The sequence below is a fragment of the Pseudomonas sp. TMW 2.1634 genome (assembly GCF_001703595.1).
In the GTDB taxonomy this organism is placed as follows: domain Bacteria; phylum Pseudomonadota; class Gammaproteobacteria; order Pseudomonadales; family Pseudomonadaceae; genus Aquipseudomonas; species Aquipseudomonas fragi.
This window is the reverse complement of sequence record NZ_CP016849.1, coordinates 1995664-2918409: the sequence shown is the minus strand read 5'-3', so window position 1 is coordinate 2918409 and position 922746 is coordinate 1995664. Positions and strand designations below refer to the sequence as shown.

The following is a 922746-nucleotide window of genomic DNA, read 5'->3' as shown; positions in this document are numbered from 1 at the left end:
GTGTCGCTGGAGCAGGGGTTGTCGACCTCGGTACGCCAGCGCGAAGTTGAAACCGTAGAGTTCAACCGTGACCAGGGTTTTGGCATCACCCTCTATGTAGGCCAGCGCAAAGGCTCGGCCAGCACCTCGGCCACCGGCCCGGAGGCCATCCGCGAAACCGTCGCCGCCGCCCTGGCGATTGCCAAACACACCTCCGAAGACGAAAGTTCGGGTTTGGCCGATGCCAGCCTGATGGCCCGTGAACTGAAAGACTTTGATGTGTTCCACACCTGGGACATCACCCCCGAGCAGGCCATTGAAAAGGCCCTGGCCTGTGAAGCGGCAGCCTTTGATGCCGACAGCCGGATCAAGAACGCCGATGGCACCACCCTCAGCACCCATCAGGGCTGCCGTGTATACGGCAACAGTAACGGCTTTATCGGTGGCTCGGCCTCGACCCGGCACAGCCTCAGCTGCGTGATGATCGCCGAAGGTGACGGCCAGATGCAGCGTGACTACTGGTATGACGTCAATTGCCAGGGCGAGTTGTTGATGGACGCCGTGAGCATTGGCCAGCGCGCCGCCGAGCGCGCTGCCCGCCGCCTGGGCTCGTGCCCGGTACCGACGTGTGAAGTGCCGGTGCTGTTCTCGGCCGAACTGGCTGGGGGGCTGTTCGGCAGCTTCCTGGGTGCCATCTCGGGCGGCAACCTGTACCGCAAGTCGTCGTTCCTGCTTGATGCAATGGGCCAGCAAATTTTCCCTGAATGGCTGACCCTGGACGAGCGCCCGCACCTGATGCGCGCTATGGGCAGCTCATCGTTCGACAACGACGGCCTGGCCACCTATGCCAAGCCGTTTATCAAGGATGGCGAGCTGGTTTCGTACATCCTCAGCACCTACTCCGGACGCAAGCTGGGCATGCCGAGCACCGCCAACGCCGGCGGCGTGCATAACCTGTTCGTGACCCACGGCGACGAAGACCAGGCGGCATTGATCCGGCGCATGGGTCGTGGCCTGTTCGTCACGGAGCTGATGGGCAGCGGCCTGAACATGGTCACCGGCGACTACTCCCGTGGCGCGGCGGGTTTTTGGGTCGAGAATGGCGAAATCCAGTTCCCGGTTCAGGAAGTGACCATTGCCGGCAATATGCGCGACATGTTCAAACAGATCGTAGCCGTGGGCAACGACCTGGAACTGCGCAGCAATATCCGCACCGGCTCGGTGCTGATCGAGCGCATGATGGTGGCGGGTAGCTAAACGCTGCTCTGTTCCATGCCAAGGCGTATCACTGTATCGGTGATACGCCTTTTTTGTGTTTGTGCATCCCATCCTTTAGCAGGCTTGTTTTGATAATCAATATCGCTTAATAATGAATCTCATTATCGAGTGAGCCTGGGTCATGAGTTCTGCGTTGCGTGAAGGGCCGTATCTAGAAAGCTGGCGCTGGATGAGCCGCCAGATCCGTTGCGCGCTGGCACCGAACGAGCCGCGCCTGATCGAGCATTACCTGGCCGAAGGCCGCTATCTTGCCGGCTGTACGCCCACTTCCCCGTGGATGATTGCCTCCACCACCTTGCGCCTGCTGCTCGACACCGCCACCGACACCGCGCTGCCGTGGCACTGGCGCACCCTGTGTCTGGACAACGCGTGGCGCCCGCTGCGCGACCTCGAAACCCAAGCCCTGTGCAACTGCCGGCTCAAGCGCTGGCAAAGCTTTGCCTGGCAATTGGCAACCTGCGAGCTCGAACCTTCAATTTCTTTAACAGAACTGGTGCAAGGATTTCCCGATGAGTAACACTCGTATCGAACGCGACAGCATGGGCGAGTTGCGTGTACCTGAGGCCGCGCTATACGGCGCGCAAACCCAGCGTGCGGTCGACAACTTCCCGATCAGCCATCAACGCATGCCTGCGCAATTCATCCGCGCGCTGATCCTCGCCAAAGCCGCCGCGGCCCAGGCCAACGTCGAGCTCAAGCAAATCACGGCGGCCCAGGGCGAGGCCATTGTCGAGGCGGCACAAATCCTGCTGACCGGCGATTACATGGAGCACTTTCCGGTGGATATTTTCCAGACCGGCTCGGGCACCAGTTCCAACATGAATGCCAATGAAGTGATTGCCACCCTGGCCACGCGGTTGCTGGGCGAGCCGGTGAACCCCAACGATCACGTCAACTGCGGGCAAAGCAGCAACGACATTATCCCGACCACCATCCATGTCAGCGCCGCACTGGGCCTGCACGAGCAGTTGCTGCCGGCGCTGAGCCATCTGGTGCAGGTTATCGAGCGCAAGGCGATCGAGGTTCACGCCTACGTCAAAACCGGTCGTACCCATTTGATGGACGCCATGCCGGTACGCATGAGCCAGGTGCTCAATGGCTGGGCGCAGCAGCTCAAGGCCAATATCGACCATTTGCACAACCTGCAGCCTGCGCTGCAATCCCTGGCGCAGGGCGGTACCGCAGTGGGCACCGGGATTAACGCCCACCCGCAATTCGCGGGCCTGTTCAGCCAGCAGCTCAGCGAGCTGACCGGGGTGGCCTTCACGCCGGGCAAGGACCTGTTTGCCTTGATTGGTTCGCAGGACACCGCAGTGGCTGTTTCTGGTCAGTTGAAGGCCACGGCAGTGTCACTGATGAAAATCGCCAACGACCTGCGCTGGATGAACTCCGGCCCCCTGGCCGGCCTGGGCGAGATCGAACTTGAGGCGTTGCAGCCGGGCTCGTCGATCATGCCGGGCAAGGTCAACCCGGTGATACCGGAAGCCACGGCGATGGTCGCGGCGCAGGTGATCGGCAATGACGCGGTGATCACCGTGGCAGGCCAGTCCGGCAACTTTGAGTTGAACGTGATGCTGCCGGTCATTGCGCAAAACCTGCTCGCCAGCATCGAACTGATGGCCAATTCAAGCCGCCTGCTGGCCGACAAGGCCATTGCCAGTTTCAGGGTCAACGAAGCCAAGCTCAAGGAAGCGCTGTCGCGCAACCCGATCCTGGTCACGGCGCTAAACCCGATCATCGGCTATCAAAAAGCCGCCGAAATCGCCAAGACCGCCTATCAGCAGGGGCGCCCGGTGATAGACGTGGCCCTCGAATACACCGACCTGCCACGCAGCCAGCTTGAGGTCCTGCTGGACCCCGAAAAACTGACCGCCGGCGGCGTTTAACCCGATAAACACTGCTTTGGAGGTTCACATGGAGCACTGGAAACGCACGATCGAAAGAGCCAACCGCTGTTTCGCCGAAGGCGAGCTGGTCGATGCCCGCGAACACTACCTGCAGGCACTGGCGCTGGCCCAGGTGTTGTTCGAGCGCTGGAGTGATGCCGACGAAGCAGTGGCCGCCTGTGTCATTTCACACCATAACCTGGCGGATCTGCACTTGCGCCTCAACCAGCCGGAAGAGAGCGTCGAATACCTCTGCGCAATTCACCAGCGGTTGCTGCACACCATGCAGAGCCCGCGCCTGCCGACCGCATTGCGCGAAGCGGCGCTGCGTCAGAGCAGCAAGACCTATGTAGAACTTTTGAACTTTATCAGCGAGCACGGCGAATACCCGCGCTCCAATCTGTTGCTCAAAAGCAACGTGGCTCAAAGCAGCCATGAGTTCTCGACCGTTAGCGGCCATCACTTAGGAGCACATTGATATGACTTATACCTTGCCTGCCTTGCCTTACGCCTACGACGCGCTTGAGCCGCATATTGACGCGCAAACCATGGAAATCCACTACACCAAGCATCACCAGACCTATATCAATAACCTCAATGCGGCCGTCGAGGGCACCGAATGGGCCAAATGGCCGGTGGAAAAACTGGTGGCCAGCGTTAACCAGTTGCCCGAAAAACTGCGAGCGGCGGTTATCAACCAGGGCGGCGGGCATGCCAACCACTCGTTGTTCTGGGAAGTCATGAGCCCTAAAGGCGGGGGCAAGCCCGAAGATGCGCTGGCCAAGGCCATTGACGAGCAGTTGGGCGGGCTGGAGACGTTCAAGGAGAACTTCACCAAGGCGGCGCTGACGCGTTTTGGCAGTGGCTGGGCATGGTTGAGCGTGACCCCGCAGAAAAAACTGGTGATCGAAAGCAGCGGTAACCAGGACAGCCCGCTAATGAACGGCAACACGCCAATTCTGGGGCTGGACGTGTGGGAGCACGCTTATTACCTGCGTTATCAAAACCGTCGCCCGGAATACATCAATGCGTTCTACAACGTGATCAACTGGCCCGAAGTAGCTCGCCGCTATCAAGCGGCGATTGGCTGAGCCCACCGAAAAGGATTCAGGCGGATTATGGGCACGCAAATTTTAGCGGTCGGGGGCGTGCGGATGTTTCGCTATGCCTTCGGCACGCTCTTGTTGTTGGCGGGCACGGCCTTGCTGGTCGCCAAGGGGCTGGTCTGGCTGGATCTGGAGCCCCGGCTGTTGCGGGCGTTGCAGGGCGGCGCGTTGTGTGCGCTGGGTACGGCATTGGGCGCCGTGCCGGTATTGGTTATTCGCAAGATGCCGATGGCGGTCAGTGACACGCTGCTTGGCTTTGGAGCCGGGGTGATGCTGGCGGCCACGGCCTTTTCGCTGATTGTGCCGGGTATTGCGGCCGCGCAGAGCCTGGGCTTGGCGCCCTGGTCTGCCAGCGGGCTGATCAGCGTGGGGATCCTGCTGGGCGCATTTTGCCTGTTTCTGGTCGACCGCAAGGTGTCCGGCGCCGGGCCTGAGGTTTTTGTCAGTCGCCCCGGCGAGCCGGTCATTGCACCGCGTATCTGGTTGTTTGTGATTGCGATTGTGGCGCACAACATTCCTGAGGGCATGGCGGTCGGGGTGTCGGCAGGTGGCGGCATGCCAGATGCCGATAGCCTGGCGATGGGGATTGCCTTGCAGGATGTACCGGAGGGGCTGGTGATTGCCCTTGTACTGGCTGGGGCGGGCATGTCGCGGGTCAAGGCGTTCTTGATTGGCGCGGCTTCAGGGCTGGTTGAACCGGTGTTTGCGGTGCTGTGTGCCTGGCTGGTCAACCTGGCCGAAGTATTGTTGCCGTTGGGGCTGGCATTGGCGGCCGGGGCGATGCTGCTGGTGGTCACCCAGGAGGTCATCCCCGAGTCGCGGCGCAATGGCCACGAGAAACTGGCGAGCCTGGGCTTGTGCGTCGGCTTTTGCTTGATGATGGTGATGGATACGGCGTTGGGTTGAGCAGGGGGGGCGATTAACCTGTAGATACTCTATTGCCGGTCAAGGGGCCTTTGTAGCAGCTGACTCGCGGAGCGAGGCTGCGTCGCAGTGGCGCACCAAACCGGACGTAGCCTCGTTCTACTCGTCAACTGCTACAGGTGGGAGGGGGAGCTGGGTGTGAAGTCTGTAGCCGCTGCCGCAGGCTGCGATCGAGCGCGAAGCGGTCGCGCTTTTGTGGGCATGAAGGCCCTTCGGGCCTTATCCCAGCCTTCGGCAGCGGCTACAGGTTGAAGCACGGTTCGGTTACTCGCCTTCATCAAAATAGTTGTTGATCAGCGCGACCAGTGCGTCCAGTGCTTCCTGTTCCTTCTCACCCTCGGTTTTGAGGTGGATGGTGGTGCCTTTGCCGGCAGCCAGCATCATCATGGCCATGATGCTTTTGCCGTCGACCATCGACTCAGGGGTGCGACCCGCCTGGATCTGACATGGAAACTGCCCTGCGATGCCGACAAACTTTGCCGATGCACGGGCGTGCAAGCCCAGTTTGTTGATGATTTCAATTTCCACTGCAGGCATCGCGGGGTAGATCCTTCAAGTAAGGTCGCGGTGGCGAACCTGGACGTTCTTCAGAGTTTCTTGCAGGCATTTGCCCAGGCGTTCGGTCAGGTACACGGAACGGTGATGCCCGCCCGTGCAGCCGATCCCGATGGTCACATAGGCGCGGTTGCTGGCCGCAAAGCGTGGTAGCCATTTAAGCAGGTAGCTGGAGATGTCCTGGAACATTTCTTCGACATCAGGCTGTGCCGCCAGGTAGTCGGCAACCGGCTGGTCCAGCCCCGACTGCTCGCGCAGTTCAGGCTTCCAGTACGGGTTGGGCAGGCAGCGCACGTCAAATACAAGGTCGGCATCCACCGGCATCCCGCGCTTGAAGCCAAACGACTCCACCAAAAAGGCAGTACCGGGTTCCGGCTTGTTCAGCAGGCGCAGCTTGATCGTGTCACGCAGCTGGTACAGGTTCAGGTTGGTGGTGTTGATGGTCAGGTCGGCGAGGTCGGCAATCGGTCCCAGCAGCTGGGTTTCATCGCGAATGGCCTCGGCCAGCGAGCGGCTCGCACTGCTGAGCGGGTGGCGCCTGCGGGTTTCCGAAAAGCGCTTGAGCAGGGTTTCTTCGTCGGCATCCAGGTACAGTACGTCGCACTGAATATGTCGGCTGCGGACCTCTTCAAGCAACTGGGGGAAGCGGGACAGGTGGCTGGGCAGGTTGCGCGCATCGATCGATACGGCCACCAGCGGTTGCGCCAGCTCGGTGTGAATCAACGCTCGCTCGGCCAGTTCCGGCAGCAGGCCGGCTGGCAAGTTGTCGATGCAATAGAAACCGTTGTCTTCAAGGACGGCGAGGGCAGTGCTTTTACCGGAGCCGGAGCGTCCGCTGACTATGACTAAGCGCATGATTAATGACCGTTCTGTACGTCCAGAACAACCTGGTACAACGCTTCGTTGCTAGGTGCACTGCGCAGCCTTTCGCGCACGTCTTTACGATCGAGCATGCTGGCAATCTGCCGGAGCAGTTCCAGGTGTGCATCGGTTGCCGCTTCTGGCACCAGCAAAACGAAAAGCAGGTCGACCGGCGCGCCATCGATGGCGTCGAAATCTATGGGGGCGTCGAGGTGCAGCAAGGCGCTCACAGGCGACTCGCAACCCTTGAGGCGGCAATGGGGTATGGCAATGCCGTTACCGAAACCGGTGGAACCCAGTTTTTCACGGGCAATAAGGCTCTCAAAAACATCCTGCATTTCGAGACCAGGCACTTCGCGGCTGATCAGGTTGGCAATATGTTCGAGTGCGCGCTTTTTACTGCCGCCCGGCGCGTTCACCAGGGAACGGCCGGGGGTCAGGATACTTTCAAGTCGGATCATGGGTAGGGAGTATTAACGACCGGTCGCGCCCTGGAGCAGGCTTTGGGTCTTTTCCTTATGCTTTTTCAGTTGGCGATCAAGCTTGTCAGTGAGCAGATCAATGGCGGCATACATGTCGTCATGCTCGGCGTTGGCAACGACTTCTCCTCCATGGATGTGCAAGGTGGCCTCGATTTTCTGTTTCAGTTTTTCGACCGCCATCGTTACCTGTACGTTGGTAATCTTGTCGAAGTGACGCTCCAGTCGGTCGAGTTTTTCGCCGATGTATGCGCGTAGCGGTTCGGTGACTTCCAGTTGGTGTCCACTGATGTTGACTTGCATACAGTTTCTCCTTTGATGCCATTGCATAAAGCGGCAGGCCGAGCAGCCTGCCACTGAAACGCCGGGGTCCGTGGCTTACATCAAACGCTTGCGTTCGCTCGAAGGCGCTATCCCGAGGGATTCGCGGTACTTGGCGACGGTGCGACGGGCTACCTGAATACCTTGTGCCTCCAGTAAACCAGCGATCTTGCTGTCACTCAACGGCTTTTTCTGATTTTCCGCAGCAACCAGTTTTTTGATGATGGCACGGATCGCGGTGGAGGAGCATTCGCCGCCTTCAGAGGTGCTGACGTGGCTGGAGAAAAAGTACTTCAGTTCATAAATACCGCGTGGGGTATGCATGAACTTTTGCGTGGTCACCCGGGAAATGGTGGATTCGTGCATGCCCACCGCTTCGGCGATGTCGTGCAGAACCAGTGGCTTCATGGCCTCGTCGCCATGCTCCAGAAACCCGCGCTGATGCTCGACGATCTGGGTCGCCACTTTCATCAGGGTTTCGTTGCGGCTTTGCAGGCTTTTGATAAACCAGCGTGCTTCCTGCAACTGGTTACGCATAAAGGTGTTGTCGGCGCTGGTGTCGGCCCGGCGGACAAAACCTGCATATTGTGCGTTCACCCGCAGGCGCGGCACGGACTCCTGGTTTAGCTCCACCAGCCAGCGCTCGTTGTCCTTGCGCACGATCACGTCTGGTACAACATATTCAGCTTCGCTGGACTCGATTTGCGAGCCCGGGCGCGGGTTGAGGCTCTGTACCAGTTCGATCACCTGGCGCAGCTCGTCTTCCTTGAGCTTCATGCGGCGCATCAGCTGGCTGTAGTCGCGTGCGCCCAGCAGGTCGATGTAATCGGTAACCAGGCGCTTGGCTTCGTTCAGCCAGGGCGTCTTGGCGGGTAACTGACGCAATTGCAGCAGCAGGCATTCGCCCAGGTTGCGCGCGCCGATGCCGGCGGGTTCGAATTGCTGGATGCGGTGCAGGACGGCTTCGATTTCGTCGAGCTCGATGTCCAGTTCCGGATCAAAGGCTTCGAGGATTTCTTCGAGGCTTTCGTCCAGGTAGCCCTGGTTATTGATGCAGTCGATGAGGGTGACACCGATCAGACGATCGGTGTCGGACATCGGTGCCAGGTTCAGTTGCCACAACAGGTGGCTTTGCAGGCTTTCGCCGGCCGAGGTGCGGGTGGTGAAGTCCCACTCGTCATCGTCGTTGCTGGGCAGGCTGCTGGCGCTGGTCTGGTAGATGTCTTCCCAGGCCGTGTCCACGGGCAGTTCGTTGGGAATGCGTTCGCCCCAGTCACCGTCTTCCAGGTTGTCTACGGTCTGCGCAGTTTCCTGGTAGGTGGGTTCCTGGACGTCGGTATTGGGCTTTTGCTCAATGTTGTCGGCAAGGGGGTCTGCATTGTCGAAGTCGTCGCCTTCTTCCTGGCGTTCGAGCATCGGGTTGGACTCCAGAGCCTCCTGGATTTCCTGTTGCAGGTCGAGGGTCGACAATTGAAGCAGGCGGATGGCCTGTTGCAGCTGAGGTGTCATTGTCAGCTGCTGGCCCATTCTCAGGACTAGCGATGGTTTCATGGCAGGGGCTTAACACCTTATTCGCCGGCGCACATGGCGCCATCCACTACAGGGCGCGTGAGCGCCAAACATAAGCAAATTATATGCCTGAAACCGGTGCGTTTGCCTAGGGGTGTTCTTAATTAGTTTTTTGCGTGCCAGACCAATCAAGGACACCCCGTTGAGGGCATGTCACATGCCTGTGTTACAGGCGGAACTCGTTGCCGAGGTAAACTTCGCGTACCAACTGGTTGGCCAGAATCGTTTCAGCGTCGCCTTCAGCGATCAGTTGCCCGTCGTTGACGATATACGCGGTTTCGCAGATATCGAGGGTCTCGCGAACGTTGTGGTCGGTGATCAGCACACCGATGCCCTTGGCCTTGAGGTGGTAGATGATTTGCTTGATATCGCCCACCGAGATCGGGTCGACACCGGCAAAGGGTTCGTCGAGCAGGATGAACTTGGGGGCCGTGGCCAGTGCGCGGGCGATTTCTACCCGGCGACGCTCACCACCCGACAGGCTCATGCCCAGGTTGTCGCGAATGTGGTTGATGTGGAATTCCTGCAGCAGGCTTTCCAGCTCCTTGCGACGCCCGGCCTTGTCCAGCTCCTTGCGGGTCTCGAGGATCGCCATGATGTTGTCGGCCACCGACAGCTTGCGAAAGATCGAGGCTTCCTGCGGCAAGTAACCGATACCGGCGCGTGCACGGCCGTGCATGGGCTCATGGCTGACGTCCAGGTCGTCGATCAGGACGCGGCCCTGGTCGGCATGCACCAGGCCCACAATCATGTAGAAGCAGGTGGTTTTGCCTGCGCCGTTAGGGCCGAGCAGGCCGACGATCTGCCCGCTGTCGATGGACAGGCTGACATCACGCACGACCTGGCGGCTCTTGTAGCTTTTGGCCAGATGCTGGGCTTTCAGAGTTGCCATTACTGGGCCTTCTGCTGGTCGGTTTTCTTCTTGGGCTGGATCACCATGTCGATGCGCGGGCGTGGCGCAGTGACATTGGCACCATTGGCCCGGCCGGCATTGGCGACCTGCTTGACCGTGTCGTAGACGATTTTCTCGCCTTCGGTGGTGTTGCCGTCGTTGATGACCTTGGCCTTGTCGATCAGCACGATGCGGTTTTGTGGCGCATGGTATTGAATGGTGACGGCATACGCCTGAACCGGTTTGGGGTCGGTGGCTTTCTGCAGTTGCTCGAAGTAGGCCAGGTTGCCTACGGATGTAACCACGTCGATTTCGCCCGCAGCATTACGGGTAATGGTGACGGTGTTACCGGTGATTTTCATCGAGCCCTGGGTGATGATGACATCGCCCTTGTAGGTGGCAACACCTTGCTTGTCATCCAGTTGCGCCTCGTTGGCCTGGATGCGGATAGGTTGTTCGTTGTCGTTTGGCAGAGCCCAGGCGCTCACGCTTCCCAGTGCGGCGCTCAAACTGAGCAATAAAGGGAGGGTTTTAACGAGACTCATACTGTCCTCTTACGTTGGACAGCAGGTCCATCCTGCCGTCTTTCAAATATGCTTTCATTCCCTTGCCAGTCGTTACGCCGCCAGCGCCGTCGATTCTAACGTCTCGCTCGGTCTGCGCATATTCCTTCTGGGGGAATACAGTCATGCGGGTACTGGTAATAATGGTGGTGCGGTTTTTCTCGTCGGTACGCGCGATACGCACCGCGTCGATCAGCTCGACCTCGGTGCCGTCCGGGTTGACTTCACCACGCTCGCTCTGCACATGCCACGGGTAAGCCGTGCCGCGGTAGAGCTGCATTTTCGGTTGGGTCAATTGAGTGACCTCGGAAGCCTTCAAATGTTCAAGCTTCTCGGACGTCATGTCGTACTGCAGCTTGCCGTCGGGCAGAAACTGACGGCTGTGTGCGTTGGTGGCGTAGTAGTCGATAGCGCTTTCATCCACCGCCAGGGTAGGGGTGTTGAGAAAGCGTTCCGGCCTGATATTCCAGTAGCCAACCGCTGCAAACAGCGAGGCAATCACTGCAAACAGCACTATTTGGCGAATCTTTTTGCTCAGCATAGAAAGCTCTATAGGTAGGCAGCGTGGGCTGCGTCCAGGCTGCCCTGGGCACGCAGAATCAGCTCGCAGAATTCGCGGGCGGCACCTTCGCCGCCCCGTGCCTGGGTTACCCCGTGGGCGTGTTCACGGACAAAGCTCGCGGCGTTGGCCACGGCCATGCCCAAGCCTACCCGGCGGATAACCGGCAAGTCCGGCAAGTCATCACCCAGGTAGGCAACCTGTTCATAGCTTAGGTTGAGTTGGCCAAGAAGCTCGTCCAGGACCACCAATTTGTCTTCACGGCCCTGGTACAGGTACGGGATGCCCAGGTTTTGCGCGCGACGTTCGACCACCGGGGTCTTGCGGCCGCTGATGATTGCCGTTTGCACGCCGGCGGCCATCAGCATCTTGATGCCCTGGCCGTCGAGGGTGTTGAAGGTCTTGAATTCGCTGCCATCTTCGAGGAAGTACAGGCGACCGTCGGTCAACACGCCATCAACGTCGAAAATGGCCAGCTTGATGCCCTTGCCGCGCTTGAGAAGTTCCTGGGTCATTACATTACTCCTGCGCGTAGCAGATCGTGCATGTTCAGGGCGCCCACCGGGCGGTCCTGCTTGTCGACCACCACCAGCGCGCTGATTTTGTGGTCTTCCATGATTTTAAGGGCTTCTGCCGCCAGCATGTCGGCGCGGGCGGTTTTGCCGTGCGGGGTCATGACCGTGTCGATGGTGGCGTTGCGGATATCGATTTCGCGATCCAGGGTGCGGCGCAAATCGCCGTCAGTAAAAATCCCGGCCAGGCGTCCGTCTTCTTCTATCACCACGGTCATGCCCAGGCCCTTGTGGGTCATTTCCATCAGTGCTTCTTTAAGCAGAGTGCCGCGCACCACTTGTGGCAGCTCATCGCCGGAATGCATGACGTTTTCCACTTTCAGCAGCAGGCGACGGCCCAGTGCACCCCCCGGGTGGGAGAAGGCGAAGTCTTCAGCGGTAAAACCGCGGGCTTCGAGCAGGGCAATGGCCAGTGCGTCGCCCAGCACCAGGGTGGCGGTGGTGGAGGAGGTCGGAGCCAGGTTCAGCGGGCAGGCTTCCTGGGCCACGCGGGCATCCAGGCTGACATCGGCGGCCTTGGCCAGCGGCGATTCGGGGTTGCCGGTCATGCTGATCAACTTGATGCCCAGGCGCTTGATCAGTGGCAGCAGGGTGACGATTTCGGCGGTGGAGCCGGAATTGGATAGCGCGAGGATGATGTCATCGCGGGTAATCATGCCCATGTCGCCGTGGCTGGCTTCTGCCGGGTGAACAAAAAAAGCCGTGGTGCCGGTGCTGGCCAGGGTGGCGGCAATCTTGTTGCCGATGTGTCCTGACTTGCCCATGCCGACCACGACCACCCGGCCTTTACTGGCCAGAATCATCTCGCAAGCGCGTACGAAATCTGCGTCGATATGCGACAGCAAGCCCTCTACGGCTTCCAGTTCGAGGCGGATGGTGCGTTGGGCGGATTGGATCAGGTCGCTGGATTGGCTCATGGTTGAAGTCGGGTAGCCTGAGAAAAGGCAAGGATTATAGCGGTTATGTGGGATTCCCTCACGCTTGATCGCTGTGCTTTATGGTCTGTGTTTGCAAAGTGCTCGTGTGTTTGCAGAAAAAACCGCTTTATTTCACTGTACTGAGACTTAACCGGCACTCCTTCGGTCTTGGGCGGTCACTATGAGCAGTGGTATAGTTCGCCGCCAGTTCGGCCCGCCAGGGAACGCGTGCTTCTTAACAAGAAGTTTGGTGTCCGGGTGAGAGGCAGAGGCTGCATCGCAAGGAGTTTAGATGAGCGCCGATAACGCCTACGCGGTCGAGCTGAAGGGAGTGTCCTTCAAGCGCGGTACGCGCAGCATCTTCAATAATGTCGATATTCGTATCCCGCGTGGCAAGGTCACGGGGATCATGGGCCCGTCGGGCTGCGGCAAGACCACACTTTTGCGCCTGATGGGCATGCAACTGCGTCCCAGCAGCGGTGAAGTGTGGGTCAACAATCAAAACCTGCCGGCCCTGTCGCGCAGTGATTTGTTTGATGCGCGCAAGCACATGGGCGTGTTGTTTCAGAGCGGTGCGCTGTTTACCGATCTGGACGTGTTCGAGAACGTTGCTTTCCCGCTGCGGGTGCATACCGAGCTGCCGGAAGAAATGATCCGTGACATCGTGCTGCTTAAATTGCAGGCGGTGGGCTTGCGCGGGGCCATCGACCTGATGCCCGACGAGTTGTCCGGCGGCATGAAGCGCCGGGTGGCACTGGCGCGGGCGATTGCCCTGGATCCGCAGATCCTGATGTATGACGAGCCCTTCGTGGGCCAGGACCCGATTGCAATGGGGGTGCTGGTACGCCTGATTCGTCTGCTCAACGATGCGCTGGGCATTACCAGTATCGTGGTGTCTCACGATCTGGCTGAAACCGCGAGCATTGCCGACTATCTGTATGTGGTGGGTGATGGCCAGGTGCTGGGGCAGGGCACGCCTGAAGAATTGATGAACGCCGATAACCCGCGCATTCGCCAGTTCATGACCGGCGATCCGGATGGCCCGGTTCCGTTCCACTTTCCGGCGTCGGACTACCGAACCGATCTACTGGGGAAGCGCTGATGCGCAAGATTTCATTAATGGACCGAATCGGCCTGTTCGGCCGGGCCGGGATCGATACCGTCGCGGTACTGGGGCGCTCGGCAGTGTTCCTGTTTCATGCCCTGCTGGGGCGTGGCGGTATCGGTGGCGGGTTTGGCTTGCTGATCAAGCAACTGCACTCCGTGGGCGTCATGTCCCTGGTGATTATTGTCGTGTCCGGCATCTTTATCGGCATGGTGCTGGCCTTGCAGGGCTTCAGTATCCTGTCCAGCTATGGTTCCGAACAGGCGGTGGGGCAGATGGTGGCCCTGACCCTGTTGCGCGAGCTGGGGCCGGTGGTGACCGCCTTGCTGTTCGCCGGGCGTGCGGGGTCGGCGCTGACTGCCGAAATCGGCAACATGAAGTCGACCGAGCAGTTGTCCAGCCTGGAAATGATCGGTGTCGACCCGCTCAAGTACATCATCGGGCCACGGTTGTGGGCCGGGTTCATTTCCCTGCCGGTGCTGGCAATGATTTTCAGCGTGGTCGGGATCTGGGGTGGTTCGTGGGTGGCTGTGGACTGGCTGGGCGTCTATGACGGTTCCTACTGGGCCAATATGCAAAACAGCGTAACCTTCAGTGGTGACGTCGTTAACGGGATCATCAAAAGCATCGTCTTTGCCTTTGTGGTGACCTGGATTGCCGTGTTTCAAGGTTATGACTGTGAGCCCACTTCAGAGGGGATCAGCCGTGCCACTACCAAGACCGTGGTGTATGCCTCACTGGCAGTCCTCGGGCTGGACTTTATTTTGACCGCCTTGATGTTTGGAGATTTCTGATGCAAAACCGCACCATGGAAATCGGTGTCGGCCTGTTCCTGCTGGCTGGCATCCTGGCTTTGCTGTTGCTTGCCCTGCGGGTCAGCGGGCTGTCCCCGACGGCGAGTACCGACACCTACAAGCTCTATGCCAATTTTGACAATATTGCCGGCCTGACCGTGCGCGCCAAGGTCACTATGGCTGGCGTGACCATCGGCAAGGTGACGGCAATCGACCTGGACCGTGACAACTACATGGCCCGCGTCACATTGCAGCTCGAAAAAGCGGTGGATAACCTGCCTGTGGATTCGACAGCGTCTATTCTCACAGCTGGCCTGCTGGGCGAGAAGTACATCGGCATCAGCGTGGGTGGCGAAGACGCCATCCTCAAGGATGGTGGCACCATTCACGACACGCAGTCGTCGCTGGTCCTTGAAGACCTGATCGGCAAATTCCTGCTCAATACCGTTAGCAAAGACGCCAAATAAGGAGCTTTTAGATGATTTCTCTCTTGCGCCGTGGCCTGCTGGTAATACTGGCCGCAACCCTGCCTCTGGTGGCGAATGCCGCGCCGGGGCAGTCGGCCCATGACATCGTTTCAGATACCACGACCCGCTTGCTGGCCGACCTTGCGGCCAACAAGGAGCAATACAAGCAAAGCCCGAGCAAGTTCTACGATGCCCTGAACGAAATCGTCGGCCCTGCGGTAGATGTCGATGGCATCTCCAAAAGCATCATGACGGTCAAGTACTCGCGCAATGCAACGCCTGCCCAGATGCAGCGCTTTCAAGAGAACTTCAAGCGCAGCCTGATGCAGTTCTATGGCAATGCCTTGCTTGAGTTCAAGAACCAGGGCATCACCGTTGGCCCGGCCAAGGACGAAAGCGGCGATCGCACCAGTGTCGACATGACCGTCAAGGGTGACAACGGCGCCATTTACCCGCTGTCCTATACCCTTAACAAGGTCAACGGCGAATGGAAAGTGCGCAACGTGATCATCAATGGCATCAATATCGGCAAGCTGTTCCGTGATCAGTTCGCCGATGCCATGCAGCGCAACGGCAACAACCTGGATAAAACCATCGACAACTGGGCGGGTGAAGTGGCCAAGGCCAAGCAGACCACTGATGCAGCTTCGCCCAAGGCAGCTGCCCAATGAGTGAAGCGGCCATCACCCTGGCCGGCGAGAGCGAGTTGCGCCTCAGTGGCGTGCTCGATTATCAGACTGGCCCCCGCTTGCGCACTGAAGGCCAGGCCCTGATCAACAAAGCCCTGGCCAAAGAGCTGGTGGTTGATTGCTCGGGCGTCACCAAATCCAGCAGTGTCGGTTTGTCGTTGCTGCTGTGTTACATCCGTGATGCCCAGGCCCTGAACAAGCCATTGAGCATTCGAGCCATGCCCGAAGACATGCGCGAAATCGCCCAGGTCTCGGGTGTGACCGAGCTGCTGGCACATCATTAATCGCCACTTACACAAAGCCCCCCCGTCAGAGTCCTGTTATGCGGGGTTCGCAGGCGCGGGGCTTTTTTGTATGATGGCCGACCCGCGCGCGTTAGGCGCCGATTGAGGTTGAGCATGCAGGCCGTAGAAGTGAAGAGCTTTCTTGAGGGAAAGCTGCCTGGTACCCAGGTAGAAGTTGAGGGCGAAGGCTGCAACTTTCAGCTGAACGTGATTAGTGACGAACTGGTGGCCTTGAGCCCGGTTAAACGTCAACAAAGCATCTATGCCCATTTGAACCCGTGGATCGCTGATGGCAGCATCCATGCGGTCACTATGAAATTCTTCAGCAGCGCGGCCTGGGCCGAGCGCACCTGAGCCCCCTGAGCCCATTGGCGTCGAGATTGTTATGGATAAATTGATTATTACCGGCGGTGCCCGTCTTGATGGCGAAATCCGCATTTCCGGGGCGAAGAACTCCGCCCTGCCGATCCTGGCAGCGACCTTGCTGTGCAACGGCCCGGTGACTGTAGCCAACCTGCCGCACTTGCATGACATCACCACCATGATCGAACTGTTCGGTCGCATGGGCATTGAGCCGGTGATCGATGAAAAGCTCAGCGTCGAAATCAACCCGAATACCATCAAGACCCTGGTAGCGCCGTACGAGCTGGTGAAAACCATGCGTGCGTCGATCCTGGTCCTGGGCCCGATGGTTGCGCGCTTCGGTTATGCCGAAGTTGCCCTGCCAGGCGGTTGCGCCATCGGTTCGCGCCCGGTTGACCTGCACATCCGTGGCCTTGAAGCCATGGGCGCAGTGATCGACGTCGAAGGCGGCTATATCAAGGCCAAGGCGCCAGAAGGCGGCCTGCACGGTGCCAACTTCTTCTTCGATACCGTCAGTGTGACCGGTACCGAGAACATCATGATGGCCGCAGCGCTGGCCAATGGCCGCAGCGTCTTGCAGAACTCTGCACGCGAGCCTGAAGTCGTTGACCTGGCCAACTTCCTGAACGCCATGGGCGCCAAGGTCAGCGGTGCCGGCACCGACACCATCACCATCGATGGCGTCAAAGAGCTGCATCCAGCGACCTACCGCGTCATGCCGGACCGTATTGAAACCGGTACTTACCTGGTTGCTGCAGCCGTGACCGGCGGCCGTGTGAAGGTCAAGGACACGGATCCGACCATCCTTGAAGCCGTACTGGAAAAACTCAAGGAAGCGGGTGCAGAAATCACCACGGGTGAAGACTGGATCGAGCTGAACATGCACGGCAAGCGCCCGAAAGCGGTGAACGTGCGTACCGCTCCGTACCCGGCGTTCCCGACTGACATGCAGGCGCAGTTCATCTCGCTCAACGCCATTGCCGAAGGCACCGGTGCCGTGATCGAGACGATCTTCGAAAACCGTTTCATGCACGTGTACGAGCTGCACCGCATGGGCGCCAAGATCCAGGTCGAAGGCAACACTGCCATCGTTACCGGCACCGAGACCCTCAAGGGCGCGCCAGTCATGGCCACCGACCTGCGTGCTTCGGCCAGCCTGGTGATTTCGGCCCTGGTGGCTGAAGGCGATACCCTGATCGACCGCATCTACCACATCGACCGTGGTTACGAGTGCATCGAAGAAAAACTGCAAATGCTGGGTGCCAAAATCCGCCGCGTTCCGGGCTAGTTTTTGCTGTTTGGCCTCATGGGCACAGGGATAGTGTCCAGCCGCCAGGTGACGTAACGGCTTGCAAGCGTTACCTTACCTGGCCTCGAATCGTTCAAGTCGAGCCTGATATCAGGTTCGATGCTTGTCCGGCGCCGATTGCGCACGGGCAAAAGTACCCTGATAAGGACTTACGTTTCCCATGTTGACCATTGCACTGTCCAAGGGCCGTATCCTGGACGACACCCTGCCGCTTCTGGCTGAAGCGGGCATTGTGCCGACCGAGAATCCGGACAAAAGCCGCAAGCTGATCATCCCGACCTCTCAGCCAGACGTCCGCCTGCTGATCGTCCGTGCCACCGACGTGCCGACTTACGTTGAGCATGGTGCCGCCGACCTCGGTGTAGCAGGTAAAGACGTGCTGATGGAGTACGGTGGCCAGGGCCTGTACGAGCCGCTGGACCTTCAGATTGCCCAGTGCAAGCTGATGACTGCCGGTGCCATCGGTGTTGCCGAACCCAAGGGCCGCCTGCGCGTGGCCACCAAGTTCGTCAATGTCGCCAAGCGCTACTACGCCGAGCAGGGCCGTCAGGTCGACATCATCAAGCTGTACGGCTCGATGGAGCTGGCGCCACTGATTGGCCTGGCCGACAAGATCATTGACGTGGTCGATACCGGCAACACCTTGCGCGCCAATGGCCTGGAACCCCAGGAATTCATTGCCGCCATCAGCTCCCGCCTGGTGGTTAACAAGGCTTCGATGAAAATGCAGCACGCCCGTATTCAAGCCCTGATCGATACCCTGCGCAAAGCAGTGGAATCTCGACACCGCGGCTGACTCACCTGCGCGGCTTCTTGCCGCGCCCATCTATCCGCGTAATAGCCAGAAATCTCAGGTACCCACGCGGATGGCTTGGTAGTCTTGTGGTGCCTGAGCTGTGCAAAACCCCTATTCCAAGCATTCGCCCATTACCGAGGCCCTCGCTATGACCGCTCCCACTGCAATTCGCCGACTCAACGCTGCTGACCCGGACTTCGCGCAGCATCTGGATCATCTGCTGAGCTGGGAAAGTGTGTCTGACGACTCGGTCAACCAGCGTGTGCTCGACATCATCAAGGCCGTGCGCGAGCGCGGGGATGCCGCCCTGGTCGAATTCACCCAGCGCTTCGACGGCCTTGAAGTGGCCTCGATGGCTGACCTGATCCTGCCGCGCGAGCGCCTGGAACTGGCCCTGACCCGTATCACTGCGCCACAGCGTGAAGCACTGGAAACAGCGGCACAGCGTGTGCGCAGCTACCACGAAAAACAGAAACAGGACTCCTGGAGCTACACCGAAGCGGATGGCACGGTGCTAGGCCAGAAAGTCACGCCACTGGATCGCGCCGGTCTGTACGTCCCGGGTGGCAAGGCGTCATACCCGTCGTCGGTGCTGATGAACGCGATTCCGGCCAAGGTTGCCGGCGTGACCGAAGTGGTGATGGTCGTGCCGACCCCGCGCGGTGAAATCAATGAGCTGGTGCTGGCTGCCGCCTGCATCGCGGGTGTTGACCGGGTGTTCACCATCGGTGGCGCACAAGCGGTTGCAGCGCTGGCCTATGGCACCGAAAGCGTGCCTAAAGTCGACAAGGTGGTTGGCCCGGGCAATATCTATGTTGCCACCGCCAAGCGCCATGTGTTTGGCCAGGTGGGTATCGACATGATCGCCGGCCCTTCGGAGATTCTGGTGGTGTGCGACGGCCAGACCGACCCGGACTGGATTGCAATGGACCTGTTCTCCCAGGCCGAGCACGACGAAGACGCGCAGGCGATTCTGGTCAGCCCTGACGCCGAGTTCCTCGACAAAGTGGCGGCCAGCATCGCCAAACTGCTGCCGACCATGGAGCGGGCCGAAATCATCGAAACCTCGATCAATGGTCGCGGCGCGCTGATTCTGGTCAACGACATGCAGCAGGCAATCGACGTCGCCAACCGCATTGCCCCGGAACACCTGGAACTGTCAGTGGCTGACCCGCAAGCCTGGTTGCCACAGATCCGCCACGCCGGCGCGATCTTTATGGGCCGTCACACCTCCGAGGCGCTGGGCGACTACTGCGCCGGGCCTAACCATGTATTGCCGACGTCCGGTACGGCGCGTTTTTCGTCGCCGCTGGGGGTGTATGACTTCCAGAAGCGCTCCTCGATCATTTTCTGCTCCGAGCAGGGGGCTTCCGATCTGGGCAAAACCGCTTCGATTCTCGCCCGTGGCGAGTCGCTGACCGGTCACGCCCGCAGTGCCGAATACCGCATCCTCGCCGACAAACAGGGGCAATAAACATGAGCAAGTTCTGGAGTCCATTCGTAAAAGAGCTGGTGCCTTATGTGCCCGGTGAGCAGCCGAAGCTGACCAAGCTGGTCAAGCTCAACACCAACGAAAACCCCTACGGGCCTTCGCCTAAAGCGCTGGCAGCGATGCAGGCCGAGATCAATGACAACCTGCGTCTGTACCCGGACCCCAACAGCGACCTGCTCAAGCAGGCCGTGGCTGAGTACTACGGTGTGCAGACCGATCAGGTGTTCCTGGGCAACGGTTCGGATGAAGTGCTGGCCCATGTGTTCAACGGCCTGTTCCAGCACGACAAGCCGCTGCTGTTCCCGGACATCAGCTACAGCTTCTATCCGGTTTACTGCGGCTTGTACGGCATCAAATTTGAGGCTGTGCCGCTGGATGAGCAGTTCCGGATCCAGCCTGCGGACTATGCCCGGGCCAATGGCGGGATCATCTTCCCGAACCCCAACGCCCCGACGGGTTGCCTGCTGGCGCTGGACGCCATCGAGCAGATCCTCAAGGCCAGCCCTGACTCAGTGGTGGTCGTGGATGAAGCGTATATCGACTTTGGCGGCGAGACAGCCATCAGCCTGGTGGATCGCTACCCCAACCTGCTGGTGACCCAGACCCTGTCCAAGTCGCGCTCCCTGGCCGGTTTGCGGGTCGGCCTGGCGGTAGGCCACCCTGATCTGATCGAAGCGCTGGAGCGGATCAAGAACAGCTTCAACTCCTACCCGCTGGATCGCATCGCCATTGCTGGCGCGGCAGCGGCGTTTACCGATCGTGAGTACTTTGAGCACACCTGCCAGTTGGTGATCGACAGCCGTGAACAGGTGATCGGGCAATTGCAGGCGTTGGGTTTTGAAGTGCTGCCGTCGGCGGCGAACTTTATCTTCGCCCGTCACCCGGAGCACGATGCAGCGGCGCTGGCGGCCAAGTTGCGCGAGCAGGGCGTGATCGTGCGTCACTTCAAGCAACTGCGCATTGCCCAGTTCCTGCGCATCAGCATCGGCACGCCGGAGCAGAATGCAGCGTTGATTGAAGGGTTGTCGGATATCGAATAGAGGTTGACCACAGCTGTTGTGGGAGCGGGCTTGCTCGCGATGCAGGCGCCGCGGTAGCTCAGGCAAACCGCGGCGATACCCTCGCGAGCAAGCCCGCTCCCACATCAGGTGGGGAGGGCGCGCTGCTTACTCATCCTGCTGCGGCGGCTGCTCTTGCGGCGGTCGCAGGCCCACTGCGGCGGTGAGCTTGAGCTCTTTGCCGTTGCGCATGACCTGGATCGTGATCTTGTCCGAAGGCTTGATCCGTGCCACCTGGTTCATCGAGCGACGACCATCGCTGGCGGGCTCGCCATCAATGCTCAGAATCACGTCCCCCAGTTGCAGACCGGCTTTTTGCGCCGGGCCATCACGGAAAATCCCCGCCACCACAATCCCCGGGCGACCGCTCAGGCCAAACGATTCGGCCAGTTCCTGGGTCAGCGGCTGCACCTCGATCCCCAGCCAGCCGCGGATCACCTGGCCGTGCTCGATAATCGACTTCATGACTTCCATCGCCAGGTTGATCGGAATCGCAAAGCCGATGCCCTGCGAACCACCGGACTTGGAGAAGATTGCGGTGTTGATCCCGGTCAGGTTGCCGTTGGCATCCACCAGCGCGCCGCCCGAGTTGCCCGGGTTGATCGCGGCATCGGTCTGGATAAAGTCTTCGTAGTTGTTCAGGCCCAACTGGTTGCGCCCGGTGGCGCTGATGATGCCCATGGTGGTGGTCTGGCCCACGCCAAACGGGTTACCGATCGCCAGGGCGATATCACCGATGCGCAAGGTGTCCGAGCGACCAATGGTGATGGCCGGCAAGTTCTTCAGGTCGATCTTCAGTACCGCGAGGTCGGTTTCCGGGTCGCTGCCGATGACCCGGGCGTGGGTTTCACGACCGTCCTTGAGCGCCACCACAATCTGGTCGGCCCCTGCGACCACATGGTTGTTGGTCAGCAAATAGCCTTCGGGGCTCATCAGCACCGCCGAACCCAGGCTGGACTCCATGCGGCGCTGCTTGGGCTCGTTGTTGCCGAAAAAGTGACGGAACTGCGGGTCTTCAAACAGGGGGCGGGCGTTTTTGTTCACCACCTTGGTGGTGTACAGGTTGGCCACGGCAGGCGCGGCGCGCACTACCGCGTCGGCATAGGTCACCGGCCCCTGCTGCACGTAACTGGTTTGCGGGGCTTGTTGCAGATTGACGTCCAGGCTCGGCAGCCCGACCCATTGCGGGTAACGCTGAATAATCAGCAAAGCGATAAGCACGCCAGCCAGCAGTGGCCAGCCAAAGAAACGCAAAGCCTTAAACATTGAACTCAGTCCTGAAGGTTGCAGAGCCATTCTGACGGCCCATAATGGCGCCATTATACGAGGGCCGCCCGGCTCTGAACGCTATATTTAGGAGTCTTTTATGGCTGTCGCCTTGAGCACGCTGGTAGAAGAAGCAAATCGTTACCTCAACAGTGCCGCCATCAGTGATTATTGCCCCAATGGCCTGCAGGTCGAAGGCCGCCCGCAGGTGATGCGTATCGTCAGTGGCGTGACCGCCAGCCAGGCCTTGCTGGATGCTGCCGTCGAGGCCCAGGCGGATCTGATACTGGTGCACCACGGTTATTTCTGGAAGGGCGAAGACCCTTGCGTCACCGGCATGAAACAGCGCCGCCTGAAAACCCTGCTCAAGCACGATATCAGCCTGCTGGCGTATCACTTGCCGCTGGACCTGCACCCTGAAGTGGGTAACAACGTGCAATTGGCCCGGCAGCTGGACATCACTGTCGAAGGCCCGCTGGAACCGGGCAATCCGAAAGTGGTGGGGCTGGTGGGCTCTTTGGCCGAGCCGATGACGGCTCGCGATTTTGCCCGCCGTGTGCAAGAGGCGCTGGGGCGCGAGCCGTTGCTGATTGAAGGCAGCGAGATGATCCGCCGCGTGGGCTGGTGTACCGGAGGCGGGCAGGGCTATATCGACCAGGCGGTGTTGGCCGGGGTTGATCTGTATTTGAGCGGCGAGGCCAGCGAGCAAACGTTCCATAGTGCCCGCGAAAACGACATCAGCTTTATTGCTGCTGGCCATCACGCCACCGAGCGTTATGGCGTGCAGGCTTTGGGTGATTACCTGGCCCGGCGATTTGCCCTGGAACATCTGTTTATCGATTGCCCGAATCCGATCTGAGCCCACCTCACCCCTCTGTGTGGGAGCGGGCTTGCTCGCGATGCAGGCAACGCGGTTTGCCTGCATCTGTGCGGCGCATTCATCGCGAGCAAGCCCGCTCCCACAGGGTTTGCCCGCCAAACTCTGCGATCTATTCTTAGACCTTTTCGATCTAGTTGGCGCCGTCTATAGAAGAGGGCGCTGTGCTAGCATTCGAGCCTCGAACACGGCCCGCAGGCCGTTCATAAGATAGCTTTCGTGAGTAGCCATGGTCGACAAACTGACGCACCTGAAACAGCTGGAGGCGGAAAGCATCCACATCATCCGCGAGGTGGCCGCCGAGTTCGATAACCCGGTGATGCTGTACTCGATCGGTAAAGATTCCGCCGTGATGCTGCACCTTGCACGCAAGGCGTTTTTCCCGGGCAAGCTGCCGTTTCCGGTGATGCATGTCGACACCCAGTGGAAATTCCAGGAGATGTACCGCTTTCGCGACAAGATGGTTGCCGAGCTGGGCCTGGACCTGATCACTCACGTCAACCCGGACGGCGTGGCGCAAGGGATCAACCCCTTCACCCACGGCAGTGCCAAGCACACCGACATCATGAAAACCGAGGGCCTGAAGCAGGCTCTGGACAAATACGGCTTCGATGCCGCCTTTGGTGGCGCGCGTCGCGACGAAGAAAAATCCCGGGCCAAGGAGCGCGTGTACTCCTTCCGTGACAGCAAGCACCGCTGGGACCCGAAAAACCAGCGCCCCGAGTTGTGGAACGTCTACAACGGCAACGTCAACAAGGGCGAATCCATCCGTGTGTTCCCGTTGTCGAACTGGACCGAGCTGGATATCTGGCAGTACATCTACCTCGAAGGCATCCCGATCGTGCCGCTGTACTTTGCGGCCGAGCGCGACGTCATCGAGAAGAACGGCACGCTGATCATGATCGACGACGAGCGCATCCTTGAGCACCTGTCTGACGAAGACAAGGCGCGCATCGTCAAGAAAAAGGTCCGTTTCCGTACCCTGGGTTGCTACCCGCTGACCGGCGCGGTGGAGTCCGAGGCAGAAACCCTGACCGACATCATCCAGGAAATGCTCCTGACGCGAACTTCCGAGCGCCAGGGCCGAGTCATCGATCACGATGGCGCAGGCTCAATGGAAGATAAAAAACGTCAAGGTTATTTCTAAGGGGTTGTCATGTCGCACCAATCTGATTTGATCAGCGAGGACATCCTCGCCTACCTGGGCCAGCACGAGCGCAAAGAGATGTTGCGCTTCCTGACCTGCGGCAACGTCGACGACGGCAAGAGCACCCTGATCGGGCGCCTGCTGCACGACTCCAAGATGATCTACGAAGACCATCTGGAAGCCATTACCCGCGACTCGAAAAAAAGCGGTACCACGGGCGACGATATCGACCTGGCGCTGCTGGTGGACGGTCTGCAAGCCGAGCGCGAGCAGGGCATCACCATCGACGTGGCGTATCGCTATTTTTCTACCGCCAAGCGCAAATTCATCATCGCCGATACCCCTGGCCATGAGCAGTACACCCGCAACATGGCCACCGGTGCGTCCACCTGTGACCTGGCGATCATTTTGGTGGATGCCCGTTACGGCGTGCAGACCCAGACCCGTCGCCACAGCTTTATCGCTTCGTTGCTGGGCATCAAGCACATCGTGGTCGCCATCAACAAGATGGACCTCAAGGGCTTCGACGAAGGTGTTTTCGAGTCGATCAAGGCCGATTACCTGAAGTTCGCCGAAGGCTTGAAGATGAAGCCCACCAGCCTGCACTTTGTGCCGATGTCTGCCCTTAAAGGCGACAACGTGGTGAACAAGTCCGAGCGCTCGCCGTGGTACACCGGCCAGTCGCTGATGGAAATCCTCGAAACCGTGGAAGTGGCGGCCGACCGCAACCTCACCGACCTGCGCTTCCCGGTGCAGTACGTGAACCGTCCGAACCTGAACTTCCGTGGTTTTGCCGGCACCCTGGCCAGCGGTATCGTGCACAAGGGCGATGAAATCGTCGTATTGCCGTCGGGCAAGAGCAGCCGCGTCAAATCCATCGTCACCTTTGAAGGTGAACTGGAACACGCCGGCCCGGGCCAGGCGGTCACCCTGACCATGGAAGACGAGATCGACATCTCCCGTGGCGACCTGCTGGTGCATGCCGACAACGTGCCGCTGGTGACTGACAACTTCGAAGCCATGCTGGTGTGGATGGCGGAAGAGCCGATGCTGCCGGGCAAGAAGTACGACATCAAGCGCGCGACCAGCTATGTGCCGGGTTCGATTGCCAGCATCGTCAACAAGGTCGATGTGAACACCCTGGAAGAAGGCCCGGCCAGCGCCTTGCAACTGAACGAGATCGGCAAGGTCAAGATCAGCCTCGACGCGCCGATTGCGCTGGATGGTTATGACAGCAACCGCACTACCGGCTCGTTCATCATCATCGACCGCCTGACCAACGGCACCGTGGGTGCAGGCATGATCGTGGCCCAGCCGTTGAGTCATGGCAGTGCGACCCATCACGGCAAATTGGCCCATGTGACCGTCGAAGAGCGTGCCCAGCGCTTTGGCCAACAGCCGGCCACCGTGCTGTTCAGCGGCTTGTCTGGCGCTGGCAAGAGTACCCTGGCCTATGCGGTTGAGCGCAAGCTGTTCGATATGGGCCGTGCGGTATTCGTGCTGGATGGCCAGAACCTGCGCCATGACCTGAACAAGGGATTGCCGCAGGACCGTGCCGGGCGCACGGAAAACTGGCGCCGTGCTGCACATGTGGCACGTCAGTTCAACGAAGCGGGCTTGCTGACATTGGCCGCGTTCGTGGCCCCGGATGCTGAAGGCCGTGAACAGGCCAAGGCACTGATTGGCAGCGATCGGCTGATCACCGTGTATGTGCAGGCATCCCCTGCCGTGTGCGCCGAGCGTGACCCGCAAGGGCTTTACGCGGCGGGTGGCGACAACATCCCGGGTGAGTCTTTCCCGTATGACGTGCCGTTGAACGCTGATCTGGTGGTTAATACACAGTCGCTGTCGCTGGAAGAAGGCGTCAAGCTGGTGCTGGACCTGTTGCGTCAACGCGGCGCGATTTAAGCCGCACTAAAAAGCCCGCCACCGAGTGATCGGTGGCGGGCTTTTTTGTGCATGACAAACGCCAAACATGCTCTTGTGGGAGCGGGCTTGCTCGCGATGCAGGCGCCCCGGTATGACGGTTTAACGAGTTGATATCATCGCGAGCAAGCCCGCTCCCACAGGATCAAGGGGAGCATCAAGTCTTGGGGTAGTCTCGATGCAATTGCTCCAGCAAGCGGTCCTTGTCTTCCCAGAGCTGGTTGATCCAGCTCTGGAACGCCAGGCGGTACTCCGGGTCCTGGTCGTAGTTTTTACCCAAGAACTCTTCGGGTATCTGCAGTTCTTCAAACACCACGACCACGTCTTTCACATTGCCGCACAACAAGTCCCAGTACCCCGGACGCCCACCCGGGTAGTGAATGGTCACGTTGACGATTGACTTCAGCTGTTCACCCATCGCATCCAGCACAAAAGCAATGCCGCCGGCCTTGGGCTTGAGCAGGTAGCGAAACGGCGAGTTTTGCTGTTCATGCTTGGCCTCGGTAAAGCGCGTGCCTTCGACGAAGTTGAAGATGCCCACCGACTGGTTCTTGAACTTGGCGCAGGTCTTGCGCGTGGTCGCCAGGTCAGCGCCTTTCTTCTCCGGGTGTTTGGCCAGGTACGCCTTGGAGTAACGCTTCATGAACGGAAAGCCCAGCGCCCACCACGCCAGGCCAATCACCGGCACCCAGATCAGTTCCTGCTTGAGGAAGAACTTCAGCGGGCGGATGCGTTTGTTGAGCACATATTGCAGCACCATGATGTCAACCCAGCTCTGGTGGTTGCTGGTCACCAGGTACGAGTGCTCATAGTCCAGGCCTTCAAGTCCCTTGATATGCCAGCGGGTCTTGCGCAGCAGATCCATCCAGCGATTGTTGTTGCCAACCCAGGCTTCGTGGATCCGGCGCATCAATTCGTCGGTCACCCGCTGCGCCGCCGGGAAGGGCAGGCACAGCTTGAAGATCGCGACAATAAACAGCGGCGTGCAACACACGATGGTGTTGATTGCCAGTAGCAGTGAAGCGATGACGCCGCGTATCGGCGCAGGCAGGAAGTCCAGCATTTACACATCCATAGGTCGGTTGGCGGCTTGAATCGCTGTAAGGGCGATGGTGTAGACGATGTCGTCCACTTGCGCGCCGCGGGGCAGGTCGTTTACCGGCTTGCGCAGGCCTTGCAGCATCGGGCCCAGGCTGACGCAATCGGCGCTGCGTTGTACAGCTTTGTGGGTGGTGTTGCCGGTATTGAGGTCGGGGAACACAAATACCGTGGCCCGGCCTGCCACCTGGCTATTGGGGGCCAGTTGCCTGGCGACGGCTTCGTTGGCAGCCGCGTCATATTGCAACGGACCGTCGATCAGCAGCGCATGCTGCGCTTCATGGGCCAGCAGGGTGGCTTCGCGGACTTTTTCGACTTCTTCACCGCTGGCCGACTCGCCGCTGGAGTAGCTGATCATCGCCACCCGCGGGGTGATGCCGAACGCAGCGGCAGAGTCGGCACTTTGCAGGGCGATTTCAGCCAGCTCGGTGGCGCTCGGGTGCGGGTTCATCACGCAGTCGCCATACACCAGCACCTGCTCGGGGAACAGCATGAAGAACACCGACGACACCAGGGTGCAGCCCGGCGCGGTCTTGATCAGCTGCAAGGCAGGGCGGATGGTGTTGGCGGTGGAGTGGATCACTCCGGATACCAGACCGTCGACCTCATCCAGTGCCAGCATCATGGTGCCGATCACCACCGGGTCTTCCAGTTGCTGCTCGGCCATCGGTGCGTTGAGGCTCTTGGTCTTGCGCAAGGCCACCATCGGCTCGACATAACGACCGCGGATCAGGTCGGGGTCGAGGATTTCCAGGCCTTCAGGCAGTTCGAAGCCGTGGGCCTTGGCCACTGCCTGGACTTCTTCAGGCTTGGCCAGTAGCACACAGCGGGCGATACCGCGGGCCTGGCAAATGGCCGCAGCCTGTACGGTCAGGGGTTCGCTGCCTTCGGGCAGGACAATGCGCTTGTTGGCCTGCTGGGCGCGCTGGATTAGCTGATAGCGAAACACTGCAGGGGTGAGGCGCATTTCGCGGGGGGTACCGCAACGCTGGTGCAGCCAGTGGGCATCGAGGTGGCTGGCGACGAAATCAGTGATGATCTCTGCACGTTCGCGGTCATCGATGGGGATTTCCTTGTTCAGGCCATTGAGACGGTTGGCGGTGTCGTATGAACCGGTGCTCACCGACAGCACCGGCAACCCGGCTTGCAGGGCGCCCCGGCACAGTTCCATCAGGCGCGGGTCGGGCTGGGTGTCACTGGTCAGCAGCAGGCCCGCCAGCGGTACGCCGTTCATGGCCGCGAGGCTGACGGCGAGGATGATGTCGTCGCGATCACCGGGGGTCACCACCAGTACGCCGGGCTTGAGCAGTTGCAAGGTGTTGAGCACGGTGCGCGCACACAGGATGATTTTCGACATGCGCCGGGTTTCATAATCCCCGGCATTGAGCACTTGGGCCCCCAGCAACTCGGCCACGTCGCGGGTGCGTGGAGCGTTCAGTTCGGGCTGGAAGGGGATGCAGCCCAGCAACTTGAAATCGCCACTGCGCAGCAACGGCGAATGCTCCTTGAGGCGCGCCGAGAACGCTTCCATGCTTTCGTCGGTGCGCACCTTGTTGAGGATCACACCCAGCACTTTCGGGTCTTTTGGCCCGCCAAACAGCTGGGCCTGCAACTCGACCCGGCCCGACAGCTCGGTGAGCACTTCGTTTTCCGGGGCCGAGACCAGGATCACTTCGGCATCCAGGCTCTTGGCCAGGTGCAGGTTGACCCGTGCCGCGTAACTGGCGGTGCGGGTGGGCACCATGCCTTCGACAATCAGCACGTCCTTGCCGACGGCGGCCTGCTGGTAAAGGTTGATGATCTCTTCGAGCAGTTCATCGAGCTGGCCGTCACCCAGCATGCGTTCGACATGGGCCAGGCCCAGCGGGGTGGGCGGCTTGAGGCCGTGGGTGCGGGCCACCAGTTCGGTGGAGCGCTCAGGGCCGAGGTCGCCGGGGTGCGGCTGGGCAATGGGCTTGAAAAAACCGACTTTCAACCCGGCGCGCTCCAGGGTGCGGACCAGGCCCAGGCTAATGGAGGTCAGCCCCACACCAAAATCGGTGGGTGCGATAAAGAAAGTTTGCATGCGAGCTTCCTGACGTGGCAGTGCAAGGGCACCCCCCTTCAAACGGGGCTTGTGCCTGAATCAATTGCCAAGATTAGCGCTATCCGCCTCTTGAGCACACCAGCCACAGGCAAAGGGCTGACCTATTTTTGCCTGGCGCTGATCGGGGTCAAGCACCCACGGCCTGGATTGCCAGGGCGGTAGATGGCGCTGGTGCTGGGTGTGGCCGCAGGAGAGCACGGCAACCCAGTGCTGCTCCTCATCCTGACGCCAGGCAATGATCGTTGATGTTTTCAAAATTATCCGTTGGTCTTGGTTGTGTTCGCTTTCGGGCGATTGCTTGGTTAAACTTGCGCACTCATTATTTTTTGCAAAAGGTCTCGCCCCATGACGATCGCCGCCAACAAGGCTGTCTCCATCGACTATACCCTGACCAATGACGCTGGTGAGGTCATCGACAGCTCCGCCGGCGGCGCACCGCTGGTTTACCTGCAAGGCGCAGGTAACATCATCCCGGGTCTGGAAAAGGCTCTGGTTGGCAAGGCAGTCGGTGACGAGCTGGAAGTTTCCGTTGAGCCGGAAGACGCTTACGGCGAGTACTCCGCCGAGCTGGTCAGCACCCTGAGCAGCAGCATGTTCGAAGGCGTTGACCAACTGGAAGTTGGCATGCAGTTCCACGCTTCGGCGCCGGACGGCCAAATGCAAATCGTGACCATCCGTGATCTGGACGGCGACGACGTGACGGTAGACGGTAACCACCCACTGGCTGGCCAGCGTCTGAACTTCAAGGTCAAGGTTGTAGCCATCCGTGACGCGAGCGAAGAAGAAATCGCTCACGGCCACGTACACGGTGAAGGCGGTCATCAGCACTGACAAGTGCTGCTACGCTCACAGGTGAGCTAGCCAGGAAAGGCGCCTTCGGGCGCCTTTTTGCATCCTGGGTTATGAGGGCAATCGGTGAGCTGAACGATTGTTTGAATGTGGATACAGGAATTTTTGGAGTCCGTCATGAGTGCATTTCACGAACTTACCCTGGACGCGCTGGATGGCAAGCCGCTGCCGCTGGAGACCTTTAAAGGCAAAGTGGTACTGGTAGTGAACGTTGCCTCCAAGTGCGGTTTGACCCCTCAATACGCGGCACTGGAAAACCTGTACCAGCAGTTCAAGGGCAAGGGTTTCAGTGTTCTGGGCGTGCCATGCAATCAGTTTGCCGGGCAAGAGCCGGGCAGCGAGCAGGACATTCAGGAGTTTTGCAGCCTCAATTATGGCGTCACTTTTCCTCTGAGCAGCAAGCTTGAGGTCAACGGCCCTGATCGTCATCAACTCTACCGGTTGCTGGCAGGCGAGGGCGCCGAATTTGAAGGGGACATCACCTGGAACTTCGAGAAGTTTCTGGTGGGCAAGGATGGCCGGGTTTTGGCGCGCTTTTCACCGCGCACCGCGCCAGACGATGCCACGGTGATTCAGGCCATCGAGAAGTCCCTGGCTTAAGGCTTCTTTGCTGCGACCTGGACCGCAACCGGGGCTGCGCATGCGTGGCCCAGGCAAGCTCGCTGCAACAGGCTTTCGAACTGTTCGATAATGCCCGCCCAGCTTTGCCGGCTGGCATGGCGGCGGGCGTTGAGGCGCAAGGTGCGCAAGGTCTCGGGAGCCTCCAGCAGCCAGCAGGCGGCTTCAATCCAGGCGTATTCATCCCCCGGCATGGCCAGTACCCCGTTGTAACCATGCCGAATATGCAAACCGGCCGCGGCCTCGTCATAAGCCACCACCCCCAGGCCCGAAGCCTGGGCTTCGAGTACCACATTGCCGAAGGTTTCGCTCAGGCTGGGAAACAAAAACACGTCACCGGATGCGTAATGGCACGCCAGGGCTTCGCCCGATTGCTCCCCGCAAAAAATCGCTTCCGGCAACGCGGCTTCCAGCGAGGCCCGCTTTGAACCGTCGCCCACCACGATCAGCTTGAAGCGGCGCGCAGGATATCGCGCTTGCAGTTCATCGAAACAACGCTTGAGTGCATCCAGATTCTTTTCCGGTGCCAGCCGGCCGACATACAGCAGGGCAATATCCTGTTCCCTGAGGCCCCAACTCTGGCGCAATGCCTGCTGGCGCTTGGCGGGGCTGAACAATTGGCTGTCGACGCCGCGCGGGAGCAGCTCCAGGCGTTGGAAATGCCTGCGCTCAAGCTCTACACGCTGACTGGTGCTGGGCACCAGGGTCAGCGCCGAACGGTTGTGAAAGCCGCGCAGGTAGTGGGTCAGTGCACGGGTAAACAGGGTCAGGCCATGCTGGCGCAAGTACTGCTGGAAATTGGTATGAAAGCCGGTGACTGCGGTGATGCCCAGGCGCCGGGCTACCCGTAATGCACACAAGCCCAGCGGGCCCTCTGTGGCGATATACACCACATCCGGGGGTTGCTGGCGCCAGCGCCTGGTCAGCCGATGGGTGGAGGTCAGGCCCCATTGCAGGCCAGGGTAGCCGGGCAGCGGCCAGCCGCGGCAGAGCATCAGCTCGTCGCTGCTGCGCTGGTTGCCATCGGCGCTCTGGCGTGGGCGTATCAGTTGCACGCGGTGGTTGCGGGCGCGCAAGCCATCGCACAGTTGGCCAAGGGTATTGGCCACTCCGTTGATTTCAGGGGCGAAGGTTTCGGTAACAAGTGCGATATGAAGGGCTGTGGTCATGACCCCAGTGTGGGGTGGGGTCATGACGTCAATGTGTCACGGTGATGATGGATTTATGAAGTCAGCGGCTGCGATTGGCAGCGGCCAGCGCTTCATCGCCGCGTTCGCGCACCCAGAACAGGGTTGCACCGGCAACGGCGGCGGGCATCATCAGGATATTGACCACCGGGATCAGCAGTACCAGGTAAACGATGCCGCCAAAGCTCATGCTCTGCCAGCGCTTCTCGCGCAGCCAGGCGAGCATCTCGTTCCAGCCCAGCTTGTGGTTGTCGGCCGGGTAGTCGATGTACTGGATGGCCATCATCCAGATCCCGAACAGCAGCCACAGCGGTGCCGCGATCAGGTTGAGCACCGGGATAAACGAGAGAATCAGCAGCGCAATAGCCCTTGGCAGAAAGTAGCCAAGCTTGCGCATTTCCCGGGCCAGGGTGCGCGGCACCATCGCCGCCAGTTCCCCCCAGCTGAAGGGTGGGGAGGTATCGACCCCGCGTGCCACGGCCTCGACCTTTTCCGAGAGAAAACCGTTAAAGGGCGCGGCGATGATATTGGCCAGCATGGTGAAGGTGAAAAACACCATCAACGCCACCAGCACCACGAACAGCGGCCACAGCACGTAGTTGAGGAAGCTCAGCCAGTTGGGCAGGGTCGGCATAAGCGTATCGACCCACAGGCTGAACTGATGCCCGGCGAAATAAATCAATCCGACGAACAGCACCAGATTGATCAGCAACGGCAGCAGCACAAACAGGCGCAAGCCAGGGCTTAAGACCAGCTTCAGGCCTTCACGCAGGTACTGCGGGCCAGAGAGAACAGGGGCGGGCATAGAGCACTCCGAGCAAAGGAAAACCGGGCGACCTTAACGGCTTTGTCCGCAGGACGAAAGCCTTGTCGCAGTATCGACAATAACTGTAACAAAGCCGTCTAAAATCGACTTCGACTACATAGAGACCTGCTATGAGCTGGATTGTTAATGCGTATTTCCTTACTCTCTGCGGCCTCTATATGCTTCACCCATATTTTTCAGGATCTGCGCGTTGCAGGCATAGCCTGGGCAGGTTTACGGTTTCTTTTTTATTCCAGCCGGTAAAGCGGCGTTCCGACCCGGTTTCAATGCGGGCGGTCATAGGAGTGAGTCATGTCTGAAGTACGTCATTCGCGTGTGATTATTCTGGGTTCCGGCCCTGCCGGTTACAGCGCCGCTGTTTATGCGGCCCGCGCCAACCTCAAACCACTGCTGATCACGGGCATGCAGGCTGGCGGTCAACTGACCACCACCACCGAAGTCGACAACTGGCCCGGTGATGTTCACGGCCTGACCGGCCCGGCCTTGATGGAGCGCATGCGTGAGCATGCCGAGCGTTTCGAGACGGAAATCATTTTCGACCACATCAATGAAGTGGATCTGAAAAACCGTCCGTTCACCCTCAAGGGTGACAGCGGTACGTTCACCTGCGACGCCCTGATCATCGCGACCGGCGCCAGCGCCCGTTACCTGGGCCTGCCGTCGGAAGAAGCATTCATGGGCAAAGGCGTGTCTGCCTGCGCGACCTGTGACGGTTTCTTCTACCGCAACAAGCCTGTTGCCGTAGTGGGTGGTGGTAACACCGCGGTTGAAGAGGCGCTGTACCTGGCCAACATCGCCAGTAAAGTGACCCTGGTTCACCGTCGTGAAACCTTCCGCGCTGAGAAGATCCTGATCGACAAGCTGCACGCCCGTGTAGCCGAAGGCAAGATCGAACTCAAGCTGAACGCGACCCTGGACGAAGTGCTGGGTGACAACATGGGCGTGACCGGTGCGCGCCTGAAAAACAACGACGGCAGCTTCGACGAGCTGAAAGTCGACGGTGTATTCATCGCCATCGGCCACACGCCGAACACCTCGTTGTTCGAAGGCCAGCTGGAGCTTAAAGACGGCTACATGGTTGTACAGGGCGGCCGTGAAGGCAATGCCACTGCGACCAGCGTTGAAGGTGTGTTTGCTGCGGGCGACGTGGCGGACCACGTTTATCGTCAGGCCATCACCTCGGCTGGCGCCGGTTGCATGGCAGCGCTGGACACCGAGCGCTACCTGGACGGCCTGCAGAACGCCCAGTTCTGATAGCCCGCCCCAACAAAAAAACCGGCCTTGGCCGGTTTTTTTGTGTCTGCCCTGTGGGAGCGGGCTTGCCCGCGATGGGATCGCAGCGGTGTACCTGAATAAAAGCGGCGCCTGTATCGCGAGCAAGCCCGCTCCCACAATGAGTCGCAGTATTACGCCTTGCGGGTCAGCGGCTGGGCTTCGAACTTGACCCCGGCCAGGCCGTGGGCCATCAGTGCGCGAATGTTGCCGTGGTCGCTGCCTTCAGGCGTGGCCAGTACCGAGCGGTAGTGTTCGCCGAATGCCAGCAGGGCTTGCTGGTCGCTCAAGCCTTCGAGCAGGGCCAGGCCCAGGGTCTTGCACGAGCCTTCGTTCTGCCCGGCAGCGTTTTCCACAGGGCCGTTGCTGAACGCCTGGGGCTGGTAGTCATAATGCGCGGCAATAAACGCCAGGGTATCGGCAAAAACGTGCTCGCCGCTGTTGAGGCTGGCGCGCAGGGTGTTCAAGTCAGTCATGCTTTTTTCCTTGGGCGAACGCCGCAGTCTGCTCGGCGCTGGCTTCTTTCTGGTATTGGGCTTTCCACTCGGCATACGGCATGCCGTACACCACTTCGCGGGCGTCATCGAGGCTGATGTCGATCTGGCGCTCGTCCGCTGCGGCCTTGTACCACTTGGACAGGCAGTTGCGGCAAAAACCCGAGAGGTTCATCAGGTCAATATTTTGCACGTCTTTGCGGCTGTCCAGGTGCGCGACCAGGCGGCGAAAGGCGGCAGCTTCGAGTTCAAGTTGTTCTTGAGGTGTCATGGCGTTCACCGGAGGTTATGAGGTTGCAGTCTGGCGGCTTGCCGCCAGCGTGATCGATACCGATTCGGCAAAGCGCAGCGCGTGCGGCTTGTCGACTTCGACTTCGGCATACAGCACCGCGTCGTTGGCCATTACCAGGTCGAGCAGTTCCTGGGTCAGGCGCTCCAGCAGGGCGAAGCGGTTTTCTTCGACGTGCTGGATCACGGCCTTGGTGATGGTGCGGTAATTGAGCGCGTGGTCGATATCGTTATCGCGCACCGCTTCCTGCGCTGCATAGAGGATGGTGAGGTTGATCAGCACATCCTGCTTGTTGAGGATTTCGTCCTCATTGATGCCGATAAACGTGCGCAGGCACAGGTCCTTGACGCGAATACGGGCCATTCCTGGCTGAAGTTGTGGCATTACGGCTTGCTCCGTCCAATCAGTTGCAAGAACTCCATGCGGGTGCTCGGTTCGCGAAATGCGCCGAGCATGACCGAGGTGTTCATGGTCGAATTCTGTTTCTCCACGCCGCGCATCATCATGCACATATGCTGGGCTTCGATCACCACGGCCACGCCGGCGGCCTGGGTGACGCTCTCGATGGCGTCGGCGATTTCCCGGGTGAGGTTTTCCTGGATTTGCAGGCGCCGGGCGAACATGTCGACGATGCGGGCGATCTTCGACAGCCCCAGTACCTTGCCCGTCGGGATATAGGCCACATGGGCCTTGCCGATAAAGGGCAGCAGGTGATGTTCGCACAGTGAATACAGCTCGATATTGGCCACGATCACCATTTCGTCGCTGTCAGAGGCAAACAGGGCGCCGTTGACCAGGGTGTCCAGGCTCTGTTCATAGCCATGACACAGGTATTGCATGGCTTTGGCAGCACGCTTGGGGGTGTCTTGCAGGCCTTCGCGCTCAGGGTCTTCGCCTAAACCAATAAGAATCTCGCGGTAATGCTCAGGCAGTGATGCGCTCATCTAGGTACTTCCTCGCGGGGCGGCTTATTTTAAATGCCGGCCGCCGTTGACGGTCAGGGTAGTGCCGGTCACATGGGGGTTGTCCAGCAAGTAGCGCAGGCTCTGGTAGATCACCTCGGCGCCGGGCTCGATGCCCAGCACGGATTTGGCCAGCGCTTTGGTGCGGTACGCCGCATCGTCGTCGGGGTTGAACATCAGCATGGCCGGGGCGATGCCGTTGACTTTGATCTGTGGCGCCAGTTTAGCCGCGAATGACAGGGTCAGGCTGTCGAGCCCGGCTTTGGTGGCGCAATAGGCAATGTGCTTGCTGCTGCCCTTGCGTGTCACATCATCGCTGATATGCACGATGTCCGCCGGGCTCGAGTGTTCAAGCAGCTCGCTGCAGTGCAGGTTGATCAGATACGGCGCGAGCATGTGGACGCTGAACATCCGGGTAAAGGCGTCGGTTTCATGCTGTGCGGTTTCCGCCAGCCAGGCCGAGGCGTTGTGCACAATTGCCCGCAGGCTGTGGGTGTGGGCCTTGAGGCGCTGAATGAAATCGAGGATGCCGGCCTCGTTCGAGAAGTCGGCAAACAAGGCCGTCGCGCCCAGGTCAAGCAGGGCCTGCACACCGGGTTTTTCGCTGCGATAGGTGAAGATCACCGCATAGCCGTCTGCCAGCAAGCGCTGCGCACAATGCAGGCCAACGCGCTGGCCTGCGCCAGTGATCAGAATCGGTGCAGATGAAGTGGGCATGACGGGCTCGGTGCAAAAAAGCCGGAAACAGTCGCGGCGCAAGGGTAAAACTATACCAGCGTCCGCGACCTTGCGCCCAAGCCCGGCTTCAGTGCCGTTGTGGTGCGATGCTGCTGCGCAGGGGTTTGCCCGCCGAACTGTGCAGCCAGCCCGCCAGCAGGTGCGTTGACAGCGGGATAAACAGATAAACCATCAGCGGCGTCAGGGCCAGGGTGCTGACCAGCACCCGCGGCACCAGGCTCAACTCGCCGAGCAAGGGCGCGCAGGCAAAGTTGAACAGTAATGAGACGGGGAAAAAGGCCAGCCAGATGGCAACGGCTTGTTTCCAGCGCGGTGGCCGCTGGCCACTTGTGCCGAACCAGCCGTCGATGCCGCTGACCCTGTGCTCGGAAGGATGGGCGAACAAGTCACTGCCGCGCAGCAACCAGGCCTTGCGCGACACGGAATGCTCCCAGGCGTGCAGGGTGACTTCGTCGGCAAAGCGGAAGATGATTTGAAATTCGTCGTCGCCGGGTGGCGGGGCCAGAACGCCCGAGCCCAGGTAGCCGGCAAAGTCCGTGGCCAGTTGTTCGCCTTCGTGCAGCCAGGCGATCAGTTCCTGATAGCGGCCTTTGGCGACACGGCGTGCAACCATCAAGGTGACAGGGGAGGTAGACATTGTGTATCTCCATGAGGCTGATGCTGCCCGGGTAGGGCAGGCATAAAACACAGCGCCGGGGTGGTGGGCCGTGTTCGTAAAAACAAGCAAGGATTGTTCCTGAATGCCCGTAGCGCCGTTTCTGGGAGCGGGCTTGCCCGCGATGGCAGCACCGCGGTTCACCTGATACACAGCGCGGCCTGCATCGCGGGCAAGCCCGCTCCCACAGGGTCTCGAATGGCAGGTAGAATCCAGTTATCCCTTTCTGATTGTTGCCCTCCCGATGCCTGTAATGACTGAACTTGAGCCCATTGCCCAGGCTGATGATTGCCAGGGCCTGTATCCGATCCGGGAAGTGGCCAGGCTCACGGGGATCAATCCGGTCACCCTGCGCGCCTGGGAGCGGCGCTATGGTTTGATTGAACCAAAACGCACCGAAAGTGGGCATCGCCTGTATTCCGTGAGCGATATTGGAACAATTCGTCAGGTCATGGACTGGCTTGAGCGTGGGGTTTCAGTCAGCAAGGTCGCGCAATTGCTTGCCAGCACTCAGCCTGTCGAAGACCCGCAACCGCTTGCCAGTGAATACAGCGACTGGCAAACCCGTATCGGTACAGCCCTGACGGCGTTCAACGAGCCTGAGCTGGAGCGCCTGTACGGCCAGATCTTTTCCAGTTACCCGATTGACGTTGTGTTCCAGGGGATTTTCCTGCCGCTGTGGCAACACCTGTTCAGAACCCGGGACGTGTTTGGTCGCACCAGCGAATGGTTGCTATTGGACGGGTTCCTGCGCGGGCGGGTGCAACATCGTTTGCAGTTGCAGGCCCCGCAGGCCGGGCAGTGTGTGGTTGTGGTGGGCATGCCCGAGCTGTGCCTTGAGCTTGAGCTGCTGGTCGCAGGCTTGCTGCTGAGCCGCCATGATCGGCTGGTCCGGGTGCTGGCTGTCGGCCAGCCACTGGAGGAGCTGTCACTGATTTGCCAGAAACTTGAGCCGCAAGCCGTTGTGCTGTTTGCCAGCCACGCGCTGAGCCTGGCACAACAGCGCAGGCTGGTGCGGCTGGCGCAAACCTTGAACTGTTCGGTGTCGCTGGCCGGCGAGGCTGCGAATGTGGCGCAAGAGGCGCTGGCCGGTTCATCCATTGCTTGCCTGGGCAGCGAGGCGCGCTTGATCAATCAACGCCTGGATGCTGATCTCAAGGCCACCCTGGGCGGCTGAGCAATATCAGATGTGCAGCCCGGGGTGCGTCAGGCGGTGTTGTTGCAGGATGTACTGGCGTAGCCGCTCGGCTTCACTTGTGTCGCGCTCGCTTAGCCGGTAGGCATAAAGGCCCGGCTCGGTCTTGCGCTCCAGCGTGCCGCGCAGGGCAATGCGCTCATATCCGTCTGGGCGGAACCACTGGGCAAATTGGCGGGGCGGCTGGCTGTCATGGCGCATTTCGACCAGAACCCCCTTGCACGACAGTTCGGTGATCCACAAGTGGCCGGCTTTACCGCGGATGTTTTCCAGTGGCACCGGCTCGGCCAGCGTCAGGCGCCAGGGGCGCGCTTTGGGCCCGTCTTCGAAGATGCTCGGGGCACCCAGTTGCAGATGCTGGGCATGGAATTCGTCTTCAACCAGGCGCAGCGGAAAGCTCATTTGCTGATTGGCGAATTGCGCCTGGATGGTCACCTGTTCATGAGCGGCAAGGCGTGTCAGCAAATCGCGGATTTGCGACATCCCGTTGACCATCAGGCTGGACGACGCATCCCGCACATTCAGCAGCGGGTTTTGGTGCATCGTTTGGATGAAATCCAGCTCGTCCTGAGTCAAAAGGGCATCGTGAGACATGGATGAGGCTCAAAAAATTGTCCGAAAAATCGTCATAGCGACTATCAGACCTCGATTTCTACGTTTTGTTTAATCCGCTCGTCGCCTTGAGCGCCTGCAGCTCGGCCTGTACGGCGGCCAGTTGGGCTTCAAGCTGGGCGACCCGCTGCTGGGCCTTGACCTGCTGGGTGACGTCTTTTTGCACGCCAATAAAGTACGTCAGCTTGTCGTTCTCATTGAATACCGGCGTGATCGACAGCTCATTCCAGAAGTGCGTGCCGTCCTTGCGGTAGTTGCGCAGCACCTGGCGGGTAGGCTGGCCGCTGGCAATCGCCTCGCGGATCAACTGCAGGCCCTGCTGGTCGCGGTCGCCGGCCTGCAGGAAGCGGCAATCCTGGTACAGGATATCGTCGCGGCTGTAACCGGTGAGGGCTTCAAAGGCGGCGTTGGCATAGATCAGGATATTGTCTTCACCCTCTTGTTCGGCAACCACAATGCCGTCCTGGGACGCGTCTACCATGCGTTGTAGCAAGCGGGCGTTGATCATGGGGTTGCTCTCCTTGGGGTATGCGGATTGGCGCATGGTAAGGCATCGCTGCCAGACCTGTTAATATCCCGGGCTTTTAGTCAGTTACAGGATCAGATTGATGAAAGTCGCCATCCTTTCCGGCTCGGTGTACGGCACCGCTGAAGAAGTCGCCCGCAATGCGAAACAACTGCTGACCGATGCCGGTTTTGAGGTTTTGCTCAATACCCGCGCCACGTTGGCCGATGTCCAGGCGTTTGCTCCCCAGGCGCTGCTGGCCGTGACCTCGACCACGGGCATGGGCGAGCTGCCGGACAATCTGGTGCCGCTGTACAGCGCCATTCGTGACCAGTTGCCAGCCGCCTGGCGCGGGCTGCCCGGCGCGGTAATCGCCTTGGGTGACGAAAGCTACGGCGACACCTTCTGTGGCGGTGGCGAGCAAATGCGCGAGCTGTTTGCCGAGCTGGGCGTGCGCGAAGTGCTGCCGATGCTGCGCCTGGATTCCAGCGTCACGGTCACCCCGGAGGAAGACTCCGAGCCGTGGATCGCGGACTTGATCAAAGCACTGAAGCCGTAACCGGGCGTTCGCGCAGCAGCTCAAGCCAGGCTTGGGCTGCCCGTGACAGGTACGCGCCATCGCGCCAGATAAACGCGATATCCCAGCGCAAGTCATCCGGTGCAGCCAGTTTGAGGCGTACCACCCCGGGGCGCACCAGGCCGCGGGCCACCACGCTGGGCAGCAACACCACGCCCTGGCCTGCGGCCACCAGCGCCACCAGAAAATCCGCCTGACCGCTGCGTCCGCCTTCCCTGGGGGTAAAGCCAGCCTGCTGGCAGGCCTTGAGCACCCGGTCGTTGAGCACAAAGCTGCGCTGGTAAAGCAAAAATGGCGTATCAGCCAATTGTTCAAGGCGCACGCCCGGCCCCTCGGCCAGCGGATGATCGGCCGGGAGCAAAACGTCCAGCGGCTCGTCACAAAACGGCTGATAAGCAAACGCGGGATTTTTCGGCGTCAGGCTGCCACCCAATTCCAGCTCGCCGCTCAGCACGGCCTGCTCGATATTCAAGCTGCCTTCTTCGAGCAACTGCACCTGAATATTCGGATAGCGTCGTCGGTATTCGGCAAACAACCCGGCAAACAGCGTGTTGCTGCCCAGCAACGGCAGGCCTAGCCGCAGCTCCCCCCGGGTCATATGGCTCAGATCGTCCAGCTCGCTCAGTAATTCCCGGTGCAAGCGCAGCATGCCCTCGGCCCGTTGCAGCACTACATTGCCTGCCGCTGTTAGCCGCACCTGTGAACCGGTACGGTCGAACAGCGGCGTGCCGAGGCTGTGTTCGAGCTGCGCCACCTGCTTGCTCACGGCCGACTGGCTGATGTGCAAACTGTGGGCAGCGGGGGTAAAGCCGCCCAGGCGGGCCACTTCGACAAAGGTGCGCAGGTGTTTGAATTCCATTGGTGTGATTCCAGTTTGGAATAGCTGCAAGTCTGACAATTCGTTTTAGGGATGTTAGCAGGCTCTTTAAACTGAAGGCCTGTCTGGAATGGATAAATCATGAAACGCTTCGATGTAAAACGCCTGGGTCGGTTGGTCAGTGAGCTGGCCGTGTTGTTGGCTTTGTACTTTTTGGGCTGTCAGCTGGCAGCCTGGTGGCACCTGCCGATCCCCGGCGGTGTAGTGGGCATGGCGCTGCTGCTGCTGGCGTTTGCCCTGGGCTGGGTCAAGCCTGCAACCCTGCAATTGGGCGCCGGTGTGTTGATGGCTGAAATGCTGCTGTTTTTTATCCCGGCGCTGATGAGCCTGCTCGATTACGGCGTGCTCGTGCGCGACGAGGGCTGGCGCATTCTGCTGGTGATTGGCGTCAGCACCCTGCTGGTGATGGTGGTTACGGCATTTACCGTAGAAGCGGTGTGCCGCTGGAGGCTGCGTCATGAAGTTTGAACTGATGCCCATGTTCTGGCTGCTGTTCACCCTGTTGACCTACGGCTTCAGCCGCTGGCTGTACCGGCGCACCGGGCGTTACCTGCTGTCGCCGCTGATTCTGGTACCGGCCTTGCTGCTTGCCGTGGCCGTGCCGTTGCACACCGCCTATGCCGAGTATTCAAGCAATACCCATTGGCTGATGCTGGTACTGGGACCGGTGACCGTGGCCTTTGCCGTGCCGATCTGGCAGCAACGCAAGCTGCTGGCGCGACACTGGGTGGCGTTGCTGCTGGGGATGCTGGCAGGCAGCGCGGCGTCCATAGGCAGTTCGTTCTGGCTGGCCCGGGCGTTGGCGCTGGACACCTCATTGACCATGTCGCTGGTACCGCGCTCCATTACCACCCCGTTTGCCATGCCGCTGGCCCAGGACCTGGGCGGCGTGCCTGAACTGACAGCGGTGTTTGTGATGTTTACCGGCGTGTTTGGTGCGTTGCTCGGCGGGATTTTGCTCAAGTGGTTGCCGCTGCGCAGCAGCCTGGCGCGGGGCGCGCTGTTTGGTATTGGCGCTCACGGTGCCGGTGTAAGCCGCGCCCGCGAAGTGGGCAGTGAAGAAGGTTCGGTGGCGGGGCTGGTGATGGTACTCACTGGCATCCTCAATCTGTTCGCCGCGCCGTTGCTGGCGATGGTGTTCTAGTTCTTGAATACGCCACATACCCCGTGGGAGCGGGCTTGCTCGCGATTGACCCAACGCGGTCTTGCTGGAGAACCGTGTCGATGCCATCGCGGGCAAGCCCGCTCCCACAGTTTTTTACGCGCATAAAAAAGGCCGCTGTAAAACAGCGGCCAAGGAAGACGTTCATCAAGGAGCTACAAATCAACGTCAGGGTAAATCGGTGAGCAGAGTCGATGCGACTCGATGCGTTGGGCGTGTGCCCGTGCTGGAACGTTCGACAAGAATAAGGGCTGGTCGGCAGAGGAGTAAGCCCGCTTTGGGACAATCTCTTTTACATCTTCGGCAACAGTTGTGCGGCTAAAAAGGCTTGTGGCTCAAGGACCTGGATACACGATAACTATGTATCGCAGGCTCCTGGCACGGATCGTGTTGAATGGGTTTTCACATGATTGCTCCCGGCAGCCTTTGTTGCAGCAAGACGCTGAACAGGTCGGGAGCACGGACAGGAGTTCATCATGAACACTCAGGATAACAACGCATTCATGACCGATAAATTCACCCTCAAACCCAGCCCGCAAGTGGTTGAGCGGGTGCGCGAATTTCTCAATGAGCAACTGCAGCACCTGGCACTGGACTGCGAAAACATTTATCTCAACACGGTCAACAACATTGTCGACATGACGGTCATCTACAGCCAGGACCTGCTGGGCCTGGGGATGGACACGCTGGAGTGGGGCACTGTGCAAGCACACAACGACTGGGAAACCGGGGTGTTCAGCAAGGGTGGCTCGTTCCAGGATATCCATCGGCTCGACCACCTGCCCATCGAGCGCATCGAACAGATGATGAGCGAGCTGCTCGATCAGGCCAAATACAAGTGGATGGTGTGATGCCGTGAGCCATCAGCCCGGCTGATACCCCATCCGCCAACTGATGGCCTGGCTGGCGGCCAGCAAGCGTTTGGCCGCTGGCCCGTTTTCATCGGCGTGAAACAGTGACGTTGGGCCAACCACGGTCAGTACAGCCGCCACCTGGCCGGTTGCATTGAATACCGGGGCCGACAAGGCATCGACACCAGGCATCAGCAAGCCGTGTACGAAATGCAAACCGCGCTTGCGGATCTGGCTGCAAAGCGCCGTGTAGGCTTCAGGTGTTTGCAACGGATGTACCTGATCGGTCTTGAACTCCAGTTCGCGCAAGTCGACGGTTTCGCGATCCGGCAAAAATGCGTTGAACACCAGCCCGGTCGATGAACTGAGAAGTGGCAAGACCGAACCCAGCTGGGTCACTACGGTGACTGCCCGCACGGCTGGCTCAATGTGCACCACGGTTGCCCCCTGATTACCCCACACCGCCAAAAAGCAGGTTTCATTCAAGTCGTCGCGCAGCTCGGCCAAAGGCAGGCTGGCGACTTTCAGTACGTCCATGCTGTTGAGCGCGGCCAGCCCTACGCGCAATGCCTCGCGGCCCAAACCGTAATGGTTGGTGGCGACATTCTGCTCGGCGAAACCGCTGGCGATCAGTGCCTGCAGATAGCGATGCACCTTGCTCGCGGGCATTTGTACGTGTTCGGCCAGGCGTGACAGCGATGTCGAGGGGGACAGCTCGGCCAAGGCCTTGAGGATGTCCGTGCCGACCTCGGCCGAACGCACTTTCTGCTTGCCGGTGCTGTCGGTGCTGCTGCGGGGCTTTTCCATGGAAGTGCTTATATCTCGGGACGAATGGGCGTCTTTATAGCTTGACGCTGAATACCAATCAAATTACGTTATGCGTAATCGAATTACGATAAAAATAACGCAGCGACGCGCAAACGCTTCCAGCGCCGGGCGCAGTCCGCTGCCTTCTCCATGCTGGAGGCTCCATGAACGTCGATTCGCCCTCGTCAGGTCTTGGCTATCAGTCCGGGTTTGGCAACGAATTCAGCAGCGAAGCATTGCCCGGCGCCCTGCCGGTGGGTCAGAACTCCCCGCAAAAAGCCCCCTACGGTCTGTACGCCGAATTGTTCTCCGGTACGGCGTTCACGATGGTGCGCAGCGAGGCGCGGCGTACCTGGATGTACCGCATCCAGCCTTCAGCCAACCACCCGGCGTTCGTCAAGCTCGAGCGGCAATTGGCGGGTGGCCCGCTGGGGCCGGTGACCCCCAATCGCTTGCGCTGGAACCCGTTGCCGATTCCAGATCAAGCCACAGATTTTATCGACGGCCTGGTGGGCATGGCGGCCAATAGCGGGGCGGAAAAACCTTCGGGCATCAGCATCTACCATTACCGCGCCAATACCTCGATGCAGCGGGTGTTTTTCAATGCTGATGGCGAGTTGCTGCTGGTGCCCGAACTGGGCCGCTTGCGTATTTGTACCGAGCTGGGGCGCCTGGACCTGGAGCCACTGGAAATCGCGGTGATCCCCCGTGGCCTCAAGTTTCGCGTTGAGCTGCTCGATGCCCAGGCTCGCGGCTATGTTGCCGAGAACCACGGCGCGCCGCTGCGCCTGCCCGATCTGGGGCCGATTGGCAGCAATGGCCTGGCCAACCCCCGGGATTTCCTGACCCCGGTTGCCCATTACGAAGACACACGCCAGGGCACGCCCCTGGTGCAAAAATTCCTCGGTGAGCTGTGGGGCTGCGAGCTGGACCATTCGCCGCTCAACGTGGTGGCGTGGCATGGCAACAACGTGCCGTACAAATATGACCTGCGCCGCTTCAACACCATCGGCACGGTCAGCTTCGACCATCCCGACCCGTCGATCTTTACTGTCCTGACTTCGCCTACCAGCGTGCCGGGCCTGGCCAACCTCGACTTCGTGATCTTTCCGCCGCGCTGGATGGTGGCTGAAAACACCTTCCGGCCGCCGTGGTTCCACCGCAACCTGATGAACGAATTCATGGGCCTGATCCAGGGCAGCTACGACGCCAAGGCCGAAGGCTTCCTGCCCGGCGGTGCGTCGCTGCACAGCTGCATGAGCGCCCACGGCCCGGACGGCGAAACCTGCACCAAGGCGATTGCGGCCGAGCTGCAACCGAGCAAGATCGACAACACTATGGCCTTTATGTTCGAGACCAGCCAGGTGTTGCGCCCAAGCCGGTTTGCCCTTGAATGCCCGCAATTGCAATCGAACTACGACGCTTGCTGGGCCACGCTGCCCGTGACCTTCACCCCGAATCGGAGATAACCCATGACCCAGACCACTCTTGCCCGAAGCTGGATCAGCTCTGCCAACGGCCACCGCGACTTCCCGTTGCAGAACTTGCCGCTGGGCATTTTCAGCATTGGCGGGTCGGCACCGCGCAGCGGGGTTGCCATTGGCGATGCGATTTTCGATCTGGAGGCCGGGCTGGCGGCGGGCCTGTTTGAAGGCCCGGCCAAGGTGGCGGTTGAAGCCTCCCTGGGCGGCGCATTGAATGCCTTTTTCGCCCTGGGCCGCAGTGCCCGGGTCGCCCTGCGCGAGCGCTTGCTCGAACTGTTGAGCGAGGGCAGCACCCTGCGCGGCAAAATCGAAGCCCTGGGCACGCGGCTGCTGCCACTGGCGGCAGATTGCCAATTGCATCTGCCGGCCAAAATCGGCGACTACACCGATTTTTATGTCGGCATCGAGCACGCCAAAAACGTCGGCAAGCTGTTCCGCCCCGACAATCCGCTGCTGCCCAACTATAAATATGTGCCGATTGGCTACCACGGTCGCGCCTCGACCATTCGCCCCTCTGGTGTTGAAGTCCGCCGCCCCAAAGGGCAAACCCTGCCTGCCGGGCAGACCGAGCCGACTTTTGGCCCGTGTTCACGGCTGGACTACGAGCTGGAACTGGGGATCTGGATTGGCCAGGGCAATGACATGGGCGACGCGATCCCGGTCAGCGAAGCCGGCGAGCATATTGCCGGTTTCTGCCTGCTCAACGACTGGTCGGCGCGGGATATCCAGGCCTGGGAATACCAGCCGCTGGGCCCGTTCCTGTCCAAGAGCTTTATTACCAGCATCTCGCCGTGGGTGGTGACCGCCGAAGCGCTGGAGCCGTTCCGCCGTGCGCAACCGGCCCGCCCGGAAGGTGACCCGCAACCATTGGCTTACCTGCTCGATACCAAGGACCAGGCCAATGGTGCGCTGGATATCGAACTGGAAGTGCTGCTGCTGACCGAGGCGATGCGCGAACAGAACCTGCCAGCCCACCGCCTGGGCTTGAGCAACAGCCTGAACATGTACTGGACTGCGGCCCAACTGGTGGCTCATCACAGCGTCAACGGTTGCCAGTTGCAGTCCGGTGACCTGTTTGGCTCGGGCACCTTGTCGGGCCCCGACCGCTCGCAACTGGGCAGCCTGCTGGAAATCACCGAAGGCGGCAAACACCCGATCGAGTTGGCTTCGGGTGAAGTGCGCAAGTTCCTGGAAGATGGTGACGAAATCATCCTGCGTGCCCGCTGCACCCGTGAAGGTCATGCCTCCATCGGTTTTGGCGAGTGCCGGGGCAAGGTTGTTGCCGCGCGCTAAAGGAGCGGGCTATGGAACTCTTTACTTATTACCGCTCAACCTCGTCCTACCGGGTGCGTATTGCGCTGGCACTCAAGGGGCTGGATTATCGGGCGCTACCGGTCAATCTGATCGCGCCGGCTGGCGGTGAGCACCGTCAGCCGGCGTACCTGGCGATTAACCCGCAAGGCCGCGTGCCAGCCTTGCGCACGGACGAGGGGGAGGTGCTGACCCAGTCACCGGCGATCATCGAATACCTCGAAGAGCGTTACCCGCAAGTGGCGCTGCTGTCTGCCGACCTGACCGTCCGTGCCCGGGAGCGGGCGGTGGCGGCGCTGGTGGCGTGTGATATTCACCCGTTGCACAACGTCAGCGTGCTTAACCGGCTGCGTCAATTGGGGCACGATGAAGCGCAAGTGGGGGAGTGGATCGTTCACTGGATCAGCCAGGGGCTGGGCGCCATTGAACAGTTGATCGGTGACAGCGGTTATTGCTTCGGGCCACAGCCCGGGCTGGCGGATGTGTATTTGATCCCGCAGTTATATGCGGCGCAGCGGTTTAACGTGCCCCTGGCGGCGTACCCGCGCATTGCCCGGGTGGCGGCGCTGGCAGAACAACATCCGGCGTTTATCACGGCGCACCCGGCCAGTCAGCCCGACACCCCGGCCTGACCCCACTCTGTGTGTGGGAGCGGGCTTGCTCGCGATGGGAACGACGCGGTCTATCTGTCAGACCACGGCGATCCCATCGCGGGCAAGCCCGCTCCCACAACAAGCCCGCTCCCACAGGATGTGCTCCCTTGCGGATATGTCCGAAATCCTGAAAAGCGCACAGGCTTATGCCTGCGCACTTCAACGAATTTTCTGGCGCCGCCTATACTGGCGAATACCCATAATCGTTCGAGGGCCTGATGATGTTTGCTCTCATGCAAAGCGCTCAGCTTGAGTCGCTGCACCTCAGTGTAGACCCCGTGACAGGCCTGAAAGCCGTGATTGCCATCCATAACACTCGCCTGGGGCCGGCATTGGGGGGCTGTCGCTATCTGGCTTACCCCAATGACGAAAGTGCGGTGGGTGATGCCATCCGCCTGGCGCAGGACATGAGCTACAAGGCGGCGCTGGCCGGGCTGGCCGTGGGCGGGGGGCAGGCCGTGGTGGTGCGTGCGGCCCACGTCGATAGTCGCGCGGCGCTGTTCGAAGCCTTTGGTCGCTGTGTGGAGCAACTGGACGGGCGCTATATCACGGCAATCGACAGCGGCACATCAACGGCAGACATGGACTGCATAGCGCAGCACACCCGGCATGTGACCAGCACCACTGCTGCCGGCGACCCTTCGCCCCATACGGCGATGGGGGTGTTTGCCGGAATCCGCAGCACGGCGTCGTCGCGCCTGGGCAGTGACAACCTCGAAGGTTTGCGGGTGGCGGTGCAGGGCCTGGGCAAAGTGGGTTACGCGCTGGCCGAACAACTGCATGCTGCGGGCGCCGAACTGCTGGTGTGCGATACCGACCCCGGCAAAGTGCGCCTGGCTATGGAACAACTGGGCGCGCACCCGATTGCCTGCGAAGCCTTGCTCAGCACCCCCTGCGATATCCTTGCGCCGTGCGGTCTGGGCGGGGTGTTGAACTGGCACAGCGTGGCGCAACTGCGCTGCTCGGCGGTGGCCGGATGTGCGAATAACCAGCTGACCAATCTGCAAGTGGCCGATCAGCTCGAGCGGCGAGGCATTTTGTATGCGCCCGATTACGTCATCAATTCCGGCGGGCTGATCTATATGGCCCTGACCCATGAAAATGCAGCCCCCGAGGCCATCAACCAGCAGTTGTTGCAGATCAGCCAGCGTTTAACCGGCATTTATGCCCATGCCCAGGCTGAAAAACGCTCACCGGCACGGGTTTCTGACGAGCTGGCACATCAATTGTTGTATCCCAAGGACTGAACACAGGCCAAGTCCAGCTCCGGGCCTCCTATGGCAAAGCGAGCTTCAAACTCGACCAGCCCCGCATGCACCTTCTGCAACGCTTCTATCTGAGTCATTACGGCGTGTTTTTTCCGGGCGATGGCGTTGCTCACGACCTGCCACGGCAGCGTTTGGCCGCGATGCTGATCAAGAATGGCCTGCATTTCCTTGAGCTTGAAGCCCAACTGCTGCGCGCACTTGATAAACATCAGCAGTTCAACGCTTTGCTCGCTGTAGACGCGATAGGCGCCACGGCGTTGCGGCGCAGGTAGCAGACCGATGTGTTCGTAGTGGCGAATGCTTTTGACGGTGGTGCCCGACAACTGGGCGGCTTTGCCGATATACATGAAAAGTCCTTTTAATCGCCGCCCGCTGGCTCAGCGCGTGGCGAGCTGGTGTGCCGCCTGAAGCCAGGCGTCTCTTTGCCCGGGCGTGGCGTTCAGGATCGGGCCAAATGTCAGGGTAGCTGTGGGTTTTATGCCACAAAACGCCAGTGTGGTTTTGCGAACCTGATGCAGCCCCGGCATGCGGTATACCCATTGGTAGTACCACGGCGGGGTGTCCATCGTCACCAGCAGGTGTGCGCTGCGGCCTTTCAACAATTTTGCAGGGAAAGCGCTGCCCTCACGGTATTGAAAGGCAAAGCCGGGCAGCAGGATGCGGTCGAAAAAACCCTTGAGCAATGCAGGGATCCCGCCCCACCAGATCGGGTAGACCAGCACCAGGTGTTCGGCCCAAAGGATATTGGCCTGAGCCTGCAGCAGATCAGGCTCCAGCGCCTGGACCTGCTGGTAGCCTTCGCGCAGCACCGGGTCGAAGCGCAGATCGCCCAGGCGCATGACGCGTACATCATGGCTGGCATCTTTGGCTGCAGCTGTATAGCTGTCTGCCAGTGCGCTACAGAAACTGTGGGTGCCGGGGTGACCGAGAATGACCAGTACTCGCTTGCTCATCATGACGCCAACCTGAAAGGGGGCCTTTGAGGGTAGGGTCTGCCCCGTAGGGGAGAGTCAAGCGAGTACGCGGCCGTCTTACTCGCTGTCGACCAGCAACTCGGACAGGGCGTCCGGCTGGCTCTTGAAGGCCTTGGCAAACACATCGCGATTTTTCGCCATGTAGATACCGGCTTCTTCGACTTGTTGCTCGTTCAGGGACGGCACTGCTTTTTGCAGCACTTCGGCCAGCAACTCTGCCAGTTCCAGCATTTTGTCATGACGGTCAGCTTCGGCTTTATCCATGAACAAACGCTCCAGATCTCGGCTGCTGCGGTATACCACTTCGACGGCCATTTACCACCTCATATGCCTTCACGTAAATTATCTAGCGATTACTGTATTTATATACAGCGAAAAGAATAAGCCAATCGCCAGCATTTGAATAGCGGCTTTTTCAATGTAGCTGTAATTGGCATGCCCAATCGAGCCAGAGGTGCCTTATGGGCGGCGGTCACCATCTCAACAGCAGTGAGTGGCCTTTTTTCTGCATGTAAAAAGCGTCATGTGCATCGCGGATGATCCGTTCGAGTCGATTCAAGGAGCTGCATCGTGAGAGTTAACAAAGCTGAGAAGCTACGTCGCCAGGTTCATGAACTGGCCGAATCGATGGGCAATCTGTTCGTCGAAACCTTCCATTACCTGGCGCTGTTTGCCATTGGCGCGGTCACTGCCTGGGCGGCGGTGATGGAATTTTTGCAGATGGTGGAGAAGGGCAACATCACGATTGATGACATCCTGTTGCTGTTTATCTACCTCGAGCTGGGCGCGATGGTCGGGATTTATTTCAAGACGAAGGTCTACGTTACTAACAATACATTTCAGGGCGACGAAACCCTTGCACGTCCCGAGAATGCTGGGGCATGGTGCGCGTAATCTATTTTTGACGTAACGTGCGGTTGGCTTGAATCGCTCAATTTTTTGATGGTGGTAGGTAATGACTGAACAAGTGAAATGGGCTGAAACGCTGCGGAAAAAGCTTCATGGTGGTGCCGATTCAATCGGCAATCTGTTCGTAGAAACGTTTCATTACCTTGCGCTTTTTGGAATCGGAGTGGTAACGGTTTATGCGGGGATTTCGACCTTTATAGACATGCTGCAACAGCCTAAAATTTCCGTTGATGATATTTTACTGCTTTTCATATTTCTTGAATTGCTGGCTATGGCGGGCATTTATTTTCGTACAAATCACATGCCTTTACGCTTCCTTTTGTACATCGGCGTTACGGCTTTGATTAGGCTTTTGATTAGCGATGTTTCACATCACAATGCGCCAGATATGGGCATTTTGTACGTTTGTGGTGGTGTGCTTTTGCTTTCTGTTTCGATTCTCGTTGTTAGATTTTCATCTTCAAAATATCCATCTGTAAAAGAAAAGGCTGAATAAGAAAATTAATTGGTTTTTGATTTTGATTTTGAACCCCAATTTTTTTCCGTCTCTCACGCTCTCATTCTAGTTAACAGCACACACTTGTCTCATTAGAAGAAAGACAAAAAGCCTTGATAAATCTCTTAAAGAATCAGTTAAAGGATTGACAAAAATGAAACTGCCAGTTCCGTTCGATATGGGTGATATTTTTCAGTTGATGGAAGTCAGCAACAAAATCGAAGTAGTTTTAGAGAAGCCAAATGGCGAAATTTATGAAGATTTTGGTGATTGTTCTTTTTGCAAAGCTGAAAAAGAAAATGGATTTGCATTTGCTTTGATGAGCAAAATGAAATGCATAGAGTTTTATGTAACTGCAAAGCAAGAAGCGCTTGTGTTTATTTATGCTCTTGGTGATTTGCAACAAAGCTCACTTGGCGAAGGTAAGGTTGAGTCTTACTTAGATGAAAATGAAAATATTGAAAGTGTTTTTAGCTTTGAAGGCATTAATCTTAGAATAAAGTATCAAAGACATTATCTGAAAGCCCTGCCAAGTGATTATGAAGCGTACATGTCTAATCAGGGTGATGCGCTTGGTCTGAAATGGTTGAATGTCAGAAATGACATTGACCGTTTTAAATTTGACGTTGCGAATCGAGTGGTTAGTATTGGCAGAATTAAGAATAACGTCATTGTGGAAATGTGTAAAAAAGCTAATCTTTATTCAGTGAATATTGGTGATGCTGATAATTTTATGATTGATTTTGTGGGTCTTGATAAGGCTATTGATACGCGCATTCAAATTAACATTTGTGATGAAAATAAAAGCATTGTTGAAGACGCAACATTTAAAAGCCTTTTCTATGCGTTGTCTTTTGCTAGTGATAATGATTTTACATCGCTGCGAGGTTGTGAGTTAAAGCGAAATCAAGACGAAAAATTTATCACGTATTTCTTTGAAAAAGATGATGAAAGCATTGCTGTAATTATCCCAAGAAATAAAAATGATGATGAGCAAGCATATGAAATGTTCAGCGGTATAGAATTCAAGTCGTGAGATTGAGGTGTTGAGTCATTAGGCTTTTATTTGAAGATTTTGGCTCAACAACTTTAGTGCTGCACTAGTGGTGAATACTGCACGGTTTGTTAATTCTTGATGCAATGCTCTGAATTGAGTCATTAAGCCACTAATTTCACGCTCTGAGCCTTTTCTGGTGTATCTATCAAAGAAGTCACTAGAAACGCTTTAAATCGCAAAACTCAATCAATTATTTAAACTCTACCAATATTAAAAACTAAAACATCTTTAAAACCGCTTTTGATTTATAGATTGAATCCACAGCTAGGCTGAGTACAAGCAAGGATTCTGAAAATCACCTTCTGGAAAAAAGCTCAATTCCCGCGAAGCGAGTGTGTTTTTCTAAAAAAGAGGAATGCATTGATTTTCTAAAAATTACTAATCGCAAAGGTTTGTTTTCCAGTTCCCAATTTTTTGTTCCCATTATCAAGTTTCCATTTTATTTTTTCAGCGACATGGATTTTGTTAGGTTAGTTTGTTTTTTTGCTGTTGACGATTTTCTTTAGCGCGCAACGCGCACGCCCGCGTATATCGATCCCCCCCTTGAATTTAAAGGGCTGGACTAGTGGTGAATGTAACGAAAGTTATGTTCAAAGATTTTTTAACGAAATTACGAACATAATAAAAATGATGTTCAAAGGGCTTTTAAAACTCAAATTTGTGGATCTTCATATTTATGAACATAATAAAAATGATGTTCATAAATATTATTTTTTGATTAAAATTCAGTGGATGTGATGATTTTTTTATGATTGATACGAAAAATATTTCGGTGGTTTTTCTCGAAAACGAATCGCAGTGGGAAATGCGGTGAAAAATAAAAAGAGATAAGTAGGTGATTTTCTGCGTTTAAAATTACGGTAGGGAATTCGAGAGAAATGGTTTGATTCGATATTTGAGAAATGTTTAGAACGCAGTGTGAGTTGGGTCTAGGTGCAATGCTTAGGATTAAACTCATTAAGCCACTAATTTCACGTCCTAAGCATTTTCTGGTGTGTCTCATCGAAGAACACCATAGAATTGCTTTAAATCGCATAATCCAATCAATTACATAAACTCTACCAATATTAAAAACTAAAATATCTTTAAAACCGCTTTTGATTTATCGATTGAATTCACAACTAGACTAAGTAGAAGCAAGAATTCTGAAAATATCCTTCTAGGAAAAAACTCAATTCCCGCGAAGCGAGTGGATTTTTTAATACAAAGAGGATTCATTGTTTAGAATAAAAATTTCAAATCGCAAGGTTTGTTTTCCAGTTCCCCTTTTTTTGTTCCCAATATGATTTTTTGGTTTCGGGGAATTTTCTGGCGCTTAGTTTTTTTATTGGTTTCTAAAAACTTTAGCGCGCAACGCGCACGCTATACGTTTTGCCCCCTTGAATTTAAAGGGCTGTGGAGGAGATCTTAGGTACTGTACTACCTTTTATAACCTGATTTACCCCCCAATTAAAAGGTACTGCACTACCTTTTAAAGCCACTTATTTCCACGTAAATCTGTGTTAGGTACTTTATAAAAGGTACTGTACTACCTTTTAATCGTAATCAAGATTGTTCAAAATTTAACCAATTATTACGATTAGTCTATTGAGTTTAAGATTCGGCGTGAAAACACCTTTTGATAATAATCGTTTTTAATGAGCCGCAATAATAGGACATTATAATAATTTTCGAAAATATTTCGCTTAACCCCTAAAAATCTGTTAGGTAAATGTTATATTGATAAAACAAGAAAAAATAAGGGGATAAAAAATGTCATACGCATATATCAGCAGAAGAGAGAAAACAAAAGAACGCTTGGCTGAATTGGCAAAGGAAAGCACAACGGCATTCACGTTGCTAATGTATCTAATGATTGAGTCTGATGAGAATTTAGGTAAGCATCAAATTGCATACGAAAATTACGAAAGAATGGGGGCGTACCTTTCAAAATCAAAAGAAACTGTGCGTGTAGCACTAAACATATTGAGAAAAAGGAAGTTGATAAGTGAAGAGTACGACAAAAAATTCAATATGTTTTTGATAGAAGTTTTGATAAATAAATAATGTGCAGTGAAGAAACGAAGATTCGGAGAAGTAAATGAAAAACCCTTTTACAAGCGTGTTGGACAAGACAAAGGATAAAATTATCTATGTAAAAACCTACAAAAATGCATTGCCAGTGATTTTTGCTGCGGGTATGTGTGATAGCTACGCGAGAACGATACTGGATTTAGCTGCTGAAGCGATGGATAGAAATAATGAATGTACAGTTTGTTATGCTGATTTAGATAAAGTGCTGGGTATAAAGCAGCCTAAAACAAGAACAAAAGCAATAAACTTGTTGAGGGTGTTGGGGCTTGTTGAAACCGTGAATGGGAATCGTAAAGGAGTAATTCTTTTCAGGCTAAATTCGAGAGCATTCGGAAATTCTTCAGAAATTAACAGCAAAACAGATGGTCGTTTTTGCGAGCCTTTGAATAAATGTGCTTTAGATGCAGATGGAATGATTAACAAGAAATATGTTGAAACCTATCGTTTCTATGAAAAAAGCCAAGCAAAGGTGGAATTGTACGTTGGTATCGATTTCTAAAAGGTATCGTGAGAATACCTTTTGAACGTACTCTTAATTGAGTATGCCTAATCCTCAAATCTGAGGATTTTTCTTAATAAATAATTTGTCGTATAACTGGTTTTTACAAAATAAAATGGTACGATATTTGTAGAAACTAAATAAAATCAATATGAATCACAAAGCCGATACTCTATTCCACATGATTTCCGTTCACAATAATCTTTCTCCGAGTGGGGAGAAGGTTTTCAAAGAGCTGATGAAATTTCTTGATAAAGACGGAATCATAAACATAAATTTCTACCATAAAAAATGCATTGCTAATGATGCTGGTGTGGTTCCTCAGACTGTAAATAATATAATTTTGCAGCTAAAGAAAATCGGCTTGATAAGGTCGGTTGATATAGGTTCGTTCAGATTAAGTAAAAGCATTTTCGTGGATGGATACTTTAATGGTCTCTATGCTCGTACCGAGTGGAAAAATATCAATTACACAATGTCCTTGAATAGCGATGGGTTGTTGCAAGTGAGAGGCGCTGTATGAGCCTAACAGCAGACCGTATGAAGGAGCTTAAAAAACAGCTCAGTGCTCTCAAAGCAGATAGATACATCGTCTACCTAACGCCTTCAAAAGCTCTTCAAGCCAAAGGTAAGACTACCTACACGTTCGGGATACCCGGACGCCTAGGCGAGCGAGGAAAAGGGTACAAAGCTGCTGACCTATTGAAAGACTCTGTGCTGTCGATTCTCGGTGGTAGAAACGCCTCTGGCTACTCAGTAGGCATCAAGTGCAAGTCTCAGAGCTACCACTACGCAACGCTCTATAACGTCTCTCTCGAAGAGTTGCACAAGCTCAAAGCCAACGGTGTGCAGGCTTGCCTTGTCTCTGTTGTTCGCAGAAACGTACACAGAGAGGAGTTTTTCTCTGTCGTGATTCGCTTCAAGAAGACAGAAGCACTTGGTGACACGACATTTGCCCAAAAGACAGCGGGGTCGTACCAAGTCAAGTACGGTGAGAAGACACAGAAAGATCTCGAAGCCTGTATCCCTGCATGCGGCTTTAAAGACCAAATCAGCGGCATGTTCGTCAAGGCGGATAGATCCCTCGACCGCAATTGCCCCACCTCACAAGAGCGCTATGAGACGTTTGAAAAGCTCAAAGCTGCTTCGTTTGTGCCAGTCATTATCCCTTCAAAGCCTGTGAACGTTGGCGACAATGCATTCTATTTTGAATTGAGTCGTGAATTGATTCTCGCGAATGCTGAGAAAGCTGGCGACAAAATAGACAACAAAGACATTGATAAACGCTTGATGAACAAAATGCTAAATGAAAAATACGATGCTGATGAAATTCTTGAATTCTTGGTGAATCGCTTAAAACCCAAGGCTTCTGATGTGTGTGATTTTTGATCAAATCAGGGCTTGCACACTGATTTCAAACGATCAATAATTTGCTCAATCCAAAAGGAATTGAGCCAATGAATATCCCTGACAACGTTTTCGAAAACCCCTATGAAGAAGGTCAGTATCTTCATTTCACCATGAACGTGCCTACAACCGTCAATCACTTAATAGCTACTCTTCAAGTCTATCGAACGTTTGTAATTTCAGAAGATTTGGACATGGTTGTCAGCGAATTGGCTGAAAATGGTGAAAATTACGAAGCCACAGATTTGGCTGATATTTTCTCAATTCATGACGTGTTGGCTAATTTTTTTGGCCATTATGGTGATTTAGATATTGAATCAGTTTGGGATGGTTACGTGAATGATTTCACGACTAAAATCGCACAGGCTGGAATAAAAGACGCTGGTATGGTCATTTTCAAATCATATTGCTTTCATGCCTTCAAAGCTAAATCCATTCAAGAAGAATGGGGTGATGCTGTAAATATTTAGAATATTATAGTAATGCCCTTGTTTTGATTTTTAAAATGGTATACTGGTAATGTAAGCAGTAATTGATAATTTGGTTATTGTTGATTTTTTCTAAAACTGCTTACGATAAAGCGATGAAAAACACTCCGGTTTTTGAACCCACCCAAGATGGTGGGTTTTTTTATGGCTTGAGTTGCCTGCCTCCCTGAATCGATCAATCATGCCTCCTTAATCAAAGGAGACAAATCACATGGCATGGACCTTCAAAGACCGCTACAAGCCTAACCGCATGATTACTGTTGATGATGACGTGGCTGAGCGGCTGAAACGTCTGGAAGACACCTTTGAGGCGTTCCGTGCTCACAATGCACTGGATGTTGATGCACGAAAGCAGCAGCTTTTAGACGAAGGCTATGAGTTCGCGAGAGCCATGCTGATGCACACGCACATCAGCTATTGCCTTGGCACGTATGACTGCGAAGAAGACGTTTATTTTGACTACTATTGTGAAACCGTGAGGAAGCATTTGATTAATGTGCATCCGGTTTTTGCAATGAGGAAATTCGCTGAATTTATAGCGTTTATAAAGAATCAAAACGAGTCTATTGAAGCGTGTCAGTTTCTCAAAGAGAATGTCGATAAATTGCCTGATGATATGTAGCGTGTAATACGTAAATCCTGCTGTGTCGAAATGGTATAATTCGGGTATGAAATAAATAATAAAAGAAATGAAAAAAATTACCAAAACCTTTTTGTCGATGATAGCAATAACGTTCTCGATTAATTCCTTTGCAGTTGAATGGTCTAGCGGGCCAAGTTCAGGCGACTGGATGCAAGATTCGGATTTAAATTCTTGGGATTTGAGCAAGATGGATTATTGGGACGGCGGGACGCAAGCTGGTGCAGAATCCGTCATCAAAAAACTAAATGGAAAGAAGGCTGAAATTAATTCGTTATTAGCGAAAGAAGGGCGCCCCTATAAGATTGCTGAGTTCAGGTCTGAACCAATGCACAACGGCTTTAGACCGGGGGTAATGCACATTGTTGCGTACAGTGTTTCAACAAGAGCTTTACAGCAAGTTGCGCTAGATTGGGGAACTGAAACGTACACGAGTATTCAGGTAGGTGAACCCTATTTTGAACCTACATCATTAGTATTGCAGTCGCCTGACGGTGCAAAAGTAATAAATATAGGGAGTTCTAAAGCTCAAATGTGCGATAGCCCCGGCGTATTAAAGTGGATGAAAAAGAACTTTTGCTAATGAGTCTATTGCTTCGTAACTCGTAAGCCGCTTAATGCGGTTTTTTGCATTCCGCGAAATGGTATAATACGAGTACAACTACTACATCATATTATGTTTTACAAATCCTTATTAACTGGCGTTAGTTTAACCTTCGCGTCAACTGCTTTTTCTGCGCAAATGATTGACCCTGAGCTGTACCCTTTTCTAGAAAAAAATGGGGCATATGCAGTGGGAGTGGGAGTGTCACCAGCAGACATATCAACAAGAAATAAACTCGATTCACTTTGTGGTCCGGGTCGTTTTGTTGGTGGGGGGTTTAGCCATTCCTCAATGGCTGTTTACGTTCAAACCTATTATGTTCTTGGAAGTCATAAACTTATAGTTAAAGATAGAAATGGAGTTTTTTACGATACTGGGTATCTTGATTGGGCTCAAGAAACTAACGGGGTTGGCGGAAAACTTGCTTATGCAGATTCTTTAGATTTAATGACTGCACTAAGTTTAGATGGAACAACAACAATACTTAATGTTGAAAAGTTATTTGAGCGTGATGAGGATTTTTGTTTGGCCATGCCTGAATCAATAGAGTCAGCGTTAGCTAAAGTTAAAACTGAAGTTAAAAATGACGTGCTAAATCAGAATGTAAATAACGATTGGAGAGGTGGTTCATATGTTGAAACTGAGGGGGGGCAGGCTAAGTCAGTGTGTAATGTGAATCAGAATATTTATTCTGATGGAAAAATACATTTAAAGGAATACGAATCGAACAGATGGGAAACTTCTCAATACGCAAAGCTATATACGTCTCCTAGTTTTTCAGGAGCTACAAAGGTATATAGGTTTGGAGCGTCTGGTCCGCTAATATATCCAGAAACTCTTTATAATGCTAATCACTCGAATCAATTTAATAGCTTATCTGACATAAGCGCATTTAAAAGCAATGATGGTTCAGGCAATATTGTATTTTCTAATGCATCGCCGGTTTGTGTTACAGATACACTGCATACAATCGAACTGAAATGCGATTCTGGATATTCAACAAGCGGCTTGAATGACGGTAGCAATGTTTACCTCACTGGTGAAATGTCATTTTACAGAACTGATGAAGGTCAGAACTACGTCAGAAATCAAGCAGACGGAACGGCAAAAGGATTAAGTCCTACTGGTTTTGACTTGCTTAATTCAGCAGATAAAGAAATCACGCTCAAGCAATTTGGTCAAAATCTTAGTACACAGCAAGCTTGTAAAATGATTGAGACTCCCGTTGTTCCTGAGCCAGAACCTGAACCAGAGGTGCCTACTGGACCAGTTTACAACCCGAACGAAGATGTGGCATTGGAAGTGTTTTGCCCGTCTGGATACACAACAGATGGCAAGAATTCAGGCAATACAAAGATTGGGTTGGGAATTGTTCAGTTTTACAACAATAAGGATGGTTTGTCATACGTTAAGAATAATACGAATGACGAATTCATAAAGTATTCACAGAATGATTTTTTCAGCTCAACATCAAGACAAACTGATGTAGAAAAATACGGAAGATGGCAATCTGAGCCAAAAGCTTGTTTGCCAATTGAATCTGAGCCTGTGATTCCAGTTGAGCCGGTAGAGCCTGAGATTCCACCAATAGAACCTGAGCAGCCTCCTCAAATCCCTGCGTACATGTTTGATTTGCAGTTCTATCAGTACTGTGCATTTAACGAGACAGTTGGTGGTGTTGTGGGTGGCGGTAATTCACGAAATGGTAAGGTGCCAGTTTACTTCTTGTTCGATAATAAAACGTTCGAATCGAACTACTACTTTTTCGATGGTAGTAATTACACAAAAATCGAAATGATTGATAATAACGGTGTTTCATCCTTTCCAACATTGACAGAGGAGATGGTTAAAAAATATGGAGCAATGGATACAAATAGCATTGAGTCATGTAAAGCATTGCCTGAGCCAGAACCAAAAGACCCGGAATTCAGTTTTGATTTGGGTTATTACGAGTACTGCGGAATAAATCAAACGGTTGGTGGTGTTGTGGGTGGAAGCGCTGTGAGAACTGGTAAGGTTCCGGTGTTTAACAGGTACGATTCGAAATTAGAAAAATCACAAAATTACTTCTTCGATGGTAAGGATTACACAGAAATTGAAATGGAGAAAAGCGGTGAATATGATGTGTTCCCTCAAATCACGAAAGAGATGTTATTGAAATACGGTTCATTAAATTCAGACAGCATTGAAGAATGTAAGGATTTGCCTCCGCAAGAGCCAACACTACCTTCTGAGCCAATCGAAGGTTGGAATGAGACAGGTGTTGAGCAATGTGCTGTTGGTTCAACAGTTGGCGGTGTGGAAGGTGGTTCTACAATCAGAAAAGGTACTTTGACTGTCTGGTATTCGTGGTTCATAAATGCTGAACAAAACTATACTGAAAAATACTTTTTCAAGACACTTGCGGGAACATTGAATGAGTTTAACTACGACGACTATGCTGAGTATAAATCGCCAGACTGGCAGTTCGGTAAGGACGTAGTTGATAAAAATGGTGTGTGGAATGAAGACAGTATTGAGGCTTGTATGCCGGTGAAGTCATTCACAACTGAAACTGAAGTTCGTACAGTGAATTGTGTGAGTCCTTTGACGGGGACGTTGACAGAGCAAAGAACCTATAACCTTTGGAGCAATGGAGATAAAGACACGTTCAGCGAGTGGTCAACAACTGCTAACAATTGCGTAGCATCAGTAGAGCCTCCTGTTGTGATTCCGCCTGTAATCGTTGAGCCAGAAGAGCCAGAGGTTCCCGTAGACCCTACTGACCCTGTTGAGCCAGTAGAGCCAGAATTGCCCGATGATAGATTCACAACAATTTCTGATTTCCAAACCTCAACTGAATTGTGTCTTGAAGGTCAAACTGGTTCTATAAAATACAATGAATACAGAACCTATGATTATTATGTTGAACCAGCTCCTGTTGGAACAATCAAAAATGATACTGGTTGGGTCAAAAAAATTGTATCGAACACCTGTAAGGAATTGACTGATGATGTGATTGAAATTACTGATGGTGAACGAGAAGATTCTTGCCCTGCTGGAAGCGTTGGGAAAATCACTATCAAAGGCCAATGGATAACAAAAGGTATCAGCGGAAAAACATTCGTAGAGACGAGTAGAGTGGATAGTTGTATTGCTGACGTTGTGGATTATGAAAGTGAATTCGAAACAGAAGTTTGCGCTGCCGGTGAAACGGGTTTGATTACTAAAATACGATTCAAAGCAATCAAGTCAGATGGCAGCACTGCTTATCCATACGGGCAAGAATTCAAAGTGTATAAAAATACGTGTTCAGGTATCAATACTCCTTCTTATAGTGGTGATAACTCTGAATTCAAAACAGAAGGGCTTTTGAGAAATCAATCAGTACAAGCTGATAATTCTGCTGTCATAAGAACCTTGACTGAATATGTGAATAACGTTGATATTGTTTCAGATGGTGATTATAAGCTGAATATCGTTGCTAATAATATATCAGCAATAAATTCAGACGAAATCGGTTCGTTGCTTAATGCTTGGATTACTAAAACTAAGGGGAAAGTAAATATAGCTGGAGTTCCTCGTTCAGGTATTGCATATATTGGTAAAGGAAAAATCACGGCGGAAAATGCAAGGAACATTATAATCAATAGCACGATTTTAGATTTGAAATCGGGGAATATTGTAGTTTCATACAAAGAAGCCACAAAAGGATTAGCAAAAGTTGAGTTAGATACCTTTGATATACCGTTGATAAACGTAGCTAAGGCTGGCAAGAGATTGAGTTATGTGGAATTTGGTGGAGGAACAAAATGATTTGTGGAGTGACATAAAGAAAGCCTCATTGAGGCTTTTTTTAATAAATTATCAGGTCATCTGGATAACCTGTATGTTCAGTTTCGTCGGGGATGTCAATTTCCGCTACCAATTCTCCGTCCTCTGATAGCTGTCTGATTATTAATAATTGCATTTGTATTTCTAGTTCGATTTGTTCATGTGATTTATTCATTATTTTCTCTTGTAGTTTGATTTTTTATAGGTTTTTTTAGGTGCGTCTATTTCGGGTGCTGATTTAGCAATAATCCTTTCTTTGACCATTTCGCTGATTTTCAGGTCAGGGTTTGCTTTGAGCATGAGCACAAGCTTTTGGTCCAGCTCATGGACGATTGTGTTTGCGGTTCTGTCAGCGTCCTTAGCCGCTCTGAAGATTTCAGAAGGATTGTTCTTATAGGCTGATTTTGCCCAGCTCGCGTCATACGTTGTGTGGTTCTGCATGAAGCCCTCATCAAGCTCCTGCCGGGTTACAGGGTCTAGGTTCAAGTCGTAGTGCTTGATGACTGACTGTGCCGACAGATTGGCTACCAGCTCTTCATACGCACGGTGCTCTATGCCTTCTGAATAGTGGCGTAGGGAAGGGCGGTTCTTCCTGCTTTCGTGTCCATAGGAGTGCGAAACTTCGTGTAGGAGGGTGTTGGTTTCGTGAAGCCTACTCTTGAACAGATTCGACGGATTCATGTAGATGGCGTCTTCTGTAGGGCGGTAGTGATTAGTCCCGACCACACGTTTCAAAGGCGTTGGCATCGTGTCCAGCAAGGCTTGGTAGACGGTTTCTAGCTCTGAGGGGGTGGCTTTGGGCTGGTTTGCGTCCATTAGCTTCTGTACAGCGGCTGGGAGGTCGCCAGTGAACTGAGCAATGTTGAAAACTGGGGTGAGTTTTGAAGCAGGGATGTACACAGCCTTGGCTTTTGATTCATCGTCCCTAGCAATTTCAGGCTCTGGCTTGTCCTTCATGTAGCCAAGCTTTACGCCAAAGCGGTTTACGATGAAATCGCTTTTCTCGCCTTTGTTTGAGAGTCCATTTGCATAGCCTTGGCTTGCTGTGAGGTAGAAAGGGAAGCTGTAATCCTTGTCTTCTGCTAGCTGTGAAAGTAGAAGTGAGTTTTCAAGTCCGTATATGGTTTTGGAAATAGGGTTCATGTACTTCACTGAGAAGACTGGGCTATTCCATACGAATTTTTCGTCATCGTTAGTCATCGTTGAAACGATTTTATCGACTCTTGAAGATAGAAAATCAGAGACTTTATCGTTGGCGTCTTTTGCGTAGTCCTTTTTGTCTGTTGGTGATAAAGGTTTTGACATAATATTAAAATGTTTGTTTATGCTTTGATTATAACATTTAATATTCGATTAATGTGTAAATGGTGTAGAGGTCGCTAAATTCTGAGGATTTAAGGAAGTCGATGAAGCTGGTTTCGTAGGGTTCTTTGAATGAAATGTAAGTGGCGATTGAATCGTGAAAGTCATATTTTCCTTGTTCTGTGTAGAAAAAGAATGAATCTGAGTCTTGAAATAACCTGCCTTTGAAAGGATACAAAACAATAGGATTAAGGTCGTTTGGTTTGTAGTAGAGTTCGAAAATATGAATAAGTGATTGACCGAATTCATCGTAATCGTCTGATGAGAAAGTAACGATGTGTCTGTCAAAAAGCCCCAAGCCGATGAGTTTGCCTAGATTAAGTCTGGTGAATTGAGGGGTTTTCTTTCCAATATACCTTTCAGCAGAAGCAATGGCGCGTTCAGTAAGAATATCTTTTGGTAACGGCTCATCATTTAAGATGTAGTAGTTCTTACCAGCTTCAGCTCCTTGTTCTAAAAATGATTTTTCGCTTGTGTATAATTTCATATCTCCTCATTAGTTTTAAGCACAACTCACTCCTGCGTAGCAGGGGAAGTGGTTTTAGTAGTTTAAAAGGATGTGCATTTCTACGGCTTGGCCAAAGTCAGGATGTTGAGTGAAGTCATAAAAGCACAAACAAGACAAATCAGCTTGTCCAAAGCAATATGCACTCACTGCATCGTGATAATTTATTTCGTTAATGAGTTTAAGATTTGTTTTGGGCGTTATTTTCAATGTCTGATATTCAACGATTAGCTCTTGTTCTGTTTCGTCTTCGTAACGAGCGATTAAAATGATGCTGCCGTCAGGGTCGTTTCTGCCTTTAAAATTCACTAGAAAATAGAAAGACCTTTCATTATTTTCATCCTCAATGCTATTTAAAAATATCAGTTCAGTTTTTAAATGGTTTGTATATCCATGTTTTTGTACTGACTGTAAATAGCTTCTTGCTGTGTTTTCGACTTGATATTCACTGCTCGATACGCTGAAAGGGTCGAGATTACATGCCTCATTGCCAATCTTGCCTCTTGATTTAATCTGTAAGTCAATGCCTTCAATAATTGGCTTGTAAGTGAGGAAATTCATTTTCCTGCCTCCATGATTCTATTTTTGATGATGATAAATGCTTCCTTAGCTTTTTCACTTCCTTTATCAAAAATGGTTTCGTCAGTGTTTACATTTGTATTGTTCACTCTGTTCAAGATTCCTTGCTGGATTTTGCGAATTCTTCTCGAATGAAATTTATAGCATAGAAGAGTAAATACAATGAATGACGATGCAGTACAAATGTACATGAATTGCAAGCTAGAACTGCTTCCAACGCTAGTTTGCGCGATGATTATGCTTGCCCAAAGTAGAGCTGCTTGAACTGCTGTTTCCAAGCCAATGATTACGAGAGGGAGAGCCATATAGTTTTTTGCGTAAGGGTTTTTTCTAATGTAGAAAGCGGAAATATAAAATAATGCGAACCATGAAAATGGTGCAAATGCCCCACCTGCTAAACACAAAAAGTATATTTTCCATGTATTTTTAAGTTGTAACATCCAGTGCTTAAACTTGGCTATTAAAATTTCGTCGCTATCAGGTTCTTTTGTTTTGAAAAATGACATGTGTGTATGTGCTTGTTTCTACAATTATACCATTTCATATCAGCAAAAAAGGGCGTATAGCCCTTTTGTTAAATGCTTCTTGATGATTCAATTTGCTCATCATGAACATCGTTGTTTTGTGTTCCAAATGACCAGCGCTGAATTATCGCTCCTATGCCATATGCTGCCATTTTAAGTATCGCGGCAATGATGAACGATAAGAAAAATATGTAGAGACAGATTTTAAACATCTGGTCCATTACAGACAGAAGCGTCGAAGCGTTTGGTGATTCTTCTAAAATGTAACTGAATACGCTGAACGGAATAGCTTGATAGACAAATAATGCATCAATGAATGTGAGAGCTAGATAAATGCTTATTCCAAATGTTGCCCAGCTTGCAGCAGTAACGAGAAAGGTTTCGAGTGGTTGCCAAGTGTCATTTTCTTTATTAACACCTTGCTTGCCCAACAAAAGGATAAAGTGAGGGATTATCTTGATTTGAGTAGATGTGATTTTGATTAGAGAGTTCATGAAGAAAGAAATCACAATCAGCGCAAACGCGATTGGAATTCCAAATTTTATGTACATGCCTAACGCCCAAGCATAGTTTGCGGTGCTGTCAGCGATGGCTGCTATCTCAGGGTTTAGGTAAATTGCAGCGATTACATAAGCAGCCTCGGGGTCGAAATCCTGCCCGTATTCGCTGAAAACATCACTTACAGAAGCATTGACTGCTGATGCCAAAATGAATGCCACCAAAGCGTCCGTACCGCCGTACATCTTGGCGGTTTGCTTCATCGTTGCCGATGCTAATTCAACCCCTGCCTTGCTTTTGGCTTTCTCGACCGGAGAGACAGAAAGCATAGATGCAGCCTTTGCCATCACCCGGACTTCTGATGAGAACGCCAAGAGACGATTCGCCTGTATGTCCAACGTCTTGTACGGGCTTGAACACTGTCTGCCGCTCGGTGAAATGCCGTAGGGGTGGTTCAGGCAATCTAGGGTGTACTGATTCCCTAAAATGCCGCCATCTCCAATCGTGAAGTACTTTGTGATGATGCTCAGTACGTCCAAATCGAGCGACGATTCTGCTTGGTAGGAGTTCATCAATTCAGCCTTGGACCAGTTCCTTTCTATCTTGCTAACCGTTTTCGTGAAGGGGATAGCGAACGCTGGTTCTCCTTTCAAAACAGGCTCGACAAGCTCCTGAGTCTCTGTGCTCTCAATGCTCGTACTGTTGACGAGAATTTTCCCTGCGTCTTGAAATTTCGAGGATGGGTAGAATTTCGTCATGAACCAGTAAGGCAAGGTGGCGTAGTTCGTGTCAGACATGAATCTGCTGCCAAGCAAGCGGTTGTAGTTGTTGATTTGTGCTGAGCACATGAATGGGGATGACTCGCTGCTGCACATTTCCGCTGCACAAGCTCTCTGTGTAGCTTCTGTGTCATCAGAGTCAGTGACTGTCTTACAGACTTGAACGAGACGGCTTCCAGCGTCCACAAGGCTTTGCTCACTGACTCCCGGCGCTCTCGTTAGACGGTGAACGAATTCAGCCCCGATGCAGTTAGCGTATGCATACGCGTACTGCTTCACACCGCTGGTGTCCAAGGATGCTATGGCGTAGGTTTTCACGTTGTCGCAGCTCATATCCCTATCGAATTCCATAGCTGAAATCCCTGCTGGAATTGGCTCGTATAAGGAGAGCTTGGTAGCGGCATCATCAGATGAAGCCATAGCGACCGTGTAAGCGTCTGTGAGAGCTTCTATCTGCAGTTGGTAGAGGTCTGGTAAACCGTTTGACCTAGCAATCTCTATGGTTCCCTCATCAACCGCATGCTCAATTTCAAGAATACAGTTGCCTACCTGAGAGAATGCTTTTAGATGCCCTTCGTAGTAGTTGAATTGGACGGCTCCTTTGTTTGTGCCGGGTTGCTGCTTCGTACAGAGCTGGAAATCTATGAGATTCAGCATCTCTTTTGTGCGCTGATTTTTCGGGACTGGGATGGTCACGTAAGGCTGCTCAATGACGGATTTACCGTTGAGTTTGTGCAGGATGTATGTGCCATATTGGTAGGTTGCTGCGAATGATGTGTAAATACTCATCATCATAAAATTCGTGTCTTTCTTGCCGTTTTCTTCCGATTTGTAAATCGGCACTAAGAACAAGACAACGACTGTGATTAGTAAGACGTATCCAATTGTTGCTTTCTTCTCGACTGTTTGTGTTTTGGTAATCATGACTTCGATGATTGTCATAATCGCTTTTCGTACAACAACAGCAGATAATAAAGCCCCGAAAATTACAGCCAGCCAATGAATTGGGCCATTTAGCATTTTATAGACAGAGCTATTGAAACGATTTGAGTCTTTCAAGCATTCATAATCACCAGTAAAAAACCAATTTTTCCCGAAGGGATACGCTCTGACTTCCTGTGTTAAAGGACAGCCGATTATTGATTCAAGTAGTGGGAAAATGATTGCTTGAGTTCGTTCTTCTTTATTATAGCTGGCTTCGAGGTTCTTGCTTTGAGTGTTTAAGCCGCCTAAATTGGTCAAGCTCCAATCAGCCGCGTGGGCTGGAATGGTGAAAAAGGTTAGGCATAATAAGAATGAGTAGAGATAACGTTTCATTGTGTAAGTGAATTAGTCTACGATTATTATACCATTTCGGCCTTCTATTTTTAGCCTCTTCCTCCCTTGCCAAAGCGGCTCAGGAAATTAGGTTTTCTTTTAAATGCGCGTCTTGCTTGAGTAGTGATTAGCACGTCTAACCAATGAAACATTGAGAATGTGATTATGTTTGTCACAAATATCATTCTGCTGATGAATTCTTGAGCGTATTTAATATAAGGCATGTCAAGCCCTACAATTTCTAATACCGTATTCATTGCTATCAATGAATATCTTAGGCAGCCAATATTGATTGCCATGAAGCAAACGAATGAAACAAAAAGCGTAATTAAGTGCTGTATTATAGTGCTTGTATCTGAGCCAATCGCTGAACTGAATCCTGATGCAATAATGGTTGATAGATTTCTGTCGAGTATTGCAGCTATTTCCCAATTCGCTATGTAGAACACAAGGATTAAAGGACCGAAGAAAAGGTTGGATAAGAAGAAAGACCAAACCGTTTTTGCGAGCAGTTTTAGATTGTTCATGTCGTTGAAGCGTAAAAATGCTAGCAGTGCGAATGCCGAGGTTAAAAACACAAGCAAAGAATAGAACATGTTGAGCACGTAAAGCACATAGAATGGTCCAATCATTAGCGTTGTCATTAAGAATTTCAAAACCAGTGCAAAGATGTATCCAAACAACGAAGCTTTGAGGAAAAAGTTGGCAAAGGTAGACATGAATGAGCCGACTTTTTGAAGGAAGTTCGGTTGGTTCCTTTTGGCTTTGGCTTTCTTAGAAAGCTTTGATTTAGACACGCCAGCTTTTTCGTCTGCTTTTGCTTGCTCACTCATTAGTTTCTGTTTTTTCTTATCACCGAAATGCGTAGCTCCGTAACCAATGAGCTTCATCGCAATAGCTACTTCTGCAATATCAATCATAGTTTCACTGATTTGTTGCCCATATTTCTGTACACAAGTGATTGGATAAATCGTTGATGCACGACACTCATCAAATTTTATTTGCGGATTTGCAAGTGATAAGCCTGTTGCTTGCATGAACTCAGCATTTTGTCCAGACGCTGTTGCGTTTTCGCTATAAAGGCTTTGCATGATAGCTTTTGAGTCTTTTAGAGTAGGGGTGCCTTTGTCTTGTGTGTCGATTTTCAAGTCTCTGAAATCTTCTCCAATCATCAATGTAGCCTCTGGATACCCATGCGATTTTGCCCAATCATCGTCAACAAATGTACCCATCGCTTTCGTTTGAATTGTCTGGATTGGCGATGTGATGTTGAATTGACTTTGTGCTGACTGAGTGAAATTCAAGTCATTTGTAAGACTAGGATGAGTCCAGAAAAAGTTCAATGCCGCTTTTTGTCTTGTTTCTTTAACTCGATTCACAATGTCAGTTGAGTACATTGCTTGTTGCAACTGAGCATTTATAGCTAGTCGTATATTATAATATTCATCAATTAACGCGATTGTGAGTTCTTTGACTTTCGCTGCGTAAACCTCAGATGCTTCTGTACCCATGACTTTCCAATCTGCTGATACACATTCAGATGAGCCAGCTCCTGCTGAGCCTGCGCCTGTGTGGGCACCAATGAAATTCTTCGCTTCTATTCTGTGACTTTCTTCTAATGAGCAAGTGTAATTTATTCTCTGCAAAGCAATTTCATCAGACTTTGCCATCATGTTTAAAAATTCAGTTTTGAGGATGTTGGCCTGAGCGTCTTTGAAGAAATGAGAAACTGCAGTATTTGCTACTTCTTTGAATCCAGCTTCACTGTCTTTAAAATAAGCCTCCTTGATTGCTACTTTGAGTAATTCAGCTTTATTGTAAAGATTGTCTTTAACAGCGTAATCACGGTAGTTCTGGTTGTACCCAACGGCCTTTAAATAAGGAAGGTTTTCCCCCATAGATTCAGGGTTTTGCGCATAGGTAATAGGGTCTGCTGACCACATCGTTTGGTTTGGGTCTTCTACAAAACGGTGCTCGAAATCAATGCCGTCATTGTTGTTTGGTTTCCACACGTCCACTGTCTTGTCTCTTACTCTCCAATCAGTTGTGTGGTTGTGTAGGTTTTCGATTGAATTGTTGAACGCACTCGATGAAGAAATAACTAATGATGTTGATACAAACCCTGCGATTGTTGCTTTTGCTGAATAATAGACATTGCTGTTCTCTTTTCTTTTGTTCGCTTCTGCTACTGATTCACCAACTGTGGGCACTTCCAAGCCGCCTGAGAGCTGGTTGCTTAGATATGTAGATATGACCATGTTTTCGAGCTGCAATGCACCTTGCCCTGCTGCAAGGTTGAAATAATCGCTGACTGAAAGACTTCCGTTGTGTCCGAAAAAGCCCGGTATGAAACTGAATGCGCCCAAACCCATTACGCCAACAGCTACAAAGAAATTATAGCGAGGAGGGTTGTTGCTCTCGTCCGTTGAGAACTCTTTGCCAAAAATTGCTTTTGTCAATGTGATAACTGAGTTGAATATTATTACAATTAGAAAGATTAAGACTACACCAAAAATCAAGATTTTCATTGTGCTAAAAGATTCAATGGTACGAGTATTAAAGTCTTTCTGTGATTGAGTTGAATCAGCTTGAATCTCTTCATAGCTCGAATCGTTATTTTTGTTCTCCAAGATTGATGTGTAAATCGACTCTCCAAAAAATGCAGTTCTGATTTTTTGAGTAATATTTTGGGGGCAGATTTCAGAGTCGAATGATTTTAAGGTTTTGCCGTCAGCACTCATGCCGCAATTTTCAGCAGATGCGAAAGCTGTACCGGAAAAAATGACAAGAAGGAAAAGGAATAGAGGCGCTAAACGTTTCATTTAAGATGCAGTAGTTTCAATCTATTATACCATTTGACCTTACTGCTTTTTGACACAAGACGAAGGCTGCAATGCGCGAGAAAGACCACTCCCCATTTCTCTGAAATGGAGTGAAGGGGATTGGGTTGATGGTGCGTGCGTAGCGTCTGAACGGGCTTTTGCCTTGTGGTGCGTATTAGTAGGTGAGGCGGGTAGGAGCAACGTACAATCAGTCTCACAAAACCTCTAACCCGTATTGCTGAGTCAATCCCTTCTATGAATCACCTCGATCCGATTGCCCTTTTCACGTTGGGCGACTTCAAAAATGACATTGTGAAGCTCCTGACCGCATTTCCTTCTATCTATATGTGTGAACAGACAGCGGAAGGCGTGTACGTGGTCCAGCTCGACAAAGAGACGAATCTGGTCGTAGACGACAAGCAAGCTCTGACTATCAAGCTTGATGACTTCAAAGCTTCTGTGAAGCCTTCACGCGACGGAGGAATCCTTGAGATCCGCTTCCGCTCGGTCGCGTTGGATATATACGGAACCAACGACACAGCCACGGTTATGGTTCCAGAAGGAAAAGGGCTTGTGTACAGGGAAGGGCAGAAGGTTGTGATGGTGTTCGGTGCTCATGCGCCAATCGAAGCAGGGATGACCACTGTGCTCAAAAAGGCGATCTCCAAGGTCGTAAAATGGCGGAAAGGTGAGCTGACTTTCAAGCCAAGCTGAGAAATTCATGATGGTTCAAGTCATTCCCGATCACAAATTTTACTAAAAGTCAGGTTTATTACAATTATTTTCCTATATTGTAGGATTAAATAGTTATCAAAATACAAATCTTAAGATCGTTATGTTATAGGATATGAGCCTTTAATATTTCCAGTGTCCTTCTTCTTTCTCTTTTTCCTTTGATTAAAATATGACCAGCAAGTCTGCAAGCCTCTAATCTAAAGGCTTGTCAGCTTTTTGAAGAAAATTGAAAATTTAAATTGAAGATTTTAATAGATTTTAAAATACCTTTTTTTGGCATTTTCTTTTCAAAGGGTTGTATTTTCTGTTTTTCTGTGCCCTTGACAGATAAAACGGAAATAGATATCTTTTGCCTCGTCGAAACAACTGAGTTTCGGAAATAAAGTTTTACCGCAACAACTTAACAGGCGAAAGCCTCCTTATACGAGAATAGGAAAATATGAATGGTCTAGAAATTATTAAAGCAGTACGTAAAGAATATGACGTAATTGATAGCTTTACTTATTCCCCTGAAGTGAAATCATTTTTGCAGTCAACACTGCATCATGCGATTGTTGATTTGCTCAATGAAATAGATATTGTGGCTGATGAGGAATTTTCGAAATCAGAAGATCTAATTCATGCGGCAATTGCGAAGTCTTTTAATGTATATGCTTGTTTTCTGTATTTCTCTCTTACTGATCGTCATAAAATACTCAAATCTATACCTCATGTAGAAGGTGATGAGCTGGTATTTATATACAACGAGATGGTGAGGATGTTCAAGTTTATGTCGAAAAAAGAAATTCGGAAATATGCGATTAAAGCCCTTGATGAAACAATCGCTGAATGTCTAATCGTTAATTAGTCTGCAGTACTCGCTTAACCACGCACTGAGAAATGCGCTTGTCGTCTTTCGGGATATTTGAAAAGCCCAAATCTCAATGAGCAAGGGTTGCTCTTGGTGGTGGGCAATATATTAGAAGGCTTTTCAATCTAACTGGCATTAGTGATCTGAACCCTAGATTCAAAAAGGCTAAATAACACTAGCCTGTAATTGTTACACTTACATGCATTAACTGAAATGCTTTCACATTTCTAAAAGCAGTTTTAAACAATACTGCAATGCATACCAAAATAGTTAAAGTCTATTTCTCATCATTGGATTAGCCGGTGTTGTAGCACAGCTTCGTGTGTTTTTTGAGTATTAAATATATTGGTTCGAAAACAAAGCTTTTGGGATTTATAGATTCGGTTGTGAGTGAATGCCAGTCGAAAATCAATAAGCCGTCTGACCAGATCGTTTTTTGTGATTTATTTTCTGGATCTGGAAAGGTAGCAAATCACTTTAAGGATCGATTTAAGGTCGTAGCAAATGATCTTGAATATTATAGTTACGCTACTTTGTGTAATCTGCTTAATAACGATTCTTCAACAGCATATGAATGTAAGCCGATTTTAGAATACATGAATTATTGTATGGATGGTATGCAAGGATTTATTTATCAGAATTACAGTGAGGCTGGTGGTCGGATGTACTTCACAAATGAAAATGCCATGTTGATTGATGCTGGGATTTCTTTGGTATATGAGATGTATGAAAACAAGCAGTTGAATGACCAGCAGTTTTACTATTGTCTTTGCTCAGTGTTGGAGGCGGCGGATAAAGTGAGCAATACGACCGGAATGTACTTAGCTTACCTCAAAAAATTTACCACAAGTGCTTTAAAGCCAATCGTCTTCAAAGGCTTTGATTTGACTGAACCCGTGGCGAACAATGAAGTGTATTTAGGAGACGCTAACGCGCTTTTAAAGGAAGCGAGCGGAGACATTCTTTATCTCGATCCTCCGTACACTGCAACGCAGTACAGCAATGCTTATCACTTGTTGAACACGATGGCAAAGAATGAGCAACCTCAAGTTTACGGGATTACTGGGCGCCCGGAAGGACGCAATATTTCAGGTTGGTCAAGCAAGCGAAATGTTGAAGCTGAATTTAGAACACTGATTGAGTCTGCAAATTTTGAATTCCTCATTATGAGCTATTCGAACGAAAGTATTATGCCTGTTGAGTTGATCAGGGATGTGATGGGTTCGTTTGGAAAATACACTGTTCGAAAAATGGAACACCAGCGCTTCAAATCCAAGGCGGGGAATGAAAATTCTGTTGGTGGAAATACTGTGACGGAATATCTTCATGTACTTCACAAGGTTGGTTGAGTGAAAAGTAATATTGCAACATATTAACAGGCGAAAGCCTTAAATCGGAGAGTAATACCATGAATAAGAAAATTAAGAAAGTAAACGAATTTTGGGCGAAGGTGTGTCAGATGTACGACGAATCTACAAGGGAAAAAAGTTTATTCATTTTTCAAGACAATTATCACGCCGAAGAAATTGTGAGTATTGATAATTGGGATATTGACGAAGATGTAGGGCTGAGCTTTGTTACAAAATTGCAATGGTGTTCCTATGATCACGGTTGTACATGTTGGGAATATGGTTTATCTGAAATAGTTAGTGTCGATTCTGAAAAAATGATTCTTACGGTTGATGGCGGTACGAGATATAAATTCAGAGTGGAATATGAAGATTATAATTTTGGTCATGAACGTTCTAATCGGGAGTACTACCCCTTCTGATTCATGTGAGCAAGACCCTTCCGGTAATCGGTTTGAATCAGTTATATCCTCGGTTTAAGAAGAATTAAACTGATGCGCAATTAGTAACACCTACGTGCATTATCTGAAATGCTTTCACATTTCTAACCGCAGTTTTAAAGAATACTGCAATGCATACCAAAATAGTTAAAGTCTATTTCTCTTCATTGGATTAGCCGGTGTTGTAGCACAGCTTCGTGTTTCATGAATTATCTCGGGTCTAAAACAAAACTGCTTGGCTTTATCGATACTGTTGTTACTGAGTGTCAATTTAAAATCAACAAACCCGCTGATGAGATTGTTTTCTGTGATCTGTTTTCAGGATCGGGGAAAGTGGCGAATCACTTTAAAGATAGATTTAAGGTCGTAGCAAATGATCTTGAATATTATAGTTACGCTACTTTGTGTAATTTGCTTAATAACGATTCTTCAACAGCATATGAATGTAAGCCGATTTTGGATTACATGAATTATTGCATGGATGGTGAGCAAGGGTTTATTTATCAGAATTACAGCGAGGATGGTGGCCGAACGTACTTTACAAACGATAACGCAAAGAAAATCGATGCCGGTATATCACTTGTCTATCGTTTGTATAACGAAAAAGAACTGACTGAACAACAGTTTTATTACTGTCTTTGCTCTGTTCTTGAAGGGGCTGACAAGGTATCGAATACCACTGGTTTGTACACGGCTTATTTGAAGGAATTCAAGGGTTCATCAATTAAGCCTATTGTTTTTAAGGGCTTTCAGCTCAAAGATTCCGTGGCAGATAATGATGTGTATTTAGGCGATGCAAATGACCTTGTGAAGGCTGTGTCGGGTGATATTTTGTATCTCGACCCTCCGTACAACCAGCGCCAGTACAGCGGTGATTACCATCTGCTGAACACCATTGCGCAGAACGACAAACCTGAAATTGCCGGAATCACGGGCAAGCGAGTTGGAAGGGTTGGATCTCCGTGGTCTAGCAAAAAGAAAGTAGAAGACGAATTCAGGACGCTTGTTGAATCTGCAAATTTTGAATTTCTTGTTATGAGCTATTCGAACGAAAGCCTCATGCCGTCTGAGTTGGTAGGCGACATTATGTCAGCAAATGGCAAATATTCAGTTCATGAAATGGAACATAAAAGGTTCAGTTCTAAGAAAGGGCAAAAGAATGCTGAAGGCGGTGAAACCGTAACGGAATACCTGCATGTTTTACACAAAGCTGGTTGAATACCAAATGTAGTACCGCAACAACTTAACAGGCGAAAGCCAAAAATCGGAGTGTATTTATGAACGTATCAATCAATGAGTTTAATGAGTTTTGGGCAAAGGTTTGTCAGCTTTATAACGAGACAGGGGAAGGTGATAAAAGAGTATTTCTGTTTCAAGATAATTATGAGTGTGAAGAGTTGTGGGGTATTGAAGATCGAGAAAGTTTCGAAGATGGATCTATATATTTTACAACTAAACTTCAATTCTGCTCTGTAAAACATGGGTGTACAGGTTGGGAGCTTGAGCTTTCTGATGTGGCTGCAGTTGATGTTGAGAAAATGACAATTACTATGTTTGGAGACAGATTCAAAGTCAGAGTTGAAGATGAGGATTACGATTTTTCTTATGAATGGATGAATAAGCAATATTACCCATTCTGATGTTTTTAAGATGATTGCACAAGGCTGGATAAGTTTTTTGTTAATTTAAATTAACTAGTAATGGTGCATAGGTTGGTTTTGATTTGCTGTTTCAGTAATTCTGCTGAGACAGATAATTTTTAATGGTGATTGTATGGGAAAGGTAAGAATGGGCTTTGATGCCTCGGAAGCGAATATTGATGGCGTGAGAAGACGGGAGATAGCGCTTATAGAATCCCGCTCATTGTCTGATGAGCATGAAAAGTTCTTGAAGGATGTTTGCAACAAAGCATTGTCTCGATTTGCTAATGTGGAAGCAAAATATAATAAATCTTTAATCAATACTGACGCTAGTGTTATGCGTCATGCCATTCGAACTTATGGACTTCTTTCTCACATGGCAATTTATTTCATGCTCACTAATCGCAGAGTATTTTTAAGGCCGATTAAAAATAATCCTGATGCGATTGATAGTGATTTGATTATGTACAACGTTATCCTTAAGCAAACTCGAAACTTTTCTAAGTCGAAGTCAGTTGAGGCTGGACGTTTAATGCTTAATGTGTTCAGTATCGAAGTGCCTTAGTTGGCAGTATTTTAAAGTGCAAAATCCGATTTTTTAAAATGGTATAATAATCTCAATGAATGCAATTGTGTGTTCACCACAAAAGGTAAAAGAAAATGAGTACAAAATTTACGAAGGAAAATTTAAATGACATTATAGTAGAGTCAGTCGTTGATTCGTTGAATTTCAATAATGAGCAGGCCGTTTTGAAAGCCAGAGGCGGAGCTGCACAATTAGACGAAACATCTTTTCAAAGATTCTCTAATAACAAAGTTGAAATATTGAAAAACGCTGGTGTTGATGAGTCTGCTATACCTAACAATGTTAATGTCGAGAATATTTTAGTTGCAAAGCAGGTTTCTGACTTGATAAATCACAGTCCTGAGTTAAGAGAGATAAAGAATCATATCTCAAATGGTAATATTAAGATTGATGCGTCTGATGCATCTTCGGTTCTTAAGTTGAATTCTGAAAAATTGATAAAAAACGCTGCTAGCGATGTGCTGTTAAGGGTGAGCAGTATTCACCATGAGCCAATTGGAAAAGGTTTTGACGTTTCAATTCCAGCGTTTCACGGTGGCTCTATCCGTGCCCAAGATTTGGTTTCTGGTTTAAAAATTGCTGGTGAGTATGTCTCTGACTCTTTGCTCGAAATTAAGAGTAAGGTTGATTTGAAGGTCGAAGACAAGCAAACCTCAAAACCGAAACTGAAAATGTAAAACCATAATGAATGTCACAAGAGAGCCATAGGCTCTTTTTGTTTTTCAGTAGATAAAAAACCTTTGCTGATCTAGTGAATATTTAACCTAACCTTTGAAATGACCGCCTGATTAGCGGTTTTTTTTAGATTATTCTGATGATGACTATTAGTCGTAATTAACACCTCTATAGTTAGGTGATAGCAGTCGGCCACTCCATGCGGTAACATTCCATAACTAAATCGTACCGAGGCGCGGCAATGAAAACGGTTATTACTATCACTGCTTGCCTGCTGATACTCGCGGGATGTCAAGACTCAGAAGAGAATCGATTGTTCACGGTAGCGAATGCTGCAAAAAAGAGCATTGCCGCAAGGTACAAAGACCCTGATGCAGTATTGTTTAAAGACCTGAAGCTAGACTGGCATCAACAGCACATATGCGGAGAACTCAACGCCAAGAATGGGTTCGGTGCTTACACAGGATATGAAATGTTTCGAGCTGAACTCAAAGGCACTGGTGCCGATACGACTGTCACAGATTTTTGGACAGCGAGGAGCAAGCTAAATCAAGTTTTTGATGACAGTGCGGCGGGGCGACTAACCACTACTTTAGGCGAGGCGAGGCTAAAAATCATTTATGAAGTCGTTTGCGATGATTCCACTTCTCATCAAAGCTCATCGAAATCTCCTATTTACATTCCCGTTAAAAGCTGACAAAGACATTATTCATATTTTGGCAAACCGTCCCTGAACAGAGCAGCAGGGCGTGCCAGCATCTGCGAGTAAGTGAAAGGCAGCTTAGATTGTTTTTTATCGCCTGAATAAGAATGACGAAATGGTAAAATAGAAGAAATAAATACTAAAATTATGAAGAATTTGAATGCAAATAATTCCAATCCGTTGAGCAATTCAGTTAATTACACGATTTCAATGACACCAACATCTAGTCTAAAGCATGAAATAAGTGAAATGGTCCAAACCATTGCTGCTTACCATAAGCACACATTCAAAGATACTTCGTTAGGGTATGTGATTCGTGCAGGTAAGAGAAAGCTCAACATTTCACACGATGGATTAGTCGGTGGCTATTTTAGTGTCAAGCCATTTGACGGCTTTGACGATTATGAGTTTTGGATTAATAAAGTAAAGACTGATTCATTCGGAACTGTGATTGCAGGCAATATTGCATTTCACCTTTCAAAGACAAAAGATGAGGCGGGAAAATTTCGTTAATCAGTAAACAAAAAGGAGCCTTTTGGCTCCTTTGTTATACGTGCTGGGCAGTCAATTTCACACCCAAAGCATTCACCAACTTCAATACCGTGTCATAGCGGGGTTTTGCGCCCGGTGCCAGCGCCTTATAGAGACTTTCGCGGTTGATACCTGCATCCTTCGCAAGCTGACTCATTCCACGCGCCTTGGCGACTTCTTGCAGCGCACGAAGGAAAACGTCAGGGTTTGGGTCTTCCAACGAAATGGTCAAAAATTGAGCAATCTCGCCCTCGTTGTTCAGGTAGTCAGATGCTTCAAAGACTTTGAGTTCTCTCATTTTCTATCTCCTTGCTCGATCTCATCGAGGATAGACTTCGCAAGCTTAATGTCACGTTTCTGTGATGACTTGTTGCCTCCACACAGTAGCAGATAGACCACTTCACCGCGCCTTGTGTAGTAGACGCGGTAGCCGGGTCCGACGAAGATCCGCATCTCTGAAATGCCTTCTCCTACCGGCTCACAGTCTCCGAAATTCCCTTCCTGTGCTGACATGATACGGCTGATGATTCTCAGACGTGCCTGTACGTCTTTAAGACCTTTCAGCCATGCGTCAAATTCGTGAGTTCTGATGAGTGTGTTCATATGTCGAGTGTAGCCGAACGGCGACACTCCAGCAACGGGGAATTGGTCAATATTTGATCAGGTGGGGATTTCGTTGAGGTTGCTCCCGGTATGAAGAGGAAGCTCAATGCCTTTGTATTTCATAACCAGCTCACCCACACGCGATAAATCAGCGGTTCTGCTGGCCGGGCTTCTGCCTGTGGTTGAGAAATGCTCAGAAAGGAACCTGTGACTCAATCCTGTTGGGAAGAGTCCCTTTGCTAAACGCTTGGCTAGCTCAAACGTCATATCTAAGCTTTCAATATCAGCAATGTATTTCAATGAATCTATTTTCAATTGCGCTCGTTCTGCTCTTGCAATCGCAGATATTGCAGCGGCTTGCATGGCGCGAGCGTGTCTATCGTTGTAGCCGGGTTTGTTACTCATAATGTCTCTGGTGGTTTCATACTCCTAATTATACCATTTCGAATAAGCCTATTTTTTGCTTACGGTAATATTCCGGGAGCATACTCAGATATAAAACACTCAGGCACAAAAAAGCCCCAATGAAGGGGCTTTTAAGTTTTGGGGTTATTTCGGAGCGATGGTGAATCCTTCGAAAGCAGTTGTTTCTTTGATTGCTTTCACGATAGCAGCTCGTTTGGCTTCTACTTCTTTGCCATTGCTGAGCTTGAAATGTGTAGGATTCGTATGCTCTTTGCCAGCTTCGTCTGTTTCGATTTTGAAGCCTAGCAGCTCAAAAAACTCTTTGTCTTGGGTCAGGTCAGCACCTGCACGGCCGCTGCGCATAGTCACATCTGCTGTCTTACCATCCGGGTTCGTTACTGTGTAAGTAACGGCAGGGGATTTTTCACGCTTGGTTGCTGCGGTCGAAGACCTACGAGTTCTAGCCTCTTTCAGCGCGACGTTAGTGCCTTTGATTACTTCTGTTGCGATGCTGTAAGCCAGATCACGAAACTCTTCGCTGTACGCTTGAAGAATGGTCTGGAAGGAGTTGTTGCCACGAATACCCTTGTACTGGTCCGCGATATTTTTCTGGTCCAGCTTGGCTTGACTCAATTTAGCAAAAAGCTTTTCGAGCAAGGCGTCGTCACCTTGGTTTGCGGCTGCTGCAATTTTGGCGTGAATTTCAGCAAGAGCATTGTTGTCGCTCAACGAAGTGATTTTCTTAAAAATGGCTGTGCCAAGGTTCTTAGCTTGTTCTGCATGCGAATCAGCGGCCTGAGCTTCTTCAAAGCTGTGCTTGGCTGTGGTTTGGTCTTTATGAGTGTTAGCCATTTTCGAAAATCCTTCTTGAAATTAATAATGTTCAATTGCTTGAATGTGAAGCTAATGTGCCATCACGATGTTGTCAACAAAATTATGTGACATTACAGATTGTTTACAAAATCGAGGCAATAAAAAGCCCCAGTGAAGGGGCTTTATGATTCGCATCAAATCACTGTTGAGCAGCGATTGTGTAGCCTTCAAATGCGATTTGGCTTTCGATTGCTGTGACAATAGCTTTACGTGAAGCGGCGTGCTCTGCACCAGTCTTGTCTGTGAAGGTAGATGGGGATAACACTTCTTTACCATCCTCGTCTTTCTCGATAGCAAAGCCTAGCAAGGCAAAGGCTTCCGCATCCTGACTTAGGATGGTAGCGCCTCGACCCATCCGCATAGCCAGAATGGCTGACTCGCCGCTGTCCTTTGTGATGACGAAGATTTCAGCTTCTTTCTTTACACGCGGGGTTTTGGTTTTGCTCGCTGGTTCTTTCAGAGCTTTGTCTGTCTGATTCAGGACTTTCAACGCCAATCCGTACACGATTTCTTCAAAGGCTGGGTCAGTGCGGAAACTGGACAAAATCTGAGCGATGGAGAATTTAGAGCTGATTTCAGCCAAGGCAGAAGCATTGTCTTGTTCTGCATCTTTTATTTTCTTCAGCTCGCTCATCAGGTCGTGAGCTTTATCGTCATTTGCTTCGTCAATCGCTTTGCGAATAGATGCACGCAACTCACGAATTTGAGCGCTTTCGCCCGAGCTGTTCACTAACGCATCAAGAACAAACTCACTGACAATTTTAGATTGTGGAGCGTGCTCTGAACGACTGATAGAGGCTTCGTACAGTTCTTTCGCTGGAAGGCTTTCTATATTGTCAGAAATAGAGTTTGTCATTTAGATTCGCATTGGGTGTTTGAAAGAGTCGGTTAATATAGCAAAAAACGCTGGTAACTTCAATTGAGATATTTTTGGTGAAAATATGAATTACTAAAAATGGTAAAATATGGACATAACTACTGTACTTAAAAATGGCTATTAAAGAATCACTAATAAGTGTCATGAACAAATTGAAAGAAGTTTACACGCATCAGGTAGACTTCTTAACTGATGATGATTTTTATAACAACCCCTCTGATGACAAAGAGAAGCTTAATGGTATGCAAGCTGAAAATATTAATGAGGAATACGGTCAGCTTGATTCGAATAAATACAAGTCAGGTGTACATGCTGTGTCCAGCAAGTCTGAACCTCAACTGTCTGCGAGAGAAATTGAACATGCTGAGTTAGAGTTTCAAGAGAAAATTAAGAAATTCTGTGAGGAGCATGACTACTCTTATAAAAGGTCATTGATGTATGAAAATTTCAAAATAACAGATACGGCTGGTAATGAAATATTCACTGTGAAAAGCTCTGGTGATTTCAAGTATACCAATGCAGATGAAACCCAATTTCAAGCCATGATGAAAATTTCTGCTGGGCAATTTGCTAAGAATAACAAAACGGCATATCCGTTCGTTAAAGAGGATGACCCATCAATTCCAAATTCCAAACAAGAAGCAATATTGAGAATTGCGATTGAGACATTGCTTGAACATGAAGTGCCATTGAAGCGCATCAAAATCAGAAGCAAGAAATGGGCGCATTTAATGGATGAATATGCTTTAAAGCAGAAGGAAGAATTTAAGCAAGTAAAGCCAGTTGAAATTGGTGGTGTAGAGGTTGGTGAGTCAGGTAAGCCTGAGCCGAACAAAATCACTAAGATTGAGCCGTTTGGTACAATTGATAAATTCGAACCTGAAAAGCCTGTGGTTGCGGATAAGGTTGATGAGAAGCCTGCCATTGTTACTTCTGATGAAGTGAAAAAAACGGATGGACTTGTCTTAAAACCAGTTGTGACGAAAGACTATACAAAAACGCTTCAAGGAGAATTGTTCCTAGCGATGCAGAATAGCGGTGGTGCAATGTTCAAATTGCTGCAACAAGCTGATAACTTTGCAAAACGTAATTTTGAAATTAATTTCAGCAAAAATGGAGAGTTGGTTTCTGTTTCGCATATCAGACCAGTTGAAGATGGAAATATCCACGTTTTAACTTTTCCTCTGGATAAGTTGGAAAACGGTCTTGAAATGAAAGAAGGTGTGGGTCTTTATCATAATCGTCAAAATCAGTTGGAGGAGGCTGGAAACCTCAAAAGCGTGTTGAAAGAGCTGGTATCAAAAAGCGATAGTTACGTTGAGTTTAAAGAGCTGGTTGAAGCCAAAAAAGTCGAAGGGATTGAGATTGGATTCACTGCTGATAATAGAAATATCCATGCAAAACGCTTTGGTGAAAAAGAAGAGTACGCTCAAATCGCAGTTTCAACGGTTGGTACAGGTATGAAATTATTAAAGGACAAGAGTGCTTATGAAAAGGGTACATTTCCTTACGATATGGAAACAGCGAAAACCTTCGAGCCTGAATCGAAAGTGAAGAGTAATTTGGAGAAGCTTAAATGAATCTCCTGAGTTTGTTTCGCAAAAACGGTAAGGCTGAAAAGGTGGTTGATGAGAGTGTCTTGACAGATGCTTTCCTCAAAACTATCAACGTAAGGCTCTTGAAATGCTGTTCCAAAGCTACGCTCGACTTGCCTATCCTTGTTGAGAGGTCATCCCTTCACTCGCCCATCGGGCGGGAGTGGCTTGTGTCGTCTGGTGAAGGCTATGCCATAAGGGACGTTGCTCTGCTTCAAGCACAGCTACTGAAAAATCTACTGGTCAATTTAGCTGATGAATTTCGAATCAGCGCTACTGATGAAGGACAGTTCTGTTTGTCAGTTTTGTTGGATGAGGCGCAGGGTCAGGTTGATGAGTCTGGTGAGTACGTGGAAGGGGCGAGTCTTTTGGTTGTGATTTCCAAGGCGGTGCTTGAAGCCGTGGAGGGCATTGCAGACGAATCCAAGGCGGAAGGGCTAGTAGCGATGAAGTCAGCCTATACAGGGCTTCTGAGTCGTTTCTTGATGAAGGATTTGACTGATTTCTTTCGTGACTATCCAAGACTTACGAGCGCGCTCGCAAAACTGGAAGGTTTGAGAGGTTCGCACCTTGTACAGGGGAGTGAAGGCAGTCTTAAAAGCTTCTTAGACAAGACGCTGCAGAAGGACAAGCCGGTCCTTTTCGATGACCTGTACACACGCGACACGTCCAACACGTTCAAAAAAGAAGCCCAGTGAAGGGCTTTTATGATTTTGGGGTGTCAGGCTTTGCTGAAGGGTAGTGCTGGCTAATTCTGTCGCATCTGAGTTCATCGAACATTTCGCTTAAATGATGTTTTTTTAGATTTTTTCCATGCAATAGTTCTATTATTTGAAACGGCTGCATTACGCTAAATTTCTTTCTGGAAATGCCAAGGCCGAAATATTTCTGGTCTAGTTCGTATAAGTTTTTGTCAAAAAACAGGTTTTGCTCTTCCGGCTCTAAAAGCGTGCGACTAAACAAGCTGTATCTATCGTCTTTGTTTCTTAAAAACTCCATGAGTTTAATTTTTAAATCGAATATTTCTCTTGGCGTTCTGCTCTTACCATGTATAAGCGATTTCAAGCCCTCATCGAAAACTGACATTGACATGTTTTGCTCGAGCGGCATAAAGGCGTATTTGTTGTTGATTGTTATGCAAAGGTCTTCGTTGTAGAAGCGTAAATAATCCATCAAGACATTTTGTTTACCCTCATAGGTTTTTTGATTCATATTCTTGTATGGTGAGCTTTCGAAAGATGTATCTAGTTGATTTCCTATCGAGTCATTAAATCCTAAATCTAATGAATCTATGTCAAAATCATCAGTTATAAGGTTTTTTATGTCTTTGGTATTGCTCATGAATTACTCCTCTTTAGTTGTCTTGCTAAGTTTTTTTGTTATACCAATTCCGAGGCCAATTGGCAGTGCTATGTAAGCGAGAATTCCAAGTAAAGCCAAAGGCGCTTGTTTGCTGAATTCTGTCAAGGTTACTAACCAATCTATGAATGAAAAGCTGTAAGCGTGCTGTAAAAACTGGCTTGTACAAAGTAATGCGCAGAAAGAAATGAAGGATATTTTGACAAGGCTTTCTGTGTCATATCTATGCGAAAAGTAAAAGAGTGCATTTGCTATAACCATTGATATTGCCACGCTTACCAAACCGCTAACCGTAATAGCCACATTTTGAATCATTACAAAGAAGATAGTCATATTCGCAATTATTTGGAATGTGTGCTTTTCAGTAAAGTCCTTTGCGTTTGTTTTGTAAGAGTTAATATGTTCTTTTAGTGTTGTCATTTTAGTTCGTGATTATTATTATGCTAATTATACCATTTCATTTTGATAATCTTCGTTTTCGGCGTTGATTATCATGAAAAAGTTATTCCATTCTGGCGAGTGCTTGCTTTGTACAATGCCGCTGATGGCTAAATTCTGCGAATTAAGTATCGCTAAATAAATAACATCATCGCTTTTTTCTTCCCTGATTTTTACAAGGACGTGTGGCTTCTTGGTTGTAATTAGCCCCGTTTTTAATGTGTTGAACGGAAAACCAGCCTCGTCTGCAATCTCGATGACAGGGTTGATGAGCTGGTCTGTGAGGTGTTTCAGCTTTATGCATAAGTCAGTAGAGTAAATGATTGCAGGCGCTTGCAAAGGCTTTTTATAAAGCGTGTCGTATCTGTTATCGGGCTTAAACTCGGTGTTTTTTCGTGATAGATGTTCGTGCCCATTAGTTACGTCAACGGCCCTCTCGAATAATTGACAGAATGATTCTGAAAAATACTTCTCTCCATCTGAAAGGTTTTTGTCCTTCTCTATATTCCGCTTGAATCTCCATTGGCTGTGCCCCTTCGTGCTTACTCTGTAACCTATTTCTAACCTGTCCAAATGAGTGTCGATATTTTCATTGCAAAGGTAGTGACAACTGATGAATTCATACTCAGATATTGTTGTATCTGAATATCTTTCAAAAATCAGAATGTTTCTTGGGTCGCACTTTAATGTCTTTGCATAATTCTTGATGAATGTTTGAGTGATGCGATTGCATTTTCGAGGTATTGAAACGACGAAGTTGGGTAGCTTAATGTCTAAATTAGGCTCTTCTAAAGTGTTGTAAATGCTGGACATTATGATTTAATTTGGTTTAAGTCTATTATACCATTTACAAATGTTACAATTATTAGAAACAAACCTTGTAAAACATATGAATGAACAAAATATAAATGGTATGCCTGCGTTAAATTTCAATGAGAAAGAAGATGAGTCGAATAATCTGACATTCAATTTCGACAATTACACGCGAGAAACTAACAAATCGGTCGTCACTGACAGCACTAATAAAGTAATTGACTCACTATCAAATCTGATTAGCTCTGTTCCCTCTGAATCCAAGAATTTTTACCCTGCAAACTTTGCTTCCCAGTTTCAGCGTTTAGAAGCAAAAGGAGCACTGCCAGAGATTCATCATGACACGCCAGTAACTGATGCGATTGTGCTTCCTCACGAATCCCAGCAAGCCCAAGAAGCCCAAGATTTGGATGAAGTGGTTGAGGCACTAAATCAGCCTGCGTCAGATTTGGATGGGTTTTTTGCCGGGGTAGAAGCTGGTGAAGAAGAGGAAGACGAAGCTGAGCATGTCGTTCAGGAACAGCAGATTATTGAAGCATTAGCTGAAGGAGCTTTTGAAATAGATGACGCTGAGACGTTTGTAGAAGCATTGTCTGACTTATCCACACCTGTTGAGACGTTTGTGGAAGCTTTGTCTGACCTATCCACACCTACTAATGCGACTGATGAAGGTGTTGTGTCTTGCGAGTCAGACGACATCACAGTCCCGGCCTGCATCGAAGGAGAATCAGAGCATGAGTCCTTTATGCCTAGCGAAGACATTGTTCTTCCTGCTCACTTTGAGGACGTTCCTTTCAGCGAGCCAGACACCTTCGCCCATGACGACATTATCCCTGTCTACGCGCCTGTCAAAACGCCTGAACCAACGCAGCTATCAATAGCGCTCGATATGCTCAGGCAGCATCGCTTAGGCAGTCTCAATCGTGGCAACAAGCCCGACTTCGTGTCTACGAAAGACAGTGAGCGTCTACGTGCGTGCATGAAGGAGAGCTACAAAGCTGGCTTGGGATATATAGAATCGATGGAAGATGCGTGCAGCCTCAGTGATGCACTGGGCGTCATGCTTTCGGATAACAATCTGGATGGCGTGAATGCGACTATTGATGCACTGAATGTGGTTCGAGAACAAGCCAATGCTCGCAAGCAAGAGGTTTTCGACGCGAAGCAGCAAGCCAAGGATATTCTGTGGGAAGGTTTCGAACGAAAGTATTTCAAATAATCTGTGTAAAAAGAAAACCCCTTTATGGGGCTTTTTTTTGGTCTGTGTTTCAGAGATTCACTCCGGCCAATTTTGCCGTTTCCATAATCATCGAGGCGGTATGGGGCAGGTCGATTATTAGAGCCGATGCAATGAGAATAATGACTGGTTTTGCATATCCTTGCCTTGCTGAACCGTCGTTAACTGCTTTTAACGACATGATGCTGCTGATGAAGAAGAAAAATCCTATTGCCTGAAATAATCCCACTATCACTTTCATGTTGTTTTGAAATGCTTCTGTTGCCTCAGAATTTCCGAACTTGCTTGAAATAGTTTTGTCTAGTGAACCTGATATTTCACTCGTTGCATTTGTCCAGCAGCTACTTTGAGATTTAATCTTTACGTCTGTACTGCTTTCAACCACGTAACAAACACCGTCGCCTTTTTCGCCTGAAATTGTAGTAATTAAGGTTCCTAAAGTTGATGTGTACGAAACGAGCATTACTCCGCAAACGAATAACATCACAATGCTTGGTATGGTTATTTTTTTGTTTGAGCTGCTTTGTTCTGAATATGCTGCTGCACGAGTACAAGCCATAACAAGCAAAATCATGCCAAGAAAAATTGAAAGTGCTTGCCCAACAAGAATTGATACAGCAACGAGTTTTTCTCGATACGCTTGAGCGTCGCTTGAAACTTCAGTGTTTATTGAGCTTCCAGACCCACCGGAGGTTACTAATGGCGGCAGGTCAGCTACGGGGAATGTCGTGACCCCGTTGTCTGCGAAAGAAGAAAGCGAAAATAAAAGCAATACTGCGAATAAAGTCGTTGCCAGTATTTGTTTAAGTGTTATGTGATTCATGTGTAAGTTGTTTGTTTAACATCATTATACCATTCTCGAAATGCTATAATATGTTGAAATAAACAACTATGAATTTAATGAACGCTAAAGAAGAAATAAAGGCTTTGAATGAAAAAGGTATTTTTGATGTAGAAGAAGTAATGCAAGGGATGAGGCTTAAAGTGAAATTTAATGGTCAGGTTGGTCGTGAGTCGATTGTTTATGTGTCGAAAAAACTCAAACGAATAACGATAGAGTTTGCTCCGTATCCTCTGTGGAAAAAAGGATTTTGGGTTTCGCTGAATTCAACGAGTTTGAATTTACTCAACGAAGTGTCTGATGCATTAATTAACAAAAATGAGAGGATAGAAGAATGATGACAAAATTAGAGAGAATTGCTTATGAGTCGAGATTAAAACAGGAGCAGTATGAAAAGGATAAAGAAGATGCGAGGATAAAGGCCAAAAAGGAAGCTGATGAGCGGGTGCCAATCACGATTAATCAGAATTACGAAAAAGCTCAATTAGAAATGAAGAAGCTTCGACCATTCTTGAAGAGTTTAAGAAAGCTGCCAACGTGGGATGAGCTGCAAAAAGAGGAGGGAAATAATCCAGCATGAGCTGGTTTATTTTTGCCTAAATTCTTTAATGGTAAATTTGGCTATATTGAAATGATATAATTCGCTTAATAACCAAATTATTAGAGTTTAGCATGTATGAAGAAATAGATTTGAAGGGAGTGGTAAAAAATAGTGAAGCGTATGCTGCTTTGAATATTTTCAATAGAGAAGTCCAAAAGCACGTCAAAGATTTTGGAGGGATGAATTTAGAGAAAATTGATTCTGCGCTAAAATATGCTTACGCATATTATAGTAACTATCTGAACGAGCATGGCGAATACGATATGACGCTGGATGGCAAGCCAGTTTTCGTAGAGCCTACTAAGGCTGAATCTGCAAATTATGCGTTATTGCTCGTTCAGTTGAATGACAAAGAAAAGAAAGAGTTCAGAAAGGTTTTTTACGGTTCGCATGGCATCTGATTTTTAATTGCCTTATTGAGTTGTTTTTGTTTTTTAAATGTTATGCTTGTAATGTGGGTTTCATTAAAGGGTTTCTCACACATATGTCATGCAAGTGTATAGTTGCGAACTCAGAGCCTCGGCTCTGTTTTTGTTTAGCCTAATTCGTATTGTAATAGCGTGGTATTTTGTGCGCGAGTTCATTTTTCCTTTTAGGTTCTCAGTTAGTCTAAGCCTTTTTTGGGTGCAAGACTCTTTGTCTGCTGGATGGGCAGCTCTATTATAGTTGTCCATCCTTGCAGATAAATTATTAATAATTTTTAGTTGCTAAATTAAGTTTGAAGTATTTAGAAGCGCAAAATTAAAATCTGATTTAATTAGCATTTTTGCATTCAGTTCGTATCTCATTTGAAGAATTTATCTAGTCCGCGTAAAGGTTGTGCTCTTTCATCAAATGGCGACTTAGAGATTACATGTCCTACTATAGAACAGCGAGCCATTACAGCCAGTTCTTCGCTGACGCCAGAGCTTCTCATTGCGATGTGGAGCTTATTGAGTCCGTCAGTGATTTGGTCAGCAGCCGATCCGGATTTTAAACGATTTAATCCTCCCAAATAAAAGTTTTTATCAATGCCTGTACGTTCGATAAATGAGTGAACAAAATCGTAATCACTGCAAGCGGCTGCATCTAATTCATATGCAATCACATCAGCCGTTGCCCCATATTTTCTACAGAGCACTTCATAGAAACGAGCAGCGCAAATCATTATTGAGGGAATCAGAGTATTTCCAGAGTTTGATTCCTCTGCGAATTTCGCAAGATTATCTGCTCCAAACCCGCCTCGATCAGCTGCTTCTAACTGCCACAACATGTCCTTAGCCCGAGGATGACCTCCCTCTGCAGCTTTGTACCAACAATCTGCGGCGAGGTCGAAGTCGTACGGTGATACGCTTCCTCCCCCCCATAGAAGCGAAAGATTGAATAATGCTGATACATGTCCACCTCTGGCAGCGTTCTCCCAATTTCTGCTTGCGGCGTTAAAGTCACCTTCTTGCATAGCGATAACTCCAGCGACATATTGTTTTTCAATTTTTTCTGAGGGGCTAGAATAAAAAGGAGCTTGGAATTCAGTCATATTGGTCGCTTCAGTTTTTGGGGTTGTTGTATAGCTAATCAAGATAGCCTATGGCCATATTTTCTGCATCATATTTCTGGTTTCTGGTTTCTGGTTTCTGGTTTCTGGTATCAGTTTATGTGGATTTTTAGCGAGCGCATAAAGATGAATATTTATGCCATATAAATTTAACATATCTCAGCTTTTTATTAATGCTGAAAAGTTAGTTTGAAATATTTTTAATGATTTATTTGAAATGTCTCGTGCTAAATATTTTTATTATATTTGGTGTATGAAAATTGAAGAGAGATTTTTATTGATTAATTTTTCTTTATGAGCATTTTTTGCTGTGTGGTTTGGTATAATTGAACTCATAACCAAAATATATTTTATGAAAATAATCAAATTCAAGTCTGATGAAGACTATGCAGTATTTTTTGCTCCACTACTTTTCTCTCTCGCACAAATCGCTAACGACTATGGCTTTCAGTGCAAGGGCGATATTTTTATAAATTGCTTAGATGAGACGATTATGTGCGTTGAAGGCTATGACGTAAGAATTAGGTCTGACGTAAGTCTTACGTTCGTCAAAGAAGTAGGTATTGCTATACGCCGCTTCAAAAACAAAGAGGTTCAATTATTTCATGGGGGATTTGTTGTTACTAATAAGCAAATAAAAATGCTGGTTGAAATGGGGCAACAACCCTCCTGATGTTTTCACTAGTTAGACTGGCTTTTCGTTTTGATGACATATCTGATAAAGGCTGCGCCCAAATGTAATGCCAATTCTGCATCTAATTCATCTGAGTTAGGTTTTTTCGAACCTCCATGCCTCACGCCGGGTTCTGAATTTGCATAGTCATAGAACCGTTGAATAACATCAACTAGCATTTTTGGAATGCTTTCGTCTCTTTTCATGTGTTTGAGTACATCGCCAAGTGTTGCAGTTTTTGGGTATAGTACCTTTCCTACACTTTCGAGGGCGCTTATTGATTCTTTGATAGAGTTTTCGCTATCTTTATGCGTTCCTAATGCATAGCGTTTAGCTTTTCTATAGTGGTCCCGTGCGGCTTCGAATTTATCGAGGCTTTTTTCAGTGTTATTAATTCTTTCTGCCAGTGCTTTTGGTAAAGCTGTTTCTAATTCGCTATGATGGTTCAAATGCCATTCGACGTTGTGTTTTGTAAATAAGTTGTTTACTTCTTTTTGGTATGAATTGAAGAACGGTGTTTTGGCTGGAAATATTGGTTCTAGGTCAAATGTAAAGCCATCGTCTCTTAAGTCTATCTTTTTAATTTCCTCACCAATTATTTCGATGAAGTCATAAAATTGATACCACTCACAATTTTTAATTGTATACCTTAGTCCATCTATGCGTGATGCAGAGTCACAATCAAAATCATCAAGCTCGCGGTTTAACTCTAAGCAAAGTCGTGCATTTAGTTTTTTTATGCCTAGCGGGAAGTGATTTATGTTAACTCTGACTGTGTTTGATTCATTATAGATAAAATTCGACAATACGCTTGCAAAGAAATAATGTCTTAGCCATATAGGTGCTTCATTCACTATTGGACCTGATGGGCGATTCGGGTCGAATTCGTTACGATGGGAAAATTTCAAAATAAGCTCCATTTTTCTTTGTAGTTGTGCCGCCACATCTCGAATCTAAGTTTACCATCGGTGCTGTGAATCGAGCGAACGCCTTGCTACCTATCAGTTTGCTAACCCTGATAAATAGCATGACGGTCCTTCACGTTTTCTGCTTGAGTTCAGTGGTGATGGATTTGATGGTCCTTTTCTCCTCTGCCTTCTCATTGAGCTGCTTCGACGTGTCTTCTACTGGAACGTAGTCAGGGTTCACTACCACCGGCTGCGACCCTGAAAGTCTTGAGTCTACCTGCTGAGATTTCTGAGCGGCTTCTGGCGGTTCTTCTGCATCTAGCGATATGCCTGCACGTTTCAACACATCTGCCATTTGAGCAGGGTTCAACCTTTCCGCGCTAGCGAAGTGTTTTATGACCTTTTTCTTCTCATCATTGGTCAGTGTGAGCTTATCTATGTGCTTGAAGTGACCTTGTGAAAGCCCAAGATGGATGCCGTATAGATAGCTGTGAAGCTTCGGACGCTGGTCTACGTCAACGTCTAGCTTCCTATTCGAGCGTAGATTCATAGCGTCTGCTGGCCTTACCTGACCCAACCCCTTTTCCTTGATGAAGTCGTGGATCTTGGTCTTGTTCGAAGCGTTCACCTTGTCCCTTTCAGCGTCCAGCAAAGCCTGAGCTTCTGCTTTGAGTTCAGCCGAGGGTTTGAAATTGTCTATCTCAATTCCATGCAAAACCGCCTCGATGTACATGAGCTTCTGGATAGCCGGGTTCTGCGTACCTTTGAACTCGATGCTGATGAATCCCTGAGCGACGTACCACTGAATGGCTGCTTTTGCTGATGAACGATTTGCTTGGAAAACTTGAAGGCTATCCACGCCGTTCGATTCAATCATCTTGCGGTTGTTGTATGTGCTGATGAGCGAATTTCCCATAGCGATTTGGCTGGTTAGAGACTGCTTGTACGCCCTAGAAGCAAGCATCCTTGCGATAAAGTCCTGAGTGGATTCGTTCGGATGGAACCTGAATGGCGTAGGTTCAATCCAGTCCCTTTTCGTGTACCTGTCTTTCCCATTGACTTGTTGTGTCTGTGTCGCTGTGTGGGTCATGTCTTCGCATTGTTCGTGCAGAGCAACGGCTTCCTCTTGTGTTGATGTGAGGAGCTTTGGCTCAGTCACACCGGCTTTCAGAACAGGGAATTTGACGTTTTCTTTGACTATGTAGAAGGACCAGCTCCCCACATATTTACGGCCAGTGTCTTTATCTTTCTTGAAGGATGGGACGAGCATCACGCCCAGCTCTTTATAAAGGACTGTGTTGAGTTCAGTGACGTTTTTTGATGGGTACATGTTCACCAGCGCCGTGGCTTTCGACACGACTGCTGACACGTCTGTGCGGATCTTCAATCCCTTTGCGAAGTGCTGATAGGTCTCAAAATTCTCGATGACACGCTTCGCTTGGAAGGGGAGGTTTGCGTAGGAGCGGAACGCATCACCAGCGTCCTTATGGAAGATCTGAATGTCCTTGAATTTCGATTTAGACTTGGCTTTCGTGTAACGAAATTCGAACCCTGCGTCAGCAAGTTCTTGCTGGATTTTGGGGTGCGAGTAGTTCACTCCCGCGTGAGCGTTGAGGATTGCGTTGAGCTTGTTGAAGATCTCGGCGTGCTCGCCAGTCACTGCATTGGTGTCTTTGTCGATGACGATTTGCAGGCGATTCTTCTCCCTTTTTTCGTGCTCCATTTGCAGGAGAGTAGGGTGCTTCGCTTCAAGCTCGTACTTCACATCGTCAAACAATTTGATTAGACCGTGGTCCTGTTTGCCCCTGTAAAACTCGTAATACTGGCCGTCGATGGTGTAGCTGCTCATCATGATATGGACGTGTGGGTTGCCATCTTTCAGGTGCGGCACGAAGTCGTAGTAAAAGTTAATTTCTGAGCTGCCTGACATTTTTTGGAGGGTCGCTCTGGCCAACGAGCATAGGAATTTTCCTTTCTCTTCATCAGACTGGCAGTGACTCAATTCTTCGGGCTTGCATGAGATGATGAAGCGGAAAGCGTCCATCTGTTTACCCTTCGACCGGGTGCTATTGTTCCTCCCATCTGCCGCATGGTCGTAGTAAAAATCAGCCTTGGCAGTTGCGTACTCCTTGCGATATTTCGTGATTTCCCTTTTTCCGACCATCGTTTTTTCGACGGTTGAAGGGTGAATCATGTCCATCGGAATGTTGGACTCAGCGAACTCCCGACCAGCATGTAAATCCATTCCATCGTTCTTGTTTGTGTCGAATTTTGGAGACACAAGGTAGATGGAATTGCCTTTGAGATTTTTCTTTCCGCGAATTTCTGGCGCGCCTTTGCTGGTTTTGGCGGGCTTCGCATCTGACGCTGTTGTTTGTTGAGTAGACTCCTCATTTTGAATGTCGATAATCAATTTGTTTCTCGGTAGTTATAGATTTTTGTGTTGCTTTATCAGTGCAATCATTTCGTTTTTTCTCTCGTAAATATTTTTGTAGAGCATTGCTTGGTATGGTTTATTTTCTTTAATCGCTACGTGTGCCGCTTCAGTATTTCTGTTTAGCCTTTGATAAATTTCGAGGGCTTCTAAAATAAGCGGATGGTTCGTTGGCGCTCCTTCTTTGTGAATACTGTGTTCACGAATTAGGTTTTTTATGTTGGTTCTTATGCAGTCGCCTTCGCTTTTCAGAATGTTATAGGTGTCTTCGTCTGTAACAAATGTCATATGCTCTTTTAGTGTTCCCGCAAAATCTATGTCATTTAAGAATTCTGATTTTGCCTCTATCGCTGGTCCGTTATTGACCTCTTTTGTTGTCTTGTGAGTTAGAATTTCGCTAACGATTTTTCCAAGAATAATTTTGACTTCAATGAATTCTTTGAACAGCGTTTCGTGTTTCAGTATCTTGCCCTTGTGATTAATACTCTGACCTTCGCATAGCGATTGGAGCTGCGCGATGTTGGAATTATTCCTTGTGAATTTCCTTTCGATTTCTTTCATGTCTGATTTATCAGCTCCATTTATTATCAGTCCTTTATTTTTTGTAATGCTCATAAGCATATTGGATACGCCTTTCTTATTTCCTAGAAAAGCAAATCTCTCCTCTGCTGTCAGAGTTGATACATCTACCTTGTAATCATCCTCTGTGCGGTCAGAGACTCTTACCTTTTTCATGAACCCTGCATGGTATGCAAGGTCAGTCAGCTTGCGTCGAAACTCGTTAGAGCATCGACATTCGCATTGAAATTTACCATCTGTTTTTTTCATACATCACCTTACGAATTCGAAGGTAATGTTTTTTCCACGTACACAATAAAGTCGCGAAGGTTTGTTGTGTCAGTGATTTTCAAAAGGTACGAGAAGGCTTTGTTAGTCTCTGATATTTTCGACTTGAGAATTACTTCTTGCTCTGTTGCAGACTCGCCCTTACCATCATTTTCAATTTGGTTTTTGAGTGCGTTAATCTGTCTTAATAGAGCTGCATTGCTTGCTGTTTTGTCTTTGATTGACGTTTTGTGTGTTTCAATTGTGGTTTTCAGTCTTAGGAATTCTTCGTCTTGTTTTGGTGTGCTATGCCCATCTAACTTGAGAATCGCAAGCCTTCCGATTTTCGTTGTATCGTTGTTGATGCTTGTTGTGAGTTTCGAGATTTGCTCTCTTGTCTCGTCGTATTTCTTTTGTTTGTTGTTAAGTTCGATTTCTTTGGGTGTGCATTCAATTTGTGATTTTGTATCAGTCATTTTTATGATTGGTTGTTTGATATGTCTATTATAACATTTTGAGTTTTGTTGATTTTTGATTTTTGATTCTTGATTCTGCCTTTCATAGCCATTGATTTATATGTATGAAAGCCTGTAAAAATAACGAATTAAACAAGCGGAGCACGTAGCCTTAGTACTTAACTGGCTTGCCCTGTTAATACTCCGTCCTTGCTTGCTTTAAAATTTTAAGTATTTGATGGTCGAGATTACTAACAGGGCATCGTTTTTCGTGGCTCGAAACGCTTAACAGGGCGTGCGTTTTGGTAGGTCGAAACTATTAACAGGGCATTGATTTAGGGGTGTCGAAATGGTTAACAGGGCATTGATTTTAGGAGGTTGGTTTGATTGATTGGAGAAGGGTTTTTGAAATATTTACCGCTCATAATAAATTTCTGCTTAGTGATAAATTAGCATTAGGCGGAATGGTATAATTGAGAAACAAACAATCTAAATCTCACATGACACACAACAAAATAGAAATTGAAAACGCGGTTGAGGAATCTGAGCAAGACAAAAAAATCACGTCCGAACTCAACGAGATTTGGAATAAAATTGATGAGGATGATTCAAAATCTGAGCATTTGAAAAACGTGAGGAGCAAGAAATTAATCGGTTATGACTACCTCACAGGGCTTCCCATCAACATCATCAGACATTTGATAATCCCCTCGGCCCTTGGCTTCCTCCTGTTCAGAAATGTCGTTGCACTTCTCGCTGACGCTTCGATAGCTGTGACGCTTCTGTCTGTCGTGTCTTGTCTCTTCTTCACGGCTGTCGCTGTGTGCTTCTCTTTCAATTTACTCAAAGCCCAAATCGCTTTTGAATCTGACACTGTGACCAAGAGTGATAGAGCTACACAGATGAGGCTCAGGTCAGTTTTGACCAACGTGTCACCAGTGGGCACGCCCTATTTTCTCAAGCGCACAGCCCTGATTTTGGATCTCATCCTCGGCTTGATCGGTCCCACTATCGTCTTCATGATGATGTACTTGCTCATGTCCGTGGGTGGTGTGTTCGCTACTAAAATTGTGTACGTGCTCATCCCTCTCGTCGGCCTGCTGGCTCTCATCAACAAGCCGGTGAACAAGATGAAGGCAAGGGCAAGTGAAGAGGTGAAGCGCCTCGGATGACCGACCAAAATCCTTTGAACCAGATCATCGAGTCTGGTTTTTTTGGCTCTGGATTTTGTGAGGAGCTTGGCCAAATTTCTTGGTCAGTGACGCTCTGATGTGACGCATGAGACGTGTGAGTGAGAGAGGGTGCTGGTAGGATGCCATCACAATTTTATAGGTAGGGAAGCCACTGTGAAGGGTTCTGATAAAACGTTTGGCAAGTGGTTTGGTTCGAACTGGATCTGGCTCACTGTCGTGGGTGTCATGTTGTCTGGCGTGGCCGGGTTGGGCTACAAAATTTTCTCTACCTATGCCGCAACATTCCCCTACATCTCAAACGACCACACTGCATGGGCAAGCTTCGGTTCCCTGCTCGCGGGCTTCTTCACATTGACAGGTACGGTTGCCACGGTCGCTACCCTTTTGTTCCTCGCACGCCAGAACAAGGCCATGCAAAAAGTAAATCAGGCTCAGCTTGATTCGATGACGTTTGAGAGGTATATCAATCACAGAAAGCTCTTCATCGAGCAATTGCACGAAACGATTTCGGTCCACAAGGGAGCCTTCCGCTTCATAGACCCCAACCATCTGTACAACTGTATCTTTACAGAGAATAGTCCTCACCATTGCGTCTTTTCTGTGCCTCCTGAGTACGATGATAGCGGTAACGCAATTAATCATATTGCTAGAATATTAAGCAGTGCTGAGAGGATTAAATATTTTCTAGACAACACAGAATTGGAAGAGGATGAACCTTTTGAGTTTATTTTTCTTCTCCGAAGTATTAGTGAATATATTTTAATGATTGAGCCGTTGGGTGAGGCTCGTGATGGTGATGTGATATTCAATGGAAAGATTTGTGGTTTCAATATTTTTAGTATTGAGGATATGTTGAATCCTTGCTTTACGATAATTAACGTAATCATGAAATTTACAAATAATAAATTAATTAATGACTTGGAGTATCAACCTAGGTCTAAGCATGTTCGAAAAATGCTCCTATATAAATTTGGACTGAACGAAGGTCAAGGTATAGTTCAAGTCTACGGAGTTATTAAGGGTATTGAACTCCTAGCGTCAGCGTACTATAAATCAATGGAGCTATTCGAAGATTGCAATTTTGCTTTCCCTAAGACAGTTCGTATTTTAAATAATGTATTCGACTCCGCAGCATCTGTAAATGAAATGATAGATGATGAGAGATTTAATGATGTGTTGGATGTATGTCTAGACGAAGTTAGTAAAAAAGTTTATTTGATGGGTGAAGGTCATAAGCATGGTGAGGCTTTCATTGATTTGCATAACATATTTATTTCGCTCATTAGTAGAAAGGGGTTTGTATAAATTATCATGTGTGCGAATGGTATAATGTATTTAATTAATAAACTCCATTCGCATGAAAAAATCAAAAATCCTTTTTGGAATCCTTGCCTCACTATTGTCTTTCAGCTCGTTTGCGCAATCAGATTCTACGTCATCAATCGAAGTCGTTGACCATAGCACTAGCGTCTCTGAAATTTTGCATCCTGATTTTAGTTCAACTGTTATCAGTCATGTTGCTTTCGAAGATTTTGAATCTGGCGTGACGGTTTATGCAGTGCCTGAACCTAAACCAATCGAGATTATCAAGTAATAGTACAAGACAATCAAGCCGACCTAATGAGTCGGCTTTTTCTATCATAGATGACTATCTAAATTTATTTCAGGAAGTCAAGAAGTTGAGAGTCCGTCATGAGTTTAACTCCAGTTGACTGCGAGAGTTCTTCTGCGGATTTAGTGAATCCTGAATTTGAAACTACAATTGATAAGTCTGAATTGTAAAACCTTTGTGCTGCATAAGCTTCTTGTACTGCTGAATTCCCAATTGCAGCTTTGTGATATTTGGTTTGTATGACGATTTTGATTGGGCCTTTTGTTAATAACAAGTCGGCTCCTTGGTCCCCTGATACTTTGGTTAGTTCTGCCGTCCATGACGTATCTTTGTTTATCATGCTCGCGATTTTATTTTCATATTCTACGCCGGTAAGGTCTAGCGCTGCTCCTTGATATTCCTCTCTGTTTAATTCGATATATACATTCATGTTCTTGTATAGCGCTTGCATAATTTTGTCTTTGTTTACTGCTGACCAAAACGCAAATTTCATCCTTGTGGTTTCAAAAGCATTGAAGTCTTCATCAGACATGCTTTCAATAATTGTATTGATGATGGGTTCTATTTTTGTTTTGTAATAGTTGTCAATGTAGGAGTTCCAGCCTAGGCTTATGGTTTCCCCAAACTCATCTGTGCGAATGAGACGGTCTTTTTTAATTAGCAATACGCCCAAATGCTTATCAATTGTTTCAGACGCAATTTTGAATGCGGCAACATATACACCTAGATTAGAAAGAAAATCCTCATCCAGTTTGATTAATGAGATAAATATCTCTTCAGCTTGCACACGCAAGCAGTTGGTGAACCCAAACGTCCATGCGGAAGCGTTTGTTACTTGAATTCTATTGATTGCTTGATTTCGTGGGTTGATGCTCTCTATGGGTAGTTCACCAGATGCAACCAGCATTTCAAATTCTTCTTGAATATTCATATTAAATTCCTTTTTTATTGCCTTAGTTATGGCGATTATTTGTAGAGAATAGATGGATGGCTATTGCGACTGATTCACTCGTATCACGTAGTTCGTTGTCAATTATTCTCAGGCTTGGCTGGTTGACGCTCTGGAACAAGAAGGTTGCGAGCTGGTCGAGGCTTTGGACCGCTTGTGAGGTCTTTATGACGTGCTGGATTGAAAGAGTCAGGTCTTGTTGCGACTCGAAGTGAAACGTCTGTGTTCGTGCTGGACGAAGCCTCATGACTGAACGTGGTGTGTAGCGCTTCAACGTAAAAGGGTCGGACGACACTCGCCTGTGCAGGCGGTAGATGCTGCTCGACAGTAGAAGAGCTGTGGCTTCTGGATACTGACCTATGAGCGTGCGTAGCTCTGACTGAAGAGCGCTTAATCCAGACCTTACTGCTTTCCCGTGCGGGTAATGCTTCTTGTGGAGGACGTACACGCGGTCTTCCAGTGCTTCCAAATCCCTGTTCATTTCTTAACCACTCCTAGCGGTCTCTCCCTAAAAAACCGCCCCAATAGAGGCGGTTGATAGACTTATTTCTGATTTTGTCTCTGGTATTCCTGACCAATAGCTTGGGCATCAGCTTTCGCGCCAAGGTTTGGTTTTGTACCACCAAGCTTGATTACTTCGTTTACGTGCATGCCATCGAAATATTCGGTTAAGTCTTTTTCGTAATCTTCATCGAGTCCATGGTCTATAACCCACTGATTCATAAGATTAGGCACGGCAATTTGTAAGTCTTTCTTCTGTCCCGGTGTGAGTAGTTCGCTACGTTCGACAAATTCCCCAATCTCATGGAGGTTTTTGCCGTGGATTACAGGACTATCATCACTGCTTCCACAACCAGTGAGCAGGATGCTCAAACCTATTGCTATGCATGAATTTCGTATAATAGACATTTAATCGTTCCTTGATTAATTAAGCAGAGGTTTCTGGCTTGTCCATTTCTACTAGCTGCGTTTTCAAATCTTCAATGCGTTTTTTTACTTGTTCAAGGTTGTTTTTATCAGAAACATATGAATTTTCTGTCCAGCGTTTCCAGCCTGCATCATCCAGTGATTCAGCAACGATAACGTTTTTACCTTTGTCAGCCGCTTCAATGAATTTAACATCAACGGTTAAATCACTAGGAGCATATTTGTAAGCCCCTGATGCAGAAATGCTGTACGAAACATGTTGGGTCGAGCCGGGTGTAACACCTTGTCCCGGAAAATTGTCACTGCCACTTTTAGTAGTTATGTTTGTCGAGCCAGCATTCACATCAATTCCGAATAGGATTTGATTGAATGTAAATTTTGTATTGTTAATCACGTCAAATTCGACAAATCGCTTACGTTTACCGTCAGCCTTGATTCCGATATTTTTTATTTCTACATTTTTAAAATCAGCCACGGCTTCTGTGTAGGGTTTTTTCTTGATTTCTGCTTCGCTGATTCTTGCTTCTAGAACTGGAATATTGCCTTCAAGTTGCGCGATGTTTTGAGATATTTGAATTTTGCGTTGGCGAGCAAATTCTAATTTCTGATTTTTTGCGCGCTCTTCCATTTCGCGTTGGCGGTTTGCAGCGATTTCGTCTTGTGCTTTTTGCCATTGCTCTTTTAGCTTGGCGAGTTCTTTATTCCATTCTTCTTGTTGACCGATAATTTTGGAAGGTGTTTTACCATCCATCATTTTCAGAATTTCTTGTTCAGTCGCGTCATCAGCACTGGTGTCAACATTTCGGCCCTGTATCCCACCCATCATTTGACCAAGAATGCCCATGACATTCTCTTCGGGGGTTCTGCCATCGTGGTGCTTGGCGTAGGCGTAGTTCATGCCGGTCTGAAAAGCTTGCTGAAACTTGACCTTTTCGACAGGTTCCATGTCCTTGGTTACTTGCTGGACGCTGGCCTTCATGATTGGCATGGAGGTAGCTTCGATTTTGTCTTCACAGCCTGCAAGCATTGCCATAGAGGCGATGAGCACAGCAGTAGCTAATATTTTACGGGGAAAAACTTGCATTTGGGTTCCATCCACAGCGTTGTTTGGATGCTAATTTTTTCACAGTGGTATGGCCTTAAGCCAGCTTAATCTTTCCCAACCTGCATCTCGTAGTGGCTTTTGGCTTGCCTTCTGGATGACAATTAAGGCTCAACGACTCTCATGGAACATGGAAGAAGGCATGAAAATCATTCAATCTGCTGTCAAATTGACTCTCATCTCGCTTGCGCTGTCTGTGGCTACTGCGGCTTATGCCGTACCCCCACTCGAACCACTCGGGAAAAATCCTAATTTCGTCCGAAATTCAGACCAGCGAAGCAACGAAATCCAAGGGATAGGGAACAAGATTCTTGACGCCGCTTCATCTGCTCGTTACCAAGTGAGAGTGGATACGGATAACACTGAATACGCTTATGCATTTGAGCGTCTTGATGAGTCTGCACTTCAATACACAGGCGACCCTGAAGATATTGCTGGATATAAATTTTTTAATTTAACTATCTATATCGATGGTAAGAAAAGGCAGACTCAAACTACTGCATTTGTACCCAGCGAATATTCAAGCGCTATTCTTTTCAAAAAGATGGATAGAGACGAAAATAATACTTATGACTTCGATTTGGGTATGGATAGTGAAAATCGTATTTACATTATTACATCACCAACAGATGTTGTTTATTTAACTCCGCAAGAAACTATTAGAAAGCCGATGTCAATTCAGGAAAAGAATAAAAGATTCATTTACTGATTGAATGCGAAAAGCCAACTTTGTTGGCTTTTTTAACGACTGCTGGAAAACTCCATGTAAACATTTTAGTAATTTTGGCGAAATATTGACGGCGCTAAGGGGTGATTAATTAGGGGTAAATTTGCTTATTCTGATTTGGTATAATACGTCTATAAACCAAACAACAAAAAAATGAAAAAAATCTTCGAAAATGATTTTACAAAATGCTTAATGTATATACTAATTCCAGTTCTCATTGCTTATTTATCCGGTTTTATCAGTGATAAACTGATTTTGCCGGTATATTGTTGGGCGTTGATGTCAATGGACTTTTTTGAAAACGAAAAAGAAAATTATATAAAAAATCGTATTTATTGGTTTAGTAAGGCTTTTTCTTCTTTATTCTTTTTGGTTCTATTTTCTTACGTTTGGTTTATTCTTCATTACCTTGAAGGAAGCACTTTGTTCTTACAAGCCATAGCGTTCCCAGCGTCGGTGTTTGCATTAATGTATTTATTTGTTGCGGTGATGAAGTGGTTTGATGCGCGTCAAACGCTAATCAACCCAGAGTTGGAGCAGAAGGATATTGACTCAGGTCAAGCTTCCTAAATAAACGGGCAGTTAACAATCAACCAGTCAACAGACTGGTTTTTTAATATTGCCCTGTTAAGTTGAAATTGGCTGTAAGTGATTTGGTATAATTCGTATTAATAATCAAATAATCATTTATGAAATACTTTCCAAAGAACAAAACAGCCAGATGTGTAATCAGTATATATTCAATTGTTGCCGTAGTCCTTTGGGTTTTATACTTATCTTCGAATGAATCGGATATTTTTAATCGATTGTTTTTTGATTTCTTATTAAACTTTTTGATTGCTAGTTATTTTTTTCTAATGTTTGTTTGTCAAATCATGATATATGTTAATTTATTTGTTGCTGTGACTTTATATTTTTACAATGAACAAGCTGGTGGTGAATCTTTATGGGCGGATATTAAAGTTGTCTTTGCACCATGTCTATATTTGTTCTTCATTGCGCAGTTTTTTTTGGTTGTTTTCTTCTATCCAATGAATCACCTTTGCATACTGTGGAATTATTATTCTTGAACTGATTGATTAATTCAGTAAACCGGCCATTGAGTCGGTTTTTTGTTGCCTGATTAAACCGTCAATTGAAGAAAGACCAAATGGTATAATAAAGGCATATCTACATACCTTTACCTATGTTAAACCTCAAACAATTCCTGCTTTTCGTTGTACTTCTTTGCGCTGGTACACAAGCAAACGCTGCTCAAAGCACCACATGGTGGTGGTTTGGAATGGACGTTTCACCAATCTGCTCTATTCCCAGCAATCTCTCAAACGTTCTTGATTTCGATGTGAAGCCTTACCTAAACGCGGGTGGGTACATCTGCAACGAAGACGCTGCAATGAATATGGTTATGGACCAACAAACGGCTCATGCGGTGCCTCCTTCAAAGGCTGGCTTGGCTGAGGTCGAATATGAAAGACCAACCAAAGGTGATTTTAAAAGCTGAAATGGCATGATTCAGGCTGGTAAGGCGCTCGTAAACTTAGTCAGAGCGCCTCTGCACATCAGCTCTGAAGTTTCTCTTGGAATTCTTCCGCTTCTTTTGTGATGCCCTGACATTCTGAAGAGAGGGAGCCGTACATGGCTCCGAAATCACGAATGAGAAGCTGCTTATGAGCTACCCAAAAAATGTCGCTTAGGACAATTTGACGATTATCTCCAAGCTGGGTGCTCATGACGTTTACTTTAAATACCACATCTTCCAGAGCCTTCTTATCTGGACATGATTCGATTTTATAATTTACGAAATCATCAGTGTAACCTTGCGCCTCGGATTTGAGGTGTTCAAATCTGGCAGGGTCATTTTCATCGCGAACCATTTTAATCAAATAGAAGCAATAGTGCTCAAGAAGGTCACTATCTACCACGCCGTATTCAAATTGAATAAAGGGAATGTTGAACGCTTTACTCAAAATACCTTCAATCTGTCTTTGCATATTTTTATTTCCTGATTTTGGATAAGGTGTATTGGCAGCCAGAATTATACATTAAGCACGGAAAAGTTTGTAGGTTGAAAAAATTAGAATTTTCTCTGAGTTCCTGATATAGCCAACATTGTTGGCTTTTTTAACAACTGCTAGAAAACCTCATGTAAACATTTTAGTAATTTTGGCGGAAATATTGGCAGCGCTAATAAGTATTTGATTATAGGTAAATTCGCTTGTTCTGATTTGATATAATTCGTATTAATGACCAAATAATGATTTATGAAAAAATTAATTTACTTTTGCTATAGTTTTCTGTGCCTTACGCTTATCTTATTCCATGTGTATGTATTTGCCTTCTTCGAAAGCTTTCAACGTCAAGGTTTTTATGTTTCTGTTCCAGTCCATATATTCGGCTACATGATTACTAGAGATAACATGACTAATGTTGTGTTAAGTGTTATTGCGGTATTTTTCTTTATGGCGTCTATGATAGATTCTTGGCTTAAGTCAAAGTATAAGTATAAAATTTCTATTGCTCTATGTTTATATCTTTTAACCTCAATTTTAGCTTTGCTTTTGTTTGTTGTTGTTAAGTTTTCTTTGATACAAAGTCCTGTGACATTTCACATAGAGAAGTCGTATGAAAAGCCTTATTTAAGCGAGTTGAATTTAAATGATTATTTAGCTCAAGCCTCTATGCGACCTGACGTTAACCGCGTTGAAAATCTCGAAGAATCAATTAAAAAATTTCACATGAAGGCACTTCGTTCACAAATAAGTAATATTGAAAATTACTCTACCTTGTCAATAGAACAATATTTATTTGGCGAAAAAGAATTGTTTTTCGATTTGAGCAATTTGACAGGTGCAGAAGCTATTCGCTATAAGCTGATTTCGTATGTATTTGTCTTAATATATTTTTTAAATTGGTTTATATTTTTTTACCCAAATGGAAAATCTCAAGGCGCAGATTACGTTTGTTCTAGACGAAGGCACCTATAACATTCTTGAAGAAGAATGAAGTTAAGTGATTTCTATCCTTTTTAGCATTTTTCAAACTAACCGGCCATTGAGTCGGTTTTTTGTTGCCTGATTAAACCGTCAATTGAAGAAAACCCAAATGGTATAATAAAGGCATATCTACATACCTTTACCTATGTTAAACCTTAAAAAAATCCTGCTATTCGTTGTACTTCTTTGCGCTGGCACACAAGCAAATGCTGCACCTAGCACCACATGGTGGTGGTTTGGCATGGACGTGTCACCAATCTGTTCAATCCCTAGCAATTTATCAAACGTTCTTGATTTCGATGTGAAGCCGTACCTAAACGCGGGTGGGTACATCTGCAACGAAGACGCCGCAATGAATTTGGTCATGGACCAACAAACGGCTGATGCTGTGTCCCCTTTGAAGGCTGGCTTGGCTGAGGTTGGATATAACAGAGCGTCCAAGGATAATGCATTTTTCTCTTCATTCTGGAATGTAATAATCTACGGAATTAGCTATCTGCTTCTTTGTGCAGGTGGTTGTATGTTGGTTTTATTTTTGTTCACTGTTATGAAGTCTGGTGATTTTAGTGGCTCGTTAATTAATTATAAGAATAGATTGTTAGCTATGCTCCTGTCATTCATGTTTGTGAAGCTTGCTGGCTCATTTCTAATGATGGTTTTCTCATTAAATGTCTTCGTCGCCAATGCTAATCTCTCAAACAATCTTGCGACAATAATTGAAGTGCCTTGCACAGATGACACACAGACTGATTGCACAAATAAATCTAAGTTAGAGCAAAGTGAGAAATTCGTATTAAGCTCGAATTCTGCTGCACAATTCAACGTAGCTATGGAAGAAAACGTTACGACTAGCGCATTGTTCATGTTTAACAAATCCAAAATGGTAAGTGAGCCGGGTGCATTATTTGGCAGTTTATCCAAAGACGAAGCAATTGAAGAGGCTGTGAAACAAGGTCGATTAACTTATCAGTTGACAAAATCCCGTAATGTAAACGTAGACGTAACATCGAATCTTTCAAATATCTTCAATGCATACAAGATTGGGCAGCGTTACACAGCCTTGAAGCTTGCTGATTACAGTGCGAAAGATAGACCGATTTGGGGCTATAAAACGGCCTACGGAACGATTGAGATTGGTTCGAATGGCGGGAATATCGAGACTCAAGCTAGTGAATCTGCAAATGATGGCACCCTAATGAATCAGCTTAGAGCTGTTCAGAAACAAGCTGCTGAAACCATGGGGCAGCAAAGGCTTCCACAAGTTGAAGGGCTTACAAACAAAATCTTAGCCGAAATGAATAGCAGTACATTTCAATCAACTGATTTAGTCATTGATGATGCTATTCGTGCAAAAGCTAAAGCGAGCGTTAAAGCTAACATCGAAAGTAATTTGAAATTGGATAAGATTGGGCTGAAAAATCCGGCTAGTTACGACATTGTGAATGGATACGCTTATGCGAATTTCATGAGTGGCGCTCGCGGCCATGACATGACTGATGATGGTGATTTGCTACGTCAGCAACAAGATTATGCAGTTAAAAATATCATTTTGCTTATTAGAGACGCTTACTGCACCGATAATTGGGACGCTTATAAGCAAGAAAGACAGCAAATAGCGAATTTCAATGACTTGCCCGGCACAGTGAAAATCAAGGATTTGAGTCGTGAGGATTATCCATTAAGCCTTGCGTGCGGCAATCTTAACGCTACGACTCACAAAATCGACATCCTTGGGTCAGATGACCAAACAAAAATCACTGAGAATTTCAAACGTGCTTTGGCTACAAAATTGGCTTTTGACAGATGGGATGCGAGCGTTTACCTAGGCGTTAAAGATGCCTTGTCAGAAGACAAAGGTCATCAAGCAGCCTTGAATTACTCAATATTGTTGAAATACAAAGAGGGCATATTAGGAGCTGGATTAGCAGATATTGAAGTTTCAAATTATCAAAACGCTAAACTGGTCAAGTCTCGTGCATTGAACAATAATCTGTTTTTCACTTTCGCGAATTCTGGTATTGATAAATACAACTACGTTAATCAGAAAATGCTTTTCGGGGATAAAGAAATTGATACGTCATCAGAAGAATACAATACTGTCAGTAACGCATTTCCTCCACTGAGTGAATACTTTAATAATCTAAGCATTGCTTCTGTTGCAAATATTACTCCGTCTTCATTAGTAGACAGTGCTTCAACTGAAAAACTATTCGATATCAATAGAATTTTAACGTCATTGTTAGGTCAAGATTTAGACTCGTTAAAGCTATTGGCAAAATTACCTCTAAACAAAAGTGCTTATGCAGGTGCTGTTGAGTGTAAAGCTGAACCTTTAACGTGTGAAGGAAATCCAACAATCGGTTTTCAAGCTGGTATGAAATTGCTAGGAGATGAATATATAGACTTCGCCTATATGATTATTGGCGGTTCTGTTGCTGCTGACATTATTGTGGGGGGTAAGGATTTAATTGGTAGTGCCGTTGAAACCGCAACATCGGGAATCGGGATGGAGAAATTTGGTCCAGTTCTAAAATTTGCTTATAACACCTCTACGGCTTTACTAATGGCCGTGGCGTATGGTGCAAAAATCTATTTCGGTACATTAAAGCCGTTCGCTTACATTATGTTAGGGCTTGGTTATTTCTGTAAATTTTTCATTCCGATGATGAAGGTTTTCATAATAATTGGTGTGTTAATTCCGTTGAGTTGGTCTATTGCAGTTATCAAATTCGCGACTGGTCCATATCTTTTAGTGAGAGCAATGTGTGCATCTGATGACCGTGCCTCTGCTCAATTCATGAGCCAATTTGGAAATCAAGTCTCAAAAGTAGCATTGGCTCTTCCAGTTTTCAGTTTGATTTACATCATCGGAAACTACATGCTTTCAAATTTTGACCCTTCGAATCTGATTCGTTCTATATTGACGCTAGGTGACGGCGGTTTCGTAGACCAGCTCTTGCTAGGTTTCATGTGCGTCTCAATGCTCGTTTCGATTTGCTGGGCGCAATTGAAAGCAATAAAAGATAAATACAACGAAGTCATGGAAGTGTTCACTCATACGAAAAATAACTATGACGATACAGCAATGTCAGAATTGCAAAAGGTTGCTCAGAATGCCGTGCTAATGAATATCATCAGAGAAAGCGTTGATAAGACTACGCATAAAATAACTGCTACTGTAGGTGGATTAGCGCACAATAAAGCTGAATATCGCAAGCGCTTCAATGAAATTCCTAATCCACAAGATTCGGGTGGAGGAAGAAAAAGAGAAGAAGCGTAATCGTTCACAAAGCCCCATCATGGGGTTTTTTGTTGTCTGATTTTTGAGTCATTCCTAATGGTATAATAAGAGGTAACTATCAATCACTCACATTATGTCATTAACTAAACCAACCAAAGCTTCGCCTATGCAGACTTTCTTTGCGTGTTTCCCTATGATTGTTCTTTTCTTTTGGGGGATATTCATGCTCATGCGTAATGATTTTTTCATGCTGGCACTCGCTTACGCGGGAGTTGTTTTACTCGTAGTTTGTGGAATATTCATTGCTTGGAAATTAAAAGCGAAATTATTGCAGAGGAATTTATTGGTGGGGGAGGTCGCTGTGCATAGAACAGATTTGGCTAATACCCTCAAAGGCAATTCGCTTGATGACGTTCGTAAGAAATTTGATGCAGGTGCTGAATGAGTCTTCACCTTCCACGCATTGCAGGGCTTGCCTTGGCATGTGTAGTGCTCTGTTCTGCTTCGAGCCTTACCAACGCCCGGATTCTGAAAGAGGGCGTTCCTACGCGAAATCTGGACGTTTCGCAGTCCATTTCCCCTTCTGATTTTGACGTGTGTCAGAACCCATTTGTGTTTCGAGAGTCTGAGAAGACCAATGTGCTCAAAGCATTGCTAGGAGAGGGCGTTAACCCTCTCCATGTTGCTGGCTTGTGATTAGGTCAATACGCATGAGTCGATTTGGTATAATGACATTATAATAATTCAATTCTTTCATGTCCTTGATTCAAAATATCGTTTCCTTTGACAAATTCGGCCTTCGCTTTTCTCGATTTTCTGGACGCTATGAATTCCTTTGTGACTCATCATCGCTAGTTTTCGATAATCTACGTTTGACTATTCAGTTTGGTGGTGAGAACACACTTGCTATCAGAAGAGAAGGGCGCAGCTTTAGTTTTGATTTATCCTTAGCGGAAATCAATGTGAATGGCTTAGGAAGGTACGAATTTGGGGAAATACATGAGCGCTATTTCGCCTATAAATTTGGTGACACGCTTGTTGAATTTTTGAAGGTTGATGATGCTAAGGGTGTCCCGGCAATTCTCGTTCTGCCTAAGCCCTCACAAGCGTTTGGCCACCATAAAGCTACTCGATGTTCAGGTACTGGGTTCACTCACTCTGCCTACACGCATAGCGATTCTTAGGGTACAAAAAAAGCCCTCTTGGGCTTGGTCTGTTGCTTGGTCTGTTAGGCGATTTCGCCGTAGTAGTCTTCTTCGTATTTCGAGTATTTCTTAGTCCTTTCAGCTTCCAATCTGTCCTCTTTGCTGTAAAAGCCCTCTGCATGGTTTCTCAATTCGAATTTCTTGAATACTATAATATCAGTAGGTTTTGAGTTGTTTAGTGTCGATTTGAACGAATATTCAACTGAATATGAATTGTAACCTCTAAAAATTAACTCTCTCACATGGTCGATACTTGTTATGTATTCGTCTTCTGCTAAGAAGTGTTCTTTTAGAAATGCTGCGATTTGTGTGTCTAATAACATTTGCATAATTGTTTCTCCGATTTATTATTTAATATGGATTTACTCCATTAATCTAATTTTACCATTTTATTATTCAAATGCAGGGCTTAACGAAAAATAACCCTGTGATTTGTAATTTATTTACAGGCGAAAAAAAAGCCCATCAGGGCTATTTTGTTCTTTGGTGTGTTCAGTGTGAAGTGAGTGCTTCGAGCTGAGATTTCGTGCATGTGAAGCGCTTACTGAAATAGTCACTGATGCTTCTTGTCCCTTTGTAGCTGTGTTTCAATGTGTAGGTGGTTTCGCCTGATTCAGTCAGGATTTCGATTTTCCCAACTGACATGATTATCTGATAAATTTCGTGGTTATTGTTTTTCATGGTAATTTCTCTATTAGATTGTTTTTACGATGTTAAGTGTTTCGCGTGCAACTGCTTTTTCTACCTTGTTAAATTGGGTTTTGCTGATTTTGAATATTACGGCTTTGTCGTAAAGTTCGTATCTGAGGTATTCTTCATGACTTGACGTGGTTTCTTTCTTTAATAATCTGCTGTAGTAGTCTCTGCCAATTTTCTTTAATTCAGAATCTCTTGATAATTTGCTTTCTACGTATTCCACCAAAGCCCAAAAGTTTGCTGATGCTCTTAAAAGTGAATTTTCTTCGTCGTAACTTCTGCCATTATAAACGGATAGGTGTTGTGGGATTCCGTCTTCATATTCTACCGGGCGTATGCTGGCAGGGAATGTATTCCCCCAATTCATTGGGTCAATCATAAATGCTGGTAATACAGGGTGCATTCTTATCCAGCTAATATTTGTGCATAAAACGGATCTGAATTCATTTTTTAGAATTGTAGAAATTTCGTTAAATTCTTCTGCTAGGTTTTGAGCATTGATTGTTGTGATGTTTATGTTGGTCATAATTTTTCTCCGATTATTGTTTTTAGGTTTAGAAGTTTTTCTTCCTTATAAATATAGTACCATTTTATTTTTCAAATACAGGGCTTAACGCAAAATAATCCTGTGATTTGTTATTTATTTACGGGCACAAAAAAAGCCCATTAGGGCTATCTTGGTTTCGTGTCTTATTCGATGATTTTGAATGATACGCTTTTGTTTTTTTCTAATAGCTTTAGATGTTTCTTTTGAACTCTTTTTACTTCAAATACTGAATTTGCTTCAACGCGTGTATACCAGTTGCTTCTGCTTCCTCCCGATTCAATACGCCCTTCTGTTAAAGTTACGCCCCAACCTTCCTCTGCGCTTGAGTCTCTGCTTGTCGCTTTTGCAATTATCCTTCCAGCAATGATTACGCTCGATTTAGCAGCATGGACTGACTCTAAAAAAGTCAATTCGATGTTTACTTTTTCGCTTGCAGCATCGCTGGACATTCCAAAAATCATGTATACAGCCATCTCAACCTTTTCTTTAGCTTTGATTGGGAAATCCCAGCTTTTCTTGGTTGTGTTGAATTTTCCTTTCAATTTTCTAGCTTCTGCGATGAAGTCTTCGTCGTATGCGCTTATTACTCTTATGAATTCCATTTCGTGTTCGTCGCTGAAAAGTTCGATTTTTGTAGTCATGATGTATTCTCCGTTTTTTGTTGTTTGTTTTTAGAAGTTTTCCTTCCTTATAAATATAGTACCATTTATTTTTTGAAATACAGGGCTTAACGCAAAATAATCCTGTATTTTATTAAAATATTTTAAATTGCTCTTTTGCAAAGGATTCAATAAAGGTTTTGTTGTGCTCTATTGTTTCTTTAATCGCTTTGAGCAATTCTTTCGTAGCAATAGATAAGTGCGTGCTTTCAGATTTTACAAAGAACACATCAATATCTGTATTTGAATTGTTCGTAAATGAGACGAATACAGGCTTCTTGATGATTTCTATTTTGCTATTGCTGTGTATCACTTCAACGTATCTTGTTAACCGATTGCCTTGGCTGTCCAGTGCGTAGAGTTTCCCTTCGTTTCGTTTGCCGCTCTTGTATTCAAGGTTGTAGCCTAGATTTTTAATGGCAATATAATATTGATTGACGTTCATTGATTTCTCAGTTGTTTCAATCATCGTACCATTTTATTTTGAAATACAAGTTTTAAGCGGTAATTGTCCTGTGTTTTGATTATCTGGATGATCCGGCACCTACCAATTCACTTGCGGTGGCAGCACGGGCTTCAATCAGGGGTGATTCCTTCACGTTGACTGGTTCGTCAACGAGGTCGTAGTAGCCACACTCACGAAGCTTCTTCTGACGAATCCTTTCGCGTGCCTCAAATACCTTTGCCGGGGTTTTGAACCTGATTGGGTATAGTTTTCCCTCGGTCCACTCGGTAATCACGTCTGAACAATGCTGTGTGAATTCGCACAGATCTACGTCATGGACCACTGTGTTTGTGATGACTTGCAAGGCTGTCGTGCAACACATGATTGGGTCAATGTCGTTCGCTATGACCGTGGCGTTCTTAGCGTGGCGTGGGTTTCTGTTCATCATCAGCGCGAGTGGTGCCAACAACAACGTCCCTGCACCGCAACAAATTTCCCCAAGCTTGAAGGGCTTGTCAGTGTTCTGAATTGGCATGAGTTCAGCGAGACATTCAGCCAGCCAAGGCGGTGTCAGGAACTGTTCTAGTCTGTTTGCACGTTTCCCAGCGAGCATGATGCTCTCTAAGAGAAACGAAAGAACGTCTGTGTATGGGGGATTGGAGGCTACTATTTCGACGTATTGAAGCAATGCATTTGTAAGCGCGCTATTGTCGCAATTGTCCATCTGTTTTTGAGTAATATCAAATATCTGATGGCGTATCACGATGCATTGAACGGTTTCAGCTTCTGACAAACCATATCGTTTGTAACGAGCAATGAATAGCTGTAGCTGACAGTTGAGCGCTGCTTTAACGAAAAGCTTGAAGGAATCATCCTGATTTGTACTGTCGCTATCAGCACGATTTTCGTAAATTTTAATTATGGTTTTTCTTAGAGATTCGATTTGTTTATTCAGATCATTCATTTTTCACCTATTCAGTAATGAGGTGCCAAATGTAGATCGAATTAAATATCTTTGTCAAGGATATTATTATAGTACGCTGAAAACAAATAAAGCCTCAAAAGAGACTTTTATTTGCGGTCAAAATCTTTAAATTTGTTTTACGTTTTTTCATGTTGGTTTGACTCATCGAAAGTCATCATTTCGTCTTCTGCATGAAAGCTTTGCTTTTGTATATTTTGTAGGACGTTTAATTCTTCATCGCTTAGTATTCTAATTCTTGCAAAGCCATTCGCCATTTTTATCGTTTCAAGTTCTCTTTCTATTCTTGATTTGCTCATGTTTATATAAATTTATTGATTGCTCTTATTATACCATTTTGTTGGGTTTCTAAATTAGATTGAAATTTCTTTGAATGAAATAAGCAACAATCATAATTCCGGCAATCAAAAAATACATCTTCTCTCTGAAAGACGGCATTGTGCTAAAAAAGAATTTGAAACCAGCAAATGACAAAAGCAAGCCAAGGCCACCAAAGAAGAATCCGGCTAGTAATGATGAGTCTTTGAAAGCGCTATAAGCTATGACGAAAAGCAGGATTTGAGCCACAAACCAAATGAGCAAAAACACGCCATCGATTTTTGTCAGGGTGTTAGTGCCCTCATATTCACGTTCTTGTATTTCTTTGAGTAGCGCAAATTCAGCCTGTGCTCTCGAATTGTGTGAGCCACCGATTGTGTCCTTCCATTTTCCACCTTCTTGGAAAACTGATTGAGCACTTGATTTTACGTCTTTGACTTTGTTCAATTCTTAAACTCCGTGTAAAAGTATCCGTCGCGTTGTAAATGTTGATATTTTGAGAAGTGTAGCTTCGGCGTGTACATTTCATCAACACCTTTTCGGACGATGTAAACAGTGACGCTGCTGATGCTCGAACCTGATTTGTACTCTGTCTGAAATTGGAAATAATTCAGGCGGTTCTTTTGATGCATTTCGTTTATGTCTACTTGTCGCATAGTTCCATCCCCAAAAATACCGTTTGGGAATTTGATGGTTAAATTTTTATAAAGAGGATTTTTGATTTTTTGCCACGCATTAGCATCAACAATATAGTTTATGTAAACGACTGAGTTGTGACGATAGTTTTTTGTATTCGTGCAAATGTTGTTCAGCATTATAATGTCTTGAATTTCTTTCGAATTCTGCAAAGTCAAATCTTGATAGATGTTCCATTTCTTGATTTGTAGAACGGTTGGTTTTGCTTCGTAATAGTAGTAGCGGTCTGCGCATTTGGCATTCGCTTGAACTGAAATTAAAGCGAGGAGGGCGGTAGCAAGTATTCGTTTCATCGTCGTGAGAGTCCGTTTCGTAGACGCAAAAAAGCCCCATTGCTGAGGCTTGGAGTGACCTTTGGGGTGGTTTTGCCTTACCGACTGAACATGCCTCGGACTGCAGAGCGAACGCTGCTGGTTGCTTCTGATTTCACAGAGTCAGTCGCACTTTTCACCATGTCACCCAAGAAGCTCGATTCTTCTGTGTTTTGGTTCGTTCCAGAATTCGTAGTAGCAACGCTATTTTGACCAGTGCCCGGAATGTACTGAACCTTCTGACCGCCTTCCATTGCCACTGTGCTTGCTGCGGGCTGTGTGCTTGCTCCCGGCATGTAGGCAGAAGCTTGTTTCTGCATATCTGCGCAGCCTGAAAGGCTCAACGTTAGGGTGATTGCTGCAAAGCTGATTGCACGTTTCATGTCCATTTTCTCGCGTGTGTACAACGTTTCAGGTGCCAGACGGGCGGCTTAGATTTTAATTCTACGTGCAGCGTAGAATTACTCAAGCGGAGTCTACGTTAGGCGTTGTTACGAGCGAACGAAAAATGGAGTTAACTGCTTGTTTCTTATACTGAAATTTGCAGATGAAAAATTTACAACTGGGGCAGACAATCAAACGTCTGCGTGCTGCTGCTGGATTGAGCCAGAGTGAGTTGGGGCTACGTGCTGGTTTTGACCCGAATACAATCTCTCGATTCGAGCTTGGCACTGTCACGCCTTCTGTTGACGCTCTGTACAAGCTGGCTATTGAGCTGGAATGCACTGTCCGTGATTTCTTTGTCGATTTTGATGATGACGCTGACAAGCGTGCTTACCTGTTTAACGCAATCTGTAATGCTGACAGTGAAGAGCTGAATCGCCTCGTCGTGCTCGTCAGTACCCCTGCCAAAAAGGCTTAGTCGCCTAATCATCTGAGAAATATCCTACGCACGTCAGATCTACGTCTGACGTAGAGGGGATTAAAATCAGACGCTTCTTGTCGGCATTTTCTTGCTCGACCTTCATGCCTCACTGATACTGTGTGCATATACAGTATTATGAGCAATCACCATGTTTTCAATACTTGGCCCCATTTCAAGCCAGTCCAACCCAGCCAAGAAGCCAGTAGTAGGGCGTGTGAGCTGCGGTTTCCCTTCGCCTGCGCTCGAATATTATGAGCCTCCTCTATCAATAGATGAGCTGGTTTCCCTGCGTGAACCGTCTCGCTGGCTGCTCCGTGCAGACGGAGATTCACTGATGGGGATTGGGATTTACGATGGGGATGTGCTGGTTGTAGACAAAGCTCTTGAACCGCTCAACGGTGACATTGTGGTCGTTGTGATTGGTTCTGACTTTTGCTGCAAAGAGTTCAGGGAGCGTCATGGTCAGTCACCACTTCTGATTGCACACAACCCGGCGAATTCAGATGTTGAGGTTGGTGATTGGGAAGAGATTGATTTGTGGGGTGTCGTGCTTTGGAATCTGCACAAGGTTTCAAGGTGATGGCAGTCTTCTGTCTTGTCGATTGTGATTGCTTCTACGTGAGCGCTGAACGCCTGTTCGACCCCACCTTGATTGGTGTCCCGGTGGTCGCTTTAAGCAACTCAGATGGCTGCGTCGTTTCCCGGTGCCCGATTGCAAAAAGCAAAGATATTGCCGGTGGTGGACTGGCTATAAAAATGGGCGCGCCGTTCTTCGAAATTAAGCACCTGATGAAGAGTCATGGCTTGCGTGTGGTCAGTTCTAACTATGCCCTATACCAAGAAGTGTCTAACCGCGTGATGCGCGTTTTAGAGACGTTCGTGCCCAAAATCGAGGTGTATTCGATTGACGAAAGTTGGTTGGACTGCTCCGGCATGAAGGTGGATTTAGAGGCGTTTGGGCGTGAGATTCAACTGGCAGTTAAAAAGCAGACTGGCATTGGGGTTGGCGTTGGGTTTGGACCTACAAAAACCCTCGCAAAGGCAGCGAATTTCAGTGCAAAGAAATGGCGCAAGGAAACGGGCGGTGTTGTAGTTCTGATGGATGAAATCCGTAGAGACAAGCTCCTTCATTGGATGCCGGTCGATGAGATTTGGGGTATCGGTAGGAAGCTGTCAAAGCGACTAGAGCTAATGGGTATCAAGAAGGCTATCGACCTTGCCCGTTATGATAAGAAATCGCTTCGAAAACTATTCAATGTAAACGTCGAGAAGACCTCGATGGAGCTGCAAGGTGTGTCGTGTTACGCGCTTTCTGAGGGTGCTGAGCCAAAGCAAACCATCGCGAGCACACGTAGTTTTGGCGAGAGGATTACGTCTATTGATGGGCTTCGTGAAGCGGTAGCGACGTATGCCACTCGAGCGTGTGCAAAGCTGCGCAGTGAAGGACAATTGGCTTCGTGCCTACAAGTCTTTATCCAAACAAGTCGATTCGATGACAAGCCTTATAGTAGAGGCGTGATTTGTGGGCTTGTGGCTCCTAGTAATGACACAAGGGAATTCGTAGCGCTCGCTCTGGAAGGTCTGAGCAAGATCTACGTGCCAGGTTATCGCTATGCCAAGGCGGGGATTGTTTTGAGCCAGTTCGTGACGAGTGAAGGCTACCAACCCGACATGTTCGCCCCGGTGCCTAGGCGTAATTCTGAGGTGTTGATGAAGGTCGTGGACGGAATAAATGCTCGTTATGGTCGGGGAAGCATCAGGCTAGCGATAGAGCCACCTATTGCCCATTGGGCAATGAAAAGGGATTATCTGTCAGATAGTTTTTGCACAGATTGGAGTCAGCTCAAGCGTGTGAAAATGAGCTGAGAAATTTGAAGAAAATGCTTTGTAAGATTTAGGGGTTTTTGAACCAGTCGAACTGGTTATTATGAGAATATCTCGAACCTCAACAAGCATTAGGAAGGCGCTTAGAGTTTCGAAACAAAATAGTATACTGAAACAGTTTAATAAATTGATATTTTAGCGAAATTTTAAACTTAAAAGGATGTTTGATTTGAGCCTTTATTCAAACCTAAAAACTGCCAGAACCGAAGAAGATGTAAAGGATGCTTACATTAAGGCGCTGGGGTTGAAAAGTTACACGAAAGGGTTGATTGATATCCAAACCAAAGAAATGTGGTTTGAGGCTAAGGACACTGGGAAAAATTCGTGTTACGCAATGTTTACCCAACTATTGCACTATGTTCAAGTTGCTGTTGATAAAGGTGAGACAGTCCCTCCATTCCTTGCCGTAATAGATACAGAAAAGGCTGCGCTTATGAAGCTCAGCGACGTATTGCCTTTTTTGAAAAAGAAAACGGTTAAGTGGGGGAAATCTGCAAGCCAATATACACAAGAAGCCTTAGATGAAATTTCTGCGCATATCGGTACTCATTTCGTAGCATTCAAAATATCTACACACGAAGAAGAATTCATAAGTACGGCAAAGGAAGCAATTAAGTCTGGCGATATTATTCGAATACAGATAACCCCGGATAACCTAAAACAGGTATTTGATAAATGGGTTGTGATGATTGGAGAAGAATTGTCAGGCGTTAAAGCTGAGGATTATGCTCTGCTATTTTTTGCCGACATAATGCACGATGGAACAATTTCTACACATGCGAATCTCACAGCCGAGCTGCTTCACAAAAATGGTGCCCCAATATTTAGCCTTGCTGGTAAGTATTACGATTTAGGTAATCAGGATGGTTACAGAGAATTTTGGGCGATATATCACAAGCCTCCAAAATCTGAGTACAGGGATTATCTTCTAGAGCGTCGAGACAGTCTCATCCCAATTAATGAGCGTAGTTTCAAAGGTGCTTTTTACACGCCGCTTCATGTGGTAGATAAAGCATATGACAAATTGTCTGAATCTTTAGGAAAAAATTGGCAAAAAGATTATGTTGTTTGGGATATGTGCTGCGGCGTCGGGAATTTGGAAGTCAAGCACAGTAACCATCGCAATATTTTCATGTCTACTCTGGACCAAGCAGATATTGACGTGATGAAAGCCACCAAGACCTGTGCGGCTGCAATTAAATTTCAGTATGACTACCTAAACGACGATATAACTGATTCGGGTGGCATTGATTACAGCCTGACAAATAAAGTTCCTCCTCAGTTGCGAAAAGCAATTAGCGAAGGAAAAAAATTGCTGGTTCTTATCAATCCTCCGTATGGCGAAACTGGTGCTGGGGTTGGGCAGGGAAACAAAAACAAAATTGGTGTTGAAAAAACACGAATAAATGCTTCTATGACTACTGAAGGGTATGCTAGTAAAGAATTATTTGTTCAGTTTCTAACCCGTATATCAAAAGAGCTTCCAAATGCTACTTTGGCAATGTTCAGTACTTTGAAATATGTCAATGCACCAAATTTTGAGAAGTTCAGGAATAATTGGAATGCTGAATATTTAGGTGGCTTCGTTGTCCATAGTAAAGCCTTTGATGGAATCAAGGGGGATTTTCCAATTGGTTTTTTGGTTTGGAAGACAAATCAAAATGCAGCTCAGAAAACGCCAATTGTAGAGCTTGATGTTGATGTTCTTGATAAAAAAGGGAATCAGGTAGGAGCGAAGAAATATTACAATCTCTCGAATAACCTTCATCTGAACGTATGGATTAAAAAGCCAAAAACTAACAAAAACCCTGCGTTACCATTATCAAATGCAGTTACTGTTTCAAAAAATCCGCGTAAAAAAACTTCATGCGACGAAATGGTTGGATACCTATATGCTAGTAATAATGATTTGCAGCATGCAGCTATAGAAACCTGCATAACATCCTCCATATATACAGGAGGCAATGGTGGTGGTTTATATATTGTAGAAGATAATCTTTTGCAGGTTGCAGTTGTGTTTGCAATGCGACGAATAGTTAAGCCAACGTGGTTGAATGATAGAGACCAATTTTTGCAGCCGACTGAATTTTTGACGGACGAGTTTAAATACGATTGTCTAATTTGGATGCTCTTCAATGGTTATAATCTAACCGCCGGAGCTGATGATATTGATTGGGATGGTATGAAATGGTCATTAATAAACCATTTTATTCCATTTTCCGAACAGGAAGTCGGTTCACCAGGCCGTTTTGAATCAGACTTCATGGTGCAATTTCTTGATGGAAAAACCCTATCCAGTGAGGCAGTTGCAGTATTGGATTGTGGTCGAGAAATTTGGAAAAGTTATTTTTCTTATGTTGATATTCGAGCAGTTCGGGAAGCGTATAAGTTAAATAGACCTGACGTAGGTTGGTATCAAGTACGGAAAGCCTTACGTGAGCGAGCAAAAAGCAGTCATAACGTGCCAGTTAGCTTTGCGTCATTTGAAAGTTCTTATAAAGAGCTTAGCGAAAAATTGCGTATGAACGTTTATGAGCTAGGTTTTCTGCGGAAATAATTTTTCCCCGGACACATATCAAACGGCGTGACTTTAAGTATTGATGCAATCTTGCAAAGAGGTTGCATTGATATTTTTAGTTTTTGAAATGTTTTTTTATCAGGAATCAGCGTTTGTTCCAAATGGTATAATAGTAGCATTACTACCAACATGCCGAATGAAATTCATACAACCCTTAATCCTTATTCTTCTCCTTTCCCTTTGCGCAAATACTGCATTTGCTGCTGATAAAGCAGATTGTTATCGCATTGACTCACAAGAAAAGGTCAGTGTTTGCGCAAACGAAATCCTACAAGACGCTCCTTTCATTGGGCCTATGCTCGATGCTTTAAAGACAAAATACTCAACATATTTTGCCTCTGCGATTGCAAATACATTGCTTTCTAATGATGATAAAGACGTAATCAATTTAACTTACGACGAAGATAAAGAAAACACGCTTACAAAATACAGAGATGTTTTCGGCAAGGCGCTTCAATTTTTCTTCTTGTTTGTCGGTACAGCATATTGCTGCATGGCAATCTACAAAACACAATTTACCGGCGAATTTCTTGGTACGAAGCAGCATGACTTTGTTTATTTAGCCTTTAAGTTTGTTGTTGTGTACTACCTATTGGGGTTGGGTGGGCTATTCGATTTGGTGGCTGGGGCTGTGCTGGCTTCTGTTTTGCTTGCAACATCGTTCATAGTGTGGGCAACAATAAATATCGTTCCATATTTAGAAGTAGATAAAGGAAGCAATACAACACGCGCTGAGGCATTAGCTCGGGATAATGTTGACTCAATAATTCAAGTCATGATTCAGAATGAAGCTGCGAATATTTTGTTCCAGAGCAAAATGCTTAACAAAAATAATTTCAGTTCGGTAGTGAACGGGAAAAGGGTTTACACAGAGTCTGTTTATTCGAAATGCATGGAGCAAGACGCTGAGCCAAACCGTTTTCTCGCTACGCTGCTTTTGAGCGGCGAAACACGCAAATCTCAGAAATGTCTCAAAGAAGGGCTTGGGTTTAAGGAGTTTTCGTTAGGTAGTGTGAGTTATTCCGGTCAAGACGAGAGCACAAGACAAGCACTGTTAAAAATGACTGACATGGCACATTTTGTTGCGTATGACACGATTAAGTACATGTGTGACACAGCCTTAAACGTCGATGACAGAAGGGCTAAGTGGTCAGAGAATGCGACGGGGAATCCAAGGGCTTACAACGAGTGTCTGAACCGTTCGGTGAGTGGCGGTGTAGGTGTGGGTGAAGGTGGTGCGATTGAGTTCTACCCGACGAATAGTGGCGTCTCAAAAGCATCCATTCAGGCTCAGATTGAAGAAATGAGGAAGATTTTTATTGGTGCTGCTACGAGCTATGTAGACAACCATTCCAAGGAAGCAATCAATTTGGCGCAGAAGCCTTTGACGAATATGATGAGCTTCATACTCGACATGGCTACTGTCAGCAAAGTAGCTGGGAATTTAGAGGATGGGTATTCAAAAGAATTCACTACAAGCATCAGTGTAGAAAGCAGCCCCCTCATGAACGCTTCTGGCTCAATGGCTGGATTAACCCAAGAACTCGACAAAACAGAAATCAACAAGGTTTGGGACGAAACGAAGGTAATTCGTATATTTGACATTGACAGAACGATTAGAGTGTTAACTCAACAAAGTGACAGCTTGCTGAGTGAGAAAAAGCTACAAGATGGCGTTGAGTACGTAGCTAATAAAGTCATGGGCAATCTGTACAGCACATCGGGATATACATTTGAAGATTGTACAAAGGCAGTGAACACCTGTGTTGCACCTGTATTGAATCAATCTGCTGCGCTTTTCCAAAACGGAATGAAAACCCTTAAATTTTATTGGGGAACATTCTTTTTAGCAAAAATTGGCCAAAAATCATTTGAGAGTCAAGATTCTGCAAAAAGCAAGGCAATTGCTCGAGTATTGGGAGGTTTTTCATTCATAACAGGATTAGCCATTGCTGCGTGCGCTGCGCTTCTTGTGTTAGGCGGTGTAGTGACTCCAATGGTCTTTTTGATGAGGTATGCATCAATAATCTCATCTGTAACAGCGACACTGCTTATATTTACATATAAGCTTTTGACATTGCTGTCGCCATTTCCGTCTAATTTGGACCACGAAAAATCACATGTAACGCTGTTAGATTTGATTTTGGTGGTTGTTTGGAAGGTTCTTGAACAGTCCGTTATTCTTATTCTTTTTGTGATATCTATCGGAATACACAGTATCGTATTAGTAATAGTAGGGTTTTGTGTTCATGCGATATTATTGCCAATGTTCTCAAATAATTCACCATTAGAGACTTTGATTGCTCTTATATTGTCGGCGTTAGTGTTTCAATCGGTTTGTGTTTACGTTCAAATAAAAATAGCAACAACACTTATGGGTTTGATGGATTCGTTAGAGAAGATGTTCAAGGTTCAAACATTTATTAATGCAGCTCAAGAAGCCGCTGCAGGATATGAGAAAGTGGCAGGTAAATTCAGAGATATGAATAGAAAAGTTTTCAGTTAATTTGCTGGGCGATGAATGGGTCTTGTTTGTTTGTCGCTCTAGAGTTATAAATGAATTAATAAATGGTATAATTGCATTAAAAGGGATTGCAAGAGGATTAAATAATGAATAACCAATTGAAAGCGTCAACACGAAGGTTTGAAGATTTAACAATATATGGTGTGTATTACGGCATAGCGTGCCTTGCATTGTTCTTCTTGAAATTCCTGCTGTTTGAAGGGATTTTGACCGGACCAAATGGCATACACGCAGACATGACAAAAATCATGCTGTTCCCTCCCTTGTGTGCAATTCTTGTCTCAATGCTTGTCAGATTTTTTAAGTATGTCGATAAAGGCATGAGCGTTGGTGACATTGGGAGAACAAACAGAGAAGCGAAAATCCATTCTTACATGGATAAATTCAAATACCTGATGGCGTTCGTGTTTTTGATTGCGACATATCAAACAGCCAAAATGAACTTTTTCGGAGTGGATATTTACAGTTTTGCACCAGAGATTAAGTTTTGGTTTAACGACTCGTACAGCATAAATGCTTATAATTCAGCAAGAAGGGCATTCATGGGTAGAGATTTAGATGCTTATTTCACTGTTCTGTACTCATTTGCAGCAGCGTATTTTGTTGTTGGTGCAGTGGGCTATTACGCTATGAAGGTACATGCTGATTTAATCCACAAAGCCTTCTACTACAAATCCATTCGACAAGCACATTAATTCTAGCCACTTTAAGCAGTGGCTTTTTTTTGCCTACGATTTGAGAAAGCCAATCCCGCTGAAGCGGGGGAAGGGGTGTTAGTGAGGTTTGGATTCAGCGAGTTTCTTTATCGTGTCTCGACAGATAGAAGTGCAGAAAAAATCAAGGTAAAGATTAATCGGTGGTTTGTTTTGAATTGGTTTAACTACTGGTACAGGGTTCGGTTGTGCGTTTTTCATGATTAAGTAATTTGGTTATATCGAGAATTATACCATTCCGCATTCTCTGAATTTCCACTTAACGAAATATTGTCATATCTTTTTCTTACGTGCGTCTTATGTACGTCTGACGTTAATCACACCTATACAAACATTATAGTATTCAACAAAAAAGCCCCGTAGGGCTTGATTATGCTGCTTTCGATAATCCAAAATAATTGAACAGGTCGAACAAGTCATAGTCAATGTATTCAGCATTTTGGTCATCACCTTCATACAACAATTTACTGATAACGATTCTTTTGTTGTGAAGAATGCTAGTCAAGAAATCATCAATCGAATTCTCAATGACAAGGTTAACCACGTTCACAGAGTCCTTCTGACCAATCCTGTGGCATCTATCTTCGCACTGAGTCATCTTCGCTGGTGTCCAATCCATCTCAAATTAAAAATTAAATCAAGTTCTTAGTGGCAATTATTTTCAAATATATTACGTTATTCTGATTTGTTTCTTACTTGTTTCTGATTAAGTTAATACCTACGTCTTACGTAAATGAGGGTATTTATGGCGCGCTGTGGTGAATTCTGCTGAGTAATCCCCCGTTGAAATCTCTGAAATTCAACACAGAGCGTCTGATTTATAGGTGCGATGAGGTAAGAAATAGGTCTGACGGAGGTAGGACATTGGCGCTCATTGACATGAAATGCCTGTATTTACTGGGTTTGACGTTCGTCAGACGTAGGTGCGATTTAGGTGTGAAGGTTGTCAAACCTAAACATCAGGCACAAATAAAGCCCTTCAAGGGCTGCTTTGATTCTCGGGGGTTTAAACGAGAAGGGTGCATAACTCTGAGAATTTGCTTTGTGCGTTTTCTTTTGTTACTTCTTGCTCGTTGAAAATCCCTATATCCAATCTGAATGCGATGGATTCCGCAAGGTCGTACTTGCTGTAATTTGAAGACTTGCCTGTTACTTCGTTTTTCAAAATGACCACTGTGTCATTTACGTCTTGTACTGAAATATTGTTAAAAGGCTTTATGTCGTTTTTGAAATTGCCTAAGTCATTTAAGAATTGGTTCGCGATTTTAGAATTATTATTTATCATTTTATAGCTCCGGTTTTTGGTTATTTAGAAAGATTTTCTCTTCCTATACACAAATTATACCATTATGAAAACTGCCAATTTGCAGTTAAGCAATTTATTTCTGACTTATTTCTTATTTAAGTGAGAGTTAATTATGACGTAGGTGAGACGAACGTCAGACGTAACGTTTACAAGGGTTTCGTTAGTCTTATGTACGTCAGACGTGCATAGGACGTTCAAAATGGTGGCAATAAAAAGCCCCGTTTAAGGGGCTGGGGGTTTGTATCTGTTGCTTTAAGTTCTTGCCAATTCCTTGTCAGCAAGGTTCTTGAAAATCCTGTCCTCGTAATCCATGCGGTCTTCCAAATCGATGAATATCTTTTTGAGGTCAGGGTTATCCAAAGCCAACAAACGTAGACGGTTGAGGATTTCAATGTCTGCTCCAAGGGCTGCAAAGAGTGAGGTTTCGTAGCGGTCAGTGTCGAAAATATCGGCTATCAGCTCTACTGAGCGCGCTGCATGGCTTGTGTAGGAAAGAGTCTTCCTCACGTTCTTGTTGCCACGCTTAACAGCGTTGAGGTCGATGAGAGCCGCCTCTGCCTTGGTTCTGATAACAGCAGGGGCCAGATTCACAACCACGGCTTCTGGCTGGATTTCTTGTGGTTGTGGGTTCTCTGCTCTTTTTGCTTCTGCGCGTGCTTTAACTGCTTTTATATCGAATGTCATAATAATTCTCCTGTTTTAGTTTGTGATTGTGATTGTTTGGTTTTCAGAAGCCTCAACAGCTTCTGGTTCTTCGTCGAATGCAGAAAGGATTGCATCGACTACTAGGTTGAATTCAGTCTGAGCAAGCTTTGCTGAATCGGTTGTAGCGTTGTAGATTGATTGACCTTTGTTGAACTGATTCGGGTAAACCGAGCGGAAAACCAACGGGGCATTTAGCGGCATTTGATGCTCGCCAAAAACCTCTCCGAATTGCTTTATGTCTGCCATCATCTGACTGTTACGGTCGATTTCTTTCAGGGCTTTACGCTCTGCATTACGTGCGAGCCTTGCAGCCGTAGTGGATGTATCAGTGAGCGTGAGGTTTGCGCTGACTTCTTTCGCATTTGCTTTAATGCGGGCTGGTTCGAAAGCTAAAAGTGAACGTACTTTAGTGTTGAATTTACCGCCTAGGCTCACAGCGTCGTACTTCAAGTCTTCGATGATGCTAGATACAGTCACAGCAGTTACGGCGTTTTGGTTATCGCCCTTGTATGGGGTGATTACGAGGTTGCTGAAACTGATTAGTCGTTTGATTTCTTTGATTGGGTTGTTTTTTGAGTCAAGAACTTTAGCTGGAACGTCAACAATGATGTAGTCGAAATTAGCGTATTCACGCTTGATAACGTCGAACTGAGCATCTAATTCGTGAAGACTGCGTGCAATCACAACTGGACGGTTTTCGATAGCAAATTCGTCATATTCGATTTGGTCTAGCAATGCCTGAGAAACTGCGCGGCCTTTTGCTTGAAGAGCATTTACCTTCGCTTTGTTTTTAGCGATACGATTTTCTGTTTCTTCTTTGTGCTGCTCGAAAAACATCTGGATTGTCGGTACGCCATCTGTGTCTACGATTAAAACGCGCATTCCTTGAAAAACTAAAGCATGAGTGAGATTCGCTATGGCTGTGGATTTGCAAATGCTTTTGTGGCTAATCCAAGCAAGAATTTTTGCAGCTTGCAACGCTGGTATTAGTGGTTTTGTTTCGAAATTTACTGATTGATTCATTGTGATTTCTCTATTAATAATTTGGTTATGTTTAAAGTTATATCATTTATTTTTCTAAATTCTTACGTTAGTGAGAAAAAAGTTAAAAATAAATCAGAAATATTTATTACCTACGTCTTATTCACGTCCTAATTACGTCTGACGTGCGTAAGAACTGAAACGGATCATGGATTAATTCAGCCCTTTAGTAAAAGAATAGATCTGTGATTTTTAGACTGAAGGGATATCAAAACCTTTTGATTTTGATTTTTTGGATATCAGAAAAGGATTTTATCTTTAGTCAATAAAAAAGCACCATTAGGTGCCTGTTTAAGGTTTGAGAGTTTTTCGCTTAGGTTTTGCATCAGAATCAATCGATGGGTAGGCTTGAAGAAGCTTGTTTGAAAGCCCTCGCTCTGCTAATGCTAAATAGTTGTTGTCGTACCCATTCGAAACGCCATTCGCCTGCGCCTGCTTGTTAGCTTCGTGAACGATTCTGCTGAATTTCTTCATTTCATCGTAGAAAAGAGGCGCTTCATTTCTGATGGCGACAGCAATCTGCAAAGCGTTTAGGTGTGCTTGTGCATATTGGTCTTTACCTTTTTCTGTCTTTTCAAAGATTGAGTGTGAGTAGCCCTCTGAGAAATATTCTTTCTGCAAAGCCGGGGCTTTCATTGCGTCGATGACTGAATCAGCGTTGACTGACTTCATAACCTGAATCAAGGCGCGGGGAAAAATGCACGAATCACTATCGTTTGGATTGATTGAAGCGCGTAATGCATTATTGATGTGCTGAATTTCTTGCTGCTGATTTTTCATGTGGTTAAAGGTTGTTTTTATAATAATAGCATTTGCTGATTGCGTGGCTTCCTAGCTAGAGCTATTTTGATGGCTCATTGAAATCATTGAGTAAGCCACATGAAACGGATTTTGAGCGGTTTGGTGCTGATTGGCTGTGCTATGGGCGCTATGAGTGCGGGTGCTGATGAACGCTTCAAATTTGAGGCTTATCCGGCCTCTGCCGTGTCTACCAAGGCAGTGAGTAAGATTGACTGGAAGTCGAACCCTGACCTTGCAGGTTACTGGAAGTCCAAAGAGGCTGTTGAGCGTGTCGTGGGCCAGAAAGCTAACTTTGCTGGGCACTTCGTCGTCACTTCGTTTGGCTGTGGCACTGGCTGCCAATCTACGGCATTTATCGATGTGAATAACGGCAAGGTATACAAGGCTCCGATGCAGTTCCCTACCGACAAAACTGAACTGCCGAAAGTCAGCGGCGGGAAAGCTCATCAGGCTTCGAGCAACATGATTTTTATGTCCAGTCTCGACTATAAAGGCACTGACATGGTTCAGAGCGATGGGGTTGTTGTCTTCGATGAGAAGTCGAACAAATTTCAGACTGTGGCGAAATCCAAGCCATACAAGCTCGAAATGGAATGATTTGATGGTGGTGTGGCTTCTGTGAGGTGCAATGCCTTGTAGAAGCCACTCCGCTGCGCGGGAAGGGTAGTGCGTGTGAGGTGATGAGCCGTCGCTTGTTAAAAAGCGGATAAAATCGTTTTATTAAATAGTTGTTTTGAATTCTTCTGCCAGATTCCCAAATCCATACTGTTCTAAAACGTCAATCTCCGTTTTTATGTTGTAGGTAGCCATCACCTCTTTGTTAACCGCAACTTTCGCTTCAAGCATCTTCGTCTTCTTTTCGAAATTGAAATAAAAGGTTAGCCCATTCGTGGCGAGGAAGTTGATGATTTCTAAGCGTCCATGCTCAGTTTTGAATAGTGATACAAAATCTTCAACGCTCTTAACATTCAGTTTTGCTGACGTGTCAATTGAATTCACTGTCAGAATTTCAAGCTCTTCCTTTGCCTTCGCTACTTCTGTCTCTGCTTTCATAAGCATTTTCAGGATTGCGGCTGGTACTGCTCCATCGGTAATTGACTCTACGGTTTTTTCAAGGTTTTCCAATGTCATTTTCTTACGAGAGAAAATAATCTCTTTCTCAATCTTTTCTTTGTTTAAAGATTTACTTTCATTGTTGCCTTCAAGAAAACGCATGAATTGCTTACCGATTTTTGCATAATTATCCATTTCTTCTGGTGTTTCAATTTTGGTTCCATTCGCTGTTCCTACAGAGAATTCTGATTTTTTTACAGCCTCAAATAGAGCGGGTTTCTTGGAAAGATAATCCCAGAAAAACGTTGAGCCAATCATATGAAGCAATACCGCAACGGCATAATCATAGCGAAAACGATTTCCGCATTTTTCTTCTTGCTCGAAATTACTTCTGCAACTCATATAGAAATAACGCTTGGTTGTACTTCCAAAATGGTTTGCGAAAAACATTGATTCATTGCATATTCCGCACATAGCAGTGTGGCGAAAAATGTTGGTATTGTCTTGGCTGGCACGTCCCGCACGACGATGAACCCTGCGGCTTTGCATTGATTGGCGGGCTTGTTCAAACAATTCGTAACTAATGATTTGAGGGTAATAGTTTTCAATGTATTTATCGAAAACCATTTTTCCTTCTTTTTTTACTTGAGAATACATAAACCCAAGGGGGTATTTAGTTTCAAATATATTTTTGACTCGATTGTTCGTCCAACGAACCATTGAATCTTTATTGATTTCCTTAATCGTGGCTGTAACACCTTGCAGCTTTAGCGACTCGAAAATCTTGGTTAGCTCGGCCACCTGTTCAGGATGTGGCTCAAATCGATTCGTTGATTCGTTATAGCGCACGCCGAAAGGAGGGCGTTTCGCATTGAATGGAACCTGATTTTCGACTGCAGCGTTCTTTGCCTTTGTCCATGCCGACAAACGCCTAACGCTTTTCGTTCTGGATTCTTCGTGTGCGCGCTTCGCAATTACAGACAGAAGAATGTCTTGCGAAAGGTCATCAATGCCGTTCGTATCAGAGGCTTTTTCATAGCGCTGATTGTCGATAGTGGTGACAAGAATGATGCCTTTTTCAAGGATTCCATTCACCAGTTCCTTCGCCTGTAGGAGCCTCTGACGTGACAGGCGGTCGATGGACTCAACGAACACGTAATCTCCCGGACGAATGCGAAGGCTCGCTATCTGGTCAATCAGATCCTTGAGTTTGCCATGCGTGAGGTTCTTGCCGCTGTATGCAGACACGCCATTTTCATAGAAGAAATTTTCGTCAGGTATCTCTACCTTATGATGCTCTGCAAGGGCACGAATAGACTCCTTCTGACGTGTCACAGAGTCCTTGTCATCGCCACCTTGCCGCTTGGTCGAATGGCGGATATAAGCATAGCCTGCGGGGGTTCGGGTCGTCATGACACACCTCTAACGTGAATGTTAGAAATAGTATCATTGTTCAAGACCAATCATATGCCCGTGCGCTTCCTGATTTATGTGGCGATCACGGCACTGACCCGCTTGCTGATTTCCAACGTGTCCCATCACAACCCGCCGGACATGGGCGTGGTGTACCTGACCGGGGCGATCCTGTTGCTGGCGTTTGCCATCCTGGTGGTGCGTTATGCGTCGTCGCAGTTCCCGTCGGTGAAGATCGAGAACCCCCATCGCAAGACCGGTGCCGGCTCCGGTGAGCACCCGGAAGTGGAGAAGGGCGAACTTTAAGCGGTTTGCAGGCATGAAAAAGGCGGGCCCACCGAAGTGGGCCCGCCTTTTTTGTGCGTCCTGGACGCCGAATCAGCTGATTTTATCGAGTTCTTTTTCTTTCTCTAAAAACTCTTCTTCGAGCAAGTCGTCAGCGGTCTGTTTTGGCTCTTTTGCCTCAAACCCTTCCGGGGCGAGGGTGGTTGTGCGTTTGCCACGCAGCTTGCCGAACAGGTGTTCCAGAGCGTGCTCCAGCTTCTGGGCGGCACCCTCCACGGCCTGGGTCAGCGAATCAGCGTCGTGGGAAACAAGAATTGGCTGGTGTCCTTTAGGTCGAGCCTCCATTTTGCAGCGTTTGTCCTTGGGACCGGACTTGCCGCCATTTTCATCACTGAGATGGACCTCGACCCGGGTCAGATCTTCCAAATGGCGTTCGAGCGTGACTTCAACAGTTGCAGTGACCCAATCCTGGGTGCGTTTGTCACTGTCGATGTGTTTATCGGAAAAGACGTGAGTAAGCATAGTTCTTCCCTTATATAAGCGTGCTCGTGTGAGGTCAGACGGCCTTGAGTGTACAAAGGTTCATCGTCATCGCTCAGTTACAGTGTTTGGGCCGATGAGCAAATATTTCAAGCACTATTTTCAGGAAGCCTTGCAAGTCGTGACCGGTGTCAGTCTTTGCCTACAGGAAAAGCCCGCGTGTGCGGGCTTTGGCCGATTTAAATCAAAATGCGACAGAAGTCTGCACATAGAGCGTGCGTGGCTCGCCCACGTATTTGCCCTTGTTGTTGTCGTCAAACGAGCGGGTGTAGTACTCGTGGTTGAGGATGTTTTTCACCCCGACGGCCACGTTCAGGTCGGACAGTTGATGGCCGAAGTCATAGCCCACGCGGCTGTTGAACACCATGTAGCCCGGGATCAGACCCGTGCTGCCGTCGGCGCTTTCGGCGCGGGTGTTGGCGTTGTCAGCGAACTGGTTGCTCTGGAAGGTGCTGTCGAGGTTGGCCTTCCACGGGCCTTCGGTGTAGCCGACGCCGAGGCTGCCTTTGTTTTTTGAGGAGAACGGCACACGATTGCCCTTGTTCGGCCCATCTTCGCGGATGGTCGCGTCAACATAGGCGTAGGTCGCGTACACGTCGAACCCCGCCAATACCGGGCTCAGGCCGTCGAGTGCGTAGTTGACGCTGGCCTCGATGCCTTGATGGCGGGTCTTGCCCCGTGCGATCACTGTATCGGTGGTCTGGTTGCTGTCGTATTGATTGTTGAAATTGATCAAGAATGCGCCGATCTCCGCGCGCAGGTTGCCATTGTCGTAGCGTGTGCCGACTTCCCAGGTGCGCGCTTTCTCCGGTTTGACTTCGCCGCCGGTCACGCGGTTAGGCATCTGGCTGTATTGCACGCTACCGAAGGACCCTTCGGTGTTGGCGTACAGATTCCAGCTGTCGGTGACGTGGTACATCACGTTCAGCGCGGGCAGCGGGGTGTTGTAGTCGCCCTTGTATTTGACGTTGGTCAGCAGGTTGGTTTGCTGCTGTTCGATCATTTCGTAGCGAATGCCGGGGGTGAAGGTCCATTTGCCGATGTCGATCTTGTCATCGATAAAGAACGCATGGGCCTCGGTGGCGCCACGGGTGTCGCGGTCATTGCGGCTGTTGGTGGTGGGCAGTTCGTTGGCGGCAATCGGCGTGCGGTAGCGCAGTTCATGGCCGGCTTCGTTGATATAGCGATAGCCCGCGCCTACTTCGTGGCTGCTGTTGCCCAGGTCAAAACCCTGGGCGATGCGGGTTTCGATACCGCGCACCCAGTATTCGCGGGGAGACAGCGAAAGGAAGCTGCCCTGGTCCAGATAACCGCTGCGCAGGGTCTTGGTAAAGAAGCTGTTGACCGTGAATTCACGGCGGTCTTGCTGGTAGCGATAACCGAAGTTGACCAGGGTGCGACGGCCCCAGAACTTGTCGTTGGGGCGGGTCGACTGATACGGGTCGGCCTTGTAGGCCGCGGTGCTCAGGCCGCCGGGCATATCGGCCTCGCCATCGTAGTACTGGGCCATTGCGTGCAGGCTGTTGGCTTCGTCGATCTGGTAGTTGCCCTTGAGGATCAAGTCGTCGATGCGCGTGTCGCTGTGCTGGCGCCAGTCGCCGCCGCGTACACCGGAGTACAGCAGGGCGCCGCCCAGGCCGTTGTCGGCCGTGCCGCCGGCCAGCAGGTTGGCGGTTTTCTTGAAGCCGTCCTGGGTGGACGACGGGCTGGTTTCGGTTTGCAGGCCGACTTTTACCGTCGGCTCGTCGGGAATGGCACGGGTCACGAAGTTGACGATACCGCCGACGTTCTGCGGGCCATAACGCACGGCACCGCCGCCACGCACCACGTCCACCGCGTCCATATTGCCCATGCTGATGGGGGCAAACGACAGCTGTGGTTGGCCGTAGGGGGCGAAGGGCACCGGAATGCCGTCCATCAACACGGTCGAACGGGTCGCCAGGCGCGGGTTGAGGCCGCGGATGCCGAAGTTCAGGGCCATGTCGTGGCTGCCGGTGCCGTTGTTTTCCGGAGCGTTGACGCCGGGGATACGATTGAGCACTTCACGCGCGCTGGTGGCACCCTGGCGCTCGAATTCTTCGCGGCGGATCACGTCACGGGCGCCGGGGTGCTCGAACACATCGGTCTGTGCTGCGTCACCGAGCCAGTCACCGACCACGCTGGAGGTGCCCAACTCAATGCTGGCAGGGGCTGTGGCAGCCGTTGCCGGTTGCAGGCTGAAAGCGCCCTGGCCTTCGGCGCGGGCTTGCAGGCCGGTACCTTCGAGCAGGGCCTGCAGGCCTTGTTCAGGGTCGTAGGTGCCTTCCAGGCCCTTGCTTTGAATGCCGCTGGCGGCGGCGGAGCTGAACGAGATCAGCACCCCGGCTTCGCGTCCAAACTGGTTGAGGGCATTTTCCAGCGTAGAAGGTGCGATGTGATAAGCCTTGGTGTCGGCAAACGCCATCGGCAAGACGCTGAAACTCAAACTGGCACCCAGTAGCAAACGGGCCAGGGACGTAAGGCGGAAGGGCTGAGCGGGCATGAAGGGATCCTGTGAGGATGAGAATCGAAGTGGCTTGCCTTCTCTGTCACGCCAGATCCGAAATCAGCTCACATTTTTTGAAATTAAACTCAGACCCTTTGTGGGAGCGGGCTTGCTCGCGATGGCAACCACGCGGTCTGTCTGGCACACCGCAGCGATCCCATCGCGAGCAAGCCCGCTTCCACAACAAGCCCGCTGCTACAACACGTCCGTTCACACAGAGCCGTTACACCCGTGCTTCGACCGTTACCCAGTACCGGGTAAAGCGCTTGATCCGCACCGGCAAGCTGACCGCCAGCAGGTCCAGCACGCGCTCGCTGTCGTCCACCGGGTAGGTGCCGGAGATCAGCAGGTCGGCAACCTTCGGGTCGCAGTTGAGCTGGCCACGGCGATAACGCCCCAGTTCGGCAAGAAAGTCTGCCAGGCGCATATGCGCAGCAACCAGCATGCCGTCAGCCCACGCCCCGCTCCCGGCATCGAGTGGGCGTGGAGCATTCCAGGCCAGGCGGTTGAAGCTCAGTTGCTGGTGCGGTTCGACCCACAATGCACTGCCCGTATGCGCCGTTGGTATCAACGCAACCCGGCCCTCGAACACGGCGATTTCAGTACGGTCGCCAAATTGGCGCACATTCAGGCGCGCCGCCTGGGGTTGCAAGGTGCCGTGGGCGGTACGCACCAGCAGAGGGCGAGAGTCCCGGGCGGCAGTCAGCAGCATTTCGCCTTCGAGCAGGCGGATCACCCGCTGCTGTTCATCAAACTGCACATCGACCGCGCTGGCGGTGTTGAGCCGGACCTGGCTGCCGTCTTGCAGTTGCACGTTGCGCCGCTGCCCCACCGAGCTGCTGAAGTCTGCCAGCAGCGGGGTCACGGGCAATTGCTCACGCAGGCCCCAGGTCAGCGCCGAGCCAGCGCCTAACAGCAGCAACAGCTTCAATGCCTGACGGCGGCTGCTGCTTTTTGGCGCGTTCAGGGCGGCATGGGCCAGTGGCGACGACAAACCGCGCAAGCGCTGGTTGATCCGCTGGATATGTTCCCACGCCCGCTGGTGCTCGGCATGGGCGTGCAGCCATTGCTCCCAGGCCTGCTGGCGCCTGGGGCTGAGTGCGCCGCCCTGCATTTCGATCAGCCAGCTCACCGCTTGTTCGGCCACCGCCGTGCCGATGTCGGGCGGTGCATTGAATGCACCGTTCACAGGGCGAAGTAGCAGCGCAGGGCTGCCTTGCTCAAGTGACGCTTGACCGTGGCAACCGAAATGCCCAGTTGAGCGCCAATTTCGGCGTAGCCCAGACCATCGACCTGGGCCAGCAAAAAGGCCCGTTTGACCGGGGAGGGCAGGCCGTCGAGCAACTGGTCAAGCTCCATCAGGGTTTGCAGGATGATCGCGCGTTCTTCTTCACTGGGAGCGACCTGTTCGGGCATCCCTGCCAGGGCCTGCAGGTAGGCCCGCTCCAGGTCCTGGCGACGGTAGTGGTTGAACAGCACGCGCTTGGCCACCACGGTCAAAAACGCCCGGGGTTCGTTCAGGGGTGGGGTTTCGCGCGCGGTCAGCAGGCGCATGAACGTGTCCTGGGCCAGGTCGGCGGCACTCTGCGGGCAACCGAGCTTGCGCCGCAACCAGCCCGTGAGCCAGCTGTGGTGGTCCTGGTACAGAACCTCGACGGTGTTTGACTGCGACAACGACCACTCCGGCTGCGCTGAATAACGCTTTAGAGAACAAGAATTGTTCGCATTGTAGTAGTGGCTTATTGCATTGAGCAATCACCACTTATCAATGGTCGTCACGCAGCCCGTCATCTGCTTTTGCATATGAGAATATTTATCATTAGTATCGCTTTCCTTTTGACCTGCGCATCGATCTCCATGACCCCACCCGAACTCAAGGATGGCCCCAACAGTGAACCGCGCCAGGGACGAGCGCATTTTCTGCAGGTGTTTTTGACCCAGCGTGCGCAAATGGAAGCGTTGGTGAGCCGCCGCGTGGGTTGCCGGGCCACGGCTGCCGATCTGGTGCAGGACCTGTTCCTGCGTTTCTGGCGGCGGCCACTGGTGCAGGTTGAAGAGCTGAGCACCTATCTGCTGCGTTGTGCGGGCAACATTGCCATCGACCATTTGCGCAGCGAAGGCACGCGCGAGCGGGTCAGCCATCACTGGCAACCCGAACCGGACGCCAATAGCTGTGAGCCCCAGGCCGCCCTGGAAGCCGGTAATGACTTGCGCCAGGTCGAGGCGGCCCTGCGCAGCCTGCCCGAGCGCACGCGGCATATTTTTTTGCTCAACCGCATCCACGGTCGCACCTATGCCGAGATCGCCAAGGTCATGGGTGTGTCCCAAAGTGCCGTTGAAAAACATATGATGCGCGCCCTGGAGGCCTGCAAGGCCAGCCTGCGAGAGCCGTCATCAGGGACCGCGTTGTGATCAGTCGTTCAAGAGTTGCCGTTACTGCCGAGCAAGAGCGTGCCGCACTGGCATGGCTCAGTGTGCTGCACGATCAGCCGGACAGCGGCGATCAGGCCACTTTCAGCCGCTGGCTACTGGCTGATCCGGCCCATGCCGAGGCCTATGCCCAGGCCCAGGTGGTGTGGGAATTGAGCGAGGTGGCAGCTACCACCCTGGCCGACGAAGAGTCGCTGGCCATGCAGCGTTACCTGTCGGCAATGCACAAGTCCCGGCGCGGCCGCCTGCGGCACTGGGCTGGCGGTCTGGCGGTGGCCGCGTGTTTGCTGCTGATGGTCGGCGTATTTGCCGGCTGGCAGCCGGCGCGCTGGGTGGACGACCTGGGCGCCGACTATGTGAGTGCGCCGGGGCAAGTGCGCACCGTGGTGCTGGCTGATCAATCCCGGGTCACCCTCGATGCCGACAGCGCCATTGCGGTGAACTTCAGTGGCGGCGAGCGCCATGTGCAGTTGCGCCGTGGCGTGGCCTTTTTTCACGTGACCCACACCGGCGAGCCCTTTGTGGTGGATGCCGACGGGGGTGAAGCACGGGTACTGGGCACCGAGTTTGAAGTACGCCTGCAATCGAGTGGTGCCCAAGTCACGGTGTTGTCCGGGCGGGTAGGGGTCAAGGCCGGCAAGAATGCAGCGCAGCAGATCCTTACAGCCGATCAACAAATAGCCTACGACGCAGGTGTGACCGATACGGTGCATCACGTTGACAGCCAGGCCCGGTTGGGCTGGCGCTCGGGCTGGCTGAGCTACTCCAGAGCGCCGTTGGCTGATGTTGTGGCGGATCTCAAGCGCTATTACCCCGGCCAGATCGTACTGCTCAACAGCCAGTTGGGTGCCCGGAAGATCAGCGGCAGCTTCCCCAGCCAGGACCCGCAGGCAGTGCTCAATTCATTGCAGGGCGTGCTCGGGTTTGAACAGCACAACGTGCTCGGGCTGATTGTGTTGCGTTGACGCGCCCTCCACATATCCCTGTGGGAGCGGGCTTGCTCGCGATTGAATCAACTCGGTCTAACTGGAAAACCGTATCGATGCTATCGCGAGCAAGCCCGCTCCCACCGTTTTCCCGCAGGCGGCCTGTGGTGGCATCCCGGATTTTTTTTCATTGCGTGGTGAGGTAACCCCCGGGCCCATCCGTGTAGTGCTTGAAAATGCGAAAAATTCGCATTCCGTATCGCTTCTACATACAGGTCATGAGCATGAAGTCCAGGGCAAGTTCGGTGAAACAGTGGTTGGGGGCTTCTGCATTAGTAATGGCCGGGATGGCGCTAAACCCGCTTTATGCGGCAATGGCTGCCGAGGCACCGCAACAGCAGGCCGGTGCCCTGTTCGATTTCAACCAGCCGGCCAAACCGCTGCCCCAGGCGCTCAACGACTTTTCCCGGCTGACCGGCCTGAGTGTGGTCTACACCGACGAAGCCCCCTTTGGCCTGCAGGCCCCGGCGCTCAAGGGGCGCATGAGCGCTGACCAGGCCTTGCAGCAGTTGCTCGCGCAGTCGGGTTTCAACGGGCGGCGTACCGATGCCAACACCTTTGCCCTCGAACCCCAGCCCACGGAAGGCGCCCTGAACCTGGGGGCCACCAGCATTACCTCGCTGGCCTCAACCGACACCAGCTACCAGCCGCCCGCCACCACTTCGGTGATGCGCGGCACAGGCTCGTCCCTGGAAGTGCCGCAAACCATCAACGTGGTTGCCGCCCAGGTCATCCGCGACCAGGCTCCGCGCAATCTGGATGATGCCCTGAACAACGTCAGTGGCATCACCCAGGGCAATACCCTGGGCAGCACCCAGGACTCGGTGATGAAGCGCGGCTTTGGCGACAACCGCGACGGCTCGATCATGCGCGACGGCATGCCGCTGGTGCAGGGCCGGGCGATGAATGCTGCCACCGAGCGGGTCGAAGTGCTCAAGGGGCCGGCCTCGCTGCTCTACGGCATTCAGGACCCGGGCGGTGTGGTCAACGTGGTTAGCAAAAAGCCGCAGCTGGAGCAGTACAACGCGGTGACCGTGCGCGGTTCAACCTACGGCGCGGGCAAAAACGGCGGCGGTGGCAGCCTGGACAGCACCGGCGCGCTGGGGGATTCGGGGCTGGCCTACCGGATGATCCTCGACCACGAAGACGAAGATTACTGGCGCAACTTTGGCGTCCACCGCGAAACCCTGATCGCGCCATCGCTGGCCTGGTATGGCGACAATACCCAGGTGCTGCTGGCCTATGAGCATCGCGAATTTCTGACCCCGTTCGACCGTGGCACGGCCATTAACCCGGCCACCAACCACCCGCTGGACATTCCGGCCACCCGTCGCCTGGACGAACCCTTCAACAATATGGAAGGGCGTTCCGACCTGTACCGCCTTGAGGTCGACCACGACCTCAGCGACGACTGGAAGGCCCATTTCGGCTACAGCTGGAACCGCGAAACCTACGACGCCAGCCAGGTTCGCGTCACCAAGGTCAACGCCGACGGCACCCTGACGCGCTCTATGGACGGCACCAAAAACGCCATCACCACCGACCGTTTTGCCACGGCCAGCCTGCAGGGTAGTGTCGAGCTGGCGGGCATGCAGCATGACCTGGTGTTCGGTATGGATGATGAGTACCGCAAAATCTACCGTGCCGACCTGATTCGCCAGAACAGCCTGTCCACGTTCAGCTACCTCAACCCGGTGTACGGCAATGAAGTGGCGGGCACCACCGTCAGCGCCAGCGACAGCAACCAGACCGATCTGCTGCGCAGCGACTCACTGTTTGCCCAGGACTCCATCCACCTGACCGACAAATGGATTCTGGTGGGCGGCGCGCGCTTTCAGAAATACGACCAGTTGGCCGGCAAGGGCACACCGTTCAAGGCCAGCACCGATACCAATGGCGTGAAGTGGATTCCCCGTGCCGGGCTGGTGTACCGCTATACCGATGAGTTGTCGTTCTACGGCAGCTACACCGAGTCGTTCAAACCCAACTCTTCCATCGCCCCCCTGACCGGAGGCGTGGTACTGGATTCGGCCATCGCGCCGGAACAGTCAAAATCCTGGGAATTGGGCGCCAAACTGGATATCCCGGGGCGCATTACTGGCACCGTGGCCTTGTACGACATCAAAAAGCGCAACGTGCTGGTGTCCTCCACCGTGGACGGAGTCACGGCCTATTCGGCAGCAGGCGAGGTGCGCTCGCGGGGGCTGGAACTGGACGTGAGCGGTCAGTTGACGGACCAGTGGAGCCTGATCGGCAGCTACGCCTACACCGATGCCGAAGTCACCAAAGACACCACCTACCAGGGCATGCGCCTGCAGAACGTGGCCAAAAACAGCGGCTCGGTGTCGGCGGTGTATGACTTTGGCAACATCGTGGGCGGTGACAAACTGCGCGTTGGCGCGGGCGCGCGCTATGTAGGCGAACGGGCGGGGGATGCCCTGAACGACTTTGACCTGCCGGGCTACACCGTGGCCGATGCCTTTGCCACCTACGACACAAAAATCGAAGGGCAAAAGGTCAAGTTCCAGGTCAACGTCAAAAACCTCTTTGACCGCACTTACTACACCTCGGCGGCCAGCCGCACGTTCGTCTCCATCGGCGATGCGCGGCAATTCACGTTCTCCAGCACCCTGGAGTTCTAAGGCCAGGGTTGTGGGAGCGGGCTTGCTCGCGATGCAGGCTACTCGGTGAGTCATATCAACCGGGTGGCTGCTGCGGGCAAACCGGTTCACTTTTTGGGTATTCAACGTATTTTAGCGTCCATCTTCTTAAAGATGATTTTTCCTACGATTAAAAAAGAAGTTTCTAGTTGAGTGCTCTAAGTGGGTGGCTTTGAATCAACTTGAGCGGCCTTATGCGCAAGTTTTCTCCTGAGCGCGGTAGCAGGTTGGTTTTAGTGGTGTGCCAGTGTTTAAACTCGATTTACTGCATCAACAGTGCGCCAGTTTTCTGTATTACAACCCCCCCCCCCTATAGGTACATATCAATGAAACCACAGCATGTTGTTTTGGCGGTATTGATCACAGCAATTTGGGGTGCCAACTTTTCGGTAATCAAACTGGGACTGGCAACTGTAGATCCCTTTATTTTGGCGGGCATTCGTTTCAGTCTTTGTGCATTGCCAGCCATCTTTTTTATCCGCAAGCCCGATGTGCCCTGGCGCTATATCATCGGTTACGGGCTGATGTTCGGTATCGGTCTGTGGGGGGTGGTCAATCTTGGGATCAAGGCAGGGCTTTCGGCAGGAATCGCTTCTCTGGTTCTGCAGTTCAGTGCCTTTTTCACCATTTTGCTGGGCGGATGGGTGTTCAAGGAATCGCTGACTCGCTTTCAGGTACTGGGCATGTTGATAGCTCTGCTCGGGCTAGTGTGCATCATCATGATCAGCGATGGTTCGGTCACCTTGACTGGTGTGCTTCTGGTGCTTGTTGGTGCCGTCTCATGGAGCGTTGCCAATGTAATTAACAAGAAGGCCAGCACTCGTGATGTCTTTGCTTTCCTGGTCTGGTCCAGCGCCTTTTCCCCAATTCCGCTGTTTGCCCTTGATTACGCGGTCAATGGCAACACTGGCTATACCTCGTTTATCAATCAGGTTGACGCGACGGCCGTGTTGTCGATCCTGTTTCAGGTTTACCCAAATACTCTCTTTGCTTATTGGATTTGGAACTCGCTGCTCAAAACCTATCCGGTATCAACGGTTGCGCCACTGTCTTTGTTGGTGCCGATCTTCGGCATGCTCGGTTCAGTTCTCATCTTCAACGAGAGTGTGTCGTTTGAAAAAATACTGGCGGTGGTACTGATCGTGCTCGGTCTGGTTGTGGGCCTTTATGGGCAGCGTATTTTCAATGCTCTGAACAGAAGCCCTGGGCGGACTTGAATTGATTACCTGAACACCGCCCGATATGCCCCCGGCGTGCCGCCCAAGTTCTGTTTGAAGCGGTTAGCGAAGTGGCTGGCGCTGGCGAAGCCGCAGGCCAGTGCCACGTCACCCAGCGCCAGTGCGCTGTTGCGCAGCAGGTCGCGGGCGCGGGCCAGGCGGCGGGCCAGCAGGTATTGGTGGGGCGGTACGCCAAAGCTTTCGCGGAACATGCGCGCAAAGTGGTAAGGCGACAGCGCGCATTGCGCGGCCAGTTGGCCGATGTTCAGCGGTTCGGCCAGCCGGTGTTCGATGTATTCAATCAACTGGCGCCGCTGGTACGCCGCCAGCCCGCCCTTGAGTTGCAGGCCGTCGCGCAGGCCCACCTGGGTCAGCACGGCATGGTCGAGCAGGGCGCTGGCCAGGCTGCTGCTAAGCAGGCGCTCGCCGGGTTCGTCCCAGTTGGTCTGGATCAGTTGGTGAAAGCGGCGGGTTTGCTGTTCGTCATCCTGAAAAGTCAGCTCCCGCAGTTGCATCTCCCGGGGTTCGCGGTCGAGCAGGGCGATGCAGCCCAGGGCAAATTGCTCCTGGCTGACATACACATGGGCCAGGCGTATTTCGCCATTGATCACCCACGCCGATTGATGATCGGCGGGCAGCACGCAGAGCTTGCCCGGTGAGCCCTTGGCGCCCGGTTGTTCGCGCCTGAAAGTACCGGTGCCGCCGGAGATATAGCACGACAAGGTGTGGTGCGTCGGCGCTTCATATTCACGCGCATCGTGGTGGTTGGTCCACAAAGCGGCAGCCATGCCTTCACCCAGCTCGGCACTGTGCTCCAGACGGGCATTGGGCGAGCTGTTCATGGACTGGAAGACTTGCAAGGTATCGAATGCGGGCATGTTCGCATCCTACTCCGTCGCACTGCGGCTGCCAGCCCCGGGCCAACAAAAGCGCAAGAATCTGCAAGTGCGCGCACCGCCGCAGGCCCAGACTGAAAGCCATTGTCTGGAGTGCGCCATGAACCTGTTCTTGTATGTGATGACTGTCTTGATCTGGGGCACCACCTGGATTGCCCTGAAGCTGCAATTGGGAGTGGTGGCGATTCCTGTGTCCATCGTTTACCGCTTCGGCCTGGCGGCGCTGGTGCTGTTTGCCGTGCTGTTGCTCAGCCGCAAGTTGCAGGTGATGAACCGGCGCGGGCATCTGATTTGCCTGGCCCAGGGGTTGTGCCTATTCTGCGTCAACTTTATGTGCTTTTTGACCGCCAGCCAGTGGGTCACCACAGGGCTGATCGCAGTGGTGTTTTCGACTGCCACGTTGTGGAATGCGCTGAATGCGCGGATTTTCTTCAAGCAGAAAATCGCTCGCAACGTGATTGCGGGTGGTGCGTTGGGGATGTTCGGGTTGGGCCTGTTGTTCTGGCCGGAATTGAGCGGGCATGCCGCCACGCCGCATATTGCCCTTGGGCTGGGGCTGGCGTTGATCGGCACCCTGTGTTTTTCGGCGGGCAACATGCTGTCCAGCCTGCAACAGAAAGCCGGGCTCAAGCCGCTGACCACCAACGCCTGGGGCATGCTTTATGGCGCAGGCATGCTGGCGGTGTATTGCGCACTCAGTGGCATCCCGTTCGATATGGAATGGAACACGCGCTATATCGGCTCGCTGTTGTACCTGGTGTTACCGGGCTCGGTGATCGGCTTTACCGCGTACCTGACGCTGGTCGGGCGGATGGGGCCGGAGCGCGCCGCTTACTGCACGGTGTTGTTCCCGCTGGTGGCGCTGAATGTGTCGGCTTTTGCCGAAGGCTACCAGTGGACCCCCCCGGCGCTGGCCGGTTTGGTGCTGGTGATGCTGGGTAACGTGCTGGTGTTTCGCAAACCCAAGCCGGTGGCATTGAACGCCAAGCTGGCGTGAGTCTGTAACCCCCTGTGGGAGCGGGCTTGCTCGCGATGGCAGCGACGCGGTGTATCAGTCGCACCTCGGCGATCCAGTCGCGAGCAAGCCCGCTCCCACAACAGGCCTTGCGTCAGCCTTTAAAAACCTGCGGGTTGACCAGGTCTTGCGGGCGTTCGCCGAGCAGGGCGCTGCGCAGGTTGGCCAGGGCGCGGTTGGCCATCGCCTCGCGGGTTTCGTGGGTGGCCGAGCCGATATGGGGCAGGGTCACGGCGTTTTTCAGCGCGAACAGTGGTGACTCGCTCAGCGGTTCTTTCTCGTAAACATCCAGACCGGCGCCGCGAATGGTGCCGTTTTGCAGGGCTTCGATCAGTGCTGGTTCGTCGACCACCGGGCCACGGGAGATATTCACCAGAATAGCGCTCGGCTTCATCAGCTTGAGTTCGCGCTGGCTGATCAGGTGCCGGGTTTTCTCGCTCAATGGCACCACCAGACACACGAAGTCCGCTTCGGCCAGCAACTGGTCGAGGCTGCGAAATTGTGCGCCCAGTTCCTGTTCAAGTGCAGCCTTGCGGCTGTTGCCGCTGTACAGGATGGGCATGTTGAAACCCAGGCGACCACGACGGGCAACGGCTGCGCCGATATTACCCATGCCGACAATGCCCAGGGTCTTGCCGTACACATCGCTGCCGAACAGGGCTGGCGGCACGCTGGCTTGCCATTGGCCGGCCTTGGTCCAGGCGTCCAGCTCGGCGACGCGGCGGGCGCTGCTCATGATCAGGGTAAAACCCAGGTCGGCGGTGCTTTCGGTCAGCACGTCCGGGGTATTGGTAAGCATGATGCCGCGTTCGTTGAAGTAGTCGACATCGTAGTTGTCGTAACCCACCGAGACGCTGGAGACGACCTCCAGTTGCCGGGCATTTTCCAGTTGCTTGCGCCCCAGTTTGCGGCCGACACCGATCAGGCCGTGGGCGTGGGGCAGCGCCTCCTCGAACTGGGCATTGATATCACCCAGCTTGGGGTTGGGCGCGATGACGTTGAAATCCTGTTGCAGGCGCTCGATCATCTCGGGGGTGACGCGGCTGAAGGCAAGTACGGTTTTCTTGGCGCTGGAAGTGCTCATCGGAACAAGGCTCATCGGCTGGCGGGAATGTAAGCACGCTAACATTCTCACCCGCCCGCTGCCAATCCTTGACCTGTGGGAGCGGGCTTGCTCGCGACTGGATCGCCGGGGTGTGGCAGATACACCGCGTCGTAGCCATCGCGAGCAAGCCCGCTCCCACCAAATCGCATCAGCTATAGGTGGCCAGCTCAGTCTGGTGCGCCGCCAGAATTTCCGGCAACGAGCTTTTCAGGTATTCGACCCAGGTCTTGATCTTGGCATCCAGGTACTGGCGCGACGGGTAGATGGCGTACAGATTCAGTTCCTGCGAGCGGTACTTGGGCAGCATGCGCACCAGCGTGCCGTTGCGCAGGCCTTCGATGGCGGCGTACACCGGCAGCACGCCGACGCCCATGCCGCTGGTGATGGCGGTTTTCATCGCGTCGGCCGAGTTGACCAGAAACGGCGAAGAATTGATCAGCACCATTTCCTGACCTTCCGGGCCTTCGAACACCCATTTGTCCAGGGCAATCACCGGGCTAACCAGGCGCAGGCAGGAATGGTTGAGCAGATCACTGGGCTTGGTGGCGGTGCCGTTGGCTTTCACATAAGCAGGCGATGCACAGACGATGCTGTAGGTGATACCCAGGCGCTGGGACACAAAACCCGAGTCCGGCAGTTCGCTGGCCAGCACGATGGACACGTCGTAGCCTTCGTTGAGCAGGTCCGGCACGCGGTTGGCCAGGGTCAGGTCGAAGGTCACATCCGGGTGGGCCTTGCGGTAACGGGCAATGGCGTCGATTACAAAGTGCTGGCCGATGCCGGTCATGGTGTGCACTTTCAGTTGCCCGGCGGGGCGCGAGTGGGCGTCGCTGGCCTCGGCTTCGGCTTCTTCGACATAAGCCAGGATTTGCTCGCAGCGCAGCAAATAGCGTTTGCCGGCTTCGGTCAGGGCAATGCGGCGAGTGGTGCGGTTAAGCAGGCGTGTTTGCAGGTGGGCCTCAAGGTTGGAGACCGCGCGCGAGACGTTGGCCGTGGTGGTGTCCAGCATGGCGGCAGCGGCCGTGAAACTTCCGGCTTCGGCCACACAACTGAAGGCGCGCATGTTTTGCAAAGTGTCCATGAAGTGCTCTCAAGGGGCGATAGAGGGGACAGCAACCAATTACACAGCAACAAATTGTGACATGAAGTTTCAGGCTTTACAGGACGCTTTTCATTCGACCAACGGATTACCCCAAAAACGGTAATAAAGATTCACATTTATGCCCGCTTATCGTTGTGCCTGCCAAGTCATAGACTTCTCTATCTCAAGCCTCATCCTCCCTCCTTTCAGGAATTTGCAGCAGTGCAGCGTCGCATCAGCAGAGAGCTCAAAGCCCTCAGTGTTCTGGCTTTATCGTTAGCATTAAACGGCTGCATCGGTTTTGGTGGCATTGCGCCCAAGGGCAGCATGCTTCCCGCCAATGCCCTGGCCACCGACGAGGCGATTCAAAGCGCCGCGAAAGACGCAAACTGGCCCAAAGCCCAATGGTGGCACGCTTATGGCGACCCGCAACTGGATGAGTGGATCAGCCTTGCCGTACAGGGTAGCCCAACGATGGCAATGGCTGCAGCCCGTGTGCGTCAAGCCCGGGCGCTGGCCGGGGTTGCCGAGTCGGCCGAGTCGCTGCAAATCAATGGTGAGTCGACCCTCAAGCGGCACAACTGGCCATCGGACCAATTCTATGGCCCGGGTGCGCTGGACAACTCCACGACCTGGGACAACAACGCCGCATTGGGCTTCAGCTTTGCCCTGGACCTGTGGGGGCGCGAAAGCAATGCCAGCGAGCAGGCCGTGGACATGGCGCACATGAGTGTTGCCGAAGGTCGCCAGGCCCAGCTCGAACTGCAGAACAACGTGATCCGCGCCTATATCCAGCTGTCGCTGCATTACGCCCAGCTCGATATCGTCGAGTCGACCCTGCACCAGCAAGAGCAGATTCTCGACCTGGCGCAAAAGCGTCTGGACGGTGGCATCGGTACCCATTTTGAAGTCAGCCAGGCGCAAGCGCCGCTGCCCGAGATTCATCGCCAGATCGATGCCCAGGAAGAAGAGATCGCCCTGACCCGCAACCAGTTGGCCGCGCTGGCCGGCAAAGGCCCGGGCGAGGGCGCACGCCTCAAGCGTCCGACCCTGGCGCTGGCCACGGCGCTGAAACTGCCGTCGAGCCTTCCTGCTGAGTTGCTGGGGCAACGCCCGGACGTGGTCGCCAGCCGCTGGGAAGTGGCAGCGCAGGCCCGGGGCATTGATGTGGCGCACGCCGGGTTCTACCCCAATGTGGACCTGGTGGGCAGCATCGGCTTTATGGCCACCGGTGGCAGCGCGCTGGGTTTCCTGACCGGCAAAAAGCTCAACTACAACGTCGGCCCGGCGATTTCCCTGCCGATCTTCGATGGCGGTCGCCTGCGCTCGGAGCTGGGTGTGGCCTCCGGCGGCTATGACATGGCCGTGGCCAAGTACAACCAGACGTTGGTGACTGCGCTCAAGGGCATTTCCGATCAGTTGATCAAGCGCGAGTCGATGGAAAAACAGCAGGTCTTCGCCGCCGAGTCGGTGCAGGCCGCGCAAAAAACCTATGACATCGCCGTGGTCGCCTTCCAGCGCGGCCTGACCGACTACCTCAATGTGCTCAATGCACAAACCCTGCTGTTCAAGCAGCAGCAGATCCAGCAACAGGTCCAGGCCGCCCGCCTGAGTGCCCATGCCGAGCTGGTGACGGCGCTGGGTGGTGGTCTGGGCGCTGGCAACGATGTGCCGAAAGACAATCGCTATGTGCCCGACAAACCGCCGGCCGTCATGGCGCTGTTCAACCACTAAACCCCCGATGGCTAATTTTGAGAGCCTGTAGATGAACCACTTGCCCGCCCCGGTACGCTGGCTGTATTCCCTGGAATGGCGCCGTGGCTTTTTTGACTGGGCACGCAGTGATGGCGTGACCTGGGTGCATATTTTCAAAGTGCTGGTCGCCGCCTTCCTGACCCTGTGGCTGGCCATGCGCCTTGAGCTGCCGCAACCGCGCACCGCCATGATCACCGTGTTTATCGTGATGCAACCGCAAAGCGGCCAGGTGTTCGCCAAAAGCTTTTACCGGTTTTTGGGCACCCTGACCGGCTCGGCGGTGATGGTGGCGCTGATCGCCCTGTTTGCGCAGAACACCGTGCTGTTTCTCGGTGCGATGGCTATCTGGGTGGGCATCTGCTCCGCCGGTGCGGCCCGCTGCCGCAACTTTCGCGCCTATGGCTTTGTCCTGGCCGGTTACACCGCGGCTATGGTCGGCCTGCCTGCCCTGGCGCACCCCGATGGCGCCTTTATGGCTGCGGTGTGGCGGGTGCTGGAAATCTCGCTGGGCATTCTCTGCTCCACCGTGGTCAGCGCTGCCATCCTGCCGAAAACCGCTGGCGCGGCAATGCATGACGCGCTGTACAAACGCTTTGGCGTATTTGCCGGTTTTGTTGCCGAAGGCCTGCGCGGCCAGTCCTCCCAGGAGGCCTATGAGGCCAGCAACGTGCGCTTTATCGGTGAAAGCGTAGGCCTGGAAGGCATGCGCAGCGTGACCGTGTTCGAAGACCCGCACATGCGTCGTCGCAGCGGCCGCCTGAGCCGCCTGAACAGCGAGTTCATGGCCATCACCACGCGCTTCAACGCCTTGCACCAGTTGCTGGCACGTTTGCGCAGCCGTGGTGTGGTTGATGTGGTGTCGGCCATCGAGCCGGAGCTGGAAATACTCGCGCAGTTGCTCGACACCTACACCGGTCGCCCGCTGACGGACAAGGACGCCGTCGTGCTCGCCGAGCAACTGGATGCCTTCAAGGCCAGCCTGCCGGGCCATGTGCGTGCGTTGCGGGTCAAGTTCCTGGAAAGCGAGCCCAGCCCGTCGGACTTCCTCGACTTCAACACCGCCTACGAGCTGCTGTTCCGCTTTGTGGACGACCTGCACAACTACGCGCTGACCCACGCCTCGCTGGCCGACCACACTCACGAACGGGAGCGCTGGGACCAACCGTTTATTTCCCAGACCAACTGGTGGTCGGCGGCCGCTTCCGGGATTCGGGCAGCGTTTATCCTGGCTGTGCTCGGTACCTACTGGGTGATGACCGCCTGGCCCAGCGGCGCGATGATGACCCTGATCGCCGCCGCCACCGTGGGCTTGTCGGCAGCCACGCCCAACCCCAAGCGCATGGCTTTCCAGATGGCTTGCGGGACCTTTCTGGGTGCGTTGATCGGTTTTGTCGAAATGTTCTTCGTACTGCCCCATATCGACGGCTTCCCGCTGTTGTGCCTGGTGCTGGCGCCGGTGATCGTGCTCGGTTCGTTCCTTACCTCGCGGGCCAACTACGCCGGTGTCGGCCTGGGCTTGCTGATCTTTTTCAGCACCGGCTCGGTGCCCGACAACCTGACGATCTACAACCCGTATCAGTTCATCAACGACTACATCGCGATGGTCATGGGCATGCTGGTGTGTGCCGCTGCCGGTGCGATTATCCTGCCGCCCAACAGCCGCTGGTTGTGGAGCCGCCTGGAGCAGGACTTGCGTGAGCAGGTGGTATACGCCATCAGCGGCAAACTGCGCGGCCTGAGTTCCAGCCTGGAAAGCCGCACCCGCGACCTGATGCACCAGGCTTACGGCCTGGCGGCTGGCAAGCCGCAGGTACAACGCCAATTGCTGCGCTGGATGTTTGTGGTGCTGGAAGTCGGTCACGCCATTATCGAGCTGCGCAAGGAACAGGCGATTTTGCCGGTGCACCCCGCGTATGCCGAAGTCCAGCCGTGGCGCCAGGCCATCCGGGTCATGGGCCGGGCGCTGGTGCGCCTGTTTATCGCCCCCAGCGAAAGCAACCTGGAGCGCGCGTTGATTGCCGTCGATCACGCCATCAGCCGCGTGCAGTCCACCGACGAACCCTTTGCCCGCAACTTCGACACCTCGGCGCTGGTGCGGGTGCAAAGCTACCTGCATTTTATCCGTACATCACTGCTCGACCCGCAATCGCCGCTGGCCGCTTATGCCCAGCCGCAAGGACTAGAACATGCCTCGTGAAATCGCCTTCCACGGCGTCTACATGCCCACCATGACCCTGATGTTTTTTATCGCGGCGGGGTTGGCATGGGGCTTTGACCGACTGTTTTCCGGCTACGACCTGTACCGCTTCTTCTGGCACCCGGCGCTGCTGCGCCTGAGCCTGTTTGCTTGTCTTTTTGGCGCTATGGCGCTCACTGTTTACCGTTGAGACCGATCCGATGAAAAAGTTCTTCAGCCTGCTTGCCACCTTGCTGGTTTTGGCCCTTGCGATATGGATCGGCCGAACCCTGTGGGAACATTACATGAACACCCCGTGGACCCGTGATGGACGGGTGCGGGCCGATATCATCAACGTCGCGGCCGACGTCAACGGCTATGTGGTCGGGGTGCCGGTCAAGGACAACCAAAGGGTGAAAAAGGGCGATGTGCTGCTGGAAATCGACCCTGAACACTACGAAATCATGGTCAAGCAGGCCCAGTCGCTGGTGGCCTCCCGCAAGGCGACCTGGGAAATGCGCAAGGTCAACGCCCATCGTCGGGCCGACATGGACAGCCTGGTGATCTCCCGCGAGAACCGTGACGACGCCAGCAACATTGCCGACTCGGCCCTGGCCGACTATCAGCACGCCCTGGCGCAACTGGACGCGGCGCAGCTGAATCTCAAGCGCACCAAGGTACTGGCCACGGTCGATGGCTACGTGACCAACCTCAATGTGCATCGCGGTGACTATGCCCGGGTGGGCGATCCGAAAATGGCCGTGATCGACGAGGATTCGTTCTGGGTGTATGGCTTTTTTGAAGAGACCAAATTGCCGCATATCCGCGTGGGCGACAAAGCTGACCTGCAAATGATGAGCGGTGAAGTACTGAAGGGCCATGTGGAAAGTATCTCGCGGGGTATCTACGACCGCGATAACCCTGAGAGCCGTGAGCTGGTGGCTGACGTTAACCCGACGTTCAACTGGGTGCGTCTGGCCCAGCGGGTGCCGGTGCGCATCCACATCGACGAAATCCCCGATGGCTTCCTGCTGGCAGCCGGTACGACCTGTACGGTGATCGTGGATCAGGGCAAGGCCGAGTAAAGTTAATGTGGGGGCGGGTTTGCCCACGATGGCCACGACGCGGTTTAACTGAAACACCGCAGTGACGGCATCGCGAGCAAGCCCGCTCCCACAAGAGCTAGGCCGGGGTTCAAGCTGCGCAAAACGTCTCATGCAAATGACGCCACAGCACCTTGCCGCTGGCGTCTATTTCAAACACCACGGTAGCGCGCCGATCAGTGCGGTTACCGTTATGCTCTTCCTGCAGTTCGCGGTAGCTGACCACGGCACCGCCTGCGTGCAGGGCAATGCCCTTGAACTCGCTGAGGGTGATGTTCAAGCCCGGGCGCGCACCGCGCAGTTGTTCAAACAACACTTCCACGCCGTTGACGTCCAGCTCGTTGCCATTGGGGGCGATCATAGAAAATTGCGGCGAAAAACGCGCCAGCAATACCGGCAACACGCCGGGTTCCAGGCCGGAAAACCAGCCTTCAATCTCGACGTGGGTTTCGCTTACCAGGTCGAAGTAGCGCTTGTAGTCACTCATCACAATCTCCAGGTCAGGGTGCGAGCAAGGCCAGCACGCGGGATGTATCAAGGCGTAGAACAGGAACCAGCGGTACCAGCGTCAACGCACAACCGATGGCAAAGCATAGGGCAAAGGCGTGGGGCGTCGAGGTGATTGAGGTCAATGCGCCATATAGGGCCATCATCAGGGCCGGGCCGAGCAGGAAACTCAACTGCCGGTTGATGTTCCACAGCGCGCTGGCATGGCCCATATGCTCGGGCGTGATATCGATAAAAGCGGTGTTTTGCGCAGTGCTGCTGCACAGGCTGCCACCAAAGCCCATCAGCCCATACAGGGCAATTGGCAACCATGTGTCGGGAGTATCAATACGGGTCAGTAGACCGATGCCAAGGGCTTGAGCTGTCATGCCCAGTACCAGCAGCGGCTTTGGCCCCAGACGGTTGAATTGGTAACGGCTCAAACTGATGCCCAGTGCCGATGCCAGCGCCCAGGGCAACATCAGTGCGCCCGTTTGCGCAGGGCTCAAACCCAGTTGATGCAGATACAGAATGCTCACCAGTTGGGTGCCGATAAAAATTCCGGGAATAAACAGATAGGTCAGCATGGCGACGCGCAGCAGCGGGCTTTTGAGCAAGCTCGCCATTTTCCGGGCGCCCGCCGCCACGCGTTGATAACTCAGCGCAGGGCGCGAAGCAGGGCGGGGTTGCGAGGCAAGCCAGCAAGCGGCCAGCAGCAGGGCAAGCAGGGCCAGTGGCAGATTGGCGTAAAACACCCAGCGCCACGACCCTGCCTGGACCACCCAACCGCCTACGGCTGGCGACAATGCGGGCACCAGCAGCGCGACCAGCAAGATCACCGAAGTCAGGCGTGCCCGTTCCCGCACGGGAAAGTGTTGATACACCAGGGCTTGCCCCACCGGAATCAACAAGCCGCCCGCCAGCCCCTGCAGCAGACGCCAGCCAATCAGGGCTTCAATGGTCGCCGACTGCGCCACGCACCATGACGCCACGCTGAACATCAGCAGTGAGGCCAGGATCAGGCGCTTTTCGCCGAACACGGCTGCCAGCCACACGCTGGGTAAAATGATCAGGGTCAGGCCGAGCATATAGGCATTGCCGATCCACGCCAGCTGCGTAACCGAAGCCTGTAGCTCCTGGCTGATAGCGGGGTAGGCAATGGCGGCGGCGAACATGTTCACCAGATCCAGGGCAAAGCCCAGCAAATACACCAGTGCGATCTTGTTGCGGTAGGCCATGATTGGCTCCCAGTCAGGAGAGCGCACAGTAAGCAGATTTTGCCGGTGGAGGAACCGTCCACCGGCTGCTAGATTGTCAAAAATATTTTGACAATCTACGGGTTTATTCATGGTCAGCCTCGATCGATTCGACACCTTCAAGGCCGTGGTCGAAGCCGGTTCCCTTACCGCAGCGGCCGATTTGCTGGGGCAAACCCGGGCTGTGGTCAGCTTCAATATCAAGCGCCTCGAGGCTGAGCTGGGTGTGACCCTGCTCACGCGTAACACCCGGCGGCTGGCGCTGACTGAAGCGGGGGAGCGTTTTTATGTGCATTGCGTGGGCATGCTGGAAGCGGCCCGGCTGGCGATTGACCAGGCGCGCAGCGAGCACACTGAGCTCAAGGGCACATTGCGCATCACGACCACGGTGGAATATGCGCTGGCCAAAGTGGTGCCGGCGCTGGAACTGTTCCGCGCCTTGCACCCTGACCTGAATATCCAGCTGTCGACCTCTTCGACCCACGCTGATCTGATTTCCGAGCGTTTTGATGTGGCGTTGCGTCTGGGGCGGGTGCTCGACTCCAGCCATCGTGCCGTACAGTTGAGTACCTTCGAGATTCTGCCGGTGGCCTCACCGGCATTCGTTGCCCGTGTGGCGCCGATCAACAGCGTGCAAGCCCTTGAGCAAACGCCGTGGCTGGAGCATGGGCGGGTGGGAGAATTGAGCATCACCGAGGTGTGTAGCGGTGTAAACAGGCCCTACCAGCCCAACCCTGCGTTGGCGCGGATCAAGGCGGACAACTCATCGGTCTTGCAGGCGTTTGCGCTGACGGGGCAGGGTGTGGCGATCTTGCCGGACTGGTTGATCGAGGATGACTTGCAGGCCGGGCGACTGGTGCGGCTGCTGCCCGAGTGGCAACTGACCCGCCAGGGGGTGTACGCGCTATACCCCGATACACGGCATTTGCCACTGAAGGTGCGGGTGTTTATCGATTTTATGAAAAGTCATGCCTGAGCAGACCCTGTGGGAGGCCTCAGATTCGGGTATTGAGGCCAAACCGTTTCATCAGGATTTTTTCCAGCAGTGCGCCGGGCACCAGCGCAGCCAGCAGCGGCAGGGCGCGGCTGCCATTGCCGTAGCGCAGCAGCCTCGGGGGTTTGGGTTTGACCACGGCCTTAAACACCGCGTCGGCAAAGGCAGTGGCCGGTGTGGGATTGTCCTGCGAGGCCCTGGCCCTGGCGCGAATACCGTCGCGCATGGGCCACCAGGCGGAGTGCTCAGCGATCAACTGTTCGGCCTGGGCACTGGCGTTGTTGGCGAAGTGGGTGTCGATGGCGCCGGGCTGCACCTCCAGCACGCCAATGGCAAAAGGCGCCAGCTCCATGCGCAGGGCATCGCTCAAGGCATGTACTGCAGCTTTGGAGGCGCAGTAGGCACCGGCAAACGGGGTGACCAGCACGCCGGAAACACTGCCGATATTGACCACCAGCCCCTGGTTGCGGCGCAGCGCCGGGAACAGCGCGCGGGTAACGCCGACGATGGAAAATACATTGGTTTCAAACTGCTGGTGCATACCCTTGACGCCGCCATCGAGCAACGGCCCCATCGCGCCGTAGCCGGCGTTATTGATCAGCACATCCAGCCCGCCGCCTGCGTGCTCCAGTTGCCCGGCCAGATGCGTCAACGCCAGCGGGTCGTTCACGTCCAGTTGCACGGCGTTGAACCCTGCCGTCGCCAATCGCGCCACATCGTCAGGTTTGCGGGCGCAGGCCCACACGTCATGCCCGGCCGCCTTGAAGGCATCGGCCAGGGCGCGGCCAATACCGCTGGAACAACCGCTGATCAAAACACGCATGGGAACATCCTTAATTGGAAAAACTGCCTTGCAGGCGTTCGGCGCGAAACTCGAGGGTTTGCGGGCGATAACCGGCGCGCAGCGGCGGCATTGGCAGGCAGTCCTGCCAGATGGCTCCGGCTTGCAGTTCGCCGGGGCCGCGGTAGCGCGGGGCCGTGTAGAGGTTGTCGGCCAGGTTGACCGTGTCGCCGGGTGCATAGGCGGCGACGCGCCAGCCTAGCTCGACCAGCGGCACGTCATTGTGGTTTTGCAGGGTCAGTTGCAGCGGGCGGTCTGCCGGGCACTGCGCGGGGTCATAGACGATGCGCAGCTCCAGGCGTGCCAGCTGCGCCGCTTCGCGACTGTCCAGCCACGCCACCGACGCTGCCACGATTGCCAGCCCCAGCACGGCGGCCAGCGAAACCGGCAAGGCCTTGGCCGGGTAGCGCAGCAACAGGACAAGCCAGGTGATGATCAGTAATACGCCGATGAACATGGCCGCGCCTCTGGCAGGGAATACCTATAACTTACCAGCATGAGGCATGCAGCGCTGTCACTGCGCGGCGTGGTCGCGCAAAAACACCAGCAAATCCGGCTTCGACTGTTCGGCGCTGAAGCGATAACCCTGGGCATCGAACTGCTTGAGATGCTCGGGGTTGTTGATGCGCTCCTTGATCACAAACCGGCTCATCATGCCGCGGGCTTTTTTCGCATAGAAGCTGATGATTTTGTGCTGGCCGTTTTTCAGGTCCTTGAATTCGGTATTGATGATGCGCGCGTTCAGGGCCGTTTTTTTCACTGCGCTGAAGTATTCGTTGGACGCCAGGTTGAGCAAGACGTCATCGCCTTGCTCGGCCAGCGCCTGATTGAGCCATTCGCTGATTTGGGTGCCCCAGAACGCATACAGGTCCTTGCCCCGGGCATTGGCCAGCTTGGTGCCCATCTCCAGGCGATACGGCATCATCAGGTCCAGCGGGCGCAGCAGACCGTACAGGCCCGAAAGCATGCGCAGATGGTTTTGCGCGTAGTCGAAATCCGCTTCGTTGAAGTCCACGGCGTTGAGACCGGTGTACACATCGCCCTTGAAGGCCAGCAGTGCCTGCTTGGCATTTTCAGGGGTGAACGCGGGCGTCCAGCTGCCAAAACGCGCTGCGTTTAGGCCCGACAGCTTGTCGGACAAATGCATCAGCTCGCCAATCTGTTGCGGGCTCAGTTCGCGCAATTGCTCGATCAGTTCCTGGGAATGGTCCAGGTACTGCGGCTGGGTGAAACGCGCAGTGGCCGGCGGCGTTTCGTAATCGAGGGTTTTGGCGGGTGAAATCACCATCAGCATGGGTCGTCTCCTTTTAGCGTCGGGGGATTCTAGGGGGTTGGGCGGTTTGACTCCACCTATGACGCCAATAGATGCGCGCACCACGACGTGTGGGAGCGGGGTTATAGTGCAGCCAGTTTTCACAAGGAGATGAATTTGTGCGCATTGCTGTTTTTTTCTCGGCCTGGCTGATGTGCCTGGGGGCAACTGCGGCGCCCAATGAAGCGGCGACGCTGGATCGCGGCACCTGGCCCGAGCAACTCACCAGCCCGGCCCTGTTCGATGTGGCCTCACGCGCTGAAATCCTGGCCTTCGCCCATGCCTTGCTGGCCAGCGAAGCACTGGATGAAAGCGTACTCAAGCAGCGCCTGGGCCTGAAGACCATCAATCCGGATGCCATCGATACCGTGCGCAAGCGGATGTGGCAGCAGCTGTTGAGCAACTACAACATTGCCCAGCAGAGCTGTGACCAGGACGCTTCGTTTTGCTATTACGTCGACAGCATGGACAGTCTGCGTGAACAGGCGGGCAAGTTCGCCATCGCCGACGATTCGTTTTATGTTGCCTGGGCCGAACCCAGCGGCGAATTTCATCAGCGCTATCTGGATGAGCAGCTGCGCAAGGCCGCCCTGTTCCCGCAAATCAGCAGCGAAATCGAGCTGTTCGGCGAGCAGGAGCGTAACGGCGAGGGCATGCATGACCGGCTGTTTCTGCTGACCTTCGACAGCGGCCCCAGCCAGGTGCCGGGCACCACCGACTGGCTCACCGACTATTTGCGCAAACAGTCCATCAGCGGCCAGTTCTTTGTGCTGGGCAACAGTGTGCAGGTGCGCCTGGACAAGGGCGGCGAGCGGGAGCTGCAAGCGCTGTACAAGGGCCAGTGCGTGGGCGTGCAGGGCTGGGAATATCGCTCCCACAGTCACTGGCAAGCCTGGCAGGACTCGATCCTGCGCAGCGTGGCCTTGGTCAAACAGGTTTTGCCGCACAACTACCTCGCCCAGTTCCGTCCGCCCTATGGGCAACGTCGGGCAGATAGCGGCGTTTTTTTCCAGGGCCAGGGCATGCAGGTGTCGCTGTGGGATATCGATGCCCAGGACATGGCGGCCAACCTGAGTGCCGAGCAGTCAGCCCAGCGGGTGCTGACCCTGATGCTGTTGTGGCGCCACGGGGTAATCAAGTTTCATGATACCCAGGACAAGGTGCGCGGCGCATTGCCCTGGTTGCTCAAGGCGACGGCGCAAAGTGGTCTGGGTTGGGAAGACTGCGAAGTGCTGTAGAAACATGGGGTTAATACCTGACTCTAGCTGTGCTTTGGTCATCCGCCAAGGCTATTCGTCACTCAAAAAAATAAAGTCGCCAAACGACAAAAAAGCTTTTTTTTGTCACACGTTTAGGAGTATTACGAAGACAGACGGCCGAAACCTGCGACACAGGTGGCGTCTTCCAGGACCCCATCGGGCAGGGCATACGGCAGTCACTTCGAGGCGCAGCACTGTTGCGGTATTGCGTCGAATGGCTCCCACAAAGGTGACCGAGTATGGATGATCACGGACGCACTCCTTCTTCCAACCAGCCAATCCTTTATGTACTCGATACCAATGTTCTGATTCACGATCCAAACGCAATGCTTAACTTCGAGGAACACCACGTCGCGATCCCCATGACGGTGCTCGAAGAGCTCGACAAGCTCAAAACCGGCAAATTGCTGGTGGCGGCCGAATGTCGTCAGGCTATCCGCCTGATTGACCAGTTGCTGGGGGTTGCGACCCCCGAAGACGTCGAAAAGGGCGTACCGATCCAGCGCGGCAAAGGCGCGCCCAAGGGCTACCTGTCGATCATGATGAGCAAGCGTCGCGAACCCAACGCGCTGCTGCCCGAAAACCTCAACGACAACATCATCATCAACCAGTTGATTGACTTGCACGCGCGTGAGCCGAAGTTGCGCGTGGTGCTGGTGACCAAAGACATCAACATGCGCCTCAAAGCCCGGGCCTGCGGGATCGAGTCCGAGGACTACAGCACCGACCAGCTGGTGGATGACGTGTCGATGCTGTCGCGTGGCTATCACACCATGACCGGTTCGTTCTGGGATAGGGTCAACAAGGTCGAGACCCGCCAGGGGCACGGGCGTACCTGGCACCAGGTGCAAATGAACGAAAACCTGCCGGCGGTGCATATCAATGAATTCATCATTGATGAGCAGGGCTTTGTCGGCTGGATCAAGGAGGTGCGCAAGGACCAGTTGCTGATCCTCGACATGCACCAGGAACCGCTCCTGCACCAGGAGGCCTGGGGGCTCAAGCCCCGGGATATTTACCAGGGCCTGGCGCTGTTTGCCTTGCTCGACCCGGACATTCACCTGGTTAACCTGTCGGGTGCGGCGGGTTCGGGTAAAACCATTCTGGCACTGGCGGCGGCAATCGAACAAACCATGGTCAGCAAGCGCTACCGGCGCATTATCTGTACCCGCAGCGTGCAGGGCCTGGACCAGGAAATCGGCTTCTTGCCGGGCACCGAAGCCGAGAAAATGGAGCCTTGGCTGGGGGCCATCACCGATAACCTTGAAGCCCTGCATATGGATGACGAAAACACCCACGGCAGCGTCGACTACATCCTGAGCAAGGTGCCGTTGCAGTTCAAATCCCTGAACTACATCCGCGGTCGCAGCTTCCAGCAGAGCCTGATCCTGATCGATGAGTGTCAAAACCTCACACCGCACCAGATGAAAACCATCATCACCCGTGCCGGTGCCGGTTCCAAAGTGGTGTGCCTGGGCAACCTGGCACAGATCGATACCCCTTACCTGTCAGCCACCAGCTCGGGGTTGACCTACCTGACGGAGCGTTTCAAAGACTTCCCCAACGGCGTGCATATCGCGCTGCAAGGGGTGCCTCGCTCGATTCTGGCCGAATACGCCGAATCGCATTTGTAACCCATTGACTGTGGGAGCGGGCTTGCTCGCGATGAAAGCGGCGCGGTGTCTCCGGGATACCGCGTCGGCTTTATCGCGAGCAAGCCCGCTCCCACGGCTGTTTTGGCTTCAGGTAAGCTGTCGGCGGTGGCGCGCCGGGCAATGCAGCGCTGCCCTGGAGTGGGTCAAGACAGGAGCGTCAGGTGTTACTGCGTAATATCGATTTGAATCTGCTGGTGGTGCTCGATGCGCTGCTCACGGAAAAACACGTAACCCGCACCGGTGTTCGCTTGCATTTGAGCCAGCCGGCCATCAGCCACTCACTGAACAAGCTCAGGTTGCTGCTGGACGATCCGTTGCTGATTCGCCAGGGCAACGAGGTGGTGCTCAGCGCCCTGGCGCAAAATCTCCAGGCGCCACTCAAGGCCATTCTGGGGCAGGTCGAAACGCTGTTTGGCCAGTCCATCGACTTTGTGCCGGCAAACTCACAGCGCACCTTTCGCCTGGCCATGTCCGATTATGGCGCGGCCATTGTGTTACCCAAATTGTTGGTGCAACTGCGCAAACTGGCCCCGGACACCTCGCTGGTCGTCACCCAGGACAGCCGTTTGGGCATGCTGGAGCAGGTCGAGCAGGGCAAGATCGATCTGGCCGTGGGCGTTTTTCCCACGCTGCCGGCGGATATCTGCAGCGATGTGCTGTTTGAAGAAACCTTCACCTGCCTGCTCAATCGTCATTCGCTGCCGGACAATGGCGTGCTTGACCTGGACAGCTACCTGGCCCGTCCGCACCTGCTGGTGTCGACGGATGGCAACACCCAGGGCGAAGTGGATAACGTATTGCGCGCTCAAGGGTTGCAGCGCCGGGTGGCGGTCAATGTCCCGCACTGGGGCACGGCCCCGGGGATGATTGCCGGCACTGACCTGATCCTCACCGTGGCCACCCGTACCCTGGACAACCTGTCATTCGGTGATTCGCTGATCGCGCTGGCGCCGCCCATGAGCGTGGCGCCGTTCAACTATGTGCAGGTCTGGCATCCGCGGTTCAACGAAGACCCGGCCCATCGCTGGCTGCGTGATCGGGTGCGCCAGGTGAGTGCGCCATTAGCCCCGTGAGGCAATCACAAAACCCGCCAGCACCACGCTGACCCCCAGCAGTTTTTGCAAACTGGGCATGTTTTTCGGTAAACCCAGCAAGCCGAAGTAATCAATCAGCAGCGAGACAAGCAACTGGCCCACTACCACTGCCATGATGAAATTCAGCGCGCCCAGGCGTGGCACGCTGACCAGCGCCACGGTGATGTAAAACACCCCGGCCAGCCCACCGAGCCAGATCCACCACGGCCCGCTGGCCAGGGCCGCGAGGTTGGGGCGAGGCACTTTGACGACCAGCATCACCAGCGCAATTGCCAGGCTGCTGATCAGCAGTGAGACCACGGTGGCCCAAAAGGGATGGCCCAGCACGACACCGAGGCGGGCATTGCTGCCCGCCTGCAGGGGCACTGCGGCGCCCGCCAGCAGGCTGAGGGCAATGGCAATAAAAAATGGCATAAGCACGTCTCCAGAGTTTCGACCTTTGTACGGCGATAGCCTGCAGGCGGCCAATTCCATATCCTGATGCCCGGTATTCGCGGGGTCGATGGCCTTGTGCCGAGCCTCGGGTTTACAATCGGTGCTCCTGTCTGGAGTACCTTCCTGTGCTGACTCACTTAGATTCCCAAGGCCGCGCCAATATGGTCGATGTCACCGACAAAGCGGTGACCTCCCGTGAAGCTGTGGCACAAGCCGTGGTGCGCATGCGCCCTGAAACCCTGGACATGATCATCAGTGGTGGCCATCCCAAGGGCGATGTGTTCGCCGTGGCGCGGATCGCCGGGATCCAGGCGGCGAAAAAAACCTCGGACCTGATCCCGCTGTGTCATCCGCTGATGCTCACCAGCGTCAAGGTTGAACTCGCCGCCCAGGGCAACGATGCCGTGCTGATCGTGGCGCGCTGCAAATTGTCCGGGCAGACCGGCGTCGAGATGGAGGCCCTGACTGCCGCCAGCGTGGCGGCCCTGACGATTTATGACATGTGCAAGGCGGTCGACCGCGGCATGACCATCGACAGCGTGCGCGTGCTGGAAAAACTCGGTGGCAAGAGCGGGCACTTTCAGGCGGATCCGGCATGAAGCTCAACGTGATGTTCTTTGCCCGCTATCGTGAGGCCCTGGGGCTGGACGGCGAAGCGGTGGAAGGCGATTTTTCCTCCATTGAGCAGTTGCGCGCGCACCTGGCGCAACGCGGTGGTGCCTGGCAGGTGCTGGCCGAGCCCAACCTGATGTGCGCGCGCAATGAAGAGCTGTGCAAGCTCGACGAAGCGTTGGCAGACGGCGACGAAGTCGCGTTTTTCCCGCCCGTGACCGGAGGCTGATCATGGCCATACGGGTGCAAACGGCGGCCTTTGACCCGGGCGCTGAAGTCAACGCATTGCACGCCGCCAACCTGGGCGTGGGGGCGGTGGTGAGCTTTGTCGGTTATGTGCGCGATTTCAATGACGGTCGTGACGTGGCAGGGATGTTTCTGGAGCATTATCCGGGCATGACCGAAAAGGCCCTGGGCAAGATCGTGGACGAAGCGGGGCAGCGTTGGCCATTGCTCGGGCTTGAAGTGCTGCACCGTGTGGGGGCACTGGAGCCGGGTGAGCCGATTGTGTTTGTGGGGGTGGCCAGTGCCCATCGCCAGGCGGCATTCGATGCCTGTGCGTTTGTGATGGACTACCTGAAAACCCGCGCGCCGTTCTGGAAGAAAGAACAGACCGCTGACGGCCCGCGCTGGGTGGAGGGGCGGGTGAGCGATGAAGTGGCAGCGCAGCGCTGGAGGTAGGGCTGCGAACGGCTGTGGGAGCGGGCTTGCTCGCGATGAATGCAGCGCGGGCTACCAGGCAAACGGGGAGCTGGCATCGCGAGCAAGCCCGCTCCCACAGGGGATCAGGCCGTTGCAGTCGGCTCCTGCGGCTTGCGCACAACCCGCACCACAGGGCGCAGCAGCTCGGTCGGTGGCGTTTCGCAGCTGATCTTGCGGCCCAGCAGGGCTTCGATCGAGGGCAACTGATACGAGTCGTCCTCACCGGCAAAGCTGATCGACACACCGCTGGCACCCGCACGGCCGGTACGGCCAATGCGGTGTACATAGTCATCCGGCACTTCAGGCAGGGTGAAGTTGATCACATGGCTGATACCGTCGATGTGAATCCCTCGACCGGCCACGTCCGTGGCCACCAGTACGCGAATCTTGCCTTCACGAAAACCTTCGAGCGTCTTGATGCGCTTGTGCTGTGGCACGTCACCCGACAACTGGGCGGCGTTAATGCCATCACGCACCAGGCGCTCTTCGATACGGCGCACTTCGTCCTTGCGGTTGGCGAACACGATCACCCGTTCCCAACCGTTGTCGTTGACCAGGTTGAACAGCAACTTGTACTTGTCGGCACCGGCAACGGCATAGACGTGCTGCTCGACCATGTCGCTGGCGACGTTGACCGATTCGATCTCGACGATGGCCGGGTCGGTGGTCCATTGCTTGGCCAGGTTCATCACATCCTCGGTAAAGGTCGCGGAGAACAACAGCGTTTGGCGTTCGGCCTTTGGCGGTGTCTGACGAATGATCTGACGTACTTGCGGGATAAAGCCCATGTCCAGCATGCGGTCGGCTTCGTCGAGCACCATCACTTCGACCATGTCCAGATGCACTTCGCCGCGCTGGTTGAAGTCCAGCAGACGGCCCGGTGTGGCCACCAGGATGTCGCAATGCCGGGCTTCAAGCTGCTTGAGCTGCTTGTCGAAGTCCATGCCGCCCACGAACGTCATGACGTTGAGGTCGGTGTACTTGGTCAGGTCGGCTGCGTCCTTGGCAATCTGCACCACCAGTTCGCGGGTCGGGGCGATGATCAGCGCACGCGGTTCGCCCATGTAACGCTCTTTGGGCGGTGGGGTCTGCGTCAACTGGCTGATGATCGAGATCAGGAACGCAGCGGTTTTGCCCGTGCCGGTCTGGGCGCGGCCAATGGCGTCACGGCCGCCCAGGGTGTAGCCCAGCACACCCGCCTGGATCGGTGTGCAGTACGGGAACCCCAGGTCCTGGATGGCGTGCATCAGTTCGGGGGCGAGCTTGAAGTCATGAAAGCGGACCTTGCCTTCTTGCGGCTCGACGGCGAAGTCTTCGAGTTTCCAGGGAATGACCGGTGGCTTGGGGGCCGCCGCACGCCGAGGCTTGGCAATTTTTGGTTTTTCGACAGGCGGTTGTTCGGCAGCGGGCTGTGCGTCAGGGGTGTTCACCGGCGCAGGAGCGGGAGCTGGAACGTGAGCAGGACGGTCAGGCTGTTGCGCGTCGGTTCGCGCCCTGGCGTCGCTCGAAGGTGTAATGGATGCTGGCGCGAGCGGCTCAGCCTCGCTTTTACCGAATATTTTTTTGAGTGCTTTGAGCACGGTCATCTCATCAGTTGGTTAAGGAGTGTACGCCGGGCAGTGTAATGCAAGTCGCGTGCTCGGCGTGTAGTGAACGACAGGATGTTACGGTTTTAGCTCAGGCGTTTCGCCAGCCAGGTGCCGATATCGTGAATTTCTTCTGGTAACACTTCATGGCCCATTGGGTACTCCTGCCATGTAACCGAAACACCTGCAGCCTTTAAGCGCTCATAAGCCGTACGGCCCATAGCGTTTTGTACTACATCGTCATGCTGCCCGTGCAGGCACAAGGCCGGGATCCGTTGCTGGCTGGCCGACAAGGGCAGGGTGTCGCTGAACGTCGGGGCGTAGGTGGAAAGGGCAATAACGCCACCCAGCGGGCCTTGCCATTTCAGGTAAGCGGTATGGAACACCACGGCGCCGCCCTGGGAAAAACCGGCAAGGAAGATCCGGTTGGCGTCGATGCCGCTCTGGCGCTGGGCTTCGATCAAGCCAATGACCATGTCGGCCGACTCTTCGAGTTCTTCTTCGCTGATCGAGCGGGCCGGGCTCATGGCCTTGATGTCATACCAGCTGGGCATGGCATAACCGCCATTGATGGTCACGGCGCGGGTCGGCGCCTGGGGCAGGACAAAACGGGTGGTCAGCAACGATTGTTGCAGGATCTCGGCGACCGGCATGAAGTCATAGCGGTCGGCACCCAGGCCGTGGAGCCAGATAACACAGCTGTCGGCGGTCTTTTGGGGGTGGATGATCAGTGGTTGGGTCATGGCTGCTCCATCATTGTGCGTGTGCGCAAACCGGGTGCGCTACAAGTGTGCTTGATCGGCTAAAAGTTACAGATTATGTCGCGTGCTTGAACGTTTTTTCCTGCATTTCCTACTGAACTTACTTAAGCCGCAGGAGTGGTACGCGCTTTGCTATGTGGACAGGGACGTGAATGCAATCCCCTTGGGCGGTAACACTAACAGGCTACTGCCGAAGGGGGGACTGCAAAAATCCCGAGGTTGAAGTTAGACAAGGAATTCAACAGCTCAAGTGAGCGCTTCAGTTTGACGGTTCGTGCGATGCACCCATCGCTCAAGGCTTATGCCGCTTGACCCAAAAAAAAGCCGACACGGGTCAACAGTGCCTCACAAGGGGGCGGCGGGTCTTGTTCAAACACAAAAAAAGCAGCACTGGAGGTTTGAATGAAGCAGTTGAAATCCACCCTGGCTTTGGCCACAGCAGCCATCGTGTTATTAAGTGCCAGTGGTTTTGCCCACGCCGGCGCAACCCTGGACAGCGTTAAAAAGAAAGGTTTTGTGCAATGTGGCGTGAGCGACGGCTTGCCGGGTTTTTCGGTACCTGACAAGGACGGCAAGATCATGGGCATCGATGCCGATGTGTGCCGTGCAGTGGCCGCCGCCGTATTTGGCGATGCCACCAAGGTCAAGTTCAGCCAGCTGAACGCCAAGGAGCGCTTCACCGCACTGCAATCGGGCGAAGTGGACGTACTGTCGCGCAACACCACTTGGACCAGCTCCCGTGATGCGGGCATGGGCATGGTGTTTGCCGGTGTCACCTATTACGACGGTGTTGGCTTTCTGGTCAACAACAAGCTGGGTGTAAAAAGCGCCAAGGAACTGGACGGTGCAACCATCTGCATCCAGGCCGGTACGACTACCGAGTTGAACGTGTCGGATTACTTCCGCGCCAACAACCTCAAGTACACCCCGATCACTTTCGACACTTCCGATGAAAGCGCCAAGTCGCTGGAAAGCGGCCGTTGCGACGTATTGACCTCCGACAAGTCGCAGCTCTACGCCCAGCGCAGCAAACTGGCGAACCCGAACGACTATGTCGTGTTGCCTGAAACCATCTCCAAGGAGCCCCTGGGCCCTGTGGTGCGCAAGGGCGACGAAGACTGGTTCAGCATCGTGAAGTGGACCCTGTTCGCCATGCTCAATGCTGAAGAAGCCGGCATCACTTCGAAAAACGTCGTGGCTGAAGCCAAGTCTACCAAAAACCCGGACGTGGCCCGCTTGCTGGGTGCTGACGGCGAATACGGCAAAGACCTGAAACTGCCAAAAGACTGGGTGGTGCAGATCGTCAGCCAGGTGGGCAACTACGGCGAAGTCTTTGAGAAAAACCTCGGCAAAAGCACTCCTCTGGCCATCGACCGCGGGCTGAACGCTTTGTGGAATAACGGCGGCATTCAATACGCACCCCCAGTGCGCTGATAGCCCTTTCACCCGGCAGGCCAACTGCCGGGTGATGTTGTCTGATCCAATGTTAGGGGCACCTCATGCATATTAAAGTCGGCGCACCCAAGCCCAGGCTCAGCCTTGGCGATCCCCGCGTGCGTGCGTGGTTGTTTCAGATCGTCACCGTCGCGCTGGTGGTCTTCCTGGGCTGGTACTTGTTCAACAATACCCAGACCAATCTGCAACATCGCGGCATCACGTCGGGTTTTGACTTTCTTGAGCGCAGTGCCGGGTTTGGCATTGCGCAACATCTGATTGATTACACCGAGTCTGACAGTTACGCCCGGGTCTTTTTGATCGGTTTGCTCAACACCTTGCTGGTGTCTGTGATTGGTATTGTCCTGGCCACAATCCTGGGTTTTATCATCGGTGTGGCGCGTTTGTCGTCGAACTGGATGATCAGCAAGCTGGCCACGGTGTATGTCGAGGTCTTTCGCAATATCCCGCCCTTGCTGCAAATCCTGTTCTGGTACTTCGCGGTCTTTCTGACCATGCCGGGGCCACGCAACAGCCACAACTTCGCGGACACCTTCTATATGAGCAGCCGTGGCCTGAACATGCCGGCCGCTGTGGGCACAGAGGCCTTCTGGCCGTTTGTGGCCAGTGTGGTGCTGGCGATCGTGGCTGTGGTGCTGATGGTCCGCCGGGCCAACAAGCGTTTCGAAGACACCGGCGAACCGTTCCACAAGTTCTGGGTCGGGCTGTTCCTGCTGCTGGCGATCCCGGGCCTGTGCGTACTGCTGTTCGGCACCCCGGTGCATTGGGAAATGCCACAGCTCAAGGGCTTCAACTTTGTTGGTGGCTGGGTGCTGATCCCGGAACTGCTGGCGTTGACCATTGCGTTGACGGTTTACACCGCAGCCTTTATTGCCGAAATCGTGCGATCGGGGATCAAGTCGGTCAGCCACGGCCAGACCGAAGCCGCCCGTTCCCTGGGGCTGCGCCCGGGGCCGACGTTGCGCAAGGTGATCATCCCGCAAGCGTTGCGGGTAATCATTCCGCCATTGACCAGCCAATACCTGAACCTGGTGAAAAACTCGTCCCTGGCGGCGGGCATCGGCTACCCAGAAATGGTTTCACTGTTTGCCGGTACGGTACTCAACCAGACCGGGCAAGCGATTGAAGTCATTGCCATCACCATGAGCGTGTACCTGGCCATCAGCATCAGCATTTCGCTGCTGATGAATTGGTACAACACGCGTATTGCGCTGATCGAGCGATGAGGACGGGACTATGACCACTCATGTTTTCAAACCCGACATGCCGCCGCCGGGCAACCGCATCGGCATTGTCGCCTGGGCACGGGCCAATCTGTTTTCCAGTTGGCTCAACACCCTGCTGACCCTGTTTGCCTTTTACCTGGTCTGGCTGATCGTGCCGCCGCTGCTGAGCTGGACGATTGTCGATGCCAACTGGGTGGGCAGCACCCAGGCTGATTGCACCAAAGAGGGCGCCTGCTGGGTGTTTATCGAGCAGCGTTTTGGCCAGTTCATGTACGGCTATTACCCGCCCGAACTGCGCTGGCGCGTTGACCTGACCGTGTGGCTGGCGGTGGTGGGCGCCGCGCCGTTGTTTATCTCGCGCTTCAAGCACAAGGCGATCTATGGCCTGGGCTTTCTGGTGCTGTACCCGATCCTGGCGTACACCTTGCTGCACGGCGGCTATTTTGGCCTGGCCAACGTGGCTACCAGCCAGTGGGGCGGCCTGATGCTGACCCTGGTCATTGCCACGGTGGGTATTGCCGGTGCCTTGCCATTGGGGATCTTGCTGGCGTTGGGCCGACGTTCGGACATGCCGGCCATTCGTGTGGTGTGCGTGACCTTTATCGAGTTCTGGCGCGGTGTGCCGCTGATTACCGTGCTGTTCATGTCCTCGGTGATGTTGCCGCTGTTTCTGCCCGAGGGCATGAACTTCGACAAACTGCTGCGGGCCTTGATCGGCGTGATCCTGTTTCAGTCGGCGTATGTGGCTGAAGTGGTGCGCGGTGGTCTGCAAGCCATTCCCAAGGGGCAGTACGAGGCGGCTGCGGCGATGGGCCTGGGCTACTGGCGCAGCATGGGCCTGGTGATATTGCCGCAGGCCCTGAAGCTGGTGATCCCCGGCATCGTCAACACCTTTATTGCCCTGTTCAAGGACACCAGCCTGGTGATCATCATCGGCTTGTTCGACCTGCTCAACAGCGTCAAGCAGGCCGCCGCCGACCCCAAATGGCTGGGCATGGCCACTGAAGGCTATGTGTTTGCAGCATTGGTGTTCTGGATTTTCTGTTTCGGTATGTCCCGCTACTCCATGCATCTGGAGCACAAGCTGGACACTGGCCACAAGCGTTAGGAGTAGTGCGACATGAGTGAAGCAATCAAAAAACCTGCAAGCGCTGAAGGCATTATCCAGATGCAGGGCGTCAATAAGTGGTACGGCCAGTTCCATGTGCTCAAGGACATCAACCTTAACGTGCAGCCGGGCGAGCGCATTGTATTGTGCGGGCCTTCGGGCTCGGGCAAGTCGACCACCATCCGCTGCATCAACCGTCTGGAAGAACACCAGCAGGGCCGCATCGTGGTGGATGGCGTGGAGCTGACCAACGACATCAAGCAGATCGAAACCGTGCGCCGAGAAGTGGGCATGGTGTTCCAGCACTTCAACCTGTTCCCGCACCTGACCATCCTGCAGAACTGCACCCTGGCACCAATGTGGGTGCGCAAGATGCCCCGGCGCAAGGCTGAAGAAATTGCCATGCATTATCTGGAGCGTGTACGGATTCCGGAGCAGGCGCACAAGTTCCCGGGGCAGTTATCAGGTGGCCAGCAGCAGCGTGTAGCGATTGCCCGGGCGTTGTGCATGAAGCCGAAAATCATGCTGTTCGATGAACCGACATCGGCACTTGACCCGGAGATGGTCAAGGAGGTGCTGGACACCATGATCGGCCTGGCTGAAGACGGCATGACCATGCTCTGCGTGACCCACGAAATGGGCTTTGCCCGCACCGTGGCCAACCGGGTGATCTTTATGGATAAAGGTGAAATCGTCGAGGAGGCCGCTCCGAATGACTTCTTCGACAACCCGCAAAATGACCGGACCAAACTGTTCCTCAATCAAATTTTGCATTGATCGGGGCTTGTAGCCGCTCGTCAGCGGCTACAAAGCAAAGGTGTCAGATTTCGCGCTGCTGTTGTTTTTGCACCAGCAGCGCGTTGATGTCTGCGCACTCGTTGATGGCTTGCAGCTCCCGGACCAGTTCGGGATGACGGTCAAGCAGGCGCATCAGCACAAACAAGGGTTTAGGGGGTTCCACCTCGGCCCGTTCATAACGGCTGAAGGCATTGTGGCCGCCCCCCGAGAGCAACTGCACGGCACTTTTTTGGGTGAAGTGCAGCTTGCGTCTAATCCGTTTCATCTCTTCTGCCATCACCCGCTTGGCATCTTCGATCAGTTCGTCACCGGCCTGGGCATAGCGTTCTGCGCTGGGGGCATCGAATTCGATCTCTGCACACGCGGAGCATTCGCGCCCGGCCAAGCTATGGACCATGCGGTTCAATTGCTTGAAGTTCACATTGAAACTGCGGCCCTTGAAGGCTTGCATCGCATTGGCGGCCCCGCAGCTGTAGCAGTCATGTTTGCTCATAAGTCTTTCTCCTTGAAGGCGATGACTGGCGGCCCTCCACTGGGGCGATAGGTCACCTTGATATAAATGGCCAGACCGCATGCGTGTGCGTGGTAGACGTCCTGCCAGACCTTGTGGTCGGCGTGGGTCGACATCGATTTGTACAACGCCCTGCGCTCAAGGGAGGCAATGACCCGCTGCATCTGTGCGAGGGTCAGGCCCATTGTCCGTCCGCCATCCAGTGCGTTTTTGGTGAACGCTACCGCGCCCAGCCGCTGTACATCGGCTTGAATGCACTGGAGGTTGTAGTGAGGTGTTTTCTTTTCCATAAGAGGTCGCCTCGGCATGCCTTAAATTACCCTTAAAGGGTTTTTTGTTCAATGATTAATAAACGTTTTTTGGGGGTTCTAAATCTGTAGTTGATTGCCTGCATAGAGGTGTCTGGATAACATGTAGGAAAATTCATCCTATGATTGGATGAAAAGGCGAATTCAATGACAGATGCTTCCCCCATCATCAAACGCTCGTTGGTCGACCAGGCCCTTGAGCAGTTGCGCGCGCGAATAAACAACGGTACCTGGGAGGTCGGGCAGCGTTTGCCGACCGAGCCCGAGCTGGCCACGCAACTGAACATCAGTCGCAACACTGTGCGTGAGGCCATGCGCGTACTGGCATTTGCCGGGCTGATCGAGATTCGCCAGGGCGATGGCAGTTACCTGCGTGGCCGTGTCGACCCGATGGACACCCTGCGTGCGTTGTCATCCTGTTCTCTGGAGCAGGGGCGGGAGATGCGTCACATCATCGAGGTCGAAGCCGTTGGCCTGGCGGCCTTGCGCCGCACCGACGAAGACCTGCGCCTGTTGCATCAGGCGCTCGATGCCAGTGGCCAGCACTATCACGGTGAGCTCGATGCCTATATTGGCTGCGACCTGGTGTTTCACCAGCGGTTGATCGATGCCGCCCACAACCCGGCCTTGAGCGAGCTGTACCGCTACACCGCAAGCGTTGTGACCCATCATTTGCGCAAGACGATGGATGTTCACCCGCGTCGCCAAAAGGTGTTCGACCTGCACGTCGAACTGCTGCAAGCCGTAGAACAACAAAACCCGCAACGGGCCATGGCGCTGTGCCGGACGTTGATCAATGAACCTTGAGCCGGAGCACGCCATGAGCCACCCCTCGTCAATTGCCAACGCCAGCGTCGAACCCGTGCGTCACCTCGATGAGCTGGAAGACTTGCTGATCGACGCCGAAGCCGACGACGAGCAAGTGCCACACACACCACCCGTGGTGTTGCGCCCGTGGTTGCTGCTGTTGGGGCTGGTGCTGGTGGCGCTGAACTTGCGCCCGGCATTGTCGAGCATGGCGCCGTTGCTGGGTGAGGTCTCGGACAAACTGGGCCTGTCGGCGGCGCAGGCGGGGCTGCTGACCACTTTGCCGGTACTGTGCCTGGGCCTGTTCGCACCGCTGGCGCCAATCCTGGCGCGGCGTTTTGGTACAGAGCGGGTGGTGCTGGGTATTTTGCTGACGCTGGGCGGCGGCATTGTTCTGCGCAGTTGCCTGGGTGAGGTGGGGCTGTTCGCCGGTAGCATTCTGGCCGGAGCCAGTATTGGCGTTATCGGGGTGCTGCTGCCGGGTATCATCAAGCGTGACTTCGCCGGGCATGCCGGAACCATGACCGGGGTCTACACAATGGCCTTGTGCCTGGGAGCGGCGCTGGCAGCGGGGGCCACGGTGCCACTTAGCGAGTCACTGGGGCAGAGCTGGGCAATGGGACTGGGGTTCTGGGCCTTGCCCGCATTGCTGGCGATGATGTTCTGGCTGCCGCAAGTGGGCAAGCGCCAGGGCACCCACAATGTGGCGTATCGCGTGCGCGGCTTGTTGCGCGATCCGCTGGCCTGGCAAGTGACGCTGTATATGGGCCTGCAATCCTCGTTGTCCTACATTGTGTTTGGCTGGTTGCCTTCGATTCTTATTGGTCGCGGCCTGACACCTACCCAGGCAGGGCTGGTGATGTCGGGCTCGGTGATCGTGCAATTGATCACCGCGCTGACGGCGCCCTGGCTGGCCACGCGGGGCAAGGATCAACGGCTGGCCATCGTGCTGGTCATGGGCATGACCCTGGCCGGGCTGTTTGGCTGCCTTTATGCACCCATCGACGGCTTGTGGGGCTGGGCGATTGTGCTGGGCCTGGGGCAGGGCGGCACGTTCAGCCTGGCCTTGACCTTGATCGTGCTGCGTTCGCGTGATGCCCATGTTGCGGCCAACCTGTCGGGCATGGCCCAAGGCATTGGTTACACCGTGGCGTCGATGGGTCCGCTGGCCGTTGGGGTAGTGCATGAAGTGACCGGTGGCTGGAGTGCATTGGGCTGGATTTTTGCCGTTATCGGCCTGGGCGCGATCATCGCCGGGCTGGGTGCCGGGCGCTCGTTGTATGTGAATGTGCAAAGCGAGAAAATCTGAGGCCATAGTGTTTCTGCTCATGGCAGATTATCGTGCTCGCATTACTGACCCGCACGGAGCCTGCCATGAGCCAGGACCATCAAGCATTGATCACTCGTTTCTACCAGGCCTTCCAGCGGCTTGATGCCCAGGCAATGGCTGATTGCTACACCGCCGACGTGGTGTTCAGCGACCCGGTGTTTGGCGAACTGCGTGGCCAAAACGCTGCCGACATGTGGCGCATGCTGACTTCGCGGGCCAAGGACTTCAGCCTCACCTTCGATCAGGTTCAGGCCGACAGCCAGCGCGGCAGCGCGCACTGGGTGGCCACCTATGTGTTTGGCCAGACCGGGGCCACGGTGGTCAATGATATCCAGGCGCGCTTTGTGTTTCGTGACGGCAAGATTTGCGAGCATCACGATCACTTCGACCTGTGGCGCTGGTCGCGTCAGGCACTGGGCCTCAAGGGTTTGCTGTTGGGGTGGACACCGCTGGTGCAGAACGCCATCCGGGCACAGGCCAAAAAAGGGCTCAAGGCCTTTCAGGGCAGCCGCTGAAGGTGAGCGAAAAACCCTGGTTTGTGTACCTTGTGCGAGCCGCCAATGGCTCTTTGTATTGCGGTATCAGCGATGACCCGGTGCGCCGTTTTGCCAAGCATCAAACAGGCAAAGGCGCGCGTTTTTTTGCTTCAAGCCCGGCAGTGGCGCTGGTGTATGTGGAGTCCTGGCCGGACAAGGGGGAAGCCCTGCGTCAGGAGCGCCTGATCAAGAAGCTCAGGAAGAGTGCCAAGGAGTGCCTGGTGCAAAGCCAGAAGCTGGAGTGATTTTCGTGTGGGAGCGGGCTTGCTCGCGATGCCGGCGCTGCGGTCAGCCAGGCAAACCGCACAGATACAATCGCGGGCAAGCCCGCTCCCACTGAAATTAAACAGTTGCCCCGACTTATTTCAACGCCGCCAATATCGCATCGGGCTTGAAATCGCGAATCAGCGTGCCATTCACATCCAGTATCGGAATGCCACGCCCGCCCAACGCCTCGTAGGCCTGGCGGGCGCTGGCGTCCTTGTCGATATCGAATTCCTTGAACGGAATGCCTTTTTCATCCAGAAACCGCCGCGTCGCCTTGCAGTAGCCACACCACTCGGTGGCGTACAGCACCACCCGGGCACTGGCCCGGGTTTGCTCGGACACGACCCCTGAAGGGTTGAGCACGCGCTCGATCTTGCCCCAGTTCTGAAAGATGACCACCACCACCAGAACAAACAGGACTTTTTTCAGGATCCCGTTGAGCATTACTTGCTGCGCTTGAGCTGGTCGAGCAGTTGGGTCGGCAGGCCCTTGATCACCAGCGTGCCGGCTTCTTCGTCGAATTCCACCTTGGAGCCCAGCAGGTGGGCCTCAAAGCTGATAGACAGCCCCTCAGCGCGCCCGGTGAAGCGACGGAACTGATTGAGGGTGCGTTTGTCCGCCGGAATCTCCGGCGACAGGCCGTAGTCTTTGTTACGGATATGGTCGTAGAAGGCCTTGGGGCGTTCTTCGTCGATCAGCTCGGACAACTCTTCGAGGCCCATCGGTTCGCCGATTTTTGCCTGGCTGCTGGCATAGTCGACCAGGGTCTTGGTTTTTTCCCGGGCGGACTCTTCCGGCAGATCCTCGCTCTCTACGAAGTCGCTGAAGGCCTTGAGCAGGGTACGGGTTTCGCCCGGGCCGTCGACGCCTTCCTGGCAGCCGATAAAGTCGCGGAAGTATTCCGAAACTTTTTTGCCGTTTTTGCCTTTGATAAACGAAATGTACTGCTTGGACTGTTTGTTGTTCTGCCACTCGGAGATATTGATCCGCGCAGCCAGGTGCAACTGGCCAAGGTCCAGGTGGCGCGACGGGGTCACGTCCAGCTCCGAGGTCACCGCCACGCCTTCGCTGTGGTGCAGCAGGGCGATGGCCAGGTAGTCGGTCATGCCTTGCTGGTAATGGGCAAACAGCACATGACCGCCGGCCGAGAGGTTGGACTCTTCCATCAGCTTTTGCAGATGCTCGACGGCCACGCGGCTGAAGGCGGTGAAGTCTTTACCGCCATCGAGGTATTCCTTGAGCCAGCCGCTGAACGGGTGCGCACCGGACTCGGCATGGAAAAACCCCCAGGCTTTGCCTTGCTTGGCGTTATAGCTTTCGTTCAGGTCTGCGAGCATGTTCTCGATGGCTTGGGACTCGGCCAGTTCGGAGTCACGTGCATGGAGGACAGCGGGCGTACCGTCGGGTTTTTTGTCAATCAAATGGACGATGCAATGACGGATCGGCATGGGCTTCTCGGTGTGTAATGAGAGGGCAGGGTGCACACCCCGCAAAGGCGCCAAGTGTACCGCACCTGAGCCCCGGGTCGCAGTTTGGGGGGCTGGAGGGCGCCCTGGAGCGGTTTTTTACGGTTTTAAGGCGATAAAGCTGACCAAAAGCCCAGGTAGAGGCGGATATTTACCCGTCTCTGTGCTAGTTTTGCCCGGTCTTGCGCTCGGAAACGGCGCAAAGCGTGCATTCAGCATGTGTCAGGTCGAACCAAACCCCGTTTTAGCTATCTACATCCGCGATTCGTCGTGAAAGCTGGCGGGTGTGCCAGACCCTTGAGATCTGGCTCGATGGCTGACATTGCACTCTGCAAACCAAATGAATTTGATAGGGAAGGAACATCTCAATGGCTATTACTAAAGACCAACTGATCGCCGATATCGCTGAAGCTATCGACGCGCCGAAAACTACCGCGCGTAACGCTCTGGACCAACTGGCCCAGATCGTTGCTGATCAATTGGAAAATGGCGGCGAAATCACTCTGCCAGGTATTGGCAAACTGAAAGTGACTGAGCGTCCTGCCCGTACTGGCCGTAACCCTTCGACTGGCGCAGCCATCGAAATCGCAGCCAAAAAAGTTATCAAGCTCGTTGTGGCCAAAGGCCTGACTGACGCTGTTAACAAGTAAGACTGCTGTAAAAAAGCCGCGCTTCGGATCACTCCGAAGCGCGGCTTTTTTATGCCCGCTCTTCCTGTAGCAGCTGCCGTAGGAACGAGGCTGCGTTCGGCGGCGAAGCCGTCGTAGATTCAGCTGCCCCCGTTTTTCAGGAAAACCGGGGGGCAGGGTTCACGACGGCATCGCCACCGGACGCAGCCTCGCGCAGCTCGACAGCTGCTACGAGGTTTTGCGTATTTACAGGCTTACTTCCAGTTCTTCTCGCGCCACAGCTGTTGCTGCTCTTTGTCATGGAATGTCCAGGCGACAAAGCGGCTTTGCTTGTTGCCCTGTGACATGTCGACCACCTGGCTTTCGCGTACGCCGGCTTTTTTCAGTGCCGTCTGGATCGCCGGCAAGTTGGACGCCTTGGACACCAGCACGCTGAACCACAGCACCTGACGGCCCACTTGCACGCTTTCACGAATCAGTTGGGTCACAAAGCGCTGCTCGCCACCTTCGCACCACAATTCAGCAGCCTGACCGCCAAAGTTCAGTACCGGCAGTTTGCGCTTGGGATCAGCCTTGCCCAGTGCACGCCATTTACGTTCGCTGCCGCGCGTGGCTTCGTCGATAGACGCATGAAACGGCGGGTTGCACATGCTCAGGTCAAAACGCTCGGCGCTGTCCAGCACGTCCAGCAGGATCTTCTTCGGATCGGGTTGCAGGCGCAGGCTGATGGCTTTGTTCAAACCGTTGGACTGCACGATCGCCTTGGCCGCTTTAACGGCGGTAGGGTCAACTTCGGTGCCCAGGAACTGCCAGCGGTATTCGCTGTGACCAATCAGCGGGTACACGCAGTTTGCACCCATGCCGATGTCCAGCACGCGCACGCTCGGACCGCGCGGGATGACGCCATCGTTCATGGTGGCCAGCAGGTCGGCCAGAAAGTGCACGTAGTCAGCGCGACCCGGCACAGGCGGGCACAGGTAGTCAGCCGGAATGTCCCAGTGGGCGATACCATAGAACGCCTTGAGCAACGCGCGGTTGAATACACGCACGGCATCCGGGTTGGCGAAGTCGATGCTCTCTTTGCCATACGGGTTGATGATGACGAACTCGGCCAGCTCCGGGCACACCGAAATCAGCTGCGGGAAGTCATAGCGGCCCTGGTGGCGGTTGCGCGGGTGCAGGCTGGGCTTGACGCGCGGCTCGACCGGTTTGGCATCGCTGGCAGCCTTGGGCTTGTGGCGTGTGGCTTTGGAAGTGCGAGGGGTAGTCATGTTCAATTCATTCCACAAAAGCAATCGCGGGCAAGGCCGCTCCTGCAGAGTTAAAACCCTGCGGGAGCGGCCTTGCCCGCGATCAGGTGCGCAGCGTTTTTACAGGCTGGAAATCCGCGCGTGCTGGTCTGCCAGTTTGCTCAAGGCCTGTTCGGCTTCGGCCAACTTGGCACGTTCTTTCTCGATGACTTCGGCCGGAGCCTTGTCAACGAACGCGGCATTCGACAATTTGCCGCCTACTCGCGCCACTTCGCCGTTCAGGCGCTGGATTTCCTTGTCCAGACGCGCCAGCTCTGCATCTTTGTCGATCAGGCCGGCCATCGGCACCAGCACTTCCATCTCACCAACCAGAGCGGTGGCAGACAGAGGGGCTTCGGCACCGTCTTGCAGCACGGTGATCGATTCGAGTTTAGCCAGCTTTTTGAGCAAGGCATCGTTCTCGGTCAAACGGCGCTGGTCTTCGCTGCTGACGTTTTTCAGGTACAGCTGCAACGGCTTGCCCGGGCCAATGTTCATTTCGCCACGGATGTTGCGCGTGCCGAGCATCAGGCCCTTGAGCCATTCGATATCGTCTTCGGCGGCCTGGTCGATGCGCGCCTCGTTCGGTACCGGCCACGGCTGCAGCATGATGGTCTTGCCTTCAACGCCGGCCAGCGGCGCGATGCGCTGCCAGATTTCTTCGGTGATGAATGGCATGAACGGATGCGCCAGGCGCAGGGCCACTTCCAGTACACGCACCAGCGTACGGCGGGTGCCGCGCTGACGCTCTACCGGGGCGTTTTCGTCCCACAGCACAGGCTTGGACAGCTCCAGGTACCAGTCGCAGTACTGGTTCCAGATGAACTCGTACAGCGCTTGTGCCGCCAGGTCAAAACGGAACTGGTCGAGGTGACGGGTCACTTCGGCTTCGGTGCGTTGCAACTGCGAGATGATCCAGCGGTCAGCCAGGGACAGTTCGTAGGCTTCGCCGTTCTGGCCGCAGTCCTCACCCTTGTCCAGCACATAGCGTGCGGCGTTCCAGATCTTGTTGCAGAAGTTGCGATAGCCTTCGACGCGGCCCATGTCGAACTTGATGTCACGACCGGTGGACGCCAGCGAGCAGAACGTGAAGCGCAGGGCGTCGGTGCCGTAGCTGGCGATGCCGTCGGCGAATTCGTCGCGGGTCTGCTTCTCGATCTTCTTCAGCAGTTTTGGCTGCATCAGGCCGGTGGTGCGTTTGGCCACCAGGTCTTCGAGTTCGATGCCGTCGATGATGTCCAGCGGGTCCAGGACGTTGCCCTTGGACTTGGACATCTTCTGGCCCTGACCGTCACGTACCAGGCCGTGTACATACACGGTCTTGAACGGAACTTGCGGGGTGCCGTCTTCGTTTTTCACCAGGTGCATGGTGAGCATGATCATCCGGGCAACCCAGAAGAAAATGATGTCGAAACCGGTAACCAGCACGTCAGTGGAGTGGAAGGTTTTCAGTGCTTCGGTTTTTTCCGGCCAGCCCAGGGTGGAGAACGTCCACAGGCCCGAACTGAACCAGGTGTCGAGCACGTCGTTGTCCTGTTGCAGCGCAACGTCCGGGCCCAGGTTGTGCTTGGCGCGGACTTCGGCTTCGTCGCGGCCTACATAGACCTTGCCCGACTCGTCGTACCAGGCCGGAATGCGGTGGCCCCACCACAGTTGACGGCTGATGCACCAGTCCTGGATGTCGCGCATCCACGAGAAGTACATGTTTTCGTACTGTTTAGGCACGAACGCGATGCGGCCGTCTTCAACCGCAGCAATGGCAGGTTCTGCCAGGGGCTTGGTTGATACATACCACTGGTCGGTCAGCCACGGCTCGATCACGGTGCCGGAGCGGTCGCCTTTCGGCACTTTCAGGGCGTGATCGTCAACGCTGACCAGCAGGCCGGCGGCTTCGAAATCAGCAACGATTTGCTTGCGCGCCTCGAAGCGGTCCAGGCCTGCGTACTTGGCTGGCAGGGTACCGTCGATGGACTCGTTCAACGTGCCGTCGAGGTTGAACACCTGGGCTGCAGGCAGCACCGCGGCGTTTTTGTCGAAGATGTTGAGCAGCGGCAGGTTGTGGCGCTTGCCGACTTCGTAGTCGTTGAAATCGTGGGCCGGGGTGATTTTCACGCAGCCGGTGCCGAATTCAGGGTCGCAGTAGTCGTCCGCGATGATCGGGATGCGGCGGCCCACCAGTGGCAGCTCGACGAACTTGCCGATCAGGGCCTTGTAGCGCTCGTCTTGCGGGTTAACGGCTACGGCGGCATCGCCCAGCATGGTTTCCGGACGAGTGGTGGCAACCACCAGGTAGTCCAGGCCTTCGGCGGTTTTGGCGCCGTCTGCCAGCGGGTAGCGCAGGTTCCACAGGAAGCCTTTCTCGTCGTGGTTTTCCACTTCAAGGTCGGAAATTGCGGTGTGCAGCTTGGTGTCCCAGTTGACCAGACGCTTGCCGCGATAGATCAGGCCGTCTTCGTGCAGGCGCACGAATGCTTCTTTCACGGCTTCGGACAGGCCGTCGTCCATGGTGAAACGCTCGCGGCTCCAGTCTACGGACGAGCCAAGGCGACGGATCTGACGGCTGATATTGCCACCGGATTGGTCTTTCCATTCCCAGATTTTATCGAGGAATTTTTCGCGACCCAGGTCGTGGCGGTTCAGACCCTGTGCTTCGATCTGACGCTCGACCAGCATCTGGGTGGCGATACCGGCGTGGTCGGTGCCCGGCTGCCACAGGGTGTTGCGACCCTGCATGCGGCGGAAACGGATCAGGGCGTCCATGATCGCGTTGTTGAAACCGTGACCCATGTGCAGGCTGCCGGTGACGTTCGGCGGCGGAATCATGATGGTGTACGGGTCGCCCGCGCCTTGCGGGGCAAAATAATTCTCTTCTTCCCAGGTTTTGTACCAGGAAGTTTCAATGGCGTGCGGCTGGTAGGTCTTATCCATGCGCGGCGGGACCCTATTGGCATTAATTCAGGAAAGCCGACAAGTATAGCGGGGTGGGACTGCGCGGGGAACCTATTGCTGTTGTGGGAGCGGGCTTGCTCGCGATACGGGCAACGCGGTGCATCTGGTTCATCAAGGCGCTGCAATCGCGAGCAAGCCCGCTCCCGCAGGGTCAGCTTTGATGCTGTGCGAGCAGGCGCTCCATATGGGCATCGAGGCGGCGCTTGATCTCGGTTTCAATATGCGGGGCGAAGTCGTTGATCACGTCCTGCATGATGGCCTGGGCCGCGGTGCGCAGCTCTCTGTCCAGATGTACCAGCAGGGCGTCGGGGGTTTTTTCTGCCACGGGGGCGGGGGCGATGCCGACCAGCGGTATTTGCGCAGGCTCGGGTTCTTCGCTGATGACTTCGGACAATAGCGGTATCTGCGTGTCTTCGCCGCCCACCATCTCCGTCAGCAGCGGCGGTTGCAGGCCCTCATCGCCAAGCAGCTTGCGAATGGACTCAAGGTCATCAAGCAGGTGTGCAGCTTTTTGCGGCGAATTGGAAGTGTCCATCGTGGGCTCAGAGTCGTTGCAGCTTGTGGTCTTGCAGAGGATAGCCCTGTTCGCGGTAGAAGCGGAAACTCTCCCGTGCGGCCAGCCGCACGGCAGGGTCTTCGACCACGACTTCGGCCACACGGGCGAAGCGTTTGAAAAATTCGGGGACCTTGAGGTCCAGGTTGATCAGCAAGTCCTGATGGCTTGCGGGTGCATCGGTACAGCCCATGACGACGACGCCATCGGGTTGGTCTTCAGTGTTGCTGTGGGGCACGAAACTTTCGCCCTTGAAGCGCCACAGGCGTTCATCCAGGTCCTGGCGCTGGGCGTTGTCAGTGCAGTGCAAGTACACGCGATGGCCCAGGCGCCAGGCCTTTTCGGTGAGCTTGCAGGCAAAATCCAGCCGCGCAGACGGGTCGGCGCTGGGCAGGATATAAAAGTCGATCTTGGTGAGCTCTGTGTCGGGTGCTGGGGTCATTGCGGTTCCTGAATCGGGACTGCGCCGCCGTCAGGCGGCGCAGCCTTCGACTGTCAGTTTCAAGCGTTGGCGCGATCGAGCAGGTACTGGGTCAGCAGGGGCACTGGGCGGCCGCTGGCGCCCTTGTCCTTGCCGCCGCTGACCCATGCGGTGCCGGCGATGTCCAGGTGTGCCCAGTGGTAGGCCTTGGCGAAACGCGACAGGAAGCAGCCAGCAGTGATGGCGCCGCCTTTAGGCCCGCCAATGTTGGCCATGTCGGCGAACGGGCTGTCCAGTTGCTCCTGGTATTCGTCGAACAATGGCAACTGCCAGGCGCGGTCGTCGGCTTGCTTGCCGGCTTCCAGCAGTTGGCCGATCAGCTCGTCGTTGTTGCCCATCAGGCCCGAGGTGTGGGCGCCCAGGGCAACCATGCAGGCGCCGGTCAGGGTGGCGATGTCGATCACGGCCTGGGGCTTGAAGCGCTCGGCGTAGGTCAGGGCATCGCACAGCACCAGGCGGCCTTCGGCGTCGGTGTTGAGGATTTCGACCGTCTGGCCGCTCATGGTCGTCACGATGTCGCCCGGACGCGCCGCGCCGCCGCTTGGCATGTTTTCGGCGCAGGCCAGGATGCATACCAGGTTGATCGGCAGTTTCAGTTCGAGTACGGCGCGCAGGGTGCCGAACACACTGGCCGCACCGCCCATGTCGTACTTCATTTCATCCATGCCCGCGCCCGGCTTGAGGCTGATGCCGCCGGTGTCGAAGGTGATGCCCTTGCCGACCAGCACGAACGGTTTTTCGGATTTCTTGCCGCCGGCGTAGTTCATCACGATCAGGCGTGGCGGCTGGTCGCTGCCCTGGCCCACGGCGTAGAACGCGCCCATGCCCAGGTCCTTGATTTTCTTCTCGTCAAGAATCTCGACCTTCAGGCCCTTGAATTCCTTGCCCAGGTCCTTGGCCTGCTCAGCCAGGAAGACCGGGTGGCAGATGTTCGGCGGCAGGTTGCCCAGGTCACGGGTGAACGCCATGCCCGCGGCGATGGCCTGGGCGTGGGTCACGGCGCGCTGCACTTCAGCCTGGGCGGCCTTGATGGTCAGCAGGGTGATTTTTTTCAGGGCGCGGGGTTCGGCCTTCTGGCTTTTGAAGCGGTCGAAGGTGTATTCGCCGTCTACCAGGGTTTCGGCCAGCAGGCGGGTCTTGCTGTAGCTGTCGCGACCCTTGACCACCAGTTCGTCCAGTGCCAGCACGGCATCGCTGCCGCCCAGGCCCTTGAGCACGCTCAGGGCGGCGCTGATGATTTTACGGAACGGGCGGTCGCCCAGTTCTTCGTCCTTGCCGGTGCCCAGCAGCAGCACGCGTTCGGCCTTGAGGTTGGGCAGGCTGTGCAGCAGCAGGCTCTGGCCGGTCTTGCCGGCCAGGTCGCCGCGCTTGAGTACAGCGCTGATGGCGCCGCCGGTCAGCTCGTCGATGGCTTTGGCGCTGGCGCCCAACTTGCGGCCTTCGCCGATGGCGACCACCAGGGTGGCGGTTTTCAACGTTTCCGGGCTAACGCTTTTTACAACCAGTTCCATGTCGGGGTCCCTGAATCAAATGGTCAACATGCGCACAAACAGTACTGTTCGTTTGCCAGATAGAAGAAGCGCTTCACCTGTGTTCAAGGCGGGCGTCAAGGCGGGCAGTTTGAACCCCGTCGCAGGAGCCTGACAACCCCGCTATAACTACAACTTGGCACTTTCGAGACTGCGCAGTGACAGGGGCGGCCATTCACAGGATAATGCGCCATCTTTTTAGACGGCCCGTCTCATCTATGATGGGGTATTGGCCGACTCGTTATGCTGCTTGTTTGGCCGCCTTAGCCTGACGACCCTGGAGTGTCTGGTTTGATCGTCTTCCGTTATCTGTCCCGCGAAGTCCTGCTTACATTGAGCGCTGTCAGCGCTGTGCTGCTGGTCATCATCATGAGCGGTCGTTTCATCAAATACCTGGCCCAGGCCGCCTCTGGCGCCCTGGATCCAGGCTCCTTGTTCCTGATCATGGGCTTTCGCCTGCCGGGCTTCATGCAGCTGATCCTGCCGCTGGGGCTGTTTCTGGGCATTTTGCTGTCCTACGGGCGCCTGTACCTTGAAAGCGAGATGACCGTGCTGTCGGCCACCGGCATGAGTCGCCAGCGCCTGCTTGCCATTACTATGGCGCCGGCTGCGCTGGTGGCGCTGATCGTGGCGTGGCTCAGCCTGAGCCTGGCTCCGCAGGGCAACAATGAGTTTCAGCTGCTGCTCAACAAGCAGGATGCCCTGACCGAGTTCGATACCCTGGAGGCCGGGCGCTTCCAGTCGTTGAGCGACGGTACGCGGGTGACCTACACCGAGGAGCTGAGCAATGACCGCTCGCTCTTGTCCGGCGTGTTCATCACCCAGAAAAAGCTCGGTGAGGAAGCCAAGGACCGCAGCATTTCCGTGCTGCTGGCCGAGAAGGGCCGCCAGGAAGTGCGTCCTGACGGCAGCCGCTGGCTGGTGCTGGACAATGGCTATCGTTATGACGGCAACCCGGGGCAGGCCGACTATCGGGCCATCAAGTACGACACCTATGGCGTGTTGCTGCCCAAGCCCGAAGTCAGCAATGAAGTGACAGACCGCGATGCGATCCCGACCGTGGACCTGCTAGGCAGCTCGGACCCTCGTGTGGTCGCCGAGTTGCATTGGCGCATTGCCTTCCCTGTGCTGGTGTTTATCGTGACCTTGATCGCGGTGCCGTTGTCGCGAGTCAACCCGCGTCAGGGGCGCTTCCTCAAGTTGTTGCCGGCCATTCTGCTTTATATGAGCTACCTGAGCATGCTGACCTGGGGCAAGGGGCTTCTTCAGGATGGCAAGATCCCGCTGGGGCTGGGCCTGTGGTGGGTGCATGGGTTGTTCCTGGTCATTGGCCTGGGGCTGATGTACTGGGAGCCGCTGCGCTTGAAGCTGGCTAGTCGCCGTAGTGCCGAGGAGATGGCCCGTGGTTAAGCTCGACCGCTACATTGGTAGCAGTGTGTTGTTGGCGATTCTGGCTGTGCTGGGGATCATTCTCGGCCTGGCCCTGCTGTTTGCCGTGATCGAGGAGATGCGCAGCCTCAGCAGCAGCTACACAGTTCTGGATGTGTTCAGTTTTGTCATGCTGACCGCGCCGCGGCGCATGTATGAAATGTTGCCGATGGCGGCCTTGATTGGTTGTCTTATCGGTTTGGGCGGTCTGGCCAGCAACAGCGAGCTGACCATCATGCGTGCCGCCGGTGTGTCCCTGGGGCGTATCGTCTGGGCCGTGATGAAGCCGATGCTGGTGCTGATGGTGGTGGGGGTGCTGATTGGCGAGTATGTGGTGCCTGCCACTGAAAGCATGGCCCAGGCCAATCGTGCGCTGGCGCAGGGCAGTGGTGATTCGCAAAGCTCCAAGCATGGCTTGTGGCATCGCCAGGGCGACGAGTTCATTCATATCAACGCGGTTCAGCCCGACGGGCTGCTCTATGGCGTCACCCGTTATCGCTTCGACAAAGATCACCAGATGCAGTCGGCAAGCTTTGCCAAAAAGGCCCAGTACGACCAGGGCAACTGGCAGTTGAGCGATGTGAGCACCACCCTTTTTCACGGCGACAGCACCGAAGTGGTCAAGGCGCCTGAAGAAAAATGGGACGTGTCGTTGAGCCCGCAGTTGCTCAATACCGTGGTCATGGCCCCCGAGTCGCTGTCGATTGCCGGGTTGTGGAGCTATATCCACTACCTCAAGGACCAGGGCCTGAACAACGGCCGTTACTGGCTGGCTTTTTGGGTCAAGGTGTTGCAGCCACTGGTCACCGCTGCGCTGGTGTTGATGGCCATATCTTTCATCTTCGGCCCGTTGCGCTCTGTTACGCTGGGTCAGCGGGTGTTTACCGGGGTTCTGGTGGGGTTTACCTTCAAAATCGCCCAGGACCTGCTGGGGCCATTGAGCCTGGTGTTCGGCTTCTCGCCGTTGTTTGCGGTGCTGCTGCCGGCTTCAATCTGTGCCGTGGCCGGCATCTGGTTGTTGCGCCGGGCGGGTTGAGTAGCGGTCATTGAGTCAATCAAGAGCCTCTATCTCGCGATAGGGGCTTTTTTGTAGGTGCCCATTGGCCTGTGAACGTGACGCTTGGCGCGATGTTCAGGTACAATTCCCGGCTATTTTTCGGCGGGCAGTCTGCCTGCGACTTTTTTGAGTGTTGACCCGTGAGTGATCTGAGTCATATCCGCAATTTCTCCATCATCGCCCACATTGACCATGGCAAGTCGACGCTGGCCGATCGTTTTATCCAGATGTGCGGTGGCCTGACTGCCCGCGAAATGGAAGCCCAGGTACTGGACTCCATGGACCTCGAGCGTGAGCGCGGGATCACCATCAAGGCCCACAGCGTCACCTTGTATTACACGGCCAAAGACGGCAAAACCTACCAGTTGAACTTCATTGACACCCCGGGCCACGTTGACTTCACCTACGAAGTCAGTCGCTCCCTGGCGGCCTGTGAAGGTGCCTTGCTGGTGGTCGATGCGGGGCAGGGCGTAGAAGCCCAGTCCGTAGCCAACTGCTACACCGCGATCGAGCAGGGCCTGGAAGTGATGCCGGTTCTGAACAAGATCGACCTGCCACAGGCCGATCCTGATCGTGTTAAAGAAGAGATCGAAAAAATCATTGGCATCGACGCCACTGATGCCGTGACCTGCAGCGCCAAGACCGGCCTGGGCGTGGACGAGGTGCTTGAGCGCCTGGTACACACCATTCCTGCGCCGACCGGCAATATCGAAGACCCGCTGCAAGCGTTGATCATCGACTCCTGGTTCGACAACTACCTGGGCGTTGTGTCCCTGGTTCGCGTGCGCCACGGCCGCGTGAAAAAGGGCGACAAGATTCTGGTCAAGTCCACCGGCAAGATCCACCTGGTGGACAGCGTCGGTGTATTCAACCCGAAACACACCGCCACTGCCGACCTGAAAGCCGGTGAAGTAGGTTTCATCATCGCCGGTATCAAGGACATTCACGGTGCGCCAGTGGGCGATACCCTGACCTTGAGCTCGACGCCGGATGTTGATGTACTGCCCGGTTTCAAGCGTATTCAGCCTCAGGTGTATGCGGGCCTGTTCCCGGTCAGCTCCGATGACTTTGAAGACTTCCGTGACGCGCTGCAAAAGCTGACGCTGAACGATTCTTCGCTGCAATACACGCCAGAAAGCTCTGACGCACTGGGCTTCGGCTTCCGTTGCGGCTTCCTCGGCATGCTGCACATGGAGATCATTCAGGAGCGCCTGGAGCGCGAGTACAACCTGGACCTGATCACCACTGCGCCAACCGTAATTTTTGAGTTGCTGCTCAAGACCGGTGAAACGATTTACGTCGACAACCCGTCCAAGCTGCCTGATCTTTCCATGATTGAAGACATGCGCGAGCCAATCGTGCGTGCCAACATTCTTGTGCCTCAGGAGCACCTGGGTAACGTCATTACCCTGTGCATTGAAAAACGTGGCGTGCAGCACGACATGTTGTTCCTGGGTAGCCAGGTGCAAGTGACCTACGATTTGCCGATGAACGAAGTGGTCCTGGACTTCTTCGACCGTCTCAAATCCACCAGTCGCGGCTATGCTTCGCTTGATTACCACTTCGATCGCTACCAGTCGGCTAATCTGGTCAAGCTCGATGTGTTGATCAACGGTGACAAGGTAGATGCGCTGGCCCTGATCGTGCACAAGGAAAACGCGCACTACAAAGGTCGCCAGTTGACCGAGAAGATGAAAGAACTGATTCCGCGCCAGATGTTCGACGTCGCGATCCAGGCCGCCATTGGCGGGCAGATCATTGCACGGACCTCCGTCAAGGCTCTCAGAAAGAACGTACTGGCCAAATGCTACGGTGGTGACGTTAGCCGTAAGCGCAAGCTGTTGGAAAAGCAGAAAGCCGGTAAAAAACGCATGAAGCAAGTGGGCAACGTGGAAATTCCACAAGAAGCCTTCCTTGCAGTGCTCCGTTTGGATAGCTAGGTCCTATGTCACTAAATTTCCCGCTGTTGCTGGTCATTGCTGTTGCCGTGTGCGGTTTGCTGGCGCTGCTCGATGTGGTCTTCCTGGCTCCGCGCCGGCGCAAGGCCATTGCCAACTATCAAGCCAGCGTTACGCCGGTTGATATGCAGGTCGTCGAAAAGCTCAACAAGGAACCGCTGCTGGTTGAATACGGCAAGTCGTTCTTTCCGGTGTTGTTTATCGTGCTGGTGTTGCGTTCGTTTCTGGTTGAGCCTTTCCAGATTCCGTCCGGCTCGATGAAACCGACCCTGGATGTGGGCGACTTCATTTTGGTGAACAAATTTTCGTACGGGATCCGTTTGCCGGTTCTGGACACGAAAATCATCGAAGTGGGTGATCCGAAGCGGGGCGATGTGATGGTGTTTCGCTATCCAAGCGATCCGACAGTCAACTACATCAAGCGTGTAGTTGGCCTGCCGGGCGACAAGATCCGCTACACCAGTGACAAGCATCTGTATGTCAACGACCAGCTGGTTGCCGAGCAACTGGTCAAGGCCGAGCCTGGAACCCTGGGCAGTGCCGAGTTGTACAAAGAGAAGCTGGGCGAAGTCGAGCACATGATCCGCAAGGAAATGAGCCGCTATCGTGCGCCGCCTGACAAGGAGTGGACGGTTCCGGCCGGGCATTACTTCATGATGGGCGACAACCGCGACAATTCGAACGACAGCCGTTACTGGGATGATCCGAACATTCCCAAAGACGAGCTGGGCATGGTTCCCGACAAGAACATTGTCGGCAAGGCCTTCGCTGTTTGGATGAGCTGGCCGGAACCCAAGGCGAGCAACCTGCCGAACTTCTCGCGGGTTGGTCTGATCAAGTAGCCAAAACGGCGCTGTTTATAACAGCGCCGATTGCTTTTCAGGTGTGCGAAACAAGTCGCGCGCCTGAGTATTCAGGATGTGGATTTGAACAAAGCGTTAAGTGTGACGGCGGCGAACAGCCTGTTCCCTGTCCATTTGCTATGCGATAAACGAGCATCACTGATCCCTAATATCGGTCCGGTGGTGACATTCGGCCACGAACTCAGCGTGGGTAAATCGTGAGTTTTTCTTTAGAACGTTTAGAGCGTCAGCTCGGCTACACCTTCAAAGACCAGGAACTGATGGTTCTGGCCCTGACACACCGCAGTTTCGCGGGGCGCAATAACGAGCGCCTTGAGTTCCTGGGTGATGCCATTCTCAATTTTGTTGCCGGCGAAGCCTTGTTTGACCGCTTCCCGTTGGCCCGTGAAGGCCAGTTGTCACGCTTGCGTGCCCGCCTGGTCAAAGGCGAAACCCTGGCAGTACTGGCGCGAGGCTTTGAGCTGGGCGAGTACTTGCGTCTGGGGTCGGGCGAGCTGAAAAGCGGTGGTTTTCGCCGCGAATCGATCCTGGCAGACGCCCTTGAAGCGCTGATCGGCGCCATTTACCTGGACGCCGGCATGGAAGTCGCCCGCGACCGCGTACTGGCCTGGCTGGCCAGCGAGTTCGAGACGCTGACCCTGGTCGATACCAACAAAGATCCAAAGACCCGCCTGCAGGAGTTCCTGCAGTCGCGTGCCTGCGACCTGCCACGTTACGAAGTGGTGGATATCCAGGGCGAACCGCATTGCCGCACCTTCTTTGTCGAGTGCGAGATTGCCTTATTGAATGAAAAAAGCCGGGGACAGGGCGTGAGCCGTCGCATTGCCGAACAGGTAGCGGCCGCCGCAGCACTGATTGCCCTTGGCGTGGAGAATGGCCATGACTGATACAACCGCAACTCGCTGTGGCTACGTTGCCATTGTTGGTCGTCCAAACGTGGGTAAATCCACGCTGCTGAACCATATCCTGGGTCAAAAGCTGGCGATCACCTCGCGCAAGCCCCAGACCACCCGCCACAACATGCTGGGCATCAAGACCGAAGGCAATGTGCAAGCGGTCTACGTCGATACCCCGGGCATGCACAAGGGCGGCGAAAAGGCCCTGAACCGCTACATGAACAAAACCGCTTCGGCGGCGTTGAAAGACGTCGACGTGGTGATCTTCGTTGTTGACCGCACCAAGTGGACCGACGAAGACCAGATGGTGCTGGAGCGCGTGCAGTACGTAACCGGCCCGCTGATCGTGGCGTTGAACAAGACCGATCGCATCGAAGACAAGGCCGAGCTGATGCCGCACCTGAGCTGGCTTCAGGAGCAACTGCCGAACGCCCAGATCATCCCGATCTCGGCTCAGCATGGGCACAACCTTGAAGCGCTGGAGCGCGTGATCGCCGATCACCTGCCGGAAAACGAGCACTTCTTCCCGGAAGACCAGATCACCGACCGCAGCAGCCGCTTCCTGGCCGCCGAACTGGTTCGCGAAAAGATCATGCGCCAGATGGGTGCAGAGCTGCCGTACCAGATTACCGTCGAGATCGAAGAGTTCAAGCAGCAGGGCAAGACCCTGCATATCCACGCTTTGATCCTGGTTGAACGTGACGGTCAGAAAAAAATCATCATTGGCGACAAGGGCGAGCGTATCAAGCGCATCGGCACCGAAGCGCGCAAGGATATGGAGCTGCTGTTCGACTCCAAGATCATGCTTAACCTGTGGGTTAAAGTGAAAGGCGGCTGGTCCGACGACGAGCGCGCCCTGCGTTCGCTGGGTTACGGCGACCTGTAAACATCGTAGTACCCCTGTGGGAGCGGGCTTGCTCGCGATAGCATCAACTCGGTCTGTCTGAAGTTCCGGGTTGCCTGCATCGCGAGCAAGCCCGCTCCCACATTAGCCTTTGGTACACCAGACTCATGTCCAGCAAGCCTCCCGTCGCGCAACTCGCCTACGTCCTGCACAGTCGCCCCTACCGTGAAACCAGCGCGCTGGTGGACTTCATCACGCCTCAAGGGCGCCTGCGGGCGGTGTTGCGCAGTGCGCGGGGCAAGGCGGGTACCTTGGCACGGCCTTTCGTACCGCTGGAAATCGAATTTCGCGGGCGCGGCGAGCTGAAAAACGTCGGACGCATGGAGAGCGCCGGGATTGCCACCTGGCTCAATGGCGAAGCGCTATTTAGCGGTCTCTATCTCAATGAGTTGCTGATTCGGCTACTGCCTGCCGAAGACCCCCATCCTGCAGTGTTTGACCACTATGCCGCGACACTGGTGGCGCTGGCTGAAGGGCGTCCGCTGGAGCCGTTGCTGCGCGCATTCGAGTGGCGCTTGCTGGACGACCTGGGTTATGGCTTTTCACTAACGCAGGATATTCACGGCGAACCGGTAGCGGCTGATGGCATGTATCGCCTGCAAGTGGATGCCGGTCTTGAGCGTATTTACCTGGTGCAGCCGGGGCTGTTTCATGGCGCCGAGCTGCACGGCATGGCCGAGGCTGACTGGACCGTTGCGGGCGCCTTATCGGCAGCCAAGCGCCTGATGCGTCAGGCATTGGCCGTTCATTTGGCTGGCAAGCCGCTGGCCAGCCGTGAGTTGTTTCGCAAGCCCTGAATAGACCGGTATGCTGTGCGCCGAATCGTCAACTCTTCAGGAGAGCCCCCGTGACCCAAAGCAATCGCATTCTTCTCGGCGTGAACATCGACCACGTAGCCACACTGCGTCAGGCGCGCGGCACGCGCTACCCTGATCCGGTCAAGGCGGCGCTGGATGCAGAAGAGGCGGGCGCCGACGGCATTACCGTGCACCTGCGCGAAGACCGCCGGCATATCCAGGAGCGTGATGTGTTGCTGCTCAAGGACGTGCTGCAAACGCGCATGAACTTCGAAATGGGCGTTACCGAAGAGATGATGGTGTTTGCCGAGCGTATTCGCCCGGCGCATATCTGCCTGGTGCCTGAAACCCGTCAGGAACTGACTACCGAAGGCGGCCTGGACGTTGCCGGGCAAGAAGCGCGGATCAAGGCGGCGGTCGAGCGGCTGAGCAGGATTGGCTGTGAAGTGTCGCTGTTTATCGATGCTGATGAGCGTCAGATCGAAGCTTCAAAACGCGTTGGCGCCCCGGCGATCGAGCTGCACACGGGCCGTTATGCCGATGCGCAGACTCCGACCGAAGTCGCCGAAGAACTGCAGCGTGTCGCCGATGGCGTAGCGTTTGGCCTGGCGCAAGGGCTAATCGTCAATGCCGGCCACGGTTTGCATTACCACAACGTGGAAGCGGTTGCGGCCATCAAGGGGATTAACGAGTTGAACATTGGCCATGCGCTGGTGGCGCATGCGTTGTTCGTGGGCTTCAAGTCGGCTGTGGCCGAGATGAAAGCGCTGATCGTGGCGGCCGCGAAAGACTAAAACCTGAGGGCCGGATCCTGGAACCTTGTGGGAGCGGGCTTGCTCGCGATGCGGGCGGCAGGTTTTACCTGTAAGACCATGCTGGGGCAATCGCGAGCAAGCCCGCTCCCACAACAGGCTCGCTCCCTCAGCTAAAGCTGTGGCTCTTCCTTGGGCTTGGTCTTGTCGATGCCGGGGATGTGCAGTTTGCTGTCCGCCGCCTGGTCGCCTTCAAGCTGCGGCTGTGTAGCCCAGGTCAGGATGTCGTAGTAACGACGGATGTTGGCCACAAAGTGCACCGGCTCGCCGCCGCGGGCGTAGCCATAGCGGGTTTTGCTGTACCACTGCTTCTGCGCAAGGCGAGGCAGCATTTTCTTGACGTCCAGCCACTTGTTCGGGTTCAGGCCTTCCTTCTTGGCCAGCTTGCGCGCGTCTTCAAGGTGACCGCCACCCACGTTGTAGGCCGCCAGTGCAAACCAGGTGCGATCCGGCTCTTGAATATCATCGTCCAGTTCGCTCTTGATCAGCGCCAGGTACTTGGCACCGCCCATGATGCTTTGTCTGGCATCCAGGCGGTTGGACACGCCCATCGCCTGTGCTGTGTTTTGGGTCAGCATCATCAGGCCGCGAACGCCGGTTTTTGACGTTACGGCAGGTTGCCACAGGGATTCTTGATAACCCATTGCCGCCAGCAGGCGCCAGTCGATCTGCTCTTTCTTGGCTGCTTCCTTGAAGAACTTTTCGTACTTGGGCAAGCGTTGCTGCAGGTGCTGGGCGAAGGTGTAGGCGCCGACGTAGCCAAGCACGTCCACATGCCCGTAGTAACGGTCCTTGAGACGTTGCAGGGTGCCGTTTTTTTCCACCTTGTCCAGGTAGGCGTTGATCTCGTTGAGCAGGCTGTTGTCTTCACCTGCAGCCACCGCCCAGCGCTGGCTGCGCGCATCGCCCAGGTCAAAGGCCACGCGCACGTTGGGGAAGTACACCTGGTTCATCGCCACTTCGTTGGAGTCGACCAGAGTGAGGTCAATCTGGCCTTCATCGACCATGCGCAGCAAGTCGACCACTTCAACGGCGTCGGATTCGTCGTACTCGATCCCGGGATACTGCTTTTTCAGCTCGGCCAGTTGCTCGGCATGGGAGCTGCCCTTGAGCACGGTGATGCGCTTGCCCACCAGGTCAGCGGCAGAGGTCGGCCGCGACTGGCCGTTGCGGTAGATGATCTGCGGTGTGACTTCGAGGTAGGGGTGGGAAAACCGGGCTTGTTGCAGGCGCTTCTCGCTGCTGACCAGGCCGGCAGCAGCCAGAACCGGGCCGTCAGGCTGGCCCAGCTGGTTGAACATGTCGTCCAGGTTGTCGGCGGTTTCGATCTTGAGCTCGACCCCAAGGTCGTCGGCAAAGCGTTTGACCAGCTCGTATTCGAAGCCGGTTTCACCGTTGCGATCCTCAAAATAGGTCGCGGGGCTGTTACGGGTAATCACCCGCAGTACCCCGTCCTCCTTTACACGCTCCAGGGTGCTGGGTTTTTCAACGCAGGCACTGAGCATCAGGAAGAGTCCGGTTGCGAGCAGCCATTTGGCGCAGCGCGGGCGGATATCAGTTAGAGAAAACATCCGCGCAGTATACGCAAAGCAGCGCGGGTGCCATATCTCGACAATTTTCAGTCATTCTGATATTGACCGCGAAAATCGCTGAAACCCTTGTGGAATGGGGGGTGGATGACTCTTTAAAGATCATAAACAACCATGCGCCAAGCGGCTGATAGCCATAAAGAATAAGGCTTTGGTCGATTAGTCGCGTTTGGTATGCGTCTGGTGTGCCGTTTCGGGTGCCGTTGGCGATGGTTTACGCTAGAATGCCGGGCCTCAAAGCATACCCCTCCCGAGGCTGTCCCGAAGATGTTGATCCTGCGCGGCGCTCCTGCCCTTTCTGCCTTTCGCCACAGCAAACTCCTTGCACAACTGAGCCTCAAGGTTCCGTCTGTCACGGGTTTGTATGCTGAATTCGCCCACTTTGCCGATACGACCGGCGAGCTGACCAGCGATGAACAGCAGGTACTGGCTCGTCTCCTGAAGTACGGCCCAAGCGTGCCGGTCCAAGAGCCGAGTGGCCGACTGTTCCTGGTGTTGCCGCGGTTTGGCACCATTTCTCCCTGGTCGAGCAAGGCCAGCGATATTGCCCGTAACTGTGGCCTGGCGAAAATCCAGCGCCTGGAACGTGGCATTGCATTCTATGTAGCTGGCCAGTTCAGCGACGCAGATGCCGAGCTGATCGCTGCTGCATTGCATGACCGCATGACGCAAATCGTGCTGGGTACCCTGGAGCAGGCTGCCGGCTTGTTCAGCCACGCCGAACCAAAGCCGCTGACAGCCATTGACGTACTGGGTGGCGGTCGCGCCGCGCTGGAAAAAGCCAACGTCGAGCTGGGCCTGGCCCTGGCCGAAGACGAAATCGACTATCTGGTCAATGCTTTCAACGGTCTGGGTCGCAACCCGCACGACATCGAACTGATGATGTTTGCCCAGGCCAACTCCGAGCATTGCCGCCACAAGATCTTCAACGCCAGCTGGGACATTGACGGCCAAAGCCAGGACAAGAGCCTGTTTGGCATGATCAAGAACACCTACGTGATGCACAGCGAAGGCGTTCTGTCTGCTTATAAGGACAACGCCTCGGTCATCGTCGGCAGTGTTGCCGGGCGTTTCTTCCCGGACCCTGAAACCCGCCAGTACGGTGCGGTGCAGGAGCCGGTGCACATCCTGATGAAGGTTGAAACCCACAACCACCCGACCGCCATTGCCCCGTTCCCGGGTGCGGCGACCGGCTCCGGTGGCGAGATCCGTGACGAAGGTGCAACCGGGCGTGGTGCCAAGCCAAAGGCCGGCCTGACCGGTTTCACCGTGTCCAACCTGCAGATCCCGGGTTTTGAACAGCCGTGGGAAGTGCCATACGGCAAGCCTGAGCGCATTGTGACCGCGCTGGACATCATGATCGAAGGCCCGTTGGGTGGTGCTGCATTCAACAACGAATTCGGCCGTCCGGCCCTGACCGGTTACTTCCGTACATTCGAGCAGTCCATCACCACCCCCCGTGGCGAAGAAGTGCGTGGTTACCACAAGCCGATCATGTTGGCCGGCGGCATGGGCAACATCCGCGCCGAACACGTACAGAAAGCCGAAATCACCGTAGGCTCCAAGCTTATCGTGCTGGGCGGCCCGGCCATGCTGATCGGCCTGGGTGGCGGTGCTGCCTCCTCGATGGCCACCGGCGCAAGCTCGGCTGACCTGGACTTCGCTTCGGTACAGCGCGAAAACCCGGAAATGGAACGCCGTTGCCAGGAAGTGATCGACCGTTGCTGGCAGCTGGGTGACAAGAACCCGATCAGCTTTATCCACGACGTGGGTGCCGGTGGTCTGTCCAACGCCTTCCCTGAGTTGGTGAACGACGGTGACCGCGGTGGCCGTTTCGAACTGCGCAACATTCCAAACGACGAGCCGGGCATGGCCCCGCACGAAATCTGGAGCAACGAATCCCAGGAACGTTATGTGCTGGCCGTGGGCGTCGAAGATTTCGAGCGCTTCCAGGCGATCTGCGAGCGGGAGCGTTGCCCGTTTGCCGTTGTCGGTGAAGCCACTGCCGAACCGCAGTTGACCGTGACCGACAGCCACTTCGGCAACAGCCCGGTGGACATGCCACTGGAAGTGTTGCTGGGCAAGGCCCCGCGCATGCACCGTTCGGCTGTTCGCGAAGAAGAGCTGGGCGATGACTTCGACCCTGCTGCGCTGAGCATCGGCGAGTGCGTCGAGCGCGTCCTGCACCACCCGGCCGTGGCCAGCAAAAGCTTCCTGATCACCATCGGCGACCGCACCATCACCGGCCTGGTTGCCCGCGACCAGATGGTTGGCCCGTGGCAGGTGCCTGTGGCTGACGTGGCCGTCACCGCAACCAGCTTCGACGTCTACACCGGCGAAGCCATGGCCATGGGCGAGCGTACCCCGCTGGCACTGCTGGATGCTCCGGCATCGGGCCGCATGGCCATTGGTGAAACCCTGACCAACATCGCCGCTTCGCGCATTGGCAAGATCAGCGATATCAAGCTGTCCGCCAACTGGATGTCCGCTGCCGGCCACCCGGGTGAAGACGCCCGTCTGTACGACACGGTCAAAGCTGTCGGCATGGAACTGTGCCCAGAGCTGGGCATCACCATCCCGGTGGGCAAGGACTCGATGTCGATGCAAACCCGCTGGAGCGAAGAGGGCACGGACAAAACCGTGACCTCGCCGCTGTCGCTGGTAGTGACCGGTTTTGCCCCGGTGCTCGACATTCGCCAGACCCTGACCCCGGTACTGCGCATGGACAAGGGCCTGACCGATCTGATCCTGATCGACCTGGGCCGTGGCCAGAACCGCATGGGCGCCTCGATCCTGGCCCAGACCTACGGCAAGCTGGGCAAGCAGGCCCCTGACGTCGACGACGCAGAAGACCTCAAGGCCTTCTTCGCCGTGATCCAGGGCCTGAATGCTGATGGCCACCTGCTGGCTTACCACGACCGTTCCGACGGTGGTTTGCTGACCAGCGTGATGGAAATGGCGTTTGCCGGTCACTGCGGCCTGAACCTGACCCTCGACTGCCTCGCAGACAGCGCCAGCCAGCTGCCGGCCATCCTGTTCAACGAAGAACTGGGTGCCGTGATTCAGGTGCGTCAGGACGCGACCGCTGATGTGCTTGCACAGTTCAGCGCCGCAGGCCTGGGTGAGTGCGTAGACGTGATCGGCCAGCCGCTGAACAACAGCGAAGTCACCATCACCTTCAACGGTGAAAAAGTGTTTGCCGGTCAGCGTGGCGAGTTGCAGCGCCAGTGGGCTGAAACCAGCTTCCAGATCCAGCGCATGCGTGACAACGCGGACTGCGCGCAGCAAGAGTTCGATGTACTGCTCGAAGAAGACAACCCGGGCCTGACCGCCCAGTTGAGCTTTGACGTGAACGCCAATATCAGCGCGCCGTACATCAAGAAAGGCATTCGCCCGCAAGTGGCCGTTCTGCGTGAGCAGGGCGTCAACGGCCAGGTTGAAATGGCCGCAGCGTTTGACCGTGCCGGTTTCAATGCTATCGACGTACACATGAGCGACATTCTGGCCGGCCGTGTCGACCTGAATGAGTTCAAGGGTCTGGTTGCCTGCGGTGGTTTCTCCTACGGCGACGTGCTGGGTGCCGGTGAAGGCTGGGCCAAGTCGGCGCTGTTCAATGCCCGTGCCCGCGATGCGTTCCAGAGCTTCTTCGAACGCACTGACAGCTTCTCCCTGGGTGTGTGCAACGGTTGCCAGATGATGTCCAACCTGAGCGAACTGATCCCTGGCAGCGAGCTGTGGCCGCACTTTGTGCGCAACCGTTCCGAGCAGTTCGAAGCCCGCGTGGCGATGGTTCAGGTGCAGGAGTCGAACTCGATCTTCCTGCAGGGCATGGCCGGTTCGCGCATGCCGATCGCCATCGCTCACGGTGAAGGCCATGCCGAGTTCGCCAGCGAAGAAGCCATGTTGCAGGCGGACCTGTCCGGCGCGGTGGCTCTGCGCTTCGTCGACAACCACGGCAAGGTCACGGAAAACTACCCGGCCAACCCGAACGGCTCGCCGCGCGGGATCACCGGCCTGACCAGCCGTGACGGCCGTGTGACCATCATGATGCCGCACCCGGAGCGGGTATTCCGCGCCGTGCAGAACTCGTGGCGCCCGGAAGAGTGGAGCGAAGACGCGCCGTGGTTGCGCATGTTCCGTAACGCTCGTGTGTGGGTCGATTAAGCGCATGTACAAGCTCAGCTTTTTCGTTCCCCCAAGTCATGTGGATGGGGTCAAGGATGCCGTATTCGCCGCCGGTGGCGGACGGATCGGCAGCTATGACCACTGCGCCTGGCAAACCATGGGCCAGGGCCAGTTTCGTGCGCTGGACGGCAGTCAGCCGTTTATCGGGCAAACCGGTCAGGTCGAGTATGTGGGGGAATGGAAGGTTGAACTGGTCGTTGCCGATGATCTGATTCAGGCCGTGGTGGCTGCGCTCAAGCTCAGCCACCCGTATGAAACGCCCGCGTACGAAGTGTGGCAACTGGCTGATTTCTAGCCACGCGGCACATAAAAAACCCGCTGAACCGGTAACGGTCAGCGGGTTTTTTGTTGTTTGCGTGGTGCCGGGTTACGGGCGGATTTCAACCATGGTGCCGTCGGGAACCAGGTTCCAGACTTCGCGCATCTCGTGGTTTTTCATGGCGATGCAACCGTCGGTCCAGTCCAGGGTATGGAACAGCTCTTCGGGGTTGTCTTCGCTGTCGGGCGTGCCGTGGATCATGATCATCGAGCCCGGGTTCAAGCCTTCACGTCGCGCCGTGGCCGCGTCGCTGATATTGGGGTAGTTGATATGCATGGCCAGGTTGAACTTGTCGCTTTTTTTGCGCCAGTCGACCCAGTAGATGCCTTCGGGGGTGCGCTTGTCGCCCTCGCGCATTTTCGGGCCCTTGGGCTGTTTGCCCAGGGAGATGCGGTAGGTCTTGATGGGCTTGCCATTGCTGATCAGTTCCAGCTTGCGCGCCGACTTGGTGACCAGCACCTTGTCGATGTTCTGCCCGGCACGCACCGGTTGTGACGACGGGGCTGGCTTGAGGACCTGATTTTTATCAACGGGTTTGCCGTTTACGGTGATGACAACAGAAGCCTGGCAGGTAACGGCAAATGACAGACAGAGGGCAGCGAGCAACCAACGCATTAGAGGGGTATTCCTGAGGTACTAGGCAATCAGCATTATTGTTGGGGTGTGTTGAGGCTGGCCAGGGGTGGTACAGCCTCGCTGCGCACGGGGTAGATGGCACCCGGGCGGTCAGCGAAAAAGCATTCTAAGGTACGGCTGACCGTGCGGAAAGCCAGCTCTGACCAAGGGATGTCGGCTTCTTCAAACAGGCGCACCTCAAGGCTCTCTTCACCGGCCGCGAAGTCCGGGGCCAGCAGGTCGGCGCGGTAGAAAATATGCACCTGATTGATATGTGGCACATCGATCAAGGTGTAGATGGCCAGGTTTTCAACCACGGCACAGGCTTCTTCCAGGGTCTCGCGCCGGGCGGCGTTTTCGACCGTTTCGCCGTTCTCCATAAAGCCTGCGGGCAGCGTCCAGTAGCCTTTGCGCGGCTCGATGGCGCGGCGGCACAACAGCACCTGCGTACCCCACACGGGCACGCAGCCGGCGACGATATTGGGGTTTTGATAATGAACGGTCTGGCAATGGTCGCAGACATACCGCAGGCGTGAATCGCCCAAGGGGACAAGCTGGCTGACGGTATGGCCGCACTGGCTGCAAAATTTCATGCTGGGGTCTCTGGCTCTGGTGCCTATCTTGGGGGGTGAAGCGGCCTGGCGGCAAGTGCGGCATGGCGGCCTGCGACACTGTAGGGCTTGGGTGCCCGGGGCGATTTGGTGCATGATGCCCGATAAGTGACGGATCGAGATGACCTATGCTGGACGAGCTGCTTGGCCGTGTGAGCCGCTATACCCCACGGACGCTGGAAACAGAGCGGAATTTCCCGGAAGCTGCGGTGTTGTTGCCGGTAACGCGCAGTTCTGAGCCTGAACTGATTCTTACCCTGCGTGCCAGCGGGTTGTCGACCCACGGTGGTGAAGTGGCTTTTCCGGGCGGGCGCCGCGACCCGGAAGACCCGGACCTGGTGTTCACCGCCTTGCGTGAGGCCGAAGAAGAGATCGGTTTGCCGCCGGGGCTGGTCGAGGTGATCGGGCCGCTGAGCCCGCTGATTTCATTGCACGGTATTCGCGTCACTCCTTATGTCGGTGTGGTCCCGGACTACGTTGAGTATCTGGCCAATGACGCCGAAATCGCCGCCGTGTTCAGCGTGCCGCTGGAGTTCTTTCGCCAGGACCCGCGTGAGCACACTCATCGCATCGACTACCAGGGCCGCAGCTGGTATGTGCCGAGCTACCGTTTTGGCGTTTACAAAATCTGGGGGCTGACGGCAATCATGATTGTGGAGCTGATGAACCTGCTCTATGACGACGTCAATATCAACCTGCATACCCCGCCTGAACGTTCCATTCCAATCTAGAGCCGTCTGCAGACGGCCACGCCTGCCTTGAGGACATCCCATGAAATATCGCCTGGGCGACTCGCTCGTCGAAACCCACCCCGAAAGCTGGACCGCACCCACGGCCACCCTGATTGGCAAGGTACGGCTGGAGGAGGGCGCCAGTGTCTGGTTCAACGCCGTGTTGCGCGGTGACAACGAGCTGATCCTGATCGGCAAGCACAGCAATGTGCAGGATGGCGCGGTAATGCACACCGACATGGGCTACCCGCTGACCCTCGGTACGGGCGTGACCATCGGCCACAACGCCATGCTGCATGGGTGTACGGTGGGCGATTACAGCCTGATCGGGATCAATGCGGTGATCCTCAACGGCGCCAAAATCGGCAAGCACTGCATCATTGGCGCCAACTCGCTGATTGGCGAGGGCAAGGAAATCCCGGACGGTTCGCTGGTCATGGGCTCGCCGGGCAAGGTGGTGCGCGACCTCACCGATGAACAGAAAAAACTGCTGGAGGCCAGCGCGGCCCACTACGTCAAGAACGGCCAGCGCTATGCCCGTGAGCTTGAGGTGCAGGAGCAATGACAGAAGCAGAGCGCCCGGTCGCCTCGCCCTGCGTGAACATTTGCGCGCTGGACGACGATGACGTGTGCAGCGGTTGCCAGCGCACCGTGGCAGAAATTACCCGCTGGAGCCGCATGACCAACCCGGAACGTCGCGAGGTACTGGTGTTGTGCCATGAGCGCGCCAAGGCCAGTGGCGTGGTGTGGATGCTGGGTTCGGGTAGCTGACAGCTTATCTTTTCTGTGGCAGCGGGCTTGCTCGCGATGCAGACGGCGTGGCCTGTCAGGCCAACTGCGCTGATGCCATCGCGAGCAAGCCCGCTCCCACAGGGGAATGTCGCGGGTACAAAATCGACTGCGACTCAAGTACCCTGTGCGCCTTATTCAGAGGTGTCGCCCGCTGCCATGCTGTTTCTTCTCGCTTATATCGCCAGCGTCGTGCTGATCAACTTCGCGTTTTCCACGGCACCGCACCTGGACATTATCTGGTCGGCCTGGGGTGGCCTGGTCTTTGTATTGCGCGACATGGTGCAAACCCGCTTCGGCCACGGCGCCCTGCTGGCCATGCTGGCGGCGCTGGTGCTGTCATACATCACCTCCGATCCTTCCATAGCCCTGGCCAGCGCCACGGCGTTCGCCGTCTCCGAGTGCATCGACTGGCTGGTGTTCAGCATCACCAAGCGCCCTTTGCATGACCGCCTGTGGATCAGTTCCGCGCTGAGCATCCCGATCGACACCTTTATCTTCTTCGGCATGATCGATGCGTTCACCCCTGGCGTGATCATTACCGCGATGGCGTCGAAATTCGCCGGTGTTACCTGCGTATGGCTGGCGATGGCCTGGCGTTTACGCAAAGCCGCGGTCTAGTCATGTAAAATGCCGGCCTTTGTATCCCCCTGCAGGCGCTGGCGTGGTCAGTGCCTTCGATGATTTGTTTCCTTGAGGACCTGAAATGACCCGTATCGGAACTCCACTGTCGCCCACTGCCACCCGCGTCATGTTGTGTGGCTGCGGTGAGCTGGGCAAAGAAGTTGTCATCGAATTGCAGCGCCTGGGGGTCGAAGTGATCGCTGTCGATCGCTATGCCAATGCACCCGCCATGCAGGTTGCCCACCGCAGCCATGTGATCAACATGCTCGATGGTGCCGCCCTGCGTGCCGTGATCGAAGCTGAAAAACCGCACTTTATCGTTCCGGAAATCGAAGCCATCGCCACCGCGACCCTGGTCGAGCTGGAAGCTGAAGGTTTTACCGTCATCCCGACTGCCCGCGCCACCTCGTTGACCATGAACCGCGAAGGCATTCGCCGTCTGGCGGCTGAAGAGCTGGACCTGCCGACTTCGCCGTACCACTTTGCCGACACCTTTGAAGACTACAGCGCTGCCGTGCTGGACCTGGGCTTCCCGTGTGTGGTCAAGCCGGTGATGAGTTCGTCGGGCAAGGGCCAGAGCCTGCTGCGCAGCGCCGATGATGTAAAAGCTGCGTGGGATTACGCGCAGGAAGGCGGCCGGGCGGGTAAAGGGCGGGTCATCGTTGAAGGCTTTATCGACTTTGACTACGAAATTACGCTGCTGACCGTGCGCCATGTGGGCGGCACCACGTTCTGCGCGCCGGTCGGTCACCGTCAGGAGAAGGGCGACTATCAGGAGTCCTGGCAGCCACAGGCCATGAGCCCGATTGCGCTGGCCGAGTCCGAGCGTGTGGCCAGGGCCGTGACCGAGGCATTGGGTGGTCGTGGCCTGTTTGGCGTCGAGCTGTTTATCAAGGGCGATCAGGTGTGGTTCAGCGAAGTGTCGCCGCGCCCGCACGATACCGGCCTGGTGACCCTGATTTCCCAGGACTTGTCGCAGTTTGCGCTGCATGCGCGGGCGATTCTGGGTTTGCCGATTCCGTTGATCCGCCAGTTCGGGCCATCGGCCTCGGCGGTGATTCTGGTGGAAGGGCAGTCGACCCAGACCGCCTTCGCCAACCTGGGTGCAGCCCTGAGCGAGCCGGACACGGCCTTGCGCCTGTTCGGCAAGCCAGAGGTCAATGGCCAGCGCCGCATGGGCGTGGCCCTGGCGCGTGACGAGTCGATCGAAGCCGCCCGCGCCAAAGCCACCCGTGCGGCCAAGGCGGTAGTTGTAGAGCTGTAAAAACCCTTGTGGGAGCGGGCTTGCCCGCGATTCAAGCGACTGGGTACATCTGATGTACCGAGGCGTTGCAATCGCGGGCAAGCCCGCTCCCACAGGTTGAGTGTTTCTTTACGCGACCTTGTTCAGGTCAGCTTCTTTCGTTTCCTTCAGGCACAGCACGGCTATCAGGCTGAGAATCGCTGCGCCCGACACATACCCGCCGACCCAGCTCAAACCGCCCATGCTCACCAGTTTCTGGGCAAAGAACGGTGCCGCCGAGGCGCCGACAATCCCGCCCAGGTTGTAAGCCGCCGACGCACCGGTGTAGCGCACGCGGGTCGGGAACAGTTCCGGCAACAGGGCGCCCATCGGGGCGAATGTCACCCCCATCAGAAACAGCTCAATGCACAGAAACAGCGCCACACCCCAGGTGGTGCCGTGGGTGAGCAGGGGCTCCATCAAAAAGCCGGACAAAATCGCCAGCACGCCGCCAACCACCAGCACTGGTTTGCGCCCATAACGGTCACTGGCCCAGGCTGACAGCGGGGTGGCCGCCGCCATAAACAGCACGGCAAAACACAGCAGGCCGAGGAAGGTTTCGCGGGTATAGCCCAGCGTGGCAACGCCATAACTCAGGGAAAACACCGTCGAGATATAGAACAGCGCATAACACACCACCATCGATGCCGCGCCCAGCAGCATCGGCGCCCAGTACTGGCTGAACAGCTCGACAATCGGCATTTTCACCCGTTCGTGTTGCGCCAGGGCCTTGGCGAAGACCGGGGTCTCTTCCAGCTTCAGGCGTACATACAGGCCGACCATCACCAGTGCTGCACTGAGCAGGAACGGAATGCGCCAGCCCCAGGAGCGGAACTGCTCATCGCTCAGGCTCATGGCCAGAACCAGAAACAGCCCGTTGGCCGCCAGAAAGCCGATCGAAGGCCCCAGTTGCGGGAACATGCCGTACCAGGCACGTTTGCCCTTGGGGGCGTTCTCGGTGGCCAGCAATGCCGCGCCGCCCCATTCCCCGCCCAGCCCCAGGCCCTGGCCGAAGCGCAGCACGCACAGCAGGATCGGGGCCCAGGCGCCGATGGTGGCATAGCCCGGCAGCACGCCGATCAGGGTGGTACACACACCCATCAACAACAGCGAGGCCACCAGCGTGGATTTGCGTCCGATGCGGTCACCGAAGTGGCCAAACAGGAAGGAGCCCAGGGGGCGAGCAAGAAAGGCGATACCGAAGGTCAGAAACGCCGACAGCATTTGTGCGGTGCCGGAGGTCTGCGGGAAAAATACCGGGCCGATGACCAGTGCTGCGGCGGTGGCATACACATAGAAGTCATAGAACTCGATGGCCGTGCCGATAAAGCTGGCCGTGGCTACGCGGGTCGCGGAGTTGACCGGCTTGTCGGGCGTAGCTTCGCTATAGGTGGTGCTGGAGGTCATGCGTATATCCCTGACAGTTATGAGCTGTGGCCGATGCCTGCCGTTGCGGCGTGACATGGCGAGCAATTTTTATGGTCGTTGGCCCTGAGGGATAACAGGGTGCAAGCGCAGTTCAGGATGGGAACGTACGCAGGTACTGCGTAAAGCAACGCGCCGACAGCGCAGGGTGCGGGTAACACGCGGGTCGGCGAGGCTTGGGTAAGCGAGGAAGATTATAGGGAGGCCCGTTCAAATGTAACAAGACCTTGCGCGGCGATTAAACCGCGGGCTTGACGCTGTTGTGCCAGATCAATACGCGGCTGACACGGTTTTCTTCGGTCTGGAGGATTTCCAGGCGATAGCCGCCGATTTTCAGGCATACAGTGGTTTCGGGGATGGTTTCCAGCGCTTCGGTGACCAGGCCGTTGAGGGTTTTGGGGCCGTCGCAGGGCAGGTGCCAGCCCAAGGCCTTGTTCAACTCGCGAATGGAGGCGGCCCCGTCGACCACATAACGGCCGTCGGGCAGGGGGTCGATATGCGGGTTGTCGATGTTTTGCTCGTCTTCGAACTCGCCAACGATCTCTTCGAGGATGTCTTCAAGCGTCACGATGCCGAGCACTTCGCCGTATTCATCGACCACCACGCCCAGCCGGCGCTGCTGCTTGTGAAAGTTCAGCAGTTGCAATTGCAGCGGGGTGCTTTCAGGGATGAAGTAGGGTTCGTGACAAACGGCCAGCAATGCCTCTTTGGTCAGGCTGGCGTCGGGCAGCATGTGTTGGATGTGGCGGGTGTTGAGGATGGCTTCGACCTGGTTGATGTCGTTGTGAAACACCGGCAGGCGCGTACGCGTGGTCTGGCGCAGCTGTTCGATCAGTTCCTCGATCGGGTCGTCGAGGTTCAGGCCCTCGACTTCGCTGCGCGGGATCAGGATGTCGTTGACCGTGATGTTGTCCAGCGCATGGATGCCGGACAGCAATGGCGGGCGACTGCTGGATTGCTCGTCCTGCTGCTGGGGCAGTTCTTCGCGTGGTTGCAGGGCTTGCGCGCGCCTTGCGGCCGCGCCGCGCTTGCCCAGTACATAGCCGACAAGGATGCCGGCTCCAGCAATCAATAGTGCCGAGGCCGCCAGAATCGGCCCGGGGGGCAAGCTATCCATAATTATCGCCCGTCAGATATGCAGTATGTATTCACGAACCAGCTTGCTGCCAAAGTAGGCCAGCATCAGCAGGCAAAAACCGGCAAACGTCCAGCGGATGGCTTTGTGGCCGCGCCAGCCGAGGTGGTGACGGCCCCACAGCAACACGCTGAATACGATCCATGCCAGGCAGGCCAGCAGGGTTTTGTGCACCAGGTGCTGGGCGAACAGGTTGCCCAGGAACAGCCAGCCGGAAATCAGGGACAGCGAAAGCAGCGACCAGCCGGCCCAGAGGAAGCCGAACAGCAGGCTCTCCATCGTCTGCAGCGGCGGGAAGTTCTTGATCAGGCCCTTGGGGTGCTTGTGCTTGAGCTGATAGTTCTGCAGCGACAGCAGCAGCGCCTGGAACACCGCAATGGTGAACATGCCATAGGCCAGGATCGACAGCAGGATATGCGCGAGAATGCCCGGCTCTTCATTAATGACCTGAACCGTGCCGGGCGGTGCGAATTCGGACAGCAGTACCGTCAGCATGCCCAGCGGGTATAGAAGCAGCAGCAGGTTTTCGACCGGGATGCGTGCGCAGGCCACCAGGGTCACGCTGATTACGGCCACGGCAATCAGGCTGGCCGCACTGAAAAAGTCCAGTTCGAGGCCGGCAGGCGTCATCAGGTGGGTAAACAGGCTGGCGGCGTGGGCGAGCACGGCAAGAATGCCGAGCGTCACCAACAGGCGTTTGTTTGCCTTTGCGCCTTGGCGCAGACAAGAGCCCTGATAGAAGGTCGCAGCGGCATACAAGCAGGCGGCGGCGAGGCTGGGTAGCAAGCTGGGTGACAAGGGGAGCATAAATCCTGTTAGACAAGCCCGAAAGGACTGAGTTTGGCATACAACCGCCTGTACACGAAAGACCACATAAGCCGACGGCATGGTGTCGGAGGCGGCCAGTCTTCGCTATAATCCGCGACCTGCCCACGCCGCAGGCTCGCCGAGCATCAGTTTTACACGGGCTGGGCCGCAATAACCCCGGTCTACTTTGGGCCTGAAAGGATCGCGCATGTTTGAAAATTTAACCGATCGTCTCTCGCAGACGCTGCGCCATGTCACCGGCAAGGCCAAGCTGACCGAGGACAATATCAAAGACACCCTGCGTGAAGTACGCATGGCGTTGCTGGAAGCCGACGTGGCGTTGCCGGTCGTCAAAGACTTCGTCAACGCGGTCAAAGAGCGCGCTGTAGGCACTGAAGTGTCCCGCAGCCTGACGCCGGGCCAGGCGTTTGTGAAGATCGTCCAGGCCGAGCTGGAAAGCCTGATGGGCGCTGCCAACGAGGACCTGGTCCTTAATGTCACGCCGCCAGCCGTTGTATTGATGGCCGGTTTGCAGGGTGCGGGTAAAACCACCACCGCCGGCAAGCTGGCGCGCTTCCTTAAAGAGCGCAAAAAGAAAACCGTGATGGTGGTCTCGGCCGACGTTTATCGTCCGGCAGCGATCAAGCAGCTGGAAACCCTGGCCAATGAAGTCGGGGTTACCTTCTTCCCGTCCGATCTGAGCCAGAAGCCGGTGGATATCGCTCGCGCAGCCATTGCTGAAGCGAAGCTGAAGTTCATCGACGTGGTCATCCTCGATACCGCAGGTCGTCTGCATATCGATGCCGAGATGATGACCGAGATCCAGGAACTGCATGCGGCCGTCAAGCCTGCAGAAACCCTGTTTGTCGTCGATGCCATGACCGGCCAGGATGCGGCCAACACCGCCAAGGCGTTCGGTGATGCCCTGCCGCTGACCGGTGTGATCCTGACCAAGGTCGACGGTGATGCCCGTGGTGGTGCGGCGTTGTCCGTGCGTGCCATTACCGGCAAGCCGATCAAGTTCATTGGTATGGGCGAGAAGAGCGATGCGCTCGAGCCGTTCCACCCGGACCGTATCGCCTCGCGCATCCTCGGCATGGGCGACGTGCTCAGCCTGATCGAGCAGGCCGAACAGACCCTCGATAAAGACAAAGCCGACAAACTGGCGAAAAAGCTTAAAAAAGGCAAAGGCTTCGACCTCGAGGACTTCCGCGACCAACTGCAACAGATGAAGAACATGGGCGGCCTTGGCGGCCTCATGGACAAACTGCCGAACATGGGCGGGGTCAATCTGGCGCAAATGGGCAATGCCCAGGGCGCAGCTGAAAAGCAGTTCAAACAGATGGAAGCCATCATCAACTCCATGACCCCGGCCGAGCGCCGCGACCCTGAGCTGATCAGCGGTTCGCGCAAACGCCGGATTGCCATGGGTTCCGGCACTCAGGTGCAGGACATCGGCCGCTTGATCAAGCAGCACAAGCAGATGCAAAAGATGATGAAAAAGTTCTCCACCAAAGGTGGGATGGCCAAAATGATGCGCGGCATGGGCTCGATGATGCCCGGCGGCGGCATGCCAAAAATGTAATTTACCCGCCCGCACGCTTGCGTGCGGGCAACTCGCAGCAATGCGAGACACCCGGCAAACCCGCACTGTGCGGGAGCTGACCTGTCACCATTCGTGGTGACCTCGTTGCAAGTCTGTACGGCATGCCGGTAGGCGCCAGAAAAAGACATTTGCAAAAGTCCGGATATTCCTTAGAATATGCGGCCTTTCGGGCACCTATGCCCGCTGTGCCTTTAGATTTGCAGCACCGACTACAGGAACGATGTTCACATGCTAACAATCCGTCTTGCCCTTGGCGGCTCCAAAAAGCGCCCGTTTTACCACTTGACCGTTACCGACAGCCGTAACCCACGTGACGGTTCCCACAAGGAACAAATTGGTTTCTTCAACCCGGTTGCCCGTGGTCAGGAAATCCGTTTCTCCGTTAAAGAAGACCGCCTCGCCTACTGGCTGAGCGTTGGTGCTCAACTGTCTGAGCGTGTTGCTCAGCTGGTTAAAGAGAACGAAAAAGCTAAGGTTGCGGCCTGAGCAATATGAGCGTGACGCCTGAAACTGCTGATGATTTGATCGTTATCGGCAAAATTTACTCAATTCACGGCGTGCGCGGCGAAGTGAAGGTTTATTCCTTTACGGATCCAATTGATAACCTGTTGGACTACAAAAAACTGACGCTTCGGCGCGGTAATGATGTACGACAGGCAGAGCTGGTCAGTGGCCGTTCTCATAACGGCAAGTTTCTGGTTGTAAAGCTCAAGGGTCTCGATGACCGTGATGAAGCTGGTCTTCTTCGTGAATTCGAAATCTGCGTGCCGCGTAACCTGTTTCCTGAGCTGACCGACGGCGAGTACTACTGGTACCAGCTGCAGGGACTGAAAGTGACCAACCTTGAAGGGCAATTGCTCGGCAAGATTGTTGACCTGATGGAAACTGGCTCGAACGATGTCATGGAAGTCAAACCTTGCCCAGGTAGCCTGGATGATCGCGATCGCTTGTTGCCCTATACAGAGCAATGCGTGTTGAGCGTCGACCTTGCCGCTGGCGAGATGAAGGTGGATTGGGATGCGGACTTCTAAGCGTGGCTAAATTGCGCGTAGAAGTGATCAGTTTGTTTCCCGAAATGTTTTCCGCCATCAGCGACTACGGCATCACTAGTCGTGCGGTGAAACAAGGGCTCTTGCAGCTGACTTGTTGGAACCCGCGAGACTACACAACGGATCGACATCACACTGTGGATGATCGCCCATTTGGCGGTGGTCCGGGCATGGTGATGAAGATCAAGCCTCTGGAAGATGCACTGGTTCAGGCCAGGGAAGCAGCCGGAGAGGCGGCGAAGGTGATTTACCTGTCGCCCCAAGGCCGTCAACTGAATCAGTCGGCGGTACGCGAACTGGCGAATGAGGAAGCATTAATCCTTATTGCAGGTCGCTATGAAGGCATTGACGAGCGTTTTATAGACGCTTATGTCGATGAAGAGTGGTCGATTGGTGACTATGTACTCTCTGGTGGCGAGCTGCCGGCGATGGTTCTGATTGATGCGGTTACACGACTGCTGCCTGGAGCTTTAGGGCATGCGGACTCCGCGGAGGAAGATTCCTTCACGGATGGTTTGCTGGATTGCCCGCACTACACCCGACCGGAGGTGTATGCGGATCAGCGTGTTCCCGACGTATTGCTTAGTGGCAATCATGCACACATCCGGCGTTGGCGTTTACAGCAGTCCCTTGGGCGGACCTTTGAACGACGCGCCGATCTTCTGGAAAGCCGCTCGCTTTCTGGAGAAGAGAAGAAGCTGCTCGAGGAATACATCCGCGAGCGGGACGATAGTTAACAACGTATCGATGGTAGGTCAGTTGATCTACCTTAGGAGCACAGCATGACTAACAAAATCATCCTTGCACTCGAAGCAGAGCAGATGACTAAAGAGATCCCTCCTTTTGCCCCGGGCGACACCATTGTCGTTCAGGTGAAAGTGAAGGAAGGCGATCGTTCGCGTCTGCAAGCTTTCGAAGGTGTAGTGATTGCCAAGCGTAACCGTGGCGTGAACAGTGCTTTCACTGTTCGTAAAATCTCCAACGGTGTTGGCGTAGAGCGTACTTTCCAGACCTACAGCCCGCAAATCGACAGCATGGCTGTTAAGCGTCGCGGTGACGTGCGTAAAGCCAAGCTGTACTACCTGCGCGACCTGTCGGGTAAAGCAGCTCGCATCAAGGAAAAACTGGCTTAAGTCCAGCTTCCCGATGCAGAAAAAAGCAGCCTTCGGGCTGCTTTTTTGTTGCCTGAGATTTGTCAGACCTTTGTCCAGTTGTAGGTAGTTAGTAAGCATGAATTCGCGTGAGCAAGAGATTCAACGCCGTACAGAACTGTCCGTTACCCGCATCACAAAAGCCGTATTTCCTTCGACCACCAATCACCACAACACCCTGTTTGGCGGCACTGCGCTGGCGTGGATGGACGAAGTGTCGTTTATTGCCGCAACGCGTTTTTGCCGTCTGCCATTGGTGACGGTGTCCACGGACCGTATTGATTTCAACCACCCGATTGCTGCTGGCTGCATTGTTGAGCTGGTGGGGCGTGTGGTTAAAGTTGGCAACACCAGCCTCAAGGTTGAAGTTGAGGTGTATGTCGAAAGCATGAGTTGCGACAGCCGTGAGCTGGCGATCCAGGGCGTGTTCAGCTTTGTCGCCATCGACGAAGACAAGCGCCCGGTGCCGGTGCTGCCGGGGTTTGCCCCGTAAAGCGGCATTGCGCAGTTTTGTGAGCAGCCCGTTACTTGTGGGAGCCGGCTTGCCTGCGATGCAAGCGCTGCGGTCTGGCTGGCACACCGCAGGGATGCCATCGCGAGCAAGCCCGCTCCCACAGGGGAGTGAGGCTTCAGCTCTGCTGCCTGATCAGCACCAGCACAGCGCATTATTTGTAGGAGCTGGCTTGCCTGCGATGCAAGCGCTGCGGTCTGGCTGGTGCACCGCAGGGCTTGCCATCGCGAGCAAGCCCGCTCCCATAGCGGAGGTGAGGCTTCAGTTCTGCTGCCTGATCAGTGCCAGCACAGCGCATTATTTGTAGGAGCTGGCTTGCCTGCGATGCAAGCGCTGCGGTCTGGCTGGTGCACCGCAGGGATGCCATCGCGAGCAAGCCCGCTCCCATAGCGGAGGTGAGGCTTCAGTTCTGCTGCCTGATCAGCACCAGCACAGCGCATCATTTGTAGGAGCTGGCTTGCCTGCGATGCAAGCGCTGCGGTCTGGCTGGTGCACCGCAGGGCTTGCCATCGCGAGCAAGCCCGCTCCCACAGGGGAGTGAGGCTTCAGCTCTGCTGCCTGATCAGTGCCAGCACAGCGCATTATTTGTAGGAGCTGGCTTGCCTGCGATGCATGCGCCGCGGTCTGGCTGGCACACCGCAGGGATGCCATCGCGAGCAAGCCCGCTCCCACAGGGGAGTGAGGCTTCAGCTCTGCTGCCTGATCAGTGCCAGCACAGCGCATTATTTGTAGGAGCTGGCTTGCCTGCGATGCAAGCGCTGCGGTCTGGCTGGTGCACCGCAAGGATGCCATCGCGAGCAAGCCCGCTCCCATAGCGGAGGTGAGGCTTCAGCTCTGCTGCCTGATCAGCACCAGCACAGCGCATTATTTGTAGGCGCTGGCTTGCCTGCGATGCAAGCGCTGCGGTCTGGCTGGTGCACCGCAAGGATGCCATCGCGAGCAAGCCCGCTCCCACAGGGGAGTGAGGCTTCAGTTCTGCTGCCTGATCAGTGCCAGCACAGCGCATTATTTGTAGGAGCCGGCTTGCCTGCGATGCAAGCGCTGCGGTCTGGCTGGTGCACCGCAAGGATGCCATCGCGAGCAAGCCCGCTCCCACAGGGGAGTGAGGCTTCAGTTCTGCTGCCTGATCAGTGCCAGCACAGCGCATTATTTGTAGGAGCTGGCTTGCCTGCGATGCAAGCGCTGCGGTCTGGCTGGTGCACCGCAGGGATGCCATCGCCAGCAAGCCCGCTCCCACAGGGGAGTGAGGCTTCAGCTCTGCTGCCTGATCAGCACCAGCACAGCGCATTATTTGTAGGAGCTGGCTTGCCTGTGATGCAAGCGCTGCGGTCTGGCTGGTGCACCGCAAGGATGCCATCGCGAGCAAGCCCGCTCCCATAGCGGAGGTGAGGCTTCAGTTCTGCTGCCTGATCAGTGTCAGCACAGCGCATTATTTGTAGGAGCTGGCTTGCCTGCGATGCAAGCGCTGCGGTCTGCCTGGTACACCACAGGGATGCCATCGCGAGCAAGCCCGCTCCCACAGGGGAGTGAGGCTTCAGCTCTGCTGCCTGATCAATGCCAGCAACGTCCACCCGCTGCCAGGCTTCAAATCGCTGTCAGGTGTCACGACATGCACCCAGCCATTGTTGTCGCGGGCGAACAGCAGGGTGAGACGTTTGCCGTGCAGGGCCAGGTAGTCTTCCCAGGTGAAGTTGTCGGTCAGGTTGGTGCTGTACAGCTCGGCTCCCTGGCTCAATTCACTGGCCAGCTGGCCGTAAGTCAGCGCCGGGCTGCCCAGTGCCTGCCCGCGGTATTCATGGCTGGCACGGTGCTTGTCGGTGCGGCGGATTTCCTGGCCATTGGTCAAGGCAAACAGGCGCTGTGGCCCGAACTCATGATGAAAGCGTGCCGCCGCCAGGGTGTTCAGCTCGCCAGAAGGTGACAGCGCGAGCAAGTACCCCAGGCCCACCAGATCAAGATGGCTTTCGGCGTGCTCCGAGGCCGGATTGCCAAAGTAAGTGGGCAGGTTTTCCATACGCGCTGCGCGAATATTCTCCCAGTTGGAGTCGGTCAGCAGCACACGGCTGCCGAGTTGTTGCAGGGCTTTGCCAATGAGCCGGGCGGGGCCATTGGCGCCGACGATCAAAAAGCCGCTGGGCGCGGGCTCTGCCACCTTGAGCAAACGTGCCAGGGGCCGCGCCGTAGCGCTTTGCAACACCACGGTGCCAATGATCACCGCAAAGGTCAGGGGTACCAGCAGCAGGGCGCCCTGATGGCCTGCTTCATCCAGGCGGATCGCGAAAATCGCTGAAACAGCTGCCGCGACAATCCCGCGCGGGGCAATCCAGGCCAGCAAGGCCCGCTCGCGCCAGTTCAGTTTCGAGCCAAAGGTCGAGAGCACCACGTTCAGCGGCCGGGCAATGAACTGAATGACCAGCAGCAACACCAGTACCACGGGGCCCAGGCCGATCATCGCGTTCAAGTCCAGGCGCGCGGCGAGCAGGATAAACAGCCCCGAGATCAGGAAGATGCTCAGGTTTTCCTTGAAGTGCAGGATGTTGCGCACATCCACGCCTTTCATATTGGCCATCCACATGCCCATCAGCGTGACCGCCAGCAGGCCGGACTCATGCATCACCGTATTGGCGCCGATAAACACGGCCAGCACCGCCGCCAGCGTGGCCAGGCTGTGCAGGTACTCTGGCAGCCACTGGTGGCGTACGATTTGCCCCATGATCCAGCCGCCCACGATGCCAAACAGGCTGCCGCATACAATCACCCCGGCGAAGGTCAGCAGGCTGTGGCTCAGCCCCTCGCCGGTGGCACTGGCGATAATAAAGCTGTAGACCACCACCGCGAGCAGCGCGCCTATCGGGTCGATCACAATGCCTTCCCAGCGCAGGATATTGGCAATCGATGCCTTGGGCCGCACCACGCGCAGCATCGGCACAATCACCGTCGGCCCGGTGACCAGGGTCAGGGTGCCGAACAGCAACGCCAGCAGCCAGTCAAAACCCAGCAGCCAATGGGTGGCAAGGGTGATCACCGCCCAGGTCGAGAGCGCGCCGATGGTCACCAGGCGATGCACGACGGTGCCGATTTCGCGCCACTCCGACAGGTGCAGGGTCAGGCTGCCTTCAAACAAAATCAAGGCCACCGCCAGGGAAACCAGCGGCATCAGCAGGGGGCCGAACAGCTCCTGGGGGTCCAGCCAGCCCAGCACGGGGCCGACCAGGATCCCGCTCAACAGTAAAAACAGGATGGCCGGCAGCTTCAGGCGCCAGGCCAGCCATTGGGAACCCAGGGCTGCGATGCCGATGCCGCCGAAAGACAGCAGGATCTGTTGTTCGGTCATAAGGTCATCCTGTGAAAACTTGGGGTTTATGGCATCCGCCAGCCATGAAAGACTAGCGCTCACTTTTGCAGTTCACTTTTTATTTGTGCGCAGCCTTCGGCCTGTGCGTTTCGAGAGCCAATGCCCGCTATAGACGACCCACTTATCGACCGTTTCCTGGATGCCCTGTGGCTGGAAAAGGGCCTGTCGGACAACACCCGCAACGCGTATCGCAGTGACCTGGCCCTGTTCAATGGCTGGTTGCAGGAGCGCGATATCGCCCTGGCCAGTGCCGGGCGCGAGATGATCCTCGATCATCTGGCGTGGCGCCTGGAGCAGGGCTACAAGCCTCGTTCAACGGCGCGTTTTCTCTCCGGTGCGCGTGGCTTCTACCGCTATCTGCTGCGAGAAAAGCTGATTGCCATCGACCCTACCTTGCAGGTCGATATGCCGCAGTTGGGCAGGCCATTGCCTAAATCCCTGTCGGAAGCGGACGTTGAGGCATTGCTCGCCGCCCCCGACTTGAGTGAGGCCATCGGCCAGCGTGATCGGGCCATGCTCGAAGTGCTGTATGCCTGCGGCCTGCGGGTAACCGAGCTGATCAGCCTGACCCTGGAACAGGTCAATCTGCGCCAGGGCGTTTTGCGGGTGATGGGCAAGGGCAGCAAGGAGCGTCTGGTGCCGATGGGGGAGGAGGCCATCGTGCGGGTTGAACGCTACATGCGCGATGCCCGTCACGAGTTGCTCGGCGGTCGCCCCAGTGATGTGCTGTTCCCCAGCCAGCGCGGGGAGCAAATGACCCGCCAGACCTTCTGGCACCGCATCAAGCATCAGGCCAGGGTGGCCGGGATCGACAAGTCGCTGTCGCCACACACCCTGCGCCATGCCTTCGCCACCCATTTGCTCAACCACGGCGCCGATTTGCGTGTGGTGCAAATGCTGCTGGGCCACAGCGACCTGTCGACGACGCAGATTTACACCCACGTTGCCCGCGCTCGCCTGCAGGACCTGCATGCCCTCCATCACCCGCGTGGCTAGGTGTCTTGCGTCAGTCAGGGTCGGCCATGCAGGCCATCTGTGGTAGGCTTTGCCGGTTTAGAAAGCGCACCGCCCCAACCCGCTGTTTCAGGATGGGGATCGGGGTTGGCCGCTTTGCCCGTCTTCAGGAGTTCCCATGCGTGTGATCCAGATTTTTGCCGCCGCAGCCATTGCGTTGGTCAGCACCTTCTCGTTCGCCGATACCGGCGCCGAACAAGCCATCCGCAAGAGCCTCGAAACCCTGCAGCTGGATGTGCCGGTCGAGAGCATCAGCGCCAGCCCGCTGGCCGGCCTGTATGAAGTCAAGCTCAAGGGCAGCCGCGTGCTGTATGCCAGCGCCGATGGCCAGTTCATCGTCCAGGGCTATATGTTCCAGCTCAAGGACGGCAAGCCGGTCAACCTGACCGAGCAGGCCGAGCGCGTTGGCGTGGCCAAGTTGATCAATGGTATCCCGGTGGCAGAAACCGTCGTTTACCCTGCCATCGGCGAAACCAAGTCGCATATCACGGTCTTTACCGATACAACGTGCCCGTATTGCCACAAGCTGCACGCCGAAGTCCCGCAACTGAACAAAATGGGCATTGAAGTGCGCTATGTAGCGTTCCCGCGCCAGGGCCTCGGCTCGCCGGGTGACCAGCAGTTGCAGGCGGTGTGGTGCTCCAAGGACAAAAAAGCGGCGATGGACAAGATGACGGATGGCAAAACGGTCGAGGCGCCAAAATGCGCCAACCCGGTTGCCAAGCAGTTCGCCATGGGCCAGTCCATCGGCGTCAATGGCACGCCAGCCATCGTTTTGGCTGACGGTCAGGTGATTCCGGGTTATCAGCCTGCTGCGCAGGTTGGCAAGCTGGCACTGAGTGTTAAATAATCCAGCGTCGTCACGCTAAGCCTGTGACGATCATGGCGGGGCGCTTCAGCTGCCCGGCCATTCATTAGAGAACCGTGGCAATCCACGGTTGTTTTCCACGGCCGACCTTGAGTCGGCCGTTTTATGGGGAGTTCAGCGTGAATCCGGTCAAAGTAGGTATCTGTGGGCTCGGGACCGTCGGTGGCGGCACCTTTAACGTACTAAAGCGTAACGCCGAGGAAATTGCCCGCCGTGCCGGGCGTGGTATCCAGGTTGCGCAAATTGCAATGCGTACGCCAAACCCTCAGTGCGACATTACCGGTACCCCCATTACCAACGATGTATTCGCTGTTGCGACCAACCCTGAAATCGACATCGTTATCGAGCTGATCGGCGGTTACACCATCGCCCGCGAGCTGGTGCTCAAAGCCATCGAAAACGGCAAGCACGTCGTGACCGCGAACAAGGCACTGATTGCCGTTCACGGTAACGAAATCTTCGCCAAGGCCCAGGAAAAGGGCGTGATCGTTGCGTTCGAAGCGGCCGTTGCAGGCGGCATCCCGGTGATCAAGGCGATCCGTGAAGGCCTCTCGGCCAACCGCATCAACTGGGTGGCGGGCATCATCAACGGCACCGGTAACTTCATCCTCACCGAAATGCGCGAAAAAGGTCGTACGTTCGAAGACGTGCTGGCTGAAGCGCAAGCGCTGGGCTATGCCGAAGCCGACCCGACCTTCGACGTCGAAGGTATCGATGCCGCGCACAAACTGACCATTCTGGCGTCGATTGCCTTCGGTATCCCGCTGCAATTCGACAAGGCCTACACCGAAGGCATCACCAAGCTGACAACCGCTGATGTGAATTACGCAGAAGCGCTGGGCTATCGCATCAAGCACCTGGGTGTTGCACGCAGCACGGCCAACGGCATCGAGCTACGGGTCCACCCGACGCTGATCCCGGCTGATCGCCTGATTGCCAACGTCAATGGCGTGATGAACGCCGTGATGGTCAACGGTGATGCTGCCGGTTCGACCCTGTTCTACGGCGCCGGCGCTGGCATGGAGCCAACGGCTTCGTCCGTGGTTGCCGACCTGGTGGACGTGGTGCGTGCCATGACCAGCGACCCGGAAAACCGCGTACCGCACCTGGCTTTCCAGCCGGATCTGCTGTCCGATCACCCGATCCTGCCGATCGAAGCGTGCGAAAGTGCCTACTACCTGCGTATCCAGGCCAAGGACCACCCGGGTGTATTGGCGCAAGTGGCCAGTATCCTGTCCGAGCGCGGCATCAACATCGAATCGATCATGCAGAAAGAAGTCGAGGAGCATGACGGCCTGGTGCCGATGATCCTGCTGACCCACCGCGTGATCGAGCAGCACATCAACGATGCCATCGCTGCGCTTGAAGCGCTGCAAGGCGTTGTGGGCCCGGTTGTTCGCATCCGCGTTGAGCATCTCAATTAATCAAGAGCTGCAAGCGACACGCTACAAGTGGCAAGCAAGAGCCAGATTGCATTTTTCTTGCCGCTGTAGCTAAACCGCTTGCCGCTCGAACCGAAGGTTTGAACCCATGCGCTATATCAGTACCCGTGGCCAGGCACCGGCCCTGAATTTTGAAGATGTGTTGCTGGCCGGCCTGGCCAGTGATGGCGGTTTGTATGTGCCGGAAAACCTGCCGCGCTTTACCCAGGAAGAAATCGCTTCCTGGGCCGGTTTGCCTTACCACGAGCTGGCCTTCCGGGTGATGCGCCCGTTTGTGACCGGCAGCATTCCGGATGCCGACTTCAAAAAGATTCTCGAAGAAACCTACGGTGCGTTTTCCCACGCCGCTGTAGCGCCGCTGCGTCAGCTCAACGGCAACGAATGGGTGCTGGAGCTGTTCCACGGCCCGACCCTGGCGTTCAAGGACTTTGCCCTGCAGCTGCTCGGCCGCTTGCTCGACTATGTACTGGCCAAGCGCGGCGAGCGTGTAGTGATCGTCGGCGCCACTTCCGGTGATACCGGTTCGGCGGCGATCGAAGGCTGCAAGCACTGTGAAAACGTCGATATTTTCATCCTGCACCCCAACAACCGGGTGTCTGAAGTGCAGCGTCGGCAGATGACCACGCTGTTCGGTGACAACATCCATAACATCGCCATCGAAGGCAACTTCGATGACTGCCAGGAAATGGTCAAGGCCAGCTTCGCTGACCAGGGCTTCCTCAAGGGCACCCGCCTGGTGGCCGTGAACTCGATCAACTGGGCGCGGATCATGGCCCAGATCGTTTACTACTTCCACGCCTCCCTGCAGTTGGGCGGGCCGCACCGTTCCGTGTCGTTCTCGGTGCCTACCGGCAACTTCGGCGACATCTTCGCCGGTTACCTGGCACGCAACATGGGCCTGCCGATCAACCAGTTGATCGTGGCCACCAACCGCAATGACATCCTGCACCGCTTCATGAGCGGCAACCAGTATGCCAAGGACACCCTGCACGCGACCCTGTCGCCGTCGATGGACATCATGGTGTCGTCCAACTTTGAACGCCTGCTGTTCGACCTGCACGGTCGTAATGGCGCCGCGGTTGCGGGCCTGATGGATGCCTTCAAGCAAACCGGCAACTTCAGCGTTGAAGAAGACCGCTGGACCGAAGCACGCCGTCTGTTCGATTCGCTGGCAGTGGATGACGAACAAACCTGCGAAACCATCGCCCAGGTGTTTGCAGAAACCGGTGAAGTCCTCGACCCGCACACGGCCATCGGTGTGCATGCGGCGCGTGAATGCCGTCGCAGCCTGGATATTCCAATGGTGATCCTGGGCACGGCACATCCGGTCAAGTTCCCGGATGCGGTTGAAAAAGCTGGCGTAGGTAAAGCGCTGGAGTTGCCGTCACATCTTTCTGACTTGTTTGAGCGAGAAGAGCGCTACACCGTGTTGGCCAATGACCTCAAGGCTGTACAAGCCTTTGTCAGCCAGCATGGCAACCGTGGCAAGCCGCTCTGAAGGCATTTGTCTTACGCGTTTTGAAGCCCGTCATCTGACGGGCTTTTTTATTGGTGCATGGCAAACTTGCCTGGTTTTCGCCCCTCGTATGCTGGCGAATACCCGGTCAAGGGAGCTGTCATGTCATGTATTCACCAGGCATTTCAAACATGGATGCGCGTAGTGCTGGCTATGGGCATGTTCAGTCTTGCCCAGCCGGTCATCGGCGAACCGGGCATACCCTTCAGGCTGTCGAGCAGCGCTGTCGAGTCCGTGCCAATGCCGCTGGACGCCGCCGACCGGCAATGGCTGGCCAGCCAGGGCACCTTGCGGGTCGGTATCGCCACCGGTGATTACGAACCTGTCGACATCACCACCGACCGCAACCACTACCAAGGCCTCAGTGCCGATTACTTGAGCATCCTGCGCGACAAGCTGGGGGTGCCCGTTGAGGTTCTGGGCTACAGGACGCGGGAGCAGGCGGTTGCCCGGCTATTGGCCGGCGAAGTCGATATCCTGACCAGCGCCAGCGGATTTGAGCGTGGTATCGAAGGCGTTGTTCTGTCCCAGGAGTACATGGCCGACCGCCTGGTTGTGGTCTGCCGTACCGGTGACGAGGAGCCGTTCAGCAGCTGGGCCGGCAAAAGAATCGGCTTTATGGCCGGATACGTCGATTTCCATACAGCCCAGGCGTTTTACCCGAGCAGTGAGATCGTCATCATTGCCGATTTGCACAATGCAATGGACGCGCTGACCGAGGGCGATATTGATGCCTTTATCGGCAATGAACTGATCGTGCAGTCCTTCAAAAGCTTTCGTCCGCACTCGGGGCTGCGCATTGTCGGTGACAGTGCCTTGCCCGCATTCGGCTTTGCTTTTGCCACGCGTCATTCCAGCACCAGGCTGGCATCCCTGATCGATCGCGCACTGGAAAGCCTTGATGAGCATGCAACGCGCATGGTGCTTTCGCGCTGGACCAGCGGGCTGGAAGGCAGCATTGCGCAGCAGCGCATCGATCTGCTGCCCACCGAACGGGAGTGGATCCAGCGCAATCCGGTTGTGACCCTGGCCACCCAGCAGTTTCCCCTCTACAGCTTCAGGACCGGCGACGGCCGCTGGGCGGGCCTGAGCATTGACCTTCTGGCGCGCATTTCTCGCATGACCGGCCTGCAATTTGTTCATAAAGAGGCGTTTTCAACCGTGCAAATCCTCGACATGCTCAAAAGCGGCGAGGCGCAAATGAACTCAAGCCTCTCCAGAAGCCGTGAGCGCAAGGCCTTCCTGAATTTCACCTACTCATACGGCGGGGCACCCTGGGTGTTTGTAGTGCGGGTCAATGATTCCCGGCTGGGCTCGCTGAGCCAGCTTGCCGGCAAGGTCCTGGTGCTGCCGGCCAGGCATGCCCTTGAAGACTACATTCGGCGTGAATACCCCGCAGTTACGCTGCGTCTGGTTGATACCTATGCCCAGGCCCGTCACGCGGTGGCCAATGGCGACGCGGATGCGACGATCCAGACCGAGACGCAGGCCTACCTGTATCCGCCGGGGCGGTTGAAGGTCGGGCGCAGTGTTGAAGGGCAATGGGCTGCCGCCAGTTTTTCGGTGCCAGCCCGCTACCCGGAGCTGTTCAGCATCATGAACAAGGCCCTGGAGGCCATTCCCGTGGCCGATATCCGCACGCTGCGCACCACATGGCTGGGAGGTGCTGGCCAACCGCTGATCATCGAAAGTGGCCTGTACCACTCGCCGGGGCTGTGGTGGGCGATTGCGGGCTTGTGCTCGGTCGGGCTTATGTCACTTTTCTACAACGGTTTTTTGCGCAGGCAACTGGGGGCCGGGCGCGAGTACGAACTGAGCCTCAAGGAACAATTGAAGCTCAGCCACCGCTTTCTGGATGGCATCCCCAGCCCGATTTTTGTGGTTGGCCTTGAGGGCCAGTTGATTACCTGCAATCAAAGTTATGAGGAGCGCTTGTCGGTCCGCCTGGGGAAAATTTGCGGGTTGAAGGTAACTGAAGTGGATTTGTTTTCCCAGGAACTGGCCGAAAAGTTTCAGCGCGAAATCATGAACATGATTCAAAGCCGTAAACCGTGCTATCAAAAGCGTTGGGTGGAGTTTAAAACCGGCGGGATGGAAATCTATCAGTGGGCCGCGCCGTTCTACTCGGAAACCGGCCGTATGGAGGGGCTGGTAGGGGGTTGGTTTGACAAGTCAGACGCCAGGAAGTGGGAGGTCCGGGGCATTTTTGACGGTGAAAATCGCTTGTAGCGCATTCCCACGCCAATTGCGGAATTGTCCTATGTTATGCGGCTGTTGAGCCTACTAAGGTTTACCACTTCTGTAACATCAGGTTTATGCCCTGAAGGCCCATGATGCGACCGTTGAAAGTATTGATTCTTGAAGACAACCCATTTCAATTGATGGTGTTGCATCAAATGTTGAATGCATTCCGTATTTTTGACGTGTTGACCGCCGAGAGCGTGGATTCTGCCCGCCATTCGCTGCTCAATCGCGGGGCCATTGATGTGGCTATTTGCGATCTGTACATGGAGGGGCCTTCAGGGCTGCAGCTTATCCGCGAGCTGGCGCTCAAGCGTGATGCCACGGCGTTGATCATCTCGAGTGCGGCTGCGCCCCATGTGATCGAAATGGCGGCCCGCATGGCCCGTCGGCACGGGCTTGAGGTGCTGGGGTGCCTGCCCAAACCGGTGACCGTGGCCGGGTTGGGGCAGTTGCTGGATCTCTATCGGCAGTCACACCGCTATACGGGGGAGGGCGGCACAAATTAATTGTCCGTACGGTGGAACTTCCGCCAGCCGAGGCGTGTCAGATTTATCATCAACAGGAGCAAGTTTATTGCTCCGATGCTTGTAGCCTGTTGAGCAGGTCATCATGACCTTGTTAGACCCCGGGCAGCCTCCCCACTGTTCGGGGTTTTTTTATGGCTTTTTTTTGTCAATGCACATCCAGGCTGGACGGGGGCGCTGGCCCCAGTTTGAGCAGAATCGAATTGACGTGGCTGATCACCTCGCGACCTTCAGGCGTGTCCGTGCAGCCAACGTAGATGGGCTGAAACTCGGGCGCGCCCTGGATCGGGTAAAACATCAGCGCGTCGGGTGACAAGCCTTGCTGGCTGGCCTTGGCCTGAATTTCCGGCCAATAGCCCAGTAGTGCGGGCATGCGGCCGGCTTGCTGCATCTGCAACAGGCTGGCCAGCGGATCGCTGCCGTAATGCATGACAATCTGGCTCGCCGGGCCCCGCGCCAGCTGGTTATCAATCCATACCCCGTAACTGCGTTTGGCAATGACCCCAAGCTTGAGGGTTTGTGCCTTGAGCAGGCCAGGCAGGTCGACCTTGTCGTCATGAATAAAGGGCTGCAGCCGTTGCCGGTCCTCACGCAGAATCGCCATGCCATTGCTGTGCAACTCGGTAACGGGCTCGGAATAAACAATCGACAGGGCGCGAGCCGGGTTCCAGACCAATGCCGGGTCGCAGGCCAGTGATTGCTCTTCAAGCATCTGCAGGGCCCGTGCGCGGTTTACCTGCATCACAATGTGCTGGTACTGCGGCATGTTGGCGATCAGGTCGGGCATCATTTTGTCGATCACCCCCTGACCCTTTTGCGGGCCATGAAACACGGTCAAGGGCGGCAGGTCGCGCAGCAGCCAGATCAGCGTTGGCACCGCCTGGCTTGCCGGGGCCCAGCCCAGCATCAGCGAGGCAATCAGGCCAGCCCAAAGGCTTCGCCGCGTCGAGGGACGGGTCATCGTGCTGATCTCCTTCGCTTGCCAGCAAAAATGGCCAGCACGCCTAGATGGCGCCTGACTGCTTGAGGCTGGCAATTGCCGCGGCGTCGTAACCCAGGCCGCTCAATACCTCGTGATTGTGCTCGCCCAGCTGCGGGCCGACCCAATCCGCCGAGCCGGGGGTATCGGACAGCCTGGGCACGATCCCCGGCATCTTGAAGTCCTTGCCGTCCGGCAGTTTGGCCTGCAGAAACATCTCTCGGGCCAGAAATTGCGGGTCGCTGAACATATCTTCTGCCGAAAAAATACGGCTGGCCGGTACCTGTGCCGCAGCCAGTTGTTCAAGCACCGTTGCCAGCGGCAGTGAGCCGACCCAGCGGTCAATCACGCCATACAGCTCGTCGCGTCGCGCGTCGCGGCCATCGTTGCTCGCCAGCGCCGGGTCATTGGCCAGGTCGTCACGGCCGATAATCTGCATAAAGCGCTTGAAGATAGCGTCACCGTTGGCGCCGATCTGCACATGCTTGCCGTCCTGGCTGGTGTGGATCGAGGAGGGGGTAATACCCGGCATGATATTGCCCGTACGCTCACGGATAAAACCGAATACATCGAACTCCGGCACCATGCTTTCCATCATGGCAAAAATGGCCTCGTACAGCGCCACGTCCACCACCTGGCCCTGGCCCCCGTTGACCTCGCGATGACGCAAGGCCATCAGTGCGCCAATCACGCCCCACAGCGCGGCAATCGAGTCGCCAATCGAAATGCCCGTGCGCACCGGCGGGCGGTCCTCAAAACCGGTGATATAACGCAGCCCGCCCATGGATTCGCCGACCGCGCCAAACCCCGGCTGGTCTTTCATCGGCCCGGTCTGGCCAAAGCCGGACAGGCGCACCATCACCAGCTTGGGATTGAGCGCATGCAGCACATCCCAGCCCAGGCCGAGCTTTTCCAGTACGCCGGGGCGAAAGTTTTCGATGAGGATATCGGCGTCTGCCAGCAGCGCCTTGAGGATGCTCAGGCCATCGGGGTGCTTGAGGTTCAGGGTCAGGGATTTCTTGTTGCGTGCCTGGACAAACCACCACAGCGACGTGCCCTCATATAGCTTGCGCCATTTGCGCAGCGGGTCGCCGCCGTCCGGGGATTCGACCTTGATCACCTGGGCGCCGAACTCGGCGCAAATCCGCGATGCAAAAGGCCCGGCGATCAGGGTGCCCAATTCGACGACTTTAAGGCCCGAAAGGGGTTTGGTGGCGAGCGGCATGTGGAATCCTTGTCCAGGGGGCGAGCGAGTACAGCCTTTTAACATAGCTGGCGGCTGGCAAGAAGCTGGCCGATTCGTTCAATCACGGTGTATCGGTTAGACTTGCCGCCTTTCTCCGTATCAAGAAGCCCGTTCATGGCACAGCCGTCCACGACCTACAAGTTTGAACTCAACCTTACCGATCTCGATCGCGGGGTCTATGAAAGCGTCAAGCAGACCATCGCCCGTCACCCTTCGGAAACTGAAGAACGCATGACCGTGCGCCTCCTGGCCTACGCCTTCTGGTACAACGAGCAGCTGTCTTTTGGTCGTGGTCTGTCTGATGTAGACGAACCAGCCCTGTGGGAAAAAAGCCTGGACGATCGTGTCCTGCACTGGATCGAAGTTGGCCAGCCCGATGCCGACCGCCTGACCTGGTGCTCGCGCCGTACCGAACGCACCAGCCTGCTGGCCTATGGCAGCTTGCGCGTGTGGGAAGGCAAGGTCATTCCTGCGATCAAGAACCTGAAGAACGTCAACATTGCTGCCGTGCCACAAGAGATTCTTGAAGTCCTGGCCAAAGACATGCCCCGGGTCATCAAGTGGGACGTAATGATCAGCGAAGGCACGATTTTCGTGACTGACGACCGCGGCCAGCACGAAGTGCAACTGCAGTGGCTGCAAGGCGAACGCGGCTAAGTTACACCTTTTTTTCTACGCTCAGAGACTCTCCACCTGCTTATGCGCATCGAACCTCGTCCATTGCCTGAAACCCTGCCTTTTCTGGGCGAAATGCCAACCCTGCTGACCCGCCTGTACGCCGCACGCGGTGTGCAGTCGCAAGCTGAACTGGACAAGAGCCTGGCACGGCTGATTCCGTATCAGCAGCTCAAGGGCATCGATGCTGCGGTGGACTTGCTGGTGGTCGCGCTTGAGCAGCGCCAGCGCATCCTTATCGTTGGTGACTTTGACGCCGACGGGGCTACGGCCAGTACGGTCGGCATGCTCGGGTTGCGCCTGCTGGGGGCCGCCCATGTCGATTACCTGGTGCCCAACCGGTTTGAATACGGCTACGGCCTGACCCCGGAAATTGTCGAAGTCGCGCTCACCCGCAGCCCGCAGCTGCTGATCACCGTGGACAACGGAATTTCCAGCGTCGAAGGCGTGGCGGCGGCGAAAAAGGCCGGTTTGAGCGTACTGGTCACCGACCACCACTTGCCGGGCAGTGAGTTGCCGGCCGCGGATGCCATCGTCAACCCCAACCAGCCCGGCTGCGAGTTCCCGAGCAAGGCGCTGGCGGGGGTCGGGGTGATTTTCTATGTGTTGATCGCCTTGCGGGCGCGCTTGAACAGCCTGGGCTGGTACCAGAACAGCAAGGCGCCGAATATCGCCGAGCTGCTGGACCTGGTGGCCCTGGGCAGCGTGGCGGACGTGGTGCCGCTGGATGCCAACAACCGCATCCTCGTACATCAAGGGCTTGAGCGCATTCGTGCCGGGCGTGCGCGGCCGGGGCTCAAGGCCATTCTGGAGGTGGCCAAGCGTGACCACTCGAAAATCACCTCCACAGACCTGGGTTTTATCCTCGGGCCGCGCCTGAACGCTGCCGGGCGCCTGGACGACATGAGCCTGGGTATCGAATGCCTGCTTACCGATGACGCCAACGCGGCGCGGGAAATGGCTGCGCAACTGGACGAGATGAACCAGGACCGCAAATCTATCGAACAGGGTATGCAACGTGAAGCGCTGGCCCAGCTCAAGGACCTGACGATCGACAGCATGCCGTTTGGCCTGTGCCTGTTCGATCCCGAGTGGCACCAGGGGGTGATCGGGATTCTGGCTTCGCGGCTCAAGGAACGTTACTTCCGCCCGACCTTCGCTTTTGCCGATGCCGGTGATGGCATGCTCAAGGGCTCCGGCCGCTCGGTGCCGGGCTTTCATATTCGTGATGCGTTGAGTGTGGTGGCAGCACAGCACCCGGACTTGATCAGCAAATACGGCGGCCATGCGATGGCGGCTGGCCTGACGTTGCCTGAGGCCAACTTTGCGCTGTTTTGTCAGGCTTTTGATGCCGAAGTGCGACGTCAATTGCGTGAAGAGGACCTGACCGGGCGCATGCTGTCGGATGGCAGCCTGGCGGTTGAAGAGTTTCACCTGGAGCTGGCGCGGGCCCTGCGCAATGCCGGGCCTTGGGGCCAGCATTTTCCCGAGCCGTTGTTTCACGGGGTGTTCCAGCTGGTGGAGCAGCGCATCGTGGGCGAGCGGCATTTGAAAGTGGTGCTCAAGACCGAATGTGGCAGCGTCAAACTCGACGGCATTGCTTTCGGAATCGACCGCGAAGTGTGGCCGAACCCGACCATTCGCTGGGTTGAACTGGCCTACAAACTCGACCTTAACGAGTTTCGAGGCAACGAAACCGTACAGTTGATGATTGCCCATATCGAGCCGCGATGATCCGCCAAGCCCCTGTGGGAGCGGGCTCGCCCGCGACGGGATCACCGCGGTTGGCCTGACAGACCGCGCTGACCCCATCGCGAGCAAGCCCGCTCCCACCAAAACCACCACGACCCGGTGCGATTTGAACCCTCCCTCATCCAGTGTTGTCGACTAGGCTCTTCAGAAGTACTTGGAGCCTGCCCACTGGAATTAGAGGTGACCCATGAGTCTGCTGCTCGAACCCTATACCCTGCGCCAACTGACCCTTCTTAACCGCATTGCGGTCTCGCCAATGTGCCAGTACTCCAGCGTCGACGGGCTGGCCAATGACTGGCACCTGGTCCATCTAGGCAGCCGTGCCGTAGGCGGTGCCGGGCTGATTTTTACCGAAGCTACTGCCGTCACGCCCGAAGGCCGGATTACCGCCCAGGATCTGGGCCTGTGGAACGACGAACAGATTGAACCCCTGCAACGCATCACCCGCTTTATCCGCGCCCAGGGCGCTGTGGCCGGCATCCAGCTGGCCCATGCCGGGCGCAAGGCCAGCACCCACCGCCCCTGGCTGGGCAAGCATGGCAGCGTCAAGGTGGAGGAGGGCGGCTGGGTGCCGGTCGGGCCGTCACCGATAGCTTTCGACCCGCAACACACACCGCCCGCGCAACTGGACGAAAGCCAGATCAAGGACGTTGTCCAGGCTTTCGTGGCGGCTGCCAGGCGGGCACTGGAAGCCGGGTTCTCGGTGGTCGAGGTTCACGCCGCTCACGGTTACTTGCTGCATCAATTTCTTTCGCCGTTGAGCAACCAGCGACGTGACCAATACGGTGGTTCGTTCGAGAATCGAATTCGTCTGGTCCTGGAGGTGACCGAGGCCGTGCGCGGGGTATGGCCGCAGGAGCTGCCGCTGTTTGTGCGGGTGTCGGCCACCGACTGGGTGGAAGACGGCTGGAACCCTGACGAAACCGTCGAGCTGGCGCGCCGTCTCAAGGCATTGGGGGTGGACCTGATCGACGTGTCTTCGGGCGGTACTGCAGCCAATGCCGAGATTCCGGTCGGGCCGGGTTACCAGACCCGTTTTGCCGAGCGCGTGCGCAAGGAGGCCTGCATCGCCACCGGTACGGTGGGCATGATCACCGAACCCGCACAGGCCGAGCATATTCTGCGTACCGGGCAGGCCAACCTGATTCTGCTGGCCCGCGAACTGTTGCGTGACCCGTACTGGCCGCTGCACGCAGACGATGACCTGGGCGGCAAAAAGGCGACCTGGCCAGCCCAGTATCAGCGTGCAACCCATCGCGACCAACCGATTCATGAGTCCGACCTGCGCGACTGATCCCCTTGCTCTTTACGATTAGCCCGCCTGCTGGCGGGCTTTCTGGCTCCCCCTGACCCTGTTACGAGAGGATGCTTATGAGTTTGCTCGACCAACTGCTTAAATCCGGCCAACAGATGCTGGAGAAAAAAACCGGCACCCAAGGCAGCGCCTCCAATGCTGGCAAAGGTGGCCTGGGAGACCTGCTCGGCTCCGGGGGGCTGGGTGGCATGCTTTCCGGTGCGGGCGGCGGGGCCCTGGCAGCCAGTGCCCTGGGCCTGCTGCTGGGCAACAAGAGTGCGCGAAAATATGGTGGCCAGGCGCTGACCTATGGTGGCCTGGCGGCCTTGGGCGTGCTGGCCTATAAAGCCTACGGCAACTGGCAAGCCAATCAGGGCACGGCGCCGCAGACCGAACCGCAGACCATTGACCGCGTCCCGGCACCGCAAGTGGAGCAACACAGCCAGGCAATCCTCAAGGCGCTGGTGGCTGCCGCCAAGGCTGATGGCCATGTGGATGAGCGCGAGCGCCAATTGATCGATGGCGAACTGAACAAACTCAATGGTGACCCTGCGCTGCGCCAGTGGCTGCAAGCGGAGTTGAACAAACCGCTGGACCCCGCCGAAGTCGCCCGTGCTGCCACTACCCCGGAAATCGCGGCCGAAATGTATATCGCCAGCCTTGTTCTGGTTGACGAAGAGCATTTTATGGAGCGCGCCTATCTGGAAGAGCTGGCCAAACAGCTCAAGCTCGACCCGGGCCTGAAGACCGAGCTGGAAGCCCAGGTCAAACAGGCCCAGGGTTAAAGTGGGAGCGAGCCTGCTCGCGATAGAGTTGTTCCAACGCCCCGAACCGCTATGGTCGGGGCGTTTTTTATAGTCCCTCGCTGCCACTTCGCCGTCATAATCCCCTGTTAGCCTGCCCGCCAGAAATACTTTGTTACGCATGAACAGGGATTAGTAATGAGCGACGAGAAAGACCAGGACACCCGACTTCCGGCCGACAGCAGCCGTCGTCGTTTCCTCGCCGGTGCCGCGGCACTGGGCGTAGGAGCAGCCACCCTGAGCGCGTGTGGCGCCAGCGAGCCGGGCAGCCCTGCCAAGGCGCAACCGCTGACCGGGGCCGAGCTGGACAAAAAACTCCACGAGCAGGTCAAGACCATCGTGGTGATCTATGCCGAGAACCGCAGCTTCAATAATCTGTTTGCCAACTTTCCCGGCGTCGAAAAACCCTTGTCAGCCCTCAAACCTGCCGATTATCAGCAGCGCGACCGTGATGGCAGCTTATTACAAACCTTGCCACCCGCCTGGGGCGGGGTCGTGCAAGTCGGGCCTCAGACGGTCGATGGGGTGACCTATGCCCCGGGCGAGCAGTACCAGCAGGACCTGCCCAACGCCCCCTTTGCCCTCAAGGGGCCGAATCAGGAAGATTTGCCGCTGAACCTGGTAACCCGCGACCTGTGGCATGTGTTCTATCAGAACCAGATGCAGATCAACGAGGGCAAAAATGACCAGTTCGTCGCCTGGGGCGACTCGGGTGGCCTGCCGATGGGCTACTACGCCCAGTCGCAGTACTCACTGCGCTTGTGGGACGTGGCCCGGGAATTCGTGCTGTGCGACAACTTTTTCCAGGGCGCTTTCGGCGGCTCGTTCCTTAACCACCAGTACCTGATCAGCGCGGCCGTGCCGTTTTATCCGAATGCGGGCACCTCCGTGGCGGAGGGGCAGATTGCCGTGCTGCAAGGGGACGACCCCACCGGGACGCGCCTCAAGCCCCTGGCCAAGTCCCCGGCCAGCGCCATGACCGGCGCCCCGCAGTTCGGCCCCAGCGCGCTCACACCCGACGGTTTTGCCGTTAACACAATGGCCCCACCGTACTGGCCGACCTGGATCCGCGACCCCGAGCGCCCGGACTACGCCAAACCCGACCTGCCGAGCGTGCTGGTGCCACAAAGCCATGAGCATATTGGCGACAAACTGAGCAAAAAGAACATCGACTGGGCCTGGTATGCGGGCGCCTGGCAGGCCACGCTGGAGCAGTTCAAGGGCTCGGACGGCATCCCCAAGATCCCCAACTTCCAGTACCACCACCAGCCGTTCAATTACTTTGAGCAACAAGGCCCGGAGAACCCGCAGGAGCGCAGCAAGCGCCTGCGTGATGGGGGGCTGGGCGACGAAGCGGCTACCAACCGTTTTCTGGCCGACGCCGAGGCTGGCAAGCTACCGGCCGTGAGCTTCTACAAGCCCCAGGGCAACCTCAACCTGCACGCCGGGTATGCCGATGTGGCTGCCGGTGACCGTCACCTTGATCGCGTGCTCAAGGTGCTGCGCAACAGCCCGCAGTGGCAGAACATGGTGATCGTGCTCACCGTCGACGAAAACGGCGGCTGGTGGGACCACGTTGCACCGCCCAAGGGCGATCGCTGGGGACCAGGTACACGGATTCCGGCACTGGTGGTGTCACCTTTCGCCCGCAAGGGCACGGTGGACCACACGGTGTACGACACCGCTTCGATCCTGCGCCTGATCACCCGGGTGCATCAGCTGGAAGTGCTGGATGGCCTCAAGCAGCGCGACGACGCCATGAAGGCGCGCGGGCAGGCACCGATGGGCGACCTGAGCAATGCGCTGATGTTCTGATAACCGTCCCCTCCTTTTGTGGGAGCGGGCTTGCTCGCGATGGCTTTGGCACGGTCAGCCCGGCAGACCGCGCCGCCTGCATTGCGAGCAAGCCCGCTCCCACAGGATTGAAGTTTTATATGTAGGAATATTTGTCTATTGCTGTGAGATCTGTCTCAACGCCTGTACGAATCATTGCGCGCCCTCGGCTATACTCACCATCATTTTAATGGCACCCCCGAGGATCGACTGTGAAGAACTGGACGTTACGCCAACGCATCTTGGCGAGCTTTGCTGTAATCATCGCCATTATGCTGCTGATGGTTGTTGCGTCTTACTCGCGCCTGCTGTCGATTGAAAGCAGTGAAGAAACAGTTCGCACCGATGCCATTCCCGGGGTCTATTACAGTTCGATGATCCGCAGTGCCTGGGTGGACAGCTATGTCCTGACCCTGCAATTGATCGGCGCAGACAACCGCCGTGACCTGACCAACGAAGACCGCAAACTTTACGCCAGCTATGAGGACCGTCTCAATCAAGAGCTGGAGCACTACCGCGGGACAATTTTCGACGGTGAGGACCGCGCCAATTTCGATGCCTTCGAGGTGCTGCACAAGCAATATTCCGAAGATTTGGCCAAGGTGCTTGAGCTGTACGAAAGCAAGCAGTTCGACCAGGCCCAGCGCCTGGTCAGCGAGGAGTTGGCCCCGGCCTGGATGGCCGGGCGTAAACAACTCAACTTCTTGATCGATACCAACCGCCAGTCCGCTACCCAGGCCAGCGACACGATTGCCCAGGCCGTCGTCACGGCCAAGGTCAGCATGCTGATTTCCCTGGTGATCGCGGTTATTGCCGCTGCGCTCTGTGGCTTCCTGCTGCTGCGCGCAATCATGTCGCCGATGCAGCGCATCGTTTCGATTCTGGAAGTGATGCGTTCCGGTGACCTGAGCTCGCGCTTGAACCTGGAACGCAAGGACGAGTTTGGCGCCGTGGAAACCGGCTTCAACGACATGATGGCCGAGCTGACGACGCTGGTGTCCCAGGCGCAGCGCTCTTCGGTGCAGGTCACCACTTCGGTCACGGAAATTGCCGCCACCTCCAAGCAACAACAGGCTACCGCCACTGAAACCGCAGCCACCACCACGGAAATCGGCGCTACGTCCCGGGAAATTGCCGCCACGTCCCGTGATCTGGTGCGCACCATGACCGAAGTGACCTCGGCTGCCGACCAGGCCTCGATCCTGGCCGGTTCCGGTCAGCAAGGCCTGGCCCGCATGGAAGAAACCATGCACTCGGTGATGGGCGCGGCCGATCTGGTCAACGCCAAGCTGGCGATCCTCAATGAGAAAGCCGGCAACATCAATCAGGTGGTGGTGACCATCGTCAAAGTGGCCGACCAGACCAATTTGCTGTCGCTTAACGCTGCTATCGAAGCTGAAAAAGCCGGTGAATACGGTCGTGGTTTTGCCGTGGTGGCCACTGAAGTACGCCGTTTGGCCGACCAGACTGCCGTGGCCACCTACGATATCGAGCAGATGGTGCGCGAGATCCAGTCGGCGGTTTCCGCGGGCGTGATGGGCATGGACAAGTTTTCCGAAGAAGTGCGCCGCGGCATGTCCGAGGTGCAGCAAGTGGGCGAGCAACTGTCACAGATCATCCATCAGGTCCAGGCCCTGGCGCCGCGTGTGCTGATGGTCAATGAGGGCATGCAGGCTCAGGCCACGGGCGCCGAGCAGATCAACCTTGCGCTGGTGCAGCTGGGCGATGCCAGCAGCCAGACCGTCGAGTCCCTGCGTCAGGCCAGCTTTGCGATCGACGAATTGAGTCAGGTTGCCGTTGGGCTGCGCAGCGGCGTTTCGCGTTTCAAAGTCTGATGAGCGAGCTTGTAACCAAACAGACGGGCGCAAAGGTGTCGTCAAGGCGCCTGTTCCTGGTGTTTTTTATCGACAATGAGCGCTATGCCCTGGCCGCCACCGATGTGGTCGAGGTGTTGCCGCGCTTGCCGCTCAAACCGATCGCCCATGCTCCGGCGTGGGTCGCGGGGGTGTTTGCCCATCGTGAGCACATGGTGCCGGTGATCGATATCAGCGCCATGACCTTTGGCAACGCCGCTGTGGCCCGTACCAGCACCCGGCTGGTGCTGGTCAACTACCGCGCACGATTGCTCGGCCTGCTGCTTGAGCAGGCCAGTGACACGTTGCGCTGTGATCCGGCGGACTTTCAACCCTATGGTGTTGATAACCGTGATGCGCCGTACCTGGGGCCGGTGCGCAAGGACGAGGCCGGGCTGTTGCAGTGGTTGAGTGTCGATGACTTGCTCAGCCCGGCAGTGTCTGCACTGTTGTTTGCCGAGGGTGAAGCAGACACCTGTGCCCAGGTGGCACCATGAGCCTTGACCAACGTTTTTTCGATTATTTGAAGCAACGCATCGGCCTGGATGTGGCTTCGGTCGGCCCGGCGATTATCGAGCGTGCCGTTCGCCAGCGCTGCATGGCATTGGGCATGGCCGACAACGATCGCTACTGGCAGCGTTTGCTCAGCTCCCAGGATGAACAGCAGGCGCTGATCGAATCGGTGATCGTGCCCGAGACCTGGTTCTTCCGTTACCCCGAATCCTTTGCCACGCTGGGCCGCCTGGCCAGGCAGCGCCTGGCAGAAATCGGCAGCCGTCGCACATTGCGCATCCTCAGCCTGCCGTGCTCGACCGGTGAAGAGCCGTATTCGATTGCAATGGCGCTGTTTGATGCCGGTTTTGCTGCGCATCAATTCAAGGTCGAGGCGCTGGATGTCAGCCCGCTGTCGGTGCAACGCGCGCAAAACGCGATGTATGGCAAAAACTCTTTTCGTGGCCAGCCCACGGATTTCCGTGAGCGCTACTTCAGTATCGACAACGATGGTTATCAATTGTCAGAGCGGGTCTGCGGGCAGGTCAGCTTCACCGTCGGCAACCTGTTGGACCCGATCCTGCTCGCCAGCCACGAACCTTATGACTTTGTGTTTTGCCGCAACCTGTTGATTTACTTTGATCTTAAAACCCAGCAGCAGGCGCTGGACGTGCTCAAGCGCCTGACCCGTGATGACGGGGTTTTATTTATCGGCCCGGCCGAAGGCAGCTTGCTTAGCCGACTGGGCATGCGCTCGATCGGTGCTCCGCAGTCCTTCGCTTTTTGCCACAGCCATGAGCCAGTGCCTGCGGCGCGCCAGGTGCCTGCCGAACCCAAGCCACTGGCCCGGCCAAAAGCGCCAGCGCCCATGCCTGTAGCGCCACTGGCCAGCCGGCCTTTTGCCCCGCGCTCACACGCTCCCGCGGCAACCACAACCGCGTCGTCAGCCGACGCGCCGGGCATGCTGCTTGAGCAGATTGCTACCTTGGCCAATGAAGGCAAAAGCCGCGAGGCGCAGGCCGCGTGCGAGCAGTTCCTGCAGCGGCACGACCCGCAGGCCGAGGTGTTCTACTGGCTGGGCCTGCTCAGTGATGTGCAGGGCCAGACCGCGCAGGCCCAGGGTTTCTATCGCAAGGCGTTGTACCTGCAACCCCAGCATTCAGAGGCACTGGCCCATCTGGCGGCGCTGCTGGCTTCACAAGGCGATGAAGCAGGCGCACGGCGCTTGCACGAGCGCGCAGCCCGGAACGGGCGTTCCACCCAAAGTGAGCGTAAACAATGAGCGCTTTAGCAGCACAGAGCTTGATTCACTCCGAAGCGCAGGCCATTGATGACTGCTGGAACCGTATCGGCATTTACGGTGACAAAAGCTGCCCGTTGCTGCCCCAGCATATCCATTGCCGCAACTGCGGCACCTACGCCGCCGCCGCGACCCGTTTGCTGGACCGTTATTCGTTTGAGCAGCAAGGCCAGGAGCTGTATGCCCCGCAGGCCCATGAACAAAAGGTGGCTACCTGCTCACTGGTGGTTTTCCGCCTGGGTGAAGAGTGGCTGGGGCTGCCCACCCGCTGCCTGGATGAAGTGGCGCCGATGCAGACCATTCATTCTCTGCCGCACCAGCGTTCCCGGGCCTTGCGCGGTGTGGCCAATGTGCGCGGCACTTTGGTGCCGTGCCTGTCGCTGGTTGAACTGCTGGGCCTCGACCCTGCCGAGCCGGGTGCCTCATCGTTGCGGGTGATGCCGCGCATGCTGATTGTGGCGGCCCACGGCGGGGCAGTGGTACTGCCGGTGGATGAAGTGGATGGCATTCATAATATCGCCGAGGGCGACCTCAATGCCGCGTCGCTGTCTGGCGAGCATGCCAGCGCCAAATACACCCGGGGTGTGCTGCAGTGGAAAACCCGCAGCCTGCGTTTACTGGATGAAGAGCAACTGCTAAGCGCAATCACCCGGAGCCTGACATGACCCCCGAGCAAATGCGCGACGCCTCGCTGCTTGAGTTGTTCAGCCTGGAGGCCGAGGCCCAGACCCAGGTGCTCAACGAAGGCCTGCTGGCGCTGGAGCGCAACCCGACCCAGGCCGACCAGCTGGAAGCGTGCATGCGTGCGGCCCACTCCCTCAAGGGAGCGGCGCGGATTGTCGGCGTGGATGCCGGCGTGAGCGTGTCCCATGTCATGGAAGACTGCCTGGTCAGCGCCCAGGAAGGCCGCCTGTACCTGCAACGCGAGCATATTGACGCGCTGTTGCAGGGCACCGACCTGTTGATGCGCATCGCCACCCCCGGCAATACCGTCACGCCCCAGGACATTGACGGCTATGTGGCACACATGAATGAGCTGCTGGACCCGTCTGCGCCCAGTGCGCGGGTGGCGCCGCCCGAGTTTGACGTGTCGCAGCTGCTGCTGATGCCCGCGCCAGCTGTACCCGAGCCGGGCCCTGAGCCGGTGGTTGAGCCCCAGGTTGAGGCCCCTGTCGAGGCAGCCGCGGAGCCTGCACGGCGGCCCCAGCGCCTGACCGAAAGCGGCGAGCGGGTCTTGCGGGTCACGGCCCAGCGCCTGAACAGCCTGCTCGACCTGTCGAGTAAATCCCTGGTCGAAACCCAGCGCCTCAAGCCCTTTCTGGTGACCTTGCAACGCCTTAAACGTATGCAGAGCACCAACTTGCGGGCTATGGATACGCTCAATGAGCACCTCAAGGTCGCGGGTATCAGTCATGAAGCCGAGCAGGCCCTGGTCGATGCCCGGCAGATGCTGGCCGAGTCCCAGCACCTGCTCAGCGAACAGACCGCCGAGCTCGACGAGTTTTGCTGGCAGGCAGGCCAGCGGGCGCAATTGCTCTACGACACTGCCCTGGCTTGTCGCATGCGGCCTTTCGCCGATGTCCTGGTGGGGCAGGAGCGCATGGTGCGTGATCTGGGCCGTGCCCTGGGCAAGCAGATCCGCCTGGAAATCGAAGGCGAAAAAACCCAGGTTGACCGCGACGTGCTGGAAAAGCTCGAAGCGCCCTTGATCCATTTGCTGCGCAATGCCGTCGATCACGGTATAGAGCCCCCGGAGCAGCGCTTGTTGGCGGGCAAGCCGGCCGAAGGGCTGATCCGCCTGCGTATCTCCCACCAGGCCGGGCTGCTGGTGCTGGAATTAAGCGATGACGGTGCCGGAGTCGATCTGGAGCGTTTGCGCCGCACAATCGTCGAGCGTCAGCTGTCCACCGAAGAGACAGTGGCGCAACTGAGCGAAGAAGAACTGCTGACCTTCCTGTTTTTACCCGGCTTCAGCCTGCGCGACACCGTGACCGAAGTCTCGGGGCGCGGTGTGGGGCTGGATGCCGTACAGCATATGGTGCGCCTGTTGCGCGGTGCCATTGTGCTGGAGCACACCCCGCAGCATGGCAGCCGCTTCCACCTTGAGGTGCCGCTGACCCTGTCCGTGGTGCGCAGCCTGGTGGTTGAAGTGGCAGACGAGGCGTATGCCTTCCCGCTGGCCCATATCGAGCGCATGCGCGACCTGCAGCCCGAAGACATCGTGCAGCTTGAAGGCCGTCAGCACTTCTGGCACGAAGGCCGCCATGTGGGCTTGGTTGCCGCCAGCCAGCTGCTGCAGCGCCAACCCGGTCAGAGCGATGACGAAACCCTCAAGGTGGTGGTGATTCGCGAGCGCGATGCGGTGTATGGCGTGGCCGTGGAGCGTTTTATCGGCGAACGCACCCTGGTGGTACTGCCCCTGGATCCGCGTCTGGGCAAGGTCCAGGATATTTCCGCCGGGGCCTTGCTGGATGATGGCTCGCCGGTGCTGATCGTGGATGTTGAAGATATGCTGCGCTCGGTCGACAAGTTGCTCAATACCGGGCGGCTGGAGCGGATCGACCGGCGCAACCGGCACACCGCCGAACTGACCCGCAAACGTATTCTGGTGGTGGATGACTCACTGACGGTGCGTGAACTGCAGCGCAAACTGCTGCTCAACCGCGGTTATGAAGTGGCCGTGGCGGTTGACGGTATGGACGGCTGGAACGCCTTGCGTGCCGAACACTTCGATCTGTTGATTACTGACATCGATATGCCGCGCATGGATGGCATTGAACTGGTTACCCTGTTGCGTCGCGATAACCGCTTGCAATCGATGCCGGTGATGGTGGTGTCGTACAAGGATCGTGAAGAAGACCGTCGGCGCGGCCTGGATGCAGGAGCCGACTATTATCTAGCCAAAGCCAGTTTCCATGACGATGCCCTGCTCGATGCAGTGGTTGAGCTCATTGGAGGAGCCCAGACATGAGAATCGCCATCGTCAACGATATGCCCCTGGCGGTTGAGGCCTTGCGCCGGGCGCTGGCGTTCGAGCCCGCCCATCAGGTGATCTGGGTTGCCGGCGACGGCCTGGAAGCAGTGCGCCTGTGCGCCGAGGACACCCCGGACCTGATCCTGATGGACCTGATCATGCCGGTCATGGATGGCGTCGAAGCTACGCGCCGGATCATGGCCGAAAGCCCGTGCGCCATCGTGATTGTGACCATCGATCGGGAGCAGAACGTACACCGCGTATTCGAAGCGATGGGCTTTGGTGCCCTGGATGTGGTGGACACCCCAGTACTGGGCGGCAGCAATCCCAGGGAAGCAGCGGCGCCTTTGTTGCGCAAGATCCTCAATGTCGGCTGGCTGATGGGCCAGACTGAAAAGCGCGTCAGGCAGGTAGCGGCCCAGCCGCGGGTGCAGGGCGGTCGGGGTGCCCTGGTGGCCATCGGCTCATCGGCTGGCGGCCCGGCAGCGCTGGAAACCCTGCTCAAGGGCTTGCCGAGAAACTTCGGGGCCGCCATCGTGCTGGTCCAGCATGTTGATCAGGTGTTTGCCGCCGGCATGGCCGAATGGCTGAGCAGTTCGTGCGGGCTTGACGTGCGTCTGGCCCGGGACGGTGAAGCGCCGCAGGTGGGGACCGTGCTGCTGGCGGGCACTAACCACCATATCCGCTTGTTGAAAAACGGTACGCTGGCATACACCGCGGAACCGGTTAACGAAATTTATCGACCTTCGATAGATGTTTTTTTTGAAAGTGTTGCCCGCTACTGGAGTGGCGATGCGGTGGGAGTGCTGTTGACCGGCATGGGGCGTGACGGGGCCCAGGGTCTTAAACTCATGCGCGAACAAGGTTTCCTAACCATCGCCCAGGACCAGCAGAGCAGCTCGGTGTACGGTATGCCCAAAGCGGCGGCCGCCATTGATGCTGCGGTTGAGATCCGCCCGTTGGACAAGATTGCGCCACGCTTGCTGGAGAAATTTGCCAAATGACTGGTAAAACCCCGCAGGACTGGCTTGAAGGCAGTAATTCAGGTGAACGCGCATGAGCGACTTGCAGTTGGACGACGTTAAAACTGATGAAAACGCGGCCATGGTGTTGCTGGTAGACGATCAGGCAATGATCGGCGAAGCCGTGCGCCGAGGGTTGGCCCTTGAACAGAACATTGATTTTCACTTTTGTGCGGACCCGCACCAGGCCATTGCCCAGGCCATCCGCATCAAGCCGACGGTGATTTTGCAGGACCTGGTGATGCCGGGGCTGGATGGCTTGAGCCTGGTCCGTGAATACCGCAACCACCCGGCGACGCAAAATATCCCGATTATCGTGTTGTCCACCAAAGAAGACCCGCTGATCAAAAGCGCGGCGTTTTCGGCCGGGGCCAATGATTACCTGGTGAAACTGCCGGACAACATCGAACTGGTGGCGCGCATCCGCTATCACTCGCGCTCCTACATGACGCTGTTGCAGCGTGATGCGGCCTACCGTGCGCTGCGGGTCAGCCAGCAGCAGTTGCTGGATACCAATCTGGTGCTGCAACGGCTGATGAACTCCGATGGCCTGACCGGGCTGTCCAATCGCCGTCACTTCGATGAATACCTCGAACTGGAATGGCGTCGTGCCATGCGTGAGCAGACCCAGTTGTCGTTGTTGATGATCGATGTCGATTACTTCAAATCCTACAATGACTCCTTCGGTCATCTGGACGGTGATGAAGCGTTGCGCAAGGTGGCTGCAGCCATCCGGGATGCCAGCAGCCGGCCATCGGACTTGCCGGCCCGTTATGGTGGTGAGGAGTTTGCCATCGTGCTGCCCAACACCTCCCAGGGCGGAGCGCGGCTGGTAGCGGAAAAACTGCGCATGGCGGTTGAGGCGATGAAAATCCCGCATATTTCGCCGACAGCGGGATCCAGCCTGACCATCAGCATTGGCCTGTCGACCATGACCCCGCAGCAGGGCAGTAACTGCCGCGAGCTGATTTCGGCGGCAGACAAGGGGCTTTACCTGGCCAAGAAAAACGGCCGTAACCGGGTGGGGATCGAGTAGGGGGCGCACTACACAAAACCTGTAGCCGCTGAGGAGCGCAGCGAGGCTGCGATCGAGCGCGGAGCGGTGGCAAATCCGGCAATTGCGGTGTGTCAGGACGAGTGAGTCGCCTGTGTTTACGACTGCTACGCAGCCGGACGCAGCCTCGCTGCGCTCGTCAGCGACTACAGAATCACACCCGGATCACGCTGCACCTGTAGCAGTTGACGAGTAGAACGAGGCTACGTCCCGCAGCCTCGCTGCGCTCGTCAGCTGCCACGAAGAGCCCTTGGCCGGCCGCGCTGGCGAGCCAGCGTTCGTTGCAGGGTATCCACCAACGTTCGCGTAGTCTGGTCTATTTCAACATTAACCCGGTCACCCACCTGCAAGCCGCTCAAGTTGGTCAGGGCCAGGGTTTGCGGGATCAGGTTGACCGTGACCGTGTGCCGCTCTTCATCCAGGCGGTCAACAGTCAGGCTACAGCCATGCAGGCCGATAAACCCTTTCTCGAACACATAAGCCGAGGTCGCCGATTCCAGCCGCAAAACGGCGCTCACGGTTTCGCCCAGTGGCTGCCACGACACCACCTGCGCGGTGCTTTCAATGTGGCCGTAGAGCGCGTGCCCGCCGTTTTCTTCGCCAGCGCGGTGGGAGCGTTCGATATTGACCCGGTCATTCACCCGCAGGTGCTCAAGCGTGGTGATTTCCGCTGTCCGATTGGTGATATCGAAGGTGGCGCTGTCAGACGAGTAAGCGGTCACTGTCAGGCATGTGCCGTTGACCGACACGCTGGCGCCAATATCGATGTTATCGAACAGGGGCGACCCCTGGACCAGTACCACCCTCTGGTGCCCTGTCTCCTTGTGCAGGGAGAGAACGCGGGCAGTGCCTTGCACAATGCCGGTATACATCAGGCTTTCCTCCTTTCAAGCAGCATAAAGGTTCTGGCTACTGGCGCAGGCCAGTGATGCCAGGCAAAGAATCAGCAGGCCGCACTGGAAGCGTTGCGCAAGCCCGAGCGTTTTGAACAGATGCCCGCTCGCAGGGGTGAACACCACCAGGGCCAGCAGGTAAGCGGCCAATGCCAGGGTGACGCCACTGATTCTCGCGCCCAGATCATCGGCCAGGGGGATAATGGCTACGATCATGATCGTCGCATCCAGCACCTCCTGAAAAAAGCGCTGGCGACGGTCAGGAGGGCGGCATGGTGCGAGCCGCTGCCGTGAATGTTCATACCGCCAGAGCCACACCACTACCGCGGGGGGCGGCTGCAGCGAACACCTGGCCGCTGAGGGTGTTGATGCCGGCCAGTTGCACCACCCCCCAGTTTGTCGGACAGGTCGTTGGTCCAGGTAAAGACCGGATCTGCCTGTGGCGGCTTCACTTAATTAAGTGAAGCCGCCGGTCTTGGGGTGACGGCCCAGATTGGCACAGCGCGGGCTGGCGAGGGCGGTCTGGATCGGGCAGTTCGTTGAATGAAACAGTGCGTAAAGCGGGTGTGTATCTGGGGTTCTTTGGTGCTGCTGTAGAATGCCTGCAATAAACTTTCAGTTGTTATCAGTCCATGTTTTAAATCATGTTCGTGCAGATGTTTAAATACCCTGTTCAAATCAATGTCGTGCAACTGTGTATACCGCTCATAGGCACTGGGGCAGCCATACACCATGGTGCTGTAAATGCCTCGTCGCGGGATTGATTCAAGGCCTTTATATAAATAGTTGTCGTGGTGCTGGTGCGTGCCTGTTACGCCCGTGCCGTTGAATACCTCCAGGTTGCCGGGGCTTGCCTGCATGATGATGGCATCCCCTCCCAGGCCGCACAGGTGCGGGAGGTTATAGGTCAATGAGAGTGCCGCGCTTATGGCGGCGCCCGGCCCTGCGCCTGTTAACAGATAGTCTTGCATGCCCATCATGGATGACTTGAAGTGGGGCGTCGCAATACCGAATACATGACCGCTGGCTAAGTTGGACATGGTGGCTGCCATTGAATAATGGGTTATTGGAATATGGCGTACGGGTATCAAGCAGTAGGTGTTTGCTCAGGCGTATTGAGGTATAGCGTTGTCTGTTTTCAAGTGCAATTAATTGGCTCGTAGTCTGTTTCTTTTAAAGTTAGTAACTTTTCCTACGCAATATATTCGTTTGTCACACATCGTTTGCGGTCAGACTTTAAGTTCACCCTGTTCCTCTTGTCGGCAAGGGCCAATTGCCTGTCAGGCCGAGTGCACGCGGCCTGTCGTCACAGGCGACATAACCCCGCCAGGCGGGCTGCTGATACGCTTCGTTTACGGTATACTCCCCGGCTTTGTAAAAATCGCCTACGAGTGCCGCCAGCCATGGAAATCAACCCGATCCTTAACAGCATCAAGGACCTGTCAGAGCGCTCCGAAACCATTCGGAGGTATCTTTGACTACGATCAAAAGCATGAGCGTCTGACCGAAGTCAATCGCGAGCTTGAAGATCCGAGTGTCTGGAACAACCCTTCGTACGCCCAGGAGCTGGGGCGTGAGCGCTCCCTGCTGGCGCAGATCGTTGAAACCCTCGATGAGATGCACACAGGCCTGGCCGATGCCAAGGACCTGCTGCTGATGGCCGCCGAGGAAGAAGACCAGGGCGCCGTCGATGACGTGGCCGCTGAAGTCGAACGCCTGCGCGAAGCCCTTGAAAAACTCGAATTCCGCCGCATGTTCAGCGGTGAGATGGATGCCAACAACGCTTACCTGGACATCCAGGCCGGCTCCGGTGGCACCGAAGCGCAAGACTGGGCCAATATCCTGTTGCGGATGTATTTGCGTTGGGCCGACAAGCGCGGCTTCGATGCCACCATCATGGAACTGTCCGCCGGTGAAGTTGCCGGTATCAAGGGCGCAACCGTGCACATCAAGGGCGAATACGCATTTGGCTGGTTGCGCACCGAGATTGGCGTCCATCGTCTGGTTCGCAAAAGCCCGTACGACTCGGGCAACCGTCGTCATACCTCGTTCTCGGCTGTATTCGTTTCGCCGGAAATCGACGACAACATCGAAATCGACATCAACCCCTCGGACCTGCGGATCGATACCTATCGCTCTTCCGGTGCCGGTGGTCAGCACGTAAACACCACTGACTCGGCCGTTCGTATCACGCACGTTCCGACCAACACCGTGGTGAGCTGCCAGAACGAACGTTCCCAGCATGCGAACAAAGACACCGCGATGAAAATGCTGCGGGCACGTCTTTACGAGCAGGAAATCCAGAAGCGCAATGCCGCTTCCCAGGCCCTGGAAGACACCAAGTCGGACATCGGCTGGGGTCATCAGATCCGCTCGTACGTTCTCGACGCCTCGCGGATCAAGGATTTGCGTACCAACATCGAGCGCAGCGACTGCGACAAGGTGCTCGACGGCGATATCGACGAATACCTGGTAGCCAGCCTGAAACAAGGGCTGTAAGTCGGCAACAAAACGTGTGCGAAGCTGCAGCGATGCCCAAAGGGCGCGCCAAAGCCCGCTTCCCCCTGCCGCAAGGCGGGGGCAACGAACCTGTGATGGAATTTTTAAAGACATGAGCGACCAACAACTCGATTCGCAAGACCTGCAACAGGAAGAAAACGCCCTGATCGCCCTGCGCAAGGAAAAACTTGCAGCCGAGCGCGCCAAGGGCAATGCCTTCCCGAATGACTTCCGCCGTGACAGCCTCTGCGCCGACCTGCAGAAGAAGTACGCGCAAGCGACCAAGGAAGAGCTGGCTGAAGCCGCCATCCCGGTCAAGGTTGCTGGTCGCATCATGCTTAACCGTGGCTCGTTCATGGTGATCCAGGACATGACCGGTCGCATCCAGGTCTACGTCAACCGCAAGACCCTGCCGGAAGAAACCCTGGCCGCCGTAAAAACCTGGGACCTGGGCGACATCATTGCCGCCGAAGGCACCCTGGCCCGTTCCGGCAAGGGCGACCTGTACGTTGAAATGACCAACGTGCGCCTGCTGACCAAATCCCTGCGCCCACTGCCGGACAAGCACCACGGCCTGACCGACACCGAGCAGCGCTACCGCCAGCGTTACGTTGACCTGATCGTCAACGAAGACGTGCGCCACACCTTCCGTGTGCGTTCGCAAGTGATTGCCCACATCCGCAGCTTCCTGATGGCCCGCGACTTCCTGGAAGTCGAAACGCCGATGCTGCAAACCATCCCGGGTGGCGCTGCGGCCAAGCCGTTTGAAACACACCACAATGCCCTGGACATGGACATGTACCTGCGCATCGCGCCGGAGCTGTTCCTCAAGCGCCTGGTGGTGGGTGGTTTTGAAAAAGTGTTCGAGATCAACCGCAACTTCCGTAACGAAGGCGTTTCGACTCGTCACAACCCTGAATTCACCATGTTGGAGTTCTACCAGGCTTACGCCGACTACGAAGACAACATGGACCTGACCGAAGAACTGTTCCGTGAGCTGGCGCAGTTGGTTCTGGGCACGACCGACGTACCGTACGGCGACAAGGTGTTCCACTTTGGCGAACCGTTTGTGCGCCTGTCGGTATTCGACTCGATCCTCAAGTACAACCCCGAGCTGACTGCCGACGACCTGAACGACATCGACAAGGCTCGCGCCATCGCCAAGAAAGCCGGCGCCAAGGTGCTGGGCTTCGAAGGTCTGGGCAAGCTGCAGGTGATGATTTTCGAAGAGCTGGTCGAGCACAAGCTGGAACAGCCGCACTTCATTACCCAGTACCCGTTCGAGGTGTCGCCGCTGGCCCGTCGCAACGACGAGAACCCGAACGTTACTGACCGTTTCGAGCTGTTTATCGGTGGCCGTGAAATCGCCAACGCCTACTCCGAGCTCAACGATGCCGAAGACCAGGCCGAGCGCTTTATGGCGCAGGTTGCGGACAAGGACGCCGGCGACGACGAAGCGATGCACTATGACGCAGACTTCGTACGTGCCCTGGAATACGGCATGCCGCCGACTGCCGGTGAAGGTATCGGTATCGACCGCTTGGTGATGTTGTTGACCAACTCACCGTCGATTCGCGACGTGATCCTGTTCCCGCACATGCGCCCACAAGCGTAACGATGCAAAATAAGAAGCCGCCGTTAAAGGCGGCTTTTTATTGCCCTGATACATGCCCGTGCGTAGCAGCTGCCGAAGGCTGCGTTCGATGGCGAAGCCATCGCAAATACAGGTTGCGCGGTGCATCAGGTAAACCGTGCATTGCTGTTTTACGACTGCTGCGCAGCCGGACGCAGCCTGCGGCAGCTGCTACAAGATCACTATCAACATTAAAAGGATTTTTCCGTGAGCCTCGTCAGGTCTTCCCAGGGCGCAGCCAATGTCGCGGTCGCGCTCGCGCAAAGTGTTGAGTATCAGGGCCGCAAGGCCAGCCGGCATGGCAGCGAGCAGCGTCGCCAGCTGATCCTCGATGCTGCCATGCGCATTGTCGTGCGCGATGGCGTGCGCGGTGTGCGCCATCGGGCCGTGGCGGCTGAAGCCGGGGTGCCGCTGTCGGCGACCACTTACTACTTCAAGGACATCGACGATCTGATCAACGATACCTTCGCCCAGTATGTAGAACGCAGCGCCGCCTTTATGGCCAAACTGTGGCAGGGCACCGAAGGCAAGTTGCGGGAAATGATGGCCCAGGGCGATGGCAGCCCCCGGGCGCGGGCGTTGCTCGCCGATGACATCGCCCGTATGACCGCCGATTACCTTCAGCATCAAATGCTCACCCGTCGCGACCAGTTGATGGCCGAGCAAGCCTTTCATCAGGCAGCACTGATCAACCCCCGGCTGGCGGTGCTGGTGCGTGCCCATCAGCAGATCTTCCTGCAGGGCGCCGGGCAAATCTTCGAAGTGCTAGGCTCCACCCAACCGCACCAGGATGCCAAAGTCTTGACGGCGATTATCGGTCGGATGGAATATCAGGCCCTACTTGATGGCGCGCAGCCCGAGGCGGATGACGACCGGCTGGCTATTCTTACGCGTTACATGCACTTGGTGTTGGCCGCTCTATAGAAGGATGCAGGCATGAAAGCTTGGCGCGTGATGCTTTTGGCAGTGTCATTTTTGATGTTGAATGGCTGTCTGGTGACCTTTAGCCAGGCACCGATCGAGGCACAGCCCGCGCCCAAACAGCTGCTGGGCAAGTGGGTGAGCAAGGATGCCTGGGGTCAGGCGCGCACGCTTGAAATCAGTGCCATCGACAAAACCCGTTATCAGGCCGTGGTCTACCCCAAGGGCGAACCCAAGGCGCGTGAACGTTATATCTTTATCGTTGCCCGCCACGGCAGCCGCTGGTATGCCTCGGCTGCGATACCGGCCAAACTGGGCGGCAACCATACCCTCAGCGGTTTTGAGCTGACCGACAACGGTGAACTGGTGATCTATGATCTGGATCTTGACCAGGTCAAGCAGGCTGTCGGCCAGTCCGTGTTGAGGGGGGAGCCGGTGGAAACCCCCGAAGGCACCGGCACCCTGATCAAAAGCCCGTCGGCTGAAGTCTTTGCCTACCTGGACGACCCGGCCAATTCCGACGTCTTTGTCGAAGCGGCCCGCTATAAACGTGTGGCCAAGTAACGCTCTTAATTAAAGGAAGCTGCCGGTGGACGACTACCAGCGCACGATACGCACCTTGTCTGACCGCATCGTGCTGGCACAAACCCCGATCCGCGTGCTGGATGCGGTCAAGTGGGACGACAGCATCCGCCAGGGCTTTTTAAAGGCCAAGGGCAAGGCCATGCCGGCGGTCGACCGCGACTATTACCTGGGCCGGCCGCTGACCTTCGATTCAGCGGCGGTTAAGTCCGAATTCCAGAGCATCGAGCGCGATATCACCCGCCAGTTGGGGCAGTTCAACCCGGTCGGGCAGATCATGCGGCGCATGTGCAAGGAATACCGTATGGTCGTGCGCATGCTCGAAGCCCGTGGCACCGAAGATTTCGGGCTGATCTCCCAGGAGCTGTACGGCGCCGCTTCCGATGCGTTCCATGCCGGTGACCCGACTCTTGCCGATTTGGGCCTGATGATGTCCGACTACCTGGACAATATCGACGGGCGCGGCGCGCTCAAGGACGAAGCCAAGACCCTGACTGCCAAGGATGCGGTCAACTTGCTGCAAAGCCGTTTGAACAAGGTGTTTGGCGAGGCCGAAGAAACCATTCGGGTATTCGAGTCCGACGGTATTGTTGCGGACGCGGCGGCGGGCGCCGACTACATCAAGATCCGTACCGATGCGATGTTCAACGAACGTGATGTGCGGGCGCTGGAGGTCCACGAAGGGCTGGTGCATGTGGGCACCACGCTCAATGGCCTGAACCAGCCGATTTGCACCTTCCTGTCCAAGGGGCCGCCATCGTCCACCGTGACCCAGGAAGGCCTGGCGATCCTGATGGAAATCATCACCTTTGCCTCCTACCCCAGCCGGTTGCGCAAACTGACCAACCGTACCCGGGCCATCCACATGGTGGAGGAGGGCGCGGACTTTATGCAGGTGTACGAATTCTTCCGTGAGCAAGGCTTCGAGATGCCAGAAAGTTATGGCAACGCGAGTCGGGTTTTCCGTGGATCGGTGCCAACTGGCCTGCCATTCACCAAAGACTTGTCCTACCTCAAGGGCTTCATCATGGTTTACAACTACATTCAGCTGGCCGTGCGTAAAGGCAAGCTGGAACAAGTGCCATTGTTGTTCTGTGGCAAGACCACCCTGGAAGACATGCGGACCCTGCGCCAGTTGGTGGATGAAGGCCTGGTGGTAGCGCCCAAGTACCTGCCGGACCAGTTCCGCGACATGAACGCGCTCTCGGCCTGGATGTGCTTCAGCAACTTCCTCAACCATTTGAGCCTTGACCGTATCGAAGCGGATTACTCCAACATTTTGTGAACCCTGTGGGAGCGGGCTTGCTCGCGATGCAGGCGCTGCGGTGTTTCATTTGAACCGCGCCGATGTCATCGCGAGCAAGCCCGCTCCCACACTCACCTGTTCAGGCGAATCGTTCTGATGAAAACCCTGGCTGCACTCTGCCTGCTGCTGACCCTCAGCGGATGCAGCTCCCTGCTGTTCTACCCCGAGCCCGGCCAGCCGATCACCCCGACGGCCGCTGGCCTGGACTACCGCGATGTCACCCTGACAGCCGCCGATGGCACCCGCCTGCACGGTTGGTGGCTGCCAGCCAAGAAAGGCGTGCCACTCAAGGGCACGGTGCTGCATCTGCACGGCAATGGCGGCAACCTGGCTTATCACCTGGGCGCAACGGCCTGGTTGCCGGAGCAGGGCTATCAAGTGCTGATGCTCGATTATCGCGGTTATGGCCTGTCCCAGGGCTCGCCGGGGCTGCCGGCGGTGTACCAGGACATCGACGCCGCCTTCGACTGGTTGCAGCACCAGCCTCAAACCCGGGAGTCGCCGCTGATTGTGCTGGGGCAAAGCCTGGGCGGCGCGATGGGTATTCATTATTTGAGTGAGCACCCGCAGCAGCGGGAGCGCATCACGGCCCTGGTGCTCGATGGCGTGCCGGCCAGTTACCGCGAAGTGGGGCAATTTGCCCTGAGCACCTCCTGGCTGACCTGGCCGTTGCAAGTGCCGCTGTCCTGGCTGGTGCCGGATGCCGACAGTGCCATTTACGCGATGCCGAACATGGGCGACACGCCGATGCTGATCTTCCACAGCCTGGATGATCCCGTCGTGCCGCTTTCCAATGGCCTGCGCCTGTACCAGGCTGCGCCACCGCCCAAGGTGCTGCAACTGACCCGTGGCGGCCATGTACAGACCTTTGCCGACCCGACCTGGCGCCAGGTAATGCTGCGTTACCTGGAAGACCCGCAACACTTCAATGGCGTGCGGCGCCTGGGCGAAATCGCCAACTACCCCGCGTCACCGAACACCGAACTTGAACCGAGAGCCAACAATGAGTGAAGAACGCAACGCTATTCCCCTGATCATTACCGGTATCTGCAGCATCATCGGCACCGTGGGCGCCCTGTGGTACTACGGATACCTGCATTTTGCCAAACCCGAGGACGCCTTGCTGCTCAGCGACTTCACCATGCTCAAGACCATCCCGGGGGAGGACTATAAGGTTTCGCTCACGCCGGCCAACCAGGTGGCGCAGTGCATCGACGGCATCATCGTCTTGTTCGACACCGAACAAAAAGGTCTGACCGGGGTATTGGTCAACAACAAGAAGCAGGCGGTACGCTGCCTGGGCCAGGAAGCGCCGAAGCTGGAGCAGTAACGTTCTGTTGTGGGAGCGGGCTTGCTCGCGATGGAATCGCTTAGGTTTGCCTGACGAACCGTGCTGTCTGCATCGCGAGCAAGCCCGCTCCCACAGTTGTGGATATATTTGCGCCAAAAAAAAGCCCCGCCTGATCACTCAGGCGGGGCTTTTTCATGACCACTTAGCGCATTGAGGTGCGCGGTGCTACTGGTTGGTTGTCGTTGGAGATAGTCACTTCAACACGACGGTTCTGGGCGCGGCCAGAGTCGGTGCTGTTGCTGGCCACCGGGTATTCCTTGCCATAGCCCTGGGCCACGATGCGGGTCGGGTCTACGCCTTTGCGCACCAGTGCATTACGCACCGATTCGGCACGGCGCTCGGACAGGGTCTGGTTGAAAGCCGCCGAGCCGACGCTGTCGGTATAACCCTCGACAATCACCTTGCGATCCGGGTTCTGCAGCAGGTACTCGGCCAGGGTGTTGATATTGCGCATGCCGTTGGGTTGCAGGTCTGCCTTGCCGAACTGGAACAGCACATCACCGAAGGTCACCAGCGTGCCGCGCTCGGTCTGCTTGGCGTTCATGCCCTTGAGTTGCTGGATTTGCGCATCACGCGCATCGAGCAATGCCTGGTTACGGGCGGCACCGGCGTTTTTCAGGTTGTTTTCAGCGGTACGCAGCGCGATGGTCTGCTTGGCCACTTCAACGCGCTGGTTGGTCAGGTAGGCCAGTTGGTCAACCTTGGATTCGTCTTCCTTGTTCAGGTAAGCCTTTTCAGCCTTGTCCAGCCATTCGCTGGCGTCCTTGGTTTCCAGGGCTGCCACCTTGGTCGCTTCAGGGTTGGTCTGCAGGGCCGAGAAGTTGGTCTTGGCGTTTTCCAGGTTGACGTTCGGCTGGTGCGAGCACGCCGCCAGGCCAACGCTCAGGGCCAACAGGGCAGGGATCAGTACTGTATTGCGCATGATATTTAGTCCTTTCTATCGATTTGGAATGCTGTGTCGCCAGATGCAGTCAAAAAAGGGCCGCGTTTACTTAACGCTGCGCATGCCTTCCTGACGCAATTGCTGAACGGCATTCTGAGCATCCTGAACAGCCTTCTCGGCTTTCGCCGCCTGGGCCTTGCGCTCTGCTACGCGAGCATCCCACTCCGCTTGTTCGGACAGACGACGGGCTTCGTCGTATTTTTTGTCATGCATGGCCAGTTCGGCCTGCTTGAGTTTGTCCTGGGCCGATTTCATTTCCACCGGTGCATATTCAGTAGCGCCTGCGCTCACGGCGTTATTCACCGCCGATTGAGTCACGGCATACTGCTCTGAAGGTGGATTGCCAGCGCAACCGGCCAGAACGAAGCTGGTGCCGATTGCCAGCGCAGCCAGTTTTAGCCCGCGCAGGCGAGGTGAGGTGGTTTTGACAGTGCGGGTCATCATGGTCTTCAACTCCATTGGGAAGCTCCTTAAAAACAGCAAATTCCATCACGACTGGTAAGGTCACCCGGAGTGTTGGAACACGAGTTCCAGCGGTGATGGTTAATGGCTGTGACCGAAGCGTTTTTTGAATAGTTCAAAAAAAGATGGCATTTGGCCTAAAAGTTTTTTTGACCGATTGGTCAGCACATTTTTTTAAATCTGCGACCCCCGTGGCTTGCCACAGGCAGCGATTGCAACGCACTCTTGGGGCACGAGCTGTCCCCGGATCCTGCTGGAGAAACTGCTGATGACCGATATTGATGCACGCTTGCGCGATGATGTTCACCTGCTGGGTGAGCTGTTGGGTAATACGATTCGTGACCAATACGGCGACGCTTTTCTCGCCAAGATCGAGCTGATTCGCAAGGGGGCAAAGGCCGACCGGCGCGGCACTACGGGCGAGGAATTGAGTGCGATTCTGGATGCCCTGGGCGATGACGAAGTGCTGCCCGTGGCGCGGGCCTTTAACCAGTTTTTGAACCTGGCCAACATTGCCGAGCAGTACGAATTGATCCACCGGCGCGAAGAAGGCCAGCCCCAACCCTTCGAAGCGCTGGTGTTGCCGCAACTGCTGGAACGTCTGCTGGCCGAAGGGCATGACCCGCAGTCGCTGGCGCGCCAGGTCAGCCGCCTTGAGATCGAGCTGGTGCTTACCGCGCACCCTACTGAGGTGACCCGCCGTACGCTGATTCAAAAGTACGATGCCATCGCCGAACAGCTGGCAGCCCAGGACCACCGTGACCTGACCCTGGCAGAAAAATCCGAGATCCAGCAGCGCTTGCAGCGCCTGATTGCCGAGGCCTGGCATACCGAAGAAATCCGCCGCACCCGGCCCACGCCTGTCGATGAGGCCAAGTGGGGTTTTGCGGTTATCGAGCATTCGTTGTGGCACGCCGTGCCGCACATGTTGCGCAAGGCCGACAAAGCACTGCATGCGGCCACCGGCCTGCATTTACCTCTGGAAGCAGCGCCGATCCGCTTTGCATCCTGGATGGGCGGCGACCGCGACGGCAACCCCAATGTCACTGCCAGCGTGACCCGTGAAGTACTGCTGCTGGCGCGCTGGATGGCCGCGGATCTGTACCTGCGCGATCTCGACAAGCTGGCAGCCGATCTGTCGATGCAACACGCCAGCGCCGAGCTGCTGGCCGCCGCAGGCGACAGTGCCGAACCGTATCGGGCCGTGCTCAAGCAACTGCGCGAACGCCTGCGGGCGACGCGCAGCTGGGCCCATAGCGCCTTGCACAGCAGCCAGGCGGCACCGCCCGAAGTGCTGCAGGACAACCGCGAGCTGCTGGCGCCGTTGCAACTTTGTTATCAGTCCTTGCATGCCTGTGGCATGGGGGTGATTGCTGATGGCCCGTTGTTGGACTTTCTGCGCCGGGCGGTGACCTTCGGCCTGTTCCTGGTGCGCCTCGATGTGCGCCAGGACGCTGCCCGCCATGCCTCGGCCATGACTGAAATCACCGATTACCTGGGCCTGGGCCGCTATGAGGACTGGGACGAAGAAGCGCGCCTGACCTTCCTGATACGCGAATTGAAGAATCGCCGGCCGCTGTTGCCCGGCTACTTCAAGCCGGGTGCCGACACCGCCGAAGTGCTGGCCACCTGCCGCGAAGTGGCAGCCGCACCGGGGGCCTCGCTGGGTTCCTATGTGATTTCGATGGCAGGTGCTGCTTCCGATGTACTGGCGGTGCAACTGTTGCTCAAGGAGGCCGGGCTGGTACGGCCGATGCGGGTTGTACCGCTGTTCGAAACCCTGGCTGACCTGGACAATGCCGGGCCGGTGGTCGAGCGCCTGCTGTTGTTGCCGGGCTATCGTGCCCATCTGCAAGGCCCGCAGGAAGTGATGATCGGTTATTCCGATTCGGCCAAGGATGCCGGCACCACGGCGGCCGCCTGGGCGCAATACCGGGCGCAGGAAGCCCTGGTCAATATCTGCCGTGAGCAAGGTGTCGAGCTGCTGTTGTTTCATGGTCGCGGCGGTACCGTGGGGCGCGGCGGTGGCCCGGCTCACGCGGCTATCCTGTCGCAGCCGCCGGGCTCGGTGGCGGGGCGTTTCCGCACCACCGAGCAGGGCGAAATGATCCGCTTCAAATTCGGCCTGCCGGACATTGCCGAGCAAAATCTCAACCTGTATCTGGCCGCAGTCCTGGAAGCCACCTTGCTGCCGCCGCCCTTGCCGGAGCCGGGCTGGCGGGCGCTGATGGATGAGTTGGCCGCGGACGGCGTCGCCGCCTACCGTGGCGTGGTACGGGACAATCCGCAGTTCGTCGAGTACTTCCGCCAGTCCACCCCGGAGCAGGAGCTGGGCCGCTTGCCGTTGGGCAGCCGGCCGGCCAAGCGCCGGGCAGGGGGGATTGAAAGCCTGCGGGCCATCCCGTGGATTTTCGGCTGGACCCAGACCCGCCTGATGCTACCCGCCTGGCTGGGCTGGGAGACCGCCCTGAGTCAGGCACTGGCACGGGGCGAAGGGGAGCAGTTGGCACAAATGCGCGAGCAGTGGCCGTTTTTCCGCACCCGTATCGACATGCTGGAGATGGTGCTGGCCAAGGCCGATGCCGATATCGCCCGGCTCTACGACGAGCGTCTGGTGAGCCCGGAACTGCTGCCGTTGGGTGCGCACTTACGCGACTTATTGTCGCAGGCGTGCTCGGTGGTGCTGGGCTTGACCGGTCAGGCTCAATTGATGGCTCATAGCCCGGAGACGCTTGAGTTCATCCGTTTGCGCAACACTTACCTGGACCCTCTTCATCTATTGCAGGCCGAGTTGCTGGCGCGGTCGCGACGTCAGCAAGCGGCACAGGACAGCCCTCTGGAACAAGCGTTGCTGGTGACTGTGGCCGGAATCGCGGCCGGCTTGCGCAACACCGGCTAGGGTAAAACGGCGGCAAATGTCGCGCCAGAGCAGGCAGGCACAGGGCAGGCCTGGTGCCGACCCCTGTGCGGGCGCGACACTTTATTGTGGGGTTGCGACCTGTGACACCCGGCCGCACAGGCCCGTTTGGCTGTAATTTTTCCTACTTTGGGCGGCTTGTGTGGGCCGGGCCTGCTGTGTATCTTGATCAGCCCTTGGCCGTTTTGATGGCCAGAACCCGATTTTGAGATTGGCCCAAAGAGGCGAATCTGTTGTCATTTAAATAAAAAATTTGAGGAGCACATCGATGCGCGTCATTCTGCTGGGAGCTCCCGGGGCCGGTAAAGGTACTCAGGCAAAGTTCATCACTGAAAAATTTGGCATCCCGCAAATCTCCACCGGCGACATGTTGCGTGCAGCCGTTAAAGCCGGCACCGAACTGGGCCTGATCGCCAAAGGCGTGATGGACAGCGGCGGCCTGGTTTCCGATGACCTGATCATCAACCTGGTGAAAGAGCGCATTGCTCAGCCGGATTGCGTCAACGGTTTCCTGTTCGACGGTTTCCCGCGCACCATCCCGCAAGCTGAAGCGCTGGTCAAAGCCGGTGTCGAGCTGGACCACGTGCTGGAAATCGCCGTTGAAGACGAAGAGATCGTCCAGCGTATTGCTGGCCGTCGCGTACACGAAGCCTCGGGCCGCGTGTACCACACCGTCTACAACCCGCCAAAGGTTGCAGGCAAGGACGATGTGACCGGCGAAGACCTGGTACAGCGCAAGGACGATACCGAAGAAACCGTTCGTCACCGCCTGTCGGTTTACCATTCGCAAACCAAGCCGCTGGTGGACTTCTACCAGAAGCTGGCCGCTGCCCAGGGCAAGCCCAAGTACAGCCACGTTGAAGGCGTTGGCTCGGTAGAATCGATCACGGCCAAGGTGCTTGAAGCACTGAGCTGAGAAGTCGATTTTGCCTCATGACAACAGCCCGCTTGCGGGCTGTTGTTGTTTATACTGCTGCACTTTTTTCAATTCTGATTCTGACGGGAACACCGATGACCACCTTGCTGGCCCTGGATACCGCGACTGAAGCTTGCTCAGTTGCCTTGTTGCACGATGGCAAGGTTACGAGCCACTACGAGGTGATCCCGCGCCTGCATGCGCAAAAGCTGTTACCGATGATCAAGGACCTGCTGGCGGCGGCGGGTGTCGAGCTGGCGGCGGTCGAGGCCATTGCCTTCGGTCGCGGGCCGGGTGCCTTTACCGGCGTGCGTATCGCCATTGGCGTGGTGCAGGGCCTGGCCTTTGCGCTGGAGCGCCCGGTATTGCCGATTTCCAACCTGGCGGTCCTGGCTCAGCGTGCGCACCGCGAACACGGCGCCACCCAGGTGGTCGCAGCCATTGATGCGCGCATGGACGAGGTGTACTGGGGTTGCTATCGCGAAGAGGCGGGTGAGATGCGTCTGCAAGGTGCCGAAGCGGTACTGGCGCCTGAAGCTGCGGCCTTGCCCGATGGCGCCACAGGCGACTGGTATGGCGCGGGCACGGGCTGGGGTTATGCCGAGCGTTTGAACGTCAAGCCTTACGCGATGGATGCGGGCATGTTGCCCCACGCCGAAGACCTGCTGACCCTGGCCCGCTTTGCCTGGGACCGTGGCGAGGCCATCCGCGCCGATGACGCCCAGCCGGTGTACCTGCGTGACAAGGTTGCGGCTACAAAAGCCGAACGCGGTGTTTGATCCGCTTTTGTAGCCGCTGCCGAAGGAATGGTATCGCCGCGGTCTATCAGGCAAATCGCGGTGCGGCCATCGCGAGCAAGCCCGCTCCCACAGGGGGATGTCCCTACAGGGGATTTGCTTAGTCTGGCCTGCGCCGCTAAATTGTAATTATCCCCCCTGAGCATGCAGCCATGCGCATTGACGGCTTTTCTTCCCAGTCCTACCCCATCAAGCGCAAACCGCGTAAAGGTCAGGCGGTGGTTGATGAGTCGGTTGAAGACACGCAAGCCGCGCCCGAGCACACCCCCCGCACCTCCTCCGGCGAGCGCATCAGCCAGTTGCCGGTGCGTTCGCAAGACATGATCTTCCAGCGAGCCATGAGCAAAAGCGCGGCCAGTGCCCTTGCCAGCTACCTGAGCACCGCAGGCTTTGTTGACTGGGAGCAGGAAGTGCTGGGGCTGGATCTGTATATCTGAGCCCATGATTGAGCTTCCTTACTACCTGGGTTGCCCGTCCTGGAGTGAAAACGCCTGGCGCGAAGGCCTGTACCCGCAAAACGCCCGCCCGGCGGATTTTCTGAGCCTGTATGCGCAGGTCTTCAATGCCGTTGAAGGCAACACCACTTTCTATGCCCGCCCGGCGCCAACCACGGTGCAGCGCTGGGCGCACAGCCTGCCCGAACACTTTCGCCTGACAGCCAAGTTTCCGAGGGATATCAGCCACGGCGGTGATTTGCGTGGGCAATTGCACGCAGCCGAAGACTTCCTGCAACTGTTGCAGCCCCTTGGGGGGCGTGTGGCGCCGTTTTGGCTACAACTGCCGGCCAGCTTCGGGCCACAGCGCCTGGCCGAGCTGGTGAGCTTTATGGACGCCCTGCAGCGGCCGCTGGCGATTGAAGTGCGTCACCCGGAGTTCTTTGCCAAAGGCGATGCCGAGCGCTTGCTCAACCGCTTGCTGATGGATCGTGGGGTCGAGCGTATCTGTCTTGATCCTCGGGCACTGTTCAGCTGCGATTCGAGCGACCCTGCGGTGCGCCACGCCCAATCGAAAAAGCCGCGAGTGCCACCGCGACCGGCGGCCTTCACACAGTGGCCGCAGGTGCGTTTTATTGGCCGCCCGGAGCTTGAAGCCAACGACCCTTACTTGTTGCCCTGGGTTGAAAAAGTCGCGGGCTGGATCGAGGAAGGGCGCACCCCGTATGTGTTTTTACACACGCCGGACAATCACCGCGCACCGGAACTGGCGCGGCGCTTTCATCAGCAATTGAGTGAAAGGTTACCGGGGCTGCCGGCACTGCCCGAGCTGCATCCGCCGCAAAGCCGTGAACAACTGGGTTTGCTTTAAGCCGCCAGGCGCAGGTTATTGACCACCAGCGGTCGCGCCCAGCCCAGGTCGAAGTCCATCGCCCGTTGTTGCTCGATCAGGGTCATGGCATCGAAGGGTTCGGCGGGCGGTGGCAGCAGGTCCGTCTCGAACTCGGCAATTGGCAGATGTAGAGGGCGGGGTTCAGGTCCCGGTCCCGGATCAGGCAGCGGATGGCCCTGAGCCATGACCAACGGCCGCACCCAGGTCGCGGTGAAATCCTGCTGATGCTGTTGAGCGATGATTTCTTCCGGCGGGTAGGGCACTGCTGGCGGCGGCAGCAAGTCCAGTTCGAATTCGGCAATAGGCAGAAACAGGGCTTGCGGCGGGCGCAGCTCGGTGTCCTGAACTTCGCAATGGCGCTGGGTGACGATAGTGCCCAGCACCTCGCTACCACCGCGAGGCTCGGTCTTTTCATCCTTGGCGGCGGGTGCGATATCGAGCGCCGCAAAATCGTCAGCACCGGACTGTTCTGACAACGCCTGGGCATAGAAGTCCTTCCACAGGTGATTGACGCTGCCTGTTATCTGCGAATTGTGTCGGCCAAAGTCGCCAATGGGCGCAATAAAGCCGATAGATGCGGAATGAATGTCTGACATGGCTCTCGGTTGACGCCCAGCTCTGGCAAAATGTCGGATATTTCATTTATCGGCAGCCTTTGCCGATCATTAAATTTTTGAGCGTGTTTTTAGATGACTGAGCAAGCAGCGGGCTGTCGTATCAAAGTCGAGGCCCTGGACGAGGCCTATCAGGCCCTGGCCGAACAGTGGGCCGAGCGTCTGGGCTTGCCCCTGGACGAACCGGACGCCGAGTTCGCCTTGCAGTTGAGCGCCCAGGGTTTGCAGTTGCAGCAGTTGGGCCCGGATGCGCCCGGCCCGGTGCGGGTCGATTTTGTCGAGGGCGGTGCGGCCCATCGCCGTTTGTTTGGCGGCGGCACCGGGCAGATGATCGCCAAGGCCGTGGGCATCCAGCAGGGCGTGCGCCCACGGGTGCTGGATGCCACGGCAGGGTTGGGCAAGGACGCTTTCGTGCTGGCGAGCCTGGGCTGTGAAATGAGCCTGATCGAGCGTCAGCCGCTCATCGGCGCCTTGCTGGAAGACGGGCTGGCCCGTGGCCTGGATGATTTTGAAGTGGCGCCGATCGTGTCGCGCATGCACCTGCTCAAGGGCAACTCGATCGAAGTGATGCGCAATTGGGAAGGCGAACCGCCGCAGGTAATCTACCTGGACCCGATGTTCCCCCATCGCGAGAAAACCGCCCTGGTGAAGAAGGAAATGCGCCTGTTCCGGCCATTGGTGGGCGACGACAACGATGCCCCGGCGTTGCTTGAGGCGGCGTTGGCATTGGCCAGCCACCGGGTGGTGGTCAAGCGCCCGCGCAAGGCGCCGTGCATTGCCGGGCCCAAGCCGAGCCATGCGCTGGATGGTAAATCGAGCCGGTACGATATTTATCCGAAGAAGGCGTTGAAACCTTAAACACTACACCCTCACCTTCTGTGGGAGCGGGCTTGCTCGCGATGGTATCGATGCGGTCTCTCAGGTAAATCGCGGTGCTGCCATCGCGAGCAAGCCCGCTCCCACAAGTATTTGGAGGTTGCTTCAAACTGGCTGATACGCCCGCATAAATATCCCCACCACTTCCTGCACATGGGCCTCGCTTTCCTCAGCCCCCGGCGGCTCACCGCCGGCAAACAGCAGGCGAAAGTTCGGCGCGCCCTTAAGCATGCAGAAGAAGTGCTCCGCCGCATAATGGGGGTTGTCGATGCGCAGCGCGCCGCTTTGATCCATCTTGCGCAGCAAGCCCTCCATCTCGTGGACCACCCGCTCAGGCCCGGCCTCCAGGAAGATCTGCGACAGTTTCGGGTCCTGGCTGCCCAGGGCGACCATCAGGCGATGCAAGTTCAACGACTCCTCGCTGTTGATCAGCACCTGAAAGCCACGCGCAATGTTCAGCAACACATCCTTGATCGGCTTGCCTGCAGGCAATTCAAAAAACAGCAGCGGCAACTGCTCGGTGCATTTGGACATGATGGCCGAGGAAAACAGCGTCTCCTTGTCCGTAAAGTGGCTGTAGACCGTCAGTTTTGACACACCGGCCAGGCCCGCAACCGCATCCATGCTGGTGTTGGCATAGCCCTTGGTCAAAAACAGGGTTTTGGCCGCGTCGAGGATAGACTGGCGTTTTGCCAGGTCCTTGGGGCGCCCGAGGGCATTGGGGGGTAAAGGATTGTCAGACATATCCGTTTATTACTGGACTGGTGAGTTTAGTATTAATAACATGCGGCCAGTATAAATATTTCAAGCCCCATTAGCGAAAGGTCATCATCATGTTGCGCCATGCCTTGCCCCGCGCTGTGCCTGTGTGTCTGCTGTTTTTATTGTCTGGGTGTGGGCAACAGGAGCCCGCGAAAATCAGCATCAGCCCGGCGATGGTGGTGCAACCGCAACCTTCGGCACTGGCCAGCCAGAGCTACCCGGGCGAAGTGCGGGCACGCTTTGATCCGCAACTGGCGTTTCGCATTGGCGGCAAGGTGACCCGGCGTCTGGTCGATGAGGGCGAGCGGGTCAAGGCCAACCAGCCGCTGGCCGAACTGGACCCGCAAGATGTGCGCCTGCAACTGGACGCCACCCGTGCCCAGGTCGCCGCCGGGCAGGCCAACCTGAACCTGGTGCGTGCCGAGCGCGACCGCTACAAGACCCTGCTGGATCGGCAGATGGTCAGCCGCTCGCAGTTTGATAATGCCGAAAACCTTTATCGCTCAGGCGAGGCCAAGCTGCGCCAGCTCAAGGCCGAGCAGGACGTGGCCAGCAATCAGGCAAGCTATGCCGTATTGCGTGCCCCGCAGGATGGCGTGATCGCCCAGCGTCAGGTCGAGGTGGGGCAAGTGGTCAGTGCCGGGCAAACGGTGTTCACCCTGGCCGCCGATGGCGATCGGGAAGTGCTGATCAGCTTGCCGGAGCAGGATTTTGGCCGCTTCAAGATCGGCCTGCCGGTGGCGGTCGAGCTGTGGTCGCAACCCGGCCAGCGCTTCAGCGGACGCATCCGTGAGCTGTCGCCATCAGCCGATCCGAAATCGCGCACCTTTGCTGCGCGTATCGCCTTCACTGCAGGCAAGGTGCCTGCCGAGCTGGGGCAAAGTGCGCGGGTGTTCATTCAGGGTGAAGGTGCAGGCTCACTGTCGGTGCCGCTGTCTGCACTGACCGCCGAGAACGGTGCGGCCTATGTGTGGCGCGTGGGCCAGGACAACAAGCTGGAGCAGGTGGCGGTGCGGGCAGGGCCGTTTGGCGAAAACAGCGTGCCGGTGCTCGAAGGTCTCAAGGCTGATGACTGGATCGTCGCCGCCGGTGTGCATGTGTTGCATCCTGGCCAGGAGGTGCGGCCGATTGATCGCGCCAACCGGGCGATCAATGTTGCGGCCAAGGAGTAATCCCGATGGGTTTCAACCTTTCCGCATGGGCGTTGCGCAATCGCCAGATCGTCCTGTTCCTGATGCTGTTACTGGCAATTGTTGGCGGGCTTTCCTACACAAAGCTGGGGCAGAGTGAAGACCCGCCGTTTACCTTCAAGGCGATGGTGATCCGCACCCTGTGGCCGGGCGCCACGGCTGAAGAAGTCTCGCGTCAGGTCACCGAACGAATCGAGAAGAAACTGATGGAAACCGGCGAGTACGAGCGCATTGTCTCGTTCTCGCGCCCGGGCGAGTCGCAAGTGACCTTTATGGCCCGCGACTCGATGCATTCCGATCAGATACCCGAGCTGTGGTATCAGGTGCGCAAAAAGATCAGTGATATACGCCACACGTTGCCGCCGGATGCTCAGGGGCCGTTTTACAACGACGAATTCGGCACCACTTTCGGCAATATCTACAGCCTGAGCGGGGAAGGTTACGACTACGCAGTGCTCAAGGACTACGCCGACCGTATCCAGATCCAGCTGCAGCGGGTCAAGGACGTGGGCAAGGTCGAGTTGCTGGGCCTGCAGGACGAAAAAATCTGGATCGAGCTGTCCAACCTCAAGCTGGCGACCCTGGGTTTGCCGCTGGCGGCCGTGCAAAAAGCCCTTGAAGAGCAGAACGCGGTTTCCACGGCGGGTTTCTTTGAAACGCCCACCGAGCGCGTGCAACTGCGCGTAAGCGGTAATTTCAAGACAGTTGAAGAGATCGAACGCTTCCCCATTCGCGTCGGCGAGCGCACTTTACGCATCAGCGATGTAGCGGATGTGCGCCGCGGCTTTAATGATCCGCCGGCGCCGCGCATGCGCTTTATGGGTCAGGACGCAATTGGTCTGGCCGTGGCAATGAAGGACGGCGGCGATATTCTGGTGCTGGGCAAGGCACTGGATGCCGAGTTTGAGCGCATCCAGAAAAACCTTCCGGCCGGGATGCAACTGGGCAAGGTTTCAGATCAGCCTGCGGCGGTGAAAACCAGTGTCGGCGAGTTTGTCCAGGTGCTGGTCGAAGCGCTGGTCATCGTTCTGCTGGTGAGTTTTTTCTCATTGGGCGTGCGTACAGGCATGGTGGTGGCGCTGACCATTCCGCTGGTGCTGGCGATGACCTTTGCCGCCATGCATTACTTCGGCATCGGCCTGCACAAAATCTCGCTGGGGGCGCTGGTGCTGGCGCTGGGTCTGTTGGTGGACGACGCGATCATCGCCGTAGAAATGATGGCGATCAAAATGGAGCAGGGCTACGACCGGCTCAAAGCCGCAAGTTTTGCCTGGACCAGCACCGCGTTCCCGATGCTCACTGGCACGCTGATTACCGCCGCAGGCTTTTTGCCGATTGCGATGGCGCAGTCGAGTACCGGCGAATACACCCGCTCGATTTTCCAGGTGGTGACCATTGCCCTGCTGGCGTCGTGGGTGGCTGCGGTAGTGTTTGTACCCTATCTGGGCGCGCTGTTGTTGCCGGACCTGGCGAAGATTCACGCGGCCAAACACGGCACCGGGGCTGGCGTGCCTGACCCCTACGCGACGCCGTTTTACCAGCGCGTACGGCGGTTGGTGGAGTGGTGCGTCACCCGGCGCAAAACCGTGATTGCCCTGACCGCGTTGGTGTTTGTGGGCTCGGTGGTGCTGTTCAAGTTTGTGCCGCAGCAGTTCTTCCCGGCCTCCAGCCGGTTGGAGCTGATGGTCGATATGAAGCTGGCCGAAGGCGCTTCGTTGAGCAACACCACCGATCAGGTCAAGCAGCTCGAAGCACTGCTCAAGGATCACCCGGGCATCGAGAACTATGTGGCTTACGCGGGCACCGGTTCGCCACGCTATTACCTGCCTCTGGACCAGCAACTGCCAGCGGCGAGCTTTGCCCAGTTCGTGGTGCTGGCCAAGACCATCGAAGACCGCGAAAGACTGCGCACCTGGTTGATCGATACGCTCAATGAGCAGTTCCCGACCATCCGTTCGCGGGTGACGCGCCTGGAAAACGGCCCGCCTGTGGGCTATCCGGTGCAGTTCCGGGTGACCGGCGAGCATATCGAAGAGGTACGGGCGCTGGCGCGCAAGGTCGCGGCCCAGGTGCGGGGCAACCCCCATGTGGTTAACGTGCACCTGGACTGGGAAGAGCCGAGCAAGGTGGTCAACCTCAATATCGATCAGGACCGCGCGCGTGCCCTGGGAGTCAGCACGGCCAACCTGTCGCGCTTCTTGCAAAGCACCCTGCTGGGCTCGACGGTCAGCCAGTACCGCGAAGACAACGAGTTGATCGAGATCCTGTTGCGCGGCACACCGCAGGAACGTACTGAGCTGGCTCTGCTGCCAAGCCTGGCGGTGCCCACCGACAATGGTCAGAGCGTTGCCCTGTCGCAGATCGCGACCCTGGAATATGGCTTTGAAGAAGGCATTATCTGGCACCGCAATCGCCTGCCAACCGTGACCGTGCGGGCGGATATCTACGGCAAGGAGCAACCGGCAACTCTGGTGCAGCAGATTCTGCCGACCCTGGAGGGCGTGCGCGCCGAGCTGCCGGATGGTTATCTGCTGGAAGTGGGTGGCACCGTCGAAGACTCCACCCGTGGTCAGGACTCGGTGAAAGCCGGTGTGCCGTTGTTTATCGTAGTGGTGCTGACATTGCTGATGGTGCAACTGCGCAGTTTCTCGCGCATGGTCATGGTGTTCCTGACGGCGCCTTTGGGGCTGATCGGGGTGACATTGTTCCTGCTGTTGTTTGGCAAGCCGTTTGGTTTTGTGGCAATGCTGGGCACCATTGCATTGTCGGGGATGATCATGCGCAATTCGGTGATCCTGGTGGACCAGATCGAGCAGGACAAGGCGGCGGGGCTGGACCCGTGGCGGGCAGTGATTGAAGCAACGGTAAGGCGTTTTCGCCCGATCGTACTGACTGCGCTGGCGGCGGTACTGGCGATGATTCCGTTGTCACGCAGCGTGTTCTTCGGGCCGATGGCGGTGGCCATTATGGGCGGGCTGATCGTGGCGACTGTGCTGACGTTGCTGTTTTTGCCGGCGCTGTATGCGGCGTGGTTCAAGGTCAGGAAGGTCTAGTTCAAAAGCCCCTCACCCCAACCCTCTCCCGGAGGGAGAGGGTTGGGGTGAGGGTAGGCCTGCGAATTAGCGAATCTGATCCACGCGCACACGGATCGGCTGCTGGGTCTTGGCCGTCAGGTCGACGCTATTGCGCTCGGTGTTGATAAACAGCAACTGGCCGTTCTCTTCAATCCGCGCGCTGATTGCGTAGGTGTGGCCGGGCTTGATCTGCGCCGGGTCGTAGGTCAGGTGGAAAGGCAGCGGTACCTGGCCCTTGATCTGGCCGCTTTGCTTGGCCAGCGTTACCGCTGGTGCGTCGGCCAGCGAAACGTCCTGCAGGCTCACTTCCAGTGTCGCCGTCGGCGGCAAGGCAATGCGTTGCAGGTAAAACACTTCGCCATCGAGGCTGGCATGTTGGGTAGGGGTCATGGAACTACAGGCTCCCAGCAGGGCGGTCAGGCTCAGTAAAAGGAACTTTTTCATAGGGCAGTCTCCGTTTCTTTTCCTGTGTAAGACATTTCACACTGGAGAATGAAGGGGATTCTAGCAATGAACTTGCCCTTGAAGCGGCAAACATGTGCCCGACAACCGCTGCTGTTTCAGTGGGTTATTCAGTCAGAGGTTCATCCTGGGAGTCGTCAGCGGGGGTGTCGTGGCTGCCGGGCTGGATGCCATTACCGCCGTGGACGCTGCCATCGGGGTTCTTGACATGCCAGGGCGTGCCAGCAGTGCGCGTGGTTTCCGAAGGAGGCTGTTCGTGTAGCTTTTCGTTGTCCTGGGTCATTTTCAGACTTCCTTATCGTTGGTTTGCATTAGGTGTGTGCCGAAAAACTCGTCACACACCCAAGGCTAGTTGCAGATTGGAAGGCTGAAATCGGTCGAGACGTTTCAACTCGACTTTGCAGGATTATCCGACGCTCTCGGAAATATCCGCTGCATCTTCACTGCGATGCAGTGCCACCTGACGAATCGACAGGCGAATCTCGGCAGGCAAGACGCGCTTGGCAGCCCCTTCGGCCAGTTCACCGAGCAGTTCGTGGTAGCTCAATTTGCCGTTGGCATCGCGGCGCAATACGTCTTCTTCGAGCAAGGTCTGGATAAAGTGACGGAACAGGCTCTTGTCGAAGAACTCCGGGGCATTGAGCCCATGCAGGATCGACAGGCGCTGGGCCATCATGGTGCACAGGTCTTCCAGCTCTTCGGCGCTCAAGGTGTTCTGGCCGCTGTTGAGCAGCAAGGAGATGGCCATGTAAAAGCGCTGCAGGGTTTGCGCAATGCTTTTGGACAGCAGCGTCAGTAATACAAAGTGTCGCGAGCTGGGCGCAGGGCGCAGGTACACGTCTTTTTCGAAGCGCAGCAAGCCTTGCTCGACAAAGGCTTCAAGCCATTGGTCGACGACACCGTCGAGTTCTTCTGCGGACCAGCGGATAAACAGCTCCGATTGCAGATACGGGTATAGCGCATGGGTGTAGCGCAGGATCTGTTCGCGGCTCATGCGCGAGGTGCTCTGGAAGAAGCTGGCCAGCAACGATGGCAAGGCAAAGATATGCATCACGTTGTTGCGGTAATAGGTCATCAGAACCGCGTTCTGCTCATCCAGGTAGAGGATCTTGCCCAGCGCATCGCTTTGCTCGGCCAGCAGATTCATGTCTTTGACATGCTGGATCAGTGCCGGCCCGTCACCCTCGGGCAAGGTGGTGTACGGCGAGTAGGGAACCCGGCGCAGCAGGGCCAGATACAGGTCCAGCACCCGGGCCATAGCCTGTTCATCCAGGGCCAGGCGGGTAGTGGACAACAGGGCCAGGGCCACCAGGTTGACCGGGTTGATGGCCGCTGCCTCATTCAGATGCCGGGCAACTTTATCACCCAGACGGTTGGTGGTCTGGCTCAGCCATTCAGGGCGGTAGGCCGGCGCAAGTTCCTGCTGGCGCCAGCCCGGCTGCTCCTGCTCGAGAAACTCGGCAAGCTTGATCGGCTCGCCGAAGTTGACCGCGACCTGACCGAATTTCTGCTTTTTAAGGGCGCCGATCACTTTGAAAATATCGAAAATCGATTCTTTCTTCTTGCTTGCACCGCGCAGTTCGCCCAGGTAGGTACGGCCCTCAAGCACGCGCTCGTAACCGATATACACCGGTACAAAGACGATAGGCGTACGTGATGAGCGCAAGAAACTGCGCACGGTGATGGCCAGCATCCCGGTTTTTGGTTGCAGCATGCGCCCGGTACGCGAGCGGCCGCCTTCGACGAAGTACTCCACCGGGAAACCCTTGGTGAACAGGGTGTGCATGTATTCGTTGAACACCGAGGTGTACAACGGGTTGCCCTTGAAGGTGCGGCGCATGAAAAACGCCCCGCCACGCCGTAGCAGCGGGCCCAGCACCGGCATGTTGAGGTTGATCCCGGCGGCAATATGCGGCGGGGTCAGGCCGTTGCGAAACAGCAGATAGGACAGCAACAGGTAGTCGATATGGCTGCGGTGGCACGGCACATAAATGATCTCGTGGCCCTGGGCGACCTTTTGCACGCTCTCGATCTGGTTGACCTTGACCCCGTCGTAGATCTTGTTCCAGAACCAGCTCAGCAGCACTTCAAAAAAACGGATCGCGGTGTAGGTGTAGTCCGAGGCGATTTCATTGGCGTAGCGCAGCGCCAGAGCACGGGCTTTGTCCGGCGAAATATTTTCGCGCCCGGCCTCATCGAGGATCGCCTGGCGCACGGCAGGCTCGTTGACCAGCCCCTTGACCAGTGTGCGTCGGTGCGACAGATCGGGGCCAATGGTCGAAATTTTCAGGTTGCGAAAGTGTACCCGCAAAATGCGCTGGGCCATGCGCACGGTGCGTTCGTGGCCCTTGTTGAGATCGACCAGTTCGCGCATATGGATAGGCGCGGAGAACTGCACGCGGGTTTTGCGGCCCAGAATCAGGATCCGCAGCAGGCGCCGCAAGCGTCCGGTCACGGCCCAGCTGTCGGCAAACAGCAGTTTCCAGGGGCTGGACTCGCTGTCGGGGGACTGGCCCCAGAACACGCTGACCGGGATGATTTGCGCATCTTCGCCCGGGTGCTGGCTCAGGCCGTCGACCAGACGGGTCAATACCGGCGGCGCCCCACGCTTGTCCTGACGGCCCAGCCAGTCGGGCTCGGGGGTCAGGTAAAAGAAGGCAGCGGGCTCGATCATCTCGCCCACGGCAACCGGCAGTACCGGGCGCGGCAGGCCGGCCTTGGAGCATTCGGCGTCGACCACGGCCAGCTCGGTCAGCGAGGGCGATTGCAGTACATAGAACACCGGTCGGCTGCGATCCAGGTTCAGGGTCAACGAAGACTGGTTGATGGTCTCCGAGCGCACCCACAGGTACAGCAAGCGACGCAGGGCGCCAAATACAAGGCGGCGAAATGGGGAGGGGGTCATACGGCTTCTGCGTTAGTGAATTAAACGAGCGTTTACTCGGTCGGGTAGTTTGCAGTATCAGCGCAAAATCGGCAAAAAAGCGGCGAACTAATATTGATTGAGTGTTTTTTTGCCTGACTTATACTCGATGGTCTTTCGCTGCCTTGTGTAAGACGCAATCGGTGGAAGTCTAGTTCAAGCGAAAACTCTTAAAGGGCCAATAACGAGCCCGCTCAATAATAAAAAGGGGGGAAGGTTCCATGACGACACGTGTAACAGGCAATGTGAAGTGGTTCAACGATGCCAAGGGCTACGGCTTTATCCAGTGCGAGAACGGGGCCGATGTGTTTGTACACTACCGCGCCATTCGCGGTGAAGGGCATCGCAGCCTGGCCGAAGGCCAGCAGGTCGAATACACCCAGGTCACAGGCGCCAAAGGCCTGCAGGCCGAGGATGTAGTGGGGTTGTAAGGCGCTGCGGCCCCTCCCTGTGGGAGCGGGCTTGCTCGCGAGATGGGCGGCGCGGTGCATCTGGCTGACCGCAGCGATACCATCGCGAGCAAGCCCACCCCCACAAGGGATTTGTAGCGGGTTTTACTCAGGAACCGGTTTTCCAGGTGATTTCTTCCTGGCCGTCTTCGCTGATGCGGATCCAGCGGTCGGCGTCTGCCTCGCCCTGTTCTTCAACCCAGCTGCCCGGTGCGCAACGCACTTCGATGTGCAGGGCCTCAAAAGCGGCCTTGGCGCAGGCAATATCGTCTTCCCACGGGGTTTTATCGCTGTCCAGGTACAGGCTGTTCCATTTGCCCACGGCCTTTGGCATCCAGGTCACCGGCACTTCGCCTGCGGTGCACTTCCAGGTTTCGCCTTTCTTTTTCCATTCCGTGCACGGCCCCAGCACGTTTGCCAGCCAGGCTTCGACGTCTTTGTAAGTGACGGCTTCTTTCAGGTAAATCTCGATATCGGGTTGGCGCATGGATGTCCTCACTGCGGGTCTGAAAAATCCACTCGCGGATTAATCGGGCCAGAGGCATGTGCCCCTGGCCGTAAAGTTGGTTATTGAAGCACGAAGTAATCGTAGCGCATCGACACCGTCACCACTAAAGGCTCGGGGTGCTCGATGACCTCGGCGCGGCGTTCGGCGCTGGCACGCCAGCCGTGAGGGGTCATGGCCAGCAGGTTGGCGCGATCCTGGGGTTCGCTCAGGCTGAGGGTGAACTCCAATGTTTCGCTGTGTTGCAGCGCCATGCCTTCGGGCACCAGGGCCAAATGCTTGTCGTCAGCGTAATCCCGTACTTCGTCGTACAGCCGCTCGCGCAGTTCCATCAAGTGCCCGCGTGTTGGGCCTACACGCATCAGGCCACCACCCGGGGTCAGCAGGCGCTTGGCTTCAAGCCAGTCCAGCGGGCTGAATACACTGGCCAAAAACTGGCAGCTGGCATCGGCCAGTGGTACCCGGGCCATGCTGGCGATCAACCAGGTCAGTTGCGGGGTGCGCTTGCAGGCCCGCTTGACCGCCTCGCGGGAGATATCCAGCGCGTAGCCATCGGCGTTGGGCAGTGCCTGGGCGATTTGCGCGGTGTAATAACCCTCGCCACAGCCGATGTCGAGCCAGCGTTGTGGCGCGCGTTCGGCGGCCAGCTCGGCCAGGCGTTTGGCCACGGGGGCGTAGTGCCCGGCGTTGAGAAAGTCGCGGCGGGCTTCAACCATTGCCTGGTTGTCGCCAGGGTCGCGGCTGTTCTTGTGTTGCACCGGCAACAGGTTCAAATAGCCCTGGCGGGCACGGTCAAAACGGTGCCCGGCGGGGCACACGACACCATTGTCCACTGCATTGAGCGGTTCGGAGCAGATCGGGCAGGCGAGCATCAGGCGAGCAACTTGATCAGGGTCTGGTAGTAGATTTCGGTCAGCACATCCAGATCGCTGGCCAGAACCCGTTCGTTGACCTGGTGGATGGTCGCGTTGACCGGCCCCAGTTCCACCACTTGCGTGCCCAGGGTGGCGATAAAGCGCCCGTCGGACGTACCACCGCTGGTCGAGGCCTTGGTTTCACGCCCCGTCACCTGCTTGATGCTCGACGAAACCGCGTCAAGCAAAGCGCCCGGCTCGGTCAGGAAAGGCAGGCCGGACAATGCCCAGTCGATGTGCCAGTCCAGGCCATGCTTGTCCAGGATGTCGGCCACGCGCTTTTGCAGGCCTTCAACGGTGGACTCGGTGGAGAAGCGGAAGTTGAACACCGCCACCAGGTCACCGGGGATCACGTTGGTCGCGCCCGTGCCGGAGTTGAGGTTGGAAATCTGGAAGCTGGTCGGCGGGAAGAAGGCGTTGCCGTTGTCCCAGTGCTCGGCGGCCAGCTCGGCCAGCGCCGGAGCTGCCAGATGAATCGGATTCTTGGCCAGGTGCGGGTAGGCCACATGGCCTTGCTTGCCACGCACGGTGAGCTTGGCGCCCAGGGAGCCGCGACGACCGTTTTTGACCACGTCGCCGACCAGGGTAGTGCTCGACGGTTCGCCGACTATGCACCAGTCCAGACGCTCGTTACGGGCCTTGAAGCGCTCGATCACGGCCTTGGTGCCGTGATGGGCCGGGCCTTCTTCGTCACTGGTGATCAGAAACGCGACCTTGCCCTTGTGGTCCGGGTAGTCGGCGACAAAGCGCTCGGCGGCCACCAGCATGGCTGCCAGGCTGCCTTTCATGTCGGCCGCGCCACGGCCGCAGAGCATGCCGTGTTCATCGATCAGCGCGTCGAACGGGTCATTCTGCCAGGCCTGGACCGGGCCGGTCGGTACCACGTCGGTGTGGCCGGCGAAGCACAGTACCGGGCCTTCGTGTTTGCCGTGGGTGGCCCAGAAGTTGTCGACGTCCTCGATGCGCATCGGCTCAAGCATGAAGCCGGCATCGCCCAGGCGCTGCATCATCAGCTTCTGGCAATCGGCATCGATCGGCGTCACGGAAGGGCGACGGATCAGATCGCAGGCAAGTTGCAGGGTCGGCGAAAGGTCGGCGTGGGCCGTCATGGTAGGGACTCCGAAGCGGGACACAAGGCACAAAAGGGCGGTTATCTTAAAGCAAAACGGCGGCCAGAGGCCGCCGTTTAGTGGTTGCAGTCAATTTATGCAGCCGGTTGCTCTTGGGCTTCTTCTACCGGTTTGGGCAGCGAAGACATAAAGGCCATGATCAGCGCCGCCAGGTACGGCAGCGATTGCACCAGCAGCATCACCACCCAGAAACGCATGTCGTTGCTTGGCAGGCCCTGCACGAAGAAGATCCCCAGTGCCGCGCCCCAGAGCAACAGCATGATGAACACTTCTTCGCGGGCTTCCGAGATGGCGACCCAAAAGCCGTGGTTATCGGCGTTTTTCGGCGTGCGGAAGAACGGAATGCTGGTGGTGAAGAACCCGTACAGCACGGCTTTGGCGATGGTGTGGGACAACGCCAGCCCCGCCAGTGCAGCGGCGAAGGCGTCCTTGAGGTTGACCCCCATCGCACGGCGGTACAGGAAGATGATCTTGCCCACCTTGAACACGAATAACGCCAATGGCGGAATGGCGAAAATCAGCAGCGGCGGATCGACCCGCGTCGGCACGATAATCATCGCCGCCGACCACAACAGGGCACCTACGGTGAAGAAAATATTCATGCCATCGGCCACCCACGGCAGCCAGCCCGCGAGGAAGTGATAGCGCTGGCCGCGGGTCAGCTCAGTGTCCTTGCCACGCAGCAGGCTTGAAGAGTGACGCTTGATAATCTGAATCGCACCATAGGCCCAGCGAAAGCGCTGTTTCTTGAAGTCGATAAAGGTATCGGGCATCAGGCCCTTGCCGTAGCTATTGTGGGAATAGGCTGCGGAGTAGCCTTTCTCGAACACGCGCAGGCCCAGTTCGGCGTCTTCACAGATGCACCAGTCGGCCCAGCCGAGCTCTTCGAGCACAGAGCGGCGGGTCATGGTCATGGTGCCGTGCTGGATGATCGCGTCGCGGTCGTTGCGGGTGACCATGCCGATATGGAAGAAGCCTTTGTATTCCGAATAGCAGAGCTTCTTGAATTTGCTTTCGTTTTGGTCGCGGTAGTCCTGTGGCGATTGCACGATGGCGATTTTCGGGTCGGCAAAGTGCGGCACCATGTGCTTGAGCCAGTTGCGGTCCACGCAGTAATCGGAGTCGATCACGGCGATCACTTCGGCATCCGGCGCGGTGTGCGGGATCAAGTAGTTCAGCGCGCCGCCCTTGAAACCGGCCAGGGGCGCGACGTGGAAGAACTTGAAGCGCGGGCCGAGGGTGGCGCAATAGTCGCGCACCGGCTCCCATACCGCCGGGTCCTTGGTGTTGTTGTCGATGATCAACACTTCGAAATCGGGGTAGTCGAGGTTGGCCAGGGCGTCGAGGGTCTGTTTGACCATCTCTGGCGGCTCGTTGTAGCACGGCACATGGATCGAGACCTTCGGGCGGTAGGCATCGTCGGCTTCGACGGGTAAAAACTCCCGGCGGCGTTTGCGAATCCATACCGCCTCGGCCAGTTCATGGGCCTCGGTGAGCAACACAATAAACACCCCGAGCGCACCCAGCCCGAGCAGGAAGCCCACGGTCAGGCTGAACCAGGTGCTGTATTGCTGGCTGTAGTCGTAGGCGATCCACACCAGTACCGAGCCGCACAGGAACGCGGTAAAGGTCAGGAAAGTGCGGCCACGCTGGCGCAGGGCAGAGCCGTCGATCAGCAGCAACGCCAGCGACAGCAGGCCCATGACCACCGAGCCGATGGCCAGTACGCGCCACTGTGGAATGGCGACGACCGGGCCTTCAAAGTTGAATTTTTGCTGGCGGGCCGCGTTGTACACGCCCCAGTACGCCCCTACCGAACCTTCGTCGCTGGCTTTCCACGGTTGGTCGAAGGCTTCGATCACAAAGTAGTTGTAGCCGCGACGGTTGAGGGTGTTGACCAGCGTACGCAGATAAATCGCCTGGTCGGCCGGGGTGGCGTCAGCGCCACCGCGCATGCGGCCATTGCTCGGCCAGCCCACCTCGGACAGCAGCAGCGGTTTTTTCGGGAACATTTTTTTCAGGTCGCGGGCACGGTCCAGAACGAACTCACCGGCCTTGTCTACCGGGATAAATTCCCAGTAGGGCAGGATGTGCGCGGCGATCAGGTCAACGTGCTTGGCCAGTTGCGGGTATTTCTCCCAGATATGCCATTGCTCGGACGTGGTGACCGGCACCTTGACCGCAGCGCGAACCCGGTCCAGCAGCACGATCAGGTCTTCAGGGGTGATTTCTTCGCGGAACAGGGCTTCGTTGCCCACGACAACCCGCACCACGCTGCGTGAGTTGTTGGCCAGTTCGATGGCTTTCTGGATTTCCCGTTCGTTGCGCTCCAGGTCCGGGCTGATCCAGATGCCGATGGTCACGCGCAGGCCGAACTCTTCCGCCAGCTTGGGAATATCGCCCAGGGTGCCGTCAACCGAGTAAGTCCGGATGTTGTCGGTGAGCTTGCTGATGATCTCCAGGTCGCGACGCATTTCGTCGTCGGTCGGGTACTGGTCTTTCTGCGGGTACTGGCCTTGCTGGAACGGCGAGTACGAAAAGCCGGAGATTTGCTCAGGCCAGTTGGGCGCAGAGACCGGGCGATTGATCAGCGCCCAGAAGCCTGTGAAGAGCGCGGCGATGGCCAGGACCACCACCAGATTGAGTCCAAATTTACGCGATGACATAACTATTTCGGGTTCCAAAAGGAGTGGAACGAAGATCGGTCGGCGGGTGCCAAACGGCGCGCATCCTACACTGTGCTCCGACCCATCGTATAGCTGACGGAATTGGATCCGGCGTTGGGCAGTTGTTACCGTCTTAAGTTCTTTCTTTATTATTTGTAGCTCTGATCTTCTTACTCAGTAGGCTATTAAAGCAGGCTTGGTCGCATAGCCTGTAGGAAAGATACTCAATGCAATGTAAGCCCCCTATAATGCGCGCCGGTTTTTGGGGTGTTGGTGATGAGTACAGAAGATCCACGTTTTGCCGGTGTAGCCCGGTTATATGGGCTGGAAGGCCTTGAGCGGCTGAAGGCAGCCCATGTGGCGATCGTCGGTGTGGGCGGTGTCGGGTCGTGGGCGGCAGAAGCCATTGCGCGCTGCGGCGTCGGTGAGATTTCGTTGTTTGACCTGGATGACGTGTGCGTCAGCAACAGCAACCGCCAGTTGCACGCCTTGAGCACGACCATTGGTCGGGACAAAGTCGAAGTGATGGCTGAGCGCCTGCGCCAGATCAACCCGGACTGTGTGGTTCACGAAGTGGCGGATTTCGTCACCCGCGAAACCATGGCCGAGTACATCACCCCGAATATTGACTGCGTGATCGACTGCATCGACAGCGTGAATGCCAAGGCGGCACTGATTGCCTGGTGCAAGCGGCGCAAGATCCAGATCATTACCACCGGTGGTGCGGGTGGGCAAATTGAACCGACGCTGATCCAGGTCTGTGACTTGAACCGTACGTTCAATGATCCGCTGGCCTCCAAGGTGCGTTCGACCTTGCGCCGCGACTATGGTTTTTCGCGCACCATGACCCGCCATTACAGCGTGCCTTGTGTGTTCTCTACCGAACAGCTGCGTTACCCCAAGCCGGACGGCAGCATTTGCCTGCAGAAGAGTTTTGTGGGGGACGGGGTCAAATTGGACTGCGCCGGCGGGTTTGGCGCGGTAATGATGGTGACTGCCACCTTTGGTATGGTCGCGGCGACCAAGGCGGTGGACAAGATCGTGGCGGGCGTGCGGCGGCCTTCGGAGAAGGTCAAGCCTGCACCGCAGGAATAAGGCTCGCCCCGGACCTGATCTGTGGGAGCGGGCTTGCTCGCGATAGGATCACTGCGGCTTTTCAGATGAACCGAATCGCCAGCATCGCGGGCAAGCCCGCTCCCACAGTTATTTTGCGCAAGCCCGGGTTTTGAGGGCCGCACAACACCTGTGGAAGCGGCAAGGGTTAGCCTGCCAACTCCCGCATCCGCACCAGCACGGCATTCAGCCCGTTGCTGCGCGATGGCGACAGTTGCCGGCTCAGGCCCAATTGCTCGAACCAGCCCGGCAAATCGACCTGTTGCAGCTCCTCAGTGCTCAAGCCATTGACCCGCGCCAGCAGCAACGCCACCAGCCCGCGAATCAACCGCGCCTCACTGCTGGCCGCAAACTGCCAGCGACCATCGACCTGCTGGCCCACCAGCCACATAAGGCTTTCACAGCCATGCACGCGGTTGGCCTCGGTTTTGTCGGCCTCGCTCAGCTCCGGCAAACGCTGACCCCATTGCATCAACAGGCGCGCACGCTGCTCCCAGCCGCTGCAATGCTCAAAGCTGTCGAGCGCCGCCTGCGCCTGGGCGGGCAGAGTCATTGCAGCAACTCCAGCGCTTGATCGAGCGCGTCGAAAAAACGCTCCAGATCGTCTGAATCGTTGTACAGCGCCAGCGAAACGCGGATGGCTCCAGCCAGCCCCAGGCTTTTGAGCAGCGGCATGGCGCAATGATGCCCGGCGCGCACGGCTATTCCCTGTTCGGTCAGCAAGTGGGCCAGGTCGGCGTTGTGTACGCCATCCACGACAAAACTGACCAGAGCCAGCTGCGGAGCGCCCAGCAAGCGAATGCCCTGACGCTGCTGCAAACCCTCGACGAGTAACCCATGCAGCGCTGCTTCGTGGGCTTGCACGGCGGCTTGGTCGAGGTTGGCCAGATAGTTGAGCGTTGCCCCCAGCCCGATCACGCTGGCAATCGGCGGCGTACCTGCTTCAAAGCCAAGCGGCGCGGGGCGGAAGGTGGCGTGCTGGTAATCGGCGTCCTGGACCATTTCGCCGCCAAACTGCCAGTGCTGCAAACGGCTCAGCGCTTCATGGCGGCCAAACAGCACGCCCAGCCCGTCCGGACCATAGAGCTTGTGGCTGGAAAACACATAGAAGTCGCAGCCTAACGCCTGTACGTCATGGCGGCCGTGGACCACGCCCTGGGCGCCATCAACCACCGTCAGGGCCTGATGGGCCTTGGCCAGCGCCAACAGTTCAGGCAGCGGCTGCCATACGCCCAGTACGTTGGACAGCTGGCTTACGGCCAGCAGGCGGGTGCGTGGGGTAATCAGGCGTGCGGCTGCGTCGAGATCGATCACGCCGTCGGCATCCAGCGGCAACACCACCAGATTCAACCCTTTACGCTGCGCCAACTGCTGCCACGGCAGCAGATTGGCGTGGTGTTCCAGGGCGCTGATAACGATGTCATCGCCCGTCTTGAATTGGTGCTCCAGGCCATAGGCCAGAAGGTTCAGCGCCGAGGTGGCACCGTGGGTGAAAACGATTTGCCCGCACTCGCCAGCATTGAGCCATTGCGTCACTTTGTGACGGGTGTTTTCGAAGGCCTGGGTCGCGTGGGCGCCCGGCAGATGTTGGGCCCTGTGTACATTGGCTGCGCCATTGGCGTAGTAGTGCGTCAGTGCGTCGAGCAGGGCTTGGGGTTTTTGCGTGGTTGCAGCGCTGTCCAGATAGGTCTGGGCCTGACGTTGCAAGGCGGCGATGGCCGGGAAGTCAGCGCGCCAGGGAGAAGGCAAAAGCATGGTGTTCGGCTCTGTTGACGAGGCCGGAAACCGGCCCCGTCAGTTTCAGACAGACGCTTAGTTGTGCGCGTGCAGTGCTTCGTTCAGCTCGATGGCCGACTTGTGGGTCTTGCATTCCACCGCGCCGGTTTCGGAGTTGCGACGGAACAACAGGTCAGGCTGGCCAGCCAGGTCACGGGCCTTGACCACTTTGACCAGTTGGTTGTTTTCGTCCAGCAGGGCCACTTTGGTACCCGCGGTCACGTACAGGCCGGACTCGACGGTGTTGCGGTCGCCCAACGGGATGCCGATACCGGCGTTGGCGCCGATCAGGCAGCCTTCGCCAACCTTGATCACGATGTTGCCACCGCCCGACAGGGTGCCCATTGTCGAGCAACCGCCGCCCAGGTCAGAACCCTTGCCTACGAACACGCCAGCCGAAACACGGCCTTCGATCATGCCCGGGCCTTCGGTGCCGGCGTTGAAGTTGACGAAGCCTTCGTGCATCACGGTGGTGCCTTCGCCCACATAAGCACCCAGGCGAATACGCGCCGCGTCAGCGATGCGCACGCCGGCCGGAACAACGTAGTCGGTCATTTTCGGGAACTTGTCGACCGAGAACACTTCCAGTAAATCGCCACGCAGGCGTGCTTCAAGTTGGCGCTCGGCCAGTTCGCCCAGATCGATGGCGCCCTGGCTGGTCCAGGCCACGTTTGGCAGCAGCGGGAACACACCCGCCAGGCTCAGGCCGTGGGGTTTGACCAGGCGATGGGACAGCAGGTGCAGCTTGAGGTAGGCCTCTGGCGTGGAGGTCAGCGTGGCGTCTTCGGCCAGCAGGGTCGCGACCAGCGGCTTGTGGCTTTCGGCCAGGCGGGTCAGCAGGGCCGCTTGAGCAGCGTCCACAGGCTTGACGGCTTCTGCCATTTGAGCGGCTTGTGCGGTGGTAAAGGTGATTGCCTGATTGCCACCGGTGTAGCCCAGAATCGGTGCGATGGCTGCAATCAGCTCGGCCGATGGATTGATCAGGGGTTGTGCGTAGAACACTTCCAGCCATGCGCCTTGACGGTTTTGGGTGCCGACGCCGAAGGCTGCGCTGAACAGGGTAGTAGACATGCAATTACCTCTTACAAAAAATAAATGGGCGGGCGCTTACAGAAGGGCCGCCGCATAAAGATCTGGCTTGAAGCCAATCAGGGTTTTGTCACCGAGATCGAGCACCGGGCGCTTGATCATCGAGGGTTGGGCGAGCATCAGTTCAATGGCCTTCGCTTGGTCGAGATCGGCTTTGCGTTCGTCGTCGAGCTTGCGAAAGGTTGTACCGGCGCGGTTGAGCACCACTTGCCAGCCGTGCTCGTTGCACCATTGGGTCAGGTGTTCACGGTCAATGCCGCTGCTTTTGTAGTCATGAAAGTCGTAGCGCACTGCATGCTCATCGAGCCAGGTGCGAGCCTTTTTCATGGTGTCGCAGGCCTTGATGCCGAAAAGGTGCAACGTCTTGCTTGAGTCGGTCACGGAAATTGCCCCTCCTTTGGAGATGCGGTAAATGAGCGGTCGCGGATTATGCCATGTGCAGCGCCCTTGGGCGTGAATGGCTGCGAGCTTGGCACAGACTTGTGACATGTCGTCGCACTGCTACTTTTGTTCAGGCTCGGCTTTTACGGTTAGACGCTACTATGGAGCGCAATGGGAAATTGTTGCTATTTATTTAGTTTAAAACTGATCGTTCGGGAACTCTGCTGATATGCAAACCGCCTATACCGTCCTTATCCTGCTGATGCTGGTGGGGGTTTCGCGTCTGTTGGGGCGTGTCATACCGTTGCCTTTGCCGCTGGTGCAGATTGCTGCCGGCGCCGTACTGGCCTGGCCGACACTGGGCCTGCATGTGGCGCTGGAACCTGAGCTGTTCCTGTTTCTGTTCTTGCCGCCACTGCTGTTCTCGGATGGCTGGCGCATGCCCAAGCGTGAGTTCTGGCGCCTGCGTGGGCCGATTCTGACTCTGGCAGTGGGGCTGGTGCTGTTTACGGTGGTGGGGGCGGGTTATTTCATCCACTGGTTGCTGCCGAGCATTCCCTTGCCGGTGGCATTTGCCCTGGCCGCGGTGTTGTCACCCACCGATGCGGTGGCCGTCTCGGCCATTGCCCAAAACCGTCTGCCGGCGCCCTTGATGCATATGCTGCAAGGCGAGGCGTTGATGAATGACGCCACGGGCCTGGTGACATTCAAGTTCGCCCTGGCAGCGGCCATTACCGGGGTGTTCTCGCTGGCCAACGCGAGCCTGACTTTTGTCCTGGTGGCCTGCGGCGGGCTGGCTATCGGCGTGGCGTTGAGCTGGCTGGTCGGGCGTTTGCGGGCATGGATGATCGCCCGCGGCTGGGATGACCCGGCGACCCATGTGGTATTCATGTTGCTGCTGCCGTTTGCGGCCTATGTACTGGCCGAGCGACTGGGCGCCTCGGGCATCCTGTCGGCGGTTGCCGCGGGCATGATGCAGAGCTGGCTGGACCTGTTGCCGCGTCAGACCAGCACCCGCCTGCTTAACCGCAGTGTGTGGTCGCTGCTGGAATTTGCCTTCAACGGCCTGATCTTTTTGCTGTTGGGGCTGCAACTGCCGGACATCATCAAGGCGGTGGTCAGCCACGAGACCACCTTGTGGCCAACCCTGATGTACCGCTGCCTGGATGTGGTGGCGATTTTTCTGGTGCTGCTGGCGCTGCGCTTTATCTGGGTACAGAGCATCTGGCGACTGTCGGGCTTGTTGCGCCGCTGGCGTGGCAAGGGCGAGCTGACAATGGTGCCGACGGCGCGTTCCTGCTGGTTGTTGACCGTGGGCGGGGTGCGTGGTGCGGTCACGCTGGCGGGTGTGATGTCGGTGCCGCTACTGGTCAGTGAGGGTTTGAATTTCCCTGAGCGTGATTTGCTGATCTTTATTGCTGCCGGCGTCATTTTGCTGTCGCTGGTGGCGGCCTGCATTGCCTTGCCCGTGTTGTTGCGCGGTATCCCGAAAAGCCCGGACGATGCCATGCGCAAGGAAGTGCGCGAAGCCTGGCGGCGCACCGCAGAAGCGGCGATTCATGCGCTGGAAGCAGAAGAGGTGGTGGAGGCCGATGGTCAGCAGGATGCGGCCCAGGCAGCTCTGGCGGCTGAGCTGAAGGCGCGGATCATGTCTGAATACCGTCATCAGCTGGAGGTGTACAACGACTCGGCGGAGGCCCAGGCACTGGCTTCGCAAATGGACCAGCTGGAAAGCCGCCTGCGGCTCAAGGCGCTGCGGGCGCAGCGGCTTGAGCTATACAGCTTGCGTCGCCATCATGAAATCGGCGATGACGCCCTCAGCGAGATCCTCAAGGACCTGGACTTGAGCGAAGCGAATCTGGGCACGGTGAAATAATCCCGCTTTCCGTGGGAGCGGGCTTGCTCGCGATGCAAGCGATGCGGTGTGTCAGCCAAATCGCAGTGATGCCATCGCGAGCAAGCCCGCTCCCACGGGAGCGGATTAGCTGCGACGCTGGATAAAGTCGCGGATCCTCCCGGCGGCTTCCACGCATTCGGCCAGTGGCGCAACCAGGGCCATGCGCACGCGCCCAGCCCCCGGATTGAAGCCGTCTACCTCACGGGACAGGTACGAACCCGGCACTACGGTAACGTGCTCTTCGACAAACAAATCGCGACAGAACTCGGCATCGTCACCTTCAACCTTGGGCCACAGGTAAAAACCGCCATCCGGGCGTTGTACGTCCAGCACCGGGGTCAATATCTCCAGCACCGCATCGAACTTCTCGCGATACAAGTCACGGTTGGTGCGTACATGGGCTTCGTCGTTCCAGGCCGCAATGCTGGCCAGCTGGGTTTGCACCGGCATGGCGCAGCCGTGGTAGGTGCGGTACAGCAGGAACGCCTTGAGAATGTCGGCATCTCCCGCCACAAAACCCGAACGCAAACCCGGCAGGTTCGAGCGCTTGGACAGGCTGTGGAACACCACGCAACGCTTGAAGTCCTCGCGGCCCAGGGCCACGCAGGCGCTGAGCAGGCCAACCGGCGGGGTTTGCTCGTCGAAGTACAGCTCGCTGTAGCACTCGTCCGCAGCGATCACGAAGTCGTGTTCGTCGGCCAGGGCGATGAGTTTTTTCAGGGTGTCGAGCGGGATCAGCGCGCCGGTCGGGTTGCCTGGCGAGCACAGGAACAGGATCTGGCAGCGCTTCCAGGTGTCGACGGACACCGCATCGAAATCCGGGTTGAAACCATGCTCGGCCAGGCACGGCAGGTAGTGTGGCTGGGCGCCTGCCAGGAAGGCTGCCCCTTCGTAGATCTGGTAGAACGGGTTCGGGCTGACGACCAGGGCGTCGTCGCCACGGTTGACCACGGTCTGGGTGAAAGCAAACAGGGCTTCACGGGTGCCATTGACTGGCAGGATGTTACGCGCCGGGTCGAGCCAGCCCTTGGGTACATTGAAACGTCGCTCGGCCCAGCCGGCGATGGCTTCGCGCAGCGCCGGGATGCCCAGGGTGGTGGGGTAGACCGCCATCTGGTCGAGGTTGTCAGCCAGCGCCTTGGCCACGAAGTCCGGGGAGCGGTGTTTCGGTTCGCCAATCGACAGGGCAATCGCACGCTTGTCGGCGTTGGGCTGCACGCTGCCAAGCAGGGCGCGCAGTTTTTCGAACGGGTAAGGCTGCAGCTGGTTCAAAGCGTTGTTCATGGGGTGCGGGTCTCACTCGGCGGCGGTTAAATGCTCAGGCGCCACGGTTCTGGGGTTGAATCCTGATTGACCGTCAGTTGCTCGACGATCGCTTCCTGCAAACGCATGCACAGCTGCGGGTCGGACAGCGGCTGGTTGTTTGCATCGGTGATGAAAAATACGTCTTCTACGCGCTCGCCAAGGGTGGCGATCTTGGCGTTTTGCAGCGACAGGTCGAACTCCAGGAAGATCATCCCGATGCGGGCCAGCAGGCCCGGGCGGTCGGGGGCGCTGAGCTCCAGCACGGTCACCGGGCGCTGGGCATCGTTATGGATCGTCACCTGGGGGGCAAAGGCAAAGTGCTTGAGTTGGCGCGGTACCCGGCGCTGGATGATGGTCGGGTAGTCATCCGGATTACGCAGGGCTTCGGTCAGGCCCTTGCGGATTTTTTCAATCCGCGCCGGGTTGTTGCCAATCGAACCACCGTCGTTGTCGAGCACGATATAGGTGTCGAGGGTGAACTGGCTGCTGGAGGTGATGATGCGCGCGTCATGGATGTTGAGGTTGAGCTGATCCATCGCGGCCACAGTCACGGCGAAGAAATCGTGCTGGTCGGGGGCGTAGATAAAGATCTGCGTGCCGCCCTCGAACTCGCGCTGGGTGGTTTCCTTGATCAGCACCAACGGGCCGCCATCGGCCGGTTGCTGCAGGATCGCCTCGGTGTGCAGGGCCACGTCGGCCGAAGAGTGGCGCAAGAAATAGTCGTCGCCCAGTTGCGACCACAGTTGCTCGACGTCGTCCTGGTCGGTGCCGCCACGCACCAGAATGTCCAGCGCTGCACTTTGCGTCTGGCGGATCTGCTCTTCACGGTCCACCGGGTTTTCCAGGCCACGGCGCAGGGCGCGCTTGGTCTCGGTGTAGAGCTGGCGCAACAGGCTGGCGCGCCAGGAGTTCCACAGCGTCGGGTTGGTGGCGTTGATATCGGCGACAGTCAGCACATAGAGGTAGTCGAGGTGGGTTTCGTCGACGACGGTCTGGGCAAAGTCATGGATGACCTGCGGGTCCGACAGGTCCTTGCGCTGGGCGGTGGTGGACATCACCAGGTGGTTTTGTACCAGCCACACGATCAGGCGTGTGTCCCACTGCGGCAACTGGTGGCGGATGCAAAACGCTTCGGCATCCACGGCACCGATTTCGGAGTGGTCGCCGTGGCGGCCCTTGCCGATGTCGTGGTACAGGCCCGCCAGGTAAATCAGCTCGGGCTTGGGCAACTTGGCCATCAGCTTGCTGGCCAGCGGGAATTTCTCTGACACCTGGGTGTACTGCAACTTACGCAGGTGCTTGATCAGGTTCAGGGTGTGGGCATCGACCGTATAGATGTGGAACAGGTCGTGCTGCATTTGCCCGACGATAAAGCCGAATTCGGGCAAGTAACGGCCGAGAATGCCGTAGCGGTTCATTCGGCGCAGGTTGCGGTGGATGCCGATCTTGCACTTGAACAGTTCGATAAACAGGCTGGTATTGCGGATGTCCTTGCGAAAATCGTCGTCGATCAGGTAGCGATGTTCGCGCAACAAGCGGATGGTATCGGCCCGCACGCCCTTGATCTCGGGGTGCTGGGCCATCAGCAGGAAGATTTCCAGCATGGCGAAGGGCGTGCGCTTGAACACATGGTCGCTGGTGGCTTCGATATAGCCATCGTGCAACTGGAAGCGCGAGTTCAACGGGGTTGGCGGCGCTTCGTCCTCGGGGGCGAGGATCACTTCTTCGAAGTGCTGGATGATCAGGTCGCTGAGCTGGGCAATGCTCATGACCACCCGGTAGTACTGCTGCATGAAATTTTCGATGGTCTGCTTGGCGTCTTCGCCAGCAAAACCCAGCAGCTCGCCGATGCTGCGCTGGTGGTCGAACAGCAGGCGGTCTTCGGCGCGCCCGGCGAGCATGTGCAGGGCGTAGCGCACCTTCCACAAAAACTCCTGGGACGAAGCGAGCAGGGCATGCTCGCTCTCGACCAGAAAGCCTTCGCCGGCCAGGGCGCGCAGGTTCAGGGTGCCGTACTGGCGACGGGCTACCCACAAAATGGTCTGGATATCGCGCAGGCCGCCGGGCGAGCCTTTGACGTTGGGTTCCAGGTTGTATTCGGTGTCGTTGTACTTGTGGTGGCGGGCCTTTTGCTCGGCGCGCTTGGCCAGGAAAAATTCCTTGCTGGGCCACATATGGGCAGTGCTCGTGACATCCAGCATGCGCTGGCGCAGGCGCTCGGGGCCGGCCACGGTGCGGCTTTCCATCAGGTTGGTGATGATGGTCAGGTCGGCGCGGGCCTGCTCGGCGCATTCATCTACCGAGCGAACGCTCTGGCCTACTTCCAGGCCAATGTCCCACAGTAAAGTCAGAAAGCGCTCGATAGAGTCTCGGAACACTTCGTGGTCAGCGTTCTCCAGCAGGATCAGCAGATCGATGTCGGAGTAGGGGTGCAGTTCGCCGCGGCCATAGCCGCCGACGGCCACCAGAGCGATATCGGCCTCATCGCTCCAGCTGAACTGGTCCCAGGCCTGTTGCAGGATGTTATCGACGAACCATGCACGATCTTCGATCAGGCGGCGAATATCGCGCCCCTTTTTGAAGCGTTCGTCGAGTACCTCCCGTGCCTGGCGGATCGCCTTTTTGAAAGCGGCAATGGGGCTTGCCTTCAATGCCAGTTCGGCCTGGAACTGGCCGCGGTCAAAAAGTTCTGGATCCACCTGCGGCATCGATTGGCATTCCTGTCGTGGGTTTTACGGGTTAAACGGTGAAAACACGCAAGGATCAGGCCGAAACGCGGGGGATGGTGTCATCGCTGCGCAGGGTGAAGATCTCGTAGCCGGTGTCGGTGACCAGCAGGGTGTGTTCCCACTGAGCGGACAGCTTGCGGTCCTTGGTGATGGCGGTCCAGCCGTCGCCCAGCACCTTGGTGTCGGCCTTGCCCTGGTTGATCATCGGCTCGATGGTGAAGGTCATGCCGGCCTTGAGTTCCATACCGGTGCCAGCGCGGCCGTAGTGCAGGATCTGCGGCTCTTCGTGGAACACCTTGCCGATACCGTGGCCGCAGAACTCGCGTACTACAGAAAAACCGTTCTTTTCAGCGTGCTTCTGGATCACTTCACCGATATCGCCCAGGCGGCAGCCCGGCTTGACGATTTCGATGGCCTTGTACATGCATTCCTGGGTCACTTGCGACAGGCGCTCGGCCCATACCGGTACCTTGCCGACGTGGAACATGCGGCTGGTGTCGCCGTGATAGCCGTCCTTGATCACAGTGACGTCGATGTTAAGGGTATCGCCGTCCTTCAGGACCTTGTCGCCCGGGATGCCGTGGCATACCACATGGTTGATCGAGGTACAGATCGACTTGGGGAAGCCTTTATAGTTGAGCGGGGCAGGGATGGCCTTTTGCACATTGACGATATAGTCATGGCAAATGCGGTCCAGCTCTTCGGTGGTGACGCCGGGCTTGACGTATTCGGCGATCATTTCCAGGACTTCGGCGGCCAGTTTGCCGGCGATACGCATTTTCGCGATGTCCTCGGGGGTTTTGAGGGTGACGGTCATTCGGGCTCTCTTCGCGCGTTGGCGCTCATCATCAGGATTGCGGGCGTGCTGTGAATCGTGGCACGCCGTCATAAAAGAGCGATTCTAACAGACGGTCGGCGTTAGTCGTGGGCCTGTAGCCATCGCTTCTCTTAATAGATAGGAGCATTCTGGTTCTATTCCAAGGCCAGGGCAAAAAAGCCGGGCGGCCAAAGCACCTGTTTTTAATCTGCTTTGGATCTGCTTTGGATCTGCTTTGGATCTGTTTTTGATTTGGCTTTTGATTTTGATCTACCTGCCCCATCGGGAGGCCGAGAGGAGGTTCTGCGTAGTGGGTCGACCGGCATGGATGCCGGGAGAGCCGCGATGGGCCAAGGATGGCCCGTGGCGGCGTGCCCACGGAGCTAAACCTGCGCGAGGGAACCTGAGCGCAGCGAAGGCCGTACGCCAGGGGCAAGCCTTTTTGGTTACTTTTTCGGCGTTTGGAAAAAGTGACTCGCTGTAAGAGCGAAACCATAATGCCAGTTGGGCGCGAATGCTGGATATGTACGCGGTATTGCAGTTATTGTCGGGCAAGCGGCAAGTGCAAAACTGGCGCAAACCCTTGCCAGGCAAAGGCCTGGCAATAAAGTCTGAATTCACGCTTCGTTTTTTACGCATCTTGTGGTATAAAATGCGCCGCTTTGCGGGTATAGCCCGCAGAGCACAAACCCACACACGTGTCGACACGATGACCTGGGTGCCTTCAGCTTTGAAGCTGCTGGTTGGTCGTTGGGATACGTGGAGGCCTAACCCGACTTATTAAGGAACTATCATGTCCCAAGTCAACATGCGCGATATGCTGAAGGCCGGTGTGCACTTCGGTCACCAAACCCGTTACTGGAACCCGAAGATGGGTAAATACATCTTTGGCGCGCGTAACAAGATTCACATCATCAACCTTGAAAAAACCCTGCCAATGTTCAACGAAGCTCTGACTTTCGTAGAGCGTCTGGCCCAGGGCAAAAACAAGATTCTGTTCGTCGGCACCAAGCGTTCCGCTGGCAAGATCGTTGCTGAAGAAGCAGCACGTTGCGGTTCGCCGTACGTCGATCACCGCTGGTTGGGCGGCATGCTCACCAACTTCAAAACCATTCGTGCTTCGATCAAGCGTCTGCGTGACCTTGAAATCCAGGCAGAAGACGGTACTTTCGCCAAGCTGACCAAGAAAGAGGCGCTGATGCGCACTCGCGATCTGCAGAAGCTGGATCGTAGCCTGGGTGGTATCAAGGACATGGGCGGTCTGCCAGACGCTCTGTTCGTTATCGACGTTGACCACGAGCGTATCGCGATCACCGAAGCTAACAAGTTGGGTATCCCGGTAATCGGCGTTGTCGATACCAACAGCAGCCCAGAAGGTGTTGACTACATCATCCCGGGTAACGATGACGCAATCCGCGCTATCCAGCTGTACATGGGTGCGATGGCTGATGCTGTGATCAAAGGCCGTAACCACGTTGCTGGCGGCACCGACGTTTTCGTCGAAGAAGCTCCAGCTGCAGCGGTAGTTGAAGGCTGAGTAATTAACGCCTAGCGTTTACTCAGTACGCAAAAAGGGGGCTTGGCCCCCTTTTTGCCACCTCGAAATCCATTTGTTGTAACCCTGCTTGTTGTATCTGTATCAGATGGCGACCTGCACGGTTGATTCGGGGTGCGCTTCAAACGAATTGAACGCCCGTTCGGTCGGGTGGAATGGTTGAAAACCTATCCAAGAGGAATTTTGAAATGGCAGAGATTACTGCAGCGTTGGTTAAAGAACTGCGTGAGCGTACTGGCGAAGGCATGATGGACTGCAAGAAAGCCTTGACCAAGGCTGGCGGCGACATCGAAAAAGCCATTGATGACATGCGTGCTTCGGGCGCCATCAAGGCAGCCAAAAAAGCAGGTAACGTTGCTGCTGAAGGCGCTATCGCAGTTAAAGTTGCAGACGACAACAAGTCGGCTGTAATTCTGGAAGTCAACTCGCAAACCGACTTCCTGGCTCTGCAAGAAGACTTCAAAATCTTCGTTAACGACAGCGTTGAAAAAGCGTTCGCTGACAAGCTGACCGACGTTGCTCCGCTGATCGCCGCTCAAGAAGAAGCTCGTCTGATTCTGGTGGGTAAAGTAGGCGAGAACGTAAACATTCGTCGTCTGGCGCGCATCGAAGGCGACGTAGTTGACGCTTACCTGCACGGCAACAAGATCGGTGTTGTGGTAGCTCTGAAAGGCGGCAACGCCGAGCTGGCTCGTGACATCGCCATGCACGTCGCTGCAAGCAACCCTGAGTTCCTGCTGCCATCGCAAGTTTCCGCTGATGCCATCGAACGCGAAAAAACCGTGTTCATGAGCCTCAACGAAGACAAGATCAAAGGCAAGCCAGCCGAAATCGTTGAAAAAATGGTTGCCGGTCGTATCAGCAAGTTCCTGGCTGAAGCCAGCCTGGTTGAACAAGCTTTCGTCAAGAACCCGGAAATCAAAGTCGGTGACCTGGCCAAGAAAGCCGGCGCTGAAATCGTTTCCTTCACTTACTTCAAAGTAGGTGATGGCATCGAGAAGCCAGTTGACGACTTCGCTGCTGAAGTTGCTGCTCAAGTGGCTGCCAGCAAGCAATAAGACGGTTCCAAACTGTCGACCCGAAGAGGCTGCCCGCTCACGCGCGCAGCCTCTTTTCAAATGGGAGGGGATTTTTCCTTCTCGGCGGAACCGGTTTGCAAATTCGTGTTCCGATGGTGCTGCTGTGCAGTGCCACAGTTAGAACAAGCGCGGGTTGAAAAATGACCTCGCACAGATTATCTATAAAACGCGGCAGGAGAGATTCGCAATGGCTCAGCAGGGCAGTGGTTATCAAGCTCGCTATAAACGCATTCTACTCAAGCTAAGCGGCGAAGCCCTGATGGGCTCTGAAGAGTTCGGGATCGACCCCAAGGTACTCGACCGCATGGCGCTGGAAGTGGGCCAGTTGGTCGGCATCGGCGTTCAGGTAGGATTGGTAATTGGTGGTGGCAACCTGTTCCGTGGCGCCGCATTGAGCGCCGCCGGTATGGATCGTGTGACTGGCGACCATATGGGCATGCTGGCTACCGTGATGAACGCCCTGGCCATGCGCGATGCGCTGGAACGTGCGAATATCTCCGCCATCGTTATGTCGGCCATTTCCATGGTGGGTGTGACCGATCATTACGATCGTCGTAAGGCCATGCGCCATCTGAATGCCAAAGATGTGGTGATTTTCGCTGCAGGCACCGGTAATCCTTTCTTTACGACGGATTCGGCAGCTTGCTTGCGTGCTATCGAAATCGACGCTGATGTCGTGCTCAAGGCAACCAAGGTTGACGGCGTGTACACCGCAGATCCATTCAAAGACCCGCATGCCGAGAAGTTCGATCATCTGACTTACGATGAAGTGCTGGATCGCAAACTGGGTGTTATGGATCTGACGGCCATCTGTCTGTGCCGCGACCACAAAATGCCATTGCGTGTATTTAATATGAACAAGCCCGGCGCCCTGCTCAATATTGTCCACGGCGGCGCTGAAGGTACTCTGATCGAGGAAGGTCAACAATGATCAACGAAATCAAGAAAGACGCTCAAACGCGCATGCAGAAGTCGCTGGAATCCCTGGCTCATGCATTTGGCCAGATCCGTACCGGCAAGGCTCACCCAAGCATTCTGGGTAGCGTGATGGTGCCTTACTATGGCTCGGATACTCCGATCAGCCAGGTAGCCAACATCACCGTTAAAGACTCCCGCACCCTGCAAGTTGTAGCGTTCGAGCGCAACATGCTGGGCGCAGTCGACAAGGCCATCCAAAGCGCCGGTTTGAACCTCAACCCGACCAACCTGGGTGAGTTGCTGCTGATCTCCATGCCAGCCCTGACTGAAGAAACCCGTAAGTTTTTCGCCAAGCAGGCGCGTGATGCTGCTGAAGACGCCCGTATTGCCGTGCGCAATATCCGTCGTGACGCGTTGAGCCAGTTGAAAGATCTGGTCAAGGAGAAGGAAATCAGCGAAGACGAAGAGCGTCGTGCTGCTGATGACATCCAGAAACTGACCGACAAGGCCGTGGCAGATATCGAAGTTGCCACCAAGCAGAAAGAAGCGGACCTGATGGCCGTATAAGGGTCAGGGCGTTTTATGGAAAAGACGAAGCAGGCTGACCCGTCATCTGTTCCGCGACATGTCGCGATCATCATGGACGGTAATAATCGCTGGGCGAAAAAACGCTTTCTGCCGGGTGTTGCCGGGCATAAAGCGGGTGTGGATGCGGTTCGTGCGGTCATAGAAGTATGTGCCGAGGCTGGGGTCGAGGTACTGACCCTGTTCGCGTTTTCCAGTGAAAACTGGCAGCGGCCTGCCGCTGAAGTCAGTGCCTTGATGGACCTGTTTTTCAGGGCGCTGCGTCGTGAGGCCAAGCGCCTCAACGAAAACGAGATCAGCCTGCGGATCATTGGCGACCGCTCGCGCTTTCATCCCGATTTGCAAAAGGCGATGCGTGAAGCGGAAGCAATGACAGTGGGCGAAGGCCGCTTTGTCTTGCAGATTGCCGCCAACTACGGTGGCCAGTGGGATATCGCACAGGCCGCACAGCAGTTGGCACGTCAGGTCCAGGCAGGGCACTTGCAACCGGAGGATATCACTGCGGGCTTGCTGCAAACCTGTCTGGTGACGGGTGATCTGCCATTGCCCGATCTGTGCATCCGCACCGGTGGCGAGCACCGCATCAGCAATTTCCTGCTGTGGCAGCTGGCCTATTCCGAGTTGTACTTCTCCGACCTGTTCTGGCCGGACTTCAAACACGAGGCCATGCAGCACGCATTGGCTGATTTCGCTTCTCGCCAGCGCCGCTTCGGTAAAACGAGCGAGCAGGTTGAGGCTGGAGCCCGGGTTTAATGCTTAAACAACGAATCATCACTGCACTTATCTTGCTGCCCATTGCCTTGTGCGGCTTTTTCCTGCTCGAGGGCAGCGGCTTTGCGCTGTTTATTGGCCTGGTCGTGACCCTGGGTGCCTGGGAATGGGCGCGTCTTGCCGGTTTTGAGGCGCAAGGTGCGCGGGTGCTGTTTGCTGCGATAGTGGCCGTGCTGCTGTTTGGCCTGCACCTCTTTCCTGACCTGGCACCCTGGGTGCTGGGGGCGGCGGTATTGTGGTGGGCGGCAGCGACCTATTTTGTGCTGACCTTTCCGCAATCGGCCGTTCACTGGTCGAGCATTGCCAGCAAGCTGGTCATTGGCCTGTTGATCCTGTTGCCGGCCTGGCAAGGTCTGGTCCTGATCAAGGCGATGCCGCTTGGCAACTGGCTGATCATGGCAGTGATGGTTCTGGTGTGGGGCGCAGATATCGGCGCTTATTTTTCCGGACGCAAATTCGGCAAGCGCAAGCTCGCCCCTAAAGTCAGCCCGGGCAAAAGCTGGGAAGGCGTTTTTGGCGGTTTGTTGCTGAGCCTGCTGATCACCGCCGTTGTCGGGGTGGTGCGTGGCTGGAGCGCTTCGCAGATGTTTGCCGCGTTGGTGGGCGCTGCCGTAATCGTATTGATATCGGTAGTCGGCGACCTTACGGAAAGCATGTTCAAGCGCCAGGCCGGGATCAAGGACAGCAGCAACCTGCTGCCGGGTCACGGTGGTGTTCTGGATCGCATCGACAGCCTGACGGCGGCGATCCCTGTATTTGCTGTATTGCTGTGGATGGCGGCTTCATGAGTCGTCCACAACAGATTACTGTCCTGGGTGCTACGGGCTCTATCGGCCTGAGCACCCTGGATGTGATTGCGCGTCACCCCGAGCGCTATCAGGCGTTCGCGCTGAGCGGCTACAGCCGTCTCGATGAGCTGCTGGCCTTGTGTGTCAAACATCGCCCGCAGGTTGCCGTGGTCCCGCATGAGCAGGCTGCCAGCCAGTTGCAGGCTGGCCTGCGCGCGGCCGGGCTAAACACCGAAGTGCTGGTGGGTGAAGAGGGCTTGTGCCAGATTGCCTCGGCGCCTGAAGTCGATGCAGTCATGGCGGCCATTGTCGGTGCCGCAGGCCTGCGCCCGACGCTGGCGGCGGTGAATGCCGGCAAGAAGATCCTGCTGGCCAATAAAGAAGCGCTGGTGATGACCGGCGACCTGTTTATGCAGGCCGTGCGTCGCAGCGGTTCGGTCTTGCTGCCCATCGACAGCGAGCACAACGCGATCTTCCAGTGCTTGCCCCAGGATTTTGCCCGCGGCCTGGGCAATGTCGGTGTTCGTCGGATTTTGCTCACTGCCTCTGGCGGTCCGTTCCGTGAGACGCCGTTGGCCGAGCTGGAGCACGTTACGCCGGATCAAGCCTGCGCTCATCCCAACTGGTCGATGGGGCGCAAGATTTCGGTGGATTCGGCGAGCATGATGAACAAGGGCCTGGAGCTGATCGAGGCCTGCTGGTTGTTCGATGCGCGTCCAGATCAGGTCGAGGTGGTGATCCATCCGCAAAGCGTGATCCACTCGCTGGTCGATTATGTAGATGGCTCGGTACTGGCTCAGTTGGGTAACCCTGATATGCGCACGCCGATTGCCAATGCCCTGGCCTGGCCTGAGCGGATTGACTCGGGTGTAGCGCCGCTGGACCTGTTTGCGGTGGCGCGGCTGGACTTTCAGCGCCCTGACGAGCAACGTTTCCCGTGTTTGCGCCTGGCGCGCGAGGCCGCGATGGCGGGCAATAGTGCGCCGGCGATGCTCAATGCGGCGAACGAGGTTGCCGTGGCCGCCTTTTTGGACGGGCGAATCCGTTATCCGCAGATCGCGCGTATTATCGAAGACGTATTGAACAGCGAGCCAGTTGTGGCTGTCGACGAGTTGGACGCGGTATTTGCCGCCGATAGCAAAGCCCGGATGCTGGCTGAACAGTGGTTGGGTCGTAACGGCTGAAAGTGGTGTTTGCCGGAACCGGACAGAATCGCGGAGAAAGTAGATGAGTGCGCTCTATATGATTGTTGGCACCCTGGTGGCATTGGGGGTGCTGGTCACTTTTCATGAATTCGGTCACTTTTGGGTGGCACGCCGTTGCGGCGTCAAGGTTCTGCGCTTCTCCGTAGGCTTCGGTACGCCCTTGCTGCGCTGGCATGATCGCCAGGGCACCGAGTTTGTCGTGGCGGCCATCCCGCTGGGTGGTTACGTCAAGATGCTCGATGAGCGTGAAGGCGAAGTGCCTGCCGACCAGCTCGATCAGTCGTTCAACCGCAAGACCGTAGGCCAGCGCATTGCCATTGTTGCGGCCGGGCCGATTGCCAACTTCATGCTGGCGATGGCGTTCTTCTGGGTGCTGGCAATGATGGGCAGCCAGCAAGTGCGGCCGGTCATCGGTGCGGTCGAGGATGGCAGCCTGGCGGCGCAGGCCGGTCTGGTTGCAGGCCAGGAAATTGTATCCATTGATGGCGAGCCAACCACAGGCTGGTCCAACGTCAATCTGCAACTGGTTCGCCGTCTGGGTGAAAGCGGCTCCTTGCAGGTTGTGGTGCGTGAGCCGGGTACTACCGCCGAGGCGTCCCATCAGTTGGTGTTGAAAGACTGGCTCAAGGGTGCCGATGAGCCGGATCCGATCAAGTCGCTGGGGATTCGCCCTTGGCGTCCCGAGTTGCCGGCCGTTCTGGCAGAACTCGACCCTAAAGGTCCGGCTCAGGCTGCCGGGCTTAAAACCGGTGACAAACTGTTGGCCCTCAACGATCAGGCCGTCAAGGACTGGCAGCAGGTCGTGGACTGGGTTCGCGTACACCCTGAAGCCCGTATTGTCGTGCATGTTGAGCGCGACGGGGTGCAACTGGATATTCCGCTTACCCTGGCCGCGCGCGGTGAAGGCAAGGCGGCAACCGGTTATCTGGGGGCCGGGGTCAAAGGTGTCGACTGGCCACCAGCGATGATCCGTGAGGTCAGCTATGGCCCGCTCGCAGCAATCGGGGAGGGGGCCAAACGCACCTGGACCATGAGCATTTTGACGCTCGACTCGCTGAAGAAAATGTTGTTCGGCGAGCTCTCGGTAAAAAACTTGAGTGGACCGATAACCATTGCTAAAGTGGCGGGCGCTTCTGCCCAGTCGGGCGTTGCTGATTTCCTGAATTTCCTGGCTTATCTGAGTATCAGTCTAGGGGTTCTGAATTTGTTGCCCATACCTGTACTGGATGGGGGACATTTGTTGTTTTATCTGATCGAGTGGGCGCGTGGTCGTCCCTTGTCGGATCGGGTGCAGGGTTGGGGAATGCAGATCGGTATCAGTTTGGTGGTCGGGGTGATGTTGCTTGCCTTGATCAACGATCTGGGCCGTCTGTAAACGCTTCGCTGAATTGCGAATCTGCCGCATTTTGCGGCAGTTTGTTTATTGCCAGTTGGAATAAGAAAGGACTTCATGAAACGTCTGCTGCTAACTGCGGTTCTCACCGTACTGATGATCGCCGAAGTTCACGCCGAGTCCTTCACTATCTCTGATATCCGTGTCAACGGCCTCCAGCGGGTTTCCGCCGGTAGCGTGTTTGGCGCGTTGCCTCTGAACGTGGGTGAAGTAGCGGATGACCGCCGTCTGGTGGATTCCACTCGTGCGTTGTTCAAAACCGGTTTCTTTCAGGATATCCAGCTGGGTCGTGATGGCAATGTGCTTGTTATCACGGTTGTCGAACGCCCCTCCGTCTCCAGCATCACCATTGACGGCAACAAGGCGATCTCTACTGATGACCTGATGAAAGGTCTGAAGCAGTCGGGCCTGGCCGAAGGTGAAATCTTCCAGCGTGCCACCCTTGAAGGCGTGCGTAACGAACTGCAACGCCAGTATGTTGCCCAGGGCCGCTATTCGGCGACGGTAGACACCGAAGTGGTGCCCGAGCCGCGTAACCGCGTTGCCTTGAAGGTCAACATCAACGAAGGCACGGTTGCCGCGATCCAGCACATCAACGTGGTGGGCAATACGGTATTCCCTGAAGCCGATCTGGTTGACCTGTTCGAACTCAAAACCACGAACTGGCTGTCGTTCTTCAAGAACGACGACAAGTACGCGCGTGAAAAGCTGTCGGGTGACCTTGAGCGTCTGCGCTCCTACTACCTCGATCGCGGCTATATCAACATGGATATCGCCTCGACCCAGGTATCGATCACGCCTGACAAGAAAAGCGTCTACATCACCGTCAACGTGAATGAAGGCGAAAAATACAATGTCGGCGAAGTGAAGCTGAGCGGTGACCTCAAGGTCCCGGAAGATCAGATCAAGTCGCTGCTGCTGGTTCAGCCGGGCCAGGTGTTCTCGCGCAAGCTGATGACCACCACCTCCGAGCTGATCACCCGTCGTCTGGGTAACGAAGGCTACACCTTCGCCAACGTCAACGGCGTGCCGCAACCCAACCCTGAAGACCACACCGTGGCCATCACCTTTGTAGTCGACCCGGGCAAGCGTGCTTACGTGAACCGTATCAACTACCGCGGCAACACCAAGTCGGCTGACGAAGTGCTGCGTCGCGAAATGCGCCAGATGGAAGGTGGCTGGGCGTCGACTTACCTGATTGACCAGTCCAAGGTCCGCCTTGAGCGCCTGGGCTTCTTCAAGGAAGTCAACGTCGAAACGCCGGCAGTGCCAGGCACTGACGACCAGGTTGACGTGAACTACGCAGTGGAAGAGCAGGCGTCGGGTTCCATTACCGCCAGCGTCGGTTTTGCCCAGAGCGCCGGTTTGATCCTGGGCGGTTCGATTACCCAGAACAACTTCCTGGGTACGGGCAACAAGGTCAGCATTGGCCTGACCCGCAGCGAATACCAGAGCCGCTACAACTTCAGCTATGTCGATCCGTACTGGACAGCTGATGGCGTGAGCCTGGGTTACAACGCGTTCTACCGCACCACCGACTACAAAGATCTGGACGTTGACGTAGCAAACTACTCCGTGGACAGCCTGGGTGCTGGTATCACCATGGGCTACCCGATCAGCGACACATCGCGCCTGACCTACGGCCTGACCGTACAGCAGGATGAAATCAGCACCGGCCAGTACACCGTTGACGAGATTTTCGACTTCGTAAACCGTGAAGGCGACAAGTACCTCAACTTCAAGGCATCGGTTGGCTGGTCTGAATCGACCCTGAACAAGGGCGTATTGCCGACTCGCGGCAGCTCGCAGAGCCTGGTGTTTGAAACCACCATTCCGGGCAGTGACCTGCAGTTCTACAAGCTGGACTACCGTGCCCAGCTGTTCCAGCCGTTGACTGACACTTACACCATGCGCCTGCACACCGAGTTGGGCTATGGTGATGGTTATGGTTCGACCGAAGGCTTGCCATTTTATGAAAACTACTATGCCGGTGGCTTCAACTCGGTACGTGGCTTCAAGGACAGCGCTTTGGGCCCACGCAGTACCCCAAGCCGTGGTGCGGGTGTAACTGGTAACGTAGGCACCATCGCCGACCCGGACCAGGACCCGCTGCCATTCGGTGGTAACGTGCTGATCCAGGGTGGTGTAGAAGTTCTGTTCCCGATGCCGTTCGTGAAAGACCAGCGTTCCCTGCGCACCTCCGTATTCTGGGATGTGGGTAACGTGTTCGACACCAACTGCAAGGGCGACACCAAGGATTGCGATATTGGTTTCAGCAACCTGGCCAGCTCTGTGGGTGTTGGTGTGACCTGGGTGACTGCGCTTGGCCCGTTGAGCTTCAGCTTGGCCATGCCGATCAAGAAACCGGATGACGCAGACACTCAAGTGTTCCAATTCTCCCTCGGCCAGACTTTCTAAAGCCTGACCTTAGATACAGACAACGGATTTTTTAGGAGTGCATCGTGCGTAAGTTGACTCAATTGGTTCTCCTGGCTTCGGTACTGGTAGCTGGCCCGGCTTTCGCCGACATGAAAATTGCCGTACTGAACTATCAGATGGCATTGCTTGAGTCGGATGCTGCCAAGCGTTACGCCGTGGATGCCGAGAAGAAATTTGGCCCGCAACTGACCAAGCTCAAAAGCCTGGAAAGCAGCGCCAAGGGTATTCAGGACCGTCTGGTAAAAGGCGGCGACAAAATGCAGCAGGGCGAGCGTGAGCGTCTGGAGCTTGAATTCAAGCAAAAGGCCCGTGACTTCCAGTTCCAGTCCAAGGAACTGAACGAAGCCAAAGCCGTCGCTGACCGTGAAATGCTGAAACAGCTGAAGCCGAAACTGGACAGCGCTGTTGAAGAAGTCATCAAAAAAGGCGCCTATGACCTGGTGTTCGAGCGTGGTGCTGTGATTGATGTTAAACCTCAGTACGACATCACTCGCCAAGTTATCGAGCGCATGAATCAGCTGAAGTAATTATGACTGCGACTATAAAACTCGGCCAATTGGCCGAGTTCCTGGGGGCCACCTTGCGTGGCTCCGCGGAGAAAGAAATCACTGGGCTAGCCACTTTACAAGAGGCTGGCCCAGCTCAGTTGAGCTTTCTGGCCAACCCGCAATACCGCAAATTCCTCGTTGACTGCCACGCCGGAGCCGTATTGCTCAAGGCTGCAGACGCCGAAGAGTATGCCGGTGATGCCCTGGTTGTACCGGATCCTTACCTGGCTTATGCCCGAATTTCCCACCTGTTCGATCCCAAGCCCAAAGCGGCTGCCGGCGTTCACCCCTCGGCGGTGATTGCTGCCGACGCGGTGGTTGACCCTGCGGCAAGCATTGGTGCGTTTGCAGTGATCGAAAGCGGTGCACGCATTGCTGCCGGTGTCACGGTGGGCCCGCATTGCTTTATCGGGGCCCGCTGCGAAATTGGTGAAGGCGGCTGGCTGGCTCCACGGGTGACGCTGTATCACGATGTTCGCATCGGCAAGCGCGTGGTTATTCAGTCGGGTGCAGTGCTGGGCGGTGAAGGCTTCGGTTTTGCCAACGAGAAAGGCGTGTGGCAAAAAATCGCGCAAATCGGTGGCGTGACCATCGGTGACGATGTCGAAATCGGCGTCAATACCGCCATCGACCGTGGTGCCCTGGCCGATACGATTATCGGTAATGGCGTCAAGCTGGATAACCAGATCCAGATCGCGCACAACGTTCAGGTCGGTGACCATACGGCCATGGCCGCGTGTTGCGGGATCTCGGGCAGCACTAAAATTGGCAAGCACTGCATGTTGGCGGGTGGTGTCGGTTTGGTGGGGCATATCGAAATTTGTGACAATGTGTTCTTGACTGGCATGACGATGGTGACCCACTCGATTACCGAGCCTGGTGCCTACTCTTCCGGTACTGCAATGCAGCCCGCTGCTGAGTGGCGAAAAAGTGCCGCACGCATTCGTCAGCTGGACGATATCGCCCGACGGTTGAAACAACTGGAAAAGCGCGTCGACAAGTGACCCCCGGCGGTAAAGCGTCTTCAAAAGGCTAATACAATTTCCATATCAAGCGTGCAGAACCATTGGTTTGCTTCCTTGATTTGCTAGAGGAGCGCGCCTTAGTCGCGCGCGCCCAATCTTTATTACAGGCTTCCCCACGAAATGATGGACATCAACGAGATTCGCGAATATCTGCCCCACCGTTACCCGTTCCTGCTGGTGGACCGAGTGGTGGATCTGGATGTCGAGAACAAGCGCATTCGTGCCTACAAGAATGTCAGCATCAATGAGCCTTTTTTCAATGGCCACTTTCCGGCGCATCCGATCATGCCGGGTGTGTTGATCATTGAAGCCATGGCCCAGGCTGCGGGCATCCTTGGCTTCAAGATGATGGACCTCAAGCCGGCTGACGGCACGCTCTACTACTTTGTAGGCTCGGACAAGCTACGCTTTCGTCAGCCCGTGCTGCCGGGTGATCAACTGATCCTCGAGGCCAAGTTCCTGAGCTGCAAGCGTTCGATCTGGAAATTCGAGTGCCAGGCCACGGTAGACGGCAAGCCGGTATGCTCGGCTGAAATCATTTGTGCGGAACGCAAACTATGAGTTTGATTGACCCTCGCGCAATCATCGATCCGACGGCCATCTTGGCCGACGACGTCGAGGTCGGCCCTTGGTCGATCGTCGGCGCAGGTGTGGAAATCGGCGAGGGGACAGTGATTGGGCCGCATGTGATTCTCAAGGGCCCAACCAGGATCGGTAAGCACAATCGCATCTACCAGTTCTCATCGGTAGGCGAGGACACCCCTGATCTGAAGTACAAGGGCGAAGAAACTCGCCTGGTGATCGGTGACCACAACGTTATTCGTGAAGGCGTCACCATTCATCGCGGCACCATTCAGGACCGTTCCGAAACCACACTGGGTGATCACAACCTGGTGATGGCCTATGCCCATATCGGTCATGACAGCGTCATCGGCAACCATTGCATCCTGGTCAACAACTCCGCGTTGGCGGGCCATGTGCATATGGGCGATTGGGCGATCCTGTCGGGTTTTACCCTGGTTCATCAGTTCTGCCATATCGGTGCCCACAGCTTTTCGGGCATGGGCACGGCCATCGGCAAGGACGTTCCTGCATTTGTCACCGTATTCGGCAGCCCTGCCGAAGCCCGCAGCATGAACTTTGAAGGCATGCGTCGTCGTGGCTTCAGCGACGATGCCATCCATGCTTTGCGTCGTGCCTACAAGGTGGTTTACCGCCAGGGGCTGACGGTTGATCAGGCGTTGGCCGAGCTGGCTGAGCCTGCCGCACAGTTCCCGGAAGTCGCCCTGTTTGTAGAGTCCATCCGCTCATCCACTCGCGGCATTACGCGCTAGTCATGGCCAGATTGCGTATTGCGCTGGTGGCGGGTGAAGCCTCGGGCGACATTCTGGGCTCGGGGTTGATGCGGGCGCTCAAGGCGCAGCATGGCGACATCGAATTTATCGGCGTTGGCGGTCCGTTGATGGAAGCAGAGGGCATGAGCTCCTACTTCCCGATGGAACGCCTGTCGGTCATGGGCCTGGTTGAAGTGCTGGGGCGCCTGCGTGAACTGCTCAAGCGCCGCAAGCTGCTGGTGCAGACCCTGATTGCCGAAAAACCCGATGTGTTTATCGGTATCGATGCGCCGGATTTCACCCTCAATATCGAACTTCAATTGCGTCGTGCCGGGATCAAGACCGTGCATTACGTAAGCCCGTCCGTGTGGGCGTGGCGGCAGAAGCGTGTGCTGAAAATCCGCGAAGGCTGCGATTTGATGCTCACGCTGTTGCCCTTTGAAGCCAAATTCTATGAAGAGCACGGCGTTCCCGTGCGTTTCGTCGGGCATACCCTGGCCGATACCATCCCGCTTGAGGCCGACAAGGCCGGTGCTCGCGCCGAGCTTGGGCTGCCAGACGGGCCGTTGGTCGCCTTGATGCCCGGCAGTCGCGGCGGCGAAGTGGGCAAGCTGGGCGGGCTGTTTCTCGATGCCGCGCAAAAGATCCGTGAAGCGCGGCCCGAAGTGCGTTTTGTCCTGCCCTGTGCCAATGCTGCCCGTCGCGAGCAGATCGAGCAGTTGCTGGTGGGGCGCGACCTGCCATTGACCTTGCTGGACGGGCAATCCCATCTGGCCCTGGCGGCCTGTGATGCGGTGTTGATCGCATCCGGCACGGCAACCCTCGAAGCCTTGCTGTACAAGCGGCCGATGGTGGTGGCTTATCGCCTGGCGCGTCTGACGTTCTGGATTCTCAAGCGTCTGGTCAAAAGCCCGTATGTGTCGCTGCCCAACTTGCTGGCCCAGCGCATGCTGGTGCCCGAGCTGTTGCAGGATGCGGCGACCCCGGAAGCTCTGGCCCGCACCTTGCTGCCCTTGCTCGACGGTGGCGAAGAACAGACCCGCGGTTTTGACGAAATCCATCGCACCTTGCGCCTCGACGCTTCCAATCAGGCCGCCCAAGCGGTGCTGGACCTGATTGCACAATCCAAATGAGTAAAGTAACCATGCAAATCGGCTTGGACTTCAATCTGGTCGAAGACCTCGTGGCCGGTGTCGATGAAGTGGGTCGCGGCCCCTTGTGCGGTGCTGTGGTAACGGCGGCCGTGATTCTCGACCCCAATCGGCCTATCGCCGGGCTCAACGACTCGAAAAAACTCACCGAAGCCCGTCGCGAAAAGCTGTTCGACGAAATCCGTGAAAAAGCCCTGAGCTGGTGCATTGCCCGGGCCGAAGTTGAAGAAATCGACGAACTGAACATTTTGCACGCCACCATGCTGGCCATGCAGCGCGCTGTGGAGGGGCTGAGTATTACCCCTAAACTGGCGATGATCGACGGTAATCGCTGCCCCAAGCTGGCGATGCCGGCCGAGGCCGTGGTCAAGGGTGATAGCAAGGTACCGGCAATTGCTGCGGCGTCGATCCTGGCCAAGGTCAGCCGTGACCGCGAGATGGCGGCGTTCGAGCTGCAATACCCGGGTTATGGCATTGGCGGGCACAAGGGTTATCCAACCGCCGTTCACCTTGAAGCGCTTGAGCGCTTGGGGCCTACACCGATTCACCGGCGCTCGTTTGGCCCGGTGCGTCGTGCTTACGAGGCCCTTGAAGGCCTTTAGCCATAAGGCTGATGTTTTTGCCAAGGCCCGGTACAATCCGGGCCTTGTTGTTTCTCAAAGCTTATAGACAGGATCACCATGCCGGCTTCATTCGTTCACCTGCGCCTGCACACTGAATACTCCCTGGTCGATGGCCTGGTGCGGATCAAACCGCTGATCAAGACCCTGGCCGGCATGAATATGCCTGCCGTCGCGGTGACTGATCAAAACAACATGTGCTCCCTGGTCAAGTTCTACAAGGCGGCGATGGGCGGCGGGATCAAGCCGATCAGTGGCGCAGACCTGTGGCTGTCGAACAAGGACCCGGAAAACCCCCTCAGCCGTATCAGCCTGCTGGCGATGAACCCTTTGGGCTATCGCAACCTCACCGAGCTGATTTCCCGTGGTTACATCGATGGCCAGCGCAATGGCCAGGTGATCATTGAGCGCGAATGGGTCGCGGAGGCCGCAGATGGCCTGATCATGCTGTCGGCAGCCAAGGAGGGCGAGATCGGTGTCGCGCTGATCAGTGGCAACACTGAAGAAGCCGAGGCCCTGGCCCGCGAATGGATGGCGGTATTCCCTGATCGCTTCTATCTCGAAGTGCAGCGCACCAAGCGTCCCAATGACGAAGAGCACCTGCATGCAGCTGTGGCCCTGGCAGACAAGATTGGCGCGCCCCTGGTGGCCACCAACGATGTGCGCTTTATCAAGCAGCAGGATTTTGAAGCCCACGAAACCCGCGTTTGCATTGGTGAAGGCCGCGCGCTGGATGACCCGCGCCGCTCCAAGAATTACAGCGACCAGCAATATCTGAAAAGCGCCGAGGAAATGGCCGAGCTGTTCAGTGACTTGCCCGAGGCGCTGGCAAATACGGTCGAAATTGCCAAGCGCTGCAATATCGAAGTGAAGCTGGGTACGCACTTTTTGCCCAACTTCCCGATCCCCGATGGCATGACCATCGATGAGTATTTCCGCAAGGTGTCATTTGATGGCCTGGAAGAGCGGCTGGAAGTTTTGCTGCCCAAGGACACTACCGAGGATTACGACGCCAAGCGTCAGGTGTATGTCGACCGGCTGAATTTCGAGCTGGATATCATCATCCAGATGGGCTTCCCTGGTTACTTCCTGATCGTGATGGACTTTATCCAGTGGGCCAAGAGCAACGGCGTACCGGTAGGGCCGGGCCGGGGGTCGGGTGCCGGATCGCTGGTGGCCTATGTGCAGAAGATTACCGACCTTGACCCGCTGGAATACGACCTGCTGTTCGAACGTTTCCTTAACCCGGAACGGGTATCGATGCCCGACTTCGACGTCGACTTCTGCATGGATGGTCGCGACCGGGTAATTGAATATGTGGCCGAAAAATACGGCCGCAACGCGGTAAGCCAGATCATCACCTTCGGTTCGATGGCCGCCAAGGCGGTTATCCGTGACGTGGCGCGGGTGCAGGGCAAGTCCTACGGCCTGGCGGACCGTCTGTCGAAGATGATTCCGTTTGAAGTGGGCATGACCCTGGAAAAAGCCTTTGAGCAGGAAGAAATCCTGCGCGACTTTATCAAGGTCGATGAAGAAGCCGCCGAAATCTGGGAAATGGCCCGCAAGCTTGAGGGCGTTGTGCGTAACGTCGGCAAGCACGCCGGTGGTGTGGTTATCGCACCGACCAAACTGACCGACTTCTCGCCGATTTATTGCGACGAAGAGGGCGGTGGCCTGGTAACCCAGTTCGACAAGGATGACGTTGAGTCGGCGGGCCTGGTGAAGTTCGACTTCCTCGGCTTGCGAACCCTGACGGTGATCGACTGGGCGCTGAAAACCATCAACCGCGATCGTGCCAAGGTTGATGAGCCGCCGCTGGACATCGCCTTTATCCCGCTGGACGACAAGCCGACCTACCAGTTGCTGCAAAAGGCCGAGACCACCGCGGTGTTCCAGCTTGAGTCGCGCGGCATGAAAGAGCTGATCAAAAAGCTCAAGCCCGACTGCCTGGAAGACTTGATCGCACTGGTGGCCCTGTTCCGTCCGGGCCCGCTGCAGTCAGGCATGGTTGATGACTTTATCAACCGTAAGCACGGCCGCGCCGAACTGGCGTACCCGCACTCGGACTATCAGTACGAAGGCCTCAAGCCCGTATTGGCCCCGACCTACGGCATCATCCTGTATCAGGAACAGGTGATGCAGATTGCCCAGGTCATGGCCGGCTATACCCTTGGCGGCGCAGACATGCTGCGTCGGGCCATGGGCAAGAAAAAACCCGAAGAAATGGCCAAGCAACGTGGCGGTTTCATCGAAGGTTGCGCCAATAACAATATTGACGCGGACCTGGCAGGTAACATTTTCGACCTGGTGGAAAAATTCGCCGGTTACGGTTTCAACAAATCCCACTCCGCTGCCTACGGCCTGGTGTCGTACCAGACGGCCTGGCTGAAAACCCATTACCCGGCGCCATTTATGGCCGCGGTACTGTCGGCGGATATGCACAACACCGACAAGGTGGTGATCCTGATCGAAGAGATTCGCAGCATGAAGCTGCGTCTCGACGCGCCGGATGTGAATGCCTCCGAGTTTAAGTTCACGGTAAACGATGAAGGCCGGATCATTTATGGTCTTGGGGCGATCAAGGGGGTGGGCGAGGGGCCGGTCGAAGCCATTACCGAGGCGCGCCAGGACGGGCCGTTCACTGATCTGTTCGATTTTTGCGCCCGGGTTGACCTCAAGCGCATCAATAAGCGCACCCTCGATGGCCTGATCCGCAGCGGTGCCCTTGACCGCCTGGGGCCGTTTTTCCATGACGAGCCCAAGGCCTGGCAAGCCAACATCGACCAGAACCGTGCGGTGTTGCTGTCGGCGCTGGAAGAAGCGATCAAGGCCGCCGAACAAACTGCGCGCACCCATGACAGCGGCCACTCCGACCTGTTTGGCGGCTTGTTCGTCGAGGCCGATGCGGACGTCTATGCCAACCACCGCAAGGCCAGGGAACTGACGCTCAAGGAGCGACTCAAAGGCGAGAAGGACACGCTGGGCCTGTACCTGACCGGTCATCCGATTGACGAGTACGAAGGTGAGATCCGCCGCTTTGCCCGCCAGCGCATTATTGATCTCAAGCCTGCCCGTGATACCCAGACCGTTGCCGGGATGATTATCGCGTTGCGGGTGATGAAGAACAAAAAAGGCGACAAGATGGGCTTTATCACCCTCGACGATCGCTCGGCGCGCATTGAAGCGTCGTTGTTTGCCGAGGCGTTTCATTCGGCGCAGTCGCTGTTGCAGACCGACGCGATGGTGGTGGTTGAAGGCGAGGTCAGTAATGACGACTTCTCCGGAGGGCTGCGCCTGCGGGTCAAGCGCGTGATGAGCATGGAAGATGCGCGTACCAGCCTGGCCGAGAGCTTGCGCCTGAAAGTCAGCCGCGATGTACTCAAGGGCGAGCAACTGCGCAATCTGGGCGAGTTGCTGAAGAAACATCGCGGTGCCTGCCCCATCACGATGGAGTACACCGGCGAAGAGGCCAAGGCCATGCTGCAGTTTGGCGAGACCTGGCGGATCGATCCGGCGGACAGCTTGATTCAAGCCCTGCGTGACCAGTTCGGGCGAGACAACGTCTTCCTCCAATACCGTTGACGGTCAGGTGCCCTAGCTGCGCCCTGACCTCGACCTGAATTTTTAATCTCGACCTGAGAGCGCCTGTCCCTTAAGGTAGGCGCGATACAGATCAACCGGCTGCCCCAGTTCGGTACGAAACGCCAGCAAATGCTGGGCTTTTGACCTTCTGGCATGCTTTGCCGCCGACCCAAGACGGATGCTTATGAACCCGAATTTTCTTGATTTCGAACAGCCGATTGCTGACCTGCAAGCCAAAATCGAAGAGTTGCGCTTGGTTGGTAATGACAATTCGCTGAATATCAGCGATGAAATCTCTCGTCTGCAAGACAAAAGCAAAACGCTGACTGAAGATATTTTCGGCAAGCTGACCAGCTGGCAGATTGCCCGTTTGGCCCGTCACCCGCGTCGTCCCTACACGCTGGACTACATCGATCACATCTTCACCGAGTTCGATGAGCTGCATGGCGACCGCCACTTTGCCGATGACGCTGCCATCGTTGGCGGTATTGCCCGTCTGGACGATCAGCCCGTGATGGTGATTGGTCACCAGAAAGGCCGTGAAGTACGTGAGAAGGTGCGCCGCAACTTCGGTATGCCGCGCCCTGAAGGCTACCGCAAGGCTTGCCGTTTGATGGAAATGGCCGAGCGCTTCAAAATGCCGATCCTGACCTTTATCGACACGCCGGGTGCTTACCCGGGTATCGACGCTGAAGAGCGCAACCAGAGCGAAGCCATTGCCTGGAACCTGCGTGTCATGTCGCGCCTGAAAACCCCGATCATCGCCACCGTTATCGGCGAAGGCGGTTCGGGCGGTGCATTGGCCATTGGCGTATGCGACCAGTTGAACATGCTGCAGTACTCGACCTACGCGGTGATCTCGCCGGAAGGTTGCGCCTCGATCCTGTGGAAAACCGCCGAGAAAGCGCCGGATGCTGCTGAAGCGATGGGCATCACCGCCGAGCGTCTCAAAGGCCTGGGCATCGTCGACAAAGTGATTGGCGAGCCATTGGGCGGCGCGCACCGTGACCCGGCAGCGGCTTCTGCGAGCATTCGTGCCGATCTGATTTCCCAGCTCGACATGCTCAAGAAGCTGGATCACGAAGCCCTGCTCAAGCGTCGTTATGATCGTTTGATGAGCTACGGTCTCTGATTCAGATTTAGTGTGGGAGCGGGCTTGCCCGCGATGGCATCTGCGCGGTTTGGCTCAAAGATCGAGTAGTCAGCATCGCGAGCAAGCCCGCTCCTACAGGATTGCGTAATGCCCAGTCTATCGATTCCGCTGCTGCAAGCCCTCAGCCCCTGGCGCAATGCCAAGGCCTGGCATGTCGCGCTCTCCGGCGGTCTCGATTCGACTGTACTGCTTCACCTCCTCGTTCAATTGCGTCAAACCCATTCAATACCGCCAATCACCGCTGTCCATGTCCATCATGGTCTCCAGGTGGCGGCTGATGCGTGGCCGGCCCATTGCCAGGCACTGTGTGACGGGCTGGGGGTGCCCTTGCAGGTGATTCGCGTGCAGGTGCAGGCGGGTGCAAGCGTCGAGCGTGCCGCCCGGGATGCGCGGTATCAGGCCTTTGCTGCGCTCACTGGCGATCTGGATGTGCTGCTGGTGGGGCAGCACCGCGACGATCAGGCTGAAACGCTACTGTTTCGACTGTTGCGCGGGGCAGGGGTCAGTGGTCTTGCGGCCATGCCGCGCCAGCGTCGCCTGGGGGCAGGGCACCTGTGCCGGCCCTTGCTGGACGTGTCCCGCGCCCAGCTTGAGGCATACGCCCGAGATCAAGGGCTGAGCTGGATTGAAGACCCTTCCAACACTCAGACAGATTTTTCCCGCAACTTCCTGCGCCATGAAGTCTTTCCGGGCCTCATTCGGCGCTGGCCCCAGGCGGCCGCCAGCATGGCCCGCAGCGCGGCGCACTGTGCCGAGGCGCAGGGTCTGCTGGACGAACTGGCGCGCCAGGATCTGCACGCTGCGGGCTCTGCCGGCGAGTTTGCCTGGCTTGGCTTGCCCTCCCTGGAGCTGGCCACCCTCGCCAGCCTGTCACCTGCCCGGCAGCGCAATGCCTTGCGTCACTGGCTGGCGACGTTTACCTCGCTGCCGGACACCGACCATTGGGCGGGCTGGGAAGCGCTGCGCGATGCCCGCAACGATGCTCGGCCGGTCTGGAAACTTGCCGAGGGTGAGCTGCATCGCGCGGCAGGGCGCATCTGGTGGTTGTCCGGCGACTGGCTGCGCCAGCCGGTTGCGCCCGTGCCCTGGGATCAGCCCGAGCAGGCGCTGGTGCTGCCGGGTAATGGCCGGGTGCGCTTTGTCGGGGATATTCCCGATGGCGCCCTGCAGGTGAGCTATCGTCAAGGAGGCGAAGTGATGACGCTGCCCTCGCGTGGCCATCGCGACCTCAAGCGTCTGCTCAACGAGAGTGGCGTGCCGTTGTTCGCCCGTGGCAGATTGCCGCTTGTGTACCGAAACGGGCTGTTATTGGCCGTGGCAAACCTCCAGGGACTGGACTCCAGCCCCTGTGGACGCTGGCAATTGCAGTGGCTGCCAACTTCGAGCGATCAAGGTTTGAGCTGAAAGGGGGTTTCCGGTAGACTACGCTCCCTTCTTGATACAACTTCTGTGGATTCACCAGAATTACAGACGTTGCCGATTACCAAGCAGTCTTTGCTGGGCGATTTTAAAAAAATGTATGGCTTGTATCGAACCGGTGGTTGCCATCGGTCTGTTCCAACGCAGCAGTTTTTCAAAAGGTGCACTGTGACTAATGCTGGTGATTGGGGGCTTCGGCCTTCCTTCGCTTTCCCCGGCGGCTCTGACCGCTTTAACGCAGACTTCTAGGGTTTTTCATGACGCGCTACATCTTCGTCACGGGCGGTGTTGTTTCTTCATTGGGGAAAGGCATTGCCTCGGCTTCATTGGCAGCCATCCTGGAGGCGCGGGGACTTAAGGTCACCATGCTGAAGCTGGACCCCTACATCAACGTTGATCCGGGCACCATGAGCCCGTTCCAGCACGGTGAAGTGTTCGTCACACACGACGGCGCCGAAACCGACCTGGACTTGGGCCATTACGAGCGGTTTATCCGCACGACCATGACCCAGAACAACAACTTCACCACGGGCCGTGTTTACGAACACGTCCTGCGCAAGGAGCGCCGTGGTGATTACCTGGGTGCAACCATCCAGGTGATTCCGCACATCACCGACGAAATCAAACGTCGAATCATCAAGGGCGCCGGCGATGCCGACGTAGCGATGGTTGAGATTGGCGGCACTGTGGGTGACATTGAGTCGCAACCGTTCCTCGAAGCTATCCGTCAGCTGCGCATCGAAGTGGGCGCCAAGCGCGCCATGCTGATGCACCTGACTCTGGTTCCGTACATCGCCACCGCTGGCGAAACGAAAACCAAACCTACACAGCACTCGGTTAAAGAGCTGCGTTCCATCGGCCTGCAGCCAGACGTCCTGATCTGCCGTTCCGATCACCACGTTGATGTGTCCTCGCGTCGCAAGATCGCGCTGTTCACCAACGTTGAAGAGCGCGCCGTGATTTCGCTGGAAGACGCCGACACCATCTACAAGATCCCGGGCATGCTGCACGCTCAGGGTCTGGATGATTTCGTGGTTGAGCGCTTTGGCCTGGAATGCAACAGCGCCGACCTGTCCGAGTGGGACAAAGTGGTCGACGCCAAGCTCAATCCAGAGCACGAAGTCACCATCGCGATGGTCGGCAAGTACATGGAACTGCTGGACGCGTACAAGTCGCTGATCGAAGCGATGAGCCACGCCGGTATTTCCAACCGTACCAAGGTCAACCTGCGTTATATCGACTCCGAAGATATCGAAAACAAAGGCACCGAACTGCTTGAAGGCTGTGATGCCATTCTGGTTCCGGGCGGCTTCGGTCTGCGCGGCGTAGAGGGCAAGATCACGGCGGTTCAGTATGCACGTGAGAACAAGGTGCCATACCTGGGTATCTGCCTGGGCATGCAAGTAGCGGTGATCGAGTTCGCACGTAACGTGCTGGGCTGGAAAGACGCCAACTCCACCGAGTTCGATCGCAGCAGCGGCCACCCGGTCGTGGGCCTGATCACCGAGTGGGAAGACGCCACCGGTGCCGTCGAAACCCGTACCGAAACCTCCGATCTGGGCGGCACCATGCGTCTGGGTGCGCAGGATTGCCAGCTGCAAGCCGGTTCCCTGGTTCACGACTGCTATGCCAAGGACGTGATTGTTGAACGTCATCGTCATCGCTACGAAGTGAACAACAACCTGTTGCCGCAACTGACCGAAGCAGGCCTGAAAGTGACCGGTCGCTCCGGTGACGGCGCGTTGGTAGAAGTGGTTGAAGCACCGGATCATCCTTGGTTCGTCGCTTGCCAGTTCCACCCGGAGTTCACCTCCACGCCACGTGATGGCCATCCACTGTTCACCGGTTTCGTCAAAGCTGCACTGGCGCAACACGAGAAGAAGGCGTAACCAGAATGGCGCAAAAGATTATCCGTGTAGGCAATATCGAAATCGCCAACGACAAGCCAATGGTCTTGTTCGGTGGCATGAACGTGCTGGAAAGCCGTGATATGGCCATGCAGGTGTGCGAAGAGTACGTACGGGTTACTGAAAAGCTTGGTATCCCTTATGTGTTCAAGGCCAGTTTCGACAAGGCCAACCGCTCATCTGTCAGCTCTTACCGTGGCCCTGGCCTCGAAGAAGGCATGCGGATTTTTCAGGACATCAAGGCTGCTTTCGGTGTGCCGCTGATCACCGACGTCCACGAGCCTGCGCAAGCAGCCGTGGTCGCCGAAGTCTGCGACATCATCCAGTTGCCGGCCTTCCTGTCGCGTCAGACTGACCTGGTCGTGGCTATGGCCAAGACCGGCGCCGTGATCAACATCAAGAAGGCCCAGTTCCTCGCACCCCAGGAGATGAAACACATCCTGAGCAAGTGCGAAGAAGCGGGCAATGACCAGTTGATCCTCTGCGAACGTGGCTCCAGCTTTGGCTACAACAACCTTGTTGTCGACATGCTGGGCTTCGGCATCATGAAGCAGTTCGAATACCCGGTCTTTTTCGACGTGACCCACGCGCTGCAAATGCCGGGTGGTCGCTCGGACTCTGCCGGTGGTCGTCGTGCCCAGGTAACCGACCTGGCCAAGGCTGGCATCAGCCAGAGCCTGGCGGGCCTGTTCCTGGAAGCACACCCGGATCCTGACAACGCCAAATGCGACGGCCCTTGCGCCTTGCGTCTGGACAAGCTGGAGCCATTCCTGGCCCAGCTGAAGTCGCTGGATGAGTTGGTTAAAAGTTTTCCGACAATAGAAACCGCGTAACCCCCGTTTCTCCGGTAAAGTACCGCACGATTTCTCGGGCCTCAGGGCCCGAGCCTTATCGCCCGCAAGGCTGCCCGCTATTTGACCCTTGCCGCCGATAACAATATTTCCCTCAGCTGCGTCGTTTTCGTCAACTTTGGAGTATTTACAACAATGGCAAAGATCGTCGACATCAAAGGTCGTGAAGTTCTCGACTCCCGTGGCAATCCCACTGTGGAAGCGGACGTGCTTCTCGACAACGGCATCATCGGCAGCGCTTGCGCGCCGTCCGGTGCTTCCACCGGTTCCCGTGAAGCGCTGGAACTGCGTGATGGCGACAAAAGCCGTTACCTGGGCAAAGGCGTGTTGAAAGCCGTTGCCAATATCAACGGCCCGATTCGTGATTTGCTGCTGGGTAAAGACCCGGTTGACCAAAAGGCGCTGGACCACGCGATGATCGCGCTGGACGGCACTGAGAACAAAGGCTCCCTGGGCGCCAACGCCATCCTGGCCGTGTCTTTGGCTGCGGCCAAGGCTGCTGCCCAGGACCAGGACCTGCCGCTGTACGCCCACATCGCCAACCTGAACGGCACTCCTGGTGTTTACTCGATGCCGGTGCCGATGATGAACATCATCAACGGTGGCGAGCACGCTGATAACAACGTCGATATTCAAGAGTTCATGGTGCAGCCGGTTGGCGCCAAGACCTTCTCCGACGCGCTGCGCATGGGCACCGAAATCTTCCATCACCTCAAGGCTGTGCTCAAGGCTCGTGGCCTGAACACCGCAGTGGGCGATGAAGGTGGTTTCGCACCTAACCTGGCGTCCAACGAAGATGCACTTAAAGTGATCTCCGAAGCCATCGCCAACGCCGGTTACACCCTGGGCACCGACGTGACCCTGGCACTGGACTGCGCGGCCAGCGAATTCTACGAAGACGGCAAGTACAACCTGTCGGGTGAAGGCCAGGTCTTCAGTTCCGAAGGTTTCGCCGAGTACCTGAAAGGTTTGACCCAGCGCTACCCGATCATCTCGATCGAAGACGGCCTGGACGAGTCTGACTGGGATGGCTGGAAAATCCTGACCGACAAAATCGGTGAGAAAGTTCAGCTGGTGGGCGACGACCTGTTCGTGACCAACACCAAGATCCTGAAAGAAGGCATCGATAAAAAGATCGCCAACTCGATCCTGATCAAGTTCAACCAGATCGGCACCCTGACCGAAACCCTGGAAGCCATCCAGATGGCCAAGGCGGCTGGTTACACCGCTGTGATCTCGCACCGCTCCGGCGAAACCGAAGATTCCACCATTGCCGACCTGGCTGTGGGTACTGCGGCTGGCCAGATCAAGACCGGCTCGCTGTGCCGTTCGGATCGCGTTTCCAAGTACAACCAATTGCTGCGTATCGAAGAGCAACTGGGTGCAAAAGCCAAGTACAACGGTCGTGGCGAGTTTCGCGGCTGAGTAGTTAATGGTAAAAAGTCAGCAGGTAGTGTCGGAAAATTCGCCAAGCCGGGTCTTTTGACACTAATCTGATGCTTCTGTATACAAGCCTGGTTCGTCCAGGCTTTGTACTATTCGTTGTTTACGTTTGTCGGCATGGCTGTCTTTTCACTGGATACCTGATATTCGATGCGCAGTCCCAATTGGTTGTTTCTTATCTTGCTCTTGCTGCTGGCAGGCCTGCAGTATCGCCTGTGGGTGGGTAATGGCAGTTTGGCGCAGGTGACTGACCTGACCCAGCAAATAGCCGATCAGCGTGCTGAAAACGAAATCCTGCTTGAGCGTAACCGCGTGCTGGATGCGGAAGTACTCGAGTTGAAAAAAGGCATGGAGACCGTTGAAGAACGTGCTCGCCATGAGTTGGGCATGATCAAAGAGGGTGAAACCCTCTATCAGTTGGCCCAATGAGTTTTTCGTCACCGGCCTTTTGGGCCGTGATTCCTGCCGCGGGTGTGGGTGCCCGTATGGCCGCGGACCGTCCCAAGCAATATTTGCAGTTGGGCGGGCGCAGTATTCTGGAACACAGCATCAGCTGTTTCCTCGACCATCCAGGGCTCAAGGGGCTGGTGGTCAGTGTCGCGTTTGATGACCCTTTCTGGCCGTCCCTGCCGTGTGCTGGCGACCCTCGTGTGGTGCGGGTCGATGGCGGGCGCGAGCGTGCCGATTCAGTACTCAATGCGTTGTTGCACCTGCATGCGCAAGGCGCGGCAGATGACGACTGGGTGCTGGTCCATGATGCCGCGCGACCAAACCTGTCTCAGGAAGACCTCAACAAACTGCTGAGTGAATTGGCTGACGACCCCGTAGGTGGTTTGTTGGCCGTTCCGGCACGAGACACGCTCAAGCGCGTGGACAAAAACGGTCGTGCGGTTGAAACCATTGATCGCAGCTTGATCTGGCAGGCGTATACGCCGCAGATGTTCCGCCTGGGGGCGTTGCATCGTGCACTGGCAGACAGCCTGGTGGCGGATGCGACCATCACCGACGAGTCTTCGGCGATGGAATGGGCCGGTCTGGCGCCGCGTTTGATCGAAGGCCGCTCGGACAATATCAAGGTCACCCGCCCGGAAGACCTCGAATGGCTGCGTTTGCGTTGGGCCAAGCGCTGATCAGAACCTGCTGATGTTCTTGTGGGAGCGGGCTTGCTCGCGATGGTGTCACCTCGGTTTGCCTGACAGACCTAGTCGTCTGCATCGCGAGCAAGCCCGCTCCCACTGTTAAAAACTACTGCACCCTCTCCTGATATTCCTCCCGCTTGGCCAGGCCTTCCTTCAAGTAATCCACCAGTTTTCTGACCTTGGGCGACAAATGCCGCTGTTGCGGGTAAAGCGCCCACACGGCTGTGTTGGGCGGCTGGTGGGTGTCGAGCAAGGACACCAGTGCTCCGCTCTTCAAGTGTTCGAGCACGTAATAATCCGGTAACTGACACAGCCCCACGCCCTGTAGCGCTGCATCCAATACCGCCTGCCCACTGTTGCAGCGCCAATTACCCTGTACCCGCTGCGAAAACTCGCGACCATCCTGCTGCAATTGCCACAGGTCGGAACTGCCAATCAGACAGTTGTGCCGGCTCAGTTCCGACAGGCTATGGGGCCGACCATAGCGTTCCAGATACGAAGGCGAGGCGCACATATACATGCGTCTGGGGGCAAGCCGCGTAGCCACCAGCCTTGAGTCCTGCAAGCGGCCCAGGCGAATCGCCAGGTCAAGGCTTTCGTGCACTAGATCCAGCGGGCGGTTGCTCAGTTCTATATCGACCCGCAATTGCGGGTACAGGCCCATAAAGCGTGTGACCAGGGGCACGATAAAACGCTCACCATAGGCCACTGCGCAGGTCATGCGCAGCATGCCCTTGGGCTCGCTGGCCAGGTCACCAATGGCCCGCAGCGCTTCTTCGCGGCCATCTTGCAGGCGCTGGCAATGCTGCAAAAAAGTTTGCCCGGCTTCGGTCAGCGTGACCTTGCGGGTACTGCGGTAAAACAGGCGGGTCTGCAACCTTTCTTCCAGGCGCGCCACCTGGCGGCTGATATGGGATGAAGAGACGCCCAGGCGCTCCGCCGCCGCAGTGAATTGGCCGCACTCGGCCACGGCGACAAATTCGTCTATACCTTCCCAGCGGTTCTCATTCATGGTTGATTATCCCTGAATAGCAATAATGTTTTGCTTTTGCCCGGATTATTAATCACTCAGCGCTGATTTACACTCGGCGTCTTGTTTTTACTTTGCTGGAGACCATCGATGATCAAGTCACGTGCTGCCGTAGCGTTCGAGGCCAAAAAGCCCCTGGAAATCGTGGAAGTAGACGTTGCCATGCCCAAGGCTGGCGAGGTGCTGCTGCGGGTGGTGGCTTCGGGTGTTTGCCATACCGATGCCTACACGCTGTCGGGCGCGGACCCGGAAGGCATCTTCCCGTCGATCCTGGGCCACGAAGGCGGTGCCATCGTTGAAGCGATCGGCGAGGGCGTGACTTCGGTTGCGGTCGGCGATCATGTGATCCCGCTGTACACCCCTGAGTGCGGCCAGTGCAAATTCTGCCTGTCGGGTAAGACCAACCTGTGTCAGGCCATTCGCGCCACCCAGGGCAAGGGCTTGATGCCGGATGGCACTACGCGCTTCTCTTACAAAGGTCAGCCGATTTTCCACTACATGGGGACTTCGACCTTTTCGGAATACACCGTGCTGCCGGAAATCTCCGTCGCGAAAATCCAGAAAGATGCACCGCTGGAGAAGGTGTGCCTGCTGGGTTGCGGCGTGACGACCGGGATCGGTGCGGTGCTCAACACCGCCAAGGTCAAGCCGGGTGACACCGTGGCCATCTTCGGCCTGGGCGGCATTGGCCTGTCGGCGGTGATCGGCGCGGTGAAAGCCAAGGCGGCACGGATCATCGCCATCGATATCAACCCGGCCAAGTTCGAAATTGCCCGGCAGTTGGGTGCTACCGATTGCGTGAACCCGAAAGATTTCGATCGTCCAATCCAGGAAGTGATCGTCGACATGACCGATGGCGGTGTCGACTTTTCCTTCGAGTGCATCGGCAATGTGCAGTTGATGCGTGCGGCGCTTGAATGCTGTCACAAGGGTTGGGGCGAGTCGGTGATTATTGGCGTCGCCGGTGCCGGCCAGGAAATTTCCACCCGTCCGTTCCAGCTGGTGACCGGTCGCGTCTGGCGCGGTTCGGCCTTTGGTGGCGTGCGCGGTCGCAGCGAGTTGCCAAGCTATGTCGATATGGCGCAAAGCGGCGAGATCCCGCTGGATACCTTTATCACCCACACGATGGGCTTGGAAGATATCAATAAGGCTTTTGACCTGATGCATGAAGGCAAAAGCATTCGTACCGTCATCCATTTCTAATTAACAGCGGTAAGTCTAAACACCGCTAAACACCTGTGGGAGCGGGCTTGCTCGCGATTGCAGTTACCCGGTTTGACTGTAAGACCGAGTTGTCTGCATCGCGAGCAAGCCCGCTCCCACAGGGGTGGTGTTGTTCTTGCGGTCTGGAGCTGCCCATGACATTGGAAAATATCTCCTGCCAGAAAAGCTTTGGCGGTTGGCACAAGCGTTACAAGCATCGCTCGCAAGTGCTGGGTTGTGACATGGTATTTGCCGTGTACCTGCCGCCGCAGGCGGAGCAGGGCGCGAAGCTGCCGGTGCTGTACTGGTTGTCGGGCCTGACCTGCACCGACGAAAACTTCATGCACAAGGCCGGCGCGATGAAGATGGCCGCCGAGCTGGGGCTGATCATTGTGGCGCCGGACACCAGCCCCCGTGGCGACGGTGTGCCTGATGACCCGCAGGGTGCCTGGGACTTTGGCCTTGGCGCCGGTTTTTACCTGAACGCAACCCAGGAGCCTTGGGCTCAGCATTATCGGATGCATGATTATGTTGTTCAGGAATTGCCCGACCTGGTCGAGGCGCATTTCCCTGCTTCACAAAAACGCGGCATCAGCGGGCACTCGATGGGCGGGCACGGTGCGCTGGTGTGTGCGTTGCGCAATCCCGGACGCTATCAGTCCGTGTCGGCCTTTGCCCCGATCAGCAACCCGATGGATTGCCCCTGGGGGCAAAAGGCATTCAGCCATTACCTGGGTGAAGAGCGTGCGCGCTGGCGTGAGTGGGACGCCAGTGTGTTGATTGGCGAAGCCAGTGAAAAACTGCCTTTGCTGGTCGATCAGGGCGATCGCGATGACTTCCTGGCCGTTCAGCTCAAGCCTGAAGTGCTGCAACAGGCTGCCAAACTGGCCGATTACCCGCTGACCTTGCGTCTGCAACCGGGTTACGATCATAGCTATTTCTTCATCGCCAGTTTCATCGATGACCACTTGCGTCATCACGCAAAGGCGCTAAGTGCCTAATAGCGCCCAATGTTGGTCAAAGTAGGTAGAATCACGCCCTGACTTAATCGGGGCGTTTTTTTATGCGTATTGGCCACGGCTATGATGTGCACTGTTTCGCTGAAGGCGATTTCATTACGTTGGGCGGCGTGCGGATCTCCCACAAATTCGGGCTGTTGGCCCACTCTGATGGCGATGTGCTTTTGCACGCGCTCAGCGATGCCTTGCTGGGTGCGGCGGCGCTGGGCGACATCGGCAAGCATTTTCCGGACACCGATCCGACCTTCAAGGGCGCTGACAGCCGCGTCCTGTTGCGTCATGTCGTGGGTCTGATCCATGCCAAGGGCTGGAAAGTCGGCAACGTCGACAACACCATCATTGCCCAGGCGCCGAAAATGGCGCCGCATATTGAAACGATGCGCGCGCTGATTGCGGCGGATCTAGAGGTTGATTTGGACCAGGTAAACGTAAAGGCCACGACCACCGAAAAACTCGGTTTTGTCGGTCGTGAAGAAGGGATCGCAGTGCACTCCATTGCCTTGTTGGTTCGCCCATGAACGAGTCTGATCTGCTCGGCCCGCGGGCCTACGGTGAAGCACTGGGCACGGCTGTGCTCAAGGCCACGGCTGAAGACTTCCAGGTCGACGAAGTCCTGGACATCCCTTTGTCCGGAGACGGCGAGCACCTGTGGTTGTGGGTCGAGAAACGCGGCCTGAATACTGAAGAAGCTGCCCGGCGCATTGCCAAGGCGGCGGGTGTGCCCTTGCGCACTGTCAGCTATGCCGGTCTCAAGGACCGCCAGGCACTGACTCGTCAGTGGTTCAGCGTGCAGTTGCCGGGCAAGGCAGATCCTGATTTGTCGGGCGCTGAAAACGACACGCTGAAGATTCTCAAGACTTCGCGGCACAAGCGCAAATTGCAGCGCGGTGCCCATGCGGCCAATGGTTTCACTCTGCGCCTGACGCAACTGAACGCTGACAAGGATGCGCTGGAGCAACGCCTGCAACAGATCACCAGGCAAGGGGTGCCGAACTACTTTGGCACCCAGCGTTTTGGCTGGCAGGGCGGCAACCTTGGCGAAGCCCGTGATTATGCGGCGCGCAAAGCCCTGCCCGAGCAGCGCAACGTGCGCTCCCGGCTGCTGTCCACCGCCCGCAGCTACCTGTTCAATCAGGTGCTCGCGGCGCGGGTGGCCGACGGCAGCTGGCAACGGGCACAGGTCGGTGATTTGCTGGCGTTTACCGACAGCCGCAGTTTTTTCCCGGCAGGCGAGGCTGAATGCAGCGACCCGCGCCTGGCCATTCTCGACCTTCACCCCACCGGCCCGCAGTGGGGCGAGGGCGATTCACCGACCACTGGCGCCACCCATGCGCTGGAGCAGTCAATTGCCGAGCGTGAAGCCGAATTGCGTGACTGGCTGGTGCGCGCGGGCATGAGCCACGAGCGACGTATCCTGCGACTGCCCATTGGCCGGTTGACGTGGCATTATCCGCAGCCTGACATTCTGCAACTGGAATTTGTTCTGCCGGCCGGATGCTTCGCCACTGTTCTGGTGCGTGAGCTTGTTGATCTGGTGACGTTGGATCAAGCGGATAGCTTATGCGTATTCTGATTTCAAACGATGATGGGGTCACGGCTCCGGGCCTGGCTGCGCTTTACGCAGCGCTGGCCGACTACGCCGATTGCGTGGTGATCGCCCCCGAGCAGGATAAAAGCGGCGCCAGCAGTTCGCTGACGCTGGACCGACCCCTGCATCCCCACACCCTGGCCAATGGCTTTATCAGCATCAACGGTACGCCCACCGATTGTGTGCATCTGGGGATTCACGGCTTGCTGGAGCAGCAGCCGGACATGGTGGTGTCGGGCATCAACCTGGGGGCCAACCTGGGTGATGACGTGTTGTATTCGGGCACTGTAGCGGCGGCCCTTGAAGGGCGTTTTCTGGATCGGCCTTCTTTTGCCTTTTCGTTGGTGTCCCGCCAGGTGGACAACCTGCCGACGGCGGCTTTTTTTGCCCGCAAGTTGCTTGAAGCCCACGCAACGCTGGACTTGCCGCCGCGTACGGTCCTCAATGTCAATATTCCCAATCTGCCATTGGACAAGATCCGTGGCATCCAGCTGACCCGTCTCGGGCATCGGGCCCGTGCGGCTGCGCCGGTACGTGTAGTTGATCCACGAGGCAAGGCCGGTTACTGGATTGCTGCGGCAGGTGATGTCGAAGACGGCGGCCCGGGCACGGACTTTCATGCCGTGATGCAGGGCTATGTGTCGATAACGCCGTTGCAGCTGGATCGCACCTTTGGCGATGGATTCAAACACCTCAATAGCTGGCTGGAGGGCATGGGCTGATGGCGCGCGAGCAGGATGGCATGATGCACCGCGGTATTGGCATGACCTCGGAGCGTACCCGCGAGCGGCTGATCCAGCGCCTGCGTGAAGAAGGCATCGTTAACCAGAACGTGCTTGAGGTCATCCGCCGCACACCCCGACATCTGTTTGTGGATGAGGCGTTGGCCCATCGGGCCTATGAAGACACCGCGCTGCCGATCGGCAATAACCAGACCATCTCCCAGCCTTACATGGTGGCCCGCATGAGCGAGCTGCTGCTGGAAGACGGGCCGCTGGACAAGGTCATGGAGATCGGCACCGGTTCGGGCTATCAAACCGCCGTGCTGTCGCAACTGGTCGAGCGGATTTTTTCGGTCGAGCGCATCAAGGTGTTGCAGGACCGGGCCAAGGAACGACTGCTGGAACTTAACCTGCGCAACGTGGTGTTCCGCTGGGGCGATGGCTGGGAGGGCTGGCCTGCGCTGGCGCCTTACAACGGTATTATCGTTACGGCGGTGGCTACCGATGTACCCCAGGCATTGCTCGATCAACTGGCCCCTGGCGGGCGCCTGGTGATTCCGGTGGGGGCGGGGGAGGTGCAGCAACTGATGCTGATCGTGCGTGAAGAGCACGGGTTCGCCCGCCGGGTGATCGGCAATGTGCGCTTTGTGCCACTGCTTAACGGGCCGCTGGCCTGAGTCTTTGTCGGTGCCAGGTGAATTATGGGCGGGGCCACGGGTCATAAAGCCCGTCACCCGGTTCTGCCCAGTGCGCGTTTATGTTTTATACAGTGTGTTTATCAATCGGCTTTGCAGTCTGTAAAAGCCCTGTAGCCAGTTATACTTGCGCCTAATGAGGCCAGTACTGGCGTTCTAATTTTCAGCCATCTTCAAAGGGAGCGGCGGGTGAGTCTCACAGTCATTGCGCAGCGTATGAGCAGCAAAAGCTTTCAGAGACTGGCGGCCGGTCTGTTGCTGAGTGCCACACTGGCTTTGTTGGCGGCGTGCTCCAGCACCCCCAAGAATGGCGTCAATGTCGTTGACCGCAACGGTGTGGCCCAGCGTCCGGCCGTGACCACGGGGCAATATGCCGTGCGTCGCGGCGATACCCTGTTTTCGATTGCCTTTCGCTACGGTTGGGACTGGAAGGCGCTGGCTGCACGCAACAATATCGCAGCGCCGTTCACCATCGTTCCGGGGCAGGTGATCCGCTTCGACGGGCGCTCCGGCAGCCAGCCCGCGGGTGGCACCAGCACCACGGTGGTCTCGTCCTCTTCGGGTAGCAAGACCACGGTAATCAAGCGTCAAGGCACTGTGGCCAGCACTCCGGCGCCCGCGCCAGCCCTGCCGGCAGGCCCTGCACCCAAGGGTTGGGGGTGGCCTTCCAATGGTATTTTGATCGGTAAATTCTCTTCAAACGGTAGTTTGAATAAAGGTATTGATATCGCCGGCGATTTGGGACAGCCTGTTTTAGCTGCGTCTGATGGTTCGGTTGTATACGCTGGCAGTGGATTGAGGGGCTACGGCGAACTGATCATCATCAAACACAGTGATACCTACGTCAGTGCCTACGGTCACAACCGCAGGCTTTTGGTTCGGGAGGGGCAGCAGGTCAAGGTCGGACAGACAATTGCCGAAATGGGGTCAACTGGTACAGACCGGGTGAAACTTCACTTTGAGATTCGCCGCCAAGGTAAACCTGTAGATCCATTGCAATTCCTTCCTCGCCGTTGATCGGTTACCAGCCTGTTCCTGATGTGGATAAGGAACAGGCTCCAGCGTTGCCAAGGACTAAGGCGATGCTCGAGCTTGAGGTCGAACTCAACAAAGGACTACTACAATGGCTCTCAACAAAGAAGCGCCGGGGTTTGACATCGACGATGAGGTGCTCCTTATGGACTCCAGCATCGATAGCGACTTGATGTCAGAAGAAGACGATTCAGCCCCTACAGCTCGAACCAAGTCCAAAAAAGCACCCGCGACGAAACAGCACAAGTACATTGATTACACCCGGGCGCTCGACGCGACGCAGCTGTACCTCAATGAAATTGGCTTCTCCCCGTTACTCTCTCCTGCCGAAGAAGTTCATTTTGCGCGGCTGTCGCAAAGTGGCGACCCGGCAGGGCGCAAACGCATGATTGAAAGCAACTTGCGGCTGGTGGTGAAAATTGCCCGGCGCTATGTCAATCGTGGCTTGTCGCTGCTGGACCTGATTGAAGAGGGCAACCTGGGCCTGATCCGGGCTGTCGAGAAGTTCGACCCCGAACGCGGCTTCCGTTTCTCGACCTACGCCACCTGGTGGATCCGCCAAACGATTGAACGGGCGATCATGAACCAGACCCGCACCATTCGCTTGCCGATCCACGTCGTTAAAGAGCTCAATGTCTACCTGCGAGCCGCCCGCGAACTCACGCAAAAGCTGGACCACGAACCCTCCCCTGAAGAAATCGCCAACCTGCTGGAAAAACCTGTCGCAGAGGTCAAGCGCATGCTTGGGCTCAACGAGCGGGTGTCATCAGTAGACGTTTCCCTGGGGCCGGATTCGGACAAAACCCTGCTCGATACCCTGACCGACGACCGCCCCACCGATCCATGTGAGCTGCTGCAGGACGATGACCTGTCGCAAAGCATTGACCAGTGGCTGTCTGAACTCACAGACAAGCAGCGCGAGGTGGTGATTCGCCGTTTCGGCCTGCGCGGCCATGAGAGCAGCACCCTTGAAGATGTAGGGCTGGAAATCGGCCTGACCCGTGAACGTGTACGCCAGATCCAGGTAGAAGGGCTCAAGCGTCTGCGAGAAATCCTTGAACGCAATGGTTTGTCTAGCGAGTCGCTGTTTCAGTAACGCGCCACAGGCTGACTTGAAACCCCGAGCTATTCGGGGTTTTTTGTGGGTGAAAGATTAATCAGGGCTGCCTGGCAGGTATTTATCTGCCGTTATAGTTAAACGCAACGTGTTGTTTTTTTAATGTTTTGTTTATGGGGTGAGAGTTGAAACGCAATGTCACGGGCAGGATTGATTATTCTCTGTAGGGTGTTGTAAGCCTTTACTTACATTTTGCGTAAGCAAAGGGCTTGGCAGAGATGGGTAAGTGCCTTTTTCTTACCTTGTTTATTTGCTAACTGGCTGAAATCAAAAGCATTTAATTTAAAGTATGAACTTTTTATGTAATAAAAATCTATAACTGTCGTGGTTGCAGCAATTCCACAAGACTCTAGTATTTGAACTGTGTTGACGGATCGACACAGCGCTCAAGGAAGAACGCAAACGGACATCGCGGGATGCGATTCATCAGGATGATGAGAAGGAACAAAAGGGACTAGGGAAAAAATGTGGGCGGGTCAAACCGCCCCTTTTTTTGCCCAAAATAAAGTGTTTTTGAACACACTCTGCGCCGTACCTGTAACCCGGTTTTTTAATGTAAAACGCCCAAGGCCATTAGCCTCGGGCGTTTTGCGTTTTACGGGGTCAAAGCCTGGTCAAGGCTTACAGCGCCGGGTAGTCGATGTAACCCACCGGGCCTTTGGAGTAAAAGCTTTCCGGATGCGCTTCATTGAGCGGTGCATCGGCCTTCAGGCGTGCTGGCAGGTCGGGGTTGGCGATAAAAGGCACGCCAAAGGCGACGGCATCCGCTTTGCCCGCCGCCAGCCAGGCATTGGCGCTGTCCTTGGTGAAGCTCTCGTTGACGATGTACGCGCCGCCGAAGGCTTGCTTGAGCTGTGGGCCCAGGCTGTCTGCAGCTTCATGCTCGCGCGCGCAGATGTAGGCAATGCCGCGTTTGCCCAGCTCGCGGGCGACATAACCGAAGGTTTCAGCCAGATTCTCATCACCCATGTCATGCAGGTCGGCCCGTGGCGACAAATGCACGCCAACCCGGCCAGCGCCCCAGACTTCAATCGCGGCATCGGTCACTTCGAGCAACAGGCGCGCGCGGTTTTCGACGCTGCCACCGTACTGGTCGGTACGTTTGTTGGTGCTGCTTTGCAGGAACTGGTCGAGCAGGTAACCATTTGCGCCATGTATCTCGACGCCGTCAAAACCGGCGGCCTTGGCGTTCTCGGCGCCAGTGCGGTAGGCCTCGACAATATCGGCGATCTCGGCGGTTTCCAGGGCGCGTGGCGTCGGGAAATCAACCTTGGGGCGTACCAGGCTGACATGGCCCTTGGCGGCGATGGCGCTAGGGGCAACCGGCGTTTCGCCGTTGAGGTACATCGGGTGCGAGATACGGCCTACATGCCACAACTGCAATGCAATCCGGCCACCGGCCGCGTGTACGGCCTTGGTGATGTTGGTCCAGCCGCGTACCTGATCGTCAGCCCAGATGCCCGGGGTATCAGGGTAACCGACGCCCATTGGCGTGACTGAAGTGGCCTCGCTCAGGATCAGGCCAGCTGACGCGCGCTGAACATAGTATTCAGCCATCAGTGCATTGGGTACACGGCCTTCATCGGCACGGCAGCGGGTCAGCGGCGCCATGATGATGCGGTTGGGCAGCTCAAGGTCGCCCAGCTTGATCGGATCAAAAATCGTGGTCATTTATGCAGCCCTCTCAAGGATCAGTTAGTAGCAGTAGCCAGCTCGGAGTTACCGTTCTGGCGGAAAGTAATCAGGGTCACCAGCAGGGCCAGTATTGCCAGCGCGGCTGCAGCCAGCGGCACGCTGGTAAGGCCGAAGCCGTGGGCGATGACGCTGCCGCCAACCCAGGCGCCGAGGGCATTGCCGACGTTGAAGGCACCGATGTTCAGGGTCGACACCAGGTTGGGGGCAGCCTTGCCGAAGGTCACAACGTTGATTTGCAGCGCCGGTACGGCGGCAAACGAGGCGGCGGCCCAGAGGAACAGGGTGATTTCGGTCGGGATCACCGCGACGCTGGTCCAGGTCAGCACGGTGGACATCACCGCCATCGCGATAAACACCCCGATCAGGGTCGCGGCCAGGCGTTTGTCGGCCAGCTTGCCACCGATGATATTACCCACCGTCAGGCCCAGGCCGATCAGCAGCAGGGTCCAGGTCACGCCGGTAGGCGATACGCCGGTGACATCACCGAGCAGGGGCGCCACATAGGTGAACAGGGTGAACATCGACGCGGAAAACAGTGCCGTCATGCTCAGCGACAGCCAGATGCCAGCACCCTTGAGGGCTGCCAGCTCGGCGCGCATGTCGAGCTTTTCTTCGTCACGTTTGGCGGGCAGAAAACGGATCAGCCCGATCAGTGCCACCACACCTATCACGGTCACGGCAAAAAACGTCGAGCGCCAGCCTGCGGCCTGGCCCAGCGCGGTGCCCAGGGGAACGCCCAGCACGTTGGCCAGGGTCAGGCCGGTAAACATCAGGGCCACGGCAGATGCACGCTTGTTGGCAGGCACCAGGCCTGCAGCCACCACCGAGCCAATGCCGAAGAACGCACCGTGACACAGGGCGGTGACAACGCGGGCAAACATCAGCACGTTGTAATCACTGGCCAGGGCACAGAGCAGGTTGCCAATGATGAAAATCACCATCAACGCTACCAGGGCCGCCTTGCGCGGCAACTTGGCCGTGGCCAGTGCCATGAACGGCGCACCGATGGCCACGCCCAGCGCGTAACCGGTGACCAGCCAGCCGGCACCGGGGATGGACACGCCAAGGTCGGTCGCGACATCGGGCAGCAAGCCCATGATCACGAACTCGGTGGTCCCGATGGCGAAAGCGCTGAGCGCCAGAATGAGTAGCGAGAGGGGCATGGAAGTCCTTTTAAAGCTCTTGGCTGATTTTTTCGAGGAACGCCTTGATGGTGTCCTCATTGCGTTTGAAGAAGTGCCACTGGCCATGTTTCTGGCTGGTAATCAGGCCTGCCCGTTGCAGGGTGGCTAGGTGCGCAGAGACCGTGGACTGCGACAGGCCGCAGAGTTGGTCGAACTGCCCGGCGCATACACCATGCTCCGTGGAATGGACCTGGCCCGGGAACGAGGCATCAGGGTCTTTGAGAGCGTTGAGAATTTCTCGGCGTACTGGGTGTGCCAGGGCTTTTATTATTTCGTCGAGGTCGATCGTCATGGTTGCAGTGCTCATTGGGTACAACGTTATATCGCGATGAGGCGAACTTTAAATCGTAATATCGCGATATACAAATATGAATTTGATCTTAGATCAGCTCAAATCGGTATATCGGGTTATAACGATACAGGTGTGGCAGTGCTAAACTGCGCCGATGAATTATCTCGCACATCTGCACCTGGGCGGACAGCGCCCGGAAGAAATGCTTGGCAGCCTGTATGGCGATTTCGTCAAAGGGCGGCTGCACGGCCAATACAGCGCTGATATTGAACACGGTATTGCGCTGCACCGCAGCATTGATGTTTTTACAGACAACCACCCGCTGGTTGATCAGTCGTTGTCACGTTTTGCCCATACGCGCCGGCGCTATGCGGGGATTGTCCTCGATGTGTTTTTTGACCATTGCCTGGCGCGGGACTGGGGGCTGTATGCCGAAGGGGCGCTGGAGCGTTTTACTGCGGATTTTTACCGTGTGCTGGTGGCCGAGCAACAGTTGCCACGGCGTCTGGCGACTATCGCGCCGCATATGGCGGCCCATGACTGGCTGGGTTCATACCGGGATTTTGCGGTGCTGGAGCAGGTGTTCAACGGTATCGCCCGGCGCTTGTCGCGGCCCGAGGAACTGGCCGGGGCGATGCAGGACCTGAAGGTGTTGTACGAACCGCTTAGTGAGGATTTTCGGGCGTTTTATCCGCAGTTGCAGGTGTATGCGGCGGCGCAGCGGGTTAGCCTCGTAACGCCATGAGCGGTAATTTTTGTAGTCGCTGACTCGCGGAGCGAGGCTGCGATCGAGCGCGAAGCGGTCGTAAATTCAGAGAACGCGGATTTCAGGTAATTACGTGCTCACCGGTTTACGACCGCTTCGCGTTCGATCGCAGCCTTCGTTCCTCGGCAGCGACTACAGGGATTGCGTGCTCACGTTTTTTCGGGATTTTTCGCACGGGTTTGCCAATTGCTGGGGTGGCGGTTCGACGCCTATAGTCGGTGCTCGCCGACAAGACGACCGGGTTTGGCGACCTGGAACATTTTCAGAAATATGTGCAATTGCTATATATGACGGAGCGTGTATTTTGCGCCCTGTGCTTTATGGCAGCTGTACGTGGGAGATCTTCGGGTCTGCCGGGTTCTGGGAATGACCGGTTCGCCAACCCGCGTACAGCGGCCACCTGTTTTTGTTTGGCGACCCAAACGGCTGGCTAAAACATAGAGCATTAGAGGTATAGCCATGAGTCATTCCCAGTTTATCCCGCTCACCGCAATCGACTGCACCATCCCCGCCTTGTTGATCGACCGTAATGCCCCCCTCGACGTACTCCACGCCAATGCTATTGCACGCATTCTGGCTGTAACCCAACTCATGGAATCGTTCTCCAACTGCGAAGTGCAAAAGGCCGATTCTGTTGATTTCAAACATCTGGCCGTTGTTTGTGCGCAATTGCTGCGCGACGGGTGCGATCTGCTCGATGTGCTGGGCTGGCGTTTGCGGCCCGCTTGATCTTGTTTGTTTAACCGATACGTTGAGTACATATCCGGCACTTGCGTCCAACTGAAATCTTGGTTTCGCTCTTACAGCGAGTCCCTTTTGGAAGGACCCAAAAGGAACCAAAAAGTCCTCGCCCCATCGTACGGCCTTCGCTGCGCTCAGGTTCCCTCGCTCCAGTCCCGCTCCGTGGGCACGCCGCCACGGGCCATCCTTGGCCCATCGCGGCTCTCCCGGCATCCATGCCGGTCGACCCACTCCACAGAACTTCCTCTCGGGAGGGCAGGCAGATCAAAAGCACTGCGGCCGACATCTGTACCCTGTGGGAGCCGGGCTTGCCCGCGATGCAGACACCTCGTTCTATCTGCATGACCGATGTGCTGCCATCGCGAGCAAGCCCGCTCCCACAAAAGAGTGGTGTTGTTTCAAATTTTTGCTTTTGCTTTTGCTTTTGCTTTTGCTTTTGCTTTTGCTGTTGCCACTCTCTTGTCCTGACGGTACGAATGCCCCTCACAGCAGGGCGAAACCAGTATTTCAGTTAAATGCCAATGCCGGATATGTACTCGAAACGCCAGTTAAAACCATCCAGTCAACCCCTACAGCGGGTGGCTCAAATCATCGCCCCCACTCTCTCCGGCAGCGGATCTATTGGCGTGACCGGCGCCGTCACCACCCGCCGGATCGCTTCCTGTGCCCTGAACGCCAGCACAGCCCGCTCTTGTGCGTGGCTGGCCAGGGGCTCCAGCAGATGGATCTCGACGTCGCCCTGTTCATGGCTAAACAACCGCAGCAAATGCGACAACAAATCGTCATCACCTACAAAGGGTGCTATCGCATCGACCTCGCCATTACGCATATAGCGAATAGCCACCGGTTGCAGCGACACACGGCTGTCGATCGCCGCCGACAGCAACCGCCCATGAAAGGTACGCACCGAGCTCCCATCAGTGGTGGTGCCTTCAGGAAACATCAGCAGCGGCAGCGGTTGCTGCAAGTGGCGGGTCATTTGCTCGCGGAGCAACTGGCTGTCGCCCGCACCCCGGCGGATAAACAAACTGCCTGCCTTGGCTGCCAACCAGCCGGCCACTGGCCAGCCGCGCACTTCGGACTTGGACAAAAACGACAGCGGGGTCAATTGCCCCAGCAGTGCAATGTCGGTCCAGGACACATGATTGCTCACCCACAGCATCGGCGTTGCCGGGAGTTCCCCGACCACTCTGACGCGAAAGGGCAGGGCATTGCTCAGGCGTGTCATGAAAAACTGCGACCAGCGCTGGCGCCTGTCCATCGTGCTGTTCAGGCCCAGGCGCTCAAGCAGCCCGAACATTCCCGCCATGCCCAACCCCAGGCTGACCACCCCGAGCACCCGTGCCACCCGGGCATACCGGCGCGCGCGGCTCATTACATGGCCGCCTTGAAGTGGCGGGCATAACGCGGGCACAGTTCATCGCGCTTGAGCAGGATAAACACGTCGGCCACCTGGAAATCTTCATCCCAGCAGGGCTCGCCGCAAATTTTCGCGCCCAGGCGCATATAGGCCTTGAGCAGGGGCGGCATTTCAGTAATGACGTTGGCGGGCACGTCCTGTGCCGGCAACGGCTTTTTCGGCTCGGCGCGCAAATGCTGCGTACACAAATAACGCTCGCGCAGACGCTGCATGATCGCCCGGGCCTGAATGCCGCCGTCTTGCATCGGGATACTGGCACAGCCCATCAGGTAGCGGTAATTGCCCTGGTTGAGCACGTCTGCCAGCTCGCTCCACAGCACGGTAATGGTGCCACCGTTGCGGTAGGCCGGGTCGACGCAGGTGCGGCCGATTTCCAGCACCGGGCCTTGCAGGTTCGCCAGGCCGTGCAGGTTGAATTCTTCTTCGCTGTAAAAGTGGCCGATGTTTTTTGCCGCGCTGTGATCCAGCAGGCGGGTGGTGGCTACCAGTTGGCCGCTATTAAGGTCGCGCACGCCGATATGCTCGCACCAGGCGTCATAACCGTCCTCGTCGAGCCCGTGCTCGGTACCTTTGAGTTTGGCTTTCAACTCGCCGCTGAATACACGAAAACGCAGGGCCTGAGCTTCACGCAGGGCGACGGGGCCGAGCAGGCGCTCGGCTTGCAGGCGACGTTCTGGAACGGTGTCGCGGATACGGGCGATCTGGGACATTGCGAATCTCCGTGCAGGCACTGTGCCCGCTCTGGGTTTCTGCCAATCGACTGAGGTGTGCAACTTCAGGCTAGGCAAGTGCAATGTCACCCCTGTGACGTTTGGGTGATGCTTGTATGACAGCCCCGGGAGGAACTTTGTGTGGGAATTGACAGCCAGACACTGTGTAAAAAAGACCTGCCAAAACTGCTCGCCGGGTTTAATGTTCACCCACGTTGATTTGTTGATGAGTTTTTATGCTTAAAGCGCTGTTTTCTTCTGCCTGCGCCCTGGTGCTGACCCTTGGCGTAAGCCTGTCTGCCCAGGCCAACTGGTACCTGGATGGTGAGTCGTCTCGGCTTTCGTTTATCACCACGCAAAATGCCAATATCGCTGATGTGCATCGCTTTCTGGTCCTGCATGGCAAGGTCGACCGCAAGGGCCTGGCGCAATTGCGCATCGAGATGGACTCGGTCAACAGCGCGGTGCCCCTGCGCGATGAGCGCATGCGTGACGTGCTGTTTGATTTCAAGCACTTCCCCGAAGCGCAGATCAGCGCGCAGATCGACCTGCAACCGATCAATGACTTGGCGAGCGGGGCGCAACTGGAGTTGCACTTGCCGGTCACCGTCAGCTTGCGCGGCAAGCAGCACACCTATGAAGCTGAACTGTTGGCCACCCGTCTGGATGAGCGACGCTTCCAGGTTGTGACCCTGGAGCCGCTGATGCTGCAGGCCGAGGATTTTGGCCTGCAACCCGAGCTTGAAAGCTTGCGCAAAATGGCCGGGCTGTCGGCCATCAGTTTTTCAGTACCGGTGAATGCGGTGCTGATTTTTACGGCCCGTTAAGATGGCCGGCGCGGTGTTCGGCTGGCGCAGCGACAATCAGTTCGAGCTGCTGATCGACGGCCCGCAGTTTTTCCCCCGCATCCTGGCCGCCATTGAGCAGGCGCAGGAGCAGATTGATCTGGAGTTGTACCTGGTCGAGGCCGGTGACTGTGCCGAAACCATCGTCCAGGCGCTGGAGCAGGCCGCCTGGCGCGAGGTGCGGGTGCGTTGCCTGTTTGATGCCTACGGCAGCCTGGGATTGGGGCCGGGTTTGCGCCGCAGGCTGATCGAGGCCGGTGTGGAGCTGCGGCATTACAACCCGCTGAGCTGGCGCCGTGGCCTGAACAACCTTTATCGCGACCATCGCAAGCTGTTGCTGGTGGATCAGCAACTGGCCGTGGTAGGTGGCACCGGCGTCACCGATGAGTTCTGGCGCCCGGCCGAAAACACCTGCGACTGGCATGAGGTGATGGTGCAGATGCAAGGGCCGCTGGTGCAGGACTGGCAGATGCTGTTCGATCGTCAGTGGCGTGCCAATATCAGCCGCAAGGCGTGGAAGCCGGCGACCCACTTCGGCCTGGCGCGCCTGCCCGGGGTGCCCGATGAGGCCGAAGGCATGGGCCGCGTGGCTTACGCCGATGCCCACCAGCATCGTGACATCCTGCAGTCGCTGGTGCGGGCGATCAACAGTGGCAAGCAGCGGATCTGGCTGGCCACGCCGTACTTCCTGCCAACCTGGAGCGTGCGCCGTTCGCTGCGGCGGGCAGCAGCGCGGGGCGTCGATGTGCGGCTGCTGCTGACGGGGCCACGCACCGACCACCCTTCGGTGCGCTACGCCGGGCACCGTTACTACCCGAGGCTGCTCAAGTCCGGTGTTCAGATACTGGAATACCAGCCGCGTTTTCTGCATTTGAAAATGGTCCTGATCGACGATTGGGTGAGCATTGGCTCGTGCAATTTCGATCACTGGAACCTGCGCTTCAATCTTGAGGCCAACCTTGAAGCGCTGGACCCGGCGCTTACGCAAGCGGTGGCGGCCAGCTTTACTGCCGATTTCGCCCAGAGCCTGCCCGTCAGCCTGCAAGACTGGCAGTCACGCCCCCTCTGGCGCCGGGTCAAGCAGCGCATCTGGGGCTGGGTTGACCGGCTGGTGGTGAATATTTTGGGGCGGCGCCACTGAATTTCGCCCTGCATGCGGTTACACAAGCGTGGATAACGTGCAAAATCGAGCCACTTCACGCGCAGCGGACGAACGTGAAGCCTGATTTTCTGGAGCGTTGTGCATGACACCTTCGTTGTTACTGGCCGTCCTGGCTTCCGGCTTTATCTATGGCATCACCCCGGGCCCTGGCGTGCTGGCGGTTTTCGGTATTGGCGCTGCGCGTGGGCGACGTGCCGGGGCCGGTTTTTTATGCGGGCATTTGCTCGGCGATGTGATCTGGTGCAGTACGGCACTGATTGCCATTGTTGGCGCGCGTGAGTTTGGCAGCACGGCCTTTAACGTATTGGGCTTGATCAGCGGCCTGTACCTGTTCTGGCTGGGCTTGCGCGCGGTTCGCGCCCAGCGCAGCAGCGGTGCTCAGCAAGGCCCGGCGCGCCAGCCGTTTGCCCACGGGATTTTCTTCGGCCTGACCAACCCCAAGGCGTATCCGGTGGCGGTGGCAACCTTCACTGCGCTGTTGTCCAGCCGCGCAGAACTGCTGACCTGGGCCATGTTGCCCTGGTTGATCGCCTTGAGCTTTGTCGGTGGGGCGTTGGCCTACATGATTCTGGTGGGCATCGTGGGGGCAGGGCATGTGAGGGCGCTGTACCAGCGCCATGAGCTGCTGATCACCCGGTTGTGCGGGGTGATGTTCATTGGTTTTGCCATCAGTGCGCTGGCGCACGCGCTGCCCGGGCTGTTGGCAGCTATGGTTTAAGTAAGACGCAGGGAACGCAACGCGGCAGAGGTTTCAGGGATGAATAGAGACGTTTAACCCTGAGGCAGCGAGTTGGTCTATGGACATCAAGCATTACCTGCTACAGGCAGGCTTTGTTGACCTGTTGCTGGACGCTGTCTGCTTGATCTTGTTGGTTTAACTGGTGTGGTGAGTACATATCCGGCATTTGTGTCTAACCGGGATATGGGTTTCGCTCTTACAGCGAGTCACCTTGCAAAAGCGGCAAAGTAACCAAAGCGCTTTCGCCCCATCGTACGGCCTTCGCTTCGCTCCAGTCCTGCTCCGTGGGCACGCCGCCACGGGCCATCCTTGGCCCATCGCGGCTCTCCCGGCATCCATGCCGGTCGACGCACTCCACAGAACTTCCTCTCGGCCTCCCGGGAGGGCAGGCAGATCAAAAGCACTGCGCCACGAGGCGGCCGACCGGCCGGCCTTTTGGCGCAAGTGTGTGCTACACAATCTCTGTAGTCGCTGCCGAGGAACGCAGGCTACGTTCGGCGACGAAGTCGTCGCAAAAACCAGGCAAAGCGTTGTGTCTGATACATCAGGTTCCCAGGGTTTTTCGCACAGTTTTTGCCAATTGCTGCGTGATGGGGCGATCTGATAGATGTGCCCGGCTGGTGGTTGCTGTCTGCGTGGTGGATCGCAACGCACGCTTTGTTCACGTCAGTGCCGCCAGCAAACGTATCCTGGGTTATGAGCCCCATGAGCTGATCGGTACACCCATGATCGATCTGGTTTTCCCTGCTCGCATCAGGTCTTGTGCATGGCACAAAACCTGTGGGGGCTGGCTTGCCTGCGATGGCAGCACCTCGTTATCACTGGGCAACTGCATCGCCCGCTGAACAATCAGGCCTGAGCCAGCGCCGTGTCAGGCAGCGGGACGGTGTTTTTGCGCACGGCGCGATACAACAGGCTGGCAACCATGAAACCGATCAGCGCAAGCAGGCTCATCAGGCTGAATACATAGGTGTAGCCTTGCTGGCCGGGGAAATGGTCCAGCAGCGAGCCGTAAATGACGTAGGCAAACATGCCGGGGGCGTAGCCGATCAGGCAGGCGATGCCGAAGGCCGAGCCGGTGATGCGCTGGGGGATGCCGACTTCGCCCATCGGAGCCCAGAACACGCCGCGCATGGTGAACACAATCAGTGCGAAAGACAGGGTGGCGGCCATGCCGAGGTAAATGAAATGCCCGCCCTTGGGCACCAGCATGATCACCGCCATGACCGGCAGCAACGCCAGGAAGGCCCACTTCATATAGCGCGACGGGCTGCGCAGGTATTTGTCGGCCATTAAGCCACCGGCCGGGCCGCCCAGGATCTTGAGCACGTACTGGTTGATGATGCCGTAGGCACCGACCAGCGCCACCGGCAGTTCGTAGATATCCCTCAGATAGGGGATGAAGTAGGTCAGGCCGCAGTAAACGATATAGACCATGAACACGTTGAGGCTGACCAGCCAGATACCGGGGATGCGAATGGCCTCAAGCAGCCCGGAGATAGCGGATGCGCCGGTTTCTTTTTTGATCACCGGTGCGGCCTTGCTGTCTCGCAGCAGAAACCAGGTAACGATGCCCGCGATGATGTCGACCAGGGAATAAAACACGATGGCGGACTTGAGCCCCGCTTCGCCTGAGCCCATCGCAACGAATACCCCCAGTGCCGAAAAGGCCACCAGGGTGTCGACGATACCGCGGCCTCCCTCCAGAAAACCGAACATGCGTCCCTGTTCGTTATTCTCGCCAAGGTTGCGTACGGCCTTGAGCAGGGCAGGCCAATAAATGCAGTCTGCGCAAACGGCCAGCAGGCAGAACACGATCAGCAGTTTGTCGAAACCCGGAAAAGTGGCCAGGTAAAGCCCCAGGCTGCCCGTTCCGATCAGGCCCAGGGGGATGAGCTTGCGTGTGTCGAAACGGTCCGCCAGATACCCGCCGACCACGAACAGGGCGGTGGCGATAATGGCATTGGCACTGAGCAGGGTGCCCAGTTCGGTATGGCTAAGCCCCATGTATTGCTGAATGGGAACGTAGAAGGCGTCCTTGAGGTTGGCGAGTTTGTAGATGGTCCCACCGCCGAGAATAAGTACCAGAAAACGCAGCCATTTGGCTTTGGCCTGTGCAGTCATGCTTGCTCTCCCAGTGTCAGTTGCGCCAACACCTTGAACTCGCCGAGCAGGTCGCGCACATAACGGATCTGGTTGTTCGCCCACAGGTGCTCATCGTCCATCATGCGTTGTGCGCAGTAGCCCGGCGGCAGTGCCGTTTCGCTCATTTCCCGGTAGTCGATAAAAGGGTCGGCGGCTTCATCCTGCTGGCGGAACGCCGGGGCGATGTAGTGGTTTTCCTGCTCCAGGATAAAGGCAATTACCTGCGGCTCGTGCTCGCCGAGCATCAGCAGCTCAAACACCATTCGTGCACTGGGCAGGTGGTCTTCGGTGCTGCCCTGCAATACCCCGTAATGGCCAAAACCGTTGTGTTCGGGCACCACGCGCACGCCCTTCATATGCACCTGGCGAATATGCGGGGCCAGGTGTTGCAGGGCCGACAATGGCTGTTCACAGGCGTTGATCATGTTGCCGAAGTCGAACAGGGCATGCAGGCGCGGATGGTCGAGACGCTCAAGCAACTGCGCAATCTCATGGCTCTTGAGTTCTTCATGCTGCTCGAAGTCAAAGAACAGGTCGTGCAGGTCGGCCTGCCCGGCCACATAGCGAAGGTCATGTTCAATCTGCGCCAACACCCCTGACAGATGGCCTTCATAGCGCGAATACACGCGGATGTTGCGTGTGCCGATCGCCCTGGCGATGGCGATGACCTGATCGATGTCTGGCTTGCGGGTGCTGCTGATTTCCAGGTGTACGTCCAGGCCGAGCCTGGCGGCTTTGTCACTGAATGCCTGCAACTGGGTCGGGGACATGTTGCCCAGGCTGTTGGCCTCGCCATCGAGCACGTGCAGGCTCAGCCCCTGCAATTGGTGGCGATAGGCGAAGTCCAGCAGTTCACCTGGCACGACGCGGCCCTGGGTCAGGTTGGTCAGCAGGGGGTAGGCGTGGGCGAACAGGCGCATGCGTTGCAGCCGCTCGATAAGGGCGTTGGCCAGTTGCGGCGTGAGCAGCGGGGCAGGGCAAGCGCCGTTGGTGTTGTGGCTTAGCAGGGTGTTGAAGCGTGCTTGAATACAGTTCATTGGAATTATTCCTGGTACAGGCACCGAGTGGTTCGGAGAGCCTTTATCGCACCAGGGTGGCCCTATCAATAGAGCCATTATTTTTTAATTTATATGACCACTTTTAAGGGGCGGGCGGGTGTAAACACCAGTCCCTTACAGCGTGTGGCCCATCTTGCGCAGTGCTTGGGCCAGTGCCTCGACCTTCTCCAGGGCCTGTTCCACCGGGGTGCCGGCAAAGCCGACAAGCAGGCCCGCAGGCAAATAACGCTGCACGCAGTAGTCGCTCAGGGCGTAGGTGTGAATCTGATGGCGAGCCAGCTCCCTGGCGATGGCGGCGTCATCCAGTTCGGGGGCGAGCCAGCCGATGACATGCATGCCGGCACTCACCGGCTCGATGCGCATGAAGTTGCCCAGCCGCAGCCGCAGTGCGTCCACCAGGCATGCCTGGCGCGCCTGGTACAGCGCCCGCATGCGGCGGATATGGCCAAGGAAATGGCCTTCGCGGATAAAGTCCGCCGTGACCGCCTGTAGCTGTGTCGAAGGGCTGCGGTCCATGACGGCGCGCATGGCGCAGAAAGGCTCGACCAGGGCGTGCGGCAGTATCACGTAACCCAGTCGCAGCGACGGGTAGAGCACTTTGCTGAAGGTGCCGACGTAGATCACGCTGGCCCACTGGTCCATCGCATACAGGGCTGGCAGCGGGCGGGCGCCGTAGGTGAATTCGCTGTCGCAATCATCCTCGATGATCCAGCGGCCGCCCCGGCCTGCCCACTCGATCAGCTCCTGGCGCCGGGCATGGCTCATGGTCGTGCCCAGCGGGTGCTGGCGTGACGGTGTGGTGAACGCCAGCCTGGCCTCGGGGCATTCGCGCAACCCTTGCTGCACGTCGATGCCCTGGTCGTCGATGCGCAGTGGCACCACGCGGCACCCTTGCGCCTGAAGGGCAATGCGCGCGGCAATATGGCCGGGGTCTTCCATCCAGATGCTGTCCTGCGGGTCGAGCAGCAGCATGCCCAGCAGGTTGAAAGCCTGCTGGGCCCCCGAGACGATGACCACCTGGCCGGCTTCGCACTCGATACCGCGAGCGTCATGGACGTACTCGGCAATCGCCTCGCGCAGGCGCAGCAGCCCCTTGACCTCGCCATATCCGAGTATCGCCTTGGTGGGCTGGCACAGGTGGCGGTTCATCAGGCGCTTCCACACATGCAGCGGGAACGCATCGAATGCGCCATGGCTTGGGAGGAAGGAAACCGGGCAATCGGGTTCCCAGGCTTCGTAGGACATGCCGCTGAAATGATCACTGCGCAAGGACAGCATCGACTGGCTGAGGCTCGACAGGCGCGGGGGCTTTGGCGTTTCTTCGGCGCGGGTTTCGCGACGCTCCCATTCGGCGCAGACATAGGTACCGGCCCCCGGTCGTGACACCAGGAAACCCTCGGCAATCAACAGGTCGAAAGCATTGAGGATGGTAATGCGTGACAGCGCCTGCTCGGTGCACAAAGTGCGGGTCGAAGGCAGCCGGGTGCCGCCTGGCAGGTGGCCTGCCAGAATCTGCTGGCGAATCTGCAAGTACAGTTGGCGGTACAGGGGTGTGGGGCTGGCGCGGTCCAGCGCGATACCGGTCAGGAGCCGACCACCGGGGGATTTCATCGTGTCTTGCCTCAATGGTTGTTATCGCGCACTCGGGCGTTCAGCGGTGTGCATCGTGACGTGTAGCGGCCAGATCTTCCAGGAACACCCGCAGGATCGGTGGCGGTGCAACGCCCCGACGGGTGATCAAGTCGAAAGGGGAGGTCAGGCACAGGGTGTTCGCTGCCAGTTGTTGCATCTCCCCGGTCTTGACCCACTGGGCTGCAAAGTGATTGGGCAGAAAGCCCAGATAGGCCCCCGAGATGATCAGGATGGCCAGTGCCTCGATATTGTCGACCGTGGCCGCCGCCTTGCTTACGCCCAGGCTGTCCAGGTCATATTGCTGCATGAACCCCCGGGCCACGATGCGGCTGTCGGCGATGTCCTCCAGCAATTGCTCGCGCTCTGCCGGGCTGCCGAACAAGGGGTGGCGGCGCCCGCAATACAGCCCCAGGGCCTCCTGGTACAGCGGCGAGTATTCAAGGCCCGGGACGGGGCTGGGGAAATGCCCGATGGCCAGGTGCAAGCGGCTGTCCAGAACCCGCTCTTCCAGTTCGGCCGGGGTGCCGACATACACATTGAGGTGTACGTCGTGGCCCCGGGACACAAAGCGCTGCGTGGTTCGCGGCAGGGGCGAGCCGGGGTCGCTGATGGTGGAGTCGATAATGCCCAGGTTAAGCACGCCGGTGATGTGTTGTTTGAGCACCCCGGCATCCAGGCAAAAGGAGTCCACGGCCTGCAGCAGGCGCAAGGTAGATTCGTAAATGGCCACCCCTTGTTCGGTCAGGCGAAAGCCGCTGCGGCCGCGTTGGCACAGCTTTACCCCGAGCCGGGTTTCGAGGTGGGTCATGTGTTCGCTGATGGTCGACTGGCCGATGTTCAGGGCCGCTTGCGCCGCTGAAAACCCGCCGCACTTGACGATTTCGGCAAACACCCTGAGCAGCTTCAGATCAACAGTGTGCAGTTGATTCACCCCGGTACTCCCTTGGATTGATGCATCGGACAGACCGATATGAGTATCGGATGATTGGAATTTTTTCCATCAAAACCTGCGCTCATAGTCACTGCGACACGGGGACGCTGACCAGCACTGTCCCCCCGACAACAACATTGGAGATTGATCGCCATGTCTGGGAATGGGTATGAGTCCGGCCGTTTGAACCTTCCGTTCGTGGGGCACTGTACGTTTGGCAAGGCCCCGGTCTGCACCGACTGGGATGCACTGGATGCCGATGTGGCGATCCTCGGCGCGCCCAATGACATGGGCACGCAATGGCGCTCGGGTGCCCGTTTCGGGCCTCGGGGGATTCGTGAGGCATCCACACTGTTTTCCTTCGGCCATGCCGGTGCCTACGATCACGAAGATGACGTGATGTACCTGACCGCCCAGGACGTGCGCATGGTGGATGTGGGCGATGCCGATATCGTTCACACGGACATGAAGGCCAGTAACGACAATATCGAATTTGCCGTGCGCAAGATTCTCGAGTCCGGCGCCATGCCGGTGGTGCTGGGCGGCGATCACTCGGTGCATGCCCCGGTGATCAAGGCCTTCGAGGGCAAGGGGCCGATTCATATCGTGCATTTCGATGCGCATCTGGACTTTGTCGACGAGCGTCACGGCGTGCGCTATGGCCACGGCAACCCGTTGCGCCGGGCTTCGGAAATGAACCATATCGTCGGCATGACCCAGATGGGTATTCGCAACGTGTCATCGTCCAACCGCGATGACTATGAAGCGGCCCATGCCGCCGGGTCCAAGGTCCTGTCGGTGCGCGATGTGCGCCGCCTCGGCACCGAGGGCGTGCTGGCGCTGATCCCGCAGGGGGTCAAGTACTACATAACGATCGATATCGATGGCTTCGACCCCTCCATCGCACCCGGCACGGGCACCCCGAGCCACGGCGGCTTTCTGTATTACGAAGTGCTGGAAATCATCCAGGCCCTGGCCAGGCGCAGCCAGGGCAACATCATCGGCATGGACTTGGTGGAGGTCGCGCCGGTCTATGACCCGGCCGGTGTGACCTCGATTCTGGCGGCGCAATTGCTGCTCAACAGCATCGGCTTTATCTACCACGAGCGGGCGAAGGCGCGCGCACGCTGAACGGTGAACACAACGGGGATCGGTGTGCAGCCCCGGATCGAGTCTTGAACCCAAGAGGCCAGGCGTGACATTCACCCTGGCCCGAGAGAATAAAAATGGACATGACGGTTAAGCAATATTTGCAACAGATCGGCGTGAGCGAAGCAACGCAAACATTTCTCGGCAAACACCAGAAGATGTTTATCGGTGGCGAATGGGTCGAGGCCAGCGACGGGCAAACGTCTGATGTGATCGAGCCTTCGACCGAGGGCGTATTGACCCGCATTCCCATGGGCACCACAGCGGATCTGGACCGCGCCGTGCAAGCCGCCCGTGCGCAGTTTGACGGCGGCGCCTGGCGCCAGCTCAAGCCGCTGGAGCGCGAGCGGTTGATGCAGCGGCTGGCGGACCTGATTGAAGCCAATGCCGATGAACTGGCCGAAATCGAGTCGATCGATATGGGCAAGTCGGTGGCCGCCGCCCGTGCGGTCGATTTGCAGGGCACAGTGGACACGCTGCGTTATTTCGCCGGTTGGGCGACCAAGATTCATGGTCGCACCGTCGAACCTTCACTGCCGGGTAACTACCTGGCTTACACCCGCAAGGAACCCATCGGCGTGGTGGGTGCCATCGTGCCGTGGAACTTCCCGCTGCAAACCCTGGCCTGGAAGCTCGGCGCCGCATTGGCCACTGGCTGCACTGTGGTGATCAAACCGGCGGAGCTGACGTCATTGTCAGCCCTGCGCTTTGCCGAGCTGGTGCAACAGGCGGGCATCCCCGAGGGTGTAGTCAATATCGTCACCGGGCGCGGCAGTGTGGTGGGCGCGGCGATGGCCACCCATCCGGGTATCGACAAGCTGACCTTCACCGGTTCGACCCCGGTCGGTCGCACGGTTGGCCGGGCGGCCCTGGATGACATGAAGCGCCTGACCCTGGAACTGGGTGGCAAGTCGCCGGTTATCGTGCTGGCCGATGCTGACGTGCCCGCGGCGGCCCGGGCCATTGCCAACGGGGTGTTTTTCAACTCGGGCCAGGTGTGCGATGCGGGTACTCGCGCCTATGTGCACCGCAGTATTTACGCCAGTTTTTTACGTGAATTGATTGCCTGTACCCGCACCCTGAAAATGGCGCCGGGGCTGGACCCTGACTGCTTTATCAGCCCCCTGGTTTCTGCCTTGCAGAAGCAGCGGGTGATGGACTACATCGCGCTCGGCAAGCGTGAAGGTGCCGAGCTGGTGTATGGCGGCCAGCCCGTTGAAGGCCCCGGCTACTTCGTGGAGCCGACGATTTTTGCCCATTGTCGCAATGACATGCGGATCGTCCAGGAAGAGATCTTTGGCCCGGTACTGGTCACCGCGCCTTTCGACGATGACGAAGAGGCGCTGGCGCTGGCCAACGATTCGCCCTATGGCCTGGCCGCTGCGCTCTACTCCAACGACCTGGGGCGCGTGCACAGCCTGATCCCGCGGCTGCGGGCTGGTTCGGTCTACGTCAATGCCCACGGCACTCTCGACCCTTCGATGCCGTTCGGCGGTTACAAGCAGTCGGGCTTTGGCAAGGATCTGGGCGCCGAGCAGCTCGATCACCTGTTGGAAACCAAAGCGGTGTGGATAACGCTGCCCTGAGTGTCTGCTGGCATTCCTGCGCGGCGGGCGCCTGCAACCCCTCCTGAACTGTTGCAGCGCGCCTGTCTGGTCATGATCTTCACTACCTTTGCGAGTACATCATGGACACTCTTGCCAAATCGGCTGTTGAAGGGCGCTCGATCGACTTTATTCCGGAAAGCGAGCGCACCGACAAGCTCTCCAGCCAAGGACCATTCTGGTTCCTCGGGAACTTCACTTTTTTCACCATGACCATCGGTTTTGTTGGCCCCAGCGTGGGTCTGAGCGCTGTGTGGACCATCCTGGCGGGTACCCTGGGCATCATGTTCGGCACGCTGTTCATGGCCTTTCACGGCTCCCAGGGGCCGCATCTGGGCTTGCCGCAAATGATCCAGTCGCGGGCTCAATTCGGTTATCGGGGGGTGATTCTGGCGTTGCTGGCGACGTTGTTTGTGTTCGCCGGTTTCAACATCGTCAACATGGTGTTGATGATGCAGGGCCTCAAGGAACTGTTTGGTTTCGATCCGTTGGTGGTGGCGCTGGCGGTGACGGTGCCGGCGACGGTGCTGGCGATACTGGGCCATGACTGGATGCACCGCAGTTTCAAATGGGCGCTGTTTTTGTCGATTCCACTCTACGGCCTGGTGACCCTGGCCGTGCTGATGAACTGGGTGCCCGATGCACCGATGCCGCTGCTTGCAGCGGGTGAGGTGGCCCCGGCACCGTTGGGGTTTAACTGGACCGGCTTTATCACCCAGTTTGCCGCGGCCGCCAGCTACAACATCGCCTATGCGCCGTATGTGTCGGATTACTCACGCTACCTGCCCAAAAACACCCACAGCGGCAAATTGATCGCCGTGGTGTTTCTCGGCGCCTCGCTGTCCGGTGCCTGGATGATTGCCGTGGGTGCCTGGCTGGCCGACCACCTGCATGCCAGCAACGTACTGGTGGCCCTGTCGCAAGTGGGCAATACCGTGTCCCCGATGCTGGGCATCTTCGTGGTCGGGGTGACGATCCTGGTGTTTCTGCCGGTCGTCGCGATGAACATCTACAGCGCCAAGCTGACCACCCTGACCTGTGTGGACTCCATCAAGCATATCGAGCCGACGCGCAAGGCTCGCATCCTCGCCATCGTGTTCGTGATCGTGTTGCAACTGGGGGTTTCGCTGAGCCTTCAGGGGTCGGACAAGGGCCTGTCGGTACTGGGTATCTACCTGGTCGTGATGCTGTATTTCCTGGTGCCCTGGACGGCGGTGAACCTCACGGACTACTTCTTCGTGCGCAAGGGGCGTTACGCCATACCGCACTTTTTCACACCCCACGACAGCCTTTATGGCAGTTGGGGCCTGCGTGGCCTTGCCTCATACGCCATCGGCTTTATCGCGATGATTCCGTTCTTTTACATTTTTGATGGTGTGGCGCAGAAGGAGGTCTATGTCGGTCCGCTGGCCAGGGCGCTGGGCAATATCGATGTGGCCTGGCTGGTCGGGCTTGTTGTCGCGGGGCTGGTGTACTACTGGCTCAGCCGCTCCATCGATCTTGAAAACGAAGAGGCCGTGATTCAAGGGCTAGAGCTGACACATCCGCATTACACCACCCGGGGCAAGGCCGTGACGCCGCTTGCGCCGCTGGCCGGTGCCACGAATTTTTGGAGATAGACATGGCGAGCAATGACTTTGACTACATCATCATTGGCGCAGGTTCGGCGGGTTGTGTCCTGGCCAATCGGCTGAGCGAAGATGCACAAACCCGGGTACTGGTACTGGAATACGGCGGTAGCGACCGCAGTGTAGTGATCCAGATGCCGAGTGCGTTCTCGATCCCGATGAACACCACCCGGTACAACTGGCGTTATGAATCCGAGCCGGAGCCTTTTCTCAACGGCCGTCGGGTGCACTGCCCGCGGGGCAAGGTGTTGGGCGGGTCGTCGTCGATCAACGGGCTGGTCTACATCCGTGGCCATGCCCTGGATTTTGACGAGTGGGAGTCGCTGGGCGCACAGGGTTGGGGCTATCGCAATTGCCTGCCGTACTTCAAGCGTGCCGAAAGCTGGGACGCAGGCGGTGACGAGTACCGTGGCGGCAGCGGCCCGTTGCATACCAGCCGAGGCAATAACATGAAAAATCCGCTGTATGGGGCCTGGGTCGATGCCGGTGCCCAAGCGGGTTACATCAAGACCGATGACTGCAATGGCTATATGCAGGAAGGTTTTGGTGCCATGCATATGACGGTCAAGGACGGTGTTCGCTGTTCAACGGCCAACGCCTATCTGCGCCCGGCCATGCAGCGGCCCAATTTGACTGTCATCACCCGGGCGATGACCCGCCAGATCCTCCTCGATGGCAAGCGTGCAGTGGGCGTCAGCTACGACCGCGACGGTCAGACCCATGAGGTTTATTGCGCCCGTGAAGTTCTGGTTTGCGCGGGGCCGATCGGTTCGCCGCACCTGCTGCAGCGCTCCGGGATTGGTCCGGCGGCCGTGCTTGCCCAGGCTGGCGTAGCGGTCAGGCATGACCTGCCGGGGGTTGGCGAAAATCTTCAGGACCATTCAGAGATTTACATCCAGTACGGCTGCAAGGAGCCGGTCACGCTCAACAGCAAAATGGACCCGCTGAGCAAACTGATGATTGGCCTGCGCTGGCTGGTCTGCAAGGACGGGCTCGGTGCCACCAATCACTTTGAGGCGGGAGGTTTTATCCGCTCGGAGGTGGGGCTGCGCTGGCCGGACATTCAATTCCACTTCCTGCCCGCGGCCATGCGCTATGACGGCAAAAAACCGCTCAAGGGGCACGGCTTCATGGTGCTCACCGGGCCGAACAAACCCAAGAGCCGCGGGCATGTGCGGATTCGCTCGGGCGATCCTTACGAGCATCCGCAAATTCTCTTCAACTACCTGCAGCGTGAAGAAGACCGCGAGGGCTTCCGCCGTTGTGTGCGCCTGACCCGGGAAATCATCGGCCAGCCTGCGATGGACCGCTTCCGTGATGTCGAAATTGCACCGGGGCCGAACGTGAACAGCGATGCCGAGATTGATGCCTTCGTGCGTGAGAATCTTGAGAGCACGTATCACCCTTGCGGATCCTGCCGCATGGGGGAAGACGACATGGCGGTGGTGGATTCGCAACTGCGAGTGCGGGGGATGGACGGTTTGCGGGTGATTGACTCGTCAGTCTTCCCGACGGAACCCAACGGCAACCTTAACGCGCCGACCATCATGCTTGCCGAGCGGGCTGCAGACCTGGTTCGCGGAGGCGAAATGTTGCCTGAGGCGGATGTGGCTGTGGGGTTGGCCGAGCAGTGGGAGACACGTCAACGTACGTCAGCACCGTTGAGAAAAGTCAGCGTCTAGATTTTTTGCAGATGGGGGTTTTGTTTGTAGTACCGGGCAGCCAGAAAGGATGCTTGCGCTCAGGTATTCGAGGATTTGCATGGAAGCAAAAGTGGAGCGGGTGGCGGGAATCGAACCCGCGTGATCAGCTTGGGAAGCTGGAGTAATACCATTATACGACACCCGCTCAGAGCGGCTGACTTTGTACCAGAAGTCGGCCTTGATGAGAAGTTTTATTCTGCAAATGTATGATTTTTGCCCTGTTATTGGCTTTGCACCTCCTCACAAGGACAGAGAGGGGGGCTGAAGCGGTGTCGGTTGTAAAAAATCGAGCAGGGCGTTTTTACTGATATGGCTGGCGGTTTTGTGTTCCATGTCGAGAAAATGCCCGGTGTTCTCCAGGCTGACAAACTGGCTGTTGGCAATCGTTCGTGCAAAGTGCCGGGCGTCGCTGGCCACGGTGTATTCGTCCCATTGGCCATTGATAAACAGCACCGGTATCTCGATACCTTGGGTGGCCCTGAGAAAGCACGACGGGTCGCTGCTCAGCATGTGCTCGATATGAAAGTGCATTTGCGCGTATTCATGCTCGGCCAGGCTGCTGACGTGCCTGAAGTTGAAACGCTTGAACAGCGAAGGCAAATGCTTGCCCAGCGTGTCGTTGACCAGGTGGCCGACCTGAGTGCGGTTGCGGGCGGCCAGGCAATGCCGGCCACGCTCCAGATAATCGCGCATGGCAGCGTTGATCAAAGGGGAAAACGAACTGATCACGGCTTTTTCAATACGCCGTGGCGTTGCTGCCAGTGCGGTCAGCGCGGCCGTGCCGCCCCATGAAAATGACAGCAGATACTGGGCATCAAAGTGCTCAATCAGCTCCAGCAGCACATGGGCTTCCAGTTCCCTTGTCAGCATTTTCTGATGAGGGTTATGAGGTTTTGATTTGCCCGCGTAAGGTTGGTCGTAGAGCACCACGTTCAAATACGGGTGCAGGTTTTTCAGGGTGTGGGCGAAGGATGCCGTCGTGGCCATCGAGCCATTGACCAGGATGATGGTGTGCTCGGCGTTGTCACAACGGTACAGCTCGGTATGAATACGGTACTGGCCTTGAATGTCGAGCACGGCAATTTCGGGCTTGAGCATGGCGTCAGACTCCAGTGAATCGAGCGTCGGTCTGACTGATGCTGCAGGGCGATTGTTACAGGCAGAGCCTGGGGGGCTGGAACTGCTGTATTTCCTGCTCGCTCAGCGGCCGATATTCGCCGGGAGCCAGCTGGCTGTCGAGCAGCAGGGGGCCGATGCTCTCGCGGTGCAGGCGCACCACCTTGTTGTTGAAATGGCCAAACATGCGTTTGACCTGATGGTAGCGCCCCTCAACGATGCTCAGGCGGGCGCAGCAGGGGCCTAGCAGCTGCAGTTCGGCGGGTTGGGTGGTCAGGTCTTCGAAAGCGAAATAGATGCCCTCGGCGAATTTGCTGACGTAATCCGCGGTGATTGCCTGCTCGGTTTCGACGTAATACACCTTGGGCATCTTGGTCTGCGGTTGGGTGACGTGGCGCGACCAATGGCCATCATTGGTGATCAGCATCAGCCCGCTGGTATTGAAATCCAGCCTGCCGGCAATATGCAGCTCGTCCTTGTCGGGCTCATCGAGCAGGTCGAGGACGGTGGGGTGTTGCGGGTCCCGGGTGGCGCTTACACACCCCGGCGGCTTGTGCAGCATGAAGTAGCGGGCCGGCTTGCCTGCCTGCAGTACTTGCCCGTCGAGTTCGATACGGCTGAATGCGCGGATTTCGTGGTGCGGGTCGGCAATCACCTGCCCGTCAACCCGGACACGCTTCTCTATCAGGAGCAACCGCACTTGTTGGCGGTTGAACTGGGGCAAGTTACTGAGAAAGCGGTCTACACGCATGACGATCCATCACTAGAAATTCAGGGGTGCATCTTACGTGAGGGAGGCTGCCGGTGCTGGCGGCAATTGGCTCTGCACCCGGGCACAACGAGGGCAAAGGCAGGTCAGGTCGCGCTGTTCAAGGGGCAGGGCGCGCAGGACCTCGGGGTCAATGCTCACACCGTAGCACCAGCAGGGCTGCGCAACGGTCTCAGGGTTTGCCATCGAGCAGTCGTTGCGGGCGCCGCAGGCAGGGCAAATGTCAGAGGCGGTCATGTCGGGGTGTCCGGCAGGTATTCAGTGTCACTATAATAAACCCTCAAGGAGGAGTGTGTAATTTAATACTGCGAGATCAGTTTTTTATAGGTGGGCTGTACGAAAGTTGGCGGCTCATAGATATTAATAAATATCGCGCATAATTATCGGAAATTGGCTACGAATAACTGCATTGTTAAAAGAGGGTGATTGATTAGTATTGAACAGGCGGGCAGTTGATAGCTGCCTTATTCAATATTTTTTAAACATCTTGTGCAGGGGTGGCGGTGTATGAAAGTTGTTTATGTTTTTGTGTGTACGCTGTTTTATTCGGCCATCGCGTTGGCCGGTGGCACTGAAAGTTGCCCGGCGGCCGGGGATGTGACGCTGCGGGCCGGTGTTTACACGGCTCCAAGCAGCCGGGCCGGGGATGAATGGGTCGCGGTATCCAGCGCCGCAGTGCCTTCGCAGCTGGAAACGTTTGAGGGCGCGGTTTTTTACCCGCAAGACAATCAGCCAGGTGCTGTTGGGCGGATCGGGTATTGTGAATATAAAGCTCGCGACCGCTCCCGGGTCAACCTGCACTATCGTCAAAGTGCTGCAAGTGAGCGCTCAATGCGGCTTGCCAACACTGAAAACTGGCGTCCGGTTGAAAGTGGCCTCGGGCTGGTTGTTTACGAATGTAATGCCGCCATTGCAAGCGCCTGTGCTTTATCCATTGTGGATTAAACCTGTGTGGGTATGGCTATTTCAGAAAAACTTCAACAGTGGCAGCAAGCCTGCTCGCGAAGGTTCGCTACCAAAGATCGCTATCACAGCCTTTGCGTGAGGGGGCAGGCAAGGGGCGGTAGGCCCCTTTGTTGATCTGCGGCAGGCGCTCTTTACAAGCGGGCACTTAATGCCATTTTTATGGTCTTAAAAGGTGTCGGGCAGCGTTGCTGTTCGCCGCCTCCCAGCGTCGCTGGGTGTGCCCTTTCGCGGTCCAGGAGGCCGCCATGTACCGTCGCCTGCTTTACATTATTGGCATCTGCTTTTCACTGTTTGCTTGCGTACCTTATTACTCGGGCGGTTCTGGCTATTACCGCTCCGAGATCTACACAGCACCGGCGCCTTATTACTATGGTGGTTATCACCCGTATTATGTGTACCCGCGTGACTACTATGCCCCGCCCCCACGTTTTTATGAGGGGCCTCGAGGCTATCAGGGGCCGCATTACTATCAGCCACCGAGGGGCCATGACCGGGATCGTGACCATCACTCCGAGCATCGGCCCGGCACTGGCCCCGGCCACGGTAATGGCTGGTGGGGCCGATAGGGATGTTGACAACCGGGGCGGCCTTTTCTAGTGTCCGCCCCATTGTTTTTCAGGATGTAGCCATGACGTCGGATGACCGTATAAAACTTGAACCTGTCTGGAAGCAGGCATTGCGTGAGGAGTTCGATAAACCTTACATGGCCGAACTGCGCGAGTTCCTGCGCCAGGAGCATGCGGCGGGGAAAGAGATCTACCCCCCTGGCCCGCTTATTTTCAATGCCCTGAACCTGACACCGCTGGACAAGATCAAGGTGGTGATTCTGGGGCAGGACCCTTATCACGGCCCCGGCCAGGCTCATGGCCTGTGTTTTTCAGTGCAGCCCGGTATCCCGACACCGCCTTCGCTGGTCAATATCTATAAAGAACTCAAGCGTGACCTGAACATTGATATTGCTCCCCACGGCTGCCTGCAGCATTGGGCCGAGCAAGGCGTTTTGCTGCTCAACACGACGATGACGGTAGAGCGTGCCAATGCCGCTTCCCATGCCAAAAAAGGCTGGGAGCATTTTACCGACCGGATTATCCAGGTGGTCAGCGAGCAGCAGCCCAAGCTGGTGTTCCTGCTGTGGGGTGCCCATGCGCAGAGCAAGCAAAAGCTGATCGATGCGACCAAGCACCTGGTGCTGACCTCGGTTCACCCTTCGCCGCTATCGGCTTATCGAGGCTTTATTGGTAACGGCCATTTCAGTCGAACCAACAAGTTTCTTGAGCAAAACGGCCTGTCGGCGATCGACTGGAAATTACCGCCGGTTTAAGCCAATGCCCAGCGGTGCAAGGCACACCCGGCGAGAATGCCGGGGTGCCAGCGCCGGTCAGCCAGGGTCGGCTTGATCCTGGCGCGCCCAGTAGCGAAACAGCGGCTCAGCCAAAAACAGCACGAAGATCAGGCGCATCACCTGCAAGGCAGTGACCAAGGGCACTGACAGTTGCAATGTTTCTGCGGTGAGGCTCATTTCGGCAATGCCGCCCGGCATCATGCCCAGGGTCATGGAGCGCAGGTCGAGTTGGGTGAGGGCACTCAGGCCCAGTGCGCACAGGCTGGCGATCAACATGGTCAGGGCTGTGCCCAGCAGGGTTTTGCCGATAAATGATGGCGCCCGCCGAAAGAATGCCCGATTGAAGTGGCAGCCCAGGCCACTGCCAATCAGCCATTGCCCCGCCTGGCTGCTGCCGTCCGGCAGGCCGATATGCAAATCCCACACAATACTCACGCTGGCACTGACCAGCAGCGGCCCGAACAACCACGGGTTGGGCTGGCGCAAGCGTTGCCAGATCCAGGCCAGCAACGCGCCTGCCGGAAACAGCACCGCGAGCCAGTAAGGGTTGATAGCAGCGGGGTGCAAGGCGGGTGTGCCTTCGCCCAGCAGATACTTGAAGGCTGCCGGAACGCACAGCACAACGGCCAGTACCCGCAGGCTCTGGCCCGCCGCGACGCGGCTCAGCACGGCACCATTGCGTGCGCCGAGGTTGACCATCTCTCCCGAGCCGCCAGGCATGCTGGAGAAAAACGCAGTGGCGCGGTCTTCACCGCTGCGGCGCATCAGCCATACACCGATCACGCTCGACACACTGGTGAGCAAGGCACCTGCCAGGATCAGCCAGAAATGCGCCAGCACCTGTTCCAACACCACCGGAGTGAAATGCAGGCCGATACCGATGCCCACAATCCACTGCCCGCATTTACGTCCCCCCGGGATCTCGGCCAGTTGCCAGGGGGTCAGGCAACGCACCAGGATGATCGCCAGCAACGAGCCAACCATCCACGGCAACGGCCAGCCGATCAGGCTGGCGAGGTAGCCGCCGGCCAGACCGACCAGCGGCGTTCCCCACCAGTGCTTGAAATGGGAATCAAGCATTGGCCAGGGCGCGGCGTTGGGCGCTGCGTTTACGCCAGATACGCATGACAGGAAGCAGCAGCATGATTGCCGTCAGCACCCAGACGCCCATGGTGATCGGGCTGGCCCACAGGATTTCCAGCGCACCGTTGGAGATCGACAGGGCGCGCCGCAGGTTTTGCTCCATCAACCCGCCCAGAATGAACCCCAGCAGTACCGGAGACAGCGGGAAGTCGAGCTTGCGCAGGATGTAGCCGAAAATGCCGATACCGATCATCAGGAACAGGTCAAAGGTGGTGGCGTGTACGGCATAGACACCAATTGCCGTGATGATGGCGATGGCTGGCACCAGCGCCCAGTTAGGTACCGACAGAATCCGGGTAAAGATGCGGATCATCGGAATATTGAGAATCACCAGCATGACGTTGGCGATAAACAAGGATGCAATCAGGCCCCAGACGATATCCGGTTGCTGTTGAAACAGCAGCGGGCCAGGGGTGATGTTGTACAGCGACAGCGCGCCGATCATCACCGCCGTGGTGCCCGAACCCGGCACGCCCAGGGTCAGCATCGGCACCAGGGCACCGCAGGCCGAAGCACCGATGGCGGTTTCAGGAGCTGCCAGGCCGCGCATGTCACCTTCGCCGAATTTCCCTGAAGCCCCCGCCAGGCGTTTTTCCGTCATATAGGACACGGCGCTGGCCAGGGTGGCTCCTGCGCCCGGCAGTACGCCCATGATGAAACCGAGCAAGCCGCAGCGGATATTCACTACGAATACCGCAGACGCTTCCTTGAAATTGAACATCATGCGCCCGGTGGCTTTTACCGCTTCCTGGCCGCGATGGGTTTTTTCCAGCAGCAGCAGGATTTCGCTGATGGAGAACAGGCCCAGTACCAGCACGACAAACTGAATGCCGTCAGTCAGGTGGATATTGTCCCCGGTGAAACGGTAGACGCCGCTGTTGGCATCAATCCCCACGCAGGCCAGAAACAGGCCGATAAGCGCAGCGATAAAGGTCTTGAGCGGGCGGTCCCCGGCCATGCCACCGAGGCAGACAATGGCAAACACCATCAGTACGAAGTATTCCGCCGGGCCGAAGGCTATCGCCCATTTGGCCAGCAGCGGAGCAAACAGCACCATGCCGCAGGTGGCAATAAAGGCGCCGATAAACGAACTCCAGGCCGACAACGACAGCGCTACGCCCGCCAGGCCTTTACGCGCCATCGGGTAGCCGTCGAGGGTGGTCATCACGGTCGATGCTTCGCCCGGGATGTTCAGCAGGATCGAGCTGATGCGCCCGCCGTATTCACAGCCCAGGTACACCGCAGCCAGCAGGATCAGCGCCGATTCCGGCGGCAAGCCCAGGGCAAAGGCAATGGGGATCAGCAGGGCGACCCCGTTGATGGGTCCAAGCCCCGGCAGCAGGCCGACCACGGTGCCGATCAACGTGCCGCACAGGGCCGTGACCAGGTTGTACGGGCTGAGCGCGACGCCGAAGCCCTGGCCCAAATAGCCAAACGTATCCATATCAGTTCTCCAGAACTTCGAGCAGGCCAAGCGGCAGTGGAACGTCCATCGCTTTATCGAACAGCAGATAAAGGCCAACGCTCACCAGGCTGATGATCACGCTGCTGGGCAGCCAGCGCCCGCCATACAGACGCGCCAGCGGGATGCCGACCAGGATGCTGCTGAGGATAAAACCGAGAGGTTCGAAGGTGCCGGCAAAGATCAGCAACAGCACGATACACAGACCGATCTTGGTCAGGGTTTCACGGTCCAGTTTGGGGTCATCTTCGCTGTGTACGACGGGGGAAGGGCGAACGATCATATAGACCAGCCCCAATCCCATCAGCGCCAGCATCAGCAAAGGGAAGGCGCGAGGCCCCACGGGCTCGTAGGAAAAGGCTGCCTGATAAGGCCAGGCCATCGCCGCCAAACCGGCGCAGACAAGCAGCAGGGCCGAGGCAAAAATGCGTTGTGCAAGCATGGTTCACTCCTGGGCTGTGCCCCATGAGCAAGGGCACAGCCAGTGGTCGGCGGCGGTTACTGGATCAGGCCGAATTCCTGGGCCAGGACTTTGTAGTCAGCCACCTGCTTCTTCACATAGGTGTCCAGTTCCGGGCCGGTCATGGCGAAGGGGAACAATTCGCGCTGGTCGCGCAATGTGGCGAAGTCTTCGGAGGCCAGCAGCTTGTCAAAAGCGTCTTTCCACCAAGCGTATTCGGCATCGCTGACTTTTGGCCCCAGGTAGAAACCGCGTACCACTGGCCAGACAATGTCGTAGCCCTGCTCCTTGGCCGTCGGGATGTCCTTCATTTCCGGCTCATCGAGGCGCTCGTTGGCGAATACGGCGAGCAGGCGCATGTCGCCGCTCTGGATATGGGGCATGGAGTCGGAAATATCCGTGCTGCCTACCTGAATATGCCCACCCAGCAATGCAGTAGCGATTTCGCCGCCGCCTTCCAGTGCCACATAACGCAGGTCGCGGGGGTTGATCCCGGCCGCCTTGGCGATGAGGGCGGTTTGCATCCAGTCCTGGCTGCCCACGGTGCCGCCTGAACCGATTACAACTTTGCTCGGATCTTTCTTCAGGGCTTGAACCAGGTCGTCGAGGTTCTTGTAGGGCGAGTCGTTTTTAACTGCAATGGCCCCGTAGCTGGTGCCGACTGCAGCCAGCCAGCGCACGGCGCCTTCATCGAACCGACCAAATTTGCCCTGCGCAAGGTTGAGCAGTGAGCCGCTGGACCAGGCCACCAGAGTGCCGCCATCGGCTGGGCGCTGGGCCACCACTGCGTTGTAGGCAACCGCACCGACGCCGCCGGGCATGTAGGTCACGCGCATCGGCTTGCTCAGCAGTTTTTCATTGACCAGCGCGCTTTGCGCCAGTTTGCAGGTCAGGTCAAAGCCACCGCCGGGGGAGGCTGGGGCGATGCATTCAGGGCGCTTGGGTTCGGCCAGCAGTTGACCTGTGAACAGCATGCAGCTGGCCGCCAGGGCCAGGGTGCGCAGGGGAAGTTTCATGTCGTCTCCTCAGGAGCTTTTGTTTTTATAGGGCAGGTGGTGTGGCTTGAAATCGTGGGCGCAGAACGTCATGCGGCGGTGCCGCGCGTCATGTCACGAATAGGGGGAAAACACAGGGGCCAAGGGCCTTGGGCTGATGGTTCAGCATGGCGGTGCTCCGTTATTGTTCTTATTGACGAAAACGCATCGAGGCGTTTTTCGGGCCGTTATGCAGGGCATGACGGTGACAGGGTTTGCTGTCAGTCTCGCGATGCTAACCGGCCAACCTTTCGCTAACCTTTCAATAGACATTCACTGTTTTTGCCCTTCACAGCCTCGTTGTCGTCTGTACACTCCGCGCACAAAAAGGCTGCGGCCTGAACAAAAAAAGAGGTAAACCTGATGCGTGTGCTTTTGGTCGAAGACCAGTTGCAGCTGGCCGAGAGTGTTGCCCAAGCCCTGAAAGGCACAGGCCTGACCGTGGATGTATTGCACGATGGAGTGGCCGCCGACCTGGCCTTGAGCAGCGAAGAATATGCCGTGGCGATTCTGGATGTGGGGTTGCCGCGCATGGATGGTTTTGAAGTGCTGGCGCGTTTGCGAGCGCGTGGCAAAACCTTGCCGGTGTTGATGTTGACCGCGCGCAGCGACGTCAAGGACCGGGTACACGGGCTTAATCTGGGGGCCGATGATTATCTGGCCAAGCCCTTCGAACTGACGGAGCTGGAAGCGCGGGTCAAGGCGCTGCTGCGTCGCAGCGTGCTGGGGGGCGAACGGCTGCAGCAATGCGGCGCCCTGGTCTACGACCTCGGAACCCGGCGCTTCACCCTGGGTGATGAGCTGCTGGTCCTGACGTCCCGCGAGCAGGCGGTGCTTGAGGCCCTGATTGCACGCCCTGGCCGGGTCATGAGCAAGGAGCAGCTGGCGGCCCAGGTGTTTGGCCTGGACGAGGAGGCCAGCCCGGATGCCATCGAGATTTACATTCACCGCCTGCGCAAAAAACTCGACGGCCAGGCGGTGGCGATCGTGACGTTCAGGGGCCTGGGGTATTTGCTGGAAGGCCGCGATGTTTAAACTCGACAGCTTGCGCTGGAGCCTGTTGTGGCACCTGACGCTGTTGCTGGTGGTGTTGATGCTGGCGAGCAGTTTGAGTGCTTATTTCAACGGTCGCGAGGCCGCCGACACGGCGTATGACCGTACCCTGCTGGCATCGGCGCGCACCATTGCCGCCGGGTTGTCGCAGCGTGATGGCAGCCTGAGTGCGGATGTGCCCTACGTTGCCCTCGATACCTTTGCCTACGACAGCGCCGGGCGTATTTACTATCAGGTCAACGATATCCACCAGCGGCTGATTTCCGGTTATGAAAACCTGCCCGCGCCGCCTGCAGGTACGCCGCGCACCGATGATTATCCGGCGTTGGCGCGGTTCTATAACGGCACCTATCTGGGCCAGAACGTGCGTGTGGTGAGCTTGCTCAAGGCTGTGAGCGAACCCGGCATGAACGGCATGGCGGAAATCCGTGTAGCCGAGACCGACGAGGCGCGGGTGGCAATGGCCCGTAGCCTGATGGCGGACACCTTGCTGCGCCTGGGCATGCTGGGGCTGGGGGCGTTGCTGGTGGTGTGGTTTGCCGTCAGCGCCGCATTGCGCCCGCTGGAGCGGCTGCGCAGTGCCGTGGAGGAACGCGAGATGGACGACCTGCGGCCCTTGCCGCTGGAGTCGGTGCAGCGCGAGTTGCGGCCACTGGTACAGGCCCTCAATCATTTTACCGAGCGCTTGCGCGGGCAGTTCGCCCGTCAGGCGCAGTTTATTGCGGACGCCGCCCATGAGTTGCGCACGCCTCTGGCCGTACTCAAGGCCCAGCTTGAACTGGGGTTGCGGGCGAAAGACCCGCAGACCTTGCGCAATACCCTTGAGCAAGCGGCCCAGGGCACTGACCGGCTGACCCATCTGGCCAATCAGTTGCTGTCGCTGGCGCGCATTGAAAACGGTGCCCGGGCGATTGCCGAGGGTGGTGCGCAATTGCTCGACCTGAGTCAATTGGCCCGCGAGCTGGGCATGGCGATGGCGCCGCTGGCCCATGCCCGCGGGTTTGCCCTGGCGCTTGAGGCCGACCAGCCGGTGTGGCTATACGGTGAGCCGACGCTGCTGCATGAACTGCTGAGCAACCTGGTGGACAATGCGATGGCCCACACCCCAGTGGGTGGCAATGTGATTTTGCGCGTGGCAACGCCAGCCGTACTGGAAGTCGAGGATGATGGCCCGGGCATTCCCCATGAAGATCGCGAACGGGTATTTGAACGCTTCTATCGACGTAATCAGCAAGTGGCCGGCTCTGGGTTGGGGCTGGCGATAGTGGGCGATATCTGTCGAGCCCACCTGGCCCATATCAGTTTGCATGATGGCGCGCAGGGCGGGTTGAACGTGCGGGTGAGTTTTGTGCCGGCCAATGGGCGCTAGCCAGGCGCCATGAATGGGTAAGTGCCTGGGCCCAAGCCCTCCCCCCCCTTGTGGGAGCGGGCTCCCACAGACCCCCGCCAGGCGCTGACTTCAGGGGGTCAGATAAACATCCAGCGCGCTTCCTGCAGTTGTTCCTGCAACTTCAGGTCATCAGCTTCCACCTTCAGCTTCATGAAGGCGGGCAGGGTGCTCAGTGCCTCGATGTCCTGCCCCATAAACACGGTCGCGATTTGTACCAGGTCGATGTAGTCGATGGCTTTGGTTTGTCGGGAAAAGTCCTGATATTGCCCAGGAATCTTTAACAGCATTTCCGGAAACTCCCAGCCTGCCAGCAGTTTGTCGCCAATCAGCGGGTGAATGCTGTCGATGACATGGTTAAGCGAAATCGGGTCGGACAGCAGTTCGTTGTGCTCTTCGGCGTAAGTCAGGATAGGCAGGACGCCGATCTGATGCACCAGACCACCCAGCGCCGCCTGGTCGGGCTTGAGCAAGGTATGACGGCGGCACAGGGTGTAGCAGATGCCGGCCACTTCCAGGCTCTGGCGCCATACATCGCGCATTTTCTGCTCGACCACTTCGGAGCGGGCATGGAAGATTTGCTCCATCACCAGCCCGATCGCCAGGTTGCTGCTGTAGTTGACCCCCAGGCGGGTAATGGCCGTGTGCAGGTCAGTGACCTCACGGGTGGCGCGCAACATCGGGCTGTTGACCACTTTGATCAACCGCGCCGACAGCGCGGTGTCACGACCGATGACCTTGCTCAAGTTGCTGACGCTGATTTCAGGGTTTTCCGCGGCCTTGCGAATGTTTAACGCGACTTCAGGGAGTGTGGGTAGAACCAGGTCATCTCTATCAATGGCCTTAAGCAAGTCCATTTGGACTCTGTGCGCCAGCATGCTCATTTCTCTAGGTACTGCATTTCAATGTGTGGCAATCAACGCTGGATTTCGCGATCGCGGTCCAGTTGATACGGCAGCTCAAGCAGTGAAAGGCCAGGGCCTTGCAGGTCACCCAAGTGAATATCCCCGGCTTGTGCAGCATCGCTGGTCAGCACGGCGAGCAGCTCAACACCGTTTTCGGCGTTCGCGGCCAGTACCACTTCGCCCACGGAACTGGCATGGGATGGGGTAAACAGCGGCGTGCCGGGGGCGGGTGCGGCATGCCCCGCCTCAAGGGACAAACGGTAGAGGTGGCGTTTGAGCTTGCCCAGGTATTGCATGCGCGCAACGATTTCCTGACCGGTGTAGCAGCCTTTTTTGAAGCTGACACCGCCTACGGCCTGCAGGTTGATCATTTGCGGAATGAACAGCTCGCGGGTCTGCGCCATGACCTGGCCAATGCCGGCGCGAACCTGGCCCAGCAGCCATTGGTTAAGCTCAGCCTCGGGCAGCTGTGCCTTGAGGTGCTGAACCAGGCTTTCGGTCTGTTCGACAGGGGCCCACAGTTCTGCGCGGCCTTGTGAGGCGCGAATGGCGATCAGTTCGCCAGCGCGGGCAACGCTGTCGGTTTCGGCCGGCAGGTGCAGGCCAAGGCTTTGCAGCACCGTGTCAGCATTGACCAGGCCAAAGCGTACCCAGTTGGCACTGTCGTCGGTCAGCTTGGACTTGGAGAACACGGCGTACTTTTTCAGGTCCGCCAGCTGCGGTTCAACCAGCTCGCGGGCCATTGCCAGCAGGCAGCCGTTGTCTTGCAGAACGATGCGAAAGCTCGACTGCATACGGCCTTTTTGCGTGCAACGGGCACCAAGGCTTGAGCGGGTTTCGCTCAAGTAGTTGAGGTTGCAGGTCAACTGCCCCTGCAGAAACTTGCTGGCGTCGTTGCCGATCACAGCAAGGATACCTTCGTGGTTCAGGGTGCAGAAAAAAGCAGAGTCGGCCATGGGTCATCGCAGTTGAATAAGTCTGGAACACATCATAGAGGTGCGCCCTGCAAATGGGTAGTTCACAAAGGATAGACGGGCCCGACCAAAGCCGACTGTTCTATGGCGGATCGGCCTGTATACTTGCGTTCTATTTGAGGAGCGCTCCATGGTCGAAGATGTTGAACTCAATCGTCTGTACTGGCACAGCCGTCGCGGCATGCTTGAACTTGACGTGTTGCTGGTGCCTTTCGTCAAGGAGGTGTACGCCACCCTCAATGACGTGGACCGCGAATGCTATCGCAAGCTGCTGGAGTGCGAAGACCAGGACATGTTCGGCTGGTTTATGGAGCGCAGCGAGTCCCAGGACCCTGAGCTGCAGCGCATGGTTCGCATGATTCTGGATCGTGTCCAGCCCAAGTAATCATTTTGAATGCCGCTGGCATGCCTGCGGGCAATTGCTGGCGGCGTATCTTGCAGCCCAGTTGCTGGCGCTGATCGCTATTTGCCTTCTTTCAATTCCTGCCTGGGCACGCCTGCTCGGCGTATTGTTGTGCCTGGCGCACGGGGCCTGGGTGTTGCCACGGCATATTCGCCTGACCCATCCCGGTGCCATGACCCGGTTGCGCCGTGATGCCGATGGCTGGCAGTTGTGGAACCGTGACAAGGGCTGGCAGGCGGTGCAACTGCGCCGCGACAGCCTGGCGCTGCCCCTGCTGGTGCTGGTGCGCTATCGCCTGGCGGGTGAGCGACGGGTGCGGGCGGTGTGCATCCCGGGCGCCGCGCTGGCGCCGGATCAGCACCGGCGCTTGCGCGTGCGCCTGAAGTTCAGCCGGCGTAGGTGGCTGGCACCAGAATAGTGTCCAGGGCCTCGGGCAGCATGTGCGGGTAGTCGAGGGTGTAATGCAGGCCGCGTGACTCCTTGCGTGTCATGGCGCTGCGGATCATCAGCTCGGCCACTTGCGCCAGGTTGCGCAGCTCGATCAGGTCGCGGCTGACTTTGTAGTTGCTGTAGAACTCGACCCTTTGAGGCTAAACCCAATGGATACAGGGGTTTCAGCCGATGACCGTCAACCACCGCTCCCCAAGTGGGACAAACCTGTTACAAACTGCGCTCGCCAAGCCGTACCACTATCGCCGGTCTGGTCGCTATTACCTTCGCCTTCGCCCTCAAGGAACCGTTAAGGGCTTCTTCACGCTGTCACTTAGGACTACCGACAAGGCCACCGCAATGACCATCTCCGACGACATTCTTTCGACTCTGAAGGCCTATCATTTGGACAACCCTGAGGCGTCATGGGACTCACTCCGTGAGCGCTTGATCGACATCGCTGAGTACAACCTGACGATGGCACACGGTGACAGTTCACTGGTCGCTTACGAGATGATCAACGATGAACATCACTTGGCGCTCCGTAAGGCGTCCGCACAGTTGCCCCTGAGCATCAATCAGCAACGAGCAGTCAGTAAGGCGCTGGAGATCCTTGAGGCCTCTCAGGAGCGTATGCGGGGTCGGTCGGGGAAGCTGGTCGAGATCGTGAAGGACCTCAATGGCGAATCGTGTAGCACGTCTGTGGCCCTCTCCCTGCCCTTATCTGTAAGTGCTCTTTCGGGTCTGACATTCAAGTCCCTTTCTGCGCTCTACATGGAGGAGCGCAAAGACAGCATTCAGGCCAGCACCATGCGGGACGTGAAGTCATCGTGTGAGGCTATCGGCGTGATCCTTGGCGACTTGGACATGAAGACCCACACACGGGAGGACATGAAGAATCTGAGGGACAAGCTCCTTGAGGACCGTAAACCATCGACGGTAAAGAAGCTGCTGACCCGGCTATCAACGGTCATGGATTGGGCTGTGAACAACGGCTATCTGGACAAGAGTTTCGACAAGGGTCTGAAGCCAACTAAGGGCGCTGACAGCTCTCGTGAGGCGCTCTCTCAGGATCAGGTAAAGACCCTGATGACCCACGCTAATTCACTACCAGTGGACGCATGGCAGCGCTGGGCATTGTCCCTTGGGGTGATCACAGGTACCCGTATCGAGGAACTGAGGCAACTGACCAAGGCTGACGTTAAGCAGGTCGGGGACGTGTGGGTCATCGACATCAATAGGAACGATGGCAAGACAGCCAAGACCAAGAATGCTCTGCGTGTCGTACCGTTGACTGACGGTGCCTACGGGTTTGACCTTAAGGCGTTCCTTGAGTTTGTCAGGAAGGCCGACTCTCGGCTGTTCACCTTGGGAGCTGGTCAGTTCTCGAACGTGCTTAATGGGGCGCTACGGGATGTCTTGAGCTTGAAAGCTGATCGGACCCAGACCTTCCACTCGTTGCGTCACTCTCTGGCCGGTGCCTTGAAGGCCGCTGAGGTGCCTGTAGGGACCGCTGAGTCCATCTTGGGGCACGCCTCGGGGTCGATCAGTTATGACCTGTACGGGGCTGGGAGTGCGGTTGAGGTGGGGCGCATGGCTGAGGCCCTCATGGACGCTTTAGGCGTGGTGTGAAATCAATCGGTTCAATAGGGTGTGGATTTTGCTATTGTCGAGTTTTAATAACAGGGAGTTTATTATGCCAGCTGCAACTTCACCAAGCCGACGCCTTGTAAATGCTGTGATAGCAATCTTGGTTGTCTGCTCTATTGGTGCCCTGATCGAAGGCACCGGTTGCGTCAATATTCGTTACTCTTCATGTAATATGTTCGTCAAGTTTTTCTCACATATTCCATTTTATATTCTTGGCGCACTGGCTGTTTCGGAAGCAATATCTTGGGGGTTGTTCTCCCGGCTCGTTCGCCGGAAAACTTGAGGAGCGACTACATGGATAGTATAGAAGGTCTCACACTTGAACTCGACTTGGATTGCGGAAAATGTATCAGGGTGCAAGTCGCCGGATATCATCTTAAGCTTAGTAGTAAGTTGAACTTTGGTGCTGGTGGTTGGGTTTTTAATCTTGGTACGTTCAAGATTAATAGCAAAAATTATCCGGAGTGGAAAGATATAAAGAAAATCAAATATCAATTTGGGGAGTGCTCAGTATTAAAAGACCAGGCGCCCAAGGAAACGGCCCGTACTATAACCTTCAAGGTTCGTCATGACTTAAACTGACGCTCCTCACGAGCGACGGGTAGTTTACTCTGTCGGTGATTGTGGAAATCACCACCACCCATCCGCAAGACCGGATAAGTTTCGGCGCAGATTTAAAACCCCAACAATAACCAGAGCGACACCATCCCAAACGTGGCGACCTCTGTGAATGATACCGTAAGGTCGCCGCAACGGTGGCACAATGCGGGCAAGGCGTATCCGGACAGCAGGTCATACCCAGACCGATACGATCACCATGCAGAGCCCTAACAAGATCTTTTGGACCAGCACCGGACCGCTACCTTAAAGACAGATCTGGGCTTTGACGCTCTCTCGCCCGTGACTGAAGCGGGCGTTTCGGTTCTATTGATGACTAATTTAAAAACCCTCACCTATAGAGGGAGGACCGCATAGGCCCGACCTATCGCTACCTCGCAGTAGCTACGATGCCCAGCAAGTGACCCGGAAGGTCGCTCGTAGAGGGTAAGGCGTGAATCGGACAGAGGACCCTAAAGGGGATACCCAGACCATCACGACCACCAAGCAGTGCTTTCATCAAGAAAGATCACTGGGTCCAGCATCGGGGACCATCTCAACGATATTGTCTGTCCACTTCGGTGGAGGGACCCTTAACAGGTTTGGGCCTCCTGTTACTGCTCGTGTGATTACAGGGCCTTTTACTTAAAGATCCTCTATGAGTAACTCTTTAGTTGTTGTCTTTATATTAATCTTTTAAGTATTCAATGCTTAAAAGGATATAGGGATTCTTTAAGGGCGGAGTTTGGGTCTAACGACCACAATTGAACAGCATCTCAAAGAGTCTGAGGTGGTCGGGCAGTCTTTCGAAATTAAAAACCCTCACCTATACCGGGACGACACAATGTCACCCGCTGCCCGTCGCAGGGTATCTCAATATCCAGTCTTTCTGATAGCGCCTTTCATGCCACAGCCGGTTCCCTTCGTGGGGTCTGGATGGCTGGCTGTGGGTGCGACCTGAAGGGCGCTACCAAAAGGAAACCACGAAAATGAACAGCATCAAGCACAAGCACGCAGGTCACCTCATCATCATCAACGGCCACGCCTTCAAGGCTAACGATGCTGGCATGTGGGACCTGACCGATATCTGGCGCACCTTGAATCTTCCGAAGGGCAAGGCTCCCGCTCAATGGCGGACCAAGCAAGCTGCAAGAATGGAAGCTATGCAATTTCTGCACAGCTCCAATGGCTCTGTCACGCAGGCAACCAAGCGCGCCGCACTGGCATACGCTGGCTGGGTCTCCGAGGAATTCGAGTCCATGGTCTACGATGCTTTTGAAGCGATCCTTGAGTTGCCAGAAGTAGCCGCGCTGGTCGCCGACAAGATGACCGCGCTGGGCAATGACCATGGCGCCACCATCATCAAACGCATGGCCTTTAACGATAAGTGCGATTGGAATGCCCTGAAGGGTAAGCATCAAAACACGCAGCAGGGTCTACGGGCAGCAGTCGCACGGGGCAACCTTACGCATGAACGAGCCGTAGAGCTGGGTATGAAGGCCGGGGCAGTGACCCAATGATCGCCATCACTCCACATCCAGCCATGACCTTCACCGAGCAGCTAAACGCCTTCTTCACGACCCCGGCAAGTCGTACCAAGCTCATCACCCTACGCAACATCTGGCAGCGTCCATATGGCCGTGAGCCTTTGTCTGTCCCCGGTGAATACGGTGTGTCGCTTGACCTGCTCCGTGCTCACCTTGCCAAGGTCAATCCATCATTGATCAGATTCGTTGAGGCCATCCTTGAATCCGGCCTGAACCTCGATGCTGTCCTGATATTCCCGCTAAGCATTCCGATGACTCGCCTACCGATCACCACCAGATAAATCCTCCGCTTCAAACCTTGCTGTCCGCCATCAGCAGCCATAACGGTCCCCGCAAGATTCACCCCCCCAACGGACCACTTAAACCCAGAAAGCATTGACAAGCCTTGAAGGCCACCGGGCGACGTACTCCTTCGTCTCTGGTCCCTGTGCGCCTATGCGGCAAGGCTTGATCAATGTTTCCGAATAGGAGACTCACCCTCATGCAACTGAATATCCAAAACGTAACCCCTGAAACTGCTGAAGTCCAAGGTCAGACCGTAACCCGTGCTTTCGCTGAAGGCGTGATGCTGTCCGGGCTGATCGCCGGTGCAGGTAAGAACGATGCAAAGCAAGGCGCCATTATCGAGCAGTACCTAACGGCTGGTCTCGATACTTCGGCTTTTCCTGAAGCGACCTCCAAGGTCCTCAGGGCTCGTGCAGCCGCTGAACGTCATCGTCAACAGCAGATTGCAGAGTCGCAACGTCACGCTGAGCGCTTTGCCTCCTACAGCATGCCAAGTGAGCTTGAGGTCGCCCGCCGCCGTGCTAAGCGCGAAGCCCTTGAAGCCAAGATGCGTGCCCAAGGCGCTGCCATCCGTGCTGCCAACGGTCGGTCAACTTGGTCCTCGTGGGATTGAGTCCACACCAGCTCGCTGATCCATACCTTCTTGCCTGTCGGGCGCTGGCACTTGCTGGTGTCTCGCTGACCTCATTCCGATAAATTTCAGGAGATACTTACTCATGACTACTCGCATACAGAACGCTTTTAAATCCACTGACCACCGTGAAGGCACTGACCGTCACATCACCCCGACTGCCTACGAGGCTGCCGTATGGGGTAATGGTGGCAGCCTTCAGTTCAACACTCTGGCTTCTACCTCAGCCCCGTTGAGCGATTCCAGTGTGGCCGCTGAGGGCATTACGGACACCCTTCAGGAATACTTCAATGGTGGCGAATGGCACGCCGCTGCAATGGATGCTATCCCCTGTGAGTTCCGCCCGAAAGGCACCGAGCCGACCCCTGTGCAATTGGTCAACATGGTCAATCGCAACATCGAATTCGATCCTCGCCGCTCTATCTATGACACCTCGACAATCACCAAGGGCGAGGCAGTTGCCGGTGACGTGATTTTTACGGAGCCAACCGATACTGCTGCGTTCTTTTCGCACCGTATGACCTTGATGGACGCTCACCTGATTGCAGGCTTCACGAGCAACTCTATTGGTCAAATGATGGACAAGGCCATGCAGGACTTCGAAAAGGCTTGCGGCTCCACCATCGTGGACATCCTCATTAAATCCCCGAGCGTTGAAGCCAAGGAGGTCACAATCACCAGTACCGGCCCCCGTGATCGTTCTGAGGATTGGATTGACCAACTGACCTTGAGCATTAACCACTCGGTTGGCAACTCCCTGAGTGACTTTGTGCTGCTCATGCACATGACCGAACAGGCGATTCTTGAGCGCGCAGCTCAGCGGGCAGGCGTAGCCGAGATTGAGGACCTCTTGGGCTGCCGTACTCAGTTCTACTCAGGCAGTAACCGTGGCGTCTTCATGCTCCCTAAAGGATTCGCCTCCCTGTCGTTTCGTGAGGGCAATGACGGTGAAGTGTGGTCGATCCTCGCCAGCCGTAACGCTTCTGTACAGGGCTGGGACATTGAGATCACAGGTATTGCTGACGTGATGGCTCAAGCCAAGGTCAAGCTGAAGCTGGCAAACCCAGCGGATCCTACCGAGAAACTTCAGGTTGAGACCGTAGCGTTCCCGTTGATTACCCGTGTGGTCGTCAAGCCGTAACATCCGCTGTATCCATGAGGTCCGTAATGGGCCTCGTGGGTTGATCTGAGCGTCTATCTAAATGGTGGACCTTCAGATGAACCCATGTGGAATGCGTTGCTATGCAAAATGTGCAGGGCAATGCCCCACATTCTTTATCAGACTTCACGTAGGAGCCCGCTATGGCCGCCAAGAAACAATGGTTGGCCGTCCTCAAGGCTATCGCTATGTCGAAAGCCACATGGAAGCTGTTCGGCATCGTAGCGGTTCTTTATGGCTGCGCTCATGGCGAGCTAATCGCTGGACTGGTCGGAGAGGTCATAGCGGATGTGTCTGGAGCCCTTTAAGGATCTGACAGAAATTTCTTAGTGACCACCTGTAACTACTAACCTGCGCGCTTACCCCCTTAGGCCCCCGCACGCTCGCTCAGGCGCACGATAGGGACCCCTGCGGGCAGGCGATAAGGACCCCAGCGTTGGGACAAATGTGCGCCAAAGCTGTTACAAAACGGGGTCCTATGGTGCTACGCTATTGGCTCCTAACGTGCCTCATCAGGTCGGTGTAAGGATCGTATCCTTCGCCTCTGGCAGTAACCCTGGATAGTCCAGCGTGTAGTGCAGACCCCGAGATTCCTTACGTTCCATGGCAGACCTGATCATCAGTTCCGCTACTTGAGCAAGGTTCCTCAATTCAATCAGGTCTCTGCTTACGCGATAGTTGCTGTAGAACTCATCAATTTCGTCCAGCAGCAGGCGCACCCGGTGCTCGGCCCGTTGCAGGCGCTTGTTGGTGCGCACGATGCCGACGTAGTCCCACATGAAACGCCGCAGTTCATCCCAGTTGTGGGCGATGATCACGTCTTCATCCGAGTCGGTCACCTGGCTGGCATCCCAGCTGGGCAGTGCCACGGGGGCGGCGATTTCGGGCGACTGGGCGAGGATGTCGGCCGCTGCCGACTTGGCGTATACAAAACACTCGAGCAGCGAGTTGCTGGCCATGCGGTTGGCACCATGCAGGCCGGTAAAGCTGGTTTCGCCGATGGCGTACAGGCCTGGTACATCGGTGTGGCCATGTTCGTCGACCATGACTCCACCGCAGGTGTAATGCGCCGCAGGGACCACCGGGATGGCCTGTTGGGTGATGTCGATGCCGAACGCCAGGCAGCGCTCATACACCGTCGGGAAGTGGGCCTTGATGAACGTATCGGACTCATGGCTGATATCCAGGTACACACAATCGATGCCCAGACGCTTCATTTCATGGTCGATGGCCCGGGCCACGATGTCCCGCGGTGCCAGTTCGTTGCGCGGGTCGAAGCGGTGCATGAAGCGCTCGCCGTTGGGCAGCTTGAGGTGCGCCCCTTCGCCTCGCAGGGCTTCGGTGATCAGAAAACTCTTGGCCTGGGGGTGATACAGGCAAGTGGGGTGGAACTGGTTGAATTCCAGGTTGGCCACCCGGCAACCCGAGCGCCAGGCCATTGCAATGCCGTCACCGCAGGCACCATCCGGGTTGCTGGTGTAGAGGTACACCTTGGCCGCCCCCCCGGTGGCCAGAATGGTGAAGCGTGAGCCAAAGGTGTCGACCTCGCCCGTGGCGCGATCCAGCACATAGGCCCCCAGGCAGCGATCACCTTCCAGGCCCAGGCGGCGCTCGGTAATCAGGTCGACAGCGACGCGCTGTTCGAGCAGTTCGATATTGGGGCGCTGGCGGGCCTGTTCGAGCAATGTCTTGAAAATCGCCGCGCCTGTAGCGTCGGCCGCATGGATGATGCGCCGGTGGCTGTGCCCGCCTTCACGGGTGAGGTGAAACTCAAAGCCTTGCTGCTCGGGGTCGATGCTGTCATCGCGGGTGAAGGGGACGCCCTGGTCAATCAGCCACTGGATGGCTTCACGGCTGTGCTCGACGGTAAAGCGTACCGCGTCCTCGTGGCACAGCCCGCCACCTGCATTGAGGGTGTCATCGACATGGGACTGCACCGTGTCGGTGTCATCCAGAACAGCGGCGACGCCACCCTGGGCCCAGAACGTTGAACCATTGGCCAGATCGCCCTTGCTAAGCACTGCAATACGCATATGGCTGGGTAACGTGAGCGCAAGGCTCAAACCGGCAGCGCCGCTGCCAATCACCAGCACATCATGTTGAAAATGTTGGCTCATTCTTCTGACATCCGCAAAAAAGCGCCCTCTAGTATATAGAGGGGGGGATCGGCACAATGGCCGGGCCTTTATGGCATTGTTAAATTACAGCGGGCGCAAAGTGTGCCTCAGACTCGATGGGTCTGCATGTCGATTTGCACAATTAATCTGCGAGTGATGGCAGGACTCAGGAACGACTCGAGTTCTGGTACGATTTCGTGGTGCATCTTGGGCAGTTTCGTACGAAGGTTTTGAACTTTTCGTATAGCCAGGGGTTCCATAGTGGGCTGCCCCTGATGCAGGGGAACGGCGTCCAGATTGATGCGGGGTTTGTTTTTCGACTCGACAGCTGAATTTGACGACAAGATTATTGACGCAGCCGGCCAGGCCCGAGCTGCGTTTTCGTGCGTGCCAAATCCGAGCGCGCAGGAAACTTGCCAGGGGGGAGAGAACTTTTGCGAAAAGCCCGAGTCTATGTTTGCAAGCCTGATCAGTTAGCAAAGCAATCTTCCTCCCGGTCTTATGAGGAGTATTCATGCTAGCCCAGGAAGAGGATCAGCAGCTGGTCGAGCGCGTACAGCGTGGCGACAAGCGCGCATTCGATCTGCTGGTGTTGAAATATCAACACAAAATTCTCGGGTTGATCGTGCGTTTCGTGCACGACACCCATGAAGCCCAGGACGTTGCCCAAGAGGCCTTTATCAAGGCTTACCGGGCGCTCGGTAATTTTCGCGGAGACAGCGCCTTCTACACATGGCTGTATCGCATCGCCATCAATACGGCGAAAAATTACCTGGTGTCACGCGGTCGACGTCCGCCTGACAGTGATGTGAGCTCGGAAGATGCCGAGTTCTACGATGGTGATCATGGTCTCAAGGATCTTGAGTCGCCGGAGCGCGCTTTGCTCCGCGACGAGATCGAGGGCACCGTTCACCGCACTATTCAGCTACTGCCAGAAGATTTGCGTACGGCGTTAACTTTACGCGAATTCGATGGTCTGAGTTATGAGGACATTGCGAGCGTCATGCAATGTCCGGTGGGTACCGTGCGCTCCCGGATTTTCCGCGCCCGGGAAGCCATAGACAAAGCCCTGCAGCCGTTGTTGCAGGAAAACTGAGACAGCGGCGACAGCCAAGAGAGGAACCGCCATGAGTCGTGAAGCCCTGCAGGAATCGCTGTCCGCAGTGATGGATAACGAAGCGGACGAACTGGAACTGCGTCGGGTATTGAATGCCTTTGACGACACACAAACCCGTGACACCTGGTCCCGATATCAGGTGGCGCGTGCTGTGATGCACAAGGACCTGTTGATTCCGCGCCTGGACATCGCATCTGCCGTTTCGGCCGCGCTGGCCGAAGAACAAACCCCGGCCAAGGTGGTCCGTGGACCGTGGCGCAGCATCGGTCGTCTGGCCGTAGCCGCTTCGGTGACCGTCGCTGTTCTGGCAGGTGTACGCCTGTACAACCAGGATGACATCGTCGGCAACCAGCTGGCCCAGCAAAACCCGGCACAAAGCCTGAGTGCGCCGATGGCCAAGGGCCCGGCAGTACTGGCCAACTACAGCGAAAGCGCCGACCAGGCCACCGGCCCGATGGCCAACGGTGTCCTGCAAGGTCAGCCGGGCTGGCAGGACCAGCGCTTGCCAGGCTACCTGCGCCAGCATGCACAGCAAGCCGCATTGAAAGGGGCTGAAAGCCCGCTGCCTTATGCTCGTGCCGCGAGCCTGGATAACCGTTAAGGACCATCATGCGCGTCCTACCCTTGCTACCTCTTCTGCTCAGTGGCTGGTTTGTTGTACCTGCCCACGCCGATGAAGCCCAGGACTGGCTCAAACGTCTTGGGCAGGCCGAGCAACAGCACAGCTATCAAGGCACCTTCGTTTACGAGCGCAACGGTAGTTTTTCTACCCACAGCATCTGGCACCGGGTGCAGGACGGCAAGGTTCGTGAGCGGTTGATGCAACTCGATGGCCCGGCACAAGAGGTGATTCGAGCAGACGGACGCACGGAATGCGTCACTGGCAAGCTGGCCTCGGGCCTGGGCGATGTCTCCGCTGTCGCGGCGCGGCAGTTCGATGTGCAAAAGCTCAATGACCTGTATGCCGTGGCAATGGAAGGCAACTCCAGGGTTGCCGGTCGCCCGGTCGCGGTTATCTCGCTGGCCCCGCGTGACCAGCATCGCTACGGGTTTGAACTGTATCTGGACCGGGAAACCGGTTTGCCTCTCAAGTCCTTGTTGCTCAATGACAAGGGGCAGTTGCTTGAACGCTATCAGTTCACCAGCCTGGCCACCACGCCACCTGATGACAGCCAGCTCAGCCCTGCCGGGCAGTGCCGGCCTGTTGCCCGGGCTGACGCCGAGGCTGAGCAGGGCAGTGCAACCCAGGCCTGGCATTCCGACTGGTTGCCTTCCGGGTTCGAGCAAGTCAGCAGCACGGTACACCGTGACCCGCGCACCAAGGCCGAAGTCACCAGCCTGCTGTATGACGACGGGCTGACGCGCTTCTCCGTGTTTATCGAGCCGTTGCAGGGTGCTGCGGTGCCTGATGCGCGTGTCCAGTTGGGGCCAACCGCCGCCGTGACGCGACACTTGAGTACACCTCAGGGCGACATGATGGCCACTGTGGTGGGTGAAATACCGATGGGGACTGCAGAGCGCATTGCACTTTCGATGCGTGTGGGCAAAGACGACGCTCAGGCCAAACCATAGGGTTGCACCGACATGGCGGGTGACAATTTTCGATTTGCCATTTTTTTGTCTTTTTATAAAGGTCAGGGCCCTCAAGGGCTCTGGCCTTGTTTGTTTTCCGGGGCCTGAAAAACGGTCTATGCTTTGGACTTGTTTTTTGGTGCCTGTCGCTTAACTCAGCTGTTATTAACGGGAGCTGTATGTCGATGCCTCGATTGAAATCTTATCTACCCATTTTTGCAGCCGTGCTGATGCTCGGGCAGGCAGTGCCGGTCATGGCTGAAGCGCAGTTACCTGACTTCACCCAGTTGGTCGAACAAGCCTCACCGGCCGTGGTGAATATCAGTACCACGCAAAAATTGCCGGAACGTCGGGTCTCCAGCATGGGCCAGATGCCCGACCTCGAAGGCCTGCCGCCGGGGCTGCGCGAGTTCTTTGAACGCAGCATGCCACCCGCCGGCAAAGGCGGCCGTCAGCGCGAGGCGCAGTCCCTGGGCTCGGGCTTTATCATCTCTCCCGACGGTTACATCCTGACCAACAACCATGTAGTTGCAGATGCCGATGAAATCATCGTGCGCCTGTCCGACCGCAGCGAAATGAAAGCCAAACTGGTGGGCACCGACCCGCGCTCCGATGTGGCTTTGCTGAAAATCGAAGGCAAGAACCTGCCCGTGCTGAAGCTGGGCAAGTCCCAGGACCTCAAGGCCGGCCAGTGGGTAGTTGCCATTGGTTCGCCATTTGGCTTTGACCACACCGTGACCCAGGGCATCATCAGCGCGATGGGCCGTAGCCTGCCCAATGAAAGCTATGTGCCGTTTATCCAGACTGACGTGCCGATCAACCCGGGCAACTCGGGTGGACCGCTGTTCAACCTGGCGGGTGAAGTGGTGGGGATCAACTCGCAGATCTACACCCGTTCGGGCGGCTTTATGGGCGTTTCCTTCGCGATCCCTATCGATGTGGCGATGGACGTGGCCAACCAGCTCAAGGCCGGTGGCAAGGTTAGCCGTGGCTGGTTGGGTGTGGTGATCCAGGAGGTCAACAAGGACCTGGCCGAATCCTTCGGCCTGGAAAAACCTGCAGGTGCCCTGGTGGCCCAGGTACTGGATAACGGCCCGGCGGCCAAAGGCGGCCTGCAAGTGGGCGATGTGATCCTGAGCATGAATGGTCAGCCGATCGTGATGTCGGCGGATTTGCCCCATCTGGTGGGCGCACTCAAGGCCGGCAGCAAGGCGACCCTTGAAGTGATTCGTGACGGCAAGCGCAAAAACCTCGACCTGACCGTTGGCGCCATCCCTGATGACGCGAAAGACATTGCTTCGGGTAACGGCGCTGAGCAAAGCAGCAACCGCCTGGGCGTGTCCGTGGCAGACCTGAGCGAAGAGCAGAAGAAAGCCAACGACATCAAGGGTGGCGTGATCATCACTGATGTACAGGACGGCCCTGCGGCCCTGATCGGCCTGCAGCCTGGTGACGTGATTACTCATTTGAACAACCAGGCCATCAGCAATGGCAAGGAGTTCACTGAAATCGCCAAGGCATTGCCGAAGAACCGTTCGGTGTCGATGCGGGTTCTGCGCCAGGGGCGTGCCAGCTTCATTACCTTCAAGCTGGCGGAGTAAGCCGCACACCCGGGTGGGAGGGGGTTCGCTCGCGATGCAGGCAGCGCGGTTTTTCAGTTGAACCGCGCCGATGCCATCGCGGGCAAGCCCGCTCCCACAAGGGCAATAAAAAACCCGTATCGTGAGATACGGGTTTTTTTTATTTCTTCTGTTTGGGGATGCGCACCAACTGCGTGTTGGAATACATGTCATGCCAGGTGCGGTTTTGCTTGTCGAAGATCGACCAGATAAAGCCCAGCCCCAGGCACAACCACGAGCCGATGGACACGATAAACCGTAGCAGGGCCTGCCACAGGCTGATGGCCGTACCGTCGGCGTTCTGCACGCGAACCCCCCATACCTGCATGCCCAGGGTTTGCCCGGAATGGGTCCAGAATTTGGCAAAGAACCCGAACAGCACAAAAAACAGGATGGTCGACAACAGCGGGTCACCATCCAGGGCGCCTGCCTCAGACAGCTCGCGCATTTTGGCTTCGCCGATAAAGCTCATCATGATCAGCTTGTAGATAAAGGTAGTGACGATCAGCAGGGCGGTACACAGCAGAAAGTCATAAAACATGGCTGCCAGGCGGCGCCCCAGGCCAACGGCGGGAAAGTCGCCTTGCGGGCTAAGCGGTTGTTTCGACATGGCAGGGTCTCGTCAAGGAAAACCGCCATCTTACGGAATAAAGGACATAAAAAAGCCTCTGATGTCACCATCAGAGGCTTTTTGTGTACGAGATTTAAGCTTCTGCTTGAACTTCGTCAGCCTGCAGGCCTTTTTGGCCCTGTACCGAGATGAAGGTCACTTTCTGGCCTTCCTTCAGGCTTTTGAAGCCGTTGCCCTGGATGGCACGGAAGTGCACAAACAGGTCCGGACCGCTTTCAGGGGTGATGAAACCAAACCCCTTCTCGTCGTTGAACCACTTGACCGTACCGCTCTGACGTTGTGACATTTCTTAATTCCTTGACGCTAACAATTAATGACAGTCTCTCTCACAGGAAAGAGTACTGGTGCTGGGTTGCAGGAAAGTAAGAGACGCAGAACGGGTGTAGCAAACTTAGAGCTACTGCCCAGGTCACGATTCCAGCGACCCATGCAAACACAGTGGGCAAACTCTACGAAACTGCAATTAAAAAAACAAGCCCCTTAAATACGACGTGCGCAGGCGATTTTTTAATGCGCTTAAGGCAGTGGCAAAGAACCTGACGTTATAGAAGTGTTCAATTATTTTCGCGTATTAAAGACTGTTTTCACTATCGAAAGTTTGCCCTGTTATGTGGCAGTTGCATGGCCGCCTGCACCGTGAACATGCAACTGCACAGTTGAAGTTAGCCTCTGTAATAACGTTGTGCGACAAATGGCATCTTCGACACTTTCATTGGCACGCGCTTGCCCCGCACGATGGCCCACACTTCAGTGTCCACAGGGGTGAATGCCAGATCCAGATAACCCATCGCCAAAGGCGCGCCCAACGTCGGACCAAAGCCGCCGCTGCAGACGGTACCGATCACGCTGCCGTCGGCGTCGACGATTTCTGCGCCTTCACGCACCGGTGTGCGTTCCTGGGGCAACAGGCCGACGCGTTTGCGCGCCACGCCGTTTTGCTGTTGGGCAAAGATGTTTTCGGCACCCGGGAAACCACCCGCCCGCGGGCCGTCAGCACGACGGGCCTTGGAGATGGCCCAGAGCAGGCTGGCTTCGATTGGCGTGGTGGTGTCGTTCATGTCGTGGCCGTAGAGGCACAGACCGGCTTCCAGGCGCAGCGAGTCTCGTGCGCCGAGGCCGATGGCCTGCACTTCGGGCTCGGCCAGCAGGCGGCGGGCCAGTTCTTCGGCGCGTTCGGCGGGTACTGAAATCTCAAAGCCGTCCTCACCGGTGTAGCCCGAGCGGCTGACATAGCAGTGCGCGCCCAGCAGGGTCACCGGGGCAAACTGCATAAAGGTCATGTTGGCCACTTGCGGTGCCAGGCGTTGCAGCACGTTGACCGCAGCCGGGCCTTGCAGGGCGAGCAGGGCGCGTTCTTCAAACAGCGGCTGGATCTGGCAGTGGGCACCCAGGTGCTTGCGCAGGTGGGCCAGGTCCTGGTCCTTGCAGGCGGCGTTGACCACCAGGAACAGCTCGTCATTGCCCAGATTGGCGACCATCAGGTCATCGAGGATGCCGCCCTGCTCATTGGTGAACATGGCATAGCGTTGCATGCCCACCGGCAGGTCGATGATATCCACCGGCACCAGCGCTTCCAGGGCCTTGGCCGCGTCGGCGCCGGTCAGGCGGATCTGGCCCATGTGCGATACATCGAACAGGCCGGCTTGTTCACGGGTGTGCTGGTGCTCTTTCATCACCCCCAGCGGGTACTGCACCGGCATGTCATAGCCGGCAAACGGCACCATGCGCGCGCCCAGTTCAAGGTGCAGTGCGTGCAGCGGGGTTTTAAGCAGTTGTTCGGTGGACATTCGAGACTCCTTGAAAATCAGCACTCAATAATGTTGACAGCAAGACCGCCGCGGGCGGTCTCCTTGTATTTGCTTTTCATGTCGGCGCCGGTCTGGCGCATGGTGCGGATCACCTTGTCCAGTGAGACAAAGTGCTGGCCGTCGCCACGCAGGGCCATGCGCACGGCGTTGATGGCCTTGACCGAGCCCATTGCGTTGCGCTCGATGCACGGTACCTGGACGAGGCCGCCAATCGGGTCGCAGGTCAGGCCGAGGTTGTGTTCCATGCCGATCTCGGCGGCGTTTTCGACCTGCTGAACGCTGCCGCCCAGCACCTCGCACAACGCGCCGGCGGCCATCGAACAGGCCACGCCGACCTCACCCTGGCAGCCGACTTCGGCACCGGAGATCGAGGCGTTTTCCTTGTACAGAATGCCGATGGCGGCGGCGGTGAGCAGAAACCGCACCACGCCGTCCTCATTGGCGCCGCCGATAAAGCGCATGTAGTAATGCAACACGGCCGGGATAATTCCTGCCGCCCCATTGGTCGGTGCCGTGACCACACGCCCGCCGTTGGCGTTTTCTTCGTTGACCGCCAGTGCGTACAGGTTGACCCAGTCGAGGACCGACAGCGCATCGCGCAGCGAGGCCTCAGGGTTGCTGCACAGCTGGCGGTGCAGTGCCGGGGCGCGACGCTTGACCTTCAGGCCGCCGGGCAAAATGCCCTCGTTGCGACAGCCCGCACTCACGCAGTCCTGCATCACCTGCCAGATGTTCAGCAGGCCGCTGCGGGTTTCGGCCTCGGGGCGCCAGGCGCTTTCGTTGGCCATCATCACTTCGCTGATCGACAGGTGATGGGTGACGCATTGGCGCAACAGGTCCTTGGCGGTTTTGAACGGGTACTTCAGCACGGTGCTGTCTTCGACGATGCGGTCGGCGCCTGCCGCGCCTTCATCCACCACAAAGCCGCCGCCGATCGAGTAGTACTCGCGGCTGCGGATCTGAATGCCGGCGGCGTCCAGAGCCCGGAAAATCATGCCGTTGGGGTGGTAGGGCAGGGGTTTGCGAATCATCGCCAGGTGCGATTTTTCGATGAAATCGATGGGGTGTTCGCCCAGCAGGTTCAGGCGCCCGCTGCTGCGAATCGCGGCCAGTCGCTCGGCCACGGTTTCGGTGTTGACGGTGTCCGGGTGCTCGCCTTCAAGCCCCAGCAAAACGGCCTTGTCGCTGCCGTGGCCTTTGCCGGTGTCGCCGAGGGAGCCATAGAGTTCAACTTTTACGCAGGCTGTGGCTTGCAGCAGCTCATCACGGCGCAGACCTTCGGCAAAACGCGCAGCAGCACGCATGGGGCCGACTGTATGGGAACTGGAGGGGCCGATGCCAATCTTGAACAGGTCGAACACGCTTAAAGACATGGGGTTCTCCGGTTTCTTATTGTGTGACGAATACTGCTATCCCTGTGGGAGCGGGCTTGCTCGCGATAGCATCACCGCGGTCCGGCTGCAATACCGCGTTGCCTGCATCGCGAGCAAGCCCGCTCCCACATCAGATCTCCATGACCCGGGTGCTTACGCCTCCTGATAGCTTTCGATCGACGGGCACGCGCACACCAGGTTGCGGTCGCCAAATACGTTGTCGACGCGACCGACCGGTGGCCAGTACTTGCCTTCGATCAAGGACGCTACCGGGTATACCGCCTGTTCGCGGCTGTACGGGTGGGTCCATTCGCCCACCATCTCGGCAGCGGTGTGCGGGGCGTTTTTCAGCGGGTTGTCTTCCTTGTCCAGGCCGCCGCTCTCAACTTCGCGGATCTCTTCACGGATGCAGATCATGGCGTCACAGAAGCGGTCCAGTTCCTCCTTGGACTCGCTTTCGGTCGGCTCGATCATCAGTGTGCCGGCCACCGGGAACGACATGGTCGGGGCGTGGAAGCCAAAATCGATCAGGCGCTTGGCCACGTCATCGACGCTGATGCCGCTGGTTTCCTTGAGCGGGCGCAGGTCGAGGATGCATTCGTGGGCCACCAGGCCATTGCTGCCCGAGTACAGCACCGGGTAATGCTCTTCTAGACGGCGGGCGATGTAGTTGGCGTTGAGGATGGCCAGCTGCGAGGCGCGCTTGAGGCCTTCGCCGCCCATCATGCGGATGTACATCCAGGTGATCGGCAGGATGCTGGCGCTGCCGAACGGCGCTGCGCACACCGCGCCTTCCTTGCGTTCCATTGCCGCGTGACCCGGCAGGAACGGCGTGAGGTGCGACTTGACGCCAATCGGGCCGACGCCCGGGCCGCCACCGCCGTGGGGGATGCAGAAGGTCTTGTGCAGGTTGAGGTGGGACACGTCGCCGCCGAACTTGCCCGGTGCGCACAGGCCCACCATCGCGTTCATGTTGGCGCCGTCGATGTACACCTGGCCGCCGTTGTCATGAATGATGCCGCAGATTTCGCGGATGCCTTCTTCGAACACGCCGTGGGTCGACGGGTAAGTGATCATCAACGCGGCAAGGTGGTCGCGATGCTCGATGGCCTTGGCGCGCAGGTCTTCAATATCCACGTTGCCGCGAGCGTCACAGGCAGTGACCACCACGCGCATGCCGGCCATGTTGGCGGTAGCCGGGTTGGTGCCGTGGGCTGAAGACGGGATCAGGCAGATATCGCGGCGCTCGTCGCCACGGCTATGGTGATAGGCACGAATGGCCAGCAAGCCGGCGTACTCGCCCTGGGAACCGGCGTTCGGTTGCAGGGAAATGGCGTCGTAACCGGTGGCCGCACACAGCATGGCTTCCAGCTCGGTGGTCAGTTGCTGGTAGCCCTGGCTCTGCTCGGCAGGCGCGAACGGGTGCAAGCTGCCGAATTCGGCCCAGGTGACCGGGATCATTTCGCTGGCGGCGTTGAGCTTCATGGTGCACGAGCCCAGCGGGATCATGGTGCGGTCCAGCGCCAGGTCCTTGTCGGCCAGCTTGCGCAGGTAGCGCATCAGCTCGGTTTCGGAGTGATAGCGGTTGAACACCGGGTGGCTGAGGATCGGCGACTGGCGCAGCAGGGCGGCGGGCAGGGTGCCCGTTACGCTGGCGGCCAGTGCGTCGAAGTCAGGCAGGGTCTGACCATCGGCGGCGAGCAATGCCCACAGCGCAGTGACGTCGGACTGGCTGCTGGTTTCATCCAGCGACAGGCCCAGGCGCTGGTTGTCGACGACACGCAGGTTGATCCGCTGAGCGTGCGCCTTGGCGTGCAGGGCGGCGGTAGTGTCGCCGGTGTTGAGGGTCAGGGTGTCGAAGAACTGCTCTTGCTCGACCTTCAGCCCCAGATCGCTCAGGCCCTGGGCCAGGATCGCGGTCAGCTGGTGAATGCGTCGGGCGATTTGGCTCAGGCCTTTGGGGCCGTGGTACACGGCGTACATGCTGGCGATGTTGGCCAGCAGCACTTGTGCGGTACAGATGTTGCTCGTGGCCTTCTCGCGGCGGATGTGTTGCTCGCGGGTTTGCATGGCCAGGCGCAGTGCCGGCTTGCCGTGACGGTCAACCGAGACACCGACCAAGCGGCCCGGCATGTCGCGCTTGAACGCGTCGCGGGTGGCGAAGTAGGCCGCGTGCGGGCCACCGAAGCCCAGTGGCACGCCAAAACGCTGGGCGCTGCCGATGGCCACGTCTGCGCCGAACTCGCCCGGCGGGGTCAGCAGGGTCAGGGCCAGCAGGTCGGCGGCTACGGCCACCAGTGCGTTGGCGGCATGGAAGCGCTCAACCAGTTCGCGATAGTCGAACACGTCACCGTTGCTCGCCGGGTATTGCAGCAGGGCGCCGAAGAAGGCCGATACGTCGCTCACTTCGCGCTCGTCGGCAACCACGACTTCAATGCCCAGTGGCTCGGCACGGGTGCGCAGCACGTCCAGGGTTTGCGGGTGACAGTGGCTGGAGGCGAAAAAGCGGTGGCTGGTTTTGTTCTTGCTCAGGCGTTTGCAGAAGGTCATGGCTTCGGCAGCGGCGGTGGCTTCGTCGAGCAGCGAGGCATTGGCGATCGGCAGGCCGCTGAGGTCGCTGATCAGGGTCTGGAAGTTAAGCAGCGCTTCGAGACGGCCCTGGGAGATTTCCGGCTGGTAGGGCGTGTAGGCGGTGTACCAGGCCGGGTTTTCCAGGAGGTTGCGCAGGATCGGCGAAGGCGTGTGGCAGTTGTAGTAACCCTGGCCGATATAGGTTTTGCACAGCTGGTTTTTGGCTGCGATGGCTTTGATCGAAGCCAGGGCGTCGGCTTCGCATTGCCCGGCGGGCAGGTTGAGCACGCTGGTGCCCTTGATGCTGTCCGGGATCACGCTGGCGCTGAGGCCTTCAAGGGAATCAAAGCCCAGAGTGGCGAGCATCGCCTGCTCATCGGCCTGGCGCGGGCCGATGTGGCGCGCGATAAATTCATTGGCAGTGCTGAGATTGATGGTCATGGTGGGCTTCTCAGTTGTCGTCTTGGGCTTTGATCAGGCGGTCGTAGGCGTCCTGATCGAGCAATTGGCCTACAGCGTTGGCATCGGCGGGCTTGAAGCGGAAGAACCAGCCTTGACCCAACGGGTCTTCGTTGACCAGCTCCGGGCTGCTGTCGAGCGCCGGGTTCACTTCGAGCACTTCACCGTCCAGGGGCATGTAGACGCCGCTGGCAGCCTTGACCGATTCGACAGTGGCGGCTTCTGCGCCCTTGTCGTAGGCCTGCAGCTCGGGCAGTTGCACAAACACCACATCACCCAGAGCGTTTTGCGCAAACGCGGTAATCCCCACGGTTACGCTGCCGTCGGCTTCGGTGCGCAGCCATTCGTGGTCTTCAGTAAAACGCAATTCGCTCATGGAAACTCCTCAGGGCCAGACATGTCTGGTGGTCACAGGTAAATGCTCGTGCAGATCGAGCTTATGCCGGAGTTCATTGCAAGATGGTTGCCAGTTTAAAAATATCGTTATTAATCAATGACTTGATCGGATGTCAAAGCGCTCGGGTAGAGGGTTGTGTAGCGAAATCGCTACAGTCTTTGCGGCATGAAAAAATCCAAGAGGATCAAAGCCTTGCGCAGCATGGCTGGAGAGGGCGTGTATCGAATTCGTTCCGGTGGAGTGAAATCGATACAAGGTTGGGCTGCCAATGAACGGGAGCACAAATTCCGTAGCAGCTGCCGAAGGCTGCGTTCGGCTGCGCAGCAGTCGTAAAATCAGCAATCGCGGTGTTTCATATGCACCGCAGATCCCGGTTTTACGACCGCTTCGCGCTCGAACGCAGCCTTCGGCAGCTGCTACAAGGTTTTGTATCCGTCATGCTTTGCCCGGAATACCGTATTTGCGCAGCCGATGGGCGATTGCCGTGTGGGAAGTCTGCAGGCGGCTGGCCAGTTGGCGCGTAGAGGGGTAGCTGACGTAGAGCTTTTCCAGCAGTGCCTTTTCGAAGGTTTCGACGGCGTGTTCCAGGGTTTCAATCTCACCGTCGCTTTGCCGGGCCACGGAGGTGCCGGCAATGTCCAGGTCGCCAATGTCGACCAGGGTGCTTTCACAGATAGCGGCCGCGCGAAAAATCACGTTTTGCAACTGGCGTACGTTGCCCGGCCAGCGATTGCCCAGCAGCGCCGGGTAGGTGCCCGGTGCCAGGCGGCACACCGGGCGCTGGATCTGGGTGCAGGCCTGCTGCATAAAGGCGCGGGCCAGCAGCAAAATATCCTGGCCGCGCTCGCGCAAGGGCGGCACTTCGATGTTGAGCACGTTCAGGCGGTAGAACAGGTCTTCGCGGAACGAACCTTCGTTGACCATTTTTTCGAGGTTGCGGTGCGTGGCGCTAAGGATGCGCACATTGACCTTGACCTCCCGCTCCCCGCCCACCCGGCGAAAGCTGCCGTCATTGAGGAAACGCAGCAGCTTGGCCTGCAGATAGGGCGACATTTCGGCGATTTCGTCGAGAAATACCGTGCCGTTGTTGGCCAGTTCCATCAACCCCGGCTTGCCGCCGCGTTGCGCGCCGGTAAAGGCACCGGGGGCATAGCCGAACAGTTCGCTTTCGGCCAGGTTCTCCGGGAGTGCCGCGCAGTTGAGGGCCAGGAACGGTGCGCCAAAACGGTCGCTGATGGCATGGCAGGCACGGGCCACCAGCTCTTTGCCGGTGCCGGTCTCGCCCTGGATCAGCAAGGGCGCATCCAGCGCCGCCACGCGCTGCGCACGGGCTTTTAGGGTGCGAATGGCAGGGGAATCACCCAGCAGGGCGTCAAAGCCTTCTGCGTGATCGTGGTGCAGTGCTGCCAGGCGCTCGCCGATGCGGCTGGGCTGGTACAGGGTCAGCAGGGCGCCGGCATCGGTGATCGGCGTGGCATCGAGCATCAGCGGATGGCCGTTGAGGGTCACTTCGCGCAGAGGCAGGCGAAAGCCGTTTTCCAGCAGCACGTCGAGCAGGCCGGGGTCGCTGAACAACTGGCCGATACTTTCGCCGGTCGGCTCGTGGCCGTACAGCGCCACCAGCGCCGGGTTGGCCAGCAGCACATGGCCCTCGCTGTCGAGCGCCAGTACCGGGTCGGTCATGGCGGCGAGCAGGGCGTCCAGCTGCAGGTGGCGGCGCTGGCCGGGGAGGATATCGACCACCGTTACCGCTTGCACGCCGTGGACGCCGAAGAGCGCCTCGCGCAGCTCGTCGAGTACTTGCGGGCTGAGGGTGGGCGCGTCGATGTAGACGTTGGGCGGGACCATTTCCACCGCATCCAGATTGAGGTTACGTCCGCCCAGCAACGCCAGGACTTCCTGGGTGATGCCAACACGGTCGATAAAACTGACATGGATACGCATGGGAACGGCAAACATTTATGGCCAGCAGGGATGGCCAGTATGCCTTGGTGGGGGGGATAGGTGAAATTCCGTGGGAGCGGGCTTGCTCGCGATGGCATCACCCCGGTGCATCAAATCAATCGAGGTGTTTGCATCGCGGGCAAGCCCGCTCCCACAAAAGTGCAGCCATCAGCCAGTGGCTGAATCAGTCCAGATGGTCGAGCTTGATCGGGTCGCCCGGCTTGTGGTTGAGCTGGGCCATCACGTCGGCGAACATCTTGTCGTAGTAACCGTGCATCGAGCGGATGTCAGCGGTTTTTGGAATGCCATGTTTCACGGCAATCTGGAATGCATCATGGGCAAAGTTGTAGGCCATGTCCTTGGGCAGCGTGAAGGACTCCTTGAACGCCTTCTGGTTGATCTGACCGTGCATGTCGAACTGCATCGACTTGCCTTCCTTGGGATCCTGAACGACCTGGTAATCGATCTTGATGTCATACCCAAAGTCGCTCGGTTGCAGCGGTTCGCGGTGGATATGCAGGTGACCGGGTTCGAACGAGGCCATAGGGTACTCCTTGGTGCAATGGGAAAAGGGCAGGCCCCGAGGCCTGCCCCGGGGTTCAGAAGTAGGTGATACCCGGTTTTTCGGTGCTGACCCGAGTACCGGCCTTACCTTGAACGATTGCTTCGATATCCGCCAGTGCGCCGATCACTGCGGTCTTGCCGGTTTTACGCGCAAACTCGCAAGCAGCTTCAACTTTAGGGCCCATCGAGCCCGAGGCAAAGCCGAGTTTTTCCAGCTCGTCCGGGTGGGCATGGGAGATGCCTTTCTGGGTTGGTTTGCCCCAGTCGATAAACGCCGCATTCACGTCAGTGGCGATCACCAGCAGGTCGCTGTCCAGCTGCTGGGCCAGCAGCGAGGACGCCAGGTCCTTGTCGATCACCGCTTCAATGCCGCGCAGCTTGCCGTCTTCGCCATACATGGTGGGGATGCCGCCACCGCCGGCGCAGATCACGATGGTGCCTTTTTCCAGCAGCCATTTGATCGGGCGAATTTCGAAGATGCGCTTGGGTTTCGGGCTAGGCACCACGCGGCGGAACTTGTCGCCGTCCGGAGCAATGCTCCAGCCTTTTTCGGCGGCCAGGCTCTTGGCTTCGCTTTCGGTGTAGACCGGGCCGATCGGCTTGGTCGGCTTCTGGAAGGCCGGGTCCTTGGGATCGACTTCAACCTGGGTCAGCAGGGTGGCAAACGCGGCTTCCTGTGGCAGCAGGTTGCCCAGTTCCTGTTCGATCATGTAGCCGATCATGCCTTCGGTTTCAGCACCGAGCACATCCAGCGGGTAAGGGGCGACGGCCGTGTAGGCGGCGGCTTGCAGGGACAGCAGGCCGACTTGCGGGCCGTTACCGTGGGCCACGACCAGTTCGTTGCCGTGGGCAATGCGGGCGATTTGGGCGGTAGCGGTCTGGATGTTTTCGCGCTGGTTCTCGGCGGTCATGGGCTGGCCGCGACGCAAGAGGGCGTTACCGCCCAGTGCAACGACGATACGCATAGAAGATGTCCTTTTAAAAGTGTGGGAGCCGCATGGGTGGGAGCGGGCTTGCCCGCGATGCAAACACCTCGATTGATCTGATGCACCGAGGTGATGCCATCGCGGGCAAGCCCGCTCCCACAGTAGCCATGCGTGTGCATGACTACTGTGGGCCAGGCTTAGATATCAGCCAGTGCCGCGACCAGAATCGCCTTGATGGTGTGCATGCGGTTTTCAGCTTGCTCAAAGGCGATGTTGACTGGGGACTCGAACACTTCCTCGGTCACTTCGATGCCGTTTTTCAGGTTTGGATGGTGCTCGGCCACGTCCTTGCCGACTTTGGTTTCACAGTTGTGGAACGCCGGCAGGCAGTGCATGAACTTCACGCGTGGGTTTTCTGCTGCCTTGATCATGTCGCTGTTGACCTGGTACGGCAGCAGCAGTTTGATGCGCTCGTTCCAGGCTTCAACCGGCTCGCCCATCGATACCCAAACGTCGGTGTGGATAAAGTCCACGCCTTTGACCGCAGCTTTCGGGTCTTCGGTCAGGGTGATCTTGGCGCCGCTTTCCTTGGCGAATTCCTGGCACTGCTTAACGAACGACTCTTCTGGCCACAGGCTTTTCGGTGCGCCGATACGCACGTCCATGCCCAGTTTGGCGCCGATCAGCAGCAGCGAGTTACCCATGTTGTTGCGGGCATCGCCCAGGTACGCGTAGCTGATGTTGTGCAGCGGCTTGTCGCTGTGTTCGCGCATGGTCAGCACGTCGGCGATCATTTGCGTCGGGTGGAACTCAGCGGTCAGGCCGTTGAATACCGGAACACCGGCGTACTTGGCCAGCTCTTCGACAACGGCCTGCTCAAAGCCACGGTATTCGATGGCGTCAAACATGCGGCCCAGAACGCGGGCGGTGTCTTTCATGCTTTCTTTGTGACCGATCTGCGAAGAAACCGGGTCGATATAGGTGACGTGCGCGCCCTGGTCGTGGGCGGCCACTTCGAATGCACAACGGGTACGGGTCGAGGTTTTTTCGAAAATCAGCGCAATGTTTTTGCCTTTCAAGTGCGGCTCTTCAGTACCGGTGTACTTGGCGCGCTTGAGATCGCGGGACAGATCGAGCAGGAAGTGCAACTCACGAGGCGTGTGGTGCATCAGGCTCAAAAGGCTGCGGTTTTTCATGTTAAAAGCCATGGTGATCTCCTTGGTTTCGGGTTAACCGGCTTGCACCGGCCCCTTGTAGGGGCCAGGGCAAGCAATCAAATGGGTGGATTAATAGTCGACAGGGTCACGCACGATCGGGCAGGTCATGCAGTGACCGCCGCCACGGCCGCGGCCCAGTTCGGAGGCGCTGATGGTGATGACTTCAACGCCAGCCTTGCGCAGCAGGGTGTTGGTGTAGGTGTTGCGGTCGTAACCGATCACGACGCCAGGCTCCAGAGCCACCACGTTGTTACCGTCATCCCACTGCTCGCGTTCTGCCGCGAACGAGTTGCCGCCAGTTTCGACGACACGCAGTTTTTTCACGCCCAGGGCCTTGGCTACCACGTCGAGGAAGTGGCCTTCCTCGCGTCGTACGTCCACGCCGCCTTGTTTCTTGTCGTCCGGGTATACCGAGAACGCAACGATCTGGTTCACGACTTCCGGGAAGATGGTCACCAGGTCGCGGTCGCAGAAGCTGAACACGGTGTCCAGGTGCATCGCGGCGCGGGACTTGGGCATACCGGCCACGATCACGCGCTCGACGGCGCCGTTTTTGAACAGGTTTTGCGCCAGTTGGCCGATGGCCTGGCGCGAAGTGCGCTCGCCCATACCGATCAGGACCACGCCGTTGCCGATTGGCATTACGTCGCCGCCTTCAAGGCTGGCGTTGCCGTGGTCCACCGTCGGGTCGCCGTACCAGATCTGGAAGTCGGCGTTGGTGAACTCGGGGTGGAACTTGTAGATCGCAGTGGTCAGCAGGGTTTCCTGGCGACGCGCCGGCCAGTACATCGGGTTCAGTGTCACGCCACCGTAGATCCAGCAAGTGGTGTCACGGGTGAACTGGGTGTTGGGCAGCGGTGGCAGGATAAAGCTGGTGTGACCGAGGAAGTCACGGAACATCTGGATGGTCTTGCCACCAAAGCTGTCCGGCAGGTCGTCTGCCGACACGCCGCCGATCAGGTACTCGGCAATTTGGCGTGGTTCAAGGCTTTTGAGCCAGGATTTGACTTCGTTGACCAGGCCCACACCCACCTGATTGGGGGTCACTTTGTGGTCCAGGATCCAGTCCAGGGCTTCTGGAATGGCAACGATATCGGTCAGCAGGTTGTGCATTTCCAGCACATCGATGCCGCGGTCGCGCATTTTGGTCACGAAGTCGAAGTGATCACGCTTGGCCTGGTTGACCCACAGCACGTCATCGAACAGCAGCTCATCGCAGTTGCTTGGGGTCAGGCGCTGGTGAGCCAGGCCTGGGGAACACACCATAACCTTATGCAGCTTACCGGCTTCGGAATGCACGCCGTATTTCACTTTTTCCGTGGTCATTACAGTCATCCTCCAAAGTACACAAACAGGTTGTTACAGGGTCAGGAAACCGTCGTAGAGACCATAGGCAGCCACCAGGGCGCCGATCACGACTGCGGCAAAAATCACTTTCTCGATGTTGGTGAAAACAGGTTGGCCACTTTCACGCTTGGCCTTGGCGAACAGAATCGCGCCAGGTGCGTACAGCAGGGCCGAGAGCAGCAGGTACTTGAGGCCGCCGGCATAGATCAGCCAGATGGCGTAGATCAGCGCGATACCGCCGATGATCAGGTCTTTCTTGCGCTCTGCCAGGGCGTTCTCGTAAGTCTCGGCGCGTACCGCCAGCAGGAAGCCGTAGGCTGCAGACCAGAGGTAAGGCACCAGGATCATCGAGGTCGCCAGGTAGATCAGCGACAGATAAGTACTGGCCGAGAACAGGGTGATGATCAGGAACAGCTGCACCATCGCGTTGGTCAGCCACAGGGCGTTGACCGGCACATGGTTGGCGTTTTCCTTTTTCAGGAAGGCCGGCATGGTGTGGTCCTTGGCCGCCGAGAACATGATCTCTGCGCACAGCAGTACCCAGGACAGCAGGGCACCCAGCAGCGAGATGATCAAGCCGACGCTGATCAGTACCGCACCCCAGTGACCGACCACATGCTCAAGCACGGCCGCCATCGAAGGGTTTTGCAGTTTTGCCAGTTCAGGCTGAGTCATGATGCCCAGCGACAGCACGTTCACCAGTACCAGCAACAGCAGCACGGTGATAAAGCCGATCACGGTGGCCCTACCCACGTCCGAGCGTTTTTCGGCACGGGAAGAGAAGATGCTTGCGCCTTCGATACCGATGAACACCCATACGGTGACCAGCATCATGTTGCGCACCTGGTCCATCACGCTGCCCAGATCCGGGTTTTTCACGCCCCAGATGTCACTGGTGAAGATGTCCAGTTTGAACGCGAAGAGGGCAATCAGGATAAACAGCACCAGCGGCACGACCTTGGCAACGGTGGTTACCAGGTTGATGAACGCTGCTTCCTTGATCCCGCGCAATACCAGGAAATGCACGGCCCAGAGCAGGATCGAGGCGCCGATGATGGCCGCCGGGGTGTTGCCTTCGCCGAAGATCGGGAAGAAGTAACCCAGGGTGCTGAAGAGCAGTACGAAGTAGCCGACGTTACCCAGCCAGGCACTGATCCAGTACCCCCAGGCAGACGAGAAACCCATGTAATCGCCGAACCCGGCCTTGGCGTAGGCATACACGCCGCCGTCCAGGTCAGGTTTGCGATTGGCGAGGGTCTGGAACACAAAAGCGAGGGTCAACATACCGACGGCGGTAATTGCCCAACCGATCAGGATTGCACCGACATCAGCGCTGGCGGCCATGTTTTGTGGCAGCGAAAAAATACCGCCGCCAATCATTGAGCCGACTACCAGAGCAACCAACGCACCCAGTCGCAGTTTTCCAGGAGTATCAGACATTTGTAGTGACTCCAATCTAGGAGAAGTGAGGCTTCAAAGTTAAGTCCATTGATATTTAAGCCATTTGACATAGATCAGGGCATTACTACATTCCATTGTTGATAGAGCGGGGAAGGTCGCGATCACGCATTTTTATGACGCTTCCTGAAAGCCTTACTCCAGAGATGTTTTCAGGTATTAATACGTTCGTTACCCACGGTGTCGTGGGGATTGAAGCTAGCCAGTATTTCCAGATTTGCAAATGTCATCTTCAAGTTTCATGAACCCCTCCATGAAATTAAATCGTCACCTATATATGAACGGTTTTTTAGGTTTCAATAGGCGAAATGCTTATCAGGGAGCGCAGGCTTATTGCGTCGATCTATTAAACGTGTGGGGCGTGCATATATTTAGTCAGTGAACATCTGTAGCCTGATATTCATGAGTGTTAACTTGGCAGTTCGGCGAGGTGACGATGTCGCAACAGACGCAAAAGCTTAGGCTCAACGCCCTGATCGCGTTGGTTGTGGGTTCGATGATTGGCGGCGGTATTTTTTCGTTGCCACAAAATATCGCCGAGCATGCTGCCGGCGGTGCCGTGTTGATCGGTTGGGCGATCACGGCAGTGGGCATGCTGGCGCTGGCCTTTGTGTTCCAGACCCTGGCCAATCGCAAACCGGAACTCGACTCCGGGGTATATGCCTACGCCAAGGCAGGCTTTGGTGACTACATGGGCTTCTCGTCTGCCTGGGGTTACTGGATCAGCGCCTGGATGGGTAATGTCGGTTACTTCGTATTGCTGTTCAGCACCCTGGGCTATTTTTTTCCGGTGTTTGGCCAGGGCAACACGCCAATGGCCATTGGTTGCGCATCGTTGCTGCTGTGGGGCGTGCATTTCCTGGTGCTGCGCGGGATCAAGGAAGCGGCGTTTATCAACCAGTTGACCACCGTGGCCAAAATCGTCCCTATCGTGATGTTTATCGTGCTCACGGCGGTGGCCTTCAAGGCGGATATTTTCACCCGGGATTTCTGGGGCACACAAACGCCGAGCCTGGGCAGCGTGATGGACCAGGTGCGCAACATGATGCTGGTCACGGTCTTCGTGTTTATCGGCATTGAAGGGGCCAGCGTGTATTCCGGGCGCGCAGAAAAGCGCTCGGATGTGGGCAAGGCTACGGTTATCGGCTTTCTTGGCGTGCTGGCCTTGCTGGTGCTGGTGAACGTGCTGTCCCTGGGGATCATGAGCCAGCCTGAGCTGGCCAACCTGCAGAACCCGTCGATGGCCGGGGTGCTCAAGCATGTGGTGGGGGAGTGGGGCGCGATCCTGATCAGTATCGGCCTGGCGATTTCGCTGTTGGGGGCGCTGCTGTCGTGGGCGCTGCTGTGTGCCGAGATCCTCTATGCCACGGCCCGGGACAACACCATGCCGGCGTTCCTGAAAAAGGAAAACGCCAACCACGTACCGGTCAATGCCCTGTGGTTGACCAACTCGATGATCCAGATTTTTCTGGTGATTACCCTGGTGTCTGCGGGTACCTACACCAGCCTGATCTACCTGGCGTCGTCGATGATCCTGGTGCCGTACCTGTGGTCGGCGGCTTATGCGGTGTTGCTTTGCGTGCGGGGCGAGACCTACGAGCGGTCGGGCAGGCGGCGGGTCAAGGATCTGCTGGTGGGCGCTGTGGCACTGATCTATGCGATGTGGCTGCTGTATGCGGCGGGGCCTAAGTACTTGCTGCTCTCGGCGTTGCTGTATGCCCCGGGGGTTTTCTTCTTTGCCAAGGCCAAGCGCGAGCAGGGTCAAGTGCTGTTCAAGCCGTGGGAGAAGGTGATTTTCGCGATGGTGGTGATCACGGCAGTGGCGGCGGCATATGCGCTGTATAGCGGAGCGTTGGCGTTGTAAGCGGCGACTGTGTGGGAGGGGGCTTGCTCGCTAGGGTATTGCCGCAGTTTGCCTGACACACCGGGTTGTCAGCATCGCAGGCAAGCCAGCTCCCACAGGTTTGGCGGTGTTCACAACATCCGGGGCTTGCCGCTCACCTCTGTGGGAGCGGGCTTGCTCGCGATGGCATCGCCGCAGTTTGCCTGGCACACCGGGTTGTCAGCATCGCAGGCAAGCCAGCTGCCACAGGTTTGGCGGTGTTCACAACATCCGGGGCTTGCCGCACATCTCTGTGGGAGCGGGCTTGCTCGCGATGGCATCGCCGCAGTTTGCCTGACACACCGGGCTGTCAGCATCGCCGGCAAGCCAGCAGCTCCCACAGGTTTGGCGGTGTTCACAACATCCGGGGCTTGCCGCACATTTCTGTGGGAGCGGGCTTGCTCGCGATGGCATCGCCGCAGTTTGCCTGACACACCGGGCTGTCAGCATCGCAGGCAAGCCAGCTCCCACAGGTTTGGCGGTGTTCACAACATCTGGGGGCTGCCGCTCACCTCTGTGGGAGCGGGCTTGCTCGCGATGGCATCGCCGCAGTTTGCCTGGCACACCGGGTTGTCACCATCGCAGGCAAGCCAGCTCCCACCCAAAGCCTTATGAATGCTCCGTTGCACCAACTGGCAAGCGCTCTGGCCGCGACCAGATCCACAGGTTGCCCATGCTCATGCCGGCAATCGCCAGGAACACCGGCCAGTTGTGATCCAGCACATATAGCATCAACCCGGCACACAGCAGCATGCTCACGGTGGCGCTGATCTTGGCGTTGCGCTTGATGATCTTGCCGTTGCGCCAGTTGCTCAGGATCGGCCCGAACAGGCGGTGGTTCTCCAACCAGGCACTCAGGCGCGGGGAGCTTTTGGTCGCAGCCCAGGCGGCGAGCAGAATGAATTCGGTAGTGGGCAGGCCGGGAATCACGATGGCGATCAAGCCAATGCCCAGGCTCACATAAGCCAGCAAGCCGAACAGGATTCGGGCGATTTTCGACGAAGATCGGGTTTGGCGGGTCATAAGCTCAGGACGCATAAAAGGACACCCGACCAGCGTGCGCTGGCCGGGCCTGTCAGCTTAAGCCAGTTCTGGCTGAGCAGCGTAGGCGTGTTCCAGTAATACGGTAAAACGCTCAAAGGCCGCTACTGCACCTTTGTCGAGGTCGGCTTCTTCTTCGGCAGTCAGTTCCAGGCCGTCGAGGGTGCGGATAAAGCTTTTCCAGCCTTCGGCACGGCCACCAGCAGGCTCGCCCAGGTGACGGGCACCGAAGGTGTCGCTCAGGCCCAGGCCCACCGCACGCTTGATCAGGAACGCAGCACCCAGCTTGGAACCCTCGGATACGAAGATCCAGCCCAGGGCTTCGGCCTTGCTTGGCGCGTTGACTGCACCGGCAACCGGGGCAGGCACTTCGGTGTTGAGGTCAGCCAGGTCGGCCTTGGCTTGCTCGGCGCGGCAGCGCTCTGGCAGGTCAGGGACGATTTCTTTCAGGGCCGGGTCGGTGTACAGCGCCTTGAGTTCCGACTGGAACAGGTACTGGGCCACGACAAAACGGGCGAAGCTGGCCACGTCATCAAATGGCTTGTGTGCCTTGACCAAAGCGTCGAGCTTTTGATGCGGCTCGTTGGTGATCTGGTTCAGACGTTGGGAACGCAAGGCCGGACGTGATGCGGAATCAGCAGTGGTCATGAAAATATCCTTGAGAATGAGATGCGCTTTGTAACTAGACGATCAGGAAGACGCATCACAGTAAAAAATCCTCACTGCGCAGGGCAAAAGCCTGCGCAATGAGACGGGTCGATCAGATATCCCATACCAGGTTGATCGAGAAGTTGCGGCCCGGAGCCGTCAAGCGCTCCATATTGGCCGGGTTCAGCACGCCGGCTTCACCCACGCTGTCGTAGCCGCGCACGTCATCCCAGTTCCAGTATTTCTTGTCGGTCAGGTTGTACAGGCCGGCGTTGACGGTGACGTCCTTGGTGACTTTATAGAAGCCGGTCAGGTCGACGACGCCATAGCCCGGCGACTTGAACTGCTTGCTGGTGCCATCGGGGGCGAAGTAGCTGGTGTCGTCAACCTGATCCTTGCTCTTGACCAGGGTCCAGCTCACCAGTGCGCCGTAGTTCTGCTGCTCGTAGCCCAGGCCCATGACGGCGGTCAGCGGGTTGACGCTGTTGATCGGCTGGCCGGTGTCTTCGTTGCGGCCGTGGGCATAAGCCACCGAACCACGGGTGTAGAGGCCCTGCGGCGCGCCGAAAGCGTCCAGGTTCAGGCGGCCCTTGACCTCGGCACCCTTGATGGTGGCGTGCTTGATGTTGTTGGCCTGGAACTTGAGATCGTCGTAGCCGGGGGTGATGGCGTCTTCGTTGATGAAGTCGCGGTATTTGTTATAGAACACCGCCACGTCGAAGGAGCCAGCGTCAAAGTTGCCGCGCAGGCCGGTCTCGTAGCTTTTGCTTTTTTCCGGTTCCAGGTCCGGGTTCGGCTCTACCGAGTAGCCCGCCTGCAGGTTGTCAAAGCGGCCATACAGCGCCTTGGCGGTCGGGGTGCGGAAACCCTCGGCGTACTGGCCGTACCAGGTGTAGTTGTCGTTGAACGCGTAAGTGATGCCCAGTTTTGGCGACAGGCGATGCCAGGTTTTGTCGTCATCGCTGACGGTGCCTTTCTGGTCACTGTTGACGGTGTTGAGGAATTCCTGGGTGATATGCGGCGTCAGCTTGGTGTAGTCGTAGCGCAGGCCCGGCATAAAGGTCCAGTTGTTCCAGCTGATCTGGTCCTGGGCGAACAGGCTGTAGGTGTTGATGGTCGGGTCCGGGAAGTCGCTGGACTTGACCAGATAATCTTTCGGGCTGTCGGCGCCCACGGCGGTGCAACCACTGCCCACTGCCAGGCAGGTGCCCGAGCCGCTGCGCGAACCGGTGACTTTCTGGTGCTTGATAGTGGCACCGTAGGTCAGCAGGTGATCGGTGTCAGCAATATGGAAAGCCTTGTCTGCCTGGGCATCCAGGACCCACGTTTTTTCTTCGTAGGTGGTGTTGCGCGAACGCATCACATGACGGCTGAAGGGGAAGTAGTCTTCCAGGGTGTTCTGGTCAGTCTTGGCGATCTGGTAGTTCAGGCTCCACTTGAAGTGGTCAGCCACGGCGGTGTCCAGCGCCATGCTGTTTTCCAGGCCGAAACGCTCGCGGCTGATGGTGTCCTTGCCGTTGCGCGACAGGTACATGCCCAGCGGCTGGCCGTTGTTGAACGGGCCGCCGACCGCGCTTTTTTCATTGATGTCGAGGCGGTCCTTGTACTTCTCATAAGTGAAGCCAAGACGGTCGTCATCGTTGTAGTTCCAGCCCAGCTTGGCCAGTACGTTGGTGGTTTTCGTGTCTTCCGGGTTGGCCGCGGTACGGGACAGGCCGGTGCCGCCGTGATCGCCGTAGGACTCGGTTTCATGGCCATCGCGCTGGCTCAGGTGCAGCAGGCCGTCGAAGTCGCCGGAGCGGCCGGCCACGGTGCCGGATTTCAGCCAGCTGCGATCGGCCGAGCTGTAGCCGGCCTTGAGGCGGGCGCCGACGTCCTGGCCCGGCTTGATGATGTCATTGGGGTCGAGGGTGAAGTAGCTGACGGCGCCGCCGATGGCATTGCTGCCGTACAGCACGGACGCCGGGCCACGCAGGATTTCGACGCGCTTGATGATTTCCGGGTCGACGTAGTTGCGCTGGGTCTTGGCGTACGGGCCGTTGAAGAACGAGTTGGGGATCTCGACGCCGTCGACCTGGGTCAGGATCCGGTCGCCGTCGATGCCGCGGATGTTGTAGTTGCTGATGCCGCCACGCTGGCCGGCGCCGCCTACCGAGACACCCGGCTCATAGCGCACCAGGTCCTTGATGGTGTTGACGTTATCGCGGTCCATATCCTGGCGGTCATGGACGGTGATGGTGCTGGGCACCGAGTTCACGTCCTGCTCCTGGCGGGTGGCGCTGATGGTCACTTGTTGCAGGGCCAGGGTGCCGGTGAAGCTGCTGCGCTTTTCCAGCACGATATTGTTGCTGGCCAGTTTGCGGTAGCCCAGGTTGGTGCCGATCAACAGGCGGTCCAGGGCTTTTTCCGGGGTAAGCGAGCCGCGTACACCGGGCGAGGACACATTCTGCGCCAGCTCTGCCGGCAGGCCGACCTGCCAGCCGGTGACAGCGCTGAAGTCATTCAGGGCAGAGGCCAGTGGCTGCTGGGAGATCGCAAACTTGTAATTGCCCACGGAGCGCGTCGCTGGCTGCTCATCGGTCGCCGCCAGGACTGGAGCCGCCTGTACACCGGCCAGAAGCATGGCGGCGGTCAACAACGACAACGTGCACTGCTGCAAACCGCCCTTGCGGGCGTTGGATGAGGTCCGGCTGTTGAAACGAGTGGGCATTGATAGCGCTCCGTGGTGAACGAATCTTTTATAGTTGCGATGCTGACTCAAAATGCGAATCAGTTGCATTGACTACAACGAGACGTATGACCTTAGGCTATCGAGTAAAAAAACCTACTTTTAATTAAGAATTACCAAAGCCGGGAATTCTGAAAGGCTACTTGAGGTGATGTGGGCCAGTGAACGGACGATATCCAGCGGCTGATCCAGCCGGTAGTTGCCGGTGACTGCCACGTTGGCGAGCTTGTCGTTGTTGTTGACGATCCAGCCGGGGTAGTAGCGGCGCACTTCGTCCAGCACCTTGCCCATCGGGCAGTTTTCAAACACCAGCCGCCCCTGTACCCAGGCCAGGTCAGTCTGGGGGTTGAGCCGGGCGGTCTTGCTGAAGCCGTTGGGGCCGATGCGTACGCTGTTACCGGCCGAGAGGCGCATTTGCGCACCGGCGCTGTTGACCCGTAAATCGACATCGCCGCGTTGCACCCGCACCTGTGCCTCGCCGTTGAGGTAGCTCACGGCAAAGGCGGTGTCGCGCACGCTGACGCGCACGGGGCCGGCATCGAGCACCAGCGGGAACTCCAGATCGGCGGGGATCTCGAAGTACGCTTCGCCCTGATACAGGCGCGCGCTGCTCTGGGCATTGACCACCTTGCTGGAAAACGCCGAGTTGGTGTTAAGCAACACTTTGGAGCCGTCTTCAAGTTGCAGGCGCTGGCGCTCGCCCACCACGGTCAGGTGATCGGCTTGCAGGCGTAACGGGACATTGCTGTAGCTGCCGACGCTGATAATCACCACTGCGGCGGTGGCCAGGTGCTTCCAGTGCCGCCCGATGCGCCGTAGCAGGCTGGGCGTGCGGCGGGTTTGCAGGCTTTGCGCGGCGGCCAGCAGCGGTTCGCCATTCCAGATCGCGTTGGCCTTGGCAAAGGCCTGGGCATGGGCAGGGTCGGCATTGAGCCAGGTTTCGAAGGCGCACTTTTGTTCGTCGCTCGCACACTCAAGGGTAATCAGCCAGTCCAGAGCCTGATCCATGGCGCTGTCCTGCAGCACGTCGTGCGCCAGTTCTGGCACGGCAGATTTGTGAGTGTCCGTCACGGATGTTCCTTGGCAGTTTCAGAGCGTTCTAACAGGCATCGCCGGTCAAGGTTAAGGGCGATTGAGTCTGTCGGCTACCCCGATGCAGATTGCCATGATCAGTTTGAGTTCCTTTTGAACCGTGCTCAAGGAAACGTCAAGCTCTTCGGCAATCTCTTGATAACTGCAGCCGTGCAGGCGGCTGAGGATGAAAATCCGTTGTTGACGGGCGCTTAACTGGCTCAGGCTCACACTCAGGCGCTCCAGCAATTGCGCGGCTTGATGGGCTTCTTCGGGAGTGCTGAGGGGGGAAGCAACGCCTTCGATAACCTCGGTGGGCACATCTTCGACCACGGTGCGCGACTGGATGCGCCGGGCGCGCAGGTGATCCAGCGCCAGATTGCGTGCGGTCTGGAACACAAAGGGCTCAAGGTGCTCGACGGTGCGTTCGCTCAAGGCCCGGGTTACGCGCAGGTAAGTCTCCTGCAGCAGGTCTTCGGCGGTGCTGTGGTTGTTGACCATCCGCTCCAGCGTGCGCAGCAGGGATACCCGTTGGGTAAGGAAGACTTGATTGAAGTGGGACTGGCTCACAGTGCTACCCGACCGATTTTGAGCGAATGATAATGCTTATCATCTGTGCTATTGGTCAAGTACTGTTTTGCAAAGGTGTGATTATCTTGTAGCAGCTGCCGAAGGCTGCGTTCGGTTGCGAAGCGACCGTAAATCCTGAATGCACGGTATGTCTGAGCCACCGTACAACATGATTCTACGACTGCTTCGCAGCCGGACGCAGCCTTCGGCAGCTGCTACACAATAGATGCCTGACTTACGCACGGCCCTTGAGGTACGCGCTGTAGTCCGGGATGCGGTGTTCGTGGGGCTGGCTCATCAGCGGGCTGCTGAGCAGGTAGTCGGCGCTGCATTCATTGCACGCCACGGGGATGTTCCACACTGCCGCAACCCGCAGCAGTGCCTTGATGTCCGGGTCGTGGGGCTGTGGCTCAAACGGATCCCAGAAGAACACCAGCATGTCGACCCGCTGCTCGGCGATCCGCGCGCCCACTTGCTGATCACCGCCCAGGGGGCCGCTGATCATGCTTTCGATCGGCAACCCCAGGCGCTGGCTCAGCAGCAGCCCGGTGGTGCCGGTGGCGCACAGGTCATGCTGGCTGAGCTGCGCTTTGTGGCGCTCGGCCCAGTCCAGCAAAAAGCCCTTGCAGTGATCATGGGCCACCAGGGCGATGCGCTTGCGCGCCGCCAGGGTGGCCGTGGTGAAGCTGATACCGATCATCGCGTCACTCCGCGTTGTGCAGCGCCAGGCAGTTGTCGAGCATGCGGTTGGAGAAGCCCCACTCGTTGTCGTACCAGGCCAGCACTTTGAGCAGCTTGCCGCTGACTTTGGTGTGATTGGCGTCGAAGATCGACGACAGCGGGTTGTGGTTGAAGTCGCTCGACACCAGCGGCAGGGTGTTGTAACCCAGTACCTTGGAATGCTGGCTGGCTTCCTTGAACAGCGCGTTGACTTCAGCTGCGGTGGTTTCGCGCTTGAGTTCAATGGTCAGGTCGACCAGCGACACGTTGATCACCGGTACCCGCACGGCCATGCCGGTGAGCTTGCCGGCCAGTTCGGGCAATACCAGGCCCACGGCTTCGGCGGCGCCGGTTTTGCTCGGGATCATGTTCTGGGTGGCCGAACGTGCGCGGTACGGGTCCGAGTGGTAGACGTCGGTCAGGTTCTGGTCATTGGTGTAGGCGTGGATGGTGGTCATCAGGCCGTTTTCAATGCCGAACTCGCGGTGCAGGATCTGCGCCACCGGTGCCAGGCAGTTGGTGGTGCAGGAAGCATTGGAAATAATGTGATGGGATTGGCGCAGAATGTCGTGGTTGACACCGTAGACCACCGTCGCATCGGCATTTTTGCCGGGAGCGGAGATAATCACCTTGCGCGCGCCAGCAGTAATATGTGCTTGAGCCTTGCTGCGTTCAGTGAACAAACCTGTGCATTCAAACACCACATCGATGTTCAGTGCCGCCCACGGCAGTTCGGCCGGATTGCGAATGGCGGTCACGCTGATGCGGTCGCCATTGACGGTCAGGCTTTCCTGATCGTGTTCGACATTGGCGTCGAACGTGCCGTGAACCGTGTCGTACTTGAGCAGATGGGCATTGATCGTACTGTCACCCAGATCGTTGATGGCGACGATCTGCAGGTCCTGACGGTAGCCTTGGGTATACAGTGCGCGCAGGACGTTACGGCCGATACGGCCAAAACCATTGATTGCGATTCGTAGAGTCATGGAAAGCGCCTGCCATCGATTTGTTGTTGGAATTACAAGATTATTCGCATAAAAATAGAAAACAAGCCATTTAAGTGGCAATATTTTGTTTTATCTACAACGAGTGACCTGAATCAACGGGTCCGAATGATTGAAGTCGCTCCCCGGAGCCCTTCGGTCAGCATAGGACACGCACAGGTCGCCACATCCGTTAGCCTGGAGTTCAACACATGCATCCCCGCGTTCTTGAAGTCACCGAGCGTCTTATTGCCCGCAGTCGTGCCACCCGCGAGGCGTATCTGGCGCTTATTCGTGGCGCTGCCGGCGACGGCCCGCAACGCGGCAAGCTGCAATGCGCGAACTTCGCCCACGGCGTGGCAGGGTGTGGCACTGAAGATAAAAACAGCCTGCGGATGATGAACGCGGCCAACGTGGCAATTGTTTCGTCATATAACGACATGCTTTCGGCACATCAGCCGTACGAGCACTTCCCTGAGCAAATCAAAAAAGCCCTGCGTGAAATTGGCTCCGTGGGCCAGTTTGCAGGTGGCACGCCAGCCATGTGTGACGGCGTGACCCAGGGCGAGCCGGGCATGGAACTGAGCCTGCTGAGCCGCGAAGTGATTGCCTTGTCCACGGCCGTGGCGCTTTCCCACAACATGTTCGATGCAGCGCTGATGCTGGGTATTTGCGACAAGATCGTGCCGGGCCTGTTGATGGGCGCACTGCGTTTTGGTCACTTGCCGACCATCTTTGTGCCGGGCGGGCCGATGCCGTCGGGTATTTCCAACAAGGAAAAAGCCGACGTGCGTCAGCGCTACGCCGAAGGCAAGGCCAGCCGCGAAGAGCTGCTGGAGTCGGAGATGAAGTCCTACCACAGCCCCGGCACCTGTACGTTCTATGGCACCGCCAACACCAACCAGTTGCTGATGGAAGTCATGGGCCTGCACTTGCCGGGCGCCTCTTTCGTCAATCCGTACACGCCATTGCGTGATGCACTGACGCGTGAAGCCGCCCATCAGGTTACCCGTCTGACCAAGCAAAATGGCGATTTCATGCCGCTGGGCGAGATCGTGGACGAGCGTTCGCTGGTCAACTCCATCGTGGCCCTACACGCCACTGGCGGCTCGACCAACCACACCCTGCACATGCCGGCGATTGCCATGTCGGCGGGTATCCAGCTGACCTGGCAGGACATGGCTGACCTGTCCGAAGTGGTGCCGACCCTGTCCCACGTGTACCCGAACGGCAAGGCCGATATCAACCACTTCCAGGCCGCCGGCGGCATGGCGTTCCTGATTCGCGAACTGCTGGAAGCCGGGCTGCTTCACGAAAACGTCAACACGGTGGCGGGCTATGGCCTGAGCCGTTACACCCGCGAACCGTTCCTGGTGGATGGCGAACTGGTCTGGCGCGAAGGCCCGATTGAAAGCCTCGACGAGTCGATCCTGCGTCCGGTAGCGCGTGCATTTTCTGCCGAGGGTGGCCTGCGGGTGATGGAAGGCAACCTGGGCCGTGGCGTGATGAAGGTTTCGGCGGTCGCGCCGGAGCATCAGATCGTCGAAGCCCCGGCGCGGGTGTTCCAGGACCAGCAGCAACTGGCCGATGCGTTCAAGGCCGGCGAGCTGGAGCACGACTTTGTGGCCGTGATGCGTTTTCAGGGGCCACGTTCCAACGGCATGCCTGAGCTGCACAAGATGACGCCGTTTCTGGGTGTATTGCAGGACCGCGGCTTCAAAGTGGCACTGATTACCGACGGGCGGATGTCAGGCGCGTCGGGCAAGATCCCGGCAGCCATTCATGTCAGCCCCGAGGCTTCGATTGGCGGCGCGCTGGCGCGGGTTCAGGACGGCGACATGATTCGCGTGGACGGGGTAAAAGGTACGTTGCAACTGCTGGTGGATGAGGCAGAATTTGCCGCACGCACCCCGGCTGTCGGCACGCTGGATAATGCCGTCGGCACCGGGCGTGAGTTGTTTGCGTTTATGCGTCAGGCCTTCAGTTCGGCCGAGCAGGGCGCGAGCACCTTTACCTCGTCCCTGGAAAACCTTAAATGAAGCTCGCTCTGGTCGGTGATATTGGCGGTACCAACGCACGTTTTGCGCTGTGGGAAAACGACCAGTTGCATTCGGTCAGCGTGTTGCCCACGGCAGACTTCGCCTGCCCGGAAGATGCCATCAAGCTGTACCTGGACACGCTGCAACTGGCCCCGGGCTCTGTAGGCTCGGTGTGCCTGTCGGTGGCCGGCCCGGTGAGTGGCGATGAATTCCGCTTTACCAACAACCATTGGCGCTTGAGCCGCTCGGGCTTTTGTCAGGCGTTGCACATCGACAATCTGCTGCTGATCAACGACTTCAGCGCGATGGCCCTGGGCATGACCCGCCTGCAACCCGAAGACGTGCGCCAGGTTTGCCCGGGCATTGTCGACCCGACGCGTCCGGCGGTCGTGATCGGGCCGGGCACCGGGCTGGGGGTGGGCACCTTGCTCAACCTCGGCGAGGGCCAGTTCATGGCCTTGCCGGGGGAGGGCGGGCACGTTGACCTGCCCATGAGCAACCCGCGTGAAGTGCAGTTGTGGCAGCACATCTACAATGAAATCGGTCATGTCAGTGCCGAGAGCATTTTGAGCGGCAGTGGCTTGCCGCGGGTCTATCGGGCGATTTGTGCAGTGGATGGCCATACGCCGGTACTGGACAGTGACCGTGCCATTACCGCTGCTGCTTTGGCGGGTGATCCTGTAGCGCTGCAGGTTCTGGAGCATTTCAGTTGCTGGCTGGGGCGTGTGGCGGGCAACAATGTGCTGACCATTGGCGGGCGTGGCGGGGTGTATATCGTCGGTGGTGTGATTCCGCGCTTTGCCGATATCTTCCTGGCCAGTGGTTTTGCCCGCAGTTTTGCCGACAAGGGCTGCATGAGTGACTACCTCAAGGGTATTCCGGTGTGGCTGGTGACGGCACCGTACCCGGGCCTGATCGGCGCGGGAGTGGCGTTGCAGCAGGCGTTTGGCTGATAGCAGCGATTTGACTGTGGGAGCGGGCTTGCCCGCGATCAAGACGCTGCGGTCTGTCAGGTAAACCTCTGCGGTTCCATCGCGAGCAAGCCCGCTCCCACAGAGTTGGGATTGCCGTATAAAAACAATAAGGAACACCACTGTGAGCACACCCGGCAAATCCATTTTGCTGGTCGATGATGACCAGGAAATTCGAGAACTTCTTGATATCTATCTCACCCGCGCCGGTTTTCAGGTGCGCACTGTGGGCGATGGTGGCGGTTTTCGCGAAGCACTGGACAGCGCGGCGAGCGATCTGCTGATCCTCGATGTCATGTTGCCTGATGAAGACGGTTTCAGCCTGTGCCGCTGGGTGCGCCAGCATCCGCGCTTTGCCCAGGTCCCGATCATCATGCTGACCGCCAGTTCCGACGAAGCCGACCGCATCATCGGCCTGGAACTGGGCGCCGACGATTACCTGGGCAAGCCCTTCAGCCCCCGTGAATTGCTGGCGCGGATCAAGGCGTTATTGCGCAGGGCGCACTTTGCCGCTCCGGCCTCGGGCAACGAAGTGCTGGCATTTGAGGAGTGGCGGCTCAATACCGTCACCCACCGGCTGTTCCACACCGATGGCGAAGAGGTGATCCTGTCGGGGGCCGATTTCGCCCTGCTCAAGCTGTTCCTGGACAACCCCCAGCAGATTCTCGACCGCGATACCATCGGCAATGCCACCCGTGGGCGTGAGCTGATGCCCCTCGATCGCATCGTCGACATGGCGGTCAGCCGCTTGCGCCAGCGTCTGCGCGACACCGACAAGCCTCCTCGGCTGATCCGCACCATCCGCGGCAGCGGTTATCAGCTGGCGGCCCAGGTCTCGACCGCCAATGAGCTTTAAACCTCTGCGCCAATGGCATATGCCACGCTCACTGCTGGGGCGCATGTTGTTGCTCACCTTGCTGGCCATTTTGCTGGCGCAAACCCTGTCGAGTGCCATCTGGCTGTCGCAGTTGCGCACCACCCAGCTCGAAGGCCTGGTCAACAGTGCGCGCAGCATGGCGCACTCGATGAACGCCACCGTGACCTACCTGCGTTCCTTGCCGCTGGCCTATCGCCCGCTGGTGCTGGACCAGCTGCGCAGCATGGGCGGTACGCGGTTTGTTGTCAGCCTCAATGACAAGCCGCTGGATATGCAGGTGTTGCCGATCACCCAGCGCAAGCAGGCGGTGCTGGATGCGGTGGATCAGGTGTTGCGCGAGGCCGTGGGGCCCAATGTCGATATGTCGGTAAGATTTGTCAGCCCCCAGGACCTGCGGATTTTCAATGCTGGCCTCAAGCTCGACGAGCTGCCCCGTTCCTGGGCGCACTTTGCCTTGACCCTGGAGCCGGTCAACCCGCCGGTACTGGTGACGCAAATCCAGATGGTGCCCGGAGAGTGGTTGTATATCGCCTCCCTGCTGCCCCAGCCCTATACCAGCCTTGAAGAAGAAGGGCTGCCCGCGCTGCAGGTGTGGTTTATTGTGCTCAGCAGTGTTTTTTTACTGCTGTTCATCGGCCTGCTGGTGCACTGGCAAAGCCGCCCGCTCAAACGTCTGGCCCGGGCTGCCCGGGATATGTCGCTGGGTGAGGACGAGGTCAAGCCGGTCGAGGTGGGCGGGGGCAGCGAAGTGGTTGAAGTGGGGCGTGCCCTTAACACCATGCGTGCCCGCATCAGCCGTTACCTGACGGAGCGCAGCCAGTTGTTCAGCGCCATTTCCCATGACCTGCGCACGCCCATCACCCGCCTGCGGCTGCGCGTCGAGTTGCTGGAAGACGAGCAACTGCAACACAAGTTCGGCCGTGATCTGGACGAGCTGGAAATGCTGGTCAAGGGGGCGCTGCAATGCGTAAAAGACACCGATATTCACGAAAATATCGAGCCCGTGGACTTGAATCACCTGCTCGATTGTTTGATCGAACCCTATTTGCGACCCCAGGGTAATGGTCGCGTGACGCTACAGGGGCGAGCCTTGCGCCCTTATCCCGGCAAACCCCTGGCGCTGCGGCGCTGCATGGGCAACCTGATCGACAACGCGCTCAAGTACGGCAAAAACGCCCACTTGCGGATCGATGACAATGAACAGGCGTTTGTGCTCACCGTTGACGATGAGGGGCCGGGGGTGCCCGAGCAACGTCTGGAGCAGGTCTTTGAACCGCACTTTCGCCTGGCCGGACAACAACAGGGTTACGGCCTGGGGCTGGGGATTGCCCGCAGCATTGCCCATAGCCACGGCGGCGAAGTCAGTTTGCAAAACCTGCGCGCCGGCGGGTTGCGGGTTACTTTGCACTTGCCGCGAAATGGCGATTGATCGACAGGCTCGCCTGCTCGGGGCTGATGGGCAGCAGGGGCTCCCGATTGCTACTTGAGCACTTCTCAATCGCCGGTTTGGCCGGGCGGGGCGTATTCATGGCGGCATTGATACGGTTTTCGCGCACGCGCCTGCTGGTCTGGCTGAAGTGCTTTTGCAGCTTTTCCATCGCCACGTCATAGGGGTCGTTGCACAGGCTCAGTTGTCGCTCGCGCTCTTGCAGCGCCAACTGTTTGACCTGCTCCTCGCCATAGCGGTCCACACGAAAGCTTTTGCTCAGGTTATAGCCGTGAATCCGGGTGGTCGCGCGCCAGTAGTCAATATGGTTGGACTGCACCCGGTACACCCCCGGGTGGCCGCTGGTGTTGTGGGGCATCAGGCGCTGGCGGCTTTCGTAGGTGAACACCTGGGGCATTTTCAGCACCAGTTCGTTACGCAGGGTTTCGGCCGCTTCCAGGGCTGCGGCCTCGCCGCCGTAATCGGCGAAGTTGAACAGGTGAATATGCACTTTGCCTGAGCGCTGGATATCGAGTTTCCAGGCGTAGGGGCAACCGTCGTGGTGTTTGAGCAGGCAAATAAAGCAGTGGTTGCGGGGCGCAGCCTGATGTTTTGGCATGAGTCACATCTCCTGATGGGGACCTGCATCCGTTCTTGAATTGTGGCGACGTGTTGCAGACTCGCTGAAGTTATTTTCAGGTTCAACGTGGGGAAACGACTTCGGGATGCGTCCTACATGCAACGCAGAAATTGCTTTGCCAGGTTGTAGGCACCGCTTCAGGGGTTTTGAGAATGCACATCTGGACTCAGTCGAAGTATTTTTTGGAACCAGGGGCTCGCCGAGCTGCTATGTCACCAGCTTGTGACATTTGCCCGTCTGTTCGTTACGCGCGGGTCGCCCCTGATGGATAAACTCTTTGGCAGCGCAAGCAAAAGACTTGCACAGCTATAACAACAAGAAAGGTCTCGACATGAATTCATTCAATCGCCTCGCCGTTGTCATTTCGCTTGCCACACTGTTCCCCCTGGGTGCTTATGCTGCCGCCCCTGCCGACTCCAAAGGCACGGTTGAAGTGGTGCATTGGTGGACATCCGGTGGTGAAGCCAAAGCGGTTGATGTACTGAAAAAACTGATCGAAAAAGACGGTTACACCTGGCAGGACAGCGCTGTAGCCGGCGGTGGCGGTGCCGCGGCCATGACCGTGCTCAAGACCCGCGCCGTATCGGGCAACCCGCCGTCAGCGGCACAGATCAAGGGCCCTGACTTGCAAGAGTGGGGCGCACTGGGGTTGTTGACCAACCTCGATGAGGTGTCCAAGGCCAATAACTGGGACGCGATGCTGTCCAAGACCGTCTCCGACACCATGAAATACAACGGCCACTATGTGGCGGTGCCGGTGAACATCCACCGGGTGAACTGGTTGTGGATCAACCCCGAAGTCTTCAAGAAAGCCGGCATTGCCAAGGCCCCCACCACCCTCGAAGAACTCTATGCGGCGGGCGACAAGCTCAAGGCTGCCGGCTTTATCCCCCTGGCCCACGGTGGCCAGCCCTGGCAGGACAGCACGGTCTTTGAAGACCTGGTGCTGAGTGTCATGGGCCCTGAAGGCTACAAAAAAGCGTTCGTCGACCTTGATGAAAAAACCCTCACTGGCCCGCAAATGGCTGAAGTGTTCAGTCACCTGAAAAAACTCCAGGGCTACATGGACCCGGACGGCACTGGCCAGGACTGGAACCTGGAAGCCGCCAAGGTGATCAACGGCAAGGCCGGCATGCAGATCATGGGCGACTGGGCGAAAAGCGAATGGGCGGCGGCGGGTAAAAAGGCCGGTACTGATTTCGAGTGCGTGCCGTTCCCGGGCACCCAAGGCAGCTTCACCTACAACATCGACTCGCTGGCAATGTTCAAGCTCTCGGCGAAAAACAACACGCCGGGCAATATCGCCGCGCAAAACGACGTGGCCAAGGTCGCGCTGGAGCCTGAATTCCAGTACGTGTTCAACCAGAACAAGGGCTCGATCCCGGTACGCAGTGACCTGGACATGAGCAAGTTCGACAGCTGTGCCCAGGCCTCCGCCAAAGACTTCGCCGAAGCCGGCAAAACCCACGGCCAGCTGCCGAGCATGGCGCACAACATGGCCACCTCGCTGGCAGTGCAGGGCGCGATTTTCGACACGGTGAGCAACTTTATGAGCGACAAGAATGCCGACCCGGCCACGGCCGGGAAAAAGCTCTACTCGGCCATCAAGTCGGCACAGTAATTCGTTGAGTTGACCCGCCACGCCTTGCGCGTGGCTCCCCCCTTGTCCCTGGTTGTGCGGCATCTGCGTTGGCAGGTGCCGGCATACCCTGCCGGGAGTATTTCGATGAGTTCCGTGGCTGTGTTCAGCAAGGCCTCGCCCTTTGATGCGCTGCAGCGCTGGTTGCCCAAGCTGGTTTTGGCGCCGAGCATGCTGATCGTATTGGTCGGCTTTTATGGCTACATTTTTTGGACGTTCCTGCTCTCGTTCACCAACTCCAGCTTTATGCCCAGCTACCAGTGGGTGGGCCTGCAGCAATATGCACGATTGATGGCTAACGACCGCTGGTGGGTCGCTAGCAAGAACCTGGCGGTGTTTGGCGGCATGTTTATCGTCATCAGCCTGGTGATCGGCGTATTCCTGGCGATACTGCTCGACCAGCGGATCCGCAAGGAAGGCTTTATCCGCACCATTTACCTGTACCCGATGGCGCTGTCGATGATCGTCACCGGTACGGCCTGGAAATGGCTGCTCAACCCCGGCCTGGGCCTGGACAAGATGCTCCGTGACTGGGGCTGGGAAGGTTTTCGCTTTGACTGGCTGCTGGACCAGGACCGGGTGGTGTACTGCCTGGTGATCGCGGCGGTATGGCAGGCCTCGGGGTTTGTGATGGCGATGTTCCTGGCCGGGTTGCGCGGGGTCGATCAGTCGATCATTCGTGCCGCCCAGGTCGACGGTGCAAGCTTGCCGACCATCTACCTGCGCATTGTATTGCCGAGCCTGCGCCCGGTGTTTTTCAGCGCCTTCATGATCCTCGCGCACATTGCCATCAAGAGCTTCGACCTGGTGTCGGCGATGACCGCCGGTGGCCCGGGTTACTCCTCGGACTTGCCCGCGATGTTCATGTATTCGTTCACATTCAGCCGTGGGCAAATGGGTGTGGGTTCTGCCAGTGCGATCATGATGCTGGGGGCGATCCTGGCCATTCTCGTGCCGTATCTGTACTCCGAGCTGAGGAACAAGCGCCATGATTAATGCACAGCGTTTTACCTTCAGCCGTGTGGCGATCTACGCCACCCTGATCCTGGCGGCGGCGGTGTACCTGGTGCCGCTGGTGGTGATGCTGCTTACCAGTTTCAAAAGCCCCGAAGACATCCGTACCGGCAACCTGTTGAGCTGGCCGCAGGTGATCGACGGCATCGGCTGGATCAAGGCCTGGGACACGGTGGGCGGGTATTTCTGGAACTCGGTGAAAATCACCGTACCGGCCGTGCTGATCTCGACCTTTATCGGCGCCATGAACGGGTATGTCTTGTCGATGTGGCGTTTTCGCGGCTCGCAGCTGTTTTTCGGCCTGCTGCTATTCGGTTGCTTCCTGCCGTTCCAAACCGTGCTGCTGCCGGCCTCGTTCACCATCGGCAAACTGGGCCTGGCCAATACCACCACCGGCCTGGTGCTGGTGCATGTGGTGTACGGCCTGGCCTTTACCACGCTGTTTTTCCGCAACTACTACGTCAGCATCCCGGATGCCTTGGTCAAGGCTGCGCGGTTGGACGGTGCGGGCTTTTTCACGATCTTCGGGCGCATCCTGCTGCCCATGTCGGTGCCCATCGTCATGGTCTGCCTGATCTGGCAGTTCACTCAAATCTGGAACGACTTTCTGTTTGGTGTGGTGTTTGCCAGTGGTGATGCGCAGCCGATTACGGTGGCGCTCAATAACCTGGTCAATACCAGCACCGGCGCCAAGGAATACAACGTTGATATGGCCGCGGCCATGATCGCGGGGCTGCCGACGCTGCTGGTCTACATCTTTGCGGGCAAGTATTTTCTGCGCGGGCTGACGTCCGGCGCGGTCAAGGGGTAAAGCATGGCGACTCTCGAATTACGCAACGTAAATAAATCCTACGGCAAGGGTTTGCCGGACACGCTGAAAAACATCGAGCTTAAAATTGATGACGGCGAGTTCCTGATTCTGGTCGGGCCTTCGGGCTGCGGCAAATCGACCCTGATGAACTGCATCGCCGGGCTTGAGACCATCAGTGGCGGGGCGATCCTGGTGGACGATGCCGATATCAGCGGCATGAGCCCCAAGGACCGTGATATCGCCATGGTGTTTCAGTCCTATGCGCTGTACCCGACCATGAGCGTGCGCGACAACATCGCCTTTGGCCTGAAGATCCGCAAGATGAGCGCTGCAGCCATTGATGAAGAGGTGGCGCGGGTGTCCAAGCTGCTGCAAATCGAACACCTGCTGGGCCGTAAACCCGGCCAGTTGTCCGGCGGCCAGCAGCAGCGGGTGGCGATGGGCCGGGCGCTGGCGCGGCGGCCGAAGATTTACCTGTTTGACGAACCGCTGTCCAACCTCGACGCCAAGCTGCGGGTCGAGATGCGTACCGAAATGAAACTGATGCACCAGCGCCTCAAAACCACCACCGTCTATGTGACCCACGACCAGATCGAGGCCATGACCCTGGGTGACAAGGTGGCGGTGATGAAGGACGGCATCATCCAGCAGTTCGGTACCCCCAGGCAGATCTACAACGACCCGGCCAACCTGTTTGTGGCCAGTTTTATTGGCTCGCCGCCGATGAACTTTATCCCCCTGCGCTTGCAACGCCGCGAAGGCCGTCTGCTGGCCCTGCTCGACAGCGGCCAGGCGCGCTGCGAACTGCCCCTGGGCATGCAGGACGCCGGCCTCGAAGACCGCGACGTGATCGTGGGCATCCGCGCCGAGCAGATTGTGCTGGCCCCAGCCGAGGCCAATGGCCTGCCGGTGATTCGCGCCGAAGTGCAGGTTGTAGAGCCAACCGGCCCGGACACTCTGGTTTTTGTCACCCTCAATGGCATCAAGGTGTGCTGCCGCCTGGCCCCCGACGATGCACCTGCGGTCGGCCAGAGCCTCAATTTGCAGTTCGATCCTGCCAAAGTGCTACTGTTTGATGCGAATACGGGTGAGCGTCTGGGGGCGATGAGCTCGCCCCAGGCTCAAGGCCGGGCTGATAACGTGGCGCAATTCAAGGGTCGTTAAGTCAACAGGGAGCCTGTTACCGGGCCTCCTTGAGTGGTGCCGCGTTAAACAAAGCCAATAAGAAAACAACGAGGATTTAAGGGATGACTAACAGAATGACCCGTACCCGTCTGGCTTGCCAGCTGTCGGCCATTGTGGCGCTGAGCCTGGGTGCAAGCAGTGTCTACGCTGACGAAGCCTTCAGTGCCGATTCGAAATGGATGACCGGCGACTGGGGCGGTGAGCGCACCAAACTGATCGAGCAGGGTATCGACATCAAGGCCGATTACGTCGGTGAAGTGGGCGCCAACCTGCATGGCGGCTACAACGACGACAAGACCGCGCGCTACAGCGACCAGTTTGGCCTGGGCGTAGCCCTGGACCTGCAAAAGCTGTGGGGCTGGGACAACACCCAGGCCAAGATCCAGCTGACCAACCGTAATGGTCAGAACATCTCCAATGACCGTGTCGGTGATCCGCGTGCCGGCACCCTGAGCTCCTCGCAGGAAGTCTATGGTCGTGGCCATATGGTGCGCCTGACCCAATTGTGGATTCAGCACCAGTTCCTCGATGGCAAGCTGGACGTCAAGGCCGGTTATTTCGGCGAAGGCGAAGACTTCAACACCTTCCCGTGCGAATTCCAGAACCTGGCGTTCTGTGGCTCGCAAGTGGGTAACTGGGCCACCAACCTCTGGTACAACTGGCCGGTCAGCCAGGCGGCACTGCGGGTCAAGTACAACATCACGCCGCAGCTGTACGCACAAATCGGTGCCTACAACCAGAACCCGTCGCAACTGGAGCACGGCAACGGCTTCAAGCTCAGCGGCAGTGGCACCAAGGGTACCGTATTGCCGGTTGAGCTGGTGTGGTCGCCCAAGGTCAACGACCTGCCGGGCGAATACCGCGTTGGTTACTACAAGAGCACTGCACCTGCCGATGACGTGAAGGTCAATATCACCAATGATGGTGAGGACTACCGCGTACGCGACAGCAAGCACGGTTACTGGTTTGTCGTGCAACAGCAGCTCACCAGCCACAACGGTGATGCCGCGCGCGGTCTGCATATCGCGGCCAACGCCACCTTCCACGACAAGGCCACCAATATCGTCGACAACTACCAGTCGCTGATGTTCGTGTACAAGGGCCCGTTCGATGCCCGGCCCAAGGATGACATCGGCATTGGTGCCGCCCGTATCCACGTTAACGACGACGTGAAGAAAAGCGCCGAGCTGATTAACGCTTCCATTGGCGCCACCGACTACAGTGACCCGCTGTACACGCCGCTGCGCAACACCGAGTACAACTACGAACTCAACTACGGCTTCCATGTGACCAACTGGCTGACGGTGCGTCCAAACCTGCAGTACATCACTCACCCGGGTGGTGTGGACCAGGTAGACAACGCATTGGTGGCCGGACTGAAAATTCAGTCGACGTTCTAAATGCGCTAAGCTCCTTGTTTTCCCAGCGGATAGCCTTGGCTATCCGCTTTTTTTCGGGGCTGCACACCTCGGCGCATGAATTTCAGGACTGCGGCACATGCATGAGCATCCGCTTCACCGTTTTTTCAAATCCAGGCGTGAGCAGCCGATCTTCCAGTGGGAGCGCTTTCAGCAGCGCGACGTGCTGGTGATCGACCATCCACATTGCCAGGCGGTGTTCAGCCGTCAGGGCGCGCAGTTGCTGCACTTCAAGCCAACCGGGCAGAAACCCTGGCTGTGGTGCGCTGCCAAGTGGCCGCAGGTGGGTGCGATCCGCGGTGGAGTACCGATCTTCTGGCCCTGGTATGGTCGCCACCCCAGTGAGAACGCATGGCCATCCCACGGCTGGGCGCGCTTGATCGACTGGAAACTGCTCGACAGCAGCAGCGACGAAGAAGGTGTGAGCCTGCACTGGCGCTTGCAGTTGTGCGATTGGCAGGTGGATTTGCATGCACGCCTGGGCGAAGAAATGGAGTTGCGCCTGAGCACCGAACACCAGGACGACGAACCCTGCCAGGTGAGCCAGGCGCTGCGCGCGTATTGGCGTATTGGTGATGTTGCCGAGGTAGCGCTGTCTGGCCTGGACGGGGTACACGGCTACGACCAGTTGAACCGTGAGGTTTGCCAGCAAAAGGGTGAGTTGCGGGTGGCGGGGGGTGTCAGCGGGTATTCCAGCATGAGGGGGAAATGCAGCTCAATGATCATGCCTGGCAACGGGCCTTGAGCATCGACACGGGTGATCAGGGCAGTACAGTGGTCTGGCATCCTGGCAAGCGGCCGTTGCTGGGCGTGAGCTGGAACGAAGTGATGGGTTTTGTGTGCGTGGAGTCCACCAGCGGCGGTACCCATAACCAGGCCCTTGCCCCGGGCGAGCAGGCGCATTTGAGCTTGCAGGCGCGGGCGGGGTTGGTGGGGGCTTGAGGCGGGCAGGTCGATACCTGGGCAAGAAAATCCGGGGTTGAGTGTTGCTCAACTCAACCCCGAGTTAGATCAAATCATGACATGGCCGGGTGCGGACATTGCATTTAAAAGTGCAATCATCTGATCTTCATCAAACGCTCCTGCGCCCGTGGTGGTGGTGGGCTTGAAATATTTATCAAATATGATGTTGCCTTCATCATATTTGTTGCTGGTCAGCATCAGTTTTTCCAGTGCGGTATTAAAGCCTGTATCCAGCCGCTTGAGTTCGCGGGAAAAATGTAGTGAACCTGCGGTTTCTGAGATCATTTTGAAATGGTCATCAGGGTTGGCGGTCTGTTCATTTCTGCGGTAAATAATGTGTTGCATGGCTTTAAATTTTTTAAAACTTTCCTTGTTCATTTCTTTCAGTATCGGGTTTTTTTTATAAGTTGCGAAGGTGCTGGAATGAATGCCTTTCTCGCCTCCCCACCGATTGAATTGAGTGGGGCCGGCGGTCATTAAAGTATTTTCCTTGTGCTGGAGGGTTGAGGGCAGGGGCGCGATAGGCACGTTGTCAACGTCATTGAAAACACCCCCCAGTTTGTAAGTCAGCTCGGTTTTTATGATGTCTGATCCGGATGCAAGGTGGGAACGCTCTCCGTTTCTTGAGGCTTCAAATTGTTGGTAACGCTCCTTCTTTTGAAATTGTTTAAACCACTTCTCGTCTTTGATATTGCTGACTTTTACACCGCTGCCCAGACTGCTTTGCAGGGCTGCTAGATGAGCCTCTTGATCAGGGTTGGGCAGCACATGCAATTCAACTTTGTAGGTGCTGTTCGTCTGTGAAATTTTTCTCAAGTTGGAGTGGTGCTGTTCCAGGTTTTTGAGATCGCCTTGCCAGAAGTGGTGAATCACATTTGGGACGGCCTTGTCCTTGACCAAGCCTTTCAAGTCTCTGTAGGTGATCGGGTTGTTATTGAGCATCGCGTAGATATTCAGCCCATCGATCTCTCCCGCCGGGTCAGTGCTGATCCACCGTTGCAACCAAGGCGCGTAATACCGCATTCCGTAGTAATACAACCCGGTCGCATCCCGCTCCTTGCCTGAGTAACGCGCAGTCTTGTACTGGGCATGCACCATGCTGCGGGCCGCCCACCACGAAGTGCCGCCAAACGGGTAGAAGCTCTCCTGACTGATCAGTTCGCCTGTTTCATTCAGCTCAAGGGTACTGCTGCCCAGGTGATCGTTCAGGCTGTAACGCCACTGATCCTGATGGATGCCTGCCCAATGCAGCACCCGGATATGGTTTCGACCTGCTTGAGCGGTCACGACATGCAGTTCCTCATCACTGTATTGCGTACGAATTTCCAGCCCGGGCAAATACAGCACCTGGCTGATCTGCTCGCCACCGCCCGTCTTGGCCCGCCGTACTTTGCGCACGCGCTGGCCTTCACTGTCGTAGATGTAGGTTTCAACATCGTCATCCTGGCCGTCAGGTGCCTCGCGTACCACCTGCGTTACCTGATGCAGTTGATTGCGGGTATCCCATAGCATCCACTGCCCGGGAGCCAATTGCTGCTGGTTGCCATTGGCATCGAAGCCGCCCGCGAAGTCCACGGCACCATCGCCCATCAACAGGCTGCGGTTGCTGTAATGGGCTACTGCCATGTGGCGCAGAACCGTATTGCCAGTACCTGCGTCATGTTTGAGCGTTGTCAGGTTATTACCACTGTCATAGCTGTAGGTCTGGCTGTAGTTGCGCCAGCGGCTGTCGTCCCGGGAGGCAAAGAGCTCCAGCCCCGGTAATCCAGGCCCTATGCGTTGGCTGGCGTTTTCCCTCCCCGTGGCTTCGATCAACTGGTACAGGGTGTCGTAGCGGTATGTGTTGACGGCTTCAATCCGTTGCTGGGCAAACCATTGCACGGGTTGGGCCTGGTCCTGGATGCGCTCGATATTGCCTGCCGGGTCGTACTGGTAGTGCAGGTCTTGCAGGAGATGGCCGGTCCCGGTAGTGGCCTTGAGGCTTAGCAGTTGACCGTTTACAGGTGAATAGCGGGCGATGGTCAGCACGTTGTTGCCGGCCTGTTCGCGGTACACCTGATCGAAGGCGTTGTACTCGCAGCTTTTAAGTACCGCCACGCCATCAAGTTGCGAGGCGCTGCAGCGCCCTGCGATATCGACGTCAAACGTGCGTACATGGCCAGCAGCGTCCGTTTGCCCGATCACCACGCCCAGTGCGTTGTAGCGCCAGCGGGTGGTGTAACGCTCGGTTTGAAGCGGGGCATCCGGCCAGTCGGGAGCGGTCAGCGCTGTGCAAAAGCGCCGGGTTTCAATCAGCGGCTGGCCTGACACAGCAAAGGATTCATGCCACAGGCTGCCTGCGGGGTCGTCGTGACGCAGCACGCGGCCACATCGGTTACGCCGGGCATCTTCAGGGCCGGTTGCAGCGTAGACAAAATGCTCGTCACACCGTTCATCGGTTTGCCCTTTGGCTATTTCAAACAGGGCCACAGGGCGCAATTGCTCGTCGAAATCGCAGCGAGAACTTGTGCCGCGGCCATCCCATCGAAACGCGGTCTGTTTGGCCGCATTGTAGAGGGTGAGGCGCCAGCCTGCGTCCACCGACTCGTTACGCAGTGCCTGCCCCGACAGGCTGAAACAGGTTGTTTGATTGGCCATCACCTGTGTGTCGGTTTCGGCCAGCGCGGACAGTCGCGGATCCCATTGCTCGACCCTGTGCCCGCGTGCGTCGTAACGTTGCAGGGTGGCCCGGGTCGAGGTAGGGCCATCAGCCGCCACGCGATGGTAGGCAACGGTTCGCAGCATGGCCCCGCGCCCGTTCATCGAGGTGAGCACGGGTGTTTTTTGGTGCAATTGATAACTCATCTTCGCTGACCCTTTTTGCGGCATGCCTTAACGACATTCACCGTTAAAGCGGAGGGTTGGCACTGTTCAGGATCCCCAGGGTTTTGACCGGGAAGGCCAGCGCCTGCGTGGCATCGCTGCCCGTGAAGGCCACCTTGAACGTCACCTCGAGGGTGCAGCCGTCAGCCAGTTGCTGCAGATAGGCGGCGCCGGCGACTTTGCGCAAGTAACCTTGATTGACCTCGGTACCGTTCACTAAAGCGGCAGTCCATAACGTCAATATGTGCGGTGAACCATCGGCTTTCTGACCTTCCAGGCCCAGCCAGACTTTCTGGCCGATAGCGATAAAAGGCCAGGTGAGGATATCGACATTGACCCCGTTGGGGGCCCGCGCAATATCCAGTTTCCCGCCAGTTTCCTTTTCCACAGAGATTTTATTGCTGATCTGCGCCATGGGAAGCGTGGCGATGTTCAGGTTCAGTACCTCTGATTGGAGAAGCCCACCAGCACGGTTCACCCTGTAGCTCACTTCAACGGTGCTGCCAAGGTTGGCCCCCACTGCGTTCGCCGGTATGTCAAACAACACCTGCCCGCTCAGGTTGCCCGGTTTTTCCGCGAGGGCCGGGGTGCCAGCTCCTGCCGCGCCTGTCCAGTTCAGGGTGATTCGGTCGGTCGGTAGCATGCCCGGGTATTCAACCCGCACAGTGGCACCCGCCAGGGCTTGCATCGGCTCAAGCCGGTCGCCCTGTGCCTGCACGACCGTTGCCGCTCTTAGGCTGTCCAGCATTTCCTGATACAGATCGTTTTCATCCTCGGATATGGTGTACCAGGTCAGGTAAGTCTGGCGTCGCCAGTAGCCACTGGCGGTGATGGTCTTGGTGGGGCGACCCGCAGGGTCGTAGAACTGCTGGTCGCTGTAGCCGAACAGTCGGAAGGACTCATCGTTGATATAACGATGATGGTTGGCGAAGTAAGGCCGGTAGACGCGGATCGCCAACCCTTTATTGTTGTATTCCACCCGTTCGCTAACGCGCCAGCGCCGGTCGGCCTGCACCTGTTTCGGTTCGCCACCTTCGGTGATCAGGTTGCCGTTGGCATCGACTGCGTAGGCCAGGCCCGCTTCGACTCGCTGCTTGCTTTGCAGGCTGCGGCCAAAACCATCCGAAGCGCTGACCAACATACGGATCTGGCGTTGGTCGTCGTTCGGGTAGCGGTCAGCCTGCAACAACGCTGACCAGGCCGGTTCGCGAGGCAAGGCCAGCAAGGCCTGGACCGTTTGGGCCGGTATCTGGCTGTCGCTGTATTCACCCTTGGCCAGGCGTGCGCGGGCGCTGGCCCGCAAGTGTCCGGTGGGCAGCAGTACGCCCAGTTCCACACCATTGGGCAGCAAGCTGGCGGGTGCCAGGCCCATCCAGCTATTGCTGTCGTAGAACATGGCCGTGGCCATGTTGCCGATGACGCTGCTGTCGGCCAGGGCCTGCTCGGCGCTCACCTCGGTAGTGGGGTGGCTGGCCAGTTCGTCAAAACCGACGTCTTTTACGGTCTGGTTGGCATCGTCCCATTCGGTGCCCCAGAACGTCGTCCGGATCGCCCGGCCCATAGCGTCGTAGCGGGCTTCGCTGACATTCTGGTTGGGGTCGCGAATCCATTGCACCTGTAACGAGCTGTAGTCATAGGCCGCTCGGGTGACGCCTTCGTCAGGAGCCGTGAAAACCTCCGGCATCAGGCAAAAGCGGTCATAGCTGATACGGGAGGGTTTGGCCCATACCACGGGTTTCAGCTCGAGCAACCGGTAGAAGTGCTCAAGCCCGGCGAAGGTTGCATACCCGGTGCGGGCCGACCACAGGCTGGTGGACGTGTCGACCGTATTGCTGGTCGGCAGCCACAGGCCTGTATCCACATAACCGGCCGATTCGAGCTTGGCTTTTACCTCCTGCGGGGTGTTGCCCAGCAGGTTTTTTTCCACGCCCTGGTCATCCTTGACCACGTAGGCGTTCAGGGCGGTGGCATCGAGTTCGGCCTGCTCGGTATATTCGGGCAGCGCATCGAAGTTCACCGTGCCGTCTGCGCAACCCTGGTATTGCACGCGGTCCTGGCCTGCGAGCATGCGCTGGCCATTGGCCGGGTCTTTGCCCAGAGGCGATTGCGGGCCGAGAAAGGCTTCGTAACTGATGACCTGGACCGAAGGGTCGGCCGCGTCCAGCACATAGGCCGTGGCCTGGCTGCGATAGGGCAGGCCCAGGCGCAGGTAGTCGGGCTGTTTGATATGCAGGGCCTGCTGATAGGACTCGCTGAGGTAAACCTGATACTGGGCATCATCCACTGCATCGTGCCACCAGCGCCGCAGATGGGCGTGCTCCGGATCGTCGGGGTAGGGTGGCTGTGCATCGGCACGGCGCGCGCAGGCGACGGAGGCCGCGTGGGTTACTGTGCCGTACTCATCCAAGGCCAGATTGAGTTGATGGGAACAGAGCGGATCATCGGCCTGACGCTCGTAGGTCAGGCTGCGTTGTTCGATGACCAGGGGCAGCATGATGCTGTAGCTGTGCGTGTCAGAGCGCGCTTGCAGCAGACGCACGCCATAGCGACTGTCCGTGACGCTATACGGCACCGGATCGCCGTCGACACCCAGGACCTCGGTGCGCAACACCGAACCGCTCAAGGTACGGGCGGCATCGCGCAGGGTCGGGGTATCCCAGTGGGTACAGAGCTGTTCGTTGCCCGCAATCCGTTGTGTACACAGCGTGGCGCCCAGCGGCGCCAGGCCCTGATCCCCCGCCCAGGCGCCCTGCGCCGGCATGTCCAGGGTTTTGCCGGTGTGAAACCAGGTCTTGCTCAGTATGGGGGCGGTGAACCCTTGGGCATTCGGGTCATCGGCGCCAGCCGCAGACTCGGTGTCCCTTTGCAGCAACAGGCCGAAGCCGCGAAATTCCCGGTCAATCGGATCGTAATAGCCGTGCCGGTATTCAAAGAACTGCGCCAGGTGATTGCCGGTGATTTGATCGATCTGATGTTGTTCGCTGACCAGGTGCATGGGGAACGGCATTTGCGACACCGCCAGGGACGGGTCTGGCATCAGGGCTTTTTCGTCCAGCCATTCCTGGGCCGAGGAGCGATACACCACACCGCCCGACGCGCCCATGTTGTTGTCCGTGGCACGTAGCAGATACGGCTTGCTGTCGCTGACAAAATCGCAGCGCCAGTGATCGGGCACCAGGCCGGGCAGGCGGGTATTGCTGGTCAGCACCAGGCTTGAGCAGCCCAGCCCTTGCAGGTCGGCCAGGCTCAGGCTGGTCAGCGAGTCGTACCTCAGCCCCTGCGGCAGGGCGATGGTGACGGGGGCGGCGAACCCATGGCCACTGAGATTCATGAACACTTGTACCGAGTCGCTGTGCCAATAGAGGATATCGGCGGCGCCGGAGCCATCCAGGTCGGCGAGGCGAACCCGGGCAGGGTCGAATTCGCCGCTGAAGGCCAGCTTGCCAAAGTTGACGGGCTCGCCAAAGCGGCCGCGGCCCAGGTTTGGAAAGCAGGTCACTCCCTGTTCGGTGATGCGGATCAAATGCTGTTGGCCCGAGCCCAGCAGGTCACTGAACGCCACCAGTGCGTAACGGTCGTCACTTGTTACGGGCAAGGAGGTCTCATGAGCCTGGCGTTTGACTTCGACGGGCCGGTCGAAGCCCCGGTCTTTCAAGTTGGCGTACAAGCGCACACTGCGTGTGCCGATCATCGCCACATCAGACAAGCCGCTTCCCATCAGGTCGGCCAGTTGTGATTGCGGATGGAGAAACTCGGTAGGGAAGGCTGCGTAGGGGGCGAAATGACTCCACTGCTGGTTACTGTCCAGAGTGAAAAAACCCGCAATGCCGGGTTGGGCCACCAGCCAGTCGAGCTTGCCGTCGCCATTGATGTCCGTGAGCACTTGCAGCACGGGGCTGTTCTGGTTGGCGACCGGTATGTGCTTGAGCAGTTCCCGTGGCGCGTAGCCCACCGCGTTTTTGCCCGGCCCGGGCATCGGGTTGCGGATGGGGCGGCGGTAGTACCAGGCGCTCTCCTGGCGGTAGAGGATCCCGGCCAGGCCGTCACCGTACAAATCCACCAGTTGATAGCGGCCGTCATCCACCCCAGGGTCTTGCCTGGCGGGTTGTTCGGCAAAGAATGGCGAGAATCTGACGGATTGCGCGGTGAGCTGGAATGAGCTGTAGTCAAACTCCAGCGGCGGGTTGAATTGCACCTCTTGCCCGGCATAGCCGATCACATGGGCTGCGGTCAGCATGGAGGCGGCGGGTTGCTGGCTGTACTCCAGTTGCAGGCGCTGTACCAGGGTCGGTTCGCCTTCGATCAGTACCGGCCCGGTGTCGTCACGGCCACTGGCGCACCAGTGAAACATCAGCACTTGATGGCACAGGCGCAGGGTGCGCTCCTCGAAACCGTAGCGGTAGCTGCTGATCGGATCGGCTCGCAGCGGCCACTGCTCGCCTGTGGTCTGCGGGTAGTGGGGGCGGATGTCGAGACGTGAGTCGGCTTCGCCATAATCGAAGATCAGGTCGAACAGCCAGACGGGGGTGCCGGCTTTTTGCAGCACATAGGGCGCGCGGTCGCCGGTCAGGTTGCCGTAACGGATACGGCGCAGATAGCGGTGGGTGCCCGTGTCCCGGCCTTGCCAGGCAACAGCGGCGGGGCCGGTCAGGGTACTTAGCGAGACGTCGTTTTCAGCGACGTATTCGTACAGCACATGCTCGCCATTGACCGCGACCGATTCTTCGAGGTACCACTCGGCAATCCAGGTCGAGGTTTCACCCCTGTGCTGCAGGCGGGCCGCTTCGCTGTGGCCATATATATGGACGCTTCCATCGGCGAACTGGATCAGCCAGAACGAATCGGTGCTGCCGACATAGTGCTCGAAGGTGCTGAAGTCGCCTTCAACCCGAGGCCGGTAAGCACTCACCCGATAGCTTTCGGACAGTGGCCGGTCGCGGAAGCTGGAGACGATGCGCTGGCTGACCTGGCCATCAGCCGTACGCTCGGGCAGCAGCACATCGCCGGAGAGTGAGAGATAGACCGGTTCGCTTGTTTTACCGTTGGAGTCGGGCTCGAACTGCGGTGTTCCCTGACTGGTTTGCCGGCTGATCGAGGGGCGGTTGATTGACCACCCCTGGCCGAACTCGGAGCGCCCGCCGGCACTGCTGTAGTTGAGTGCCAGGGAGGGGGCGTAACCACGCCCGGAGGTTATGGGCAAAGGGATCGATGTGGAGGCCGCACCCGTGAAACCCACGGCAGCCCAGCCTTTGCCGATGCTTTGGATCGCCCCTCCGCCTTTTGGCAGTGTGGGGGCAGAGATGCTTAGCGGTTCTTGAGCCATGATCATGAACTCCTGCCGGGGATTAATCACCTGACGCGCGGGACTGAACGGGAAGGGACGCAGGAGTGGTCGGGGGAGGTGAGTGGTTGATGGAGCTTGATATCGCGCATGAAAATCCACTGCCCTGGCCACTGCTTTTGTTCGCTCGGGCAGGTACGGCAAAGAGGATTTTGCGCAAAGCTTGCGGGCATCAACATCTCGCTTAACCCCTTTTCAAAAAAGGTCCCGAGATGTTTAAGTTATGGCTGTTTCACGCACTTGTAACCTGTCACATCTGACAGTTAAGTGCTTTATGTCCTACGTGTTTAAATGACAATAAGCGTCGATCCCCTTGCAAGACAGGGGGCGGGGAGGGAGGTGCCCGAAAGCAGGAGATTGCCTTTTGTCGGAGGGCTCGACAAACAGAGGCAGGGGGCATGATGCCGCTGCACGGGCGTTGCCCGTGCAGGTCTTTCAGTTGAACTCGTCGCCTACCGGGTAGCGGCTGGCGTTGAGGCTTTCCTTGATTTTGCGCAGGTGCGGCTGGAAGTCAACGCCACGACGCAGGGTCATGCCGGTGGCCAGTACATCCAGTACGGTCAGCTGGATGATGCGCGAAGTCATGGGCATATAAATGTCGGTGTCTTCAGGCAACGGGATATTCAGGCTCAGGGTGCTGGCCTTGGCCAGTGGCGAATTTTCCGCAGTCAGGCCCAGCACCGAGGCACCGTTGGCGCGGGCAATGCGCGCCACTTCCACCAGTTCACGGGTGCGACCGGTGTAGGAAATAATCACGAACAACTCACCGGTATGCGCCACCGAGGCGATCATGCGCTGCATCAGCACGTCGGCATGGGCGGTGACGGCCAGGTTGAAGCGGAAGAACTTGTGTTGTGCATCCAGCGCCACCGGAGCGGATGCACCCAGGCCAAAAAAGTGGATCTGCCGGGCCTGGATCAGCAAGTCGACAGCGCGGCTGATAAGGTTGGGGTCCAGTGCCTGGCAGGCACTGTCCAGGGAGGCGATGGCGCTGCCGAAGATTTTTTGTGTGTAGGCGGCCGGATTATCGTCAGCCTCGACGGCACGGCTCACGTAAGCTGCGCCGCTGGCCAGGCTTTGTGCCAGTTGTAGCTTTAATTCGGGGTAGCCGCTGACACCGAATGAACGGCAGAAACGGTTGACCGTCGGCTCGCTGACCGATGCCGCTTGCGCCAGCGCAGCGATGCTGAACCGGGTGGCCTGTTGCGGGTTCTGCAAAATGATTTCGGCCACTTTGCGCTCGGCCTTGTTCAGGTCTTCGAGGCGGCCCTTGATCTGTTCGAGTAAATTTCGCACGCGGTCCATTTATGATCCTTGGGTCAGCGATGCAAGAACCGGGCTAAAGCGGTTCTGAGAGGTGGCCTATCCTACTGGTGGCCCGGGACGACCACTAGCAGGAATCTGTATTTTCAGAAAATGTTGTGTTTATTACTACATTTTTCCTTGAGTGATACCTTGAAAAAAGGTATTTGTAGCTTAACTTGATAAAAGAACCAACATCATGCCTTCGATTACGGTTGAACCGTGCACCTTTGCCTTGTTCGGCGCCCTTGGCGATCTGGCCTTGCGCAAGCTGTTTCCTGCCTTGTACCAACTGGACCGTGCCGGCCTGCTGCATGCCGATACGCGCATTCTCGCACTGGCTCGCGAGCCGGGCGACGCCTCCACGCACCTGGCACATATTGACAGCCAGCTGCGCCAGTATCTGGGCGAAAAGGACATCGAAGTCGAGGCGCTGAACCGCTTCCTGGCTCGCTTGAGCTATCTGCATGTGGATTTTTTCAAGACTGAAGATTACCTCGCGCTGGCCGAACTGGCCGGCACCGAGCAGCGCCTGATCGCTTATTTCGCCACACCGGCGGCAGTGTACGGCGCCATTTGCGAGAACCTGTCCGCCGTCGGTCTGGCTGAAAACACCCGCGTGGTGCTGGAAAAACCCATCGGCTCGGACCTGGAGTCCTCGCGCAAGGTCAACGATTCCGTGGCGCAGTTCTTCCCCGAGAACCGCACCTACCGGATCGACCACTACCTGGGCAAGGAAACCGTACAAAACCTGATTGCGCTGCGTTTTGCCAACAGCCTGTTCGAGACCCAGTGGAACCAGCGCTACATCTCCCACGTTGAAATCACCGTGGCCGAGAAAGTCGGCATCGAGGGCCGCTGGGGCTACTTCGACAAGGCCGGCCAACTGCGTGACATGATTCAGAACCACCTGTTGCAGCTGCTGTGCCTGATTGCGATGGACCCGCCGGCGGACCTGTCGGCTGACAGCATTCGCGACGAGAAGGTCAAAGTGCTCAAGGCCCTGGCCCCGATCAGTGCCGAAGGCCTGACCACCCAGGTGGTGCGCGGCCAGTACATTGCCGGTTACAGCGAAGGCCAGTCGGTGCCGGGCTACCTGGAGGAAGAAAACTCCAACACCCAGAGCGACACCGAGACCTTTGTTGCGCTGCGCGCCGATATCCGCAACTGGCGCTGGGCGGGTGTGCCGTTCTACCTGCGCACCGGCAAGCGCATGCCGCAAAAGCTGTCGCAAATTGTCATCCACTTCAAGGAACCGTCGCACTACATCTTTGCCCCGGAGCAGCGCCTGCAGATCGGCAACAAGCTGATCATTCGCCTGCAACCGGACGAAGGTATTTCGCTGCGGGTGATGACCAAGGACCAAGGCCTGGACAAAGGTATGCAACTGCGCAGTGGCCCGTTGCAATTGAATTTTTCCGACACTTATCGCAGCACACGGATTCCGGATGCCTACGAGCGTTTGTTGCTTGAAGTCATGCGCGGCAACCAGAACCTGTTTGTACGCAAAGATGAAATTGAAGCGGCATGGACATGGTGCGACCAGTTGATCGCCGGCTGGAAAAAGTCTGGCGATGCGCCCAAACCGTACGCGGCGGGCTCCTGGGGACCGATGAGTTCTATTGCTCTGATTACGCGGGATGGGAGGTCTTGGTATGGCGATATCTGATTTGAAACTGCCTGAAGGTGTGCATGCGCACACCTTCAAGAACCCGGCATCGATGGCCGAGGGGCTGGCAAGCAGCGTTGCCGGGCAATTGAACCAGGCCATCGCCGAGCAGGGCGTTGCCACGCTGGTGGTGTCCGGCGGTCGCAGCCCGGTGGCGTTTTTCGAAAGCCTGGTCAAGCAGCCGCTCGACTGGTCGAAAGTGGTTGTCAGCCTGGCGGATGAGCGCTGGGTGCCGGTTGAACATGCCGACAGCAATGCCGGCCTGCTGAAGAAGCATCTGCTGCAAGGTCCGGCTGCCAAAGCGCGCTTTGTCGGTTTGTATAACGCTGCCGCCACGGTTGAAAGGGCGGCGCTGGAGGCGGATCAGGGGCTGGCCGAGTTGCCGCCAATTGATGTGCTGATCCTGGGCATGGGCGATGACGGGCATACCGCGTCGCTGTTCCCCAACAGCCCGAACCTGAGCGAAGCCTTGCAACTGGACAACCCGCGCCGTTGCTGGGCGATGCTGGCGCCCACTGTGCCGCACCAGCGCCTGAGCATGAGCCGCAGCCTGCTGGCCAGTGCGAAACACAAGGTGCTGTCGATCCAGGGGCAATCCAAATTGAACACCCTCAACGAAGCGCTGGGGGGCACTGATGTTGCCGCCTTGCCGATTCGTGCCTTTCTGCAACCTACGTTAGAGATTTACTGGTGCCCATGAGCCAAGGATCAGCTGCCATGACAATAAAAACTGCGAACGTATCGATGGCGGATAAAGTCGCCCTGATCGACCAACTGTGTGCCCAGGCACGCATTCTGCCGGTGATTACCATTGCCCGTAAGCAGGACATCCTGCCGCTGGCCGATGCGCTGGCAGCCGGTGGTCTGACGGCGCTGGAAGTCACCTTGCGTTCCGAGTTCGGCCTTGAGGCGATCCGTGTGTTGCGTGATCAGCGACCTGAACTGGTCACTGGTGCCGGCACCGTGCTGGACCGCCACATGCTGGCGGCCGCCGAAGAAGCCGGTTCGCAATTTATTGTTACGCCGGGCATTACCCGTGACTTGCTTGAGGCCAGTGTTGCCAGCGATATCCCGCTGCTGCCGGGCATCAGCAATGCTTCCGGGATCATGGAAGGCTATGGGCTGGGTTATCGTCGTTTCAAACTGTTCCCGGCGGAGGTCAGTGGTGGCGTGGCGGCTATCAAGGCGCTGGGCGGACCTTTCGGCGAAGTGAAATTCTGCCCGACCGGCGGTGTTGGCCCGGCCAATATCCGCAACTACATGGCGTTGAAAAACGTGATGTGTGTAGGCGGCAGCTGGATGCTGGACAGCGAGTGGATCAAGAACGGCGACTGGGCCCGCATCCAGGAGTGCACCGCTGAGGCGCTGGCCTTGCTGGATTGATGTTTTAGCGACGAACTTGTTGTGTGTTCTACGGTTTTTGGTGCGCTTGGTCGGCGCACCTTTTTTTTGCCTGAACACTACACTCCAACTGTGGGAGCGGGCTTGCTCGCGATGGCATCATCGCATTTTGCCTGCCAGACCCTACCGTCTGTGTCGCAGGCAAGCTAGCTCCCACAGGTGTTGTGGTGCCATCAAAGCCTGATACTGGCCTGACCCACAAGGTTTATGCATGAGCGTGCGAAAGCTCGCGCAGTGCCCGTACCAGTTGGTTGATGTCTTCCACTGTAGTGGCAAACCCCACGGTAATGCGTATGCAACTGCCGCACGCCGAGCCATTGCGCGCCACGGTGAACAGGTTGTAATCCTTGAGCAGGCGCTCAGCCATCGGCTGCTGATCCTGCACATGGGTAAAGCGCAGTGAGGTGATCGCGCAGTACAGCCGCGGATCATCACTGACCAGCACTTCAATGCCCTCGATCTTGCGCGCCTCGCTGACCCACAGGTTACGCAGGTAGTTGAGCCGGGCACCCTTGCCTCTGGCGCCACCCATCTCATGGTGTTCCTGCAGCACCTTGGTCAGGGTCAGCCAGGCCGGGATGTTGACCGTGCCATACACGGCGCGGTTGCGCACATCCGGCTCGGGGTAGCGCTCGTTGCCCATATCGGGGTCGATGTCACCCAGGCGCTGCGGGTCGATATACATCAGGCCCAGGGTCAGTGGTGCGCCAATCCATTTGTGCAGGTTGAAACCGGCAAAGGCCACGCCCAGTGCCGGCAGGTCCAGTTCGATCTGCCCCAGGGCATGGGCACCGTCGAGAATCACGTCCACCCCATGCTCTTTTGCCGCCGCAACAATCGCCTCCACGGGCATGACCAGGCCGGTGCGATGGGTAACGTGAGTGAGCGCCATCAGCTTGATCCGCGGGTTGCGTTCAAACGCCTGGCGATAGCTGGCCACCAGGCTTTCAAACGTGGCGGGGTGGGTGTGGGAAATTTCGATTATTTCAAGGCCGCGTTGGCGTGCCACCCCGCGCATGGCGTACTCGACGCTGTGGTATTCCAGATCGCTGATCAGCAACTGATCGCCCGCTTGCAGGCCGTTGTAGTTGCGGATCAATGATTGCAGGCCATCTGAGGCGCAAAAGGTCAGGGCCAGGCCGGCAGGGTCCACTGCGAGCAGCCCGGCCAGCGAATCGCGAATTTCAAGACCCTGGGAGGTATCGAAGTGCTGGCGCACCGGTACCGAGTTGTGGCGGTTAATAAAGTCGATATTGCGCTGGTAGTCCTGTGCCACTTCGCGAGTCATACGCCCGAAGTAGCCGTTTTCCAGATTGATTGGCCCCGCCGCAACGTCGTAGCGCTGGGCGATGGCGTGCCAGAAGTGTTCGTCGCGGGCGTTGTCTTCAATCCTTGGCATGGGCAACTCTATTAATGGCGAGGTTTGGGTTTTGAGTGTTTGGCGCGCAACGGGTCGAGCAGGTCCGACAGGCCGTTGTGATCGATCTCTTGCATCAGGGCCAGCAAGCCACCCAGCTCTCCGTGGGGGAACCCCTCGCGGGCAAACCAGTTGAGGTACTGGCCAGGCAGGTCGGCAATGATTCGGCCTTTGTATTTGCCAAAGGGCATTTCACGGGTGACCAGCAGTTCGAGTTTTTCGGGGTTCATGCAGTGGCCTTCAAGTGCGTACAGGCATGGGATGAAAAATACAGGCAATTTGCATGAAGGCCAATTGACAGATCATGCATAAAAACCGGATACAGATTTTTCGTCATTTATTAACTTATTGATTTGTAAGGATTTTATTTGATTCTAAAACTGGCACGAGCCCTGCAATCTCTATTGCACGATCCTCAACCTTGTAAGGAATTGAACAATGACTGATCTCAATAAAGAAGCCATTAGCGTCCTGAACGATTTGATCGAAACCAGCAAAGACGGTCAGGAAGGATTTAAATCCTGTGCCGAAGATATCAAGCACCCGGAGCTCAAGGCGCTGTTTGCCAAGCGTTCAGCTGAATGTGCAACCGCTGCTGCCGAACTGCAGGCTCAGGTGCGTGCCCTGGGAGGCGACCCGGAAACCAGCACCAGCGTGGCAGGTGACTTGCACCGCCGTTGGGTGGACGTCAAATCGGTGTTTACCGGCAAGGACGAAGAAGCGGTGCTCAACGAAGCCGAGCGCGGCGAAGACCATGCGCTAAAAGCTTACAAAGAAGCGCTGGAAAAAATCAGCAAGCACAACCTTGTGGGTATTCGTGATCTGGTCGAGCGTCAGTATCACGGCGTGCAACGTAACCACGATCAGGTCAAGGCACTGCGTAACCAGGCTCGTGCCCGTGCATGATTAGCTTGACGCTGTAGATCCACAGATGTGGGGGCGGGCTTGCTCGCGATGCAAACAACTCGGTGAATCATATTGACCGAGTTGGAGCAATCGCGAGCAGGCCCGCTCCCACATTCATGTTTAGCCAATGCTGATCGCTGGCAATACCGGCAGGGTCACGGTCTGCTGCTTGCGCGGGGCGATGATTTCGGCTTCGCCATCGACGACGATTTCATCACGCTGGTTGAAGACGCGAGTAGCAATGCGCACGCGGAACTTGGGCATTTTTTCCAGGATTTCCAGGCGTACGGTAAGGGTGTCACCGATTTTTACCGGCTTTTGAAAGCTCATCTGCTGGCCGACATAGATGGTGCCCGGGCCAGGCAGCTCGCAGGCTACGGCGGCACTGATCAACGCACCGCTGAACATGCCGTGGGCAATGCGTTCTTTGAACATGGTCGCAGCAGCGAACTCAGGGTCAAGGTGCACCGGGTTGTGGTCGCCGGACATGGCCGCAAAAAGCTGAATGTCACGCTCTCCGACGGTTTTGCTGTAGCTGGCAGTCTGGCCGACTTCGAGGGCTTCGTACGGGGTGTTGGTAACCTGAGTCATCTAGCGCATGTCCTGTGACGAGTGTTTGGTTTTAAGTCTATGATTTTAAAAGTTTTTTAATTGAAAGTCTGTTTTGCTCATTCGCTGCGTGCAGGCCGTGTGCGGCTCAAGGCCTGATTGAGCCAGGCAATGACATCAGCCATGACTTCGTCGCGATTGGTTTCGTTGAAGAGTTCGTGCCGCGCCTGCGGGTACACATTAAGTTGCAACTGACGATTGCCGGCACTTCGCAAAGCGTTGGCCAGATCAGTGAGACGCTTGCCTTCACTCACCGGATCACATTCGCCACCCATTATCAGTAAAGGCAGGCCCGGATCGATCTGAGCGAGATTGGACGCTTTGCTGATTTGCTGCAACCCGCCAAGCAGATCGATCCACAGTTGGTTGGTGCAGCGAAAGCCGCACAGCGGGTCGCTGGCGTAGGCATCGACCTGGGCCGGGTCCCGGCTGAGCCAGTCATACGCTGTGCGATTGGGCTTGAAGGCCTTGTTGAACGAACCGAACGACAGCCACTCGATCAGCGCACTGCGCCCCTTTGGCCCCTGGCGCCAACGCTCGAAACGGGCAATCAGGCTGGCGGCACGATACAGCGCCACCGGCTGGAAGTTGGAGGCGCTGAGAATCGCCCCTTGCAGGCTGGCGCTGTGATGCATCAAGTACGCCTGCGCGATATAGCTGCCCATGCTGTGCCCGAGCAGGAAAATCGGTACGCCGGGATGGCTCTGGCTGATATGCCGGCTCAGGCTGGCCACGTCGCTGACCACCGTGCACCAGCCGTCGTTGTCGGCAAAGTAGCCGAGGGTGCCATGCTCGGCCGTCTTGCCGTGGCCGCGCTGGTCATGGGCATACAGGGCAAAACCGGCATCACCCAGTGTCTGGCCCAGGCAGGCATAGCGGCCACTGTGCTCGGCCATGCCATGAGCCAATAGAACAATGGCCTTGGGCGTGCCTGCGGGCAGCCACTGGTTAACGAACAGACCGCTGCGGTCATTCGTTTCCAGCCAAAAAGTCTCGGCGGTCATGGCAATTCCTTTATTTGTTGTCGTAGCAGTGTATAGCGCATTTGCGCAGCAGCCACTTAACAGGCCATCGCGTAGCAATAAGATTCAAGATGTAAATGGCGAAGATCGCTGTATTTGCCTACTACTTGATAACTGTTAACGTCCGCATATTCCGCTTTTCATTGCTGTTTTCAAGTGAGTGAAAGACGCGGCCAGGCACACTCAGGTACGAGGATAAAAACAATGCAACCTGATTTCTGGAATGACAAACGTCCTGCCGGTGTACCGCTGGATATCGACATGACGGCCTTCAGCTCGGTCGTTGACGTATTTGAACGCTCCTGCAAGAAGTTTGCGGATCGCCCGGCCTTCAGCAACCTGGGTGTGACCATCACCTATGCCGAGCTTGAGCGCCACAGTGCCGCGTTTGCCGGTTATCTGCAGGAATACACCGATCTTAAGCCGGGTGACCGGATCGCCGTACAAATGCCCAATACGCTGCAATACCCGATTGCCGTGTTTGGCGCCATGCGTGCCGGGCTGATTGTGGTCAACACCAACCCGCTCTACACCTCGCGCGAGATGCGTCATCAGTTCAAGAGCGCCGGCATTCGTGCCCTGGTGTACCTGAACATGTTCGGCAAGCGTGTGCAGGAAGTGCTGCAAGACACTGAAATCGACTACCTGATCGAAGCCAGAATGGGCGACATGATGCCGGCCGCCAAAGGCTGGATCACCAACCTGGTGGTCGACAAGGTGAAAAAGCTGGTGCCGGCCTACTCGCTGCCCCAGGCCGTTTCCTTCAAGAGCGTGTTGCGCCGCGGCGCCGGGCAGGTGATCCGCCCGCTGGTGGTCGGGCTGGATGACACTGCAGTGCTGCAATACACCGGCGGCACCACCGGCCTGCCCAAGGGCGCGATGCTGACCCACGGCAACCTGATCGCCAATATGCTGCAACTGCGCGCGTGCCTGTCCCAGCACGGCGCGGATGGCCAACCGATGCTCAAGGACGGGCGCGAGATCATGATCGGGCCGTTGCCGCTCTACCATATCTATGCCTTCACGGCCAATTGCATGGGCATGATGGTCACGGGCAACCATAACGTCCTGATCACCAACCCGCGTGACATCAAGGGCTTTATCAAGGAGCTGAAAAGCTGGAAGTTCACCTGCTTTTTGGGGCTCAACACCCTGTTTGTCGCGCTGATGGATCACCCGGACTTCAAGACTGTGGACTTCTCCGGGCTCAAGATCACCAACTCGGGCGGTACGGCGCTGGTCAAGGCCACTGCCGAGCGTTGGGAAAAACTTACCGGTTGCCGCATCGTCGAAGGTTACGGCCTGACGGAAACCTCGCCGGTGGCCAGCGCCAACCCTTGCGGCCAGCTGGCACGGCTGGGCACGGTGGGCATGCCGGTGCCGGGCACCGCCATGAAGGTCATCAGCGATGAAGGCGTTGACCTGGGCCTGGGCGAGCGGGGCGAGTTGTGTGTCAAAGGCCCGCAAGTGATGAAGGGCTACTGGCAAAACCCTGAGGCCACGGCCGAGGTGCTGGACGCCGAGGGCTGGTTCAAGACCGGTGATATCGCAGTGATCGACCCGGACGGCTTTGTCCGCATCGTCGACCGTAAAAAAGACCTGATCATCGTCTCCGGTTTCAATGTGTACCCCAATGAAATCGAAGACATCGTCATGGCCCATCCCCAGGTGGCCAATTGCGCGGTTATCGGTGTGCCCGACGAACGCACGGGGGAAGCGGTCAAGCTGTTTGTGGTGCCGCGCGCAGGCGGGGTGACGGTTGAAGAGCTCAAGGCCTACTGCAAGGACAATTTCACCGGCTACAAGGTGCCCAAGCAGATTGTATTGCGTGATTCCTTGCCCATGACGCCGGTGGGGAAAATCCTGCGTCGTGAGTTGCGTGATACCGCCTGATTCTTACAGCCTGGCGACAGACGCCCGTATGCCGAAAGGCTGCGGGCGTTTTTTTATGTCTATGATAATGCTCTGAAATGCCCGGTATAGAGGGCTCTTGAAGGTAATAGAGTATTTGCACTAATGATGACTTTGGATTGTCCTACAGTCAGGAATGTGACTCTAAACACGCTTGCAGGCTCTAGGCGGCCTTTGGCAAAGCTGCTACTCTCGGCGCGCTTTGTGACTTCAGGGTAAGAGCAAGTCAGAGCTTTCCATTATAAAAATCAAACAAATAAGAACCGCACCCGATGCGGTGAAGAATTCGCGACGCTGAGGAGTGGGCTTCCATGATTGAAGGCTTTTGGAAGGATAAGTACCCAGCTGGGATTGCTGCTGAGATCAATCCTGATGAATACCCAAATATTCAGACGGTACTGCGGGAATCTTGTCAGCGGTTCGCCGACAAACCGGCGTTCAGTAACCTCGGCAAAACCATCACCTACGGTGAGCTTTATGAGCAGTCCGGCGCGTTTGCTGCCTGGTTGCAACAGCACACCGACCTGCAGCCGGGCGATCGCATCGCCGTGCAGTTGCCCAACCTGCTGCAATACCCGATCGCTGTGTTCGGAGCCATCCGCGCCGGCTTGATCGTGGTCAACACCAACCCGCTGTACACCGCGCGGGAAATGGAACACCAGTTCAAGGATTCCGGCGCCAAGGCCCTGGTGTGCCTGGCGAACATGGCGCACCTGGCCGAAAAGGTCGTGCCGCAGACTTCGGTCAAGTATGTGATCGTCACTGAAGTGGCCGACATGCTGTCGCCGTTCAAGCGCGTGCTGATCAACAGCGTTATCAAGTATGTGAAGAAGATGGTCCCGGCTTATCACTTGCCGCAGGCCATCAAGTTCAACGATGTGCTGAGCAAGGGGCAGGGCCAGCCGGTCAAGGAAGCCAGCCCGGTAAGCAGTGATGTTGCCGTGCTGCAGTACACCGGCGGCACCACCGGTGTGGCCAAGGGCGCGATGCTGAGCCACCGCAACCTGATTGCCAACATGTTGCAGTGCAAGGCGCTGATGGCTTCCAACCTCGATGAAGGTTGTGAAATCCTGATCACGCCACTGCCGCTGTACCACATCTATGCGTTTACCTTTCACTGCATGGCGATGATGTTGCTGGGTAACCACAACATACTGATCAGCAACCCCCGGGATTTGCCGGCGATGGTTAAAGAACTGTCCAAGTGGAAGTTCACCGGCTTTGTGGGCCTTAACACCCTGTTCGTGGCGCTGTGCAATAACGAAGCGTTCCGCAAACTGGACTTTTCGGCCCTCAAGGTGACGTTATCGGGCGGCATGGCCTTGCAGCTGTCGGTGGCTGAGCGCTGGAAAACCGTGACCGGTTGCCCGATCTGCGAAGGTTATGGCATGACCGAAACCAGCCCGGTGGCCACGGTCAACCCGGCCCAGAGCATCCAGGTTGGCACCATCGGCATTCCAGTGCCTTCGACCCTGTGCAAAGTGATCAACGATGCCGGTGAAGAGCTGCCGCTGGGTGAAGTCGGCGAGCTGTGCATCAAGGGCCCGCAAGTCATGAAAGGCTACTGGGAGCGCCCTGACGCTACCGCCGAGATCATGGACAGCGAAGGCTGGTTGAAGTCCGGTGATATCGCCGTGATTCAGCCCGATGGCTATATCCGGATTGTCGACCGCAAAAAAGACATGATTCTGGTGTCGGGGTTCAATGTGTACCCCAATGAGCTGGAAGATGTCATGGCTTCCTTGCCTGGCGTGCTGCAGTCTGCGGCAATCGGTATTCCGGATGAGAAAACCGGTGAGCTGATCAAGGTGTTTATCGTGGTCAAGCCGGGCATGACCTTGACCAAGGATGAGGTCATGAAGCATATGCGCGCCAATCTGACGGCTTATAAAGCGCCGAAATTCGTCGAGTTCCGCGACAGCTTGCCGACTACCAACGTAGGCAAGATCCTGCGTCGTGAGTTGCGCGATGAAGAACTGAAAAAGCTGGGTCTCAAGAAGTAACCGGCCTGGAAATGAAAAAGCCCCGCATTGCGGGGCTTTTTCGTTTTGAAACCCAACGCTTGTAGTCGCTGCCGAAGGCTGCGATACAGGTGTGTGGCGTTCAAAAAAACGGGCTGCTACGCAACCCTTCGCAGCCTTCGGCAGCGACTACAACAAGAACTGTGCGAAATTAACACCAGTACCTGTAGGGCGCACGTCCTGCAGGTAGGAGTCTTTGTCTGCGCTCAGCTCAAGGCTCATGGTCGGCGTACGCTTGTGCGTCGCACGTACTACCATGCCTTCGCGCTTTTCACGCAAGAATGCAGTGGTCACCTTCAGGTGCAGCAGTTCGTCGGTGCTTGGGGTGTGCAGCAACAAATGCACCCATTCGTACTGGCCCACAGCCAGACGAGCCAGCGGAATATCGAACCACCAAATGTTCTTGTTGGTGTTCAGTGCGGCGAAATGGCAGTTGTTGACGCCGAGTACCGCGCCGCCGAGTTCCTGGTTCCTGCGGGCAATAGCCAGCTTTTTATCGAGTTTCATAACCTTCCTACAATTGCGGATCTTCAGCGCCATAGCCTGAATACGTCGCGTATTCTCGGGGGTTAGCGGGCAAACATAAAGCCCAACCTGCGCTGATCGACGAAATGATGGGCAGAAAATAAATGAAACTCGATGCCGGGCCACAGGGTCAATGTTGGGTTGGCCTTTTTACGGGTTTGGCGATCCGGTGTTTTCAAAGTCGCCAATTGGGCTACTTTTAGGTAAAACCCTTCGCTTGGAGGCGTGTTGACCTCATTAACGATGCGGCGAAAGGAGACGCTATGTTATTCCCAGGCTTGAACGGCCTGCCTTTGGGCAAAGTCTTGATCCGAACGGTCAAGGAATTTATCGACGATGAAATGTCGACCTACGCCTCGGCGCTGGCCTATCAAATGCTGTTTTCGTTATTCCCGTTCATTCTGTTCCTGATCGCATTGATCGGCTTTTTGCATCTGCCTGATTTCTTTACCTGGCTGCGCCTGCAATCCGAACTGGTCCTGCCGCCGCAGGCGCTGGAGCAGGTCAACCCGGTGATCGACCAGTTGCAGCAATCCAAGGGTGGCCTGCTCTCGGTGGGTATCGTGATTGCGCTGTGGACGGCTTCGGCGGGTGTGCGCTTGATGATGAGTGCGATGAACGCCGCTTACGATGTAGTTGAAGGACGGCCCATCTGGAAGCGTTTTCCGCTGTCGATTTTCTACACCATCGGCATTGCCGGCATGCTGCTGGTGGCCGCCGCGCTGATGGTGCTGGGGCCACAAGTCATGAGCTGGCTGGCGGGGCAGGTGGGTCTTGAAGACTTTGTCGTAACGCTGTGGACCATCCTGCGCTGGCCGGCGATTATTCTGCTGATGATGGTAGCGGTGGCATTGATGTATTACGTGATGCCCGATGTGGAGCAGAAGTTTCGCTTTATTACGCCGGGCTCGGTGTTGGCCGTGGTGGTCTGGATCGTGGCGTCTTTGGGTTTTGCTTTTTATGTCAAAACCTTCGCAGACTACAACGCCATGTATGGCAGTATCGGTGCAATCATCGTGCTGTTGCTGTACTTCTACATTTCATCGGCGGTGTTGTTGCTGGGTGCTGAAATGAATGCCGTGATCGAACATATGTCGGCTGAAGGCAAGAACCCGGGCGAGAAAACATTCGACGAGGCCGACGACCCTGATCCCAAGCAACATGTCTCCGGGCTTGGGCGCGACCATTCCATTAAAGCCACTTCAGATGAAGCCTGACCATGATTCGTGAAATCCTGAAAATGGGCGATGAGCGTCTATTGCGCGTAGCCCAGCCGGTACCGGCTGAAATGTTCGACACGCCAGAACTCTGGCAACTCCTCGACGACATGTTGCAGACCATGGAGCACGCGGGTGGCGTGGGCCTGGCAGCGCCGCAGATTGGCGTTGACCTGCAATTGGTGGTCTTTGGTTTTGAGCACAGCGAGCGCTACCCGGATGCCGAAGCTGTACCGCAGACCATTCTGATCAACCCCCTGATCACTCCGTTGAGCCCGGCGCTTGAGGAAGACTGGGAGGGCTGCCTGTCAGTACCGGGCCTGCGCGGGGTCGTAGAGCGCTTTCACAAGATCCGTTACGAAGGTTTCACCCCCAAAGGTGAGCCAGTCGTACGGGTTGCAGAGGGGTTTCATGCGCGGGTTGTGCAGCATGAGTGCGATCATTTGATCGGCCGTCTGTACCCTTCACGCATCAAGGACTTCAGCAAATTCGGTTTTATCGAGGTGCTGTTTCCTGATCTGGAGCCAGGCACGAAGGAGTGAGGCCCATCGCTATCATCGCCTTGTTACGTTGATAGCGAACCAGACGCTCGTGCAGGGCGTGGGGCAAGTCCACGTCCAGGCTGAACCCTAGCCTTTCATAGAAGGCTTGCAGCTGCGGGTCACAGAACAGCCAGACTGTGCCCTCACAGCTTGTTATCGCCTGTTTTACCAGTGCGCCCGCCACCCCCTGGCCGCGTAGCGCCGGCGCGACAAACAACCCGGTCAGCCAATAGCCCTGGGCCATCGGCCGCAAACACAGCCCCGCGACAATGTCCTGCTGGCGGGCGACCCACAATTGCGCATCCTTGACCGCTTTCATCGACGACTGGTGAGCGCGGTAAAACTTGTTCATCAATGGCCACAAAGGCGCTTCAAGCGGGGCGTAAACAATGGCGGTCATAACTTCACGCGGTATCAGGGCAGGGCGCGCATTATAAACAAACCGCGTAGATGAAACCGCGCTCGGCGATGTTTACGGTTGAGGTTTATTTGAAATTAAAACCTGAGTTGCTTCATTCATTTGCGAATAACCGCGGTTAAATAAAAGTTTGCCGCCGATCAGTGCTATACCTGAGTTAAGACCCTTGACTCGTGGAGTGCGTAACATGTCCAAAGGTATGGATTCAAAGAAAGCAGCGAAGAAAAAACCGGCCAAGACAGCAGTTGAAAAACGCGCCGATAAAAAGTCGAAAAAAACCGATGCCGGTTTGTTCGGGCATTAAGCAGGCTGGCAGGGGCTCTGTGCTTGGGCCCCTGTGGTTTTAAAGCGCGCATCCTCTATTCGCGAAATTTTTATAGCATGAGCGTTCCGTCGCAGGTTGATGGCCATTTGCTTGCGTGCGTCATTTGGCTAGCTATGCTCCATGTTTACGGGGCCTGAGCCATCAGTGTTCAAACCCTTGAAGTGTGTACAGCTCTAACGTTAAGAGTCACAAACACAGGCAACTTGCTGTGTCTTGAAACTTTTGAATTATCAATAGACAGCACCTCCAGGGATTGAGTCATGTTTAATTCGCATCGCAAAGCCGACCTGCTTGAGAATCACCGTCTTAACGACGCGTTAAATGACATGACGGCCAAGCTGGAGGCGGTCAGCCGCTCTATGGCGATTATTGAATTTGCCCCCGACGGCACTATCCTGGACGCCAACGAGAACTTTTGCAGGGTGGTGGGCTACACCGCTGACGAGATTCGCGGCAAGCACCACCGGATTTTTTGTGAAGAGGCTTACGTCAAATCCAGCGAGTACAGCCATTTCTGGCGGGATCTGAGCCAAGGCGCCGCCTTGAGTGGCACCTTTTCACGGATCGACAAGACAGGGCGCGAGGTGTGGCTGGAAGCCAGCTACATGCCTATTGTCGGTGCAGACCAGCAGGTTACCCGGGTAATCAAGGTCGCGTCGGATATCACCGACCGCATCAACAAAGAGCACGAAAACCAGAGCATCGTGAATGCCCTGGGGCGGTCGATGGCCGTGATCGAGTTTTCACCTGACGGACGGGTGATCAATGCCAATCAGAACTTTCTCGACACCATGCATTACTCATTGAGCGAAATTGTCGGCCAGCACCACGGCATGTTCTGTCGCCGCAGTGAGGCCGAGTCGGCTGGCTACAAAGCCTTCTGGGCTTCGCTTAATCGCGGGGAGTTCCATTCCAGGCGTTTTGAACGGGTCGATAAATACGGGCATACGGTGTTTCTCGAGGCGTCCTACAACCCGATCTTCGATGCCAAGGGTCGCTTGTACAAGGTGGTGAAGTTCGCCAGTGATATCACTGCTCAGGTGACTAATCTGCAAACAGCTGCTGAATCGGCCCACAGCACTTCAGTGCAAAACGATGCCTGTGCGCAGAAAGGTTCGCAGGTGGTGCAGCAAACCGTGCAGATTATCGAGGCCATTTCCAAGGACCTGAATGAAGCGGCGCAAAGCATTGACGCGGTGAGCAAACAATCGGACAGCATCGGCAAGATCGTGCAGACCATCCGCGGCATTGCCGACCAGACCAACTTGCTGGCACTCAATGCTGCGATAGAGGCCGCGAGGGCGGGCGAGCATGGTCGCGGTTTTGCCGTGGTGGCCGATGAGGTCCGCAGCCTGGCAGCGCGCACCAGTGCCGCCACCCTGGAAATTGTCGAGGTGGTGCGCCGCAACCATGACTTGTCGCTGAGCGCGGTCACCAGCATGCAATCGAGCCTGAGCCGCACCGGCCTTGGCGTGTCGCTGGCCAATGAAGCGGGGGAGGCCATCCTGGAAATCCAGCAAGGCTCCCGGCATGTGGTCGATGCCATCAGCCAGTTCAATTCGACGCTGCAGCTGCACTAAGGCTGCAGCAACCCCCTGTAGATACTCTGTTCCCTGTGGGAGCGAGCTTGCTCGCTCCCACAGTTGAAGTTTCTTTCAGCCCCTGTAGCAGTTGACGAGCCGTGCGAGGCTACGTTCGAGTGCGAAGCGCTCGCAGAACCATTCGGCCCCGGTGTTTCAGTGAGATCGTGCACACCGGGATTGCGACTGCTGCGCAGCCGGACGCAGCCTCGTTCCTTCGGCAGCTGCTACGGAGTTTGTTGTGGGAGCTTTAACTGCTCTCGCGCACCATCAGTTCAAAGCCCATGTCCTGCACCGGGTTGGCCACTTTGTTACCGGCCATCAATGTCAGCATTTGCTCGGCTGCGCGACGGCCAATGGCTTCGCGGGGGGTGCGAATGCTGCTCAGGCGCGGCACCATAAACTCCGACGACGGCAGGTCGTTGAAGCCCAATATGGCGATTTGCTCCGGAATCTTGATGCCGGTGCGTGCGGCTTCCAGCAGCGCGCCCTGGGCAAGGTCGTCGTTGCCGAAAAAGATCGCATCCACCTGCGGATGGCTGGCCAGCAATTGCAGGAACAGTTCCCCGCCCAGGCCGACGGAAGACGGGCGAGGCGTCAGCATTTCCAGGTCCGGGTTGTACAAACCGGCCTCCTGCAAGGCACGACGATACCCTTCGCCACGCAGCAACGTGCGCTGATCAAGCTGGGCGCCGATATAGGCCAGGCGCCGGCGACCGCGGGAGATCAGGTGGCGGGCGGCGGTTTCCCCTGCCTGCAACTGCGAAAAACCAACACAGTTCACACCCTCTGCGGCATCCAGCTCCATCATGTATACACAGGGCACATTGCTGGTCTCGATCATCCGGCGCGAGCTTTCGGAGCGGTCAAAGCCTGTCAGCAACAGCCCGCGTGGCTGGTAGGCCATATAGTTGCGCAGCAGGTTTTCTTCTTCATCACGCGAGTAGTGAAAGTTACCGATCAGGACTTCAAAGCCCCTTGGGCGCAATACGTCATGGATGGCTTCGAGGGTGTCAATAAACAACAGGTTGGACAGTGAAGGCACCAGCACCACCACCGAGTGGCTCTGCGCCGAGGCCAGTGCCCGGGCAGCGGGGTTGACCACATAATTGAGCTCGTCGGCCGCAATGCGCACCTTTGCAGCGAGCTCGGTGGCGACGCTGCTGATGCCGCGCAGAGCACGCGAAGCGGTGATGGGGCTGACCCCGGCAAGGCGGGCAACTTCGTTAAGGGTGGGACGGCCCGTGGTTCGGGTGTTTTTATCGTTTTTGGAGGTGGTCATCAGGGCGGCTTGCCAAACAAAAAACAAGTCACTAAGGTAGCGCTGTCCAATCGGACCCGCAATTGCCTGATTGCGTGTAAATCAGTTACCCCAGCTTTGTATGTCGAGAGCGTCTCCGCGTCTCCCCATAAAAATGAGAAATAGACGTCGGTAGCCTAAGCTTTGTGCTTTGCTTTCAAGTATTGAACGCATGGACAAAGACAGCGCTGTCTACGGACTGAGGTGTTTCATGAGTCAACCTATCACTGCTCTGGTCATCATGGGTGTTGCCGGCTGCGGCAAATCCAGCGTTAGCCAGGCACTGTGCCAGCTCAATGGCGCGACCCCGATTGAAGGCGATGCTTTTCACCCGGCGGCCAACATTGCCAAGATGAGTGCCGGCATCCCCCTGACCGATGAAGATCGCGCCGGCTGGCTTGACAGCCTGTGCGATGAATTGCGTCGTGCGGTTGCCAATGGTCAGCGCCCGGTGCTGACCTGTTCGGCACTGAAACTGCGTTACCGCGAGCGCCTGCGCAGTTCGGTAGACGGTCTGGGCTTTGTGTTCCTGGAGCTGACCCCCGAGGTTGCGGCGGCCCGAGTGGCCGATCGTCCGGGGCATTTCATGCCCAAGACCCTGATCGACAGCCAGTTCGCTGCACTTGAATCACCGACCAATGAGTCTTTGGTGCTGACCCTCAACGCAGCTCAGATGAACGTTAAACAATTAGCAAGCGCCGCCCGAGACTGGTGGAGCGAGCAGACGGTAATGGCAACTTCATGATGTTGTTTCAAACAGATAGCGCTATCTGCCTCGGCCGTAGCGGCACCCCCGTACTTGATAACAACAAAAAGGCAGGAGAAGCCCCATGCTAGGCATGTCCCACAATACGTTTCTGCTGCTTGATGCAGTAGTGACCATTATCGGGCTGATCGTTTTGATCACCCGATTCAAGTTGCACCCCTTTATCGCCCTGATTATTGCCTCGGCGTTCCTGGGCCTGACTGCCGGCATGCCTGCCAACCTGATCATCAAGTCGTTCCAGGACGGTTTTGGTGGCGTGCTGGGCTTTGTCGGGATCATCCTGGCATTGGGCACCATGCTTGGCAAAATGATGGCCGACTCCGGGGGGCAGACCAGATCGCCCGCACCCTGATCCGTGCCTTCGGCAAGGACAAGGTGCAGTGGGCAATGATGTTTGCCGCCTTCCTGGTCGGTATTCCGTTGTTTTTCGAAATCGGCTTTGTGCTGTTGATCCCGTTGGTGTTTATCGTTGCGCGTCGTACCGGCGTGTCGATCATCAAGATCGGCATCCCGCTGCTCGCCGGCTTGTCCGCCGTACACGGGCTGGTACCACCGCACCCGGGCCCGCTGCTGGCCATTGGCGTGTTTGGTGCCGATATCGGCAAGACCATCTTGTACGGCCTGATCGTAGCGCTGCCGACCGCGATCATTGCCGGGCCGATTTACGGCACGTTTATCGCCAAGTACATCCCGGGGCATGCTTCCCAGGACCTGATGGATCAACTGGCCAGCGAGCCGGAATCCAGCACCCTGCCAAGCTTCTCCATCACCCTGGTGACCGTGCTGTTGCCGGTGTTCCTGATGTTGCTCAAGACGTTTGCAGACGTTGCGCTGCCTGACGGCAACTTCTTCCGCGTGTGGATGGACATGATCGGTCACCCGATCAGTGCGCTGTTGCTGGCATTGTTGCTGGCGCTGTACACCTTTGGCGCCCGTCAGGGCATCGACTCCAAGCGCATCCTCAAATTGCTGGACGCAAGCCTGGCCCCTACCGCAGCGATCATTCTGATCATTGGTGCGGGCGGCGGTTTCAAGCAGATGCTGGTAGCCAGCGGTGTGGGTGACGTGATCGGCCATATGGCCGTGAACGCGCAAATCTCGCCGATCCTGCTGGCCTGGCTGGTGGCGGCGGTGATTCGTATCGCGACGGGTTCTGCGACCGTGGCGACCATTACCGGGGCTGGGATTGTGTTGCCGGTGGTGGACTTGATTCCGGGTGTGAACCGCGAGTTGCTGGTACTGGCGACCGGCGCGGGTTCGTTGATCCTGTCTCACGTCAACGATGCGGGTTTCTGGCTGGTGAAGCAGTACTTCAACATGACCGTGGCTGAAACCTTCAAGACCTGGACCGCGATGGAAACCATTCTGTCGATTGTCGGCTTGATCTTTATTCTGCTGCTGTCGTTGGTGGTTTAAGCGCCACCAAACCTGTGGGAGCGGGCTTGCTCGCGATGGGCGCAACGCGGTGTATCGATTGCACCGCAGCGATCCAATCGCGAGCAAGCCCGCTCCCACACGGGTTTATGGCTTAGCCCGGGTTAAAGCCGTCAGTCCGGAACATGGCGCGAATCCCTCGCAGCGCCTGACGAATGCGATCCTGGTTTTCAATCAGGGCAAAGCGCACATGGTCATCACCATATTCACCAAATCCTACCCCCGGCGACACACAGACCTTGGCATCCGCCAGCAGCTTCTTGGCGAACTCCAGTGAGCCCAGGTGGGCGTAGTGTTCGGGAATCTTGGCCCAGATATACATCGAAGCCTTCGGATTTTCGACCATCCAGCCCAGTTCGTGCAGCCCTTTGACGATCACGTTGCGGCGTTGGCGATACTGCTCGGCAATATCCTTGACGCACTGCTGGTCGCCCTCAAGCGCCGCAATCGCCGCCACTTGCAGCGGGGTGAAGGTGCCGTAGTCGTGGTAACTCTTGATCCGCGCCAGGGCATTGACCAGCTCCGGGTTGCCGACCATAAAACCGATACGCCAGCCGGCCATGTTGTAGCTTTTGGACAGGGTGAAGAACTCCACCGCAATGTCCTTGGCGCCGGGTACCTGCATGATCGAAGGTGCTTTCCAGCCGTCATAGACGATATCGGCGTAGGCCAGGTCGTGGACCACCAGCACATCGTACTGCTTGGCCAGGGCCACCACGCGCTCGAAGAAATCCAGCTCGACACATTGCGCCGTGGGGTTGGACGGGAAGCCCAGGATCATCATTTTCGGCTTGGGGATGGAGCCGCGAATGGCTTTTTCCAGCTCGGCAAAAAAGTCCACGCCGGGGATCAGCGGCACCGAGCGCACCTGGGCACCGGCAATCACGGCACCGTAGATATGAATCGGGTAGCTGGGGTTGGGCACCAGTACGGTGTCGCCCTGATCCAGGGTGGCGAGCATCAAGTGCGCCAGGCCTTCCTTGGAGCCGATGGTGACAATGGCTTCCTGCTCGGGATCGATCTCAACGTTGTAACGGTCGGCATACCAGCGAGAAATGGCCCGGCGCAGGCGCGGAATGCCACGCGAAGTCGAGTAGCCGTGCGTGTCTTCACGCTGTGCGACGGTGCAGAGCTTTTCAACGATATGCGGCGGTGTCGGGCCGTCAGGGTTGCCCATGCTGAAGTCGATGATGTCTTCGCCACGACGTCGGGCGGCCATCTTCAGTTCAGCGGTGATGTTGAAAACGTAGGGGGGGAGTCGATCGATGCGCGCAAAGCGTCGCGGCGAACCTTGGTCTGCCATGTGTGCCTCTGGTACGTAAGCGCCCGGAACCGTCCGAGCGACGTTGACCACTGCGGTGGTCTGGACCAGACAATAAGGGCGCTGAGGTACTTTTGTCTAGATGGCAACAGGTGCTATTTTTCACTGATCCGACTCGCTTGTGTTTTTGTTCCTATACTAAGTTGCTAGGTTTCCTACTTACTCCATCGAGTATGCCCCATGGATCAACTAAAAAAGTTCGAGCTGTCAGCGCCGCGATTCACCAAAGGTCCCTTTCAATTGATTGCGGGTTTTGGTGGCCGTTTCACTCAAGAGACCGCAGGTCGAATTCCTCAGCTATGGGACACATTCCTTCCTGAGTTGGGCAAGGTACCTAGCCAGTTAGGGGAAGAAACCTACGGTGTTTGTTGTAATCCCGATGGCGAGGGTGGTTTCGAATACATTGCCGGTGTGGCCATCAGCAAGCTGGACGACCTGCCCGAGCGCTATCGCTGGATTGAGCTGCAAGAACAGTCCTACGCGGTGTTCGAGCATCACGGGCCACTGGATACCCTGGCCCAGACCTTTCAGGCGATCTGGAAGCAGTGGTTGCCGCAGTCGGGGTACGCCGCCGTTGATGCACCCGAGTTCGAGCGTTACAGCGCCGACTTCAATCCGGACGCCGGCACGGGCCGGGTAGAGATCTGGTTGCCGATCAAAAAGGCGGCCTAGCCTGCTTGCAGTTGTGGCAGTGGCGAGGCCGGCAGTGAAAGCACCAGGCGCCTTTCGCCACGATAGGCCTCGCCGCGCTCGACCCAGCCCTGGCCCAGGTAAAAGGCCAGCGCGCTGGTGTTGAACGGGCTGACAGAAAGCATCAACTGACGGATCTCGGGCCAGAACTGATCAATGGCCCGGGGCAGTTCGCGCAAGCAGGCCTTGCCCAGCCCCTGAGCCTGGACCCGGCTGTCGACTTGCAAGGCATGCAGGGTGGCACTGCCGGCTTCGGCCCAATGCGCCAGTAACGGCTCGCGCTTGAGCAGCAAGAAGGCCACCGGCCGTTCATCGCGCAGTAACGCCAACCCTTTGATACCCGCGTGCGGCTTGGTGGGCAGGGCGTGCAGGGCCGATTCGACAGTGCCGCAGAATGGCACTTGCTCAGGTCTTACCTCAATCTCGCGCAGTAATTCGCGCTGGCGCAGCGTCAGGTCTTCGTAAGCGCAGAGGCGGGTGTTCATATCGGAATTCTGTTGAGGCGCAATGGGAGGTAGCTGATGGGTGACATCAGTTACCGCTGAACAGCGCGACAGTTTCTACCGATCATCGAGCCAAATACAGATTTATTCCCACGTCAGTCTTCAGAACCTGAGTTGCGGCGTACAAAGGGCAGCAACATGGCGACGTTTTTTTGATAACGGCGGTAGTTGTCACCAAACAGGGTAACCAGGTCTTTCTCTTCCAGATGTGTGCCGATCAGGATGTACAGCGTGCTGGTCAGCGCAAATACCAGGTGCCCGACAGTCATCTCGGGTGTGGCCCAGAATGCGATCAAAAACCCCAGGTACATCGGGTGGCGTACAACTTTGTACAGTGCAGGTGTACGAAATACGGGGTTTACCGAGGCGGGGCGCAGCAATGGCGCCAGGGCCTGCTTGATGCCGAATAGTTCAAAGTGGCTGAACAGAACAGTTGCCACCAGCACGATCGCCCATCCGAGCCAGTACAGGGCGACAAGCAAGCCTGTGGCCACTGGCGACTCAACTTTCCAGACAACGCTGGTGATCGGTTGCCACAACCCGCACAGCAGCGCCAGAACCGCGCTGGAGGCCAAGACATAGGTGGCACGTTCGATAGGTACCGGGATGATAGAGCGCCAGCGGTCCTTGAAGCCTTTGCGCGCCATGAGGCTGTGCTGCAGGGCAAACAGGCTGATCAGCAAAATATCGCTCGCCAGTGCCCAGGGCCATGCCAGGCCTGTTCCCGAATCAATGCTTTTCGGGACCCCGACATTGCCCACAAAGCCCATGAAGTAGAGGAATGTCAGCAGGAAAAACAGGTAGCTCAACAGGCTGTAGAGCAGCGCAGCGAATTGGCCGATACGACGCAATACGCGCGGTTTCAGATCAGTTGCAGCGTGCATGAACGACTCCTTTCGTACATGGCAGAACAGCGATACAAACGTTTGTAACGAGTACCTTAGCCCTGATACAGCAAATGGCCATCTTTATGGGTGAACTGCCAAAGATGTCATCCAACATACCAAGCGAGGCAAGAAAAGGCGGGCTCAGGCTTGCGGTAACGCCAGGCTGAAGGTGAAGACCGTGCCTTGTGCTTGATTGGAAGCGACTTCGAGATGGCCACCATGGGACAGGGCGATCTGGCTGGCAATGTACAAGCCAAGGCCGAGACCGGCCTGGGGCGTGTGGTTGGCCGGGCGTGAGTAGGGTTTGAACAAGTGCGGCAGCAATTCGGGGGCAATGGGCGTGCCCTGGTTGAATACCTTGAGGCTGAACACCCCATCGAGCGTCAGGGCGCTGACGCGCACGGCACCGCTTGGGCCACCGTGGGTAATGGCATTGATCAGCAGGTTGGAGAGCAGTTGCGCCAAACGGCCACTGTCACATTGGATGCCTGTGAGTGGCCCGATATCTGACTGGATCAAGCGGTCGGGGTGTACGCTTTGAATTTCTGATACAACGTGGCGCAACACCTGGTCGAGATTGCCGCACTCGCTCAGGGTCAGGGGGATACCGCTGCCCAGGCGGCCCCGGGCAAAGTCCAGGACGTCCTCCACCAACTGCGAAGCGCGATGGCCACAGCTGAGGATATGCTGCGCGAGCACATCGCTCGGCGGGTTGGGATACTTGCGCAGCAGGCGCTCGGCTGCCGTGGTAATGGCAAAGAGCGGGTTGCGCAAGTCATGGCCGATCACGGCGATAAACTGCTCGCGCAATTCTGCATTTTCACGCTCTTGCAGCAAGGCAGTCTCGGTGCGTTGCTGGTTCTCTTCAGCGTCAATCTGCAGCGAGAGCAGCCGGGCAAAAGACTCCATCGTGGATTGGATGGTGCTGTCTTTCAGGCTGGCAGGCTCCGGGTCCAGGGCGCACAAGGTGCCGAAGAAGCGGCCGTCAGTGCGCCATACCGGGATCGTGATATAGCTTTCAAAGCGGTACATCCTGGGAGTGTGATGATGCTGGTAGAGCGGGTCAGCGCTGGCATGGTCGATGATGATGGGCTGGTGCGAGTGCATGCTTTCAAAGCACAGGGTACTGACCAGCTCCAGCTCGCCCCCGGGCTGCAACCCGAAACCCAGGTTGTCGAGCACGGCGCAGGCAGTCCAGGTTGTCTGGGTCACACGGGCAACGGCGGCAAAGCGCATGCCGGTCATTTCCGCGATCACCTGAAGCATCGCCGGCACGGCGCTGATCCGGTTAATCGTTGCGATATCGTCGACCACGCCTGGCGCCATGGGAAATGCTCGTGCTTAAAAAGCTGATTCTAGCCAGAACACTTGTACACGGCACTCATTGATCAGCCGGCACTCAATAAAAAAACCGCGCGACTCATAAAGAGTGGCGCGGTTTTTATTCAAATCAACTCAGGTGTCTTGTTTGTCTTGCAGTACTTCGCCCGTTTTGGCGTCGAGGTCCACGTCCCACTTGATACCTTTGGCATCGCGCAATTCAACCTCATACACCAGCTTGCCGTAAGAGTGATCAAGCTCGGTATCAACAATGGTCGCCCCCGGGTGTTTATCCAGCGCGGCTTGATTCAACTTTTCAAACGAGGCGATTTCACCCGACTTGAGCAGCCCTGGAATATGGTCAGGGCGAACATCGGCCTGGGCAATACCGGCGGTCAGCGCCAGGGCAACAGTGGCAAATACCAGGTTAAGTGTTTTCATGTTGAGTCCCTTTGGGTTGATCTGTTTAAGTGGGATCAGATTAACCGGCACAACTTAACTCACCCTTAATTTTCGCCCAGTTACCGACGCGCAGGTTTAGAACCCCTTGTTCTCCAGCAACTGATTGACGCTGTGTGGCGCCGGGCGCTGGTAGTACTTGAGCAACTCGCTGGCGCGGTTGGTGAAAATGCCATCGACACCTGCGTCCATTGCCTTCTTGAAATCGACGGGGGCGTCGAGGGTGTACACATGCACCAGCAGGCCCCGGTCATGAGTGGCCTTGTTCATCCAGGGCTGGATCAGGTCGAAATAGCTCTGGTCGCCGCCGTGGGTCAAGGCTGCCGAAGGGCCTGTACCAATGGCGCCGTTAGCCTTGGCAAAGTCGAGCCACTGGATGAACTCGGCCTGGTCCTTGGGCTGCTGCTTGGCGTAGTACGCGGCTTTATCCTTTGCCCCCGAGTCGGCGAAACTGACGCTGGTGTCGGGTGTCATGCCGCCTTCACCCACCCATAGCAGCAGGATCTTCGGGGTGTCGGGCATTTCTTTTTGCAGCAGTTCGAGGCTGTTTTTATCGAACGTCTGCAAAATGATTCGGCCCTTGCCCAAACCCACCTGCGAACCAGCTGTTGCCCCTGTCGCAGGCGCAAGCCAGCCGCGCTTGCTCAGTGTGTGGTGCAGGTCGTGCTCAATGCCCGGGAACAGCTGGGGTTGCTTGGTTTCGATATACAGGCCCGGTGTGTGCTCGGGGTTGCCCTGGGCAATATCGATGATTTCATCCAGGGTCAAAATCGGCAGGCCAACGTAGGACGCGCGTGCCCGATCCGGGTAGGCCTGGTTGAACCAGCTGCCAGCATCCAGGGTTTTAAGCTCCGCCAGGGTGAAGGCACTGGCAGGGCTGTCCTTGCGCTCCGGGAATTTTTTCGCCACATCGGTGGTGCGTAGAAGGCTGTTGTCATGCAGCGCAAACAGCACGCCGTCCTTGCTGCGCTGCAGGTCCATTTCCAGGTAATCGGCGCCCAGGTCGCGGGCGAGGGTGTAGGCTGGCGCCGTTGACTCCGGGGCATCGAAGGATGCACCGCGATGGGCGATGACGGCGGGGAGGGGGATACCGTGGGCACTGGCCAGTGTCGCCTCGGTGGCGCTCGGTGCGCTGTTGGCCTGTGCCTGGCCCATACCCAGAATCAGGCTCAGCAGCAGGGCGCTTTTGCCAAAAGTGTCGGACATTGGTTGAAATCCTTTCCATCAGAAAAGCGGAATGTGTTTTTTAGCGATTTTTCAGGCTGATGTGCAGTATTCTTGGCCCCAACAACGTCCCCGGTAGAGGGGCAAACCTTGAATCTTGCGTGTAAACCACCGTTCCAGAGCCTTTGGGCTCATCAGTGAGGTTTACCATGCGTATCACTTCGCAACTCATCTGCCAGGCCGCCGACCTACTTAACGGCTTTGTTGGTTTCAATCGTAAGACAGGCCAGCACATTGTCCGTTTTAGCGAAGATTCTTTCGGCATGGATGTCGCCGACGACAACATCACCCCGACCAGTGAGTTTGTCTGGCAGGCCAATGGCGCCGAGACCATGACCCTCAAGCGCGAGCTGATTCAGCTGCTGCTGGATCAAAATATCGATGATCGCCTGAATATCACCGAACCCCTGCGGGTCTATATGCAGCGCCAGGATGTGCCCGAGATTTCGGCGGTGCGCCGTTGCATCAGTTGAGTCTGAGCAGTCCCTAGGGCTCTTTGCGGACAAAATGCCGGTGCATTTCTGACGTCAGGCTTTCTATTCGCTCAGTCAACTGCTTGGTCATTTCGGTCAGGCGGGTGTTTTGCTCCAGCAGCGCCATGATCTGCTCTGTGGTTTGAGCCGCGGCGGCTTGCCGTTCGGCATTGGCTACGGCCAGGGCTTCGCGGTGCTGGGCGTCTGCATCTGCCTGGGCCTTGTCGCGGGCCGCCTGGCGCGTTTGTGCCAGCAGAATCAAGGGTGCGGCGTAGGCCGCTTGCAGGCTGAAAGCGAGGTTAAGCAGGATGAACGGATAAATATCAAAGTGCGTTACGCCAAACAGATTGAGACAGATCCATATCGCCACGATCAGGGTTTGCGCGCCGAGAAAGGCAGGGGTGCCAAAAAAGCGGGCAAAGGCTTCAGCCTGCAAGGCGAACCGGTCACTGCCGAATGTTGGTGCCAAATGCTCATAGGCGCGGTGAAAGCGCAAATGGTCGACCTTTTTTGACTGGGCCTTGGCGTTGGCATGTTTGTTTTCAGCTGCCATGGGGCTTCCTTTTCTTGCTGGATGTTTACCGGGCTATTGCGGATTGCTGCCCCACGCTGACGCTGAAAGCGTGTCTGCTGAACCAACGCTGACCTTGTTGCGGCCCGTATTTTTTGCGATGTACAACGCTTTGTCGGCCTCGTTCAGCCACATGTTGGCGTGCTGGAATTCGGGGCGGCAAGTGGCCAGGCCTATGCTCAGGCTGACGTTAAGCCCAGGCTCGTCGGCGTGCTGGAAGTTGGCGAATACATGGCGCAGCCGCTCCATGATTTCCTGGGCCTGGGCCAGTGAACGGTTGGGCAGAATGACGCAAAACTCATCACCGCCGTAGCGCCCGGCCAGGTCTTCAGTGCGCAGGTTATGCTTGAGCTCCAGGCTGAGCTGACGCAACACGCTGTCGCCGACAATATGGCCGTAGGTGTCATTGATGCGCTTGAAGTGGTCGATGTCGATCAGGGCCAGCGTGGTGGGTGAATGGCTCTGCTGGCTGTGCTGGAAGCTCAGTTGCAGCAGGTCTTTCCATGAACCATGGTTGAGCAGACCGGTCAGGCTGTCGGTGCGGCTCAGGGTGCTCAGTGCGCGTTTATGCTCCGCCAGCTTGATAGCCAGGCGATAACTGACCATGCCCACGGCAAACGGGTAGAGCGTCAGCATGGGCAGGCACGCATAGATCTGGATGGCGGTGGTGTCCAGGTTGACAGCGACCCCCAGGGCCAGCCACGACAGCAGGACACCGGCCAGTTGTGCCAACGCTCCGCGGATCAGCATCTTCGGGCCGCCTGCGGCCACGTTGTTCATCATCATCATCGACAGGATCGTGACGGTAGGCAGGGGGTTGAACTGCATGCTCGCGGCCCAGAAACCGCCCCACAGCGAGTCCAGCAGCATGTTGCGGCGCTCGGCCTGATACGGGTAGGCAGAGCGGATCGACAGTTGATAGGCGAGGTGTGGCCAGACAAATCCGTTAAACAGCAGCAGGCCCCATATCCATGCCGGCACATTCAGTGGGTAAAGTGCTGCCATCACGCTAAAGCAGCCAATCCCCAGGCCGACGGCACGCGGCGCGTAAATGCGCTTGGCAAACGACAGCCCTTTGCCTCTTTTATTGTCCATAGCTGTCTGCGCAAGTCAGGTGGGCATGGTGCCCGATTGCCGGGTTGCGCAGCGCCGATTGCCGGGTTGCTGGCAGGCATTGACGAGAAAACATCGTACATATCCCGAAAAGTTTTGAAACAGTGATGGTTCCAGACTAGCTCTATTTAGCCGACGCTCAATCTGCTGCGTTGACAGTGCCTGTTGTGGGCACTGATATTTATAGAATGACAACCCACCTTTCAAGGGGCTAAAAGCAAGGCAATAACCATTTCTCACTGGAGCCTTCAATCCATGGCATTCGACTCACGCAATGCTGGGCGGCCTAAACCCGCTGAGCGATATCAGGGCGCATTTCGAAATGATGGCGCGCGGCCGTCTTCCAGCCTTGGCAAGACCCTGGGCATCTTCTGGAAACTGCTTTTTCACAAGCCAGTGGGCACGCGGCCTGAAGGTGTGATCCCGGTCAAGCCACTCACCCGTGAGCAATTGGATGAGGCGGCGGATTTCAGTGTGTATCGGCTGGGTCATTCAACCGTGCTGCTCAAGCTCAAAGGCAAATACTGGCTGACCGACCCGGTCTATGCGCAGCGCGCCTCGCCGTTTCAGTGGCTTGGACCCAAGCGCTTTCATGAGCCGCCCATCAGCCTGGATGAGCTACCACCGTTGGAGGCGGTGATTCTTTCCCATAATCACTATGACCATCTGGATCAAAAAACCGTGTTGCAGTTGGCGGCAAAAACACGTCAGTTTCTTGCACCGCTGGGTGTCGGTGACCTGCTGGTAAAGTGGGGCGTGCCAGCCAGCAAGGTTCAGCAACTGGACTGGTGGCAGGAAGCTCACCTGGCAGGTATCCGCTTTATCGCCACTCCGTCCCAGCACTTTTCAGGTCGGGGGCTGTTCGATCACAACCAGACGCTTTGGGCATCCTGGGTGATGATCATTGATGATGTGCGAATTTTCTTCAGTGGTGACTCGGGCTATTTTGACGGCTTCAAGCAGATCGGAGAGCAGTTCGGCCCCTTTGATCTGACCCTGATGGAGACAGGGGCCTACAACGTGGATTGGCCCCATGTGCATATGCAGCCGGAGCACAGCCTGCAGGCACATCTTGACCTCAATGGGCGGTGGTTGCTGCCCGTTCACAATGGCACCTTTGACCTGGCTTTCCATGCCTGGTCAGAGCCATTTGACCGCATTGTGGCGTTGGCAGAGCAGTGCAATGTGCTCATTACAACGCCACAAATGGGTGAGGCTTTCAATCTGCTTACGCCTGACCCGGGCCGTGCCTGGTGGCTAGAGGTAGAAACCCCGGGGCATTAGGGCTGTATTTCACTCGATCAGAGCAAAATCCTCGCGCCCCATCGGGTCTGGCGTTGTGCCGCGAACATTGCCCCCGCGCCCGGGGGTAAACCCGGGGAAGAACACCAGGCCCTGCGCCTCAAAGCTGTAGGCCAGGGCCAGCCGGGTAACGTCGCGCACGGGGGCTTGTGCCTCGAAGCGTTCAATTGCCGCGACTGAAACCCCTGATTGCTCGCTCAGCTGCTCGCGATCCCAGCCCAGCATTTCACGCGCCTGCGCGCAGTGCAGCGGGGTAAATTGATTGATGACGATGCGTTCAAACGTACTGCGCGTGGCTGAATGAGGCATGGGTTTCTCCAGGGCTGAGTCAGTGCTTGAAAATATACTGTGTTTTTATACAGTTATTTTATCTCTGGGACAAATTCATTTTTTGATCAGTGCCGAGCGGCGGAATCTGCTGTGCGGCTGCTTTTTTGCGGGCTTTTGCGTGGGGAGCAAAGGTCGAATATTTCGATAATGGGATGTGTGTAGTTTTGTCTGTGCGGAAAAATCGGCGGGTTGATCGCCTCATCTTGCTAGACCAATTCGCGGACATTTCTTCGTAGATATCGGAAGCGTCCTAACTCTTTAATTTCAATCAAGCCCGAGACTTACTTCCATTCAGGGAGACTCCGCCGTTTGTGCCTGCGAGTTAGTCCCTTTACCAGATTAACGGTGTATGGATGGACGTCAGCATGTCGGTATCTCACCTCGGGTTGAGGTTGTTATCTTTGGTTCTGCTCGGCACCTTGGCGGGGCAGGCTTCTGCCACGCAAGCGTCATTGCCTGAACCTGGTGATCTGGATCTGATTCGGGATCGTCAGGAGCGCCTGCTCGAAGAACAACGGCGCCGGCTGGAGGAGCTTCAGGAGCTTCCCGGCAAGCAGATTTCTCCTGGGATTCCAGTTCAGGCAGTCGATAGTCGTTGTTTTCCCATACAAGAGATCCAGCTCAAAGGCGCCGACAGCCTGTCCGCCAACGAGTGTGACACCATGTTCCAGCCCTATATCGGGCAGTGTCTGGGCGTGTCCCAGCTCAACGAATTACTCAAGGTCATCACCAACCATTACATCGACAGGGGGCTGGTGACCACTCGCGCTTACTTGCCACAACAGGACTTGTCCCAGGGTCATCTGCAAATGCTGGTGGTTGAGGGCAAGCTCGAAAGCTTGAAGGGCGCCGACAACAGCAAACTATCCCGTCGCGAATTAACCATGAGTTTTCCCGGTCAGGCCGGTAGCCGGCTCAGTCTGCGGGAAATCGAGCAGGCGATTGATCAGCTCAACCGCTTGCCATCCAATCAGGCGCAAATGGAGTTGGCCCCGGGCAATGAAGTGGGCAGCAGCGCGGTGGTGGTAAAAAACAATCCGCAAAAGCCGTGGCGCGTCAGCCTGGCGCGTAACAACGACGGCCAGAAAAGCACTGGGGAGCAACAGTGGGGTACCGGCTTTGAGTGGGACAGCCCGCTAGGCCTGGCGGATCAATTGGTTATGCGCGGTGGTCATGATGCGAGTAGTGATAACCAGAAATCTTCGAAGAGCGCGATGCTCTACTACAACCTGCCGTGGGGCTGGTGGAACTTCGCTTATACCTACAGCCAGAGCGATTACCGCTCGGTGGCCCAAGCCAACACCTTTGATTTCAAGCAATCCGGTGAAAGTACAAACCATCAACTGCGTGCCGAGCGGGTGATCCATCGCGACGCGATGAGTAAAACCTCGCTCAATACCGGTCTGGCGCATATGCGCTCCAATAACTATGTACGCGATACGCGACTGCGCAACAGCAGTCACCGGCTCAGCGAATTCCAGTTTGGCATCAACCATGGTCGGCGTATCGCCAGTTCCTTCGTCAATCTGGATGTCGGCCTGCAAAAGGGCATCGGTGCCTTTGATGCCCAAGGGAGTCACAGCTCTAAACCGGGCACGCTAAACGCCCGCTATCGCAAATACACCGCGACCATCAGCTATTTGCAGCCATTCAAGCTATGGGGCGAGTCCCTCAGTTTTACCAGTATGGTCACCGGCCAACGCAGTGAGGATGCGCTGTTCAGTCCGCAACGGATAAGCCTGGGCGGTTCTGCCTCGGTACGTGGCTACAAGGACCAACAACTTTCGGGTGACAGCGGTGGTTATTGGCGCAACGACCTGCGCTGGTCGCGTCCGGTAACCCTGGACTGGCTGCGCCCGGTATTGACCGATTACGGCACCAGCCTTGGCTACGACCAGGGCGTGATTCGTCACGGCCGCTACAACCGTGAGACCAGCGGCCGAGTCTCCAGCAACTCGCTGGAGCTGTTTGCCCGTGGCCGTAACTTCAGTACCAGCGTGACCTTTGCCCACTCCCTGGAACGACCGGATGTGCTCACCGAGCGCGAAGCTCCGATCTACTTTCGGATGGTTTTTTTCCTGTAATTCAACGTTTTGTTGTATCGAGAAAATGACATGGATGATCGACATTTAGCCTTTTTGGCTCGCCAGCCTTCAGCTGCCCTGCAACCCCGGGAATCCTTTTGGGGAATGCCCAAACGTGGGCTGGCCTTTATTTTGGCCAATGCGATTTTCTGGCAACCACTGTTGGTGCAGGCCGAAGGCATCGTCGTCAGCGGTCCAGGCACAAGCCTGGGAGCGGCGGGCAATGGTGTACCCATCGTCAATATTGCAGCACCCAACGGCAGTGGCTTGTCGCACAACCAGTTCAGTGACTACAACGTCGGGGCCAATGGCCTGATTCTCAACAACGGGATCGACCGTACACAGTCAACCCAGCTGGGCGGGATCATCCTTGGCAACCCGAACCTGCATGGCAATGCTGCCAATATCATCCTCAACGAAGTAAACGGCGGCAGCCCCAGCCAGTTACGCGGCTACACCGAGGTAGCGGGACAATCGGCCAAGGTCATCGTGGCCAACCCGTACGGCATTACCTGTAATGGCTGCGGTTTTATCAACACTCCTAGCGTCACGTTGAGCACGGGCAAGCCAGTCTTTGATGATGGTCGTCTGGATCGTTATCAGGTCGATGGCGGCACGGTGACCATCGATGGTCAGGGCTTGAACGCCAGCAATGTCGACCGCTTCGACATGATCACCCGCTCGGCGAAGATCAACGCCCAGATCAATGCGCGCAATTTGACGGTGATTGCCGGTCGTAACGACGTCAATGCCCGGACGCTGCATGCCACTGCGCGTACGGATGACGGCAGTGCCAAGCCGCAATTGGCCATTGACTCCAGCGCCTTGGGCGGCATGTACGCAGGTGCCATCAGGCTGGTGGGCACTGAAGCGGGAGTAGGGGTCAAGCTGGACGGTAGGTTGGCGGCCAGTGGCGGGGATATTCTGCTTGATGCCAATGGGCATTTGAGCATAGCTCAGGCCACGGCTGGCGCTGACTTCAACGTTAAATCTGTGAGCCTGGATGCCCTAGGGGCGATCTATGCTGGCACCACATTGGATATGCAGGCTCAAGGCAACCTCACCATTCGTAAAAATCTCGTGGCCCGCGACAGCATCAAGCTCTCCAGCGGCGCACAGTTGACCAATCACGGCGTTATCGAAGCCGGGGTCAATTCAGAAAATTCACGCAACACGGCTGGTGATGTGCAAATCAAAGCACAGGCACTGATCAACACAGACGCCAGCATTGTCGCCAGCCGCAAACTGATGGTTAACGCCCAAACCCTGAACAATCAAGGCGGCACACTGAGTGCCAAACAGATCGCCAGCATCCGCTCAGACACTCTGGATAACCAGAACAAGGGGCGAGTCCTGAGTAGCGGTGATCTCGACCTCAACACCGATCGGTTGCTTAACAGCAAGGGGCTGGTTTCAGCCAACAGCGTCGACGCCCGGGTTGGCAGCCTGGATAACCGCAATGGCATGCTCAGTAGCTTGGGTGAGCTGGGTTTGAGCGTTGACCGCAAAATGCAAAACCAGAGTGGTACGGTGGTGGCTGATGGGAGTGCACATGTCACCGCCGCCAGCCTCAATAACAGCAGCGGTCAGATTTCCAGCAAACAGAACCTTAAGGTCAAGGTGCAGGAGCTCAACAACCACAATGGTCAACTGATTGGCCAAGGTGTTGTGCATCTGATCAGTGACACCCTGGACAATCGCCAGGGCGGTCTGGTCGGCGGTACCCGAGGGGTGCTGCTTGATGTGGCAGATATCAACAACCGCGGCGGCGAGGTGACGAGCCTGGCCAGCGTGACGTTGACCGGTAAGCGTCTGGACAACAAGGAGGGCAGGCTCTCCAGTCAAAAGGACAGCAGGTTTGCATTCAGTGCAGGTATAGAAAATAGTCAGGGCCTGATCAGCTCTGAAGGTTTGTTGAGCATTTCGGCGGGGACTCTTGTTAACAGTCTGGGCAAGTTGTCCAGTAGTGACCAACTCAGTGTCACCACTGATGGCGCCCTGGATAACCGAGGGGGAAGTGTAGATACAAATGCCGGTCTCGACGTGCGCAGCGCCAGCCTCGACAACAGCGCAAAGGGCACCTTGAGTGCCCGGCAAGCGCTACAGATCAACACCGGCGCACTGGATAACCAGAGCGGCGGCATCAACACAGCAGGCGATCTCACTATCACGGCGGGCCAGTTGGACAACCGTGAGGGCAGCATCGTTAGCGCCAAAGCCCTGACAGCTAGCGTCACTGGTTTGGATCAGCAGGGCGGACAACTTACCAGCAAAACCGTACTCACCCTGGACCTCAAATACGGTCAGTTAAACAACCAGAGCGGCCTGATCAACGGACCGCTACTGGTAATGAAAAACCTCAAGGGCGTCAATAACCAGGGTGGCGAAATCTCCAGTCGCCAAGGTTTTACCTTGACGGCGGATAACCTCGATAACAGCAATGGCCAACTTCTGAGTGATGGCGGGCTGTCCCTGCGCATTGCTCAGGCCCTGACCAATATCAAAGGCCTGATCGCCGCAGCGACGATGGATGGGCGAGCGGCAAACCTCGACAACAACTCCGGTTCCCTGACCAGCCTTGGCGATCTGCAACTGGATGTTCAGGGCCTGTTGAGCAACCGGGACCAGGGGCTTATCGAAGCGGGCAATACACTGACCATCAACAGTGGAGAGCTGAACAACCATAATGGTTCGTTGCTGGGCAAGGCCATCGCACTGGACTTCGGTACGGCAACGGGCGATCTGAACAATTCCAGCGGCCTGATCACTACCAAGGGTCCCTTGCTCCTAAAGAATCTGCGAGACCTGAACAACCGTGGCGGCGAAATTTCCACCACGCAAACCCTAAACCTGAGTGGTCGCAACCTCGATAACAGTACCGGCAAGCTGATCAGCAATAACCTGTTGGACATCAATGGCCACGGCCTGCTTAACCAGGGTGGGCTGATCTCTGGCTGGCAGGGCTTGAGTCTCACCGGCGCAACGCTCGACAACCGCAACAGCGGCAAGCTGTCGAGCCTTTATGGCAACCTTGACGCACACCTCAGCTCCAGCCTTCTTAACAGCGGCGCAGGTGTTCTGGTAAGCCAAAAAAAACTGACCGTTACAGCGGCTGATCTGGATAACAGTGGCAAGGGCAATATAACCAGTGCTGACGCCCAAACCCTTAACGTCAGCGGTTTACTGAACAACGGCCAAGGCGGTGTAATCGACAGTGGCGCGACTCTGGACCTGAGCGCGCATGACCTCGACAACAGTGCTGGCAGTATCAATAGCGCCATTGCCACAACCCTCGACCTGCCGGGCACCTTGACCAATACCCGCGGCAAGCTGTCCAGCGGCGGCCCGATGCTGATCCAGGGATCGACGCAGATCGACAACCAAGGTGGTGAACTGGTCAGCCGGAGCTTGCTGACCCTGTTGACTGCTGGCCTGGACAACCGTAACCGCGGCACAGTTGCGGCAGATGGCAGGTTGGACATCAGCGCCAGTGGCCTGGTGCAAAACAGCAATGACGGCCTGATCTACAGCCAGGACGCCGACCTGAGACTTACCGCGAACAGTCTGGACAACGTCAAGGGCAAGGTGCAAAGCAAGACCAGCCTGCATCTGGACATTGCTGACGATTTCGATAATCAGGGCGGCAAATTGATTGCCCAAAACGGCGACCTGAAGCTTAAGGTCGCCAACCTGGACAATCGTGCAGGCGAACTCGCCAGCCTCAAGGGAACCCTCGATGCTCGCGTAGTCGGCGTACTGCGCAACGGTTTCGCAGGTGTTATCCAAGGCCAGCGTTTGAACCTGAACGCGGACAGTATTGATAACGTCGGCGGCCGCATCGACGCACAAACGGGGGATGCCTTCGTTACCACCGGCGTTTTAGATAATCGCGACGGTAGTCTTTTCGCCAAGAGCTTGTTGGAAGTTACCGCAAACTCCTTCGATAACAGCGGCGAGGCAGGCGGGCGTGTGGCTGCGCAACAAGTCAACTTCGATCTGAGCGGCACTCTGAACAACCAAAAAGGCATTATTGAAAGTGCCAGCCTCTTCAATGTCAGCGCTGCCAGTGTAGATAACCGGGCAGGGCAACTGCGTACCCTGGGTAATAGCGGAAATACCCTGTTTCAGATTGGCGGGCTGCTGGACAACCGCAATGGCACCCTTGAGAGCGCCAACACTGACTTGACGTTGCTCGCGGGCAGCTTCCAGAACGCTGGCGGCAATGTATTGCATTCAGGCAGTGGCACCTTCGCCATCGATCCGTCGCTCCTCGACAACGTGGGTGGCAGTCTGGTGAGCCGCGGCGGCTTGACCCTCAAACAGGATACCTGGACCAATAGCAGCGTGATTCAGGCCGCACGCCTGACAGTCAACGTCAATAGTCTGAATCAAACTGTCAGCGGCCAGTTGCTCGCATCCGACCGTTTTGCCGGCACTGGCGGGAACTGGTCCAACGACGGCTTGCTCGCCAGTGACGGTAATCTGAGCCTCGACCTCGTTGGCACTTACTCGGCCAGTGGCCGAGTAAGCAGCCTTGGAACCCTGGACCTTGGCGCCGCGCACATGAACCTCCACGAAGCCGCCACCCTGGCCGGTGGCGGTGATACCTGGGTCACTGTGGCGGGGCAGTTGAACAACGCTGGGCGCCTGACCTCTGCTACCGACCTGAGTCTGAGTGCCGATGATGTAGTCAACTCCGGCACTCTGGGAGCGGGGAGCAAGCTGACACTCGATGCCGACACACTGCTCAACCGCGATGGCCTGATTTTTAGCGGCGCCGACATGCAGTTGCTGGCTTCAAGTTTCACTAATGCCTATGCACAGGTCTATGCCTTGGGCGATGTACTGATCGCCAGGGACGTGGACCAGACTAAAGCAGATTTGCTGGATAACCGTTCGGGCAATATCGAGAGCGCGAAGAAGCTCACCATCAGCGCCATGACGGTCAATAATGTCAGGGATGTGCTGGAGTACTCGGCCCATGAAAAAAGCTTGGTGACCATTACCGAACTTGATTGCAATGCAATACCCATTGCGGGCTGCGACTTCCGCAGTGGTGGCCGTCGAAACGGGCTGTGGCGAATTGACGAAATCGACAGCCTGAAGATTATCCGCAGCACCCTTGCGTCCATGTTGAGCAGTGGCGCGGATCTTGAAATCAACGCCGGGATACTGAATAACCACAGCAGCACCATCGCCGCCACAGGCAACCTCACCGCCAACGCGGACACCATCAACAACCTGGGCGTGCAAGGGCAGGAGATCAAGACCTCCCGCACTTACTGGAACTATGTCACACAGATCTTCGCGGCCGTTCCAGCGGCGGCAAACTTTAATGCCAAGAACAGCCCCACACCTTCGGCCACAGTCGAAGCAGATCTGAGCTACTTTATTGGCCTGTTGGGCGGCGGCAAACTCTCGCACACCACCAGTACCCGGAACATCGAAGGACAGTCCTACGATGCCGTCATCCAGGCCGGCGGCAACGTCGACCTCAATGCCGAGCAGAACATCAACAACAGCGTTGTACGGCCTCACTACGCCTACGTTGCTGCCGGCCACACTCCAACCGAAACGGGCGCGGGGAGTGGCTACTCAACGCCGATTCAGATCAACTCCCAATTGCCGCCTGATATGGCACAACAGCAAGTCAACCCGGTGGGGCTACCCGGTTTCAGTTTGCCTGAAGGGCAGAACGGCCTGTTCCGTCTGAGTGCACAAGACAGCAGCACTCCGAGCACTGATGGTCCGCAGAGCTGGGCCCTGGGAGGCTCCAGCGTCGCCACGGCAGATCGCTCGCCAACCACACCGATAGATCTCGGGGCTATAGCCAACTCTGCAATCCCGGCCGACGCCCAGACCATCAATCGCGTACAAGGCCTGCCTGATGCAAGCAGTGCATCTCGCCCGCACAAGTACCTGATCGAAACCAACCCGGCACTGACCAACCTCAAGCAATTTATGGGCTCGGACTACCTGCTGTCGAAGTTGGGTTACGACCCTGACCAAAGCCAGAAACGCCTGGGGGACGGTTTCTATGAACAACGCCTGATCCAGCAGGCTGTCACCGCCCGCACTGGGCAGCGCTTTATCGACGGCCAAACCAGCGATGCGGCGACGTTCAAATACCTGATGGACAACGCGATCGCCAGCAAGCAGGCGCTCAACCTGTCCGTGGGCATCACCCTCACAAGCGAACAGGTCGCGGCCCTGACCCACGATATCGTTTGGCTCGAAAACACCACGATCAACGACGAACAAGTACTGGTACCGGTCTTGTACCTGGCTCAGGCCAACAAGCGGCTTGCTCCCAATGGCGCATTGATTGCCGGTAACGACGTCAAGCTGATCGCCGGTAAAAACCTCAACAACCTAGGCACCCTGCGAGCCACCGAAAATCTCTTGGCCAGTGCGGGCAACAACCTTGCAAACAGTGGCCTGATCGATGCCGGTAACCGCCTCGACCTGTTGGCGGGTAACAACCTTACCAACAAGACAGACGGCATTATTGCCGGGCGCGATATAAGCCTGACGGCGACCGGAGGTGATGTACTCAACGAGCGCACCGTCACCAGCCATAACAGCAGCAACGGCTACCGTACCGAACGCACTGATTTTGTGGAAAACGCCGCCCGCATCGAAGCGGCGAATAATCTGTCCCTGCAAGCCGGGCGCGACGTCAACAGCGTCGGCAGCCTGATTAAAAGTGGCGCAGATACCACCATCAAGGCGGGTCGTGACGTCAACCTTGTTGCCTCAGAACAGCGCAACAGCCAGGTTGCAGGCACGCTGTTCCGTGGCGATAGCACCACTCAATACGGCTCGGTCGTCGAGGCGGGCCGCGACTTCAAGATCGTTGCAGCGCGAGACATCAGCGCCATCGCCAGCCAGATCGATGCTGCCCGCGACATCGGCATGGCCGCAACCGGTGACTTGACCCTGGCTTCTGCGGCGAACGAACAACACAGTTCGCTCAATACCAAAAAAGTCAAAACTCGGGACGATCTTGTCAGCCAGGTATCGACCACGGTGAAGGCCGCCGGCAGCGTGACCTTGAGCGCGGGGCAGGATTTGGCATTGATCGCCAGCCGGGTCGAGGCGGGGAGTGAGGCTTATTTGGTGGCGGGTGGGAATCTGGGCCTGTTGGCTGCGCAGGACAGTGATTACTCACTGTACGACATGAAGAAAAATGGGGGGTGGGGAAGCAAAAAAACCAAGCGTGATGAAGTAACCGACATCAAAAACGTTGGCAGCGAAATCAAGAGCGGTGGCGATCTGACTTTGAGCAGTAACGGTGATCAGCAATACCAGGCGGCCAAGCTTGATAGTGGTAACGACATCATGATCAGCAGTGGTGGCGCGGTGACGTTTGAGGCGGTTAAGGACCTGCATCAGGAGAGTCACGAGAAGAGCAATGACAATGCGTTTTGGGTTTCATCCAAAGGTAAGGGCAACACCGATGAAGCCGTTCGACAAACCCAGATGATTGCTGACGGCAATATCGTGATCAAAGCCGTTGACGGCTTGAAGGTCGACATAAGACAGGTTGACCAGCAAACCGTCAGTCTGTCTATCGACGCGATGGTAAAAGCAGACCCGCAATTGGCATGGCTTAAAGATGCAGAACAACGGGGCGATGTGGATTGGCGTCAGGTCAAGGAAATACACGACAGCTTCAAGTATAACAACTCTGGCCTTGGGCCTGCTTCGCAGATCATTATTGCAATTGTGATGGCTGCATTTGTAGGGCCAGCAGCAATGGCGGCAATGACGGCAGCAGGAGCTAGTGTCGGAGTTGCAGCCGGGGCAGGTGCCGTTGCCGCAGGCGCAGCGACAAACGCTACGGTCAGTGCTGTGAGTAATCGCGGCAACCTTGGTGCCGTGATCAAGGACGTAACTTCGTCAAATGCGATGAAGGGTTATGCGATATCAGGTGTTACAGCAGGTGTTACAGCTGGTTACTTTGATGACTTAACAGGAACCAAAACTAATACGGGAACCAGCAAGGTGAACGTGCCGCTCAACACCTGGAAAGGTGCTGGGCAGTTTGCAGCAAATCAGACGCTGCAAAGTGGTACTTCTTTGGCCTTGAGTAAGGCATTGGGGCAGGGTGGCAATGTCAGCGATGCATTGAAAAATGCGTTGTTCAACACCTTGGCTGCAGCTAGTTTCAATGCCATAGGGGACTACACCAAAGACGTCTTCAGCGACGGATCAGCACAAAAAATCGCTATCCAGGCCATGGTGGGGGGCTTGCTGGCCGAAGCTACTGGCGGTGATTTTAAAACCGGAGCTTTAGCCGCTGGTGCTAACGAAGCGCTCGTGGCCCATTTGAATAATCTGGTTGAAGGCGATGAAAGCCTGCTAACCATGAGTTCACAGATTGTTGGCGTGTTGGCTGCGGCCGCTCAAAGTGATGTCGATGCCAGCAAGCTGGAGAAAGGGAAATGGATTGCGCAGAATTTGACGCAATATAACTTTCTGGAGCACCTGCCACCAGGTTTGGCTGAGTATGGGCAAGCGGCAACCACTTTAGCGCAAGATATGCAAAGTAAGGGTGCAACCAATGATGAAATAGCCCAAGCACAGCTGGCGCTGGTCCAGGGGCAAGGTTTTGATGGTGTTCAACCTGCTACTGAGTTCGTTACGGCCTGGGGCATGTTTATGGCCGGCGAGATCACAGGTGCGGGGCTTGCGGCAATGTTAGGGCGGCTTGTCTCGGGAGGAGTAAAAGCTACAATTGGTGGTAAGCCGATAAATTTTGATGGCACCTTTTATTCTGTAGATGGGTTAAGATTTAGTAAGTCCTATTATGAGCGCTTGTGGAGTCAGGGGCGTCCTGCACCATTTATTCAAGCTAAAGAGATACTCGGTAGCAACCCGAAAGTAATCCCAGATCCACGTGGTGCTCCAGGGTATTTTAAGTATGAAGGAGGCGGTTTGGAAATGATTTATAATCCTACAACAGGTCAGATTGGACATATTCAGCCAATAAGGGTCAAGTGATTCTTATGGATATATGGAATGACCTAGAAAATGAACTGGAGCGTTATCGCACTAGTGTCTCAATTATTTATCAATATCTTCATGTGTATGAAGAAGAGTGTACTACGTTAATTGGGAGAATAGCCGCCAGTTCCTCTTTTGATGAGGCGGTGGAGTATTTTGATTCTTTGTATGAGATCCAAGGCAGGCTTTCAACTGTCAAGTACAAATTTGAGTTTTCCTTGAGTGCTAGACTTCAAGATTTTATCTATTATTTGGATCGGGATGATATTTACTCAAGGAAATATTGGTATGAAGAGTTTAAAAAGGGCTTGAAATGGCCTGCTGAGTAATTTTTTTGCATGCTTGAGTTGATGTGAAGTTGTAGTTAATAAAGCTTTCGGCTTTGGGTGGATTGGCTAATCTTTAGGGATACTCTGAAAAATACTTCCCGATCTGGGGGAGTACCCACCTCGGCACACACTGAACGGTTGAGTCCGATGAAGCGAACTAATCCCTGACACGACGTTAAGTTTTTTCTCGGCCTGAACGGGCGTTAGCCCTCCATTGAATTGATGAGGCCGTATCCAGTTGTAGCAATACATCAAATAATGGCTGATGTCCCGTTGCGCCTGCTGAATCGACATATAACCCACCGAGGGTATCCATTCGGTTTTTAAACTTCAAAAAACACGTTCCATCGGTGAGTTGTCGTAGCAATTGCCCCGGCGACTCATGCATCTGTCTGATACGGTACCGCCACAGACGCTGGCGAAAGTGGCGACTTCCATATTACGATCCCTAGTCGGAGTGAAACAGCAGCCCTTGAGGCTTTCCACGTTGCTGATAGGCCATATCCAGAGCCGTCGTGACCAAGTCTGCATCCGGGTTTCCTGACAACGCCCAGCCCACCATACGGCGAGCAAGGAGCTCCATAACCACGGCCAGGTAATGCCCTTTTCCTTGCGCTCAGATGTAGGGGATATCACCACACCAAACCTTATTTGGTTCGGGAGCATCGAACTCACGATTCAGTGTGTTTGGAATGTCAGGCCGCTCGACCGTTGTTTTTTTATATGCATGCGAACCCTGTTGCTTGCTGGTTAAGCCCAATTCCCGCATCAAGCCGCGCACCTTGAAACGGCCGATCTGCTCGCCATCTTCCTGCATCATGGACGCGATGCTGCGGCTGCCAGCAGCGCTTCGACTCTGGGTGAACAGTTCGCTGACTCGACTGCGTAATCGAATTCTTTCAACGTCCGCAGATCGCCGCCTGAGGCGATGGGCGTAGTAAGTCCGAACTCCACGCACAAGCAGTAAACACGTTCGTGGGCGCTTAGCTGATGGATCAGCGCGAACGCTCGAGATCTTCCGACATCAAGAGCGCGGTGGGCTTTTTTAATACCGATTTCTCTCGCTCGAGACGGGCGATTCGAGCTTGCAGCTCTTGAATTTTTTGCTGGTCCGGGGTCAATGCCTTGCTCTGCGGGGTAACGCCTGTGCGTTCCTGCTGAAGCTGGCTAACCCAACGGCGCAGAGCTGACTCGCCAATGCTGAGTGAACGACTGGCTTCTATGAAACTGTAATTTTGCTTGAACACGAGGTCGGCAGCCTCGCGTTTGAATTCAGCGGAAAAGATACGGCGTTGTTTGGTCCCCTGACACCTCGATATGGCGAGTATTCTTGCCTAAATGGATGTTCAGAATAATTAGACCATTACATAAGCAGGCTAGCCAGAAGATTAGGCAAGTAGAGAAAATTCTTAGCTGAAATCAGAAATATCCTAAATATTTTTTCTTAAAAAAAACTGAAACTTGATCCCGTTCAGGGGCATTCAGACACTCTTGCCTGCGAGTTAATCCCACATCTAGATTAACGAGTCGTGGGAGGGCGTCAGCATGTCTGCCCGGTATGGACCTAATAGAAGACCTGGAAAGGGTTGTTTCAGTGGTTCGATGATGTTTGTTTGAACACTCCCCATTATCTGAAGTAATGGTATCGGAATAAATGACACAGCACATAAATAGGTCCGTCATCGGCCCTCATCAACTCCTTTATCTACTGTACGGCGACAAGGAGGTTTATCGGCTTGAAGCGAGATTCAGTATTTTATCGGCGTTGCGCCACAGAAAGAACCCGGCTGATTTTACGATCACACTGATGACAGACCAGCCAGAAGCATTTGACGGCTGGCCAATCACAGTGCTCTCTTTGAGTGAGGAGACGCTGGGTATTTGGCAGGGTGCAGGCGGGTATTCTCATCGACGTAAAGCTTGTGCCATCCAGGCAGGAGTCATGCTTGCCGGAAAAACCATTTTTATTGATACCGATACGGTTTTTTTCAAAGACCCTGCTTTGCTGTTCAAGCGCGTCACTGATGACCAGTTTTTAATGGATGAGTTTGAGCTGAGTTGGGCTCAAGCCTCTCGGCGCGCGTGGTATCGCCCGCTTGTTACACATCTTGATGCTGAATATATAGCCCCTGCACCTGCGTTGAGACTGTTCAATAGCGGAGTTTGCGGGATGACCAACGCCAACAGTCATATTGTCGAAGGCGCAATCAGTTTGATTGATCAATGGGCTCATCTGGGTGCAAGAATCCTTACAATTGAGCAAATTGCCCTGTCGTTTATGCTGTACGGTCGAAGAGTCATCGAGGCCAATGATTGCATCAATCATTACTACGCCGTAAAGCGCTATCACCATGCAATGTACCGTGCGTTTTTCCATGAGCAGGGCGAAGGCTATCGCGATGACTTGCCAGAGGCTTCTTTTGCTGTTCCTGACCGTCTTCCAAGAAACCCGCTGCGCGATCGCTTGCGGTTGAAATGGAAATTCATGCGGCAAGGTGCTGTACCGCGCAAGGCTGCAAAATTCTATATGTTGGGTAAGCGGGCCAATCGATGCCCCTACCTTGAGGCCTGCAAGTTGCTTTGGTGGGCGGTAGCAGTGGAGGAGCTCAAGCGTCTGGAGGCTGCTGACAAGCCCTGCAAAATACTGGCTGAGCTGTGGCGGGAAGATACCGAGTTCTTGAGTTTTATTAAGAACAACTGAACATGCAGAGGCACAAAAAAAGGGCCAACACAGTTGGCCCTTTTTTACGTTCTGCGTATGGCTTGACTCAAGCCGCGCGTATCAATCCCAGCTCAGCGCGCCGCCGGTCTGGTATTCAATAACCCGCGTTTCGAAGAAGTTTTTCTCTTTCTTCAAGTCCATGATTTCGCTCATCCACGGGAACGGGTTGGTGGTGCCCGGGTACTCTTCTTTCAGGCCAATTTGCGACAGGCGGCGGTTGGCGATGAACTTGAGGTAGTCTTCCATCATCGCTGCGTTCATGCCCAGTACGCCGCGCGGCATGGTGTCACGTGCGTATTCGATTTCCAGCTGAGTGCCTTGCAGGATCATCTGCGAAGCCTCTTCCTTCATTTCAGCGTCCCACAAGTGCGGGTTTTCGATCTTGATCTGGTTGATCACGTCGATGCCGAAGTTCAGGTGCATGGATTCGTCGCGCAGGATGTACTGGAACTGCTCGGCAACACCGGTCATTTTGTTGCGACGGCCCATCGACAGGATCTGGGTGAAGCCGCAGTAGAAGAAGATGCCTTCCAGAACGCAGTAGTAGGCGATCAGGTTGCGCAGCAGTTCCTTGTCGGTTTCGACAGTGCCGGTTTCGAACTTTGGATCAGAGATCGAACGGGTGTATTTCAGGCCCCAGGTGGCTTTTTTGGCAACCGACGGGATCTCGTGGTACATGTTGAAGATCTCGCCTTCATCCATGGCCAGCGATTCGATGCAGTACTGGTAGGCGTGGGTGTGGATCGCCTCTTCGAAGGCCTGGCGCAGGATGTACTGGCGGCACTCCGGGTTGGTGATCAGGCGGTAAACAGCCAGTACCAGGTTGTTGGCGACCAGGGAGTCGGCAGTCGAGAAGAAGCCCAGGTTGCGCATCACGATGCGGCGTTCGTCGTCGGTCAGGCCTTCCGGGTTTTTCCAGAGGGCGATGTCGGCGGTCATGTTGACTTCTTGCGGCATCCAGTGGTTTGCGCAACCGTCCAGGTATTTCTGCCACGCCCAGTCGTACTTGAACGGCACGAGCTGGTTGAGGTCGGCGCGGCAGTTGATCATCATCTTTTCGTCAACCGCAACACGGGCGGAAGCGCCTTCGAGTTCGGCCAGACCTTCAGCAATGTCGAGGTTGTCCAGCGCGGCCTTGGCGCGAATGATCGCAGCCGAATCGGTAGCCGTGACTGCACGGGCTTCCTGGGCAGCTACGCCGCCAGCAGCGTCGAGGCGGTCCATGTTGGCTTCGGTTGCGTGGCCTGCGTTGGCGCCTTTAACAGCGACTTCGCCTTCGTCTTCTTTGTCGAATTCGTCCCAGCTCAGCATGACGTGTCGTCTCCTGCGTGAGGGCCAGATGCCCGTGTGAAAACACTGATGGTTTGGTTTTTACACGGCCATAGGCCACTTGGATCTAAGAAATGTTGCTTGCAGTAGCGTTGTGCTCACGCAAAAACATGAATGTGTACGTTGGCTTGTACCGCTGTCGCTCAGGGGAGGAGGTCGTGCCTGCACTCACCCTGGGCCTTGAGGCCGTAGCAGCGTGGTTTTATAGCCCGCGAAGGGGATATGCCAAGCCTTTTTGATGGCCGCAGTATAAGGCTTTTGCACAAGGTATTTCAGCCAGTTTTTTTTCAGGGGATGCGACGAAACGCCCTAAATTGGTCTTGGGCTTAGGCATGGCTGCGGCTGAGCGAGGGTTTGCCGGGGCAGAAGTTTTTTTGTCATGGGTCGGGGCGACCAAATGACCTGTGGCATGAGCGGGGATGAGCGGGGATTTGATGCAAGGCAGACCACGCCCGGAAGATACCGGGCGTCAGGTCGAGGCGGTGTTAGCTGAGGCGATGGCCGTTGGTGCGGTCGTAACCGTCTTCGGCAAAACTGGCAGAGCGGGTGCTGTCATAACCGTCTTCGGCAAAACTGGCGGAGCGGGTGCTGTCGTAGCCGTCTTCGGCAAAATTGGCAGAGTGGGTGCTGTTGTAGCCATCTTCAGTAAATGTGGCGGTGTGGGTGCGGTCATAGCCGTCGGCGGCAAAGGCCGAACTGGCCAGAACGGAGAAACTCAAAGCCACAATCAATGAACGTTTCATTAAATAATTCCCGAGCGTTACAAGCGCAGGCGGGCAACTTTTCAACGTTATATAAGTCAGGTTGGAAGTTGCAATTAAGCGCCGCGTTGGTTCGCTTAAATAAGTGAGTTGATTAAAACTGGAATAAATCGCCGGTCGTTAATCAGCCGTTGGAGCAGCCATTGCCCATCACGCGGTATTCAAGGGTGTGTTGCTGGCCCTGCGAGTCTTCGTAGACCATTTGGGCCGGCACCACTTCGCAGACGCTGGGGATTTCGCTCATGGAAATGACTTTGGCGATATCCAGTTCGGACGAGTAGGAATACTGTTCTACGGCAGGTTGCGAGTGCGCAGCGGGTGTGTTCACTTCATCAGCCATGGCGGTCAGACACACACTGCTCAGGGCCAGAACTAACAACGCTTTCATTTCAGATTTACCTGTTTTCGGTCGAGTGGGGTCACACAGCCCTTGTGAGGCTGTGTGTGGAACTGAGTATTTAAGAGCGACTAAACTTGCCTTCGTGGGGGCTGTAACTTGGGTTAATCGCGGTGCCTTGGTTGGCGAGATGAATTTTAGGCCTGTGCCGTGCGGGCATATAGAGGGGGTTTTGATAAAGACTGTTGACAGTTTCTGCAACAATCGTCGAAAACAGGGCTCATTTCTGACGTTTGCAAGGTGCATGGCAAGCAGCAAATCGCTGTAAGTACTGTGCTTGAGCCTTGCGCAGAAAAACCACGAGTTTTCTGCGTGTTTCTTACTACCAACGTCGAATGGATCTCACGGCTTGGCCCGGCTAAAACAGGGTCATAAAACAACAACTACAAGCATTGAGGTATGAAACATGAGTGCCGCTTCCCTGTATCCCGTACGCCCTGAAGTCGCTGCCAATACGCTGACCGACGAGGCGACCTACAAGGCGATGTACCAGCAGTCCGTCGTCAACCCGGATGGCTTCTGGCGCGAACAAGCAAAGCGTCTCGACTGGATCAAGCCTTTCACTACCGTCAAGCAGACGTCTTTCGACGACCATCATGTTGATATCAAGTGGTTCGCGGACGGCACCCTCAACGTTTCCTACAACTGCCTGGACCGCCACCTTGCCGAACGCGGCGATCAGGTAGCGATCATTTGGGAAGGGGATGACCCTTCCGAGCAACGCAACATTACCTACCGTGAACTGCACGAAGAAGTGTGCAAGCTGGCCAACGCCTTGCGCGGTCAGGATGTGCACCGGGGTGACGTTGTCACTATTTATATGCCGATGGTGCCCGAGGCCGTGGTCGCCATGCTGGCGTGTACCCGGATCGGTGCCATTCACTCGGTGGTGTTCGGCGGGTTCTCGCCAGAGGCGCTGGCGGGCAGGATCATCGACTGCAAATCCAAGGTGGTGATCACCGCCGATGAAGGCTTGCGCGGCGGCAAGCGCACCGCGCTCAAGGCCAATGTCGATGTGGCCCTGACCAACCCGGATACCTCCAGCGTACAGAAGATCATCGTGTTCAAGCGTACCGGCGGCGACATCGCCTGGTACAAGCACCGTGATATCTGGTACCACGACCTGATGGCCGTAGCCTCGACTCACTGTGCGCCTAAAGAAATGGGCGCTGAAGAAGCCCTGTTCATCCTTTATACCTCCGGCTCTACCGGCAAGCCCAAGGGTGTGCAGCACACCACGGGCGGTTACCTGCTCTATGCGGCGTTGACCCACGAGCGTGTGTTCGACTACCGCCCGGGCGAGGTGTACTGGTGTACGGCGGACGTCGGCTGGGTGACCGGTCACACGTATATCGTCTACGGGCCGTTGGCCAACGGCGCGACCACCGTGCTGTTCGAAGGCGTGCCGAACTACCCGGACATTACCCGCGTGTCGAAAATCGTCGACAAGCACAAGGTCAATATTCTCTACACCGCGCCTACAGCCATTCGCGCCATGATGGCCGAAGGTCAGGCGGCGGTTAAGGATGCCGATGGTTCCAGCTTGCGCTTGCTGGGTTCGGTGGGTGAACCGATCAACCCCGAGGCCTGGAACTGGTACTACACAACCGTTGGTAAAGAGCGTTGCCCGATTGTGGATACCTGGTGGCAGACTGAAACCGGCGCTTGCATGATGAGCCCGCTGCCGGGTGCGCATGCACTCAAGCCAGGAAGTGCGGCGCGTCCGTTCTTTGGGGTGGTGCCGGGGCTGGTGGATAACCTGGGCAACCTAATAGAAGGGGCTGCTGAAGGTAACCTGGTGATTCTGGATTCCTGGCCAGGGCAGGCGCGGACCCTGTATGGCGATCATGACCGTTTCGTCGACACCTACTTCAAGACCTTCCGTGGCATGTACTTCACCGGTGACGGCGCGCGCCGTGACGAAGACGGTTACTACTGGATCACCGGCCGCGTGGATGATGTGCTTAACGTGTCCGGTCACCGGATGGGTACCGCGGAAATCGAAAGCGCGATGGTGGCTCACCCCAAAGTCGCTGAGGCTGCAGTGGTCGGTGTGCCCCATGACATCAAGGGGCAGGGCATCTATGTGTACGTCACCCTCAATGGTGGCGAAGAGCCAAGTGAGGCGTTGCGCCTTGAGCTGAAAAACTGGGTGCGCAAGGAAATCGGCCCAATCGCCTCGCCGGATGTTATCCAGTGGGCGCCGGGCCTGCCGAAAACCCGTTCGGGCAAGATCATGCGCCGTATCCTGCGCAAGATTGCCACCGGTGAGTACGACGGCCTGGGCGATATCTCTACCCTGGCTGACCCGGGTGTGGTGCAGCACTTGATCGATACCCATAAAGGCATGAAAGTCGCATAAGGCGTTCTGAGCGTCATCGAGCCCCGTCCGGTGTTACCTGGCGGGGCTTTTTTATGGTGGCCTGGAATCTACTGTGGGAGCGGGCTTGCTCGCGATGACGGCGCTTCGGTTTATCTGGCACACCGCATCGAATGCATCGCGAGCAAGCCCGCTCCCACAAGGTGCATTCAGGGCCGGCAAGACAATTGCAACTGTGCGCGCCGGCGGGCGGTGTTACCGAATATGTAACCGACGGCTCCAAGATGGGGCTTTGCGACACCTAAAGCACCGATTTAGAGCCCTTCTGGTGCCCTGAAAAAATAAGATTAAACGCTGCACTTGCCGGAATAGAAGGGTTTGCGAATAATAGGCCCGCTATTTGCAGCTTCTATAGGTTCTACGTCTTTTCCTCTTGCATTTTTTTGCAGAGATGTCAACACGCGAGGCCGCCTTTTTCGATGCATCTGTAATTAGTTGTCGCATTGAAGAAATAACGGCTTGAAGCCTGTCGTTAGAATGCCGATCACTCGCTCGTCGTTGTTGTGCTGGTCACAGCGCAACGCCAGTAGGACGTGGCGCCGCATTCCCGGTTTAACCTCCGCATATTGGGCTCAGGCTCACTCTGCTTTTATTGCCTTTACCGATGGAGTCCTAAGATGAAGAAACTCGTGCTTCTTGGCGCCCTGGCACTGTCCGTGCTGTCCCTGCAGGCTTTTGCTGCTGACAAACCTCTGAAAATTGGTATTGAAGCGGCTTACCCTCCGTTCGCTTCCAAAGCCCCGGATGGCAGTATCGTGGGTTTTGACTACGACATCGGTAATGCACTGTGCGAGCAGATGCAGGTCAAGTGTGTGTGGGTCGAGCAAGAATTCGATGGTCTGATCCCTGCGCTTAAAGTGCGCAAAATCGACGCGATCCTGTCCTCGATGTCCATCACCGAAGACCGCAAGAAGTCGGTTGATTTCACCAACAAGTACTACCTGACCCCGGCTCGCCTGGTGATGAAGGAAGGTACTGTGGTTAGCGACAGCCTTGATGAACTCAAAGGCAAGAAAATCGGCGTGCAGCGCGGTTCGATCCACGACCGTTTCGCCAAGGAAGTCCTGGCACCCAAAGGTGCAGTGGTCGTGCCTTATGGCTCGCAGAACGAAATCTACCTGGATGTTGAAGCGGGTCGTCTCGACGGCACCGTTGCCGACGCCACCCTGCTGGAAGACGGTTTCCTGAAAACCCCGGCTGGCAAAGGCTATGCGTTCGCAGGCCCGGCTTTCACCGACGTGAAATACTTTGGTGATGGCGTGGGTATCGCCGTGCGCAAGGGCGACGCCCTGAAAGACAAGATCAACGCTGCCATCACGGCTATCCGTGAAAACGGCAAGTACAAGCAAATCCAGGACAAGTACTTCAACTTCGATATTTACGGTCAGTAATACATCGCAGCAGTACGTCTGAATGGCGCAAGCGACAGGATCTCTGAAGTTTGCGCCATTTTTTCATCCTCATTTTCGAGCTATTTTTCTAGAGGGCCGGAATCATGTTGAAAGGCTACGGGGCTGTCATCCTCGATGGCGCTTGGCTGACGCTTCAGCTCGCCTTGTCGTCCATGGCCCTGGCCATTGTTCTAGGTCTGATCGGTGTTTCGTTGCGCTTGTCGCCGGTACGTTGGCTGGCTTGGATGGGCGATCTGTATTCAACGGTAATCCGCGGGATTCCCGACCTTGTGCTGATTTTGCTGATTTTCTACGGCGGTCAGGACTTGCTCAATCGCGTGGCGCCAATGCTGGGCTACGACGATTACATTGACTTGAACCCGTTGGCTGCCGGTATCGGCACCCTGGGCTTTATTTTTGGTGCCTACCTGTCCGAGACGTTTCGTGGTGCGTTCATGGCCATCCCCAAGGGGCAGGCTGAAGCCGGCATGGCGTATGGCATGAGTCCGTTCCAGGTGTTTTTCCGGGTATTGGTGCCGCAGATGATTCGCCTGGCGATCCCGGGCTTTACCAATAACTGGCTGGTGTTGACCAAGGCTACGGCGCTGATTTCGGTGGTGGGCCTGCAAGACATGATGTTCAAGGCCAAGCAGGCGGCGGATGCCACCCGCGAGCCGTTCACCTTCTTCCTGGCCGTTGCAGCGATGTACCTGGTATTGACCAGTGTTTCGCTGCTGGCACTGCGACAACTTGAGAAGCGCTACTCGGTAGGCGTTAGGGCGGCTGAGCTATGATCTTTGACTACAACGTCATCTGGGCCAGCATGCCGCTGTACCTGAGCGGGCTGCTGGAAACCGTGAAACTGCTGGGCATTTCGCTGTTTTTCGGCTTGCTGGCGGCCGTGCCGCTGGGGTTGATGCGGGTCTCCAAGCAGGCCTGGGTCAACTTTCCGGCCTGGCTGTTTACCTATGTGATTCGTGGCACGCCAATGCTGGTGCAGCTGTTCTTGATCTATTACGGTCTGGCCCAGTTCGAAGTCATCCGTGACAGCTTTATGTGGCCGCTGTTGTCCAGTGCCACCTTCTGCGCCTGCCTGGCATTTGCCATCAATACCAGCGCCTATACCGCCGAAATCATTGCCGGCAGCCTGCGGGCCACGCCCAATGGCGAGATTGAAGCAGCCAAGGCGATGGGCATGTCCCGTTCCAAGATGTATCGCCGCATTCTGTTGCCGTCGGCCATGCGCCGGGCGCTGCCGCAATACAGCAACGAAGTGATCATGATGTTGCAGACCACCAGCCTGGCCTCCATAGTGACCCTGATCGACATCACCGGCGCTGCGCGTACGGTCAATGCCCAGTACTACCTGCCGTTTGAGGCCTATATCACGGCTGGTGCTTTCTACCTGTGCCTGACGTTCATTCTGGTGCGCCTGTTCAAACTGGCCGAGCGCCGCTGGCTGGGCTATATGGCCCCGCGCAAGGCCTGACCGATGGAACGTATCGATCACCTGCTGCCCTGGAACAACCTGGGTTGCGAGCGTCATTTGACGGTGTTCCGGTTCGGCGCAGGTGAGCGCAAGGCCTATATCCAGGCCAGCCTGCATGCCGACGAGCTGCCGGGCATGCGTTGTGCCTGGGAGCTAAAGAAACGCCTGAGCGAACTTGAAGCCCGTGGCGCCTTGAACGGTGTGATTGAGCTGGTGCCCGTGGCCAACCCCCTGGGGCTTGGCCAGTTGCTGCAAGGCAGCCACCAGGGGCGTTTCGAGTTTGCCAGCGGCAAGAACTTCAATCGCGATTTTGTCGAGTTGAGTGAGCCGGTAGCGCAGCGGCTGGCAGGTCGCCTGGGGGATGATCCCCACGCCAATACCCGGCTGATCCGTCAGACCATGCTGGAGGTGTTGTCCGGGTTGCCAGCGGCGACCAGCCCGTTGCAAGGTATGCAGCGTGTCTTGTTGAGCCATGCCTGTAATGCAGACATTGTGCTGGACCTGCACTGTGAAACCGACGCTGCCCTGCACATGTACGCGTTGCCCCAGCATTGGCCGCAGTGGCGTTCGCTGGCTGCGCAGCTGGGTGTGCGGGTTGGCTTGCTGGCTGAAGACTCGGGTGGCAGCTCCTTCGATGAAGCCTGCTCCGTGCCCTGGCTGCGTTTGCAGCGCCGGTTTGCCGATGCGCAGATTCCATTGGCCTGCATGTCCACCACCCTGGAGCTGGGCGGCCAGGCTGATACCGGCCGGCCCCAGGCCGAAGCGTATGCCGAGGGCATTCTGGCGTTTCTGGCCGAGCAAGGGCTGATCAATGGCGACTGGCCTGCTGCACTGCATGACACCTGCGAAGGCATGCCGTTTGAAGGCACTGAGTTATTGTTTGCACCGCACCCCGGTGTGGTGAGTTTTTTACGTCCGGTGGGCGCCTGGGTTGAAAAGGGCGAGCCGCTGTTTGAAGTGATTGATCCTTTATCTGACCGGGTCAGTACGGTATGCGCAGGAACATCCGGCGTGTTATTTGCCGTTGAGCGCCTGCGTTATGCCCAACCCGGTTTCTGGCTGGCTAAAGTGGCGGGGCGCGAGCCTTTGCGCCACGGGCGCTTGCTCAACGACTGACTGTTTTTGTGAGAACCGACAGCATGTACAAACTTGAAGTCCAAGACCTGCATAAACGCTATGGCAGTCATGAAGTGCTCAAAGGCGTTTCACTGGCCGCCAAGGCAGGCGATGTGATCAGCATCATCGGTTCCAGTGGTTCCGGCAAAAGTACCTTTTTGCGTTGCATCAACCTGCTCGAGCAGCCCCATGCCGGCAAGATCCTGCTCAACGGCGAAGAGCTCAAGCTGATCGCCAGCAAGGACGGCGCGCTCAAGGCTGCCGATCCCAAGCAGTTGCAGCGCATGCGTTCGCGCCTGTCGATGGTGTTCCAGCATTTCAACCTGTGGTCGCACATGACCGCGCTGGAAAACATCATGGAAGCGCCGGTGCATGTGCTGGGCATGTCCAAGGCCGAGGCCCGTGACAAGGCAGAGCACTACCTGCAGAAAGTGGGCGTGTCCCATCGCAAGGACGCCTACCCGGGGCATATGTCCGGTGGTGAGCAGCAGCGTGTGGCGATTGCCCGCGCCCTGGCGATGGAACCGGAAGTCATGCTGTTTGACGAGCCAACGTCAGCACTTGACCCGGAACTGGTGGGTGATGTGCTCAAGGTGATGCAGGACCTGGCCCAGGAAGGCCGCACGATGGTGGTGGTGACCCACGAAATGGGTTTTGCGCGTGAAGTGTCGAACCAGCTGGTGTTCCTGCACAAGGGGATTGTTGAAGAGAGCGGCGACCCGCGTGAAGTGCTGGTCAACCCGCAATGCGAGCGTTTGCAGCAGTTTTTGTCGGGCAGCTTGAAGTAACTGCAGTTTTAACACTGCCGCCATGCACCAAAATAGGTCATGCTCCGCATCCCGCGCAGCTGGCCTAGGCTGGGTGTATTGGTTTTATTCCTGTTCTCGTTCCGGATAGCACGCTATGACCGCCCATCGAATTGGTTTCCTCATTTGGCCCAGCACCAAGGCCCTGACCCTGGCGCTGGCCGAGGAAGCGTTGCGTGTTGCCCAGCGCGTGCATCCTGAAGTCGTCTACGAATTGTTGTTCCTGCAGGCCGAAGCGCCGCTCGACGGTGCCTGGCAATTGCCCGGTGAGCCCTGGAACGGCAAGCTGGAAGGTTGCCAGAAACTGTTTTTGCTCGCCGATGAGCCGCCAGCGGCCCTGGCCCCGGCCTTGAGCAGTGCGCTCAAGCAGCTGGTGCGGGCAGGGTGCGTCATTGGCGGATTGTCAGCGGGCGTTTACCCGCTGGCACAACTGGGCTTGCTCGATGGTTACCGCGCGGCGGTTCACTGGCGCTGGCAGGATGATTTTGCCGAGCGCTTCCCCAAGGTGATTGCCACCAGTCATCTGTTTGACTGGGACCGGGACCGTCTCAGTGCCTGTGGCGGCTTGTCGGTGCTCGACCTGTTGCTGGCGGTGCTGGCTCGCGATCACGGTGCCGAGCTAGCTGGTGCGGTGTCCGAGGAACTGGTGGTCGAGCGCATCCGCGAAGGTGGCGAGCGTCAGCGCATTCCCCTGCAAAACCGCCTGGGTTCCAGCCATCCCAAGTTGACCCAGGCTGTGCTGCTGATGGAGGCCAATATCGAAGAGCCCCTGACCACCGACGAAATCGCCCAGCATGTGTGCGTTTCCCGTCGGCAACTGGAGCGCATCTTCAAGCAGTACCTTAACCGCGTACCCAGCCAGTACTACCTCGAACTGCGCCTGAACAAGGCGCGGCAGATGCTGATGCAAACCAGCAAGTCGATCATCCAGATCGGCTTGTCCTGTGGCTTCTCGTCGGGGCCGCACTTCTCCAGCGCCTACCGCAACTTTTTTGGCGCGACACCGCGTGAAGACCGCAACCAGCGCCGCAGCAGCAGCCCGTTCGAACTGTCGTCGGCACCCGCCGAGCGCGGCTGAAAATAGCCTGTCACTGCTTGCTGTCCAAACCTGCATGACTTGCCGTGATGGCAAGGCTCATGCATTTGCGGCAAATCAGCGCCCCGCAGTGCTGCCGTAAACACGCCCCAGCGTTTAAACTGCGCCTTTGTGACGGAATATGTCGCATTGTCGTAAGCCTTGGTAAATCGTGGTTTGGCGCTATAAGAAGTTGTCGCTTGGCGACAAGGCGAGCCCCCGATGTGTCCCTACAATCCCCCCATCGCTCGCCAGTTTAGGCAGGCGTTCCTCTTCAGGAGACTCCGATGTCCGTTGAGCAAGCCCCGGTGCAACGCGCCGATTTCGATCAGGTCATGGTTCCCAACTACGCACCTGCAGCCTTTATTCCTGTGCGTGGCGCCGGTTCCCGAGTGTGGGACCAGGCCGGTCGAGAGCTGATCGACTTCGCAGGCGGCATTGCCGTTAACGTACTGGGTCATGCGCATCCGGCGCTGGTTGGCGCGTTGACCGAGCAGGCGAATAGTCTCTGGCATGTGTCCAACGTGTTCACCAACGAGCCGGCCTTGCGCCTGGCCAAAAAGCTGGTGGATTCGACCTTCGCCGAGCGCGTGTTCTTCTGCAACTCGGGCGCTGAAGCCAACGAGGCCGCCTTCAAGCTGGCCCGTCGCGTGGCGCATGACCGTTTCGGCAGCGAGAAGTACGAAATCATCGCCGCGCTCAACAGCTTCCACGGCCGCACGCTGTTTACCGTGAACGTGGGCGGGCAGTCGAAGTACTCCGACGGTTTCGGTCCGAAAATCACCGGTATTACCCATGTCCCGTTCAACGATCTTGCCGCGCTGAAAGCGGCGATCTCGGACAAGACATGTGCCGTGGTGCTGGAACCGATCCAGGGCGAAGGCGGCGTGCTGCCGGCCGAGCAGGCTTACCTGCAGGGCGCCCGCGAACTGTGCGACCAGCACAATGCGCTGCTGGTGTTTGACGAAGTGCAAACCGGCATGGGCCGTACCGGCGAGCTGTTTGCCTATATGCATTACGGCGTGACCCCGGACATCCTCACCAGCGCCAAGAGCCTGGGCGGCGGTTTCCCGATCGCAGCCATGCTGACCACCGAAGCGTTGGCCAAGCATCTGGTCGTCGGTACCCACGGCACCACCTATGGCGGCAACCCGCTGGCGTGCGCCGTCGGCAATGCAGTGATCGATGTGATTAATACCCCGGAGGTGCTGCAGGGCGTCAAGGCCCGGCATGACCTGTTCAAGACCCGCCTTGAGCAAATCGGCCAGCAATACGGCCTGTTCACCGAAGTGCGCGGCATGGGCCTGTTGCTGGGGTGTGTATTGAGCGATGCCTGGAAGGGCCGCGCCAAGGACATTTTCAACGCCGCTGAAAAAGAAAACCTGATGATTCTGCAGGCCGGCCCTGACGTGGTGCGTTTTGCACCAAGCCTGGTGGTTGAAGAAGCCGATATCAAAGAAGGCCTGGATCGCTTCGAACGTGCCGTGAAGAATCTGACGCAAGCCTGAGTGTGACCCCGGCGCCTGGATTACCGGGTGCCTGACCTAATTTAATATGCCGAGTCAGGCTCAATGCACGGGGCTTTGAGTGTGGGAGCGGGCTTGCTCGCGATACAGGCGCCGCGGTGTGTCAGTCATGGCGCAGTGATGCCATCGCGGGCAAGCCCGCTCCCACAGTTGAGGTCCCGGGTGTACTCGACTGTTCGGCATGTTCCCCCTCTATGTGGTTCAAGGATTAAGGAGTGACACCATGCTGGTGATGCGCCCTGCGCAAATGGCTGATCTGGGCGAGGTACAGCGTCTGGCTGCGGACAGCCCGATTGGTGTCACTTCATTGCCCGACGATATCGAACGCCTGCGCGACAAGATCGCCGCGTCTGAAACCTCGTTTGCTGCCGAAGTCAGCTTCAATGGCGAGGAAAGCTACTTTTTCGTCCTTGAAGACACTGCCGCCGGCAAGCTGGTGGGCTGTTCGGCGATCGTGGCCTCGGCCGGTTACTCGGAGCCGTTCTACAGCTTCCGTAACGAGACGTTCGTGCACGCGTCCCGCGAGCTGAAGATCCACAACAAGATCCATGTCCTGTCGCAGTGCCATGACCTGACCGGTAACAGCCTGCTGACCAGTTTTTATGTGGTCCCGGAACTGGTGGGCTCGGCCTGGTCCGAACTCAACTCCCGTGGCCGCCTGCTGTTTGTGGCCAACCACCCGGAGCGTTTTGCCGATTCTGTGGTGACCGAGATCGTGGGCTATAGCGATGAAAATGGCGACTCGCCATTTTGGGACGCCATTGGCCGCAACTTCTTCGACCTGAACTATGCCGCCGCCGAGCGCCTGTGCGGGCTCAAAAGCCGCACCTTCCTCGCCGAGCTGATGCCCCATTACCCGATCTATGTGCCATTGCTGCCCGACTCTGCCCAGGAGGCAATGGGGCAGGTACATCCGCGTGCGCAGATCACCTTCGACATCCTGATGCGCGAAGGCTTCGAAACCGATCATTACATCGATATTTTCGACGGTGGCCCGACCCTGCATGCACGGGTGTCGGGCATCCGCTCCATCGCCCAGAGCCGCGTGGTGCCGGTCAAGATCGGCGAGTCGAGCAAAGGCGGCGGTCGTCAGTACCTGGTGGCCAACGCCCAGTTGCAGGATTACCGCGCGGTACTGCTGGAGCTGGATTGGGCGCCGGGCAAGCCGGTCACGCTGGATCTGGGAGCGGCCGAAGCACTGGGCGTTGGCGAAGGTGCCAGCGTGCGAGTGGTGGCGGTTTAACGCGTTTGAGCGAGTTTCGCGGGGGTCGTCAGCGAGCCCCGTCCAAGGAGATAGCATGATCGTTCGTCCTGTACGCAACAGCGATTTACCGGCCCTGATTGAGCTGGCACGCAGCACCGGCACCGGCCTGACCACCTTGCCGGCCAACGAAGAACGTTTGCTGCACCGGGTGACCTGGGCTGAGAAAACTTTCCGTGGCGAAGCCGAGCGCGGCGATGCGGACTACCTGTTCGTGCTGGAAAACGACGACGGCAAGGTGGTGGGAATTTCTGCCATTGCTGGCGCCGTGGGCTTGCGCGAGCCCTGGTACAACTTCCGTGTGGGCCTGACAGTCAGCGCCTCACAGGAACTGAATATTTACCGCGAAATCCCGACCCTGTTTCTGGCCAACGACCTGACCGGCAATTCCGAGCTGTGCTCGTTGTTCCTCAGTGCCGACTACCGCACCGGGCTCAATGGCCGCATGCTGGCCAAGGCGCGGATGCTGTTTATCGCCGAGTTCCCGGAGCTGTTTGGCAACAAGATCATTGCCGAAATGCGTGGCATGTCCGATGAAAACGGCCGCTCGCCGTTCTGGGAAAGCCTGGGTCGACACTTCTTCAAGATGGAGTTCAGCCAGGCTGACTACCTCACCGGTGTGGGCAACAAGGCCTTTATCGCCGAGCTGATGCCCAAGTTCCCGGTGTACACCTGCTTCTTGTCCGAGGATGCGCGTGCGGTGATCGGCAAGGTGCATACCCACACCGAGCCGGCCTTGAACATGCTCAAAAGCGAGGGTTTCAGCTATCAGGGTTACGTCGACATCTTCGACGCAGGCCCGGCGGTGGAGTGCGAAACCAGCAAGATCCGTGCGGTACGCGACAGCGAAGCGCTCGTGCTGGCCATCGGCACGCCGGGCGACGATGCCACGCCTTACCTGATGCACAACCGCAAACGCGAAGACTGCCGCATCACGGCCGCCCCGGCGCGTCTGGCTGCAGGCACCCTGGTGGTCGATCCGTTGACCGCCAAACGCTTGCAGCTGAGCGCGGGCGACCAGGTGCGCGCCGTTGCCTTGTCCGCCCAGCCAGTGGCCCCACGGGAGTCGAAATAATGAGTACGTTGTATATCGCAGGCACCTGGCAGAACGGCCAGGGCGAGGCTTTTGAATCATTGAACCCGGTGACCCAGCAAGTACTGTGGGCTGGCAAGGGGGCCGATGCCGGGCAAGTGGATGCGGCCGTCAAGGCTGCACGCCAGGCTTTCCCGGGCTGGGCAAAACGCACCTTCGAGCAGCGTCTGGCCGTGCTCGAAGCCTTTGCCGCGAGCCTTAAAAACCACGCCGACGAACTGTCGCGCTGCATCGGTGAAGAAACCGGCAAGCCCCTCTGGGAGTCGGCTACCGAAGTCACCAGCATGATCAATAAAGTGGCGATCTCGGTGCAAAGCTACCGCGAGCGCACGGGCGAGAAAAGCGGCCCGCTGGGCGATGCCACGGCTGTCTTGCGCCACAAGCCCCACGGTGTAGTGGCGGTTTTCGGCCCGTACAACTTCCCCGGCCATTTGCCCAACGGCCATATTGTCCCGGCGCTGCTGGCCGGTAACAGCGTGGTGTTCAAGCCAAGCGAACTGACCCCCAAAGTCGCCGAACTGACGGTCAAGTGCTGGATCGAAGCCGGGCTGCCCGCAGGTGTGCTGAATTTGCTGCAAGGTGCCCGTGAAACCGGTATCGCACTGGCAGCGCACACCGGCATCGACGGCTTGTTCTTCACCGGTTCCAGCCGCACCGGCAATGCCCTGCACCAGCAGTTTGCCGGGCGTCCGGACAAGATCCTGGCCCTGGAAATGGGTGGCAACAACCCGCTGGTGGTCGATCAGGTCGAGGATCTGGACGCGGCGGTCTACACCATCATCCAGTCGGCCTTTATTTCCGCCGGGCAGCGTTGCACCTGTGCCCGCCGCTTGCTGGTGCCGCAGGGCGCCTGGGGCGACAGTCTGCTGACGCGTCTGGTTGAAGTCAGCCAGAGTATCGAGGTGGGTGCATTTGATCAGCAGCCAGCGCCATTCATGGGGTCGGTGATTTCCCTGGGTGCCGCGCGTGCCTTGATGGATGCCCAGGAGGTGTTGCTGGGTTCGGGGGCCGTGGCCTTGCTGGAAATGCATCAGCCTGACAGCAATGCGGCCCTGCTGACACCGGGCATTATCGATGTCACAGAAGTCGGCGAGCGTTCGGATGAAGAGTTGTTCGGGCCACTGCTGCAAGTGATCCGCTACGCCGACTTTGACGCCGCGATAGCCGAGGCCAACAACACCGCGTTTGGTCTGGCGGCAGGCTTGCTGTCGGATTCCGAGGCGCGTTACCAGCAGTTCTGGCTTGAGAGCCGGGCTGGCATCGTCAACTGGAACAAGCAACTGACCGGCGCTGCCAGCAGTGCGCCGTTTGGTGGTATCGGGGCGTCGGGCAATCACCGCGCCAGTGCTTATTATGCGGCCGATTACTGCGCGTATCCGGTGGCTTCCCTTGAAACCCCGACACTGGCCTTGCCCGCAGCCCTGACCCCGGGCGTGCGCTTGTCGTAGCGCTTGTCCCGTCCCTGTGGGAGCGGGCTTGCCCGCGATAGCATCCGTGCGGCCTGACAGCAGCGCCGCGTCGCCAGCATCGCGAGCAAGCCCGCTCCCACGGGGGGTAAACAGTAAGACCTTTAGCCATACACCGTTTTCCGGAGCCTCGCTGATGAAGTCCTTTGAAGTCAATTTTGACGGTTTAGTGGGGCCGACCCATAACTACGGCGGTTTGTCGTTTGGCAACGTCGCCTCCCAGAGCAACAGCCAGCAGGCTTCCAACCCCAGGGAAGCCGCGCTGCAAGGCCTGGAAAAAATGAAAGCGCTAATGGACATGGGCTTTGTCCAGGGCGTGCTGGCACCGCAAGAACGCCCCGACGTGGCGGCGTTGCGCAGCCTGGGTTTTGCCGGTACCGACGCTCAGGTCATCGAGCGCGCCGCCAAGGAGGCCATGCCCTTGCTGGTCGCCAGTTGCTCGGCCTCCAGCATGTGGGTGGCCAATGCGGCCACGGTCAGCCCCAGTGCCGACACCGCTGACGGTCGCGTGCACTTCACCGCCGCCAACCTCAATTGCAAATACCACCGCAGCATCGAGCACCCGACCACCAGCCGCGTGCTGGGCGCGATGTTTGCCGATCAACAGCACTTTGCCCACCACGCGGCATTGCCGGCAGTGGCGCAGTTCGGCGACGAAGGCGCGGCCAACCACACACGCTTTTGTCGGGAGTATGGCGAGGCGGGCGTGGAGTTTTTCGTGTTTGGCCGCAGTGCCTTCGACAGCCGTTACCCGGCGCCGCAAAAATACCCGGCGCGCCAGACCCTGGAAGCTTCGCAAGCGGTGGCTCGTCTGCACGGCTTGAGCGAAGCGGGCGTGGTGTTTGCCCAGCAAAACCCGGCGGTCATCGACCAGGGTGTGTTTCACAACGACGTGATTGCCGTGGGCAATGGCGAGTTGTTGTTCCATCACCAGGATGCGTTCCTCAACACCGAGCAGATGCTCGCCGAGTTGCACGGCAAGCTGGCGGCGCGTGGCGGCAACTTCCAGTCGATCAGCGTGCCCCGCGATCAGGTCGCTGTGGAAGATGCTGTGCGCTCGTACCTGTTCAACAGCCAGCTGCTGAGCCGCGCCGATGGTTCGATGCTGTTGATCGTGCCTGAAGAGTGCCGCGCCAACCCGCGTGTGTGGCAGTACCTGCAAGGGTTGCTGGCGGCTGGCGGGCCAATCCGTGAGGTCAAGGTCTTCGACCTCAAGCAGAGCATGCAGAATGGCGGTGGCCCGGCGTGCCTGCGTCTGCGGGTCGCGCTCAATGAAACCGAGCTGGCGGCGGTCAACCCCGGTGTGATCATGACCCCGGCGCTGTACGACACCCTGACGGCCTGGGTGAACAAGCATTATCGCGATGCCCTGCGCGAAAGCGACCTGGCCGACCCTCAATTGTTACTTGAATGTCGCACGGCATTGGATGAATTGACGCAAATCCTTAAACTGGGCGCGGTTTACCCTTTCCAGATCAATTGAACGGCGGCGTGCCTGAGCGATCATGACGCCAGGCACGCCCCTTCCTCCCCCCCAAATGAGAGCGCCAAAATGACCGATACCCTGAAGCTGATCCTTGAAGACACCGATGGCACCCAGCTGGAAACTTCCTGCACCCGCGTTGCCGTGATGTGGCAGGGCAAGGAGCTGTGGATCCAGCAGGACGGCCATGGCCAGCTGCTGATCGGTGTTGACGTTGAAGAAGGCGATGCTGAATACGCCAACCTGCTGCTGCGCCCATTAGCGACTAACCTTGTGAGCCTGCAACTGGAAATGGAACCGGCTGATATGAGCGATGACGAAGACGGTCATGTACACGGTCCAGACTGCAACCACTGATAAGGAAGTTCTATGCTCGCTCTCGGCAAACTGCTTGAACTGACCCTGGCCGGACGTGAACCGGCCGAGAAGACTCAACTGACTGTCGACGGCGTGCGCATGCGCTGGCTGACCGAAGGCGCGCTGGAAGTACGCCCGCCGCAAGCGCTAGACAACGGCATGGATCTGTTGTTGTCGGCCGGCGTGCATGGCAATGAAACAGCGCCGATCGAATTGCTCGATCGCCTGTTGCAGGCCATCGCACGGGGCGTTATCAAGCCCCGTGCACGAATTCTGTTTTTGTTCGGCAACCCCGGTGCCATGCGTACCGGCGCGCGGTTTGTCGAAGAAGACCTCAACCGTCTGTTCAACGGTCGTCACGAAAGCAGCAGCGGCCCCGAGGCCCTGCGGGCCTGCGAGCTTGAGCACCTGGCCGAAACCTTTTTCAGCCTGCCTGATCGCACCCGTCTGCACTACGACTTGCACACTGCCATTCGCGGTTCGAAGATCGAGCAGTTTGCGTTGTATCCCTATAAAGAAGGTCGCGCCCACTCTCGCTCCGAGCTGGCGCGCTTGCGTGCGGCCGGGATGGAAGCGGTGTTGTTGCAAAACAAGCCTTCCATTGTCTTCAGTGCCTATACCTACGATCAGCTGGGCGCCGAGGCCTTTACCCTTGAGCTGGGCAAGGCCCGGCCTTTCGGGCAGAACGGCGAGGTCAATGTCGAGCGTCTTGAGCTGCGTTTGCAGCAGATGATCGAAGGCACCGAGCCGGCGCAGGCCGATACCTCGCTCGACGGCTTGCAGCTGTTCAGCGTGGCCCGCGAAGTCATCAAGCACAGCGATGCCTTTATCCTGCACTTGCCCGCCGGTGTCGAAAACTTCAGTGAGTTGCCCAAGGGCTATCTGCTGGCGCAGGACGCCGGCAAAACCCGCTGGATTATCGAGGAAGAGGGCGCGCGGATCATCTTCCCCAACCCCAAGGTCAAGAATGGCCTGCGCGCCGGTATCATCATCGCCCCCGCCAGCGCGGGCGAGCTGGGTTAATCCGGGTCAAGCTGGATGTAGCGCTTGCGCAATGGCAGGCCCAGCTCCTGGAGTATGCCGTTTTCGGTAAAGGGCGGCGGGTTGGTGTTTGTTGGCGGCGTCAACGGGTCTTTGTCGAAATCGAAGGGCGGGACGTCGGCGGGCAAGCCTACGGCCTGCAGCTCCTCGTTTGCGGTCTGGTTCGCTGGCATGCCAGGGTACAGCGGCTCGGGGCTGGAACCTGAAAAAACGGTGCCCGTGACATAGTTGTACGCGTGGCAAAGCTCGTGATACAGCGAGGCCAGGGGCACCGAGTCGGCTTTTTGGTGGGAGCGATTGTAGTAGACCGTCCCGCCAAAGGTGCCCCGGCTTGCGCGGTTGTCATGAATCCACGGCGCAGTCATGAGCTGAGAGGGAATATACATCCCGTTGTCCAGGTGCTTGAGTTCAACAATGGTGATGGGTTTTTTCCTGTCGTGAATGCTGTTGCTCAACACTTGCAGCAGTTTTTGCCCGTGAGTTGAGCCCAGCAGCAGTTTCAGGTCATCGGTTACCCGCTCAATAAACGCGTCACTGCCCTGGATGACCAGGCCTGAGCTGGCCCAGGGCTGTGCCTCGACAGTGCTGACCTGGCGGTGGCGGGTGCCGGATGTCAGGGTGCCATTGCTGATGATTGTGAGCGGGCTTTTCGCGTGTGCCCGGTCGTTGTCCTTGATCCCGACAATGGCATCTTCGCCCAGGCCGGTATACAGCGCATTGCTGCCCTGGCCCGGGTATAGCAGGTCTTCGCCGTCGCCCCCGCTGATGATGCTGTGTTGTTCACCGCCGATGGCAATATCATTGCCTTCCCCGGTTTCGATATAGCATCTGCCTGCTCCCCCCCGAACAAAGTCATTGCCCTTGCCGGCGTACACCGTCAGGTTGCCGCGGCCATTGGCATTGACCAGATCATCGCCGGCGCCGGTTTCGATATAGACGGGGCCGTCGCCGGTGATCACGCGATCATTGCCGGGGCCGGTGTGGACTTCGGCAGGACCGGTGCTGGTGAGCACCGTGTCATCGCCCGCGCCGGTCCGCACATGGCAGGGTTGCAGCACATTGGCGGCAATGTAGACCGTGTCGTTGCCGTCCAGGGTGATGATTTCGATGATCTGCCGGCTGCTGGCGGGGATGACGCGAAAACGCAGGTGGTTGATATCGATCAACAGCCCGTTGTCGGCGCGGGTGATCAGCACGGTCCGATGCAGGCCTTCGATCGAGAAAACCAGCCGGTCGGTGGTCTGGGCGTGCGTCGCAAACTCGCTGACAATGCGGTCAATGGTCACGCTCTGCTGGTTGTGGACAAAACTGTGGGTGCGCTTTTCAGTGGTCTCGGGGGCCACTTCGAAGGTGGCGACGGTTGCGTTCGGGTTTGTGTAGGCGCCATCAATGGTGAATTCATGGGCGATGGCAGGTCGCGAGGGGGAGGCTGAAGGGGTAAATGAGGTCATCACAAGTGCTCCGCTGAATAAAGGCTTATTCAAGCGGGTGTGCAGCAGGTGCAGGTGTTAGATAAATAGGTGAACCAGGCCCCTTGATCGGGGCCCGGAGCGGCGCAGCTAAATTACACTGCGCGCTTTTGCTGCGGATCCAGGCGCTTGATAGCGCGGATTTTCTGCAGTGTATCCACGCATGTTCTGGCCGCTTCCTGGCCCTTGTGAACGAAGTGCTCAAAGAAAAACTTCTGATGCTCTTCGCCGGCATGGAAGTGGTGCGGGGTCAGGCTCACGGAGAACACCGGCACTTCAGTTTCAAGTTGCACTTGCATCAGGCCGCTGACGACCGAGTGGGCAACAAAATCGTGACGGTAGATGCCGCCGTCCACGACCAGGGCGGCGCCGACGATCCCGGCGTAACGACCGGTCTTGGCCAGCAGCTTGGCGTGCAGCGGGATCTCGAACGCGCCGCCGACTTCAAAGAAATCGATGTCGCTTTCCTGATAGCCCAGCACCAGCATTTCGGCCAGGAAGCCCTTGCGGCTCTGGTCGACAATCTCTTTGTGCCAGGAAGCCTGGATAAACGCGACACGTTCGTTGTGGTGAATAGCTGTAGGTTGCATGTTCAGATTCCTGTTTGTGTGAAAAACAGGGCATATGAATCGAATGGGATTAAAGGGTGCGTTCAGGTGGGCAGCGCACGGCTGTTCGGCATCGCCACTTGCCCACCCGGTTGACGGCCCTTTGGCGCCAATCCCGTTCTCTCTTCATCCGGACTATGACCGTCGGCCCCGGGATCACACCGGGTCTGCTGACCTTGACCTATTCTCAACCGGAGCCGGAATCTGCCGAGCGCTCGCGGGCTATGCGCTTTGCGCGCAATTACCGCCGGTGGGGAGTCGCACCCCGCCCTGAGAACGTTGCCGCCAGCCATTCTGGCGGCGGGCATTTTGTATCACAATTTTTTCGGTGATGCATGGCTGCTTTTTGCTAATAGCTATCAATTTTTTTGCTGTGTTAGCCGTGGCTGGTCAGGCCCACCCTTGAAAAAACCCTGGCCGACGTGCCGTACTCTTGTTCGAAAGGGAATTCCCCGATTAGCATCCAATGCTGATTATCTATTGCCGAGGCCGCTTCCATGACTGTTATCGATCTTCGTAGTGACACCGTGACCCAACCCACCACCGGCATGCGCGAGGCAATGGCCAATGCGCCGCTGGGCGACGATGTGTATGGCGAAGATCCTTCGGTCAACAAGCTGGAGTCCGAACTGGCATTGCGCCTGGGCTTTGCCAAAGGGCTATTCGTGCCCACCGGCACCATGAGCAACCTGCTGGCGCTGATGGCCCATTGCGGGCGCGGTGATGAATATATCGTGGGGCAGCAGGCCCACACCTATAAGTATGAAGGCGGCGGGGCGGCGGTCCTGGGCTCCATCCAGCCGCAACCGCTGGAGGTGCAGGCCGATGGTTCGCTCGATCTGGGGCAGGTGGCCGCTGCGATCAAGCCCGACGACTTCCACTTTGCCCGCACCCGCTTGCTCGCGCTGGAAAACACCATGCAGGGCAAGGTGCTGCCCACCGAATACCTGGCGGCAGCCAGCCGGCTGACCCGTGAGCACGGCCTGGCGCTGCATCTTGATGGCGCACGGCTGTACAACGCAGCGGTCAAGCTGGGTGTGGACGCCGGTGATATCACCCGCCACTTCGATTCGGTCTCGGTGTGCCTGTCCAAGGGCCTGGGGGCGCCGGTGGGCTCGGTGTTGTGCGGCACCGCCGACTTGATCGCCCGGGCGCGGCGGCTGCGCAAGATGGTCGGCGGCGGCATGCGCCAGTCAGGTCAGTTGGCGGCTGCCGGGCTGTATGCGCTGGATCATCAGGTGGCGCGCCTGGCCGATGACCATGCCAACGCCCAATTGCTGGCAGACGGCCTGCGCGCAGCCGGCTATGACGTCGAGCCGGTGCAGACCAATATGGTCTACGTCCAGATTGATGAGCGCGCCGAGGCGCTCAAGGCCTTTGCGGCCCAGCAGGGCATCAGGCTCAGCGCGGCGCCACGCTTGCGAATGGTGACGCACATGGATGTCAGTCGCAGTCAGATCGAGCAGGTGATCGCTGTTTTTGCCGAGTTTTCCCGCCAATAAGCTTTCAATCCGTCCAATTGCTTGTCGCTATCGTATAAACACGCTGTACCCGGGGCGAAGGGCCGATATAATGCGGCCCTTTGCGAGTCGCACTGTCGATTGACGTGATTTACTTGCCTCTGGCCGCAGCCTCCGTGGAAGAACCTATGAAAAGCGCAGAAATCCGTGAAGCCTTCCTTCGCTTCTTCGAGGAGCAAGGTCACACCCGTGTCCCTTCCAGCTCCTTGGTCCCTAATAACGACCCGACCCTGCTGTTCACCAACGCGGGGATGAACCAGTTCAAGGACTGTTTCCTGGGTCAAGAAAAACGTGCCTACACCCGGGCGACCAGCAGCCAGAAGTGCGTGCGGGCCGGCGGCAAGAACAGCGACCTGGAAAACGTCGGTTACACCGCCCGTCACCACACCTTCTTTGAAATGCTCGGCAACTTCAGCTTTGGCGATTATTTCAAGAAGGATGCGATCAACTTCGCCTGGACCTTCCTCACCGGTGTGCTCAAGTTGCCTAAAGACAAGCTCTGGGTAACCGTCTACGCCAGCGATGACGAAGCCTACGACATCTGGACCAAAGACGTCGGCGTGCCTGCCGAGCGCATGATCCGCATCGGCGACAACAAGGGCGCACCGTACGCATCGGACAACTTCTGGACCATGGGCGATACCGGCCCGTGCGGTCCGTGCACCGAGATTTTCTATGATCACGGCCCTGAAATCTGGGGTGGCCCGCCGGGCTCGCCAGACGAAGACGGTGACCGTTACATCGAAATCTGGAACAACGTATTCATGCAGTTCAACCGCACCGCCGATGGCGTGTTGCATCCGTTGCCAGCACCGTCGGTAGACACCGGCATGGGCCTGGAGCGGATCAGTGCGGTGATGCAGCACGTCAACTCCAACTACGATATCGACCTGTTCCAGAGCTTGCTGACCGCAGCGGCTGACGCGATCGGCTGCGCCAACGAAGGCCAGGCCTCGCTCAAGGTTGTAGCGGACCATATCCGTTCGTGCAGCTTCCTGATCGCCGATGGCGTGCTGCCGTCGAACGAAGGTCGCGGCTATGTACTGCGCCGCATCATTCGTCGCGCCTGCCGTCACGGCAACAAGCTGGGCGCTACCGGCAATTTCTTCTACAAGATCGTCGCGGCCCTGGTGGCCGAGATGGGTGAAAGCTTCCCGGAGCTGGTGCGCGAGCAGGCCAACATCGAGCGTGTACTTAAAGCCGAAGAAGAGCAGTTCTCCAAGACCCTGGAGCAGGGCCTGAAAATCCTCGAGCTGGACCTGGCTGAGCTCAAGGGCACCGTGGTGCCTGGTGACGTAGTGTTCAAGCTCTACGACACCTACGGCTTCCCGATGGACCTGACCGCCGACATCGCCCGCGAGCGTAACCTGACCGTGGACGAAGAAGGCTTCGAGCGCGAGATGGAAGCCCAGCGTGTGCGTGCCCGTTCGGCCAGCTCCTTTGGCCTGGACTACAACACCCTGGTCAAGGTCGACGTGCCGACCGAATTTGTTGGTTACAACGCTACCCAGGCTTCGGCCAAAGTGGTTGCCCTGTACAAAGAAGGGCAGTCGGTTACCAGCCTGAACGAAGGCGACGAGGGCGTGGTGATTCTCGACCAGACCCCGTTCTATGCCGAATCGGGCGGTCAGGTCGGCGATTGCGGTTATCTGCAAGCTGGCGCTGCGCGCTTTGATGTGCGCGACACCACCAAGACCGGCGGTGCCTTCCTGCATCACGGTGTGGTTGCTGCGGGCGGCCTGAAAGTGGACGAAACCGTTGATGCCCAGGTGGATGCCGATGTGCGTCACGCCACGGCCCTGAACCACTCGGCCACGCACTTGCTGCACGCCGCCTTGCGTCAGGTGCTGGGCGAACACGTTCAGCAGAAGGGTTCCCTGGTAGACAGCCAGCGCATGCGTTTCGACTTCAGCCACTTTGAAGCGATCAAGCCTGAGCAGATCAAGGCGCTGGAAGATATCGTCAACGCCGAGATTCGCAAGAATACCCCGGTCGAAACCGAAGAAACCGACATCGAAACCGCCAAGCAAAAAGGCGCCATGGCGCTGTTTGGCGAGAAGTACGGTGACAACGTGCGCGTGCTGAGCATGGGCGGCGATTTCTCGGTTGAGCTGTGTGGCGGTATCCACGCCAAGCGCACCGGTGATATCGGCCTGATGAAAATCATCAGCGAAGGTGGCGTGGCCTCGGGTATTCGTCGTATTGAAGCCGTGACCGGCGCAGCCGCACTGGCTTACCTGAATGCTGGCGAAGAGCAGCTCAAGGAAGCTGCCAGCCTGGTCAAGGGTTCGCGCGAGAACCTGGTCGACAAACTGTCGGCTGTGCTGGAACGTAACCGCCAGCTGGAAAAACAGCTTGAGCAATTGCAGGCCAAGGCCGCAAGCGCTGCCGGTGATGACCTGTCATCGTCGGCAGTGGACGTAAAAGGCGTGAACGTATTGACCGCTCGCCTGGACGGTCAAGATGGCAAGGCGCTTCTGGCGCTGGTTGATCAGCTGAAGAACAAGCTCGGTCGTGCAGTGATCCTGCTCGGCAGTGTCCATGAAGACAAGGTTGTACTGGTTGCAGGCGTGACCAAGGACCTGACTGGCCAACTCAAAGCCGGTGATTTGATGAAGCAGGCTGCTGCGGCAGTGGGCGGGAAGGGCGGTGGTCGTCCGGACATGGCGCAAGGTGGTGGTGTTGATGCTGCAGCCCTGGATGCCGCGCTGGCCCTGACCGTGCCATTTGTCGAGCAGGGTATCTGAGGTCCAGAACGCGCCGTTGTCTAGTAACGGCGCGTCGTTTGAATGATAAATGGGCGCCCTTTAGGGGCTGAGGCTGCTTTGAAATGGCTTTGATCGTACAGAAATTCGGAGGCACCTCGGTCGGCACTGTCGAGAGAATCGAGCAGGTCGCCGATAAAGTTAAGAAGTTCCGCGAAGCCGGCAATGATCTGGTGATCGTGCTTTCGGCAATGAGCGGTGAAACCAATCGCCTCATCGACCTGGCCAAGCAGATCAGCGATCAGCCGTTGCCGCGTGAGCTGGATATGATTGTATCCACGGGTGAGCAGGTGACCATTGGTCTGCTGTCTATGGCGCTGAACAAGCGCGGCGTACCAGCGGTGTCCTACACCGGTAGCCAGGTGCGCATCCTTACGGACAGTTCGCACACCAAAGCCCGCATCCTGAAAATTGACGACCAGAAGATTCGCGCAGACCTGCAGGCCGGGCGTGTGGTTGTGGTTGCAGGTTTCCAGGGTGTTGACGAGCTCGGCAATATCACCACGCTGGGCCGTGGTGGCTCCGACACTACAGGTGTAGCGCTGGCAGCGGCCCTCAAGGCCGATGAATGCCAGATCTATACCGATGTCGATGGCGTTTACACCACCGATCCGCGGGTAGTGGCCAAAGCCCAGCGCCTGGAAAAGATCACCTTCGAAGAAATGCTGGAAATGGCCAGCCTGGGCTCCAAGGTGTTGCAGATCCGCGCAGTCGAGTTCGCAGGCAAGTACAACGTTCCGCTGCGCGTTTTGCACAGCTTCAAGGAGGGTCCAGGTACCCTCATTACTATTGATGAAGAGGAATCCATGGAACAGCCGATCATTTCTGGTATCGCGTTCAATCGCGACGAAGCCAAGCTGACCATCCGTGGCGTACCGGACACCCCGGGCGTGGCGTTCAAGATTCTGGGCCCGATCAGCGCGGCCAACATCGAAGTCGACATGATCGTGCAGAACGTTGCGCACGATAACACCACCGATTTCACCTTTACCGTACACCGCAATGACTACAACTCGGCGCAAAGCGTGCTGGAAAACACGGCCCGTGAAATCGGTGCTCGCGAAGTGGTGGGTGACACCAACATTGCCAAGGTTTCGATTGTCGGTGTGGGCATGCGCTCCCACGCAGGTGTTGCCAGCCGCATGTTTGAATCCCTGGCCAAAGAGAACATCAACATCCTGATGATCTCCACCTCCGAAATCAAAGTCTCGGTGGTGATTGAAGAGAAGTACCTGGAGCTGGCCGTGCGTTCCCTGCACACGGCTTTTGATCTGGATGCACCTGCCCGCCAGGGCGAGTAAACGTTGTGCCAGGGGCGCGGTTGATCCGCGCCCTTTGTTTTTTTGGCTTGTGTGGGCGTACGTCGTCATGCGGGTCAATACTAAGGAGCGGCGGGCTATAGCTGTTTAGCTAGTAGTCCGAAGCCCTTTTTTTTTGCAGACTGTTGTCCCTGAAATGAAAGCGTGAGGAGAAACGTATGCTGATTCTGACTCGCCGTTGTGCGGAAAGCCTGATCATAGGCGATGGCGAAATTACCGTGACCGTTCTCGGTGTCAAAGGCAACCAGGTGCGCATTGGTGTGAATGCTCCCAAGGAAGTGGCCGTGCACCGTGAAGAGATCTACCTGCGGATCAAGAATGAAAAGGGCGAAGAACCAAGTCTTTAATTTTATTTAAGTTTTTAGTTGCATGCGGGGAAAAGGCTGGTTATTATACGCCCCGTGTTGCGGAGAGGTGGCCGAGTGGCCGAAGGCGCTCCCCTGCTAAGGGAGTACATCTCAAAAGGGTGTCGGGGGTTCGAATCCCCCCTTCTCCGCCATTATTCATGTAGCACGTTGGGTCTGGCAGGTTTCGATAAGTTGTTGAAATTATTGAAAAAAATCTTGCCAGAGAGATTCAACGGTCTATAATGCGCCGCTTCAAATGCACTCGTAGCTCAGCTGGATAGAGTACTCGGCTACGAACCGAGCGGTCACAGGTTCGAATCCTGTCGAGTGCACCATTTAAGAGTCAATTGCTTCGGCGGTTAACTTGGCTTCAACCAGGGTGGTCTGGTCTATCAAACACAACTTGCACTCGTAGCTCAGCTGGATAGAGTACTCGGCTACGAACCGAGCGGTCACAGGTTCGAATCCTGTCGAGTGCACCATTTAAGAGTCAATTGCTTCGGCGGTTAACTCGGCTTCAACCAGGGTGGTCTGGTTTATCAAACACAACTTGCACTCGTAGCTCAGCTGGATAGAGTACTCGGCTACGAACCGAGCGGTCACAGGTTCGAATCCTGTCGAGTGCACCATTTAAGAGTCAATTGCTTCGGCGATTAACTTGGCTTCAACCAGGGTGGTCTGGTCTATCAAACACAACTTGCACTCGTAGCTCAGCTGGATAGAGTACTCGGCTACGAACCGAGCGGTCACAGGTTCGAATCCTGTCGAGTGCACCAAACACCAAAAAGCCCGCACCTTGTGCGGGCTTTTTGCTGTCTGCGATTTGACGATTGCTGTCATCCTGGCGACTTGTCTTCTGTTTATTCTGGTTCTTGTAGCAGTTGACGAGCAGCGCGAGGCTACGTTCGGCTGCGCAGCAGTCGTAGACCATGCGACCCGCCAATTCAGATGCACCGTGATTTACGGGTTTGCGACGATTACATCGTCGCACGCAGCCTCGCGCAGCTCGACAGCTGCTACAAGGCTGAGTTTCATCTTTGAGTTGTGTCCTGCGACTCTCATCCTGCGTCGCACAAGCAGTGCGCAGGCACCGTATGACGGTGCTTCGCAAGCTTTTGTTATTGCCAAGATTTTTGCGTCATTAATTTTCAAGCCGTGTATGATTGCGCCCGTCAGCCCCGCCGGGGCTTGTGGAATACCTCCATGGACTTACCCAGTAGTAACTCAGCATCCCGCTTTACCAATCATGAATTGACTGATTGATCCTTCCGGCGTGCCCTGCTGCTGGGAGTGGAGTTCGCCTATGACCGAAGTTGAAGTAAAGAAAACACAAGAAAGCCTGCAAAGCCGCCTTGCTCAAGTTATCGAGCTGCTTAATCGCCAGCGTGTGGTCGAAGACCTGACACATCGTCAGGAAGGCCATCACCATGACCGGGTCGAGAATCTGGTCCACCGGCAGAACCTTGTTGAACTCCAGCGCAAGCTGGAAGACCTGCACTCCGCAGACGTTGCCTATATCCTCGAAGCATTGCCCCTGGACGACCGCCTGACGGTCTGGCAGCTGGTCAAGGCTGATCGCGATGGCGACATCCTGCTTGAAGTATCCGATTCGGTGCGTGAAACCCTGATCGCCGACATGGACGATCACGAGCTCCTGGCAGCCGCCAAGGAGATGGACGCCGACGAACTTGCTGACCTGGCCCCCGAGCTGCCGCGAGACGTCGTCCATGAGCTGATGGAGACCCTGGATGGCCAGCAGCGTGAGCGTGTCCGCTCCGCACTGTCCTATAACGAGGATCAAGTCGGCGCCCTGATGGACTTCGAGATGGTGACCATCCGTGAGGACGTCAGCCTTGAAGTCGTACTGCGTTACCTGCGTCGTCTCAAGGAACTGCCGGGCCATACCGACAAACTGTTTGTGGTCGATTACGACGGTGCCCTCAAGGGCGTGTTGCCGATCAAGCGTTTGCTGGTCAACGACCCTGAAAAACAAGTGTCGGAAGTCATGGCCAACGACCCGGTGAGTTTTCACCCGGACGAGGATGCCTACGATGCGGCCCAGGCCTTTGAACGTTATGACTTGATTTCGGCTCCTGTAGTCGACAAAAACGGCAAGCTGATCGGCCGTCTGACCATCGATGAAATGGTCGACCTGATTCGTGAAGAGAGCGAAAACGAAGTTCTCAACATGGCCGGTCTGCGTGAAGAAGAGGACATTTTCGCCTCGGTGTGGAAATCCCTGCGTAACCGTTGGGCCTGGCTGGCAGTCAACCTGGTTACGGCATTTATTGCGTCGCGGGTGATTGGCCTGTTCGAAGGCTCGATTGAGAAGCTGGTGGCCCTGGCCGCGCTGATGCCCATCGTGGCCGGTATTGGCGGTAACTCCGGTAACCAGACCATTACCATGATCGTCCGCGCGATGGCCCTGGATCAGGTCAATACCGGCAGCACTTCGCGGCTGATGCGCAAGGAGCTGGCCGTAGGCTTGATCAATGGCCTGGTGTGGGGTGGGGTGATCGGTGTTGTAGCTTATCTGCTGTACGGCAGTTGGTCGCTGGGCGTGGTGATGACTGCGGCCATGACTCTTAACCTGCTGCTGGCCGCGTTGATGGGGGTATTGATACCCATGACACTGGCCCGCCTGGGGCGTGACCCGGCTATGGGTGCAAGCGTGATGATCACGGCGATGACCGACAGTGGCGGGTTCTTTATCTTCCTGGGGCTGGCGACCATCTTCCTGCTCTGATCAGGGTGTACCCGGCGTGAACAGCGCCCATAAAAAAAGCCAGCATCCGCTGGCTTTTTTTATGCCTCAATTAAATCAGGATTCTTCAGAGGCTGCTTCAGCATCGTGAGCAATCAGTGATACCAGGGCATTTTGCTGGCGGTGGGACAGCTGGCGGAAGCGTTGCAGCAGCTCACGTTCATGCAGGGAAAGCTCGGGGCTGTCCAGGCGCATGCTCAGCTCGTCACCCAGTACGCCTTCCTGGATAAGGCTTTGCTCGAGGCGAGCAATGATTTCAGAGTTCATGCTGCGATGATGGTTGCGAGCCACTTCGGCGATGCGCTCGCGCATTCCGTCTGGCAGGCGAACGACGAACTTGTCAGCCGTGCGGCTGGAGTAAATAGCCTGTTTCAATGGGCGCATTTTAGTTAACCGGTTAGTTCAGGGGAGCGGTTCTCGGGAATTGGCCGCAGGATGTGCTTAAGACCGTCCTTATAGCCAAATGTTCAACCTGAATTGCTAAGAGGCGCGCATCATGCCTCAAATCTGCCACTTCCCTGGCGTCAATTCTGTGACAAATATTGAACCGGATAAAGGCGTTATGCCAGTAGCGATTGTTAAAAATATACACTTGAATGGCTGAAGTCGCGATCCATCCATCGTATTGAAGAGGCTGAGCCCTTGTTTGTCGGCAATCTCAGCGCAATTGCGGGTCAAATTTGAACCGTCGGCCAAGCACCAGAGCGACCAGCCAGCAGCCGAAAAACACCGCAGCAGCGATCAAGGGCAGATTGCCCAACTCGTTACGGGTGAAGACATCCAGGGCAAGGCTCGACAGCGCCAGCATTAACAGACCCAAAGCGATTTTGGACATGGTTTCCTACCCCTCTCTGAATGTGTGTTCAAAAGACCCAGCGTTCACCCGCAGGGGCCTGGTCGGCAACGGGCTGATTGGTCGCCAGGCGAGGTGTCACACGACGGGACTCTTTCATTACCGCAACCTGTGGCAGCGGCGGGTTGAAGGTAGCTGTCATTTCAACAGGCTGCCCGGTCGAAGCGGGCTCGGGCTGGAAGTGAAAGACCAGCAATACGGCCAGCGCGAGGGTGTTTAACAGTATTAGCGTGCTGTTCATGGCGGTCATCTCTGAGAGCATGGACGGGATACTGTTGATAGAGCAGTCTTCGTGCCAACTGTAATAAGACGTAAAAGCCTTATAAAACAACGTGTTGAGCTGCATATTCAAGAGTGTTTGATTGCATTTTGCAATGATGGCTTTTTGATGTAGTGCAAATTGCACGATGGTGGTTGGGGCCGCCGCGGTGCTGCGCAATCGATCGCAGCCTCAGTGCTGCTGCTCAGTGCCTGCAGAAATCTATTACAGGCAATGTCTTACACTTAAAAAGACCACTCACGACATGACAAACAAAGGCATGCCCGTTACCATGCACGCCGTTATTTGTCTCAGTAGCTCAATTGGATAGAGCATCCCCCTCCTAAGGGGAAGGTTGCAGGTTCGAACCCCGCCTGGGACACCAGATACGCAAAGGCCCCGCACTGTTGATCAGGCGGGGCCTTTTTTGTGGCGTTCAATCAGCCATTCAGGCCTGCCCCAGCAACCCGCGTACCGCCAGGCTCTTCATCAGCGCGCTGACCCCGAACGCCCATTGTGGCGCCTGGTCGCTGCCAGTCACGCGGTTGTGCAACGCCCCCAGTGTCGGCGACGAAATACTGACCACGTCATCGGCCTTGTGGGTAAAACCCTGGCCCGGTTGGTCACGGTCTTCGGTGGGGGCGAACAGGGTGCCCAGGAACAGCACAAAACCGTCCGGGTACTGGTGGTTGGCATTGAGCGTCTGTGCGGCCAGGTCCGCCGGGTCGCGGCTGATCTGGTTCATCGAGCTTTTGCCGTCCAGCACATAGCCGTCGGTGCCTTCCACGCGCAGGGTCACTTCGCAGTGGCGCACGTCGTCGAGGCTGAAATGTTCGTCGAACAGGCGAATAAACGGCCCCAGTGCGCAGGAGGCGTTGTTGTCCTTGGCCTTGCTCAGCAGCAGCGCGCTGCGCCCCTCGAAGTCGCGCAGGTTGACGTCGTTGCCCAGGGTCGCGCCGTGGATCCGGCCCTGGCTGTCGACGGCCAGCACCACTTCCGGCTCCGGGTTGTTCCAGCTTGAGCCGGGGTGGATACCGATGGCGCAGCCACTGCCCACGGCGGCAAGGATGGGGGCCTTGGTAAAGATTTCCGCATCCGGGCCGATGCCGACTTCCAGGTACTGCGACCACATGTGTTGTTCGATCAGCACTTGCTTGAGGCGCATGGCTTCGGGCGAACCGGGGCGCAGGTCACGCAGGTTGTCGCCAATCACGTCCTGTACCAGGGCGCGGATTTCCTGGGCGCGCAAGGCATCGCCGCCGGCTTTTTCTTCGATGACCCGTTCGATCATGCTGGCGGCAAAGGTCACGCCCGCCGCCTTGATCACTTGCAGGTCGGCCGGGGCCAGCAGGTAAGGTTTGGTGCTGTCGCGCTGCTCGCCGCTGTTGGCGAGCAATGCGTCAATCGCGCCCAGCGAAGTGCCCCTGATTTCGCGCACGGCTTGCAACGGGTTGTCGCTGTCGAGCAGCAGGCTCAGGGTGGGGAAGTGGGCCGTGCAGTCGATCACTTCGCCCTCACGAATCACCACCACAGCCGGGCCGCCACGTTCGCCGGGCAACCACACGCGACCGACCAGGGTGGCGCGTTGCCAGTCGTCGGGCAGGCTGTTTTCTACGGTCAGATTGAGCGTTTGCATAAGCGGGATCCTTGAAAAAGCAGGTCGTGTGGGCGCGGGCTTGCTCGCGATGCTGGCGCTGCGGTTTGTCAGGTAAACCGAGGTGATGCCATCGCGAGCAAGCCCGCTCCCACAGGTCATGTGTGTGGAGGGTTTAGTGGGAGTGACGGGGCGGGCCGTTTTCCGGGATCACGCGCCAGTACAGGGTGGCCGGTTCCAGGCAGCCGCCGGTGGACAGCTGGCCGACCAGTTGGCGGTACAGTTCCTGCCACGGGGTTTGTGACGGGGCCAGCGGTGGCAACGGTTCCTGGCGGCGTTCGTTGAGCACGCTTTCGTCCACCAGCAGGTTGACGCTGCGGGCGTTGAGGTCGACGCGCAGGCGATCGCCGGTACGCAGCAACGACAGGCCGCCACCCACCGCAGATTCCGGGGACATGTTGAGGATCGACGGGCTGGCCGAGGTGCCGCTCTGGCGGCCGTCGCCCATGCACGGCAACGAGTCGATGCCGGCCTTGATCAGGTTGGAGGGCGGGGCCATGTTCACCACTTCGCCACTGCCGGGGAAGCCCACGGTGCCGCAGCCGCGAATTACCAGGATGCAGCGCTCGTCGATGTCCAGCGAGGGGTCGTTGATCCGCGCCGTGTAGTCTTCCGGCCCTTCGAACACAATGGCCCGCGCCTCGAAGCTGTTGGGTTGCAGCGGGTCGCTGAGGTAGGTCTTGCGGAAGGCTTCGCCCACCACCGACATTTTCATGATCGCGCTGTCGAAGAAGTTGCCGCTGAGTACGATAAAACCGGCGCGGTGCATCAGCGGGTCTTCGTAGGAGCGGATCACGTCACGGTCTCCGGTGACGCAGTCGGCGACCACTTCACCCATGTTGCGGCCACTGACCGTGAGGCAGTCGCGGTGCAGGCGGCCCACTTTGTCCAGCTCATGCATCACCGCCGGTACGCCACCGGCGCGGTGGAAGCTTTCGCCCAGGTATTCACCGGCAGGCATGCAGTTGACCAGCAAGGGCACGTCTTCGCCCACGCGCTGCCAGTCTTCCAGTGACAGCTCGATACCGCTGTGGCGGGCGATGGCAATCAGGTGGGGCGGGCAGTTGGTGGACGCGCCCAGCGCCGAGGCGACAGCGATGGCGTTTTCAAACGCCGCGTGGGTCATGATCTGCGACGGGCGCACGTCTTCGCGCACCAGATCGACGATGCGCATGCCGGTGGCATAGGCCATTTGCCCGCGTTCGCGGTACGGCGCCGGGATGCTCGCGCAGCCGGGCAGGGACATGCCCAGTGCCTCGGCCAGGGCGTTCATCGACAGAGCGGTGCCCATAGTGTTGCAGTGGCCCACCGATGGCGATGACGCGGTGGTGAGGGTCATGAAGCCTTCGTAGTCGATCTCACCGGCGCTGAGCAGATTGCGCGCATGCCACAGCACGGTGCCCGAGCCGATGCGCTGGCCCTTGTGCCAGCCGTCGAGCATCGGCCCGCCGGACAACACGATGGCAGGCAGGTCGGTGGTGGCCGCCGCCATCAGGCAGGCCGGCGTGGTTTTGTCGCAACCGGTGGTCAGTACCACGCCGTCCAGCGGGTAGCCGTGCAGCACCTCGACCAGGCCCAGATAGGCGAGGTTGCGGTCCAGCGCGGCGGTGGGGCGACGCGATTGTTCGGCGATCGGGTGGACCGGAAACTCCATCGGGATGCCGCCCGCGTCACGGATGCCGTCCTTGACCCGCTTGGCCAGTTCGATGTGATGGCGGTTACAGGGCGTCAGGTCACTGCCGGTCTGGGCAATGCCGATAATCGGCCGCCCCGATTGCAGCTCGGCCCGGGTCAGGCCCTGGTTCATGTAGCGTTCCACATACAGCGCGGTGAGGTCGGCGTGGCTTGGGTCGTCGAACCATAGCTGGCTGCGCAGGCGGCGTGGGGTTGTATCGGTCATGGCAGGCTCCAGCAGGTTATTCGGGCAATGGGTTGTTGCGGCGCAACTGGCGAATCAGCCCGGCGTGGTCGAGTTCGCCGTCACCGGCCTCGACCATCGCTGCAAACAGGCTGTCCACCAGGCGACCCACGGGCAGGTCGAGGCCCAGTTTTTGTGCCTGGGCGAGGGCGGTGCGGGTGTCCTTGAGTTGCCATTTGGCCGGGCCACCGGGGGTGAAGTCGTTGCTCAGCATGCGCTGGCCGTGCTGGCGCCAGATCGGTGAGTCGACAAAACCGCCCATCAGCGCCTCGTGGACTTTTGCCGGATCGGCGCCGCCGCGCTCGGCCAGCAGCAGGCCTTCGGCGACGGTGGCGATGGTGCTGGCAACGATCAACTGGTTGACCAGCTTGGACAGTTCGCCGGTGCCCGCCGGGCCGACGTGTACCGGGCGGCCCATGGCGGCCAGGACGTCGCGGCCCTGTTCGAAGGCCGCCGCTTCACCGCCCACCATGATTGCCAGGCTGGCTTCCCGTGCCCCGCGCTCGCCCCCCGACACCGGGGCGTCGAGGTAGCGCAGGCCGCGTTCGGCACATAACTGCGCCTGGGCGGCGGCGGTCTCCACCGGGATCGAACTCATCACGATCACCAGCGCACCGGGCGCCAGGGCCAGGGCGGCGCCGTTTTCGCCAAACAGCACCTCGTCACACGTGGGGCCGTCGCTAAGCATGCAGATCAACACCCGGGCGCCGTCTGCCGCGCCAGCCGGGGTCGACGCCACGGTCGCCCCCTGCGCCGCCAGGGCCTGCAATTTGCCCGGCGAGCGGTTCCAGGCCCGCACCGCAAAGCCCGCGTGCAGCAGGTTGCGGGCCATCGGCTGGCCCATGATCCCGGTGCCGATAAAGGCTACGGTTGGCAGGCTCATGCTTTACCTCCAGTGGCAGGGGCCAGTGCGGCGCCAATCTGCGATTCTTTATTGCGCGGCATCAGCACCATGCCCAGGCCACCCAGGCCGACCAACGCGGCAATCACCATAAAGCCCGGGGTATAGCTGCCGGTCACGGTGAACAGGTAGCCGGTCAGGTAAGGGCCGATAAAGCCGCTGAGGTTGCCGATGGAGTTGATCAGGCCAATGCCCACGGCCGCGCCGACACCGGTCAGCACTTGCCCGGGGACGGCCCAGAACACGTTGATCGCGCTGTACACGCCCATCGCCAGCAGAATGAAGCCGATCACGATGATCCACGGCTGGTTGAGCCACAGCGCCACGGCAATCGACACCGCCGCGAGCATGGCGGCACCGCCCGCGTGCCAGTGACGCTCTTGCAAACGGTCAGAACGACGGCTCCACCAGATCATCGCCACAGCGGCCACCGCGTAAGGGATGGCGGTGATCAGGCCGTTTTGCATCAGGCCGATTTCCAGGCCGAAAGTGCCGCGGAACGAGGCCAGTACCGTGGGCATAAAGAAGTTCATCGCGTTGGAGCCCGAGGTGATGCCGAAATACACCAGCGCCAGCAGCCATACCTGGCGGTTGCACAGGGCTTTGCGGATCATCTGGCCCTTGGTTGGCTGCACGCCCACCACCAGCGGTTTGTTGCGCTCTTCCTGGGCCAGGGTGTTAATCAGCCAGCTACGCTGTTTGTCGGTCAGCCAGTGGGCATCGGCCGGGTGGTCGGTGAGGTAGAAGTAGCAGACCACGCCGAGGATCACCGCCGGTACGGCTTCGACGATATACATCAGGCGCCAGCCGACAAAGCCCCAGGCATCGCCCATTTCCATCAGGCCCACCGACAGCGGCGCGCCGATGATTTGTGCGATGGGCACGCCCAGGTAAAACGAGGCGATCATGCGTGCGCGGTAGCGGCTCGGGAACCACAGCGACAGCAGATAAATCACCCCCGGGAAAAACCCGGCTTCGGCAATGCCCAGCAGCACGCGCAGGGACACGAAATGCACCGGCGTCTGCAAAAAGCCCATGGCGCCGGCGATGATGCCCCAGGTCACCATGATCCGTGCGATCCATACACGGGCGCCGTAGCGGTGCAGCAAGATGTTGCTCGGCACTTCGAACATGAAATAGCCGAGGAAGAAAATACCCGCGCCCAGGCCATAGATGGTCTGGCTGATGCCGATATCCTCGTTCATGCGCAGAGCCGCGAAACCGACGTTGTTGCGGTCCAGAAAGGCGACGACAAACAGCAGGACCAGAAAGGGGATCATGCGCCTGGTCACACGCTTGATCGTCTGTTGTTCGATGTCCGAGACATCGGGGAGTGGAGTAGTCATGTGGCACGACCTCAGTTTTTATTGTTGTGAGTAGCGTGAACGTTGCAGCATTTTTGTGAGACAGAGCTTTTTGTGGGAGCGGGCTTGCTCGCGAGGGAAGCGCTACGGGGCTTCAGTTGCACCGCGTCGCCTCGATCGCGAGCAAGCCCGCTCCCACAAGGGGAGGGTGGGTTATTTGCCGGCCGTATCCTCGATATGCGCGCGCACGATGGCATCGAAGTCCGCGTCGGCGGTAAAGCCCAATGCACGGGCGCGCGGCGCTTCTACCTTGCTCGGCCAGCTTTCGACGATGCGCTGGATAGTCGCGTCGGGTTCCCAGCGAATCAGTTTGGCCACGTCGTCACCGGCCACCCGTTGCAGCGCCGCGACCATGTCGGCCACGGTGGTGGTCACGCCCGGCAGCGGGATGATGCGTTCGCCGCCCAGGGTCTGCGGCGACAGGGTCATGCCCAGCAGCATCGACTCAACGATGCGGCGCGGCGAGGTGAGGTAAACCCGGGTGTCCGGGCGCACCGGGCACACGGCAGGCAGGCCTACCAGTGGCTCGCGGATGATCGAACTGAAGAAGGTCGAGGCCGCCTTGTTCGGCTTGCCGGGACGCACTGCCACCGTTGGCAGGCGCAGCACGCGGCCGTCGACAAAACCTTTGCGCGCATAGTCGGCGACCAGCAACTCGCCCACGGCTTTTTGCATGCCGTAGGACGATTGCGGTGTCAGCACGGTGTTGTCATCGACCACTGGCGGCAGGGCGCCGCCGAATACGGCAAAACCGCTGGCATAGACGAAGCGCGGTGCGTTGCCTTGCTTGCGCAGGGTTTCGAGCAACAGCATCAGGCCGTGCAGGTTGACCTGCATGCCCAGGTCGAAATCCGCCTCGGCCGCCGAGCTGACCACTGCTGCCAGATGCCAGACCAGATCCACGCCATCGGTGACGCGGGCGATGACATCGGGGTCGGCGACATCGCCGGTCACCAGCTCGATACGCGGGTCGCTCGGCACGTCTTCACCGGCAAAGGCGTCGAACAGCACGATACGCTCGATGGTGCGCGGAGCCTGGCCTTCGAAGGCCAGGGTGTTCATGTCGAGCAGGCGTTGGGCCAGTTGTTTGCCGATAAAGCCGGTGCCGCCGGTGATCAGGATTCGCATGTGTAGCTCCGTTTCTTATAGTTGTTTGAGCGTGTTATCAGTCGGCCTGCACGGTGAGCTGGCGCTGTTCGCCGAGGCCGCTGATGCCCAGGTGCATGACCTGGCCTGGGCGCAGATAGATCGGTGTCGGCTTGATGCCCAGGCCCACCCCCGGCGGTGTGCCGGTGGAAATCACATCGCCCGGTTGCAGCGACATGCAGCGGCTCAGATAGGCAATCAGGGCCGGGATCTGGAACACCATGGTGCGCGTGTTGCCGTTCTGGTAGCGCTGTCCGTCGACCTCAAGCCACAGGTCAAGCTGGTGCGGGTCGCTGATCTCATCGCAGGTCACCAGCCACGGGCCGAGGGGGCCGAAAGTGTCAAAGCCCTTGCCCTTGTCCCAGGTGCCGCCGCGTTCGATCTGCCATTCGCGTTCTGATACATCGTTGATCACGCAGTAACCGGCCACGTGCTCCAGTGCGTTGTGTTCATCGATATTACGTCCACCTTTGCCGATGACCACGCCCAGTTCGACTTCCCAGTCGGTCTTGATCGAGTCGCGGGGGATTTCGACGTTATCGTTGGGGCCGCAGATGGCGCTGGTCCATTTGCTGAACACCACCGGCTCCGACGGCACCGCCAGGCCGGACTCAGCGGCATGGTCGGCGTAGTTCAGACCGATGCAGATAAACTTGCCGACCTGGCCGACACACGCGCCGATGCGCGGCGAGCCGCTGACCAGCGGCAGGCTGGCGGGGTCGATCTTGCCCAGTTCGGCAAGGCTTGCGGCACTCAGTGCGGTACCGGCGACATCGGCGATATGCGCCGACAAGTCGCGGATATTGCCTTGGGCGTCCAGCAGACCGGGTTTTTCCTGACCTTTATCGCCGTAGCGCAGCAGTTTCATAAAAGCTCCTTTATCGGAAAGCAGAAATCAATGCTCTGGGGTGGGAGCGGGCTTGCTCGCGATGCAGACGCTGCGGCCTGTCATGTAAACCGAGGTGACGCCATCGCGAGCAAGCCCGCTCCCACAGGGAAAATCTGGTTTCAGTTGCTCATCCCGCCATCAATCACCTGGACCGTGCCGGTGGTGTAGCTGCTGGCATCGCTGGCCAGGTACAGCGCCAGCTGCGCGATCTCTTCAGCGCTGCCGATGCGGCCCATAGGCTGGCGGTCAACAAAGGCCTGGTACACATCGGCTTCGCTGCGCCCTTGCTCAAGGGCCTGTTCGGCGATGCGCTGGCGCAGCGAGGGGGAGTCCACCGTGCCTGGGCAAATGGCGTTGCAGCGGATGCCCTGGCGTACATAATCGGCGGCTACCGATTTGGTCAGGCCGATCACCGCGGCCTTGCTGGCGGTATAGGCAAAGCGGTTGGGCACGCCTTTGACGCTGGAGGCCACCGAGGCCATGTTGATGATCGAGCCGCCACCGTTGTCCAGCATGCCCGGCAAAAAAGCGCGGATCATGCGGTACATGGCGGTCACGTTAAGGTCGAAAGAGAATTGCCAGGCCTGCTCGTCGCATTCGAGCAACGCCCCGCTGTGGACGAAGCCTGCGCAGTTGAACAGCACGTCGACGTTGCCGACCTGTTGGCGGATGGCATCGATGGCGGATGCCTGCGTTACGTCCAGAGGCAGCACTTGAATACCGGGGATGTCGTGCAGGGTTTCGACATGCAGATCGGTGGCGATGACCTGCGCACCCGCATCGCGAAAGGCCAGTACCGAAGCGCGGCCGATGCCTTGAGCTGCAGCGGTGATCAGCACACGTTTGTTGGCTAGGTTCATGGCAGGTGTCCGTTGTTATTATGTGGTGCGACCCCCTGCACACTAATATTGCGCTGCGATAATCGCCAATGAGATATTCTCAGGACTTAATAACCGGGGGTTATCGGATGGCGGATGTCGGATTCAATCAGCTGTGCAACTGGCTGCGCTTTCGCCATTTGGTGCTTGTCGACACCTTGGCGCGCACCCAAAACATGCATGCCACCGCGCAGGAAATGAGCATCAGCCAGCCGGCCGTGAGCAAGATGCTGCGCGAGATCGAGCATCAGTTGGGCTTTGAAGTCTTTGCCCGTTTGCCGCGCAGCATGACCCTCACCGACCTGGGCAGCCATGTGGCCCGCTTTGCCCAGATCGCCTTGAACGACACCGGCCAGTTTGTCAGCCAGATCAACCATCTGCGCCAGGGCGGGCATGGCCTGATCAAGGTCGGCACTATTTATGCGGCCACGGCTCTGGCCGTGCCTGCTGCCATTGTGCAGGTCAAGCAGGACTGGCCGCTGCTCACCGTGCAGGTGCTCGAAGGCACCAGTGCCAATATGCTGACCTTGCTCGAACACAAGGAACTGGACCTGGTGGTGGCCCGTTTTACCCTCGACCGTCACCGTGAGTTGTTCGATTTCCAGGCGCTGGCGCCGGAGCCGTTGTGCCTGGTCACGGGCAGCCAGCACCCGCTGGCCGGGGCCAGTGAAGTGCCGCTGGCGGACCTGGGCAGCTGGCCGTGGGTGATTTACCCGACGGGCACGCCGATGCGCGCCCGGGTGGAAAAAGCCTTTGTCGAAGCAGGCATGCAAACCCCGGAAAACACCGTCGAAACCGTGTCGTTGCAGACCACCATGCAACTGCTGCAAACCACGCCGTCGGTGGCGATGCTGGCCGAGTCGATGGTCGAGCCGGAAATCCAGGCCGGTCGCCTGACCCGCCTGACGTTGCCGTTTCCGCTGGTGCTGGCTGACTACGGGGTGATTACCCGGCGCAACGAGGTCCCGCAGTGGTCGGCAAAAGCCTTTATCGACGCCTTGTTGAGTGGCCCCGATGCCCTGCGCGGTGCACGCCAGACGCCTTGATAACGCAGGGTTATTAACTGATGGAATGATGTAATTGGGCACAGGCCAAACCGCCCTCTACAGTGAGCGTCGCCCCACCTGTCGGGCAGGGGCGCAACCGCTCATGAGAGGCGCGTATGAGAACAATAAAAAGCTACAAGACGCTGACGATCTTCTTCCTGTTCCTGATTGGCGTGGTCAACTACCTTGACCGCAGTGCCTTATCCATCGCCAATACCACCATCCAGAAAGACCTGGCCATCAGCCCGATGCAAATGGGCGTGATGCTGTCAGCGTTTTCCATTGCCTATGCTTTTTCGCAACTGCCCCTGGGTGCCTTGATCGACAAGCTGGGCAGCAAACTGGCCCTGGGCGGATCGCTGGTGGTGTGGTCGGTGGCGCAAGCGGCCTTTGGCCTGTTCAGCAGTTACGGTCATCTGGTCGGGCTGAGGGTATTGCTGGGGGTTGGCGAAGCGCCGGTGTTTCCTTCGGCAGCCAAGGCGTTGTCGGAGTGGTTTGATACCCAGGAGCGCGGTACGGCGACCGGCTGGGTGTGGTCTTCGACCTGTATCGGGCCGTGCCTGGCGCCGCCGTTGCTGACCTTATTCATGGTGCATCTGGGCTGGCGCGGGATGTTTATCCTGACGGGCGTCATGGGTCTGGTGCTGGCGCTGTGCTGGTTCAAATTCTATAAAAGCAAGGCGCAATACATGGCCGAGACAGGTCGTTCGGAGCCGGTGCCGGTGCAACAGGTCAAGGCGCCGAAAGTGCGCTGGACCTCGTTGTTCAAGGACCGCAACACCTGGGGCGCATTTCTCGGGTTTATGGGCGTGATCTACATGATCTGGCTCAACCTCACCTGGTTGCCCGGTTATTTTGAGCGCGAGCACGGGCTGGATTTGTATCGCACGGCCTGGGTGGTATCGCTGGCTTATTTGTTTGGCGCGTTGGGCACCATCGTGGCCGGCAAATGCTGCGATCGCCTGGTGGCGCGGGGTATGAGGGTGCTGGCCAGTCGTAAACTGATGGTGATCCTGGGCTTGCTGGGCGGGGCACTGTTTACCCTGATCGTGGCCTTTACCACCAACGTGGTGGCCTGTGTGATCCTGCTGTGCCTGACCATGTTCTTTATCAATATTTCCAGTGCTACGGCGTGGATGATCGTCAACACCATCGTGCCGTCGGAGCGAGTAGCATCGTTTGGCTCGATCCAGAACTTTGGCGGCTATCTGGCGGGCTCGATTGCGCCGATCCTGACCGGCTTCAGCGTGCAGCAGAGTGGTTCGTTTTCCTCGGCCTTCGTGATCAGTGCGGTGGTAGCGGCGTGTTCGGCGTTTGCCTATTTTGCGTTGCTCAAGGAGCCGCAGGCACCGGAAGCGCCCTTGGCCACGCTTGCTCCCGCCTGACTGAGCCTTTGTGGGAGAGGGCTTGCTTCCTGCGGTGCGCCGGCGAGACCGGGTTGCTTGCATCGCAGGCAAGCCAGCTCCCACAGGTTTGGCGGTGCTCACAAAAACCGGAGGCTGCCGCGCACCTCTGTGGGAGCGGGCTTGCTCGCGATGGCATCCCTGCGGTGCGCCAGCCAGACCCCGTTGCTTGCATCGCAGGCAAGCCAACTCCCACAGGTTTGGCGGTGCTCACAAAAACCGGGGTCTGCCGCGTCCCTCTGTGGGAGCGGGCTTGCTCGCGATGGCATCCCTGCGGTGCGCCAGGCGGACCGGGTTGCTTGCATCGCAGGCAAGCCAGCTCCCACAGGTTTGGCGGTGCTCACAAAAACCGGAGGCTGCCGCGCACCTCTGTGGGAGCGGGCTTGCTCGCGATGGCATCCCTGCGGTGCGCCGGCGAGACCGGGTTGCTTGCATCGCAGGCAAGCCAGCTCCCACAGTTTTTGCGGTGCTCACAAAATCCGGGGTCTGCCGCGTCCCTCTGTGGGAGCGGGCTTGCTCGCGATGGCGTCCCTGCGGTGCGCCAGGCGGACCGCGTTGCTTGCATCGCAGGCAAGCCAGCTCCCACAGGTTTGGCGGTGCTCACAAAAACCGGAGGCTGCCGCGCACCTCTGTGGGAGCGGGCTTGCTCGCGATGGCATCCCTGCGGTGTGCCAGCCAGACCGGGTTGCTTGCATCGCAGGCAAGCCAGCTTCCACAGGTTTTGCGGTGCTCACCCAAAAGCCACGACATATCCCGTCAAACGATGCCCGCTGTGGTTGGCCCGGTACTGACTAGCCTTTGAAATTCATCAACTCATAGAGTCAGGCCATGTCTTCTTTTCCCGCCTCCCACCGTCTGCGCCGTGGTCGTTACAGTGAGCCAAATCGCATTTATCTTCTGACCGCCAATACGCTGCATCGGCAACCCATTTTCCTGAACTGGCGTGTAGGCCGACGGGTGGTCGAACAGTTCAAGCAGGTACAAGCGCAGGGGCTGGCCACTTCGCTGGCATGGGTGGTCATGCCCGATCATTTTCATTGGCTGATCAGCCTTGAACAGGGCTCGCTGGATAACTTGATGTGCCGCACAAAATCGTTGAGCACCCGCGCAATCAACCAGGCTACAGGACAAACAGGCCGCCGCTGGCAGCAGGGCTACCACGACCATGCCTTGCGGCGTGATGAAGATATCAAGCAGGTGGCCCGTTATGTGATTGCCAACCCGCTGCGTGCCGGGCTGGTCAAGCGGGTGGGAGACTACCCCTTGTGGGATGCGATCTGGGTTTGACCCCAATAACACGAGATGACCTGTGGGAGCGGGCTTGCTCGCGATGGCATCGCTGCGGTGTGCCAGGCGGACCGCGTTGTCTGCATCGCAGGCAAGCCAGCTCCCACAGTTTTTGCGGTGCTCACAAAGTCCGGGGGTCTACCGCGTCCCTCTGTGGGAGCGGGCTTGCTCGCGATGGCATCGCTGCGGTGTGCCAGGCGGACCGCGTTGTCTGCATCGCAGGCAAGCCAGCTCCCACAGGTTTTACAACCAGGATTCGATAATCCGTCGGTCCAGCTCTTCCCAGTCGGCCATGCCCAGCACCCGGGTGGTGTTGAGGCCGCGCAGGTAGCCGCGCAGTTGCTGGGCGCTGGCCTGGATGTCGGCAGCCGGGGCGTTTTCGCTGTGCAGTGCCTCTTCGTAGAGGCTCAGGTAGTCGTTCACGCGGTCGCGGTACTCGGGCAGTACCGCTTCACGGATCAGGTCGAAGGTGCGCAGTTTTTGATGGGTATTCACGGGTCACCCTTTGTGAGTTTACGGGCTGTTGTTTGTCACCCAATGTAGCTCACATGTGACCCGGGTTAATACCTCTGCAGCGTCAGTGTGGCGCAGGCGCAGGTGCCGGGAGTTTGCCCGGCTCGTGCCCGGTCCTGGCCGAGCGGATCAGCATCAGCGCCCCCAGTACCGCCATCCCGGCCAGGAAGTACATGCCCGCATGCGGGTTGTTGAAGTAGCCCTCGGCCCAAGTCTTGACTGTTGGCGCGAGAAACCCACCGAGGTTGCCCAGCGCACCGATCACCGCAATCCCGCTGGCCGCCGCCGCACCGCCCAGAAAACGGGTCGGCAGGGTCCAGAACAACGGTTGCACGGTGATAAAACCGGCAGCAGCCACGCAAAACGCCACAATCACCAGGGGCAGGCTGCCACTTAAGGTCGAGCCGATCATACCCACGGCCGCCAGTGCCAGCATCAATGCGGCGTAACGGGTTTGCTGGCCCTTGCGGTCGGCATGGCGGGTCACCAGGTACAGCATGATCACGGTGGCAATCCACGGAATGGAGGTCAGTGCACCGACCTTCAGGCCAATACCGGTACCCAGCAATTCGGCGATCCGTGTCGGCAGGTAGAACAGCACGCCATACACGCTGACCTGAATGGTGAAGTAGATCAGGGTGAAGTACAGCACCACCGGGTTGAACATTGCTGCGCGCCACGATGACGGCCCCTTGTTGGCCTTGAGCAGTTGCTCCTTTTCCAGCTCATGCTCGATCGCGGCCTTTTCTTCGCGGCTCAGCCATTTGGCATCCCGGGGTTTGTCGGTCAGGTAGAAGAACGCAAATACGCCGATGATCGACGCCGCGAGGCCTTCAGTGACAAACATCCACTGCCAGCCGGTCAGGCCGAACTGCGCGCTTTCCAGCAACCAGCCCGATACCGGGCCGCCCACCATCAGCGACACCGGCACACCAAAATAGTAAATGCCATAGGCCGAGCCACGCTGGTTCTGCGGGAACCAGTAGGTCAGGTACAGCACCACCCCCGGCGACAGCCCGGCTTCGGCCACGCCCAGCAGAAACCGCAGGATATAGAAGCTGGTTTCGTCGTGGGCAAACATCATTGCCGCCGACACCAGGCCCCAGGTCACCATGATCCGGCTCAGCCAGATACGCGCGCCGATCTTGTGCAGCATCAGGTTGCTCGGGACTTCGAACACCGCATAACCGATAAAGAAAATCCCCGCACCCAGGGCGAACGCCGCATTGCTCAGGCCGGTGTCCGCCTGCAGGGCGTGCTTGGCAAAACCGATATTGGAACGGTCGATGATCGCCATCGCGAACATCAGGGCGACAAAGGGCAGGATGCGCCAGCGGATTTTGCTCAGCGCCTGTTGCAAAGCGGGATTGGACATGGAGTGCTCCGTTTATTGTTTTTGTGGAGTACAGCAATCAGATTTTTTTCAGGGCCGCACGCGCATAGGCGGCAACGATCACGAAGCAGCCCATCGGTAACAGATAGGCCACGCCGGTGCTGGAATGGTCGGCCACCAGGCCCATCACATAGGGCAGCAACGCGCCGCCGACAATGGCCATGATCATGAACGAGCTGCCGCGCTTGGTATGCGGGCCGAGGTTTTTCACGCCCATGGCAAACAGCGTCGGGAACATGATCGACATAAAGAAGAACGTCGCCACCAGTGCGACCACCGACACGCCCTCAAACCCCAGCACCACCACCGCACACAACGCCACGTTGATCAGCGCGTAGATCAGCAGCAGGCGCTGGGCGTTGACGCGGCCCATCAGCCAGGTACTGAAGAAACGGCCAAACATAAAGCTGAGCATGGCCACCGAGAGCAGATATGCCGCTTGCTGGCTGCTCATTTGCGCCCAGTGCTCGGTGACGTAGTTGATAAAAAACGCCCCCACGCCGACCTGTGCACCCACGTAAAAGAACTGGGTGATGACCCCGGTGACGAACTCACGGTGTTGCCACAGGCTCTTGTGGTCGTGTTGCGCGGCTTGCACTTCCTGCTCGCGCAGGTCGGGCAGCGGGGTGCGGGCGATCAGGATGGCCACCAGTAACACCAGTGCGGCAATTACCAGGTAGGTCATTTGCAGCGATTGCGTGGTGTCGGTGCTGTTGGCGCCGCTGAAGAACAACGCGCCGCCAATCAAGGGCCCGAAGAACTGCCCCAGGCCGTTGAACGATTGCGCCAGGTTCAGCCGCCGTTCGGCTCCGGCGGGTTCACCCAGCACGGTGGCATAGGGGTTGGCGGCGGTTTCCAGGCAGCCCAGGCCGCAGGCGATCACAAACAGTGCGAACAGGAAAAACTGGAAGCTCTGCGCTGCAGCGGCGGGCATAAACAGCAGGGCGCCGGTGGCATAGAGGCACAGGCCCAGCAAGATGCCGGCCTTGTAGCCGTACCTGTCCATCAGCAGGCCGGCGGGCAGGGCGATCAGGAAATAAGCGCCGAAATAGGCGCTTTGCAGCAGGCCCGACTGCGCCTTGCTGACGTGCAGGGTTTCCTGGAAGTGCTTGTTGAGTACATCGAGCAAGCCATAAGACAGGCCCCAGAGGAAGAACAGGCAGGTGACCAGGATCAGTGCCCAGCGATAGGACGTAACCGCCCGGGTAAAGGACGGCGCTGCGACGTTCGGGTGCTTGAGTGACATGACGCATCTCCTTTTTATTGTTGTTGGCGACTTGCGTGAATCAGGATCTATAGGTGGGAGCGGGCTTGCTCGCGATTGGATCGCTGCGGTGTCTCAGGCAAATCGCGCTGATGCCATCGCGAGCAAGCCCGCTCCCACAGGGTTACGGGGGCAAGCTGAAGATCCGTTTCATCGGGGCCCATTTTTCAGTGGGCAAAGTCCAGGGCGTGGGCTGCTGGAAGCGCCACATCAGCGCTTCCCATTCCTGCACCTTGGGGTCGCTGGCGCCGGCCCGGGTAAAGGCCTCGGCACTAAACCCCGGAGCGGTGTCCATGACCATGAACAGTCGCGTGCCCAGCCGCCATATCTGCATGTCGAGCACGCCATGCCCGCGCAAATGGGCGCTGATCTTCGGCCAGATGTTCTGGTGCAAACGTTCGTACTCGGCAATCAGCGCCGGGTCGTCCTTCAAGTCCAAAGCCAGGCACTGGCGGTTCATGTCAGTGCCCGGTCCAGGTGGGTGTAGCCACCGTCCACCACCAGCCATTGCCCGGTGGTGTGGGAGGCGCGCGGCGAGAGCAAAAACAGCACGCTGTCGGCGATTTCTTCGGCCGTGGTCATGCGCTGGCCCAGGGGGACTTTTTCGACAATGCTCGCCAGCTTGGCCTGCGGGTCGGCGAAGGTGTCGATCCAGCGCTCGTACAGCGGTGTCATCACCTCTGCGGGGATCACCGCGTTGACCCGAATGCCGTCAGCCAATAACGATGTGGCCCACTCCCGTGTCAGCGCCAGTTGCGCGCCCTTGGCGGCGGTGTAGCCGCTGGTGCCGCCTTGCCCGGTGAGGGCGGTCTTGGAGCTGATATTGACGATGGCGCCGCGAGTGGCCTTGAGGGCCTCCACGCACAGATGGGTCATGAGGTAGTAATGGATCAGGTTTTTTTCCAGCGACTCGACAAAGGCCGCGCGCCCGGCATCAAGACCCACGCCATCGTTGACCCCGGCGTTGTTGACCAGCCCGTCGATGCGCCCGAAGCGTTGCAGCACGCTGGCGACGGCTGCGCGGCAGGCGTCTTCGTCGCGCAGTTCGACCTGCATGAACAGGCTGCGCGAACCGCGCTGGTCCAGTTGCTGCGCCAGATCATCGGGCAGCGGGCTGTGGCCGAAAATCACCGGGATCGCGCCTTCGTCGGCCAGCCCCAACGTGATGGCCGCGCCAATCCCCGAGCCGCCGCCGGTGACGATAAACACCTTGTCTTGCAGATGCAGATTCATTGCGTTGCTCCCTCAATGTTGTAGACGCGGCACGCCGTGCCCCCCCAAAGGGCTGCGTGTTGTGACACGCTGGCGACCAGGGCGCGGGTAGCCTCGTAGTCACTGGCCAGCAGGCACACCGGCCAGTCCGAACCGAACATCAGGCGTTCGGGGCCGAACAGCTCCAGTGCGGTGTGCAGGTAGGGCGTCAGCTGGGCGCTGTTCCAGTGTTGCCAGTGGGCTTCGGTGATCAGCCCCGACAGCTTGCAACTGACATGGGGCAGGGCGGCCAGCGCTGCGAGTTGCCGGGCCCAGGTGGTTAAATCGTTGGCCTGCACATCGGGCTTGCCCAGGTGGTCGAGCACCAGATGGTGCTGGTCGTGCTGCTCGCATAGCCCGGTGACTGCGCTCAAATCCCGGGCCTTGACCAGTACCTCGTAGACCAGCCCCCGGCGCTGCAAAGTGGCAAGGCCGCGGTGGAATTCGCTTGATTGCATAAAATCGGCCGGCGAGCTTTCGTCCTGCAACTGATGACGAAAGCCACGCAAAACCGGCGCCTGCGCCCAACGTTCCAGCGACGCTTCAAGGTCGCTGGCGCACAGATCAACCCAGCCCACCACCGCGCGAATCCACGGATAACGCTTGGCCAGATTGAGCAACTGATCGGTTTCGCTGGCACAGGCGCGGGCCTGCACGGCAATGCAGCCGTCAAGGCCTGCGGCATCCAGCAGGGGCCGCAGGTCGTCGGGTTGAAAGTCCTGGCGCAAACAGCCCATGTCGCGGCCTATCCAGGGGTAGGCCGCGGCGTCATAGCGCCAGAAGTGCTGGTGGGCGTCCAGCCGCAGCGGTTGGGTGACGGGCATGGTCTTCAGCCCCGGTACCGGTACTGTTCGCGGGAGGCGGCTTTCATCTGGATCGAAAACCCCGGCGCCTGCGGCGGCATATAGGCCGCGTTGCGAATCACGCAGGGGTCTTCGAAGTGTTCGTGCAGATGGTCGACAAATTCCACCACGCGGCCTTCGTGGGTGGCGGCGATGCACAGGTAGTCGATCATCGACAGGTGCTGCACGTATTCGCACAGGCCAACGCCGCCGGCGTGCGGGCATACCGGCAGGTTGTATTTGGCGGCCATCAGCATCACCGCCAGCACTTCGTTGACCCCACCGAGACGGCAGGCGTCGATCTGCACCACGTCGATGGCTTCTCGCATGATCAGTTGCTTGAACACGATGCGGTTTTGGCACATTTCGCCGGTGGCCACCTTGACCGGGCTGACGCCCAGGCGGATTTTGCGATGGCCTTCGACGTCGTCCGGGCTGGTGGGCTCTTCGATAAACCACGGGTTGGCGAACGACAGCTCGCGCACCCAGTCGATGGCCGCGTCCACTTCCCATACCTGGTTGGCGTCGATCATCAATTTGCGGTCTGGGCCCAGCACTTCACGGGCGATGCGCACGCGGCGGATGTCGTCCTGCAGGTCATGGCCGACTTTCAATTTGACGTGGGAGAAGCCCGCGTCGACCGCTTCCTGACACAGGCGGCGCAACTTCTCGTCGGCATAGCCCAGCCAGCCGGCGGAGGTGGTGTAGCAGGGGTAGCCGTCAGCTTCGAGCAGGGCCAGGCGTTCGGCCTTGCCGCGGGCGCGTTCGCGCAGCAGGGTCAGTGCTTCGGCCGGGGTGATGCAGTCGGTGATGTAGCGAAAATCAATGCAGCGCACCAGCTCTTCAGGGCTCATGTCCGCCACCAGGCGCCACACCGGCTTGCCTTCGGCCTTGGCCCACAAATCCCAGGCAGCGTTGACCACCGCACCGGTGGCCAGGTGAATGGCGCCCTTGTCCGGGCCGATCCAGCGCAACTGGCTGTCGCTGGTCACGTGGCGCCAGAAACGGCCCATGTCTTCGGCGATCCACTCCAGCTTCAGACCCACCAGCAGGCTGGCCAGGGCCTTGATCGAGGCGCAGCAGATTTCATTGCCACGGCCGATGGTGAAGGTCAGGCCGTGGCCTTCGAGGTTCGGGGTGTCGGTTTCGAGAATCACATAGGCCGCTGAGTAGTCAGGGTCCGGGTTCATCGCGTCCGAGCCATCGAGCGATTGCGAGGTGGGGAAGCGGATGTCTTCGACGCGTACGGCGGTAATTGTGGTCATGGTGCGGCTCCCTGTCAGTCGGCATTCACGGTGCGTTGCTGTTGTTCGCCCAGCCCTGTGATGCCCAGGCGCATGGTCTGGCCGGCACGCAGGTACACGGGCTCGGGCTTGATGCCCAGGCCGACGCCCGGCGGGGTGCCGGTAGAGATCACGTCGCCGGGTTGCAGGCTCATGAACTGGCTGAGGTAGCTGACGATTTTCGGGATCTGGAAAATCATCGTGCGGGTATTGCCGTTCTGGTAGCGATGACCATCCACTTCCAGCCACAGGTCGAGCTGGTGCGGGTCGGCGATTTCGTCGCGGGTTACCAGCCACGGCCCCAGCGGGCCGAAGGTGTCGCAGCCCTTGCCTTTGTCCCAGGTACCGCCCAGTTCCAGCTGGAACTCGCGCTCGGACACATCATTGATCACGCAGTAGCCGGCCACATGCTCAAGCGCCTCGCTTTCGCTGATATAGCGACCGCCTTTGCCGATGACCACGCCCAGTTCGACTTCCCAGTCGGTTTTGCGTGAATGGCGCGGGATTTCAACATCGTCGTTGGGGCCGACGATGGCGCTGGTCCATTTGCTGAACACCACCGGTTCGGCGGGGATGGCGGCGCCGGTTTCGGCAGCATGGTCGGCGTAGTTCAGGCCGATGCAGATAAATTTGCCGACCTGGCCGACGCAGGCGCCGATGCGGGGCGAGCCTTGCACCAGGGGCAGGGTGGACGGGTCGATATCTTGCAGGCGGGCAATGCTTTCAGGGCTCAGGGCCTGGCCTGCGATATCTGCGACCACTGCCGACAAGTCGCGCAATTGGCCGTTGTGGTCGAGCAGGGCAGGCCGTTCCTGACCTTTGTCACCGTAACGCAGCAGTTTCATAAACAATCCTTTTTTGGGGAGGGGGCAAGGCCCAGTGGGAGCAGGCTTGTTGTGGGAGCGGGCTTGCTCGCGATTGAGTCGCTGCGGTGCTTCAGACAAACCGCGCAAACCGCGTCGTCCGCATCGCGAGCAAGCCCGCTCCCACAAGGTCAAAAGCTGAGGCTAGTTGCTCCAGCCGCCATCAATGATTTGCGCCGTACCGGTGGTGAAACCGCTGGCGCTTGAACCCAGGTACAACGCCAACTGAGCGATTTCTTCGGCGGTGCCGATGCGGCCCATGGGCTGGCGTGCGGCAAAGGCGGCGTACACCTCATCCACGCTGCGGCCTTCGCGTTCGGCCTGTTCGCGGATGCGCTGGCGCAGGGAAGGGGAGTCGACGGTGCCGGGGCAGATGGCGTTGCAACGGATGTTCTGGCTGACGAAATCAGCCGCGACCGAACGGGTCAGGCCAATCACCGCGCCCTTGCTGGCGCAGTAGGCAAAGCGGTTGGGTACGCCTTTGACGCTGGAGGCCACCGAGGCCATGTTGATGATCGAGCCGCCACCGTTGCCCAGCATGCCCGGCAAAAAGGCGCGGATCATGCGGTACATGGCGGTCACGTTGAGGTCCAGGGCAAAGCTCCAGTCCTGTTCGTCGCATTCCAGAATGTTGCCGCTGTGCACCACGCCCGCGCAGTTGAACAGCACGTCCAGCGGACCCAGTTCCTGGGCCAGGCGCGCAATGGCAGCGGCATCGGTGACGTTGAGCAGATGTTTGTGCGCGCCTTCAAGGGCGTCGAGGGCGCCGGCATTGATGTCGGCGGCGAAGACTTCGGCACCGGCGGCCAGGTAGGCCTGGACGGTGGCCTGGCCAATCCCCTGCGCAGCGGCAGTGATCAGCACACGTTTGCCGGAAAGATCCATAGGTGCTCCGTTACGATGTCATTGTTTTTATTGTTGGCCTAATGGTCAGGCCATTAAAGACGTAGCAAATGGCAAAACGACTCAAGTGCAGGGATAAGGTTTGCTATGATCGCTTTACGGTATCCGTCCAATGGTCAGGCCATTGGTCCTTTTGTAGCATGCACCTCAAGCTTCAACAAGCGTCTTTTTTTGCCAAAACCAGAGCTTATTTCCTGATGCCATTTCAAGTAATTGATAACCAACGGCTTTATCGGCAGATCGCCGATCAGCTGCGCGCCTTGATCGACAGCGGTGAGTTTCCGCCGGGCAGTCGCTTGCCAGCCGAGCGGGAACTGGCCAAGTTGCTGGGTGTGAGCCGCGCCTCGGTGCGCGAGGCGATGATTGCGCTGGAAGTCATCGGGCTGGTGGATGTGCGCGTGGGTAATGGCGTCCTGGTGTGTGAGCCGCCGGTGCAAACGGTGTCGGATGAGCCCGTTATGGCCCAGGCCACCCGGGATCAGTGGAAGGAACTGGACCCGGAACTGAACCTTGAAATTGACTTCAGCGCCGAAATCCCGCCCTTCGCCCTGCTCCAGGCCCGCCGCCTGATCGAGCCAGAGGCGGCGGCACTGGCGGCGATCAATGCCAGTGACGAGGAACTGGCAGGTATTCGCGAGGCTTTTGAGCGCAACGTCCAGGACAACCGCGAGGGCTCCCACACCCACCCAGGTGACCGCCTGTTCCATATCCGCATTGCCCAGGCCTCGGACAACCCGGCCTATGCCCTGATGATCCAGCATCTGTTGGGCCATCGTTATGGCAGCATGTTCCAGCGCCTGCAAAACCACTACACCCCCCAGGACATGACCCACCGCTCGGAGGACGAACACCGCCGCGTGCTGCAAGCGCTGGAGCAGCACGACGCTGGCGCGGCACGCCAGGCCATGAGCGAACACCTGGATGAGGTAATCCGCATTTTCAGCCGCAGTGCGCGCTGACGGGGAGCCGGGCAGGTTTGGGATTTTCCCTACATTTTCGGAGATATTTCCTAGGTATCTAATCTGCCGATACCCGGACAATTGGCCCACACCGTTTTTCGATGGGTCGTTGCAATGCCTGGCAGTTCCTTGCGTATTTTGATTCTGGAAGATGACAGCTTCCAGCGTGCCGTCGCGGTGCGCATGTTTCGTTCCCTTGGCTGCCATGAAGTATTTGAGGCCGCTGATGGCAGCCAGGCGCTGGCGCTGCTGCAGCAGGTGGGGGCGGTGGATATCGCCGTCTGCGACTTGCAGATGGAGGGCATGGATGGCCTGGCGTTCCTGCGTCGGGCGGGCCAGTCGGGGTGTATCAGGTCGGTATTGCTCAGCAGTGCCCTGTCGGCGGACCTGCGGCGTGCGGCGCAACAGGTCATTGCCCTGTTGGGGCTGCAGTTGCTGGGGGACGTTGGCAAGCCGTTGCCGGCCAAAGAGTTGCAAGCCTTGCTGGATAAGTACCGGGGCAGTTGCATCCGGGCGACTTCGCCAGACGCAGAGGTGCCGCCCGCGTGCGAGGACGAAGTACGCCAGGCCCTGGCCCTGCAGCAATTGCAGGCCTGGTATCAGCCCAAATTCGACCTGCGCAGCGGTGAGGTGTGCGGTGTTGAAGTGCTTTGCCGCTGGATGCATCCCAGCAAGGGCGTGTTGCCACCCGCGCTGTTTATCCCGGTCCTCGAGCGTTGCGGGTTGATGGACGAGCTGTTATTCGCCCAACTGGATCAAGCGTTGAGCCTGCAGGAGCAGGCCCGGATTCAGGGTTACCCGTTGAACATGGCGTTCAATCTGCAAACGTCACAACTGGCCAACAGCCAGTTGACCTATACCCTCAAGGGCATCCTGGCGCGGCATGTGACGCCGGGCTCGCGGTTGACCTTCGAGCTGACGGAAAACGGCCTGCTGCAAGCGCCGGCCGCCAGTCTGGAGAACCTGGTACGCCTGCGCATGATGGGTTGCCGCTTGTCGCTGGACGATTTCGGCGCCGGTTTTTCCTCGCTGCAACGCCTGTGTCAGTTGCCCTTCAACGAAATCAAGCTCGACGGTGAGTTTGTGCGCAACCTGGAGCATGAACCTCGTTGTGCAGCCGTGATCGCCAGCACCCTGGCCCTGGGCAACAGCCTGGGCATGGCGGTGGTGGTCGAAGGGATTGAAACCGGGGATCAGTTGCAGCGGTTGCTGGCGATGGGCTGTATTGAAGGGCAGGGCTACTGGTTTGCCCGGCCCATGAGCGGGCAGGGCTTGCTGCACTGGTTGCAGCAACGTGAAACAAGCCCTGTCGCTGTGAGTGTGTGAGCGGCTGATCAGTTGAAGGAGTAGGGCGTCAGGGCCGTAGGGTCGATGTTCTGTTCAACCTTGACCAGCGCATCCTTGAACGGGCAGAGCAGGCCGACACTGGTTTTGCGGCAGTCACCGACGCTTTTGAAATCGGTGGTGAGCGGTTTTTGCGGGCCGCTCAAGCGCGTCAGGTTGCGAATCTGATCCATGGACTGGGCCTCAAAGGCGATACGTAAAAACAGCTCGCCGGTTTTGACTTCCTTGTAACGCTCGAACTGCAACGTGCCCACGGGCGGGATATTGTTTTCAATGTAGTCGCCCTGCTTCCAGCCGAAGCCGAGCATGGTGCGCAGGTAAGCGATATTGGTGTCGTGGGCCACCAGCAGCATCAGCGGTACATCGGGCGGGGTGCTGGGGGCGTCTGTTTGCGCCAGCGGGGTGCCCAGTTTGAGCTCCAGGGCAATCTGGTTCATCAGCTCGGAAGCGCCACGGCTGGCGATATAGGGGATGTCGTTGAGGTAGTCGTACTTGGCCTTGGTCAGCACCATCAGGCTGGACACCTCGGCGGCGGTGCGCGCGTTACCGAATGCAACCTTGTCCAGGGGCAGGCCCTGGCTGTATTCCAGGCGGAAGACTTCGCCCATATTGGCACCGGCGCTCAGGCCTTTGATCGCAAAGCGGCCCTTGGCGTTTTGCTCCAGTGTCCAGGCTTGCTTGCCGTAGGGGCAATCGGCGCCGGGCAGGCAGGCAACTTCCCGCAGCTTTTCTTCAAAGGGCTTGTAGCGGGCCTGGGCGGCCTCAGCGCTGCCGCCCAGGGCCTTGAGAATGTCGGCTTTGGCTGTTGCCGGGTCGAGGGCGGCGAAGGGCATTTCATTGGCCTGGAACAGGGCGTCCTGTTCGCCTGTGACATAAGTGGGTTGCAGGCCACAGCCGGGGAACATGCCATCGAGCAAGGCCTGGGCGGTGGCTTTGGTGCGTTGCAGGGGGCTGGCGTGAATCAGCAACTGGTTGGCACCCGGGCAACCCTGGGGGATCAACCCGGCGGCCCGCAGCACTTCGCCGCGGTAGCGGCCCATTTCCACCGCGCCGGTATAGCCGTGGCCGGTCAGGTTGCCGAAGGGCACCAGCCAGGTTGGCCATTGGCGCTGGGTGACCGAGGTCAGCAGTTTTTCATTGGAAGCGGTAGGCGGGCGCACGCCGTGGCGGCTGACCTGCACGACTTTATCCAGCACATAGCCATCGCTGGTGGGCGCCTGGGCGAAGGCGGCGGGGCTGAACAGGCTGGCCAGTAACAGGCCGGTATAGAGCGGGGGCAACGTCTTCATCGATCTTCCTTTGGGGCTTCCTGACTCGGTGGGCGAAGAGTCTAGTCGGCAAATAAGTCAAGCGCCGTTCAAGGGCTATGAACTCCGTAGCAGCTGCCGAAGGAACGAGGCTGCGTCCGGCGGCGAAGCCGTCGTGAAATCAGGCACTGCGGTGTACCAGTCGAACCCAGCTCTCAGTATTTACGACGACTACGTCGCCGGACGCAGCCTCGTTCCTTCGGCAGCTGCTACGGGAGGTTCACTGTTTTCGCGGGATTTGTGCGGTGCCCGCTTGAAATTCCGAACAGGCGGTGCGTATTTTGTAGTCATTGCCCTCAGCGGCCTGCTCGACAACAAGGAAAGTGGCATGACAAGCGATGGCCAGGGCTCTCTCGCGCAGCAATTGGCGGGTATCGATGAAATTGAATGCGTCACCCCCGATCTCAATGGCGTGCCTCGCGGCAAAGTGATGAGCGCTGCCGGGTTCCTTGAGGGCCGGCGCTTGCAGATGGCGCGTGGGGTGTTGCTGCAATGCATCATGGGCGGTTACCCCGAGTCGCGCTTTTATGGCAGCGAAGACGGCGACCTGGCCTTGGTACCTGCCGCGGGCCAGCTCCATCGCCTGCCCTGGAGCCAGCCACCCCGTGCCCTGGCCATTTGCAACGCCGATGAGTTGAGCGGTGAAAGCTCGCCGCTGTCGACCCGTGGCCAGTTGAAAGCGGTGATCGCCCGTTATGCGGCGCGGGGCCTGGCGCCGGTGGTGGCCACCGAACTCGAATTCTTTGTGTTTGCGCCCAACCCCGACCCGACCCAGCCATTTCGCCCGCCCGTGGGCCTGGACGGTCGCCGCGAAACCGGTTTTTCGGCGTTCAGTATCAGCTCCAACAATGGCCTGCGGCCTTTTTTCAATGAGGTGTACCAGAGCATGGCGGCCCTGGGGTTGCCCCGCGACACCGTGATGCACGAGATGGGCGTCAGCCAGTTCGAGATCAACCTGTTGCACGGCGATCCGCTGTTGCTGGCCGACCAGACATTTCTGTTTAAGCACCTGCTCAAGGAAGTCGCCCTCAAACATGGCCTGACCGTGGTGTGCATGGCCAAGCCGCTGGCGCACACGGCCGGCAGCTCGATGCATATTCACCAGAGCGTGGTGCAGGCAGGCAGCGGGCAAAACGTGTTCAGCGACGAAGCAGGGCAGCCGACGGCAACCTTTCGCCACTTTATTGGTGGGCAGCAGGCGTGCATGGCGGACTTTACCGCGCTGTTTGCGCCGAACGTCAATTCCTATCAGCGCCTGTTCCACCCTTATGCGTCACCCAACAATGCCTGCTGGTCGCACGACAACCGTTCCGCGGGCTTGCGTATTCCGGCCAGCTCGCCTGCGGCGCGGCGGGTTGAAAACCGCTTGCCGGGGGCGGATGCCAACCCGTACCTGGCGATTGCCGCCAGCCTTGCGGCAGGGTTGTATGGCATCGAGCGAGGCCTTGAACCGAGTGCTGCGATCCAGGGCGAGTTTGCTGTGCCCGAGGCGCTGACATTGCCCTGCACCTTGCATGCGGCCCTGGCACGCCTTGCCCGCAGCGAAATGGCGATTGAACTGTTCGGCACTGAGTTCATCGAAGGTTACGTTGCGTCCAAGACGCTGGAACTGACCAGCTTCCATGACGAAATCACGCCCTGGGAACGTCGCGTTCTGGCGGCTCAGGCTTGACCGTTTAAATCTGTGGCGCCGGGCCTGTTCCCGGTGGCAGACACAAGGAGCCATACGGAAAGCCAATGCACCAGATCTGGAAGTCCTTTAGAGCGTTGTATTTTGCCTCGCTGATGATGTTGATCGGCTCCGGCCTGTTGAGTACTTATCTGGCGCTGCGCCTGGCAGCGGACAATGTCGACGGCCTGTGGATTGGCGCACTGATGGCGGCCAACTACTTTGGCCTGGTGCTGGGTGGCAAGATTGGCCACCGGCTGATTGCCCGGGTAGGGCATATCAGGGCTTACGCCACCTGTGCCGGGATAGTCGGTGCGGCGGTGCTGTGCCACGGTTTGACGGACTGGCTGCCGATCTGGCTGCTGCTACGGGTGATCGTCGGCCTGGGGATGATGTGCCAGTACATGGTCATCGAAAGCTGGCTCAACGAACAGGCCGATGCCAAGCAGCGCGGCGTGGTGTTCAGCCTGTACATGATCGCGTCTTATTCGGGGCTGGTGCTGGGGCAGTTGATCCTCGCCGTTCACCCGGCCCTGGGCCTTGAGTTGCTGATGGTGGTAGCGCTGTGTTTTGCCCTGTGCCTGGTGCCGGTGGCCATGACCCGGCGCATTCACCCGGCACCTTTGCACCCGGCACCGATGGACCCGAAATTTTTTATCAAGCGTGTGCCGCAGTCGTTGATCGCGGTGATGGGCGCGGGTTTGCTGGTGGGCTCGTTTTACGGTCTGGCGCCGCTCTACGCATCGCAGCAAGGGCTGTCCACCGAACTGGTCGGCCTGTACATGGGTAGCTGCATTTTTGCCGGCTTGCTGGTGCAGTGGCCGTTGGGCTGGTTGTCCGATCGCTATGACCGGCCATTGCTGATCCGTATCTTCGCCGGCTTGCTGGCGGTGGCGGCGTTGCCGTTGGCGATCTTGCCAGCAGTGCCCCTGCAGGTGCTGTTTATTGCCGGGTGCCTGGCGGCTTTGCTGCAATTTTGCATTTACCCGCTGGCGGTGGCGTTTGCCAATGACCATATCGAGCCGGAGCGGCGAGTGTCGCTGACGGCCATGTTGCTGGTGACCTACGGCGTGGGTGCAAGCGTGGGGCCGTTGGTGGCGGGGGTGCTGATGAAACTGTTTGGCAGCCAGATGCTCTATGGGTTTTTCAGCGTGGCGGGGTTGATCCTGGTGTGGCGGATTCGCCCGAATGCGGTGACCAACCTGCACCAGGTCGACGATGCGCCGCTGCATCACGTGGCCATGCCCGACAGCATGTCCAGCTCGCCGCTGGTGGCTGCGCTCGACCCGCGGGTGGACGAGCAGGTGGTGCAGGATCAGATGGTGCAGGAACCGGTGGTGGAGGAGGTTGAGCCAGAACCGGAAGCAGAGCCCAGGACATAGACCATACCCCTGTGGGAGCGGGCTTGCTCGCGATGGTATCAGCGCGATTTGTCAGCCAGACCGTGTAGTCTGCATCGCTGGCAAGCCAGCTCCCACTGGTTCAATAATCGTCGTCTTTATCGAACTGGCGCGCCTCGCGCTGCAGTTGGTAGACAAAGCGCTCGACCTGACGCTGCACCGCGCCGCTGATATTGTGAAAGCGCATCCCGGCAAAGGTGATGTTCAGGCGCTCTTCAAAGTGCAAATAACGCAACTCCACTGGCGTGGACATCAACCCGAACGGCAGGTCGGCGCTGAAGCGCTCATACACCTGGCCCAGTTGCATGCCCTGGCTGATATCGCCCTCAAAACGCAATTTGCAGCCGGTTGCCGAAACATCCAGCAGCTTGCCCTTGATCGGCGCCTTGAGTTTGTCACCTGCCACTTGCACATTGACCAGGTTGGCCAGCCGCAGGGCCGCACGGAACGCATTGCGGCGCTGGTGGTACACCACTTCGCGGGGCAGTGCGCCGCGGTAGCAGCGGTGGTCGCGGCTGTCATCAATGGTCAGTGCCGTGGTGCATTCCCAGGCAATGCGCACACCATCATGGAAACCTTCAACCTTGAACGGCACACCCGCTTCAAGAAAACGCTCACCGTCACGGGGGATCATTTCGTCCAGAGCCATGCTGCTGCTCTCGCGATTGACATCCACCACATAGCTCTGGAAGCGCTGGGTGCGGTCCTGGAAAGTAATGATCAGCGGGTCATGGCTCTCTTGCAGCATCCGCAAGTTGGAGGCAATTTCCAACGGCGTGGTGAGCACCTTTGGCGGTTGCGGAGCATCTTGGGCGTCGAACACGTTTGATCAATCTCCAGACAAAATACAGCGACACGCAAAAGATGGGCATTCTGCCATCATGTTGTGTGTCTCGCTACATACGGTGGTGACGCGGGTTCAAGCCTGGCTGTAGGCGCGGTGCTTGTTAAGCATCGAGGTGGTGCCGCGTGCGTCATACAGCGACGGAGCTTCGCCGCCGTGGAGAATGCGCAACTGGTTGGCGGTGATCGCCTGCTGGGTCTGGATCGACTGACCATTGAGCAGGTTGGCAGCCTGGCATTGAGCCAGCAGCTGGTTCAGCACATCGCCCTGGCTGAGCAGTTGAGTGCCCACGCTGGAATGGCTGGCCAGGCTTTCGAGGCCGCTGCGGTTGGTGGCCAGGCCAAGGCTGGCGAGGATTTCACTGCGGCGGCGGCCATGTTGCTCTAGCAGGATAATCAACGACTGTTTGCGCGCCAGGATATTTTCCAGCACTTGCATGTCGCGGCCTTTAAGGGCGATGGATTCGTCCTGCAACAGGCCGAGCAGTTGCTCGGCGGGGGCGAGGTCATCGTTGATCAGTTGCAGTAAATTTTCGTCGTGCATGGCGAGCTCTGGGAGTTAAGCGTCCAAAAGCGCGGCACAGGCCGTGGGCCTAGCGCTGGGCTTCCATGTTAAGCAGTTTGCTGGCGACCTGGTTGCTGTCGACTTTGTAGCTGCCGTCGGCGATGGCTTGTTTAAGCTCTGCCACCCGATTTTTGTCGACTACAGGTTGGTCACGCAACGAGTCGCTGATCTTCTGCAACTGTTGAGCCTCTTGGCTGAGGTGAACAGATTCCCCGCTTGGGGCGCTGGCGCTGGTTTGCTCAGGGCTGTTTGCCGGGGCCGCAGGCGTGCTGCCGGTTTCCTGGCTGGCGTTGCTGCGCGTACTGCCGGTCAGGGGCGGGGCGCTGTTGAGACGACTGAAGTCGATGACCATAACGTTAAACCTCGGGGTATTTGGACGCTTGCCATGTTTTCGGCCATACCCGGAAAAACTTTAGGCTCGATTAATCATAGCTTCACACAGACCTGCACTGATCTGCGTCAATCCACAGTGTAGGAAAGTAGGGAGACTGATGCCAACTTTCCTACAATGCCACTTCTACTTGCCCGGGTGCCGTCACCCTGGCGCGGATAACACGCTTGGAATTCAGATTTTTTACCCGTATTTGCTCGCTAAGGCCACCGTCTGACAGGGCTTCGCCGGGCATCTTGACACTTAATGTGCCGCTGCGGGCGCTGATCACCACATGATCGCCCTTGCGCACGGCGGCAGCCTGCTCCAGATGGGTGAGGGTCAGCACCTGGTCGGTGACCATCGGGCGCAGCAGTTTTTGCCCCACGGCCAGCTCGGTGGCTGTCAGGTAGCCCTGGTTGATCAGGCTGACATCGCGCTCGCGCAGAGTGACGTCCGGGTAGTCGATAACCATGCCGCGCTTGAGCGGGTGGTTGACGGTGACCACATCGCGGAACAACTTGACCTGGGCCGGCACGAAGATGGTCCACGGCGACAGCCCTTCGCAGCGTACGCGCACGATCACGCGCCCCATAGGCTGTGCCGGGCTTTCGAGAGAGGCTGTCAATTCCTTGTCGCACCGGGCCAGGCGCAGGCGCGGGTCGAGGTTGTTGACCTGGATCTGATAACGCCCCTCGGTCTGGCTGGTGGCCAGGTAGTCTTCAACCGTGAATTCAAGAAAGCCCTGGGTCACGCCGATAAGCTGTTCAGGCGATGTAAACGCGTCAGCCCTGCTATAAGTGCTGAGTGCAAGCAAAGTGCCCGCCGCCAGCAGGCGCAGGGTTAGCGGGAACAGTCGGTGGCAGGAATTTGTCGTTTTGGCGTTCATGGTCGTTAAAAAGCAAGCCCCGTGCCGTTTATGCAACATACGGGCTGAAACTTTAAGTTTTTAAGAGGAGCTGAGTATGGCCGGAGTGATGGATGCGGTTAACCAGCGCACTCAACTGGTGGGGCAAAACCGCCTGGAGCTGTTGCTGTTTCGTCTGGATGGGCCACAGCTTTACGGGATCAATGTTTTCAAGGTCCGCGAGGTGCTGCAATGCCCCAAGCTGACCTTGATCCCCAAGTCCCACCCTGTGGTGTGCGGTGTGGCGAGCATTCGCGGCGCGACCATTCCGATTCTCGACCTGGCGATGGCCACCGGCGCGGGTGCCTTGAAAGATCAAAGCAACCCGTTTGTGATCATCACCGAGTACAACACCAAGACCCAGGGCTTCCTGGTGCGTTCGGTCGAACGTATCGTCAACATGAACTGGGAAGATATTCATCCGCCGCCCAAGGGCACCGGCCACGATCATTACTTGACGGCCGTGACCCGCATGGACGACCAATTGGTCGAAATCATCGATGTGGAAAAGGTGCTGGCGGAGGTTTCGCCCTCACCGGAAACCATCACCCAGGGCGTGGTGGATGTCGAAACCCAAAGCAAGGCGCTGTCATTGCGGGTGCTGACCGTCGACGATTCGTCGGTGGCGCGCAAGCAGGTTGCCCGCTGCCTGCAAACGGTGGGCGTGGAAGTGGTGTCGTTGAACGATGGTCGCCAGGCGCTGGACTACCTGCGCAAGCTGGTGGCAGAGGGCAAGGACCCGGCCGAAGAGTTTCTGATGATGATCTCGGATATCGAGATGCCGGAAATGGACGGCTACACCCTGACGGCAGAAATTCGCAACGACCCGCGGATGCAAAAGCTGCATATCATTCTGCATACTTCGTTGTCCGGGGTTTTTAACCAGGCGATGGTCAAAAAGGTCGGTGCCGATGACTTTTTGGCCAAATTCAGGCCTGACGACCTGGCATCCCGGGTGGTTGACCGGATCAAAGCAGCAGACTTCAGCTAAGGGCGCAGCCCTTGGCGGTCAACACGATTTAAGAGGCAGGACATTTGTCGACGGCTAATTTGGATTTTGAACAATTCCGGGTATTTCTGGAAAAAGCCTGTGGCATTTTGCTGGGTGAAAACAAGCAGTACCTGGTCTCCAGCCGGCTGAACAAGCTGATGGAGCAACAAGGCATCAAGTCGTTGGGCGAGCTGATCCAGCGGATCCAGAGCCAGCCGCGCAGCGGGCTGCGCGAGCAGGTGGTCGATGCCATGACCACCAACGAAACCTTGTGGTTTCGCGACACCTACCCCTTCGAAGTGTTGAAGAACAAGGTGCTGCCCGAGCAGATCAAGGCGAACCCGGGGCAGCGTTTGCGCATCTGGTCGGCGGCCTGTTCCTCGGGGCAGGAACCGTACTCGCTGTCGATGGCGATCGACGAGTTCGAGCGCAGCAACCTGGGGCAGTTGAAGGCCGGTGTGCAGATTTTTGCCACCGACCTGTCCGCGCAGATGCTCAACACCTGCCGTACCGGCGAGTACGACAACCTGGCGATTGGCCGGGGCCTGTCGCCGGAACGTCTGCAGCGTTATTTCGACCCCAAGGGGCCGGGGCGCTGGGTGATCAAGGCACCGATCAAGAACCGCGTGGAGTTTCGCCCGTTCAACTTGCTGGACAGCTACGCCAGCTTCGGCAAGTTCGACATCGTGTTCTGCCGCAACGTGTTGATCTACTTCTCGGCCGACGTGAAAAAAGACATCCTGCTGCGTATTCACAGCACCTTGAAGCCGGGCGGGTATTTGTTCCTGGGCGCCTCTGAAGCGCTGAACGGGTTGCCGGACCACTACCAGATGGTGCAATGCAGCCCTGGGATTATTTACCAGGCCAAATAGGCTCCCTCCCTGGAGGAGCTGGCTTGCCTGCGATGCAAACGCTGCGGTTTGTCAGAACACCGCATTGATGCCATCGCGAGCAAGCCCGCTCCCACATGTGCCATGTCGTATGTGTCGTCACTGCAAGGCGGCAGAAAAACGGCACCCGGCGGTCAAGCATTGCCGCTTTTCTGCCGTTGCCGCCTTTCACCTCCCGCAAAACCCTTGTGTTACGGGGCTGTAAAAACTGGCACGGGGTTTGCTCTATCCCTGTCATGTAAAACCTGAATCACATTCTCAGGTCAGCCCACAAAGGTTTTTCGACATGAGCATCAGCTTCGATAAAGCGCTTGGTATCCATGAGCAGGCCCTGGGCTTTCGTGCCCAGCGCGCCGAAGTCCTGGCCAACAACATCGCCAACGCCGACACCCCGAACTACAAGGCTCGGGATCTGGATTTTGCTTCTGTGCTCGCCGCCCAGAACGACAAAAACCAGAACGGCACGTTTGCCTTGAACAAGACCAACACCCGCCATATCGAAGCCCAGGGCCTGAGCAGTGGCGACGAGTCGCTGCTGTACCGCACGCCGATGCAGCCATCGATCGACCAGAACACCGTGGACGCTCAGCTTGAGCAGTCGAACTATGCAGAGAATGCGGTCAACTTCCAGGCCAGCTTCACCCTGCTTAACAGCAAATTCAAAGGGCTGATGTCGGCCTTGCGCGGGGAGTAACCCATGTCTCTATCCAGTGTGTTCAATATTGCCGGCAGCGGCATGAGTGCCCAGACCACGCGCCTTAACACCGTGGCCAGCAACATCGCCAACGCCGACACCGTATCGTCGAGCATCGACCAGACCTACCGCGCCCGCCACCCGGTGTTTGCCACCATGTTTCAAGGCGCGCAAGGCAGCAGCGGCGACTCGTTGTTCCAGAACCAGGACGCTGCCGGGCAAGGCGTGCAGGTGTTGGGCGTGGTTGAAGACCAGAGCGAGTTGCAGGCCCGCTATGAGCCTAATCATCCTTCTGCCGACGCCAAGGGCTACGTGTATTACCCCAACGTCAACGTGGTTGAAGAAATGGCTGACATGATTTCCGCCAGTCGTTCGTTCCAGACCAACGCCGAGCTGATGAATACCGCCAAAACCATGATGCAGAAGGTCCTGACCCTCGGTCAGTGATAAGGGGCGACGCAAATGAGTGTGACCGATTCCACCAGCGGCTTGACCCTTAACCAGGTGCTCGCCAACTCCGCCCAGGCCAAGACCACCGACACCAGTGTGGCTGCGGCCACCAAGGGCGTTACCGGCAACACGGCGCTGGGCAAGGATGCGTTCCTGCAACTGCTGGTTACCCAACTGAAAAACCAGAACCCGCTGGACCCCCAGGACAACACCGCGTTCGTCGCACAACTGGCGCAGTTCAGCAGCCTGGAAGGCATTACCACGCTCAACGACACGGTCAACTCCCTGTCGGGCGGTTTGCAATCTTCCCAGGCCTTGCAGGCCTCGTCGCTGGTGGGGCGTTCGGTCATCGTGCAAACCGGTGAAGCCTACGTCGACCCCGCCAGTGAAAAGCCCTTCAACGGCACCGTCGTGGTCAAGGACGCAGATTCCAAGCCCACCATCACCATTACCGATGCGGATGGCGAAGTGGTCCGCACCATTGAGATGGGCAGCCAGAAAGCCGGCAACGCGGACTTCACCTGGGACGGCAAGGACGACGACGGCGTACTGCTGGACAAGGGTTCCTACACCTTCACCGCATCGAGCAAAACCGACACCGGCACCACGGCGCTCACCACCTACCTGCCTGCCACGGTCAACAGCGTGACCCTGAGCAAGACCGGCGGTGAAATCATGCTCAACCTCGCAGGCCTGGGCAGCATTGGCATGTCCAAAGTCCAGACCATAGGCCTCTAAGCCGCCTCAAGGAGAAAAACATGTCTTTCAATATCGGCCTTAGCGGTCTCTATGCGGCGAACAAGCAGCTGGACGTGACCGGCAACAACATCGCCAACGCAGCAACCACCGGCTTCAAGGCCTCGCGTGCAGAGTTCGCCGACATCTACTCGGCGAGCAAGCTGGGTACCGGCAGCAAGACCATCGGCAGTGGCGTAAACCTGGCAGCGGTTTCGCAAAACTTTGGTCAAGGTGCGGTCAACAACACCGGCAACCTGCTGGACATGGGCATTCAGGGCAGCGGCTTTTTCGTGCTCAGCGACAACGGCGCCCTGAGCTACACCCGCGCCGGCACGTTCAAGGCCGACAAGGACGGCTTCGTGACCAGCTCCGACGGCACTGCGCGCTTGCAGGGCTATGGCGTGGATGCCAACGGCAACATCGTCAACGGTGTGCTGACCGACCTGCGCATCGACACCTCGAACCTGGCACCCAAGGCAACCGGCTCGGTAACCTCAGAGATCAACCTGAACTCCAGCTCCGATGCGATCGATCAGAGCAAGATCCCGTTCGATCCGAACGAATCCACCAGCTACACCAAAAAATTCAGCACGATGGTGTATGACACCCAGGGCAATGCCCACCCGATGGACCAGTACATGGTCAAGACCGGTGGCAACACCTGGAGCACCTACACCCTGATCGACGGCCGCAACCCCGATGGCACGCCAGTGTCGGGTGATGGCGCAGTAGCACCAGTGCCTTCAACCATGACGTTTGACTCGGCCGGCGGGCTGACCGGTGTCACGCAGCCTGATCCGGTTAAAGATCAACTGGAAAACACCCTGGTCGTCAGCGGCTGGAAGCCGGGGGCCATGATCAACGGCAAGTGGGACACCAACGGCGCCGAGGCCAAGCCAGGTGGCATCGTCATCAATATGGCCAAAACCACCCAGTACAACACCGACTCTTCGCGCAACCCGCCGACCCAGGACGGCTACGCTACCGGCCAGATCAACAACCTGACCATTGACGGCTCGGGCGTAATGTTCGCCAACTTCAGCAACAACCAGAGCCGTGCGATTGGCCAGATTTCCCTGGCCAGCTTTACCAACGAGCAAGGCCTGCAACCGGTGGGCGGTACTGCCTGGAAAGAGACCTACGCCTCGGGCGTGGCGGGTTACGACGCACCGAAGATCGGCAGCCTGGGGGCGATTCAGTCCAACTCGCTGGAAGACTCCAACGTCAACCTGACCAACGAGCTGGTGGACCTGATCAAGGCCCAGAGCAACTACCAGGCCAACGCCAAGACCATCTCCACCCAAAGCACGATCATGCAGACCATCATTCAGATGACGTGATAGCGCTGCGACCATGATCCGGCGGGCATCGGGTGGGTGAGCAATACATAACCTGTGAGAGCTGGCTTGCCTGCGATGCAGACGCTGCGGTGTTTCAGTTCAACCGCGTCGATGCCATCGCGAGCAAGCCCGCTCCCACAATGTTCGTCACGGGTCTCAGCTGAACTCCACCTGCTCCGGCACCCGCGTCAGCAAAACCTTGCCGGCGCGGATCGATACCCGCGCCTTGGCCTGGCGACGTACCGCTTCATAATCGCTCTCGGCATCCAGCACCAACAGGTTCGCCGGGCGACCCACTTCAATGCCATAACCCTCGCCCAGATTCAGCGTCCGCGCACTGTTGTCCGTCACCAGATCGAGGCTGCGCGCCAGGTCTTCAAAACCCATCATGTGGCAGATATGCAGGCCGGCATCCAGTACCCGCAGGATATTGCCGTTACCCAGTGGGTACCACGGATCCTTGATTGAATCCTGACCGAAGCACACGTTCATCCCGGCACGGTCGATTTCGGCCACCCGGGTCACGCCACGGCGCTTGGGGAAGGTATCAAAACGACCCTGCAAGTGGATGCTTTCAGTGGGGCACGAGACAAAGTTGATCTTTGATGCTTTGAGCAACCGGAACAGCTTCGAGCAATAGGCATTGTCATAGGAGCCCATCGCCGTGGTGTGGCTGGCGGTCACCCGGCTGCCCATGCCGCGTACCCGGGCTTCTTCGGCCAGCACTTCAAGAAAACGCGAATGCGGGTCGTCGGTTTCATCGCAATGCACGTCCACCAGGCACCCCGTACGCTCGGCCAGGTCCATCAAAAACTTGATCGAGCTGACCCCTTGTTCGCGGGTGTTTTCAAAGTGCGGAATACCGCCCACCACATCGGCGCCCAGCTCCACGGCGCGGGTCATCAATTCGCGACCACCGGCATAGGACTCGATGCCTTCCTGGGGGAACGCGACGATTTGCAGATCGATCAGATGGCGGGCTTCCTCACGCACTTCAAGCATGGCCTTGAGTGCGGCCAGAGTCGGGTCGGTCACATCGACATGGGTGCGCACATGCTGGATGCCGTGTTCGGCGAGCATGCGGATGGTGGCGTGGGCCCGCTGCTTGGTGTCCTCATGGGTGATGGTGGCCTTGCGCTGAGCCCAGCGCTCGATGCCCTCGAACAGGGTGCCGCTCAGGTTCCATTCGGGCTGACCTGCCGTCAGGGCTGCGTCCAGATGGATATGCGGTTCTACAAAAGGCGCAATCAGCAACTGGCCGCGGGCGTCGATATCGCCTGCCTGCGCCGGCACGCTGCCTGCTTGCAGGGTGATGGCAGCGATTTGCTCGCCCTCACAGGTGATCGTGTGCAGGCCGGGGGTTTTTCGCAGCGTGGCATTGATGATCTTCATGGTCGTTCCTGTCGTTGGGCTTCAGTCATGCGCCATACCAGCAGCGCCACCGAAGCATTCATTCTGAAGAGGGGGTCATCGAGCGACTGGCCGCTGTGTTGCTCGATGCGTTGCAAGCGTTGATTGACGGTATTGCGATGGATGTTAAGGCGTTGTGCGGCCTTGAGTGCGTTGCCGTTTTCCTGGAGCAGGGCATCCAGGGTATCAATCAGGTGATGCGGTTGTTTGCGGTTGGGTTCGATCAGGGGGCCGAGGGTCTGCTGCACAAAGCTGTCGATCACCGAGCGTTCACCCACGGCCTGGAGCAGGCGCAGCACACCCAGCTCGCTGAAGTCGCACAGACCGGTGGCCGGGCGCAGGTTTTCTGCCACCTCCAGCGCCTGCCGTGCCTCGTTCAGGGCGCGGTGATAGTGCCCACAATCCTCGACCTTGCTTGCCAACCCCATAAACAACGCGAGGTCACCGATGATGGCATGCAGATCCTGGTACAGGCACGCCAGTTCTGCACGCAGGCTGTCCTGTTCGGCCAGCAACAGGATAAACAGATCGCCCTGGACGACCACCGGCAGTGCGGCGGGCCGGGCATGGCTCCAGGCCGCGAGGTGTTCCTGTAGCGCCTGGCGGGTGTGCTGCAACAGGCACTCGGCTTCCTGCGGGGCATGGTTGTCGAACAACCCGCTGACTGCCGACAGGCGCAGCGCAACCAGGCGCCGTGGGCTGTCCAGCGGCAACTGCAGATGCGCCGCGCGCTGCCGGGCGGTGGTCAGGCTGGGGTAATCGCCGCTGAGCAATTGGGTCAGGATGTCCTGGCGCGAGCGTTTGGTTTGCGCCATTTGTACCAGCGCCGTGCCGATCAGGTGCGTGACCACGACCATCTTCAGCAGGTAAGGCTGTTCGATCAAGGGCAGGCCACGGGCTTCGGCCAGGGCCATTACCGATGCGGGAATGCGCTGGATAAACGCCTCGCCTGTGAGGATCACCAGCCCGGCAATCGCGCATTCGCTGCCTTCCTCGACCAGTTGCAGCAAGTTGGCTTCATCGCGGGGATGGTTGATGCCGGTGACAAACACCAGCTCACCGCCCATCACCCAGCCGGCGATGCCTGGGTTCTCGGCCACATATGACCAGCGCACAGTGCGATGGCGGTTGCGCGCACCAGCGCGCAGGGCCATGTCTGCAAGCCCTGGCAGGGCGAGGATTTCTTCCACCGTGAGGCTCAAAGGGGCTCCTGGACGGCAGGCAGCACCGCCGGTTGACGGCTGAATTTAAGCAATACGAGGTAGCACAGGGCCGATGCGCCAATCCCCACCAGCGGCGCGATCCACGGCGACAAATATGCCAGCAACGCGCCCACGGCATAGGCCGTCAGCCCCGCCAGGTTGTAGCGTGGCAGCCGGACACTGGCCAGCGCCGGGTACTTGCCGCGATGGCGGAACCAGAAGTCGGCCATGATCACACCGCCAATGGGCGGGATGATCGAGCCCAGCAGCACCAGAAACGGGATCAGCATCTCATACATGCCGCCGATGGCCAGCACCACACCCACGGCAGCGGCGAGCAGGGTCATGGTCCGTCGGCGTTCGCTGCGCACCAGGTGGCAGGTGGCAGCGGCCACGTTGTAGATGGTCGGGCCCTGGATCGTCCACAAGTTCAGGCACAGCATGATCACGGCGGCGAACGACAGGCCCTGGAGCATCATCACTTCAACGATATCGGCCTGCTGATAGACCATGGAGCACCAGGCCCCGGCGACGATCATCAGGCCATTGCCCAGCAGGAAACTGACCACGCTGGCGGTCACGGCGATGCGTCCGCTGCGCGACAGTCGCGTCCAGTTGGTGGCCTGGGTGGCACCGCTGGCAAAAGTGCCGAAGACCATGGTGATGGCTGCCGAGACGGTCATGGTCTGATGCGGGATCACCGCCGCCAGTCCGGAAAACCCGCCGACATGCTGCGTGGCGATGTACATGGACACAATCAGCAGGACAAACATCAGCGGCACCGACACCCGCGACAGCACATCCAGGCCCTTGTAACCGATGATCGCCGTAATGCTGAAGCCCATGCCGAAAAACACCATCAAGGGCAGGGTGAAGCCCTCGGCCAGGCCGAGCATTTTCACCAGCACGATGGCCACGGTTGCCGTACCCCAGGCGTACCAGCCCAGTTCGGCGAAACCGAGCAGGAAGTCCGAGAGGCGGCTGCCAGCCTCACCAAAGCAAAAGCGTCCCATCAGCACGGTATTGAGGCCGCTGCGTGAAGCGATCAGGGCCAGTGCGGCGGCATACAGTGCCAGCAGGGTATTGCCGATGGCTGCAATCCACAGCATGTCGACAAAGTTGAAGGCCATGCCCAACTTGCCGCCGGCAAACATGGTGCCGGTGAAAAAAGTGAAACTGAACAGCACCATTGAAATCGACAACAGCCCCTTGCGCGCTGAACGCGGGGCTTCGCTCAAAGGAAAATCGCCGGGTGAACTCATGGTCTATTTCTCCGCCTCGAATGGGGTGCGCCGATATCGGTGTCACCTCGGGGCTAGAGCAATAAGCGGGCCTGTTTTGTCAGGGCGGGTAAACCGGAGAAAAGCGGGCACACGGCATATTAGTGGGTGTGCAAAGTGCCTATTGGCGAGCGAATTTCAGGCTGAAGAATGTGCAGAGTGATTCATTTTGTGGCACAGGCGCACTGTTTCGGGGTGATGGTTACACGTCCTGTGGGAGCGGGCTTGCCCGCGATGGCTTTACCGCGTTTTCCTGTCACACCGCAGCGCTCCTGACAGGTTGGATGCAATTACAGGAGAAGAACACATCGGGTTGAGGAGAAAACTTTTCAGTATTCGTGGATCTATCTGCAAGCGTGTTAATAGTTGTTGGAGGCGGACGTGCTTCCAATTATCCAGCGCTATTTTTTCTTCTCCAAAAAACAAAACCCCCGTTAAACCCACCTGTTGCCAGGGTTTAACGGGGGTTTTGGGTCAGGCGGTTTGACCCGCCTGCCAGCTCAGCTTATTGGCAAGCTTCGCAATCCGGCTCGTCAATGGCGCAAGCCTTTGGCACCGGTGCCGGGCCGGCTGGGGCCGCGGCTACGTCTTCACTGTTTTTGCCGCTCGATACTGCGTTGAGCTTGCCCGTGTTGACGGTGGACTTCTCGGTGCTGGTCGCAGCCAGGGCACGGAGGTAGTAAGTGGTTTTCAGACCACGGTACCAGGCCATGCGGTAGGTCACGTCCAGTTTCTTGCCCGATGCACCGGCAATGTACAGGTTCAGCGACTGCGCCTGGTCGATCCACTTCTGACGACGGCTGGCGGCGTCAACGATCCACTTGGTGTCCACTTCGAACGCGGTGGCATACAGCTCTTTGAGCTCTTGCGGGATGCGTTCGATCTGCTGCACGGAACCGTCGTAGTACTTCAGGTCGTTGATCATGACCGAGTCCCACAGATCGCGCGCCTTGAGGTCGCGAACCAGGTACGGGTTGATCACGGTGAATTCGCCCGACAGGTTCGATTTCACATACAGGTTCTGGTAAGTCGGTTCGATCGACTGCGATACGCCAGTGATGTTGGCGATGGTCGCGGTCGGTGCGATGGCCATGATGTTGGAGTTGCGAATGCCTTTTTGTACACGGGCGCGAACCGGTGCCCAGTCCAGGGATTCGTTCAGGTCAACGTCGATGTACTTCTGGCCACGCTGTTCGATCAGGATCTGTTGCGAATCCAGCGGCAGGATGCCTTTGGACCACAGCGAACCCTGGAACGTCTCGTAGGCGCCACGCTCGTCAGCCAGGTCGCAGGACGCCTGGATGGCGTAGTAGCTGACCGCTTCCATCGACTTGTCGGCAAATTCCACGGCTGCTTGCGAAGCGTAAGGAATGTGCTGCAGGTACAGGGCGTCCTGGAAGCCCATGATCCCCAGGCCAACCGGACGGTGCTTGAAGTTCGAGTTGCGCGCTTGCGGCACCGAGTAGTAGTTGATGTCGATCACGTTGTCGAGCATGCGAACGGCGACGTCGATGGTGCGCTTGAGCTTGTCGGTGTCCAGCTTGCCGTTGACGATGTGGTTCGGCAGGTTGATCGAGCCCAGGTTGCAAACGGCGATTTCGTCCTTGTTGGTGTTCAAGGTGATTTCGGTGCACAGGTTCGAGCTGTGAACCACGCCAACGTGCTGCTGCGGGCTGCGCAGGTTGCACGGGTCTTTGAAAGTCAGCCAAGGGTGGCCGGTTTCAAACAGCATGGACAGCATTTTGCGCCACAGGTCTTTGGCCTGGATGGTCTTGAACAGCTTGATCTTGCCCGGGTACTGGGACAGTGCTTCATAGTACTCGTAGCGCTCTTCGAAGGCCTTGCCGGTCAGGTCGTGCAGGTCCGGTACTTCGGACGGCGAGAACAGGGTCCACGGGCCGTCATCGAAGACGCGCTTCATGAACAGGTCAGGGATCCAGTTGGCGGTGTTCATGTCGTGGGTACGACGACGGTCATCACCGGTGTTCTTGCGCAGCTCGATGAACTCTTCGATGTCCATGTGCCAGGTTTCCAGGTAAGCACATACAGCGCCCTTGCGCTTGCCACCCTGGTTAACGGCGACGGCGGTGTCGTTCACAACCTTGAGGAACGGAACCACGCCTTGCGACTTGCCGTTGGTGCCCTTGATCCACGAACCCAGTGCGCGCACCGGAGTCCAGTCGTTGCCCAGGCCGCCAGCGAATTTGGACAACATGGCGTTGTCGTGGATCGCGTGGTAGATGCCCGACAGGTCGTCCGGCACGGTGGTCAGGTAGCAGCTGGACAGCTGCGGACGCTGGGTACCGGCGTTGAACAGGGTCGGCGTCGAGGCCATGTAGTCGAAGGACGACAACAGGTTGTAGAACTCGATGGCACGGTCTTCTTTTTGCTTCTCTTCGATCGCCAGGCCCATCGCCACGCGCATAAAGAAGATCTGCGGCAGTTCGAAACGCACGCCATCCTTGTGGATGAAGTAACGGTCGTACAGGGTTTGCAGGCCCAGGTAGGTGAACTGCTGGTCGCGCTCGTGGTTGATCGCCTTGCCCAGTTTTTCCAGGTCGAAGGTGGCCAGCACGGGGTTCAGCAGGTCGAACTCGATACCCTTGGCGATGTACGCAGGCAAAGCCTTGGCGTACAGGTCGGCCATTTCGTGGTGAGTGGCGCTTTCTGCCACTTCCAGGAAGCTCAGGCCTTCGGCACGCAGGGTGTCCATCAGCAGGCGGGCGGTTACGAACGAGTAGTTCGGCTCACGCTCTACCAGGGTGCGCGCAGTCATCACCAGAGCGGTGTTAACGTCGTTCAGCGCTACGCCGTCGTAGAGGTTTTTCAGGGTTTCGCGCTGGATCAGGTCGCCGTCCACTTCTTCCAGGCCTTCGCAGGCCTCGGAAACGATGGTGTTCAGGCGGCCCATGTCCAGAGGGGCGAAGGTGCCGTCGGCGCGGGTGATGCGGATCGACGGGTGAGCCTGCACGGCGTCTTCGGCCGGCGCGCGGTTGGCGCGTTCCTTGGAGCGTGCATCACGGTAGATCACATAGTCGCGGGCCACTTTTTGCTCGCCGGCACGCATCAGGGCCAGTTCAACCTGGTCCTGGATTTCTTCGATGTGGATGGTGCCACCCGATGGCATGCGACGCTTGAAAGTTGCGGTGACCTGTTCGGTCAGGCGCGCAACGGTGTCGTGAATGCGCGACGAAGCAGCAGCATTGCCGCCTTCAACTGCGAGAAACGCCTTGGTGATGGCAACGGTGATCTTGTCATCGGTGTAAGGAACCACAGCCCCGTTACGTTTGATCACGCGCAATTGGCCTGGCGCAGTCGCAGACAGATCCAGATTTGAATCGGTACCCTGCGAGTTCTCGCGAGTTGTATCGGTTTGCATGGGGTGTCTCCACATTCTCTATGTTTGTTTGGGCGCCTTTTGGGTGCCCACCGTGACGTCCTGAAGCACTACAACCGGTATCGAGCCGGGCATAACAACTTCGGGACGTACAGAAAGGGGGGTATTAGCCGCTTCCGTGCCGAAGTTTTCGGTTTGCGCAGACCGCCTCAAACCGTATTCCATATGGGTGACAGTATTTTTACTGCAACACCCGGGCCGCTTTCCGACTTTTACGCTGGAAACCGGTTGCCATCCGCATGAACGGTTTGGACTTGAAAGCTGCGTTTGATTTAACCCGACAGGCGCGAGAAAAGGGCTTGAAATTCTCGTCTGAGTTGTGTTGGGTTTTTGGCCTGAAACCCTACATATGGGGTTTTTTGGCGGCGCTGATACAAGATATGCGTTTTACAGGGCTTGTGCAACGTACTGCCTGTGGATAAACCTGTGTGTAAATTGTGAGTGAAACGCTGAACATCCATGTAGGCCGCATGCCACCGGCTCTTAGCCGTTTGTCACCGGATTTTGCAGGAGAAAAACGTTTGCGCTGGATTTTAAGGGCGCGAACCCTACCACAAAAAACAGCGCTGTCCGAACGCATTTTGGGGCGGCTGCAAAGATAGGAAAGGTCAAGCACGGATTGCTGCGGGGAAGGGCCGGGAAGGCGGTGTGAAGCCTTCCCGGCAATTGCGCGAAATTACTGCAACTGGAAGCTGTTTTGCTGGACGTTTTGCGAATCCAGGCCGATTTGTACGTTGAACTCGCCAGGTTCGGCGACATGCTGCAATTGCGCGTTGTAGAACTTCAGGTCGTTCTCGCCGAGGGTGAATTGCACGACTTTCTGCTCGCCGGGTTTGAGCATGACCTTCTCGAAGTTCTTCAGCTCCTTGACCGCTCGGCTCATGGTCGCGGTAACGTCCTGGATATACAACTGAACCACGGTTTCGCCGGCGCGCTTGCCGGTGTTTTTCACCGTGACGCTGGCGGTCAGGGTCGCGCCCGGCGCCAGGGTTTTGCTCGACAGGCTGACAGCCGACAGGCTGAAGTCGGTGTAGCTCAAACCATAGCCAAACGGATACAGCGGGCTGTTGCCCTCATCGAAGTACTGCGAGGTGTAGTTGCCCGGTTTGCCCGGCGTGAAGGGGCGACCAATGCTCAGATGGCTGTAGTAGGTCGGAATCTGGCCTACGGAGCGCGGGAAGGTGATCGGCAACTTGCCGGACGGGTTGTAGTCGCCAAACAGTACGTCAGCAATGGCGTTGCCGCCTTCGGTGCCGCTGAACCAGGTTTCCAGCACCGCGTCGGCCTGCTGCTGTTGCACATCGATCGACAGCGGCCGGCCGTTCATCAACACCAGCACCAACGGCTTGCCGGTGGCCTTGAGCGCCGTGATCAGGGCGCGCTGGCTGGCGGGGATGTCCAGATTGGTGCGGCTCGACGATTCGTGGGACATGCCCCGCGACTCACCCACCACCGCAACCACCACATCGGCCTGCTGCGCTGCCTTGACCGCTTCGTCGATCATCACCTGCGCCGGGCGCGGGTCATTGACCACTTCGGGGGCATCGAAGTTGAGGAAGTTGAGGTAGTCGACGATTTTCTGGTCGTCGGTGATATTGGCACCGCGGGCATAGATCAGGTTGCCCTGTTGGCCGATGGCATTGCGCATGCCGTCAAACACGGTCACCGATTGAGCCGGCTGACCGGCTGCGGCCCAGCTGCCCATGATATCGATCGGGGCTTTGGCCAGCGGGCCGACCAGAGCAATTCGCGCCTGCTTTTTCAGGGGCAGGGTTTCGTTCTGGTTTTTCAGCAGGACCAGGCTCTTGCGCGCCACTTCACGCGCTTCGGCGCGATGCAGGCGGCTGTCGGCCTTGACGTCCGCCGGGTCATCTTCAGCCTTGCCGATACGCAGGTAAGGGTCGGCGAACAGGCCCATGTCGTACTTGGCGCCGAGCACTTCGCGTACGGCATTGTCCAGATCGCTCTGCGGTACTTCGCCGGACTTGAGCAGGCCCGGCAGTTCTTCACCGTAGGCCTTGTCATTCATGCTCATGTCGATACCGGCCTTGATCGCCAGCTTGGCGGCTTCGCGGCTGTCCTTGGCCACGCCGTGCTTGATCAGCTCGTTGATCGCGCCGTGGTCGCTGACCGCCACACCTTTGAAGCCCCACTCCTTGCGCAGCAAATCCTGCATCAGCCACATGTTGGAGGTGGCAGGCACGCCATTGATCGAGTTCAGGGCCACCATCACGCTGCCCGCACCCGCTTCAATCGCCGCGTGGTAGGGCGGCAGATAGTCCTGGAACATGCGTGTAGGGCTCATATCGACGGTGTTGTAGTCCCGCCCACCCTCAACGGCACCATACAAGGCGAAGTGCTTGACGCTGGCCATGATATTGCCGGGCAGGGCCGGGGAGGCGCCCTGATAGGCCTGCACCATTACCCTGGCGATGCGCGAGACCAGGTAGGTGTCTTCGCCAAAGCCCTCGGAGGTACGGCCCCAGCGCGGGTCACGGGCGATGTCCACCATCGGTGCGAAAGTCAGGTCGATACTGTCGGCGCTGGCCTCTTTGGCGGCGATACGGCCGCTCAGGCCAATGGCATCCATGTCCCAGCTGGAAGCCAGGGCCAGGCTGATCGGGAAAATAGTGCGATGGCCGTGGATAACGTCGTACGCGAAAAACATCGGGATCTGCAGGCGGCTGCGCATGGCAGCGTCTTGCATCGGGCGGTTTTCGTCGCGGCTGATGGAGTTAAACGTACCCCCGATACGGCCCGCAGCGATTTCCTTGCGGATCATCTCGCGGGGCATTTCCGGGCCGATGCTGATCAGGCGCAGTTGGCCGATCTTTTCATCGACGCTCATCTTTTTCAGCAGCTCGGCGACGAACACGTCTTTGGGAGGGAGCGGGGCCGCCGGGGCCTGAGCCCACGCGGTGTGACTGGCCAGGCTGATGACGATGCCCAGCAAACACATTTTTCTCATTGGATTCTTCTGCGCAGCCGCTCACTTGAAGCGAGGGAGGCCCACGCTCGTGCAGCGATATTGTTCTGGGGAGGTATCAGGAGTACTTGAACTAAAGAATTGACCTACCTTTAGAGCGGAGTATTCCTGTATGACTGGCAGTCTTTTAGCTGATTCGCGGCAAGCAATCCAGTGTTGCCGGGAGTTTTTAGGCGTGGTGTGTGGTCAATAAACTTAATGTCGATATTTCGGAGCAACACAAGCATGGGTATACAACGTATAAGCGCCCCGGGCTGGAAAGTTATTGCGCTCCTGGCCTTGAGCAGTGTGCTGGCCGGGTGCGGGATCAACACCATTCCCACCCTCGATGAGCAGGTCAAGGCGGCCTGGTCGCAGGTGCAAAACCAGTATCAGCGCCGCTCCGACCTGATCCCCAACCTGGTCGAGACGGTCAAGGGGGCGGCCAAACAGGAACAGGCCACCCTGACGGCGGTAATTGAGGCGCGGGCCAAGGCCACTTCGATCCAGGTTGATGCCAGCACGCTGAACAACCCGGAAAAACTCAAGCAGTTCCAGGAGGCGCAGAACCAGCTGACTGGCGCCTTGAGCCGGTTGATGGTGGTGTCCGAGCGTTACCCGGACCTCAAGTCCAACCAGAACTTCCTGTCGTTGCAATCGCAGCTTGAAGGCACGGAAAACCGTATCAGCGTGGCACGGCGCGACTTTATCCTCGCCGTTGAGCGCTATAACACCGAGATTCGCACTTTCCCGGGTCGTTTGTGGCATGCCGTGATGTACAGCGACCTGCCAGTGCGCTCCACATTCGAAGCCACCACCCCGGACGCCGACAAAGCGCCTGAAGTGAAATTTTAACGGCCTTATGCCTTCCCCCCTCCTGTGGGAGCGGGCTCGCTCGCGATGGCATCAACGCGATTTGCCTGACAGATCGCGCCGCCTGCCTCGCGAGCAAGCCCGCTCCCACAATGGATAACAAACGTTCGAGGTGGCGATGCGCCTATCAAGACTGGGGCTGGGCCTGTTGCTCTGGCTATTTATAGCCACGGCCCAGGCGCTGACCTTTCCCGCGCTCAGCGGGCGGGTGGTGGACGAAGGGCAAATGCTCGACCCCGCCACCCGTGAACAACTGACCCAAACCCTGCAAGCCCACGAAAAAACCACCGGCGAGCAAGTGGTGGTGGTCACCGTGCCTGACCTGCAAGGTACGCCCATCGAGGATTTCGGCTATCAACTGGGCCGTGCCTGGGGTATCGGGCAAAAGGACAAGAACAACGGCGCCTTGCTGATCGTGGCCCGCGACGACCGCAAATTGCGCATCGAAGTGGGCTACGGCCTGGAGGATCGCCTGACGGATGCCCAGGCCTCGGTCATCATCAACCAGGTCATCACCCCGGCGTTCAAGGCTGGCGACTACAACCAAGGTATCAGCGACGGGGTTGGCGCCATCCTGCAAGTATTGGGCGGTGCTCCCCTGGCCGAGCCGGCTTACGCCAGCGGCCAGGGGCGTGGCGATGACTTCATGGCCGAACACCCGGGCGTGGTGGTGCTGCTATTCATACTGTTTGTACTGGTGGTTGCCGCCTGTCAGTTCTATGGCATCTGCAATTCGGGTGGCAGTGGCGGTTCGCGCTCCGGTGGTTTTGGCGGTGGCGGGTTCGGCGGAGGCGGTGGTGGCGGTTTTCGCGGCGGTGGTGGCAGCTTCGGCGGCGGCGGAGCCTCTGGTGGCTGGTAATTCACTTTTTAACGAGTATCGAGACTTATGGCTTTATTAACCCCCGAGCAACAACGGCAGGTCGAAGACGCGGTCACCCGTGCCGAACAGCACACCGATGCCGAAATCGTCACCGTGCTCGCTCCCCGTGCCGATGACTACAGCTACATCCCCTTGCTGTGGGCCAGCCTGATCGCCCTGGTGGTGCCTGCCGTGGTGCACTTTTTAAATAGTGGCCTGGCGACTTACACCCTGCTGATGCTGCAATGGGCCAGCTTTGTCTTCCTCAGCCTGATCTTTCGCATACCGGCCATCACCACGCGTCTGATCCCGCCCCGTGTGCGGCATTGGCGTGCCAGCAACCTGGCCCGGCGCCAGTTTTTGGAGCAAAAGCTGCACCACACTGCAGGGCGCACCGGCGTGCTGATCTTTGTCAGCGAAGCCGAGCGTTATGTCGAAATCCTGGTGGATGAAGGCATCTCCCGGCATCTGGACGATAGCGATTGGGGCACTATCGTCAGCGATTTCGTGCGGCGCGTGGCGTTGGGGCATACGGCCGAAGGTTTTATTGCCTGCATCGATGCGTGTGCCGACGTGTTGAAGGAACATGTACCGAGGACTCAGGCGCGTAATCAATTGCCTAATCGGTTGGTGATGTTGTAATTGCGGTTGTCCGAAATAACTCCGTGCCCCCGGCGGCCAACACGCCTAAAATGGCCGCCATTCGTTTTCTGATTTTCCCTCCTGCACCCCCGAGGCACCTTTTTCAATGTCAGTGACTGCTACCACCGCCGCGTCTGTGCCGGATCATCGTGCGCAATTTTTGAACCTGCTGGAAACCGGTCTGGCCCAGAATTCCTTTATCAAGCTGGTACTGGCCAAATACGTCGGCTCCGAGGCTGAATTGCAGCGGGTGATCATCAAGCAGGTGACGGTCAAGGAGCAGCCTTGCCTGTCCTTTGTCTATCGCTATAAAACCCGCGATATCACCAAGAATTTCCCGCTGGACGAAGGCGTGGCGATCATTGCCGGCCTGCTGCCCGAAGCGTTCAAGAATGCCCACCTGCTGACCCTGACCGACGAAGTGCAGCTTGAATACAGCAAAAAGGGTAAAAGCTCGCTGTTCAAAGGCAAAAGCCAGCAAGAGCGCGAAGTGCCGTCGGCTGAGCACAATCGTGAGAAAAATCGCTTTCTGGATCTGACCCGGCCGTTTCTGGCGGACCTGGGGGTGACCAACAAGCAGCAAGAACTGATCCCGGCGATGTCGCGCAAGTGGAAGCAGATCAACAAGTTTATCGAGGTGTTTTCCCACGCCCTGAGCAACTCGCCGCTCAAGCTCGATCAGCCGGTCAAGGTGGTGGATTTCGGTTCGGGCAAGGGTTACCTGACGTTTGCCATTCACGATTACCTGCGCCACAGCCTGCAAGCCGAAGGCCTGGTCACCGGGGTTGAGCTTCGTGAAGACATGGTCACGCTGTGCAATAACGCCGCCCAGCGCCTGGAACACCCGGGCCTGACCTTCCAGCACGGCGATGTGCGCAGTTTTGCGCCCACCCCGATCGACGTGATGATCGCGCTGCATGCCTGTGACATTGCCACTGACTATGCGATCCATATGGGTATTCGCTCCGGGGCGGCGATCATCATGTGCTCGCCGTGCTGCCACAAACAGATCCGCCTGCAAATCCAGAGCCCGGCGTTGCTCAAGCCGATGCTGCAATACGGCTTGCACCTGGGCCAGCAGGCCGAAATGGTCACCGACAGCCTGCGTGCGCTGTACCTCGAAGCCTGCGGCTATGAAACCAAGGTGTTCGAGTTTATCTCGCTGGAACACACCAACAAAAACAAGATGATCCTCGCGGTCAAACGTGCCGAACCTGCTGATCCGGCGCAGTTGTTGGTGAAAATCCAGGAGCTCAAGGCGTTCTACAACATCCAGGAGCACTGCCTGGAGACCCTGCTGCAGGCCGATGGCTTGTTGAAGTAAACCTGTAAGTGGTGTCTGGCGGGTACGTAGTACGTGGCTATTACCCGCCCGGGCGCTCAGGGGTTACCTTGGCTACTCTTACTGGCCCAAGGTCTTACCCCACAGGAGCACGCACCATGGCGGCGAAAAAAATTCTGATGCTGGTTGGCGATTACGTCGAAGACTACGAAGTGATGGTGCCGTTTCAGGCACTGTTGATGGTCGGCCATCAGGTGCATGCGGTATGCCCGGGCAAGATCTCGGGCCAGACCGTACGCACGGCCATCCACGACTTTGAAGGCGACCAGACCTACAGCGAAAAGCCCGGTCATCTGTTTGCCCTGAATTTCGATTTCGACAAGGTTAAAGCCAGCGATTACGACGCCCTGCTGGTGCCGGGTGGCCGAGCGCCGGAATACCTGCGCCTGAATGAAAAGGTGCTGGAGCTTGTGCGTGACTTCGACAAGGCGGGCAAGCCGATTGCGGCTGTGTGCCACGGTGCGCAACTGCTGGCTGCTGCTGGCACGCTGGAAGGTCGTGAGTGCAGCGCTTACCCTGCGTGTGCGCCGGAAGTGCGACTGGCGGGCGGTACTTATATCGATATCGACGTGACCAAGGCCCATGTGCAGGGCAACCTGGCGACAGCCCCTGCATGGCCTGCACATCCTGCGTGGCTGGCGGCCTTCCTCGGTTTGCTGGGCACCAAAATCACGTTGTAAGCAGAGGCTGTGACCATGTGTGAACTGTATGTTAAAGCCGATCCGATTCTTTACGAGTCACGTTCGCGCTCATTGCGTATCTGTGGCGTGGTCACCACTTTGCGCCTGGAAAACCAGTTCTGGGACATTCTCAGCGAAATTGCCGAAACAGACGGGATGACCACCAACCAGTTGGTGGCCAAGCTGTATGAAGAGGTGATGGATTATCGCGGCGAAGTGGTCAATTTTGCCTCGTTTTTGCGTGTGAGCTGCACCCGCTACCTGAGCCAGCGCCGGGTGCAGGCGCCGGGGTTGAGTGTGGTTTCGCGCTTGCAAGGTTGACACGCTCGTAGCAGCTGCCGAAGGCTGCGTCCGATTGCGCAGCGATCGTAAAACCTGTGTCCGAGGCGTGTCAGGTAAGTTGTGCAGCTGATTATACGACGGCTGCGCCGCCGGACGCAGCCTTCGGCAGCTGCTACACAACCGTATCCCTCTTGCGTCTAGAAGAACCGCGTCACGCTGATCTTGGCATTGCGGCCCTGGCTGTAGGCGTTTTCGCCACTGAGCATCGGCTGATAGTTTTTATTGAACATATTGTCCAGGGTGAAGTTGACTTCGGTGCCCTTGAGGTACGGCTGCTGCGGCTTCCAGTTGGCAAACAGGCCCTGCACGTTGTAGCTGTCGTTGGGGAACTGGTCCCAGTAGCGGTCGCCCAACGCACTGATCGGGCTGCTGTAGTAGTTGTCGCTCGGCAAACGGTCGGTTTTGCGTACGAATTCTCCCTTCCAGCCAATCCGGGCATCCAGGCTCGGGATTTTGGTGCCCAGTACGGCAATCCATTTGGGTGCAGGGATGTCCCGCGCCCAGACGTTGGGGCCCCAAGGGTTGGTGTAGGCGCCTTCGTGCTTGCCAGTCATCCATGCGTAGGACAGTGAGCCGAACACGTAGGTGGATTCGTAGAAGCTCTCAATTTCGAAGCCCTTGATGGTCACGCTGCCAATATTGCGGTAGTTGGGCATGTTGGGCCCGCACGCATCGCTCATGCTGAGCGTAGGCGTTTGCGCGGCGCAACCTACGCCCGTGGCCTTGAAGATTTCGTCGTCGACGGTGTTGCGGAACAGGGTGGTACGCACCAGGGCGTGGTCGTTGTCGCCAAAAATCTTGTCGAAGGTGGTGATGTTGCCGCCACGCCAGCCGGTGATGCGTTCCGGATCAAGGCCCAGGCTGCTCGAGGTGCGGCTGCCGACGCCTTGAACTTCGTATTGCTCGTCAATCACTGGGGCGCGCCAGGTTTTGCTGTAGTTCAGGAACAGGGCGGTTTGCGGGGTGATTTTCCAGAAGGCCGACAGGCGAGGCGACCAGCCAGTGTAGGTTTTGTCGCTGTAGTCATGGCCCAGTTCCGGGTGGTTGTAGTACGGCGCGTCGTTTTCCTGGCCGCGATTGCGCACATGGTCGTAGCGCATGGACGGCGTGAGGGTGAAGTCACCCCAGGTGATGGCGTCCTGAATATAGAAACTGTTGGTGTCGACCTTGCCCCGGGGCATGAAGTTGGGCTGGTAGTGGCCGTAGTTGTACTTCTCGACGTCGTAGATGCCGCCCGGCATCCACATGTTCACATCACGCTGGTGCTTGCGAAACTGCACGCCGGTGGTCACTGCATGGTCCAGCGGGCCGCTGGCAAACAGGCTGATGTTCTCGATCTGGAGCATGTCGTCGGTGTAGCCGGTTTCCATCTTGCGCCCGCCGCTGGTGGGCTGGGTGAAGGCCTGGGCGTCACGCTTGTCGGTTTGTTCGGTGTTGGAGTGCGAGTACTTGACCTCCAGATCCACCAGCGGGTTGTCCAGGGGTTCGTATTTGTATTTGGCCGACCAGGTGGTGTCGATCGTCGAGCGGTTGGACAGGTAGCGGCGCGCGGCAATGTCGTAGCCATATTTGTCGATGTTGGCCTGGCTGGGTGGCGCCGGGTAACTGACGGCCGAGAAGGGCACCCACAAATAGTTGTTCGAGCGCGAGTAGGACATGCCCACGCTGTGTTCGTCATTGAGGTGCAAATTGAGCTTGAGCAGTTGTCCGTCCAGGTCCTGGGCGGTATTGGGCAGGCGCTGGGGGTTAACCGGGTAGACATTGCCGGGGTTGGGCATTTTGCCCGCCAGCTTCATATCGTCGCCGTCGCGCTTGGTGTAGTAAAACAGGGCGTCGGCGCGGCCATCTTCGGTGCGACCGTAAACAGCACCGCTGTAGACCTGTTGATGGTCATTGCTGCTGTAGCCGTACTTGAGCATGGCGCCGGTGTCCTTGCCCTCTTCGAGCAAGTCGGTCGCATCCTTGGTTTCCATGTGCACTACACCGGCGAAGCCGCCATTGCCGGTGTGGATATCGTGGGGGCCTTTTTCGACTTCCAGGCGTTTGATCAGCTCGGGCTCGATAAAAATCGTGCCCTGCTTGTAGCGTTCAAAGCCGCTTTTGGTCGCACCATCGACGGTCATCTGTACGTCTTCGGCTTCACCCATGCCCCAGATATTGATGGTCTGGCCACCGGGCTTGAGCGAGCCGCCGAGGTTGATGCCCGGCAAGGTGGCGAGCAGGCTGGGGATGTTGTTGGCCTGATAGCGGTTGATTTGCTCCTGGGTCATGGTCGACTTGCCGACGTTGCTGGAGTCGACTTCGCTACCGTTGCCCACCACGCTGACCGCGCCCAGTTCCAGGCTGTTGCTGGTGGTGGTGCCGGACTCCCGGGGCCGCACGACGTAGGTGCGGTCGATCTGCACAAGGCTGAAGTCGGTGTCTTTGAGCAGGCGCTGGATGGCTTCCTGTGGCTCGAAGGTGCCACTGAGTGCCGGGGCATTCACGTTGCGTAACAGGGCTTCGTCGAACAGCAGCTGGATATTTGCCTGCTGTGCCACCTCGCTCAGCGAACTGGCCAGCGATTGCGCCGGCAGTTGCAACTGGATCGACTCGGCGTGGGCTTGCAGGCTGATCGCCAGGCAAGCCGCCAGCAGTGTCGGGCGGGTGCACAAATGCGAGAAGTAATGTGGTACGCGAAACATGAAATCCCCCGGTGTGGCTAAAAAGGCCAAAAAGACATGCGTTAGCAACGCAGACCGGAGGAAGACGCAACACAATGAAAAAACCACATATGCGAATGCAAAATATTCGCATATATTTTTTAGCGCGGTTCGATACGGATTTTACCGCTGTCCAGCAGCACGTTTTTAACCGGGATCAGGGCGGGCAGGGCCTTGACCAGCGCCAGCGGATCGCTGACGTCCAGATTGCCCGAGACCTTGTAGTTTGCCAGCGGGCCTTCAGCCAGCTGGATCATGCCGGGGCGGTATAAATCCAGTTCGTCCACCAGGCTGGCCAACTCACGATTGCGAAAGGACAGGTGGCCAGAGCGCCAGCCCGCCACTTCACCGGTGCCCAGGGTTTGCGCTTGCAGCGAGCCGTTGGCGTAGTTCCAGGTGGCGCGTTGTTGGGCACCCAGCAGCATGGCGGACCTGGCGTCAGGGATGAATGCAACCTCGCCGTGGGCCACGCTGACCACTAGTTGGCGCGAGCTGCGGCGTACATCAAACCCCGTGCCCACCACCCGGATGCGCGCATCCCCGGCATGCACCACCAGCGGCTGCTCCTTGTTGGCGGCGACTTCGATATAGAGCTGGCCCTGGTCCAGATAAATGTCACGCTGGTGTGCGCTGAAGTCCAGGTGCAGGCGGGTGTTGGCATTCACGTTAAGGGTGCTGCCGTCGGGTAGCAATACAGTGCGCGCGCCCTGGGCCAGTGTGTTGATCTGCTGTTGATGCAGCGCCACCGGCGCGCCCAGGTTCAGTGCAAAGACGGCACAGAGCACGGCGGCGGCAGTGGCCAGCGCAAAGTGTGCGCGTCGGGGCTTGACCGGGAGCGGGGTGGGGGCGTTGATCTGTTCAAGTTCGCCCAGGTCGGCCCACAACGATTCAAATTCGGCATAGGCCCGGGCATGGCTCGGGTTGGCATGCCAGGCGTTGAATTGTTCGCGGTTGTCGTGATCGCGGGTATTGCGGTTGCGCGCAAACCAAGTGGCGGCCTGTTCATCGACGCTGTCGTCACCGGCTGTGTGAAAAGGGCTCATCGTGGCTGCTCCTTGCCGCTGTCCCGTTGTAGATGTTGCTTGCAGTGCAGCAAGGCCAGTGCAATGTGCTTTTCAACCATGCTCACGGAAATCCCCATGCGTTCGGCAATCTGTGCCTGACTCAAGCCCTCAAAGCGGTGCAGCATAAGGGCTTCGCGACGCCTGGGCGAGAGTTCTGCAAGGACCCGTTTAAGTTGTTCAAGGCGTTGCAGGCGCAGGGCTGCGACCATTGGATCATCCCTCTCATCGCTCAAGGGCTCGGCTTCACTTTCGTTGCGCTCACCGTGTACGGCGTGTCGCACTTGCTGTCGACGCCAGTGGTCGCGCAACAGATTGCGCGCCATCTGGAACAAAAACGCCCGTGGCTGTTCGATTTTGCCCCGGTCCTGATAGCCCAGCCATTGGGTGAAAACATCCTGGGTCATGTCGGCTGCATCGCTGGTGTTGTCGGTACGCTTGCGCAGAAAGTGCAAAATTTGCGTATAGAACTCACGAAAGTGATCGGCCACGGGCGGGTCGGGTTCAAGGCCAGACATGAAGATCCTTATAGACACAGCGATGCAAATAAGCTGCGAATGGTATCGATAACCATTGCTATTTGTCTCGTTGAAAATGCCGGTTTCGCTCATTCCTGTGGATAAATGGATAAATAGCCCGTGGCGTCTTTACTGAAGAAGTGCAGGAACCCTCAATTTCAGGAGAAAGGCTATGTCGGGTTGGTACGAGTTGAGCAAGACCAGCAGCGGGCAGTTCCGTTTTGTACTGAAGGCAGCGAATGCCGAAACCATTCTGGTCAGCGAGCAATACACCACACTGGCGGCGGCCAAGGGCGGGATCGCCTCGGTGCAGGTCAACAGCCCGCTGGATGAGCGTTACGAGAAAAAAGTCGCCAAGGACGGCAAGCCGTACTTCAACCTGAAGGCGGCCAATCACCAGATCATCGGTACCAGTGAGCTGTACTCCTCGGACGCCGCACGGGACAAGGGCATCGCCAGCGTCAAGCACAACGGCCCGACTACGGTGATCAAAGAGAAATTTTGATACCTGTAGTCGCTGCCGCAGGCTGCGAAGGGTTGCACCGCAACCCGTTCAAATGAGATCCCCAGGGTCCATCTCGCAGCCTGCGGCAGCGACTACAAAGCTATTACACCTCCACAGGCACCGAATGCTTAGTATTGCCCAGCGGGTGGGTTTTCGAATCAAAGAAGCGCAACTCGACCTTCTTGTCGGCAAACAGCGTCGTGTAGTGGTTTTTCTGAAAGCGGATAAACGCCTCACTGCGCGGGTAGATCGAGATGCACAGGGTTTTCAGCGGTGCCTGGCGCAATGCGTCAATCAGGTGCTGATCCTGCTCGCCCAGGCTATGGCCGAAGATGCACAGCGCGTCTTTATGGGTCATCAACTGCTCATGGCAAAAAGACAGGTAATCGGACTGGCGAATGGATTTGCGCTTGTCCTCGCTGCCGGTTTCGCTGACAAACAGCGGTACGTCATCCAGGGCGCTGATGGAGTGATTGATCGCAAAGTTGCTTAGCAATGTGGGTTCGTTGGCCGCCAGCTTGCGTGCCTTGCCCTCCTGATTTTTCACCAGATGCAGGGCGCCATGCAGGTACAGCACGCGTGTGGCCCTGCTTTTGGCCAGTGCCACAGCAGGCTCAAAGGTTGCCTGCGGGGTGCCAAACAGGTCGTTGAAGCCTTTGGGTGAGTGCATCACGGCCCAGGGCGCGAGCAGGTCGTAGTTGGCGCAATACACCGTGGCGTAGCGTGCCAGTTCTTGATTCCAGCAGGCCAGGGTTTCAGGCTGCATCAGGCGCCAGGGAATGTGCACATCCTGGGTGCAGTTGATCAGGGCTTCCTTGATCGCGTAATAGCGTTTGCGCGGCGAGGCCGAGTTGATGGCCAGGGCCTTGTTGACCTTGCTCGCGGTTTTCAGGGCGCTGAGCACATGCTCGAAGTTACGGGTGCCCAGGGCCTCGAACACACTGAGTTCGGTCTGGCTCAGGGGCTTTTCGGCGACGCTCCTGGCTTTGTCGAACAGTGAGTCGTAATAAAAGTCGTGCCACACGGCCATGCTGGCGCCATTGCCAATCAGCAGCCCGCTGCACGGTGTGCTGGTACGTAACAGGTTCCAGTCTTCTAGCTGGGCATCAAATGCCTGGAAGGGGGTCATCGCAAATATCGTCTCAGGGCGTAGGCGGTAGCGGACTTTATCACGCTCAAGTATTGAGCCAGATCAACATTGCGGCTTTGTCATTGGAGGAAGCTGTGGAGACCGAATTAGCCAATGACCCGCGAAGAGGACTCGACATGACCAGCACTTTCTTTATTCCTGCTGTAAACATTATGGGTAACGGTTGCCTGGATGAAGCCATGACTGCGATTCGCAACTATGGTTTTCGCAAGGCGTTGATTGTGACCGACGCGGGGCTGGCCAAGGCGGGGGTTGCGACGTTGATCGCCGAGAAACTCGCGTTGCAGGATATTGATTCGGTGGTTTTCGATGGTGCCAAGCCCAACCCGAGCATTGCCAACGTCGAGGCGGGCTTGAAGGTGCTCAAGCAGCATCAGTGCGACTTTATTGTGTCGCTGGGTGGTGGTTCGCCCCATGACTGTGCCAAGGGCATTGCGCTGTGTGCCACCAATGGCGGGCATATCCGTGATTACGAAGGTGTCGATCGTTCGGCCAAGCCGCAATTGTCGCTGGTGTCGATCAATACCACGGCGGGTACGGCCAGTGAAATGACGCGCTTTTGCATCATCACAGATGAAGAGCGCCACGTGAAAATGGCTATTGTCGACCGCAACGTAACGCCTTTGCTGTCGGTCAATGACCCTGAGTTGATGGTGGCGATGCCAAAAGGCCTGACGGCCGCCACGGGCATGGACGCCTTGACCCACGCCATCGAGGCGTATGTGTCGACGGCAGCCAACCCGATTACTGACGCCTGTGCGATCAAGGCGATGGAGCTGATCAGTCAAAACCTGCGTCAGGCGGTAAGTGATGGTAAAAATCTGACCGCACGGGAGAACATGGCTTACGCGCAGTTCCTCGCGGGCATGGCCTTCAACAATGCCTCGCTGGGTTTTGTGCATGCGATGGCGCACCAGTTGGGTGGTTTCTATGACTTGCCCCACGGTGTGTGCAACGCGGTGTTGCTGCCCCATGTGCAGACCTTCAACGCCAGTGTGTGCGCAACACGCCTGACCGATGTGGCCCATGCGCTGGGTGCCGATGTGCGCGGACTAAGCCCGGAAGAGGGCGCGCAGGCAGCCATTGCGGCGATTCGTACCCTGGCCAAGGACGTCGAGATTCCTGCCGGGCTACGGGATTTGGGCGCCAAGCTGGATGACATCCCGATCCTGGCCACCAACGCGCTCAAAGATGCCTGTGGTTTCACCAATCCGCGCAAGGCGGATCAGGGGCAGATTGAAGAGATCTTCCGCAACGCGTTTTAACGGCTGGCAGGCCTGGCTTTTGTGGGAGCGGGCTTGCCCGCGATAGCCTTGGCAGGGTATCGCCTGATACACCCCATTGCCCGCATCGCGAGCAAGCCCGCTCCCACAAGGTTGCGGGCATAAAAAAACGGCCAGGTGATCAACCTGGCCGTTTTTTTGTGTCTGGCTTTGAAGCGCTTATTGCACTTCTACGGCCAGGCTGTCGCTGATTTTCTTCTGCCAGATCGCCGGGCCGGTGATGTGTACCGACTCGCCGTTGCTGTCGACTGCCACGGTAACCGGCATGTCTTTAACGTCGAACTCGTAGATCGCTTCCATGCCCAGTTCGGCAAAGGCCACCACGCGCGACTTCTTGATCGCCTGGGCAACCAGGTAAGCAGCGCCGCCCACGGCCATCAGGTACACGGCTTTGTGTTCCTTGATCGCTTCGATGGCGGTAGGGCCGCGCTCGGATTTGCCGATCATGCCCAGCAGACCGGTCTGATCAAGGATCTGACGGGTGAACTTGTCCATCCGTGTCGCGGTGGTCGGGCCGGCAGGGCCAACCACTTCGTCACGCACCGGGTCAACCGGGCCAACGTAGTAGATAAAGCGACCCTTGAGGTCTACCGGCAAGGTTTCACCCTTGTTCAGCATTTCGACCATGCGCTTGTGCGCCGCGTCGCGACCGGTGAGCATTTTGCCGTTGAGCAGGACGGTTTCGCCCGGCTTCCAGCTCTGCACGTCTTCCGGGGTCAGGGTGTCGAGGTTGACACGGCGGGCCGAAGGGCCTGCTTCCCAGACGATTTCCGGGTAGGCGTCCAGCGGTGGCGCTTCGAGGGCTGCCGGGCCGGAGCCGTCCAGTACGAAGTGGGCGTGACGGGTGGCCGCGCAGTTGGGGATCATGCACACCGGCAGCGAAGCTGCGTGAGTCGGGTAGTCCATGATCTTGACGTCGAGCACGGTGGTCAGGCCGCCCAGGCCCTGGGCGCCGATGCCCAGCTGGTTGACCTTCTCGAACAGCTCGATACGCATCTCTTCGATACGGTTGGACGGGCCGCGCTTGATCAGGTCGTGAATGTCGATGGATTCCATCAACACTTCCTTGGCCATCACTGCGGCTTTTTCTGCGGTGCCGCCGATGCCGATGCCGAGCATGCCCGGTGGGCACCAGCCCGCACCCATGGTCGGAACGGTCTTGAGCACCCAGTCAACGATCGAGTCGGACGGGTTGAGCATGGCCATTTTCGACTTGTTCTCGGAGCCGCCGCCCTTGGCTGCCACGTCCACTTCCACGGTGTTGCCCGGAACGATGGAGTAGTGGATGACCGCAGGGGTGTTGTCCTTGGTATTGCGACGGGCACCGGCCGGGTCGGCCAGGATCGAAGCACGCAGGACGTTTTCCGGCAGGTTGTAAGCGCGACGCACGCCTTCGTTGATCATGTCGTCCAGGCCCATGGTGGCGCCATCCCAGCGCACGTCCATGCCGACGCGCACGAATACGGTGACGATGCCGGTGTCCTGGCAGATCGGGCGGTGGCCGGTGGCACACATGCGCGAGTTGATCAGGATTTGCGCCATCGAGTCACGGGCCGCTGGCGATTCTTCGCGCAGGTAGGCTTCGTGCATGGCCTGGATGAAGTCCACGGGGTGGTAGTAGGAAATGAATTGCAGGGCGTCGGCAACGCTCTGAATCAGGTCGTCTTGCTTGATCACGGTCATGGGTCGCGCTCCTCTATAAGACGGGAACATACAATCAATAAGGTGTTTGCGACCTTGGTGCATCGGTCTGTCGGAAACATCTTCGCTGGGCATACCGGGCACGCATGACCGGTACAAAAACGGCGCGGCAGTATAACCCGGTACACTGTTTGATACACCGCTAGAGATACAAACGAAAGTAGGGTGTGCTTTGCAGTCGCTGCCGAAGGCTGCGATAAGGATCTATCGGTCAACAATATCCACCTGTGGGGGCGGGCTTGCTCGCGATTGCATCACCGTGGTGTACGAGATTCATCGCGTCGTCAGCATCGCGAGCAAGCCCGCTCCCACAGGTTTACCCTGCGGAGGCCAAGTGCCCGAACTACACGTTGCCGACCGGCATTGGTCGGTTGCCGATGGCAGCAACCTGCTCGACGCCCTTAATCAGGCGGGTGTGGCGGTGCCCTACAGTTGCCGGGCGGGCAGTTGCCATGCCTGCCTGGTGCGCTGTGTGCGCGGTGAACCCGCTGATCTGAAACCCGAGGCTGTGGGGCGGGCGTTACGTGAGCAGGGCTGGCGCCTGGCCTGCCAGTGCCAGGTGGTCGAGGACTTGCAAGTGGAGGCCTTTGACCCGTTGCGCGACGGCTTGCCGGCCGAGGTCGCGGCGCTCGACTGGCCAAGCCCTGGGGTGTTGCGCTTGCGCCTGGTGCCGCAGCGCCCGTTGCGTTATCGCGCCGGCCAGCATCTGGTGCTATGGGCCGGCGGCGTTGCGCGCCCATATTCACTGGCGAGCCTGCCCGAAGAAGACCGCTTTCTGGAGTTTCACCTCGATTGTGCGCACCCCGGTGAGTTCGTCGACGCGGCACGACAGTTCAAGCCCGGTGACGAGGTGCGCTTGGGCGAGCTGCGTGGCGGCGCACTGCGTTATGACCCGGACTGGCAGGAGCACCCGCTCTGGCTGCTGGCGTCCGGCACCGGCCTGGGGCCGTTGTACGGCGTATTGCGCGAGGCGTTGCGCCAGGATCATCAAGGCCCGATACGGCTGGTACATGTGGCCCGCGACCAGGCTGAACATTACCTGCGGGACGAGCTGCTGGCCTTGGCGCAGGCTTTTCCGCAGCTTGTGGTCGAATACCTTGAGCGCCCTCAATTGCCCGACTACCTGTTACAGCTGCGAGTCGTCTCGCGCCAGACCCACGCCCTGGTCTGCGGCCACCCCGACACGGTCGATGCCTTTGCCAGGCGTTTGTTTATGGCCGGCTTGCCGCGCAATCAGCTATTGGCCGATGCCTTTCTGACGCGCAGTTGAGGGCACAAAAAAGCCCCGCCTGATCACTCAGGCGGGGCTTTGGATTCAAGCTTTACAGGGCTTAAACCATTTTGTCGCCGACATGCAGGATCTTCATGCCGTTGGTGCCACCGATGGTGTGGTAGCTGTCGCCCTTGGTCAGGATGACCCAGTCGCCTTTTTCCACAACGCCACGCTTGAGCAGCTCGTCAATCGCGGCCTGGCTGACCTGTTCTGGCGGCAGCGATGCCGGGTCGAACGGTACGGTGTACACGCCACGGAACATCGCCGCGCGCGCCTGGGTTTCGCGGTGCGGGGAGTACGCGTAGATCGGCACCGAAGAACGGATGCGCGACATGATTAACGGCGTGTAGCCGCTTTCAGTCAGGGCGATGATCGCTTTGACACCCGGGAAGTGGTTGGCGGTGTACATGGCCGCCAGCGCAATGCTCTGGTCGCAGCTTTCGAACGTTTTACCGATGCGGTGGCTGGAGGTTTTGCTGGTAGGGTGCTTCTCAGCGCCGACGCAAATACGCGCCATCGCCTGCACGGCTTCCAGCGGGTAGGCACCGGCAGCACTTTCAGCCGAGAGCATCACGGCGTCGGTGTAGTCGAGAACGGCGTTGGCAACGTCGGACACTTCGGCACGAGTTGGCATCGGGTTCTGGATCATCGACTCCATCATCTGGGTTGCCACGATCACCGCTTTATTGTGGCGACGTGCGTGCAGGATGATTTTCTTCTGGATGCCCACCAGCTCGGCATCGCCGATTTCAACGCCCAGATCGCCACGGGCAACCATGACTGCGTCGCTGGCCTTGATCAGGCCGTCGAGGGTTTCGTCATCGGCTACGGCTTCGGCGCGTTCAATCTTCGCTACCAGCCAGGCGGTACCGCCTGCTTCGTCGCGCAGTTGGCGGGCGTATTCCATGTCGGCAGCGTCACGCGGGAACGACACGGCCAGGTAGTCGACCTGCATTTCGGCAGCCAGCTTGATGTCGGCCTTGTCTTTTTCAGTCAGGGCTGGCGCGGTCAGGCCGCCACCGCGACGGTTGATGCCTTTGTGGTCGGACAGCGGGCCGCCGATCAGCACGGTGCAGTGCAGCGCGTCGTCGGTGGCGGTGTCTACACGCATGACCACACGACCGTCGTCGAGCAGCAGCTCGTCGCCGACGCCGCAGTCTTTAACCAGGTCCGGGTAGTCGATGCCGACCACTTGCTGGTTGCCTTCGGTCAACGGATGGCTGGTGGAGAAGGTGAATTGATCACCGATCTTCAGCTCGATCTTTTTGTTGGCGAATTTGGCGATACGGATTTTAGGGCCTTGCAGGTCACCCAGCAGGGCTACGAAACGACCATGCTTGGCAGCGATGTCACGTACCAGCTTGGCACGAGCCTTGTGCTCGTCGGGGGTGCCGTGGGAAAAGTTCAGACGGGCAACGTCCAGGCCAGCGAGGATCAGCTGTTCCAGCATTTCCGGTGAATTGCTGGCAGGGCCAAGTGTGGCAACAATTTTGGTTCGACGAACAGACATGCAAAGACTCCTGAGTTCAAGCGCTGCCAAAGGCTACTATGGTCTTTGGCTGTAGTCATTGTTCCTCTGCACTACTTTCTGCTTAAGTTGTGGTGCATCGGGTCTGTTGTCTGAAGAATCTGGCCGTGGGGTCGATACACTGTTGTGAACAGGAGATACCCATGCGAATCGTGCTCGTTTTATTGTTGGTCGCCAGTGCGGCCGGTTGCACCCGTTGGTCGATGAACCATCACTTGAACAATGCTTACCGGGCCTATGATCGCGGTAACTGCGAGGCGGTGATGCTTGAGTTGTCGGAGGTTGACCGCGATAGCAGAAGCCGTCCGTACATCTGGCCACAAACAGCTATGCTCCGTGGGCTGTGTCTGGAGCGTACGAAGTTTTACCTTGATGCGGCCCAAACGTATCAATACATCATCAACGAATTCCCCAAGAGCGAATATGCCTACCGGGCCAAGGCCCGGATCGAGACACTGCGCATTCTCAAGTTCATCCCGGGCCCCGGCGCAACCGCCCAGGGAGTGCCTGTGAGCATCCCATGATGAGCGAAATTTAAACTGGTCATTTGTACCCGGTTGACTACTATTAAATTCGTTTGAGTGCTTTTTGTTTTTGTTGGCACTCAAACGGTTTTATTCCTTCATGGCAGCTTGATATGTCGAGCTTCAGCTGAAGGTGGCGGGCAGATTTTCACGGGGTTGTTGACCCGGTTGTGGGGCAGGGCGTTTCGAGACGCCAGCGCGGCCATGCTCAATGGCCTCTCTATAGTGAATTCGAACATGGTTATCGAACGGCTTATCCTGCGGCACCAACTGACGTGTTTCCTGAAAGTGTTCAATCGGTTCACGGACAAGCCCATTGGTTATCTGGGCAATGTGTCTGATGGCGGGTTGATGCTGATCAGCCAGCTGCCGATGCTGGTGGGCGCCAATTTCGAGTTGCGGCTCAAGCTGCCCGATACCGACGGCTGCCCGCAATTTATTGATCTGACGGCGCGCTGCCTGTGGTGTCGCGAGGATGCTACGCCGCACTACTATGACTCCGGATTTATCCTGTATCAGCCGCCTGCCGAGTACGTCGGGTTGATCAGTGCCTTGCAACGCTACTTCAGCTTTCAGCCCTTGCAGGCTTCTGCCTAGGGCTGGTCTTGCCCGGGTTTGAGCGCCTAGACTGTCGAGGTCTACTGCTCAGGAACACCCCGTGACCTCTATTTTCTGGTACGACTACGAAACCACTGGCATCAACCCGCGCTGCGACCGGGCCGTGCAAGTGGCCGGCATCCGCACCGACCTGGAACTCAATGAGATTGATCAGCCGGTCAATCTCTACTGCCAGCCAAGCGACGACATCCTCCCGCATCCGATGGCCTGCCTGATCACCGGCATCACTCCTGGCCGCCTCGAAGACAAGGGGCTGGGCGAAGCCGAGTTCATGACCCGCACCCATGCCCAGTTGGCGTTGCCTGGCACCTGCGGGGCGGGCTACAACTCGTTGCGCTTCGATGATGAAGTCACCCGCTACAGCCTGTACCGAAATTTCTTCGACCCTTATGCGCGTGAGTGGCAGGGTGGCAACAGCCGTTGGGATTTGATTGATGTGGTGCGCACCGCCTACGCCCTGCGCCCGGAAGGGATCGTCTGGCCAGAAGATGACGGCCGGGTGACGCTCAAGCTTGAGCGCTTGACGGCGGCCAACGGCATCGATCATGGCCAGGCCCACGATGCGTTGTCCGATGTGCGCGCAACCATTGCCCTGGCCCGGTTGATTCGCGACAAACAACCCAAGTTATATGAATGGTTGTTCCAGTTGCGCAGCAAACAGCGGGTGCTTGACCAAGTTCGACTGTTGCAGCCCATGCTGCATATTTCGGGGCGTTTTTCTGCGGCCCGGCATTATGCCGGCGTGGTATTGCCATTGGCCTGGCACCCGAAGAACCGCAATGCCTTGATTGTGTGCGATCTGCACTTTGATCCGCAGCCATTGCTGGATATGGATGCCGAGTCTTTGCGCAAGATGCTTTATACCCGTCGCGATGAATTGCCTGACGGCCAATTACCGATTCCACTCAAGCTGATACAGATTAATCGTTGCCCGGTGGTGGCCCCCTTGAATGTTGTGCGCGCGCAGGATCAACAGCGTTTGCAACTGGACATGGACCTCTATCAGGCGCGTGCGCGCAGCCTTGTAGAGGCCCGGGAAGTTTGGCAAGACAAGTTGTCGGCCATTTATGCGCGTGAAGACTTCACGCCCAGCGAAGATCCCGAGCAGCAATTGTACGACGGCTTTATCGGCGATCGAGACCGTCGACTGTGTGAGCAAGTCAGGAACAGTGACCCCGAACAATTGGCCAAAGATACATGGCCTTTTGATGATGAGCGCTTGCCTGAATTGTTATTCCGTTATCGCGCGCGAAACTTTCCGTACACCCTGGATGCACAGGAACTGGAGCGCTGGCAGGTGTTCTGCCAACAGCGTTTGTCGGACCCTGCAATGGGGGCGCCCATCACCCTGGACAGCTTTATGCAGGCCGCCGACGAGTTGTCGCGCAGTGCCACGCCCGCCCAGTTAAAGCTGTTGGGGGAGTGGCAGCGCTATGCGCAGGCCTTGAGCCGGCGTGTGGGGTTGAGCCCGTCAGGCGAGGGCGAAGACTGACACACAGGCAATAAAAAACGCCAGCAAGCTGGCGTTTTTTAATGGCATCGCAAAAGGGTTGCGTACCGGGGGTGTTACTTAGTCCAGCAAAGTCGCCCAGCCTTCAACCACGTCGCTGCCCCACTTGGCTTTCCACTCTTTCAGAGTTTTGTGGTTGCCACCTTTGGTTTCAATCACTTCGCCATTGTGTGGGTTTTTGTATTGTTTAACCTTGCGGGCACGTTTGGTGCCGGTGGTTTTAACAACACCGCGTGGTGCTTTGCTTACTTTGGATTCCGGATCCAGAAGCGCGATGATATCGCGTAGCGATTTCTGGTACTCGCCCATCAGAGTGCGCAGTTTGCCTTCAAATTCCAGCTCGGTTTGAAGTTTGTCGTCTTCAGACAGGTTCTTCAGGCGAGCTTGCAGTTCTTTGATAGCTTCTTCAGTTGCGCGATATTCGTTGATCAAGGACATGAGGATAACCTTATGTTGAAAAGGGGTAACAGGGATACAGTGGCGCAATAGTAGTCAGACAGTTACTGCAAGTAAACCTGTAACAGGCGATTAATTTAAATTTTTATTCACTAACTTCGCACTCGTCAATATGAGTGCTATTAAATAGACGAAGCGCCAGCTGGTTATTAAGGGGGATGAATAACCCATGTCAATTGTCCTTAAATACCGATGCAGGCCACGCCGCTGCTGGCGTGGGCCACAGGCTGCGCGACCCAATGGCGCAGGCGCCAGGGCGTAACGAATACTGCAGTTTTGCTGCGCACTCGCTAGAATGGCGGCCTTAGTAAAGTTTTTGGAGTTTTCCCCTCATGCGCACTTTTCGGTTGGTGATTGCGTGCCCCGACGGCGTCGGCATTGTCGCCAAGGTCAGCAATTTCCTTGCCTCCCACAATGGCTGGATCACTGAAGCGAGCCATCACTCGGACGACCAGAGCGGTTGGTTCTTTATGCGTCACGAGATTCGTGCCGATTCCTTGCCGTTCGGGCTTGAGGCTTTTCGTGAGGCATTTGCCCCGATTGCCGAAGAGTTTTCGATGGAGTGGCGCATTACCGATACGGCGCAGAAAAAACGCGTGGTATTGATGGCCAGCCGTGAATCTCACTGCCTGGCAGACTTGCTGCATCGCTGGCACAGCGATGAACTGGACTGCGATATCTCTTGCGTGATCTCCAACCACGATGACCTGCGCAGCATGGTCGAATGGCATGGCATCCCGTTCTACCATGTGCCGGTCGACCCCAAGAACAAAGAGCCGGCGTTTGCCGAAGTGTCGCGCCTGGTCAAGCATCACGATGCCGAAGTGGTGGTACTGGCCCGTTACATGCAAATCCTGCCGCCTGATTTGTGCCGCGAATATGCTGGCCAGGTCATCAACATCCACCACAGCTTCCTGCCGTCGTTCGTGGGCGCCAAGCCTTACCACCAGGCTTCGATGCGTGGCGTGAAGCTGATTGGTGCAACATGCCATTATGTGACTGAAGAGCTGGATGCCGGTCCCATCATCGAGCAGGACGTGGTGCGCGTCAGCCACAGTGACAGCATTGAGGACATGGTGCGTTTCGGCCGTGATGTCGAGAAGATGGTACTGGCCCGTGGCCTGCGCTATCACCTTGAAGACCGCGTGCTGGTGCATGGCAACAAGACAGTCGTATTTTAAGCAGTAGTCGCTGCCGCAGGCTGCGAAGGGTTGCGTAGCAAGCCGTTTCCATGAAGGCTGCGGGATCAAAGAGAAGGGTTCGTCATGACTGATCCGCTCGACAAGGCCACTTCCAGTGCCCCGGCTACCTTGGGCGAAGGGTGCCTGAGTCGCTATGACCCGGATGCCCTCAGTCCCGAGGATGGCACCGACTTCCCCGATGCCGCCAGGCTTTGGGATGCGCTGCAGCAAGCTTCAGGCGACATGCCTGAAGCCAGCTGCGCTACATCAGATACGGAAACTACCCACCAGTTGCTTCAGGCGCACAGCCTGTTGCTCCAGGTCGGAGCAGGCGCGAAGGGTTGATTGCAGGTTTTCAACGCCTTCCTGGTTCAGCGTATTGATTTCGGTAATGTCCATGTTGATCGACTCGACCACCGAGGTTTGCTCTTCGGTTGCCGTGGCCACGGACTGGTTCATCCCGTCAATCTCGCCAATACGCTCGGTCACGCTGATCAAGCGCTCGCCTGCGCGGTTGGCGATTTCCACGCTGTCCTGGCTATGACGCTGGCTTTCTTCCATGGTGCTCACTGAGCCGCGGGCACTGACCTGCAACTCCTCGATCATTTTTTGCACCTGTTGCGCCGATTCCTGGGTGCGATGGGCCAGGTTGCGCACTTCATCGGCCACCACGGCAAAACCGCGTCCGGCCTCACCAGCACGCGCCGCTTCAATGGCAGCGTTAAGCGCCAGCAGGTTGGTTTGCTGGGAAATGCTGGTGATCACTTCCAGGATCTGACCGATATTCACTGTCTTGTCGTTCAGCGCTTCGATATGGCCGCTGGAGGTGCCCAGCAGTTGCGACAGTTGCTGCATCGAGCTGATGCTGCGTTCAACCACCTGCTGACCCTCTTCGGCCAGGCCGCGTGCGTCGCTGGCCTGGTGCGAGGCCTGGGCGGCATTGCGGGCGATCTCTTGCGCAGCAGCGCCCAGCTCGTTGATGGCGGCGGCGACACTGTTGGTGCGGCTCGCTTGCTCGTCAGAGTTAAGCATCGACGAGTTGGAGGCGCTGACCACCCGCAGGGCCACTTCGTTGAGCTGTTCTGTGGCCGAGGCCACTTCGCTGATCGAGGTGTGGATACGTTCCACAAAGCGGTTGAACGCGCTGCCCAGAATACCGAACTCATCCTGGGATTCGACCGCCAGGCGGCGCGTCAGGTCGCCTTCACCTTCGGCAATGTTTTGCATGGCGCGGGTCATGACATGCAGGGGCTGCATCAGCAGGCGGATCAACAGGCCGAGCAGGGCGATGATCGACACCACGGCAATCACCGTGGCGATGATCGCCGAGGTGCGGAATTCGCTGAGTGCGGCGAAAGCCTGTTCCTTGTCAACCGACAGGCCGATATACCAGTTGGCCGAACCCAGCCCTTTGACAGGGGCAAAGGTCACAATCCGGGCTTTGCCGTTGACCTGGATCTCGCTGAAGCCGGTAGTGATCGCAGGAGTGTCCTGGGGGTAGATATCTTTCAGGTTTTTGGTCACCAGGCTGTTGTCCGGGTGGACCAGGATTTCACCATCGGCATTGATCAGAAAGGCGTACCCCATGCCGTTGAAATTCAGCGCGTTGATACTGTCGGTGATGGCTTGCAGGGTCATGTCGGCACCGACGACGCCCAGGGTTTGCCCGGCTTTTTTCACTGGCGCGCCGATGGTGATAACCATTTGCCCGGTGGCGGCATCGATATAAGGCTTGGTCAGGCTCGATGAGCTGCTGTTGAGCGCATCCTTGTACCAGGGCCGGGTGCGCGGATCGTAGCCCTCAGGCATCTTGCTGTCGGGGCGAATGGTAAAACCGCCCTGGCTGTCACCAAAGTAAACCGACATAAAGGTAGTGCTGAGGGTTTTTTGCTCCAGCAAATTTGCCACCTGGCCAGGCTCCGGGGTCAGGGCGATGGATTCGGCAAGGTTTTGCGCCAGCAGAATCCGGCCTCCCAGCCATGTCTGAATGTTATTGGCGGTGACACTCCCCATTTCAGTGAGGTAGTTGTCCAGGTTGTGGCGAATGGCGTTGCGTTGCAGGTAGTCGTTGTACAGCGTAAATAGCGAAAAGGCGGCTATTACGATCAGGGACGCGGCAAGCAGGATTTTATGGCTGAAACGCAGGTTTTTATTCATGGCTTGAAGGGTCCGCTAAAGTCTAAAAGTGTGAGGCGTACACTCTGGTAAAACGCGCGCTCTGCACATCACTGCCAAAACAGGGCAAGTTGGCTGTTTATCAAGGCGCTTTACGACGCTAAATCCGGATTTTTCTGGTCTAGCATTCAGTGTGTATCGACCCGCGACCGGGAAAGATTAATCAAAGGTGGCAAAATGCCTGACTCATCTGCTCTAGTACTGGGTGCCGATCTTTCGGGCCAGCCCATCGCACAGTCTTTGCGCCTGGCCAATCGCCACGGCCTGGTGGCGGGGGCCACGGGCACGGGTAAAACCGTCACCCTGCAGCGTCTGGCCGAAGAGTTCAGCGATGCCGGGGTGGCCGTGTTTGCGGCTGATATCAAGGGCGACCTGTGCGGTCTGGGCGCCGCGGGCAACCCCCAGGGGAAAATCGCGGAGCGAATTGCGGGCATGCCGTGGCTTGACTACGCACCCAAGGCCTATCCGGTGACCCTTTGGGATATACAGGGCAAGACCGGTCATCCGTTGCGCACAACCTTGAGTGAAATGGGGCCTTTGCTGTTGGGCAGTTTGCTGGAGCTAACCGACAGCCAGCAGTCGGCGTTGTATGCCGCGTTCAAGGTGGCGGACCGTGAGGGCCTGTTGCTGCTTGATCTCAAAGACCTCAAGGCGCTGCTCAACCACCTGCGCGATAACCCCCAGGTACTGGGTGATGACGCGGCCCTGATGACCACCGGCTCTAGCCAGGCGTTGTTACGGCGCCTGGCAACCCTTGAGCAACAAGGTGCCGAAGCCCTGTTTGGTGAGCCTGCACTGCAACTGGAAGATATCTTGCAGCCGGCCAGCGATGGTCGCGGGCAGATTCACCTGCTCGATGCCAGTCGTTTGGTTCACGAAGCGCCCAAGGTGTATGCGACTTTCCTGCTATGGCTACTGGCAGAGCTTTTTGAGCAATTGCCCGAGCGCGGTGATGCCGACAAGCCTTTGCTGGCGCTGTTTTTCGATGAGGCACACCTGCTGTTTGCTGGCACTCCCAAGGCATTGCAGGACCGCTTGGAACAAGTGGTCAGGCTGATTCGCTCCAAAGGCGTTGGGGTGTATTTCGTCACGCAATCCCCGGCGGACTTGCCCGACACCGTGCTGGCGCAATTGGGGTTGCGTATCCAGCATGGCCTGCGGGCCTTTACGGCAAAAGAGCAGAAGTCCCTGAAAGCTGTGGCCGACGGCTTTCGCCCCAATCCGGCATTCAATGCGCTGGCCGTGCTGACCGAGCTGGGCACAGGGGAGGCGCTGGTGGGCATGCTTGAGGAAAAAGGCACGCCGGCGATGGTGCAGCGCGTCCTGATTGCGCCACCGCAATCGCGCATCGGCCCGCTTACTGAAGCCGAGCGGGCGGCGCTGATCAGCAGTTCGGCGTTGCTGGGCCGCTATGACAAGCCCATTGATCGTGAATCGGCTTACGAGGTGTTAATGGCTCGCAAGGGCGTGGCGCCAGAGCCGCAAGCGCAGGAAAAGGCTGCACCGCACGAGCCGGGTTTGCTTGATCAGGCGGGTGATTTTCTGGGCTCGACAGCGGGCAAGGCCGTGCAGTCCATGGCGCGCCAGGCGGCTAGCCAGATGGGGCGCCAGTTGGTGCGCGGGTTACTGGGCTCGTTACTGGGTGGCAGTAAACGCAAATAAACAGGTGTGAAAAATGCCCAGGTGGGAGCGGGCTTGCTCGCGATGCAGGCGACAAGGTCTGTCAGATAGACAGCAGTGATGCCATCGCGAGCAAGTCGAATCGTCGCCCCCGCCGTTTTTTGCGCCTAGGGCTTGGGTTTAGCGTGACTCGCCAGGCGCTCAAGGGCCGCACGCAAGGCCGGGTCGGTGATGCCCTCGGCCGTGGCCTGAATGGTCTGGGCGGCATCAACTGACAAGTCCAGTGTGTGCCCCGCGACCTTGGCCAGCACCGTGGGCGGCTGCACTTTGAACAAGATTCGGGTCAGGCTGGCAAACTCGTCAAAAGCCTGGAGCTGGCGCAGCAGGCGTTTTTGCTGATAACGCAGGCGAGTGGCCCAATGGCCGTCGGTTACGATCAGCAACAAACTGCCTTCACGCCATGAGGCGACGTGACAGTGTTCGCGAGCCGCCGGCTGCAGCTGGCTTTCAAGCAGGCGTTGCAGGTGCGCCAGACGCTTGGCATGGCCAAAAATGGCTTTTAGGGGCTTGGCCTCGCGCAGCAGGACGGAGGGTGCCCGCGCTGGATGTGGGCGAAATGCCATGTTCAAGCACCAGAGAAAACAGAGCAGCAATCTTAGCAGAAACCGGCAGTTGACTCGTCCGGATCCGGTTTCATTAAGATTTATTTATGAAATCAATGGGTAACTTCTCGTGTTAATGGGTTGAAGTTCAGCAAAAAGCCCTTATTTTAGGAAAGCCCCTTCACAACGCAGTACCAGTATCGTGGAATAACGCCACTTTCCTCACCGCCGTTTCCGGGTAGAATGCTCGCTCGCATGCGGCCATCAGGGCTGCTCGGGCGACTCTCGGGGCCGCCCTCCATCCCTATGTGTGGAAGATCCTGCCGATATGTTTGCGCCTTTGTTAAAGAAACTTTTTGGAAGCAAGAACGAGCGCGAAGTCAAACGCATGCTCAAGACAGTTCAGGTCGTCAATTCCTTGGAAGAGCAAATGGTTGCTCTGACTGATGAGCAATTGCGCGCCAAGACCCAAGAGTTCAAGGCCCGCATAGCCAAAGGTGAGACCCTCGACCAACTGTTGCCGGAAGCCTTTGCGGTTTGCCGCGAAGCGGGCAAGCGTGTCATGGGCATGCGTCACTTCGACGTACAGTTGATCGGTGGCATGACCTTGCACGAAGGCAAGATCGCTGAAATGCGTACCGGTGAAGGCAAGACCCTGGTAGCGACCCTTGGGGTTTACCTCAATGCGCTGTCGGGCAAAGGCGTACACGTTATTACCGTGAACGACTACCTGGCTCGCCGGGATGCCAACTGGATGCGTCCGCTCTACGAGTACCTGGGCCTGACGGTCGGTGTTGTCACACCGTTCCAGCCGCCTCAGGAGAAGCGTGAAGCCTACGCCGCCGACATCACCTACGGTACCAACAACGAGTTTGGCTTTGATTACCTGCGCGACAACATGGCTTTCAGCATGGAAGAAAAATTCCAGCGTGAGCTTAACTTCGCAGTGATCGACGAAGTCGACTCCATCCTGATCGACGAAGCCCGTACGCCGCTGATCATCTCCGGCCAGGCCGAAGACAGCTCCAAGCTCTACACCGAAATCAACAAGTTGATCCCGCGCCTTGAGCTGCATGTCGAGGAAGTCGAAGGCGAAGTGACCAAGCCTGGCCATTTCACCATTGATGAGAAGACTCGCCAGGTTGAGCTGAACGAAGCCGGTCACCAGTTTGTTGAAGAAATGCTCACCCAGATCGGCTTGCTGGCCGAAGGCGAAAGCCTGTACTCGGCGCACAACCTGGGCCTGTTGACCCATGTGTACGCTGCACTGCGCGCTCACAAGCTGTTCAACCGCAACGTTGAATACATCGTTGAAGACGGCCAGGTATTGCTGGTTGACGAACACACTGGCCGTACCATGCCAGGCCGTCGTTTGTCCGAAGGCCTGCACCAGGCGATCGAAGCGAAGGAAGGCCTGAATATTCAGGCAGAAAGCCAGACCCTGGCCACGACCACCTTCCAGAACTACTTCCGTCTGTACAACAAGCTGTCGGGCATGACCGGTACTGCGGACACCGAAGCGTTCGAGTTCCACCAGATCTACGGTCTGTCGGTGATGGTGATCCCGCCGAACAAGCCGCTGGCGCGTAAAGACTACAACGACCTGGTTTTCCTCACCGCGGACGAGAAGTACGCGGCGATCGTGGCGGACATCAAGGACTGCATGGCCAAGGGCCGTCCGGTGCTGGTGGGTACGGCCACCATCGAGACTTCCGAGCACATGTCCAACCTTCTCAAGAAGGAAGGCATCGAGCACAAGGTCCTGAACGCCAAGTTCCACGAAAAAGAAGCTGAAATCATCGCACAGGCCGGTCGTCCGGGCGCGCTGACCATTGCAACCAACATGGCCGGTCGTGGTACCGACATCCTGCTGGGCGGCAACTGGGAAGTTGAGGTTGCCTCCCTGGAAAACCCGACGCCGGAGCAGATCGCACAGATCAAGGCTGATTGGCAGAAGCGTCACCAGCAAGTGCTGGAGTCGGGCGGCCTGCATGTCATCGCTTCCGAGCGTCACGAATCGCGCCGTATCGACAACCAGTTGCGTGGTCGTGCCGGTCGTCAGGGTGACGCGGGTTCCAGCCGCTTCTATCTGTCGCTTGAAGACAGCCTGATGCGCATCTTCGCCTCTGACCGGGTGAAGAACTTCATGAAAGCCCTGGGCATGCAGTCTGGCGAAGCGATCGAGCACCGTATGGTGACCAACGCGATCGAAAAGGCCCAGCGCAAGGTTGAAGGTCGCAACTTCGATATCCGTAAGCAATTGCTGGAGTTCGACGACGTTAACAACGAACAGCGTAAAGTGATTTATCACATGCGTAACACGTTGCTGGCGGCCGACAATATCGGTGAAACCATCGCCGACTTCCGCAAGGACGTTCTGGACAGCACCATCAGCGCTCACATCCCGCCACAGTCGTTGCCGGAGCAGTGGGACGTTGCAGGCCTGGAAGCTGCCATCGAAAGCGGCTTCGGGGTGAAACTGCCGATCCAGCAATGGCTGGACGAAGATGATCACCTGTACGAAGAAACCCTGCGTGAGAAGCTGCTGGCCGAGCTGATTGCCGCTTACAACGAGAAAGAAGAGCAGGCCGGTGCCGAAGCACTGCGCACGTTCGAGAAGCAGATTGTGCTGCGCGTTCTGGATGACCTGTGGAAAGACCACCTGTCGACCATGGACCACCTGCGCCACGGTATCCACTTGCGCGGCTATGCGCAGAAGAACCCGAAGCAGGAGTACAAGCGCGAGTCGTTCAACCTGTTCTCCGAGTTGCTTGATTCGATCAAGCGCGACTCGATCCGTGTACTGTCCCATGTACAGGTTCGCCGCGAAGACCCGGTTGAAGAAGAGGCGCGTCTGCGTCAGGAAGCTGAAGATCTGGCTTCGCGCCTGCAGTTCCAGCATGCAGAAGCGCCAGGCCTCGATCAGCCGGACGCGATGGCCCAGGTACTGGAAGGTGCCGATGTGGCTGACGTGGTGGCTGCCGAGCCTGCGCGCAGCGAGCCGAAGCTGGGTCGCAACGAGCTGTGCTACTGCGGTTCGGGCAAGAAATACAAGCACTGTCACGGGCAAATCAACTAAAGCCCGCTTCAACTGCTGAAACACCTGCGCCGCGACCGGCATTAGCCGTCGCGGCGTTTTACCATTGAATTCCCGTCCTTTTGCGGCGGCGCACAGAACTTTTTAGGAGCGCGTGATGGCTGTTGGTCTTGGTCCTTTGCCTGTTTTGCACCCGGTGGCCGGTTTTGAGCTGGGTATTGCTTCTGCCGGTATCAAGCGTGCGGGACGCAAGGATGTGGTGGTTATGCGCTGTGCCGAAGGCTCCAGCGTAGCGGGTGTGTTCACCCTCAATGCATTTTGCGCAGCGCCGGTGATCCTGGCCAAACAACGTGTGCAAGGCCCGGTACGTTACCTGCTGACCAATACCGGTAATGCCAATGCGGGCACCGGCGAGCCGGGGCTGGTGGCTGCCACCCGTACCTGCGCCAGGCTGGCCGAGTTGGCGGGCGTTGACGCCAGTGCGGTACTGCCGTACTCCACCGGCGTTATCGGTGAACCGCTGCCGGTCGAGAAAATCGAAGGCGCACTGCAGGCCGCGCTGGATGACCTGTCCGAGAACCACTGGGCTGAAGCGGCAACCGGCATCATGACCACCGATACTCTGCCCAAGGGTGCCAGTCGCCAGTTCGAGCACGAGGGTGTGACCATCACCGTGACCGGTATCAGCAAGGGTGCGGGCATGATTCGTCCAAACATGGCCACCATGCTGGGCTACATTGCCACCGACGCCAAAGTTGCCCGCGACGTGTTGCAAAACCTGCTGCTCGACGGTGCGAACAAGTCGTTCAACCGCATCACTATCGATGGCGATACCTCGACCAACGACTGCTGCATGCTGATTGCCACCGGCAAGGCCGCCTTGCCTGAAATCAGCGAAGCCAGCGGCCCGCTGTTTGCTGCGTTGAAACAGGCGGTGCTGGAAGTCTGCATGGAAGTGGCGCAGGCCATCGTGCGTGACGGTGAGGGTGCGACCAAGTTTGTCACCGTTGAAGTGAATGGCGGCGCCAATCACCAGGAATGCCTGGACGTGGGCTACACCGTGGCCCACTCGCCACTGATCAAGACTGCACTGTTTGCCTCGGACCCGAACTGGGGTCGTATCCTCGCCGCCGTAGGCCGTGCTGGGGTGCCGGATCTGGACGTGAGCAAGATCGATGTATTCCTGGGTGAAGTGTGCATCGCCAGCGGCGGCGCCCGTTCGGCGACTTACACCGAAGAGCAGGGCTCGGCAGTGATGGCGCGCGAAGAAATCACCATCCGCATCGAGCTGGGCCGTGGTGCCTGCAGCGAGACCATCTGGACTACGGACCTGTCCCACGAGTACGTGAAAATCAACGCCGAGTACCGTACCTAAGTCGTCTCGACATCACGGGGCCGTCGGCCGATCCTGTGCGGGCGGTACCGTGATGCCTTGAGGGCACTCAGATCTTCCCCCCTATTCCCAAGGTGTCTGTGTATGAGCTTCCACCTGATCATTGGCGACAAGTTGCATTCATCGTGGTCCCTGCGTGGCGCGTTGGCGCTGGATCTGGCGGGTGCTCCGTATACCGAGACCCTGATAAAACTGGGTCAGCCCGACACCCGGGCCTTGATCCTGCAACACTCGGCAACGGGCAAGGTACCGTTGCTCAAGACCGAACACGGCACCATCGCCGATTCCCTGGCGATAGCCGAATACCTGAACGAACGCTTCCCGGCAGCGCAAATGTGGCCGGCAGACACCGCGGCGCGGGCCCAGGCCCGCTCGGCGTGTGCGCAAATGCACAGCGACTTTTTTGGCTTGCGCAGCAATTTGCCCTTTGACTTGAGTCGCGACCAGGCGCTGGTGCCCATGCCCGCCGAGGCCCAGGCCGATATCGACAGGATGACAGCCCTGTGGGCGCAGTGCCGCGCCGTGGCGACCGAGCCCGGGCCGTACCTGTTTGGGCGATTGAGCCTGGCGGATGCTTTTTTCGCACCTGTGGCCGTGCGTCTTCGTACCTACCGTGTTGCGTTGTCAGCCGAAGATGAAGCCTATATCGACGCCATTTACCAATGGCCTGCGTTTAAAGCCTGGCAACAGGCCGGATTAGAGGAAGTACAAGGGTGAAACGAGTACATGTGGCTGCGGCCGTTATCCGGGGCACAGACGGCAAGATTCTGATCGCCCGTCGCGCTGACACTCAGCATCAAGGCGGCCTCTGGGAGTTTCCCGGCGGCAAGGTCGAGGCGGGAGAGTCGGTGGAAGCGGCGCTGGGGCGCGAGTTGCAAGAGGAGCTGGGTATTGTGGTCAAGGCTGCCCGACCTTTGATCAAGGTTCAGCATGACTACCCCGACAAACATGTCCTGCTGGATGTGTGGGAAGTGTCGGATTTTACCGGCGAACCACATGGGGCAGAAGGTCAGCCCTTGGCTTGGGTCAGTCAGCGCGAGTTGGCGGGCTACGAGTTTCCGCAGGCCAACCAGCCCATTGTTGCCGCTGCCCGTTTGCCCGATCAGTACTTGATTACCCCGGATGGCCTGGAAACCCCGGAGCTGTTGCGCGGTATCCAGAAGGCCATTGCTGGTGGCACCCAGCTGATTTCGTTGCGAGCGCCCAATGGCTATGACCCCAAGTACCGTGACCTGGCGGTGGACGCCACCGGGCTGTGTGCTGCCAAGGCGCAATTGATGCTCAAGGGGCCGCTGGAGTGGTTGGGGGACTTCCCGTCGGCAGGCTGGCACCTGACCGCCGCGCAACTGCGCAAGTACGCCGCCAAGGGCCGCCCATTGCCAAAAGACCGCTGGTTGGCGGCTTCCTGCCATAACGCCGAAGAACTGGCGCTGGCCGAGCAGATGGATGTGGATTTCGTGACCTTGTCGCCAGTGCTGGCCACCCAGACTCATCCGGACACACCGCCACTGGGTTGGGAGCAGGCACAGCAACTGATTGCCAACTTCAGCAAACCGGTGTTTTTGCTGGGCGGGCTGGGCCCTGATGATCGTCAGCAGGCCTGGAGCATTGGTGCGCAGGGCGTTGCAGGCATTCGGGCGTTCTGGCCACAGGTGTAAAAAACTGCACAAGGCCCAGTGGGAGCGGGCTTGCTCGCGATGGTATTGCTGCGATGTACCTGTCAAGGCGCGGTGCCTTTATCGCAGGCAAGCCAGCTCCCACAAATCCTGTGCCTGACCGTCAGGCCTTCGGCTTGGCTGCCGCTTGCCACAGGATTTCAGCTATTCCCTGGCGCCTGGCAATCAGGCGCGCGGCGACAAACAGCAAGTCAGATAAGCGATTGATATACGCCAGCCCCACGCCTGCCAGTGGCTCAAGTGCATTGAGTTGCTGGCAGCGGCGTTCGGCACTGCGCGCCAGGCTGCGGCATACATGGGCCTGGGCGATCAGGCTCGAACCGCCGGGTAGAATGAAATTCTCTAGTGGCCCCAGCTCTTCGTTCCAGCGATCGATCGCGGTTTCAAGGCGCTCGATTTCAACATTGTTGAGCGCCTGATATTCGGGCATTGCCAGTTCCCCGCCCAGGTCAAACAAGCGGTGCTGACAAGGCTCAAGCACTTCAATCAGCTCGCCAAGGCCCGGATTCTGCGCGCTGTGTTCAATAAGCCCGGCCAGCAGCAGGCCGACCTGGCTGTTAAGCGTATCGACTTCGCCGATGGCCTCTATGCGCGGGTGATCCTTGGGGACACGACGGCCGTCGCCAAGCCCTGTTTCACCCTTGTCGCCGGTACGGGTGTAGATTTTCGATAAGCGAAAGCCCATGTTTACAGTTCCACCTTGGTAGGTTCGGGGGAGGCCAACTGGTTGCCGGCCAAAGGCAGGCGCAGGGTAAAGCAGGTGCCTTGGCCCTGGGTCGAGTGAACTTCCATTTGGCCCTTGTGGTTGTTGGTAATGATGAAGTACGACACGGACAGGCCAAGCCCCGTGCCTTGGCCAACTTCCTTGGTGGTGAAGAAGGGCTCGAAAATTCGTTTGCGTACAGCCTCGGGCATGCCGACGCCGTTGTCTTCGACTTGTATTTCCGCCCAAGGCGGGTTGAGCCTGGTACGCAGGGTGATGCGCCCTGGCTCGCTCTGGTCGGCACGTTGATGAATGGCCTGGGCGGCGTTCTTCAGCAGGTTGAGCAATACCTGCTCCAGTTCGTTGGGGATACCGGGAACAGGCCCCAGTTGCGGGTCGAACTGGCGGACAATGGCTTGCCCCATAAAGTCAAAGCCGATGGTCAAGTCGAAATCATTGCTGGCGATGTCCAGAGCCTGATCAATCAGGGCCGACAGGTCACAGGGGCTCATCTGCCGATTGCTGCGGCGGCTAAAGCTGAGCATATGGGTGACGATTTTCGCGGCGCGTGCACCGGCCTGTTGAATGCCATCAAGCAGCTGCGGGATTTCCCGGGCCTGCAGGTAGTGATTGACCACCTCCAGGTCGATGCCGGTCTGTTCGGCTTGTTCGATATTCTTGGGCAAGTCGCTCGACAGGCGCCGGCGAATGTTCTGCACGTTATGCAGGATGGCTCCCAACGGATTGTTGATTTCGTGAGCCATGCCGGCAGCCAGGCCACCAACGGACAGCATTTTTTCTGATTGCACCATCATGTCTTCCAGCGACAAGCGCTGGGTGATGTCATCGATGCGGATTACCACGCCGCGACCACCGCCGCCCATAAGCGGGTAAAAGGTCAAGGCATAGTGGCGGGCATCTTCGCCCTGAGTCCAGGTTACCCGTTCAATTTTTGCGACCTGATGGTGCTCAATTGTGTTCTTGAGTTGCGGCAGGAAGGGCTTCAGCGGAGCAAATGCCAGCTCTATGGGCTTGTTCAATGCTTCATCCAGTTGCGTGCCCGAGAGGGCGCTGGCTTCCTGGTTCCATTGGGTCACATAGAGCTGTTCGTCCAGTGCGATCAGCGCCGAAGGCATGGAGTCGATGATGCAGTTGAGATAGTTCTGAAAGCCGGTGAGTTTCTTCTCTATTTTGCTGCGCACCTGTACTTCCAGTTCCAGTTTGCGATTGGTGTTGCGGGTTTCTTCAGCCAGCGACTGCGCTTGATCGTACGCCTGGCGGGCCTCGTCACGTGCGCGCTTGAGCTCTTGATCGCGTACTTCGATGCGCGACAGCATGGTGTTGAACGCTTCGGCCAGGCTGCCGATTTCGTCGTTGTTGCCCGGCGCGGCACGCAATGCGTAATTCTCTTCGCGGGTCACCTGGCGGGACAATTCTTCAAGGCGGTGAATGGGTTGGGTAATCAGGCGCTTGATCTGCCGGGCTACCACAAACCAGAGTAAAACACTGAATAACAGAATGCCCAGGCTGGCAGTCAAGGTGCCGGTATAAAAGGCCGTGGGCAGTTCGCTGCTGGCGATCAACAGCAAATGCCCGGGGGGCTGGTCGCCGTGGTGCAGGCGTGTCACTTGATGGCTGCGCAGCTCGGTCAGGCTCCAGGCCTCAAGCTGGCGATAGTGCTCCGGCAGGGGCAAGTGTTCGCCATGCTGCAACTGCACCAGCAGGTTACCCGCGCTGTCATAAATGGCCGCCGCGCGCAGGGGGGCGTAGCTGCCGATTTCATTAAGCAGGGCTTTGGCGCTTTGCGGCGAGTCCAGGGCATGGACGATCAGTTCCGGCTCGGACGTCAGTTGCCCCAGTGTCTGCAAGGCCTGCGGGGCGGTGCTCTCATGGGAGATCCAGTACGCCACGCTGATAAATGTCAAATTGGCCACCAGCAATACGGCAGCCAGCAGGATGAGCAGGGCGGCCAGCAACTTCTGGCCTACCGGAAGGTTTTCAAGGCGCTGGCGCAAGGGCATGGGTGGGCCGTCTGGACAAGGATATGCAGGCAGGGTAGCGCGGGCTTCAGTGGCAGGGCAATCCGCTCTGTTGCAGGTGCCGGGTCAAGCGCTGGTGCAGCTGCTGCAAATGTGGCACCTCGAACTGTCGGCGCTGGGCTGCTTCGCAGGCATAGCCCAGCAGGTAGCTGATTTCGGTACGACGGCGTTGGGCTACATCCTGATGCATCGATGAGTAGTTGTTGGCAGTGGCCTGGATCACCCGCAGCACTTCCAGGCCCAGATCAACCGCCGCCTGGGGCTGGCCGCAATGCTCAAGCAGGCTGGCGAGTTCGGTGCAGAGGGTCTGTACCTCCGCTGTGTGGGCCTGCAAGCCGCCATTGCGGCAGTCATGCAGGACGGTCAGTGGGTTGATCGCACAGTTAAGAGCCAGCTTTCGCCAGAGCCGGCTCAGAATATTCGGGCTCCATTCGTGGGCAATGCCGCTGCGTTGCAGCTCTTCAAGCCATGCCGGGGCCGGGGCTTGCCCGGTATCACCCAGCCAGGTATGGCCGCGGCCGGCAAATACCACGCGCCAGTCGCCATCGCGAAAGGCGCCTTCGGTGCTGGAAGCGAACAGGCAGCGTGCCTGGGGCACCAGGGCGGCAACCGCTTGCTGGCTGCCGAGGCCGTTCTGCAACAGGATCAGCTCGGCATTTACCGTGAGCCGCCCGGCGATTTGCGCGACGGCCTGCTCTGCGTCATAGGCCTTGCAGGCGACCAGCAGGCGCTGGATCGGCTCGTCAGTTTCAGGGATTTGCGCACTGATGGCCCATTGTTGCGAATCTTCGTCTTCAATCAGGGTCAACCCTTGCGCCGCTTCATAGGCTTGCAGGCGCTCGGCGTTGCGCAGGATGAGTTTGACGGGCAGGCCTGCCCGGGTCAGGCGCGTGGCCCACAGCATGCCCATGCTGCCAGCACCCAGGATGTGCCAGGTGACAGGCGTAGTGGCGTGGGGCAGGGGCAGGGCAGAATCTGGCATGTGAGCTCGCAAGTGAATGAAGTCGAAGAACCGCTATAATGCCCGCGCATTTTAACTGTCAGGCCAGGCGTGCTCCATCTGTGTTGAGCGCGCCCTTTATTATTGGAGAAAATTACATGCCGTCGTTCGACGTGGTATCCGAACTGGACAAACACGAAGTCACCAACGCCGTCGAGAACGCCGTCAAGGAGCTGGACCGTCGTTATGACCTCAAGGGCAAAGGCACTTTTGAGTTCAAGGAAAAGGATCTGACGGTCAACCTGACCGCCGAAGCCGACTTCCAGCTTGAAGCAATGATCGAGATCCTCAAGCTGGCCCTGGTCAAGCGCAAGATCGACGTTCAGTGCCTTGAGGTCAAGGATGCTTATGCATCGGGCAAATTGATGAAGCAAGAAGCCGTGCTCAAGGAAGGCATTGATAAAGAGCTGGCGAAGAAAATCGTCGCCCATGTCAAGGATGCCAAGCTCAAGGTCCAGGCCGCCATCCAGGGCGAGCAAGTGCGCATCACCGGCAAGAAGCGTGATGACCTGCAAGAGGCCATTGCTGCACTGCGTGCCAAGACGTTCGACATGCCGCTGCAGTTCAATAACTTCCGCGACTGATCACAGGCCTGGGAACCTATGGGGCTCATTGACGTCCGATTTTCCTGGGCGCTGCGCAAACGATTTAGCGGCCAGGGCTGCTTTATCGTTTTGCTGAATTACTGACGCTGCCGGGTATTGGCGCGAGGAGACGTAAATGGATTTGAACACTGAAGTGGATCAATTGATCAAGGCCTCACAAGCCTGGATCCCGATGATCATGGAATACGGCAGCCGTGTGCTGCTGGCATTGGTGACACTGGCGGTGGGCTGGTGGTTGATCAATCGCCTGACCACCAAGATCGGGCAGTTGCTGGCCATGCGCAAGGCTGATCTTGCCCTGCAAGGTTTTATCAGCAGCCTGGCCAATATCATCCTCAAGGTGCTGCTGATTGTCAGCGTGGCCTCGATGATCGGCATCCAGACCACCTCGTTCGTTGCGGCCATCGGTGCGGCAGGCCTGGCCATTGGCCTGGCACTGCAGGGCAGCCTGGCGAACTTTGCCGGCGGGGTGCTGATTCTGTTGTTCCGCCCGTTCAAGATCGGTGACTGGATCGAAGCGCAAGGCGTAAGCGGGACGGTCGACAGTATTCAAATCTTCCATACCGTGCTGCGTACCGGTGACAACAAGACCGTCATCGTGCCAAACGGCAATCTGTCCAACGGCATTATCACCAACTACAACCGTCAGCCGACGCGCAAGGTGGTGTTTGATGTGGGTGTGGACTACGAGGCGGACCTGCAAAAGGTGCGTGAAGTGCTGTTGTCGCTGGCCGATGACCCTCGGGTGCTGAAGCAGCCGGCTCCGGTCGTTGTGGTGACAGCCCTGGGCGACAGTGCCATCACCATGTCGCTGCGCGTGTGGGTCAACACACCGGATTACTGGGACGTGCTGTTTATGTTTAACGAGCACTCGCGTGATCGCTTGAAAGCGCAAGGTGTAGATATTCCTTTCCCACAGCGTGTTGTTCGCGTGGTTCAGGAAGTGGCTGCACAATAATGCCGATAACGACACCTGACACTTGAGTCAGGTAAGGGCAAACAATTAAAGGGGCGAATGCCCCTTTAATTGTTTTTGCCCCTTGGGTTTGCAGTTGTGAATGCAAGCCCGATCAAACCGGAACAACTGATAACTAATTGCATTTGATCTTGTTAGTTAGCTTGCTATATAACTTGCTTTTATTTCGGGCAATAAAAAGCCACGCCCTGAGACAGGTGCGTGGCTTTCACTAAACAGAGTGTTGTAAACAGTGCCCGAAGGCCGTGATTACAAGATGTTCAGTGGGTATTCAGCAATCAGGCGTACGTCGTTAACGTCATTGCCGTTGTTGCTGGTAGTGCGGTAAACCGCGCTACGCAGACGCAGAGACAGGTCCTTGGCCGGGCCTTCTTGCAGTACGTATTTGGTCTCGAAGTCGAACTCGTGCTCTTTGCCTTCGCCGTCAGTGGTGGAGATGTTGTCACCCTTGACGTAGCGAGCCATGAAGCTCAGGCCTGGCACGCCATAGCTGGCCATGTTCAGGTCGTAGCGACCCTGCCAGGAGCGTTCGTCACGCTGGTTAAAGTCGGAGTATTGCACGGAGTTGGCGAGGAAAATGGTACCGCCGCCGTCTACGCCGTAGTAGTAAGCGCTGTCACCGGTGGAGCGCTGGTGAGCGATGGTGAACTTGTGGGCGCCCAGGCTATAGGCAGCTGCCAGGCTCCAGATTTTGTTGTCAACGTCGCCGGCTCGTTCCTGCCCCTGGCTCGAGGTTCTGTAGCCGTTGAAGTCGAAGTTCAGGGCTTGAGTCTCTGCGATTGGCAGGGTGTAGTTCAGGTTGATGTACTGCTTCTTGAAGTAGTCATCAACATCGGAAGCCGCCAGGCCACCGACGAAGTTGTCAGTGAACTGGTAGGTTGCGCCGGCAATGTTGGCAGCAGTCAGGCCTGGTTCGCCCTTGCCGTTGATGCTGTCGCGCGCCATGCCAGTCTGGGAGCTCAGGGCGGTGAAGCGACCTGCGGTCAGCTCCAGGCCTTTGATTTCCTTGCTGGTGATCAGGGTACCGGTCGCAACTTCTGGCAGCAGGCGGCTGTCGTCAGTGGAGAACACCGGGCTGGCGACGAACTGGTTGCCGTACTTCAGTTCAGTGTCGGAGAGGCGGAACTTGACCGCGCCGCCGATTTTGCCTTGGGTATCTTCCGGAGAACCGTCGCTCTTGCTGGCGAACAGGCCGTTGCCTTGGCGACCAGCGCCGCCGTCCAGGCGTGCAGTACCCATGGCGAAAGCATCAACACCGACACCAATGGTGCCTTGGGTGAAGCCGGACTGGTAGTTGAGCAATTCGCTCAGACCCCAATCTTCGCGGTAGCCGCTTTTGCCGCCGTTGGTTGGGTTGCTGGCGCCGTTACGGAAGTCACGGTTCATGTACAGCATGCGGGTTTTGGAAGTCAGCGTGCTGTCTTCAACGAAACCTTTTGCGTCGTCCTGGGACGAGGCCATTGCGAACTGAGTAGTGCCGGCTGATACAGCCAGGGCGATCATGCTCCACTTCATCACGCGCATCGTGATTTGCTCCTTTGGTTTTTAGGAAGAGTACTGCCGTCCCACCTGAATTATTATCTGGGCGGCTCTTTCTTTTTGTGTCGGCGCAAACTTATATCACGCCGACAATGTTGGCGATACTTGCTCTCATAACCTTTCAGCTTCTTTACAGCTATGTCGCAAATTGCCCTCCACATGTCGCAAGCGCGCAGCTTAGAGCCATTTCTCAGCATCTATTCAGTGCTGTTTTCAGTGTTTGGCATATGGTTGGTTTCGTATGGCCTACAATGAAAACTCCAAATTCCTACGGTTCAGCTATTGTTATTTATCGTCAGGCCGTTGTGCTCCTGCGCGGGTCTGACGACTGTGAGAAGGGTCTATGCAACAAGCATGCTCAAATGCTTGGGTAGATGAAAAATAAATCATCTTCTGCGTTTTTGAGCTATGAGGCCTGATCTTGCTTGGGTCGAACGGCGATAAGGCTGGGCTTGGGGTGTTGTGTTTTGTTGCAAGAGGCCGTTCTTGTGGTACGAGTGCGCTTAAAGCGTTACCGGTTAACACCTGCTGGGGTGGTAGGTGACGTTTTGGCGCACTAAAAGCATTCGTTTTGTGCAGTTTTGGTGCACAAGTGTCCGAATGCTGTTGATTGACCGTGCCGAGCGGCCTTTCGCGCGTGCATGTCGGGCTGGCGAGGTGAAGCCGGGCACAATCAAGGGTATCCTTGGTTTCTGTCATCTGGCCTGCGGTGAATGTCACCGGATGCCGGGTTGTGCTGAAATGAACGGTCAAACAGGAGAGCTCCCAGTGTTCGCTTTGGATACACGTCTGCAAGAGGATACCTGGCTGATAGGGGACTTCCCCTTGTGCCGCTTGCTGCTTTCCAACGATTCGAATTACCCCTGGTTTATCCTGGTGCCGCGGCGCGAGGGTATAACCGAACTGTTTCAATTGGATGACGCCGACCAGCAACGTATGTGGGCTGAGACCACCGCTTTGGCGCGGGTACTGAAAGCGTTGTTCGGCGCGGATAAAATGAACGTGGCCACCCTGGGTAATGTGGTCAGTCAGTTGCACATGCATGTGATTGTCCGTTACCAGGCTGACGTGGCATGGCCAGGGCCGGTATGGGGCAAGCACCCGGCCAGGCCCTATACGCCGGCGCAGGTGCGTGCTGTGCGCGACAGGCTGGCGTCGGTGCTTGACGCCAGTTTCATTTTTTCGGAGGGTTGATCGTGACGCTTGAAGCGCGAGTGATGGACCTTGAGAGCCGCCTGGCTTTTCAGGATGACACCATTCAGGCATTGAATGATGTGCTGGTTGCCCAGCAGAACGCAGTGGACCGCCTGCAGATGCAGATGGCGGCCTTGCTCAAGCGCCAGGAAGAAATGGGCGGCCAGTTCGAGTCTTTTGAAGAAGAGGCTCCGCCACCGCATTATTGATGGTTTTGCAGGCATAAAAAAACCGCGATTCAGCCAGGCTGATCGCGGTTTTTTTTCAGGCTTGAATCAGCGGCGCGGCAGTGCGGCGATCACGTCTTCGGCCTGCAGGCCCTTGTCGCGGTTCATGACCGAGAACTCGACACGTTGCCCTTCCACCAAAACACGGTGGCCTTCGCCACGGATGGCGCGAAAGTGGACAAAAATATCATCGCCGGAATCTCGCGAGATAAAGCCGAAACCCTTTGAAGTGTTGAACCATTTGACCGTCCCTGTATCGCGGTTGGTCATGTCATAGCTGTGCGAGGATGACGAAGGTGAAGACTTGTAGAAGCTGACAGCAAGATGCAGCAGCACGGCAATCACAGCAGGCGTAAGGCCGAGCAGTACAGCGGGCTGATCACCGATCGGCAGCAGAAGGCCGAACAGGGTCAGTGTTTGCAGGACCACGGAAAGCACCAGCAGGGCGCTGACCAGGTTCTGCAGTTGGTGACGCGGACCTTTATTCCAGAACGGAATAACCGGGGCCAGTGTCAGGTTCAGCAGGCCAAAAAAAGCCAGGTAAAGGGCATCAGGATGTTGGAGGTAAGGTAAGGCTTCGGGTTGCAGGCTGGGAATAAAGGACAGCAGCAAAGCCGCTGCACCCGTTATCAGGTGGACGATTTTCAACATTTCAATGACTCACATTAAGATAGATCGCAAGGAAGAGCTGACTGCGCACGGTTCGCTTCAGAAAAAATGGAGGCGCTGGACACGCGAGTTCATCAGCCTATGCGCCCTCGCCAGAGGCGAAAATTGGGCAACACGCTGCCAATTTAACAGCAAAGCTCGGGCCTACTCAAATTAAGCGTAAAGGGCTATCTGTGAGTGCGACTGCTTGCTGAGGTTTGGGCAATTTCTGCATTTTACGAAAGCCTTGTTTTAGACGTGTGTAGTCCTCCCGTCTTGAAGTTGTAGGAACGCTGCTCTCTGATAGCGTGAGTCGTGCGGGGCCAGAAGTGCGCGCAGGGGCAACCACTTGTCGTAAAGCCTTTGTCCCTTGTGTCGGGCGCCATCACGGGTGTGCCTGTGGTTGTTTTTCGTGCCCGGGTTTTACCTGGCTGCATAGGGGGGGCGGGTCGTCCGGCATTGGCATCGTTCGGTAAATGCATACGTTTGCCGTCGACAAGATCAATGGAGGCAACATTCAGGTCTTGATAGAAGGGCAAGTGCAGGGCGGTCGTCGTGCGCGCGTTTGCGCCTGCCCATATTCATCGCTCGTACCGAGAGCGCTCCTACAGATTTGCGGGTTTGATCCGCTGGATAAGAATTTTTACATGTCGTTTGATGAGGCAAATTCTTTGAAAAAGATTGATCAAAACCAATGATGCGCAATGGAGTGCTTTACGATGGGACGATTGATTCAGCAAGGAAATACCGGCTGCCGATTACTGCAAAGAGTCAGGGTCGATCCAGTGATACTGGACTTTGGCATGACGCTGGCCCGGCCCTTGTCGCGTTCAGTGCGATTGAATGGCTTTGCCACCTGTTTGCGTCTTGAGGAAGTGTACTGGGAGGTTTTGGCCGATATCTCGCATATCAACAACTGTTCAATCAACACGCTGCTGTCTTATATCGATCTGGAGGTTCACTTGCGGCATGGCGGGGTGAAAAACTTCAGCGGGTTTATTCGGGTCGTTTGTGTGATGCATTTATTGAAGAGGGCGCGCGGTCCCCAGGGGATGGCGCAGCAGGTATTCGTGGGTTGAACAAGGTGGCGGGTAGAAGCCGTCTGGTCGATGGCTTGTAATCGTCCAATATTTATGATGCATTTAGGGGCTTCTGGCTGTTCATGCGGCTGCAATGGCTCGATTTACCAGATATAATCTCGCTCTTTGCTGTGTGGCCCTGCTCAAGGGTTGCCGCTCACGGATTGTCGAGACACGCCAATGCCCATGTACGATTACCAGTGTGCTTCCTGTGGTCATCAGCTGGAAGCCATTCAAAAGATCAGCGCTGCACCGCTGGTTGATTGTCCCGCCTGTCAGGCCCCCGAGCTGAAGAAGATGCTGTCCATGCCGGGCTTCCGCCTTAGCGGTACAGGCTGGTATGAAACAGACTTCAAGACAGGTTCGAAAAAGAATCTGGCAGGCGGCGATAAATCCGACTGAGGTCGAGCGAAAGCAGTCAGAACACAAGCGGGCTCTTGCAAGGTTACCAGCACCGACGGTGCGCAAGACTTCCACCGAATTTCGAATTACGAGAAGTGAAACCACTACCATGATGCGCAGCCATTATTGCGGCCAACTGAACGAAAGCCTGGACGGCCAGGAAATTACCCTTTGCGGATGGGTTCACCGTCGCCGTGACCACGGTGGGGTGATTTTCCTCGATATCCGTGATCGTGATGGTCTGGCCCAGGTGGTTTTCGACCCGGATCGCGCTGAAACCTTCGCTGCCGCCGACCGTGTGCGCAGTGAGTATGTCGTCAAGATCACTGGCAAGGTGCGTCTGCGCCCGGCCGGTGCCGGCAACACCAACATGGCTTCGGGCATGATCGAAGTGCTGGGTTACGAGCTCGAAGTGCTGAACGAAGCGGAAACCCCGCCGTTCCCGCTCAACGAGTTCTCCGACGTTGGCGAAGAGACCCGCCTGCGCTATCGCTTTATCGACCTGCGCCGTCCGGAAATGCTCGAGAAGCTGCGCCTGCGTTCGCGCATGACCACCAGCATCCGTCGTTACCTCGACGAGAACGGTTTCCTGGACGTTGAAACACCGATCCTGACCCGTGCCACGCCTGAAGGCGCACGTGACTACCTGGTGCCTAGCCGTACCCACGCCGGTTCGTTCTTTGCACTGCCGCAATCGCCACAGCTGTTCAAGCAGTTGCTGATGGTTGCCGGTTTTGACCGTTACTACCAGATCGCCAAGTGCTTCCGCGACGAAGACCTGCGTGCCGACCGTCAGCCTGAGTTCACCCAGATCGACATCGAAACCAGCTTCCTCGATGAAAAAGACATCATGGGCCTGACCGAAGGCATGATCCGCAACCTGTTCAAGGAAGTGCTGGATCTGGAATTCGGTGAATTCCCGCACATGACCTTCGAAGAAGCCATGCGCCGTTACGGTTCCGACAAGCCTGACCTGCGTAACCCGCTGGAACTGGTAGACGTTGCCGATCAACTGAAAGACGTCGACTTCAAGGTGTTCAGCGGCCCGGCCAACGACCCTAAATGCCGTATCGCGGCCCTGCGTGTTCCGGGTGCTGCAAGCATGCCGCGCAAGCAGATCGACGACTACACCAAGTTTGTCGGCATCTACGGTGCCAAAGGCCTGGCGTACATCAAGGTCAACGAGCGCGCCAAAGGCGTGGAAGGTCTGCAGTCGCCGATCGTTAAAAACATCCCTGAGGCCAACCTGAACGTGATCCTCGATCGCGTTGGCGCAGTCGATGGCGACATCGTGTTCTTCGGTGCCGACAAGGCCAAGATCGTCAGCGAGGCCCTGGGCGCGCTGCGGATCAAGGTGGGCAACGACCTGAACCTGCTGACCTGCGAGTGGGCGCCGATGTGGGTTGTCGACTTCCCGATGTTCGAAGAGAACGACGACGGCAGCTTCAGCGCCTTGCACCACCCGTTCACCGCGCCGAAGTGCTCGCCTGAAGAGCTGGAAGCCAACCCGGCAACCGCGATTTCGCGTGCCTACGACATGGTTCTCAACGGTACCGAATTGGGTGGCGGTTCAATCCGTATCCATCGCAAGGAAATGCAGCAAGCGGTATTCCGCCTGCTGGGTATCGAAGAAGCCGAGCAGGAAGAGAAGTTCGGCTTCCTGCTGGACGCCCTGAAATACGGCGCGCCGCCCCACGGTGGCCTGGCCTTCGGCCTGGATCGTCTGGTGATGCTGATGACTGGCGCCCAGTCGATTCGTGAAGTGATTGCCTTCCCGAAAACCCAGAGCGCTGCCTGTGTGATGACACAAGCGCCTGGCGTTGTAGATGCCAAAGCATTGCGCGAGCTGCACATTCGTTTGCGCGAACAAGCCAAGGCAGAGTAAGTCTGACCTGCAAAGGCGCATCCTCGGGTGCGCCTTTGTTTTTTGGGTCGAGAATTTTTATTGTCAGGCCCAGGCCTGGCAAGGTTTTTAAAGGGATTCGGAGTGCGTTATGGCAGGTCATTCTAAGTGGGCGAACATCAAGCACCGCAAAGAGCGTCAGGATGCCAAAAAAGGCAAGATTTTCACCAAGTGGATCCGTGAGCTGACCGTTGCTGCCCGTCAGGGTGGTGGCGACCCGAGTTCCAACCCGCGCCTGCGTCTGGCGCTGGACAAGGCCCTTGGTGCAAATATGAGCCGCGACATCATTGATCGTGCGGTCGCCCGCGGCGCTGGCGCCGCAGACACCGACGACATGGTTGAGTTGAGCTACGAAGGCTATGGCCCGGGCGGTGTTGCCGTGATGGTCGAGTGCATGACCGACAACCGCAACCGCACTGCGGCAGCTGTGCGTCATGCGTTCAGCAAGTGCGGCGGCAACCTTGGCACTGATGGCTCCGTCGCTTATCTGTTTGAACGCAAGGGGCAGATCTCCTACGCCGCCGGCGTCGATGAAGATGCGCTGATGGAAGCGGCGATGGAGGCCGATGCTGACGACGTGGTGACCAACGAAGACGGTTCGATCGATGTGTTCACATCGTTCTCCAGTTTCTATGCCGTGCGTAACGCATTGGAAGCTGCAGGGTTCAAACCGACTGACGCTGAAATCGTCATGTTGCCGACCACCAGTGCCGAGCTGGATCTGGAGGGCGCTGAAAAGGTGCTCAAGCTGATCGATATGCTTGAAGACCTGGATGACGTACAAAACGTATATTCCAACGCTGAAATCCCTGACGCCGTCCTGGAACAGCTTGCCTGAGACCAGGTCGCGTCAATCAAGAGGCCGGAGGTGCTCCGTCGCAACAATCGCGGCGCTGGGCACCTCCGGCTTCTGCCTTTAAGCTGTCCGGGTATTTGCCGGTGGGCGTCACTTCATAAGCTGCAGGCGTTATGACTCTTATTCTTGGTATCGATCCGGGTTCGCGAATCACGGGTTATGGCGTAGTGCGAGACACTGGGCGTGGCTGTGTATATGTGGCTTCGGGGTGTATTCGTACAGGTAGCGGCGAACTGCATGAGCGGTTGCAGATCGTCTATCGTGGTGTGCGCGAGGTTATTCAGACGTACGGTCCTGTCACTATGGGCATCGAAAAGGTGTTTATGGCGCGCAATGCCGATTCGGCGCTAAAGCTGGGGCAGGCCCGGGGGGCGGCTATTGTTGCTGGCGCCGAAGAAAACCTGGAAATCGCCGAGTATTCAGCAACCCAGGTCAAGCAAGCCGTAGCAGGCACCGGGGGGGCCAATAAAGAACAGGTGATGATGATGGTCATGCACCTGCTCAAGTTGACCAGCAAGCCGCAAATCGATGCCTCGGATGCGCTGGCGATTGCTTTGTGCCATGCCCATACGCGTTCAAGCCTGCTGCCCCATGGTTTGGGGGCGGCGCGCAGCCGTGGCGGACGTTTGCGCCTGTGAGGCGCGGTTTTTAACCTAATTAAGCTTGCCGGCAGGGCTTCATCTGTAATGATGCTGCTCTGTCGCTCTACTTGTCAGCCATTGATCTGGCCAGAGAAAAGGATCTGAAACGTGATTGGACGCTTGCGCGGCACTCTGGCTGAAAAACAGCCGCCGCACCTGATTCTCGATGTAAACGGCCTGGGCTATGAGCTGGAAGTGCCGATGACCACCCTCTACCGGTTACCGTCTATCGGCGAGCCGCTGACCCTGCATACCCATCTGGTGGTTCGCGAAGATGCCCAGTTGCTCTATGGTTTCATAGGCAAGCGCGAGCGCGACTTTTTCCGCGAGCTGATCCGCCTCAACGGCGTCGGCCCCAAGCTGGCCCTGGCATTGATGTCCAGCCTTGAGGTCGATGAGCTGGTGCGTTGCGTGCAGGCCCAGGACACCTCGGCCTTGACCAAAGTGCCGGGGGTCGGCAAGAAAACCGCCGAGCGCCTGCTGGTCGAGTTGAAGGATCGCTTCAAGGCGTGGGAACAAGTACCGAGCATGTTCGCTCTGGTGCCTAATCAGCCGGATGCTCCGGCGCCGGTGGCCAGTGCTGAAAGTGATGCCGTCAGCGCCTTGATCTCCCTGGGCTATAAACCTCAGGAAGCGAGCAAGGCAGTTTCTGCGATCAAGGATAAAACGTTGAGCAGTGAAGACATGATTCGCCGCGCCCTCAAGGGGATGATTTAAGTGATTGAAGCTGACCGACTGATTACGGCCTCAAGCGGGCGGGACCGGGAAGAAGTTCAGGACCGGGCGATTCGTCCTCTGAGCCTGGCCGACTATATTGGTCAGCCAACCGTGCGCGAACAGATGGAGCTGTTTATCCAGGCTGCGCGCGGGCGCTCGGAATCGTTGGACCACACGCTGATTTTCGGTCCGCCGGGGTTGGGCAAGACCACGCTGGCCAACATCATCGCCCAGGAAATGGGTGTGTCGATCAAAAGCACTTCCGGCCCGGTCCTGGAGCGCCCGGGTGATTTGGCGGCGTTGCTGACCAATCTTGAACCTCACGATGTGCTGTTTATCGATGAAATCCATCGCCTGTCGCCCATTGTTGAAGAGGTGCTGTACCCGGCAATGGAGGACTTCCAGCTCGACATCATGATCGGTGAAGGGCCGGCTGCGCGCTCGATCAAGCTCGACCTGCCGCCTTTTACCCTGGTGGGGGCGACCACGCGGGCCGGGATGCTGACCAACCCGTTGCGTGATCGTTTCGGGATTGTTCAGCGACTGGAGTTCTATAGTACTGACGACCTGGCGACGATTGTCAGTCGCTCGGCAGGTATCTTTGGTTTGCCGCTCGACCCTGAGGGGGCGTACGAAATTGCCCGGCGTGCGCGCGGTACACCGCGTATTGCCAATCGATTGTTGCGTCGTGTGCGCGATTTCGCCGAAGTGCGCGCCAAGGGGCATATCACCAAGCCAGTGGCTGACCTGGCGTTGAACCTGCTTGATGTTGATGAACATGGTTTTGATCATCAGGACCGGCGTTTGCTGCTGACCATGATCGAGAAGTTCGATGGTGGGCCGGTCGGTGTCGACAGCCTTGCCGCAGCCATCAGCGAAGAACGTCATACCATTGAAGATGTGCTGGAGCCGTATCTGATTCAGCAGGGTTACATCATGCGCACGCCGCGTGGTCGCGTGGTGACTCGGCATGCGTATTTGCACTTCGGTTTAAACATTCCGTCACGTTTGGGCGATATGCCTGTGGTAGACGAATTTTTGAATGCTCTGGATGATTAATAAGCCGTTAGCGGTCGATTTTTTTAAGGTTTTTGCTGTCTCAAGGACTGGCGCTGAAAATCTTCGGTCATAAAGGCCAAGAAGCGTAAAAAACAGTGGTTTGGCGGATTGGCAACCTGAGGAGTAAGCACTAGAGTATGCGCGCGCAAAACAGGCTTGAGCCGTTCGCACATCGCTGTCGCGTTTATTACGAGGACACCGATGCGGGTGGCGTCGTGTATTACGTAAATTATCTAAAGTTTATGGAGCGGGCTCGGACCGAAAGGCTGCGGGAATTGGGGTTTTCCCAGTCCGCGCTGGCAGGCGAGAACCTGTTATTTGTCGTGCATTCCAGCGAGGCGCGCTACCACGCACCGGCGCGACTGGACGACGAACTGTTGGTAAGTGCGCAAGTGATGGAACTCAACCGTGCCAGCCTGCGTTTCAAGCAGCAGGTCTGGCGGGCTGCAGATGCAACGCTGCTCTGTGAAGGGCAGTTTTTGGTGGCCTGTGTGCGCGCCGATAGTTTTAAACCCCGAGCCATTCCCGAAGCTTTACGTACGGCCTTTGCCGACGTGAGCGGCGCGGGTAAACATTTAGAGCAGGAGATAAAGCGTGGAAGCTAACGTCGTCGACCATTCCTCCATGTGGAGCTTGGTCAGCAATGCCAGCATTGTTGTGCAGTTGGTAATGTTGACCCTGCTGGCCGCATCGGTTACCTCGTGGGTCATGATTTTTCAGCGCAGCACCATGCTGCGCGCCGGTCGACGTGCCCTGGAAAGCTTTGAAGAGCGTTTCTGGTCGGGTATCGACCTGTCGAAGCTGTATCGTCAGGCGGGCAGCAATCCTGATCCGGACTCTGGCGTTGAACAAATCTTCCGTGCCGGTTTCAAAGAGTTCTCGCGTCTGCGTCAGCAGCCGGGCGTTGACCCTGAAGCCGTTATGGAAGGTGTTGCGCGTGCCATGCGCGTAGCCATTTCGCGTGAAGAAGAGAAGCTTGAGCAAAGCTTGCCGTTCCTGGCCACCGTAGGTTCCGTGAGCCCGTATATCGGTCTGTTCGGTACCGTATGGGGCATCATGAACTCCTTCCGTGGCCTGGCAACTGCCCAGCAGGCAACCCTGGCGACCGTAGCGCCCGGCATTGCCGAAGCACTGATCGCAACGGCCATCGGCCTGTTCGCGGCCATCCCGGCAGTGATTGCCTACAACCGTTTTGCTGCGCGTAGCGAAACGCTGATCAGCCGCTATTACACCTTCGCCGATGAATTCCAGGCGATCCTGCACCGCAAAGTGCACACCAGCGAAGAATAAGCAGGTAATTCCCAATGGCTTTAATCGCTCGAGCGCGCAAAAAGCGCAAGCCGGTCGCCGAGATGAACGTAGTGCCTTACATCGACGTGATGCTGGTGCTGCTGGTCATCTTCATGGTGACCGCACCGATGCTCAACCAGGGTGTGAAGGTTGATTTGCCCAAGGTCTCCAGCGAGGCCTTGCCGCAAGACAACAACACCCAGGTCCTGACCATTTCGATCAAGGCTGACAAGACCTACTTCTGGAACCTTGGCAGTGAAGTCGACACCGACAAGCAGATGGACAAGGCAATGACCTTGCCCCAGATGACTGACGCCGTGACCAAGATCATCCGCGCAGGCAATGAAGGCGGCAAGCACACTCAAGTCTTTATTCGCGGCGACAAGACCGTGGATTACGGCGCGGTCATGGGTGCTATGGGTGGTCTGCAGAAGGCCGGGGTCGGTAACGTTGGCTTGATAACCGAGGCTCCCTGATGCGCGAACAGCGGGAGCCGTCCGCCTCTGAAAACTATTTTTGGCCTACAGTCTGGGCGGTAGGGCTGCACGTTCTGATTTTTGGCATGCTGTTTGTCAGCTTTGCCATGACTCCGGAACTGCCGCCTTCCAAGCCGATTGTTCAGGCCACCTTGTACCAGCTCAAGTCCAAGAGTCAGGCGACCACCCAGACCAATCAAAAGATTGCGGGTGAGGCGAAGAAATCCGCCGCGCGTCAGACCGAAGTCGAGCAGATGGAACAAAAGAAGGTTGAGCAGGAAGCCGTAAAAGCCGCGGAACAAAAGAAAGAAGAGGCTGCCGAAAAAGCTGCAGAAGCCAAAAAGGCTGATGAAGCCAAGGCGAGCGAGGCCAAAAAGGCAGACGAGGCGAAGAAGGCTGATGAAGCCAAGAAAGCCGACGATGCCAAAAAAGCTACCGAAGCCAAAAAAGCCGAAGAGAAAAAACTGGCTGACATAGCCAAGAAAAAATCCGAGGAAGAGGCCAAGAAGGCCGCTGAAGAAGAGGCCAAGAAAAAGGCCGCGGAAGACGCCAAGAAAAAAGCGGCTGAAGATGCGAAGAAAAAAGCAGCTGAAGACGCCAAGAAAAAGGCCGTAGCAGACGAGGCGAAAAAGAAGTCCGCCGAAGACGCCAAGAAAAAGGCCGCTGCCGATGCCGCCAAGAAAAAGGCCGTAGAAGCAGCACGTAAATCGACCGAAGAGAAAAAGGCGCAAGCCCTGGCTGATTTGCTTTCCGATACGCCGCAACGCCAGCAAGCACTGGCAGATGAGCAAGGTGATGAGGTCGCCGGCAGTTTCGATGACTTGATTCGTGCTCGTGCAGCAGAAGGGTGGGCTCGTCCGCCGTCGGCGCGCAAAAACATGACAGTGGTGCTGCAAATCGGCATGTTGCCAGATGGTACGGTAACCTCTGTAACGGTTGCCAAATCCAGCGGTGACGGGCCTTTCGACAGCTCGGCTGTGGCAGCGGTCAAGAACATTGGCCGTTTAACGGAAATGCAGGGTATGAAGCCCAGCGATTTTAATCCTTATCGATCGTTCAAGATGACATTCACACCTGAGGATCTAGCCTTGTGATTAAACTTTTTCGAGGACTGCTGGTCGTCGTCTGCTGCCTGGCAGGGATGGCTGTAGCAGATGAAAAGAACATCCTGGTCACCAGTGGCAGCGATCGGGCAACGCCAATTGCCGTAGTCCCTTTTGGTTGGCAGGGCGGTACTGTGCTGCCGGACGACATGGCTGAAATCATCGGCAATGACCTGCGTAACTCGGGTTACTACGCGCCGATTCCAAAGCAGAACATGATTGGCTTGCCGACCCAGGCCAGCGAAGTCATTTTCCGCGACTGGAAAGCCCTGGGTGCCCAGTACGTCATGGTCGGTAATATCGTGCCAGCAGGCGGTCGCCTGCAGGTGCAATATGCCTTGTTCAACGTAGCCACCGAGCAACCGGTTCTGACCGGCAGTGTGTCGGGCACGGCTGAACAGCTGCGGGACATGGCGCATTACATCTCCGATCAGTCGTTTGAAAAGCTGACCGGTATCAAAGGTGCATTCTCAACCCGTCTGCTGTATGTGACGGCTGAGCGCGCCAGCGCCACCAACACCCGTTACACCCTGCAGCGCTCGGACTACGACGGTGCTCGCGCCGTGACCCTGCTGCAATCCCGTGAGCCGATCCTGTCGCCGCGTTTTGCACCCGATGGCAAGCGTATCGCTTATGTATCGTTCGAACAGAAACGTCCGCGTATCTTTGTGCAGAACATCGATACTGGTCGTCGCGAGCAGATCACCAACTTTGAAGGCCTGAACGGTGCACCTGCGTGGTCGCCGGATGGTTCCAAGCTGGCGTTCGTATTGTCCAAGGACGGTAATGCCGAGATCTATGTCATGGATCTGGCTTCGCGTGGCTTGACTCGTGTTACCAACAACCCGGCAATTGATACAGAACCTTTCTGGGGTAAAGATGGTTCCACCATCTATTTCACCTCCGACCGTGGCGGCAAACCGCAGATTTACAAGACCAATGTGGGCAGTGGCAACGCAGAACGCGTGACCTTTATCGGCAACTACAACGCCAGCCCCAAGCTTTCGGCTGACGAAAAGACCCTGGTAATGATCCACCGTCAGGACGGCTTCACCAATTTCCGTGTTGCGGCGCAAGATTTGCAGCGTGGAAGCGTGAAAATCCTCACAGATACCAACCTTGATGAGTCTGCTACTGTTGCGCCCAACGGCACCATGGTAATCTACGCCACCCGCCAGCAGGGCCGGGGAGTCTTGATGCTCGTGTCCATTAACGGACGCGTAAGGCTCCCTCTTCCTACCGCTCAAGGCGAAGTCAGAGAACCTTCCTGGTCCCCTTACCTGAACTGACGTGGTGATAGCTGTACGTTGCACATAACACTTGGGGTTCATTAGGAGTTTTACGATGGAAATGCTGAAGTTTGGTAAATTTGCTGCGCTGGCACTGGCCATGGCTGTAGCTGTAGGTTGCTCGTCCAAAGGCGGCGACAATGCCGGTGAAGGCGCTGCTGTTGATCCAAACGCTGGTTACGGCGCAAACACTGGCGCTGTTGATGGTTCCCTGAGCGAAGAAGCTGCTCTGCGCGCTATCACTGTTTTCTACTTCGAATACGATTCTTCGGACCTGAAACCAGAAGCAATGCGCGCTCTGGACGTTCACGCCAAAGACCTGAAAGCTAACGGCGCTCGCGTTGTTCTGGAAGGTAACACTGACGCCCGTGGTACTCGTGAGTACAACATGGCACTGGGCGAGCGTCGTGCGAAAGCCGTTCAACGCTACCTGGTACTGCAAGGCGTTTCTCCAGCACAGCTGGAGCTGGTGTCCTACGGTAAAGAGCGTCCAATCGCTACTGGCAACGACGAACAGTCGTGGGCTCAAAACCGTCGCGTCGAACTGCGTAAGTAATTCGTCATGCGAACGTGCCGCCGTGCTGTAACTATTCTGACTCTCAGCCTCATGCCGCTAGCGGCATGGGCTGCGGTTCCTGTGGTCGATGACAACTCTGGCTATAACAATAGCGGGGGGAGTTATCCGTCACCGGGTTATGGTGCGAGCGGCGCCTATGCCGGGGGAGGGGTTTCGGCCCCTGTCTCGGCACAGGGCGAGCTGTTCAACCAGCTGCAACAAATGCAGGAGCAGATTGCCCGCCAACAGGGTGTAATCGAAGTTCTGCAAAATGATATTTCGCGCATGAAACAAGAAAGCCTGGAGCGATACCAGGAACTTGATCGGCGTATTGGTGCTGGCGTTGCTCCTGCCGCCGCTCCTGATAATTCTTCTGCTGGTGGTGCGAATGCCGCCGGCAATACAGCAGCGCCTGCGTCTCAGGCTGCTGCCAGTTCCGAGCCTGGTGATCCGGCGAAAGAGAAGCTCTATTACGATGCTGCTTTCGACCTGATCAAAGCCAAGGACTTCGACAAGGCCAGCCAGGCGTTCACCGCCTTTCTGCGCAAATACCCAAATAGCCAGTATGCGGGCAATGCCCAGTACTGGTTGGGTGAAGTGAACCTTGCCAAGGGTGATTTGCAAGCGGCAGGCCAGGCCTTTGCCAAGGTCAGCCAGTTGTACCCCAAGCATGCCAAAGTGCCGGACTCGCTCTACAAGCTGGCTGATGTAGAGCGCCGCCTGGGTCATACCGACAAGGTAAAAGGCATTCTGCAGCAGGTTGTTGCCCAGTATCCGGGCACTTCGGCTGCACAGTTGGCGCAACGCGATCTGCAGCGCATGTAATACATACGATGCTTTCATCGAGAAACCCGCGCCTGTCGCGGGTTTTTTCGTTAGAATCCACGCCCTTTTATGAAATACGCTCTTCTTGATCCTGCGCAAGCAGATTTTTTGGAGTGCCTGACGGAGGCGGACAGCCTGTTTAGCTGTTACGCCCGTGGCGAATATGCAAGACACATTGAGAATTACCGAAGTTTTTTACTCTTTGCAGGGTGAAACGCGAACGGCTGGCTTGCCCACCGTTTTTGTACGCTTGACCGGCTGCCCTCTGCGCTGCGGTTATTGTGACAGTGCCTACGCCTTCAGTGGCGGGACCGTACGCCCTCTGGACGACATCCTTGAACAGGTTGCCAGCTTTCGCCCGCGTTATGTGTGCGTAACCGGTGGCGAGCCGTTGGCCCAGCCCAATGCCATTCCTTTGCTCAAGCAGCTCTGCGATGCAGGCTACGAAGTCTCGATCGAGACCAGTGGGGCGCTGGATATCTCTGCAGTCGACCCGCGCGTCAGCCGCGTGCTCGATTTGAAAACGCCAGGTTCCAAGGAATCCCATCGTAACCTCTACGAAAACATTGCCTTGTTGACACCCAATGATCAGGTCAAGTTTGTGATCTGCTCGCGGGAAGACTATGACTGGGCAGTGTCCAAGCTGATTGAATACGGGCTGGAGCGACGGGCAGGCGAAGTTTTATTTTCGCCGAGCCACCATGATTTGCCTGCCCGTGACCTGGCGGACTGGATCGTGGCGGATAACCTGCCAGTACGTTTGCAAATGCAGTTGCACAAATATCTGTGGAATGACGAGCCGGGGCGCTGAGATGACCGAACAAACTGTTGTGACTGAAAAACGAGCCGTGATCCTGTTGTCCGGCGGCCTCGATTCAGCAACTGTCGTGGCTATGGCCCGTGCTGAAGGCTATAGCTGCTACACCATGAGCTTTGACTACGGCCAGCGCCACCGTGCCGAGCTGGACGCCGCTGCGCGGGTGGCTCGCGATCTGGGCGCTGTTGAGCACAAAGTAATTGGCCTGAACCTGGACGGTATTGGCGGCTCGGCACTGACCGACAGTTCGATTGACGTTCCAGAAGCCCCAAGTGAAGGTATCCCGGTCACTTATGTGCCGGCGCGCAACACTGTGTTCCTGTCCCTGGCATTGGGATGGGCAGAAGTGCTGCAGGCGCGAGACATTTTTATCGGTGTCAACGCAGTGGATTACTCTGGTTATCCGGACTGCCGCCCGGAGTTTGTCGAGGCGTTTGAAGTCATGGCCAACCTGGCGACCAAGGCCGGGGTAGAGGGGCAGGGCTTCCGAATCCAGGCCCCGCTGCAAAACATGAGCAAGGCACAAATCGTACAGGCAGGTGTAAAGCTGGGCGTGGACTACTCGCTGACGGTTTCCTGCTACCAGGCTGACACTCAAGGGCGTGCTTGCGGAAAATGCGACAGCTGCCGCTTGCGTGCAGAAGGCTTCGCCGCCGCCGGAATTAGCGACCCAACCCGTTATTTTTGAATTATTTCGGGTTTATTTCTGATCGGGTGTTGAATTCTCGTTAGAAATCAGTATTATACGTCCCACAACGAAGCGGGTCGTTAGCTCAGTTGGTAGAGCAGTTGGCTTTTAACCAATTGGTCGTAGGTTCGAATCCCACACGACCCACCATATTGCTACACCAAAACAGCCGGTTTAATCCTCAGGGATGACCGGCTTTTTTGTGTCCGGGATTTGGTGGGTGTGAGAGCTGACAGTCGTAATTACATAAAAAACCTTCGCAGACGCAGCCGTCTCCTGCCAAACATTAGTGTTGGCTTTTTTTGATGTCAATGTGGTGTAGCTGTTTTTCAGCTGTCTTCATCAAAAATACGAAGTGTCTGACAGATGTTATTTTGTGCGCTGTAGGAAGTTAGTGCGAGTGTAGGAGGAGGCTTCTTGTTCATGACGCTGCTTAAGTAGCGTCGTGCCACTGGCATGTTGTGAGCGGGTGTCAATTTGCCAAACTGGCTAACCTTAACCCCAGTCGTAGCATTTCATCCCCTCTCGAATGCTCATTAATGCAAACAGTGTCGAAGCGTCTGATTGCTCATCCGCCGGTGGCGGTGGTGGCAAACTCAAGTCCTTCCACCAGGTCCCGGGTCCATCCCAGGCCAGTTCGTGAATAAGTCCCGTGCCCACCGGGAGAATGGCCTGATCCAGCGAGTAGCGTTCCGACGGCAGACTCGCTACCTGTGTCAGAAGCTTCGAGTGCGGCGATGACACAGGTTTTGGCGGTGGCGGTGGCGGTGGCGTCTCTATGCTGATGCCCTCGATCGGCGCGAGGGAGGCGGGCGCAGGAGTGAATTCTATTAAGACTGGCGTTGAAGGTTGCTCAGGTGGTTCCGGGCACACGGGAGGCGGCATCTGTTCATCCACATACCGTTCAAATGTGATCGCCCCCTGAGCCAGGCTGCGCTGATGCAGCGCGGCGCGTATCACATCGTAATCGGCCTCGATATAGCCCATCGTTGTAGCGATGTTGGAATGGTTCAGCAGGCTTTTGGTCAGGTGGATATTGCGTTCGGGTTGACGCATTAAATCCGTAGCCAAAGTGTGCCTGAAACGATGTGGTGTCATGCGCGTTTTGAATTTCTCCATCAGCTTGCGATACATCCCCTCTACCTGATCAGTGTTCATGGTTTTGGAGCGGTAGTGGATGGAAAAACGATTCACGTTGAACAACTGATCATCAGGCAGAAAGCCAATGTTATCGGCTGCATTCATTAGTCTTTGCAGATGTGGTTCCAAGCCTGGGGCGATCGGTATGGCGTATTCGCGATGGGTTTTTTCAGTCTCGGCGCGCACATAAATCCTGCCATTTTCCCAGTTGATATCGCGATAGCGCAGGTTAAGTAGTCCGTTGAGGCGTATGCCTGAGTAATAAAACATCTCGTATACGGCCAGCCAAAACCAGGCTGGGGTTATCTGGCTGCGTTGGTGGGTACTTTCTTCTTCGATCACCAGCGACTTGAGCCATTCACGGCCAGTTCTTATCGCCTCACGGTCGATGGTTTTGCTGGAGCGTCTTGGCGGGATGACCGCTGTTTTCTTGAACGGATTGATTGTGGTGCAAGTCAGAGTGCCCTGTTCAATGGCATAGCCCCAGACGGTGCGCATGTGGTTTGAGTAAGTATTCCAACTTTGCTTCGATAGACCGTTTGCCAATACCTTTTTGCGCCATGCCAGCACGGCACGGTGGGTAATGGCCTCAACCGAGACCGTCTGCCCAAAATGCCGGAGCAACGCCCGCGTGGAACCGAAATAGATCGTTGCAGAAGCGTCTCTGAGGTCGTGCGTCGCAATATAGTCGTGGGTCAGCTCCATTGGCGTATTCATGCGCAATCCTCAGCAGTCTCGGTAACAAGATTCAGGCTTGGATTGTCGAAGGGCATTTCGCTAAGGGCTGTCAGGCCATCATTGAGCAGGTAGCCGCGAAGTTGTTTGGTGCTGCGTGGGCCGATCACCTGGCAGGTCCATATGTTGAGGCTTTTGCCCGTTTTTCGATGCAATTTCAGTTTCTCGAAACCGCGTTGCACCATCTGCCAGGCATTCAGATTTTGAGCCTTTGCTTGTGCTTCCAAGGTGGGGAACTCCTGCACATAGCGCTTGAAGATGCCCGGCGTAACCAGCATCACGGTGCCTGATACGGTATGTACCAGTGCCTTGGCGTCATTGATGATGATTCGCCGTGAAGCGAGGCCGTCCTTTAGCCAATCCATGAACTCTTGGCCTAGCCCGGTCTTTGCAATGTGCTGGGTACTGGCGTCTGTACAGGCTTCAGTGCCAGGCGGTAGTTTGCTTTCACTGTCGGTTAACAAAGCCAGCAGTGCGGCCGTTTCATCGGGTGTAGGGGGGTGGCTTGGCACTGGCACCACAGTAATAGCCGGAGCTGAGACTGGATCTGCACTCGTCTGATCTTCAGAGACCTGTTCTAGGGTGCTTGCGGTCTGGACTTGCACCGTGCCGCTAAAAACCGAAGGGCGCTCGTTCGGGTCGCTCCAGATCAGTGCCGGCGCCACCTTCAGCAAGGTAAAGGTGTTGCGCCATCCGCATGCATTGTCGATCGTCGCTTTCCAGATCGCCTTGTCCTGATCATTGGTCTGGACGACGCCCTGGTCCTGGAGCATGTTGAAGAACGGCGCATTTGAACTAGGGACGCCCTCAATTCCCTGGGTCAGCAGATAAGCTCGCAACTGGTCAGCAATAGGCTTGCTCACTAGCCACAGCGCGTCCTGTGTCAGCCAACCATCAGATGGGCCGTCGGGTTGATTCAGTTTGTAGGTCTCGCGCACCAAGTAACGTAAGCCGTCGGCCAATTGTCGTTGTAGCGATTGCTTGGGTGCTGCCAGTGCGCGTGCCGGATTACCTCCCAATTCCTGGGCGACCGATGCCTGGTCAGCCTTGACCACAATTTCGCCAAGAATCTCGGCGTGCTCATAGTGCCCGGACAGCACAAAGATCAGTTGCGACCACAATTCCGGAAAGCCGCTGAGCCAGTCCAGAATGTCCGGGGTAAGGATCTGCGTGTAGATCAATGCTGCGGCTGCACCATGCAGCTGATAGCTGCGCCCCTTCATATAGCGAAACCGATAGGGCGATCTGATAGGGCCGTGCCAGGGGTGCCAGGTCTTTCCGTCTTCAAGTTCGACATGTAGATCAACGGCAATTTTGCCGAGATCGTGAATCAGGGCGCCATAAGCTGCGGCAGCCGTCCAGGCTTCTGCCTGTGCCGATTGAGATTCCGGTGGCGCGCCAATGGGCAGCAGGTAGGTCTGCCGGATTTTCAGGGCGTAGGCAACGATCTCCAGCCCGTGATCAAGCATTCCGCCAGGGTGGGCATGGTGGTGGTTCTGCGAGGCAGGAAGCTGCTGAACCAGCTCAGCGTAGCGATTCAGCGGACCCTGGTAGAGATCAGCAAATTGCCGGTGAGATAGCGAGGCACGCTGCCAGATATTTCCCAGCAGCTTTTGCCGTCTTGGTAATGCGAGCAGTGCCTGGGCGCAGGCAGGTTGCGTAAAGCCACTTGGCGCAGATGCCATAAGGGTAAGGACTTTGTTGCGGCGGAATAAAGAAAGCATGGCTAGCTCCAGTAGTAATCATGGGGCGGCCTTTTCCTCTATGTGGCGCCTGATGCTCAATGGAAAAGCATCATTAGCAGCGCATCATTTTTTAGGGGCAATCTGCCATGAAGTCCCAATGGCAACAGATACTGAAGAGTCTGGAATTTTATAAAAATAGGAGCTTTCTCGACTCGCCGTCGGTGGGTTCCGGCTAGGGTGTGTGTAATTTGGTTGAAGTCAGTACTGAATTTGGTCACGAGTAATTTATACGGCTCATTTGAGCGAAGCAGGGTGCCCTTTGCCGTATCAAGCCCTTTCGGGTAGGGCTTTTACCCTTGGGATCCCTTCCATTCGCTTGAAGAGACCCTTTCCCTTTGGGCTGGCCATTTCAGGATTCGGTTATTTGCAGGCCCAGTTAAGAGATATAACGCTCAAGGTTTGCGTCTTGAACTTCGGTAAAACGACTGCGCTCAAGGCCCTTTAGTACAGTCGTAATAGCCAGGCGCAGGGCGGTCACTTGTGCGCTTTCTTCAGACTCACGCCGCGTTCTTTGCGGCGTAAGCACGGTGTTGCGATTGATCTGTAACCGTTTGGCCAAGTGACCTGCCTATGTTCTATCTCTCCGTTTAAAAGATCATTAAGCCAAGGCTGATTGCGCCTCCAGGATTCTAATCTCCTTGGCCATGGCGCACAGAGTGGGCTGAATTCGCTCTCGTGCGACCGCTAGAGTGATGAGTTCCTTTTCAACCTCAAAACTGAAGGTCTCGACCAATAGTTTTTCCAGGTCAGGTACCGGTTTTAGCGATTTTCGAGCGAGTTGAATCCTGAAACTTCCTGAGTCTGAATAGACCAAGGAGAAAACTTCGAACCCCTGAAATGTGAGGCCCAAATACAGGCTCGGCTCATACTCGGTGCCACTGACTGTCTCATACTCAACTAGTCGCAGCGGCAAGAGCTTTTTCTGCATCTGCTTCGTTCCAAGTTGGGCGTACAAGTGATAGCTAAACAGTTCAGCGTGCATCCCGCTCATGCGGCTTTTCTTGAGCATGTAAATATCGTGCTCATCCCAACGCAACGCATGATCACCGCAATAGTCGAACACTGCGGGCGTATCCACCATGATCTGGCGCCAAGGCTCAAGGCCGTCGGCATTGGCAATCATCTCGTCCAGTTGGCTTTCAACGGAGGCATCAAAATCGATCAGATCCAGCAGATTTTGCAGAAGTGAGCGCGCTTTCAGCACATTTTCTCCGGTACCTCCGCGTATTAGCCGTTTCCAGCTAGCCTGCTCTGACGCCGAGTTGACCAGGAACGAATAGTTGGATCCGCTGAGCAAAAAGTAGTCGCCCAAAGATAGCAATGCTCGTTCCCAGCGGAAGTCCGGGAGGCTGATAAGGCCGCGCGTGTTGAACATTTTTCCCGTCTTGTTCAAGTATTCGCAAAAGCGACGCTGTAGATGAAGATGCTCGCTAGGGACCCAATGCTCAAGCTCGGACTCACGTCGCTTTGCCAGAGCTCCACTGAACTCCAGCAGAAACTCGATCTGGCCCTTAAAGTATCCATGCTTCTCTGCGCGATCGATCAGTTCGCGCCAACCACTATGGGCAAGTAGTAGTTCGGCCTTGAGCTTTTCTTCACTGACCTGCTGCACGTAAAAGCCCGCAGTGGGTTTTTCGCTGTTGGCGAAGTGGCTGAGAATGTCGTTAGCATGCGGTAACAGGCCCGACACGGCCTGCAAGCTACGTTGCATGTCGGCGGGGCGTTCGTAACTGGAGTTGATCGACAGGTTGTAGATCAACCGCATCCATTCCAGTAGCGCCTGTGGGTCGACCTGCGCGCCTTGCTTGTCCGCAGCACGCAGGAACGAGACGTAGGCAAACAGCTGCACCAGGTCGGTGTAAGCAATGGTCGCAGGATCGCTGACCAATCGCTGGAACACGGCCGCTTCGTTGAAGAATGGATTATCCGACAGAATCGGGGTGAATCGATTGTTCTGAGCGCCCCAAGTTTCCATCAGGAGCATAAGGGTGGCGGAGAAGTCGCGCTCAAGCCATTTGCCCTTGTGGTACAGGGCATAGTTTGATTTCAGCAGCTTGCTTCTGAAAGTGCTGATGTCCTCCAGGTAGCCCGGATCTTCCGGATCGCGGCAAATAAAGGCTACGCCATGGAAGAAGTTCATGATTGCATCGTCGTAGAGGTTAGTTTCCTTGTCGCGGTATACCCAGAAGAAGTCGGCCCAGCGGTTATCCATACGGCGAGCAAAGAAGTCAGCGACGGTGAAGGTTTGTCCACTAATCTCCCGAGTCTCGTCGGCAAACTGATCCTTCAGCTCGTGCTCGAAGCGGGCCTTGAAAGTTTCGAAGGCTGTCAGCGGTTTGCCCCGGGCATTCATCTTGATGTACAGATCGTCTGACAGTCCGAAATGGTCGAGGTCAAGTAACTGGAAGGTGATCACCGGTTGCTGTTCGTCCATCAGGCGTGCGTAGGCGCCCGTGACGTTGGCGAAGTGCTCATGAATGGCTTGCAACATGATTAAGCACGACTGAATGGTTGGGTCCAAACGCCAGTAGCGGAAATACCATGCCTGGTTGGTGATCAGGTTGGCCAATGACGCGTCATCGGCTGCTTCGCGCGCCGGCCAGAAGTTGACTAGTGCATCGAAGAACTCTGTGCTGCTTGGGCGCACGAAGTAGGAAAACCGTGATTTATTGCCTTCGCAAAATACCTGACGGAACTCAGCCTCACTGTTGTCGCGCCAAGCCAAGTACCAGTGCAGCAAGAACAGGGTGGTTAGTCGCTGTTGGCCGTCGAGTGGCTGAAAGCGGGTAGAACCGTTGGTTTCGACGCTACCGTAAATGAAGTCCAGGTTCAGGGGCAGGGCACTGTCATTCTGCGCCAATGCAAATGCCTGCTGCAGACTGCCGAGAAACTCTTCGCGAACATCTTCAGCGGCAGGGCGACCTTGGGCGTAGTCACGCTGGATCATCGGGATCTGGATGCGTTGGTGGCGGTTCATCAACTGCTTCAGGGTGATCTGGGTGCCAGACTCGCTCATTGGGAAATCTCTCGTGTTGCGCTGAAGAAGCCCACCAGGGCGCGGGTGATTTCGGCCAGGTAGGCCTCGCGATCGTTCTTGCTCCAGAACATCACGTTGTCGACCTGTGGGCTGTAGCATTTGAGGAACACATTGCGAGTGCACAGTGGTACGAAGATCCCCGACTGGTCGAGGGCGAGCACGGCTTTGCGCTTGACTGCGAACACGGCATTCTTGTAACTGCGATTAGTAGCTTTATCCAGCAGTGTCAGGTTGGAGATGCCATTGTCTGTCGGGGCTTCATCATTCTCCTGGAAGAAGGCCAGCAGCTTTTTGTACAGCGCCTCAAAAGCTTCATTTGAATCGGCTTTCTTTGATTGTTTGATAAAGGCATTGATGCCTTTCAAGAGCTGATTGATCTGCGTTGCCTGTTCTTCGCTATTTTGGGCTTCCAGGTAACCTGCGCAGAGGTTTAACCAGCTCAACTGGTCATGTAAGCGCATGGGGCGGCTTGAGGCGATTGAGCGTACATGTTCGATGTCCCACTCACCGTTCTTGAAACTGTCGAATTGGAAGCGCAGATTTGAGCGCGGGCTGTCCAGCAGGGTGGCCAGATTGAATAGCAGCAGGAGCGAGCGAATTTTCGATGTATGGCGACCGTATTCCAGCTCTTCCAGACCGTCACTGATACATTGGTGCAGCGCTTCGGGTGTGAAAGTATCGAGGTCTTCGTGGCTGAAGGTGCGGGCAAATACCTCTTTTCGCAGCTTGCGTTCAAAAGCGCTCTTCGTGGTCTCCAGGGAAAGTTTGCATATAGTGGCCACATCCATGTCCTGGTGGATCAGAAACCCGACAATATGGTAGAGCTTGCGCTCTTCAAACCACTCTTCCAGCATCATGAATGTCTGCTTGATACGCAGCCATTCCTTGGCGGTCGCGCCGCAATCCTTTAGCTTCTTGCTGTATGCATGGAAGATGCTGTGCTCGTCCTGGTCGGCATCGTTGTCCATGCCGTCAGTTTTGGCGACCAGTTCGAACAGCAGGCCAATACGGTTCTGCGCTCGGCCCTGCTGATTGCTCAGGAAGTACCAGAAGTCGTCCGCCTGCAGGGCTTTCTCCAACTGGTCCCATTCGTAGGCGATTCTTAACTGTTGGGCGTCAATTTCTTTTTCGGTTGTATCATTGCGCTTGAGAAATAGAGCGCGGATCAGTTCGTCATCGGTCAGGGCAATTTTGCCCACATTCAGGCGGGTGAAAGCATCCACAGCATTGTCCTGGGCTGCCAGCTCGAACCAAATGACCCGGGTTTTGTTCAGCAGTGCCAACTTGATCTCATCCACTTCGTGAAAGTGTTTGCGGAACCACTCCTCAATCGTATTGATGGCATCAAACAGGTAGAAGTAATCGACATTGCTGTCGGCGCCGGCTTTGCTTGGCGCGTCAAGAAATGACAGTAGTTGCGGGCGGGTTTCGTAGTCCAGGTTGAAAACTGGAAAGCGAAATTTTTCAGTCTGTCGCTCATTGAAGTGCCGAAGTATCAACAACACAGTGGTCAGTCGCTGTTGGCCGTCGACTACCTCAAACCGGCCCTGCTCGGTGGCCTTGATCACTAGCGGTTGCAGGCAGTAGAACTCTTCCGGCTGCGGATTGGGGCGCTTGCTGAATTCACGGATGTCCTCTAGCAATTGAGTCACCTGCAGAGGCTTCCAGCGGTAGCCGCGCTGGTAGGCAGGGATCCAGAACTGCGTCGGATTGCCATGCTCATCGATGAGCAGTTCGTGAATCGGTTTGAGGCATAAATCGGAATGGTTCATTCGAATCCTTTCGGGGCGGCACTGTGCAGTGCGGCAGAGCGATAAAGGCTATTTGCCATTATTATGCCCTTGCGTGGACGGCAAAGCAGCAGGCGGTATCGTGCTTCAGTTCAATATTTTCGATCACAGCGCCCGGTTCAAAAGCTTTTTTGATTGCCGTATTTTTTGAGTCGCTTGAAGGGCTGCCAGGCAGAGGCTAGTCAAGTCCGTATTTGTGCATGATTTCGTTGAGCTCTTGCTCGCTTGGAGTGGCACAGACCTAAAAGTACCAAGGTAGGATATTTCCTATGTATCTGTGGGATTGGTCTTTTGTCGTCTTAGCGTCTGCATCCCTGGTTTACGGATAGGGGATTCAGTGCCAGTTTTATAGCATTGTGGATGCTGCCCTCCAGAACCTGACCTGTAGCTTGGCAGTTTGTCCTTGGGCCTGAAGAGGGAGTTGATATGAAGTCAGTCAACGCAAATGAGGTAGGGCGTGACGCTTTAAAACACCTGAAAAGGCTTTATGCCTGGGTGCCGCCAAGGCGGAATACTCCGATCGCCAGAAAACTAAAGTTTTGTGGGTTTCTTTCGATCATCGGTTTGTTTTTCTATTTTTTCGGTGTCTGGCTTATAAATTTGATTGTTGCAGCTGTTCTGATTGTAAGTGGTCTGGTACTGGTGGTTTTGGGTGTTATTACTCAGGCCAATAGTTCTCCAGCGTTTTCTGGTAGCTCCAAACTATTTGGAGATGAAGAAACGGACAGCCCATATGGTTTTGACGCATATGGAAACCCATTAGAGGCTGGCCAAAGCTCACAGAAATCTTACGACTGAAGGCAAGTCCCAAGAAAAGTTATAGATGTCATTTAGGCGACCCTTTAGCCGCAATTTTGGCACCCGATACTATGTGGTCGGCCCCTTTGCTTCCCGCCTCCTGCGCTTTTTTCGTTCCGCCTGCCAATCCACTAAGAACATCGCCAGCTTTGACACCGGCCCATCCCAGCGCCGTAACCCAGAATAACGGCATGATGATAAACATAGCCCCCATGACATAGTTCAGAACCACATCTTGCGCTGTATTAAGGGTGCCTAGCAGCGGGTCCAGGTTTTTGTATGGGGAACCTGATCCATACAGCGTATTAAGAATGGTGCTGTCCAGCCAGCGCGCCAACTGGAACCAGAAATCTACGAACATCAAGGCGAAAAACACCACTGTAACGGTCATGGCTGTTTGTAGCTGAAATGCTCCAACGATGAGAATCAGTGGTATACAGATCACCAAGGCCATTTTTAAAAAGGCCATGACCATTGGCAGTGCTTGGCGGACGATATCCATAGCCGGGAAGTAGGCAGCGGAACCAACCCCAACGCCGATGTAACCTGCGGAGCGTGTGAGCGCTCTTGATGTTGGAGCCCAAACAAAGGCATCGTTTTGGAGATAAGCAGCGCCTATATCCCCTCCGTAATCTGTGTAAACATTTCCGCCCACTTGTTGCCGTGGGGACACTACTTCGCGAATGACCGCCTCTTTGACCTCATCTGTCGATAACCACTTCGCCCAGCCCAAAAATTGAGTCATCAAATCCGGGTCCACTTGGGCTTGTACTCGATCTTTGAGTCCGATGTCCCCGTCCGACCACCATTGCTTGCAAGTGGGGTAGCCTCCGCCTCCAGTAACCTGAGGTAGTCCTGCATCACGCGTTGAGTCATATGGCCATGGGGTTCGCGGGGATCTTGAGTAATCCGTATCGTAGTAACCGGCCGTACTCAGGAAATACTTTGAGCCAATCCAGCCCAAATCACGCAAGGTTTCAGTTTGGCTTGCCACTGATCCAAGATTTGGCTGACGCATAAACAATCGCGCCCGCGACGAGCCGTAACAGTCGCGAGTAAAGTCTGCGACCTCTTGAGCCAGCAATGGGTTGTTGATGCGGGCGTTGTTGACGTCCATGCGCATCTGTCGAAGGTCAGTACCGCAGGGGATGGCCGCCACGGCGCCGCTGGTCGTCGCCTTGGAGAAAGCGTGCATAAACCCCCACCACACTGGCATCTGTGCGCTCTTTCCAGCCAGAGTGCTAAATGACGCTGCCCATCCAGTGTTTTGGGGTTCGGGCAATTGGTATTGGCATTGGCTGGCACGGGACTGATCAAAGGCCAAGGTATCGAAGCCGACATGTATCACCGGTACACCGCACAGCATAACCACGATATAGCCGACATAAACGTTGGTTTCGATACGCGCGAGAGACAAGACACCCTTGTTGCCTTCATCCGCACCTTCACCTCGGACCTTCAGCCACTCGCGCAACACAATCACGGCAAAAGGCACTGCAAACAGGCCAGTGTCTTCAATCATTCCCCAGAGGCCGTTATTGATCAGCCAGCCGACGAGGGTCAGGTAATACTCCAGGTAGTCGTTGGTGTAGAGCGTCATTTGTTTTCTCCTCGTTACCTGGTGGCCTTGACCAACTCGATCATCAGCAGCAAGAGAATCATCAGGGTTTCGATCCGCCGTACTTGTTTGTGCTCGGGCGATGAGCTGTTGAGTCTGTGGCGGGCCTTGAGCTTTAACCAGGCAACAACCAGTACGCTGTAAAGAACCAGGCGCCAGATCAGCAGATAGCCGTAGTTCTCAACTCGCCAGGCTTGCCAGCGCAGAAAGTCCTCGGGGTCGCGAAAGAGCAGGGGGCCCAGCACAATCACCAAAGCGCTTAGGGCGCACAGAACCAGAAACCCAATGCCTGCGATCCGAAAGATCAGGCTTAGAAGGGCGGTTTTGGATAAGGGTTGATCTGCCATCGCCATATCCTCAGCGCTGGCCTTGAGTCGGTGTTTGCAATTGATTCAGCCGATCTGTTTCAGGGTCGCCCTGGAACACCCCGCGTGAATTTTCGGTTCTGGCCTTGCCCCGGGCAATAATCGTCATTGGCGAGTTATTAGCGAGTTGCTGGCGCAGATCGAGCTCAATCCTGAGGTTGTCAATTTCCTCCTGCAGAGATGACTTCTGTTGGCTTACGGCCTGCAGAGCCAGATCGTTGGCTGCGACATTGGGCTCGCGGCTGCCGGCGAGCAGAGTGCGTTGCAGCAGCAGGGCTTTTTCCAGTACATCCGAGAGGGCCACTTCCGAGGCCAGCCGGCGAGCCAGCACGTCTTGATCGCGCTCATCGCGCAGCGCCACAATCACTCCGCGTGTAATGGGCAAAGAATTGCTGCTGGCCGCGCTGAGGTTTTCTGCCGACATGGCCTTGCTGCCAGTGATCAGGTCCTGAAGGGCTTTGAGCTTGGTGTCGTAGGTTTCCTGAATCAGCGGCGTAAGGCCCACACCCGCTGAGGTGACTGTTTTCGGGCAGTGGGTGCAAGTCTGCTGCTGTTGCTCGCCCAGCACGCGATTGGCGAAGCTGGTGGCGGCTTGCGGTGACGACCACACATTGCACACAAAGCCATTGCGGCAATTGCCCGAGCTAATGGGCGAGCTGTCTTCGGAGGAGCGACTGTTAAGCAGGTTGTAACCTGCCTTGGTCACATCGGCGACGATATTTATAGGCTTTTGACCAGAGCCACCTGCACGGTCGCCACCAATCCAGGTCACGCCGTCATCTCCACTTTTCTTCTCGACCTGTTCTACGGCCGAAACGGCATCGGTATTAGTGGCCAGCGTTTTACTCATGCTTTGGCCTTCAGCCAGCGTGCCCCAGCCGGTTTGATTACCTGCGATATCCGCCATTTTGTTGGCCAAGGCCTTACAGGATGATTTGGAGCGATCAAAGTCGAGCCGGGCTTGCAGGATGCCATTGGTGATCAGGTTATAAAGTGCCGGATTGGCACGTTGTAAAATCAATGCGGGTAACGAAGCGACTGCGCCCGTGGCGTTTTGCACCACCGTGCTCATGATGTTTTGAAACCCGGAGGTCACGCCGTTTAACTGGTTCTCAAGCGTATTGTTCAGGCTCATATTTCCGCAGATCAGATTGCTGTTCCAACCGCCGCCCACTGCGATGCTGTCCATATTCCCGGCGCTGCCCATCGTCACCGCGCTGCCGCCGCCGATGCTGTAAAGCACATCGTCACCGATGACACTGCCGGAGGAAGAGGCGCCAATGGGGTCGGCTGCAAAAACCGCCGAACTTGCGAGTGCCCACGCCAACCCAAGCCCTCTGATAACCAGCTTTAATCTGCTCATTGTTGGAAGTCCGTACTGCCGAGAAAAGTTTGACCGCGCCGCTGGCAGCACGAATAAGGCCGCCACAGTGCCCAGGCATAGCCACCGTCTTCTGCCTGGATCTGAACGTCACTATTGGGATAAACAGCGCAGGACTGGCTCGTGCGTGGTGTCAGCTCTTGCCATTTACCGGTCTTGGCGTCGCCCTCGACCAGCTCACCAGCTGGCCAATACCCATCCTTGGCCTTGGCCAGCATGGGTAAGTAAACGTGGAGCTGGCCGGAGCGCGTGGTGATATCACCCGCCCGCTGGGCAATCACAGCCCCCGTTTTGTAGTCATCCGACTGATGCAGAAAGCCACTGCGTGGGTAAAGGTTGCCCCATAGATCCACGGTGACCATGCTGCCGACCTCTCTCCGTCCGGGGATCAATGCTTCGGGGTAGACAGCTTCGGGGATGCCATATCGCCAGGCAATCGGGTCAAGCGTGCTGACGAAGTAGGGCACCAGAGGCAGTGTCGCGCCCTGACAGGCATACCCCGAAGCACTGGCAAATTGACTGAACGTCGCGCCACCTGGGTGGCCAATCACATCTGCTTCCTTGAACTTCAAGGCGGCGTTTTCGCCGACGTGATTAGTGGTCGCGTCATTGCCAGCCTGAGACAGAGGAGTAGGTGTGCCGAGCACCGACAACTCGGTCCACGGATTCGCCCCTGTATTGGAATACGCCGACACCACCGCATCCGGCACGTAATGGCGCACCTTGGTGGAAGTTTTCACCTTGCAGCCGAACGTCGTACACAGCAGCCAGTAGCAGATTCCGACCACTTTGTACTCAAGGCACTGTGGCGAGAGCGAGGAGGCAACAATGGCAGCCGAGTTGATTGATGCGAATGCGCTGAAGGGCAGGTTGCAGATAAGGGCCAGCGAGACCGGGCGCAGCAGGTGGCGGCTCATTGCGGCTGGCTCCTGGCGCGGTTGATCAGCTCCAGGGCCTTGGCCACATCCGGTTCGCCATAGACCACATAACGTCTATCAACGACCACGGCCGGGATTTTTTCAATGCCCATGTTCCAGGCATCGGTTAGAGCTTGTTGGGCTTTGGCGAGGTCGGATTGCAAGCGTTTGCCGGAGGGGCTGTTAAGGCGGGCGTGGATGATTGCAGCAGCCTGTTGCGGATCTGGGGGGAGGGCGCGGGATAGTTCGGTTTCGAGGTGGTGTTGTTGGTCCAGTAACACGATGCGTGCATCGATAGCTGCAGATACTGTGTGAGCCTTATCTGTATAGACCAAGGCCTCGGCCAATGCAGCGGCGGGTAGCATCAGCAGTACGAGCAGTAAATGCTGGCATCGTAAATGGATGTTATTGAGGAGAGCATCGCCCATGGTACCGGCCCTGAAGTGTTTTCAGGCACAGCAAACCGTAAGGTGGGTAATGTATGCAGCAGGAAATAGATTTTTGAACGCAGTAGCAATTTTGCTGTTACGAAATAGCAGGTTTGTCTATGTTGAAGTAGGTGGTATGGATAGAGGACACTCCCAAGATTGCCAGATAATTTTTGGCACGGCTGCCGCCTCATGTCTAACGCCCGCTAATCAAATTTTGTTGTGCCGTACGCGCTATTGCGCAATAATTCGCTCAACAACTAACCCTCACGACCGGTATGGCTTGACCATTTGGTTGGAGGGGGAAAAAGCCGGCGCTAGCCGGTTTTTTCGTATCTGGAGTCTGGGAAATGCAGGGATTGCCTGAGCTAGAGCCTCTGCGCACTCGCATCTATATCGATGGATATAATTTTTACTACGGCTGCCTAAGGGGAACCCCTCACAAGTGGCTTGATCTGCTGCCCCTCTTTGAAAACCACATCCTGCCGTCTGCTCTGCTCAAGGATGGTGATGGCCATATACGGCAATCAGCTTTGCTGCCTTCACCTTCGATCAAGTTTTTCACCGCCAAAATTATCGAGTCCGTTGCCAGGTCTACTGACTCTGTATCCTCCCAAGCCCGTTATCACACGGCTCTGCGCAAGTTGCATGACGGTCGGATCGAACTGATTGAAGGCTACTACGCTGTCAATAAGATGAAGGTTAAGGTCGTCGATGCCGACGAGCCTAACCGGCCACCTCGTGAGTGCAAAGAGGTCCAGGCATGGAAGGTTGAGGAGAAGCAGAGTGACGTGAATCTGGCTCTGCAGGTGTATCACGATGCGATTACGGGGCAGATTGATCATGCTGTCATTGTCACCAATGACACTGACATTGCACCGGCGTTAGCCATGATCAGGGCACATACTCAGGTGTTGATGGGGGTGGTTGTTCCTACGACTGACCACACGCGGCCCCCCAATACAGATTTGGTAAAGCTGGCGCACTGGACTCGTCGACACATCAACTCCAGCGAATTGGCTGCTTGCCAGCTGCCCAGAGTCATCCCAGGTAAACGCCCAACCATCAAGCCGGATTCCTGGTATGGGCAACCGGAATTACTTAAAGAAATAATGGAACTCGCGATCCCTGTTCGTGGAAGTCGTGCATCTGCCTACAAATGGATGGAGCAGCCGAATCCCTACCTGGACGGTGAAATCCCGATTGAGCTTGCTGAGACAGTCGAAGGAGCGGCCCGTGTTCTGGAGTACATTCGGAGCTGGATCTTGCAGCAAGACCAATCTGCAGCCCCAGATGAGTAAAGTTAAGTCGGGGGGGTGTATCGTTCCGATTGTCCCCCCCAAACATGTGCCTTCAAACAGATATCCAGTTCCTGGATACGATAGCCATGTTGCAAAGTAGTGATTTTATTTCAGGTTACAGTCGGCCGTCAGCGCATTGAGTGCTGACACTCAAATGCGAGTGTCCTGCACCTGCTGTAGCCCCAGCGTCACATCATCGATCAACGCTTTTGCCATCTCGCTGAGATAGTGCGAGGCCCATCGCAGCGTTTCGTTGCCATCGTCCATGGCGCCCAGGAACGAAAGCGTATTCACGCAGTTCAAGATCAGCGACGCGTGCTGCAGCGCTTCTTCGCCAGAAACACCGGCGTTGACGCTGAACAGGCGCTGACTCTCAACATTGCACTTGCCGAACGAGGCTCCACCAACCGTATGGATCAAAGGTGAGGCGTTCATAGGCCACCCCCATTCCTATTGAGCATGCGGGTGTTGGCCATCGGGATGTAGCCGGGTGCGATGGATGCCGTGAGGCTGCTATCGGTGGGCAGAATGGCGCGTGCCATTTCTGGATCAACAGAGACGTAATTTTTGAACGGAGTGAGAGTGTGCATCTGGCAAATCTCCTATTGGTGAGGAGCTGCCACGAACCGCCGTCAAACGATTTAGGGTGGCAGCTGTGCGCAGGTTGACGGACCGGGACAATAGGAACCCGGCAGACCCGAAGGTCTCCCACGCACAGCCGCCATAAAACGGATATGCGGACGCAAAAAAAGCGCCTGCAATCTTTATGGGGGCGCCTGTGCGCCTATTGTTTACTGGGCCGTCAAACCCGTTCGCTGATTTTGCAGCGACTGCAAAAGGTTACCCCTCAGGTTTCGAAAGTGCAACTGCGCTCCCACCGTAGCTACCCTCAAAGCGGCTTGATCAGCTCAGCCCCGTGATTTCTTACATTGCCTACGGCTGTGCTCACCGGATACCACTCAAAATCCTTAGTCGGCTGGCAGCATGCCAAAGCCAATTCTTCAGCTCTTCGTGCATCCAGATCGCTCTCCACCCACTCCCGGGCATGCTCAGGCGCAAGCACCACCGGGCGGCGATCATGAATATCGACCATCCCCTGATCGCTGGCGGCCGTGATAATCACGAAGCCGTCGTCTTCATTTGGCTCCAACCCAGGATGAACCTGGGCCAGCGCGGCAAAGAACATGGGGGCCTGGCTTTTAAGTCGAATGAAATAGGGCTGTTTCTTCTTGGGATCGTCCGGATCCTTGACCCACTCATACCATCCATCGGCCATCACCAGAGCCCGCCCGTTGGGCCAAAGTTGCTTGAAGAACTTGCCCGTGGTGACGGTTTCCACCCGGGCGTTGATAGGATCAGGACGCTTGCCCTTGGCCCAAAAGGGCGCCCAGCCCCAGCGCACCGGATCTATACGCAATCCGTCTGGCACCCCGTGAAGGATGTTCACGCGAGTGCTGGGCGCGATGTTGTAGCGGCCAATGGGCTGGTTGTCATAACCGCTGACGAGCTTGCGGTCTGGTGCCAACACTTCCAAGTAATCAGCGATGCCCTGGGACTGCACAAACCTTCCACACATGGTGATCACCTCTGACAAAGACAGTGCTGCTCAGAGCGTAGCTTCATCGTGCCGGGCGCTCCTCCTGTCAGAAACATCTGTCGGAAATATTGACCGGATGCGTCCTACAACGTTAACTGTATATACATACAGTTTATTAAAGGCATGCGTCATGAGCTTCACACTCTTGGGTCCTCTTGCTGAAGGCGGGGTTCGTTTACCGCTGTGCTCGTTCAAGATTCCAGCCGGGTTTCCGTCACCGGCAGCGGACCATATCGAGAAAGTCATTTCGCTGGACCAAGTGCTCAACGTGCGTGCGCCCCATGTTTACCTCGCGACTATCGATGGCGACAGCATGCAGGGCATCGGTATTTTTTCAGGGGATCTGGCGGTCATCGATCGCTCGATCGAGCCCGTTCACGGGCATGTCGTGGTGGCACTGCTGAACAATGACCCGATCTGCAAACGTCTGTGTATCCGTGGGAAGGATGTCATCCTCAAGTCTGAAAACAGCAAATACCCGGACCGGCATGTCATGGAGGGAGACGATCTGTCGATCTGGGGGGTGATTACTCACAGCGTGCGCAGCCATGGTCACTAAACCCAAACCGGTTTTCGCCCTGATTGACTGCAACAGCTTCTATGCCAGCTGCGAGCGAATATTCCGACCTGACCTGGCCAAAGTCCCTATCGTGGTGCTGAGCAACAATGACGGCTGCGTCATCGCTCGCAGTTACGATGCCAAGCCCTTTGTGAAAATGGGCGAGCCCTATTTCCAGATCAAACAGCGCCTCCAGCAGCAGGGCATCGTCGCGTTCTCATCGAACTATGCGCTGTATGGCGACATGAGCGAGCGCGTCATGAGCTTGATCGAGTCCATGGTGCCGGCAGTGGAGGTGTACAGCATCGATGAGTCCTTTGCCGACCTGACCGGCATTGCGGATGCCAGCGCCATGGGCAGGGAGTTGCGCGCCAGAATCCTCAAATGTACCGGCATCCCCGTGGGCGTCGGCATTGGCCATACCAAAACCCTGGCCAAACTCGCCAACCACACCGCCAAGCGCCTTCAAGCGCACACCGGTGGCGTGGTGAACCTGTGTGGTGACCATGAGCGCGACTGGGTGCTGCGCAATACGGCCGTGTCTGAAGTCTGGGGAGTAGGGCGCCGTATGACCGCTCACCTGGAAGGCATGGGCATCAAGACCGCGATGGACCTGGCCAAAGCTGATCCGTGGTCATTGCGTAAAAAATTCAGCGTGGTGATCGAGAAAACCGCTCGTGAGTTGTCTGGCACTGCCTGTCTGGAACTGGACGAACCTGACCCGCCAAAGCAGGAAATCTGTTGCAGCCGGATGTTTGGCAAGCGTCTGACCGAACTGGCACCGATCAAAGAGGCCGTAGCCACTTACATGATGCGTGCCTCGGAAAAACTGCGCGCGCAAAAATCCTACTGCAAGAAAGTCAGGGTCAGCATACGTACCGGCATGTTCAACCCGGACGAAGCGAAATACGCCAAAGGGGTGATCGTGACACTGCCATACCCGACTGATGATGTGCGCCTGCTGACCAAGGCGGCAGTCGATGCACTGGAGCATGTTTTTCAGCCCGGGTTCAAGTACAGCAAGGCTGAGGTGTTGCTGCTGGATCTTCGTCAGCCGGGGGAGTTTTCTGATGATTTGTTTGCGGTGAATCAGCCCGCCGAAGCGTCCAGGGTGATGGCGGTTCTGGATCAGATCAACGGGCGCTGGGGCAGGGGGACGTTACGTGCCGCCAGCGTGCCGAGCAAGCCGGACTGGGGTATGCGGCGGGAGATGATGAGTCAGAGCTATACGACTAGGTTGGATCAGTTGTGGCGGGTTTCGTGCCGGTAAGCTGGTCTACCGAAATGGGCTGAAACGAATACATGTTGTCCGATTTATAAGGCAGCAATGGGCCTTAGGTGGGCGCCCAAGGGGCAGCTTATTGCCCCCCAGAATTCAGTCGCGAAGATGATTGGGTTGTGCATGGTGAGCGCACCGAACCACAGCACTGACTTCTGCCAAATGCGTGCGCAGTCGAATATCGTCGTCTTGCCGACTCCATTTTCACCTATTAGCAAGTTAAAGCCGGGTTGAAATTCGAAAGTTCGTTGTTCGAACTGCCGAACCTTGGTCATGGTCAGACTGTGTAAATGCATAGCCGTGATAAGTCCCTGTTTCTCGGTATATCGGAAATTCAGTAACGACGTTCGTCCCGCTTCACGTATGACCGAACGTGCGTCAATCTAACTGAACGCCCCCTGAGTTGCCTATGGCTAGTCTCGAGACCTTTCATAAGCTAGAAACTCGGCGGATTCTCCGCGGCGCTCGCAGGTTGGGAATACGCCGCCCTATCAGATGTCATGCTTGACCTGCCCCGCGCCCCAGGGGTTTGAGCCTTGGGCATTGCCACGGCTAAGGTCTCTTTAGGATCGACAACAACCTGTAGCGTCAGATTGACTAAATCGCTCAGCGTGTTTAGCCGTTGAAGTTATTGTAAACCCCTGCTTAAGACCCGATTTGGAGGCCCAGCATACTGCGCATATCGGCCTGATATTTTTCGACGCTCCGCCAACCTATGAGGGATGTAACATTGCTCGCGTAGCTTGTGAGCCTTGAGTTTTCTAAATCGAACGCTGGATCATGTGCGGATGAACTATAGCCATGTGCTTCGGCCAAATTCCGAAAAACGCTTGCGCTGGCATTTCGAAGTTTGGGGTCATTGAAGTGAGTGTGCTGATTTCGAGCCGCATATACGATCAGGCCTAGAGGTGTACTTCGCACTTCCCGTCCCACGCAGAACTTCGCTAAATACAAGGGGATATGGGGGGTCCAAGCGTCGGGAACTTGAGTGTTTTCTGAATAAATTTCTAAACCCTTTTCTGCGATTTGTAGTATCGCGCCGCATATAGTGTCGAGGGCAAATGTCTGGGCGCGAAAAGCTTGGCGCGCAGCTTTTGCCTCATCTAACGCATCTGCATTTTCAATGCACCACGCAGAATACTGCGCGTCTTGCTCCGGCCCGTAGGGCAGCCCGGATACGAAAACGGGCTTTATTCCAACCCGCAAAGTTTCGAGATAGCTGTCCACTGCATTAAACAAATGCCGTACGGCGCTTTCTGTCCTTTCAAGGTAATCTTCTGCATTTTTCATTGATCAACCCAATGCTTTGATGGGATTTAATTGAGATGCTTCTGCGGGAAAAGTGTACTGGAGGCCGTTCGCTTCCGGTATGAGAATTATGAGCCTGGGTACGAGGCAATGAGTTTCCGGCTTGGATCAGCGCGCTGGCTCCGCGTGGTGTCAAACTGACGCCTTGTAATGCAACACTAAACGTTGGGTGTCCGTTCTTAGCCGATTCTATTGAAAAAGTCGGCCATGGTTTCCACGGCAGAAAAGTACGCATTTGTGATTGAGGTTTTCACTTTGAGCAGAGGCTTCTGGCCTCAGATTTTGCTTAGCCGCGCGCAAAAATTGCGTTTTCAGCAGTCAGTACATGGGCAGCCTGGAAGGACCGACTATTTTCAATAGAATCGGCCAGAAGGGGTCGTTTTTGCGCATACGCTTGTCACGGTGCTTGGATGTTAAACCTGTTGAGTTTTAATTGAGCGGGCTCCGACGGTAGCAATACGACGTAGGCCAATTGCAGTGTCCTGCCTCCTGCCTCCTGCCTCCTGCTTTGATTTATCATGCAAAATGCAGATGGCAAACGCAATGCATAACTTCAATCGAAAAGCCTTTCTTCACTGTTTACTTCAGGCGTCAACACTTCCTAACACTAAATGGAGTGCCTGCTTAGTGGCTGCACTGGACAAGGTGTCCACGACCCTATAGCGTGAGCTTAATGGCCTAACGCCATAATGTTCTTCGCTGTCTCATAAGGATTTGAAATCGTGCACATAGAATCGCTACGCCTGATCAACTTCAAAAAGTTTAAGGATCAGACTTTTGACTTCAACGAAGACGTGAATATTTTCGTAGGTGATAACAACGCAGGCAAAAGCACGATACTGGAGGCTTTGGAGATCGTACTCAATTTTCAGTATCGCGGTCGGCCATTCAATAGCGAGTTTTCCCCTGATCTATTCAACGCCGAGACAGTCGCTGCGTTCCGAGGTTCGCCAAAAACGCCAGCAGACTTACCGATCCTCGTGATCGAGGCGTACATGAAGAACGTGCCTGATTACCGCGGTGCGAACAACAGTTTGAAAAAAGATGCTCAGGGGGTTCAGATCAAAGCCAGCTTTGATCCAGATTTTACTGATGCCTATGACGCTTACCTAGCCTCAGGTGCTGCGATAACCAGCATCCCAGTGGAATTCTACCAAGTTGAATGGATGGATTTTGCCTGGAATGTTATCAAACCGATGACCAAGCAATTTAGAGCGCTTTACATCGACCCCACTCGCATTCATCCCACCTTCGGCAAAAATCAGTACATTTCGAATGTGCTTAGCACCGCACTCAGAAAGGACGAAGAGTACCGTTTGAGCCTGAACTACCGTGAGACCCTCCAATCCTTTAACAACACAGATGAGGTCACCACGGTCAACAAGGATTTGGATTCCGATAACAGGATCACGGAAAAGAAGCTGACCATCGCTGCCAATACCATGCCCGCAGGCGCTCTCCAGAACGCTCTGCAACTTGAAGTAAATGCCGTACCGTTCCACATGATAGGCAAGGGTGAGCAGAGCAAGGTGCAAATCAAGCTGGCCCTGCACAACAAGTCAAAAGACATCGACCTGGTAATGATGGAGGAGCCGGAAAATCACCTTTCGCATGTCGAGTTGAGCAAGTTGGTGCAAGACATCGAGGATCAGCGAGACGGCAAGCAGCTATTTCTGACGACCCACAGTTCCTATGTTCTGAACAAACTGAGCATCAATAAAATCTGCTTGCTGCATGACGGATACAAGAGACTTCACCTCTTGGATAATGTGGTGGTCAAGACGCTTAAGCGGCTACCAGGCTATGACACGCTCCGTGTCGCGCTCTCGAAGAAGGTGGTATTGGTCGAAGGCCCCTCTGATGAGTTGATCCTCAAAAAGATATACAGAGACACTCACATGGGGCGACTGCCAGAGCAGGATGGGATCGATATCATTGTGGTACGTGGCGTCGGGTTCAAGACGTTCATTGCGATCGGCAAAGAAATTGGTACCGCGATCAATGTCCTGCGTGATAACGATGGCAATTACGAAAAGAACGTCGTTGAAGCACGTAAGGAATACATGGCTTTTCCAAACATAAAGCTGGTCTCTTCAATAAATGACAATGAGTTTTCGCTGGAGCCAGCCATGATTTTAGCAAATTCCATATCTGAAAAAGAGTTGCAGGCATTTGCGGAAATTGTCCTCTCCACCCAAACCTTCAATCTGCTCGCTGCCAAACCTACCTTTGCTGATAAGCTCGAGTTTATCGTGGAGTGGTTTAGAAGCAGTGACGGCGACGGCAAAGGCAAAAAGAAAGTTGATTCAGCCATCAGGGTTTTCGAGACTGATAAGCCATTTAAATATCCAGTCTTCCTGGCTGAGGTACTGCACTTTGCTTAATAAACTCTGCATGGCGGGTGCCGGTTCAGGCAAGACTCACAAGGTCATTATCGAATCAATCGCCGAAATCGAGCGCGGGGGCAAGGTTCTGGTGGTGACCTATACGACAAGTAATCAGCAGGAACTGAGACGTCGATTTCTGGAGGTCTTTGGTACACACAGTGATCGGTTCGTGGTCAAAGGTCTGTTCTCCTTTTACCTGGAAGACATGGTGAGGCCGTATCAGCAGGTATTGTTCTCGCGGCGGATCGATGGCATCTGCTTCAACCAGCGTAATCCCCATATGAAGCCAGATTCAACGTTTATGATCCCGGGGCGCGCGGAGCAACTGGACGATAAGAGTTACAACCCAAAACACTTTCTGTCGTTATGCGAGACCAAGGCACACACGGGATTTCTCGCAAAACTGGCGAGCAGGATCATGAAGGCCACGAAAAACTCTGCTGCAGTACGACTAGGGGAGATTTACACCCAAGTGTTCTTTGATGAGGTCCAAGATCTCATTGGGTGGGACTACGAGGTGCTGAAGGGGCTGAGCAAAGCGATGCCGACACCCATCACATGCGTGGGAGATTTCCGGCAGACGGTGTACGAGACGACGTTTGGCCAAAAAGCACCTAAAACGGCAGCTGACAAGATAGCTGCCTTCAAGTCCATGGGCTTTGTGGAGGAGGCATTGGTGCTCAACCGGAGATGCATTCAGCCGATTTGTGACGTTGCTGACGCAGTCCACAAGGGCGCATATGAGGCGACGGAATCCGCGGTTAAAGAGACACCACCTGAATTTGCCCATCACCTCGGCACCTTCATAGTCAAGGAGTCGGACGTCATTGAATACATCAAAGTGTTTGACCCTATGGTGCTGCGCTGGAGCGTAACGTCCGGGACGAAGCTTCTTCCTGCCCAAGCGCGATGCTACAACTTTGGAGCGAGTAAAGGTCTAGGTTTTGAACGGGTGTTGGTGCTGCCCGCGGAAAGCCAACTGCACTTCGTCCTTGATGGCCAAAAGCCGTTTCCGGCGAAGGACGAAACAGCTCAGAACAAGATGTACGTCGCCATCACGCGCGCGCGATTCAGTCTTGGATTCATTGTGCAAGACAAGAAGGCCGAAGGCTTGCGTTTTCCGGTTTGGACAGCTGAACCGCAAAAACGAGATCATCTATGAGGTCTATGCAGACGGTTTACACTCCGCCGATGAGAACCTTGAAAAAGGTCTGTTATCAATTGGAAGTCATTCCCCTTGAGTCCAGCAATTGAGAAGTCACAGGGCCTGCAAGGCCGCACTGATGATATCGGGATGCGCATAAAAGGAATGCCTCATAAGGCGCGACAATTATGACCTTGTGACAGGCTCGGCTTGCAGCTCTAGATCGAAGTCTAGCGACGGTCGAATTCATGCCGTCGCTAGCCGCCCCAAAGGGGGCATTCGTCTCGTGAGTCAGTGGCCAAAATGCTGAAATCAGCCCAAGCAGACGTTGCCCATAATTCCATTTATGGGCGTGGCGATCCGATCTCTAGAACTGTTTAATTTTGAACTAGCAGCTATTTAACACAGGTATTTTGAAATGTTTAATTTTTTCAAAAAAAAGAAGGTCAAGGATGCATCGTCACCGGACGATACAAGACCAGCGCCAGTTTCTGCGATGGTTTCGAAACCAATGCACGCTTTAAATAATATGACAGGAGCTGAGCTTGCAGAGGAAGGTTTGCGGCAGATTGCCGTAGCTATCAAGAACAACGCTATCAAGATTGAGCCGGGGCGAGTCTATCCAGACGTCTATGCCCATGGTGACAAGCCTGAAGGCGTTGCGCGGCTCACATACGTTATGTTCAGCCCTACTGTTCAGAACGAGGTGATGGCTCGTTGCACCATTATTTTTGACTCTGTGCGAAAAGGTATTGCTACATGGCAGGTTGACTGGGCTGTTGCTCAAAATTATCGCAACAACAATTGGGGCAAGACTATTGCACTTAAAGCTCTGACCGAGTTCTGTAATGGGATGCAAGACAAGCTTTCCGATGGGTTTGCCATCGAGGCAGTGGTAGATGAAGGCAATGAAGCGTCTATAAAAATCGCAGAAAGCTTGATTGGCAATGAAAAAGTTATTTTTAACAAAGACACTGGAAAGAATGTTCATACATTCTTACGCCATTTCGAGCTGTAAATCGCGCCGCCAAATACAAAAATAGGGGGCACCCAGCCCTTTTTCATTCTAGGAAACATTAAAATAAGCGTAACCGTCCGGGCATCCCATCTTGCGCAACTAAGCCGGTTTCCAACGATGCGGCAACAGCTCCGATATCACTTGCCCGCTGCGTGGGCAGGCGAGTGAAAACGTCCTTCAAGTAGGCGTAAAGATCATGCCCATTGAGCTTGGCAGACTGGATCAAGTCTCATCAGCGCAGCAGCGCGTTTGCCACTGCGTAACGACACTGCGAAGAGCCAGTTCATTCGTCCAAGAGCCCAATGCCAGATTTGGTTGTCGCACCAATTGTCAATGGGTAGAGTCCCGTAGCTAGGGCTTTAGTAAGGACTTTCCTCTCAAACACAAGTCCGCGCTGATCGATCATCCAGGCATGTAAGGTTTCCATCAGCGGAGCTGCTTTTTCCTGACGTATTCGTCGTCGCTCATCAGGCTCAAGGTCTCGAACTTCGCGCTCAACCTCGTATATCGCAGCGATGTACTGCAACGCCTGCTCCACGAGGATGCTTTTTTTGGTGGTGTGTAACTCGTAAAACTTGCGCCGGACATGGGCCATGCAGCCGATTTCAGTCACGCCAGAGCAAAGCTGGCTTTGTAGCCGTCCTAGTCGTCGCAGACCAACTTGCCTTTCCAGTCGCCAAAAAGTTGCGGGCATACTCGCCCGATCGACCAGGGCTGCAGTTGCACACCGTAGGTACCAACCCACTGGGCCAAGGTTGTAGTGATGCCTTTATCAATGACCGGCGCGGGAACCGGTGCTTGGATCATGGTTTCGCAGTCGTTGCAGACCCACTCTCCACACACATGCCGTTCAACGCTGAACCATTCGCTTACGATGCAACAGATGGGCTAAATCGTTCAGCGGATGTTTCGTAGTTTAGTGTCTTGCGAGGACGGCTATTTAGCTGCCTTACGACAAGGTCGGTTCCTTTAGGGAAGCACTGCGTTAACAACCGGTTGGTGTCATTGCACGAACCCAGCCGAGCAGCTCGTGACTCTGCTGACATGACATGGGAAAAATTACCAATCGATCATGGATTATTGTTCAAAACGGAAGCGTAGGCCTGCATCAGCGCTAGCTAAAAGGAATCAATTATTTTATTGGAATAGTATTCCACTATTGATATGGTAGGTTTTTACCGCCGACCCAGGCACTGCGTAAAGCGCTGGCTCTGTGCGCAACACGTGATGCTCATTCGTCAATTAGCCGGGCCCACATCGCCTTCATCCCAGGCGGATAGTAGCCGGACAAAGCCATGGAATACCCTAGGAGAACGTGATGTCTGAGTTTTTGATACCCAGTCCTACAGGCAATACCCGATTTTTTGCGGTTGTAGGTGATCCGGTAATACAGGTGAAGGCTCCACAGTTACTGAACAAGGTGTTCGCCGAGGAAGGCGTGGATGCGGTGATGATTGCGGTGCATGCGCGGCCTGAACAGCTCGCGACCGTGATTCGCGGCCTACAAGCGATGGAAAATTTTTCTGGAATGCTGATTACCATTCCTCATAAGTTTGCCGCTCGTGAATTCGCGGATAAGGTAAGCCTCGCCGTTCAGGTATCCGGCAGCACCAACGCATTGCGGCGCAACGAACAAGGAGTGTGGGAGGCTGATAACTTCGATGGTGCAGGCTTTGCCCTGGGCATGCAGCGCAAGGGATACGAACTGGCGGGGAAGCGTGTCGTAATGGCCGGAGGAGGTGGTGCGGGAAGTTCGATAGCTGCAGCATTACTGCAAGCAGGAATAGACCGGTTGTATCTGCAAGAACCGGATACGGTTAAAGCCCAAGATCTGCTCGCCAGGTTGGATCAACATTGGCCAGGGCGTTGCGAGGTTGCTCAGCCGCAACACCTTAAGTTAGTCGACATTGCCATCAACGCAACGCCGTTAGGGCTTTCGGATGAAGACCCACTGCCTATTGATCTCGCCAACTTGTCTGCCGGAGCACTGGTGGCAGATATCATCATGCAACCCGTCGAGACTCGCTTGCTTCGCGAGGCGCATGCGGCGGGCCACCCTGTGCAGCCAGGGAGCTACATGCTCAATGAGCAATTAGGCTGCTACAAGACGTTTTTCGGGATCTGAGTCCCTCGCGACCATGATCCTCGGCACTGCCGTGATTACCCTCATTTGTGCGGCCCGGTAAACTGACAGCAGCGTTGAGTGATTTTCTGCGTGGCAATGAATCATGAGCTACCGCAGCGAATGGCTGAAAATTGAGGCGACGCCCTTGGTTTGCAGCCTCGTAACGATTGGAATAGTATTCCAATATATTTTCGTCGGGAGCTTATCTCTCACACGCTAAGGAACAACAATGAGTAATGCGCTGGAACGCGGCCTGCACGCTATTGAGCTGTTGGCCGGAAAAAGCACCGGGCTAGCCCTTCAGCAAGTGGCTGAAGCCTTGGACATTCCGCCGAGCGCTACTCACCGCATGCTTAATTGCTTGGTCGAACAGGGTTTTGTGCGCCAAGACCATCAGCATGGCAATTATGTTCTTGCCCTCAAAGTAGTCTCGCTTGCATTTAAGCACCTGTCCCAGAGCAACATAGTCGACCTCGCCAAACCGATACTTGATCGCCTCGCCCGCCTGTCCGGTGAACTCGTGCGGTTGAGCATTGTAGATGGCGATAATTTGGTATGGATCTCCAAGGCACAAGGCACGCGCTCCGGGCTGCGCTACGACCCTGATTCGGGGGCCGAAGCCAAACTCTGTTGCACAGCCTCAGGACTTGCCTGGCTGAGCAGCTTGAGCAACGAACGCGCACTGGAACTGGTTTACCGTCAAGGCCTGGCTAAACCCGGTGAATATGGACCTAACGCAGCGACCACAATCGACCATCTGCTCAAAAATCTGCAGCTCGCACGTGATCAAAGCTATGCCTCAGTCGACGAAAGTTTTGAAATTGGCGCGGCGGCGATGGCAGCGGCGATCCGAGACTCGCAGCATCAGGTTATTGGCGTCATCAGCATTGCCGGCCCAAGCGTTCGCCTAACCCCTGAGCGTATGCAGACCCTCAAAGCGGCGTTGCTCGAAGCGGCTGATGAAATCACCGCAATCAACCTGGACAGTCTTCCCAAACTGTCGACTCTGACCTCCAGAGGCAGCGAATAGGACGACTGATCGGTCACTGCGATCGAACGCGGCCTGTCGTCCCGACCTGGCCGCATCCTCAAACGAAACCTTGATATCTAGCGCTTTTGCACTGCGCAGGATTCCTGCCGAGCAAAAACACAAATGGAATGTATTTTGTTTGTGGAATGACATTCCAATAATGATAGTATCATCGCCACAATTCTCGAATTGCTTTCGGCACCCTCAGAAAAATGCCATGGCAAAGAAAGGCATTTTGATAAAAATAAAAAATACAGGAGTCACCTATGTCGAACTCTTCAACCCTCGATGTCAGCACCTTTATGGACTCAAGAAAGATGAGCGCCAGGCAATGGGTGGTGCTGTTCCTGGGCTTCATGGTGCTGGTCTTTGATGGCTTCGATACGACGTCGATCGGTTTCATCGCACCCGCACTGATCGATGACTGGGGTTTGCTGCGACAAGACCTTGGGCCCGTGATGATGAGCGGCCTGCTCGGACTGGCTTTCGGTTCATTGACCGTCGGCCCGTTGGCTGATCGTTTTGGCCGCAGGCCAGTGATCATCGGATCAGTACTGCTCTTCGGTTTCTGGAGTCTGGTTTCGGCTTGGTCCACCGGGATTGTCAGCCTGACAGTGCTGCGGTTTCTAACCGGGGTCGGTCTGGGTGCATCAATGCCTAATACCGCGACTCTGATCTCCGAATTTGCGCCCAAGCGTTATCGCTCTCATATGGTCTCGTTCATCTACTGTGGTTTCGCTTTTGGTGCGGCCTTGGGTGGTTTGGGGAGTGAGTGGCTGATCCAACACTTTGGCTGGCGATCAGTGTTGGTGGTCGGCGGTGTACTGCCTATCGCCTTTGCCCTCTTGCTGGTATTCAGCCTTCCGGAGTCCATTCGCTTTCTGGCCCAAAAAAGCGCTTCAAAGGAGCGCCTGATCAAGGAGATCAACAAGGTTGTCCCGGGCTTGGCCAACATCAGAACCCAATTCCATAGCAGCGAAGTGTCGATCAAGGAGACAGGTAAGGTCAGCGCGCTGTTCGCGTCCGGCTTCAGCCTTGGTACCTGCATGATCTGGGTCACGCTGTTCATGGGCCTGCTGACGATGTACCTGTTATCAAGCTGGCTACCGCTGCTCAGCCGCGATGCCGGGCTGAGCATGGGTGAGGCGGCACTATTGGGCTCGTTGCTGCAGATCGGCGGGATGCTGGGCAACTTCACCGTAGGCATGAAGATGGACCGCTGGGATCACCATAAGGTGGTCGGTCTGACGGTGTTTGGTGGTGGCGCCTGCGCGGTACTCATCGCACTGCAGCAGCCGACGATGCAGGTCCTCTGCCCGTTGATTCTGCTACTGGGCTACTTCCTCAATGGCGTCAACGTTGGTGGCTACGCGCTGGCCGCCGGATTCTACCCCACCCAAATTCGTGCCACCGGGGTGTGTTGGGCGACCGGTATCGGTCGGCTGGGTGCAATCAGTGGCGCTGGCATCGGCGCGCTCATGCTCGCCGCCCAGTGGAATTTCAGCCAAGTCTTCATGTTCCTCGCCATCCCTTCCCTGATGGGCGCCACGGCGCTGTGGATCAAAGGCCGCAAGCGTAAAACGCCGGCGATTCTCACTGCAACCCACTAAACCCAGTGCGCTTTCAATCCCTCTATGGAGACATGCCATGCATGCCAGCTATTCAATTGCCCAACTCACCGCTCTCAATTTCAGTCCTCCCGAAATGATCGATCTGGCTGCCCGCACCGGCTATGACCAGGCTGGTGTGCGCCTGCTGCCGGTGGTTCCAGGTGCTGTGGCCTATTCATTGATGGATGACAAACCCATGCTGCGTGAAACGCTCGCGCGGATGAACGACACCGGGGTGAAGGTATTTGATCTGGAGATACTTCGCCTCGATGTGCAATTCGATGTGCAACGTTACCTGCCTTTTTTCGAGGTCGGTGCGCAGCTCGGGGCCAAGGCCGTACTGGTGGCCGGCTACGATCCGGAACAAGGCCGACTGATCGAGCACTACGCTCGGCTATGCGAGGCTATGCAGCCCTTCGGCCTCTCAGCAAACCTTGAATTCATGCCCTGGACGGCCGTCAACGACCTGGCCTGTGCACTCCATATTGTTGAACAGGCCAACCGACCCAACGCTGGCATTCTGGTCGATGCCTTGCACTTTGATCGTTCCGACAGCCGCTTCGAGGATCTGCAACGAATCCCTGCTATGTGGCTGCACTACGCACAAATATGCGATGGCCCTGCACTACGACCGGACACCCATGAGGGGCTAATTCACGCGGCTCGCTGCGAGCGCTTGTTACCTGGCGAAGGTGCCATCGATCTGGCAAGGATCTGGCGCAACCTCCCGGCTGAGGTTCCGCTCAGTATCGAAATCCCGCATGACCGCAGGGTTGCACAAGTGGGGGTGGAGACGTGGGCCCGACAGGCATTGGCCGCCACCAAGGCAATCATTGAGCCGCTGTAAATCATCGACGTATGTCTAAACACACCACACGAGGAGACTGCTGAATGCATGCCGACACTTCCCTGCACGCAACGGTGGACTGCGATGTCCTGGTCATTGGCTCCGGCGCAGCCGGACTCAGCGCAGCCGTGACCGCCGCTTGGCATGGCCAGCGGGTGATCGTGGTCGAGAAGGACGAGGTGTTCGGCGGTGCCACTGCCTGGTCCGGTGGCTGGATGTGGGTGCCCTGCAATCCGCTGGCGCAGCGTGCCGGGATTATTGAAGACCGCTGTCTGCCGCGCACCTACCTCGAACATGAATTGGGCGAACACTTCGATCCGGCGATGATCGATGCCTTTCTCGAAGCAGCACCCAACATGGTCTCATTTTTCGAGCGCCATACTGCATTGCAATTCGCCGACGGCAACGCCATTGCCGACATTCACGGTGACACACCTGGCGCCGGTACCGGCGGAAGGTCGGTGATCGCCGCGCCCTACAATGCCTACGAGGCAGGCAAACTGCTCAATCGGCTGCGCAAGACCATGCGCGAAACCTCATTCATGGGCATGCCAATCATGGCTGGCCGTGACCTGACGGCTTTCCTTACCCTGACGCGCTCCTGGCCGTCGCTGCTGCATGTGATCAAACGCTTCGGCAAACACTTGATCGATCTGACGCTCAAGGGGCGGGCCATGTACCTGGTCAACGGCGTCGCACTGATTGCCCGCCTGGCCAAGTCGGCCGAAGACCTTGGCGTCCAGCTATGGGAATCGGCACCGGCCACCGGGCTGATCCATGAGCACGACCGCGTCACAGGGGCCGTGGTCGAAACCGCAAAGGGCCGCATCGCCATTCGTGCACGCAAGGGCGTGGTGCTGGCTGCGGGTGGCTTTGCCAATGACATCGAACGACGAAAGGCACTCTTCCCGCGCACGCCAACCGGCCATGAGCATCTGGCGTTGCCGCCGCTGGGCGTCAATGGTGACGGTTTGCGCCTGGGCGAAAGCGTCGGCGGACAGGTCGCCGATAACCTGGCCAGTCCCGCCGCGTGGGCTCCCGTGTCGCGAGTGCCCTACAAGGACGGTAGCGTCGGCCACTTCCCGCACATTATCGAACGTGGCAAGCCGGGCATCATCGGCGTCCTCGCCAACGGCAAGCGTTTCGTCAATGAGGCCAATGGTTACTACGACTATGTTGCTGCGATGGTCGCCGCCGCGCCCGGCACCGAGGTCGCCTCCTGGTTGATCTGCACGCACGCATTTCAGCGGCGTTACGGGCTGGGTGTTTCCCGGCCATTCCCACTGCCAGTTGAGCCGTTCATTCGCACCGGCTATCTGAAGACCGGCCACTCCATCGAGGCGTTGGCGACGGCGTGCGGCATTGACCCCATAGGCCTCAGCCAGACCTTGGCCGAGTACAACCGCCACGCCCGCAACGGTGCAGACCTGCAGTTCGGTCGCGGTACTACACCTTACAACCGCAAACAGGGTGATGCGCAGCACAAGCCCAACCCTTGCGTAGCGCCGATCGAGCAGGGTCCATTCTATGCAGTGAAGGTCGAAGCGGGCTGCTTCGGCACCTTCGCGGGCCTCAAGACCAATGCCCATGCGCAAGTCCTTAATCGTGAAGGGCAGCCGATCGCGGGTCTTTATTCAGCTGGATCCGACATGGCCAGCATCATGGGCGGCCACTACCCAGCTGGCGGTATCAACCTGGGGCCAGCCGCCACGTTCGGCTATATCGCCGGCCGCCACCTGGCTGGGGCCACAGCCTACGAATAACTACACGCCCAGACTACTGGCCTTAACCTTCGAAGTATCCACCATGCCGTTTGCAGCCAAGACCTTCGCCCTGACCATTGAGGAGAAATCATGAAGAACACCATCAACCACACCCCCCCGCACTGGGACCAGGAAGTCGACCTGTTGGTGTTCGGCGCAGGCACAGCAGGCATGACTACCGCATTGATGGCTAACCACCACGGGCTGGACGTGTTGCTGTGTGAAAAGACCGCGGTCGTGGGCGGTATTAGTGCGACCTCGGACGGTACCACATGGGTGCCCGGCACCACCCAGAGCCGGCGCGCCGGTGTGCCGGACACCGTGGTGGATGCCGCCACCTTCCTCAAGGCAGTGGTCGCTGAGCGCGGTGGTGAAGCCTTGCGCGAAGCCTTTCTGGCCAGCGGACCGCAGGCAATTGATGAGTTGGAGCGTATCAGCGAAGTGAAATTCGTGGCCGCCGCCGCCCATCCCGACTACGTCAGCGGCCCAGGCGCAGCGTTCGGGGGGCGGGCCCTGGCGCCACTCGCGTTCGACGGCAGGCTACTGGGCAAAGACTTCGCCCGCGTGCGGCCACCACGCCGGGAGTTCATGGGGCTGGGCGGTATGATGGTGCCGCGCGCCGACCTGGATGCGCTGCTGTCGCCATATGCCTCGTTGAAAAACCTGACCCGCACCCTGAGTGTGGTCGGCCGCTATTGCATCGACCGCCTGAGCTACCCTCGCGGCACAAACCTGGTCATGGGCAACGCCCTGGTCGCCCGGTTGTTCTATAGCCTGCGCCAGCGCAACGTGGATATTCGTTATGAAACCCCCTTGCACGAACTGATTCTGGAAAACGGCCAAGTGGTGGGCGCCGTGGTGCTGCACAACGGCCAGTGCCAGCGCATCCGCGCCCGCCGTGGTGTGGTGTTGGCTACTGGCGGAGTGACCCGCCACCCGACCTTGCGTAAGCAATTGTTCCCGGCTGCGGCCCAACCCCTTTCACTGGCGCCCACGACCCATACCGGCGACGGCATCGATCGCGCGCTGAAGGCCAACGCCCAGCTCGACAACGGCCACGACAGCCCCGGTCTGTGGATGCCTTGCTCGATCCGCACAGGCAAGGATGGCTACCAGGCCGTCTGGCCACACATCCTGCTAGACCGCGCCAAACCAGGGCTGATCGCTGTGAATGGCCGGGGCTTGCGCTTCGTCAATGAGTCCGACTCCTACCACGACTTCGTCATGGGCATGCTCGCCGATGGCAGCGCCACTTCCCACCTTATCTGCGACGAAATATTCTTGCGCCGCTACGGCCTGGGCCTGGTGATGCCGCTACGCAGCGCCGTCAATATCGCCAGCTTCGTAAAGGCTGGCTACCTGGTTAAAGGCCGCACCCTTGCCGAGCTTGCCAGCAAGCTCAAGGTCGATGCCGAGGGACTTGCGAGCACGGTCAACACCTACAACGTCTCCGCCGCACGCGGCGACGACCCGGTGTTCAAGCGTGGCAGCAGTCCCATGAACCGCCACAACGGCGACCCGCAGCAAACGCCCAACCCCTGCGTGCGCCCGCTGGGCGAGGGCCCCTATTACGCAGTCACTGTGCAACCGGCCGACCTTGCCTGCAGCGCCGGCCTAAACGGCAACGCCGACGGTCAGGTGCTGGACATCCGGGGTAAGGTGATAGAAGGACTTTATGCCTGCGGGAATGACTTGGCCTCGATTTTCCGCGGCACTTACCCAGGCCCGGGCACGACCCTGGGGCCGGCGATTGTGTTTGGCTGGCGAGTGGCCCGCCATGCGGCAGGGCTGGACGATGCCAAGGTGGACGTGACAGAAGCTGTCAAGGTGGCGGCACGTTGAGGTTCAGATTGCGGTCCACATCTCCTTGTTGGTTTTTAGGCACAACTGAAATGCCTGTTCCGCGAGGATGCTTTTTTGGTGGCGTGTAACTCGTAAAACTTGCCGGGCATGGGCCATGCAGCCGATTTTAGTCACGCCCAGAGCAAAGCAAGTTTGGTAGCCGCCGTAGTCGTCGCAGACTAACTTGCCTTTCCTGTGTCCCAGAAAGTTGCGGGCATACTCGCCCGAACGACCAGGGTTGAAGTCATAAACCACTGCCTTAATATCGGCAGCCGAGTCGTCGCATAGGCCCAAACGTAGGCGCGATGAGTTTTCTTCGAGCCTGGTGCAAGTATCTGTACCGGTGTTTCATAGACATGCACCACATTGAGTTGATCGAGAGAAGTGGTAGGCGTCATCGCGCTGACTTTGACTGACCCTTATCTCGATGTCTGTCAGCCATGTCCTCTAAAGCATGCGGACTGTTCCGGTAGATCCAAGTCGCTGCCAGGGAAGCCCGATGACCAGCGCTTGAAGCTGTTCGGGGCTGAACTCCATTTGGGCGCCATGTCGACTGCTGGGCCAGTGAAGTTTTCCTTGAGTCAGTCGGCGAGCCGCCAGCCAAACGCCAAACCCGTCATGTACCAGGACTTTAATGCGAGTGGCGCGACGGTTTGCAAATAGATAAGCGCAGTGCGGCTGCGCCGCACCAAAGACTGCAATGACGCGAGCCAGCGCGGTCTCAGTGCCAGCGCGCATATCCATCGGTTCGGTGGCCAGCCAGATCGCATCGATGCGGATCATGGAGCAAGCCCACGAACAAAACGGGCACATCCCTCAGGATCGGAGGACGGCCATTTCACCGTGGTGGTTTGCTCACCAAAAGGCAGTTCTATGATCACTGACGGTGCAGTCGCTCGCGTTGGGGGCGACCTTTATCGGTACGAACGCCGGCAGCGTTGCGGGCGGTTGATCTCGATAAAGCGGGAGCCACTTACGGATCACATTGGCATTGATGCCGTGACTGATGGCAACGCTGGAAATGGATACGCCGGGTTGCAGGCATTCCTGAACAACCTGGGCTTTGATCGACTTGGGGTAAGTGCTTCGTTGGCGCATTTAAGGGCTATCGCGTCCGCTTAAATATAGGCGGACAACATCCTCCTTAATTTGGGAGTTCGGAAGGTGTGTTCACCGTTCCCTTACATCTTCTCCGCATTTTTTCTACTTTTTAAACCCCCGCGAACGCCACAAATGAAGGCCACCGTCGAAAATAAGCAAGCCCACTGCCATCCAGATTGGGAGGTACGTCATCCACTGCTCAGCTCTGATCTGCTCACCCAAGGCTAGGGCCACAGCGACCATCAATATCGGTTCAACATAACCTAGTAGACCAAACAGGCTGAACGGAAGGATCTTGCTCGCAACGGTGTAGGCCATAAACGCGGCTGAACTGATAACCGCTAACAGAACAAGCAGAAAATACAAGCACGGCGCCCGGGAGAAGGCATCCGCGGCTGGTTCCTGCCCCATAGCAAAATAGGCCGCAACCGGAAACGTAAGCAGTATGTCAAACCAAAGGCCGCCGAGATGTGCCGTGTCGAGTTTTCGTCGCAATACGAAATACAAAGGAAAACCTAAGGCTACCAAGAGCGTCGACCATGAAAGAAGCCCGACCTGGTAAAGCTCGTTAAGCGCACCCGTTGCAGCGCAAAGGGCTGCAATTTTTTGTGTAGATGTCAGGCGGTCACCATACAAAATCCTGCCGACGAGGAGCATCACGAGCGGTAGAAGAAAATAGCCTAGAGAAACATCGAGCCCATGACCGTTTAGTGGTGCCCACATAAACAGCCACTGCTGCATGCCTAGCAAGGCACTGCTCAGGCAAAGCGGTATGATCATCTGAGGTTTTCGCCTGAGGTATTTCCAGACTGCATTTACATGCCGCCATTCGCCGCTGAGCACCAGAAAAGTGGTGATGCAAGGCAACATCAGCAGCATCCGCCATCCGAAAATTTGCTCTCCGCTCAGTGGGGCAAGCAAAGTCGCGTAGTAATACAGGATGGCAAAAAGGCAGGATGAAGCAATAGAAAGAGCGACACCTTTGAACAAGGGGCCTCCATTAATTTGGGGAGAATTGAAGATCAGCCGGTTAAATGGCCCAGGGAGGTGTAGGGCTGAACTTTGACTCGATCCATTGTTTGAAGGCGACGACCACGGCACTAGGAAATTTGGCCGAGGGCCTGACCAAATAGACTCCACCAGCAGTGTCCAATTGCCAGTCAGGAAGGACATGCAGCAGGTTTCCGGTTGCAATGTCGCGACTCATCAACCACTCACCTGCGCCCAGTATTCCCGCATCAGCGCAGGCCGCCGCAAGTAACGACTCGCTATCATTGGCCGTCAGGTTTCCTTTAGGTAAGACAGTCTGTAGTTCGTTACCGCGATGAAGTCTCCACTGAGGAAAAGTCGCAAGACCGCTGAAGCGAAGGCAGTTGTGCTTGATCAGATCCTGAGGAGTTTCAGGCATGCCGTGCTCCCTGATGTAGGCAGGCGAGGCGGACAATATCCGGCGATGGTCACTCAGTTTACTGGCGATCAATCTGTTGTCCTCCAGCTCTCCAATCCGAATTGCAGCGTCAAAGCCTTCATCAATGAAATCGACAAGTCGCTCGCTATAGTCTGCAAGGATTGAGACATGAGGATAGGCCTTTAGAAATTCCGGCAGTAGCGGGGCAAGCCAACGTCGCCCCATGGCTGCGGGCAGTGCGAGTCGCAAAGTACCTCGAATTTCACTGGCACCCTGAGTCGCTTGCTGCTGCGCTTCATTCATCAATTCGATGGCTGAGCGCAGACGCTGCTCCAACTTGGCACCTACTTCAGTAATTCGAACTTGTCGGGTTGAACGCTCCACGAGCCGCACACCGAGGCGCTTTTCCATCGACGCAAGTCGTTTCGAGACGATCGTAGGGTGTCGCTGTAATAGCCGGCCAGCCCCGACAAATGAGCCTTGCGAGGCGACTGCCAGAAACGCAGCGATTTCGTCACTGTGCTGATTATTCAGAACATCAAGATTCATGGTTTTAGAATTATCGCCCCCGATGAACGCCCGAACTCCAGATCGGCATGCGCCGACGCTGCGTCAGCCAGCGGGTAGCTTGCCCAGATCCGGGGTTTGATAATACCCGCAGCCAGTGCTGCCAAAACATCCTGAGCACGTTCCTGATACTCAGTGACACTGGTCGTATGGGCTGCCAACGAAGGGCGTGTCAGGAACAGCGACCCTTTGGAATTGAGTGTCGACAGCTCCACGGCTGACGGTGCGCCCGATGAAGCGCCGAACGAGACCATCAGGCCACGGGGGCGCAAGCTATCCAGGGATGCCTGGAAAGAAACGCGCCCGATTGGATCATAGACGACGTCGACCTTTTTCCCGTCGGTGATACGAGCAACGTCCGATGCCAGGCTGTCGGCATCAAACACCAGGACTTCATCGCAACCCAACGCTCGAGCCTTTTCGACACTGGCCGGTTTCGAAACCACACCGATTACGGTTGCACCCAAATGCCTTGCCCAAGGCACCATGATCTCCCCCAGACCTCCGGCCACACCGTAGAGGAGGATGGTTGTGCCCTGTCCGACGGGATAGGTGGCCTTCAAAAGGTACTGTGCCGTGATGCCCTTAAACATGACGGCGGCGGCATCGTCGAACGACAGTGCATCCGGAATTTTAACCAGCCGCTCCGCCGGGTAAAGCCGAGCTGAAGCATACGAGCCAATAGGGCCGGTAGCATAAGCGACACGATCCCCAACTTGTACATTGCTGACACCGGCACCCACTACGGCAACACGCCCAGCGCCTTCCAACCCAAGCCCAGATGGCAACGCGATGGGAACCGCTCCCTTGCGCTGGGTGACGTCGAGAAAGTTTACGCCAATAGCCTCTTGCTCAAGCCAGACCTCACCTTGCCGTGGTGATTGCTCGCTCAGTATCTCCAGGCTCATTACTTCAGGATTGCCGAACTGGTTAACTCGGATCACGGATGCCATGGTTATTTCCCCTTCACCCAGAAGTTTCCTTCACATAGATGCCTCTAGTGTGAGAACTAACCCTGTAATGAACAAGACTGCCTGATTGCAGATCATTAATGCACATAGTGCAGCAGTATGATCGATAACAACACCGCGCTTGTTCGCATAGAGCGCTGCAGGTTGTAACGGCTAGAGAAACGCAAAAAAGTGGTGCTGAGCGTCTGCTATAGGGTCGATTGCTGCCCATAATTTACAGCTGCTACAGGTCCTGTGAGCGCCTCCAGCTGACGTTAAATGCACTGGTATTCAGGTACCTGGCGAAGACTTGCTGACTTAGCTGTTTTCGCTGGTCTGCTTAATCTGGTCAGGTTTTATTCCGGCAGGTACGTCCGCGATACAGGATGCGTCGAATTCACACATAGCTGTTTTGTATATGGCACCGATTTACAGCAGTGCTGCAGCGGTGCTGTGAATCGACGCAAAAGCATCACTTTTGGATGTATAAGTCATTACAGATATCCACCAATTCTTGGTTACTCAAAGCACTGTTACCTGAGCGTGGCTCACCAATCCACCGCTACGCAACCCTCCAAACAACGCCGTCTCGGCTGCTGAAGATTGCGGGTACTTCGTCAACCAAACCTCCAGCACAGCCCTCAACTGAATCTCAAAATCCCGCCGATCCACCGCCCGCACCAGCACCTCCTGCAACTGCTCGATCAGCACCGGCGCGCACACCTCCAGCGTCTGTAGCGCATCTTCCCCTGGCTGTTGCAGCAATAGGGTCAGGCTTTCTATCAAGTTCTGGGTCAGGCTATTTAGCGTTCTCATACCGGGGGCTCCAAGGCCGTGGTGGGTTCGGGGAAGGTGACGACGTGGGGTTCGATTCCGCGCAAGCGGTCTATGCGGGCGGCGACCTGGATGGCGGCATCGAGTTCGCTGACCCGCTGGCTTTGCATGAGGTCGTAGCGTTCTTTCTTTTCTTCCGATTCGGTCATGGCCAGCGCCAGGTACAGGCTGGGCGGTACCGCGCGGAACAGTACTTCCATGCTCTTGGACAGCAGGACGCCTTCGGTGTATTTGCCGCTTTCTTTGCGCGCCGAGAGCATCAGGGCTTTTTGCGCGGGTGTCAGTTCGCGGAATCGGGAGATTTTTTCAACTTCGTCCGGTGGCATGTTCAGGCAAATCCACCACTCGATCATGTTCAGCATCGGCGCCGCCGCCGGGGGCAGGTCGTCGATGTTTTGCGTGGCCAGCCAGAACCAGGCACCGAGCTTTCGCCACATTTTGGTGATCTTCACCACATAGGGGGAGAGCAGCGGGTTTTTGGTGATGATGTGGCCTTCGTCCGTCAGTTTGACGATGGGCCGGCCTTTGTATTGGTCGCGTTCGGCCAGGTTGTTGATGGTGTTCAGTAGTGAGATATAGGCGATCGACAATTGGGCGTTGTAGCCCTCCAGAGCATAGGTGGCCAGGTCGACGATGGTGATGTCGGCTTCAGGCCAGGGCGTGCCTTCGCGGTTGAAGATGTCGCCATCGCTGCCCATGCAGAATATGTCCATGGCTTCGGCCATTTCTTGCATGCGGTTGCGCCGGGTCTCAGGTGCGTCTGCGTCCTGGGCGGCGACTTTGAGGACATCACGGATGTCCTGGGTCAGCACCGGTCGGCCTGTGCTGGCGCAGGTTCTGGCTGCGGCGAGGATGCCGTGGCGAATGGCGCTGCGATCGGCGCGGGTCAGGCGTTCTTCCTCCTTGGCTTCACCGCCGGTGATCATCAGGCGTGCGGCGATTTCCAGTTCGCCGAGGATGTCGCGCTGCTCGTCCTGGCTGTTGGTATGGGCGTCGGAGGTCTCCACGTCGTCGGGGCCGACGACTTTGAGATTGTCTGTGCTTTGTACCAAGCGGATGGCATCGGCAAAGGGCGCCAGGCTGACGCCTGAGCCGGGGCTCAATTTGATCCGGTTGACGGTCAAGCCCAGGCGTTTTGCCAAATCGCCGGTCAAGCCGAAACTGTTGCCGGCTTCCACGATAAACAGGCGTGGTCGGTACACCGCGATCAGTTGGCTGATCAGGTTGCACAGGGTCGCCGATTTACCGGCGCCGGTCGGGCCGAACACGAACAGGTGGGCATTCATTTGCCGATCGAGCCGGTTTAGCGGGTCGAAGGTCAGGGGCGCGCCGCCGCGGTTGAACAGGGTGATGCCGGGGTGGCCGGTACCGGTGGAGCGGCCCCAGACCGGCGCCAGGTTGGCGATATGCTGGGCGAACATCAGTTGGGTGTACCAGTCCAGCGTACGGCGTTGGTTGGGGTCGAAGTTGCCCGGTAACCAGCGCAGGTAGGTGTTCAGGGGTGCCACTTCATCACGGGGCTCAACCGGCTCCATACCCGCGCCAAGCAGGGCGGTGCTCAGTTGCAGGCTGCGTTCCTGCAGTTGTGCGTGATCGCGGCCGCGCAGGTAAAACGCCACGCTGCCCCGGTACAGTTTGTGTTTGCGGCCGAGCAACTGGCGGGCGGTGTTGACGTCTTCGCGGGTCAGCATCGAGGCCTGGGTGTCGCCGACGGCTTTGCGGGACAGTTTCTCCAGATGACTTTCCAGGGTGTCCTGCGGGGTGATAACCAAGGTTATGCAGAGGAGGGTGTCCTCTGGCATTTTGTCGAACAGGGCATTGAGGGCATCGCCGCCTTTGCGGGTTTCGCCGGTGAGGTGGCCGGTCTTGGGCGCTTCGCGCAGTCGATCGAGCATCACCACGCGATGGGGCAGGCCGTCGAAGTACCACAGGCCTTTGTCGGTATTCGACAGTGGCTCGCGGTAGCACAGGTTCTGCGAGAAGTCGGTGCCGCTGGCCAGCGGTAACTCGTCTTCGGCCATCGCGGGCACTTGCTGGCAGACCAGTTCATAGAAGCGGCGGATATCGGCATCTGCTGGCCCAAGGTGGTCGGGCCGAGGGTTGAACCAGTGGATCAGCCAGTGGCGGATGGCGTGGCCATCCATGCGATGGCTTTTGATACCTGCATTGGCCAGTCCTCCGGTCAGTCGATCGCAGATGATTTTCAGATACGGGCCGGGGGACTGGCCGCGCACGTCGAGGTCTGCGCTCTGGATTCGGCGATAGACGACCAGTCGCACTCGGCGTTGCTGGCCTCGCCAGGGCAACTGGCTGACCGTAGTGTCCTCGAACAGGCCGCCGGGTTTGGAGATGGCGGCCAGATGCTGTTTCATCAGTTGCAGATACAGCTCGCTGAAGGCGGAGCCTTTGGCCCGGGGCTGGATGTAGTCGTGCAGGTGTTGGAGATAATCGTCCCAATTGGTTTCGTCCTGGGCGTAGAGCTGGACTACCCAGGGCGATGTTTCCAGCTCGTCGAAGGAGTCCTGCAGCGCGTTTTCCAGCGCATCACGGACTTTGCGCAACCAGTCAGGGTCGCGGCCCTCGGTGCCAATGGGTGTTAGCTCGAAGAAGGCTGCGCGGGAAACGCCGTCCTCCAGCAGCATGGCTTGCTCTGCCGGCAAGTAGTCGACCCAGGGCAGCAGGTCGACGAAGGAAGCGTTGACGTCGTACAGGCGGGCGACGTCGGCGGTGGTGGCCGGTTTCTGTTTGGGATTGCGCCAATCCTCCGGGGAGGGAATGCCCTGCGCGGCCAAGCGTTCGAAGTAGCGATCGGTAGCGGCCTCGAAGGTTTCTGATGTTTGAGTGTGATCAAGGTCAGGCTCTGATCGTTGGCGTGCTTTTAAACGTTGCCAAAGTCCCATCAATAGTCCTCCGTGCGCTCACCGGGCATGGCGTATTGCACGCGCTGATACAGCGGGAACACCGTTGAGTAGCCCGGAATCGGCGCCGGATCAGAGCCGGCCAAATGGGGGAAGACGTACATCACCAGATCGGGATTGGGCAGGCGCTTGAACTGGCTGTAGATCTCGTTTTTCGCCGTGCGGGTAAAGGTGTTTGGGTCGACCTGCCCGGGCTCAAGCGGTCGGCGCAGGGCCTGGCGTGCGTCTATCAATTGACGGTTGCTGGCGCTGGTGCCTTGCTGCCAAACATCCATCATCGTCTGTCTGCCGTGGGGCAGCAGCTCGTCCTTGCTGGTGGAGCAGGCTGAAGTCAGCAGCGCCAGGGTCAAAGCGACACAGTAGTTAGTCCAGCGACGTCGAGACATGGCGCCCCCCTGAGCGGTAGTCGACCTTGCGGCCTTTCAGTTCGTAATCGATGGTCAGCGGCTGGTCCAGATGCACCGCGACTTTGGCCCCGGGCTGCACATATACGGCGGCGAAGGCCTGACCGTAGAGCTTGTTCACCCAGCTGGAGATATCGTTGACGCCTGAGCCGATGATCTTGCTCATGGCTTCGCTGCCGGACATGCCGACGGTGCCGACTGTCCCGGTCTGGGTGTTGATAAATGAACTGCTGTTGCCATCGGACTTGATCAGCGAGGCCGCGCCCGCGCCGGCCGCAGTGATCAGCACCTGCGAGCCGATGTACTGCGAGGCGTTGCTTTTGCGCTCGCCGTTGATGCAGGGAATGCCGTGGTCATCGCTGATCCAGCCCAGGCCGCCTTGGATGGTGGACTGGTTGCCGTTATTGCTGTTCGGGTTGTGGGTGGCTTCTTCGGGTGGCGCGGGCAAGGTGCGGACGGTGCCGTCGTTGAACACGAAGGTCAGGCTTTTGATCTGCCCGCGCACGCAAGATAGGGTCCAGTCCCCGGACGCGGTTCCGCTGGCCACCGCCCCGGCGACATCGGGCAGGTCGATACCGTTGGCGGTGAGATTGTCCGGGCCGATCAACACCTTGAACGGGTAGGGGTCATTGACGGTGCCGTCGATCGGCACCCGGCCAATCAATGCGGACATGGCTACCGAGCCCATCAATGTCGAGTTTTGCGGCAGGGTGTAGACCTTGCGCACTTGCTTGCGGGCGTCCTGCGGGGCGACTTCATTCGCCACGGCCTGGACCCCGATGCTCAGGGCATGCTGGCCGCGATCCAGGGTTTCGCCAAATGAGGTCGGGAAGTTGAAACCGTTAGCGGTTTGATTGGAGCCTGCGGCAATGGGTTTGCCGTTGATATCGACGGGCGTGGCGTCTTGCGGATTTATCCACACCAGGTCCAGCTCCGGCGCTCCCTTGAAGTGCTGGCCATCCCCGGGCTGAATGCCAAAGCCGATCGGCAAGTCAGACCCGGTGGTGCTGCCTGCGCCCGGTTTGTTGCTCAGGGTGTTGTACTGCTGTTGCATCGTATCCAAGAACGTCTGGCTCTGTTGCTCCGACTCTTGTTTGAGGGTGTCCTTGGCGTTTTGCAGGGTGGTCGCGATGTTTTGATCGATGCTCTGCAGGCGCTTTTGCAGCTCGGCATTCTGTTGTTTCAGTGCGTCATTGTTCTGCAGGGCATTGCTGACCTGATCTTTGAGCTGGCGACTTTCCGCGACAATGGTGCGTAGAGTGTCGCCGGGGGTATCGCCATCGACTCCCAGTTTTTTCGCTTCGTTCGAATTGAGGGAGAGGGTGCCTGCATCTTGAGCGTCCTGCTGTGAACTGCCGCCGCTAAACAGCTTGGCCATGACGATAACCGCGACGATCACGAACGGGATAACCAGAAACTTGATCAGCGGATTATTCTTCACGGCGCGCTCCTTTCGGGTCGATCTGCCCGACAGTCAGGGGCAGTACCGACTCGGCAAGTCCACGACCCCGGGTTACCAGATAGACAGTCGTGGTGTCGCTGGCATCGCCTTTGGCGCCGAGATAGGGATGCTGGAAAGTAGCGGTGATGAAGTCGCCCATTAATTCACGCGGGTCCAAAGTCACAGGCTTGCTGCCGGTGTTGCGCAGCTTGACGGCCGTGACCCATAAATCCTCCAGTCGCCATGCCCCCAAGGCCCTGGCCTCGACAGGCCGGGTGGGTAGCAGGGTGGTGAGATCCATATTGCGTTTGAGATTGACCTGCGCAATGCCTGGCACCGGCTCAACTGTGCGCAAGGGGGCATACAGCATCTGCGCGGCATAGCGTGTCATCACCACAGGCAGCGGTGTTTCACGCTGGGCTGGCGCTGCGGCGTCGCTATTTTGCTCGGTCGATCGGTTGGCAGCTTTAGAGTCTTCAGCCTTGGGGGAGAGCTGGCCATAACGCGCCGCAGAGTTGTCACCGGCCACGATTTTAATTGGCTCGAGGGCTGGCTGGTTGGCCTTGCCGGGCGTCGCGATGATATCCACCAGCATGATCTCGCTGGTACTCATGTTTTGCAGTTGCAGACGGGTCGGCTCGATGGGCTCCTTGGCCAGCAAATATAGGGTGCCGCCGGTACTTTGCACGCGCAGCTTGTCGACCAGATGGCGGGGTAGTCCTACCCGCACATTTTGATCAACGAAGACGATGCGCTCCTGCCCGACGACCAATGGCAAGGCCAGCGGAATACGCTCCCAGCGCTGAATCTCCACGGCATGAGCGAAATTGCACGCAACCAGCGCAGCGAGCAGCAGAAGGCGCTTCATCCTTTATCTCCTGCCCTGATGGGTTCTGCTGCGACCTCTATACGTTGCGGATTACCGCTATAGCAGTCCCAGGCCAGTCCGAAGGGGTTCTTTTCGGGATCAACATCGGAGCGAATGATATGCAGGGGGTAACGCGCAAACGCTCGCTTCACCCGCTCGCCGCCGTAATGCTCGTCGGCGGTGATATCCAGGTTTACGGTCCAGTCATTGATGCTGTGTTGCTGAACATGCGGCTCTTGCTGGTTGTCGATACCACGCCCGGGAATCTCGAACACCCCGCGTTCGCGTTTGCGCAGTTCACCGCTGTTGCGGCGCAGTTCGAAGTCCCGCTGCAAATAGGCTTTGCAGCTCGGCGTCAGGTAGCCGCTCAAGCGGATGATGTTGTCCTCGTAATCGGTCTCACCGTTCGAGGGCCAGCGGTTCATCTGCTGGAAGATATAGAGGCCAAAGGCATACACCGACTCTGGCGGAACGTCCCACCACGGTCGGGTGTTGCCCGAGCGCAGGTCAGGCGGGACATGAATGGTCAGATCACGGGGGGCGCTTTGCCAGCCATACGCCATATACAGCCCGAGTGCGATCAGCAGGCCGATCACCAGGCGCAGGCTTTTGATATGCGACTGCTGGGCATCTACGCGCTTGCGGTAGGTCATGGCGCCTCCGAGCGACGGCAAGTCCATGCACCGGAGCGTGTGATCAGACGAGCGCTGTTCCAGGTAGGGATATGCCGGGCAATCGCCAACTGCATTTGACGGTACAGCCAGGTACCCGGGCGCCCGCGTTTCATGCGGCGCAAGACCCGGCTGGCGATAGCCAGTCCCAGCACGCCACCGACCATGGCTCCAGCAATAATCAGTGCCCAGATTTGGGTCAGAATTGCGGCGGGAATACCAGCCAACAGTCCCGTTACGCTACAGAGCAGCAATGTGGTCCACATCTCGTCGGCAGTCAGACCACCCATGATCACGGGCTGGCTGTTCAGCCTGTCCGGAAGAAACATCAGCGTGCCGTCATCAAATAGCTCGGTCATGGCCCGTACTCGTTAAAGGATGGCGGTGGCCTTGGTTACCAGGAAGATGGCAACCCCGAGAATCGCAACGCCTACCGCAGCAGTTGCGCCCAGATCCATCCACTTCTTCTTGCCGAGTTGAATCTCGTGGTAAGTGCCAAAGGCATGCCAGGCGACCCCGCAAAACACCACGGCGCAAATGATCAGACCAAGAAGAAGAAAGCCGTCATAGGCGTAGTTCTGCATGGTCTGAATCAGGTTCGAGCCCTCGCCACGAGAAGGCGCCTGAGCAGTTGGAAGCCCTGCCATGGCCAAACCGGGCAACGCGAATGCACCCATCGCGATACAGCGTGTTTTTGAAAATCGAAACATGGCGAAACTCCAAAGCGGTCAGCTAAGAACGAAAGCAGTGAGAATCATGCTGAGCAGCAGAATGCGGATCACAGAGGGTGCCGCGACGGACCGATCCAGATTGCCGGTGGCCCAGCCCCGGTAGCAGCTCCATAGCGCCCAGGCGCCCCACAAAAAACTGATCGCCACGGTGAAGCCAACGAACAGCAGATAACTGGCCGAAGGCGGGAACCCTCCCGCCGCCTGAAAGGCAGAGGCTTGAACGCCACTCATGCTCATGGCTTGCGTCCTTCGGTTGAGTAACTGCCCGAAAGCTCTACCGGGTCGCGAGGCTGGGCTCGACTGGGCGTAAGGTAGTTTTCCAGGCCAAGGCGGATGCGCTCGATATCTTGGGCAAGACGCGGGTAGTCGAAGTAGTAGCGTTTGGCGGGTTCATCGGTGAGCTGGGCGCTGCGCTGGGCAGTGTCTTCCAGAGCGTAGAGCTGGCGGATCATGATGGTCAGGTTGGATTGCTCGGAAGCGGAGGCGGCTGATGCGTGGGCGATCGGCAGGGTGAATCCAGCCAGTGCGATAAGACACGCAAGGGGCATGCGGTAAGTGAGTACTGTGAGACGCAGGTAATGGATCACGGCTGGGCTCTGGTGATTCGTGTTGCAATCAGCTTGCCGAGCTCAGTGGGGGGCTTGCAGCAAGAAAAGCATATTTAGGGGGGGAAGGATTTCTTTAGCGGGGGCTTGATGATGTCTAGTCTGGATGATTTGCACGCCAAATTCTTGTTGTGTGCAGATGGTCTGATGTACTGAATATTTTCAGGCGATTGGACCTGATATTGAGGTGGGTAGCGCAGAACCTGCTTCGTTGGTCTGTTGTTTATGTGTGGGGTATTAATTCTGGCCATGTTGATGATGAATTGTTAACGGCTATAGATGGGTTTCTTCGGTTTCTAATGATTCGAAATGCTAGTTGTCATTCCTCAGGGTCGGAGGTTTGTAGTACCTCATGTGTTGGTGTTTTTGGGTGTTGGGTGTTGGGTGTAATAATTTGATGCTAGTATGTTTGCGTTAAGGTGGACTAGCTAGGTGGCGTTGTTTATGGCTGCAAGAATGTTATTAATGTTTTCGTATTGCTGAGTAGGATGAGGATTGACATGCGGATTGCTATTCAGATACTTGGCGCCAGCATATTGCAGTGCGTAGATGGTTGGTTAGGATTTTAGAGTGATAGATATTGGTAAAAATAACTGCGAAAAACGCAGTTATTTTGCTCGCTGTCGGGTGGGTTGTAATTTATCGTGTAAAGTATTTATGTACTTCTTGAGCTAGCTTTTCTAGGCTTGGAGGTACGGTTTTACATTCATTCATTTGCTTTAATACATACTTGGAGAAGTCATTCTTTTTCATCCATTTGATGCGGTTGGCAATCAGTCTGCGGCATTTTATATCGTCTACAGTGTCATTTAGAAAGCTATTAAATGATTGGTCTGTATTTAACAATGCTGAATTCAATTTAACAATGTCCGGACGTGGCTCCAGCCAGCTTTTTGACTCCGCATGATCCCAAGCTTCGGCCCCGCACAGTTCTTCAATTGCAATGGATAGTTCGAAGCCAGCCTTGATCGCCATCCGCAACTCATCATCCCCGCTGATTTTGTTAAGCTTAAAGTATTTTATTTTTCCCTTTGCATCTAAAGAATCCATCCGTTGACTCAAGATATTCTCTGCTGTCGATCCAGCTTCATCACCATCCAGCAGAACTGCAGTACGACCCTTGATGTCAGTCATGACGGCGCGCGCGGTAGCATACCCCACAGCCCAGTTAGTACCAGCCCCAGATCCTGATTTTGTGACTATTTTGAATGGTAAGGTTGAGCCAAAAAGTAAAGAGTATGCTTTTTCCAAGATGACTTTGTCCGTGTCTCCCTCAACACAGAGTACACAGTGGTCAATATGTAAGGACTGACCTTCGACTTCTTTTATTTGATCAATAAGTTGACGGCGCTGGTCCAGTGCTAATTTCAGGTAAGGTTCGATAAATGGCATCAAACCCAGGCCGTCATCAAGTGTGGCAGTAGTTGTTGAGTCGGAAAATTCCGTGGCGCCATTTTGTCGAGACGCATGCAGTGCACGTGCTTTATTTTGTGATTTAGTGATACTGTAGAAAGCAGGGGAATGGGTAGTGAGAAGTACTTGAATTATATCCGAGCAGCGGTAAAATTCATTTGCCTCATCAACCTGTCTAGCCAACTCCAAATTATTCTCAGGTTCTTCATACCCGAAAATAGTTTCTGGTGAGGGCCTGCCTCTGGCGAAATTTGCTTTTCGCTGATCAGCCAGAAACCGCAAAATCACAGGAATATGCCTTCCTTGCACGCCATCACCTCGATGTTGCAAAGGTGTCGCAGCATGTTTGTCCGCTGTTTTGAAGTCAAGAATTTCGAAAAGGCTGCTTAAGTCTGTAGGCAAGGAAAATTCTGTTTTTAAGCTCAAGATTCTCAAAGCTTCAACTTCAATGCCTCGGACTTCTGTGCGTAAGCTCTTAAGGAACTGTCCTGAAGCCTTAGCTAATTTTGGCGCTATAGTTTCCGCTAAAGTATTATGTAATCGCCTTTTTAGTGTGTTGAAAAATTCCTCGCCTCGAATAGCAGGCACATACTCGTAACCTATCTGTCGTAACCAGTATTCAGTTTTGGAGCGTGCACTAAATGCTTTGTCTCCCACCATTTTCATGTGCTCATCATAAGGTGTTGAAGTTTCTTCTCTCCATACCTTGCGCCACACTACTGGATCATTATCGGTGTAGTTAGCTGGTGGTTGTATTTCGAGTTCAACCATTATCTCTTTAGCGCGGTTTGCTCTGCCAACAGCGTTCTGGCTGTAGTCATCCGCAAATACTAATTGCTTGCCTACGTCAGTTTGGTTGTTGAAAAACAGATTAAGCGCCCGTAAAACATTGCTCTTCCCGGAGTCATTCGCCCCGGAAAGGACTGTGTAATTAACAGGGAGTATCTCTACGTCAACTAAAGAGCGAAAGTTTTTTATCTTTATACGGGTAATGTACACAAATGCCTTCCAGTAGCGTGAGCTTGACCGGCAAAAATATAACAAGGCGAGAGGAATATCAATGTGATATCACGATTGCCTTGATTGGAGGGATAGTGGTTTAAAGTTCATCTTTTCAGTACGCTTGAATTTGAGGTCGTCACAGTTGACCTTGGGCATGTACAACCCTTACAAATATTTCTTGAAGCTTGAGACAGTGATATGGACTGAAACCGCTAAAAAAACTGAGCACGGCACCAAAATCAACAGCGGACTAACGCTGACCGGCAAGGCCAGATACACCGTCCAAGGTACGATCATCAGCGGAATAATCGTCCCCCGTGCCTTGTGATACAGATAGCTGGACTCCCGCCCCGAACCAAACTTGCGCAGGTCACGCCGCACCAACCCATCGACCAGCCCTGTAAACCCTGCCAGTAAAAACAGCGGGATGGTCATCGTCAAAATGACCATCCGCACGCAGAAGGTGAGCACGGTATACAGCGCGGCCAAGCCATAGTCCTGAAGCTTGATCATTACCCGGCCTGTTTCGTAGCGCAGATCCAAGTTGACGATCTGTTGTGGGGAGGTGGTGCCTGCGTAATGGGTCAGGGCATTGATGCTGTCCTGCATGCCGGTTTTCACCATCAGCCAGTCATAGACCATTTGGGCCAACCAGGTTGCCGTGCGCCCCGGCTCATTGATGACAACGCTATGGATCAAGTCCTGGGACAACCAGCTCAACTCGTATTCAAACATCTGTTGCGCATGTCGCCAGCCTGCCTCTGGCCAGAACAGATACAGGCATATCCATTCGACGACGATGGCAGCCAGCAAGGAGCCAAACATCACTCCCAGAAAGTGGAAGGGTGTTGCGAGCAGGATGCCGAGAAAGGTTTTTTGACCTTCCTGCTGTTGTTGGGCTTTTTCTGCGATGTCGGCCATCAGGTTTAAACCTTATGACCTTCATTGGCCATCTGGCGAAAGTCATCCACCAGATCTTCAGGTAATGATTCGCTCAACACTTGATAGCCAGGAGCCTGCCACCAGTCGCTACTGTCCACTGAGCCTTTGCGCATCCCTTCGGCCAGGGCCTGCAGATCCTTGGGCATGACTTCGTCCGGGTCGCTCGCCGGTAATGGCATACGAATCTTCCACAGGTTGCCGCCCTCGATCAGGGCAAAACATTGCCCCTTTGGCAGGCTCACCACATGAGCGGGCTCGATCATCGGCACGCTGACGCTCTGGATCTGGTCGTGGGTGTTGGAGGTGAAGGCGGCGTTGCCATTGATCGCATCATTGGCGCTGCTGGCGGTTGTGCTGGTGAACACCTGGACCTTGGGTAGCTGGTTGGTCAGCAGTTCGGCAGTGGCGGTTTCGCGAACACGTAACATAAAGAGGTTGTTGAAGTTGCCGATCACCTGGCCAGCCTTGGCCCGACTGCCGATTTTTGCCTCGATATCGCTCATGGTCTGGGTGTAGGCGGTAACCTGCATGCCGGCACCACCGCCCTTGTTGATCATCGGGATAAATTCGTCGCCCATCAGTTCGTTGAATTCATCTGCATGCACATTGATTGCGACCTTGCCGCTGCTGGCGCCGGGCAGGCCGTCATCGATGCCGAATTTGTAGATATGCCCGGCCACCGACACCAGGTCGCTGAACATTGAGTTGCCCACGGCGGCGGCCACTTCGGCATCCGACAGGGCATCCAGTCCCACATACACAACCGCTCGTTTACGGATGACCTGCATCCAGTCGAAGATCGGCCGTGGGTCTTCAAGGTCCATATAGTCGGGTGACAGCAGCTCTGCGATGCGGCCGGTGGTGAGTTTTTCCAGCAGTGGCAGCAAACTGGCGACGATCTTGTCGAAGTAGGTTTTGTCGTAGCGCACTGCCGAGCGCAGGCCATCCATGACCGGGTCAGAGATGCGTTTCTGGGTGAGGTACATATCCAGGGCGACCACGCGCAGCGGGCGATCTTTCATGGCGAAGCTGAGGTTTTTCCGATCTATCTTGCCCTCGACCTCGACGATGGTTTGCCAGGCCTTGGGGTCGTGCTGCGCGAAGTAGTTTTGTGCGTACTCTATAAACAAGGCATCGATATTGATCACATGCTTGAGGATCTGTTCGTAGTCCGGGCGTCGGCCTCGGGCTACCAGAGCGCGGGCAATGATGTTGACGAAGCGCCAGGCGAACTCGCGAAATGCTGCGGAGTTGCCTTCCCCAGAGAGTTGACCGGCAATCCGTGTGGCCACCTCCGAGATCCGGCCAAAACGACCCACCGCGTTATACCGTGCCGAATAGTCAGGCCAGCCCAGATGGAAAACGTAGAACTCATCGAGTCGGCCAGCGCGTTTGCATTCGATGTACATGCGCTTTAACAGGTCGGCATCGCCTTTGGGGTCGAAGACGATCACGACCTCGCGATCAAGATGCTTAGCTCGGCGTATGTCCTGAGTGATAAACAGCTCGGCAAGACGAGTCTTGCCCACCCGCGTTGTGCCCAGCACCAGAGAGTGGCCAACCCGTTCTCCCAGCGGCAAGCTGACGTCGCCTTCGTGCGGTTCTATGCCATGCAAGCGCGGCAATCCACCTACGGGAGGGAGTGGCCGGGCCGGGTTCAGCGCGATATTCCATGCTGTGACTTTGCTGAGCAACTTGAGCGGAAAAGGCGCGAACTCCAGCCGCTCTTCCAGGCGGCGTGCCGACCTGTAAATCGAAGTTGGCTCAACATACTCGGCGTATTTGGGCAGATAGGTGTCCATCAGGCGCTGGGTATGTTTTTGCGTCCAGCGAAAGCCTTTGCCGATAAACAGGCGCTCGTTGCTGACCGGAATATCCTTGCTGGTCATGGTGTAGTGGGGCAGGCGGCGGATATTGCGGCGGTAACGTAACACCACCCATGCCTGCCGCAGGCGCACAAAGCCGAGCCCTAAAAAGCCGACAGCAGAGACCACGCCGAACAATGGTGTCAGGGCGAATGCCCAAGGCGCGAACACGCACAGCAACGCCGCAGCGACACAGACAAGCACCGTGTACAGCTCGACGGCGGGTCGCAGTAGCGATTCGATGGTGTAGGTGCTGGCCATGATTTCGGTCAGCGCCTTACTGCTGGAGCGTGGTGGCGGTGATCAATAGAGGGTAGTGGCTAATGCCGAGACGTTGCGCCAGATCATCAGCCGGTGCGGGCACTATCTGCAGTGTTCCGGCCCAGCGTTTAACCTCGGCAAAGCGCTCGGCGCTGGTCACATTGATCACGATCCCTACGGCCTGCAGTTGCTGCAGTTGCTCGCGACGCTGTGAGAGCCAGGTTCTGGACAGTTCATCGTCTCCCACCAGAAATAGCGGCTGCAGGCCGGGCGCGTTGATCACTCGGCTCTTTTCTTGGCCTGGTGTCAGTTGCGTCGAGCGCACAGGAAATGCCCCGGAGCCACGAACACCAATGTTCAAAGCAGATATCGATTGGGCGGTTGGTTCAGGGTTGAGGTCCTGATAATAGGGCAGAGCAGATACGCCTCCCCTGTCCTCGACCACAATCAGCGAGCTGGCGTGTATTGCCTGCGCCAGGCTCAGGCTCGGCAGGAGTAGAAATGGATAATAGAGTCGATTCATGGAGTGATCGCCATTAGGTTGATGCCGGTGACGCGGCTGAGGTGTTTGGCAAAGGCCAGTCGATAACGAGCAGCGGGCTTGCCCCCGGCCGGGCGGTGATAGCGCCCGGCGGCGGTGATCCAATCGCCGCCTTTGGCCTTGTGCTCTGCCAGAATTTGAGCGGTGACCGACAGGTTTTTATACGGATCCAGCCCCTCGCATGGAGAGCTGTAACGGTGGCCATTGGCGCCGATATTGGTCTGGCCGAGGCCCACGTCGACCCGGTGAGGGCCTGCGGTTTGAATGGCGTGCAGTAATGCGTTGCAGGCATCACTACGGGTCGCAAAGCGATATCCGGCGCCTGCAACATTCAATGTCCAGGGCCAGGGCACGAGTTGGCCACGCAGTCGGGTACCACTTTCCTGCAGGGCAACCGAGTACAGCACCTCTGACGGCACCCCTGCCGGTAGTGCGATCAGTTGGTACGCCGGAGGTGGAATCTCTGCGCCGTAGGTGATGGGAGTGCCTAGCAGAAGGATACCGAACAGCACTACCCGAATTACTGACGTTGCCATTGGCCATTGACCTCGCGCACCACGGCTGGAAGCTCGCCGCCTAGACCCAGACCCTGCCAGCGCCCGGCATCGTGATTCAGTGTGATCGCGCGGTTCAGGACACGGGTCGGTTCGATCCTGGCCAGGATTGCCCAGCGGCGGATCTTCTCGTCATCGCCCTGGCTGCCGACGAAGTACAAGTCGAAAGGCTGATTTTGCGCCTGGAGGTTTTGAATCCGCGTGACACAGGCCATGCAGTTGTCCTGCACAAAGATGGCCAAGCGACCGTCGCTTTTAAGCGCTCGTGGGGAACTGGTCATGGGGGAGGCCGGGCTGGCTGACAGCTGGATAATCTTCTCGTCCGGGTACAACCGCTTAAAGGCCTGGTCATAGGCTTGTTGGTAGGCCAGTTCCTTCTCGACCCGCTGGCGCTCGGCTTTGACCTGCAGCTCGGCGTAACGACGACGATCCTCTGCCGACGTTGCTTCAATACCCAGGGCAGTCAGCGGATCCAGCCCGGGGGAGTAGATGCCGCGTGGGCCTTTCATTAGGGCTTGGTAACGACTCCAGTCCTCAAGGGTTAGCCCCCATTGGCTAGCCAGTTCAATCTGGCTGCTGTCACGGTTTGAACTGATTGCTTCAAGGCTTTCCTGAGAATTTGTCGTGCTTGTTGCTGCATTAACACAAGGCGGTGCGGCAGCCACCAGGCCAGCTATAGCTAACCCGAGCGCGGTTAAACGTGACGGTTTGCAGAGGATATTTGAGTCAGCCACGGCGACCTCCTATGGCTCAACAGTTAAGGTTCTCGACAGACCAGCCACTTCGAAGTGGGCCAATCGGCCATCCATTGATTTGAGCTTCCAGGCTGTGCCCGTGACCCCGTCGCCCGGCCTGATCAGGTTGATCTGGCTTAGCTGTGTCGTGCCGGATGGCGCCACGGACAGAAAGCGCTCGCCACCTCGATATTCGATACCGATTACGGTGAACGGAGGAGGTTGGGGCGCAGGAGTGGGTTTCTTGCGAATAACCGTTTTGGTTGGAGAAACAGCCGCCGGTGGCTCTGTTGTTCGTGGCTTGCTCAGTTCCTGCAGCCGGATATCGATCATCTCGATATTGGCCTTGAGCACCATCACCTGTTCCTCGGCTGCTGTTACGCGCAGGGAAAGGTCTTGGGTGGTTTCAGACGCTTGCTTGGCATACGTCTGAACGTCATCGATGCGATTGGAAAGCGCCTGTTGGCCCGAGCGGAAGTCGTCGTTGGTAACCAGGTGCTTGCCGTCAACGGCGTCCAGCCGCTCATCAACCTTGGCCAGTCGTGTTAGCAGCGCGTTCAGCGAATCCTTGTCAGCGGTGGATGCCAAGTTATTGCTCACAAGGGAGAGCTGGTGATTCTCGTAGGCCAATACACTGGCCAGGGCGATCAGGCAGAGGCTGAAGATCAATGTGGTGCGGGTGGGACGTGGAAGTTTCATGGGCGGCCTCGCGTGAGAACGAGGACATCCTGTCAATCTGGGTTGTGGGGTGCAGCAGGAAATAGGTTTTTAAAGCCTTGTGAATTAATTGGGTGAGGAGACCCTCAGCACGAACCAATCTAGAGATATCTCCCCGGCATATTGATCAAAGGCTGATGCTGTTCAGGTAGTTGATCTTTTATAACGAATCATAAATATTGACCACGAGCGCGAAACCAGTTGCCGCCAGCGGCTCTAACTGGTGTAGGAACCCCGTCGATGGCTGGCACATCAGCGCAGGGTGAGACCTCCACACCCCCGTTCGGGGGTGTGCTTATGAATTTATTCCAATTACAGATTAATGGCTCATTGACATCATTTCGGGGCGTTAGGGACAATCCAGGTCTATTTAGGTCTGACAGGGATTGCTGAACATGTTCCGAAGGATTCTCGACACGGTTTCCCAAGCGGCCGATAAGGTTGTTGGAAACGTGTCTGATGCTTATGACGCCACAAAAGGGACGGTTTCAAGTGCCGGTGGCTTGGTCGCTGATGCATTCGACGCCACCCGTAATACAGTCTCCGATGCCGCCGGCAAGGTGTCAGATGTAGTCTCGGATGCGTATGAAGCCACTCGGAACACGGTGGTTGATGCCGCCGACAAAGTCGCCGATGTTGCTGTTGATGCCTATGGGGTGACTCGTAATACGGTATCTGATGCAGCTGATAAGGTCGGTGATGTGGCTTGCGACGCTTATGGGGCCACTCGCAGTACCGTTTCGAGTGCTGCCGATGTAGTCGCTGATGTGGTTTCGGATGCCTATAGCTCGACCCGCGACATTGTCAGCAGCGGCTTTGATGGATCGCGCGATTACGTCAGTAACCTCGGTTCGTCAATGAGCACCTTTTGGGCTGCTCGAAAAAACCGTGAAAGCTCAAATGCAGGTAAGTCGGCGTCGAGTGGTGATGAGCGCGAGAAAATTCTCAGCCTTGAGCGTGAGAAACGTTTTGAGTCTGCGTTAGAGAAAGCTGCTGCACGTATCAAGGACAACGACGGCTATTTTCGCATGCTGATTGCCATGCAGGCCGTGGCTCAAGCCTGTGCTGCCTGTGATGGCGAGGTCAGCCCTGACGAGCAGGAGCAAATCGATGAATTGATTCTGGGCATGGGCGCAAAATGGCTGCCTCCTCAAGTACGTACCGCGCTGGATGCATTGATCTCCCAACCGCCAAGCCTTCAGGAAGCATTTGCCATCGCAAGTCAGGTGGGTGCTGATGCCCAGGACCTGTTCCAGGAAATCGTACGTTTTGTCATTTACCTTGATGATCAAGCAAACGATGCGGAGCAGCAGTTTTTGGCCCACTGGGTTCAGTTGCGCGCAAGCGCCTGACGGAGAGATTTATGACGGATCGAATCGGGCGTTTTAAGGCTCGTCGCCAGCTGCAGGAGCAATTGCGCGAGCAGCCGATACTCGTGGCATTGCCGAACGCAGAGCAAGTGACCCAGTTTCATCAGCCGGTCAATCAACTACGGATTGATGGGGCTTTCAGTGCATTGGTTTTTGAAGCCGATGTTCAGGTCAATGAAACCGACATCGATGCTGCGTTGCGCACGTTCAGTGAAACTTTTAGCCAGGAGCGTTTTGACCAGTTGCTCAGAGACAGCCGCCGCGATGTATTGCAGGCAGTTGCTGTGCCTTTCGGCCTTGGGAAGCTGGTTGCGATACACGACAAGATTGGCGGTAACGTCGACACCATTCATAACGCACGCCAGGACGTGTATGCCACGGCAGCAGCTCGGCAGGAGTATGTCGACAGGCCGGAGTACGAATCAAAGAAATATCATGGGGATAAGCGATATATCGCCAAGAATGCCCTGGATACCAAGGCGCAGGCTGAAGGAAATCTTAAAGATACCTACACTGGCAAGACCATGGGAAACAAACATGTTGACCCGCGAAATCTCGATCACACGATTGCAGCCAAAGAGATTCATGATGATGCCGGGCGTATCTTGGCCGGTCGCGACGGTGTGGAGATGGCAAACGATTCCTCGAATCTCAATCCGACCCAGGAGCGCTTTAACAAGTTTAAGGGGCAGCGTCGTGCCGACGACATAGTCGTCCAGCTTGAGAAAGAAAGCCCTGCGCGAAGAGTTCGAATTACGGAACTCGAGTCTAAAGCCGACTTGACGGTGAAGGAACGCAACGAGCTGGATTTGCATCGACAGAAACAGACCATTGCCGACGACCCTAAGCACTTTCTTGCGGCAGACAAGACTGCCCGAGATAAATACGAGGCCAAGCTGCGCGACGATTACTACAACGGTGGGAAATTTCGCGAAGCCGTTGTCGATACCAGTATCAAGGAAGGCGGCAAGATGGCTTTTCAACAAGCATTTGGTTTGATGCTGGTTGAATTCTTTAGCGCTACCTTCGACGAGCTACAGGATTTTTATCGAAAAGGGGCCATGCATGACAGTTGGTGGCCTGAGTTGCGCAGTCGCATGGAACGGGTCGCCACACGGGTCGGCAAGCAGTGGAAGGTAGCTCTGGCTGCTGGAGGTGCGGGCTTTGTCGCCGGGGTACTGTCAAACCTTGTCACTGTCTTTCTCAATACCCTTAAGACCACCGGAAAACGGGCTATTCGCATGTTCCGCGAAGGCTTCATGTCCTTGCTCCAAGCACTCAAGATGTTGGCCTTTCCGAGCAAGGGTATGAGCATGCGCGAAGGGGCACATGAAGCGCTGAAAGTGGTCCTTGCCGGTGCTGTAGTCATTGGTGGCGTCGCGCTTGAGGAAATCATCGAGAAGTACATCCTGGCCATTCCAGGCTTGGGTGCATTCGGCTCTATTGTCTCTGCAGTGATCATCGGCGCACTGACAGGATTGGCAAGTACCTTCGTGGTTTATTTGATTGATCGCCTGGATCCGCTGGGGGTTAATCGCAATCGCGAACTGGCGGCCTTGCATCAGCAACTGGATGGCGAGTTGGAAGAAGTTAGAGGCCGTAACGACCAGTGGCTGCTTAATCTTGAGGCGACGCTGGATTGTTGAAGTAAGTCTCCAGTAAGGCCCCTGGAGGGGGCGAGCTGTTTTTTTGCGGGGACAAAACTTAAAGGGCATGCCAACACCTAAGTGTCGTACATGCCCTGTAAGTCGGATCAATAATCCGAAGGCAGCAACATTGTTGTTGAGCTTCGATCCGCTTCCGTGATTATCCAAAGCCGGCTTTCACCTTCGGCGTTGATGTCGTAGCAGGACAACAGTCGCTCTCCTTTCTCAAGCGCCCATTGATTGCTTTCCCAGTCCTCTGAACAGATCTCGCCCCAATCTCCGACAGCATGCCGCTTGAGATATGGGATAGGGTTTAGTTCGTCGTTTTCTATCAGGCTCTGTACGGCTCGGGTGATCAGCACGTTGCCCACAGGGAATGCCATTTCAGCTGCGGTATCTGCCTCCCATGGGGTTATTTCGTGCCCTGACTCCTGTTTTGATGCCCCCTCGGCATCGTCTCCAGCAGAAGCTCCAGTGTTTTTCAGAATCATGCTGTCGAGCTTGGCGCGGACTTCGATAACCAGCCGTCCGGCCGAGGTGTAGTGGGTTTGGTGAATATCGGTGATGAGAAAGTCGCCCGAGTAATTGCCAGGCGAGTGTTGATTCAACAGGGCGTCCTTGACTACGAATTCCCCGATGGATGTGGACAGGTGACCGACATTGAAGTGACCTCGACGGCCGAGGACGCTATGGATGGCCAACAGGCCTGCAATAGTAATCATGGTGTGCTCCAGGCAGCGGCCTGCCTGATTGGCAAGGCCGTGACAGATAAGAGAAAGAGCCCGAGTGGCTCAAGTCAGAAGGGGGAGGTTTCATTCCTGAGGGAAAGGCATAAGTACGAACTTCCGTCTGAGGCCTGCTTTTGCGTCAGTCTGAGTCCGAGCCACCTGTGTTTGGGGTCAGTGCTGTGTCTGCCGCGGGGGTAGCAACCGAATAGGATTTCTTGCTGTTCGGGATGCTCATTCAGGTGTCGATATACCGTTAGCAGCAGCCTGCACAAGCGCAGAACGGTTATGTCAGCGCCGTCGTGTTCATCCCATTGAACGGCGGACTCCCATGCTTGCGGGGTTAATACCACTGGCAGTTTGAGTAGATGTGGGGCGAGAGCAGGAAGGTGAGTCATGGTGCATCTCCAGATATGGGAAAGCACCTGACCCGACCGGGAGGTGATTTCCCGGTGACGGATGTCGTGAGTGATAGTTCAGCGGTGGAGCGGTTTCAGGATTGAAGTGGCACCCCGGAGGGTGCCTTGATTTCAATCATGCAGACTGACGCAGTGGCGCATCAGAGTTCTGTGGGTCGCAAACCGAGTCGTTCTCGGCGTTGTTTGGTTCAGTAGAGTCTTTCGGTTTGGCTTCATAGACGGTTTCGCCATCCACTTTGATCCAGCCGATAAAAAGCAGGCGCCCCTTGAGACTGGCTCCAGGTTGGCCTTTTTTATCGCCTTTTTCGTAGGTGAAGGCATCTGCCCAGATGTCGCCGACACGAAAGCTCGCAAGCACTTTCTTCCCGGCATCGACCGCGACCTGGCAGCGTCGAATCAGCTTTTCAGCTTCAGTGCCGACCACGTTGCAATCGATGTAGGAATACTCAACTTCATCAGTTGAACCGTGCAGAGCAGCTATGGCCACAGCCATAAAAGGTTTGCCCTTGCCGCGGGGCTTAACTTCGCGGATACGGTTGAGGTAACCGATGCCGGTGGTGTGCAGGTCGAAGAATTTGGCTTCGCTAGTGTGAGAGGTGTTCATGGTGATTCTCCAGTTTCGAAACATCAGAAAGCGGAGAGACGCTTCGCCCTTGAGGGAAAGTATTCCCCGCGAAGGTGGGTAGAGCAGGTGGGTGCCGTTAGAGCATTAGTTTCATCGCCGCGAGCATGACGCTAGTCGTTGCGGACAGCATCAGGCCCATACGGATGGTGAGTTTGACCTCTAGCTGAGAGATGTCGGTTTTCAATTCAGCGAGAAGATCGGTTCGAAGAACAGCGATATCTGCTTTGGTGGCCAAGCGTGAAAACATGTCGGTCTCCAGGGCTTCAATCACAGCATGAGCTTTCTGTTCAGGCACGTTAATCGAGATCAACGCTTGATAGAGAGCCAGTTCGGTTTTCATCAGACCTCCAAAAATATGCAAGAGGCCTGCCCAGACGGGGAGGCCCGTCATGGGTGGGAGAGAAGGTGCTTCCATCGACAGTTGTCGACTGATCGCGCTACCGGAAGCTATGGCGATCTTGGGTGTGGATCCATGCGGTACACCGCATCGTAGCCTTAAGGATCCTGACTACTGGGCATGTTGCTGACGACGTCAGCGAGACATGGGGTAAGCATGGAAACGACGCCGTGCTCTGTCAATATTCATTGCGTTTAAATCTTGAGTGAATATTTCCTGTTTTTTAGAGGGCTGGACTTTCCATTTAAATTGAATTTGTCCATTTTGGACAGGTGGTGCCGGTATGGTTTCGTACGGTTCTCAGGTCGATGTTTATAGCATGCAAAAGAAATCGTTAAAAACAATCTTGATTTTGACGCTGTTTTGAGCTTGGAAAGAAATACATGTGTGTAGTTAAAAGCTGCTTAGGTTAAAAAGTAAAACTGCTGCCTCTCACATTGGCAAGAGGGTTGTGGTTTTAAAAACAGTGCTTATTGTGCTCAGGGCTTACCGCGACAGCAAGTACAACCCATTTTAAGGTCTTTGTTTTTTCGGTAATGTCAATAGGCCTTATGGCTAAAATCCAATCTGATGAAACCTTCGGTTCTTCTAAGGACTGGGTATCGTCGCGGGAATCGAATTTTTATTGGATGGATGAATAGTTTAAGAGCCCAAATGAATGTAGACACCCGAGTCAGAATTGAGTAATTTTAGCGCGCCTGCTATTGATGTCAAAATGCCATTTCTTGTTATGGTGTGGTAAATCTAAATTGTAGGTCGTGTTAATTATAATATTGAATGATGATGAGGGTGTTATGGAAAGGACTTTGGTATATAAAGCATCATACAGTTTTAATGGCGATGATAAAGGGACGGTGATACCTGTTGCGATAGAGAAAGATGATGGGGTTGTGGTTCCGGTTGATATTAGTAATTATCCAAACAATAGTAGGATTTTCATATCTAAAGAATACGAAAAGATCCATTCAAGTTTTGCTGATGGTGAGCTATTTGTTTTGACCGATGTTAAAGAAGCTGATGTGGAAGAGTATAGTGATGCACCAAATAGGTCTAGGTACTATTCGATGGGGTACTTTAGTGCTCATGTCGAGACCAATACATATCTGCCTATAGTACAAATGGATCTGCCTGATATTGCTTCAGGCAGGGTTGAACATGGGCCAAGTATTGATGTTGGCAGCAAGCCATTTTTTATTTTGAATAACGATATTGTCTCTGGGCCATTTGTTTCACAAAGTGATGAGGATACATATTTAATAACGCCTCTGCAAAGTGTAACGCCTTTGTCGTTGAGTACATATTATGTAGCGCAGTTCTTGTTGAGGGATCTTGTTAATGCTGGGCTTATTTTAAGAACGTCTGGCGGAGGTGTTGATAGAATATACTTTACCTCGTTGAAACGAGCAAAAGAGCAAGTAACTTATGATCTGCAAGACTATATTTCTGATGCAGCGTTAATTAGGTTGTTTGCAAAGAATGATTTCGGAAGAGGTGTTGGTAGCCTTACGAAAACCGAAGCTACCAAGCTTGCCAATCTAATCAATGCTTATAGAAAGAAAAATAAAATAACAACAGATAGTGATAGAACAACTCGGTTGGAGAGCGTGTTAAGTGAGTATGTGGAGTTTGAGGGTGTTGGGAATGATATTGTTACTAATTACTTGAATACTAAAGTTGGTAAGGCGTTTTTAGCAGGATTTGTAGAGGATCATAAAGAGCAGCTGTTAAAGGAGACTATTAAAACTATAGAAGATCGTGAAGAGATCCGTCGTGAAAAAGCGGAGCGCGAGACTGCTGATGTTATAAGTAAACTTGAGGTAAAGAAGTCCGAGCTTAGGCAGCTTGAGGAAGGTTATGAGAGACGCAAGATTGAGGCGCAAGAGAGAATCGAAAAACTAAATTCGAAATCTCGAGAAGAGGAGGAAGTAAAGCTTAAGGATAGGAATAAGCAGATAGTTACTGAGATAGAAACTAATGAGAAGTTGCTGGGCGACTTAAGGTCTGCACTCGGCGAGTATAAAGATATAAAATCTAGGAAGGATGAAATCACGAAGCTAGACAATATATCCGATTATAAAAGGGATGAGCTTAATAGGCTTCGTCAATTGGTTGAGGAGCAGCAGAACTTTATTACAAATCCTAAGATGGCAAGCCAGAAAATGGTTGAAATCGATATGGTTAAAAAATTATTAAGTGGGAGTTCTCACGGCGAAGAACAGGAAGAAGTATTCCCTCTGCTGCTTGTTGAATACCCGCAGAGTGTAGAAGGCGATAAAAGAAAGGATTACATAAATAACCTGAAAGATGATTTTTCTAAAGGTGATGGTCGCTCATACAGTTATGACGAGATGGCGAATTTAGTTGTTACCGTGATGCAAAGCTATTTTACTATCATTGCCGGGCCGCCGGGAACAGGTAAGACCTCAACGATTAATCGATTTGCCGAAGCTATGGGGCTTGTTCACTCTAAAAAAAGCAGTATAGAGATGGATAACTTCTTGAGCGTTTCCGTAGCACGTGGATGGACATCAAGTCGTGAGCTTTTGGGTTTCTTTAACTCGTTGAAAAATGCTTATCAACCGTCTCGAAGCGGTCTATTTCAATTTTTGAGTGCTTTTTCTAAGCAAGCTAAAAGTGGGATTGATTATGTTGATGGTCTTAAATTGGTGCTTCTGGATGAAGCGAACTTATCAAGTATTGAACACTACTGGTCAGATTTTTTGTTGATATGTGACTATTTTGAAAAGTCTCAAAAAATTGATTTGGGAATGTCAAGTGCGAAAGGGCGGTATTTGGATCTTCCTAACAGCTTGAGGTTTATAGGAACTATTAATAATGATTCTACTGTTGAGGGTTTGTCAAGTCGGTTGATAGATCGTGCTGCTATTATCAACTTGGGTTATGAATCTTTTGCCAGCACATCAAGAATTGCAGATTCGGTTTTGCGTGGGGCAGTGCCATATGAGCAGCTTAGATCAGCTTTTACTCCTGGAGAGGATGAGGATTACTATCTGGATTTTGCAGATGAAGTACGGTTAAAGCAGGTCCTGGATATTCTATCAACCTCTACGATTAAGGGCGGTCAAATACATTTTAGTAAGCGAAAGACGAATGCCATCAGTCGTTATTGCTTCATTGCAAATCAATTATCATACGAAAAAAGCCAGCCATTGGATTATGCTATCAGTCAACATATTTTGCCAGCTGTAAGTGGTCATGGACCAGGCTTGCGGGAGCGTCTTAAACAGTTAGAAGTTAAACTAGATGAGTTTGATTACTCTATCTCGAGAAAATTGGTAAGTGGTATTATTGAATCGGGTGATGATTACTCTGACTCATACTCCTTTTTCTGAGTATATTTTATGCTAGAGATAGAGATAGTTCATGGGAAGCGGAAAGGTTTAATATTCAATTTGCTAGATTCCTCTGTTGCTTTGGAAACTCCATTAGCTGTGCAGGAAGATGAAGTTTTAGTTTTTAGGGCGACGATAGATGAGGATATACCCACGTTATCGTTGGTGCTTCATGAAAATGAGGTGTTATTTACCTCGCGTTTTTTTGTGGACGGGTGTTGGGTTTATGAGTGGCACCCAAAAGAAACTTATGGAAGAAAGAAAGAGGCTTTTTTTCATAATTATTATGGGCTTGCTGAGTTATCAATTGCGGCGAAGGATCCTGATGACCCTTCACGGTTTTTGTTTGTCTTAAATATGCAGCCTTTAGAGGTGTTGGCGAAGAAAATAAATGCTGATCGTGTAACGTCTATGCTTGAATTCTTGTCCCGGCATGATGGAAGAGATCTTGCCAGCGCAATAAGGATTACGAGGTTGCGCGCTGGATTTACGGAGGGTGGAAAAACCGATCAGTTTCTAATTGATAAAATTCAAAATAACATAGTTTTTTTAAAGAAAATTTTGCCGGATTTGTCTAAGCGGCCGATAACAAATTTAAAGCGTAGTGAGCGTTTGGTTGTTCCGAATCAACAAACTCTAGTTGATGAGGCATCCATGTGGTGGGTTACAGAAAATCCACACTATTTATTTGGGGTTGACTCCCATGAAGACTCGTTATTGATTTATGATGAGGAAAACTATGGTGCAAGTAAGATTGTCGAAACAACTTTTTATGAAAGTACGGATTTGTACGAAAATGGAGTTGTGCATGGCTTCTTATTGTCTCTCATACTGGCTGTAAAAAAAATCAGAGATAAGCTTTCTAACGCGCATGCAAGACCAATAGAGAACGCTTTTCACTTAGATGGTTATGTTTCATTTTTTTCACAAGTGCGCAAATTTTCAGTCGCTATAAATGCTAACAAAATCATCGCTTGTGATCACATGCTAAAGGACTTGCATGGACTGCGTGCGTGGTTTGAAAGCAAGGTTATTGTTAGTAAATTACATATGGGTGTTCCCTATTTTACGCAAAAAGCGAAGAGGAATTTTTTGTACCATCAAGTCTTCAGTAGATTCATATCTTGGCATAGGTATGGTAATCCAGATTGGGGGGTGCAAGACGAGCTAAATTCTATTAAAGATATACCGCGACTATTTGAGTATTATGTTCTTTGTGTCATTAAAAGTCAGCTGGGGGAAATGACTCTGAAGGGGGTTCCGCTGACGCCAGTTGCTATTTCTGAGGAGGGAGATTTGTTTGAATATAAGTCAGGAAATAGTACGGTTAAACTTATGTATGAGCCCGAGATATGGGTGTCAGAACATGATAAAGCTTCCAGTGAAGGGTTGGTGAACACCGAGGGGTGGACTAAGAATTATAAATTTAATGTTCAGGGTGGCAGTGGGGTTTTCTATAAGGAAAGGTCCAAGAATGGTCGTTACTCACAGCGTCGCCCAGATTTTATGATAGAAGTGTGTAGTGCTAATGCTGAGCCAACTTATATAATTATTGATGCGAAGTACACTGATTCGGAAAGAGCCTTTCAGACCTATCTGCCTGATCTTACAATGAAATATATACATGGTATACATCATAAGAAAACTGGTGTTAATCGTTCAAGGGCTTTGATGATAATCAATCCGGCTCATGAAGGTGTAACTAGGCATTTTCATAATAAAAATTATGATATATACAGTGACTCCCCAGTGTCTCTGAATCGCCCCTAGTTTCGTAGACACCTCCAAGCCTTAAAATGAGGCCCATTAGGAGGTGCCATGAGCAACCAGCGATATCCCGAAGAATTCAAAATCCAGGCGGTCAAACAAGTGACCGAAAAGAAGCTTCCTGTCTCGGAGGTGGCTGCACGATTGGGTGTGTCCGTGCACAGCCTCTATGCTTGGGTTAAGCGCTACACCAAGCCCCAGGAACAGCGCGTTGAGGAGGATGATCAGAGCGCTGAGGTTCGTCGTCTACGGGCCGAGCTGAAACGGGTGACGGAGGAGCGAGACATCTTAAAAAAGGCCGCCGCGTACTTTGCCAAGGAGTGCGGCTGAAGTACGCCTTTATTAAGCAGCAAGCGGGTCATTACGCGATTCGACGGCTTTGCCTGACGCTCAAGGTTCATCCCAGCGGCTACTACGCGTGGCTATCAGAACCAAAATCTGCGCGAGCCAAGGACGATCAGCGACTGCTTGGACTGATCAAACACTCCTGGTTGGAAAGCGGTGGTGTTTATGGCTATCGCAAGATCCATGATGACCTGCGAGAGGTTGGTGAGAGCTGTGGCCGTCACCGGGTAGCTAGGTTGATGCGCCTTGAAGGTTTACGTTCTCAGACTGGGTATCGACGGAGGCCGGGAAAATATGGCGGTAAACCAGCCGTTGCCTCACCGAACTTACTGAAGCGCCAATTCGATGTCAGAGAACCCAACAAAGTCTGGGTCACAGACATTACCTACATCCGAACATATGAAGGCTGGCTGTATTTGGCCGTGGTGCTCGATCTGTTTTCACGCCAGATCATTGGTTGGTCAATGAAGTCGCAGATGACCAGCGACGTAGCCATTGATGCACTGCTGATGGCGGTTTGGAGACGTAAGCCGAAGCAAGAGGTGATGATCCACTCGGATCAAGGCAGTCAGTACAGCAGCTCAGACTGGCGAAGCTTCTTGAAAGCTAACAACCTGGTAGCCAGCATGAGTCGTCGAGGTAACTGCCACGACAACGCTGTAGCGGAGAGCTTTTTCCAGCTGCTAAAGCGGGAGCGGATCAAGCGTAAAATCTACACTACACGCCAGGATGCTCGGGATGATGTGTTCGATTACATCGAGATGTTTTACAACCCAAAACGACGCCACAGTTTCAACAATCAGCTGTCACCGGTAGAGTTTGAAAAGCGTTACGCAGCGAGCCTGGAGAGTGTCTAGGAAACCCGGGGCGATTCACTCCTGCGCTACTAGTTACCTCTATTGATGTTTCAAAGGCTCATGCTCTCGTTTCTAACTTGAGTTCTGATCTGTCACAATTGTTACTTATGTCTGCTTGATTTTGTGAGGGGGGTTCCCCCCCCCCCTCTTTTTTAGGGGTTATGTTAAAACATTAGTCTTGGAATTCTCCCAAATACCTTCTATTTCGCTCAAGTATGTTGCACTCAACCTTCAACCAGAATGCGCCGAGAGCAACGAACCAACCTTGTTCTCGGTTATGTGTGTTCAAAAAAATTCTAAGACCAGCATGCCACCTGCAAAACGTGAAGCGCCGTAGATCTCTGGGCTGTGATCGTGACGGTTCAGATTTACCTGGCCAATCATCGTGGCTGAGGCCAGCAAACATAAGGCACGCATCCGCGTACAAAGGGAGCCCTGCGTTTCGCCGGCGGGCCACCGGCAGGGACAAGCCGCTACCGACAGGTAGCCTGACGATCCTTCTCAAGATCTTCAGGTTACCTGTCGGCGTGCTTTAAAAAGTATGAGCCGCAACACCAGTGCGGCCCTAAGTCGACGGTGCTTCGAACCTCTAGAAAACCCTATGTGCCTTTGAACTCGCTGTTCACGAGTGGACGGCTGCGTGTCTGGCTTGGAACAGGGAGACACAGGGAGAATTTTCATCCAGATCCGCACGCCCTTCCCGGAGCTCAGCGTGCTTTGGGGACGATGTTTAAAAGCCATCGTCGGGTGCTACTGATGACCGCCAGTAGCCAGCGAGGTGAAATCTGTTTGTGAATCAAGTGTGCCACAAGATAAATTGGCCTGCCAAATTGTAGTTATTGATACAGCACGACAGCACCTTCGGGTACAGCCGCAGGCAGCAGAATCAGCGTTACCCCTGTGTCCGGGTTGACCAGGCGCCCCTGGATGTTAAGGCCCGCAGCAATTGATCCCTGTGTCAGGTCAGCCAGTTTGCGCGCCAACCCCGCTGGCGGTTGCGGGTAGTAGGAGTAACTCAATCCCGCCGCCACTAAGCCCTCAACCCCCTGTAAATGCACAAACCAGCTCGGCAGGGGCAAGGTCGAGTCCGCCACGTTGCCGGTCATTGTGGGATTGCTTTGAGCATAGGTGGCCAGTGCCTGGCGATAGACCAACAGGTTGTACGAGATCGCCGACACGTCACCATGCCACGCCAAGGTTTCGGCCCGTTGCGACTGTTCGCTTACGATGCCCAAGGCCATCGCGGTGACCGCTAAAACCAGCCAGTGAAGTGCCATTTCCTAGCCCTCGGCATTTATGACTCACGGTGTGAACTCAGTGAGGTAAATAACCCCCATCCCGCACTGGTAGGGGTAGGACGACACGGTATACGCGCTGCCCGCCGGTACCATAAAACCAGTGGAGGTCATCTTGTTGCCTACGTCGTAGGTGTGTACGGAGCCTGATACGGTGATCCAGCTGCCATAGAACACCGCTGCGCTCATTTGGTAGCGGTTGCCACAGGTTCCTCCCACGCCATTGCCGCCATACGCGGTGACAAAAATAGGTGTTGAGGCCGTGTTGGTACGGGTGACGGAGCCGCGATAGGCCCCGGCCCCGGCCAGTTTGCCGGGGCCCGCGCGGGCGCCTTTCCACACGCCGGACTGGCACGACAGGATCACGCCAGTGGTGTCACGCCCGAGCAGCCCATTGGGTGAGCAGGCAGTGTTCTCTGTGGCCAGCCCCACCAGTTGGATATATTCGCCCACTTCGGTGCGACCTTCGGCGGTCAATGTGCCTGCGCGAACCTGGCCAGCCGTATAGACGTTTTTATTGCCATAGGCCCGCACCCAACTGGCGTCGGACATGTACCAGCCGCCCCCCCATTTTTCGCTGTACCAACCACTGTCGCCCTCGGTGCGAAACCAGTTGCCGGTGTAGGTTTCCCCCTCGATGCGGGCCGTACCTGCGTGGACCTCACTGGCGCGGATCTGAGCCGCGTTATTCACATCGCTGTTGCCCATGTCCAGGGTGGTGTTCATGCGGTTGAGCTCGGGTTTGCCGGGGATGGCATTGCGGTACAGGTAGTCATTGGCGAGTGCGCCATCTTGCAGAAACAGCGCGCTGGCGGTGTGGCCTACACCGGGGTCTACCCCGAAGTTGCTCAGCGCAATCTGCCAGCCGCCACGGATGCCTTGGATGATGTCGGTCTGGTTGACGGGGATGAAACCGCCGGTGCCGCCCAGGTACTCGGCGATTTCGCGAGTGCCGATTTCGTCGATGCTTTCCCCACCTGTGGTGATGAGAATTGATTCCAGTTGGTTGGGGAACGGGCTGCGGGCCAAAACCAGAAATGTCTGTCCATAGGCGTTTTTATCGCTGAAGCCATCGGGCAAATACCGCGTGTTACTCAGCATCTCGACGGTGATCTGCGCCGGTACCGTGGGTGTGGCGATGGCCAGTACCGCACTGAAGTGGTCCTTAAGGTAGCGGGCAGCGGCATCGGCGACGACTTGCTGTTGTTGGGCGGCAATCTGGTAGTTCTGCGAGTCCATACGGCTGGCCAGAAGGCTGACCCCGATGGCACTCATCAGGCTGAAGGCGATGATCACAAACATCATCTCCACGGCCATAAAGCCGCTTTGCGGGCGAGAGCGGGTGCGGTGGTTCATCCCCATAAGCTCCGTTGTGACTGATTTCCCACATCCTGATCAATCTGCTGCACTTGGCCGGTGCGGATTTTTTCGCGGATGCCCGGGCCGTCTTCACCACTGAACCGCCGGCTCTTCACCGTGAGGGTGCGCTGCGTGCCGTGGGGCTCCAGGGTTTGGCAAATAACAGCGAGCAATTGGGCACCGCACAGGCGTTTGACGTCGCTGAAACCGTCGCCCGGGTAGAGGCCGACGAAATCGGCCTGCGTAATCCAGCTCATGCCAGATCCTCAATACACCGTCCACGCCACGGAATTGGTGTCCGCGTCGGTGCAGCTGGCCGCAGCTGCGGCCGCTGAGACCTCGCCGGACACCGTGGCTGCACCATTGATCGAAGTGCTGACTTTGGGGCCGCGACTGACCTTCGTGGCCAGCGTCATACAGGCATCGATCGGCAGGCCGTTCTCGGTCACGGTGAAGGTCATGCCGCCGGAGGTGACGCTCACCGTGCCATTCCAGGCGTTGAACAGCATGCCGCCCGACACGCTCATGTTGGGCAGGCCTTTACTGGCAACCAGTTGGTCCACCAAATTGGTTCCAGAGGTGCCGTAGCCGTTGCTGCCCTTGAGCTTTCGAGTGTTGGCCATGAGTTGGGCAATGTTGGATTGCTCATTGCTGATATCGGAACTGCTGAGCAGGGCGCCGCCATTGTAGAGCGCATAACCGATACCGATCGCCAGACAAATCAGGACAAACAGCATGGTCAAATCAATAAATCCGCGCTGGGCGGGTAGGGTACGAGCAGGTGCGTGCATGGTGGTTTTCCTTGTGGTGGGTTAGCGCTGCAAGGCGCTGGTAATGTCGCTTTGCAGGCTGTAGGTCCCCACGAGCACGAGAACCATCAATGAACCGATAGCGACTGAAGAGATAATCAGCAGGCTTTTTGAGTAACGCTCCATGTGCTTGAGTGAGTTTTCCAGCCAGCGCTGGCTGAAGCGCTGGATGGCTTCAGAAAACCCTTTACGCGTGGCCAATACGCACAAGAACTGCACGGCCTGCGGGTCAGGAAAGCCATGCCCGGCCAGTTGCAGCGCTTCGCCAAAGTTCTTGCCCATGCGCACGCCATAACGGGCGGCCACCAAACGTTCGCGCAGCCAGGGTTTCGCGTTGAGCTTGAGAATGTCGAGGGCTTCGACCTGATTGATATTGGCGCGCAGCATCACTGAGATGTTGAGCAGAAAGGTCGAGCCGTGCAGGGTTTTGTAGATCGACCACGGAGGCAAGCGCTCCAGCACTACCCGCAACGGCCCGCAGAAGTAGGGCAGGGTCAGGATCGCCAGAATGAGCAAAAGCACTCCGCTGATCAGCGTGACCAGGCCCCATTGATCCACATAGTTGGCGATGCAGTAGAGCAGGGCGGGGGCGCCGGTCCATGACTCGGGATCCGAACGTCGGGCCAGAGCGGGGACCATTTTCGTCGCGATGACTTGCAGCAAGTAGGCCATCAGGCTCCACAGCAGGGCCGGATACAACGAGGACGACAGCACCAGGGAGAGGATTTTCTGCTGGGCCTCAAGGATGCGCACGCAATCAGAAAACGCCTGCAGCAAATTGCCCGAGCGCTCACCGGCGGCGATGATTGCCACCTCTTGATAGGACATCCAGGCCTGGCAGGCATCAGCCAGTTTTTTGCCGTTTTGCACACTTAAGGCCATGGCCGAACAGGCCAGGGCTATCGGATGGCGCGGGTGCTTCCCTTGGCTGCTGTAGACGTCGCCGACTTCTTTCAGGGCTTCATTGAGCGTCACGCCGTTTTCCAGCAACGCCACCATGCTCTCGTAGAACTGGATTTTCTCTTTTGTTCGAAATTTGCCACGGCACCAAGCGTCAGCCAGTGCGCCAGAGCGGTCCAGCAGACTAGCCAGCATGATCGGCCTCCAGAATGTACTGATCAAAATCCAGCGGGCCGACGATGGTTTCGGCCATGCGCGGATCAATCAGACCGGCGCGTACCTTGCTCAGGGTGTGCTGGGTCTTGGTGATGCCCGCCATCTCCCGTACCCAGTAATTGCGCGCCTCCCCGGCACCTTGTTCGCGGAACATGCGCATAAAGCCGTGGGTGCAGACCAGTACTTCGGCGACTACGGTGCGGGTGGTCACGCCCAGTTCCTGGCAGTGCCGGCAGCCATCACCCTGCAGCCACACGTCTTCGATGGTGGTGAGCCGTTGCAGGCGTTGCACCAGTTCAGTGTCCAGTTCCGGCAGGTGATCTATGGCGGGTTTGCGACAGTGCATGCAGAGCACGGGCAGCAGCGACTGGTTGATGATCCCGGTCAGCAGTGCGGGATCAGTCACCAGGCTGATGTCCATGCCCATATCGATCAGCCGCTGAATGGAAGCGACAGCGTTGTTGGTGTGCAAGGTCGACAGTACCAGGTGGCCGGTCAGGCCGCCGGTGAAGGCGGCGATGCACGACGGCAAGTCGCGGACCTCGCCGTACATCAAAATATCCGGATCCAGGCGCATGGAGTTGGCGATGGCTTGTACCCAGGTTTCGTCAGCTCCCAAGGGTGACTGATTAGCCAACAGTGGATATTCAGGTGGGTCCTCGACCGTGAGAATATGCCGGGTGCCAGCCATCTCCCGGGCTAGCAGGTTGAGGCTGACCTGCAGGGTTTTGGACTTGCCGGAGCCAGTGGGGCCGGTGATGAAATTCACTCCATAGGGCAGGCGGCACAGGCGTTTGAGCTGGCCGATCTGCACGGGTAGAAACCCCAGGTCTTCCAGCGCCTGCCTGGACTTGTCATCCGACAGCAAGCGCAACACCATCAGGGGCCCGTCCACCAGAGGGCGGGTGGATACCCGCGCGCCGAAGAGGCCGAGCTGGTCGACAAACTGGCGACTGACCCGGGCATCCTGACTGATCTCGGGTTGGTAGTGCTCCTTGGCCACGTCGCACATGCTGTTGTACAACGCCGAGCACAACTCGCGGCCCCTGGAACTGGGGATTTCCCCGGCGGCGGTGAGCAAGCCGTGGATGCGGAAAAAGATCCGGGTGATGTCATGGCCGACCACAAAATGAATATCACTGGCCCTGGCCTGGTGCGCGCGCCCCATCAGGGCGATGACCTCCTGCTGGCGCTGGGTACTGGTGGCAGCTGACAGGGTTTGCGCGTGAACCGTTTGAACCATATACAGGTTGTGAATTTCGCTCATGCTCGAGGCCTTGACCTCAAAGGCGACATTGGCGCGTTCGAGGCGGTCCATCAGCGCCATCACATAGGGATCGGTCAGGTGCTGCTCCGACACAAACAGCACCCCTGTATCTGTCAGAGCGCAGAGCTGGCGCAATTCGTCATTGAGAGCCCAAGGTTCTCCCGCCGCAGTCAGCAGGTGCGAAGGTTCGCACGCCACCGTGCTTTCCTGGGCGTTCATGGTTGAAACACCGGTGCTGGCTGGCCAGGCAGCATCCCGGGCAAGCCCATTGGCTGTGACGGTGTTCCAATGCCCGTATCTTTCTGCGTGGGTGCTGTGCTGGCAAAGCCCAGTGGGTAGCGCTTACCGGCCCTGCTCAGCGCCACGCTGTCGAGGCTGATACTGGACACGGAATAACCCCCCGGCAGTTCCGGGCCGCCCACCCGGGCGTCCACCTCATAACCTGCGCTGTAGAGCAGGGTGGCGCGTAATGCCTGAGGTGGCCCGTATACCAGTTTGATCACGGGTGGCGGCAGTTCGCTGTTGCCGGACGTGACCGTACCTGACGATGTCCCGCCTTCACTTTCCAGCGCCCGGAGTGCCTTGGCCCGTTCGCCCTGCGCTTTGTACAGGTAGGTTTGGCTTTGTACCGCTGACAGTTCTCCCACCGAGATTGCAGATTCTGCGTGGCTCAGACTGGTCGCTAACAGCAGTAGCGACAGCAAGTTAGCGTGCATACAAGTCTCCTGTTACAGACCAGCTCAATTGGTAGTTCTGCAATTGAGTGGTGATGCTGTTCAGGCGAAAGCCGGTGCCTGGCACATCATGCAGTAACGCCGCAGGCGGCAAGTCGCTGCTGAATGTCAGCTCAAAGTGTTTCCAGTCCGGCAGTGCTGTAACCGCAGATTCAGGTTGTCCGGGCAGCGCCGGGGGCTTGCTCACCTGAACCGGAATTTCCTTGAGGGTGGGTTTCAGGCTTCGCTCGTGGAGCCATGACGTCAGACCAGCCAGGGCATCGCTGGCATTGAGTAATGTCTCGTCCCCAACCAGGGGTAACGAGAGGCTGGATCTCAATGTGGCGCTGTTGCCTTGATCGAAAAACGCCGGGCTGTCGGCGAAATACCCATGCGCGGCCTGAATAAAGCCTGCTGCCGTGCTGTTGCCTGTGCGCTTGTAGGTGGCCAAGAGCAGTTCGCCATTACACATGGCAGTGACAAAAACCCAACCGGCGATGCTCAGCGGCAGGCCGTCGATCGCAGCCTGACAGCCTTCGACCAAGGCATCGACCGACGGGCGTGTGGCCCAGGGATGCTCCAGGGCCTGAAGGGATTGCTCGGTAGGTGCTCGGGCATTGAGTTCGGCCAGCTTGGCCAGCCGTACCTGTTCGGCGGCGATGGCGGCCTCCCTTATCTGTCGGCTGCTGTAGGCATCCCATTGTTGCCAGCCGATCAGACTTGCGATCAGCAGGATTCCCACCCCGGCGACCCGAATACGTTCGCCAGGCGATAGACCAAATACAAGCGGACGCAGACGATGTTCGCGGCGCAGATGGCGGGGCTCCAGCAGGGCTTCGATCTCCAGGGGGCGACCACCGCGCTGGAATTCCTCTGGTAAAAAGGTCTCGGCGAAATGAATGGAACGGCCCAGCAGTTGCTCCACCTTGCGTTGAATGTCTTCGGCGCTGCCAACACGGTCGCTGCCGGGAATCACTGCGCCTTCAAATACTGCGACCAGTCCGTAGCGATCTTCATTGGGCGCGATGCGCCAGGCGGCAATCCAGGAGTCCCCCAGTTGTCCGGCCAGGACTGCGGCCAGCGAATACATCCCCTTGACTGCCCCAGCACTGCGGGCCGCAAATCCGGCCTGAATGATGGAGTCCGTGCGGCGAACCGCAACGATGTCCATGGCCTGCTCCCGTCCGAATTGGCGGGCTTCGCGCATGTATCCGGTGAGGCTGCTTAGCGGATGCCAGAGCAGACCGACGACAAAGGATTGGCCGTGGTAGTGCAGGACCTGCACTTGGGCAGGGGAGGACGGGCTGGCCATGTCAGCTTCTCCACGGGTCGGGTTCGCCGAGCAGAATCGGCGTGATTAGCACCACCAGCACGGTATGGGTTGACGTGCGACTTTGCGCGCCGCCCAACCCCCAGAACCGGGGGTTGCCGACACCGCTGTGCATGGTGTCTTCAGACTTCTCATCAAACCCGGACAGAATCAGGGTCTGTCCGCTGCGCAGCTTGACCTTGGGGCTTAGTACCTTGGTGTCGTAGTCCGCGGTCTGCACGCTGGACTCGTTGCTGGTGAAGGTCTGAAACACCGGTTTGGAGCTCATGTTGATGGAAATCATCACCAGCACTTCGTCGTCCTGGGTGATGCGTGGCAACAGGGTCATGTTGAAGCCCGAGGTGATGGTTCCTGCATTCAACGTGGTACTGCTGCCCACCGAAGCGGTGTTACTGGTGGTGCTGGACGGGATATAGCCCTTCACATTGCCAATCTGGATGGGAGCCGGTTGCAGGTTGAGGGTAGTGACTGAAGGCGAGCGCACGTTCGACACCCGCCCTTGTTCGGCCAGTGCCTTGATGATCGCGGTTGAGCCCGCCCAGGGTGATTTGGCGCCGTCGACAATGCCGATCGAGCCGGAGATGGCGTTGTCACTGATGCCCGACAGCGTATTGCCCAGGGAAAAGCCCCAGTTGTTGGCCAGCGACTTGTACACAGCCGACCAGTCCAGGGCCAGTTGGTCCTTGTCTGTCAGCGCCACTTCAAACACCTTCACGTTGAACAGCACCTGGCGAGTAATGGCGCGATTGGTTTTTGCCAGATACGCCGCAACCCGGTCCAGTACCTCGGGCCGGTCGGTTACGGTAAGCGTGCCGGTCGACGCGGCCATAAATAGCCGCCCCGGTGGCGATGGACTCAGCATCGCCTGCACGTTTTGCTCGATATCGCTCAGGATCGACGTATTGAGCGATACCTGAGTACTTTGATGGCTGCCGGATTCTCCGCTGGCTCCGGAGCCGCTGCCACTGCCACCTGACGTGCCCGACGTGGTGGTCATGCCTGATTTGACGGTGTTCTCGATCACCTGCTTGTCGCCGAAGGCATACACCTCGAATACCTGTGTATCGAAGTAATACACCCGCACGGCGTGCTCAACGGGTGAGTACTGCCATGCCAGCCCCAGGCGTGAGGTCACCAGATCCAGTAACCCGGAAATACGCCCGCTGAACTTGATTCCGCTCACCGTTCTCGGCGCACCCACATCGGCAAAATCCATTCCGCGCAGTGGCAGTCCGCCTTCAGAGCTGAAGCCCGGGGGAAACAGCCCTGCGAGACTTTCCGGGTTGGGCGCCATGACTGGAGGTGGTCCTGAAGCGGACTGATTGACCTTGGGCGTACGGGCATTCACCTGCGGATTGATCGCGTCAGGCGCCACCCGTACCGACAACCCGCACTCATGGGTGATGAACTGCGCCACGTCACTGATGCTAACCGCCCCGGCCGGCCGATAGGTGCGCTCGCAGTCCAGCGCGGCAGGCAAGCCGCGTTTGGCCATGACCGGCCGGGTCGACACCCAGGGCTTGTCACTGAAAATGACCGTCTCCCGTGGGGGCTCGGGCTGTTGATGACGGGCAAGCGCGGCGTAGCGGGAAGCCTCGACTGCATCCTGCTCGGCTCGGCTGGAGGACTCGCTGGCCGGCTGCAGCGAGCAACTGCTACACAGCAAAACCGCCACGCCAAGGCAGCAGTTGCAAATGAGTGAGCGCATCATGGCTTCCTCTCCGAGACGTACACCACCCGTTGCACGGCATTACCGTCGACGCTGAAGCGCCGGGGTGCGTTGTCGTACAGTGGGAAGATCTGGGCAATCGCTTCCTGAAAGGTGCCGTTGAAGTTCAGGGGGGCTTCGATCGGGTAGTCCAGGTCCTGCGTCTGCCAGATCAATTGCCAGCCCGCCTGTTTGCACCAGTCCGCGATGGTTTGATGCAGCGTGCTGCCCACTGGCGCAGTCCAGCTTGCCGGGCGTGGTGCTGGCGCAGGTGCGCGCGGTGGACTGGCTGGGGCAGCGCGCGCCACAGCAGGTTTTTGCTCTGGAGAAGGGCCGTCCTTGGCGAGCGTTGCTGGAATTGGGACTGGTGGAGACGTCGAGCTACCGGGATTCACTGGAGTTGCTGGGTTGCTGGTAGGCAACGCCGCCGTTGAGCTTTTGATCACAGCAGAGGCTGGCGCTGGGAGATTGGCCACCGTTGGCCGGGACGGATCTTGTTGCACGACAGCGAGGGTGACGGGTTTTGGTGCGTCGGGCAGTTGATAGCCAGTTCGCAGCGCGTAGCAAACCTGACGGTTCACCTCATCGACCTTCACCTGCCAGGCAGGCCCGGCGAGTACTTGCAGGGTATTGCGCAGGGTCATCGGGCCCAGCTTGTACTGCGCCGCCGGTAGTGGCCGGGTGTAGAGAATGTTGATGTGACCTGTACTCGGCGCACACAGCGAGTACCCCGAGCGATTCATCACGTATTGCATGGCATCGCGAACGTTGGGGCTCATGTTGGCGGGGATGCTGATGTCGATGATCTGCGCCATCAGATCGCGCTGACCCGAGGTTGGCAGGGTGCTGACCAGGGTGTAGCGGCCATAGCGTACGACGGGCTCTTTTTCTGGCACGGCACCGCTTGGGTAGAGGTCTGGCGCAAGCAAGTCCGGGTTACGACTGCTGTCGAACGCGGGTTTGGTTGGTGGCTCTGACCGAGTCGTACAACTGATGACGAGTGCGAGCAGAGAGAGTGTGGTGAAGTGCCTGATCATGTGCAGAGCGGCCCCCGTGGGTGATGGGGGTACGTTGGCAGGCTGTGTTAGTGGGCGCAGCAGGAAATGGATATTTTGAAGGCGTACATTTTTAAAATAAGGGCCAATATCAGTCATTGCGATGTTAGCCCACCCTCCGATTCTTTCAAATTTGCTGCTAGGCCAGTACAACCGTTGAAGGAACACGTTCTGCTGTTGAATAATGTCATTTCAATATTAGTGGTGGGCTAAAATGGATTACAAACTTGGACGAGAGAAATACACGTACCCTTGCGTAGGCTTGGCTATAGATGCCGGAGTTCGTAATCCCATCCGATTTTCCACAACGCTGAAACTTGATGAGTATCACCGAAAGCTTCTCCGTTCGGAGGCAGACAACGCCTTGCTTCTCGGGTTTCTCAGTGTGCTTTATTGGGGGCACTACAGTGGTGCTGCGGGGATTGTCAAATCCAACCGTGCGATGTCGAAAACTACTTTGGCATTGAATGGCAAGGGCTACTTGCGAAAAGGTCGGCCGCAGAGAATCCGAGGGCTGATAGATTTCAAGCCAGGAGGCGCAGTTGCGGTTTTACGCCAAGCAGCTAGCGAAATTGAAAAGGGAAATTTCGGAGATGCTATCAAAACCTTATGCGCCTTGCCCCAGATACAATTTGCATTCGCATCCAAGCTAGCGGCTTTTATGGCACCTGAAAAATGCGGTGTCATTGATTCCGTGATCGTCAAAAATAATCCAGACTTGGGCTTTTATCTGCGAGGAGGTTATATCAGTAATGTCAAAGGGAATTTTCCCCTCTACCAGCATTATTGTGAGCGACTTCAAAGTATCGCCGAATCGCTCAATGCGCAAGGTGATGCAGAGCGTTGGCTGGATCTGGACGGTACATCTAATGCCTGGCGAGCAATTGATGTGGAAAGGGCAATGTATAGTCAGAAGGCAGTTAATGCTGCTTTGTGATGTTATCGCTCTATAGGTAGGTGGCAAATTAGGTGAGCATTTACAGCTCACTTAATGGGTTAAAGAAATGCTTGGTGTGGCTTGGGGTTTAGTCAGTGCCTTGGGTTGTTCGGTTTAAGTGGTTTTTAAATTGTTTGGTAGTTGCGGCTTCTGTGGTTTTAGAGTGGCTTTGCTATTGAGTGTGCGAATGCAGTAGTGTGTATGCTGCTTCATTTGGTGAAGCTCAAGTTTTAGCAAGGAGCTAGGGCATAAAAGCAGAACGTCGCCAAAAGAAAATAGCTGGAATGCCTGAATTTCAATTTTCCCTGGGGCTGCCGCTCGGGCTTTCCAAAGTGTCGTGTTTATGTCTTGTAAGCCAAGGTCTCCAGTGAGAATGAAGCGTTCAGCTCCTTTCTGTCTCACATCAATCCCTAGTGCCGCTCTATAGGCTATGTATCCCATAGTGTTAGGCAGAATCACGATAAATGAACAAAAGAGTATTAAGGCAGAAAAGACGCCAAAAAAAGTCCGATTATAAACGTCGCCGCTTGAGCGATAAAATATTATGACGGGTAGTAGTGTCATTGCCAAAGTGAGCAGGCAGATTAAAGCGGCGAAATAGGTGTTTGTGTTAGGTTCAAATGCTAGGTATGTGGCAGCTATCAAAAGAGTTGGGGATATTCCAGCTACAACTGTAGCTATTAAAAATAGAATTAAAAAAAACACGAATAAAGTTTTGTTAGAGTGAAAGCCTACAGGCTTCTTTTTTGCGTGCCTTTTTAGGTTTGTTCTAATGGCCATCCTTATGATTGGACGTGACAGTGTAAACCATGTTGTGAGCAAAACCATGACTAGAATTACAGTGGTGGGAAAACCAGTTCCAAGAGACTTGTATAGGGTGAAGCTCACCAATATGAATGATATAAACCCAGTTAGAACGGGGAGTGTAAGCCAGGCTGCAATGTGCTTTTGAAGTTTTGGGGTTCGGTCGAACATGGCCACAGTTATTCCAAACAGCCATGAGGTGGAAAATAGTAGAAAAATATAGATAGATATGAAGATGGCAACGATAATGACCCATACTGCAAGGTCCGACTTTGCCTCTGTCGACGGCATGAATAGGTCGGTTCTACCAATTGCGTATGTGTACGCATAAAGACTAGTGAGGCCCAGTCCTGCTGAACACAAACTCACGACAACACCAATTTGTGCCCAATAGGTAAGCATGCTTTTTAACAGCTTGCTAAAAACTTCTTGAAAGGTCCGCTGAGGTTCGGCTGTCAAAGTGGAAATTCCTTGTAGTGGTTGGTTGTATGTCAGTAAACCAATATTCAAGCTTGCTTGTCGAGTTAAATCTCTTGTTCTAAGTTTTTCTTGGGTAAGGCAGGGGTGATGCAAGATGTTCTGAGCGCTATGTTGACTAATGAGCTTTATCTTGGATGGCTATTTCTAAGCGCTTCTTGCAAGTGGAGTTTTTTTTGGGGTGGGTCATGTTTAAGTAGGCAGTAATGCTTGGCAGATTGTTTCGTAGTTATATCTAGTGTCGTCAGATTTATGATGGCTCATTCCATGCGTTTGTTTATCCATTTGCGCAAAAATGTGCAAGTTTAGCGTTTTGATCTCGGCTGGCGTGGCGACTCATAAGGCGCGTCATATCAGTCTAATCAAGGTTCAGGGAGAACGCTCAGGATATGACATTTTCTCAGAACCATTGATAGGCCATGATTGACGGTGAACCGCGTTTAGGTACGTCATTACGGCGTCCCCGCATTTATGTAGCCACCAGGTCTTGCAGGAGTCACGTGAATTTCGGCCGGTGATACTGGCGCATCTGCCACAAAACCTCCCGAGATCATCCATTAAAATCCTCTCTGCTCACAATCCCTTGGGTTTATCGAAATTCGGTTTTCCGTTAAGCATTGGGTAACTGACCTGGCAATTGTTGGATTTGAATCCGGTACAGCCCCAGAAATCATAGCCGTCATCGCCTTTTTTCTGCAGCCTGGCGAGGGGCTTATTGCACTTGGGGCAGGTGTAGGTGTTATTCGCGACTGCTGAGTGAGTTGTGGGAGGCTTGGCCGCATTTGGTGACCCGCGTTGCTGCGACAGCTCCTCCTCCAGGCGCTTATGCATCCGGGCGACCACGGCACCATAGGTATCTTGGCCCTGGGCAATTTTGTCCAGGTCACGCTCCAATTCCCGGGTGAAGTCCAACTCCACAAAGCTGAAGTACCCCTCCAGTTTGGCGATCGTTTCTTCACCCAAGGGTGCAGGCATCAGCTTGCGGTTTTTTTCCTCGATCAGGCCTTTGCTGGTGATGTTCTTCAGAATTGAGGCGAAGGTGCTGGGCCTGCCAATGCCGCGACGCTCCATTTCCTTGATCAGGCTGGCCTTGGTGTACCTGGAAGGAGGCTGGGTTCTCTTTGTCAGCAACTCGCCGCTTTGTACTGAAAGGACTTGTTTCGATGAGAGTGCCGGGACCGGGTTGCTGGCTTCAGCGTCCTGCTCATCGTCGGTGTCATCGCCCTGGAGCAGTTTCAACCAGCCAGGGTAACTAAGTGTCTTGCCGGTTGCAGTGAAACGCAGCGTTTTACCGTCAGGGCCAAGGGCGAGCAGTTTTGCCGTACGCACGTCATAACGGGCAGCTTCGAGTTGACTGGCCAGTGCGCGCGTCCAGATCAGTCTGTACAGCGCTTGCTCCTCTGTGTTCTCGCCGGCTGACTCATTAGCCCAATATGTTGGAGTGATTGCCGGATGACCTTCCTGCGCGCCTTCGGCGGCCTTGAATACTCGTCGTTTATCGAGGGCCTTCACGCCATGAATGCTGGCCACTGAGCGAATATCCGTCATGGCTTCGTCAGGGATATTGGGGTTGTCCGTGCGGTGGTAGCTGATGACGCCTTGCTCGTAGAGACGCTGGGCAACCTGCATGGTCTTGTCCGGATCCCACTTCAAGGCGTTGCTAGCGGCTTGCTGCAGTGAGGATGAGATAAACGGGGCAGGGGGATGACGCTCAGTTTTGCGATCTTCGCAGGCTTCGACTACTACGTTGCGGGTGCTGGCGACGAGTTGGGCCAGGTTACTGTCCTGAACGTAGGGGAAGTCTTTGTTCGCAAAATCCGGTACGGGTTGCCATTCGGCGTGCCAGGAGAGCCCTTGGGCCAAACCCGTGAAATTCAGACGTACTCCGTAATGGGTAATTACCTTGAAGGTGTGAATTTCGCGCTCGCGCAAGACCACCAAATAAACGGCAGGTGATTGCACGCGACCTGCAGAAGTCGGTTTACCCATCAGGCGGCGTAGTTCCTGAGTTACCAGGTATCCAACCAACCGATCCAGAACGCGCCGACACTCTTGTGAGGCCACTCTGTTCAGGTCGATTTGTCGTGGGTTGGTCAGTGCCTCCTCGACCCGTTTCAGGGTGATTTCATTGAAGGTGATGCGTTTGTAATCTTTAAGGCCCAACACCTGCTGGATATGCCAACTGATGCTTTCGCCTTCACGGTCCGGGTCGGTTGCCAGATAGATGTCACTGGCTTTTTTGGCCGCCGTTTTCATTGCCTGCACGGCGCGAGTGCTCTTCTCCAGAACCTCGTATACCGGCGCGAAGTTTTTGCGCACACCGGTGGTAATCATGTCGACATCCTGGCCTTTGGCCGGGAGGTCGCGGATATGGCCGCCACTGGCAATCACTTGCCAGTCTTCGCCGGGGCGTAGTTTCTTCAGCATGGGCTGGAGTTTTTTCAGCTTGCCGGGGGCTTCGATGATTAGTAATTTCATTGGGCCAACTCTCAGTGGAATGCATCAAGAGCCAGCTTCGTGAGTGAGCGTCACGTACGCAACAAAAAATGAATTCGTGAGTGTTGCGAGCTTTTTGAGAACGGTGCATTGTAATTAGAGTTATAGGGGGGAGGGTTGGACTTGCATTGTAGGGTGTTATATATAGCTTTTATGTGATTAAGCCAAAAAATTATTTTGTCACTGAGTGTGGGCGAGGATGTGGTTGAATGAGATTTTATTTAGGTTGTATGAGTTAAATGCTTTTTCTTTTCTGGAACTGTTGATTAACTATTTTTAAGATTTTTAACTAGTGAGCGAAGCTGATGTCTCTGCCTCGCTCACTACATTTTGAACGCGTTAGAAAAAACGATTTCGTTGTAAGATTTGTTGTATTAACTTATTTTGAGTGCTTGATGAAAAGCGATCCTGAGGGAATGACAACACGACCCCCTTAGGTTGAATAGATACGGAAACAGGGGAAGGCAACGTGATTTCGGTATCACATCCTGCACCAGAGCTAGAACTTTCGAGATGGACTGAGGCCTCAAAACACAAGGAGAGCTGTGCCATCGCCTCAGCTGCGGGGGTCTTTTCTAGCAGGTCCATAACAAGCTCCTTCGCTTCAGGCCATTAAAGGCGGCAAGATTCTAGCCCTTTCACTACCAATCCTTCAAGGGTCGAAACGGCCTCCATTGAGATTCTAGCCACTGGCTCCGCGTCTCTTATGATCATCCGCCCATCGCTTTTCCGACCAGCGGGGTGTGCGGAGAAGAATTTAAGAAAGCGAGCTGGTGCAACGCCATCGAACGGAAGAACACGAACCTTTGTGGCGTCACTCTCATTTTCAGTTATAGCATCTTGATGAAGCCTTGTGGCAAGACTCTTGCGGTAGGGTTCAAGAAAAATAACTTCTTTTATGCCCGCTGCAACTAAGTGCCTAGCACAAGAATGGCAGGGGTATGTTGTAACAAATAACTTGCCATGCCGTATTTTGCTGCCGTCCGTTGCGCCAGCATTAAGTAGTGCATGCATTTCAGCATGTACGGCACGTGAAAATTCTATAAGAGACTTAAGCTGTGTTTTGGTTCTAATTACAGTGAGCGCATCTTGCTTTTTTTCAGCTGGAATAATTGACGCGCTTACTAACTGGTCTACGATGAAGTGTGATATTAATTTTTTCTCTTGGTCGTTTGAGCATGTACCACCACTCATATTCCAACAGCGACGATCCTCGTCAGAGTTTAATCCGTCGCCTTCTGTTTGATAAAGACCTCCAAATGCTTTCGGTACATCATTCCATCCTGTTGAAATGAGCTCGCCGCTTTCGCTTGTAATTGCTGCCCCTACTTGTCGGGATAAACAAGCTGAATTGCGTGCGGCTGAAAACGCAGCGTACATAGCACGCTCGTTATTAGTAGGAGTAGCGATGACAGTTCCAAGCATTAAGTTTAAAAAGCGTTTAACTCTATTTAATCGGTGCGAATCTGTGGTTTTTTCTACGCGAAGAAAAAAGTCTGATTGAGGGAAGGTATCCTCAACTCGTTGTCCATGATCTATTTCTTCACCAGAGTCTCTGTCAATCAAGTCATGAGCAGATCCTCCTTTAAGTGCACCTTCCAGCCTGGAAATACGCATTTCAATAGGTGAGTAAACGCCTATTACATAAAGCATCTCCCCATAGATAGACCTCAGGAGACGAAGTTCATCTACATGCTTAATGGAATCGATTATATGGCACCATTTTAGTGTTACATTTGGTACTAGCTCGTTGTCGCTTTCGTTGTTGAATAGGTCTGGATGCTCAGCTTTTTTAGCGGCTGCTGCTTTAGCTTGCTCTGATGCTCTTGAAATACTTATTTTTTTGACTGCTAGTTTTGCCAGTACTTCGTTGCCGTGCTTTCTTCTTAGTTCGTTTCCAGCCTCAATTAATTCTTTGATAGAGCAATTCGGCTCCATGCTTGAGGTAGATCTTATTTCTTCGCTGAGTCTTATTATTTCTACTTGTTCATAGCCGTAGTCCGTGCTGAGCAATAAATCTTTAAAGCTCTGGGCTACTTCATGTAATGGCGTGCCTAATGGTCCACATAAAGCGATTACTACTTGAGGTGTTAGGGTTTTTTCTATTGCTAGAATATCATCAAAACCAGTACCGGTTTCTGTTCCTCCAACCACTCGAAACCCTTTTTCTGCAGCAGCCATTACAAGCTCCTCTTTTATAGTCGTTATTTCTTAATGCTGGCACGCTTCCACAAAATACGATAGCTCAGTATTTGCAAACCGGCAAAATTAAGCAGCGGGTACCTTTGAGGGGGGCTAGGTGTGTTGTCGCATAAGCGGGATCGTTTGCAATAATTCATCGTTGCTGGGGAGTTCTGCATCGTGTCGTCGTTAGGCCTGCGTGGTCTGCACTGCTTTATGGGTTTGAGCACTTCAGACGGAACCTGAGGTCAAATCAGGCTGCTTTCGCTTCGATCTCGGGCACGCAAAATGAGGAAAAGCGGAGGCATCATCGTTTTTTTCGGAGTGATAGTGCAGGAAATCTAAACGTTCTGCTTAGCGTCTGGGAGCTGCAGGTTTTTGTCGTAACTATTTAGTAAGATGTGATGTACCTAAAATCAGGAAGTTTCACGCGATCGTAGATAGAGTCATGGTCTTTTGACAGTAGTTAAATAGGCATCCTCACAACTGAGGGTTATGCCATGGCTAAGGATCTGATGGTTTCATTTCGTGACGAGGTCCTGCACAACGGACCTGAGTCCACACTGCCCTGTAATTTGAATGATAAATGGCTGGAGCTGCTGGCTGGGCAGTTGGAAGCGTACTTTGATCGCGAGGTCGAGGATGCATTGTCTCTTCCATTGGCTGCCGTGCTGCATATTTTGTGCACCAAGAGTGGAGGTGAGGCCGTCAGGATCTCTCAAGACAAGCTTTTCGATCATCTGTGTGATTACCGTATTGAGCTAGGCCTTGAAGAGATAAGACGAAAAACAGACTTGGGTAATGATCCAGTCAGTCTGCAGGAAATTTTTACGAACCGAGCTGTCACTTTTCGAGGCGCTGAAGATTAGTCCTCCGGCATCAATGAAGATCCAGGGTCAGTTGCTGCTCTTTGGCAAATCCGTTGAGCCAAGATGCCCGCATGGCTGGGTGACGATATGGGCAGCTATGCACGCGCTGGCCGCTACGGGCGGCTTCTCTCCCGGCGCTCTCTACGACAGCATGGGGATTGTTGAGTCGGCGTCTGTCCATAGGTTTCGAAGGTGTTGTGATTTGCATTATGGGTTGAGTCCCGCGAAGAACAGATCCATCAAACGGTAGCATCACGATTGGGCGATTTTCTGATTATTTTTTTCGACGGGGACTCAGTGCTGTAATGACTCTGTGACATAAGTGATAAACGTTAAAGGTGTGTGCGATCAGCTAATGAGAAGGGCGACGATGGACCGTTTCCCTTCTCACCAGCAGATGCCCGTGTGGCTGATTTTAGTGTCCGGTCACAAAGACTCATCTGTTTCCGGGTAGTCATCGATGCTCAGTTGCGGTTGAGGCTGGGGCTGCTGAGGCCTGGGCTGCGATGAGCTCTGATTCTGTGAAGGCACCAGGCTTACCATGATTATCCGATGGGGAAGAATGGCCACACGATTAGCCTGCAGCTTGAGCGCTTGATGGGGCTGGCCATCTTGCTCCCAGTGGTCCATGACCGCTCGGCCGGCAACGGTGACGCGCATGCCTTTCTGGAACAGGGAGGCGTAGTGCTCTGCATCTTTGTGCCACCACTCGACCCCGGCCCAGAATCCGCCGCGATCTTCGTAACCACCGGCACCGTCGGGGATTGAGTTATCGAAGTAGACATTCAAACGCAGCAGGCGCCGCGGTTCTTTGTTGCCGTTTGGGAATTCCTTGAACTCCGGTGTTGAGCCGATATTGCCTTCCCAGCCTTGTAAGGTAGTGCCCATGGTTATGTCCTCAATGTGTTTTTCTGGATTCATAGGGGTTGCGAGTGGCGAAGCTGGAGACATAGCCGAGCAGTTCGCGGGCTTGCTGTGAGGTCTCGGCCAGTTTGCCCGCCATATGGCTTTTGAACGCTTCGCTGGCCAGCCTTTCAATTCCACGGTCATATAGGGAGTTGAACAGCAGCTCAGCGTCATGGGCAGAGCGAAGCAGCCCATAGAGGAGATCTTTTGCAATGGAGGTGCCGGCAACGCCCGGCAGGGTGGTCGCGGCGGCGCCTTCGCCGATGATCTGACCTTGCAGGAAGTTGATTGCCTGTTTGAGTTGATCGGGTGTGGCCTGGGCCAGTGATTCCACGGCCAGGTAGTTCTGTAGCACTTGTTCGGAGCTTGGCCGGGGCGGGCGCCCATGTGTGCGGTCGCGCATCAGTTCAAGGGTCAGTAGGGCGAATTTGAGCAGGTGCTTTTGGGCCAGTATTTCCGGTTGCTCAATCAGTACCTGTTCCATTTTGTTGAAGGCGTTGATGTACGCAATCTTCCAGTGCAGAGCTTCCCTGCCGGTGAATCCCATGCAGAGCAGAGTGAAGCCGTCGCGTGTTATTCGATAGAAGCGCTCCTCTCGTACTGCCCCGTTGCCAACGGTGACCTTTCGAGACATCTCCTCAAAATTGAGGAGTGCAAATTCACTGGGACATTCAAGGTTCTTGATATCTCGCATGACATTGTCATGCCGCTTTCCAAAGTGAATGGCCACATCAAGGCTTGTCGTGGTGGCTTTGCCGTCGACAAACTCGACTGAAACTTCATTCGAATGGGCACAGGCACTGGGTGCTTTGCTGGTCATGCTGGACTCTCCGTTTGTGGTTGTTGCGAGGGATGGGTGAGCTGATGCAGGCGCTGGAGCAATACCGCTTCGGCGAGCGCCATCTTTTCGGCGCACTCGACGGCCTGTTTGTAAATCGAATGGATCAAGCTCATTTGCATGTTCAAGGTGATGCGCTGCAGTTCCATGGCATACAGGTCGTACAGCATCGTTTGCGGTGTCCTTGGGCTAGCCATCATCTCGGCCCAGACCCCTACGCCCATTCGAAAGTCAGGCACCCTCTGCCATCTCAGGAACTGGGTGCCGCACTTGGTTTTCTGCTCATTCAACCGAACGGGCACCAGGGTGAATGGATACTGGCGTGCCTGTTTCAGCACATCCTGGACAAGGGCTCTCAACCCGGACTCCTGGGCCCGGCATACCTCGGCTAATTGGCTCAGCTCCCCCTTACCTTTAAAGGGCTTTAAAAGGCCTTTTAGTGAGGCAGCTTGTTGTAGTCGCTGAAAGGCTTCTTGTTGCAGTGGTTGGAAGCGGCTCTGGTGCAGCGACCCATGAGGGTTAATGGTCTGGCCCATATCGATTAATCCTCGGCTGCGTCTTCGGAGTGTTCATCCGTCTCGGTTTGCTGCTGGCCACGAATAATCGGTGGTGCAAAGGTCGACCGGCGCAAGCCTTGCAGAATGTCCTGGGGCAGTTCTCCGTAGCGTTCGTACAGCTTGCGGGCTGCTTCAGCCTTGGCATTGTTGGCCGCGAAGTCGTCCCGCTCGGCCCCGGAGTACTTGTAGAGCTGGGCCAGGCCAAACAAGCTGCGCAGCACGGCTGCGCCTTCGTCAATCCAGGCTTCCATATCGCGGCGTCCGACCAGCCCGACGTGCTGGGCCAGGAGGATGCGTCTCACGATTTCGTCATAACCTGTGAGCAGGTAGACGGCCTGAAATCCGATTGGGTTGGAGATGTAGAGGGGCATACTGATGGGCTGGATGGACAGGTTTTCGCTGATGGAGATAGCGGGCGGCAATGTGGTCATTGCGGTGTCCAGCCGTGCTTCGATGTCTTTCAGACCTTGTTTCGACTCACGGATCTTGTCTTCCAGAAGGATCATCCACCAGTCAGAGTAGGGATCGTCCTGTTGGGCGCCACGAGACATGCGATTGACGACAGAGCAGAACCCCGAGAGGCCAATGATGCCGGGTTTGAGATCGCTCTTTGGGCGTCCCATCCAGATACGGGCGGCGTGGTGGGTGTGCAGGGTGAGCTTCACATCGCTGCGCAAGGAGCCAATATTGAGCCGGTAATTGTCAGCCATAGTTCAGGTTTTCCTTGGAAGAGGATTGATGAACTCATGCTGCAATTGGCGTGAAGCGGATGCAGCAAGAAATAGATTTTCGGATTGAAGAGTATTTATTGGTGCGTCTATTTCGGGGATTTCAGGGTTTTATGGGTATGTCGGGCTAGAGGTGTTTGCCACACCACCCGGCTGACCACCGCTATCGATTCTGGATCCTGCCCAAGTGATGTGGGCCACATCACCCAAAGCACTGGCAACGCCGATACCGGAATTCGCAGAAGTGATGTGGGCCACATCACCCAAAGCACTGGCAACGCCGATACCGGAATTCGCAGAAGTGATGTGGGCCACATCACCCAGAGCACTGGCAACGCCGATGCTGGAATTCGAACAAGTGATGTGGCCCACATCACCCAGAACACTGGCAACGCCGATGCCGGAATTCGCAGAAGTGATGTGGGCCACATCACCCAGAGCACTGGCAACGCCGATGCCGGAATTCGCAGAAGTGATGTGGGCCACATCACCCAGAGCACTGGCAACGCCGATGCTGGAATTCGAACAAGTGATGTGGCCCACATCACCCAGAACACTGGCAACGCCGATGCCGGAATTCGCAGAAGTGATGTGGGCCACATCACCCAGAGCACTGGCAACGCCGATGCCGGAATTCGCAGAAGTGATGTGGGCCACATCACCCAGAGCACTGGCAACGCCGATGTCGGAATTCGCAGAAGTGATGTGGGCCACATCACTCAGAGCACTGGCAACGCCGATGCTGGAATTCGAACAAGTGATGTGGCCCACATCACTAAAACTATCGATGACTAGCTTGAGGACAGTTGAGGTGGTCTGAGTTGCCGGTGCCTAAGCAGATTCATCATTTCGCTCAACTGTTGGTTTGCCGTCTGCATTGCCTCGGCGCTTCGCGGTAGGTTCGGGGCTTTGGCTGAAACGTCATGACGTGCCATTACCGCATCATGTGAGGAGGGCTCAGCAGGGGCGCGAGAGATTGTTTGATGTTCGGTAGCGGGTTCGCCGGGGTTCCAGCGACTGTTGAAATCACCACGAATCGCACTGCCGACGAGCTTCAACAGGTACCCCAAGGGTTTTCGAACACCACCAGCGTTGCAGCGGTGAGCCCATTGCCTGATGAGACCAGGTTTAATTTCCGCAGGGACCTTCTGGATTGCCTCCACAGCGATGTTTTTTTGATCTTCCGGGAGACGCTTCAGGGTTTCGAGCCAATCGATAGCCGTTTCGTCGCAGGCTGTGGGTACATGTACAGAGCTTTTACATAAAACGTTGTTTGTATTTGTATACGTACTATATGAGTTCGGAATCCGAACTAAGTCCGAACTCTGCGTTTTTCGACTGAGTTCGGACTCCGAACTGGGGGCTGAAAACTCTTTCACAGTCATATTTTCACTGAGTTCGGCATCCGAACTCAGTGAATGCAGGGGTTGACTGTGCTGAGTTGGGATACCGAACTCTGGTTCTTTTGTGGTCGAGAGAGCTTGCTCTTTGAGCAAGGATTGTTCGTTCAGGCGAGTTTCGATGATCTCCACCCGGCTTGGCAGACGCTGTCCCACATCCGGGTCCGCCGAGAACTCATTCCAGGCGATTTCAGCAACTTCCCGAATCACCTTGGTCTGGTGATTGATGGACTGCCCGAGCAGGTGCAGATAGTCCTTGTCGAACTCAAGAGCTTCGGCCGGCGTTACAGGCTCATCGTGGAGCAAATAGACGTTACCTTGAATCTGGCCGGTCAGGTCGTTGCGAACACGTCGACCCAAGCTGAGCCATCGGGTCAGGCGAAGCGTCACTAACGCCTTGGAGATGGTTTCTCGTGATGCGGGTTTACCGGGCTGCATGCCTAGATAGGGCCGTAATTGGTCGTAGGTTGGAAACGCCGTTAAGCCATCGTCGTTGATCAGAAGGCGAAATACTTGCCACGTATTTCTTTCCAGTGGCGTCAAACGGTCATCCAGAAGCAGGCGACGAGGGACTGTCTCGTGGGGGTTGCCGCTGAAAATAATGCCTGCATAGGGAGGGGTATCGCTGCTGTCGACGGAAAGGTTGCGCTTTTTATCGCGTAGATGAGCTTCAAGCTTGCCTGTGACAGAATCCAAAATGGTTGAAATGGAGAGCCGGGAAGACTTCATGGTTCGGGCTCACTTGCCTCTTAGGCAGCTAAACGGGCTTGTTGTCGTTTGAGATTGAATGGTGCAGTTGTGGCTTATGAGGCCTCCCATGCACAGGGGGATAGAGTCCTTGTTTGATCCAGTCCTTGATACGGCTCCAGATTACGGCCAGGCTGAGGCTGTCGGCGGGATCATGAGTGTCGTGAGGTACGTTTAGTTCTTCGGCTACCAGCATGGCGATATCGAGCACTGCGATACTGTCCTTCAGTCCGACTTGATGTTCTTCCATCAGGTGCGTCCATCGATACCAGAGATGAGTGTCCATCTCTTCGCTGAATTCACGCCACCGACCTCGACGCGGCGTCACACCAATGATCAAGCGTTGCAGTGCAACGTCTTGCGGCGATAGACCGAAAAATTGCTGCAGCATCTGTGTGGTTGCCCCAAGACGCAGTGCCCGCTCAATCATGCGGGCTTCATCCTCAGAACGCTCTGCGCCGGTCAGGAGCCGTTTCACCATGTCTGCATCAATGGTTACCGTGCACCAAGACACGGGGGTGTTAAGCAGCAAGCTCAATACTGATGGCTGTTGAAGCTGGGCCAGTATCTCTGGCTCAAGGCCCATTTCAATGCAGCGCTTCAATTGGCCATTACGCATGTTATGCAGGACTTGCGACAGAATGGCCTCATTGATAGGTGTCTTGGACATTGCAACGTCCTCCGTGGATTACTCGACGTCACCGCTCAGTTTGCGGTTCTAAAGCTGTTGATGAGCCGATTTCCAGATCTATCAGGCGCCTTGCCAGGCGAATGATGCGAAACAGTTTTACCAGTGCCCCATCGCTGAGTCGGCCAGCGTCGTTTGGTGGCTGATCCTGGGTGATGGGTTGTCCCAGTAAGAGAGGGCCAAGGCCTGCCGCGAATTCGAAGTCTTTTAATGCATCTATCTGTATGTCGGGTTCTTGCCTGATCATATTTAGGGCAATGGCAACGGAGCCGCTCAAGGACTGGAGCAGCATCAAGGTGTGTTGAGCAGTACCCGTGATCTCTACTTCATCTTCAGGGTGCCGGTAGCTAAAGCCGATCCCGCCTTCAACCGCTGATATTTTCCCTGGTGCATTCACTGATTCGACGATCTCTCGGGCCAATTGCGCAATATGCCTGCGTAGCTCATCCGGTAGGTCGATCTCACGTTCTATGTACCAGAGGTCTGAAATGGGATGCAGGCCGCCGGCCTGCACCGGAATGGCAACCAGTGCATTGGCGTTGAAGTCCGGCAACGCTTCACCATCAAGTGCGGCGAGCCGTTGTTTGATTTGCTGAACCCTTGCAGACGTTGTTACCGGGCTTGCGACATGAGCATCAAGGCGAGCCTGGATATCCTCGGCACTCATCTGTGGCGACGATTGAGCTGCTTCGACTGACTTTTGATTTGCCTGCGCGATACTGCTGATTGTTTGAGTTGCTTCTGTGGTGTCTGTATCGGGGTGAGTTTGGGGTGGCAGATTTTGTTCGTGTGTAGCGCCGATCAACGTGGGCTGTGGTAGGTCCAGTACAGGTGTGGAACGGCGCAATTGATCCTGATTTCGGGTGATTTCCAGCAGTATTTCGTCGTAGGTAAGGCCCAGGGTTTCCCTTAGCTGGTCAATAAGCTCATCTTGAAAACTTGAAAATAGAAATTCGTCGGCATCGCCTTCAAACAGAGCCAGCACATCCTGGTAGATCGTGTCGAAGTCCAGGACGGTGCCTTGCGCTTTATATTTCTGTTCCCAGCATGCCAACGCACTTTTTCTGAGCCCCAGAAGTTTGGTCACTCGTTCAAAGCCCAAACCTGAGTACAACAGACCCGGTACTGCAGGAAGCAGGTAGCGTAGAGCATCTTGCATTCGACTGATGTGAGGTTGCGAGACCGGGTACCCGTCAGTTGCAAGTCGCCGTGCAAGTTCTCGTTGAGAGATGGGTTCTCCAAGTTCGGCTTCGTACAGTGTTTTGGCCTTATCGACCCCGATAGCGCGCTCGATAAATTTGAGTTGGCCCTGAAGGTCGTTTTCAGCGAGATGCCCGGTCAGGGATATGATTTCGCCGCGCATTTCGTCCCAGGGGCGGAAGAGGCAATGAAACCGAAAGTATTTTTCATCGCCTGTTTCGCGATACAACTCGTTGAGAATCGCCAGCCGAGTATTACCACCGTTCCTGATCCGGAATTTATCTTCGCCCGGCTTTCGCGTCACAGGTGGCGGCGTATCAAGCCCGCGCTGCCTGATGGATTCCTTGATTTCAGCGTATTTGGGGTTACGCGTGGTTCGCGGGTTGCTGTCATAAGGCAGCACTTCATCCAGCGATAACAACATGGGTGTGTCGACCACAGGATCACTCAGACGCTCTGCTGTCGGCGCCTTGTGCTCAAAGGCAGGCTGCATCAGCTTCTCTTTCATGGTCTGCACCAACGTAGATTTCATGTTCGGGCCCCAGGCTCTTCGGTGCCAGGGGCTGCTGCCAATAGCTGGTCGATCACTTTGTGCGCACGCTCCAGTGCATCCTCCAGTTCGGCCATGCTTCGCAAGCGGTGAACGATTTCCGAGTTCATGGAACGAGCGTTAAAACGCGCTATCTCGGCGATACGCTGGCGCATCCCACTCGGGAGGCGGATAACGAATTTTTCCATGCGTGGACGTGGTGGCGCTGGGGTCATGACTAGCTCCCTTCTTTGGGGATGTTGGATGTGTGTTTTGTAGATGTTCAGCGGATCACTCAGCGCAGGACTCATGACCGAGGCTCCGGATTTCCAAAAATATTGCCGACTTGAATTGCGATAATTTCCGCTTGGTTGAAGGAGAGTGTGCTTGCGAGCTCAAGCAGGAAATGTCGGTTGGAGGCAAGGCAGCGTTTCGGCGCAGCCTCTCTTGCGAAATGCTCATATGCGTTCTCCTTGCCAGTTGCTGGCACCAAGATTTGCAAAGCGGGTTTGATGAGGAATAAATGCGGTGTTGACGGTTCCGGTCGGCCCGTTGCGGTGTTTGCCGATGATCAGCTCGGCTATGCCTTTGAACTCTGTTTGCGGGTGATAGACCTCGTCGCGATAGATAAACAGAATCAGGTCGGCGTCCTGTTCAATGGCGCCGCTGTCACGCAGGTCAGCATTGATCGGGCGTTTGTTCGAACGTTGTTCTGGAACGCGGTTGAGCTGGGAGAGCGCAATAACAGGGCAATTCATTTCCTTGGCCAGAGCTTTCAGGGCACGTGTGATTGCGCTGATTTCATTGGCCCGGTTTTCCTGGTTGGGGCAGATCATCAGTTGCAAATAATCGACCATGATCAGGGCTGGGTGGCCGTAACGCCGAGCCGCCCGCCGTGCTTTTGCACGCAGCGCAGCGGGGGTCAGACCTGCCGAATCATCGATGACCAGTCGTTCACCGTATTGGTTGATTCGGTTCACAGCAGCGGTCAGTTTGGGCCAGTCATCCTCTTCTAATCTGCCTTTCAACACCCGTCCGAGATCGAGGTGGCCGAGTATGGCTATCAACCGATAGAGCAAGGCTTTTGCAGGCATTTCGAGGCTGAACACCTGGACGGTTCGCTCATGTCTGGCCTGCAAGGCTGCATCGACGAAGTTGAGTGCCAGGGATGTTTTGCCCATCGAAGGGCGAGCGCCGAGGATGATCAGATCAGCTTCCTGAAACCCGGACGTCAGTTCGTCCAGATCACTCAACCCCGAGGGCACCCCGGTAACGGAAATGTTGCCATTGAAGTGTTCGTCGATTTGATCAACAACGCTCATCAGGCATTGGTTGATGTTGATGAACTCTGATGAACTGACGTTCTCGCCCAGGGCGAACAACTGCTGCTCAATCGACTCTTGAACCTCTACGGCATTGGCTTGCGGATCTGTTGCTTCACGCGAGCACTGGAAACCCAGTGACATCAATCGTCTGAGTTGGGAGCGATTGCGCACGATGTGCGCGTAATGCTCGATATTGGCTACTGAGGGTATATTTTTGGCCAGCTCGCCCAAGTAGGCCAACCCCCCAGTTTCGGCAGGTACTTCCAGCGCATCATTAACGGTCACGATGTCGAAGGGGATGGACTTGCCCGCGAGCTTGGCCATTGCCTGGAATAGCACGCGATGCTCTTGCCGGAAAAAGTCAGAGGCCTCCAATTTGTCTGCGACCAGGTCCCAAGTGTTGTTGTCGAGCAAAAGCCCACCTAAAACACCCTGTTCAGCTTCAACGGAGTAGGGCGCAGAAAGATCGAGATGGTTCATTGGCCCGACTCCCGCCCAGAAAGGCCGGATTGACGGGCTTCGCCAACGCCGCGACGAAGCTCAACGGCTTGCCCATCAATCCAGCCAGCTCTCAGGGATCCAAGATCATGCCCTTTAACCTCCAGAGGTATGATCGAAGAGGTTTTCATCGTTGGGTGACGTTGCTGCAGATATGCACTGATGGCCTGACGTGTTGAATCGTCCATGCCCTCTGCAAACCCAACCACCTTGTTGCCGACTGCATTCAGCCAGCCCTCGGCGAACAGCAAGCCACGACGACGTTTGGTCTTGAGTTGGCAGTACTTTTGTTGACCCACATGCTCACGGCGTGCAACGACCAGTTGGTGATGCAGTGCCGAATAGGCATGTGCTGCGAGCTCGGGAGAGATTCCCATACCCAGAAATTTGAATGACCAGCCCTGCACCTGGCTTCGATAAGCCAAAGGCTGGCAGTCGAACGCCCGCCCGCAAATACTCGCCAGAAGATGCAGCCAGTCTTGGGGCGCTCGCCGGGTGCCGGTGGGCACGCTGGTTTCGATAATTCGGTGAGCCGCCACGTCCACAGCTTCGAGGTTGTACTGCTTCATCAGGTTTCTGGCCTGGCGCAGTGCTGTTTCGATTTCAGTTGCAGATGCACCATTTGCGTTCGCCAGAGAGAAGCATTTGGAAACTTTATCCAGAACTTTTAGACGATCCATCACTGACCCCCTTGCCGAGGCTTCACGAGGGCTTTGACGAAACCTTCAGTCATTGCCTCGAATTGCTCATGCCATTCGGGAAACAGTTCGAGAGCTAACTGGCGAATGATGGCCAGTGCACACGGCGCTTTACGATTGGAGGGTTGTCGATACTCCAGACGGTGCGCCGGCATGCCCAGGGACGCGGCATCACGGAACACCACCGCAGCTGGAACAGTGCATTGCAGAACGTCGATTTCAGGATTGCCGTGAAAAATCTCACGCACGGACTGATTGATCATTTGCGCATCGGCGGTCAAATCGAAGTTGTTGATCACGATATGCACGGGCGGGATCTTCAAACCCAGCCGTCCGTAGGCGCGTAGTCCATCCAGCATCTGCAGGGTGCCGCGGCTGAATTCTCGGGCGGCGAGCATATTAGGCGGTAGAGGGGATATGACCATGTCAGAGGCCAGGACCACCATTTCCAGCATGGCGGAACGAGCGCCCTGGGTATCGATCAAGACCAGGTCGAAATGATCCTTGAAAGCGGGCATCAGGTTAGCCAGACGCAAGCGGCCATCAGGTGCCTGAAGCAGTAAATTGATCAGTTGGTTGTTGATGTCGTTCGAAATAATCAGCGACAGGTTTGGGATTGAGGTAGTGGAAACAATGCGCGCAAAGTTTGTGTCGTTGAACGCCAGTAGGTCGTAGATGCCGCCTTGTGCTTCCTCGACCAATTGGTAATAGGAGGAAAGGGACGGTTGGACTGGGTCCAGGTCAATGAGGAGTGTCCTAAGACCTGCGTCAGCGCAGAATGCACCGATATTCGCTGAGCTGGTGGTCTTTCCTGTGCCACCTTTGGTCGATACGACCGAAGCGATTTTCATGGGTTGGAGCCTCTAATGTGGGGTCATTAGAGGCTGCGAAGCTGCTTGGGTTTGTACGGGAACTAACGGTCAGAAATGCCGATACCAGGTTCCAATTGTCTTTTAACCAATTGGTCGTAGGTTCGAATCCCACACGACCCACCATATCGCTACACCAAAACAGCCGGTCTAGTCCTCAGGATTAACCGGCTTTTTTGTGCCCGGGATTTGGCGGGTGTGAGAGCTGACAGTCGTAATTACATAAAAAACCTTCGCAGACGCAGCCGTCTCCTGCCAAACATTAGTGTTGGCCGTAGGAAGTTGGAGTGAGCGTAAGAGGGGGGTTCTTGCTCATGAGGACGGGAAGCCTCTGCTAAAAGTAAAGATTTCAATCTCAAGCGCGTACTTTTATGCCGTGGAAACCATGGCCGACTTTTCAACGCAATCGGCCAGGAGCAGCCCTTGACTCATATTAAATGCACAAATCTTTAACCGTTACTCCAACCAATAGGCCGCAATCAGCAAGCTTATGCGAGCACTTGATAACGACTCTGTACAAATCCGTTATCAGACGCTGATGAGTCAATCAGACATAATTTACGCTCATCACCCAACTGGCTGAACAATGGAATTCCTTTGCCCAATAACACTGGAATACGCGTAATGGTGATCTCGTTGATCAATCCCGCTGCGAGGAAAGCCTGGATGGTCTGACCACCGTCTATATAGAGATGCTTCAGACCTTGAGCCGCAAGCTGCGCCACGATAAGTACCGGATCGCCGGCCAACACATCGACATGGCCTCGCAGTTTTGGCGGTAGCGGTACCGCCCCATGTGAGAGCACCACGACTCGCGTGTTCTCATAGGGCCACTCAGGGAAGGACAACACTTTGTCCAGTGTCTTGCGCCCCATAACCAGTGCATCGACCGTCGTCATGAACTCATCATAAGTGAGTCCCTTCAGTGCTGGGCACTCGTACTCAGGCCGATTGAGCCACTCAATATCTCCATCCATCCTGGCAATGAAGCCGTCAACACTTGCTGCGATAAAGACCGAACATTTTGTATCCATGCTCATAGAGACTCCTTTTTTGACGGTGTTTATAGCATGTCCTCTAAGCCGAAGATCGCAAAGCGTCTCATTATGGGGCTGGAAATAGTCTGTGGCGGTGGGGGGTAGTCCTACATGTGCAGGCTTGCAGGCGCTTGCGCATTTGTGCAAGGATTCCCTATGACTCAATTTACTCCAAGCAATCGCCATCACCATCACGGACCTCGCCCAGGGTGCTGCGGTTGCGTACGCTCATCGATTGCTCAGAGTTCGAAATATCGACTCTGACCCTTCAGTGAACCAAACCAAGGCGCCAATGGCGCCTTTTTTATTGCCTGAAATTGGAGATTGTGAAAATGACTATGCTGCGCGGAACTCGAATAGTGACCGGGAAAGAGGCTGCAATGATGCGGGAGATGGAAGGTCGTTTCCGGAGCTATCTTCATCGATGCGGGGGCTGAAGAGGTCATAGTCCCCGCACTTTGGGGCCAAAATACGTTTATTGAAAAAGCTGGCGGGAGTGAAATTATCGGACAAATGTGGGCCTTCAATGACAAGGCCGGGCGTCCTTGTTGTCTCATCCCGGAAGCGACTGCGCTTTTTCAGGAACGCTGCGATGCGCTTCTTGGGGCGCGCGCAGAGGCGATGTTTTTTTATGTGGCACGATGTTATCGGTATGAGCGACCCCAAGCCGGTCGTTATCGAGAATTCACTCAACTGGGACTTGAGATTCTCAGTCCTGAACCCGCCAAGGCGTTGATGCGTAGCCAGGACATTTGCTCGGGCTTTCTCGATTCGCTGGGCCTGGAATATGAACTCAATCTGGCTGTGAAGCGTGGCTTAAGTTATTACCTTGAAGGGAATGGCTTCGAGGTGCGTTGCCCTGTATTGGGTGCACAACAACAAGTTGTCGGCGGCGGTGCCTACCGACAAGGCGCTGGGTTCGGTATCGGGCTTGAACGGTTGCTACTCGCCGCAGGAATGGTCCAGGGCCGGTGATCGTCGAGGGCGCCTTCATCAGGAGGCGCTTTTAAAAGCCACCACAGGCCTGCTGACTGCAGTGGCTTGCCCCATCCAGCCTGGCCCCTCTTCAAACCCCTTTGGTACTCGGCAGCAGGATGGTCAATACCCCCAACAACGGCAGGTAAGAGCAGAGTCCATACACATACTCGATGCCCTTGATGTCCGCCAGATGCCCCAGTAACGCGGCACCGATGCCGCCAAAACCGAACATCAAACCAAAGAACACACCGGCAATCATGCCGACATTGCCTGGCACCAGTTCCTGGGCAAAGACCACGATGGCGGAGAACGCCGACGCCAGGATAAAACCGATCACCATGCTCAGTATGCCTGTCCAGAACAGGTCCACATAAGGCAGCGCCAGCGTGAACGGGGCCGCACCCAGGATCGAGAACCAGATGACTTTTTTGCGTCCGATCCTGTCGCCAATCGGGCCACCAAAAAAGGTGCCTGCCGCCACTGAACCAAGGAACAAAAACAGGTACAGCTGGGAGCTGGCCACTGACAGGTGGAATTTCTCGATCAGGTAAAACGTGAAGTAGCTGGTGAAGCTGGTCATGTAGAAGTACTTGGAGAACACCAGCATGGCCAGGACCACCAGCGCAGCTGTCACTCGCCCTTTGGACAGGCCGTGGTGCGCCTGGCTGCCCTGTTTGAGTTTGAACAGGGCCAGGTGGTTGCGATACCAGCGGCTCAAGCCGTACAGCACAACGATGGCAAACGCGGCAAACAGCCCAAACCAGGCAACATGCCCCTGGCCATAAGGGATCACGATGGCTGCAGCCAGTAACGGGCCGAAAGCGCTGCCGGCATTGCCGCCCACCTGGAAGGTTGACTGGGCCAGGCCATAGCGACCGCCTGAGGCCAGCCTCGCCACGCGCGAGGTCTCCGGGTGGAAGGTCGATGAGCCGATGCCGACCAGGGCGCTGGCCACTAGGATCGAGGCAAAGCTACCGGCGAAGGCCAGCATCAAGATCCCGATCAGGGTGCAGACCATGCCCGCCGGCAGCAACCAGGGTTTGGGATGGCGATCGGTGTGGTAACCCACCCAGGGTTGCAGCAGCGAAGCTGTCAGCTGGAAGGTCAGTGTAATCAGGCCCACTTGGGTAAAGCTCAGGCCGTAGTTGGCCTTGAGCAGGGGATAGATCGAAGGGAGTACGGCCTGGATCAGGTCGTTGATCAAATGTGCCAGCGCGCAGGCGCCGATTACTTTCATGACAAGCGGGCTTGCTTGCCGGGCTACTGAGGCAGACGCAGAGGCCGGGGATGCAGTTGTTGTAGGCATGGCAAATCTTCCGGGCGATAGGAGTGTGAGCTCGACGCTCGGCGCCATCCTAGAATTCGCCTGCATGCCTGTCTCGCTGTATAAGGGAGTAAACCATCGCAAAAGGGGCGTCGCGATCAAACCGCTTACTGATTTTTTGCTTGAGATCGATCAAAGCAACCGGACGGTGATCGGCAGTGCTACCGATTATCCGCAGGACTGGGTCATTGCGCCTCACACGCATGACAAGCATCAACTGCTTTATGCCATCTCGGGTGTCATGGTGGTGTACAGCGAGTCGAGCCAGTGGACTGTTCCCTCCAATCGGGGGGTGTGGATGCCCAGTGGCCGGGTTCACTCGATCCGCTGTGTGGGGCCGCTGAAAATGCGCAGTGTGTTTGTGCGGCCCGATGCGCTGGTGGACCTGCCCGCCGAGGTAAGGGCCGTGAGCATCTCGCCGCTGTTGAGCGAGTTGATCAAGGTTGCCGTGGGCCTGCAGCAGCCCTATGCCGCGCACTCCCGCGAGGACCGGGTGATGCAGTTGATTCTGGACGAGTTGGCCCTGCTGCCCGCCCTGCCTTTGCATTTGCCGCAGCCAGCCGATCCGCGTATCAATGAGATTTGCCTCAGGTTGCAAAAAAATCCAGCCGACAGTTCGACACTTTCGGATTGGAGCACCCACCTGGGCCTCGATGAAAAAACCATCCAGCGCCTGTTTCGCAAGGACACCGGCATGACCTTCGGCCAGTGGCGCCAGCAGGCGCGTTTGCTGCTGGCGGTTGAGCGCATGGCCGTGGGGGAGAAGATTATCGATGTGGCGTTTGCACTGGGCTATGAAAGCCCCAGCGCGTTCACCAACATGTTCAAGAAACAGTTCGGTAAAACCCCCAGCCATTTTTTCAAATAGCCACCCGCTTGTTACTACGACCCGTTACACACCTTGGCGGCAGCCGGGTCGTCGGGGATGAACGAGTCCCTTGTGCCAGGCTTGAGTACCACATAGCCGCGACGCCAGGGCTGGTCATCGATCATGTTCCAGCGGTGGCCCGTGCCGGTGTTGTCTTCGGCAACCAGCACTTCGCCGGGGTGCAGGGTGAACTTCTCACCATTGCGGGTTGCAAACGCCAGGGTGCCGGACAGCGTGATGACGTATTGCGGCTCCGGGTCGTTATGCCAGTCATAGCTGGCGTGCGCCGGGCTTTGCTTGAAGTGGATCGAGGTCACGTCGTTGCGCATGTTCTGGTCGATGGTGCCTTGCAGTACATGGGAGGCGTTGTCTGCCCCCGTGCACAGTTTGTAGGCCTTGATGGTGTCGGCAGTGGAGGTGGCAGCCTGGGCACCGCCCAGGGTTGCCAGGGTGATGGCCACAGCCCCCGCTGTACGCAGGCTCAGGCGGTGGAGTGCAGTGCGCAGCGGTGCGCGTGTGTGTTGATGCATGGAGCCGGTTTCCCTAGTGCTGAAGTACGTGACAGGCAGCCATGTTCTGCGGGGCAAGGGCTCTGGACAATTAACATTTTTTTCATTGAACCAGGGCAGCTTCAGCCCGACCTGCCGGGCTGAAGCCGTCGCGCAATGTTCAGCTCTTGGCCACCCCCACCCGCCATTGCGAAGGGGGTACCAGACCGTTGACCAAATAGTTGCCGACAATGCGCGACTTGTACACGCGCGGGTTGTGGTTGGCCAGGGTACGGGCGTTGCGCCACAGGCGATCGAGTGCCTTGTTGCTGGCCGTGGCGCTGGCGCCCAGGGCATCGAACAGGGCTGTGGTGGCGGCCAGGGTGGCGTCCACCACGGGGTTGACCGCCAGGCACACCTCCAGCTCGGCCAGTGCCACCTGCGGGTCTTCATGGGTCAACGGCTGCTCGCTGGCAATGGTGTATTGCGCGGTGCTTTCCAGGCGCTGCGCCGCGTACCGGGTAATGGCCTGTGCCGCGTAGGCCTGGCTGGCCACCTCGCCGATCACCTGGAGCAATTGCACGTCTTGCGCGGCGCTGTCGGCATTGCCCGTGGAGAAGGTTCGGGAGCGGCTGTGCAGTTCATCGGCGCCGCTCAAGGCGGCGCGGCGGGCGATGCCAGCCAGGGTGCTGAGGTGGTAGATCTGGAAGAACGACTGGCCATAGGCAAAACGCTGGTCGGTGGCGCGGGGTTCATCGTCCACCCGCACGCTGTCGAAGATGCAGGTACCGCTGGCCGTCAGGCGCTGACCAAAGCCGTTCCAGTCATCAATGATCTGCACGCCGGGAGCCTTGAGGTCGACCACGACGCTGTACAGCGTGCCGTCGTCGCCAGTGCCGATGGTGTTGATCAGGTCGCTGTAAAGCGCGCCGGTGGTGTAGAACTTTTTGCCGCTGATGCGCAATGAGCCATCTGCAGCACGCTGGATGCGGGTTTCGAACTCACCACGGGTCTGGGTGCCCACCTCGGTACTGCCCGGTGACAGCAGTACGCCCTGGCTGAGCTTGTCCAGCCACTTTGCCTGCCAGTTGCGATCCTTGGAAACCAGCACTTCTTCGCAAAAACCAAAATGCCCACGCAAGGCCTGGGTGATATTGGAGTCGGCTGCGGATAATTCGGTTAACAGGGCGAGCAACTCGACCAGCGTAGCGTCCTGGCCGCCATAGCTGGCCGGCAGGCGCCAGCGTGGCAAGCCCAGTGCGTTCAGTTGCTGGATCACAGTGCCCAGGTGGCTGCGCGAACCGTCAGCTTCGGCAGCGTGTGCGCCGATGTGCGCAAACAGCGGGCGAAAAGGAGCGGCCAGTTGTTCATAACGGGCGCTAGGGGCGGTGCCCCAGATATCAAGTTGTGGGTTAGGCATGCGGTCTGACCTTGCCGGGCCTGCGCTCAAAGGCGCGCTGGCGCTGTAATGAGTGAAGTAAATGCGGTTAGGCCCAGTGGTCTGGTGATGCCACCCTAATACTAGATTGGTTAAATGCTTAATATCAAAAACAGCTAACCAAATACCCGGACAGGGTTCTATGGATATGCCTTAAAAGTATTAGTTGCCTATATCGTTATTGCGCTAGCTTCTAAAAACGCCACGCTTGGTGATCCATAAAGCCTCTTTTCTCAATGCCAGACTGCATGCCTACAGATGGTTGAGTTAGCTGTTAACTCTGTAGGAACTTTCAATGACAACACGTCTAAAACGGCTATCCCTGTGGGGCCTGGCTTCTGTGCTGCTGCATGGCACTCCCGTCTACGCCGCTGCACCACAGACCCTGGTGGTGGGCGATCAGTTCTTCTCCAACCGCATCGTTCTGGAACTTTCGGGTGAGCTTAAAGACTTGCCCTATACCATCGACTTCAAGCGCTTCAACACAGGCTCGCCGGTGGCCTCGGCCGTGGCCAGCGGCGCCTTGGATATTGGCGTGGTGGGGGATACCCCGGTGATCAGCCTGGCGGCCAACGGTGCCCCGGTCAAAGTCGTGGCCAGTACCCAGACCAGCCTCAATGGCGTAGGGATCGTGGCCCGCCCGGGCATTCACTCGGTGGCTGACCTCAAGGGCAAAACCGTGGCGATCTGGAATGGCTCCTGGAGCCAGCAGATGATGTTCAAGGCCCTGGATGAAGCCGGCGTGCCGCGTGACAGCGTCAACTATAAATTCCTGTTGCCGGCGGAGGCGAGCATGGCCCTGAGCCAGGGCGATATCGACGCTTTTGGTACCTGGGAACCCTATGTGTCCTTGCAGGAAAAAGAAGGCAGCACCCTGATCCGCAATGCCAAGGGGCTGATGAGCGCACCGACTTATGTGGTTGCCTATGAGCCGGTGCTGGGGCAAAAGGGCGAGATCATCAAGGACTTTGTCCAGCGTCTGACCCGTGCCCGGGAATGGAGCCAAAGCCATGTCGACGAATACGCCGCAGCCTGGTCCAAGGCCAACCAGTCGTCCCCGGAGATCGCCAAGGCCTGGTTCAAGCGCGACGCCATCACCGTACTGCCGATCTCGCCGACCATTGTCAGCGAAGCTCAGGCCACCTCGGATTTCCTCTACGACGCCAAGCTGCTGAAAAAGCCGTACGACGTCACTCCCATGTTTGACCGCGCACTCTGATAACCAAGGAAAACCATATGGCCAAGCAAATGGCATTGGCGGGGTTCATGCTCTCGGGCCCCGTGGTACATAGCCACGCGGTGTGGCGTCACCCGCAAACCCATAGCCACTTTCTCGACCCCGATTACTACATTGAAATCGCCAAAACCCTGGAAGACGGCTGCTTTGACCTGCTGTTTTTTGCCGATCGCCTGGCAGTCGGCGATCAGGCCGGGCAATCCCGTGCGCGTTCCTTCGAGCTGGGTGCGCAGGATGCGGCGCGGCTCGATCCGCTGCCAATCCTCAGCCTGTTGGCCGGCCACACCAAGCATATTGGCCTGGGGCTGACACGCTCCACCACCTACTACCAACCGCCCCATGTGGCGCGGGCCATCGCCTCTCTGGACCATATCTCCAAAGGGCGCAGCGCCTGGAATATCGTCACCTCGATGAACGACAGCGAAGCGCGCCTGTTTGGCCATGCGCAGCACCTGGCCCATGACCAGCGCTATGCCCGCGCCGACGAATTTGTCGAGCTGGTGCTCAAACTGTGGAACAGCTGGCAGCCGGACGCGCTGGTGCTGGACAAGGTGCGCGGCATCCTCGCCGACCCGGGCAAGATCGACGCGTTCAGGCACAGCGGTACTTATTTTGATTGCGAAGGGCCGCTTAATATCCCCCGTGTACCCCAGGGCCAGCCGGTGTTGATCCAGGCCGGAGCTTCGGGGCGCGGGCGCCAGTTTGGTTCACGTTGGGCCGAGGTGATTTTCAGCATCAACAGCCGGGTAGAGCGCATGCTCGAATTCCGCCAGGACATTCACCAGCAAATGCGTGCCATTGGCCGCAACCCTGATGACTGCAAAATCCTCACGGCGGTCATGCCCTTTATTGGCGGTACTGAAACCGAAGCGCTCAAAAAGCGCGATGAGCACAATGCCCTGGCCAACCCTGAACTGGGGGTTATCACCCTGTCGACCCAGTCCAATTTCGACTTTACCCAATTCCCGCTGGATACCCGCCTGCTCGATATCGCCAGGCACTCGGCGACCCCCGATGTGATCGCGCAAAAGCTGCGTCTGGAGCGCGACATCACCCTTGGCGAGTACGGTGCGATCATGGCCGCCAGCATCCGCGTGCCGCAATTGGCGGGCACCGCAGAGAGCGTGGCGCAGCAATTGATCGAGTGGCTGGAGCTGGGCGCCTGCGACGGTTATGTGGTGTCGCCTGCCTATCTGCCCGGCACTTTTACCGAGTTCACCGAATCGGTGGTACCGATCCTGCAACGTCGCGGCTACCTGCGCAGCGCCTACGAACACCCGACCTTGCGCGGGCACCTGGGTTTGAAAAGCTTCAATTGATCGCTACAGCGCGAGGGGTTTACCCCCTAAACCCCTCGCCACTAACGTGCTGCTCGACAGCCCCTCAATACGGCCGCTTTTGTGGGCGGCTTCCCGACTTAGAAGCGGCGAGCGGTGGTGTAGTTTTTCTTCCAGTACGCATTGTCCAGTGAGTCGATACGAATCGTCTTGCCTGCGCGCGGTGCGTGAATAAAACGGTTATCACCTATATACAGGCCGACGTGATTGCTTCGCGAGCCGCTGTTGGTGATGAAAAATACGGCGTCACCCGGTTGCAGTGCATGGCGTGCGACTTTTTTCAGATCGGCACCGAGCATGGCAGCGGTGGTTCTTGGGATGTGGATATTGGCTTCGTGCTTGAACAGATATACCAGCATGCCGCTGCAATCGAAGCCCTTTTCCAGTGACATGCCGCCCCACAGGTAGGGAATGCCCAACAAGGTGTGAGCGCGCTTGATGACCCGTTTGACATGCAAGGGGGAAGCGTCTTTTTTAGCCGATTGAATGGCCCAGTTGTAAGGCTTGCGAAGGTCGGTTGCGGACGCAAAATTGGCACCGGTGAGCGTAAGCAGCAATGCCAGTGGGATGACTCTAGACACAGGTGACCTTCCGTTTTATGGGGGTACTTGCAGTCTAAAAGTGAGGTCCTGCCGGGTATGTGGGGTGTTTCCTACATGAATTAAGGTATTAATCTGAACCCGACGAGCTGTAGTTGCTGTAACGGAAAAGCCCTTCGACGGCGGTGCGAGGCAACAGCGGGGGGGAGCCTGCTGGTGAGCAGGCTCCCCCCCTGAGAGGACGCCCGGGGTTTGTGGGCTTACAGAATATTCAACGGATAGCTGACAATCACCCGGTGCTCGTCGCTGTCACGCTGGGTGCTGACTTCGGTACGCAGCGAGGCATGGCGCAGGGCAATGCTCAGATCCTTGAGCGGCCCTTGCTGCACGACATAGCTGACGGTCAGGTTGCGTTCCCATTCATGCTTGTCACCCGTGGGCGTGCGGATATTCGAACCGCTTTCGTACATGCCCATAAAGGTCAGGCCCGGTACCCCGAGGCCGGCAAAGTCATAGCCGTACTTGACCTGCCAGGTGGTTTCGCCGGCGCGCTGGAATTTGCCGATCATCGACTCGGTCATGAAGTAGGCCGTGGAGCCGTCGCCCTGGTTGAGCCACACCGCATCACTTTTGCCGCTCACTTGCTGCAGGCCCGCCGCCAGGGTGTGGCCGTGGACCAGGTAGGTGAACTGCGCACTGCTCAGGCGACTGTCGACCTTGCCCTTGGTCACGCCGTCGCCGTAGTAGCCGAAGGTGTAGTAGGCCGGGTCATGGCCGTTGGCGCCGTCGGCGCGGTTGTCGAAAAAGCGCAGGTCGGTGCGCAAGGTGCCGGGGCCCACGGGCAGGTCGTACTTGAGGCCCAGGAAGTTCTGTTTGTAAAAGTCTTCCAGGCCGCCGTAGTAGTACTGCAGGGTCAGGTCTTTGCTGGCCTTGTAGTCGACGCCGCCGTAGTAGAATTTATTGACGAATTCGCCGGTCTGCGGGTTGTTGGCACCCGGAATGGACATGCCCATTTCGTTGCTCGAACCGCGGCCCTTGACGTGCTCCAGGCGGCCCAGGGTAAAAGTCAGGCCGTCCAGCTCGCGGGACTGGATCTGCCCGCCGTTGAAGGTCTGTTGCAGCAGGCGGTCGGTGGACATGACCACCGGCAGCATGGGCACCAGGGTGCCGTACTTGAACTCGGTTTTCGATACCCGCGCCTTGGCGGTCAGGCCCAGGCTGCCGAATTCGTCCACCGCCCGGCCATCATGGTCGGTGGGGAAAATATTACCGTTGAACGCAGTACTCTCAGGGTTGTAGTGGCGACCCTTGCCCGAATCCAGGCGCACGCCGAACATGCCGATGGCGTCCATGCCAACGCCCACGGTGCCCTGGGTAAAACCCGATTCAAAGGTGGCGATAAACCCCTGGCCCCATTCCTGGGTGTAGTTGGGGTCGGCGGCACCGCTGCGGTTGTCGGCGTTGCTGAAAAAATTGCGCGCCAGAATATTCAGCTTGCTGTCTTCCACCAGCCCGGCGGCTAAGCCTTGCTGGGCGATAAACAGGCCGCAAAGGCCGACCATGACTTTCGGTGCGCGATTGAAAAGCTCCATTGGAGTCATCCCGTTGAGTAGTTGAAGGGGCGGGGCAGTCAAAAGCGGCAGCAGGTTTTTTATTGTTTTGCAGGTGTATGCAGCTGCACCGGCGGTAACCGGTACAGCACCAGCAGCGCCAGCACGCCGATACCGGCACACAGCAGCAGGCCGACACCCACCGACTGCGCCAGCGCATCGCGGGCCAGATCCAGCCATTGGCCGTGTTCGAGCATGGCGCTGTCGGGCCGCAGCAGGACTTCGGGGGTGGCAAACAGGGGCAGTGCCTCGGCATGCCCCTGGCCGATAAACAGGCGTTGCAGGTTGCTGCTGTACAACAGATTGACCAGTACCCCCATGCCGGCCGTGCCCAGCAACCCGCCCACCAGCCGCAGTGATTGGGTGAGCGCGGTGGCAATGCCGAGGAACTGGCGCTCGGCCAGGGTTTGAGTGAATACCGTCAGGTTCAGCAGGATAAAACCCAGGCCCAGCCCGGCCAGCAGGATCAGCCCCAGCAACTGGTTGAACGAGGCGCCGCGCCCGACAATGGCCAGCCCCAGGCAGGCCAGCAGCAGCGCGGCAAAGCCCGACAGCGGCAACAGGTTGGGGTTGCGCAGGCGGGTGACGATCCGGCCGTTGACGATCGCCCCCAGGGTGATGCTCAGGGCCAGTGGTGTAATCAGCAGTCCGGCGTCCTGGGGCGAATAGCCGTAGCTGCCTTGCAGCAGCAGCGGCAGATAAAACAGCAGGGAAAACATGATCGCCCCGGCCGCCACCGACAACACAAACAACAACCGCAGGCTCGGCACGCCGAGCAGGGCGGCGGGCAGCAGGGCGTGGGCGCAGTGTTTTTCCCAGCGCCACAGCATCAGGGTGGCGACCACACACAACACCCCCAGCGCCGCACTCAGTCCCAGGCTGGCATGCCCCAGCCACTCGACAAACAGCTGCAAACTGCCGAGCGCCAGGGCGACAAGCAAGGCGCCTGGCCAGTCCAGGCTGATCTTCAAACGATGCTGTGGGCGGTAATGAGGCAGGTAGCGCCAGGCAAAAAACAGCGCGATGCAGCCCAGCGGCAAGTTGATGTAAAACACCGAGCGCCAGCCATAGGCACCGGTCAAATAGCCACCGAGCCCCGGACCAATGGCATTGACCACGCTGAACAGGGCACTGAGCAGCATCTGCCAGCGCAGGCGTTGGCGGGTGTCGGGGAACAGCTCGGGGATGCACGCAAAGGCGGTGCCGATCAACATGCCGCCGCCCACCCCCTGCAACGCCCGGCCGATCACCAGCAACAGCATGTCGTCGGCCACGGCGCAGGCCAGCGACGCGAGGGTGAAGATCAGGGTGGCGGCGAGCACAAACGGCTTGCGCCCGTAATAGTCACCCAGGCGGCCGAAAATCGGGATGGTGACGATGGACGCCAGCAGGTAGCCGGTGGCGACCCAGGCATAGAGTTCAAAACCGTCCAGCTCGGCGACGATGCTCGGCAGGGCGTTGCCGATCACCGTCTGGTCGAGTGCCGAGAGCATCAGCACCAGCGAGATGCCGAGCATGGCCAGCAAGGCCTGTTTGAAACTCAATGGCGGGTGTACCGGCGCGGTCATGTTCGGGCCTCAGTTCAAGGCTGCGACAGCAGTGGCAATGCGTGAACAGCCCTGTTCGAGGGTGTCCAGCGCGGTCGCAATCGACATGCGGAAAAACGGAGCCAGCCCGTACGCGGTGCCCGCCACCACGGCCACGCCCTGGCTTTCCAGCAGGTACATGACCACATCGTAATCGCTGTCCAGGCGCTTGCCCTGCGGGGTGGTCTTGCCCAGCAAACCCGAACAATTCACATACAGGTAGAACGCTCCGTCGGGCTTGCGACAGCTCAGGCCATCAATCCCGTTGAGCAAGTCGAGGCAGCGGTCACGGCGTTGCTGATACACCTGCACGCTGTCCTTGACGAACTGCTGGTCGCCATTGAGCGCTTCGACAGCGGCCGCCTGACTCACCGAACAGGCGTTGCTGGTGGATTGCGATTGCAGGGTGGCCATCGCGCCGATCACATCCGCGGGCCCGGCGGCATAGCCGATGCGCCAGCCGGTCATGGCGTAGGTTTTCGACACGCCGTTGACCACCAGGGTGCGGTCGCTGAGTGTCGGTTCGATGGCGAGGATATGCGGGTTGTCCAGGCCGTCGTAGCGGATGTGCTCATAGATGTCGTCGGTCATCAGCAGCACATGGGGGGCGTCGAGCAGCACATCGGCCAGCGCCCGCAACTCGGCGGCGCTGTAGCTGGCGCCGGTGGGGTTGCTTGGCGAGTTGAGCAGCAGCCAGCGGGTACGCGGGGTAATAGCGTCACGCAGTTGTGCGGGGGTCAGCTTGAAGGCGTTCTCCTCGGGGCAGGCCAGGGTCACGGGTTCGCCTTCGCAGGCCAGCACCATGTCCGGGTACGACACCCAGTAGGGCGCCGGGATCAACACCTCGTCGCCCGCGCCTAGGGTCGCGGCAAAGGCATTAAAAATCGCGCTTTTCGCACCGCTGGTGACCAGCACCTGGCTGGTTGCGTAGCTCAGGCCGTTTTCCCGCTGCAACTTGTCGACAATGGCCTGGCGCAGCTGCGGGGTGCCGGCGTTCGCTGTGTAGCGGGTTTCGCCGCGCTCTATGGCAGTGCAGGCCGCTGCGCGAATGTGCGCCGGTGTGTCGAAGTCCGGTTCGCCGACCACCAGGTTGATGATCGATTTGCCCTGCCGGCGCAGTTCATTGGCGCGATCGGACGCAGCACTGCTGGGTGAGGGTTTGATGCGTTGCACACGGGCGGAAATTCGGGAGGTGCTCACGGGTGTTTCCTCGTGGATGACAGGGACGTGGCCCTACAGTACGAGGCGGGTTGGCTGTGGCCATAAGACGAGATCGTTCTGGTCTGATAGGTAGCGCTTATGGCTAAAACGGTGCGCGCCGGGCACCGCATTGGTGCGCAAGGCACTGCTGGCGTGCCATAACCAGGGCTTATACCTGGGCGGCGGCCTGGCCTGGGTCTTGCAAATGCTCGATCAACACAACCTGTAGTCGCTGCCGAAGGCTGCGAAGCTCTGCGGAGCAGAGCGTTTTCTTGAATACGCGGTGATCCGCTCGCAGCCTTCGGCAGCGACTACAGGTTGTGTTGTGTCATGCCCCTTTTTTTCAAACAAGAGCATCGCCATCGTGAATCTGCGTCGTTTGAAATACTTCGTGAAGCTGGTGGATATCGGCAGCATGACCCAGGCCGCCGATGTGCTGCATATCGCTCAACCCGCCTTGAGCCAGCAACTGGCGACCCTTGAAGCCGAGGTGCAGCAGCAGTTGCTGATCCGCACCAAGCGCGGGGTCACGCCTACCGCTGCGGGCAAGGTGTTGTACGGCCACGCGCAGTTGATCCTGCGCCAGTGCGAGCAGGCGCAAAACGATATCAACACCTGCGGGCAGGCCCTGTCCGGGCAGGTGTCGGTGGGCCTGGCGCCCGGTACGGCGGCCTCGGCGCTGTCCTTGCCCTTGCTGCGTGCAGTGCGTGAGCGCCACCCCGGGATCGTGCTGTACCTCAACGAAAACTACGGCATCACCCTCAGCGAGCTGATCATGAACGGGCGCATGGACATGGCCGTGCTCTATGGCGGCCGCGAAGTGCATGGCCTGAGCTTTGTCTCGCTGCTGCGCGAGCCGCTGTTCCTGGTCACGGCCGACCCCGCGCTCAAGGGCCGCGAGCAGATTGCCCTGGCTGAACTGGCCGCGATGGACATGCTGATGCCGCGCCCCTACAACGTCATTCGCCGCCTGGTCGACGAGGCTTTTGTGCGCATCGGCGCCAGTGCCCGGGTAGTGGCCGAGATCGAATCGCCCTCAACCTTGAGCGCCGCCGTCGCCGGGCATTTCGGCGGCACCATCCTCCCCGAATCGTCGGCGCGAGTAATGCTGGGCAGTGGCGATTTGCAGATGTGCCGCATCGTCGAACCTGAAGTCGAAGCGCCGCTGGCCCTGTGTCTGTCGGGGCATTTGCCGTTGTCAGTGCCCGCGCAGGCAGTCAAGGCAATCATCCTGGAACTGGTGGCGCAGATGCGCGGCAGCCTGATCTGAAGGGGTCATAAGGGCGGCTTATTACCCCACAGTCAAAGCGTCTTGGCCGGGTTTTGCCCGCCTCGCTACATTGGCCCCATCTACTTAGACACGCTCGAAGCAAGGGGCCATGTATGGATTCAGAACGCATCAAGGGGCTGATGGAGTTGCTCGCCGAATCCGATCTGCTCGAACTGAGCCTGACCGAAGGCGACACCACGGTGCGCCTGTACAAGCAGGCGGGCACCGTGCAGCTCGTGCCCCCGGTGGTCAGCGAGCGCCCGCCCGCAGCGCCACGACCCAAGGCGACGGCCGCTGTGGCGGAGGGTGAAATCAAGTCCAGCCTCTACGGCGTTCTGCACCTCACCCCGGCGGTCGGTGAACCGCCTTTTGTCACGGTCGGCGCGCAAGTCGAGGCGGGGCAAACCGTGGCCATTATCGAGGCGATGAAGATGTTTCATCCGGTCAAGGCCAAGAACGCCGGGCAGATCAGCGAGATCCTCGTCCAGGGTGGTAACGAAGTTGACGCTGGCCAGACGCTGTTTCGTCTCGGCTGATCCAGGCCCTTTAGCTTTCAGGTGAATGCCATGTTCGACAAAGTACTGATCGCCAACCGTGGCGAAATCGCCCTGCGTATACAGCGTGCCTGCCAGGGGTTGGGGATTAAAACCGTGGTGGTGCATTCTGAAGCCGACCGCGACGCGCAGTATGTGAAAAATGCCGATCAGGCCCTGTGCATTGGCCCTGCGGCGCCAGGCCAGAGCTATCTGAACCAGGCCGCCTTGCTGTTTGCGGCCAAGGTCAGCGGTGCTCAGGCGATCCATCCGGGTTACGGTTTCCTATCGGAAAACGCCGGTTTTGCCGAGCGCGTCGAAGCCGCCGGGCTGACGTTTATCGGCCCCAGCGCCGCTTGCATCCGCACGATGGGCGACAAGGTCGCGGCCAAGCGAGCCATGCGCGAATCCGGCGTGCCCTGCGTGCCCGGGCCCGATTCGGTAATGCCCACCGATGAGGCGAGCATCCAGGCCATTGCCCGCGACATCGGTTACCCGGTAATCGTCAAGGCCGCCGGCGGTGGTGGCGGGCGCGGCATGCGCGTGGTGAGGCAGGCACACGACCTGATCGAAGCCATCAACCTGACCCGTGAAGAAGCGCGGTTGGCGTTTGGCAATCCCGAACTGTATATCGAAAAATTCCTCGACCACCCGCGCCATGTCGAAATTCAGGTGCTCTGTGATGCCTACGGCCATGCGGTCTGGCTGGGGGGCCGCGATTGTTCCTTGCAACGCCGTCACCAGAAAGTGCTGGAGGAAGCCCCGGCGCCGGGTATCGACCCGCAACTGATCGCCAATGTGGGCGAGCGTTGCGCCGCCGCCTGCCGGCAGATCGGCTACCGCGGGGTGGGCACCTTCGAGTTTTTGTATGAAGACGGCGAGTTCTTTTTTATCGAGATGAACACCCGTTTGCAGGTCGAGCACCCGGTCACGGAAATGACCACCGGCATCGACATCGTGCAGCAGCAACTGCGCATGGCCCGGGGTGAGGTGCTGAGCCTGCGCCAGGAAGATGTGCAGCTCAACGGCCATTCGCTGGAGTGCCGGATCAACGCCGAAGACCCGCAGACTTTTATGCCCACGCCGGGGCTGGTGCAGCGCTGGGAAGTGCCGGGCGGCTTTGGTGTGCGGGTCGATTCCCATGTCACAACCGGCTACCGCGTGCCGCCTTATTACGACTCGATGGTGGCCAAGGTCATCACCCACGGCGCCACCCGCGACGAAGCCCTGGCCCGTATGCGTCTGGCCCTGGGGGAAATGTGCGTGGAAGGCATTACCACCAATATCCCGCTGCATCTGGCAATACTCGACGATCCGGCGTTCTGCGCCGGCGGCGTGGATATTCATCACCTGGAACACTGGCTGCAACACAGGAGTCCGGCATGAGCGAGCAACCCGTGATCAGTTTGCTGGGCTCTACGGCCCTGCTGTTCGAAGCACCGGGGGCGCTGGCGCTGGCCCCGCAGCAACACCTCTGGAGCCTGGCTTTACAGGCCGCGCAATGGCCCGAGATCGACGAGGCCGTGCCCGGCATGAACAACCTGATGCTCACCTTCCGCACGCCACCCCGCGACCTTGCCGGGTTGCGTGAGCGCTTGCTGCAGGCGTGGGAGCAAAGCACGCCGCTGGCGCTGGAAGGTCGCATTATCGAACTGCCGGTGGTGTACGGCGGTGAGCATGGCCCGCATATGCAGGATGTGGTTGAGCACACCGGGCTGGATATCGACACCATCGCCCATCTGCATAGCGAGCCGTTGTACCCGGTGTATGCCTTGGGCAGCCACCCCGGCTACTGCTACCTCGGTGGCATGGACGGGCGCCTGGCAACCCCGCGCCGGCAAGTGCCGGTGCTCAATATCGGCGCCGGGGCGGTGTCGATCGGCGGTGTGCAGACCGGTGTTTCGGCCTCGGCAGGTCCCAGCGGCTGGAACACCATCGGCCGTACCGAGATGGCGTTCTTCGACCCGACCCAGAACCCTCCGGCCATCCTGCGGCCGGGCGACCAATTGCGCTTTCGCATCGAGAGGATCATCCGATGATCGAGATCATTTCAGCGACCGCCCTCGCCACCGTGCAAGACACCGGTCGCTCCGGCAGCCTGGGTTACGGCGTCGGCACCAGCGGCGCGATGGACCACTTGGCGCTGGCGGTTGGCAACCTGCTGCTGGGCAACCCCGAAGGCGCAGCCGCCATCGAAATTCCGCTGTTTCCGTTCGAGGTGCGCTTTATTCAGGACTGTGCCTTCGCCGTGACCGGCGCGGCGGGTGAGGCCACCCTGGATGGCCAGCCACTGCTGCCGTACTGGGTGATGCAGGGCCGCGAAGGCCAAGTGCTCAGCCTCGGTTACCCCACGTCCGGCAGCCGCGCCTATCTGTGCCTGGCGGGCGGGGTGGATGTGCCGCAAGTGCTGGGCTCACGCAGCACCCAATTGCGCGGCGAGTTTGGTGGCTTCGAAGGCCGCGCCTTGCAACAGGGCGACCGGCTGGCGGCGGCACGTCCGGGGCTGAGCGAGGGGCCGGTGGACTTCGGCGTGATCGCGCCCAGTCAGGCACTGGCGCTGCACTGCGACGGTATGCCGGCCATGCGCGTATTGCCTGCGGCCGAATATGAATGCTTTGTTGAAGACTCGCGCAACGCCTTCTGGGCTGACGACTGGAAAATCACCGGGCAGAGCAATCGCTACGGCTATCGCCTGGAAGGCACGCCGCTGGTGCCGGTCGCGCCGATGGAAATCCGCTCCCACGGCATCGTCCCCGGCGTGATTCAGGTGCCCCACGGCGGTCAGCCGATTATCCAGATGCGCGATGCCCAGCCCAGCGGTGGCTACCCGAAATTTGGCACGGTAATCGAAGCTGACCTGTGGCGATTGGGCCAGGCCCCGGTCGGCAGCAAGGTGCGCTTTATCCACTGCAGCTACCCCGAAGCACTCGACGCCCTGGACGACAATCGGCGCTACCTCGAAGAAGTCGCCCGCTTGATTGACCTTCACCGCATGGCCCCGCGCCAAGGACACTGACCCATGAGCAATGAAGAAATTCGCCAATTGGCGCGGTGGTTGAGCGAGGCCGGTCTGGGTGGTGTGGAACTGCAACGGCCGGGCGTGCAGCTGGTGCTCAAGCGCCACCTTGAAAGCGTCGCGGCGCACGAATCGATTGAGTTGGCGACGCCTGCCAATCAGGTGCCGATCCGCACCCGTGGCCTTGGCCAGTTGCTGCTCAGCCACCCTGATCAGCCACAAGTGCTGATCGCAGAAGACAACCATGTGGACAAGGGCCAGATCGTGGCGCTGCTGCAAGTGGGCGACCTGCTGTTGCCCGTGCGCAGCCCTCAAGCCGGGCACATCTGCCAGGTGCTGTTGCAGCACGGCGCAACGGTGGGTTACGGCGAAGCCATCATGCAACTGGAGGTGGCGTCATGAGGATTGATTTGAACGCCGATCTGGGCGAGGGCTTCGGCCCGTGGCGCATGGGCGAAGACGAAGCGCTACTGACGCTGGTGTCGTCGGCCAACGTCGCCTGCGGTATGCATGCCGGTGACCCGTTGATCATGGACAACACGGTGCGCATGGCCAGGGCCGGCGGCATTGATGTGGGTGCCCATGTCGGTTTCCCCGACCTGGTGGGCTTTGGCCGGCGGCAGATGAACATCGACCTCAAGGAACTCACGGCGCTGGTGGTTTACCAGCTTGGCGCGCTGGCGGGCATCGCGGCGGTCAACGGCCACCTCATGACCCATATGAGCTTTCACGGTGCGCTGGGCAATCGGGTTGCGGCGGATGCCGAGCTGGCCGGGCCGCTGGTGGCGGCCGTGGCGGCCTTCGACTCGCGGCTGATCATCAGCTCGTCGAGCAGCCGGGCGATTGAAGCGGCTGCCGACAAAAACGGCTTGCGGGTGGCCACCACCTTTCTCGCCGACCGCGCCTATGACGATGATTGCCTGCTGGTGCCACGCTCGGTCACAGGCTCGGTGATCAAGGAGCCTGTGCAGGTGTTGCAGCGGGTCCGCCAGTTGCTGGAGGAGGGCACCGTCACCAGCCTCAACGGCAAGCGCCTGGCCGTACCTGCGCACTCGATCCTGCTGCACGGTGACACCGCCGGCGCGGTGGAACTGGCGCGCACCATTCGCCGCGAAATCGAGCAGGGTGGGGGGCGGATTACGCCCATTTCCCGGCTATTGAACTAGGTCATAAGCAAGGCTTATTGCCTCACAACCATTGCGTCTTGGTGACCGGGCTCAGGGCTGGATAGAGTCGAAGTCACCAGCAGCCTTAACTGAACTGCCCCGCCACACAGGGAACGATTTATGCCATTTGCAGACTACAAAACCGCGCTGGTCACCGGCGCTTCTTCGGGTATCGGTGCAGCGGTTGTCGAACGTTTGTGCCAGGAAGGCGTAGAAGTCCACGCCCTGGCCCGCAGCGCCGACAAGCTGGCCGAGCTGGCCGCCAAAACCGGCTGTATCGCCCATGCCATCGACGTAACGGACCTGGCCGGGCTGACCGCGCTGTTTGCCCGCCAGCGCTTCGACATTGTGGTCAACAACGCCGGTGTCGACCGTCCGGGCTCGATCCTCAAGGCCGACGCCGAAGGCATCGACCTGTTGATCGACGTCAACCTGCGCGCCGTGCTGCACCTGTCGCGCCTGGCGTTGCCGGGCATGGTCGAGCGCGACTGCGGGCATATCATCAATATCAGCTCGATTGCCGCGGCCTATAACTTCGGCGGCAACTCCACCTATCACGCGACCAAGGCCGCGGTAAGCATGCTCTCCAAACAACTGCGCATCGATGCCTTCGGCAAGCGCGTGCGGGTCACCGAAATCTGCCCGGGACGAGTGTCGACCGACATTTTTGCCCATGTGCATGGCGACTCCGAAGCCACCTACAAGCGCTTTGTCGAAGGCTTCGAATTGCCCCAGGCCAAGGACATCGCCGATGCCATTGCCTTCGCCATTGCCGCGCCGATTGCGGTGAATATCGGCCATATGGAAATCACCCCCACCCTGCAAGTACCCGGCGGCCTGTCCACCGCGCGCCCCGAGGGCTACCAGGGTTAAGGCTGCACCCCAAAACAGAACGGAATCATCCGTCGTTGCCGTACCTGCGTCAGGGTTGAAACTGACGTTTTTTTTCTGCCCTCATCCCACTGTCGATGGGGAATGACCATGACGCATGACTTCGATTTGGCCGCGGTGCTGCGAGGCGAATACGCCGAGCTGATCGTCAAGGGCATCGAAACAACCCTGCAGCTGGCGCTGTATGCCTGGCTGCTGGCAATGGCGCTGGCACTGGTGCTGGTCACCGTGCGCCTGACCGGCAATAAAATCGCCGACCGCCTGGTGGCGGCGTACGTGTCTTACCACCGTAATGTGCCGACCCTGGTGCAGTTGATGATGTGGTATTTCGGTGTGCCCAACCTGCTCAGCGAATCCACCCAGATGGCGCTGGCCAACTACAACACCGAGTTTCTGTTTTCGGTGATTGCCCTGGGGCTGTGCCAGGCCGCGTACTTTTGCGAGGACATCCGCAGCGGTCTGCGCGCCATTCCCGGCGGCCAGACCGAAGCCTCGCGGGCCTTGGGCTTGGGCTATATCCGCTCGATGCGCTACGTGATCCTGCCCCAGGGTGTGCGCAACTGCCTGCCTTCACTGATCAACCACACCGTGTTGCTGTTCAAGAACACCAGCCTGGCTATGGCCATTGGCGTGGTGGAGCTGACCTACGCCACCCGCGAAGTCGAGAACTACACCTTCCGCGCGTTCGAGTCTTATCTGGTTGCCACCGTGGTGTATCTGGTTTTTTCACTGCTGTTGATGGGCGGCGGCGCACTGCTGGCGCGCCACTTCAACAAAGCGTTGGCGAGGTAAGCGGCCATGTTCGATATTGTTTCGATCCTGCAGAACAACTGGACGCTGTTTCTGATCGGCCAATACCCCCACGGCCCGTTGGGCGGGCTGGCCAATACGCTGATTCTGGCGGTGCTGGCCCTGGTGCTGGCGTTCCCCTGCGGCCTGTTGCTGGCGCTGGCGCGGGTGTCACCGTGGAAGGGCCTGCGCTGGGCGGCGACTGTCTGGGTTTATGTGCTGCGCGGCATCCCGCTGCTGATGGTGATTTTCTGGACCTACTTTCTGGTGCCCTTGCTGCTGGGCCACAACATCACCGGTTTCATGACCATGCTCTGCACCCTGGTGATCTACCAGAGTGCCTACCTGTGCGAAATCATTCGCGGTGGCATCCAGGCCCTGCCAGCGGGGCAGTACGAAGCCTCGCGGGCCCTGGGCTTTGGCTATCTGCGCACCACGATCTGGGTGATCTTGCCGCAGGCCTTGTACAACACGCTGCCCAGCCTGATCAGCCAGTTTATTTCGATCATCAAGGAAACCTCCCTGGGCTATGTGATCAACGTCCAGGAACTGACCTTCGCTGCCAACCAGGTCAATAACCAACTGCTGACCAAACCGTTCCAGGTGTTCCTGATCCTGGCGGTGATCTATTACCTGCTGTGCTTCGGCCTGACCCAACTGGCCGGCTGGGTGGAGCGCCGCATTGCCCGCAAGCGCCTGGGTTCGGGGGTGCAAACCGCAACGCCCGGCGCCGTACTGGCTACTGATAATTGAAGAGGGCTGCGTCCATGCATCCGATGATCATGTTTTCCAATATCAACAAATGGTACGGCGACTATCACGCCCTCACGGACATCACCGCCGAGGTCAAGCCGGGTGAAGTGGTGGTGCTGTGCGGGCCTTCGGGCTCCGGCAAGTCGACCCTGATCCGCACCGTCAACCGCCTGGAAGACATCCAGAAAGGCCAGATTCTGTTCGACGGCCAGGATGTCAGTGGCACCGATGCCAACCTCAACCGCCTGCGCAGCCGGGTGGGGTTTGTGTTTCAGAGCTTCAACCTGTTCCCGCACTTGTCGGTGCTGGAAAACATCATTCTGGCGCCGACCAAACTGCGCAACCTCAAGGGCGCGGCAGCCCGCGAGCAGGCCATGCAATTGCTCGACCGCGTGGGCCTGGCACACAAGGCCGGGGCCTATCCGGCGCAATTGTCTGGCGGCCAGCAACAGCGGGTGGCGATTGCCCGGGCGTTGGCGATGGAGCCGCCGGTGATGTTGTTTGATGAGCCCACCAGCGCCCTGGACCCGGAAATGGTCGGTGAAGTGCTGAGCGTGATGAAAGGCCTGGCCAAGGACGGCATGACCATGATGTGCGTGACCCACGAGATGAATTTTGCCCGTGAAGTGGCCGATACCATCTGGTTTATGGATGCAGGTCAGATCCTGCAAAAGAGCGCGCCCGAAGCGTTTTTCAATCAGCCGTCGCACCCCCGGGCCCAGCGCTTTATCGCTGACCTGCGGGCGCATTGAACGTTGTTCCTTTGAGGAGTGTTGTTATGGCGATAAAGCAACTGTTGGTCACGCTGGCGCTGAGTACCCTGACCTGCGCAATGGCCCAGGCCGATCAATTGAGCGACGTGATGAGCAAAAAATCCCTGGACTGCGGCGTGTATGCCGACGTGCCGCCGTTCTCCGCGCCGGACCCGGTCAGCCGCGAGCTGGTGGGCATGGACGTGGACCTGTGCAAGGCCCTGGCCAGGACCCTGGGCGTGGAGCTGCAGCTCAAGCCGATGTCGGTGGAAGCGCGGATTGCCGAAGTGAAAATGGGCCGCGTCGACCTGATCTTCGCCAACCTGGCCTACACCAAAACCCGCGCCGACCAGATCCAGTTCAGCGACCCGTACTACATCGCCAAGGAAACCCTGGTGGTGCGTGCGGTCAATGCCGACCAACCGAAAAGTTTTTTCAAGGACAAGCGCATCAGCTCCACCAAGGGTTCGACCTCCGAGCAGTCGATCCGCATCGCCGGCGCCAACCCGGTGACCTTCCAGGACACGGGCTCGGCCTATATGGCCTTGCAGCAGAACAAGGTAGTGGGGCTGGTGACCAACACCATGACCGCGATCAAACTGGTCAACCAGGCCGGGGAGAGTGGTGTGCAACTGGCGCTGGCCAAGGAACCGATGGCCCTGGAGCCGATTGGCGCGGGCATGCGCCTGGGTGAGCCGGCGTTTTTGCACAAGGTCAATGAAGCGCTGGCGAGCATGGAAGCGTCGGGTGAAATCGATGCGATCTGGGATCGCTGGATTGGCCCGAATACCCCTTACAAGATGGTGCGTGAAGACAAGGTGCAGTCGCTGGCGGATTTGAAATTTGATCCGCTGCCTTAGAGGTTTATCCGTAGCCGCATTTTTGTGGGAGCTGGCTTGCCTGCGATACAGACGCTGCGGTCTATCAGGTGAATCACTGCGATGCCATCGCGAGCAAGCCCGCTCCCACAGGGTGGGCACTGTAAAGTTGGGTAAACCTTTGCTTCAGGCCTGGCCGGCACTGGTATAAGGGCGGCGTTATTTCCCTGTTGAAAATGAGCGGTCGGTCATGAAATTGAAGTCTGTTGTTAAAGCACTGGTTGTAGCGGTTGCGGTGTCGGCCTTGTCAGGCTGCTGGATGTTTATGCCGCCAGGCGGCGGTGGCGGTGGCGGCGGTCATGGCGGCGGTCAGCACGGCGGTCAGCGCTGATCGGGTGAATCGCATTATTGTGGTGTTCACCAAAACTGCGGTTTACCCCTTTTATTGTGGGAGCGGGCTTGCTCGCGATGGCATCGACGCGGTTTAACTCAAACACCGCGTCGCTTGCATCGCAGGCAAGCCAGCTCCCACAGGTACTGCAGTGTTCGCCAAAACTGAGGTTTGCCCCCTTTATTTGTGGGAGCTTGCTTGCCATTACAACTCCAGCTTGTAGCCCACCCCATACAAAGACTGGATCGGGTCATGCCCCGGGCTGGCCTGGGCCAGTTTGCGCCGCAGGTTGCGGATGTGGCTGTCCACCGTGCGGTCGGTGACCACGCGGTGGTCGGAGTAAAGTTTGTCCAGTAACTGGTCACGGGAAAATACCCGCCCCGGGGCGCGGGCGAAGGTGTTGAGCAGGCGCAGTTCTACAGGCGTCAGGTCCAGCGCCACGCCATCGAACGAGGCACGGTACTGCGCTTCGTCGATCTGCAGGCGGGCCTGGGCTACCTGCTCTAACTGCGGGCTGCGACGCAGGATGGCCTTGACCCGGGCCACCACTTCACGCGGGCTGAACGGCTTGCAGATATAGTCGTCGGCACCCAGGTCCAGCCCCAGCAGGCGGTCCACTTCTTCTACGCGAGCGGTGATCATGATCACCGGTATTGCGCTGAAACCGCGCAGCTCCCTGCAGATGTCCAGGCCGTCGCGGCCGGGTAGCATCAGGTCGAGCAGGATCAACCTCGGCGCATGGCTGCGCACCCACGGCACCACCTCCAGGCCGTTGTCCAGGCACTGCACGGTGTACCCGGCAAGGCTCAGGTAGTCGTGCATCAATGCGGCCAGTTTGGGCTCATCTTCAACGATCAGAATAGTGTCCATGCTTACACCTTGCGCGGCAGGCGCAGGCTGAGCCACAGGCCGCCCAGGGGGGAGTGGTCGGCTGTCAGGCTGCCGCCGTGGGCCAGCACGATGCTGTGACAGATCGCCAGCCCCAGCCCGGCGCCGCCACTGGCACGGTTGCGCGAGGCTTCGCCGCGATAGAAACGCTCGAACAGACGCGGCAATTGCTGCGGGTCGACGCCGGGGCCGGAGTCCATCAGGCTGACCAGAATGTTTTCATCCTCCAGGGAAGCGCTGATCAACAGCAAGCCGCCAGCATCGGTATAGCGCACGGCGTTTTCCAGCAAGTTGCCAAACAGCTGTTGCAGGCGCTTGGCATCAGCCTCCAGCAGCAGCGGGCCGGCTGGGAGTCGCAACTCGACCCTCAACCCGGCTGCGTTGCAGCGTTCCTGATACATGGCCACCGAGGTCTGCAACAGGTCGTTGAGGTCACACTGGCTTTTACGGTAGGTGAGGGCGCCGACATCGGCCAATGACAGCTCATACAGGTCGTCCACCAACTTGCTGAGCATGCCGACTTCGCCCTGCAGGGATTTCATCGAGCTGTGGTCGAGGGTGCGCACACCGTCCTCGATGGCCTCCAGTTCACCGCGCAGAATCGACAACGGTGTACGCAGTTCGTGGGACACATCGGCCATAAATTCGCGGCGCATTTTTTCGTTGCGCTCAAGGGTGTAGGCCAACTGGTTGAAGTCGCGGGCCAGTTGGCCGACTTCGTCATTGGACGAGACCGCCACCCGGTTGCTGTATTCCCCGGTGGCCAGTTTGTGGGTGGCAGCGGCCACGCGCTTGACCGGATCGAGCAGGGTGCGGGCAATCCACCAGGCAATCAGCATGGCCAGCAGCAGCGAGAGAACCCCCACGCCCAAACTGGTTTGCAATTGATATTGCTGGAACCGCTCGCCACCGGCCTCGGTCACGCTCTGGAACGGGGTCACGGCCAGCCAGCCGACGGTTTTGCCATCGACGTCAATCGGGCGCAGCAAGGCGTCATCGCCAATCGAGGGGTAGCCGGTGACACGTTTTTTGTCCTGGTCGAGCAGGGCGATGCGAAATAGCGCGCCGGTCAGGTCGGAGGGCAGCGGGTTTTTCAGGTCGCCGCGTTTGGGTTCATCCCCGGCGTCAGGCCGCATCAGCTGGAACCAGCGCTCCGGGTTGTGGCGCAAGAACGCCCAACTGCCTTCGCGCTGCCAGGCGCTGACCATGCGCGGCTGCACGGACTCCATGCGCTCCAGCGCCTGCTCATTGAGGTAGCCGAGAAAGCCGCGGGTGAAACTCCAGCTGGTGGCCAGGCCCATGCTCAGGATCACAAACAGCACGCTGGCCAGAACGGCGATAAACAGTTTGGTGGAGATACTCAGTTTCATCGGCTCGGCTTACTGGCGAAATGGCCTGCTCATTTAGGCCCTGCGCCGGGGAAGATTCAAGGCTTGCGGGCAATCTTCAATTTTCCTGCACATTTGCCTCGCACCATGACATCAGCCAACTGTCTTGTAGAGGCCGCCATGTCGATCAAACTGTTTACCAAATCCCTGGTAACCGCCGCTGTTGTTGTGTCCTTGCTGGTTCTTTTTGCGCTGAGCGGCTGCTCGGCAGGGGACTCCGCTCCTGTAGCCGAAAAACCCAAGGTGTCAGTGCTGACTGTGCAACCCCAGCGTCAGGCATTGACCGCCGAGCTGGCCGGTCGCACCCAGGCCTTTATGGTTGCCCAGATCCGCCCTCAGGTGGGGGGTATCGTGCAGCAGCGTCTGTTTGTCGAAGGTGCCGAGGTCAAGGCCGGGCAGGCGCTGTATCAAATTGACGCGGCGCCGTACAAGGCCGCCCTGGCGCAGATGCAGGCCACCGCTGCCAAGGCTCGCGCCACCCTCAAGTCGGCGCAGTCCACCGCCCGGCGCGATGCGCAGCTGGCGAAGATCGACGCCATCAGCCAACAAGACAACGAAGACGCCCAGGTCGCGCTGCAAACGGCCCAAGCCGATGTGCAAGTGGCGCTGGCCGATGTCGAAACCGCACGTATCAATCTGGCTTATACGCGGATCAGTTCGCCGCTCAGTGGCCGCATTGAAACCTCGACAGTGACCCCCGGCGCACTGGTGGTCGCCAGCCAGGACACCGCGCTGACCACCGTGCAGCAGCTGGACCCGATCTATGTGGACGTGACGCAATCGACCACCGAGCTGCTGCGTCTCCAGCGCGACCTGGCCAGCGGAGCCCTGCAGGGCAGCAGCGCGATTGAGGCGCCGGTACTGCTCAAGCTGGATGATGGCAGCACCTATAACCACGCCGGCAGCCTCAAGGTCAGTGGCGTGACGGTGACTGAAGGCACCGGCACCGTCACCTTGCGTGCCGTGTTCCCCAACCCGGATCACCTGTTGTTGCCCGGCATGTATGTACGCGCCGTGCTGGACCAGGCTACCGATGACAAGGCCATCCTGATCCCGCAAAAAGCCGTGACCCGCAGCGCCAGTGGCGTGACCTCGGTGCTGGTGGTGGTCGACGGCAAGGTCGAGCAGCGCGTGGTGAGCATTGACCGTGCCGTGGGCAATCAGTGGTGGGTGACCGCCGGCCTGAATGCCGGTGACCAGGTGATTGTCGAAGGCGGGCAGAAGGTCCGCGTGGGCAACGAGGTCCTGGCGCAGAACAGCGAAACCCGGCCGTTGCCGACCCGTGCCGCACCCACTGCCATTGCGCAGGAGGGTTGAGCATGGCGCGTTTCTTTATCGATCGACCGATTTTCGCCTGGGTGATCGCCATTGTGATCATGCTGGCCGGGGCCATGTCGATCACCCAGTTGCCCCTTGAACAGTACCCGGATATCGCTCCGCCCACGGTGAAAATCGCCGCCACCTACACCGGCGCATCGGCCAAGACGGTGGAGGACTCGGTGACCCAGGTCATCGAGCAGCAAATGACCGGCATCGACAAGCTGACCTATATGTCGGCATCGAGCAGCTCGGCAGGCAGCGCCAGTATCAACCTCACCTTTGAGGCCGGCACTGATCCCGATGTGGCGCAGATGCAGGTGCAAAATAAACTCCAGCAGGTGGAATCACGCCTGCCGGCATCGGTGCAAAGTGAAGGCCTGACGGTGACCAAGGGTGGCTCGGACTTCTTGATGATTGCGGCCCTGGCGTCGGATAACCCGAGCGTTACCGGCACCCAGATCGGCGATTATATTTCCAGCACCTTGCTCGACTCCATCAGCCGTATCGACGGTGTGGGCGAGGTTAAGACGCTCGGCTCGGGTTATGCCATGCGCATCTGGCTGGACCCGGCGCTGCTGCAAAAATACGCCCTTATGCCTTCTGACGTGACCACCGCCCTGGAGGCGCAAAACACCGAGGTGTCGGCCGGGCAGTTGGGTGCCTTGCCTGCTGTGGCCAGCCAGCAACTCAACGCCACCATCAGTGCGCGCAGCAAACTGCAAACCGCCGAAGAGTTTCGCAATGTGGTGGTCAAGTCCACCAGCACCGGTGCCGTGGTGTTGCTCGGTGATGTGGCCACGGTGGAGCTGGGCAGTGACAGTTATGACGTCAATTCGGCCCTTAACGGCAAGCCCGCTGCGGCCATGGGCGTGCAACTGGCCACGGGCGCCAATGCGTTGCAGGTCGGTGAAGCGGTCAAGGCCAAGCTTGCCGAACTGGAGCCTTACTACCCGAGTGAAATGCAGCTCAAGAACGTGATTGCCTACGACACCACGCCCTTTGTCAGCCTGTCCATCGAAGAGGTGGTCAAGTCCCTGGGCGAGGCCATCGTGCTGGTGGTGCTGATCATGTTTTTGTTCCTGCAGAATTTTCGCGCCACGCTGATCCCCGCGATCACTGTGCCGGTGGTGTTGCTGGGCACCTTCGGGGTGCTGGCGGTGTTCGGCTATTCGATCAACACCCTGACCATGTTTGCGATGGTCCTGGCCATCGGCCTGTTGGTGGATGACGCCATTGTGGTGGTGGAAAACGTCGAACGGGTGATGAGCGAAAAGGGCCTGTCGCCCCTTGAAGCCACGCGCCAGTCGATGGACGAGATCACCAGTGCGCTGGTCGGCATCGCCCTGGTGCTGAGCGCGGTGTTTATTCCCATGGCGTTTTTCAGCGGTTCCACGGGGATTATCTACCGGCAGTTTTCCGTGACCATTGTTTCGGCGATGGTGCTGTCGGTGTTGGTGGCCATGACCCTGACCCCGGCCTTGTGCGCAACGTTGCTCAAGCCGGTTGACGGCAAGGGGCACGGCCCGCAGCGCGGATTTTTCGGCTGGTTCAACCGCACCTTCGAACGCAGTGCTGCAGCTTATGAAAAACAGGTGGGCGGCATTTTGCGCCGGGGCGGGCGCAGCCTGGTGATCTATGCGCTGGTGGTTGCGGCGATGGCGGTGGGCTACGCCAAGTTGCCCACCTCGTTTTTGCCCGATGAAGACCAGGGCATCCTTATGGCGCAGGTGCAATTGCCGGTAGGCGCCACCGACGATCGCACCCAGGCGGTGCTCAAGCAGTTCGAGAGCTACATGCTTGAGCAACCAGAGGTTGAGGCGATGATCAGTATTTCCGGGCTGGGCATGGGCGGTAACAGCCAGAACTCGGCGCGGGCCTTTATCCGCCTCAAGGACTGGAGCGAACGCAGCGGTGCCGGCCAGGATTCGGCCTCTATCGCACAGCGTGCCACCCTTGCATTGTCGAGCATCGGCGATGCCAATGTGTTTGTCATGCAACCGCCTGCCGTGCGCGGGCTGGGGCAGAGTTCGGGGTTTGACCTGCAACTCAAGGACCTCGCCGGGCTGGGGCACGAAGCCCTGGTGGCTGCCCGCGAGCAGTTTATCCAGTTGGCCAGCCAGGACCCGCGCCTGCAGGGCGTGCGCAGCAATGGCCTGGACGATACGCCGCAACTCAAGGTCAGCATCGATGACCGCAAGGCCGGGGCGCTGAGCCTGACCACCAGCGATATCAACGCCACCTTGTCCACTGCCCTGGGCGGTACTTACGTCAATGACTTCCTCAATCAGGGCCGGGTGAAAAAGGTCTATGTGCAGGGCGAGGCCTCGGCGCGCATGCAGGCGGCCGATCTGGACCACTGGTTTGTGCGCAACAGCAACGATGAAATGGTGCCGTTCTCGTCGTTCGCCAGCAGTTCGTGGAGCTATGGCTCGCCGCTGCTGGAACGCTACAACGGCAGCTCCTCCCTGGAAGTGGTGGGCGATCCGGCACCGGGTGTGAGTTCCGGGGTGGCGATGGACGCCGTGGAGTCGATCATCAAGCAATTGCCCGAAGGCATCAGCTACGAATGGACGGGGCAGTCCTATCAGCTTCGCCTGTCCGGCTCGCAAGCGCCGCTGCTGTATGCGATTTCGGTGCTGTTTGTGTTCCTGTGCCTGGCGGCGCTCTACGAGAGTTGGTCGGTACCATTCTCCGTGATGCTGGTGGTGCCGTTGGGCGTGGTGGGCGCGGTGTTGGCTACCCGTTTCAGCGGTTTGAGCAATGACGTGTACTTCCAGGTGGGGTTGTTGACCACCGTGGGGCTGGCGGCGAAAAACGCCATTTTGATCGTCGAGTTCGCCAAGCACCTGCAAGAGCAGGGCAACAGCTTGATCGACGCCACGCTGATCGCGGTGCGCCAGCGCCTGCGGCCGATCTTGATGACTTCGCTGGCCTTTATGTTTGGTGTGCTGCCCCTGGCCTTGAGCACGGGTGCGGGGTCTGCAGGGCGTCAGGCCATCGGCACCGGCGTGCTGGGCGGCATGTTCAGCGCCACGGTGCTGGGGGTCTTCTTTGTGCCGCTGTTCTTCGTGTTGATTCGCCGCCGTTTCAGCCGCGTTTCGACGACCACCTCTGACCGTACAGGTGAAGCATGAGTCGCTTTCATTGGCCACTGGTGGCCGTTCTTGCGCTGCTGGGCGGCTGCATCAATCTGGCGCCCGAATACGAACGCCCGCAAGCACCGGTGGCTGAGCAGTGGTTGCCGGGCACCGCTACGCCCAAAGGGCAGGTGGCGGCCGATATTCAATGGCAGCAATTTTTCACCGATCCGCGCCTGGCGCAGTTGCAGACCCTGGCCCTGGCCAATAACCGCGACCTGCGCCTGGCCAGCCTGAATATCGAAAAGGCCCAGGCGCAATACCGGATCCAGCGGGCGGCGTCATTTCCGGGGATCGATGCCAGTGTCAGCGGCAGTTCCAGCCGGGCCAACAGCAGCACCAGTCACAGCTACAGCGCCGAACTGGGACTGAGCAGCTACGAAGTGGACGTGTTCGGCCGGGTTAAAAACCTTCAGGACGAAGCACTGCAAGCCTATCTGGCGCTGACCGAAACCCGGCGCAGCACCCAGATCAGTCTGGTCGCTGAAGTGGGCACCGCGTGGCTGACGTTGGCGGCGGACAATGAGCGTCTGAAGTTGGCACAAGAGACGCTGGCCAGCCAGCAGTCCACCTACGAACTGACCCGGCGCAGCCATGGTTTGGGCGGTTCATCGGGGCTGGCGGTGTCTGAGGCGCAAACCACCGTGGAATCGGCGCGGGTCGATGTAGCCGAGTACGCCAGCCAGGTGCTGCAAGATCAGAATGCGTTGCGCCTGCTGGTGGGCAGCGACATCCCGGACACGCTGCTGCCGGGTGATAGCCTGGAATCAGCGGCGATGCTGGTGCAGGTACCCGCCGAGTTGCCGTCGACGTTGTTGCAGCGTCGCCCGGACGTACTCGCCGCCGAGCACACCCTGCAGTCGGCCAATATCGATATCGGCGCAGCGCGCGCGGCGTTTTTCCCCAGCATTACCCTGACCGCCGGTGCAGGTTCGGCCAGCACCAGCCTGTCGAGCCTGTTCAAGGCCGGCAGCGGTGCCTGGAGCTTTGCCCCGAGTATCAGCCTGCCGATCTTCGACGCTGGCAGTAATCGGGCTACGCTGGACTCAGCCAAGGTGGAACGCGAGATCCAGGTGCAGACCTATCAGCAGACCCTGCAGACCGCGTTCAAGGAAGTGGCCGATGCACTGGCGGTACGCAGCACCCTGGACCAGCGCCTGGCGGCGCAGCAGGCATTGACCGATGCCAGTCGTAAAAGCTACGAGCTGTCGGATGCGTTGTACCGGGGCGGCTCGCAGAGCTTCCTCGAAGCGCTGGTGTCGCAGCGTTCGCTGTACAGCGCCGAGCAGGACCTGATTACCCTGCGTTTGGCCGAGCAGAGCAACCGGGTGACCTTGTACAAGGTGTTGGGAGGTGGGTGGCAGTGACCGGGTTTTGTGGGAGCGGGCTTGCTCGCGATGGCAGCACTTCGGTCATCCAGATGGAACGAGGTGCCTGAATCGCGGGCAAGCCCGGCTCCCACAAAGAACAAATGGCGTACGCAAATCCTGCATTCAAACAGGCCGGCCGTCAGGGGATCGCAGCTTCGCTGCGCGAGAAGCGCCCTTGACCGGCAACAGAGTATCTACAGGCGTTTAAAACCGGATCTTTCATTAACAAGGAGCTATCATGATTCCCCTTCAAACCCTGTGCCGACTATTACTCGGCACCACAGTGGTCCTCCTGCAATTGCCCGCACTGGCCAACGCCGAACCACCCATCGCAGCGTTGCCAGTGGTCAAGCCCGCCATCAGTTGCGCGGCGCTGACCCGGGTTGATCTGCAGGCTATCGGCGGCAAGGGCAGCCAGGTGCTGTCGGCCAGCGAAACCACCAGCAATGGCGTTACCGCCTGTGAGGTGCAGGGTACGTTGGCGCCGAGCATCGGTTTTAAAGTCCAGCTGCCCACTCACACCTGGACCCAGCGATACCTGCAAGTGGGTTGCGGCGGCCTGTGCGGGCGGATTTCACTGCAAGTGGGCGCGGCCGAAGGCTGTGCGCCACTGAACAGCGGCGGCTTTGTACTGGCCGCGACCGATATGGGCCATGAGGGCATGGACAACAGCTGGGGCAACGATGCACAAAAACGCGCGGACTTTGCCCATCGCGGCGTCCACCTGACAGCACTGGCCGCCAAACAGCTGATTGGCGCCTATTACGGCCAGCAACCGGCCTACGCCTATTTCACCGGTTGCTCCGATGGCGGGCGCGAAGCCCTGATCGAAGCCCAGCGCTATCCCGATGACTTCAACGGCATCATCGCCGGGGCGCCGGCATTGAATTTTCTGGTGCAGAATGCGATTTATCACGCCTGGCAGGCCCACGCCAATCAGGACGAGCAGGGCAAGGCGATTCTGATTGCCTCGCGCCTGCCGATCCTGCATAAGGCCGTGTTGCAACAGTGCGATGCGCTGGACGGGCAGGTCGATGGCCTGATCAGCGACCCGCGGGCCTGCCGCTTTAATCCTGCCACCGTGCAGTGCCAGGCCTCGGCGACCGACACCTCGGACTGCCTGAGCGCCAGGGAAGTCGAGGCGGCGCGACGCCTGTATGACGGCCCGCATGACCCGGCCAGCGGCGAGCGCCTGACCATTGGCGGGCCGCAACCGGGTTCCGAACTGGCCTGGGCCGGGGTGTTTGTACCGGACAGTGTCGACCAGCCGATCAACAGTGAAAAGATGGCGTTGGATGTATTGCGCAACCTGGCCTTCGAACACAATCCGGGCGACGGTTACAGCCTGGCAGACGTGAAGTTTGATCGCAGCACCCTGGATCAATTGCGCGCCCTGCACCCGTTGTATGACGCCACCAACCCGGATCTGTCGGCATTCGCAGACCGCGGCGGCAAGCTGATCTTGTGGCACGGCTGGGCCGACCAGCATATCTCGCCCCTGAACACCATTGCCTACCACCAGGCGGTGCAGATGCAGATGGGCCAATCGAAGGCCGAGTCCTTCGAGCGGCTCTACCTGTTGCCGGGGGTTTACCACTGTGGCGGCGGTGAAGGCCCGAGCCTGCTGGACCTGCTGACGCCGATGATGTCATGGGTCGAGAAGGGCCAGGCTCCGGCCGCCATCGTGACCTTGCAGGCCAGCAGCAAGCAGGCGGGTGCCAGCGAGTTTGGCGCACCGACCAATATGCCGGGCCAGGCAACGGCAGACAAAAAGCCGTCAATGGCGGCCCCCCAGTCGGTCACGCAGGACCCTGCCAACGAGGGGCGCACACGCCTGGTGTTCCCGTATCCTGATGTGGCGGTGTATGACGGCAAGGGCGAGGTGAACTCGGCCAGCAGTTATGTGCGCAGCAAACACCCGAAGGTTGAAAAAACGCCACAATGGCTGGGTTCGGACTTCTTTACGCCCTATGCCCCGCGGCAACGCTGAGTTTTTCAGCCCTTGGCCCGGCGTGCCAGGCTTGCGATGACGTTGCTGAGCATGTCATCCGAGAGGGGAGCGTCAGTGTGTCGCGCCTGGCGGTATTCGCTGGGGGTACAGCCCGCGTATTGCTTGAATGCGCGGGCAAAGTAGGAAGGGTCCTTGAAGCCGACTTCATAGCCGATACTGGTGATGGGCATCTGGCTGTTGTCGAGCAGGTCCTTGGCGTTGTCCATGCGCTTGCTCAGCACATAGTCCATAAAGCCCAGCCCGTAGACTTCCTTGAACAGCCGGCTGAAGCGGAAGGTGGTCATGCCGCAGCGTTTGGCCAGGGCCTTCTGGTCGATGCTGTCACAGTAGTTCTGATCGATGTACTGCAACGCACTGTGCAGTGCCTTGTGCTTTTGGTGGTCGGTGGTCAGCCGGATGCTGTCCGGCAGCGCAGGGCCATGCTCGATGGCCAGCGTCTTGCTGGTGGTGCCACGGCGCAGGTCGCAAAGCTGTTGCAGGGCGTGCAGGTAACGGTTGATCTCGTTGCCGCACAGGGGCAGCACCACATACTCCCAGACCCGCGAGCGCATTGCCCACACGGCCAGCTCCTCGGAATGCTGCACGGTAAACATGGTGACCGGTATGGACGGGGACTTGAGCTTGATCTCCTGCAGCAGGTTGAGCCCGGACAGGTCAGGGCAGTCATAGTGCATGCAGATCATGTCGGGTAGCGTTTCGCGGAATTTGTCCAGCCATGCCCGGGGCTTTTCCAGCTGGCAGTTGCAGGTCGAACGAAAGGGCTGCATCAGTGCTTCTGTCGACTGATTGCGCGTGAGGTCAAACCATAAAAGCTGGGGTTTTTTGACAGCTTCGGGGGTCATTCACTTAATCCTTTCATGTGCCTTGTACTGTCTGTTTTTCGAAGGGTTATCAGTATCGCCAGCATATCAATGAGACTTTAAAGTGCGCCAGGGAGTGTGGTTTTTTTGTGAAAAAAACTGCAAAAAAATCCTGCTGTTCGACAATAAACTCCTAACCGTCCGTTTGCCTTGTGGCTAGCCTTCAATTAGGCGGTGTATTAAGTCATCGCTTTGGGTAAACACTCAAACGAGGTGAATAACATGAACTTGCAATCAATTGGGAGTTACGCACAAGCCTTTATCAAGGATGAAGGCGGCCTGACCATTGTCGAGTATGCCGTGGCCGGTGGCTTGATTACGTTGGCGGTTGTTGCAGCATTTATAACCTTGGGTGGTAACGTCGGCACCGCCATTAACAGTCTGGGGTGTGCGATACAGGGTAAAACCTGCTGATAAATGGATGCGCACTGGAGGGGCGGCTTCTTGAGCAGCAATTCGCTGCCGGTCTGCAGCGCCAATGAAAACAACCTGTACACAAGTATTGTCGGTGGCTTGACGGTGTGAAGATTAAATCCTGATATGAACCCCCCGGCTTAGTCTGTTGCGCTATACGTCCCCTCTAGCCAACAGTTCTGAGCCGGTTTTGTTGGTCGGTTAGTTGTCGGCAGGAAGGCGAGTGGGCGCAGTGAGTGTGACAGTATGGAAGTACGCTTGGCATTTGATAAGTGTCCTGACCATGAAGCTGTTTTTATGCCGTGTTCGGGATGTAAAGTTTTACGGCATGGGCAATAAAGTCCTAGCGGTCAGCAAAAATCTCCTAACCCTTCACTAGTGTGCTGGCTAAAATTTGATTAAGCAGTGCAATTAGCCCTGCTTCTGGGTATTTAACTTTGAGTGAGGTGGACAAAATGAAACTGCAATCATTCAAGACTTCAGTGTTGAAGTTTATCAACGATGAAGACGGCCTGACCATTGTGGAGTATGCAGTGGCCGGTGGTCTGATAACTCTGGCTTGTGTCGCGGCCTTTATCATCTTGGGTACCAATGTGAAAACAGCCATTACCAGCCTGGGTTGCGCCGTTCAGGGCAAAACCTGCTAGTACGACGAGTTCTGTTGAGGATGCAGCCATGAGCGAGGTACAGATTGTTGCTGTCGCGTTGTTGTCAGGGCTGCTGGGAGTCGCGGTGGTGAGCGATCTTCGCAACCACCGCATTCCCAACCTTCTGGTTTTAGTGGGTCTGGTGCTGGGCATGGTTGGCCAGACCTGGGCCTTCGGTTTTGTTGGTTTGGGCCATTCGTTGCTGGGTATCCTGATCGGTTTCGCGTTGTTCCTGCCCATGTACATGGTCGGGGGCATGGCGGCCGGGGATGTGAAGCTGATGGCCATGGCCGGTGCCTTTCTCACCCCGCATGACGCCCTCTGGGCAGCGTTTTTCAGCCTGATTGCCGGCGGGGCATGCGGCCTGTTGATCGTGCTCGTGCGTGGCCAGGCGCTGCAAACCATCGGTCGATACTGGTTGATGCTCCGGGCCCGGGCCTACTTTTCCCCCGCTGAAGATGAAGTGGCCGGCAAGCCTTTCCCTTATTCGATCGCCGTTTTGCTCGGCACGCTGATCAGCGTCTTCTGGCTGCCTTTAGGCCATTAGTTCAGGAGAACACCATGTACGCCATCAGTAACACCCGTGTTTCTCTTGATGATCGCCAGGCGTTACAGCAACTGGCGCCACAGCCGCGCACGATCCTTGAGACCGGGTTGGCGGACAATTTTCTCGGCGACCTGGTGTGCAAGCATCTGCACGACGCCGGTGTGCTGGACATGGTGCAGTTGTCGGCCCGGCTGGCCCTGACCGGTGCGGTGCTGGAAGAAGTGCTGACGTTTCTGCGCAAGGACCGCCGCGTCGAAGTGCTCGGCCAGGCCGGTGGCCAGACCCTGCGCTATGGCCTGACCGAACGCGGTCGCAACAGCGCCCGCGATGCCTTGGCCCGCAGTGGCTACATAGGCGCAGCGCCTTATCCGGTGAGCGCCTACCGCTCATTGCTCAAGTTGCAGACCATCCATCATGGCCGCATCAGTGCCCATGACATGCACCACTGTTTCAGTTCGATGGTGCTGGCGCAAAACATGCTCGACCAGTTGGGCGTCGCCCTCAATTCCGGGCGCGCAATCATGATTTACGGACCGGCCGGGACGGGCAAGACCTACGTCAGCAGCCGCCTGATCCGCCTGTTTGCCGAAGCGATCTGGGTGCCCCATGCCATCGCGATCAACGAGGCGGTGATCGAGATTTACGACCCGCAGGTGCACAAGCGCCTGGACGATGACGAACCGCAGAATGCGCTGCTGCTCAACGAGGGCATCGACCGCCGCCTGCTGCGTTGTGAGCGTCCGCTGGTGATCACCGGCGGAGAGCTGACCATGGAGCAACTGGACGTTCGCTACGACCCTTTTTCGCGCCAGTACCAGGCACCCCTGCAGCTGAAGGCCAGCAATGGCCTGTTCATCATTGACGACCTGGGGCGCCAGCGCATGACCCCCGACGAGTTATTGAACCGCTGGATCGTGCCGATGGAGGAACGCCGCGATTTCCTCAACCTGGGCGGCGGCCGCCACTGCGAGCTGCCGTTTGACCTGATTCTGGTGTTCTCCACCAACCTCAACCCGCTGGAGCTGGCCGACGAAGCGTTTTTGCGCCGCATCGGCTACAAGCTGCAATTCGGCTACCTCAAGCACGGCGAGTACGAACGTATCTGGATTCAAGAGACGCAGCGGCTGGGTATCCCCTATGACCCGAACCTGCTCGCTTATGTGCTGCGTGAATTGTATGGCGCCGAAAACATGCCCCTGGTGCCTTGCCATCCGCGAGACCTCTTGAACATGGCGTGTGATCGCCAGCGGTATCTGGAAGGGGCGGGGCCACTGACTGCCCAGGAGCTTGAGTGGGCATGGCACAACTATTTCGTCCAACTCGATTTTCTTGGGTAAGGAGCACTGACATGAAATCGCGCACGCTCACTCTGATCGTCCTGTCCGTGATTCTCGGGCTGGGCGCGACCTGGATGGCCAACAACTGGCTGACCGCACGGCTCAATACCAGCCCTGACGACAACCAGCGAAACGTGGTGATCGCCACGGTGGAAATCGCCTTCGGGCAGATGATCGAACCCCAGCAGGTGACCTTGGTGCGCATGCCCAAGGATGCCGCGCCGGACGATGCGTTTGACGCCACCGAAAAAGTGGTCGGCAAGATCGCCACCTTTTCCCTGCTGCGTGGCGACATTTTGCGCGGGGCGCGGCTGGCCGAGCATATGGGCGGCAGTACCCTGGCCTCGCTGATCGAGCCAAGCAAACGGGCCATTTCGGTAAGGGTGGATGACGTGGTCGGCGTGGGCGGCTTCTTGTTGCCCGGCAATCGGGTGGATGTACTGGCCACCCGGCAGATGGGCAACGACGGCAATGCCGAGTCCAAAACCATTCTCGAAGACCTGCGCGTGCTGGCAGTCGACCAGACCGCCAGTACCGACAAGACCCAGCCGGTGGTAGTGCGTGCGGTCACTGTGGAGGTGTCGCCGGCCCAGGCCGAAGTGCTGGTCAAGGGCATGGCCGCTGGCAAGGTGCAACTGGCCTTGCGCAACCCGCTGGATAACCACAAGGAACCGGTCATGGCCGAACCTGTGGCAATGGCCGAGCCTGTGTTGCCGCATGTGCTGGCCAAGCCGGTGGTGCATCACCGCGCACCTGCCAACAGTGGCAGCGTGATCATGATTCGTGGTGTCGAAGCAACGGTCGAAAAAGCGATGTAGGGGGCCGGTCTGCGGCTCGGCAAGAATCTGAGGGTGGAACATCATGAACGCGCGCATCCAGCAGCCCCGCATCGCGTTTGCCAGGCAACAGCGTGGCGCGATGCTTGTCTTGGTGGTGATTGCCCTGGCCTCGCTGCTGTTGATGGGCGCCCTGGCCCTGGATGGCAGCCATATGCTGCTGAACAAGACTCGCCTGCAAAACGCCGTGGATGCCGCGGCACTGAGCGGAGCCAAGACCCTGAGCATGGTGACGGGCGCCACCGGCTCGGCCAGCACTACGCAAACCGCGGCGCTCAACACCCTGACCCTGAACGCCAATGCCTCGGGTAATGGCGAGCTGGCTACCGCGCTCGCGGCCAATGGCGCAGGCTTCGCCAAGGTGGAGCTGGCCAGCAGTGTGTACGGGCCGTTCTCGTTCCCGGGCCCGGCCAATGCGACTTTTGTGCGGGTCACGGTGAGCAATTATCCCCTGAGCAGTTTTTTCTGGGGGGTGTTCCAGTCGCTGGACAACGGCAACGCCACGAGCAAAAGCGTGGCGGCCGTGGCCACCGCTGGCCCCAGCCCGACCAGCGGCTCCTGTGACCTGACCCCGCTGCTGGTGTGCGGCGACCCCACGCAAAACAATCCGTCGGCCGGACTGTTTTGGGGCTTCAAGTTCGGTGACTTGCAAGTACTCAAGAGCGCTGCGGGGAATAACTCGGCGATTGGCCCGGGGAATTTTCAGCTGCTGGACTTTGGCTCCGGTGGCAGTACGGTCAGGCAGGGGCTGGCGGGCGGGATCAACCAGTGCAATATCGTCGGCGCCACGGCCCCGACCAAGCCGGGTAATACCGTGGGGCCTTCGGCGCAGGGGCTCAACACGCGCTTCGGGCAATATTCGGGCGGCCTCAAGGCAGCGGACTATCCGCCGGACCTGGTGACTACGGTCAATTCCAAGTCGTTCACCTATACCGGCTCACCGGCCACGATCCAGTACAACGGCCAGCCGGTCACTTCCCTGAATGGCAATCTGTCCACGCCCAGCGGTGCGTTGTATGGCTACAACAACTGGGCTCAGGACTCTGCCGCCTGTGTGGCCGGCGGGGCCAACTGCCAGGGCAATGGCGTGTTCGAGCGGCGCATCATCAAGATTGTGATCGGCGACTGTACAGGCAAGAACGACGGTGCGTCCTCGATCCCGGTACTGGGCTTTGCTTGCTATTACGTGGTGCAGCCCGAAGCTCAGCAAGGCAACTCGGCGCAGATTTTTGGCCAGTTCGTGAAAGTGTGCGAAGGCGACAACGTCCCCGGCCCGAACCCGGCAGGTAACGTCGGGCCGCAGATCATCCAGCTGTACAAGACCTATATCGACAACAACCAGACGCCGAGCACCGACTCCTAGGAGGTCTCATGAAACGCTGTGGATTGAGGTCGGCCCGGGCCCAGCGCGGCCTGGCGATGATCGAGCTGGCGTTGACCCTGCCGCTGCTGGTGTTGTTGATGCTGGCCTTCGCCGAGTTCGGCCGCATGCTGTTCCAGTACAACAGCCTGCAACAGGCCAGCCGTGATGCCGGGCGTTACGTGGCCAGCCAGGCGATGAACACCACCCTGGGCACGGTGGTGCTCAGCAGCACGTTGATCAGCCAGACCCAGAACGTGGCGGTGTACGGCATACCGAGCAACCCCAATGGCTACCCGGCGGTGGTGCCCGGGCTGACCACCGGCAATGTCACGGTCAGCGCGGTGGGCACCGACCATGTGCAGGTCAGTATCGCCTACACCTTTGTGCCGGTGATCGCCAGTGCGTTGCCTGCGCTCTATGGCAGCAGCGTGCCGCTGGGGCTGTCGCTGACTTCAACTGTCGTGATGAGGGCCTTGTGATGAACCGCAAACACATGGGTGGCCTGTATATCGTCGAGTTCGCCATCACGGCGCTGGTGCTGTTTACCTTGCTGTTCGGTGCGCTGGAAATGGGCCGGCTGTATTTCACCGTCAACGTGTTGAGCGAGTCGGTACGCCGTGGCGCGCGCCTGGCCGCGGTGTGCAATATCCAGGACCCGGTGATCCTGCGCCGGGCCATGTTCAATACCTCCACCAACACCGGGGTGAGCAGCCTGATCGCCAGCCTGAGCACAGCCAACCTCAACCTGATTTACATGGACGCCAACGGCGCGGTGATCGCCAGCCCCAACGATCTGGTGAGCGCCACCGGCTTTGCCGCGATCCGCTATGTGCAACTGCAAGTGACCAACTTCAGTTTCAATTTGTTGATCCCCGGCTTCAGCGGGGTGTTCATCCTGCCCACCTTCAGGTCGACAGCGCCGCGCGAGAGCCTTGGCCGCCAGCCTGATGCGAGCGTTACTCCGGGGATTACGCCATGTTGAGTGTTCGAGAAGTGACTGCAACGGCGTCGCCAGAGCGTCAGGCCATGCGCCTGTTGATCAGTGGCCGCGACGCGTCGGCCCTTAACCACCTCAAGGTCTTGAGCCAGGGCATCAGTAACCTGCAAGTCAGTACCCGGCTGGTGAGCAATGGCCATACAGACCCGTTATACGCGCTGGAGCAGATGCCTGATTTCCTGCTGTTGCGGGTCAGCCATTTGTGGCGCGAGGAGTTGGCGGCGCTGCTGCAGCATCCGCTCAAGGAACGTCCGCCACTGTTGGTGTGCGGGCCGCTGGATGAGCGCGAGGGCATGCGTATGGCCATGCAGGCCGGTGCCCGTGATTTTTTGCCGGAGCCGGTGGCGGCCGAAGAGTTGCAGGCGGCGCTGGAACGCATGCAACTGGAGCAGCATGCCGATCAGGGGGGCAGGGGCAAGCTGGTCGCGGTGATGAATGCCAAGGGCGGCTCGGGCGCCTCGATGCTGGCCTGCAATCTGGCGCACCAGTTAAGTGTGCAGGGCGGCCGCACCCTGTTGCTGGACCTGGACCTGCAATTCGGCAGCCTGGCCCACAGTCTGGATGTGTTGCCCACCCACAGCCATACCGATGTGCTGCAACAGATCGATACCCTGGACAGCGTGGCGTTGCGTGGTTTTTGCAGTCATTTCAGCCCCAGTCTGCATGTGCTGGGCGGACGTACCGATGAACTGTGCCTGTCTCAGGAAATCCGCCTGGAGCAACTGGACAGTTTGCTCAAGCTGGCGCGCAGCACCTACGACTGGGTGGTGGTGGATTTGCCGCGGCACATCGATCACCTCACGGGTATCACCCTGGAGCAGTCGGACCGGGTCTATGTCGTGCTGCAGCAGAGCCTGAGCCATCTGCAGGACGCCAATCGGCTGGTGCGCATATTGCGCGACGACCTGGGCGTGCAGAGCAACCGCCTGCAGGTGGTGCTCAACCGTTATGACAAGAATTCGCCGTTCAAGCCCAAGGACATCAGCGACGCGCTGCGTTGCCCCACCCTGCAAAAACTGCCCAATGACTATGCGGTGGTCAGTGAGAGCCAGAACACTGGTGTGCCACTGGAGCTGCATGCGCCGCGTGCCGGCATCACCCTGAGCCTGCGCGAGCTGGGCCGGGAGCTGATCGGGGTCGAGGTCAATGAAGCGGGCTTGCTCAAACGCACATTCAACCGTCTGTTCGGAGGATAAGCCATGCTCAGCGACTTTCGTAATCGCCTGCGTCAGCAAGCCGCCAGGCCCGTTCCGGTCGACGGGGTGGCCATGCCCGTCGAGGATGCCGACTGCGCCACTGTGTTGATGGCCTGGGAGGCCAGCGTGCCGGATGTGGTCTATGAGACCCGCACCAAACTCAGTTCGATGGAGGCCGAGTGGCGGGAGAAGATCTACCAGCAGTTGCTCAAGGTCATGGACCTGTCCCTGCTCGACACCCTGGACATGGCCGACGCCGGCCGGCAGATCCGCGAGATCAGTTTGCGCCTGCTGGACGAGTACTCGGCGCCGGTCAGTGCCAGCAGCCGCCAGCTGATCATCAAGCAAATCACCGACGAGGTGCTGGGGCTCGGGCCGCTGGAGCCGTTGCTGGGTGACAGCAGCGTGTCCGATATCCTGGTCAATGGTTTCAACTCGGTGTATGTCGAACGCTTCGGCAAGTTGCAGCGCACCGATGTACGTTTTCGCGATGATCAGCACCTGCTCAATATCATCGACCGCATTGTCTCAAGCCTTGGGCGGCGCATCGATGAGTCCTCGCCGCTGGTGGATGCGCGGCTCAAGGACGGCTCGCGGGTCAACGCGATCATCCCGCCGCTGGCCATCGACGGGCCGAGCATGTCGATCCGCCGGTTTGCCGTGGACTTGCTCAATACCCAGAGCCTGGTGCAGATGGGCACCCTGACCCCGGCCATCGCCCTGATGCTCAAGGCCATCGTGCGCGGGCGCCTCAATGTGCTGATCTCGGGCGGTACCGGCAGCGGCAAGACCACCATGCTCAATGTGCTGTCCAGTTTTATCCCGCACAACGAACGCATCGTCACCATCGAAGACTCTGCCGAGCTGCAACTGCAGCAGCCCCATGTGGTGCGCCTGGAAACCCGTCCCTCGAATATCGAAGGGCGGGGTGAAGTGGGCCAGCGTGAGCTGGTGCGCAACAGCTTGCGGATGCGCCCCGATCGCATCGTCATTGGCGAAGTGCGCGGCGCCGAGGCGCTGGATATGTTGACGGCGATGAACACCGGTCACGACGGTTCGTTGACCACCATCCACGCCAATACCGCCCGTGACGCCTTGGGGCGGATCGAGAACATGGTGTCGATGAGCGGCACCACCTTTCCGATCAAGGCCATGCGTCAGCAAATTGCTTCGGCCATCGATGTGGTGATCCAGCTGGAGCGCCAGGAGGACGGCACGCGCCGCCTGGTCAGTGTGCAGGAAATCAATGGCATGGAAGGCGACATCATCACCATGACCGAGATCTTTACGTTCGCCCGCAGCGGCATGGGCGAAAAGGGTGAAGTACTGGGCGATTTTCGCTCCACCGGTATGGTACCGGCCTTTCGTGATGTGCTGGCCAAACGGGGGATTGAGCTGCCGCTCAGCCTGTTCAGGCCGGACTGGATGGAGAGCTAGTCATGAACCAGATTCCCGGCGAGTTTATCCTGGCGTTCCTTGGCATGGTGTTCAGCGCCATGTTCCTGCTCAGCCAGGGCCTGACCATCCCTGTGTTCGGTGAGGCCAACCAGGTGCGCAAGCGCATTCGCGGTCGCCTCGACCTGCTGGAGCGGGCCAATAACATCCCCAACATGCAGTCGATTTTGCGCCAGAAATACCTGCGCCGCCTGCCGCCGCTGGAGGCGCGCCTGGAGCAGTTGCCGATGATGGAAAGCCTGGCCCAGATGATCGAACAGGCTGGGCATGAGTACCGGGCCTATCGTGTTTTGCTGCTGGGGCTGGTGCTGGCCACGGCGGTGGGGCTGGTGCTGTGGTCGTTTCTGCAGCTGTGGTGGGTGGCGGTGCCAGCTGCGCTGGTGAGTTTCTGGCTGCCGGTGTGGAAAATATCCCATGACCGCACCAAACGCTTTGCCCAGTTCGAGGAAGGCTTGCCGGATGCCCTGGATGCCATGTGCCGGGCATTGCGCGCCGGCCACCCGTTCAACGAAACCCTGCAACTGGTTGCCGAAGAACATCAGGGGCCGGTGGCTTACGAGTTTGGCCTGGTGTTTGCCGATATCAACTACGGCAATGATGTGCGCCGGGCCATGCTGGGCCTGCTGGAGCGCGTGCCGAGCATGACGGTGATGATGCTGGTGACCACGGTGCTGATCCACCGCGAAACCGGGGGCAACCTCACGGAAGTGCTGACCCGCCTGAGCAGCCTGATCCGCGGGCGGTTCCGCTTCCACCGCAAGGTCAAGACGCTGTCGGCTGAAGGGCGGATGTCGGGCTGGATCCTGGTGTCGATGCCCTTTGTGCTGGCGGTGGGGATCCTGATTTCTAGCCCGACCTACATGCCCTTGCTGTTCAAGGAACCCATCGGGCAAAAGCTGATCATGGGCGCTTTTGTGGCCATGATCATCGGGATTTTCTGGATTCGAAAAATCATCCGCATTCAGGTTTGAGCACGGGGCATCCCGGAGGGGTTGGGTATGAACTATCTACTGGAACTGATCAACCGTATGGTGGGTGACGAGCAATTGACTCGCTTGTTGTTTGCCGGGCTGATCGGCCTGAGCGTGGTGCTGGTGGTGGCGACGCTGGCAATGCTGGTCAAGGGGCTGCAAAGCCCGGTGCAGCGCCGCCTGATGTTGATCAAGCGCGGCCATGGCGTAGACCACCGGGCGCCACCGAGCAACCTGCAAATGATGCTTGAACAGGTGGGCCAGCGCTTCAGCTCCGGCGAAACCCGCCGCTCATCGGCTACCCGCACCCTGTTGACCCATGCCGGTTATCGCTCACCGTCCGCGGTGCAGGTGTACTGGGCGGTGCGCCTGCTGCTGCCCTTGCTGCTGATGGGTATTACGCTGGTGGCGCTGCCGTTTATTGCCAGTATCTCGTGGCTGCTGGCAGTTGGCTTGCTGATAGTGGCGCTGGGTGTGGGCTGGCTGACGCCGGCGATCTATGTGGGGGCGCGCAAGGAGGCGCGTATGTCGCGGCTGCTGATCGCCTTCCCGGATGCCCTGGACCTGATGGTGGTGTGCGTGGAATCGGGGCTGGCCTTGCCCCAGGCCATTGAGCGGGTGGCGGAAGAAATGGCCGTCAGCCAGCCCGACCTGGCTCTAGAGCTGGCCCTGGTCAACGCCGAAGTGCGTGCCGGGGTGCCCAGCACCGAAGCGCTCAAGCATCTGGCAGAGCGCACGGGGCTGGAGGATATTCGCGGGCTGGTGAGCCTGCTGGCGCAAAGCATCCGCTTTGGTACCAGCGTGGGCACCACCTTGCGCATTTATGCCGAGGAGTTTCGCGACCGACGTACACAAATGGCGGAGGAAAAGGCCGCGAAAGTGGGCACCAAACTGGTGTTTCCGTTGATCTTCTGTTTGTGGCCGAGTTTTTTCCTGGTGGCCATCGGGCCGGCGATCATTAGCGTGTTCAAGGTGTTCGGCAAGATTTGAGCCGCAGGGCAGGGCGGTACGAGTGAGTGTGTTAAACATCCGATAAGAAAAACCGATACCCGCTTAAGGATTTCCCAGAGGCGGGGCAGGCACCTGCGGCCTTAGAGTCACGCCCACAGTTCGACTGTCGGGCGTGTTTTTTTGGGCCTGCGCTTATGCCAGCGCCAGTCGGGATTTCTACAAAAATAATAAGGTGAAAAACATGACTCACGAAACGGTCGATATCAAGGCCTGGATCGATGACCGGCCCGTCGCCAAATATCAGTGGTTGATTCTTGTACTGTGCTTTTTCGTTGTGTTGTTCGATGGTTTCGATGTGGCGGTGATGGGCTTTGTCGCACCTTCGCTGATCCAGGAATGGGGCCTGTCACGCGCCGCTTTCGGCCCCGTGATGAGCGCGGGCATGGTGGGGCTGGCCATTGGAGCCCTGACCGCCGGGCCTTACGCCGACCGCCTGGGCCGCAAGAAAATCATGCTCTTTGCCGTCACCGGTTTCAGCGTCCTGAGCCTGGCCTGCGCCTTTGCCCGCAACCCCTATGAGCTGGCCGCCCTGCGTCTGCTGACCGGCGTGGCGCTGGGGGCCGCGTTGCCCAATACCACCACGTTGCTGGCCGAATACCTGCCAGAGCGCAACCGTTCACTGTTTATCACCCTCATGTTCACCGGCTTCAACATGGGCTCGGGGCTGGGCGGTTTCGTCGCCGCCTGGTTGATCCCCAGTCACGGCTGGCAGTCGGTGCTGCTGTTTGGCGGGATCATGCCGTTGTTGTTGCTGCCGTTCCTGTGGCTGCTGCTGCCCGAATCCGCACGCTTTCTGGCCGCACACAATGCGTCGGCCAGCCAGATCGCCAAGGTGCTGAACAAGTTGGGCGGCACCTTCACTGCGGCCACCCGGTTTGTCATGTCCGAACCCCAGGTGCAGCACAAGGCGCCAGTGCGCATGCTGTTTACCGAGCAGTACCGCTTCGGCACGCTGGCCCTGTGGCTGACCTACTTCATGGGCCTGCTGGTGATTTACCTGACGATGGGCTGGATGCCGACCCTGTTGCGTGACGGCGGTTTGTCCATCGAGCGTGCCGCAACCATCACCGGCCTGTTCCAGATCGGCGGCACGGTGGGGGCCATCGTGGTGGGCTGGGCGATGGACCGACGCAATCCCAATGCGGTGATCGCCACCTCCTATGCCCTGGGCGGTGCCTTTATCCTGCTGCTGGGCGCCTTCAGCCTGGAATCCAGCCTGCTGGCCGTGGGCGTGATTGCCGCAGGCTTTTGCATGAGCGGGGCGCAAACGGGTCTCAATGCCTTCGCGCCGGGTTATTACCCGACTGATTGTCGGGCGACCGGGGTGAGCTGGATGCTGGGCATCGGCCGTTTTGGTGCGATTTTTGGTTCGCTGGTCGGCGGCGCGGTGCTCAGCCTGGGGCTGGACCTGCCGCTGTTGTTCGCCCTGCTGGCGGTGCCGGCCTTTATCGCCGCGCTGGCGATCATGGGCAATGGCCGGGCACGCCGGCGGGCGATCGGCCGTACAGTGCTGGCGCAATAAATTCTTTCATTCAAGGAACTCTTCATGGCTCGTATCATCGGTGGCCTCGCTGCCTCCCACACCCCGACCATCGGCTTCGCGGTCGATCACGACAAACAGAGCGAGGCTGCCTGGGCGCCGATCTTTGAAGGTTTCGAGCCGATCAAGGTGTGGCTGGAAGAGCAGCAGCCGGACGTGCTGTTCTACATTTTCAACGATCATGTGACCTCGTTTTTCTTTGACCACTATGGCGCGTTTTCCCTGGGCGTGGATGAGCGCTACGAAGTGGCCGACGAAGGCGGCAACCCGCGTGCATTGCCCGGCATCGGCGGCCACGCGGCGCTGTCGCGGCACATTGGCGAAAGCCTGATGGCCGATGAGTTCGACATGAGCTTTTTCCGCGACAAGCCGCTGGATCACGGGTTTTTCTCGCCTATGTCGGCACTGCTGCCGTGCGAGCCGGACTGGCCGGTGCAGATCGTGCCGTTGCAGGTCGGGGTCTTGCAGTTCCCGATTCCCAGTGCGCTGCGTTGCTACAAACTGGGGCTGGCGCTGCGCCGCGCCATCGAAAGCTACCCCGAGGACTTGAAGGTGGCCATCGTCGCCACCGGCGGGGTCTCCCATCAGGTGCATGGCGAGCGCTGTGGCTTCAACAACCCGCAGTGGGACGCGCAGTTTGTCGACTTGCTGGTCAACGACCCGGTACGGCTGACCGAAATGACCCTGGCCGAATTCGCCACCCTCGGCGGGCTCGAGGGGGCGGAGGTGATCACCTGGCTGATCATGCGCGGTGCGTTGTCGGCTGTGGTGAAAAACCTGCATCAGGACTACTACCTGCCGTCCATGACCGGGATTGCCACCCTGTTGCTGGAGAACCAGGACCGCGCGGTGCCGGCCGAGGTCAATGCCCGTCATCGGGCCCATATGCAGCACCAGCTGGCGGGGATCGACAAGCTGCCAGGCACTTACCCCTTCACCCTGGCCCGCAGTGCCAAGGGTTATCGCCTGAACAAGTTTTTGCATCGCATGATCGAGCCCCAATGGCGCCAGCGCTTTCTGGCCGAGCCTGAGGCATTGTTTGCCGAGTCCGGGCTCAGTGAAGAAGAACGCGACCTGTTGCGCCGCCGGGACTGGCGAGGGTTGATCCACTACGGGGTGATTTTCTTTGTACTGGAAAAACTCGCGGCGGTATTGGGCATCCCCAACCTGCAGGTCTATGCCGCCATGCGCGGCGAAAGCCTGGAAGATTTTATCCAGACCCGCAACCAGCAAGTGCTCTATTCAGTGGCGGGCAAAGCTGCGCGCTGATCGTGTTGCCCCCTGCAAAGGGGGCGTTTAACCAAAACAAACGGAAAACAATAACAATGACTGTCACCCTCAACTCACGCAATTTCTGCGCGTTGGCGCTTGCCTGTGCGTTGCCTTTACCAGGCCAGGCGGCCGGCTTTGTCGACGATGCCAGCGTCAACCTGAACCTGCGCAACTTCTTTATCAACCGAAACTTCACCAACCCGGGTAATGCCCAGGGGCTGGCCCAGGAGTGGACGCAGAACTTTATCCTCGACGCCAGATCGGGCTTTACCCAGGGCACTGTCGGCTTCGGGGTGGATGCCCTGGGCCTGTATTCGATCAAGCTCGATGGCGGCAAGGGCAGTGGTGGTACCCAATTATTACCGGTGGGCAGTGACGGGCGCCCGGCCGATGATTTCGGGCGGTTGGGGGTGGCCGCAAAAATGAAGATCGGCAAGACCGTGCTCAAGGTCGGTGAATGGATGCCGGTGCTGCCGATCCTGCGCTCCGACGATGGCCGCTCGTTGCCGCAAACCTTTGAAGGCGCTCAGGTGACCTCGCAGGACATTGATGGCCTGACGCTGTATGGCGGCCAGTTCCGCAAAAACAGCCCGCGCAACGATTCGAGCATGGACGACATGTTTATGCAGGGCAAAGCGACGGTCATCTCCGATCGCTTCAACTTTGTCGGCGGTGAATACACCTTCAATGAAAAACGCACGATGGTCGGCTTGTGGAATGCCGAGCTCAAGGACATTTACCAGCAACAATACCTGCAAGTGACCCACAGCCAGCCGCTGGGAGACTGGACGCTGGGGGCCAATCTGGGTTACTTCCGCGGCACCGAAGACGGTAGTGCCAAAGCTGGAGACCTGGATAACCGCACGGTCTCGGCGCTGCTTTCGGCCCGCTATGGCGGCAACACGTTCTATGTGGGCCTGCAAAAGGTCAGCGGCGATGATGGCTGGATGCGGGTCAATGGCACCAGTGGCGGCACCCTGGCCAATGACACCTACAACTCCAGCTACGACAGCGCCCGGGAGAAGTCCTGGCAGGTGCGCCACGACTACAACTTTGCGGCGCTTGGCGTGCCGGGCCTGACGTTGATGAACCGCTATCTCAGCGGCAGTAACGTGCACACCGGCACTGTCACCGACGGCAAGGAATGGGGCCGGGAAACCGAGCTGGCTTACACCCTGCAGAGCGGCACGTTCAAGGACCTCAACCTGCGGCTTCGCAACTCCACGATGCGCCGCGACTACAGCACCAACGAGTTTGACGAAAACCGCCTGATCGTCAGCTATCCGCTGAATATTCTCTGAGGGCTTGATCCCGTAGCAGCTGCCGAAGGAACGAGGCTGCGTTCGATTGCGAAGCAATCGCAAAATATGAACCCGCGATTTAATTGAAAGACCGCGATTTCAGGTTTTACGACGGCTGCGCCGCCGGACGCAGCCTGCGGCAGCTGCTACGGGTTCAAGGTTCAGGGGGCTGCTCCTGGATCACCTGACGGATCACGTCCATCAACGCCTTTGCCACCGGTGAGTGCAGGCTGGCGGTGCGTGAGGTCAGGCCGATGGCGCGGGTGGTGTGGCGCAGTACCAGCGGCAGGATGCACAGTTCGCCACTGGCAATTTCGGGCTCCAGCTGGTGGGCGGACACGGCCGCCAGCATGTCCGAGCGCAGCAGCAGGCCGCGGATGATCGCCATGTCGCCGCTCTCGACCGCCGGGCGCGGCGGCGCAATGCCGAATGCAGTAAAACAGTCGTCGAGCATGTGCCGCGCCGGCGAACCGGCCCGTGGCAGCACCCATTGCGCATCAGCCAGTTCGGCCTGCACGCTGCTTTTCGAATACAGCGGATGACCGCGCCGCGCCAGTACCACCATCTCCTCGGTCAGCAAGGCTTCGCCCGACAGGTCGCTGGCGTATGCCGTCGAGCGCAAGGCGCCGAATATAAAATCCACATCCCCCGCGCGCAATTCGGTAGCCAGCAGGTCGAACGGGCTTTCGTTGGTAATCACCTGGATGCCCGGGTGTTCGGCCATCAGGCGCACGATGGCTTCGGGCAGGATGCGGGTGCGGCCCAGGGGCAGGGCACCGACCTGGACCACGCCCTGCAGCGTTCCCTGCAGGGCGCTGATATCGGTGTCGATATGGCGCAGTTCATTGAGGGCGCGGCGCACCGGGAACAGGATGTCGAGGCTGGCGCGTGTCGGCAACAGGCCCCGTGGCGTACGCTCGAACAGGGTGTGGCCGCAACCGCTTTCGAGCACCTTGAGGGTCGAACTGATGGCGGGCTGGCTCAGCCTGAGCAAGCTGGCCACGGTTTGCATATGGTGGGTTTCGCACAATTTGACGAACACTTGCAGGCGCCGGGCCTGGAACAGGTACAGCGGCTCGGTCCGGGCTTTGTCAGTACCGTTAAGCAGATGCGGGACGCTGTCCAGTTCGGCCAGCACGCGGCGGGCGCGGGGCAGCAGGCGGGTGCCGTAATCGGTCAGGCGCATGCCGTTGGCGTGGCGCTCAAACAACAGCACGCCGAGGCGAGCCTCCAGTTCGGAAATCGAGCGGGTCACTACCGACTGCGCCCGAAACAGGGCTTCAGAGGCTTTGGACACACTGCCGTAGTCGGCCACCCGAACAAAGGCGCGCACGTGCATCAGGCTGGGAAGCTCATTCGATTGCATGGCAGCAGGCTCGACCGTTGGGCATTGCGGTCGGACTATGCCAGCGCCAGAGTCGGCCTGGCAATAAATAAAACGCATACCCGCAGCAGGCTTACGCATTACTCCGGTGCGGGGCGCGGGTGCGATCCTTTGGCCAACTGTTGAAGGAGCCCGCACATGAATGCATCACCCAAAACCGCACTGGTCGTCAGTGCCCATTCGGCCGATTTTGTCTGGCGTGCCGGCGGTGCCATCGCCCTGCATGCGCAACAGGGCTACGCGGTACATATCGTCTGCCTGTCATTCGGCGAACGCGGCGAATCCGCCAAGCTGTGGCGCAAGGGCGAGATGAGCGAACAGCGGGTCAAGCAGGCGCGGCGCGAGGAAGCGCAGCAGGCGGCGGATATCCTGGGGGCCAGTGTCGAGTTCTTCGATATCGGCGACTACCCGATGCGCGCCGACAAGGACACGCTGTTTCGCCTGGCGGATGTGTTTCGCCGCGTACAGCCGGAGTTTGTACTCAGCCATTCGCTCAAGGACCCGTACAACTACGATCACCCGCTGGCCATGAACCTGACCCAGGAGGCGCGCATCATCGCCCAGGCCGAAGGTTACCGGCCGGGCGAGAAGATTGTCGGCGCGCCGCCGGTGTACAGCTTCGAGCCCCATCAGCCGGAGCAGTGTGAATGGCGGCCGGATGTGCTGCTGGACATCACCGAAGTGTGGGACAAAAAGTACGCGGCCATTCAATGCATGGCCGGCCAGGAACATCTGTGGGAGTACTACACCCGTGTCGCTTTGCAGCGCGGCGTGCAGGCCAAGCGCAACGTGGGCATCGCCTCGGGTCGCACTATCGAATATGCCGAGGGTTACCAGAGCATTTTCCCCCGTGTGACGGAGAATCTGGCATGAGCGCGCTAATCGGTAAAACCGGCCTGGTGGTACGCAGCATTCCCCGGGCCGACGCGGCGCTGGTCAATGAACTGGGCCGCTACGGGGTGGCCACGATCCACGAAGCCCAGGGCCGTAAGGGCCTGCTGGCACCCCGTATTACGCCGATCCAGCGCGGTACGGTGATCAGCGGCACGGCAGTGACAGTGCTGGTAGCGCCGGGGGATAACTGGATGTTCCATGTTGCCGTGGAGCAGTGCCAACCCGGGGACATTCTGGTGGTGGCGCCGACTTCGCCTTGCACCGACGGTTATTTTGGCGACTTGCTGGCCACCTCGCTCAAGGCCCGTGGTGTACGCGCACTGGTTATCGATGCGGGGGTGCGTGACACCCATACTTTGCGCGGCATGGGCTTCCCGGTGTGGTCACGGGCCATCAGCGCCCAGGGCACGATCAAGGAAACATTGGGCTCGGTGAACCTGCCGATCATCTGCGCCGGTCAGCTGGTCAACCCCGGTGATGTGGTGGTAGCCGACGACGACGGGGTAGTGATTGTGCGCCGCATCGAGGTGGCGAAGGTGGTCGAGGCCAGCCGTGAACGGGCTGATCTGGAGGACCACAAGGCGTTGCGCCTGGCCAAGGGCGAGCTGGGGCTGGATATCTACAACATGCGCGGGCGGCTGGCCGAGAAAGGTTTGCGTTATGTCGACAGCATCGAAGAGCTTGAGGGCTGAGCATGACCCAGACCCGTATTCCTTGCCTGTTGATGCGCGGCGGCACGTCAAAGGGCGGGTACTTTCTGGCCCGCGACTTGCCCGCAGAGCCGCTGCTGCGTGATCGCGTGCTGCTGGCGGTGATGGGCTCGCCGGACAGCCGTCAGATTGACGGCATCGGTGGTGCCGACTCGCTGACCAGTAAAGTAGCGATCATCCAGCCGTCTGCCCGCGCGGACGCCGATGTGGACTACCTGTTTGCGCAAGTGCTGGTGGACGAGCCGCGGGTCGATTACGGCCAGAACTGCGGCAATATCCTCGCCGGGGTCGGGCCGTTCGCCATTGAACGGGGGCTGGTGCCGGTGGCGGGGGATGTGACCCCGGTGCGGATTTTTATGCAGAACACCGGGCAGGTCGCGATCGCTCATGTGCCGACACCTGCCGGCCATGTGCGCTACAGCGGTGAAGCGCGAATTGATGGCGTGCCGGGCTTGGCTGCGCCCCTGATCGTTGAGTTCGAGGACATCGCCGGAGCCAGTTGCGGCGCACTGTTGCCGACCGGTAACGCTGTGGATGTGCTGGACGCAATTGAAGTGACCTGCATCGACAATGGCATGCCGGTTGTGCTGCTGCGGGCCCGGGACCTGGGTTGCAGTGGCTATGAAAGCCCGGCGCAGCTGGAGGCGGACAGTGCGCTCAAGGCACGGCTGGAGTCGATCCGTTTGCAGGCCGGGCTGCGCATGAATCTGGGCGACGTACGCCAGCGCAATGTACCGAAGATGTGCCTGGTAGCCCCGGCGCAGGCGGGCGGGGCGTTGTGTACCCGTACGTTTATTCCGCATCGTTGCCATACCAGTATTGGCGTGTTCGGGGCGGTCAGTGTGGCTGCCGCGTGTTTGATCGAGGGGAGTGTGGCGGCAGGGCTGGCCCGGGTTGGCATGGGGGATGTGCAGCAACTTTCGGTAGAACACCCCACAGGAGAGTTCACGGTGGAGCTGCGCTTGCACCACGGCCAGTTGGCAGGGTGCGGGCTGATGCGCACGGCGCGGTTGTTGTTTGACGGGGTGGTGTATGTGCCGGCGGCGGTCTGGGCAGGCTAAGAGACCTGGTCATGTGGGGGCTGGCTTGCCTGCGATGCAGGCGCTGCGGTCAATCAGGCAGTGCACATTAATTAATAGCATCGCGAGCAAGCCTGTTCCCACAGGACGAATGCGCGCTGGCGTGGTCTATGCTCTTGTTCCCACCGGTTTACCGGTGTTCGCACAAACAGGAGGTTGATCATGAGCAAGAAGATTTTGGTGGTGCTGACCAGCGTCGAGAAATACCCCGATCTGGATCGCCCCACCGGGCTATGGCTGGGCGAAGCCGTGCATTTTGTACACAAGGTGCAGGCGGCAGGTTTCAAGGTCGACTATGTCAGCCCCCAGGGTGGCTACACGCCGATCGACCCCCACAGCCTGGCCGCCGACATGGCGTCGCCGATTGACTGGCAGTGGTATCACGACAAGGCCTTCATGAACCGGCTGGGTGCGACGCTCAAGCCCGACCAGGTCAACCCCGATGACTACATCGCCATTTATTACGCGGGCGGCCACGGGGTGATCTGGGATTTCCCGGACAACACCCAGTTGCAGGCCCTGAGCCGGCGTATTTATGAACAGGGCGGGGTGGTGTCATCGGTGTGTCATGGCGCAGTGGGGTTGCTCAATATCAAACTGAGCGATGGCGAACTGCTGATCAAGGGCAAGAAAGTCACCGGCTTCTCCAATGAAGAGGAAGAACTGGCCGGCCTGACCAAGCATGTGCCGTATTTGACCGAAACCGAGCTGGTCAAGCGCGGTGCGATCTATCAAAAGGCCGATGCACCCTGGGCACCCTTTGCCATTGCCGACGGGCGCCTGATTACCGGGCAAAACCCGGCATCCGGTGGCCCGGTGGCGGAGCTGGTGTTGAAGGCTATCGGGTAAATTCAGTTAATCCCCTCGATGCTGGCCACCCCGGCCAGCATCGGTTCTGCTCTAGCCGTCGCCATCGCAACATTAAACTTTTGAATCCCAAGGATATTCTGTAGCCTTGTCGCGCTTCAGTGCTTGTCCGTGCCTGATACATACATTCTCCCAGCGGGGCTTGACGGCCCGGAGCTGGTGGTACACTCGACTTTCGCGCAACAGCGCTTGCAGGTCTTGCGAACATGACGCAAATTTCTGAACGACTTCTGGTTCAAGCCCACCTTGATGCCAAGCAGCCCAAGCCGTTGACTGAGGCTCAAGCCCTCAGCCTGCGGGCGCAGATCGCCGCCGAGCTCAAAGCCCGCGACGCAGTGCTGGTGGCGCACTTTTATTGTGATCCGGTGATTCAGGCCCTGGCCGAAGAAACCGGCGGCTGTGTGTCCGATTCCCTGGAGATGGCCCGCTTTGGTGCGGCCCACCCGGCCAAGACCATCCTGGTGGCCGGTGTGCGCTTTATGGGCGAAACCGCAAAAATCCTCACCCCGGAAAAACGCGTGCTGATGCCGACGCTGGAGGCCACCTGTTCCCTTGATCTGGGGTGCCCGGTGGAGGAGTTCTCGGCGTTTTGCGACAAGCATCCCGAGCGCACGGTGGTGGTGTATGCCAACACCTCGGCGGCGGTCAAGGCCCGGGCAGACTGGGTGGTGACGTCAAGCTGCGCACTGGAGATCGTCGAAAGCCTGATGGATAACGGCGAAACCATTATCTGGGGGCCAGACAAGCATCTGGGTCGTTATATCCAGCGCCAGACCGGTGCCGACATGCTGCTGTGGGACGGTGCCTGCATCGTTCACGAAGAGTTCAAGTCCAAGCAGCTGGAAGACATGAAGGCGCTGTATCCGGAGGCTGCGATCCTGGTGCACCCGGAGTCGCCGGAGTCGGTGATTGATCTGGCCGATGCAGTGGGCTCTACCAGCCAGTTGATTGCTGCGGCGCAGAACCTGCCTAACAAGACCTTTATTGTGGCGACCGATCGCGGCATTTTCTACAAGATGCAGCAGCTGTGCCCGGACAAGGTATTTATCGAGGCCCCGACTGCGGGTAACGGTGCGGCGTGCCGCAGTTGCGCGCACTGCCCGTGGATGGCGATGAATACCCTGGAGCGCACGCTGGAATGCTTGCAGCAGGGTACGAACGAGATTTTCGTTGACCCGGCGCTGGTGCCCCATGCCATTCGCCCGCTCAAGCGCATGCTCGATTTTACCCAGGCGGCGCGGTTGAAACTGGCGGGCAATGCCTGATTAACCCGCACTGTTCTCTGTGGGAGCGGGCTTGCTCGCGATGGGGTCAACCAGGTCAAACTGACATACCGAGTTGCCTGAATCGCGAGCAAGCCCGCTCCCACAGGAACTGAGTCAGTCAGGCTCAGTTCATCATTTCCTTGAGCGCCCGCTCCTGATCCATCAGCTCCCGCTTGCGCGCATCCAGGCGTGCCGACAGCTGGAAGTTGTTGGTCAGCTTCTGGGCAAAGTCCAGTTGCTGGATGGCCTGGCGATAATCCCCCACCAACGCGAAGTATTCCGCACGGGCCTGGTGCAGGCCGATGATATTGCCTGACAAACCGCGGGTCTCGGCCACCGAGTACCAGACATCCGGGTCGTCCGGGCGGCTCTTGAGCAGCGCTTCAAGGGCCTGGTCGGCTTCCTTGGGTTTGTTCTGCTTGAGCAGCAAGTCCACCCGGGCCTGGTTGAGCGGGTAGTTGCCCGGGTACAAGGTACGCATCCGGTCGATGCGCTGCTGGGCTTCGGCCAGGCGGTTGCTGTCCATGTCCAACTCGATTTGCGCCAGGTTGTAGGTGATGTCGTTGGGCGATTTTTCCAGCAGCGGCTTGAGGGTCTCGCGGGCTTCGTTGAACTGGCTGCCTTTGATGTAGGCAATCGCCAGGCCATAACGGGCGACGTCGTTCTTCGGGTTTTCATCCAGTTGCTGGCGAAAACGCTTGGCGGCCAGCCCGGGGGTTTCTTCATAGTTGAGCTGCACCCGGGCGCGGATCAACTGATAGCGCAGGCTGTCTTCGGTGCCGCCTGGCCGGGCCTGCTCGGCGCGGTTGCGGGTGTCGGCGATACGGGATTCGGTGACCGGGTGAGTCAGCAGGAATTCCGGCGGCCGGCCATCAAAGCGGTATTGGCGCATCAGACGCTCAAACATGGTGGGCATGGAGCGTGGGTCGTAGCCGGCCTTTTCCAGATTGAGAATGCCGATGCGGTCAGCTTCCTGCTCGTTCTGGCGCGAGAAGCGCCGTTGTTCCTGTAGCGCCGCAGCCTGGGTGCCGGCGATGGCGGCAATGCCGGCGTCGCCTGCGCCAGAGGCCGCCACGATGATCCCGGCGAGCAGCGCAGCCATCATTGGCAACTGCATGCGCTGCTGGGCCTCCACGCCGCGGGCAAAGTGGCGCTGGGACAAGTGGGCCAGTTCGTGGGCCATGACCGAGGCATATTCGCCTTCGGTCTGGGCGTTGAGGAACAGGCCACCGTTAACCCCGATGATCCCGCCGGGGGCGGCGAAGGCGTTGAGCTGCGGGCTGTTGATCAGGATGAATTCGAGGCGCCGGTCCTGCACCTGGCTGGTTTCGACCAGTTTGTAGACGCTGGTCTCGACATAGTCCTTGAGCTGCGGATCGTTGAGCTGTGACACCTGGCTACGCAACATGGCCAGCCAGGCGCGGCCCAGTTGGTACTCTTGTTGCGGCGAGACAATGGACGAACTGGCGTCACCCAGAGACGGTAAATCGTCGGCGAAACTCGGTGATGCGAGCAGGCAAGCGAGCGTCAACAGGGTAGGGCGCAGAAAAGTCATGCACAAAGCTCTGGTCGGTAAAGCGCTTACTGTAGCTGGACACTCGGCTGGCGACCAGTGGCGGGGTTGCTTGGGGTATTCTAACCGGCATAAAAAATGCCCTCTGTGGAGACGTACGCAATGACTGATGTGTTGGCCCATGATGCCGAACTGGATGCTGCGGGTCTGAATTGCCCGTTGCCACTGCTCAAGGCCAAGATGGCGCTGAACAAGATGGGCAGTGGCCAGACCCTCAAGGTGATCGCCACGGACGCGGGCTCACAACGTGATTTTCGTACCTTCGCCCGCCTGGCAGGCCATGAGCTGCTGCGTGAAGAAGAAGACGCTGGCACCTATCGCTACTGGTTACGCAAGGCCTGAGCCCAGGCCTTTCTTCTAAGGAATATCGATGTTCAAGGTTTTACGAGGTTGGGTGCAGCGCTATTTCTCTGATGAAGAAGCGGTGGTGCTCGCGGTATTGCTGGTGCTGGCGTTTACTGCCGTTCTGACATTGGGTGGCATGCTCGCACCCGTGCTCGCGGGCATGGTGCTGGCGTATCTGATGCAAGGCCTGGTGGTTGCGCTGGAGCGCATGCGGGTGCCCGGCGCAGCGGCGGTCGGGCTGGTATTTGCGCTGTTTATGGGCTTGTTGCTGGTGTTCCTGGTGGTGGTGGTGCCTTTGCTCTGGCATCAGCTGATCACGCTGTTCAACGAGTTGCCGGGCATGCTGGCCAAGTGGCAATCGTTATTGCTGTTGTTGCCTGAGCGCTACCCGCATCTGGTGTCGGATGAGCAGGTACTGCAGGCCATTGAAGTTGCACGGGGTGAAATCGGCAAGTTCGGGCAACTGGCCCTGACCTTTTCGCTGTCCAGTTTGCCGCTGCTGGTCAACATCATGATTTATCTGGTGCTGGTACCGATCCTGGTGTTTTTCTTTCTCAAGGACCGCGCACTGATCGGCCGTTGGGTGCGCGGTTATCTGCCACGCGAACGGGCTTTGATTACCCGCGTGGCCGAAGAAATGAACCGCCAGATTGCCAATTATATTCGCGGCAAGGTCATCGAGATCATCATTTGCGGCGGCGTGACCTATATCGCCTTTGTCACGATGGGCCTCAATTACGCGGCTTTGCTGGCACTGTTGGTGGGGGTTTCGGTGGTGGTGCCCTATGTCGGGGCCGTGGTGGTGACCGTGCCGGTGCTGCTGATTGCGCTGTTCCAGTGGGGCTGGAGTGATCAGTTTATCTACCTGATGGCGGTCTACGGGATCATCCAGACCCTGGATGGCAATGTGCTGGTGCCGTTGCTGTTCTCCGAGGCGGTGAGCCTGCACCCGGTGGCCATTATTTGCGCGGTACTGTTGTTCGGCGGGTTGTGGGGTTTCTGGGGGGTGTTTTTTGCGATCCCGCTGGCGACCTTGTTCAAAGCCGTGCTCGATGCCTGGCCGCGAGAGCAGCAAGTCGTGTCACCGCTGCTGTAGATCACCAAGCGCCAGACATGAAAAAGCCCCGGCTCATGACGAGCCGGGGCTTTTTCGTTACTGCATCAACTTACGCTTGAATAACCGGGATATTGGCATTTGCAGCCGCTTCACGGAATTCGGCGATCTGATCAAAGCTCAGGTAGCGGTACACGTCCGCAGCCATAGTGTTGATCTCTGCCGCGTAGGCCATGTATTCCTCAACGGAAGGCAGGCGACCCAGGATCGAGGCAACCGACGCCAACTCGGCCGAAGCCAGGTAAACGTTCGCGCCGTCACCCAGACGGTTCGGGAAGTTACGGGTCGAAGTCGACACAACAGTCGAGTTCGGCTCTACCCGTGCCTGGTTACCCATGCACAGCGAGCAGCCCGGCATTTCCATGCGCGCGCCAGCCTTGCCGTAGATGCCGTAGTAGCCTTCTTCGGTCAGTTGGTGAGCGTCCATCTTGGTCGGCGGCGACAGCCACAGACGGGTTGGCAGCTGGCCTTTGACCTTGTCCAGCAACTTGCCCGCAGCGCGGAAGTGGCCGATGTTGGTCATGCACGAACCGATAAACACTTCGTCGATTTTCTCGCCAGCAACGCTGGACAGCAGACGGGCGTCATCCGGGTCGTTTGGCGCGCAGAGCACAGGCTCCTTGATGTCAGCCAGATCGATTTCGATGATGTGCGCGTATTCGGCGTCAGCATCGGCTTCCATCAGCTCAGGGTTGGCTACCCAGGCTTCCATCGCTTGAGCGCGACGCTCAAGGGTACGTGCGTCGCCGTAACCTTCACCGATCATCCAGCGCAGCAGGGTGATGTTGGAGTTCAGGTATTCGGTGATCGATTCTTTGGACAGCTTGATGGTGCAACCGGCTGCCGAACGTTCTGCCGAAGCGTCGGACAGTTCGAAGGCTTGCTCGATGCTCAGGTTGTCCAGACCTTCGATTTCCAGGATGCGACCCGAGAATTCGTTGATCTTGCCTTTTTTCTCTACCGTCAGCAGACCCTGCTGGATTGCGACGTAAGGAATGGCGTGAACCAGGTCACGCAGGGTGATGCCCGGTTGCATTTCGCCCTTGAAGCGAACCAGAACCGATTCCGGCATGTCCAGTGGCATTACGCCGGTGGCTGCGGCGAACGCCACCAGGCCCGAACCGGCCGGGAACGAAATGCCCATCGGGAAACGGGTGTGGGAGTCACCACCGGTACCAACGGTGTCCGGCAGCAGCATGCGGTTCAGCCAGCTGTGGATGATGCCGTCGCCCGGACGCAGGGAAACACCGCCACGGGTCATGATGAAGTCAGGCAGGGTGTGGTGGGTGGTCACGTCGATCGGCTTTGGATAGGCCGCGGTGTGGCAGAACGACTGCATTACCAGATCAGCGGAGAAGCCCAGGCACGCCAGGTCTTTCAGTTCGTCACGGGTCATTGGACCGGTGGTGTCCTGGGAACCTACGGTGGTCATCTTCGGTTCGCAGTAAGTGCCCGGGCGAACGCCGGTCACGCCGCACGCCTTGCCGACCATTTTCTGCGCCAGGGTGAAACCCTTGGTGCTTTCAACCGGTGCTTCAGGCTTCTTGAACAGATCGGTAGGGCCCAGGCCCAGCTCAGCGCGAGCCTTCTCGGTCAGGCCACGGCCGATGATCAGCGGGATACGGCCGCCAGCGCGAACTTCGTCCAACAGAACTGGAGTTTTCAGTTCGAAGGTGGTGATGACTTCGTCGGTACCGTGCTTGCAGACTTTGCCGGCGTGCGGGTACAGGTCGATCACGTCGCCCATGTTGATGTTGGAAACATCAAATTCGATTGGCAGTGCGCCAGCATCTTCCATCGTGTTGTAGAAGATCGGAGCGATCTTGCTGCCGAAGCAGAAGCCGCCAGCACGCTTGTTCGGTACATAAGGCACGTCGTCGCCGAAGAACCACAGTACGGAGTTGGTAGCCGATTTACGCGACGAACCGGTACCGACAACGTCACCGACGTAGGCGATAGGGAAGCCCTGGCCGCGCATTTCTTCGATTTGCTTCATCGGGCCGATGGAGCCTTGAACGTCCGGCACGATACCGTCACGAGCCATTTTCAGCATGGCCAGGGCGTGCAGCGGGATGTCAGGGCGCGACCAGGCGTCCGGTGCCGGCGACAGGTCGTCGGTGTTGGTTTCGCCGGTTACCTTGAACACGCGCAGGCTGATTTTGTCAGCCAGGGTAGGGCGGTTCTTGAACCACTCGCCGTCAGCCCAGGACTGCACCACGGCTTTGGCGTGGGCATTGCCGTTTTTGGCTTTTTCAGCGACGTCGTGGAAGGCGTCAAACATCAGCAGGGTGTGCTTGAGTTGCTCGGCGGCAACCGGTGCCAGCTCTGCGTCGTCCAGCAGGTCAACCAGGGTTACGATGTTGTAGCCGCCCTGCATGGTGCCAAGCAGTTCAACAGCGCGTTTTTTGCTGATCAGCGGGGAGGAGGCTTCGCCTTTGGCGATCGCGGCCAGGAAGCCAGCTTTCACGTAGGCAGCTTCGTCAACACCCGGCGGAATGCGGTTGGTGATCAGGTCAACGAGGAATTCTTCTTCGCCGGCAGGCGGGTTTTTCAGCAGCTCAACCAGGCCTGCAGTTTGTTCGGCGTTAAGCGGCTGGGGAACGATACCCAGTGCTGCGCGCTCTTCGATATGTTTGCGGTAGGCTTCAAGCACAGTTATTACCCTCATCATTGGTCCCAAATGGGTGTCCGGGACGCTCATCCAGGAATGCCGAGCACTCATGCGCTGCGGGGCTTTTTGAGCCGCTTAGCCAGAATTGCAAGGATTCCCAACAGAAGCTGTTTTCAAAGTTTTACGCCTTCCGAACGGGGGAGATGATGAATGCTGGTGCGGGTATCTGCAGTGCAAACACCCCTCACCAACACCGTTCTTCGGGATCAACTGTGCTCGTGACGCTTTGAAAACAGCTTCTAACGGACATTGGCGCCTTAAAAGGCAGGCCGATTCTACGGTAAAAACTTGTTAAAGGTAAGTTAGGCCCTGAAGGTTGAGGGGTGATCTGCGTTAGACAAAGGGCTAACATGGCCACCTGTTTCGTTCTGCAGTGCTCTATTTCGCCATGTCCAATCAAACCATCAAGACCCCCTGCATAGGCCTTTGTTCAACGGTGTACGGTGACCTTGTGTGCCGTGGTTGCAAGCGTTTCCATCATGAAGTGATCAACTGGAACGGTTACAACGAGGAAGAAAAGCGAGCCGTGTGGCGCAGGCTTGAGCAGCTGTTGGTGCAGGTGATGGCCGGCAAGGTCGAGGTGTTCGACCGGGCCACGCTGCGTGACCAGCTGGTGGCGCGCAAGATCCGCTTTGTGCCTGCCCAGTCCGAGTATTGCTGGGCCTACCAGCTGATTGCCCGCGGGGCGCGGGTGATCAATCAGCTGGAGCTGTACGGCATGGTGCTGTTGCCGGAGTTTCGCGGCTGGCCGTTGACCGATTTGCGCGATGCCATTGATCGGGAATTTTTCCTCCTGTCCGAAGCGCATTATCAGCGCTATATCGCCCCGGGCTTTCTGAAGGACGCGTTTGGCGAGTAAGCGCTCAGAGCTTGCTTGCCAGTTGCTCCAGGTGCTCGACGATTTCATCGGGCTTGAGCACCAGAATGTCGCTTTCCAGCTTGTCGATCACCACTTCAGCGGTATTGCCGATCAACGCCCCGGAAAAACCGGTGCGGGCGACGGTGCCCATCACGGTGACCACGGCGTCCAGGCTTTTGGCCACCCGCGGGATGATCACGTCGGCCGGGCCTTCTTCGATATGCAGGCGATCGTCGTCTATTTCGCATTGTTGCTGGAAGACTTTGCATTCAGCGCGGTAGATCTGCTCCAGCTCGGTATCCAGCGGGTAGACCGCATCAACCGTCGCCAGCATCGGTGCCGGGTGGGCGCTGACCACATGCAGCTGGGCGTGCGCCAGGCTGGCGACGCGAAAACCGTGGTCGACAATGCTTGAATGCAGGGCCATATGCTCGGGGTCGTTATTGCCCACGTCGACGGCTGCCAGCACTACACCGTGCTCCCATGAGCGGCTGGTCTTGGCCAGCAACACCGGGCTTGGGCAGTAGCGCAGCAGCTTCCAGTCTTCAGGGGTCAGCAGGACCTTTTTCAGCGGGTTGTCGGGCACATGCTGCTTGATCACCAGGCCGCAATTATGGGCTTGTTGCACCTTGATAATGGTGGCGTGCTGGCTTTCATGCCAGGCCTGCTCGCTGGTCACGTTGTAGGCTTCACTTTTGAGGCTGCTTTCAAGCACGCTCAGCAGGGCTGAGTGGTCATTTTTTTTATCGCAGATCAAAAGGTGCAGGTGCGCCTTGGTGTGGCTGGCAATGTGCTTGGCCCGCTTGAGTGCGAGGCTTTCCATCAGATGAGGCTCGATGACGACCAACAGGCTGTTAATGCTGTGCATGACCGGTGACTCCACAAGAAATAGAAGCGGCGTGCACTCACTATAGTTGCTCGGCAGTTGAGCCTGCGTTGATGCATATCAAGTTGTGCCGTTGGTGCTGCGCGCCGGGGCCCGTATAATCCCCGGCTCGCCTCAATTCAGTCTTTGTGAGCCTCATGTCAGCAATCGTTCAAAACTCTTCCGGTCTGCCGGGCAACTCCCCTATGTCGGGAGTGTGCGTGTGATTCTTCCTGAAATTCATGAGTTCCTGGGCTGTCGCACGCCTGACGGCTGGATCGCGGCAGCGCTGGCCGATCAGGAAACCTTGCTGATCGATCACAAAAACTGTGAGTTCAAGGCTGCCAGCACGGCGCTGAGCCTGATCGCCAAGTACCATTCCCATGTTGACCTGATCAATATGATGTCGCGCCTGGCCCGTGAAGAACTGGTGCACCACGAGCAAGTCATGCGCCTGATGAAAAAGCGCAAGATCGAACTGCGCCAGCTGTCAGCCGGGCGCTATGCCTCGGCGCTGCGCAAGGTGGTGCGTAACCATGAGCCGGTCAAGCTGGTGGACACGCTGGTGGTAGGGGCGTTTATCGAAGCCCGCAGTTGCGAGCGTTTCGAAGCGCTGGTGCCCCATCTGGACGAAGAACTCGGCAAGTTCTACTTCGGCTTGCTCAAGAGCGAGGCGCGGCATTTCCAGGGTTATCTGAAACTGGCCTATCAATATGGCGATGCCAAGGATATTGCCCAGGTGATCGAGCGGGTGAGGGCGGCGGAGCAGGAGTTGATTGAGTCGCCGGATGTCGAGTTCCGCTTTCATAGTGGTGTGCCAGCCGTTTCTTGAGTCTTCTATAGATCTACTGTGGGAGCGGGCTTGCTCGCGATGCAGGCGCTGCGGTCTGTCAGGCAAGCCGGGGCGATGCCATCGCGAGCAAGCCCGCTCCCACAACAATCCCGCCATCATCAAGATAGTTGCTCTCGTGGGCGCCGGTTTGAGTGCCCGTTTAACAACCAGATAGATAGCCACCTAATAATCGGCTTGACATTAGCTGCCTAGACAGTAATATTTCGTAACATTACTGCCTAGGCAGCTTCCTGGTGCCCTGATGAAACACTTTCACCCCGATAACTTTCAAAATTGCACCCTGGGTTTGCTCCTTGGGCGCACGGCCATGCTCAAGGACAAGATCATCGACCGCCATATGGAGCCATACGGCATCACGGCGGCGCAGTTCAAGGTGCTGATCATCATGGCCCAGTTCGACGTCGACACCCCGGCCGAGCTGTGCCGCCACCTGTGCCTGGACAGCGGCTCGATGACCCGCATGCTCGATCGTCTTGAGCAGAAAAACCTGTTGATGCGCCAGCGCTCCGAAGCCGATCGGCGTCAGGTGCGGTTGGTGCTCACCGACGACGGCCAGGCGCTGGCCGATTTGTTGCCCAAGGTGGGTGCCGACGCCATGAACCAGCTGGCAGGTGCCATCAGCCCGCAAGAACTGCAAAGCCTGGAACAGATCCTCAAGAAAATACTGCTGGCCGCCGGTGATCCAATCACGGTCATGCGCTTAGGTGAAAAATGAGCAACAAAACGCTGCGTACAGGCTTGAGCCTGGTATTTACGTCGATGGTGCTGGCCGGTTGTGCAAACTACAGCGGGTTGTCTACCGTGGGCGTGAGCCAGGACGCGAAGAACCTCAAGGCTGCCAGGACCCTGGAGGGCGTTACGATCAGCCCTGCGGCCTGGCCGCAAAAAAACTGGTGGAAACGCCTGGGCGACGGGCAACTGGATGGCCTGATCGAAGAAGCGCTGCGTGACAGCCCGGACATGCAAATTGCCAGTGCTCGTGCTCATCAGGCCACTGCCGCCGCGGGTGCGGCCGATGCCGCACGCATGCCGACCCTCAATGCTGAAGCCGATGTCACGCGTTCGCGCCTGTCGCGCTCCCAGGATCCGACGGGGCAGGGTGGTCGCTATGACACGTTGCGCAATGCCAGCCTGACCTTTAATTACACCTTCGACCTGTGGGGCGGCCAGCGTGCGGCCTGGGAAGCAGCATTGGGCCAGGCCCGTGCGGCCGAAGTCGACAGCCAGGCTGCGAGCCTGACCCTGGCCGCCGATGTGGCCCGCGGCTACAGCAGCCTGGGGCATGCCTTTATTGTGCTCGACCTGGCCAAGGACGACCTTGAACGCACCGGCAAAATGCTGGACTTGAGCAAGCGTCGCCTGCAAGCCGGTATCGACAGCCACTATCAGTACCAGCAGACCGAAAGCCTTGAGGCCAGCTCCCGCGAGCAGTTGATCAATGCGCAAAAGCAACTCAACAGCGCGCGCATCGCGTTGGCGGTGTTGCTGGGCAAGGGGCCGGATCGCGGGGTTGATATCGCGCGTCCGAAAATTCTCGCCCCAGGCGCCGTGGCATTGCCGAGCACCTTGCCAGCCGAACTGCTGGGCCGGCGTCCCGATCTGGTGGCCGCGCGCTGGCGGGTGGAGGCGGCGAGCAAGAACATTGCCGCTGCCAAGACCCGCTTCTACCCCAACCTCAATCTGAGCGCGGCGGCGGGTACCCAGTCGCTGCTGGGGGATGCGCTATTCGGCTCCGCCAGCCGTTTCCTCAATATTGCCCCGGCGGTGTCGTTGCCGATTTTCGATGGCGGACGCCTGCGTGCAGGGCTGGATGCCGAAGACGCCAATTACGACCTGGCGGTGGCGCAGTACAACAAGACGCTGGTGGGCGCCCTGGGCGACGTCAGCGACACCCTCGCGCAATTAGGCGCTGTAGGGCAGCAGATCAGCGCTCAGCAGCAGGCCACCCGTATCGCCCAGGATTCGTTCGATACCGTGTTGCAACGCTACGGCTCGGGCGTGGGCAACTATCTGGACGTGCTCAGCATTGAGCAACAACTGCTTCAGGCCCAGCGCCAGCTGGCCGACCTGAATGCCGAGCAGATCGACCTTTCGATTCAACTGATGCAAGCCCTGGGTGGTGGATTTGAGCCCGGCACTACAGCCGAGACCGCTCCCACTGAAGTCCTCGCTGGCAGAATAATTTAGGTATCCGTCATGGCCACTGTGCAAACACCGAATGAAACGCAACAACCCCAGGACGCTGCCAACCAGCGCAAACGCAAACTCTGGCTCAGCGGGCTGGCGATTCTGGTCATCCTGCTGGGGCTGGCCGTGTGGGCCTGGCATGAGCTGTATGGTCGCTGGAGCGAAAGCACCGACGATGCCTATGTAAATGGCAACGTGGTTGAAATCACGCCGCTGGTCACCGGTACGGTAGTCAGCATCGGGGCCGATGATGGCGATCTGGTGCATGAAGGCCAGGTGCTGATCAATTTCGACCCGAGCGATGCGCAGGTCGGCCTGCAAAGTGCCGAGGCCAATTTGGCCCGTACTGTACGCCAGGTGCGCGGCCTATTCAGTGATGTGAAGGGCATGAAGGCCCAGGTGGCTGCGCAGAAGGTCGAAGTGCAGAAAAACCAGGACAACTACAACCGTCGTAAAAGCCTGGCGGCTGGTGGGGCCATTTCCCAGGAAGAGCTGTCCCACGCCCGCGATGATTTGTCTTCGGCGCAAAGTGCCCTGCGCAATGCCGAGCAAAAGCTCGACACGACCAGCGCGCTGGTCGACAACACGGCGGTGGCCGATCACCCGGACGTGAAGGCTGCCGCGGCGCAGTTGCGTCAGGCGTACCTGGCCAATGCCCGTTCCACCCTGATCGCTCCAGTCACCGGTTATGTGGCCAAGCGTACCGTGCAACTGGGCCAGCGGGTTCAGCCGGGCACGGCGTTGATGGCGGTGATCCCTCTCAACCAGCTGTGGATCGATGCCAACTTCAAGGAAACCCAGTTGCACAAGATGCGCATTGGCCAGCCGGTGGACATCGAGTCGGATATCTACGGCAGTAATGTGAAGTACAGCGGCACCATCGACAGCATCGGTGCCGGCACCGGCAGCGCATTTGCCTTGCTGCCTGCGCAAAACGCCACAGGTAACTGGATCAAGATTGTCCAGCGTGTGCCGGTGCGTATCCATATCAATGCCGATGAGCTGGCCGAGCATCCACTGCGTGTGGGCTTGTCGACCACAGTTGACGTGAACCTGCGCGACCAGACCGGCCCGGTACTGGCCCAGCAACCGCCGCAAAAAGCCTCGTTCTCCACCAACGTGTATGCGCAACAATTGGCCGATGCCGAAGCCCTGATCACGCGCTTGATTGACAGCAACAGCGCCGGGGCAGGCGACATGGCTGCCCAGCGCTGATTCGCCAATCCATAAGCCTCGCCGCACAGGCGGGGCTGCGTCCCCGGTTTTAAAGGATTTGCGATGAGTACAAACGCGTCTTTTTCCCCTCCCAGCCTGGTAATGGCCACGATCGGCCTGTCGCTGGCGACCTTTATGCAGGTGCTCGACACCACCATCGCCAACGTTGCCTTGCCGACCATCTCCGGCAATCTGGGGGTGAGTTCGGAGCAGGGAACGTGGGTAATTACCTCCTTTGCCGTCAGTAACGCCATTGCCTTGCCCCTGACCGGCTGGCTAAGCCGGCGTTTTGGCGAGGTGAAGTTGTTTCTGTGGGCCACCATGCTGTTCGTGCTGGCGTCGTTCCTGTGCGGTATTTCGACGTCGATGCCCGAGCTGGTCGGATTTCGGGTATTGCAGGGGTTAGTGGCCGGGCCGCTGTACCCCATGACCCAGACCCTGCTGATTGCGGTCTACCCCCCGGCAAAAAGGGGGATGGCATTGGCATTGCTGGCGATGGTCACGGTGGTTGCACCGATTGCCGGGCCCATTCTGGGCGGCTGGATCACCGACAGTTACAGCTGGCCGTGGATCTTCTTTATCAATATACCGATCGGCATCTTTGCCGTGATGGTGGTTCGCCAGCAATTGAAGGCGCGGCCGGTGGTGATTACCCGGCAACCGATGGATTATGTGGGGCTTATCACCCTGATCATTGGTGTGGGTGCGCTGCAGATCGTGCTCGACAAAGGCAATGACCTGGACTGGTTCGAGTCCAGTTTCATCCTGTTGGGTACTGCATTGTCCGTGGTGGCGCTGGCGGCCTTTGTTATTTGGGAAATGACCGACAAGCATCCGATCGTCAATCTGCGCCTGTTTGCCCACCGCAACTTCCGGATTGGCACCATTGTGCTGGTTCTGGGTTATGCCGGGTTCTTTGGTATCAACCTGATTCTGCCGCAATGGCTACAGACGCAGATGGGCTACACCGCCACCTGGGCCGGGCTGGCCGTGGCGCCGATCGGGATTCTGCCGGTACTGATGTCGCCGTTTGTGGGTAAATACGCCAATAAATTCGACTTGCGCCTGTTGGCCGGGCTGGCGTTTTTGGCCATTGGCCTGAGCTGCTTTATGCGTGCCGAATTCACCAATCAGGTGGATTTCCAGCATATCGCGATGGTGCAACTGTTTATGGGGATTGGCGTGGCGCTGTTCTTTATGCCGACGCTGACTATTTTGATGTCGGATTTACCGCCGCACCAGATCGCTGATGGCGCCGGGCTGGCGACGTTCCTGCGCACGCTTGGCGGCAGCTTTGCGGCGTCCCTGACGACCTGGATCTGGATTCGCCGGGCTGACCAGCATCATGCCTACATGAGTGAAAGCATCAGCGCTTATGACCCGATCACCCGTCATGCGCTGGAGGGGTTGGGTGGTGCCAGCACCCCTGCCTACGCGCAAATGGACCAGATTCTGACCAGTCAGGCGTATATGTTCTCCACCGTGGACTACTTCACCCTGATGGGTTGGCTGTTTATGGGGTTGATTCTGCTGGTATGGCTGGCCAAGCCGCCGTTTGCGGCCAAGGCGGGGCCGGCGACCAGCGGGCACTAAGCAGACAGTTCGGGGGGGGGCGGTGGTGCCATCGCGAGCAAGCCCGCTCCCACACAGAGCGTGTGGATATGACAAGCCCTGTGTGGGAGCGGGCTTGCTCGCGATTGGCTCACCGGGTCTTGTCAGGTAGACCGTGCTGTAGCTGTGGTGGTGGCGCAAAATCAAACGGCGCCAGCTGCATGCCTTGCTCATCCACTTGCAGCACCCAGCCCTGGCGATCCCAGTCGCCGAGCACGATGCGCCGGGCGGCCTGTTCGCCGATCTGCAATTTGTGAATCGCCGGGCGGTGGGTGTGGCCGTGGATCAGGGTGTGTACGCCAAACTGCGCCATGATCCGTGGCACTTCTTCGGGCGTCACATCCACGATGTCATTGGCTTTCATGCGGGTTTGCGCGCGGCTTTCGCTGCGCAGCTTGCGCGCCAGTTTGTGCCGCGCGCTCAAGGGCAGGTGGCGCAGGACCCACAAAGTGACGGGGTTGCGCAGGATGCGTCGCAGGCGCATATAGGCTTCGTCGCGGGTACACAGGCTGTCGCCGTGCATCAGCAAAACCGGCTCGCCATAGAAGTCGACCACGCTGGGGTCTTTGATCAGGGTGCAGCCAGCCGCTTTGCAAAAGGCCTGGCCAAGTAAAAAGTCGCGGTTGCCGTGCATCAGAAAAATCTGCGTGCCGGTGTCGCTGAGTGTTCGCAGCGCTTCACAGATCGAGCGCTGATAGGGTGTCATGGCATCGTCGCCAATCCAGGCTTCAAAAAAATCGCCCAGGATGTAGAGCGCCTGAGCCGAGCGCGCACGCCCGGCCAGGAAATCCAGAAACGCCCGGGTAATATCCGGGCGCTCCTCTTCCAGATGCAAATCTGAAATCAGCAGTATCACTCAATGATCTCTGCTTTCTCGACGATCACGTCTTCTTTTGGCACGTCCTGGTGGCCGGCTTTGGAAGTGGTGGCAACGCCTTTGATCTTGTCTACTACGTCCTGGCCGGCAACGACTTTACCGAATACAGCGTAGCCCCAACCCTGGGCGGTTTTGCCGCTGTGGTTCAGGAAGCTGTTGTCAGCCACGTTGATAAAGAACTGGGCGGAAGCCGAATGCGGCTCCATGGTGCGAGCCATTGCCACGGTGTACTTCTCGTTTGGCAGGCCGTTGTCGGCTTCGTTCTGGATGCTTGGGCGCTTGTCTTTCTTTTCTTTCATGCCTGGCTCAAAACCGCCGCCCTGGATCATGAAATTGCCGATGACACGGTGGAAAACGGTGTTTTCGTAGTGGCCGGCTTTTACGTATTCGATGAAGTTGGCTACGGTGATCGGTGCTTTTTCAGCGTTCAGTTCGATCACGATGTCGCCGTGGTTGGTGCTCAGTTTTACTTGGGTCATGGTCGTATCGCTCTATCAGGGAATTCGTCGGGCCAGGGAGCGGGGTGAACACACCTCATTCCCCCAGGCTGGCTGGGTAGATACAGCCGCGGGCGGAGTTTAGCGTGCTCGCACGGCATTTCGATGGTGTTTTTCCCATATGGGGGCTAAAAGCCGGCATTTCAATCGCTTTGATTGAGCACCTGCTCTGTCGGTGACTTGACGGCATCGGCTATGATAGGCGCTTTGATTTAGTCGGCCGACCCAGGCCGCGCACCCTGTTACGTTCAAGGATCCTATGAGCAAGCCCACTGTCGACCCCACTCTGAATCCAAAGGCTGGCCCTGCTGTCCCGGCTAACTTCCTGCGTCCAATCGTTCAGGCGGACCTAGACTCGGGTAAATACACGCAGATCGTGACCCGCTTTCCGCCGGAGCCCAACGGCTACCTGCACATCGGTCACGCCAAATCCATTTGTGTGAACTTCGGGCTGGCTCAAGAATTCGGCGGCGTAACGCATTTGCGTTTTGACGACACCAACCCGGCCAAGGAAGACCAGGAATACATCGACGCCATCGAAAGCGACGTCAAGTGGCTGGGCTTTGAGTGGTCTGGCGAAGTGCGCTATGCCTCGCAATATTTCGACCAGTTGCACGCGTGGGCGATTTACCTGATTAAAGAAGGTAAGGCCTACGTTTGCGACCTGACCCCTGAGCAAGCCAAGGAATACCGCGGCAGCCTGACCGAGCCTGGCAAGAACAGCCCGTTTCGCGAGCGCAGCGTCGAAGAGAACCTGGACCTGTTCGCCCGCATGACCGCCGGTGAGTTCGAAGACGGCAAGTGCGTGCTGCGCGCCAAGATCGACATGGCGTCGCCGAACATGAACCTGCGTGACCCGATCATGTATCGCATTCGCCATGCCCATCACCACCAGACCGGTGACAAGTGGTGCATCTACCCGAACTATGACTTCACCCACGGTCAGTCGGATGCCATTGAAGGTATCACCCATTCGATCTGCACCCTGGAGTTCGAAAGCCACCGTCCGCTGTACGAATGGTTCCTGGACAACCTGCCAGTGCCGGCGCACCCGCGTCAGTACGAATTCAGCCGTCTGAACCTGAACTACACCATCACCAGCAAGCGCAAGCTCAAGCAGCTGGTCGATGAAAAGCACGTCAATGGCTGGGATGACCCGCGCATGTCGACGCTGTCGGGTTTCCGTCGCCGTGGCTACACGCCCAAGTCGATCCGCAATTTCTGCGACATGGTCGGCACCAACCGTTCCGACGGTGTAGTGGACTTCGGCATGCTGGAATTCAGCATTCGTGACGATCTGGACCACAGCGCGCCGCGTGCCATGTGCGTGCTGCGTCCGTTGAAAGTGATCATCACCAACTACCCTGAAGACAAGGTTGAAAACCTTGAGCTGCCTTGCCACCCGAAAGAAGACATGGGTGTGCGGGTATTGCCGTTCGCGCGTGAAATCTACATCGACCGTGACGACTTCATGGAAGAGCCACCAAAAGGCTACAAGCGTCTTGAGCCTGCGGGCGAAGTGCGTTTGCGCGGCAGCTATGTGATCCGTGCCGACGAAGCAATCAAGGATGCCGATGGCAACATCGTTGAGCTGCATTGCTCGTATGACCCTGAAACCCTGGGCAAAAACCCGGAAGGTCGCAAGGTCAAGGGTGTTGTGCACTGGGTGCCGGCAGCAGCCAGCGTCGAGTGCGAAGTGCGTTTGTATGATCGTCTGTTCCGTTCGCCAAACCCTGAAAAGGCTGAAGACGGTGCGGGCTTCCTGGAAAACATCAACCCTGACTCGCTGCAGGTACTGACCGGTTGTCGTGCTGAACCCTCGCTGGGCAATGCACAGCCGGAAGACCGTTTCCAGTTCGAGCGCGAAGGTTACTTCTGCGCAGATATCAAGGACTCGAAACCCGGTCACCCGGTATTCAACCGTACCGTGACCCTGCGTGATTCGTGGGGCCAGTGATCAAGTTTTGAAGGAACAAGCCGTGCTTACGATCTACAACACGCTCACCAAGAGCAAAGAAGTTTTCAAGCCGCTGGACGGCAACAATGTGCGCATGTACGTGTGCGGCATGACCGTGTACGACTACTGCCACATTGGCCATGGTCGCAGCATGATCGCCTTCGATCTGGTGACCCGCTGGTTGCGTTTCAGCGGTTATAACCTGACCTATGTGCGCAATATTACGGACATTGAAGACAAGATCATCAATCGTGCGCGTAAAAACGGCGAGCCTTTCGAGGCGCTGACCGAGCGCATGATTGCGGCAATGCATGAAGACGAAGCGCGCCTCAATATCCTCAAGCCGGATATGGAGCCGCGTGCCACGGACCATATCCCTGGCATGCACGCAATGATCCAGACCCTGATCGACAAGGGTTACGCCTATGCTCCGGGCAATGGTGACGTGTACTACCGCGTTGCCAAGTTCATGGGCTACGGCAAGCTGTCGCGCAAAAAGATCGAGGATCTGCGTATCGGTGCGCGCATCGAGGTTGACGAGGCCAAGGACGATCCGCTGGACTTCGTGCTGTGGAAAGGCGTCAAGCCGGGCGAGCCGAGCTGGGAGTCGCCGTGGGGCCCGGGTCGTCCGGGCTGGCATATCGAATGCTCGGTGATGTCCACCTGCTGCCTGGGTGAGACGTTCGATATTCATGGCGGCGGCAGCGACCTGGAGTTTCCGCACCATGAGAACGAAATCGCGCAAAGCGAGGCGGCCACGGGTAAAACCTACGCCAATGCCTGGATGCATTGCGGGATGATTCGCATCAATGGCGAGAAGATGTCCAAGTCCTTGAACAACTTCTTCACCATTCGCGACGTTCTGGCGAAATATCACCCGGAGGTTGTGCGTTATCTGTTGGTGTCGAGCCACTACCGTAGCTCGATCAACTATTCGGAAGACAATCTCAAGGATGCCAAGGCAGCCCTGGATCGTTTCTATAACGCGCTTAAAGGCTTGCCGACAGTTGCGCCGGCCGGTGGTGAGGCGTTTGTTGAGCGTTTTACCCAGGTCATGAACGACGACTTCGGTACGCCGGAAGCCTGTGCGGTGCTGTTCGAGATGGTTCGCGAGATCAACCGCTTGCGTGAAACCGATTTGCAGGCAGCTGCCGGTCTGGCAGCGCGCCTCAAGCAGCTGGCCGATGTGCTGGGTGTGTTGCAGCTTGAGGCTGACGACTTCCTGCAGGCGGGTGCTGAGGGCAAGGTCGATGCCGCTCAGGTGCAGGCCTTGATCGATGCGCGTCTGGCTGCCCGTGCCGGCAAGGACTGGGCGGAGTCTGACCGTATCCGTGATCAGCTCGCGGCAATGGGTGTGGTGCTGGAAGACAGTAAAGGCGGGACAACCTGGCGGCTGGCTGACTAGGTTGCTCGTTGTTTGAACAACGGCCCGCCAAGTGCGTAATGTTGTTCACTTAAACGATTTGTGCCTGTGTGGGAGCGGGCTTGCTTGCGATGGTCGTAAATGATGACGCGTATTTACCAAGTAAATGCGGTGTTCTGAAGGCCATCGCGAGCAAGCCCGCTCCCACACTTGAACTGCGTTGCTCTTAAGTGAACAGCATTGCGCCAAGTGCGGGCTTTTGTTTGCCCGGATTTTAGCGGCGCCAATAAAAACGGCACCCGAAGGTGCCGTTTTTTTGCAGCGCTTTGCACTAGTTGCCGTGCAATTCTTCGGCTGCGTACAAGGTGTTTTCCAGCAGGCAGGCACGGGTCATCGGGCCAACGCCGCCCGGCACCGGGGTGATCCAGCCGGCGCGGGGCAGGGCGGTCTCGTAAACCACGTCGCCCACCAGCTTGCCATCCGCCTGGCGGTTGATGCCCACGTCGATCACGATGGCGCCTTCCTTGATCCACTCGCCCTTGACCAGGCCGGGCTTGCCGGCAGCGACCACCACCAGGTCGGCGCGGCCAACGTGGCCGGCCAGGTCCTTGGTGAAGCGGTGGGTCACGGTCACGGTGCAGCCAGCCAGCAACAATTCCATCGCCATCGGGCGGCCAACGATGTTGGAGGCGCCGACAATCACTGCGTCCATGCCGTACAGGTCCTGACCGGTGCTTTCCAGCAGGGCCATGATGCCTTTGGGGGTGCATGGGCGCAGCAGCGGGATGCGCTGGGCCAGGCGGCCGACGTTATAAGGGTGGAAACCGTCGACATCTTTGTCCGGGCGAATGCGCTCCAGCAGTTTGGAGGCATCCAGATGGGCGGGCAATGGCAGTTGCAGCAGGATGCCGTCGATGTTCGCGTCGTCATTGAGACGGTCGATCAGGTCGGTCAGGTCCTGTTGGGTGGTGTCAGAAGGCAGGTCATAGGCTTGGGAAATAAAGCCTACCTCTTCGCAGTCTTTACGCTTGTGCGAAACATAAACCTGGGAAGCAGGATCGCTGCCGACCAGAATCACTGCCAGACCAGGGGTGCGCAGGCCTTGCTCGTGACGCTCGGCGACACGTTTGGCAATCTGCTGGCGCAGGCTGGCGGCGATCGCTTTACCGTCGATTAGTTGTGCAGTCATTACGCGTGATTAACCATCGTAAAGGGTGGAAAAAGGACGTGCATTCTCGCATGCCGTGGCGCGAGGGCAAAGGCGCCTGGTCTGTTTATTGCCCTAACTCCTTTATATTTCTAAACTTTTTTTAAAAAACAGTTGACGGGTTACAGGCTCACCTATAACATTCGTCGCACTTGTCGGGCACAGCCTAGCACTGGTTAAGAAGGTAGAGCGAAGTTGTTGTCCAGCTTGGTGATACTGAAGGCAATTGGTTTGTAGTCGTCAAAGAATACAGGCTAACAATGCGCCCGTAGCTCAGCTGGATAGAGCATCCGCCTTCTAAGCGGATGGTCGCAGGTTCGAGTCCTGCCGGGTGCGCCATTAGGCAGCTTTGGCACAAGTAAAGCAGTACAGGCAATATGGTGGGCGTAGCTCAGTTGGTAGAGCACGGGATTGTGACTCCCGTTGTCGAGGGTTCGATCCCCTTCGTCCACCCCATATTTAGAAAGCCGCCAGATTAAAAATCTGGCGTCTTTGCTTCAGAAGTTTGAAATGCGGATGTGGTGGAATTGGTAGACACACTGGATTTAGGTTCCAGCGCCGCAAGGTGTGAGAGTTCGAGTCTCTCCGTCCGCACCAAATTTGGATAGGCCGCTTGTAGCGGCTTTTTCTTTGGTTGTAACTGTTTGCTTCCAGGAGCGGGCAGGGTTGTAAGCGCACTATGGTGGGCGTAGCTCAGTTGGTAGAGCACGGGATTGTGACTCCCGTTGTCGAGGGTTCGATCCCCTTCGTCCACCCCATATTAAAAGAAAACGCCAGACTAATCCTCTGGCGTTTTTTTGTATCTGCGGTTTGACAATCGCACACAGGGGTGTCGCTCGGCGCCTTGTTTCCCGCATGCTTAGCGTCCTCTGCGATTTGTGTGACAATGCGCGCAGATCGGGGTAGCTCCAAAGGCTGCCCGTTATCGCCAATTGATCGGTGCAGTCTTCTATCTATATAGAAGGCGAGGCGGATGGCTGCTTTTACTTAATTTCTGTCGGCCGTTTCCCAGGGTGTTTGCGGTAGGGTGACTTCTTGAGTTTGACCCACTAGAATGCTTGCCCTTGATTATGGGGTCGGAAACGGCCGGCTAATGTCTGTGCAACGAGGAATATCCATGCAAGTTTCTGTTGAAAATACTTCCGCTCTTGAGCGTCGCATGACCATTGGCGTGCCAGCTGAGCGTATTGAGGCTGAAGTCAACAAGCGTCTGCAACAGACTGCCCAAAAGGCCAAGATCCCGGGCTTCCGTCCAGGCAAGGTGCCAATGAGCGTAATCCGTCAGCGTTACGAAGCTGATGCGCGCCAGGAAGCGCTGGGCAATGTAGTCCAGTCTTCGTTCTACGAAGCCGTGGTTGAGCAGAAGCTGAACCCGGCCGGTGCTCCTTCGATCGAGCCTAAAGTTTTCGAAAAAGGCAAAGATCTGGAATACGTTGCTACGTTCGAAGTATTCCCTGAATTCGAAGTAACCGGTCTGGATACCATCGCTATCGAGCGCCTGAGCGCCGAAGTGGCTGATGCCGACCTGGACAAGATGCTGGACGTGCTGCGCAAGCAGAACACCCGCTTTGAAGTGACTGACCGTGCTGCCCAGAACGATGATCAACTGAACATCGATTTCGTTGGCAAGGTAGACGGCGAAGTATTCGCTGGCGGCTCCGCCACCGGTACTCAGCTGGTCCTGGGTTCGGGCCGCATGATTCCTGGCTTCGAAGAAGGCCTGGTAGGCGCTAAAGCCGGTGAAGAACGCGTTCTGAAACTGACTTTCCCAGCTGACTACCAGAACCTGGACCTGGCTGGTAAAGAAGCCGAGTTCACCGTAACCGTGAACACTGTTTCCGAGCCTAAGCTGCCAGAACTGAACGAAGAGTTCTTCGCCCAGTTCGGTATCAAGGAAACCGGTCTGGAAGGTTTCCGCGCCGAAGTTCGCAAGAACATGGAGCGTGAACTGCGTCAGGCGATCAAGTCCAAGGTCAAGAACCAGGTAATGGACGGCCTGCTGGCTGCCAACCCGATCGAAGTGCCTAAATCCCTGCTGGCCAACGAAGTTGACCGTCTGCGCGTGCAGGCTGTTCAACAGTTCGGTGGCAACATCAAGCCAGACCAACTGCCGGCCGAGCTGTTCGAAGAACAAGCCAACCGCCGCGTAGTGCTGGGCCTGATCGTGGCTGAAGTGGTCAAGCAGTTCGACCTCAAGCCTGACGAAGATCGCGTTCGCGAAATGATTCAGGAAATGGCTTCCGCTTACCAGGAGCCAGAGCAGGTTGTAGCTTGGTACTACAAAAACGACGCTCAATTGAACGAGGTTCGTTCGGTTGTGCTGGAAGAGCAAGTTGTGGATACTGTTCTGCAGAAGGCCAAGGTGACCGATAAAGCGGTCTCTTACGAAGAAGCTGTCAAGCCGGTGGAAGCTCCACAAGCCGACTGATTTCTGACTCGTTAGAAAACACAACCATAAGCCAGCCTCGAGCTGGCTTATGCGTATCCAGACAAGACTATTTGGGAGTGACTGCCGGACATGTCCCGCAATTCTTATATTCAGCAGAACTCTGATATCCACGCCGCTGGCGGCCTGGTCCCGATGGTTGTCGAGCAGTCCGCCCGTGGCGAACGCGCTTACGACATCTACTCGCGCCTCCTGAAGGAGCGAATCATCTTCCTGGTCGGCCCTGTAGAAGACTACATGGCCAACCTGGTGGCGGCGCAGCTGCTGTTCCTTGAAGCCGAGAACCCGGACAAGGACATCCACCTGTACATCAACTCGCCGGGCGGTTCGGTGACTGCAGGCATGTCGATCTACGACACCATGCAATTCATCAAGCCTGACGTGTCGACCATCTGCATCGGCCAGGCCTGCAGCATGGGTGCCTTCCTGTTGGCCGGTGGCGCACCGGGCAAGCGTCACTGCCTGCCGAACTCGCGCATGATGATTCACCAGCCACTGGGCGGTTTCCAGGGCCAGGCGTCGGATATCGACATTCATGCCAAGGAAATCCTCAACATCCGTCATCGCTTGAACTCGCTGCTGGCTCACCACACGGGCCAGACCCTCGAAACCATCGAGCGCGACACCGAGCGTGACAACTTCATGAGCGCCGAGCGTGCAACCGAATACGGTTTGATCGACTCTGTGTTCAGCAAGCGTCAAATGCCCGCTTAAGCAGCTCAAATTGGGGGTGGTTGGGCTAACCGACCACCTGCGGGCTTGAAAAAGCCCGCAGTTGCCTTCATCTTGTGTTGCAAGCCTATCGGATTTGGATCGATCGAATGACTGACACCCGCAACGGCGAGGACAACGGCAAATTGCTCTATTGCTCCTTCTGTGGCAAAAGCCAGCATGAAGTGCGCAAATTGATTGCCGGCCCCTCGGTCTTTATCTGCGACGAATGCGTTGACCTGTGCAATGACATCATCCGTGAGGAGGTGCAGGAAGCCCAGGCCGAGAGCAGCGCGCATAAATTACCATCGCCAAAAGAAATCAGCGGCATCCTTGATCAATACGTCATTGGTCAGGAACGTGCCAAAAAGGTTTTGGCTGTAGCGGTGTACAACCACTACAAACGCCTTAACCAGCGTGACAAGAAGAACGACGACGTCGAACTCGGCAAGAGCAACATCCTGCTGATCGGCCCGACCGGCTCGGGTAAGACCCTGCTGGCAGAAACCCTGGCGCGCCTGCTGAATGTGCCTTTCACCATCGCTGACGCGACCACGCTGACCGAAGCCGGTTATGTGGGCGAGGATGTTGAAAACATCATTCAGAAGCTGCTGCAGAAATGCGATTACGACGTAGAAAAAGCCCAGATGGGCATTGTCTACATCGATGAAATCGACAAGATTTCGCGCAAGTCTGACAACCCTTCGATTACCCGTGATGTTTCCGGTGAAGGTGTGCAGCAGGCATTGCTCAAGCTGATCGAAGGCACCGTGGCTTCCGTACCGCCGCAAGGTGGTCGCAAGCACCCGCAGCAGGAGTTCTTGCAGGTTGATACCCGCAACATCCTGTTTATCTGTGGTGGTGCGTTCTCGGGCCTGGAGAAGGTTGTACAGGCTCGCTCGACTCGCGGCGGCATCGGCTTCAGTGCTGAAGTACGCAGCAAGGAAGAGGGCAAGAAGGTTGGCGAATCCCTGCGTGAAGTCGAACCTGACGATCTGGTCAAGTTTGGCCTGATCCCGGAATTCGTGGGTCGTCTGCCTGTTCTGGCAACGCTCGACGAGCTGGACGAAGCTGCCTTGATGCAGATTCTGACCGAGCCGAAGAACGCGCTGACCAAGCAGTATGGCAAGTTGTTCGAGATGGAAGGTGTAGACCTCGAGTTCCGTGCTGACGCCCTGAAAGCCGTGGCCAAGCGAGCGCTCGAGCGCAAGACTGGCGCCCGTGGCCTGCGTTCGATTCTTGAAGGCGTGCTGCTCGATACCATGTACGAAATCCCCTCGCAGTCCGAGGTGAGTAAAGTGGTGATCGACGAAAGCGTTATAGAAGGTAAGTCCAAACCGTTGTTGATCTATGAAAACAACGAGGCGACTGCCAAGGTTGCACCTGACGCGTAAATGCAGTGTCGGGCATTGCACATTGCGTGTTAAAGAAGGGGCCTTCGGGCCCCTTTGTTTTTCCTGTGGTTCAACGCTTGTTTTTTTTCAAGACTGCCCCCATCTTGGCTTCAAGCTTACATCCATCTGATTACGGCCTTATGGCCGCCGTAGAGGCGAAATCATGAAGACAACCATCGAATTGCCTCTCCTGCCATTGCGCGATGTTGTGGTTTATCCGCACATGGTGATCCCACTGTTCGTGGGACGCGAGAAGTCGATCGAGGCCCTTGAGGCTGCGATGACGGGCGACAAGCAGATTTTGCTGCTGGCTCAAAAGAATCCTGCTGACGATGATCCGGGCGAAGACGCTCTGTATCGGGTCGGCACCATTGCAACTGTCCTGCAATTGCTCAAACTCCCGGACGGCACGGTTAAAGTGCTGGTTGAGGGTGAGCAGCGCGGTGCGGTCGAGCATTTTGGCCAGGCAGATGGTTATCTGAGTGCCGAAGTCTCCCTGATTGACGAAGTGGCTGCCCCGGATCGTGAATCCGAAGTGTTTGTGCGCAGCCTGCTGTCCCAGTTCGAGCAATATGTGCAACTGGGCAAAAAAGTCCCGGCCGAGGTGCTGTCATCGCTTAACAGCATTGATGAGCCAAGCCGTCTGGTCGATACGATGGCTGCCCATATGGCACTCAAGATCGAGCAGAAGCAGGAAATCCTCGAAATCATCGACCTGCAGGCCCGTGTTGAACACGTTCTGGCCCTGCTGGATGCCGAGATCGACCTGCTGCAGGTTGAAAAACGCATCCGTGGCCGCGTTAAAAAGCAAATGGAGCGCAGCCAGCGCGAGTACTACCTGAATGAGCAGATGAAGGCCATTCAGAAAGAGCTGGGTGATGGTGACGAAGGTCACAATGAAATCGAAGAGCTGAAAAAGCGTATCGATGCTGCTGGCCTGCCCAAAGATGCAATGGCCAAGGCCCAGGCCGAGCTGAACAAGCTCAAGCAAATGTCGCCAATGTCTGCAGAAGCCACGGTGGTGCGCTCCTACATCGACTGGCTGGTGCAGGTGCCGTGGAAGGCCCAGAGCAAGGTGCGTCTGGATCTCAAGCGCGCCGAAGACATCCTGGACGCAGACCACTACGGTCTGGACGAAGTCAAAGAACGGATCCTCGAATATCTCGCCGTGCAAAAACGCGTGAAGAAAATTCGTGGCCCGGTTTTGTGCCTGGTCGGTCCTCCGGGCGTCGGTAAAACCTCGCTCGCCGAGTCTATTGCCCACGCAACAAACCGTAAATTTGTACGCATGGCCTTGGGTGGCGTGCGTGATGAAGCGGAAATCCGTGGCCATCGCCGTACTTACATCGGTTCGATGCCAGGAAGATTGATTCAAAAGATGACCAAGGTGGGTGTGCGCAACCCGTTGTTCCTGCTCGATGAAATCGACAAGATGGGCAGCGACATGCGTGGCGATCCGGCTTCGGCATTGCTTGAGGTGTTGGATCCCGAGCAGAACCACAATTTCAACGATCATTACCTGGAGGTCGATTACGACCTGTCCGATGTGATGTTCCTGTGTACCTCCAACTCGATGAACATCCCGCCAGCCTTGCTGGACCGGATGGAAGTCATTCGTCTGCCTGGCTACACCGAAGACGAAAAAATCAATATTGCCGTCAAATACCTGGCCCCGAAACAAATTGAAGCCAATGGCTTGAAGAAGGGCGAGCTGGCGTTTGATAACGAAGCCATCCGCGACATTATCCGCTACTACACCCGCGAAGCCGGTGTGCGGGGCCTTGAGCGCCAGATTGCGAAGATCTGCCGCAAGGCGGTCAAGGAGCATGCGCTGGAAAAACGCTTTGCCGTCACCGTCACCCCAGAGCTGCTCGAGCACTTTTTGGGTGTAAGAAAATTCAGCTACGGTTTGGCTGAAGTTCAGGATCAGATCGGTCAGGTGACCGGCCTTGCCTGGACCCAGGTGGGTGGCGAACTGTTGACCATCGAAGCGGCCGTTGTGCCTGGCAAAGGCCAGCTGATCAAGACCGGTTCGCTGGGCGATGTGATGGTCGAGTCGATCACCGCTGCTTTGACGGTGGTCCGCAGCCGTGCCAAAAGCCTCGGTATCCCGTTGGATTTCCACGAAAAACGCGATATTCACATCCATATGCCGGAAGGCGCCACACCTAAAGATGGCCCTAGTGCCGGTGTGGGCATGTGCACGGCCCTGGTCTCTGCATTGACGCTGATTCCGGTGCGCGCAGATGTTGCCATGACAGGTGAAATTACCTTGCGTGGTCAGGTACTGGCTATTGGTGGCCTGAAGGAAAAATTACTGGCAGCTCACCGTGGTGGGATCAAGACTGTAATTATTCCAGAAGAAAACGTTCGTGATCTGAAGGAAATTCCTGACAACATCAAACAGGATCTTCAGATCAAACCGGTTAAATGGATTGACGAAGTCCTGCAAATTGCGCTGCAATACGCCCCGGAGCCCTTGCCGGATGTGGCTCCCGAGATTGTTGCCAAGGACGACAAGCGAGAGTCTGACTCTAAGGAAAGAATTAGCACGCATTAATATGGCTTTGCCTGATGGGCTTGTTGACGCGTTTTGGAGCCCTTGTTATAAAGCGGCTCATAAGTGTCAACAAGTGCTTCAGCGGTCGTCTGCTTTTACCAAAAACTTTAGAAACATACTCAGATAGATATAAGGGGACTTAGAGTGAACAAGTCGGAACTGATTGATGCTATCGCTGCATCTGCTGATATCCCGAAAGCTGCAGCTGGCCGTGCGCTGGACGCAGTAATCGAATCCGTCACTGGCGCTCTTAAGGCTGGCGACTCTGTGGTACTGGTTGGTTTTGGTACTTTCTCTGTAACCGATCGCCCTGCTCGTATTGGTCGTAACCCACAGACCGGTAAAACGCTGGAAATTCCTGCTGCTAAAAAACCAGGCTTCAAAGCCGGTAAAGCACTGAAAGAAGCGGTTAACTAAGTTTCTGTAACACTTTTTACCCAACCGGGTCAGGCGCACGCCAGGCTTGGCAGCGGAGCGGTAGTGCAGTCGATGGCAACATCGATGTGTGACGCCGGGGGTCGCGGGTTCGAGCCCGGTCCGCTCCGCCAGTTACGAGAAGGCGCATCCTCGGATGCGCCTTTCTTCTATCCGGACTCTACCCACGCTCCACGGTTGCTCATTATGCAAGACCGTTTCTGGGGGAAGCATGCTGCAAAATATCAGGGACAATTCACAAGGCTGGATTGCCAAGACCATCATCGGTGTCATCGTCGCATTAATGGCGTTGACCGGTTTCGATGCCATTTTTCAAGCCACCTCTACCAGCCAGGATGCTGCCAAGGTCAACGGTGAAGAAATTACCCAGGTTGAACTGAGCCAGGCCGTCGACATGCAACGTCGTCAGCTGCTGCAGCAGTTGGGCAAGGACTTCGATTCGTCGTTGCTGGATGAAAAAATGCTGCGTGAAGCGGCCCTCAAAGGGCTGATCGATCGCAAGCTGTTGCTGCAAGGCGCCAAAGACGCGAAATTTTCGTTCTCTGAAGCCGCGTTGGACCAGGTCATTCTGTTGACCCCTGAATTTCAGGAAGACGGCAAGTTCAGCCCTGAGCGTTTCGACCAGGTGATCCGTCAACTGGGTTACGGTCGCCTGCAGTTCCGTAACATGCTGGGTGAGGAAATGCTGATTGGTCAGCTGCGTGCCGGTCTGGCGGGCAGTGGTTTCGTGACCGATGAGCAGGTGAATGCGTTTGCCCGTCTGGAAAAACAAACCCGTGATTTCGCTTCGCTGAACATCAAGGCCGACCCGGCTGCGGTGAAACTGAGCGACGCCGAGATCAAGGCTTACTACGACGAGCACGCCAAAGAATTCATGACCCCTGATCAGGTGGTGATCGACTATATCGAGTTGAAGAAGTCCGCTTTCTTTGACCAGGTAGCCGTGAAGGATGACGAGCTGCAAGCCTTGTATCAGAAGGAAATCGCCAACCTGGCCGAACAACGCCGGGCTGCGCATATCCTGATCGAAGTGAATGACAAGGTCAGCGACGAGCAGGCCAAGGCCAAGATCGCCGAGATTCAGCAGCGCCTGGCCAAAGGCGAAAGCTTCGAAGCTCTGGCCAAGGAGTTCTCCCAGGATCCTGGCTCGGCTGCCAATGGCGGTGACCTGGGCTTCGCAGGCCCGGGTGTTTATGACCCTGTGTTCGAAACGGCGGTTTATGGGTTGAAGCAGGACCAGGTGTCGGAGCCGGTGCGTACCAGCTTCGGTTATCACCTGATCAAGCTGCTGGGCGTTGAAGCACCGCAAGTGCCGAGCTTTGCCAGCCTGAAAGACAAGCTGACCCATGACCTGAAAACCCAGCAGGTTGAACGCCTGTTTGTCGATGCGACCAAGCAATTGGAAGACTCGGCGTTTGAAGCGTCCGATCTGGCTCAGCCGGCTCAAGAGCTCAAGCTGACCGTGCATACCTCTGCGCCATTTGGTCGTGAAGGCGGCGACGGTGTTACCGCCAATCGCGCGGTGATTCAAGCTGCATTCAGCACCGAAGTGATGGATGAAGGGGCGAACAGTACGGCGCTGGAGCTGGACCCTGAGACCGTAGTGGTATTGCGCGTCAAGGAGCACCGCAAGCCTGAGCAGTTGCCGCTGGAGGCTGTGGCCTCGAGCATTCGTGCGCAACTGGTCAAGGAGCACGCCAGTGCTGCGGCCAAAGCCCGTGCTGAAGAGATCATCAAGGAACTGCGCGATGGCAAACTGCCGTTGAACCAGCCGATTGATGGTCAGTCGTGGAAGGTTCAGGAAGCGGTTGCTCGTGGCCAGGAAGGTATTGATCCTGCCGTGCTGCAAGCCGTGTTCCGTATGCCTAAACCGGCAGCCAAGGACAAGCCGACTTTCGGTAGCGTCACCCTGGCTGATGGCACTGTGGTTGTGCTGCGTTTGAATGGCGTCAACGATGCAGTAGCGCCGACTGAAGAAGAGAAAGCGTCGTATCGCCGCTTCCTCGCTTCGCGTGTGGGTCAGCAAGATTTTGCTGCCTACCGCAAGCAGCTGGAAAACGAAGCCAAGGTTGAGCGCTACTAAGCGTTGAATCTGCTTCATCGAAAATGGCCGCTCATTGAGCGGCCATTTTTTTGCGCCTGCTTTTTTTTGTGGGAGCGGGCTTGCTCGCGATGCAGGCAGCGCGGTATGACAGGCACACTGCGTTGATGCCATCGCGGGCAAGCCCGCTCCCACAGGTCATCTCCCACAGGTCATCTCCCACAGGTCATCTCCCACAGGTCATTTTTCACAGGTCATCTTCCACAGGTTTTCCTGAGACAAAAAAACGCCCGGTGCAATCACTGCACCGGGCGTTTTGTGTAGCGGCTACTGCGAAGAAGTTACTCTTCGAGGCTGCCCATAGCGGTGGTGTTGAAGCCGCCGTCTACGTACATGATTTCGCCGCTGATGCCCGACGCCAGGTCCGAGCACAGGAAGGCGCCGGCATTGCCGACTTCATCGATGGTCACGTTGCGACGCAGTGGGGTCTGCGCTTCGTTGGCCGCCAGCATTTTGCGGAAGTTCTTGATGCCCGACGCTGCCAGGGTACGGATCGGGCCTGCCGATACGCAGTTAACGCGAGTGCCCTCAGGGCCCAGGCTGCCTGCCAGGTAACGTACACCGGCTTCCAGGCTGGCCTTGGCCATGCCCATCACGTTGTAGTTAGGCATGGTGCGCTCGGCGCCCAGGTAGGACAGGGTCAGCAGGCTGCCATTGCGGCCTTTCATCATTGGGCGGCCAGCTTTGGCCAGGGCCACGAAGCTGTAGGCGCTGATGTCGTGAGCGATGCGGAAGCCTTCACGGGTGGTAGCGTCGGTGAAGTCGCCATCCAGTTGGTCGCCCGGGGCGAAACCTACGGAGTGAACGATGCAGTCCAGACCGTCCCACTTCTTGCTCAGGTCTTCGAAAACCTTGGCGATTTCTTCATCGCTGGCCACGTCGCAAGGGAAGCACAGCTCAGGGTTCGAGCCCCAGCCTGCGGCGAATTCTTCAACACGACCTTTCAGCTTTTCGTTCTGATAAGTGAAAGCCAGCTCGGCGCCTTCACGGTGCATGGCGGCAGCAATGCCAGAAGCGATGGACAATTTGCTCGCGACGCCAACGATCAGTACGCGCTTACCGGTGAGAAAACCCATGTGTTGTTCCTCTATCAGGTTAATCGACAGCCACTGGTGCCAAAAAGGCGGCTTCCAGCAGCTGTTGTGTATATGGATGTTGCGGTGAGGCAAAGATACTTTGCGCATCACCCTGTTCGACCACTTGGCCATGCTTGACCACCATTAACTGGTGGCTCAGCGCTTTGACCACAGCCAGGTCATGGCTGATAAACAAATACGTCAGGTTGTGCCTGGTTTGCAGTGAGCGCAGCAGCTCAACCACCTGGCGCTGTACTGTGCGGTCCAACGCCGAGGTTGGCTCGTCCAGCAAGATCAGCTCCGGCTTCAACACCAGGGCGCGGGCAATGGCGATTCGTTGCCGTTGTCCGCCTGAAAACTCGTGAGGGTAACGGTGCCGGGTTTCCGGATCCAGACCTACTTCTCGCAAGGCTTCAATAATTGCAATTTCCTGCTCCGCATCGGTACCCATGCGGTGGATGCGCAAACCTTCACCGACAATCTCGCTGACGCTCATGCGCGGGCTGAGACTGCCAAAGGGGTCCTGGAACACCACCTGCATTTCCCGGCGCAGCGGCCGTACTTCTTTCTGCGACAAACAGTCTAGCCGTTTGCCTTCAAAACTGATCGAACCCTGGCTGGCAATCAAACGTAAAATCGCCAGCCCCAGGGTCGACTTGCCCGATCCGCTTTCGCCCACAATCCCCAGGGTCTGCCCCTGGGGCAGGCTGAAATTGATGCCGTCGACCGCTTTCACGTAATCGACGGTCTTGCGTAGCAGGCCTTTCTTGATCGGGAACCAGACTTTCAGGTCCTCGACTTGCAGCAATGGCGGGCCGGCAACCGTGTTGGCCGGACCTCCGCTGGGCTCTGCACTGAGCAGTTCCCGGGTGTAGGGATGCTGCGGCGAACGGAACAGCTGCTCGCACGATGCTTGTTCGACGATTAAACCGCGCTGCATGACACATACTCGATGTGCAATTCTTCGCACCAGGTTCAAATCGTGACTGATCAGTAACAACGACATGCCCAGCCGCGCCTGCAGGTCCTTGAGCAAATCGAGAATCTTGAGCTGTACCGTGACGTCCAGAGCCGTGGTGGGTTCATCGGCAATCAGCAGCTCGGGCTCATTGGCCAGGGCCATCGCGATCATCACCCGCTGCCTCTGGCCGCCTGAGAGCTCGTGTGGCAGGGCCTTGAGGCGTTTGTGAGGCTCAGGGATGCCTACCAGCTCAAGCAGCTCCAGGGTGCGCTGTGTGGCGGCCTTGCCGGTAAGCCCCTTGTGAATGCCCAGCACCTCATTGATTTGTTTTTCAATGCTGTGCAGCGGGTTGAGCGAAGTCATCGGCTCCTGAAAAATCATTGCTATGCGATTGCCGCGGATGTGCCGCAGTTTTTTTTCGTCCGCGCTCAGCAAATCATGCCCGCCATAGGTGATCGTGCCGGTAGGGTGGCGCGCAAGCGGGTAGGGCAACAGCCTGAGGATCGAGTGCGCAGTCACCGATTTGCCCGAGCCGCTTTCGCCGACCAGGGCCAGGGTTTCGCCACGCCTGATATCAAAACTGATGCCTTGCACCACCCGCTGCGGGGTTTGCGCCGCGACAAACTCGACGCTGAGGTCGCGCACTTCGATCAGATTGTCCTGCGTCATGTTATTTCCTCGGGTCGAAGGCATCGCGGGCGGACTCACCGATAAACACCAGCAGGCTGAGCATGATGGCCAGTACCGCGAACGCACTGATGCCCAGCCACGGCGCTTGCAGGTTGGACTTGCCCTGGGCCACCAGTTCACCCAGCGACGGTGCCCCCGGCGGCAGGCCGAAGCCCAGGAAGTCCAGCGCAGTGAGGGTGCCGATGGCGCCAGTGAGGATAAACGGCATAAAGGTCATGGTGGAGACCATCGCGTTGGGCAGGATGTGGCGGTACATGATGGCCATGTCCTGCATGCCGAGGGCACGGGCGGCGCGCACATATTCCAGATTACGCCCGCGGAGGAATTCGGCGCGTACTACGTCCACCAGGCTCATCCAGGAGAACAGCAACATGATGCCCAGTAGCCACCAGAAGTTGGGCTGCACGAAACTGGCGAGGATGATCAACAGGTACAGCACCGGCAAGCCTGACCAGATTTCCAGAAAGCGCTGACCGGCAAGGTCGACCCAGCCGCCATAAAAACCCTGCAAGGCCCCGGCGATTACACCGATGATCGAGCTCAGGACGGTCAGGGTCAGGGCGAACAGCACCGATATACGAAAACCATAAATCACCCGTGCCAGCACATCGCGGCCTTGGTCATCGGTGCCCAGCCAGTTCTCGGCGGAGGGCGGGGCGGGGGCCGGGACTTTCAGGTCGTAGTTGATGCTCTGATAGCTGTAGGGGATAGGCGGCCACAGCACCCAGGCATCTTTCTTGGCCAGCAGTTCACGGATATACGGGCTTTTGTAGTTGGCTTCGAGGGGGAATTCGCCGCCAAAGTCGGTCTCGGGATAGCGCTTGAGTGCCGGGAAATACCACTCCCCGTCGTAATTGATGACCAGCGGCTTGTCGTTGGCGATGAACTCGGCGTTGAGGCTGAGCCCGAACAGCACCAGAAAGATCCACAGCGACCACCAGCCACGCTTGTTGGCTTTGAATCGGGCAAAACGGCGTCGATTGAGGGGGGATAATTTCATCTCAATGCTCCCTGCTTTCAAAGTCGATGCGCGGATCAACCAGGGTGTATGAGAGGTCACCGATCAGCTTCACCACCAGCCCGACCAGCGTGAAAATAAACAGGGTGCCAAATACCACGGGGTAGTCGCGGTTGATTGCCGCCTCGAAACTCATCAGGCCCAGGCCGTCGAGGGAGAAAATCACTTCGACCAGCAACGAGCCGGTAAAGAAAATTCCGATAAAGGCCGAAGGGAAACCGGCAATCACCAGCAGCATGGCATTGCGGAACACGTGGCCATAGAGCACGCGGTGGTTGGTCAGGCCCTTGGCTTTGGCAGTGACGACGTACTGTTTGTTGATTTCATCCAGAAAGCTGTTTTTGGTCAGCAGGGTCATGGTGGCGAAGTTGCCGATCACCAGTGCCGTAACGGGCAAGGCCAGGTGCCAGAAGTAATCGAGAATCTTGCCGCCCAGGCTCAGCTCGTCGAAGTTATTGGAGGTCAGGCCGCGCAAGGGGAACCAGTCGAGGTAACTGCCCCCGGCAAACAGCACGATCAGCAGGATGGCAAACAGAAAGGCCGGGATGGCATAGCCGACGATGATCAGTGAACTGGTCCAGACATCGAAGTGGCTACCGTGGCGCGTGGCCTTGGCGATCCCCAGGGGGATCGAGACCAGGTACATGATCAGGGTGCTCCATAATCCCAGCGAGATGGAGACGGGCATTTTTTCCTTGATCAGGTCGATGACCTTGGCATCGCGGAAGAAACTCTCGCCGAAGTCCAGCTGGGCGTAGTTCTTGATCATGATCCACAAGCGTTCCGGCGCCGACTTGTCGAAGCCGTACATCTTTTCGATTTCCTTGATCAGTTCCGGATCCAGCCCCTGAGCGCCGCGGTAGTTGGAGCCCGCCACCGAGACTTCCGAGCCACCACCGGCAATGCGACTGGTGGCGCCGTCAAAGCCTTCGAGCTTGGCGATCATTTGTTCAACCGGGCCACCGGGCGCCGCCTGGATAATGATGAAGTTGATCAGCAGTATCCCGAAAAGCGTCGGAATGATCAGCAGCAGTCGCCTGATAATATAAGCCAGCATTTAAGGCTCCTGGCTCGCGCTTGAAGGTGGGTTCGAGGGTGCAGGTTGGACGTCAGGTTTGGCCCACCAGGTGGTGGTGCCAATGTCGTATTTGGGCGTGATTTCAGGGTGGCCAATATGGTTCGAGTAGGCCACGCGCCAGGTTTTGATATGCCAGTTGGGGATCACATAAAAGCCCCACTGCAGCACGCGGTCCAGCGCCCGGGCATGGTTGATCAGGCTTTGTCGGGACTCGGCGTTGATCAGGCCTTCGGTCAACTGGTCAATGGCCGGGTCCTTGAGGCCGATAAAGTTGCGGCTACCGGGCTTGTCGATGCTCTGCGACTCCCAGTATTCACGCTGCTCGCTGCCCGGTGAGTTGGATTGCGGGAAACTGCCGACAATCATGTCGTAATCCCGTGAGCGCAGGCGGTTGAGGTACTGGGAGGTGTCGACCCGGCGAATCTGCAAGTCGATGCCCAGGTCACTGAGGTTGCGCTTGAACGGCAGCAGGATGCGTTCGAACTCGGTTTGCGCGAGCAAAAATTCGATTTTTACCGGTTTGCCCTGGGCGTCGACCATCTTGTCATCGACGATGCGCCAGCCGGCGTCTTGCAGCAGTTGGTAGGCGCGGCGCTGTTGCTCGCGAATCATGCCGCTGGCATCGGTAACACTGGGCTTGAACACGTCCGTGAACACCTGCTCGGGAATCTGCCCGCGCAAGGGCTCCAAAATGGCCAGCTCAGCTTCGCTCGGCGGTGCCTTGGCGGCCATTTCCGAGTTCTCGAAGTAGCTGCCAGTGCGCGCATAGGCGCCGTTGAACAGTTGCTTGTTGGCCCACTCAAAATCAAACAGCAGGCTCAGCGCCTCGCGAACGCGCACATCCTGGAACATGGGCCTGCGCAGGTTGAAGATAAACCCCTGCATGCCCGTCGGATTGTGATTACGAATTTCTTCTTTTTTCAGGCGGCCCTGGGTAAAGGCCGGGGCGTTGTAGGCCCCCGCCCAGTTTTTCGCGCTGATCTCCAGCCAGTAATCAAACTGGCCGGCCTTGAGCGCTTCGAAGGCGACGCTGTTGTCGCGAAAGTAATCGACGGTGATGGCGTCGAAGTTGTACAGGCCCTTGTTGATGGGCAGGTCCTTGCCCCAGTAGTCCTTGTTGCGCTCGTAACGGATCGAGCGCCCGGGCTTGATCTCGGCGATGGTGTAGGGGCCGCTGCCGGGCGGGATTTCCAGGTTGCCCTTGTTGAAGTCGCGGGTTTCCCACCAGTGCTTGGGCAGTACCGGGAGCTGGCCAAGGATCAGCGGCAGTTCGCGGTTTTTGTTGTGCTTGAAGGTGAATTTGACCTGCAGCGGGTTTTCCGCGATGGCCTGGTCGACATCGCTGTAATAGCCCTTGTACAGCGGTGAGCCGCTTTTCATCAGGGTATCGAAGCTGAAAACCACATCTTCGGCGCGAATTGGGTGGCCGTCGCTGAACTTGGCTTCGGGCCGCAGGTAATAGCGAACCCAGCTGTTGTCCGGGGCTTTTTCGATTTTTTCGGCGATCAGGCCGTAGGCCGTGAAGGGTTCATCCAGGGTTGAGCGGGCCAGGGTGTCGTAGGTCAGTTCGATATCGTCGGCCGGCACGCCTTTGTTGATAAAGGGGTTGAGGCTGTCGAAGCTGCCCAGTGCGGACTTGCGAAACGTGCCGCCCTTGGGCGCATCCGGATTGACGTATTCCACATGCTTGAAATTGGCTGGGTATTTCGGCGGCTCGTCGTAGAGGGTCAGGGCATGCTGGGGAGCGGCCAGCGCTGCACAGGCAAAACCGGCCAATAGCATGCTGCAAAGTGGCTTTAGCAAGGTATGCAAGGGCATCATTGTTTTTTCTCCGTAGGCTTAAGCCACCACGCGCTAAGGCCCAGTGTGTAGGGCGGCGTAGTCACAAAGGCGAACCGGTTGCGGTACGCCAGGCGGTGATAGTTCAGATACCAGTTGGGAATAATGTAGTGCTGCCACAGCAGGACGCGGTCCAGGGCCCGGCCGGCAGACAATTGCTCGTCGCGGGTCTGGACGGCCAGCAAGCGCTCCAGCAACTGATCCACGACCGGGTTGGCCACACCCGCATAATTCTTGCTGCCCTTGACGTTGGCCTGGCTCGAATGGAAGTACTGCCACTGCTCAAGACCGGGGCTCAGGGTCTGGTCGAGGGTCATCAGGATCATGTCAAAGTCGAATTGATCCAGGCGCTGTTTGTATTGCGCGCGATCCACGGTGCGCAGCCGGGCGTCGATACCGATACTGGCCAGGTTTTCCACATAGGGCTGCAGGATGCGCTCAAGGTTGGGGTTTACCAGCAATATTTCGAACCGCAGCGGTTTGCCTTCACTATTGAGCAGCCGTTGGCCGGAGAGTTTCCAGCCACTTTCACCCAGTAGCGCCAAAGCCTGGCGCAAGGTTTCACGGGGGATACCGCGACCATCGGTGTGCGGCAGGGCAAAGGGCTGGTTGAACAGCTCGGCAGGCAGCTGGCTGCGCCAGGGAGACAGCATGAGCCACTCATGCCCCTGGGGGATGCCGCTGGCCGAAAACTCGCTGTTGGGGTAATAGCTCATGGCCCGCTGATAGGCGCCGTTGAACAGCGTGCGGTTAGTCCATTCAAAGTCGAACATCAGGCCCAGGGCTTCACGGACGTTGTCCTGGGCGAAGGTGGGGCGACGGCTGTTCATAAACAGCCCCTGGGTTTGTGTCGGGATCTGGTGGGTGATTTCGGCCTTGATCACCTCGCCGCGCCGCACCGCCGGAAAGTTGTAGCCGTTGGCCCAGTTCTTGGCCTGGTGCTCGATGTAAATGTCGAACTCGCGGGCCTTGAACGCCTCGAAGGCGACATCACTGTCGCGGTAGAACTCCACTTCGACCCGCTCGAAATTGTATTTGCCGCGGTTAACCGGCAGGTTGGCGCCCCACCAGTTTTTTACGTGTTCGAAGACCAGCTGGCGCCCGGGGGTGACCTTGGTGATGCGATAAGGCCCGCTGCCTAGCGGTGGCTCGAAGGTGGTGGCTTTGAAGTCGCGCGTTGCCCAGTAATGCTGGGGCAGCACGGGCAGTTCGCCCAGGCGCAGGATCAGCAAGGGGTTGCCGGCGCGCTTGAATACGAAGCGAATCCGCTTGGGCCCCAGAATATCGACCCGCTGGACTTCCTGAAGGTTGGTGCGGTATTGCGGATGGCCTTCTTTAAGCAGCAGGTTGTATGAGAAGGCTACGTCGTAGGCCGTTATCGGCGCACCGTCGTGAAAACGGGCTTCGGGGCGCAGGTTAAAAACCACCCAGCTGCGGTCTTCGTTGTACTCCACCGATTGGGCGATCAAGCCATAACTGGAGGTGGGTTCATCGCCGGAAGGGGCGTACTGGCCCGTGCCTGCCATCAGCGTTTCGTTGAGTTCATTGACCCCGTATTGCAGGAAGTTGGGGGTCGAGACCGGGCTGGTGCCTTTGAAAGTGTAGGGGTTGAGCGTGTCGAAGGTGCCGAACGCCATGACCTTCAAGGTGCCACCTTTGGGCGCGTCAGGGTTTACCCAGTCGAAATGGGTAAAGGTGGCCGGGTACTTGAGTGTGCCGAACTGCGCATACCCGTGGCTTTCGCTCAGGGTTGCGCTGGCGGGGAAGCTCAAGGCCAGGCTGATAAGTAGCGTAAGGAGGGGACGCGTCAAGTCAGAGATCCGATCCAGGCATTGGGCTTAAGGTTTCCTTACAGTAACAGCTTGTATCTGTAGGAAAAAGGCCACTCAGGAAAGCACTACGGGCAAGCTTCGCCCTACTTTTTTGTAGGGATCAGCTTGCCCGCACGGGTATCTGTGGTGTGCTTATCGCGGTTTGGAAACGGTCAGCATTTGCCCCGGCTTGAGGGCTTTGGCGCTGTTGGGATTCCAGCGCTTGAGATGTTGCATCTCAACGTTGAAACGCTTGGCAACGATATACAGCGAATCGCCTTTCTGTACCTTGTATTGCGTAGGCTTGCGGCCTGACGGTTTGCGCGTGTCCTGCATGACCAGGATCTGCCCGGCCTTGAGATTGTTGCCGCTGAGCTTGTTCCAGTGCTGCAGGTCTTTGACATCGACCTTGTTGGCCTTGGCAATCAGGGTCAGGTTGTCGCCGCTCTTGACCCGGTACTTGCGGTTCAGGCGGGCAGGCGATGCGCTTGCTACCTTGTCAAACACCGGCTTGTTGGGGCGCAGGCTGACCAGTTGGTCGGAGCTGAGATTGGACAGGCTGGCGGTCAACAGCTGGGCTTTGGCCGTGGGGACCAGCAGGTGCTGCGGACCATCGGTGGTGGCGCGCTGCTTGTAGGCCGGATTGAGCTGGAACATCTCGTCTTCGTCGATCTCGGCCAGGGCTGCCACGCGGGACAGGTCCATGGACTGCTTGATCTCGACCATTTCGAAGTAAGGTTCGTTGGCGATCGGGTTCAGGTTGATGCCGTAGGCTTCAGGGGCCAGAACCACTTGCGACAGGGCCAGAAGTTTTGGCACGTAGTCTTTGGTTTCCTGGGGCAGTGGCAGGTTCCAGTAGTCGGTAGGCAAACCGAGCTTTTCATTGCGCTCGATGGCCCGGCTGACGGTGCCTTCGCCGGCGTTGTAGGCCGCCAGGGCCAGCAGCCAGTCGCCGTTGAACATGTCATGCAGACGGTTCAGGTAGTTCAGGGCAGCGAGGGTCGAGGCCGTGATATCACGACGACCGTCATAGGCCCGGGTTTGGCGCAGGTTGAAGTAACGACCGGTAGACGGAATGAACTGCCAGAGCCCGACCGCATTGGCGTGGGAATACGCCATAGGGTTGTAGGCGCTTTCGATGGCTGGCAGCAAGGCCAGTTCCAGCGGCATGTTGCGCTCTTCCAGACGCTCTACGATGTAATGAATATAAAGGCTGCCGCGCTCGCCGGCGTTTTCCAGGAAGGACGGGTTGCTGGCAAACCACAGGCGTTGTTGTTCAATGCGGGGGTTGACGTTCTGCCCGTCCTGCAACTTGAAACCCTGGCGCATGCGCTCCCAAACGTCTTGTGGGGGCAGGGGGCTGGGCTTCTGGCTGAGCCAGAGGGGATCCTGGGGTATGCGTTTGGCGATTTTAAGGCTGGCCCGCTCGGTGGTCTGCGCCGAATGATCCATGGATTGGCAGCCCGCGAGGGTGGCGGACACAGCCACCGCGATGGCTTTGACCAAGCGCGTCAATGCGTCTGAATTGATGGCGTTACCTTTAAATGACGACATTGTTTTGAAAAAAGTTCAGGAAAAAATGTCGGGGGATTCTAGAAAGCAGGGGGGGCGCGGTCAACTGTTGAGAATTTTTGTGCTGACCGCACTCTATTTCAAAACTTGTCTTTCCAGCTGCGCAAGCTGGCAAAGACCGCACTGGGCGAGTCATTGTCGCGGGAATTCCACTCGTCAGCTTTTTCTTTAACAGATGTTTCATTGACCCGCAGGAAGGGATTGGTGCGCAATTCGAGTGCTATAGAGGATGGCAAACTGATACGGCCTTCAGCTCGCCACTGCGAGACTTGCGCAACACGCGCGGCAATATCCGGGTTGTTCGGTTCCACTGCCTGGGCGAAGCGCAGGTTGCTCAAGGTGTATTCGTGGGTGCAGTACACGCCGGTGTGGGCGGGCAGTGCCGCCAGGCGGCTCAGGGAGTGATGCATCTGTTCGGGGGTGCCTTCGAACAGCCGTCCGCAACCGGCAGCAAACAGGGTGTCGCCACAGAACAGCAGGGGGGCTGCCGGGTTTTCGTGATAGTAGGCGATATGCCCCAGGGTATGGCCGGGCACCAGCAGTACCTGGAACTCAAGGCCCAGCACGCTGATGCGGTCGCCATCGTTGAGTGCCACTTGTCGGGCCGGGATGCTCTCAAGTGCCGGGCCCCAAACCTTCGCGTTAGTGTGGGCGTGAAGCTGTGCAACGCCGCCCACATGATCGAAGTGGTGATGGGTGATCAGGATGTCGCTGAGCACCCAGCCCGGGTGTTGCTCCAGCCAGGCCAGCACCGGCGCGGCATCACCCGGATCGACCACGGCACAGCGCTGGTTGGCGGTGTCCTGTAACAACCAGATGTAGTTGTCATTGAAGGCGGGCAGGGCGTCGATCTGTAACATGGTGCAATTCCCAAGTGCGAAACAATGGCGCATCTTAGGGGCTGTTGACGTTTAATTGCGAGCCGTGTCGTCAGGGCTTGTAACAGGTAGATGGCAAGTGGGAGGAGCAATGACCGATAAAGCATTGGCTCAGGCGGACCCTGAGTGGCTGGCGCTGATCAGCTCGGCGCGGGAATGGCTGTCCGGCCCCCTGGGGCAATTGTTGCTCGAAGATGAGCAGCGGGTGCTTGAGGATGAACTGGGGCGTTTTTTCGGCGGTTATCTGGTGCATTACGGCCCTGGCGCAGAACCTGCACCGCAGGCCGCGCAGGTGCGCCGCAGCGTACGCCTGGGCGCGCCTCTGCCGGGAGTGGAAATTTTCTGCGAAGAACAGGCCTGGCCGTTGTGCGAGCACGCGGCCGATGTGGTGGTGCTGCAGCATGGTCTGGATTTCTGCCTTTCGCCCCACGGCCTTTTGCGCGAAGCGGCCAGCAGCGTTCGCCCCGGCGGGCACTTGCTGATTGTCGGGATCAACCCCTGGAGCAGTTGGGGCTTGCGTCATGTATTTACCAAGGACACCCTGGGCCGGGCCCGCTGCATTTCACCATCACGGGTCGCCGACTGGCTGAACCTGCTGGGCTTTGCGCTGGAGAAACGCCGCTTCGGGTGCTATCGTCCGCCGCTTGCGTCCAAGGCCTGGCAAAGCCGTTTGTCAGGGTGGGAGCGCAAGGCCGGTAGCTGGCAATTGGCCGGTGGCGGCTTCTATGTACTGGTTGCGCGCAAAATGGTGGTGGGCTTGCGCCCGGTTAACCCGATGCGCCGCGAACCGATGGGCAAGCTGGTGCCCTTGCAAATGGCCAAGGTCAATCGGCGCCACACTGAACCCTGAATATTGAGTGGGCCGGGTTTACCCGGCTCAGGTACTGCCCATTGCCAATGGCCAGGCCATAAGCAGCCTTTTCTGGAAAGTTTGTAATGATCGATAGTGTTGAAATGTTCACCGATGGTGCCTGCAAGGGCAATCCTGGCCCCGGCGGCTGGGGTGCCTTGCTGGTTTGCCAGGGGGTTGAAAAGGAACTGTGGGGCGGCGAGCCCAACACCACCAACAATCGCATGGAGCTGATGGCCGCGATTCGTGGCCTGGAAGAGCTCAAGCGGCCCTGCGAAGTGTTGCTGGTGACCGACTCGCAGTATGTGATGAAAGGCATCACCGAGTGGATGGTCAACTGGAAAAAACGCGGCTGGAAAACCGCTTCCAAGGAACCGGTGAAAAATGCCGACCTGTGGAAGCTGCTCGATGAGCAGGTCAACCGGCACACCGTGAAGTGGCAGTGGGTACGCGGCCACATTGGCCACCCTGGCAACGAACGTGCCGACCAGTTGGCCAATCGCGGGGTCGATCAGGTGCGGGGAATCAAGCATGCGTAGTGTTGTACTCGATACTGAAACCACCGGTATGCCGGTCACCGACGGCCACCGGGTGATCGAGATCGGTTGCGTCGAGTTGATGGGCCGTCGTTTGACCGGTCGCCATTTTCATGTGTACCTGCAACCGGACCGTGAAAGTGACGAGGGCGCCATTGGTGTCCACGGCATTACCAACGAATTCCTGGTGGGCAAGCCGCGCTTTGCTGAAGTGGCGGATGAATTTTTCGAGTTCATCAAGGGCGCGCAGCTGATCATCCATAACGCCGCGTTCGACGTGGGCTTCCTGAATAACGAATTTGCCCTGATCGGGCAGATGGACCGTGCCGACCTCACTCAGCACTGCACCATCCTCGATACCCTGGCGATGGCGCGGGCCCGTCACCCCGGTCAGCGCAACAGCCTCGACGCCCTGTGCAAGCGTTATGGCGTCGACAACTCGGGCCGTGAGCTGCACGGCGCCTTGCTCGACTCCGAGATCCTCGCAGACGTTTACCTGACCATGACTGGCGGGCAGACCAGCCTGTCGTTGGCCGGTAATGCCTCTGACGGTAACGGTTCAGGTGAAGGTTCGGGTAACCAGGCCAGTGAAATTCGCCGCCTGTCGGCCGACCGTCAGCCGGGCCGGATTATTCGTGCAAGTGAAAGCGACTTGGCCGAGCATGCCGCCCGACTTGAAGCCATTGCCAAATCGGCAGGCGGGCCGTCGCTGTGGGCGCAGCTTCTCGACGCGAAGGGGCAAACATTGCAATAACCTGGCGCCGTCTTGTTGTGGCTGGCGCAGGCCAAGAAGGGTTGCACTGCAATCCGGTGTCAGCATCGACGACAGGAAAGAAGGATTTTTCATGCATCTGGTTGTGAACCCCAAGGACCCTCACGTCTCGGTACGCCTGGCCGACGAGGGTTTCGCGCCGTATGTATGGTGCAACGATTTCAGCTTTGAAGTGCGCGCCTATGCCCGTGCCGACCGCCATAAAAAGGTCGAGCACTGGCCGCTGGACCTGATTACCCCCTACCGCAAATGCTACGGCATCGACCCTGATGAGTTCGCCAGCTACCGCGGTGGCAAGGACAGCGACATTTTCATGGCCTACCTGGATAACCAGCCCGTCGGGCATGTGGTCGTCAGCACCAACTGGAACGGTTTCGCCCATGTCGATGAACTGGCCGTGATTGCCGGTGCCCGTCGCCACGGCGTGGCCAGGTCATTGCTGGAAGTGGTCAAGTTCTGGAGCCGCAAGAAGAACCTGCCCGGGATCATGCTGGAGACCCAGAACAACAACCTTGGTGCCTGCCGTCTGTATGAAAGGTGCGGATATCAGGTAGGAGGTATCGATGATTTACGCTATCGCGGTATTGATCCGCAGACCCGTGAAGTGGCGATTTTCTGGTACCTGATATTTGAGAATCGGACCCTGTAGTCGCTGCCGAAGGCTGCGAAGGAGGGCGTAGCCCTCCGTTTTCCCAAAGCGTCCCCAATCTCCTTCGCAGCCCACATAGGGCTTGATCTACAACAGAGTATCTACAGGGTTGTGTTCTAAAGCACCACCAGGCCCTGATCCGCGAGTAACGCCTCGGCCTTTGCCCGCACAATTTCAATCAGCGCAGCCAGCGCCAGGCCCGGCTGGGTGCCCTTGCGTGTGAGCGCATAGAGCGTTACCGCAATGGCCGGAGAGACCGGGCACACGTCCAGCCCGCTGGCTTTGGCCCCCACTGCCGTGAACGGGTCGACCAGCGCCAGCCCCTCGCCAGCTTCGACCATGCTGCGCATCATCCGGTAACTTTGCACCTGAATGTGCACCACCGGCGCCGGGCGCAAGGCTTGCAGCTTGCTGTCGAGGCCGCGGCTCAAGCCGTCGTGCTGTCGCAGACCAATCATCGCCTGACCGGCCAGCTCTGGCAGGGCGATGTATTTGTGCTTGGGCGATAGCCAGCCGTGAGGCGCCAAAAATTGCACTTTGCCCTGCACCAGAGGCAGGCAGTCGAGCCCGGTCTGTTCTGATGGCTGCAAGCTGAAGCCGATATCACACTCGTCCATCAACAGGCGTCGCACGATTTCTGCGCAGGGGTGGCTGCCTAGTACGGCAGGGGTGTCGGGGAACCGGCGTCTCAGGGCACCGATGCAAGAGGGCAACAGCGGCTCGGCCAGGGTTTCACTGCACGCCACGCGCAAGGCCGGCTCCTGATGCTGGCGCAACTCGTTGCCCAGTTGGCGTAACGGCTCAAGTGCCTGGTACAGCTGATTGATCAGGGGTTGCAGCACAAGTGTATCGCGGGTGGCTTGCAGCCGCCCGCGAACACTGGAAAACAGCATAAAGCCCAATTGTTGCTCGGCTTCCTGCAGCGTTGCGCTGAGGGTGGCCGTGGGCAATTGCAGCAACTCGGCAGCATGGCCGAGGTTGCCGGTTTGCAATAGGGCTTGAATCACTTCGATGTGGCGTAGACGCATGCTAATGTCCGGCAGATGAGGTTTCAGCGTTGCGAAGCCTGATCCATGTCTCATCCGTTGACTTCAGCGTTAGGCCATAAAACAGGTCAGGCTGCGACAACCGGGGAAGGATCGCGGACCAGGATGACGCTCGACTGCACCAGCTCGTAGTTGTTGTCATCATTTTTTTTGACACGATCGCCAATGGCCAGTTTGTAGCTCATTACGGGCTGATCGCCGGTTGCTTGTGTATCTTCAAACTCATGCACGGAATAGACCCGACCTTCCGCATCTCTTGCATGAAATTGCCCAACGAGAACTGCCGCCATTTGTAGAGAACCTCTGGAGATAAACACCCAATTTGCGGTTCTGTAGACCGTTGTTCAGCAGGGGAAGTTTAACCATGTGAAAAAAATAGTCCCGCTACTTTACAGGCTTGCAGGCCGATAGGGTGAACTGGGGTGCAAGAAAGCCGTCCGATCATCTATAACTACTCTTCCTACAGCTACTGACTCGGGGTTTTCCATGAGCAAGGTCTACAGTGTTGCAGTGTTGGTTGGCAGTTTGAGGAAGGACTCGCTCAATCGAAAAGTCGCCCAGGCCCTGGCAGAACTGGCGCCGCCAAGCCTGAAACTGTTTATTGTCGAAATCGGTGAGCTGGCGCTGTACAACGAAGACATTGACGGTGCGTCGCCGCCTGCGGCCTACACGGTGTTTCGCGATCAGATCCGCCCGGCCGATGCCGTCCTGTTTGTGACCCCCGAGTACAACCGCTCGGTGCCAGGCGTTTTGAAAAACGCCATTGATGTCGGTTCGCGGCCATATGGGCAGAGTGTGTTCAGTGGCAAGCCGGGCGCGGTGATCAGTGTTTCGCCGGGGGCCATTGGGGGCTTTGGGGCGAATCATCATTTGCGCCAGTCGCTGGTGTTCCTCGATGTGCCTTGCATGCAGCAGCCTGAGGCCTATCTGGGCGGGGCGGGGGATGCATTTGATGCATCTGGCAAGCTGTCAGACAAAGTCCGACCGTTTTTGCAGAAATTTATCGACCAATTTGCCGGGTGGGTAGAGCAGTAGGATTACCGCAGCTGCAAGCCGCAAGTGAGGAGCTTGCAGCTTGCGGCTTGTAGTGATCAGCTGCTCTGCGGCATCTCGCCGTTGGCCAGGCGACGGTTGATATCGGCAATCACCTCAGGCAGGTCGCTGATGGTGTCGATCAGGTAGTGCGGACGAGAACCGGCGAACAGGGTGTGAATGCGGCTGCGCTCACTGGCCAGGGTTGCCGGGTCCAGTGCCTGGTATTGCGCCCAGGTCAGGCCCAGCGCATTGCCCGAGCACACCAGCGCCACAGTCCACATGCCGGCGCGACGACCTTCAAGAATGCCCGGCACGGTGTCGTCGATCTTCACGCAGGCGCCCACATCATCAATACCCAGCGCAATCACGTTGGCCAGTGCCTGGGCCGGCCAGGGGCGACCGTTGGGCACTTCATCAGTAGCCACCACATGGTCGGCGACATAGCCATTGGTGGCGGCCAGCTCAACCACTTTGGCCATCACTTGCGCCGGGTAACCCGAGCATGAACCGATCTTGATGCCTTGCGCGCGCAGTTGGGCGATGGTCTCCAGGGCGCCCGGGATCAGCGCCGAGTGCTCGGCGATCTTTTCGATCTGCAGCGGCATGAAACGCTCATAAATTGCGGTCACGTCATCGTCAGTCGGGGCGCGACCGAACACCTTTTTATAGCGCTCGGTGATCTGCGGCTGGTCACACAGGGTGCGGATGTGGTCCCACTTGCCCATGCCCATCGGCCCGCGAGCTTCTTCGATGGAGACCTGTACATCGAATTCGGCAAAGGCTTCGACAAAAATCTGGGTCGGGGCGAATGAGCCAAAATCGACCACGGTACCGGCCCAATCGAGAATGGCGGCTTGCAGCTTGCTTGGGTTGGTGTAGTTCATGTCAGAGAATCCTGTAAGAGCGGGCGTTGCCGCGCGAAATAATAGGGGGTGTTTTAACCAGCACTTACATCATCAGATTTCGAAGACTTCCATCTCCTGCAGCACCTGGCCTATGGCATTCACGGCAGCCTGCATCTCGGCCTGGTTGACATGGCCAATACAGCCCACGCGGAAGGTTTCGACCTGGGTCAATTTGCCCGGGTACAGGATGAAACCCTTGGCCTTGACCCGTTCGTAGAACGCCTTGAACTGGTAGCGCGGGTCTTTAGGCGCATGGAAGGTAACGATGATCGGCGCCTGGATGGCTTCAGGTAAAAAGCTGCGGATGCCAATTTTGGCCATGCCATCAAGCAGCGCCTGGCAGTTGTTGGCGTAGCGTTGGTGACGGGCAGGCAAGCCGCCTTCTTCGTTGTATTGCAGCAGGGCTTCGTGCAGGGCCGCGACCACGTGGGTGGGCGGGGTAAAGCGCCATTGTCCGGTTTTGGCCATGTAAACGTGCTGATCATGCAAGTCCATCGCCAGTGAATGGCTATTGCCGGCGGCGTTGGCCAGCGCTTCTTTGCGGGCAAACACAAAGCCCATGCCCGGTACACCCTCAAGGCATTTGCCGGAGGCGGCGATCAATGCATCAAAAGGCACATGCTGTGCATCGATGGGCAGGGCACCGAACGAACTCATGGCGTCGATAATCAGACGTTTACCGTGGCTGGCAATAACAGCGGCAATTTCAGGTAGAGGGTTCAGGATGCCGGTGCTGGTTTCGCAGTGGATCAATGCCACATGGCTGATGCTCGGGTCGGCCTGCAGCAGGCGGTCGACGTCGGCTGCGGTGGTGGGTTCGTCTTCGGCGGTTTCAAAAGTGCTGAAACGACGGCCGAGCACGTCGCAAATTTTCGCCAGGCGTTTGCCGTAGGCGCCGTTGATCAGTACCAGGACATGGCCATCGCGAGGCACCAGGGTGCCGATGGCGGCTTCGACGGCAAAAGTGCCGCTGCCTTGCAGGGGCACGCAATGATGGCTGTCGGCGCCGTTGATAATAGCCAGCAGTTGCTCGCACAGGCTGGCAGTCAGTTGGTTGAAACTGTCATCCCATGAGCCCCAGTCGACCATCATCGCCTGGCGGGTACGCGCCGAGGTTGTCAGTGGGCCAGGGGTCAGCAGGATCGGCGCGGCAGTACTCATTCTGGTTTCCTCACAAGCATTGGATGGCTACTGGATACAGGGCATAAATTGCAGTTTGTGTTGATATCAATCAAATTGTTTGTTGTTATGCCTGCCATCAGTGAGGCTTATAGATATGAATTTATTCCAGCTCCGCGCGTTTGACGCGGTTGCCCGAGAGGGCAGTTTTACCCGGGCGGCGGCCCGGCTGTTTATCAGCCAGCCGGCGGTGACCGGGCATGTCAAGGCGCTTGAAGAGCACTACCAGATCACCTTGTTGCGGCGCACTGCGCGGCGGGTGGAGCTGACCGAAGAAGGCACACGGCTGGCGGCCATCACCCGGGCCATGTTCGGTTTGGTGGATGAGGCGCAGGTGATGCTTGAGGCCAATCGCCAGTTGCTGACCGGGCGTCTGGAGGTGGCGGCGGATGGCCCGCACCTCGTGATGCCGATGCTGGCGAGCCTGCGTGCGCGCTACCCGGGCATTACCGTGAACCTGCGTCTGGGCAATGCTCAGGAAACCCTGGCGGCCTTGCTGTCGGAGCACGTTGATGTGGCGGTGTTGACCGAAGTGGAGCCGCGCAAGGGCCTGACCTTGCGCGCCCTCAACGAATCGCGGATTTGCGCCCTGGTGCCGGCCAACCACCCGTGGCTGGCCTTGCCGGATGGCATTGCAATTGCGCAACTGGATCAGGTGATCATGGTGTTGCGTGAACCGTCTTCGATTACCCGTCGAACTTTCGACAGCGCCTGTGAGCAGGCGAGCATCAACCCGCGGGTATTGCTGGAGCTCGACAGCCGGGAGGCGGTGACCGAAGCGGTCGCGGCGCAGTTGGGGGTGGGCATAGTGTCGTCGGTGGAAGTCAGCCCTGACCCCCGGGTGCGAGCGGTACCCATCAATGGCGCGGGGCTGGTCAACCTGCATATGCTCGGCTGCATGGAGCGGCGCGCCGAGTTGCGGTTGATCAAGGCGTTTATGGAGTTGGCGGTGTAGCCACTGAGAAAGTCCGTAGCAGCTGCCGAAGGAACGAGGCTGCGTCCGGCGGCGCAGCCGTCGCGAAATCAGACACTGCGGTGTGCCAGTTAAAACCGGCTCTCAGGGTTTACGACGGCTGCGTCGGGGTGCCGCATCACGCCGGACGCAGCCTCGTTCCTACGGCAGCTGCTACGGATGGTGTGTTACAAATCCGCGCGCACAATCTCCAGAAATGTCGCCACCACCCGCCGTGAACCCTGCTCTTGCAGGCACACCAGGGTTTCGGTCAGGCGCCTTGTGCAGTCGGTGATGGGCAGGGCGCAGACCCGCGAGTCCGAGCCGAATTCCGCCGCCGACACCACACCCACACCAATCCCCACCACCACCGCCTCACGCGCCGCTTCGCGGCCTTCCACCTGGATTGCGGCGCGGATGCGCAGGCCCGCCTGGCTCATTTCTTCTTCCAGGGTTTGCCGGGTCACGGAGCCCACTTCGCGCAGTACCAAGGGCGTGTCATCCAGATCGGCCAGGCAAATGGCATTGCGGCTGGCCCACGGATGCGTTCGGGCCACAAAGGCCACCATCGGGTCGCTGCGCAAGGGCACGCTGAGCAGGCGTTCATCATTCACGTCACGCCCCAGCAGGGCCAGGTCAGCCTGGTAGTTGAACAGCCGCGCCAGGCATTCGTCGGTGTTGCCGGTTTCGATTTTTACCGTGATCCCGGGGTAGCGCTGGCAAAAACGGGCAATTTGCGGCAACACATGCACCGGGGCATCCACCGCCAGGATCAGGCTGCCGGTTTGCAGGGCCTGGGAGTCCTGCAGTAATTCCTGAGCCTCGGCCTGCACCCCGAACAGGCGCTGGGTGATGCTCAGCAGGCGCTCGCCCAGGTCGGTCAGGCGTACCGAGCGTTTGTTGCGATGGAACAGCAGCACCCCGAAGCGTTCCTCAAGTTTTCTGACCTGATCGGAGATGGCCGGCTGGCTTAAAAACAAACGTTCGGCCGCGCGGGTGAAACTGCCATGAACGGCAACGGCGTGAAAAGCCTTCAACTGCGCATGAGAAACCGACATCGGATTGCCTCTTACAAGCTGAGCTTATGATTGAAATACGATAAATCGATTTTACCTATTAGTCAGTAATTGCTTTGATCGACCTCAGCCCGCCGTTATGTCCTCGATAGCGGCGGGTCGCGACACAGCTGTGTGCAACTGCGAACTCGAATAAAAACGGGCAGCTCACAGTGTGTCTGGCAAATACGGTCCTTGTCTGAAGGGCGGTATTGAAGTGCTCAACACAATAAAAAAACAGGCGTTCTTTTCTGATTCTGCCGGCACATTCCACCTCTGAGGTCAGACCCCATATGAACAACTCCTATGCCACCATCAAGCGTTGGCGCGTGCAGATTTTTGCCATCACCTGGTTGGCCTACGCGGCCTTTTACTTCACTCGCAAGGCATTCTCCGTTGCCAAGCTAGGCATCGGTGAAGACCCCAACTTTCATCTCGACAAGATGGCGATGGCTAACCTCGACGCTATCTACCTTGCCGCTTATGCCGTAGGGCAATTTACCTGGGGCATCCTCGCCGATCGCTTTGGCCCGCGGGTTGTGGTGCTGGGTGGCCTGATCATTTCGGCGCTGGCTGCTCTGGTCATGGGTACCTACGCCACGTTGCCGATCTTTGCCACCTGCATGCTGATCCAGGGCCTGGCGCAATCCACCGGCTGGTCGGGGCTGTGCAAAAACATCGGCAGCTTTTTCCCCGCGCAGCAACGTGGTCGGGTGCTGGGGCTGTGGAGTTCGTGCTATGCCTTTGGCGGGCTGGTTGCTTCGCCCTTTGCCGGGTGGTGGGCGTATACGCTGATCGGCAGTTGGCATGCGGCGTTTATTTCCAGTGCGGCGGTGGTGGCGCTGGTGGCGGTGCTGTTCTTTATCTTCCAGCGCAATACGCCGCAAGATGTCGGCCTGCCCGCCGTCGAGCCAGAGCCCGACATGAGCGCTGACGAGATCGCCGCCGAAAAACGCATCAGCATCTGGGCGCCGCTGCGCGAGATCATGCGCAATCGCACGGTGCTGACCCTGGGGCTGGCGTATTTCATGCTCAAGCCGGCGCGCTACGCGATTCTGTTGTGGGGGCCGGTGATCGTGTTCGAGCAAATGCCGCAAGTGGGCAAGGTCGGCGCTGCGATTATTCCTACGGCGTTTGAGCTGGCGGGCTTGCTGGGGCCGATCATGATCGGTCTGGCGTCCGACAAACTTTTCGGTGCCCGGCGTATGCCAGCCTGCATTTTGAGTCTGCTGGCGCTGACCGTTTCCCTTGCATTCTTTATGGGCGCCTTGCACACCGGCAGCGTGGCACTGGTGGTGGCCTTGTTGTTTGTCATGGGCTTGACCCTGTACGGGCCGGATTCGATGATCAGCGGCGCTGCCGCCATTGATTTCGGCACCGCCAAAGCCGGTGCCACCGCAGCAGGGTTTGTGAATGGCTGCGGTTCGGTCGGGGCGATTCTGGGTGGCCTGCTGCCCGGTTATTTCGACACGGTCACGGTGTTTATCGTGTTTGCCTGCTGCGCGCTGTTTTCCTCGCTGGTGCTCATACCGCACTGGAACAGCCGGCCTGAGGGGCTTAAAGCTGCGTGCCCGTTTGTGCCCAACCATCCATTGCTGATCAAGCCTTTACGCACCTGAGCAGGAGAATGACCCATGCGACCTTTTTGGCTGGAACAGGCACTGGCCCTGGAAAATGAAGCGCCCTGCGAGGCGCTGGCGGGTGAGACGCGTGCCCAGGTGTGCATTGTGGGGGGCGGTTATACCGGGTTATGGACCGCAATCATGCTCAAGGAGCAAAGCCCTGAACGGGATGTGGTGCTGATTGAAGCCGACATTTGTGGCGCAGGTGCCAGCGGGCGCAACGGCGGCTGTGCGCTGTCATGGTCGGCCAAGTATTTCACCCTTGAACGCCTGTTCGGGGTGGAGGAGGCCGTGCGGCTGGTCAAGGCCTCGGAGCAGAGCATTTATGCGATTGGTGCGTTCTGTAAACAGTATGGGGTGGAGGCCGACTACCGCCTCGATGGCACGTTGTACACCGCGACCAATCAAGCCCAGGTCGGTTCGACCGACAGCGTGATTGCTGCGTTGGAGCACCAGTCCATTAACTCCTTCAGCAAGCTGGCGGTCGATGACGTGCAGCGCCGGGCCGGTTCGGCCCGGCATCTGGAGGGCTGGTTTTCGCCGGCGGCTGCCAGTGTGCAGCCGGGCAAGCTGGTGCGTGGCCTGCGGCGGGTGGCCTTGCAGTTAGGGGTTAAAATCCACGAAAACACGCCAATGACCGGGCTGGAAGAGGGGGCGCCAGCGCTGATCCGCACCCCGGCCGGGAGCATTCGTGCTGATCGTGTGGTGCTGGCCATGAATGCCTGGATGGCCCGGGCCTTCCCGCAGTTTGAGCGCAGTGTGGCGATTGTTTCCAGCGACATGCTGATCACCGAACCGCGCCCCGACCTGTTGCAGGAAATCGGCCTGACCAGCGGCGTCACGGTGCTCGATTCGAGAATTTTCGTGCATTACTACCACAACACCCCGGACGGGCGAATCATGCTGGGCAAGGGCGGCAATACCTTTGCCTACGGAGGCCGCATGTTGCCGGCGTTCGATCAGCCGTCGCCCTACGCCGGGTTGCTGGGCAAAAGCCTGGAGGAGTTTTTTCCGGCGTTTGCCGGGGTAGGGGTGGAGGCGACCTGGAACGGGCCTTCAGATCGGTCTGTCACGGGTTTGCCTTTTTTCGGTCAGATGAGCAGCCACGGTAATGTGTTTTATGGCTTTGGCTACTCGGGCAGTGGCGTAGGGCCTTGCCATATGGGCGGTCAGATCCTTGCTTCGCTGGTGCAGGGGCAGGCCAATGACTGGACACGTTCGCCGCTGGTCAACGGACCGCTGGGGTATTTTCCGCCAGAGCCGATTCGCTACCTGGGTTCGCTGATGGTGCGCAATGCCATCAGGCGCAAGGAGCGGGCCGAGGATCATGGCCGTCGGCCCCGGCATCTGGACGTGCGCCTGGCCAGGTTTGCCGCAGCGGCGGGCAAGGCTGACAAGGGCTAAGCAGGGATTGATTGGATTTTTTGGTCGATTGCCGACTTCTGGCCGGTTAAACTTGCGCCCATTCGACGGCCGACAGGCTGCGACACACCAGATTGAGAGAGTAAGTAATGGGCGCACAGTGGAAGGTTAAACATAAAGCGGACGCCGCCAACAGCCGCGGCAAGATTTTTGGCAAGTTGGCCAAGGAATTGACGGTTGCTGCGCGCAACGGCGCCGATCCTGACATGAACTCGCACTTGCGCCTGGTTTATGAGCAGGCGAAAAAAGCCTCGATGCCGGCTGACACCATCAAGCGTGCAATCAACAAGGGTGCCGGTATCGGTACCGAGGCCGTGCAATACCACCGCGTGACCTACGAGGGCTTCGCCCCGCATCAGGTGCCGCTGATCATCGAGTGCCTGACCGACAACATCAACCGTACCGTGGCTGAAATCCGCGTGGCCTTCCGCAAGGGCCAGCTGGGTGCTTCGGGTTCGGTGGCCTGGGACTTCAACCACGTCGGCATGATCGAGGCCAAGCCGGACACCCCGGACGCCGATCCTGAGATGGCTGCGATTGAAGCCGGTGCCCAGGATTTCGAAGAGGGTGAAGAAGAAGGCACGACCTTGTTTATCACCGAGCCGACTGACCTCGACGCTGTACAGAAAGCATTGCCCGAGCAAGGCTTTACCGTGGTTTCAGCCAAGCTGGGCTACCAGCCGAAGAACCCGGTAAGCGGTTTGACTGACGAGCAAATGGCCGAAGTACAAGAGTTTTTGGCCAAGCTGGAAGAGCAGGACGACGTGCAGGACATGTTTGTGGCGTTGGCATAAGCCACCGACCCGGTTCCCGTAGCAGCTGCCGAGGAACGAGGCTGCGTCCGGCGACGCAGTCGTCGTAAACGCTGAGAGCCGGGGTCAATTGGCACACCGCAGTGTCAGATTTTACGACGACTGCGTCGCCGGACGCAGCCTTCGTTCCTCGGCAGCTGCTACAGACCTAGCTCAGCAAGCGTATTACCTCCGCAAACCCCGGCCGTGCCAGCACCTCTGGCTGGATACAGCGCTGTTGCAACCCCAGCAGCTCACTGCGCTGTCGATCACTCAAGCCCGAGTCGATCCGCGCCAGCAATTCCCCCAGCAAAATCCCGAATGCCCGCACTTCGATGCGCTGCAGCGCCCGGCTCTGTGGGCTGTCGTCGATGACATGGAAACACGCCGCGCCAAAATCCCCCAGCAGGCAGTCGCCCCGGGCGTTGAACAAAATATTGTGCGCGTACAAGTCACCGTGGCAAATGCCCTGTGCATGCAGGTGGCCGGCCGCCGAGGCGATGCCACGCGCAATGCGCAAGGCGCTGTCGCCGGTGAAACGGGTGCTGTCGGCATACACGTCACGGCTGCAGGTCTCAAAGCTGGGCAGGGCCGCCAGGTTGAGAAAGGACGGGTCGATCAATTGCATCACCAGCGCCGCTTGATCGTCAGGGGCGCCAACCACGCGGCCCAGTACCTTGATCAGGTTAGGGTGCTGGCCCGCCGCGATGCAGGCGTTCATTTCATTGAGCGGCGAGCCGTCGCTGGTGATGCTGCCCTTGTACAGCTTGACCGCCACCGACTGCACCGGCTGGCCAGGGGCGCTCCACTGCGCCTGATAAATGACCCCCGAGGCGCCTTCGCCCAGTTTTTGCTCAAGCTCAAGCTGCGACCAGTCAATATTCGGCGTGTTGTCAGCCTCGCGATGAGCGCTGGCATCTTCACGCAGCGGGTTGCCGGCATAGGCCAGCCAGCTCAGGCCCGGCAATGACAGCAGGGTGTCGGGCAACTCGGTGAAGTGGTTGGCGGCCAGGCGGATCAGTTCCAGACGCTCACAGTTGGCCAGGCTGGCGGGCAGTTGCTGCAAGCGGTTGCCCGCCAGCATCAGCTTTTGCAGTAGCGGGCGCTGGCCCAGTTCTTCAGGCAAGTGTTCGATGCAGTTGTCGGTCAGGATCAGCCAGCGCAGCAAGGGCGGCAGTGCTTCGCCTGGCACATGGTCAATGCGGTTGGCCTTGAAACCGATCATGCTCAGTTGCGCACACTGGCCTAGGCAAGCCGGCAGTTCGGTGAATTGGTTGTCCGAGCAAAACAGGATCCGCAGGCGGGTCAGGCGATGCAGGTCGTCGGGCAGGGCGCTCAAGGCGTTGCCACTCAGGTTGAGGATTTCCAGGGTATCGGCCAGCTGGAATATCTCGGCCGGGAACTCGGTCAGCCCGCACGACAGATCAAGGCGTTTGATGCCCGTTAGTTGGCCGGCGCGAAGTTTGGCAAGGGTATCCATAAGCAGGGTCGGGTACTCGTGGGGGTGAGCGAAAAGTGTCGCGCATGATAGCGATTAATCTGCTTGGGGCCGAGTACTTGAGCGCGAAGGGTTGAGCGCTAAAAGTGATGAACGGTACATCTTTGTTTAATTTCGCTTGAAAATGGACGAATTTTCTTTCGATGCTAGCCTTCATCCTATAAAAACATGCAAGGAATGCTTGTGGATTACCGTCTGGGAACAGCCATCATCGGCTCCCTGTTCAGTACCTGTGCATGGTCGGCGCAGTACGAAGTTCAGGTTCGGGTCATCGTCGAACGGGGTTGCCAGTTGGTGGGCACTACCCGTGACGCGGGCGTTGATTACCTGGGCCTGCTGGATTTCGGCAGTACTGCGCGGCTCGACGGTCCTTCGGCCCCCTTGGGTGCAACGCTGATCAATGCGCGTTTGCCGCGCCTGGAATGCAACCCCGACACCACTTATCAAATTCAGGTCGACGGCGGCCAGCACGGTGGCACCGCTGATGTCCGCTATCTGGCCCTGGGGCCGGGCAGCCCGCCGATACCCTACCGCCTGTTCCGCGACCCGGCCCGTCAAATACCCTTGCCGGTCAATGTCCCCGTCAGTGGCACCGTGCCTGACACCGGTTCGGTGGCGCTGCCGCTTTATGGCCGCATCGAGGCATTGGCGCAAATCCCTCCGGTCGGGCTGTATGCCGATCTGTTGAAAGTCACACTCACGTGGTAGTGCCAGGAGTATGCAGATGACCGGCCTTGCCCAACGTTCAGTTTTATTCGCAGCCTGCGCGTTGCTGCTCACGGATGCCCAGGCGGCGATGGTCAGCGGGCAGATTCAGGTGCGGCTGGTGCTCATGCCCGCGTGCCAGGTGAGCAGTGGGACGGCGGATGCAAGCCGGCTCGATAACCTTGGCACACTCAACTTTGGCTCCCGGGGCCCGACCTGGGATACCCCGGTCGAGGCGATGCTGGAGGGCAGGGATAGCAATCTGAAGGTGACCTGCAACCCGGCGGTTCGGGGGTTCTCGGTGTCCATCGATGGTGGCAATCACGGTAATGGCCTGACTCGCCAGTTGAGCAATGGTCAGCAGTTGATCCCTTATCGTCTGTATCTGGATGCCGCTGGCAGCAACAGCTACAGCATCGGGCAGCAACACAATTTTGTGGTGGCAGGTGGTGGCCAAGTACCGATCCCGGTGTATGGCATGGTGATGTCGAACTCCAACGCACTTCGGGCAGGTGTCTATCGCGACACCTTGCGGGTGACGCTGGATTGGTGAACATGAGTGGGGTGCAAGATGCGCGTACTTAAATCAACGCTGGGTTTCTCAATGTTGGGCTTGATGTTGACCGGCTCGTTGCAGGCGGCAACTACGGTAACGGGGGTTGTCAACGCCACGTTGACCCTGACCTCCAGTTGCCTGGTTAACGGGGCTACAGGGGCTACCGGGCTGGACTTCGGTGACTTGAGTTTTGGTTCCACGACAACGTTTTTTACTGAAGCGGATTCACAAGTGATGGCTGACGCCGGCGGGGCCTTGTCGATCCAGTGCTCGGCGGGGACGTCGCCGGTGATCACGGTCGGTGCAGGCTCACATGACGGGCTTTCCACCGGGGGCACCCGTGCCCTGTCGGACGGTAACAGCAACTATGTGCCCTACGACCTTTACTCGGACTCCGGGCATAACACTATTGTGGCCATCAATGGCACGGTCTCTCCCGGTGCCAGTTCGGGCGCGGCACAAACCATCAACCTTTATGGCAAGGCTGTGGGTAAAGCCGGGCTTCCGGCGGGTACTTACAGTGACACCATCAACGTTTCGCTGACCTTTTAACCTTGTGACCTGGCTGCACGCGACGTCGCTGGTGCTGTTGTGTTCGTGCACTGGCGTTTTGTCCGCAGCTACCAGCGCGACGTTCCAGGTCGGTGCGAGCATTGTGGCGGGTTGCCTGGTTACCACGACGGGCGGCATTTACGGCAGCCTGGCGTTCGGTACCTACCCGGCGTTGTCGACTGCGCCGGTCAGTACGGCACTTGCCGGTGGCGTGTCGCTGCAGTGCACGCCCGGGGTGAGTGTGAGCATGCAGGTCGATGGCGGGCTGTATAACGCCAGCGGTCGACATCTGCAGGTCAGCGGTGGCAGTGCGCGGGTCGCCTACCAGTTGTTTCAGGATGCTGCCCACAGCCAGAGCCTTGGCATCGCGCAGTCGGTCAACGTGCCTTATACCAATGCCAACGCGATCAGCCTGCCGATTTTTGGCTATGTGCTGCTGCCGGGCAACCAGCCGGCGGGTACCTACAGCGATACGTTGCAAGTGCAATTGTCTTATTGATGTCCAGGGATCAGGAGTATGTGTATGCACTTATTTTCACGGCCGTTTCAGGGCCTGGCCTGCAGCCTGCTGATGTTGGGGGTGACTCAGCAGGCGCTGGCGGCCAGTTCGATTTTGATATGGCCTATCGACCCGGTACTGGAAGCTGACCAGCAAGCCAGTGCGCTGTGGCTGGAAAACCGCGGGGATGCGCCTGCCAGCATGCAGATTCGGGTATTTGCCTGGAATCAGGACGGTTTTGACGATCAGTATCAAAATCAGCGTGATGTGGTTGGCAGCCCTCCGGTGGCCACACTCGCGCCGGGGCAAAAGCAGCTGATTCGCTTGACCCGCACCAAATCCTTCCCGGCAGGTGAGGAGCACGCCTACCGCATCATCATCGACGAAATCCCTGCGCCGCTGCCCCCGGCGGCCGGTGATAACGCTAAAACGGCGGCGATGATTCGCCTGCAAATGCGTTACTCGGTGCCGCTGTTTGCCTATGGCGCCGGGTTGTGGAGCAAGGTGGACGCAAGCCGCCCACGGGATGCTGCCGGTATCGGCCTGCCGCAATTGAGCGGTCGCACCCTGAGTGTCGATGGCAAGCCCTATATCGAGATTCATAACCGAGGTGCGGTGCATGCGCGCTTGACCGAGGCGGTACTCAAGTCGGGCGGCCAGTCGAAAACAGTAGTCGACGGCTTGCTGGGCTATGTGCTGCCGGGCGCAACGATGCGCTGGCCAGCGCCTGTGGCCCAGGGTGATGCCTTGCAGGTTCGGGTCAATGGTCAACCCAAGGCACAGGACTTGCCTTTGGGGCGCTAACACCGGCAGGTAGCAAGTCCCCCTGACTGTAAGCGCGGCGGTGTTGATGCGCACCGTCGTGCCGGCGTTTGCAAGGAGCAGTAGCTATTGAGGGACGGGGTGTGGACGTGAGCAGGGCACTGGTGTCGGCCATCATCGGGCTGTGCGGTGTACTGGGTGGGGAAGCTGCACAAGCGGCAGAGCTTCCGCCGCCGCCTGCCACCCTGCAGGCTGTCGCCGATGCACCGTTGTATCTGGAATTGGTGATCAACCAAATGAATACCGGGCGCCTGGTTCAAGTGCAACAACGTGCCGGCCAGCTTTATCTGCCGGCAACCGATCTGCAGGACGCGGGCATTCATCTGCCGGTTGCCGCCCCGGATGAGGTCGGGCTCGACAGCGTGCCGGGGTTGCACAGCGAGTACGACATCCAGAGCCAGCGCCTGCTGCTGGACGTGCCCCCCGAATGGCTGCCGGAGCAGCATTTCGGCAGGCGCTCCAGCTACCCGCGCACCGAGGCGCTGAGCAGTTTTGGCGGTTTGCTCAACTACGATGCCTACCTGAACGAAACCGACGACGCGGGCACTTACCTGGCCGTCTGGAATGAAGTGCGGCTGTTTGACAGCTGGGGCACGCTGTCCAATACCGGGCAATACCGGCGCAGTATCGCTGGCGCCGCCGCGGGCCAGCTGGATAATGGTTACCGCCGGTATGACACCCTGTGGCGTTTCTCCGACGATGAGCGAATGCTCACCTATGAGGCAGGTGATCTGGTGAGTGGCGCGTTGCCCTGGACCACTTCCGTGCGCATGGGCGGCGTGCAGCTGTCGCGGGACTTCGGCGTGCGCCCGGATCTTGTGACTTACCCGCTGCCGCAGTTCTCCGGGGAGGCGGCGGTGCCGTCGTCAGTGGATCTGTTTATCAATGGCTTCAAGTCCTCCAGCGAAAACCTGCAACCCGGGCCCTATACCCTGACCAACGTGCCTTTTATCAACGGCGCGGGCGAGGCGGTGGTGGTGACCACCGACGCGCTGGGGCGGCAGGTGTCCACCAGCGTGCCGTTTTATGTGACCAGTACCTTGCTGCAAAAGGGGTTGAGTGATTTTTCAGTGTCGGCGGGCAGCGTGCGGCGCGAATACGGGGTACGTAACTTCGCCTACGGCGCGGGGGTAACATCCGGCAGCCTGCGCTATGGCCTGGCTGACAGCCTGACCCTTGAGAGCCACCTTGAAGCGTCTGATTCGCTGACGTTGGGCGGCATGGGGGCCAACCTCAAGCTGGGCAACTTCGGTGTGCTCAACAGTGCCGTGAGCCAGAGTCAGTTCGATGGCCGCAACGGGCGCCAACTGAGCACGGGCTACCAATACAGTGCGCAGCGTTTCAGCCTGGCCTATCAGCGTTTGCAACGGTTTGCCGACTACGCCGATCTTTCGGTCATCGGCAGCGACGCCATCAGCCTCAGCCAGCGCAGCGAGCAATTGACCCTGAGCCTGAACCTGGATCGTTTTGGCAGCCTGGGTGCCGGCTACTTTGATGTGGTCGCCGCCGATGCATCGCGTACTCGCTTGCTTAACCTGAGCTGGAGCAAGCCGCTGTGGTTCAACAGCAGTTTTTACGTCTCGGCCAACCGTCAGTTTGGCGACAGCAACTGGGCGATGCAGGCGCAGATTGTGATGCCGTTCGATCTCAAGGGCAGTTTGAGTTTCAGCACCGAGCGCACCAATACCGGTGCCAGCCAGCAACGGGTCAATTACAGCCGCGGCGTGCCGAGCCAGGGCGGCGTGGGTTTCAACCTGGGCTATGCCACTGGCGACTCGCCGGACTACCGCCAGGCCGACCTGACCTGGCGCCTGCAATCGGTGCAGTTGCAAGCCGGCGTGTACGGCACCTCGGCGCAGCAGACGCGCTGGGCAGATGCCAGTGGCTCGCTGGTATGGATGGACGGGCAGACTTTCGCTGCCAACCGTATCGACGATGCTTTTGTGGTGGTCAGCACCGGCGGTTTCCCCGATGTCGGCGTGCGCTACGAGAATCAGTGGATCGGCAATACCGACAAGAACGGTCACCTGCTGGTGCCCTGGACCAGCGCTTATTACCGCGGTAAATACGAGATCGATCCGCTGAACCTGTCAGCCAATATCATCAGCCCCAATGTCGAACAGCGCGTGGCTGTGCGTCGGGGCAGCGGTTACTTGCTGGAGTTCGAGTTGCGCCGGGTCGCGGCGGCCAGCGTGCACCTGTTGGACAGCCGCCAACAAGACCTGGCCCTGGGCAGTGCGGTATTGAATGAGCAGAACGGCTCGCGCGCCGTGGTGGGCTGGGATGGGCTGGTGTACCTGGAAAACCTGGTGGCGCAGAACTCGCTGCAGGTGATCCTGCCCGATGGCAAGCAGTGCAGGGCGCAGTTTGCATTGCCCGCCGAGACAGATCAGGTGCCCTTGATCGAGGGGGTAGTGTGCCAATGAAATATGCAATCGGAGCAGGACTTCTGTGTTGCCTGGCGGCGGCTGACGTGGAGGCCGGGTGCACTGCAGCGGCGGCGGCCAGCCCGGCCAGCTATGGCCCGATCAGTTCAACCCTGGTGCGCACGGCGCCCCAGAGCACCTCTTCCACCAGTGCCGGGCTGACCTGCACCGCCGGCGGCATTGCCCTGCTGGGTACGGCGTACTTCAAGGCCACCATTACCTCCAGCCAGACCGGCATGCTCGGCCCCTCCGGAGATGTGATTGCCTACAGCATTTATGCCAGTAACAACACCACCCATCCCATCACCCGTGGTGTAGCGTTCGATTTCGCCAGCAACGGGTTGCTGGGCACTGCCGCGCCCAGCAGTATCCCGTTGTACTTCACCACGGTGGTCAACAATGTTGCGGCGGGGGTGTATACCGAAACCCTGAACGTGCGCTGGGACTGGTACTACTGCACCGGTTTGGGGGCGTTGGGCCTTTGCCTGGGGTCAGACTCGGGTGTCGACAAGGTGAGCACCATGACGGTGAGCATGACGGTGGTCAACGACTGCACCATCAGTGCGCCCTCGATCAGCTTTGGCAGTGCACCGATGGTCAGTAGTTTCGCCCCCGTAAGCCAGAGCATCAGCGTGGCCTGTACCAAAGGCAGTGCCTACACGGTCGCGTTAGGCGATGGCTTGCAAGCGGTGAGGCCGGGCGGGCAGCGGCGGATGATTTCCGGCACCAACTACCTGGCCTACGAGATCTACAAAAGTGCCACCACTACCCGTTGGGGCAGTGTGGGCCAGGGGCCGCGCGCGAGCACGGATGCAGACGTCAACCCGGGCAACGGGCTGGGGGCGGGCAGTCAGATTTTCAACTACAACGCCCGGGTTGATACAACTCAGACCACGCCACCAGCGGGTAGTTATACCGACAGCGTGGTCTTGAACGTGAGCTTTTAACGCAGCTCCCTGACCATCGCCGACAGGGTGGTCAGCACGTCCTTGGCCAGTTGCTTGGAGCGTTTGCCATCCCAGCCGGTCTGCGGGTTCGGCGCATCGTCGTTGTCCTTGAACGGCATTTCCAGGGTCAGCGCCAGGCAGTCGAAGCGCTGGCCCACGCTGTTGCAGGCCAGGGTCATGTTGGCTTGCCCGGGCTCGTCGCGGGTATAGCCGTGGGTGGTCTGGAAATCCTTGGTCAGGCCGCTGAGGTGGCTGCGAAAGCGCTCCTCAAGCGCCGCCAGGCGCGGGGTGTAGCCCGGGTTGCCCTCGCAGCCTGCGGTAAACACGTAGGGGATTTCTTCGTCACCATGAATGTCGAGGAACAGATCGACGCCGTACTGGCTCATTTGCTCCAGGGCAAAGAACACTTCGGGGCTGACCTGCGGGCTGGTGTTCTGCCAGGCGCGGTTCAGGTCCTGGCCGTTGGTATTGGTGCGCAAGTGCCCGTGGAACGCGCCGTCGGGGTTCATGTTGGGGATCAGGTACAGGTCGGCGTAGTCCAGCAGCTTGCGCAATTGTGGGTCGCTGCCTTGCTCCAGGCGCTCCAGCAGACCTTCCATAAACCATTCGGCCATATGCTCGCCGGGGTGCTGCTGGGCGATGATCCAGATCTTGCGCTTGTGGCTGGCGCCGTTGCCTTTGCGCAACAACTGAATGTCGCGGCCTTCGGCACTTTTGCCGGTTGCCAGTAGCTGGCAACCCGACCACTGCAGGGCGTTCTTGATCAACTGCTCGTGACGTTCGCGGCTGTAGGGTTCGAAGTAGGCAAACCAGACCTGCGGCTGTTGCGCTTCGAGATGGACGTTGAGCGAGGTACCGTCGAATTCAGTAGGGACCCGGAACCAGTTTTCGTGATCATAAGACGCCACGGCCTGATAGCCATCCCACGCTTTGTTGTAGGAAGACTGGCTGGCGTTGCTCAATTGAAAATGGTGAGTGTGCCCCGGTGTCAGGCCATCGACCTTGAAATGAAACCACTGAAAGTGCGGGCTCTTGGTGTCCGGCTTGATGGCCAGTTTCACCTGCAGCGGGTTGCTGGCGTCCAGCACCTGAATATTGCCGCTGTCGAAGTCGCTGCTGATATGAAGTGAGGAGGGCGCCACGGTCATCGTCCAAATCCCGAAATCTGATAATTGTGGACGTTACTGTACCTTGCTATGGCGATAGGCCAATACGGAATTTTGGGCAATAAGAAGAAGGAAGTCGCGAAGGGGGGCGTCATCCTTGACGCGGCGCAATTGTAGGGTTTTTGCGAGTGATTCTCAAGTGCTAGATTGCCATTACGGCCATAGTCCAGGACTTCAGGCTTCCGTTGGCCGATGTTCATTTGCTATGATGGCCAAATCGTGACGGCCATCGCAGAAACAGCCGCACACCAGACTTCATTAGCCTGAAGCACGCAGAGCCAGAAAACTGGCCGCAAAAAAAAAGACCCGGCCAGAAGCCGGGTCAAATAACCGTGATTAGCCTGATGAGGAGCTAATTCAAAAGACCGACCTAAGGTCCTCTGAATTATCGACTGATCTCGCGACCAGCTGCATGCAATAATAATCATTATCATTTGCAAATCAAGCTATTTCCCGCGCATTTGCCAAAATAATTTTTCCTTCCCCGGCCCAATGCTCTATCCCGCGGCCTGCAGACCTAATCAAGCAACAACTCAGTGGTGCGTTTGACCTCACTCATGGCGATATTGGAGTGGGCTTCCTGAACGTGTGGTTTCTGCAGCAAGTGATCACGCAAAAAACGTTCATAGCTGTCGATATCATGGGTGACTACCTTGAGCAGGTAGTCCATGTCCCCTGCCATCGTGTAACACTCGATCACTTCGGGGTAATCGGTGATCGCTTCTTCAAACTCGGTCAGATGGCGTCGGCCGTGGCCCGACAAGCGCACATTGACGAACACCACCACATTGAGCCCGAGCTTTTTCGGATTGAGCAGGGCTACCTTGCGCTCGATCAGCCCTTCCTCTTGCAACCGATGGATCCGCCGCCAGCAGGGCGATTGCGACAACTCCACATGCTCCGCCACCTCGGCGGCAGACAGGTCGGCATTGTGCTGCAACAAGCGCAGGATCTTGCGGTCGATGGCGCTTAATTTTATCTGCATGAATTGATCTGATTTCTTATTGTTTTTGAATGATGCATGCAGATTAGCAGAACATTTCCTGCAATTTAGAAAGAAAAATCCTGGGTAAAACCCTCACTCTTTGGCTTCGGGTCACCGACTGACTTGACGGTCCGACTCGCCTCCAGGGCTAAAAACAAGAGAGAGAATGCAATGCCGATTTTTGCTCACCCCGAATTCGATCACCATGAACAGGTGCAGTTCTGCCATGACCAGGCCACGGGCCTGAAGGCGATTATTGCGGTACACAACACCCGCCTGGGTCCTGCGTTGGGCGGCTGCCGCATGTTCCCCTACGCCGACGAGCAACAGGCCCTGAATGATGTGCTGCGCCTGTCCCGTGGCATGACCTACAAGTCGGCGCTGGCCGGGCTGCCCTTGGGCGGTGGCAAGGCAGTGATCATTGGTGACCCGCACAAAGACAAGAGCGAGGCGCTGTTTCGGGCCATGGGCGAGTTTGTCGAAAGCATGGGCGGGCGTTACATCACTGCAGCGGACTCCGGCACCGGCGTGGCCGAGATGGCCCTGATGGGTCAGCGCACCCGCCATGTGGTGGGGGCGGGCAGCCGTGAGCAGTTGGGCGGAGGCACACGCAGTGGCGATCCGTCCCCGGCCACGGCCCTTGGCGTGTTTATAGGCCTGCGTGAAGCGGTCTTGCAGCGCTTGGGGCGCAGTGACCTGACAGGCCTGCGGGTGGCGGTACAGGGCCTTGGGCAAGTGGGGTTCAACCTGGCCCGGCAGCTGCACGAGGCGGGTGCCGAGCTGTGGGTTCATGATATCCAGGAGGCCAATGTGCGACGTGCCGTCGATGAGCTGGGGGCTCACGCGGTGAGCGCGCTGGATATTTACGGGCTGGATGTGGATGTGTTCTCGCCCTGCGCGATGGGTGCCATCATCAACGATGAAACCTTGCAGGTGTTGCGTGCGCCGGTGATTGCCGGGGCGGCCAACAACCAGTTGGCCAAGGCGGCCCATGCCGATGAGCTGTGGCGTCGCGGTTGCCTGCATGCGCCTGATTACGCAATCAATGCGGGTGGCATTATTGACGTGTCCTACGAGTACAACGGCGGCACGCCCGAGCAAGTACGTCAGCACGTTGAAGGCATTGGCCAGACCTTGCGCCAGATCTTTCTACGGGCCAAAGCCGAGGATCAAAACACCACGCGTATTGCTGACAGCCTGGCACAGGAGCGTCTGAACCGCTGATGGCCAAGGCGCGGGTGGCCGTTGCGGCACCGGCGCCTTCCTGGGGTCAATGGGCCGACAATGGCTGCATATCAATCGCCCTGTCGATCAGTTGCTTGGACGACTCGATGAGAAACAGCAGATTGAGCAGTAGATCACGCGGGGGGCCGAACTGATGTTCGGCTCCCCCTTGCGCATTGGCAATCGCGCAGCGCAGATAATCCGAAGCGTGCAGCAGGGCTTCTTCCTGGGTCAGGTCGCTGTTCACCAGGAACACTTTCTTCTCGGGAGGGGGTTGGGAAACAGCTGGTTTCAAATAATAATCGAGCGCTCGCTGGGTGGCAGCGCTGTCCTTGAGGGATTCGAGCTCAGGATCGGGCTCGGTGTCGGGTGCAATTTTTGTTAGAGGCGTCATGATTTACCTGCGTTTCAGGAAATGGTCGAATCAGCAGATCTATATTAGTACATAAAGTATTCATGACAATTATATAAATAGTACGATATGTGTATTGTTGCGCCGATTCCAATCCGTATTGTTTGGCGCATGGATAAATGGATCGCTTTAGTCAGAACAAAATTGCGCGAGCTCAAGCTCACGCAAGAAAAACTAGCCGAACGCGTCGGGGCTTCCCAGGGCGGGGTCGGTCATTGGCTCAACAAACGCCGCCAACCCGACTTGCCGACGATGAACAATGTGCTGCATGCCCTTGGGCTTGAGCACCTTGAAGTCGCCCTGGTGATTCGTGAGCGCAATGAGGCAGGCGACACGCCAGGTGCCGACGAATACACCTACGAGATCACCTCGGCATTTCGTTACCCGGTCAGGGACTGGGTAGCGGCCGGTCAGGTCAACGAAAAAGTACAGCCCGGCTATGCACCGCCGGGTACGGTATTCGAGGTCAGCGATCACTACGCCAAAGGCGCTGCGTTCTGGTTGCAGGTAACGGGTGATGCCATGACCGCACCGGTGGGGGTCAGCATCGCGCAAGGCATGATGATCCTGGTAGATCCGGATATCGAGGCAACCCCTGGCAAAATGGTCATCGCCCTGACGCCAGAGTCCGAGGCCACCACCTTTCGGCAGTTGATCGAAGAAAGCGGCCAGCGTTACCTCAAACCCCTCAACCCGACTTATCCCAAAACCCTGTTTGATGATAAATGCCGGATTGTCGGCGTCGTGGTACAGGCCACGGTCAAGTTCTAGATACCGCCCACCGTGGCTGTGAAAAAGGCGGATACCGGTTACGGTATCCGCCTTTTGTCATTCCAGCTCGACCAGCGCCGAGCCCTCACTGACCATCTCGCCTTCCTGGAAGAACAACGCCTTGATCACGCCTGCATGGGGCGCACGCAGGCTGTGTTCCATTTTCATGGCTTCCAGCACCACCAGTTGCGCACCGGCCTCGACGGTTTGCCCGATCTCAACCAGTACCCGCACGATGCTGCCGTTCATCGGTGCGGTCAGGCCGCCCTGGGCCGTGTGGCTGGCGTCCACGGCGCTGATCGGGTCGTGCAGGCGCACGCAGTGCAGCTCACCGTCCCAGCGCAGGTACAGTGCATCGCCGCGGCGTATGGCCAGGTGCTGGCGGCGCACACCGTCCTGTTCGATAACCAGTTGCTCATCGCGCAAGGTGGCCGTGCTGGCGCTGAGGTGGATGACCTCTTGCTCGCCATTGCAGGTCAGGGCCAGCAAGGTCTGTGCTGGCAGACCGCTGCGAAAGCCGTTGTGGGCCGACCAGGGGGAGGCCGGATCATCAGTGCGTACCCTGGGCGGCTGGCTCTGATCGAAGGCTTGTGCGCCAGCAGACCAGAAGGCTGCAGGCAAAGGCTCTGCTGCAGGCAGCAATTGCTCTTCGAAGCGTGGGATAAAGCCGGTGTCGAGTTCGGCTGCAGCGAAGGCCGGGTGGCCGATGATACGGCGCAAAAAGCTCAGGTTGGTTTTCAGCCCGCCAATGGCGAACTCATCGAGCATGGCCAGCAGGCGCAGACGGGCCTGTTCACGGTCTTCACCCCAGGCAATCAGCTTGCCCAGCATCGGGTCGTAGAACGGCGACACCTCGTCGCCTTCGCAGACCCCGCTGTCCACACGACGGCCCGGGCCTGCGGCCGACTCGCGATACACCTCAAGACGGCCGGTTTGCGGCAGAAAATCATGGCTCGGGTCTTCGGCATACAGGCGCACTTCGATGGCATGGCCGTTCAACGGGACTTGCGCCTGGGTGATCGGCAGGGCTTCACCGCGGGCCACGCGGATTTGCCAGGCCACCAGGTCCAGCCCGGTAATGGCTTCTGTAACCGGGTGCTCAACCTGCAGGCGAGTGTTCATCTCCATAAAGAAGAATTCACCTCGCGCATCCAGTAAAAATTCCACGGTGCCCGCACCCACATAGCCGATGGCCTGCGCTGCCCGCACGGCCGATTCGCCCATCGCCTGACGCTGCTCGACACTCAAACCCGGTGCTGGCGCTTCTTCCACGACTTTTTGATGGCGACGCTGAATCGAGCAGTCGCGCTCATTGAGGTAGAGGCAGTTGCCGTGCTGGTCGGCAAAAATCTGGATCTCGACATGACGCGGCTTGAGCACATACTTTTCCACCAGCATTCGCGCGTCGCCAAAGGACGACAAGGCTTCGCGCTGTGCCGAAGCCAGTGCTTCTGCCAGCTGGCTGACGTCTTCGACCACCTTCATGCCCTTGCCGCCGCCACCTGCCGTGGCCTTGAGCAGCACCGGGTAGCCGATGCGCTCGGCGGCCAGGCGGAAGGTTTCCAGGTCCTGGTCTTCGCCGTGATAGCCCGGCACCAGCGGCACACCGGCCACTTCCATCAAGGCCTTGGCGGCGGACTTGCTGCCCATTGCATCAATGGCACTGGCGGGCGGGCCAAGAAAAATCAGCCCGGCCGCTTCAATGGCACGGGCAAAGCCTGCGTTCTCCGACAAAAAACCGTAGCCGGGGTGTATCGCCTGGGCACCGCTGGCCTTGGCCGCGGCAATGATTTTGTCGATTTTCAGGTAGCTGTCGGCCGCTTTGCTGCCGCCCAGATCCACACAGAGATCGGCTTCGCGGCAATGCCGCGCGTCGCGGTCGGTCGCGCTGTGGACGGCGACCGTGGTGAGGCCCAGGGCCTTGGCCGTGCGCATTACCCGGCAGGCGATTTCGCCACGGTTGGCCACCAGTACGGATGTCAGAAGAGGGGCGGTCATGGGCGCGGCTCCAGGCTCGAGGGATCGGCTTGCCAACTGGGGGCACGTTTTTGCAGAAAAGCACGCAAGCCTTCCTGGCCCTCGGGGCTGACCCGGATGCGGGCGATGGCGTTCTCGCAGTAACGGCGAATGGCCAGGGTCGGTGCGCCGTGGCTGACTTCGCGCAGCAGGTCCTTGCAGGCGCGCATGGCTTGCGGGCTGTTGAGCAGCAGGTTGTCGGTCCAGCGGGCGATGTGCTGTTCCAGTTCCGCCAGGGGGTAGCATTCCGAGAGCAAGCCCAGCTCGCGGGCACGTTCGCCACTGAAACGCTCTGCGGTAAGTGCATAGCGCCGGGCTGCGCGTTCACCGATGGCTTGCACTACAAACGGGCTGATGACCGCAGGGGCCAGGCCGATGCGCACTTCCGACAGGCAGAACTGTGCGTCATCGGCACCGATGGCCATGTCACAGGCACTGATCAGGCCCAGTGCGCCACCGTAGGCCGCGCCCTGGACCACGGCCAGGGTCGGCATTTTCAGCTTGGCCAGGTTGTACATCAGCTCGGCCAGGTGGCGAGCGTCGTCGAGGTTGGTGTGGTAGTCCAGCTCGGCCGACTGCTGCATCCAGGCCAGATCGGCACCGGCGCTGAAATGCTTGCCACGCCCGCGCAAGAGCAAAAAGCGGACGGCAGGATCAGCCTGTACCGCGTCCAGGGCCAGAATCAGCTCGCGGATCATCTCGGCATTGAAGGCGTTGTTCTTCTGCTCACGGCTCAACCACAGGGTGGCAAAGCCCCGGGGATCGGTGTGCAGTTCGAGGGTGTTGAAATCCATCATGTTGGTCAGTCCTGAAAGGCTGTGGGGTTACATCCGGAACACACCGAAACGGGTGGCTTCGACAGGGGCGTTCAAGGCTGCCGACAGGCCCAGGGCCAATACGTCACGGGTTTGCGCCGGATCGATCACGCCGTCATCCCACAAGCGTGCGCTGGAGTAGTAGGGGTGGCCCTGGTGTTCGTACTGGTCAAGGATCGGCTGCTTGATCTCGGCCTCTTCGCGGGCCGAGAACGCAACGCCATTGCGCTCGGCCTGTTCACGCTTGACCTGGACCAATACACCGGCGGCTTGCTCCGCGCCCATCACGCCGATCCGGGCGTTTGGCCACATCCACAAAAAGCGCGGGTCGTAGGCGCGACCGCACATGCCGTAGTTGCCGGCGCCAAAACTGCCGCCGATGATCACGGTGAACTTCGGCACCCTGGCGCACGCCACGGCGGTGACCAGTTTGGCGCCGTGCTTGGCAATGCCGCCCGCTTCGTATTTTTGCCCGACCATAAAGCCGGTGATGTTTTGCAAAAACACCAGGGGGATGCCGCGCTGGCAGGCCAGCTCGATAAAGTGCGCGCCTTTTTGCGCGGCTTCGGCAAACAGGATGCCGTTGTTGGCCAGAATCGCCACCGGGTAGCCGTGCAAGTGGGCAAAGCCGCACACCAGCGTGGTGCCAAACAGGGCCTTGAACTCATCGAACACCGAACCGTCCACCAGCCGCGCAATCACTTCGCGCACATCAAATGGCTGCTTGGCATCGGCTGGCACAATGCCATACAGCTCATCACGCCCATACAGCGGGGCCAGCGGCGTGCGTTGCTGCACCTGGCCCAGCTTGCGCCAGTTGAGGTTGGCCACGCTGCGACGGGCCAGTGCCAGGGCATGCTCGTCGCTGTCGGCATAATGGTCGGCCACCCCGGAAATCTTGCAATGCACATCGGCACCGCCCAGGTCTTCGGCGCTAACCACTTCACCCGTGGCGGCTTTTACCAGGGGGGGGCCGGCGAGGAAGATGGTGGCTTGCTGGCGCACCATGATGGCTTCGTCGGCCATTGCTGGCACATAGGCGCCGCCTGCGGTGCAGGAACCCATGACTACGGCAATCTGCGGGATGCCCGCTGCGCTCATGTTGGCCTGGTTGAAGAAGATCCGCCCAAAGTGCTCGCGGTCGGGGAACACTTCGTCCTGACGCGGCAGGTTGGCACCGCCCGAATCCACCAGGTAAATGCACGGCAAGCGGTTTTGCTCGGCGATGGTTTGCGCCCGCAGGTGTTTTTTGACCGTCAGCGGGTAGTACGAACCGCCTTTGACCGTGGCGTCGTTGGCGACAATCATGCATTCCACGCCTTCGACCCGACCTATGCCGGCAATGATTCCGGCGGCCGGAACATCTTCGCCGTACACGTTGTAAGCCGCTAACTGACTCAATTCAAGGAATGGCGAACCGCTGTCGAGCAGGCGGTCAATCCGTTCCCGTGGCAGCAATTTGCCCCGCGAGGTATGCCGCTCCTGCGCCTTGGCGCCGCCGCCCTGTTGCACCTGTGCAAGCAGGGCGTGCAAGGCCTCGACCTGTTTGAGCATGGCGTCGCGGTTAAGCCCGAACTCGGCCGAGCGCGGGTTGATCGTCGTCTGCAAGATGGACATGCCGGCGCTCCTTAGCGGGTTTCGTTGAAGAGTTCGCGACCAATCAACATGCGTCGGATTTCGCTGGTGCCCGCGCCGATTTCATACAGCTTGGCATCACGCAGCAGGCGCCCGGCCGGGAATTCATTGATGTAGCCGTTGCCACCCAGAATCTGGATGGCGTCCAGGGCCATTTGGGTGGCGCGTTCGGCGCTGTACAAAATCACTCCGGCGGCATCCTTGCGCGTGGTTTCGCCACGCTCGCAAGCGGCGGCCACGGCATACAGATAGGCGCGGCTGGCATTGAGCTGGGTGTACATGTCGGCCACCTTGCCCTGGATCAGCTGGAACTCGCCGATGCTCTGGCCGAACTGCTTGCGGTCGTGGATGTAGGGCACGATCAGGTCCATGCACGCTTGCATGATCCCGGTAGGGCCGCCCGAGAGCACCACGCGCTCGTAGTCCAGGCCACTCATCAGCACCTTGACCCCGGCGTTGAGGGTGCCCAGCATGTTCTCCTCTGGCACTTCAACATCGTCGAAAAACAGCTCGCTGGTGTTGGACCCGCGCATGCCCAGCTTGTCGAAATGCTTGCTGCGGCTGAAGCCTTTCCAGTCGCGCTCGACGATAAAGGCGCTGATACCGTGCGGGCCTTTCTCCAGGTCGGTCTTGGCGTAGATCACATAGGTGCTGGCGTCTGGGCCATTGGTGATCCAGGTCTTGCTGCCGTTGAGCACGAAGTGGTCGCCACGCTTGTCGGCGCGCAGCTTCATCGATACCACATCGGAACCGGCATTCGGTTCGCTCATGGCCAGGGCACCGACGTGTTCGCCACTGATCAGCTTGGGCAGGTATTTGAGTTTCTGTTCATGGCTGCCGTTACGGTTAATCTGGTTGACGCACAGATTGGAGTGGGCGCCGTAGGACAGGGCGACCGAGGCCGAGCCGCGGCTGATTTCTTCCATGGCCACCACATGGGCCAGGTAGCTGAGGCCGGTGCCGCCGTATTCTTCCGGGACAGTGATGCCGAGCAGACCCATGTTGCCAAACTTGCGCCACATATCGGCGGGGAACAGGTTGTCCTTGTCGATTTGCGCCGCGCGAGGTGCCAGCTCGGCGGCAACGAAGGCCTGGACCTGATCGCGCAGCATGTCGATGGTTTCGCCCAGGGCGAAGTTCAGGGTGGGGTAGCTCATGGGGCACCTATAGTCATTGTTCTTGTGGAGGCGGTTAATGCGTCGCCATCGATAACCTTTACGTTAACGTAAACTTGACGCCTTTAACTGTCAATGACCTTTACGTTAACGTCAACTTAGGCCAGAGTCATTGCTATTCTTCTATTGAGAGGGCGCCGAGCATGCGCCTTGCTCATGCTCCCAAAACAATCACAAGAGGAGTTGTCATGAAGTTGCAATCCGTCCCCAGTTACAGCCAGGGCGCGCAGGACAAGGCGCTGCTGGCGATGACCATCGGTCAGGCATTTGACCGCACGGCTGCGCGTTACCCCGAGGGCGAAGCGTTGGTGGTGCGCCATCAACACCAACGATACACCTGGGCGCAGCTGGCCCGGGCCGTCGACCTGCATGCCCGGGCGCTGTTGGCCTTGGGGTTGCAGGCAGGGGACCGGCTGGGGGTGTGGGCGCCCAACGGTGCCGAATGGTTTATCTGCCAGTTTGCCAGCGCCAAGATCGGTGTGATCCTGGTCAATATCAACCCGGCTTACCGGCTCTCGGAACTGGAATACGTGCTTAAGCAATCGGCCTGCCAGTGGCTGGTGTGTGCCGGCGCGTTCAAGACCTCCAACTACCACGCCATGCTCCAGAAGCTGATTCCTGAGCTGGCGCAGCAGTCGATCGGGGCTCTGGACTGTGAACGCTTTGCCGATTTGCGCGGGGTCATCAGCCTCGCCGCCGAGCCGCCGCAAGGTTTTTTACCCTGGTCGCAACTTGCCACATTAGCGGGCGAGGTCGAGCCGCAGCAATTGCGTGACCGCGAAGCCAGCCTGCATGTCGACCAGCCGGTCAATATCCAGTACACCTCGGGCACTACGGGTTTCCCCAAGGGCGCGACCCTCAGCCATCGCAATATCCTTAACAATGGCTATATGGTCGGCGAAAGCCTGGGGCTGACGGCCAATGACCGGTTGGTGATCCCGGTGCCGCTTTATCACTGCTTTGGCATGGTGATGGGTAACCTGGGCTGTGTCACCCATGGCACCACCATGATTTACCCTGCAGAGGCCTTTGACCCGGGCCTGACGCTGCAAGCGGTGGCCGAGGAACGGGCTACTGGCCTTTACGGTGTACCGACCATGTTTATCGCCATGCTCGACCACCCGCAGCGTGCCGCGTTTGATCTGTCGAGCCTGCGCACGGGGATCATGGCCGGGGCCACCTGCCCGATCGAGGTTATGCGCCGGGTGATCAGCGAAATGCACATGGGGGAAGTACAAATTGCCTATGGCATGACCGAAACCAGCCCGGTATCAATCCAGACAGGTCCTGCGGATGAACTGGAATTGCGTGTTACCACGGTAGGGCGTACCCAGCCACAGTTGGAGAGCAAGCTGATCGATGCTGCAGGCAATACCGTCGCACGGGGTGAGATTGGCGAGTTGTGTACCCGTGGCTACAGCGTGATGCTCGGTTACTGGAACAACCCGCAGGCAACTGCAGATGCCATCGACGGCGAAGGCTGGATGCACACCGGGGACCTGGCGCAGATGGATGAGCAGGGCTATGTGCGGATTGTGGGGCGCAACAAGGACATGATCATTCGCGGTGGTGAGAATATTTACCCACGCGAGCTGGAAGAGTTCTTTTTCACCCATCCAGCCGTGGCAGACGTGCAGATTGTGGGCATCCCCGACGCCAAATACGGTGAAGAGATCGTGGCCTGGATCAAGTTTCATCCCGGCCATACGGCCAATGAACTGGAGCTGCAAACCTGGTGCAAGTCGCGGATTGCGCACTTTAAGACGCCGCGTTTTTTCAAATTTGTCGATGCATTCCCGATGACCGTGACCGGCAAGATCCAGAAATTCAAGATGCGCGAGATCAGTATTCAGGACTGCCAACAGAAATGACCAAACCCTGTGGGAGCGGGCTTGCTCGCGATGGTAGCGACGCGGTTTGACTGGCTCACCGCAGCGCCTGTATCGCGAGCAAGCCCGCTCCCACAACAAACCCCAGACAACACAAAGGGGAGCCGAGGCTCCCCTTTAATATGTGTTATTCCCGATGACCGTGACCGGAAAGATCCAGAAATTCAAGATGCGCGAGATCAGTATTCAGGACTGCCAACAGAAATGATCAAACCCTGTGGGAGCGGGCTTGCTCGCGATGGTAGCGACGCGGTTTGACTGGCTCACCGCAGCGCCTGTATCGCGAGCAAGCCCGCTCCCACAACAAACCCCAGACAACACAAAGGGGAGCCGAGGCTCCCCTTTAATATGTGTTATTCCCGATGACCGTGACCGGCAAGATCCAGAAATTCAAGATGCGTGAGATCAGTATTCAGGACTGCCAACAGAAATGACCAAACCCTGTGGGAGCGAGCTTGCTCGCGATGGTAGCGACGCGGTTTGACTGGCTCACCGCAGCGCCTGTATCGCGAGCAAGCCCGCTCCCACAACAAACGCCAGACAACACAAAGGGGAGCCGAGGCTCCCCTTTAATATGTGTTATTCCCGATGACCGTGACCGGCAAGATCCAGAAATTCAAGATGCGTGAGATCAGTATTCAGGACTGCCAACAGAAATGACCAAACCCTGTGGGAGCGAGCTTGCTCGCGATGGTAGCGACGCGGTTTGACTGGCTCACCGCAGCGCCTGTATCGCGAGCAAGCCCGCTCCCACAACAAACGCCAGACAACACAAAGGGGAGCCGAGGCTCCCCTTTAATATGTGTTATTCCCGATGACCGTGACCGGCAAGATCCAGAAATTCAAGATGCGTGAGATCAGTATTCAGGACTGCCAACAGAAATGACCAAACCCTGTGGGAGCGGGCTTGCTCGCGATGGTAGCGACGCGGTTTGACTGGCTCACCGCAGCGCCTGTATCGCGAGCAAGCCCGCTCCCACAACAAACCCCAGACAACACAAAGGGGAGCCGAGGCTCCCCTTTAATATGCGTTGCGTGCTCTTTTTTTATTATTGAAGGGCGGTCTATTGTTGTTTTTGGAACTCGCCCTTTTGCTGCGTTTTTTTGCGATCCCCATCCGGGATCAAGAGCAAACGTATTTTTTTGAGCGCTGATCCACTTTTATCACTGGCTATCAAACCCGTGATCCAACCTGTGCATGTGCTACCTGAAGGTAGTTTTATTGTTCTCTGCCCGGTTGCGAGTGGCTTTTAGGCCCTCGGAAAAGCAAACCTTCTCCAAAAAAATCTGTTAGCTGCGTCTCTGCCGTGTTGTTTTTGTTATGTCAGAGTCGTTTCGTATTGTTCTTATTATGTTGCTGCGGTTTTTATTCTTGTTATGCCATAGAGATAGCAGGAGCCGTGCCAACTTTTAAAAATCCTTATAAATCAGTGATTTATAAATTAAGGCAATAAAAAACCGGCCCTGGGCAGGGCCGGTTTGTTTCCGTGTTACTCGTTTGTGTGGCGGCGAGGTAACACCTCGGAACACTTTTTAGCCCTGGCGGGCCTTGGCCACCCGCGATCCGGTAACACGGCCCAGGACCTTGCAGATGTGCGCACCGGCCAGTAACAGCTTGTCCATATCGACGCCGGTCTGGATGCCCATGCCGTTGAGCATGTACAACACGTCTTCCGTGGCCACATTACCGCTGGCGCCCTTGGCATAAGGGCAGCCGCCGAGCCCGGCAATTGAACTGTCGAATACCGCGATACCTTCCTGCAGGCTGGCGTAGATATTCACCAGCGCCTGGCCGTAGGTATCGTGGAAGTGACCGGCGAGTTTCTCTCGTGGCACGCATGCCGTGACGGCGTCAAACAAGCTGCGCGTGTCTGTGGGGGTGCCGGTACCGATAGTGTCGCCCAGTGACACTTCGTAACAGCCCATGGCGTACAGCTCCTGCGCGACCTGTGCCACTTGCTGCGGGCTGACCTGGCCTTCATAAGGGCAGCCCAGCACACAGGACACATAACCGCGCACGCTGATACCGTGCTGTTGGGCCGCTTCGATGATGGGCACAAAGCGCGCCAGGCTTTCGCTGATCGAGCAATTGATATTGCGTTGCGAGAACGCCTCGGAGGCGGCGGCAAATACCGCGACTTCTTTTACCCCGGCGGCCACGGCATCTTCAAAGCCGCGCAGGTTCGGTGCCAGCGCGCCGTACACCACCCCCGGCTTGCGCCGGATTTGTGCAAAAACTTCAGCAGAGCCGGCCATTTGCGGCACCCACTTGGGCGAGACAAAACTGCCGACTTCGATATAGCCCAACCCGGCATCGGTCAGGGCGTCGACCAGTTGCACCTTGTCGGCGACGCTGATCGGTTGTGCCTCATTTTGCAAACCGTCGCGCGGGCCGACTTCGATCAGGCGCACATGGGTTGGAAGTGTCATGGGGGGTCACCCTGTCTGTTGAAATATGTGTCTTGCCAAGCCCTCACCCCAACCCTCTCCCAAAGGGAGAGGGGGCAAATTGGTGGTGTTCTTGAGTTCGTATGCGGTCCGTTCCCTCTCCCTTTGGGAGAGGGCTAGGGTGAGGGACTTTTAGTCGTTTGTTTTTTTATGGTCTGTTCCAGCGCCTGGAGACACCGCTCTTCGGCAGTGTCCAGCTCCAGCTGCATCTGCTGGATATCGAGCAATTGCTGCTCCAGCTGTTCGCGGCGCTCGGCGATCTTGGCCAGCATGCTGTTGAGTTGTTTCTGGTTGCCGCTGGTGGGGTCGTAAAGCTCGATCAGTTCGCGGCATTCGGCCAGCGAAAAACCGATGCGCTTGCCGCGCAGGATCAGTTTCAGGCTGACCTTGTCCCGCGCCGAATACACCCGCTCCTGGCCACGTCGCTCGGGGGCGAGCAGGCCCTGCTCTTCATAAAAGCGAATGGCGCGGGTGGTGATGTCCAGCTCGCGGGCAAGGTCGGAAATACTGTACGTCTGGCTGCTCATGGGCGGGCTCTGGAGGAATCGTATGACTAAACTAATCCGTGGTTGACGTTTACGTCAAGCAAGCTGGCCGCTTCGGATTTCTGCTGTTGCTGGCACAGCTCGATCAGTTGCTCGCGCATCCAACGATTGGCCGGGTCTTGCTCGGTACTTTCGTGCCAGTACAGATGGGTTTCCACATTGGGCAGTTCAGTGAGGGGCAGGGGCACAAAGTGCAGGCCGTGGCGGCGGGCAAAACGCTCGGGCACGGTCATTGCCATGTCGGTCTGTTGCAGCACATTGGAGGCCATCAGGTAATGCTGTGAGCGCAGGGTGATCTTGCGTTGCAGGCCCATTTTGCCCAGCGCCAGGTCCACTTCGCCCAGGCCATTGCGCCGGGTCGAGATATGGATATGGGTCAGTGCCAGGTAATCCTCAAGGCTCAGGGCGGCCCTGGCGGCCAACGGGTGGCCCTGGCGCATGGCGCACACATAACGGTCTTCCATCAATTTGACATGCCGCACCTGGGGGTCGGTGTTGAGCGGGGCATCCACGGCAAAATCCAGGCGTCCTGCGGCCAGATCACTGGTGGTCTCACGCCGATGGGAGAGAAAACTCTCGACCACTACCGATGGTGCCTGACGGCGCAGGCGCTGGAACAGCGGCGGCAAAATCACTGCTTCTGACAGGTCGGTCATGCTGATGCGGTAGGTCTTGTTGGCTTGCAGGGGGTTGAAGGTACGGCTTTCCTGCACCGAAACACGCAACAGCGCCAGAGCGCTGCGCACCGGGCTGATGATGTTCTGCGCCATCGGGGTGGGCACCATGCCCTGGGCGGTTCGCACGAACAGCGGGTCGTTGAAGCTCTCGCGCAACCGCGCCAGGGCATTGGACACCGCCGGCTGGGTGATGCCGATAATCTGCCCGGCGCGGGTCAGGTTGGCTTCGGTGTAGATGGCGTCGAAGACGATAAACAGATTCAGATCGACCTTGTTCAGGTTCATGGCGCGGTGGCTCTTGTTGTTGGAAAGGGGGAGGTGGTCCGATCATATATTGCTTATGAATGGTAATACACGCCGTTAATAGGTAGCGCAAATAAAGGGTGTCTGATCTAGCATCGGGTATCACTTTTCAGCATTCCCGTTAGAAGGTAGCCACTTATGGATTTCGCTTATTCCCCGAAGGTTCAGGCACTGCGCGAGCGTGTGACAGCGTTTATGGACGCCCATGTGTACCCGGCGGAGGCGATTTTTGATCAGCAAGTGGCTGAAGGCGACCGCTGGCAGCCCACAGCGATCATGGAGGAGCTGAAGCTCAAGGCCAGGGCTGAGGGCCTGTGGAATCTGTTTTTGCCCGAGTCCGAACGGGGGGCCGGGCTGAGCAACCTTGAATACGCGCCGCTGGCTGAAATCATGGGGCGTTCGATGCTGGGCTCCGAGCCCTTCAACTGTTCCGCACCGGACACCGGCAACATGGAAGTCCTGGTGCGCTACGCCAGCACGGCGCAAAAACAGCAGTGGCTGGAGCCGCTGCTGCGCGGTGAGATTCGCTCGGCGTTTGCCATGACCGAACCGGACGTTGCCTCGGCGGACGCCACCAATATGGCTGCACGCGCCGTGCGTGACGGTGACGAGTGGCTGATCAACGGTCGCAAGTGGTGGACGTCCGGGGCCTGTGACCCGCGCTGCAAGATCATGATTTTTATGGGCTTGAGCAACCCTGAAAACCCGCGCCATCAGCAACACTCGATGATCCTGGTGCCGGTGGACACACCGGGGGTAACAATCGTGCGGCCACTGCCGGTGTTCGGCTACGACGATGCACCTCATGGTCACGCCGAAGTGCTGTTCGACAACGTGCGTGTGCCGTATGAAAACGTCTTGTTGGGTGAAGGTCGGGGCTTCGAGATTGCCCAGGGGCGTCTTGGGCCGGGGCGGATTCACCACTGCATGCGCTCGATCGGCATGGCCGAGCGGGCCCTGGAATTAATGTGCAAACGTTCGCTGGCGCGTTCTGCGTTCGGCAAGCCGCTGGCACATCTGGGGGGCAATATCGACAAGATTGCCGACTCGCGCATGGAGATCGACATGGCGCGGCTGTTGACCCTCAAGGCCGCCTATATGATGGATACGGTGGGTAACAAAGTGGCGAAAAGCGAAATCGCCCAGATCAAGGTTGTCGCCCCCAACGTTGCCTTGAAAGTGATTGACCGGGCCATTCAGATGCATGGCGGGGCAGGGGTTTCGGGGGATTTTCCGCTGGCTTATATGTATGCGATGCAGCGCACGCTGCGCCTGGCGGATGGCCCGGACGAAGTGCACCGGGCCGCGGTGGGCAAGTTTGAGCTGGACAAGTGGTAGCGGGTTTGTGTGGGAGCGGGCTTGCTCGCGATGCGGTCAATGCGGTGTATCAGCAGTGCCGGGTCGATACTATCGCGAGCAAGCCCGCTCCCACAGGTTGTTCCGCTGCTGCTTCAATACACCCACACCTCAACCCGGCGATTCTTCAGGCGGCCTTCATCTTCGGTGTTGGCTGCCACCGGCATTTGAGCACCGTAACCTTGAATTTCCCGGGGTATCACGCCACTTTTCACCAGCTCGCGGCGCACCGCCATTGCCCGTAACCGGGACAGCAGTTGTGCTCGCTGCGGGTCATCCTTGGCATCGCCGAAACCCACCAGCGTGACCTGCTTGTCGAGCTTGCCGTGGGCGCTCAGGTAGTCGACCACGCGCAGCAAGTCCTGGCGCGCCTTGTTGTCCAGTGAAGCGCTGCCTTCCTCAAAGCGAAAATTTACCGACAGGCGCTGCGCCTCCCGGGTCAGCGCCTGATACTGCTCCGGCATATGTGCGCCCGGCATCACGTTGTCCGCCTGAACGCTTTGCGCGACAAAGCCGTTTTGCCCGACGATGGCCTGGCCCTGCGGGCTTTGGGTAAAGGCCACCAGCGCCTTGGCCCAGGGGTTGTTCGTGGCCGGGGGCAAGTACAGGAACAGGCGGCGCGACAAGGGGTAGTCTTCGCTGGCAATCAGGCTGGTCAGCGGCAACATCGGTTGCGATGCCCCGTCGACAATAGCCACGGCCTTGGCCTCACGGATATAGGGCAGGCCGATAAAGCCGATGGCTTGCGGGTCATGGCTGACCGCGTCGGACAACTGTTCGCTGGATTCGAAGCGTTGCGCCGTACTGCTCAAGGGCTGCCCGTTGCGGTTCAATACCAGCTCCTTGAAGGTTTCCCAGGTGCCGGACTGGTCGTCGCGGGCATACAGGTGAATCGCCCCGCCGGTGCCGCCCACCTGTTCCCAGCGGCTGATCTGGCCGCTGAAAATCAGTGCCAGTTGCTCGGTGTTGAGCTGGTTGAGGGGGTTGTGCGGGTGCAGAATGATTGCCAGGCCATCGATGGCGATCACTTGCTCGGCGCCGGGGCTTTTCAGGTCGCCCAGGGGCTCAAGGTCTACCAGTTCGCGGTCCTTGATGGGCCGTGACGAAGCCACCAGATCCGCAAGCCCTGCAGCCAGCGCAGTAAAACCGGTGCCCGAACCGTGGGCGGCGACATCCACGCGGATCTGCTGGCCCTGGGCTGTGGTGCCGACAATACTGTGCTCGTTGGGCGGGATCACCGGGACGCTGTGGATGTCATGCAGGCCCTGTTCGGCGAGCATGGCGCTGACCAGAGCTGGCCCCAGGTTGGCGCCGATGGTGTTGGAACCCTGGATACGCAGGTCGGCCGCTGTCGCCAGGCTGGTGATGGCGCATAACAGGGTCAACGACAAAAAGCGCAGCATGGGAAGGCACCTTCCTGGGGCCGTAGAAAGGTCTGCAATTTAAGTCAGAAAGGTTTCAAACCGATGACAGACCCCTCCGGTGTGGGAGCGGGCTTGCTCGCGATGCGGGCCACGCGGTCTGTCAGAAAACCGAGGTGAGGCCATCGCGAGCAAGCCCGCTCCCACAGCAAGCAAGCTCTCCTGCTCAGCTCAATTCCAGCCAGATCGGCGCATGATCGGACGGTTTTTCCATGCCGCGCAGGTCGTAGTCCACGCCCGCTGCCTTGATGCGTGGCACCAGCCCCTGGGAGGCAAGGATCACGTCAATGCGCAGGCCACGCTTGGGCTCGTCTTCAAAGCCACGGCTGCGGTAGTCAAACCAGCTGAAACGGTCGGCCACGTCCGGGTGCAGGTAGCGGAAGCTGTCCACCAGCCCCCAGTTCTTGAGGCGCTCCAGCCATTCGCGCTCTTCGGGCAAAAAGCTGCACTTGCCGGTTTTCAGCCAGCGCTTGGCGTTGTCCGGGCCGATACCGATGTCGCAGTCTTGCGGCGAGATATTGATGTCGCCCATCACCACCAGCGGTTGTTCATTGCTGAACCGGCTTTCCAGCAGCTGTTGCAGGTCGCTGTAGAAGCGTTGCTTGGCCGGGAACTTGGTAGGGTGGTCGCGGTTTTCGCCCTGTGGGAAGTAACCATTCATGATGGTCACCGGCTGGCCGTTTTCGTCAGCGAAAGTGCCCCAGATAAACCGGCGCTGGGCGTCTTCTTCGTCGCTGGCAAAGCCCTTGTGCAGTTCCAGGGGAGGCTGGCGCGAAAGCAGGGCGACGCCGTAATGGCCTTTTTGACCATGAAAGTGCACGTGATAGCCCAGGGCTTCGATGTCGGCGAGCGGGAACTGGTCATCATGGACCTTGGTTTCCTGCAGGCCGATCACGTCAGGCTGATGTTTCTCGATCAGCGCTGCCAGCTGATGCGGCCGAGCGCGCAGGCCATTGATGTTGAATGAAACGATTTTCATGGGCGGGCAGTCCTGAACAAAACTGCGATGCTAGCGGACTGACGCCCCGGCTGCCAGCGTGCAGTGGGCCGAATGCACTGCTAACGTAGGATGCATTCGGCCATGATTGAACTGTCATGGCCCTCGGGGGTTCGTACCCATTAGAAGCGCTGCTATCCAGGCCGCGCCCGGGAGGTTGATCGCATGACGCAAACGCCGAACGCTACCAGTGAGATTCGATTGCTCGACAGTGGCTATTCAAGAGAGGCGCGTTCGTTGCTGTACCAGGCTTATCGCCATGAGCCGACGTTTCGTTTTCTGTTCAACGCCGAGCGCAGCGGCTACGAGCAACGGGTCCGGGCCACGGTACGCGAACTGGTCAAGCAGCATTTTTTGCAGGATTTGCCAGCGCTGGGCCTGCTGGTCAATGACCGGTTGTTGGGCATTGCCCTGATCGCGCCGCCGCAACGGCGCCTGGGCATTACCGAGAGCTGGGCCTGGCAGTTGCGCATGGTGCTCAGCACCGGTTTGAGCTGCACGCGGCGCTATCTGGCCTATCACCAGGCGGTGCAGGCCTGCGTGCCGGGAGATGCGGTGCATATGCTGCCGCTGCTGGGTATTCACCCCGAATTCCAGGGCCAGCATTACGGCGAGCAGTTGCTTGAGGCGGTGCACAATTGGTGCGCCGAAGATGAGCATTCCGAAGGCGTGGTGCTCGACACCGGCAACCCGCATTACCTGGACTTCTACAAGCGCCAGGGCTATGTGGAAATCGGTGAAGTGGCCATCGGGCCGGTTGTGGAACATGTGTTTTTCCATGCCAATCCGCAGGTGTTACATACTGCAACGGCTTGAAGACGAACTTTTTGCCCTTTGGCGCGCTCTATGAGCCCCCCAGCCCGTGATAGCATCCGCGCCTATGACGTTCCCAGGAAGATTTACCAGTGGTGTTGTCCTGCTGCTCAGCAGTTTTGCGGCGTTTGCCCAAAGCGAGTTGGTGGTCAAGGTCAAACCGGCAAACGACGCCCTCAAGGCCAACGTGGAAGGCTATATAGGCAGCCTCGGCGACCGTGACGAGAAAGCGCTTTTGCGTTTTCAACGTGGCGCGCAGGAGCAGGCCTTAAAGGCTTCCCAGGCCTTGGGTTACTACCAGCCCTCCATAGAAACCGAGGTCAAGCCCGGCGATCCGCCGCGTCTGGTGTTGAGTATCGATCCCGGCGAGCCGGTGCATCTGCGCAACGTCAACGTGCGTATCGAAGGCCCGGCCGCTTCGCTCAAGGCCTTTCAGATACCGGCCAGCGATGACCTCAAACCCGGCGCGGTGCTCAACCAGGGCAATTACGAAGATGCCAAGCGCCTGATCCAGAACCGTGCCCTGCGTTACGGTTTTTTTAACGGCAAATTCACTCAGCACGAACTGCTGGTCGACCCGAAAGGCGGGTATGCCGATATCAATCTGGTCTACGAAAGCGGACCGCGTTTTTTACTGGGCAAAGTCAGCTTTGCCGGCGATGCTCCCTTCGACCAGACCTTGCTGCAACGCATGGTGCCGTTTACCCCCGATACCCCTTATGACTCGGAACTGGTCGCCGAGCTCAATCAGAATCTGCAAAGCAGCGGCTACTTTGAAATCGTGCGCGTCGATGCCGCGCCGAGTACCGCGGTGGGGCAGGTGATCCCGGTCGACGTCGACCTGGAAACCCGCAAGCCGCGCACCATGACCCTGGGCCTGGGTTACTCCACCGACACCGGTGCCCGCGGCAAGGCCAGCTGGATGCGCCACTGGGGCAACCCGCGCGGCGACAGCTACGGTTTTGAATCGGAAATTTCCCAGCCCAAGCAAAACATCGGTGCCTGGTATGACATCCCGCTGGATCCGCCGCTGACCGACAAACTGCGTCTGGCTGCCGGTTATCAAAACGAAGAAATTGCCAACACCGACACCTTGAGCAAGTTGCTCACGGTCGGCCCCGAGTGGCACAGCAAACTGGACAACGGCTGGACGCGCATTATCTCGCTCAGGTGGCAGCACGAAGAATATCGTCTGGGCGATGACTCGGGCCTGAGCACCCTGCTGATGCCCGGCGTCAGCTACTCGGTATTGCGCAGTGACAACCGCATCGACCCCAGCCACGGCTACAGCGTAAGTACGGACATGCAGGTGGCCAAGCAAGGGCTGATGTCCGATACCAACCTGTTCCATGGCGACGTGAAATTCAAGGCGCTGACCACCCTGTGGGAAAAACACCGCTTTTTGGGCCGTATCCAGTTTGGCGGCAGCGCCACCAATGGCTACAAGTCGATTCCGCCATCCTTGCGCTTTTTCGCCGGTGGTGACCAGAGCGTGCGCGGCTATGACTACCAGAGCCTGTCGCCGAAAAACTCCGACGGTGATCGCATCGGCGGGCGCTATATGCTCGCCGGCAGCCTGGAGTATCAATATCAGTTCGCCGAAAAATGGCGCTGGGCGACCTTTGTCGATCAGGGCAACGCCTTCAACACACTGGACTTCCCGAGTTTGAAAACCGGGGTCGGCGTGGGTATCCGCTGGATCTCGCCGGTTGGCCCGATACGTCTGGATCTGGCCCATGCGCTGGACGATGACGGCGGGGTCCGTTTGCACTTTTCGATGGGGCCAGAACTGTGATTCGTGGTTTGAAAATAGCCGGGCTGGTGCTGCTGGCATTGGTGCTGCTGGTGGTTGTCAGCGTCGGCGTGATTCTGGGTACGCAAGCGGGCAGCCGCTGGGTGCTGGGGCAAGTGCCGGGCTTGCAGGTTGATAATTTTGCCGGGCGCCTGGGCGGCCAGTGGGGCGCCGATCACGTGTTGTGGGAACAGGGCACCAGCCGGGTGGAGGTAAGCCGGCCGATCTTCGCCTGGTCTCCGGGCTGTCTGACCCGCATGACGTTGTGTATCGATCAATTGCAGGCCGAGCAGATCAGCCTGCAGTTCCCGCCGAGCGAAGACAGCAGCAGCGGGCCGATCAGCCTGCCGGAGCTGAAATTGCCGCTGGCGATTGAAGTGGGCGTGATCAAGGTCGGCAATGTGCTGTTCAACGGCATCGAGCAGCTCAAGGGCATGCAGTTGTCGGCACAGTGGACGGCCAAGGGCTTGCAGCTCGACTCGGTGCAGGTCGAGCGTGAAGACCTCAACGTGGAATTGTCCGGCCTGCTGCAGCCCAATGGCGACTGGCCGCTGACGGTGCAAGGCAATCTCAGCCTGCCAGCGCCGGATGGCAAACCCCTGGCCGTTGCGCTCAAGGTGGATGGCAACCTGCGTACGACCTTGAACCTCAAGGCTGACACCAACGGTTATATCAATGCACACTTGACGGGCGAGCTACAGCCCCTGGCCGACAACTTGCCGGCCCAGTTGAGCATCACCGCCGAGCCGTTCAAGGCCAGCCCCGATCTGCCAGATACCCTACAGCTTAATCAGCTGCTGCTGACAGCCAAGGGCGATCTTAAGGACGGTTATGAATTGAATGGCAGCGCCACCTTGCCCGCCGAGAAAGAGCCGGTGAACCTGTTGCTCAAGGGCCGCGTGGATGCCAAGGGCGCGCAGATCGCCGCGCTGGATCTGAGCGCCAACCCCCAGCAGCGCCTGAAGCTGTCGGGGCAGGTGGACTGGCACGAAGGCTTGAGCGCCGAGGCCAAAATCGACTGGCTGGAATTTCCCTGGCACAACCTGTATCCGGTGATCGACAAGCCGGATGTGGATTTGCGAACGTTTGTGGGGGAAGTGTCCTACCGTGACGGTAACTACCTGGGCAACTTCACGGCGGACCTCGATGGCCCGGCGGGCAAGTTCAGCCTCAGCAGCCCGTTCAGTGGTGACCTGGGCAAGATATTTCTGCCGCAGTTGAAGCTGGTGGCCGGGCAGGGCAAGGCCGAAGGTCACGTCAATGTGCAGTTCGCCGATGGCGTGGTGTGGGACACGGCGCTGGACTTGAGTGCGCTCAACCCGGCGTACTGGGTGGCCGAATTGCCGGGCACGCTGGCAGGCCCGTTGCGCAGCAAGGGTTCGTTCAAAAACGAGCGCCTGGAACTGGATGCCAACCTTGACCTCAAGGGCCGTTTGCGCGGCCTGCCTGCCGTGCTGCAAGCCAAGGCCAACGGTGCGGGTGAAGCCTGGACGGTCAGTGCGCTGGATATACGCCTGGGCGATAACCGCATCAATGGCACCGCCAGTTTGCAGGAGCAAATCAAGGCCCAGCTTGATCTCAATATGCCGCGTCTGGGCCAGCTGTGGCCCGAACTGCGCGGTCAGCTCAAGGGCCGAGTCGATGTAGGCGGAACCCTCAAGGCACCGCAAGGCAAAGTGGCACTTAATGGTCAGCAATTGGCATTTGCCGACAATCATCTGCAAAACCTGAGCCTGGATGCCAGCCTCGACCGCAACCAGCGCGGCCGCATCGACCTCAAGGGCAGTGGCATCCGCGCCGGTGACACAGAGCTGGGTGTACTCACGGCCAACGGCAGTGGCGATATCAAGCGCCAGCAGCTCAAACTGGATTTGCAAGGGCCCATGTTGCAACTGGCTTTGGCTCTGGATGGCGGGCTGGACAAGGACAACTGGCGCGGGCGCCTGGTCAGTGGTGACGTCAAGGCCGGCGGCCAGGCTTGGGTGCTGCAAAACCCGGCACGTCTGGAGCGGTTGGCCGATGGCCGGCTCAACCTCGGGGCGCAGTGCTGGCTCTCCGGCCCGGCGAGTTTGTGCAGTGAAGAGCAGCGCCTGGTGCCGGACCCGAAACTGCGTTTGCACCTCAAGCAGTTCCCCCTCGATAGCCTGGCCGAGTGGTTTCCCAAGGACTTCCAGTGGCAGGGGCAGCTCAATGCCGACCTGATCCTGGACTTGCCTGCCAGCGGGCCCAAGGGCCAGGTCGTGGTGGATGCCAGTGGCGGTACGTTGCGCTTCAGAGACAAAGGTCAGTGGCTGGATTTCCCGTATCAGGCCTTCAAGCTGACCAGCAACCTGACCCCTAACCGGGTTGAATCGCGCCTTGATTTCGACGGTGGCAAGCTGGGGCAGTTGATGCTGGCAGCGCGGATCAATCCGCTGCCCAAGAGCAAGCCCATTACCGGCGAGTTCCGCCTCACCGGGCTGGATGTGTCGATGATTCGTCCGTTCGCGCCGATGGTGGAAAAACTCACCGGTCAGCTCAACGGCTCCGGCACGATTTCGGGTGCTTTGCTGTCGCCCCATGTCAACGGCACTGTGGCGCTGACCGGCGGTGAGATTTCGGGGCCGGAGTTGCCGACCAACTTTGAAAATGTGCAGCTTTCACTGGCCATCAACGGTGAAACGGCGCTGATCAATGGCGGCTGGACCAGCGGTGACAAAGGCCAGGGCAGCGTCAGCGGTAATGTGGCCTGGGGCCAGGCGGTGGCGGTCAATGTGCTGGTCAAGGGCAATAACCTGCCGGTGACAGTCGAGCCCTATGCCAAGCTGGAAGTGGCCCCGGACCTGAAAATCTCCCTCAATCCAGATAACACCCTGTTGATCGCCGGTACGGTGAACGTGCCCAAGGGCGAAATCGTGGTGCGTGAATTGCCGCCATCGACAGTCAAGGTCTCGGATGACACGGTTATCGTGGGCCAGCAGGCAACGGATGAAGCCGCGCCGATGCAGGTCGACATGGATATCAACGTGGTGGTGGGGCAGGAGCTGCTGACCTTCTCCGGCTTTGGCCTGAACGCCGATCTGGCGGGGCAGGTGCATATCGGCAACAACATGGACACCCGTGGCGAACTGCGCTTGAACAACGGCCGCTACCGGGCTTATGGCCAGAAGCTGACCATTCGCCGGGCGCGCCTGCTGTTTGCCGGGCCGATCGACCAGCCGTACCTGGACATCGAAGCCGTGCGCCAGACCGATGATGTGATTGCCGGGATTCGCCTCACCGGCAGTGCGGAGCAACCCACCACGCAAATCTTCTCCGAGCCGGCCATGAGCCAGGAACAGGCGTTGTCCTACCTGATTCTGGGGCGTCCGCTGACGGGTACCGGAGAGGATGAGAATCTGTTGGCACAAGCGGCCCTGGGCCTGGGGTTGATGGGCAGTTCGGGGATTACCACCAGCCTGGCCAATCACCTGGGCCTCAAGGAGTTCGAGCTGGATACCGAAGGTACCGGCAACAGCACGGCGGTGGTGGCCAGTGGCAAGATCAACGAGCGTTTGAGCGTGCGTTACGGTGTCGGTGTGTTTGAACCGGCCAGCACCATTGCCCTGCGCTACAAGTTGAGCAAACGCGTGTATGTGGAAGTGGCCAGCGGCTTTGCCAGCTCGCTGGATATTTTCTACAAACGGGACTTCTGACCCACTGCCCCCCTGACTCTGTGGGAGCGGGCTTGCTCGCGATAGCCTCGGTGCGGTTGCCCTGAGGCACCGCGTCGATCGAGTCGCGAGCAAGCCCGCTGCCACAGGTTGCTACAGCCCCGGCACTTGCTTTTCCAGCCACTTGTGTCGCCTGGTGCGCTGGCCTGCGGGCCATTGATACCGAGCTGGCGCAGTGCTGCTGAGTGGGTGCAGGTCTATGCTTAATCTGGACAGTGGCAAGATGAACCGGGTAAAAGCACCATCACTGTTCAGATTTTCTTAACAATGGAGGGGCTATGGACCGTTTCAACGCGATGCTGGTGTTTACCCGTATCGTTGAGCTGGGCGGTTTTGCCAGGGCCGCGGACAGCCTGCAATTGCCTCGCGCGTCGGTCACGGTAATGATCAAGCAACTGGAAGCACACCTGGGCGTGCAACTGCTGCATCGCACCACGCGCCAGGTCAGCCCGACCCTGGACGGTGCCGCGTATTACCAGCGTTGCGTCAGCCTGCTGGCAGATCTGGAAGAAGCCGAGGGGGTATTCAGGAGCCGCCAGCCCAAGGGCACCCTGCGGGTCGAGATGCCGGCTGCGGTGGGCCGCCTGGTGGTGTTGCCAGCACTGCCCGAATTCACCGACCGTTACCCTCAGATAGAGCTGGAAATCGGCCTCAATGACCGCCCGGTCGACCTGATTCGTGACGGGGTGGATTGCGTGGTTCGTGCCGGCCTGACCGTGGACGATTCGCTGGTGGCGCGGCCTCTGGTGCAGATGGATCAGGTGACATGCGCCAGCCCCGCGTATTTGCAGGCCCACGGCGTGCCACACTCGCTCGACGACTTGAGCGGGCATCAGGTGGTGGAGTACTTTTCCAGCGTGTCGGGCAAGCGCTACGGGCTGGAATTTCAGGCCGACGACGGCGTGCGCCTGCTCGACTTGCCCAAGCGGCTAGCGGTCAACAGTGCCGAGGGTTACCTGGCGGCCTGTGTGGCGGGGTACGGGCTGGTGCAAACGCCCCATTACCATGCGGCGCAACTGCTGCGTGAAGGTCGCTTGCAGGAAGTGCTCAGTGACTGCCTGGCGCCGCGCCTGGCATTGACTGCGTTGTATCCGCAGCATCGACAACTGTCACCGCGGTTGCGGGTTTTTGTCGACTGGCTGGTAGACTTGTGTGCCCGGCCGGGCAGCGGCTTCAGACGTTGATCCGAGCCCGGGGGCAGGCTCGGAGTGTTTCATCAGCGGTGGTAGTAACCTGGGCCGCCATCATGATAGCGGTGACCGTCATGCCATCCGTGGCCCGGGAAAAACACGCATCCGCTCATGGCCAGGATGAGCACTAACGGAACCAGCCTGGTGACTCGACGTAACATGTGAGGATCCTCAAGGTTTAAGCCGGTGGCAGCTAAAAAACTGCCCCGGCTGTAAGATGAGACCCCGAATGTTTCAATTTATCTCCGAGAGCCGGACATATTTGTTGGCTTTCGTTTTCAGACTTACTTTCAGGAACAGGTTATGACCCCTTCGCAGCGCTTGAAATACTCGATTTTGATTTCACTGGTGGTTCTGGGAATCATGTTTGGTCTTTCGTACATGCAAAACGCCGGCATGATCACCGAGAAAATGTTCCAGTACGTCGCCATCGGCGTGGCCGTGATCGTGGTCGTGATCAATGGCGTGATGCGCCGCAAAACCAAGATCTAAGCCTCGATCTTGCCGGTCAACACCGCTTCAGCCTGTGGATGCAGGCTGTAGCTCTTGTCACTGTTGAGCACCACCACCCCTTCGCTGCACAAGCGCTTGAGCACCTCGCGCACACTCAGGAACGACAGCGGGATATCCAGTGCCTGCAGGTGGCTGTGCATGCCGCGCACCCCCAGCCGGCGATCATTGCCGGCAGCCGTCAGCAGCGCATCGATGACCTTGAGCCGCACCAGGCTGGTACGCAGCCCGAAACACTTGAGCAAGTGGCGGATCCGCTCGTTGCCTTGCAAGGGCGCGAGCGCTTCCAGCAGCCCGGGATCGGGCTGAAAAGCGGCTTCGCGAAGCGGGTTTCTACCATCCGTTGGTATGTGCTGGTTATGCATGCAAAAAACTCCTTTTCAGAGCCTGATCAGGAAAAGAAAAAAATGCTCTTACTTAACTAGACGAATGAGCGACAGAAATCATGAACATTCAAATGTAGAAATTTTGTCGTGAATTAGTCTCAATCGCGTTCGCGATCAGTGTGGCCGGGGGTTTTAAGCGTTTATTAAATTTTTTTAATGGGCAGGGCCGTACCCTGATGTTCTAGAGGGGCGCGCGGCTGCCCAGCACCGTTCGACCTTCGGCATTGCGGCTCAGGTTAACCGGCAGCACTTTGGGCAGGGAACTCACCAGACGGTCGATTTGCCGGGTATTGAACACGCCGCCAATACGCAGTTTGCCGGTGGCGCTGTCTGCCAGGGAGAGAGGGGAATCAAGGTAGCGGTTGATCAGGGGCAGGGCGTCAGCCAGCGCCAGGTTATCCAGCACCAGCTTGCCGCTGCGCCAGGCCAGTTCGGAGCTGACCGCCGCGGTCGGGCTGATTTGCGCGGCGTAATCCCCCGCCTTGTAACGCGCCTGCATGCCAGGCTCCAGCCGCAGGCCATCGCCACTCAGGCGCTTGTTGCTGGTGACCAGTACCGAGCCTTCGAGCAGCGTGACCCGCACCTGGTCTTCATACATCCATACATTGAACTGGGTGCCTGTGACGCGAACCTGACCTTCTGCCGCCTGCACCAGAAACGGGTGCGCCGCATCGTGGCTGACCTTGAAAAAGGCCTCGCCCTTGCCCAGGGTTACACGGCGCTGATCCTTGTAATTACTGAAGGTCAGCTGGCTGCCCAGGTTGAGTTCGACCTGGCTGCCATCGGGCAGGGTTACGGTCCTGGTGCTGGCGTCAGCGCTGTAGCGTTCATGGGCATTGGGCAGCCAGCCCAGTTGCCAGCCGCTGTAGGCTGCCACAGGGATGGCCAGCAGGGTCACGGCGGCGGCCACGGCATAGCGTTGCCAGCGGCTGCGCCGGGCCGGGCGCGGCCAGCCAGTCACCTGGGCCGGGGCGGGGGCCGGGCGTGACAGATGTTCACTGACCCCCCAGATCTCCAGCATGGCTTCATATTCAATCGCGTGCAGAGGGGCGGCGTTGAGCCACGCAGCAAAAGCGTCACGTTCCCGGGCTGTGCAGTCGGGTTCGTGTAAACGCATGCACCACTGGGCCGCAGCTTCGGTGATGGCATCGTATTGCGCTTGTGTGCAGCGTGTTTCACTCATTGGCATTTCCCGGTTTTGCGCATTCTAACCCCCTGCTGGAGTCAACGAGAACATGAGCCATGTCAAAACCCTGTCATTTAGCCCTATGAGGGGGATTTTCTCTGCTACGGTTGTTCCAGCCACATCCAGTACCAGACGCAACATCAATTAATGGAGTTAAGACAATGTTGAAGAAAACCTTTGCTGCTGTGATCACTACTGCTGCTGTGTTGAGTGCCGGTGCAGCGATGGCTCAGCCTGTTGATCCGAACTGGGCATTCTCCAAAGAGCTGGTCGAAGTCCTCAAGGACAAGAACGGCTACACCGTGATCAAGAAAATCGAAGCCCAGGATCCGGCTGCCGGCATCTGGAAAGCCGAAGGCATCAAGAAGGTCGACGGCCTGGAATACGAAATTATTTTCGATTCGACCGGTAAGGTAATATCCGAGAAGAAAGACTGATTCTCGCTACCTGAAACGAATCGCCCACTGAGCGTTTCAACCCGGCCCTGATCGCATGTTTGCCAGGGTCGGGTGTTTTACCGCCTCAGGTTGGCCGCCGCGCCAGCCATTGCTCCCGGGTGATTTCCCACAGTTGGCAGGTCAACTTGCCGCTGACAAAATCGCTCTCCTCGCTGCTCACCAAACGCATCCCGCCGCGCTCGGAAATACGCCGCGAGCCTGTATTGGGCGCAGCCTTGGGCACTCGCATGACGGCGCGGCCCAAGGTCTGGAACCAGTAGGCATCGATCACTTCGCAGGCTTCGCTCATCAGCCCCTGGCCTTGCCATTGCGGTGCCAGCCAGAACCCCCGGTTATTGTCGACGGCATCCATCAGGCTGATGCTGCCAATCAGCTCATCTGGCTGCGCTAACAGGCGAATCGTCCAATGCCACTCTTCGCCGCGGGTCATGGCCGGCAATGCTACATCGCGTACATAGCTCAATGCGCCATCGTCCGGGTAAGGCCAGGGCACAGCGGCATTCAGATAGCGCACCACCTGCCAGTGGGCAAAGCGTTGCTGGATGGCCGGGGCGTCGCTGAGCTGCAGGGGTTGCAGCATGAGGCGCGGGGTCTGGAGGGTGGGTGGTGGCTGCATCAGGGGTGGCTCCTTGCCATTGGGTTGCGTCGAGAGTACCCCGCAATACCCTCCACAAAAAAGCCCCCGTTAGACGGGGGCTTTTTCAGGATAGTTGCGCCTGGCGATAATATCAGCCGTTGCTGCAACCGTTGCCCATCACGCGGTACTCAAGAATATGACGCTGGCCCTGGTGGTCTTCGTAGGTCATTTGTGCCGGTACTACTTCACACACGTCGGCGGCCGGTGACACGCTGATAACTTTGGCAATGTCCAGGTCGGTGGCATAAGTGTAATGCTCGACGGCGGGTTGCTGTTGGGGCGTAACCTGAAGTTCGTCAGCAGCCGCCAAGGTAGAAAAGCCAATCAGTGCAAGAGCGATCAAACGTTTCATTTATGAGACCTTAAAACAATCACGAATAACTGACTTCAATTGCCGTGGTGGCGGTCGAAGTTGCTACGCCTTCGAGTAAGTGGCGTAACACGAAGTACCGTGCCCTGTTTCAATGTTGCGTTGAGGGATGTACATAGAATACGCGCAGTGGGTATTGATTAAAGTCAAAAGATTGCCAAGCAGTCTTTCCGGATCAGTAACAATCGCCGACTTTTTACGTTGCGCCACGAAAAAGCCCCCTCAAAGAGGGGGCTGGGGTCGCATCCGTGCGTGCAACCATTAAACTTTAGTGGGTGCTGCAACCGTCGCCCATTACCTGGTACTCAAGGGTGTGGCGCTGGCCCTGGGAGTCTTCATAGACCATGGTCGCAGGCACGACTTCACACACTTTGGGAATGGCAGACAAACTGACCACTCGGGCAATATCCAACTTAGTGCCGTAACTGTAGTGCTCTACAGGAGAAGGCTGGGCCGTGGACGTTTCACCGGCAACCGCCAGTGTGGCAAAACCGGCGAGAAAGAGTGCAATAAGGTTTTTCATATAAATGGCCTTTAAAGTAATCAAGAGTTAACACTGACTGACTTCATTTGCCGTTCAGGCGGGAAGAAGTTACGGCGCACGACATTAAGGCCGTGTGCGTACGAAGTACCGGACTATCAAGTGCAACAGATGTTTAAGTCATGTGAGCAAGGTTACGCTGTTTTATAAAAGTAAAAATAGCTGATGGCAAAATGCTCTGTTACCACATGGGTAACAATGTGTGGGCGGCCGGTTTTTTTTCAAGTGCCTGGCGGGTGTGCGAACTGGCATACTGATAGCTCTGCTTCAGGAGCCGCTTATCGGTATGAATGTCGAGTCCCCCCTTAATGCCTACCAGCAAGCCATCGAAAACAAGGGCTTTGTACATGACCCTGCCCAATGGGTAGCCGTCCAGGCCCTGCAACGTTGCCACGAGGCCCTGCACGGCGGTGTGGAGGCGGTCGATGGCGTGTATTTGTGGGGGCCGGTGGGGCGCGGCAAGACCTGGTTGATGGATCAGTTCTATCAAAGCCTGCAGGTGCCGGCCCGGCGTCAGCATTTTCATCACTTTATGCAATGGGTGCATCAGCGCCTGTTTCAACTGACCGGCACAGCGGACCCACTCAAGACACTGGCTAAAGGCCTGGCCGCAGAAGTGCGGGTGCTGTGTTTTGATGAGTTGTTCGTCAATGACATTGCCGACGCGATCATTCTGGGGCGTCTGTTTCAAGTCATGTTCGATGAGGGCGTGGTGCTGGTTTGCACCTCCAACCAGCCACCGGACGACCTCTACGGCCACGGCTTTAACCGTGACCGTTTTGCTCCCGGTATCAGCGCGATTCTCAAGCATATGGAGGTGGTGGCGGTGAACGGTATTGAAGACCACCGCCTGCATCCCGGCATTGCCCATCAGCGCTATTGGGTGACCGGGCTGGGCCAGCCGAGTGCGATAGAACCGGTGTTCAGGGCCTTGACCGAGGGCCAGGCGGTGTCTGGCCAGCCCATTGCTGTGGGCCATCGCTCGCTGAACGTGGTGCAGGCCAGTGATGCAGTGCTGTGGTGCAACTTTCATGAATTGTGCGAGCAGCCGCTGGCGGCCACTGAGTTTATGGAGATTTGTGATCGCTACACAGTCATGTTGCTCAGTGACGTGCCGTGCCTGAGTGCCGAGCAGCGCGAAGGCAAAATCGCCCGGGGTACGGAAGACGGAGCGGTGAAAGTCGAGGCGGGGGATCGCGAGCTGCCGCAGTTATCCAAATACGACGACAGCGTGCGACGTTTCATCGCCTTGATCGACGAATGCTATGACCGCAAGGTGCCGGTATGTATTGAGGCGCAGGTGCCAATGGATCAGCTCTATACCCAGGGTTACCTTGAGTTTGCCTTTCGCCGCACCTTGAGCCGGCTGCAGGAAATGCAGTTGCAGCGGTTTGGCCTGTAAACATAACCAAACCCGTAGCAGCTGCCGTAGGAACGAGGCTGCGTTCGAGCGCGAAGCGGTCGTAAAGCTGAGTTCTAAGGAGTATCAGACACACTGCACCCATTGATTTCACGACTGCTTCACAGCCGAACGCAGCCTCGTTCCTACGGCAGCTGCTACGGGGGCTTCACTCAGGCAGAATCAATCCCACACAGGTGCAACGCTTTGCGGGTTGGTCAGGCGCTGGCCGCGATCCAGTGCGGCGATTTGGGCCATGTCGCCATCAGTCAGTTTCAGTGCGCAGGCCTTGAGGTTGCTTTCAAGGTTGCTGCGCTTGGTCGATGACGGAATCACCGAGTACCCCAGCTGCATGGCCCAGGCCAGGGTCACTTGCGCCGGTGTAGCGTCATGGTGCTCGGCAATGGCCATGATTACCGGGTCTTTCAGCACTTCGCCGTAGGCCAGCGTCATGTACGAGGTGATATGGATGCCCTGGCTCTGGGCGAATTCCACCACCTTGCGGTTTTGCAGGTAGGGGTGCAATTCGATCTGGTTGGTAGCGATGTGTTCGGCACCCACGGCGGCAATGGCTTTTTGCATCAGCGCGATGGTGAAGTTCGACACGCCAATCTGCCGGGTCAGGCCGCGTTGTTTGGCTTCGAGCAATGCCCCCATGAATTCGGCCACCGGCACCGCATTGTCCGGTGACGGCCAGTGGATCAGGGTCAGGTCCAGGTGATCGGTGCGCAGTTTTTTCAGGCTTTCTTCAAGGCTTGGGATCAGTTTCTCGCTGGCAAAGTTGCTGACCCAAATCTTGCTGGTGATAAACAGTTCGTCACGCGCCACACCGCTGTCGGCAATGGCCCGGCCGACGTCTGCTTCGTTTTCATAGATCTGCGCGGTGTCGATGGCGCGGTAGCCCAGGTCCAGGGCGTTGTTGACCGAGTCGATGACCACTTGGCCCTTGAGGCGGAAAGTGCCGAGGCCGAATGCTGGAATTGTCATGGGTGACATCCTTGATGTGCGTAAGAGTGAGGTTGAGTATCCCCGTCCTTATCCGTGGGAAAAACCGCTACTCAAGCAAAGCACTCTTGACGGCAAATCATGAATCGCCGTCGCAAGCGGAGGCTATCGAGGGTGCCGTAGCGAAGGGTGAGGAGTGATCGAGCCTTGGGGGCTTAAATCTATATGAGAATTACTATAAATTACATCTGCAAAAGTGCCATCATCACGCCGCTATCCCATTAGATCGGTTGTCGCACTCATGGAGTGTTGCCGCAGCGGTTGCGGCCAGGAGTTCTGTTGGAAAACTACTATCGCGAACTGGTGGGCTTTTTGAGTGCCAGGCTGGGCAATGCCCAGGCGGCCGAAGATGTGGTGCATGACGCTTATGTGCGGGTGCTGGAGCGTGTCGGCGACGAGCCGATCGAACAACCGCGGGCGTTTTTGTATCGCACAGCGCTCAACCTGGTGATCGATGGCCACCGGCGCAGCAACCTGCGCAAGGCCGAGCCCCTGGAGGTGCTGGATGGCGAGGAACGGTTTTTCAGCCCCTCGCCCCAGGTGCTGATGGACCACGATCAGCGCCTGGACATGATCCAGAAGGCCCTGGCCGAGCTGCCGGCGGCCTGTCGCGAGTGTTTTCTGCTGCGCAAGATCGAAGGCCTGTCACACCCTGAAATCGCCGAGCGCCTCGGGGTGTCGCGCAGTGTCGTGGAGAAGCATATCGTCAATGCCATGAAGCATTGCCGGATCCGTATCCGGCAGTGGGACAACGCATGAATCGCGCTAGAAAATCAGGCTGCATGACATTTCAGTGATAAACCTGAACTCTGCCTGAAGAACTTCCTGATTTGCAAAACGCAAACATTTCCAGGGTTTAATCTTCAACACGTCGCGCATAAGCAGCTGGCATCTTGATCGGGCTGTGGCGGCCTGATTGCGCAAGTCCACTTATAGGCACACAAGTGTATGTGACCCCAGTGGCAGGTCGCAGCACGTTGCATGCGCGTGCCTTTTGGCTCGCTCTTGAGATTCAACCCATGAACGACGGTCCCAGATCAATGCCGGCTGCGCAGGTACTCTGCATGGGGTGAGCGCGGGCGGCGCAGGAGCAGCACCATGAAACTCTCCCTGAAAGAATTCTTCGCCGGCTTTTTGCGCACCCGCCATATCGGCCGGCACTTCCGGCGGCTGGCCTTGCTCGACAGCCTGACCAACACCACGGTCAGCCGTGAAGTGCCGCCGACGCTGGCCCAAACCCTGGTGGTGGCGGCCAACTGTGACAGTGCGGTACTGATCGACAACCTCGGCACCCATACCGACGGCCTGAGCGAAGCCGAAGTCGACGCGCTGCGCCAGCAACACGGGCTCAATGAGGTTGAACATGAGCAACCGCTCAGCCCTTGGGTGCATCTGTGGCATTGCTACAAGAACCCCTTCAACCTGCTGCTGACCTTGCTCGCAGCAGTCTCCCTGGCCACCGATGACATTCAGGCCGCCGTAGTGATCAGCACGATGGTGGTGCTGTCGACCTTGCTGCGCTTCTGGCAGGAGGCCAAGTCCAACAAGGCCGCTGATGCGCTCAAGGAAATGGTCAGCAACACCGCCACGGTAATGCGCCGTGACTTCAGTGCCGATACTTCGCCCATGTTCGGCAAGTTTTCCGGTGCCGCGCGGCAAATCAGGGGCGCGCAGCGTATCGAACTGCCGATCAAGCAGTTGGTGCCTGGCGACCTGATCGTGCTGTCAGCCGGTGACATGATCCCGGCCGATTGCCGGGTGCTCAGCGCCAAGGACCTGTTTGTCAGCCAGGCGGCGATGACCGGCGAGTCGATGCCGGTGGAGAAATTCGCGCGTCAGTTTGACAGCCAGACCAGCAACCCGCTGGAGCTGGACAATATCCTGTTCATGGGCACCAACGTGGTCTCAGGGGCGGCCACGGCGGTGGTGTTGACCACCGGCAACAACACCTACTTCGGTGCGCTGGCGCAACGGGTCGGGGCGACGGATCGTGGTGAAACCTCATTCCAGTCCGGGGTCAACAAGGTCAGCTGGTTGCTGATCCGCTTTATGTTCGTGATGGCGCCGCTGGTGCTGTTTATCAACGGCTTTACCAAGGGCGACTGGACTGAAGCCTTGCTGTTCGCGCTGTCGGTTGCCGTGGGCTTGACCCCGGAAATGCTGCCGATGATCGTGACGTCGACCCTGGCCAAGGGCGCAGTGTTTCTGTCGCGTAAAAAAGTCATCGTCAAACGTCTTGATGCCATCCAGAACTTTGGGGCGATGGATGTGCTGTGTACCGACAAGACCGGCACCCTGACGCAGGACAAGATATTTCTGGCCCGGCATGTGGATGTATGGGGGCAAGAGTCTGACGATGTTCTGGAAATGGCCTACCTCAACAGCTACTACCAGACCGGTCTGAAAAACCTGCTGGACGTGGCGGTGCTGGAACACGTCGAGGTCCACCGCGAATTGAACGTGGGTACGGCCTTCAGCAAGGTTGATGAAATCCCGTTCGACTTCACCCGTCGGCGCATGTCCGTGGTGGTGGTCGAGCAGGGCAAGCCGCATGTGTTGATCTGCAAGGGCGCTGTCGAAGAAGTGCTGTCTGTGTGCAAGACCGTGCGTCATGGCGAGCAGGAAGAAGCCCTTAGTGACGAACTGCTGACGCGTATTCGCCAGGTTACCGCCGCCTTCAACGAAGAGGGCTTGCGCGTGGTGGCCGTGGCTGCGCGGTCCATGACCGAGGGGCGCGAGACCTACAGCCTGAGCGATGAACAGGCACTGACGTTGATCGGTTATGTGGCGTTCCTCGACCCGCCCAAAGAGAGCACTGCGCCGGCGCTTAAAGCTCTGGCCGAACACGGGGTTGCGGTCAAGGTCTTGACCGGTGACAACGAGCTGGTCACGGCCAAGATTTGCCGTGAAGTGGGCCTTGAACAGCAAGGCTTGCTGATGGGCAACGACATTGAGCGCATGAGCGACAGCCAGTTGGCGGTGGCCGTGGAGACCACCAACGTGTTTGCCAGACTGACGCCGACGCACAAGGAACGTATTGTGCGCTTGCTCAAGGCCAACGGCCATGTCGTGGGTTTTATGGGTGACGGTATCAACGATGCTCCGGCGCTGCGTACGGCGGATATCGGCATCTCGGTAGACAGTGCCGTGGATATCGCCAAGGAAGCGGCTGACATCATCCTGCTGGAGAAAAGCCTGATGGTGCTGGAGGAGGGCGTGCTGGAAGGGCGCAGGACCTTCGCCAATATGCTCAAGTACATCAAAATGACGGCCAGTTCGAACTTCGGCAATGTGTTTTCGGTGCTGGTGGCCAGTGCCTTTATTCCGTTTTTGCCCATGTTGCCGATGCACCTGCTGGTTCAGAACTTGCTGTATGACGTGTCTCAAATCGCCATTCCATTCGATAACGTCGATGATGAAATGCTGAAAAAACCACAACGCTGGCAGCCTGCGGACGTAGGGCGATTTATGCTGTTTTTTGGCCCGATCAGCTCGATCTTCGACATCCTGACCTTTGCCTTGATGTGGTACGTGTTCAAGGCCAACAGCCCTGAACACCAGACCCTGTTCCAGTCAGGCTGGTTTGTGGTCGGGCTGCTGACCCAGACCCTGATCGTGCACATGATCCGCACGCCGAAAATCCCGTTCCTGCAAAGCCGCGCGGCAATGCCGCTGATGGTCATGACGGGGGTGATCATGGCGGTGGGCATCTTCCTGCCGATGGGGCCGTTGGCGGGCTACTTCAAGCTGCAGGCGCTGCCGCCGCTGTACTTTGTGTTCCTGCCGATGATTTTGCTGGCGTACATGCTGCTGACCCAGGCAGTCAAAGGCTTCTACATTCGCAGGTTCGGCTGGCAATAACGGTTGTGCACGGACAGTTGATGGCCAAGGCTGCAGTTTTTTTGATGTCGGTGTGAACCCTGTGTTGGGGTCACAGGCTGGCAGAACAAAAGACTGCAGTGGTTTGGCGTTTTCCATAAAAAATTTTAAGGATATTCCTACAAGAAAGATCGCTTAATCCCTTCTCGTGAGTCGAACCCGATTGGCGATCATTCGCGGCTCGACTTTCAACGGGTATCAATATGTTGCACTCTAATAGTATGGGACCTTCGGGTGCTGATTGCGGGATTTATCCTATACTTTCGGTACTGTTCATTAGGTTGTTGCTAATGGTCCTGCAGCCGCCAGACCTATTCAAAACGATGTATTTGCGCCTGATATACGCCGACGCTCGGCTTGCTGTCAGAGGACTAAGGGTATGAAAGTGTTGATTGCCGACGATCATTCACTTATTCGCTCAGCGATGAAAGTACTGATGGAAAGTAATGGGTACGAAGTCGTGGCCGAGGCTGCCAACGGTACTGATACGGTTCAGTTGGCGCGCAAGCATGAAGTTGACCTGATCATCCTGGATATCACCATGCCCGGCTTGGATGGCCTTGAGGTGATCAATAGAATCAGGGCGTCGGGGATTGAAACCCGCATCCTGGTGCTGACGTCCCAGTCGCCGCTGTTTTACTCACAGCGCTGCATGAAAGCCGGGGCGGCCGGGTTTATTACCAAAAGCCAGGACCTCACCGAATTGTTGCGGGCGGTAAAAATAATCATGGACGGTTACACATTCTTTCCTTACTTGGCCGCCAGTTCGGTGCGTAGCAGCGATGCAAGTATGAGTGACATAGAATTGATTCAGCATTTGTCTGCGCGCGAGTTGTACATCTTGCAACAGCTTGCCCGTGGTTTGAGTAATAAGAAAATTGCCGAAGACATGATTTTGAGCAGTAAGACCATCAGTACTTATAAAGCGCGACTGATCGAAAAGTTGAATATCAAGTCGGTGGTTTACCTGGCAGATTTTGCCAAACGCAATGATTTGATTTAATTGAAAACCCTTCCATGTATGGGGCTCATCGGGCTGTTGCTGGCCCAGGGCCTGGCCATTGCGGCAACTGAGCCACAGGTGCAAACGTTGCACCTGATGGGGCGCTCCAGTGTCGACGCCTTCAACGTGGTACTTGAGCCATCTGACAGGCAATGGCTCAAGCAACATGGGCCCTTGCGCCTGGGCATCTCTGCACCTGACTACGGCCCGTTTGATCTGACGGTAAACGGGCAGGACTTCGAAGGTCTGACCGCCGACTATGCGCAATTGCTGTCGCAATTGCTGCATGTCGATATTGAGGTCAAGCGCTACCCTTCGAGGCCGCAGGCGATAGAGGCACTCCAGCTCGGCGAGCTGGACTTGCTGAGCAGCTCCAATGGTTTTGAGGCGCAGTATCCCGATCTGGTGTTGAGCCTTGCCTATGCCGACGACTCGCCCGCCCTGGTGACGCGCAGCAGCAACCGGCAGCATCCGCCAGTCGATCTGGCGGGGTTGCGGGTTGCCATGCTTGATCACTATCTGCCGCCACAAAAGGTCGAGGACTTCTACCCGAAGGCTACCTTGCAGCTGTACCCCTCAACCCTGGCCGCTATCGGTGCCGTGGCATTTGGCCAGGCCGACATTTATCTTGGGGATTTCATCAGCGCCAGTTACCTGATTCATAAGAACTACCTGAACAATGTGCAACTGGCCGACTTTTCGCGCCTGGAAGACAACCCGTTTTCATTTGCCCTGCGCCGCGACAACCCCGGCTTGTTGCGTATGGTCAATGCGGCCCTGGCAGCCATACCCGCCAGTATACGTATGACCATTTTGCAGCGCTGGAGCGCCGATGGGGCGCAAATCCACAATCCCTGGCACTTTAAGCCAACGGCCAGTGAGCTGCGCTGGATGATTGAACATCCGCGGATAAAAGTGGCGATCAATGATCAGTTTATGCCGCTGTCGTTTGTTGATGAGCAAGGTGAACTCAAGGGCCTGGTTGCCGAACTATTGGCCACCCTCAGTGTACGCACAGGCATTGAGTTCGAGGCGGTGCGTGCGCATACGGTGCCGGGGGTGGTGGCGCTGGTCAAATCAGGCAAGGCCGATATGCTGGGTGGCATTACGGGCAGTACCGCGCTGGAGAACAAGCTGACGTTCAGTCGGCCTTTTCTGATTACACCTTTTGTACTGACCACCTCCAATGCCCCTGACGCCCCGCAAACTCTGGATGACATGGCGGGCCTGCGGGTGGCATTGGTGCGTGGCAATGTGTTGCGCGAGTTTATTGTGCAGAACCACCCGAATGTTACGGTGGTGGACGCTGACAATGCGCCGGCAGCCCTTGAGATGGTGGCCAAAGGCAAGGCCGATGCCGCGATTTGCTCGCTGGCCAGTGCGCGCTTTCTGGTTTCGCGGCGCTTTGCCAAGCAGTTGAAAATTACCAGCACGGTGGGCACACAACCTGAACAGGTCGGCTTTGCCACGACCGATGACAACCCGCACTTGAGCGCCATATTGAGCAAGGCATTGCTCAGCCTGACACCAGGGGACATGAACGAGCTGACCAGCCGTTGGCGGACTGATACCTCACCTGTCGTAAGTTTCTGGCTGCGCAATCGGGATGAAATCATTCAGGGCTTTTCCATTGGCGCTGCCTTGTTGCTGGTGGCGATTGCCTGGATTACCTACCTGCAGCGGGTCATCTCGCGGCGCCAGCAATTGGTCAACGAGTTGAATGCCGCCAAGCAGGGGGCCGATGAGGCAAACCGGGCAAAGACCACCTTTCTGGCGACCATGAGCCATGAAATCCGCACGCCCATGAATGCGGTGATCGGCATGCTTGAGCTGGCCATGAAAAAGGCCGATCAAGGCATCATTGATCGCTTCGCCATTGAGGTGGCGTCGGTCTCGGCGCGCGAGTTGCTCGATTTGATTGGCGATATCCTGGACATAGCACGCATTGAGTCCGGTCATCTGTCATTGACCCCCAAGCGTTCGAATATCAAGTCACTGGTTGAAGCCGTGGCACGCATGTTTGATGGCCTGGCGCGGCAGAAACAACTGAGACTGGTGTGTGAGTCGAGCCCGGCGACGGATGTGGACGTGCTGATTGACCCGATACGCTTCAAGCAAATTGTCTCCAACCTGCTGAGCAATGCCATCAAGTTCACCAACAAGGGCGAGGTCAGGCTGATTTTGACGGCGCAGCCCGCCCACGATGCGCAGCATGTTTCGGTGTGCTTGCGCGTGGCGGACACTGGCGTGGGCATCTCTGTGCAGGATCAGAGCCGCTTGTTCAGCCCTTTTGTACAGGCCAGCAACAACACCCAGTCGGCCCGCCAGGGTTCAGGCCTGGGGTTGGTGATCTGCCGCGAACTCTGCGAAATGATGGGCGGGCAGTTGCACCTCAACAGTGTGGAGGGGCTTGGTACGCAGATAGACATCATGATGGTAGTGCCTGTGCTTGAGCATGAAGAGCACGCAGTTGACGACCATGAGCCAGAGCCGGGCATTGGTCGGTCGTTGAATATTCTGGTGGTGGATGATTACCCGGCCAACAGAATGTTGCTGGCCCAGCAATTGAGTTACCTGGGGCACCGCGTCACGGACGCCGAAAATGGTGTGCTGGGCCTCAAGGCGTGGCGGCTGGGGTATTTCGATGTGGTGATTACCGACTGCTCAATGCCGCTCATGAACGGCTATCAACTGGCCCAGGCAATACGCGCCGAAGAGGCGCAACTGGCGCGGCCGGCTTGCCAGATTTTTGGGTTTACTGCCAACGCACAGCCAGGGGAAGTTGAGCGTTGCCTGGAGGCGGGCATGGACCGGTGCCTGTTCAAGCCCATCAGCCTCAAGGACTTGAGTGCTTGCCTGGCCACAGGCCAGGTGCAAAGCCTGAAAGGCATCAATGGCGACGAATCTGGCAGAGACGATGAGATTGACCTGACTTACCTCAAGCAGTTGAGTCAGGGGGATGAGTCGATGATTCAGGGGCTGCTTGCGGAACTGGCGACCCGAAACCGCCAGGACCTTGCCGCTCTGATCGAGCTGTTTGTCAAGGATGATTATGCCGGCATGGCGGCGTTGGCCCACGGCATCAAGGGGGGCGGCAGGCTCGTTCGAGCCAGGAAGCTGATTGAGTGTTGCGAACAACTGGAAGCGGTTTGCCAGGCCGGCGAACCACAGGGACTCACTGTCGCAGTCGATGCACTTCACAGCAGTATGGAGCAGTTGGCGGACGAACTTGAACGTTATGCGCAAGCGAATCAATCACAGGGATGATGAGGTCAGGATGCCAACAAAATCGCTACGAATACTGATTGCCGATGCAGACCCCAACCAGGCCCTGAAAATCGAAAGGGCGCTGAATATTCTGGGTTATTACCGGATCGCGCCTTTGTATCATGGCGAGGCGCTGGTCAGCCTCAAGGCTGCCCCCAGCAATGAGTATGACGTACTGCTGGTCAGCCAGGGCATGGTGGGTGCAGGGACTACGGATGAAGCCGAATACCGCAAGGACAATGCCCAATTTCGCCATGTGCTGATTTACACCGATGCCGACAGTTTTGTGAACCAGCTCGCCAGCCTGATGCCGCTGCTGGACGCTTCTGCTTGCCCGTGAAGCCGGTACTTGTGGGCCTGACCGGGCTCGCGCTAAGGTCTGAGGCTGTGATCAACAGATACTAATGACCAGATTCGTCGAGGAATGCGCGTAATGTCGGATGTCGTGGTAGTGCAAGCAGACTATACAAACCCGGTTCATGCTCAAGCGCTCAGAGCCGTCTTGAACCACTACGCCCAAGACCCTATGGGGGGTGGCGAAGCGCTGGCGCCGGACGTGCTGGAGCAGTTGCCCGCAGAACTTGCCAAACGGTCCCATGCCTTCAGTGTGCTGGCGTTCGTCAACGGTGAGGCGGCGGGGCTGGTCAATTGCTTTGAAGGGTTTTCGACCTTTGCCGGTAAGCCGCTGGTCAATGTGCATGATGTGTCAGTGGTCGATACCTTTCGCGGTCTGGGCCTTAGCCAGAAGATGCTGCTCAAGGTGGAGGACATTGCCCGGGAACGAGGCTGCTGCAAGATCACCCTGGAGGTGCTGGAAGGCAACCCGGTGGCACAAGGCTCTTACCGCAAGTTCGGCTTCAGCGATGGCCAGCTCGACCCGGCGCACGGGCGGATGTTGTTCTGGAACAAATATTTGTAACTTTAGAAAAACCTGTAGTCGTTGACGAGCAGAGCGAGGCTACGTCCGGCTGCGAAGCAGTCGTAAAACCATTCAACCGTGGTGTTTCAAGAACATCGTGCATTCCGGATTTACGACTGCTGTGCAGCCGGACGTAGCCTCGCTCTGCTCGTCAACGACTACAAGGTTTGCGCTTCTCCTGCTTAGAGCGTCCACTCCAGGCCAACACTCACCGTCCGCGGATCACCCCAGAACACGCCGTTATAAAACCCTACGTTTTCATAGTACTTCTCATCGAACAGGTTTTTGACGTTCAGGGACGCCGAAACGTGCTCGTCAAACTTGTAGCGGGCCATCAGGTCGACCAGGGTGTAGGACTTCTGGGTGATGTCTTCCTTGAAGGTAATCGGGTTGCCCTTGTCATTTTTCTCGCCGGTAGGGCGATTGGCGGCACGATAGATATCGCTTTGCCAATTGACTGCCGCACCCACGGTCAGGGCATTCCAGTCTCCTGGCAGGCGGTAGGTGCTTGAAACCTTGAGCAAGTTCAATGGCGCAGCAGTATTCATGCGCTGGCCCGCGGCGTTGCGTGAATGGGTATAGGTGTAGCCTGCGACCATGTTCCAGTCACGCATCACTTCACCGCCCAGCTCGACTTCGAAACCGTTGATTTTGTTGCCCTTGCCACCGGATTTGTAATATTCCTCGCCCTTGGGTCCGCGAGGCACGGAATCGTCGATTTCCGGCACGTTGTCCTGCTTGCTCCAGAACACGGCTGTGGACAGGTTGAGGCGTTCCTGCAGGAAGCTGCCCTTCAGGCCCAGTTCATAGTTACTGCCCACCACCGGCTCAAGGTAGGAGTTGCTGGCATCCTTGCTGGTGGTTGGCTTGAAAATATCGGTGTAACTGGCGTAAACCGTCAACTCGTCGGTGAAGTCATAGAGCACGCCGGCATAGGGCGTAATGATGTCGTTTTGGGTCTGGGAAACTTTGCTCCTGCTGAGCGCGCCCGGGTTGCTATCAACGAACGCCGTGGCGGTATTGGTGCTTTGCCAGCTGCCATAGCGGGTGCCCAGTACGGCATGCCATTGATCGGTCAGGTTAAAGCGCGTGGCCAGGTAACCGGACTTCTGCTTGATAACGTCATGACTTCCCTCGATGCCGGTATTGAAGTCCTGGTACTTGGGGATCGAACTCATGTCTCGCCAGTCGGGGATTTTGTAGTAATCATCGGCGTTGAGATCAACCATCAGCGGCGAGGTGTTGTCGTTCTTGGCCTGGCCGTAACCCACCATCAATTCGTGATCACGCCCGAACAGGGGATAAGTGCCCGAGATATTGACGTCGACGGCGGTCATTTGCTCTTCGCCGATAAAATGGCTGGCATAGGCCGACATCCCCGTGCCATCGGGGTTGGGGAAACCGCCGCCGGCGTAATACACCTTGCCCTCGGCATCGCCGGTGCGATGGGTATAGGCCGCCTTTAGATGCCAGTCATGGGCCAGTTGCTGGTCGAGGGTGGCGAAGGCGGTCTTGTCTTTCATCGGCCATGAACTCCAGGACGTGGCCAGGTTGGTTGAGCGCCCAAAGTCGGCTTTATCGCCCGAGCCGGTCCAGTAGGGCGTAGTGCCCCAGGACGATCCCTTGACCTGTTTGTCCTGATAGTCATAACCCACTGCCAGGACGGTGCTGTCGGTCAGGTCGGCTTCCAGAATGCCGTAAGCCACTTCGCGCTTGAGGGCGTAGATATCGCGGAACGACTGGCTGTCGCGATAGGCCAGCACGGTACGCCCGCGCAGGCGGCCGTCGAAGGCCAGCGGGCCGCCCACATCGACATAGCTGTAATAGTTGTCGTAACTGCCGCCCGAGGCGCCGGCCTTGGCCTGCAACTGGTGGGTGGGGCGCTTGCGGATCATGTTGATGGTGCCCGACGGGTCGCCCGCGCCCGTGGTCAAGCCGGTGGCGCCGCGCACCACTTCAATGCGGTCGTAGATAATGGTGTCGGCATCGGTCTTCATAAAACTGAAGGTGTTGAGCATGCCGTCAATCTGGAAGTTGTTGATGGTGTAGCCGCGGGACGAATAGCTGACCCGGTCCGAGTCGTTGTGCTGCACCACAATGCCGGTGGTATGGCGCATGGCTTCGGTCAGGGTGTTGAGGTCGAAGTCGTCCATCTCCTGGCGGGTGACCACCGAGATTGACTGCGGGGTTTCGCGAATACTCAAGTTGAGTTTGGTGGCGGTGCTGGTCGAACCGGTGGTGTAGGAACCGGTGTTTTCGGTCGTAGCACCCAGGCCCTGGGCGGTGACGCTGGTGCTGCCCAGCTCCAGTGCGCGGGTCGTGTTTTCCGAGGGCTCGGTATCGGCCAGTAATTGCGGGCTTGCGGCGCTGCTGATCAGGCCGAGGGTGAGGGTCATGGAACGGGTGATGGGCGCGAACATCGCTGCCGACTCCTTGTCGTTGTTATGAAGTTGTCCAGTGCTTCAAACGAATGACAAGGCGCGGAGTTAGGCTAAACGAGAATTATTTGTAATTGTGTGTCGGGCATGTGTGGGGCGCCCGGGCGCCCCACAGCCAGATTATTGCTGGACCACGTTGGCAGGGGCGGGGTGTTTGGGCTTGATCAGGCTGAAGTCGATCAAGGCTTTTTGCGGGCGTGAGTACGGGTCGCCAATCAGTTGCGGGCGCGCGACAAACTGGTCGCTGACCAGGCTTTTCTTGTCGTCCAGCTCGTCGGCACTCAGGCCTGCCAGGTCAGTCCAGGTGTGGATAAACTGCGAACTGCTATAAGGGCGGTCGAGGTCGCCAGCGAAATTCCAGGCGTGGCTTTCACGCCATTTGGGTGAGGCCCAGGCCATGAATGGAATGGTGTACATCGGTGCGGTCGGCTTGGCCTCGTTGCGGCCCAGCGTTGCGTGGCCGACCGAGTCAAACACGTCTTCACCGTGGTCGGACAGGTACAACAAAAAGCCATTGGGGTCGGTTTTGGCGAAGTCCTTGATCAGGTTCGATACCACAAAGTCGTTGTACAACACGGCATTGTCGTAACTGTTGTAGGTCGGTACTTGAGCATCGTTCAGGCCGGCAGGCACACCGTTGCGGTCGACGAATTTGTCGAAAGTCGGCGGGTAGCGATACTGGTAGCTCATGTGGGTGCCGAGCAGGTGAATGACGATCAGCTTGCGCGGGGCACTGTCGGCCAGGATCTTGTTGAACGGCTCGATCACGTCGCCGTCGTACTGGCGGGCGTTCTGGTTGCGGTTGTTGTTGAGGTAGACCTGTTCATCCGCCTGCTCGGAGAAGGTGGTGAGCATGGTGTTGCGCTTGGTCATGGTCTGTTGGTTGGTGACCCAGAAGGTCTTGTAGCCGGCTTGCTTCATGACGCTGACCAGGGACGGGGTGCTGAGGTACAGGTCGGGGTTTTCTTCGTCGGCAAAGGTCAGCACTTGCTGCAGCGCTTCGATGGTGTAGGGGCGCGGTGTCACCACGTTGTCGAAAATCGCCAGTTGGTCGCGCAATTTGTCGAGGTTTGGCGTGGTCTCGCGCTCATAGCCATAGAGGCTCATGCGCTGGCGGTTGGTGGACTCGCCGATGACCAGCACCAGGGTGGTCGGCTTGCCGGCTTCGTTGTCCTTGAGGTTGGTCAGAGGCGGGATCTTGCTGACGCTGGTGAGCATGCCCTGCATGTTGTCCAGTTGCTCCAGGTAGCGGCGATAGGCAACCACCATCTGCCACGGCACTGCAGGCTCGACCCGGCTTTCAAAGCTTTCCAGGGCGGTGGCCAGGTTGTCGTGCTTGATCGATTGCTTGATCAGCGGGTAGCCGATAACCGCGACAAGGATGGCCACGGCTGCGGCCCAGGCTTGCACGCGGGGCAAATACACCGGGCGCAGGCGGGTCCACAGGAACACGGCAAAAGCGGTATGCGCCAGGAAGGCCAGCACCATCCACCAGGCAAAGTACTGGGTCATGTATTCGCCAGCTTCAGAGATGTTCGATTCGAACATGATGAAGATGACGCTTTGCGAGAATTCCTGCTGATAGATAAAGAAGTAGCCCAGGCTGGCCATCGAGCACGCCCACAACACGACGCCAATGACCGCGGCCATTGCGCGGGTCTGCTTGGGGAACATCAGCATCGGGGCCAGCCAGATGGCGCTCATCACAAAGGCTTGGCGAAAGCCTGAAAACCCCGAGGTGCCTGTCAGCTGGATCAGCAGTTGGGTGATGCCGGAAAAATACCAAAAGAACAGGAACAGCCAGCCAAGGCCTGCCCAATCGAATCCCTTCGCAGATGTGTTACTGCGTTTAAACATCCCCATACAGCGCTCCAGCCGATAACTACTTGAATGGTCCGTGCCGTGTAGCCAGGCACACCACATGAGGACTGCCTCAAGAATGAGCAGTCACAAAGTGTTTAAGTATCGCCAAGGGGATGTGAAAACTTTGTCACCCATCAACGGCCTGACGGGGGTGAGATAGCCTTGCCAGGCACAGAATGTTGATGTTTTTTGCAGTCTTTACTGCTTCGTCCGTCTGTTGAGTGTATTGAATCGGGAATCTGGCCTCCAGCTTGTGCGAAACTATGCAACATGTGTCAGGGCTGATCCTGATCGGGCACCTTGGGCAATGCTGCACCAAGGTGCTGTACACCTATTTATTTGTCGTTGGGAGCAACAGTACATGCAGTTGGGAATTATTGGATTGGGCCGTATGGGCGGGAATATCGCGCGGCGTCTGATGCTCAATGGGCATACAACCGTGGTTTTTGACCGCAATACCGACTTTGTCAGCGCTCTGGAACAGGAAGGCGCCACCGCCGTTGCCGATTTGCCAGCGCTGGTCGCCGGCCTGGCCAAACCCCGCGCTGTGTGGGTGATGCTGCCTTCCGGTGCGCCGACCGAAGACACCATCGAGACCTTGAGCGAACTGCTGGACGCCGATGACATCATCATTGATGGCGGCAACACCTTCTACAAGGATGACATTCGTCGTTCGCAGTCGTTGGCCGAAAAAGGCATCCAGTACGTTGACGTCGGCACTTCGGGCGGCGTATGGGGCCTGGAGCGTGGTTATTGCATGATGATCGGCGGAGACAGCGCTGTCGTGAAACACCTGGACCCGCTGTTTGCAGCGCTGGCGCCGGGCATGGGTGATATCCCGCGCACCAAGGACCGTGTATCTGACGATGACCGTGCCGAACGTGGTTACATCCACGCAGGCCCGGCAGGTGCAGGCCATTTCGTCAAAATGGTGCACAACGGTATTGAATACGGTTTGATGCAGGCTTACGCCGAAGGCTTCAACCTGATGAAGATGAAAGGCGGTGAAAATCTGCCTGAAGAGCAGCGCTTTGACCTGAACCTGGGTGATATCGCTGAAGTCTGGCGTCGCGGCAGCGTGGTGTCGTCCTGGTTGCTGGATTTGACTGCCGATGCCCTGGCCACCGATGAACCGCTCAATGGTTACTCGGGCGCCGTGGCAGACAGCGGTGAAGGCCGCTGGACCATCGAAGCCGCTATGGAGCAGTCGACCCCGGTACCGGTGCTGTCGCAAGCCCTGTTTGCCCGCTACAGTTCACGCCAGCAAAGCCTCTATGGCGACAAATTGTTGTCGGCCATGCGCTTTGGTTTCGGCGGCCATGTGGAGACGCCTAAAAAATGACCGATCTGTCCAGTAAACCTGATGCCAAGCCTGCGCCGCCCACCACTCTGTTTCTGTTTGGTGCCCACGGTGATCTGGTCAAGCGCCTGCTGATGCCGGCGCTGTACAACTTGAGTCGTGATGGTTTGCTGGACGGTGGCCTGCGCATTGTGGGCGTCGACCACAATGCGATCAGTGATGAGGGTTTTGCCAAAAAACTGGAGGACTTCATTCGCACTGAAGCCTCCAGCAAGGTGGATCATCCTGAGGGCCAGGGCTTGAATGCCCAACTATGGGCCTCGCTGGCGAAGAACATCAGCTATGTGCAGGGCGATTTTCTGGATGACAGCACCTATGCGGCGCTGGAACAGAAAATCTTTGCCAGCGGTACCGCCAATGCGGTGTTCTACCTGGCCACTGCACCCCGCTTTTTCAGCGAAGTGGTACAGCGTCTGGGCGCCAGCGGGTTGCTCAAGGAAACCCCGGAAGGCTTTCGCCGGGTCGTTATTGAAAAACCTTTTGGCTCTGACGTACAGACGGCACAAGCATTGAATGAATGCCTGCTGAGCGTCATGAGCGAGAAGCAGATTTACCGGATTGACCATTATCTGGGCAAGGAAACAGTCCAGAACATCCTGGTCAGCCGTTTCTCCAACGGGCTTTTTGAAGCTTTCTGGAACAATCACTACATTGACCATGTGCAGATCACCGCGGCTGAAACCGTCGGGGTCGAGACCCGTGGCAGTTTTTACGAACATACCGGGGCCTTGCGCGACATGTTGCCCAACCATCTGTTCCAGTTGCTGGCGATGGTGGCGATGGAGCCGCCCGCAGCCTTTGGCGCCGATGCGGTGCGCGGTGAAAAGGCCAAGGTGATTGGTGCAATCCGCCCCTGGTCCAGGGACGATGCGCTGAAAAACTCGGTGCGCGGGCAGTACACCCAGGGTGAGTCCGGTGGCAAGCCGGTCGTGGGTTATCGCGAAGAGAACAATGTGGCGCCCGACAGCAATACCGAAACCTTTGTCGCGCTCAAGGTGATGATCGACAACTGGCGCTGGGTAGGCGTGCCGTTTTACCTGCGCACCGGCAAACGCATGAGTGCGCGGGATACGGAAATCGCCATCTGCTTCAAGCCCGCGCCTTATGCGCAGTTTCGCGATACCGAGGTTGAGCGCTTGCAGCCCAACTACCTGCGTATCCAGATCCAGCCCAACGAAGGCATGTGGTTCGACCTGCAGGCCAAGCGCCCGGGCCCGGGGCTGAAGATGGCCAATATCGAGCTGGGGTTTGCGTACAAGGACTTCTTCGAAATGCAGCCTTCTACAGGCTACGAAACGTTGATTTACGATTGCCTGACCGGTGACCAGACCCTGTTCCAGCGTGCAGACAACATCGAAAATGGCTGGCGCGGTGTGCAGCCTTTTCTGGATGCATGGCGCGAACACACTGACGTGCATCTGTACAAGGCAGGGGAAGATGGCCCACAGGCAGCCAAGGATTTGCTGGCGCGCGATGGTCGCGTCTGGCTCGACATAGGATGAGTGACGTGAAGCAAGACCCCATTCAATTGGTGCTGTGTGACATGGATGGCACCTTGCTTTTGCCCGACCATACGATAAGCCCGCGCAACCTGGCGGCAGTCAAGGCGCTGCAGGCCGCCGGCATTCACTTCACCCTGGCCACCGGCCGTCCGCCCCGGGCCATGCGCGACTATATCCAGCAGTTGGGTGTTGAACTGCCGACTGCAGGGTTCAATGGCGGGGTGCTGGTCAACGCTGATGGCAGTGTGCTGCAGTCCCATCATGTGCCGTACCAGGCTGTCCTCAAAACACTCGCGTTCCTGGCCGAACACGACGTTGAAGTCTGGGTGTTCGCTGACGATGAGTGGCTGTTGCGCGACCCGCTGGGGCCGATGGTTGCCCATGAACAGCAGGGCCTGGGTTATGCGCCGCTCGTGGTCGATAGCTTTGAGCCTTATTTGCATCGGATCGATAAGATCGTGGCCACCACGAGCAATGCGCCCTTGCTGGTAGCGCTTGAGCAGCAGTTGCAACTGTTGTTGAGCGGCGAGGCATCGGCCAGCCGTTCGCAGGCCCGTTACCTGGACATCACCGCCCTCAAGGCCAACAAGGGTGATGCCCTTGCCGCGCTGGCAGCGCATCTGGGTGTGCCCCTTGAACGTACGGTCGCGATCGGTGATGGCGGCAATGACCCGGCCATGTTCCATCGGGCCGGATTGTCGATTGCTATGGGCCAGGCCGATGCGCACATTCGCGAGCAGGCCATGCATGTGACTGGCAGCAATGTTGAAGATGGCGTTGCCCAGGCGATTGAGCAATTGATCCTGCCACGCTGATGGCGGGGCAGGCAGGTCATTTTGTCCGTATTTTGGCGTTATCGCGGCCTGCCTGGGCCCTGCAAGGCTTGTTATAGTCCGCCGCCTATCGACCGGCGACGGTGCCCTATAAAGGATTCAGGTTATGTCCGACTACCAGGCTTTTCAGGTTGAATTAAACGGCAATATTGCCCACGTTCAAATCAATCGACCTGAGAAGGTCAACGCGATGAATGCTGCGTTCTGGACAGAAATCATCGAGATATTCCAGTGGATCGATGAAAACGACGCGGTGCGGGTGGTGGTCCTCAGTGGGGCGGGCAAGCACTTCTCGGCCGGCATCGACCTGATGCTGCTGGCGTCGGTGGCCAACGAGCTGGGCAAGGATGTGGGGCGCAATGCCCGCATGCTGCGGCGCAAAATCCTGCAGATGCAGGCTTCGTTCAATGCCGTTGACCAGTGCCGTAAACCGGTCCTGGCCGCGATCCAGGGTTATTGCATTGGCGGGGCGATTGACCTGATTGCGGCCTGCGACATGCGCTATGCCGCCGAGGATGCGCAATTCTCGATCAAGGAAATCGACATGGGCATGGCGGCCGACGTGGGTACGCTGCAACGCCTGCCGCGTATCATCGGTGATGGCATGCTCCGTGAGCTGGCCTATACCGGGCGCATGGTCGCGGCGGATGAGGCCCGGGCCATCGGCCTGGTAAACCGGGTCTACAGTGATAATCAGGCGCTGCTTGATGGCGTCATGGCGATTGCCCATGAAATCGCCAGCAAATCGCCCATTGCCATTGCAGGTACCAAGCAGATGATCGGTTATATGCGTGATCACCGCGTGGATGATGGCCTGGAATATGTTGCGACCTGGAATGCGGCGATGCTTCAATCCAGTGACTTGCGGTTGGCAATGACGGCGCACATGACCAAACAGAAACCCGAATTTCTGGATTGATGGCTTTGTAACCTGAACAAGGAACACTTGATGACACCGCGTTGGATCACGGCAGTACTGGATACAGACCTGACTGGCGGCTGGGCCGTGGCGCGCGGCCCCGACGGATTTTTGATCGATGCCAATGGCCCGCTGTTCCCCCGCGAATGGCTCAAGCGCCAGGGCTTGCCGGTGCTGGCCGAGCATGGCATCGGCCACCTCGACGGCGAGCCGGTTTACCTGCTGGAACTCAAGGGGGCGGCGCAGGTAGAAGGCTGCCATTGGCAGGGCTTGCGGGCCTTTATGCTGGGCGACGATCACACCCTGTATAAAGTGCTGGGCTATGCCGCGCAAATCGGCACCTGGGCCCGTGAACACCGGTTTTGCGGCAGTTGCGGGCAGGCCATGACACAGGTGCGCGGGGAGCGGGCGATGTACTGTGCCACCTGCGACTTGCGCAGCTACCCGCGCATTTCACCGAGCATGATCGTGTTGATTACCCGCGGTGACGAAGTGCTACTGGCCCGTTCGCCGCGTTTTGTGCCAGGGGTATACAGCACCCTGGCGGGCTTCGCCGAGCCGGGTGAGTCGGCTGAGGATTGCCTGATCCGCGAAGTGCGTGAAGAAGTGCAGGTAGAGGTCAAGAACATCCAGTATGTGGGCAGCCAGTGCTGGCCGTTCCCGCATTCGATGATGCTGGGGTTTCACGCCGAATATGCGGGGGGCGAGATCGTGCCCCAGGCCGATGAGATAGAAGATGCGCAGTGGTTCAATGTGCATCAATTACCGCCGTTGCCGGCGTCGCGCTCGATTGCACGCTACCTGATCGACCTGTATGTGGCCCGACGTTTAGGCCATGCCGAACCAGTGCTGCCAGGCTAGGCGCACGGTCAGGCCCAGGACCACGGTAATAAACACCGGGCGAATAAACTTGGCCCCGCCGCTGATCGCGCTGCGGGCGCCAAAGAAAGCCCCGACCATGACCGCCAGGCCCATAGTCAAGCCGATCACCCAGTCCACATGCCCGGAAAAGATAAACACCGACAGCGCTGCAATGTTGCTGACGAAGTTCATGCTGCGGGCCACGCCGCTGGCCTTCACCAGGTCGATCGGGTACATCAGCATGCTGCTGACGGTCCAGAACGCACCGGTGCCCGGCCCGGCTACGCCATCATAAAAGCCCAGGCCCAGACCTTGGGGCAGCTGCCATTTCTTCTTGATCGGCGCATCGTTGTCGATGGGGGTTTTGGGCGTGCCGCCAAACAGCAGGTAGAGCCCGCACCCGAAAACAATCACCGGCAGCATCTTGTTAAGCCATTCGGCAGGCATGTAATGAGCGACGGTTGCACCGATCAGCGCACCTGCCAGCGTGCCGAAAATGGCCAGCTTCCACTCGCGGGGGTGGAACAGTTTGCGGCGGTAGAACGTGAGGCTCGCCGTGGCGGCGCCGAAGGTCGAGCTGAGTTTGTTGGTGCCCAGCACCAGATGGGGCGGCAGGCCCGCAGTGAGCAGGGCAGGGGTGGTGAGCAGGCCACCGCCGCCGGCAATGGCGTCGATAAATCCGGCAACAAAAGCAACGGCCGCCAGAATGGCGAGGGTGGTCAAATCTACGCTGAGTTCAAAAGGCATGGGATCGGCTTAGTTCGGCAGGACGTACAGCGCAGGCGCGCGGGAAGGACGTCATCTTACCCATAAGCACGAACAGCGGCGACAGGCCTTTTGCGCGACGATGGCCCGACGTTGTGTTTAACCCCGGGTCAACCAGTTGCCGCTGTGGCCAGGCACTGTTGCGCTGATCAATAGGCGAGGGCGTCTGCCTCCGTGCGCCGGGTGTTGACCGAGAGTGCGCCCAGCTTGATCAGGCGGGTGCGGGTGACATTGCGGCTCAAGCCCAGCAGCTTGGCGGTGTGGACCTGATTGTGATGGCAGAACTCATAGGCCGCACGCAACAGGGCGTCTTCAACCGTTTCATGCAGGGCGCCCGGCTCCTCTTCAAACAACTTGCGAAAGGCCCGTTGCAACAACTCCCGGGTGCTGTGTGTGGCCGGCTGCGACGCCGCGAAGTCCTGGCGCCTGTTACGCGGTTGCGGCAAGCGCAGGTCCTGCACGGTGATGGATTGATTGCGGCACAGCAGCAGGCTGTGGTGTACGACGTTTTCCAGTTCGCGAATATTGCCCTGCCAGGGGTGGTGGACGAGCACTTGCTCGGCGCATTCGCTCAGGGCGGTTGGCCCGTGGGGCAAGCGTTGGCGGTAGACTTTAAGAAAGTGCCGGGCCAGTGGCAGGATATCACCGGGGCGCTCACGCAACGGCAACAAGCCCAGGCTGACGACATTCAGGCGGTAGTACAGGTCTTCGCGAAAGTGCCCGGCATCGATGGCCTGCTCCAGGTTGACATTGGTGGCAGCCAGGACGCGCACGTTGATCGGCGTGCTCTTGCGCGAACCCAGGCGCACCACTTCCTGCTCTTGCAGCACACGCAGCAGCTTGACCTGGATGGTCAACGGCAAGTCGCCGATTTCATCCAGAAACAGCGTGCCGCCATCTGCCTCTTCAAACCAGCCGGCCTTGGCGGCCAGTGCGCCGGTAAACGCGCCTTTTTCATGGCCAAACAGTTCGGCTTCAACCAGTGATTCCGCAAACGCGCCGCAGTTGACGGCCACAAATGGCTTCTGATGCCGGTGGCTGAGCTGGTGGATATGGCGGGCGACCAGTTCCTTGCCGGTGCCGGTCTCGCCAATGATCAGCACGCTGGCATCACTGGGGGCGATTTGTTGCAGGTGCGCCAACAAGGCCCTGGACGCCGGATCTTCAAAGACCTGGGCGGTGGCGCGTATGGACGTGGCCAGTGCCGGGGTGGCAGGTAGTGTTAAAAGCTGCATTGACAGCTCCTTTTAACAGGGGCTCTGCCCACAAAAGGAAAGCCGGAGGCAGCTTTATAAAGTCATTTTGTTATTCCGTAAACTAACCTAATTCCATATTTATATATCGATATTGCATATCCGACTTGCGTCGACACCGGTTTTTAGCGCTTTATAAGACCCTGCATGGCAGCAGGGCCGAATTTGGGATTTGTCCTACGGCCTTTCTTTTAAATGCATCTTTTTTCACCTGGCTCAATCGGGTATTTCTAACGGCCGCATTTCAAGTGGCTTACTATCCTCGAAGCAGGCACTGCCTGATTCCGGAATGCGCTCAGTGGGTTTTGACAATGAACAAGCGACCTCTTTATTTCGATTACGCGGCCACCACACCTGTGGACGCTCGTGTCATTCAGGTGATGGTCGAGTGCCTGGGTTTTGACGGCAACTTTGGCAACCCGGCCTCGGGCTCCCATGTTTTTGGCCAGCAGGCCCGGCTTGCGGTAGAGCTGGCCCGCCAGCAGGTCGCGCAACTGATCAATGCGCAACCCGAGCAGATTATCTGGACCTCGGGCGCAACCGAGTCCAACAACCTGGCCCTCAAAGGTGTTGCCCAGGCCGGTGGCCAGTCCCGTGGGCATATCATTACCAGCCAGATCGAGCACAAGGCCGTACTGGATACGGCGCACTTTTTGCAGGATTCGGGCTTTGAGGTGACGTACCTGGCCCCCGATGCCAACGGCCTTGTCAGCGCTGATCAGGTCAGCGCCGCACTGCGTGCCGATACGCTGCTGGTGTCGCTGATGCTGGTCAACAACGAGCTGGGTACGGTCAATGATATTCCGGGCATCGGCCGTCGGGTGCGCGAGCATGGTGCATTGTTCCATGTTGATGCCGCGCAGGGTGCAGGCAAGGTGGCCATTGACCTGGCTGAGTGGGCGGTGGACCTGATGTCGTTCTCGGGGCACAAGATCTATGGGCCCAAGGGGATCGGTGCCTTGTATGTGGGGCCGCGGGCGCAGGATCGCCTGCAGGCGCAGATTCACGGGGGCGGGCATGAGTCCGGCTTGCGGTCGGGCACGCTGGCGACGCATCAAATTGCCGGTATGGGCGCAGCTTTTGCATTGGCCAGTGAGTCGTTTGCCCAGGAGCTGGCGCATATTGGCGGCTTGCGCCAGCGCTTGCTGGAGCAATTGGCCGATGTACCGGGGCTGCTCTGCAATGGTTGTCCGACGCAGCGAATTCCCCACACCTTGAGCCTGACCTTCAGCGAAGGGGCGTTTAACAGTGCAGCCCTGAGTGCCGAGCTGGCGTATTCGGCAACCTCGGCGTGCAACTCGGCCAGCAATGCACCGTCCCATGTGCTGCTGGCGCTGGGGCATGATGCGCACAAGGCCGGGCGTACCATTCGCCTGAGCCTTGGCCGTTTCACCCGTGAGCAGGATATAGATGTGGCGGTAAAGGCCATCAAGGCTTCCCTGGCGGCACCCGCGCCTTTCTGGGCGGTTGCCCAGCCCCTGTAGCTGGGCCATCATCCTTGGCAACACATAATAATTATCAGTGATCAGCAGGAGACAAGATGAGTACTCAGTCGTTGCATTCGGGATCGGTTGTGGAGCGTTTGGCCCGCACCCGGGCGTTGATGAGCCAGCGCGGCATTCATGCCCTGCTGGTGCCCTCGGCCGACCCCCATCTTTCCGAGTACTTGCCTGCCTACTGGCAGGGCCGTCAATGGCTGTCGGGGTTTTACGGCTCGGTGGGCACCTTGATCGTGACGCCAACCTTTGCCGGCGTGTGGGCTGACAGCCGTTACTGGGAGCAGGCCGCCAAGGAGCTCAGTGGTAGCACCATTGAGCTGGTCAAGCTGTTGCCCGGCCAGCCCGGCCCTCTGGAGTGGCTGGCCGAGCAGGCGCCCGAAGGTGCAACCGTTTGCGTGGATGGCGCGGTACTCGCACTGGCCTCGGCCCGCACCCTTGAAAGCAAGCTCAAGGACCGCGGAGCGGTGTTGCGTACGGATATCGATCTGCTGGGCGAGGTATGGCTTGATCGGCCAGCATTGCCGGTGCAGCCGGTCTATGAGCACTTGCCACCGCAAGCGACCGTCAGCCGGGTGAGCAAACTGGCGCAGTTGCGCGAAACACTCAAGCAGCGCAACGCTGACGCTCACTTTATTGCGACCCTGGATGACATCGCCTGGTTGTTTAACCTGCGTGGCTCGGATGTTTCCTTCAACCCGGTATTCGTTTCGTTTGCCCTGATCGAAGATGCGCGGGCCACCCTGTTCCTTGACCTGGGTAAAGTCAGCCCGGCATTGCGCGAGACCCTGGCCGGTGACGGTGTTGAGCTGCGTGACTACGCCCAGATCAGCGACGCGCTGGCATCCTTGCCGGCTACCACCCGTTTGCTGGTGGACCCCGCCCGTGTGACCTGCGGGTTGCTCGGCCATCTGCAGGCCGAGGTGAAACTGGTTGAAGGCCTGAACCCGACCACGCTGGCCAAGTCGCAAAAGAGCCTGGAAGACGCGGTGCATATCCGTCAGGCGATGGAGCAGGATGGCGCGGCACTGTGTGAGTTCTTCGCATGGCTGGAAACAGCCTTGGGGCGCGAACGAATTACGGAGTTGACCATCGATGAACAACTGACCGCGGCGCGTGCCCGCCGTCCGGGGTTTGTGTCCCTGAGCTTTAATACCATTGCCGCTTTCAATGCCAATGGCGCAATGCCTCACTACCATGCAACCGAGCAGGAACATGCGCTGATAGAGGGCGACGGCCTGCTGCTGATCGACTCCGGCGGGCAGTACCTGGGCGGCACGACCGATATCACGCGAATGGTGCCGGTCGGGACGCCCACCCAGGAACAGAAGCGCGACTGCACCCGTGTCTTGAAGGGGGTCATTGCACTGTCCAGGGCTCAATTCCCCCAAGGGATCCTGTCACCGCTGCTGGACTCGATTGCCCGGGCACCGATCTGGGCCGAGAACGTCGATTACGGGCACGGCACCGGGCATGGCGTCGGCTACTTTCTGAATGTGCACGAAGGCCCTCAGGTAATTGCCTATCAGGCTGCAGCGGCACCGCATACGGCAATGCAGCCGGGGATGATTACGTCGATTGAGCCGGGGACCTATCGTCCGGGTCGCTGGGGAGTGCGAATCGAGAACCTGGTGTTGAACCGCGAAGCGGGGTCTTCGGAGTTCGGGACGTTCCTCAAGTTTGAAACCTTGACCCTGTGCCCGATTGACAGTCGCTGTCTGGAGCCTTCATTGCTGAGTCGCGAAGAGCTGGCGTGGTTTGATGCGTATCACCAGCAGGTTCGTGAGCGCTTGAGCCCGCTGATTGCCGGGGCGGCTCTGGAGTGGTTGCTGGCGCGCACGGCGCCGCTTTCGAACGGTTGAGCCACTAGCCATGCAGTTGCAGGCGCAAACTGCATGGCCGCCGGTCCGGCGACTACTTGCAGATGACGATCATGCTGCGACTGGTGTAGCCGGCCGGGTTCAAGCCGAACGGGTAATCCCCGGGCTCTTCGGCAGCATCGCCGGACTTGGCGATGACCCGGTAGCCTTTGGTGCCACAGGCCTTGTCAGCTTCGGCGAAGCACTTGTTCCACGATGAGGACAATCCAGAGCAATTGATATGTAAACCTCTTTTGCCATGTTTGACGGCGGTTTCCGAGGTTGCAGCGCAGCCGGTTACTGCCAGAACGGCTAAAGCTACCAAAATTCGTTTCATTCCTGTCCTTAAGCGTTTGCGTCGGATGTACGGGATGCGGAAATCGATGGCCATCTATCCTTGGCACCTGCGGACATCCTTATCCGGAATCAACCCAAGTGATTCACAAGCGACAAACATCCCCTAAATGAGAGTCAATTACCAGAACTGTGTCCATTAACGGGCTTTTTGTCTGCTACAACAGGTGTTGAGTGGTTGCGCATGGTCAGGGTCGCGCCGATCGAAGCCATGATGATGCAAGAGATTGCCATCCATTGTGTGAATGACAGGATCTCATTCAAGAACAACAACCCCGACAGTGCCCCGAACGCTGGCTCTATGCTCATAAGGGTGCCGAATGTGCGGGTAGGCATCCGTGTCAGCGCAATCATTTCCAGCGTGTAGGGCAATGCCGTAGACAATAAGGCTACGCCAATAGCTATCGGGATCAGGCCCGGGGTCAGCAATGCGGCCCCTGCGTGATAGATGCCGATAGGTGCGAAGAATAAAGCTGCAATTATCACGCCCAAAGCTGCTGTCTGGACGCCGTTATCGGCTCCGGCCCTTTGCCCGTAGAGAATGTACAGCGCCCAGCAGACCCCGGCACTGAGTGCGTAGCCCGCGCCGACCGGGTCGATACCGTCAGTACTCTCGCCGGTGGGGATGAGCAGCATCAGGCCGGTAATGGCCAGGCCTATCCAGATAAAGTCGATGGGGCGGCGCGAGGTGTAAATCGCGACGGCCAGAGGCCCGGTGAATTCCAGGGCTACAGCGATACCCAAGGGAACACTGCGCAGTGACATATAGAAGAGGAAATTCATTCCCCCCAGGGCAATCCCGTAAACGATGACGGTCTTCAAGGACTTGGCGGTGAGCCTGGCACGCCAGGGGCGCAGAATCAGCAGCATGATGATACTGGCGAAGGTCAGGCGCAGGCTGGTAGTGCCCTGGGCGCCAATGATCGGGAACATGCTTTTCGCCAGCGATGCGCCCGATTGGATCGAGGCCATTGCAATCAGCAGCAAACCAACAGGGAATAGCGACGCTACGAGGCTATGGGGGTGCTTTGTCATTAAGAAGTGTGCCTGGGAGTAGGGGGGGCTAAAGGCCGGTATCATGCTTAAGTAATGGCGCATGTGCAATATAGTGCGCACTGCATGTGGCTTTTCTCTCTATAGGCGCTTCTCGAACGATAGTTTTGATTAATGCTTGACTCCCATGTGCAACTGTCTATAATTCGCCCCACTTCCGGCGCAGTCGAAACGGAAAACTCCTTGAGTTTCAATGAGTTGGATGAGTTTTCGGCAGTGCCAGCTTCAAGTCACCGAAGCAGGAAATGAGGTGTTGACAGCAGCGTGTAACGCTGTAGAATTCGCCTCCCGCTAACGAGAGATCGAAAGCGCAAGTGGTTGATGTTGCAGAGGAAACTTTGAAAACATCTTAAAATAACCGCTTGACAGCAACAGAGGCTGCTGTAGAATTCGCGCCTCGGTTCAGCGAAAGCTAAACCAACCGCTCTTTAACAACTGAATCAAGCAATTCGTGTGGGTGCTTGTGGAGTCAGACTGATAGTCAGCAAGATTATCAGCATCACAAGTTACTCCGCGAGAAATCAAAGATGTAACCAACGATTGCTGAGCCAAGTTTAGGGTTTCTTAAAAACCCAAAGATGTTTGAACTGAAGAGTTTGATCATGGCTCAGATTGAACGCTGGCGGCAGGCCTAACACATGCAAGTCGAGCGGTAGAGAGAAGCTTGCTTCTCTTGAGAGCGGCGGACGGGTGAGTAATACCTAGGAATCTGCCTGATAGTGGGGGATAACGTTCGGAAACGGACGCTAATACCGCATACGTCCTACGGGAGAAAGCAGGGGACCTTCGGGCCTTGCGCTATCAGATGAGCCTAGGTCGGATTAGCTAGTTGGTGAGGTAATGGCTCACCAAGGCTACGATCCGTAACTGGTCTGAGAGGATGATCAGTCACACTGGAACTGAGACACGGTCCAGACTCCTACGGGAGGCAGCAGTGGGGAATATTGGACAATGGGCGAAAGCCTGATCCAGCCATGCCGCGTGTGTGAAGAAGGTCTTCGGATTGTAAAGCACTTTAAGTTGGGAGGAAGGGCATTAACCTAATACGTTGGTGTCTTGACGTTACCGACAGAATAAGCACCGGCTAACTCTGTGCCAGCAGCCGCGGTAATACAGAGGGTGCAAGCGTTAATCGGAATTACTGGGCGTAAAGCGCGCGTAGGTGGTTTGTTAAGTTGAATGTGAAATCCCCGGGCTCAACCTGGGAACTGCATCCAAAACTGGCAAGCTAGAGTATGGTAGAGGGTAGTGGAATTTCCTGTGTAGCGGTGAAATGCGTAGATATAGGAAGGAACACCAGTGGCGAAGGCGACTACCTGGACTGATACTGACACTGAGGTGCGAAAGCGTGGGGAGCAAACAGGATTAGATACCCTGGTAGTCCACGCCGTAAACGATGTCAACTAGCCGTTGGGAGTCTTGAACTCTTAGTGGCGCAGCTAACGCATTAAGTTGACCGCCTGGGGAGTACGGCCGCAAGGTTAAAACTCAAATGAATTGACGGGGGCCCGCACAAGCGGTGGAGCATGTGGTTTAATTCGAAGCAACGCGAAGAACCTTACCAGGCCTTGACATCCAATGAACTTTCTAGAGATAGATTGGTGCCTTCGGGAACATTGAGACAGGTGCTGCATGGCTGTCGTCAGCTCGTGTCGTGAGATGTTGGGTTAAGTCCCGTAACGAGCGCAACCCTTGTCCTTAGTTACCAGCACGTAATGGTGGGCACTCTAAGGAGACTGCCGGTGACAAACCGGAGGAAGGTGGGGATGACGTCAAGTCATCATGGCCCTTACGGCCTGGGCTACACACGTGCTACAATGGTCGGTACAAAGGGTTGCCAAGCCGCGAGGTGGAGCTAATCCCATAAAACCGATCGTAGTCCGGATCGCAGTCTGCAACTCGACTGCGTGAAGTCGGAATCGCTAGTAATCGTGAATCAGAATGTCACGGTGAATACGTTCCCGGGCCTTGTACACACCGCCCGTCACACCATGGGAGTGGGTTGCACCAGAAGTAGCTAGTCTAACCTTCGGGAGGACGGTTACCACGGTGTGATTCATGACTGGGGTGAAGTCGTAACAAGGTAGCCGTAGGGGAACCTGCGGCTGGATCACCTCCTTAATCGACGACATCAGCTGCTCCATAAGTTCCCACACGAATTGCTTGATTCATTGTAGAAGACGATAACTGCAGAGTTGATCTGCGGTTTGTCTGTCGTAAAGCTTAGAAATGAGCATTCCATCAGATGGTGGTGAATGTTGATTTCTGATCTTTTGATTAGATCGTTCTTTAAAAATTTGGGTATGTAATAGAAAGTTAGACTGGATAACACTTTCACTGGTGTTTATTCAGGCTAAGGTAAAATTTGTGATTGAAAGCAAATTTTCGGCGAATGTCGTCTTCATAGTATAACCAGATTGCTTGGGGTTATATGGTCAAGTGAAGAAGCGCATACGGTGGATGCCTTGGCAGTCAGAGGCGATGAAAGACGTGGTAGCCTGCGAAAAGCTTCGGGGAGTCGGCAAACAGACTTTGATCCGGAGATGTCTGAATGGGGGAACCCACCTAACATAAGTTAGGTATCTTAAGCTGAATACATAGGCTTAAGAAGCGAACCAGGGGAACTGAAACATCTAAGTACCCTGAGGAAAAGAAATCAACCGAGATTCCCTTAGTAGTGGCGAGCGAACGGGGACCAGCCCTTAAGCTGTATTGATGTTAGCGGAACGCTCTGGAAAGTGCGGCCATAGTGGGTGATAGCCCTGTACGCGAAAACATCTTTGCAGTGAAATCGAGTAGGACGGAGCACGAGAAACTTTGTCTGAATATGGGGGGACCATCCTCCAAGGCTAAATACTACTGACTGACCGATAGTGAACTAGTACCGTGAGGGAAAGGCGAAAAGAACCCCGGAGAGGGGAGTGAAATAGATCCTGAAACCGTATGCGTACAAGCAGTGGGAGCCCACTTTGTTGGGTGACTGCGTACCTTTTGTATAATGGGTCAGCGACTTATTTTCAGTGGCAAGCTTAACCGAATAGGGGAGGCGTAGCGAAAGCGAGTCTTAATAGGGCGTCTAGTCGCTGGGAATAGACCCGAAACCGGGCGATCTATCCATGGGCAGGTTGAAGGTTGGGTAACACTAACTGGAGGACCGAACCGACTACCGTTGAAAAGTTAGCGGATGACCTGTGGATCGGAGTGAAAGGCTAATCAAGCTCGGAGATAGCTGGTTCTCCTCGAAAGCTATTTAGGTAGCGCCTCATGTATCACTGTAGGGGGTAGAGCACTGTTTCGGCTAGGGGGCCATCCCGGCTTACCAAACCGATGCAAACTCCGAATACCTACAAGTGCCGAGCATGGGAGACACACGGCGGGTGCTAACGTCCGTCGTGAAAAGGGAAACAACCCAGACCGTCAGCTAAGGTCCCAAAGTTATGGTTAAGTGGGAAACGATGTGGGAAGGCTTAGACAGCTAGGAGGTTGGCTTAGAAGCAGCCACCCTTTAAAGAAAGCGTAATAGCTCACTAGTCGAGTCGGCCTGCGCGGAAGATTTAACGGGGCTCAAACCATACACCGAAGCTACGGGTATCACTTAGGTGATGCGGTAGAGGAGCGTTCTGTAAGCCTGTGAAGGTGAGTTGAGAAGCTTGCTGGAGGTATCAGAAGTGCGAATGCTGACATGAGTAACGATAATGGGTGTGAAAAACACCCACGCCGAAAGACCAAGGTTTCCTGCGCAACGTTAATCGACGCAGGGTTAGTCGGTCCCTAAGGCGAGGCTGAAAAGCGTAGTCGATGGAAAACAGGTTAATATTCCTGTACTTCTGGTTATTGCGATGGAGGGACGGAGAAGGCTAGGCCAGCTTGGCGTTGGTTGTCCAAGTTTAAGGTGGTAGGCTGGAATCTTAGGTAAATCCGGGATTCTAAGGCCGAGAGCTGATGACGAGTGTTCTTTTAGAACACGAAGTGGTTGATGCCATGCTTCCAAGAAAAGCTTCTAAGCTTCAGGTAACCAGGAACCGTACCCCAAACCGACACAGGTGGTTGGGTAGAGAATACCAAGGCGCTTGAGAGAACTCGGGTGAAGGAACTAGGCAAAATGGCACCGTAACTTCGGGAGAAGGTGCGCCGATGGAGGTGAAGCATTTACTGCGTAAGCCCCTGTCGGTCGAAGATACCAGGCCGCTGCGACTGTTTATTAAAAACACAGCACTCTGCAAACACGAAAGTGGACGTATAGGGTGTGACGCCTGCCCGGTGCCGGAAGGTTAATTGATGGGGTTAGCTAACGCGAAGCTCTTGATCGAAGCCCCGGTAAACGGCGGCCGTAACTATAACGGTCCTAAGGTAGCGAAATTCCTTGTCGGGTAAGTTCCGACCTGCACGAATGGCGTAACGATGGCGGCGCTGTCTCCACCCGAGACTCAGTGAAATTGAAATCGCTGTGAAGATGCAGTGTATCCGCGGCTAGACGGAAAGACCCCGTGAACCTTTACTATAGCTTTGCACTGGACTTTGAATTTGCTTGTGTAGGATAGGTGGGAGGCTTTGAAGCGTGAACGCCAGTTTGCGTGGAGCCAACCTTGAAATACCACCCTGGCAACTTTGAGGTTCTAACTCAGGTCCGTTATCCGGATCGAGGACAGTGTATGGTGGGTAGTTTGACTGGGGCGGTCTCCTCCTAAAGAGTAACGGAGGAGTACGAAGGTGCGCTCAGACCGGTCGGAAATCGGTCGTAGAGTATAAAGGCAAAAGCGCGCTTGACTGCGAGACAGACACGTCGAGCAGGTACGAAAGTAGGTCTTAGTGATCCGGTGGTTCTGTATGGAAGGGCCATCGCTCAACGGATAAAAGGTACTCCGGGGATAACAGGCTGATACCGCCCAAGAGTTCATATCGACGGCGGTGTTTGGCACCTCGATGTCGGCTCATCACATCCTGGGGCTGAAGCCGGTCCCAAGGGTATGGCTGTTCGCCATTTAAAGTGGTACGCGAGCTGGGTTTAGAACGTCGTGAGACAGTTCGGTCCCTATCTGCCGTGGACGTTTGAGATTTGAGAGGGGCTGCTCCTAGTACGAGAGGACCGGAGTGGACGAACCTCTGGTGTTCCGGTTGTCACGCCAGTGGCATTGCCGGGTAGCTATGTTCGGGAAAGATAACCGCTGAAAGCATCTAAGCGGGAAACTTGCCTCAAGATGAGATCTCACTGGAACCTTGAGTTCCCTAAAGGGCCGTCGAAGACTACGACGTTGATAGGTTGGGTGTGTAAGCGCTGTGAGGCGTTGAGCTAACCAATACTAATTGCCCGTGAGGCTTGACCATATAACACCCAAGCAATTTGCTTAGAAGCGAATTGCGGTGTGTGAAGACGATACAAACCGAAAGTTTGCGGTTCACAAAACACCAACTATTACATACCCATTCGCTGGAGCGTGCGCCGTAAGGCAAACGACCTGGCTACCGAATTTCTTGACGACCATAGAGCATTGGAACCACCTGATCCCATCCCGAACTCAGTAGTGAAACGATGCATCGCCGATGGTAGTGTGGGGTTTCCCCATGTGAGAGTAGGTCATCGTCAAGATTAAATTCCAAACCCCCTGTCTGCTCACGCAGACAGGGGGTTTGTTTTTGTGCCGAGAAAAGTGTCGGCATGTTCTGTGCTCACTTTGCCGCTCTCCATGCTTTTTTCAGAGCAAAAAAAACCACCTCGCGAGGTGGTTTTTTTTTAGCCTGCGAATCAGTCACCGTAGTAGATACAGCCACTGGTGCAGGTTTCATGAATGCGTATCGCCGACAGTTCTGGAAGCAGAGGTTTAAGCTGCTGCCAAATCCACTTGGCCAGCACTTCGCTGGTTGGGTTTTCCAGGCCAGGGATATCGTTCAGGTAGTTATGATCAAGCTGCTCATAGAGCGGTTTGAAAATCGCCTTGATTTCCGAAAAGTCCCGGATCCAGCCAGTGGCAGGGTCGATATCGCCGCTTAAATGGATGGCCACTTTGAATGAGTGACCATGCAGGCGGCCGCATTTGTGACCTTCAGGCACGAAAGGCAGGCGGTGTGCAGATTCGAAGGTAAACTCTTTGAAAATTTCCACAATATTTATAGCTCTTGAAGAAGTGACTATCGCCAGAGCGATAAATACAGGGCTGCAGTTTAACAGCTAACGCCGGGTGCAGGTGCATACCTCCCGGCTGCGCGGCGCTATTCAGTTTCACTTAAGCCAGTAGCGTTATGCTGCGGGCTTTTGCTATCGCACAGATGACGTTGAGTGGAGGCCATAGAGACAAGTGATGACAGTGAGCCTAAGAATGGGCGGATGTGTCGTGGTATTGCTCTGTGCTGTTTGTTCTTTGGCCTTGGCCCGGGACCTGGGGCAAGACGAGGCCCTGCGTTTGCGTGAGCAAGGGCTTATCCAGCCGATGGAGCAATTGCTGCAAAAAGCCCTCGAGCGCCATCCGGGTGCAAAGCTGCTGGAGGTGGAGCTGGAGGAGGATGACGACGTTTATGTCTATGAGTTCGAGCTGCTGACGACAAGTGGCGTTGTGCGCGAGATCAAGCTGAACGCCAGTAATGGGCAGTTGCTCAAAGATGAGGTAGATGATTAATGCGGTTGTTGCTGGTTGAAGATCATGTTCCGTTGGCCGACGAGCTAATGGCCAGCTTGACCCGTTCGGGCTATGCGCTCGATTGGTTGGCCGATGGCCGTGACGCGTTGTATCAGGGGCAAAGTGAGCCCTATGACCTGATTATTCTTGATCTGGGTTTGCCCGGCATATCGGGGCTTGAGGTCCTCAAGCAATGGCGGGCCCAGGGGCTGGCCACACCGGTATTGATTCTGACTGCACGCAGCTCCTGGTCGGAACGCATTGAGGGTCTTAAAGCCGGTGCCGATGATTATTTAACCAAGCCCTTTCATCCTGAAGAGTTGCTGTTGCGGGTTCAGGCGTTGTTACGCCGCTCTCACGGGCAGGCGAATCAACCTTTATTGAAGTGCGCAGGGCTGCATCTGGATGAGGCGCGTCAGTGCGTGATCAACGATGGCGCGCAGGTGCAATTGACCGCGGCCGAGTTTCGTCTCCTGCGCTATTTTATGCTGCACCCGCAGCAGATCCTCTCCAAAAGCCACTTGGCTGAGCATCTCTATGACGGCGAGACTGAGCGCGACTCCAATGTGCTTGAGGTTCATGTGAATCATCTGCGTCGCAAGCTTGGCCGCAGCGTGATCGAAACCCGGCGTGGCCAGGGGTATATTTTCGGCGCTGCCAGCCAGTGAGATCGATTCAGAGGCGTTTGAGCCTGGGGTTGGTCAGTGTGCTGCTGGTGGCCGGGCTGGTGGTGGGGCAGGTCAGCCTGTGGCTGTTTGAAACGGGTCTTCAGCGCTATCTGGAGTCGGGCCTGCAAAATGACAGCGAGAACCTGCTGATTGCCCTGAGCCGCGGCCCGCAAGGTTTGCAGCTGGATGAGCGGCGGCTAGCGCCAGCCTATCAACGGCCCTTTTCCGGCCATTATTTCAGTATCGAGTTTGGCGACACCCACTGGCGCTCGCGTTCACTGTGGGACGGGCAATTGCCGCGCCCCAGCCAACCCGGCCTGGAACGCGTATTACAGCCCGGCCCTGAAGGGCAGATGCTGCTGGTCTTGCGCAGTGACTACCAGCGCCTGGGGCAGGCGGTGTCCATCAGTGTGGCTCAGGATTACACGCCGATCCGTGAAAGTTTCAAGCAGGTGCAGCGTATTGGCTTGGCCATCGGGGTGCTGGCCCTGATGGTTGTGTTGTTGTTGCAGCGGGTTACAGTTCGTCGCGCACTGCGCCCGCTCGAAACGGCGCGCAAACAGATTGCCCAATTGCAGGCCGGGCAGCGTTCGCAGCTTGATGCCCAGGTTCCTCTTGAGCTTGAGCCGCTGGTGACGCAGATAAACCATTTGCTGGCTCACACCGAAGACAACCTCAAACGCTCGCGCAATGCGCTGGGCAACCTGGGGCATGCACTAAAAACGCCGTTAGCGGTGTTGATCAGCCTGGCCAACGATCCACGGCTTGCTGCTTATCCTCAGATACAAATTACATTACGTGAGCAGCTGGAGCAGATCCAGCAGCGTATGGGGCGCGAGCTTAATCGTGCGCGCCTGGCGGGTGATGCCTTGCCGGGGGCGCAATTCGATGCGGATGCAGAGTTGCCGGGGCTGCTGTCGACCCTGGGGATGATCCACGGCGAGCATCTGCAACTGACGCACAGCGTTGCGCCGGGCCTGCTGCTGCCCTGGGATCGCGAGGATATGCTCGAGTTGCTCGGCAACCTGCTGGACAACGCCTGCAAATGGGCCGATGCCCAGGTAGAGCTGAGCCTGTGCCAAACCCCGCAAGGGTATGTGATTGAGGTGCAGGACGATGGCCCGGGCATTCCTGAAGGCGAGCGTGATCAGGTGTTCAGCCGTGGCACCCGTCTGGATGAGCAAACCAGTGGCCACGGCCTGGGTTTGGGGATTGTGCGAGATATCGTCGAGGCCTGGGGAGGGCAGATGCAGCTTGAAACAGGGGCGTTGGGCGGGCTGCTTGTAAGAATCAAGCTTCCAGACCGTGCGCAAAAGGCGACGACGGCATAATGCCGTTATCGCCGCTCAGGTCAGACGCGGAACTGATCCATCAGTTTTTGCTGCTGGTTGGCCAGCGCGTTCAGTGACTGGCTGACCCGCGCCGATTCATTGGCTTGCTCGGACAATGACTCGGTGACGTCGCGAATAGTGGCAACGTTGCTGTTGATCTCTTCGGCCACGGCGCTCTGTTCTTCTGCGGCACTGGCAATTTGCAGGTTCATGTCGGTGATTACGGTCACCGCATCACCGATTTGCTGCAAGGCCGTGACCGCTTGTTCGACTTGCTCGACGCTGCCCTGTGCCTGGCGATGGCTGTTGCTCATGGAGTTCACCACTTCCTGGGTGCCCACTTGCAGCTGCTCAATGACCTGGCGGGTTTCTTCGACCGACTCCTGGGTGCGGCGGGCCAGGTTGCGCACCTCATCAGCGACCACGGCAAAACCGCGCCCGGCTTCACCTGCGCGCGCCGCTTCGATCGCCGCATTCAGGGCGAGGAGGTTGGTCTGTTCGGCGATTGCACGAATAACCTCCAGCACCGAGCCGATTTTCTCGCTGTTGGCCGCCAGCCCTTCAACCTGGGTCATGGCCACGCTCATGTCGGCGGCCAGATGGTCGATGCTGGTGGTGGTGCGGTCGATGATGGTCAAGCCCTGGCGTGTGGCCTGGTCGGCATCCCGGGCGGCCTGGGCGGCTTGTGCTGCGCTGCGTGCCACATCCTGTGCCGTGGCGCTCATCTCATGGGAGGCGGTGGCGGCCTGATCGACCTGGCGGTATTGCTGCTCCATCCCGGCGCTGGTCTGGGTGGCAATGGCCGCTGATTGGTCGGCGGTGCTGCGGGCATCCTGCACCGAGCGCTTGACCTCGGCGATGGTGGGTTGCAGCTTGTCGAGAAAGCGGTTGAACCAACTGGCCAATTGCCCCAGCTCGTCTTTTTTGTCGTAGGCCAGGCGACGGGTCAGGTCACCTTCACCGCTGGCAATATCTTCCAGCATATGGGCCACGCCGAGGATCGGCCGCGTCACGCTGCGCGCCAGCAGCCACACCAGCAACAGGCCGATAATGGCGGCGAGCGAACCCCAGGCCAGCTCAATCAGGGCCCCGGCCTTGTTGCGCTCGTCCAGTTCGGCTTGCAGTGCCTGGGCCGGCCCTACCAATACTTTTTCGGGTACATCGAGCAATACCCCCCAAGGCTTGCTGCCCGGGATCGGCAGGAAAGGCGTGAGCACTTTCAAGCGCTGCTCGCTACGGATGCTTTGGGCCTGGTCGCCACTGGTCATGAGGCGGGTCAGCTCGGCACCGTCTTTGGCATCGACCTGATCAAGGCGCTGGGCAAGTTTGCCGGCATCAGCGCTGAAGCCGGCCAGGATTCCGGCCGAGCTGATAATGCCCACCCGGGTTTCGCCGTTGTACAGTTTCTGGCTGGCTTGCAGGCTAAGGGCTTGCAAGCTGTTGAGGTTGATATCCACCGACAGCGAGGCAATGACTTTGCCATTGACCGTCAGCGGGAAAACGATGCTGGTCAGCAACACGTTTTGCCCGTCGATCTCGTAGAAATACGGTTCGATAATGCACGGCTTGAGCGTGGTGCGCGGGCAGGTGAACCAGGCGTTATTGGCCTGGCCGCTGGGGCCGGTGCTGGTGTCGGACATATCCGATTCGGGCAGGGCCATCGAGGTCAGCTTGCCGGGCGTCGGTTGTGACCAGTACAGGGCAAAGCGGCCCTTGTCGTTACTGCCCAGTTCTTTTTGATGGTCGAACAACTGATCCTTGCCATCCAGCGCGTTGGCTTCGAATACCAGCGATAACCCCAGCAGGTCAGGGTTGGCCTGCAGCGCGGCCTTGACCTGGCGGGTCAGGTCTTCACGCAGGTCGAAGGCGTCCAGGAAGCGTTTTTCCGATTGCTCGCGCAAAAACAGGACTTGTCGGGCGAAGCCATTGCCGTACTGGTAGGCGTCCATAAACTGGCGGCTGATTGCCAATGCCTGGGCTTCACCCTGCGCTTCAATGCGGGCCTGTGCCGCCTCATTGAGCATTTGCGAGCTGGATGCCTCCACCAGGTCGGCGGTGTGGTCCATGCGATAAAGCGAAAGCCCCACCAGCAGGGTGACAACACCCAGCAGGCTGAGTCCGGCGAGGAGGGTGATTTTCCATTGGATGGAAAGCTGTCTGAGCGACATGGAGACATCCTAAAAAGAGGCTTTGTCTGTTAGCGGCCGGCGAGCGCTTTTCTTTATGGCAAAAGCCGAGATTTTCGTGTGGGGTCACCCCTTTAAAACCCTGATTTAGCCCTGTAAATACTAGGGTTAAGGCCGGTGAAGGACGATTGTCGGGCCGCTTGGGGCATGCGCTTTGACATGACGCCGATGGTGCTGCAAAGTGTGCGCCCCCAAATTACCCACACTTCCAGATCCGGCGATTGGAACAGTCTTCTTTTGCCCGAAATTTTCCGCTTTACGGTGTTTTATCGTGGTGCGCGCTATGAGGTTGTAATGATGAATGCAGTAATTGCCGCGGTCGGCATCATGCTGGTGCTCAGTCTGTCCCGTGTGCATGTGGTTATCGCACTGATTGTGGGTGCCCTGGTTGGCGGCCTGGTCGGTGGCCTGGGCATTGAAGCTACGCTCAATGCGTTCAATGGTGGCCTGGGTGGTGGTGCTCAGGTTGCGTTGTCCTACGCGATGCTGGGCGCTTTCGCGGTAGCCATTGCCAAGTCCGGCCTGGCCCATGCGATGGCTGACAAGGCCCTGCGCATGGTCAACCGCCAACAGGCGGTGGGTGGCAATCGGGTCAAATGGCTGCTGATTGCCTTGCTGTTGGTGGTGGCGATTTCTTCGCAGAATATTCTGCCGATTCATATCGCCTTTATCCCGCTGTTGGTACCGCCGCTGTTGTATGTGCTGACCAAGCTGCAAATCGACCGGCGCCTGATCGCCTGTGTCATGACCTTCGGTTTGATCACGCCGTACATGTTCTTGCCGGTGGGTTTTGGCAATATCTTCCTTAACCAGATCCTGCTCGCCAACGTCAGCAAAAGTGGCGTGGATATCAGCGCTGTCAATGTGACCCATGCGATGGCCATCCCGGCACTGGGCATGCTGTTTGGTTTGTTGGTGGCGGTGTTTATCAGCTACCGCAAAAAGCGCGAGTATGACCTGGGCAAAATCGAGCAGGTTGAGCAGGTTGCCATCAGCTATAACCCGCGCACCTTGCTGGTGGCCGGTGTGGCGATTGCCGCGGCGTTTATCATTCAGCTGTGGTTGGGCTCGATGATTATCGGTGCGCTCGCCGGCTTCCTGATTTTTTCGGCGTCGGGGATCGTGCGCTGGCGCGAGACCGACGATCTGTTTACCGAAGGCATGAAAATGATGGCCATGATTGGCTTTATTATGATTGCCGCTTCGGGCTTTGCCGAGGTGCTTAAAGCCACGGGAGAGGTCAAGTCGCTGGTGGAGGCCTCTGCCGGCTGGATCAACCACAGCAAGGGCGTGGGCGCGCTGCTGATGCTGCTGGTGGGCTTGCTGGTAACGATGGGCATCGGTTCTTCGTTTTCCACCGTGCCGATCCTGGCGGCGATTTTTGTGCCGCTGTGCGTGCAGTTGGGCTTCAGCCCAATGGCGATTGTGTGCATCGTTGGTACGGCGGGCGCCCTGGGTGATGCCGGTTCGCCAGCGTCGGACTCCACCCTGGGCCCGACTTCCGGTTTGAATATTGACGGTCAGCATCACCATATCTGGGACACCGTGGTGCCCACCTTCCTGCATTACAACTTGCCGCTGCTGGCCTTTGGCTGGATAGCGGCGATGGTGTTGTAAGGCCCGGGCTTCAAGGCAGTTCGATCCGGCCGATTTCTCCGGGAACGGTCGGCCAGTCGCCTGCCGCCCAGCGCGCTCTGGCCTGTTCGATCAGGGCCGGGTTGCTGGCGACGAAGTTCCAGTTCATGCGCCGCGGGCCATCCAGCGGCGCACCGCCAATCAGGACCAGGTGGCAGTCGCTGTCGGCGCTCAGGGTCATCTCTTCGCCTGCTTCCAGCAGCACAAGGCTGTGGGGCTCCAGTGCCTGGCCATCCAGTTGCACGTCACCTTCCAGTACATACAGCGCGCGCTCCGGGTGTTCGGCCGGGATCAGCAGCGTGGTGGCTGTTTGCATATGCACGTCGGCATACAGGGTGGGCGTGAGCACCGGCACCGGTGACGTCAGGCAAAAACCGCTTCCGGCGATCAGGCGAATCCGCACCCCCAGGTTGTCACTGACGGGCAGGCTGCTGGCTGGGTGATGGCTGTAGTGGCTTGCGCCTTGCTCGTGGGTTTTGGGTGATGCCAGCCACACTTGCAGGCCGTGCAGGTTAGAACCGTGCGCCAGCAGGGCAGAGGGCGTGCGTTCGATATGGGCAATGGCCGCCCCGGCGGTCATCCAGCTGACATCGCCGGGGCCTACCAATTGATCCGAGCCCAGGCTGTCCTTGTGCTGGATCTGGCCTTCAAATAAATAGGTCAGGGTCGACAGGCCAATATGCGGGTGCTGTCGGATATTCATCCCCTTGCCGGGTGGGTAGTGCGTCAGCAGCATGTGGTCGAAAAACACAAATGGCCCGACACTGCGGCATTTTGCCGACGGCAGGGGGCGCAGGATCGGTTGGCCTTCGACATCCTCGGCGCGCGGGCGAATCACGGTCAGGGTAGGCATGGGGCGTTTCCGGCAATGGAGAAGCGTTGAGCATAACCCAACGCTGCTCCTGCACGGTTGCGGCTTACTGGCTGAAAGCGCCTTCAGACAGGTGGGTTTCGATGGTGACCTCAGCGGTGGTCATCAGTTTATGCACCGGGCACTTGTCGGCCACATTGTGCAGTTCCTCGCGCTGGGCGTCGGTCAACACGCCCTTGAGGGTCAGTTTGACGTGCAGGGCATATTTGCCTTTCAGCTCTTCGCTGGCGTCGTGTTTGACTTCGACCGTGACCCCGGTCAGCGGGATCTCCTTTCGTTGCGCATAGAGCTTGAGCGTCAGAGCCTTGCAGGCACCCAGGGCGGCATCGAAATAGTCATGGGGGGAGGGGGCAGAGCTTTCGCCGCCCATTGATTTGGGCAAATCGGTGAACACTTCGTGATCGTCGATCTTGATGCTGTGACGAAAACCTTCGTGTGACACGGTATTAACGGTAACAGTCATGGCAAACCTCAGCGTGGAGTGATTAAACGTCCTGATCTTTATAGAGCATGCCGGGGCGTGTACGTTCCATCAGGCAAAAAAATGCCCCGAACCAGTCGGGGCATTTTTCATTTCGCGGCGGGTGGCTTATTTGCCGGCCCAGCGCTTCAGGACCAGGGTGGCATTGGTGCCACCGAAGCCGAAGCTGTTGCTCATCACGTTGTTGAGCGTGACGTTCTCGCGGGTCTTGGTCAGGATCGGCATGTCAGCGACAGTCGGGTCCAGTTCCTCGATGTTGGCCGAACCGGCGATGAAGTTGCCTTCCATCATCAGCAGGCAGTAGATCGCTTCGTGAACGCCTGCGGCGCCCAGGGAGTGACCCGACAGGCTTTTGGTCGAGCTGATGGCCGGGGCCTTGTCGCCGAATACCGCGCGCACGCCTTCCATTTCCTTGACGTCGCCGACCGGAGTGGAGGTGCCGTGGGTGTTCAGGTAGTCGATCGGGCCGTCAACGGTGGACATTGCCATCTGCATGCAGCGGATGGCGCCTTCGCCGCTTGGGGCAACCATGTCGTAGCCGTCGGACGTCGCGCCGTAGCCGACGATTTCGGCGTAGATCTTGGCGCCACGGGCCAGGGCGTGTTCCAGCTCTTCAACCACCACCATGCCGCCGCCGCCAGCGATGACGAAGCCATCACGGTTTTTGTCGTAGGCACGGGACGCTTTTTCAGGCGTGTCGTTGTACTGGGTGGACAGGGCGCCCATGGCGTCGAACAGGAACGACTGGCTCCAGTGTTCTTCTTCACCGCCGCCGGCAAATACGATGTCCTGCTTGCCCAGCTGGATCTGCTCGACCGCAGTACCGATGCAGTGAGCACTGGTGGCGCAGGCAGAGGAGATCGAGTAGTTCACGCCCTTGATCTTGAAGGGTGTGGCCAGGCAGGCGGAAACGGTGCTGCCCATGGTCCGCGTTACACGGTACGGGCCAACGCGCTTGACGCCTTTTTCGCGCAGGATGTCCAGCGCTTCCATCTGGTTCAGGGTCGACGCGCCGCCCGAGCCGGCAATCAGGCCGGTACGCGGGTTGGAGACTTGCTCCTCGGTCAGGCCCGAATCAGTGATGGCGTCTTTCATGGCCAGGTAGGCGTAAGCCGCTGCGTGGCCGACGAAGCGATAGATCTTGCGATCGATCAGCTCTTCGAGAGGCAGGTCAATGGAGCCGGAAACCTGGCTACGCAGACCCATTTCGGCATATTCCGGGTTGAATCGGATGCCAGGGCGACTTGCACGCAGGTTAGCGGAGACGGTCTCTTTGTCATTGCCCAGGCACGAAACGATGCCCAGACCAGTGATAACGACGCGGCGCATGCGGATAACCCTTAAAAGTTGTCAGTGGAAGTAAATACGCCGACCCGAAGGCCTTCGGCAGTATAAATCTCGCGACCGTCGACAGTGACCGAACCATCGGCAATGGCCAGGTTCAGCTTGCCCTTGAGGACGCGCTTGATTTGAATGTTGTAGGTGACTTTCTTGGCGGTCGGCAAGACCTGGCCAAAGAACTTCACTTCGCCCGAACCCAGGGCGCGACCGCGGCCCGGCAGGCCCTGCCAGCCCAGGTAGAAGCCGACCAGCTGCCACATGGCGTCGAGGCCCAGGCAGCCCGGCATTACCGGGTCGCCTTCGAAATGGCAGGCGAAGAACCACAGGTCCGGGGTGATATCCAGCTCGGCGACCAATTCACCTTTGCCGTACTTGCCACCCTCTTCGCTGATATGGGTGATGCGATCCACCATCAGCATGTTAGGGGCGGGCAGTTGCGCGTTACCCGGGCCGAACAGTTCGCCGCGGCTACAGCGCAGCAGATCTTCCCGAGTAAAGGCGTTTTGTTTGGTCATGCGAGCTCCTCAATAATCCCATGCGGCGGGTGGGGCAAATCTTCCCGACCAACTGAAACACAGGTGTTTCAGTTCGCCAGCCTACACATAGACTATTGCGTTGTAGTGAAAGTCACAGCGCAAAGGACAAGAATGTACACTTGTGCACTGAAAATTTAAATCGGGCCGGTTCAGTGGCCCATTCGGGTGCCTAAGACTGCCGCACTTTTGTCTTTAACGCCAGTCGCAGGTGGCCTTTTAGCCATAAGTTACTGGACCCAGCGCTGCAGAATTTGTTCCAGGTCAGCGCGTTTGAACGGCTTGGCCAGGTAATCGTTCATTCCGGCCTGCAGGCAGGTCTCCCGGTCGCCCTGCAGCGCATTGGCGGTCAGGGCAATGATGGGCAGGGCCCTGCAACCGGGGAGTTGGCGGATTTGCCGGGTGGCTTCATAGCCGTTGATGATCGGCAGCCGGCAGTCCATCAGGATCGCGGCAAAGCGCTCGGTGTTGGCGAAATGAATGGCCTGGGCGCCATCACTGACCAGGCTCACCTCGTAGCCCAGGCTGGTCAGCATGGCTTCGATGACCGTCTGATTGACCTGATTGTCTTCCACCAGCAGCACTTTGCGCCCGGGGGCACAGCTGGTTTCTGCGGTTTGCTGCGGTTTCAGGCCGAGCATGACGGGCTGATGCAGTTCAAGGGGTATTTCCAGGGTGAATACCGAGCCCTGAGCTTCTTCGCTCAGGGCGTGCAGCGTGCCGCCCATGCGCTCGGCCAGTGTACGCGCGATGGGCAGCCCCAGGCCGGTACCGCCATAGCGCCGAGAAATCGAGCTGTCGGCTTGCTGGAACGCGGTGAACATGGAGTCGAGCTTTTCGCTGCTGATGCCGATACCGCTGTCGCGTACAGCACAGCTGAACCAGATCAATTGATGATCCAGGCGCTGCCACTGCGGCTCGATACTGACCTGGCCATGCTCGGTGAACTTCAAGGCATTGCCGATCAGGTTAACCAGGATTTGCCGGATTCGCGTCGGGTCGCCCAGTGCCGGCAAGTCCTGCAGGCCGTCCGGGATAGTCAGTTGCAAATGCAGGCCGCGCTGCGCGGCATTGTGCTGGAACGCCTGGGCGCAGTTGCTGACCAGTTCGGCGAGGTTGAAAGGGATGTGCTCCAGTTCCAGCGCGGATCGTTCAATGCGCGAGAAGTCGAGGATATCGTTGATCACCTTGAGCAAGTGCTCGGTGGACTCCGACGCAAGCGCGGCATACTCGGCCTGTTCTTCGGTCATCCGGGTGGTTTCCAGTAGCTGCAGCATGCCTAATACGCCGTTCATGGGCGTGCGCAGTTCGTGGCTCATCATGGCCAGAAAATCGGTCTTGGCGCGGTTGGCCCGCTCCGCTTCCTCGCGGGCCTGGATCAATTGGGCAATTGCGGATTGCTGCTCGCGGCTGGCCTGCTCCAGGCCTGCGGCCAGATTGTTGATGTGCAGGGCCAGGCTGCCCAGTTCGCCATCGTCAACCACCGGCAAGGGTCTTGTGTAGTCGCCCTGCTGGATGGCCTTGACCGCCTTGCTCATGTCGCTGATGGGGCGGGACAGGTTGGATGCCAGGCGCCGGGCCAGCAGGTAGGTGAAGCCCAGGGCAAACAGCGCGAGGATGACTGCCTTGAGCAGGATTTCCTGCTGGCGCGTGCTGAACGCTTCGCCGGACATGCCTACCAGGACCCGGCCCAGGTAGTCTTCAGCGGGCGCCGCTGCTTGGCTATTGCTGAGCAGGAAATAATCCCCCGAAGGGCTTTTCTGCAGCCTCACCGGGGCCTGGAACACTTCGACCTGAGTGCCTTGATCAGGTCCAGGAGCCGGGTGCTCGGCGTGTGCCAGTACCTCGTTGCTGCGGTTCTGTACCTGCACAAACTGGACGTGGGGAATATTCAGCGAGGCGTTGATCAGGGTTTCCAGCACAGGGGTGTTGCCCGTCATGACCCCATATTCGGTGGCGGGTGCCAACTGGTTGGCGATCAACTGGCCGGTGTGCTTGAGTTCCTGACGCAAGTCCTGGATGCGGACAAAGGTAAAAAAGCTGATCAACAGCAAGGTCAACAACAAGGCCGGGCCCAGGCTCATCATCTGGGTGCGGGTGTGAATATCCCACCGACTGCGGGCCATCATGGGCATCCGGCTCCTGCAGTGGGTTGCCGGCCAGCGCAGGCGTGGCCCCTGTCAGTTGTCATCCTTGACCTGTTGTCGTTCATTTTGAAGTGCAGCAAAGCTGCCTCTTGAATGTGAGAACCAGAGCGGCATGTTAACCGAGGTCTTGCACTTTTTCAGGCAAAGCTCTCTATACGCCAGGGGGGATGTGCTCCGTATAATGCCGGTATTGCCACTGCTAGATGGAAAACGGGATTGCATATGACTGAACAGCACGCTATTGCGGTCTTGGGAGGCGGAAGCTTTGGCACCGCCGTGGCCAACTTGCTGGCAGAAAACGGTCATCGTGTGCATCAGTGGATGCGCGACCCCGAGCAAGCCGAGGCCATTCGCCTTAATCGTGAAAACCCTCGTTACCTTAAAGGCATCAAGATCCACCCGGGGGTGGAGCCGGTGACCGACCTGCAGGCTACGCTTGAGGCCTGTGAGCTGTGTTTTGTGGCCTTGCCGTCCAGTGCCCTGCGCAGCGTGCTGGCGCCGCACGCCGAGCGTTTGCGCGGCAAGATGCTGGTCAGCCTGACCAAGGGGATTGAGGCCCACAGTTTCAAACTGATGAGCGAAATCCTTGAAGAAATCGCCCCGCAGGCACGTATCGGTGTGCTGTCCGGGCCCAACCTGGCGCGTGAAGTGGCCGAGCATGCCTTGACCGCCACCGTGGTCGCCAGCGCCGATGAAGAGCTTTGTACCCGTGTACAGGCCGCGCTGCATGGTCGCACCTTTCGGGTTTACGCCAGTGCCGACCGCTTTGGTGTTGAACTGGGCGGGGCGTTGAAAAACGTTTACGCCATCATTGCCGGCATGGCCGTGGCACTGGGCATGGGGGAAAACACCAAGAGCATGCTGATTACCCGTGCCCTGGCAGAAATGACCCGCTTTGCCGTCAGCCAGGGCGCCAACCCCATGACCTTTCTCGGCTTGGCCGGTGTTGGCGATTTGATCGTCACCTGCTCATCCCCCAAAAGCCGCAACTATCAGGTCGGCTTTGCGCTGGGCCAGGGGTTGAGCCTGGAAGACGCCGTTACCCGCCTGGGCGAAGTGGCCGAAGGCGTCAACACGCTCAAGGTGCTCAAGGCCAAGGCACAGGAACTGAATGTTTACATGCCGTTGGTGGCCGGCCTGCATGCGATTCTGTTCGAGGGCTACACCCTGGACCAGGTGATCGGGCAGTTGATGCGTGGCGAACCTAAAACGGATGTCGATTTTATCTCCACCAGCGGTTTTAACTGAGCACGACAGGAGCAGTAGATGAACGACACGAATAACGCCCCCAAGTACGAGTCGCTGGTTTTGCGCGTGCTGTGGATGCTGGTTTTCCTGCTGGTGTGGCAGGTCGCGCAACTGGTACTCGGCGGGCTGGTGCTGGTGCAGCTGGTTTACCGTGTGGTGTACGGCGCGCCCAACGGTGGCTTGATGAACTTTGGTGACAGCTTGAGCCTGTATCTGGCGCAGATCGGTCGTTTCGGCAGCTTTCATACGGAGCAAAAACCCTGGCCGTTTGCCGACTGGCCAGCCCCGCGTGCGCCTGAAGGTGAAGCGCCTTACGGGCAGGGCGCCAAGGGTGACGGGACCACGCCATGAAGATCTGGATCCTGCGACATGGCGAAGCCGAGCCCCATGCCCGCCGTGATGCCGAGCGCGAGCTGACGGCCTACGGTCGCGAGCAGGTGCTTCACAGTGCTGCCCGGTTGATCGGCCAGCCGCTGGACAGCATTCTGGTCAGCCCTTATGTGCGCGCCCGGCAAACCGCCGAGCTGGTGCGCAAGGCTCTGGGTTTTACCCCTGACCTGGTCACCGTGCCCTGGCTGACCCCCGAAAGCGACCCCAGGGACGCCGTGGGGAAACTCCCGGACACGGGCAATGTGTTGCTGGTCAGTCATCAGCCGTTTGTGGGTGAACTGATCAGCCTGTTGCAGCATGGTCATACGCGTCAGCCGCAGCCCATGCAGACGGCCAGCCTGGCGGAGCTGGAAGGTGAGTGGCCACTGGCCGGCAGCATGACCTTGCTTGGCGTGCATCACGCCTGATCACGGCAACGGTTGCACAGTGCAGCCGTAGTGAAAGATAGTTGGAGGTGGATCAATTGCATTTTGACGCCAGCGCTGCTGCTCGAACTGCCCGCCACCCACCCTCACTGACCAAGGAATGAGCCCATGAGCCTGTGGACGACCCTGCCTGATCTGGCACGCCTGAATGAAATGCGCAAAAACACCATTTGCGATGTGCTGGATATCACGTTCGATGCGTTTGACGACAACTCGATTACCGCGAGCATGGTGGTCGACCATCGCACCCATCAGCCTTTCGGTTTGCTGCATGGCGGCGCATCGGTGGTACTGGCCGAAACCCTGGGGTCGATGGCCAGCTTTATGTGTATCGACACGGCAAAATTCTATTGCGTGGGCCTTGAGGTCAATGCCAATCACCTGCGTGGCGTGCGCAGTGGCCGGGTCAGTGCCGTGGCGCGCCCGGTCCATATTGGCCGCACCACCCATGTCTGGGATATCCGCCTGAGTGATGACAACGGCAAAATCAACTGCATTTCTCGGCTGACCATCGCCATTGTGCCCCTGGGTGAAACACCGCCACTGCGGTGATCAAACGGCCAGCTAATGGCCGTATCGTCGTCACTCATGGCGCATACGGTCATTGATATGGTGATTCTTCCTACAGACAATACGGCGTATCACCTCTTTCTGGACGCCTTGTATGACTCGGCAGATTTTTTTCGCCCATGCCAATGGCTTCCCCTCGGCCACCTACACGAAGTTGTTCAGTGCCCTGGCCCCGGATTACCGCGTGGCTCACTTGGCACAGCATGGGCATGACCCCCGTTATCCGGTGGACAACAATTGGCACAACCTGGTCGATGAGCTGATTTTTCATCTGCAACAACAAGACGAACCGGTGTTGGGTGTGGGGCACTCCCTGGGCGGGATGTTGCACCTGCATGCGGCCATTCGTTGCCCGCACCTTTACCGGGGCGTGGTCATGCTGGACTCACCGGTGCTGACCCGTACCGACCAGTGGGTGATTCGTGCGGCCAAGCGATTTGGCCTGATTGACCGCCTGACCCCGGCCGGTCGAACCTTGGGGCGGCGTGCTGAATTTGCCGACCTTGAGGCCGCCCGCGCCTATTTTTCAGGCAAGACGCTGTTTCGCAGCTTTGACCCCGACTGCTTCGAAGCCTATCTGCAGCACGGTTTGCAGCCGGTCAATGAGCGCTTGCGCCTGAGCTTTGATCCGGCCACCGAGATCGATATCTACCGCAGCGTGCCGCACACCAGCCCGGGGCAGGCCTTCAAGCTGCAGGTGCCCCTGACCGTGGTGCGTGGGCGCGACAGTCGCGTGGTCATGAGCCATCATGCCAAGGCCGTTGCGCGCATGCCCAACGGTGAGGCGCTGAGTGTGCCGGGCGGGCACATGTTCCCGCTGGAGCAACCGCAGGACACCGCCAGCCTGCTCAAACAGATCTTTGCCCGCTGGGAGCTGCGTCATCCTGGCCATTAACGAGCACTTTGCATGAGCCCTGTGGTTGAAGAAATTCGTCTGAGCCTGCCCCATATCGAGCTGGCGGCCCATATTTTTGGCCCCGAAGACGGCCTGCCCGTGATTGCCCTGCATGGTTGGCTGGACAACGCCAACAGCTTTGCCCGGCTGGCACCCCGGCTCAAGGGCTTGCGCATCGTGGCGCTGGACCTGGCCGGGCATGGCCACTCCGATCACCGCCCGCGCGGTGCAGGCTATGCCTTGGCGGACTACGCCTTTGATGTGCTGCGGGTGGCCGAGCAACTGGGCTGGAAACAGTTTGCATTGTTGGGGCATTCGCTGGGGGCCATTGTCTCGGTGGTGATTGCCGGGTCGTTCCCGCAGCGCATAACCCGCATGGCGTTGATTGACGGTATCGTGGCGCGCAGCGGCCCCGAAGGCGATGCTGCCGAGCGCATGGGCCAGGCCCTGCAGGCGCAACTCGACCTGGAGCACAAGCGCAAGTCGGTGCATCCCACCCTCGAACGGGCGGTTGAAGCGCGAATGAAAGGCCTGGTGGCCGTCAGCCGCGAGGCCGCCGAGCTGCTGGCCCAGCGCGGGCTGATGCCGGTACCCGGCGGCTACAGTTGGCGCAGTGACAGCCGGTTGACGTTGCCCACCGCCTTGCGCCTGAGTGACGAACAGGCCATGTCCTTCATTCGCCGGGTAAGCTGCCCGACAACCCTGGTGGTGGCAGAGCAGGGCATGCTGGCCAGTCACCCCGAACTGCTGGATCGACTACCCTTCAAGCTGGAACGGCTGCCGGGTGGCCATCATTTGCACCTGAATGACGAAGCAGGGGCGATCCTTGTTGCAGACTGTTTCAATCGGTTCTTCGCTGTTCCTTGACTTGCGGCTGGCAACTGTCGAGGCTTGGCGGGTTGAAATGGGAGACAACCATGATAGATCTCTACACCGCTGCGACCCCGAAAGGCCATCCGGTCTCTATCGTGAGGATGCTGAGCCACACGCCAACAATCGGTGAAAGACGCCGATGAAAATACCTAATCGTTACATGCTGGCGTTGGGGCTGAGTTGTTTGAGCCCCTTGCTGTGGGCGAGCGACGTGCCTGGCAGCCATGACTTGCCAGATGTGCCGCGCCTGGCCGACGCGCAAATTGTCGATTACAGCGTCAAGCCGGATGTCGAACGCATCTACCCGATGGGCTCGATCCGCAAGATCAGTGGCCGCCTGCGATTTGAGGGGCAGGTCACCAGCCGTGGCCAGACCACGGCCGTCACCTATGAATTGCCTGCCGAGCATACCGCCACCGAAGCCTTTACGGCTGCGCGTGAAGCCCTGCAAAAACAGGGCGCCGAGCTGCTGTTCTGGTGCCAGGCCCGTGATTGTGGCGAAAGCAGCCTGTGGGCCAATGAAGTGTTTGGCAACTCCAGGCTGGTGGGTGCCGATGAGCAGCAGACCTACCTCTTGCTGCGTCGGGCTGCTCCCGACGACAACCAGCTGGTAGCCCTCTACGGCATCAATCGTGGCAACCGCAAAGCCTATCTGCACGTCGAGCAGATGCAGGCCAGTGCCGACCTGGGCGAGCTGTTGCCGACCTCGGCCACCTTGCAGCGTCAGCTCAAGAGCACGGGTGAGCTGGACTTGCCCAAACTCATGGGCGAACCGGACGCGCAGTGGCTGACGTTGATCTCCAGGGCCCTGAATCTTGACGCGACTTCCAGGGTCAGCTTGACCGGTGCCAAGGCTGCTGCCTGGCGCGATGCACTGATCGGCAGCGGTGTGCGCGCCGCGCGCATGGAGCTTGGCGACAGCCAGGCCAAGGGCCTGCGCATCGAGTTGTTGCGCTAGACCTTTACAAACGACGGCTACACTCACCGTAGTCGTCGTCCTTCTTTGATGTCTGAACTTTCTGTGGAACACACATGCTCAATAACGATCGCCTGTTGGTGCAGATCCTGCTCCTGGTGTTGTTCGGTGCCAGTCTGTGGGTGATGGCCCCGTTCTGGTCGGCCCTGTTCTGGGGCGCGGTGCTGGCATTTGCCAGCTGGCCGCTGATGCGCCTGCTGACCCGTGTGCTGGGCGGGCGCGAATCGCTGGCGGCGAGCATCCTGACCCTGGGCTGGATGCTGCTGGTGGCCGGGCCGCTGGTGTGGCTGGGGTTGAACCTGGCCGACCATGTGCGCGATGCCACTACCTTCGTCAAGGATGTGCAGCTTGAAGGGTTGCCTGAAGCGCCGGCCTGGCTGGCCGGCCTGCCGCTGGTGGGGGAACGTCTGGTGGGCATCTGGAACACCATCGACGAACAGGGTGCGGCCATGCTGGTGGCCATCAAGCCTTACCTGGGGCAGGTCGGCAACTGGCTGCTGGCACGCAGTGCGCAGATCGGCAGCGGAATTCTGGAGCTGACGCTGAGCATTGTCTTTGTGTTCTTTTTCTATCGCGACGGGCCGCGCCTGGCGACGTTTGTCCACGGGTTGCTGGAGCGCCTGATTGGCGAGCGGGCGGATTATTATCAGGAACTGGTGGCGGGCACTGTCCAGCGCGTGGTCAACGGTGTGATTGGTACCGCAGCGGCGCAGGCACTGCTGGCGCTGATCGGCTTCCTGATTGCCGGTGTGCCCGGGGCGCTGGTGCTGGGGCTGGCGACGTTCCTGCTCAGCCTGATCCCGATGGGGCCACCGCTGATCTGGGTGCCGGCCACGGCTTGGCTGGCTTGGAAGGGCGACTACGGGATGGCGATCTTTCTCGGCATCTGGGGCACGCTGATCATCAGCGGTGTCGATAACGTGCTCAAGCCCTACCTGATCAGCCGGGGCGGCAACCTGCCGCTGGTGATCGTGCTGCTGGGTGTATTTGGCGGGCTGATCGCCTTCGGCTTTATCGGCCTGTTTATCGGCCCCACCTTGCTCGCCATCGCCTACAGCCTGCTGGTGGACTGGAGCGCCAGCCAGCAGAACCGGGGCAAGGCCTGACTTAGCCGAACTTGGGCCCGGAGCGGGTGTTGTTGCCCTTGGCCAGACGGTCGTAGAGCACCACGTTGACGGTTGCGGCGAGGTTCATGCAGCCGGTGGTGGGAATGTAGATCACGTCCTCGCACCACTCAAGCACGTCCTTGCCCAGCGAGCCGTCTTCCGGGCCGAAGATGTAAATCGCCCGGTCCGGGTGGGTGTACTCGGGCAGGGGGCGTGCGCCCTCGACCATTTCTACGGCGACGGGGATACAGCCCAGGGGGATGATTTTTTTCAGGTCGTCGATACCGATCAGTGGGATGTCCTGATGGACCTTCTTGGTATCGGTGATGAAGTCGCGGGCGCGTTCATAGCGCTTGCCGGTGTAGAACACCGATGCCACGTTGTAGCAACCAGCCGCACGCATCACCGAGCCGACGTTTTCCGGTGATTTGGGGTTATACAAACCAATGCAGCTGTACCGTTTGTTTGCCACGTGCCCGAGCCCTTGCGAAAAAAGACGCGAGTATACCTGTGTTGTCCCAAACTCCGTAGCAGCTGCCGCAGGCTGCGTCCGGCGACGTAGTCGTCGTAAAATCCGAGCCTTGCGGTCTACCTGTGAAGTCGCGGGCTCAGATTTTACGATCGCTGCGCAATAGGACGCAGCCTGCGGCAGCTGCTACGAAAGCGAGGCGCTACTCGTCTTTCTTCATCAACCCGGCCAGCGCGGCGAACGGGTTATGGGTGGCCTTGGCGATTTTCGGGCTGCTGGTGGAACTGTCCGAAAAGTACTGCTGGTCGGTGTAGCGCGAGTGTTCGTTATCGTGGCAGTACAGGCACAACAGCTCCCAGTTGGAGCCGTCCTGGGGGTTGTTGTCGTGGTTGTGGTCGCGGTGGTGAACGGTCAGCTCGCTCAGGCGCTTGCCGGCAAATTCACGGGCGCAACGGCCGCACACGTGGGGGTACATTTTCAGGGCCTTGTCGCGGTAGCCCATTTCGCGGTCACGCTGGGCATCGGCCAGGATGCGGTCCAGCTTGGCGGTGTGGGAGGGTGGGTTCGCCGAACTCATGGGTTCACCTTGTAGGACTGATGACGGTTATGTCGTTAAGTTTAGCTGTTGATCAGCCTTTGATTTTTTCTGCAATCCAGATGGTATGCCGTGTGCCCTTGTTGCCGTGGGCAAACACCTGGACTTCCTCAGCCTTGAAACCGGCTTTGCGCAGTTTGTCCGAAAACTGTTTGTCGGCACTGGCAGACCATACTGCCAGTACGCCTTTAGGGCGCAGGGCCTTGGCGCAGGCACTCAGGCCGCCCGCCGAGTACAGCCAGCTGTTGGCTTTTTGGGTCAGGCCTTCGGGGCCGTTGTCGACGTCGAGCATGATCGCATCAAAGCCGTTGGGTTCGGCTTGCAGCACCTTGGCCACGTCTTCCATGCGAATCACGGTGCGCGGGTCTTGCAGCGGGTTGCCCGATTTTTCGCCCAGCGGGCCGCGGTTCCATTCCACGACGCCGGGCACCAGTTCGGCCACCACCACTTCGGCGGCGTTGCCCAGGTGCTTGAGGGCCGAGGCCAGGGTGAAACCCATGCCCAGGCCGCCGATCAGTACCCGCGATTGTGGGCGGCCGGCAACTTTGCGGCAGGGGATTTCAGCCAGTGCGTCTTCGGAACCGTGCATGCGCGTGTTCATCAGCTGGCCGCCGTCACCGCCCTGAATCTTGATCACGAAGTCTTCGCCATACTCGAACAGGCACAAGGCACCGCCGTTTTCGGGGATCGGAGTGGTGTCGAGCAAAACAAAACGTTTCATGGAAATCTCATTGAAGGGGGCAAAAACTGCAGGTTACGAGTAGCCTGAGGGCAGACAAGCCGGTCTGGCAACGGAGTGATTGATGAAACGCACTATTCTAACGGCCATTGTAGGCAGCGCGCTCTTGATAAGTGTGGCCCAGGCGACGGAATTGACCCCGGTACCGAGTACCCCCGTAACGGCGGCCCCGGGTTCGCCGGGCACCGCCACGCCAACCCCGTACCCGCAAATCACCCCGCGGGCCGTGCCCAAACCGGTGGCAGGGAGCACCAGCCTGATCCCGCTGCCGCCGATCGACCTGCCGCAGCCGCCCAAGGACCAGCCGCTGCCGGGGCTGGAAACCAAGGATCCGAAGGGCAAAAGCCCGCAGGATTGATCGGACTTGCCACGGTTCATGTAGCAGCTGCCGCAGGCTGCGTTCGGCGGCGAAGCCGTCGCAAATTCATTCTGCAAGGTTTGCCAGGCAAATCGCGGGTTCAGGTTCTGCGCCGGCTGCGCCGCCGGACGCAGCCTCGCTCCGCGAGTCAGCTGCTACGGGATTCGGCTTCAGATAAAATCCCCAGCACCTTGAATACAAATGCGTATTCCAGTGCCACGTCGCGCAAGCCCTGATAGCGCCCGCTCATGCCGCCATGACCGGCCTCCAGCTCGGTCTTGAGCAACAGCAGGTTGTCATCGGTCTTGGTGGCGCGCAGCTTGGCCACCCATTTGGCCGCTTCCCAATATTGCACGCGGCTGTCGTTGTAGCCGGCTATCACTAGCATCGCCGGGTAGGCCTGTGCTGTGACGTTCTCGTACGGCGCGTAGGCCTTGATGCGCTCATACACCTGCGGCTCTTGGGGGTTGCCCCACTCGTCGTATTCGGTAACGGTCAGCGGCAAGTCCGGGTCAAGCATGGTGTTGAGCACATCCACAAACGGCACTTCGGCAATGGCGGCCTTGAACAGCTCCGGGCGCTGGTTGAGCACGGCACCGATCAGCAGGCCGCCCGCGCTGCCGCCACTGATCACCAGCTGTTCGCTGCGGGTCAGCCCTTGGTCGATCAGGTGTTCGGCACAGGCGATAAAGTCACTGAAGGTGTTGGGCTTGTGTTCCTGCTTGCCAGCGCGATACCAGGCTTCACCCAGCTCGCCACCGCCACGCACATGGGCAATGGCAAACGCCACGCCGCGGTCAAGCAGGCTCAGGCGGGCATGGGAAAACCACGGGTCGAGGCATTCGCCGTAGGCGCCGTAGCCATACAGGTAAAGCGGGGTAGGCTGGCCTTGCACATCGCGTTTGACCACCAGGCTGATCGGCACCTGAGTGCCGTCGGGTGCAGTGGCCCACAGCCGTTGGCTGACGTAGTCATCGGCATTGAACGGCCCCAGTACCGGGGTTTCCTTGAGCACGCTTTGTTCGCCGGTGGCGAGGGTTAATTGGCGCACTTGCGCCGGGCGATTCAGTGCTTCGTAACGCAGGCGAATGGACTGGCTGTCAAATTCCAGGCTGTCTTGCACATACAGGCTGTAGGCCGCGTCCGGCAGTTGCACGCGATAAGGCGCAAGGCCCTCGGGACGGATTTCGATAATGGGCAGGCCACCCTCGCGCAGGCTCAGGCACAAGGCCTGGGCGTTGAGGGTCATGCCTTCGAGCATCACGCTGTCGCTATGGGCGATCAGCGGCTGCCAGTCATTGCGCGACGGCACCTCGCCAAAGGCGTAATACAGGGCAAAGTTGATGCCGTCCTGATTGGTGCGGATAAACCACGCCCACTGGCCTTCAAACAGACCGTGGTCGACACTGTAGTCGTGGTTTTCAACCCGGGGTGCCAGACAGCTGAAGGGCTGGCGCGGCAGGTTGGCGTCCAGCACCCAGCTTTCGCTGGTGGTTTTACTGTTAAGCAACACTATCAGTTGCTGTTCAGAACTTGACCGGTAGCAGTGCAGGAAAAATCGCCCGTCCGCTTCATGGAAGACTTCATGGGCAGTTGTTTCGCCGAGGGTGTGGCGAAACAACTTGTGCGGACGATGGGTGTCGTCCAGCACGGCGAAAAACAGGGTTTGACTGTCATTGGCCCAGGTCATGCTGCCATCGCAGTCTTCAAACGGCAGCTCGGTGACGGTGCCGCTGCTCAGCTCTTTGACAAACAGGCGGTAGGTTTCTTCGCCGCTGGTATCCAGGCTGTAGGCCAGGCGCTGGTGATCGGGGCTGATGCTGAACGCGCCCAAGGAAATAAAGCCGCCATTGGCCAGCGCATTGGGGTCCAGTAACAGGTGTTCGGCGTTCTCGTCCACCTGCTGGCTGTCATCGGCCGGCCGCGGGCAACGGTAATGGCGCGGGTACTCATCACCGGCGTTGGTGCGCGTGTAATACAGATACGGGCCCCAAGGGGAGGGCAGTGACAGGTCAGTCTCGCGAATCCGCCCCTTGATCTCCTGGAACAGCGTCTCACGCAATGCGGCCTGATCGGCCAACTGCGCCTCCTGATAGCGGTTTTCGGCTTTCAGGTAGTCCAGAACCTCATCACTGTCGCGGTTTTGCAGCCATGAGTAAGGGTCTGAACCCTCGATCTTATGTGCGATAGGTGCGCTGTTTGGGTAGGCTGATTCGGTCATTGAGTGTGCTCTGAAATCTGCATGAAAAAGAAGTGACGCTGACGGCATTGCAGCCGCACTGCCTAAAAGCCGTTATCATAGCCTCTCATTGCCTGCCGACCATGGATACCATGACCGAGAACGACTATCTGATCGCCTGGGGCCTTTACGCCTTTGCTGCTTTGGGCTGCCTGCTCGTGTGGTGCCGTATGACCCGCTTTATGTGGCGCTGGTTGCGCGAACCGTTGCGCGTATTAATGGCCGTGTTGCTGTTCAGCCCGACCATTATTGACCCGGTCAAAGAGAAATTTGCCCCGGCTGTGGCCATCGCCGCCCTGGATCTAGCCTTCAAGGTGGGCGACAACGCCTGGCGCGCGGTCTCTGACCTGTTGATGTACGCCATTATTGCGTTGTGCGTCTACGCCGTGTTTGTGCTGATCCGCTGGCCGATCGAGCGTGCCGGCAAGGCCCGCAAGGCACAAGCCGACGCGGCCGCCAAAGCGCGTAGTCTTGATCCTGAAGATGACCAGCCGTTTGGCTCGGCCGGCAATGATCGTTATGCGCCATCAGGTGCGCCGCGTGCCTCGGCCTCGAGCCGGGTTGAGCCGCGGTTGTAATTTTTCGTCGAGCCTGAATGCGAGAGTGCGAGCATGTGTGAACTATTGGGCATGAGCGCCAACGTCCCGACCGATATTGTGTTCAGTTTTACCGGCCTGATGCAGCGTGGCGGGCGTACTGGCCCGCACCGCGATGGCTGGGGCATTGCCTTTTATGAAGGCCGTGGCCTGCGCCTGTTCCAGGACCCGGGCGCCAGTTGCGACTCCGAGGTCGCCTTGCTGGTGCAGCGCTATCCGATCAAAAGCGAAGTGGTGATTGGCCATATCCGTCAGGCCAACGTGGGTAAGGTGTGCCTGTCCAATACCCACCCGTTTGTGCGCGAGCTGTGGGGGCGCAACTGGTGTTTTGCGCACAACGGCCAGTTGGCCGACTTCTCTGCGAGTACGAGTTTTTACCGCCCTGTGGGTGATACCGACAGCGAAGCAGCATTCTGTGACCTGCTCAACCGGGTGCGCGAGGCCTTCCCGGAGCCGGTCGACGTCGAATGCATCCTGCCGGTGCTGGTAGCGGCCTGCGCCGAGTATCGCAGCAAGGGCGTGTTCAATTGCCTGCTCAGTGATGGCGACTGGTTATTTTGCTATTGCTCGACCAAGCTGGCGCAAATCACCCGGCGAGCCCCGTTTGGCCCGGCGCGCCTGAAAGATGTCGACGTTATCGTCGATTTTCAGGCAGAAACCACGCCCAACGATGTAGTGACCGTGATTGCCACCGAACCACTGACTGAAAACGAAACCTGGACGCGCTACGAGCCGGGCCAGTGGAGCCTGTGGCGACGCGGCGAATGCGTCAGCCGCGGCACAACCGAATAAGGAAGGGCGTGTATGTTCTTGAGCTACCTGCGGTTGGTGTTGTTTACCCTGGGCCTGTTGATCGGTGTGCAAGTACCGGGGTTTATCAATGATTACGCCAACCGCGTCGAAGCTCATCTGATCGAAGCCCAGACCGGGCTGGCGGGGTTCCAGAACACCGCCAACCAGTTTTTCAAGGGGGACCTGCAAGCCCTGGTAGCCCATTACCAGGCCAGCGATGACCCGGTGTTCCGCAGCGATGCTGGCAGCCTGGGCACCTTGCTCAGCCGTCAGCGCCTGCTCGACGAGCAGTTCCAGGCCATGCAGGGCCCGTGGTACATGCGTGCCCTGCAAGTGGCCTACGCGGCCGACCCGGCCATTCGCGAAGAAACCTACAACGCCTATACCTACCAGGTATTGCTGTCGCCGAATGCCATTGGCTGGGCAATGGCGGGTGCCTTGCTGTTCTCCTTTATCATTGAAGGGTTTGTGCGGCTGGTTGACTGGGTGGTGCTCGGTGGCAAGCGCCAGCGCGAACGCATTGCCCGCCGCGAACGCAGCTACTGACCCGGGGGTGTATCCCTCTCCCACACAGTCTGCCCATTGCCTCACGAAAATCCCTGTGGGAGCGGGCTTGCTCGCGATGCAGGCAATGCGCCCTTGCAGGCAGACCGCAGTGACGCCATCGCGGGCAAGCCACGCTCCCACACAACCAGTCCCATTACCTTACACACTGTTAAGCAATCAAATTTTTCTTATGCCCGAGTCCGGCTTTTATTAGTTGGACGAATGGCCCACGCTTGTCGAAAAATGCTTGCTACCTAATCTATAAAAAGACCACAGGAGCATCATCGTGAGCCGCCTGTTATTGAATTGCGATATTGGTGAGAGTTTCGGCAGCTGGACCATGGGCCTGGATGCCGAAGTCATGCCGTTTATCGATTGCGCCAACATTGCCTGCGGCTTCCACGCGGGCGACCCGAGCATCATGCGCAAAACCGTGGCACTGGCCGTGGCGCATAACGTAAAAATCGGCGCACACCCGGCGTATCAGGACCTGGCCGGCTTTGGCCGCCGCTCTATGAGCTATTCGGCGCAAGAAGTGCAAGACCTGTTGCACTATCAAATCGGCGCGCTGGACGGTATATGCCGCGCTCAGGGCACGCAGGTCAGTTACGTCAAACCCCACGGCGCGATGTACAACGACATGATGGCCAACCCGGCACAGTTGCGGGCCGTGATCCAGGCCGTGGCGGCTTACGATGCAAGCTTGCCGCTGATGCTGATGGCCACTCGCGACAACCGTGCGGCCCAGGCGATCGGCGATGAGTTCGGGGTAACCCTGTGGTTTGAAGCCTTTGCCGACCGCGCCTACGACAGCGCCGGGCGGCTGGTTTCGCGGCAATTGCCGGGTGCCGTGCATCATGAGGCAGAAGTCATCGTGCAGCAGGCCCTGACTATTGCAGCGGGCAAGGCCCTGGTAGCCAGTGATGGCAGCGCCTTGCATCTGCACGCCAATACCCTGTGCGTGCATGGCGACAACGCCAGTTCGGTCGCTGCCGTGCAGCGTATTCGCGAGGCCCTGGACCAGCAGGCCCAGGCATGAAGCCGCGTATCGAAGTGGTCGCTATCGACTGCCTGATGCTGCGGCTGTTCGATGACATTGCCGAAAGCAATATGCCGTGGATGCTGGCTGCCAGTGAGCGGCTAAGGGCCAGCTTTGCCGGGCAGTTAATTGATCTGGTGCCGTCCTACACGACCCTGATGGTGCATTACGACGGGCTGGCGCTAAGCCCGGCCCAGGCCCGTGAGCTGATCGCCGAGGCCCTGACCGACCTGCGCCCGGAAACGCGAAACAGTGGCCAATGCCATGTGCTGCCGGTGTGGTACGACTTGAGCGTTGGCCCGGAGCTCAGCTTGCTGGCCACGCGTGCGGATTGCTCGGTGAGCGACGTCATACGCCGTCACAGCGAGCATGAATATCAGGTATTTGCCTTGGGTTTTGCCCCGGGTTTTGCCTTTATGGGCCTGGTCGAAGAGGCCCTGGCCGCACCGCGGCTGAACACGCCGCGCAAGCGCGTTGCCAGCGGCAGCGTTGGTATCGCCGAGCGCCAGACTGCGGCCTACCCGGCGCAATCCCCCGGTGGCTGGAACCTGATCGGCCGTACTCCAAGCGCGCTGTTTGATCGTGAGCGTGAGGGTTACAGCCTGATGCAGCCCGGCGATACCGTGCGGTTTGCGCCCATTACCCACGCTGAATTCATCCGCCTGGGCGGTGATGACACGCCTCAGGAGGCCCTGGCATGAGCCATTTAGTGATTCAGGCCAGCACCCCGTTGTCCCTGCTGCAAGACGCTGGACGCTTCGGTGTGCGCCATCTGGGTGTGACCCAGGGCGGTGCCGCGGACTGGCTGTCGATGGCCTGGGCAAACTGGCTGCTGGGTAATTCGCCGGATGCGGCGGTTATCGAAATCACTCTGGGTGGTCTGACTGTGGTTGCCAAGGCTGATTGCACTCTGGCACTGGCGGGCGCAGACCTGGCGGCCACCCTCGACGGGCAGCCGCTCAAGCCCTGGCGCAGTTTTGTCCTCAAGCAAGGCCAGACCCTGGCGTTTACCCGGCCACTGAGCGGTGCCCGGGCTTATCTGGCCGCGCCGGCAGGCTTTGTTGCGCCGCAAGTGCTGGGCAGTTGCGCGACTGTCGCCCGTGAGCAGCTCGGTGGGCCGGATGGTTTTGGTCGTGGGCTGGTGGCAGGTGATGAATTGACCTGCGCCGGGCATGCCGGGCAACTGCGTGAGTTGTCGTGTGAGCTGCAACCGGTGTTCAGCGCCAATCCGGCGCTGGACGTGGTTATGGGCGCGCAAATGGGGGCCTTCAGCGGGCAAAGTACCTTCGATGCCTTCAACAGCGCCTGGACGCTGGATACCCGCGCCGATCGCATGGGCATCCGTTTGCTGGGGCCTGCGTTGGTGTATCAGGGGGCACCGATGATCTCGGAAGGGATACCGCTGGGCGCCATTCAGGTACCGCCTGATGGCCAGCCGATCGTGTTGCTCAATGACCGCCAGACCATTGGCGGCTACCCGCGTCTTGGCGCCTTGACGCCATTGGCGCTGGCGCGGCTGGCCCAGTGTTTGCCGGGGGAGGGGGTGCATATGCGCCCGACCACCCAGGAGGCTGCGCAACGCCAGCATGTGGTGTTTATGCAGCGATTTGTGGCCTAGCGCCATTAATGTGGGAGCGGGCTTGCTCGCGATTCAGGCGGCGCAGTAAAGCAGGAACACCGCGTCGAAACCATCGCGGGCAAGCCCGCTCCCACACTTATCGCGCTGAATTATTTGGCCAAAAACCGCATTCCTTCTTCCAGCCCGTCCAGGGTCAGGGGGTACATGCGGTCTTCGATCAGGTCACGCACGATCCCGATCGAAGCCGTGTAATGCCACGTATCCTTGGGGTACGGATTAATCCAGACCAACTTTTTGTATTTCTCCATAAAGCGCTGCATCCATTTGTAGCCCGGCTCTTCATTCCAGTGCTCGACACTGCCCCCGGCATGAGTAATCTCATAGGGCCCCATCGTCGCGTCACCGATAAAGATCACCTTGTAATCGGCACCGTACTTGTTCAGCAGGTCCTGGGTCGAGATGCGCTCCACCTGGCGCCGCTGGTTGTTCTTCCATACTGATTCGTAAATAAAATTGTGAAAGTAGTAGTACTCCAGATGCTTGAACTCGGTTCTGCACGCGGAAAACAGCTCTTCACAAATCTTGATATGGGCGTCCATCGAGCCGCCGATATCGAACAGCAACAGCAGCTTGATATTGTTGCGCCGTTCCGGGCGCATCTGGATATTCAGCAGCCCGCCATCGCGGGCGGTGTGGTCGATGGTGCCGTCGATATCCAGCTCATCCGCCGCGCCCTGGCGAGCGAATTTACGCAGGCGACGCAGCGCGACCTTGATATTGCGCGTACCCAGTTCAACCTGATCATCCAGGTTTTTGTATTCGCGTTGCTCCCACACCTTCGCCGCCTTGCCCTGGCGCGCCCCGGCATCGCCCACGCGGATGCCTTCGGGGTGATAGCCGCCCGAACCGAACGGGCTGGTGCCGCCGGTGCCGATCCATTTGTTGCCACCGGCATGGCGCTCTTTTTGCTCTTCCAGACGTTGTTTGAACGCTTCGATCAGCTTGTCCAGCCCGCCCAGGGACTGCAACTGGGCGCGGTCTTCGTCGCTCAGCGAACGTTCGAATTCCTTGCGCAGCCAGTCTTCGGGGATCAGCGCTTCAAGGTGCTCGTTGAGGTTCTGCAAGCCATTGAAATAGGCGCCAAACGCCCGGTCGAACTTGTCGAAGTGACGCTCGTCCTTCACCAGAATCGTTCGCGCCAGGAAATAAAACTCATCCATGTCGGCGAAGGTCACCCGGTTTTTCAGGGCGTTGATCAGGTCCAGCAGTTCACGCACCGAGACCGGCACCTTGGCCGCGCGCATTTCATTGAACAGATTAAGCAGCATGCTTATCGCCTTCCGGAATAATCAGCGATTGGGACGACGGCTCATAAACGCCAGGCGCTCTAGCAACTGCACATCCTGCTCGTTTTTCACCAGGGCACCCGCTAGCGGCGGGATGGCCTTGGTCGGGTCGCGTTCACGCAAAACCGCTTCGCCGATATTGTCGGCCATCAGCAGCTTGAGCCAGTCCACCAGCTCGGACGTCGAGGGTTTTTTCTTCAGCCCGGGAACCTTGCGCACGTCGAAAAACACGTCCAGGGCTTCGCTTACCAGCTCTTTCTTGATGTCGGGGAAGTGTACGTCGACGATTTTCTGCAGCGTGGTGCGGTCCGGGAAGCTGATGTAGTGGAAGAAGCAACGGCGCAGGAAGGCGTCCGGCAGCTCTTTTTCGTTATTGGAGGTAATGATGATGATTGGCCGGACCTTGGCCTTGATCGTCTCATCGGTCTCGTAAACGTAGAACTCCATCTTGTCGAGTTCTTGCAGCAGGTCGTTGGGGAATTCGATGTCGGCCTTGTCGATCTCGTCGATCAGCAAAATCACCCGCTCTTCAGCCTCGAAGGCTTCCCACAACTTGCCCTTCTTCAGGTAGTTGCGCACATCGTGAACCTTGTCGACACCCAGTTGCGAGTCACGCAGGCGGCTCACCGCGTCGTACTCGTAGAGGCCCTGGTGGGCCTTGGTGGTGGACTTGATGTGCCAGGTGATAAGCTTGCAGCCAAAGGATTCGGCCAGTTGCTCGGCAAGCATGGTTTTGCCGGTGCCGGGCTCGCCCTTGACCAGCAGCGGACGCTCCAGGGTAATGGCCGCGTTGACCGCCAGTTTCAGGTCATCGGTGGCTACATAGGCGCGTGTGCCTTCAAACTTCATCTGCAATTCCTCGAACCATGACCCGGGCCCTGCAAGGGGCAGGGCGGGAGTACTGAAAAGTATGTCCGACTATAACGCGCTGCCCGCATAACGTGAACGCAGACGCGCCATTCAGTCTCTGAATAAGGCGTCACGCCATGACTGGACGCCTGTGAGCCTGAGGCCTACCCTTGGGATCTTCCCAAAAGGTGTACAAGGACCTCGCCATGAGCCGCATTTTTGCAGACAACGCCCAATCCATCGGTAACACGCCTTTAGTACAGATCAACAGCATCGCGCCGCGTGGCGTGACGATCCTGGCCAAGATCGAAGGCCGTAACCCTGGCTACTCTGTGAAATGCCGGATTGGCGCCAACATGATCTGGGACGCCGAGAGCCGCGGCGCGCTCAAGCCGGGCATGACCATTATCGAGCCGACTTCGGGCAATACCGGCATTGGTCTGGCTTTTGTTGCGGCGGCACGCGGTTACAAGCTGATCCTGACCATGCCGTCATCGATGAGCCTTGAACGGCGCAAGGTTCTCAAGGCGCTGGGGGCCGAGCTGGTGCTGACCGAGCCGGCCAAGGGCATGAAAGGCGCGATCGACAAGGCGGCCGAGATCCTGGCCAGCGACCCGGTCAATTACTTTATGCCGCAACAGTTTGAAAACCCGGCCAACCCGGCGATCCACGAGAAAACCACCGGGCCGGAAATCTGGAACGACACCGATGGCGGCGTTGACGTGCTGGTGTGCGGTGTCGGTACTGGCGGGACCATTACCGGGGTGTCGCGATATATCAAGCAGGCCCAGGGCAAGCCGATCCTGTCGGTTGCGGTTGAGCCGATCACTTCGCCTGTGATCACCCAGGCGCTGGCCGGGGAGGAAATCAAGCCCTCACCGCACAAGATCCAGGGTATTGGCGCGGGTTTCGTGCCGAAAAACCTCGACCTGTCGATTGTCGACAAGGTGGAACTGGTCAGCGATGACGAATCCAAGGCAATGGCCCTGCGCCTGATGCATGAAGAAGGCATCCTGTGCGGGATCTCCAGTGGTGCCGCGATGGCCGCAGCGGTACGCCTGGCTGAGACCCCGGAAATGCAAGGCAAGACCATCGTCGTGATCTTCCCTGATTCGGGCGAGCGTTATCTGTCGAGTTTCCTGTTCAGCGATCTGTTCAGCGAGGTGGAACTGCACCAGTAACTCGCTGCGGGAGCCGGGCTGCCGGCTCCCGTCGGGCTTGTGCAACTGACTCAAATCAAGCGGCTACTGCCCTTGTTTCTGCATAATCAGCCCGTTGTTACATCAGGCTTAATACTGATTGTTGGAATACGCGGGTTTTGTCCTGCGCCGGTAGTGTTTATCATGGCCGGCTGCCACGTCGGGCTATTGGTGCCGCACGGTATTTTCGAGGAGTTGTTGCATGACCTTATCCTTCGCCATCAAGGCAGGGCTCATACTGCTGTTTGTCGGCAGCATCCTTTACGTGCACTTGCGTGGCAAGGCGCGGTTGCCGGTGTTGCGCCAGTTCGTCAACCACTCCGCGTTCTTTGCGCCCTACAACGCCTTGATGTACCTGTTTTCCGGTGTACCGTCCAAGCCGTATCTGGACCGCAGCAAATTCCCCGAGCTGGATGTGCTCAAGGACAACTGGCAAGCGATCCGCGAAGAAGCCATGCATTTGTTCGACGAGGGCTATATTCGCGCCGCAGAAAAGAACAACGACGCCGGTTTCGGTTCGTTCTTCAAAAAGGGCTGGAAGCGTTTTTACCTCAAGTGGTACGACAAGGCGCTGCCCTCGGCCGAATTGCTGTGCCCCAAGACCGTTGAGCTGGTCAACAGCATCCCCAACGTCAAGGGTGCGATGTTTGCCCTGTTGCCGGGCGGTAGCCACCTCAACCCGCACCGCGACCCGTTTGCCGGTTCGCTGCGTTATCACCTCGGCCTGTCTACCCCCAACTCCGATGCTTGCCGGATCTTCGTCGATGGTGAGGAATACGCCTGGCGTGATGGTGAAGACGTGATGTTCGACGAGACCTACGTTCACTGGGTCAAGAACGAAACCGACATCACCCGCGTGATCCTGTTCTGCGATATCGAGCGGCCGCTGACCAGCCCGCTGATGACCCGCATCAACCGTTGGGTCAGCGCGCAACTGGGCAAGGCCACTGCGCCGCAGAACCTGGACGACGAACGCGTAGGCGGGATCAACAAGGCCTATGCCTGGAGCAAAAGCTTCAGCGACCGTTTCAGTGGTGTGGTCAAGCAATGGAAGCGGCGCAATCCCAAGCTGTACCGCATCGCCCGGCCGATATTGGCGGTGCTGGTGCTGATACTGTTGTGGCGCTGGTTGTTCGGCTGATTGCAACAGATACAAAAAACCGCTCTGTCTTGAGCGGTTTTTTTTTGAGTTTTTTAATCAGTTACCCGCTAAAACCCCAGCGGGCTCAACAGCTTTGCTGCCACTGAGTGCAACGTTCAAAAAGCGTTGCTGAGAGGCCGAAACAGGCGAGCACAGAGGCTTGCTTTCGCTGTTGGGCTTGGCGCTGGAGGGGGCAGGTGTGGTGATCATATTCGGCATTTTGCCACCATTTTGGGTGTTTATTGTACAGTTGAGCTGATGCTAGCTTTTCTTCAAAGCGATAACAAGGCGGCCAAACGCATCAAAATGAAACCCGAGCTCCTGGTAGATCTTCATGGCTCCCGGAGCCGGCTCCTGAATTTCCAGCCACTGGCTCCCCACCTGGCGCGCGTATTGTTCGACAGCAAACACGGCTAGGGCGGCTATGCGGTTTTTCAAAGGGTGCCGGCTGTCAGGTTTGCCTTCGAGCCTGACAATCCTGGTGCGCAAGCGGCTCTGGTTGGGATTGGCGAAACACAGCCCACAGAGCTGCGGGCCGCACCAGATGGACACGTCAAATGACCAAGGCTCTTTGGCCTTCCATTTGGGGACTTCTTCCCATGAAAAATGAACGTCATCTCCCCAATCATTCAGTGCTTCAAGGGCTTGGCTATCAATGGGCTTGAATGCTACCGGGATTAGCAGTGCATTGGCCAATACTGAGCTGGCAGATGCTCTGGCACGAGATTTCAGCAGTTGGTGTTTGAGCCCGATTCTGGGTTTTGGCATAGCGTTGACTAAGTGGATATGAAGCCACTGTTGTACTCGACTGCAGCGTGTTTTTAATCCGTTGAGTCGTTGCATTTAATGTCGGGCGCTGGTTATAGTCGGTGCTCGACATATCCTCTTAAAAAGATCCGCCCATGCCGCTTTCCTTCCCTCATAGCGTCGTCGTTTCAGCAGTCACTGCTGACGTGGTGCCGTGCGGGGGCAAACAGCCTGCGCAGATCAGTCACTATCCTCCTCCTGTCAGCTGCACCGTGGTGTACGTCGTCGTATCGCCACCGGGTGTTGTGGCGGGCTGAGCCGATCGTTCGGCTGCCCGTACCCGTCTAAAAAACCATTGAACTTCAGCTTCGGCTGAGTCGGCTTTTTTGCCTGATGACAGGTGCTCTTCATGTTTTCGATCTCTAAAGAATCCGCGCTGGCGGCTGCTTCCACCTGCCTGTTCGTGCTGCTGTGGAGCAGCGGCGCGATTTTCTCCAAGTGGGGGTTGGCGCACGCGTCGCCGTTTGCTTTTTTGTTGATGCGCTTTGCCATCGCCTTTATGGCATTGCTGTTGATCATCCCATTGATGAAATTTCAGATGCCGCGTGGCTCCACGGCCGTCGGTTATGCGCTGGCCACCGGGGTAGTGCTGCTGGGGGCGTATCAGATTTTTTATCTGCTGGCGCTGGACCTGAAAGTGACGCCCGGGGTCATGGCCACAGTGATGGGTGTGCAACCGATCCTCACGGCCGTGATCATGGAGCGCCGGCACTCCTTCAGCCGTTCCCTGGGGTTGTTGCTGGGGCTCGCCGGGCTGGTTCTGGTGGTGTACCAGGGCATCGGCCTGGCGGGCCTGTCATGGGCCGGCATGTTGTATGCCTTACTGGCTCTGGCCAGCATGACGGCAGGCACCCTGATGCAAAAACGCATTACCCATAACCCGCTGGGCACGCTGCCCTTGCAGTACCTCGCCGGTTTGCTGGTGTGTGCGGTGTTTGTACCGTTTCAGCCGTTTCATTTTGAACACAGTGCAGGTTTTGTCGTGCCGGTGTTGTGGATGGGTTTGGTGGTGTCGGTGCTGGCAACCCTGTTGCTGTACCGGATGATCGCCAGGGGTAATCTGGTCAACGTCACCAGCCTGTTTTACCTGGTGCCTGCGGTGACTGCGGTCATGGATTACCTGATTTTCGGCAACAAACTGGCAGCCTTGAGTGTGCTCGGGATGGCCATGATCATCATTGGTCTGATGTTTGTATTCCGTAAGACCCGTTGAGCCAAAACCCCGCTCCCACAACGCCATGTGCTTATCTGGACGCTGCCATCGCCCCGGGCTTGAGCACCAGCCACAGTGCCACGGCGATCAGCAGCCCGCCGTACACATGCGCCATCGACAGCGGCTCGCCCAGAAACAGCGCGCCCCATAGCACGCCAAATGGCGGGATCATAAAGGTCACGGTCATGGATTTGACCGGGCCAATGCTGGTCAACAAACGGAAATACAGGATGTAGGCAAATGCCGTACACACCAGGCCCAGGCCCAGCAAAGACAGCCACACACTCATGCCGCCCCAACTGGCTGGCGGTTGATTGATCACGCTCAGCCCGAACAGCGGTAACAGGAACAGGGTGGCCCCGAGCATGCTGCCCAATGCCGAAAGCCGTGGGTCAAGGCCGCCTTGCTGATCCAGCCAGCGGCGCGCCAAAAAGCCGGCAAAGCCATAAAAGGTGGTGGCCAGCAAGCAGGCGAGGGCACCCATCAGCAAGTCCAGATTGAAGGCGACCGGCCCGGCACGGGTCAAAATACCGACACCAAGCAGCCCGAGAAACACCCCGGCCATTTTCGTCAGGGTCAGTTTTTCGCTGAAAAACAGCCCGCCAATCAATACGCCCATCAGCGGCGTGGTCGCGTTGAAAATTGACGAATACCCGGCAGGCAACACCTGTGCTGCCACCGAATATAGGGTGGCCGGCACCCCGGAGTTGATAACCCCCAAGATCAAAATCACCTTGAGCTTGCCGCCGAAATCCCAGCGCACGCGCATCAAGGCCAAAATCACCACCAGGCCGGTGGCGGCGATGGAAACCCGAAAAAATGCCGTCGGAATGGTCCCGAGTACCGGTGCAATGATCCGCATAAATAGAAAGCTGGCGCCCCATATACCTGCCAACGACAGCATGCGCACCAAATCGACAAGTCTCACGGGATTTTCCTTACAAGGTTTGAACCGCGCAGTGTAGGGGATGCTGCGGACAAGACAACGCGCTAATTCCTACAGATTCGTGCATGAGCGCTCAAATCTGCGACAATCCGCCCCCTGCATTTATGAAGAATTCTGCGCACCTGATGACTGACGAATCGCCTGCTATCGACCAGCTGTTGAAAAACCTCGATCAAGCCATGATCGCCGACCGCCACAAGCTGCGTCGGCAGTTGCATGAGCTGCGCAAAAAGCCCGACGACGCCAAGCTGGCTGCCTGGGCCGAGCGGGTGCAGGCGTCCTGCGCGCAGGTGACCGCGCGGGCGGCCAGCGTGCCGCTGATTCGCTATGACGAAAATCTGCCGATTGCCGCCAAGCGTGACGAGATCAAGGCGGCGCTGCTCAAGCATCAGGTGCTGATCCTGGCGGGTGAAACCGGCTCGGGTAAAACCACCCAGTTGCCGAAGATCTGCCTGGAAATCGGCCGTGGGCAGCACGGCCTGATCGGTCATACCCAGCCGCGCCGTATCGCGGCGCGCAGTGTGGCCAGCCGGGTGGCCGAAGAGCTGGGTACACCGTTGGGCGCGCTGGTCGGCTATCAGGTGCGGTTCGAGGATCAGAGCGATTCCAATACCCTGATCAAGCTGATGACTGACGGTATCTTGCTGGCTGAAACCCAGCACGATCGCTATCTCGAACGCTATGACACGATCATCGTCGACGAAGCCCACGAACGCAGCCTGAACATCGACTTTCTGCTCGGTTACCTGAAGATCCTGTTGCCGCGCCGCCCTGACCTTAAAGTCATCATCACCTCGGCGACCATCGATCTGGAGCGGTTTTCCAAACACTTCAATGACGCGCCCATTGTCGAAGTGTCGGGCCGTACCTTTCCGGTCGAGACCTGGTATCGCCCGTTGACCTCCGAGCAGGACGAAGAGGGCAACAACGTTGAAGACGACCTGAGCGTTGACCAGGCCATCATCGCCACTCTGGACGAGATTGCAGCGTTCGAGCGCAGTGAGCGTAAAAGCCCCGGCGACGTGCTGGTGTTTCTGCCTGGCGAGCGCGAAATCCGCGATGCCGCCGACATGCTGCGCAAGGCGCAGCTCAAGCACACCGAAATCCTGCCGTTGTATGCGCGGTTGTCGCCTGCCGAGCAGCAGCGGATTTTCCAGTCGCACCCGGGCCGCCGTGTGGTGCTGGCCACCAACGTGGCGGAAACGTCGCTGACCGTGCCGGGCATCCGTTATGTGATCGACAGCGGCACTGCGCGCATCAGTCGATACAGCTATAAGGCCAAGGTTCAGCGTTTGCCCATCGAGGCCATTTCCCAGGCCAGCGCCAACCAGCGCAAGGGCCGCTGCGGGCGGGTCGAGCCGGGTATTTGCGTGCGCCTGTATGCCGAGGAGGACTTTAACGGTCGTCCGGAGTTTACCGATCCCGAGATTTTGCGTACCAACCTTGCGGCTGTAATCCTGCAGATGCTGCACCTGCGTCTGGGCGAAATCACCGCATTCCCGTTTATTGAGCCACCTGACGGCAAGGCGATTACCGACGGGTTCAACCTGCTGCAAGAATTGTCTGCGGTTAACCGCGAGAATCAGCTTACGCCGCTGGGCCGCCAGCTGGCGCGTTTGCCGGTGGACCCGCGCATGGGCCGCATGCTGCTCGAAGCTGCCAAGCTCGGCAGCTTGCAGGAAGTATTGATCGTCGCCAGTGCGATGTCGGTGCAAGACCCCCGTGAACGTCCACCGGAACGTCAACAAGCCGCGGATCAGGCCCACGCACAATGGAAAGATGTCGACTCCGACTTCGCCGGTTTGATTAACGTCTGGCGCGGTTTTGAAGAGCAACGCCAGGCGCTGACGGCCAGCCCCCTACGCAACTGGTGCCGCAAGAACTTCCTCAACTACCTGCGATTGCGCGAGTGGCGTGATTCCCACCGCCAATTGAGCCTGATCTGTCGCGATATGCAGCTCACGGTCAATCAGGAACCGGCCGACTACCCGAAACTGCACAAGGCGGTGTTGTCCGGCTTGCTGAGCCAGATCGGCCAGAAAACCGAGGACGGCGACTACCTGGGAGCCCGTCAACGGCGGTTCTGGATTCACCCCTCCTCAGGCTTGGGCAAAAAGCGCCCGCAATGGCTGATGACCGCCGAACTGGTAGAAACCACCAAGCTGTATGCGCGCATGGTGGCCAAGATCGAGCCGGACTGGATCGAGCCGCTGGCCGGGCATCTGGTGAAAAAGAACTACTTCGAGCCCCATTGGGAGAAGAAGCGCGGGCAGGTGGTGGCCTACGAGCAAATCACCCTGTTCGGCCTGATTGTGGTCGGGCGCCGTGCCGTGCATTACGGGCCGATTGACCCGGTGCTGTCGCGTGAGCTGTTTATTCGTGAAGGGCTGGTGCGTGGCGAAATTCAGTCGCGGGCCAAGTGCCTGACGGCCAATGCGCAGTTGCTGGAACAACTCGACGAGCTGGAGGCCAAGGCCCGGCGCCGTGACATCCTGGCCGATGAAGAAACCCTCTACGCCTTTTACGACGCCCGCCTGCCGGCCGAGATTCATCAAACCGCGACCTTTGACAGTTGGTACCGGGTCAACAGCCAGAAAGATCCGCAATTGCTGATCATGCGCGAAGAAGATGTGCTGGCGCGCGAAGCCACTGAAATCACCGCCCGGCATTATCCTGACACGCTGCACCTGGGGGATTTGACCCTGGAGCTGAGCTATCACTTTGAACCCAACCACCCGCGTGATGGCGTGACGGTCAAAGTGCCTGCGCCGCTACTGCCAGTCTTGCCACCCGAGCGCCTGGAATGGCTGGTGCCCGGCATGATCGAAGCCAAGTGCATTGCCCTGGTGCGCAGCCTGCCCAAGGCGTTGCGCAAAAACTTCGTACCGGTGCCGGACTTCATCAAGGCCGCGTTGCAGCGCATGGAGTTTGCTCAAGGTTCGTTACCACAGGCTCTGGGCCGCGAATTGTTGCGCATGACCGGCGCTCGCGTCAGTGATGAGGCCTGGGCAGAAGCGGCGCAGCAAGTTGAAAACCACCTGAAGATGAATATCGAAGTGGTCGACGCTGACGGCAAGTTCCTCGGCGAGGGCCGCGATCTGGCCGAGCTGATGGCGCGCTTTGCCCAGGCCAGCCAGGCCGCGTTGGCAGTGCCGCAAACCGCGAAAAGCCAGCAGCCGGTCGAAGCCAAGGTGTTCGCCCCTGTTGCCGAAAAAACCCAGCAAAAGATTGCCGGTCTGTCGATGACGGTGTACCCGGCGCTGGTGGAAGAGGGCAATACGGTCAAGGAGGGGCGTTTTTCGACCCCGGCCGAGGCCGAGTACCAGCATCGCCGTGCGTTGCAGCGCTTGCTGATGCAGCAATTGGCGGAACCGGCCAAATTCCTGCGTGGCAAGTTGCCGGGGCTTACCGAACTGGGCTTGTTGTACCGCGAGCTGGGTCGGGTCGAAAGCCTGGTGGAAGACATTCTGCTGGCCAGCCTGGACAGTTGCATTCTGGAAGGTGAAGCGGTGTTGCCCCGTGATGGCGCCGGGCTGGCCTCGCTGGCCGAGCGCAAACGCGGGGCCTGGACAGAGCACGCAGAAAAGCTGGCCAGATTGACCCTGGAAATCCTCAAACTCTGGCATGGCCTGCAAAAACGCTTCAAGGGCAAGATCGATCTGGCTCAGGCGGTGGCCCTGAACGACATCAAGCAGCAATTGAGCCATCTGGTGTACCCGGGGTTTGTTCGCGAAACTCCTGCGCAATGGCTTAAAGAGCTGCCGCGTTATCTCAAGGCCATCGAAATGCGCCTTGAAAAACTGCCGGGCCAGGTGCAGAAAGACCGGGTCTGGAGTGGGGAACTGAGCGGGCTTTGGGCGCAGTATCAGGCCCGTGCCAGCAAGCATGCCCAGGAAGGCAAGCGTGACCCGCAGCTGGAGCTGTACCGCTGGTGGCTGGAAGAATACCGGGTGTCACTATTTGGCCAGCAACTGGGTACCAAGGTACCGATTTCGGACAAGCGCCTCAGCAAACAGTGGAGTCTGGTGGACGCCTGACCCTGAGGTTCAGTGGGAGCGGGCTTGCTCGCGATGGAAGCGGCGCGGTTTACCTGATACACCGCATCGATCCAATCGCGAGCAAGCCCGCTCCCAAGGGGATCACTGTAAAATCCGTAAATAACGCCAAATGCTGGCATTTATGGCAAACTTCGCGGCTATCAGTACCTGAAACGATTTCAATATCTTCTGCTGAACAGAATAGAGGAACGACCGTGCATAACGTCGTCATCAGCGGCACCGGCCTGTACACCCCGGCCAACAGCATCTCCAACGAAGAGCTGGTGCAGTCTTTCAATACCTATGTGCAACAATTCAATGCCGACAACGCGGCGGCTATCGAGGCCGGTGACATCCAGCCCCTGGCCGAGTCGAGCGCGGCCTTTATCGAAAAGGCATCGGGCATCAAAAGCCGCTTTGTGATGGACAAGGACGGCATCCTTGACCCGCAACGCATGCGCCCGCATTTGCCTGAACGTAGCAACGACGAAATGTCGGTGCTTTGCGAAATGGCCGTCGGTGCTGCCAAACAGGCGTTGGAGCGTGCAGGCAAGACCGCCGCCGATATCGACGGCGTGATTGTGGCGTGCTCCAACCTGCAACGTCCGTACCCGGCCATTGCCATCGAAGTGCAACATGCGCTGGGTATCCAGGGTTTTGGTTTTGACATGAACGTGGCCTGTTCCTCGGCGACGTTCGGTATTCAGACCGCCAGCAACAGCGTCCAGTTGGGCCAGGCCCGTGCGGTGCTGCTGATCAGCCCTGAAGTGTGCACCGGCCACCTGAATTTCCGTGACCGTGACAGCCACTTTATCTTTGGTGATGCAGCGACCGCAGTGGTGGTCGAGCGGGCTGATCTGGCAACCTCCGAGCACCAGTTCGATATCGTCAGCACCAAGCTGCTGACCACCTACTCGAACAATATCCGCAACAACTTCGGCTTCCTTAACCGTGCTTCGGATGAGCCTGCTGACAGCCCGGACAAACTGTTCGTACAAGAAGGGCGCAAGGTGTTCCGTGACGTATGCCCGATGGTAGCCGAGCTGATCGGTCAGCATCTGCAGGAAAACCAGGTGGACGTGGCGGATGTGAAACGCTTCTGGCTGCACCAGGCCAACCTGAGCATGAACCACCTGATCGTGCGCAAGCTGTTGGGCCGCGAAGCCTCGGTGGAAGAAGCGCCGGTGATTCTCGACACCTACGCCAACACCAGCTCGGCCGGTTCGGTGATTGCCTTTCACAAGTACCAGGACGACTTGCCAAGCGGTGCGCTGGCCGTGCTCAGCTCGTTCGGTGCGGGTTATTCGATTGGCAGCGTGATCCTGCGTAAACGCTAAGGTCACAGCTGGCTGGTGGTGGGAGCGGGCTTGCTCGCGATACAGGCCGCGCGGTCTGACAGGCAAACCGCGTTGATGGCATCGCGAGCAAGCCCGCTCCCACACAGCAACATCACTTTCCGGTTGCGGAGACCTGCATGGCAACTGCTGACGACGGTGATCTGCTCAAGCGTCTGCTGAGCGGAGAGCAACAGGCCTTTCGCGAACTGGTCATGGCCTATCAAAGTGCCATGCGTGCCGTGGCTTATGCGATCGTCGGCAGTCGCCATGCCGACGAAGTGGTGCAGGACGCATGGCTGTCTGTGGTGCGCAATCTGGCCGGGTTTGAGGGCCGTTCGAGCCTGAAAACCTGGTTGCTGACCATCACGGCCAACGCGGCCAAGAATCGCTACAAGCAAAATCGCCGGGAAGTGCTGCTCGACGATTTGCCTTCGCCCCACGGCACCATTGGCGATGATCGTTTCTCCAGCGATGGCCACTGGTTGCTGGCGCCCCTTGCCTGGCATCAGGACAGCCCCGAAGCCTTGCTCACCGAAGACGAATTGCGCGAATGCCTCGAACGAACGCTCATCAGCCTGCCGCAATTGCAGAGCAGCGTGCTGGTGTTGCGCGAGCGTCAGGGGCTGGAGCTTGAAGAGATTTGTAATCTTCTTGAACTGTCGCTCTCTAATGTCCGGGTGTTGATACACCGCGCCCGACTTAAAGTCTTCGCGACCGTGGAGCATTTCGAGGAGACCGGCGAATGTTGAGTTGCAAGCAACAAGTGGCGCGTTCAAGCGATTTTCTGGATGGTCAGCTGAGTTTTCGTCAGCGCTTGTTGGTGCGCCATCATTTGCTGTTTTGTCCGAACTGCCGACGTTTTATCAAGCAAATGCGTTTGCTGAGCGCCACGTTGAAAAAGCTGCCCGAAGCGCTGCCGGAAGATCTGGAGCAAACGGTTGAGCGGATGATGCGCGAGCAATTGCGTTAAAGGCGGGGGGCATGAGCGAAGGTGTCGTCGGTGGATGTGAGGGGGGCCGACGCCACCTTCGCTCTGCTTTTGAGGCACAACACGCTGAATGGCTCCAGCGCGTTGTCTGTTGCGTGAAACCCTGTTTTAGAACTTGGCTTCCAGGTCCAGCTGCAAGGTGTTGGCCTTGGCATCTTTCTGGGTGGACGTTGCGTAGTCCGCCTTGGTCAGGAAGTACGTCACGCCGACACCGAAGTTCTTGTCGATTTCGTAACCCACTTTGAACTTGTGACCGCGAGAACCGGTAGTACCGTTGGCGAAGTCAGAGTCGGTGAACGCGCCGACCACGGCGTTACGCTGAATATCGCGGTAGTTGTAGTCCAGGCTGAAGGCGTTGAGCTTGGATTTGAAACCCACCAGCCAGGCATCGTCCTGATCGCTGTCGGTGGCCGCGTTGTGCACGTATTGGCCGTACAGCGAGAGTGGCAGCGGCAGGTTGGCGATATCGACCTGGCCGAAGCCTTCGTACAGGCGGAACTCGTCGGTGCTGTTGCCGTTGACGGCGAGCGCGCAAGGAGTGGTCTTGGTCCCGGTAGTCGGGCACTTGCTGTCCTTGTCGTTGTTGTAGCTGTAGACGCTACCGCCCAACGTCACTTTCAGGCTGTCGGTCGGTGCGAAACGTGCACCCAACTGGCCGGCATACAGGCTCAGGTCGTGCTTGAATTGCACGCCTTCACCGTCAACGTTGTCCTTGAGGGTGTAGTAACCGGCGCTACCGAACATCTCGACGCCGCTGTTGCCCAGGTTGTGTTTGTAAGTGGCGGCCAGACCTTCCGGGTTGATATCGCTATCCCAGATCACATCACCCATGTTGACCCACGGCTGTGGCATCTTGCCGGCAATCAGGTGCAGGTCCTTGACGGCGGTCGGGTGGTAGTCGATGAAGGCCATGTCCAGCCAGAGCTGCTTCTTGTCGAAGTAGTTGTCCAGATCCTGGTTAGTGGAGCGTGCATCATCGCCGCCGCCGGTGGCGATACGGATACCGGTGTTCACCTGCGGGTTGATTTCGGTGTAGGCGCCCAGGCGGGCACGAATACGCTGACGGTCCTTGTTCTTGCCGTCGGATTCGCCGTCGATCTTGACGGTTTCCTGACGAACCCGGACATCGCCCTTGAGTTCGGTTTTGGCAGCCCAGGCGACTTTCTGTTCGAAGGCACTGAGATCGGATTTCTTCACCTGGTCGGCGGCAGCTTCTTGCTTGGCTTGATTCTCACTGGCGAGTTCGGTTTGCAGCTCGGAATATTGTGCAGGCGAAATGGAGCCGTTGGCTTTAAGCATTTCGAGCAGTTTGGCATCGACCGCAGCGCTGGCCGGAACGCTCATGGCCAATACCAGGCCACCACACAGTCCCGCAGCAACCCGTGTAGATACAAGACGCATTATGAATCTCCCAGTGCTGAGGTGGCCCTAGCCACCCCAAGAAAAATCGGCCCTTTACGGGCTCACGTTAACGAGGTTTGGTGTGTCGTGAGCGTGTTGGCAAACAGGTCGCTCATAACCCCGTGTTCTAAGAAGCGGCGTCAGTATCGCGGGTGGATATGACAGAAAAGTGGCAGAGTGATAGCAAGTCTGTGACAGCGTGCGGCGTCGCTTAATGTGGGAGCTGGCCATGCCTGACCTGTGGGAGCCGGCTTGCCTGCGATGCGGACGGTGCGGTCTGACAGGTGCATCACGGCGATGCCATCGCGAGCAAGCCCGCTCCCACAAAGGGTCCTGGCAAGCCGTGGATTCAGTTGGCCATGCCTGACCTGTGGGAGCTGGCTTGCCTGCGATGCGGACGGCGCGGTCTGGCAGGTACACCACGGCGATGCCCTCGCGAGCAAGCCCGCTCCCACAAAGGGTCCTGGCCAGCCGTGGATTCAGTTGGCCATGCCTGACCTGTGGGAGCTGGCTTGCCTGCGATGCGGACGGTGCGGTCTGGCAGGTGCACCGCAGCGATGCCATCGCGAGCAAGCCCGCTCCCACAAAGGGTCCTGGCAAGCCGTGGATTCAGTTGGCCATGCATGACCTGTGGGAGCTGGCTTGCCTGCGATGCGGACGGCGCGGTCTGGCAGGTACACCGCAGCGATGCCATCGCGAGCAAGCCCGCTCCCACAAAGGGTCCTGGCCAGCCGTGGATTCAGTTGGCCATGCCTGACCTGTGGGAGCTGGCTTGCCTGCGATGCGGACGGCGCGGTCTGGCAGGTACATCACGGCGATGCCATCGCGAGCAAGCCCGCTCCCACAAAGGGTCCTGGCCAGCCGTGGATTCAGTTGGCCATGCATGACCTGTGGGAGCTGGCTTGCCTGCGATGCAGGCGACGCGGTCTGGCAGGTACACCACGGCGATGCCATCGCGAGCAAGCCCGCTCCCACACCAGATATTCGGGAGTGCTACCATCGGCGCTCTACGCCGTGCCTTGAGGACTATTAATGCCGCTGCAACGACTCGACAGCCTGTCCGCTATCCCTGCCCAAGAATGGGATGCGCTGGTGCCGGTGACCCAGCCTTTTTTACGGCATGCCTTTCTCAGTGCCCTGGAAGACAGCGCCAGCCTGGGTCCGCATTCCGGCTGGCAGCCCGAGCATTTGCTGCATTACGAAAATGGGCAGTTGCAAGCAGCGCTGCCCAGTTATCGCAAATGGCATTCCTACGGCGAATATGTGTTCGATCACGAGTGGGCGCAGGCCTGCGAGCGGGCAGGCATCGAGTACTATCCCAAGCTGCTCACGGCAGTACCGTTCAGCCCGGTCAGCGGCCCGCGGCTGTTGGCCGTCCGTGCCGAGGACGGGCTTGAGCTGCTGGCAGCCTTGCCCGGTTATCTGCAGATCGAAGGGCTGTCCAGCGCTCATATCAACTTCACTGACCCGCTGGCCGATGCAGCGCTGGCGCAACAACCCGGCTGGATGCAACGGCTTGGCTGCCAGTTTCACTGGCAGAACCGCGAGTACCGGGATTTTCAGGACTTCCTCGATGCCTTGAGTTCACGCAAGCGCAAACAGATGCGCAAGGAGCGCGAGCAAGTGGCGGGGCAGGGGTTTGAGTTTGAATGGCTGGAAGGCCAGCAAGTCAGCGAGGCGCAATGGGATTTTGTTTACGCCTGCTATGCCAATACCTACGCTGTGCGTCGGCAAACGCCGTATCTGACGCGAGATTTTTTCAGCCTGCTGGCCGAGCGCATGCCGGAATCAATTCGCGTCGTGCTGGCCAAACAAGGGGCGACCCCGGTTGCGATGGCCTTCAGCCTGATCGGTGGCGACAGTTTCTATGGTCGCTACTGGGGATGCCTTGGCGAGTTTGACCGCCTGCATTTCGAGACGTGCTTCTACCAGGGCATGGATTACGCCATCGCCCACGGCATCCGGCGTTTTGATGCAGGAGCCCAAGGCGAGCACAAGTTGATCCGCGGTTTTGAGCCGGTGATCACCCATTCATGGCATTACCTGCGCCATCAGGGACTGAAGGCCGCCGTAAGCGACTTTTTGCAGCGCGAGCGAGTCGGGGTGCTGGCGTATGCCGAAGAGGCGAGGTCGGCGCTGCCTTATCGGCAGGCCTGACCTTTACGTCCGGCTATTTAGCTGCCTTCCTTGCCCAGCCAGCGATAGACCACGGCACCAATGGCCGCGCCCACCATCGGCGCCAACCAGAACATCCACAACTGCTGAAGTGCCCAGCCCCCCACGATCAGCGCCGGGCCTGTGCTGCGCGCCGGGTTGACCGAGGTGTTGGTCACCGGGATCGAGATCAGGTGGATTAATGTCAGCGCCAGGCCGATGGCCAGCGGTGCCAGGCCCGCAGGTGCCCGTTTGTCGGTGGCGCCCATGATGATCAGGATAAACATGGCGCTCATGGTGATTTCACAGATGAGCCCTGAAACCATCGAATACCCGCCGGGGGAGTGCGCGCCATAACCATTGGCGGCCAGTCCGCTGGCGGCCAGGTCAAAGCCGGGTTTGCCGCTGGCAATCAGGTACAGCAGCCCGGCGGCAATCACGCCGCCCAAAACCTGGGCAACGATGTACGCAGGCAGTTCTTTTGCAGGAAATCGCCCTCCGACCCACAAGCCAAAGGATACGGCAGGGTTGAGATGGCAGCCGCTGATATGGCCGATGGCGAATGCCATTGTCACTACGGTAAGGCCAAAAGCCAGCGCTACCCCCAGCAGGCCGATACCAACATCAGGAAACGCTGCTGCGAGCACAGCACTGCCACAACCGCCAAGCACCAGCCAGAAGGTGCCTAGCAACTCAGTAACGGAGCGTTTGAACAAGTTCATCACAGGGTCCCGGATAGATAAATCTATCGAGCAATTGAAGCTGCGTCGCCTCCTGCGGTTGACTGCAGGATTCTCCCGAACCCTGCATTCAGTACAGCACTTGCCGGTTTTTTTGCCAGTGCCATAAAAACGCCAGAGCCCTTTACAAACGGGACCTGGCGTTGTGTTTACGCGCTTTGCAGCAGGCCGTTGCAAGTCTTAGTCGATACCGACAAAACCTCCCGTCTGGTGCTGCCACAAACGTGCATACAAACCGCCCCGGGCGAGCAGTTCGCTGTGGGTGCCGGTTTCGGCGATATGGCCGTTTTCGAGCACAACCAGGCGGTCCATGCGGGCAATGGTCGAGAGGCGGTGGGCGATGGCGATCACGGTCTTGCCTTGCATCAGGGTTTCGAGGCTTTCCTGAATGGCAGCCTCGACTTCGGAGTCCAGTGCCGAAGTGGCTTCGTCCATGATCAGGATCGGAGCGTTCTTGAGCAGCACCCGGGCAATGGCGATGCGCTGGCGCTGGCCGCCGGACAGCTTGACCCCGCGCTCGCCCACATGAGCATCGAAACCGGTACGGCCCTGGGCATCGGACAGCAGCGGGATAAACTCATCGGCCCGGGCCTTGCGCACCGCTTCCCAAAGCTCTTCGTCGGTGGCGTCGGGCTTGCCGTAAAGCAAGTTGTCGCGGATGGAGCGATGCAACAGCGAAGTGTCCTGGGTGATCATGCCGATCTGTTCGCGCAGGCTTTCCTGCGTCACTTCGGCGATGTTCTGATCGTCGATCAGAATCCTCCCACCTTGCAGGTCGTACAAACGCAGCAGTAGATTGACCAGGGTCGACTTGCCGGCACCTGAAGGGCCAATCAGGCCGATTTTTTCGCCGGGCTTGATCAGCAGGTTGAGGTCGCTGATGATTCCGCTGCGTTTGCCGTAGTGGAAGTCGACGTGTTCAAAACGTACCTCGCCACGGTTTACGCTCAGGCGTGGTGCATGTTCGCGGTCAATCACGGCGACAGGCTGGGCAATGGTTTCAAGGCCGTCCTGGACCATGCCGATATTTTCAAAAATGCCGTTGACCACCCACATGATCCAGCCGGACATGTTGACGATGCGGATCACCAGCCCGGTGGCCAGGGCAATGGCACCGACGCTGATCAGTGACTGGCTCCACAGCCACAGCGCCAGGGCGCTGGTGCTGACAATCAGCAGGCCGTTCATGGTGGTGATGACCACGTCCATGCTGGTGACCACGCGGCCGGCCAGCTGGGTTTTTTCGGTCTGCTCGATAATGGCTTCACGAGCGTACTGTTGCTCGAACTGGGTGTGGGCAAACAGCTTGAGGGTGGTGATGTTGGTGTAGCCGTCGACGATACGGCCCATCAGCTTGGAGCGCGCATCGGAAGACACCACCGAGCGCTCTTTGACCCGGGGGACAAAATAGTACAGCGCCCCGATATAGCAGACGATCCATGTCAGCAACGGGATCATCAGGCGCCAGTCGGCTTCGGCAAACAGCACCAGCGAACTGATGGCATAGATCAGGACATGCCACAGGGCATCGACCGCCTGCACCGCTGAGTCACGCAGTGAGTTGCCGGTTTGCATGATGCGCTGGGCGATACGCCCGGCGAAGTCGTTCTGGAAAAAGTTGAGGCTCTGCTTGAGCACATAACTGTGGTTCTGCCAGCGGATCAGGCTGGTCATGCTCGGGCTCAGGGTCTGGTGTACCAAAAGGTCGTGCAGGCCGAAGAATACCGGGCGGATGATCAGCGCGACCACGGCCATCCAGATCAGCTCGCTGCTGTGAACCCTGAAGAAGTCGGTATTGGGCGTGCCCTGTGTCAGATCGATCAGCGTGCTCAGGTAGCTGAACAGTGAGACTTCGATCAGGGCCGCGATCAGCCCGACCACCAGCAAGGCGGCGAACATCGGCCAGACCTGGCGCAGGTAGTAGAGGTAAAACGCCCAGACAGTGCTGGGCGGGGCCGCGGTGGGAGCCTCGCGGAAAATATCGATCAACTGTTCGAAGCGGCGATAAAGCATTGGCACTGAAGCCCGTAGTGCGGGCTCTCCTTTAGTGGTGTGGCCGGTGCTGCTGGCTTTACTCATCCCGATGGTGGGGCACCGGCCAAGGCTCCCTGCTGTGTGCTGCTTGTCAGTCGATGCGTTTGGCCGACTTGATCAATACCGGGTCGATTGGCACATTCTGCATGCCCTGTTTGGTGGTGGTCTGCGAGTTGACGATCTGGTCTACCACGTCCATGCCATTTACCACCTTGGCGAATACGGCGTAGCCCGCATCACGGCCCGGGTCCAGGAAGGCATTGTCGGCGACGTTGATAAAGAACTGGCTGGTGGCCGAATTGGGGTTGGAGGTGCGGGCCATCGACAGGGTGCCGCGCACGTTGTGCAGGCCGTTGCTGGCTTCGTTACGGATCGGATCGCGGGTCTGTTTTTGCACCATCTGCGAGGTAAAACCGCCGCCTTGCACCATAAACCCCGGGATGACACGGTGGAAAATGGTGTTGTTGTAAAAGCCGCTGTCGACATATTTAAGGAAGTTGTCGGTGCTGATCGGCGCCTTGACCGGGTCCAGTTCGATTTCGATCTTGCCGAAGCTGGTGTCCAGCATGACATGGGGCGCTTTACTGGCGTCAGCCGCCATCAGGTTGGTAGCAAGCAGCAGGGCGCCAGCGGCAAGAGCAATTTTTTTAAGCATGGTTCAGTGATCCTGAAAAGTGGGGTGACTGTTCAATGCCACACGGGCGGCGGTGCATTGAACCAGTGCCCGTGGCGCATCCATCAACGGTGGATGTTCACGGGCTGCGGGTGTTGGACAGGATATTCCCGAATCAGGTTCCTGCCCACTGCTGTTCACGCCTGTTGCGGGGCCGCGAAAGGCGCGTCCAGTGGCGCTGTGTCGAAAGTTTGCAACAGTTCGACAAGAATTTGTGTGGCCGGGCCCAAGGGTTTGTCCTTGTTGGCGTAGAGGAAAAACACCGGGTGACGGTTGCCGCCCTGATTGAGCGGCAACGGCTTGAGCACGCCTTCCTTGAGTTCGCGCTCGATCATGTGCCGCGGCAGCCAGGCAAAGCCCAGCCCGCTGCTCACAAACGCTGCCGCCGTGGCCAGGCTGCCGACGGTCCAGCGCTGTTCCGAGCCGAGCCAGCCCACGTCCCTTGGCTGCTGGCGGCCGGAGTCACGAATCACCACTTGTAGCTGGCTTTCCAGATCCTGGAAGTGCAACTCGCGTTGCAGGCGGTGCAGCGGGTGGTCGGGGTGGGCCACCGCGACAAATTCCACGGTGCTCAATTCGGTACCCAGATAGCCGGGAATATTGAAACTGCTGATGGCCAGGTCTGCCACGCCTTCGAGCAGCACTTCCTCGACGCCGGACAACACCTCTTCGCGCAGACGCACGCGACAGCCGCGGCTTTGCGGCATAAAGGCGGTCAGGGCACGTACCAGCCGGGCGTTGGGGTAGGCAGCGTCGACCACCAGGCGCACCTCGGCTTCCCAGCCTTGTTCCATGTGATGGGCGAGGTCTTCGAGCTGGCTGGCCTGCTTGACCAGTTGCCGCGAGCGGCGCAGCAGCACGCCGCCGGCCTCGGTCAACACCGCCTTGCGGCCATCGATGCGCAGCAGCGGCACGCCGAGCTGGTCCTGCATGCGGGCCACGGTGTAGCTGACAGATGATTGCGAGCGGTGCAGGACTTCAGCGGCTTGCGCGAAGCCGCCGTGGTCGACCACCGCCTGCAAGGTGCGCCATTGATCCAGGGTCACGCGGGGCGCTTTCACGATGAAGTCCTCAAATGTGGGGGAGTGACAGGATACCGCTAAACAAACAGGTTTATAGATAGGTTGTAGCAGGTTATTGCGCTTTTTTATCGAGCTGATGCTCTCTAACCTCTGCTTCATCGTCTTACAGTATTTACAGATGGAGCTTACCCGGCATGTCCAATGTTCTGATTATTGAAAGCAGTGCCCGCCAGCAGGGCTCGTTTTCCCGGCAGTTGACGCAACAGTTCATCAGCCAGTGGCAGGCTGCTCACCCGGCGGATCAGGTGACCTTGCGCGACCTTGCCCTGAACCCGGTACCGCACCTCGATGCCAACCTGCTGGGTGGCTGGATGAAGCCCGAAGCACAGCGCAATGCTGACGAACAGTCTTCCCTGCAACGCTCCAATGAGCTGACCGACGAGTTGCTGGCCGCCGATGTATTGATGCTGGCGGCACCGATGTACAACTTTGCCATACCGAGCACCCTCAAAGCCTGGCTGGACCATGTCTTGCGGGCCGGAGTGACCTTCAAGTACACCGAAACCGGACCGCAGGGGCTTTTGACCGGCAAGAAAGCCTATGTTCTGACGGCGCGCGGCGGGCTATATGCGGGTAGCACCTCGGACCATCAGGAACCCTATCTGCGTCAGGTCCTGGCATTTGTCGGCATTCACGATGTGACCTTTATCCATGCCGAAGGCATGAACCTGGGTGGCGATTTCCAGGAGAAGGGCCTGAATCAGGCCAAGGCCAGCCTGTCTGCCATCGCATAACCTGTTAATCGACAGATAATCGCCGGCTGGCTTAATGCTTTCATTGCTCCTTCAAGCATGCGGTTCGCGCATCGAACCTCCCTTTGCACTTTCTTGAGTGCTCGTACCCGATCAGCCCAGGGCTGGATCGGGTTTTTTTTGCCTGGGGTATTGGTTGGGTGCAAGCATGCGGATGCCCTTGAGGTGCGCTACATATCTATCTTTTTACAGGCTCGCGCTCTGTTAATTTGCCCATCGGTTGTTTGGCCAGGCTCCTTCGGCGCATGGCAAAACGTCATTGATTGAGGCGGATGCACCATGTCCATTGTTTCGTCCCTGCCAGAGCAGCAGTTGCAAGATGAGGAGGCTGTCATTGCCGCTCATCTCGACCGCCAGCCCACCTTCCTTGCCACCGCCAGGGATTTGTTCCGTAGCGCGTTGCAGCGGCGGTTCGCGTCTGTTAGCCAGGCGTTTGACCTGGATGCACTGCATGTCACCGATTATCGCCTGGAGTGGAATCATGACCGCACGGCGCACATCGCCAACCCTGTGACCTCACGCAGCCTGGCTGACGAGTTGACACGGTATCTGGCCAGCCGCGAACTGCCGGTCTATCAGGGGCAGGTCGGGATCTTCGACCAGGCGGCCAGCATCGGCCACCTGGGTACCCGTCTGGTTGGCGGCGACAGCATGGCCAGCGAACTGGCGGCCCTGCTGCAGGACGTGGGGGTCAGGGCCTACCCGAATTATCCGCTGCAGCTAGCGGCCTTTTACGAGGCGCCGGCGCAGGGCCGCGAGCTGGGGCAGGGCGCCGACAACCGCTATGGCCGTGACTTGCCGCTCAAGGTATGGCTGGCAGCACGAATGGCCCGGCAAAGACGCGCGGAGGCAGACCTGCGCATAAGCGATGGCACCTTGACGGTCGAAGGCGCGGCCATGATCCGGTGGGCAGCAGGGGGCCTGCCTGATGCTGGCGCAGACGATGAACCCGGGGTCTTCGAGCTGACACTGCGGGTGCCGACCGTCGAGGCCCGGGTCGCAGGATGCCTGATTCTCACCCGTAGCCCCCGTGACTTTCCGGCCCAAAGTCCGGCAGGGGTGATCTTGCTGATGGCAGGGCAGGGCCTGATCGAATTCTCCTCGGGGGGTGAGTTCAACCAATACCTGGACCGCTGGTTGAGCGACCTGCAAAGCCATCCCTGGTTATGGGCCACAATTGCTTTAAACCACCGCCAGGCGGTGCTGGCTCATTCCCCCCGTGCGCTTGTGGATTGCCCGGGTGTTGCCAGCAGCGAGGCTTTTACCCGTTGCCTGGCATCGCTGCTTAATTGGCAGCAGGACAGTTGCCTGCACCTGATCCGGTCTGGCCGCGTAGAACCGTTGTATCTGGAGCAGGCAATCAATCTGCGCGCAAGGTTCCGTGCCGGCCACCTGCTGCAGGTGCGGCAGGCGGCCTTGCAGGCACAACGCAGCGCCGGGCCGCGCAGGACCGCAGCCATAAATGAAGGGCTGGTGCAGGCGTTCCCTGACCTCCAGTCACTGGTTTCGCCCTTTGACATGGACAGGCTTGAACTCAGGGGTTACCGCGATGACAGCGCGGTCACCGACCTGTCCTCAAGCACCCGTCATTCCGGGCAATGGCAACGGGTCAGTTCCAGGCCGCTCGGGGCTGTGTTGCGAGAACTGCTGGTTGATCCCCGGGCGTTCAATCTTGCGGCCGACATTGAGCGCCTGTGTATCGGTGCAGTCGGCAGCGATGATTGCATTGATCTCACGCTACAGGCCTTTCGTGACAATGCACTGGCTGTTGTACGGCCGTTGCGGTATGTCGCTGTCGAGTGCCAGCTGCCGGTAACGCCGGCGCCCCGGCCTGAACCACCGGTAAACCCCTTCAAGCAGCAGGCGCAGGCCACCCTGGCTGATTTTCGGGCAATGGCTGCAATGTTGGAGGCGGCCCCTGTGGCTTCTTCGTTCCGGTTGCGGCCAAGCCCGCACTCTGCGCTGCAGGGTGCCATCAGCGAAGTGGTGCGCCAGTTCCGGTTGCTGGCGCACGAGTTGCGCGGCCAGGCAGCGAGTGTGCTGTATCAGCGCCTGCCGCTTGCCGCAACACTGCCCGCGAGGCTGCGCGGGCAGTTGGAGGCTTGCTTGCGCAGCGACCGGCAAGCCGTTCTGTTTGATTACGGTGAGTCGGTGACCCTGGCGGAGATGCTGGACTTTTACTGCATCATTGCGGCCGAACCGCTAACGGCGCCTGCCAGGCGGCAAGCACTCAATGACCTTGAAGAACAGTACGCCGTGCGTGCCCTGGGCATGGAAAACGCAACGCCGTTGCTTGACAGCCTGCTGGGTGCCGACCAGGAGCGGGCGTTACTCGGTGCCGTGAACGCCTGCATGGCTACCCTGCAGCCCTTGCCGGGGGTGAACCCTTTGCCGCCTCTGGAAGTGCTGGGGCATTACCTGCCCGGGTTTGACCCTGGCGCATTGGCGTACACCAGGCCGACCGTGGCGCTGCAGCAGCTGCTCACCTCAGGGCAGGGGCAGTGGCTTGGCCAACAGTTGCTCAAGGCTTCAGGTTGGCATGGCGCCGCCGATGGCGAGGCTGCCCCGGCGACCCTGAACGCCCAGCTGGCCTGGAAGGCCCTTGTGCTGCGTTACTCCCAGGCAGGTACAACAGCTGGCTACGACCTGAACGCCAATCGTTTGTGGGGTAAAAGCTATGCCTGGATCCGCAGCGACTTCGAGCACTACCTGCTGACCTCGCGACAAGCCACTTCGCCGGCGTTTGCCGCGCTGCTGGCGCGTTTGCTGCGCCCGAGCATGCCCGCGGATTTCAGCGTGCGCGACATTCCGGTCGAGCTGATCTACGGTTCGGCCAGTTGGGTCAACTTCCGGCATGGGGCCGAGCTTGCCCATGTGATTGAACCTGGCTCGTCCCAGCGCATGACTTTTCAACAGGTCATCACGTTGCCAGGCCAGCAGGCGGCAGGCCTGGCAGGGCAGCAGAGCGCGGCGCGGGGAAAGTCGGCGGCCATGCTTTCCCTGCGGTTACCACCGCTCATGACCTGGGCAGCCCTTCATGGCGTTGTGCCTGAAATGCCCTTGAGTGCTTACACCAGCGAGCAGATCCAGCAAGCCGCCAAGGCGCTGGATGACTTTGAGCAGACGGTGCTCAAAGCGGCCAACGATCTGTTCGAGGTGCCCCCCGCCAGACTGCAGATGGCCAGGGCTGAGCTGTTGAAACACGGCATCAGCCCCGAACAACGCCTGTATACGGCGCAGAGGGGGAGTGTGCCCCTGTTTGAGCTGTATGCCGTGGGCAAGCATCTGGAGGTGGATTTTGAGCCGCATACGGCAACCACTTTGCCCAGCCCCGAAACGCTAAGGGCCCGGGCTGCATTGCTGGCCCGGCTTGAGCGCTTGCAGGTGAATATCGAGGGCGAGTTCAGCCGTCGCTACGATGCACATGAGGCAGCGCTCGTATCTGCACAACAAGCAGTGGTGAGGTTCTTGCTGGACAGCCTGCCCCCGCAACAGCGCCAGGATATCGAGTACAGCACTGTCAGAGTGTTGCGCGTAAGGACCGAAAGTCGTGGCAGCGTCGCTGAAGAGACCACGAGCCTCATGGACTCGCTGATGCTGCGCCAGGGTTTTATCCTGCAAGTGTGCAAGCCCGGTGATTGCGACATCTATGAGGTTTTTCCGCGAGCCTTGCACATTCAGCAAAGCCCCGGGCTCAAGCCATTGTTGATTGGCGGAGTGATTGGTCCCAAACAAACGGGCCTGCATAGCTGGATCCATCGCTATCGACATGGGGCGATTTTGCAACTGGACGAAAACGCCTACCGAACAGGGCAAACACCGCGGCCCCATGCACTCTCCAGCTCCAGGTTGATCGTCGAAGAGCTGGGCAGCTTGCCTGCAGCGGGCCAACCCGGCAGTACGCTGCCCAATACGTTCTGTTCCGCGCGCAGCAAGCAGATTGCTATGTTGGCCCCTCTCTATATCGACAAGGATCAGGCCCGCGCGGCAGCCCGGGGCGTGACGGCGTTTGACCAGGCTCATCCGGCCGTGCTGCTGCTAAAGGCGATTACCCCGTTCTGGGGGACTTTTGACGACCTGCTGTCTGGCGACCAGAAACGCATGGCTGAGGGCAGGCTGGGGCTGGTTTTCGACCTGCTGTTTTTCCTGCCCGTGGCCCGGTTTGTCGGTGGCGCGGTACGCATCCTGAAAACAGCCGGAAAACTGGGTTTCAAGCCCGCGCTGCCACGGCTGGGAAGGCTTACCAGAACTCTGCTGGTAGCCCTGGCGCAAGAACTCAACCCGGCAGACGGCCTGTCCCAGTTGCTCAAATGGGGCCGCATCAAGGTTTTTATGGGCGGCCGCTGCCTGGCCAGCCGGGGGCTGGAGCACTTCAAGCAGGCCGCCAGGCGCTCAAGTGTGGTGCGCTACGACACTCGCCGCGGGCTAGTGACGGTCGATGACCCCGCGCTGTGGAAGTCACTGGTGCCAGGTGATCAACTGCGCAGGGTCAACGGCATCGACAATGTGCCGGTGCGCAATACGGGCAGTGCGCATGCCCCACGTTACCACCTGCTCGATCCTGTTTCCGGCCTGCCCTATGGGCCGCAGCTGGCCTCGAGGGTGCGGGTTGTGCGCTTCAACCAGCAAAGGTTTGTCGTGTCCGCCAGCCCTGACTTGCCTGATGGCTATTACAGGCTGCGAATCAGCGACCCTGACAATCCCGCGCAACTGCTCAGCAGCGGGCTGATTGCCAAACCGGAAGCCGGCGCGGGGGGGCTCTGGAGAAGAAGAGGGATCAGGGGCGGGGGTCATGAGTCTTTTGAAACTGGCACTTTGCACACCTGGGCCCTGTCGGGTCACGGTGGCCAGGCCACGTTGGCCGACATGAACGCCTACACACGCAGTGATATCGCATTGTCGGGGCTGGTGCCAGGTCCGGCACCCGGTGTTTACACGCACAATAGCCGGTCCTGGATAATGGCTGGCGAGCCGCCGCAGGTGTATGAAGTGGTGCAGATCAGAAACAGGTTTTGGCAGTTGCATGCCGATGGCGAACAACCTGGCCCTTTTGTGACTTATCGCCCTGCCCAGGGCGCGGCCTCGGGTGTGTGGGAAATAGACCCCGAGATCCGTCTTCAGCCCAGGCCAAGGTCAAAATGGCAAGGCGGGGCTGAGGTCATGTTTGTTCCGGATCCCGAGGGGCCGCAGTTTTACCGCAACCTCAACAACCTGCCGGCGGCCACCCCCTGGCAGGTTGAAAGGGCTATCGACTTCAAACGCATCGAGCAGCAGATTCATACCCAATGGCACGTCAAACTGGAAGGGATCAGGGTGATTTCGACAACTGGCAATGATCTGGCAGGGAAAATGGGTATTCCCTACGATTCATCCTCTACCAAAGCCAATCCGGTAGCCTGGACCTCGCCCCAAGGGCGCATTTATATCGCCACGGATCATCCGGATTTCGTGGTCAATGGGCTGGTCGATACCGACAAGGTGCGCTCCACGGTGGTACATGAATATGTGCATGCGGCCTCCCACCGTCATATTGGGTTGCAGGCTGCGTCCGGTGCCGAGGTCAATTATGACGAATGCCTGGTGGACTACTTTGCACAGAAGCTTTACACGCAGATCTATCCGGATCGCCCCTACAAAAGTAGTTACTTCAGCCAGGACGGTACCCTCTGGCATGGCCAGTTGGCGCCCTTTATGACACAAAATGCCAGCATGACCCTCGAGGATATCCAGCAGGCACTCTTTCATGACCCCGGGCTGTTTCGTCCGTTGAGTGCCGATGCGCTGCAGGCCTGGAAGCGCCTGAGGGAGTTCTAACCCGGGTTGGTCGCCTGGCCAATCGCCTTTAAGCAGGCGACATTGCCAAGCCAGCATTTTACTTCCCCGGCAAACCGGCTAAGGTCGCGCATTCCTTCGGGCTCGCTGCGGCGTGATCGAACAGGCGACCAAGGCTTTTTGAGCGAGAGATACATGGGCTATCTGTTATTTGTCACCCTGATCCAGGCGTTTTCCTTCAGTTTGATTGGCGAGTATCTGGCGGGGCACGTCGACAGTTACTTTGCAGTACTGGTGCGAGTGGTGCTGGCGGGGCTGGTGTTTATCCCGCTGACACGCTGGCGTCAGGTCGAACCCGGTTTCATGCGCGGCATGCTGTTGATCGGCGCCTTGCAGTTCGGCATTACCTATGTCTGCCTGTACCTGAGTTTTCGGGTGCTGACGGTGCCGGAGGTGTTGTTGTTCACCATCCTGACACCGCTGCATGTGACCCTGATCGAGGATGCCCTTAACCGTCGGTTCAACCCCTGGGCCCTGGTCGCCGCGCTGGTGGCCGTGGCGGGTGCTGCAGTGATTCGGTTTGACAGCATCAGCCCGGATTTCTTCAAAGGTTTTCTGCTGCTGCAACTGGCCAACTTCACCTATGCCGCCGGGCAGGTCTTGTACCGCCGTCTGGTGGCGCGCTACCCGAGCGACTTGCCCCATTACCGGCGGTTCGGTTTCTTTTACCTTGGCGCGCTGGCGGTGGTGCTGCCGGCATTCTTGTTGTTCGGCAAGGCCAACTTTCTGCCCGAGGCCCCTCTGCAGTGGGGAGTGCTGGTGTTTCTGGGCCTGGTGTCCACCGCGTTGGGGCTTTATTGGTGGAACAAGGGCGCCTGCCTGGTCAGCGGCGGCACCCTGGCGGTGATGAACAATTTGCATGTGCCGGTGGGCTTGCTGCTCAACCTTCTGATCTGGAACCAGCATGAACCGTTGGGGCGACTGTTCATCGGTGGGCTGGTGATTGTGCTTGCTGTCTGGATCAGTCGCCTAGACCGCAGGCCCGTGACGGTCTAAGGTCAACCTCAGTCCATCTATCGCCGTAAGGGAGAGTCGGAATGACAGTCAGGGTGTTGATCTTGCCGGGCCTGTTCAATTCAGGAGCAGAACACTGGCAATCTCACTGGGAGCAGCGCTACAGCGGTTTGCACCGGGTCAAGCAGGATGATTGGCAAAACCCGGTCTGTACTGACTGGGTGCAGAACCTGCAAAAAAAAATCACCAAGAGCGAGCGCCCTGTGGTGCTGGTTGGCCATAGTCTGGCGTGTTCGTTGATTGCCCGATGGGCGCAACAACACCCCAAAGAGGCCCGGCGTGTGCGTGGGGCGCTGCTGGTGGCGCCCAGTGATACAGAAGCCGACAGTTACCCCGCCGGCACCACAGGCTTTAGCCCGATGCCGCTTGAGCCCCTGCCATTTGATGCCATCACCGTGGCCAGCACCAACGACCCCTATGTTACCCGCGAGCGGGCCGAGGCCTTCAGCCAGGCCTGGGGCAGTGAGCTGGTATGGCTGGAAAATGCCGGGCATATCAATGGCGAAGGCGGGTTTGGCGCCTGGCCGCAGGGGATCGAGTTGTTGTTCAGGCTCACGGGTGATCCGCAGTTCAAGCAAGCTTGAACCTGTAGCCGCCCGTAGCAGCTGCCGTAGGAACGAGGCTGCGTCCGGCGGCGAAGCCGTCGTCAAATCAGAGCACTCAGTATCGCGGATACACCGAGTTGCCTGATTTGCGACGGCTTCGTCGGGGTGCCGCATCACGCCGGACGCAGCCTTCGGCAGCTGCTACGCATCCCGTACCCTTCAGCCGCCGACGAGGCACATCACTCCTCGGCCGGTATCCTGTTCAACAACCCCTTGCGCAGGTCATTGCCGCTCGGTTGCTGGTACACGCTGAGCCCGAACTCGGGCAGCACGGACAGCAGGTAGTCAAAGATATCGCCCTGAATGCGCTCGTACTCGTCCCACACCGTGGTCCGGGTAAAGCAGTACACCTCCAGTGGCACGCCTTGAGGCGTGGTTTGCAGCTGGCGCACCATGCAGGTCATGTTTGGCTGGATATCGGCATGGCTTTTCAGGTAGGCAAGGGCATAAGCACGGAAGGTGCCGATATTGGTCATGCGCCGGCGGTTGGCGGACATGGCTGCCACGTTGCCCTGGGCTTCATTCCAGCTTTTGAGTTCGGCTTTCTTGCGATGCAGGTAATCACTCAGCAAGCGCACCCCTTCCAGACGCTGCTCCTGCTCATCGGTCAGGAACGCGACATCGCTGGCGTCAATAAACAGGCTGCGCTTGATCCGGCGTCCGCCGGACTGCTGCATGCCGCGCCAGTTCTTGAATGACTCGGACATCAAGCGCCAGGTCGGAATCGAAACAATGGTCTTGTCGAAATTCTGCACCTTGACGGTGTGCAGGGTGATATCGATCACATCACCGTCGGCACCCACCTGCGGCATCTCGATCCAGTCGCCGACTCGCAGCAAGTCGTTGCTGGTCAATTGCACGCTGGCCACAAATGACAGCAGGGTGTCTTTGTAGACCAACAAAATGACTGCCGACATGGCGCCCAGACCCGACAGCAGCAGCATCGGCGAGCGGTCGATCAGTGTGGCGACAATGATGATGGCCGAGAACACATACAGCAGCATTTTCGTCAGCTGGATGTAACCCTTGATCGGCCGGGTCTTGGCGTAATTGGTGCGCGAATAGATATCGAGCAAGGCGTCCAGCAGTGAGCTGATGACGCGGGTGAGGACAAAAATGGTAATGGCCAGCGCCAGGTTGCCGAGGAAGTGGCGACCGTTGTCGCTCATGTCCGGCACCAGATTGCGCCCGAACTGCACCATCAACGAGGGGGTCAGTTGGGCCAGGCGATGGAATACCTTGTGTTCGCGTAAGTCATTGATCCAGTGCAGGGCCGGTTGGCGGCCGAGCATTTTGGTCACGCGCAGGACAATGATGCGTGCAATGTGACCGGCCAGCAGGGCGACGCCCACCAGAACGATCAGGCCGAGCATGGCCGAGACCCACGGATGTTGGTCCAGGTTGGCCCACAAGTCCTGGATTTGGCTCCAGAGAGGTTGAGTATCCATAAGCTAAAACGATATCCGGTAATAAATGGCTATGGGATTAGAGCACTTCAGGGTGATTTGTGGGCCTTGATTGGACTAAAGACCCTAAAAAACCATTTGTTTCATGCCGTTCGTGCAAAGTAACTCGGCCTTGGCGCTCGAAACCGTTACTCTATGCCGCTGATTTTTTGTATTTCTTCGAGGTAGCACCCGTGTTTTCCGATTTCGCCCTGCACGAACGCCTGCTTAAAGCTGTGGCCGAGCTTAAATTTGTCGAGCCTACGCCTGTGCAAGCAGCGGCCATTCCGCTCGCGCTCGAAGGGCGTGACCTGCGGGTTACAGCTCAAACCGGGAGTGGCAAGACGGCCGCTTTCGTCCTGCCGATTCTCAATCGCCTGATTGGTCCGGCCAAAATCCGCGTCAGCATCAAAGCACTGATCCTGCTGCCGACCCGCGAGCTGGCCCAGCAAACGCTGAAAGAAGTTGAGCGTTTTTCGCAGTTCACGTTCATCAAGTCCGGCCTGATCACCGGCGGTGAAGACTTCAAGGTCCAGGCGGCCATGCTGCGCAAGGTGCCGGATATCCTGATCGGCACCCCGGGCCGTTTGCTGGAGCAACTGAACGCCGGCAACCTCGACTTGAAAGAAGTTGAAGTGCTGGTGCTCGACGAAGCCGACCGCATGCTCGACATGGGGTTCTCCGAAGACGTGCAGCGTCTGGTCGATGAATGCCCGAACCGTCAGCAAACCATGCTGTTCTCGGCCACCACCGGTGGTTCGGGCCTGCGTGAAATGATCGGCAAGGTCCTGAACAACCCGGAGCACTTGCAGCTCAACCAGGTCAGCCAGCTGAACGCCACCACGCGTCAGCAGATCATTACCGCGGACCACAACCAGCACAAAGAGCAGATCGTTAACTGGCTGCTGGCCAACGAGACTTATCAAAAAGCCATCGTCTTCACCAACACCCGCGCTATGGCCGACCGCATCTATGGTCGCCTGGTGGCTCAGGAGTACAAGGCGTTTGTCCTGCACGGTGAAAAAGACCAGAAGGACCGCAAGCTGGCGATCGATCGCCTGAAGCAGGGCGGCGTCAAGATTCTGGTTGCCACCGACGTTGCGGCCCGTGGCCTGGACGTTGAAGGCCTGGATCTGGTGATCAACTTCGACATGCCACGCAGCGGCGACGAATACGTTCACCGTATCGGCCGTACTGGCCGTGCAGGCAATGATGGCCTGGCGATCTCGCTGATCTGCCACGGTGACTGGAACCTGATGTCCAGCATTGAGCGCTACCTGAAGCAAAGCTTCGAGCGTCGCACCATCAAGGAAGTCAAAGGTACTTACGGCGGCCCGAAAAACGTCAAGGCTTCGGGTAAAGCGGTTGGTGTGAAGAAGAAAAAGACCGACGCCAAGGGCGTCAAGAAGAAGTCGGGCGCCAAGGCACCGACCAAGCGCAAGATCGCCAACCGCCCGAAGACCGACGCCCTGTCGCTGGTCAGCAAGGACGGCATGGCACCGCTCAAGCGCCGCAAGCCAGAAGCACCCGCTGCTGAGTAAAGCGCTGGCGTGACTGACAAAAAACCCGGCCTGTGCCGGGTTTTTTGTTGCCTGAAACGCCGCAGATTTTGTGAGTGCCGCATTGTCTGTGGGAGCTGGCCTGCCTGCGATGGCGTCACCGTGGTGTGACTGGGAAGCCGCGTCGTCTGAATCGCGAGCAAGCCCGCTCCCACAGGGATTGTCGTCGGCCGCAGATTTTGTGAGTGCCGCATTGTCTGTGGGAGCTGGCTTGCCTGCGATGGCGTCACCGTGGTGTGACTGGGAAGCCGCGCCGCCTGCATCGCGAGCAAGCCCGCTCCCACAGGGATTATCGTCGGCCGCAGATTTTGTGAGTGCCGCATTGTCTGTGGGAGCTGGCTTGCCTGCGATGGCGTCACCGTGGTGTGACTGGGAAGCCGCGTCGTCTGAATCGCGAGCAAGCCCGCTCCCACAGGGATTGTCGTCGGCCGCAGATTTTGTGAGTGCCGCATTGTCTGTGGGAGCTGGCTTGCCTGCGATGTATGCACCGTGGTGTGACTGGGAAGCCGCGTCGTCTGCATCGCGAGCAAGCCCGCTCCCACAGGGATTGTCGTCGGCCGCAGATTTTGTGAGTGCCGCATTGTCTGTGGGAGCTGGCTTGCCTGCGATGGCGTCACCGTGGTGTGACTGGGAAGCCGCGCCGCCTGCATCGCGAGCAAGCCCGCTCCCACAGGGATTATCGTCGGCCGCAGATTTTGTGAGTGCCGCATTGTCTGTGGGAGCTGGCTTGCCTGCGATGGCGTCACCGTGGTGTGACTGGGAAGCCGCGTCGTCTGAATCGCGAGCAAGCCCGCTCCCACAGGGATTGTCGTCGGCCGCAGATTTTGTGAGTGCCGCATTGTCTGTGGGAGCTGGCTTGCCTGCGATGGCGTCACCGTGGTGTGACTGGGAAGCCGCGTCGTCTGAGTCGCGAGCAAGCCCGCTCCCACAGGGATTGTCGTCGGCCGCAGATTTTGTGAGTGCCGCATTGTCTGTGGGAGCTGGCTTGCCTGCGATGGCGTCACCGTGGTGTGACTGGGAAGCCGCGTCGTCTGAATCGCGAGCAAGCCCGCTCCCACAGGGATTGTCGTCGGCCGCAGATTTTGTGAGTGCCGCATTGTCTGTGGGAGCTGGCTTGCCTGCGATGTATGCACCGTGGTGTGGCTAGGAAGCCGCGTCGTCTGAATCGCGAGCAAGCCCGCTCCCACAGGGATTGTCGTCGGCCGCAGATTTTGTGAGTGCCGCATTGTCTGTGGGAGCTGGCTTGCCTGCGATGGCGTCACCGTGGTGTGACTGGGAAGCCGCGTCGTCTGCATCGCGAGCAAGCCCGCTCCCACAGGGATTGTCGTCGGCCGCAGATTTTGTGAGTGCCGCATTGTCTGTGGAGCTGGCTTGCCTGCGATGTATGCACCGTGGTGTGACTGGGAAGCCGCGCCGCCTGCATCGCGAGCAAGCCGCTCCCACAAAACCGCAGGTCATTCAGTAGAACGTCCGCTCGGCCTTAAATGTCAGCAAGCCATCACACTGGGTGTTTTGCCCGGAGTAGGCGGAGCAGTCGGTACCGTCCAGGCTGGAGTCGCTGTAGATCAGGTTCAGGTCTATGCCCATCCAGGCTCGCGAGAACTTGATCGACCAGTCATTGAAGGCGCGTACGCTGCCGCCCTCGGCAATGGACACGGGCGTGCCCAGCTGATGGGTGGTGTATTTCATGCTCACGCCGATGCCAAAGGGCTGGTTGACGCCAAGGTCGGCAAACAGGGTGCTGTCGCGCCGGTCCGGGTCGTTGCTGAAGGCGGCGCCAAAGCGCGTGCCCAGCACCGTGAGGCCGGCAAAGATCTGCTGGCTGTCCAGTGAATCAACCTTGGGGTAGCTGTAGTGAATCAACCCCAGCTCATAGCTCAAGGTCTGGTCGAAGGGGTGCTTGTAGCCCAGGTAGGAATCCACTTCCAGGTTGCTGCCGGGTTTGATCCCCATCGTGGGCGCCCATTGCCCGACATACCAGCCACTGTTGTGGGTCAGGTCCAGGCCACCATGAAAGGTCGAGCCTGCGCTGGTGGGCTTGACCAGGCCCTGCGCCATGCTGCGGCTGGGCTGGGTGGCCAGCTTGAGGTCGAAATCGCCCAGCTCGCGGGAGAACACCTGAGCATCCGCAATGGCGCTGGTCAGCAGCGTGCCGGCCAGCAATACCGCCCGTGTGAGCATGATCGGCTCCCTATATGGGCTCAAAGGCTTGATTCAGAGCCTTCGGAGCATACGCAGGAATAGCAGCAACAAAGTGCCGTTCGTCGATTTATCGATGCGAATTGATGGCAACGCAGGGGAACATGGGGGATAAATCGAGAGTCCTAGCGCCTTGAAGGGCAAAGCGCATAAGGACCAGATGACGCGAGGGGGTGTTACTTTTTGCCGAGCGTGATCTGCTTGGACGGGCCAAAAGTTTGGCCGCTGACGCCTTTGCTGATTTGCTGGATCTCGCCGCCGGATTTCAGGAATGCTTCGATTTGCGCATTGATGGAATCACTGGTTTCAACAGCGGGAGCTGGCTTTGCTTTGCTGGCGGATGCTTTTACACGCATGGCGGCTATTGACCTGTAGAAAATAACTTGGCCAGCGATAGTACCTGAAATACTTGACAATTGCTTGTTAAATATCTTCGTAAAATAATAGGGGCGCGTTGCCGTACTGCCCAATCCGTTGCATAAAGATCCGCTAACTCGCTGTTTTAATTCATAACAGGGGAGGGTTTTGCACTGCATTCAGAGGCTCAAAGGTGCACGCCATGTTCCCTGCAGGCTGACGAATGGCACCCAAGGGGTCGCGGAAAATCCTGATAAATCAAACCTTTCGCAGATTTTTTGGACGCGGGGCTGCGGCGCTCCAATTTGCCCCCCTAAACTCGGGTAGAATGCCGCTTACGTAATGAGGGTATTGGACATGGCTTTAATCGGTCGCTACAACAGTTTGCAAGTGGTTAAACATACAAACTTCGGTTTGTATCTGGACGGAGGGGCTGACGGCGAAATTCTGTTGCCCAACCGTTATATTCCAAAAGATATTCCCAGTGAAGATGAAGACTGGCTCAACGTCTTTGTTTATTTGGACAGTGCTGACAAGTTAATTGCCACCACCGAAAAACCAAAAGTTCAAGTCGGTGAATTTGCCAGTTTGAAAGTGGTTGAAGTTAACAGCATCGGTGTGTTCCTCGATTGGGGCCTGCCAAAAGATCTGCTGTTGCCGTACTCCGAAGAAAAACGCCAGATGACCGCCGGCGAATACGTCGTGGTGCATGTCTACCTCGACAAGCACACCCGCCGCATTACCGCGACGGCCCGTTTGGACCGCTACCTGGATAAAACCCCGGCCAATTACCAGGTCGGCCAGGAAGTTGATCTGCTGGTGGCCGAGGCCACGGACATGGGCTTTAAAGCCGTGATCAACAACAAGCACTGGGGCTTGATCCACAAGAATGAAATCTTCAAGTTCATGCGTGCGGGCAAGCAGGAAAAGGGCTACATCAAGGAAATTCGTGCTGACGGCAAGATCAGCCTGAGCTTGCAGCCGGTTGGCCAGGAAGCCGCCAGCAGCCTGAACTCCAAGATCCTTGGCAAGCTGCGCGACAATAACGGTGTGCTGGCGGTCAGCGACAAAAGTGCTCCGGAAGTGATCAGTACCCATTTTGGCGTGAGCAAGGGCAACTTCAAGAAAGCCATTGGCGCGCTGTACAAGGAAGGCAAGATCGCGATCCACCCGGACCGCATCGAACTGATCTGACCCAAGGCGAGGGCTGGCGACATGAGCAAGGCAGTGTGGGCGTATATCGGTGCGTTACTGGCTTTTCTGGTGCTCGACGGCCTGTGGCTGGGCGTGCTCATGAGCTCTACCTACAAAGAGCTGTTGGGCCCGCTGATGCTGGCTCAACCCAAGTGGGGCCCGGCCATCGTGTTTTACCTGCTGTATGTGCTGGGTGTGGTGTTCTTTGTGGTATTGCCGGCCCTTGCCCGGGCCAGTGCGCGCAGGGCGGCGCTGGCGGGTGTGCTGTTCGGGCTGGTGGCCTATGGCACCTATGACATGACCAACTGGGCCACGCTGCAAGGCTGGTCGGCCCAGTTGGCGTTGATGGACATGGCCTGGGGCGGGTTGTTGACCTGCCTTGCAGCCCTGTCGGGTTATTGGGCGGCACGCAAGCTGGCGTCCTGATGGTCTTTTGCAACTGACAAGCACTGCGTTGTTTCGACTTTTATAGGCGTGGCTTTTTTTCGGGTGAATTATGAGTGTTTCGCGGCGAGCAACGGATGCTTTCGCACTGCAAGTGATGCTGGGGTTGTGCCTGATCTGGGGGGTGCAACAGGTCATCATCAAACTTGCCGCACCTGATATCGCGCCCGTGATGCAGGCCGCCCTGCGTTCCGGTATTTCGGCGCTGCTGGTGGGGCTGCTGATCTGCTGGAAGGGTGGTTGGGGCCAGGTACCCGCCACCTGGCGCGGCGGTTTGCTGGCAGGCAGCCTGTTCGGGCTGGAGTTCTTCTTTATTTCCGAAGGCCTGCGGCTGACCAGTGCAGCGCATATGTCTGTCTTTCTCTATACCGCGCCGATTTTCACCGCCCTCGGGATTAATTGGCTGTTGCCCAGCGAGCGCCTGCGGCCCTTGCAATGGCTGGGGATATTGCTTGCGTTTGTCGGGATCGCTTTCTCGTTCGCGGGCGGCATGTCGTTTGCCGACATGGATCGCAATGTGCTGCTGGGTGATGCCTACGCCATTCTGGCCGGCATGGCCTGGGGGGCGACCACGGTGGTAGTGCGCGCCTCGCGGTTGTCGGATGCGCCGGTGACCCTGACCCTGTTCTATCAATTGATTGTCGGTTTTGGCGGCCTGCTGTTGATTGCCGCTTTCAGCGGCCAGATTGGCCACGTCAGCCTGACCACCGTGGCGGTGGCCAGTGTGCTGTTTCAGGGGCTGGTGGTGTCGTTCTTCAGTTATCTGGTGTGGTTCTGGCTGCTCAAGCGTTATATGGCCTCCAACCTGGCGGTGTTTTCATTTATGACGCCGTTGTTCGGAGTGACCTTTGGCGTACTGGTGTTGCATGAACCCCTGAGTGTCAACTTTGTGGTGGGCGCCGTGCTGGTGCTGTGCGGCATTACCTTTGTCAGTGCCGAGCAGTGGGTGCGTCGCAAAGTTCGCGCTCTGCTGGGGAACTGACCGACTGCCACGCCAGCACCCCGGCCAGCAGCAGCCCGCTGGCCGCGATGATCAACGCCGGTTGCAAGCCGCCGCTGAAATGGCTGCTCAATGCCGCCAGCAAAGGGCCGCATAGCTGGCCCACGGCAAAGCAGGCGGTGAGCAAGGCCGCATTGCGCGCTGTGGCGTGGGGCGCCAGGTCCCGTGAGCGCTGCATCACCAGCGGCATGCAGGCCAGAAAAGGCGTGCCGCACAGGATCACTCCCAGAGCCAGGCCGGCACCGCTGGGCAGCAGGCACGCCAGCACGCCAAGGGCTTGAATCCACAGCCCGCCCATCAGCCAGAAGCGCGTGGTGGCTGGCCGGGGGCGGCGAAAACTGATCAACACCACACCCGTCGCCGCGCACAGCCCGAATGCAGGCCAGAACAGGTCCGCTTGCCACTGGCCGTGGAAACGGGCGCTGGCCATCTGGGACAAGAACGTCGCCGGGATGATGTAGCCCAGGCCATACAATCCATAAATCGCTCCCAGGCGGGCAATACCCGGTTGGCGGCCGTCCGCCTGGTTTCCTGCAGGGCCGGTGGCCGGTGGGGCAGGTTGCGGCAGGGCAGGCAGAATCACCAGCAGCATCAGCAGTGCCGCCACGGCATAGATCATCCACAGTGTGGCTGAACCCTGCCCGGTGGCATTGGCTGCCAGGGCCAGCAGCCCGGTCAGCATCACCCCCGCGCCCGGGCCGGCAAATACCAGGGCGCCCAGCCGTGGACGATTGGCGCTAATGGCTATGTGCTGACTGAGTGCGGTAATCATCACCATCACCCACGCACTGGCGATGCCGGCACCAAAGCGCAGGAGCAGATGGGGCCAGAACCCGTAGGCCCAGTATGAAATCAGGGTCAGTACAACGCACAGCCACAGACCTGTGTGCAGGCGGCTGCGCACCTGGTCGGGGCGTCTGGCGCGCATGGCGTCCAGCGCACCGAGCAGATAGCCCAGATAGTTGGCGGCGGCGATCAGCCCGGCGCCCGTCAGGTCGATCTGGCCTTCGCTGATCAAGTGCGGCAGTTGCGGGGTCAGGGAGAAACGACCTATGCCCATTGCCATCATGAGCGCG

837 protein-coding genes, 12 tRNA genes, 3 rRNA genes, 16 pseudogenes and 1 riboswitch (2 of these 869 cut by a window edge) are annotated in these 922746 nt (G+C 57.2%); of the genes and pseudogenes, 486 read left to right on the top strand and 382 right to left on the bottom strand.

Translation table 11 applies throughout. The features are described from left to right. The 6 genes from pmbA to BFC21_RS13925 all read left to right on the top strand — a co-directional run. Positions 1-1236, top strand: partial view of a metalloprotease PmbA gene (pmbA, locus tag BFC21_RS13950; protein ID WP_120266268.1) — the 3' portion only. 111 nt of this gene lie to the left of the window's left edge; only the last 1236 of its 1347 coding nucleotides appear in the window; its start codon lies off the left edge, out of view; the stop codon is at positions 1234-1236. A 142-nt stretch (positions 1237-1378) separates the two neighbouring features. Then, positions 1379-1774: a FagA protein gene (locus BFC21_RS13945; RefSeq protein WP_095004705.1), complete on the top strand. Its 396-nt coding sequence runs from the start codon at positions 1379-1381 to the stop codon at positions 1772-1774. After that, positions 1767-3143: an aspartate ammonia-lyase gene (locus tag BFC21_RS13940; protein WP_120266267.1), complete on the top strand. Its 1377-nt coding sequence runs from the start codon at positions 1767-1769 to the stop codon at positions 3141-3143. The genes BFC21_RS13945 and BFC21_RS13940 overlap by 8 nt, the downstream gene beginning before the upstream one ends. Positions 3144-3171: 28 nt before the next feature. Then, on the top strand, positions 3172-3621 hold the full coding sequence (locus BFC21_RS13935; protein WP_088378120.1) for a hypothetical protein: 450 nt from the start codon (positions 3172-3174) through the stop codon (positions 3619-3621). Position 3622: 1 nt separating this feature from the next. Continuing rightward, the gene (locus BFC21_RS13930) at positions 3623-4234 is read left to right on the top strand and encodes a superoxide dismutase (protein WP_088378119.1); all 612 of its coding nucleotides are present in this window, start codon (positions 3623-3625) and stop codon (positions 4232-4234) included. Positions 4235-4261: 27 nt separating this feature from the next. After that, positions 4262-5155 (top strand): ZIP family metal transporter, encoded by an 894-nt coding sequence (locus BFC21_RS13925; protein WP_088378118.1) that lies wholly within the window; start codon positions 4262-4264, stop codon positions 5153-5155. Positions 5156-5437: 282 nt separating this feature from the next. On the opposite strand, the gene BFC21_RS13920 is transcribed toward BFC21_RS13925, so the two are convergent. From BFC21_RS13920 to BFC21_RS13875, 10 genes are all read right to left on the bottom strand, one after another. Continuing rightward, on the bottom strand, positions 5438-5710 hold the full coding sequence (locus tag BFC21_RS13920) for an HPr family phosphocarrier protein (RefSeq protein ID WP_016781793.1): 273 nt from the start codon (positions 5708-5710) through the stop codon (positions 5438-5440). 15 nt (positions 5711-5725) lie between these two features. Beyond that, positions 5726-6583 (bottom strand): RNase adapter RapZ, encoded by an 858-nt coding sequence (gene rapZ / locus BFC21_RS13915; RefSeq protein ID WP_088378117.1) that lies wholly within the window; start codon positions 6581-6583, stop codon positions 5726-5728. Between the two features lie 2 nt (positions 6584-6585). Next, complete coding sequence (gene ptsN, locus BFC21_RS13910; RefSeq protein WP_016781795.1) at positions 6586-7050, bottom strand: PTS IIA-like nitrogen regulatory protein PtsN; 465 nt, start codon at positions 7048-7050, stop codon at positions 6586-6588. Between the two features lie 12 nt (positions 7051-7062). Continuing rightward, positions 7063-7371 (bottom strand): ribosome hibernation-promoting factor, HPF/YfiA family, encoded by a 309-nt coding sequence (hpf, locus tag BFC21_RS13905; RefSeq protein ID WP_016781796.1) that lies wholly within the window; start codon positions 7369-7371, stop codon positions 7063-7065. 75 nt (positions 7372-7446) lie between these two features. After that, on the bottom strand, positions 7447-8940 hold the full coding sequence (locus tag BFC21_RS13900; RefSeq protein ID WP_088378116.1) for an RNA polymerase factor sigma-54: 1494 nt from the start codon (positions 8938-8940) through the stop codon (positions 7447-7449). Between the two features lie 184 nt (positions 8941-9124). Continuing rightward, positions 9125-9850, bottom strand: a complete 726-nt coding sequence (gene lptB, locus BFC21_RS13895) for an LPS export ABC transporter ATP-binding protein (protein ID WP_088378115.1) — start codon at positions 9848-9850, stop codon at positions 9125-9127. Beyond that, positions 9850-10395, bottom strand: coding sequence for a lipopolysaccharide transport periplasmic protein LptA (lptA, locus tag BFC21_RS13890; RefSeq protein ID WP_016781799.1), 546 nt, complete (start codon positions 10393-10395; stop codon positions 9850-9852). The genes lptB and lptA overlap by 1 nt, the downstream gene beginning before the upstream one ends. Then, on the bottom strand, positions 10382-10954 hold the full coding sequence (lptC, locus tag BFC21_RS13885; protein WP_016781800.1) for an LPS export ABC transporter periplasmic protein LptC: 573 nt from the start codon (positions 10952-10954) through the stop codon (positions 10382-10384). Before lptC ends, lptA begins: the two co-directional genes overlap by 14 nt. Before the next feature lie 8 nt (positions 10955-10962). Beyond that, positions 10963-11487, bottom strand: a complete 525-nt coding sequence (locus BFC21_RS13880; RefSeq protein ID WP_016781801.1) for an HAD family hydrolase — start codon at positions 11485-11487, stop codon at positions 10963-10965. Next, positions 11487-12461, bottom strand: coding sequence for a KpsF/GutQ family sugar-phosphate isomerase (locus tag BFC21_RS13875; RefSeq protein WP_016781802.1), 975 nt, complete (start codon positions 12459-12461; stop codon positions 11487-11489). The genes BFC21_RS13880 and BFC21_RS13875 overlap by 1 nt, the downstream gene beginning before the upstream one ends. A 292-nt stretch (positions 12462-12753) precedes the next feature. On the opposite strand from BFC21_RS13875, the gene BFC21_RS13870 reads away from it, so the two are divergent. The 10 genes from BFC21_RS13870 to hisC all read left to right on the top strand — a co-directional run bounded on the left by BFC21_RS13870 (position 12754) and on the right by hisC (position 20800). Then, positions 12754-13563, top strand: coding sequence for an ATP-binding cassette domain-containing protein (locus BFC21_RS13870; RefSeq protein WP_016781803.1), 810 nt, complete (start codon positions 12754-12756; stop codon positions 13561-13563). Beyond that, positions 13563-14360, top strand: a complete 798-nt coding sequence (mlaE, locus tag BFC21_RS13865) for a lipid asymmetry maintenance ABC transporter permease subunit MlaE (RefSeq protein ID WP_029611534.1) — start codon at positions 13563-13565, stop codon at positions 14358-14360. Before BFC21_RS13870 ends, mlaE begins: the two co-directional genes overlap by 1 nt. Further along, a complete protein-coding gene (gene mlaD / locus BFC21_RS13860; RefSeq protein WP_016781805.1) occupies positions 14360-14827 on the top strand; it encodes an outer membrane lipid asymmetry maintenance protein MlaD in 468 nt (155 codons plus the stop codon). Before mlaE ends, mlaD begins: the two co-directional genes overlap by 1 nt. Before the next feature lie 11 nt (positions 14828-14838). Next, positions 14839-15498: a phospholipid-binding protein MlaC gene (locus tag BFC21_RS13855; protein ID WP_088378114.1), complete on the top strand. Its 660-nt coding sequence runs from the start codon at positions 14839-14841 to the stop codon at positions 15496-15498. Beyond that, positions 15495-15800 (top strand): lipid asymmetry maintenance protein MlaB, encoded by a 306-nt coding sequence (locus BFC21_RS13850; RefSeq protein WP_016781807.1) that lies wholly within the window; start codon positions 15495-15497, stop codon positions 15798-15800. Before BFC21_RS13855 ends, BFC21_RS13850 begins: the two co-directional genes overlap by 4 nt. Positions 15801-15914: 114 nt before the next feature. Next, positions 15915-16154: a BolA family protein gene (locus BFC21_RS13845; protein ID WP_003439919.1), complete on the top strand. Its 240-nt coding sequence runs from the start codon at positions 15915-15917 to the stop codon at positions 16152-16154. A gap of 31 nt (positions 16155-16185) precedes the next feature. After that, complete coding sequence (gene murA, locus BFC21_RS13840) at positions 16186-17451, top strand: UDP-N-acetylglucosamine 1-carboxyvinyltransferase (protein ID WP_016781808.1); 1266 nt, start codon at positions 16186-16188, stop codon at positions 17449-17451. 181 nt (positions 17452-17632) lie between these two features. Beyond that, a complete protein-coding gene (hisG, locus tag BFC21_RS13835) occupies positions 17633-18268 on the top strand; it encodes an ATP phosphoribosyltransferase (protein ID WP_016781809.1) in 636 nt (211 codons plus the stop codon). 148 nt (positions 18269-18416) lie between these two features. Next, positions 18417-19742, top strand: coding sequence for a histidinol dehydrogenase (hisD, locus tag BFC21_RS13830; protein ID WP_088378113.1), 1326 nt, complete (start codon positions 18417-18419; stop codon positions 19740-19742). A 2-nt stretch (positions 19743-19744) separates the two neighbouring features. Then, positions 19745-20800, top strand: coding sequence for a histidinol-phosphate transaminase (hisC, locus tag BFC21_RS13825; RefSeq protein WP_088378112.1), 1056 nt, complete (start codon positions 19745-19747; stop codon positions 20798-20800). A 126-nt stretch (positions 20801-20926) separates the two neighbouring features. Here the strand turns inward: hisC and algW are convergent, their stop codons facing one another. Further along, the gene (gene algW, locus BFC21_RS13820) at positions 20927-22084 is read right to left on the bottom strand and encodes a Do family serine endopeptidase AlgW (protein ID WP_083369628.1); all 1158 of its coding nucleotides are present in this window, start codon (positions 22082-22084) and stop codon (positions 20927-20929) included. Positions 22085-22184: 100 nt separating this feature from the next. Here algW and BFC21_RS13815 point away from each other — a divergent pair, with 100 nt between their 5' ends. The 3 genes from BFC21_RS13815 (at position 22185) to cysN (ending at position 26016) form a co-directional block, all read left to right on the top strand. Beyond that, positions 22185-22943, top strand: coding sequence for a Nif3-like dinuclear metal center hexameric protein (locus tag BFC21_RS13815; RefSeq protein WP_083369627.1), 759 nt, complete (start codon positions 22185-22187; stop codon positions 22941-22943). Between the two features lie 247 nt (positions 22944-23190). Beyond that, on the top strand, positions 23191-24108 hold the full coding sequence (gene cysD / locus BFC21_RS13810; RefSeq protein WP_003439932.1) for a sulfate adenylyltransferase subunit CysD: 918 nt from the start codon (positions 23191-23193) through the stop codon (positions 24106-24108). 9 nt (positions 24109-24117) lie between these two features. Beyond that, entirely contained in the window at positions 24118-26016 is a 1899-nt protein-coding gene (cysN, locus tag BFC21_RS13805; protein ID WP_095004702.1) for a sulfate adenylyltransferase subunit CysN, read from the top strand. 175 nt (positions 26017-26191) lie between these two features. Here the strand turns inward: cysN and BFC21_RS13800 are convergent, their stop codons facing one another. The 3 genes and pseudogenes from BFC21_RS13800 to BFC21_RS13790 all read right to left on the bottom strand — a co-directional run bounded on the left by BFC21_RS13800 (position 26192) and on the right by BFC21_RS13790 (position 29565). Beyond that, complete coding sequence (locus BFC21_RS13800) at positions 26192-27097, bottom strand: acyltransferase (RefSeq protein WP_120266266.1); 906 nt, start codon at positions 27095-27097, stop codon at positions 26192-26194. Then, positions 27098-29197: a phosphate acetyltransferase gene (gene pta / locus BFC21_RS13795; RefSeq protein WP_016781815.1), complete on the bottom strand. Its 2100-nt coding sequence runs from the start codon at positions 29195-29197 to the stop codon at positions 27098-27100. Between the two features lie 60 nt (positions 29198-29257). Next, a pseudogene (locus BFC21_RS13790) lies at positions 29258-29565 on the bottom strand (DUF3565 domain-containing protein). On the opposite strand from BFC21_RS13790, the gene BFC21_RS13785 reads away from it, so the two are divergent. After that, the gene (locus BFC21_RS13785; RefSeq protein ID WP_016781816.1) at positions 29564-30049 is read left to right on the top strand and encodes a peptidylprolyl isomerase; all 486 of its coding nucleotides are present in this window, start codon (positions 29564-29566) and stop codon (positions 30047-30049) included. The pseudogene BFC21_RS13790 and the gene BFC21_RS13785 overlap by 2 nt on opposite strands. A gap of 135 nt (positions 30050-30184) precedes the next feature. Continuing rightward, positions 30185-30667, top strand: coding sequence for a glutathione peroxidase (locus tag BFC21_RS13780; RefSeq protein WP_016781817.1), 483 nt, complete (start codon positions 30185-30187; stop codon positions 30665-30667). Here the strand turns inward: BFC21_RS13780 and BFC21_RS13775 are convergent. Beyond that, positions 30664-31854: a glycosyltransferase family 1 protein gene (locus tag BFC21_RS13775; RefSeq protein WP_088378109.1), complete on the bottom strand. Its 1191-nt coding sequence runs from the start codon at positions 31852-31854 to the stop codon at positions 30664-30666. The two genes, BFC21_RS13780 and BFC21_RS13775, sit on opposite strands and share 4 nt — an antisense overlap. A 61-nt stretch (positions 31855-31915) precedes the next feature. After that, positions 31916-32677 carry a sulfate transporter CysZ gene (gene cysZ, locus BFC21_RS13770; protein ID WP_088378108.1) on the bottom strand — a complete coding sequence of 254 codons (762 nt, stop codon included), beginning with the start codon at positions 32675-32677 and terminating at the stop codon, positions 31916-31918. 312 nt (positions 32678-32989) lie between these two features. On the opposite strand from cysZ, the gene trxB reads away from it, so the two are divergent. Further along, complete coding sequence (gene trxB / locus BFC21_RS13760) at positions 32990-33952, top strand: thioredoxin-disulfide reductase (protein ID WP_016781820.1); 963 nt, start codon at positions 32990-32992, stop codon at positions 33950-33952. 152 nt (positions 33953-34104) lie between these two features. On the opposite strand, the gene BFC21_RS13755 is transcribed toward trxB, so the two are convergent. From BFC21_RS13755 to BFC21_RS13730, 6 genes are all read right to left on the bottom strand, one after another. Next, positions 34105-34446 carry a HopJ type III effector protein gene (locus BFC21_RS13755; RefSeq protein WP_095004699.1) on the bottom strand — a complete coding sequence of 114 codons (342 nt, stop codon included), beginning with the start codon at positions 34444-34446 and terminating at the stop codon, positions 34105-34107. Continuing rightward, complete coding sequence (locus BFC21_RS13750) at positions 34439-34735, bottom strand: DUF1244 domain-containing protein (RefSeq protein ID WP_016781822.1); 297 nt, start codon at positions 34733-34735, stop codon at positions 34439-34441. The genes BFC21_RS13755 and BFC21_RS13750 overlap by 8 nt, the downstream gene beginning before the upstream one ends. 15 nt (positions 34736-34750) lie before the next feature. Further along, positions 34751-35137 carry a dihydroneopterin triphosphate 2'-epimerase gene (gene folX, locus BFC21_RS13745; protein WP_029611535.1) on the bottom strand — a complete coding sequence of 129 codons (387 nt, stop codon included), beginning with the start codon at positions 35135-35137 and terminating at the stop codon, positions 34751-34753. Continuing rightward, positions 35137-35697 (bottom strand): GTP cyclohydrolase I FolE, encoded by a 561-nt coding sequence (gene folE, locus BFC21_RS13740; protein WP_016781824.1) that lies wholly within the window; start codon positions 35695-35697, stop codon positions 35137-35139. The genes folX and folE overlap by 1 nt, the downstream gene beginning before the upstream one ends. Positions 35698-35721: 24 nt before the next feature. Continuing rightward, positions 35722-36432 carry a dihydromonapterin reductase gene (gene folM, locus BFC21_RS13735; RefSeq protein WP_095004698.1) on the bottom strand — a complete coding sequence of 237 codons (711 nt, stop codon included), beginning with the start codon at positions 36430-36432 and terminating at the stop codon, positions 35722-35724. Positions 36433-36520: 88 nt separating this feature from the next. Beyond that, positions 36521-37090 (bottom strand): antibiotic biosynthesis monooxygenase, encoded by a 570-nt coding sequence (locus BFC21_RS13730; RefSeq protein ID WP_088378105.1) that lies wholly within the window; start codon positions 37088-37090, stop codon positions 36521-36523. A 262-nt stretch (positions 37091-37352) separates the two neighbouring features. On the opposite strand from BFC21_RS13730, the gene BFC21_RS13725 reads away from it, so the two are divergent. Then, a complete protein-coding gene (locus tag BFC21_RS13725; protein ID WP_095004696.1) occupies positions 37353-38285 on the top strand; it encodes a MerR family transcriptional regulator in 933 nt (310 codons plus the stop codon). A 6-nt stretch (positions 38286-38291) separates the two neighbouring features. Here the strand turns inward: BFC21_RS13725 and BFC21_RS13720 are convergent, their stop codons facing one another. Then, positions 38292-38897, bottom strand: coding sequence for a hypothetical protein (locus tag BFC21_RS13720; protein WP_086798648.1), 606 nt, complete (start codon positions 38895-38897; stop codon positions 38292-38294). Positions 38898-38955: 58 nt separating this feature from the next. Continuing rightward, positions 38956-39423 (bottom strand): PAS domain-containing protein, encoded by a 468-nt coding sequence (locus tag BFC21_RS13715; protein ID WP_016781829.1) that lies wholly within the window; start codon positions 39421-39423, stop codon positions 38956-38958. Positions 39424-39523: 100 nt separating this feature from the next. On the opposite strand from BFC21_RS13715, the gene BFC21_RS13710 reads away from it, so the two are divergent. Beyond that, the gene (locus BFC21_RS13710) at positions 39524-39979 is read left to right on the top strand and encodes a flavodoxin (protein WP_016781830.1); all 456 of its coding nucleotides are present in this window, start codon (positions 39524-39526) and stop codon (positions 39977-39979) included. Here the strand turns inward: BFC21_RS13710 and BFC21_RS13705 are convergent. Continuing rightward, entirely contained in the window at positions 39960-40856 is an 897-nt protein-coding gene (locus BFC21_RS13705; protein ID WP_016781831.1) for a LysR family transcriptional regulator, read from the bottom strand. The two genes, BFC21_RS13710 and BFC21_RS13705, sit on opposite strands and share 20 nt — an antisense overlap. 99 nt (positions 40857-40955) lie before the next feature. Between BFC21_RS13705 and BFC21_RS13700 the strand changes: the two genes are divergently transcribed. The 3 genes from BFC21_RS13700 to BFC21_RS13690 all read left to right on the top strand — a co-directional run bounded on the left by BFC21_RS13700 (position 40956) and on the right by BFC21_RS13690 (position 42887). Next, the gene (locus BFC21_RS13700; protein ID WP_016781832.1) at positions 40956-41342 is read left to right on the top strand and encodes a CidA/LrgA family protein; all 387 of its coding nucleotides are present in this window, start codon (positions 40956-40958) and stop codon (positions 41340-41342) included. After that, positions 41332-42018: an LrgB family protein gene (locus BFC21_RS13695; RefSeq protein WP_016781833.1), complete on the top strand. Its 687-nt coding sequence runs from the start codon at positions 41332-41334 to the stop codon at positions 42016-42018. The genes BFC21_RS13700 and BFC21_RS13695 overlap by 11 nt, the downstream gene beginning before the upstream one ends. Positions 42019-42512: 494 nt before the next feature. Continuing rightward, positions 42513-42887: a hypothetical protein gene (locus BFC21_RS13690; protein ID WP_016781834.1), complete on the top strand. Its 375-nt coding sequence runs from the start codon at positions 42513-42515 to the stop codon at positions 42885-42887. A 12-nt stretch (positions 42888-42899) separates the two neighbouring features. On the opposite strand, the gene BFC21_RS13685 is transcribed toward BFC21_RS13690, so the two are convergent. Beyond that, positions 42900-43694, bottom strand: coding sequence for an IclR family transcriptional regulator (locus BFC21_RS13685; protein WP_088378103.1), 795 nt, complete (start codon positions 43692-43694; stop codon positions 42900-42902). Between the two features lie 164 nt (positions 43695-43858). Between BFC21_RS13685 and hmgA the strand changes: the two genes are divergently transcribed. From hmgA to BFC21_RS13665, 4 genes are all read left to right on the top strand, one after another. Then, positions 43859-45163 carry a homogentisate 1,2-dioxygenase gene (gene hmgA, locus BFC21_RS13680; RefSeq protein WP_088378102.1) on the top strand — a complete coding sequence of 435 codons (1305 nt, stop codon included), beginning with the start codon at positions 43859-43861 and terminating at the stop codon, positions 45161-45163. Positions 45164-45166: 3 nt separating this feature from the next. Further along, positions 45167-46471: a fumarylacetoacetase gene (fahA, locus tag BFC21_RS13675; protein WP_088378101.1), complete on the top strand. Its 1305-nt coding sequence runs from the start codon at positions 45167-45169 to the stop codon at positions 46469-46471. 11 nt (positions 46472-46482) lie between these two features. Beyond that, the gene (gene maiA / locus BFC21_RS13670) at positions 46483-47121 is read left to right on the top strand and encodes a maleylacetoacetate isomerase (protein WP_088378100.1); all 639 of its coding nucleotides are present in this window, start codon (positions 46483-46485) and stop codon (positions 47119-47121) included. Between the two features lie 242 nt (positions 47122-47363). Beyond that, positions 47364-48389 carry a Glu/Leu/Phe/Val dehydrogenase dimerization domain-containing protein gene (locus tag BFC21_RS13665; protein ID WP_088379524.1) on the top strand — a complete coding sequence of 342 codons (1026 nt, stop codon included), beginning with the start codon at positions 47364-47366 and terminating at the stop codon, positions 48387-48389. On the opposite strand, the gene BFC21_RS13660 is transcribed toward BFC21_RS13665, so the two are convergent. The 3 genes from BFC21_RS13660 to BFC21_RS13650 all read right to left on the bottom strand — a co-directional run bounded on the left by BFC21_RS13660 (position 48365) and on the right by BFC21_RS13650 (position 49699). Next, positions 48365-48757, bottom strand: a complete 393-nt coding sequence (locus BFC21_RS13660; protein ID WP_120266265.1) for a MerR family transcriptional regulator — start codon at positions 48755-48757, stop codon at positions 48365-48367. The two genes, BFC21_RS13665 and BFC21_RS13660, sit on opposite strands and share 25 nt — an antisense overlap. A 30-nt stretch (positions 48758-48787) precedes the next feature. Then, positions 48788-49363, bottom strand: coding sequence for an NAD(P)H-dependent oxidoreductase (locus BFC21_RS13655; RefSeq protein ID WP_120266721.1), 576 nt, complete (start codon positions 49361-49363; stop codon positions 48788-48790). A 78-nt stretch (positions 49364-49441) separates the two neighbouring features. After that, positions 49442-49699, bottom strand: a complete 258-nt coding sequence (locus BFC21_RS13650) for a YebG family protein (protein WP_016781842.1) — start codon at positions 49697-49699, stop codon at positions 49442-49444. Positions 49700-49954: 255 nt separating this feature from the next. On the opposite strand from BFC21_RS13650, the pseudogene BFC21_RS13645 reads away from it, so the two are divergent. The 11 genes and pseudogenes from BFC21_RS13645 to BFC21_RS27290 form a co-directional block, all read left to right on the top strand. Beyond that, positions 49955-50197 (top strand): annotated as a pseudogene (locus BFC21_RS13645) (phosphate-starvation-inducible PsiE family protein); the annotation flags it as partial. A gap of 142 nt (positions 50198-50339) precedes the next feature. Next, positions 50340-50789: a phosphate-starvation-inducible protein PsiE gene (locus BFC21_RS13640; protein ID WP_095035871.1), complete on the top strand. Its 450-nt coding sequence runs from the start codon at positions 50340-50342 to the stop codon at positions 50787-50789. A gap of 154 nt (positions 50790-50943) precedes the next feature. Then, a complete protein-coding gene (locus tag BFC21_RS13635; RefSeq protein ID WP_095035872.1) occupies positions 50944-51825 on the top strand; it encodes a hypothetical protein in 882 nt (293 codons plus the stop codon). Positions 51826-53598: 1773 nt separating this feature from the next. Continuing rightward, positions 53599-53892: a hypothetical protein gene (locus BFC21_RS13630; RefSeq protein ID WP_095035873.1), complete on the top strand. Its 294-nt coding sequence runs from the start codon at positions 53599-53601 to the stop codon at positions 53890-53892. A gap of 34 nt (positions 53893-53926) precedes the next feature. After that, positions 53927-54418, top strand: a complete 492-nt coding sequence (locus tag BFC21_RS27295; protein WP_162939350.1) for a hypothetical protein — start codon at positions 53927-53929, stop codon at positions 54416-54418. A 151-nt stretch (positions 54419-54569) separates the two neighbouring features. Continuing rightward, a complete protein-coding gene (locus tag BFC21_RS13625) occupies positions 54570-54941 on the top strand; it encodes a hypothetical protein (RefSeq protein ID WP_095008384.1) in 372 nt (123 codons plus the stop codon). A gap of 17 nt (positions 54942-54958) precedes the next feature. Beyond that, the gene (locus tag BFC21_RS13620; RefSeq protein ID WP_162939349.1) at positions 54959-55807 is read left to right on the top strand and encodes a hypothetical protein; all 849 of its coding nucleotides are present in this window, start codon (positions 54959-54961) and stop codon (positions 55805-55807) included. A 68-nt stretch (positions 55808-55875) separates the two neighbouring features. Then, entirely contained in the window at positions 55876-56295 is a 420-nt protein-coding gene (locus BFC21_RS13615; protein WP_120266262.1) for a hypothetical protein, read from the top strand. A 229-nt stretch (positions 56296-56524) separates the two neighbouring features. Continuing rightward, positions 56525-56935, top strand: a complete 411-nt coding sequence (locus BFC21_RS13610; RefSeq protein ID WP_120266261.1) for a hypothetical protein — start codon at positions 56525-56527, stop codon at positions 56933-56935. Between the two features lie 67 nt (positions 56936-57002). Next, a complete protein-coding gene (locus BFC21_RS13605) occupies positions 57003-57536 on the top strand; it encodes a hypothetical protein (RefSeq protein ID WP_153404213.1) in 534 nt (177 codons plus the stop codon). 93 nt (positions 57537-57629) lie between these two features. Next, positions 57630-61352: a hypothetical protein gene (locus tag BFC21_RS27290; protein ID WP_162939348.1), complete on the top strand. Its 3723-nt coding sequence runs from the start codon at positions 57630-57632 to the stop codon at positions 61350-61352. Positions 61353-61544: 192 nt separating this feature from the next. On the opposite strand, the gene BFC21_RS13595 is transcribed toward BFC21_RS27290, so the two are convergent. From BFC21_RS13595 to BFC21_RS13570, 6 genes are all read right to left on the bottom strand, one after another. Beyond that, on the bottom strand, positions 61545-62675 hold the full coding sequence (locus tag BFC21_RS13595; protein ID WP_120266259.1) for a zincin-like metallopeptidase domain-containing protein: 1131 nt from the start codon (positions 62673-62675) through the stop codon (positions 61545-61547). Between the two features lie 37 nt (positions 62676-62712). Then, positions 62713-63219 carry a hypothetical protein gene (locus BFC21_RS13590; RefSeq protein ID WP_120266258.1) on the bottom strand — a complete coding sequence of 169 codons (507 nt, stop codon included), beginning with the start codon at positions 63217-63219 and terminating at the stop codon, positions 62713-62715. Between the two features lie 54 nt (positions 63220-63273). Further along, positions 63274-63798 (bottom strand): hypothetical protein, encoded by a 525-nt coding sequence (locus BFC21_RS13585; RefSeq protein WP_095035881.1) that lies wholly within the window; start codon positions 63796-63798, stop codon positions 63274-63276. Beyond that, positions 63795-64322, bottom strand: coding sequence for a hypothetical protein (locus BFC21_RS13580; RefSeq protein WP_095035882.1), 528 nt, complete (start codon positions 64320-64322; stop codon positions 63795-63797). The genes BFC21_RS13585 and BFC21_RS13580 overlap by 4 nt, the downstream gene beginning before the upstream one ends. 68 nt (positions 64323-64390) lie before the next feature. Continuing rightward, positions 64391-66934 (bottom strand): hypothetical protein, encoded by a 2544-nt coding sequence (locus tag BFC21_RS13575; protein WP_162939347.1) that lies wholly within the window; start codon positions 66932-66934, stop codon positions 64391-64393. Positions 66935-66984: 50 nt separating this feature from the next. Next, the gene (locus BFC21_RS13570; protein WP_120266256.1) at positions 66985-69756 is read right to left on the bottom strand and encodes a DUF805 domain-containing protein; all 2772 of its coding nucleotides are present in this window, start codon (positions 69754-69756) and stop codon (positions 66985-66987) included. Positions 69757-70011: 255 nt separating this feature from the next. On the opposite strand from BFC21_RS13570, the gene BFC21_RS13565 reads away from it, so the two are divergent. The 10 genes from BFC21_RS13565 to BFC21_RS13525 all read left to right on the top strand — a co-directional run bounded on the left by BFC21_RS13565 (position 70012) and on the right by BFC21_RS13525 (position 77247). Continuing rightward, positions 70012-70470: a hypothetical protein gene (locus BFC21_RS13565; protein WP_120266255.1), complete on the top strand. Its 459-nt coding sequence runs from the start codon at positions 70012-70014 to the stop codon at positions 70468-70470. Between the two features lie 460 nt (positions 70471-70930). Further along, a complete protein-coding gene (locus BFC21_RS13560) occupies positions 70931-71338 on the top strand; it encodes a hypothetical protein (protein ID WP_095035885.1) in 408 nt (135 codons plus the stop codon). A gap of 332 nt (positions 71339-71670) precedes the next feature. Beyond that, entirely contained in the window at positions 71671-72690 is a 1020-nt protein-coding gene (locus tag BFC21_RS13555; protein ID WP_153404196.1) for a DNA adenine methylase, read from the top strand. 59 nt (positions 72691-72749) lie between these two features. Further along, a complete protein-coding gene (locus BFC21_RS13550; protein WP_095035886.1) occupies positions 72750-73112 on the top strand; it encodes a hypothetical protein in 363 nt (120 codons plus the stop codon). Between the two features lie 222 nt (positions 73113-73334). Then, complete coding sequence (locus BFC21_RS13545; RefSeq protein ID WP_095035887.1) at positions 73335-74348, top strand: DNA adenine methylase; 1014 nt, start codon at positions 73335-73337, stop codon at positions 74346-74348. 59 nt (positions 74349-74407) lie between these two features. Next, positions 74408-74770, top strand: coding sequence for a hypothetical protein (locus BFC21_RS27285; RefSeq protein WP_141232571.1), 363 nt, complete (start codon positions 74408-74410; stop codon positions 74768-74770). A 133-nt stretch (positions 74771-74903) separates the two neighbouring features. Next, positions 74904-75335: a hypothetical protein gene (locus tag BFC21_RS13540; protein ID WP_095035888.1), complete on the top strand. Its 432-nt coding sequence runs from the start codon at positions 74904-74906 to the stop codon at positions 75333-75335. A gap of 95 nt (positions 75336-75430) precedes the next feature. After that, positions 75431-76033, top strand: coding sequence for a hypothetical protein (locus BFC21_RS13535; RefSeq protein WP_120266254.1), 603 nt, complete (start codon positions 75431-75433; stop codon positions 76031-76033). Between the two features lie 239 nt (positions 76034-76272). Next, positions 76273-76728 (top strand): hypothetical protein, encoded by a 456-nt coding sequence (locus tag BFC21_RS13530; protein WP_120266253.1) that lies wholly within the window; start codon positions 76273-76275, stop codon positions 76726-76728. A gap of 153 nt (positions 76729-76881) precedes the next feature. Continuing rightward, complete coding sequence (locus BFC21_RS13525; RefSeq protein WP_153404189.1) at positions 76882-77247, top strand: hypothetical protein; 366 nt, start codon at positions 76882-76884, stop codon at positions 77245-77247. A 34-nt stretch (positions 77248-77281) separates the two neighbouring features. On the opposite strand, the gene BFC21_RS13520 is transcribed toward BFC21_RS13525, so the two are convergent. The 5 genes from BFC21_RS13520 to BFC21_RS13500 form a co-directional block, all read right to left on the bottom strand. Beyond that, a complete protein-coding gene (locus BFC21_RS13520) occupies positions 77282-77563 on the bottom strand; it encodes an addiction module antidote protein (RefSeq protein WP_120266251.1) in 282 nt (93 codons plus the stop codon). Next, on the bottom strand, positions 77560-77868 hold the full coding sequence (locus BFC21_RS13515; RefSeq protein ID WP_095035893.1) for a type II toxin-antitoxin system RelE/ParE family toxin: 309 nt from the start codon (positions 77866-77868) through the stop codon (positions 77560-77562). Before BFC21_RS13515 ends, BFC21_RS13520 begins: the two co-directional genes overlap by 4 nt. Positions 77869-77925: 57 nt before the next feature. Continuing rightward, the gene (locus BFC21_RS13510; protein ID WP_120266250.1) at positions 77926-78273 is read right to left on the bottom strand and encodes a hypothetical protein; all 348 of its coding nucleotides are present in this window, start codon (positions 78271-78273) and stop codon (positions 77926-77928) included. Positions 78274-78417: 144 nt separating this feature from the next. After that, positions 78418-79125 (bottom strand): hypothetical protein, encoded by a 708-nt coding sequence (locus tag BFC21_RS13505; RefSeq protein WP_120266249.1) that lies wholly within the window; start codon positions 79123-79125, stop codon positions 78418-78420. 160 nt (positions 79126-79285) lie between these two features. Then, positions 79286-80002 (bottom strand): hypothetical protein, encoded by a 717-nt coding sequence (locus tag BFC21_RS13500; RefSeq protein ID WP_120266248.1) that lies wholly within the window; start codon positions 80000-80002, stop codon positions 79286-79288. Between the two features lie 134 nt (positions 80003-80136). On the opposite strand from BFC21_RS13500, the gene BFC21_RS13495 reads away from it, so the two are divergent. Together BFC21_RS13495 and BFC21_RS13490 are read left to right on the top strand one after the other, a co-directional pair. Then, entirely contained in the window at positions 80137-81603 is a 1467-nt protein-coding gene (locus BFC21_RS13495) for a hypothetical protein (protein WP_162939346.1), read from the top strand. Further along, positions 81600-82316, top strand: a complete 717-nt coding sequence (locus BFC21_RS13490) for a hypothetical protein (RefSeq protein WP_120266246.1) — start codon at positions 81600-81602, stop codon at positions 82314-82316. The genes BFC21_RS13495 and BFC21_RS13490 overlap by 4 nt, the downstream gene beginning before the upstream one ends. Positions 82317-82323: 7 nt before the next feature. On the opposite strand, the gene BFC21_RS13485 is transcribed toward BFC21_RS13490, so the two are convergent. From BFC21_RS13485 to BFC21_RS13475, 3 genes are read right to left on the bottom strand one after another with little or no spacing between them, the layout of a single operon-like run. After that, positions 82324-82959, bottom strand: a complete 636-nt coding sequence (locus BFC21_RS13485) for a hypothetical protein (RefSeq protein WP_095035899.1) — start codon at positions 82957-82959, stop codon at positions 82324-82326. A 3-nt stretch (positions 82960-82962) separates the two neighbouring features. Then, positions 82963-83397: a hypothetical protein gene (locus tag BFC21_RS13480; protein WP_120266245.1), complete on the bottom strand. Its 435-nt coding sequence runs from the start codon at positions 83395-83397 to the stop codon at positions 82963-82965. A gap of 27 nt (positions 83398-83424) precedes the next feature. Further along, positions 83425-84228: a hypothetical protein gene (locus BFC21_RS13475; RefSeq protein ID WP_162939345.1), complete on the bottom strand. Its 804-nt coding sequence runs from the start codon at positions 84226-84228 to the stop codon at positions 83425-83427. A gap of 76 nt (positions 84229-84304) precedes the next feature. Here BFC21_RS13475 and BFC21_RS13470 point away from each other — a divergent pair, with 76 nt between their 5' ends. Beyond that, positions 84305-85447: a hypothetical protein gene (locus BFC21_RS13470; protein ID WP_162939344.1), complete on the top strand. Its 1143-nt coding sequence runs from the start codon at positions 84305-84307 to the stop codon at positions 85445-85447. A 49-nt stretch (positions 85448-85496) separates the two neighbouring features. On the opposite strand, the gene BFC21_RS27280 is transcribed toward BFC21_RS13470, so the two are convergent. Beyond that, positions 85497-86288, bottom strand: a complete 792-nt coding sequence (locus BFC21_RS27280) for a hypothetical protein (protein WP_162939343.1) — start codon at positions 86286-86288, stop codon at positions 85497-85499. Positions 86289-86365: 77 nt separating this feature from the next. Between BFC21_RS27280 and BFC21_RS13460 the strand changes: the two genes are divergently transcribed. The 3 genes from BFC21_RS13460 (at position 86366) to BFC21_RS13450 (ending at position 87308) form a co-directional block, all read left to right on the top strand. After that, the gene (locus BFC21_RS13460) at positions 86366-86644 is read left to right on the top strand and encodes a hypothetical protein (protein ID WP_162939342.1); all 279 of its coding nucleotides are present in this window, start codon (positions 86366-86368) and stop codon (positions 86642-86644) included. Next, complete coding sequence (locus BFC21_RS13455) at positions 86641-86886, top strand: hypothetical protein (RefSeq protein ID WP_120266240.1); 246 nt, start codon at positions 86641-86643, stop codon at positions 86884-86886. Before BFC21_RS13460 ends, BFC21_RS13455 begins: the two co-directional genes overlap by 4 nt. Positions 86887-86978: 92 nt before the next feature. Then, positions 86979-87308 carry a hypothetical protein gene (locus tag BFC21_RS13450; protein ID WP_120266239.1) on the top strand — a complete coding sequence of 110 codons (330 nt, stop codon included), beginning with the start codon at positions 86979-86981 and terminating at the stop codon, positions 87306-87308. Between the two features lie 383 nt (positions 87309-87691). Here the strand turns inward: BFC21_RS13450 and BFC21_RS27275 are convergent, their stop codons facing one another. Then, positions 87692-88423, bottom strand: a complete 732-nt coding sequence (locus BFC21_RS27275; protein ID WP_162939341.1) for a hypothetical protein — start codon at positions 88421-88423, stop codon at positions 87692-87694. A gap of 370 nt (positions 88424-88793) precedes the next feature. Between BFC21_RS27275 and BFC21_RS13440 the strand changes: the two genes are divergently transcribed. Further along, entirely contained in the window at positions 88794-89114 is a 321-nt protein-coding gene (locus BFC21_RS13440) for a hypothetical protein (RefSeq protein ID WP_162939340.1), read from the top strand. 8 nt (positions 89115-89122) lie between these two features. Here the strand turns inward: BFC21_RS13440 and BFC21_RS27270 are convergent, their stop codons facing one another. The 4 genes from BFC21_RS27270 to BFC21_RS13425 all read right to left on the bottom strand — a co-directional run bounded on the left by BFC21_RS27270 (position 89123) and on the right by BFC21_RS13425 (position 93757). Continuing rightward, positions 89123-90022 (bottom strand): AbiJ-NTD4 domain-containing protein, encoded by a 900-nt coding sequence (locus BFC21_RS27270; RefSeq protein ID WP_162939339.1) that lies wholly within the window; start codon positions 90020-90022, stop codon positions 89123-89125. Between the two features lie 130 nt (positions 90023-90152). Continuing rightward, entirely contained in the window at positions 90153-92435 is a 2283-nt protein-coding gene (locus BFC21_RS13435) for a hypothetical protein (RefSeq protein WP_120266236.1), read from the bottom strand. A 15-nt stretch (positions 92436-92450) separates the two neighbouring features. Further along, positions 92451-93284, bottom strand: coding sequence for a hypothetical protein (locus BFC21_RS13430; RefSeq protein WP_162939338.1), 834 nt, complete (start codon positions 93282-93284; stop codon positions 92451-92453). Positions 93285-93292: 8 nt separating this feature from the next. Then, positions 93293-93757, bottom strand: coding sequence for a hypothetical protein (locus BFC21_RS13425; protein ID WP_120266234.1), 465 nt, complete (start codon positions 93755-93757; stop codon positions 93293-93295). 452 nt (positions 93758-94209) lie between these two features. Between BFC21_RS13425 and BFC21_RS13420 the strand changes: the two genes are divergently transcribed. The 3 genes from BFC21_RS13420 (at position 94210) to BFC21_RS27265 (ending at position 96523) form a co-directional block, all read left to right on the top strand. Next, positions 94210-94908: a hypothetical protein gene (locus BFC21_RS13420; RefSeq protein ID WP_162939337.1), complete on the top strand. Its 699-nt coding sequence runs from the start codon at positions 94210-94212 to the stop codon at positions 94906-94908. 174 nt (positions 94909-95082) lie between these two features. Beyond that, a complete protein-coding gene (locus tag BFC21_RS13415; RefSeq protein WP_095030224.1) occupies positions 95083-96234 on the top strand; it encodes a hypothetical protein in 1152 nt (383 codons plus the stop codon). 52 nt (positions 96235-96286) lie between these two features. After that, positions 96287-96523 (top strand): hypothetical protein, encoded by a 237-nt coding sequence (locus BFC21_RS27265; protein ID WP_162939336.1) that lies wholly within the window; start codon positions 96287-96289, stop codon positions 96521-96523. A gap of 64 nt (positions 96524-96587) precedes the next feature. Here the strand turns inward: BFC21_RS27265 and BFC21_RS13410 are convergent, their stop codons facing one another. The 3 genes from BFC21_RS13410 to BFC21_RS13395 form a co-directional block, all read right to left on the bottom strand. Then, a complete protein-coding gene (locus BFC21_RS13410) occupies positions 96588-97472 on the bottom strand; it encodes a restriction endonuclease (protein ID WP_120266232.1) in 885 nt (294 codons plus the stop codon). A 561-nt stretch (positions 97473-98033) separates the two neighbouring features. Further along, positions 98034-98399: a hypothetical protein gene (locus tag BFC21_RS13400; protein ID WP_120266230.1), complete on the bottom strand. Its 366-nt coding sequence runs from the start codon at positions 98397-98399 to the stop codon at positions 98034-98036. 19 nt (positions 98400-98418) lie between these two features. Next, complete coding sequence (locus tag BFC21_RS13395) at positions 98419-99501, bottom strand: hypothetical protein (RefSeq protein WP_120266229.1); 1083 nt, start codon at positions 99499-99501, stop codon at positions 98419-98421. Positions 99502-99661: 160 nt separating this feature from the next. On the opposite strand from BFC21_RS13395, the gene BFC21_RS13390 reads away from it, so the two are divergent. From BFC21_RS13390 to BFC21_RS13380, 3 genes are all read left to right on the top strand, one after another. Continuing rightward, positions 99662-100228 (top strand): hypothetical protein, encoded by a 567-nt coding sequence (locus BFC21_RS13390; RefSeq protein WP_120266228.1) that lies wholly within the window; start codon positions 99662-99664, stop codon positions 100226-100228. 171 nt (positions 100229-100399) lie between these two features. Next, on the top strand, positions 100400-100816 hold the full coding sequence (locus BFC21_RS13385) for a hypothetical protein (protein ID WP_162939335.1): 417 nt from the start codon (positions 100400-100402) through the stop codon (positions 100814-100816). 712 nt (positions 100817-101528) lie between these two features. Next, on the top strand, positions 101529-101747 hold the full coding sequence (locus BFC21_RS13380; protein ID WP_162939334.1) for a hypothetical protein: 219 nt from the start codon (positions 101529-101531) through the stop codon (positions 101745-101747). A gap of 58 nt (positions 101748-101805) precedes the next feature. Here the strand turns inward: BFC21_RS13380 and BFC21_RS13375 are convergent, their stop codons facing one another. Next, positions 101806-102237: a hypothetical protein gene (locus BFC21_RS13375; protein ID WP_120266225.1), complete on the bottom strand. Its 432-nt coding sequence runs from the start codon at positions 102235-102237 to the stop codon at positions 101806-101808. A 426-nt stretch (positions 102238-102663) separates the two neighbouring features. On the opposite strand from BFC21_RS13375, the gene BFC21_RS27260 reads away from it, so the two are divergent. The 4 genes from BFC21_RS27260 to BFC21_RS27255 all read left to right on the top strand — a co-directional run bounded on the left by BFC21_RS27260 (position 102664) and on the right by BFC21_RS27255 (position 107664). Next, positions 102664-103230, top strand: a complete 567-nt coding sequence (locus BFC21_RS27260) for a hypothetical protein (RefSeq protein ID WP_162939333.1) — start codon at positions 102664-102666, stop codon at positions 103228-103230. 373 nt (positions 103231-103603) lie between these two features. Further along, entirely contained in the window at positions 103604-106519 is a 2916-nt protein-coding gene (locus BFC21_RS13370) for a hypothetical protein (protein WP_162939332.1), read from the top strand. A 184-nt stretch (positions 106520-106703) separates the two neighbouring features. Continuing rightward, on the top strand, positions 106704-106925 hold the full coding sequence (locus BFC21_RS13365; protein ID WP_162939331.1) for a hypothetical protein: 222 nt from the start codon (positions 106704-106706) through the stop codon (positions 106923-106925). Positions 106926-107235: 310 nt separating this feature from the next. Next, entirely contained in the window at positions 107236-107664 is a 429-nt protein-coding gene (locus tag BFC21_RS27255) for a hypothetical protein (RefSeq protein WP_162939330.1), read from the top strand. 715 nt (positions 107665-108379) lie between these two features. Here the strand turns inward: BFC21_RS27255 and BFC21_RS27250 are convergent. From BFC21_RS27250 to BFC21_RS27240, 8 genes are all read right to left on the bottom strand, one after another. Beyond that, the gene (locus tag BFC21_RS27250; protein WP_095035918.1) at positions 108380-108907 is read right to left on the bottom strand and encodes a hypothetical protein; all 528 of its coding nucleotides are present in this window, start codon (positions 108905-108907) and stop codon (positions 108380-108382) included. Between the two features lie 164 nt (positions 108908-109071). After that, a complete protein-coding gene (locus BFC21_RS13350; protein ID WP_120266222.1) occupies positions 109072-109569 on the bottom strand; it encodes a hypothetical protein in 498 nt (165 codons plus the stop codon). Between the two features lie 112 nt (positions 109570-109681). Further along, entirely contained in the window at positions 109682-110032 is a 351-nt protein-coding gene (locus BFC21_RS13345) for a hypothetical protein (RefSeq protein ID WP_120266221.1), read from the bottom strand. 79 nt (positions 110033-110111) lie between these two features. After that, positions 110112-110996 (bottom strand): hypothetical protein, encoded by an 885-nt coding sequence (locus BFC21_RS13340; RefSeq protein WP_120266220.1) that lies wholly within the window; start codon positions 110994-110996, stop codon positions 110112-110114. 137 nt (positions 110997-111133) lie between these two features. Further along, complete coding sequence (locus BFC21_RS27245) at positions 111134-111313, bottom strand: hypothetical protein (RefSeq protein ID WP_141232582.1); 180 nt, start codon at positions 111311-111313, stop codon at positions 111134-111136. A 49-nt stretch (positions 111314-111362) separates the two neighbouring features. Further along, positions 111363-111779 carry a hypothetical protein gene (locus tag BFC21_RS13335; RefSeq protein ID WP_120266219.1) on the bottom strand — a complete coding sequence of 139 codons (417 nt, stop codon included), beginning with the start codon at positions 111777-111779 and terminating at the stop codon, positions 111363-111365. Next, on the bottom strand, positions 111776-112321 hold the full coding sequence (locus BFC21_RS13330) for a hypothetical protein (protein WP_120266218.1): 546 nt from the start codon (positions 112319-112321) through the stop codon (positions 111776-111778). The genes BFC21_RS13335 and BFC21_RS13330 overlap by 4 nt, the downstream gene beginning before the upstream one ends. Positions 112322-112398: 77 nt before the next feature. Beyond that, entirely contained in the window at positions 112399-112722 is a 324-nt protein-coding gene (locus tag BFC21_RS27240) for a hypothetical protein (protein ID WP_162939329.1), read from the bottom strand. A gap of 164 nt (positions 112723-112886) precedes the next feature. Here BFC21_RS27240 and BFC21_RS13325 point away from each other — a divergent pair, with 164 nt between their 5' ends. The 6 genes from BFC21_RS13325 to BFC21_RS13300 all read left to right on the top strand — a co-directional run bounded on the left by BFC21_RS13325 (position 112887) and on the right by BFC21_RS13300 (position 120885). Beyond that, positions 112887-113201, top strand: coding sequence for a helix-turn-helix domain-containing protein (locus BFC21_RS13325; RefSeq protein ID WP_095036855.1), 315 nt, complete (start codon positions 112887-112889; stop codon positions 113199-113201). A gap of 151 nt (positions 113202-113352) precedes the next feature. Next, positions 113353-113784, top strand: coding sequence for a LexA family transcriptional regulator (locus BFC21_RS13320; RefSeq protein ID WP_120266217.1), 432 nt, complete (start codon positions 113353-113355; stop codon positions 113782-113784). Beyond that, a complete protein-coding gene (locus BFC21_RS13315) occupies positions 113757-115070 on the top strand; it encodes a Y-family DNA polymerase (RefSeq protein ID WP_256557581.1) in 1314 nt (437 codons plus the stop codon). Before BFC21_RS13320 ends, BFC21_RS13315 begins: the two co-directional genes overlap by 28 nt. A 178-nt stretch (positions 115071-115248) precedes the next feature. After that, positions 115249-117645, top strand: a complete 2397-nt coding sequence (locus BFC21_RS13310) for a hypothetical protein (protein WP_256557580.1) — start codon at positions 115249-115251, stop codon at positions 117643-117645. 67 nt (positions 117646-117712) lie between these two features. Continuing rightward, the gene (locus BFC21_RS13305; RefSeq protein ID WP_162939328.1) at positions 117713-120172 is read left to right on the top strand and encodes a hypothetical protein; all 2460 of its coding nucleotides are present in this window, start codon (positions 117713-117715) and stop codon (positions 120170-120172) included. 104 nt (positions 120173-120276) lie between these two features. Then, entirely contained in the window at positions 120277-120885 is a 609-nt protein-coding gene (locus tag BFC21_RS13300) for a hypothetical protein (protein ID WP_120266214.1), read from the top strand. A gap of 1024 nt (positions 120886-121909) precedes the next feature. Here the strand turns inward: BFC21_RS13300 and BFC21_RS13290 are convergent. From BFC21_RS13290 to BFC21_RS13275, 4 genes are all read right to left on the bottom strand, one after another. Then, complete coding sequence (locus tag BFC21_RS13290; protein ID WP_095036832.1) at positions 121910-122188, bottom strand: hypothetical protein; 279 nt, start codon at positions 122186-122188, stop codon at positions 121910-121912. Positions 122189-122461: 273 nt separating this feature from the next. Beyond that, entirely contained in the window at positions 122462-122893 is a 432-nt protein-coding gene (locus tag BFC21_RS13285; RefSeq protein WP_095036831.1) for a hypothetical protein, read from the bottom strand. 15 nt (positions 122894-122908) lie between these two features. Next, positions 122909-123937: an AAA family ATPase gene (locus BFC21_RS13280; protein ID WP_120266213.1), complete on the bottom strand. Its 1029-nt coding sequence runs from the start codon at positions 123935-123937 to the stop codon at positions 122909-122911. Positions 123938-124246: 309 nt separating this feature from the next. After that, on the bottom strand, positions 124247-124735 hold the full coding sequence (locus BFC21_RS13275; RefSeq protein ID WP_162939327.1) for a hypothetical protein: 489 nt from the start codon (positions 124733-124735) through the stop codon (positions 124247-124249). 99 nt (positions 124736-124834) lie between these two features. Here BFC21_RS13275 and BFC21_RS13270 point away from each other — a divergent pair, with 99 nt between their 5' ends. Next, positions 124835-125353 carry a hypothetical protein gene (locus BFC21_RS13270; protein ID WP_095036828.1) on the top strand — a complete coding sequence of 173 codons (519 nt, stop codon included), beginning with the start codon at positions 124835-124837 and terminating at the stop codon, positions 125351-125353. Between the two features lie 123 nt (positions 125354-125476). Here BFC21_RS13270 and BFC21_RS13265 read toward each other — a convergent pair whose 3' ends face one another. Beyond that, entirely contained in the window at positions 125477-127222 is a 1746-nt protein-coding gene (locus BFC21_RS13265) for a recombinase family protein (protein ID WP_095036827.1), read from the bottom strand. A gap of 18 nt (positions 127223-127240) precedes the next feature. Here BFC21_RS13265 and BFC21_RS13260 point away from each other — a divergent pair, with 18 nt between their 5' ends. Then, positions 127241-127528, top strand: coding sequence for a phosphate-starvation-inducible protein PsiE (locus tag BFC21_RS13260; RefSeq protein WP_095036826.1), 288 nt, complete (start codon positions 127241-127243; stop codon positions 127526-127528). Positions 127529-127600: 72 nt separating this feature from the next. Here BFC21_RS13260 and BFC21_RS13255 read toward each other — a convergent pair whose 3' ends face one another. The 4 genes from BFC21_RS13255 to BFC21_RS13240 form a co-directional block, all read right to left on the bottom strand. Continuing rightward, the gene (locus BFC21_RS13255) at positions 127601-128029 is read right to left on the bottom strand and encodes an HPF/RaiA family ribosome-associated protein (protein ID WP_016781844.1); all 429 of its coding nucleotides are present in this window, start codon (positions 128027-128029) and stop codon (positions 127601-127603) included. A 202-nt stretch (positions 128030-128231) separates the two neighbouring features. Then, positions 128232-130568 (bottom strand): TonB-dependent Fe(3+) dicitrate receptor FecA, encoded by a 2337-nt coding sequence (fecA, locus tag BFC21_RS13250; protein WP_088378098.1) that lies wholly within the window; start codon positions 130566-130568, stop codon positions 128232-128234. A gap of 226 nt (positions 130569-130794) precedes the next feature. Next, positions 130795-131760: a FecR family protein gene (locus tag BFC21_RS13245; RefSeq protein ID WP_088378097.1), complete on the bottom strand. Its 966-nt coding sequence runs from the start codon at positions 131758-131760 to the stop codon at positions 130795-130797. Beyond that, a complete protein-coding gene (locus BFC21_RS13240; RefSeq protein WP_088378096.1) occupies positions 131757-132245 on the bottom strand; it encodes a sigma-70 family RNA polymerase sigma factor in 489 nt (162 codons plus the stop codon). Before BFC21_RS13240 ends, BFC21_RS13245 begins: the two co-directional genes overlap by 4 nt. Before the next feature lie 183 nt (positions 132246-132428). Between BFC21_RS13240 and BFC21_RS13235 the strand changes: the two genes are divergently transcribed. The 4 genes from BFC21_RS13235 (at position 132429) to BFC21_RS13220 (ending at position 137864) form a co-directional block, all read left to right on the top strand. After that, entirely contained in the window at positions 132429-132983 is a 555-nt protein-coding gene (locus tag BFC21_RS13235; RefSeq protein ID WP_088378095.1) for an RNA polymerase sigma factor, read from the top strand. Then, positions 132980-133966, top strand: a complete 987-nt coding sequence (locus BFC21_RS13230; RefSeq protein ID WP_088378094.1) for a FecR family protein — start codon at positions 132980-132982, stop codon at positions 133964-133966. Before BFC21_RS13235 ends, BFC21_RS13230 begins: the two co-directional genes overlap by 4 nt. A 245-nt stretch (positions 133967-134211) precedes the next feature. Next, on the top strand, positions 134212-136629 hold the full coding sequence (locus tag BFC21_RS13225) for a TonB-dependent receptor (RefSeq protein WP_120266211.1): 2418 nt from the start codon (positions 134212-134214) through the stop codon (positions 136627-136629). Between the two features lie 344 nt (positions 136630-136973). Beyond that, positions 136974-137864 (top strand): EamA family transporter, encoded by an 891-nt coding sequence (locus tag BFC21_RS13220; protein ID WP_120266210.1) that lies wholly within the window; start codon positions 136974-136976, stop codon positions 137862-137864. A 5-nt stretch (positions 137865-137869) separates the two neighbouring features. Here the strand turns inward: BFC21_RS13220 and BFC21_RS13215 are convergent, their stop codons facing one another. After that, on the bottom strand, positions 137870-138742 hold the full coding sequence (locus BFC21_RS13215) for a helix-turn-helix domain-containing protein (RefSeq protein WP_088378093.1): 873 nt from the start codon (positions 138740-138742) through the stop codon (positions 137870-137872). A 118-nt stretch (positions 138743-138860) separates the two neighbouring features. Between BFC21_RS13215 and BFC21_RS13210 the strand changes: the two genes are divergently transcribed. Then, positions 138861-139757 (top strand): DMT family transporter, encoded by an 897-nt coding sequence (locus BFC21_RS13210; protein ID WP_088379522.1) that lies wholly within the window; start codon positions 138861-138863, stop codon positions 139755-139757. Positions 139758-139869: 112 nt separating this feature from the next. On the opposite strand, the gene BFC21_RS13205 is transcribed toward BFC21_RS13210, so the two are convergent. Both BFC21_RS13205 and BFC21_RS13200 read right to left on the bottom strand, forming a co-directional pair. Then, positions 139870-140859: a D-glycerate dehydrogenase gene (locus BFC21_RS13205; RefSeq protein ID WP_095004686.1), complete on the bottom strand. Its 990-nt coding sequence runs from the start codon at positions 140857-140859 to the stop codon at positions 139870-139872. Between the two features lie 169 nt (positions 140860-141028). Beyond that, positions 141029-141961: a LysR family transcriptional regulator gene (locus BFC21_RS13200; RefSeq protein ID WP_016781856.1), complete on the bottom strand. Its 933-nt coding sequence runs from the start codon at positions 141959-141961 to the stop codon at positions 141029-141031. Between the two features lie 222 nt (positions 141962-142183). On the opposite strand from BFC21_RS13200, the gene BFC21_RS13195 reads away from it, so the two are divergent. The 4 genes from BFC21_RS13195 to BFC21_RS13180 are packed head-to-tail and all read left to right on the top strand — an operon-like array spanning position 142184 to position 146977. Beyond that, complete coding sequence (locus BFC21_RS13195; RefSeq protein WP_095004685.1) at positions 142184-143695, top strand: efflux transporter outer membrane subunit; 1512 nt, start codon at positions 142184-142186, stop codon at positions 143693-143695. Between the two features lie 31 nt (positions 143696-143726). Then, a complete protein-coding gene (locus tag BFC21_RS13190) occupies positions 143727-145913 on the top strand; it encodes an FUSC family protein (RefSeq protein WP_088378090.1) in 2187 nt (728 codons plus the stop codon). Further along, on the top strand, positions 145903-146103 hold the full coding sequence (locus tag BFC21_RS13185) for a DUF1656 domain-containing protein (RefSeq protein WP_016781859.1): 201 nt from the start codon (positions 145903-145905) through the stop codon (positions 146101-146103). Before BFC21_RS13190 ends, BFC21_RS13185 begins: the two co-directional genes overlap by 11 nt. A gap of 10 nt (positions 146104-146113) precedes the next feature. Next, the gene (locus BFC21_RS13180) at positions 146114-146977 is read left to right on the top strand and encodes an HlyD family secretion protein (RefSeq protein ID WP_120266209.1); all 864 of its coding nucleotides are present in this window, start codon (positions 146114-146116) and stop codon (positions 146975-146977) included. Positions 146978-147086: 109 nt separating this feature from the next. On the opposite strand, the gene BFC21_RS13175 is transcribed toward BFC21_RS13180, so the two are convergent. Both BFC21_RS13175 and BFC21_RS13170 read right to left on the bottom strand, forming a co-directional pair. Further along, positions 147087-147482, bottom strand: coding sequence for a DUF4440 domain-containing protein (locus tag BFC21_RS13175; protein ID WP_120266208.1), 396 nt, complete (start codon positions 147480-147482; stop codon positions 147087-147089). A gap of 13 nt (positions 147483-147495) precedes the next feature. Further along, positions 147496-148719 (bottom strand): MFS transporter, encoded by a 1224-nt coding sequence (locus tag BFC21_RS13170; RefSeq protein ID WP_088378087.1) that lies wholly within the window; start codon positions 148717-148719, stop codon positions 147496-147498. A gap of 109 nt (positions 148720-148828) precedes the next feature. On the opposite strand from BFC21_RS13170, the gene BFC21_RS13165 reads away from it, so the two are divergent. Beyond that, complete coding sequence (locus BFC21_RS13165; protein ID WP_088378086.1) at positions 148829-149713, top strand: LysR family transcriptional regulator; 885 nt, start codon at positions 148829-148831, stop codon at positions 149711-149713. Positions 149714-149732: 19 nt separating this feature from the next. Here the strand turns inward: BFC21_RS13165 and BFC21_RS13160 are convergent, their stop codons facing one another. The 5 genes and pseudogenes from BFC21_RS13160 to BFC21_RS27230 form a co-directional block, all read right to left on the bottom strand. Next, positions 149733-150554, bottom strand: coding sequence for an SDR family oxidoreductase (locus BFC21_RS13160; RefSeq protein WP_120266207.1), 822 nt, complete (start codon positions 150552-150554; stop codon positions 149733-149735). A 10-nt stretch (positions 150555-150564) separates the two neighbouring features. Beyond that, on the bottom strand, positions 150565-151029 hold the full coding sequence (locus tag BFC21_RS13155; RefSeq protein ID WP_088378084.1) for a multidrug transporter: 465 nt from the start codon (positions 151027-151029) through the stop codon (positions 150565-150567). Positions 151030-151086: 57 nt separating this feature from the next. After that, positions 151087-151866: a peroxide stress protein YaaA gene (gene yaaA / locus BFC21_RS13150; RefSeq protein WP_120266206.1), complete on the bottom strand. Its 780-nt coding sequence runs from the start codon at positions 151864-151866 to the stop codon at positions 151087-151089. Positions 151867-152135: 269 nt separating this feature from the next. Continuing rightward, a complete protein-coding gene (locus tag BFC21_RS27235) occupies positions 152136-152708 on the bottom strand; it encodes a hypothetical protein (RefSeq protein WP_157700493.1) in 573 nt (190 codons plus the stop codon). A gap of 60 nt (positions 152709-152768) precedes the next feature. Further along, positions 152769-152840: pseudogene (locus BFC21_RS27230) on the bottom strand. Between the two features lie 66 nt (positions 152841-152906). Here BFC21_RS27230 and BFC21_RS27225 point away from each other — a divergent pair. From BFC21_RS27225 to BFC21_RS13135, 3 genes are all read left to right on the top strand, one after another. Beyond that, positions 152907-153122 (top strand): hypothetical protein, encoded by a 216-nt coding sequence (locus BFC21_RS27225; RefSeq protein ID WP_156883331.1) that lies wholly within the window; start codon positions 152907-152909, stop codon positions 153120-153122. A 260-nt stretch (positions 153123-153382) separates the two neighbouring features. Beyond that, positions 153383-154777 (top strand): PhoH family protein, encoded by a 1395-nt coding sequence (locus BFC21_RS13140; protein WP_088378081.1) that lies wholly within the window; start codon positions 153383-153385, stop codon positions 154775-154777. Positions 154778-154959: 182 nt separating this feature from the next. After that, the gene (locus BFC21_RS13135; protein WP_088378080.1) at positions 154960-155871 is read left to right on the top strand and encodes a LysR family transcriptional regulator; all 912 of its coding nucleotides are present in this window, start codon (positions 154960-154962) and stop codon (positions 155869-155871) included. On the opposite strand, the gene BFC21_RS13130 is transcribed toward BFC21_RS13135, so the two are convergent. Continuing rightward, positions 155860-156306, bottom strand: a complete 447-nt coding sequence (locus BFC21_RS13130; protein WP_095004675.1) for a DMT family transporter — start codon at positions 156304-156306, stop codon at positions 155860-155862. The two genes, BFC21_RS13135 and BFC21_RS13130, sit on opposite strands and share 12 nt — an antisense overlap. A gap of 146 nt (positions 156307-156452) precedes the next feature. Between BFC21_RS13130 and moaC the strand changes: the two genes are divergently transcribed. Genes moaC through moaE form a run of 3 tightly spaced genes read left to right on the top strand, consistent with a single transcriptional unit; the run spans position 156453 to position 157620 of the window. Continuing rightward, entirely contained in the window at positions 156453-156926 is a 474-nt protein-coding gene (gene moaC, locus BFC21_RS13125) for a cyclic pyranopterin monophosphate synthase MoaC (protein ID WP_016781871.1), read from the top strand. Continuing rightward, positions 156923-157168, top strand: a complete 246-nt coding sequence (locus BFC21_RS13120) for a MoaD/ThiS family protein (protein ID WP_088378078.1) — start codon at positions 156923-156925, stop codon at positions 157166-157168. Before moaC ends, BFC21_RS13120 begins: the two co-directional genes overlap by 4 nt. A 2-nt stretch (positions 157169-157170) precedes the next feature. Next, on the top strand, positions 157171-157620 hold the full coding sequence (moaE, locus tag BFC21_RS13115) for a molybdopterin synthase catalytic subunit MoaE (protein WP_088378077.1): 450 nt from the start codon (positions 157171-157173) through the stop codon (positions 157618-157620). A 104-nt stretch (positions 157621-157724) separates the two neighbouring features. On the opposite strand, the gene rhlB is transcribed toward moaE, so the two are convergent. Both rhlB and BFC21_RS13105 read right to left on the bottom strand, forming a co-directional pair. Next, positions 157725-159227: an ATP-dependent RNA helicase RhlB gene (rhlB, locus tag BFC21_RS13110; RefSeq protein WP_088378076.1), complete on the bottom strand. Its 1503-nt coding sequence runs from the start codon at positions 159225-159227 to the stop codon at positions 157725-157727. Between the two features lie 86 nt (positions 159228-159313). Continuing rightward, positions 159314-159970: an alpha/beta hydrolase gene (locus tag BFC21_RS13105; protein WP_016781875.1), complete on the bottom strand. Its 657-nt coding sequence runs from the start codon at positions 159968-159970 to the stop codon at positions 159314-159316. Positions 159971-160390: 420 nt separating this feature from the next. Between BFC21_RS13105 and BFC21_RS13095 the strand changes: the two genes are divergently transcribed. The 4 genes from BFC21_RS13095 to BFC21_RS13080 all read left to right on the top strand — a co-directional run bounded on the left by BFC21_RS13095 (position 160391) and on the right by BFC21_RS13080 (position 164554). Continuing rightward, positions 160391-161422, top strand: coding sequence for an amino acid ABC transporter substrate-binding protein (locus BFC21_RS13095; RefSeq protein WP_086798597.1), 1032 nt, complete (start codon positions 160391-160393; stop codon positions 161420-161422). 65 nt (positions 161423-161487) lie between these two features. Next, positions 161488-162669: an amino acid ABC transporter permease gene (locus tag BFC21_RS13090; protein ID WP_016781877.1), complete on the top strand. Its 1182-nt coding sequence runs from the start codon at positions 161488-161490 to the stop codon at positions 162667-162669. 10 nt (positions 162670-162679) lie between these two features. Then, a complete protein-coding gene (locus tag BFC21_RS13085; protein WP_088378075.1) occupies positions 162680-163777 on the top strand; it encodes an amino acid ABC transporter permease in 1098 nt (365 codons plus the stop codon). Positions 163778-163789: 12 nt separating this feature from the next. Then, positions 163790-164554, top strand: coding sequence for an amino acid ABC transporter ATP-binding protein (locus tag BFC21_RS13080; RefSeq protein ID WP_016781879.1), 765 nt, complete (start codon positions 163790-163792; stop codon positions 164552-164554). A 43-nt stretch (positions 164555-164597) separates the two neighbouring features. Here the strand turns inward: BFC21_RS13080 and BFC21_RS13075 are convergent, their stop codons facing one another. Continuing rightward, positions 164598-165068: a type II toxin-antitoxin system MqsA family antitoxin gene (locus tag BFC21_RS13075; RefSeq protein WP_016781880.1), complete on the bottom strand. Its 471-nt coding sequence runs from the start codon at positions 165066-165068 to the stop codon at positions 164598-164600. After that, positions 165065-165376 carry a type II toxin-antitoxin system MqsR family toxin gene (locus BFC21_RS13070; protein ID WP_088378074.1) on the bottom strand — a complete coding sequence of 104 codons (312 nt, stop codon included), beginning with the start codon at positions 165374-165376 and terminating at the stop codon, positions 165065-165067. The genes BFC21_RS13075 and BFC21_RS13070 overlap by 4 nt, the downstream gene beginning before the upstream one ends. A 165-nt stretch (positions 165377-165541) precedes the next feature. On the opposite strand from BFC21_RS13070, the gene BFC21_RS13065 reads away from it, so the two are divergent. The 4 genes from BFC21_RS13065 to BFC21_RS13050 all read left to right on the top strand — a co-directional run bounded on the left by BFC21_RS13065 (position 165542) and on the right by BFC21_RS13050 (position 168312). After that, entirely contained in the window at positions 165542-166201 is a 660-nt protein-coding gene (locus tag BFC21_RS13065; RefSeq protein ID WP_088378073.1) for a FadR/GntR family transcriptional regulator, read from the top strand. Beyond that, positions 166191-167510: a CynX/NimT family MFS transporter gene (locus BFC21_RS13060; protein ID WP_088378072.1), complete on the top strand. Its 1320-nt coding sequence runs from the start codon at positions 166191-166193 to the stop codon at positions 167508-167510. Before BFC21_RS13065 ends, BFC21_RS13060 begins: the two co-directional genes overlap by 11 nt. A gap of 65 nt (positions 167511-167575) precedes the next feature. Next, complete coding sequence (locus BFC21_RS13055; protein ID WP_088378071.1) at positions 167576-168046, top strand: nuclear transport factor 2 family protein; 471 nt, start codon at positions 167576-167578, stop codon at positions 168044-168046. After that, positions 168043-168312: a GIY-YIG nuclease family protein gene (locus BFC21_RS13050; RefSeq protein ID WP_095004747.1), complete on the top strand. Its 270-nt coding sequence runs from the start codon at positions 168043-168045 to the stop codon at positions 168310-168312. Before BFC21_RS13055 ends, BFC21_RS13050 begins: the two co-directional genes overlap by 4 nt. Before the next feature lie 115 nt (positions 168313-168427). Here the strand turns inward: BFC21_RS13050 and BFC21_RS13045 are convergent, their stop codons facing one another. Both BFC21_RS13045 and yejK read right to left on the bottom strand, forming a co-directional pair. Then, entirely contained in the window at positions 168428-168778 is a 351-nt protein-coding gene (locus BFC21_RS13045) for a glutaredoxin family protein (protein ID WP_088378070.1), read from the bottom strand. Beyond that, on the bottom strand, positions 168778-169782 hold the full coding sequence (gene yejK, locus BFC21_RS13040) for a nucleoid-associated protein YejK (protein ID WP_016781887.1): 1005 nt from the start codon (positions 169780-169782) through the stop codon (positions 168778-168780). Before yejK ends, BFC21_RS13045 begins: the two co-directional genes overlap by 1 nt. A 386-nt stretch (positions 169783-170168) precedes the next feature. Between yejK and BFC21_RS13035 the strand changes: the two genes are divergently transcribed. Further along, positions 170169-170450, top strand: coding sequence for an HU family DNA-binding protein (locus BFC21_RS13035; protein WP_003440137.1), 282 nt, complete (start codon positions 170169-170171; stop codon positions 170448-170450). Between the two features lie 233 nt (positions 170451-170683). Here BFC21_RS13035 and rlmF read toward each other — a convergent pair whose 3' ends face one another. The 5 genes from rlmF to BFC21_RS13005 all read right to left on the bottom strand — a co-directional run bounded on the left by rlmF (position 170684) and on the right by BFC21_RS13005 (position 177212). Continuing rightward, positions 170684-171700: a 23S rRNA (adenine(1618)-N(6))-methyltransferase RlmF gene (rlmF, locus tag BFC21_RS13030; RefSeq protein ID WP_088378069.1), complete on the bottom strand. Its 1017-nt coding sequence runs from the start codon at positions 171698-171700 to the stop codon at positions 170684-170686. Positions 171701-171799: 99 nt separating this feature from the next. Continuing rightward, complete coding sequence (locus BFC21_RS13025) at positions 171800-174646, bottom strand: valine--tRNA ligase (protein WP_088378068.1); 2847 nt, start codon at positions 174644-174646, stop codon at positions 171800-171802. Positions 174647-174818: 172 nt separating this feature from the next. Continuing rightward, complete coding sequence (locus tag BFC21_RS13015) at positions 174819-175202, bottom strand: DNA polymerase III subunit chi (protein WP_088378067.1); 384 nt, start codon at positions 175200-175202, stop codon at positions 174819-174821. Positions 175203-175209: 7 nt separating this feature from the next. After that, entirely contained in the window at positions 175210-175662 is a 453-nt protein-coding gene (locus tag BFC21_RS13010) for a DNA polymerase III subunit chi (protein ID WP_088378066.1), read from the bottom strand. Positions 175663-175721: 59 nt separating this feature from the next. Next, positions 175722-177212 (bottom strand): leucyl aminopeptidase, encoded by a 1491-nt coding sequence (locus BFC21_RS13005; RefSeq protein ID WP_088378065.1) that lies wholly within the window; start codon positions 177210-177212, stop codon positions 175722-175724. A 309-nt stretch (positions 177213-177521) separates the two neighbouring features. On the opposite strand from BFC21_RS13005, the gene lptF reads away from it, so the two are divergent. The 8 genes from lptF (at position 177522) to pdxJ (ending at position 185927) form a co-directional block, all read left to right on the top strand. Continuing rightward, complete coding sequence (gene lptF, locus BFC21_RS13000) at positions 177522-178640, top strand: LPS export ABC transporter permease LptF (RefSeq protein WP_088378064.1); 1119 nt, start codon at positions 177522-177524, stop codon at positions 178638-178640. Then, positions 178633-179694, top strand: coding sequence for an LPS export ABC transporter permease LptG (lptG, locus tag BFC21_RS12995; RefSeq protein ID WP_120266204.1), 1062 nt, complete (start codon positions 178633-178635; stop codon positions 179692-179694). The genes lptF and lptG overlap by 8 nt, the downstream gene beginning before the upstream one ends. 161 nt (positions 179695-179855) lie before the next feature. Next, complete coding sequence (gene lepA / locus BFC21_RS12990) at positions 179856-181655, top strand: translation elongation factor 4 (RefSeq protein ID WP_088378062.1); 1800 nt, start codon at positions 179856-179858, stop codon at positions 181653-181655. A 5-nt stretch (positions 181656-181660) separates the two neighbouring features. After that, positions 181661-182515, top strand: coding sequence for a signal peptidase I (gene lepB, locus BFC21_RS12985; RefSeq protein ID WP_016781896.1), 855 nt, complete (start codon positions 181661-181663; stop codon positions 182513-182515). Between the two features lie 218 nt (positions 182516-182733). Continuing rightward, positions 182734-183423 carry a ribonuclease III gene (gene rnc / locus BFC21_RS12980; protein ID WP_029611545.1) on the top strand — a complete coding sequence of 230 codons (690 nt, stop codon included), beginning with the start codon at positions 182734-182736 and terminating at the stop codon, positions 183421-183423. Further along, positions 183416-184318, top strand: coding sequence for a GTPase Era (gene era, locus BFC21_RS12975; RefSeq protein ID WP_016781898.1), 903 nt, complete (start codon positions 183416-183418; stop codon positions 184316-184318). Before rnc ends, era begins: the two co-directional genes overlap by 8 nt. A gap of 125 nt (positions 184319-184443) precedes the next feature. Beyond that, on the top strand, positions 184444-185133 hold the full coding sequence (gene recO, locus BFC21_RS12965) for a DNA repair protein RecO (RefSeq protein WP_095004670.1): 690 nt from the start codon (positions 184444-184446) through the stop codon (positions 185131-185133). Between the two features lie 50 nt (positions 185134-185183). After that, on the top strand, positions 185184-185927 hold the full coding sequence (gene pdxJ, locus BFC21_RS12960; RefSeq protein WP_086798585.1) for a pyridoxine 5'-phosphate synthase: 744 nt from the start codon (positions 185184-185186) through the stop codon (positions 185925-185927). Between the two features lie 131 nt (positions 185928-186058). Here pdxJ and mltF read toward each other — a convergent pair whose 3' ends face one another. Beyond that, on the bottom strand, positions 186059-187516 hold the full coding sequence (gene mltF / locus BFC21_RS12955; protein ID WP_095004669.1) for a membrane-bound lytic murein transglycosylase MltF: 1458 nt from the start codon (positions 187514-187516) through the stop codon (positions 186059-186061). 285 nt (positions 187517-187801) lie between these two features. On the opposite strand from mltF, the gene purL reads away from it, so the two are divergent. Beyond that, positions 187802-191698: a phosphoribosylformylglycinamidine synthase gene (gene purL / locus BFC21_RS12950; RefSeq protein ID WP_088378059.1), complete on the top strand. Its 3897-nt coding sequence runs from the start codon at positions 187802-187804 to the stop codon at positions 191696-191698. A 4-nt stretch (positions 191699-191702) separates the two neighbouring features. Continuing rightward, complete coding sequence (locus BFC21_RS12945) at positions 191703-192014, top strand: YqfO family protein (protein WP_088378058.1); 312 nt, start codon at positions 191703-191705, stop codon at positions 192012-192014. 72 nt (positions 192015-192086) lie between these two features. Here the strand turns inward: BFC21_RS12945 and BFC21_RS12940 are convergent, their stop codons facing one another. After that, positions 192087-192653 (bottom strand): murein L,D-transpeptidase family protein, encoded by a 567-nt coding sequence (locus BFC21_RS12940; RefSeq protein ID WP_088378057.1) that lies wholly within the window; start codon positions 192651-192653, stop codon positions 192087-192089. A gap of 35 nt (positions 192654-192688) precedes the next feature. Next, on the bottom strand, positions 192689-193246 hold the full coding sequence (locus tag BFC21_RS12935) for an NUDIX hydrolase (RefSeq protein WP_088378056.1): 558 nt from the start codon (positions 193244-193246) through the stop codon (positions 192689-192691). Positions 193247-193392: 146 nt separating this feature from the next. On the opposite strand from BFC21_RS12935, the gene BFC21_RS12930 reads away from it, so the two are divergent. The 5 genes from BFC21_RS12930 (at position 193393) to purT (ending at position 196672) form a co-directional block, all read left to right on the top strand. Continuing rightward, a complete protein-coding gene (locus tag BFC21_RS12930) occupies positions 193393-193995 on the top strand; it encodes a CoA pyrophosphatase (protein ID WP_088378055.1) in 603 nt (200 codons plus the stop codon). A 40-nt stretch (positions 193996-194035) separates the two neighbouring features. Then, entirely contained in the window at positions 194036-194560 is a 525-nt protein-coding gene (locus BFC21_RS12925; protein WP_016781907.1) for a gamma carbonic anhydrase family protein, read from the top strand. After that, positions 194557-194766 (top strand): DUF1289 domain-containing protein, encoded by a 210-nt coding sequence (locus tag BFC21_RS12920; RefSeq protein WP_016781908.1) that lies wholly within the window; start codon positions 194557-194559, stop codon positions 194764-194766. The genes BFC21_RS12925 and BFC21_RS12920 overlap by 4 nt, the downstream gene beginning before the upstream one ends. A 177-nt stretch (positions 194767-194943) precedes the next feature. Then, a complete protein-coding gene (locus tag BFC21_RS12915; RefSeq protein WP_088378054.1) occupies positions 194944-195405 on the top strand; it encodes a VUT family protein in 462 nt (153 codons plus the stop codon). Between the two features lie 85 nt (positions 195406-195490). Next, positions 195491-196672: a formate-dependent phosphoribosylglycinamide formyltransferase gene (gene purT / locus BFC21_RS12910; RefSeq protein ID WP_016781910.1), complete on the top strand. Its 1182-nt coding sequence runs from the start codon at positions 195491-195493 to the stop codon at positions 196670-196672. Positions 196673-196780: 108 nt separating this feature from the next. On the opposite strand, the gene BFC21_RS12905 is transcribed toward purT, so the two are convergent. From BFC21_RS12905 to BFC21_RS12895, 3 genes and pseudogenes are all read right to left on the bottom strand, one after another. Beyond that, on the bottom strand, positions 196781-198097 hold the full coding sequence (locus BFC21_RS12905) for an MFS transporter (protein WP_088378053.1): 1317 nt from the start codon (positions 198095-198097) through the stop codon (positions 196781-196783). Between the two features lie 256 nt (positions 198098-198353). Continuing rightward, a pseudogene (locus BFC21_RS12900) lies at positions 198354-199055 on the bottom strand (transporter associated domain-containing protein); the annotation flags it as partial. Between the two features lie 189 nt (positions 199056-199244). Further along, complete coding sequence (locus BFC21_RS12895) at positions 199245-200057, bottom strand: inner membrane protein YpjD (protein WP_088378052.1); 813 nt, start codon at positions 200055-200057, stop codon at positions 199245-199247. Between the two features lie 208 nt (positions 200058-200265). Here BFC21_RS12895 and ffh point away from each other — a divergent pair, with 208 nt between their 5' ends. The 6 genes from ffh to BFC21_RS12865 all read left to right on the top strand — a co-directional run bounded on the left by ffh (position 200266) and on the right by BFC21_RS12865 (position 204356). Further along, positions 200266-201642, top strand: coding sequence for a signal recognition particle protein (gene ffh, locus BFC21_RS12890; protein ID WP_088378051.1), 1377 nt, complete (start codon positions 200266-200268; stop codon positions 201640-201642). A gap of 249 nt (positions 201643-201891) precedes the next feature. Then, positions 201892-202149 carry a 30S ribosomal protein S16 gene (gene rpsP, locus BFC21_RS12885; protein WP_016781915.1) on the top strand — a complete coding sequence of 86 codons (258 nt, stop codon included), beginning with the start codon at positions 201892-201894 and terminating at the stop codon, positions 202147-202149. Positions 202150-202154: 5 nt separating this feature from the next. After that, complete coding sequence (rimM, locus tag BFC21_RS12880; RefSeq protein ID WP_048363294.1) at positions 202155-202694, top strand: ribosome maturation factor RimM; 540 nt, start codon at positions 202155-202157, stop codon at positions 202692-202694. A 2-nt stretch (positions 202695-202696) separates the two neighbouring features. Next, positions 202697-203449, top strand: coding sequence for a tRNA (guanosine(37)-N1)-methyltransferase TrmD (gene trmD, locus BFC21_RS12875; protein WP_003440270.1), 753 nt, complete (start codon positions 202697-202699; stop codon positions 203447-203449). A 45-nt stretch (positions 203450-203494) separates the two neighbouring features. Further along, the gene (gene rplS / locus BFC21_RS12870; RefSeq protein ID WP_003440273.1) at positions 203495-203845 is read left to right on the top strand and encodes a 50S ribosomal protein L19; all 351 of its coding nucleotides are present in this window, start codon (positions 203495-203497) and stop codon (positions 203843-203845) included. A 97-nt stretch (positions 203846-203942) separates the two neighbouring features. Then, positions 203943-204356 carry an acyl-CoA thioesterase gene (locus tag BFC21_RS12865; protein WP_088378050.1) on the top strand — a complete coding sequence of 138 codons (414 nt, stop codon included), beginning with the start codon at positions 203943-203945 and terminating at the stop codon, positions 204354-204356. A gap of 1552 nt (positions 204357-205908) precedes the next feature. Here BFC21_RS12865 and BFC21_RS12850 read toward each other — a convergent pair. Continuing rightward, complete coding sequence (locus BFC21_RS12850; protein ID WP_120266201.1) at positions 205909-207708, bottom strand: sodium:proton antiporter; 1800 nt, start codon at positions 207706-207708, stop codon at positions 205909-205911. Between the two features lie 120 nt (positions 207709-207828). On the opposite strand from BFC21_RS12850, the gene xerD reads away from it, so the two are divergent. The 6 genes from xerD (at position 207829) to BFC21_RS12820 (ending at position 215319) form a co-directional block, all read left to right on the top strand. Then, positions 207829-208725, top strand: coding sequence for a site-specific tyrosine recombinase XerD (gene xerD, locus BFC21_RS12845; protein ID WP_088378048.1), 897 nt, complete (start codon positions 207829-207831; stop codon positions 208723-208725). Between the two features lie 136 nt (positions 208726-208861). Next, a complete protein-coding gene (locus BFC21_RS12840; RefSeq protein WP_016781921.1) occupies positions 208862-209593 on the top strand; it encodes a DsbC family protein in 732 nt (243 codons plus the stop codon). Between the two features lie 137 nt (positions 209594-209730). Then, complete coding sequence (locus BFC21_RS12835; RefSeq protein ID WP_016781922.1) at positions 209731-211035, top strand: homoserine dehydrogenase; 1305 nt, start codon at positions 209731-209733, stop codon at positions 211033-211035. 106 nt (positions 211036-211141) lie between these two features. After that, a complete protein-coding gene (thrC, locus tag BFC21_RS12830; RefSeq protein WP_016781923.1) occupies positions 211142-212551 on the top strand; it encodes a threonine synthase in 1410 nt (469 codons plus the stop codon). A gap of 120 nt (positions 212552-212671) precedes the next feature. Then, positions 212672-214798 carry a transporter substrate-binding domain-containing protein gene (locus BFC21_RS12825; RefSeq protein ID WP_256557647.1) on the top strand — a complete coding sequence of 709 codons (2127 nt, stop codon included), beginning with the start codon at positions 212672-212674 and terminating at the stop codon, positions 214796-214798. 101 nt (positions 214799-214899) lie between these two features. Further along, on the top strand, positions 214900-215319 hold the full coding sequence (locus tag BFC21_RS12820; RefSeq protein WP_088378047.1) for a response regulator: 420 nt from the start codon (positions 214900-214902) through the stop codon (positions 215317-215319). A 166-nt stretch (positions 215320-215485) separates the two neighbouring features. Here the strand turns inward: BFC21_RS12820 and BFC21_RS12815 are convergent, their stop codons facing one another. Beyond that, the gene (locus tag BFC21_RS12815) at positions 215486-216298 is read right to left on the bottom strand and encodes a TIGR02285 family protein (protein WP_088378046.1); all 813 of its coding nucleotides are present in this window, start codon (positions 216296-216298) and stop codon (positions 215486-215488) included. 43 nt (positions 216299-216341) lie between these two features. Next, entirely contained in the window at positions 216342-217541 is a 1200-nt protein-coding gene (locus tag BFC21_RS12810) for a CaiB/BaiF CoA-transferase family protein (protein ID WP_088378045.1), read from the bottom strand. A 135-nt stretch (positions 217542-217676) separates the two neighbouring features. On the opposite strand from BFC21_RS12810, the gene BFC21_RS12805 reads away from it, so the two are divergent. From BFC21_RS12805 to BFC21_RS12740, 12 genes are all read left to right on the top strand, one after another. Next, a complete protein-coding gene (locus BFC21_RS12805; RefSeq protein WP_016781928.1) occupies positions 217677-218219 on the top strand; it encodes a YaeQ family protein in 543 nt (180 codons plus the stop codon). A 42-nt stretch (positions 218220-218261) separates the two neighbouring features. Beyond that, the gene (gene recJ / locus BFC21_RS12800) at positions 218262-219971 is read left to right on the top strand and encodes a single-stranded-DNA-specific exonuclease RecJ (protein WP_120266200.1); all 1710 of its coding nucleotides are present in this window, start codon (positions 218262-218264) and stop codon (positions 219969-219971) included. A 205-nt stretch (positions 219972-220176) separates the two neighbouring features. Further along, complete coding sequence (locus tag BFC21_RS12790) at positions 220177-221283, top strand: NADH:flavin oxidoreductase/NADH oxidase (protein WP_016781930.1); 1107 nt, start codon at positions 220177-220179, stop codon at positions 221281-221283. Between the two features lie 77 nt (positions 221284-221360). Continuing rightward, positions 221361-222068: a tellurite resistance TerB family protein gene (locus BFC21_RS12785; protein ID WP_088379518.1), complete on the top strand. Its 708-nt coding sequence runs from the start codon at positions 221361-221363 to the stop codon at positions 222066-222068. 156 nt (positions 222069-222224) lie between these two features. Beyond that, positions 222225-223901 (top strand): acid phosphatase, encoded by a 1677-nt coding sequence (locus tag BFC21_RS12780; RefSeq protein ID WP_095004660.1) that lies wholly within the window; start codon positions 222225-222227, stop codon positions 223899-223901. A 230-nt stretch (positions 223902-224131) separates the two neighbouring features. Beyond that, positions 224132-225754, top strand: coding sequence for a methyl-accepting chemotaxis protein (locus BFC21_RS12770; RefSeq protein WP_095004659.1), 1623 nt, complete (start codon positions 224132-224134; stop codon positions 225752-225754). After that, complete coding sequence (locus tag BFC21_RS12765) at positions 225754-226269, top strand: chemotaxis protein CheW (RefSeq protein WP_088378042.1); 516 nt, start codon at positions 225754-225756, stop codon at positions 226267-226269. Before BFC21_RS12770 ends, BFC21_RS12765 begins: the two co-directional genes overlap by 1 nt. After that, a complete protein-coding gene (locus BFC21_RS12760) occupies positions 226266-227546 on the top strand; it encodes a CheR family methyltransferase (protein WP_120266198.1) in 1281 nt (426 codons plus the stop codon). The genes BFC21_RS12765 and BFC21_RS12760 overlap by 4 nt, the downstream gene beginning before the upstream one ends. Further along, complete coding sequence (locus tag BFC21_RS12755; RefSeq protein WP_088378040.1) at positions 227543-228229, top strand: chemotaxis protein CheW; 687 nt, start codon at positions 227543-227545, stop codon at positions 228227-228229. The genes BFC21_RS12760 and BFC21_RS12755 overlap by 4 nt, the downstream gene beginning before the upstream one ends. Then, positions 228226-230535: a hybrid sensor histidine kinase/response regulator gene (locus BFC21_RS12750; protein ID WP_120266197.1), complete on the top strand. Its 2310-nt coding sequence runs from the start codon at positions 228226-228228 to the stop codon at positions 230533-230535. The genes BFC21_RS12755 and BFC21_RS12750 overlap by 4 nt, the downstream gene beginning before the upstream one ends. Further along, positions 230532-231542, top strand: coding sequence for a chemotaxis response regulator protein-glutamate methylesterase (locus tag BFC21_RS12745; RefSeq protein WP_083369617.1), 1011 nt, complete (start codon positions 230532-230534; stop codon positions 231540-231542). Before BFC21_RS12750 ends, BFC21_RS12745 begins: the two co-directional genes overlap by 4 nt. A 52-nt stretch (positions 231543-231594) precedes the next feature. Continuing rightward, complete coding sequence (locus BFC21_RS12740; RefSeq protein WP_088378038.1) at positions 231595-232596, top strand: PleD family two-component system response regulator; 1002 nt, start codon at positions 231595-231597, stop codon at positions 232594-232596. A 248-nt stretch (positions 232597-232844) separates the two neighbouring features. On the opposite strand, the gene BFC21_RS12735 is transcribed toward BFC21_RS12740, so the two are convergent. The 3 genes from BFC21_RS12735 to BFC21_RS12725 form a co-directional block, all read right to left on the bottom strand. After that, on the bottom strand, positions 232845-233486 hold the full coding sequence (locus BFC21_RS12735; protein ID WP_088378037.1) for a riboflavin synthase subunit alpha: 642 nt from the start codon (positions 233484-233486) through the stop codon (positions 232845-232847). A 15-nt stretch (positions 233487-233501) separates the two neighbouring features. Beyond that, positions 233502-233723 (bottom strand): hypothetical protein, encoded by a 222-nt coding sequence (locus BFC21_RS12730; protein ID WP_143519044.1) that lies wholly within the window; start codon positions 233721-233723, stop codon positions 233502-233504. A gap of 236 nt (positions 233724-233959) precedes the next feature. Further along, positions 233960-234547: a gamma-glutamyltransferase gene (locus tag BFC21_RS12725; protein ID WP_162939326.1), complete on the bottom strand. Its 588-nt coding sequence runs from the start codon at positions 234545-234547 to the stop codon at positions 233960-233962. A gap of 363 nt (positions 234548-234910) precedes the next feature. Between BFC21_RS12725 and prfB the strand changes: the two genes are divergently transcribed. From prfB to BFC21_RS12690, 7 genes are all read left to right on the top strand, one after another. Next, positions 234911-236006, top strand: a protein-coding gene (prfB, locus tag BFC21_RS12720; protein WP_106115744.1) for a peptide chain release factor 2 whose coding sequence is annotated in 2 segments (ribosomal slippage) — positions 234911-234982 and positions 234984-236006 — 1095 coding nt in all. Because the reading frame shifts where the segments join, the coding sequence is not laid out codon by codon here. Between the two features lie 112 nt (positions 236007-236118). Continuing rightward, the gene (lysS, locus tag BFC21_RS12715; protein ID WP_088378036.1) at positions 236119-237621 is read left to right on the top strand and encodes a lysine--tRNA ligase; all 1503 of its coding nucleotides are present in this window, start codon (positions 236119-236121) and stop codon (positions 237619-237621) included. Positions 237622-237846: 225 nt separating this feature from the next. Beyond that, the gene (locus BFC21_RS12710) at positions 237847-238563 is read left to right on the top strand and encodes a TetR/AcrR family transcriptional regulator (protein ID WP_095004652.1); all 717 of its coding nucleotides are present in this window, start codon (positions 237847-237849) and stop codon (positions 238561-238563) included. 12 nt (positions 238564-238575) lie between these two features. Continuing rightward, positions 238576-239124, top strand: coding sequence for a hypothetical protein (locus BFC21_RS12705; RefSeq protein ID WP_088378034.1), 549 nt, complete (start codon positions 238576-238578; stop codon positions 239122-239124). Positions 239125-239149: 25 nt separating this feature from the next. Beyond that, entirely contained in the window at positions 239150-240427 is a 1278-nt protein-coding gene (locus BFC21_RS12700) for a flavohemoglobin expression-modulating QEGLA motif protein (protein WP_095004651.1), read from the top strand. Between the two features lie 117 nt (positions 240428-240544). Further along, positions 240545-241459 carry an alpha/beta hydrolase gene (locus BFC21_RS12695; RefSeq protein WP_120266195.1) on the top strand — a complete coding sequence of 305 codons (915 nt, stop codon included), beginning with the start codon at positions 240545-240547 and terminating at the stop codon, positions 241457-241459. Continuing rightward, on the top strand, positions 241452-241778 hold the full coding sequence (locus BFC21_RS12690) for a hypothetical protein (RefSeq protein ID WP_088378031.1): 327 nt from the start codon (positions 241452-241454) through the stop codon (positions 241776-241778). Before BFC21_RS12695 ends, BFC21_RS12690 begins: the two co-directional genes overlap by 8 nt. A gap of 163 nt (positions 241779-241941) precedes the next feature. Here BFC21_RS12690 and BFC21_RS12685 read toward each other — a convergent pair whose 3' ends face one another. Further along, positions 241942-242721: an OmpA family protein gene (locus BFC21_RS12685; RefSeq protein WP_088378030.1), complete on the bottom strand. Its 780-nt coding sequence runs from the start codon at positions 242719-242721 to the stop codon at positions 241942-241944. A gap of 66 nt (positions 242722-242787) precedes the next feature. Beyond that, entirely contained in the window at positions 242788-243201 is a 414-nt protein-coding gene (locus tag BFC21_RS12680; protein ID WP_016781954.1) for a DUF4398 domain-containing protein, read from the bottom strand. 271 nt (positions 243202-243472) lie between these two features. Here BFC21_RS12680 and ppc point away from each other — a divergent pair, with 271 nt between their 5' ends. The 5 genes from ppc to BFC21_RS12655 all read left to right on the top strand — a co-directional run bounded on the left by ppc (position 243473) and on the right by BFC21_RS12655 (position 249139). After that, the gene (gene ppc / locus BFC21_RS12675) at positions 243473-246103 is read left to right on the top strand and encodes a phosphoenolpyruvate carboxylase (protein WP_088378029.1); all 2631 of its coding nucleotides are present in this window, start codon (positions 243473-243475) and stop codon (positions 246101-246103) included. A 286-nt stretch (positions 246104-246389) separates the two neighbouring features. Beyond that, the gene (gene adk, locus BFC21_RS12670; RefSeq protein WP_016781956.1) at positions 246390-247037 is read left to right on the top strand and encodes an adenylate kinase; all 648 of its coding nucleotides are present in this window, start codon (positions 246390-246392) and stop codon (positions 247035-247037) included. A gap of 95 nt (positions 247038-247132) precedes the next feature. Further along, a complete protein-coding gene (gene tsaB / locus BFC21_RS12665) occupies positions 247133-247816 on the top strand; it encodes a tRNA (adenosine(37)-N6)-threonylcarbamoyltransferase complex dimerization subunit type 1 TsaB (RefSeq protein ID WP_088378028.1) in 684 nt (227 codons plus the stop codon). A gap of 170 nt (positions 247817-247986) precedes the next feature. Continuing rightward, a complete protein-coding gene (locus tag BFC21_RS12660; protein ID WP_016781958.1) occupies positions 247987-248271 on the top strand; it encodes a hypothetical protein in 285 nt (94 codons plus the stop codon). A 7-nt stretch (positions 248272-248278) separates the two neighbouring features. Beyond that, entirely contained in the window at positions 248279-249139 is an 861-nt protein-coding gene (locus tag BFC21_RS12655) for a DUF72 domain-containing protein (RefSeq protein WP_177342608.1), read from the top strand. On the opposite strand, the gene BFC21_RS12650 is transcribed toward BFC21_RS12655, so the two are convergent. Further along, positions 249136-249756 (bottom strand): energy transducer TonB, encoded by a 621-nt coding sequence (locus tag BFC21_RS12650; protein WP_095004647.1) that lies wholly within the window; start codon positions 249754-249756, stop codon positions 249136-249138. The two genes, BFC21_RS12655 and BFC21_RS12650, sit on opposite strands and share 4 nt — an antisense overlap. A 93-nt stretch (positions 249757-249849) precedes the next feature. Between BFC21_RS12650 and BFC21_RS12645 the strand changes: the two genes are divergently transcribed. After that, positions 249850-250632, top strand: a complete 783-nt coding sequence (locus tag BFC21_RS12645; protein ID WP_086798525.1) for a class I SAM-dependent methyltransferase — start codon at positions 249850-249852, stop codon at positions 250630-250632. 123 nt (positions 250633-250755) lie between these two features. Here the strand turns inward: BFC21_RS12645 and BFC21_RS12640 are convergent, their stop codons facing one another. Continuing rightward, positions 250756-251394, bottom strand: coding sequence for a TetR/AcrR family transcriptional regulator (locus tag BFC21_RS12640; RefSeq protein ID WP_088378025.1), 639 nt, complete (start codon positions 251392-251394; stop codon positions 250756-250758). A gap of 89 nt (positions 251395-251483) precedes the next feature. Between BFC21_RS12640 and BFC21_RS12635 the strand changes: the two genes are divergently transcribed. Then, positions 251484-252584 carry an efflux RND transporter periplasmic adaptor subunit gene (locus tag BFC21_RS12635; protein ID WP_120266194.1) on the top strand — a complete coding sequence of 367 codons (1101 nt, stop codon included), beginning with the start codon at positions 251484-251486 and terminating at the stop codon, positions 252582-252584. A 5-nt stretch (positions 252585-252589) separates the two neighbouring features. Then, positions 252590-255655 carry an efflux RND transporter permease subunit gene (locus BFC21_RS12630; protein WP_120266193.1) on the top strand — a complete coding sequence of 1022 codons (3066 nt, stop codon included), beginning with the start codon at positions 252590-252592 and terminating at the stop codon, positions 255653-255655. Positions 255656-255721: 66 nt separating this feature from the next. Here the strand turns inward: BFC21_RS12630 and BFC21_RS12625 are convergent, their stop codons facing one another. The 3 genes from BFC21_RS12625 to plsB form a co-directional block, all read right to left on the bottom strand. Beyond that, a complete protein-coding gene (locus BFC21_RS12625) occupies positions 255722-256120 on the bottom strand; it encodes a YbaY family lipoprotein (protein ID WP_095004643.1) in 399 nt (132 codons plus the stop codon). 124 nt (positions 256121-256244) lie between these two features. Beyond that, positions 256245-256421, bottom strand: coding sequence for a hypothetical protein (locus BFC21_RS27220; RefSeq protein ID WP_162939325.1), 177 nt, complete (start codon positions 256419-256421; stop codon positions 256245-256247). A gap of 123 nt (positions 256422-256544) precedes the next feature. Beyond that, positions 256545-259043 (bottom strand): glycerol-3-phosphate 1-O-acyltransferase PlsB, encoded by a 2499-nt coding sequence (plsB, locus tag BFC21_RS12620; RefSeq protein WP_095004642.1) that lies wholly within the window; start codon positions 259041-259043, stop codon positions 256545-256547. Between the two features lie 239 nt (positions 259044-259282). Between plsB and BFC21_RS12615 the strand changes: the two genes are divergently transcribed. After that, positions 259283-259492, top strand: a complete 210-nt coding sequence (locus BFC21_RS12615) for a cold-shock protein (RefSeq protein WP_016781967.1) — start codon at positions 259283-259285, stop codon at positions 259490-259492. A 127-nt stretch (positions 259493-259619) separates the two neighbouring features. On the opposite strand, the gene BFC21_RS12610 is transcribed toward BFC21_RS12615, so the two are convergent. From BFC21_RS12610 to BFC21_RS12595, 4 genes are all read right to left on the bottom strand, one after another. Continuing rightward, the gene (locus BFC21_RS12610; RefSeq protein ID WP_016781968.1) at positions 259620-259997 is read right to left on the bottom strand and encodes a hypothetical protein; all 378 of its coding nucleotides are present in this window, start codon (positions 259995-259997) and stop codon (positions 259620-259622) included. An 80-nt stretch (positions 259998-260077) separates the two neighbouring features. Beyond that, on the bottom strand, positions 260078-260887 hold the full coding sequence (locus BFC21_RS12605; RefSeq protein WP_088378022.1) for a putative RNA methyltransferase: 810 nt from the start codon (positions 260885-260887) through the stop codon (positions 260078-260080). Continuing rightward, positions 260887-262038, bottom strand: coding sequence for a succinyl-diaminopimelate desuccinylase (gene dapE / locus BFC21_RS12600; protein WP_016781970.1), 1152 nt, complete (start codon positions 262036-262038; stop codon positions 260887-260889). Before dapE ends, BFC21_RS12605 begins: the two co-directional genes overlap by 1 nt. Positions 262039-262133: 95 nt before the next feature. Then, positions 262134-264725 carry a glycosyltransferase gene (locus tag BFC21_RS12595; protein WP_088378021.1) on the bottom strand — a complete coding sequence of 864 codons (2592 nt, stop codon included), beginning with the start codon at positions 264723-264725 and terminating at the stop codon, positions 262134-262136. Between the two features lie 276 nt (positions 264726-265001). Here BFC21_RS12595 and tcdA point away from each other — a divergent pair, with 276 nt between their 5' ends. Then, entirely contained in the window at positions 265002-265820 is an 819-nt protein-coding gene (gene tcdA / locus BFC21_RS12590; protein ID WP_088378020.1) for a tRNA cyclic N6-threonylcarbamoyladenosine(37) synthase TcdA, read from the top strand. A 166-nt stretch (positions 265821-265986) separates the two neighbouring features. Here the strand turns inward: tcdA and BFC21_RS12585 are convergent, their stop codons facing one another. Genes BFC21_RS12585 through BFC21_RS12570 form a run of 4 tightly spaced genes read right to left on the bottom strand, consistent with a single transcriptional unit; the run spans position 265987 to position 269084 of the window. After that, positions 265987-266391: a SufE family protein gene (locus BFC21_RS12585; protein WP_088378019.1), complete on the bottom strand. Its 405-nt coding sequence runs from the start codon at positions 266389-266391 to the stop codon at positions 265987-265989. After that, entirely contained in the window at positions 266388-267593 is a 1206-nt protein-coding gene (locus BFC21_RS12580; RefSeq protein WP_088378018.1) for an aminotransferase class V-fold PLP-dependent enzyme, read from the bottom strand. The genes BFC21_RS12585 and BFC21_RS12580 overlap by 4 nt, the downstream gene beginning before the upstream one ends. 57 nt (positions 267594-267650) lie before the next feature. Beyond that, positions 267651-268685, bottom strand: a complete 1035-nt coding sequence (gene dapD / locus BFC21_RS12575; protein ID WP_016781975.1) for a 2,3,4,5-tetrahydropyridine-2,6-dicarboxylate N-succinyltransferase — start codon at positions 268683-268685, stop codon at positions 267651-267653. A 36-nt stretch (positions 268686-268721) separates the two neighbouring features. Further along, complete coding sequence (locus BFC21_RS12570) at positions 268722-269084, bottom strand: ArsC family reductase (protein WP_016781976.1); 363 nt, start codon at positions 269082-269084, stop codon at positions 268722-268724. A gap of 229 nt (positions 269085-269313) precedes the next feature. Here BFC21_RS12570 and BFC21_RS12565 point away from each other — a divergent pair, with 229 nt between their 5' ends. Then, a complete protein-coding gene (locus BFC21_RS12565) occupies positions 269314-270960 on the top strand; it encodes a Na+/H+ antiporter (protein WP_083369608.1) in 1647 nt (548 codons plus the stop codon). Between the two features lie 105 nt (positions 270961-271065). On the opposite strand, the gene dapC is transcribed toward BFC21_RS12565, so the two are convergent. The 3 genes from dapC to map are packed head-to-tail and all read right to left on the bottom strand — an operon-like array spanning position 271066 to position 275904. After that, positions 271066-272265, bottom strand: a complete 1200-nt coding sequence (gene dapC / locus BFC21_RS12555) for a succinyldiaminopimelate transaminase (RefSeq protein ID WP_088378017.1) — start codon at positions 272263-272265, stop codon at positions 271066-271068. Between the two features lie 26 nt (positions 272266-272291). Continuing rightward, positions 272292-274994 (bottom strand): [protein-PII] uridylyltransferase, encoded by a 2703-nt coding sequence (locus BFC21_RS12550; protein ID WP_088378016.1) that lies wholly within the window; start codon positions 274992-274994, stop codon positions 272292-272294. Positions 274995-275049: 55 nt separating this feature from the next. Beyond that, positions 275050-275904 (bottom strand): type I methionyl aminopeptidase, encoded by an 855-nt coding sequence (gene map / locus BFC21_RS12545; RefSeq protein WP_081481070.1) that lies wholly within the window; start codon positions 275902-275904, stop codon positions 275050-275052. A 721-nt stretch (positions 275905-276625) separates the two neighbouring features. On the opposite strand from map, the gene rpsB reads away from it, so the two are divergent. The 23 genes and pseudogenes from rpsB to ispD all read left to right on the top strand — a co-directional run bounded on the left by rpsB (position 276626) and on the right by ispD (position 302728). Further along, positions 276626-277369 carry a 30S ribosomal protein S2 gene (gene rpsB, locus BFC21_RS12535; protein ID WP_016781981.1) on the top strand — a complete coding sequence of 248 codons (744 nt, stop codon included), beginning with the start codon at positions 276626-276628 and terminating at the stop codon, positions 277367-277369. Positions 277370-277575: 206 nt separating this feature from the next. Then, positions 277576-278445 carry a translation elongation factor Ts gene (gene tsf / locus BFC21_RS12530; protein ID WP_083369607.1) on the top strand — a complete coding sequence of 290 codons (870 nt, stop codon included), beginning with the start codon at positions 277576-277578 and terminating at the stop codon, positions 278443-278445. A 208-nt stretch (positions 278446-278653) separates the two neighbouring features. Continuing rightward, positions 278654-279397: a UMP kinase gene (gene pyrH / locus BFC21_RS12525; RefSeq protein ID WP_003440426.1), complete on the top strand. Its 744-nt coding sequence runs from the start codon at positions 278654-278656 to the stop codon at positions 279395-279397. Next, positions 279394-279951, top strand: coding sequence for a ribosome recycling factor (gene frr / locus BFC21_RS12520; protein WP_088378015.1), 558 nt, complete (start codon positions 279394-279396; stop codon positions 279949-279951). The genes pyrH and frr overlap by 4 nt, the downstream gene beginning before the upstream one ends. A gap of 15 nt (positions 279952-279966) precedes the next feature. After that, the gene (gene uppS / locus BFC21_RS12515) at positions 279967-280722 is read left to right on the top strand and encodes a polyprenyl diphosphate synthase (protein WP_086798511.1); all 756 of its coding nucleotides are present in this window, start codon (positions 279967-279969) and stop codon (positions 280720-280722) included. After that, a complete protein-coding gene (locus BFC21_RS12510) occupies positions 280722-281528 on the top strand; it encodes a phosphatidate cytidylyltransferase (protein ID WP_016781985.1) in 807 nt (268 codons plus the stop codon). The genes uppS and BFC21_RS12510 overlap by 1 nt, the downstream gene beginning before the upstream one ends. Continuing rightward, a complete protein-coding gene (gene ispC / locus BFC21_RS12505; RefSeq protein WP_088378014.1) occupies positions 281525-282712 on the top strand; it encodes a 1-deoxy-D-xylulose-5-phosphate reductoisomerase in 1188 nt (395 codons plus the stop codon). The genes BFC21_RS12510 and ispC overlap by 4 nt, the downstream gene beginning before the upstream one ends. 43 nt (positions 282713-282755) lie before the next feature. Beyond that, on the top strand, positions 282756-284108 hold the full coding sequence (gene rseP, locus BFC21_RS12500; protein WP_088378013.1) for an RIP metalloprotease RseP: 1353 nt from the start codon (positions 282756-282758) through the stop codon (positions 284106-284108). A 75-nt stretch (positions 284109-284183) separates the two neighbouring features. After that, entirely contained in the window at positions 284184-286544 is a 2361-nt protein-coding gene (bamA, locus tag BFC21_RS12495) for an outer membrane protein assembly factor BamA (RefSeq protein ID WP_016781987.1), read from the top strand. Between the two features lie 44 nt (positions 286545-286588). Next, a complete protein-coding gene (locus BFC21_RS12490) occupies positions 286589-287092 on the top strand; it encodes an OmpH family outer membrane protein (protein WP_016781988.1) in 504 nt (167 codons plus the stop codon). Positions 287093-287094: 2 nt separating this feature from the next. Then, positions 287095-288149: pseudogene (gene lpxD, locus BFC21_RS12485) on the top strand (UDP-3-O-(3-hydroxymyristoyl)glucosamine N-acyltransferase). A gap of 109 nt (positions 288150-288258) precedes the next feature. After that, positions 288259-288699 (top strand): 3-hydroxyacyl-ACP dehydratase FabZ, encoded by a 441-nt coding sequence (gene fabZ / locus BFC21_RS12480; RefSeq protein WP_016781990.1) that lies wholly within the window; start codon positions 288259-288261, stop codon positions 288697-288699. Continuing rightward, on the top strand, positions 288696-289472 hold the full coding sequence (gene lpxA, locus BFC21_RS12475) for an acyl-ACP--UDP-N-acetylglucosamine O-acyltransferase (protein WP_088378012.1): 777 nt from the start codon (positions 288696-288698) through the stop codon (positions 289470-289472). The genes fabZ and lpxA overlap by 4 nt, the downstream gene beginning before the upstream one ends. A gap of 2 nt (positions 289473-289474) precedes the next feature. Further along, entirely contained in the window at positions 289475-290605 is a 1131-nt protein-coding gene (gene lpxB, locus BFC21_RS12470) for a lipid-A-disaccharide synthase (RefSeq protein ID WP_088378011.1), read from the top strand. Between the two features lie 11 nt (positions 290606-290616). Next, complete coding sequence (gene rnhB / locus BFC21_RS12465) at positions 290617-291225, top strand: ribonuclease HII (protein ID WP_016781993.1); 609 nt, start codon at positions 290617-290619, stop codon at positions 291223-291225. 78 nt (positions 291226-291303) lie between these two features. Further along, positions 291304-294825, top strand: coding sequence for a DNA polymerase III subunit alpha (gene dnaE, locus BFC21_RS12460; RefSeq protein ID WP_120266190.1), 3522 nt, complete (start codon positions 291304-291306; stop codon positions 294823-294825). Between the two features lie 184 nt (positions 294826-295009). Continuing rightward, a complete protein-coding gene (locus BFC21_RS12455) occupies positions 295010-295957 on the top strand; it encodes an acetyl-CoA carboxylase carboxyltransferase subunit alpha (protein WP_016781995.1) in 948 nt (315 codons plus the stop codon). A 108-nt stretch (positions 295958-296065) separates the two neighbouring features. Then, the gene (gene tilS / locus BFC21_RS12450) at positions 296066-297382 is read left to right on the top strand and encodes a tRNA lysidine(34) synthetase TilS (RefSeq protein WP_120266189.1); all 1317 of its coding nucleotides are present in this window, start codon (positions 296066-296068) and stop codon (positions 297380-297382) included. Positions 297383-297654: 272 nt separating this feature from the next. Then, positions 297655-299286, top strand: a complete 1632-nt coding sequence (locus BFC21_RS12440) for a CTP synthase (protein ID WP_029611550.1) — start codon at positions 297655-297657, stop codon at positions 299284-299286. Positions 299287-299291: 5 nt separating this feature from the next. Next, positions 299292-300137 carry a 3-deoxy-8-phosphooctulonate synthase gene (kdsA, locus tag BFC21_RS12435; RefSeq protein ID WP_016781998.1) on the top strand — a complete coding sequence of 282 codons (846 nt, stop codon included), beginning with the start codon at positions 299292-299294 and terminating at the stop codon, positions 300135-300137. 153 nt (positions 300138-300290) lie between these two features. Continuing rightward, positions 300291-301580: a phosphopyruvate hydratase gene (eno, locus tag BFC21_RS12430; protein WP_016781999.1), complete on the top strand. Its 1290-nt coding sequence runs from the start codon at positions 300291-300293 to the stop codon at positions 301578-301580. A 168-nt stretch (positions 301581-301748) separates the two neighbouring features. Further along, a complete protein-coding gene (gene ftsB / locus BFC21_RS12425) occupies positions 301749-302027 on the top strand; it encodes a cell division protein FtsB (RefSeq protein ID WP_016782000.1) in 279 nt (92 codons plus the stop codon). Continuing rightward, positions 302024-302728 (top strand): 2-C-methyl-D-erythritol 4-phosphate cytidylyltransferase, encoded by a 705-nt coding sequence (ispD, locus tag BFC21_RS12420; protein WP_088378009.1) that lies wholly within the window; start codon positions 302024-302026, stop codon positions 302726-302728. The genes ftsB and ispD overlap by 4 nt, the downstream gene beginning before the upstream one ends. Before the next feature lie 115 nt (positions 302729-302843). Here the strand turns inward: ispD and BFC21_RS12410 are convergent, their stop codons facing one another. Beyond that, a complete protein-coding gene (locus BFC21_RS12410) occupies positions 302844-303749 on the bottom strand; it encodes a LysR substrate-binding domain-containing protein (protein ID WP_016782002.1) in 906 nt (301 codons plus the stop codon). Positions 303750-303857: 108 nt separating this feature from the next. On the opposite strand from BFC21_RS12410, the gene BFC21_RS12405 reads away from it, so the two are divergent. The 8 genes from BFC21_RS12405 to rpoS all read left to right on the top strand — a co-directional run bounded on the left by BFC21_RS12405 (position 303858) and on the right by rpoS (position 311122). Next, positions 303858-304970, top strand: coding sequence for an S-(hydroxymethyl)glutathione dehydrogenase/class III alcohol dehydrogenase (locus BFC21_RS12405; RefSeq protein ID WP_088378008.1), 1113 nt, complete (start codon positions 303858-303860; stop codon positions 304968-304970). 155 nt (positions 304971-305125) lie between these two features. Continuing rightward, complete coding sequence (gene fghA / locus BFC21_RS12400) at positions 305126-305971, top strand: S-formylglutathione hydrolase (protein WP_088378007.1); 846 nt, start codon at positions 305126-305128, stop codon at positions 305969-305971. 62 nt (positions 305972-306033) lie between these two features. Then, a complete protein-coding gene (gene ispF / locus BFC21_RS12395; protein WP_016782005.1) occupies positions 306034-306507 on the top strand; it encodes a 2-C-methyl-D-erythritol 2,4-cyclodiphosphate synthase in 474 nt (157 codons plus the stop codon). After that, on the top strand, positions 306504-307562 hold the full coding sequence (truD, locus tag BFC21_RS12390; RefSeq protein WP_088378006.1) for a tRNA pseudouridine(13) synthase TruD: 1059 nt from the start codon (positions 306504-306506) through the stop codon (positions 307560-307562). Before ispF ends, truD begins: the two co-directional genes overlap by 4 nt. Continuing rightward, positions 307550-308299 (top strand): 5'/3'-nucleotidase SurE, encoded by a 750-nt coding sequence (gene surE, locus BFC21_RS12385; protein ID WP_088378005.1) that lies wholly within the window; start codon positions 307550-307552, stop codon positions 308297-308299. The genes truD and surE overlap by 13 nt, the downstream gene beginning before the upstream one ends. A gap of 41 nt (positions 308300-308340) precedes the next feature. Next, entirely contained in the window at positions 308341-308976 is a 636-nt protein-coding gene (locus BFC21_RS12380; protein ID WP_169845246.1) for a protein-L-isoaspartate(D-aspartate) O-methyltransferase, read from the top strand. 207 nt (positions 308977-309183) lie between these two features. Next, complete coding sequence (locus tag BFC21_RS12375) at positions 309184-310011, top strand: peptidoglycan DD-metalloendopeptidase family protein (protein WP_095004633.1); 828 nt, start codon at positions 309184-309186, stop codon at positions 310009-310011. A gap of 106 nt (positions 310012-310117) precedes the next feature. Then, positions 310118-311122, top strand: a complete 1005-nt coding sequence (gene rpoS / locus BFC21_RS12370; RefSeq protein WP_016782010.1) for an RNA polymerase sigma factor RpoS — start codon at positions 310118-310120, stop codon at positions 311120-311122. Between the two features lie 642 nt (positions 311123-311764). On the opposite strand, the gene BFC21_RS12365 is transcribed toward rpoS, so the two are convergent. Genes BFC21_RS12365 through BFC21_RS12355 form a run of 3 tightly spaced genes read right to left on the bottom strand, consistent with a single transcriptional unit; the run spans position 311765 to position 314314 of the window. After that, the gene (locus BFC21_RS12365; protein WP_120266188.1) at positions 311765-312814 is read right to left on the bottom strand and encodes an alkene reductase; all 1050 of its coding nucleotides are present in this window, start codon (positions 312812-312814) and stop codon (positions 311765-311767) included. A gap of 20 nt (positions 312815-312834) precedes the next feature. Beyond that, entirely contained in the window at positions 312835-314001 is a 1167-nt protein-coding gene (locus BFC21_RS12360; protein WP_088378003.1) for an MFS transporter, read from the bottom strand. Positions 314002-314011: 10 nt separating this feature from the next. Beyond that, positions 314012-314314, bottom strand: coding sequence for a helix-turn-helix transcriptional regulator (locus tag BFC21_RS12355; protein WP_016782013.1), 303 nt, complete (start codon positions 314312-314314; stop codon positions 314012-314014). Positions 314315-314468: 154 nt separating this feature from the next. Here BFC21_RS12355 and BFC21_RS12350 point away from each other — a divergent pair, with 154 nt between their 5' ends. Beyond that, on the top strand, positions 314469-315059 hold the full coding sequence (locus BFC21_RS12350) for an ACP phosphodiesterase (protein WP_120266187.1): 591 nt from the start codon (positions 314469-314471) through the stop codon (positions 315057-315059). A gap of 480 nt (positions 315060-315539) precedes the next feature. Beyond that, positions 315540-315809 (top strand): short-chain dehydrogenase, encoded by a 270-nt coding sequence (locus tag BFC21_RS12345; RefSeq protein ID WP_120266186.1) that lies wholly within the window; start codon positions 315540-315542, stop codon positions 315807-315809. 595 nt (positions 315810-316404) lie between these two features. Here BFC21_RS12345 and BFC21_RS12335 read toward each other — a convergent pair. Then, entirely contained in the window at positions 316405-317196 is a 792-nt protein-coding gene (locus tag BFC21_RS12335) for a 1-acyl-sn-glycerol-3-phosphate acyltransferase (RefSeq protein ID WP_088378001.1), read from the bottom strand. Next, positions 317196-317951: an L-ornithine N(alpha)-acyltransferase gene (gene olsB / locus BFC21_RS12330; protein WP_095004620.1), complete on the bottom strand. Its 756-nt coding sequence runs from the start codon at positions 317949-317951 to the stop codon at positions 317196-317198. Before olsB ends, BFC21_RS12335 begins: the two co-directional genes overlap by 1 nt. Before the next feature lie 236 nt (positions 317952-318187). On the opposite strand from olsB, the gene BFC21_RS12325 reads away from it, so the two are divergent. From BFC21_RS12325 to BFC21_RS12310, 4 genes and pseudogenes are all read left to right on the top strand, one after another. Next, on the top strand, positions 318188-318778 hold the full coding sequence (locus tag BFC21_RS12325; RefSeq protein WP_088377999.1) for a YceI family protein: 591 nt from the start codon (positions 318188-318190) through the stop codon (positions 318776-318778). A gap of 1 nt (position 318779) precedes the next feature. Further along, complete coding sequence (locus tag BFC21_RS12320) at positions 318780-319937, top strand: phosphatidylserine/phosphatidylglycerophosphate/cardiolipin synthase family protein (RefSeq protein ID WP_086798481.1); 1158 nt, start codon at positions 318780-318782, stop codon at positions 319935-319937. A gap of 103 nt (positions 319938-320040) precedes the next feature. Continuing rightward, complete coding sequence (locus tag BFC21_RS12315; RefSeq protein WP_095004618.1) at positions 320041-320676, top strand: LysE family translocator; 636 nt, start codon at positions 320041-320043, stop codon at positions 320674-320676. Positions 320677-321287: 611 nt separating this feature from the next. Continuing rightward, positions 321288-321446 (top strand): annotated as a pseudogene (locus BFC21_RS12310) (PAS domain-containing protein); the annotation flags it as partial. Positions 321447-321546: 100 nt separating this feature from the next. Here BFC21_RS12310 and BFC21_RS12305 read toward each other — a convergent pair. From BFC21_RS12305 to BFC21_RS12290, 4 genes are all read right to left on the bottom strand, one after another. Then, positions 321547-322821, bottom strand: a complete 1275-nt coding sequence (locus BFC21_RS12305) for an MFS transporter (RefSeq protein ID WP_120266184.1) — start codon at positions 322819-322821, stop codon at positions 321547-321549. Beyond that, the gene (locus BFC21_RS12300) at positions 322818-323879 is read right to left on the bottom strand and encodes a sugar phosphate isomerase/epimerase (protein WP_120266183.1); all 1062 of its coding nucleotides are present in this window, start codon (positions 323877-323879) and stop codon (positions 322818-322820) included. Before BFC21_RS12300 ends, BFC21_RS12305 begins: the two co-directional genes overlap by 4 nt. Before the next feature lie 135 nt (positions 323880-324014). Next, positions 324015-325511, bottom strand: coding sequence for a PLP-dependent aminotransferase family protein (locus BFC21_RS12295; protein WP_120266182.1), 1497 nt, complete (start codon positions 325509-325511; stop codon positions 324015-324017). 40 nt (positions 325512-325551) lie between these two features. Continuing rightward, positions 325552-326463, bottom strand: a complete 912-nt coding sequence (locus BFC21_RS12290) for a LysR family transcriptional regulator (protein WP_120266181.1) — start codon at positions 326461-326463, stop codon at positions 325552-325554. A gap of 153 nt (positions 326464-326616) precedes the next feature. Here BFC21_RS12290 and speB point away from each other — a divergent pair, with 153 nt between their 5' ends. From speB to betA, 4 genes are all read left to right on the top strand, one after another. Continuing rightward, on the top strand, positions 326617-327594 hold the full coding sequence (gene speB, locus BFC21_RS12285; RefSeq protein ID WP_095004613.1) for an agmatinase: 978 nt from the start codon (positions 326617-326619) through the stop codon (positions 327592-327594). Positions 327595-327689: 95 nt separating this feature from the next. Next, positions 327690-329198, top strand: coding sequence for an aldehyde dehydrogenase (locus BFC21_RS12280; RefSeq protein WP_120266180.1), 1509 nt, complete (start codon positions 327690-327692; stop codon positions 329196-329198). 101 nt (positions 329199-329299) lie between these two features. Next, the gene (locus BFC21_RS12275) at positions 329300-330835 is read left to right on the top strand and encodes a cytosine permease (RefSeq protein WP_120266179.1); all 1536 of its coding nucleotides are present in this window, start codon (positions 329300-329302) and stop codon (positions 330833-330835) included. A 2-nt stretch (positions 330836-330837) separates the two neighbouring features. After that, entirely contained in the window at positions 330838-332526 is a 1689-nt protein-coding gene (gene betA / locus BFC21_RS12270) for a choline dehydrogenase (RefSeq protein WP_120266178.1), read from the top strand. A gap of 92 nt (positions 332527-332618) precedes the next feature. On the opposite strand, the gene BFC21_RS12265 is transcribed toward betA, so the two are convergent. The 4 genes from BFC21_RS12265 to BFC21_RS12250 form a co-directional block, all read right to left on the bottom strand. Next, a tRNA-Gly gene (locus BFC21_RS12265) sits at positions 332619-332692 on the bottom strand. A gap of 95 nt (positions 332693-332787) precedes the next feature. Next, the gene (locus BFC21_RS12260) at positions 332788-333645 is read right to left on the bottom strand and encodes an alpha/beta fold hydrolase (RefSeq protein ID WP_088377997.1); all 858 of its coding nucleotides are present in this window, start codon (positions 333643-333645) and stop codon (positions 332788-332790) included. A gap of 55 nt (positions 333646-333700) precedes the next feature. Next, complete coding sequence (locus BFC21_RS12255; RefSeq protein WP_088377996.1) at positions 333701-334414, bottom strand: pseudouridine synthase; 714 nt, start codon at positions 334412-334414, stop codon at positions 333701-333703. 33 nt (positions 334415-334447) lie between these two features. Next, positions 334448-334669: a cysteine-rich CWC family protein gene (locus tag BFC21_RS12250; RefSeq protein ID WP_088377995.1), complete on the bottom strand. Its 222-nt coding sequence runs from the start codon at positions 334667-334669 to the stop codon at positions 334448-334450. A 270-nt stretch (positions 334670-334939) separates the two neighbouring features. Here BFC21_RS12250 and BFC21_RS12245 point away from each other — a divergent pair, with 270 nt between their 5' ends. From BFC21_RS12245 to ung, 3 genes are all read left to right on the top strand, one after another. Further along, entirely contained in the window at positions 334940-335377 is a 438-nt protein-coding gene (locus tag BFC21_RS12245) for a DUF3757 domain-containing protein (RefSeq protein ID WP_088377994.1), read from the top strand. Positions 335378-335643: 266 nt separating this feature from the next. Continuing rightward, a complete protein-coding gene (locus tag BFC21_RS27215) occupies positions 335644-335964 on the top strand; it encodes a hypothetical protein (protein WP_162939324.1) in 321 nt (106 codons plus the stop codon). A 62-nt stretch (positions 335965-336026) separates the two neighbouring features. Further along, positions 336027-336719, top strand: a complete 693-nt coding sequence (gene ung, locus BFC21_RS12235; RefSeq protein WP_088377992.1) for a uracil-DNA glycosylase — start codon at positions 336027-336029, stop codon at positions 336717-336719. A gap of 57 nt (positions 336720-336776) precedes the next feature. Here ung and BFC21_RS12230 read toward each other — a convergent pair whose 3' ends face one another. The 4 genes from BFC21_RS12230 to BFC21_RS12215 are packed head-to-tail and all read right to left on the bottom strand — an operon-like array spanning position 336777 to position 340821. Further along, positions 336777-337820, bottom strand: coding sequence for an AbrB family transcriptional regulator (locus BFC21_RS12230; protein ID WP_088377991.1), 1044 nt, complete (start codon positions 337818-337820; stop codon positions 336777-336779). After that, positions 337813-339327, bottom strand: coding sequence for a tripartite tricarboxylate transporter permease (locus BFC21_RS12225; RefSeq protein WP_088377990.1), 1515 nt, complete (start codon positions 339325-339327; stop codon positions 337813-337815). The genes BFC21_RS12230 and BFC21_RS12225 overlap by 8 nt, the downstream gene beginning before the upstream one ends. A gap of 1 nt (position 339328) precedes the next feature. Next, positions 339329-339787, bottom strand: a complete 459-nt coding sequence (locus tag BFC21_RS12220) for a tripartite tricarboxylate transporter TctB family protein (RefSeq protein WP_016782029.1) — start codon at positions 339785-339787, stop codon at positions 339329-339331. 56 nt (positions 339788-339843) lie between these two features. After that, positions 339844-340821 (bottom strand): tripartite tricarboxylate transporter substrate binding protein, encoded by a 978-nt coding sequence (locus BFC21_RS12215; protein WP_095004606.1) that lies wholly within the window; start codon positions 340819-340821, stop codon positions 339844-339846. A gap of 381 nt (positions 340822-341202) precedes the next feature. Here BFC21_RS12215 and BFC21_RS12210 point away from each other — a divergent pair, with 381 nt between their 5' ends. Continuing rightward, positions 341203-341874 carry a response regulator gene (locus tag BFC21_RS12210; protein WP_016782031.1) on the top strand — a complete coding sequence of 224 codons (672 nt, stop codon included), beginning with the start codon at positions 341203-341205 and terminating at the stop codon, positions 341872-341874. Further along, positions 341867-343261, top strand: a complete 1395-nt coding sequence (locus BFC21_RS12205) for a sensor histidine kinase (RefSeq protein ID WP_088377988.1) — start codon at positions 341867-341869, stop codon at positions 343259-343261. The genes BFC21_RS12210 and BFC21_RS12205 overlap by 8 nt, the downstream gene beginning before the upstream one ends. Positions 343262-343359: 98 nt before the next feature. Here BFC21_RS12205 and BFC21_RS12200 read toward each other — a convergent pair whose 3' ends face one another. Both BFC21_RS12200 and BFC21_RS12195 read right to left on the bottom strand, forming a co-directional pair. After that, the gene (locus BFC21_RS12200) at positions 343360-344163 is read right to left on the bottom strand and encodes an HDOD domain-containing protein (protein WP_029611552.1); all 804 of its coding nucleotides are present in this window, start codon (positions 344161-344163) and stop codon (positions 343360-343362) included. 32 nt (positions 344164-344195) lie between these two features. Further along, entirely contained in the window at positions 344196-345140 is a 945-nt protein-coding gene (locus BFC21_RS12195) for a folate-binding protein YgfZ (RefSeq protein WP_088377987.1), read from the bottom strand. Between the two features lie 148 nt (positions 345141-345288). On the opposite strand from BFC21_RS12195, the gene BFC21_RS12190 reads away from it, so the two are divergent. Together BFC21_RS12190 and BFC21_RS12185 are read left to right on the top strand one after the other, a co-directional pair. After that, on the top strand, positions 345289-345543 hold the full coding sequence (locus BFC21_RS12190) for a succinate dehydrogenase assembly factor 2 (protein ID WP_016782035.1): 255 nt from the start codon (positions 345289-345291) through the stop codon (positions 345541-345543). Continuing rightward, a complete protein-coding gene (locus tag BFC21_RS12185; protein ID WP_088377986.1) occupies positions 345527-345979 on the top strand; it encodes a hypothetical protein in 453 nt (150 codons plus the stop codon). The genes BFC21_RS12190 and BFC21_RS12185 overlap by 17 nt, the downstream gene beginning before the upstream one ends. Here the strand turns inward: BFC21_RS12185 and BFC21_RS12180 are convergent. After that, positions 345948-346139 (bottom strand): annotated as a pseudogene (locus BFC21_RS12180) (L-aspartate oxidase); the annotation flags it as partial. The gene BFC21_RS12185 and the pseudogene BFC21_RS12180 overlap by 32 nt on opposite strands. Before the next feature lie 43 nt (positions 346140-346182). On the opposite strand from BFC21_RS12180, the gene BFC21_RS12175 reads away from it, so the two are divergent. The 8 genes from BFC21_RS12175 (at position 346183) to BFC21_RS27205 (ending at position 352167) form a co-directional block, all read left to right on the top strand. Next, a complete protein-coding gene (locus BFC21_RS12175; RefSeq protein ID WP_120266177.1) occupies positions 346183-347622 on the top strand; it encodes a tyrosine-type recombinase/integrase in 1440 nt (479 codons plus the stop codon). A 64-nt stretch (positions 347623-347686) separates the two neighbouring features. After that, positions 347687-347923, top strand: a complete 237-nt coding sequence (locus tag BFC21_RS27210) for a hypothetical protein (RefSeq protein ID WP_162939323.1) — start codon at positions 347687-347689, stop codon at positions 347921-347923. An 11-nt stretch (positions 347924-347934) separates the two neighbouring features. Further along, the gene (locus tag BFC21_RS12170; protein ID WP_120266176.1) at positions 347935-348222 is read left to right on the top strand and encodes a hypothetical protein; all 288 of its coding nucleotides are present in this window, start codon (positions 347935-347937) and stop codon (positions 348220-348222) included. Positions 348223-349226: 1004 nt separating this feature from the next. Continuing rightward, entirely contained in the window at positions 349227-349757 is a 531-nt protein-coding gene (locus tag BFC21_RS12165) for a hypothetical protein (protein WP_120266175.1), read from the top strand. Continuing rightward, the gene (locus BFC21_RS12160; protein ID WP_177342586.1) at positions 349754-350065 is read left to right on the top strand and encodes a hypothetical protein; all 312 of its coding nucleotides are present in this window, start codon (positions 349754-349756) and stop codon (positions 350063-350065) included. Before BFC21_RS12165 ends, BFC21_RS12160 begins: the two co-directional genes overlap by 4 nt. Positions 350066-350265: 200 nt before the next feature. Continuing rightward, a complete protein-coding gene (locus tag BFC21_RS12155) occupies positions 350266-350682 on the top strand; it encodes a hypothetical protein (RefSeq protein WP_120266174.1) in 417 nt (138 codons plus the stop codon). Between the two features lie 103 nt (positions 350683-350785). Continuing rightward, positions 350786-351841, top strand: a complete 1056-nt coding sequence (locus tag BFC21_RS12150) for a hypothetical protein (protein ID WP_120266173.1) — start codon at positions 350786-350788, stop codon at positions 351839-351841. Between the two features lie 161 nt (positions 351842-352002). Further along, positions 352003-352167: a hypothetical protein gene (locus tag BFC21_RS27205; RefSeq protein WP_162939322.1), complete on the top strand. Its 165-nt coding sequence runs from the start codon at positions 352003-352005 to the stop codon at positions 352165-352167. A 204-nt stretch (positions 352168-352371) separates the two neighbouring features. On the opposite strand, the gene nadB is transcribed toward BFC21_RS27205, so the two are convergent. Continuing rightward, positions 352372-353976, bottom strand: a complete 1605-nt coding sequence (gene nadB, locus BFC21_RS12145) for an L-aspartate oxidase (RefSeq protein ID WP_120266172.1) — start codon at positions 353974-353976, stop codon at positions 352372-352374. Between the two features lie 514 nt (positions 353977-354490). On the opposite strand from nadB, the gene rpoE reads away from it, so the two are divergent. The 4 genes from rpoE (at position 354491) to BFC21_RS12125 (ending at position 358266) form a co-directional block, all read left to right on the top strand. After that, positions 354491-355072 carry an RNA polymerase sigma factor RpoE gene (rpoE, locus tag BFC21_RS12140; RefSeq protein WP_016782046.1) on the top strand — a complete coding sequence of 194 codons (582 nt, stop codon included), beginning with the start codon at positions 354491-354493 and terminating at the stop codon, positions 355070-355072. A 31-nt stretch (positions 355073-355103) separates the two neighbouring features. Further along, positions 355104-355694 (top strand): sigma-E factor negative regulatory protein, encoded by a 591-nt coding sequence (locus BFC21_RS12135; RefSeq protein WP_088377984.1) that lies wholly within the window; start codon positions 355104-355106, stop codon positions 355692-355694. An 8-nt stretch (positions 355695-355702) separates the two neighbouring features. Beyond that, on the top strand, positions 355703-356665 hold the full coding sequence (locus tag BFC21_RS12130) for a MucB/RseB C-terminal domain-containing protein (RefSeq protein WP_088377983.1): 963 nt from the start codon (positions 355703-355705) through the stop codon (positions 356663-356665). Positions 356666-356844: 179 nt separating this feature from the next. Then, the gene (locus BFC21_RS12125) at positions 356845-358266 is read left to right on the top strand and encodes a DegQ family serine endoprotease (protein WP_083369602.1); all 1422 of its coding nucleotides are present in this window, start codon (positions 356845-356847) and stop codon (positions 358264-358266) included. Positions 358267-358405: 139 nt separating this feature from the next. Here the strand turns inward: BFC21_RS12125 and BFC21_RS12120 are convergent, their stop codons facing one another. The 12 genes from BFC21_RS12120 to arcD (BFC21_RS12060) form a co-directional block, all read right to left on the bottom strand. Next, positions 358406-358894 (bottom strand): RDD family protein, encoded by a 489-nt coding sequence (locus BFC21_RS12120; protein ID WP_016782051.1) that lies wholly within the window; start codon positions 358892-358894, stop codon positions 358406-358408. 94 nt (positions 358895-358988) lie between these two features. Continuing rightward, the gene (locus tag BFC21_RS12115; RefSeq protein WP_016782052.1) at positions 358989-359201 is read right to left on the bottom strand and encodes a cold-shock protein; all 213 of its coding nucleotides are present in this window, start codon (positions 359199-359201) and stop codon (positions 358989-358991) included. Between the two features lie 376 nt (positions 359202-359577). Further along, positions 359578-360702: a glycine cleavage system aminomethyltransferase GcvT gene (gene gcvT / locus BFC21_RS12110; protein ID WP_120266171.1), complete on the bottom strand. Its 1125-nt coding sequence runs from the start codon at positions 360700-360702 to the stop codon at positions 359578-359580. 17 nt (positions 360703-360719) lie between these two features. Next, complete coding sequence (locus tag BFC21_RS12105) at positions 360720-362096, bottom strand: L-serine ammonia-lyase (RefSeq protein WP_120266170.1); 1377 nt, start codon at positions 362094-362096, stop codon at positions 360720-360722. Between the two features lie 153 nt (positions 362097-362249). Next, entirely contained in the window at positions 362250-365108 is a 2859-nt protein-coding gene (gene gcvP, locus BFC21_RS12100) for an aminomethyl-transferring glycine dehydrogenase (protein WP_120266169.1), read from the bottom strand. 10 nt (positions 365109-365118) lie between these two features. Further along, a complete protein-coding gene (gene gcvH, locus BFC21_RS12095) occupies positions 365119-365502 on the bottom strand; it encodes a glycine cleavage system protein GcvH (protein ID WP_016782056.1) in 384 nt (127 codons plus the stop codon). Positions 365503-365958: 456 nt separating this feature from the next. After that, the gene (locus BFC21_RS12090; protein WP_095004629.1) at positions 365959-367467 is read right to left on the bottom strand and encodes a sigma-54-dependent transcriptional regulator; all 1509 of its coding nucleotides are present in this window, start codon (positions 367465-367467) and stop codon (positions 365959-365961) included. Between the two features lie 184 nt (positions 367468-367651). Then, a complete protein-coding gene (locus tag BFC21_RS12085) occupies positions 367652-368011 on the bottom strand; it encodes a DUF5064 family protein (RefSeq protein WP_088377979.1) in 360 nt (119 codons plus the stop codon). 55 nt (positions 368012-368066) lie between these two features. Next, positions 368067-368996, bottom strand: coding sequence for a carbamate kinase (arcC, locus tag BFC21_RS12080; RefSeq protein ID WP_016782058.1), 930 nt, complete (start codon positions 368994-368996; stop codon positions 368067-368069). A 158-nt stretch (positions 368997-369154) separates the two neighbouring features. Then, positions 369155-370165, bottom strand: coding sequence for an ornithine carbamoyltransferase (locus tag BFC21_RS12070; protein WP_088377978.1), 1011 nt, complete (start codon positions 370163-370165; stop codon positions 369155-369157). 78 nt (positions 370166-370243) lie between these two features. Continuing rightward, the gene (gene arcA, locus BFC21_RS12065; protein ID WP_088377977.1) at positions 370244-371500 is read right to left on the bottom strand and encodes an arginine deiminase; all 1257 of its coding nucleotides are present in this window, start codon (positions 371498-371500) and stop codon (positions 370244-370246) included. 33 nt (positions 371501-371533) lie between these two features. Continuing rightward, the gene (gene arcD, locus BFC21_RS12060) at positions 371534-372961 is read right to left on the bottom strand and encodes an arginine-ornithine antiporter (protein WP_029611554.1); all 1428 of its coding nucleotides are present in this window, start codon (positions 372959-372961) and stop codon (positions 371534-371536) included. 454 nt (positions 372962-373415) lie between these two features. Here arcD (BFC21_RS12060) and arcD (BFC21_RS12055) point away from each other — a divergent pair, with 454 nt between their 5' ends. Then, positions 373416-374843, top strand: coding sequence for an arginine-ornithine antiporter (arcD, locus tag BFC21_RS12055; protein WP_095004598.1), 1428 nt, complete (start codon positions 373416-373418; stop codon positions 374841-374843). 627 nt (positions 374844-375470) lie between these two features. On the opposite strand, the gene BFC21_RS12040 is transcribed toward arcD (BFC21_RS12055), so the two are convergent. From BFC21_RS12040 to gap, 7 genes are all read right to left on the bottom strand, one after another. Further along, a complete protein-coding gene (locus BFC21_RS12040; protein WP_095004596.1) occupies positions 375471-375884 on the bottom strand; it encodes a YbaN family protein in 414 nt (137 codons plus the stop codon). 57 nt (positions 375885-375941) lie between these two features. Beyond that, positions 375942-376550, bottom strand: coding sequence for a biliverdin-producing heme oxygenase (locus tag BFC21_RS12035; protein ID WP_088377975.1), 609 nt, complete (start codon positions 376548-376550; stop codon positions 375942-375944). Between the two features lie 112 nt (positions 376551-376662). After that, positions 376663-379260, bottom strand: coding sequence for a TonB-dependent receptor (locus BFC21_RS12030; protein ID WP_088377974.1), 2598 nt, complete (start codon positions 379258-379260; stop codon positions 376663-376665). Between the two features lie 120 nt (positions 379261-379380). Next, positions 379381-380349 (bottom strand): FecR domain-containing protein, encoded by a 969-nt coding sequence (locus tag BFC21_RS12025; protein ID WP_088377973.1) that lies wholly within the window; start codon positions 380347-380349, stop codon positions 379381-379383. A gap of 51 nt (positions 380350-380400) precedes the next feature. Then, positions 380401-380919 carry an RNA polymerase sigma factor gene (locus BFC21_RS12020; protein ID WP_086798442.1) on the bottom strand — a complete coding sequence of 173 codons (519 nt, stop codon included), beginning with the start codon at positions 380917-380919 and terminating at the stop codon, positions 380401-380403. A 235-nt stretch (positions 380920-381154) separates the two neighbouring features. Continuing rightward, positions 381155-381619, bottom strand: coding sequence for a methylglyoxal synthase (locus BFC21_RS12015; RefSeq protein WP_088377972.1), 465 nt, complete (start codon positions 381617-381619; stop codon positions 381155-381157). Positions 381620-381623: 4 nt separating this feature from the next. Next, a complete protein-coding gene (gap, locus tag BFC21_RS12010; protein WP_088377971.1) occupies positions 381624-382625 on the bottom strand; it encodes a type I glyceraldehyde-3-phosphate dehydrogenase in 1002 nt (333 codons plus the stop codon). A 209-nt stretch (positions 382626-382834) separates the two neighbouring features. On the opposite strand from gap, the gene edd reads away from it, so the two are divergent. The 4 genes from edd (at position 382835) to BFC21_RS11990 (ending at position 387938) form a co-directional block, all read left to right on the top strand. Then, positions 382835-384661 (top strand): phosphogluconate dehydratase, encoded by a 1827-nt coding sequence (gene edd / locus BFC21_RS12005; protein WP_088377970.1) that lies wholly within the window; start codon positions 382835-382837, stop codon positions 384659-384661. Continuing rightward, positions 384658-385614 carry a glucokinase gene (locus BFC21_RS12000; protein WP_016782071.1) on the top strand — a complete coding sequence of 319 codons (957 nt, stop codon included), beginning with the start codon at positions 384658-384660 and terminating at the stop codon, positions 385612-385614. The genes edd and BFC21_RS12000 overlap by 4 nt, the downstream gene beginning before the upstream one ends. A 142-nt stretch (positions 385615-385756) precedes the next feature. Continuing rightward, positions 385757-386488: a response regulator gene (locus tag BFC21_RS11995; protein ID WP_088377969.1), complete on the top strand. Its 732-nt coding sequence runs from the start codon at positions 385757-385759 to the stop codon at positions 386486-386488. Beyond that, positions 386478-387938: an ATP-binding protein gene (locus BFC21_RS11990; RefSeq protein ID WP_088377968.1), complete on the top strand. Its 1461-nt coding sequence runs from the start codon at positions 386478-386480 to the stop codon at positions 387936-387938. The genes BFC21_RS11995 and BFC21_RS11990 overlap by 11 nt, the downstream gene beginning before the upstream one ends. Here BFC21_RS11990 and BFC21_RS11985 read toward each other — a convergent pair. After that, positions 387907-388554, bottom strand: a complete 648-nt coding sequence (locus BFC21_RS11985) for an AP2 domain-containing protein (protein WP_120266165.1) — start codon at positions 388552-388554, stop codon at positions 387907-387909. The two genes, BFC21_RS11990 and BFC21_RS11985, sit on opposite strands and share 32 nt — an antisense overlap. Positions 388555-388906: 352 nt before the next feature. Between BFC21_RS11985 and BFC21_RS11980 the strand changes: the two genes are divergently transcribed. The 6 genes and pseudogenes from BFC21_RS11980 to BFC21_RS11955 all read left to right on the top strand — a co-directional run bounded on the left by BFC21_RS11980 (position 388907) and on the right by BFC21_RS11955 (position 395584). Next, the gene (locus BFC21_RS11980) at positions 388907-390196 is read left to right on the top strand and encodes an ABC transporter substrate-binding protein (protein WP_088379514.1); all 1290 of its coding nucleotides are present in this window, start codon (positions 388907-388909) and stop codon (positions 390194-390196) included. Between the two features lie 105 nt (positions 390197-390301). Next, entirely contained in the window at positions 390302-391210 is a 909-nt protein-coding gene (locus tag BFC21_RS11975) for a carbohydrate ABC transporter permease (RefSeq protein ID WP_016782076.1), read from the top strand. Continuing rightward, entirely contained in the window at positions 391203-392039 is an 837-nt protein-coding gene (locus BFC21_RS11970; protein ID WP_088377966.1) for a carbohydrate ABC transporter permease, read from the top strand. Before BFC21_RS11975 ends, BFC21_RS11970 begins: the two co-directional genes overlap by 8 nt. A gap of 3 nt (positions 392040-392042) precedes the next feature. Further along, on the top strand, positions 392043-393203 hold the full coding sequence (locus tag BFC21_RS11965) for an ABC transporter ATP-binding protein (protein WP_088377965.1): 1161 nt from the start codon (positions 392043-392045) through the stop codon (positions 393201-393203). Positions 393204-393286: 83 nt separating this feature from the next. Continuing rightward, a complete protein-coding gene (locus tag BFC21_RS11960) occupies positions 393287-394624 on the top strand; it encodes a carbohydrate porin (protein ID WP_095004591.1) in 1338 nt (445 codons plus the stop codon). A 97-nt stretch (positions 394625-394721) separates the two neighbouring features. Continuing rightward, positions 394722-395584, top strand: a pseudogene (locus BFC21_RS11955) (D-hexose-6-phosphate mutarotase). Between the two features lie 69 nt (positions 395585-395653). Here BFC21_RS11955 and BFC21_RS11950 read toward each other — a convergent pair. The 3 genes from BFC21_RS11950 to BFC21_RS11940 all read right to left on the bottom strand — a co-directional run bounded on the left by BFC21_RS11950 (position 395654) and on the right by BFC21_RS11940 (position 405104). Continuing rightward, positions 395654-398185, bottom strand: a complete 2532-nt coding sequence (locus BFC21_RS11950) for an RHS repeat-associated core domain-containing protein (protein ID WP_162939321.1) — start codon at positions 398183-398185, stop codon at positions 395654-395656. 307 nt (positions 398186-398492) lie between these two features. Beyond that, on the bottom strand, positions 398493-403790 hold the full coding sequence (locus tag BFC21_RS11945) for a SpvB/TcaC N-terminal domain-containing protein (RefSeq protein WP_120266717.1): 5298 nt from the start codon (positions 403788-403790) through the stop codon (positions 398493-398495). A 453-nt stretch (positions 403791-404243) separates the two neighbouring features. Then, the gene (locus tag BFC21_RS11940; protein ID WP_169845242.1) at positions 404244-405104 is read right to left on the bottom strand and encodes a MurR/RpiR family transcriptional regulator; all 861 of its coding nucleotides are present in this window, start codon (positions 405102-405104) and stop codon (positions 404244-404246) included. A 205-nt stretch (positions 405105-405309) separates the two neighbouring features. On the opposite strand from BFC21_RS11940, the gene zwf (BFC21_RS11935) reads away from it, so the two are divergent. Genes zwf (BFC21_RS11935) through BFC21_RS11925 form a run of 3 tightly spaced genes read left to right on the top strand, consistent with a single transcriptional unit; the run spans position 405310 to position 408162 of the window. Beyond that, on the top strand, positions 405310-406779 hold the full coding sequence (gene zwf / locus BFC21_RS11935) for a glucose-6-phosphate dehydrogenase (protein WP_088377962.1): 1470 nt from the start codon (positions 405310-405312) through the stop codon (positions 406777-406779). Continuing rightward, a complete protein-coding gene (gene pgl / locus BFC21_RS11930) occupies positions 406766-407479 on the top strand; it encodes a 6-phosphogluconolactonase (RefSeq protein WP_095004589.1) in 714 nt (237 codons plus the stop codon). The genes zwf (BFC21_RS11935) and pgl overlap by 14 nt, the downstream gene beginning before the upstream one ends. After that, the gene (locus tag BFC21_RS11925) at positions 407476-408162 is read left to right on the top strand and encodes a bifunctional 4-hydroxy-2-oxoglutarate aldolase/2-dehydro-3-deoxy-phosphogluconate aldolase (RefSeq protein ID WP_169845150.1); all 687 of its coding nucleotides are present in this window, start codon (positions 407476-407478) and stop codon (positions 408160-408162) included. Before pgl ends, BFC21_RS11925 begins: the two co-directional genes overlap by 4 nt. A 223-nt stretch (positions 408163-408385) precedes the next feature. Here the strand turns inward: BFC21_RS11925 and BFC21_RS11920 are convergent, their stop codons facing one another. Beyond that, positions 408386-409579 (bottom strand): aminotransferase class V-fold PLP-dependent enzyme, encoded by a 1194-nt coding sequence (locus tag BFC21_RS11920; protein WP_120266163.1) that lies wholly within the window; start codon positions 409577-409579, stop codon positions 408386-408388. A gap of 11 nt (positions 409580-409590) precedes the next feature. After that, positions 409591-409827, bottom strand: a complete 237-nt coding sequence (locus BFC21_RS11915; RefSeq protein WP_016782086.1) for a DUF3820 family protein — start codon at positions 409825-409827, stop codon at positions 409591-409593. Positions 409828-410035: 208 nt separating this feature from the next. Here BFC21_RS11915 and BFC21_RS11910 point away from each other — a divergent pair, with 208 nt between their 5' ends. Then, the gene (locus tag BFC21_RS11910; RefSeq protein WP_083369599.1) at positions 410036-410503 is read left to right on the top strand and encodes a PA2169 family four-helix-bundle protein; all 468 of its coding nucleotides are present in this window, start codon (positions 410036-410038) and stop codon (positions 410501-410503) included. Between the two features lie 120 nt (positions 410504-410623). Here BFC21_RS11910 and BFC21_RS11905 read toward each other — a convergent pair whose 3' ends face one another. Then, positions 410624-411094, bottom strand: coding sequence for a MaoC family dehydratase (locus tag BFC21_RS11905; protein WP_016782088.1), 471 nt, complete (start codon positions 411092-411094; stop codon positions 410624-410626). A gap of 77 nt (positions 411095-411171) precedes the next feature. Continuing rightward, the gene (locus BFC21_RS11900; RefSeq protein WP_095004587.1) at positions 411172-412116 is read right to left on the bottom strand and encodes an alpha/beta hydrolase; all 945 of its coding nucleotides are present in this window, start codon (positions 412114-412116) and stop codon (positions 411172-411174) included. A gap of 222 nt (positions 412117-412338) precedes the next feature. Here BFC21_RS11900 and fadD2 point away from each other — a divergent pair, with 222 nt between their 5' ends. Both fadD2 and fadD1 read left to right on the top strand, forming a co-directional pair. Continuing rightward, a complete protein-coding gene (fadD2, locus tag BFC21_RS11895) occupies positions 412339-414027 on the top strand; it encodes a long-chain-fatty-acid--CoA ligase FadD2 (RefSeq protein ID WP_088377958.1) in 1689 nt (562 codons plus the stop codon). Positions 414028-414356: 329 nt separating this feature from the next. Next, positions 414357-416048 (top strand): long-chain-fatty-acid--CoA ligase FadD1, encoded by a 1692-nt coding sequence (gene fadD1, locus BFC21_RS11890; RefSeq protein WP_016782091.1) that lies wholly within the window; start codon positions 414357-414359, stop codon positions 416046-416048. Positions 416049-416195: 147 nt separating this feature from the next. Here fadD1 and BFC21_RS11885 read toward each other — a convergent pair whose 3' ends face one another. Continuing rightward, the gene (locus tag BFC21_RS11885; protein WP_095004586.1) at positions 416196-416573 is read right to left on the bottom strand and encodes a hypothetical protein; all 378 of its coding nucleotides are present in this window, start codon (positions 416571-416573) and stop codon (positions 416196-416198) included. A 281-nt stretch (positions 416574-416854) separates the two neighbouring features. Between BFC21_RS11885 and BFC21_RS11880 the strand changes: the two genes are divergently transcribed. Further along, positions 416855-417808 (top strand): YihY/virulence factor BrkB family protein, encoded by a 954-nt coding sequence (locus BFC21_RS11880; RefSeq protein WP_088377956.1) that lies wholly within the window; start codon positions 416855-416857, stop codon positions 417806-417808. Positions 417809-417810: 2 nt separating this feature from the next. Continuing rightward, complete coding sequence (def, locus tag BFC21_RS11875) at positions 417811-418350, top strand: peptide deformylase (protein ID WP_088377955.1); 540 nt, start codon at positions 417811-417813, stop codon at positions 418348-418350. Here the strand turns inward: def and BFC21_RS11870 are convergent. Beyond that, on the bottom strand, positions 418304-418750 hold the full coding sequence (locus tag BFC21_RS11870; protein ID WP_095004585.1) for a GNAT family N-acetyltransferase: 447 nt from the start codon (positions 418748-418750) through the stop codon (positions 418304-418306). The genes def and BFC21_RS11870 overlap by 47 nt on opposite strands. A 603-nt stretch (positions 418751-419353) precedes the next feature. Between BFC21_RS11870 and BFC21_RS27815 the strand changes: the two are divergent. Beyond that, positions 419354-420124 (top strand): annotated as a pseudogene (locus BFC21_RS27815) (PAS domain-containing protein); the annotation flags it as partial. Further along, entirely contained in the window at positions 420101-420673 is a 573-nt protein-coding gene (locus tag BFC21_RS27810) for a methyl-accepting chemotaxis protein (protein ID WP_369782763.1), read from the top strand. The pseudogene BFC21_RS27815 and the gene BFC21_RS27810, both read left to right, overlap by 24 nt. A 250-nt stretch (positions 420674-420923) precedes the next feature. On the opposite strand, the gene BFC21_RS11860 is transcribed toward BFC21_RS27810, so the two are convergent. Next, a complete protein-coding gene (locus tag BFC21_RS11860; RefSeq protein ID WP_029611559.1) occupies positions 420924-421955 on the bottom strand; it encodes a LacI family DNA-binding transcriptional regulator in 1032 nt (343 codons plus the stop codon). 229 nt (positions 421956-422184) lie between these two features. On the opposite strand from BFC21_RS11860, the gene BFC21_RS11855 reads away from it, so the two are divergent. Then, positions 422185-422718: a gluconokinase gene (locus BFC21_RS11855; protein WP_016782099.1), complete on the top strand. Its 534-nt coding sequence runs from the start codon at positions 422185-422187 to the stop codon at positions 422716-422718. A gap of 85 nt (positions 422719-422803) precedes the next feature. Next, positions 422804-424155 (top strand): annotated as a pseudogene (locus tag BFC21_RS11850) (GntP family permease). Positions 424156-424267: 112 nt separating this feature from the next. On the opposite strand, the gene alaC reads toward BFC21_RS11850, so the two are convergent. Then, positions 424268-425476, bottom strand: coding sequence for an alanine transaminase (gene alaC, locus BFC21_RS11845; RefSeq protein ID WP_088377953.1), 1209 nt, complete (start codon positions 425474-425476; stop codon positions 424268-424270). Positions 425477-425674: 198 nt separating this feature from the next. Between alaC and BFC21_RS11840 the strand changes: the two genes are divergently transcribed. Further along, entirely contained in the window at positions 425675-426166 is a 492-nt protein-coding gene (locus tag BFC21_RS11840) for a GyrI-like domain-containing protein (protein ID WP_088377952.1), read from the top strand. Here BFC21_RS11840 and BFC21_RS11835 read toward each other — a convergent pair. The 5 genes from BFC21_RS11835 to BFC21_RS11815 all read right to left on the bottom strand — a co-directional run bounded on the left by BFC21_RS11835 (position 426163) and on the right by BFC21_RS11815 (position 430559). Continuing rightward, positions 426163-426669: an N-acetyltransferase gene (locus BFC21_RS11835; RefSeq protein ID WP_016782103.1), complete on the bottom strand. Its 507-nt coding sequence runs from the start codon at positions 426667-426669 to the stop codon at positions 426163-426165. The genes BFC21_RS11840 and BFC21_RS11835 overlap by 4 nt on opposite strands. A 113-nt stretch (positions 426670-426782) precedes the next feature. Next, positions 426783-427571, bottom strand: coding sequence for a methanethiol S-methyltransferase (mddA, locus tag BFC21_RS11830; RefSeq protein WP_120266162.1), 789 nt, complete (start codon positions 427569-427571; stop codon positions 426783-426785). A gap of 144 nt (positions 427572-427715) precedes the next feature. After that, positions 427716-428900 (bottom strand): GAF domain-containing sensor histidine kinase, encoded by a 1185-nt coding sequence (locus BFC21_RS11825; RefSeq protein ID WP_088377950.1) that lies wholly within the window; start codon positions 428898-428900, stop codon positions 427716-427718. 129 nt (positions 428901-429029) lie between these two features. Beyond that, complete coding sequence (locus BFC21_RS11820; RefSeq protein WP_088377949.1) at positions 429030-429335, bottom strand: PepSY domain-containing protein; 306 nt, start codon at positions 429333-429335, stop codon at positions 429030-429032. A 96-nt stretch (positions 429336-429431) separates the two neighbouring features. Continuing rightward, positions 429432-430559 carry a glycerophosphodiester phosphodiesterase gene (locus BFC21_RS11815; protein WP_120266161.1) on the bottom strand — a complete coding sequence of 376 codons (1128 nt, stop codon included), beginning with the start codon at positions 430557-430559 and terminating at the stop codon, positions 429432-429434. A gap of 167 nt (positions 430560-430726) precedes the next feature. Here BFC21_RS11815 and BFC21_RS11810 point away from each other — a divergent pair, with 167 nt between their 5' ends. Beyond that, a complete protein-coding gene (locus BFC21_RS11810) occupies positions 430727-431050 on the top strand; it encodes a DUF2025 family protein (RefSeq protein WP_095004579.1) in 324 nt (107 codons plus the stop codon). 13 nt (positions 431051-431063) lie between these two features. On the opposite strand, the gene BFC21_RS11805 is transcribed toward BFC21_RS11810, so the two are convergent. Further along, positions 431064-431603: a DUF1003 domain-containing protein gene (locus BFC21_RS11805; protein ID WP_120266160.1), complete on the bottom strand. Its 540-nt coding sequence runs from the start codon at positions 431601-431603 to the stop codon at positions 431064-431066. Positions 431604-431636: 33 nt separating this feature from the next. Next, positions 431637-432716 (bottom strand): diguanylate cyclase, encoded by a 1080-nt coding sequence (locus BFC21_RS11800; protein WP_120266159.1) that lies wholly within the window; start codon positions 432714-432716, stop codon positions 431637-431639. A 273-nt stretch (positions 432717-432989) separates the two neighbouring features. Here BFC21_RS11800 and BFC21_RS11795 point away from each other — a divergent pair, with 273 nt between their 5' ends. Beyond that, positions 432990-434018 (top strand): MBL fold metallo-hydrolase, encoded by a 1029-nt coding sequence (locus BFC21_RS11795; protein WP_120266158.1) that lies wholly within the window; start codon positions 432990-432992, stop codon positions 434016-434018. Between the two features lie 9 nt (positions 434019-434027). On the opposite strand, the gene BFC21_RS11790 is transcribed toward BFC21_RS11795, so the two are convergent. Continuing rightward, positions 434028-434345: a helix-turn-helix transcriptional regulator gene (locus tag BFC21_RS11790; protein ID WP_088377946.1), complete on the bottom strand. Its 318-nt coding sequence runs from the start codon at positions 434343-434345 to the stop codon at positions 434028-434030. 386 nt (positions 434346-434731) lie between these two features. On the opposite strand from BFC21_RS11790, the gene BFC21_RS11785 reads away from it, so the two are divergent. The 3 genes from BFC21_RS11785 to BFC21_RS11775 are packed head-to-tail and all read left to right on the top strand — an operon-like array spanning position 434732 to position 445788. Beyond that, positions 434732-436450 (top strand): ShlB/FhaC/HecB family hemolysin secretion/activation protein, encoded by a 1719-nt coding sequence (locus BFC21_RS11785; RefSeq protein ID WP_120266157.1) that lies wholly within the window; start codon positions 434732-434734, stop codon positions 436448-436450. A gap of 30 nt (positions 436451-436480) precedes the next feature. After that, positions 436481-445456 carry a DUF637 domain-containing protein gene (locus BFC21_RS11780; RefSeq protein WP_120266156.1) on the top strand — a complete coding sequence of 2992 codons (8976 nt, stop codon included), beginning with the start codon at positions 436481-436483 and terminating at the stop codon, positions 445454-445456. A gap of 5 nt (positions 445457-445461) precedes the next feature. Continuing rightward, the gene (locus BFC21_RS11775) at positions 445462-445788 is read left to right on the top strand and encodes a hypothetical protein (RefSeq protein WP_095004574.1); all 327 of its coding nucleotides are present in this window, start codon (positions 445462-445464) and stop codon (positions 445786-445788) included. 156 nt (positions 445789-445944) lie between these two features. On the opposite strand, the pseudogene BFC21_RS11770 reads toward BFC21_RS11775, so the two are convergent. Continuing rightward, positions 445945-447107, bottom strand: a pseudogene (locus BFC21_RS11770) (IS3 family transposase); the annotation flags it as partial. Positions 447108-447442: 335 nt separating this feature from the next. On the opposite strand from BFC21_RS11770, the gene BFC21_RS11765 reads away from it, so the two are divergent. Then, entirely contained in the window at positions 447443-448489 is a 1047-nt protein-coding gene (locus tag BFC21_RS11765) for a hypothetical protein (protein ID WP_120266155.1), read from the top strand. A gap of 81 nt (positions 448490-448570) precedes the next feature. On the opposite strand, the gene BFC21_RS11760 is transcribed toward BFC21_RS11765, so the two are convergent. The 3 genes from BFC21_RS11760 to BFC21_RS11750 form a co-directional block, all read right to left on the bottom strand. Then, positions 448571-449821, bottom strand: a complete 1251-nt coding sequence (locus BFC21_RS11760) for a ribonucleotide-diphosphate reductase subunit beta (RefSeq protein ID WP_016782118.1) — start codon at positions 449819-449821, stop codon at positions 448571-448573. 503 nt (positions 449822-450324) lie between these two features. Further along, positions 450325-450582: a heme utilization protein gene (locus tag BFC21_RS11755; RefSeq protein ID WP_120266154.1), complete on the bottom strand. Its 258-nt coding sequence runs from the start codon at positions 450580-450582 to the stop codon at positions 450325-450327. Positions 450583-450724: 142 nt separating this feature from the next. Beyond that, entirely contained in the window at positions 450725-450988 is a 264-nt protein-coding gene (locus BFC21_RS11750) for a DUF2790 domain-containing protein (RefSeq protein WP_088377941.1), read from the bottom strand. 415 nt (positions 450989-451403) lie between these two features. Here BFC21_RS11750 and acs point away from each other — a divergent pair, with 415 nt between their 5' ends. From acs to astE, 14 genes are all read left to right on the top strand, one after another. After that, positions 451404-453359: an acetate--CoA ligase gene (gene acs / locus BFC21_RS11745; protein ID WP_086798394.1), complete on the top strand. Its 1956-nt coding sequence runs from the start codon at positions 451404-451406 to the stop codon at positions 453357-453359. A 635-nt stretch (positions 453360-453994) separates the two neighbouring features. Beyond that, entirely contained in the window at positions 453995-454768 is a 774-nt protein-coding gene (locus tag BFC21_RS11740) for an ABC transporter substrate-binding protein (RefSeq protein ID WP_016782122.1), read from the top strand. Between the two features lie 104 nt (positions 454769-454872). Then, entirely contained in the window at positions 454873-455562 is a 690-nt protein-coding gene (locus BFC21_RS11735; protein WP_016782123.1) for an ABC transporter permease, read from the top strand. After that, positions 455559-456257, top strand: coding sequence for an ABC transporter permease (locus BFC21_RS11730; RefSeq protein WP_016782124.1), 699 nt, complete (start codon positions 455559-455561; stop codon positions 456255-456257). The genes BFC21_RS11735 and BFC21_RS11730 overlap by 4 nt, the downstream gene beginning before the upstream one ends. A gap of 3 nt (positions 456258-456260) precedes the next feature. Continuing rightward, positions 456261-457373, top strand: coding sequence for a succinylglutamate desuccinylase/aspartoacylase family protein (locus BFC21_RS11725; protein ID WP_088377940.1), 1113 nt, complete (start codon positions 456261-456263; stop codon positions 457371-457373). A 23-nt stretch (positions 457374-457396) separates the two neighbouring features. Beyond that, a complete protein-coding gene (locus tag BFC21_RS11720; protein WP_016782126.1) occupies positions 457397-458161 on the top strand; it encodes an ABC transporter ATP-binding protein in 765 nt (254 codons plus the stop codon). A gap of 115 nt (positions 458162-458276) precedes the next feature. Then, the gene (argR, locus tag BFC21_RS11715) at positions 458277-459257 is read left to right on the top strand and encodes a transcriptional regulator ArgR (RefSeq protein ID WP_086798388.1); all 981 of its coding nucleotides are present in this window, start codon (positions 458277-458279) and stop codon (positions 459255-459257) included. A 284-nt stretch (positions 459258-459541) separates the two neighbouring features. Continuing rightward, the gene (locus BFC21_RS11710) at positions 459542-460762 is read left to right on the top strand and encodes an aspartate aminotransferase family protein (protein ID WP_088377939.1); all 1221 of its coding nucleotides are present in this window, start codon (positions 459542-459544) and stop codon (positions 460760-460762) included. Positions 460763-461003: 241 nt separating this feature from the next. Then, positions 461004-462023, top strand: a complete 1020-nt coding sequence (gene aruF, locus BFC21_RS11705; protein ID WP_088377938.1) for an arginine/ornithine succinyltransferase subunit alpha — start codon at positions 461004-461006, stop codon at positions 462021-462023. Between the two features lie 55 nt (positions 462024-462078). Continuing rightward, positions 462079-463116 carry an arginine N-succinyltransferase gene (astA, locus tag BFC21_RS11700; RefSeq protein WP_016782130.1) on the top strand — a complete coding sequence of 346 codons (1038 nt, stop codon included), beginning with the start codon at positions 462079-462081 and terminating at the stop codon, positions 463114-463116. Further along, on the top strand, positions 463113-464582 hold the full coding sequence (astD, locus tag BFC21_RS11695) for a succinylglutamate-semialdehyde dehydrogenase (RefSeq protein ID WP_177342606.1): 1470 nt from the start codon (positions 463113-463115) through the stop codon (positions 464580-464582). The genes astA and astD overlap by 4 nt, the downstream gene beginning before the upstream one ends. A 154-nt stretch (positions 464583-464736) precedes the next feature. Further along, positions 464737-466083: an N-succinylarginine dihydrolase gene (gene astB, locus BFC21_RS11690; RefSeq protein WP_088377936.1), complete on the top strand. Its 1347-nt coding sequence runs from the start codon at positions 464737-464739 to the stop codon at positions 466081-466083. A 69-nt stretch (positions 466084-466152) separates the two neighbouring features. Then, positions 466153-466440 (top strand): topoisomerase II, encoded by a 288-nt coding sequence (locus tag BFC21_RS11685; RefSeq protein ID WP_088377935.1) that lies wholly within the window; start codon positions 466153-466155, stop codon positions 466438-466440. A 12-nt stretch (positions 466441-466452) separates the two neighbouring features. Further along, positions 466453-467463 carry a succinylglutamate desuccinylase gene (astE, locus tag BFC21_RS11680; RefSeq protein ID WP_120266152.1) on the top strand — a complete coding sequence of 337 codons (1011 nt, stop codon included), beginning with the start codon at positions 466453-466455 and terminating at the stop codon, positions 467461-467463. On the opposite strand, the gene BFC21_RS11675 is transcribed toward astE, so the two are convergent. After that, positions 467460-468932 carry a M91 family zinc metallopeptidase gene (locus BFC21_RS11675; protein ID WP_120266151.1) on the bottom strand — a complete coding sequence of 491 codons (1473 nt, stop codon included), beginning with the start codon at positions 468930-468932 and terminating at the stop codon, positions 467460-467462. The two genes, astE and BFC21_RS11675, sit on opposite strands and share 4 nt — an antisense overlap. 113 nt (positions 468933-469045) lie before the next feature. After that, a complete protein-coding gene (locus tag BFC21_RS11670) occupies positions 469046-469540 on the bottom strand; it encodes a 6,7-dimethyl-8-ribityllumazine synthase (RefSeq protein WP_088377933.1) in 495 nt (164 codons plus the stop codon). A gap of 131 nt (positions 469541-469671) precedes the next feature. After that, positions 469672-469840: riboswitch (FMN riboswitch) on the bottom strand. 215 nt (positions 469841-470055) lie between these two features. Between BFC21_RS11670 and ltaE the strand changes: the two genes are divergently transcribed. The 10 genes from ltaE (at position 470056) to mgtE (ending at position 478255) form a co-directional block, all read left to right on the top strand. After that, positions 470056-471060, top strand: a complete 1005-nt coding sequence (ltaE, locus tag BFC21_RS11665; protein WP_088379513.1) for a low-specificity L-threonine aldolase — start codon at positions 470056-470058, stop codon at positions 471058-471060. A gap of 146 nt (positions 471061-471206) precedes the next feature. Continuing rightward, positions 471207-473825 (top strand): alanine--tRNA ligase, encoded by a 2619-nt coding sequence (gene alaS / locus BFC21_RS11660; protein WP_088377932.1) that lies wholly within the window; start codon positions 471207-471209, stop codon positions 473823-473825. A gap of 83 nt (positions 473826-473908) precedes the next feature. After that, positions 473909-475144, top strand: coding sequence for an aspartate kinase (locus BFC21_RS11655; RefSeq protein WP_120266150.1), 1236 nt, complete (start codon positions 473909-473911; stop codon positions 475142-475144). Positions 475145-475320: 176 nt separating this feature from the next. Next, a complete protein-coding gene (csrA, locus tag BFC21_RS11650) occupies positions 475321-475509 on the top strand; it encodes a carbon storage regulator CsrA (protein WP_016782140.1) in 189 nt (62 codons plus the stop codon). A 61-nt stretch (positions 475510-475570) separates the two neighbouring features. After that, positions 475571-475661, top strand: a tRNA-Ser gene (locus tag BFC21_RS11645). Between the two features lie 106 nt (positions 475662-475767). Further along, positions 475768-475844, top strand: a tRNA-Arg gene (locus BFC21_RS11640). 70 nt (positions 475845-475914) lie between these two features. After that, positions 475915-475991, top strand: a tRNA-Arg gene (locus BFC21_RS11635). 70 nt (positions 475992-476061) lie between these two features. After that, a tRNA-Arg gene (locus tag BFC21_RS11630) sits at positions 476062-476138 on the top strand. Positions 476139-476208: 70 nt separating this feature from the next. Further along, positions 476209-476285: transfer RNA gene (locus tag BFC21_RS11625), tRNA-Arg, on the top strand. Positions 476286-476812: 527 nt separating this feature from the next. Next, complete coding sequence (mgtE, locus tag BFC21_RS11620; protein ID WP_016782141.1) at positions 476813-478255, top strand: magnesium transporter; 1443 nt, start codon at positions 476813-476815, stop codon at positions 478253-478255. Between the two features lie 75 nt (positions 478256-478330). Here the strand turns inward: mgtE and BFC21_RS11615 are convergent, their stop codons facing one another. From BFC21_RS11615 to BFC21_RS27415, 3 genes are all read right to left on the bottom strand, one after another. Further along, a complete protein-coding gene (locus BFC21_RS11615; protein WP_016782142.1) occupies positions 478331-478657 on the bottom strand; it encodes an Arc family DNA-binding protein in 327 nt (108 codons plus the stop codon). Positions 478658-478931: 274 nt separating this feature from the next. Next, positions 478932-479108: a PA3371 family protein gene (locus BFC21_RS27200; RefSeq protein WP_162939320.1), complete on the bottom strand. Its 177-nt coding sequence runs from the start codon at positions 479106-479108 to the stop codon at positions 478932-478934. A gap of 28 nt (positions 479109-479136) precedes the next feature. Beyond that, the gene (locus tag BFC21_RS27415; RefSeq protein ID WP_177342585.1) at positions 479137-479565 is read right to left on the bottom strand and encodes a hypothetical protein; all 429 of its coding nucleotides are present in this window, start codon (positions 479563-479565) and stop codon (positions 479137-479139) included. A gap of 128 nt (positions 479566-479693) precedes the next feature. Between BFC21_RS27415 and BFC21_RS11605 the strand changes: the two genes are divergently transcribed. Further along, a tRNA-Arg gene (locus tag BFC21_RS11605) sits at positions 479694-479770 on the top strand. Positions 479771-479833: 63 nt separating this feature from the next. Here the strand turns inward: BFC21_RS11605 and BFC21_RS11600 are convergent. The 7 genes from BFC21_RS11600 to BFC21_RS11570 all read right to left on the bottom strand — a co-directional run bounded on the left by BFC21_RS11600 (position 479834) and on the right by BFC21_RS11570 (position 488117). Further along, positions 479834-481021, bottom strand: a complete 1188-nt coding sequence (locus BFC21_RS11600; protein ID WP_088377930.1) for a fumarylacetoacetate hydrolase family protein — start codon at positions 481019-481021, stop codon at positions 479834-479836. Positions 481022-481154: 133 nt separating this feature from the next. Continuing rightward, positions 481155-482939, bottom strand: coding sequence for an IlvD/Edd family dehydratase (locus BFC21_RS11595; protein ID WP_088377929.1), 1785 nt, complete (start codon positions 482937-482939; stop codon positions 481155-481157). Positions 482940-482955: 16 nt separating this feature from the next. Continuing rightward, positions 482956-483840: an NAD(P)-dependent oxidoreductase gene (locus BFC21_RS11590; RefSeq protein WP_088377928.1), complete on the bottom strand. Its 885-nt coding sequence runs from the start codon at positions 483838-483840 to the stop codon at positions 482956-482958. Next, entirely contained in the window at positions 483837-485204 is a 1368-nt protein-coding gene (locus BFC21_RS11585) for an MFS transporter (RefSeq protein ID WP_016782148.1), read from the bottom strand. The genes BFC21_RS11590 and BFC21_RS11585 overlap by 4 nt, the downstream gene beginning before the upstream one ends. 171 nt (positions 485205-485375) lie before the next feature. Continuing rightward, on the bottom strand, positions 485376-486350 hold the full coding sequence (gene denD / locus BFC21_RS11580) for a D-erythronate dehydrogenase (RefSeq protein WP_088377927.1): 975 nt from the start codon (positions 486348-486350) through the stop codon (positions 485376-485378). Positions 486351-486387: 37 nt separating this feature from the next. Beyond that, complete coding sequence (locus tag BFC21_RS11575) at positions 486388-487236, bottom strand: ureidoglycolate lyase (RefSeq protein WP_088377926.1); 849 nt, start codon at positions 487234-487236, stop codon at positions 486388-486390. Positions 487237-487376: 140 nt separating this feature from the next. Continuing rightward, positions 487377-488117 (bottom strand): SDR family oxidoreductase, encoded by a 741-nt coding sequence (locus BFC21_RS11570; RefSeq protein ID WP_088377925.1) that lies wholly within the window; start codon positions 488115-488117, stop codon positions 487377-487379. A gap of 107 nt (positions 488118-488224) precedes the next feature. Here BFC21_RS11570 and BFC21_RS11565 point away from each other — a divergent pair, with 107 nt between their 5' ends. From BFC21_RS11565 to BFC21_RS11540, 3 genes are all read left to right on the top strand, one after another. Continuing rightward, positions 488225-489181: a LysR family transcriptional regulator gene (locus tag BFC21_RS11565; RefSeq protein WP_088377924.1), complete on the top strand. Its 957-nt coding sequence runs from the start codon at positions 488225-488227 to the stop codon at positions 489179-489181. A 116-nt stretch (positions 489182-489297) separates the two neighbouring features. Then, positions 489298-490566, top strand: a complete 1269-nt coding sequence (locus tag BFC21_RS11560; RefSeq protein ID WP_088377923.1) for an MFS transporter — start codon at positions 489298-489300, stop codon at positions 490564-490566. 846 nt (positions 490567-491412) lie between these two features. Continuing rightward, positions 491413-491871, top strand: a complete 459-nt coding sequence (locus BFC21_RS11540) for a transposase (RefSeq protein WP_088377922.1) — start codon at positions 491413-491415, stop codon at positions 491869-491871. A 243-nt stretch (positions 491872-492114) separates the two neighbouring features. Here the strand turns inward: BFC21_RS11540 and BFC21_RS11535 are convergent, their stop codons facing one another. From BFC21_RS11535 to BFC21_RS11495, 9 genes are all read right to left on the bottom strand, one after another. Beyond that, positions 492115-492366, bottom strand: a complete 252-nt coding sequence (locus tag BFC21_RS11535) for a hypothetical protein (protein ID WP_095004556.1) — start codon at positions 492364-492366, stop codon at positions 492115-492117. An 82-nt stretch (positions 492367-492448) separates the two neighbouring features. Further along, a complete protein-coding gene (locus tag BFC21_RS11530) occupies positions 492449-493759 on the bottom strand; it encodes an MFS transporter (RefSeq protein WP_120266146.1) in 1311 nt (436 codons plus the stop codon). 37 nt (positions 493760-493796) lie between these two features. Beyond that, positions 493797-495023: an L-fucose:H+ symporter permease gene (gene fucP / locus BFC21_RS11525; RefSeq protein ID WP_095004554.1), complete on the bottom strand. Its 1227-nt coding sequence runs from the start codon at positions 495021-495023 to the stop codon at positions 493797-493799. A gap of 142 nt (positions 495024-495165) precedes the next feature. Next, on the bottom strand, positions 495166-495501 hold the full coding sequence (locus BFC21_RS11520) for an L-rhamnose mutarotase (protein WP_120266145.1): 336 nt from the start codon (positions 495499-495501) through the stop codon (positions 495166-495168). Beyond that, entirely contained in the window at positions 495498-496274 is a 777-nt protein-coding gene (locus BFC21_RS11515; RefSeq protein WP_088377917.1) for an SDR family oxidoreductase, read from the bottom strand. Before BFC21_RS11515 ends, BFC21_RS11520 begins: the two co-directional genes overlap by 4 nt. After that, entirely contained in the window at positions 496271-497116 is an 846-nt protein-coding gene (locus tag BFC21_RS11510; protein WP_095004551.1) for an amidohydrolase, read from the bottom strand. The genes BFC21_RS11515 and BFC21_RS11510 overlap by 4 nt, the downstream gene beginning before the upstream one ends. Before the next feature lie 5 nt (positions 497117-497121). Then, complete coding sequence (locus BFC21_RS11505) at positions 497122-498399, bottom strand: L-fuconate dehydratase (protein WP_088377915.1); 1278 nt, start codon at positions 498397-498399, stop codon at positions 497122-497124. Positions 498400-498413: 14 nt separating this feature from the next. Next, the gene (locus tag BFC21_RS11500; RefSeq protein ID WP_088377914.1) at positions 498414-499262 is read right to left on the bottom strand and encodes a fumarylacetoacetate hydrolase family protein; all 849 of its coding nucleotides are present in this window, start codon (positions 499260-499262) and stop codon (positions 498414-498416) included. Positions 499263-499424: 162 nt separating this feature from the next. Then, positions 499425-500165 (bottom strand): SDR family oxidoreductase, encoded by a 741-nt coding sequence (locus tag BFC21_RS11495; protein WP_088377913.1) that lies wholly within the window; start codon positions 500163-500165, stop codon positions 499425-499427. Positions 500166-500380: 215 nt separating this feature from the next. On the opposite strand from BFC21_RS11495, the gene BFC21_RS11490 reads away from it, so the two are divergent. Next, positions 500381-501142 carry a FadR/GntR family transcriptional regulator gene (locus tag BFC21_RS11490; protein ID WP_088379511.1) on the top strand — a complete coding sequence of 254 codons (762 nt, stop codon included), beginning with the start codon at positions 500381-500383 and terminating at the stop codon, positions 501140-501142. Positions 501143-501256: 114 nt separating this feature from the next. Next, positions 501257-502468 carry an EAL domain-containing protein gene (locus BFC21_RS11485; protein WP_120266144.1) on the top strand — a complete coding sequence of 404 codons (1212 nt, stop codon included), beginning with the start codon at positions 501257-501259 and terminating at the stop codon, positions 502466-502468. A gap of 8 nt (positions 502469-502476) precedes the next feature. Here BFC21_RS11485 and BFC21_RS11480 read toward each other — a convergent pair whose 3' ends face one another. Next, positions 502477-503775: a histidine-type phosphatase gene (locus BFC21_RS11480; protein ID WP_088377912.1), complete on the bottom strand. Its 1299-nt coding sequence runs from the start codon at positions 503773-503775 to the stop codon at positions 502477-502479. Positions 503776-504223: 448 nt separating this feature from the next. Between BFC21_RS11480 and BFC21_RS11475 the strand changes: the two genes are divergently transcribed. Beyond that, positions 504224-505465, top strand: a complete 1242-nt coding sequence (locus BFC21_RS11475; RefSeq protein WP_162939393.1) for a glutamine synthetase family protein — start codon at positions 504224-504226, stop codon at positions 505463-505465. 65 nt (positions 505466-505530) lie between these two features. Next, a complete protein-coding gene (locus BFC21_RS11470; RefSeq protein ID WP_095004547.1) occupies positions 505531-506844 on the top strand; it encodes an MFS transporter in 1314 nt (437 codons plus the stop codon). A 100-nt stretch (positions 506845-506944) separates the two neighbouring features. Here BFC21_RS11470 and BFC21_RS11465 read toward each other — a convergent pair whose 3' ends face one another. From BFC21_RS11465 to flgA, 4 genes are all read right to left on the bottom strand, one after another. Continuing rightward, entirely contained in the window at positions 506945-507685 is a 741-nt protein-coding gene (locus BFC21_RS11465; RefSeq protein WP_088377909.1) for a flagellar brake protein, read from the bottom strand. A gap of 96 nt (positions 507686-507781) precedes the next feature. Next, positions 507782-508249 (bottom strand): flagella synthesis protein FlgN, encoded by a 468-nt coding sequence (locus BFC21_RS11460; RefSeq protein ID WP_016782170.1) that lies wholly within the window; start codon positions 508247-508249, stop codon positions 507782-507784. Between the two features lie 49 nt (positions 508250-508298). Next, positions 508299-508622, bottom strand: a complete 324-nt coding sequence (flgM, locus tag BFC21_RS11455; protein ID WP_016782171.1) for a flagellar biosynthesis anti-sigma factor FlgM — start codon at positions 508620-508622, stop codon at positions 508299-508301. A 151-nt stretch (positions 508623-508773) separates the two neighbouring features. Continuing rightward, a complete protein-coding gene (flgA, locus tag BFC21_RS11450; RefSeq protein ID WP_016782172.1) occupies positions 508774-509529 on the bottom strand; it encodes a flagellar basal body P-ring formation chaperone FlgA in 756 nt (251 codons plus the stop codon). Positions 509530-509605: 76 nt separating this feature from the next. Between flgA and BFC21_RS11445 the strand changes: the two genes are divergently transcribed. The 6 genes from BFC21_RS11445 (at position 509606) to flgE (ending at position 514650) form a co-directional block, all read left to right on the top strand. Continuing rightward, positions 509606-510538 carry a chemotaxis protein CheV gene (locus BFC21_RS11445; RefSeq protein ID WP_016782173.1) on the top strand — a complete coding sequence of 311 codons (933 nt, stop codon included), beginning with the start codon at positions 509606-509608 and terminating at the stop codon, positions 510536-510538. A 44-nt stretch (positions 510539-510582) separates the two neighbouring features. Continuing rightward, complete coding sequence (gene cheR / locus BFC21_RS11440; protein WP_029611565.1) at positions 510583-511410, top strand: protein-glutamate O-methyltransferase CheR; 828 nt, start codon at positions 510583-510585, stop codon at positions 511408-511410. A 304-nt stretch (positions 511411-511714) separates the two neighbouring features. Then, positions 511715-512122, top strand: coding sequence for a flagellar basal body rod protein FlgB (gene flgB, locus BFC21_RS11435; protein ID WP_016782175.1), 408 nt, complete (start codon positions 511715-511717; stop codon positions 512120-512122). Positions 512123-512125: 3 nt separating this feature from the next. Further along, positions 512126-512569: a flagellar basal body rod protein FlgC gene (flgC, locus tag BFC21_RS11430; protein WP_016782176.1), complete on the top strand. Its 444-nt coding sequence runs from the start codon at positions 512126-512128 to the stop codon at positions 512567-512569. Between the two features lie 15 nt (positions 512570-512584). Continuing rightward, the gene (flgD, locus tag BFC21_RS11425) at positions 512585-513310 is read left to right on the top strand and encodes a flagellar hook assembly protein FlgD (RefSeq protein ID WP_016782177.1); all 726 of its coding nucleotides are present in this window, start codon (positions 512585-512587) and stop codon (positions 513308-513310) included. A gap of 20 nt (positions 513311-513330) precedes the next feature. After that, on the top strand, positions 513331-514650 hold the full coding sequence (gene flgE / locus BFC21_RS11420) for a flagellar hook protein FlgE (RefSeq protein WP_088377908.1): 1320 nt from the start codon (positions 513331-513333) through the stop codon (positions 514648-514650). Between the two features lie 156 nt (positions 514651-514806). On the opposite strand, the gene codA is transcribed toward flgE, so the two are convergent. The 5 genes from codA to bglX all read right to left on the bottom strand — a co-directional run bounded on the left by codA (position 514807) and on the right by bglX (position 524907). Continuing rightward, positions 514807-516042, bottom strand: a complete 1236-nt coding sequence (codA, locus tag BFC21_RS11415) for a cytosine deaminase (RefSeq protein WP_088377907.1) — start codon at positions 516040-516042, stop codon at positions 514807-514809. After that, complete coding sequence (locus BFC21_RS11410; RefSeq protein ID WP_088377906.1) at positions 516039-517262, bottom strand: PucR family transcriptional regulator; 1224 nt, start codon at positions 517260-517262, stop codon at positions 516039-516041. Before BFC21_RS11410 ends, codA begins: the two co-directional genes overlap by 4 nt. Beyond that, positions 517259-518524 (bottom strand): cytosine permease, encoded by a 1266-nt coding sequence (gene codB / locus BFC21_RS11405; RefSeq protein WP_120266142.1) that lies wholly within the window; start codon positions 518522-518524, stop codon positions 517259-517261. Before codB ends, BFC21_RS11410 begins: the two co-directional genes overlap by 4 nt. A gap of 523 nt (positions 518525-519047) precedes the next feature. Then, the gene (locus BFC21_RS11400; protein ID WP_088377904.1) at positions 519048-521921 is read right to left on the bottom strand and encodes a ribonucleoside-diphosphate reductase subunit alpha; all 2874 of its coding nucleotides are present in this window, start codon (positions 521919-521921) and stop codon (positions 519048-519050) included. A 694-nt stretch (positions 521922-522615) separates the two neighbouring features. Next, positions 522616-524907 carry a beta-glucosidase BglX gene (gene bglX / locus BFC21_RS11395; protein WP_095004543.1) on the bottom strand — a complete coding sequence of 764 codons (2292 nt, stop codon included), beginning with the start codon at positions 524905-524907 and terminating at the stop codon, positions 522616-522618. Between the two features lie 243 nt (positions 524908-525150). Here bglX and BFC21_RS11390 point away from each other — a divergent pair, with 243 nt between their 5' ends. The 6 genes from BFC21_RS11390 to BFC21_RS11365 all read left to right on the top strand — a co-directional run bounded on the left by BFC21_RS11390 (position 525151) and on the right by BFC21_RS11365 (position 529621). Then, a complete protein-coding gene (locus tag BFC21_RS11390) occupies positions 525151-525759 on the top strand; it encodes a LemA family protein (RefSeq protein WP_088377902.1) in 609 nt (202 codons plus the stop codon). A gap of 136 nt (positions 525760-525895) precedes the next feature. Further along, on the top strand, positions 525896-526636 hold the full coding sequence (locus BFC21_RS27720) for a YgcG family protein (RefSeq protein WP_088377901.1): 741 nt from the start codon (positions 525896-525898) through the stop codon (positions 526634-526636). Positions 526637-526663: 27 nt separating this feature from the next. Beyond that, on the top strand, positions 526664-527278 hold the full coding sequence (locus BFC21_RS11380; protein WP_086798324.1) for a TPM domain-containing protein: 615 nt from the start codon (positions 526664-526666) through the stop codon (positions 527276-527278). Between the two features lie 106 nt (positions 527279-527384). After that, complete coding sequence (locus BFC21_RS11375) at positions 527385-528602, top strand: SAM-dependent methyltransferase (RefSeq protein ID WP_088377899.1); 1218 nt, start codon at positions 527385-527387, stop codon at positions 528600-528602. 116 nt (positions 528603-528718) lie between these two features. Beyond that, positions 528719-529300 carry a DJ-1/PfpI family protein gene (locus BFC21_RS11370; protein WP_095004541.1) on the top strand — a complete coding sequence of 194 codons (582 nt, stop codon included), beginning with the start codon at positions 528719-528721 and terminating at the stop codon, positions 529298-529300. Between the two features lie 15 nt (positions 529301-529315). Further along, complete coding sequence (locus BFC21_RS11365; protein WP_016782194.1) at positions 529316-529621, top strand: ribbon-helix-helix domain-containing protein; 306 nt, start codon at positions 529316-529318, stop codon at positions 529619-529621. 158 nt (positions 529622-529779) lie between these two features. On the opposite strand, the gene BFC21_RS11360 is transcribed toward BFC21_RS11365, so the two are convergent. The 3 genes from BFC21_RS11360 to BFC21_RS11350 form a co-directional block, all read right to left on the bottom strand. Next, positions 529780-532326 carry a TonB-dependent receptor gene (locus BFC21_RS11360; RefSeq protein ID WP_088379510.1) on the bottom strand — a complete coding sequence of 849 codons (2547 nt, stop codon included), beginning with the start codon at positions 532324-532326 and terminating at the stop codon, positions 529780-529782. Positions 532327-532445: 119 nt separating this feature from the next. Beyond that, entirely contained in the window at positions 532446-533387 is a 942-nt protein-coding gene (locus tag BFC21_RS11355) for a FecR domain-containing protein (protein WP_095004540.1), read from the bottom strand. Continuing rightward, on the bottom strand, positions 533384-533923 hold the full coding sequence (locus tag BFC21_RS11350; protein WP_088377897.1) for an RNA polymerase sigma factor: 540 nt from the start codon (positions 533921-533923) through the stop codon (positions 533384-533386). The genes BFC21_RS11355 and BFC21_RS11350 overlap by 4 nt, the downstream gene beginning before the upstream one ends. A 172-nt stretch (positions 533924-534095) precedes the next feature. Between BFC21_RS11350 and BFC21_RS11345 the strand changes: the two genes are divergently transcribed. After that, positions 534096-534428, top strand: a complete 333-nt coding sequence (locus tag BFC21_RS11345; protein WP_029611568.1) for a YegP family protein — start codon at positions 534096-534098, stop codon at positions 534426-534428. 103 nt (positions 534429-534531) lie between these two features. On the opposite strand, the gene BFC21_RS11340 is transcribed toward BFC21_RS11345, so the two are convergent. Next, complete coding sequence (locus BFC21_RS11340; protein WP_095004538.1) at positions 534532-535557, bottom strand: DUF4917 family protein; 1026 nt, start codon at positions 535555-535557, stop codon at positions 534532-534534. Between the two features lie 137 nt (positions 535558-535694). Between BFC21_RS11340 and yiaY the strand changes: the two genes are divergently transcribed. Next, on the top strand, positions 535695-536843 hold the full coding sequence (yiaY, locus tag BFC21_RS11335; RefSeq protein ID WP_088377895.1) for an L-threonine dehydrogenase: 1149 nt from the start codon (positions 535695-535697) through the stop codon (positions 536841-536843). A gap of 177 nt (positions 536844-537020) precedes the next feature. Here yiaY and BFC21_RS11330 read toward each other — a convergent pair whose 3' ends face one another. Beyond that, positions 537021-538544: a fumarate hydratase gene (locus BFC21_RS11330; RefSeq protein ID WP_016782200.1), complete on the bottom strand. Its 1524-nt coding sequence runs from the start codon at positions 538542-538544 to the stop codon at positions 537021-537023. 352 nt (positions 538545-538896) lie between these two features. Between BFC21_RS11330 and BFC21_RS11325 the strand changes: the two genes are divergently transcribed. After that, positions 538897-539832, top strand: coding sequence for an iron-sulfur-binding ferredoxin reductase (locus tag BFC21_RS11325; protein ID WP_120266141.1), 936 nt, complete (start codon positions 538897-538899; stop codon positions 539830-539832). Between the two features lie 61 nt (positions 539833-539893). Here the strand turns inward: BFC21_RS11325 and pyk are convergent, their stop codons facing one another. Then, a complete protein-coding gene (gene pyk / locus BFC21_RS11320; protein WP_088377893.1) occupies positions 539894-541345 on the bottom strand; it encodes a pyruvate kinase in 1452 nt (483 codons plus the stop codon). A 161-nt stretch (positions 541346-541506) separates the two neighbouring features. On the opposite strand from pyk, the gene BFC21_RS11315 reads away from it, so the two are divergent. The 3 genes from BFC21_RS11315 to sbcB all read left to right on the top strand — a co-directional run bounded on the left by BFC21_RS11315 (position 541507) and on the right by sbcB (position 543997). Further along, on the top strand, positions 541507-541887 hold the full coding sequence (locus BFC21_RS11315) for a tol-pal system YbgF family protein (protein WP_016782203.1): 381 nt from the start codon (positions 541507-541509) through the stop codon (positions 541885-541887). 237 nt (positions 541888-542124) lie between these two features. Next, a complete protein-coding gene (locus tag BFC21_RS11310) occupies positions 542125-542484 on the top strand; it encodes a PilZ domain-containing protein (protein ID WP_088377892.1) in 360 nt (119 codons plus the stop codon). Between the two features lie 61 nt (positions 542485-542545). Next, positions 542546-543997: an exodeoxyribonuclease I gene (gene sbcB, locus BFC21_RS11305; RefSeq protein ID WP_088377891.1), complete on the top strand. Its 1452-nt coding sequence runs from the start codon at positions 542546-542548 to the stop codon at positions 543995-543997. Positions 543998-544075: 78 nt separating this feature from the next. Here sbcB and mvaT read toward each other — a convergent pair whose 3' ends face one another. Beyond that, positions 544076-544453, bottom strand: coding sequence for a histone-like nucleoid-structuring protein MvaT (gene mvaT / locus BFC21_RS11300; RefSeq protein WP_016782206.1), 378 nt, complete (start codon positions 544451-544453; stop codon positions 544076-544078). 350 nt (positions 544454-544803) lie between these two features. Here mvaT and purU point away from each other — a divergent pair, with 350 nt between their 5' ends. Next, positions 544804-545652, top strand: coding sequence for a formyltetrahydrofolate deformylase (gene purU / locus BFC21_RS11295; protein ID WP_016782207.1), 849 nt, complete (start codon positions 544804-544806; stop codon positions 545650-545652). Positions 545653-545919: 267 nt separating this feature from the next. Here the strand turns inward: purU and BFC21_RS27805 are convergent, their stop codons facing one another. Both BFC21_RS27805 and BFC21_RS27800 read right to left on the bottom strand, forming a co-directional pair. Then, complete coding sequence (locus tag BFC21_RS27805) at positions 545920-546684, bottom strand: methyl-accepting chemotaxis protein (protein WP_369782759.1); 765 nt, start codon at positions 546682-546684, stop codon at positions 545920-545922. A 93-nt stretch (positions 546685-546777) separates the two neighbouring features. After that, positions 546778-547809: pseudogene (locus BFC21_RS27800) on the bottom strand (cache domain-containing protein); the annotation flags it as partial. Positions 547810-548004: 195 nt separating this feature from the next. Here BFC21_RS27800 and BFC21_RS11280 point away from each other — a divergent pair. Continuing rightward, positions 548005-549489: a helicase HerA-like domain-containing protein gene (locus BFC21_RS11280; RefSeq protein ID WP_120266140.1), complete on the top strand. Its 1485-nt coding sequence runs from the start codon at positions 548005-548007 to the stop codon at positions 549487-549489. Between the two features lie 125 nt (positions 549490-549614). Here BFC21_RS11280 and BFC21_RS11275 read toward each other — a convergent pair whose 3' ends face one another. Next, positions 549615-550070: a DUF721 domain-containing protein gene (locus BFC21_RS11275; protein ID WP_016782210.1), complete on the bottom strand. Its 456-nt coding sequence runs from the start codon at positions 550068-550070 to the stop codon at positions 549615-549617. Between the two features lie 307 nt (positions 550071-550377). On the opposite strand from BFC21_RS11275, the gene secA reads away from it, so the two are divergent. The 4 genes from secA (at position 550378) to BFC21_RS11255 (ending at position 556137) form a co-directional block, all read left to right on the top strand. Next, complete coding sequence (gene secA, locus BFC21_RS11270; RefSeq protein WP_095004532.1) at positions 550378-553128, top strand: preprotein translocase subunit SecA; 2751 nt, start codon at positions 550378-550380, stop codon at positions 553126-553128. 115 nt (positions 553129-553243) lie between these two features. Further along, complete coding sequence (argJ, locus tag BFC21_RS11265; RefSeq protein WP_088377887.1) at positions 553244-554461, top strand: bifunctional glutamate N-acetyltransferase/amino-acid acetyltransferase ArgJ; 1218 nt, start codon at positions 553244-553246, stop codon at positions 554459-554461. 102 nt (positions 554462-554563) lie between these two features. Continuing rightward, a complete protein-coding gene (locus tag BFC21_RS11260; protein ID WP_088377886.1) occupies positions 554564-555196 on the top strand; it encodes a glutathione S-transferase family protein in 633 nt (210 codons plus the stop codon). Then, positions 555193-556137: a Nudix family hydrolase gene (locus tag BFC21_RS11255; protein WP_088377885.1), complete on the top strand. Its 945-nt coding sequence runs from the start codon at positions 555193-555195 to the stop codon at positions 556135-556137. Before BFC21_RS11260 ends, BFC21_RS11255 begins: the two co-directional genes overlap by 4 nt. Positions 556138-556258: 121 nt before the next feature. On the opposite strand, the gene BFC21_RS11250 is transcribed toward BFC21_RS11255, so the two are convergent. The 3 genes from BFC21_RS11250 to BFC21_RS11240 are packed head-to-tail and all read right to left on the bottom strand — an operon-like array spanning position 556259 to position 559879. Next, complete coding sequence (locus BFC21_RS11250; RefSeq protein WP_088377884.1) at positions 556259-556840, bottom strand: cob(I)yrinic acid a,c-diamide adenosyltransferase; 582 nt, start codon at positions 556838-556840, stop codon at positions 556259-556261. Positions 556841-556842: 2 nt separating this feature from the next. Further along, positions 556843-558879 carry an ATP-binding protein gene (locus BFC21_RS11245; RefSeq protein WP_088377883.1) on the bottom strand — a complete coding sequence of 679 codons (2037 nt, stop codon included), beginning with the start codon at positions 558877-558879 and terminating at the stop codon, positions 556843-556845. A gap of 46 nt (positions 558880-558925) precedes the next feature. Continuing rightward, on the bottom strand, positions 558926-559879 hold the full coding sequence (locus BFC21_RS11240; RefSeq protein ID WP_088377882.1) for a putative 2-dehydropantoate 2-reductase: 954 nt from the start codon (positions 559877-559879) through the stop codon (positions 558926-558928). A 116-nt stretch (positions 559880-559995) separates the two neighbouring features. On the opposite strand from BFC21_RS11240, the gene BFC21_RS11235 reads away from it, so the two are divergent. Together BFC21_RS11235 and BFC21_RS11230 are read left to right on the top strand one after the other, a co-directional pair. Beyond that, positions 559996-560481 (top strand): YajQ family cyclic di-GMP-binding protein, encoded by a 486-nt coding sequence (locus BFC21_RS11235; protein WP_007906601.1) that lies wholly within the window; start codon positions 559996-559998, stop codon positions 560479-560481. A 136-nt stretch (positions 560482-560617) separates the two neighbouring features. Next, positions 560618-561460, top strand: a complete 843-nt coding sequence (locus tag BFC21_RS11230) for a mechanosensitive ion channel family protein (RefSeq protein WP_016782218.1) — start codon at positions 560618-560620, stop codon at positions 561458-561460. 267 nt (positions 561461-561727) lie between these two features. On the opposite strand, the gene BFC21_RS11225 is transcribed toward BFC21_RS11230, so the two are convergent. Further along, a complete protein-coding gene (locus BFC21_RS11225) occupies positions 561728-563002 on the bottom strand; it encodes an OprD family porin (protein ID WP_120266139.1) in 1275 nt (424 codons plus the stop codon). A gap of 783 nt (positions 563003-563785) precedes the next feature. Between BFC21_RS11225 and BFC21_RS11220 the strand changes: the two genes are divergently transcribed. Together BFC21_RS11220 and BFC21_RS11215 are read left to right on the top strand one after the other, a co-directional pair. After that, positions 563786-564211 carry an HIT domain-containing protein gene (locus BFC21_RS11220; RefSeq protein ID WP_088377880.1) on the top strand — a complete coding sequence of 142 codons (426 nt, stop codon included), beginning with the start codon at positions 563786-563788 and terminating at the stop codon, positions 564209-564211. 2 nt (positions 564212-564213) lie between these two features. Continuing rightward, on the top strand, positions 564214-564420 hold the full coding sequence (locus BFC21_RS11215; protein WP_029611570.1) for a SlyX family protein: 207 nt from the start codon (positions 564214-564216) through the stop codon (positions 564418-564420). A gap of 66 nt (positions 564421-564486) precedes the next feature. On the opposite strand, the gene BFC21_RS27715 is transcribed toward BFC21_RS11215, so the two are convergent. Beyond that, the gene (locus BFC21_RS27715; RefSeq protein WP_016782222.1) at positions 564487-565089 is read right to left on the bottom strand and encodes a cold-shock protein; all 603 of its coding nucleotides are present in this window, start codon (positions 565087-565089) and stop codon (positions 564487-564489) included. A 473-nt stretch (positions 565090-565562) separates the two neighbouring features. Here BFC21_RS27715 and BFC21_RS27195 point away from each other — a divergent pair, with 473 nt between their 5' ends. The 18 genes from BFC21_RS27195 (at position 565563) to BFC21_RS11125 (ending at position 578937) form a co-directional block, all read left to right on the top strand. After that, positions 565563-565784, top strand: a complete 222-nt coding sequence (locus BFC21_RS27195) for a hypothetical protein (RefSeq protein WP_162939319.1) — start codon at positions 565563-565565, stop codon at positions 565782-565784. A gap of 21 nt (positions 565785-565805) precedes the next feature. After that, positions 565806-566165, top strand: coding sequence for a ribbon-helix-helix domain-containing protein (locus BFC21_RS11205; protein WP_162939318.1), 360 nt, complete (start codon positions 565806-565808; stop codon positions 566163-566165). Between the two features lie 180 nt (positions 566166-566345). Continuing rightward, complete coding sequence (locus BFC21_RS11200) at positions 566346-566567, top strand: FmdB family zinc ribbon protein (RefSeq protein WP_029611571.1); 222 nt, start codon at positions 566346-566348, stop codon at positions 566565-566567. A gap of 109 nt (positions 566568-566676) precedes the next feature. Continuing rightward, positions 566677-568452, top strand: coding sequence for an aspartate--tRNA ligase (gene aspS / locus BFC21_RS11195; RefSeq protein WP_016782225.1), 1776 nt, complete (start codon positions 566677-566679; stop codon positions 568450-568452). Positions 568453-568561: 109 nt separating this feature from the next. Next, the gene (locus tag BFC21_RS11190; protein ID WP_016782226.1) at positions 568562-569308 is read left to right on the top strand and encodes a YebC/PmpR family DNA-binding transcriptional regulator; all 747 of its coding nucleotides are present in this window, start codon (positions 568562-568564) and stop codon (positions 569306-569308) included. A 131-nt stretch (positions 569309-569439) separates the two neighbouring features. Further along, entirely contained in the window at positions 569440-569964 is a 525-nt protein-coding gene (gene ruvC, locus BFC21_RS11185) for a crossover junction endodeoxyribonuclease RuvC (RefSeq protein WP_029611572.1), read from the top strand. Between the two features lie 111 nt (positions 569965-570075). Further along, entirely contained in the window at positions 570076-570684 is a 609-nt protein-coding gene (gene ruvA / locus BFC21_RS11180; RefSeq protein ID WP_016782228.1) for a Holliday junction branch migration protein RuvA, read from the top strand. Next, on the top strand, positions 570685-571743 hold the full coding sequence (ruvB, locus tag BFC21_RS11175) for a Holliday junction branch migration DNA helicase RuvB (protein ID WP_086798289.1): 1059 nt from the start codon (positions 570685-570687) through the stop codon (positions 571741-571743). A 137-nt stretch (positions 571744-571880) separates the two neighbouring features. After that, the gene (gene ybgC, locus BFC21_RS11170; protein WP_088377878.1) at positions 571881-572348 is read left to right on the top strand and encodes a tol-pal system-associated acyl-CoA thioesterase; all 468 of its coding nucleotides are present in this window, start codon (positions 571881-571883) and stop codon (positions 572346-572348) included. Beyond that, a complete protein-coding gene (gene tolQ / locus BFC21_RS11165; protein WP_016782231.1) occupies positions 572338-573033 on the top strand; it encodes a protein TolQ in 696 nt (231 codons plus the stop codon). Before ybgC ends, tolQ begins: the two co-directional genes overlap by 11 nt. Positions 573034-573056: 23 nt before the next feature. Continuing rightward, positions 573057-573509 (top strand): protein TolR, encoded by a 453-nt coding sequence (tolR, locus tag BFC21_RS11160; RefSeq protein ID WP_162200692.1) that lies wholly within the window; start codon positions 573057-573059, stop codon positions 573507-573509. Beyond that, entirely contained in the window at positions 573509-574603 is a 1095-nt protein-coding gene (gene tolA / locus BFC21_RS11155; protein ID WP_016782233.1) for a cell envelope integrity protein TolA, read from the top strand. The genes tolR and tolA overlap by 1 nt, the downstream gene beginning before the upstream one ends. Before the next feature lie 47 nt (positions 574604-574650). Further along, complete coding sequence (gene tolB, locus BFC21_RS11150) at positions 574651-575901, top strand: Tol-Pal system beta propeller repeat protein TolB (RefSeq protein WP_016782234.1); 1251 nt, start codon at positions 574651-574653, stop codon at positions 575899-575901. 55 nt (positions 575902-575956) lie between these two features. Further along, the gene (gene pal / locus BFC21_RS11145; protein ID WP_003441254.1) at positions 575957-576457 is read left to right on the top strand and encodes a peptidoglycan-associated lipoprotein Pal; all 501 of its coding nucleotides are present in this window, start codon (positions 575957-575959) and stop codon (positions 576455-576457) included. 6 nt (positions 576458-576463) lie between these two features. Beyond that, entirely contained in the window at positions 576464-577282 is an 819-nt protein-coding gene (ybgF, locus tag BFC21_RS11140; protein WP_029611573.1) for a tol-pal system protein YbgF, read from the top strand. A 163-nt stretch (positions 577283-577445) separates the two neighbouring features. Next, on the top strand, positions 577446-578093 hold the full coding sequence (gene queE, locus BFC21_RS11135) for a 7-carboxy-7-deazaguanine synthase QueE (protein ID WP_048359682.1): 648 nt from the start codon (positions 577446-577448) through the stop codon (positions 578091-578093). 19 nt (positions 578094-578112) lie between these two features. Further along, positions 578113-578787, top strand: coding sequence for a 7-cyano-7-deazaguanine synthase QueC (queC, locus tag BFC21_RS11130; RefSeq protein WP_037001506.1), 675 nt, complete (start codon positions 578113-578115; stop codon positions 578785-578787). Between the two features lie 74 nt (positions 578788-578861). Beyond that, a tRNA-Lys gene (locus BFC21_RS11125) sits at positions 578862-578937 on the top strand. Positions 578938-579282: 345 nt separating this feature from the next. Here BFC21_RS11125 and xerC read toward each other — a convergent pair. From xerC to BFC21_RS11105, 4 genes are all read right to left on the bottom strand, one after another. Beyond that, positions 579283-580644: a tyrosine recombinase XerC gene (xerC, locus tag BFC21_RS11120; RefSeq protein ID WP_120266138.1), complete on the bottom strand. Its 1362-nt coding sequence runs from the start codon at positions 580642-580644 to the stop codon at positions 579283-579285. Then, complete coding sequence (gene mobH / locus BFC21_RS11115; RefSeq protein WP_120266137.1) at positions 580641-582386, bottom strand: MobH family relaxase; 1746 nt, start codon at positions 582384-582386, stop codon at positions 580641-580643. The genes xerC and mobH overlap by 4 nt, the downstream gene beginning before the upstream one ends. Positions 582387-583005: 619 nt before the next feature. Continuing rightward, a complete protein-coding gene (locus BFC21_RS11110) occupies positions 583006-585423 on the bottom strand; it encodes a DUF262 domain-containing protein (protein WP_162939317.1) in 2418 nt (805 codons plus the stop codon). Continuing rightward, positions 585420-587216: a DUF262 domain-containing protein gene (locus BFC21_RS11105; protein WP_120266136.1), complete on the bottom strand. Its 1797-nt coding sequence runs from the start codon at positions 587214-587216 to the stop codon at positions 585420-585422. Before BFC21_RS11105 ends, BFC21_RS11110 begins: the two co-directional genes overlap by 4 nt. A gap of 444 nt (positions 587217-587660) precedes the next feature. On the opposite strand from BFC21_RS11105, the gene BFC21_RS27190 reads away from it, so the two are divergent. Beyond that, positions 587661-588032, top strand: coding sequence for a hypothetical protein (locus BFC21_RS27190; RefSeq protein WP_162939316.1), 372 nt, complete (start codon positions 587661-587663; stop codon positions 588030-588032). 28 nt (positions 588033-588060) lie between these two features. Here the strand turns inward: BFC21_RS27190 and BFC21_RS11100 are convergent, their stop codons facing one another. The 5 genes from BFC21_RS11100 to BFC21_RS11080 are packed head-to-tail and all read right to left on the bottom strand — an operon-like array spanning position 588061 to position 592741. After that, the gene (locus BFC21_RS11100; protein ID WP_120266135.1) at positions 588061-589632 is read right to left on the bottom strand and encodes a conjugal transfer protein TraG N-terminal domain-containing protein; all 1572 of its coding nucleotides are present in this window, start codon (positions 589630-589632) and stop codon (positions 588061-588063) included. A 14-nt stretch (positions 589633-589646) separates the two neighbouring features. After that, on the bottom strand, positions 589647-589997 hold the full coding sequence (locus tag BFC21_RS11095; protein ID WP_120266134.1) for a hypothetical protein: 351 nt from the start codon (positions 589995-589997) through the stop codon (positions 589647-589649). Between the two features lie 10 nt (positions 589998-590007). After that, entirely contained in the window at positions 590008-591429 is a 1422-nt protein-coding gene (locus BFC21_RS11090) for an integrating conjugative element protein (protein ID WP_256557646.1), read from the bottom strand. Then, positions 591375-592313, bottom strand: a complete 939-nt coding sequence (locus BFC21_RS11085; RefSeq protein WP_120266132.1) for a TIGR03756 family integrating conjugative element protein — start codon at positions 592311-592313, stop codon at positions 591375-591377. The genes BFC21_RS11090 and BFC21_RS11085 overlap by 55 nt, the downstream gene beginning before the upstream one ends. Further along, positions 592310-592741, bottom strand: a complete 432-nt coding sequence (locus BFC21_RS11080; protein ID WP_177342584.1) for a TIGR03757 family integrating conjugative element protein — start codon at positions 592739-592741, stop codon at positions 592310-592312. The genes BFC21_RS11085 and BFC21_RS11080 overlap by 4 nt, the downstream gene beginning before the upstream one ends. Before the next feature lie 350 nt (positions 592742-593091). On the opposite strand from BFC21_RS11080, the gene BFC21_RS11075 reads away from it, so the two are divergent. Next, positions 593092-594042, top strand: a complete 951-nt coding sequence (locus BFC21_RS11075; RefSeq protein WP_120266131.1) for an antitoxin Xre/MbcA/ParS toxin-binding domain-containing protein — start codon at positions 593092-593094, stop codon at positions 594040-594042. Between the two features lie 150 nt (positions 594043-594192). Here BFC21_RS11075 and BFC21_RS11070 read toward each other — a convergent pair whose 3' ends face one another. Together BFC21_RS11070 and BFC21_RS11060 are read right to left on the bottom strand one after the other, a co-directional pair. Then, positions 594193-594477, bottom strand: coding sequence for a DUF3077 domain-containing protein (locus BFC21_RS11070; RefSeq protein WP_095022937.1), 285 nt, complete (start codon positions 594475-594477; stop codon positions 594193-594195). A gap of 454 nt (positions 594478-594931) precedes the next feature. Next, the gene (locus BFC21_RS11060; protein ID WP_120266130.1) at positions 594932-595618 is read right to left on the bottom strand and encodes an SOS response-associated peptidase family protein; all 687 of its coding nucleotides are present in this window, start codon (positions 595616-595618) and stop codon (positions 594932-594934) included. Positions 595619-595769: 151 nt separating this feature from the next. On the opposite strand from BFC21_RS11060, the gene BFC21_RS11055 reads away from it, so the two are divergent. Both BFC21_RS11055 and umuC read left to right on the top strand, forming a co-directional pair. Further along, entirely contained in the window at positions 595770-596198 is a 429-nt protein-coding gene (locus BFC21_RS11055) for a LexA family transcriptional regulator (RefSeq protein WP_120266129.1), read from the top strand. Further along, positions 596188-597468: a translesion error-prone DNA polymerase V subunit UmuC gene (gene umuC, locus BFC21_RS11050; protein ID WP_120266128.1), complete on the top strand. Its 1281-nt coding sequence runs from the start codon at positions 596188-596190 to the stop codon at positions 597466-597468. Before BFC21_RS11055 ends, umuC begins: the two co-directional genes overlap by 11 nt. 44 nt (positions 597469-597512) lie before the next feature. On the opposite strand, the gene BFC21_RS27795 is transcribed toward umuC, so the two are convergent. Together BFC21_RS27795 and BFC21_RS11040 are read right to left on the bottom strand one after the other, a co-directional pair. Then, positions 597513-597752, bottom strand: coding sequence for an ATP-binding protein (locus BFC21_RS27795; protein ID WP_162939315.1), 240 nt, complete (start codon positions 597750-597752; stop codon positions 597513-597515). Between the two features lie 370 nt (positions 597753-598122). Beyond that, positions 598123-598767, bottom strand: a complete 645-nt coding sequence (locus tag BFC21_RS11040) for a hypothetical protein (RefSeq protein WP_120266126.1) — start codon at positions 598765-598767, stop codon at positions 598123-598125. Between the two features lie 740 nt (positions 598768-599507). Here BFC21_RS11040 and BFC21_RS11030 point away from each other — a divergent pair. From BFC21_RS11030 to BFC21_RS11020, 3 genes are all read left to right on the top strand, one after another. After that, complete coding sequence (locus BFC21_RS11030; RefSeq protein WP_088377639.1) at positions 599508-601169, top strand: ATP-dependent endonuclease; 1662 nt, start codon at positions 599508-599510, stop codon at positions 601167-601169. A 10-nt stretch (positions 601170-601179) separates the two neighbouring features. Further along, the gene (locus BFC21_RS11025; RefSeq protein ID WP_256557645.1) at positions 601180-602334 is read left to right on the top strand and encodes a UvrD-helicase domain-containing protein; all 1155 of its coding nucleotides are present in this window, start codon (positions 601180-601182) and stop codon (positions 602332-602334) included. Between the two features lie 400 nt (positions 602335-602734). Continuing rightward, positions 602735-603334 carry a hypothetical protein gene (locus BFC21_RS11020; protein WP_120266124.1) on the top strand — a complete coding sequence of 200 codons (600 nt, stop codon included), beginning with the start codon at positions 602735-602737 and terminating at the stop codon, positions 603332-603334. Between the two features lie 99 nt (positions 603335-603433). Here BFC21_RS11020 and BFC21_RS11015 read toward each other — a convergent pair. After that, positions 603434-604195, bottom strand: a pseudogene (locus BFC21_RS11015) (transposase); the annotation flags it as partial. A gap of 8 nt (positions 604196-604203) precedes the next feature. Beyond that, positions 604204-604350: pseudogene (locus BFC21_RS27790) on the bottom strand (IS30 family transposase); the annotation flags it as partial. A 302-nt stretch (positions 604351-604652) separates the two neighbouring features. Here BFC21_RS27790 and BFC21_RS11005 point away from each other — a divergent pair. The 6 genes from BFC21_RS11005 (at position 604653) to BFC21_RS10980 (ending at position 612551) form a co-directional block, all read left to right on the top strand. Continuing rightward, positions 604653-605459, top strand: a complete 807-nt coding sequence (locus BFC21_RS11005) for a shikimate dehydrogenase (RefSeq protein WP_120266123.1) — start codon at positions 604653-604655, stop codon at positions 605457-605459. A 229-nt stretch (positions 605460-605688) separates the two neighbouring features. Continuing rightward, positions 605689-606489 carry an IclR family transcriptional regulator gene (locus BFC21_RS11000; protein WP_095026740.1) on the top strand — a complete coding sequence of 267 codons (801 nt, stop codon included), beginning with the start codon at positions 605689-605691 and terminating at the stop codon, positions 606487-606489. A gap of 266 nt (positions 606490-606755) precedes the next feature. Continuing rightward, positions 606756-608099 (top strand): aromatic acid/H+ symport family MFS transporter, encoded by a 1344-nt coding sequence (locus BFC21_RS10995; protein ID WP_120266122.1) that lies wholly within the window; start codon positions 606756-606758, stop codon positions 608097-608099. A gap of 37 nt (positions 608100-608136) precedes the next feature. Further along, positions 608137-608946, top strand: coding sequence for a sugar phosphate isomerase/epimerase (locus BFC21_RS10990; protein WP_120266121.1), 810 nt, complete (start codon positions 608137-608139; stop codon positions 608944-608946). A 44-nt stretch (positions 608947-608990) separates the two neighbouring features. Further along, positions 608991-610709 carry an FAD-dependent oxidoreductase gene (locus tag BFC21_RS10985; protein ID WP_120266120.1) on the top strand — a complete coding sequence of 573 codons (1719 nt, stop codon included), beginning with the start codon at positions 608991-608993 and terminating at the stop codon, positions 610707-610709. Between the two features lie 90 nt (positions 610710-610799). Next, positions 610800-612551: an FAD-dependent oxidoreductase gene (locus tag BFC21_RS10980; RefSeq protein WP_120266119.1), complete on the top strand. Its 1752-nt coding sequence runs from the start codon at positions 610800-610802 to the stop codon at positions 612549-612551. A gap of 3 nt (positions 612552-612554) precedes the next feature. Here BFC21_RS10980 and BFC21_RS10975 read toward each other — a convergent pair. The 23 genes and pseudogenes from BFC21_RS10975 to BFC21_RS10865 all read right to left on the bottom strand — a co-directional run bounded on the left by BFC21_RS10975 (position 612555) and on the right by BFC21_RS10865 (position 633060). Next, positions 612555-612949, bottom strand: a pseudogene (locus BFC21_RS10975) (transposase). Between the two features lie 49 nt (positions 612950-612998). Then, complete coding sequence (gene tnpB / locus BFC21_RS27565) at positions 612999-613334, bottom strand: IS66 family insertion sequence element accessory protein TnpB (RefSeq protein WP_162939314.1); 336 nt, start codon at positions 613332-613334, stop codon at positions 612999-613001. 72 nt (positions 613335-613406) lie between these two features. After that, on the bottom strand, positions 613407-613649 hold the full coding sequence (locus BFC21_RS27785; RefSeq protein ID WP_120266118.1) for a transposase: 243 nt from the start codon (positions 613647-613649) through the stop codon (positions 613407-613409). Positions 613650-613754: 105 nt separating this feature from the next. Then, positions 613755-614642 carry an EamA family transporter RarD gene (gene rarD / locus BFC21_RS10960; protein WP_120266117.1) on the bottom strand — a complete coding sequence of 296 codons (888 nt, stop codon included), beginning with the start codon at positions 614640-614642 and terminating at the stop codon, positions 613755-613757. Positions 614643-614682: 40 nt separating this feature from the next. Beyond that, complete coding sequence (locus BFC21_RS10955) at positions 614683-615609, bottom strand: LysR family transcriptional regulator (RefSeq protein ID WP_120266116.1); 927 nt, start codon at positions 615607-615609, stop codon at positions 614683-614685. Continuing rightward, complete coding sequence (locus BFC21_RS10950) at positions 615606-616580, bottom strand: quinone oxidoreductase (protein WP_120266115.1); 975 nt, start codon at positions 616578-616580, stop codon at positions 615606-615608. Before BFC21_RS10950 ends, BFC21_RS10955 begins: the two co-directional genes overlap by 4 nt. Positions 616581-617099: 519 nt before the next feature. Beyond that, positions 617100-617393, bottom strand: a complete 294-nt coding sequence (locus BFC21_RS10945) for a hypothetical protein (protein WP_120266114.1) — start codon at positions 617391-617393, stop codon at positions 617100-617102. Beyond that, positions 617390-620311 carry a conjugative transfer ATPase gene (locus BFC21_RS10940; RefSeq protein WP_120266113.1) on the bottom strand — a complete coding sequence of 974 codons (2922 nt, stop codon included), beginning with the start codon at positions 620309-620311 and terminating at the stop codon, positions 617390-617392. Before BFC21_RS10940 ends, BFC21_RS10945 begins: the two co-directional genes overlap by 4 nt. Continuing rightward, on the bottom strand, positions 620311-620715 hold the full coding sequence (locus BFC21_RS10935) for a TIGR03751 family conjugal transfer lipoprotein (protein ID WP_120266112.1): 405 nt from the start codon (positions 620713-620715) through the stop codon (positions 620311-620313). Before BFC21_RS10935 ends, BFC21_RS10940 begins: the two co-directional genes overlap by 1 nt. Then, positions 620693-622174, bottom strand: coding sequence for a TIGR03752 family integrating conjugative element protein (locus BFC21_RS10930; RefSeq protein WP_120266111.1), 1482 nt, complete (start codon positions 622172-622174; stop codon positions 620693-620695). Before BFC21_RS10930 ends, BFC21_RS10935 begins: the two co-directional genes overlap by 23 nt. Next, the gene (locus BFC21_RS10925) at positions 622164-623042 is read right to left on the bottom strand and encodes a TIGR03749 family integrating conjugative element protein (RefSeq protein ID WP_120266110.1); all 879 of its coding nucleotides are present in this window, start codon (positions 623040-623042) and stop codon (positions 622164-622166) included. The genes BFC21_RS10930 and BFC21_RS10925 overlap by 11 nt, the downstream gene beginning before the upstream one ends. Continuing rightward, the gene (locus BFC21_RS10920) at positions 623039-623695 is read right to left on the bottom strand and encodes a PFL_4703 family integrating conjugative element protein (RefSeq protein ID WP_120266109.1); all 657 of its coding nucleotides are present in this window, start codon (positions 623693-623695) and stop codon (positions 623039-623041) included. The genes BFC21_RS10925 and BFC21_RS10920 overlap by 4 nt, the downstream gene beginning before the upstream one ends. Next, complete coding sequence (locus BFC21_RS10915) at positions 623692-624072, bottom strand: TIGR03750 family conjugal transfer protein (RefSeq protein ID WP_120266108.1); 381 nt, start codon at positions 624070-624072, stop codon at positions 623692-623694. The genes BFC21_RS10920 and BFC21_RS10915 overlap by 4 nt, the downstream gene beginning before the upstream one ends. A 12-nt stretch (positions 624073-624084) precedes the next feature. Continuing rightward, entirely contained in the window at positions 624085-624423 is a 339-nt protein-coding gene (locus BFC21_RS10910) for a TIGR03745 family integrating conjugative element membrane protein (RefSeq protein ID WP_120266107.1), read from the bottom strand. A gap of 18 nt (positions 624424-624441) precedes the next feature. After that, complete coding sequence (locus tag BFC21_RS10905) at positions 624442-624681, bottom strand: TIGR03758 family integrating conjugative element protein (RefSeq protein ID WP_120266106.1); 240 nt, start codon at positions 624679-624681, stop codon at positions 624442-624444. Beyond that, positions 624678-624992, bottom strand: a complete 315-nt coding sequence (locus tag BFC21_RS10900) for an RAQPRD family integrative conjugative element protein (protein WP_120266714.1) — start codon at positions 624990-624992, stop codon at positions 624678-624680. Before BFC21_RS10900 ends, BFC21_RS10905 begins: the two co-directional genes overlap by 4 nt. Before the next feature lie 696 nt (positions 624993-625688). Beyond that, on the bottom strand, positions 625689-627461 hold the full coding sequence (locus tag BFC21_RS10895; protein WP_162939313.1) for an ATP-dependent endonuclease: 1773 nt from the start codon (positions 627459-627461) through the stop codon (positions 625689-625691). Between the two features lie 168 nt (positions 627462-627629). Further along, positions 627630-628385, bottom strand: coding sequence for a TIGR03747 family integrating conjugative element membrane protein (locus tag BFC21_RS10890; RefSeq protein WP_120266104.1), 756 nt, complete (start codon positions 628383-628385; stop codon positions 627630-627632). Positions 628386-628390: 5 nt separating this feature from the next. Beyond that, positions 628391-630532: a type IV conjugative transfer system coupling protein TraD gene (traD, locus tag BFC21_RS10885; protein WP_120266103.1), complete on the bottom strand. Its 2142-nt coding sequence runs from the start codon at positions 630530-630532 to the stop codon at positions 628391-628393. Between the two features lie 16 nt (positions 630533-630548). Beyond that, on the bottom strand, positions 630549-631055 hold the full coding sequence (locus tag BFC21_RS10880) for an integrating conjugative element protein (protein ID WP_120266102.1): 507 nt from the start codon (positions 631053-631055) through the stop codon (positions 630549-630551). Next, positions 631052-631609: a lytic transglycosylase domain-containing protein gene (locus BFC21_RS10875; RefSeq protein WP_120266101.1), complete on the bottom strand. Its 558-nt coding sequence runs from the start codon at positions 631607-631609 to the stop codon at positions 631052-631054. Before BFC21_RS10875 ends, BFC21_RS10880 begins: the two co-directional genes overlap by 4 nt. Next, the gene (locus BFC21_RS10870) at positions 631594-632304 is read right to left on the bottom strand and encodes a TIGR03759 family integrating conjugative element protein (protein WP_177342605.1); all 711 of its coding nucleotides are present in this window, start codon (positions 632302-632304) and stop codon (positions 631594-631596) included. The genes BFC21_RS10875 and BFC21_RS10870 overlap by 16 nt, the downstream gene beginning before the upstream one ends. A gap of 66 nt (positions 632305-632370) precedes the next feature. Beyond that, positions 632371-633060, bottom strand: coding sequence for a methyl-accepting chemotaxis protein (locus BFC21_RS10865; RefSeq protein ID WP_120266100.1), 690 nt, complete (start codon positions 633058-633060; stop codon positions 632371-632373). 413 nt (positions 633061-633473) lie between these two features. On the opposite strand from BFC21_RS10865, the gene BFC21_RS10860 reads away from it, so the two are divergent. Further along, positions 633474-634430: a hypothetical protein gene (locus tag BFC21_RS10860; RefSeq protein ID WP_162939312.1), complete on the top strand. Its 957-nt coding sequence runs from the start codon at positions 633474-633476 to the stop codon at positions 634428-634430. A gap of 11 nt (positions 634431-634441) precedes the next feature. Further along, on the top strand, positions 634442-636094 hold the full coding sequence (locus BFC21_RS10855) for a lactate permease (RefSeq protein WP_120266098.1): 1653 nt from the start codon (positions 634442-634444) through the stop codon (positions 636092-636094). Positions 636095-636201: 107 nt separating this feature from the next. Here BFC21_RS10855 and BFC21_RS10850 read toward each other — a convergent pair whose 3' ends face one another. The 3 genes from BFC21_RS10850 to BFC21_RS10840 all read right to left on the bottom strand — a co-directional run bounded on the left by BFC21_RS10850 (position 636202) and on the right by BFC21_RS10840 (position 638203). Continuing rightward, positions 636202-636816 (bottom strand): DUF3275 family protein, encoded by a 615-nt coding sequence (locus BFC21_RS10850; protein ID WP_120266097.1) that lies wholly within the window; start codon positions 636814-636816, stop codon positions 636202-636204. Between the two features lie 537 nt (positions 636817-637353). Continuing rightward, positions 637354-637842 (bottom strand): STY4534 family ICE replication protein, encoded by a 489-nt coding sequence (locus BFC21_RS10845; RefSeq protein ID WP_120266096.1) that lies wholly within the window; start codon positions 637840-637842, stop codon positions 637354-637356. A 97-nt stretch (positions 637843-637939) separates the two neighbouring features. Next, the gene (locus BFC21_RS10840; protein WP_120266712.1) at positions 637940-638203 is read right to left on the bottom strand and encodes a hypothetical protein; all 264 of its coding nucleotides are present in this window, start codon (positions 638201-638203) and stop codon (positions 637940-637942) included. An 851-nt stretch (positions 638204-639054) separates the two neighbouring features. Here BFC21_RS10840 and BFC21_RS10835 point away from each other — a divergent pair. The 3 genes from BFC21_RS10835 to BFC21_RS10825 all read left to right on the top strand — a co-directional run bounded on the left by BFC21_RS10835 (position 639055) and on the right by BFC21_RS10825 (position 644582). Continuing rightward, positions 639055-641613, top strand: coding sequence for a hypothetical protein (locus BFC21_RS10835; RefSeq protein WP_120266095.1), 2559 nt, complete (start codon positions 639055-639057; stop codon positions 641611-641613). A gap of 9 nt (positions 641614-641622) precedes the next feature. Further along, positions 641623-643383 carry a DUF2357 domain-containing protein gene (locus tag BFC21_RS10830; RefSeq protein WP_120266094.1) on the top strand — a complete coding sequence of 587 codons (1761 nt, stop codon included), beginning with the start codon at positions 641623-641625 and terminating at the stop codon, positions 643381-643383. A gap of 48 nt (positions 643384-643431) precedes the next feature. Next, positions 643432-644582 (top strand): IS3 family transposase gene (locus tag BFC21_RS10825; protein WP_088500423.1). Its coding sequence is split into 2 segments (ribosomal slippage): positions 643432-643666 and positions 643666-644582, totalling 1152 coding nucleotides; the frame shifts between segments, so codons are not numbered across the junction. An 836-nt stretch (positions 644583-645418) separates the two neighbouring features. On the opposite strand, the gene pilM is transcribed toward BFC21_RS10825, so the two are convergent. The 10 genes from pilM to BFC21_RS10775 are packed head-to-tail and all read right to left on the bottom strand — an operon-like array spanning position 645419 to position 655216. Then, positions 645419-645859 (bottom strand): type IV pilus biogenesis protein PilM, encoded by a 441-nt coding sequence (gene pilM, locus BFC21_RS10820; protein ID WP_120266093.1) that lies wholly within the window; start codon positions 645857-645859, stop codon positions 645419-645421. Positions 645860-645883: 24 nt separating this feature from the next. Continuing rightward, on the bottom strand, positions 645884-647233 hold the full coding sequence (pilV, locus tag BFC21_RS10815; RefSeq protein ID WP_120266092.1) for a shufflon system plasmid conjugative transfer pilus tip adhesin PilV: 1350 nt from the start codon (positions 647231-647233) through the stop codon (positions 645884-645886). Continuing rightward, positions 647230-647493 (bottom strand): hypothetical protein, encoded by a 264-nt coding sequence (locus BFC21_RS10810; protein ID WP_120266091.1) that lies wholly within the window; start codon positions 647491-647493, stop codon positions 647230-647232. Before BFC21_RS10810 ends, pilV begins: the two co-directional genes overlap by 4 nt. Before the next feature lie 9 nt (positions 647494-647502). Continuing rightward, on the bottom strand, positions 647503-648027 hold the full coding sequence (locus BFC21_RS10805) for a type 4 pilus major pilin (RefSeq protein WP_120266090.1): 525 nt from the start codon (positions 648025-648027) through the stop codon (positions 647503-647505). A 21-nt stretch (positions 648028-648048) separates the two neighbouring features. Beyond that, positions 648049-649140 (bottom strand): type II secretion system F family protein, encoded by a 1092-nt coding sequence (locus BFC21_RS10800; RefSeq protein ID WP_120266089.1) that lies wholly within the window; start codon positions 649138-649140, stop codon positions 648049-648051. Beyond that, the gene (locus BFC21_RS10795; protein WP_120266088.1) at positions 649130-650647 is read right to left on the bottom strand and encodes a GspE/PulE family protein; all 1518 of its coding nucleotides are present in this window, start codon (positions 650645-650647) and stop codon (positions 649130-649132) included. The genes BFC21_RS10800 and BFC21_RS10795 overlap by 11 nt, the downstream gene beginning before the upstream one ends. Then, positions 650644-651144: a type IV pilus biogenesis protein PilP gene (gene pilP / locus BFC21_RS10790; protein WP_120266087.1), complete on the bottom strand. Its 501-nt coding sequence runs from the start codon at positions 651142-651144 to the stop codon at positions 650644-650646. The genes BFC21_RS10795 and pilP overlap by 4 nt, the downstream gene beginning before the upstream one ends. Next, on the bottom strand, positions 651134-652453 hold the full coding sequence (pilO2, locus tag BFC21_RS10785) for a type 4b pilus protein PilO2 (RefSeq protein ID WP_120266086.1): 1320 nt from the start codon (positions 652451-652453) through the stop codon (positions 651134-651136). Before pilO2 ends, pilP begins: the two co-directional genes overlap by 11 nt. 1 nt (position 652454) lies before the next feature. Further along, positions 652455-654182 (bottom strand): PilN family type IVB pilus formation outer membrane protein, encoded by a 1728-nt coding sequence (locus BFC21_RS10780; protein WP_120266085.1) that lies wholly within the window; start codon positions 654180-654182, stop codon positions 652455-652457. Beyond that, entirely contained in the window at positions 654179-655216 is a 1038-nt protein-coding gene (locus BFC21_RS10775; RefSeq protein ID WP_120266084.1) for a TcpQ domain-containing protein, read from the bottom strand. Before BFC21_RS10775 ends, BFC21_RS10780 begins: the two co-directional genes overlap by 4 nt. A 232-nt stretch (positions 655217-655448) precedes the next feature. Here BFC21_RS10775 and BFC21_RS10770 point away from each other — a divergent pair, with 232 nt between their 5' ends. Next, entirely contained in the window at positions 655449-656171 is a 723-nt protein-coding gene (locus BFC21_RS10770) for a hypothetical protein (protein ID WP_120266083.1), read from the top strand. 114 nt (positions 656172-656285) lie between these two features. Here BFC21_RS10770 and BFC21_RS10765 read toward each other — a convergent pair whose 3' ends face one another. The 4 genes from BFC21_RS10765 to BFC21_RS10755 all read right to left on the bottom strand — a co-directional run bounded on the left by BFC21_RS10765 (position 656286) and on the right by BFC21_RS10755 (position 662129). Next, a complete protein-coding gene (locus BFC21_RS10765) occupies positions 656286-657434 on the bottom strand; it encodes a hypothetical protein (protein ID WP_120266082.1) in 1149 nt (382 codons plus the stop codon). 591 nt (positions 657435-658025) lie between these two features. Beyond that, positions 658026-659930: a type I DNA topoisomerase gene (gene topA / locus BFC21_RS10760; RefSeq protein ID WP_120266081.1), complete on the bottom strand. Its 1905-nt coding sequence runs from the start codon at positions 659928-659930 to the stop codon at positions 658026-658028. 357 nt (positions 659931-660287) lie between these two features. Next, on the bottom strand, positions 660288-660536 hold the full coding sequence (locus BFC21_RS27185; protein ID WP_162939311.1) for a hypothetical protein: 249 nt from the start codon (positions 660534-660536) through the stop codon (positions 660288-660290). A gap of 24 nt (positions 660537-660560) precedes the next feature. Beyond that, positions 660561-662129 carry an anti-phage dCTP deaminase gene (locus tag BFC21_RS10755; protein WP_120266080.1) on the bottom strand — a complete coding sequence of 523 codons (1569 nt, stop codon included), beginning with the start codon at positions 662127-662129 and terminating at the stop codon, positions 660561-660563. A gap of 500 nt (positions 662130-662629) precedes the next feature. Here BFC21_RS10755 and BFC21_RS10750 point away from each other — a divergent pair, with 500 nt between their 5' ends. Beyond that, entirely contained in the window at positions 662630-662998 is a 369-nt protein-coding gene (locus BFC21_RS10750) for a hypothetical protein (protein WP_120266079.1), read from the top strand. A gap of 10 nt (positions 662999-663008) precedes the next feature. On the opposite strand, the gene BFC21_RS10745 is transcribed toward BFC21_RS10750, so the two are convergent. The 14 genes from BFC21_RS10745 to BFC21_RS10680 form a co-directional block, all read right to left on the bottom strand. Next, on the bottom strand, positions 663009-663206 hold the full coding sequence (locus BFC21_RS10745; RefSeq protein ID WP_120266078.1) for a CrpP family ICE-associated protein: 198 nt from the start codon (positions 663204-663206) through the stop codon (positions 663009-663011). Positions 663207-663424: 218 nt separating this feature from the next. Beyond that, complete coding sequence (locus tag BFC21_RS10740) at positions 663425-663886, bottom strand: single-stranded DNA-binding protein (RefSeq protein ID WP_120266077.1); 462 nt, start codon at positions 663884-663886, stop codon at positions 663425-663427. 10 nt (positions 663887-663896) lie between these two features. Continuing rightward, positions 663897-664724 carry a Rha family transcriptional regulator gene (locus BFC21_RS10735; protein WP_120266076.1) on the bottom strand — a complete coding sequence of 276 codons (828 nt, stop codon included), beginning with the start codon at positions 664722-664724 and terminating at the stop codon, positions 663897-663899. Continuing rightward, a complete protein-coding gene (locus BFC21_RS10730) occupies positions 664721-665278 on the bottom strand; it encodes a DUF3158 family protein (RefSeq protein WP_120266075.1) in 558 nt (185 codons plus the stop codon). Before BFC21_RS10730 ends, BFC21_RS10735 begins: the two co-directional genes overlap by 4 nt. 5 nt (positions 665279-665283) lie before the next feature. Continuing rightward, positions 665284-666009 carry a PFL_4669 family integrating conjugative element protein gene (locus BFC21_RS10725; RefSeq protein ID WP_120266074.1) on the bottom strand — a complete coding sequence of 242 codons (726 nt, stop codon included), beginning with the start codon at positions 666007-666009 and terminating at the stop codon, positions 665284-665286. Positions 666010-666138: 129 nt separating this feature from the next. Then, on the bottom strand, positions 666139-666798 hold the full coding sequence (locus tag BFC21_RS10720; RefSeq protein ID WP_120266073.1) for a hypothetical protein: 660 nt from the start codon (positions 666796-666798) through the stop codon (positions 666139-666141). 20 nt (positions 666799-666818) lie between these two features. Beyond that, positions 666819-668156 carry an STY4528 family pathogenicity island replication protein gene (locus tag BFC21_RS10715; RefSeq protein ID WP_120266072.1) on the bottom strand — a complete coding sequence of 446 codons (1338 nt, stop codon included), beginning with the start codon at positions 668154-668156 and terminating at the stop codon, positions 666819-666821. A 28-nt stretch (positions 668157-668184) separates the two neighbouring features. Further along, positions 668185-668844: a DUF2857 domain-containing protein gene (locus tag BFC21_RS10710; RefSeq protein WP_120266071.1), complete on the bottom strand. Its 660-nt coding sequence runs from the start codon at positions 668842-668844 to the stop codon at positions 668185-668187. Positions 668845-668872: 28 nt separating this feature from the next. After that, positions 668873-670594, bottom strand: a complete 1722-nt coding sequence (locus tag BFC21_RS10705; protein ID WP_120266070.1) for a ParB family protein — start codon at positions 670592-670594, stop codon at positions 668873-668875. Further along, entirely contained in the window at positions 670591-670827 is a 237-nt protein-coding gene (locus BFC21_RS27710) for an Arc family DNA-binding protein (protein WP_120266711.1), read from the bottom strand. Before BFC21_RS27710 ends, BFC21_RS10705 begins: the two co-directional genes overlap by 4 nt. Positions 670828-671049: 222 nt before the next feature. Next, positions 671050-672396, bottom strand: coding sequence for a replicative DNA helicase (gene dnaB / locus BFC21_RS10695; RefSeq protein ID WP_120266069.1), 1347 nt, complete (start codon positions 672394-672396; stop codon positions 671050-671052). Then, a complete protein-coding gene (locus tag BFC21_RS10690) occupies positions 672393-673094 on the bottom strand; it encodes a DUF2786 domain-containing protein (protein WP_177342583.1) in 702 nt (233 codons plus the stop codon). Before BFC21_RS10690 ends, dnaB begins: the two co-directional genes overlap by 4 nt. Continuing rightward, positions 673094-673963: a ParA family protein gene (locus tag BFC21_RS10685; protein WP_120266067.1), complete on the bottom strand. Its 870-nt coding sequence runs from the start codon at positions 673961-673963 to the stop codon at positions 673094-673096. The genes BFC21_RS10690 and BFC21_RS10685 overlap by 1 nt, the downstream gene beginning before the upstream one ends. Before the next feature lie 506 nt (positions 673964-674469). Then, positions 674470-675015, bottom strand: coding sequence for a dihydrofolate reductase family protein (locus BFC21_RS10680; RefSeq protein WP_088379509.1), 546 nt, complete (start codon positions 675013-675015; stop codon positions 674470-674472). 417 nt (positions 675016-675432) lie between these two features. Here BFC21_RS10680 and BFC21_RS10675 point away from each other — a divergent pair, with 417 nt between their 5' ends. Further along, positions 675433-675993: an ATP phosphoribosyltransferase regulatory subunit gene (locus BFC21_RS10675; RefSeq protein WP_088377877.1), complete on the top strand. Its 561-nt coding sequence runs from the start codon at positions 675433-675435 to the stop codon at positions 675991-675993. A gap of 91 nt (positions 675994-676084) precedes the next feature. Here the strand turns inward: BFC21_RS10675 and BFC21_RS10670 are convergent, their stop codons facing one another. After that, a complete protein-coding gene (locus BFC21_RS10670) occupies positions 676085-677302 on the bottom strand; it encodes an MFS transporter (RefSeq protein ID WP_088377876.1) in 1218 nt (405 codons plus the stop codon). A 64-nt stretch (positions 677303-677366) separates the two neighbouring features. On the opposite strand from BFC21_RS10670, the gene BFC21_RS10665 reads away from it, so the two are divergent. Beyond that, on the top strand, positions 677367-678188 hold the full coding sequence (locus tag BFC21_RS10665; RefSeq protein WP_088377875.1) for a helix-turn-helix domain-containing protein: 822 nt from the start codon (positions 677367-677369) through the stop codon (positions 678186-678188). A 14-nt stretch (positions 678189-678202) separates the two neighbouring features. On the opposite strand, the gene BFC21_RS10660 is transcribed toward BFC21_RS10665, so the two are convergent. Both BFC21_RS10660 and BFC21_RS10655 read right to left on the bottom strand, forming a co-directional pair. Continuing rightward, positions 678203-678718, bottom strand: coding sequence for a hypothetical protein (locus BFC21_RS10660; RefSeq protein ID WP_120266066.1), 516 nt, complete (start codon positions 678716-678718; stop codon positions 678203-678205). 139 nt (positions 678719-678857) lie between these two features. Continuing rightward, positions 678858-680096, bottom strand: a complete 1239-nt coding sequence (locus BFC21_RS10655; RefSeq protein WP_120266065.1) for an acyl-CoA dehydrogenase family protein — start codon at positions 680094-680096, stop codon at positions 678858-678860. A gap of 313 nt (positions 680097-680409) precedes the next feature. On the opposite strand from BFC21_RS10655, the gene BFC21_RS10650 reads away from it, so the two are divergent. Both BFC21_RS10650 and BFC21_RS10645 read left to right on the top strand, forming a co-directional pair. Then, positions 680410-681333 carry an ABC transporter substrate-binding protein gene (locus BFC21_RS10650; RefSeq protein ID WP_088377872.1) on the top strand — a complete coding sequence of 308 codons (924 nt, stop codon included), beginning with the start codon at positions 680410-680412 and terminating at the stop codon, positions 681331-681333. 17 nt (positions 681334-681350) lie between these two features. Then, a complete protein-coding gene (locus tag BFC21_RS10645) occupies positions 681351-682670 on the top strand; it encodes an LLM class flavin-dependent oxidoreductase (protein WP_088377871.1) in 1320 nt (439 codons plus the stop codon). 98 nt (positions 682671-682768) lie between these two features. Here BFC21_RS10645 and BFC21_RS10640 read toward each other — a convergent pair whose 3' ends face one another. The 4 genes from BFC21_RS10640 to BFC21_RS10625 form a co-directional block, all read right to left on the bottom strand. After that, complete coding sequence (locus BFC21_RS10640) at positions 682769-683269, bottom strand: C40 family peptidase (RefSeq protein ID WP_256557643.1); 501 nt, start codon at positions 683267-683269, stop codon at positions 682769-682771. A 218-nt stretch (positions 683270-683487) separates the two neighbouring features. Next, on the bottom strand, positions 683488-684819 hold the full coding sequence (locus tag BFC21_RS10635; RefSeq protein ID WP_120266063.1) for an OprD family porin: 1332 nt from the start codon (positions 684817-684819) through the stop codon (positions 683488-683490). A 59-nt stretch (positions 684820-684878) separates the two neighbouring features. After that, positions 684879-686405, bottom strand: coding sequence for an MFS transporter (locus BFC21_RS10630; protein WP_120266062.1), 1527 nt, complete (start codon positions 686403-686405; stop codon positions 684879-684881). 9 nt (positions 686406-686414) lie between these two features. Continuing rightward, the gene (locus tag BFC21_RS10625; protein WP_120266061.1) at positions 686415-687623 is read right to left on the bottom strand and encodes an aspartate transaminase; all 1209 of its coding nucleotides are present in this window, start codon (positions 687621-687623) and stop codon (positions 686415-686417) included. A gap of 364 nt (positions 687624-687987) precedes the next feature. Between BFC21_RS10625 and nac the strand changes: the two genes are divergently transcribed. The 13 genes from nac to BFC21_RS27180 all read left to right on the top strand — a co-directional run bounded on the left by nac (position 687988) and on the right by BFC21_RS27180 (position 698002). Then, positions 687988-688893 carry a nitrogen assimilation transcriptional regulator NAC gene (nac, locus tag BFC21_RS10620; RefSeq protein WP_095004625.1) on the top strand — a complete coding sequence of 302 codons (906 nt, stop codon included), beginning with the start codon at positions 687988-687990 and terminating at the stop codon, positions 688891-688893. 113 nt (positions 688894-689006) lie between these two features. Next, positions 689007-689429 carry an acetyl-CoA carboxylase biotin carboxyl carrier protein subunit gene (locus BFC21_RS10615; protein ID WP_120266060.1) on the top strand — a complete coding sequence of 141 codons (423 nt, stop codon included), beginning with the start codon at positions 689007-689009 and terminating at the stop codon, positions 689427-689429. 30 nt (positions 689430-689459) lie between these two features. Next, a complete protein-coding gene (gene accC, locus BFC21_RS10610; protein ID WP_120266059.1) occupies positions 689460-690812 on the top strand; it encodes an acetyl-CoA carboxylase biotin carboxylase subunit in 1353 nt (450 codons plus the stop codon). Next, positions 690809-691465 (top strand): 5-oxoprolinase subunit PxpB, encoded by a 657-nt coding sequence (pxpB, locus tag BFC21_RS10605; protein WP_120266058.1) that lies wholly within the window; start codon positions 690809-690811, stop codon positions 691463-691465. Before accC ends, pxpB begins: the two co-directional genes overlap by 4 nt. Next, positions 691462-692442 carry a biotin-dependent carboxyltransferase family protein gene (locus tag BFC21_RS10600; RefSeq protein WP_120266057.1) on the top strand — a complete coding sequence of 327 codons (981 nt, stop codon included), beginning with the start codon at positions 691462-691464 and terminating at the stop codon, positions 692440-692442. The genes pxpB and BFC21_RS10600 overlap by 4 nt, the downstream gene beginning before the upstream one ends. A gap of 3 nt (positions 692443-692445) precedes the next feature. Then, positions 692446-692844 carry a biotin/lipoyl-containing protein gene (locus tag BFC21_RS10595; protein ID WP_095004513.1) on the top strand — a complete coding sequence of 133 codons (399 nt, stop codon included), beginning with the start codon at positions 692446-692448 and terminating at the stop codon, positions 692842-692844. Next, complete coding sequence (locus tag BFC21_RS10590; RefSeq protein WP_120266056.1) at positions 692841-693608, top strand: LamB/YcsF family protein; 768 nt, start codon at positions 692841-692843, stop codon at positions 693606-693608. The genes BFC21_RS10595 and BFC21_RS10590 overlap by 4 nt, the downstream gene beginning before the upstream one ends. A gap of 120 nt (positions 693609-693728) precedes the next feature. Next, entirely contained in the window at positions 693729-694481 is a 753-nt protein-coding gene (locus tag BFC21_RS10585; RefSeq protein ID WP_095004511.1) for an SDR family oxidoreductase, read from the top strand. A gap of 108 nt (positions 694482-694589) precedes the next feature. After that, positions 694590-695291: an amino acid ABC transporter permease gene (locus tag BFC21_RS10580; RefSeq protein WP_095004510.1), complete on the top strand. Its 702-nt coding sequence runs from the start codon at positions 694590-694592 to the stop codon at positions 695289-695291. 6 nt (positions 695292-695297) lie between these two features. After that, positions 695298-696041, top strand: a complete 744-nt coding sequence (locus BFC21_RS10575; RefSeq protein ID WP_120266055.1) for an amino acid ABC transporter permease — start codon at positions 695298-695300, stop codon at positions 696039-696041. A gap of 23 nt (positions 696042-696064) precedes the next feature. Further along, positions 696065-696793, top strand: a complete 729-nt coding sequence (locus BFC21_RS10570; protein WP_169869964.1) for an amino acid ABC transporter ATP-binding protein — start codon at positions 696065-696067, stop codon at positions 696791-696793. A 26-nt stretch (positions 696794-696819) separates the two neighbouring features. Beyond that, complete coding sequence (locus tag BFC21_RS10565; protein WP_120266054.1) at positions 696820-697653, top strand: ABC transporter substrate-binding protein; 834 nt, start codon at positions 696820-696822, stop codon at positions 697651-697653. A gap of 208 nt (positions 697654-697861) precedes the next feature. After that, on the top strand, positions 697862-698002 hold the full coding sequence (locus BFC21_RS27180; protein ID WP_162939310.1) for a hypothetical protein: 141 nt from the start codon (positions 697862-697864) through the stop codon (positions 698000-698002). Positions 698003-698206: 204 nt separating this feature from the next. Here BFC21_RS27180 and BFC21_RS10555 read toward each other — a convergent pair whose 3' ends face one another. Both BFC21_RS10555 and BFC21_RS10550 read right to left on the bottom strand, forming a co-directional pair. Next, positions 698207-698872, bottom strand: coding sequence for a response regulator (locus BFC21_RS10555; protein ID WP_088377869.1), 666 nt, complete (start codon positions 698870-698872; stop codon positions 698207-698209). A 2-nt stretch (positions 698873-698874) separates the two neighbouring features. After that, positions 698875-700260, bottom strand: coding sequence for an ATP-binding protein (locus BFC21_RS10550; protein WP_095004506.1), 1386 nt, complete (start codon positions 700258-700260; stop codon positions 698875-698877). Between the two features lie 138 nt (positions 700261-700398). On the opposite strand from BFC21_RS10550, the gene BFC21_RS10545 reads away from it, so the two are divergent. The 4 genes from BFC21_RS10545 to BFC21_RS10525 all read left to right on the top strand — a co-directional run bounded on the left by BFC21_RS10545 (position 700399) and on the right by BFC21_RS10525 (position 708095). Continuing rightward, complete coding sequence (locus BFC21_RS10545; RefSeq protein ID WP_088377868.1) at positions 700399-701595, top strand: efflux RND transporter periplasmic adaptor subunit; 1197 nt, start codon at positions 700399-700401, stop codon at positions 701593-701595. Positions 701596-701597: 2 nt separating this feature from the next. Then, on the top strand, positions 701598-704732 hold the full coding sequence (locus tag BFC21_RS10540; RefSeq protein WP_120266052.1) for an efflux RND transporter permease subunit: 3135 nt from the start codon (positions 701598-701600) through the stop codon (positions 704730-704732). Beyond that, on the top strand, positions 704729-706102 hold the full coding sequence (locus BFC21_RS10535; RefSeq protein WP_120266051.1) for an efflux transporter outer membrane subunit: 1374 nt from the start codon (positions 704729-704731) through the stop codon (positions 706100-706102). Before BFC21_RS10540 ends, BFC21_RS10535 begins: the two co-directional genes overlap by 4 nt. A 241-nt stretch (positions 706103-706343) precedes the next feature. Further along, positions 706344-708095 (top strand): tannase/feruloyl esterase family alpha/beta hydrolase, encoded by a 1752-nt coding sequence (locus BFC21_RS10525; protein ID WP_120266049.1) that lies wholly within the window; start codon positions 706344-706346, stop codon positions 708093-708095. Positions 708096-708100: 5 nt separating this feature from the next. Here BFC21_RS10525 and BFC21_RS10520 read toward each other — a convergent pair whose 3' ends face one another. Next, complete coding sequence (locus BFC21_RS10520) at positions 708101-708958, bottom strand: response regulator transcription factor (RefSeq protein ID WP_120266048.1); 858 nt, start codon at positions 708956-708958, stop codon at positions 708101-708103. 240 nt (positions 708959-709198) lie between these two features. On the opposite strand from BFC21_RS10520, the gene BFC21_RS10515 reads away from it, so the two are divergent. The 15 genes from BFC21_RS10515 to BFC21_RS10445 all read left to right on the top strand — a co-directional run bounded on the left by BFC21_RS10515 (position 709199) and on the right by BFC21_RS10445 (position 723863). Further along, a complete protein-coding gene (locus BFC21_RS10515) occupies positions 709199-709390 on the top strand; it encodes a Flp family type IVb pilin (protein ID WP_120266047.1) in 192 nt (63 codons plus the stop codon). A 455-nt stretch (positions 709391-709845) separates the two neighbouring features. Next, positions 709846-710037 carry a Flp family type IVb pilin gene (locus tag BFC21_RS10510; protein WP_120266046.1) on the top strand — a complete coding sequence of 64 codons (192 nt, stop codon included), beginning with the start codon at positions 709846-709848 and terminating at the stop codon, positions 710035-710037. 28 nt (positions 710038-710065) lie between these two features. Then, positions 710066-710584 carry a prepilin peptidase gene (locus BFC21_RS10505; protein WP_095004500.1) on the top strand — a complete coding sequence of 173 codons (519 nt, stop codon included), beginning with the start codon at positions 710066-710068 and terminating at the stop codon, positions 710582-710584. A 14-nt stretch (positions 710585-710598) separates the two neighbouring features. Beyond that, positions 710599-711921, top strand: a complete 1323-nt coding sequence (locus BFC21_RS10500) for an AAA family ATPase (RefSeq protein ID WP_120266045.1) — start codon at positions 710599-710601, stop codon at positions 711919-711921. A gap of 11 nt (positions 711922-711932) precedes the next feature. After that, positions 711933-712739 (top strand): Flp pilus assembly protein CpaB, encoded by an 807-nt coding sequence (cpaB, locus tag BFC21_RS10495; protein WP_095004498.1) that lies wholly within the window; start codon positions 711933-711935, stop codon positions 712737-712739. A gap of 40 nt (positions 712740-712779) precedes the next feature. Then, entirely contained in the window at positions 712780-714120 is a 1341-nt protein-coding gene (locus BFC21_RS10490; protein ID WP_256557659.1) for a TadE/TadG family type IV pilus assembly protein, read from the top strand. An 8-nt stretch (positions 714121-714128) separates the two neighbouring features. Next, on the top strand, positions 714129-714599 hold the full coding sequence (locus BFC21_RS10485; protein WP_095004496.1) for a TadE/TadG family type IV pilus assembly protein: 471 nt from the start codon (positions 714129-714131) through the stop codon (positions 714597-714599). Next, positions 714599-715102, top strand: a complete 504-nt coding sequence (locus BFC21_RS10480) for a TadE/TadG family type IV pilus assembly protein (protein ID WP_095004495.1) — start codon at positions 714599-714601, stop codon at positions 715100-715102. The genes BFC21_RS10485 and BFC21_RS10480 overlap by 1 nt, the downstream gene beginning before the upstream one ends. Then, positions 715096-716313 carry an AAA family ATPase gene (locus tag BFC21_RS10475; RefSeq protein ID WP_120266043.1) on the top strand — a complete coding sequence of 406 codons (1218 nt, stop codon included), beginning with the start codon at positions 715096-715098 and terminating at the stop codon, positions 716311-716313. Before BFC21_RS10480 ends, BFC21_RS10475 begins: the two co-directional genes overlap by 7 nt. A 3-nt stretch (positions 716314-716316) precedes the next feature. After that, positions 716317-717750, top strand: a complete 1434-nt coding sequence (locus BFC21_RS10470; RefSeq protein ID WP_095004493.1) for a CpaF family protein — start codon at positions 716317-716319, stop codon at positions 717748-717750. A gap of 2 nt (positions 717751-717752) precedes the next feature. After that, positions 717753-718739: a type II secretion system F family protein gene (locus BFC21_RS10465; RefSeq protein WP_120266042.1), complete on the top strand. Its 987-nt coding sequence runs from the start codon at positions 717753-717755 to the stop codon at positions 718737-718739. 27 nt (positions 718740-718766) lie between these two features. Then, a complete protein-coding gene (locus tag BFC21_RS10460; RefSeq protein ID WP_095004491.1) occupies positions 718767-719729 on the top strand; it encodes a type II secretion system F family protein in 963 nt (320 codons plus the stop codon). Between the two features lie 202 nt (positions 719730-719931). Next, on the top strand, positions 719932-721272 hold the full coding sequence (locus BFC21_RS10455; RefSeq protein ID WP_120266041.1) for an aromatic acid/H+ symport family MFS transporter: 1341 nt from the start codon (positions 719932-719934) through the stop codon (positions 721270-721272). 24 nt (positions 721273-721296) lie between these two features. Continuing rightward, positions 721297-722559, top strand: a complete 1263-nt coding sequence (locus BFC21_RS10450) for a gallate dioxygenase (RefSeq protein WP_088377865.1) — start codon at positions 721297-721299, stop codon at positions 722557-722559. A gap of 56 nt (positions 722560-722615) precedes the next feature. Beyond that, positions 722616-723863 carry an OprD family porin gene (locus BFC21_RS10445; RefSeq protein ID WP_088377864.1) on the top strand — a complete coding sequence of 416 codons (1248 nt, stop codon included), beginning with the start codon at positions 722616-722618 and terminating at the stop codon, positions 723861-723863. Between the two features lie 154 nt (positions 723864-724017). Here the strand turns inward: BFC21_RS10445 and BFC21_RS10440 are convergent, their stop codons facing one another. Then, on the bottom strand, positions 724018-725229 hold the full coding sequence (locus BFC21_RS10440) for a LysR family transcriptional regulator (RefSeq protein ID WP_120266040.1): 1212 nt from the start codon (positions 725227-725229) through the stop codon (positions 724018-724020). Positions 725230-725385: 156 nt separating this feature from the next. On the opposite strand from BFC21_RS10440, the gene galB reads away from it, so the two are divergent. The 5 genes from galB to nadA all read left to right on the top strand — a co-directional run bounded on the left by galB (position 725386) and on the right by nadA (position 730062). Beyond that, entirely contained in the window at positions 725386-726120 is a 735-nt protein-coding gene (galB, locus tag BFC21_RS10435; RefSeq protein WP_088377863.1) for a 4-oxalmesaconate hydratase, read from the top strand. Beyond that, on the top strand, positions 726117-726833 hold the full coding sequence (locus BFC21_RS10430) for a 4-carboxy-4-hydroxy-2-oxoadipate aldolase/oxaloacetate decarboxylase (protein ID WP_120266039.1): 717 nt from the start codon (positions 726117-726119) through the stop codon (positions 726831-726833). The genes galB and BFC21_RS10430 overlap by 4 nt, the downstream gene beginning before the upstream one ends. A 2-nt stretch (positions 726834-726835) precedes the next feature. After that, the gene (locus BFC21_RS10425; protein ID WP_120266038.1) at positions 726836-727912 is read left to right on the top strand and encodes a 4-oxalomesaconate tautomerase; all 1077 of its coding nucleotides are present in this window, start codon (positions 726836-726838) and stop codon (positions 727910-727912) included. 180 nt (positions 727913-728092) lie between these two features. Then, the gene (locus BFC21_RS10420) at positions 728093-728779 is read left to right on the top strand and encodes a type 1 glutamine amidotransferase domain-containing protein (protein WP_095004484.1); all 687 of its coding nucleotides are present in this window, start codon (positions 728093-728095) and stop codon (positions 728777-728779) included. Between the two features lie 224 nt (positions 728780-729003). Further along, a complete protein-coding gene (nadA, locus tag BFC21_RS10415; RefSeq protein ID WP_088377861.1) occupies positions 729004-730062 on the top strand; it encodes a quinolinate synthase NadA in 1059 nt (352 codons plus the stop codon). 124 nt (positions 730063-730186) lie between these two features. Here the strand turns inward: nadA and BFC21_RS10410 are convergent, their stop codons facing one another. Then, positions 730187-731617, bottom strand: coding sequence for a M48 family metalloprotease (locus BFC21_RS10410; RefSeq protein WP_095004482.1), 1431 nt, complete (start codon positions 731615-731617; stop codon positions 730187-730189). A 120-nt stretch (positions 731618-731737) separates the two neighbouring features. Here BFC21_RS10410 and BFC21_RS10405 point away from each other — a divergent pair, with 120 nt between their 5' ends. Then, positions 731738-731977, top strand: a complete 240-nt coding sequence (locus BFC21_RS10405) for a sulfurtransferase TusA family protein (protein ID WP_016782295.1) — start codon at positions 731738-731740, stop codon at positions 731975-731977. A 28-nt stretch (positions 731978-732005) separates the two neighbouring features. Then, on the top strand, positions 732006-733076 hold the full coding sequence (locus BFC21_RS10400) for an AI-2E family transporter (protein WP_095004481.1): 1071 nt from the start codon (positions 732006-732008) through the stop codon (positions 733074-733076). 70 nt (positions 733077-733146) lie between these two features. Here BFC21_RS10400 and acnB read toward each other — a convergent pair whose 3' ends face one another. Beyond that, positions 733147-735747, bottom strand: a complete 2601-nt coding sequence (gene acnB, locus BFC21_RS10395) for a bifunctional aconitate hydratase 2/2-methylisocitrate dehydratase (protein WP_083369583.1) — start codon at positions 735745-735747, stop codon at positions 733147-733149. 406 nt (positions 735748-736153) lie between these two features. On the opposite strand from acnB, the gene BFC21_RS10390 reads away from it, so the two are divergent. Then, positions 736154-736624 (top strand): DUF1289 domain-containing protein, encoded by a 471-nt coding sequence (locus BFC21_RS10390; RefSeq protein WP_095001720.1) that lies wholly within the window; start codon positions 736154-736156, stop codon positions 736622-736624. Positions 736625-736628: 4 nt separating this feature from the next. Here BFC21_RS10390 and BFC21_RS10385 read toward each other — a convergent pair whose 3' ends face one another. After that, positions 736629-737492, bottom strand: coding sequence for a universal stress protein (locus tag BFC21_RS10385; RefSeq protein WP_095004479.1), 864 nt, complete (start codon positions 737490-737492; stop codon positions 736629-736631). A gap of 220 nt (positions 737493-737712) precedes the next feature. Between BFC21_RS10385 and BFC21_RS10380 the strand changes: the two genes are divergently transcribed. From BFC21_RS10380 to BFC21_RS10360, 5 genes are all read left to right on the top strand, one after another. Then, on the top strand, positions 737713-738321 hold the full coding sequence (locus tag BFC21_RS10380) for a tRNA-(ms[2]io[6]A)-hydroxylase (protein WP_086798135.1): 609 nt from the start codon (positions 737713-737715) through the stop codon (positions 738319-738321). 262 nt (positions 738322-738583) lie between these two features. Further along, positions 738584-739057 (top strand): MarR family winged helix-turn-helix transcriptional regulator, encoded by a 474-nt coding sequence (locus BFC21_RS10375; protein ID WP_088377858.1) that lies wholly within the window; start codon positions 738584-738586, stop codon positions 739055-739057. Next, positions 739054-740529 (top strand): efflux transporter outer membrane subunit, encoded by a 1476-nt coding sequence (locus tag BFC21_RS10370; RefSeq protein ID WP_120266037.1) that lies wholly within the window; start codon positions 739054-739056, stop codon positions 740527-740529. Before BFC21_RS10375 ends, BFC21_RS10370 begins: the two co-directional genes overlap by 4 nt. A 9-nt stretch (positions 740530-740538) precedes the next feature. Further along, on the top strand, positions 740539-741744 hold the full coding sequence (locus tag BFC21_RS10365; RefSeq protein ID WP_016782304.1) for an efflux RND transporter periplasmic adaptor subunit: 1206 nt from the start codon (positions 740539-740541) through the stop codon (positions 741742-741744). Positions 741745-741807: 63 nt separating this feature from the next. After that, positions 741808-743337, top strand: coding sequence for a DHA2 family efflux MFS transporter permease subunit (locus BFC21_RS10360; protein ID WP_095004477.1), 1530 nt, complete (start codon positions 741808-741810; stop codon positions 743335-743337). Positions 743338-743446: 109 nt separating this feature from the next. On the opposite strand, the gene lpxH is transcribed toward BFC21_RS10360, so the two are convergent. Both lpxH and BFC21_RS10350 read right to left on the bottom strand, forming a co-directional pair. Then, positions 743447-744211 carry a UDP-2,3-diacylglucosamine diphosphatase gene (gene lpxH, locus BFC21_RS10355; RefSeq protein ID WP_120266036.1) on the bottom strand — a complete coding sequence of 255 codons (765 nt, stop codon included), beginning with the start codon at positions 744209-744211 and terminating at the stop codon, positions 743447-743449. Beyond that, a complete protein-coding gene (locus BFC21_RS10350) occupies positions 744208-744711 on the bottom strand; it encodes a peptidylprolyl isomerase (RefSeq protein WP_016782307.1) in 504 nt (167 codons plus the stop codon). The genes lpxH and BFC21_RS10350 overlap by 4 nt, the downstream gene beginning before the upstream one ends. 277 nt (positions 744712-744988) lie before the next feature. Here BFC21_RS10350 and BFC21_RS10345 point away from each other — a divergent pair, with 277 nt between their 5' ends. Together BFC21_RS10345 and cysS are read left to right on the top strand one after the other, a co-directional pair. After that, positions 744989-746686: a glutamine--tRNA ligase/YqeY domain fusion protein gene (locus BFC21_RS10345; RefSeq protein ID WP_016782308.1), complete on the top strand. Its 1698-nt coding sequence runs from the start codon at positions 744989-744991 to the stop codon at positions 746684-746686. A gap of 22 nt (positions 746687-746708) precedes the next feature. Continuing rightward, complete coding sequence (gene cysS / locus BFC21_RS10340) at positions 746709-748091, top strand: cysteine--tRNA ligase (RefSeq protein ID WP_095004475.1); 1383 nt, start codon at positions 746709-746711, stop codon at positions 748089-748091. A gap of 289 nt (positions 748092-748380) precedes the next feature. Here the strand turns inward: cysS and folD are convergent, their stop codons facing one another. Next, entirely contained in the window at positions 748381-749238 is an 858-nt protein-coding gene (gene folD, locus BFC21_RS10335; protein ID WP_088377854.1) for a bifunctional methylenetetrahydrofolate dehydrogenase/methenyltetrahydrofolate cyclohydrolase FolD, read from the bottom strand. A 280-nt stretch (positions 749239-749518) separates the two neighbouring features. On the opposite strand from folD, the gene BFC21_RS10330 reads away from it, so the two are divergent. The 10 genes from BFC21_RS10330 (at position 749519) to BFC21_RS10285 (ending at position 758885) form a co-directional block, all read left to right on the top strand. Beyond that, positions 749519-749595, top strand: a tRNA-Arg gene (locus BFC21_RS10330). Between the two features lie 41 nt (positions 749596-749636). Next, positions 749637-749712: transfer RNA gene (locus BFC21_RS10325), tRNA-His, on the top strand. A 56-nt stretch (positions 749713-749768) separates the two neighbouring features. Continuing rightward, positions 749769-749853, top strand: a tRNA-Leu gene (locus BFC21_RS10320). Between the two features lie 85 nt (positions 749854-749938). Beyond that, a tRNA-His gene (locus BFC21_RS10315) sits at positions 749939-750014 on the top strand. A 359-nt stretch (positions 750015-750373) separates the two neighbouring features. Further along, positions 750374-751684: a trigger factor gene (tig, locus tag BFC21_RS10310; RefSeq protein WP_029611584.1), complete on the top strand. Its 1311-nt coding sequence runs from the start codon at positions 750374-750376 to the stop codon at positions 751682-751684. 90 nt (positions 751685-751774) lie between these two features. After that, positions 751775-752416, top strand: a complete 642-nt coding sequence (gene clpP, locus BFC21_RS10305) for an ATP-dependent Clp endopeptidase proteolytic subunit ClpP (RefSeq protein ID WP_016782312.1) — start codon at positions 751775-751777, stop codon at positions 752414-752416. Between the two features lie 107 nt (positions 752417-752523). After that, on the top strand, positions 752524-753807 hold the full coding sequence (clpX, locus tag BFC21_RS10300; RefSeq protein WP_016782313.1) for an ATP-dependent Clp protease ATP-binding subunit ClpX: 1284 nt from the start codon (positions 752524-752526) through the stop codon (positions 753805-753807). A gap of 163 nt (positions 753808-753970) precedes the next feature. Next, positions 753971-756367 carry an endopeptidase La gene (gene lon / locus BFC21_RS10295; protein ID WP_016782314.1) on the top strand — a complete coding sequence of 799 codons (2397 nt, stop codon included), beginning with the start codon at positions 753971-753973 and terminating at the stop codon, positions 756365-756367. Between the two features lie 144 nt (positions 756368-756511). Next, a complete protein-coding gene (locus tag BFC21_RS10290; protein WP_016782315.1) occupies positions 756512-756784 on the top strand; it encodes an HU family DNA-binding protein in 273 nt (90 codons plus the stop codon). 229 nt (positions 756785-757013) lie between these two features. Then, entirely contained in the window at positions 757014-758885 is a 1872-nt protein-coding gene (locus BFC21_RS10285; protein WP_120266035.1) for a SurA N-terminal domain-containing protein, read from the top strand. 299 nt (positions 758886-759184) lie between these two features. Here the strand turns inward: BFC21_RS10285 and fabI are convergent, their stop codons facing one another. The 8 genes from fabI to gloB all read right to left on the bottom strand — a co-directional run bounded on the left by fabI (position 759185) and on the right by gloB (position 769808). Next, complete coding sequence (gene fabI, locus BFC21_RS10280; protein ID WP_016782317.1) at positions 759185-759979, bottom strand: enoyl-ACP reductase FabI; 795 nt, start codon at positions 759977-759979, stop codon at positions 759185-759187. Positions 759980-759998: 19 nt separating this feature from the next. Next, positions 759999-761609 carry an ABC transporter ATP-binding protein gene (locus tag BFC21_RS10275; protein ID WP_088377852.1) on the bottom strand — a complete coding sequence of 537 codons (1611 nt, stop codon included), beginning with the start codon at positions 761607-761609 and terminating at the stop codon, positions 759999-760001. 1 nt (position 761610) lies between these two features. After that, positions 761611-762630, bottom strand: a complete 1020-nt coding sequence (locus tag BFC21_RS10270; protein WP_016782319.1) for an ABC transporter permease — start codon at positions 762628-762630, stop codon at positions 761611-761613. A gap of 1 nt (position 762631) precedes the next feature. Next, positions 762632-763705: a microcin C ABC transporter permease YejB gene (locus BFC21_RS10265; RefSeq protein ID WP_088377851.1), complete on the bottom strand. Its 1074-nt coding sequence runs from the start codon at positions 763703-763705 to the stop codon at positions 762632-762634. Further along, positions 763706-765547 carry an extracellular solute-binding protein gene (locus tag BFC21_RS10260; protein ID WP_120266034.1) on the bottom strand — a complete coding sequence of 614 codons (1842 nt, stop codon included), beginning with the start codon at positions 765545-765547 and terminating at the stop codon, positions 763706-763708. It abuts the gene before it with no gap. Next, positions 765544-767376, bottom strand: coding sequence for an extracellular solute-binding protein (locus tag BFC21_RS10255; RefSeq protein WP_088377849.1), 1833 nt, complete (start codon positions 767374-767376; stop codon positions 765544-765546). Before BFC21_RS10255 ends, BFC21_RS10260 begins: the two co-directional genes overlap by 4 nt. Before the next feature lie 153 nt (positions 767377-767529). Continuing rightward, positions 767530-768930, bottom strand: a complete 1401-nt coding sequence (locus tag BFC21_RS10250; RefSeq protein ID WP_088377848.1) for a lytic transglycosylase domain-containing protein — start codon at positions 768928-768930, stop codon at positions 767530-767532. Positions 768931-769028: 98 nt separating this feature from the next. Further along, positions 769029-769808, bottom strand: a complete 780-nt coding sequence (gene gloB, locus BFC21_RS10245; protein WP_095004469.1) for a hydroxyacylglutathione hydrolase — start codon at positions 769806-769808, stop codon at positions 769029-769031. A gap of 109 nt (positions 769809-769917) precedes the next feature. Between gloB and BFC21_RS10240 the strand changes: the two genes are divergently transcribed. The 4 genes from BFC21_RS10240 (at position 769918) to BFC21_RS10225 (ending at position 772633) form a co-directional block, all read left to right on the top strand. Next, the gene (locus BFC21_RS10240) at positions 769918-770676 is read left to right on the top strand and encodes a methyltransferase domain-containing protein (protein WP_120266033.1); all 759 of its coding nucleotides are present in this window, start codon (positions 769918-769920) and stop codon (positions 770674-770676) included. 86 nt (positions 770677-770762) lie between these two features. Next, complete coding sequence (rnhA, locus tag BFC21_RS10235) at positions 770763-771215, top strand: ribonuclease HI (RefSeq protein ID WP_088377846.1); 453 nt, start codon at positions 770763-770765, stop codon at positions 771213-771215. Then, positions 771208-771966 (top strand): DNA polymerase III subunit epsilon, encoded by a 759-nt coding sequence (gene dnaQ, locus BFC21_RS10230; RefSeq protein ID WP_088377845.1) that lies wholly within the window; start codon positions 771208-771210, stop codon positions 771964-771966. The genes rnhA and dnaQ overlap by 8 nt, the downstream gene beginning before the upstream one ends. Before the next feature lie 91 nt (positions 771967-772057). Beyond that, entirely contained in the window at positions 772058-772633 is a 576-nt protein-coding gene (locus BFC21_RS10225; RefSeq protein WP_095004467.1) for a GNAT family N-acetyltransferase, read from the top strand. Positions 772634-772749: 116 nt separating this feature from the next. Here the strand turns inward: BFC21_RS10225 and BFC21_RS10220 are convergent, their stop codons facing one another. Both BFC21_RS10220 and BFC21_RS10215 read right to left on the bottom strand, forming a co-directional pair. Next, positions 772750-773661 carry a LysR family transcriptional regulator gene (locus tag BFC21_RS10220; RefSeq protein WP_120266032.1) on the bottom strand — a complete coding sequence of 304 codons (912 nt, stop codon included), beginning with the start codon at positions 773659-773661 and terminating at the stop codon, positions 772750-772752. 86 nt (positions 773662-773747) lie between these two features. After that, positions 773748-773969: a hypothetical protein gene (locus BFC21_RS10215; protein WP_088377842.1), complete on the bottom strand. Its 222-nt coding sequence runs from the start codon at positions 773967-773969 to the stop codon at positions 773748-773750. Between the two features lie 196 nt (positions 773970-774165). Here BFC21_RS10215 and BFC21_RS10210 point away from each other — a divergent pair, with 196 nt between their 5' ends. After that, on the top strand, positions 774166-774714 hold the full coding sequence (locus BFC21_RS10210) for an NADPH-dependent FMN reductase (protein WP_095004464.1): 549 nt from the start codon (positions 774166-774168) through the stop codon (positions 774712-774714). 56 nt (positions 774715-774770) lie between these two features. On the opposite strand, the gene phnX is transcribed toward BFC21_RS10210, so the two are convergent. Further along, positions 774771-775598: a phosphonoacetaldehyde hydrolase gene (gene phnX, locus BFC21_RS10205; RefSeq protein ID WP_088377841.1), complete on the bottom strand. Its 828-nt coding sequence runs from the start codon at positions 775596-775598 to the stop codon at positions 774771-774773. A 72-nt stretch (positions 775599-775670) separates the two neighbouring features. Further along, complete coding sequence (locus tag BFC21_RS10200) at positions 775671-776780, bottom strand: 2-aminoethylphosphonate--pyruvate transaminase (RefSeq protein WP_088377840.1); 1110 nt, start codon at positions 776778-776780, stop codon at positions 775671-775673. A gap of 115 nt (positions 776781-776895) precedes the next feature. Here BFC21_RS10200 and BFC21_RS10195 point away from each other — a divergent pair, with 115 nt between their 5' ends. After that, positions 776896-777753, top strand: a complete 858-nt coding sequence (locus BFC21_RS10195) for a LysR substrate-binding domain-containing protein (RefSeq protein ID WP_086798120.1) — start codon at positions 776896-776898, stop codon at positions 777751-777753. Positions 777754-777938: 185 nt separating this feature from the next. Here BFC21_RS10195 and BFC21_RS10190 read toward each other — a convergent pair whose 3' ends face one another. Next, on the bottom strand, positions 777939-778808 hold the full coding sequence (locus tag BFC21_RS10190; protein WP_088377839.1) for a LysR substrate-binding domain-containing protein: 870 nt from the start codon (positions 778806-778808) through the stop codon (positions 777939-777941). 290 nt (positions 778809-779098) lie between these two features. Between BFC21_RS10190 and BFC21_RS10185 the strand changes: the two genes are divergently transcribed. The 3 genes from BFC21_RS10185 (at position 779099) to BFC21_RS10175 (ending at position 782643) form a co-directional block, all read left to right on the top strand. Then, positions 779099-780424: an MFS transporter gene (locus BFC21_RS10185; RefSeq protein ID WP_088377838.1), complete on the top strand. Its 1326-nt coding sequence runs from the start codon at positions 779099-779101 to the stop codon at positions 780422-780424. Between the two features lie 15 nt (positions 780425-780439). Next, on the top strand, positions 780440-781831 hold the full coding sequence (locus tag BFC21_RS10180) for an FAD-dependent oxidoreductase (protein ID WP_120266031.1): 1392 nt from the start codon (positions 780440-780442) through the stop codon (positions 781829-781831). A gap of 107 nt (positions 781832-781938) precedes the next feature. Then, positions 781939-782643, top strand: coding sequence for a YebC/PmpR family DNA-binding transcriptional regulator (locus BFC21_RS10175; RefSeq protein WP_016782338.1), 705 nt, complete (start codon positions 781939-781941; stop codon positions 782641-782643). Between the two features lie 166 nt (positions 782644-782809). Here the strand turns inward: BFC21_RS10175 and BFC21_RS10170 are convergent, their stop codons facing one another. Then, positions 782810-784120, bottom strand: a complete 1311-nt coding sequence (locus BFC21_RS10170; RefSeq protein WP_120266030.1) for a protein kinase — start codon at positions 784118-784120, stop codon at positions 782810-782812. Positions 784121-784315: 195 nt separating this feature from the next. On the opposite strand from BFC21_RS10170, the gene BFC21_RS10165 reads away from it, so the two are divergent. From BFC21_RS10165 to BFC21_RS10135, 7 genes are all read left to right on the top strand, one after another. Next, positions 784316-784846: a spore coat U domain-containing protein gene (locus tag BFC21_RS10165; protein WP_095004458.1), complete on the top strand. Its 531-nt coding sequence runs from the start codon at positions 784316-784318 to the stop codon at positions 784844-784846. A 16-nt stretch (positions 784847-784862) separates the two neighbouring features. Further along, a complete protein-coding gene (locus BFC21_RS10160) occupies positions 784863-785396 on the top strand; it encodes a spore coat U domain-containing protein (protein ID WP_095004457.1) in 534 nt (177 codons plus the stop codon). A gap of 18 nt (positions 785397-785414) precedes the next feature. Then, on the top strand, positions 785415-785951 hold the full coding sequence (locus BFC21_RS10155; RefSeq protein WP_095004456.1) for a spore coat U domain-containing protein: 537 nt from the start codon (positions 785415-785417) through the stop codon (positions 785949-785951). Positions 785952-786009: 58 nt separating this feature from the next. Next, positions 786010-786450 carry a spore coat U domain-containing protein gene (locus BFC21_RS10150; RefSeq protein ID WP_371914954.1) on the top strand — a complete coding sequence of 147 codons (441 nt, stop codon included), beginning with the start codon at positions 786010-786012 and terminating at the stop codon, positions 786448-786450. Between the two features lie 24 nt (positions 786451-786474). Next, entirely contained in the window at positions 786475-787254 is a 780-nt protein-coding gene (locus BFC21_RS10145) for a molecular chaperone (protein ID WP_095004454.1), read from the top strand. Between the two features lie 122 nt (positions 787255-787376). Then, entirely contained in the window at positions 787377-789698 is a 2322-nt protein-coding gene (locus BFC21_RS10140; RefSeq protein ID WP_256557658.1) for a fimbria/pilus outer membrane usher protein, read from the top strand. After that, on the top strand, positions 789695-790645 hold the full coding sequence (locus tag BFC21_RS10135; RefSeq protein ID WP_120266027.1) for a spore coat U domain-containing protein: 951 nt from the start codon (positions 789695-789697) through the stop codon (positions 790643-790645). The genes BFC21_RS10140 and BFC21_RS10135 overlap by 4 nt, the downstream gene beginning before the upstream one ends. On the opposite strand, the gene BFC21_RS10130 is transcribed toward BFC21_RS10135, so the two are convergent. Both BFC21_RS10130 and BFC21_RS10125 read right to left on the bottom strand, forming a co-directional pair. Then, a complete protein-coding gene (locus BFC21_RS10130; RefSeq protein WP_088377835.1) occupies positions 790642-791793 on the bottom strand; it encodes a M14-type cytosolic carboxypeptidase in 1152 nt (383 codons plus the stop codon). The genes BFC21_RS10135 and BFC21_RS10130 overlap by 4 nt on opposite strands. 535 nt (positions 791794-792328) lie before the next feature. After that, on the bottom strand, positions 792329-792796 hold the full coding sequence (locus BFC21_RS10125; RefSeq protein WP_016782348.1) for an Lrp/AsnC family transcriptional regulator: 468 nt from the start codon (positions 792794-792796) through the stop codon (positions 792329-792331). 171 nt (positions 792797-792967) lie between these two features. On the opposite strand from BFC21_RS10125, the gene BFC21_RS10120 reads away from it, so the two are divergent. Continuing rightward, a complete protein-coding gene (locus BFC21_RS10120; RefSeq protein WP_088377834.1) occupies positions 792968-794020 on the top strand; it encodes a Glu/Leu/Phe/Val dehydrogenase dimerization domain-containing protein in 1053 nt (350 codons plus the stop codon). Between the two features lie 46 nt (positions 794021-794066). On the opposite strand, the gene BFC21_RS10115 is transcribed toward BFC21_RS10120, so the two are convergent. Continuing rightward, positions 794067-794414 carry a DUF6124 family protein gene (locus BFC21_RS10115; RefSeq protein ID WP_088377833.1) on the bottom strand — a complete coding sequence of 116 codons (348 nt, stop codon included), beginning with the start codon at positions 794412-794414 and terminating at the stop codon, positions 794067-794069. A 129-nt stretch (positions 794415-794543) separates the two neighbouring features. On the opposite strand from BFC21_RS10115, the gene BFC21_RS10110 reads away from it, so the two are divergent. Continuing rightward, positions 794544-795203 (top strand): LexA family transcriptional regulator, encoded by a 660-nt coding sequence (locus BFC21_RS10110; protein ID WP_095004448.1) that lies wholly within the window; start codon positions 794544-794546, stop codon positions 795201-795203. Positions 795204-795260: 57 nt separating this feature from the next. Here the strand turns inward: BFC21_RS10110 and BFC21_RS10105 are convergent, their stop codons facing one another. Genes BFC21_RS10105 through BFC21_RS10090 form a run of 4 tightly spaced genes read right to left on the bottom strand, consistent with a single transcriptional unit; the run spans position 795261 to position 800826 of the window. Next, positions 795261-797201, bottom strand: coding sequence for an acetyl/propionyl/methylcrotonyl-CoA carboxylase subunit alpha (locus tag BFC21_RS10105; protein ID WP_088377831.1), 1941 nt, complete (start codon positions 797199-797201; stop codon positions 795261-795263). Continuing rightward, entirely contained in the window at positions 797198-798016 is an 819-nt protein-coding gene (locus BFC21_RS10100; RefSeq protein WP_088377830.1) for a gamma-carboxygeranoyl-CoA hydratase, read from the bottom strand. The genes BFC21_RS10105 and BFC21_RS10100 overlap by 4 nt, the downstream gene beginning before the upstream one ends. Before the next feature lie 27 nt (positions 798017-798043). Further along, complete coding sequence (locus BFC21_RS10095; RefSeq protein WP_088377829.1) at positions 798044-799651, bottom strand: carboxyl transferase domain-containing protein; 1608 nt, start codon at positions 799649-799651, stop codon at positions 798044-798046. 11 nt (positions 799652-799662) lie between these two features. After that, the gene (locus BFC21_RS10090) at positions 799663-800826 is read right to left on the bottom strand and encodes an isovaleryl-CoA dehydrogenase (protein WP_088377828.1); all 1164 of its coding nucleotides are present in this window, start codon (positions 800824-800826) and stop codon (positions 799663-799665) included. A gap of 206 nt (positions 800827-801032) precedes the next feature. On the opposite strand from BFC21_RS10090, the gene BFC21_RS10085 reads away from it, so the two are divergent. Further along, positions 801033-802715, top strand: a complete 1683-nt coding sequence (locus BFC21_RS10085) for an AMP-binding protein (protein ID WP_120266026.1) — start codon at positions 801033-801035, stop codon at positions 802713-802715. A gap of 1551 nt (positions 802716-804266) precedes the next feature. On the opposite strand, the gene BFC21_RS10075 is transcribed toward BFC21_RS10085, so the two are convergent. The 3 genes from BFC21_RS10075 to BFC21_RS10065 form a co-directional block, all read right to left on the bottom strand. Next, positions 804267-805163: a hydroxymethylglutaryl-CoA lyase gene (locus tag BFC21_RS10075; protein ID WP_120266025.1), complete on the bottom strand. Its 897-nt coding sequence runs from the start codon at positions 805161-805163 to the stop codon at positions 804267-804269. Between the two features lie 134 nt (positions 805164-805297). Continuing rightward, the gene (locus tag BFC21_RS10070; RefSeq protein ID WP_016782358.1) at positions 805298-805708 is read right to left on the bottom strand and encodes a MerR family DNA-binding transcriptional regulator; all 411 of its coding nucleotides are present in this window, start codon (positions 805706-805708) and stop codon (positions 805298-805300) included. A 26-nt stretch (positions 805709-805734) separates the two neighbouring features. After that, a complete protein-coding gene (locus BFC21_RS10065; RefSeq protein WP_088377825.1) occupies positions 805735-806688 on the bottom strand; it encodes a LysR family transcriptional regulator in 954 nt (317 codons plus the stop codon). Positions 806689-806844: 156 nt separating this feature from the next. Between BFC21_RS10065 and BFC21_RS10060 the strand changes: the two genes are divergently transcribed. Beyond that, entirely contained in the window at positions 806845-808044 is a 1200-nt protein-coding gene (locus BFC21_RS10060) for an acyl-CoA dehydrogenase (RefSeq protein WP_088377824.1), read from the top strand. Positions 808045-808157: 113 nt separating this feature from the next. Here BFC21_RS10060 and BFC21_RS10050 read toward each other — a convergent pair whose 3' ends face one another. Both BFC21_RS10050 and xthA read right to left on the bottom strand, forming a co-directional pair. Then, on the bottom strand, positions 808158-809465 hold the full coding sequence (locus tag BFC21_RS10050) for a substrate-binding domain-containing protein (RefSeq protein ID WP_088377823.1): 1308 nt from the start codon (positions 809463-809465) through the stop codon (positions 808158-808160). Positions 809466-809649: 184 nt separating this feature from the next. Then, a complete protein-coding gene (gene xthA / locus BFC21_RS10045) occupies positions 809650-810462 on the bottom strand; it encodes an exodeoxyribonuclease III (protein ID WP_016782361.1) in 813 nt (270 codons plus the stop codon). Between the two features lie 183 nt (positions 810463-810645). On the opposite strand from xthA, the gene BFC21_RS10040 reads away from it, so the two are divergent. The 5 genes from BFC21_RS10040 (at position 810646) to BFC21_RS10020 (ending at position 818459) form a co-directional block, all read left to right on the top strand. Continuing rightward, positions 810646-811296, top strand: coding sequence for a GNAT family N-acetyltransferase (locus BFC21_RS10040; RefSeq protein WP_029611591.1), 651 nt, complete (start codon positions 810646-810648; stop codon positions 811294-811296). A gap of 64 nt (positions 811297-811360) precedes the next feature. Further along, entirely contained in the window at positions 811361-813088 is a 1728-nt protein-coding gene (locus BFC21_RS10035; RefSeq protein ID WP_088377822.1) for an autotransporter assembly complex family protein, read from the top strand. Beyond that, positions 813085-816759, top strand: a complete 3675-nt coding sequence (locus BFC21_RS10030; RefSeq protein WP_120266024.1) for a translocation/assembly module TamB domain-containing protein — start codon at positions 813085-813087, stop codon at positions 816757-816759. The genes BFC21_RS10035 and BFC21_RS10030 overlap by 4 nt, the downstream gene beginning before the upstream one ends. A 296-nt stretch (positions 816760-817055) precedes the next feature. Then, positions 817056-817961 (top strand): LysR family transcriptional regulator, encoded by a 906-nt coding sequence (locus BFC21_RS10025; RefSeq protein WP_120266023.1) that lies wholly within the window; start codon positions 817056-817058, stop codon positions 817959-817961. 309 nt (positions 817962-818270) lie between these two features. Continuing rightward, on the top strand, positions 818271-818459 hold the full coding sequence (locus tag BFC21_RS10020) for a hypothetical protein (RefSeq protein ID WP_019828355.1): 189 nt from the start codon (positions 818271-818273) through the stop codon (positions 818457-818459). Here BFC21_RS10020 and BFC21_RS10015 read toward each other — a convergent pair. Further along, positions 818456-818842, bottom strand: coding sequence for a fe2+ zn2+ uptake regulation protein (locus tag BFC21_RS10015; RefSeq protein ID WP_088377820.1), 387 nt, complete (start codon positions 818840-818842; stop codon positions 818456-818458). The two genes, BFC21_RS10020 and BFC21_RS10015, sit on opposite strands and share 4 nt — an antisense overlap. Before the next feature lie 202 nt (positions 818843-819044). After that, a complete protein-coding gene (locus BFC21_RS10010; RefSeq protein WP_120266022.1) occupies positions 819045-820046 on the bottom strand; it encodes a FecR family protein in 1002 nt (333 codons plus the stop codon). A gap of 164 nt (positions 820047-820210) precedes the next feature. Here BFC21_RS10010 and BFC21_RS10005 point away from each other — a divergent pair, with 164 nt between their 5' ends. Next, entirely contained in the window at positions 820211-820486 is a 276-nt protein-coding gene (locus BFC21_RS10005) for a PepSY domain-containing protein (protein ID WP_088377819.1), read from the top strand. Between the two features lie 85 nt (positions 820487-820571). Here the strand turns inward: BFC21_RS10005 and BFC21_RS10000 are convergent, their stop codons facing one another. The 3 genes from BFC21_RS10000 to BFC21_RS09990 form a co-directional block, all read right to left on the bottom strand. Beyond that, complete coding sequence (locus BFC21_RS10000) at positions 820572-821123, bottom strand: GNAT family N-acetyltransferase (protein ID WP_095004438.1); 552 nt, start codon at positions 821121-821123, stop codon at positions 820572-820574. Between the two features lie 112 nt (positions 821124-821235). Beyond that, positions 821236-821496: a DUF2790 domain-containing protein gene (locus BFC21_RS09995; protein ID WP_016782371.1), complete on the bottom strand. Its 261-nt coding sequence runs from the start codon at positions 821494-821496 to the stop codon at positions 821236-821238. 286 nt (positions 821497-821782) lie between these two features. Further along, a complete protein-coding gene (locus tag BFC21_RS09990) occupies positions 821783-822037 on the bottom strand; it encodes a DUF2790 domain-containing protein (protein ID WP_088377818.1) in 255 nt (84 codons plus the stop codon). A 304-nt stretch (positions 822038-822341) separates the two neighbouring features. Here BFC21_RS09990 and zapE point away from each other — a divergent pair, with 304 nt between their 5' ends. Continuing rightward, positions 822342-823457: a cell division protein ZapE gene (zapE, locus tag BFC21_RS09985; RefSeq protein WP_120266021.1), complete on the top strand. Its 1116-nt coding sequence runs from the start codon at positions 822342-822344 to the stop codon at positions 823455-823457. A 180-nt stretch (positions 823458-823637) separates the two neighbouring features. Here the strand turns inward: zapE and dkgB are convergent, their stop codons facing one another. Further along, positions 823638-824441 (bottom strand): 2,5-didehydrogluconate reductase DkgB, encoded by an 804-nt coding sequence (dkgB, locus tag BFC21_RS09980; RefSeq protein WP_088377816.1) that lies wholly within the window; start codon positions 824439-824441, stop codon positions 823638-823640. Between the two features lie 297 nt (positions 824442-824738). On the opposite strand from dkgB, the gene BFC21_RS09975 reads away from it, so the two are divergent. From BFC21_RS09975 to BFC21_RS09950, 6 genes are all read left to right on the top strand, one after another. Beyond that, a complete protein-coding gene (locus tag BFC21_RS09975; protein WP_088377815.1) occupies positions 824739-825218 on the top strand; it encodes a sigma-70 family RNA polymerase sigma factor in 480 nt (159 codons plus the stop codon). Positions 825219-825557: 339 nt separating this feature from the next. Further along, on the top strand, positions 825558-828320 hold the full coding sequence (gene mgtA / locus BFC21_RS09970; RefSeq protein WP_088377814.1) for a magnesium-translocating P-type ATPase: 2763 nt from the start codon (positions 825558-825560) through the stop codon (positions 828318-828320). A 397-nt stretch (positions 828321-828717) separates the two neighbouring features. Next, a complete protein-coding gene (locus BFC21_RS09965; protein ID WP_016782377.1) occupies positions 828718-829341 on the top strand; it encodes a response regulator transcription factor in 624 nt (207 codons plus the stop codon). A gap of 18 nt (positions 829342-829359) precedes the next feature. After that, the gene (locus BFC21_RS09960) at positions 829360-832608 is read left to right on the top strand and encodes an ATP-binding protein (RefSeq protein ID WP_120266020.1); all 3249 of its coding nucleotides are present in this window, start codon (positions 829360-829362) and stop codon (positions 832606-832608) included. 10 nt (positions 832609-832618) lie between these two features. After that, entirely contained in the window at positions 832619-832948 is a 330-nt protein-coding gene (locus BFC21_RS09955) for a hypothetical protein (RefSeq protein WP_088377812.1), read from the top strand. A 93-nt stretch (positions 832949-833041) separates the two neighbouring features. Further along, positions 833042-833527, top strand: coding sequence for a GNAT family N-acetyltransferase (locus BFC21_RS09950; RefSeq protein ID WP_016782380.1), 486 nt, complete (start codon positions 833042-833044; stop codon positions 833525-833527). A gap of 182 nt (positions 833528-833709) precedes the next feature. Here BFC21_RS09950 and BFC21_RS09945 read toward each other — a convergent pair whose 3' ends face one another. Then, entirely contained in the window at positions 833710-835947 is a 2238-nt protein-coding gene (locus tag BFC21_RS09945) for a TonB-dependent siderophore receptor (RefSeq protein ID WP_088377811.1), read from the bottom strand. A gap of 138 nt (positions 835948-836085) precedes the next feature. Further along, complete coding sequence (locus tag BFC21_RS09940; protein ID WP_120266019.1) at positions 836086-837828, bottom strand: phosphoethanolamine transferase CptA; 1743 nt, start codon at positions 837826-837828, stop codon at positions 836086-836088. A gap of 361 nt (positions 837829-838189) precedes the next feature. On the opposite strand from BFC21_RS09940, the gene gnd reads away from it, so the two are divergent. From gnd to nudC, 5 genes are all read left to right on the top strand, one after another. Further along, positions 838190-839170 carry a phosphogluconate dehydrogenase (NAD(+)-dependent, decarboxylating) gene (gene gnd / locus BFC21_RS09935; protein ID WP_016782382.1) on the top strand — a complete coding sequence of 327 codons (981 nt, stop codon included), beginning with the start codon at positions 838190-838192 and terminating at the stop codon, positions 839168-839170. After that, positions 839167-840690 (top strand): glucose-6-phosphate dehydrogenase, encoded by a 1524-nt coding sequence (gene zwf / locus BFC21_RS09930; RefSeq protein WP_095004430.1) that lies wholly within the window; start codon positions 839167-839169, stop codon positions 840688-840690. The genes gnd and zwf (BFC21_RS09930) overlap by 4 nt, the downstream gene beginning before the upstream one ends. Further along, positions 840687-841505: an HAD family hydrolase gene (locus tag BFC21_RS09925; protein ID WP_162939309.1), complete on the top strand. Its 819-nt coding sequence runs from the start codon at positions 840687-840689 to the stop codon at positions 841503-841505. Before zwf (BFC21_RS09930) ends, BFC21_RS09925 begins: the two co-directional genes overlap by 4 nt. A gap of 124 nt (positions 841506-841629) precedes the next feature. After that, positions 841630-842442, top strand: coding sequence for a crotonase/enoyl-CoA hydratase family protein (locus BFC21_RS09920; protein ID WP_016782385.1), 813 nt, complete (start codon positions 841630-841632; stop codon positions 842440-842442). Positions 842443-842472: 30 nt separating this feature from the next. Further along, positions 842473-843303, top strand: a complete 831-nt coding sequence (gene nudC, locus BFC21_RS09915) for an NAD(+) diphosphatase (protein WP_088377808.1) — start codon at positions 842473-842475, stop codon at positions 843301-843303. Here the strand turns inward: nudC and BFC21_RS09910 are convergent. Both BFC21_RS09910 and BFC21_RS09905 read right to left on the bottom strand, forming a co-directional pair. After that, a complete protein-coding gene (locus BFC21_RS09910; protein ID WP_088377807.1) occupies positions 843271-844050 on the bottom strand; it encodes a TSUP family transporter in 780 nt (259 codons plus the stop codon). The genes nudC and BFC21_RS09910 overlap by 33 nt on opposite strands. Before the next feature lie 167 nt (positions 844051-844217). Then, positions 844218-845303 (bottom strand): sigma-54-dependent Fis family transcriptional regulator, encoded by a 1086-nt coding sequence (locus BFC21_RS09905; RefSeq protein ID WP_162939308.1) that lies wholly within the window; start codon positions 845301-845303, stop codon positions 844218-844220. A gap of 329 nt (positions 845304-845632) precedes the next feature. Here BFC21_RS09905 and BFC21_RS09900 point away from each other — a divergent pair, with 329 nt between their 5' ends. After that, the gene (locus tag BFC21_RS09900) at positions 845633-846805 is read left to right on the top strand and encodes an aminotransferase class V-fold PLP-dependent enzyme (RefSeq protein WP_088377805.1); all 1173 of its coding nucleotides are present in this window, start codon (positions 845633-845635) and stop codon (positions 846803-846805) included. Positions 846806-846861: 56 nt separating this feature from the next. Next, positions 846862-848679, top strand: coding sequence for an aminopeptidase P family protein (locus BFC21_RS09895; RefSeq protein ID WP_120266018.1), 1818 nt, complete (start codon positions 846862-846864; stop codon positions 848677-848679). Between the two features lie 52 nt (positions 848680-848731). On the opposite strand, the gene BFC21_RS09890 is transcribed toward BFC21_RS09895, so the two are convergent. Together BFC21_RS09890 and rhtA are read right to left on the bottom strand one after the other, a co-directional pair. Continuing rightward, the gene (locus BFC21_RS09890; protein WP_029611594.1) at positions 848732-849013 is read right to left on the bottom strand and encodes a hypothetical protein; all 282 of its coding nucleotides are present in this window, start codon (positions 849011-849013) and stop codon (positions 848732-848734) included. 134 nt (positions 849014-849147) lie between these two features. After that, positions 849148-850065, bottom strand: coding sequence for a threonine/homoserine exporter RhtA (gene rhtA / locus BFC21_RS09885; protein WP_088377803.1), 918 nt, complete (start codon positions 850063-850065; stop codon positions 849148-849150). 602 nt (positions 850066-850667) lie between these two features. Between rhtA and BFC21_RS09875 the strand changes: the two genes are divergently transcribed. From BFC21_RS09875 to rrf, 3 genes are all read left to right on the top strand, one after another. Then, a 16S ribosomal RNA gene (locus BFC21_RS09875) occupies positions 850668-852204 on the top strand. 312 nt (positions 852205-852516) lie between these two features. Then, a 23S ribosomal RNA gene (locus BFC21_RS09870) occupies positions 852517-855408 on the top strand. A gap of 146 nt (positions 855409-855554) precedes the next feature. Further along, positions 855555-855670 (top strand): 5S ribosomal RNA (rrf, locus tag BFC21_RS09865). The 16S, 23S and 5S rRNA genes sit together here, the layout of an rRNA operon. 156 nt (positions 855671-855826) lie before the next feature. On the opposite strand, the gene queD is transcribed toward rrf, so the two are convergent. Further along, on the bottom strand, positions 855827-856183 hold the full coding sequence (gene queD, locus BFC21_RS09860; protein WP_016781692.1) for a 6-carboxytetrahydropterin synthase QueD: 357 nt from the start codon (positions 856181-856183) through the stop codon (positions 855827-855829). A 196-nt stretch (positions 856184-856379) separates the two neighbouring features. On the opposite strand from queD, the gene BFC21_RS09855 reads away from it, so the two are divergent. The 3 genes from BFC21_RS09855 to BFC21_RS09845 are packed head-to-tail and all read left to right on the top strand — an operon-like array spanning position 856380 to position 858693. After that, on the top strand, positions 856380-856694 hold the full coding sequence (locus tag BFC21_RS09855) for a PepSY domain-containing protein (RefSeq protein ID WP_088377802.1): 315 nt from the start codon (positions 856380-856382) through the stop codon (positions 856692-856694). After that, on the top strand, positions 856694-857362 hold the full coding sequence (locus tag BFC21_RS09850; RefSeq protein WP_088377801.1) for a response regulator transcription factor: 669 nt from the start codon (positions 856694-856696) through the stop codon (positions 857360-857362). The genes BFC21_RS09855 and BFC21_RS09850 overlap by 1 nt, the downstream gene beginning before the upstream one ends. Next, positions 857359-858693 (top strand): sensor histidine kinase, encoded by a 1335-nt coding sequence (locus tag BFC21_RS09845; RefSeq protein WP_095005605.1) that lies wholly within the window; start codon positions 857359-857361, stop codon positions 858691-858693. Before BFC21_RS09850 ends, BFC21_RS09845 begins: the two co-directional genes overlap by 4 nt. A gap of 20 nt (positions 858694-858713) precedes the next feature. On the opposite strand, the gene BFC21_RS27780 is transcribed toward BFC21_RS09845, so the two are convergent. Both BFC21_RS27780 and BFC21_RS27775 read right to left on the bottom strand, forming a co-directional pair. After that, on the bottom strand, positions 858714-859469 hold the full coding sequence (locus BFC21_RS27780) for a methyl-accepting chemotaxis protein (RefSeq protein ID WP_369782757.1): 756 nt from the start codon (positions 859467-859469) through the stop codon (positions 858714-858716). A gap of 102 nt (positions 859470-859571) precedes the next feature. Next, positions 859572-860642 (bottom strand): annotated as a pseudogene (locus tag BFC21_RS27775) (HAMP domain-containing protein); the annotation flags it as partial. A gap of 534 nt (positions 860643-861176) precedes the next feature. Here BFC21_RS27775 and BFC21_RS09835 point away from each other — a divergent pair. After that, positions 861177-862496: a Na+/H+ antiporter family protein gene (locus BFC21_RS09835; protein WP_088379503.1), complete on the top strand. Its 1320-nt coding sequence runs from the start codon at positions 861177-861179 to the stop codon at positions 862494-862496. 10 nt (positions 862497-862506) lie between these two features. Here the strand turns inward: BFC21_RS09835 and BFC21_RS09830 are convergent, their stop codons facing one another. From BFC21_RS09830 to BFC21_RS09810, 5 genes are all read right to left on the bottom strand, one after another. After that, the gene (locus tag BFC21_RS09830; protein WP_088377799.1) at positions 862507-863367 is read right to left on the bottom strand and encodes a pirin family protein; all 861 of its coding nucleotides are present in this window, start codon (positions 863365-863367) and stop codon (positions 862507-862509) included. Between the two features lie 64 nt (positions 863368-863431). Beyond that, positions 863432-863848 (bottom strand): OsmC family protein, encoded by a 417-nt coding sequence (locus tag BFC21_RS09825; protein ID WP_095005603.1) that lies wholly within the window; start codon positions 863846-863848, stop codon positions 863432-863434. Between the two features lie 126 nt (positions 863849-863974). Further along, a complete protein-coding gene (gene fabB / locus BFC21_RS09820) occupies positions 863975-865195 on the bottom strand; it encodes a beta-ketoacyl-ACP synthase I (RefSeq protein ID WP_016781684.1) in 1221 nt (406 codons plus the stop codon). An 11-nt stretch (positions 865196-865206) separates the two neighbouring features. Continuing rightward, positions 865207-865722, bottom strand: a complete 516-nt coding sequence (fabA, locus tag BFC21_RS09815) for a 3-hydroxyacyl-[acyl-carrier-protein] dehydratase FabA (RefSeq protein ID WP_003210552.1) — start codon at positions 865720-865722, stop codon at positions 865207-865209. 248 nt (positions 865723-865970) lie between these two features. Next, positions 865971-867869, bottom strand: a complete 1899-nt coding sequence (locus BFC21_RS09810; RefSeq protein WP_088377797.1) for a response regulator — start codon at positions 867867-867869, stop codon at positions 865971-865973. 240 nt (positions 867870-868109) lie between these two features. Between BFC21_RS09810 and BFC21_RS09805 the strand changes: the two genes are divergently transcribed. From BFC21_RS09805 to BFC21_RS09770, 8 genes are all read left to right on the top strand, one after another. Further along, a complete protein-coding gene (locus BFC21_RS09805) occupies positions 868110-869135 on the top strand; it encodes an NAD(P)H-dependent glycerol-3-phosphate dehydrogenase (protein WP_088377796.1) in 1026 nt (341 codons plus the stop codon). An 18-nt stretch (positions 869136-869153) separates the two neighbouring features. Continuing rightward, positions 869154-869486, top strand: a complete 333-nt coding sequence (locus BFC21_RS09800; RefSeq protein WP_086798033.1) for a DUF4389 domain-containing protein — start codon at positions 869154-869156, stop codon at positions 869484-869486. Further along, positions 869483-869932 (top strand): phosphohistidine phosphatase SixA, encoded by a 450-nt coding sequence (sixA, locus tag BFC21_RS09795; RefSeq protein ID WP_088377795.1) that lies wholly within the window; start codon positions 869483-869485, stop codon positions 869930-869932. The genes BFC21_RS09800 and sixA overlap by 4 nt, the downstream gene beginning before the upstream one ends. A 126-nt stretch (positions 869933-870058) precedes the next feature. Next, the gene (locus tag BFC21_RS09790; protein WP_088377794.1) at positions 870059-870502 is read left to right on the top strand and encodes a hotdog fold thioesterase; all 444 of its coding nucleotides are present in this window, start codon (positions 870059-870061) and stop codon (positions 870500-870502) included. 112 nt (positions 870503-870614) lie between these two features. Continuing rightward, on the top strand, positions 870615-871415 hold the full coding sequence (locus tag BFC21_RS09785) for an alpha/beta fold hydrolase (protein WP_088377793.1): 801 nt from the start codon (positions 870615-870617) through the stop codon (positions 871413-871415). Positions 871416-871427: 12 nt separating this feature from the next. After that, positions 871428-872282 (top strand): alpha/beta hydrolase, encoded by an 855-nt coding sequence (locus tag BFC21_RS09780; RefSeq protein WP_088377792.1) that lies wholly within the window; start codon positions 871428-871430, stop codon positions 872280-872282. Positions 872283-872427: 145 nt separating this feature from the next. Beyond that, entirely contained in the window at positions 872428-873246 is an 819-nt protein-coding gene (locus tag BFC21_RS09775; RefSeq protein WP_088377791.1) for a DUF4892 domain-containing protein, read from the top strand. A 74-nt stretch (positions 873247-873320) separates the two neighbouring features. Next, on the top strand, positions 873321-874370 hold the full coding sequence (locus tag BFC21_RS09770; RefSeq protein ID WP_095005600.1) for an AI-2E family transporter: 1050 nt from the start codon (positions 873321-873323) through the stop codon (positions 874368-874370). 1 nt (position 874371) lies between these two features. On the opposite strand, the gene BFC21_RS09765 is transcribed toward BFC21_RS09770, so the two are convergent. The 3 genes from BFC21_RS09765 to BFC21_RS09755 all read right to left on the bottom strand — a co-directional run bounded on the left by BFC21_RS09765 (position 874372) and on the right by BFC21_RS09755 (position 876155). Continuing rightward, positions 874372-874842, bottom strand: coding sequence for an RNA methyltransferase (locus tag BFC21_RS09765; protein ID WP_016781674.1), 471 nt, complete (start codon positions 874840-874842; stop codon positions 874372-874374). Between the two features lie 199 nt (positions 874843-875041). Further along, positions 875042-875416 (bottom strand): YajD family HNH nuclease, encoded by a 375-nt coding sequence (locus BFC21_RS09760; RefSeq protein WP_016781673.1) that lies wholly within the window; start codon positions 875414-875416, stop codon positions 875042-875044. A 52-nt stretch (positions 875417-875468) separates the two neighbouring features. Then, positions 875469-876155, bottom strand: coding sequence for a spermidine synthase (locus BFC21_RS09755; protein WP_088377790.1), 687 nt, complete (start codon positions 876153-876155; stop codon positions 875469-875471). A gap of 82 nt (positions 876156-876237) precedes the next feature. Here BFC21_RS09755 and BFC21_RS09750 point away from each other — a divergent pair, with 82 nt between their 5' ends. Then, complete coding sequence (locus BFC21_RS09750) at positions 876238-876531, top strand: hypothetical protein (RefSeq protein WP_095005598.1); 294 nt, start codon at positions 876238-876240, stop codon at positions 876529-876531. A gap of 148 nt (positions 876532-876679) precedes the next feature. Here the strand turns inward: BFC21_RS09750 and BFC21_RS09745 are convergent, their stop codons facing one another. After that, on the bottom strand, positions 876680-878752 hold the full coding sequence (locus BFC21_RS09745) for a S9 family peptidase (RefSeq protein WP_120266017.1): 2073 nt from the start codon (positions 878750-878752) through the stop codon (positions 876680-876682). A gap of 101 nt (positions 878753-878853) precedes the next feature. On the opposite strand from BFC21_RS09745, the gene BFC21_RS09740 reads away from it, so the two are divergent. The 6 genes from BFC21_RS09740 (at position 878854) to BFC21_RS09715 (ending at position 883361) form a co-directional block, all read left to right on the top strand. Continuing rightward, positions 878854-879348 (top strand): MFS transporter, encoded by a 495-nt coding sequence (locus tag BFC21_RS09740; RefSeq protein ID WP_088377787.1) that lies wholly within the window; start codon positions 878854-878856, stop codon positions 879346-879348. 33 nt (positions 879349-879381) lie between these two features. Next, positions 879382-880158, top strand: a complete 777-nt coding sequence (locus tag BFC21_RS09735; RefSeq protein ID WP_120266016.1) for a class II glutamine amidotransferase — start codon at positions 879382-879384, stop codon at positions 880156-880158. Between the two features lie 12 nt (positions 880159-880170). Next, positions 880171-880704, top strand: coding sequence for a DUF2937 family protein (locus tag BFC21_RS09730; protein ID WP_088377785.1), 534 nt, complete (start codon positions 880171-880173; stop codon positions 880702-880704). Positions 880705-880990: 286 nt separating this feature from the next. Further along, positions 880991-881743: a 5-oxoprolinase subunit PxpA gene (locus BFC21_RS09725; protein WP_088377784.1), complete on the top strand. Its 753-nt coding sequence runs from the start codon at positions 880991-880993 to the stop codon at positions 881741-881743. After that, entirely contained in the window at positions 881740-882444 is a 705-nt protein-coding gene (locus BFC21_RS09720) for an allophanate hydrolase subunit 1 (RefSeq protein ID WP_088377783.1), read from the top strand. Before BFC21_RS09725 ends, BFC21_RS09720 begins: the two co-directional genes overlap by 4 nt. Beyond that, complete coding sequence (locus tag BFC21_RS09715) at positions 882441-883361, top strand: biotin-dependent carboxyltransferase family protein (protein WP_088377782.1); 921 nt, start codon at positions 882441-882443, stop codon at positions 883359-883361. Before BFC21_RS09720 ends, BFC21_RS09715 begins: the two co-directional genes overlap by 4 nt. Positions 883362-883471: 110 nt before the next feature. On the opposite strand, the gene BFC21_RS09710 is transcribed toward BFC21_RS09715, so the two are convergent. Both BFC21_RS09710 and BFC21_RS09705 read right to left on the bottom strand, forming a co-directional pair. Continuing rightward, the gene (locus BFC21_RS09710; protein WP_088377781.1) at positions 883472-884650 is read right to left on the bottom strand and encodes a VWA domain-containing protein; all 1179 of its coding nucleotides are present in this window, start codon (positions 884648-884650) and stop codon (positions 883472-883474) included. A 21-nt stretch (positions 884651-884671) separates the two neighbouring features. Beyond that, entirely contained in the window at positions 884672-885517 is an 846-nt protein-coding gene (locus BFC21_RS09705) for a MoxR family ATPase (protein WP_016781663.1), read from the bottom strand. A 206-nt stretch (positions 885518-885723) separates the two neighbouring features. Between BFC21_RS09705 and cysK the strand changes: the two genes are divergently transcribed. Both cysK and BFC21_RS09695 read left to right on the top strand, forming a co-directional pair. Beyond that, on the top strand, positions 885724-886698 hold the full coding sequence (gene cysK / locus BFC21_RS09700; RefSeq protein ID WP_016781662.1) for a cysteine synthase A: 975 nt from the start codon (positions 885724-885726) through the stop codon (positions 886696-886698). Between the two features lie 220 nt (positions 886699-886918). Next, positions 886919-887857, top strand: a complete 939-nt coding sequence (locus tag BFC21_RS09695; RefSeq protein ID WP_083369574.1) for an aspartyl/asparaginyl beta-hydroxylase domain-containing protein — start codon at positions 886919-886921, stop codon at positions 887855-887857. A 261-nt stretch (positions 887858-888118) separates the two neighbouring features. On the opposite strand, the gene BFC21_RS09690 is transcribed toward BFC21_RS09695, so the two are convergent. After that, positions 888119-888700, bottom strand: a complete 582-nt coding sequence (locus BFC21_RS09690; RefSeq protein WP_342351752.1) for a hypothetical protein — start codon at positions 888698-888700, stop codon at positions 888119-888121. 313 nt (positions 888701-889013) lie between these two features. On the opposite strand from BFC21_RS09690, the gene BFC21_RS09685 reads away from it, so the two are divergent. Then, entirely contained in the window at positions 889014-889877 is an 864-nt protein-coding gene (locus BFC21_RS09685; protein ID WP_088377778.1) for a DMT family transporter, read from the top strand. 31 nt (positions 889878-889908) lie between these two features. On the opposite strand, the gene BFC21_RS09680 is transcribed toward BFC21_RS09685, so the two are convergent. Continuing rightward, positions 889909-890805, bottom strand: a complete 897-nt coding sequence (locus BFC21_RS09680; RefSeq protein WP_095005590.1) for a DMT family transporter — start codon at positions 890803-890805, stop codon at positions 889909-889911. Between the two features lie 143 nt (positions 890806-890948). On the opposite strand from BFC21_RS09680, the gene hrpA reads away from it, so the two are divergent. From hrpA to BFC21_RS09655, 4 genes are all read left to right on the top strand, one after another. Further along, positions 890949-894860: an ATP-dependent RNA helicase HrpA gene (gene hrpA, locus BFC21_RS09675; RefSeq protein WP_120266709.1), complete on the top strand. Its 3912-nt coding sequence runs from the start codon at positions 890949-890951 to the stop codon at positions 894858-894860. A gap of 215 nt (positions 894861-895075) precedes the next feature. Continuing rightward, positions 895076-896197: a beta-ketoacyl-ACP synthase III gene (locus BFC21_RS09665; protein WP_086798001.1), complete on the top strand. Its 1122-nt coding sequence runs from the start codon at positions 895076-895078 to the stop codon at positions 896195-896197. 137 nt (positions 896198-896334) lie between these two features. Beyond that, positions 896335-896946 (top strand): RNA polymerase sigma factor, encoded by a 612-nt coding sequence (locus tag BFC21_RS09660; protein WP_088377777.1) that lies wholly within the window; start codon positions 896335-896337, stop codon positions 896944-896946. Next, positions 896940-897167, top strand: a complete 228-nt coding sequence (locus BFC21_RS09655) for an anti-sigma factor (protein WP_120266014.1) — start codon at positions 896940-896942, stop codon at positions 897165-897167. The genes BFC21_RS09660 and BFC21_RS09655 overlap by 7 nt, the downstream gene beginning before the upstream one ends. A gap of 126 nt (positions 897168-897293) precedes the next feature. Here BFC21_RS09655 and BFC21_RS09650 read toward each other — a convergent pair whose 3' ends face one another. Beyond that, the gene (locus BFC21_RS09650) at positions 897294-898586 is read right to left on the bottom strand and encodes a putative porin (protein ID WP_162939307.1); all 1293 of its coding nucleotides are present in this window, start codon (positions 898584-898586) and stop codon (positions 897294-897296) included. A gap of 1032 nt (positions 898587-899618) precedes the next feature. Here BFC21_RS09650 and BFC21_RS09645 point away from each other — a divergent pair. Next, entirely contained in the window at positions 899619-900743 is a 1125-nt protein-coding gene (locus BFC21_RS09645) for a GNAT family N-acetyltransferase (RefSeq protein WP_088377774.1), read from the top strand. Between the two features lie 17 nt (positions 900744-900760). Here BFC21_RS09645 and aqpZ read toward each other — a convergent pair whose 3' ends face one another. The 4 genes from aqpZ to BFC21_RS09625 all read right to left on the bottom strand — a co-directional run bounded on the left by aqpZ (position 900761) and on the right by BFC21_RS09625 (position 905248). Next, on the bottom strand, positions 900761-901462 hold the full coding sequence (aqpZ, locus tag BFC21_RS09640) for an aquaporin Z (RefSeq protein WP_095003410.1): 702 nt from the start codon (positions 901460-901462) through the stop codon (positions 900761-900763). 198 nt (positions 901463-901660) lie between these two features. Further along, positions 901661-903493: an ABC transporter ATP-binding protein gene (locus BFC21_RS09635; RefSeq protein ID WP_088377772.1), complete on the bottom strand. Its 1833-nt coding sequence runs from the start codon at positions 903491-903493 to the stop codon at positions 901661-901663. Between the two features lie 112 nt (positions 903494-903605). Then, positions 903606-904169, bottom strand: a complete 564-nt coding sequence (locus tag BFC21_RS09630; protein WP_120266013.1) for a peptidylprolyl isomerase — start codon at positions 904167-904169, stop codon at positions 903606-903608. A gap of 155 nt (positions 904170-904324) precedes the next feature. Next, complete coding sequence (locus BFC21_RS09625; protein WP_029611509.1) at positions 904325-905248, bottom strand: LysR family transcriptional regulator; 924 nt, start codon at positions 905246-905248, stop codon at positions 904325-904327. A 155-nt stretch (positions 905249-905403) separates the two neighbouring features. On the opposite strand from BFC21_RS09625, the gene BFC21_RS09620 reads away from it, so the two are divergent. The 4 genes from BFC21_RS09620 to BFC21_RS09605 all read left to right on the top strand — a co-directional run bounded on the left by BFC21_RS09620 (position 905404) and on the right by BFC21_RS09605 (position 913451). Continuing rightward, positions 905404-906003, top strand: coding sequence for an FMN-dependent NADH-azoreductase (locus tag BFC21_RS09620; RefSeq protein ID WP_088377770.1), 600 nt, complete (start codon positions 905404-905406; stop codon positions 906001-906003). A gap of 297 nt (positions 906004-906300) precedes the next feature. After that, positions 906301-911835, top strand: coding sequence for a hypothetical protein (locus BFC21_RS09615; RefSeq protein WP_120266012.1), 5535 nt, complete (start codon positions 906301-906303; stop codon positions 911833-911835). A gap of 153 nt (positions 911836-911988) precedes the next feature. Continuing rightward, positions 911989-912849 carry a carboxylate/amino acid/amine transporter gene (locus BFC21_RS09610; protein WP_088377768.1) on the top strand — a complete coding sequence of 287 codons (861 nt, stop codon included), beginning with the start codon at positions 911989-911991 and terminating at the stop codon, positions 912847-912849. A gap of 41 nt (positions 912850-912890) precedes the next feature. Continuing rightward, positions 912891-913451, top strand: coding sequence for an alpha/beta hydrolase (locus BFC21_RS09605; protein WP_088377767.1), 561 nt, complete (start codon positions 912891-912893; stop codon positions 913449-913451). A gap of 200 nt (positions 913452-913651) precedes the next feature. Here BFC21_RS09605 and BFC21_RS09600 read toward each other — a convergent pair whose 3' ends face one another. Beyond that, positions 913652-914920, bottom strand: a complete 1269-nt coding sequence (locus BFC21_RS09600) for a mechanosensitive ion channel family protein (protein WP_088377766.1) — start codon at positions 914918-914920, stop codon at positions 913652-913654. Positions 914921-915111: 191 nt separating this feature from the next. On the opposite strand from BFC21_RS09600, the gene BFC21_RS09595 reads away from it, so the two are divergent. After that, positions 915112-916458 (top strand): DEAD/DEAH box helicase, encoded by a 1347-nt coding sequence (locus BFC21_RS09595; protein ID WP_088377765.1) that lies wholly within the window; start codon positions 915112-915114, stop codon positions 916456-916458. A gap of 1476 nt (positions 916459-917934) precedes the next feature. Here BFC21_RS09595 and BFC21_RS09590 read toward each other — a convergent pair. Next, positions 917935-918657 carry a TorF family putative porin gene (locus BFC21_RS09590; protein ID WP_088377764.1) on the bottom strand — a complete coding sequence of 241 codons (723 nt, stop codon included), beginning with the start codon at positions 918655-918657 and terminating at the stop codon, positions 917935-917937. Positions 918658-918851: 194 nt separating this feature from the next. After that, positions 918852-919031 (bottom strand): hypothetical protein, encoded by a 180-nt coding sequence (locus BFC21_RS09585; RefSeq protein WP_016781632.1) that lies wholly within the window; start codon positions 919029-919031, stop codon positions 918852-918854. 358 nt (positions 919032-919389) lie between these two features. Between BFC21_RS09585 and BFC21_RS09580 the strand changes: the two genes are divergently transcribed. The 3 genes from BFC21_RS09580 to BFC21_RS09570 all read left to right on the top strand — a co-directional run bounded on the left by BFC21_RS09580 (position 919390) and on the right by BFC21_RS09570 (position 921652). Next, positions 919390-920226 (top strand): S1 RNA-binding domain-containing protein, encoded by an 837-nt coding sequence (locus BFC21_RS09580; protein WP_088377763.1) that lies wholly within the window; start codon positions 919390-919392, stop codon positions 920224-920226. Between the two features lie 21 nt (positions 920227-920247). Beyond that, on the top strand, positions 920248-920652 hold the full coding sequence (locus tag BFC21_RS09575; RefSeq protein WP_088377762.1) for a DUF2177 family protein: 405 nt from the start codon (positions 920248-920250) through the stop codon (positions 920650-920652). A 70-nt stretch (positions 920653-920722) separates the two neighbouring features. Then, on the top strand, positions 920723-921652 hold the full coding sequence (locus tag BFC21_RS09570) for a DMT family transporter (RefSeq protein WP_088377761.1): 930 nt from the start codon (positions 920723-920725) through the stop codon (positions 921650-921652). On the opposite strand, the gene BFC21_RS09565 is transcribed toward BFC21_RS09570, so the two are convergent. After that, positions 921600-922746 carry the 3' portion of an MFS transporter gene (locus BFC21_RS09565; protein WP_088377760.1) on the bottom strand. 35 nt of this gene lie beyond the right edge of the window, so the window shows 1147 of its 1182 coding nt (coding positions 36-1182); the start codon falls outside the window, past its right edge; it ends in the stop codon at positions 921600-921602. The genes BFC21_RS09570 and BFC21_RS09565 overlap by 53 nt on opposite strands.

What these genes read in the sequence shown, in the direction of transcription:
- BFC21_RS13945 (WP_095004705.1), top strand. Translation starts at nt 1,379, where the DNA reads ATGAGTTCTGCGTTGCGTGAAGGGCCGTATCTAGAAAGCTGGCGCTGG.
- BFC21_RS13940 (WP_120266267.1), top strand. Translation starts at nt 1,767, where the DNA reads ATGAGTAACACTCGTATCGAACGCGACAGCATGGGCGAGTTGCGTGTA.
- BFC21_RS13935 (WP_088378120.1), top strand. Translation starts at nt 3,172, where the DNA reads ATGGAGCACTGGAAACGCACGATCGAAAGAGCCAACCGCTGTTTCGCC.
- BFC21_RS13930 (WP_088378119.1), top strand. Translation starts at nt 3,623, where the DNA reads ATGACTTATACCTTGCCTGCCTTGCCTTACGCCTACGACGCGCTTGAG.
- BFC21_RS13925 (WP_088378118.1), top strand. Translation starts at nt 4,262, where the DNA reads ATGGGCACGCAAATTTTAGCGGTCGGGGGCGTGCGGATGTTTCGCTAT.
- BFC21_RS13920 (WP_016781793.1), bottom strand. Translation starts at nt 5,710, where the DNA reads ATGCCTGCAGTGGAAATTGAAATCATCAACAAACTGGGCTTGCACGCC.
- rapZ (WP_088378117.1), bottom strand. Translation starts at nt 6,583, where the DNA reads ATGCGCTTAGTCATAGTCAGCGGACGCTCCGGCTCCGGTAAAAGCACT.
- ptsN (WP_016781795.1), bottom strand. Translation starts at nt 7,050, where the DNA reads ATGATCCGACTTGAAAGTATCCTGACCCCCGGCCGTTCCCTGGTGAAC.
- hpf (WP_016781796.1), bottom strand. Translation starts at nt 7,371, where the DNA reads ATGCAAGTCAACATCAGTGGACACCAACTGGAAGTCACCGAACCGCTA.
- BFC21_RS13900 (WP_088378116.1), bottom strand. Translation starts at nt 8,940, where the DNA reads ATGAAACCATCGCTAGTCCTGAGAATGGGCCAGCAGCTGACAATGACA.
- lptB (WP_088378115.1), bottom strand. Translation starts at nt 9,850, where the DNA reads ATGGCAACTCTGAAAGCCCAGCATCTGGCCAAAAGCTACAAGAGCCGC.
- lptA (WP_016781799.1), bottom strand. Translation starts at nt 10,395, where the DNA reads ATGAGTCTCGTTAAAACCCTCCCTTTATTGCTCAGTTTGAGCGCCGCA.
- lptC (WP_016781800.1), bottom strand. Translation starts at nt 10,954, where the DNA reads ATGCTGAGCAAAAAGATTCGCCAAATAGTGCTGTTTGCAGTGATTGCC.
- BFC21_RS13880 (WP_016781801.1), bottom strand. Translation starts at nt 11,487, where the DNA reads ATGACCCAGGAACTTCTCAAGCGCGGCAAGGGCATCAAGCTGGCCATT.
- BFC21_RS13875 (WP_016781802.1), bottom strand. Translation starts at nt 12,461, where the DNA reads ATGAGCCAATCCAGCGACCTGATCCAATCCGCCCAACGCACCATCCGC.
- BFC21_RS13870 (WP_016781803.1), top strand. Translation starts at nt 12,754, where the DNA reads ATGAGCGCCGATAACGCCTACGCGGTCGAGCTGAAGGGAGTGTCCTTC.
- mlaE (WP_029611534.1), top strand. Translation starts at nt 13,563, where the DNA reads ATGCGCAAGATTTCATTAATGGACCGAATCGGCCTGTTCGGCCGGGCC.
- mlaD (WP_016781805.1), top strand. Translation starts at nt 14,360, where the DNA reads ATGCAAAACCGCACCATGGAAATCGGTGTCGGCCTGTTCCTGCTGGCT.
- BFC21_RS13855 (WP_088378114.1), top strand. Translation starts at nt 14,839, where the DNA reads ATGATTTCTCTCTTGCGCCGTGGCCTGCTGGTAATACTGGCCGCAACC.
- BFC21_RS13850 (WP_016781807.1), top strand. Translation starts at nt 15,495, where the DNA reads ATGAGTGAAGCGGCCATCACCCTGGCCGGCGAGAGCGAGTTGCGCCTC.
- BFC21_RS13845 (WP_003439919.1), top strand. Translation starts at nt 15,915, where the DNA reads ATGCAGGCCGTAGAAGTGAAGAGCTTTCTTGAGGGAAAGCTGCCTGGT.
- murA (WP_016781808.1), top strand. Translation starts at nt 16,186, where the DNA reads ATGGATAAATTGATTATTACCGGCGGTGCCCGTCTTGATGGCGAAATC.
- hisG (WP_016781809.1), top strand. Translation starts at nt 17,633, where the DNA reads ATGTTGACCATTGCACTGTCCAAGGGCCGTATCCTGGACGACACCCTG.
- hisD (WP_088378113.1), top strand. Translation starts at nt 18,417, where the DNA reads ATGACCGCTCCCACTGCAATTCGCCGACTCAACGCTGCTGACCCGGAC.
- hisC (WP_088378112.1), top strand. Translation starts at nt 19,745, where the DNA reads ATGAGCAAGTTCTGGAGTCCATTCGTAAAAGAGCTGGTGCCTTATGTG.
- algW (WP_083369628.1), bottom strand. Translation starts at nt 22,084, where the DNA reads ATGTTTAAGGCTTTGCGTTTCTTTGGCTGGCCACTGCTGGCTGGCGTG.
- BFC21_RS13815 (WP_083369627.1), top strand. Translation starts at nt 22,185, where the DNA reads ATGGCTGTCGCCTTGAGCACGCTGGTAGAAGAAGCAAATCGTTACCTC.
- cysD (WP_003439932.1), top strand. Translation starts at nt 23,191, where the DNA reads ATGGTCGACAAACTGACGCACCTGAAACAGCTGGAGGCGGAAAGCATC.
- cysN (WP_095004702.1), top strand. Translation starts at nt 24,118, where the DNA reads ATGTCGCACCAATCTGATTTGATCAGCGAGGACATCCTCGCCTACCTG.
- BFC21_RS13800 (WP_120266266.1), bottom strand. Translation starts at nt 27,097, where the DNA reads ATGCTGGACTTCCTGCCTGCGCCGATACGCGGCGTCATCGCTTCACTG.
- pta (WP_016781815.1), bottom strand. Translation starts at nt 29,197, where the DNA reads ATGCAAACTTTCTTTATCGCACCCACCGATTTTGGTGTGGGGCTGACC.
- BFC21_RS13785 (WP_016781816.1), top strand. Translation starts at nt 29,564, where the DNA reads ATGACGATCGCCGCCAACAAGGCTGTCTCCATCGACTATACCCTGACC.
- BFC21_RS13780 (WP_016781817.1), top strand. Translation starts at nt 30,185, where the DNA reads ATGAGTGCATTTCACGAACTTACCCTGGACGCGCTGGATGGCAAGCCG.
- BFC21_RS13775 (WP_088378109.1), bottom strand. Translation starts at nt 31,854, where the DNA reads ATGACCACAGCCCTTCATATCGCACTTGTTACCGAAACCTTCGCCCCT.
- cysZ (WP_088378108.1), bottom strand. Translation starts at nt 32,677, where the DNA reads ATGCCCGCCCCTGTTCTCTCTGGCCCGCAGTACCTGCGTGAAGGCCTG.
- trxB (WP_016781820.1), top strand. Translation starts at nt 32,990, where the DNA reads ATGTCTGAAGTACGTCATTCGCGTGTGATTATTCTGGGTTCCGGCCCT.
- BFC21_RS13755 (WP_095004699.1), bottom strand. Translation starts at nt 34,446, where the DNA reads ATGACTGACTTGAACACCCTGCGCGCCAGCCTCAACAGCGGCGAGCAC.
- BFC21_RS13750 (WP_016781822.1), bottom strand. Translation starts at nt 34,735, where the DNA reads ATGACACCTCAAGAACAACTTGAACTCGAAGCTGCCGCCTTTCGCCGC.
- folX (WP_029611535.1), bottom strand. Translation starts at nt 35,137, where the DNA reads ATGCCACAACTTCAGCCAGGAATGGCCCGTATTCGCGTCAAGGACCTG.
- folE (WP_016781824.1), bottom strand. Translation starts at nt 35,697, where the DNA reads ATGAGCGCATCACTGCCTGAGCATTACCGCGAGATTCTTATTGGTTTA.
- folM (WP_095004698.1), bottom strand. Translation starts at nt 36,432, where the DNA reads ATGCCCACTTCATCTGCACCGATTCTGATCACTGGCGCAGGCCAGCGC.
- BFC21_RS13730 (WP_088378105.1), bottom strand. Translation starts at nt 37,090, where the DNA reads ATGTCTACCTCCCCTGTCACCTTGATGGTTGCACGCCGTGTCGCCAAA.
- BFC21_RS13725 (WP_095004696.1), top strand. Translation starts at nt 37,353, where the DNA reads ATGCCTGTAATGACTGAACTTGAGCCCATTGCCCAGGCTGATGATTGC.
- BFC21_RS13720 (WP_086798648.1), bottom strand. Translation starts at nt 38,897, where the DNA reads ATGTCTCACGATGCCCTTTTGACTCAGGACGAGCTGGATTTCATCCAA.
- BFC21_RS13715 (WP_016781829.1), bottom strand. Translation starts at nt 39,423, where the DNA reads ATGATCAACGCCCGCTTGCTACAACGCATGGTAGACGCGTCCCAGGAC.
- BFC21_RS13710 (WP_016781830.1), top strand. Translation starts at nt 39,524, where the DNA reads ATGAAAGTCGCCATCCTTTCCGGCTCGGTGTACGGCACCGCTGAAGAA.
- BFC21_RS13705 (WP_016781831.1), bottom strand. Translation starts at nt 40,856, where the DNA reads ATGGAATTCAAACACCTGCGCACCTTTGTCGAAGTGGCCCGCCTGGGC.
- BFC21_RS13700 (WP_016781832.1), top strand. Translation starts at nt 40,956, where the DNA reads ATGAAACGCTTCGATGTAAAACGCCTGGGTCGGTTGGTCAGTGAGCTG.
- BFC21_RS13695 (WP_016781833.1), top strand. Translation starts at nt 41,332, where the DNA reads ATGAAGTTTGAACTGATGCCCATGTTCTGGCTGCTGTTCACCCTGTTG.
- BFC21_RS13690 (WP_016781834.1), top strand. Translation starts at nt 42,513, where the DNA reads ATGAACACTCAGGATAACAACGCATTCATGACCGATAAATTCACCCTC.
- BFC21_RS13685 (WP_088378103.1), bottom strand. Translation starts at nt 43,694, where the DNA reads ATGGAAAAGCCCCGCAGCAGCACCGACAGCACCGGCAAGCAGAAAGTG.
- hmgA (WP_088378102.1), top strand. Translation starts at nt 43,859, where the DNA reads ATGAACGTCGATTCGCCCTCGTCAGGTCTTGGCTATCAGTCCGGGTTT.
- fahA (WP_088378101.1), top strand. Translation starts at nt 45,167, where the DNA reads ATGACCCAGACCACTCTTGCCCGAAGCTGGATCAGCTCTGCCAACGGC.
- maiA (WP_088378100.1), top strand. Translation starts at nt 46,483, where the DNA reads ATGGAACTCTTTACTTATTACCGCTCAACCTCGTCCTACCGGGTGCGT.
- BFC21_RS13665 (WP_088379524.1), top strand. Translation starts at nt 47,364, where the DNA reads ATGTTTGCTCTCATGCAAAGCGCTCAGCTTGAGTCGCTGCACCTCAGT.
- BFC21_RS13660 (WP_120266265.1), bottom strand. Translation starts at nt 48,757, where the DNA reads ATGTATATCGGCAAAGCCGCCCAGTTGTCGGGCACCACCGTCAAAAGC.
- BFC21_RS13655 (WP_120266721.1), bottom strand. Translation starts at nt 49,363, where the DNA reads ATGAGCAAGCGAGTACTGGTCATTCTCGGTCACCCCGGCACCCACAGT.
- BFC21_RS13650 (WP_016781842.1), bottom strand. Translation starts at nt 49,699, where the DNA reads ATGGCCGTCGAAGTGGTATACCGCAGCAGCCGAGATCTGGAGCGTTTG.
- BFC21_RS13640 (WP_095035871.1), top strand. Translation starts at nt 50,340, where the DNA reads ATGACTGAACAAGTGAAATGGGCTGAAACGCTGCGGAAAAAGCTTCAT.
- BFC21_RS13635 (WP_095035872.1), top strand. Translation starts at nt 50,944, where the DNA reads ATGAAACTGCCAGTTCCGTTCGATATGGGTGATATTTTTCAGTTGATG.
- BFC21_RS13630 (WP_095035873.1), top strand. Translation starts at nt 53,599, where the DNA reads ATGTCATACGCATATATCAGCAGAAGAGAGAAAACAAAAGAACGCTTG.
- BFC21_RS27295 (WP_162939350.1), top strand. Translation starts at nt 53,927, where the DNA reads ATGAAAAACCCTTTTACAAGCGTGTTGGACAAGACAAAGGATAAAATT.
- BFC21_RS13625 (WP_095008384.1), top strand. Translation starts at nt 54,570, where the DNA reads ATGAATCACAAAGCCGATACTCTATTCCACATGATTTCCGTTCACAAT.
- BFC21_RS13620 (WP_162939349.1), top strand. Translation starts at nt 54,959, where the DNA reads ATGAAGGAGCTTAAAAAACAGCTCAGTGCTCTCAAAGCAGATAGATAC.
- BFC21_RS13615 (WP_120266262.1), top strand. Translation starts at nt 55,876, where the DNA reads ATGAATATCCCTGACAACGTTTTCGAAAACCCCTATGAAGAAGGTCAG.
- BFC21_RS13610 (WP_120266261.1), top strand. Translation starts at nt 56,525, where the DNA reads ATGGCATGGACCTTCAAAGACCGCTACAAGCCTAACCGCATGATTACT.
- BFC21_RS13605 (WP_153404213.1), top strand. Translation starts at nt 57,003, where the DNA reads ATGAAAAAAATTACCAAAACCTTTTTGTCGATGATAGCAATAACGTTC.
- BFC21_RS27290 (WP_162939348.1), top strand. Translation starts at nt 57,630, where the DNA reads ATGTTTTACAAATCCTTATTAACTGGCGTTAGTTTAACCTTCGCGTCA.
- BFC21_RS13595 (WP_120266259.1), bottom strand. Translation starts at nt 62,675, where the DNA reads ATGTCAAAACCTTTATCACCAACAGACAAAAAGGACTACGCAAAAGAC.
- BFC21_RS13590 (WP_120266258.1), bottom strand. Translation starts at nt 63,219, where the DNA reads ATGAAATTATACACAAGCGAAAAATCATTTTTAGAACAAGGAGCTGAA.
- BFC21_RS13585 (WP_095035881.1), bottom strand. Translation starts at nt 63,798, where the DNA reads ATGAATTTCCTCACTTACAAGCCAATTATTGAAGGCATTGACTTACAG.
- BFC21_RS13580 (WP_095035882.1), bottom strand. Translation starts at nt 64,322, where the DNA reads ATGTCATTTTTCAAAACAAAAGAACCTGATAGCGACGAAATTTTAATA.
- BFC21_RS13575 (WP_162939347.1), bottom strand. Translation starts at nt 66,934, where the DNA reads ATGAAACGTTATCTCTACTCATTCTTATTATGCCTAACCTTTTTCACC.
- BFC21_RS13570 (WP_120266256.1), bottom strand. Translation starts at nt 69,756, where the DNA reads ATGAAACGTTTAGCGCCTCTATTCCTTTTCCTTCTTGTCATTTTTTCC.
- BFC21_RS13565 (WP_120266255.1), top strand. Translation starts at nt 70,012, where the DNA reads ATGAATCACCTCGATCCGATTGCCCTTTTCACGTTGGGCGACTTCAAA.
- BFC21_RS13560 (WP_095035885.1), top strand. Translation starts at nt 70,931, where the DNA reads ATGAATGGTCTAGAAATTATTAAAGCAGTACGTAAAGAATATGACGTA.
- BFC21_RS13550 (WP_095035886.1), top strand. Translation starts at nt 72,750, where the DNA reads ATGAATAAGAAAATTAAGAAAGTAAACGAATTTTGGGCGAAGGTGTGT.
- BFC21_RS13545 (WP_095035887.1), top strand. Translation starts at nt 73,335, where the DNA reads ATGAATTATCTCGGGTCTAAAACAAAACTGCTTGGCTTTATCGATACT.
- BFC21_RS27285 (WP_141232571.1), top strand. Translation starts at nt 74,408, where the DNA reads ATGAACGTATCAATCAATGAGTTTAATGAGTTTTGGGCAAAGGTTTGT.
- BFC21_RS13540 (WP_095035888.1), top strand. Translation starts at nt 74,904, where the DNA reads ATGGGAAAGGTAAGAATGGGCTTTGATGCCTCGGAAGCGAATATTGAT.
- BFC21_RS13535 (WP_120266254.1), top strand. Translation starts at nt 75,431, where the DNA reads ATGAGTACAAAATTTACGAAGGAAAATTTAAATGACATTATAGTAGAG.
- BFC21_RS13530 (WP_120266253.1), top strand. Translation starts at nt 76,273, where the DNA reads ATGAAAACGGTTATTACTATCACTGCTTGCCTGCTGATACTCGCGGGA.
- BFC21_RS13525 (WP_153404189.1), top strand. Translation starts at nt 76,882, where the DNA reads ATGAAGAATTTGAATGCAAATAATTCCAATCCGTTGAGCAATTCAGTT.
- BFC21_RS13520 (WP_120266251.1), bottom strand. Translation starts at nt 77,563, where the DNA reads ATGAGAGAACTCAAAGTCTTTGAAGCATCTGACTACCTGAACAACGAG.
- BFC21_RS13515 (WP_095035893.1), bottom strand. Translation starts at nt 77,868, where the DNA reads ATGAACACACTCATCAGAACTCACGAATTTGACGCATGGCTGAAAGGT.
- BFC21_RS13510 (WP_120266250.1), bottom strand. Translation starts at nt 78,273, where the DNA reads ATGAGTAACAAACCCGGCTACAACGATAGACACGCTCGCGCCATGCAA.
- BFC21_RS13505 (WP_120266249.1), bottom strand. Translation starts at nt 79,125, where the DNA reads ATGGCTAACACTCATAAAGACCAAACCACAGCCAAGCACAGCTTTGAA.
- BFC21_RS13500 (WP_120266248.1), bottom strand. Translation starts at nt 80,002, where the DNA reads ATGACAAACTCTATTTCTGACAATATAGAAAGCCTTCCAGCGAAAGAA.
- BFC21_RS13495 (WP_162939346.1), top strand. Translation starts at nt 80,137, where the DNA reads ATGGCTATTAAAGAATCACTAATAAGTGTCATGAACAAATTGAAAGAA.
- BFC21_RS13490 (WP_120266246.1), top strand. Translation starts at nt 81,600, where the DNA reads ATGAATCTCCTGAGTTTGTTTCGCAAAAACGGTAAGGCTGAAAAGGTG.
- BFC21_RS13485 (WP_095035899.1), bottom strand. Translation starts at nt 82,959, where the DNA reads ATGAGCAATACCAAAGACATAAAAAACCTTATAACTGATGATTTTGAC.
- BFC21_RS13480 (WP_120266245.1), bottom strand. Translation starts at nt 83,397, where the DNA reads ATGACAACACTAAAAGAACATATTAACTCTTACAAAACAAACGCAAAG.
- BFC21_RS13475 (WP_162939345.1), bottom strand. Translation starts at nt 84,228, where the DNA reads ATGTCCAGCATTTACAACACTTTAGAAGAGCCTAATTTAGACATTAAG.
- BFC21_RS13470 (WP_162939344.1), top strand. Translation starts at nt 84,305, where the DNA reads ATGAATGAACAAAATATAAATGGTATGCCTGCGTTAAATTTCAATGAG.
- BFC21_RS27280 (WP_162939343.1), bottom strand. Translation starts at nt 86,288, where the DNA reads ATGAATCACATAACACTTAAACAAATACTGGCAACGACTTTATTCGCA.
- BFC21_RS13460 (WP_162939342.1), top strand. Translation starts at nt 86,366, where the DNA reads ATGAACGCTAAAGAAGAAATAAAGGCTTTGAATGAAAAAGGTATTTTT.
- BFC21_RS13455 (WP_120266240.1), top strand. Translation starts at nt 86,641, where the DNA reads ATGATGACAAAATTAGAGAGAATTGCTTATGAGTCGAGATTAAAACAG.
- BFC21_RS13450 (WP_120266239.1), top strand. Translation starts at nt 86,979, where the DNA reads ATGTATGAAGAAATAGATTTGAAGGGAGTGGTAAAAAATAGTGAAGCG.
- BFC21_RS27275 (WP_162939341.1), bottom strand. Translation starts at nt 88,423, where the DNA reads ATGACTGAATTCCAAGCTCCTTTTTATTCTAGCCCCTCAGAAAAAATT.
- BFC21_RS13440 (WP_162939340.1), top strand. Translation starts at nt 88,794, where the DNA reads ATGAAAATAATCAAATTCAAGTCTGATGAAGACTATGCAGTATTTTTT.
- BFC21_RS13430 (WP_162939338.1), bottom strand. Translation starts at nt 93,284, where the DNA reads ATGAAAAAAACAGATGGTAAATTTCAATGCGAATGTCGATGCTCTAAC.
- BFC21_RS13425 (WP_120266234.1), bottom strand. Translation starts at nt 93,757, where the DNA reads ATGACTGATACAAAATCACAAATTGAATGCACACCCAAAGAAATCGAA.
- BFC21_RS27265 (WP_162939336.1), top strand. Translation starts at nt 96,287, where the DNA reads ATGAAAAAATCAAAAATCCTTTTTGGAATCCTTGCCTCACTATTGTCT.
- BFC21_RS13410 (WP_120266232.1), bottom strand. Translation starts at nt 97,472, where the DNA reads ATGAATATTCAAGAAGAATTTGAAATGCTGGTTGCATCTGGTGAACTA.
- BFC21_RS13400 (WP_120266230.1), bottom strand. Translation starts at nt 98,399, where the DNA reads ATGTCTATTATACGAAATTCATGCATAGCAATAGGTTTGAGCATCCTG.
- BFC21_RS13395 (WP_120266229.1), bottom strand. Translation starts at nt 99,501, where the DNA reads ATGCAAGTTTTTCCCCGTAAAATATTAGCTACTGCTGTGCTCATCGCC.
- BFC21_RS13390 (WP_120266228.1), top strand. Translation starts at nt 99,662, where the DNA reads ATGAAAATCATTCAATCTGCTGTCAAATTGACTCTCATCTCGCTTGCG.
- BFC21_RS13385 (WP_162939335.1), top strand. Translation starts at nt 100,400, where the DNA reads ATGAAAAAAATCTTCGAAAATGATTTTACAAAATGCTTAATGTATATA.
- BFC21_RS13380 (WP_162939334.1), top strand. Translation starts at nt 101,529, where the DNA reads ATGGACGTTTCACCAATCTGCTCTATTCCCAGCAATCTCTCAAACGTT.
- BFC21_RS13375 (WP_120266225.1), bottom strand. Translation starts at nt 102,237, where the DNA reads ATGCAAAGACAGATTGAAGGTATTTTGAGTAAAGCGTTCAACATTCCC.
- BFC21_RS27260 (WP_162939333.1), top strand. Translation starts at nt 102,664, where the DNA reads ATGACTAATGTTGTGTTAAGTGTTATTGCGGTATTTTTCTTTATGGCG.
- BFC21_RS13370 (WP_162939332.1), top strand. Translation starts at nt 103,604, where the DNA reads ATGGACCAACAAACGGCTGATGCTGTGTCCCCTTTGAAGGCTGGCTTG.
- BFC21_RS13365 (WP_162939331.1), top strand. Translation starts at nt 106,704, where the DNA reads ATGCTCATGCGTAATGATTTTTTCATGCTGGCACTCGCTTACGCGGGA.
- BFC21_RS27255 (WP_162939330.1), top strand. Translation starts at nt 107,236, where the DNA reads ATGTCCTTGATTCAAAATATCGTTTCCTTTGACAAATTCGGCCTTCGC.
- BFC21_RS27250 (WP_095035918.1), bottom strand. Translation starts at nt 108,907, where the DNA reads ATGACCAACATAAACATCACAACAATCAATGCTCAAAACCTAGCAGAA.
- BFC21_RS13350 (WP_120266222.1), bottom strand. Translation starts at nt 109,569, where the DNA reads ATGACTACAAAAATCGAACTTTTCAGCGACGAACACGAAATGGAATTC.
- BFC21_RS13345 (WP_120266221.1), bottom strand. Translation starts at nt 110,032, where the DNA reads ATGAACGTCAATCAATATTATATTGCCATTAAAAATCTAGGCTACAAC.
- BFC21_RS13340 (WP_120266220.1), bottom strand. Translation starts at nt 110,996, where the DNA reads ATGAATGATCTGAATAAACAAATCGAATCTCTAAGAAAAACCATAATT.
- BFC21_RS27245 (WP_141232582.1), bottom strand. Translation starts at nt 111,313, where the DNA reads ATGAGCAAATCAAGAATAGAAAGAGAACTTGAAACGATAAAAATGGCG.
- BFC21_RS13330 (WP_120266218.1), bottom strand. Translation starts at nt 112,321, where the DNA reads ATGAAACGAATACTTGCTACCGCCCTCCTCGCTTTAATTTCAGTTCAA.
- BFC21_RS27240 (WP_162939329.1), bottom strand. Translation starts at nt 112,722, where the DNA reads ATGAAACGTGCAATCAGCTTTGCAGCAATCACCCTAACGTTGAGCCTT.
- BFC21_RS13325 (WP_095036855.1), top strand. Translation starts at nt 112,887, where the DNA reads ATGAAAAATTTACAACTGGGGCAGACAATCAAACGTCTGCGTGCTGCT.
- BFC21_RS13320 (WP_120266217.1), top strand. Translation starts at nt 113,353, where the DNA reads ATGTTTTCAATACTTGGCCCCATTTCAAGCCAGTCCAACCCAGCCAAG.
- BFC21_RS13310 (WP_256557580.1), top strand. Translation starts at nt 115,249, where the DNA reads ATGTTTGATTTGAGCCTTTATTCAAACCTAAAAACTGCCAGAACCGAA.
- BFC21_RS13300 (WP_120266214.1), top strand. Translation starts at nt 120,277, where the DNA reads ATGAATAACCAATTGAAAGCGTCAACACGAAGGTTTGAAGATTTAACA.
- BFC21_RS13290 (WP_095036832.1), bottom strand. Translation starts at nt 122,188, where the DNA reads ATGATAAATAATAATTCTAAAATCGCGAACCAATTCTTAAATGACTTA.
- BFC21_RS13285 (WP_095036831.1), bottom strand. Translation starts at nt 122,893, where the DNA reads ATGACATTCGATATAAAAGCAGTTAAAGCACGCGCAGAAGCAAAAAGA.
- BFC21_RS13280 (WP_120266213.1), bottom strand. Translation starts at nt 123,937, where the DNA reads ATGAATCAATCAGTAAATTTCGAAACAAAACCACTAATACCAGCGTTG.
- BFC21_RS13275 (WP_162939327.1), bottom strand. Translation starts at nt 124,735, where the DNA reads ATGAAAAATCAGCAGCAAGAAATTCAGCACATCAATAATGCATTACGC.
- BFC21_RS13270 (WP_095036828.1), top strand. Translation starts at nt 124,835, where the DNA reads ATGAAACGGATTTTGAGCGGTTTGGTGCTGATTGGCTGTGCTATGGGC.
- BFC21_RS13265 (WP_095036827.1), bottom strand. Translation starts at nt 127,222, where the DNA reads ATGACGACCCGAACCCCCGCAGGCTATGCTTATATCCGCCATTCGACC.
- BFC21_RS13260 (WP_095036826.1), top strand. Translation starts at nt 127,241, where the DNA reads ATGTTAGAAATAGTATCATTGTTCAAGACCAATCATATGCCCGTGCGC.
- BFC21_RS13255 (WP_016781844.1), bottom strand. Translation starts at nt 128,029, where the DNA reads ATGCTTACTCACGTCTTTTCCGATAAACACATCGACAGTGACAAACGC.
- fecA (WP_088378098.1), bottom strand. Translation starts at nt 130,568, where the DNA reads ATGCCCGCTCAGCCCTTCCGCCTTACGTCCCTGGCCCGTTTGCTACTG.
- BFC21_RS13235 (WP_088378095.1), top strand. Translation starts at nt 132,429, where the DNA reads ATGACCCCACCCGAACTCAAGGATGGCCCCAACAGTGAACCGCGCCAG.
- BFC21_RS13225 (WP_120266211.1), top strand. Translation starts at nt 134,212, where the DNA reads ATGAAGTCCAGGGCAAGTTCGGTGAAACAGTGGTTGGGGGCTTCTGCA.
- BFC21_RS13220 (WP_120266210.1), top strand. Translation starts at nt 136,974, where the DNA reads ATGAAACCACAGCATGTTGTTTTGGCGGTATTGATCACAGCAATTTGG.
- BFC21_RS13215 (WP_088378093.1), bottom strand. Translation starts at nt 138,742, where the DNA reads ATGCCCGCATTCGATACCTTGCAAGTCTTCCAGTCCATGAACAGCTCG.
- BFC21_RS13210 (WP_088379522.1), top strand. Translation starts at nt 138,861, where the DNA reads ATGAACCTGTTCTTGTATGTGATGACTGTCTTGATCTGGGGCACCACC.
- BFC21_RS13205 (WP_095004686.1), bottom strand. Translation starts at nt 140,859, where the DNA reads ATGAGCACTTCCAGCGCCAAGAAAACCGTACTTGCCTTCAGCCGCGTC.
- BFC21_RS13200 (WP_016781856.1), bottom strand. Translation starts at nt 141,961, where the DNA reads ATGGACACTTTGCAAAACATGCGCGCCTTCAGTTGTGTGGCCGAAGCC.
- BFC21_RS13190 (WP_088378090.1), top strand. Translation starts at nt 143,727, where the DNA reads ATGAACCACTTGCCCGCCCCGGTACGCTGGCTGTATTCCCTGGAATGG.
- BFC21_RS13185 (WP_016781859.1), top strand. Translation starts at nt 145,903, where the DNA reads ATGCCTCGTGAAATCGCCTTCCACGGCGTCTACATGCCCACCATGACC.
- BFC21_RS13180 (WP_120266209.1), top strand. Translation starts at nt 146,114, where the DNA reads ATGAAAAAGTTCTTCAGCCTGCTTGCCACCTTGCTGGTTTTGGCCCTT.
- BFC21_RS13175 (WP_120266208.1), bottom strand. Translation starts at nt 147,482, where the DNA reads ATGAGTGACTACAAGCGCTACTTCGACCTGGTAAGCGAAACCCACGTC.
- BFC21_RS13170 (WP_088378087.1), bottom strand. Translation starts at nt 148,719, where the DNA reads ATGGCCTACCGCAACAAGATCGCACTGGTGTATTTGCTGGGCTTTGCC.
- BFC21_RS13165 (WP_088378086.1), top strand. Translation starts at nt 148,829, where the DNA reads ATGGTCAGCCTCGATCGATTCGACACCTTCAAGGCCGTGGTCGAAGCC.
- BFC21_RS13160 (WP_120266207.1), bottom strand. Translation starts at nt 150,554, where the DNA reads ATGCGTGTTTTGATCAGCGGTTGTTCCAGCGGTATTGGCCGCGCCCTG.
- BFC21_RS13155 (WP_088378084.1), bottom strand. Translation starts at nt 151,029, where the DNA reads ATGTTCATCGGCGTATTACTGATCATCACCTGGCTTGTCCTGTTGCTG.
- yaaA (WP_120266206.1), bottom strand. Translation starts at nt 151,866, where the DNA reads ATGCTGATGGTGATTTCACCCGCCAAAACCCTCGATTACGAAACGCCG.
- BFC21_RS27225 (WP_156883331.1), top strand. Translation starts at nt 152,907, where the DNA reads ATGCAGGTGTCGCTGTGGGATATCGATGCCCAGGACATGGCGGCCAAC.
- BFC21_RS13140 (WP_088378081.1), top strand. Translation starts at nt 153,383, where the DNA reads ATGGATGATCACGGACGCACTCCTTCTTCCAACCAGCCAATCCTTTAT.
- BFC21_RS13130 (WP_095004675.1), bottom strand. Translation starts at nt 156,306, where the DNA reads ATGCCATTTTTTATTGCCATTGCCCTCAGCCTGCTGGCGGGCGCCGCA.
- BFC21_RS13120 (WP_088378078.1), top strand. Translation starts at nt 156,923, where the DNA reads ATGAAGCTCAACGTGATGTTCTTTGCCCGCTATCGTGAGGCCCTGGGG.
- moaE (WP_088378077.1), top strand. Translation starts at nt 157,171, where the DNA reads ATGGCCATACGGGTGCAAACGGCGGCCTTTGACCCGGGCGCTGAAGTC.
- rhlB (WP_088378076.1), bottom strand. Translation starts at nt 159,227, where the DNA reads ATGACCGTGCTCAAAGCACTCAAAAAAATATTCGGTAAAAGCGAGGCT.
- BFC21_RS13105 (WP_016781875.1), bottom strand. Translation starts at nt 159,970, where the DNA reads ATGACCCAACCACTGATCATCCACCCCCAAAAGACCGCCGACAGCTGT.
- BFC21_RS13095 (WP_086798597.1), top strand. Translation starts at nt 160,391, where the DNA reads ATGAAGCAGTTGAAATCCACCCTGGCTTTGGCCACAGCAGCCATCGTG.
- BFC21_RS13090 (WP_016781877.1), top strand. Translation starts at nt 161,488, where the DNA reads ATGCATATTAAAGTCGGCGCACCCAAGCCCAGGCTCAGCCTTGGCGAT.
- BFC21_RS13085 (WP_088378075.1), top strand. Translation starts at nt 162,680, where the DNA reads ATGACCACTCATGTTTTCAAACCCGACATGCCGCCGCCGGGCAACCGC.
- BFC21_RS13080 (WP_016781879.1), top strand. Translation starts at nt 163,790, where the DNA reads ATGAGTGAAGCAATCAAAAAACCTGCAAGCGCTGAAGGCATTATCCAG.
- BFC21_RS13075 (WP_016781880.1), bottom strand. Translation starts at nt 165,068, where the DNA reads ATGAGCAAACATGACTGCTACAGCTGCGGGGCCGCCAATGCGATGCAA.
- BFC21_RS13070 (WP_088378074.1), bottom strand. Translation starts at nt 165,376, where the DNA reads ATGGAAAAGAAAACACCTCACTACAACCTCCAGTGCATTCAAGCCGAT.
- BFC21_RS13065 (WP_088378073.1), top strand. Translation starts at nt 165,542, where the DNA reads ATGACAGATGCTTCCCCCATCATCAAACGCTCGTTGGTCGACCAGGCC.
- BFC21_RS13060 (WP_088378072.1), top strand. Translation starts at nt 166,191, where the DNA reads ATGAACCTTGAGCCGGAGCACGCCATGAGCCACCCCTCGTCAATTGCC.
- BFC21_RS13055 (WP_088378071.1), top strand. Translation starts at nt 167,576, where the DNA reads ATGAGCCAGGACCATCAAGCATTGATCACTCGTTTCTACCAGGCCTTC.
- BFC21_RS13045 (WP_088378070.1), bottom strand. Translation starts at nt 168,778, where the DNA reads ATGCTCAACGGGATCCTGAAAAAAGTCCTGTTTGTTCTGGTGGTGGTG.
- yejK (WP_016781887.1), bottom strand. Translation starts at nt 169,782, where the DNA reads ATGCCGATCCGTCATTGCATCGTCCATTTGATTGACAAAAAACCCGAC.
- BFC21_RS13035 (WP_003440137.1), top strand. Translation starts at nt 170,169, where the DNA reads ATGGCTATTACTAAAGACCAACTGATCGCCGATATCGCTGAAGCTATC.
- rlmF (WP_088378069.1), bottom strand. Translation starts at nt 171,700, where the DNA reads ATGACTACCCCTCGCACTTCCAAAGCCACACGCCACAAGCCCAAGGCT.
- BFC21_RS13025 (WP_088378068.1), bottom strand. Translation starts at nt 174,646, where the DNA reads ATGGATAAGACCTACCAGCCGCACGCCATTGAAACTTCCTGGTACAAA.
- BFC21_RS13015 (WP_088378067.1), bottom strand. Translation starts at nt 175,202, where the DNA reads ATGGACACTTCCAATTCGCCGCAAAAAGCTGCACACCTGCTTGATGAC.
- BFC21_RS13010 (WP_088378066.1), bottom strand. Translation starts at nt 175,662, where the DNA reads ATGACCCCAGCACCCGACACAGAGCTCACCAAGATCGACTTTTATATC.
- BFC21_RS13005 (WP_088378065.1), bottom strand. Translation starts at nt 177,212, where the DNA reads ATGGAACTGGTTGTAAAAAGCGTTAGCCCGGAAACGTTGAAAACCGCC.
- lepB (WP_016781896.1), top strand. Translation starts at nt 181,661, where the DNA reads ATGTCACTAAATTTCCCGCTGTTGCTGGTCATTGCTGTTGCCGTGTGC.
- era (WP_016781898.1), top strand. Translation starts at nt 183,416, where the DNA reads ATGACTGATACAACCGCAACTCGCTGTGGCTACGTTGCCATTGTTGGT.
- recO (WP_095004670.1), top strand. Translation starts at nt 184,444, where the DNA reads ATGTCCAGCAAGCCTCCCGTCGCGCAACTCGCCTACGTCCTGCACAGT.
- mltF (WP_095004669.1), bottom strand. Translation starts at nt 187,516, where the DNA reads ATGTTTTCTCTAACTGATATCCGCCCGCGCTGCGCCAAATGGCTGCTC.
- purL (WP_088378059.1), top strand. Translation starts at nt 187,802, where the DNA reads ATGTTGATCCTGCGCGGCGCTCCTGCCCTTTCTGCCTTTCGCCACAGC.
- BFC21_RS12945 (WP_088378058.1), top strand. Translation starts at nt 191,703, where the DNA reads ATGTACAAGCTCAGCTTTTTCGTTCCCCCAAGTCATGTGGATGGGGTC.
- BFC21_RS12940 (WP_088378057.1), bottom strand. Translation starts at nt 192,653, where the DNA reads ATGCGTTGGTTGCTCGCTGCCCTCTGTCTGTCATTTGCCGTTACCTGC.
- BFC21_RS12935 (WP_088378056.1), bottom strand. Translation starts at nt 193,246, where the DNA reads ATGAAATTTTGCAGCCAGTGCGGCCATACCGTCAGCCAGCTTGTCCCC.
- BFC21_RS12930 (WP_088378055.1), top strand. Translation starts at nt 193,393, where the DNA reads ATGCTGGACGAGCTGCTTGGCCGTGTGAGCCGCTATACCCCACGGACG.
- BFC21_RS12925 (WP_016781907.1), top strand. Translation starts at nt 194,036, where the DNA reads ATGAAATATCGCCTGGGCGACTCGCTCGTCGAAACCCACCCCGAAAGC.
- BFC21_RS12920 (WP_016781908.1), top strand. Translation starts at nt 194,557, where the DNA reads ATGACAGAAGCAGAGCGCCCGGTCGCCTCGCCCTGCGTGAACATTTGC.
- BFC21_RS12915 (WP_088378054.1), top strand. Translation starts at nt 194,944, where the DNA reads ATGCTGTTTCTTCTCGCTTATATCGCCAGCGTCGTGCTGATCAACTTC.
- purT (WP_016781910.1), top strand. Translation starts at nt 195,491, where the DNA reads ATGACCCGTATCGGAACTCCACTGTCGCCCACTGCCACCCGCGTCATG.
- BFC21_RS12905 (WP_088378053.1), bottom strand. Translation starts at nt 198,097, where the DNA reads ATGACCTCCAGCACCACCTATAGCGAAGCTACGCCCGACAAGCCGGTC.
- BFC21_RS12895 (WP_088378052.1), bottom strand. Translation starts at nt 200,057, where the DNA reads ATGCTCCCCTTGTCACCCAGCTTGCTACCCAGCCTCGCCGCCGCCTGC.
- ffh (WP_088378051.1), top strand. Translation starts at nt 200,266, where the DNA reads ATGTTTGAAAATTTAACCGATCGTCTCTCGCAGACGCTGCGCCATGTC.
- rpsP (WP_016781915.1), top strand. Translation starts at nt 201,892, where the DNA reads ATGCTAACAATCCGTCTTGCCCTTGGCGGCTCCAAAAAGCGCCCGTTT.
- rimM (WP_048363294.1), top strand. Translation starts at nt 202,155, where the DNA reads ATGAGCGTGACGCCTGAAACTGCTGATGATTTGATCGTTATCGGCAAA.
- rplS (WP_003440273.1), top strand. Translation starts at nt 203,495, where the DNA reads ATGACTAACAAAATCATCCTTGCACTCGAAGCAGAGCAGATGACTAAA.
- BFC21_RS12865 (WP_088378050.1), top strand. Translation starts at nt 203,943, where the DNA reads ATGAATTCGCGTGAGCAAGAGATTCAACGCCGTACAGAACTGTCCGTT.
- BFC21_RS12850 (WP_120266201.1), bottom strand. Translation starts at nt 207,708, where the DNA reads ATGACCGAACAACAGATCCTGCTGTCTTTCGGCGGCATCGGCATCGCA.
- xerD (WP_088378048.1), top strand. Translation starts at nt 207,829, where the DNA reads ATGCCCGCTATAGACGACCCACTTATCGACCGTTTCCTGGATGCCCTG.
- BFC21_RS12840 (WP_016781921.1), top strand. Translation starts at nt 208,862, where the DNA reads ATGCGTGTGATCCAGATTTTTGCCGCCGCAGCCATTGCGTTGGTCAGC.
- thrC (WP_016781923.1), top strand. Translation starts at nt 211,142, where the DNA reads ATGCGCTATATCAGTACCCGTGGCCAGGCACCGGCCCTGAATTTTGAA.
- BFC21_RS12825 (WP_256557647.1), top strand. Translation starts at nt 212,672, where the DNA reads ATGTCATGTATTCACCAGGCATTTCAAACATGGATGCGCGTAGTGCTG.
- BFC21_RS12820 (WP_088378047.1), top strand. Translation starts at nt 214,900, where the DNA reads ATGATGCGACCGTTGAAAGTATTGATTCTTGAAGACAACCCATTTCAA.
- BFC21_RS12815 (WP_088378046.1), bottom strand. Translation starts at nt 216,298, where the DNA reads ATGACCCGTCCCTCGACGCGGCGAAGCCTTTGGGCTGGCCTGATTGCC.
- BFC21_RS12810 (WP_088378045.1), bottom strand. Translation starts at nt 217,541, where the DNA reads ATGCCGCTCGCCACCAAACCCCTTTCGGGCCTTAAAGTCGTCGAATTG.
- BFC21_RS12805 (WP_016781928.1), top strand. Translation starts at nt 217,677, where the DNA reads ATGGCACAGCCGTCCACGACCTACAAGTTTGAACTCAACCTTACCGAT.
- recJ (WP_120266200.1), top strand. Translation starts at nt 218,262, where the DNA reads ATGCGCATCGAACCTCGTCCATTGCCTGAAACCCTGCCTTTTCTGGGC.
- BFC21_RS12790 (WP_016781930.1), top strand. Translation starts at nt 220,177, where the DNA reads ATGAGTCTGCTGCTCGAACCCTATACCCTGCGCCAACTGACCCTTCTT.
- BFC21_RS12785 (WP_088379518.1), top strand. Translation starts at nt 221,361, where the DNA reads ATGAGTTTGCTCGACCAACTGCTTAAATCCGGCCAACAGATGCTGGAG.
- BFC21_RS12780 (WP_095004660.1), top strand. Translation starts at nt 222,225, where the DNA reads ATGAGCGACGAGAAAGACCAGGACACCCGACTTCCGGCCGACAGCAGC.
- BFC21_RS12765 (WP_088378042.1), top strand. Translation starts at nt 225,754, where the DNA reads ATGAGCGAGCTTGTAACCAAACAGACGGGCGCAAAGGTGTCGTCAAGG.
- BFC21_RS12760 (WP_120266198.1), top strand. Translation starts at nt 226,266, where the DNA reads ATGAGCCTTGACCAACGTTTTTTCGATTATTTGAAGCAACGCATCGGC.
- BFC21_RS12755 (WP_088378040.1), top strand. Translation starts at nt 227,543, where the DNA reads ATGAGCGCTTTAGCAGCACAGAGCTTGATTCACTCCGAAGCGCAGGCC.
- BFC21_RS12750 (WP_120266197.1), top strand. Translation starts at nt 228,226, where the DNA reads ATGACCCCCGAGCAAATGCGCGACGCCTCGCTGCTTGAGTTGTTCAGC.
- BFC21_RS12745 (WP_083369617.1), top strand. Translation starts at nt 230,532, where the DNA reads ATGAGAATCGCCATCGTCAACGATATGCCCCTGGCGGTTGAGGCCTTG.
- BFC21_RS12740 (WP_088378038.1), top strand. Translation starts at nt 231,595, where the DNA reads ATGAGCGACTTGCAGTTGGACGACGTTAAAACTGATGAAAACGCGGCC.
- BFC21_RS12735 (WP_088378037.1), bottom strand. Translation starts at nt 233,486, where the DNA reads ATGTATACCGGCATTGTGCAAGGCACTGCCCGCGTTCTCTCCCTGCAC.
- BFC21_RS12730 (WP_143519044.1), bottom strand. Translation starts at nt 233,723, where the DNA reads ATGATCGTAGCCATTATCCCCCTGGCCGATGATCTGGGCGCGAGAATC.
- BFC21_RS12725 (WP_162939326.1), bottom strand. Translation starts at nt 234,547, where the DNA reads ATGTCCAACTTAGCCAGCGGTCATGTATTCGGTATTGCGACGCCCCAC.
- lysS (WP_088378036.1), top strand. Translation starts at nt 236,119, where the DNA reads ATGAGCGACCAACAACTCGATTCGCAAGACCTGCAACAGGAAGAAAAC.
- BFC21_RS12705 (WP_088378034.1), top strand. Translation starts at nt 238,576, where the DNA reads ATGAAAGCTTGGCGCGTGATGCTTTTGGCAGTGTCATTTTTGATGTTG.
- BFC21_RS12695 (WP_120266195.1), top strand. Translation starts at nt 240,545, where the DNA reads ATGAAAACCCTGGCTGCACTCTGCCTGCTGCTGACCCTCAGCGGATGC.
- BFC21_RS12690 (WP_088378031.1), top strand. Translation starts at nt 241,452, where the DNA reads ATGAGTGAAGAACGCAACGCTATTCCCCTGATCATTACCGGTATCTGC.
- BFC21_RS12685 (WP_088378030.1), bottom strand. Translation starts at nt 242,721, where the DNA reads ATGCGCAATACAGTACTGATCCCTGCCCTGTTGGCCCTGAGCGTTGGC.
- BFC21_RS12680 (WP_016781954.1), bottom strand. Translation starts at nt 243,201, where the DNA reads ATGGAGTTGAAGACCATGATGACCCGCACTGTCAAAACCACCTCACCT.
- ppc (WP_088378029.1), top strand. Translation starts at nt 243,473, where the DNA reads ATGACCGATATTGATGCACGCTTGCGCGATGATGTTCACCTGCTGGGT.
- adk (WP_016781956.1), top strand. Translation starts at nt 246,390, where the DNA reads ATGCGCGTCATTCTGCTGGGAGCTCCCGGGGCCGGTAAAGGTACTCAG.
- tsaB (WP_088378028.1), top strand. Translation starts at nt 247,133, where the DNA reads ATGACCACCTTGCTGGCCCTGGATACCGCGACTGAAGCTTGCTCAGTT.
- BFC21_RS12660 (WP_016781958.1), top strand. Translation starts at nt 247,987, where the DNA reads ATGCGCATTGACGGCTTTTCTTCCCAGTCCTACCCCATCAAGCGCAAA.
- BFC21_RS12650 (WP_095004647.1), bottom strand. Translation starts at nt 249,756, where the DNA reads ATGTCAGACATTCATTCCGCATCTATCGGCTTTATTGCGCCCATTGGC.
- BFC21_RS12645 (WP_086798525.1), top strand. Translation starts at nt 249,850, where the DNA reads ATGACTGAGCAAGCAGCGGGCTGTCGTATCAAAGTCGAGGCCCTGGAC.
- BFC21_RS12640 (WP_088378025.1), bottom strand. Translation starts at nt 251,394, where the DNA reads ATGTCTGACAATCCTTTACCCCCCAATGCCCTCGGGCGCCCCAAGGAC.
- BFC21_RS12635 (WP_120266194.1), top strand. Translation starts at nt 251,484, where the DNA reads ATGTTGCGCCATGCCTTGCCCCGCGCTGTGCCTGTGTGTCTGCTGTTT.
- BFC21_RS12630 (WP_120266193.1), top strand. Translation starts at nt 252,590, where the DNA reads ATGGGTTTCAACCTTTCCGCATGGGCGTTGCGCAATCGCCAGATCGTC.
- BFC21_RS12625 (WP_095004643.1), bottom strand. Translation starts at nt 256,120, where the DNA reads ATGAAAAAGTTCCTTTTACTGAGCCTGACCGCCCTGCTGGGAGCCTGT.
- BFC21_RS27220 (WP_162939325.1), bottom strand. Translation starts at nt 256,421, where the DNA reads ATGACCCAGGACAACGAAAAGCTACACGAACAGCCTCCTTCGGAAACC.
- plsB (WP_095004642.1), bottom strand. Translation starts at nt 259,043, where the DNA reads ATGACCCCCTCCCCATTTCGCCGCCTTGTATTTGGCGCCCTGCGTCGC.
- BFC21_RS12615 (WP_016781967.1), top strand. Translation starts at nt 259,283, where the DNA reads ATGACGACACGTGTAACAGGCAATGTGAAGTGGTTCAACGATGCCAAG.
- BFC21_RS12610 (WP_016781968.1), bottom strand. Translation starts at nt 259,997, where the DNA reads ATGCGCCAACCCGATATCGAGATTTACCTGAAAGAAGCCGTCACTTAC.
- BFC21_RS12605 (WP_088378022.1), bottom strand. Translation starts at nt 260,887, where the DNA reads ATGCTCGCCTGCCCGATCTGCTCCGAACCGCTCAATGCAGTGGACAAT.
- dapE (WP_016781970.1), bottom strand. Translation starts at nt 262,038, where the DNA reads ATGACGGCCCACGCCGACCTTTCGCCGACCCTGCAACTTGCCTGCGAT.
- BFC21_RS12595 (WP_088378021.1), bottom strand. Translation starts at nt 264,725, where the DNA reads ATGTCATCGCGTAAATTTGGACTCAATCTGGTGGTGGTCCTGGCCATC.
- tcdA (WP_088378020.1), top strand. Translation starts at nt 265,002, where the DNA reads ATGAGTACAGAAGATCCACGTTTTGCCGGTGTAGCCCGGTTATATGGG.
- BFC21_RS12585 (WP_088378019.1), bottom strand. Translation starts at nt 266,391, where the DNA reads ATGACTCTGCCCGCCCAGGCGCAGGCGGCGCTCGACAGCTTTGAGCAT.
- BFC21_RS12580 (WP_088378018.1), bottom strand. Translation starts at nt 267,593, where the DNA reads ATGCTTTTGCCTTCTCCCTGGCGCGCTGACTTCCCGGCCATCGCCGCC.
- dapD (WP_016781975.1), bottom strand. Translation starts at nt 268,685, where the DNA reads ATGTCTACTACCCTGTTCAGCGCAGCCTTCGGCGTCGGCACCCAAAAC.
- BFC21_RS12565 (WP_083369608.1), top strand. Translation starts at nt 269,314, where the DNA reads ATGCAAACCGCCTATACCGTCCTTATCCTGCTGATGCTGGTGGGGGTT.
- dapC (WP_088378017.1), bottom strand. Translation starts at nt 272,265, where the DNA reads ATGAACAACGCTTTGAACCAGCTGCAGCCTTACCCGTTCGAAAAACTG.
- BFC21_RS12550 (WP_088378016.1), bottom strand. Translation starts at nt 274,994, where the DNA reads ATGCCGCAGGTGGATCCAGAACTTTTTGACCGCGGCCAGTTCCAGGCC.
- map (WP_081481070.1), bottom strand. Translation starts at nt 275,904, where the DNA reads ATGACGGCGTGCCACGATTCACAGCACGCCCGCAATCCTGATGATGAG.
- rpsB (WP_016781981.1), top strand. Translation starts at nt 276,626, where the DNA reads ATGTCCCAAGTCAACATGCGCGATATGCTGAAGGCCGGTGTGCACTTC.
- tsf (WP_083369607.1), top strand. Translation starts at nt 277,576, where the DNA reads ATGGCAGAGATTACTGCAGCGTTGGTTAAAGAACTGCGTGAGCGTACT.
- pyrH (WP_003440426.1), top strand. Translation starts at nt 278,654, where the DNA reads ATGGCTCAGCAGGGCAGTGGTTATCAAGCTCGCTATAAACGCATTCTA.
- frr (WP_088378015.1), top strand. Translation starts at nt 279,394, where the DNA reads ATGATCAACGAAATCAAGAAAGACGCTCAAACGCGCATGCAGAAGTCG.
- uppS (WP_086798511.1), top strand. Translation starts at nt 279,967, where the DNA reads ATGGAAAAGACGAAGCAGGCTGACCCGTCATCTGTTCCGCGACATGTC.
- BFC21_RS12510 (WP_016781985.1), top strand. Translation starts at nt 280,722, where the DNA reads ATGCTTAAACAACGAATCATCACTGCACTTATCTTGCTGCCCATTGCC.
- ispC (WP_088378014.1), top strand. Translation starts at nt 281,525, where the DNA reads ATGAGTCGTCCACAACAGATTACTGTCCTGGGTGCTACGGGCTCTATC.
- rseP (WP_088378013.1), top strand. Translation starts at nt 282,756, where the DNA reads ATGAGTGCGCTCTATATGATTGTTGGCACCCTGGTGGCATTGGGGGTG.
- bamA (WP_016781987.1), top strand. Translation starts at nt 284,184, where the DNA reads ATGAAACGTCTGCTGCTAACTGCGGTTCTCACCGTACTGATGATCGCC.
- fabZ (WP_016781990.1), top strand. Translation starts at nt 288,259, where the DNA reads ATGATGGACATCAACGAGATTCGCGAATATCTGCCCCACCGTTACCCG.
- lpxA (WP_088378012.1), top strand. Translation starts at nt 288,696, where the DNA reads ATGAGTTTGATTGACCCTCGCGCAATCATCGATCCGACGGCCATCTTG.
- lpxB (WP_088378011.1), top strand. Translation starts at nt 289,475, where the DNA reads ATGGCCAGATTGCGTATTGCGCTGGTGGCGGGTGAAGCCTCGGGCGAC.
- rnhB (WP_016781993.1), top strand. Translation starts at nt 290,617, where the DNA reads ATGCAAATCGGCTTGGACTTCAATCTGGTCGAAGACCTCGTGGCCGGT.
- dnaE (WP_120266190.1), top strand. Translation starts at nt 291,304, where the DNA reads ATGCCGGCTTCATTCGTTCACCTGCGCCTGCACACTGAATACTCCCTG.
- BFC21_RS12455 (WP_016781995.1), top strand. Translation starts at nt 295,010, where the DNA reads ATGAACCCGAATTTTCTTGATTTCGAACAGCCGATTGCTGACCTGCAA.
- tilS (WP_120266189.1), top strand. Translation starts at nt 296,066, where the DNA reads ATGCCCAGTCTATCGATTCCGCTGCTGCAAGCCCTCAGCCCCTGGCGC.
- BFC21_RS12440 (WP_029611550.1), top strand. Translation starts at nt 297,655, where the DNA reads ATGACGCGCTACATCTTCGTCACGGGCGGTGTTGTTTCTTCATTGGGG.
- kdsA (WP_016781998.1), top strand. Translation starts at nt 299,292, where the DNA reads ATGGCGCAAAAGATTATCCGTGTAGGCAATATCGAAATCGCCAACGAC.
- eno (WP_016781999.1), top strand. Translation starts at nt 300,291, where the DNA reads ATGGCAAAGATCGTCGACATCAAAGGTCGTGAAGTTCTCGACTCCCGT.
- ftsB (WP_016782000.1), top strand. Translation starts at nt 301,749, where the DNA reads ATGCGCAGTCCCAATTGGTTGTTTCTTATCTTGCTCTTGCTGCTGGCA.
- ispD (WP_088378009.1), top strand. Translation starts at nt 302,024, where the DNA reads ATGAGTTTTTCGTCACCGGCCTTTTGGGCCGTGATTCCTGCCGCGGGT.
- BFC21_RS12410 (WP_016782002.1), bottom strand. Translation starts at nt 303,749, where the DNA reads ATGAATGAGAACCGCTGGGAAGGTATAGACGAATTTGTCGCCGTGGCC.
- BFC21_RS12405 (WP_088378008.1), top strand. Translation starts at nt 303,858, where the DNA reads ATGATCAAGTCACGTGCTGCCGTAGCGTTCGAGGCCAAAAAGCCCCTG.
- fghA (WP_088378007.1), top strand. Translation starts at nt 305,126, where the DNA reads ATGACATTGGAAAATATCTCCTGCCAGAAAAGCTTTGGCGGTTGGCAC.
- ispF (WP_016782005.1), top strand. Translation starts at nt 306,034, where the DNA reads ATGCGTATTGGCCACGGCTATGATGTGCACTGTTTCGCTGAAGGCGAT.
- truD (WP_088378006.1), top strand. Translation starts at nt 306,504, where the DNA reads ATGAACGAGTCTGATCTGCTCGGCCCGCGGGCCTACGGTGAAGCACTG.
- surE (WP_088378005.1), top strand. Translation starts at nt 307,550, where the DNA reads ATGCGTATTCTGATTTCAAACGATGATGGGGTCACGGCTCCGGGCCTG.
- BFC21_RS12380 (WP_169845246.1), top strand. Translation starts at nt 308,341, where the DNA reads ATGACCTCGGAGCGTACCCGCGAGCGGCTGATCCAGCGCCTGCGTGAA.
- rpoS (WP_016782010.1), top strand. Translation starts at nt 310,118, where the DNA reads ATGGCTCTCAACAAAGAAGCGCCGGGGTTTGACATCGACGATGAGGTG.
- BFC21_RS12365 (WP_120266188.1), bottom strand. Translation starts at nt 312,814, where the DNA reads ATGACCACGATTTTTGATCCGATCAAGCTGGGCGACCTTGAGCTGCCC.
- BFC21_RS12360 (WP_088378003.1), bottom strand. Translation starts at nt 314,001, where the DNA reads ATGCCCCTCTCGCTACTCATTCTGGCGCTCAGCGCTTTCGCCATCGGG.
- BFC21_RS12355 (WP_016782013.1), bottom strand. Translation starts at nt 314,314, where the DNA reads ATGACGATCGACCTCGACGAAATAATAAAAGCCCTGGCACACCCAGTA.
- BFC21_RS12350 (WP_120266187.1), top strand. Translation starts at nt 314,469, where the DNA reads ATGAATTATCTCGCACATCTGCACCTGGGCGGACAGCGCCCGGAAGAA.
- BFC21_RS12345 (WP_120266186.1), top strand. Translation starts at nt 315,540, where the DNA reads ATGAGTCATTCCCAGTTTATCCCGCTCACCGCAATCGACTGCACCATC.
- BFC21_RS12335 (WP_088378001.1), bottom strand. Translation starts at nt 317,196, where the DNA reads ATGAGCCGCGCGCGCCGGTATGCCCGGGTGGCACGGGTGCTCGGGGTG.
- olsB (WP_095004620.1), bottom strand. Translation starts at nt 317,951, where the DNA reads ATGTCCCAGATCGCCCGTATCCGCGACACCGTTCCAGAACGTCGCCTG.
- BFC21_RS12325 (WP_088377999.1), top strand. Translation starts at nt 318,188, where the DNA reads ATGCTTAAAGCGCTGTTTTCTTCTGCCTGCGCCCTGGTGCTGACCCTT.
- BFC21_RS12320 (WP_086798481.1), top strand. Translation starts at nt 318,780, where the DNA reads ATGGCCGGCGCGGTGTTCGGCTGGCGCAGCGACAATCAGTTCGAGCTG.
- BFC21_RS12315 (WP_095004618.1), top strand. Translation starts at nt 320,041, where the DNA reads ATGACACCTTCGTTGTTACTGGCCGTCCTGGCTTCCGGCTTTATCTAT.
- BFC21_RS12305 (WP_120266184.1), bottom strand. Translation starts at nt 322,821, where the DNA reads ATGACTGCACAGGCCAAAGCCAAATGGCTGCGTTTTCTGGTACTTATT.
- BFC21_RS12300 (WP_120266183.1), bottom strand. Translation starts at nt 323,879, where the DNA reads ATGAACTGTATTCAAGCACGCTTCAACACCCTGCTAAGCCACAACACC.
- BFC21_RS12295 (WP_120266182.1), bottom strand. Translation starts at nt 325,511, where the DNA reads ATGAAATCCCCCGGTGGTCGGCTCCTGACCGGTATCGCGCTGGACCGC.
- speB (WP_095004613.1), top strand. Translation starts at nt 326,617, where the DNA reads ATGTCTGGGAATGGGTATGAGTCCGGCCGTTTGAACCTTCCGTTCGTG.
- BFC21_RS12280 (WP_120266180.1), top strand. Translation starts at nt 327,690, where the DNA reads ATGGACATGACGGTTAAGCAATATTTGCAACAGATCGGCGTGAGCGAA.
- BFC21_RS12275 (WP_120266179.1), top strand. Translation starts at nt 329,300, where the DNA reads ATGGACACTCTTGCCAAATCGGCTGTTGAAGGGCGCTCGATCGACTTT.
- betA (WP_120266178.1), top strand. Translation starts at nt 330,838, where the DNA reads ATGGCGAGCAATGACTTTGACTACATCATCATTGGCGCAGGTTCGGCG.
- BFC21_RS12260 (WP_088377997.1), bottom strand. Translation starts at nt 333,645, where the DNA reads ATGCTCAAGCCCGAAATTGCCGTGCTCGACATTCAAGGCCAGTACCGT.
- BFC21_RS12255 (WP_088377996.1), bottom strand. Translation starts at nt 334,414, where the DNA reads ATGCGTGTAGACCGCTTTCTCAGTAACTTGCCCCAGTTCAACCGCCAA.
- BFC21_RS12250 (WP_088377995.1), bottom strand. Translation starts at nt 334,669, where the DNA reads ATGACCGCCTCTGACATTTGCCCTGCCTGCGGCGCCCGCAACGACTGC.
- BFC21_RS12245 (WP_088377994.1), top strand. Translation starts at nt 334,940, where the DNA reads ATGAAAGTTGTTTATGTTTTTGTGTGTACGCTGTTTTATTCGGCCATC.
- BFC21_RS27215 (WP_162939324.1), top strand. Translation starts at nt 335,644, where the DNA reads ATGTACCGTCGCCTGCTTTACATTATTGGCATCTGCTTTTCACTGTTT.
- ung (WP_088377992.1), top strand. Translation starts at nt 336,027, where the DNA reads ATGACGTCGGATGACCGTATAAAACTTGAACCTGTCTGGAAGCAGGCA.
- BFC21_RS12230 (WP_088377991.1), bottom strand. Translation starts at nt 337,820, where the DNA reads ATGCTTGATTCCCATTTCAAGCACTGGTGGGGAACGCCGCTGGTCGGT.
- BFC21_RS12225 (WP_088377990.1), bottom strand. Translation starts at nt 339,327, where the DNA reads ATGGATACGTTTGGCTATTTGGGCCAGGGCTTCGGCGTCGCGCTCAGC.
- BFC21_RS12220 (WP_016782029.1), bottom strand. Translation starts at nt 339,787, where the DNA reads ATGCTTGCACAACGCATTTTTGCCTCGGCCCTGCTGCTTGTCTGCGCC.
- BFC21_RS12215 (WP_095004606.1), bottom strand. Translation starts at nt 340,821, where the DNA reads ATGAAACTTCCCCTGCGCACCCTGGCCCTGGCGGCCAGCTGCATGCTG.
- BFC21_RS12210 (WP_016782031.1), top strand. Translation starts at nt 341,203, where the DNA reads ATGCGTGTGCTTTTGGTCGAAGACCAGTTGCAGCTGGCCGAGAGTGTT.
- BFC21_RS12205 (WP_088377988.1), top strand. Translation starts at nt 341,867, where the DNA reads ATGTTTAAACTCGACAGCTTGCGCTGGAGCCTGTTGTGGCACCTGACG.
- BFC21_RS12200 (WP_029611552.1), bottom strand. Translation starts at nt 344,163, where the DNA reads ATGAGCATGCTGGCGCACAGAGTCCAAATGGACTTGCTTAAGGCCATT.
- BFC21_RS12195 (WP_088377987.1), bottom strand. Translation starts at nt 345,140, where the DNA reads ATGGCCGACTCTGCTTTTTTCTGCACCCTGAACCACGAAGGTATCCTT.
- BFC21_RS12190 (WP_016782035.1), top strand. Translation starts at nt 345,289, where the DNA reads ATGGTCGAAGATGTTGAACTCAATCGTCTGTACTGGCACAGCCGTCGC.
- BFC21_RS12175 (WP_120266177.1), top strand. Translation starts at nt 346,183, where the DNA reads ATGACCGTCAACCACCGCTCCCCAAGTGGGACAAACCTGTTACAAACT.
- BFC21_RS27210 (WP_162939323.1), top strand. Translation starts at nt 347,687, where the DNA reads ATGCCAGCTGCAACTTCACCAAGCCGACGCCTTGTAAATGCTGTGATA.
- BFC21_RS12170 (WP_120266176.1), top strand. Translation starts at nt 347,935, where the DNA reads ATGGATAGTATAGAAGGTCTCACACTTGAACTCGACTTGGATTGCGGA.
- BFC21_RS12165 (WP_120266175.1), top strand. Translation starts at nt 349,227, where the DNA reads ATGAACAGCATCAAGCACAAGCACGCAGGTCACCTCATCATCATCAAC.
- BFC21_RS12160 (WP_177342586.1), top strand. Translation starts at nt 349,754, where the DNA reads ATGATCGCCATCACTCCACATCCAGCCATGACCTTCACCGAGCAGCTA.
- BFC21_RS12155 (WP_120266174.1), top strand. Translation starts at nt 350,266, where the DNA reads ATGCAACTGAATATCCAAAACGTAACCCCTGAAACTGCTGAAGTCCAA.
- BFC21_RS12150 (WP_120266173.1), top strand. Translation starts at nt 350,786, where the DNA reads ATGACTACTCGCATACAGAACGCTTTTAAATCCACTGACCACCGTGAA.
- BFC21_RS27205 (WP_162939322.1), top strand. Translation starts at nt 352,003, where the DNA reads ATGGCCGCCAAGAAACAATGGTTGGCCGTCCTCAAGGCTATCGCTATG.
- nadB (WP_120266172.1), bottom strand. Translation starts at nt 353,976, where the DNA reads ATGAGCCAACATTTTCAACATGATGTGCTGGTGATTGGCAGCGGCGCT.
- rpoE (WP_016782046.1), top strand. Translation starts at nt 354,491, where the DNA reads ATGCTAGCCCAGGAAGAGGATCAGCAGCTGGTCGAGCGCGTACAGCGT.
- BFC21_RS12135 (WP_088377984.1), top strand. Translation starts at nt 355,104, where the DNA reads ATGAGTCGTGAAGCCCTGCAGGAATCGCTGTCCGCAGTGATGGATAAC.
- BFC21_RS12130 (WP_088377983.1), top strand. Translation starts at nt 355,703, where the DNA reads ATGCGCGTCCTACCCTTGCTACCTCTTCTGCTCAGTGGCTGGTTTGTT.
- BFC21_RS12125 (WP_083369602.1), top strand. Translation starts at nt 356,845, where the DNA reads ATGTCGATGCCTCGATTGAAATCTTATCTACCCATTTTTGCAGCCGTG.
- BFC21_RS12120 (WP_016782051.1), bottom strand. Translation starts at nt 358,894, where the DNA reads ATGTCGAAACAACCGCTTAGCCCGCAAGGCGACTTTCCCGCCGTTGGC.
- BFC21_RS12115 (WP_016782052.1), bottom strand. Translation starts at nt 359,201, where the DNA reads ATGTCACAACGTCAGAGCGGTACGGTCAAGTGGTTCAACGACGAGAAG.
- gcvT (WP_120266171.1), bottom strand. Translation starts at nt 360,702, where the DNA reads ATGTCCACCGAACAACTGCTTAAAACCCCGCTGCACGCACTGCACCTT.
- BFC21_RS12105 (WP_120266170.1), bottom strand. Translation starts at nt 362,096, where the DNA reads ATGTCTTTAAGCGTGTTCGACCTGTTCAAGATTGGCATCGGCCCCTCC.
- gcvP (WP_120266169.1), bottom strand. Translation starts at nt 365,108, where the DNA reads ATGACCATCAATCTCAGCACTGCCAATGAATTTATCGCGCGCCACATC.
- gcvH (WP_016782056.1), bottom strand. Translation starts at nt 365,502, where the DNA reads ATGAGCGAATTGCGTTTTACTGAAGACCACGAATGGCTGCGCACCGAA.
- BFC21_RS12090 (WP_095004629.1), bottom strand. Translation starts at nt 367,467, where the DNA reads ATGCGTATCCATGTCAGTTTTATCGACCGTGTTGGCATCACCCAGGAA.
- BFC21_RS12085 (WP_088377979.1), bottom strand. Translation starts at nt 368,011, where the DNA reads ATGGCCTCGTTCGAACCCGGTCACCTGCATATCCACCGCGAACCGCTG.
- arcC (WP_016782058.1), bottom strand. Translation starts at nt 368,996, where the DNA reads ATGCGTATCGTCGTTGCACTGGGCGGTAACGCCCTCTTGCGTCGCGGC.
- BFC21_RS12070 (WP_088377978.1), bottom strand. Translation starts at nt 370,165, where the DNA reads ATGGCTTTTAACATGAAAAACCGCAGCCTTTTGAGCCTGATGCACCAC.
- arcA (WP_088377977.1), bottom strand. Translation starts at nt 371,500, where the DNA reads ATGACCACGGAAAAAGTGAAATACGGCGTGCATTCCGAAGCCGGTAAG.
- arcD (WP_029611554.1), bottom strand. Translation starts at nt 372,961, where the DNA reads ATGTCTGATACTCCTGGAAAACTGCGACTGGGTGCGTTGGTTGCTCTG.
- arcD (WP_095004598.1), top strand. Translation starts at nt 373,416, where the DNA reads ATGTCGCAACAGACGCAAAAGCTTAGGCTCAACGCCCTGATCGCGTTG.
- BFC21_RS12040 (WP_095004596.1), bottom strand. Translation starts at nt 375,884, where the DNA reads ATGACCCGCCAAACCCGATCTTCGTCGAAAATCGCCCGAATCCTGTTC.
- BFC21_RS12035 (WP_088377975.1), bottom strand. Translation starts at nt 376,550, where the DNA reads ATGACCACTGCTGATTCCGCATCACGTCCGGCCTTGCGTTCCCAACGT.
- BFC21_RS12030 (WP_088377974.1), bottom strand. Translation starts at nt 379,260, where the DNA reads ATGCCCACTCGTTTCAACAGCCGGACCTCATCCAACGCCCGCAAGGGC.
- BFC21_RS12015 (WP_088377972.1), bottom strand. Translation starts at nt 381,619, where the DNA reads ATGATCGGTATCAGCTTCACCACGGCCACCCTGGCGGCGCGCAAGCGC.
- gap (WP_088377971.1), bottom strand. Translation starts at nt 382,625, where the DNA reads ATGACTCTACGAATCGCAATCAATGGTTTTGGCCGTATCGGCCGTAAC.
- edd (WP_088377970.1), top strand. Translation starts at nt 382,835, where the DNA reads ATGCATCCCCGCGTTCTTGAAGTCACCGAGCGTCTTATTGCCCGCAGT.
- BFC21_RS12000 (WP_016782071.1), top strand. Translation starts at nt 384,658, where the DNA reads ATGAAGCTCGCTCTGGTCGGTGATATTGGCGGTACCAACGCACGTTTT.
- BFC21_RS11990 (WP_088377968.1), top strand. Translation starts at nt 386,478, where the DNA reads ATGAGCTTTAAACCTCTGCGCCAATGGCATATGCCACGCTCACTGCTG.
- BFC21_RS11985 (WP_120266165.1), bottom strand. Translation starts at nt 388,554, where the DNA reads ATGCCAAAACATCAGGCTGCGCCCCGCAACCACTGCTTTATTTGCCTG.
- BFC21_RS11980 (WP_088379514.1), top strand. Translation starts at nt 388,907, where the DNA reads ATGAATTCATTCAATCGCCTCGCCGTTGTCATTTCGCTTGCCACACTG.
- BFC21_RS11975 (WP_016782076.1), top strand. Translation starts at nt 390,302, where the DNA reads ATGAGTTCCGTGGCTGTGTTCAGCAAGGCCTCGCCCTTTGATGCGCTG.
- BFC21_RS11970 (WP_088377966.1), top strand. Translation starts at nt 391,203, where the DNA reads ATGATTAATGCACAGCGTTTTACCTTCAGCCGTGTGGCGATCTACGCC.
- BFC21_RS11965 (WP_088377965.1), top strand. Translation starts at nt 392,043, where the DNA reads ATGGCGACTCTCGAATTACGCAACGTAAATAAATCCTACGGCAAGGGT.
- BFC21_RS11960 (WP_095004591.1), top strand. Translation starts at nt 393,287, where the DNA reads ATGACTAACAGAATGACCCGTACCCGTCTGGCTTGCCAGCTGTCGGCC.
- BFC21_RS11945 (WP_120266717.1), bottom strand. Translation starts at nt 403,790, where the DNA reads ATGGCTCAAGAACCGCTAAGCATCTCTGCCCCCACACTGCCAAAAGGC.
- zwf (WP_088377962.1), top strand. Translation starts at nt 405,310, where the DNA reads ATGCCTTCGATTACGGTTGAACCGTGCACCTTTGCCTTGTTCGGCGCC.
- pgl (WP_095004589.1), top strand. Translation starts at nt 406,766, where the DNA reads ATGGCGATATCTGATTTGAAACTGCCTGAAGGTGTGCATGCGCACACC.
- BFC21_RS11925 (WP_169845150.1), top strand. Translation starts at nt 407,476, where the DNA reads ATGAGCCAAGGATCAGCTGCCATGACAATAAAAACTGCGAACGTATCG.
- BFC21_RS11920 (WP_120266163.1), bottom strand. Translation starts at nt 409,579, where the DNA reads ATGCCAAGGATTGAAGACAACGCCCGCGACGAACACTTCTGGCACGCC.
- BFC21_RS11915 (WP_016782086.1), bottom strand. Translation starts at nt 409,827, where the DNA reads ATGAACCCCGAAAAACTCGAACTGCTGGTCACCCGTGAAATGCCCTTT.
- BFC21_RS11910 (WP_083369599.1), top strand. Translation starts at nt 410,036, where the DNA reads ATGACTGATCTCAATAAAGAAGCCATTAGCGTCCTGAACGATTTGATC.
- BFC21_RS11905 (WP_016782088.1), bottom strand. Translation starts at nt 411,094, where the DNA reads ATGACTCAGGTTACCAACACCCCGTACGAAGCCCTCGAAGTCGGCCAG.
- BFC21_RS11900 (WP_095004587.1), bottom strand. Translation starts at nt 412,116, where the DNA reads ATGACCGCCGAGACTTTTTGGCTGGAAACGAATGACCGCAGCGGTCTG.
- fadD2 (WP_088377958.1), top strand. Translation starts at nt 412,339, where the DNA reads ATGCAACCTGATTTCTGGAATGACAAACGTCCTGCCGGTGTACCGCTG.
- fadD1 (WP_016782091.1), top strand. Translation starts at nt 414,357, where the DNA reads ATGATTGAAGGCTTTTGGAAGGATAAGTACCCAGCTGGGATTGCTGCT.
- BFC21_RS11885 (WP_095004586.1), bottom strand. Translation starts at nt 416,573, where the DNA reads ATGAAACTCGATAAAAAGCTGGCTATTGCCCGCAGGAACCAGGAACTC.
- BFC21_RS11880 (WP_088377956.1), top strand. Translation starts at nt 416,855, where the DNA reads ATGTTATTCCCAGGCTTGAACGGCCTGCCTTTGGGCAAAGTCTTGATC.
- def (WP_088377955.1), top strand. Translation starts at nt 417,811, where the DNA reads ATGATTCGTGAAATCCTGAAAATGGGCGATGAGCGTCTATTGCGCGTA.
- BFC21_RS11870 (WP_095004585.1), bottom strand. Translation starts at nt 418,750, where the DNA reads ATGACCGCCATTGTTTACGCCCCGCTTGAAGCGCCTTTGTGGCCATTG.
- BFC21_RS11860 (WP_029611559.1), bottom strand. Translation starts at nt 421,955, where the DNA reads ATGACCACCTCCAAAAACGATAAAAACACCCGAACCACGGGCCGTCCC.
- BFC21_RS11855 (WP_016782099.1), top strand. Translation starts at nt 422,185, where the DNA reads ATGAGTCAACCTATCACTGCTCTGGTCATCATGGGTGTTGCCGGCTGC.
- alaC (WP_088377953.1), bottom strand. Translation starts at nt 425,476, where the DNA reads ATGGCAGACCAAGGTTCGCCGCGACGCTTTGCGCGCATCGATCGACTC.
- BFC21_RS11840 (WP_088377952.1), top strand. Translation starts at nt 425,675, where the DNA reads ATGGATCAACTAAAAAAGTTCGAGCTGTCAGCGCCGCGATTCACCAAA.
- BFC21_RS11835 (WP_016782103.1), bottom strand. Translation starts at nt 426,669, where the DNA reads ATGAACACCCGCCTCTGCGCTTACGAAGACCTGACGCTGCGCCAGCGC.
- mddA (WP_120266162.1), bottom strand. Translation starts at nt 427,571, where the DNA reads ATGCACGCTGCAACTGATCTGAAACCGCGCGTATTGCGTCGTATCGGC.
- BFC21_RS11825 (WP_088377950.1), bottom strand. Translation starts at nt 428,900, where the DNA reads ATGGCGCCAGGCGTGGTCGACGATATCGCAACGATTAACCGGATCAGC.
- BFC21_RS11820 (WP_088377949.1), bottom strand. Translation starts at nt 429,335, where the DNA reads ATGAAAACACTTAACCTGGTATTTGCCACTGTTGCCCTGGCGCTGACC.
- BFC21_RS11815 (WP_120266161.1), bottom strand. Translation starts at nt 430,559, where the DNA reads ATGTCCGACACTTTTGGCAAAAGCGCCCTGCTGCTGAGCCTGATTCTG.
- BFC21_RS11810 (WP_095004579.1), top strand. Translation starts at nt 430,727, where the DNA reads ATGCGTATCACTTCGCAACTCATCTGCCAGGCCGCCGACCTACTTAAC.
- BFC21_RS11805 (WP_120266160.1), bottom strand. Translation starts at nt 431,603, where the DNA reads ATGGCAGCTGAAAACAAACATGCCAACGCCAAGGCCCAGTCAAAAAAG.
- BFC21_RS11800 (WP_120266159.1), bottom strand. Translation starts at nt 432,716, where the DNA reads ATGGACAATAAAAGAGGCAAAGGGCTGTCGTTTGCCAAGCGCATTTAC.
- BFC21_RS11795 (WP_120266158.1), top strand. Translation starts at nt 432,990, where the DNA reads ATGGCATTCGACTCACGCAATGCTGGGCGGCCTAAACCCGCTGAGCGA.
- BFC21_RS11790 (WP_088377946.1), bottom strand. Translation starts at nt 434,345, where the DNA reads ATGCCTCATTCAGCCACGCGCAGTACGTTTGAACGCATCGTCATCAAT.
- BFC21_RS11785 (WP_120266157.1), top strand. Translation starts at nt 434,732, where the DNA reads ATGTCGGTATCTCACCTCGGGTTGAGGTTGTTATCTTTGGTTCTGCTC.
- BFC21_RS11780 (WP_120266156.1), top strand. Translation starts at nt 436,481, where the DNA reads ATGGATGATCGACATTTAGCCTTTTTGGCTCGCCAGCCTTCAGCTGCC.
- BFC21_RS11775 (WP_095004574.1), top strand. Translation starts at nt 445,462, where the DNA reads ATGGATATATGGAATGACCTAGAAAATGAACTGGAGCGTTATCGCACT.
- BFC21_RS11765 (WP_120266155.1), top strand. Translation starts at nt 447,443, where the DNA reads ATGACACAGCACATAAATAGGTCCGTCATCGGCCCTCATCAACTCCTT.
- BFC21_RS11760 (WP_016782118.1), bottom strand. Translation starts at nt 449,821, where the DNA reads ATGCTGAGCTGGGACGAATTCGACAAAGAAGACGAAGGCGAAGTCGCT.
- BFC21_RS11755 (WP_120266154.1), bottom strand. Translation starts at nt 450,582, where the DNA reads ATGAAACGTTCATTGATTGTGGCTTTGAGTTTCTCCGTTCTGGCCAGT.
- BFC21_RS11750 (WP_088377941.1), bottom strand. Translation starts at nt 450,988, where the DNA reads ATGAAAGCGTTGTTAGTTCTGGCCCTGAGCAGTGTGTGTCTGACCGCC.
- acs (WP_086798394.1), top strand. Translation starts at nt 451,404, where the DNA reads ATGAGTGCCGCTTCCCTGTATCCCGTACGCCCTGAAGTCGCTGCCAAT.
- BFC21_RS11740 (WP_016782122.1), top strand. Translation starts at nt 453,995, where the DNA reads ATGAAGAAACTCGTGCTTCTTGGCGCCCTGGCACTGTCCGTGCTGTCC.
- BFC21_RS11735 (WP_016782123.1), top strand. Translation starts at nt 454,873, where the DNA reads ATGTTGAAAGGCTACGGGGCTGTCATCCTCGATGGCGCTTGGCTGACG.
- BFC21_RS11730 (WP_016782124.1), top strand. Translation starts at nt 455,559, where the DNA reads ATGATCTTTGACTACAACGTCATCTGGGCCAGCATGCCGCTGTACCTG.
- BFC21_RS11725 (WP_088377940.1), top strand. Translation starts at nt 456,261, where the DNA reads ATGGAACGTATCGATCACCTGCTGCCCTGGAACAACCTGGGTTGCGAG.
- BFC21_RS11720 (WP_016782126.1), top strand. Translation starts at nt 457,397, where the DNA reads ATGTACAAACTTGAAGTCCAAGACCTGCATAAACGCTATGGCAGTCAT.
- argR (WP_086798388.1), top strand. Translation starts at nt 458,277, where the DNA reads ATGACCGCCCATCGAATTGGTTTCCTCATTTGGCCCAGCACCAAGGCC.
- BFC21_RS11710 (WP_088377939.1), top strand. Translation starts at nt 459,542, where the DNA reads ATGTCCGTTGAGCAAGCCCCGGTGCAACGCGCCGATTTCGATCAGGTC.
- aruF (WP_088377938.1), top strand. Translation starts at nt 461,004, where the DNA reads ATGCTGGTGATGCGCCCTGCGCAAATGGCTGATCTGGGCGAGGTACAG.
- astA (WP_016782130.1), top strand. Translation starts at nt 462,079, where the DNA reads ATGATCGTTCGTCCTGTACGCAACAGCGATTTACCGGCCCTGATTGAG.
- astB (WP_088377936.1), top strand. Translation starts at nt 464,737, where the DNA reads ATGAAGTCCTTTGAAGTCAATTTTGACGGTTTAGTGGGGCCGACCCAT.
- BFC21_RS11685 (WP_088377935.1), top strand. Translation starts at nt 466,153, where the DNA reads ATGACCGATACCCTGAAGCTGATCCTTGAAGACACCGATGGCACCCAG.
- astE (WP_120266152.1), top strand. Translation starts at nt 466,453, where the DNA reads ATGCTCGCTCTCGGCAAACTGCTTGAACTGACCCTGGCCGGACGTGAA.
- BFC21_RS11675 (WP_120266151.1), bottom strand. Translation starts at nt 468,932, where the DNA reads ATGACCTCATTTACCCCTTCAGCCTCCCCCTCGCGACCTGCCATCGCC.
- BFC21_RS11670 (WP_088377933.1), bottom strand. Translation starts at nt 469,540, where the DNA reads ATGCAACCTACAGCTATTCACCACAACGAACGTGTCGCGTTTATCCAG.
- ltaE (WP_088379513.1), top strand. Translation starts at nt 470,056, where the DNA reads ATGACTGTTATCGATCTTCGTAGTGACACCGTGACCCAACCCACCACC.
- alaS (WP_088377932.1), top strand. Translation starts at nt 471,207, where the DNA reads ATGAAAAGCGCAGAAATCCGTGAAGCCTTCCTTCGCTTCTTCGAGGAG.
- BFC21_RS11655 (WP_120266150.1), top strand. Translation starts at nt 473,909, where the DNA reads ATGGCTTTGATCGTACAGAAATTCGGAGGCACCTCGGTCGGCACTGTC.
- csrA (WP_016782140.1), top strand. Translation starts at nt 475,321, where the DNA reads ATGCTGATTCTGACTCGCCGTTGTGCGGAAAGCCTGATCATAGGCGAT.
- mgtE (WP_016782141.1), top strand. Translation starts at nt 476,813, where the DNA reads ATGACCGAAGTTGAAGTAAAGAAAACACAAGAAAGCCTGCAAAGCCGC.
- BFC21_RS11615 (WP_016782142.1), bottom strand. Translation starts at nt 478,657, where the DNA reads ATGCGCCCATTGAAACAGGCTATTTACTCCAGCCGCACGGCTGACAAG.
- BFC21_RS27200 (WP_162939320.1), bottom strand. Translation starts at nt 479,108, where the DNA reads ATGTCCAAAATCGCTTTGGGTCTGTTAATGCTGGCGCTGTCGAGCCTT.
- BFC21_RS11600 (WP_088377930.1), bottom strand. Translation starts at nt 481,021, where the DNA reads ATGCAAACGCTCAATCTGACCGTAGAAAACAGCCTGCCCGACGACTGG.
- BFC21_RS11595 (WP_088377929.1), bottom strand. Translation starts at nt 482,939, where the DNA reads ATGACCGATACAACCCCACGCCGCCTGCGCAGCCAGCTATGGTTCGAC.
- BFC21_RS11590 (WP_088377928.1), bottom strand. Translation starts at nt 483,840, where the DNA reads ATGAGCCTGCCAACCGTAGCCTTTATCGGCACCGGGATCATGGGCCAG.
- BFC21_RS11585 (WP_016782148.1), bottom strand. Translation starts at nt 485,204, where the DNA reads ATGACTACTCCACTCCCCGATGTCTCGGACATCGAACAACAGACGATC.
- denD (WP_088377927.1), bottom strand. Translation starts at nt 486,350, where the DNA reads ATGCGAATCCTGATCACCGGCGGCACCGGCTTTATCGGCAAACAACTG.
- BFC21_RS11575 (WP_088377926.1), bottom strand. Translation starts at nt 487,236, where the DNA reads ATGAAACTGCTGCGCTACGGCGATAAAGGTCAGGAAAAACCCGGTCTG.
- BFC21_RS11570 (WP_088377925.1), bottom strand. Translation starts at nt 488,117, where the DNA reads ATGAACCTAGCCAACAAACGTGTGCTGATCACCGCTGCAGCTCAAGGC.
- BFC21_RS11565 (WP_088377924.1), top strand. Translation starts at nt 488,225, where the DNA reads ATGGCGGATGTCGGATTCAATCAGCTGTGCAACTGGCTGCGCTTTCGC.
- BFC21_RS11560 (WP_088377923.1), top strand. Translation starts at nt 489,298, where the DNA reads ATGAGAACAATAAAAAGCTACAAGACGCTGACGATCTTCTTCCTGTTC.
- BFC21_RS11540 (WP_088377922.1), top strand. Translation starts at nt 491,413, where the DNA reads ATGTCTTCTTTTCCCGCCTCCCACCGTCTGCGCCGTGGTCGTTACAGT.
- BFC21_RS11530 (WP_120266146.1), bottom strand. Translation starts at nt 493,759, where the DNA reads ATGTCCAATCCCGCTTTGCAACAGGCGCTGAGCAAAATCCGCTGGCGC.
- fucP (WP_095004554.1), bottom strand. Translation starts at nt 495,023, where the DNA reads ATGTCACTCAAGCACCCGAACGTCGCAGCGCCGTCCTTTACCCGGGCG.
- BFC21_RS11520 (WP_120266145.1), bottom strand. Translation starts at nt 495,501, where the DNA reads ATGAACCGCCAGTGCCTGGCTTTGGACTTGAAGGACGACCCGGCGCTG.
- BFC21_RS11515 (WP_088377917.1), bottom strand. Translation starts at nt 496,274, where the DNA reads ATGAATCTGCATCTGCAAGACAAGGTGTTTATCGTCACCGGCGGCGGC.
- BFC21_RS11510 (WP_095004551.1), bottom strand. Translation starts at nt 497,116, where the DNA reads ATGCCCGTCACCCAACCGCTGCGGCTGGACGCCCACCAGCACTTCTGG.
- BFC21_RS11505 (WP_088377915.1), bottom strand. Translation starts at nt 498,399, where the DNA reads ATGACCACAATTACCGCCGTACGCGTCGAAGACATCCGCTTCCCCACC.
- BFC21_RS11500 (WP_088377914.1), bottom strand. Translation starts at nt 499,262, where the DNA reads ATGAAACTGCTGCGTTACGGTGACAAAGGTCAGGAACGGCCTGCCCTG.
- BFC21_RS11495 (WP_088377913.1), bottom strand. Translation starts at nt 500,165, where the DNA reads ATGGATCTTTCCGGCAAACGTGTGCTGATCACTGCCGCTGCGCAGGGG.
- BFC21_RS11490 (WP_088379511.1), top strand. Translation starts at nt 500,381, where the DNA reads ATGCCATTTCAAGTAATTGATAACCAACGGCTTTATCGGCAGATCGCC.
- BFC21_RS11485 (WP_120266144.1), top strand. Translation starts at nt 501,257, where the DNA reads ATGCCTGGCAGTTCCTTGCGTATTTTGATTCTGGAAGATGACAGCTTC.
- BFC21_RS11480 (WP_088377912.1), bottom strand. Translation starts at nt 503,775, where the DNA reads ATGAAGACGTTGCCCCCGCTCTATACCGGCCTGTTACTGGCCAGCCTG.
- BFC21_RS11475 (WP_162939393.1), top strand. Translation starts at nt 504,224, where the DNA reads ATGAGCGCTGCCGGGTTCCTTGAGGGCCGGCGCTTGCAGATGGCGCGT.
- BFC21_RS11470 (WP_095004547.1), top strand. Translation starts at nt 505,531, where the DNA reads ATGCACCAGATCTGGAAGTCCTTTAGAGCGTTGTATTTTGCCTCGCTG.
- BFC21_RS11460 (WP_016782170.1), bottom strand. Translation starts at nt 508,249, where the DNA reads ATGCACGACGAAAATTTACTGCAACTGATCAACGATGACCTCGCCCCC.
- flgM (WP_016782171.1), bottom strand. Translation starts at nt 508,622, where the DNA reads ATGGTCATCGACTTCAGTCGTCTCAACAGCGCCCCGCCCCTGACCGGC.
- flgA (WP_016782172.1), bottom strand. Translation starts at nt 509,529, where the DNA reads ATGAACGCCAAAACGACAAATTCCTGCCACCGACTGTTCCCGCTAACC.
- BFC21_RS11445 (WP_016782173.1), top strand. Translation starts at nt 509,606, where the DNA reads ATGGCCGGAGTGATGGATGCGGTTAACCAGCGCACTCAACTGGTGGGG.
- flgB (WP_016782175.1), top strand. Translation starts at nt 511,715, where the DNA reads ATGAGCATCAGCTTCGATAAAGCGCTTGGTATCCATGAGCAGGCCCTG.
- flgC (WP_016782176.1), top strand. Translation starts at nt 512,126, where the DNA reads ATGTCTCTATCCAGTGTGTTCAATATTGCCGGCAGCGGCATGAGTGCC.
- flgD (WP_016782177.1), top strand. Translation starts at nt 512,585, where the DNA reads ATGAGTGTGACCGATTCCACCAGCGGCTTGACCCTTAACCAGGTGCTC.
- flgE (WP_088377908.1), top strand. Translation starts at nt 513,331, where the DNA reads ATGTCTTTCAATATCGGCCTTAGCGGTCTCTATGCGGCGAACAAGCAG.
- codA (WP_088377907.1), bottom strand. Translation starts at nt 516,042, where the DNA reads ATGAAGATCATCAATGCCACGCTGCGAAAAACCCCCGGCCTGCACACG.
- codB (WP_120266142.1), bottom strand. Translation starts at nt 518,524, where the DNA reads ATGAGTTCACCCGGCGATTTTCCTTTGAGCGAAGCCCCGCGTTCAGCG.
- BFC21_RS11400 (WP_088377904.1), bottom strand. Translation starts at nt 521,921, where the DNA reads ATGCAAACCGATACAACTCGCGAGAACTCGCAGGGTACCGATTCAAAT.
- bglX (WP_095004543.1), bottom strand. Translation starts at nt 524,907, where the DNA reads ATGAGAAAAATGTGTTTGCTGGGCATCGTCATCAGCCTGGCCAGTCAC.
- BFC21_RS11390 (WP_088377902.1), top strand. Translation starts at nt 525,151, where the DNA reads ATGGGTATACAACGTATAAGCGCCCCGGGCTGGAAAGTTATTGCGCTC.
- BFC21_RS27720 (WP_088377901.1), top strand. Translation starts at nt 525,896, where the DNA reads ATGCGCCTATCAAGACTGGGGCTGGGCCTGTTGCTCTGGCTATTTATA.
- BFC21_RS11380 (WP_086798324.1), top strand. Translation starts at nt 526,664, where the DNA reads ATGGCTTTATTAACCCCCGAGCAACAACGGCAGGTCGAAGACGCGGTC.
- BFC21_RS11375 (WP_088377899.1), top strand. Translation starts at nt 527,385, where the DNA reads ATGTCAGTGACTGCTACCACCGCCGCGTCTGTGCCGGATCATCGTGCG.
- BFC21_RS11370 (WP_095004541.1), top strand. Translation starts at nt 528,719, where the DNA reads ATGGCGGCGAAAAAAATTCTGATGCTGGTTGGCGATTACGTCGAAGAC.
- BFC21_RS11365 (WP_016782194.1), top strand. Translation starts at nt 529,316, where the DNA reads ATGTGTGAACTGTATGTTAAAGCCGATCCGATTCTTTACGAGTCACGT.
- BFC21_RS11360 (WP_088379510.1), bottom strand. Translation starts at nt 532,326, where the DNA reads ATGTTTCGCGTACCACATTACTTCTCGCATTTGTGCACCCGCCCGACA.
- BFC21_RS11355 (WP_095004540.1), bottom strand. Translation starts at nt 533,387, where the DNA reads ATGAGCCCTTTTCACACAGCCGGTGACGACAGCGTCGATGAACAGGCC.
- BFC21_RS11350 (WP_088377897.1), bottom strand. Translation starts at nt 533,923, where the DNA reads ATGTCTGGCCTTGAACCCGACCCGCCCGTGGCCGATCACTTTCGTGAG.
- BFC21_RS11345 (WP_029611568.1), top strand. Translation starts at nt 534,096, where the DNA reads ATGTCGGGTTGGTACGAGTTGAGCAAGACCAGCAGCGGGCAGTTCCGT.
- BFC21_RS11340 (WP_095004538.1), bottom strand. Translation starts at nt 535,557, where the DNA reads ATGACCCCCTTCCAGGCATTTGATGCCCAGCTAGAAGACTGGAACCTG.
- yiaY (WP_088377895.1), top strand. Translation starts at nt 535,695, where the DNA reads ATGACCAGCACTTTCTTTATTCCTGCTGTAAACATTATGGGTAACGGT.
- BFC21_RS11330 (WP_016782200.1), bottom strand. Translation starts at nt 538,544, where the DNA reads ATGACCGTGATCAAGCAAGACGACCTGATTCAGAGCGTTGCCGACGCC.
- pyk (WP_088377893.1), bottom strand. Translation starts at nt 541,345, where the DNA reads ATGTCTGTTCGTCGAACCAAAATTGTTGCCACACTTGGCCCTGCCAGC.
- BFC21_RS11315 (WP_016782203.1), top strand. Translation starts at nt 541,507, where the DNA reads ATGCGAATCGTGCTCGTTTTATTGTTGGTCGCCAGTGCGGCCGGTTGC.
- BFC21_RS11310 (WP_088377892.1), top strand. Translation starts at nt 542,125, where the DNA reads ATGGTTATCGAACGGCTTATCCTGCGGCACCAACTGACGTGTTTCCTG.
- mvaT (WP_016782206.1), bottom strand. Translation starts at nt 544,453, where the DNA reads ATGTCCTTGATCAACGAATATCGCGCAACTGAAGAAGCTATCAAAGAA.
- purU (WP_016782207.1), top strand. Translation starts at nt 544,804, where the DNA reads ATGCGCACTTTTCGGTTGGTGATTGCGTGCCCCGACGGCGTCGGCATT.
- BFC21_RS27805 (WP_369782759.1), bottom strand. Translation starts at nt 546,684, where the DNA reads ATGCTTAACTCTGACGAGCAAGCGAGCCGCACCAACAGTGTCGCCGCC.
- BFC21_RS11280 (WP_120266140.1), top strand. Translation starts at nt 548,005, where the DNA reads ATGCCTGACTCATCTGCTCTAGTACTGGGTGCCGATCTTTCGGGCCAG.
- BFC21_RS11275 (WP_016782210.1), bottom strand. Translation starts at nt 550,070, where the DNA reads ATGGCATTTCGCCCACATCCAGCGCGGGCACCCTCCGTCCTGCTGCGC.
- secA (WP_095004532.1), top strand. Translation starts at nt 550,378, where the DNA reads ATGTTTGCGCCTTTGTTAAAGAAACTTTTTGGAAGCAAGAACGAGCGC.
- argJ (WP_088377887.1), top strand. Translation starts at nt 553,244, where the DNA reads ATGGCTGTTGGTCTTGGTCCTTTGCCTGTTTTGCACCCGGTGGCCGGT.
- BFC21_RS11260 (WP_088377886.1), top strand. Translation starts at nt 554,564, where the DNA reads ATGAGCTTCCACCTGATCATTGGCGACAAGTTGCATTCATCGTGGTCC.
- BFC21_RS11250 (WP_088377884.1), bottom strand. Translation starts at nt 556,840, where the DNA reads ATGGGCTTTCGCTTATCGAAAATCTACACCCGTACCGGCGACAAGGGT.
- BFC21_RS11245 (WP_088377883.1), bottom strand. Translation starts at nt 558,879, where the DNA reads ATGCCCTTGCGCCAGCGCCTTGAAAACCTTCCGGTAGGCCAGAAGTTG.
- BFC21_RS11240 (WP_088377882.1), bottom strand. Translation starts at nt 559,879, where the DNA reads ATGCCAGATTCTGCCCTGCCCCTGCCCCACGCCACTACGCCTGTCACC.
- BFC21_RS11235 (WP_007906601.1), top strand. Translation starts at nt 559,996, where the DNA reads ATGCCGTCGTTCGACGTGGTATCCGAACTGGACAAACACGAAGTCACC.
- BFC21_RS11230 (WP_016782218.1), top strand. Translation starts at nt 560,618, where the DNA reads ATGGATTTGAACACTGAAGTGGATCAATTGATCAAGGCCTCACAAGCC.
- BFC21_RS11225 (WP_120266139.1), bottom strand. Translation starts at nt 563,002, where the DNA reads ATGCGCGTGATGAAGTGGAGCATGATCGCCCTGGCTGTATCAGCCGGC.
- BFC21_RS27715 (WP_016782222.1), bottom strand. Translation starts at nt 565,089, where the DNA reads ATGTTGAAAATCGTCCACCTGATAACGGGTGCAGCGGCTTTGCTGCTG.
- BFC21_RS27195 (WP_162939319.1), top strand. Translation starts at nt 565,563, where the DNA reads ATGCATACGTTTGCCGTCGACAAGATCAATGGAGGCAACATTCAGGTC.
- BFC21_RS11205 (WP_162939318.1), top strand. Translation starts at nt 565,806, where the DNA reads ATGGGACGATTGATTCAGCAAGGAAATACCGGCTGCCGATTACTGCAA.
- BFC21_RS11200 (WP_029611571.1), top strand. Translation starts at nt 566,346, where the DNA reads ATGCCCATGTACGATTACCAGTGTGCTTCCTGTGGTCATCAGCTGGAA.
- aspS (WP_016782225.1), top strand. Translation starts at nt 566,677, where the DNA reads ATGATGCGCAGCCATTATTGCGGCCAACTGAACGAAAGCCTGGACGGC.
- BFC21_RS11190 (WP_016782226.1), top strand. Translation starts at nt 568,562, where the DNA reads ATGGCAGGTCATTCTAAGTGGGCGAACATCAAGCACCGCAAAGAGCGT.
- ruvC (WP_029611572.1), top strand. Translation starts at nt 569,440, where the DNA reads ATGACTCTTATTCTTGGTATCGATCCGGGTTCGCGAATCACGGGTTAT.
- ybgC (WP_088377878.1), top strand. Translation starts at nt 571,881, where the DNA reads ATGCGCGCGCAAAACAGGCTTGAGCCGTTCGCACATCGCTGTCGCGTT.
- tolA (WP_016782233.1), top strand. Translation starts at nt 573,509, where the DNA reads ATGCGCGAACAGCGGGAGCCGTCCGCCTCTGAAAACTATTTTTGGCCT.
- tolB (WP_016782234.1), top strand. Translation starts at nt 574,651, where the DNA reads ATGGCTGTAGCAGATGAAAAGAACATCCTGGTCACCAGTGGCAGCGAT.
- pal (WP_003441254.1), top strand. Translation starts at nt 575,957, where the DNA reads ATGGAAATGCTGAAGTTTGGTAAATTTGCTGCGCTGGCACTGGCCATG.
- ybgF (WP_029611573.1), top strand. Translation starts at nt 576,464, where the DNA reads ATGCGAACGTGCCGCCGTGCTGTAACTATTCTGACTCTCAGCCTCATG.
- queE (WP_048359682.1), top strand. Translation starts at nt 577,446, where the DNA reads ATGCAAGACACATTGAGAATTACCGAAGTTTTTTACTCTTTGCAGGGT.
- xerC (WP_120266138.1), bottom strand. Translation starts at nt 580,644, where the DNA reads ATGAATACGCCAATGGAGCTGACCCACGACTATATTGCGACGCACGAC.
- mobH (WP_120266137.1), bottom strand. Translation starts at nt 582,386, where the DNA reads ATGCTTTCTTTATTCCGCCGCAACAAAGTCCTTACCCTTATGGCATCT.
- BFC21_RS11110 (WP_162939317.1), bottom strand. Translation starts at nt 585,423, where the DNA reads ATGAGCGAGTCTGGCACCCAGATCACCCTGAAGCAGTTGATGAACCGC.
- BFC21_RS11105 (WP_120266136.1), bottom strand. Translation starts at nt 587,216, where the DNA reads ATGAACCATTCCGATTTATGCCTCAAACCGATTCACGAACTGCTCATC.
- BFC21_RS27190 (WP_162939316.1), top strand. Translation starts at nt 587,661, where the DNA reads ATGAAGTCAGTCAACGCAAATGAGGTAGGGCGTGACGCTTTAAAACAC.
- BFC21_RS11100 (WP_120266135.1), bottom strand. Translation starts at nt 589,632, where the DNA reads ATGACGCTCTACACCAACGACTACCTGGAGTATTACCTGACCCTCGTC.
- BFC21_RS11095 (WP_120266134.1), bottom strand. Translation starts at nt 589,997, where the DNA reads ATGGCAGATCAACCCTTATCCAAAACCGCCCTTCTAAGCCTGATCTTT.
- BFC21_RS11085 (WP_120266132.1), bottom strand. Translation starts at nt 592,313, where the DNA reads ATGAGCCGCCACCTGCTGCGCCCGGTCTCGCTGGCCCTTATCTGCAAC.
- BFC21_RS11080 (WP_177342584.1), bottom strand. Translation starts at nt 592,741, where the DNA reads ATGGGCGATGCTCTCCTCAATAACATCCATTTACGATGCCAGCATTTA.
- BFC21_RS11075 (WP_120266131.1), top strand. Translation starts at nt 593,092, where the DNA reads ATGCAGGGATTGCCTGAGCTAGAGCCTCTGCGCACTCGCATCTATATC.
- BFC21_RS11070 (WP_095022937.1), bottom strand. Translation starts at nt 594,477, where the DNA reads ATGAACGCCTCACCTTTGATCCATACGGTTGGTGGAGCCTCGTTCGGC.
- BFC21_RS11060 (WP_120266130.1), bottom strand. Translation starts at nt 595,618, where the DNA reads ATGTGTGGAAGGTTTGTGCAGTCCCAGGGCATCGCTGATTACTTGGAA.
- BFC21_RS11055 (WP_120266129.1), top strand. Translation starts at nt 595,770, where the DNA reads ATGAGCTTCACACTCTTGGGTCCTCTTGCTGAAGGCGGGGTTCGTTTA.
- umuC (WP_120266128.1), top strand. Translation starts at nt 596,188, where the DNA reads ATGGTCACTAAACCCAAACCGGTTTTCGCCCTGATTGACTGCAACAGC.
- BFC21_RS27795 (WP_162939315.1), bottom strand. Translation starts at nt 597,752, where the DNA reads ATGACCAAGGTTCGGCAGTTCGAACAACGAACTTTCGAATTTCAACCC.
- BFC21_RS11040 (WP_120266126.1), bottom strand. Translation starts at nt 598,767, where the DNA reads ATGAAAAATGCAGAAGATTACCTTGAAAGGACAGAAAGCGCCGTACGG.
- BFC21_RS11025 (WP_256557645.1), top strand. Translation starts at nt 601,180, where the DNA reads ATGGCGGGTGCCGGTTCAGGCAAGACTCACAAGGTCATTATCGAATCA.
- BFC21_RS11020 (WP_120266124.1), top strand. Translation starts at nt 602,735, where the DNA reads ATGTTTAATTTTTTCAAAAAAAAGAAGGTCAAGGATGCATCGTCACCG.
- BFC21_RS11005 (WP_120266123.1), top strand. Translation starts at nt 604,653, where the DNA reads ATGTCTGAGTTTTTGATACCCAGTCCTACAGGCAATACCCGATTTTTT.
- BFC21_RS11000 (WP_095026740.1), top strand. Translation starts at nt 605,689, where the DNA reads ATGAGTAATGCGCTGGAACGCGGCCTGCACGCTATTGAGCTGTTGGCC.
- BFC21_RS10995 (WP_120266122.1), top strand. Translation starts at nt 606,756, where the DNA reads ATGTCGAACTCTTCAACCCTCGATGTCAGCACCTTTATGGACTCAAGA.
- BFC21_RS10990 (WP_120266121.1), top strand. Translation starts at nt 608,137, where the DNA reads ATGCATGCCAGCTATTCAATTGCCCAACTCACCGCTCTCAATTTCAGT.
- BFC21_RS10985 (WP_120266120.1), top strand. Translation starts at nt 608,991, where the DNA reads ATGCATGCCGACACTTCCCTGCACGCAACGGTGGACTGCGATGTCCTG.
- BFC21_RS10980 (WP_120266119.1), top strand. Translation starts at nt 610,800, where the DNA reads ATGAAGAACACCATCAACCACACCCCCCCGCACTGGGACCAGGAAGTC.
- tnpB (WP_162939314.1), bottom strand. Translation starts at nt 613,334, where the DNA reads ATGATCCGCATCGATGCGATCTGGCTGGCCACCGAACCGATGGATATG.
- BFC21_RS27785 (WP_120266118.1), bottom strand. Translation starts at nt 613,649, where the DNA reads ATGCGCCAACGAAGCACTTACCCCAAGTCGATCAAAGCCCAGGTTGTT.
- BFC21_RS10955 (WP_120266116.1), bottom strand. Translation starts at nt 615,609, where the DNA reads ATGAATCTTGATGTTCTGAATAATCAGCACAGTGACGAAATCGCTGCG.
- BFC21_RS10950 (WP_120266115.1), bottom strand. Translation starts at nt 616,580, where the DNA reads ATGGCATCCGTGATCCGAGTTAACCAGTTCGGCAATCCTGAAGTAATG.
- BFC21_RS10945 (WP_120266114.1), bottom strand. Translation starts at nt 617,393, where the DNA reads ATGAGAACGCTAAATAGCCTGACCCAGAACTTGATAGAAAGCCTGACC.
- BFC21_RS10940 (WP_120266113.1), bottom strand. Translation starts at nt 620,311, where the DNA reads ATGGGACTTTGGCAACGTTTAAAAGCACGCCAACGATCAGAGCCTGAC.
- BFC21_RS10935 (WP_120266112.1), bottom strand. Translation starts at nt 620,715, where the DNA reads ATGTCTCGACGTCGCTGGACTAACTACTGTGTCGCTTTGACCCTGGCG.
- BFC21_RS10925 (WP_120266110.1), bottom strand. Translation starts at nt 623,042, where the DNA reads ATGAAGCGCCTTCTGCTGCTCGCTGCGCTGGTTGCGTGCAATTTCGCT.
- BFC21_RS10920 (WP_120266109.1), bottom strand. Translation starts at nt 623,695, where the DNA reads ATGACCTACCGCAAGCGCGTAGATGCCCAGCAGTCGCATATCAAAAGC.
- BFC21_RS10915 (WP_120266108.1), bottom strand. Translation starts at nt 624,072, where the DNA reads ATGACCGAGCTATTTGATGACGGCACGCTGATGTTTCTTCCGGACAGG.
- BFC21_RS10910 (WP_120266107.1), bottom strand. Translation starts at nt 624,423, where the DNA reads ATGTTTCGATTTTCAAAAACACGCTGTATCGCGATGGGTGCATTCGCG.
- BFC21_RS10905 (WP_120266106.1), bottom strand. Translation starts at nt 624,681, where the DNA reads ATGAGCATGAGTGGCGTTCAAGCCTCTGCCTTTCAGGCGGCGGGAGGG.
- BFC21_RS10900 (WP_120266714.1), bottom strand. Translation starts at nt 624,992, where the DNA reads ATGCCCCTTGCGTGTCTTATCGCACTGGCTGGATTCACCCTGCCGATC.
- BFC21_RS10890 (WP_120266104.1), bottom strand. Translation starts at nt 628,385, where the DNA reads ATGGCCGACATCGCAGAAAAAGCCCAACAACAGCAGGAAGGTCAAAAA.
- traD (WP_120266103.1), bottom strand. Translation starts at nt 630,532, where the DNA reads ATGGCCAGCACCTACACCATCGAATCGCTACTGCGACCCGCCGTCGAG.
- BFC21_RS10880 (WP_120266102.1), bottom strand. Translation starts at nt 631,055, where the DNA reads ATGAATCGACTCTATTATCCATTTCTACTCCTGCCGAGCCTGAGCCTG.
- BFC21_RS10875 (WP_120266101.1), bottom strand. Translation starts at nt 631,609, where the DNA reads ATGGCAACGTCAGTAATTCGGGTAGTGCTGTTCGGTATCCTTCTGCTA.
- BFC21_RS10865 (WP_120266100.1), bottom strand. Translation starts at nt 633,060, where the DNA reads ATGAAACTTCCACGTCCCACCCGCACCACATTGATCTTCAGCCTCTGC.
- BFC21_RS10860 (WP_162939312.1), top strand. Translation starts at nt 633,474, where the DNA reads ATGTTCCGAAGGATTCTCGACACGGTTTCCCAAGCGGCCGATAAGGTT.
- BFC21_RS10855 (WP_120266098.1), top strand. Translation starts at nt 634,442, where the DNA reads ATGACGGATCGAATCGGGCGTTTTAAGGCTCGTCGCCAGCTGCAGGAG.
- BFC21_RS10850 (WP_120266097.1), bottom strand. Translation starts at nt 636,816, where the DNA reads ATGATTACTATTGCAGGCCTGTTGGCCATCCATAGCGTCCTCGGCCGT.
- BFC21_RS10845 (WP_120266096.1), bottom strand. Translation starts at nt 637,842, where the DNA reads ATGAACACCTCTCACACTAGCGAAGCCAAATTCTTCGACCTGCACACC.
- BFC21_RS10840 (WP_120266712.1), bottom strand. Translation starts at nt 638,203, where the DNA reads ATGAAAACCGAACTGGCTCTCTATCAAGCGTTGATCTCGATTAACGTG.
- BFC21_RS10835 (WP_120266095.1), top strand. Translation starts at nt 639,055, where the DNA reads ATGGAAAGGACTTTGGTATATAAAGCATCATACAGTTTTAATGGCGAT.
- BFC21_RS10830 (WP_120266094.1), top strand. Translation starts at nt 641,623, where the DNA reads ATGCTAGAGATAGAGATAGTTCATGGGAAGCGGAAAGGTTTAATATTC.
- pilM (WP_120266093.1), bottom strand. Translation starts at nt 645,859, where the DNA reads ATGGCACTTCACTGGCTGGTTTTAGCGGTCACCGCGATGGCCTTGGGC.
- pilV (WP_120266092.1), bottom strand. Translation starts at nt 647,233, where the DNA reads ATGAACCACCGCACCCGCTCTCGCCCGCAAAGCGGCTTTATGGCCGTG.
- BFC21_RS10810 (WP_120266091.1), bottom strand. Translation starts at nt 647,493, where the DNA reads ATGAGCTGGATTACGCAGGCCGATTTCGTCGGCCTCTACCCGGGCGAC.
- BFC21_RS10805 (WP_120266090.1), bottom strand. Translation starts at nt 648,027, where the DNA reads ATGCACGCACCTGCTCGTACCCTACCCGCCCAGCGCGGATTTATTGAT.
- BFC21_RS10800 (WP_120266089.1), bottom strand. Translation starts at nt 649,140, where the DNA reads ATGCTGGCTAGTCTGCTGGACCGCTCTGGCGCACTGGCTGACGCTTGG.
- BFC21_RS10795 (WP_120266088.1), bottom strand. Translation starts at nt 650,647, where the DNA reads ATGAACGCCCAGGAAAGCACGGTGGCGTGCGAACCTTCGCACCTGCTG.
- pilP (WP_120266087.1), bottom strand. Translation starts at nt 651,144, where the DNA reads ATGCACGCTAACTTGCTGTCGCTACTGCTGTTAGCGACCAGTCTGAGC.
- pilO2 (WP_120266086.1), bottom strand. Translation starts at nt 652,453, where the DNA reads ATGGCCAGCCCGTCCTCCCCTGCCCAAGTGCAGGTCCTGCACTACCAC.
- BFC21_RS10780 (WP_120266085.1), bottom strand. Translation starts at nt 654,182, where the DNA reads ATGATGCGCTCACTCATTTGCAACTGCTGCCTTGGCGTGGCGGTTTTG.
- BFC21_RS10775 (WP_120266084.1), bottom strand. Translation starts at nt 655,216, where the DNA reads ATGATCAGGCACTTCACCACACTCTCTCTGCTCGCACTCGTCATCAGT.
- BFC21_RS10770 (WP_120266083.1), top strand. Translation starts at nt 655,449, where the DNA reads ATGGATTACAAACTTGGACGAGAGAAATACACGTACCCTTGCGTAGGC.
- topA (WP_120266081.1), bottom strand. Translation starts at nt 659,930, where the DNA reads ATGAAATTACTAATCATCGAAGCCCCCGGCAAGCTGAAAAAACTCCAG.
- BFC21_RS27185 (WP_162939311.1), bottom strand. Translation starts at nt 660,536, where the DNA reads ATGGACCTGCTAGAAAAGACCCCCGCAGCTGAGGCGATGGCACAGCTC.
- BFC21_RS10755 (WP_120266080.1), bottom strand. Translation starts at nt 662,129, where the DNA reads ATGGCTGCTGCAGAAAAAGGGTTTCGAGTGGTTGGAGGAACAGAAACC.
- BFC21_RS10750 (WP_120266079.1), top strand. Translation starts at nt 662,630, where the DNA reads ATGGCTAAGGATCTGATGGTTTCATTTCGTGACGAGGTCCTGCACAAC.
- BFC21_RS10745 (WP_120266078.1), bottom strand. Translation starts at nt 663,206, where the DNA reads ATGCAAATCACAACACCTTCGAAACCTATGGACAGACGCCGACTCAAC.
- BFC21_RS10740 (WP_120266077.1), bottom strand. Translation starts at nt 663,886, where the DNA reads ATGGGCACTACCTTACAAGGCTGGGAAGGCAATATCGGCTCAACACCG.
- BFC21_RS10735 (WP_120266076.1), bottom strand. Translation starts at nt 664,724, where the DNA reads ATGACCAGCAAAGCACCCAGTGCCTGTGCCCATTCGAATGAAGTTTCA.
- BFC21_RS10730 (WP_120266075.1), bottom strand. Translation starts at nt 665,278, where the DNA reads ATGGGCCAGACCATTAACCCTCATGGGTCGCTGCACCAGAGCCGCTTC.
- BFC21_RS10725 (WP_120266074.1), bottom strand. Translation starts at nt 666,009, where the DNA reads ATGGCTGACAATTACCGGCTCAATATTGGCTCCTTGCGCAGCGATGTG.
- BFC21_RS10715 (WP_120266072.1), bottom strand. Translation starts at nt 668,156, where the DNA reads ATGAAGTCTTCCCGGCTCTCCATTTCAACCATTTTGGATTCTGTCACA.
- BFC21_RS10710 (WP_120266071.1), bottom strand. Translation starts at nt 668,844, where the DNA reads ATGTCCAAGACACCTATCAATGAGGCCATTCTGTCGCAAGTCCTGCAT.
- BFC21_RS10705 (WP_120266070.1), bottom strand. Translation starts at nt 670,594, where the DNA reads ATGAAATCTACGTTGGTGCAGACCATGAAAGAGAAGCTGATGCAGCCT.
- BFC21_RS27710 (WP_120266711.1), bottom strand. Translation starts at nt 670,827, where the DNA reads ATGACCCCAGCGCCACCACGTCCACGCATGGAAAAATTCGTTATCCGC.
- dnaB (WP_120266069.1), bottom strand. Translation starts at nt 672,396, where the DNA reads ATGAACCATCTCGATCTTTCTGCGCCCTACTCCGTTGAAGCTGAACAG.
- BFC21_RS10690 (WP_177342583.1), bottom strand. Translation starts at nt 673,094, where the DNA reads ATGGATCGTCTAAAAGTTCTGGATAAAGTTTCCAAATGCTTCTCTCTG.
- BFC21_RS10685 (WP_120266067.1), bottom strand. Translation starts at nt 673,963, where the DNA reads ATGAAAATCGCTTCGGTCGTATCGACCAAAGGTGGCACAGGAAAGACC.
- BFC21_RS10680 (WP_088379509.1), bottom strand. Translation starts at nt 675,015, where the DNA reads ATGGATACAAAATGTTCGGTCTTTATCGCAGCAAGTGTTGACGGCTTC.
- BFC21_RS10670 (WP_088377876.1), bottom strand. Translation starts at nt 677,302, where the DNA reads ATGCCTACAACAACTGCATCCCCGGCCTCTGCGTCTGCCTCAGTAGCC.
- BFC21_RS10665 (WP_088377875.1), top strand. Translation starts at nt 677,367, where the DNA reads ATGCCTGTCTCGCTGTATAAGGGAGTAAACCATCGCAAAAGGGGCGTC.
- BFC21_RS10660 (WP_120266066.1), bottom strand. Translation starts at nt 678,718, where the DNA reads ATGCATCAACACACACGCGCACCGCTGCGCACTGCACTCCACCGCCTG.
- BFC21_RS10655 (WP_120266065.1), bottom strand. Translation starts at nt 680,096, where the DNA reads ATGCCTAACCCACAACTTGATATCTGGGGCACCGCCCCTAGCGCCCGT.
- BFC21_RS10650 (WP_088377872.1), top strand. Translation starts at nt 680,410, where the DNA reads ATGACAACACGTCTAAAACGGCTATCCCTGTGGGGCCTGGCTTCTGTG.
- BFC21_RS10645 (WP_088377871.1), top strand. Translation starts at nt 681,351, where the DNA reads ATGGCCAAGCAAATGGCATTGGCGGGGTTCATGCTCTCGGGCCCCGTG.
- BFC21_RS10635 (WP_120266063.1), bottom strand. Translation starts at nt 684,819, where the DNA reads ATGGAGCTTTTCAATCGCGCACCGAAAGTCATGGTCGGCCTTTGCGGC.
- BFC21_RS10630 (WP_120266062.1), bottom strand. Translation starts at nt 686,405, where the DNA reads ATGACCGCGCCGGTACACCCGCCATTGAGTTTCAAACAGGCCTTGCTG.
- BFC21_RS10615 (WP_120266060.1), top strand. Translation starts at nt 689,007, where the DNA reads ATGGATTCAGAACGCATCAAGGGGCTGATGGAGTTGCTCGCCGAATCC.
- accC (WP_120266059.1), top strand. Translation starts at nt 689,460, where the DNA reads ATGTTCGACAAAGTACTGATCGCCAACCGTGGCGAAATCGCCCTGCGT.
- pxpB (WP_120266058.1), top strand. Translation starts at nt 690,809, where the DNA reads ATGAGCGAGCAACCCGTGATCAGTTTGCTGGGCTCTACGGCCCTGCTG.
- BFC21_RS10600 (WP_120266057.1), top strand. Translation starts at nt 691,462, where the DNA reads ATGATCGAGATCATTTCAGCGACCGCCCTCGCCACCGTGCAAGACACC.
- BFC21_RS10595 (WP_095004513.1), top strand. Translation starts at nt 692,446, where the DNA reads ATGAGCAATGAAGAAATTCGCCAATTGGCGCGGTGGTTGAGCGAGGCC.
- BFC21_RS10590 (WP_120266056.1), top strand. Translation starts at nt 692,841, where the DNA reads ATGAGGATTGATTTGAACGCCGATCTGGGCGAGGGCTTCGGCCCGTGG.
- BFC21_RS10585 (WP_095004511.1), top strand. Translation starts at nt 693,729, where the DNA reads ATGCCATTTGCAGACTACAAAACCGCGCTGGTCACCGGCGCTTCTTCG.
- BFC21_RS10580 (WP_095004510.1), top strand. Translation starts at nt 694,590, where the DNA reads ATGACGCATGACTTCGATTTGGCCGCGGTGCTGCGAGGCGAATACGCC.
- BFC21_RS10575 (WP_120266055.1), top strand. Translation starts at nt 695,298, where the DNA reads ATGTTCGATATTGTTTCGATCCTGCAGAACAACTGGACGCTGTTTCTG.
- BFC21_RS10570 (WP_169869964.1), top strand. Translation starts at nt 696,065, where the DNA reads ATGATCATGTTTTCCAATATCAACAAATGGTACGGCGACTATCACGCC.
- BFC21_RS10565 (WP_120266054.1), top strand. Translation starts at nt 696,820, where the DNA reads ATGGCGATAAAGCAACTGTTGGTCACGCTGGCGCTGAGTACCCTGACC.
- BFC21_RS27180 (WP_162939310.1), top strand. Translation starts at nt 697,862, where the DNA reads ATGAAATTGAAGTCTGTTGTTAAAGCACTGGTTGTAGCGGTTGCGGTG.
- BFC21_RS10555 (WP_088377869.1), bottom strand. Translation starts at nt 698,872, where the DNA reads ATGGACACTATTCTGATCGTTGAAGATGAGCCCAAACTGGCCGCATTG.
- BFC21_RS10550 (WP_095004506.1), bottom strand. Translation starts at nt 700,260, where the DNA reads ATGAAACTGAGTATCTCCACCAAACTGTTTATCGCCGTTCTGGCCAGC.
- BFC21_RS10545 (WP_088377868.1), top strand. Translation starts at nt 700,399, where the DNA reads ATGTCGATCAAACTGTTTACCAAATCCCTGGTAACCGCCGCTGTTGTT.
- BFC21_RS10540 (WP_120266052.1), top strand. Translation starts at nt 701,598, where the DNA reads ATGGCGCGTTTCTTTATCGATCGACCGATTTTCGCCTGGGTGATCGCC.
- BFC21_RS10535 (WP_120266051.1), top strand. Translation starts at nt 704,729, where the DNA reads ATGAGTCGCTTTCATTGGCCACTGGTGGCCGTTCTTGCGCTGCTGGGC.
- BFC21_RS10525 (WP_120266049.1), top strand. Translation starts at nt 706,344, where the DNA reads ATGATTCCCCTTCAAACCCTGTGCCGACTATTACTCGGCACCACAGTG.
- BFC21_RS10520 (WP_120266048.1), bottom strand. Translation starts at nt 708,958, where the DNA reads ATGACCCCCGAAGCTGTCAAAAAACCCCAGCTTTTATGGTTTGACCTC.
- BFC21_RS10515 (WP_120266047.1), top strand. Translation starts at nt 709,199, where the DNA reads ATGAACTTGCAATCAATTGGGAGTTACGCACAAGCCTTTATCAAGGAT.
- BFC21_RS10510 (WP_120266046.1), top strand. Translation starts at nt 709,846, where the DNA reads ATGAAACTGCAATCATTCAAGACTTCAGTGTTGAAGTTTATCAACGAT.
- BFC21_RS10505 (WP_095004500.1), top strand. Translation starts at nt 710,066, where the DNA reads ATGAGCGAGGTACAGATTGTTGCTGTCGCGTTGTTGTCAGGGCTGCTG.
- BFC21_RS10500 (WP_120266045.1), top strand. Translation starts at nt 710,599, where the DNA reads ATGTACGCCATCAGTAACACCCGTGTTTCTCTTGATGATCGCCAGGCG.
- cpaB (WP_095004498.1), top strand. Translation starts at nt 711,933, where the DNA reads ATGAAATCGCGCACGCTCACTCTGATCGTCCTGTCCGTGATTCTCGGG.
- BFC21_RS10485 (WP_095004496.1), top strand. Translation starts at nt 714,129, where the DNA reads ATGAAACGCTGTGGATTGAGGTCGGCCCGGGCCCAGCGCGGCCTGGCG.
- BFC21_RS10480 (WP_095004495.1), top strand. Translation starts at nt 714,599, where the DNA reads ATGAACCGCAAACACATGGGTGGCCTGTATATCGTCGAGTTCGCCATC.
- BFC21_RS10475 (WP_120266043.1), top strand. Translation starts at nt 715,096, where the DNA reads ATGTTGAGTGTTCGAGAAGTGACTGCAACGGCGTCGCCAGAGCGTCAG.
- BFC21_RS10470 (WP_095004493.1), top strand. Translation starts at nt 716,317, where the DNA reads ATGCTCAGCGACTTTCGTAATCGCCTGCGTCAGCAAGCCGCCAGGCCC.
- BFC21_RS10465 (WP_120266042.1), top strand. Translation starts at nt 717,753, where the DNA reads ATGAACCAGATTCCCGGCGAGTTTATCCTGGCGTTCCTTGGCATGGTG.
- BFC21_RS10460 (WP_095004491.1), top strand. Translation starts at nt 718,767, where the DNA reads ATGAACTATCTACTGGAACTGATCAACCGTATGGTGGGTGACGAGCAA.
- BFC21_RS10455 (WP_120266041.1), top strand. Translation starts at nt 719,932, where the DNA reads ATGACTCACGAAACGGTCGATATCAAGGCCTGGATCGATGACCGGCCC.
- BFC21_RS10450 (WP_088377865.1), top strand. Translation starts at nt 721,297, where the DNA reads ATGGCTCGTATCATCGGTGGCCTCGCTGCCTCCCACACCCCGACCATC.
- BFC21_RS10445 (WP_088377864.1), top strand. Translation starts at nt 722,616, where the DNA reads ATGACTGTCACCCTCAACTCACGCAATTTCTGCGCGTTGGCGCTTGCC.
- BFC21_RS10440 (WP_120266040.1), bottom strand. Translation starts at nt 725,229, where the DNA reads ATGCAATCGAATGAGCTTCCCAGCCTGATGCACGTGCGCGCCTTTGTT.
- galB (WP_088377863.1), top strand. Translation starts at nt 725,386, where the DNA reads ATGAATGCATCACCCAAAACCGCACTGGTCGTCAGTGCCCATTCGGCC.
- BFC21_RS10430 (WP_120266039.1), top strand. Translation starts at nt 726,117, where the DNA reads ATGAGCGCGCTAATCGGTAAAACCGGCCTGGTGGTACGCAGCATTCCC.
- BFC21_RS10425 (WP_120266038.1), top strand. Translation starts at nt 726,836, where the DNA reads ATGACCCAGACCCGTATTCCTTGCCTGTTGATGCGCGGCGGCACGTCA.
- BFC21_RS10420 (WP_095004484.1), top strand. Translation starts at nt 728,093, where the DNA reads ATGAGCAAGAAGATTTTGGTGGTGCTGACCAGCGTCGAGAAATACCCC.
- nadA (WP_088377861.1), top strand. Translation starts at nt 729,004, where the DNA reads ATGACGCAAATTTCTGAACGACTTCTGGTTCAAGCCCACCTTGATGCC.
- BFC21_RS10410 (WP_095004482.1), bottom strand. Translation starts at nt 731,617, where the DNA reads ATGACTTTTCTGCGCCCTACCCTGTTGACGCTCGCTTGCCTGCTCGCA.
- BFC21_RS10405 (WP_016782295.1), top strand. Translation starts at nt 731,738, where the DNA reads ATGACTGATGTGTTGGCCCATGATGCCGAACTGGATGCTGCGGGTCTG.
- BFC21_RS10400 (WP_095004481.1), top strand. Translation starts at nt 732,006, where the DNA reads ATGTTCAAGGTTTTACGAGGTTGGGTGCAGCGCTATTTCTCTGATGAA.
- BFC21_RS10390 (WP_095001720.1), top strand. Translation starts at nt 736,154, where the DNA reads ATGTCCAATCAAACCATCAAGACCCCCTGCATAGGCCTTTGTTCAACG.
- BFC21_RS10385 (WP_095004479.1), bottom strand. Translation starts at nt 737,492, where the DNA reads ATGCACAGCATTAACAGCCTGTTGGTCGTCATCGAGCCTCATCTGATG.
- BFC21_RS10375 (WP_088377858.1), top strand. Translation starts at nt 738,584, where the DNA reads ATGAAACACTTTCACCCCGATAACTTTCAAAATTGCACCCTGGGTTTG.
- BFC21_RS10370 (WP_120266037.1), top strand. Translation starts at nt 739,054, where the DNA reads ATGAGCAACAAAACGCTGCGTACAGGCTTGAGCCTGGTATTTACGTCG.
- BFC21_RS10365 (WP_016782304.1), top strand. Translation starts at nt 740,539, where the DNA reads ATGGCCACTGTGCAAACACCGAATGAAACGCAACAACCCCAGGACGCT.
- BFC21_RS10360 (WP_095004477.1), top strand. Translation starts at nt 741,808, where the DNA reads ATGAGTACAAACGCGTCTTTTTCCCCTCCCAGCCTGGTAATGGCCACG.
- BFC21_RS10350 (WP_016782307.1), bottom strand. Translation starts at nt 744,711, where the DNA reads ATGACCCAAGTAAAACTGAGCACCAACCACGGCGACATCGTGATCGAA.
- BFC21_RS10345 (WP_016782308.1), top strand. Translation starts at nt 744,989, where the DNA reads ATGAGCAAGCCCACTGTCGACCCCACTCTGAATCCAAAGGCTGGCCCT.
- folD (WP_088377854.1), bottom strand. Translation starts at nt 749,238, where the DNA reads ATGACTGCACAACTAATCGACGGTAAAGCGATCGCCGCCAGCCTGCGC.
- tig (WP_029611584.1), top strand. Translation starts at nt 750,374, where the DNA reads ATGCAAGTTTCTGTTGAAAATACTTCCGCTCTTGAGCGTCGCATGACC.
- clpP (WP_016782312.1), top strand. Translation starts at nt 751,775, where the DNA reads ATGTCCCGCAATTCTTATATTCAGCAGAACTCTGATATCCACGCCGCT.
- clpX (WP_016782313.1), top strand. Translation starts at nt 752,524, where the DNA reads ATGACTGACACCCGCAACGGCGAGGACAACGGCAAATTGCTCTATTGC.
- lon (WP_016782314.1), top strand. Translation starts at nt 753,971, where the DNA reads ATGAAGACAACCATCGAATTGCCTCTCCTGCCATTGCGCGATGTTGTG.
- BFC21_RS10285 (WP_120266035.1), top strand. Translation starts at nt 757,014, where the DNA reads ATGCTGCAAAATATCAGGGACAATTCACAAGGCTGGATTGCCAAGACC.
- fabI (WP_016782317.1), bottom strand. Translation starts at nt 759,979, where the DNA reads ATGGGTTTTCTCACCGGTAAGCGCGTACTGATCGTTGGCGTCGCGAGC.
- BFC21_RS10275 (WP_088377852.1), bottom strand. Translation starts at nt 761,609, where the DNA reads ATGACGCAGGACAATCTGATCGAAGTGCGCGACCTCAGCGTCGAGTTT.
- BFC21_RS10270 (WP_016782319.1), bottom strand. Translation starts at nt 762,630, where the DNA reads ATGAAATTATCCCCCCTCAATCGACGCCGTTTTGCCCGATTCAAAGCC.
- BFC21_RS10265 (WP_088377851.1), bottom strand. Translation starts at nt 763,705, where the DNA reads ATGCTGGCTTATATTATCAGGCGACTGCTGCTGATCATTCCGACGCTT.
- BFC21_RS10260 (WP_120266034.1), bottom strand. Translation starts at nt 765,547, where the DNA reads ATGATGCCCTTGCATACCTTGCTAAAGCCACTTTGCAGCATGCTATTG.
- BFC21_RS10250 (WP_088377848.1), bottom strand. Translation starts at nt 768,930, where the DNA reads ATGTCGTCATTTAAAGGTAACGCCATCAATTCAGACGCATTGACGCGC.
- gloB (WP_095004469.1), bottom strand. Translation starts at nt 769,808, where the DNA reads ATGTTACAGATCGACGCCCTGCCCGCCTTCAATGACAACTACATCTGG.
- BFC21_RS10240 (WP_120266033.1), top strand. Translation starts at nt 769,918, where the DNA reads ATGACCGATAAAGCATTGGCTCAGGCGGACCCTGAGTGGCTGGCGCTG.
- rnhA (WP_088377846.1), top strand. Translation starts at nt 770,763, where the DNA reads ATGATCGATAGTGTTGAAATGTTCACCGATGGTGCCTGCAAGGGCAAT.
- dnaQ (WP_088377845.1), top strand. Translation starts at nt 771,208, where the DNA reads ATGCGTAGTGTTGTACTCGATACTGAAACCACCGGTATGCCGGTCACC.
- BFC21_RS10225 (WP_095004467.1), top strand. Translation starts at nt 772,058, where the DNA reads ATGCATCTGGTTGTGAACCCCAAGGACCCTCACGTCTCGGTACGCCTG.
- BFC21_RS10220 (WP_120266032.1), bottom strand. Translation starts at nt 773,661, where the DNA reads ATGCGTCTACGCCACATCGAAGTGATTCAAGCCCTATTGCAAACCGGC.
- BFC21_RS10215 (WP_088377842.1), bottom strand. Translation starts at nt 773,969, where the DNA reads ATGGCGGCAGTTCTCGTTGGGCAATTTCATGCAAGAGATGCGGAAGGT.
- BFC21_RS10210 (WP_095004464.1), top strand. Translation starts at nt 774,166, where the DNA reads ATGAGCAAGGTCTACAGTGTTGCAGTGTTGGTTGGCAGTTTGAGGAAG.
- phnX (WP_088377841.1), bottom strand. Translation starts at nt 775,598, where the DNA reads ATGAACTACACCAACCCAAGCAAGCTGCAAGCCGCCATTCTCGATTGG.
- BFC21_RS10200 (WP_088377840.1), bottom strand. Translation starts at nt 776,780, where the DNA reads ATGAGTACTGCCGCGCCGATCCTGCTGACCCCTGGCCCACTGACAACC.
- BFC21_RS10195 (WP_086798120.1), top strand. Translation starts at nt 776,896, where the DNA reads ATGAATTTATTCCAGCTCCGCGCGTTTGACGCGGTTGCCCGAGAGGGC.
- BFC21_RS10190 (WP_088377839.1), bottom strand. Translation starts at nt 778,808, where the DNA reads ATGTCGGTTTCTCATGCGCAGTTGAAGGCTTTTCACGCCGTTGCCGTT.
- BFC21_RS10185 (WP_088377838.1), top strand. Translation starts at nt 779,099, where the DNA reads ATGAACAACTCCTATGCCACCATCAAGCGTTGGCGCGTGCAGATTTTT.
- BFC21_RS10180 (WP_120266031.1), top strand. Translation starts at nt 780,440, where the DNA reads ATGCGACCTTTTTGGCTGGAACAGGCACTGGCCCTGGAAAATGAAGCG.
- BFC21_RS10175 (WP_016782338.1), top strand. Translation starts at nt 781,939, where the DNA reads ATGGGCGCACAGTGGAAGGTTAAACATAAAGCGGACGCCGCCAACAGC.
- BFC21_RS10170 (WP_120266030.1), bottom strand. Translation starts at nt 784,120, where the DNA reads ATGGATACCCTTGCCAAACTTCGCGCCGGCCAACTAACGGGCATCAAA.
- BFC21_RS10165 (WP_095004458.1), top strand. Translation starts at nt 784,316, where the DNA reads ATGCTTGTGGATTACCGTCTGGGAACAGCCATCATCGGCTCCCTGTTC.
- BFC21_RS10160 (WP_095004457.1), top strand. Translation starts at nt 784,863, where the DNA reads ATGACCGGCCTTGCCCAACGTTCAGTTTTATTCGCAGCCTGCGCGTTG.
- BFC21_RS10155 (WP_095004456.1), top strand. Translation starts at nt 785,415, where the DNA reads ATGCGCGTACTTAAATCAACGCTGGGTTTCTCAATGTTGGGCTTGATG.
- BFC21_RS10145 (WP_095004454.1), top strand. Translation starts at nt 786,475, where the DNA reads ATGCACTTATTTTCACGGCCGTTTCAGGGCCTGGCCTGCAGCCTGCTG.
- BFC21_RS10135 (WP_120266027.1), top strand. Translation starts at nt 789,695, where the DNA reads ATGAAATATGCAATCGGAGCAGGACTTCTGTGTTGCCTGGCGGCGGCT.
- BFC21_RS10130 (WP_088377835.1), bottom strand. Translation starts at nt 791,793, where the DNA reads ATGACCGTGGCGCCCTCCTCACTTCATATCAGCAGCGACTTCGACAGC.
- BFC21_RS10125 (WP_016782348.1), bottom strand. Translation starts at nt 792,796, where the DNA reads ATGCAGATAAAATTAAGCGCCATCGACCGCAAGATCCTGCGCTTGTTG.
- BFC21_RS10120 (WP_088377834.1), top strand. Translation starts at nt 792,968, where the DNA reads ATGCCGATTTTTGCTCACCCCGAATTCGATCACCATGAACAGGTGCAG.
- BFC21_RS10115 (WP_088377833.1), bottom strand. Translation starts at nt 794,414, where the DNA reads ATGACGCCTCTAACAAAAATTGCACCCGACACCGAGCCCGATCCTGAG.
- BFC21_RS10110 (WP_095004448.1), top strand. Translation starts at nt 794,544, where the DNA reads ATGGATAAATGGATCGCTTTAGTCAGAACAAAATTGCGCGAGCTCAAG.
- BFC21_RS10105 (WP_088377831.1), bottom strand. Translation starts at nt 797,201, where the DNA reads ATGACCGCCCCTCTTCTGACATCCGTACTGGTGGCCAACCGTGGCGAA.
- BFC21_RS10100 (WP_088377830.1), bottom strand. Translation starts at nt 798,016, where the DNA reads ATGATGGATTTCAACACCCTCGAACTGCACACCGATCCCCGGGGCTTT.
- BFC21_RS10095 (WP_088377829.1), bottom strand. Translation starts at nt 799,651, where the DNA reads ATGTCCATCTTGCAGACGACGATCAACCCGCGCTCGGCCGAGTTCGGG.
- BFC21_RS10090 (WP_088377828.1), bottom strand. Translation starts at nt 800,826, where the DNA reads ATGAGCTACCCCACCCTGAACTTCGCCCTGGGCGAAACCATCGACATG.
- BFC21_RS10085 (WP_120266026.1), top strand. Translation starts at nt 801,033, where the DNA reads ATGAAGTTGCAATCCGTCCCCAGTTACAGCCAGGGCGCGCAGGACAAG.
- BFC21_RS10075 (WP_120266025.1), bottom strand. Translation starts at nt 805,163, where the DNA reads ATGACACTTCCAACCCATGTGCGCCTGATCGAAGTCGGCCCGCGCGAC.
- BFC21_RS10070 (WP_016782358.1), bottom strand. Translation starts at nt 805,708, where the DNA reads ATGAGCAGCCAGACGTACAGTATTTCCGACCTTGCCCGCGAGCTGGAC.
- BFC21_RS10065 (WP_088377825.1), bottom strand. Translation starts at nt 806,688, where the DNA reads ATGAACCTGAACAAGGTCGATCTGAATCTGTTTATCGTCTTCGACGCC.
- BFC21_RS10060 (WP_088377824.1), top strand. Translation starts at nt 806,845, where the DNA reads ATGGATTTCGCTTATTCCCCGAAGGTTCAGGCACTGCGCGAGCGTGTG.
- BFC21_RS10050 (WP_088377823.1), bottom strand. Translation starts at nt 809,465, where the DNA reads ATGCTGCGCTTTTTGTCGTTGACCCTGTTATGCGCCATCACCAGCCTG.
- xthA (WP_016782361.1), bottom strand. Translation starts at nt 810,462, where the DNA reads ATGAAAATCGTTTCATTCAACATCAATGGCCTGCGCGCTCGGCCGCAT.
- BFC21_RS10040 (WP_029611591.1), top strand. Translation starts at nt 810,646, where the DNA reads ATGACGCAAACGCCGAACGCTACCAGTGAGATTCGATTGCTCGACAGT.
- BFC21_RS10035 (WP_088377822.1), top strand. Translation starts at nt 811,361, where the DNA reads ATGACGTTCCCAGGAAGATTTACCAGTGGTGTTGTCCTGCTGCTCAGC.
- BFC21_RS10025 (WP_120266023.1), top strand. Translation starts at nt 817,056, where the DNA reads ATGGACCGTTTCAACGCGATGCTGGTGTTTACCCGTATCGTTGAGCTG.
- BFC21_RS10020 (WP_019828355.1), top strand. Translation starts at nt 818,271, where the DNA reads ATGACCCCTTCGCAGCGCTTGAAATACTCGATTTTGATTTCACTGGTG.
- BFC21_RS10015 (WP_088377820.1), bottom strand. Translation starts at nt 818,842, where the DNA reads ATGCATAACCAGCACATACCAACGGATGGTAGAAACCCGCTTCGCGAA.
- BFC21_RS10010 (WP_120266022.1), bottom strand. Translation starts at nt 820,046, where the DNA reads ATGAGTGAAACACGCTGCACACAAGCGCAATACGATGCCATCACCGAA.
- BFC21_RS10005 (WP_088377819.1), top strand. Translation starts at nt 820,211, where the DNA reads ATGTTGAAGAAAACCTTTGCTGCTGTGATCACTACTGCTGCTGTGTTG.
- BFC21_RS10000 (WP_095004438.1), bottom strand. Translation starts at nt 821,123, where the DNA reads ATGCAGCCACCACCCACCCTCCAGACCCCGCGCCTCATGCTGCAACCC.
- BFC21_RS09995 (WP_016782371.1), bottom strand. Translation starts at nt 821,496, where the DNA reads ATGAAACGTTTGATCGCTCTTGCACTGATTGGCTTTTCTACCTTGGCG.
- BFC21_RS09990 (WP_088377818.1), bottom strand. Translation starts at nt 822,037, where the DNA reads ATGAAAAACCTTATTGCACTCTTTCTCGCCGGTTTTGCCACACTGGCG.
- zapE (WP_120266021.1), top strand. Translation starts at nt 822,342, where the DNA reads ATGAATGTCGAGTCCCCCCTTAATGCCTACCAGCAAGCCATCGAAAAC.
- dkgB (WP_088377816.1), bottom strand. Translation starts at nt 824,441, where the DNA reads ATGACAATTCCAGCATTCGGCCTCGGCACTTTCCGCCTCAAGGGCCAA.
- mgtA (WP_088377814.1), top strand. Translation starts at nt 825,558, where the DNA reads ATGAAACTCTCCCTGAAAGAATTCTTCGCCGGCTTTTTGCGCACCCGC.
- BFC21_RS09965 (WP_016782377.1), top strand. Translation starts at nt 828,718, where the DNA reads ATGAAAGTGTTGATTGCCGACGATCATTCACTTATTCGCTCAGCGATG.
- BFC21_RS09960 (WP_120266020.1), top strand. Translation starts at nt 829,360, where the DNA reads ATGGGGCTCATCGGGCTGTTGCTGGCCCAGGGCCTGGCCATTGCGGCA.
- BFC21_RS09955 (WP_088377812.1), top strand. Translation starts at nt 832,619, where the DNA reads ATGCCAACAAAATCGCTACGAATACTGATTGCCGATGCAGACCCCAAC.
- BFC21_RS09950 (WP_016782380.1), top strand. Translation starts at nt 833,042, where the DNA reads ATGTCGGATGTCGTGGTAGTGCAAGCAGACTATACAAACCCGGTTCAT.
- BFC21_RS09945 (WP_088377811.1), bottom strand. Translation starts at nt 835,947, where the DNA reads ATGTTCGCGCCCATCACCCGTTCCATGACCCTCACCCTCGGCCTGATC.
- BFC21_RS09940 (WP_120266019.1), bottom strand. Translation starts at nt 837,828, where the DNA reads ATGGGGATGTTTAAACGCAGTAACACATCTGCGAAGGGATTCGATTGG.
- gnd (WP_016782382.1), top strand. Translation starts at nt 838,190, where the DNA reads ATGCAGTTGGGAATTATTGGATTGGGCCGTATGGGCGGGAATATCGCG.
- zwf (WP_095004430.1), top strand. Translation starts at nt 839,167, where the DNA reads ATGACCGATCTGTCCAGTAAACCTGATGCCAAGCCTGCGCCGCCCACC.
- BFC21_RS09925 (WP_162939309.1), top strand. Translation starts at nt 840,687, where the DNA reads ATGAGTGACGTGAAGCAAGACCCCATTCAATTGGTGCTGTGTGACATG.
- BFC21_RS09920 (WP_016782385.1), top strand. Translation starts at nt 841,630, where the DNA reads ATGTCCGACTACCAGGCTTTTCAGGTTGAATTAAACGGCAATATTGCC.
- nudC (WP_088377808.1), top strand. Translation starts at nt 842,473, where the DNA reads ATGACACCGCGTTGGATCACGGCAGTACTGGATACAGACCTGACTGGC.
- BFC21_RS09910 (WP_088377807.1), bottom strand. Translation starts at nt 844,050, where the DNA reads ATGCCTTTTGAACTCAGCGTAGATTTGACCACCCTCGCCATTCTGGCG.
- BFC21_RS09905 (WP_162939308.1), bottom strand. Translation starts at nt 845,303, where the DNA reads ATGCAGCTTTTAACACTACCTGCCACCCCGGCACTGGCCACGTCCATA.
- BFC21_RS09900 (WP_088377805.1), top strand. Translation starts at nt 845,633, where the DNA reads ATGAACAAGCGACCTCTTTATTTCGATTACGCGGCCACCACACCTGTG.
- BFC21_RS09895 (WP_120266018.1), top strand. Translation starts at nt 846,862, where the DNA reads ATGAGTACTCAGTCGTTGCATTCGGGATCGGTTGTGGAGCGTTTGGCC.
- BFC21_RS09890 (WP_029611594.1), bottom strand. Translation starts at nt 849,013, where the DNA reads ATGAAACGAATTTTGGTAGCTTTAGCCGTTCTGGCAGTAACCGGCTGC.
- rhtA (WP_088377803.1), bottom strand. Translation starts at nt 850,065, where the DNA reads ATGACAAAGCACCCCCATAGCCTCGTAGCGTCGCTATTCCCTGTTGGT.
- BFC21_RS09855 (WP_088377802.1), top strand. Translation starts at nt 856,380, where the DNA reads ATGACAGTGAGCCTAAGAATGGGCGGATGTGTCGTGGTATTGCTCTGT.
- BFC21_RS09850 (WP_088377801.1), top strand. Translation starts at nt 856,694, where the DNA reads ATGCGGTTGTTGCTGGTTGAAGATCATGTTCCGTTGGCCGACGAGCTA.
- BFC21_RS27780 (WP_369782757.1), bottom strand. Translation starts at nt 859,469, where the DNA reads ATGGAGCAGCAATACCGCCAGGTCGATCAGGCCGCCACCGCCTCCCAT.
- BFC21_RS09835 (WP_088379503.1), top strand. Translation starts at nt 861,177, where the DNA reads ATGAATGCAGTAATTGCCGCGGTCGGCATCATGCTGGTGCTCAGTCTG.
- BFC21_RS09830 (WP_088377799.1), bottom strand. Translation starts at nt 863,367, where the DNA reads ATGCCTACCCTGACCGTGATTCGCCCGCGCGCCGAGGATGTCGAAGGC.
- BFC21_RS09825 (WP_095005603.1), bottom strand. Translation starts at nt 863,848, where the DNA reads ATGACTGTTACCGTTAATACCGTGTCACACGAAGGTTTTCGTCACAGC.
- fabB (WP_016781684.1), bottom strand. Translation starts at nt 865,195, where the DNA reads ATGCGCCGCGTCGTTATCACTGGTCTGGGCATCGTTTCGTGCCTGGGC.
- fabA (WP_003210552.1), bottom strand. Translation starts at nt 865,722, where the DNA reads ATGACCAAACAAAACGCCTTTACTCGGGAAGATCTGCTGCGCTGTAGC.
- BFC21_RS09810 (WP_088377797.1), bottom strand. Translation starts at nt 867,869, where the DNA reads ATGATGGCCCGCAGTCGGTGGGATATTCACACCCGCACCCAGATGATG.
- BFC21_RS09805 (WP_088377796.1), top strand. Translation starts at nt 868,110, where the DNA reads ATGACTGAACAGCACGCTATTGCGGTCTTGGGAGGCGGAAGCTTTGGC.
- BFC21_RS09800 (WP_086798033.1), top strand. Translation starts at nt 869,154, where the DNA reads ATGAACGACACGAATAACGCCCCCAAGTACGAGTCGCTGGTTTTGCGC.
- sixA (WP_088377795.1), top strand. Translation starts at nt 869,483, where the DNA reads ATGAAGATCTGGATCCTGCGACATGGCGAAGCCGAGCCCCATGCCCGC.
- BFC21_RS09790 (WP_088377794.1), top strand. Translation starts at nt 870,059, where the DNA reads ATGAGCCTGTGGACGACCCTGCCTGATCTGGCACGCCTGAATGAAATG.
- BFC21_RS09785 (WP_088377793.1), top strand. Translation starts at nt 870,615, where the DNA reads ATGACTCGGCAGATTTTTTTCGCCCATGCCAATGGCTTCCCCTCGGCC.
- BFC21_RS09780 (WP_088377792.1), top strand. Translation starts at nt 871,428, where the DNA reads ATGAGCCCTGTGGTTGAAGAAATTCGTCTGAGCCTGCCCCATATCGAG.
- BFC21_RS09775 (WP_088377791.1), top strand. Translation starts at nt 872,428, where the DNA reads ATGAAAATACCTAATCGTTACATGCTGGCGTTGGGGCTGAGTTGTTTG.
- BFC21_RS09770 (WP_095005600.1), top strand. Translation starts at nt 873,321, where the DNA reads ATGCTCAATAACGATCGCCTGTTGGTGCAGATCCTGCTCCTGGTGTTG.
- BFC21_RS09760 (WP_016781673.1), bottom strand. Translation starts at nt 875,416, where the DNA reads ATGAGTTCGGCGAACCCACCCTCCCACACCGCCAAGCTGGACCGCATC.
- BFC21_RS09755 (WP_088377790.1), bottom strand. Translation starts at nt 876,155, where the DNA reads ATGAAACGTTTTGTTTTGCTCGACACCACTCCGATCCCCGAAAACGGC.
- BFC21_RS09750 (WP_095005598.1), top strand. Translation starts at nt 876,238, where the DNA reads ATGAAACGCACTATTCTAACGGCCATTGTAGGCAGCGCGCTCTTGATA.
- BFC21_RS09745 (WP_120266017.1), bottom strand. Translation starts at nt 878,752, where the DNA reads ATGACCGAATCAGCCTACCCAAACAGCGCACCTATCGCACATAAGATC.
- BFC21_RS09740 (WP_088377787.1), top strand. Translation starts at nt 878,854, where the DNA reads ATGGATACCATGACCGAGAACGACTATCTGATCGCCTGGGGCCTTTAC.
- BFC21_RS09735 (WP_120266016.1), top strand. Translation starts at nt 879,382, where the DNA reads ATGTGTGAACTATTGGGCATGAGCGCCAACGTCCCGACCGATATTGTG.
- BFC21_RS09730 (WP_088377785.1), top strand. Translation starts at nt 880,171, where the DNA reads ATGTTCTTGAGCTACCTGCGGTTGGTGTTGTTTACCCTGGGCCTGTTG.
- BFC21_RS09720 (WP_088377783.1), top strand. Translation starts at nt 881,740, where the DNA reads ATGAAGCCGCGTATCGAAGTGGTCGCTATCGACTGCCTGATGCTGCGG.
- BFC21_RS09715 (WP_088377782.1), top strand. Translation starts at nt 882,441, where the DNA reads ATGAGCCATTTAGTGATTCAGGCCAGCACCCCGTTGTCCCTGCTGCAA.
- BFC21_RS09710 (WP_088377781.1), bottom strand. Translation starts at nt 884,650, where the DNA reads ATGCTGCTTAATCTGTTCAATGAAATGCGCGCGGCCAAGGTGCCGGTC.
- BFC21_RS09705 (WP_016781663.1), bottom strand. Translation starts at nt 885,517, where the DNA reads ATGAAGTTTGAAGGCACACGCGCCTATGTAGCCACCGATGACCTGAAA.
- cysK (WP_016781662.1), top strand. Translation starts at nt 885,724, where the DNA reads ATGAGCCGCATTTTTGCAGACAACGCCCAATCCATCGGTAACACGCCT.
- BFC21_RS09695 (WP_083369574.1), top strand. Translation starts at nt 886,919, where the DNA reads ATGACCTTATCCTTCGCCATCAAGGCAGGGCTCATACTGCTGTTTGTC.
- BFC21_RS09690 (WP_342351752.1), bottom strand. Translation starts at nt 888,700, where the DNA reads ATGCAACGACTCAACGGATTAAAAACACGCTGCAGTCGAGTACAACAG.
- BFC21_RS09685 (WP_088377778.1), top strand. Translation starts at nt 889,014, where the DNA reads ATGTTTTCGATCTCTAAAGAATCCGCGCTGGCGGCTGCTTCCACCTGC.
- hrpA (WP_120266709.1), top strand. Translation starts at nt 890,949, where the DNA reads ATGACTGACGAATCGCCTGCTATCGACCAGCTGTTGAAAAACCTCGAT.
- BFC21_RS09660 (WP_088377777.1), top strand. Translation starts at nt 896,335, where the DNA reads ATGGCAACTGCTGACGACGGTGATCTGCTCAAGCGTCTGCTGAGCGGA.
- BFC21_RS09655 (WP_120266014.1), top strand. Translation starts at nt 896,940, where the DNA reads ATGTTGAGTTGCAAGCAACAAGTGGCGCGTTCAAGCGATTTTCTGGAT.
- BFC21_RS09650 (WP_162939307.1), bottom strand. Translation starts at nt 898,586, where the DNA reads ATGCGTCTTGTATCTACACGGGTTGCTGCGGGACTGTGTGGTGGCCTG.
- BFC21_RS09645 (WP_088377774.1), top strand. Translation starts at nt 899,619, where the DNA reads ATGCCGCTGCAACGACTCGACAGCCTGTCCGCTATCCCTGCCCAAGAA.
- aqpZ (WP_095003410.1), bottom strand. Translation starts at nt 901,462, where the DNA reads ATGAACTTGTTCAAACGCTCCGTTACTGAGTTGCTAGGCACCTTCTGG.
- BFC21_RS09635 (WP_088377772.1), bottom strand. Translation starts at nt 903,493, where the DNA reads ATGCTTTATCGCCGCTTCGAACAGTTGATCGATATTTTCCGCGAGGCT.
- BFC21_RS09630 (WP_120266013.1), bottom strand. Translation starts at nt 904,169, where the DNA reads ATGCTTAAAAAAATTGCTCTTGCCGCTGGCGCCCTGCTGCTTGCTACC.
- BFC21_RS09620 (WP_088377770.1), top strand. Translation starts at nt 905,404, where the DNA reads ATGTCCAATGTTCTGATTATTGAAAGCAGTGCCCGCCAGCAGGGCTCG.
- BFC21_RS09615 (WP_120266012.1), top strand. Translation starts at nt 906,301, where the DNA reads ATGTCCATTGTTTCGTCCCTGCCAGAGCAGCAGTTGCAAGATGAGGAG.
- BFC21_RS09610 (WP_088377768.1), top strand. Translation starts at nt 911,989, where the DNA reads ATGGGCTATCTGTTATTTGTCACCCTGATCCAGGCGTTTTCCTTCAGT.
- BFC21_RS09605 (WP_088377767.1), top strand. Translation starts at nt 912,891, where the DNA reads ATGACAGTCAGGGTGTTGATCTTGCCGGGCCTGTTCAATTCAGGAGCA.
- BFC21_RS09600 (WP_088377766.1), bottom strand. Translation starts at nt 914,920, where the DNA reads ATGGATACTCAACCTCTCTGGAGCCAAATCCAGGACTTGTGGGCCAAC.
- BFC21_RS09590 (WP_088377764.1), bottom strand. Translation starts at nt 918,657, where the DNA reads ATGCTCACACGGGCGGTATTGCTGGCCGGCACGCTGCTGACCAGCGCC.
- BFC21_RS09585 (WP_016781632.1), bottom strand. Translation starts at nt 919,031, where the DNA reads ATGCGTGTAAAAGCATCCGCCAGCAAAGCAAAGCCAGCTCCCGCTGTT.
- BFC21_RS09580 (WP_088377763.1), top strand. Translation starts at nt 919,390, where the DNA reads ATGGCTTTAATCGGTCGCTACAACAGTTTGCAAGTGGTTAAACATACA.
- BFC21_RS09575 (WP_088377762.1), top strand. Translation starts at nt 920,248, where the DNA reads ATGAGCAAGGCAGTGTGGGCGTATATCGGTGCGTTACTGGCTTTTCTG.
- BFC21_RS09570 (WP_088377761.1), top strand. Translation starts at nt 920,723, where the DNA reads ATGAGTGTTTCGCGGCGAGCAACGGATGCTTTCGCACTGCAAGTGATG.